Genomic DNA, 922,746 nt, shown 5'->3' on the forward strand with positions numbered 1-922,746 from the left:
TGGTGACACGGTCCGGTTTGCCGGGCGGCAAACGTTCTGCAACATCGACAACCTCCACCCGCAAAGACCGTTTTGACATGACCGGCTCCGCCGGTAAGCTATTGGAATTGGAGGCACGGATTGCACAGATGCCTATCGTCGATGCGCAAAAGGTCGAGGCAGTTCAGAAAGCGCTTGCCACCGGCAGTTTCACCATCGATCCGCAAACCGCAGCCGATAAGATGCTGGCGATGGAACTGACACTACCCTGACTGCCATGAACAATCCATCAGAAGCCTGCAGTGCCTTCATCGAAATTCTGCATAACGAAATCGAGCAGTCACAACGACTGCTTGATTTGCTGCGCACAGAATACACCTTACTGCAAAAGGGATCGCCTCAAGCCTTGCAGGGGTTAATTACAGAGAAAAGAGAGCAGCTGAAGCAGGTCGAGGCCGCTGTAGCGACCCATAACCGGTTCCTGGAGCAACAGGGATACGGTACTGATAGGCAAGGAACTGAGACCTATATCCAGCAATGCAGTAACCTTGAATCAACATCCGAGACCTGGCATCGATTAATCACCCTGCTGGAAGCATGTCATAAACAGAACGAAACCAATGGTGGTGCGGTTCAACTCAATCAACGTCATGTCTCGCAAACGCTGGATATCCTCAAGGGCATCAGTCAGCGGGATAAAACCTACGGCCCCTCAGGCGAATCGAAACCCAACTCCACCTCGAAATCATTGGGAAAGGCATGAGCCTGCCTCAAGCCATCATCGGAAGCCAACATTTAGGGCCTGTTAACACTCATCCAATCGTCCCTAATACCATCCAGGCAATCAGCAGCGTTTCCTTAACTTCGGCATATTTCCGGATACCCTAGCTGTAAACGTTCAAGATCCTGCGGTCGATCCAGATCCCAGAGTTGCGGCAACTCACGCCAATGCCATCCCAGACCAGCGAGGGCCGCCCTGGTCGATGCCGCCACATCCCCACCTCCCCAATGGTGTCCCTGGAAAAGATCCTTATGATAGTTATTCAGACCCAGCAGGACGTAACCTCCATCCTCTGCAGGTCCCAACACTGCATCTTCGCCATTGTCCAACCAGAGAAAAGTCTGGTGTATATGGCGAGCAGTCAAGGCAGGGCAGTCAACACCGAGAAGAGCCACATGGCGATGGCGGGTAAGAGCTGTTTTTGCCGCAAATCCCATGCGTGCACCCAAGTCATCACCCTGTTGCAGATAGATCGGCAGGTCATACTCAGCCTCGAGTTGCCGCCATAGGGGATGATCCCTCCCCGACGTTACCCAGAGTTCTGTCGCAAACGGAGTTTGATTGCAAGTCCAGTCGACCAACCGTGCCAAGAGCCGGGTATAGAGCCGGGTTGCCTCATCCTCGCCAAGTGCAGGTATCAGACGTGTTTTCACTGAACCAGGATATGGCGCCTTGGCGAAAATCAGAATTGCACATTGATCCATGGTTCGTTCAACCCGGAACCAGGGTATAGAGCCTGGCAAGATGCTTTGGCTTGACACCTAGCCAATAGGCAAAGCGCAGCATCCACATCAAGAGCATGGTGCGTACAATTCCCTTGGATTCCCAGCGGCGGCTGGACGTTACAAGGGGGCCATGCAAGCAGACCGGGAGGGCAAGACGCTTCAAGCGTCGGCTGATCTCTATATCCTCCATCAGCGGTTGCAGGGGAAATCCCCCAACCTGTTCAAACAGACGACGGTGAACAAAGATACCCTGGTCCCCGGTTGCAATGCCACTGATACGGGAGCGCCAATTCATCATCCGTTCAATGACCCGAAACAGGGAATGAGAACCGCTCAACCTGATATCAAAGCGTCCCCACGATGGCTTGGAACCGACCGCCGCCAGGATCTCACAATCCATACCATCGCTTATCCGACTATCGGCATGCAGAAACCAATAGACATCTCCGGATGCATGCAAGGCGCCACTATTCATCTGCCGCGCCCGTCCCGGTGAGGCATGCAGCAGTCTATCCACATAGGATTCCATATTGCCAATCAAACCCTGATCGCTGCTGCCACCGTCAACCAGAATCAACTCATGACCAGCTGAGCGCATTGCCTGCAGATCGAATAGGCAGCGCTGCAACCCCTGCCCCTCGTTCAGGCAGGGGATTATGATGCTTAGCATCCGAGTATCGCTGTCTGGACGATTACTCATTCAAGGCACCACCACAACTACTGCCTTGACCCGCGGTACAGCCATAACAATGTTCAGCAACCTGGATCTGCAGCTCTTCGAGTTCACAATCGAACAGGTCTCTGAGTCGAGGTCGCATACTGCGATCTGTTTTGAGATGTATCTTCAACATCTGATTAAAATCACAGTCGTAAAGAAAACCGCGCCAATCAACGCTCAGTAGCGAACGGCACATGACATATTCGAGATTGCCAGGCTGATAGGCATCCCGCAACAACTGCAGATAGCTGTTGAATTCACCTTTGGACTTCAGATAGCTGCCAAAACGCTGGATCGGCATATTGGTAATCGTCATCAGTTGATTGAAATGGATGCCATATCGCTCAAGCAACTGCTTTCTGTATTCTGCTTCGAGTGGAGCCTGAGGTGGAGGCAGACAGGGCCCGAGCGGGTTGTATACGAGGTTGAGCTGTAAGCCACTCTCAGGCATGCCGTAACCCAGACGATTAAGCTTGAGCAATGCATCGATACTTCCGGCATAACTTCCCTTGCCACGCTGCTGGTCTACATTCTCCTCCAGATAGCAAGGCAGTGAAGCGACGATTTCGACCTGATGCCGGGCCAGAAAATCGGCCAGGTCCTCCTGCCCTTTTTCCAGCAAGATAACCAGATTACAACGATCGATCACCTGCACGCCCAATTCTCTGGCCTGTTTCACCAGGTAGCGAAAGTTTTCATTCAGCTCCGGTGCGCCACCCGTAAGGTCAAGCCGCTGCAGCTGTTTTCGTTGCAGGAAAGTCAGTACATCCTCGACGGTACGCCTGTCCATCTCCTCCTTCCTTTTAGGGCCAGCATTCACGTGACAATGGACGCAGGAGAGATTGCAGCGAAATCCAAGATTGACCTGGAGTGTTTCCAGCTTTCCCCGACTGATGGAGGGGAATGTACTGGGCTGTAATAGATGGGTAGTTTCAAGCATGGTTGTTCCCGATTTTTTACACTAGGCACCGTCCGAATCATACGTATCAAATGCCGTTACAGATTCGTTATGTGATGCAGCACACAAACCACATCAGTCGAGGGGTGAACAAGCAGATCATAACATATTGTTTTATCTAGTTTTAACCAGATTACACCATGATCACACAGGAGATCACCTGAACCATTTCACCCGCTTGGGCTCAAATTTTGTAACGCATTAATTAGTTTCTGCTAATTAACTTATATAGCGTCATCTTAGTTCAAGGAGTAAACAGATGTTACCCATACTATTAGGCCTGGTTATCGCCATGTTGTTCGGTCTGATGTCATTCTTTATCTACGGCCTGGATGGATTGGTCAACTATACATGGATCGATACAGTCTTCTGGACGTTGATTGCTATCGGGGCACTTATTACCCTGATCAACGAGGTTGGTCAATGCTTGGCATGTCGATTTAAACAACTGATTTCAAATCGACGATTCAACAGATACTGTAGTGATTTGGCTTGCGCACACTAAAGCACCCATTCCACAGTTTTTCCATCATCAGGCTCGGACATCAAGGAGAAACCGAAAAACCCCGAACTGGTCCAATAGCCGTTATCACAACCATACGCAGCAGCGAAGACAAGACAACCTTTGTTGAGATGCATACCAAATGGTTACACCGAAATCGGGACTTTATGGGAAAGAACCATATATTTCTCTATCGATAGGATCACGAACCACTACCCGGGTACTTCCAATACGCCGGCAACACGAGCCTGATCACGAGCAGATGAATTGGACTGAAACATAGCAAGGACTGCAAGGTCAATGATGAAATCCATACTTAAGATTATCCAATAAGCCAGAATAGTTTTTTACATATCGATTCGGGACGGCTGAATTTTTCCAACAACAGGGCATCGCTCACTAAACCATCATGTCGATGTTGTACTAGCTTTTAAACTGAGCATTGTCTGACTTCGCTAATGCTTTTTTGCCTTGATTTGTAGTTCCGATTGCAAATCGGAATAGAGAAAACGACCGACAACGAGATTGCAGTCAAACCATCGCCATTCCTGTGGGTGCGGTTGTCGGCGAGCCACAACTAATTTTGGACAAAAAGTGTGGTTATCTTTTATACTCGGGTTGTGGGGTAGGGGTTGCGCAGTTGGATTGATTCGCTACGGCGGTCTTAAGTTGAAAATGTTCATCTTCATTCCGAACGGTATTGCGTCAGAAGTGTGGCAACGCGAGGGGTGGAATCAAATACTGCGCTGAAAATACGAGTCTTCGAAGTCTCGATCCAAGGGAGGAGATTAATGAATATTCGTGAGTGGCACGTGTTACGTGCGTCAGCCGAAAGTATTTATTGCGTCATCTGTAAAAAAAGACCAGTTGCCGTTGACCAAACCCACACTTACTCGCAAAGAAACCGGTGGCACCGACTGTTTGCATTCGCAACGAGTCTGTTGTTGCTGATCCCATTTACCGCACAAGCACTCATTCTCGACATCACACCGACAAGCACGACAGTCAACGAAGGGGACGGCATCATCCCCGGCGCTGTACGCCTTACCAGGGAATCCAATGATCCAGCGGGTGGCTGTATAGTCGCCGGTTTCATCAGCCTTGGTGGCACCGCAACTTTTAACGCCGACTACAACTTAGCCGGCAGCGCGCTTGATTTTGAAGTCGATTTACCCGCCGGCGCACCATCCGCAGAGGATCCAGGAGGGGTTGTCATACTCGATGATGCCGTGTCCGAACAGGATGAGACAATCATCATCACGATCAGTAACGCGGCGATCACCACGTTCGGTTGTCCTGCCGGAATGGTGATCAATAATGCTGCAAATACGATTATTACCATCCAGGACAACGATACAACCGCCTTGCAAGCGGTCGATGATACCGCGAGCACTTCCGCAAACACATCGGTGACGATAAATGTCCTGGCAAACGACACAGGGACCGGATTAAGCGTCAGTTCGTTGGGGACTGCTTCCAATGGATCGGTAGTGGACAATGGTAATGGAACGTTAACCTACACACCGAACGTTGACTTCGTCGGTGTTGACAGTTTCACCTACACGATTACGGATGGACAGTCCACTCTGGGTACAGCCACGGTAACCATCGACGTAACTGCAACAGCACCCATAACCAACGCGACAGATGATACTGCCTTCACGGTTACGGATCTGGCTGTGAGCATTAATGTGCTCGCCAACGATACAGGATCAGGGATAAGCATCTATTCCGTCGGAACTCCATCCAATGGCACGGCGGTAAACAATAGCAACGGAACGATCACATATATGCCCAACAGTGGCTTCGAGGGCGTAGATTCATTCAGCTACACAATCATCGACACCTCGGATGTTACGGCCAGCGCTACTGTAACGGTAAGCGTCGGAGCTACTAACTTGAGCGACCTTCCAACGCTCAACAATAACCAGCAGGCGGTCGCCGATAGCCTGGATGCGCTCTGCTCAACCGCACAAAGTGGAGAGCTTCAGGCTAAATGTGACGCCATCGCTTCATTGCCCGCAGACCAGCAGCTGCAAGTGCTTGATGAGATTGTCCCCAATGATCTGGCTGCGCAAGGAAGTGTTTCCGTTGAGATCGCAACAACCCAGATTACGAACATTCGTACACGTTTGGCCGCTCTGCGCAAAGGTGCGGCCGGACTGGCGATGAATGGCTTCCATCTTTCAATCGAAGGTCAGTCGATTCCGATCGGCACGCTCACCGATGCCGTGATCAACGAGCCGCGAGGCGGTGGCGCAAGCGCCGATGGAAATCCACGTTTTGGGATGTTCGTTAACGGTCGAATCAATTTCGGTGATAAAGACGCCTCCGCAAACGAGTCTGGCTTCGATTTCGACACCCGGGGGATCACCGTGGGAGCCGATTATCGGCTCAACGATCGACTGATCTTGGGCGGCGCATTGGGCGTTGCGACTACCGACTCGGAGTTCGACAATTCTGGTGGCAAGCTCGACAATAGAAGTAAGTATCCCCCGGCAAAGCCGGGGGCTTTAGTTGTGAACCGCTCGAAGCGGTCTGTAAAACGGAGCCTATTGGCTCCTTGAGCCCCTCAAAGGGGCTGTTACATCAACTGTAATTGATCAATCCTGCGGTCTTCCGCTTCCTGGTGCCGTATATACTCCCGAATCACCTGCTCATCCCTGCCTACCGTCGAAGTAAAATATCCCCTGGCCCAGAAATGATGGCCAACATAGTTCCTTTTACGACCCAGGTAGGTACGGGCTATGTGGATCGCACTTTTCCCTTTGATAAACCCAACTACCTGCGATACCGCATATTTTGGTGGTATCGATATCATCATATGTACATGATCAGCCATGACATGCCCTTCCTCTATCAAACTCTCTTTCTGCCTTGCCAACCGATGGAATACCTCTCCAAGCTCCTGCCTGATCTGCCCAAAAAGCGTCTTCCTCCGGTACTTCGGGATAAACACAATATGGTACTTACACTCCCATCTCGTGTGGCTTAAACTTTCTACTTGTCTCATGGTTTCTCCTTAGCGTGTTGCTTGGCGGCTCACGCTTTGGGGTTACTATGAGACTCCTGTTTCTGTCAAACTGTTGATGCCTCCCCAGCAGAGCTGGGGGGTCTCCATTTTTGTCTAGGAGCGTATCGTTCTATGGCAACTACTATCCATCGGAGCATACCTACATCGACTGGATCGCGACGGCCGGCCGGCATGACTTTGAGACTGAAAGAAACCTGTCGACATTGTCCACTCTGACCGAGGGTGATACCGAAGGAGATGAGATCGCGATTAGCCTAAGTGGTGGCGTGAACTTTAACCGAGGCTCCCTGCTGTTGAACGCCTACGGGCGACTCGAGCATATCGAGGTCGACATCGACAGCTATCAGGAAACGGGCGGCGGCGGCCTGGCCTTGCAGTACGAAGATCAGACAGTGGAGTCGCTTACCACTGCGCTGGGTGCTCGTCTTTCCAATGTGTACAGCATGACATGGGGGGTATTGACGCCCAGTGTTTATCTGGAGTGGGAGCACGAGTTCGAGGACGATGAGCGGTTAATCACTGCGGCATTCGTGGAAGATTTGACGACAGCCTTCTCGGTTATGACAGATAGTACGGATGAAAACTACCTCAACTACGGATTTGGACTGGCGGCCACGCTGCCACGCGGCAAGTCATTCTTCTTCAACTACGAATCCGTGGCAGGACAGGATGGGATAGACAACACGACGATCGACCTGGGTCTACGAATTGAATTCTAGCAAACAATCCTGGGTTGGCTGAATGTCATACTCCCGGTGTGATGCTCACAGTGGTGAGTGAAAACTCGTTGTGTGGATTGCTCGGCAATAGCGAAACGCTATGAATCTCAACTTATCCTCACCCCTTGACTTAATCCACCGCTATGAGGAGTAGAGCGGAGGCGCCAAGATGCTTATAAAAAAGACTCACATCTGGAGCAATCATCCGCAAGCTTTGGCGGGTTGGGGTATTGGGCGACAAAACGTCACTCCGTGAATCCGGTTGTTTTTTATATTAAGCACTGCTGCCATGTATCCACGCCCATTGTCACCTCCCGGAATATAAGCACATACACACAACAAGCCTCTGGTATGAGTTGTCGATTGCCTCCACCTGTATCGATGATGCAATGACTGTAACTATACAAGAGGTGGGAATGGCTAATAAATCACACCCATAAATATGCCTGGTTTCATGGACAACAATGGGATGTTTGTGGCGCCTTCTACAGCAGGCGAAGCGCTGTGTATCCGACTTGCCCGAAAACCTGTGTCACGGTAAACTATTGTTTAATTTAGAGAAATAATACTTGCCCTCGTAGCTCAGCAGGATAGAGCAATCGCCTCCTAAGCGATAGGTCACAGGTTCGACTCCTGTCGAGGGCGCCACTCAGATGATTTGAGTAGACAGATGCCGAATCGCTCAATTCCGCCTTACCATAACCTGCAACAGCTGTTGCTGGTATTCCTGCTGATTGGTCTTAGTCTCGATAGCAGGTGTCATGCAGCCATGCTGGAGGGTCAGGTCGTCGGAATACTTAGCGGCGACCGCATCACGCTCAGGCCGGCGGATGGTAATTACAGAGAAATCAAACTCTCCGGTATCCGCATACCTACCCGCGACCAAAACATGAAAAAGATAGCGCAACGCCACCTCAATATGTTGCTCGCGGGCCGCTTTGTCAGTGTCGAATACAATACCCTTTCCGCCAGGGGTGTTATACTCGGAACTGTCCTCCATGGGGGATCGGATATGGCCTTACGGATGTTATCCGATGGCTTGGCCGTGACGACAAACCATCCACGGCTGCAACCTTCAAGATTGAGGCGTTACGAACAGGCCGAGGCCACCGCCCGCGCCCGCGGACTCGGTTTTTGGCAGAAATTGAGATGAGAAATTGCGAGGTGGTCTAATGGGGAAAAAAAGCGATCAAAAGAAAAGCAAGAAGGATAAAGACAAGAAAAAGTTAACCACACAGACGAAAAAAAGCAGTAAAAAAGAGAAAAAAGGCGCTAAAGAGAGTGCTGCGGTAAATCCACAGCTGCGGCTGGATATGATCGCCGAAGCTGCCTACTTTATCGCTGAAAAGCATGGATTCGATCCGCAGAGGGCAACGCAGGATTGGCAACAGGCTGAAGAACAGATAGATGAGATGCTCAAATCAAAATATGGTGAAGCGACAAGCTAGGGTCTATTTGCACTAATCCTTTTTCTTTTTTGTCTTTGCCTTGGACCTGGACTCTTTTTTACGAAGGCGTTTCAGGTTTTCTTCCAATGCGGCTTCCAGTGCCTTATAGACCTTGAGTTGCGCAGCCTGATACTGAGTTTCAGGCTCTCCGACCAATTCCAGGCGGGCACCGAAATAGGCCAGATCCGCTTCCAAAGAAATCGGATTCAGGTTGACCCTTAATTTGTTACTCTCTTGTGCGGACAATTGCTTACTCTTATCACCTGACTGCCATGTGCGGTGTCTTATAAGGTTAACGCGCTCAGCATAGAGCGCTGCCGTTTACCCTGTCTAGTGGAGACACATTCCAGCAGTGACACCTTTCATATAACATCTCTCCAATCCTTTTCAAACATCCCATCGGCGAATCACTGAAGGCACTAAACAATCCGAGACACCACACTATTTTAGCAGAGCAATGGCATGAATTGAGAAAGGGGTTGAATGATGTATTGAATCGGCCAATATTTTGTATAAATTTCAAACAGATTTTTTTTTAGTATCTTCTGTCAATCTATCTGTCTGTGCTAACATTTACTGATAGCTGCCCAAAAATAAATTATCCACCAACCACCACGCTCAATGGGCTTTAAAAAATGACCGACTATCTGGATTTACTCAGATCCACCTCTGCCTATTCAGGCGGAAATGCCGCCTTTGTTGAAGAGCTGTACGAAAATTATCTCAAAGACCCGCAAAGCATCCCGGACGACTGGCGAAAGGAGTTCGAGGGACTACCGAATCAAGCCCATACTGACACTGCGCATGAACCCATCCGCCAGCGTTTTCTCCATCTGGTGTATGAAAAGCGCTCTGCAACCATCACCGCAGATGAAAATCTCTCACCGGGAGCCGCAGAGCAACAGGCTTCCGTTCTACGCTATATCAATGGATTTCGCATGCGTGGCCACCAAAATGCGGAGCTTGATCCCCTCAAGCTGCGCGACCCTGTCTATGTTCCCGATCTCGACCTGGCCTACCATAAGCTGGATAAGATCGACCAAAACACCATTTACAATACCGGTTCTCTCTTCGCGCCGGAACGCCTGCCGCTGCGAGACATTATCGAGCTGGTCAAGATAAGTTACTGCGGTGGCGTCGGCACCGAATATGGACACATTACCAGTACCAAACAGAAGCGCTGGATCCAGGAACGCATCGAACAGCGGCACCTTTTCCAGCAGTTCAGCAATAAGCAAAAGATCTGGCTGTTGACCCTGCTGACCGCAGCTGAGGGGATCGAAAAATATCTGCATAACCGGTACGTCGGCCAGAAAAGGTTCTCTCTGGAGGGCGGTGAGACCCTGATCCCATTGCTGGACGATCTGATTCAACACTGTGGCAGCAATGGCATCAATGAAGTCGTCATCGGCATGGCCCATCGCGGACGGATCAATGTATTGACCAATATACTGGGTAAGCCACCTCAGGATATTTTTGATGAGTTCGAAGGCCGTGTCACTGTTGACCCGGTACGTCTCTCCGGCGATGTGAAGTATCACATGGGTTTCTCTACCGATATCGATACCGACAGTGGAATAGTGCATGTCGCACTGGGCTTCAACCCCTCACATCTGGAGATCATCAATCCTGTCATCGAAGGTTCGGTAAGGGCGCGGCAACGCCGTCGCAGCGATCATGACGGATCCAGGGTATTACCTATATTGATTCATGGTGATGCCGCATTTGCCGGCCAGGGTGTGGTGATGGAGACTCTGAACCTTTCGCAAACCCGCGGCTACACCACCGGTGGCACGGTGCATATCATCGTCAACAATCAGGTCGGGTTTACCACCAGCAATCCCATGGACACCCGTTCCACCCTCTACTGTACCGATGTCGCCAAGATGGTTCAGGCGCCAATCTTTCACGTCAATGGCGACGATCCCGAAGCGGTAGTCTACGTCACCCGCCTGGCACTCGAATTTCGTATGCGCTTTCGCAAGGACGTGGTAATCGATGTCATCTGCTATCGACGGCTTGGTCACAATGAAGCCGACGAACCCGCCGTCACACAACCGGAGATGTACAAGAAGATCCGCAATCACCCAACGATACGGACCCTTTACGCAGATAAGCTGGTGCAGGAATCAGTCATCTCACCCCAACAGGCACGAGATTTGGTGAATAATTATCGTGAATCCCTTGAACAGGGGATCGTGGTGGCAAGGCCTGTAACCTGCGCCCTTCGCCATCCCTATGCGGTAAGGTGGAATGCCTTTAAAGGTATCGAATGGGATCACCCGGTGGATACCCGGCTCAGCAGCGAGCGTTTAGATCTGCTGGCGGAACAGCTACTGCATGTTCCGGGGGGCTTTGAACTCCATCCCCGGGTTGAGAAGATTTGGACCGAAAGAAAGCGCATGGCCAGCGGGGATCAATTCGTCGATTGGGGCTTTGCTGAAAACATGGCCTATGCCTCCTTGCTCACCGAGGGTGTCCCGGTGAGACTCTCAGGCCAGGACTCAGGGCGCGGAACCTTCTTTCACCGCCACGCAGTGCTTCATAATCAGATCGACGGCGAACCTCTGATCCCTCTGCAGCATTTGACCCGGGACCAGGCTGACTTTGTGGTTATCGATTCGCTGTTATCGGAGGAGGCGGTACTCGGATTTGAGTATGGTTATGCCACAGCAGAGCCCAATTGCCTTACCATCTGGGAGGCCCAATTCGGTGACTTCGCTAACGGCGCACAGGTTGTCATCGATCAGTTCATCACATCGGGCGGTGAAAAGTGGGGCCTGTTGTGCGGACTGGTGATGTTCCTGCCCCACGGTTACGAAGGTCAGGGCGCCGAGCACTCCTCGGCCCGTCCGGAGCGCTTTCTACGCCTCTGCGCCAACCACAACATTCAGGTCTGCGTTCCAAGTTCGGCATCGCAAATATTCCATCTGTTAAGACGGCAGATGCTGCGGCCATATCGTCATCCACTCGTCGTAATGACACCCAAGAGCCTGCTCAGGCACCGCCTGGCAACATCACCCAAACAGGAACTGCTGGAAGGCGGATTCAATAATGTCATCGACGAGATTGATGATATCGATCCGAAAAAGGTCAAGCGCCTCATCATGTGCTCGGGAAAGGTCTATTATGAATTGTTGGAGACCCGCCGCTCGCGCGGCCTGGAAGATGTGGCGATTATACGCTTAGAGCAGCTATACCCCTTTCCCCAAGAAGACTTCGACAAGATCGTAACACGCTATAAGAACGCGAAAATGTTTATCTGGTGTCAGGAAGAACCGCAAAATCAAGGGGCATGGGATCAAATCAAACATCGCTTCTACCCCATTGTTTCCAAAAACAGGCAACTCTACTATGTTGGACGCTCTTCAGCGGCGGCACCCTCAGTCGGTTACCGCTCGGTACATGTCGAACAGCAGGAGACTCTGATTGACGAGGCACTCTCCGGGCGCATCAACCCTCGAATGAACTACAGGAACCAGGACCATCAATGAGCATCGAACTACGCGTTCCCCAACTTCCCGAATCGGTTTCAGACGCCACTGTGCTGAGCTGGCACAAACAGCCGGGTGAACACATCGACCAGGATGAGACACTGGTCGACCTGGAAACCGATAAAGTTGTACTTGAAGTACCGTCGCCGCAATCAGGCACCCTGACAACGATTCACTTCAAAGAGGGTGAAACCGTTCAGGCTGATGATATCTTGGGCATTCTGGAGGCCGGAGCCGGGACTCCGGCCAGACAAGAACAACCGCCTGAAACCCCACAGGCAGACAAGGAGGCACCTGCCCTCTCTCCCGCTGTCAGACGCCTGGTAAAGGAGAGTGGCATCGATCCCAGTACGATACAGGGCAGCGGTAAAAATGGGCGTATCGTCAAATCCGATGTGGAAGCGGCGATCGCTGCGCAAAAGAGCGGATCTCAAACCGAGCGCGCTGTTGCGCCGGCAACTCCATCCCCCCCACCGGCAGCCGTCGCAACAGGTCGTATTGAAGAACGGGTACCGATGACGCGTCTGCGCAAGCGTGTCGCGGAGCGTTTGGTTGAGGCACAACAGACCGCTGCAATCCTGACCACCTTCAATGAGGTTAACCTGCAAGCCATTTCCGATCTTCGGGTCAAATACAGAGATGAGTTCGAAAAACGGCACAATGTACGCTTGGGCTTCATGGCCTTTTTCGTCAAGGCAGCAGTCGAGGCGCTAAAACAGTATCCGATCATCAATGCAACCGTTGACGGTGATGATATCCTCTATCATGGCTACTTCGATATAGGTATCGCCGTCTCCTCACCGCGAGGGCTTGTGGTACCGATATTGCGGGATGCGGATCAGCTCAGCTTTGCTGCCGTAGAGCAAAGAATCAAGGATTTTGGCGCCAAGGCCCAGGATGGATCGTTGAGTTATGAAGACCTGACCGGCGGCACATTCTCCATTACCAACGGCGGTGTATTCGGCTCCATGCTCTCCACACCGATTCTCAACCCACCTCAAAGCGCGATACTCGGCATGCATTCAATCCAACAGCGCCCGGTGGCGGAAAAAGGAGAGATCGTTATCCGCCCGGTGATGTATCTGGCGCTATCCTACGACCACCGCATCATCGATGGCCGGGATGCAGTACAGTTCCTGGTGACCATCAAGCAGTTGCTGGAGGACCCCAGCCGGTTACTACTGGAAATCTGATCATGCATTAACAATAATCTTGTAAATTCACCACAACGAACAGAATAACCAGAATCGCGCTCGACCGGTCTCTTCACCGGTCGATGCTGCATCGACAGGATTGACCATGACCCTCATCCGCCAGGAAGATCTTATCCATAGCATCGCCGATGCTCTTCAGTTTATTTCCTATTATCATCCGGTCGACTTTCTCAAAGCCATGGGAGAGGCATGGGCCAAGGAAGAGAGTCCGGCCGCCAAGGATGCAATGGCGCAGATTCTGGTCAATTCACGCATGTCAGCCGAGGGAAAACGTCCGGTCTGCCAGGATACCGGCATGGTGGTAGTTTTTCTCAAGATCGGTATGCAGGTTCAATGGGACGGCGCGATGTCGGTCAGCGAGATGGTCAATGAAGGCGTACGCCACGGTTATGCCCATCCCGACAATGTACTGCGATTCTCCATGGTCACCGATCCACTCGGCCGTCGCAAGAACAGTGGAGACAACACACCGGCCATCATTCACATGGAACTGGTCCCTGGCGACAAGGTTGAAGTTAAAATCGCAGCCAAGGGCGGTGGATCAGAGAACAAATCCCGCTTCAAGGTGCTCAACCCGTCCGGCTCACTGGTCGATTGGGTTTTACAAGAGGTACCCAAGATGGGTGCCGGATGGTGCCCGCCGGGGATGCTCGGTATCGGCGTCGGAGGCTCGGCGGAAAAGGCCATGCTGCTGGCCAAGGAGTCGTTGATGGAACCTATCGATATCCATGAGTTGCAGGCACGTGGCCCGGCCAATCGCAAAGAGGAGCTGCGTTTGGAGATCTATGACAAGGTCAATGCATTGGGCATTGGCGCGCAGGGACTCGGAGGCCTGACCACGGTGCTCGACGTTAAGATCAGCGACTTTCCCACTCACGCCGCCTCATTGCCGGTGGGTATGATCCCCAATTGCGCCGCCACGCGTCATGTGGAGTTCACCCTGGACGGCAGCGGCCCCGCCCTGCTATCCCCACCTACCCGGGAAGATTGGCCTGATGTGACCTGGGAGGCCTCCCCGCAAGCACGCCGCGTCAACCTGGATGAGATCAGCAAGGAGGAGATAGCCGACTGGCAACCGGGTGAACTCATACTGCTCAACGGTAAACTTCTGACCGGGCGGGATGCCGCACATAAGCGGATCGCCGATCTCTACGCCAACAATCAGCCACTACCCGAGGGAATCGACTTCCATGGCCGCTTTATCTATTACGTGGGACCTGTCGATCCTGTACGTGATGAGGTAGTAGGCCCGGCCGGCCCCACCACCGCCACACGCATGGATAAGTTCAGCGATGTCATGTTGGATCAGGCGGGTCTGTTCGGCATGGTCGGTAAAGCGGAACGGGGTCCGGCGGCTTTGGAGGCGATAAAACGTCATAAAGCGGTCTATCTGATGGCGGTGGGCGGTGCTGCCTACCTTGTATCCAAAGCGATTCGCAGTTCACGTCTGTTGGCATTTGAAGATCTCGGCATGGAGGCCATACGGGAGTTTGAAGTGGTCGATTTTCCGGTCACAGTGGCAGTTGACAGCCGTGGTACCTCTGTTCATCAGACGGGCCCCGCCGAATGGCGGAACAAGATAGGTAAGATACCAGTTGTACCGGAGTAGTTTGACATGACTTCTTATAAAGCCTTTCGTATCCATAGAGAGAATGCTCAACATTCGGCAGGGATTGAAGAACTTGAGTTACAACCCCTGGATAAGGGTGAAATCCTGATCCGTGTGCAATACTCCAGTATCAATTACAAAGATGCCCTGGCCGGGACAGGCAAGGCACAGATCATCAGACGCTATCCGCTGACCGGCGGTATCGATGCCTGCGGTGAAGTTGCCGAGAGCAGCGACAAACGTTTTAAATCTGGTGACACGGTGATTGTTACTGGTTACGAGCTCTCAACTACGGTTGATGGCGGCTATGCCGAATATCTTCGGGTGCCGGCAGACTGGGTAGTACCGTTGCCTGAGGGTCTCACCGCCTCCCAGTCGATGATCTTGGGCACCGCCGGTTTCACCGCTGCCTTGGCGCTGCACCGCATGGAGGTCAACGGCCAACGCCCGGATATGGGCCCCATATTGATCACCGGCGCCACCGGGGGGGTGGGCTGCATTGCGGTCAACATCTTCGATGGAGAGGGGTTTGATGTGCATGCCGTCACCGGCAAGGCGGATCAACAGGCCTTTCTGGAGCACCTCGGCGCGCAAGAGGTGTTGGGACGTGAGCAGGTCAGTGCCTACCACCACGCCCTGGAACGGAGCACATGGGGGGGTGCTGTGGACAACGTGGGTGGCGAAATGCTCTCCAGCATCACCCGCAAGATCAAACCCTGGGGCAACATCGCCGCAATCGGTTTGGCCGGCGGGCATGACTTGAATACCACGGTGATGCCATTCATTTTACGAGGCGTCAGCCTGATTGGAATCAACTCCGCCGGCTGCCCCTATGAGATTCGGGAAGAGATCTGGCAGCGCCTGGCCACCGACCTGCGGCCCAGGCACATGGACGACATCCTGACCCAGACAGTCTCCATAGAGCAGCTCCCGGAAATCTTTGACCAGATACTCGCGGGCAAGATTACGGGACGTACCCTGGTGTCCTTCTAGGGCCGATTCAATTGGGATAGATGGGAAGGTCCGCTTCCGAAGCGGTCATGGCAAAGTCATCCAGATAGATCCATGAATCAAAATCATCCATGGTTGTCGGTATTCTAAAGACCCGGTGGCCTCCCACATCGCCCTCAGGAATACGCCAGGAGAAGTCAGGCGTCACACCGTCGATCCACTCGGCCACCTTCACCCATGAGCCGCCAAAAGGCCTGACCCAGCCTTCGTAAGAAGCTGATGTCGACGATGTATCCATATGTATTTTCACAAGGGTCCATCGATTGGGCGTAATGTTCTCACTGACATCGGTTTGTCCCAGCTTGAACTGATTGTAGTCAGGCGCTATCAGATAGTCGGCATAGCGTAAATCGGTGGTCGTCATATAAAGTTCACGATTGTCTGTATTTGCCCAGAATGGTTCACCCGTGGTATGACCGAGGGAATATAACCATGCGAGGTTTTCTTGCGCGCATGGGTATCCGCCCCTGCAGGGATAGATAAATTTAAAGCGGCCATCATAGGCGCTGAGCTGATCATTGATATCTGCCGGATCGTCGTAATAGTTAGGGTAGATCCAGAACTGAAACCAGACATCAGCGGGCACACTGCCTTGCGGCGAGTTTTCATCACCAAACTGGAGATAGAAGTCGGTCTGGGAACCCAGCGAACCCGGACGGGCTTCGATAGCGAGTACCCGGGTTGAATCGATCCCTGGAAAACTACCGGAATAACCAGGTATTTCATCTACGGTATAGAGATAACCATTATGGCTGCCGGTAATGTTCACCGCTTTGACCTGATTCCAACCCCCTTGCGTGGTGAATGGATTGCTCTCTCCGCTGGGATCGCCGGAATAGTTTCGTTCGATCGAATATTCGAAATCATCGAAGAACGACACGGCTGTGGGCACAATGGCGCCACTATTGTCATCTGAGGCCAGGGCATGAATTGTCGTTGAAACAGAACCGGTTTGACCATCCTGGTCTGTCACTGTCAGCGTTATCACATAACTGCCTGCCGTCGTGTAGATATGTGACGTATTGGGCAACTGAGAGGCTGTGCCATCACCAAAGTCCCACTGATATCCGACGATACCGGTGTCGTCCTTGGACTCCCTGCCATCAACGCTCACCTGTAGACTGATAATGCCACTGGTAGGGTCAGCGGAAATGAAAGCGATTGGTGCTTGATTCGTAACCTGGGTGTCAGTTGAATCGCTTTGATCCCCTGATGAAGAGCCGCCACAAGCTGTCAAACCGGCGATGATTAATATAACGGCCAGATATTCGACAATGTAACAACCAACTAACTTGATAGCCATAATTCACCTGGTATCCTTCCTCCGATGGTGCCGACAAACAGAGCAGTCAAAATGCTCCGTTACCATCCATACTTTTTAACTAGCGACAATGATCGGCCTATTGACACGGTCTATCGCTAATCCGGTGGCCAACTAGATCATCTTAGCTGCTGAGTGCCTGCCTACAGCAATTATTAATCACCCACCCTGTGAGCGAAAACACTGTGGCCAACCAAGTCTGGAACAATGACATGATTGGATCCCTTAAAGTGATCTGTTAGCTCTCCGGTATATATGTGTCTCGATGCTAGAACCCCATTGTATCTACCGTATTACGGTATCGTCGTATTCTGCTGCATGTACTCCATATAGAGGAGTCAAATGGTCGTAATGTTCCCCGCAATGATATCGTCATGGATATCTTAAGTCGTTCCACAATCAGGTAGTGAAACGGTAATCCTTGGGTACGACGACCACCCCCTTGGGGGAAACGGAAAATCGGGCTGCGTCACGCGCTTGATCAAATCCAATACGCTCACCGGCAGGAATCACAACACCCTTGTCGACAATACAATTCTCCAACTGCACCCTATCGCCGACCTTGACGCCATCGAAAAGAATCGAATTATGGATCACCGCTTCATCCCCGATCAGGCACTTCGGAAACAAAATGGATCGCTGTACACTGCCACCCACGATGAGGACCCCATTGGCAACGATGGAGTTGATAAAGATCCCCTCACTGCCTGAGATGCCCGGCACGGTCCGTGCTGGCGGGTTTTGCCCATGGTGGGTACGGATCGGCCACTCAGGCTGATACAGATCCAATGACGGCACCGGGTCCAACAACTCCATGTTCGCTTCATAGTAACTGTCGATGGTGGCGACATCCCGCCAATAGCGGTCCTGGCTGACACGCCCCGTCTCACCACCGAATTGGTAGGCGTAGGCACCGCCGGCCGCAACCATTTTCGGCAGGATGTCATGGGTGAGATCATGACTGGAACCGTTCAGATCGTGATCCTCCTCAAGCGCGGAAATCAGTCCGTCAATGGAAAAGAGATAGATACCCATTGAGACCTGGGCAGTTGACTCACCACCACTATCGGCTCTTTGCCGCTCATGCAGCACCCCATAAGAATTGACTTGACCATTCCGGTCCAGGTCCAAGATTCCGGAAAGACCGGCTTCTGCAGACGGGCGCTGCATGCAAGCGACCGTTACACTGGCTTTATGTTGCCCATGAAATGCGATCATTGGCGCGTAATCCATTCGATAAATATGATCACCGGGCAGGATCAATACCCGTTCCGCACCACTGCGCTTGAGCATGTAGAGGTTCTGGTAAACGGCATCAGCAGTACCGTCATACCAACCACCACCCCTTCGCATTTGAGGCGGAACGGCGGTGATGTATTCAGCCAACTCCGGATTGAACAGCGACCATCCGTCTCTCAAATGCTTTTGCAGGGAGTGGGATTTATATTGAGTCAACACCAATATCCTGCGTAACCCGGAGTGCAGGCAATTGACCAGAGGGAAATCGATGATTCTGTATTGTCCCCCGAAGGGTACTGCTGCCTTGGTCCGTTCGAGCGTGAGTGGCTGCAGGCGAGAACCCTGACCACCTGCGAGGATCACAGTCAATGTCTTGTCTAGCATCATGTAACTCCGCTTTTATAATCCCCTGAGTGGATTCTCTATAGCAATGGATTAGCAAGAAACGATCCTATAACAGGATTCACGGCCTGGTAACCGATCCCAAGACAGGTGGGAATACTAACAAATCCAAATCAGAGGTTTTATTCGGTGCATACGCACCGCTTTCATCCATCGGCGCTATTGATAATAATGCCTATGCACTCCGATGGCGCAAGCGTAGCCCCCGCAAGCGGGAACATAAGTGACCGACCATCCAATACTGTATCGGGCAAGACTACAATGGTGTTCTGTTTTTCTCTTAAATTCAATGGCCTGAAAAAATCAGCCCTACTCTCTGCTGTGGATGCCAATAGAAACTAAAAATTGGCATTCATCAATTTCAACAACAACTTCGCCTCTCTCGCAAGCGAGATCTTCCTCAATTTGCAGTATCGGGTTATTGATGCCGGGTAGCGACGGCCGCTTGCCACAGAGCAGATACTTGAAGGGACGGCACAACATGGCGATTCTCATCCCACTCCACACGAGTCCTGGAACATCGTTGAGCCGATGACCAAATGGATGGCGGAGGGGGGTTTCAAGGATATTCCCGCATTCGATGTTGCTGTATTACCGGGGGAGCAGAAAACTGACTATCTCGCGATTGAGTACAACCCACGCTACAACGGTGCTTCCTATCCGATCCTGATTGCATCGAAACTCGGTATCAATGCATGGGAATCAAGCTAGAGTTAGAAAGGCGTCTCTGGTAGTTTTAAGCGTTATCATTAGCTGATACAGAATAACTGCAATTTGCTCATTCTGCCCTGCAGAACGAAAAAAAGTCCCGGCAGTATCCATTGGATTAGTGTGAACAGGCCCTAGAGAGAACAATGCAAGAAACCTTCTCACTGATGGTGCATGGCGGCGCGGGAGCTCTGGACAATGTCAAGGACAACAAGATGGCCTTGCGCTATCTGGAGAGCATCCGTACCGTCCTGGAACATGGCCGAGATATCCTGAATAGCGGAGGCAGCGCCCTAGAAACAGTGGAGACCTGCGCATCCCTGCTGGAGGACGATCCGGTATTCAATGCCGGGTGCGGTTCCGTACTCAATGAAAACGGCAAAGTGGAAATGGATGCCGCCATCATGGATGGTCGTGATCTCTCCGCCGGCGCTGTCGCTGCAGTAAGCAATATCGCCAACCCTATACAGCTGGCCCGCCTGGTAATGGCGGAAAGCGAGCATGTGATGCTGATCAGCGATGGCGCGATGAATTTTGCAGCCCACTGCGGCATGCGCCTGACCCCGGATCACTATTTTTTCACACCCGATCGCGTTCAGCAGCTGGAGCAGGCACAGCTGCAACATCGAATCATGCTGGACCATGATGAAAGCGATGAAATTTCCGAAGACCAGAAGTATGGCACCATTGGCGCCGTCGCTCGCGACATTGAGGGAAACCTGGCTGCGGCGACATCCACGGGGGGTGTGGTGAATAAGCGCATGGGACGGGTCGGTGACTCGCCGATTATCGGTGCAGGGGTGTTTGCCGACAATCAGACCTGTGCGGTTTCCACCACCGGTTTCGGTGAAGATTTCATGCGTACCGTCCTTGCCAAGACCGTGTCGGATGCCATGGAGCTTCTCAACTTCGACGCCAAGGGTGCGGTGGAGTATGGCATCGAGTATCTGCTACGCAAGGTCAAAGGCAGGGGGGGCATGATCGTCATCGACCATCAGGGTAACTGCGCCGCCGATTTCACAACCCAAAAGATGATCCATGGCTGGATCGAAAAATCGGGCCAGAGCTACGCGTCTTTTTAGCTGTAAACCGGACACGGGCACGCTTCCCCTGTTGTGGCTTCGCTTTCGCAAAATCTGCACTGAGGATAGGGAAGCGTAAAAAAGCGCCCCATTCCGATGTCGGATGTCAGTTCAATCCCAAATCCGTGAGTTCAGACACCCTTCAATCAGTGTCGCCGGTATTCGGAATCCAGCCAGCATTGGGGAAGTGGTTCCCCGGAAGGGAATTTCATCTGATCCTTTGCAAACCTCTCAGCATCCTGCATCTCTTCTCCCGCATGGAAACGTCCAATTATCTCAGTGTGATTTGGATTAAAAAGGTCTGTCAGACTCAGCACTTCTACCAGTTTTTCACTGTTTTTCTGCATTAGAAACATCGACTACCTCCTTTATAACCGGGGCAGTGGAGATCAACAACCCTGGCTGTTTACTGCCTCTGAAAAAGTCTTCTATTAATAATTATGGATTAGCAAGGACGATTTTCAACGCTACCGGAAGTGTGGAGTATCTGCTCCACCCATCCCCAAAAGGAGATTAAAGAAATCAACGATTGGGGTATTGGTTTTTCAAAGTTCGCGCGTGGCCAGAAATTCGATATCCGGCCAACGTTCCATGGCCAGATCGAGGTTCACCCGGGTTGGTGCCAGATAGACCAGCTGGTCATCCCCATCCAATGCCAGGTTGTCATAGGCCTTATCCCTGAATCGCTCCAGCATTTTTTCGTCCTTGCAAACAATCCAACGGGTCGTAGCCACGTTGACGGGTTCCACGATCGCCTCGACCTTATACTCGTACTTCAGTCGTGCCACAGCCACATCGAACTGCAAAATACCCACGGCACCCAGGACCAGATCATTGTTTTTCAGCGGCCTGAAGACCTGGGTGGCACCCTCTTCGCACAGCTGCAAAACACCTTTCAGCAGCGCTTTCTGCTTGAGCGGATCTTTCAATACCACACGGCGAAACAGCTCCGGTGCAAAATAGGGAATTCCTCCATACTTCAACTCCTCCCCTTCCGTAAAGGTATCACCGATCTGAATAGTGCCATGATTGTGCAGGCCGATGATATCTCCCGGCCAGGCCTCATCCACATGGCGACGCTCATCGGCCTGGAAGGTGATGGCGTTGCTGATCTGCACGGTCTTACCGATCCGCACATGCCGCATCTTCATGCCTTTGCGGTAGCTGCCTGAGCAGACACGCAAAAAAGCAACACGATCCCGGTGCTGTGGATCCATATTAGCCTGAATTTTAAAGATAAAGCCGCTGAATTTAGCCTCCGATGGCTCCACCAGGCGCTGTTGCGCCGTGCGTGACAGCGGTCCAGGTGCATACTCGACAAAGGCATCCAGCAGCTCTTTGACACCAAAGTTGTTGATTGCCGATCCGAAAAACACCGGCGTCAGCTCACCCCGGGCATAGGCCTCCAGGTCGAGTTCATGGCTGGCGCCACGCACCAGCTCTATCTCCTCGCGCAGTTCCTCCGCCTGGCTGCCGATGAGGTCATCCAGCTTGGGATTGTCGATACCTTCTATGACCTCACCCACCTGGATCTTGCCACCATGGGTGGCACTGAAAAGATGGGTGGTGTCGCTGCGCAGATCATAGACTCCTTTCAGACGTTTACCCATGCCTATCGGCCATGATACGGGGGCGCACTTTATCTTCAGCACTTCCTCGATCTCATCCAGTATCTCCAGCGGGTCGCGTCCCTCGCGATCGAGTTTATTGACAAAGGTGAGAATCGGCGTGTCGCGCAAACGGCACACATCCATCAGTTTGATCGTTCGCTCCTCGACACCCTTCGCCACATCGATGACCATCAATGCCGAATCCACTGCCGTCAAGGTCCGGTAGGTATCTTCTGAAAAATCCTCATGACCGGGGGTATCGAGCAGATTGACGATCTCATCCCGGTAGGGAAACTGCATCACCGAGGAGGTGACGGAGATCCCACGCTCCTTCTCCATCTCCATCCAGTCGGAGGTGGCATGGCGCGCCGCTTTGCGTCCCTTGACCGTGCCGGCCATCTGGATCGCCCCGCCATAGAGGAGTAGTTTTTCCGTCAATGTGGTTTTACCCGCATCCGGATGGGAGATGATGGCGAAGGTGCGTCGCCGGCTGAGTTGTTCAAGCAATTCGGACATTGAGGCCATGTTTCACTGTTAAAAGGTCGCGGATTATACCCCATTCAGGGCCACCGTAGTGACTCATCCAATCTGAGTTTCAGAAACCCATCGAGGGAAATTAATTCAGAAAGCGCAGTTATTGCGGGGCAGGGTGAAACCGTTTGTCGGATTGTTGCTTATAATTGTGGCAGGTGGAACGATTTGGTAACGCCATGACTATCTCCCTCGGCATGCTGTCCGGCCTCGGCAATACCGCATCTGCGGTAGAGCGGACTGTACCCGGAGCCCAGGCCACCAGCCCCGATAAATATACATCAGGCGGTGCCTCTGCAGACTCAGCCGCCACCCCTGCCACCCGTGACAGCACCACACAACGACCGGTCCGCGAGAGCGGGGAGAATAGCCGGCTGACTCAGGAGGAACAGGCGGAAGTCAGGGAACTGCAGAAGAGAGACCGGGAGGTTCGGGCCCATGAGGCCGCTCACCGGGCTGCAGCGGGCGGCCTGGCTAGCGGTGGCAGCTATACATACAAGAGAGGTCCCGACGGACGTAGCTATGCGGTCGGAGGAGAGGTTTCGATCCGCATACCATCGACCGACGACCCCAGAGAACGGGCCAGGCAGGCGGAAACGGTCCGCAGGGCCGCACTGGCACCGGCCGACCCGTCACCGCAGGATCGTCAGGTCGCAGCACAGGCCTCGGCGATGGCCGCCCAGGCACGAAGTGAAATCCAGGCCGAACAGCGTCAGCAGCTGGCGGAAAACAGAGAAAAGGCCACACAACGTGACGGCGACGGGGGTGTAGCAAGCACTCAAAATACGTTTTTGGGGCAACGGGCCATTGCCTCCTTTCAATCCGTTGGCAGCGTCGCCAACCTGCACAGCAATCCCTCCACTATCGACGAGATGATATAAAAGGCATATATCAAGGTGTCTTCATCTTGCGTTCCTTGCCTGACGCTACAACTCCAGTGACATCATCAATGCATCCTCGCGGGACTGGTTACGGTCGGGATAATAATCGCGCCGCTGTCCTATCTCGACAAAGCCCAATTTCTTATACAGCCCAATTGCAGGTTTATTACCAACCCTGACTTCCAGATAAACCGTCTCGGCTCCGTGCTGGCGGGCAATTTTCAATAAGCGCCTGATTAACTTTATTGCCAATCCCTTACCTTGCCATTTGGGATCGATACAGATATTGAGGATGTGCGACTCATCGATGACCACCGACATCACGCCATAGCCGATCACCTGCTGATCGAGATTCACTACCCAGCAGCAATAGCCGACACGCAGACAGTCCTGAAAAATCCCCAGGGTCCAGGGGTGAGGATAGACCGCCTCCTCGATCGCCATGACCTGTGGAAGATCCTCCACTTGCATGGGGCGGAGACCGAGCAGAGGATCCTGTAACTGGGCACTCACACTCGATCCCCCCGCAATATGGAAAGCGCCAGCTGCAGATCCTGCCAGGCCTTGCCTTTCTGTTCGGGGGAACGCAAAAGATAGGCCGGGTGGTATGTCACAACCAACGGAACGCCATGATTTCCGAAGCTGTGAATCCGCCCCCGCAGTTTACCCACGGCAATATCGGTTTTGAGTAGATTCTGTGCTGAAATGCGACCCACCGCGAGAATCACTTTCGGCTTTATCAATTCAATCTGTCTCTTCAGGTAGGGCTCACAGCTCAGGGCTTCCTCCGGCTTTGGATCCCGATTGTTGGGCGGTCTGCATTTTACGATGTTGGCAATAAAGACAGCCTCTCGTTTGTAGCCCATGGCCAGCAACATCCCATTCAGAAGCTGACCGGCTCGACCGACGAAGGGTTCGCCCTGCCTGTCCTCGTCGGCACCCGGGGCCTCACCGATCACAAGCAGCTCCGCCAGGGGATTACCGACACCGAATACGGTTTGTGTGCAACCGGCACGCAGTCCGCATGCATTGCATCGCTTTACACTTTGCTGCAATTCCTGCCAATCGATTTCCGGGTTCGCCCGCGCTTCCAAAGCAGGTGCCGTCTCATCTATCGGATCGGAATGAGCCACAGCTGTTTCTGAACCAACCGCCCAGGCATCTTCTGCGCCCTCCCGCGACTCATCCCCACGCCCGGCCTTGGCGTCAATCCGCCGCTGCCATAGAGTCAGACCCATGGCCTTCAGATAGTGAATCCGACGCGGCTCCTTCATGCTACAGGGGCGCAGAAGACGAAGTGCTGTGTGCGGCTTTTTACCACAGTAAAGCCTGCTCCGGATGGATCGATCGCAGAATTACAATTGCAAGCCACTAAACATCCCCGGTTTGCGGATGGGCCTTCTCCACCGGCTCCAGAATCTTGTTCACCGCATTGATATAGGCCTTTGCGGAAGCGATAACAATATCGGTATCGGCACCCTGCCCATTGGCGATTCTTCCACCTTTTTCCAACCGAACAGTAACCTCCCCCTGGGCATCGGTGCCGCTGGTGATGTTGTTTACGGAATAGAGCTGCAGTTCCGTGCCGCTGTTGACGATGCTTTCAATCGCCTTGAAGGCGGCATCCACGGGACCACCACCCGATGCCACACCCGGCTCCTCCTCCCCATCGATGCTCAGCGTCACCTCTGCATGGGGTGTCTCACCGGTTTCGGAGCAGACCTTGAGGGCGATCAGCTTGACCCTTTCGTTGAATGACTCGGTCTTGGTATCTGTCACCAAGGCCTGCAGATCCTCGTCGAATATCTCATGCTTTTTATCCGCCAGATCCTTGAAGCGCGAAAAGGCCGCGTTCAGCTCCTCCTCCGACTCAAAACTTATTCCCAGACTCTCCAGGCGTGTGCGAAAGGCGTTGCGTCCGGAGTGCTTACCCAAGACCATGCGGTTCTGGCTCCAACCCACATCCTCCGCACGCATGATTTCGTAGGTCTCCCGCGACTTCAGCACCCCATCCTGATGTATGCCGGATTCATGGGCAAAGGCGTTGGCGCCGACGATCGCCTTGTTGGGCTGCACCGGAAAACCGGTGATATTGGAAACCAGCTTTGAACAGGCGACGATCTGGGTGCTATCTAGCCTGGTCTGGCAGGAAAATGTGTCTGGCCGGGTTCGCACAGCCATCACAACCTCTTCCAGGGAGGCGTTGCCAGCCCTTTCACCGAGACCGTTGATCGTGCACTCAACCTGTCGCGCCCCATTGCTGACAGCCGACAGCGAGTTCGCCACGGCCAAACCCAGATCGTTATGACAATGGACTGAAAAGATCGCCTTGTCGGCATTCGGGATCCGCTCACGCATCCGGCGGATCAGGTCGCCAAACTGGTGCGGCATGGCATAGCCCACCGTATCGGGTACATTCAGGGTAGAGGCGCCCGCATCGATAACCGCCTCGAAGATACGGCATAGAAAATCGATTTCGGAACGACCGGCATCCTCGGCGGAGAACTCCACATTATCAGTGTATCTTCTGGCCCGTTTGACCGCATGCACCGCCTGTTCGACGACCTGGTCCGGGGTCATGCGCAGCTTGTGCTGCATATGAATGGGCGAGGTCGCGATGAAGGTGTGTATACGGGCTGAATTGGCCGCTTTCAATGCCTCACCGGCACGATCGATGTCCTTGTCGAGGGCACGGGCCAAACCACACACTGTCGAGTCCTTTACCACGTTGGCCACCGCAGAGACAGCCTCGAAATCACCCTGGCTTGCGATCGGGAAACCCGCTTCTATGACGTCGACACGCAGTTTTTCCAAGGCCTTGCCAATGCGGACCTTTTCGTCCTTTGTCATGGACGCACCGGGACTTTGTTCACCGTCGCGCAAAGTCGTGTCGAAAATGATCAATTGATCAGCTTGGCTCATACTCCACTCCAGCAGGATTCAGCGCGGCAGCGATTGGCTACCCGCCAAACGGCTTTTCTTAAGATAACAATCGAATATAACCCACGCCCTACGGAATGCCAATCATCGATAATCCGAAACCCTCGAAGGGTAATGATTGCGCGCAGGCCGCTTGCATGTAGACAAGATAGACACAACAAATATCCAAGCTGACCGGATACCTGGCCAACGACTCAGAAACGAGCAGCTCGTGTAGTGTCTTGGATTAGTGTTAACAGGCCCTAGCCGATAGCACTCAGGGTTCATCACCCCTGCGTTCGCTGGTGATTCGTTGCTCGCGGTGCTTACGCAACTGGACCAGGGTCAGGACAGGCCCTGAGATCGCATAGGCAAGAAACAGAAGAAACAGCACCGTGGGTGGATGGGTCTGCACGATAGCCAGCACGATCACAACCACCACCAGGGCGATAAACGGTACCTTGCCCTGGAAGTCGATCTCCTTGAAACTGTGATAACGAAAATTACTCACCATCAGTAACCCGGTGAGGGTTGTTATGATCGCGGCCGGCCAGCCCAGCGTATTACCGTCCATACCATAATCGACACCCAGCCAGACCCCCCCGGCCATGATGGCTGCTGCGGACGGACTCGGCAATCCTTGAAAATATTTTTTATCCGTATTGGTCAGCTGGGTATTGAACCGGGCCAGTCGCAAGGCAGCGGTGGCGGTATAGATAAAGGCCGCCAACCAGCCCAGTTTACCCAGATCACTCAATGCCCAGATGTAGACAACCAGGGCCGGAGCCAGTCCAAACGAAACCATATCCGACAGACTGTCATACTCTGCACCGAAGGCGCTCTGGGTCTTGGTCATCCGCGCCACACGCCCGTCCAGGCCATCCATCAGCATGGCAACGAAGATAGCGACGGATGCGATCTCATATTTACCGTTGACGGCCGCCAGGATGGCATAGAAGCCTGCAAACAGGGCAGCGGTCGTGAACAGGTTCGGTAACAGATAGATCCCTCGACTTCTTTTCTTCTGCTTGATCTCTTCAGGCTCCATAGTTCCGACCAGATTAACTGATAATTTAAAGGATTATAACAAGGCTGATCATCAAAAGCGCCACACTGAATGATTCCTTTATACCCACAATATTCAACTGCTGAGCTGGTTAAGTCAGCAGCGTAAAGCAGGGGCCCACTTACGCACCACCTGATGTCATGATGCTTTGTTGAAATAATATTTGCGTTTATTCGCTTTCATTTGCGGACTTATCACTATTTGCGTCGATTTGCGGCTTGCTTTTTTCAACACCCTTCATCTCAAAGGCGACCCGATCCCTTCACATCGAGATAGGTGTTTACCAGAGTGACCGGCAGTTGCTGAGGCCGACAGTCCATTATCAGGGCGCCCCGGTGAGCGAGTCTCTCATGGCCCTGTTTCCGCTGCCCGAGATAGTCCATCACGGCTTGAAAGCGTAGCGCTCCCTGCAGGTTGACAACCGGCGTCTGAACCACAGTATCCAGCGACGCCTCATGTAAATCCGCGATTACAACCAGATGTCTGCGCACCAGTAGGGATACCGCCTTCAGCAAATCGTCTCGTTCCTCGTTTCGGCTGTTTGTCAAGATGACCACAAGGGCCCGTCGCCGCTGCAACGACGTCAGCTTATGCGCAGCGCCGAGATAGTCAGAGGCCTGCAGGGTGGATTCGATATCATAGGTTCGATCCAGCAGACGACGCACCACGTCCCCGCCTTTCATCGGCGGTTGCCACCGCTCATCCCCGCCAAAGCTGAGAAACCCGACGGCGTCTCCCTGACGGTCTGCGACATAGCAGAGCAACAGCATTGCATTCAATGCCTGGTCGAGATGTGCGCCTGCGCCATCTTCATGGCGCATATGTCTGCCGCAATCAAGCATGAACACCAGCTGTTGGTCACGTTCATCCTGATACTCCTTGGAGATCAGGCGGCGATAACGGGAACTCGCCTTCCAGTCGATCTGCCGCAATGAATCCCCCGTTCTGTACTCCCTCAGCTGGTGGAAATCACTCCCCTCGCCACGACGTTGCCGCCTGCGGACACCCATTTGACTGAGATGATTGTCGGTAGCCAATAAGGCGTAGCGGGCTATTTCACGAAAATTCGGGAATACGCGTACTTGGGTGAGGTGATCGACGAAGCGTTTCTGTCGCCACAATCCCAAGGGGGAGCGAATCACCAGATCGGCACCGCTGAATCGCCCCTCACCCCGACGTTTAGCCAATACGCGATAAAACAGATTGAGCTGGCGATGCGCGGGGACAACAAGGGACTGGGGCTGCTGTTCCACTTCGAATCCTTGCGGATAGTGATCGTGAACCACAACATCGAGCGCAATATCCGACCGGTTGCGCAGATCCAGCTCCACGCCGGTCCAGACACCAACGGGTATGCTGGTACGGACCTTACGCAGCAACTCAGGCGACGGTAACCGGCGTAATCGCAGCAGATCAAGCAGGGCAAGCAACAACAGCAGCGGCGTGAGCAGTTTCCAAGATAGCCCCCAAAAGGGAAACCAAACCGCCAGCAGTGCCGGCAGTATCAACAGGGCTGTGGCTATTGTCAGGCGGGTTGTGGGGATCACTGGCGTGGTGCGGGTATATTTGCCAACAGATCGTTCAGTACATCGTCCGGCTGATAACCTTCGATCTCCAGATCGGTCGCGAGTCGAATACGATGTCGCAGAACCGGCAGCGCCGCCACCTTGATATCGTCAGGTGTAACATAGTCACGCTGGGATAAAAACGCCTCAGCCCTGGCTACCCGCAGCAGCGCTATACTCCCGCGAGGCCCGGGACCCGCCTCGATCCCGTTCCAGTCGCGTGCCGCCCTGACCAGGCGTACCGCGTAATCGATGATCTGCTCATCCATCTCCAGTTTCGCGATATATGATTGCAATCGCGGGATCTCGTCCGCATTCAACTGGGGACGAATGGCGGATGTATCGAGCTGATCGCCGACAACTCCCCGGGTCACCTGTTTTACCATCGACTGTTCATCTCCCTCGGCGGGATAGTCGATAAACACCTTGAGCAGGAAACGATCGAGTTGCGCCTGAGGCAGCGGATAGGTACCCTCCTGTTCGATAGGATTCTGGGTCGCCAAAACCAGGAATGGGGGAGAGAGCGGGAAGGTACGGCCTTCGATGGTGACTTGTTGCTCCTGCATCGCCTCAAGCAGTGCCGATTGGGTCTTGGCCGGAGAACGATTGATCTCATCAGCGAGCAGTAGATTACAAAATACCGGTCCCTTGCGCACCCGGAAGTTTTCACTCTTCATATCAAACATGATATGACCTGAAATATCACTCGGCATCAGGTCCGGCGTGAACTGGATGCGACTGAACGATCCCTTCACTGCCGCCGCCAAGCAGCGCACCAGCAATGTCTTGCCCAATCCCGGCACCCCTTCCACCAACACATGCCCGGCAGAGTAGAGCGCCAGTATCACTTCATGCACAACGCGCTGCTGGCCGATTACCGCACGTGCTATCTCCTCTTCCAGCCCTCTGGCACGCTGTATAAGCGACTCACTTAACCCTGCTTCCGCTACCATTGTATTCATTCCTGTCTGGGTGCAACGCGGCAAAAAGCCGTTGCAGATTTGTTGTGGTTTTGATCAGTTGACCCGTATCACCCCGCTGTGAATAGAGTGCTCTATGTATCGAATCGGCGGTCATCCCCGTGTGGTTCGCCAACCAGCTGCAACGGGCCTTTTGATCCATCTGTTGCAACAGAGGGTGGCTTACCAACCAGCGCTTTTCCACCTCTTTGCGCGTCGCCTCAAGCAAACCCATTGAAGGATTCTGCCGCCACGTAAACTCTGCAGTCGCCTGCAGATGCTCCAGTAGATCCCGATGCTTCGTCATGCGCGGTGAAAGCAAGGGACCGGTGGTGTACTGGATTCGCCGAATAGCGACAATTCCAAACAATGCAATGCTGATCAGCAGATAAGGGGCAACCCGCCAGATGAATGATATCAGGGATGGCATCTGGGAATCGTATAGAAGCCAGGCATGATCCAGATCATCGGCAAGATATGCCAACAACAGGGCATGGTCCTTCTCACCAATCCGGTCATTGGTCAAAAAGTCGCTGTCGCTGAGAAAGGTCACGCTACCCTCGCCCCAGGGAAAACGCAACAGATGCGAAAACCCGTCATCCGGTGATGCTGAATAGGTATCCTCGCTATACACACTAAACCATTTGTCTGAATCGAAATCGATCTGCAGCGAAACCTCGCTCCACGGCACTGTGATGGAACCAGCCTCTTCCTCTTCGAAAAACTCATCCGATTCCACGACCACCGCAAACTGCTCCAACAACGGATGCCCGCGCCCCTCCTCAACGGCATTGCCCGGTGTCACAACCAGAGATCCACCACGCTCCACCCAACCCAACAGATCAGCCACACGGGAATGGGGAAGCGGAGGCCCAAGATCTCTGACCAGAAGCAATCCCGACCGCGGCGGGGGTTCGATGAGGAGCTGACGGCCCGTTTGACTGCTCGCGGAGATGCCAAGACGGGACAGATAGCGTTCAGCGGCAAGCAGGGAATTGCGTCTCGCCTCTGCTCCCATGTTGCCTCGAACCTGTTCCGATACATACTCGAAATTATTCATAAACCATGAACCAAGCATGCCTCCGATGAGTATCAGCACTATCAGAGCGGCTGCAATTGGCACACCGTTATTCCGCACTGCTGGCCCCGAAAAAGCTATGCCAATCACGACACAGCAGCAGCGCCTTCTCCTTCGACGGCTGCACATGTCCATAGGCTATTTGCTGCCACATTCCGGTCAAGCGGGAAAAGTAGGCACTGGAATCATCCTCGATCACACCATGGACGCTGCTCAGGCACTCACCCTCAGTGGCACCCTCGACAATCTCTATTGCATGATCGTGAACCAATACCGACAAGGCGGCCCTGTAGAGCAGGCTGAATCCTCCCCTGTAATCACCATCTTCGATCAGGGAGGCGGCCTTTGCGGCCGGATCATCCGGCAAGCTCTCAGGACGCAGATCGAGTCCGGCAACCTGACTGGGAATCTGTCTGCTGTTGTTGCGTTGTGGTCCCCTCCCCCCCTGTAGCAGAGAGCGGTTTTGGATAAACCAGTTGAGCAGATAGGCCAGAATGCCCGCCACAACCAACCACAGGGCCACCTCGCCGTAATATGCCAGGTCATTGGCAAACCCGCCGATGAGTCGTTGCAACCACTCGACCAGCCAACCGTTCTCTTCCTCGTCTGACTCCTCGCCGATGTATTTCCAGTAACCAAGCTCTTGATAACGACCGAACTCATTCTCGGCCAAAACCTCATTGATCAAATCCCGAGACTCCCTGGGATCCATCGCCAACGCATCAACGGTTCCAGGTTGCATGCCAACCACTGTCAAGGCGGCGACAAGCAGGAGTGATACCGCACCCGCCAATGGCCTGCGTTGATGACGTTGAGCCATGTTTCTCAAGCCAATCTCCAGATCCCAGGCTTCGAGCTGGCTACGCCGGTTGAGATAGAGTGCAAAGCCGCCGGATACGTAGAAGGGGGCGATAAGCGACATCGCCAGCAAGGCACAACCATGGTGCAGCCACTCACTCAATGGATCGGGATCGAAAATGTAACTTTGCCAATCGATCCAGAGCAGTTCTTGTGGGATCAGGCTGAGAACAAGCAAAATAAAACCCAGCTCCAATACGATTTCGAAATGAAGACCTACCAGCGTCAACCAACCGGCCGCATGGGTCCCACGACTGAGTACCCCGATACGACTGCTGCGTTGACGGCCCTTCAATCCCTCGAGAACGACCACCGGCATGACAAAAGAGCGGGAGGGACTCAGGCGGCGCCATGTAAGATTGGCCACCAGCTGGGGCAGTACAATCTTCAACCAACTGCGAAATACCGTCTTGATAGAGGTAGTTTCTGCGAACAGGCGACGACTCAACCAATACAGCAGTGTCGGTTCATATAGCGGCTTAAACCACCACAGTATCAGACCGGCCAACCAAAGCGGCAAAGGCAACAGCGCCAATACAACCATCATTGGCAGTGCGCTGCAAAGCCATAGGGACCAAAGTGGTATAAACCAATTCCGTGCCATGGCAAAACCCAGATCGATACTCTCCCAGGCTTGCCGTGGTCTCAGCTTGATGGCAATCCTAGTGAGATCCACGCCGCCCCCTGCCCATCATTAACAGGTAGGCGATAACCACAGACCAGAGAAGGGCCGCCACCAGATACTTAGTCATGGGTTGCAACTGCATGGAAGACCAGAAGGCCTCGATAAAGGCAGCCACGAGCAGCATCAGCGCCGCCCCCATGACCAGCAGCAATGCCTCTTCCGCCTGATCCTTGAGCGCCTGCACGCGCGTCCGCTGTCCGGGTGCGATCACCGCATGCCCCAGGCGCAATCCCGCAGCACCGCAAATTACGATGGCGGTCAACTCGAATGAGCCATGGCCGGAGACAAATGGCCAGAATGTATCGTGATAACCAAGTTGCGTTAAGTGACCGGCCAAACCACCGATCACCAATCCGTTGAACAGCAGTATAAAGAGTGTCCCAACAGCAAATAGTATTCCACTGGCGAAGGTCCTGAAGCCGATCCCGATATTGTTCAGGATATAGTAACCGAACATGGTGAAATCGGTTTCAGACTCACGCTCGAGCGCACGCCCCAATCGTTGATTGGTCGGATCGTAACTGCTCTCCATCTGCGCTACAGTCGTTTCGTCGATAAGCGTGTAGATCAAATCCTCCTGCTGATAACAACCTACCCCCATCAGCACAGCCGGTAGAAGAAAAAAAAGCAAAGAGATTGCAAAATAACCACCGCTTCGGCGCACAGCACTGGGAAACCCGGCAGAGATAAATCCAAGCAGTCGCCATCGCCATCCCCCCTGCTGGCGATAGAACAGCGAATGTCCGCGCAATACCATGCCGTGCAACTGCTCGATCAGGGCAGGACTGAAACCGCGACCACGCGCCAGCGCATAGTGGCTGCAGAGCTGACGATAGAGGGCGGGAAAGCGTAACTGCTCCTGCAACGACAGGCGCCGTTTGCCTTGCGGGCGTCTCAGGTCATTCATCAACGCCGTAATATGATCCCATAGGGACTGGTTTTCCGTTTCAAACTGCTGTTGTCTCATCAGCGTCCCTTGAGTATCCAGTTTGCATAGGCGTAGAGCACATCGACAGCAGCATCTCCTCTCAAACCTGTCTGTTCAGTCAACAATTCCGCCAGCTCCTGGCGTCGTCCCAGGGAAAGCCTCTCACCTCGCTCGGCGAAGGCCAACAGGGTCAACTGCTCGGATTCGGAGAGTTCAACGGGCGGTTTACTGGCAACCGCCTGTGGAGGCAGATCCCGTTTTATCTGTGTATCACGATAGACCACCACAGTACCTGCCGCCAGATCGCCCAAACGCTTGAATCGCCTGTTGACCAGCATAACCAGCAAACCGGTTGCATAGAGAAAGGGTAGAAAATCAGCCGTTCTCAACAGGTTTCTTATCACTGAGGCACTTGGCGTCACCGGTGTGCCATTGTCCTGTATGACATGAATACCCATGGCACGCTTACCCGGAGTGGCGCCGTTTTGAATTTCGAACACCACTGGATAAAACCATTCAATGAGAAAAAAACCGATCAGAATGACGGCCATGCCCAAACCACCCAGAAGGGACATTACGAGCACCAGAACGAGATAGATTACACCGCGCACTGCGGTATCTATCGCCCAGGCGCAGGCTCGCACTACCGGTCCGGCCAGGCGATAATCGAGAAGTACCCCCTCCGGGATTTCATAACTCAGCAGGGTATCGAGTGGTTCTACAGAATCCTCTTCTGTGAGTTCAACCTGCATGGATCAGCTGTAGTAGATATCCCGGTAGGCCGAATAGATTGCAGCGATCAGAATTGGAGAAACGATCAGCAGTCCCAGGCCAAACGGGATGAATCCCACGATCATCAACACAATAGCAGCCAGGCTATAGAGAAAAAACGGCAGGATATTCTTCAGGCAACCCGTGAAGCTTGCTTTCATTGCCTCCCAGGCGGACATCTCGTTCAATGCCACCAATGCCGGTGCAAACAGATAGGCCATCATAATCGGTATAAACAACAGGGCTGCGACCAGCAGACCTATCACGAATGAGGATGAGAAAAACATCATCGCCATCGCTTCAGGATCGGCTTGTTGCGCAGCCAGCTCGCCAATACTGCCAAACATCAAAGCGGCAAACCCGACTGCGAAGAGGATCATAAATATCAGATAGAAGACACCAATCATTATGGCTTGACCGGCATTGTTGGCGAATCCTGCAAACAGGTAGCTGACAGAGAAATCTTCTCCCTGATCCTGCTCGTGACAACCTATCATCAGGCCGGCAATCAAAACCGGGGTCAAAACGTTGACGACAAGGGCGCCAAGGATAGGAATCAAACTGAACACGAAGGCCAAGACAAACCATATGAGTATAACCGCAACCCAACTCACGGGCGCCTGTTTGAAATGCCACCACCCTCTGCCGATCCACTTCAGTCCGTTCCCGGCGGATACGCCATGGGGACCTGTCATATCACCTTCCACGGGTTGCTCAAGCTCTGCTTCAGGCGTGGTGTAGGGATTCTCTTCAGTTCCTGCGTCAGCCTTTCCCTGATCGATCTGAGTGGCCATATCAGCTTCCCTGGCCTGGGCTGCATGATATTTGGCAGCTACGATACCGCAATCCTGACAGATTCCCATCTGCATGTTCGGAGATCCACATTTGGGACAGCGTCCACCGGCAGGATTCATTGTGGGATCCAGCACCTCGGTTGCATCCTCATCGCCATTATCGAAACTCACAAGGGAGAGATCGGATGATATTTCGGGTATCTCCGGCTCTTCAACCGGGGGTTTAGGATCGAGTTCGATGGTCAGCCCCAACTTCTCAAGGGACTCCTGATACTTCTCTGCCTTCTCCAGATCGATATCCTTTTTCAAGGTTACCGGCCTGCCGCTGATAATCAGCTTTTCCGCCTTATCCGGCCCTAATTTGAATTTCTCACTGAACAGGGCAATGATCCGATCCTGGTTGGTGCCCGGTTTCAGCTTACCGGTATAGATAACTTTATAAACTTCTGACATTACCCCTCTCTCCAATAAACCCCTTTGGAAGGCAAAACCCGATGCATTCCATTCTCCATATAAACGGCAATATGCGCCTGTTCTTAAATCGGGGCAGAATCAGTCTGCACAATAATCGCGCCTTAACGATGCCACATAACTTAATGATTATTAAGCTAAATAATAAACTAAATATCTGTACTGCCTGAATTTACTCCCCATAATGTATTGATCATGATCAATAAATCTGCAGTTTTTTACTCAGTTTTCGACTAAAAGGTCACCGGCAATCCAATGTCTGTTGGTTGATCAGCCCCCTGAACCTCCCCATGACGGGATCTTTGTACACCGGATTCACCACTTACCCCAGCAACGGCACAGCGTAGAGAGGGATGACCATTCTCATTTTCCGAGTGCCTGCGTTGTATCTGTCAACACTAACACACATCCCGTATGACATAAGTTACAACATATCAAGCAAGAAAAACTCAAATGGAATCCTCAATAATGCCCTCCATTAGGGCAATGATCTCATCGGCTACCTCTTTACCCTTTCCAGCGAGATGAGGGGAACGATAGGCGACATATACCTGTTCCGTATCTGTCTGCTTTACATAGACCGCAATTGTGAAAGGACATATGGCGATATTCTCCGGGGCTGCCTGGGCCATTTTGTGTGAAATCAGTGCACTGCAAAACTCAACAGACTCCGCTTTGGTAAATACCTCGGTGTAACCCAGGTCCGGTGCCGTGCGATTCAACATATCACTCACATGGAGGGTGCCGCTGACCAGGAGCCCTCGCTCGACAATAGCCATCTTGATGTTATCCACAACATCTTCGAAAGGTTCCCCGGACCTGAAGACTTTTACCGCAGAGGATGAATCCGCAGGCCCATTCGCCATACAAGGACCGGTAATCAGAAACAGCGTACAGAGTGCCAGAATAACACGCATTTTATACTCCCAGGTTTGTCTGCTCACGCAGGTTGCTGCGACGATACTGGAGCCACAAAACACCTCCCATCAACAACAGGGGCGGTATCAGAAACCAGCTGCTATGTGGCTGTTTGCTTTGACTGTAGTAACCGGTAATCCGGTGATTGAAACCGGCGATCAGACCGGCTTGCTCGGCCGCGCTAAGGAAACCAATATCGATAACACGAAGCGTATCGCCATCCGGCTCGGTAATAAAGCCCATACTCTTAAGGTAACCTCCTGTGTGTGATTCAGGTTTGGTGAAAATGATCTCCCGAGTCCTCATCAGACTCTCTTCATCTTCCACTTCAACCTGCAGTCGCACCTTACCTCCCATCGGCAGGGAATCGATATGTGACTCGACACCCTGCACGGGGCGCCACTCCATGGCGGGAAAAAAATAACCCTGCCAGAAGTCGGGACGAAAAAGGGAAAAAACCACCAATAACAGTAGCGGGGTTTCCCATAAGCGGTTACGGACCAACAACCAACCCTGGGTTGCGGAGACGAACAGCAGCATAGCCACGACGCCCTGCAATACAACAACAAGAAATTCTATCAGGCTATCGATACCGATCATCAAAAGATTGGTGTTGAAAATGAACATGAATGGCAGTATTGCGGTACGGATATCGTAATAAAACGATTGCAGACCTGTTCTGATCGGATCGCCGTTGGAGATACCGGCTGCCGCATAGGCGGCCAATCCCACCGGTGGGGTATCATCGGCCAGAATACCGAAATAGAATACAAACATATGTACAGCTACTAGCGGTATGTCCAAACCATGGGCGGCGGAGAGCTGCACGATAACCGGCGCCATCAATGTCGAGACAACGATATAGTTAGCGGTCGTCGGCAGCCCCATACCCAAGATCATGCAAATCAAGGCCGTTAACAACAACATCAGTACTACCGAACCGAGGGAAAGTGTCTCGACCAACTCACCCATCACCTGCCCTATACCAGTCAGACTGACTGTACCAACCACGATGCCTGCAGTCGCGGTCGCGACTCCGATACCGATCATGTTTCGTGCACCGTTCTCCATTCCTACGACCAGTGCAGTAAAACCATGCCTGATACCCATGATTACGGACCCACCCTGGAACAGTGCCCGCAATCCCTCCTGGGTAAGTTGAATCACAATCATCAAACAGATGGAGTAGAACACGGCGGTTGCCGGAGAGAGGCGTAACAACATCAGACACCAGACCAATACCAGGATCGGAAGCAGGAAGTGGAGACCACCCAGGAGTGCGGTACCGACGGTCATGGTTTCAGCAGATTCCTGTTGGCGCGTTCGTAAACCACAACGCACTTCGCAATAGATCAACAAGCTATAAAAAAGTAGAACCAATCCTGCATTGGCGTAAAAGCTATAGTCACCGAACAGCTTGCTGACCATCGCAAGCAGCCAATAGGCCAAAAACAGAAAGCAGCTCACACCTGAGAGGGTCAACCCCCAACCCAACAACCGCTGCTTTAAAGTCAGCGCTCTACTGCGTTTCTCAGCCTGCATTCCCGCCTTGACCGCTTCAAGGTGCACCAGATACATAAGACCGATATAGCTTAAAACCGCCGGTAGAAAGGCGTGTTTGATGACCTCCAGATAGGAGATATTGAGATACTCCACCATCAGGAAAGCGGCAGCCCCCATCACTGGCGGCATGATCTGACCATTGGTTGAGGCAGCCACCTCGATGGCACCGGATTTCTCCGCACTGAATCCCACACGCTTCATCAGTGGAATGGTAAAGGTGCCTGTGGTAACGACATTGGCAATGGAGGAACCCGAGACCATCCCCGTTAATCCCGAGGCCAATACTGCAGCCTTTGCCGGGCCTCCCCGTCGATGCCCCACCAGGGCATAGGCGACACGGATGAAATAGTGTCCCCCTCCCGCCTGCTCCAACAGGCTGCCGAACAGCACGAACAGAAAAACGAAACCTGCGGAGACACCGACGGCAACACCGAACACGCCCTCAGTCGATAACCATTGATGAGAAGCAACGCGCGCTAAAGAGGCGCCTTTATGGGCAAGCAGATCGGGTAACCAGGGTCCGCTGAAGGTATACCCCAGAAAGCAGATCCCGATCACCATCAGCGGCCAACCCAGAGCACGTCTGGTGGCTTCCAACAGTAATAACAGGCCCAACATGGCAACAGCAATATCCAGGCTTGTCGGTGCTCCCGAGCGGTCTGACAACGCTTCGTAGAAGAGAAACAGATAGATGGCGCAGATGGCTGCCACCGAGGCAAGCACCCAGTCTGTGATGGGTATGGTATGGGTAATCACCTTACGGCGCGGGAAAGAGAGATAGGCCAGAAATATCGCAAATGTCAGATGGATTGAACGGATCTCTGTATCGTTAAACACCCCGACAGCCAGACTGAACGGCAGGGGCGATGCGACCCATAGCTGAAACACAGCCCACGCCAGGGCGGTTCCCAGCAAAACCTTGCGTGCAAACCCTTCAGGCCGCCTGCCGCCAAACTCGGCCGCCTCGATCATTTCAAGCTGCAGACTGTTGTTCTGGCCCTGGTTCATCGAATAAGTTTAAAGATGAACGGTGCAGAAGACTCAAGTACTCCGCACATACCCAAGCGGGTAATATATTTAGAAAAGACAAGCCGCAAATGTACGCCAATCACCGCAAACAAGCGCAAATTACATGTAGGGAAAATGAGTTGACCGAAGTCATGCAACTCAAATCCCGGATATTCCGACTCTCTACCCAGATTGTTTAAACCTGTTGCAGGCTCTCTGACGGTTTGTTTTTTAAGCATATAAATTGTCATACCATTTGCGGTGATTGGCGTTCATTTGCGGCTTGAATTGTATTAGGGCCTGTCAACGCTAGGCGCATGTTTACGCAGGTTAAGATTCTGCCGCATTGCGTGATTATGAAGGCGCTTAGAGCAAGCCCTTCTCTTTGTAGTAACGCAGCGCACCGGCATGGAAGGGAGCTGAGTTCCCCTTCAGCATCTCTTCGGCCTGGAGATGGGAAAAAGCGGGATGCAGTTTCCTGAAAACCGCCAGATTCTCAAATACTGCCTTCACCAGCTGGTAGACAACCTCCTCATCCACCGTCTCGGAAGTCACCAGTGTCGCCTTGACCCCGAAGGTCGCGGTTTCACTGTCACTGCCCCGATACATACCGGCTGGAATGACTGCGGATGCATAGTATGGATTGGTGGCGATCAAGGCGTTCACCACTTCACCGCTTACCGGCACCAAATGCGTATCACAGGCGGTAGCAGCCTCTTTGATTGAAGCATTCGGATGACCAACCGTATAGATCATGGCATCGATTTTGTTGTCGCACAGTGCTCTGGCCTGCTCGGTGGCCTTTAGCTCTGACGCTAATTTGAAGTCGCCCTTGTTCCAGTTATATTCATTCATCAACACTTCCATGGTGCCGCGTTGTCCCGAACCCGGGTTGCCTATATTGACCCGCTTTCCCTTCAAATCGGTAAACACCTTGATATGGCTGTCGTTCCGGGCCATCACGGTAAACGGCTCGCTGTGAATGGAAAAAACGGCACGCAAGGATTTGTTCGATCCCTGCTGACTGAATTTCGAACTTCCATTATAGGCATGGTATTGCCAGTCAGACTGTGCCACACCGAAATCGAGTTCGCCGCTGGCGATGGTATTGAGATTGAAAATCGAACCTCCCGTGGACTCCACGGAACAACGAATACCATGGCTCTTTCGGCCCTTATTCAGCAGCCGACAAATGGCTCCTCCCGTTGGGTAGTAAACACCGGTCAGTCCACCGGTACCGATGCTGGTGAAGCGTTGCTCGGCCGCAATACCGAACATAGGCGCCAGCAATAGACACAGCGCGATGAGTTTGTTCATAGATCCTCCTGATAATATATTTCACACGATAGTGTATATAGACCGCAAATTTTAAAGAAAACCCTTTATAGCCTGGGCAAAAAGCTGAGGCTGTTCCGCATATAACCAGTGACCGGCACCATGTAGCATGCGTTGCCTAAAATGGGGAAAGAGTTGGCCCATGCTTTCTCGATAACTATCTCTGACGTAATCCGATTTTTCACCATGGATAAACAACGCCTCGCCGGCAAAGATGCGCCTGCCGGGTTCCGGAAATCCAGTCAAATGCGATATCGACTTACGCAAAACGTCAAGATTGAAACGCCATGTCCAACCCTGGTGCTGCTTTACAAGATTCTGCAGCAAATACTGTCGCACACCCTTTTCGGCAACCCACCCGGCAAGCAACTTATCTGCTTCCTCTCTGTGCTGAATCTTATCAAGCGGTAGTCCGCATAGTCCCTCGAAGACATTGTCGAAACCATGTTCATAGGCCACCGGCGCAATATCCGCAACTACTAGTTTTTCGATCCGCTCAGGTTGCTGCAAGGCCAACCACATTGCAACCTTGCCCCCCATGCTATGTCCCAACAGATTGACTCCGTTTATCCCCAAACGATCGAACAGTTCCAACAGATCCCCGGCCATCAGCGTGTAGTCCATGCCATCATGGTGGGGAGAGCGACCATGGTTACGCAAATCCGGGGTAATGATGTGAAAATCATCCTGTAGATACTTTACAATGCCCATCCAGTTGCTGGCTGATCCGAACAGGCCGTGCAGTAAACAGAGCGTGGGCTGCTCGGGCTTGCCGAATTTACGAAAATACAACTCAACAGCATGCTTGCTCATGTCAGATCATCCCCTGCCGCATGGGGACAATACAATAATTCATGCTCAACCGCGTGCAGGATGCCTTGGATAATCAATTGTGAACCGAGATTTTGTTTCAAGAGTCGATCGATTAGCTGCTGGCCGGGGAATTCATCTGAAAGTTGGGCTGCTTGAGCCAAAACCAGATGCGTTAATGGATGGCTGTTCAAATCAACCCTGCGACCTCGCAGGAGACAACCCCCGACGTGCTCACCCTTTCGATCCAGCATCAGCTGTGGATTGAGCGCATATTGACTCGCCGCCACCTCAGTTGCCCGCAGGAGTGGTCGGGGTTTGTCTTCACGCCTGGACACCAACAGCGTGAACTTGGGAAGAAATTTGAGGCGCTCGGTGAGTTGAAAGCGTTTCATATCACCGATCGAATCGATAAGACGCAGCAACTCCGGATTATCGATCACCTGCCGTATCTCCCAATCATTTGGCTCCAGCCAACGGATAAAACGCAGACCTGCCGAGTCAAGGAGTCGCCATAAACCGGCTATGTCGTAGCTTTTTTGGTGAACATGCAAGCACCGATCGGCAAACTCGATATCATCGACACTGGCGGTTCCCTGCCAACAGTTACCGTTGAAAAGTGTTGTTTCCGCCGCATCCGCCAGCGCTCTCGCCATCGACAATCGGTCCATGGAGCGGCTATCGTGACCGATGATACTCAAGGCCTGCAGGTATCGATCCAGGGGTTGCCGGCCATAACTGCCATCGAGCATGATGGCGATTACACCCTGCGGCGCCAACAGCCGACTGATATGTCGTAATCCCAGCAACGGATTACTCAAATGGGTCAATACACCATAGGACAGAATGACCTGGTAGCCGCCTTCCCTCACCGGCAGCGATTCATGATCCAGCAGGTCGCAAATGAAATAACGGAGATTGTCTATTCCTCGTTGCTTGCTGCGATGAGTGGCCTCAGCAATGGCGACACGATTGATATCAACACCGGTAAAATCGACATCCGTCTGTCTTTCGGCAGCTGCCAGCAGATTCAAACCTCTGCCGCAACCAGCCTCCAGGACATGTATTCGCCCGGATTCATCGCTGTCGCGCTGCAGGTAGCTGAGCAACAGACGCGCATGATATCCATCACAATTCACGCGACCATCCGGCGGATAGGGATAGGCCTCGTAAAACGCCTGTACCTCAGCGGTGATCTTATCCAAGGCCTAGGGCCTGTTAACACTCATCCAATCGGCCCTGCTGGGACTATTTTTTCGTCCAGCAAGGCAGCATGAACGATGTGTAGTTGTTCTACATGAGTGAATGCTAACGCCGCTGGGCGGAAAAATAGCCCCAGCCCTTCGGGTTGCCCCTGAAAAAGCGCCACTCTGCGTTGCTCGTCGCTCATTTGGAATAACCAAACCTCTCTCCTCGCGCCTTGATTGGCGCTTTTTCAGGGGCAACAGGGCCAATTGGATGAGTGTTAACAGGCCCTAAGTCTACTTCCGTTTCTTTGGTGGCAGCAGATCGGTAATCGTGCCTTCTGCCATCTCAGCGGCAAAACAGATAGTCTCATTCAGGGTTGGATGAGGATGTATGGTCAATCCGATATCCTCGGCATCGGCGCCCATCTCCAAGGCAAGCACGGTCTCACCGATCAATTCACCGGCATTGGGTCCGACAATACCCGCACCGAGAATGCGTTTCGTGTCCGGATCGAAAAGCAGTTTTGTCAAACCCTCGTCGCGGCCGATTCCTAATGCACGTCCACTCGCAGCCCACGGGAAGGCACCCTTTTCATAGGCTACACCCTGGGCCTTGGCCTCGGTTTCTGTCAAGCCCATCCAGGCGACCTCCGGATCGGTATAGGCGACCGAGGGCACGGTCAAGGGATCGAAGCTGGCCGGCAACCCTGCGATGACCTCCGCCGCAGCCTTGGCTTCATGGGTCGCCTTGTGGGCCAGCATGGGTTGGCCTACGACGTCACCTATGGCGTAGATATTCGGGACATTAGTCCGCATATGTTCGTCAACGGGGATAAAGCCCGCATCATCAACCGCTACACCAGCCGCTTCCGCATTGATCCTCTTACCGTTGGGAGTACGCCCGACAGCCACCAAAACCCGATCATAGGTCTGTGGTTTCTCCGGCGCCTGCTTACCCTCGAAAGTCACCTTCAAGCCGCTCTTCAGTGCCTGGATATCGATAACCTTGGTGCCCAACATGATCTGTCTGTAGCGTTTAGCGATTCGCTTTTGCAAAGGGCGCACCAGGTCGGGATCGCAACCCGGAATCAGTCCATTCTGCAGCTCAACCACATCGATCTCGCTGCCTAGCGTGCTGTAGACTGTGGCCATTTCGAGCCCGATGATACCGCCACCAACCACCAACATGCGCTTCGGGATATCCGCCAGGGCCAGGGCGCCGGTCGAGTCGATCAGACGCGGATCGTCATTGGGAAATCCAGGGATCTGCACCGGACTGGAACCGCAGGCGATTATGGCATCGTTGAATCCGATAGAGAGTGAACCACTCGCTGACTTGACTGCAATCCTGTTCGGCGATTCAAAGCGGGCAACTCCATGCACCAGCTCCACCTTGCGCTGTTTGGCCAGCTGCTTCAGACCGCCGGTCAAGCGCTTCACGACCTTATCTTTGCCGGCGCGTAGCTTGTCCAGGTCGATTTTGGGTTTGCCGAAGGTGATCCCCATCTCAGCCATTTCTGCCGCTTCACTGACCACGTCAGCGGCATGAAGCAGAGCCTTTGAGGGTATGCATCCAACGTTCAGACAGACCCCACCCAAATCATCATAACGTTCGATGAGAATCACTTTTTTGCCCAGGTCGGCAGCCCTGAAGGCTGCCGTATAACCACCCGGTCCGGCACCCAGCACAACAACATCGGCCAGCTTATCTGCACTGCCTCTGACCGCCTCTGAGACTGGCGCCTTGGTCGGTGATGGTTTTTCGTCCACTGAGTGGCCTTGAGACAACTCAAGCTTGAGGATTTTGCCACCCATTGAGATTTTGTCATCCACCTTGACGTGCAGCTCCTTTACCACGCCTGCATATGGAGAAGGAATATCCATCGTTGCCTTATCACTCTCCAGAGTGATGATTGAGTCTTCAGCTTCGATCTTATCTCCTACCGCAACCAATATCTCAATGATATCAACCTGCTCAAAATCGCCGATATCGGGAAGGGTAACCTCTACGATGCCACTCATGGACGCTCCTCAATCTATTGTTTTAACTATTCTAACCATTTATAGCATTTCTATATGGAGGAGCGTAGCCAAAGGACGGAATTTATTTGTGAATGGATGATATTGACCCGGCAACCGAATTGAACATATTCAGGACATCAAGATAAGCCTAACCGATTGATCTATAAATGTCAGATCGCCGTGTGCCCGCCCAAAGCAAGCCACACGGCGACTGAACATGATCTGTTTAGTTGCCGGATTAATTGAGGGTGATTTTGATAAGGCCCGAATTCCGGCCAAATCAGGTTGTACCTGTGCTTCGCATATCCCTTTGCAGCCAGGCTGTCATATCGGCAGCTGACATCGGTCTTGCATAGTAGAAACCCTGTAGATTGCTACATCCGTTTTGCACAAGAAATTCAGCCTGCGCCTTGGTCTCCACTCCCTCTGCAATCAATCCCAGGTTCAAACTGTCCGCCATGGCCACGATCGTCTTGACCAGCTTTACATCACCCGTATTCGCCGGCAGGTCACTGACAAACGAGCGATCGATTTTAAGGATATCTACAGGAAATCGCTTGAGGTAGCTCAGTGACGAGTAACCGGTGCCGAAGTCGTCAATCGAGAGATTGACACCAAGAGTTTTAAAGCTTGAAAGCCAGGTAATCGCCTCTTCGGTATCTCGCAACAGAAGGCTTTCGGTAATTTCCAGTGTCAGCATATCCGGATCCAGGTTTGATTCCTGCAGTATCTGCTGCAGATAACCGGCCTCCAAGCCGAGTTCACGCTGACGGCTGGATAGGTTAACCGCCAATCTAAGGTCGGAATGACCCGAGTTATGCCACCTGTTCAGTTGTTCACATGCACCTTGTAGCACCCATTCACCGATCGGACCGATCAACCCGCTGTCTTCCGCCAACGGAATGAAAACACCGGGATTGACAATACCCCTGTGAGGATGATTCCAACGCAACAAAGCCTCTACGCTGACAATCTTTTCGAATTCAGCGTCAACAACCGGTTGATAATAGATCTCCAACTCACTACGTTGAACCGCAAGCCTTAAATCAAGTTCAAGCTGCTGCCGCTCCAGAGTTCGTTTTTGCATGGAGGCGGTAAAAAACTGATAGTTGTTCCTGCCACGATCCTTAGCCTGATACATTGCCATATCGGCATTTCGTAACAAAGAATCCGCATTCATCGCATCATCGGGAAAGACGGTTATACCGACACTGGCCCCGATGAAGATTTCACGTTCATAGAGCGTGAAAACCTTGGTAATTTTATCGATCACTTTTGTGGCGATATGGGCCACAGCATCCATATCACTCACATCCTGCAGCAATATGACGAATTCATCACCGCCAAATCGGGCAATGGTATCGGATTCCCTGACGCAATCGCTGATACGTTTAGCGACAAGCTGTAACAATTCATCGCCCATGACATGACCAAAGGTATCGTTAACCATCTTGAATTGGTCCAGATCGACAAACAGTATCGCCAGCTTCCACTGCTCTCTCAATGCTGATCCTATGGCCTGATCCAGTCGATCTGAAAATAGGGAACGGTTCGGCAAACCCGTCAAGGCATCATAGTTCGCCTGATAAAGTATCTGCTCCTCATTCTCTTTATGCTTGGAGATATCCGAAAATACCGCCACATATTCTTTTGCAATACCTTGATCATCGGGTATTGCCGCTATCGACAGCCATTCCGGATAAACACTACCGTCCTTGCGACGGTTCCAGATCTCGCCGGACCAGTAGCGCTTATGCAGTATCGAATCCCAGAGTTCCTCATAAAAACCATCATCATGTCTGCCGGAACTGAGAATACTTGGTGACTGGCCGATTACCTCTTCAGGAGAGTAACCCGTTATGCGGGTGAAAGAGGGATTGACGGTCTTTATCAGATTGTCGGCATCGGTGACCATGATGCCTTCCTGAGTGGTATCGAAGACCGTAGCATTCATACGCAATTGATCTTCAGCACGTTTTTGTGCGGTGACATCCTCTTTCACAGCGATGAAGTGGGTAATCTGCCCCCTGTCGTTACGCAGTGGTGAAATCGATGCCGACTCCCAGTAGATGGAACCATCCTTACGCTTGTTGTGGAATATGCCGCGCCACTCCCTGCCTGCCAGCAGGGAATCCCACATCGCCTTATACTCTTCCTTGGTCTTGTCACCACTCTTGAGTATTCGTGGATTCTTGCCTACAACCTCCTCCGCACTGTAACCTGACACCTTTTCGAAACGTGGGTTGACATACTCGATAACGCCATTGATATTGGTGATCATCACCGATGCGGGACTCTGCTCCAACACCCTGCCGAGTTTTCTCAAATCGACTTCCGCCTGTTTCGATTCAGTGACATCACTCCTGACACAGACAATGCCGCCCTCATTGGTATAACTGTTACTCGCCAGATACCAGGCGCCATTATCGATCTGCTCCAGGTACTGCCCCATTGGCATCGACTCAACTATCGACTCACCTTCAAGGCTTAAATTCTTGATGCGGTTCCCCGTAACCGATTGCAGAGCATCGATATTGACACCCTCCTTGATCCATCCCTTCAACCAGGAATAAAACTCGCCAAAGCGACGATTGTGCAATACCAGGCGGCCCTCTGCATCGAACAGGGCAAATGCTTCTGAGAGATTATCCACAGCATCATGTAACCGGAACCATGCGCGACTAACCTCAAGGTTGGCATTCTGCAAACGCCTTATCAATTGCCAAAGGCTCAATAGCAATATGATCACAAACACGGACAGGGCTATGATCAGGCGTCTTTTTTTAGTGGTTTCATCAACCCGGTTTTGCTCATACCTCGAGTGAACATGTTCGAAATACTCCTGGCTCGGTACAGCCAGGTAGCGTGTTTTCAAGGCCCCTAGATTGGTCAGATCCACGATATTTGAGTCTATATGGAAGAGTACCTGATCGAATTTCTGCTTGTTTTCAGGTGAAAATATTTCATAGCTTTTAAGTTGCTTTAGCGTTGAAACGATATCATCCAATTGCGAGTCGGTATAGAAAAGATCGTAGGCTAAAAGGGAGTTGAGCAGTTCCAGTACATCCTGATAGACCAGGGGATCCACAGATTTCAACTCTCGCGCGACGATTGGCAGGTAGTGTATGCCGTTACGCACCACAGCTGCCTGGAATTTTATCTTTTCGATGATGGCCAGTTTCTCATCCATACCCTGCCAGTATCGGTCCGTTAGACTAGACAGTACACGATCATCCACTTCTGTCACTTTAGCGACGATCTGCTGTCGTAAATCCCTTAAACGGTTAGTGGTGCGTACCAACGGATCGTATTGATTCAACAGAAAAGAGGTAATCTTGAGAACGTCTCGATCAAGACGTGCATCCATCTCTTTTAACTGGAGCAGGTTATGTGAAAGTTCGGCGTAATTCTCGGATTTATCATCCCAATAGACCACCAATAACAGAATCAAGGCAATACAAAGCGAGACAAGCAGGAGGCTGCGTTTGCTGTACATTTGTTTGAGCATACTCATGGTTTCAGCCTGACATGCTCTCCGACCAACGTGTGGAGGAACGCAGCAATATCATCGATATCACTTTCCGGCAGATCACGCCCCAATTGGTAACGACCCATGATCCTTATCGCACCTTGCAGGGTTGTTTGCGATCCATCGTGAAAATAGGGTGGGTTGATTGCCGCCAGGCGTAAACTGGGTACTTTGAAATAGTGCTTGTCTTCATCCTGTTTGGTGACATTATATCGTCCCAGATCAGGTTCCGTGATACCGCCATGCCGATCCTTGAAATAGTCTCCCTTCGCACCCATGACACCGAACATATTGCCACCCACGTTGTCGCCCTGATGGCAGCTGATGCAGCCGTAGCTTTTAAACAGGCGGTAACCGCGTAATTCCCTTTCGGTAAGCGTTCCCTCTTCTCCCTTGAGCCATCGATCGAAGCGTGAGTTGACTGTTACCAAAGAGCGTTCAAAAGCTGCTATGGCGACAACGATATTCTCCCCGCTGATTCCATCATGAAAAAGCTCTTCAAATTTTTCCACGATAGTTGGATCCTTGCGTAGCTTGGATATAACCTCCTCCCAGTTGGAGCTCATTTCAATAGGATTATGGACCGGACCGGCCGCCTGTTCTTCCAGCGTCAGAGCCCGGCCATCCCAGAATTGAACGAAGTTGTATCGGGTGTTGTAGACCGTGGGCGCCTTGATACCCCCAACTTTACCCCCTACTCCAACAGAGTTCTTTTTGCGATCGGTCCCTCCAGTCGAGAGAACATGACAACTGGAGCAACTGATGCTGTTGTCCTGCGATAGCCTGGCATCATGAAATAGCTGATCTCCAAGGGACACCAGCCTCGGATCCAGATTGCGCTCGATTGTCAATGGCCCTATGGGCTCATTCTTCAATCCTGCAGCACTGGCAAAAGATATTACCAACCAAAATAATAGCAGTGTTTTCAACAGGTTATTCATACATCATTGACGCTATAAGCGACTATATTTGACATCCCTGAAGAAAAAGTCGTCTGTAGCGGGGTGGTGCAATGCTTACTACACTATGTTAGCGGTCTCTCTATGGCTAACTTTAAGTATAGAGAATCAGATAATCTATAAGCATAGGATGAACTACAGCACATAATCCCTAAGGACAATGGTGCTTGCACCCTTAAATTGATGAAAAATGTTAACTTTTTTGAGCTGTGTCAATTAGGACCGGTAAAAAAAGGCATGCGAACCGTCCTTTGTCCGGGTTGATCACTGAAAATCAGAGCAACAAATGACGAATATCACCCAAAAGGGAAGAGAGATAGGTGGTAAACCTGACGCCATCAGCACCATCGATTACCCGATGATCATAGGAGAGTGAAAGCGGCAACATCAATCGTGGCTGGAAGGTCTCCCCGTCCCACACAGGCTGCATACTACTGCGGGAGACACCGAGTATTGCCACTTCCGGGGCGTTCACAATGGGAGTAAAGGCAGTACCGCCTATCCCGCCAAGACTGGAGATCGAGAAACATCCGCCTTGCATATCCGCCGGCGCTAACTTGCCTGCCCGTGCCTTTTCACTGACGCTCATCAACTCTGCTGCAAGTTGGAAGACACCTTTTTGATCGACATCACGTATGACCGGTACGACTAGCCCATTGGGCGTATCCACCGCAACACCGATATGAATGTATTTCCTATATATCAAGGATTCGCCATCTACCGACAGGGCAGCATTGAACATCGGCAACTGGTTAAGCGCTGCGGCGACCGCCTTCATCAGAAACGGCATCAGGGTGAGCCGAACGGACTGCCTGGATGCAGCCTCTTTTTGCGTTTGCCTGAATGCCTCGAGATCGGTGATATCAGCCTCGTCAAACTGGGTCACATGCGGTACGGTCAGCCAGCAACGATGAAGATGGGCTCCGCTGATTTTCCTGATGCGGTTTAACGCTGTTGCCTCAACCTCACCAAAGCGGCTGTAATCCACTTCCGGCCCCACCGGCATTTCAAAGGGCGACCTGGATGCGGCTGCCCCTTCGCCCTGCCGCAATGAGCGTTTAATGAACCTCTGAATATCCTCTTTCAGGATTCTATCTTTTGGACCGCTTCCCTTAATCAATGAGAGATCAACACCCAATTCACGGGCAAATCGGCGTACCGATGGGCTTGCATGAGGGGTGCCCTGTCCACCGCTCTCAACGAATCCAGCTGGAACGGGCGGTACGCGGGCCTCTTTCTCACCTGGTAGTCGCTGTGGCTGCTCAGATGCTGAAGCAGACGCTTCATTTGGCGCCGGGGCCGGCGCTTGTACTGTCTCAACCTCCTCTGCCGCCGGTGCGGGGGTAGTTACCGGTTCACTCTCTCCTTTCTGTTGGCTGGTTTCAACCTCAAGAACGACTATCCTGTCTCCTTCTTTGACACGATCACCAACCTTGACCAACAGGCGTTTGACCTCCCCGGTGTGGGGGGATGGAATCTCCATCGTAGCCTTGTCACTTTCAAGGGTCAGCAGAGACTCCTCGAGCGTGACTCGATCACCCTCTGAAACCAGAATCTCGATAATCTCGACCGAGTCGAAATCACCTATATCAGGTATCAGTACATCTGTCGTATTACCCACGTCTTATCCTCTTTGCCGATCAGGCATAATCTATTTCATTCAAACTAATCGCCGCCTTAACGCACCGCAGTTTCGGCTGGCTACAGCAGTGTCCTTGGTCAACTCATTAGACACTGCCAGGATTGGGCTTTTCCGGATCGATCTTGTACTTCTTGATCGCCCGGCTGACCTGCTCGGGTTTGATCTCACCCTCATCCGCAAGCGCTTTCAAGGCGGCGATCAGTATGTAGTACCGGTTTACCTCGAAAAACTTACGCAGCTGGCTGCGCATATCACTACGACCGAAGCCGTCAGTACCCAGCACGCTATAGCTGGCTGTGATGAACGGGCGAATCTGATCCGCATAGCTGCGGATATAATCCGTGGCCGCCACCACCGGTCCTATTTTGCCGTTCAGTTTTTCAGTGACATAGCTCAGCTTGGGTTCCTCTTGCGGATGCAGGGTATTCCATCGTTCGATATCCAAACCGTCACGACGCAACTCGTTGAAGCTGGTAACACTCCAAACATCTGCTGAAACTTTAAACTCTTTTTCAAGTAACTCTGCGGCGGCAATCACTTCGCGCAGAATGGTGCCACTCCCCAGTAGCTGTACCCGATGCTTATGTTTACCGCCCGTACTGAGCAAATAGAGACCACGTACAATACCCTCTTCCACACCGTCAGGCATTGCAGGCTGTGCGTAGTTTTCATTCATCACAGTAATGTAATAAAAAACATTCTCCTGCTCCTGATACATCCGGCGCATCCCGTCCTGAACGATTACCGCCAGCTCATAGGCGTAAGCAGGATCGTAACTGACACAATTAGGGATTGTTCCGGCCACGATATGACTGTGTCCATCCTGATGCTGTAGTCCCTCACCCGCCAAAGTGGTACGACCAGCGGTACCGCCGATTAGGAAACCCCGCGCCTGCATATCCCCTGCCGCCCAGGCCAGATCGCCAACACGTTGGAAGCCGAACATCGAATAGTAGATATAGAATGGGATCATACTGATCCCGTGATTACTGTAGGAGGTGGCTGCCGCGATCCAGGAAGACATGGCGCCCGCCTCGTTGATGCCTTCCTGCAGGATCTGCCCCTTTTTATCCTCTCGATAGAACATCACCTGGTCCGCGTCAACCGGTTCATACAACTGACCCACCGATGAGTAGATACCCAACTGGCGAAACATACCTTCCATACCAAAGGTACGCGCCTCATCCGGAACTATAGGCACGACCTGTTTTCCCACCGCTTTATTTCGCACCAGCATGTTGAGCAGACGAACGAACGCCATGGTTGTCGACTGATCTCTTTCCCCGCTACCTTCCAGCAGTGTCTTGAATTCATCCAGTGCCGGCACCTGCAGCGGCTCCACTTTGGTCCGGCGTTGCGGAAGAAAACCACCCAAATCCTGACGGCGTTGATGCATATATTGCATCTCGGGACTGTCTGTCGGCGGTTTATAAAAGGGCGCGGCGCCAATCTGATCATCCGATATCGGTATGTTGAATCGATCTCGAAACGCCTTGAGTGCCGCTTCACCCATCTTTTTCTGGGAATGAGTGATGTTCTGACCCTCGCCGGCAACACCCATGCCATATCCCTTGACTGTCTTGGCCAGAATGACTGTCGGTTGCCCTTTGTGGGACATAGCCTCCGCGTAGGCCGCATATACTTTGTGTGGGTCGTGTCCGCCTCTGTTCAGACGCCAGATATCCTCGTCGGTCATATTGGCGACCATATCGTCGAGTTCCGGATATTTACCGAAGAAGTGCTCGCGTGTATACGCACCGCCCTTGGCCTTGTAAGCCTGATAGTCACCATCGACACACTCCTCCATACGTTTCAGGAGAATGCCGTTTTTATCCCGTGCAAAGAGCGGATCCCAATAACCACCCCAGATTACCTTGATCACATTCCATCCGGCTCCGCGAAACACCGCCTCCAGTTCCTGGATAATCTTGCCATTGCCTCGTACGGGTCCATCCAGACGTTGCAAGTTACAGTTAATTACGAATATCAGATTGTCGAGACGTTCACGCCCAGCCAGGGAGATGGCTCCGAGCGCCTCCGGCTCATCCATTTCACCATCACCACAAAATGACCATACCTTGCGCTCATCCGTGTTCAGGAGACCGCGATCATGCAGATAACGCATAAAGCGCGCCTGATAGATCGCCATCAACGGGCCAAGCCCCATCGACACGGTGGGAAACTGCCAGAATCCGGGCATCAGCCATGGATGCGGATAGGACGAGAGGCCCTGCCCATCAACCTCCTGTCGAAAACTATAGAGCTGTTCTTCACTCAACCGACCCTCCAGATAAGCCCTGGCGTATACACCCGGAGCGGAATGCCCCTGAAAAAAGATCAGATCTCCGTCCCGTTCCTTGCTCGGAGCGTGAAAAAAATGGTTGAAGCCCACATCAAAAAGCGTGGCGCCGGATGCAAAGCTGGAGATATGCCCTCCCAGCTCAGTCGATATTCTGTTTGCCTGAACCACCATCGCCATGGCATTCCAGCGTATGAAGGACCTGATACGACGCTCCATGGCGCGATCGCCGGGAAATCGCCGCTGCTTGGTTACCGGTATGGTATTGACATAGGCCGTATTGGCACTGAACGGCAGGTAAGCGCCGGACCGGCGCGCCTTGTCAACCAAGCGCTCAATAAGGAAGTGGGCACGATCCACGCCTTCATTCTCGAGCACGGCCTCCAATGCATCCAGCCACTCCTGTGTCTCTTGTGGATCGGTATCGGGTCTAGTCGGCATCATTGTTCTCTAACAGTTGTTTTGGCAAAAAAAAACCGTTCTCCAGCAGGAGACTATGAGCTATCTCATATGGCTAAAAGAAACTATTTGAATTGCCAATAGTTTGGATTGATTGAGGTAATATACAACAAGATGGGTTATTTTTCAGCGTTCTTAGCGGATTATTTATCGAACTTAATTCCCTGTTTTTATTGTTAATTAACCATCCTCTTTCTGGCATACAAGTTACCAAAGGCCTGGCAATACCCAGCACTTCCAGCGGTGTTGCCACGACACGCCTGGTGACAGACAGGATATTGCGCGCATCAAAGAAGGACATATCAACCGGCGCATATCAATACAGCCTCCCAACAATAGAAAAGGCGCTGCCGGTTATCCCGGAAGCGCCTTTTTTGGGCCTGCAGATATATTCTGCTTAGATATCTTTGCGAGTCTCGAACACAGGCATTTCGAAAGGTTTGCGCTCCATAGCAACATTCCGGCGCTCTTCCATCATCTTCATGGCCTCTGCACGACGGGTTTCCATCTCTTTAATCATCTCGTCACGGCGAGCCTGAGACTCTTCCATACGTTTTGAGATGGCTTCAGGCATCTCAGGTCTGGCAGGCGCTCTGTTGTCAAAACGCGATTGCATCTGTTCACGCTGAGCCTGCATCTGCTCCTGGTAAGCCTTCATTTCAGCTTCCATAGCGGCACGAGGATCAGCATTGTACTTTTCTGCATACTCGCGTTGGGCGGCAACGGCCTGCTCGAATGCCTTTTGCTGCTGTTCGGCAAACGCCTTCTGTTGCTCGGCAAAGGCCTTCTGCTGCTCTTCCATTGCAGCCTTCTGCTCTTCACTCAGAGCTGGAACCGCAGGTGCATAACCATATGGCGCATAACCATAAGGGGCATAACCATAGTAGTTGCGATAGTTGTTGTAGCCGCGGCCATAACCGCTACCACGTGCATGCATGTTGAAATTGAAGTCGAAATCACCAGCACCGAAACCGTCGCCAAAGAAATCGTCGCTCCAATCGTTACCCCACCAAGCGTTGACGGTTGCCGATGAGGCTGCCATGGCGATTGCCGCAGCAATGATAGAAATCTTTTTCATTTTTTCGTACCCAGAGTTTTTTAATGTAAAACCACGCTGACTGCCTATGCACGTCCCTGTGCCGAGGATTCCCTGTGATTAAGTTCTAATCAATTTACTTAGCGGGAGCAGCCGGGGCAGCAGGAGCAGCCGGGGCAGCAGGTGCTACAGGCGGGTAGCCATAGCCATAGGGAGCGCCATAACCATAAGGTGCGCCATAGCCATAGGGACCGTAGCCATAGTAGTCGCGATAGTAGTTGTTGCCACGACCGTAACCGGAACCGCGGGCACTGCCACTCATACCAAAGCTGAAGTCACCGGAGCCATCACCCCAGCCGTCGCCCCAACCGTCGTTATTCCAGCCACGGTTGCCCCAACCTGGACCGCCGCCCCACCATGCGGAAGCGGAAGCGGAAGCCACGATCAGTGCGGCAGCTGCAGAAGCTTGAATGATCTTTTTCATTATTCACTCTCCTCGAGATAGAATGTAATCATGATGTAATTTGAGAAAGCAGATACAGCGCAGCTTTCGAGATATAGAATATTAGAAATTACTTAAATTAACAAATTGCGATTTTTAATTGTGGAAAAAATTTAAATAGTCATTTTCTAATAAGCCCAGAAACCCTAAAGCGGACTGAAACAGCAATCCATGCAAATCACCCTTATCAGACCAGACGACTGGCACCTGCATCTGCGCGATGACGAAGCCATGAAATCCGTAGTGGCCCATACCGCAGAACGATTCGCTCGCGCCATCGTGATGCCCAATCTGAAACCGCCAGTCACCACTACGGCCATGGCCATGGCATATCGAGAGCGCATACTCTCCGCACTCCCGCATAACAGTGACTTTACTCCTCTGATGACCCTCTATATGACTGACCGTCTCACCAGCGATGAGGTGATTGCGGCGAAAAAGAGCCAGATAATCAAAGGAGTAAAACTATACCCAGCAGGTGCGACAACCCACTCAGATGCTGGTGTCACGGACATACGCAAGCTTTATCCTGTGCTGGAGACTATGCAGAGGGAGGGACTCCCACTGCTGATTCACGCCGAAGTGACCGATCCGGATGTGGATATTTTCGATCGTGAGCAGGTCTTTATCGAACGTCATCTGCATCCTCTGGCACGGGACTTTCCAGCCCTGCCCATGGTTTTCGAACACATCACCACTCGGCAGGCCGTCGATTTCGTCCGTGCCAATGAAGGCACTGTTGGGGCCACCATCACCGTGCAACATCTGCTCTACAATCGTAATGCCATGCTGGTCGGCGGCATTCGCCCCCACTACTACTGCCTGCCGATATTGAAACGGGAGAGCCACCAACAGGCATTAATCGAGGCCGCAACCAGCGGTGAGTCCCATTTCTTCCTCGGGACGGATAGCGCTCCGCATCCTCAACAAGCCAAAGAGTGCGCATGCGGCTGCGCGGGGTGTTACACCGCACATGCCGCGATTGAACTCTATGCAGAGATATTCGAACGGGCCAACGCACTCGACAGATTAGAGGGATTCGCCAGCCTGTTCGGTCCGGATTTCTATGGCCTGCCCAGAAACCGGGACACAATCACCCTGGCGAAGAAAGAGTGGAAGGTCCCGGAGAGTTACCAGTTCGGTCAGGATCGGGTCGTCCCTTTGGGCGGCGGAGAAGCTGTCAACTGGCAATTGGTCCGCTGAGCCGTGCTATTCGTCCCCTTCGAACAGCGACTCCTCTTCATCGAAAAAAGTATCGTCGAACAGATCGTCTTCATCCATGTGGTTGGGGCCGTCTTTGATCTGCGAATCCCTTTTCTGCAGGTAAAACTCCCTCTGGAATGCATATCGATCGACAGCCGCCTCATCCAGAACATCCCCTGCCTCGAGTAGATCGGCACGAACATCTATGAGTCGCAGAGTCGTCAGAGCATAGTAGGTCTCCTGACTTGGATAGCTGATCGGATTCATCCAGGTGTCGCCGACCAGGCCTATCAGATCACGTAGTGTGGTGGGCCCCAGGAAAGGCATGACCAGATAGGGTGTATCCCCCATACCCCAGAATCCCAAGGTCTGGCCCAAATCCTCCTTGTAGTTGGGCAGGCCCATATCGGATGCCACATCGAAAAATCCGAATATACCCAGTGTCGTATTGATACAGACACGCCCAATATCGGTCAATGCATGCGTGGGCTTGAGTTGCAGAAGATTATTGACCGCCGACGGAACATCCGCGAGATTATTGAAAAAATTAGTGATCCCCAAATCCAACACCGAAGGAGTCACAACCCGATAGCCCTTGGCTACAGGTTTTGCCACGACCTTATCAAACTCCTGGTTGAATTCATCGATCCCACGATTGATCGACTCCAGCGGATCCGTGGGGTGCTTGTTCTGCATGCTGGCACAACCTGTTAGAAACAGCAGCAGCAGACTGATAATGACAATCCTTTTACTCACAGCTATCAAGCTCATTGTTTGGCCGGGAATCTATGCCCTAATTCGTGGGAGCATGAAACACCACGACCTTACTCTTGTTTAACGCATTGGGGTGGCTAAGTGCGACATCATATCAGCCCGATAGACCGCAGGTGAAATGAAAAGTGTAAAAAATCTATAGGGGAGTTTACTGACACTAAACCGATCAAAGCCAACCACTGGAAGTATTGCCTATCTCTGGTCAGAATATTGAAGCTGTTGTGGGATGTATGAAAAAGTGTCGAAAAAAACACTACCTTTCTTTATCCTTAGTCGATGAATGAGATCAACTACAACAACGCTATGGCGCAACGATTTCGCGGATACCTGCCAGTGGTCGTCGATGTGGAGACCGGTGGTTTCGATTCAACCAATGATGCATTACTGGAAATAGCCGCCACTACGATCGCCATGGATCAACAGGGCATGCTCTACCCCGCTGAGACCCATGCCTATCATCTGATCCCGTTTGAAGGCGCCAATATCGATCCCAAGGCACTCGAATTCACCGGTATCGATCCACAGCACCCGTTTCGCGACGCCCTGCCTGAGAAGGAGGCCCTGCGTCTTATCTTTGCCCCCATCCGCAAGGCGGTCAAGGCAAGCGGTTGCAAAAGAGCGATCCTGGTCGGCCACAACGCATTTTTCGATCTCGGTTTCCTTAATGCCGCCGTTGAGAGATCCGGTATCAAGCGTAATCCCTTCCATCCCTTCAGCACCTTCGACACCGTCACCCTGGCAGGTGCGGCCTATGGTCAAACCGTGCTCGCAAAAGCGGCAAAGGCCGCCGGCCTCGATTGGGACAGTAGTGAGGCCCATTCAGCAATCTATGACACACAACAGACCGCAAAACTGTTCTGCGGCATCATAAACAGATGGCAGGCATTATCGCCTGAGAAACCTTGGGTAAAAGATTGATCGACTTTAAAACCGCCAGGGATTGTTTCAGCATGGAGTCTCGATAAGCGTGCCATCGGCTCCCTGACATTCCAATCATTTCAAAAGGGGCCATACGAAGCCTCGGTCATACCGAAAAAAGTAATTCCCGGTATGACCCAATGGCATCGTCATCAGTTGTTCTGAATCACGATATTTGGAAACTTGGCCGCATAATCCTTGGCCTGCAGAGAGAGCTTGGCCGCTGTTTTACGGGCAATTTCGCGGTAGATCTGAGAAATGCGCGATTCGGGTTCGGCAACGACAGTCGGTTTACCGCCATCGGTCTCCTCCCGGATACGGATATCGAGCGGCAGCGCACCCAACAGATCCACTTTGTACTGGTTGGCCATGGATGAGCCGCCACCCTGACCGAAGATATGCTCTTCATGTCCACAGTTTGAGCAGATATGGATACTCATGTTCTCCACGATCCCAAGCACCGGAACCTCCACTTTCTCGAACATCTTTAGACCCTTGCGCGCATCCAGCAGGGCAATGTCCTGGGGGGTGGTAACAATGACGGCGCCGGACACCGGCACCTTTTGCGCCAAGGTCAGTTGTGTATCGCCAGTACCGGGGGGGAGGTCCACAACCAGATAGTCGAGACTGTCCCAATTGGTATCGTTCAGTAATTGCTCAAGGGCCTGGGTAACCATAGGTCCACGCCAGATCATAGGCGTCTCTTCATCAATCAGAAACCCGATCGACATCGCCTGCATGCCATAGCCCTGCATCGGCTCCAGGGTCTTGCCGTCCTTCGACTCCGGCTTACCGTTGATACCCAGCATGCGGGGCTGAGACGGCCCATAGATATCCGCATCGAGCACCCCTACCTTGGCGCCCTCTTCAGCCAGGGCCAGGGCCAGATTGACCGCTGTTGTGGATTTACCGACGCCCCCTTTGCCGGATGCAACAGCAATGATGTTCTTGATGTTGTCGATCGGCTTGAGCGCTTTCTGCACAGAGTGGGCAACGACCTTTGAACTGATAGTGATATCGACGCTCTCTACACCGGGTAGTGCTTCGACCTTTTCGCGCACGGCTGAAGAAATATCTTCAATACAGCCTCTTGCAGGAAAGCCCAGCTCAACTGTGATAGCAACCTTGCCACCCTCAATCTCAACACCTTTGATCGCCTTGGCGGTTACCAGATCCTTCTCAAGGTGAGGTTCTACATACCCCTTAATGGCCTCTTTTACGGAATCTTGTGTCAATTCAGACATCGTCAGTTACTCCTGCTGCGGACTTAATAAGGGTCCGGCATATTTTCTCAAAAACTACTGGCGGTGGATTCTACACGAAAATCGAATCGATATACCAAGCATTTTGCTGGGTTTTGAGTCGGCCGCTACAGGCCTTACATGCATATGGGCTGATGGAATCCCCAATCCGGTCAGCGGCACCTGCGGTACAGCAAGGTGCCGCCAGGTTCGTTTGCGCCAGACAGCTGAAAATGAGGCAGACAGGCTATCAGATGCCCTCTATCCGCACCCTGCCCGGGATGAGGATCATTTTGGGTAATCGACTGCTCGACCGGCCGTTTGCATGATCACGTTACTGAAATCAGTCGTGCTCAGACCGGTGAGATAGTGAGTGATCAGATTGATACTGAGCTGATGAGCCAGTTGTACAGCCTCGGCATGCGGATTTCGGGTGATGGTCATTGCGGCAATGCCATGCACACTGCTCCAAAGAGCTCTGGCAGCCAGTACGATCTCTTCCTCGGGTCGAGCGGCCAATGCCTTCAGCTGCTTCTCAACCAATTCGTAGCAGCGCTCCATCTTCTCCTTGTTGATTTCCGTAGGGGTCTCTTCATCCCGTGGCCGGTGTTCAAAGATCATGCGCCAGCGGTGGGGATGCTGTGCGGCAAAGTCCATATATGCCGTACCCAGCGCTAAAAGGCAGCGTTGCGGGTAGCGGCAGTCGGCCAACGCATTGATCAGGACAGCATAGAGCTGATCCAGGGTTCGCCCGTTAATCCGAAGCACCAGTTCGTCAAGATTCCTGAATACGAAATAGAGGCTGCCAACCGTATAGCCAATGGCTGTTGCCACCTTGCGCGCGGAGAGGCCGGCATAACCCTCGTTTTCAATGATTGTCTCCGCAGCCTCAAGGGCCATACACTCAATTTCCAGTTTGCTGTGTTCTCCCCGTCTTCCCATGGTCACTCCTGTTTACCTTTGTGCTTTCCGTTGCGATACATGCTCGCTCTCGTTCCCTGCCGAAACTGAAGTCCACTATCACACTATTCGTCTATACACACAGTGATCTCATGCACAAGATTCCTATATTTAACAATGTTTTATTAAATGCTGTTTATTTTGAAAACTCCGGTTGCACCGGATGTCATGCAGATATCTCCGTCAAATGAAATCCACAATATGTCATGAAGGGATCGGCTGCCGTGAGGATTACGGACGGTGTTTTTATTCAATTTGCCGTATACAGCCTTGACGATGTAAGTCTGCTGACCAGCACAATCATCGCTAGCGAAATAAGAAATCCGGGAACGATTTCGTAAAGATCGAACAGGCCGCCTTGCAGTGGTTTCCACAGCACCACGGTCAAACCACCGCTTAGGATACCGGCCAATGCGCCCCATCGATTCATCCCTTTCCAGTAGAGGGAGAGAAGTACCGCTGGACCGAAGGCCGCACCAAATCCGGCCCAGGCATAGGAGACCAGATCGAGTACCCTGCTTTCGCGATCCAATGCCAGCAGGAAGGCGATCAAGGCGATTGACAGCACCGCCAGACGACCGACGATTACCAGTTCAGCCTCAGTTGCCCGTTTACGCAATAAAAGGCGATAGAGATCGCCGGTAAAGGTGCTGGAGGAGACCAGTAGCTGTGAATCGGCGGTACTCATAATGGCAGCGAGAATTGCTGCCAGACAGACCCCGGCCACCAGGGGATGAAACAGCAGATCGACCAAGCGGATAAAAACCTTTTCCGCATCCTCCAGGGGAGTTTCAAAGATCGGAATGCCCACCAGGCCCGACAGAGTGGCTGCCGTCAGGGTGATGAACACCCAGCTTACCGCGATACGTTGTGCCTTGGGTACGAAGTCGCTCTGTTTAATGGCCTTGAAACGCGCCAGGATGTGGGGTTGTCCGAAATAACCGAGTCCCCACGCCATCAGGGAGACGATAGCGATCACGCCGAGTGGCCCCCCGTTACTGTCCGTCAAAGGATTGAGCAGCTCTGCATTGCTGCCTTCAACGGCTGACAGGAAGCCTTCGAATCCACCGATTTCAACCAGCACGTAGAGCGGTATGGTCACTAGCGCCAGCAACATCAGCAGCCCCTGAAATAGATCGGTCCAGGAGACGGCGAGAAAACCGCCGAAGGCGGTGTATAGAATAATGATCAACGCGCCGGATGCGACTGCCCAAAGATAGGGCAGGCCGAATACCGCCTCGAATAGTTTGCCACCTGCGACAAGCCCTGAGCTCGTGTAGAAGAGGAAGAAAAGCAAGATAAAAAAGGAGGAAGAGATCCTGATCAAGCCACTGGTATCGTTGAATCTGTTCGATAGATACTCAGGCAGGGTAAGCGCATTGCCAGCCGCTTCGGACGCGATACGCAGGCGAGCCGCCACTAAACGCCAGTTGAGCCAGGTACCGATCAACAATCCCAGGGCAAGCCAGAAAGACTCAAGGCCTGCCAGGTAGGCATATCCCGGCAACCCGAGCAGCAACCAGCCACTCATATCGGAGGCGCTGGCGCTCAGCGCGGTCACCCAACTTCCCAGGCTTCTGCCGCCCAATACGAAATCGGAGAGGTTTCTGGTTCGACGCCAAGCAACGACGCCGATGATCAGCAGCGTCAACAGATAACAGAAGAAACTCAACCCCACCAATAGATCACTACTACCCATCCCGCTTTTCCCTGTTACGGATCTTGTTAAGATAGGCCTGCTTCATCGCCTCTTCAAAGGCTTGATTCGATGGATAATCGAAGCCGAATACAGGTTGCCACAGACGCTGGTTTTCCATGCATAGATAGAAAAAGACCTCATCATGCCAGAGTTGTAGAGACCGATAAGCGAAGCTGAACATCTCTTCCTTGATCGACCGGGGATATGAGAGTTTGCCATCGCTCTCCACCATCGGCATCTGCAGTATCTTGCTGCGAAAGCCGCTGCGAGTCCGCAGTTGCCTGATCACAGGTTTAATGTAGGTCAGGGTGCCCAGTGAAACCAGTGCCACCTCATCTGCGGAGAATTGTTCCGTCAGTTGTTGAAACAGGGCTCCATAATCCTCTCGCCAATCCGCATAGTGAATCATGGGGTGGAAATGAAAGCCGACCAACGCCCCCCGGTCTGCCACTCGGCGTGCCGCATTCAGGCGATCCTCCATCGATGCGGTAAGGCGCTCCTCATGGGCAATCAACGTCGGGGTGTTGAGAGACCAGGTACAGAGCAGATTGGGAGGTAGATCCGCCTTCATCAGGTGGTTGATATTCTTCGATTTGCTCTTCAACTCCAGGATGACATTCGGATGACGGTGAGCGAAATCGAGCAATGCATCGAGTATCCCCCCATGGTTGCCCCACATCAGCGAATCCGATGATTGGCCGGTACCGATATGATAGATACGTTCGGGATCGATCTCGAGTTTTGCCAGCTTCTGCGCAAACTGCCTGTCAAATCGCACCTCATCACCATGATAGAAGGATTGAATACTGCAGTAACTGCAATCGAATCCGCAGTTCTCCACCGCATCCAGGGTCATCAGGTTGCAGCAGCGGGTCCGTGACGATGCCACAGGACAGGGGCCAAGAGCCAACTTGTCCTTTTCGGTGTCGATGCGTCTGATGCGCTGTACAGCCTGCCCGTCTGTAACCGGTATTGGTGGATAATGTTTGGGCCTCTGTCGCAATTGCCGCCAATGCTGCTGTATTAGCTGCAGAAGTCTTTGTCGCCGTTGCTTGGGATCCAGTTTGGTTGTCTCTATCTCGGGCCAGATTTCATACAGCGGACGCTCTCCCCACATCACCAGATCGACAGCGATATCACTGAGCTGTCGAAGCTGTTGCTGAGTAAATCGGAATTCGAGGGAGCAGTGCCTGAGGAACTGCTGGTGTTGCACATCAAGCCGATCGATACCCGACTGGATCAGCAGCGTTTCCAGCTTCTCCTCGTAGGCTAAGGATTTCGCCTTCATCGAAACGTCTCACCGTTTGCGCGTCACGAATTGCTTGAGTCGCTGACGCTTCTGTATCTGACGTTTGGTGAGCTTGTTTCGCTTGCCCCGGTAGGGATTGTCACCGGAACGGAACTCGATTCGGATCGGTGTGCCGTCCAACCTCAGTGCTTTACGAAAGCGACTCACGAGATATCGTTTGTAGCTGTCGGGAACCTGTTCTGTCTGGTTACCGTGAATGACGATCAAGGGTGGATTTTTTCCCCCCTGGTGGGCATAGCGAAGTTTGATACGCCGCCCATGCACCTGCGGCGGCTGATGTTCCTGGACCAGCATTTCAAGCAGACGTGTCAGTTCAGGTGTCGGCAGATCGCTCATGGCGTTGGCATAGACCCTTTCTACCAGATCGAACAGGTCACCCACACCGGATCCATGCAACGCGGATATGTAATGGTGCCGGGCAAAATTGAGAAACGGCAGTTTACGATCGATCTCACTCCTGACACTCTCCCGCTGTTCATCGCTCAATCCATCCCATTTGTTGATCACCAGGATCAGTGCCCTGCCACTCTCGAGCACATGTCCCGCCAGATTGGCATCCTGCTCACCTATGCCCTGGCGGGCGTCAACCACCATCAGTACGACATTGGCCTCTTCAATCGACTGCAGCGTCTTGATGATACTGAACTTCTCTATCGCTTCCTTGATACGAGAGCGGCGCCTTACGCCGGCGGTATCGATCAGGGTGTAGTGTCGGTCATTGCGGCTGAAGGGAATATAGATGCTATCCCTTGTAGTGCCGGGCTGATCGAAGGCGACGACACGTTCTTCACCCAGCATGCGGTTGACCAGTGTCGATTTACCCACATTGGGACGGCCGACCACTGCGATCAGGATACCCCCCCGATCCGGTGGCCCCGCATCCTCCGCAAGAGGCAGGGAGTCGAGCACCTCATCGATGAGGCTGCGTACACCCCGGCCATGCTCTGCCGCGATGGTGTGGAGTTGGTTGAAACCCAAGCGGTAGAAATCGCTGGCAGCAATATCACCCCCCATCCCCTCGCTCTTGTTGACCGCAAGGGTGACTGGCTTACCGGTACGGCGCAGTTGTTGGGCGATCGCCTCATCACCGGCGGTACATCCCTCTTTGGCATCGAGCAGAAACAGAATATGATCGGCTTCGCCAATCGCCTGCCTGACCTGCTGCTCCATCAATTGATCAATACCTATCTGATCGCCGCTGATGCCGCCTGTGTCCACCACCACGAAGGGATGCTGGCCCAACTTGCCGGTACCGTATTTACGATCCCGGGTCAGTCCGGGCTGATCGGCAACCAGGGCATCCCGGCTGCGGGTCAATCGATTGAAGAGGGTCGATTTACCCACGTTGGGTCGTCCGACCAGGGCGATGACCGGCAACATATCAGCGGTTCTCGGCCTCGATCGGGTGAGCTCTGAGGGCGCTCAGGGTTCCTCCCTCATCCAATACATAGACAATTTCGTCGATCACCAGAGGTTTAAGGCGGATGGCATCGCCTCCGACTCTGATACGGGCCAGCTGCCGTCCATCCTCCTGGGAAAGCCAGTGAACATAGCCGTCGAAATCACCCACCACAAGGGTGTCGCCCACCATTGCGGGAGCGGAGAGCTTGCGCGCATGCAGCTTTTTCTGCTGCCACAGGGTGGCCCCATTGGTGGCATCCAGTGACCAGATATGGTCTTCCGCATCGGTAATGAATACCTGACGCCAACTGGCATCAAGCCCGGCATGGGAGGAGATGTCACGCCGCCACAGCACGACACCGCTGGACTCGGAAACAGCAGCCACATCCCCCTGATAGGCCGAGACGTAGAGGGTACCCTCCACCAGCACGGGATCTGCATCGATATCGACGACCCGCTCCAACTCCGTACGTCCCTTTGGCGTCGAAATTGTCGCCTCCCAATTCACCAGACCTGAATCGAGAGAGAGCCCGACAAACTTACCGCCGGCAAACCCGGCCAGCACTTGTGATTCGCTGACCAACGGAGAGCTGTCTCCGCGTAGCGTCAATACCGGGACAGTGCGATCATATACCCAGCGTTTTTCACCACTATCTGTTGTGTAGGCGGTGACACCACCATCAGTGGTGCGGCAGACCACATTACCGTCATTAACGGCAGGCGACGAGAGGACATCACTGCTCACACGCTGCCGCCATCTCTCTCCGCCATCTTCACCGTCCAGCAGGATCAATTCCGCTTCCAGTGTACCGAGTGCGATCAATCCATCCGCGACACCAGGACCTCCGCTGAGCGGGCTATCGGTATCCACCGACCAGTGCCGCTCCCCTGTCTCTGGATCGAGGGACGACACCTCTCCAGAGGGCTCCGCGATATAGAGCATGCCGTTGCTGTAGACAGGTTTGAGCTTGAGCAGGGTTTCATCTGCGTCATCAAACCCTTCATCCCATAGGGTTTCGATACGCAGCTCCGGCTGAAACTCCACCAGTTCGGACGGTGGATCCGCATTATCTTTACCGCTGAGAGCGCTACAGCCTGCGAGCAGCAACGGCAAGGGCCAGAAAATGGTGTATCTCATCTCAGCCTCAAGGGGTTGTGGCAGCGAGATCGTCGAGTTTCATCTGCAGCAGATTCCGGTTGCTGACCTCCAGGGTCATGGCCTGGGTGTATGCTTCTGCCGCGGCAGCCTTGTCGCCCCTGGCAAAGGCGATATCCCCCCGGATCACAGCGAACTCACCGGCGAATCCACCCTGTTCCGACGCAACCTGTTTTTCGGCAGCATCAAGCTCTCCCTCATTTAGCAGAACCCTGGCCAGACTGAGTTGCACCAGTTGTTTCAGTGACGGGTTGTCCGCATTCTCACTGGCCCACTCCAGGCGGGAGATAGCAGTAGCCGCATCCCCCTCATCGAGCTTGACCCTCGCCTCGGCCATCGCGGCGAATATTGAATAGCTGTTGTCATAGTTGCCGCGCATCAATTCCGCCTGCTTGACCGCCGACGGTTTATCCCCCCGGTCCACCGCCGCCACCATCTGATTGAAGGCCAGTGCCGCTTCGGCGCCGATTCTATCCTTGTAGTTACCCCAGGCCTGCCAGCCGAAGACGCCACCCAGTCCAATCACCAAACCGGCAATCACTGAGGTACCGTTCTCTTTCCACCAGCGTTTAATCGCCTCGACCTGTTCTTCTTCGGTCTGATACTCACTCATAGTGCATACCTTAAATGACTCATCGTTTATCCTGTTACTCAAGCAACGAGTGTAGTGTCCTATACTAGCGCTGCCGTTTGTTCATCATTGTCCTCTATTAATCAACTCTGCAAGCCTGGTCTCCAATTGAGACAGTGCTATCTGCTCCTGCTTGCCTTCACTTCGCAGCGGTTTAAGGCCAATCTCCCGGCGTGCAACCTCGTCCTCACCGAGAACGAGTGCATAGCGGGCCTGGCTCCGATCCGCTTTCTTCAATTGATTCTTGAATGTACCGCCCCCGCAGTGACTGATGAGACGCAGTGTCGGCAGTGCGCTGCGCAACCGTTCGGCCAGCAATACGCCTTCTCGGGACGCCCTGTCCCCCATCATCACCAGGTAGACATCGGGAACAGGCAGTTGTTCTTTCAAATCGAGCGTCTCCAACATGGCTATCAATCGCTCAAGCCCCATGGCAAAACCGACCGCCGGCGTCGCTCTTCCACCCAGCTGCCCGACCAAACCGTCAAAACGTCCACCGGCACACACTGTGCCTTGGGCGCCCAGACTCTGCGTCACCCACTCAAATACCGTCCGACTGTAGTAGTCCAATCCGCGCACCAGGCGGGGATTTAGCCGATAACCCACCCCGGCATCGTCAAGGCCCTGTCGAAGGCGATCGAAGTGCGCCATAGATTGATCCCCGAGATACTCCATAAGGCTGGGCGCATCCTCTATCACAGACGCCATCTGAGGATTCTTGCTGTCGAGAATACGCAGCGGATTACTCTCCAAGCGGCGCTGGCTGTCATCATCGAGCTCATCGAAACGTTCGCGCAAATAGATGATCAGCTGATCACGATAGTTGGCCCGCTCCTCAGATGTACCCAAGGTGTTGAGCTGTAATTCCAGATCCTGCAGCCCCAATTCACGCCATATCCGGGCAGTGATCAAAATCAGTTCGAGGTCGATATCCGGACCCGCCAGGCCGAAGGCCTCAACACCTATCTGATGGAACTGACGGTAGCGCCCCTTTTGTGGTCGCTCATGTCGAAACATCGGCCCCTGATACCAGAGCCGCTGTGTCTGATTGAAAATCAGACCGTTTTCCAGACCGGCCCGTACACAACCCGCGGTACCTTCCGGTCGCAGCGTCAGGCTGTCACCGTTACGATCGGCGAAAGTATACATCTCCTTCTCGACAATATCGGTAACCTCGCCAATGGAGCGTTTGAACAGTTCGGTCATCTCGACGATGGGCATACGGATTTCGGCATAGCCGTAACGGCTGAGTACCGAACGCACCCGATCCTCGAGAAACTGCCAGAGCGGCGACTGTTGCGGCAGGATATCCTTCATCCCGCGTATGGCTTGGATCTGCTTTGCCATAGAATTCAGATTACAGGGTGTGAAATAGGACTGGTTCGAATAAAACAGTGAAGGGTAACACGGATCTGTGGATTTGATCTAGAATCGGTTACAGCCGGTTCGGATCCAGATTGAATCGCGCCACCTTACCCCGGGTAAAAGGCTTGAGATCGAAAGGTTCGCCATCGATGGTCAACTCCACACCGGGTGCATTACCCAGTAAAACGGAAAATGGACCAAGCTGGCTATCCAGTGTTCGACGTTTACCAGAACCCAGTTCACCAAAGATGCGCAGCTTGCCATCCCGATCACGCACCTCGGCCCAACAGGATTCGCTGAACAGAAACACCACCTTTTTTGACAGTAAAGGAGCCACCTCTTCGGCTGGTTTCTCCTCCTGCACCGGCGCAATCACCGGACCGGGCTCCTCTGTTTCAACAGATTGCTGCAGGGTGCCGCCCGCCGGCAATGGCGGTTGATCGGAGGTCGAGAGAACTTCCTCGATCTCAATCAACACCTGTTCCGACTCTTCCACCAGTTGTTCCGATGGCGATGGGGGTTGTGACTCTTCCTCCTCAACAGCAGGTACCGGTTGCTGAATTTCCTGATCGAGGAGCGGATCCTGGATACCTGATTCAACCTGCTCTTGTGCTGGAAGAGCGGCAGGCTCCTCCAATTCCACACGGGTCTGCCACCAGAAGAAGACCAATGCGGCCAGTATCAACAGAATACCCCAGGTCACATAACGCATAACCCCATGACCACTGTGCAGCTCACGACCAAAACTCTGCGTCTGTGCCCTACGCATAGGCAGATCATTCGAAGCTGGTAACAGACTCTGATAGGCTTCGATAACCGCTCCCTCATTGACGCCAAGCAGTCTGGCGTATTTACGCAGGTACCCCTGGACAAAAACGGGGCCGGGCAGATTATCGTAATCATCTGACTCAAGGGCGGCTATCATTGCCTGACTCAAGTGCAATTGTGCTGCCATCTTTGCCTGATCCAGGCCTTGCCGCTCTCTCGCCTTACGCAGTTGGGTGCCAGGTCCAATGACGACCTCCTGGGTCATCTCGGTGTCGTCTTTAGTTGTGACATTCATCGGCTTTTTTCAGCTTGGTAGAGCAACTGGACCTCAGGCGCATCCGGAAAATCCTTGAGCAGCCTTCTTCTATATTCGGTGCTTTTGGCCATGTCTCTAAGCCGTTTCTCTACCTGTACACCCAACCAAAGAGAGGCAGCCGTGGGTTTAATCTCGCTATGGTAGCGCTCCAGATAGGCACGCGCGGAAAGATCGTTTTCCTGCTGCAATGAGATTTCCGCCATCTTGAAGAGTGCTATGGGGTAGGTGGGTCTGGCTGTCAGCGCCCGCCGGTAGAAGTTTTCAGCTTTAGCCTCGTCACCAGCACGCTCAACGCATAATCCGGCATTTGTCAGCGCCACCCATGGCGTGGGATAGAGTGGATTGGCGAGGGCCTGCTCAAAGTCCTCCAAGGCATCTGAATATCGACCAAGACGACAGAAATAACTTCCTCTCGCATTTCGTATATATGGATCGCGTGCATCCAGTTCCACTGCCCGGTCATAATGTTTGCCGGCCCGATCTATCTCACCCAATTGCTGATAGAGTATGCCGATCACGTTGTGGGCTTCAGGGGACTTCTCATCCACCTCCAATGCCTTATTGAGTTTCTGCAGTGCCACCGCTGACTGGCCATCCCGCATATAGGCCATACCCATCTCTACATAGATCTTGGCCGGACTATTGCGTTTCTCCTGGCCCAGGTTACCCGTGGCATCCGTGGTTTGCGGTTGGGTTGCACAGCCGCCCAAAAGCAGCACTGCCGGTAGTAAATAACGTAGATAACAGCCTGTCGACTTCATGAAACACCCAATTTGATATTGCCCGTTTTCTCCATTCGCAACTCCCTGCTGCTCCGATCCCTGACCTTGCCGACCAGCTGTCCACACGCGGCATCGATGTCATCACCGCGGGTCTTACGCGTGGTGGCGATAATGCCTGAGCGCTTAAGGCGCATCCGGAAAGCCTCCACCCGCTCTGCCGGTGATGTGCGATAGTGTGTACCCGGAAACGGATTGAAGGGAATCAGGTTGACCTTCGAAGGTGTCCCTTCAAGCAGGCGGATCAATGCCTTGGCATGTTGCAGTGAGTCGTTTATGCCCTCCAGCATGACATATTCCCATGTCACTTTTCTGCGCTTATCCCCTTTGACATATTCGCGGCACGCGGGAATCAACTCTTCCAATGGATATTTACGATTAATCGGCACCAATTTATCCCGTAACGCATTGTCAGGGGCATGCAGGGAGACTGCAAGACTGACATCGCACGATTCCCGCAATCTTTTCAGTGCCGGTACAATTCCCGATGTACTTATGGTAACCCTATACTTGGATACCATATAGGCAAGATCATCCTGCATGATTTTCATGGCGCTGATGACTGCGTCGAGATTGGCCAGGGGCTCGCCCATTCCCATCAACACGATATTGCTCGGCGCCGCACCCAATCTGCGACTGGCAACCCATACCTGCCCTATGATCTCAGCGACGCTCAGATTACGATTGAAACCCTGTCGGGCGGTTGAGCAGAAGCTGCAATCGAGGGCACACCCCACCTGAGAAGAGACACAAAGGGTGTTCCTTCCATCATCCGGTATCAATACAGTTTCGATACGCTGACTATCCTGCAACTCAAGAATCCATTTACGGGTGCCATCAGTAGCGGGCTGCTCATAAACCAGCTTCGGCAGCTCAATAGATGCCTGTTGTTGCAGCTGTTGACGCAGGTGTTTGGAGATATCGGTCATGGCATCGAATTCGGTGACGCCGTGTTTATGTATCCATTTGAAGACATTTCTGCCATGAAATGCCTTGCAACCCAATTCGAGGAAATAGGCCTCCATACCCTGCAGATCAAGGTCTAGAAGATTGGTGATTTCTCTCTGGTTAGCCAAAACAGGTTACGCAATATTGATCTATTGACACTTGGGAAGGAGAAAAAGCATAAAATAACAAAGCGTTAGTTTAGCGGTGACATGGCGGACTGGCAATCTAAACCTGCCATATGAATCCGTGGGTTCAGGTGCCACCTAAACCTGTCTTTTGACCAGGTTCACATCCTGCAACTGCTCGATTTTCGACAGTAAACGACTCAATTGTTCCATATCACGCACCTCAACCGTAAAACGCATCCGGGCTGAATCGGTCTTACGGTCACTGCTGGTGTTGACACCGATGACATCGATATCCTCGTTGGTCAGAATAGCCGAAATATCCCGCAACAGGCCTTTTCTGTCGCTGGCAATCACCAGAAAATCCACCGCATAGCTTGTCTCCCGCTGTTCCGTACTCCAGTGCACTGTAACCAGACGGTCACTCTCTCTTTTTTTTATGGCACGGATATTCGGGCAGTCGGAACGATGTATTGTAACCCCTCGCCCGCGGGTGACATAACCGATTATCGGATCATACGGAACCGGTTTACAACAACGGCCGATTGTGGTCATCAGGTCACCGACCCCGGCGACCACCACCTCCCCCTTGATCACCGCCTGGTTACGGTGGATTTCCGGTATCTCTTTTTCACGCGACTCGCTCTTCGCCCGGCTGCCGAGGCCGGCGACCTGGATGGGTGACAGATCACCACGACCTATCGCCGCGTAGACATCCTCCGTATGCATCAGGTTGTGCTTTGTCGCTGCCGCCTCAAGATCAGGCTTCTCACTGATGGACAGGCGTGTCATTTCACGCTCCAGGGCTGCGCGGCCCAGCTCCACGTGGTGGTCATAGTCGAGTTGTTTGAACCACTGCTTGACCCGATTACGCGCCTTCGATGAATGCAGATAACCCAGGTGCGGGTTTATCCAGTCGCGACTCGGGGTTCCATTCTTGGCAGTCAGAATCTCAACAGTTTCACCACTGCGTAAGGAGCGATTGAGCTGCACGATGTGGCCATCCACCCTCGCCCCCCGGCACTGATGCCCTACATCGGTATGGATGGCATAGGCAAAATCGAGTGGCGTCGAACCTTTGGGCAGCTCTACCACTTTCCCCAGTGGCGTCAACACGTAGATCCGCGTCGCCTCAAGTTCACTCTCCGCCCCATCGCCTGGTGCAGCGCCATCCGCTCCCTCGTCCTTACTCTCAAGCCATTGCCTCATCCAGACGATTCTTCGTTCGAAATCGCTATCCTGTTTGGCATTTTCCTTATACCGCCAATGTGCCGCCACACCCAGCTCCGAGTGAAAATGCATCTCACGAGTACGGATTTGCACCTCCAGCGTCTTATCCTCGGGGCCGATCACAGCGGTGTGAATGGAACGATAAAGGTTGGCCTTAGGTGTCGCAATATAGTCATCGAATTCACCGGGGATGTGTTTCCACAATCCATGTACGACACCCAATGCCGCATAACATTGAGCGATGTCATCCACCAATACCCGCACCGCCCGCAAATCGAAGATCTGTTCGATATCCACCGCTTTACGCTGCATCTTGCGCCATATGCTGTAGATATGCTTGGGTCGTCCGCTTATTTCCGCATTCACGCCAACAGCCAGAAAATTTTCACGCAACAGTTCGATCACCTCTTTAATGAACTGTTCCCGATCGGCGCGCCGACCATCCAGTTGACTGGCTATACGTTTGTATTCCTCAGGATGGAGAAAGCGCAGTGCCAGATCTTCAAGCTCCCACTTGACCTGCCAGATACCCAATCGATTTGCCAATGGCGCATAGATCTCCTTTGTCTCATGGGCCAGGCGACGCCTCAGTTCCGGAGATAGCCTGCGTGCGGATCGCATCAGGTGGAGCTGCTCCGCCACGACCACCAGTACCACTCGGATATCTTCCGCTATACCCAGCAACAGACGGCGCAGGTTCTCCGCATGCTGTGCTTCATCCTCAGCAGAGACATCAATGGACAGATCGGTCAGCAGATCGATGCGCGTCAGGTCATCCACCATATGAGCAGTGCTTTGACCCAATTCACGCTGCAGTATCTCAAGGGTAATTGTTGAATCCTTCAATACATCCAGCAGAAGCGCCGCCGCAACCGTTTCGCGATCCATACGTAAATCGATCAGGATCTCTGCAATGGATAGGGCATGCCTTAATTGGGTCTCCCCACTCAGAATACGCTTGTCAGGATTGGCCTTGAGGGCCAGATCCCCCGCCCTGCACAGCATCTGCCGGTCATTTGCGTCGAACTCCGCAGGCAGCATCTCCAACCAGCGGGCAACAACCGCCGCATCGGCGCCATCCCCCTCCGGCAGTCTGCTGCGGGTAGTGACCATCGCAATCAATCAAGCACGTGACTGACCAGTCCATCCGCCAATTTCGGTTCAAACCAGGTCGACTTGGGTGGCATGACTTCACCGGCATCCGCGACCGCCATCAGCTGCTCCATGCTCGTGGGAAAAAGCGAGAAGGCTACCACCATCTCACCGGAATCCACCCGTTGCTCCAAGCCGGAAAGACCTCGGATCCCGCCAACAAAATCGATTCGATTGTCACGGCGCGGATCGGAGATACCAAGAATCGGCTCAATCAGATTGTCTGCCAGAAGACTGACATCCAGACGCGCAACAGGATCACTGGGGATCTTCGCCGCATCGAGACGCAGGCGATACCACTGCCCATCCAGATACATGCCGAATTCACCACTCCGCTCGGGTTTTACGGCCTGATCACTGGTTTGCAATTGAAAAACCGCTTCAATGCGAGTGAGAAAAGTCTCTTTATCCAGCCCGTTCAGATCCTTCACAACCCTGTTGTAGTCGAGAATCTGCATCTGATTGTGCGGAAAGATGACACTCAGAAAGTAGTTGTAGGCCTCATCCCCGGTATGGCTGCTATTCGTCCCTTTCCTCGAAGCCGCCACCCTTGAACCGGCGGCTGATCGATGGTGGCCATCGGCAACATAGAGCGCCTCCATCCGATCAAATTCATGGGTCAGCGTAGCCACTTTCTCTTCATCATCCAACGGCCAGATCTCGTGCCTTACTCCATCTGCGGCAGTGACGTCCATCTCCGGGGGGGTCTGCGATATCTCATTGAGTAGGGCTTCCACGGCTGCGGCGCTCGGATAGACCAGAAAAACGGGACCCGTCTGGGCATTCAGGGCATCGATCTGACGCACCCGGTCATCCTCTTTCGCCGGGCGGGTGAATTCATGCTTTTTGATCCGGTCATGATCATAGGCCTCAACCGAAGCGGCGGCCACCAACCCTGTCTGTTGATGCTCCCCCATCGTCAGGCGGTAGACGTAGAAACAGGGCTGCTTGTCCCGAATGAGGATCCCCTCCCTTTCCATCTCCTTCAGATTCTCAGCGGCCTTGGCATAGACCTCGGGGGCATAGGGGTCGGTACCTTGCGGGAGATCTATTTCGGGCCTCGAAATATGCAGGAAGCTCCACGGACGGCCGTGGGCCATCTCTCTGGCCTCAGCCTCGTTCATGACATCATAGGGTGGCGCGGCGACATCGGCAGCCCGCCCTTCGGCAGGACGCAGTCCGGGAAATGCTCTGATCAGCGGCATGGGGATACTTCCTCAGGAATATGCGGTCGGTTATCAATCGATCCGATTATGAACGAGGGACGGATTGTTTCAAAAGAACAGCCGAACAATCAAGCTGAAAAGCCCCTCCGTGTAAGAAATGGCCTACGCTGATTTGAGATCAATCCTACATTTTTTTTAAGGTTAATCACTTAGAATTATAACTGTCGCATCAAGGAAGCAACGGATAGCAGGCTCGTACATGGATGTGCAAGGATCGAACCAATTGCCAACCAATCACTGCGACACGAGATCCTGGCGCCCAAGGATAGGGTGCCAGGGTTTTTTTTGCTTATAATACAGCAACATAAGGATTACTCGACGTCATACTCAATGACTTACCCCATGGCTCATATAGAGATCTGACATCACCGCACCCGATCCTCGACGCGCCACAAGTATTGATCCGGCTGGTCAAACGCCTCCCACAACTGGCTATAAGTTCGCCCTGAATGTGGGTGGAGTTCATCACCCGCCACATCAGACAGGGGCAGCAGGACGAATGCATATTTCACGATTTCATCCCGAGGCAACTGAATCGGCCCATCATCGACAATCTGATCGCCATACGTCAGCAGATCGATATCCAGGGTTCGTGAAGCAAACCTGTCCGGTGTTCGTCTTCTGCCGTGACGTGCTTCCAGCTTCCGCAACTCCACGACCAGCGCTCTCGGTGAAAGATCAGTGTAGATCCCCACAACCAGGTTATGAAAATTATCGCCTTCAAGCCCGACGGCCTCACTTTCATAAATAGGGGAGACCTGCAGTTCACCGAATAGTACCTCAAGATCGCGCAGGGCTCTGGGAATATGGTTCTCAGGCGCCATATTGCTGCCCAAACTCAACCAGGCATGTACACTCCCGCGATCAGTCACGCTGACCTCGTTCGATTATCACGCCTACATCCCGTGCGGCACTGACAGCGCCCACTTTGTTCAGGGTCAGGCGAACCCAAGGCACTCTGAATTCTTGCAGAACAATTCCGGCACACCGCTCCGCCAAGGTCTCGACCAGCTGAAATTCGCTCTCCCGGACATATGAGACAAGCCGTTTACTCACCGCTTTGTAATCGAGCGTATCTTCTATGTCATCAGTGGCCGCCGCTTTGGCGATATCGGCACCCATTTCGAGATCAAAAATCACCGTCTGCCTGATCTTACGCTCCCAATCATAGATTCCGATCACGGTATCGACACGCAGATCCCGGATGAAGACTATATCCATAAATATTGGCCATATTGTAAGTAAATGGCACATGGTAGAGGAGAATAGGCAATGAGCAAACCCCTCACGCAGGGCCAGGGTTCAGGGTATGAGCCATGTAACGCGGCTAAACCTTGTAATATAACCGGTTCTGTAACAACATGAGCCCGTCAAAACAAGCCTGATGCATGCATCTGCCAGAGCCCGAAGGCAATGAGCAGCAACTGGTGAAATCTCGCTGGGCATATCGTTTGACAGAATGGTGTAATTATTCATGCGTACACATGATCACTGACTCTCTACTCATACTTGGCGCCTATCTGCTGGGTTCCATTTCGAGCGCCATCATTGTCTGCCGCATCATGGGATTGCCCGATCCGAGAAGTCAGGGATCGAATAATCCGGGTGCCACCAATGTACTGCGTATCGGTGGCAAAAAGGCGGCAGCCATAACCCTGCTCGGTGATTCATTGAAGGGATTGCTGCCAATGGTTGCGGCTCATCTGCTAGGCGCCTCTGCACTGGTACTCGCCTTAACCGGGTTGGCAGCCTTTCTCGGTCATCTCTATCCCTTATTTTTCAGATTCAAGGGCGGTAAAGGGGTTGCAACCGCCCTGGGTGTGCAATTCGGTCTCCATTGGGGGATCGGATTGGCGGTTGCTTTGATCTGGTTATTCATTGCAAAAGTGGTCAATATCTCTTCACTCTCAGCGCTTGTCTCAATGGCGCTGGCACCGTTGATAGTCTGGGTGATCTGGCCAGAGACTGAACTGGTGGTGATGCAGATCGTAATGTCGTCGATTCTGTTTTGGCGACACCGATCCAATATTCAGAACCTGTTGCAGGGTGCGGAAGGGACCATTGCCAATCAAGATAACAGTGAAGACAAATAGGTGGAGCGATGCCGGAACTCGACATCATAGAGTATGCGAATCATATAACCTGTATAGACACCCATTATCAACGGCCCGAACTGGCTGCCTGTTATCTCGTGGAATCCGAGGGTGAAGCGGTATTTATAGATACCGGAACCAGTCATACTGTCCCCTATCTCATGGATGTCCTGGCGGCGAAAGGGATACAGCCATCACAGGTAAAATATGTCATACCGACTCATGTACACCTTGATCATGCCGGCGGCGCCGGGGAACTGATGCGCAGGTTGCCCAACGCATCCCTCGTAATCCACCCCTACGGCGCCAAACACATGATCGATCCTTCCAAATTGATCGCCGGTGCAACTGCGGTCTATGGCGAGGAACAATTCGAGCGGCAGTTCGGTAAGTTGACATCCATCCCCAAAGAGCGTGTCATCGAAGCACCGGATAACACGCGTCTGAGCTTCGGTAACAGGGAGTTGTTGATATTGGATACTCCCGGGCATGCCCGACACCATTTCTGTGTCTACGACGCCATGGGCCAGGCAATGTTCACCGGCGACACCTTCGGCCTGTCCTACCGGGAATTCGACACCGAGCATGGCCATTTCATCATGCCGACAACAACCCCTGTGCAATTCGATCCAGAGGCATGGCAAAGCACGCTGGAGAGATTGATTACACTGTCACCTGAACGTATCTACCTGACCCATTACGGTGAAATCGGGAGACCAAAGGAGATGGCTGAAAAGCTGAGCCGATATATCGAAGAGTTCGCGGCCATTGCCAGGGCATCCCGTGCGAACCCCGGGGAGGAGCGGGTTGTGGATATTCGCAACAGCTTGAAGGATTGGATGATGGATAAACTCAAGACCCATGGCTGCCGCCAATCTCCCGAAATCATCGAACAACGGATGTCAATGGATCTGAAGTTGGACGCCCAGGGTCTTGATGTATGGCTGACTCGCCTGGAGCAGGCTTAGAATACTAGGGCCTGTTTACACTAGTCCGATTAGCGCTAACAGGTCCTAGCAAGGTTTTGAACCGCTCTGGTCCCAGGCGAATGTACAGTCCAGCCTGGAGAGCACATAGATCATGCCCTGCTCTCCATCGCCGATCATCATCGACAGTGGAGAGTGCTTGTTGAATTTGTGGCTTCGCTGGCGCAGCCAACGTTTGCCCATGCTCGGATTGGAGGGATAGGTCGTGCGCAGCGCATCATCGATTCGCACAAGATATTCCACCCGCCTCATGACATCAGGGGTATCCGGTAGCGGTTTATTGTAGCGATACTGTGTAAAATGGCGCGCCTTTCCCTCTAAATCCAACAGTGCCATCATCTCTTCTGAGTGCAGGCCCCAGTTCTCGAACATATTCATCACACCCCGAGTAATGGCCAGTCGGTCATTCAAGGACCTGCTTGTACTGATATCTTGAGTAGTTGCCATAGCCCACCAATTCCCCACGAAATTACTTGGTTAAGGAGAATAGCACGATTTGCCTGCATAAACCCCGAAAATATTCAGGGTTTACTCCACAGTGCCTGCCACCATCGTTTGCGATTCTTCGGCACCATCGTGCCAGGCAGATCGACGGGTCGCAGCTTGCTCAATACCCAACCGGGTAGCGGCGGATTGTCGCTATATCCACAGGAGACGCCCAGATTATTCGGATCATAGATTTTGATGAAACCGGGTTGATCGAGATCGTCCGCATAAACGATGCCGCAATAGTCTTCTTCATGTTCGCTGCGCAACAGAACATCGATGCTATCGATGAACTTGAGAACCATATTGGCGTCAGCGGTGGAAGTCGGTGGCGGCTCGCCTATGGCGTAGATATACCACCCACCAGCGGCATCCTCTTTCAATACCTGCCACAAGACATCCAATTGATGCCATCTGAGGGTTGAAGTGAAACTCCCCCTGAAGGCTTGCAGATAAGCGTTCTGTTCATCCACGGAAGATACTTTGTTCATGTGATGGATTATGTCATTTGTGAGCTTTGATTGAAGTACCTTGAGATGTCTCTTTTGGGTTATTTAGCTATTGTTACGATATTGTCATTTTTTTATTAGGGCTTATAACAGCATTGGGTATAATGGAATTTTACACCCCCGGCTTGTGATATGAATAATGTTAGCAATACGCTGTTCGAGTCCGATCTAAACCTGAAGTTACTCAATCGCGGCAAGGTTCGCGATATCTATGAAGTGGATGAGGATCACCTGCTGATTGTCACTACAGATCGACTCTCAGCGTTTGATGTCGTATTGCCCCAACCCATACCCGGCAAGGGGGAAGTACTGACCAGAGTAGCCAACTTTTGGTTCAATCGCACCCGTCATATCGTACCCAACCATCTCAAGGATATCCCGCTGGAGAAGATTGTAACAGACCCACGACAGCGTGAGATTCTAGGGGATCGATGGATGCTGGTGCGCAAGCTGAAACCACTGCCTGTTGAAGCAATCGTCAGGGGCTACCTGATAGGATCCGGCTGGAAGGACTACCAACAGAACGGAAGTGTCTGTGGCATATCCCTGCCTGAAGGGTTGCAACAGGCCGCCATGCTCCCGGAACCAATCTTCACGCCTTCAACGAAGGCGGAGGTTGGGGATCATGATATGAATATTTCATTCGAGCAGGCTGAGGCACTGTTAGGAAAGGATGTTGCCTGTCAGGTTAGAGATCTGAGTCTGGATATCTACAAACAGGCGGCTGACTATGCCCTTGAAAGGGGTATTATCATCGCAGACACGAAATTTGAATTCGGTTTGGATGCTCAGGGCAGGGTCCATCTTATCGATGAAGTGTTGACGCCGGATTCATCCCGATTCTGGCCGGCAAGCTCGTATCGCCCGGGATGCAGCCCTCCCAGCTTCGATAAGCAGTTCGTAAGAGACTATCTGGAGACACTCGACTGGGATAAGACACCACCCGGACCTGAGCTACCCCAAGAGGTAATTGATAAAACAGCGGAAAAATACAAAGAGGCGGAAAAACGCCTGACTGGCGAATGGCGAGAAGAGTAGCTCAATAACGAATTTTGTTCGTGCCGGGCTTCAATTTTTCTGTTGTCTTGCCGATTCTCTTGATAACCAAGCTAACTGTTTGTTGCATGATTGTGATTGAAACTAAATCAACCCGATTCAGCTATTGTGGTATAAAGTTTTGTCTGGTATGACAGCAATCAATATTAAATCCGCCAGGGTGGTCATCTATACCACGCTGAGATGTCCCCATTGCCAGCATCTGAAACGTTGGCTAAAGAGGAATAAGGTTCCTTTTTTAGACTTCAATGTGGGCAAACCTGGAAAAATGCAGAAACAGTTTTTTGAGATCGGTGGGCAAACCGTACCTCTGATCGTTATCGGTAATAATAAGTTTGTCGGCTTCAATCCCAATCAACTCAAGAAAGTACTGCAAAGAGAAGGCTTGTTATAGGGGCGAGACGTAGCTACGTCACAGCAGAATGACAAAGGGGGCTATCGCCCCCTTTTTATTTCTCGACTCACTGCTCAATCGGATCAGTTGACCTTAGGGTCGAGTTCGCCGCTCTCATAACGATTTTGCATATCTTCCAGCGAGATCGGTACGATCTTGTCAGCCATACCCGCCGAGCCAAAGGCTTCATAACGCGCCTTACAGATCTCCGACATCGCCTTGGTGGCTTCCTTGAGGAACTTCCGCGGATCGAAGTTGGACCTGTTGTCGTGCAGATGCTTACGGATAGAGCCGGTCGATGCCATGCGCAGATCGGTGTCAATATTGACCTTGCGTACACCATGCTTGATACCTTCGGCGATCTCCTCCACAGGCACGCCATAGGTCTCACCCATATCGCCGCCATACTCATTGATGATCGCCAGCCAGTCCTGCGGCACCGAAGAGGAACCGTGCATGACCAGATGGGTGTCAGGAATACGCGCATGGATCTCCTTCACCCGATCGATGGCCAGGATATCGCCCGTGGGGGGGCGGGTGAACTTGTAGGCGCCGTGGGATGTCCCAATCGCAATCGCCAGGGCGTCCACACCTGTCTTCTTGACGAAATCGGCCGCTTCATCGGGATCGGTCAACAGCTGGCTGTGATCGAGCGTGCCCTCGGCACCCACGCCATCCTCTTCACCGGCCTGACCGGTTTCAAGGGATCCCAGACAACCCAGTTCGCCCTCAACGGAGACACCACCGGCGTGGGCCATTGCGACCACGGTTTTGGTCACATCCACATTGTATTCGTATGACGAGGGTGTTTTGCCGTCGCTCATCAATGATCCGTCCATCATAACTGAAGAGAAACCCGATTGAATGGAACGCAGGCAGACTGAGGGTGATGTACCGTGATCCTGGTGCATACAGACCGGGATGTGCGGATACATCTCAGTTGCGGCAATGATCAGGTGACGCAGGAAAGGTTCTCCCGCATAGGAGCGAGCTCCGGCGGAACCCTGCAGGATAACAGGACTTTTGGCCGCGTCTGCAGCCTGCATGATGGCATGCACCTGTTCCATATTGTTGACATTGAACGCCGGCAAACCGTAGCCGTTTTCCGCAGCATGGTCGAGAAGTTGGCGCAGGGATATCAGAGCCATGATAGCCTCCTTAGTTATGTGTCTATAGTAATTTCAACTGTCGATGACCCCGCCAGACGACGTCACCTTTTAATCGTGTCTTCAGCGAGAACATGCTCACCGACGCGCATCACTTTCATAATATTGGTTTGACCCTCCACACCGGAGCGATCACCCTTGGTGATAATCACCAAGTCACTTTCACGAACCTCACCGCGTCTCAGCAGTTCATCGATCACTTCTTCGTTCACCTTATCGACATTTGTACTGGCAACGTCAAAACTCACCGGGTAGACACCGCGGTAGAGGGTGACCTTGCGTCTTGTACGCACATGACGCGTCAAAGCATAAATGGGGATATCGGAACTGATACGAGACATCCACTTCACTGTGGAGCCCGATTCCGTTAGTGCGGCGATCCCTTTCACACCCAAGTGATTGGCAGTATACATGGTCGCCATCGCAATCGATTCGTCGACACGGCCAAACACACTATCGATCCTATGATGCGAACGTCGTGCGGTTTGATGTTTTTCCGCCTCTGAACAGACCCGGTCCATCGCTTCGATGACCTTGTGCGGATACTTGCCCACCGAGGTTTCGGCAGAGAGCATCACCGCATCTGTGCCATCCATGACCGCATTCGCCACATCGAACACTTCGGCCCGCGTGGGTATGGGATTCTCGATCATCGACTGCATCATCTGGGTGGCGGTGATAACCACGCAATTCATCCCGCGCGCGGTCTTGATCAGCTCCTTCTGCACCGCTGGCAGCTCCGCATCGCCGATCTCAACACCCAGATCGCCACGGGCAACCATAATGGCATCGGAAGACTTGATAATCTCCTCGAGGCTGTCCAGTGCTTCGGCACGCTCGATCTTGGCGATGATACCACCGGTCCCACCCGCCTCATCCAAGAGACGGCGTGCCTCCTTCACGTCCTCTCCATTACGTACAAAGGAGACGGCAAGATAGTCGACATCGATTTCAGCCGCAAATCTGATATCGCTCCTGTCCTTATCGGTCAATGCCGGCGCAGAAAGCCCGCCACCCTGCTTGTTGATGCCCTTGTTGTTGGAAAGCCTGCCACCGACAATCACCTTGCAACGAATCTCGTCACCTTCCACCTCGGAGACCCAAAGCACAATTGCGCCATCATCCAATAACAGGGTATCGCCACGAGCGACATCCCCCACCAGTTGCGGATAGGTCAATCCGACCCGCTGCTGATCACCTGCATCCAGTGCACAGCCGGCATCGAGCATGAAGATGTCGTCTTCACTCAGATTGATTGCACCCGACTTGAATCGGCCGATACGTATCTTCGGTCCTTGCAGATCGGCCAAAACACCAATCTGCCGTCCACAGGCACGTGCCCGATTACGTATTCTCTCAGCCCGCTGGCGCTGGGCATCATGATGATCATGGGATAGATTGAGACGAACCACATCCACCCCTGCATGGATGATGTCGTCAAGGATCTTTGGATCATCCGTCGCCGGTCCCAGGGTTGCAACAATTTTTGTTCGTCTTGGCATAAAAATCCAGCTACATGCTCAACGCATGAATAAACCGGCTGAACTGCTGCTCAACCGTTTTCGATCGATGCTCCAGTTACACAGCTGCACGCGCTTCAAGCATTGCCACTGCAGGCAGAGTCTTACCTTCCAGGTATTCAAGAAAGGCGCCACCCGCTGTGGAGATATAAGAAACCTTGTCGTATATATCGTACTTTTGAATGGCGGCAATGGTGTCGCCACCACCGGCTAGGGAGAAACCGTCGGAATCGGCAATCGCCATGGATACGGTTTTGGTACCCTCGCCAAACTGATCGAATTCGAAAACACCAACCGGTCCATTCCAGACGATGGTGCCGGCCCGCTTGATGATATCAGCCAGTTCATTGGCGCTATCCGGCCCGATGTCGAAGATCATTTCATCGTCTTCGACCTCACCCGCCGACTTCAATACGGCAGGCTCATCTTCCGCAAAGTTTTTGCCTACCACCACATCGGTGGCAATCGGAATAATCGCACCGCGCGACTTCATCTTTTCGATCAATGCCTGTGCTGTCGGCACCAGGTCGTCCTCGCACAGGGATTTTCCCACGTTGTGCCCGGTCGCCTTGAGGAAGGTATTGGCAATACCGCCACCCACCACCAGTTGATCCACCTTTTCTGACAGAGCCTCGAGCACGGTTAGCTTGGTGGAGACCTTGGAACCACCCACAATCGCCACCATCGGCCGGGCAGGGTTGGCCAGAGCCTTGGCGAGATTATCCAATTCATCGGCCAGCAACAGGCCGGCACAGGCTGTCGGTGCAAACTTGCCGGCGCCATGGGTGGAGGCCTGGGCGCGGTGGGCGGTGCCGAAGGCATCCATCACGAAGACGTCGCAGAGGGCGGCATACTTCTTTGCCAGCTCCTCGTTGTCTTTCTTCTCACCGCTGTTGAAGCGGACGTTCTCGAACAACACCACCTCGCCTTCCGCCACCTCGGGCGCGCTCTGCAGATAATCCTTGACCAGACGGACCGTCTTACCGAGCTTGGCGCTCATGTTATCGGCGATCGGCTGCATGGAGTTCTCGGCATCCACCTCTCCCTCTGTGGGGCGACCGCGATGAGACATCACCTGTACCCTGGCACCCGACTTTACGCAGTGCTCGATTGTAGGCATGGAGGCGGTAATTCGGGCATCCGACGTGACTTTACCGTCTTTGACGGGAACATTGAGATCGGCGCGAATCAAGACACGCTTGCCGGCGAGGTCGAGGTCGGTCAACTTGATGAAAGACATTAGGAACTCCTAGGTCGATTCTAATTTTTCAGTGTGAATTTTGAATTATGAACTCATGACATCGTCAGTCGATGCATTGAAAGCAGGTAAGTTCATATTTCAAAATTCGCCGTACTGCAACATGGGACGGTGTTTAACCGCCCCATGCTGAGCAGTCTTACTAGGCCACGTGCTCGACCATGCGCAGCATGTTGCAGGTATAGCCGTACTCGTTGTCGTACCAAGAGACTACCTTGACGAAGGTATCGTCCAGCATGATGCCGGCGCCCGCATCGAAGATGGAGGGGGTACCGCGACCGCGGAAATCGGTGGAGACCACCTTCTCCTCGGTGTAGTCCAGAACACCGGCCAGATCACCCGACTCGGAAGCGGCCTTCATGGCGGCACAGATATCGTCATAGCTGGCGCCGCTGTTCAGCTCCACGGTCAGGTCGACCACGGAAACGTCGGAAGTGGGCACGCGGAAGGCCATGCCGGTCAGCTTACCGTTCAGCTCGGGCAGCACCTTGCCCACCGCCTTGGCGGCACCGGTGGAAGACGGAATGATGTTCTCCAGGATACCGCGACCGCCGCGCCAGTCCTTCATCGAGGGGCCGTCAACGGTCTTCTGGGTGGCGGTGGCTGCATGCACGGTGGTCATCAGGCCACGCTTGATGCCCCACTTGTCGTTCAACACCTTGGCCACCGGCGCCAGGCAGTTGGTGGTACAGGAAGCGGCGGAGACAATGGCCTGCCCGTTATAGTCATTGTGGTTGACACCGTAGACGAACATCGGCGTGGCGTCTTTGGAAGGGGCACTCTGTACCACCTTCTTGGCGCCTGCATCGATGTGCTTCTGGCAGGTCTCCTCGGTGAGGAAAAAGCCGGTGCATTCAATGACCAGGTCGGCACCGATCTCATCCCATTTCAGGTTCGCCGGATCACGCTCAGCCGTGAGACGGATATTCTTGCCGTTGACAACCATGTTGCTGCCGTCCACCGCAACATCGCCTGGGAAATTACCGTGCACTGAATCGTATTTCAGCATGTAGGCCAGGTAGTCAGGTTCCAGAAGATCATTGATACCAACGACTTCGATACCAGGGAAATCTTTGGCGATAGCGCGGAACGCCATACGACCGATACGACCAAAACCATTGATGCCTACTTTGATAGTCATTTCAGTTCTCCGTTTATAGCTATGTAGAGTTGTAATCTAAATTGAATCGTTCACTCACGGGTGCCCACGGCACCCGTTCGTTTGTTATCAGGCAGAAACCTCGTTGATGGCAGCAGCCACTTTTTCAGCGGTGAAGCCAAACGCTTTGAACAGTTCTCCAGCCGGTGCCGATTCACCAAATCGATTGATACCTATCACCTTGCCGTTGAGGCCGACGTATTTATACCAGCCATCGGTGACTGCAGCTTCCACAGCCACACGCGCGGTCACATTCGAGGGCAATACCGACTCTTTGTAGGCGGCTTCCTGTTCATCAAACAGTTTGGTATTCGGCATGGAGACCACACGCACATTCTTGCCGGAATCGGCAGCGGCCTGAATGGCGATGCCCACTTCCGATCCGGTTGCGATAACGATCGCATCGGGGGTACCGTCGCAATCACTGATCACATAGCCACCCTTTGCGATATTCGCAATCTGCTCGTCGCTACGTTCCTGGTGTGCCAGGCCCTGGCGGGAAAAGATCAATGAGGAAGGTCCGTCTTTCTTCTCAATGGCGGCCTTCCAGGCGACGGCCGTTTCGACGCCGTCGCAGGGACGCCATACATCCATGTTCGGAATCATGCGCAGGGTTGGAATCTGCTCGATCGGCTGATGAGTGGGGCCGTCCTCGCCCAGACCGATGGAATCGTGGGTATAGACAAAGATCGAGCGTAATTTCATCAATGCAGCCATGCGTAATGCATTACGGGCATATTCGGAGAACATCAGGAAAGTGCCGCCATAGGGGATGAATCCACCGTGCAGTGCGACACCGTTCATGATTGCGGACATGCCAAACTCACGCACACCGTATGAGAGATAGTTACCGTCGGCGTTGCCATCGGTGATCGAGCTCGATCCGGACCAGGCGGTCAGGTTCGAGGGGGTCAGGTCGGCCGACCCACCCATAAATTCAGGCAACAGGGGACCATAACCGTTGAGTGCGTTTTGCGATGCCTTACGGGTTGCCGGCGATTCTGCCTTGGCGTTGACCTCAGCGATGAATTTGGCGACCTCCTCATCCCAGTTTGCGGGCAGATCACCCCCCATGCGCCGCTTGAATTCCGCCGCGAGTTCCGGATTGGCCCCGGCATAGGCCGTAAACTTATCATTCCATGCGTTTTCGGCACCGGCGCCTGCATCCTTCGCATCCCAGCCCGCATAGATCTCATCAGGAACCACGAACGGCTCATGCGACCAACCCAGCTGTTCCCGGGTGGCGGCGATTTCATCATCACCCAATGGGGCGCCATGACAGTCATGACTACCCGCCAGATTGGGCGAACCGAATCCGATGGTGGTCTTGCAGCAGATCAGTGACGGCTTGTCGCTCATCGACTTGGCTGCCTCAATCGCCTGATCCACGGCATCCGCATCATGGCCGTCCACATTGCGAATCACATGCCAGCCATAGGATTCGAAACGGCTAGGCGTATCATCGGTAAACCAACCTTCGGTCTCACCGTCGATGCTGATACCGTTGTCATCCCAGAAAGCGATCAGCTTGCCCAGACCCAGGGTACCCGCCAGTGAGCAGGCTTCATGTGAAATACCCTCCATCATGCAGCCGTCACCGAGAAATGCATAGGTGTTGTGGTCAACGATCTCATGACCTGGCTTGTTGAATTGTGCTGCAAGGGTTTTTTCGGCCAGGGCCATACCAACCGCATTGGTGATACCTTGTCCCAGCGGTCCGGTGGTTGTCTCAACACCCGGTGCATAACCGTACTCCGGGTGACCCGGGGTCTTGGAGTGCAGCTGGCGGAAACTCTTCAGGTCATCGATACTCAATCCATAGCCGGTCAGGTGCAGCAGTGAATAGATAAGCATTGAACCATGACCGTTGGAGAGAACAAAGCGGTCGCGATCCGCCCACTCCGGATTGGCCGGATTGTGCTTCATGTGGTTGTTCCACAGCACCTCTGCGATATCGGCCATACCCATGGGCGCACCAGGATGACCCGAATTGGCTTTCTGTACGGCATCCATACTCAGGGCACGTATGGCATTGGCGAGTTCTCTTCGTGAGGACATTGACCCCTCCTGATTAGAAAAAGTTAGTAATCTGTATCTGTCGGATAAAAGTTATTGTGTGGCAAGCCACTGAATTCGTTATCAATAAACCCCATTTTCACACCCCTACGCATTGATATTTATCGGTGTACCGGGATGTTGACCCCTATTGCATAACCGAAGTCCGGAAGGGCAAAAGGTGAGCTATTCTGACCCAAGCCCCCTATCTGGGCAAAGCAGCTGACTTTACGGGGCAATAAGCTGGCTTGATGAATAAACCCTAATATCCTAATAAACAATGCAGTTTCAAGTAGTTGGCTCTTCTCTCCACTTGATTGAGCAACCCATGCTGGGTATTTGCTCCTGCGGTCCATGACCCGTCTCAGCCACCAATTTCATGGCTTCATAGAGATCCCGCCGCACATCTGAGGGAGCTGTCTCTTTGCGACTCTCATCCAGACGGCCACGATACTGCAGCTCCAGCGCCGCATTGTAGCCAAAGAAGTCGGGGGTACAGACGGCGCCATAGGCCTTGGCGACGGCCTGGGTCTCATCAAACAGATAGGGAAAGGGATAACCCATTTGCTTGGCAACCCGTTGCATATTTTCGAATGAGTCCTCTGCATATTCGGCAGGATCGTTCGACATGATTGCCACAGTATTGATGCCAAGTTGAGCTAACTCTTTGGTATCCCGAACAATCCTCTGCTGCACAGCCTTGACATACGGACAGTGATTACAGATGAACATCACCAGTAAACCGCGCTCACCAGCACACTGCTGCAGGGACCAATCCCGGCCGTCGACACCCGGTAAATTAAAATCCGGGGCGGGTGCGCCAAAGTCGCATATTGGGGTTTGTAAGGAAACCATCATTGATCCCTTTAATACTATGAATTGATTGTGGGGTGGGGCATTATGCAAAAAGCAGGCTGATGTGTAAAATCCCGATTTCTCCTGTAGCTGACACAATCTGTTCACAGCTCGAGATCCGGCATCGTGTGATACTGGAAAAACTCCTCACATACACCTGTTGAAGTCTAAGGAATTTTGATGGCAAAAGATTTTATTTTTACATCCGAGTCAGTTTCAGAAGGTCACCCAGATAAAGTCGCCGACCAAATCTCGGATGCCATGCTGGATGCTATATTACAAACCGATCCCAACCCGGACAGGGCACGTGTGGCATGTGAAACGCTGATCAAGACCGGCGCTGTCATCGTTGCCGGCGAGATCAGCACCGAGGCATGGATTGATCTTGACGACCTGGTCAGAGAGGTTGTGTGTAATATCGGTTACACCAGCTCCGACGTTGGTTTCGACGGTTCCACCTGCGCGGTAATGTCCCTGATCGGCAAACAGTCCGGTGATATTGCGCAGGGTGTCGATCGAACCAGCCCTGAAGAACAGGGAGCCGGCGACCAGGGAATGATGTTCGGCTACGCCACTAATGAGACTGACGTGCTGATGCCGGCACCGATCACCTACGCCCATCGGTTGGTTCAAAGGCAATCGGAAATACGCAAGGCCGGAATCCTGCCGTGGCTGCGTCCGGATGCCAAAAGCCAGGTCACGCTGCGTTATGAGGACGGCAAGGTCAGCGGTATCGGTGCCGTGGTACTGTCGACCCAGCACGATCCGGATATCGATAACGCCCATCTGCGCGAAGCTGTGATGGAGAATATCATCCAACCGGTCCTGCCCAAGGAGTGGCTGGATCAATGCCCCCAGGAGAAGATCCATATCAACCCGACGGGCAGCTTTGTCATCGGTGGCCCGGTGGGTGACTGCGGTCTTACCGGACGTAAAATCATTGTAGATACCTATGGTGGCTCCGCACGTCATGGTGGAGGCGCATTTTCGGGTAAGGACCCATCCAAGGTTGATCGTTCAGCCGCCTATGCCGGCCGCTACGTGGCGAAAAACGTTGTTGCCGCCGGACTGGCGGACCGCTGTGAAATCCAGGTCTCCTATGCCATCGGCGTGGCTGAACCCACCTCAATCATGATCGAGACCTTCGGCACCGGTAAAATAGCCGATGAGAAGATTGCGGAACTGGTGCGCCGGAACTTTGATTTGCGTCCCTACGGCATTCTGAAAATGCTGGACCTCCTGAACAGTGACCGTATCCAGTACAGAAAGACCGCCGCCTACGGACATTTCGGCCGTGAAGACGAGGGATTCACCTGGGAGCTCACGGACAAGGCAGAACAGTTGCGGGAGGATGCCGGACTTTAAGTTTAAAACAATTTTGAATTGATGTGCTCGCTGTACTCGCTTCTTTATTAAATTTCCGGAGTCTTTTGGCGATAAAATAACCCACGCGGAGCGCGCTCAGCAATTCACAATTCAACATTCATAATTCATAATTGAACTTCCTGACCGAGGAGCGCTGCAACGGGTGAACATCCGCCAGGCTCGGAAGGGATGCTTGATGCAATCAACCGCGCTCACTCACGATAATCAGGAGATGACTACCATGAGTGAGTTGACCAATTACAAAGTTACCGATTCGTCAAGTCAGTTTACCGACTATAAGATCGCCGACATATCACTGGCCGACTACGGACGCCGTGAGATTGCCATCGCTGAAACCGAGATGCCCGGCTTGATGGCGATCAGGGAGAAATACGCCCCACAACAACCGCTCAAGGGAGCCCGCATCACCGGTTCCCTGCATATGACGATTCAGACCGCTGTACTCATCGAGACACTGGTTGCCCTTGGTGCCCAGGTTCGCTGGTGCTCCTGCAACATCTTCTCTACCCAGGATCATGCTGCTGCGGCGATTGCCGCCGAAGGGATTCCTGTCTATGCCTGGAAGGGAGAGACATTGGAAGAGTATTGGTGGTGCACCGAGCAGGTCCTCAATTGGCCGGACGGCGCTGCCCCGAACATGATTCTCGACGATGGCGGTGACGCAACCCTGCTGGTCCATAAAGGGGTTGAATTCGCCGATTCAGGTGCGGTTCCCGAACCTCAGGATGACGACCCCGAGGAGTGGCGTGTAATCCTGGGGGTATTGAAACGCAGTCTCGAAGAGGACCCCAAGCGCTATCACCGTATGGCGGAATCGATAAAGGGCGTCACCGAGGAGACCACAACAGGTGTCCATCGACTCTATCAGATGATGGAACAGGGTACGCTGCTCTTCCCGGCCATGAACGTTAACGACTCGGTCACCAAATCGAAGTTCGATAACCTATACGGCTGCCGTGAATCCCTGGTCGATGGCATCAAACGCGCTACCGACGTGATGATTGCCGGAAAAATTGCCGTGGTCGCCGGTTACGGCGATGTGGGCAAGGGTTGCGCACAGTCATTGCGTGGGCTGGGGGCTACAGTATGGATCACGGAAATCGATCCCATCTGCGCACTCCAGGCAGCGATGGAAGGCTATCGCGTGATCACCATGGAAGAGGCGGCGTCCCAGGGTGATATCTTTGTCACCACTACCGGCAACTTCAAGATCATCACCCACGATCACATGGCGGCGATGAAAGACCAGGCGATCGTGTGCAACATCGGACACTTCGACAATGAGATAGACATTGCCGGCATCCGCCACTATGCCTGGGAAGAGATCAAGCCCCAGGTGCACCATGTCATCTTCCCGGACGGCAAGCGCATTATCCTGCTCGCCGAGGGCAGATTGGTCAATCTGGGGTGTGCCACGGGACATCCAAGTTTTGTCATGTCCAACTCTTTTTCCAATCAGGTATTGGCGCAAATTGAGTTTTTCACCCAAGCGGAAAACTACAAAAACGAGGTCTATGTACTGCCCAAAAAACTGGATGAAGAGGTAGCCCGGCTACACCTGGAAAAGATCGGCGCCCATTTGACGACCCTCACCCAGGAACAGGCTGACTATATCGGCGTGCCTGTCGAAGGACCGTATAAACCCGATCACTACCGCTACTGACAGGTGCAGTTGAACCGGAATCGACTGATCCGCTTGCCAATCTGGCGGGCAGTTCCGCCATGCTGATCACTGATCGCGCATCAGGGTGCGGCTCCGCTGCATCCTGATGAGCTTTTCCAGCGACAGAGGCCAAATTAGAATTCAGTGCTAAATAGACCCAGCTATGCATACAGAACATCAACAACGAAACTTCAGCTTCGAACTCTTCCCGCCAAAGACGGAAAAGGGTTTGGAAAACCTCAAACTGAATGTAGCTGAGCTGAACACCAAGCAGCCAGCCTACTTTTCTGTAACCTATGGTGCCGGCGGATCCACTCGGCAGCGGACATTCGATACTGTAGAGTGGCTGATGGATGAACAGATTACCACTGCCCCCCATCTCTCCTGTATCGGTGCCAATCGGGACGAAATTCTACAGATTCTCGAACACTACAAGTCGATAGGCATTCGCCGTCTGGTTGCGCTGCGAGGCGATCTGCCCTCGGGCACAGGACTTGGTGAGCTAGGTGACCTGAACCATGCCAATCAACTGGTGGAACTGATCCAGGAGACCTATCCTCGCTTCTTTCATATCGAGGTCGCAGCCTATCCCGAGTTTCATCCCCAGGCGAGCAGCCCGGAACAGGACCTGATTTATTTCAAGCGCAAGGTAGAAGCAGGTGCGGACAGCGCCATTACCCAATACTTCTATAATGCCGATGCCTATTTTCGATTTCTCGATAACTGTCAACAGCTGCAGATCGATATCCCAATCGTCCCTGGCATAATGCCGATAACAAATTTCACCCAACTGGCCCGTTTCTCCGATGCCTGTGGTACGGAGATCCCCCGCTGGTTGAGAAAACGGCTTGAAGGATTCGGTGACGACCTGGAGGCGATTCGCAGCTACGGTACCGAGACCGTAATCCGGTTATGTGAGCGCCTATTGGAAGGGGGAGCACCGGGACTGCACTTCTACACCATGAATCAGGCTAAACCGACCCTTGCTATCTGGCAGGCTCTATCACTGTAAACGCCGGGTCAATAACAGGCCCTAGGGCCTGTTAACACCAATCCGATCAGCCCTAGGTAGGAACAGGATGCGGTTCTCCGGGAGAGGGTCGATTGACACTTAATCTGCACTGTTCGATGATTGCATCCAGCATCTCCGGTTCAACAGGTTTGGTCAGAAAACCGTCCATACCCGCTTCCACACAACGATCAAACATCTCGTGCACACTGTTTGCAGTCAATGCATAGATCGGCATATAACGATGCTTGGGTTCGATGCTTCGATAACGCCGTGTAAATTCCAGTCCATCCATGTTGGGCATGCGCAGATCGATAAAGGCCAACTCATAGTCATCATCGGAAACCGCTTGCAGTGCCTCGCTGCCATCCTTGGTTATCCGCACCCTGTGACCGCGTTGGGTTAACAAGGTGGAGATCACTTTTGCCGCAATGGCGTTATCCTCGGCTAACAGTACATTGATACCCTGCTTATCCCCCGATTCGATGTCAGCCGGGTATAGATTAAGTTGCCGGCTCGATCTGATACCCAGTGCCCGCATCGCCATCTGGGTAAACTCTGATGCGAGAAATGGTTTGAACAGGGTATTTTCAGGGTTTTTGATGACGCCCATATCCTGCATATGACCACGATACCCGGCGATGATTAGAGGCAGTGTGGGCACTACCGCATGAGCCTTATAAAGAATCTCCTGTATGGATGTATCGTGTAATGAATCGCAGACCATCATTAACTCAACACTGTTGTCCAGGCTGGCAAGAAAATCACCTGGACGATTGGCAGTTATCACCTTCATGCACAGCTCCCGAGCAACTGCGCTATGCAACTCCATTGCCTTGGAATCCTCCTCATAGATGAGTATGCAGCGACCCTCTAGCTGAAAAGCCTCCCCCTCTTCCACCTGACCATCCCTCATCTGCAGTGGCAGCCTGACACTGAAGGCGGATCCCTCGCCCAACTGGCTGACGACTTCCACCGTCCCACCCATCAGCCGAGTCAAATCACGCACCACAGTTGTGCCCAGTCCCGCTCCCTCAAAACGGCGTGCATTGCCGATATCCGCTTGCCAGAAACTCTCGAACACTGCCTCCTGGCGGTCTTGTGGAATACCGATGCCTGTATCCTCTACCCTGAGCAGAATATGGGGTTGAGCCAAAACCCCGGGGTCTTCCACCTTATCCAATTCGACGCGAATGTATCCTTTATCGGTAAATTTCACCGCATTACCCAGCAGATTAAACAGAATCTGCGAAATCCGTAGCCTGTCACCAAACAGTTCCTGTCCCACGTTTGGATCCACATGGCAGAGGAGCTCGATTTGCTTGTCATGAGCCATTTCTGCCTGGCTTGAGATAACACTCCTGACCAGGTTGCGAATATCGAACCATTCAGGCAGTAGTTCGAGTCTGTTGGCGTCGATTTTGGAGAGATCGAGCACATCACTGATCAATGACTTCAGCAGATGGGCCGATGATTGGATCGAGTGGAGATACTCTTTCTGTTCCATATCCAAGGGTGTTCCCTGCATCAGGCGGGTCATGCCGATAACACCGATCAAAGGTGTACGCAGCTCATGTGTCATGGTTGTCAAGAAATCACCACGGGCCTTCTTTGCGGACTCCGCCTCCTGTTTGGCAAGGTAAAGTCGCCTCAAGAGAAAATATTGATAGAGGGGGATCACCAGCAGTAGCAACAGGAAAAAGAAGGCATCGAAGCCATGGCTCTGCCAAGATTGCAGATAGATCAGCACCAGATTGTAAGCACTGAAATTGAGCAGGGTTGCCATCAGCAGGAGCCGTTTACCATATCTGGTCCCATAAGAGAGATAGATCCAGAGATAGATGAGGTAGAAAGGGCTGATGGCATCCGATGTCAGGACGATTGCCAGGCTGGTTGCGCTGACATCGACCACCAGCATGATCTCCTTTCTGAACGGCAATTCATGTCTGTATCCAACGTTGATCAGCACTGCCAGGAAGAAGACAAAATAGCACCCATACAGGCTCAGATAGAGACTCGCACCAACCGGGTAGTAATCCGTGGATGTACCCAGCCACATAAACAGGATACTGAACAGCCATATGGCCAGTCTAACCAGTGCCTGTTGGTACTCTGAGTTTGACAACAGCTCAGGATCGGAAAGTTTAGCGAACATATGTGTGTCATCCCTTTCTAGACTCAAGCAACTCCATGCTGGCGCCTGTCAACTCCCATTCAATCACAGCTGATGGGCTGGGGCTGTTTTTCAGCCCGACGGCAGTATCATTCGCTCATATTAAGACTACTGGATTTCGTTCATTCCGCATTGCTGGACGAAAGAACAGTCTTGGCAGTACCGAATGGATAAGTGTTAACAGACCCTAGGGCCGCCCCTCTACACCACAGGGGTTAATATCAATGTAACATGATAGCAAGAAACAGGCTCTTTTTTTACATCACGCAAGTAATTGATATAAAAGGATTAATATAATCTGAACCAATAACGCATCCGGCTGTGACGAGCAACATCAGGTAACCCGAGCAATCTCCTCCTAAGTTCTTGCAGCAATCAGCCGATGTCTATCTTATCCGGACGAAACCCGTCTGGCAGTCCGGAATATCAGAACCGTCACTACCCGTAATATGTAAGGCTGAAAGCGATGTATATTAAGAGGCCAAGCCAACACAACCAGGAAAACACGCTGCATCCCTCGGATCGGCGTACCATCAAGCGTCGTCACCTGATCTACTATCTGCGGGTATGGCAGATTGATCAAAACACAGTGATGGGGCATGTGGTTGATATCAATACCGAGGGCATGATGCTGATCAGTGAAAGCCCGGTAAAGACCGGTGAAGAGATGCACCTCGAGCTCCGCCTGCCTGACAGCGAGGGTGAACTCAGGTCCATGAGATTCAAGGCAATCTGCCGTTGGAGTGATAAAGATATCAATTCCGCCTTTTACGATTCGGGATTTGAATTCATCGACAAATCCCCGGAGGCAGGCGAGACACTGCAGAAATTGATCGAAGAGTACGGGTTTACCGATTGAGCCCCCAATAAGTCGAAATACCCGCGATCCCCTGAGCGCCGGCAAGTTTCGCCTGCCTCAGCGAGTCCGACTGCATACCACCCAATGCGTAGACAGGTATATTGACTCGATCGACCCACTCCGTGAAACGAAACCAGCCCAGAGCCTGGGCATGAGGATGCGAATGTGTGGGCTCGACAGGTGAAAGCAGAGCATAGTCCAGCTCCAATTCGGCTGCCCGTGCCAGTTCTTCAGGGTTGTGGCAGGAAGCACCCAACAGCCCTGCACCGGAGGGATGGTGCGCCAGCGCCATCAGTTGTCGTGCCGTAAAGTGAACGCCATCGCCCTCTCCCCGCCAATCCACCACCCTCTCGGGCCGATTGATGATGAGTTTGACCCCCCGTCCGTGGCAGCGGGGTAGACAGGCGGACAAAAGCTCACGGTAACCTATATCCGTCAAGCCGTGTGCCCGTAACTGCACAATACCCACACCAAAATCCAGCGCCCTGTCCAGCCGCTGCAGAAAATCTTCCAACCGATCAACATCCCCGCCCGTAATCAAATAGCGGCTCGGTAACTGCAATGCGGTGATCACAGGCCGATCGGCAGCGGGAAAACTGCCTGGCTCCATTTCCCCCGGCAACAGCCATTTCAAAGGCTGCCCCTCGAGTCCGCTGGCTTCACCCTGATATCGAGTGACACGAAAAAACTCGAGCAGCAGGTTGCGATCGCCGTAATCATGCCTGACCCGAATTAGGGGATCACACTCGAGCGGCACGATGCCGAGTTCCTCTTTGAGCTCCCTTGCCAAGGCCTGCTGTATCGATTCGCCCGGCTCGCATTTGCCTCCCGGAAACTCCCACAATCCGCCCTGGTGCAGATGATCGGCACGCCTGGTCACGAGCACGCGAGCTTCGCTGTCGAAGATGGCTGCTGCGACTACATGGATCATTGTATGTGGGCTAACCTGCGGTCTGAACGTTTGAGGTCTGTTAATTGATCAGCATGCCTGGAAAGGATTCGCCAACGCGGCTTCATGCTGAAACCGTTGAACAGTATAGGACACTACGTTAGGTACGGTACTCAGCATTGATCTTGACATAGTCATAGGAGAGATCACAGGTCACTATCCGCGCCAACATATCACCACGCCCGAGCATGACACGAATGGTAAAATCATCACGACTCATCACCGAAGCACCCGCCTGCTCGGTATATTCCGCGGCCCGGCCCCCGTTGCGCACGATACAGATATCATCGAGCCAGATCTCGACACGGTCGATATCAAGTCCGGCAAGCCCCGCACGACCCACCGCTGCCAGAATCCTTCCCCAGTTGGGATCGGAGGCGAAGAGTGCTGTTTTGACCAGGGGCGAGTGGGCAATGGTGTAGGCAACATCCCTCGCTTCGCTTTCATCGGCCGCCTCTTGCACCAGGATATCCACCAGCTTGGTTGCTCCTTCACCATCGCGGACAATATCCCGCGCCAGCTCCATACAGAGTTCCGTCACTTCATCCACAAACCTCTTGTAGAGATCGGATCCACGCTCTGTCAGCGGCGCAATGGTGGAAGCGCCACTGGCCATCAGCACACAGGCATCATTGGTTGAAGTATCGCCATCCACTGTAATACTGTTGAATGATGGCTTCACCGCATCATCCAGACAGGCCTGTAACAACGCCTGGGAAATGCTCAGATCTGTGGCCAGGTAAGCCAACATCGTTGCCATGTCGGGACGGATCATGCCGGATCCCTTGGCCATGCCTGTGAGACGTACCTGCACACCCTCAAACTCAAAATGGCGTGAACGCAGTTTCGGTCGGGTATCGGTGGTCAAAATGGCCCTTGAGGCGGTCTCCCATCTATCGACACTTAAGTCGTCAATGGCAGCGGGTAGCGCATCGTGAATGCGTTCGACTGGCAGACTCTCACCAATCACCCCGGTGGAAAAGGGCAGCACCTGATCCGCTTGACAGGCTGCGGTCTCCGCCAATCCCCGGCAACAGGCATTGGCATCCCGCATACCCTGATCGCCGGTCCCTGCATTGGCATTTCCCGAATTGATCAGCAGATATCTCGGCGGTCTGAGCGCCAGATGTTTTTTAGCGAGCTGAACCGGTGCGGCACAAAAGGCATTGCGGGTAAACACCGCTGCACAATTCGCCCCCTCCGCCACTTCGATGATCACCATATCATCCCTGTCGGGATATTTGATTCCTGCCGCCGCCGTGCCAAGCCGTATACCGGGGATGGCGAATTGAGTGGCGCTCATATCAACTTATACGACCATGGCACTGCTTGAATTTCTTACCCGATCCACAGGGACAGGGCTCGTTTCTGCCGATCTTCCGACCTTCGCGAACAAACGGCTGTTGAGGCTCCCGCGCATGTTCCTCCATCTCTGCAGGTGCAGCCGCCTCTTCCGGCAGTCCCTCGAAAGTCTCGTGCTTGAATTCGAACTCATCGACCCTTGGTTGCCGCTCCTGGATTGCCATCTCTTCCGGCATCTGTACCTGGACCTTGGATAACAGACCCGTCACCTCCTGCTTGATACTCTCCAGCATATTGGAGAACATCTCGAAGGCCTCGCGCTTGTACTCCTGCTTCGGGTTCTTCTGTGCATAGCCGCGCAGGTGGATACCCTGACGCAGATAGTCCATCGCCGCCAGATGCTCCTTCCAGTGACCGTCGAGGGTCTGCAGCATGATCGCCTTTTCGAACTGACGCATGTTCTCGGCCCCGACCAGGGTCTCCTTGTCCTGATAGACGCCCTGCAGGATCTGGGTGATCTTCTGTTTCAGGGTCTCCTCATGCAGATCGTGCTCCTCATCCAGCCACTGCTGGACCGGCCATTCACCGCCAAACAGTTCGTTCAGCGATTCACTCAATGCTGGAACGTCCCACTGTTCCTCGATGCTATCCCTAGGTATATGGCTATGAAATACCTCATCCAGAACGTCACTGCGCAAAGCCGTGATTGATTCGGAGATATCTGAGGTATCCATCAGGTCATTGCGCTGTTCATACACGACCCGCCGCTGATCATTGGCCACATCGTCATATTCCAGCAGCTGTTTACGGATATCGAAGTTACGCCCCTCCACCTTGCGCTGGGCATTTTCGATCGCCCGCGAAACCCACGGGTGCTCGATCGCCTCGCCCTTTTCCATACCGAGTTTCTGCATCAATCCACCCACCTTGTCGGAGGCGAATATGCGCATCAGATTGTCCTGCAGAGAGAGATAGAAGCGACTCGATCCGGGATCGCCCTGACGGCCTGAACGACCACGCAGCTGATTGTCGATACGCCTCGATTCATGGCGTTCAGTACCGATCACATGCAGGCCGCCGGCATCCAGTACATGTTGGTGGCGCTTCTTCCAGGCCTCCTTGTGCTCATCAACTTCGGCTGGATCAGGACTGTCTCCGAGTGCCTCCAGCTCAGACTCCAGATTGCCCCCCAGTACGATGTCGGTGCCTCGGCCCGCCATATTGGTTGCGATGGTAACGGCGCCGGGCCGGCCCGCCTGGGCCACAATCACCGCCTCCTGCTCATGGTGCTTGGCATTCAGCACCCTATGTTCCACCCCCGCCTTGTTCAGAAGCTCGGAGACCAGTTCCGAGGTTTCGATGGAGGCGGTACCCACCAGGACAGGCTGCCCCCGTTTCACGCAATCCTGTACATCTTCAAGGATCGCATCGTACTTCTCTTCAGGGGTCAGGTAGACCAGGTCACCCATATCGTCCCGGATCATAGGCATGTTGGTCGGAATGACCACCACTTCCAGACCGTAGATCTGCTGAAACTCGAAGGCCTCGGTATCCGCGGTGCCGGTCATACCCGAAAGCTTGTTGTAGAGACGGAAGTAGTTTTGGAAGGTGATCGAGGCGAGCGTCTGATTCTCATTTTGAATCTCGACGCCCTCTTTCGCTTCCACCGCCTGATGCTGACCGTCCGACCAACGCCGGCCCGGCATGGTACGGCCGGTGAACTCGTCGACGATGATGACCTGACCGTCCTTGACGATATAGTCCACATTGCGTTGAAACAGGGCATGCGCCCGCAGGGCGGCATTCGCATGATGCATCAGAATGATGTTGGATGGATCATACAGACTGGCCCCTTCTTCCAGCAGTCCCGCTTCAGTCAGCATCTCCTCGAGATGCTGATGTCCCTCCTCGCTAAAGAAGACCTGACGCGCCTTCTCGTCCACCGAGAAATCGCCTGGACCGAAATCGGGTTTGCCCTCCTCGTTGGTGATCGGATCCTGCCGGGTCAGGCTGGGAATGATCTTGTTGACCGCCTTATAGAGCTCCGAGGAGTCCTCTGTCGGCCCGGATATTATCAGCGGTGTACGCGCCTCGTCGATCAGGATGGAGTCCACTTCATCAACGATGGCAAAATTGGGTGGACGTTGCACACGTTGCTCTGCACTGAAAGCCATGTTGTCCCGCAGATAGTCGAAACCGTACTCGTTATTGGTGCCGTATGTGATATCCGCTGCATAGGCCTGCTGGCGGGAGACCGGTCTCAGATGGGGGTATCCGCCATTCTTTGCATCATGCTCAGGATCATACAAATAGGAGGAACTGTCAGGTCCCATGCCCCCTGAGGAATTGATGACGCCAACGGTCAAACCGAGAAAATCGTAGATACGCCCCATCCAGGCGGCATCGCGCCGTGCCAGATAGTCATTTACCGTCACAACATGGACACCCTTGGCCGGCAGGGCATTCAGGTAGGCCGCCAGGGTAGCCACCAGGGTTTTACCTTCACCGGTCCTCATCTCTGAGATTTTTCCCTGGTGCAGAACCATGCCACCGACCAGCTGAACGTCAAAATGACGCATCTGCATCACCCTGCGGCCTGCCTCCCGTACCACGGCAAAGGCTTCATTCATCAGGTTGTCCAGGGTTTCTCCCGCTTCCAGGCGGGTACGAAATTCGGAAGTCTTTGCCTTTAATGCCTCATCAGAGAGCTTCTCAATATCAGCCTCCAGGACGCTGATCTGGGAGACAGTCTTTGACATGCGTTTGATCAGGCGCTCATTTCGGCTGCCGAAGATCTTCTTGAAGATGTTACTTACCATTAATCGGGGTTTCCGTCACAGATGGGAAATTTGTGGATGATACAGCAAGCGGTGGAATTGCTGAAGGTTGGGGTGAGCCGGATTGCGGCCGCCTAGGCTATGTTGACATCAATCATGGGGATCGATTCAATCAAATTCTGGACTAAATTCGGATTTTTTTACGTTGTAATGGATCAGCCCTGGTTCCGCTTGTTGAGAATATAGCGAGTGGGATCGATCGTCTTTCCGTTGCGTACCACCTCGAAATGGACATGGGGGCCCGTGGAGCGACCGGTTGAACCCATCTTGGCGATAACCTGCCCCTGCTTGACACGATCACCGACCTCGACCAGGATCTCCTTATTGTGACCGTAGCGGGTAACGTATCCTTTACCGTGGTTGATCTCGATCATCTCCCCGTAGCCGTAGCGCTTTGCGGACCAAGTGACAACACCGGCCGCGACAGCAACCACATCCGAACCGTCCTTGCCGGCAAAATCCATCCCTTTATGCATGGTACGCTTGCCGGTAAAAGGATCATTTCGCATGCCGTAGTATGAAGATATCCAACCCTTGTTGACAGGTCGCCCGGTGGGATGGACCGACTCCTCCAGATTGGAGTTCATGATCAGATCCTCGACCAGGGCAAGTTGTTGATGGCGATGGTCGATCAATTGCTCCAGTTGTTCCATCTCCCGTAACAGATCGGGCAATGCCGATTGCTCGGTGTGGGAAGCCATCACCTCGGGACCACCCAGCGCAGGCGGTTCGTCAAAGCTGAACTCGCCTTTATCGAGTCCACCGATATTGACCAAACGCTCACCGAGCGCATCCAGACGCAAAAGTTGCGATTGCAATTGACCTAGGCGGATCGCCAGGGCATCGATTCCACCCTGGGTGTCGGATTTGGCATCCTCAAGCAATTGACGCTCCCTGGTAAATGTCTGCTCCAGACTGGCCACCAGTTGATGCTCGGGAAACTCCGTATCATTGACACCCATCTGGTAACCAAGCCACAGCATGCCGGTCCCGAAGAGGGTGATCAATCCAATCACAAGGGAGGCACGCAGGCAGCGCACCAGCGTGCCGCAGGTCTGTCCAATTCCGCGTAAGTATATGATATTCATTGTTAAAACAGCTGAATCTCAGGCTATATACAACTAATGTCGGTCACAAAACACCGAACTTTATCACTTTATACACAAAATGTGATGTTTTTTATCAATAATTTCTCTAACCTCCCACTATGGAACCTGTATCAACAATAGTCGGCTCGGGGACAATCCTTAGCGAATTGGGAAAACAGTTGTCAGCGCAAAGGACGCTCCATCAACAGCTCAAACAGCTACTGCCTGCCCCACTCGATTCGCAACTCAAGGCGGCAGTGCTGCAGCATGGCAACCTCAACCTCTTCGTCGCATCACCGGTATGGGCCAGCCGATTCCGCTATCTGTTGCCTCAACTGCGAACTCAACTGCGGGCAAACGGTATTGATGTGAAACAGGTTCGCACCCGTATCCTGCCGAGTGATTCAGTCAAACCCAGGCAAAAGAAGAGAGATCGAATCGTCCTGAGTCAAGAGGCCGGCGAGCAATTAAGGCAATCCGCGGAAGCCATCGAAGATCCATCATTGCGGGAAGCGCTACTACGTATCAGTCGGCACAGGATGGAGAATCGGTAACATTTGGGAGTAGTTCCTGATACTTCCGAAATACTGATTCAACACCCAGGAATCTCTGCGCCAGACCTGATGGCGACGAAAAGAATCAACTGGCCGTGAATATGCGCCAATCACCGGAAAACAAGCAAATTGGGAGCTGCAATGTGTAAGTTGCCTCGCGCATCAGCCTTCGTATAGGCATTCATTTGCGGATAGATCCTATTCCCCGAAGCGATTGAATGGATCCGTTTTATCTCAGACATACAGATATGATCGAGGAGCCATAAAAAAGGGCTGTATGAACAGCCCGATTAAGTAACGGCCGGATTATTCGATGCGATACTCAGGAGATCGTGAGATGGGCCGGTTTCATGTATGAGATTGGAGCATCTTCAGGCTCATCGAAGGTTATCTCCTCCCAGGCATCCTGTTGGCTGATCAGCTCCAGCAGGAGACGGTTATTCAGCGCATGGCCTGATTTGTGGCCACTGAAGGAACCGATCAAGCTGTGACCCAGAAGATAGAGATCGCCGATGGCGTCGAGGATCTTGTGTTTGACGAATTCGTCTTCATAACGCAATCCATCATCATTCATGACCCGGTAATCATCGACAACCACAGCATTGTCAAGACTGCCTCCAAGAGCCAGCTCTTTCTGACGCAACATCTCGATATCCCGTAGAAAACCGAAGGTGCGGGCACGACTGACCTCTCTGACGAAGGAGGTGGAGGAAAAGTCAACCGTGGCAAACTGGGAGTGTTCTTTGAAAGCGGGATGGTCGAAATCGATAGTGAAGGAGACCTTGAAGCCGTCAAAAGGCTCGAAACTGGCGCGTTTGTCCCCCTCTTCCACCTCGACCTTGTGTTTGATGCGAATGAAACGCTTGGCCTTGTTCTGCTCTTCGACACCGGCGGATTGCAGCAGAAACACGAATGGGCCCGCACTGCCGTCCATGATCGGCACCTCAGCGGCACTGACATCGACATAGGCATTGTCGATACCCAGTCCGGCGAACGCGGAAAGCAGGTGTTCGACTGTGGATACCCGTACGCCATCCTGCACCAGGGTGCTTGAGAGTCGCGTATCACCCACATTTTCCGCGCAAGCGCGTATTTCGACCGGCGGATCAAGGTCGACACGTCTGAAAACGATCCCGGTGTCAGGGGCTGCCGGACGTAGGGTGAGGTAGACTTTTTCCCCTGTATGCAGCCCCACTCCCGTGGCGCGTATCACGTTCTTCAACGTACGTTGCCAAATCATCGACATTCAGCTCCCAAAGCTGTGACTTGCCTTTTGAAGGCCCAAAAACGGCGCATCCTACCACATGAATCTGGTTGTAGAAACAACATCCAGCCCTCAACCCGCACAAGCTGCCCGCGATCAACCAGCAATCAGGTGCTCGATTCTACACCAACTGGCGGTCATCTGGAAACACAAAATGCAACATGTTGTCTTTCTGCAACTACCGCACTTTAATCCTAGGCCCAAGATGGCGCTTTGTGAAGACCTTAATCGGCCTGCCGACGCAGAAAAGCCGGGATATCCAGGTAATCGAGATTACCATCGGCAGTGGCTGCGGCTGATGGCCGATCCGTCTGTCCATTTCGCAACACCGTCGGCCTGTCCAACTCACGGTAGTCATCCGGTACCACTTGCGGGTTATCCGCATCGACCAGCTTGACATGGGCAATCTCCTCCACCTGGGTAGGCTTGGGCAGTTCCGCCCTTAACCTTTCGCCCAGACCGGTGGCGACCACCGTCACCCGCATGTCATTCTGCATATCCGGATCGATAACCGTGCCGACCACAACGGTGGCATCATCATCGGCGAACTCACGCACCGTATTGCCGACCTCGTCAAATTCACCAATCGCCAGATTCAGGCCAGCGGTGATATTGACCAGAATGCCTTTGGCTCCGGCCAGGTTGACATCCTCCAGCAATGGACTGCGAATCGCCCTTTCCGCTGCCTCGCGCGCCCGATTGTCACCAGAGGCCTCACCCGATCCCATCATGGCCGCACCCATTTCGGACATCACGGTACGCACATCGGCAAAATCAACATTGATCAGGCCGGGACGGGTGATCAGTTCCGCAATACCCTGTACGGCATGCAGTAACACATCGTTTGCCGCCTTGAATGCATTCAGCAGACTCATCTCCTTGCCCAACACAGCCAACAGCTTCTCATTGGGAATAGTGATCAGCGAATCGGTGTTGATGCCCAGCTCCTCCATGCCTTTTTCGGCGATCTTCATCCGCTTGCCACCCTCAAACCCGAATGGTTTGGTGACCACCGCTACCGTAAGAATACCCAGGTCCTTTGCTACCTGAGCGACCACGGGTGCAGCCCCGGTTCCCGTGCCGCCACCCATGCCGGCAGTGATAAACACCATATCCGCACCGGTCAGGACCTCTTCTATCCTGTCACGATCCTCCATCGCGGCCTGCCTGCCGATTTCAGGATTAGCTCCCGCACCGAGCCCCTTGGTGATATCCGAACCCAGTTGCAGCAGGGTGCGCACTTCACTATTGCGCAGAGCCTGCGCATCAGTGTTTGCACAGATGAAATCGACACCCTCGATTTCCCCCGACAACATATGATTGACGGCATTGCCACCGCCACCGCCTACCCCGATCACCTTGATCACAGCATTCTGGCTGTGCGTATCCATTAATTCGAACATTGTCTACCTCCTCGACTGTCGCGCCTAACAGAAAACTTCAAAAAAAATCAAAACCAACGGCGCCTTGCACAGGCACCGCTTCGAAACAACTAGAAATTACCCTGAAACCAATGCTTCATACGGTCCCAAACCGCTTTCATACCACCCTCATTGGCAAGTTCGTGTCCACCTTGGGAACGATTTCGCTGACCGAAAAGCAGCAACCCCACACCAGTGGAATAGATAGGATTGCGCACCACATCAGAGAGTCCGCTGACATACTGCGGCACTCCCAGCCTCACCGGCATATGAAACACCTCTTCCGCCAGCTCGATGACACCCTCCATCTTCGAACTGCCGCCAGTCAGTACCACGCCACCGGCGATAACATCCTCGAAACCGCTTCGACGCAACTCTGCCTGAATCAGCGTCATCAACTCTTCATATCGCGGTTCGACCACTTCAGCCAGGGTCTGGCGTGAGAGCCTGCGCGGCGGACGTTCACCGATACTGGGGACCTCGATGGTCTCGTCACTGGTGGCCAGCTGAGTAAGCGCACAGGCATACTTCATCTTGATCTCTTCCGCGTATTGAGTCGGTGTACGCATTGCAACGGCGATATCGTTGGTCACCTGATCGCCTGCAATAGGTATGACTGCCGTATGCCGTATCGCGCCGCCTGTAAAGACCGCGATATCGGTAGTGCCTCCGCCGATATCGACCAGACAGACTCCAAGTTCCTTCTCATCCTCGCTCAGCACCGAATGGCTGGAGGCGAGCTGCTCCAGAATCAGATCATCCGCCTCGAGGCCGCAACGGCGGATACACTTAACGATATTCTGCGCCGCACTCACCGCGCCTGTGACCATGTGAACCCTGGCCTCCAAACGCACGCCCGACATACCGATGGGATCGCGGATACCCTCCTGCTCATCAATGATGAACTCCTGGGGCAGGATGTGCAGAATCTTCTGGTCAGCAGGAATCGCCACTGCGCGGGCAGCATCGATCACACGTTCCACATCGCCCTGGGTTACCTCTTTGTCCCGGATAGCCACGATGCCATGGGAGTTGAGGCTACGGATATGGCTACCGGCAATACCTGCGTAGACTGAATGGATCTCACATCCCGCCATCAACTCTGCCTCTTCAACCGCCCGTTGAATCGACTGCACCGTGGACTCGATATTCACCACCACACCTTTTTTCAGGCCGCGCGACGGATGAGAACCGATACCGATAATTTCGATACCGCCATCCGCTTTGATCTCACCGACGATCGCCACCACCTTAGAAGTGCCGATATCGAGACCGATGATGAGATTTTTCTCACTTCGTTTAGTCATTCACTTACCCGCTATCCTAGCCCCACTGGATGGGCTATCCATTTGTGCTTGCTGTTCGGTATTTGCTTGCCAGTACACCGAAAAACCATTTGTATATCGCAGATCCACGCGTTCCGGCATTGCGTCAACCTGACCTCTCAGGAAGGGGTAAAGCTGCACGAAACGGCTCAATCTCGGCATTACGTCCCGCCTGCCCAAATCGAGCAGCAACCCCTCCTCAGTCTCGATCCTCCACGATTGCCTCGCATCGACCCGGAGGCGCTTCAGTTGAAGTCCCGCTGTCTGCAGCAGGGTACGCATTTTGAGATACTCCCGGGTGATTCTATCCGCCCTCTCCTCTTCACCGGTGAGCGTCACAAGGCCTTGCAAACGCGGCAGGTGCTTCGGTCTGAACACTTCACCCTGAGGATTTACCATGGCATCCTCACCCCAGTAGGCCAGCGGAACCTGTTCGTCGACCCTGACGGCCAGGGTGTCGGGCCATATCCTGCGAACACTGGCACTCTTGACCCAGGGAAGCTGTTCGATCTGATTGCGTATCCGAATCAGATCGACAGTGAAGAAGTTGCCGCTCACAGCCTGAACAACGGTCTGTTCCAGCCCCTGTTTATTGAGATATTTGATCTCACCATCGACACTGACCACCCGCACCGGCATGACCATGGGATCCAGCAGTTGGGAGACACCCCAACCACCCATTCCGGCAAATAGCGCAATCAGTAGCAGTGGCACGATTCTGATGCCGTTCAAGCGCTCCAGCTGGATGGATGGATCTGCAGATGGATGATTGCGAACCCTACTCATCGCCATCCCTCCCGAAACTTGTGGAGAGTATCCGCACCACCAGTTCTTCAAAATCGATGCCCGCTGCCCTGGCCGACATCGGCACCAGGCTGTGATCGGTCATACCGGGGACGGTGTTTGCTTCAATCAGCCAGGGTTGATGCCGCTCATCCAGCATCAGATCGACCCGGCCCCAACCACTGGCGCCAACTGCTTCGAAGGCCTCTGTGCAGAGCCCCTGTAAAGCTCTCTCCTCAGCACGATCAAGACCGCAGGGGCAGTGGTAACGTGTAGTGTCCGCCGCATATTTGGCCTGATAGTCATAGAAAAGACGGGGCGTCTCGAGACGAATCATCGGCAATGCCTTTCCCTGCAGGATGGTCGTCGTGAACTCCTCTCCGACGATCCAGCGCTCCGCCAGAACCAATGCATCGTACTGTCTGGCCAGTTCCCAGGCACTGCGCAATTGCTCCACACTATCAACCTTGCTCATGCCGATACTGGAGCCCTCGCAGACCGGTTTTATCATCAGGGGAAAACCTACCGCCACCGCTTTGTCCAGGTCGCTTTCGTGAATGATCAAAACCGATTCAGGGGTTGGGATGCCCACGCCGCGCCATACCGCCTTGGTACGGTATTTATCCATGGCAAGGGCCGATCCAAGCACGCCACTGCCGGTATACGGCATGCCTATTCGTTCCAACGCACCCTGAATGACGCCGTCTTCACCGCCTCGGCCATGCAGGATGATAAAAGCCCGTTCATAGCCACCTGCAGCGAGTTGTGTCAACACGCCGTCATCCACATCCACCGCTTCCGCCTCAACTCCCCTGTTTACAAGCGCGTCCAGTACAGCTCGCCCGCTCTTCAGCGAAATCTCGCGTTCCGCAGACTGGCCGCCCATCAGTACGGCGACTCTGCCAAATGCCCGTTCAGATGCATTCATGTTCAACTCGAATCTCCAATACGATGGACTTCGGTCTTCAGTTCGATGCCACTCTGTGCCGCCACTTCACGCTGCACTTTGGCAATCAGCATCTCGATATCCCGTGCCGTGGCATCTCCGGTATTGATGATGAAGTTGGCGTGTTTCTCGGATACCTGAGCACCACCCAAACGCCTGCCTTTCAAGCCGGCGGCCTCAATCAAGCGTGCGGCGAAATCACCGGGTGGGTTACGAAACACCGAACCACAACTGGGTTGACTGGTCGGTTGCGTGGCGGCACGCCGTTCCAGCAGTTGCCTGATCCGTTGCTGGGCGGCGTCCACATCTCCCGCTTCCATCTCCAGTTCGGCTGCCAGAAACCACTCGCCGGATGGGCCTCTGACCTGCCGATAAGCGATCTCAAAATCCTCAGGTAAACGGCTGCGCACTTCACCGAATCGGTCAATGGTTTCGACCCTCACAACCCGTTCCCAGGTCTCGCCGCCAAAGGCCCCGGCATTCATCGCCAGAGCACCGCCCAGGGTGCCGGGAATACCGGCTAGAAATTCCACACCGCAAAGGCCCGCCCTGGCTGCAATCCGGGCGATCTTCGCACATGCAATCCCCGATTCGGCATACAACAATCTGTTACTGCGCCATTCACTGGCCACAAGGCTGCCTTTTGTTGCAATCACAGTACCTTTGAATCCCCCGTCCCGTACCAGCAGATTGCTTCCCAAACCCAGCCAGAAAAGGGGCTCCTCTGAATCCAACTGATGCAGAAACCGAATCAGGTCCTCGCGGTCGGCAGGGCGATAAAAACAGCTGACCGGTCCTCCGACCCGCCAGGTGGTATGCCGGGAAAGGGGCTCGTCGAAACGCATTTCACCACGTAAGGGTTGTTGATTTAGCGCAGGCATCATCTGAAGTCGCTCTCGTCACGCGGATTGCCGTTTTTCGACCTGATCCTGTCCGTTGTCCGGTGCTGCCCTTCCGAAACATCGGTTGGTCTGCGCCTGACTATCGGGATACCCGGCAGGTTGGATTGCAGGGATTCACCACATCCCTGATGCAATTTTTTCATATCGATTCCATACGCCATCACTCCACCTCCTGACAAAGTCGTCGAGGCAGTTCTGCCGCAACGGAACCGATACTGCCGGCACCCACGGTCAGAACGATATCCCCATCCTGGAGCAATCCCTGCAACAGATCCGGCAACTCCTCCAGCGGTTCCACAAAGACTGGATCAACCTGGCCGCGGATACGGATTGCACGACTCAAATCGCGACCGCTCGCACCCTGAATCGGCTCCTCGCCTGCAGCATAAACCTCGCTGACGATCAGCAGATCCGCTTTCGATAAAACCTGCACGAAGTCCTCGAACTGCTCTTGTGTTCGTGAATAACGGTGTGGTTGAAACACCACCACCAGACGCCGCTCCGGCCATCCGTCGCGAACTGCAGACAGGGTCGCATCGATCTCCCGCGGATGGTGCGCGTAGTCATCAATCAACATCACCTGTTTACCATCCATGTCACAGTCGCCCCTGGTCTGAAATCGCCGACCGATACCGGCGAAGTTGCTTAGCGCAACCTGGATGGTGCTGCTCTCAATATTGAGTTCGAGCGCCACGCAAATAGCCGCCAAAGCATTCAACACATTATGTCTGCCAGGCAGGTTGAGTGTGATCCGAACCGGTTCCGTCAGGGATTCCGCCTGCAGCGTGAATTGGGTCTTCAATCCCTCCCTGACTACATCAACCGCCTTTACATCGGCACCATCGCTGAAGCCATAGGTCGTAATCGGTCTTGTGATCTCCGGTAACAGATTGCGTATCTCATCGTCGTCGATACACATCACTGCGCGACCATAGAATGGCAAGTGATGAAGAAATTCCAGGAAGGTCCTGCGCAATCTGTTGAAATCTCCGCCGTAGGTGGTCATATGGTCGGCATCGATGTTGGTCACCACGGCCAGCATCGGCTGCAGGTAGAGAAATGAGGCGTCACTTTCATCCGCCTCCGCGACCAGATACTCCCCATCACCCAAACGCGCATTGGCTCCGGCACTGTTGAGTCTGCCACCGATAACGAATGTCGGATCGAGGTCGGCTTCTGCCAGAATACTGGTGACCAGACTGGTGGTGGTGGTCTTGCCGTGGGTCCCTGCCACTGCAATGCCATAGTGGAAACGCATGATCTCCGCCAGCATCTCGGCCCTCGGCACCACCGGTATTCTGGCATCTCGCGCAGCGACAACCTCGGGATTGTCCTCTTTGATGGCACTCGATATCACGACTGCATCAGCCGATTCGACATGGCTTTGTTTGTGGCCTATCTTCAGTTCGGCACCCAGTTCGGCAAGCCGCGAAGTGACTCCACTCTCCTTTTGATCCGATCCGGTCACTTGATAACCCAGATTGATCATGACCTCGGCTATGCCACTCATACCCGCACCGCCGATACCGACGAAGTGAATCCGACGCATGCGGCCCATGCTGTTCGGGGCGTATCGTTTACGTAGCTGTTCACTCATGGATCGATAACCTCCATGCAGTAACGCCCTACCCGCACGGCGGCATCCGGTTTCGCCAGGCTGCGGGCAGCCACAGCCATCTCCAGTAGTTTTTTTCTGTTTGCGCAAAGACTGCCCAGCAGCCGTGCCAGATTGCGCCCATCGAGGCTGTGTTGATGAATAAGGTAGGCTGCATCCACATTGACCAGAAATTCCGCATTGCGGGTCTGATGGTCATCGACGGCAAAAGGATAGGGTACGAGTATGGCGCCCAAACCCGCCACCGCCAGTTCGGAAACCGTCAGCGCGCCGGCCCGACAGATGACAAGATCAGCCCAGGCATAGGCCTCGGCCATTTCGGTTTCAAAGGCTTTCACCTCCGCATCGACCGCCAATTCCCGGTATCTGGCAAGGGTCTCATCAAGCAGTTTTTCACCGGCCTGATGACGCACCTGCGGCCGCAGTTTTTGCGGTATCAAAGAGAGCGCCTCCGGTATGCACTGATTGAGCGCCCGGGCACCCAGAGAACCGCCGAGAACCAGCAGTCTGATGGCTCCTTCATGCTCAGCGAAGCGTGCTTCCGGCACATCGAGGGAAACGATATCCTGGCGTACCGGATTGCCTACCGTCTCTGCCTGCGCCTCGGCACCAAAACTATCGGGAAAGGCCTCGAACACCTTGGTTGCAAATTGAGCCAATATCCGATTGGTCAATCCTGGTATCGCATTCTGCTCCTGGATCACCAGAGGTATACGCATCAACCTGGCTGCCAAACCACCGGGGCCGGTGGCAAACCCGCCCATGCCCAACACCAGGTTTGGACGGGTACGACGTAATACGCGATAGGCCTGCCAGAGGGCCTTGCTGATAGTAAACGGAGCAGCCAGATGCCGCTTCAGCCCACTTCCGCGCACACCTTTCACCTGCAGCGTCTCAAGAGGATAGCCATAGCCTGGAATCAGTCTGTTCTCCATACCGGAGCGACTGCCCAACCAGGTGATGCGACAACCTTTCTGTTTCATCCAGTCGGCCACCGCCAGTGCCGGGAAGAGGTGCCCGCCCGTACCGCCGGCCATGACCATCACATGAGGCTCCATGATCGCCTCCGGTGCTTGCTTTTACCGCCTTTCTGGCGAGACTCGAAATCGATTCTTAGCAACATGGCAATCATCATGCAGGCGACAATGATGCTGTTGCCGCCATAGCTCATAAACGGCAGGGTCAGCCCTTTGGTCGGCAGCAACCCGACATTGACACCGATATTGATGAAGGCCTGCATCCCGATCCATAAACCGAGTCCGTAGGCTGTATAACTGGAAAAGCGTTGGCCTGCCTGTTCCGCTTTGACACCAATCTGAAATGCCCGCCAGGTAATGAATGCAAAGAGAAAAATAACACCAACTGTGCCGAGCAAACCGAACTCCTCACCTACAACGGCCATGATGAAATCGGTATGCGCCTCCGGCAGGTAGAACTGTTTCTGGATACCGTTACCCAATCCGACACCGCTGATCTCACCCCGGCCGAAGGCGATCAATGCCTGCGACAACTGGAAATCGGTATTGAAGGGATCATCCCAGGGATTCAGGTAGGTCGTCATCCGCTGCCACCGGTAGGGCGAGAAGTAGATCAATGCCCAGCCGGCCACACCGGCAAAAACCAACAACGTGGCAAACTGGTAGAGCACTACCCCACCAAGAAACAGCATGCCTGTGGCGGTTGCGAATAGAACCACGGTGGTGCCGAAGTCGGGTTGCAGCAGGATCAGTGAACTGGTGATGATCAACAGCAGCATCGGTTTGGCAAAGCCCCAGAACGAGCGCGCGACTTCATCCTGGCGGCGTACCAGGTATCCGGCGATGTAGAGCACCATGAAAAGCTTCATGAATTCGGAACTCTGCAGATTGAAACCGCCCAGCGGTATCCAGCGGGTCGCGCCATTGACGCTTTTTCCTATCCCGGGGACCAACAACAGCATTAACAGGCATAGTCCCAAAAAGACCAGCAACGGCCCTGCCTTTTGCCATTGAATCATCGCAATTTGAAAAACCAGATAAGCGGAGAGCAAGCCCAGGAACACGGCAAACAGATGACGATAGACATAAAAGAAGGGCGATCCACCCAGGCGGTCTCCCACAGTCATCGATGCGGACGAAACCATGACCAAGCCGAAACAGAGCAGCATGGCTGCCGCCCCCAGAAGCCACCAATCGAAGATGGGCTGCGCGACTGGATTACGGCGTGCCCGTGCATCATGTGCCTGTGGACGTACCAGCGTATTCATGCCGGAAGCGCCTCCACCGCCTGAATAAAGGCCTCACCGCGGGCTTCGAAGTTACGGAACATATCGAAGCTGGCGCAAGCCGGAGAGAGCAGCACACGATCGCCTGGTTGCGCCAACTCCGCCGCCAGCGCGACTGCCGTTTCAAGTGATGCCGCATGCTCAGTTCGCACCCGGCCTGCCAGGGCGGATTCCAGCTCTGATGCATCCCTACCGATGAGGATGACGGCACGGGCTGTCTCTTCCACAACCGGCGCCAGGGGAGTGAAATCGGCATCCTTGCAATCGCCACCGGCAATCAGCACACTCCGGCTGTCGCCGCTTTCGGGATGCAGCCCCTGCAAGGCGGCGATAGTGGCTCCCACATTGGTGCCCTTGGAATCGTTGTACCAACGCACCTCCCCTTTATCGCAGATCCATTGGGTGCGATGGGGGAGCCCTGAAAAACTTCTCAGCGCCGCCAGCATATCATTTTGCGGCAGACCCACAGCACTGCCCAAGGCCAGGGCCGCCAGGGCGTTCGCAATATTATGGCGGCCGGGAATTCGCAGTTCGGTGACGGGTATCAGAGGGGTATGCCCCTCACTCAGCCATTTGACCCCATCGAGCTCATGTAAACCGAAATCGTCTCCAGTCGGCGCCTCCAGAGTAAACCCGACAGTGGCCGCATCCGGCACTGCCATGGCTGCAACTATCGGATCGTCACGGTTGATTACCATGATCTCGCTGCCGCTATAGAGTGATGCCTTGGTTGCGGCATACTCATCCAGATCCCGGTAACGGTCCATATGATCGGCGGAGATATTCAACACAACCGCGGCTTGGGGTTTGAGCGAACGGGTGCTCTCCAACTGGAAGCTGGAGAGTTCGAGCACGTACAGCTCCACTTGATCATCCAGCAGATCGAGAGCCGGCTCCCCAAGGTTGCCGCCCACGGCCACCCTTATCCCGGCCATGCGCGCCATATCACCCAACAAGGTGGTCACGGTGCTTTTGCCGTTTGAACCCGTGATCGCCACGACCGGTGCTTGCACCGCTCTGGCGAACAGCTCCACATCGCCGACTATCTCCACATGCCGCTCTTTGGCTGCACGAATCAACGGCTCATCGAGAGGTATCCCCGGACTCACCACCAGTCGACTCGCGGCATGAAACACCTCCGCCTGAAATCCGCCAAGAAATATCGCCATATCGGGATAATCCTTGCGCAACGCCTCCAGTCCCGGAGGATTCTCGCGTGTGTCTGTCACCGCCAGGGATTCCCCTTGAGCCGCCAGATAGCGCGCGCAGGAGAGCCCGGTCGCCCCCAGTCCGACGATCAGGGTTTTAGCTGAATTTGCCGCTTGCTTCGTCATCAACGTATCTTCAGACTCGCCAGACCGACCAACACCAGGATGACGGTGATGATCCAGAACCTCACAATCACCCGAGGCTCCGGCCAACCCTTGAGTTCAAAGTGGTGATGCAGTGGCGCCATACGAAAGATGCGCTTGCCGGTGAGCTTGTAGGACATGACCTGCAATACCACCGATACCGTCTCCACCACAAAGACCCCTCCCATGATGAACAACACAATCTCCTGCCGCACCGCCACAGCGACCACTCCCAGGGCGGCACCCAACGCCAGGGCGCCCACATCACCCATAAAAACCTGAGCCGGGTAGGTGTTGAACCAAAGAAAACCCAATCCGGCGCCAACCAACGAGGCGCAGAAGACAATCAGTTCGCCAACCCCAGGCAGGTAGGGGATCTTCAAATAGGTGGCAAAATCAGAGTGCCCGGTAACATAGGCGATCATGCCCAGGGCGCCGCCCACCATCACAGTTGGCAGAATCGCCAGACCGTCGAGCCCGTCAGTCAGGTTGACCGCATTGGAGGAGCCGACGATGACCAGATAACTGAACAGAATGAACACCGGGCCCCAATCCAGGGAGACATCTTTCAGATAGGGAATCAGCAGCGCCGTCTCCATGGTGGATGTAGCGGTGTAGTAAAAGACCAGGGATGCACCCAATCCCGCTACCGATTGCCAGAAATATTTCCAGCGCGCCGCCAGACCTTTGGGGTCGTTGAGGACCAGCTTCTTATAGTCGTCGACCAATCCGATCAGGCCAAAGGTCATGGTGACGATCAGCACAATCCAGACATAGCGGTTTGCCAGGTCCGACCACAGCAATGTGGCAATGGCGATCGCCACCAATATCAATGAACCACCCATGGTCGGGGTTCCGGCCTTGGAAAAGTGCGTTTCCGGACCGTCATCCCGCACTGTCTGTCCAATCTGGTGAAAGCTCAGGCGGCGTATCATCATAGGACCCAGGGCCAGGGAGATCATCAATGCCGTCAGAACCCCCAGGATGGTACGCAGCGTCAGGTACTGGAACACCCTGAAGCCGTTGTCGAACTGAGCAAGCCAATCGGTAAAATAGAGCAACACTGTCAGCCTCTCCCGTCATTCATCAGCCGATCCACCACCCTTTCCATGGCCGCACTTCGGGATCCCTTCACCAGCAACGTATCGCCTTGTCGTAGCGAGCCGGTCAGGCTCCCCACCAGTTCGTCCAGATCCGAAAAGGCAAGTGCTCCGTCGCCGAAACTCAACGCTGCATGCCGGCTCAGCTCTCCCAGGGTATAGAGTTGGGAGAGTCCCGCCTGTTTCGCCTTTGCGCCCATCTGACCATGCAGGGCAACGGATTGGTCACCCAGCTCAGCCAGATCCCCCAGCACCAGCACCCGCTTGCCCGGTGCACTGCGTAAAACCTCCACTGCGGCTTCCACCGAATCGGGATTGGCGTTATAGGTGTCGTCGATGAGGCGATAGCCGGCAGGAGTGAAGCGCATCTGCAGACGGCCTGCCACCGGCTCGACACTTGCGAGTCCCCGCTCGATATCCCCGCCTGAGCACCCCATCGCCAGCGCACCCGCAATCGCCGCCAGGGCATTCATCAGATTGTGTTGGCCGGCGAGCGCAAGTCTTACGTCAAAACTCTCTGCCTGATAACTGACCTGCATGTGGTTGTAATAACCCGATTCCGTCCAGCGCATCTCGGCCCGGGAGAGATCACAGTGCACGGCCGCATGCCTCGAACTGCCGAAGCTGATCAGTCTGCGTTCACCCAGCAGATCGCGCCAAAGGGGAAAATAGTCATCGTCGGCATTCAATACAGCGATCCCGGTGGGTTTGAGTCCGCTGAGGATCTCACCCTTCGCCCGTGCAACACCCTGCAGATCGCCGAATCCCTCGAGATGAGCGGCGCCGGCATTGGTGATGAGGGCCACATCCGGGTGGGCGATCTGGCTCAGGTAGCCGATCTCGCCGGGATGATTGGCGCCCATTTCCACCACCGCATAGGCTTCATCCTGCAAGCGCAGCAATGTGAGCGGCAGGCCGATTTCATTATTCAAATTACCCCTGGTGGCCAGTACGCTTCCTTTTTGCCGTAGGATGGCGGCGAGCAGCTCTTTGACGGTGGTCTTGCCGTTGCTGCCGGTAATGGCGATCAGCGGCACGGCAAAACAGTCCCGCCAGACACCAGCCAGACGACCGAGTCCGATCCGGGTATCCGATACCTGAAGCTGGGGAATCTCAGGGTTCTGCGGTTCGCTCACCATCACTGCCACAGCCCCCTTGTCCCGCGCCTGACCGATGAAGGTGTGACCATCAAAATTGGGCCCCTTCAACGCGACATAGAGATCGTTCTCCGCCAGGGTGCGGCTATCGGTGCTGACCGAGCTGAAACGGACATCTTCGCCAACCTGGGTCCCATGCAGGCTTTCCGCTATTTGAGAGAGATAGAGCGCGTTCATTGGGCCTTCACCGACCACGCATCGAGTGCGGCTGCGACCTGTTCACGGTCATCGAAATGGAGCACCTTCTCCCCGACAAGCTGGTAGTCCTCATGACCCTTGCCCGCCACCAGCACCAGGTCACCCGGCGATGCATGGGCAATAGCAACATGGATTGCACGATGCCGATCGGATTCGACCATCGCCCTGTCCGACATTTTCATACCGGCCAGGATCTGCTGAATGATTTCACCGCTCGGTTCACTGCGCGGATTGTCATCGGTAATGATTACTCGATCGGCCAGCTGTTCAGCCAATTCGCCCATCAGCGGGCGCTTACCGCGATCACGATCGCCGCCACAGCCGAATACCACACTGAGCGAACCCGGACAGTGCACCCGAAGGGCCTGCAACGCCTTTTCCAGGGCGTCCGGGGTATGGGCGTAGTCGACCACGACGCCAGGTCTCTCTCCGCCGCCCAACAGCTCCATCCGGCCGGGGATGGTATTGAGCTCTGAAAGCACCGCCACTGCGCGCTGCAAAGACCAGTTCCGTTGCAACAGCACCAGCAGGACCGCCAGTAGATTGGCCGCATTGAAGCGACCAAGCAGTTTCGTCTCCAGATCAGCATCGCCCAGGTGGGTCGAGATTTTGATGCGCATACCCTGGCTAGTGGGATCTATCTCCAAGGCCCGCGCCCATCCGGTAAGACCGGCAGGCAAATCAGCTACCGGCTCGAGACTGTATCCCAGCAGCTTCACCCCTTCCACCATCGATCCGACAATGGTTCTGCCGAAACTGTCATCGAGATTGATCACCGCACTGCTGAGGTCCGGCATATGAAACAGCCTCTGTTTGGCCGCGGCATAGTTTTCCAGCGTTCTGTGATAATCGAAATGATCGCGGCTGAGGTTTGTGAAGATTGCGCAATCAAATGCCACAGCAGCAGCCCGATTCTGATCCAGCGCATGGGATGAAACTTCCATACTCACGGCGCCAGCACCCTGCGCCAGCAGTTCATGCAAATGTCTCTGCAAGGTCACCGCATCGGGGGTTGTATAACCGGTTGACTTCAATTGCCCGGGGAGCCCCACACCCAGGGTCCCCATGATGCCGCAGGGGATCTCGCTCGTCAGCGCATGGGCCAACAATTGACAGATACTGGTCTTGCCATTGGTGCCGGTTATCCCATAGACGGTCATCTGACGGCTGGGATGTCGGTAAAAACGGCCGGCGATCCGGCTTACATATTTTGATAAACCAGGTACCGCCAACAGGGGTACGGGCAGCTTCACATCGGCTGCCAGCACTTTTCCATCTGCAGCGTCCGCTTCCCAAACAATGGCCGCAGCGCCCCGGGAGACCGCCTGTTCGGCAAAAGCCAATCCATGATGATGTTCACCGGCACAAGCAATAAAGAGCGCCCCCGGCGATACTTCGCGGCTATCCAGGGCGATCCCGGTCACTTCACGATCATCATGCGCGGGCATGGAGACTATTCCATGCAGCAGGGATGTCAGTGTCACTCCTTCCATGATGCGCTCGGCAGCCATCATCGCCGGTCCCCCAAACGAGCCATCAGGGTATTATTCTCATGCCAGTGCTTGTCGGGAGGAATGTTCAACAATCTCAGAGCGCCGCTCATCACCCTTGAGAAGACCGGCCCGGCCACCAAACCGCCGTAATACTCCTTGCCTTTGGGTTCATCGATGAACACCGCCATCACCAGCCGGGGGTCGCCGGCCGGCGCGATACCGACAAAAAGGGAGAGATATTTATCCTCCGCATATCCCCCGGCCACCGATTTTTTTGCGGTCCCCGTCTTGCCGGCCACGCGATAACCGGGAACTGCGGCCAGAGGCGCCGTCCCCTCATTGGACACCACGGCCTCCAACATCTTGACCACTGTCCTGGCGGTACTCTTGCGCATCACCCTGACACCCTCCGCAGGCTGATCAAGCTTCAGCAGCGAGACCGGCATGCGCAAACCGTCATTGGCCAGCACCCCATAGGCCCTGGCAAGCTGCAACGGGGTCACGGAGAGCCCATAACCGAAGGAGAGGGTCGCCTGTTCAAAACTGGACCAATCGGAGAAGTGCGGCAGCCGGCCAGCGGACTCGCCGGGGAACTGACTATAGGGACTCTCGCCGAAACCCAGGCTCGAAAAGAGTCTCCACAAGGTCTCAGGCTGCATCGACAGGGCAATCTTGCTCGCGCCCACATTGCTCGATTTACGCAATACTGTCGCCACATCGATCATGCCATAGTTTCGGTTATCCCTGACCAGATAGCGTCCCACCTTCATCTGGCCGGGGGAGACATCGATCGGCGTATTGGGCGTGAAACGCTCCAACTCCACTGCCGCCGCCACGGTGAACGGCTTGATGGTGGATCCGGGTTCGAAGACATCGGTTACCGCACGGTTGCGCAGACTGCTGGAGCGGCGGCCACGCAGTGCATTCGGGTTGTATGACGGGCTGTTGACCATCGCCAGAATCTCACCGCTGCGGCTATCCAGGATCACCGCTGATCCCGACCGCGCCTTATGCTTGCTCACCGCCGCCTTGAGTTCCCGGTAGGCGAGAAACTGCAGGCGCCGGTCGATACTGAGTTTCAGTTCCTTGCCGGGGAAGGGACTGCGGATATTCTCCACCTGCTCAACCACGCGCCCCTTGCCATCCTTGATCACCCGCTTTGCACCGGCACTGCCGCTGAGCCACTCATCGTATGCCAGCTCTATCCCCTCCTGCCCCTGGTCATCGATATTGGTGAAGCCGACGATGTGCGACATCACCTCACCACTTGGATAGAAACGACGGTACTCGGAAAGCAGGTCGATCCCATCCAGCTCAAGGGCGTCCACCCGCTCTGCAATGTCGGGATTGACACGCCTTTTGAGATAGACAAACCCACGTTCACTGGAGAGTAACCTGCGCAGGCGATCAGGATCGAGATTCAGGGTCGATGCTAGCGCACCGATGGTTTCGCTGTCGCCCTTGATGACCTTCGGGTTGGCGGCCACGCTTTTAACCGGAGTACTGATTGCCAGCGGCTCTCCATTGCGGTCTGCGATCATGCCCCGGCTGGCACTGACCGTCATGGTGCGCAGGTAGCGCATCTCACCCTGTTCCTGCAGAAAGGCGGTCTCAAACACCTGACGATCGACGGATCGCCAGATCAGAGCAGCGAAGGCCAGTCCGATCACCACAAGCACAGTGATGCGCCGGGCGCGATAACTCGGTAGCCTGATGACTTCGGCCTGGTGGTTCTTTCTCTTCTTTCCGCCCGCCATGATTAGCGCCTGATCACTACAACTTCATCAAATTGGGGCAGATGCATTTTCAGTCTGTCCCGTGCCCTTTTTTCCACTTCCGAATGAGTCGCCAGGGTGCTCTCTTCCAATTGCAGACGCCCCCATTCGATACCGATACGCTCCCTCTCCGCCTGTAGCTCCTGCAACACTACGAAATGTTTGCGGCTTAGGTATTTGCTGTAGACAACAGCTATCGCCGATGCCAGCACCGCTGCCATCAATATCGCAAACAGTATGTGTCCGGTACGACTCAAGAGAGTCGCTCCGCAACACGCAGCACCGCACTTCGAGCCCGCGGATTGGCTGCGGTTTCATCATCATCCGGCCGTACCGCCTTACCCACCAGACGCAGACGAGGCTGCATACTGTCCCGGGTGACCGGCACTCCCGGGGGATACCGATCGCCTTTCGCCTGATCACGCATGAAGCGCTTTACGATCCGATCCTCCAGTGAGTGAAAACTGATCACCACCAATCGACCGCCGATCGCCAATACATCGATTACCGACTGCAGTGCCCTCTGCAGCGCATCCAACTCGCTGTTGATGTAGATGCGTATCCCCTGAAAACTGCGTGTCGCCGGGTGCTTGCTCTTTTCCCATGCGGGATTTGCCCTGCTCACAATTTCCGCCAATTGCAGCGTCGATGTAATAGGGTTTTGTGTTCTCGTTTCAACGATGGCCCGCGCAATCCGCTTCGCATGGCGCTCTTCGCCATAGGCTTTCAAGACCTCTGCGATCTGTTTCATCTCGGCCTGAGCCAACCACTCGGCCGCCGAGATGCCACTATCGGGATCCATACGCATATCCAAAGGCCCATCCTTAGTGAAACTGAATCCGCGCTCAGCCTGATCCAACTGGGGGGAGGAGACCCCCAGGTCCAGCAGGATGCCGTTGACCCTTCCCATCAGCCCAGCCTGTTCAGACACCTCGGCCAGCATGGCGAAGCTCTCCTGTACGATTCGAAAGCGAGCATCCTGACCAAACGTCTTCCTGCCAAAAGCCACCGCGTCCGGATCCCTGTCGATAGCCAGTAACCGCCCCCGTTCACCCAACGCATGCAAAATCTGACGACTGTGCCCGCCTCGACCGAAGGTAGCATCAACATAGATACCGGCCGGATCGATCTTCAGCGCCTCAATCGAGGGCTGAAGCAGCACTGAATCGTGGGCCTGCTTCATCAGATCGAGAGTGACTTGAACTCTTCCGGTAAATCGAGCTTGTTGATATCCACCTTCGCCAACTGAGCCTCCTGCCGGCTGTTCCAAGCTGTCTCGTCCCACAACTCAAACTTGTTTATTTGACCCACCAGGGCAACCTTTTTGTTGAGGTCGGCAAATCGTCGCAACTCCTGTGGAAGCAGGATCCTGCCCTGGCTGTCCATATCGATTTCATGTGCGTTACCGATATAGAGCCGCTGCAGAAACCGCGCGGTCTCATCAAATGACGGCAGCGACCTGAGCTTCTCTTCAATCTCGAGCCAGGTGGGTTTGGGATAGATCAGCAGGCAGTGATCCTTGTCGACGGTGATCACCAACTCGGCACTACAGGCAGCCACAAGCTGTTCGCGATACTTTGTCGGTATCGCAAGCCGCCCCTTGGCATCCAGATTGAGTGATGAAATCCCGCGAAACAAGTCAGCGCCCCTTTGATGGATCGATTTTCCCTAATTTTCCACATTCTTCCACTTCAACCCATATTAGGACCCCATACACTACCTTGTCAAGGTAAAGAACGTGAAAACTCTTTGCTGCTCAGTGGCTTAGGCGAGCAATTAAAAGCACTGACAAGAACCGGCTAACCACTTTAAATACAGCAATATGACATTCAAACCTAAAGTGATTTATTAAGAAATGGGGATGAATCCCCCCAGAGAGTGGAGGAATGTGGAGATAAAAGCGGGAGTCAGCCTGTAAGCCGGGTTCTGTCGTGGACAGCCATTCATCTGGGATGTGTGTCACCACACACCTCAAGCAACCTACCCAGGGACAGTGTGGGCCGCACTCGATATGCACCAAGGCACATCCGTCCCTCTATTTGGTCTTGCTCCGGGTGGGGTTTACCCTGCCAGCGCTGTTACCAGCGTTGCGGTGCGCTCTTACCGCACCATTTCACCCTTACCAACAGCCTGAGCCGATGGCGGTATGTTTTCTGTGGCACTTTCCGTAGGCTTGCGCCCCCCAGGCGTTACCTGGCACCCAGCCCGTCGGAGCCCGGACTTTCCTCTGCATCATGTTCGACACAGCAGCTGTCCGGCTGACTCCCTGGCTTCACTTTAGGGGTAAATCGCCCGCCTGACAAGCCACCTCTACATAACTCAAATCCACAGCTCAAAACATATATCCTTGTTTGAATTGCGAATTCGCAATGCAGCCGCTTAAAAAAAAGCCTAGTCTGCCGACATCATAGGTGATGGCCTACGCACCTCAAAGGCATCGGCTTTGGCTTGAAGTTGTAACGGTATACCGAGAGTAGTTGAGAGGTAAAACCATGAAAATGCCAAATAATCCCCTGCTATCCATCGATACACTTGTCCTGGCTGCGGCGAGTATCTGGGCGGTATTTGTGCTGATCAGTCTTATCGTCTGACCCAACACAACCCCACCGTCCCACTCTCGATCGATAAGGAATGACTTGTCGATGGATGGTCACTGCACCGTTAATTCACCTCCTCCGCCCGCAAAGACCTCAAGCACCAGGACGTTCGAGATCTCAGTACCATACCCGCAACAACGCGACATCAAGCGTTGAGATGGCAACGATTTCTCCTCATTTGTTAGCAATTTCCGCTACACTACGCAGATAAAAGCGTCTTCTACGAATAATTGACATCTATCCGAAAAGGGACCCAGGGCACCAAGCGGAAGACCGATGGCGACACACCATCACTTGGCGTTTCCGGATGGCGCATAAAAGGCAGCTCCCGACCAGTCACATGACAGACAAACGAAGTAGCGACAAATCCGGCACCACCCCCAATAAACCGCCCAAGCGGCCAGCCCGGGACTATTCAACTCTACCGCAACGGCCGATCACGCTGAAACATAGCAAAAAAAAGAAGTCGGCCAGTAAAACAAAAAAGAGCAGCGCCAACAAAATGCCATCTCCTGCCTCCAAGAAAAAGGCCCCACCTAAAAAAGCTGTACCACGAGTGAAAAAAAAGCCCGCCAATCAGTGGCTGCTGAAAGGGATAGCCGAAACTACCCGGCAATATGCCCAAGAGGAAGCCAATCGTCAGGGTGTTTCTATCGGAGAATGGATAGAGCGTTTGATTTTGAGCAGCCAGCGGTCAGCGACCAGCAGCCAGCACGTACCTGACGAATCACAGACAGATGACCAGCGGGAAGAGATCACCGAGGTCTTACACGCCATAGAGCAGCGCCTGGACAAGATCGAAGAGCAGAAGGGGTTCTGGAGGCGGTTCTGGGAGCAGGTAAAGGAACAGGCCAAGCCTTAAACAAAGGTTATACACTCATCGCCCTGTTCAGGGTGAAAGTCTTGACCCCTGTTCTACATCAACCCTCAAGTCGAAAACACACGAACCTGATACGGAGCCAATGACACCCTGACCGATCCCCCATCGTTGCGTTCCGGTAACGTGTGCTGTTGCGGCGGCGCAATCTCCTCGATTATATCCAGATCCATCCAGTGCCACGGCAAATTATAACGGCTGTACGACTGTGGCCCGAGGTTGCCGATTACAACAACCTGACCAGCGGAACCAAGTGTTGCACCTCGTGTGCGACAGTAGGCAAACACCCTGGCGCCGTCGTTGCGATCGAAATCAGGATGGAAATAGAAGAATGAGGTTTCGTTGCGGATCAGCGCCGGGTGTTCGGTGCGTAGTGCAATCAACTCGGCCACCTTGCGCCACAGGTTACGGCTGTTGGGAGAGGCATCAAGCCGCTCCCAATCCACCGGATCGGACATCTTCAAACGCCAGTTGGTATGGTCCAGGTCGTGCACGTCACCAAACTCGTCACCGGCCAGGAGCATGGGAATACCTACGGATGTCATTAAAAGAGAGAAGGCGCTGCGCAGGCGCTCCAGAGCCAGGCCATGGAGATAACGCTGTTGATCGTCTGCCTGACCATCGAGATGGTCGACCACCCAACGGATATCGTTTACCGTACCGCGAAAGCCCCGATCATCCAGCAGCGGCGCCAGGAGGTAGTTCATGATGCGCTTCTCCTCCTCCTGCTCCACATCATGGGAGGTCAGGTAGTTGACCGCCTGGGAGAGATCATAATAACCAGGCTCCGCCCGATGACTCCAGTCGTTCCAGGTCCGGCTGCCGGTGACCATCCAACGGATACGCTCCCGCCGGGACGGTTCGCCCCATTCGGTATGGAGATGACCGGAAAAGGCCCTCCGTAGCTCGTCGCGAAAGGCGAAATTCCACATCGAGTCGGTGACCTTACGGCCATTGGGATTCTCCGAGCGCCGATGTGTGATCACCGCCCGCCGCCAGGAATCCTCAGCGATGACAATAAACGGCCGGCCGGGAAAGGCCTGTTGATGGGCATGCCAGGCATGATCGCGAAACTGCTGGATGAACTCCCAGTGGTTGATGCCCTTGAACTCATCGATTCTGAAACCGTCGGCGTGATACTCGGTGATCAGGTACTCGGCCATGTGTAAATGAAAATCCCGTGCCGGGGTTCGGTCATTATCATCCGGCCAGTAGCGGAACAACCTGGCACCATAATCCTCACCCCGGTGCGAACGCTCCTCATCCTCGTTGGAGAGGAAATATCGGCCATAGTCGAGCTGCGCCAGGGGACAGTTGCGGGCGTGATTCATCACCACATCAAAGATCACCCGGATACCTCGCCGATGACAATGTTTAACGAAGAATTTGAGCTCCACCGGCAGCCCCATGTCGATGTCCGGGACGAAAAAGAAACGGGTGCCATAGCCCCAATTGAGGGTATCCGGCGAATCCTGCACCGGTAGCAGTTCAATGGCGTTGATACCCAGGGTCTTGAGCCGGTCGAGATGGGCGAACACCACCTTCTCGAAGGTGCCGAGCCCCACCTGGCGCGCCTTCTCCGGCGCGCTCTCCATCCAGCGCATCGGCATCTCGTAGATAACCAGTCGGTGGTTGTTGCGCAGCTCATTTCCATCAGTAAATTCATCATCCCAGGTAAACGGCTGTTGCCAGCGCCGGCCATCACGGATCTGAAACACCCCCCGGTAGCCGCCGAAGCGGGTAATATGAACGGCATAGGGATCGGCGATGGGGGTATCGGCTGCGCCATCCTTGATGAACTCGTACTCGTAGTCGCCATCCTCCAGACCCAGGGCATCGAGATTGATCTCGAACCAACCCGATTCGCCGGCTACAGCGGTCAGCGCTTCACGGCGCCAGCCTTGAGGATCGTAACGGTCGCGTTGCAGGATGTCGGCAAAGCGAATTTCGACATGACTGTCGGCAGTGGCGGGTATCCGCAGGTGAGAGGCTATTCCTGATCCTTGGTGGTGGTTATGGTTCGGCATGTTATCCCTTCATCCCAAATGCTGTTTATTAGGGCCTGTCAATACTAATCCGATAGGCTCTGCTGCATGAGAGTGTAGCCGCTTATCGATAGAATAAAAGCCCACAATCAACCAAGTTACGCAAACACCAAAGCAGCTTGTTTATCAATGTTCTGGGCCTCTCGTTCCCATGCATGAGCGTGGGAACGATATCGGGTAACGACGAGCACTGACGCGGTTAGTACAGATCATTCAACGTCGTTCTTAGCAGCTTGGTAAAACGTTGCGTGTCACGCGCCCCATCACTACGATAGGCCAGCACGCTTTCACCATCGAGCAGCTCAACCAGACGCTGCTCAGTCTTGACAGCATCCGCATTAGTAACAGGCAGTGCGGAGATTTTCTCAAGTGCATCGTACTGGCCGACAAGAATGGTTCTTTGACGATATTTTTCCCTTAGATTTTCCAACTCCCAGAGCAGACCCTCCCCCGGGCTGGAGACGTCGATCAAGATCACAGCAGAAACATCGGCGAACTGCCTGACAACCGCTTGCCATATGGCCGAGTTGACACGTACCACCACCAGGCGCGGTGCAAATATCTTTCTGCTCAACTTCAGCACGTTGTCTATCACTGGCTTGATCTGACTCGCATCACCTATCTTTTTGGATTGATTCTCTTCGGCCTTTTTATATGAGCTAAACGATCGCCACGAAAACAGCACCCCGGCACCCAGGAAAGCGACCAGCATCATAACCAGGCCGCCGACGATCAATCCCAAGATTATGGTCATCACGAAAAGACCGATTATTTGACCGATGAACTCTTTGACACCACCCCCACGATTGTTTGTCCGCAAGTCACCAACGATATCCCCTATGTAGTCTGTGAATCCGCCACCAAACAACCAGAGCAAACCTGTAACGACCGCAGCCAGTAAAATCCATCGCAAAAAACCGAGGATTCTTCCCTGGGTCTCATTACCGAGGACCGGCGCGACCTCACTGTCATCCAGAGTCACCAGGCGCCATCGCTGCCCCATGGCGGATGCCGCCGCAAAACTCAGTGCCTCGGTTGCCTCGTCATAGCCAAAACGGCGCAGAAAAAGCACCAGCCGCCTGCGACCCCGAATCAACCTGAGACCCAATGTCAGACCGACAACGGCAATCACCGTAGCAATGAGAAAGACAACAGCCTGATCCGATTCCATGTCGGGGAAATCAGCATTGTGCGACAGGATCGATACAATAACGGCAATGACAAACATGAGCGGCAGACTCGATGCCGCGAGACCTGCCACGAACAAAAGTGCTCCGAGCAGTTGGGTCAGTTTACGGCGGGTGTTGCGAAAAAAACCATGCTGCGCGGGAGTTGTGATGATATGGAATGACATAAAAGTCCATTTTCAGTTTTTTATCGATGAATTCGGTATTCCACAGAAAACCGGGTTTGAGTGCAATTCATCCTTATTTCGGCAATCCATTCCCAACATACCCCACATACCACCCCTAACCACTACCCAACTGATCAGACTCACCTTACATGCCTGATGTTACGGTGCGGCTGAAGAAAACCATGAATAAAACCGGGTCAGAGAGTAATGCGCCATCTCCCCCATGACCAGCACAAGGTGATACATAGAGTATCAACGACCGACATTGTTGGATTATTTCTCGTTACCACACTCCTATCCGGAACGAGACAAGATGGAGCAAAGTATCTCTATCTTTGGCTTCATGATGATTTGGTAAACTACAATATTGTTATAGTTGGTACGAATCTCAATAATCAAAAAGTTATATCAATACAGAATAAAATATCGAGGCAGTCATGAGCAGTTCATTCGGAGAGCAACTGATTCAGTTCGCCTATGCGGTGGATTACATAGACGCAACCAGTTTCAACCGCATACGACAACTGGTGGATAACTACACTCGGAACACCCTCAACATCACTGTAACCAGGTTCATGGTCACATCACGCATCGGCAATGAAATCGGGCTGATTCCACATAAGCACGCAACCATGGGGAAGTACAGTACCATGCCGGTTCGTGACTCGCGCGGACGCGTCGCCAGCCAGACGGCATTTGCCTTTCTCTACAACAAGCGACTCTGGATTGTCAGCGCCAATCCATCTGAGCCATTACTGCCAAAATGCCGCAGCTATCGTGATCTGTGGAGTAAATCCAAAGGCATTCCGAAGTACATCAAACCCACCAACGACCCGATCAAGACCTCCATCATCATCCCCCTTAAAGATGAAAACGGTAATGTGTTTGGGGTATTCAATTTCGAGACAGTCGAGCGGCTGGATATCACCAAGGCCGCAAAACAGGAACTCACGATCATTGCAGATGCCATGGCCATTGCCTATCGCACACATTCAATCACAAAAGCCAGGAACCTGTTTACCGGCAATGCGATTGATGAACTCAATAAAATACTCCAGCACCCCCTGCCAAAACTGACCAAGCCGAATATCTTTCTGGCCTCTTCGACCAATGCGGAAAGCGATGTAATCAGTACGATAAAAAAGATCTTTCTCGAAAAGGAGTACCTGGACAAGTTCAATCAAATCTATTGGAAAGACATTCACCGGCCGGGAAATATCAACATGCAGCTGTTGAACGAACTCGGGACATGCCGCTACGGCGTCTGTTACCTCTCGGAGAGAATCCCCGATGCACAGCCCGCCCTTTATCAAGACAATCCAAATGTGGTGTTTGAAGCCGGAATGCTGCATGGACGCAGCGATGCCAATTCACCAACCCCTGCCAGCTGGATACCTATTCGCGAAAAAAACTCAACCGATGCACCCTTCGATTTTGCTTCTGAACGAATGATCATCGTTCCGAGGCAGAACGGCCGACTGCAGGTATCGCAGTTTAAGACAATGTTTCGTAACCGACTGGATGCTTTGATCGGCACTAAGAAGTGATGGGCTGTCGAACCAGGTTTGTTTGGTGTCGTAGGTCCGAACCATCTATGTAGAAGATTAAACCCCCCGATCGCATAGGTCCGGGCTACGAGATTGTGATTGGTGGACCATGCACTCTTAATGATCTCTAGCTATAAATGACACAACAAATAAGGGGTACGGCATAGGCCGTACCCCAGATTATTGATAACCACGACTCTCCGGATTGCGCTTATTTCGCTGCCATCTTCTTCGAATCGTGCTCGGCACGCATCCGTTTGGCTTCTTCAAGTATGGTATTGACCGCCGTTTTCAATGGCGCCCAGCCATACCAGTGCATGTAGTCGTTACTGGCGTGGAAAGCGCCCTGGAAGGTCCGTTGGCGATACTCCAGCATGATCAGGTAGAGTTCCTGTTCGATGCTGGTCTTAGCCTCATAATATTGGAGTAGATCAGGCGCGTATTTCCAGCCTTCCGGTTTCTCCAAAATACCATCCTTGTAGAGCGCCTGCACAGCCGTAATGGCCTTGGCGAACTCGTGATCGGCCGCTTTGATTATCTCATCGGAGGCCTTGAAGTGCTCGTTAACGAATCCTTGTGCGTGGCACTTGTTGCAAGTCGCCTTCATCTTCTTGCGCTCGACATTGAATGCCTCGGGACCCCGCGCGGCTTGACCCTGCACGACGATTTCGATAAAGCGTTCTGTGGGTTGCAACGATGCATCGAGAATACCGGCGGCCTGCAGAATCAACGCCCGGTCAAAGGTCCACTGCGGATCGTCGTCAACATCCATATAGTGACCCGAGGGTAGTAACCCGGCCAGTTTCGTCAGCGGCTCTTTGAGAGAGGGTGCTACATCGATCAGCGCCAGCACGTTCTCCTTGGTGGGGATGCGCAGTCCCAGGAAACCCCACGCGGTGCGCACCTCATGATCGCCTTCACTCAGATGGCAGGTCTGACAGGTGGGGGCACGACCGCCTTCATTTACATGCCCTTCAATCTGCCACACGATACCGTGCTTGGCGGAGGTATACATCTCCCACTGGGGATGGTCGAAGCCCATGTGGCAGTTGGAGCAGGCGCGCGGATCCATGGCTTCCGATGCCTTGAAACTATGGCGGGTGTGGCAGGCATCGCATTGCGCGTTACCATAGCGATAGGTTGCCGCCTCTTTGCCACCATCTCTCTTCACATCGCCCATATTACCCTGCGTTACCGCAAGCAGTCCTTTCTCACCGATTTTGTGGCATCCGGAACAGCCGCGATAACCTTGTTCGGTGATTGATCCGGGCTGTCCATGCCAGGCGATCTGAGACTTCATCGCCAACCAAGCCAAATTGTGTTTGCCGTCTCTGTGTTGACGCGCCTGTTTTTTGTGGCATTCGCCACAAATTTCCGGGGTGGGCATACTCGCCTTTTCAACGTCATCCATGGTCTTATGATCCACACCGTGGCAGTCGTGACAGCGGACCTCATCTTCCACTTTCTTGGTATTCGCATGCGGCCCTTCCATGTGCTGCTTGACGATACCCGGGTTGACGTTGATATGGCAGCCGACACAGTCGGCTTGAGCCATCTGGTCTTCATCCAGTGTCTTTGCGGGCGAGTCGGCCGCTAAAGTCAGGCCGTTGAGTCCAAAGAAAAGCAGGGCGGCGGCAACAGAGGGTAATAGAAGTCGACGGCGTTTCATCACCTTTTCTCCAGTTAGTTGACTATTGCTTTTTATTAGGAACTAGCCAAAAACTGCTAGGATCAGTTCCCCGGTCCCAAGAGGAGTGAAACTGCTGACAACCTCTCAAGTCTTGTCAAGCAAGTAAGGTTTCTTATATCGATGAATTAAAAAATCACCTCAGGATTTTTTAATTACCTAAAAGTAATAGGGGAATTGGCCAGAAAGGCTTTGACATAAGTCAAATCCTGAAAGATCGAAACTAGGCTACGACTCCACTTCACTGTTAAAGGCGTTTACTGTGCGATTACATCTCATGTCTTTACTATGATTGGCCATGTAGGACAACCCGGCTGTACCTCGCCCTTCGGGTCGCGGTCGCTTTGCTCAACTGTCAAACCTAGCTTGTTTGAAGTCGTAGGTTTGAATCCCCTTTAGAAATAAAAAACCCGAACTGCTAGGTTCGGGTTTTCTATTAGAGCTTGGTGGGCCATGTAGGATTACTCGGCTTCGCCTCGCCCTTCGGGCCGCGGTCGCTGCGCTCCCACGTTCAGCCTCGCTTTGCTCGACTGTCGAACCTGGCTTGTTTGAAGTCGTAGGTTTGAATCCCCTTTAGAAATAAAAAACCCGAACTGCTAGGTTCGGGTTTTCTATTAGAGCTTGGTGGGCCATGTAGGATTACTCGGCTTCGCCTCGCCCTTCGGGCCGCGGTCGCTGCGCTCCCACGTTCAGCCTCGCTTTGCTCGACTGTCGAACCTGGCTTGATTGAAGTCGTAGGTTCGAATCCCCTTTAGAAATAAAAAACCCGAACTGCTAGGTTCGGGTTTTCTATTAGAGCTTGGTGGGCCATGTAGGATTACTCGGCTTCGCCTCGCCCTTCGGGCCGCGGTCGCTGCGCTCCCACGTTCAGCCTCGCTTTGCTCGACTGTCGAACCTGGCTTGATTGAAGTCGTAGGTTCGAATCCCCTTCAGAAATAAAAAACCCGAACTGCTAGGTTCGGGTTTTCTATTAGAGCTTGGTGGGCCATGTAGGATTCGAACCTACGACCAATGGATTAAGAGTCCACTGCTCTACCAGCTGAGCTAATGGCCCATGAGCTGTTTGTCCCCATGTGAAATGGAGTGCTTGCGATAATGGGGTGGACGATGGGTCTCGAACCCACGACCGCCGGAACCACAATCCGGAGCTCTACCAACTGAGCTACGTCCACCATTGACCGTTTCCATCCGGCTGCAATACTGCAACCTGTCCCGCAGATTTGGCACGCCCGGCAGGACTCGAACCTGCTACCCTCGGCTTAGCTTACCAACTACGTCTTTCGACGCCCCCGCAGGGTTTGTGGTCTGGACTATCTCTTCACCGTCTCAGGTGTCGCACGTATAGTCTCTACGGATCCCCTCTGCATCTGTCGTAACCCGCGGTCACAGACAGATCCGGTTGCCTATCCAGCATAATATGGCTGGTTCAACCAAAGGTTTCCTCGGGATTGCCATCAGCACAACCTGTTAAGGTTTCCCCGATACAGTGCGATCCACTTTATGAGTTGCATTCCTCATAAAGGCTCCTGATTGCACATAACCTGGGCCATGTGCGCTCAAAGGCCGATGCTCTATCCAAATGAGCTACGGGCGCAGAAAACTGGTCGGGGTAGAGAGATTCGAACTCCCGACATCCTGCTCCCAAAGCAGGCGCGCTACCAGACTGCGCTATACCCCGAAAATCATCCCAAAAGTATATCCCTACACCCTGGGTGAGCAAAGGGGGGGAATAATACTGACGATGCCCCTTCAGGTCAATGGTGGCGGGCATTGCGCACTGACAGTTGGTTCAGCTTTCTGTATCATCCCCATCCTGATTTCAATAAGACACCCGGGAACACCCATGAGTGCGCAGATTCTCGACGGCAAGGCCATCGCGGCCGATCTCAGGCAACAGATCAAATGGAGCGTTGAACAACGCGTGGCGGCGGGTTTACGCCGACCCGGTCTGGCGGTGGTTCTGGTGGGGGACAATCCCGCATCCCAGGTCTATGTAAGGAATAAGCGAAAATCCTGTGACGAGGTCGGATTCCACTCCGTCTCTCATGATCTTCCTGCCTCGACCACCCAGGACGAACTGTTGGCGCTGATCGACCGGCTTAATGAAGATGAAGCGATCGACGGCATTCTGGTGCAACTACCCCTGCCGGAACAGATCGATGAAGAGGCCGTCATCGAGCGCATACTGCCGACCAAGGATGTGGACGGTTTCCATCCCTACAATGTCGGGCGCCTGGTGCTGCGCATGCCCCTGCTGCGCTCCTGCACCCCCAAGGGGATCATGACCCTGCTGGCGAAAACCGGTCAGAAGCTGGAGGGACTCGATGCGGTCATCATCGGCCAGTCCAACATCGTCGGCCGTCCCATGGCCCTGGAACTGCTGGCGGCGCGCTGCACCATCACGGTCTGCCACAGCCGCACCAAGGACCTGGCGGAGAAGGCGCGCAATGCGGACATCCTGGTGGTCGCCATCGGTCGCGCGGAGTATGTGCCGGGGGATTGGGTCAAACAGGGCGCCATCGTCATCGATGTGGGCATGAACCGCAATGAGGACGGCAAGTTGGTGGGGGACGTGGATTTCGAGTCAGCGAGTGAAAGGGCCAGCTGGATCACGCCGGTACCCGGCGGGGTTGGACCGATGACCATTGTGACCCTGTTGGAGAATACCCTTCAGGCGGCGGAGCTGCACAGCTCAACAAAATAGCTTCATCATGGCCAAACGGTGCGGCTTGCCGCACCGATAAACTTATCCCCTACGCCAAGTGGTACCTTGGGGTCCGTCTTCCAGAATGATGCCGGCAGCTTGCAGGTCGTCGCGGATACGGTCGGCTTCGGCCCAGTTTTTCTCCGCCCTGGCATCGATACGTGCCTGGATCATCGCATCGATTTTGCCGTCGGATAGGGTATCGTCCCCCGCTTGTGCACCACCCCGCAAATAGTCCTCGGGATCGTCCTGCAGAATGCCGAGCATCCCGCCCAGTTCTCTCAGTACACCGGCCAGACTGGCGGCAGCGCTCACATCGTTATCTTTCAGGCGATTGATCTCGCGCGCCAGGTCGAACAGCACAGCCAACGCCTCGGGGGTATTGAAATCGTCATCCATGGCATCCCTGAATCGACTGACATAGCTTTCACCACCGGCAGCCGGTGCATTTGGAAGACCCCTCATTGCGGTATAGAACCGGGTCAGTGCGGCACGGGCGTTGTCCAGATGTTCGGTGTCGTAGTTGAGCGGCGAACGGTAGTGACTGGTAAGGATGAAGTAGCGAACCTCCTCGGCCCGGTAGTGCTCGAGGATCTCTCTCACAGTGAAGAAGTTACCCAACGATTTGGACATCTTCTCATCGTTGATGCGCACGAATCCATTGTGCATCCAGTATTTGACGAAGGGATGGCCGGTCGCTCCCTCGGATTGGGCGATCTCGTTCTCATGATGCGGGAAGGTGAGATCCGCGCCCCCGCCGTGGATATCGAAGCTGTCGCCAAGGGCCTTGGTGGACATGGCTGAACACTCGATGTGCCAGCCGGGACGTCCGCGCCCCCAGGGAGAATCCCATGCCGGCTCGTCCGGTTTTGCCCCCTTCCACAAAGCAAAATCGAGAGGATCCCGCTTGGCATCCCCCGGTTCCACCCGGGCGCCGGCGCGCAGATCCTCGACCGACTTACCGGAGAGTTTGCCGTAGTCGCTGAAACTCCGCACATCGTAGTAGACATCGCCATTATCCGCGGTATAGGCATGTCCATTCTCGATCAGGCGGGTGATCATCGCCAGGATCTCCTCCATGTGCTGGGTCGCCTTGGGCTCATCCGTGGGCCGCAGCACGTCCAATGCATCGGCATCCTGGTGCATGGCCTGAATGAATTCCTCGGTAAGCTCGCTGAAGGGCACACCCTTCTCATTGGCCCGGTTGATGATCTTGTCGTCGATATCGGTGATATTGCGGATGTAGCTTACCTCGTAGCCACTCGCCTGCAGGTAACGATAGACCACATCGAATACCACCATCACCCGCGCATGTCCGAGATGACAGAGATCGTAGACCGTCATACCACACACATACATGCGAACCATACCGGCCCGTAGGGGTTGAAAGGTCTCTTTGCGGTTGCTGAGATCGTTGTAGAGCTTGAGCATAGTGGTTCACATCAACAGGGGAGTAAGTGCCGCGCATCTTAACGAAAAGCGGCGTTTTCCTCAAAGCTCGACAGCCGGCCCCATCCAATCTCCGGAAGCTAAAAAATCGTCAACAAATCCACAGTGAAATACTCTGACAATAACCCTGAAAAGTGTAAACCTTCTTTCCAGTAGGGAATTAATCATGCAATGACCGCTACCACATATAAACGGATATTCAATCAACCGAATTCACTAAGCCAATGAAAATAAGCAATAAAGAAATTCCGGCGCATATATTGCAGGTTATGTGGCCTTGTCTCTAGCAGACTGCAGCACCCTCATCGCCTCATTAGATAACCGGAGACTGACAGATGGCAGCGCACGATTTCGATTTTTCAGCAGTGGAGAAACGCTTGGGCGTATCACGCAGGACCTTTCTCAAGTTCTGTACCGGTGTAGCGGCATCTCTCGGCCTATCATCCAATGCCGCCATGGCCATGGCGCAGGCGGTAGCCGATCCGAAAAAACGCCCGCCTGTCATCTGGCTGCATGGGCAAGAGTGCACGGGACCCAGCGAGGCCCTGTTGCGTTCCGAACAACCCTCTCTGGAACACCTCATCCTCGACCTGATCTCCCTCGACTATCACCAGACCCTGGACACCGGTGCCGGACATCAGGTGGAGGAGATCAAGAAAAAGGTCATGCAGGAGAACAAGGGTCAATACCTGCTGGTGGTGGAAGGCGCCATCCCTCTCGCCAGCGACGGCATCTTCTGCAAGATCGGCGGCGAGACCATGGTCGACATCACCCGGGAAGCGGCTGAGCACGCCGCTGCCATCGTCGCATTCGGCTCCTGTGCCAGCTGGGGTGGCGTCCAGTCGGCAGAACCCAATCCCACCGGCGCGGTGGGTGCGCCGCAATTTCTGTCCGGCAAAACAGTGGTGACCATCCCTGGTTGCCCACCCAATCCGGCCAACTTTATCGGTACGGTACTCTACTTCGTGACCTACGGTAAGCTGCCACCCATCGATGAGAAGGGTCGTCCGAAGTGGGCCTACGGTCGCTTGATCCATGAAAATTGCTATCGCCGGCCCCACTTCGATGCCGGCCGCTTCGCCGAGGAGTTCGGTGACGAGGGACATCGTAAGGGCTGGTGCCTCTACAAACTCGGCTGCAAGGGCCCCGAGACCTACAACAACTGCCCGAGCCTGGAATTCAATAATGTGGGCGGCGGTGTCTGGCCCATCGGCGTCGGCCACCCCTGTTTCGGCTGTTCCGAAGGGGGCGTCGGTTTCAGCAAACCCCTGTTCAGCCTGGCCGACGTGAAGACCCACACCCCACCCAACATGTTCCCCAACATCGAGGACCGCGAAGGCAACGCCGGCTTCTCCACCGGTGCGGCGGCCATCGCCGGTGCCGCTGTCGGCCTGGCGGTCGGCGCCACCGCCATGGCATCAAAGAAGCTGGACGGCAAAGAGCAGGACGGGGAGTAAGGGGGTAACATGAAACGCAGAGACTTTCTCAAGGCCTCCCTTGGCGGCGGCGCAGCCCTTTTGGGCGCCGGCAACGCCGAGGCCCGAGGCAACCTGGAGCCGACGGAAGAGGCCATCGGCATGCTCTACGACTCGACGCTGTGCATCGGCTGCAAGGCCTGTGTCAGCAAGTGCAAGGAGGTCAACGGCATGCCTCCGACCCCGCTGGGCGATGAGACCGCCTGGGACTCAGCCTACGACCTGTCTGCTCAAACCCTCAATGTGATCAAGGTCTACAGCGACGGCGAGGGTGAACTGAAGGATGCGGTGGAAAACGGCTACGCCTTCGAAAAACGCAGCTGTATGCACTGTGTCGATCCGGGTTGTGTCTCGGTCTGCCCGGTGACCGCCATGCGGCGCCATCCGAAGACCGGCATCGTCACTCACCATCCCGATGCCTGCATCGGTTGCCGTACCTGCATGGTGGGCTGTCCCTATAACGTGCCCCAGTTCGACTACGACAATCCCTTCGGTGAGATCCACAAGTGTCAGATGTGCAATCAGGCCGGGGTCGAGCGCATCGACAAGGGTCAGATGACCGGCTGTGCCGAGGCCTGCCCCACCGGGGCCACCCTGTTCGGTTCGCGTAAGGCTTTGCTGGAAGAAGCCAAGCGTCGTATGACTTTGAAACCCGGCGAGATCTACAACTATCCTCGCGGTGATGTGCGCAGTCCCGACAGCCATCACGAAAAGGCGGTGCCCGAGTACCGGCAGCATGTCTGGGGCGAAAAGGAGGCGGGCGGCACCAACGTCCTGCACATCTCCTCCATCCCCTTCGACAAACTCGGAATGCCGCCGCTGCAGGAACGCTCCTACGCCTCCATCTCGGAGACGGTACAGCACACCCTCTACAGCTATATGGCTCTGCCCGCCATCGCCCTGGCAGGGCTCACCTATGTGGTGCGCCGTAACACCGAAGACGAGGAAGGAGACGACTCATGAGTGCATACCAACCCCTCAAACGGCCGGTCGTCACCCTGCCATTCATCATTCTCGGTATAGTGGCCCTGATCGGTAGTTACTATCTAGCCCTGCGCTTCATTCACGGCATGGGGTTTGTCACCAATCTCAACGGCGGCTATGCCTGGGGCGTGTGGGTCGTCTATGACGTGGTAGTGGGCACCGCCCTGGCCTGCGGCGGCTACGCCCTTGCCATCACCGTCTATATCATGAACAAGGGCAAGTACCATCCGCTGATGCGTCCCGCCCTGCTGGCCAGCCTGCTCGGCTACGGCCTGGGCGGCATCGGCGCCATGATCGACATGGGCCGCTATTGGCAGTTCTACAACATCTTCACCCCCTGGCACATGAACTTCAATTCGGTGATGCTGGAGGTCGGCCTCTGTGTCGCCACCTACATCCTGGTGCTCTGCATCGAGTTTGCCCCCACCCTGCTGGAGAGGTTCGGCGCCAAGGGACTGATCAAGACGTTGAACAAGGTGCTCTTCATCTTCATTGCCCTCGGCGTGCTGCTGCCGACCATGCACCAGTCCTCCCTCGGCTCCATGCTGATCGCCATGGGCTACAAGGTGCATCCCCTCTGGCAATCGCTGCATCTGCAGCCCCTGCTGGCCATCCTTACCGCTCTGACCATGGGCTTCGCGGTGGTGGTCTTCGAGGCCTCCTTCAGCAGCGTCGGCTTCCGGCGTCCCTCCGAAACACCCCTGCTGGCGGGTCTGGGCAAGGGGATTGTCGGTCTGATCGCAGTCTACCTTGCGTTCCGCTTCGGCGAGATCCTATTGAACGGCAAGCTGGGGCTTATCTTCGCCGGTGACCTGGGCAGCCTGATGTTCCTGCTTGAGACGGCCCTGTTCGTCTTTCCGCTGGTGGTGTTGAGTTCGGCCAGATACCGGGGACACGGCCCGCTGCTGCTCTGGGCCTCGGTCTCCATGCTATTCGCCGGCTCGCTCTACCGATTCAACGCTTTTCTCATCACCTACGATCCGGGTCCGGGCTACAGCTACTTCCCCTCTGTCCCGGAGATCATGGTCACCGCCGGCATGGTGGCCCTGGAGATCATGGTCTTTCTGTTCGTGGTGAAGAAGTTCCCCGTGCTACACAACGCAGACTCTGCAAGATCCTGAGGAGATTACATCGTGACAACACGTATAACTGTCGACCCGATAACTCGCATCGAAGGCCACCTGCGCATCGATGTGGAGGTGGATGACGGCAAGGTCAGCAAGGCCTGGTCGTCCGGTCAGATGTGGCGCGGCATCGAAAAAATCCTGGTTGGCCGAGATCCCCGTGAGGCCTGGACCTACACCCAGCGCTTCTGCGGCGTCTGCACCACGGTTCACGCCATCACCTCGGTACGTGCGGTGGAGAACGCCCTCGACCTGGAGGTGCCGGTCAACGCCCAGCTGGTCCGCAACATCATCCAGACCGCCCATGCGGTACAGGACCACATCGTCCACTTCTACCACCTCTCTGCGGTGGACTGGGTGGACGTGGTCTCGGCGCTGGATGCCGACCCGGTGGCCACCGCCAAACTGGCGGAGAGTCTGTCGGACTGGCCTCTCAACGGCCCCCATGAGATGAAGGCGGTACAGGAGCGGCTCAAGACCTTCGTCGGCAGCGGCCAGCTCGGTCCCTTCGCCAGTGGCTACTGGGGCCATCCGGCCATGAAGCTGCCCCCCGAGGTCAACCTGATGGCGGTTGCCCACTACCTGCAGGCGCTGGATGTGCAGAACTACGCCAACAAGGTCGTCGCCATCCTCGGCGGCAAGAGTCCACATATCCAGAATGTGGCGGTGGGCGGGGTCAGTAACTCCATCGGTCACGACGCTCCCTCGGTACTCAACATCGAGCGCCTGATGCTGATCAAGGGTTTCATCGACAAGCTGGACCACTTTGTCAAATCGACCTATCTGGTCGACGTGCCCGCAGTGGGCGCCTTCTATCTCGACTGGGCCGGCATCGGCGGCGGTGTCAACAACTACCTGACAGTGCCTGACTGTCCCCAGGACGCCAAGGGCACGGTCTTTGACCTGCCCGGCGGTTACATCGAGAACGGCGACATCAACAGCCTGAAGCCGATCACCACCTTCGGCGATGCTTACTTCCGTGACGGTGTGGCGGAGAGTTCAAAACATGCCTGGTACCAGGGTGGCGACGCACTCCACCCTTGGGTGGGCGAAACCGAACCCGAGTACACCGACTTCCAGGACGAAGGTAAATACTCCTGGGTCAAGGCCCCCACCTTCTACGGCAAGCGGGCCGAGGTAGGTCCCCTGGCAGACGTGTTGGTGGGTGTGGCCAGCGGCCACGCAGGCTACAACCAGTACCTCAATCAGGCGCTGGACATCCTGAAAACGGTCTCCCAGAACCCGGATATACCGCTCTCCGCGGTCAACTCCACCATCGGCCGCCATGCCGCCAGAGCGGTACGCTGCGCGGTGATGATGGATACCTTGAAGTCACAGTGGCAGAAGCTGGTGGACAACATCGGCACCGGTGACCTGGACACCTTCAACGCCCCGGTCTTCCCCAAGGGTGAGATCAAAGGCGTCGGCTTCCACCAGGCGCCCCGCGGCACCCTCTCCCACTGGGTGGTGATCGAGGATGGCAAGATCAAGAACTACCAGGCGGTGGTGCCCAGTACCTGGAATGCCGGGCCCCGCGACGCAGATGGCGAGATCGGTCCCTACGAGTCCTCTCTGATGGACAATCCGGTGGCCGATCCGGAGAAGCCCCTGGAGGTATTGCGCACCGTCCACTCCTTCGATCCCTGCATCGCCTGCGCCATTCACATGGTCGACACCGAGCAGCAGGAGATCGTGCGGGTCAAGGCGCTGTAAGCATTTCAATGGGAGCGTTTGCGCTATGAGAAACAGTGTAAAGACCCTTGTGATCGGTATGGGCAATGTGCTGATGCAGGATGAAGGCATTGGTGTCCGCGCCGTTGAGGAGCTGGTGAACCGTTATCATATTCCCAATGGCGTCGAGGTCGTCGATGGCGGCACCACAGGCATGGAATTGTTCGAACCGATGCGTCGGGCGGACAACCTGATCATCGCCGATGCAGTGAATACCGGGGCACCCTATGGCAGCCTGGTACGCATAGCCAACGATGAGATTCCCGCCTTTTTTCAGACCAAGCTTTCCAACCATCAGCTCGGTGTCTCCGATCTGCTGGCCCTGCTTTCCCTCAAGGGCGAAACGCCGCAGCAGGTCACCATCATCGGTATGGTGCCGCATTCCCTGGAGAACCGGCTCGGGTTGACTCCGGAGGCAACAGCAGGCCTGGAGGCCATGGTGCAGATGCTTGTGGACGAGCTGGCCTCGCTGGGCATCGAGCTCGAATCCCGATCCCAGGCGCGCAGCGGGCACTGGAAACGTGAGGCTGAGTTCGAGGCTTCGGCGGGTCTAATCAGCTAAGTTTTTGGTCCGCAAATGAACGCGAATAAACGCAAATGTTTCATATGCAGAGTGCGGTTTGTTACAAGGTAAATGGGAGGGCAGAACCCCAGCCCACACTCTAAATATTTGCGTTAATTAGCGTTCATTTGCGGACTTATTCAAGTTAAAGAGGAAACTTTTATGTGCGTAGGCATCCCGGCACAGGTGATCGAGGCAGGCGATTTTATCGCCCGCTGCCGCACCCGTAACGGCGAGGAGCAGATCAACATGATGTTGACCGGTCCGCAGCCGGCCGGCACCTGGCTGCTGACCTTTCTCGGCTCCGCGCGAGAGGTTATCGATGAAGAGGATGCACGCAACATCGACAAGGCACTGGACGGACTCAGCGCCATCATGACTGATGACGCCGAGATCGACGTCGACCACTATTTTCCCGGACTGGCAGAATCCTGACAGCCGACGATTCATCGGGGTGAACACCATGCATGATCTACAACAGCTGACCTGCCTGATTGAAGAGACCTTTACCCGTATTCAGGAGGAGCAGATGCAGGGCATTCCCCTGCTCAATCCCATGCTGCAAGTCGCGACGGTTGGTTTTCAGCACTATCAGGACCGCAGCATCGGCATCGTCATCACCCCCTGGATGATGAATTTGATTATGTTTCCAGCCGAAAACGAGGATTGGAGCGAGATGGAACTGGGCCACAAACAGCCCCACCGCCTCCCTGCCAATCAGTATAAATTCATGGTCAATGAGATTGACGGTATAGGTCGCTGCCAGACCCACTCGCTCTATTCACCGATGCACGAGTTCGTCAATCAGCAGCATGCAGAGGCAGCCGCCAGAAGTTTCATGCAAACTTTGATGGTCGAGGTCGAAGAGCCTGATGAAGATCCCTATGACGAGGAGCTGCTTGGGCGAATTCTACGTGGAGAAGAGGAGGTCGAGATCGACGTAGACGGTTATGCCATCGCTGAACAGGTTTCGGAGACAGCTGAAGAGAGTCGGGAGTCGGCGATTTCCCGTCGAGAGCTACTGCGCGGTATCACGCATCGGGAGACCTAACCCGGCTTTCGCCGGGCGGTCCCGATACTACCCATCAAACCTTGAACTGATCGACCATCTTATCCAGCTGGGCGGAGATCCGCGCCACCTCTTCACTCTCCTTGAGTGTACGGCAGGTCCCCTCGGCTGTCTGGTGGGATACTTCGTTGATGGCGATGATGTTCTTGTTGATCTCACTGGCCACGGAGGTCTGCTCCGCGGCGGCAGTGGCGATGACCGAATTCATATCACTGATCGACTCCACCGCGCTTGCGATCTGCGCCAAGGCCTCACCGGCCCGGTCGGAATCGGTGACACTTTGATCAGCCTCCTTCTTGCTCCCGTCCATCACCTTAACCGCCTGGTTGGAGGCAGATACCAACTGCTCAATGATATCCTGAATCTCATGGGTCGCCTCTTGAGTGCGCTGAGCCAGGTTTCGCACCTCATCGGCAACCACCGCAAATCCGCGACCCTGTTCACCGGCCCGTGCCGCCTCGATAGCCGCATTCAGGGCGAGAAGATTGGTCTGTTCCGCTATGGCTGTGATTGACTCGGAGACCTGGCCGATGCTTTGCGTACCCTCAGCAAGCTGACGTACAACTACCGCGGCATCATCCACCCGATTCGCCAGTCGCTTGATGGAATCGGATACCTGGGCGACCACATCACTGCCGTCTCCCGCGTTGGATCTCGCATCAACCGCCGCCTGCTCGGCGCCGGCTGCATTCTTCGCCACCTCTTCCGCGGCGAGGGTGAGCTCACCAATGGCCACGGTCAACTGACTCGTCTCTTTTTCCTGCTCATCGACCCCATCACGGGTCGTTTTGGTGACATGAGCCAGCTGCTCGGCAGAGTTCGCCAGACCATCCATTGTCTGAGCAAGGTCGGTGATTGTGGGTTGAAACCTGTCCAACATGGTATTGACGGCCGTGCCAACCTGGTGAAACTCATCATTGGCTCCAAGGGATACGCGTGGACGCAGATCGGAATCCGCACCGATCTTTTCCACGGTCTTTTTCAATCCATAAAGTGGTTTGATCACCACCTTACGCATAATCGTGTTTATGATGACCAGACCAGCCAGTAAAACCATAAAGTTGATAGCGGCGCTGAACAACAGCTCATTCTCGATCGCCTTGTCCCTTTCAGCCAGAGAGAAGGTCAACCTGCCAGCACCCAGGACTGTCCCTTCCGGTAAGGCATGGCAGGTAAGGCAGTTGGTGCCATTGCGGTCCGCTACCGCGGCAAAAGGCTCAATGATGGTAACAATGCGATCACCCTTGACCTCTTCCACCTGGATGATCTGTTCACCATTCAAGGCCCGTCTGTCCAGGTCATCCAAGGGTTTTTCATGGTCGAATCCATCGCCGAATGTTTTGTTTACGGCCTCTCCGCGCAACATACGCACTTCGAGTACTCCGTCCCGCTTCTCGATTTTCTGCTTCAACATCTCCCTGTTACCCATGGTCCCGGTAAACATCATGGCATTCATACTGTCGAGATAACCGTTCAATACGTCGAAAATCTGATTCTCCGTCAACCTTAGCAATCGATCCTTTTGCTGTTGCGCAGAATAGACGGTGACAACCGACATAATGAGAATGAAGATCAGGGCCATCGGAGTGAGAATTTTCCACTGAACCGAGATGTACTTACTCATGGTCAAACCTATTATCAGATAAAATAAACTGTCTACATGTCTCTATTTCTCGGCAATTCCCAGAAACTCTTGAGTATTTTTAAAAAGGCTACGGATATATGGCGGCGCGGCACCTATTTTAAGGCGTATTTCTATCAAAAACTCTCACAGGCACATGAAAATCAAAGTAAATCAGAAAACTACTCACATCCCTTTGTGACACGGCATACCGCAGTTGTGGGTTTTAAACCATGCCGTCATATACATTGCTAAAGAATCCGGGAAGTCTCCCGACACAGTGTATGTGGATTAAGTAGGGTCATCTGCCGGAGAATCGTATCCCGGTGAGACCGGTAAAACAGTTTTGGAGTTTTCTGATGCGCAAAATCGCTATTGCTTCAATGATAGTGGCAACACTCTTCACCCATGCCGCAGCAGCTGATCAAACCCTGGCCATGCGCTCAGGGTGTATGGGCTGCCACAAGGCCGATGCCAAGCTAGTAGGCCCCGCCTTCAAGGATGTGGCCGCAAAATATGGCGGCGAAGCTGGTGCCGTCGACCGGCTTGCGGCAAAGGTAAAGGCTGGAAGCACCCCTGGTGAAGCTCTGATTTGGGGTACTACCGCCATGCCGCCCAGCCAGGCGAGTCTGGATGATATAAAAGGTGTACTCAATTGGGTGATGGGAATGAAGTAGGCGAGGTGTTTACACGGATTCACTCATCTTGCACATGGTAGTATGCAGTTGAAAATTGTCTTCCTGATACTGGAAGAGCAGTGTCCAAGATATTATTTAGGTTGGATATACAGAAGTGGATCACTGTGTCTGTAAACAGTTGATCCTATAAATTTCTCATTAAGGAGCAGATCAATGTCTAGAAGCACGACACTCTTACTTTCATCAACACTCTGCACCTCCCTGTTGATGGGTTGCAGCGCCGGACCGGCCCCGGTGAGTTTCAAGTCAGAGGTCAAACCATTGGTTGAAAAGTATTGTACCGAGTGTCATCTACCCGGGGGAGCAGGTGCTGAAGCCAGCGGTTTTATCACCGATAGTTATGAAAGCCTGATGAAGGGAACAAAATATGGACCCGTGGTGGTAGCCGGTGACCCACTCTCAAGCTCATTTTATCGCCTTATCGCAGGGAAGGTCGATCCATCGATCCGCATGCCCCACGGCAAGGAGGCGCTTAGTGAGGTGGAGATCGCCACTGTGGAAAACTGGATTACCCAAGGGGCAGGTAACAACTGATCTCTTATAACCCATTGTTCGACACGTAAAAAGCCATGCCAAGCCGCATGGCTTTTTTATTTGCTGCGGCGAAACCCTGCCCGGTCATGCAAACACTCCCCTGCTCACCCCCTTTTTAAGCTGTCATCGAACCGTTATGATGCACCGACCGGAGAGCACTTACCATGAGGATTCCATGAAACAATCACCGTATACTCCACTACCCTGGCTACTGTTTATGACCTTGTTATCCGTCAACGCATGGGCTGACAATGTACAGGTATCGATGAAGACATCAATGGGCGAGATTGAACTGTCACTCAATAAGGAGAAGGCACCAAAGACCATCGAGAATTTCGTACAGTATGCAAAGGATGGTTTCTATGACGGCACAATCTTCCACCGCGTCATCAAGGGCTTCATGATCCAGGGCGGCGGTTTCACCGAAACCATGCAAAAAAAGCAGACCCGCGACCCCGTTGAAAATGAAGCCAAAAACGGTTTGAAAAACAGACGCGGCACGATCGCCATGGCCAGAACTTCCGCGCCGCACTCAGCAACCGCCCAGTTCTTTATCAACCACAAAGACAACGACTTCCTCGATTATCCCGGACACGATGGATGGGGTTATGCCGTGTTCGGTGAAGTCACCAAGGGGATGGAGGTAGTGGACGGCATTGCCCAACAAACCACCGGCGTCACGGGTGGCATGCGAGACGTGCCCAAAACACCCATTATCATCGAGCAGGTTACTATTCTCGAGTAAATCATTTCTCACCCAAGTTACTGCAAACAGGACATTTCATGATCACATTAACTACAAATCTCGGTCCCATCGTCATTGAATTGGACGAAGAGAATGCACCGAAAACCTGTGAGAATTTCAAACAATATGTGCAGGATGGCTTTTTCGACGGTACGATTTTCCACCGTGTAATCGACAACTTCATGATCCAGGGTGGTGGATTCATTCCCGGCATGATCCAGAAGCAGACCGGCGAGCCGATTGAAAACGAGGCCAAAAACGGCCTCTCCAACGAGATCGGCACCATAGCCATGGCACGTACCATGGAGCCCCATTCGGCTACCGCACAGTTCTTCATCAATGTGGCCAATAATAAATTCCTCGATCACCCCGGTCAGGATGGCTGGGGCTATTGTGTTTTCGGCAAGGTAAGCAGCGGCATGGACGTGGTGAATCAGATCAAAGGGGTCGCCACGGCTACCCAGGCCGGACACCAGGATGTGCCGGTAGAGGATATTGTCATCGAGAAGGCTGAAATCACTGAGTGACCCAACAGCTGTTTATCTCGGATCTGCACCTATCCGCCGAACGGTTGGATACGGTGCAGTTATTCATCCGCTTCCTCTCGGAAAGAGCGCCCAGGGCCGACCATCTCTATATCCTCGGCGACCTTTTTGATGCATGGATCGGAGACGACCATGAGGCGCCACCGATAGCCGAGATCAAGCGGGCCATGCATCAACTGAGTCAAGCCGGAACCCGGTTGTGGTTGATGCATGGCAATCGGGATTTTCTCATTGGTGACAGTTTTTGCCGGGAGACAGGGGCCGTACTCATGCAGGACCCAACCCTGGTGGAGCTGAATGGCAAGCCGACGCTGTTGATGCACGGCGATCTGTTGTGCACCGACGATCAGGCCTATATGAAGTTTCGCCGGGAAGTTCGTAACCCTGACTTTATCAACCGTTTCCTCTCCCAATCGATTCAACAACGGTTGGACCTGGCGAAGACCTACCGGGCCCAAAGCGGGGAGGCCAAGTCACTGAAACCGGAATCGATCATGGATGTCAACCAGGACACAGTGGCATCCTACTTCGTTGAATATCAGGCTGATCATTTGATACATGGCCATACCCATAGACCCGCTGACCATGTCATTGAATTGAAGGACAAACGCCATTACCGACATGTTCTGGCAGAGTGGCATCATGATCATGGCGAACTGGTTTGCGTGACCCCTCAAGGATTCCGCAGAGAGACATACAGCTAGCGCAGTTTTATGTCCCCGTCATTCGATGCCCGCCATCGGCTGCCGTTTATACTCCGCAGGCAAACGAAACAGGCTGGAATCAACCCTATGCTGATTGGAGAAATTCAACAGGCGTTGCTGATTGCCCATTCGATCCCATACACGGACGGGAAGTCCCTTCTGCAAAAACAGGGTCGGTGCGAAGACATGGATTGCATCTTCACAGGGGTCGCGATACTCGGCTGGAATGGCATTCAGGCTCAAGTAGTGCTGGTTTGCCAGGAGAGTCAGATAATCCTGATAGACCGTCAAAGCCTCTGTCATCAGGCCCGGCGCGAGGACTACATTACGGCAGATTTCACTATTCACAATCAACTGCCAGTGTTGCGGTTTGCTGTCACCGATCTCCGGCCCGTCAAAGTCGACTAGCTGTTCGATTTTCAATCTCATCTCATGAGGAGTCTGCACACTGCCGGATTGCGGTTGAATCACCAGAATCGACTGCTCTTCCGGGGTAACGCTGTAGATTACGTCCGCTTCCCGGTCATAGAGTATGTATCCGTCAACTCCTTTTTCCTGTTCGATACGCAACATCTTCGGCGTGATCAGCAACCGGTTCGTCACTATATCGCCGTTTGCCTCACGGGCGGCATAGAGCAGAAGCCCGACTTGAATCTCATCCGCTGACGTCCCCTTACCTTGTAACAGCGCTGACATCAGTACCAGCCAGACCAGGAATAGTGTAATCAACCACCTGCGCATAATGCCTCCAGACGTTGCAACTCCTGATTGCTGAAACCGGCCTCCCGTCTCGCTTCATGATGCAGTGGGCATCTGATTTCGCCGTTGAGGAAATTTTCCAGCAGGTCGAAATAGGTCTGTTCAGGTTCCAGCCCCCGTTGCTCACAAAGATAGTGAAACCATCGGCTGCCGAACTGAACATGCCCCACCTCCTCGCGCAGAATGATCTGCAGCACCGCCGCTGTTTCATGATCACCGATGGCTTCGAAACGGCGCATGATCCCGGGTGTCACGTCCAGACCCCTGGCCTCCAGCATGCGCGGCACCAGGGCCATTCTGATCAATGGATCGTGAGCCGTTCTCCGCGCCATCTCCCACAAGCCGTCGTGGCCTGCAAAGTCACCATAATCAGCACCGCCGGCACGGAGCCGCTGACGAAGCAGGCGAAAATGGTAGACCTCTTCCCGTGCTACCCGAATCCAGTCGTCATAGTAGTCACGGGGCATCTCCGGGAAGCGCTGCACCGCATCCCAGGCCAGGTTGATGGCATTGAATTCAATATGGGCAATGGCATGGATCAACGCCAGACGGCCCGCCTCATTTCCCAAGCCGCGTCTCGGTAACTGGCTCGGATGGACCAGTTCCGGTCGAGGTGGACGACCCGCATGAGTGATTGTCTCACTCGGCGTCCAACCCTCTGTGACCAGTTTACCGGACACCCAGGCATCCGACGTCACCTCTGAGAGCTGTAGTTTCTGATCCACCACATCGCATAAAAGACACTGCCTGGCCCGCTGAAAAAGAGACTGCTCTAAACCCATTTCACACCCGTAAACCTATCACCAGATCCATCACATTGGTGCCGGTGGGACCAGTAGAGATGAGATCTCCGCTGACCTCAAGAAAGCGCCCCGAATCGGCATTCGCAAGTGCACGTTCAGGCGTCTCTCCATGCAGTGCAGCCCGTGCCACCGTTCCACCATCCACCACTGCCCCGGCATCCTCGGTCGGACCGTCGCTGCCATCGGTACCTGCCGCCAGCAGATAACAATCCTGGGCACCGGCCAATTCCCGGGCCGCAGCCAGGGCAAGATGCTGATTTCTGCCTCCCTGCCCAGGATTCGGCGGCAGGGCGACCGTCGTTTCCCCTCCCCATATAACAATCCCAGGCGGCCCCTGCAACAGCTCTTGCGCCAAAGACTTACCCCGGGCGGCGGCATCCCCACTGAGAAAACCATCCCGCAGTGAAACCCTGTAGCCCAGGCCGGAGGCATATTCGGCAGCCGCCTCCACGGCCAACTGCAGATTGGCGATGATCTCCAGCCTGGGTTGCGATGCGCTCATTATGATCCGCGGCCTCTCCCACCGCTGCAGTCTATCCTGCAGCCAGGATGGCAGGGATAGCGCCGCCAGACGCCCCGCCAGACCCTCATCCGGGGTGAGCAATCCCGAGCCGATTGTGGCCGGATCATCGCCCGGCACATCTGAAATAGCCAATCCCACCACCTCGGTCTGCTCCAGGTAGGCGAGCAGCCCCCCTCCTTTTATGCGCGAAAGAGCCTTGCGTACCGTATTCATCTGCAGGATATCGAGACCGCTACCCAGCAACCAGTCATTAACCCGTGCCAGGTCTTCCAGGCTCACCCCATCGATTGTCAACTCCACCAGACTCGAGGCGCCACCCGAGATCAGAAACAGCAGAGGCAGTTCAGATCCGTTCGAAATGAAATCCAACAGTTTCCGACCGGCCTGCAGACTGCTTTCATCCGGTATGGGATGCGCTGATTGATGGGTAAAACAACCGTGTTGCCGGCACCAAGCCGGGTCGATATGCCCTTGTTTGGAGATGATCAATGACTGATCGATCCTGTCATTCAACTCATCATAGGCGCCGTAGAGCATCGATTGGGCCGCCTTGCCGATGGCGATCACCCTCAGTGGTCCCGGAAATGGGTTTTGCTTCAACCATTTCGATACCGATGCCCGGCCTTCCACCCGTTTCAATGCAGCCTGATAGATCGCTATCAATGACCTGCGATAATGTGCTCTCTGTTGCAGTGATGACATTTACAAGCCCCTCGAGAGTGGCGGAAAATGGAAGGATTTATGGCGAGGTCCACTTGGCTGGGGTACACTGTCACACCTGAAATCGCGGGCCCACAATGGCTGATTTTTGCAAGTAATTGATTCAAATAGCGGAAAAGATCGAAAACTGTTGTTGGATCGACACGCATCTTTTTTTTCGCAAACTGAGCATCAACACTGCAATCCATCCCATTGACCTCGCCGCATTCAGTGACTGATAACAAGATTCTATATCGCCGGGAGCAGAGCGTTGGGAAGCATACAGTTACGTCGAAACTTCAGCCGTAATATCCTGATACGGATGATACTCCTCTCCGCTGTGATCGCAGCACTCATCGTATGGAAATACGAATTCATCAACGATGTCTATTTCCGCAATCAACTCACCAGCACCGGGTTGATCATCAACGGCACCATCATCGGGCTGTTCGCCATCGGTATCCTGCGCATGATCACAATCTTCCTCCATTATGTGGCGGAAGAGAACGCCCTGATCCGATTCCTGCGCAACCTGCGCGAAGGCGAGCAGGACCCGCTGAAGCGGATCCATAAAAAGGCCATCATAGCCAACCGCTACCGGACCATGCTGGGATTGCACAAGGCAAACTGCCCGATCAACCATGGATCCCTGGCATCCACCCTGGTGGCAAATGAGAGTACCCGTAACAGCCTGCCCAGGTTCATCAACAACATTCTTATTCTGACCGGTGTCTTCGGTACTATCGTCTCTCTGTCGATAGCCTTGATCGGCGCCTCCGATCAGCTCGCCACCTCGATCAATGTAAGCGGTATGGGCCTGGTGGTCCACGGCATGTCCACGGCGCTCTCAACCACCATTACCGCGATCATATGTTTCATCTTCTTCGGTTATTTTCATCTCAAACTGGGTGATGTCCAAACCAACCTGATCAGTGCGGTTGAACAGGTCACCGTGAATGAGCTGATTCCACGATTTCAGGTCCAAACCGACAGTGCACTGTATGAATTCACCGGCCTGGTGCGCTCCCTTCAGGAGCTGGTCAACCAAATGGAACAGTCCCAGCAGACATTTGAAACCGTTGAACAACGAATCCTGGAAACCCTTCAAGGCTACGAAGAGAAGAGTGATGCGCTGCATAACGACATGGCGGAGATAAAACACGTACTGAAGCGTGGTTTCCGCCTGCATGAGGATGATTGATCCAGATGGAAAATAACTTCATCGATCTCCGTCTCAATCAGCAAGGCAATCAGGGGGATGACAGCTTCTGGCCCTCTTTCACGGACATCATGACCGTTATCGTGATGATTTTCCTGCTGGCGATGGTGATCCTGTTGTTACGCAACATGGAACTGCTCAGCCAACTCAGGATGTCCATCGCTTCGGAGCAGGAAGCATTGGAACTTGTGCGCACCACGGACGAACAGAACGAAACCCTGGAAGAGCGGTTGATAGCCCGTGAGCATGAAATCACCATGTTACGCATGCAGCTGATGCGGATGACCGAACGCTCTGAAGAGCAAGAGGCGGCGATCTCAAGCCAGCGCTTCCAGATAACCAACCTCAGTCGTGAAAGGGATGAACTCGATAACAAGACCAAGGCGCTGACACAAGAGCGTGAGCTGTTAACCACCCAGGTGACACGGTTGAACCAGGAGACCAGCCGGCTGCAGAACCAGATCAGTGAATCCAACCGCAATATCGAACGTCTCCAGCTCGACCTGGAACAGGCCACCGCCCGCCAGGAAAGTACACAACAGGATCTGGAACAGATACGCATAACACTGCGGGAGAAAGACCAGGAGCTACTGGCCGCCCTGACACGCACCCAGGAAACGGATGAGCAGTTGATCGACCTCAAACAGGACTATTCACAGCTCAAGATTCAATACAATAAGTTGTTACGACCGGCCCGTACCGCAAAAGGCAAAACGGTGGTCGAGGTACGCTATACCAAATCCGGTAAATATTTTCGCATCGATTACAAAGGGCCTGAAGACAGAAAATTTTCGTCGATATCCCGCAAGCAACTGGAACAAAACCTCAGTCGTTTGAAACGGCAGGAAGACAATCTCTACGTCAAGGTCATCATCCCCAAGAACAGCGGTCTTTCGTACAACGAAGCCTGGTCGTTTACCAACCATATGCATCAAAACTACGACTACTACTACCAGGAAGAAGCGGAGAAGGAGCGGATTGTCGAGTAACACTGGATGATATCGACTCTCATCTGTGACAATTGACCCCACCTCATGATCGCTACAAGACCGGCCAAGACTCGACTGATGCAGATTTGACTGAAAGGAATTTAATCATACACACAGAGTCAAACCGATGTAGACACCCCAATGCCATGGCTAGATGATTTACATCATGACCAAACGCTACAGACTCATGCCCCTTGGCATCCTCGGCATTATCCTGATAACGGGGTGCGCCTCTCATGTCCCTAAGGTTATCGGCACGCCGCCGGCGGGAGATATCCGCGTGGACGAGGTGCAACAGCATAACCAGCAGTTTACGAATGCGAAGATCCGTTGGGGTGGCGACATCATCTCGGTCGAGAACCTGGCGCAGGAGACCCGGATCGAAATCCTCTCACGTCCGCTCGATGATGAGGGCAAACCCAAAGACGACAGCCGCAGCATCGGCCGTTTCATTGCACGCATCGAGGGATACCTGGAACCGGAGGAGTATCCGAAGAACCGGGAGATCACTATCACCGGCAGTATTGTTGAAGTTGTGCAAAAACCTGTCGGCGACTACCCATATCCCTACCCTGTTGTCGAGGTAGAGGCCTATTACCTGTGGCCGGAAGAGAGGGTCTACAATCATCCCTACTATTACGACCCCTTCTACGATCCGTTTTATTATCCCTATTGGCGTAGATACCCCTACTACTACTGGTGATAGACCCGATGCGCTGGTTTTTCATCTTGATCACAGCGACCATACTGCATGCCTGCAGCAGCAAACCGGCCATTCCTGTTGCCGACCGAAGCATCACCCCACTGAAGGCCGCTTCTTCTCAACCTTCAGACAGCAGCAACCTCCTGCAATGGGGTGGTGTCATTATCGAAACCAGGAACTTGCGTGAGACCACGGAGATTCAGATTCTGGCCTATCCACTCGATGAAGACGGCCACCCCGATACGGACGCCAACTCCATCGGTCGCTTCATTGCGCAACAGCCCGGCTATCTCGAAACGGTTGAGTATGCCGTTGGCCGGTTGGTAACGGCTACCGGTAAGTTGTCGGAAGTCCGCCAGGGCCAGGTCGCTGACAGCCGTTACCCATTCCCGATATTAGAATGCGATGAGATCACACTCTGGCCCGAGCATAAATCCAGGCCAAAGCCTCGCATACGCTTTGGTTTCGGTGCCAGTTCCGGTGGGGGAGGCTTTGGCAGTATCGGTATCAGCTTTTAGGATGCCCGATAAAACCAATTGATCGGCAGGAGATCCCTTTAAAAATCACATCTTTTTGGCGACCTGGTTACGCAGATAGACCGGCAGCGCAAGCTCCGGCGCCACGGCCAACCCGGCAAGGTAATCCTCAGCCGCCAGCGATGCGATATCACGGGCACTGCAGTGGATCTCGGCTTTGAAACCCAATAAATGAGCCTCCAGGCGCTGTTCCAACTGTTCACTATAGGCGCCCCACCCGGAACCTACGCCATACCACTCGCCGCCGTCTGGCATCTCAACCTGTTGCGCGGATCCCACCTGCTCCGGTATAGCGGGTACCACCAGCTCCTTTTCAGCAACCCGGTAACCGGCCCAATAGAGTTCTCCCATCCTGGCGTCGAAGGCAGCGAGCAGATTTCGTTCCCCCTTCTCCCGGTAGGCCCGTTGCGCCAACGCCGCCAGGGTCGAAACGCCGACCACCGGCAAGTCCGCCGCAAAGGCGATCCCCTGAATCACGCCCGTCGCAATCCGAACACCGGTAAATGAACCGGGACCGCGGCCGAAAGCGACTGCATCCAGGGAGGTGGGCGACAGACCGGCTTCCCGCAGTAGATCATCAACCATATCGAGGATCAGCTCACTGTGACCCCGGGGCATGATTTTGTAGCGGATTGACACTTCACCGCTGAGATATAGGGCCGCCGAACAGGCTTCGGCAGCCGTTTCTATCGCAATCAATTTCATCTTTTCTGAAAACTCTTACACCTCAATGCAAATATCTGACTTTTCGTAGGAGTATTATTCCCAATCAGTCACTAATATATTCATAATACATTGTTTTTAAAGAAGTTAATGTACAATTAGACAGGTGTCGAATTAGTTTACACTAACATATTAAACAAATAGCAGATATTCATATCATATTGAATTTATTAGGTAATATATTTTTGGCACGGAATCTGTATTAATAAAGGCAGCAACAGTTGTATTTAAGGATTAATTTGAGGATCCGTCATGAACATTAAGCAGACTCTACTCAAGACAAGTGCAATCATAGCTCTGTGTGCCTTCAGCACCACATCGAGCGCCACCGTCATGAGTATCGGTGACATGGTTTCCTTCAGCTTCAGCAGCAACGACTCAGTCAATGATTATTTCACAGGTACAGATGAACTGGGAAATAATATCAGGACAGTGGTCAGAGACGTGCAGACGGTCTCGATGGATCGGTTCGACGGCTCACTCGGACAGTTGCTGGACGTGGATATCTGGTTTGAAACGGATTGGGATCTCGGTTCCGTGGTCCGTTCCTATGACAGTCGCTTCAGAGGCGTCGCCTCAGGTGCCGGCCGCTCTGTCAGCAACCAAGCGATTCGCCTGATTGATCCGAACCGGGAAGTGGAAAGGAACCATGAGGTCACAAGGAACAGCTGCCAAGATCTACTCAGCTGTGCAGATAGCAGTGAGGAAAGCGGTACGTTCAACGATGCATTCGATCTGACAAGTTTCAGCTTAAGCGATTTTGTCGGACCTGACCCCCTGGATTTCAGGCTTGTTCGGACCTTGATTGCGGATTTGACCCGTTGTGGCCCATATGACAACTGCCTCCAACGCACCAAATTCAATTCCTGGAGCGGCAACATCTTTGTCAGCTATACCTATGATGACGCACCGGGACCAATAGATGAGGAAGTGGAAGTGAATGTACCCGAGCCTTCAACCCTGGTACTGCTGGGAATGGGACTGCTAGGTATTGGCGCCACACGCCTTGGCAGAAAAAGAAACAGCTAACAGAGTTTTCTTTCCTCTCGATCATGACGCCCGCTCGATGCGGGCGTTTTTTTATTCCACAGTTTTTTCACCCGCGATTTCTTGTTTATGAAACCGCTCCTGAAAGCCCTGCAGAAGATCCCACAGAACAGGAATGATAAACAGTGTCAGTGCGGTAGCCGTGGCAAGACCGGTGACAAAAGTGGATGCCATGGTTCCCCAGATCAGCGAGTAACTGGGAAACCCTATTGCCATCGGCAACAATCCCAGGGATGTCGTCAACGTAGTCAGCAGAATCGGGCGCAAACGGATATGGACTCCCTCGATAATCGCCGCACGACGGGATAGCCCCTTGCGATACCGTTTGTTGATGAAGTCGATCAGTACCAGGGCGTCATTGACCACAACCCCGGCTACGCCGATCACAGCAATGAAACTGTTCACCGTGAAGAGTGATTGAGTCACCAACTTTCCGAATACGACTCCAATCAACGCAAAAACGACAGCGGACAAAATAATCAGAGGCTGCAGATAGGATTGAAACTGCGTTGCCAAGATCACATACATCACCAGCACCGCAATGATGAAGGCATATGCCAGAGACTCGAATGATCGCTGGGTATCCTCATGCTCACCGCCAAAGGTTACTGTCGCACCCGGATAACGATTACGAATCGTCTCGAAGCGATCCCTCACCAGGTTGACAATCGCGGGAGTCGATGTGGGCGCACCTTCTCGAATATCCGCCTTCAGACTGATTGCCCGTTGACCCTGATAGCGCTTGATCTCACCGGGTTCATTATATGCCTCCACTCGCACCAGGTCCGCCAGATAGACAGGGTGTTCAGCATCCTCCACTACGGGAATATAGAGTGCATTCTCAGGATCCTGTAACGCATCAGAATCGATCCGGAGTTTCAGGTCCACCTCTTCATCAATATGTCGGTACTTACCCAGATAACGACCGTCGAGCACGCTCGCCGCAAGTCTTGCTACCTGACTGTTGTCCAAACCGAACTCAGCCACTCTCTCCTGTTCGACCCACAGACGGAATACACGTTTATGAACCCCGCGATCATCATCAAGACCAATCAAATGTGGGCCGATATCCGACGATTCGAGCATATAGGTCAATAACTCTCCGGCCAGGCCTGAGACCGCCTCCACATTCGCTCCCACTACCCGCACATTGATATCCTTGCCGCTTGGAGGACCGTCATTTTGCGGATGGACATGAAGTGTATAACCATCCGTCTCATGGATCGGCTTCAACTTCTCCCGCATACGATCCAGGTGGGCAAGTGGATCGTCAAAGCTCTGTTCGGAAGCACTGGGCATGGTTACCATCACCGAACCATGATTATTGCCATACACGGGTTCATAGTCCTCGTTGAAATAGAGACCGGCCAGTCCCGCGGCGGCGCTCGCCATCCCCGGTCCATCCTCCATGACAGTCTCCGCAATACGCTTGACGCGCTCATCCACCTCTTCAATCGCAATATTGCTGGGCCCTACGATATCGACGTAGTAGAGCTTGTAGTCGTCAGGAAAAAATTGAATTTTAATCAACGGCACCTTACCACTCGCGGAAAGTGCAAGGATCATTACCGATACGGCAAACAGCAAAGAAACAACCAGTACGGACAAAAGGCGAAACCGCAGTGTCAGTGACAACAGCCAGTCGGTAAACCGTCGCACAACCCGCATCAAGCTATTGTCCCGCTCCAGCAAATCAACGGCACTCTGCTGACGCGGCCCGAAATCCAGGTAGTGAATAGGCAGAATCAGAAGGCACTCCACCAGGGAGGCGATAATGGCGAAGCTCACTGCCTTCGGCACCAGTGCAAAAAACTGCCCTGTGGAACCCGACATGATCAACATCGGCAAAAACGCGGCCACGGTGGTCATGGTGGCCGAGATCACCGGCAGCGCCACCTCAGCCGTTCCGTTGATTATCGCCTCACGAAGAGGCTTACCCTCCTGCACGTGACGATAGATATTCTCTGTCACGACAATGGCGTCATCCACCACGATACCGGTCACCAGCACGAAGGAGAACAGGGTGATCTCATTCAGACTGTTACCGGTAAGATACATGATCAGCATGGTGATCATGAACGAGAACGGGATACCGATAGTCACCAGGCCGGCATTCCGAACACCCATGAAATACCAGATGATCAGTGATACCAGGATAATACCGACCAACATGTTCATGCCCAGTGTGGTCAAGCCATCCTTGATATAGATGGTCGAATCCTGAGTCAGCACCACATCCACACCCTGAACCTCCAACGGAGGACGGAACTCATCGATCAATGCAACCACCTGATCGCGAATCTCCATCGCGTTCCCTTGATCTGACTTGATCACCTTCAATCCCAATGCGGGTTTTCCATTCACAGATGCAATCACAATCGGATCGCGATAACCCATACCCATACGGGAGACCAGATCCTGGATACGAACAAGACTGCCATCCGCATCTCTGCGAACCACGGTCGATTGCACCTGATCAAGGGAATGAAATCGTTCATCCAGTTTTATCAGGTATTCGCCACTGTCGTTGGTGTACTTCCCAGCCGGGATACTGAGATTGGCCGCATGTAATGCCGACGCCACCTGATCGAACCCGATACCGACCTCACGCAGTTTCTGTGGATTGAGATAGATATGAAACTCTTGCGTCTGTTTGCCGGAGAAATCGACCTGCTGCACATGGGGAATCTTCAGCAAGCGAGTCTTTATCTCCTCGCCCATCAATGCCAATGCGCGATTGCTGTGATCACCCACAAGGTTGATGGTTATAACCGGCAACCAATCCTGCACCTTGGCATTCAGCAGCGACGGAGGATCAACACCCTGCGGCAACTCACTGACGATATTGAGCACTTCGAATCTGACTTCGTTATAGAGTGCGTCGTAATCGGAATCGTCTACGAATTTAAGGCGAATATTTGAGCGCCCATTGAAAGATGTGGAACTGATCCACTCCACATCATCGACCTTTTCCAAGGCATCCTCGATTTTCCTTGTCACCAGACTCTCAACTTCCACGGAAGAGGCGCCCGGATAGACAGTGGAGATGATGACCTCGCCAAACCCGAAATTCGGATAACGTTCTGCGGGAAGTGCGAACAGAGAGATGAAGCCGACAACGATCAACACTACAAACATCAGATTGTAGAAAACACGCTGTTTAAGTGAAAAAGCGACAACCTGGCGCATGGATCATTACTCTTAGTTAAGCTAAGTACTGATCCTTCCTGCTAAATGCCGGACCAGCCATATGCGTCTATTTCTTACCGCTGGCACGCCGAAACAGACTAGCCATATCTCTTCGCCATTAGTCTATATCAGCCTGTAGCGGCATGACGGATCACTCACCGCGTATTGAGTGACCCATGGCCAATTATCCGATCAATATCGACCATGCGGAACACTATATTATCAACCGGCAAATCAACATGATTAAACTTGTGGCGGATAATGACAAAAACATCACAACCCCTCTGATATCCAAGGTTTTTTTGTCGAATCCCAAGATACCCACCATGAGGTATATTCCTTATTGACTGTAATTTAGATATGAAAATTTGGCTATACAGTTCTTTACAATTCACGACTGCTTAAGCGAATACCCCACATCATTGACAGTTACGCATAGTCAAAAAATGAAGCTATACTGTTACAGCCAACAACAAAATTAACAATCATGAATGGCCACTGCAATATTGAAATGGTATTGCAGACATCAACAACTGCAGATTAGAAAAGACATCACAACTGCAGGGAGCTTGGAGGAGCTGTATATCACCGGATAAGATCAAACATCGCTCTCTGTCTGTGGATCAGGCCATCATGCATGAGGTTAGGAGAGGAGAGCATATGTGGATCTTTTATAAACATCTCCCACGCGGGGTATCCTCCAAGGAGATCAGGAAAGCCACGATGAGGGGCACCCGATCCGGTTGGTCTCTGATACCGGCAAAAAAGAAGAGCACCATCAAACGATCGAAAATTATCCAAATCATGGATTTAGATACGGAATTAATGGAGTATCACGCAATCGTGCAGGTAGAGTCACCCAAGCTGGCCAACACCATCATCGAAAACCTGGACGGAAAAACCGTGAACGGCTTGTTCCTCAAACCTCATCGCTACCAGCGGAGGTTCCCCAGCCGTGACAGGCGTAGCCATACACAGGCTTCGAATCAGGGTGAAGAGCGACGAACAAGTGACAGACGCAGGAGTAAAATCATCATGCGGGTAGTGGAGATTGTATAGTTATCCCACTCCAACCACCCACGCTGCAACTATCGACTTGAAACGCCGCTGTACCTCTAAACCAAAGCTGTCATAGTTCTGCCAATAGCTCCACCAACACTTGGCCATCCAATGGCTGCAGGGCATGGCTGACGGAGAACAGCCGTGTCTCGGATCGCCCGTTCAAGGCTTGAATATTGTTCATGTCCTGGCTGAAGGCGGGGACCAGTTCATCACCCAAACCCACCGGACCGGTACGCACTATCGAGACATAACGGATCGAGGGATGGGGCTGCCGGTTCAACCAAAACAGCAGATTACCGGGCCGCTCCGGCACCAGATCCAGCAATACCGCCCATGAATCGCGTACCACATCATAGAGTTCACCGGTGAAGAACTCTTTGATGACGCTAATGGGAAATGGATCGTCGGTCTCATCCAAAGCCTCGACTGCACGCACTGTACCCAGATGGGGAGATGCGATGGTAATCAATGCCTTGGGAGCATCCACGCCTCCCTGCACCAAGGCCATTCTGGCGATCACACCACCTGCGGAGTGCCCGACCAGGATAATCGGTTCGTCAGGATGTTGTTGAGCCACCAGACTCAGCATGTTTCGCAGCATGTCAGCCTGTAAACCCACCGGCCCCATCGATGGCAGTTCAACGGTATAGAATTTATTCGCCGCCGATCCGACAGGTGCGGGCAGCAACCCTCTTGGTGTGATAATGCCGGCCGGTTGCCAACCATGGCTTATCAGTGCCGCATTCACGCCACTTTGCTGCCAGGAATAAGCACTGCCCAGATAGCCGTGCACCAACACAGCCACATCCGCCGGGAGAGGGAGACTGGTTAGACACAATAACAGTGACAGGATCAATCGCTTCATATCAACCTCCGAATGGAATATTCCATCAAGCCATGCTATGACGGCAAATATACGGAAATCACTAATCTTATTATATTAGGCTTTTCTGAATTTCCATGCCAGGCCAAGGCTATCAATATCCTTTGGGGGAGGGCTAACTGGATTTAATGGAGGCGTGGCACGACGCTGGACAGACATTCACCCGGGCAGAAAAGGCACCCAGCCCGGCAATGCCTCAGTTCGCTCAAGCCATCCACGAACGGCGGGATAGGGCTGCACAGAGACCTCTCCTTCAGAAGCCAACGATACATAGGGATAACAGGCGATATCGGCAATGGTAACATTTCCACCCGCCAACCAGTCGACATCCGCCAGCCGCCCTTCCATCACAGCCAGGCCGGCCCGTCCATCCTGTTGACACTGCGCCAAATTGAAGGGCCGGCCAAGCACCAGCGTGGCACGCGCCCGCGCCAGACCATAAAGCAATTCATTTTCCGACACCGCCAACCATTGCATGACGCGGGCCTCGGCAACAGGATCAGTTGGCAGCCAATCCCGGTCGCCGTAACGCCTGGCGAGATATACCAGGATCGCCATCGAATCCCAAACAATCAGGTCGTCATCCTGCAATACCGGTACTTGTCCACGGGGATTGATCTGTTTGAATTCAGCCGTCAGTGTCTCCCCCTTCAGCACATCGGTGTCGATTCGCGCATAATCGAGACCCAACATGGAGAGCAGCAGTCGCACTTTGTAGCAATTTCCCGACCTGGGATAGTCGTACAGTTTTAATTCAGACATGGCTATGTAATCTGCAGTTGTGGGTTTGTTTAGTTTAGACACTGTCAGACCAAACAACAGGCACGCATGCCAGATAATACTTGATCGATCCAGGAATGACTCCGTGGTCTCGTTGCCGCTCGCTTAGCGCTTGCCGATGCGTTAGGTGTCAGGGGGATTTATTCTCGTCAATTCTTGCGCGCTCCAGGTCCAACAATGCCCGCTTCCTGTCAACTCCCCAACGATAGCCACCAAGCTTACCGTCTCCCCGCAATACGCGATGACAGGGAATCAGTACGCCGATCCGGTTCGCCGTACAGGCAGAACCCACTGAACGCGCTGCCTTCGGCTTATCGATTTTTGCCGCCACTTCCGTGTAAGTCATTACCTCCCCTGCATGGATGTTGAGTAGAAAGCGCCATACCTTCACTTGAAACGCGGTACCGCGCAGGTCGAGCGGCAGGTCGGGACAGGGCGCGCCAACACTGATATGCGCATCGAGCGCCTTGATCCAGAGATCGAGTTCGGGTGCATCTTCGGCGGGTGATGCGGCGATCTTCGCGCAAGGAAATTCCTCACTCAATTGACCCATTAAGGTACCTTCATCCTCACCGAACTCCACGAAACAGACACCGCGATGGGTTGCCGCCATCAACATTGGACCGATAGCTGTATCACGGCATGCATAATAAACAGTTTCTCCCGTGCCACCAGACTGGTAGGCCTTGGGTGTCATCCCAAACTGATGCGACGCTGCACCGTAGACGCGACTGATCGAACCGAAGCCTGCGGAATAGATGGCGCTGGTGACGCCCTTCCCCTGCTTGAGTGATCTTTTCAAATGCCTGACACGGACTGCATCCTGGTAGGCCTTGGGTGAGACCCCGAAAGCCGCCTTGAATCGACGTTGCAAGTGAGATGGCGATAAACCGACCTGATTCGCCAAACCTTTCAAGGTCAGACGCTCATCCCCATGTTTCTCTATAAACCGGGCAATATCACACAGCCATTTCATGCTGTTTACACTATCCGTTGGCCGGCAGCGCTGGCAAGGCCTGAAACCCGCATTCATAGCCGATGCCGCATCGGTAAAAAAGCGAATATTCTCAGCTCGCGCACGACGACTCGTACAAGATGGCTTGCAGAAGACGCCCGTCGTGATCACGCCATAGAGGAAGCGGCCATCGTAGGATTTGTCTCGTTGCGCAACCGCCCGATGCATTACTGTTTTTACCGGCAATGTCATGCCATCGTTCCTCATGACTCTTCTGTTTTATCCATTAGAGCGCAGCTGATCGAATTCATCCATCCGATTCTTGTTGTTCAATCCGAATCATCCCGGCGCTTTGAGAATCTGTGTTCGTATGATCTTCTAAACCGTCTTGGCGGGACCCTGCCCCGCCATTGGAATGAGAAAAATCGGCTATACCCTACTCCATCCTATGATGCTCTCCTCAGAATATGCCATTCTAACCAGAGAACATGTGTTTATTTATCCATCAACCACAGCTGGCATGAATACCCAACACATTGCTGTAGGCATGAGAGCATTGAGCCTGGTCGATCCGCAACTCAAACAGGCATATGCTGAACTGGGCCCACCATCCCCCCGCATCCGTCCAAAGGGGTTTGAGACCTTCCTGTCGACGATTGTCAGTCAGCAGATTTCAACTGAAGCGGCACGGGTGATCATGGGTCGGTTGAAAGATTGTCTGCCCGAGTTATCCGCCGCCGCACTGTTAGTGACTGAGGACCAGGTCTTACGTGATGCCGGCCTGTCATTCCGCAAGATTGAATACGCCAAAGGCATGGCGGAAGCCGTCGTGTCAGGCAGATTTGATATCGATGGTCTGGCTGCGATGAGTGATGATGATGCGATAGCCAGCATCACGGCAATCCGGGGATTTGGTCGCTGGAGTGCCGAGATCTACCTGATGTTCTCACTGCAGCGACAGGACATCTTTCCCGCCGACGACCTGGCCTTGCGTGTCGCAGTGGGCCAACTGAAAAACCTGCCGAATAAACCGTCGGTCAAACAGGCGCGGGAACTGGTCACCCATTGGTCGCCGTGGAGAAGTGTGGGTTCGCTGTTTTTATGGCACTACTACCGGGGTGCTCCCACATAAGCGGACAGAATTAACTCGGTGAATCTCTACGATGAGTATACGAGCAATAAACCTATCGCCGCAGGAAGGGCCTGAATCAACAGGATCTTTCTGCTGGCGGTTGCCGCACCGTAAACACCGGCTAGCAGCACACAGCTCAGAAAGAAGATCTTCACGCCCGTGCCATCCGCACCCAGGATAACCCCCCACAAGAGCCCGGCAGCCAGAAAGCCATTGTACAAGCCTTGGTTGGCCGCCAACACTCGCGTAATCGCCGCGGTCTCTCTGCTATGACCAAACACACGCAGTCCCAGCGGCTTGTCCCAAAGGAACATCTCCAGCACAAGAAAAGCGATGTGTTGGAGAGCGATCAGACCGACCACGATGTCTGCGATCACTGGCACTCCTTATCTATGAATCCGTCTGGGAAGCTTTGCCATGATGCCCGTCATGCCTGGCAAAAGCATACACTGAATATCGAACATGGAATTATAGCGCGGGCCCTTATTTGGCATTCAGTTTACCCACTGTATTCGCCAGCTTACGGCCAAGCGCCAAAACAGCTTCTTGTTTACGTTCGTCCACCAGCGATCCATCATCATTGAAGGCCTTAAATGCCTGTGGAACGGTCTGCTGGTCAGGCAAAACCGTAACACCTATATTGGCGAGCAGCATCCTTAAAAAAACCAATCCACGAAGCCCGCCCAAGGCCCCTGGAGATGCAGCCAGGATTACAGCCGTCTTACCTCGGAAAGCCACCAGCGGCGGCTCATCTTCGGATTCGGCACGGGAAGCCCAATCGATAACGTTCTTCAGCAATGGGCTGAACGCGCTGTTATATTCCGGAGACGCGATAATGAAGGCATCGTGATCCATCAGAAGTCTTTTAAGTTCAAGTGCATTCTCCGGAATCCCTTGTTCGCGCTCAAGATCCTGATTAAAGAGTGGCATCGGGAAATCCACCAAATCGACCCGCGTAACCTCCGCCCCGGCCGCTTCGGCCCCCGCAGCGGCAATCGACAGGATCTTTTTATTGAAGGATCCATTCCTGCTGCTGCCTGCGAATGCGAGAATTCTTGGTGCCATATACCCCCCTTGGGAATGCCTGAGCATTTGTCTCCGGACTGGACCTGATGGAATCAGTGTAGCGCTACTTCTGCCTTCTGTAACCGCTCAACGACTGCTACGACAGCGAGGACCATGCCACGCACTCATTGCCGGCTGATTTTTCCTCTATTCATTTGATCCCTCAAATAGTCAATCCTTCATAATCCAATATGCTTAAGTGGTAAGCTGTGACGAAATTCGGCAGCCTCTATCCGGACCTGTCAACCGCCACCGAAAAACTTGCCTGCGCCATATGGACCTGCACAGATGAAGCTACATTTCTCCGCAGAGCATCCGGAATCATTGTCCGAGCTGCTACTGGCCCGGGCACGACGGGTACTCCTGTACGGCCCACCCGGCATCGGTAAGAGCACGCTGGTAAAAGGCTTGGCGGGATCACTGCACAAGGCAGGCAGACCGGTCCACTGTCTCGCGGCGGACCCGGGGATGCCGGCATTCGGTATCCCGGGCGCGGTCAATCTGGGCCTATGGAAACAGGACGCATGGGAGGTTGTCGGTCGCGCGGCTGTCTGTAGTCTCGACGCCGCCCGTTTCCGCCTGCCACTGATCGAGGCCGCCGGTGAATTGGCCAACCAGGTGGAAGGCGGCACACTGTTGCTCGACACACCCGGGGTTGTGCGGGGTGTGGCGGGGGCTGAACTCCTGACATCACTGGCACACCGTGCGGATGTGGATCTGGTGATGGTGTTGATGCGCGAGGGACAGCCACTCCACCTCAGTCAGGAACTGCGGGCGCTGGCCGCCGAGGTTGTGGCTGTCGAGGCTTCAGCGTCGGCGAGCCGGCCGGGAAAGGGCCTTCGCGACCGGCAGCGAACACGCCACTGGGACGACTACCTGTCCCATGCGAGCGAGGTGGATATCGACTTGTCCGAAGTCGCTGTCCTGGGGACACCGCCCCGCCAGGCAACCGAAGCCTGGGTGGGCAAGCAGGTTGCGTTTCTCGATGGATCCCGCACTGTCGGTATGGGTGAGGTGGTTGACATGGGGGAGGAGAGACTCCGGATCCTGCTACCCCCGGATAACAGGCAGACAGGGGTTATCTTGGTGCGCGATGCCGTCCGGGACGAGTCGGGATTGCTGGTCACCGGCAAACGCTTTGCGGAAAGCGTGGTACGTTACCTCCCCCCCTCCGATCTGGTGCCCGACGACAAGCTGCCGCAGGATACCGGACCCCGGCCCATGGTTCAGACCCCGAGTGCTACCGCAGTCTTGATGAACGGTGTGTTCGGCGATCCACAACTCCATCTCCGCCTGGCACACCAGCGGCGCAGCCTGCTCTTCGACCTGGGCGACGGCGCACGGCTCCCGGCGCGGATCGCGCACCAGGTCAGCGACGTCTTCATCAGCCACACCCATATGGACCACATCTGCGGCTTTCTCTGGCTGCTGCGATCGCGTATCGGCGAATCGGGAAGATGCCGGCTGTATGGGCCTCCCGGCCTCGCTACGCAGATAGAGCATCTGATCAACGGCATCCATTGGGACCGGATCGGTGATCGAGGCCCCAGATTCGAGGTCGCTGAGCTGCATGGCGAACAACTGATCCACTTCAATCTGCAGGCTGGTTCGGCAGGCATTCGTCCAAACGGTGAAACTGTGATCAAGAATGGTATCGTAGTCGATGAGCCCGAATTTCGCGTGCGCGCCGTCACCCTCGAGCACGGCATACCCGTCATCGCCTACGCCTTCGAACCTGTGCCGCAGATCAATGTGCTCGAGGAGAAACTCAGTGAACGCGGACTGCAACCCGGTCCCTGGCTGACCAGGCTGAAGCAGCTGATGAATGAACAGCGGCTGGATGAGTATCTTTCCCTGCCGGATGGAACCAGCGAGACGGTTGGCGCCTTGGCCGCCACCCTCACCCTGACCACGCCCGGCAGCAAAATCGTCTATGCCACTGACCTGGCTGACACGCCCCATAACCGCGATCGACTCACCCTGTTGGCCAGGCAGGCACACACCCTGTTCTGCGAATCCCCATTCATGCAGAAGGATGCCACGCAGGCCCGACGCACCGGCCACCTGACCACCACCGCCTGCGCGGAGATCGCCAACAGCGCCGCTGTCCGCCACCTGATTCCGTTCCATTTCTCCCGCAGGTATGAGGGCACGTCATGGCAGGTGTATAACGAGATCGCGGCAAACTGCCCACATGTAGTGATACCGGCCACGACAGACAGCGCGAACCATGAATGATACTGCACAACTGAACCTTACCGTCACCTGGAATAGATCAGAGAAATCACCCGCGAGGATAAAGGATTACTTTCCTGTTCTATCCACCGGGCCGGGTTTGATCATTAATGCAAAAGGGATCGCAAGCGGACCGAAGGCCGCGCCCAGAACCGCCCACAATACCGGCCTGCCTCCACGCGATTTAGCGATCTGGTGACAAATAAATATGCTGGCGATATTTATTGCCAGTAAAACATAGATAGCCATTGTAATCTAAGTATGTAATTCGAATTGATCCCGCTGGCGATTGATTTCAGTTCATCATGTAAGAATCGAAGTTTTTTAAAATAATCCCTAGTTGCTCGCTTCCCTGATAAAACGATAATAGGTAAATTGCTGCGCTTTGTTTGCCGGCGTTATATGCATCTCGTTTTTTTCTTCCACCAACTCGAACGCCACGCCCAACTCACGCTTTAGTTTTGATGCATCATATTGCACGATATCCAAACCACTGCACTTTTTCGTACCCCCGATCGCAAACGCTGCGATAATCAGATGGCCTCCTGGTCTCAATGCCAGCTTCAACGCCTCCATATAGGCATCCCTGTCCGATTTATCGGTCAAGAAGTGAAACACAGCCCGGTCATGCCAAAGCGAAAACAGGTGGGGTGATTTGAATTCAGTAATATCGGATTCGAACCACTCAATTTCACCTGCCGCATCTCCCAGTCGCTGTTTAGCGACAGCCAGCGCCCTATCAGAGATATCCAATACAGCCAGGTTTGTATAACCTTGCCTATACAGGTGATCGACCAGTACCGACGCACCACCCCCTACATCGATGATCGCCCCATCCCTGGCAACCCGGCAGCGATGGATCAATTCCAACGATAGCTTTGGTTCTGTCTGATACCAGCTCACTTCAGAGGGAGGTTTCTCCCGATATATTTTTTGCCAGTGCGTTTTTCTGTCAATCACTTCAACCCGGCCTCCAATCAATACCCTGATCATACCTCTGGAAGCGTCGTGTACACCGGGATCGGTTGACGAACTATAGGTGACCTGTCGCAACCCATTCCTCCAGGGTAACTCAATGGTTCCTGGGGCTAATTACAGCTCCAGGTACGGGGCTTCAGATTAAAGTATAGAGCCAGACTGGCTTTTCCATTGGAGGTATCGGTTCAATCAGCGGTCGATCAATAGCGAAACGACTGCAGCACTTCATATCCCAGTTCCGGTTTCCAACCCCAGGAATAGTTTCGCAGGTCATAGAGCGCCGCCCGTTCCGCTTCGGCGGCCGAGCGTGGGCTGTAGCCGCAGCCATAGCTGGTGCGGGTGCGCCCTGTCATTGTGGTATAGGTGGTCTTGACTATGACCATGTGGGCATGGCGCAATCCGATACCGGCCTGGGCGTGAACGTCTTGCCCTTTCTTGCGGTAACCCTGTTCGATCAGCTTCTGTTTGGCCTTGTGGATGGCCGACTCGACGCTCTCGTCCGGAGCGGCCACCCATTCGATGGCCAGGGAGTTGCCGAGACGCTTTGCCACGGCACAGCCGGCGCCCGCCATTGCGTCATCTGCCCAAATCAGCGTCATCAGTGTAAGCAGGAACAGGGTGAAAGCACTTCGTTCAACTGCCGGTCTGCATCGATTCCAGTGTTTCCCAACGCTCATAGGCCTGATCCAGTTCCAGTTGCACCGCGGACATCTGCTGCTGAAGCTCTGCGACCAGTTCCCCCTGGGTGCGATAGAGGTCCGGATCGCCCAGCCTGGTCTGTAACTCGTCGAGCCGCACTTCAAGTGCTTCAATCCTCTGAGGCAGCGCATCGAGCTCCCGCTGGTCTTTGTAACTCAGCTTCTCACTCTTCTTTTTCGGCCTCTCTGGGACAGACTTGACCCCGGCCCCGCCCTTTGGTTTCGACTCCACTGATTGCCTGGCTCGGGCATGAGCCTCCCAGTCACTGAAACCACCGACATATTCCGCCACTCTTCCTACACCTTCGAAGACCAGGCAGCTGGTCACCGCATTGTCCAGAAACTCCCGGTCGTGACTGACCAGCAGCAGGGTTCCCGGGTAGTCGGAGAGCAACTCCTCAAGCAACTCCAGCGTCTCCACATCCAGATCGTTGGTCGGCTCGTCGAGCACCAGTACATTGGCCGGCCTGGTGAAAAGCTTGGCCAGCAACAGACGGTTGCGTTCACCGCCGGAGAGTGCCTTCACAGGGCTTCTGGCACGTTCCGGGGTAAACAGGAAATCCTGCAGGTAACCGATGATGTGCTTGCTTTTTCCGCCGACATCCACCTTGTCACTGCCGCCCCCCACATTATCCTGTACCGAACTTTCCTCATCGAGCTGACCGCGCAGCTGGTCGAAATAGGCCACCTGCAGCTGGGTGCCGAGTTTGACCCTGCCCGTATCGGGCCGCAGTTCTCCCAGCAGCAGGTTCAAAAGGGTTGTCTTGCCGGAGCCGTTGGGGCCGATGATACCCACCCGGTCACCGCGCAGGATGGTGGTGGAGAGATCGCGCACCACCGGTTTCTCCTCCCAGGCGTAACTGATATCCTCGACCTCCACGACCAGCTTGCCTGAACGCTCTCCCGCATCGATCCGCATCTTTACCCTGCCCTGCTGATCGCGCCGCTTCTGTCGCTCCGCCCGCATTGCCTTAAGCGTCCTGACCCGACCCTCGTTGCGGGTGCGCCGCGCCTTGATACCCTGACGAATCCAGACCTCTTCCTGGGCAAGCCGTTTGTCAAAACGCTGATTGGCCTGTTCCTCCACATTCAACAGTTCCTGCTTGCGGCGTAAAAAATTGGCATAGTCACCCGGCCAGTCGGTCAAGCTGCCGCGATCCAGTTCCAGAATCCGGCTAGCGATCCGCCGCAGGAATGCCCGGTCGTGGGTGACGAAGAGGATTGCACCCGGATAAACGAGAAGAAATTCCTCCATCCACCGGATGGCCTCGATATCGAGGTGGTTGGTGGGTTCATCGAGGAGCAGCAACTCCGGTTCCATAACCAGGGCCTGGGCCAGCAAGACACGCCTCTTCAGGCCTCCCGACAGCGCACTGAACTGCGTATCGGCATCCAGACCGATCCTGGATATGACTGTCTCCACCCGTTGCTCCAGTTGCCAGCCCTCAACGGCCTCGAGTTCATGCTGCGCCTTCGACAGCGATGACAACAGGCTGTCATCGCCCGTTTCCGCAAGCTGATGGCTTATTTTGTGGTAAGCCTTGATCTTGTCGGCAAGTTGACCGACGCCGTCCGCCACCACATCGAAGACACTCCCCTCGATCTTATCCGGCACCTCCTGGATCAGATGCGCAATCCTTGTCCCGTTGCTCACGACACGCTCCCCGTCGTCCGGGACGATACCACCTTGAATCACTCGCATCAGGGTTGACTTGCCGGCCCCGTTACGGCCGAGCAGCGCAATCCTCTCCCCCTTCTCGATGTTGAGGTCGATGTCATCCAGTAACGGCCGATCGCCATAGCTGAGCTGCAGCCTGCGCAGGGTTATCAGCGGCATCGAAGAACCCGGGTGAATTCATTCATGACATATCTCAATTAAAAAGCTTCATCCTACGCTGATCCAATCAGCTCTGCTGGTAAAAAACCAATCGTTATGTGATTATCGCCATGTTAATTTATCGGTAGTTTTATTTATATCCTGCATCGTTGTCAGGATATGGAAAAACACCCATTCCAATCCAACAAGATCTGCATCATGGACGGGCTATCAAATCACTATTTGGGACTCGGGCCAAGTAGCGGGAGACGATAACTTATGAAGACCAAGATTCTGCTGAAAGAGGCAGATATGCCGACCCATTGGTATAACATCGTGGCTGATATGCCCAATCCACCGGCGCCAATCCTTGCCCCCGACGGCTCTCCGGTAACTCCGGATGCGCTCAGCGCAATTTTTCCTGACGCCATTATCGAACAGGAGGTGAGCGCACAACGTTGGATCCCTATTCCCGATGAGGTCCGTGAAGTGCTGCGTCTGTGGCGGCCATCCCCCCTTTATCGCGCCGAACGTTTGGAAATGGCGCTCAAGACTCCTGCCAAGATCTATTTCAAGAATGAAGCGGTCAGCCCGGCGGGATCGCACAAACCGAATACCGCGGTCGCGCAAGCCTATTACAACAAACTGCAGGGCATCAAACGACTCGCCACCGAAACGGGGGCGGGGCAATGGGGCTGCTCCCTGGCCCTTGCCGGGCAACTGTTCGATTTGGAAGTAAGGGTCTATATGGTCAAGGTCAGTTATCAACAAAAACCCTATCGTCGTTCGATGATGGAGACATGGGGCGCCGAGGTCTTTCCGAGCCCTACTGACATGACCCAGTCAGGACGTCATATCCTGGAACAGGATGCCGACTCTCCCGGGTCATTGGGTATCGCCATCTCCGAAGCCGTCGAGGAGGCTGCCGGCCGGTCGGATACAAACTACGCCCTGGGTTCGGTGCTCAATCATGTATTGCTGCACCAGACCATTATCGGCGAAGAGGCAAAAAAGCAGCTAGAGCTTGTGGGGGAATACCCCGATGCGATCTACGCTCCCTGCGGAGGGGGCTCGAACTTCGGCGGTATCGCCTTCCCGTTCTTTGCCGACAAGGCGGCAGGCAGGGAGATCGATCTGGTCGCCGTTGAACCGACCTCATGCCCCACATTGACCAAAGGCGTATACGCCTACGATTACGGCGATACGGAGGGCCTCACGCCTTTGACGAAGATGTATACGCTGGGCCACGATTTCATGCCACCCGGCATCCATGCCGGGGGTCTGCGCTATCACGGCGATTCGGCGCTCGTCAGCCAGCTCTACAACGAGGGGCTATTGAGCGCAGTGGCCATCCCCCAACTGGAGACTTTCGAAGCCGGCGAACTCTTTGCCAAGACCCAAGGCATCATTCCCGCGCCGGAGTCCTGTCATGCGGTTGCCGCCACCGTTCGGGAGGCGAGACGTTGCGCCGAAACGGGTGAAGCGAAAACCCTGCTCTTCAACCTGTCCGGTCATGGACATTTCGATATGAGCTCATATGACCGCTACTTCAAAGGAGAACTGGAAGACTTCGACTACCCGGATGATGCGATTCAGGCATCACTCAGCCATTTGCCGAAGGTGGGTTGAACGGCGCTTGAGGGCCTGGGAGTTACGCCCGCTGTGACTCCCAGGCCATGCGTAACCGGTTCAGGTCGTGGCACGCCTGATCCCAGTTCAGGTCATCCCCGGAGTGCTGCAGCTTCTCGATCAACTGGTGGATACCTGCGATCAGGGGTTGCAGGCGTTCCCGCTCCTTCTGCCTGTTGCTTTGTTGCTGCAGGCTGAAGATGCGGCTGTTGACGACCTCCACAAGCAGCTTGAGATTGTCCCGCCAACGCTGGTAGCGCGTCTGGTCATGGACAGGCATATTGCGCACAAGCACGGAAACCGATTCAGCGTTGAACAGCGAACGGTGACCGAAATCGATGATTTTGCCATTATCATAAAGGCTCTCCATCATCTCCTGGTCCAACATGCCGACTTCACCCGCATGGGAAAAGTAGTGTCCACTCTCCACCAGCCTCACTATCACCCTCAAACCGAAACGATCAAAGGTCTCCAGCAGGCCCTCACCCAGAGTACGCAAATCATCGCAATCGAGGCTGTTATCGATAAAATCGGCGAGTAGGTTCAGTTCGATACAGGCTGCCAGAGAAGCCTCCATCTCCTCCTGGGCAAGGAGGGCGCGCTCCCGGGCCGCTTCCAGATCGTGACGGTTATTGAGGGCAATACGAATCTTAGCCAGCAGTTCATCCACATCATAAGGCTTGGTGACATAATCATCAGCTCCGGCCTGATAGCCGGCAAGGCGTTCACTGAGGCGGGACAAGGCCGACACGAAGATTATGGGGATCATGGATGTGGCGGGATCCGCCTTGACCAAGCGGCACACAGTCAGACCATCCATCAACGGCATATCCACATCCAACAGGATAAGATCGGGTGTGCTTTGCGCCACCTGTTCAAGGCAAGCCTGGCCATTGGCCGCCAAAGAGACCTGATAGCTATAGCTTAATATCTGATCCAGGCTTCGCAGATTCTCCGGTTGATCATCGACCACCAGGATATGTTGCGCTGAAGCCTCTACCGGTTTGGTTGTCATCACCCTCCTCCATGTACGGACTCCCGCTATTATTGCAAGAATTCCAATTACATGTCCTGTTGTTTACTGATGAAATATGCATTCCCATGGCCGGTTTCCACATCTTGTAACAATTCGATTGCCGACCCCGGCACGCCGGCACCGCGGCTATCATCGAGAAGCTGGACCCTAACCAAGAATTCACCCTCACTTATGCCCCCGGATCCCCTTTTGGTGGCCGAAAAGCCGCCCGCCGGAAGGCTCTATCCACACTCTCTCCGATCTGGTATTGTTGACTGAACTACCCTGTTTTTCAACGCTTATACGGGTGATAACGGTTCATCCCTTATGGACGAACATTGCAATGGTTAAAAATGTCACTTTCACGGATGCCAGGGATGGTGTGGCTGACTGTTTGAAGTGCTCCCTACGCGAGTCTGTGCTGTTTGCCAATCTGGAAGAGAAGGATTTCGAAAAGTTACACGATCCTATCGATCAATATACTCTACCGGTTGGCTCAACACTCTACCGCGCAGGTGATAAGGGCGAACGTATGTATACGGTACGTTCGGGGGTCCTGAAGCTTGTGCAGTACCTGCCTGACGGCAGCCAGCGGATTGTCCGGCTGATCCGATCCACCGATATTACCGGACTGGAGTGCATCGTAGGCGAAACTTATCAGCATGACGCGGTTGTACTTCATGAGACCGAGGTCTGTGCCCTGCCGGTGCGTGTGGTGGAAAGCCTGAGCAAGGAGAATCCCGCCCTCCACCGGGAACTGCTCAATCGCTGGCAGCGCGCCCTGAAGGAGGCCGATGCCTGGTTGACCGAACTCTCCACAGGGTCCGCTAAACAGCGGGTGGCCCGTCTGCTGTTGCGCCTCGTCAAGGATACACAGATGAGCGAATGCAACCTGTTTGCCCGGGAAGACATGGGCGCCATGCTGGGTATCACCACCGAGACGGCCAGCCGTACGATCGCTGAATTCAAGCGCCAGAGTCTGCTGGTCGAAACCAACACCAACCATTTCCTCCTGGATATCCCGAATCTGCATAGAATCGCAGAAGATTGACCTTTTTCAATGCCTGCAGCAATCCGCTATCTTATTCTGCTCTCCTGACTCATCAGGCAAGGGAGAGGTAAGTTGAAACAGGTCGTCAAGGAGATCGGGATTCCGATCTTCAGCATTGAAATGGACTTTTCGGAATGCAGATTCGACACAACCGAAGAGATTGTCGCCTTTCTTGTGGAACAGGTGAAGTCACATAAGGCTGCACGCTATATCACGACATTCGATCACCTGAAACACACCTCGGAACTAGCGGAAGGCATTGTCGCTGAGCATATCGTCGCCGCATATAATATTGTCTTCTGTTTCGGCTTCAGCCTGCAGGATGCTGAGCAGTTGGCCACACGGCCCCGCTCGCTCGGTGTCTGTGAAACGGACAACCGTGTCACACTTTCGTTTATGGAAGCCCCCATGCCGGTTGCAAATGCTCTCATGGAACAGTGGACGAGATCCCTGCTGAGCGATGAGCACCAGTCCTCTCAGCATGCCACATCACAAGGTCATCAGGAAGATGTGCAATTGCACTCTTAACTATCGGCGACCATAACCCTGCACACCCGAGAAACACCCCCACAATCCCGCAACCACAATAGGGCGCGGGGGCACACGCGTACTTGACAGGCGATCTTATCGTTACAACTTGCACACCCCGCTGGTCATCCCGGGGAGGTGGCCGTTACATCTCCATCTCCAGATCGTCAATGATAGTATCGATACCGGCCTGCGCGCACTCCTCATCGGTTTCTCCAGACGGCGCGCCGCTCACGCCCACGGCACCAAGCAGTTGACCACCTGCCTGAACGGGTAATCCACCGGCAGACATGACCAGGCCATCGATTTGGCCGATAGGTGTGTTCGCACGACTCTTCAATGCTGAAGTCGCTGCGTTGAAGTTGGCAGCCGTAAAAGCCTTCATGCGGCTGATCGGCACCGTAATCTGGGCAGCGATTGTGTCACGCATAACTGCCTGTACCGTCCCGTCCCGGTCAACTACCGTGACGCCGATCTGGATACCCTGTTTACGGCATGCCTCAATCGCACCCAGGGCGATCCGGTTCGCCGACTCCAGTGCAAGGCGCTTGACACTGACACTCGGTGCGGCTTCATCCGCCACCACACCCATCGAGATACCGTAGCATAGGGATATGGCTATCATCACTCTCTTCATAGTTTCCTCCGGTATGTTTGTGTTGTTTGCGATCCCTTTCCATAGATTTCGATTTAGGACCGGGATACGGTGATGAAATCGGAAGTTCATCATTTTTTATCAGTAGTGTTCTCTGACATAGTCATCCACCAATGCCATGAATTGCCCTGAGATATCATCGCCTTTAAGCGTAGCCACCTTTTCACCATCCACATACACCGGCGCCGATGGCGTTTCGCCGGTTCCCGGCAGGCTGATACCGATATTAGCCTGTTTGCTTTCCCCAGGCCCGTTCACCACGCACCCCATCACTGCTACTGACATTGCCTCGACCCCGGGATGCTCCTTGCGCCACTCCGGCATCATGTTGCGCAAGTGGTTTTGCACATCCTTGGCGAGCTGCTGGAAATAGGTGCTTGTTGTACGACCGCATCCCGGGCAGGCAACCACCATTGGTGTGAATGCACGAATACCCATCGACTGCAGCAGTTGCTGGGCGACAATCACCTCCTCGGTTCTCGCCCCACCGGGTTCCGGGGTCAGTGAGATGCGTATGGTGTCACCAATACCCTCCTGCAGCAGCACCGCAAGGGCGGCACTGGAGGCGACGATACCCTTGGAGCCCATCCCCGCTTCGGTCAACCCCAGGTGGAGTGCATAGTCGCATTTAGCCGCCAACGTTCGATACACCGCAATCAAGTCCTGGACACCACTCATTTTACAGGAGAGTACGATACGGTCAGCCGGGAGCCCCACTTCCTCGGCACGCTGAGCGCTCTCAAGGGCCGACACCACCATCACTTTATGCACCATCTCGACACTGTCGAGAGGTTTCTCGGCCCGGGTATTCTCATCCATCAGGCGCGCTACCAGACCCTTGTCCAGACTCCCCCAGTTGACGCCGATACGCACCGGCTTATCATAACGGCAGGCGGTTTCGATCATGCTGGCGAATTGACTGTCGCGCTTCTCGCCGCTGCCGACATTACCTGGGTTGATGCGGTATTTAGCCAGTGCCTCGGCACAAGCTGGATGGTCCCTGAGCAGACGATGGCCGTTGAAGTGAAAATCGCCGATCAGCGGTACCGCTATACCCTGGCGCGCCAGACCATCGCGAATCTTCGGAATCGCCCCGGCCGCCGCCTCATTGTTGACAGTCAGACGCACCAGTTCCGAACCGGCCTGGGCGAGTGCCTTGATCTGCTCCACACTGGCATTCACATCCGCCGTATCGGTGTTGGTCATCGACTGCACCACTACGGGATTACCGGCGCCGATCCGTACCCCACCGACCAGTACACCCTGGGTTATGCGTCTGTTGATTTGCACAGTCATTGCCTCACTTCCATCTGCCGAGTGCGCAGCATATCAAATCCAGTCAATGTATATTATTACTCGGACGCCCTATAAGGTAGCGGTCAGGGTCTCAAGAGTACTTGAGACAGCCCCCTGCTTACTTAGCCCTAGCTGATACCCACAATATTAAGCCACTGAATCGGTGACTTGGTGATAGTGAGATGTACAAGTAATCCGCGAATAGTCGCGAATGATTAGTATGTCCGCAAATGTACGCGAATATTTTTATTATCGGACAACCAAACAACCCCACGAAATCTACGGTTGGACCTGGCAACGAAATTATCGATATAGGACTTCAAAGATTGTTGCCGACAAGGCAAAAAAAAGCCCGGTTACAGACCGGGCCTCTCCTTTCCGCAATGGCAAGAAACTATTTCAACTTCCCAATGCCCAGCATCTTGAGGATGTACTTCTCATAAATCGGCTCAGAGGTCCCTTTCTTCATCTTGCGGATGAAATACTTTTCAAAGGCGATCTTGGCCATATGCACCCACTTGCCTTTTTTGAACCAGGCTACATTACGGGGTGGAATTTGCGGTAATGCGACAAAAGCGGCACCGGTATCTCCCATGTCGGCAAGACAGACGGCATTCCAGGTAGCCAGGGTCGTACCCTCCTTGCCGGCCAGTTCATCCGCAATGTTGTGAACGATGGCGGTCACCATCGACTCAATCATATATCCGGTCTTGGGCGCCCCGGTGGGGACAGCGGTCGCTTCCACGGGCGGGATGGCGATACAGACACCGGCGCCAAATATATTCGGATATTTTGGGTTACGTTGATGGTCGTCGACAAAAACGAAACCGCGGGGATTACACAAACCTTCAACGTTGGCGACAGCATCGACACCCTTGAATGCGGGGATCATCATCGAATAGGTGAAATCCAGCTCATGCTCCTTCAGTTTGTGCCCGGAATCGTCAAACTCCTCGACGACCATTTTGCCCTGTTCGATCTTGGTTACTTTGGCGTTAGTGATCCAGTTGATATGATGGTTGCGAAACTCACTCTCGAGAAAACCCTTCGAGTCCCCAACACCACCCAGGCCCAGATGTCCGATATATGGCTCGGATGTCACGAATGTCATCGGTACTTTGTCTCGCATCTTACGCTTTCGTAGATCCGAATCCATGATGAAGGCAAATTCATAAGCGGGACCAAAACAGCTGGCGAAGGGCATTGCGCCGATAACCACATGACCAGGGTCATCCAGCAGATCCCGGTAGGCGTCATAGGCCCTTTCCGCATGATCCACAGTACAGATTGATTCAGTGAAACCCTCTGGTCCCGAACCCTCAACCTCCTCGAAAGCAAGCCGCGGGCCGGTTGCGACAACAAGGTAGTCGTAGTTGACTGTGTCTCCGCCGTCGAGTGTCAGCTGATTTGCATCGGGATCGATTTTATCGACTCGCTTGGAGATAAAATTGATACCTTTGCGTTCCAGGTGAGGACGAATATCAAAAGTGATGTGTGATCGATCACGCCAACCTACAGCCAGCCAGGGATTGGACGGCACGAACTGGAAATATTCCCGTTCATTGATCATCGTGATCTCATGTTCACGCCCCAGCTCCATGCGTAATTCGTAGGCACAGGGCATACCCCCCGTACCAGCACCCATAATGACGATATGCGCCATTGAACAATACCTCCATCCTCTCCGATATTATGGGATTGCGGTAAAGCCGGGAGAGGAGGCAAAAACCGCTTTTGATAAAAAACGCTAAGATTATACCCAACCTACTGAAAATTAAAATTATTTAAGTATTTTGCGATGAGCTAATATTGACAGGATTTCAGACCTGCTGTGTGATCGGCAGTCGAAACCAATCTGTAATATCATGCTGTGATGCGATGGAAAACCGATCGCTCAGGTCGGGCAACTGCTGAAGTATCAGCTCAGTCACCAGTCCGGGGGAGTTGTTCTTCTCACTCAGATGGGATGCTACCACGTGTTGTAGTCGGGACGTTTGTAAACGCTTCAGCAGTCCAACTGCCTGGTGATTGTTCAAATGGCCATGGGATCCCCCGACCCTTGCCTGTAGACTGGGGGGATAGGGCCCATTCGCCAACATCTGCGAATCATGATTGAATTCAAGCACCAGACTGTCGCATGCCTGCAGAATACCTGCGATATGCGGCGTGATATAACCTGTATCCGTAAGTAGTCCCAGTGTGCCCCCCCCGGCACGAAAAAGAAATTGGCAGGGCTCTCTGGAGTCATGAGGGACCGGATAGGGGGCCACAGCCAGGTCGCCAATGAACCACCACCCGGTATGGCTGTCAATCTGGTGCAGAGTGGGCAACTTACCGTAATTGGCGCCATGGAACGTCCCCGCAGTCATCCATACCGGAATACCATAACGCCTGGCCAGGGGACCCAGGCCCCGAACATGGTCCGAATGCTCATGGGTGACAAGAATAGCGGTCAGAGAATCCGCCTCAATGCCCAACCCGCTCAGGCGACACTCGATTTCGCGGGCTGGAAACCCGCAATCCACCAGAATTCTGACTGATGCGGTCTCGATAACCAGGGCATTTCCCTGACTGCCGCTACCCAGTATGGCGAATCGTAACGACACGCCTCAGCGAATCTGCTCGTGTATCATAGTGAGAATTCTTCCGGCCGCCTTGATGTCGGCTTCAGCACCATCCTGGTCTCTGATCTGCACCCGTGTTCTTTCATCGAGTTCGGAGAGTTTGACCTGGTATTGCGTCTCTTTATCGATACTGTCTTCATCATTCCGCCAAAAAGCCAGCTTGGAAAAGAACCCCTTGTCTTCCTGGCCCGCTCCCGATAACTCGCTGTAACGAACGAAATAGATGCCGGATGAGCGATCCCGATCCTCCACCGCAAAGCCGACACGATCGAGTGCAACGCCGGTCAGTCGCCATGCGCGGGCAAAGCCCTCATTGATCCACAGCTCGGAGCGTTCCCCGGATTTAATCAATTTGGAACGCTGTTCCCTCTCATCTCCCCGAGCCAGGGCCTGTTCCGCATTCTCATTCGCCATCCCGAGATAGACCATGATACTGCGTAGCATCGCAGCCTCGATACCCGGATCATTGGGCCGGGGGGTCCAATAGGTCGTGTCGGCATTACCGCTGAAATCCTCTTTCAGCTTCTCCTCCATGCCTCGATGAGTCAGATAGAGTTCGGTGGTTCCGCGCACAAACCCTTTCTCCAGACGTACACGAAACTGGTCACGCGTGGCCGATGAATAGATACTGCCCAGGGTCTTGCGAAAAAACTCGGTAATCGGACCTTGCTTAATATCGGCACGACTCTCGAGCCAATCGGTTTTCATGACACCGATGGTCGGGTCCTGCTCCACCAACAGGAGCCCGTGACCACGCCAAAACTCGACGACTTTTGACCACACGTCTTGCGGTTCCGCATTGATAACAAGCCAGCGCTGATCGCCGTCGCGCTCAACCCTTATATCGTTAAATTCCGGCAAAACCTCATCTTTTGCAGATATGGCCGCACCCCCGCCACCGCCTCGTTTATTGGCATACTCTTCATACGATGCCCCGGCACCGGGTATCGCCATGGCATCCTGTATTGACGAACGACTGAGGTCCGGTGGCACCTCAAGATCATCAACCGTCTCCTTCTGAGAACGGTAGACTCGTTCAGAGTCGGAAAAATAGCCACCACCGGAGCTGCATCCGGTTAGCGTGAAGGCCAGAGAAATGATTATCAGAAAAGCGAAAGCTGATTGCATGTCTAAGAATATCGTCTGGTAATTATGTGTTGCCTATGACAATGGAAACGAGCGATAAGTTTGAAACAGAATCACTACACATTGACGAAGACACAATGAGGCCATTCAAGTACGCACGGCCCGTACTGAATACCCATCTGGTGAATGGTCATAGAATTTCGGCCTGATGCATTGCTTGTAAAACCTCATCTTCCGCCGACGGGCTCAGCCACGTCAGCGGCAACCGGATCCCACGATTCGCCAACCCCAGTTTCATCATTGCCCACTTCACAGGAATAGGGTTGGATTCCACGAACAGCGCACTATGCAATCCAGCCAGCTTCGCATCGATCGCACGCGCCTCTTCATCTCTGCCGGCCAGAGCGGCAATACTCATTTCGTGCATCAGGCGCGGAGCCGCATTCGCAGTTACCGAGATGACGCCGTGCCCGCCCTGTAACAGGAACTCACAGCCAGTGGCATCATCGCCGCTGTAAAACTCAAATGAGTCATCACAAAGCTCACGCAGCCGATGTAATCGCGACAGATCACCGGTTGCCTCCTTGACTCCGATGATGTTCGGCACCTGCGCCAACCTGGCGATTGTCTCAGGCAGCATATCGCAGGCAGTACGTCCCGGCACATTATAGAGAATCTGGCGAATATCAACCGCCTCGGCAACCGCTGTATGGTGTTGATATAGCCCTTCCTGAGTGGGTTTGTTGTAGTAGGGGGTCACCAACAGACAGGCATCCGCACCCGCTTCCTTGGCGCATTGAGTCAGAGTGACGGCTTCCCGGGTCGAGTTGGCACCGGTACCTGCAATCACAGACACCCTGCCGTCGACATAGTCGACCACCCGCCGGATCACATCGCAATGCTCCTCTTCGTCCAGGGTGGCGGACTCGCCGGTCGTGCCGACAGCGACGATCGCGTCAGTGCCTTGCCGGATATGAAACTCCACAAGCGCACGCAAAGCGGCATCATCCAGGCTGCCGTCCTCCACCATGGGAGTGATCATTGCTACCATACTGCCGTGAAACATCGCCCCGCACCCCGATTCATTGAATAATCGGCAATGGTATCCTGTGGCTTGTGATGATGACAAGTAGCATGGGAAAACCGCCCCCGGATAGTTGTAAAAATATCGCTAGACGCAGATAACAGGTGTTACACTCTATGCTTAATTCCCAATAACCATACGACACTAAGCAATTTTTATGTCTACGCCAAAGAATTATCTGGTCATCTCAGCACTTGGAAAAGATCAGCCTGGGATCGTCAAAGCCCTTTCGAGAAAGATACTTGATGAAGGTTGCAATATTACCGACAGCAGAATGACGGTCTTGGGGGGGGAATTCGCCATCCTGCTGCTGATCGAGGGTCCCTGGAACACCCTGGCGAAACTTGAATCCGCAGTACCCGAACTACAGGAGGACCTGGGACTCACCATCATCTGCAAACGTACGGAAGGTAAGGTGCGCAGCAGCAACCTCCTGCCTTACATGGTCGAAGTGGTCTCTATGGACCATCCCGGTATTGTCAATCAGTTGGCTGAATTCTTCTCTGAGCGCGATATCAATATAGAGGACATGGTAACCAACAGCTATTCGGCGGCCCACACAGGCACCCCCATGTTTTCGGTACACATGAGTGTCGGCATACCCTCCGAAATCCACATTGCCGCCCTGCGGGAAGAGTTCATGGATTATTGCGATGCCTTGAATCTGGATGCCGTCATAGAACCCATCAAGGGCTAAAGAGGAAGCTGCGTATAATGTCTGCCATCACCATCGGAAACCCTGTGCCCGATATAGAGCTGCCCGTTACCGGTGACAAGCACATCAAACTCACCGACTTTCATGGAAAACCCATCGTTCTCTATTTCTACCCTAAAGCCAGTACCCCGGGCTGTACCCAGGAGGGGCTGGATTTCAGCGCCTTGATTGCTAAGTTCAGACGTCAATCCGCCATTATCCTCGGAGCTTCCAGGGACAGCCTGAAGGCCCAGGAAAATTTCAAGCAAAAACAAGGATTTTCATTCGATCTCATAGCCGATAAAGAGGAGAAGCTGTGTCACGCATTCGATGTCATAAAAATGAAATCGATGTATGGCAGGCAGGTACGCGGCATAGAACGCAGCACCTTTCTGATCGACGAAAGTGGATATCTGCGCTGGGAGTGGCGTAAGGTCAAAGTCAAGGGGCACGCAGAGGAAGTCCTGGACACCTTGAAGGCGATGCGAGCCGGAAAACTTGCCTGAGCATTATCGTTCCTATTCTCAATCAGCGAAAACACCCATGTCTGCGGTGGTGGGTAGTCTGTTCACCACTGTTAACAGGCCCTAAGATAAACCGATACACAGATGTCAGAAAAACGATCCAACAATACCCGTCTTTTCGTCCTCGATACCAATGTACTGATGCATGACCCATCCGCCCTGTTCCGCTTCAAGGAGCACGATATCTACCTGCCGATGGTGGTGTTGGAAGAGCTGGATAAGGGAAAAAAGGGTATGTCTGAGGTTGCAAGGAATGTCCGCCAAACCAGCCGTTTCCTCGATGAGTTGATGGGCAATGTACCTCAATCCGCCATTTGTGACGGCATTCCTCTAAACACCCTGCAGCTGAATGGCGGTACCGAGTCCCTGAGCGGCCATCTTTTTTTCCAGACCAAGCCAATCAGCGGTGACCTGCCCTCGACACTGCCGGGCAATACGCCCGACAACACAATACTCGCGACAGCCCTCAGCCTGCAGTCGGAATACCCCGAAAGAAAAATCATACTGGTATCGAAGGATATCAACCTGCGCATCAAGGCGGCCGTGGTCGGCATTCATGCTGAGGATTACTCCAATGACAAGGTCCTGGAGGATGTCAATCTCCTCTACAGCGGCATGGAGAGTCTGCCGGCGGGTTTCTGGGAGCAGCACACCAAGGAGCTCGAGTCATGGCAGGAGGAGGGACGGACCTTCTATCGGGTCGTTGGACCCGATACTGAAGCCTGGTATCCCAGCCAATGCCTGCACCTGCCGGGAGATGAGGGCTTTCAAGCCATCGTCAGAAAGAAAGAAGAGAACAATGCAACCATTGAACTGATGGAGGATTTCACCAATCCCAAGCATGCGGTGTGGGGCATCACGGCACGCAATCAGGAGCAGAATTTCGCCTTGAATCTGCTGCTCGACCCCGAGCTCGATTTCGTCTCACTGCTGGGCACGGCCGGCACCGGTAAAACCCTGCTCACCCTGGCTGCCGGCCTGGTGCAGACACTTGACCTCAATCTCTACCGCGAAATCATCATGACCCGGGTTACGGTACCGGTAGGCGAGGATATCGGCTTTCTACCCGGCACTGAAGAAGAGAAGATGACACCCTGGATGGGCGCGCTGATGGATAATCTGGAGGTTCTGACCCAGACAGAAGGGGGTGAGTGGGGACGCGCCGCCACTGAAGATCTGCTGCGCAGCCGGATCCGTATCCATTCCCTCAATTTCATGCGGGGCCGTACCTTCTTAAACAAATACATCATTCTCGATGAAGCCCAGAATCTGACCCCGAAACAGATGAAGACACTGGTCACCCGTGCCGGACCCGGCACCAAGATCGTCTGCCTCGGCAATGTGGCCCAGATCGATACACCCTACCTGACAGAAACGACATCTGGCCTGACCTATGCCGTCGACCGGTTCAAGAACTGGCCCCACAGCGGGCATATAACCCTGCAGAGGGGGGAGAGATCGCGGCTTGCGGATTATGCATCTGAAAATCTATAAGCCTTAGGTGGATAGAGGTACCCACCCAAACCAGCTGCAAAGGGTATAGGGTGGGACCCTGCCCCATCAGTAAGGATTGGCTAGGAGCGTGACAAGGGCATTAACAGTCCCTAATGAATACTGCCCCGATCAATGATCGTCTTCAGTTCTGAAATGGTCCGGCGATATATATCTGCGGTTTGGTTATAACTACTGACCAATCCCGAGGTATCATTCTGACGCCCCTTGAACTCCAGTTCTCGGGCAAGGATGGAGAGCTCCATCGCCCCCACATTGGCGCTACTCGATTTTAACGGGTGGGCTGACTTCACCAGGGCATCCATGTCACGATCCTTTACGGCATCCCGTATACCATGCATGAGCCCGGGCGCACTTTTTAGATAGCTCTCGAGCACGGAAACGAATTCGTCCTCCATGATCTCATACAACTCCTCCAAAACAGTGCGGTCTATCATGCCACTGACTGGCATACTGCTGTCTCCTTCGCTCTGCAAGCTTTCGCTCGATGTATCGATTGATTCCATCGATATCTCTTCACCGCCGCTGACCTGTTCCACCACCAATCGCTCCTCACCCTGGCCGATCATCTCCTCCATGGGCAGCCACTGACGCAACATATTCTCAAGTTGAGCCGGTTTGACCGGCTTCGAGAGGTAATCATCCATGCCGACCGCCAGGCATTTTTCCCGATCCCCCGCCATGGCGTTCGCAGTCATGGCAATCACCGGCGTGCGCATCAGTCCATGGGTAGCCTCCCTATCCCTGATCGCCTCAGTCGCCTCATATCCATCCATGCGCGGCATCTGGCAATCCATCAGAACCACATCGAACTGTTCCTGATGCATGGCCTCCATCGCCTCCATACCGTCATTTGCTGTTATCGGCGAAAGCCCCGCCTTCTCCAGCATTTTCTTCACTACCGCCTGATTGACCGGGTTATCCTCAACCACCAGCACGCGTCCCGCGAGTCGGGTGTGTTGCATCATTGCTTCGCGGTCCTCCTCCCTCTCGCTCCCCGGCTGCCTAATACCCTCCTCGCCACCCTGCTTGTCAAGCCAGTTCAAGTGATCGTCAGGCAACCGAGGAACCGGAACCTCTTCGGGTGTGGTGGACGCCGTCGATATTTGCTCCACATCGAAGATTCTATACAGACGCTGTTTGATATCCTTGCTTCTGCCGCTACTGCTCAAACACTCAATCGACAAGCCCTCGAGCGTTTCGATGCTCTCTACCGGAACATTGATCGCCAAAACACTGACATCTCTCATGTGGGCAATCTCACGTGCGGAATTGACAACCTGAAGCAGATTGACACTGGTGAACTCAGCATCGATCACGAGCAGTTCATAGCGCCAACTGGCGCCCAGATTTGCTGACGTTTTCAGTTTGGATAGTGCGTCGTACTGGTCATCTGTTTGCTCCAGTATCATCCCCAGTTCTTTTAGAGAATTCGCCAATACCTTGATTTCAGGGTTATTTTTTTCAGCCAACAACAGAGTGCGGATATCATTGAGATTTCGTCGGCTGGAAGGAATCTCCTGCAGTGACTTTCTCATCGGTAGAATAAACCAGAAATAGGATCCCCTTCCTATATGAGACTTCACGCCGATCCGTCCCCCCATCAGTTCGGTCAGGCGCTTGCAAATGACCAGGCCCAATCCTGTTCCACCATGTTTTCTGGTGGTCGATGCGTCAGCTTGAGAAAACGGTTCGAAAAGACGCTGCACGTGTTCATCCGACATCCCCATACCGGTATCTCTTACGGCAAACAACAATTCCACCTCTGTCCGTGTCGACTGACGGGTGGAAACCTCCACGGAGACTTCGCCCTTCTCGGTGAATTTTACTGCATTGCTGACCAGGTTGGTCAGGATCTGACGAAGCCGGATTGGATCTCCACGCACGATTCTCGGCACATCCCGGGCAATATTATATGTAAGCTTCAAACTGCGCCGATCAGCGGCGTTTTTCATCAATGACGTCACCTGACTGATGACATCCTTTAAGGTGACATCAATAAACTCCAGATCCAACTTGCCCGCTTCGATCTTGGAGAAGTCGAGAATATCGTTGATGATACTGAGCAACACCTGGGAAGAGTTGAGCGCAGTGGTGACAAATTGCTTTTGTTCACCATTCAGTTTAGTCTCCAACAGCATTTCAAGGATCGGCAGGATGCCGTTCAGCGGAGTCCTGATTTCATGACTCATTGTGGCCAGGAACTCTGACTTAGCGAGATTTGCACTCTCAGCAGCCTCTTTGGCCAGGAACAGCTCCTGCTCCACTGTTTGTCGCTGATCATTCTCCACGATCAGACGACTTCTCATTTCGCTGAGCTCGGTCTCGGAAGCGACCATGCGTTCATGCAGCAACACGCGGTTAGCGGCAAGCAGCAGGAAACCCTGCTGATACACCATCATCCAGGCTGATAGTATCAACAACGCCAAGGCATAGGCGATCATCCCGATCAGAAATTCATCGGATACGAGATCTTTGTTTCCTGAAATGCTGAGAAACACGAGTGCGGAAGCGGTCAGGACGAAAATGATGCTAAAAAAGGTATCTATGGTCAGCAGCAACGCAGTGAGAAGAAAAACCGTACCGATCAATACCAGATCTATGACCAGGTAATCGGTCTCCATGGGATGGGTCAGCAGATGGATCAGTGCGGCGGCCCATAACAATCCCAGCATAAAAATGCCGGGCAACAACGCATAACGCCACATCTGTATGCGTTCCAGGGCACTTCTGCGCACAATAAAGGTCAGCACGGTCTGACCTACCAGGACCACTGTCAGCAAACCACCCCAGATCAACCCCAACGGGATTTCCCAGGCCCTGTTTAGATAAAAGAAGATCAGTCCGGCAATAAGGTTGGCAATAATAAGCGTCGTACCGTTTGCATATAACAACCGTACCCGCTCTTTTTTTATTTTAATCGCTTCTTCGTTTGGATCTGTCATGCCCGATTGCCCGGGTTATAAAACCCCCACCATATGTGCATAAATTAGCATATTAAGCCTGGACAAGTGTAGCAAATCTGTGCAATTAAAGCCTGTTGTCGCACTTGTTTCTGCAGCGTCACCAATTATAGTAGTGTCGAATGATCTTCTCTCTGTCAGCAATAGTGAGACATTCGACCGTCACTCAAACCCGCGTCCGCCATGATAACTGATCCTGCAGTCATTGATGAGCTAATCAGACAGTTTCACTTTTTACAGTGTGCCGATGCCGATTTCGTGCGGCATTTTTTTGGCAGTACTAAAGTCATACATCTGCCAGCTGATCAACCGATATGCCAGCAAGGCATGCAGTGCAGCCACCTGGCACTGGTGATCGAAGGTACCGCCAGGATCTATAAAATCGGTGAAAACGGCAGAGAGATTACCCTCTATCGGATTGGTCCCGGGGAAAGCTGCATCCTGACCGCCTCCTGTATCATGAGCCAAAAGCCCTTCCCGGCTTTTGCCGTCAGCGAACAGCCAATACAGGCCGTGATCATATCAACATCCGATGTCGTACGCTGGTCAAATACTGAGCAAGCCTGGAGAGATTATCTGTTCCGGCTTATCAGCGAAAGACTCAGTGATGTGATCAGCGTTGTCGAAGAGGTCGCTTTCCGGCGAGTGGACCGCAGGCTCGCAGGCTACCTGCTGCAGAATACCGACAACGTCAGTAACCGCATGCAGGTCACACATCAATCGATTGCTTCCGATCTCGGCACTTCCCGTGAAGTGGTGAGTCGAATATTAAAGGACTTCGAGCAACAGGGTTTGATCTCAATCACCCGGGGCGCAATAACCCTGGAGGACCGGGATCATCTGAATGAAAAAAGCACTGAGTAACGACTCAACCACGCATGACAGTGTGTGACTTTGTCACATACTAAGCTGATTGCTCCAGGTATGCTCAATCCTCAACGACGCCGGGATGCTCGTAGCACATCCATTTAGTGGGGGCGTATCGCTTTTGACCAGTCAATAAATTAAGGAGCGGATCATGACTCAAAATATCGGCAGTATTGAACGAATAATCCGAATCGTCGCAGGTTTGGCGATTCTCGCCTGGGGTTTTCTTCTGAGTGACCCCATCAACTGGTGGGGCGCAATCGGTGCGGTTCCCCTGGTCACCGGCCTCGTCTCCTTTTGTCCCCTGTGGACACTGTTCGGAATCAACACCAAGAAGACGGCCTGAAACGGCCAGGTGATAAATTTACGCTAATCCTACAGCCCTGGCGCAAGCTAGGGCCTGTCAATCACCTCTTCCTCGATTCTCTTTGGCCAAGCGACCAAAACAGCCTGTACCAATGTGGCCAGGGGAATTGCGAAAAAAACACCCCAAAAGCCCCAGAATCCGCCAAACACCAGGATGGATACTATGATCGCAACCGGGTGCAGATTGACCACCTCGGAAAACAACAGAGGCACCAGCACATTACCGTCCAACGCCTGGATGACGAAATAAGCCATAGCCAGCCACGCAAAGTCACTGCTCCAGCCCCATTGAAACCAGGCGATGAAGAGTACAGGGATAGTGACCACAGCCGCCCCGATGTATGGAATGATCACCGACAGCCCCACCATCATCGACAGCAGAAGAGCATAATTCAATCCAAGCAGTCTGAATGTGACGAAGCTGACCGCCCAGATAATGACGATTTCCCAGAATTTACCCCTGACATAGTTGGCTATCTGTTTATCCACATCGTTCCAAACAGTACCTGCAAAGCGTCGATGCCTGGGCAGATACATCACAAACCAATCGATGATCAGGTGTTTGTCCTTCAAAAAAAAGAATACCAGCAGCGGCATCAGAATCAGGTAGACGATCAATGTGATCACACCGACGACCGAGGCGAGGGACCAGGTGACGGCCTGTTGTGCAAATGAGGCGATCTCATTCCTTATCTGTTGGATAAGCTGATCGACCTGCTCCTGTGGAATCAGATCGGGATAGCGTTCCGGCAGTTGCATCAGTGCTTGCTGCCCCATGGAAATCATGATCGGCAACTGCTGCAGAAACTCTGTCACCTGGTTGGACAGGAGCGGCATCAGGCCAAACATGACCAGCGTGACAAACAACAGGAACAGGATAAATACAATCAGTACTGAGGGAAATCTTGGAAATGAGCGTTTCTCCAACTGAGAAATAACGCCCTCCAGCAGATAGGCAATAACGATGCTTGCCAACACCGGGGCGAGCATATCCCCCATGGTGATGACGACACCAAAAAAGAGCAGCAGAAAAAGCGTCAGGAAGACGATCTGAGGATCGGAAAAGTAACGCTTGAACCAATTTGTTACAACCTGCATAGGACTACCTACTTGAAGGCACTACAGAGGGTCTGTTAACGATCATCAAGATAATTTTGGTAGTGCCGGGCAAACAGTGCCTCCAACTCATCGATGACCGATACGGCATCACGTCCCTGCATCATATGGGCCATCATCAATGACGACGTTTCATCAAGCAACCGTTCTCTTTCGAGCATGAAATAGCTTTCTGAAAGACGCTTGATGGCCTTCACAACAGACTCCTCCTGAGGCCGTTCGATCTGCATTGGTTCATGAATCCCCTCTTCCTCCGGCTCACCCTCGACACTCTCCTGACTCGACAGAAAAGCGGCAAAGGAGAGCAGGGTCTGTCGTTGCTGAGAGTCCAACCGATCGAAGAGGTCCAGTAACCGCTGCTGGTCAGCCGCTAGTTTCTGCTGTTTTGGAACAAAATGCACAATGATTCCGTCCTCTGCGTCGTTATCGATAAGACAACGCTGTCACAATGACCGGGCTACTAGGGCCTGTTAACATTAATCCAATCGGCCCTGCTGTAATGTCATATACTAGAGCTGCTCCTCGGCGTGATCTTCACAATAACCCCTGGCAAAATCGAGCAGCTCTTCCATGGCACGCAGCCGGAATTTCTGCTTTTGATGAACAAAAGAGAAAGGACGCTCCAGCTTCGGCATCAGATTGATGGCGCGCAAGGTATCCAGTTTCAACTCTTTCTGGATAGTGGCACGGGAGACCACGGAGACCCCCATCCCCGCTTCAACTGCACCTTTCACCGCTTCCGGGCTGCCCAGCTCCATAGAGATGTCCATCGCAGTATCGCAGGAGTTGTTTTCAAGATATTCATTGATCACTTCCCGGGTGCCCGACCCCTCTTCACGGCAAATAAACGGGTATTCAAGAAGTTTCTTTATCTCTACCGATTCAAGATTGGCCAGGTCATGACTGGGTGGCACGATCGCAACCAGATGATCCTCACGACACATCTCCACTACCAGATTCTTATTGCCGACCGGGGCTTCGACAACACCCAGATCGATTGTGTTGTTCTCGACCATCGAGACGATGCCTTCTGAGTTAGAGACCCGCAAGTGGATGGTGACCTCCGGGTAACGGGCGCCGAAATCACCCAGTAGCGCGGGCAGCATATATTCGGCGATCGTTGTACTGGCGCCGATTGTCAGTGCTCCCCTGATTTCACCCGTCATCTCACGAACGGAGTTTTCCATATCGGCATAGAGATCAAAAATCCGGTCAGCGTACTCATACACACGTTCACCAGCCTCTGTCAGGCTGATGCGATTATGGGTACGGTCAAACAGGCGGGTATTGAAATACTCCTCAAGCTGACGTACCTGGAAGGTCACGGCCGGCTGAGTCATATGCAGGGTCTCCGCCGCTTTGGTGAAACTTAATAGACGCGCAACCGTATGAAAAACTTGTAATCTTCGATCCGCCATTGTATTTATGGTCCTATCAACCAGCCTTTAATCTAGATAAACTCAATTTATACCATATCTCATCAGGCTATGGGAGTTGTTAAGGCAAACTGACAGGGATGAGGCGATATTGGAAGAAATCGTTATGGAAAGCACCGCTCAAGATGTAAATTCAGGACTTGAAAACATGGTAATTCGATGAAAAATCCTCTAGCCTCACAAAATCAGTCTCAATGCGACTCCAATGGGTACGCCTATGTCGCATCAGAACGGCCCGGCTCACCGACAAGTATGCAGGGGTGATCGGGGCAGGTTTACAATAATTGATAATCACGGCGGAGGAAATATGCGGACACACTATAAGAAAACCCTTCAGATTTCTCAGCTGGCGCTGGCCTGCAGTGCAGCCTTGCTGACGATGAATCAGGCAGCTCAGGCGTCAGGTTTTGCGGTTCCCGAATTGAACATTACCGGCCTTGCCCTTTCCAATGCCATGGTTGCAAACCCTGATTCCCTCTCAGCCATCGCCTATAATCCCGCTGCCATGGCATTTCATACGGGTAGTGCCTTGGAACTTGGCCTGCTGCTGGTTGTGCCGGACCTGAGCGTCGATACGGGATCCGGAACCGTAGACAGCGAGGCAAACGATACCGTAGCGATTCCTGCCTTTACCGCCTTTACACAGCTCAATGAAACCTGGTCTCTTGGCCTGTCCGTCAACGCACCTTTTGGATTGGAGACTGAATGGCCCGCGGGAACATTCGATGCACAGTATCCACCCGGCACCACCATACCGACACAGAGCAAGCTGGAGATTGTCGCTTTCTCCCCCAGTGTGGCCTACAAAATTAACGAGAATGCCAGCCTTTCCGGTGGTGTCGACTACTATTGGATGCGCGAAGTCATCTTCAACGGTGATATCAATGCCGGCATGCCGGGTTCAAATCCCGCAGCCGACCTGGAAGGTGACGGTCGCGGTGTGGGCTTCAATCTGGGGTTCATGGTCGACCAGGGCAGGTGGAGCTTTGGCGGCAGTTACCACTCAGAGGCAAATATTCCGGTAGAGGGCACGGTCGAACTGCCGGCAGGTGCGCTACCCTCTTTCCTGACGAACAAGGTAAATGCCGATCTCAAATTACCCTGGCGTCTGCAGGTCGGGGTTAGAAACCAGGCTACGGACAAACTCGCCATTGAGTTCGATGTCACGCGAACGGGCTGGAGTTCGTTCGATAAACTCGTCGTCGACCAGGATCAACTGGGCACCAATATCGTCACCAGTCTCAACCAATGGGATGACGCCAATGCCTACCGTATCGGTATCAGCTACGATTTCACCCAGGCAACCCAACTGCGCATCGGATACACCTTCGATGAAACGCCGCAGGATGATAAGTTTTACAGCCCACGCATACCCGATGCGGATCGCCAACTCTTCAGCCTGGGAGTGGGACACACCCTGAGCAACGGCTGGACCATCGATGCCGGTTATATGTATGTCAAATTCGATGACAGAACGCTGGATATCGATCCGACGTTCGTTCATGCGGCACCGGATGCCGGCGAAACCAACGGTACCAGCGCCGTCAATGGTGATTATGATTCGAGTGTCCACCTGTTTGGCATCGGCATCAAGAGACAGTTCATGTAAGCAGACACGTTTTCATAAACATCGAGCCCCGGGTACCCGCTTGGGGCTTTTTTTTTGCCTTTTCCGCAGATCGTTACAACGTAAAACAACAAGCCGCAAATGGACGCTAATCACTGCAAAATATCGCAATGGTATGACAATATGCGTGGTTACCACGCAATCCATTACCTTTTCAATTGAATCAAGAATTCCTAAGGTTTACAGAAACCATGGCATTGGGTTTGAAATTAATTGGTCGGCTTTCTTGGCAGACAATTTGCGTTTTTATTTGCGGTGATTAGCGTCCATTTGCGGCTTGTTCTCCAACTGTTTCCCACCAAATCAGGGGTAGAATCTTTTTCTGCGCCAAAAAAAAACGCCGCCCTTTTGGGGCGGCGCCGTGACTGCATTTTACAACGGGTTAGATGTAAAGGCAGATATCACTGGTACCCGCAAATTCAAAGAAGCGTGCGGCACCCGCATATTCGATACCGTCTATGAACTCGCTGGTGTTCATCTCAAACAGATCGACCGTCATTTGACAGGCAATCAGCTTGACTTCGGCTTCCTGGCAAAGCTCGCGTAATTCGGTGAGATCCGCTACCCCTTTGGAGGCCATCTTTTTCTTCATCATACCGGTCATCATGCCCTGCATTCCCGGCAGAGCCAGACCCAGTACCGGAAACCACTTATCCATACCCATCGGCATCGGCATACCGGGATTTCCCAGTGGCGTCACCTCCAGGTCGAGATTCTTTTTCAGAAGCTGCAGGCCATAGAAGGTGAAAAATATTTCAGTGTCATAGCCGAGGGCGGCAGCGGTGGAGGCCAGAATAAACGGAGGATACGCCCAATCAAGGGAACCTTTCGTTGCGATTATGGCTAACTTTTTTTCGTCTGACATTGTGTTGTCTCCTGAATAACTCCAATCAGGCCTTCTTGATCAGAAATTCAAATTTACCGCCGACCTCTTTAGACTCCATCAACTCATTGCCGGTCTGGTTGGCGAACGCCTCAAAATCCTTCACTGAACCTGGATCGGTAGCGATGATGTGCAATACTTTGCCGGATTCCATACCATTCAGGGTTTTCTTAGCACGCAGAATAGGCAGTGGACAATTGAGCCCGCTTGCGTCCAGTTCTTGATCAAAATCTGCCATGGTATGACCTCCAGCTATAATCTTAATGTGGTTATGTTTGTCGTTAATAAACAGACGGACCTTTATATGTCATGCGTCTGACAAACGCAAGTGACCGGGCAGCCCGAATGTCAATGAATACTGCGCTATCACTGATAGCCAGTGTCGATAACTAACTCGCCAGTCTGGCGGCCAGTTGAAAGCCCGATCTTGCCCAACCCAATATGCCACTACGCAGATTGATTGCGTTCTGGAATCCCTGCTGGGCCAGATAGGCACATGCATGATAGGAACGCGCTCCGCTGTGACAGTAGAGTATGATCGCTTTGTCTTTTGGCAAATCGCTGATTTTCAAAGGTATTAGATGCATCGGCAGATGTTCTGCATCTGGCAGTACCCCCTGAGCGATTTCACCCGCGCTACGGATATCCAGCAGCAGGAAGTCATCGCCCTCGTTGATACGGGCCTGAAGATCGTGAGCATCAATTTCCTGAATCATCACTTGCCGTTTCGCCTTTTGAAAACTAATAACAGGGTTAATTAGTATATTAATGTGTTTAAATATTGCAAGTTATATTACCTCAGTTAAGCTTAGGTTTTTCAGGGTGATTGAGTCATGATAGAGTCACGGTCAATAAAACCAAACTCGTCGAGTATTACACTATCTGGTTGTTTTTATTATGGAATTTTTCCCTATTTTCCTCAATCTGAAGAATCGCTCCTGCCTGGTCGCGGGTGGTGGGGCCATTGCTGAAAGAAAAATGGCGCTGCTGCTGAGATCGGGTGCCGATGTGACTCTGATCTCCCCCGATCTATGCCACAACCTCACCACCTGGCGTGATATGGGACGATATACACACCTGGCCAGAGAATTCCGGGATGAGGACTTGTCAGGGCAACATCTCGCCATCGCGGCCACCAACGACTCCGCGGTAAACCGACACATTGCCGAGATAGCCGGCAATCTGCGCATACCGGTCAATGTGGTCGATCAACCGGAACTGTGCAGTTTCATCGTACCCTCAATCATTGATCGCTCTCCGGTTGTCGCCGCAATCTCCACGGGTGGCGCCTCACCCGTCCTGGCGCGTCTGATCCGCTCCCGTCTCGAATCCTTGATACCTGCAGGTTATGGTCGCCTGGCACAACTCTGCAATCGCTTTCGACAACGGGTAAAGGAGCGTTTCGCAGAGCCCGCAGAGAGGCGGCTGTTCTGGGACCGCATTCTCCAAGGGGGAGTTGCTGAACGGGTATTCTCCGGTCATGACGACGAAGCCGACCAGTTGATGGAAAAGGCACTGAGTATACCCATTTCACCCGATGAGACAGGAGAGGTCTACCTGGTCGGCGCCGGCCCCGGCGACCCGGATCTGCTGACTTTCCGTGCCCTGCGTTTGATGCAACAGGCAGACGTGGTTATCTATGACCGCCTGGTAGCCAAACCGATTCTGGATATGACCCGTCATGACGCAGAGCACATCTACGTCGGTAAAGAGCGTGACAAACACACCATGCGTCAGGAAGAGATCAACCAACTGCTCGCAAAACTCGCCAAGCAGGGTAAGCGGGTATTGCGACTGAAAGGTGGAGATCCCTTTATTTTCGGACGCGGCGGTGAGGAGATCGACACCCTGGCCGCAGAGGGGGTCCCTTTCCAGGTAATACCAGGCATAACCGCCGCTTCCGGCTGCGCCTCCTATGCCGGCATACCCCTGACCCACAGAGACTACGCCCAGTCGGTGACATTTGTTACCGGCCATCTGAAAGACGGCAGTATGAATATCAACTGGGAAATGCTGGCACAACCGAATCAGACCATTGTCTTCTATATGGGTCTGGTTGGCCTGCCTGTCATCTGTCGAGAACTACAGAATCATGGTGTCGGCGGGGGAATGCCGATCGCATTGGTTCAACAGGGCACAACACATATGCAACGGGTATTCACGGGGACGCTTGACACGATTATGGATATCGTTGAACAGGAACGTCCAAAACCGCCAACCCTGATCATCGTCGGCCATGTAGTGGAGTTGCAGGAAAAACTGGCATGGTATGAAGCGCCGCCCCATTCGGAACAGGGCGCCACCTCGCCGGTCGACTACTAGACTCTAGAGTTATGAGTTTTTAGTTATTAGTTTTGAGTTGAATAAGGGAGATAAACAATTAGAAAAGCAAACTTTTCAACTCAAAACTAATAACTAAAAACTCATAACTATTATTTTGGTCTGAGCTGTTCCTCGCGTAGTTTGGGTGTGAAATAGTCATCGGCCTGCTCGATTTCGACCGCCTTACCCAGCTTGTCCACAAGAGGTTGTTCATAGTCGTTCCAACCCCGAAGACCGGTTTTCAGAGAGACTACATTTTCATAACCCAGTACATGCATGGAATATGCGGCGAGTACACTGCGATAGCCGGAGCGGCAGACAACGATGATTTCACGCTGCCGCGCATTCACCAGTTCCGGAACCGTCTCCTCATAGTCCCATTCGCATGCCGACTCGAGAATACCCCGGGGTACGGCGAGCGAACCCTCGATATGCATCGCGTCATACTCATAGGGTTCACGCACATCGACAATCAGTAACCCGGGGTTGTCTTGCATCCGTTCTTCCAGATCCCAAGGCATTATCTCTTTGACATCAGTGAGACTGTCACTGATCAAGTTTAAGAAGTTTTTCATCTATCTTTCTAGGGCCTTTTAACACTGATCCAATAGGCTCTGCTGAGACTATGTTTTCGTCCGGCAATGCAATGAAACCTCAGATTGGCACGGGGGTTCCTGCCGTATGGGGACGTTCCGCTATTTTCCCTCGATTGAAATGATTGAAATCGTAGATGACAGAAAAACCTATTTTCTGTTTTCATGCCCTGATAAATGTCATGCATGACACAAGTCAAAGTTGTCCACGAGAACAGAGATTCTGCTCTACTGCGATCACCGCTGCCTCAACCCTGGAATGGACCTCCAGTTTACGCAGTATCGCTTTTACGTGTAATTTTACCGTACCGTCAGAAATACCCAGATTGCGGGCGATGACCTTATTGCTCTGACCATCAGCCAAGTGGCAAAGGATCTCCCGTTCACGGGGCGTCAGCTCATCCAATGAAGAGGTCGGTGGTGAGTTGCCTTGACTTTCCCCCTGTACTGCCTTAGCCAACACGCCGGTCAGCTCCTTTGCGACAACCGTCTGCCCCTGTTTAATCTGCTGCAGCGCATCAATCAATTCATTGGGTTCCATATCCTTCAGCAGATAACCCTGGGCGCCATTTTGCAGGGCCTCAATGACATCCGACTCTTCACGGCTGGTCGTCAGCATGCTGATTGGCATATCCGGATAGTGCTTACGCAGCACGCTCAACACCTCGGTGCCGGTCATGTCAGGCATACGCATATCGAGAAGCACCACATCCGGACGCTCCGTCGCCACAGTCTCGATCCCCTTCAGGCAATCGCCAATGGCGATGACATCGATGCCACGACGCTCCAGCAGTTCCTGCAAGCCGATACGGAAAAGGGCGTGATCATCTATCAGTAATACCCGCATCTTGTTTCACCTCTGTAGACTTGCTTCATTTTTTTCATTGCGGATCACCAACTCTACCCGGGTACCCTCACCGGGTTCACTCTCGATCGACAATTCACCACCGACTCGCCTGGCCCGCTCCTCCATAATAGATAGCCCGATGTGTTCTCCAGGATTTCCCTGCGGCACTGCTCCCTCAAAACCCACACCGTCATCCTCCACCAGAATCAGATAACTACCCGGACTGCGGCAACGTAACAAGACGCGGATTGTGTGGGCTTTGGCGTGTTTACGAATATTGGCCAACGCTTCCTGCACAATTCGCAGCGCCTGCATCTCCTGGCTGGTATCCAAATCCGTTTTAAGGCAATCGGGTTGAAAGAAGGCAGGTATGCCTGTCTCCTGATTGAAACGCTCTACCAGCTTGCTCAGCGCCGGTACCAACCCCCGTTGGTCAAAGGGAGCCCGGAAGCTGTTGATCAGCTCCCTTAACTCGTCATGGGCCTCATCCAACCCATTGTGCATTCTTTGCGCCTCCTGGATTGCCTTCTCGGAGATCGGATTGTTTTGCAACGTTTCCTCCAGCATACGGACCTGAAAGCGCAAGCTGGCAATGGTTTGCGCCAACGAGTCATGCAGTTCATGGGCCAATGAGGTTCTCTCTTCGACGATCGACAAGCGCCACGCTTCCGAGTCCGAGCGCTGTTTGGCGACCGCCATACCAAGATGACTGCCAATGGTGTTCAGGATATCAAGCACGTCCTCCCGGCCGTCGTAGATGCCGGGTTTGTCCACATACAGATGATAGAATCCAAGTACGTCACCGTGATACCACATAGGCACCGATACACGCTCAACCTCATTCGCCCCGTACATGGTCCGGTTATTTCTGCGGGAGCAGACACGGGCATCCTGGCTGCAGAGAATATCACCCGGAGACAGTGCGATGCCGCACTGACAGAGTTTTATCGGCAGCATCTCCTGTTCATTGTAGAGCCTTCCCTGTAGGTCGATACAGCCGACCTGGCGTACCCGGTCATCCTGCAAAACCAGGTGCACGGTGGCTGAACGGGCGTTTACCATGCGCTTGAAGACACCCATATACTCCAATAGCAGCTCGTCAAGATTTTCCGACTGATTGATACCCGCCGCCACATCGTACAACACTTGCAGGGAGGTGGTCTTCTGGGCGAGTCGTGCTGTCTGGCGGGCCACCCGAACCTCCATATCCTCGTAGATATCGGTAAGCTCCTCGCTGAGACTATCGATATCGCGGGCCATGCCGCTGAGCACACCGGTCTGTTCATGACCCTTGCTGGCAACCGGTTCGCCCTGACAGACCTGATTGACGAATTGTTCCAGCGACGACAGTGGATGCAATAGTTGACTGCGAAGGCGTATCAGCACCAATATCAGGGAAAAGAGTGTCAACACTATGCTTAACAACAGTACAACCTGCAATGTGGAACGTCCCTGCTGATAACTGAACATTATCAATACAGTAAACAGGCTTGCCACGACACTGCCACCCAAAATCGATATGGGCAGGAGCAGGTTACCGGTAAACAGGATTCTCAGGCTTGGCCAGTGCTTCGAATCGATCAAACCCTCGATCCAGGTTAATTTATCTTGCGGACGATCATTACCCCCGGCAATGTCAGGGACTTTGTTCATCGACAGCTGTTCCTCTTCGGCTTGCATAGACAGACTCTATCACGAACCCGGAATTACGGTCAGTTTGACCCGCGGGTTTGGCTCATCACCTCTTCCAATCTGACCACACGCCAGGCAAACAGTGCTTCACCCAGTGCCTGCCCCTCCAGTCCGGAAAGGACCAGTTCCTCAGGCATAGGTGAACCCAGGAGTTCAGCCGAATATTCCAATTTGGGTAACAGACTTTCCACCTGCTGCGGCCACAAACCGTGCGATGCCGCAACAAAGCGGCGAAAACGCACGGGTTGTCGCTTTGGATTGAGGATCGCCACGAATCGGAGTATTTGCTCGGCTTGTTCCGCTTCCTGGGAGAGCCGATGGAATCGCAACAAGTCATGCAGTAATTGCCGATCCGCCTTTTCGATGCGCAGTTGCCGCATCCATTGATCCGGCTGCGCGAGGCGCGAGGCGGTATCGAACAATGCCACGCCACACCGAACTACGGGATCTTCGCTCTCATTTGCAACCCGCTTCAGTGGCGCCGTAAATTCGTCCCTTGTCTTTTCTCCATGGCCACCTGAAACCATCCCTTCTGCCAGCTCTGGAAGCAACCGTTGCAGCGCTCCACAACGATGCAGGACTTCAAAAAAGCGCCAGGGTTGCGGGGTTGAGAATGCACCCTTCATCTCCCGCCAAATGCGTTCCGCATTCAAGCTCAGCAGGTCATCTGAAAGCGCCATCTTTTTCATCAGGGCATGGGTTCCGTGCGCCACCCGAAACCCCCAACAACCCAACTTGGCGGCGAATCGCGCAATCCGCAGCAGACGTACCGGATCCTCGGTAAATGCGTTTGTAATATGACGTAGCACGCCACTGTCGAGATCATCACGCCCGCCGCAGATATCGATCAAGCCTCCACCCTCAGTCATCGCCATGGCATTGATGGTCAGATCTCTTCGCAGCAGGTCCTGTTCAAGCGTGATATGCGGGCCATATTCGACCTGAAAACCTTTATAACCCGTCGCCGTCTTCACCTCGGTGCGTGCCAAGGCATACTCCTCACCGGTTTCGGGATGCAGGAACACAGGAAACTCACTGTCGGCACGCCGAAAACCGGCGTCCAGCATCTCATCAGGGGTTGATCCGACCACGACCCAGTCACGCTCAGTGACCACCAGATCCAATAGCTGGTCACGCACCGCACCACCGACCAGGTAGATCTTCATTCATGCCACCCGTGGATATAGCCTTCCCCGGACTGGAAAGACATCACACCGACCGGCGCCCGCATCCACGGTGTGCGGTTGTGGACACCATATTGGTAGTGAAGCTTTATCACGTTACTGAATCCGTGGTTGTTATCATTTCCAACGCCTGTCTCTCTTTTTGCTGCAGCTGCCACATCTGATGATAGAGACCGCCCATCCCGAGTAATTCATGGTGCTTGCCCTGCTCCATGATGCGCCCCCCCTCCATGACCAGAATACGGTCGGCATCCACCACCGTGGAGAGGCGATGGGCAATCACCAGGGTTGTATGGTGCTTCGCCACCTCTCCTAGTGTCTCCTGAATCGCCTGCTCTGTCTTGGTATCAAGCGAAGAGGTCGCTTCATCGAAAACCAGAATGCGCGGTCGTTTAAGCATCGCACGCGCGATGGCAACCCGCTGCTTTTCACCGCCCGACAGTTTCAGTCCGCGCTCACCCACAACCGTCCGGTAGCCGTCCGGCAACAGCTCTATGAATTCAGCGATGTGCGCTATGCGTGCAGCTTCTTCGATATCTTCATGACTGGCATCCGGCCGGCCATAGGCAAGATTATAGAGAATCGTATCATTGAAGAGCACTGTATCCTGCGGCACGATGCCAATCGCTGAACGCAGACTGCTGCGGGTGACATGTCGAATATCCTGTCCATCGATCTTGATGCGTCCGTCGGTAACGTCATAAAACCGGAACAGGAGTCGAGACAGAGTGGATTTACCGGCCCCGCTATGGCCCACCACGGCCAGCTTCTCACCGGCAGCTATCGTGAAATCGACTTTATGCAGAATCTCCCTTTCCGGTTGATAGTGGAAATCGACCTGTTCGAACCTGACTTCCCCAGCAACCAGTTGCAACTGTTTGGCGTCCTTCGCATCGGTTATCTCCGCCTGCTCCTCGAGCAGTTTGAAGATGAGGTCCATATCGGCAAGCGAGTACTTGATCTGACGGTAGACCATGCCTAGAAAGTTAAGCGGTATAAACAGTTGCAACATAAACGCATTCACCAGCACCAGATCTCCGATCGACATACTCCCCTTCACTACGCTGTTGGCGGCTAACAGCATAATGAAAGTTACCCCGATGGCGGTGATCCCACCCTGACCGAAATTCAACAGAGACATTGAGGTCTGGCTCTTTACTGCGTTGTCCTCCCATTGTGAAAGCGTTTCATCGAAGCGCCGCAACTCCAACGGTTCGTTGCCGAAATATTTAACTGTCTCGTAGTTGATAAGGCTGTCGAAGGCTTGATTGTTGGCCTGTGAGTCCAGGCGGTTCATGGTATGCCTAAACTCCATACGCCACTCGGTAATCGCCAGGGTAAAGGCGACGTAGACAGCGACTGTGCCAAAGGTGATGAGGGTGAAAATGACCTCATACTGGCTAAGCATGATCACTGCCACCAGGCCGAATTCGACTACCATGGGGATGATGCTGAACACCAGATAGTTAAATATCGTGCTAACAGAGCGCGTACCCCTCTCCAGATCGCGACTGATCGCACCTGTCTGACGCTGCAGATGAAACCGCAACGACAGTTCATGCAGGTGGGCAAGCACGCGGTTGGAGAGATTACGCATCGCTCGATATCGCACGCGCGCAAAGATGGCATCCCTCAACTCGTTGAACAACGAGCTGCTGAGACGTAGCGCCCCATAGCCAAGCAGGAAAAAAAGCGGCAGTACCAACAGGGTTTCATCACCCTTATCCAGGGCGTCGACTATCTCTTTCAACACCAGCGGGATACCCACATTGGCCAGCTTAGCCAGCACCAGACATCCCAAGGCAAGCAGGGCCCGTCCACGGTACTCCCATAAAAATGGCAGCATGTTACGAAGATTGTGGTAGTCACGCCGGTCTTTGTGGACCTGAGGTTGGCTTTTGGATGAGTGGACCATGCTAATATTGGAAAGAGAGTGGATTGGAAGCGGAATTTTATCGAAATTAGTGCCAGTATGCGCTTTCACCTGCTGTTTTTCTGGTTTTAAGTCCTTTCACGCCATTTAAAATCGATTAAAATCAGCGCCAACAGGAGCGATTGATAGCAACCAAAGCGCCGTTTAATACACGAGGGTCAGCCTGGCAACCCCAAAACAGATACAGTTAGTGATTATCGATGAGTGAAGATTGCAGTTACAACGAACTTTACCCCCTACAGGTACTGGATGACAGCATGGAACCGGAATTTCCCGAAAAATGCATTATCGTTATCGAGCCTTCCGAAGTTTGCGCTACCGGTGCTTTCGTTGTGGCTGAAGCCCAAGGCGAGCGCTGGTTCCGACAATACATATCCGAGGGGGAGTCAGCTAAAAGATTGGTTGCACTGAAATCGGGTTATCCCGACATACCTCTCAAAGATGGCGAGTTTAAGATCATCGGTGTAATCGTGCAGCGTAACGTCGGACGCAAAGTCAAACACTACCACCCCTACGTACCCAACGGCATACCGCCTAAGCCGGTCGGTCTGGCCTGAACAGCGATTCGCTGATGAGGACCATACCCCATTACCTGAGCGTACCCGGCATCGCGCTCCTATCAATCCTGCTGGTTGGTTGTTCGCAGTCATCAACCGAGAGTGCGCATGGCAAACAAGTCAAGGATGAAGATAAGACACATCTGGTAGCCATCGAAGTTGTCGAGCTTCGGGCATTGGGCCCCGTCCATGAACGAAACGGTACGCTGAAACCCCGTCAGACTGTTCGAATATTCAACCAGGAAGAGGGCAGAATAACCAAACTGCCATTTTTTGAAGGCGACAGTGTGGCTGGGGGTGAGACCATCGTCACGCTGGATGAGGAGCTGCTTAACTCGGAATTGGAGAAGGCGGTGGCCACCGCAAAACAGATGCGGTTAAACCTCAAACGCCAGGAGGAATTGGCGAAACGGCTGGCGGTATCCCAGGACGAGCTGGCGCAGGCACAGACAGATCTCAGCGTAGCCGAAGCGGAGAAAAGGGTGTTGCAGACAAGACTGGGATACACGCGTATCAGCGCTCCCTTCGCCGGCGTTGTCAGCGAACGCCTGGTGGAGCCCGGGGATGTGGTTCCTCGCCACACCCACCTGATGACTATCATTAATCCCGAGAGCCTGATCATCAGGATCCTGGTCTCTGACTTGTTGCTGCCCCAGTTGAATAGCGATGATCCGGTCACTGTACGGATAGATGGCCTTGGCGAACAACCCTTCAGCGGCAGGATTCACCGGATCTATCCTGAACTCGATGAAAAGACACGCATGGGAACAATTGAGGTTGTTCTTGAACCGATCCCGAACGGTGCCCGTTCAGGTCAACTCTGTCGGGTCATGCTGCAAACCGCGACACGGGACCGAATCACTGTCCCTTTCAATGCACTGCAACGCGATACCGAGGGAGAGTTTGTCTTCAGGCTCGATGAGCGGCAGCAGGCACAGCGGGCACCGATAAAGAGCGGCATGCGGATTGCCGACAGGATTGAAATCGTACAGGGTTTGGAGACCGGCAACCGGATTGTCACCAAAGGATTCCTGGAGCTCGAACCAGGCATGAAGGTAGAACCCGTAAATTGACCGGTTGCACGATATCCCCAGGCAACCAGGCGCAATACTTCCAGCAAAACATTTCCTATACTAATAGAAAAGCCGGACTCTCACACATGATTACACGTGTTGGGGGGTCGGCCATAAACGTTAAATTCAATAAATAGACCAATCGCCATTAACAAGCGCAATACCGCTTTGGAATGGTTATATCTGGCATACAATATTCAAGCACGGATATGAGAGGGAGAAATCATGAATATCGATCTCGCGGATGTCACTCTACACGTGGATGAAACGCTGGATAGCGACGGCCTCGCTCAACTGGAGGACGCATTTCGCGTGCGGGACGGCGTCGTCTCGGTTCATAACGACCCCAAGCGACCGCATCTGTTTGTGATCGAGTACAACCCTGAACGGGTAAACAGTCAAGACCTGTTGGCTATAACCCACTTTCAAGGACTGCATGCCGAATTGATCGGTCTCTGACAGGCGCAGTTGATCTCGAATCTATCACCCCTCCAGGCGCGCTGCATGGAAAGGGTCCACCATTCCCGGCGCCACGCGCCTGGCGGATAATGGCTGCTCATCACACAGAAATCATCGAATAATATGGGACACAGCACTAGAGATGATTTCCGATAAGCCCCCTCTGCCCGGAACACAACCCTTCACGTTTTCCACGCATGGCGTCAACCGGGGAATTTTTGTCGGATTCTACCCCTGCAGACCATAATTTTGCCGGATCCATAATGGGCTTGGAGATTGTAAATCCCCTAACCGACTATGTTGTTTGAAAAGGATGCGGGAATGTAAATTCCGACTTGGCTCGGAATCACGTATATTCTCAGCCAAAGAGAAAAAAAGAAAGATCTGTCAGCCCTTACCGGTGATATGTAGAAACTTAAAAAACATTCGGAGTTTAAGGAATGCAAAGAGTAACCATAGTTGGCAGCGGTTTTGCGGCACTGACCGCTATCAAGACCATTCGGTCCAAGAATAAGTCGATTGAGATAAACGTCGTCAGTCCCAAAGCGGAATTTCACTACCTTCCAGGTTCGATCTGGATTCCATCAGGTATACGCGAACCCGATGATCTCATCATTCCTCTGGGGCCTTTTTTTAGACGCATGCGGGTTGAACACCATCTTGCCGAAGCCACCGGACTCAGTGGTGATGGCAGGATCCTGCAAACCACTGATGGTGAAGTTGAGAACGATGGTCTGATCATCGCTTCGGGAGGCCGCTTCATAAAAAAACTGCCTGGGATCGAAAACGCCATAACACCTTGTGAAGGCATCGCAGCTACAATGCAAATCCGTGATCGCCTCAGAGAGTTGGATAGCGGTGTCATTGCCATAGGATTTTCCGGTAATCCCAAAGAGCCAAGTGCAATGCGTGGCGGGCCGATGTTCGAATTCCTGTTTGGCATCGATCGTCAATTGAGGCTCGAAAAACGGCGTGACAGGTTCAAACTCATATTTTTCACACCAGCGGAAAAACCTGGCCAACGGCTGGGTCCCAAGGCTGTTAGCGGATTGATCCAGGAGATGCAAAAACGAGACATCAAAACCCATCTCGGACATAAAATGGTGGAATTCACGGCAACAAGCGTTGTTACTGAGGGAGGCAGCTTCGATGCCGACCTGATTCTCTTTATGCCTGGCATGACCGGTAACCAGTGGTTCGACAATACTGAATTACCACGATCATCCGGGGGTCTGATCAAGGCCGATGCCAATTGCCGGGTCGAAGGCATGTCCAGCGTCTATGTTGCGGGTGACTCAGGCAGCTTCCCGGGCCCGGAGTGGATGCCCAAACAGGCCCATATGGCTGATCTTCAGGCTACAGCGGCAGCCAAAAACCTGCTCGCTGAATTCAAGGGCGAAACGCCAAGCGAGACCTTTAAAGTGGAACTGGTATGTATTGTAGACAGCCAAACCAGTGGAATGCTCGTGGCACGAACCGAAAATAAAAACATCGTGATGCCGAATATGACAATCTTTCATTGGCTGAAGCGACTGTTCGAATGGTGGTACTTACGCCAATATCGCTAGCCATACATTGTGTCCGACACTTCAATGAGGGCGATAACCATAAATTCAGCAGGGAAATATATGGCACGGTTTGTATACTAAATCATGCAACAGGCATGGAAACCGTGTTATGACTGCAGGATATGGCAGGGAGATGTTTGTTCAGGTTGACAAGGAATCAATGGAGTTATGAGTAGTGCAATCAATGATGCTGTCTCTGAAACACAACTAAAAGAGCTGCTGTTACATGAAGAGCGAAAAAGCGAACGCTATGCCAATTATGCCCGGTTATTGCTGACGTTTCTCTACTTCGCGGTGGGTTTTGGCATACGTCAAGAGCTACCGGCACACTCATTCAATGCCATTATATCGGCATCACTCATCAACCTCTTTTACGGGATCTTTGTCTTCTTTAAGCTGAAAGATCCAAACCCGCCCAGCTGGATCAAGTACCCGTCTGTAAGCATCGACATCCTGTTGTTATCCATCGTCATCTATAGTTTCGGCACCTTTCGCACCTTCAAGACAGAAGCCTTTGTTCTTTATTTTCTTTGGATTGGCCTCTCGACCCTGCGATTTTCTCCAATACTGACCCTGGCCAGTGGTTTGCTCAGTATCGGCGCTTACCTGTTGATTGTCGCCCTCGCCATCCATGATCAAACCATTGCACTCGGGACCATTACCGAAGAGTTCGTTTCCGAGCGTGTCAGCAACGTCAATATTATTCTCAAACTCGTCTTTCTTTCAGCCTTTGTTGTCCTGGCGGTATACATTGCAAGAGTATTCAGGCTGATTGCATCAAAAGCACTCACAAAGCAGATTCTTCAGGCACAGAATGCCGAGTTGAATAACGCTTTGGATAAGCTGCGGGAGACACAAAAGCAACTTGCGCAAAAAAACCGCGAGCTGGCCACACTTTCCGAGATCGACGCCCTCACCCAGCTCTATAATCGGCGTAAGATCGATCAAATCATTGAAGAGTACCTGGTTGAGACGAGTCACCGCCCATTCCCACTCGCAATGATCATCCTCGATATCGATCGCTTTAAACACTATAACGATCACTATGGGCATCAAGCCGGTGACGATGTGATTCGAGGTGTAGCCCATGCCCTGTCAACGTCGGCCAGGGGCAATGACAGCATCGGTCGCTGGGGAGGTGAAGAGTTCATCATCATCTGCCGGGACACTGATTCGGATACAGCACTCAAGATTGCCGAACGCCTGCGAACGACTATCGAACAGGCTCAGTTCCAGGTTGATGAACCGGTAACCTGCAGCTTTGGTGTCACCAGCTACCGTGTAGGGGATAATGCAGACTCGCTGATAAAGAGAGCGGATGATGCACTTTACACTTCAAAACAGCTGGGCAGGAACAGGGTCAGCCACAAATAACTACCGTTATTTGCAAGACACGACCGTCGTGGTCGTGTGAGAGGCACGCTTCAATCATTAAAATGAAGATTGAACAATCACTGATTGTTCATCACCGGCCGATCAGTCGATAGACCGATGGTATCAACAACAGTGTAACGAAGGTGGAGAAGGAGAGCCCGGATATCAATGTCACAGCCAGAGGTTGCAACATTTCCGATCCCTCTCCCAGCGCCAATGCCAACGGCGTCATTCCGGCAACCGTTGTCAGTGTAGTCATTAGAATCGGTCGCAACCTGAGCTGAGCCGCTTCTGTTATGGCGGCATTCTTATCCTGTCCCGCATCTCTTCGCAATGCGATATACTCAACCATCACGATAGCGTTGTTCACTACAATTCCAGCCAGCATGATCAGTCCCAGCCAAACCGGCATGGAGATTGGCAAATCCGCCCAGTTCAATCCTATCCCGACACCGATCAAACCGAAAGGTACACAAAACATGATTATCAGGGGATTTCTCAGTGATTCATACTGAACCGACATCACAACCAACACGAGAAAAAGCGCCAGACAGAGCAGCAGAATTCCATTGTCTCGTCCTTTTTTCATAACCTCCACACTACCTCCGTAATTTATGGCGTAACCGGTTGGCAGATCCATAGCCGCAACAATGCTTCTCACTTCCGATATCGCCTCCGGTAATGACAGATCACCACCCAACGATGCGCTAACTTCAGACATTCTCTGTTGCTGGTCTCGCCTGATTGTCACAAAGGATGGCGATAACTCTATCTTGGCCAACTCCCCTAAGCGTATCGGCACTGAAGGATCGGTTTGGCTGAATATGACGATAGATTCAAGATCGGCGGGAGTAGCGATATCCGAATCCAACAACCTTACTCTTACCTGTATACTTCGCCCCCCCTCCAGGTAATCCGTAACCACCTCACCACTCAGCGCCAGACTGACGATTTCTCCCAGTTCATCCACATCAATACCGAAATAGGCTGCCCGCTGACGATCCACTGAGACTATGATCTCCTGTGTAATATCATCACTGCTGCTCTCGACATTGCTTAGCCCGGATACTTTTTCAAGCCTCTCATCAACCTCCACCGCAAGCTGGCTCAGAACATCCAGATCCGGTCCCTTTATTCGTACACTAAGGTCATCGTCACCCCAATTTAGCCGGATTCCACGTACACCTTGTACCCTCATACCCATCCACAATCCGGGTAATTTGGCCTGTTTGATCTCTTTTTTGACACGGTCGACCCAGGCCCGACTACTGATTTGTCTCATACGGGCGGGCTTTAAAATCACCTTGATACTGGCCCTGTTGACTGATTCATAGCGTGAACGACCAAATACGAACCCGCCTATCTGAGAGTATATGGATTCCGTTTCCGGCTGGCGCCTTATTATCTCTTCGAGTCGATACACCAGATCATCCATACCTTTCAAATTGATGCCGCGATCTGCAACAAGTCTTATGCTGATACGACCCTCATCAATCTGTGGCAGGAATATCTGCTTCTCCGGCACCAGCTTGAATAATGCGAATACAAGCAACAACACAAATACAACCAGAGGCAGCCACGGTTTCCGCAGTAAAATCTCAACCAAACCGGAGTAGCCGGCCTGCAGCTGCAGCATCAGATTATCAATTACCTGCCTTAACCGGTCTTTAAGGCCAATAGACAATCTGCCGGAAAGTGCCGGCACCAAAGTCAAGGCAACGATCATTGACGCCAAAATGGCGGCAGAGATGGTAAAGATCAACTCACGAAAAAGCAGCCCAACAAGGCCGCCAACAAAAAGAAACGGCAAAACGGCCACCAGGTTGGTAGTTGTCGAGGCTACAATTGCACTGTTTACTTCACTCGCGGCATAGCTGGATATTTGAGTGGCCTTTTCACTTTTTGACTTCTCCCTTTGGTGACGGTAGATATTTTCCAACATCACTATGGTGCTATCCACCAGCATACCGACACCTAAGGCCAACCCTCCCAAGCTCATGATATTAAGCGTCAGGCCGGCACTAGACATCAGTATAAAGGTAACGAGTATTGCGATCGGTATGGCGCACCCAATAATCAACATGCGCCGGATACTGCCTAAAAACAGATATACAACCACCATCGCCAATACCGCACCAGTCATTGCCGAACTGATGGCATTATCGAGTGCCCGCCGTACAAATCGGGCTTGGTCATCGACAGGGTGTATTTGGATATCCTTGGGTATCAGCGCCTGATCTTTAAGCTCCTCCAACCTGAACGTAACATGATCCACCACATCAACCGTATTCGCAGTGGGCTGCTTTTGTATCGATAGCTTTATTCCAGGAAGACCATTGAGGCGAATGCGCATTCGTTCATCTTCCGCGCCATCCACCACCTGAGCAACCTCTGATAACCGAATCAGGGTGGTTGTATCATCATCCCCTACGCGTCTTAACGGTAACTGCAGAATATCATCCACAGACCGAAATCGACCTGCAGTCCGGCCACTGATTTCGGCCTGCTCAGTAATAAGCCGGCCCCCGGCAGTCTCGACGTTCGATGACCTAAGGGCATCAGTCAGGTCGGATAGATGCATACCCAAACCAGTCATACGCTGCTGGTCCGCATAGATGTTGATCTCTCGCACCAACCCTCCGCCCACTTCAACGGCCGCGACACCTGGCAGATTCAAAAATGATTTGCTGAACTCATAGTCCACCCAACTGCGCAGCGCCACTGGATCGCGCAGAGATGAGCTGATGACGTATTCCGCCACCGGCAGTTGGGACGGATCATGTTTATAGATAATCGGTGGATCGATACCGTCCGGCAGAAAGCGCTTGGCACGATCCAAACGTGTACTTGCATCTTGCAGTGCCTGGTCTATATCCGTGCCATACTTAAACGCCAGATCGACCTCACTACGCCCCTCACGCGTTCTCGAACCTATATGGATCACATCTTCAGTTATCGAGAGTTGTTCTTCCAAATGACGTGTGACCTGATCTTCCATAATCTTCGCAGGCACACCGGGATCTATCACCCTGACCGCAATTGACGGGTAAACGACATGTGGAAGAAGGTCCACGCTCAGACGACCAAGCGCCATGAGGCCCAGCACCATGAATGCGAGTGTTATCATCACTACACCGATCGGATGGTGTATTGACCAGCTGGCCAGACCTCTGCCTAAGGCTTTTTTCATGCTAGGGCCTGTTAACACTCATCCAATCGGCCTGCTGGGTACGCCCTGAAGGAAGTACCCTTGGGGTACGCCTGAAAAAGCGCCGCTCGGCGGTGCTCGTCGCTCATTTGGATCTTCAAAACTTCACTCCTCGCGCCTTGATTGACGCATTTTCAGATGCAACAGCACCGGGTATCACAACTTCACATACCCTATGAATAGGCCTTGAAAAACTGCTTTGCGGCTCGGCCGCTTTTTGCCCCTCCACGCGCCATTGCAAACTGTTTCGCCGCCTCATGGAGTGCTTTGCGATCCCCGCTGTACTCAGGAAAATAGCTATCCACAATCTTCAGGTAGCCATGCCAGTTCACCGGATAGAATGAGAGCCACAGACCGAACCTGTCTGACAGTGCCAGTTTTTCCTCAGTAGTATCACCCAAATGAAGATCATCCCCCACCATCCTTGCTTCCCGGTTTTCACTCATGAACTCAGGCAGAAGATGACGCCGGTTGGATGTGGCGTAGATCAGCACGTTCGCGGGCGGCGCTTCTATGGAGCCATCCAGTACACTCTTCAATGCACGATAGGACGCCTCGCCAATATCAAAGGTCAGATCATCGCAAAACACAATGAATCGTTGCGTTAACCCTCTGATTCCGTCTACGATCTCCGGCAGTTCGATCAAATCGTTTCTATCGACCTGGATCAGTCGCAGATCCTGCCTCCGGTATTGATTAAACACCGCCTTGATGAGTGAGGATTTACCAGTACCCTTGCCTCCCCACAACAGTGCATTGTTGGCGCCCTCTCCGGAGAGGAAACGTTCCGTATTGCGTAACAACTGTAATTTTTGATCATCAATGCCAACCAACTGATCAAGCCCTATTTGATCGATATGTTCAACGGCTCTGAGATCGCCTCTGCGCGGTCGCCATATAGCCGCAGCTGTTTTTGTCCAATCGATCGACATGGGGTCCCCCCTGCAGGCTGGTTATATTATCTTAGCCCATTGTGAAATCACTTCTTCTGTTGTGCAAATCGGCCAGTGATCCGAATTGACGCAACAGCAACGGTTTACCACAATCCCGTAAAGAACGATATATTGTGTATAAACACTGACCACCATACAGATCCGCAAGATAACCACATTCACTCTGGCTCGACAACCACCACGCAATTACAGCCCTGTGCTTTCACAGCATAGGGTGCGTCATCAGGGCAGGAATATCATGGTCATACTCCTCCCCCGGCATGGTCGGATCATGCATGTTGGAATCGATGATGAAATTAACCTTGTTTTCCAGTCCCTGACTGATCAACACCGCACTGTTCCTCAGCCGGGACTGAAGGGCATTCATCTTAGTAGTGTCGTGTATCGGAAGATGATAATCCTGCTTAAAACAGAATAGGATCACTCTTCGCCGCTACTAACCCGAAGAAAAATAGAGTCTACCCACTCACACCCTGAACTGTTTTACAGATGTGTTCAGTTCCTGGGCAAGCAGGGAGACCACCTCTCCCTGCCTGGTGGTCTGTTCCGCTCTGGTGGCAGTTTGTTCAGCCACCTGATTGATTGTGTTTATCCCATCATTGACATCTGAAGCGACATTGCGTTGATCGACTGTCGCGTCAGCAATCTTGGAGTTGACCGCAGATATTTGGTTGACAGCCTGCGTTATCGATTCCAGCGATACACCAGCCTGTTTCGCTTGCTGTGCCGTCTCATGTCCACGCGACCTACCTGAGTTCATGGCGGTAACCGCCTGCTCCGCTCCGGATTGCAACCGGATGATAATCTCCTGAATCTCCTGTGTCGATTCCTGTGTCCGGGTGGCGAGAGTCCTAACTTCATCAGCCACAACGGCAAAGCCCCTGCCCTGTTCCCCGGCTCTCGCCGCCTCGATCGCTGCGTTCAATGCCAACAGATTCGTTTGTTCAGCGATTCCCTTTATAACATCCAGCACACCCCCGATATCCTCACTGTCTTTTTGAAAACCATTGATAATACTTGCAGCAGTATCGATCTCCTCTGCCAGCGTCGTGATACTGTTGATGGTCATTCGCAGATCCTCCCTGCCCTTTAACGACTCCTTTTCTGCAGAATCGGTGGCCTTGTCGGCCGCTGCAGCACTTTCCGCAACGCTTTCAACAGCCAAAGAGAGATTTTGCATGGCATGCACTATATCTTCTGTCTTTGTCTTCTGATGAAGGACGCCAGCACTCGACTTTTCGGTCATTTCCAACATTTGATAAGCCGCTTCAGTCATCTTCCCACTCGATTCCTTAACGTTCTGTATCAATACCTGGAGCTTATCCATGAATACATTGAACCAGTGAGAGAGCTCACCCAATTCATTATTTGCATCCGCGTTGAGCCGCTTGGTCAAGTCTCCCTCTCCTTCCGCGATATCCTTGATCCTTTCACGCATTAGTGAAATCGGCCGGTTAATAACCAAATAGGTATTGAATGAGGTTATAAAAACAAACACAACCGATACCGCTATGGTCAGTATCAGTAATTGCATACTTTGCTCTGCTCTCTGCACCGAGGTTGCCGAATCCTGTTCGATAACTTCGGATGCTGCCGCCGCCTTAACCGACTTTTCCTTGAACGTCTCCGCCAACAATTGTAGATCCTTCGCTACACCCGCCTGTCGTGCACCTTCTTGCGCCGCTTTCTTGAACTCACCGACGATACTTCTGACCCGTGGCAGGGATTCCCGCCTGACCTGCTCATATATATCCTCGATTTCGAGCATCAGCATCGTTGGGTCATCTTCCTCACCCTCGATCAAGGTATTGAGGTTTTTCACCATCTTCTCGAATGCGGACTGGATCTGAGCCATATCGGACACATTGGTCTTAAGCATGTTAAGAAGTGTGCTGTTCATATCGTCGCTAAGCTTGGATGCCGAGGATGACGCTACGATAGAACCATCCTCCACCTCTTCAACGACGATGCGAATATCGACTGCCTGCTCGGCCGCCTTTGAGAGGTCATCCGTAGTACGTCCCAATTGATATAGTGCAAACAGGGTGGTAAACAGCATCAACGCGATGAAAAAGGCCATCCCCATAAACACCAGCGTGCGAATCTTAAACCGTTCAAAGACAAGGCTGACGGTTGCGATATACCAGGATGAGATTGACATGATAAGTCACCTCTTAACGAGACAGGGACAACTACTGTTCGAGTTGCTCATACATTTTTACTGCTTTGTTCATCTCTTTAAGCAGAGGAAGGTTCAGTTTTGACATCTGCAAGAGGTCATCTTTTGAAACCCCCTTGGCGTCGATACCTGCCGCACGCTCCACCAGGGGCTTGAACTCTTTCCACAGATCGCCAACAACCATCAGTTGACTGCGGATAGCCTTATCCTTCGTGCCCGGGAGTTCCAGATCCCCATCCCCATCGAGCAGTCCCTTGAGCGTGCGATCAAATAATGAGGCTGTGCTGCGGAGATTGGATTTATTGTCGTCCGTATTATGTTTCAAGGCCACAAGCGACATCTCCTTCGACATCTTTTGCGTCAGCATACGCTGCTTACCGGCAAGATTGATCACTACACCTGCACTCTTGCCAGTCGCCTTTTTGGCCTCCTTTTCATACAAGCGAACTGCGGTATTCATATTTTTCAGCAATGGGAGATTCAGTTGCGCCACTTTGGCGATATCGACACTCCCCCCCTGCACGACTTCGGAAACCACCGATTGAAATTCATCCCATAATTTCCTGACTTTATCCAACTGTTTGAGAATCACCCTTCCCTCTGTCGCAGGCAATCCCATTTCAGCGTTTCCGTCACGCAAACCTGTTAATGTGGTATCAAACAGCTTGGCGGTTTTTTTCAGGTTCGCCCTGTTTCCTTCCACATCTATCTTATTTGCAATCAGAAGCATCTCCTTGGACATTTTCTGAGTCAACATCCTCTGTCTCCCGGAGAGATTAATGACCACAGCATATTCACTGGCAGTGACCGCTAAAACATCACTGACTGCAATAGCCAGCAACAATGCAATAAAAAGTGGAAGAGAGATTTTTTTCATGGCTGTGCACCTTCGCAAGTAACATGTTGAGTGAAATTCACCCTCATAGCGAGATCGGCACAATTTCCGGATTACTTTATTGAATTTAAACTACTGGAATTTGATTTGTGTAAACAAAACCTATCATGGCTTGCCAACACTGACACGAAAGCAGCTGACCTTATGCGTCCCAGTGATGTGTTTCTCTTCAGGATAGGCTGATCCACAATTCGCTTCAGCTTGCGGACAACGCGGATGAAAATGGCATCCACTGGGCGGTGCGACCGGTGACGGTGGTTCTCCCGGCAATTGAATGACTGTTCGCTGCCTGCCGGGATCGGGTACAGGAACAGCTGAGAGCAGTGCACGTGTATAGGGGTGCCGAGGATGTTTCATAACCTCATCGGTCCGTCCCCTCTCCACTATTCTGCCCAGATACATGACTGCAATTTCATCAGCCATATAGGCCACCACGGAGATATCGTGAGATATAAACAGATAGGAGAGCCCGAGCTCACCCTGCAATCCCTTGAGCAGATTGAGGATTTGCGCCTGTACTGAAAGATCCAGCGCACTGGTCGGTTCGTCACAGACAATCAGGCGTGGCTCCACCGCCAGTGCCCGCGCCACACAGATACGTTGCCGCTGGCCTCCTGAAAATTCATGAGGATATCTACTGGCGGCCGATGCCGGCAGACCGACCTGCTGCAGCAAGGACTCGACACGCCGCCTCAGCGCAGCTCCACTATGGGTACCTTGGGCAAGGATGCCCTCGGCAACGATATCAGCCACCTTCATCCTGGGATTCATCGATGAAACCGGATCCTGGAAGATAATCTGGATATCACCACGCAGGCGTCTCAGATCTCTCCCTCGCATGCCGCCAAGCGACTTACCGTCGATTACAATTCGCCCCCCGGTCGAGTCGATGAGTTTTAGAATCGCTTTGCCCAGCGTGGACTTGCCGCAACCCGACTCGCCGACCAATGCCACCACCGATCCTCGGGCGATTTCCAGGTCGACACCATCCACTGCCTTGAGCTGACCGACCACAGATTGCAGCAACCCCTTACGGACAGGAAAGTGCACCCGCAGATTCTCGACCGATAACAGCGGTCTCCTGTCTCTGTCCGGCAAGGAATGATGTGACACGCAATCCGTATCACTCACATTCAGCTTCAACGTCTCATCTTTGTAGAGCAGACAACGCACCCCGGAACGGTTTTCTCCCGGCAGCCAGTCTGGTGTCGTCTCATGACAGGCCTGCCTGCTCTGATCACAACGCGCAACAAAGCGGCAGCCGATGAATTCGCTGCCCAAGGCTGGAACAGCGCCTCCGATCACGGCCAGCTTTTCGCCCGGACGCCTGCGCTCGGGCAGTGAAGCGAACAGCAAACGACTGTAGGGATGCCTGGGATGGCGAAAAAAAGCGCCTATCTCGGCGCTCTCGACGATCTCACCCGCATACATGACAGCAACCCGATCCGCCATCTCCGCTACCACACCCAGATCGTGCGTAATCAACAGGATCGACATGCCCTTTGCCTGCTGCAAGTGCTTCATCAGACCCAGAATCTGGGCTTGCATGGTGACATCGAGGGCAGTGGTGGGCTCATCGGCAATCAGAAGTTTGGGATTACCCGCCAGCGCCATCGCAATCATCACCCGTTGTTTCATCCCACCGGAGAGCTGATGGGGATAACGATGGACACAACGCTCCGGATCCGGGATTGCAACAGCCTGCAACAATTCGATCACACGCTGGTTGACCGCACTCTTCATCAGATCATCGTGCAGCGTCACCGCTTCAGCAATCTGTCGACCGATACTCATCAACGGATTGAGCGAGGTCATCGGCTCCTGGAATACCATGCCCATCTGACCCCCACGCAGGCGCCGTATCGATTGCCGATCCAGATCCACCAGGTCGAAACCGTTGAAATCGATCCTTCCCGCCTCGATGTGGACGGAGGGTGGCAACAATCGCATCAACGACAGCGCAGTCATCGACTTGCCGCAACCCGACTCGCCTACCAGGGCAAATGTCTCACCCTGTTGGATCTCAAGGTCGAGATCCTCAACAACACACAGCCTGCTGTTTGCGTTTTTCAAAGTGAGCCGCAGACCGCTGATCTTCAGCAAGTGATCGATCATGGTTGGATCAGACCGGCACCCTCGGTACCGCAGCGATCAGCTGTTGCGTATATCGATTGCTCGGACGATTGACGATATCCTCGGTTCTCCCCTGTTCGACGATCTTGCCCTGGTACATCACTGCGGTGCGATCACTGACATACTCCACCACACCGATATTATGGGTAATGAACAGCAGGGTGAGCCCATGCTTGGCTCGCAGATCCAGTAGCATGCGCAAGATTTCCGCCTGCACGGAGACATCCAGAGCACTGGTGATCTCGTCACAAACGATGAAAGAGGGGTTCAGGGAGAGTGCCCTCGCAATACCGATCCGCTGCCGCTGACCGCCGGAAAATTCATGCGGGTAGCGCCACAAGGTATCCTCCTCCATCTGTACCTGATCCAGCAGGTCTCTCGCTATCTCAATACGCGCATCCTGATCTTCACCGATCCCATGGACCTTCATCGCTTCAGTCAGGATAGCGGCAATACTCAGACGCGGGTTCAGGGATGATATGGGATCCTGAAAGATGATCTGCATATGGCGGCGGAAACGCCTGAGTTGCGACCTGTTCATTTCTGTAATATCGGTATCATCGAAAGCCACACGACCGGCGGTGGGTTCGGTCAGGCGCAGGATACCCCGCCCCAGAGTCGTCTTGCCGCTACCCGATTCACCGACCAGCGCCAGAATCTCTCCGCGGGGTATCTCCAGATCGACACCGTCCACCGCGCGCACCTGATCGACGACCCGCCGCAGCAACCCCTTTCGCACCGGAAAATGGATCTCCAGCCGGGAAAGCCTGATCAATGGCATCTGATCACCATGCTGTTCATGGGGCTGGTTGCGGGCCAGATTCTCCGGCAGGGCGGCAATCAATGCCTGAGTATAGCTATGGCCGGGACGGTGAATTATCTGCTCGGTGTCACCGGTCTCGACCAGTTTGCCCCGCTGCATGACACCGACGCGGTCGGCAATCTGGGACACTACACCGAAATCATGGGTGATAAACAGAATTGCCATACTTGTACGCTGCTGCAGGGTCTTCATCAACCGCAGGATCTCACGCTGAACCGTGACATCCAACGCCGTGGTGGGTTCATCGGCAATCAACAGGTCGGGCTCGCAGGCCATGGCCATGGCGATCATCACCCGTTGACGCTGCCCCCCCGACAGCTGATGGGGAAAGCTGTGGACCCGGGTCTGCGGATCGGGCAGCTGTACCGCCTCCAGGGATTCCAATACCCGTTGCCATGCCTCCCCTTCGGAGAGTTCGGGAAAGTGGAGTCTTACTGCCTCGAGGATCTGTTCGCCGATGGTAAAAACGGGATTCAACGAACTCATGGGTTCCTGGAAGATCATCGCGATCCTCCCTCCCCGCACCTGCTGCATCTCAGCCTCGCTCAGGCCAGCCAGATCCACCGGCGCTTCACCCTGAGCATGAAAGTGGATCTCACCCGTATGTCGTTGCAGGTTGGATTTTGGCAGCAGCTGCATGATTGAAAGTGCAGTGATCGATTTACCGCTGCCCGATTCACCGACCAGGCAGAAAGTTTCCCCGCGTGCAATTTCGAAGCTGACCTCATCAACGGCCTTGATGGTTCGTCCCTGGTGCTGAAACCAGGTATGGAGCTGTTTCACCGACAGTAACATCAGCCCGACTTGCTCAGATAGGGATCGATGGCATCTCGCAACGATTCACCGATCAGGTTATAGGCAAAGACCGTGAGAAAGATGGCGCCGCCGGGAAAGGCCGCCATCCACCAGTTGAAGCGGGATGACTGTACCGCCTGATTGAGCATTTCACCCCAGGAGGGATCATCCACCAGGCCAAGCCCGAGGAAGCTCAACGTCGCCTCGGCGAGGATCGCCGATGCCACGCCGAAACTGGCCGCCACCAACACCGGACCCATGCCGTTGGGCAACATGTGACGGAACAGAATCGAAGGCAGCGGCAGGCCCGCCGCCTCGGCCGCCTGGACAAAGTCCTGCTTGCGCAGACGCAAAAACTCGGCGCGCACGTAGCGGGCGTAACCTGGCCAGCTGGTGATACCGATGATCACCATCATGATATAGAGGCTGCGACCGAAGAAAGCGACAAAGGTCAACAACAGAAACAAGGTCGGCACGGCCTCGAAAATCTCCACCAGACGCATACCGAGGATATCCACCACACCGGAGAAATAGCCCATCAGGCCACCGATAATGATCCCCAGCAACATGGCGATCCCGGTGGCCACAAAGCCGATGCCGAGGGCGATCCTGGAGGCATGGACCATCCGACTGAGCACATCGGCCCCGTTCTGTTCGGTACCGAACCAATGGGCTCGCGACTGTTGCGAAAGGGGCGCCTCCAAGCCGGTATCGCCCCGATCCCTCTGGTAATCCTTCGGTGAGAAGGGAACCGGCGCGTAAACCACCCAGTCATATTCACCGGCGGCATCGGCAACCCGGTACTGCTCATAGATAACCAGTTGTTGAGGCTTGACCCAGAGATAAGCGAAAAGCGCCGCTACCGCCAGTACGAAGAACATGATCAAAAACTTGCGTAGCAGCGTGATCTGCCAGGGATAGAGCAACAACAGGGTGATGAAGCCCACTAGAAAGAGCACATCGACCGGCTGCAGATAGTTCAGCACCGGACTGCTGATCTCACCCTCATGACTGAGCAACAATGGGAAGCTACTGGCAAGGAAGGGAGCGAAAACACCCACCAGAGCGAGGATACCCACCCAGAGTAAACCCAGGCGTGCGCCCCAGCGGACAAAGGTCTGGCCGAGAATCCTGCGCCAGTAGCTCTGACGCCTCTTCGCAGTCCTACTCATAGCTCACCCGCGGATCGGCCAAGGCATACAAAATATCGGCCAGCAGATAACCCAACAAGGTCAGACAGCCCCCGATAAGGGTGATCGACAATACCAATTCACGGTCCCTGGTCTGCACCGCCTCCACCGCCAGTTTACCCATACCCTCAATACTGAAAATGCTCTCCACGATAATCGAACCCGCCAACAGGCTGGGCAGCAGACTGGCAGCCACGGTGATCAGGGGAAGCAGACTGTTGCGGAAAACATGTCGCCACAGCACCACCGCTTCCGCCAGCCCCTTGGCCCTGGCGGTGCGCGCATAATCGGAAAGCAGGTTCTCCAACACCGCGGTGCGGGTCAGCTTGGCAAGGCCGGCAAAACCACCATAGGCGAGACAGATCACCGGCAACGCCAGATGCCAGAGCCGATCCAGCAGAAATCCCCTCACCCAGTTTCCCTGCATCCAGTAGACCGCGAGCAGAAGCCCCACCAGGAGACCGGTGGTGAGGAATCCGAGCTGCCGCAACAGGCGGTAGTCACTGCTTGCCAGCCAGGCGGCAAGCAGGGCGAAGATGACTGGAATGCCGATCCACAATGACAGGGAACGTTGCGCCTCAGGCAATTGATAGACCATGGCCGTTCCCAACAATGCCCAGACAAGACCGAATGCGATCTCCCTGAACGGCCGCAGGGTAAGACGTCCCAACGCCAGAAAGAGTGAGATCGCAAGCATAACCACCATGAACAACAGGGCTATATCCCACAGGCTCGACCAATGGGGCATGAACACCTGGTCGAGTACCAGTCGATCGCTCAAACCGGCGGTGGGAAACCAACGCCAATACTGCTCATTGGCGAAAAAGCCGATCATCAGCACACCTGCAAGCATGGTCGGCACCGACCAGAGTGCGAGCATGATCATGCCGCTGCTGACATCGAAGGAGCGTCCCCGCTCGACTGCCGCGCGCACGCCGACCAGCAGTGCCAACAGATAGACGATCGGGATACTCAAGACATTCAATAGGATGGTGATGGGCACTCTTTCCGAGAGCAGCTCAGTGACCGGGCGCCCATAGCGAAAACTGCGGCCCAGGTCGGAGCCTTTGGTGAAAGAGAAGCCGCTCATCCGATTCTCTTCATCGAAGGTGAAACCGATTGGTGAGACATTATTCAACCAACGAAGATATTGCAGATAGGGGGGATCATCCAGCCCGTAGAGACGATTGTAATAGGCCTCGATCTCTTTCTTCGCCTCCGGGTCCAGGTTCTGCCCCTCCACCAGACTCTGGGCGCTGATACCACCGGGCGATGCGGCCATGACCACGAACACCACCAGAGTAATACCCAGTAATGTGGGCAACATCAACAGCAGACGTCTAAGCAGATAGGTCAGCATCTATTGGGTGTATCGCTGCTCAACGATGGGGACATAGTTCTCAAGAGGCACTTGTCCCAGGTTGAGGCCGACCTTGGTATTGACCACGTTACGCAATCGCCGGTCGATGAACACCAGGCTCTTGCTCCGCCTCAGAAAGGTATAGGGCTGATCGTTGAAGAGATGGGCCTCTGCCTGACGCCACAGAGGCATACGCTTCTTTTCATCCACGGTAGCCCGCGCCTCCTCGATCAGGCGATCCAACTCCGGGTTGCTGTAGTTGATGAAGTTGTTCCCGCCTCCCGCGATCTGACTGCTGTGAAACATCTGGTAGAGATCTGTTTCAAGACCGCTACTCCACCCCAGTGTAATGGCATCGAAATCCCGCTTCTTCATCAAATCGAGCATCACCGACCACTCAGTGGGCTTCGGCTGCAGCAGGATACCGGCACGGGCCAGCATATCCTTCAGAAACAACACCATTCGTCCGGTATCCTCATTACCCTGAAAATAGACCAGCTCGAATTCGAATGGCCTGCCATCACTGTCCTCTAGGATGCCGTCTCCATCACGGTCGGCATACCCCGCCTTGGAGAGCAGCTCAATCCCCTTTGCCTGATCATAGTTGCGCGCCGTAGTGGCGGGATCGTGCTGCTTGCTGCTGGCGCTGAATGGGCTCACAGCGACCTCTGCATAACCGAGATAGATCTCATCGACAATGCGCTGACGATCGATCAAATAGGTCATCGCCTGCCTCACCTCAGTTTTTGCGAACCGGGTCGGCTTCTCGTTACGCAGCTGATTCCAGCCAATATAGGAGTAGCCCGCCACCGGACTCATATACTCCCAATGCTGAGCCTTATCACCAATCTGCTCATCATCGATCAACTGCTGATATTCCCGTGGCCGCGAACCATAGGTGTCGATCTCACCGTTGCGGAACGTGGTGAGTCGTGCGCTGTCGTTTTCGATCACCCGCCAGATAAGCCGGTCGAAGGCCGGTTCCACAGGCCCCCAGTAGCGGGGATTTCGACGCAGCTCCACGCCTCCTTTATCCGGCGCCCAACCCTTCGGGTCTTCAAGACGATAGGGACCTGAACCCAACAACACCCCCTTTGATTGGTTGAAGCTGTTGGGATCCCCAAGGTAGGGCTGGTAGAAGTGTTTCGGCATGATCTCCATACCCCCGGCCAATGAGAGTGCATTGAAGTAGGGTTCGGCAAACTGGAATTTTACCGTCAGTGGATCGAGGGCCTCCACCGATTCGATCTTTGCGTAATAGGCCCGCTCCCGCGGCGCCTGAATCGCCTCGGTCATAATAAACTCAAAGGTAAAAACCACATCCTCGGCCGTCAGCGGCAAACCGTCCGAGAACTGCAATCCTTCTCGAAGCTTGAAGATAAAGGTAAGACCGTCCTCGCTGACAGACCAATCATGGGCCAACAGCCCCTGCCACTCCAGGGTATCGGGATTGCGGATCAGTAAGGTCTCCAGAATATAACCCTGCACCTGGGATGAGTAAACGTCCTGTGAAATAAACGGGGTCAGGGATTTCAGGTTGACACCGAATGCCTGCACCAGCCAGTCCCCCTGACTGTAATCGGGCTGCTGGGTAACGGCATAGGCCCGCTCGAATGCAGTGGCCATTTGACCCTGCTGAGACGAGCCGCTTTGTTGTGCCAGATTGACCCCCTGTTGAATGCGTTGATCCAGGCTTCTGACCTGACCTGTTATCTCCCGGATGTCTCCAGCCTGCTCTCGCATCAACTGTTCCATGCGAGACATCTTCTGCCATTGCCGGTCGATCATATACATAACCAGGACGATGGTAATCAACACCAGAGCAAGACCACCGAAATAGAGAACATCCCGACCGTTTAAGCGTCGCTGCATGAAGTTACTCCTGTGACCCAGGATAAGTAATTAAAAAAAACCAGGGCCTGTTAACACTAATCCAACAGGCCTTAGAGAGTCTATTATGCTTTCCCGGGACTTGAAAGAGTAAGCAATCCTGTGTGATGTGAATAATGAAGAAACAGGGTATGGATTTTTTCAAGTAGCCCCGAACACATCACCTGCACTTTTCGCTGAAGATAAATTCCGGTAAGTTACGCAGTTTAACTCTAAGTGAGTCTGTCTATATGCCACTCCCCGTGCATATATCGATAACTCCTGTAAGGAATCGTTCCATGGGCTTTTTACAAAACAAACGCATACTCATTGTCGGCATTGCCAGTAACCGCTCCATCGCCTGGGGTGTTGCCGAGGCCATGCACCGCCAAGGTGCTGAGCTGGCGCTCACCTATCAGACGGAAAAGCTTAAAAAACGCGTCGACGATGCCGCCGAAAAGTTTGCCGCAGACATTGTTATGCCCCTGGATGTCACCAGTGACCAACAGATCGCAGACCTGTTCGGCACCCTGGAACAACAGTGGGGTCACCTGGACGCCATCGTGCATGCGGTGGGGTTCGCACCCCGCGACCATTTGGAAGGTGGCTATCTTGACAATCTGACTCGTGAGGGATTCGCATTGGCTCACGATATCAGTTCCTACAGCTTTGCCGCGCTCGCCAAGGCCGGACGACCATTGATGCAGGGTCGAAACGCATCCCTGGTCACCATGAGCTACCTTGGCGCAGTACGCACCGTCCCCAACTACAATGTCATGGGAGTGGCGAAGGCGAGTCTGGAGGCAAACGTTCGTTATTTGGCCGAATCACTCGGCCCTGAAGGCATCCGGGTCAATGCTGTATCCGCAGGCCCGATCAGGACCCTGGCTGCATCAGGGATCAAAAACTTCAAGGGCATGCTCGAAGAGGCGGAGAAAAGAAATCCATTACGCCGCAACGTCACCATTGAAGAGGTGGGCAATACCACCGCATTTCTCTGTTCCGATCTTGCCTCGGGAATCACCGGGGATATTATCTATGTAGACTCGGGATACCATATTCTCGGCATCGCTTGATGCCGAGTCTAAGTCGACCTATTCGCTATCGGTATTCAGCAGGATTTCGATATCCGCACGGGATTCCAGATCGGTCAACACCATTTCATAGTGATCCCTGCCCAGCATGCGACGCAGGCTCTCTTGCTGTTGTAGATTGCTCTTATCGTCAGCACTACCCTCTGTGACACCCGTCAGTAGATAGACTGCAAAGTCTCCACCGGCAAGCCGTGCAGTGCCTGGCGATGATCCACCGGCAGCCGGCTTTGCAGTGCGGAAAAGCGCACTCGACAATCCCGGTGGGATTTGCCGGTCATTTCGATCCACCGTCATTGGACCGGTCACGGCATAGCTATTGGCAACATCCGATAAGGGAGCACCTGCGGCCATTTCAGCCATTCGTTTCTCTGCCTCGGCCTGGGCCTGCTGTTCGGCCTGTTGCTGCTGCAGGGTCTCGGTGATCTGTTGTCTCACCTCATCCAGCGGCAGCACAGAGGACTCCTGATGATCAAGGACCCGAAGTACCAGTGAGCTGGTGCCATCGATCTCGATCAATTCACTGTTATTATGCTCTTTCAGCACGTCGTCACTGTAGGCTGCCGTCCTCACCTTGGGATTGGCGAATACACCTGCACCCTGTTCCCGGGTAATCCAGTCACTCTGCTGAATACTAAGCTCCAATACGGACGCGGCAGATTCCAGACTGTCCGGGTCCTCATAGCTCAGATCGGCAAGCTGCTCCGCCAGTTCAAAATAGAGTCGCTCACCCTCGAACTTACGATAGGCCGCCTCTACATCAGTCCGTGCCTCTTCGAACGGTTTGACAGTCCCATCCTTGATCCCTGTCAGCTTGATTAGATGGAAACCGAAACTGGTACGCACGGGCTCGCTCACCCCACCCTCCTGGAGGGCATAGACAGCGGATTCAAAGGCCGGGTCCATAATACCTTTGCCAAAGAAACCCAAATCACCGCCCGCGGCAGCGGAACCCGGGTCCTGGGAGTTCTGTTTGGCCAGTTCCTCGAATGATTCACCATCACGCAGTCTTTCGGCCAAGACATCGATCCTTGCCTTCGCTTCATCCACTGTCGATTGATCCGCATCTGCAGCCGCCAGAATCAGGATGTGGCTGGCCTGGCGCTGCTCTGGAAGACCGAACTCATCCTGATTGTTCTCATAGTAACCGCGAAGACGTTCTTCATCGACATCAATGGTGCCGCCTGCAGTCCCGGCATCCAACAGAATATACTCGACCTTAACCTTTTCAGGCGAAATAAAGGCGCTTTGGTTGGCTTCGTAATAGGTCTTGATTTCATCATCGGAGAGTTCATCACTCAGTTTGAAATCACTGGCGGGAACCACGAAATAGGATAATTCACGGGTCTGTTTCACTAACCTTTGATTCTCATTGAGTTCTTTTGGAGTGACAAAACTACCTGCATGAACCGCCTGTGACAGCTGTTCCGCAACCAAGGCACGACGTACGCGATCTTCGAAACCAGCGGGTGAGAGACCCTGTAAGCGCAATGCACGTTCATAGGTCTGCTGATCATAGCGTCCATCCTTTTGAAACGTCGGCATACTCAGTATCGAGGCTTGGATCATGTTGCTTCCCGCACGTAATCCCATCCTGTTGGAAGTCTGTTGCACCAGTTCATCCCTGATCAGACGGTTTAACACCTCTTTGCGCATCCTGGCGTCATCGAACATTTCCGGACGATAGGCTGCACCGAGCTGCTCGCGCAGTTGCTGACGGAAGCGCTGGTACTGATTATCCAGGGTACGTTCGTTAATTTCGGCGCCGTTGACTGTTGCCGCAATAGGTTCGGAACCGACTCCCAGATAGGACTGGATTCCCCAAAGTGCGAATGGAATCGAAATCAATATTACGATCGCCCATGCGATCCAACCCTGCGCTTTATCTCTGATAACCTGAAGCATGACCAGTGACTCACTTATTTACACCTGAGGCAAGTTGACCAGGTGCCATACGTCTAAAACAAAAACGGGGTATCTGCCAGATACCCCGTTGATGATAAAAGTTGGCGGAGCGGACGGGACTCGAACCCGCGACCCCCGGCGTGACAGGCCGGTATTCTAACCAACTGAACTACCGCTCCGAGTTGGTGGGTGCTGCAGGGATCGAACCTGCGACCCTCGCCTTGTAAGGGCGATGCTCTCCCAGCTGAGCTAAGCACCCTGCTAGTGGGGTATATCGTCAATCGGTTAGAGATACCTCACCTGAAGGCGCGCTAGTTTATTGCATCCTTCAATGCTTTACCAGCCTTGAATGACGGGATTCTTGAGGCCTTGATTTTAATCGTCTCGCCAGTTTGCGGATTACGGCCTTCGCGAGCGGCCCGATCCTTCACTGAGAAGGTGCCAAATCCTACCAACGAGAGCGTATCACCCTCTTTCATCGCTTTTGTTACTGCGTCAACCATACCGTCGAGCGCACGCCCGGCAGCCGCTTTGGAAATGTCCGCAGATTCCGCCATTGCCTCAATTAGTTCGGCCTTATTCATTAATCATTTTCCCCTGTGATGGTCTTGGCGGAATTACCGCCTTTAGAAGCGTTATGTAATGGCCCGATTGGGGCCCGAAACGCCAGAATTTATACCGGCTGCCAGATACCCTGTCAAGCAACTCAGAAGACCTATTCTTAACATTTGTTACTGTTGTGACAGAGATATAGCATCTCGAATCATACTAGTGCTTGGTCGGCGCACCCCGTTTCTTGACCTCGTCGCCATCCTGCTGTTGTCCGCCCTTAGTCTGTGTCGCATCCGCTGACTTTCCCTCTTTCGGTTGCGGCATCTCCTTGAGTGCCACCTGCAACACTTCATCGATCCAGCGGACCGGTCTGATATCAAGATTTTGTTTAATATTCTTTGGTATATCAACAAGATCTCGTTCATTCTCTTCGGGAATGATAACCGTTGCGATACCTCCGCGATGAGCGGCAAGCAGCTTCTCTTTGAGTCCGCCGATCGGTAAAACCTCACCTCTCAGGGTGATCTCCCCCGTCATTGCCACATCCGCCCGAACCGGTATTTTTGTCAAAGCGGATACCAGACTGGTACACATACCGACACCTGCGCTGGGACCGTCTTTCGGCGTCGCACCTTCGGGCACATGGATATGAACATCACATTTTTGGTGGAAATCCTCTTCCAATGCGAGAGAATCTGCACGACTCCTGACAACAGTCATGGCCGCCTGAATGGACTCCTGCATGATTTCACCCAATTGACCGGTATGACTGAGCCGGCCCTTCCCAGGCATCAATGCCGCCTCGATGCGCAGCAGTTCACCGCCCACTTCGGTCCAGGCCAGTCCGGTAACCTGACCGACCTGATCGTGTTCGTCAGCCCGGCCATAACGGAATCTTTTAACACCCAAATAGTCTTCAAGCTTCTTGGGTGTAACGGTGATCTTGCCTTTTGGTTTCTTCAGCAGAATATCCTTCACCACTTTACGGCATATCTTGGCAATCTCCCGTTCCAGATTTCGCACACCCGCTTCACGTGTGTAGTAACGGACGATATCGCGTATCGCGGACTCCCTGATGATGAGTTCATTGGGCTTCAATCCGTTATTCTCCATCTGCTTACGCACCAGATAGCGTTCGGCAATACTGACCTTTTCATCTTCGGTATAACCGGACAGCCTGATCACTTCCATGCGATCGAGTAACGCCGGAGGGATGTTCAAGGTATTCGCGGTCGCAACGAACATTACCTCGGACAGATCGAAGTCGACTTCGAGATAGTGGTCATTGAATGTGTGGTTTTGTTCCGGATCGAGCACCTCCAGCAGGGCCGATGCCGGGTCACCCCTAAAATCCATCGCCATTTTGTCTATCTCGTCAAGGAGAAACAGCGGATTACGGGTCTTGACCTTACTCAGGTTGTTGATGATTTTGCCGGGCAATGCGCCGATATAGGTACGCCTGTGTCCACGAATTTCCGCCTCGTCTCTTACCCCGCCCAGGGCCATGCGGGTGAATTTGCGATTGGTGGCACGGGCTATCGATTGACCCAAGGAGGTCTTACCGACACCGGGAGGCCCCACCAGACAGAGTATCGGTCCTTTCAGTTTTCGTACTCGTTGTTGTACCGCGAGATACTCGAGGATACGCTCCTTGACCTTCTCCAGACCGTAGTGGTCTTCATTCAACACCGCGTCGGCCGCACCGATATCGTTACGTATCTTGGTCCGTTTCTTCCAGGGCAGACCGACCAGGGTATCGATATAGTTACGCACCACTGTGGCTTCAGCGGACATGGGGGACATCAGCTTGAGTTTGTTCAACTCATTGGTTGCCTTTTCCTTGGCCTCCTTGGTCATACCGACGGATTCTATCTTTTTGGTGAGATCCTCAATCTCGTTCGGCGCATCCTCCATCTCGCCGAGCTCCTTCTGGATCGCCTTCATCTGTTCATTCAGATAGTACTCGCGCTGATTCTTCTCCATCTGGCGTTTTACGCGGCCACGGATCCGTTTCTCCATCTGCAGGATATCGTTTTCACCCTCCATCAATCCCATCAGATGTTCCAGACGCTCGCGTACGTTGGGCATCTCAAGAACATGTTGTTTCTCTTCCAGCTTCAATGACATATGTGCAGCAATGGTATCTGCAAGACGGCTGGGATCATCGATGCTTGAGAGTGATGTGAGCACCTCAGGGGGCACCTTTTTGTTCAACTTGACATACTGATCAAACAGGTTGGTGGCCGAACGCATCAGTACCTCGCTCTCACGGCCCGCCACATCGATCGTGTCAGTCAGGGTTTCAAGCCTGGCGGTAAAGAACTCATCCGTATCAACGAATTCCGTGATACGTGCTCTCTCTCCGCCTTCGACGAGCACCTTGACAGTACCGTCGGGTAACTTGAGAAGTTGGAGTATGTTTGCCAGGGTGCCGATTGCATACATATCAACCACGTCCGGATCATCCACATCAGCGCTCTTTTGCGCTGCCAGCAGAATCTGCTTGTTGCTCTGCATCGCCGAATCCAGTGCCTGGATCGACTTATCACGGCCGACAAACAGAGGAATGACCATATGGGGATAGACGACCACATCGCGCAACGGCAAAACCGGCACGAGATTATTCTGGCTGATCGTCTTCATGGAATCTGTGTACTCGTGGCCCATTAAATTATCCTCATTTCGGCAGTCTCTCTGCCTAAAAACCTTCAACCTCAGGTATGACAGTCAGTACAGGGATTTGATACTGGCGGGTAACTATGTTCAATCCGCATCCATTTATTCGGATCAACACTATAAAGGACATATATAAGGGTGGAATCTGGATGTTTCAAGCCTGTAATGCAATGAATAGAGCAGATATATACCCTCTGGTGACGAACATACCCAATAGATATGTTATGAATTCAAGAACATACCAGCATCTGTCAGTCAATCCGGCCGGTCTGACTTTCGCACGTAGAACAGACCACTATTTTTGTGATGTTGTGCTAATCGGATGCGGCGATCTGCTTGTCGCTGTTTTCATAAATCATCAGCGGTTCAGACTCGCCGGCGATCACTGCCTCATCCACTACGACCTTCGTCACCTCGTCCATAGAGGGAAGATCGTACATGGTGTCAAGCAGTACTTGTTCTAAGATGGTGCGCAATCCCCGTGCGCCTGTCTTGCGAAGCATGGCTTTACGGGCAATGGCGCGCAGTGCGTCTTCACGGATCTCGAGCTCACAGCCTTCCATCTCAAACAGGCGGCTGTACTGCTTGGTCAGGGCATTCTTCGGTTCGGTGAGGATCTTCACCAACGAGGCTTCATCCAGCTCCTGCAGTGTGGCCACAACAGGCAGACGACCGACGAATTCGGGAATCAGACCATATTTGATCAGATCCTCGGGTTCCACATCGACGATGATATCGCCGATCGAGCGTGAGTCGTCCTTGCTCTTTACTTCCGCGGAAAATCCGATACCACCCTTTTCGGAACGATCTTTGATGACCTTTTCCAATCCGGCGAAGGCACCACCGACAATAAACAGGATATTCGAGGTATTGACCTGCAGGAACTCCTGCTGGGGGTGCTTGCGCCCACCTTGGGGGGGTACGGAGGCCACCGTACCTTCGATCAGTTTCAACAGGGCCTGCTGTACGCCCTCACCCGATACATCCCGGGTAATTGAGGGGTTGTCTGATTTTCGGGAAATCTTGTCGATCTCATCAATGTAGACTATGCCTGTTTGGGCCTTTTCCACATCATAATCACACTTTTGTAACAGCTTTTGGATGATGTTTTCCACATCCTCGCCCACATAACCCGCCTCGGTGAGGGTAGTCGCATCGGCAATCGTGAACGGTACATTCAGGAGCCTGGCAAGTGTCTCAGCCAGGAGGGTTTTGCCCGATCCGGTGGGCCCAATCAGCAGGATATTGGATTTGGCCAGCTCCACATCACTCTCTTTACCGATGGTATCGAGGCGTTTGTAGTGGTTGTAAACCGCGACCGATAGCACCTTCTTCGCCCGATGCTGGCCGATGACATATTGATCCAGGGTCTTTTTGATCTCGTGAGGCTTGGGAAGCTTGTTGATACTCTCTTCCCCGGGATCCTGCATCTCCTCGCGGATAATGTCGTTGCAGAGTTCGACACATTCGTCACAGATGAAGACGGAAGGACCGGCGATCAGTTTGCGTACCTCATGCTGGCTTTTGCCGCAAAAGGAGCAATACAGCAGCTTGCCGTCGTCGCCTTTTCCGCTCTTGTCACTGCCCATATCTCACTCCTCGAACCGAAATCAACCTGCTTTTAACTCAATCATATCTAACTGCGCATAGATGGCAAGGTCAGAGTCACGAAACTCTGATCTGCGTATCAGGCCTCCGATACAGTCGGTAACCGCCTTCAGAGACAGGTTATTCAGTCTGCCGCCCCTTCGCGATTGCTCAGTACAGAATCAATCAGGCCGTAGGCTACAGACTCCTCGCCTCCCATAAAATTATCGCGTTCGGTATCCTCCCCGATCTTCGCCAGACTCTGACCGGTATGATGGGCCAGGATGGAGTTCAAACGCTCCCGCAACAACAGAATCTCTTTCGCATGAATCTCTATATCTGTCGCCTGTCCCTGGAAACCGCCCAGGGGTTGGTGGATCATCATACGGGAATTTGGCAGGCAATACCGCTTTCCCTTTGCGCCACCCGCCAATAATAACGCCCCCATACTGGCTGCCTGACCGATACACATGGTACTGACATCAGGACGGACAAACTGCATGGTATCGTAGATAGAGAGGCCCGCAGTGACCGATCCTCCAGGTGAATTGATATAGAGGTGAATATCCTTGTCAGGATTCTCCGACTCAAGAAACAGTAGCTGGGCAACAACCAGATTGGCCATATGATCTTCGACCGGCCCAACCAGAAAGATAACCCGCTCCTTGAGCAGTCTCGAATAGATATCGAAAGAGCGCTCACCCCTGGCTGTCTGCTCAATGACAATCGGTACCAGACCAAGGTTTTGTGCATCCGGCATTCCTGATGAAAACTGTTCGTTCATAGCTGCTTTTTTTCCTCAGGGTCAACCCTGCTCTGTCAACGCGGTGAATGTGGTCTCATCATCCACTACTTCCACCTGCTCTATGACCCAGTCGACTACCTGGTCTTCCAAAACCACGTTCTGTACCGAAGCCAATTGTTGTTGATTGCCATAGTAGAACTTGACAACCTCTTCCGGCTGCTCGTAGCTGGCCGCATACTCCTCAATTGTCTGGCGTACACGATCGTTATCGACCTGAATCTCGTTTTGTTTAATGATCTCACCAATCAACAGGCCCAGGGTTACACGCCGCCTGGCCTGATCTTCAAACATCTCACGGGGCAATTCGAAACTACCGGCTCCCTGTCCCATCTGTTCCCGAGTCTGTTTACGCAGCGCCTCGATCTCCTCCTCTATCAGCGCCTTGGGAATGTCGATCTTGTTCTGCTCGAATATAAGATCCATCGCCTGACTCTTTATCCGAGCCTTGACACGCTGTGAAAGTTCACGCCGCATGTTTTCCTGGATATCTTCCTTCAGTTTATCCACACCTTCACCGGCGCCAAAGTCCTTGGCGAAATCATCATCGACTTGGGGCAGCACTTCTTCCGCAACCTCATTCACCTCGACTTCGAACGTTACCGGTTTTCCCGCCAGATCTTCCACCCGGTAATCCTCGGGGAATTGCAGGTCAATGGAGCGTTTCTCCTCTTTGACCATTCCCACCAGACCACTCTCAAAGCCCTCGATCATCCGATTGGAACCAAGCACGAGATCCACGTTTTCGGCACTGCCGCCTTCGAACACCTCCCCGTCGACCAAACCCTTGAAGCTGATCTTCACTTGATCACCCTCGGCAGCGGCACGGTCTACGTTGTTCCAGGTAGCACGCTGTTTGCGCAGTTTTTCGATCATATCCTCGACATCCTGCGCGGTGATCTCGGCAACGGGCTGCTTGATCTCTCCCGTGAGTTCGGTCAATTTGATATCAGGCATAACCTCCAGGGTGGCCACATAACTGAACAACCCCTCTTCGGTGCTCTCTTTGGGCTCGATCTTCGGCATCCCCGCGGGTTGCAGCTTCTCCTGCTGGATCGCCTCCTGGTAGCTGCTCTCGATCATTTGACCATAGACCTCCTGCAGGACCTGGCCACCGTAATTTCGGCGCAACAGATTCATAGGTACTTTTCCCGGACGAAAGCCATCCAGTTTGGCGGTTCGACCAATCTGCTTCAGACGCTTGGTGACCTCCACCTCGATCTGCTCAGCCGGCAATTCGACCGTAACGCGTCGCTCTAGCCCTTCACCCGATTCCACCGAAACTTGCATGGTTCTTCTCCTGACAGCCTTGATCTGTCACTATATATTTGTAAAAACTGGAAATATCCTGGAAATTGCAATTGGCAATCACGAGGAAAAAACTGGTGCGAAAGGAGAGACTCGAACTCTCACGGGTTGCCCCACAGGAACCTAAATCCAGCGCGTCTACCAATTCCGCCACTTTCGCTTGCAGCTTGGACGCGGTAAAAAAACACCATAGCCCTGCTGTGAACTGACCATTATAGCGATGAACGGTGGAAGTCTCCAAGCCAATTGCTTCTAAACAGCGTTATCCGCCTATTGCCACTGGCCTGAAATCATGCTGTGCCACTTCATTGCTGCGATCTATCCATCATGCAATTAGACGGCCTTGTTGAGCCCATGCGGCAGATACCACCAGACCTGCGTGGGATGTCGCTTAACTGCCCACCTCAACCCTGTCGACACGTTGAAAACCACGAGGAAGCTTACCCCCCCTACGTCCACGTTCACCTTGATAACCATCCAGGTCTGACGGCTTGAGTACGATATACCGTTTGCCTGCATGGGCGGTAAGGCTGGCACCTTGGGGCACCACTGCCAGAGCGACCACGAACTCCTCCCTCGAAGCCACACGCTTGGCGGGAATACCGATAATCTTGTTGCCCTTGCCACGCGCGAGTTGCGGCAGTTCGGAGAGAGGGAAAACCAGCATGCGGCCCTCATTGGAGATAGCAACGACTCTATCATGACTATGGTCCGATATGACGCCAGGCTGCAGAACCCGGGCCCCTTTCGGCAACGACAACAGGGCCTTGCCGGATTTATTCTTGGCCAGCATATCGGATAGTTTAACCCGAAATCCATAACCCGCATCGGAGGCAAGCAGATATTCCCCATCAGGATCGCCACCGACAACAGCCATGAAAGTCGCACCGGCAGCCGGTGAGAGACGGCCAGTCAGGGGTTCTCCCTGACTGCGGGCGGAAGGCAGGGTATGGGCCAGCAGTGAATAGCTACGCCCGTTGGAATCGACAAATACCGCCTGTTGATTGCTGCGCAAACGCGCTGCGGCCAAAAAGTTGTCACCCGCCCGGTAGTTGAGTGTCGCCGGATCGATTTCATGGCCCTTGGCGGTACGCGCCCACCCCTTTTCGGACAACACCACGGTAACCGCCTCACTCGGGGTCAGGTCGGTCTCCGCCAGCGCCTCCGCCGACTCACGCCGAACAATGGGTGAGCGGCGTTGATCCCCATACTGTTCAGCATCGGCCTTGAGTTCCTTGCGAATCAGGGTACGCAGCCGTTGGTTGGAACCGAGAGTCAATTCCAGAGACTTTCGTTCCTGCTCCAACTCATCCTGTTCGCCGCGAATCTTGATCTCTTCCAGCTTGGCCAGATGGCGCAGGCGCAGGTTGAGGATCGCTTCTGCCTGAGTCTCCGAGAGGGAGAATCTTCTGATCAACTCGGCCTTCGGATCCTCCTCATGGCGGATAATGGCGATCACCTCGTCGATATTGAGGTAAGCGATCATCAAGCCCTCTAGGATATGCAGACGATCCAACACCTGGTCCAACCGATACTGCAGACGCCTGCGCACTGTTTCGGTGCGAAACTGCAACCACTCCTTGAGCAGGGAGCGAAGATCCTTGACCGCCGGTCGTCCATTGATACCGATCAGGTTCATATTCACCCGATAGGTCCGTTCCAGATCGGTGGTCGCGAAAAGGTGCGACATAACCCGTTCCACATCGACCCGGTTGGAGCGCGGCACGATCAGCAGGCGGGTCGGATTCTCATGATCCGACTCATCTCGCAGATCGTCGACCATCGGCAGCTTTTTCGCCTGCATCTGGGAAGCAATCTGCTCCAGCACCTTGGCGCCGGAGACCTGATGCGGCAGGGCTGTGATGAGAATATCACCGTTCTCTCGTTCATATCGGGCACGCATACGTATCGAACCGCTGCCGTTTTCATAGATCTTCAGCAGCTCATCCGCCGGTGTGATGATCTCGGCTTCAGTGGGGTAGTCGGGCCCATGGATGTGCATCATCAATTCAGCAACAGTTGCCTTCGGCGACTCCAGCAGATGGATACAGGCGCTTACCACCTCCCGTAGATTGTGGGGTGGAATATCGGTTGCCATGCCGACCGCGATGCCGGATGTACCATTGAGCAGCAGGTTCGGCACTCTGGCGGGCAGGATCGACGGTTCTTTGAGGGTGCCGTCGAAATTCGGCACCCACTCCACGGTACCCTGGCCAAGCTCTGAAAGCAGCAGCTGGGCGTAGGCGGTCAACCTCGACTCGGTGTATCGCATGGCCGCAAACGACTTGGGATCGTCCGCTGAACCCCAGTTACCCTGACCGTCGACGAGCGGGTATCGATAGGAGAAGCCCTGCGCCATCAACACCATCGCTTCGTAACATGCAGTGTCGCCATGGGGATGGAATTTACCCAGCACATCACCCACGGTACGGGCAGATTTCTTGAACTTTGCCGTGGCACTCAGCCCCAATTCCGACATGGCGTATACGATACGCCGCTGGACCGGTTTCAGACCGTCTCCGATGTTGGGCAGGGCGCGATCGAGAATCACATACATGGAGTAGTTGAGATAGGCCTGCTCGGTAAACTGGCTCAGCGGAACCTGTTCAATTCCCTCAAGGCTTTGGTCGATTGTGTCAGACATATATTGTCCTATCTGATTCCGGGTCACTGACTTGGAGAGCGAGGCCAGATCATACGGAAAGCTGCGAAGTTAGGGAATAGCTTCGACGAGGGCGTCGGATAGCCGGTGCAACAATCCCAGAATCAGAGAAACACCCCCTCCCGCCGACATCAATCTGACGGGAGACTCCGCCAGCGAATGTCAGAGGGGTATCTTTCGGCTAAGTTCGATATGGGTGGATAATAGGATAGTGATACACATTTCGGGCGACATCCGACCATCGTCATCCGCCCCTCGCCATGATTTCCCTCAATGAGTATCATTCATCTATTCCGCATCTACAGACCGAACAGCTTTCAGCCGGGGTTGAAGTGCTGACCGACAGACACCACACAGGAAAAACAATGAGCAACCCATATACCACACCGCAAGATGCCGAAGACGCCTACTACGACGCTATAGAAGAGAAGGATCTGCAGGCATTCATGGAGGTCTGGGAGGAGTGCGAAGAGGTGCTCTGTCTATTGCCGATGATGGCCGCGCAAAGAGGTAAAGATGCGATCAGAAAGCTTTGGGAACCACTGATGCAAAGTGATGTTAGCCTAGACATCCAGACCAAACATCTGGCATGGGTCGAAACCCCCGATATTGCTATCCACCTGATTGAGGAGCTGGTGAAAAGCCCCGGGCAGGATGAGCCACAACCTGTCTACGCCACCAACATCTTCCGTAAAACCGGAGAGGGTTGGCGACTGCTGATGCATCAGAACTCACCCACCCCTCCACCACCCGGCCTGCATGTCCCGGGGATGGAGATGTGATGGAAAACCATAAGCTGGTCATACCCCAACATCTCAACCAATACGGCTACCTCTTTGGCGGTAATCTGCTGCAATGGGTGGATGAATACGCCTGGATAGCCGCGGTTCATGACTATCCCGGACGACGATTCGTCACCATCGGCATGGATCGCGTGGAATTTCATCGCAGTGTGCGAAAAGGGACCATTCTTCGCTTCGATATCCAACAAAGCCACAAAGGGCTGACATCCGTGCAATACCTGGCCAAGGTGTTTGCCCAGGATCCTGAGAGCGGCAAGGAAGAGAGTGTCTTCACCACCACGATCACCTATGTCTGCCTGGACGATCAGGGAAAGAAGCAGCCCATTTGATAAGCGCCAATTCACGCCAATCGATTCCGGCGAGGTGAGCCCTATTTTGCGTACATTGGCGGTGATTTACGTTATTTGCGGCTTCCCCCTCAACTGGGGCCTGTCAATCATCCTCAGCATCGGATAGGGCTGCCTTACGAAACACCGGCAGATCCGGGCTCTGCTCTTCCTCGAGCTCGACCTTCTCGATTTTCTCGAAGCGATTGGTGATCTTGCGTGCTGAGATATTGACGTCACTGACGTCCTGGTGGGCCTGGCCGATGTGCCTCGCCAGGTTATCCATGCGGTTTTGAAAACGACCGAAATCCTTCGACAGGGCGCGCAGATGCTCCTGGATGATATGCACCTGCTCCCGGGTGGCCGCATCCTTGAGTACGGCGCGGGCGGTGGTGAGAATCGCCATCATGGTGGTCGGCGATACCAGCCAGACCCGTTTGCGGAACGCCTCCTCCACCAGATCGGGGAAGTGGGCATGGATCTCAGCGAATACCGCCTCCGCAGGGATAAACATCACTGCCCCATCTGAGGTCTCTCCTGGGATGATGTAACGGGATGCAATATCCTCCATGTGTTTTTTGATATCGTTGCGGAACTGCCGTTGCGCCTGAACACGCTCCGTTTCCGCCAGCTGGTCATCCAGCATGCGCTGATAGGACTCCAGTGGAAACTTGGCATCGATCACCACATTGCCCGTGGGATCGGGCAGAAACAGCACGCAGTCCGCCCGCCGGCCATTGCTCAAGGTGTGTTGCAGGGCAAAACCCGATTCCGGCATCACATTGCGTACCAGCGCCGACAGCTGCACCTCACCGAAGGCGCCACGGGAACGTTTATCCGCAAGTACTTCCTGCAGGCTGACCACATTGGTGGAGAGTTCAGTGATCTTCTTCTGCGCCTCATCGATACGGGTCAGGTGTGTGAGTACTTGATTGAAGGTCTCCGTGGTCTTCTCAAAACCCTCGTTGAGGCGTTTCTCCACCTGGCCGCTTATCTCCTTGAGCCGATTGTCAGTTGTTTCTGTCAGGCCCTGCACCTTCTTTCCCAGATTGTCAGCGTGCTGGGTCAACGCCTCAGCCACCTGTTTACGCACCTCGCCCATCCCGGATTGCAGGGTTTCATGCTGCTGTCGCATGGTCTCCAGTTGACGTTCGTCGAAGGCCTCGCGATGCCGCACCAGAGACTGCGCCAGGGATTCACGCAGCTCGCCAAGTTTCTCCTGCTGTTGCAGTCTGCCCTCTCCCAGGCCCTGTGTAACCGCTTTTTTCAACCCTTCGAACTGTTCCAGCAATTCAAGCCGCAGACGCCCGGTACCCTCGGAGAGGTGTTGCTGCATCTCGCCATAGCGTCGCTCCATACCCTGATAGAGTTTGTCTGACCGTTCCATTTGGGTCTGCTGCATCCCGTGCAGCAGGCGCTGCTGGGCCAACGTGCCACGGGCGATCCGCTCGGTCATCAGGTCGCGCAATTCGCTCTGCTCCCGGGTGTAGTGGCGTTCCTGCGCATGCAGTGACTCCAGCAGCGCCTGCTGATGGTGAATACGGGCGCGCTGTTCACGCTGCTGGGTATCGAGCAGCCGCGCCAGCCAATAGAGCACCCAGCCCAGCAGTATGAGGCAGACGAATCCGAGGATCAGCAATACCTGCAGCAGGGTCGAAGCTTGGGTAAACCATTCCATGACAGAACTATACCCCATCCGGTGACTCAAAACCTGAGTCCGTGCTTGCATCCGAGCAGTGCAGACATTACCTTTGCCCACCAGTCAAACCCCATAGATACACTTCTGGACCGATCTCACATGCGCATACACCTGATGACATTGGGCTGCCGTCTCAACGAGGCGGAGATGGAGACCTGGAGCCGCGACTTTCAGCTCCTTGGCCACGCCATGACAAAACAGGTGGAAGAGGCTGACCTGCTTGTGGTGAATACCTGTGCCGTAACCGAAGAGGCGGTACGTAAATCGCGTAAGTTGCTAAGTCGCAGCAGCCGGCAAAATCCGAATGCCCGTCTGGTTGTCAGCGGCTGCTATGCATCATTGAATCCCGATGCCGCGGCGGAGATAGAGGGTGTGGATCTGGTGATAAACAATCAGGATAAAGGACGGCTGGTGGAGATTGTCAGCGAGAGACTCGATCTTAGCGTGATGCCCCAGAGCGCCACCGAACCGGACGCCACAGGTCTGCTCTCAAGGGGACACCAGCGCGCTTTCATCAAGGTCCAGGACGGTTGTCGCTATCGCTGCAGCTTCTGCATCGTTACCCTGGCCAGGGGTGAAGAGTGCAGTCGCCCGGCTGCTGAGATCATTGCCGAGATAAACCAGCTGCAGAACCAGGGGATTCAGGAAGCGGTACTGACCGGGGTCCATATCGGGGGTTATGGCGCCGATATAGACGCTTCCATTGCCGAATTGATCCGCCGGATTTTGCGGGAGACGGATATCCCCCGCCTGCGTATCGGCTCCATCGAACCCTGGGACCTACCCGAAGATTTCTGGACCCTGTTCGACAACCCCCGCTTTATGCCTCACCTGCACCTGCCTTTGCAGAGCGGATCGGACAGTGTACTGAGACGCATGGCCAGGCGTTGTCGCAGGGATGAGTATCGCCGATTGGTCGATCAGGCCAGAGAACATGTTCCGGATATCAATATCACCACCGATATCATCGTCGGCTTCCCCGGTGAGACTGAAGAGGAGTGGCAGGAAACCCTCGAATTCGTCGAAGAGATCGGTTTCGGCGACCTGCATATCTTCGCCTATTCCCCCCGTCAGGGCACCAAGGCCGCCAGCCTGCCGGGGGTGCTCAGTCGGGAAACCAAGCGGCAACGCAGTCAAGCGCTGCATCAACTGGGTGAGCGATTGAAACGAAAGGCGCTGCAGCACCACCTCGGCCATACCCTGCCGATCCTGATCGAAGGCGGTGATGAGCATGGCTGGGGAGGTTACACTCCCAACTATCTGCGGGTAAAGGCAACAGAGCCCGGCGGAGTCGATTTGAAAAACCGCATCGTCAAGGTATTGATAAGCGGTATCGATGAGGCGTCGTTGCAGTTACAGGGGGCGGTCCGGAACATAGAGGTCGAGCGCACCCCCGGGACACTGAAAAGATAGCCTGAACGCAGCCGAAGATGCGTTCAGGCCATTGTCCGTAGACTTACCAGTTGTAAGTTGTACCTACCCCGTCGACGGTAACGGTATATGCACTGCAATTGTCGAAACTGGCCGTGGCGAAGCTGCCACTGCCACCACTCAGGGTAAGCATGCCACTGCCGGGAACGGCTTCCGCGCAATCGTAGGTGAGTGGCTGGGAGGTTGTCACATCGACCCGTCCGTGATCCGGATCATAGAAGGTCATACTGACATAGAACCCAGAAAACTCATTGCCGCTTACCGATAGATCCTCCACACGATAGATCCTGCCGTCGATCCCGGTGAAATCAGATGTCATGGAGCAGGCCACGGAGGCGCTGGAGATATTGCTGCAGGCAAGGGTCAGGTTAATCGCCTGTGATTCACCGATGTAGGTGACAGTGACATTGAAAACCATGCGCAAACTGTCGGTACCGGTATTGGCGCTGAAAGTAACCGCACCATTGATCACCAATGTGCCGCCATCCATGTCACTCAGGGCACAGTTGGTGAAGCTAATGCTGCCTTCGGTCTCGGCCTCATTGGTATCCGCAATCGCACGGCCGCCCGCATCACAGATCTCCGCCGTCAAGTCGGTCGTTTTGGCGGCATTGGGACTTCTCAGCCGGTCTATCCACTGGGCAATCCTAGGGGCCACTTCCATAAGCTTGGAAGCGGCAGTCTCCTGTGGACGCATCGCAACTTCCGACAAGGCATCCGAGACGACCGCTTGTTGTGTGCCTGAAGCCGCTCCTGTGGTGAGGTCCTTGGCATTCGACGCATCGATGGTGGCTTCCGCAGTCGAGCCGGTGTAGATCGTACCGCCCGACGAGGTGGAACCGTCGCTATCGCCACCGCCACCACCACCGCATCCCTGTAGCAGCAGTAGCGAAAAAAGCAGACTGATTAAACGAATCGATAAGTGTTTCATGATTTTAATTCCTGTATCCTTTCCTTTTAAGCCCATAAATTATATATGGTTTTAACCCTCGGTACCCGGTGTCGGCGAAAGGACTATATGATTTTTTTGGCCGGTGTCACAAATGAATCGGATTCAGAGACTGCTCTCATCGGCCTCACGCTGTTGCCTATCCAGTGCATTCACCAGATAGGCGAGGGAAATTCCCAATTTGCGGGTCCAGGTCAATTCGACACGCCAGGGCGATGCTGGTAGCTGCCAGCGATACTTCAGTTCCCCCTCACCCCGGCGCACGGCACCGATTTTTCCCGCCATGTTTCGTGCATATTTAGGCAGATAGCTGATATCCAGATGCTTGCCATACTTATCGCTCAGCGTGCGTTGCAGCCTTTGCAGGGTTACCTGATTCGAAGGATCATAGGTCTTCAGCACCTTGTAGATGCGGCCCTGAAAGGCCATCACATAGATCCGCTCGCGACCCTTGGTATAGATGATGCCGGCGCGATCGCCATTGACGATGGGATCCATATCGGCTGGACGCTGCCGCAGCAGCCGGTCCATGCTTCCCCCCAGGCAATAGTGTATGAAGACCCGTTTCAGGCATCTGTCATTTATCTCCTCGGCAGGGAGTACCGTGGAAGCGAGGCTGAGTAAGATCAATACTATCCATTGCGGCATCACTTTCATTTCCTACTGTTTCGTTAACGGAGTGGCCAGGGAGTCGATGAATGCCCGCATTTCACGGTAGTGACTCCCTTTCCAATATATACGTCCACACTCATCACAACGCCAAAAATCATTATAGTGTCGACGGACGCGGCCTGGCAGTTGATCCTCGATACGCGGCTTTTCCACTGCCGCCATTTGGCCGTTGCACTCCATGCAGCGGGTAAACGGATTGTACATGCCTGCCAACTGCAACCGTTGTACCAGCTCTATCAATTGCCGCCTCGGTCGGGTTGCATGTATGAAACAGCCACGCGTTATGACTCGATGCATCAGTAAATCCCTATCACGGGTCAACAATACCCGTCCCTGTTCCACTGAGATCCGGACCAAATTCTTGTCGCCGGTATCGTTGAAAAACAGACAATCGAAACCGAGCAGTCGCAGATATCGCGCGAGTTTCCCCAAGTGTGCATCGGCCATAAATCGAAGCGAGCGCAACGGTCGGGATCGAAGACGCAGCAGGGGAGTGATATCCATGGACTCAAACACAGGATAGATGCTGATACAGTCATCCGGTTGCACTGCATAAGTAAAATCGACTGACTCCCCGTTGACCAGAATCACTTCCACTTCGGTGTGGGGCACACCAAGACTCTCTATCAAATGCTTGACACTCGATTTCGGCCTGAATTTGTATGAGAAGCTGCGCTTGCGCAAGGCTTGTGGCAGAAAATCGTTGAGCTCTTCATAAAACCGCAGACTGACCTCTGGCATCGACTTCACCCGAATACAAAGGTTAGGGCCTGTTAACACTAATCCAATTGGATTAGTGTTAACAGGCCCTAAGGTGTCAATAATCGAAATCGGCCCAGACCGGGCAGTGGTCTGAGGGTTTCTCCATCGCTCTGACATCGTAAGCGATACCTACATCGGTACAGCACTCGATCAATGGGGTGGTGGCCAACACCAGATCAATGCGCAGCCCTCTTTTCGGTTCACGCTCAAACCCCCGACTGCGGTAATCGAACCAGCTGAAAAGGTCACTTACGTCCGGTTTGAGGGTTCGAAAACTGTCCTGCAGTCCCCAGGATTGCAACGCCTTGAGCCAATCGCGCTCCTCCGGCAGAAAACTGCACTTACCCGTCTTCAACCATCGTCTGGCATTGTCCTCACCAATACCTATATCGCTGTCGAGCGGCGCCACATTCATGTCACCGATAACCAACAGGGCCTCACCGGGATCATGCTCGCTTTTCAGGTAATCGAGAAGATCGGCATAGAAGCGACGCTTGGCGGGAAACTTAACCTCATGAGCGCGATTCTCACCTTGAGGAAAGTAGCCGTTGATCACGGTCAGGGGCTGACCCTTTGGCGAATTGTAGCGACCGACAATCAATCTGCGCTGGGCATCCTCGTCATCCCCGGGAAATCCCTTGGCGATGAGAATCGGTTCTGCCTTGGAGAGCAAAGCCACGCCATAATGGGTCTTTTGGCCATGGTATCCAGCTTTGTAACCAAGCCCGTCGATCATCTCAACAGGAAAGTCCGCATCCTGCACCTTGGTCTCCTGGATGCCGATGATATCCGGATCATAGACAGCCTTGAGCTGACTCAACTGATGCTCGCGTACACGAATGCCGTTGGTATTGAATGAGACAACTTTCATAAGGACCAGTTAACACTCAACCAATCGGCTCTGCCGGGACTGGTTATTCGTCCGGCAAGGCAATATGAGCGATGTGTGATTTTTATATGTTCAGTTGGTATCACCAAACTTCTCTCCTCGCGCCCCGAAGGAAGTGCCCTTGGGGTGTGCCTCGATTGGCACTTTTTCAGGGGCAACAGGGCCTGGCTACAGCACCTCTCCAGTCTCTTTTTCACCCATTTCAAACCCATGCCGGTAGGCCTTACCCCACGGCAGCAATTCGTGGCCGGCAATCAACGATCTATCAACGACAACACCGGCGGCCTCCAGTGGTGCAGAGTAACCCAATTTTTGCATCGCCTCGACCATACCATCCGCATAGCCCCGGTTGTACCAGAGTTGCAGCTCGCTATCATTTTCCGTCAAGGATTTGGTTTCAGCATACAGATCCTGAACCACCTGCAATAGTCGCTGAAATATCTCCTCACTCATAACGGCTCATAGCCTTACATCTATGCTGTGTTTAATCACGCTACACCCAGTCAGACGGGTACAGGAACACAAGCCTAACATGGGATGGGTATCGTCTCTATCTGACCGGAACAATAAAGCGACTGCCTGTCCCTGGACACCAGCGGCAGTAGCCCCGAGAAACCCGGGGTTTTACCCTGAGCATACAACGGTTGTAATTGATCCCGACACTGGCGATCATTGAGGAGTTAACATGATCCAGGTAGTAGAGTCAGATGTTGATTACGATCTCCCCCGCTAAAACCCTCGATTACGAGACACCGCCGGTTACCACAACCCATACCAAACCCGCATTTCTGAAACAGTCGCGCAGTTTGATCAACAACCTGCGAAACTACACAGCCATGGACCTGGCCGAATTGATGAAACTCAGCATGAAATTATCGGAACTCAACTTCGATCGTTACCATGACTGGAAGACACCCTTCACCCTGAAGAATGCCAAACAGGCAGCGCTGGCGATGAAGGGGGATGTCTACGGCGGACTGGATGCCGAGACATTAGACAAAGAGGGCTTCAAATTCGCCCAACGTCACCTGAGAATCCTCTCGGGATTGTATGGCGTACTGCGTCCCCTCGATCTTATGCAGCCCTATCGCCTGGAAATGGGAACCAAGCTGCCCAATGAACGAGGCAAGGATCTTTACGCCTTCTGGGGGGAACAGATCACGCAGGCCATCAACAAGGATCTCAAGGCCCAGGGTGATGACATCCTGATCAACCTGGCCTCCAACGAGTATTTCAAATCGATCAAACCAAAGCTGATACAGGGCCGCATCATCACCCCGCAATTCAAGGAAAAAAAGAACGGCACCTATCGCATGATCGGCGTGTTCGCCAAACGCGCGCGCGGATTGTTGAGTCGTTATATCATCGACAACCGTCTGCAGGATCCTCGGGAGATCCAGGGCTTCGACTGGGACGGTTACCGTTTTGACAAACGACTCTCCAAGGAAGACCAATGGGTATTCACCCGCGGCTGATCGACGCCCACAGCCACTTTGACGATGTCAGCTTCGGTGTTGACCGAGAACAGGCCCTGCAACGTGCCCATAACGCAGGCGTCCTGGAACAGATCATTCCTGCCATCAAGGCAGCGTGGTGGCCAAGAATTAAACAGCTTTGCGAGCAGCACAGCGGGCTCTATCCCAGCTATGGTCTTCACCCGATGTATCTCTCCGACCATCGTGATGAACACCTGACCTTGTTACTGGACTGGATTGAACAGGAACACCCCGTAGCGATCGGCGAATGCGGTCTCGATTTCTTTATCGAGGATCCCCAACCGGCACTGCAGCAACACTATTTTGAACAACAGCTTCAGGTCGCCGCGGAACAGGGGTTGCCGGTGATCATCCACGCGCGGCGATCGGTGGAAGAGGTGATCAACACCCTGCGCCGCTTTGCAGGATTGCAGGGCATGCTGCACAGCTTTTCCGGCAGCGAACAACAGGCTCACCGGCTGATCGACATGGGATTCTATCTGAGCTTCGGTGGCCCGATCACCTACGACCGGGCCAAACGGCTTCACCGCCTGATCAAATCACTGCCGCTGGATGCGATCCTGCTGGAAACAGACTCGCCCGACCAGCCCGCCAGCCATCATCGGGGGGAACGCAACGAGCCTGCCTTCCTACCCGAGATCCTGCAGACGGTCGCCCGACTGCGCAATCAACAGCCGCAACTGATCGCAGAGCAGACGGCGGCCAACACCAGAAGGCTGTTCAAAATCCGATCACCTCACCCCTGACCATCGCCCGCCGGCCGCTGACCACAGCCACCCAAAACATGACTCTGTCCCCAAGCCCCGCTATCATGTGCCTCATTTTTATCAACGGCCATTCAATACAAGTAAGGAGAATGTCAAATGTCACAGAAAGGGATTCTCGTTACCGGTGGTGCGGGTTATATCGGCAGTCACACAGCCCGTCAGCTGGGTGAGGCCGGTGAGAAGCTGGTCACCCTTGACAATCTCTCCACCGGCTTTCGCCAAGCCGTTCTGCATGGTGAGCTGGTCGTCGGCAATACAGGCGACCCGGATCTGGTGAACCGCATACTTGCTGAATACGACATCGATACGGTCATGCATTTCGCCGCCCACACAATCGTCCCCGAATCCGTGGAAAATCCACTCAAGTACTACGCCAACAACACCTGCAATACCAGGAATCTGCTGGCCTGCTGTGCAGAGGCCGGGGTCAAGCATTTTGTCTTTTCATCCACGGCGGCGGTTTACGGCATACCCGAATCGGGTATCGCCTACGAAGAGGCGCCCACCAACCCGATCAATCCCTATGGCACCTCGAAACTGATGTCCGAAATGATGTTGCGTGATCTTGCCGCCGCCAGCGATATGCGTTATGTCGCCTTACGTTATTTCAACGTGGCGGGCTGCGACCTGGAGAGCCGGATCGGCCAGTCGACGCCGAAGGCGACCCTGCTGACCAAGGTGGCCTGTGAAGCCGCCGTGGGCAAGCGTGAGGCGGTCTACATCTTCGGTACGGACTATCCCACCAAGGACGGCACCGGGGTACGCGACTATATTCATGTGGAAGATCTGGCGGACGCCCATGTCAAGGCCCTTGAATATCTGCGCAATGGCGGCGAATCGACCACCCTCAATTGCGGTTACGGCCATGGTTATTCCGTGCGCGAGCTATTGAAGTCAGTGGAAACCGCCAATGGATCACCCCTTAACATCATCGAGGCGGCGAGACGTGCGGGCGACCCGCCGGAACTGGTGGCAGGGGCCGAAAAGGTGCGCGAGGTATTGGACTGGATACCACGCTACGATGACCTTGCGATCATTGCCAGCTCATCCCTCGCCTGGGAGAGAAAACAGCTGGATGCCCCCTGGTCCAATAACTGACAGGTGCCATTCCTGTTATGGAACTGATACAGATATTCATCCTTGCCGCATTGCAGGGATTGACTGAATTTCTGCCTATTTCCAGCTCCGCTCACCTGATCCTGGCACCCATCGTCACCGATTATTCGGATCAGGGACTTGCCTTCGACGTGGCAGTGCACGTTGGGACTCTGGCCGCGGTGGTTGGTTATTTCCGTCACGAAGTCATCTCTATAAGCAGTGACTTTTTCCGCGCCTGGCTTAATCCCGCGGCCCGTTCCAGAGAGTCCCGCCTGGGCTGGATGATCATCATTGCCACACTGCCTGTCGGGGTGTTCGGTCTGCTGATGAAATCCCTGGTGGAGACCGATCTGCGCTCACCCCTGGTGATTGCCATTACCACCATAGTCTTCGGTATCCTGTTACTGGTTGCCGATCGCATGGGCAAGCGTCAGCGGGATGAGTATGATATCCGCTGGCTCGATGCACTGGTGATCGGCCTCTTTCAGGCACTGGCCATCATACCCGGCACCTCCCGCTCCGGTTCGACCATTACCGGCGGGCTTTTTCTCGGACTGAGCCGCAGAGCCGCATCCCGCTTTTCATTCCTGATCTCGATTCCCACCATCCTGTTGTCAGGCGGATTGCTGACCCTGGAGCTGATGCGCAGCGACACACCTGCCGATTGGCTCTCACTGAGCCTGGGGACCGGGCTTGCCTTTATCACAGCCTATCTCTGCATCCACTATTTTCTGCGTTTTATAGAGACAATCGGTATGTTGCCCTTTGTCGTTTATCGTTTTATTTTAGGTGGACTGATACTGCTTTTTCTGGTCTGACCGAGGCAGAACACAAGGAGTGTAAGCGTGAAAAATCCAAATCTATCAGTTCTCCTGTTACTGCTCATCTCCGTAGGCGGCCAGGCGGCTTTGGCCTCACCCTCCATTGAGACATCCCTGCAACAGCAACTGATCAATGACCGGGATGTGGTATTCATTCAACGTATCGGTCTTGCCGACACACTCCGCTACATGGAATTGAACGGCGAACTATTCCCACCTGCCAAGACGTCTGACAATCGACTCGTCAATCGGGCGCAACGGCAGAAGATCTTATCGACCTGGATCAGTTTTCTGGATCGTCTGATAATCCTTGACTCGATCAGTCAATCCTACGCAGGCTACAAACAGCATCATGATGAACGGGTCCGTAAAATGGCATTTCGTATTGCCTATGCCGCTTTCCTGGCCCGCTATCGATATGTGCTCGATTTTCTGCAGATAACCGAGCGCAATTCTCAGTTTCACACCCTGCTGAATGAGCCCATCCCTGAGCTTGGACTCGAACATGACACCTATACAGAGGTGAAATACCACTACCTGCATATTGCCATTGCGACGGAGTTCACCCGACTTGCCCTTGCCTATCGCTTGCATGGCGAAGAGCCCGGGTTCCGTCTGAACCCGGGAATCCGGGAGGATCAGGCCAAGATCTGGGATTATGGCAAGGGAAAGGGAATCAAGCAGACAATCAAGAATGGGGTCCGGATCGTCAAGGACAGTAGTTTCAAGGCCCTTTTTCCGATTCAGAAAGGGATCTCCCAATGGATGGGTGATGTACGCGTTCGCAGACCTCATCAGTCATTGATCACACTGGAACAGATCAGCTCCCTGCAACCCCGTTTGGAGCCAGGTGATATTTTACTGGAACGGCGTGAGTGGTATCTCTCGAATATCGGACTACCGGGATTCTGGCCCCATGCCGCACTCTTCATCGGCACCCCTGAACAACGTCAGCACTACTTTCAATCCGCCGACATCAAGGCGTGGGTACGCCATCAAGGGATCGACAGTGGGGAGTTCGAAGCACTCCTCCAACATCGCTATCCCCAGGCCTACGCAGAGAGCCTCGGAATGCGGGAGAATGAACACCTGGTCCGGGTAATCGAAGCGGTCAGCGAAGGGGTTGTTTTCACCTCACTGGAACACTCCGCAGCCGCCGATTCTCTGGCGGTTATGCGCCCGAGACTCAGCAGACTGGACAAGGCGAAAGCTATCCTGCAGGCGTTTCACTACAGTGGCAGGCCCTATGATTTCAACTTTGATTTTCTCACCGACAGGGAATTAGTCTGTACTGAACTGGTCTATAAGGCCTATGAAGCCAATGGGGACAAGGCCGGCCTGACACTGCCGGTGGTTGAGATTCTGGGACGGCTCGCAACACCCGCCAACGAGATCGTCAAGCAGTTCGACCGGAACTACGACTCACAAAAGCAGCAGCTTGATCTGGTCCTGTTCTTGGATGGCCAGGAAAAGGCCAGGGTTGCATTGGAATCGGATCTGGCCGCTTTTCGCCATAGCTGGAGACGACCGAAATGGCATATATTGATACAGGACTCGCGGGAAACCGCACATAATTAGTCTGCGTCATTGTATCTATATACCATGCACCATAGTCGCGAGTACCCATAATGCGTCGATTGTCATATCATCTAAGCATCAACCGCTATTGGGGTCGAGTTCTCATTTATGCGGCATTACTACCTGTCCATGGAAGAAAGGTTCACTATGATTAAAAATTTATTATTCACCTCATTGATCAGCCTGATCGTCGTAAGCTGCGGCAATGATAATGATGTCGATATTAAGGAGTTTGACGTTTCCGTCTCTACCGAAGATCTCGAAGATGGCCGCGCATCCATCGACCCGGCGATCAATGGCGGCAGGTTCGATCTGATCTGGAAGGTCGATGACAACGGCGCTTTTGGCTACACCGCAAGATTCTTTCTCAGTGTGAACAGTAATCTCGATGAATCTAACGACATTCAGTTTGGATTCGCCGATTGTGACGCATTTGGATCCTGTGATCACGATACGCGTAATGACGAGGAGTGCTTTTTCAGCAATGACCTGGTGATGTACTGCGGTGATGAGGACGATGACACCAGGTTCGATGTTGACGAGATCGTCGACAGCTTGCCCATGGATGCGTATATCATCATAGAAGCATGTACCACCTTTGATTGCGATACAGAGGCGCATCCTGTTCGGCTTCTATAGCTGCTTGACACGGGACGGACAACCAAGACTGACATCAATCGCCGATATAGCGTTTACGCTTGGCCGATTTTACCTTATCCACGGAAACCAGGATCATGCCATCGGTACAGCCGGCGAAATCGGGATCCTTACCGAAATCGAGAAAGCAGACACCACCCGGTTCACACAGATCAGTGTACTGTTTGAACAGGGTTGGAATCGTGACGTTGTATAACGCCAGCTGATTTTTAAGCTCCTGCAGATCCCTCTCCAAATCATCCCCGCAAAAGTGCCGGGAGAACTCCTCCTGACACGCCTTATCCAATTGATAGGGGATTTTTGCTTCGCCCAGTCGACTTTTACATCCGAAGTAGTGTTTGTAGAAAACCACCATCAGGTCTCGTGCGGCCTTCGGATAGCGATCACTGATACTGACAGGGCCATACATGTGGCGAATCTCAGGATGGTGACGCAGGTAGCTTCCCAGGCCCTGCCACAGATAATCCAATGCCCTTGAACCCCAATAACGAGGCTGGACAAAACTGCGCCCCAGTTCAATGGCCCGCTCCGCATAGGGTTGGAAGCTCTCGTCAAAATCAAACAGCGAAGTGGTATAAAGCCCCTGCATTCCCCGATCGTTGATGATCGGCCCAGCCTCGCCTATTCGGTACGATCCGACAACCTCCAGTTCATTGTCATCCCAAAGTACCAGGTGTCGATAATGAGTATCATATTTATCGATATCCCGGCGCCTGCCCGTACCCTCGCCCACCTTGCGAAAACTCAGTTCCCTTAAGCGGCCAATTTCACGCATCAAGGCCGAGCCGATTTCCCAATCCATGAGAACGATCTGTTTTCCATCCCGGGTCTCACCCAGCAGCCGCCCTTTGGACAGCTCTTTTTTCAACGCTTGTCGCGACTCAGGATGGGCGATGCTGCGCTCGGTGGTGAAGATACCCGGTTTGCGCTGCGCCACCCGATAGAAGTGTTTACGTACAATACGCACCCGCGCCTTAGGCCTGATCCCATCCACATTGAGATGGGCGGCAGGCACCAACCCACCGATCCGAAAGCCGATAGTGTTGGAACGCTGGCGGAACATCTCACCGACCAGCAAGAGGGCGGCGATGGGCTTATAGAGTAGAGAGACGGCATAGAACAGGGGGGAGTTCTTGGCATCGATGAAAACCGGTAGCATGGGGGCCTCGGTACGGCGGATAAACTGGAGAAATCCGTTTTTCCAGCGCACATCCCGCACACCGTTGGGACGCAGCCGGGAGACTTCGCCGGCTGGAAATACAATGACCATTTCCTCTCGTTCCAAGGCTTCATAGACCTGTTTGATACCCTTGCGGCTGGAACTGCCACCCATATTGTCCACCGGAAGCAGTAGATCACCGAGCGGTTCCAGGGCCGAGAGCAGATCGTTGGCCACTACCCGAATATCGGTACGCACCCGACTGATCATCAAAATCAAACTCAGGGCATCGAGCGCCCCTAACGGATGATTCGCCACCACCACCACACGACCGGTAGGTGGGATATTTTCCAGATCCCGGTTTGAAACCAGATAATCGAGGTCGAAGTACTCCAGTACCTTTTCAATAAAATCAAGACCGCGTAGACCCTGGTGATCTTCCAGAAAGCGGTTAATCTCCCGCTCGTGGAAGAGCATCCGGAGCAGGGTCAACATCGGTTTGGTCAACAACTGTGGTTTATTGTTGAAAAAACCGGGAAAACGTTCAGTCAAAACCTGCTCGACATTCAGCACTGCTATGCCTCCAAAACGTTAAAAATACCGGAAGCATAACGAACTGACATGACGAATAATTTGCAGCGAGATGAGAAGTTGACTGCAGTCGAATGATAGATCAGTGACAGCCGTATTCAGCGGTATCGAACAGCAGGGACAAAGCATTAACCAGTAGCGAATTGCAGATCGGTTTTTAAGTCCGCAAATGAACGCGAATAAACGCATATGGTTTGTCTACCTAAGCACTGCAGGTCGATTGTTGGATCCGCCGTTTGCTCTAAAGCACTCGATAAGGCAGGCAGTTTGGATAGTTAAAGCAATGGCAATAGTCTATGAATAGCCATTTGCATGCATTTGCGGACTTCCCGCATTCACACTCTTTTCCACCAATGGCACGTTTATTTAATCGGTTGTTGTGCGATAATTGTTCGTTTTACAACTGACCCGCTGACGAGTTTGAAACCAGATGAACCAGACAGCCCGCAAGATCCTGATCACCAGCGCACTGCCCTACGCCAACGGTCCGATCCATATCGGCCACCTGGTGGAGTACATCCAGACCGACATCTGGTCACGCTTTCAGAAGATGCGCGGGCATCAGTGTATCTACGTCTGCGCCGATGACGCCCACGGCACACCGATCATGCTGCGCGCCCGTCAGGAGGGCATTGAGCCGGAGGCCCTGATCACCCGGGTGGCCAAGGAGCACCAGACCGACTTCGCCGACTTCCGTGTCGACTTCGACAATTACCACTCCACCCACTCACCGGAGAACCAGGCCTGCGCCAACACCATCTATGAGCGCAACCGGGATGGCGACCATATCGTCAAACGCACCATCACCCAGGCCTATGACCCGGTGGAACAGATGTTCCTGCCCGATCGCTTCATCAAGGGTACTTGTCCCAATCCCAAGTGCGGCGCCGAAGATCAGTATGGCGATAACTGCGAGGTCTGCGGCTCCAGCTACTCACCGGCAGAGCTGAAGAACCCGGTCTCCGCCATCTCCGGCGCGGTACCGGAGCAGCGCGAATCGGACCACTATTTTTTCAAACTGGCCGACTTCGAAAGCATGCTGAAAGGGTGGACCGGCGGCGGGCATGTCCAGAGCGAGGTCTCCAACAAGCTGGGCGAGTGGTTCGAGGCCGGGCTGCAGGAGTGGGATATTTCCCGCGACGCTCCCTACTTCGGTTTCGAGATCCCGGACCACCCGGGCAAGTACTTCTATGTCTGGCTCGACGCACCCATCGGCTACATGGCCAGCTTCCGTAACCTCTGCGACAAAACCGATGGGCTCGACTTCGACGAGTACTGGGCAGAAGGTAGCGAGACCGAGCTCTATCACTTCATCGGCAAGGACATCATCTACTTCCACACCCTGTTCTGGCCGGCGATGCTGCACGGCGCGGGCTTCCGCACCCCCAGCGCGGTCTACGCCCACGGCTTTCTCACCGTGGACGGGGCCAAGATGTCAAAGTCCCGCGGCACCTTCATCAAGGCCCGCACCTACCTGGATCACCTCAATCCTGAGTACCTGCGCTACTACTTCGCCGCCAAGTTGGGTTCCGGTGTGGACGACATCGACCTCAACCTGGAGGACTTCGCCCAGCGGGTCAACAGCGATCTGGTAGGCAAGGTGGTCAATATCGCCAGCCGCTGCGCCGGCTTCATCACCAAAAGGTTTGACGGCAAGTTGGCGGATCAGGTTACCGAGCAAACCCTGTTCAACGACTTCGTCAACGCCGGCGAGGCCATTGCCGAACACTACGAGAAGCGGGAGTTCAGCCGCGCCGTACGCGAGATCATGGCCTTGGCCGACCGGGCCAACCAATATATCGATGAACAGAAACCCTGGGTGGTGGCAAAAGAAGAAGGGAAGGAAGCGGTGTTGCAGGCCATCTGCAGCGACGGCCTCAACCTCTTCCGCCTGTTGATCGGCTATCTGCGGCCGATTCTGCCCGGTACCGCCGAGATGGCGGAGGCCTTCCTGCAGATCGAGCCCTTGACCTGGGAACAGCTGAGAACACCATTGACTGGGCATCAGATCGGTAAATTCAAGCCGCTGATGACCCGGGTCGATCCAAAGCAGATCGAGGCGATGCTGGAGCACTCGAAAGAGGATCTGGCGGGGCAGGCACCTGCCCAGACGGCCAAACCTGCAGCTGACTCTCCCCTGGTCACAGATCCCATCGCCGATACCATTCAGTTCGATGACTTCGCCAAACTCGACCTGCGAATCGTGCGCATCGCCAAGGCAGAGCACGTTGAGGGAGCTGACAAGCTGCTGCAGCTGACTCTCGACCTGGGCGGCGAGACCCGCAATGTCTTCGCCGGTATCAAGTCGGCTTATGCTCCGAAGGATCTGGAAGGCAAGCTCACCGTGATGGTGGCCAATCTGGCGCCGCGCAAGATGCGCTTCGGCATCTCAGAAGGTATGGTTCTGGCGGCTGGACCTGGAGGAAAGGATCTCTACGTCCTCAATCCCGATCAGGGGGCGCAACCGGGGATGCGGGTGAAGTAGAGGTAAGCCGGGTTGTGCGTACAGATCCGAGAGGTTGTTTAGCAGCCAACCCGGCAATCAGTAATCATTTGCATTGATCTGTGGATTATTGGCAAGTCTTCGCAGCAGCAACAATCCACCGATCGGCCTGACTATGACGCGGTACAACCATGCCTCTGCATTTTTACCCGGTGTACGCATGAGCAGTAATGCAGGCATGATCACCAGGTTGGAAAAATAGGCTGCCACGATTACCAGCGCACTCAACATACCAAAGCGGGCGATCGGTTCAAAGCCGGATAAAACCAGCACTCCCAATCCTATAAACAGTGCCAGACTGGCCGTGGTAATCGGGATGAGTTTGTGTTTCATCGCACAGCGCACCGCCCATACCGGGTTTCTGTACAGGTTCAGGGCGGATCTGTAACAGACCATAAAATGCATGGTGTGATCGATACAGATACCCAATGCAATCACCGCTATCATCGATGTCGCAGCATCCACCTTGATGCCGCAACAACCCATCACACCAAATAACAGAACAATCGGAAATCCATTGGCAACTGTTGCGACCAAACCAGCCTTATAGCTTGAAAACAGCAGCGACACCACTGCAAGAATGGCGCCCAGCATTAACGCCAGAGAGGTCAGCATACTTTGCGACATAAGCTGATGGGCTTCACTGGAAGAGATCGTTGATCCGACTAATGTAACATTAAGGGCCGGATCAATGTGCTCATCGAGAAACGTCTTCAGCTCTTCCAACGCCCGGTGCACCTCTTCCGATGCCGCAATTCCATGGCGGACGATAATTGCTGTACTGCTGAAATCCTCCACGACCACAGAACGCATATTTTTCATGTCGACCAGGCTGGTTAACCCTTCGATTATCTCATCATCCTGAGGCAGTTCATTGCCACGCCCATCGTTCATTACACGATTCAGTAGAACCAGGTAATCTACCAATGACACTGAGCCGTGAAAAACAACGGATGCGTCAATATAGGTCTGGATTTCGCTGATTTCATCCAGGTAACGACGCTGGTTGAAAGTACCTTCGACGCGTCCATCTAAAACGACAAAAAAGTATTCTGTTCCATTGATGCGGCCTTCCAGCGACTCAATGCGTTGTTTCACGTCAGAACCGTCGGCAAAATAGTCGAGAAAGTTATTATTGAAATTCAGATTCAAACCATTCGAAATTGACGCCGCCAATACCACACCTGAGAATGCAAGCAGCTTACTTTTATGTTTCAGAATCAGTTTGGATAAGGTATTGCTTAGCATTTCAAACACTGCCATTCCATAGTACTGATCATGTTTGGACTTTGTCATCCTGGCACCAAAGAGTTTTAACAGCACGGCAAGCAGGACAACAGTTACAAGAAAATTGACCAACAGCCCGGTCGAGGCCACCCAGCCGAATTCACGCAGCATATTGATCGGACTTGTACCAATTGCCACAAAACCTAAATAGGTGGTAATGAAGGTTAACACTACCGCCAAACGCAAACGTCGAACCATATATCGGATGGCAGCACCTGTGCCAATACCTGAGCTGTGTCCTTTCAGGTACTCAAATATAAGATGTATGTCTTCAGTCGAACCGATTATTACAATCAACACCGGTACCATCGAGGTCATGATGGTGAACGGCATACCGAGGAATGCCATGCCACCTAGTAACCAGATAATACTGATGATAGAAGTTAATATCGGTAGTAACGCAAGTATCAAACTGCGAAACATCAATGTCAGAACCGCCAACAGCAGCACCAGACTGAGAGGGATCAACGATAGGAAGTCCTGCTGTATCGATCTGCTTGCCTGCAGCCCGATATAGTGCGTGCCAAGCTGGTAGAGCTGATCGAAATTTTCCTCATAGGGTTCCAGGAGATTCTCAATCTCGTTTGCAATCCGATAACCGTTATCGTGCTTCAGTTCACCGGCAACCAACTCAACGGTGAGAACCATCATTGTACCGTCGTCAGATAACAGGTTTCTATGCACCAATGCGTTTGCACGGGCATCGCCGATAATCCGATCGATCTCTTCGGGAGTCGGGTCAACACGATGGATGAAGGGATCCGTGTGGACAGTTTCGCCTTCCACCCTTGGATTAGGTGTATTGAAGAGACTTTCTATCCTGTTTACAAATGATTGGCTTTGCAACTCTTGAATGATACTTTTGACAGCGCGCAGGCTCTCCTCCGCGAATAACTCTCTATCCTCGATTACAACTAGGGCCATATTCTCGGCGCCCTGTTTAAACTCATCAGATAACAGCATGGAGTCATCGTCGGCGGTTGCCAGCGAACGCGGTGAAACATCAATCTGCAAAGAGGGCAACTGGATTGCGGCCCACAGTGTAATGCCACCGAACAGCAGTAAAATCCATACCGCATACCGAAGTGTCAACACAGTCGCCTTGCGCGACAATGACACCCGTTTCAATTTGTTTACCAAGGCTGCTCGTTGACCGACACCATGCATTGAAGCTTTTCCTGTAATGTCGTGTTGAATCACTTAAATAGAAGAATAAGGGTGGCGGGTATCAATAAAATTTCGTGGACTGACGAATTTGTAGAAATTGTTTCCTGTAACGTGAACACAAATGAAACACACAGTGCTTCTGGGTTGTTTGGTTGATGAATAATGATGGTTGTGGAACCGGTGATTATTCCAACCCGGGACAGGCTCATCAAACATACAATCCGATATTAAAACCTCTCATACTTTCAACCATTTACTGATTATCATTCCTACTGATATCTGGCCCACAACAGAAAAATTCTATACGCGGATCAGGGTGACGGAAGAACCGAAGTTTGTCAGTATCTTCAACGCTCTGCTATTTTTGTTTTAATTGTTTCAAACAAGTATCCCGTCGAGTTGGAATTCTGCATAATCGGGAATAGATAATGACCAGAGTTCATCATGACTGAAGGCACCTCCTTGCTCGTCGTGGATGACGAGCCCGAGATTTGCGAAATTCTGCTTGAGTATTTCGGACAGCAGGGTTTTATCGTACTCAGTGCATACAGTGCAGAACAAGCCCGTCCGCTTTTCAATAAAAAAGTCCCCGATCTTGTCATTCTCGATATCCGTATGCCTGGAGAGGATGGTTTGTCTCTGGCACGCTGGCTGCGTGACACCCATCCAAATGTAGGCATCATCATGCTGACGACTGCCGCCGATGTTGTTGACCGTGTTGTCGGTCTCGAAATCGGTGCCGACGACTATGTCGCTAAACCTTTCGATTTGCGCGAACTGCTGGCTAGAGTCAAGAGTGTAATACGCCGCCGACATCAGGCAGATCCAACCGAGATTACTGAAGGCAGGATAAGGATTGGCGTATGCGAACTCGACCTAGACATGCATAAGCTGTTCGACGCTTCCGGACACGAAGTACCTATCACGGCAATGGAATTCGACCTGTTGCGTGTGTTCACAGAACATCCCAACCGTGCCCTGAACCGAGATCAGATCATGGAGCTTGCCCACCATCGCGACTGGGACGTATATGATCGATCCATAGATCTACGCATCATGCGCCTACGACGCAAGATAGAGCGGAATCCGGAAAAACCGGATACGATCAAAACCGTTCGCGGTGTCGGTTATATGTATGTTCAATAATGGATATGCCAAATAAATCGATACAGGACACGGCAAGCTTCCACAGCGAAAAGGCATCAGTGGACCACCTGTACGTTCGCTATCGCCGGACCTTACTCATCATTGTCCTGCCGCTGTTCGTCATTATCACCATTCTTGCCGCAAACCAATACCAGGACCAGCAAGCACAGGTGGTCGACAATCTCAGGCAAACCACTTCGAGTTATGCCTTTGCACTTGACGGTATCGCCAAGCAGGCCAACGATCATGTACTGCAATTGAAAGCCTGGTCGGAAAACTATCTTACCAGTCCACCTAGCTATCCCAGTGATCTGCGTAACCATTTCAAGCCCAAGATGATGAACGGACAATTGGACGCCTATACCCTGGACGATGTACCAAACGATAAGCGCGCATTTGTCGGTCAATTGGTATGGAATGGCCAGGATCCACGCCAGACAGGCATAGGTGATGTCAGTATCGACCAGGCATTGGAATTTTTCTCCCTGGCCAGGCTCACACACGATGTCTCCGATTATTTTCAATGGTCCTATTTCTTTGCCACGCAATTGAATTCAGTCGCAGTTTATCCCTGGTTCAGTACTGAAGAGATCCTCGCAGCCAGTGGCATGACCTCTTTACGGGAATCTATTGATAAGTGGTTTGAATATGAAATCTACCAGGCGGGTACACCACAAAATAATCCGGAGCGCAAAACCTACTGGACCGCACCCTATATCGATGCTGGCGGAACGGGTGCAATGGTCTCCCTGGGTGCCCCTGTCTATCTTGATAATGAGTTTCACGGCATTGTCGGCACCGATGTAAAACTTATCACCCTGGAACGTTTTCTGCAGAATTTGAAACCCACTACTGGTCGCTTGTTGATATTAAACAAACAGCAGATGTTACTGGCGGATTCCAATGGTGCACCACCCGATACGATCATGTCGGCAGCGGAGCTGTTTCCCGATGTATTCGGTGAACAATGGAAACCTAAGTATGTACAGGATAATCCAGCATATCGGGATACTAACGGCCATATACTGGTAACACAGCAAACCCGTCATGCACCATGGATTCTGATCTATCTGGTCAGCCATGACGAAATGTTGGCACTGTTGATTCCCCGATTACTTCCCTACGCAGTCATACTCGCCACTCTGATAGCTACTCTGTTTATCGCGATTAATATTTTACGCAAGCACTATATCGCACCGGCGCTGAGCCTGGTGGAGTATATACATGACGCTTCGACAAACCCGACAACGCAAGAACCTTCATTGCCCAGCCTGTGGCAAAAATGGGCGGACCTCATTTCCAATACATTCAAGGTAAATCATCGCGCACTACAGATGGTCAGGGAAAGCGAAGAACGCCTGCAACAAATTTTGAATAACTCGTCTGCAGTCGTTTATGTGCGTGATGTCGAGGACCGTTTCATCCTTGTCAACCAGCCCTTCGAGCGATTACTGGACACCTCCTCTCACGAGGTTTTGGGTAAAAAGCTGCACGAAGTTTTTCCACAAAAGACAGCTGATGAATTTCGAGCCAACGACCTGCAGGTCATCGAACGTAACACGGTACTCGAATTCGAGGAGACCGTTACCTTCGATGACGGCTTGCATACCTATATCTCCAACAGGTTTCCGTTGTATGACAGTAATGGCGATATCTATGCAGTCTGCGGTATTTCCACTGATATCACCGAGCGCAAGCGGGCTGAGGAAGCGCTGCGTCAGTCCGCACTTGGGATTTCCAAGGCGCATGGCAAAGACCTGTTCGATACCCTGGTCTCATACCTGTCACAGGCAACAAATGCCGACTATGCTCTGATCGGTGTTCTGGAAGGCAAGGAACACATCCGCACACGGGCGTTATACGCTAGGGGAGAAATACAGGACAAAATCACCTACCCGCTGCAGGGTAGTCCCTGCAACAATGTAATAGGCCAGAAATTCCGTTTTTATTCACGGAATATACAGCAACTGTTTCCTGAAGACGAGCTGCTGGTCGAGATCGGTGCCCATAGTTACGCCGCGATCCCACTGTTCGATTCCGCCGACCGGGTTCTTGGTCTGCTCGCAATTCTTGACAGCCGACCGCTGCACAATCAGGCCCTGACCGAATCATTGCTGAAGATCTTTTCAGGCCGTGCCGCCAGCGAGCTTGAGCGCGAGCGTACTGACAACGAGCTCCGCGAATCCGAGATCAGCTACCGGGAAATCTTCGAGACATCCGAAGCCTGCATCTTTGTACACGACATCGAAACCGGTGCCATCCTCGACGTCAATGAACGCGCCTGCAGCACCTATGGTTATAGTAAGACGGAACTGCGCAATATCGATGTTGGCCAGCTAAGCTCAGGGGTGCCTCCCTATACGCTTGAAGATGCAGCCCGCCTGATCAAGCGCGCGATCGATGGTGAGAAATTGCATTTCGAATGGCACCGCAAAAACAAAGATGGCAGCCTGCACTGGGATGAGGTATACCTGCGCCGTGCGTCAATCGGCGGGCAGGAGCGAATCCTTGCCTTCACTCGCGAGATCACCGCGCGCAAGCAAGCCGAGGCTGCGCTTCAGGCGAGTGAAGAACAGTATCGTTCCATATTCCAGGCCACAAGTGACGCGTTAATCCTGTGGGACAGCACCGGCCAGATGGTTGACGCCAACCCAGCGGCCTGGCACATGGCCGGTTATAGCAAACAGGAGTTTTTCTCTAAACCTTTCCGTGAAATCATCCATCCTGATTCGATGGATGCCTATAACCGATATCGTACTAAAGCGCTGGATAATAAGGCGTCGAGCATGGAAATCCGTGCAATTCGCAAAGATGGTGCTGTAATCGACCTGGAATCACGCAGCATTCCAATGCCTTATCGCGGTCAACCCCACCTTTTATCGATCACCCGTGACATCACCGAGCAAAAAAGGATAGCCGAGGAACTGGCACGCCAACGCGAAGTATTGAGACAGAGCGAAAAGCTGTCTGCTATGGGTGAACTGCTCGCCAGCGTGGCACATGAACTTAACAATCCTCTAGCCATCCTGATGGGGCGGACTGCGCTGCTTGAATCCAAAATCAGCGACGAAACCATCCGACCGGATGTTCAGAAGATACACATGGCGGCGGACCGTTGCGGCCGCATCGTACGTACCTTCCTCTCCATGGCACGACAAAAACCACCGGAGCTGACCCTTGCCAGCCTAAACCAGGTAGTTACCAGTGCAGTGGATCTGATGGCCTACGCACTGCGTACCGCCGATATTGCTCTGGTGATGGACCTGGATGAGGATCTGCCCGAATCACTCATGGACGCCGATCAGATAGGACAGGTCATAATCAACCTGCTCGTAAATGCACAACACGTGTTGGAAGAGTGCTCATGGCCACGTAGGATCATAATCACAACCGGGCAGCAGAACAACCGTCTCTTTTGTCGCATCGGAGATAATGGACCGGGTATTGCTGAAGAGGTCAAACCACGGATTTTTGACCCCTTTTTCACAACCAAGGAAGCCGATATAGGTACTGGGATCGGCCTCTCGGTCAGCCAGGGCATTGCCCGCGATCATGGTGGTGAACTCTGTCTTGATGCGAGCGAACAGGGTGCCATCTTTTCATTGTGGCTGGATTTGAAACTATCCGACAAAGCCGACACCAAGCAATCTGATATAGATGACGTGCAACCATCCCTGCAGGAACATATCCTGATAGTCGATGACGAAAGCGAGATTTCCGAGCTGCTGGAGGAGATTCTGACATCGGCGGGACTCATGGCCACCCGGGTCAACAGCGGGCGCGAGGCGTTGGACTGGCTGGGAGACCATCGGTGCGATATCCTGCTGTGCGATATTCGCATGCCGGATATGGATGGACCGGCACTCTGGCGTATTCTGCAAGAGAAATATCCCGTGCTCGCTGCTCGCACCGCATTCATCACCGGCGACACCCTGTCGGCGAGCATATCACCATTTCTTAGGGAGACTGCGCGGCCATGGCTGGAAAAACCGTTTACACCGGAACAAGTATTGGAACTGATCGCCGGCCTGAACAACTAGGCCGCCGGGGGATATGGGTGAACAAGGAGAGTAAAGTAGGATTGAATATCTGTCCGCTAATGGGCGCCAATAAACGCAAATTAAAAAAGATCGGATCTCATTAGACGGATCCGATCTTTATTTCATCCACTTTGGGGCCTGCTTGCATAAAGATTTTAACGTCCATTCGCGTTCATTTGCGGACTCATAAAATCTTGCTTATCCCTTCGCCGCTTCCAGCGCCTGGCTGATGTCGGCAATGATATCGTCCACGTGTTCGATGCCGATGGAGAGGCGTACCATGTCCGCGCTTACACCCGCGGTTGCCAACTCATCTTCGCTCAACTGGCGATGGGTGGTTGTGGCGGGGTGGCATGCCAGTGACTTGGCATCGCCGATATTGACCAGGCGCAGGATCATCTGCAATGCATCGATGAAACGGGCGCCTGCCTCACGGCCTCCCTCGATACCGAAGCTGAGGATGCCGGATGCCTGTCCCTTGGTGACCTTTTGGCAGCGTTCGTAGTGCGGACTCTCCGGCAGGGCTGCATAGTTGACCCACTTCACCTGCGCCTGTTGCTTCAGGTATTCCGCCACTGCGAGGGAGTTTTCGCAGTGCCGTTCCATACGCAGCCCCAGGGTTTCCAGGCCCTGCATGATCAGAAACGCACTATGTGGGGAGAGCGCGGCACCGGTATTGCGCAGCGGCACCACCCGGCAACGACCGATATAGGCGGCCGGGCCAAGCGCCTCTGTATAGACGACACCGTGGTATGAGGGATCAGGTTCATTCAACATCGGAAAACGCGCCTTGTTTCCCACCCAATCGAATTTACCCGAATCGATGATCACCCCGCCGACCGTGGTGCCATGACCGCCGATATATTTGGTGAGCGAATGGACGATGATATCGGCACCGTGATCGAAGGCACGGCAGAGATAGGGGGTGGCCACCGTGTTATCCACGATCAAAGGAACGCCGTGACGATGGGCAATCTCGGCCAATCTGTCCAGATCCACCACGTTACCCGCAGGATTGCCTATGGATTCGCAAAACAGGGCCCGGGTCTTGTCGTCAATCAGCTGTTCAAGCTTCTCATAATCGTCGAATGAGGCCATACGCACTTCAATCCCCTGACGCGGGAAGGTATGCGCGAAGAGATTATAGGTGCCCCCGTACAACTGACTGGTACTGACGATATTATCACCACTGCTGGCGATACATTGGATAGCATAGGTAATGGCCGCCATTCCCGACGCCAATGCCAAGGAGCCGATACCACCTTCCATCTCGGTCAGGCGCTGCTCCAGCACCGCCGTAGTGGGATTCATGATACGGGTGTAGATGTTGCCGACCACCTTGAGATCGAACAGATCCGCACCATGCTGGGTGTCGTCAAAAGTATAAGAGGTGGTTTGATAGATGGGAACCGCAGCTGCCTTGGTAGTGGGTTCCGATTCATAGCCGGCATGTAGCGCCAATGATTCTAATTTCATATTCACTCCTCATCCTCTATTTTTCGTTATGGCCTGTTTTTCTGACAGGCACCTGTTATTAGTCACTCCGGACAGGCGAGGTAATATTGACCCAAGACTACATCTAAATTATTGGAATACCCACCCATCGTGAGGGTTTCAGGCCTGATTTTATGGCCTGATACACTATTTTATCGCCATAAACCGTGCCATTTGCGGCATATCAATGCGGTAAATGGTCCGGACACGCATAGTATCGTGAAATTACCCATTAGACACGAGTTGTAACCAATTAAACAGCCGCTTATCCTTACGCCAACACGTATTGACAGTTTATTTTATGCAAGAATACGCCCTTATCCTGATCAGCACCGTGCTGGTGAACAACTTCGTCCTGGTGAAATTTCTGGGGCTGTGTCCATTCATGGGTGTCTCCCGCAAGTTGGAAACGGCAACCGGCATGGGGCTGGCCACGACCTTCGTACTCACCCTCTCCGCTATCTGCTCCTATTTGGTGAATGAGTATCTGTTGATTCCCCTCGGTTTGGAATTTCTCCGCACCATCGCCTTTATCCTGGTGATTGCGGTTGTGGTCCAGTTCACCGAGATGGTGATGCATAAAACCAGTCCCATGCTGTACCAGGTGCTGGGTATCTTCCTGCCACTGATAACCACAAACTGTGCCGTGCTTGGTGTGGCCCTGCTCAATACCCAGGAGCAACATGGTTTTATTGAGTCCGCACTTTACGGATTCGGTGCCGCTGTGGGCTTCTCACTGGTCCTGGTACTGTTTGCCGGTATTCGTGAACGGGTTACCGTAGCGGATGTCCCTGAACCACTGCAAGGAAACGCAATCGCATTGATCACCGCCGGTTTGATGTCCATGGCCTTTATGGGCTTCGCGGGACTGGTCGCCTCGTAAGGATCACGTATCAATGTTAGTTGCCATCTTGACTGTTTCCACCCTTGCCGCCCTGTTCGGCCTTCTGCTTGGTTATGCCAGTATCCGGTTTCACGTGGAAGGAGATCCGATTACTGATCAGATAGAACAACTGTTACCCCAGACCCAATGCGGTCAATGCGGTTTTGCAGGATGCCGCCCCTATGCGGAGGCCATTGCCGCTGGCGAAGTGGAGATCAATCTTTGCCCCCCCGGTGGAGAAACCACCATGGTCGCACTCGCCGACCTCCTGGGGCGGGATCCCATGCCCCTGGATGAAACTGTTGCACAGGAGAAACCGAAATCCATCGCATTGATCAAGGAGGAGGAGTGCATCGGTTGCACCCTCTGCCTGCAGGCCTGTCCGGTAGACGCCATTATCGGGGCCGCTAAACAGATGCATGTCGTTATCTTTGACGAGTGCACGGGTTGCGAACGTTGCCTGCCGCCCTGCCCTGTCGACTGCATTGTGATGCAACCGATAGCATTGAATACGGGAAATTGGCGCTGGCCCTTCCCACAAAGCGGCCTGGAGGAGATTGCAACTCCCGACGCACTCAGGAAGGCAGGCTGAATCCCATGTATGTTGAATCGAAAAAAGGCAAGACCCGGAAGCTGTGGCAATTTCATGGCGGCCTGCACCTGCCGGAGAAAAAAGAGATCTCTTTGGATAAGCCGTTGCGGCAGGCCACACTGCCCGGCCGATTGGTGCTACCGTTGCAGCAACATATCGGTGTCCAGGCGCAATCCCTGGTCACCGTCGGAGAGAGGGTACTCAAAGGACAGATCCTTGCCAATTCTAACGCCCCGGTCTCCGCGCCTGTGCATGCACCCACCTCAGGTGTGATCATTGAGATAGGCGAACATGTTGTGCCCCATCCTTCAGGGCTGACCGGTCAATGTATCGTCATTGAACCCGACGGCGACGACAGCTGGGTGGATCTACCTGAACCGATGACCGATTTTAAATCTTTGGGTGTTCGAGAGTTACGCCAACGCATCCGCGAGTCGGGTATCGTGGGCATGGGTGGCGCCACCTTTCCATCCGCGATAAAACTCAATCCGGGCAAGCCCATCAAGACCCTGATCATCAATGGCGCCGAGTGTGAACCCTATATCACTTGCGATGACAGGCTGATGAGGGACTTTGCAGGTCGCGTGATGGAGGGAGCACGTATCCTACATCACATGCTGCAGAGTGAAGAGTGCCTGATCGCCATCGAAGACAACAAACCCGAAGCGATTCTCGCTATGTTTCAGGAGTTGCGGGATGAAGAGAATATCGAAGTGGTGCGTATTCCCACAATCTATCCCAGTGGCGGCGAGAAACAGCTGATCCGGATCCTCACCGGGCGCGAGGTCCCCACTTCCGGCCTTCCTGCCCAAGTGGGTGTAATCTGCCATAATGTTGCCACTACCGCAGCCATCGCAGATGCAGTGCTCGAAGGCCGGCCGTTGATTTCCCGTATCGTGACGATCACCGGCGAGGGGATTCGTGAGCCGGGTAACTTTGAAGCCCCGTTGGGTATGCTTGCCGGGGACCTTATTGCCCAGGCCGGCGGCTATATCGAACAACAGCCGCAGCAACTGATTCTGGGTGGCCCCATGATGGGATTTGACCTGAACACTGACCAGGTCCCCATCACCAAGGGCGCCAACTGCCTGCTTTGCCCAAGCGAAGAGGAGAGTCCGCCACCGCAACCGGCCAGGGCATGCATCCGCTGTGGACACTGTGCCGATGTTTGTCCAGCCAATCTGCTGCCGCAACAGATCTATTGGTACAGTCGGGCCAAAGACCTGGAACAGGCACAGGATTACAACCTGTTCGACTGCATCGAATGCGGCTGTTGCTCCCACGTATGTCCTTCCCATATCCCGTTGGTCCAGTACTATCGTTATGCCAAGGCGGAGAGTTGGGCACAGGAGCAGGAACGCCGTGAATCCGAGCACGCCAAACAGCGGCACGACTTCCGGGTCTCACGCCTGGAGCGACTGGAAGCGGAACGTAAAGCAAGGCTGCGTAAAAAGAAACAGGACCTAAAGAGTAAACCGCCGGCGAAGAAGAGGGAAGAACCCAAAAAGGAAACCAGCGATAAGGATGCCAAACAAGCCGCCATCGAAGCAGCCATGAAACGCGCAGCCGATAAAAAGGCCAAGCAACAGCACAGGCCAAAAAACACCGAAAATCTGACATCCACCCAACAGGCGCAGATCGAGGCAGTGGACAAGAGACGCCTGGTTGCCCGAGAGGAGAAGGAGCAACAGAAGGAGCATCCCGAATAATGGAATTCCATACTACAAGCTCTCCCCACACCAAACGCATCAACAGGGTAGATAAGGTGATGCTGCAGGTCGTATTGGCGCTCTTACCCGGGATTATTGCCCTGATCTTCTACTTCGGCTGGGGCGTGCTGATCAATTTGATACTGGCTGTCATCGCCGCAACCGCTTTTGAGGCCATGGTGATCAAACTGCGCAAGCGCCCTGTGACACCGGTACTGTTGGATCTAAGCGCAGTTGTCACCGCCCTGCTCTTTGCGATTGCCATCCCTCCGCTGCTGCCCTGGTGGCTGGTTATTCTTGGCATGGCCTTCGCCATCATTATGGTTAAACAGATGTATGGCGGCTTGGGCTATAACCCTTTCAATCCCGCCATGGCGGCCTACGTCCTGTTGCTGATCTCCTATCCGGTGGAGATGACCAGCTGGTTGCCTCCTTTCATATTGGCGGAGCAGCAGCTCAATCTGCCACAAATCCTGGCATATAAGTTTACCGGCGCACTACCTCAGGAGATAACACTGGATGCTCTCACCATGGCCACTCCATTGGACCAGATGCGTACCAATCTCGATCTCAATCGCATGATCAGCGAGATCCGGCAGAATCCCTTGTGGGGTGATTTTGGCGGTCTCGGTTGGGAGTGGATCGGCAACTGGTTCCTGATGGGTGGGATCTGGATGGTCTACAAGCGTACCATCACCTGGCATATACCTCTGGCATTTCTCAGCGGATTGGCCGGCATGGCGGCCATCTTCTGGTTGTTCGATGCAGAGAGCTTCCCCTTTCCGCTGTTTCATGTTTTCAGCGGCGGAGCCATTCTCGGTGCCTTCTTTATCGCAACCGATCCCGTCACCGCTTGCACCACTCGAACCGGTCAGTTGATCTATGGCGCGTCAATCGGAGTGCTGGTGTACATCATCCGCACCTGGGGAGGCTATCCGGATGCTGTGGCTTTTGCTGTACTGCTGATGAATATGGCAGCACCGACCATCGATTACTATACCCGCCCGCGAACCTACGGACATGGTGAGGTGAGGCGTGAATAACCGACATGCAATACTGATTGCAGCTGCAATCCTTGCATCATTTGCGGTTTTAGGCACCTCTCTGGTGACCATGACCCATGCGTTTACTAAAGAACGCATCGAATTGAACGAACGCGAAGCCCTGTTACGCTCGCTGCATGCACTTGTGCCATCTGAGAGCATTGACAACGATATGATCTCCGATGTCATCACAGTCAGCGCAAAAGATTCCCTCGGCCGGGATGAGACAACTGTCTATCGCGGCCGCAAACAGGAACAACCGGTGGCCGTTGTACTGAACACTGTCGTACCCAACGGGTATAGTGGACCGATCAAACTGCTGGTGGCGGTCCGATACGACGGTACGCTGGGTGGCGTAAGAGTGATCAGCCATAAAGAAACCCCCGGCCTGGGTGACAAGGTTGAGGAATCGCGCTCAGACTGGGTATACGGTTTCAACGGCAAATCGTTGCACAATCCGCCATTGAAGAAATGGGGCGTCAAACGGGATGGTGGCGTATTCGATCAGTTCACCGGAGCTACCGTAACACCACGCGCCATTGTCCAGGCCGTGAAGAAGACACTGCTTTATGTAAGGGATCACAAAGATGCGCTTTACGATCGATCCCCAACAATAGAGCATAAGGGATAAGCTATGGCTGAACAAAGATACCGTAATCTCATCGTTGACGGGTTGTGGCACAACAACCAGGCACTCGTCGCCCTGCTTGGCCTGTGCCCCTTGCTTGCGGTGAGCAATACAGCCATCAATGGCCTTGGCCTGGGGCTTGCAACGACAGCTGTCCTGGTTGCTTCCAATACAACAGTCTCTCTGATACGCAACTTTGTACGCCCTGAAGTACGTCTACCTGTATTTGTCCTGGTAATCGCCTCATTCGTCACCGCCATTGAACTGAGTATGAATGCCTATTTTCATGAGCTGCATAAGATACTCGGCATCTTCATTCCCCTGATCGTAACCAACTGCATCATCATCGGTCGCGCAGAAGCTTTTGCTTCAAAAAACAATCTCTCTCATTCCCTGGTGGACGGTATAAGTATCGGTATCGGATTCACCTTAGTGTTGGTTACACTTGGCGGTATGCGCGAACTGGTGGGGCAGGGTACACTGTTCGATCAGGCGCATCTGATGTTTGGCGAGGCCGCACAGGGACTCACAATCAAGATCGAAAATTTCCCCGGCATGTTGATTGCAATCCTCCCACCCGGTGCTTTCATAGGTTTGGGACTCTTGATTATGGTTAAGAATCTAATCGATCAACGCCTTGCTGCCATGGCAATCCAGAAAACCGAGTATCCCGAAGGCAGCGAGGAAATAGCAAGCTAGCCACGACAATGTGAATTCCGATGATCGAAACTAATACCACTTTGCAATCAATATCATTGAAAGTAACTTCTGGTTGTTGGCTACACCTGTCATATCATTGGCGTTAATTATGCCCTGATGTGCGTTCATTAGCGGACATTTTCCATACTCTGTTTTGCAGTAGGTCATTCGCAATATGCGTATTCATCGATTCTTCACTTCTCATCCCCTGCAGAATGGTTTGCAGATTACCCTCGAGGAAGAACCGTCACACCATATCAACCAGGTGTTGAGACTTCGTGCCGGAGACAATGTCGCACTGTTTAACACTGACGGTGAGGAGTATGGTGCAACACTGACTCAGGTCAGCAAACAAAAGGTAACCGCCACAATCGGCGAACCAATCAGGCATGAAGCGAAAAGCAATCTGGTGATTCACCTCATATTGGGCATCTCCCGAGGCGAACGCATGGACTTCGCAATACAAAAGGCGACCGAACTCGGTGTCAACCGAATTACACCTGTCTTCACCGATCGTTGCGTCGTCAAACTGAATGAAACAAAGAGTACCCGCCGACTGGTACATTGGAGGCGTATCGTTATCAATGCCTGTGAGCAGTCGGGACGATGCCGCATACCGGTTGTCGACAAACCGGTGGAGTATGGAAGCGCATTGAGTAGTAAAGAGGGTGCCACGACGATTTTACTGGATCACCGCAGCCGGTTTACCCTGCATCAGATCGATGCTCCCCAAACCAGCCTCTCAATCCTCATCGGGCCCGAAGGCGGACTGACAAGCAATGAACGTCAACTCGCCATCCAGAAGGGCTTTATCGGTGTTCGGCTGGGACCGCGGATTATGCGTACCGAAACGGCACCACTGGCAACCATTGCCGCGGTACAAACGCTTTGGGGTGACTTTTCTGATTGAAAACTCAGCCGATATGCGCCGTCTCAAGGTAGGCGGCAGACTGCATCTCTTTCAGGCGGCTTGCGGTTCGATTGAATTCAAATGCCAAACGTGTACCGGCATAGAGTCGTTCCGGCAGTTCTTCAGCGCTGATAACCAGCTTGACCTTCCGGTCATAAAATACATCAACGAGGTTGATAAAACGACGTGTGCGATCATCCCAGGTGCCGTCAAGATAGGGAATATCTGAGATAAACACCGTATGGTGGCAACGCGCCAATTCAAGGTAGTCGTTTTGCCAGCGGGGTGGACCACACAAGGCATTGAAGTCGCACCAGATCACGCCATTAGCACGCTTTAGAAATCGGATCGCCCTACCCGGAACTGACAAACGCCCACCACTCTCCACATCTCCGCACACCAGGCGATCAAACTCCTGCTTCATCTGTTTCGCCGCATTGTCTCCCAAAGGCGTATGATAAACGGTTGAGGCTTCAAACAGCCGTAACCTGTAATCATCATCCCCCATTAACTTAATCACATGATTGTTGCGTTTCAGAATATCGATGGCGGGAAGAAAACTGTCCCGTTGTATGCCTCCCGTGTAGAGTTCATCAGGATGTCGATTGGAGGTTGTCACCAAAATTATTCCAGATTTTTCCAATGCTTCCAGCAGGCCACGCATCAGCATGGCATCACCGATATCGATAACGTTGAATTCATCGAGGCACAATACCTGCATGCGTTGCGCCATTTCGGCAGCAATCAATTCCATCGGTGCACTTTCACCTTCGCGATGCTGCAAACGCTGATGAATTTGACGCATGAAACTGTGAAAGTGATGGCGTTCGATACCGGCTTCCCTGGCGTATTGAAAAAAAAGATCCATCAGCCAGGTTTTACCCCTGCCAACCCCACCCCAAAGGTAGATGCCCTCGACAGATACATTCCGCTTAAACCAAGACCAGCCACTGGATCTTGCTTTCCGTCGTAACTCTCCGGCAAGGCGTTCAAAGGAAGCAACTACGATCTCCTGATGAGGATCAGGCTCAAATCCGTTTTTTTGCAGTATTTCTATGTAGCGCTGATGTAGAGACAAGGGTGCGGGATGAGGGCGGGTGTCAGTTTACGACATCTAAAACTTGTCGTTCGATTTCATCCAGGTCAGGTATCATTGCCGGATTCATATCCAACTCCACCCGCTGTTTAATCAGTGGATCGAGTTCATCTTCCGAATTCAGCGGAATGACGTTGTCGGCACTTACTCTGACAAGGCTCGGAATGGCTTGCACCACCAAACCGATATGGGTGAGCTTTTGTTGCTGGTTCAGAGTATTCATGACCATGATTCTGCCACGGTGTCCGGGTATGACGACCCGCGCACCCAGCATACCCTCGAATGAGACAATGGGAATAACCACACCGCGCCAGATAGTGCTCCCCACAAGCCAATCAGGCTTTCCCTGTTCCACAGACTCGGGTTCCTGATAACCTATCACTTCGGCAATGACTGCATTTGGCAACAGGAGTTGAAGCTCATGGAGTGGAATGAGGATACTTCTAACCTCCTTGACAACGGTTCGGCTCATAATCTGCTTTCCGCCAGGACCTCGTTGATATTATCCAGCAATTCACTCTCCTGGTATGGCTTACCAAGGCAACGTTTTACGCCCAAATCCATGGCGCGTTGCCGATGCTTATCACCCACCCGGGATGAGATCATAATGATCGGTAAACCATAGTAGTCGACGGAGTTATTGATATGCCGTGCCAGTTCGAATCCATCCATTCGCGGCATCTCGATATCCAGCAACATGATATCTGGCACCTGTTCCTGCAACAGTGCAACTGCTTCGACCCCGTCTTTTGCCGTGACCACTTCCATATCGTGGCGTTCCAGCAAGCGGCTGGTGACCTTGCGCACGGTAATGGAATCATCCACCACCATAACCCGCAACTGATCCTCTGCCCGTTTTTTCGGTGCCTCCTTGGTTATGCTGAGCGGGGAAGCGGCATGAGTGGCATCCATGCGCACAAGGGCAGCAAGATCGAGTATCAATGCCACCCTTCCATCAGCAAGAATAGTACCGCCGGTGATCCAACGCACACTGCCGACCTGCTTACCAAGTGACTTCACCACAACCTGCCTGCTGCCAAGCAGTTCATCGACCTGCAATGCAGCCTGATGTTCACCTGTCTGCAACAACAACAGAGGCAGCCAGCGCGTCGTTTCCGGTATCTCGTGCTTCCCGACCCCCATCATACGACCGAGATAACTGACCTTGTAGTTCTTACCACCGTAGTTAAAGCCTTCACGCCCCCCCTCATAACAGCCCATCAGCTCTTGACGGCGAATCCTGACGACGCCTGATATGCTGCCGTGGGGAATCGCATAGATCTCTTCTCCCGCGCGAACCAACAGGGCATCGGAGATTGCAAGGGTCAGAGGCAATCTAATGATAAAACTGGTACCACGACCGGGTTGTGAATCGATCTCTAAAGACCCACCCAGCTGCTTGACTTCACTGGTTACCACATCGAGACCAACGCCTCGTCCTGATATCTGAGTAACCTCTTTGGCAGTACTGAATCCTGGCAACAACACGCACTGAATCAAGTCATCATCACTGATCTCGGCATTGGCATCGATCATACCCTGTTCCAGGGCACGTTTGCGGATCGCCTCGATATCCAATCCTCTCCCATCATCAGAGAGTGTGATGAGTACATCGGTCGCCTCGCGATCGAGATAGAGGGAAATTCTGCCCAGTTCCTGCTTACTTGCTTTCTGACGATCTTCGGGAAACTCGATACCATGGGAAACCGAGTTGCGCAGCAAATGCTCCAGTACCGGTACCATACGGTTGAGGATGCTGCGATCCAATTCCCCTTCAACACCAAAACACTCAAGATTGGCCTTCTTGCCCAATTGACCGGCGGTCTGACGAACCAGGCGTTGCATCCTGGGTACAAGTTGAGCAAACGGCACCATGCGTGTGCGCAGCAGCCCGTCCTGCAGATCAGTGGAGATACGCGACTGTTGCAACAGTAATGTATCTGTTTCGCGTTGCAGGTCTCTCAGCGACTCATTGATATTCCCCAGGTCGTTGACCGTCTCCATCAAGGCCCTGGAGAGCTGTTGCATGGTAGAAAATCTGTCTAGTTCGAGCGGATCGAACTCGGTCCTATCACGATCATCCTCATGCTCCCGTTCCCAACGGTAGATGATCTGTGCCTCGGTTTCGATTTCAAGGTTTCTCAATTGATTATGCAGACGTGAAACTGTCTGCTCCAACTCTGACAGATTGAACCCAAGCACGCTATTCTGTTGTTCGAGTCGTGCCCGGTAGATACTCACCTCACCCGCATGATTAACCAGGCGATCCATGAGATCCGCATTGACACGTACCTGTTCCTTGGTGGGCTTAAAGCTCTCCTCATCCTCTTTCTTATCCGGCTCAAGCAGCTTCGCAATCTCTTCGTTGAACGGGAGTACTGTCGCCGACTCAATGACTTCTTCAGCCACCTCCATCTCTTCGCTGCTTTCATCCACCTGGACTTCCTGGATCGGCTCGACCAAATCTGCATGTGAAGGCGTGGGTTCGCCGCCAAGCAGATTCTGCAGCTGATCGACCTCGCTATCAGAGGCAGGCACTTTACCGGATTTCGCAATTGTCTCGATTTGCTGGGCCAGGTGGTCGATGGCGTGTCTCACTGCATCGGTGACCATATCGATCGGATCAATCTCTTTTTCGACAATGGATGTCATCACCGATTCAATGGCATGACTCAGATCGCCAACCGGCATAATGCCAGCCAATCGTGCACTGCCTTTCAATGTGTGCAGATTGCGTTGTACACCATCGATGGCTGTATGGTCTTCAACATCTTCAAACCACTGCTGATAACTGTTTTCGATATGCTCAATGAATTCCTTCGCCTCTTCAATGAAGATCTGCACCAACTCATCATCTTCACCAACATCAAGCAGTACTTCATCATGCGCAAGCATGAAGGATTCATCTGTCAGATTGCTTGCTTCCTCGTTGACACCATCAAGATTGAAGCTCTCGAAAGGTATCACCAAATCTTCATCGTCAGGGGCCGATTCAGCGACTGCATCAGCACCCCTCTCAGACTCTTCCAGCTCTTCCTCAAGGTTCGGATCTATGAGTTCTTCTATGGAATCCTCTTCCAGTGACGCATTATCGATGATTTCCTGGATCCGCTCGATCATCGGATCGGCTTGATGGACCTTGCCGGTATTGGCGACATCATCCGTTTGTGTGGCAATCAAATCCAGGGCCTGGCGTACAACAGCGAACACTCTATCTGATATGTCCACCTGCCCCCTGACTACTCCGTTCAGCAAGGACTCCATGGCATGACTCAGATCACCCACAGGCTCGATACCGGCAAGACGCGAACTTCCCTTGATGGTATGCAACGCCCGCTGCATTCCATCCAGGCCTGTATGGTCTGCCCGGTTTTCACACCACTGGTTATAATTGTCCTCCAGGGCTTCCATCAACTCCCGTGATTCCTCAATGAAAATCTCAACCAGCTCCGGATCCTCGCTCACCTCGAACAGGTCGCCATCATGCAGAAAGCTCATTGGCTCATCATAGTAGGAGGAGGTATCTACCGCTTCTGTCTGTGGAGATTCCAAACCCGATTCTTCTGCCTTTTGCAACTCTTCTTCTAGGCCGTCATCGTCGATTTCAGCCAGATCCAGCTCCTCTCCAAGCACGTTGTCCTCGGGCAGTGGCAGCTCCTCCTCAACGGCGTCGTCCTCGACATCGATTAGCTGGATTTCCTCTTCAAGATCGTCATCCTCGACATTGATTAGGTGGAGTTCCTCTTCAAGATCGTCATCCTCGACATCGATTAGCTGGAGTTCCTCTTCAAGGTCGTCATCCTCAACCTCGGCCAGTTGCAGATCCCCGTCAATAGTCTCATCCTCGACTTCAACCTGATCTATCTCATTCAGCCCGGCGCTTGAGAGAGGCCCCTCCAGGCTGGATAGCAGTTGAGATGAGAAGCGTACATTTCCGCCCGACTCGGCATCATCGATTTGTGTCGCCAGGACATCCAGGGCCTGGCGAACCATATTCCGCAGAGAGGCATCCGGTTCGATCTCTTCGCGGGACATGCGTTCGAAAAGGTTTTCCAGACCATGGCTCAGATCCCCTATTGGGTTGATGCCTGCCAACCTGGAACTCCCCTTGAGGGTATGCAGGGAGCGTTTGAAATCGTCCACGACTGCAGTGTCCAGAGGAGACTCAGTCCATCCGTTGTAGTGCCGTTCGAGATTGTCCAACAGCTCCCGTCCCTCTTCGACAAAGATCTCAACCAGCTCATCATCTCCCTCAATCTCAAACTGTTCCTCATCGAGCTGGTAGCTGGCCAGGTCTATCAGGTTTGATTCAATCGCATCCTGAGTTGGAATATCGGCTGTCCCGGGTAGATCAGTCTTTACCTCGCCAGGTTGCGAATCTTCATCCGCAGGGAATGGTACAATGGCGTCATCCGCGATCGGTTCAACAGGTTCTTCGATTTCCGATTCTGACGTCAGCTCCCCTACAACCGCCTCCCCAGCTTCCTCAACAGATTGATCAACTTCAGACACTGACTCCAGATCGTCAGTTGTTGAACGGACCTCTTCCTGTTCAGGCTGTGTTTCGACAGCTACCCGCTCCTCACCCTCAATTTTTGCACGTGCACTGCGCAAACCGTTAAGGTAGGTGTCTATATGAGGTTCGGGCAGACTTTCTTCAGGTAACCACTCGAGCAGTTTCCGAATGTAACCAACACTGCCACCGAACAGCTCAAGGATCTCCTCATCGACAACCATTTGCTGCTCATGCAATGCCCTGGCGTAGTCCTCCATCGCATCGCTGAGCATGGCGATTGGTGAGATGCCCGCCATATGGGCACTACCGTGCAGGGTATGGCAAGCACGCACCACCTCTTCCGGTATCAGTATCTCCGTCTTCGCTTTTCTAGCCCCTTTGATGAACTGCTCGATCTCCAGTATATGTTCCTCGGACTCTTCACCGAAGACATCAAGCAACTCCGAATCTATCTCGATCTCTAAATCGGAATCGGTGAAGTCCTCAAGCAACCCCTCTTCGGCCGCCTGTTCCGGTAATATCTCTTCGGCATCTATTGTGGTATCTGTCCCGGAGACTGCAGCCTCGGCACTTGGTTCATAGTCCTGGTCGGAGATTTCAGATCGATCAGTGTCAATTTCCAGACTCGACAGTTCGTCGAGAAAGGTATCGAATTCCTGTTTTGATTCTGTTTCTTCTGCATCTGTCGCTTCTTCATACTCTTCTTCAATCTCAACCACCGGTGTGGCGGTTTCACTCAAGACATCCTCAGAAACTTCAGATGGCTGGGTATCTACTTCGAGTACCTCTTCCTCTGCCGGCTTTTCGTCAACGCGCTCCATTTGCTCCGGATTGGCGACAGGCATGGGCTTGCCATCAGCCAACGCATAGGCTTGGCGTTGGATAAGTTCAACATCCAGGTCCGGATATACACCCTTTTCCTGGCAGCTGATCAACTCCGGCAGTGAATCGGTGACTCGGTCCAATAGATCCATCATGTCAGGGTTGACCTTGATGGTCTCGTCGATCAGGCGGTTCAACATGTTTTCAACCGCCCAGGCCAACTCACCGATCACTTTCGCGCCAACCAGGCGTCCGCTTCCCTTCAACGTATGAAACGAACGTCGGAATGTTGCCAGCGCCTCTCTGTCATTCTGATCTCGTTGCCACCGCGGAAGATGTTGCTGGATTGCCTCCAGCTCTTCCCGCGCCTCTTCCGTGAAGATTTCAAGGATCTCAGGATCGATGTCCTCCAGCACGGGCTTATCAACAGATGCGATTTCGGGTTCCTGCTCGATTTCAAGCTCTGGTTCCTGAGTTTCAGCCTCTTGTGCAGGTGCCGAGTCCATGGACTCTTCAGGGATGATTTCCAGCTCAGGCTGCGGCTGCTCTATCTGCAGGCTACTGGCACCCAGCTCCAGATCAGAGATCTCTTCCTCATCGAGCTCATAGCCCTCTGTTTGATCGGCCGACTCTTCGAGATTGATGTTTTCGGATGGTTCGGTATAGGTCGTGATCTCGACACCGCCCAGATTCTGCAGATCATTCAATGCAGACTGGGCGATTGCCAGTATCTCCTGACGATCACCGGCCCCGTCCACCAGTGTCTCCAGATAATACTCGATACTGCTGACCACATCCGCAAGGGAGTTGAGTTGTTGACGGACAGGTATGTGTTCATCATCGATCAGGTAGGATTGTACAAACTCTCCCGTGTGATACATCAGTTCAGCGGCATCACGCAGGTTGAGCATGTTCAGCGCCCCCTGAACCCGCTTGAAACTCTCATAGACGCTATCTAAAACCGAGCTGTTATCCGTTGCCTCGGTAAAGCTGATGATCGCCTCCTTAGACTTGGCAATCTCTACTTTCGCCTCTCTGACCGTCTGTTTGATCAGATTCTGGTATTCACCTTCCGGAAGACTCTGCACCAGATCATCATCAGTCGACCCATCCCCTTTTACAGGTTGAAAGGTATGCAGGGTACTGAGCGAGGATTCCACATACAAAATGTCTCCAGCCATCTCCATGAGTTCGAACTCTTCAGGCAGTACTTCCTGCTCAACGAAATTCTTTACCTTGTCGGCTTGCCGATTAAGCCTCGATCGCAATGCACCCTGGCCGATCATGCCAAGTGTATCCGCCAGTTTCCGAATTGGGGCCTCCAGATGACCCAGCATTTCCATGTCAGGCTTTTCATCCCTCATGAACAGATCGAGAATATCTTTGATGCGGGTCAGTTCGCTGCCAACCGCATCCTTGATCGACTCAGCCAATTCAGCGTTGGAGCCGGTCAAGCCCAACCTACCCTCGGTCAGTTCAGCCTCACTGGGCATGACAGAATCGAGGTTATAGGCATCCTTGATCTCTTTTATCAGGGTATTGTCGGATTCCGCCCGGGCAATATAATAGAGCAGGTTCTTCAAGAGAGCTTCTGGCGGAGTCTCAACCAGCGCCTGCTCACCCGAGTCGATAATCGTCTTCATTTTGCGATCGAGACGGCTGAATAACTGCTTAACAGCAATTCCCGGGGCAATCGATCCCTCGATCAAACCGTGCATCAGACCTTCGGCAACCCAGAAAAGATGGTGTACCGGCTCTGTACCCGCATGTTGATGAAGAGTGGCGAAAACATCCCGCAACAGCGGCCAGCCGTGAATGGTATCCCGTTTGCGATACCAACTGAGCAGGCCTAAATGGTATTTCTGCCTGATCTGCCGAGCGTACATCGGCAACTCAGCATTCGCTTCACCCGTTGCCCGAGCCGTGTCGATTTCAGGTTTGAACAGTGCCGCTTCCGACAGCAGTGGAGCATCCCGCACCGCACGCAGATCATTCAGCAATGGCAGAATTATCATTGGAATATCGGCATCACCGCCCTGCAGCTTCTCCAGATAGTCCGGCAGTTGAATAAGTGCCAGCATCAAGGCTTCGGCCGCATCCTCCTCTTGTCTGACCGAACCTTCTGCCATGTCTCTGACAACCAGTTCCATCTCCTCGGTGAGCATACTGGGGCCATACACCTGTACCATCTGCAAGACACGGGCAATCTGATGCAGATGATCACCACATACAGCGAGCGAACTGCCGTCTCCGGGTGACTCCACATAGGCCTCAAGGGCCTGCCGGGCATGGCGAATGGAGATGTCCAACTCATCCTTTACCCAATTCAGAGCACCAAATTCTTGCGCATTACTCATACTTGGCGCACTCCAATCAGGATGGTTGTTGGGATGACTATGGCAACTCGCATCTGCATTCGCATCAATCGATGATCTCGGCCACTATGAAGGTAACCGGAAACCAGCAACGGATTTCTGCAGCTGATCCGAAAGATCAGCCAACATGCCAATCGAGTTAGCCGTTTGATGCGTGCCTTCCGAAGTCTGATTGGTGATCTCCTGAATAACACTCATCGTATCCTTGACAGTCACCGACTGACTTGACTGATCCTGTGCTGATGATGCGATCTTACCCGTAAGGTCAGCGATGTATTGGGATACGCTTTCAATCTCTTTCAATGCCTCACCGGCATCCTCGGCCAGAGTCGCTCCCTTGACCACACCTGAGGTGCTCGCTTCCATAGAAGTGACTGCCTCGTTGGTATCTGCCTGAATGGTCTTAACCAGTGCTTCAATCTGTTTGGTAGCATTGATTGAACGTTCAGCAAGGCGTTGCACCTCGTCCGCAACCACCGCAAAGCCGCGACCCGCTTCACCGGCCATGGCCGCCTGCATGGCGGCATTCAATGCCAGGATGTTGGTCTGATCCGCGATATCATCGATCAGTTCAACGATATCACCGATCTCTTGCGAACTTTCACCCAAGCGCTTGATACGTTTCGACGTCTCCTGGATCTGTTCACGAATATTGTCCATGCCCGAGATGGTATTACGCACGGTATCCGCACCGGTACTCGCGATCTCCACCGATCGTTTCGCGACCTCCGCCGACTCGGTCGCATCCTGCGACATCTGATCGATAGCCTGGGTCATCGTCTTGATCGACTCATTCGCCTGAGTGATCTGCTCTGCCTGATGCTCACTCGCCTCGGCAAGATGCATGGCCGTGGCACGACTCTCCTGGGTCGCGCCCGAAACCTGCTCAGAGGTGCTGTTGATAGTCGTGACCAGTTCACGCAACGCCTCGATCGCATAGTTGATGGAATCGGCAATCGCGCCGGTAATGTCTTCGGTTACGCTTGCTGTTACGGTCAAGTCGCCATCCGCCAGATCACCCATTTCATCGAGCAGCTGGAGGATAGCTTTCTGATTTGCCTCATTCTGTTGCTTACTTGCCTGTTCCCGACGTTGCGCATCCATAATCAACTGCACACCCAACAGCACCAGAAACAGCACCGCTGCAGCACCGAACACGGCGATCATTACAGGTCCTGCCTTTATCCCGAGAACAGAGAAACGACCCGGAGATTCGCCAAAGGCCGCGATCAGTTCTTCTGCTGCATTACTTACATTGTCGGATGAATTGTTGACCACGGAAGCCGCTTCAAGGGCTGGCAACACATCAGGAATATTGCTGATGATCTCAGTGGTATTGTCGTTGATGGTAGCGAACAGTGTGGAGACATCCGCCAATCTCTGCTTGGCGATCTTGTCGTTGACCTTGGCGATACCCAATTCTTTGTCGCCATTCAGCAATCCCTGCAGGATACGGCCGAAGAAATCGGCATCGCGACTGAACTGGTCAATCGCCGCTGCAGTCTCCTGACCACCTTCAAGCACCAGATTGACGTTTGAGTTGATACGCTGAATCAACATCTCCTGCTCAGTGGCGATATAGATCTGTCGTCTGGGAGCATTACTGTTGATCAGAACCTCAGCCAACTCCTCCGACAACTCCTGCAACTGAGGAACAAACTCTGAAACAACGGCGGAGAACTCATCGATCGCAAGAATATTCTCTTGCGCTTTTAGTATTTCATCGATATTTCCCTGCAATTCAAGCCACTTGTTCTCCAGATTCCGCACCGTAGGCATTACCTCTATGGGCGAAGCCGGGAGCCCCTGGCTTTTTGTACCGTTCTTCAGCTCCCACATGATGTTGTCGAAGCGGTCACGACTCTTCTTCAGCGGCGCAAACGATTGCAATTCACCGCGAGCGGCGGATATAGCATATTTTGCGATTCGCTGAGCCAGTACCTGCTGCTCGGCAGCACGGATCAGGTACTGCTCGTCGTAGGATTCACGCTGGGTCGTGTGCAAGAAGGTTACGAGTGCAAGGATTAGACTCACCAGTACCAGTATGGCTAATATGGTGATGACCTTGTTGGAGGGCAACGTACTACCCGCGCGTCTACCTTTCATTCTGAATTCTCCCGAAAGCTAAAGCCCATGTCCTCATCCGATGTTCACCATTGCATCAGGTCGCGGCAATCTGAAAGCCCGGGTCTTCCGCTAGTGCCGAGAGACTGAAAACCGGCCATGTCATGCCATCCTGATCAAATTCGAATTGAACATATTTTGAAAATTTGTCGTTGACGAACTGCGTCTTTCTCGCGGTCTCCCTGGCAAAGTGACGCATACCCACCATCTCCCCGACCAATACCCCGGTCAAACCGCTTCCCAGGTTAATTACAAGCACTCGACTGCGCCTGCCATGTCGGGTTTTCATACCGATCAGATAGAGCTGCAGATCAACTACAGGAATCAATGTCCCACGAACGTTCGCCACTCCCATCATCCAAGTCTTTGAACCTGGTACGGGCGTTAATGAAGAGGGGTGATTGAGGATCTCCTTGACGCCACTCAATGGCGCAACGAAACGATGCTCCCCCACATAGAACATCACGCCCTCCCAATAGCTCTGAATCAGCTTCTGTTGTGGCAGACCATAGGCCCTATCTCTACAACGCTGTTCCAGCTCCGCAAGGAGCCCCACCACAGCCTGTGGTGTTTCTACAGAGGAGGGAGGCGCAAGGGTTGTATCAGGCATCGATCAACGCCTTGATCTTATGCAATAATTCGGCAGGAGCCACTGGTTTTACCAAGTATTCCGTGGCACCTTGGCGCATACCCCAGTTTTTATCTGTCTGCTGCCCCTTGGTGGTGACCATAATGACAGGTATATTTGCCGTAGACTCATCATTCTTCAACTGTCTTGTGGCCTGGAATCCGTTCAAAACCGGCATCACTACATCCATGAGGATGATATCGGGCAGTTCCTGCTTGGCCACATCGACGCCTTCTTGGCCATCCTTTGCAACAAGTATTTGATATCCCTGCTTTTCCAGGATTTTCTTGAAGATATGTATTTCAGTGGGTGAATCATCGACCACCAGAACCCTGGCCCTTGACTGACTCGATACCGGCACATCGCTTTCGACGGATTGTTCGCGGCCCTTGCGAAATATATTTTTAATCATCGTCTTTCTCTACCCGGTGGTTTTCTGCCTTATCGGCTGATGTCAAAATGTCTTTAAAAAGTCATGCTGCATGCTTGACATAGCGTTTGATCGCCCCGAGTAACTCATCCTTAGTGAAAGGTTTGGTCAGATACTGTTCCGATCCAACGATACGCCCGCGCGCCCTGTCGAACAGTCCATCCTTACTCGAGAGCATAATCACAGGAATTTTCTTGAAGACATCGTTGTGCTTGATCAGAGCACACGTCTGGTAGCCATCGAGCCGCGGCATCATAATATCGACAAAAATCACATCCGGATGGTGATCGGCAATCTTTGCCAATGCTTCGAAACCGTCTGTAGCCGTTGTGACTTCGCACCCTGCCTTTTTCAAAAGGCTTTCAGCTGTCCTTCGGATTGTTTTACTGTCATCGATGACCATGACTTTGACACCAGATATGTCCATCTCATTATCATCACCGCTCACATCAAAATCCTCATGTCACGGACCTAGTTAAATCTGAATTAATGCTGAGACCCAAAACACCCCAGCAACCCTATTTTCACAACTACAGAGTGGTTCATTCCCCTGGCACCACTGTCGTCAACCCCCACAGCTGCCACATTTGCATACCACCTCTGTAATAGAAGATTTTGTTTGCAGGGTAACCTACACTCAAGAGCCCTTTGATTGCCCTGGGGGATTGCCCGCATTCCGGACCATTACACCAGAGAACGAGTTCTTTGGCATTGGTGAAATCCCATGTATCGGTTTTACCCTCGCTATTGATAATGCCCATTTCCTCGAGCTTACGCGAGATCGAGCCAACTTCCCCCCTAAGTCTACCGCCGAAAAGCTTTAATGCATCATCATTTTCCGCAGTACCTACTTTACTGAGCACAGTGAACGGGATATTGATCGATCCGGGGATAGTGCCACGCTCAAACCACTCAGGGGTGCGCGCGTCAATCAAGATTCCTTTGCCATCTCGGAATTTCGTCTCCATAAAGTCGAAGAGCTCAACCTCACCGATTGTAGCCACGCTTGAATCCACTTGCATCGGCTGCAGACAGAACGGCGGACATTTACGAGCCGTCTTCGCATAATATCCCTTGAGCACATACTCCGGATCCTGAACCCGCTGCACCTTCACCGATTTTCCCTCGTGGATGACATGAAGATAGGGCTTATCACTTGTCAGCTTAATGTCCATCTCCTTCCCAACCTGCAACTCATCCGAGATTGACTGCAAAGGAAAGAAACTTACCAAAGCTACCAGCGTTCCATAATAGAGCCATTTCATATGCTTTAACCTTCTGCTTCCACTTGGCCTAGACTCAAAAAATAACACCTGATGATATCAGGTCCCGCATGACGCCTATTGATTGAGAAAGCGATCCATAATCTTTTTACGTATCTCATCGATCGACGCCCCACCTTTGTACTCTTCGAATACCTCTTCACGAGAGCGTCTTGGCAATTTCTTATAAAAAGTAAAACTACCCATGTAACTCGCCTTGAGATCCTCCTCGAATGCCTTCAGGCTTGGCCCGTCAACCACATCTTCATCGTCAACCTCGCTGCCAGTGGTGGTTTCCGTTGACTCCACCTTTTCAGCTTCAGACGAAATAGCTGACAGGTAGGGATCCTCCTCAGCAACAGTAAACTGAGCGAACAAGAGCATTGCAAACAGCGCAAATACCTTGAATTTCAAAAAGATATAAAATTCGCAGGTGATACGGGCATACCGTGTCGCCATCGCAATACACCTCAATTATTATCTAAGTTAACTCAGACACTACCCTCTCGAGCATATGGGGGTGCACCATCAGAAGGACTCTACTCCCGGTCAGTTCCATTAACCTGATATATAACACCCCCAAAATAGCAAGACAGCCTGTCTGCATCAAGAATATACTTCCCAATTCAGAAACTTAAAGCTTGCAATAAGTCGCTGACTGCCATATGTAAGTCACCATATCGGCAATGAATTTAAAAACTTAACTCTGTTTTTGCCCATTAAGATGCCTTCATGACCATACAACTCGGCGTAGTGATGGACCCCATCGGTACCATCAAAATCCAAAAAGACAGTACTTTCGCAATGTTACTTGCCGCACAGGCCAAGGGCTGGCGAATTCACTATATGGAACAGAAAAACCTCTCACTAAGGGATGGTGTCTGCTGGGCATCGACCTGTGATCTGCAGCTCCGGGATGATCGATCGAAATGGTTTGAGTTCGGTAAAAGGCACCTACTGCCCCTGCATCAGTTGGATGTCGTATTGATGCGCAAAGATCCACCGTTTGACATGGAATATATCTATTCGACTTATCTTTTGGAGCAGGCCGAAATGCACGGCTGCCTGGTGGTCAATCGCCCCAACAGCCTGCGCGATGCCAATGAAAAGCTGTTTACCAGCCACTTTCCCCAGTGCACCCCACCCACCCTGGTAACCCGCAACGCCGATGAGATCCGCACATTCCATCAGGAACAGGGTGATGTGATCCTCAAACCCCTGGGGGGAATGGGTGGTGAGTCTGTATTCCGGATAACCCGGAATGATCCCAATCTGGGTGTAATCATAGAGACATTGACCCGCCATGGCAGCCGTTACGCCATGGCTCAGCGATTCATTCCTGAGATTTCAAACGGTGACAAGCGTATACTCATGATTGATGGAGAACCTATACCTTTTGCCCTAGCGAGAATCCCCGCAGAAGGCGAGACCAGGGGTAATCTGGCGGCTGGCGGCAGGGGTGAGGGCGTACCCCTTACAGAGCGTGACAGATGGATCGCCGAACAGGTGGGTCCGGCACTCAGGTCGAGGGGAATCCTGTTTGCAGGGCTCGATGTTATCGGTGACTATCTGACAGAGATAAACGTCACCAGCCCCACCTGTATCAGAGAACTGGATAACCAGTATGGACTCGATATCGCTGCAGATCTAATGGATGCGATTAGCAATAAGCTAAACAAATGATGGTCATCGGCAAACAGACTGATCTTTTGGGCGTGAGCCTCTTCGCCGCTGCCTGCGTCCATGCCTTCGTCATTCTGGGCATCACCTTCAAACCAACCGAAAAAAGCAAACCGGAATTTCGCCAGCAAAGCCTGGAGGTGATGGTGCTGCGACGCCCAACGGAAGACAACAAGACGGATGAAAAACCCGATTTTCTTGCCCAAACCAGTCAACAGGGTGGAGGTGAGGAGAGCAAACTGGTCAAACCCCCGACATCAGAGGCTGCGGCACCGCTGGCTCTACCAATACCCGAATTGTCGACACCGACAGAACCGGTGACACCACAACCCCAAAAGCCTCTACTCAACACTGCGATCTCCAAGCTGAAGACACCAACTCCGCCACCCCGGGAAGCTCCTCCACCCACTCCTTCAACCAAACAGCTGTTGAGCAGTAAGGCGTTGGAAATAGCCAGAGTGACCGCCGAGTTGGAAAAGAAGACCCGGGCCTATGCAAAAATGCCCAAGCGAAAGTCGATAAATGCCAGTACAAAGGAGTATAAATATGCCGCATACCTGGATGCCTGGCGGAGAAAGGTGGAACGAATAGGTAATCTCACTATCCTGACCAGGCAAAAAGGAGCAGACTCTACGGCAATCTGGTACTCCATGTCGCGGTAAAGGCTGATGGCAGCGTTGAACAGATCAAGGTACTCCATTCCTCCGGCCATAAGATCCTTGATGACGCAGCAGTCCGAATCGTGCGTTTGGCCGCCCCCTTTTCACCCTTTCCCAACGAGATCAGAAAAGAGACCGATATTCTTGATATCACCCGTACCTGGCAGTTTTTACGCAGCGGCCGGCTCAACTCGCAATAGCTGTTGCAGCGGGGCGTCTGCAACTGGATACTATAGGCCATGCGTCCTGAAACCAATTTAACCAACCATTTCCTCATCGCCATGCCGCGCCTCGAGGACCCGAATTTCTTCCATACCGTCACCTATATATGTGAACACACCACCGACGGTGCAATGGGTATAGTCATCAATCGTCCTATGGATCTGCATCTGGCGGATATATTCGAACAACTGGAGATACAGATCAGCACCACCGACATTGCTGAACAGCCGGTCTATATCGGCGGCCCTGTACAGAGTGACCGGGGATTCGTGCTGCATGAATCCAGTACGGAATGGGCATCGACGCTGAAGGTCACCACAGATATCAGTGTCACAACCTCACTGGATATCCTTGAGGCCATCGCTGCCGGCAAGGGTCCTGAACACAATCTCGTTGCCCTTGGATACGCCGGCTGGGGTGCGGGCCAACTTGAGAGTGAATTGGCTCAGAATGCCTGGCTGAGCGGGCCGGCTGAGAGCGACATCATCTTCAACCGGGCCAGCGATGAGCGTTGGCAGGCAGCCGCCGACCTGCTCGGCGTGGACCTGAACCTGTTGAGCGGCGATACTGGCCACGCATAGAGAGCGATATCGGATGGGCACCCTGCTAGGGTTCGATTACGGCAGCCGTAAAATAGGCGTAGCTGTCGGGCAAACGGTGACAGGTACGGCAACCGCGCTGGAAACATTGCATTTGGTTAATCATAAGCCTGATTGGCAACGCATCGCGAGCCTTATTGAAGAGTGGAGACCTCAGGCCCTTGTAGTCGGTCTGCCACTCGATGTGGATGACAGCGAAACAGATGCCACACAACCGGCATTACGCTTCTCACGACAACTTGAGGGGCGATTTCATATCAAGGTCTATCTGGCTGATGAGCGTTACAGCTCCTTCGAAGCCAGGGACAGACTGGGACATAAAGCCAAGCGATTGGAAAACTATGACGCCGTAGCAGCCAAACTCATTTTGGAAACCTGGTTAAATGAACAATAGAAAAATGTATATGGATGCCAATGAGGTGAGACCTCTGGTAGACGTAATGGCGGACAAAGTCCGTTCTCTGTTGAACTCGAGGGAGATAACAGATCCGTTAATGATCGGTATCCGTACCGGCGGTGTCTGGTTGGCTGAAATACTGCACAACCAGCTCGTATTGGATGATCCTCTCGGCACGCTGGATATCTCTTTTTATCGGGATGACTTCACGCGCATCGGAATGAATCCCGAAGTTCACCCTTCCGATCTCCCTATACCGGTGGATGATCGTCATATCATCCTGGTAGATGATGTCCTGCATACGGGAAGGACAATCCGGGCGGCACTGAATGAGATCTTCGACTATGGACGTCCTGCATCGATCATATTGGCCACACTGGTCGACCGCAGCGGGCGGGAATTGCCGATACAGCCTGACGTGGTCGGATTGCACCCGGAACTGGAGCAGAACCAGCATATCACCTTGATTGGGCCCGAGCCGCTCGGATTGGTGATCGGCACCAAGACAAATCGGAGTTCACGCAGTGATGAACAAGGTTAGACGGCTATGAGTTTCAGCAATAAAACCCTGCAACTGGACGATGAACAGAGACTGCTCCACTTCCTTACCATCGATGGACTGGATAGGGCGACACTGACTGAAATCCTCGACACGGCAGAGGGATTCACCGGGGTCTCCGAAAGAACCATTAAGAAAGTCCCCCTATGCCGGGGTAAAGTAGTCGCCAATCTCTTTTTTGAAACCAGCACCCGGACACGAACCACCTTCGAATTGGCAGCGAAACGTCTCTCGGCGGATGTCCTCAACCTCAACATCAGCGCTTCCGCCACTTCCAAGGGTGAAACTCTATTGGACACGCTACGCAATCTGGAAGCGATGCATGTGGATATGTTCATCGTCCGTCACGCCAGCAGCGGGACCGCCCATTTCATTGCACAACACGCCGATCGGGGAGTCGGCGTCATCAATGCCGGTGACGGTCGTCACGCCCATCCCACCCAGGCGATGCTGGATATGTTCACCATCCGCCGGCATAAAGGTGAATTTGCCGGACTGCGGGTAGCCATTGTCGGCGATGTACTCCACTCCCGGGTAGCCCGTTCGCAAATACTCGCCCTGAATACGCTCGGGGTCTCGGAGGTTCGAGCTGTGGCTCCTCGCACATTGCTGCCATCGGATGCGCGCAGTCTAGGTGTTCATGTCTATCACAATATGGAAGAGGGTATCTGGGATGTGGACGTCATCATCATGCTGCGTCTGCAAAAAGAGCGTATGCAGGGTGCACTGCTCCCCTCTGAGCATGAGTATTTCAGTCTTTACGGACTCACTGAAAAACGCTTGGCACTGGCCGACTCGGAAGCGATCGTAATGCATCCAGGGCCCATCAACCGCGGTGTCGAAATGGACTCCCAGGTAGCCGACGGTTCAAAATCCGTAATCCTGCAGCAGGTCAGTTATGGCATTGCCATACGCATGGCGGTGATCTCGAAGGTTATAGGCACCCAGAACCTGCGCATGCAGGAGGTGGCGGGATGAGAAAGAAGAAAGACATCTCAATCCTCGGTGGCAGGGTCATAGATCCGGCAAACGGCATTGACGAGATCACTGATCTGCACATCGCCGGCGGTAGAATCCTCTGTCTCGGCTCCCCCCCAAGGGAGTTTCAGGCAAGTCTCACCATCGACGCCACTGAACAGGTGGTCTGTCCCGGCCTGATCGATCTCAACACCAACCTGCGGGAACCCGGGGCGGAACACAAGGCCACTATAGCCAGTGAAACCCAGGCTGCGGCCAGCGGTGGGATCACCACAATCTGCTGCACCCCTGACACCTATCCGGTAATCGACACCCCTGCGGTGGTCGGACAGATCCGACACAAGGCACGTAAAGCGGGCTATTGCCGTCTTTTGCCCCAGGGTGCTCTGACCCAGGCCCTGAAAGGCGATCGACTGAGCGAGATGGCGGCACTCAAGGCGGCTGGCTGCATAGCTGTCACCAATGCCTATACCCCATTAGCCAACACCCTGGTTCAACGTCGAGCCATGGAGTATGCATCCACATTCAATCTGCTGATCATTTTACGTCCGGAAGATCACTACCTCAGTAACAACGGTTGTGCTCATGAGGGCAAGGTCGCCGACCGGCTGGGTCTGCCGGGCATTCCCGAAGCGGCTGAGACAGTCGCGGTTGCCCGCGATCTTGCATTGGCGGAGACCACTGGAGCTGTAATCCACTTTCACGCCCTTTCCAGTGCAAGTGCTGCGCGGACCATGGCATGGGCCAAGCGTGAAGGGCGACGGGTCAGTGCCGATGTAGCCATCCACCAGCTGCATCTGAGCGAAACGGATATCGAGGGCTTCGACAGCAGCCACCATGTCAGACCTCCCCTGCGAAATGACAGTGACCGTAACGGCCTACGCGATGCTGTCGCAAAGAACGTCATTCAGGCGATCTGTTCCGACCATCAGCCCCATGAGGCAGACGCCAAGGCATCACCCTTCCCCGACACGGAACCGGGTATTTCGGGACTCGAGACCCTGTTACCCCTGACCCTGAAACTGGTCGATCAGGGGGTTCTGGAGCTGAGCGACGCCATTGCCCGCCTGACCTGTGGCCCGGCGGACATACTCGGCCTGAGGATGGGGCGATTGACGCCAAATCACCCGGCGGATATCTGTATTTTCGATCCCCGTCAACGCTGGATTGTAGACAAGGAGAAGCTCCTCAGCGCGGGTAAAAACACACCGTTCACGGGTTGGGAAATGCCGGCACGGGTCACCCACACACTATTGAAAGGCCGATTGGTCTATTCTCAAAATACCCATGAAGAAAATGCAACGTGACACCGTCTTTCTTGAAGATGCTGAAATCCTTTCACATCAGGCTTTTGCCGGCGATCAGTTCATCATGCGCCTGCTCGCTCCCCACTGCGCCGCAAAGGCAATGCCCGGCAGTTTTGTGCATCTCACATGTGATCCGCAGCTTCCAATGCGCCGGCCGATCTCTATCATGCGTTGCTCCGCCAAACATGGCTGGATTGAGCTGCTGTATAAACGTGTAGGCAAGGGAACCGGACTGCTGGCACAACGCACGACCGGGGAGAAGATCAGCCTCTTGGGCCCTGTCGGTAATCCCTTCACCCCTAGCCCGGGCCGTAATAAACCCCTTTTGATAGGCGGTGGTGTCGGCATGCCTCCAATGGTATTTCTGGCGGATTCCTTGCGTAAAGACCCGCAGAAACAACCCTTTGTGATTCTCGGCTCTGAGGTGCCGTTTCCTTTTCAATCCATCCCCTCTCAAATCATCATTCCAGGGCTGGCCGACGGTGTGATCGCCAGCATGCCGCTGCTGGACGATTGGGGGATAGGCTGCAGGCTTGCCAGTCTGCAGGGCTTTCCTGGAGTATTTCAAGGCTATGTCACTGAGTTGGCCGAACAATGGATCAGCTCCCTCAACATGCAGGCATTGTCTGAGGTTGAGATCTTTGCTTGTGGCCCCCACCCGATGCTGGAAGCGGTTGCGCAATTGGCTGCCAAGCATAATATACCTTGCCAGGTCTCTCTGGAGGAGTTCATGGCCTGTGGCGTTGGCGGTTGCGCTGGCTGTGTGGTGGAGGTGCAAACACCTCAGGGGCCGGCGATGAAACGGGTCTGTGTCGATGGGCCGGTATTCGATGCCCAGACAGTGTTTGCCTGACACCAATGCGCGGCACCCCGCAGGCAGTAATAAAGTCCCTAAAAGCGATGAACAAACCCTAGACTAGCCGACTCCAGCTTGTAGTCGACATTATGGATATCGCCGACAGCATGACGCAGCCACTCAAGCGTCAGCGCATTCTGTTCGTCCGCATAGAGTTCGAGACCAATACCATAGCCAATCGTAGTCTCATCCACACTGCTGAATCCGGGTACATTACCGGAAAAATGGGTCACTCCAGCTAAGGCAAAGAGTCGGGTCCGGCTGTCGAGGAGAGGGAGATTGCCCCTGGCATAGATGCTCAACAGATACTCGATCTGATAGCTGCGGTCATTGACCACATCCTCGCCAAACAGACCGAACTGACCTTCAACTGCCAGAAACTCATTGAACTCCATGCCCCCTCGCACCAGCAAGCCGGCACTGCGAAAATCGGTATTGGAATCATCCTCCTTGTATTGCGGGGAAGAGACCATAACCCCGATATAGCGATTCCCCTCTATACCTGCACCCTTGACAGACTCTTCGGAAATGGCAGCAGAAGATAACAGCAGGCAACCGCCAATGACAATAACAGTCAGGTACTTCATTATCCCCCTCCATGATTTCAATCTACTCTCAGTTGATACCTAGTGAAGTCTAAACATGACCAAAGAAAAACACCATCCGCACTACAGACTTACCTGCTATATATCCAGCCATACGCTGGTACCGGATATTACAACCTCCAATCCGCGACGGCGTCATCAGCGCCAGCCTTTGTCACGAGCCTTGTTTGTCCATACCCAGACATAGGCAATACCACTGACCAGGGTGGTGAATCCGGTAACCCAGGTGAGCCAGGTCAGCAGCTGGGAAGGCAGGGTAAAAGGGCCGGCATTTGTCACTACCAGCAGCACCAGCACTATCTGTAACAATGTGTTCAACTTACTGATCAGACTTGGATTAGCGTCCAGTTCTTCAACACTGAAATTATAATAGAGCGCTCCACCCATAATGGTGAGATCGCGGAAGATCACAAGCATCACCAGCCAGACAGGAATCAGCCCCAAACCTCCGAGCACCAGAAATGAACTCATCAGCAAGGCTTTGTCGGCTAAAGGATCGAGTAAACCTCCCAGGTGGCTTTGCCAACCAAACCGTTTTGCGAGGAAACCATCGATGCCGTCGGAAATACCGGCTACTGCGAACAGTATCAGGGCATAGGAGAACTCATGCTCAAACAACAACCAGACAATCGGGATAGTCAATAAGATGCGCAGTACACTGATCAGGTTGGGGATATCCTTACTCTGCATCGAAATGGCGGCTCCGTATCATGCTAGGGCCAGTGAACACTCATCCAATCGGTCCTGGCAGAATTACTGTCTGTCCAGCAAGGCTGCATGAGCGATGTATAACCACTCTGAATTTACGAATGACAACCCCGCTGGGCGTAAATCGTGTGTAGTGTCCCATATTGTCAGATGATTTCAGAGGCCCTAACGCAAGCGATATACCAGACTTTCGCCAACAACCACCTCTGGGTTCTTATTTTCAACTGCTGCCGAATAATCGAGGGACTCCACCGGCTCGAGCACGGAACCAAGTTGAATACCACGCTCCAATGCCTCCCTACTGCCATGAATACGGACCTTGAAATTAACCTTTTCGGTATCAGCCGATAGCAGATCAAGTTGTTCGATCATCGCCAACGACTGCAGATATTCTTTAACCAATACAAAGTCTGCCAACCTTGTTAGTCCATGTACGCGAATCCTGATATCGGTTTCCCCCTGAGTAACCTGTTGTGGAGCAAAACGCAACGCAAGGGCATCAACGGCTTGATTCAAGCCCTCACTGGCAAGGGCCACTTTACCTTCGGCACTGGTCTGCCAGCGATTGACCTTATCGGGCAGATAGAGCAACCACTCACCTCGCCAACTGCGTGAGCCCTGCCGGGTCATACGGCCGACAAGAATCACATCAGGTTGATATCGCTCAGAGGCCCGGCGGATATTCTCTTCAAAACCGCCCCACAGATCGCTTACCCGTATTGCGTTTCGGTCCTCCATATCCATGAGTGGCCAGAGAAATGACAGTCCCCGTGACTCCCCCACTCTGTTTAAATAGTGTCTCAAGCGCCGTTCCCGCTCGAGTGACAGCAGGTCACGTCGCGCACCCTGTTCCTGGCCCAACCAGACCAGGATGGATGGTCGCGTACCACCCCACACCGGCACACCGCTCTGACGTAGCAGACGATTGACCGCCCGCTCATCGAAACGCACCCACAACAGGCGATCCGGTGAATCCGGTGCAGCCTCGGGATTGGAGGTTTCAAGTGTCTTATAGCGATATTGCTGGATATATGCGGACGCTTTTTTAAGGATGCCGGGGATCTCGGGATGGTTCAAGAGGCCACGATCACCACTCACCTTCACGATTACGCTGGCGAAGGCCGAGCGAATTCCATCCGCCCTCGCTTGTGCGCTCTGGCCGTGAACCGGAACCTCCGCTTGATAGAGCTCCCCCACCCGTTCGGCAGATACCCATGGCGCTGACAACAGAGCAGCCGAAAACATCAACCACTGGAAAGCCATCTTCAGTCGAGTTTGAATCATTGAATCGTCACACTTCACAAGGGTTCTCTGATAATCACTATTCGGCTACCTGGTTTCCAGTAGGGAAAACATGAGCCACCCCATGGGTCTGCACTGAGAAACAGACTTATCGGATCATCGCATAGCGGGAAATATTAACGCGCCTGCGGAAAAGATGAAAATCAGAACATGTACAACACTCACTGAGTCCCACTTCTTCTGTTAGAATCCCGGTCTGAATCACCTAGGGCCTGAAGCCGGAGTATCATCCCGTGGAGTATGAATCCAAACCCAGCAACCCCTCATCGCTCAGCTACCGGGACGCCGGTGTTGATATCGATGCGGGCAATGAACTGGTCGAACGTATCAAACCGATTGTTAAACAGACCTTCCGTTCAGGTGTACTCGCAGGACTCGGTGGGTTTGGCGCACTCTTCGAGCTGCCGCTGGATCGATACCGGGAACCGGTGCTCGTTTCAGGCACGGACGGGGTAGGCACTAAACTGAAACTGGCATTGGAGCTCAATCGCCATGATTCGATCGGCATCGACCTGGTGGCTATGTGTGTCAACGATATCGTAGTCGCAGGCGCCGAACCCCTGTTCTTTCTGGATTATTACGCCACTGGAAAACTGGATGTGGAGATCGCCACCGATGTGGTGCAGGGAATCGCGGCCGGCTGTCAACAGGCCGGGGCAGCCCTGACAGGCGGTGAAACCGCCGAGATGCCGGGCATGTACGCGGAAGGCGATTACGATCTGGCCGGTTTCTGTGTCGGTATTGCCGAAAAGAGCCGCCTGATACTCCCGGAGCGGGTACAGGAGGGTGACACACTGATTGGCATAGCCTCGTCTGGACCCCACTCGAATGGCTACTCCCTGATACGCAAGATACTCCAGGTCAGTGGCGCAAACCTGGATCAGCCCTTCCAGGATAACACCCTGGGTGATGCACTGCTGGCGCCCACCCGAATCTATGTCAAACCCCTGTTGGCCCTCATGCAAGAGGTGGAGATTCATGCCTTGGCCCACATTACCGGTGGCGGACTGCCCGAAAACCTTCCTCGAGTCCTTCCCGATGGTTGCAAAGCGGTGATCGACAGCGGCAGCTGGCAACTTCCGCCTATCTTCGAATGGCTGCGAACTCAGGGCAAGCTGGCCAACGGCGAGATGTTGCGCACCTTCAACAGTGGCATCGGCATGATTGTCTGTGTTGCACAAAAAGAGACCGAAACCACCCTGAAGCTGCTCAACGATATGGGTGAAACCGCCTGGGTTGTCGGGGCAATAGAATCCGCAGACAACACCGATATCAGGGTTGAGATAAGCGGACCGCTTGCGTGAGTGGAGTGCCAAAACTACCTGTCGTGGTGCTGATTTCCGGTAGTGGCACCAACCTTCAGGCAATTATCGATGCCACGCTGATCGATCTCCCCATTGAGATCCGCGCTGTTATAAGCAACCGCCCTGATGTCTACGGTTTGCAACGGGCCGAGCAGGCCGGCATCGAAACAGCTATCCTCAATCACAAGGAGTTCACAGACCGGGAAAGCTACGACCGTGCACTGATGAAATTAATCGACCGCTACTCGCCGGGCCTGATCGCCCTGGCCGGTTTCATGCGCATTCTGACGACCGGGTTCGTTCGTCACTATGCGGGACGCATGTTGAATATCCATCCCTCGCTGCTGCCGAAATATACTGGATTGAACACGCATCAACGGGTGCTGGACGCACACGATCAACTGCACGGGGCCAGTGTCCATTTCGTCACCGAGGAACTGGATGGCGGCCCACTGGTTGTACAGGCCCAGGTAACTGTATTGGAGGACGACGACGCTGACGGCCTTGCGGCAAGGGTGTTGCGGAAGGAGCACCAGATCTACGCCCTGGCAATACGCTGGTTCGCAGAGAAACGCTTATCAATGGATGAGAACGGCGAGGTCATACTGAATGGAAAGAGGCTTGAAAAACCCGTGGTGTTCACCCCGCTGGAACCTATCGGATAGCTGATCGATGATCAGGCTCCGATACCACAGTGGCTGGCTATTGGGGATTACGGCGCTGTTTTGCTGCATGCCTTTGAACGCCGACACTGAGGGACTGCTGAAGCCCTTTTCAGCGACATTCAGCGTTAAGCGCAATGTCATTCCGCTGGGTGAATTGATGCTTGAGTTCAGCCTGAATGAGAAGGGTGAGTACCACTATAATGCCCATACCTTGCCGGGGATGCTTGCGGGTTGGTTCAGTGCCGATGAGATCATCGAAGTGAGTCAGGGACGATTGACCGGGGACGCAATCCAACCGATCAGTTATACCTATAAGGATTTGGGGAATGAGAATGAGCGCACAGAATTGGTATTTGACTGGCAGGCAGACAAGGTCCGCACTACCAGCGGCGGTGTCACCTGGTCCCAACCCATCGCATCCGGCACTCAGGACAGACTCAGCCAGCAACTGCTGGTACGCCTGCACCTGGCTGAGGGCAGGGAGGATATCTCCTACCAGGTGGCCGACGGCGGAAAAATCAAGCGCTATCGATTTCTTGTCGAGGGTGAGGAAGAAATCGAAACACCCTTTGGCCAGATAAATTGCCTGCGGGTGAGGCGAAGCAAAGAGTCACGCAAGCCGGACTACACTATCTGGTTCGCACCGTCGTTGGGCTACCTGCCGGTACAAATAGAGCGTAAAAGGTCCGGCCGCCTATACCGGATGGTTGTGGAAACAATCGATCAAAAGGAAAGTACAGATTAGGCTGGAGCCTGATTACCTAGGGCCTGATAACACTCATCCAATCGGCCCTAGATCAAAGACAAGGAGGTCTTTAATATGCCGATTACCGATTGGCCCATCGATGAACGACCCAGAGAGAAACTGCTGCAGCGGGGTTCGGAATCACTCTCGGACGCAGAACTGCTGGCCATCTTTCTGCGCACAGGTGTTGCCGGCCAGACAGCAGTGGATCTGGCGCGCAGTCTGCTGGCCGAATTCGGCGGTCTGCGCCATCTGCTCAGTGCCGACCAGCGACGTTTCTGCAAGTCCAGGGGGCTGGGCATGGCAAAATACACACAACTGCAGGCGGTCCTCGAAATGGCTCGGCGATACCTGCATGAGCAGCTTGAAACATCCGGCAGTCTGACCGCTCCGGAACAGACCCAAGACTATCTGCGAGCCAGACTGCGTCACTATGCCTATGAGGTATTCTCCTGCCTGTTTCTAGACAACCGGCATCGTGTGATTCGCTATGAAGAGCTTTTTCGCGGCACGATTGACGGGGCCAATGTCCACCCCAGAGAAGTCGTCAGACGAGCCCTGGAGCTGAATGCCGCCGCACTCATTTTCGCCCATAACCACCCCTCAGGGGTGGCTGAACCGAGCCGGGCCGATCGTCAGATCACCCAACGCCTCAAGGATGCCCTGGCACTGGTGGATATCCGTGTTCTCGACCATATCGTGATTGGCGAGGGAGAAGCGGTTTCGCTGGCTGAACGCGGGCTGATTTAACTTGCCTCCCAACCCTTACTCTGGTATAAATACGCGCCTTTCGCCCGGGGGATAAAGCTATGCCCCCTATCCAGGGATAACTATTTCGAGGTCTGGACCATGTCAAAAGTCTGCCAAGTCACCGGCAAGCGCCCGGTCACGGGAAACAACGTCTCCCATGCGCACAACAAGACTAAGCGTCGTTTTCTCCCCAATCTGCATACCCACAGATTCTGGGTCGAGAGTGAAAAACGCTGGGTCCGTCTGCGTCTATCCTCTAAAGGTATGCGCATCATCGACAAGAAGGGGATCGATTCGGTGCTTGCCGAAATGCGCGCCCGCGGCGAAAAAGTCTAACCCAGGAGCCCAGAGTCATGCGTGATAAAATCAAACTCGTCTCCAGTGCCGGCACTGGACACTTCTACACCACGACCAAGAACAAGCGCAACCAACCGGGAAAGATGGAGATCAAAAAATTCGATCCCAAGGTACGCAAGCATGTGATGTACAAGGAATCGAAGATCAAATAGATCTGAACCCTCCCTGGTAGAGACCCGCCTCCTCGGCGGGTTTTTTATGTCCGGACGGATAATCCGATAGACTCCGATCAGCCTGGCTTCACGACATCTTTTCGAGCAACAGATTACCGGCGCTATCCGCTGTACAACGCCAACCGGGCGCCAACCAAGTGGTTGACGCCATTTCCGTAATCAGCGCCGGCCCCGCAAGCGCCTGCCCCACAGCCAGTTGCGCTCTCTCATACCGCGGCACTGGTATATCCACTCCCCAGACTGTCAAATGCTCGCAAGCCTCGGCCGGCTCGGATCCGGCTGTAACATTCAATGCAATCGTTGTCTGCGGACCACGCAGGGCCACACGCAGATTAACCAACTCCACGGGCGCCGACATGCGATGGCCGTAACGAATTTCGTGTCGCTCATGGAAATCGATTTCCGCCCGCTCCAGGCTGCTCCAGGGGACGGTAAGGGTATAGGATTGTCCCAAATAGCGCAGATCCAAGGCATATTCAGCCTCGATCCGATCCCTGGCTATGCCCTCCTCCACAAGATCTGTCACTCCACCCTGCGCGAGCCGGGAAAACGCCTGTCGGAGTTCACTGTCGCTCAATGCCTGCAACAGCCCAAGACGGGCATGCACCAACTGACGTCCCGGCCGGGTTGCCAACATTCCCAAGGCGGACAGGACACCCGCGTTGAGCGGCACCAGGGCGGAGCGCATGCCCAGGGCGTCGGCCAAAGCACACACATGCAACCCACCCGCGCCACCGAATGAGAGCAGGATATAACTGCGCGGATCAACTCCCCGCTCAACTGAAATCACGCGCAGGGCACGCGCCATATGCTCGTTGGCGACTCTGATCACTCCCTCCGCCGCCCTGTGCAGAGAGAGCCCAAGCCGCTGCGCCAATTGCCCCATTGCCTTCTCAGCCGCCTGCATATCGAGTTGCATACGCCCACCCAGGAAAGCACTGTTTCGCAAACGGCCGAGGATCAAATTGGCATCCGTAACCGTCACTTCGGTGCCGCCACGGGCATAACAAGCCGGTCCGGGGTCGGCTCCAGCAGACTTCGGACCTACCTGCAACATGCCCCCCGCATCCACCCAGGCAAGTGAGCCGCCCCCGGCACCGATGGTATGCATATCCACCATCGGCACAGCCACAGGCCAGGGTCCGATATGCCCCTCCCGGGTCAATCTGGGGCTCCCGTCAATCAATGCCACGTCGGTGGAGGTTCCCCCCATATCGAGGGTCAGAAGCTGGCTGCGACCCGATGCCGCGGCCACATAGCCGGCACCGACCAAACCGCCTGCCGGGCCTGAGAGCAGCATCCGCACTGCCTGCCGTGCAGCCTGATCCGCCGAGATCGCCTCGCCGGAGCTCTGCATCACTGAGATTCGCGCCCCGCCAAGACGTACCCGCAGGCGCTCGATATAACCCTCCACCAACGGTCCCACCCAGCTGTTGAGCCAGGTGGCTATCCCACGCTCATACTCGCCGCTTGCCGGCAGTACGCTGGAGGAACGGGAACAAAAGATACCTTCAGGTATCGCTGCCTCTATCTTCCTTTCGAAGCGGTCATCGAGATAACTGAACAACAGGTTAATCGCCACAGCCTCGGGATTTCGGCGGGCAACCTCGCCCTTCAGCGTATCGATATCCTCATCGCTCAGTGGCTCGACCAGTTCTCCCTGGCTGTCAAGGCGGCCGCCGGTTTGCAGACAGTCGTTCGCCGCCACAGGCGCAGCCCTGGCGTGCGGCTGCAGATTATAGAGTTCACTGCGCGCCTGACGTCCGATCGTGAGGATATCCTGCAGGCCACGATTACCGATGTAGAGTGTATGCACGCCCTTGCCCTCCAAGGCGGCATTGGTAGCGACAGTAGAGCCGTGCACAATAACCAGATCGCTTGTCCCAAGCCCCAGCTCTTCTATTCCTTGCAGGATGGCCTGTTCCGGTGCCTGTGGCGTCGACAGCACCTTGTGTATCCGCATCTCTCCAGCGCGGTACAGAACGAAATCGGTGAAGGTGCCTCCTGTATCGACACCCAGCAGATAACCCGTTTCATTCTGGCAATCAAAGCCGTTCATCAACCCTCCATCTCAGTGAACACACTCATATCGGAAACATACTCTGTTTAGGGCCTGTTAACAGACCCTAGCCTAATTGTGGAATCGATCGGCACCGGTGCAGTATGGAGAATACTGCCTGGAGGTCAAATCCCGCTTTACAGCCCGGCCGCAAAGGTCGGTATTCCATCGACCGCAGCGATTGCCTCTGGCCGGCGGTATGATTTGCGTAGCAGTTTAAACACAAGGTCTTGCATAGCGTACAAAGGGTGATATGTTTGGCAGGTCTCTGCCTTGGCGGCCTTTCCCGCACTGTGCGGACAGCCAACTATTACGCTTATGCCCAAACTGTTAACAACAAGTCAACTCAGCCGTCACTTCGGAAGCAGCCAGGTAGTATCTGCTGTTGATCTGAAATTGATGCGGGGTGACATTCTTGGCTTGCTGGGACCCAATGGTGCGGGCAAATCGACTATCATGCGGATGCTCAGCGGTGACCTTGCACCCAGCGCAGGCACCATATCCATCTGTGGAGAGGACCTGTTAAACCGGCCGACCCAGGCAAAACGTTTTATCGGCTACCTCCCGGAACGCCCTCCCCTGCATCGTGACCAGACCGTGGATGAGTATCTGTGGGACTGCGCCCACCTGCATGGACTGAAAAGAAGACAATCGATGCAGGCACGGGAACGCACCAAGAAGCGCTGCGGCCTGGAACAGGCGGGAAGACGACTGATACGAAAACTCTCCAAGGGTTTTCAACAACGGGTCGGTCTTGCCCAGGCGATCATTCACGACCCTCGGGTTGTCATCCTGGATGAGCCGACAGACGGACTGGACCCGGCACAGATCCGCCAGGTTCGTGAATTGATCCAGGAACTTGCCCATGATAAAGGGGTGATCCTGTCCAGCCATATCCTGCCGGAGATAGAAGCGACCTGTAACCGGGTCACCATTCTGCAACAGGGACAGAGCGTCTATAGCGGGGAGATAACGCCACCGGCGCAGACCTATTATCGTATCGGCCTCGACCGGAACCCGGAGCCGGAATCGATCAAGGCGATGACCGGGGTGGCAGAGGCAGAGCAGATGCACACCGACTACTATCGCATCACCTTGGAACCGGGCTGCCAACCCAGTGAACTGGCACGACAGATCGTGGCGCAGGGATGGGGCTTGATTGAGCTGAAACCGGAGCGGATGAGTCTCGAACAGCTGTTTCTGCAGGCCACCACCGGGGGGCATTCATGACGCCCTATCTGGCCTGGATGGAGTGGCGGAGACTGATGCGCACACCACTGCCCTGGGTTATCTTCAGTCTCAGTCTGAGCCTGCTGAGCTGGCAGTTTCTCGCCACGCTGGAGATCTTCAACGGTATGCAGTCGTCCAACCGCAGCCTGGGACTGAGCCACCATCTGGGGTTGCAGCTCTACGGTCTTGCGTCGGTGCTGATCCTTATCATCACGCCGATCATTACGATCCGCAGTTTCAGCGAGTCGTTTCGCGATGGCAGTTATGCCCTCCTGAGCAGCGCACCGCTATCAAACCTCTCCATACTTGCGGGCAAATTTCTCGCTATCCTGATGTTTCAGTTTTTGTTCATCCTGATACCGTTACTGCTTTGCGTAAGCCTCACCTCAGGCATCCAGCTTGACTTCGGACTGTTGTTTGCCGCCACCCTCGGATTACTTCTGTTGAGCGGCGCATTCACCGCTATCGGTCTCTACTTCTCGACACTCAATGAGAACCCGGGAATCGCTGCCGCAGGCAGCTATGGTCTGCTGTTGTTGATTTCACTGCTCGATCAAAATACCGAGGGCGGCAGTTTTATACACTGGCTGGCCTGGCCCTCCCACTATCTCGATCTGCAGCTCGGTCTCATACGTTTCGGTGATCTGGCCTACTTCCTGTTACTGATGCTCTTCTTTCTAGGCCTGGCGCTATACAGGCTCGACAAGAGGCGTCGTGGATGATTAATTGGGTAGGCTCACGTCTCAACGATCTGCTGTTCCATCTGGTGATGACCGTCTTGCTGGTGCTGCTGGCCTGGCTCAGCAGTCGCTACGACATGCAGTGGGATTGGACCCGCCAGGGCAGCAACAGCCTCAACCCAGCCAGTATCGATATCCTGCAACGCACACCGGGTGAGCTGAGCATAACGGCATATGTGGGAGAAACGGCCAAGCTGCGTGATCGCATTCAACGCTTTGTGGCCCGTTATCAGCACCACAAACCAAATATCGAGTTGACCTTCATCGATCCCCTGCGCCACCCTGATGAAGCGCGCCGTCAGGGCATCAGCCTATCCGGTGAGATTGTGCTGCGCTATGAACAGAGGGAGGAGCGTATCCAGAAAGTGGACGAGGAGCAGTTCAGCAACGCCATCCTGCGCCTGGGCCGTGACAACAGCTACTGGATAGCAGGGCTCAGCGGCCATGGCGAACGCGATCTTACGGGCAAGGCGAATCACGATCTTGGCGAGTTCGGTCAATCTCTCAAACAGCAGGGATACCAGATCGCGGGGCTTGACCTCGCCACTTCATCCGGCCCGCCCGACAATACCGCATTGCTGGTCATCGCCTCCCCTATCCGCGCCCTATTGCCAGGTGAGATTGAACGGCTTTCCGAATATGTTGCGGAGGGTGGCAACCTGTTGCTGTTGAGCGACCCGGACAACTGGATTCTGGGTGATTTGATACAGCAGCTTTTCGGTATCGAACAGTTACCGGGCACGATCGTGGATGCCAATGTCAAGGCGTTGGGTATCGATAATCCGGCCATCACTGTGGTCCCGGAATATTCCAATCACGAAGCCACCCGGGGATTCAATCTGCTGACCCTGTTTCCACAGTCGGCGGCGCTCACACTCTCCGAGCAGCGGGATTGGGAAGCGACGCCCCTGTTGCGAACCCTGGATAAGAGTTGGAACGAAACCGGTCCACTGAGTGGTGATATCGAACGCAATCCATTGGCAGGTGAGGAGGCGGGCCCGCTCACGATCGGCATTGCTCTCGAACGCCGGCACAATGACAGGGAACAGCGGATACTGGTGATCGGTGATGGTGACTTTCTCGCCAACAGCTATCTCAACAATGCCGGCAACCTTGATCTTGGTCTCTCGCTCTGCCGCTGGCTGGTCGGGGATGATCAGCTGATCGGCATACCCGCGCCACAAGCCAGCGACCGCGAACTGCATCTGTCGAGGCTTGCCATCGGCACAATCGGCCTCGGTTCCCTGATTGTGCTGCCGCTCATGCTACTGGCTGTCGGCGCTGTCATGGCCTGGCGACGGAATCGTGCATAGCGATGGTATCAAGAACCAAAATCAATCTGCTCCTGCTTGCTGTAGCAGGTCTGTCGGGACTGCTGGTATGGTTATCACAACCAGCCCCCCTGCCGCCCCTCACCCACCTCGATCCGCAACAGATCACCCGCATAAGGATCAATGATCTTCAGGGGCGTGAGATCAGTTTGATGCGGCGACAGAACCAATGGATGAGCGGCGACCAACCCGCCGATCAATCCAGGGTCGAGCAACTGCTGAAAATCTGCCGGACCCCCAGCCTGAGCCGATTCACAGCCCCTGATGACCTGGAACCCTACGGCCTGGCACCATCCCCTATCGTGATGACACTCGATGACACGACACTCAGCTTCGGCAACAACGATCCGGTCAATGGCTGGCGTTATGTCCTCCATCAGAGGCAGATGCACCTGATTGCGGATGGCTTCTATCACCACCTCATCGCACCGGCTGAAGCCTGGCTGGCGAAAACCACAGATTAGTATGAGAACCTGAACGAATGCCTGAACTGCCGGAGGTCGAAACTACACGCCGGGGCATAGCCCCCCATATCACCGGCCAACGCATACGCCAGGTCACTATCCGTCAACCCAGGTTGCGGTGGCCGATTCCCGAGGATCTGCCGTGCACATTGAAGGGGAGGAAGCTGTTATCGGTGGACAGGCGGGGCAAATACCTGCTGATGGCCTTTCATCACGGCACCTTGATCATGCATCTCGGCATGTCCGGCAGCCTGCGCATTGTCGAAGCTGATACGGCAATACAAAAACACGATCATTTCGACCTTCTACTGGGCAATGGCCTGCGACTCAGACTGCGTGATCCAAGACGTTTCGGCGCAGTACTCTGGACCGATCAACCGGCCATCAACCACCCCCTGCTCGCCGATCTCGGTCCGGAACCCCTTGGCGACACGTTTGACGGCGACTATCTGTTTGCCCGGGGCAAGGTGCGTCGTACCGTGATCAAACAGCTGATCATGGACAGTAAGACCGTTGTCGGAATCGGAAACATCTATGCCAGCGAGTCCCTGTTCCGTGCTGCCATCCATCCCACCCGACCCAGCAACCGGATCTCCCGCCGGCGCTATCAGAGACTAGCAGAGGAGATCCACGACGTACTCGAGGAGGCAATCGCCCAGGGCGGCACCACCCTGCGGGATTTTCTCAAAGAGGACGGCAATCCCGGTTACTTCGCCCAGTCGCTTCAGGTCTACGGCAAGCCGGGGAAGCCCTGTCCAAGATGCGGTGGGACTATTCGCAGCAAAACCATCGGACAGCGTTCCACATTCTTCTGCCCCGCCTGCCAGCGCTGATGAAAGAAAGATGCTGCTTGACACTCTCGCCACCCCCTCCTAGCATGCGTGGACTTTGTGTGAGTCATGACAGCCATGGATATAACAACTATTCGCGAACTCATCAGCGACGACATGGATGCTGTCGACAAAATGATCATCCAGCAGCTGAAATCGGATGTGGTGCTGATCAACCGGATTGGCGCCTATATCGTCCATAGCGGAGGAAAACGACTGCGGCCGATGATTGTGCTGTTGGCCGCCCGCGCCTGCGGTTACGCGGGTGGGAGGCATATCGACCTGGCCGCCATCATCGAGTTCATCCATACCGCCACACTGCTGCACGATGATGTGGTGGATGGCTCTGATCTGCGGCGGAACCGGGAGACCGCGAATACGGTATGGGGTAACGAGGCGAGTGTTCTGGTAGGTGACTTTCTCTACTCCCGCTCCTTTGAGATGATGGTCGACGTGGGCCGCATGCCGGTAATGGACGTCCTCTCTCACGCCACCAACCGCATCGCGGAAGGCGAGGTGCTGCAGCTGCTGAATGTGCACAATCCCGATACCAGCGAAGCGGAATACATGGAGGTGATAAAACGCAAGACAGCCACCCTGTTCGAGGCCGGTACGCGTCTTGGCGGCATCATCTCCGAGGTTGCCGAAGATCAGCAACAGGCGCTGGCGGATTACGGACTGCATCTGGGTATCGCCTTCCAGCTGGTGGATGACGCCCTGGACTACAACTCAGAGAATAAGGAGATCGGTAAAAACATCGGCGACGACCTGGCGGAAGGCAAACCGACCCTGCCGCTGATCCAGGCCATGAAGTGCGCCGGCCAAGAAAAAAGCCGACGCCTGGCGAATATCATCGAAAACGGCGGCCTGGAAGAGATCGATTTCGTCATGCAGGCCATCGCCGACTGCGACGCCATCAACTACACCCAACAGCTCGCGCAACAGCAGGCGCAACAGGCCAAACGCGCCCTCGAAGCCCTGCCCGAGACCCCCTATCGGCAGGCACTCGCCAGCCTCGCAGACTTCTCGGTCGCCAGAACCAATTGAATCGACTACCCGTTTCCATTACTATCTCTCGCTCGCTGCGTCAGCTTTAGGCTGACCCAGATCAAGATTCGGGGTGTAGCTCAGCCTGGTAGAGCACTGTCTTCGGGAGGCAGGGGCCGGAGGTTCGAATCCTCTCACCCCGACCAATCGGTCACTATCTTTCGCCGTTCTGTGGCATCCAAATCATTCACAACATGATTAACTACGATTTAACCGTCACCTGGGGTTGGCAGGCAGAGGCATCCCATTCCTGGTGGCTACAACGCGTTATTGAAGCCCCATCGACAACAGACAAAAACCTCTACCGATATAATCTCGCGTGGCAAAAATCATCACACCGGAGATAGCCGCCATATCCATGGTGCGCCTGCTTGGCGCATCCTCGACTTCATGCAATGGCAGGGAGAAGTGGTTATAACCGGGTTGGATCACCAGACTTAGGTTGTATCGATCCTCCAGCTGCCAGTTGTGGCTTTGGTCATGGATACGCAGGGTTAGGGGCAGATCCTCCAACTGATCGGAATAGATCAGCAGTTCGAGGCGTTCATAACTACGCCAATCCGATTCAGGCTCCTGAATGTCAATACCGGGCCAGCGTCCTTCCAGCAGCGTGACATAAGCGCAGGAATCGATGTCCAAATCCGCCGGCAACGACCAATCCTCCGGCAGGTCGACATGGCGCACCTCACCACCCTCGCTGCCTTCGATCAGTGCCCTGGAGAAAAAAATATCCGGATCGATCAATCGGGGAAACTGATCAGCCCTGACCTGATAGGCAATGTACCAATACAGGGGCTGGGCAAAGGCGGATAGGACGAGCAGTAAGACAATGGCGATGGAAAGATGTGGCACCAGGGATCGTCTGATGAAGCCGTTGTACAATATGCCGCCTGCGGCAATACCCAGAAGATCCAATATGACATCATGCAAACTAGGATCGCGGCCTATCAGATACTGTGCCGCCTCTATCAGGAGGCCGAATATCAAAGCCAGGGCCAATACCGGCCATATCGGCCGGTCCCGCCCTTTACGATTTGGCCACAACGCAATCAGTGTCAGCAGGGTGAAAATCAGAAAGTGACCGGAATCCTGCAGTGAGTACATCAGGCGGTTTTCACCTGGCAGATCGGTTCCCAACAGAATTGCCGTTGCAAGAAGCAAGGCAAGGAACACGAACCATGAATCTTTAAAAGAGAAGTGAGGCACGCGTTATAACTCCATACGGTTCAAATCAGAGTTAAACACGCTTTATACCCGGGTACCACCCGGCAACTGACAGCGGCGAATTTGAGATGATCGACGGTATACAGAGAACAGCCCGGATTGTTGTCAGACCCGACTTTCAAGCCCTTGAATCTGTCACTGGGAAAGAAAACCCGCACTGTACAGTACCAGATCCGTATGCCTCAGCCATTTAGTGAGGGGTTCCTGCTCCAGTTCGGGTACTCCATCCTTGACCCAACGTCTCAAGGCCTCTCTGGCTGTGCTCTGTACCAGGTAGATCATCTCTCTGACCAGTGCATCCAGTTCAGAGAGCGCCTTCTCCTCATTACCGATAATGTTCAACAGCTTGGCTGGGGCACGCAGATCGAAACCACAACGTTTTGCCATGCCTGTCAGGCGTTTCAGCTGTTGCACGATAAATCTGGCCATTTCGTTGTCACCGCTCACATCGATCGCATCCGCGCCCTGCAATATATCGTTCAGGAGCTTCATACGCGCCTGTAGGATCGTCTTATTGATACCACCCGTCGGGGATACTTTATCCATAGCCCCATCGACACGTTTTGCGGCCTCGATCAAGGGCACCATAATATCCTTGCCGAACCGTTCGGTATTGAATTTCAACACCTCTGAGGTGGAGAAGAGTCTGCCGCCGCTGTTTTTCCGTTCCAGCCGGATCGCCGTAAGCAGCTCGGCCGCCCCGAGCACCCGGGCGGCGGGCGTCACGCTATCACCTGACAATCCATTGGGATAACCGCTGCCGTCGAGTCTCTCATGATGCTGATGCACCGCCTCGCTGATGCGGGGATGGTAGTTTGGGAATAACTTCAGGAACCGATAGGCAATACCGGGATGGGAGTAGATCTGGCGATGCTGTGCCATGTTTAAAGGCTGTCGACTGGTAAAGATCGAGGGCTCCAGATGCATCTCCCCAAGATCCAGGAAAAGTGCAGCCGTGGCCAGCTCCTGCCTGTCGTCAGCGGGCCATCTCAAGCGGGAAGCGACATACAGTGCAATCAATGCGACACGCATCATGTGATGATAACGGTCAACGCAGCATTCCCGGCAAACCGTCAACTTGAATGCCAGTTGCGGCTCTAGTGGGACAGTCCCCAGAGGGGTCAGCAGATCTCTCTGGATAAAGCGCCGATCAATGGCCTGTTCGAGTTCAGGCTCATCATGCAGTAACCGCTTGCCATCGCGCATCAGCTTTTCAGCCGTTATCCTATTCTCAACAGCCAACGAAAAGTCCAATGGTCGCAGTAGTTTATGACCTACCAACCGATCATATTTCGAGCTATCCACGAATTCACCCCGCTTCACCAGAGTAATCCCCTGGTCACTCCGTATGTCATCAATGGCCATTACCTGGCGCAGATCGCCAAGTTCTGTGACCAGCTTGATGTAGGGGTCGGGATGTATCACTGATCCGTTTGCCTGGAGTGAGGAGTTCCTTATTAATTAGCGACAGGGAGTACGCTTACTTTACCGCATGAAGGCGACCTCAGGCAGAGCAATGGCGCCGCTCAAAAAGGTCAGATGGAACTCTATCCGGTGTTCTTCTAGTTCCCACGCTCCGGCGTGGAAACGATAAGATATTCGCGTTTATTCGCGTTCATTTGCGGACCTTTTAAATTCTTTGCGTTTATTTGCGGCCCGCTTCAACAACACCTTCCTTGACAACAGACAACCTGGCGGGACAATCAGTCGCCCCGGCCGATGGCGTAATAGCTGAAACCGGCCTCTTTGAGACGTTTGGGATCATAGATATTGCGGCCATCGAATATCACGGGCTCACTGAGGGCGAGTTTGATCTGTTCGAAATCGGGACTGCGAAAGACCTGCCACTCTGTTACCACTACCAGAGCGTCAGCACCTTTGAGTGTACTCTCCTGGTCGCTGCAGTAGACCAGATCCTGGCGTTCACCATAAATTCGGCGACACTCTTCCATCGCTTCCGGATCGAATGCCCGAACCTTCGCCCCGGCATCCCACAACGCCTCGATCAGCACCCGGCTGGATGCCTCACGCATATCGTCGGTGTTCGGTTTGAAGGATAGTCCCCAGAGGGCAAAGGTCTTGCCCTTCAGCTCACCCGAGTAGTGTCGGCTGATCTTATCGAACAACACCCGCTTCTGGCGATGATTCACCGCCTCCACCGCCGTCAACAATTGGGCATCGTAATCCACTTCCCGGGCAGTGCGCTCCAGCGCATTGACATCCTTCGGGAAACAGGAACCGCCATAGCCGCATCCGGGATAGATGAAGTGATAGCCGATACGGGAATCCGCACCGATACCATGTCGCACCTGTTCGATATCGGCGCCCAGCCTCTCCGCCAGGTTGGAGAGTTCGTTCATAAAACTGATCTTGGTGGCGAGAATGGCATTGGCGGCATATTTGGTCAGCTCGGCGGAGCGGATATCCATGGCGATCAAGCGGTCGTGATTCCTGTTGAAGGGGGTATACAGGGCACGCAGCAGCTCGGTTGTTCTCGGATTGTCGGTACCGATGATAATCCTGTCAGGCTTCATGAAATCGTCGAGTGCGGCGCCTTCCTTGAGAAACTCAGGATTGGATACCACATCGAACTCCACCTGTTTACCGTGTGTACGCAAGGCCTCATTGACGCGTTCTCTCACCTTGTCCGCGGTACCCACGGGAACAGTGGATTTATCCACGATGATCCGATAGTCATCCATATGTTCCGCAATCGATGCCGCCACCGCCAGCACATACTGGAGATCCGCCGAGCCGTCCTCGTCGGGTGGCGTGCCGACTGCGATGAACTGAAACAACCCGTGCGCCACCGCCTCGGCGGCGTCGGTGGTGAAATGCAATCTTCCCGCCTTGGCATTGCGTTCCACCATGGCCTCAAGACCCGGTTCATATATCGGTATCTCACCCTGCTTGAGCATCGCTATCTTCCGCTCGTCCACATCCATGCAGACGACGTCGTTTCCGACCTCTGCCAGACATGCTCCGGTAACCAAACCGACATACCCTGAACCAAAAACTGTAACTTTCATCGTTAACCCTTGGGAGGACCCTACTCAAAAATAACGCACAATCATACTTGCTGAGTAAACGGGAGGCCAGACATTCAGCACTGGGGTATTTGATCCAAGGCGCATTGGATCGCCTGATTCAGGCTGTCTGGTGATTGACCGGTCGATTCGATCACGGGAAGCGGCTGAATCCGCGCATGTCCGCGCATGAAAACCGGCAGCATCACACCACCCTGGCCACTCACACCACTGATACGCAACGGAACCAGAGGCAGCCCGGTCAACGCTGCCAGACGGGCGGCTCCGGCCTTTATTTTACGCGGCGGATCGCTGTCGAGATGGATCTTGCCGTGGGGGAAGAGTGCCACTATCTCGCCGTCACGCAGCGCCTTGATCGCCTGACGCATCGCTTTCTCCGGTGAGTTCTCCCGATCCACGGGAATACAACCCACCGCACGGAACAGCCACTGCAAGCCAAATCGCTCATACTGCTCCCTGGCAATGAGGAAGCGCAGGGGCCGGTTGCTGGATGCCAGCATCAACAGAGGGTCGAGCCCGGAGATGTGATTGGATACTACGATCGCACCGTCTGTTTCAGGCAACGGCAATTCAGTCTGGGGCAGTCGGTGATAGACATGGCAAAACAGGCGGTTGAACCCATCCAGCCAGTTCAGCCAGGCAACACCCCATTCGGCTCGCCGAGCTTCACGGCAACGCCTGTTCAATCCGGCTATGGCCATGACCACGGCAAGCAGCAGTATTATCAGTATGAATGTATTCACTGTTGAAGTGGCTTCACTTTCTCTTTTTGTTAGTTCTTACCCTGCTCAAGGTAACAAAACACAAATAAACTAGCCGCAAATAGACGCCAATCACCGCAAATCAAGTCAAATTATCTGCCGTGAGAAAAAGTTGTCCAATGAAATGCTTTGCATACACCAGCGCTCGATAAGCTCGAGGAGGTTGACTGAAATAGATGGCCAGGTAAAGGATCGCATGTTCGCCATACACATGGTTATATCATTTGCGATGGTTTGCGGTGATTGGCGTCTATTTGCGGCAATACATTCTTGATCCGTTGATTGCTCCGGGATTTAATCATCCCACCCGCTCGCTGAGCTTCCACCTCTCACTTTTTACCGCCCTTCTGATAGACCTTGCGTTGAAACAGGTCAGTGCGGCGGCTCACCAGGCGGTCGATAAAGAGTATGCCATCTAGATGGTCCACCTCATGTTGCAGCGCCCGCGCTTCAAATCCTTCCATCTCGAATTCGTGATCCTCACCCTGAGGATCCTGCGAGCGTACTTTTATTCGCTCCGCACGAATTACATTCCCGGTATAATCGGGTACTGAAAGACAACCTTCACGACCGAGCTCGAAGCCGTCCCATTCGGTGATTTCCGGGTTTACCAGGATCAGGTGACCATGGTTCGGTACCGGCTTTCTGGTGGTGGAACAATCCAAAATAACGATACGTTGAGACCTCCCCACCTGGGGGGCTGCGATACCGACGGCGGCCGGTCCTGCCTGGCGTGTCTCTTCCAGATCGGCAATGAATCCATGCAGCTCATCATCGAAGTGAATCACCTCATCCGCCAGCTGCTTGAGTCTCGGGTCCGGCAGCTTCAATATTTCCAATATCGCCATGAGGTCAGCCGATCAGGGTCTCTACGGATGAGATGTGAACATCGATGTCCTCCAGCGCAAGGGGTTGCAACGCCGATTCGAGTGTCTCGATTTCGGCCTCCGCATATCCCTGTATGGTCATGATGTAGACAGGCTTCTCCGAATCACCTACCACATCCGATGCCAGCTCGAGGATATTGAAGCCACATTCGGCGAGGGCTCCGGTCACTTTTGCCACGATACCGGCGCGATCCGCGCCATTTACCCTGACCTGGAAGTTGGGTACCCGGTGCCGATGCAGTCCGCCATGTATCGGATCGATATGAAATTTGAGTTGCAGCCGATCCGCCACAGGTGCAATCAGGTTTGTCAGGGTCTGTTCACCGTGCCCCCCATCGACCATCATCATGATGGAGAAGTTACCACCCAAACGAATCATCGAACTCTCCCCCAGGGTACATCCGCCACGATAGAGCGCGTCGGTAACCTGGGCAACTATTCCCGGTTGGTCTTCACCCACCAGGGTCAGCATCAGCCAATTCATTTTCACTCCTCAAAGTTCATGATCAGACACTCCCGCATGCAGGATAAATGAGTGCCGGTTGTTGGTCCAGAAACAGATCCCGCTGTGAATCAGGTAATCTAATCGCGCCAAATCATTGCAGCCATTCGACCGGTCACTCCATCACGGCGGTAGGAGAAGAAGAGCCTGTCCTGGGTTAAGGTACAATATTCTCCACCGGTGATGAACTCCACGCCGGCATCGATGAGGCGCATGCGGGCCAATGCATAGATATCGGCCAGCCAGTGCCCTGGACGATTGTTAGTGAATGACTGGGCTGTCGCCTGCCGATAGGCGAGGAAACGGTCGCGAACTTCATCCCCAACCTCGAATGCTGCCGGTCCAATGGCGGGTCCAAGCCAAACTACCAGATCCTCCATGGGACTCTTGAAGCGTTGTAATGCATTTTCGATCACACCCGCCGCCAAACCTCGCCAACCCGCATGCGCGGCACACACCTCATTACCCTGTCGATCGGCGATCAAGAGCGGCAGGCAATCGGCCGTGAGTACGGCACAGACAACACCGGGTTGGTCGGTATAGACGGCATCGGCCTGGCATCCGGGATTGGCGCTGTCCGGAGAGACCACGCAACAGCCATGCACCTGACTGAGCCAAAACGGCGTATCGGGCAACCGGCACTCCCGTGCCAGCAACGCTCTGTTTCGAGCTACACAGGCCGGGTCATCGCCCACATGGTCAGCCAGATTGAGGCTGTCAAAAGGCGCGGCACTGCATCCTCCCTGGCGCGTGGTAACCAATGCCTTCACGTTCGAAGGTGCGGGCCATGCAGGCTGCAGCACATCAATCATCGTTTGGCATCCTCGGCAAGGAGATCGATCAATTGTTGCATATCGGTGGGTACAGGCGCCTCCCAAGCGACCCGTTCACCCGTCTCCGGGTGAATCAGTTCAAGCCGGGTGGCATGCAGCGCCTGGCGCCTGAATCCCTTGATCGCGGCGGCCAGCTCATCGTTGATAGCTGACGGCAGCTTGAGCCGCCCTCCATACAGCGGATCACCCAGAAGCGGATGGCGGATGTGGCGCATATGGACACGAATCTGATGGGTGCGTCCGGTCTCCAATCTGATCCGCAACAGCGTATGGGCACGGAAACGCTGCTCGATTCGATAGTGTGTGACCGCATGCTTTCCCGTCTCGTGGACTGTCATACGCAGGCGGTTGACCGGGTGCCTGCCGATCGGCGCATCGACAGTGCCGCCGGCAATCATTTCCCCCTGCACAAGCGCCAGATACTCTCTCTTAACACTCCGCGCCTGTAACTGCCCGACCAGCGCATGCTGCGATTGCAGGGTTTTTGCGACCACCAGTAGACCGCTGGTCTCTTTATCAAGGCGGTGAACGATACCGGCTCTGGGGATCTGCTGCAGGGGCCGGTAATGGTTCAACAAACCATTCAACAGGGTACCGTCGGGATTACCCGCCGCAGGGTGCATCACCAATCCGGCGGGCTTATTGATCACCAACAGATGCTCATCCTCATAGACAAGGTCGAGTTCGATCGCTTGTGCCTCTGCCTCCACCTCATCCTGCGGTATCGGCCGAAGATTGATCAGCTCTCCCCCGCGGATCCGCTGTTTGGCCTTGCAGGGGCGCCCATCCAGCTCCACCAGGCCCAGTTTTATCCAATGTTGCAGACGGCTGCGGGAGAATTCGGGGAATTGATCGGACAACACCTGATCGAGCCGGCTGCCTGCACACTCTTCAGGGATCACCACTGAACGGGGAGGAACTTTATCAATGAATTTGGCATCCGACATAGATGATCCGTATTGTCCCATTGAGGTTGCTGTTTTACAAAATCCGCCGTTTCAACCACACTACGCACTTTACTGAAGCCATCAAAGACGGGTTATACCCCCATCACGCGTTCCGTTATACTTCAGCGTTTATCAAACATACCCTAGGTATTGATTAGCCATGCTTTGGAAGTTCTCGATCATCACCCTTGTCACGCTGTTGCTGAGCGGCTGTTCCATGCCGGATCAGATCGATGTAACAAAAAACTGGAGTGCCAGCCAATTCTATTCAGAAGCCAAAAGCGCGCTGATGGATGGCGATTATGATGAAGCGATCAAGCACTATAACGGATTGCAGGCACGCTTTCCCTTTGGCCGGTACGCCACCCAGTCACAGCTAGACATCATCTATGCCCACTATAAGAACAGTGAGCCGGAATCAGCGATCATGGCGGCGGATAGATTTATCAAATTGAATCCCCAGAGCCCATATGTCGATTATGCCTACTTTATGAAAGGCATCACCAACTATAACCGGAACCAGAGTATCTTCAGCCGGATACTCCCATCCGATCCGTCTGAGAGAGATGCCGGTGCAGCACTCGATGCCTTCAATGACTTCGACAAACTTGTACGCCGTTATCCCGACAGCAGGTATTCAGCAGACGCGCGACAGAGGATGCTCTATCTCAGAAACAACCTGGCAAAATATCAGATACACATCGCGGAATACTACATGCGACGGGGTGCTTATCTGGCGGCCGCCAATCGGGCCAACAGGGTGGTCACCCGGTTTCAGCGCACTGATGCGATGCAAAGGGCGCTGGAGATCATGGTCGATGCCTACACAAGACTGGGTATGACCGAACTTGCAGATGATGCGAGGCGGGTATTGACCCTCAATCTTGAGAATGGCCGTTTAAATAACCCGGCTGAAATTGAAACGGAAAAAGAGGTGATCTCCAGAGAACCACTATAGCCATGACTGAGATCCTCGAAGGATCAGATTGCGGCCTCATCCTCCTCCCCGGTACGGATGCGTATGACCTGTTCCACCGGTGTCACAAAGATTTTCCCGTCGCCGATCTTTCCGGTCCGCGCAGCATTGGTGATCGCTTCGATGCAAGCCGCAACCTGATCACTGGCCACCACCAGCTCCAACTTGACCTTAGGTAGAAAATCGACCACATATTCTGCGCCACGATAGAGTTCGGTATGTCCCTTCTGACGTCCAAACCCTTTCACCTCGGTGGCGGTCATACCGGTAATACCCACCTCAGACAAGGCCTCGCGAACATCCTCCAGTTTGAAAGGCTTAATGATTGCTTCGACTTTTTTCATTGATATTCTGCTCCCAGCTGAGGAAATTCATTCTAGTTCAGTAATTGGCTCGCCGGAATTGTAACGCCCCCTGGAGCGGCGCGTCCATGCCTGCAACCGTTTCATTTTCTTGTATTAGGTACATATCCTGACGATTCGGCCCATTAAGGTGAGAGATTTTAAGCAGGTCCCTGGTGAAAAGTGGGTAATTTGCGGGCATTAATTGCACCTGTGGATCTGATTGCGCTGGAACAAGATATCGCATTCAGACCCCCGAGGGGAAATTGGTCAATCACTGAAACCCCAAAAGGGCTTATCACAACCACTTGAAAGTAAGACTAATTTTATCAAGCGGCTTTCCACTTTCAACGATTTCGTTTAGACCAGGTGAGCGGATAGCGGCGGTCTCGCCCATAGGCACGACGGGTGATCTTTATGCCTGGCGGCGCTTGACGCCGTTTGTACTCGTTACTATCCACCATGCCGATCACACGCAGCACCGTCCGCTCATCGAATCCTGCCGCAACGATCTCCATAACCGATTGATCCAATTCAACATATCGCTCCAAAATCTCATCCAGCACGGCATAATCAGGGAGTGAATCACTATCCCTCTGATCCGGCGCCAGCTCAGCGGACGGCGCCCTCTCCAGGACCCGCCGGGGAATGACCTGTGACAGTGAGTTTCGATAGCGGCATAAGCGATAGACCAGGGTTTTAGGAACATCCTTTATCGGAGCGAATCCGCCCGCCATGTCGCCATACAGGGTTGCGTAACCCACCGACATCTCGCTCTTGTTTCCCGTTGTGAGCAGGATGCGTCCTTTTTTGTTACTGATCGCCATGAGTATTATCCCGCGGCAGCGCGCCTGGATATTCTCTTCCGTCACATCGACGGCTCTGCCGGCGAATTCATCCGCCAGCATCTCCAGAAAGGCATTGAAAGCGGGCTCGATTGATATGGTGCGATACTCCACTCCCAGCAACTCGGCTTCGGCAACGGCATCCTGGTTACTCATCTCCGCGGTGTATCGGGACGGCATCATCACCACCTCCACCTGATCCGGTCCGAGGGCATCTGCCGCAATTGCCAGCGTCAGGGCGGAGTCGACACCGCCCGAAAGGCCTATAATGGCCCCGTTGAATCCATTCTTGAGCACATAATCCCTCACCCCGGTGACAAGCGCCTGATAGACCCGCTCCTCCTCCGACACAAGCGGTGCGATCATCCCGGTCGACGGTTGCGTAGGGTCCTCCTCCATGGAGAGATCGACACAAACGCTGGTCTCCGTAAAGAAATCGAGGCGCTGTATGAGCCGGCCTTCGGCATTCACCACAAATGAACCGCCATCGAATACCAGTTCATCCTGTCCACCGACCAGATTGACATAGACGATGGGAAAACTGTTCTCCCGAGCACGATTTTGCACCAGCTCTTCACGCTCCGGCGCCTTACCGATATGAAAAGGAGAGGCATTGATATTGAGCAGCAGCTGGGCTCCTGCGGCCCGACTCATGGCGGCGGGTTCCACTTCCCAAATATCTTCACATACCGTCAGCCCGATGCGCACGCCCTGCAACTCAAAGGTTACCGCCTCCCTGCCCGGTGAAAAATAGCGCATTTCGTCGAATACACTGTAGTTGGGCAGCTTGTGCTTCTCATATTCGGCCAGGATCTCGCCGTCACGCCAGACCCCCGCCACATTGTAGAGCTCCCCATCCCTGCGTCTTGGATAGCCCACAACCAGGTGGATACCCCACACCCGCGAAACAATATGTGCAACCGCCAGCTCCACCCGCTGGATAAAGTGATCACGCAACAACAGATCTTCCGGTGGATAACCGGTGATCGCCAACTCGGGAAATACAATAGCGTCCGCCTTACCGACATGAGCCATGGCCTCATCGATTATGCGTTGAGCATTGCCTTCTATATCGCCAACCAGGAAATTGAGCTGGGCGAGTACTATCTTTAACTTCAAGGGCCAACTCCTAATCTATCACCTGAAACCATGGGTTCATTCGAGCAGATCACCATTGAAAGCCCAATCAACAACAATCCGAGTCATGCGTCAGCCATCAATCTGCATGTGATCAAATCGAAACAGACGCTGTTTTCCAGAGGCATTGCAGACTATTGCCGCGGATGTTGCAAGACCCATTCATCACGATTGACTCCTATCCACACATAATAAAGAATCAACCGGATGGGACTCAGGTATATTTTTATCGCATTGGCACTGTGGGGCGTTTTCCTCATCGGCCGCCATTTCTGGCGACAAAATCAGCTAAAAAACAACAAGTCGCAACAGATCAAATCGGTAGACAGTGTCCAGTGCGCCTATTGTGGTCTGCATCTACCCAAAAACGAAGCGGTCTGTAGCGGCGATGTGTATTATTGCAGCAAAGCCCATCAGAAGGCGGCTGAGAAACAGAAATCCTGAACATCATGCTGAACTGGCTTGACTCACTCGATGATACCCTGAAAAACAGCGGCCAAGCCGACAAAGGAGCTGACCATACTCATTGGCGTTCCCTCAGCCTCTATCTGCTCTATCGAATCACCCTTTCACTTACCCTGATGTTCTTTTTCTATTCAGGCAGCGGACCTACATTTTTAGGATCAGTGGTGCCCGAGCTGTTTGCGATCACTGGCACACTTTATACCGCTTTGACCTTCGTTTCCGTGCTGTTTTTTCTCTGGCGTTCCCCTAATCCCGTGCAGCAAACCTACCTGGCCCTGTTCGTGGACATCAGCGCCATTCTCCTGCTGACCCATGCCAGTGGCGGTGTCCAGACCGGCATGGGCATGCTGATCGCCGTGTCAATCATTGCCGGCGCACTGATTATCGATGGCCGCGCCGCACTGCTGTTTGCCGCCCTGGCGGCCCTGGCGGTGATCACGGATCAAATATATATCTCCCTGAGCAAGACCACCATATTGCCCCGTTTCATTCAGGCCGGGTTCCTTGGCGCCGTCTTTTTCGCCACCGCCCTGCTTACCCTGGTGCTGAGTGGTCGCGTGCGGGCCAGTGAAAAACTGGCGCAGGACAGGGCCAATGAGTTGAACCACCTGGCAAAAATCAATGCCTATGTCATCCAGCACATGCGTACCGGGGTATTGGTTGTCGATGCCTCCGGCACGATCGTCATGATGAATGATCCCGCCTGGCACCTGCTGGGCATGCCTGCCACCACCGGGAATCAATTAATCAAGGCCTCGCCTGAACTCGCAAATATGTTGAAAAAACACGACTCTAGTGCGAAACGGCGATACTATAATTTTCGATCTCAACGCCAGGGGCCTGAATTGAGGGCTCACTTCAATCCACTGGGGGGTAAGGAAAAAGGAGATATGCTGATATTCCTGGAGGACACCTCCCAAATCACTCGAGAGGCACAACAGATGAAATTGGCTTCGTTGGGCAGACTGACGGCCAGCATCGCCCACGAGATCCGTAATCCCCTGGGAGCGATCAGTCACGCCAGTCAACTCTTCCACGAATCACCTGATCTGGATCCTGCGGACCAACGATTAACAGAGATCATTAAAACCAATACCGAACGTGTAAATCAGGTGATAGAAAATGTGCTGCAGCTCTCTCGCCGCGACCCCGGAAAACCACATAATCTCCAACTTAAACCATGGCTAGAGAGGCTCATTATCGAACTGATCAAGCATCACGGATTCGAAAGCCATCAATTGTTTCTGCAGATTGAGCCTACAAATACTGAGATCATTGCAGATCCAGAACAATTACGACAAATCGTAGCAAATCTCTGCAATAATGCCCGAGAACATGGTCCAAAGGATACATTGAAAGTTCATATAATTGGCGGAATTACTCAAGAATTCAATCACCCTGTCGTTGATATAATCGATAACGGGCCAGGCATTGAACCAAAGGTGGCAAAGCAAATATTTGAGCCCTTTTTCACCACGCGAAACACTGGCACCGGGCTTGGACTGTATATCGCCAAAGAGTTGAGTGAAACCAATCATATCCGTTTGGAATATATTCCAGGTCCTACAGGAGGCAGTTGCTTTCGACTCCACTTTGACCTTTGGCAACACGGGGATAGACCAACATGACCCAGCCGATGGCATTGATCGTAGACGATGAACCAGATATTTGCGAGCTGCTCGAAATCACTTTGATGCGTATGGGGATCGCTTCACATTCTGTTTTCGATCTGAATACCGCTCATAAACTGCTCACCGAACAATCATTTGACCTCTGCCTCTCTGACATGCGACTACCCGATGGTAATGGAATCGATCTTGTACGGCATATAAATAATACCTACCCACATCTCCCCGTAGCCATGATCACTGCACATGGCAATATGGAATCCGCTATCGAGGCTCTCAAAGCGGGAGCTTTCGATTTCGTTTCTAAACCCGTTGATCTCGAAATGCTTCGCAAACTAGTGCAACAAGCAGTCAAGTTGGGTAGACCGAATCCATCCAGCAAATCATCACATGACATATCGGGGGCATCCGAACATTCACTCATGCTCGGCAATTCACCTCCCATGGTACAAATCCGGCAGCTAATCGATAAGCTGGCCCGCAGCCAGGCGCCTGTCTATATCAGTGGGGAATCAGGCACTGGCAAGGAACTCGCAGCAAGGCTAATTCACAAAAATGGTCCACGTGCTGACCACCCCTTTGTTGCCGTCAACTGTGGTGCAATCCCCCAGGAATTGATGGAAAGTGAACTCTTTGGGCATAAAAAAGGGAGTTTTACCGGCGCCAACCAGGATCATCAAGGGCTCTTTCTCAGTGCCGATGGCGGCACTTTGTTTCTTGATGAAATAGCAGATCTACCGCTTCATATGCAAGTGAAATTATTGCGTGCAATTCAAGAAAAGCACATACGTCCCGTCGGTAGTCAAAAAGAAATTCCTATAGATGTCCGCATTATCAGTGCCACACACAAGAAACTCTCTGGAATGGTCGAAACCGGAGACTTTCGGCAGGATCTCTTTTACCGTATCAATGTCATTGAACTACCACTTCCACCCCTGAGGGAAAGAGTAGAAGACATACCATTACTTGCTCATCACTTTCTCACTCGCATTGCACGAGATTCAGATATAAAGAAATCCAAGCTCTCTTCGAATGCACTAAATAAACTGAAAAAATACGCTTTTCCTGGCAATATCAGAGAGCTGGAAAATATCCTTGAGCGCTCGGTCACTCTTCTCGATGGTTCCACCATTAAAGCCGATGATCTTCACCTACCCACCAATCAACAGAGTGCTGAAAATAGTATTGGCAGCTCACAGCCCCTAGATGACAGAATGGAGCAGATAGAACGTGAGACGATAGTTAAAGCTCTTGAAGAGACGCGCTGGAATAGAACCGCAGCTGCCAAAAAGTTAGGCATGAGTTTACGCTCTCTACGCTATCGTTTGGATAAACTTGGAATTGATTAGGGTTAAATGTAATGCCTAAAGGAGGACTTGTTAACTAATTTAAAGATGCTAGTATTTGTTGGACAACGTACGCTTGATGCTCCTCAATTCCCACCCACAATGGCAACCTCACTAATCGATTAGCAATGTTGTCCGTATTAGACATATCACCGTTTTTACGGCCAAATCGACGTCCCATTGGCGAGCTATCTAATGGCACATAGTGGAAAACAGCATGAATATCCCGCTGTTTGAGGTTAGTAATGAACTCTGTCCGGGCTTTTATATCAGGAAGAAGCAAATAGAACATATGAGCGTTATGACTACAATTAGCAGGCACTATCGGGCGACGAATCTGCTGTAAATTCTCACATGCTTCAAACCACTGGAAATAAGTATTCCATATATTCAATCTTCGTTTTGTTATTTCTTCCGCCTCTTCCATCTGAGCCCATAGAAATGCAGAGATGATCTCACCAGGCAGGAATGAAGAGCCAATGTCTACCCAGCTGTATTTATCTACCTGCCCCCGAAAGAACTGTCTTCTATTTGTACCCTTTTCACGGACAATTTCAGCACGCTCTACCAACTCTGGAGCATTAACTAGTAACGCCCCTCCCTCACCAGAAATTATATTCTTTGTTTCATGGAAAGACAGCGTTGCCATATGTCCAATAGAGCCTAAAGGCCTACCTTTGTAGTTAGACATGATTCCCTGCGCTGCATCCTCTATTACCAAGAGATTATGGCGCTGTGCAATCTCCATAATCACATCCATCTCGCAGCCTACACCTGCATAGTGAACTGGAACAATAGCCTTTGTTTTACTTGTAATTGCATCTTCAATCTTATTTTCATCAATGTTGAGCGTATCTGCTCTAATGTCGACAAAAACAGGTATGGCACCGCGCAAGAGAAAGGCATTTGCTGTCGATACAAAGGTGTACGATGGCATTATGACTTCATCACCGGGTTGTATATCTGCAAGAATCGCTGTCATTTCAAGAGCAGCGGTACAAGAATGAGTCAAGAGTGCCTTTTCACATCCAACACGATTCTCTATCCAGGCATTGCATTTACTTGTGAAATCACCATCCCCAGCCAGATGCCCATTGGCATGTGCCTGACTGATGAACCAAAGTTCCTTGCCAGTCATGTATGGCTTATTAAAGGGGATTTTCATTGCACCCTCACTTGTTTCTCATTTCTCTGCTATCATTAGAAGTGATCCACCAGCTGCAAAATGTAGTCCATTGCGTATTAATATCCGCTCAAAGTCAAGTATTTTCTCTAGAATCCAGTTTGTTACTCCTCCAACCATCAATTCTGATGTTTGATCAGTGTTATCACCTTTTCGCTTCTGTAATCTTGATAGCATCATCACTGGCAGCAACAGAGATACAAAAGATGTTGATACTTTGATTGTGAAACCAGCTTCCTCTACTTTATCCTTCAATTCCGCAACACTGTACCTACGCACGTGGCAAGCCCGCACATCCGTCTGACTCCAAAGAAATGTATGTTGAGGTACCGTTATGATAATTCCTCCACCTGGTTTAACAGCACGATACATTTCAAATAATGCTTTTTGGTCTTCTACTATGTGTTCCAATACGTCAAAGGCGCCAATAACATCGAATTCTGAATCGAAAGGTATACTTCTTGCGTCCATTTGGAATAGTTCTGCCCTATCCACTCGACCTTTTGTGAATTGTAAACCTGCAATATAAATATCACTCGCTGACAGCTCGACATTCGGAAATGCCCTTTCAATTCCTGAAAGCACATAACCTGTTCCACATCCGATTTCGAACATCTTTTTCATTCGTGGATAATGCTTTTGCAGCGCCCATATCACTAATCTATTACGAGACCTGAACCAGAAATGGCGTGTTTCCAATGGCGCGAGTTTTGCGAAATGTTCAACATTATAACCGCTATCTGCTTGCACTAATTTTTCGGCTAATACAGGAAATCTGTCAATCTCAGGCGGGGATAGTTGACAAGCGGGGCATTGCCATTCTTTATTATCATACCTAGAATCACAAAATATACAGATCCTCATAGTATACTCGTCAGTAGTTTAATAATTAACCGCCAGATAAATAGATTATAATTCCTAACACAATGATAATAGATGCCAATATACCCCGCTTAGTTAATTCCTCTCTAAGAAAAATCCAACTGGCAATTGGCATCAGTACGAATGTCAGTGCACTCATTGCAATCACTGTTTTAAGCATTATGGCCTGTAATGAATAAACAATAAGCACCGTTACTAAGCTAAACATCATTACAGCTGTCATTGTAGTCATGTTTAAATACCCTTTTGTACTTGTGCTGCCTTTTTTGAGCAAAACATGTGAACCGACAGTAAGTATGACTGCAGCTAACAGAGCTAAATGATTTGAAAGATAACTCATATTTTCTGTATCTCTTTTGATACTGAGGCAATTATTATCCCAATTATGATAATTGTGCAGCCAACAATATGTAGCATATTTATATTTTCATCGAACAAATACCATGCCCATGCAACATTAACGGCATAAACAGAAGACATTGCTGGATAGGCAATATTTAAACGCATCCGTTTGAGTACCAGCATCCAGAATACCATCTGGATTCCTAGGGCCATAATTTCCGCAATATAATATATATTTATAATTATACCAGTCACGCCGCCGCCTATACTTTCTAAGGCTGCATACTTGGCAAATACGAAGGCAAGAGACCTGCAGAGTATTGCCATAACCAACAATAAAACAGAAATAAAAACATCCTTGTTGACTATCTGTTTTAACGGTGTTGTATCCATTTAGCCATACATCGATGACATTGCAGTGTATATTTCTGGCGTGATGAACCATTGTCTCTGCATTTCAACATCACCTATACCACGTCTCAATAACCTTATACGTTCTTTTTCATGCTTTAGCCGTTCTTTATTGTGACTATAACCTGTTTGAAATTTACTATGGGAAGGCTCAAATGGATCTCTATAGGAATCCATTAATTCATCTATTTCGTCAATAAGGTAATTCGAAGTATACCCAAGTAGTTGCATCTCAGGTGCACATAACACTTCAATAAATCTCTTTACATTTTGCGGTAGATAATTCTTGTATTTCTGTAAAGAATTTACAGAAATACCATTCTGATCTGCAAATGAGGAGTTACCCTTCCAAGGTTTTCCATTCTGATCAACAATCCCGTTATCGAATATATCTTTTTTAAAATCCTCAACGCCTAGATAATTTGTGATTTTATTTAATGTTTGCCATTTATTTGATACGAGATCTTCATATCGCACCATACAACCTTTTTTCCTTTTAGTGGCTGCATATGCAAAGGCTACACTTTTTCGCCATACTCTAAGACTGTAAAGTATTGGTCTATTTTCGCCTGTTAGGTTATCTCTGATTCTGAAGTTAAGTGATGTGATCATGTCACGAGGATCACGCACAACGAATATTACTTTAACGCCCTCATTAATCATTGCCGGAGCGTATTCTTCAATTAATACTTCTTTACTGCCAATTAATTCTTCTCTTTTTGCTGAATAGATATCCGCCAAAAGGTTTAATAAGTTTTTGTAAATATCAAAAAATGTTCCTGGCTTTAGTTGATCTAATACATCAATAATTTCAGGTGTCCAAAGGCCTTCTGCATAATTACGCATCCTGTTTTGAAATTCATTTAAAGTCTTTTTGTTAATTGAATATTCTATTAAATATTTGTTAAATTCCTGATTTACGTAACTAGTTTCTAAAAATAAATGGTCAAGCGGATATCTTCTTTTTATACCTCTGATATCGTTAAACTGTTCTTTAAAAATAAAAAATAGTATAGGAAATGGTTGTGAGGCAATAGTAGCATTTGGATGCATGTTTACAATCTTTTCCACTATCGTGGTTCCACTACGATAACAACCAGTAACAAGAATATGATTGCTGGCTCTTTTTGTCATCACCTTATATATCTCTGCTTCAGTTTCTGTGGCTAGATACTGTTAGTTTTTACTTACTATCAAATTCATAGGTTCTAATTATATCATCAAGAGTCTCCTCTCTTTTTAAGACCTTTTTTTCATCTGATTTATCCCTATAAGAAAAAACAGGTACATTACCATTTATAAATGGAGGCTTGAGCACAAGTGAATAGGCGCCAACATTTCCAAAAACAAGTATATCATTAATTTTTAGTCTTTTATCATAATCTCGATACAAATAATCATCCTCCATACATGTGTACCCAACAATGTCAATTGGAGGCTCGATGAATAGCGAGCTCTCACTATCAGATTCAATATGTGTCAAGGGTAGATTCTTTTGGCTTTTTGTGGGTATAGTGTTGTAAACACTACCAGATACAAGCACCGTATTCTTACCAGCCACTCTCTTTACATCAACAACCTTACAAATAAATTTGAATGTATCCGCTACCAAAGCCAATCCCGGTTCTAGTATCAATTGCGGTCTACCGTTCTTTCCAAATGAAGATACAAAAGGCTCAGTAATTGCAATTCCATACTCTTTGAATGTTGGAATATTTATTTTAAACTGACGCCTAAGATCAGCTGACATATTGCTAAAAAATCCACCACCCAAATCTAAGAAGCCAGGACCTTCCTTACCCCAAATCTGTTTACTTATTTCAACAAGTCTGGACGATATCTCATGGTAGTCTTCAGGCCTTCGCTCGGCCGGGATCATGTGGCAGTGCAGCCCTTCAAGCTGCACATTGGACAAATTTGATATAGTATTTATGGCTGAGTGAAAATGCTCGCTACTCACATCAAAACCAAAACGACTTGGCATTTCTCCCTGTAGCTGAATTGCGCAACGTATTCCCACTCTGTGCTTTATTTCCTTATATTCCCTAGACAGGTCTTGCAACAGATCTACTTCATATGCTTCACTAAGGTTTACCAATGATCCATGTTTTGAGGCTAATATATAGTCATCATATGTTTTCAGAGGACCGTTGAAAACTATATCCTCACCTGTAACTCCGAGCAACAATGCGAGATCATATTCCATTCTCGACACTACTTCCGCATAACCACCCAAGTGTTTTATGCGTTGGCATAGTGCTGGTAAATAATTTGTTTTGTAGGAGTAAGCTAGTTTGATTTTGTCATAGTGGCAGATGAATGCCGAGTAAAACTCACGATAATTAAAATCAAAAATATCCATATTGCAAACATAAAAACCTAGTGGGTTTTCGTTTGCCATTAATAACAGTTTTTTATCGTCGAACATTTTTATTGTTTATTAAATCACTCGATAGAATAGTCATATTAATAATCATAAAATATTAATGCCTTAGAAGCTTATCTAATCAATACTAATCTTGGCCGGCTGCTGACAAATAACTTACACACTTTCTATACTTAACTATTGTATTAATATCAATTTATCATCATAAGCTTGTCTGTTTTCAATCATTATTACTGGATAGCACATACTCTGGTCTACTTCCATCACTGCTGATTTCTTCTTCTGTAGATCGCAGCACGTATGTCGGATTAAGTCTTGTAATATTGAGAATCTGTTGCAAATATTCACCGACTATTCCAAAAGCCAAAAACAGGAATCCTGAAAGCCCAATAAGAAGGAGCGACAGTGTCGTCCAACCAGGAACAACAATATTACCGAAGAAATATCTAAACAATATATACATACCAAGTAAGAAGCTTATACCTATACCAATAACCCCTAATGTTGCAAGAAAGCGCAACGGGAAGGTTGAAAACCCCAAAAACTTACTCATTGTCAGTCTCAGAAGTTGACCTATTGAGTACCCACTCCCCCCAGCAACACGAGGGGCATGATCGACATCCACATTAATCAAGCGCTTCGTCAACGTTGTTAACAATGCGCCAACCGCCGGCTCTGGAACGTTCAATTTAAGTAAGGGAATTAATACTTCCCGCCTAATAACACGAAAACTCGTAAGCTTAAAAGACGATTCCTGTTCGAACATTATATTACTCAAACGATTAATTATCTCGCTACCTGCACGCCGCCACAATGCATGATGTTTTTCTCTTGGACGGCCGAACAATACATCTATTTCAGTATGCTGTTCCATGAATTCGAATAATCGAGGCACTTCATATGGAGGATTCTGGAGATCATCATCCATGGTTACAACAAAGGCGCCTCGCGATTTTGCAAGTCCTGCCATAGTTGCTGCACCTTGCCCAGAATTTCGCATCAACTGAAAGCCTCTTACCACTGCGTATTCAGCTGCCAACTCACGAATTAAATTCCAACTATTGTCTCCACTACAGTCATCAACAAAAATAATCTCATATGATTTCGATGCAGATGTTAGATGCTGAATAAGTTCTGAAGTCAATTCGTATAATGTTTCCTCTGCATTGAATACAGGGATCACAACAGAATATGCGATATCATTATTAATATTCAATATATCACCGCCTAATTGTATTGTATTGAAATAGCACTTTTTACTTGTTCGGCCAATTTGTTAAATCCTATGCCTTCTATCATATTTAGAATGCAATAGCCAAATACGTGCCCTCCATGAACAAATCGATCTACCTTCTGACCAGGAACCAAATTAATACATAACTCTTCTACTTTATCTAATTTTGAGATAATTGATTCCTCAGATGACAGCGATTCAACGGTGCCTGTTCTTTCTGGATAGAGTAATATAGAAACATGTGGTACCACATTTTCTTCGAGCTCTATATCTAATATTTGAGAAGGTTCATCCATTGCATACTTTAGTGAAAGCTCTATTAACGAAATGCCATAAGCCGCTTCAACGAGAACAGGTAATCCATTTCCACCCAATCTCGGTGCTATTTCTAACAAAACTACACGACCTTCACCTATCCTGAAGTCGGCATCAAATGGTCCATTCGATACAATTCCTGAATCGACAACTTTTTGAATCTGGTCAAGTATATTATTTTGTATTTCCCCACTAATATTATTCGGTAATTCATGGCCTATTACGGCAAAGTTATGTATATATTTCTTACTTATAAAAGCATATCGAACTTTATTGTTTAAAATAAATCCTTCTACACTAACGTCCTGACCATCAATGAATTCCTCCAAACACACACAATTATTATTTGACAACTTTAAGGCTGATTTATAATAAGCATGTGATGTAACATCCATTTGCTCAAGCATTGATACCCCTCTAGAGCCTGAGCTCATCGCTGGTTTAATAATAGCAGGACCACCTTGCCATTCAGTTACAGCTTTATTGAAGTCACGAACTTCAATAAATTGAGGCGAATCCATCTTTAATTTTTTTTGTAATGATCTGAATGTGATCTTATTAAGTATTGTATAAATGTACTTCACATCCGGTCCTGGAAGGGATAACGCCTCTGCTACTTTTGCAACTGTTGGTAGTGCAACGTCCGATGCCATAGCATAAATACCGTCAATCTGTTTTTTAGATGCTGATTTTATAACTTTTTCTGCATCTGCTGTACTTAAATTGATTGATTCATGGGAGTAATTATGACCAATATTATCTGGTATATTATCAACTGTAATTACATAGTAACCAAGCTCGACTGCCTTTTTAATTGCAGCGACCTGAAATATTCCCGCACCCAAAATCATTAATTTACGTTTCATTTTATAAATTGTTAAAGCTTACATTCATATTTAAGATATTTTCTGTAAATTAAAACACATATCATACGCATCGAAAGAATTTTTCTACTTTTAACTAGTGTTACTGTTGATATTGTATTTTCAGACTGAAGTATACAACTACTCCTTGCTTTTACTCTTGTATCCGGAGTGTTGATACAAATAAGCATCACCATTATAATTACCTCTGAGCATGGATTCAGCTACACTGCTTAAATTCTCATCATCTGTCCTCTTTTTATTTTTTATAAGTAACTCTGCAAAACCTGTCCATTCAATACCATCATCAGGCAACAAAGCATTTTCTGATGAATTTCTGGAATGCCAATCAGTCAACACTAAATTATATATATCAGGTAATATTTTTTCAGGCATAACAACATAGGCAGCAATACTCCACTCCCGAGCAATGGAGTAATTTTTATTGTTCCATGCGTCTATTGCAAAAGTTCTATATAGTTTTGCACTCAATACTTTTGCATATTTAATAAAATTAGAATTTGAAAAAAGCTCTGCAGCTTGCTTATATTCACCTTTTGTCAATGCTTCCATACCAAGGATCTGGGCGTTCAGATCAGATATAAAAAGATCTTTATAAACATGGCCATCATGGACATTATCTTGTGTGTAAGTTCGTAGATTTTTTGCCAAATAGATATTATTTTGCATTAATGCAGCAGTAAACACCTCTGACAAAATGAATATATTGTTTATTTTTGACAATTCTATTGAGTATTCGGTCCTCCCGCTAAACTCTTTTGATGGAACAAACACACACCCAACCGGACCTATAAATGCAAGCGACCACTGATTTGACTGAATAAACCACTCAATTAGAACAGCACGCTTATGATTTATAAGCCAGGCATCCGCATCATTATTTTTAATAAAAGAGTCGATTTTTCCACCTTCAAGAGACAAACCAAGAAATGACTTTATCCATGATTTAAACGGAAAATATCGGGGATCTACAAATAGTTTTTTATCCGGCCATAATTGGTATATTAGATATCCTCCATCATGATATGAATTACCAATATTTTTTCCAGGCATATTATCTCTAATAAATTCAGATTCAGCTTGTGGAAACTCGTGTTCAATCTTCAACATAGCCTCCACTCGACCAACTGGATCTGTTATCGCACTAAATTCATATATTAGTGCTCGCCAAACGATTAAACAAACTAAAAGTAGCGCAATAACAATGATTGTATATTTATAAAAATATTTTTCTGGCCACAATATCGAATTTTTCTTGCTTGAGAGCAGATCCAAACTAGCAAACATAAATACGGGAGCTAAAAAATAAGTTGTACGTATCATTTGAGTAAAAAGTATACAATACGCAATAAATGAAATAATAACTACCCAATCAGTCATTCTGTTTTTCAATTTTTGCCAGATAAGGACTACAAAAACTATCATTAATAATATTAAATAATCTAATAGGAAAAATGGAGGTTCATTAAATATATAGGTTGGAAGATAGGCCTTTATTCCCCTGTAATCCTGAGCCCCTTCAGATGTCACTAGATTTATTATACTGAGAGGTAAATCCATACCATAGGGATTTATCAGTGTTGCCAATGCACAGAGTAGTAATGCAATAAAATAATGCTTACGTAACTTTGCTGACATTGCTTGACTTGAGCTGAACATCATATTGAAAAGCTCACCTACAAAAGTCGATGCAAAAAACAATGAGCTCAGGAAAAACGCACCATGTGTATTCACCCATACCACCATGATCAATGGAAACAAGTAAACCGATTTCCATGCATCGTCTCCAATTGCTCTCGCCCTATAGTAAAGCCACACTACCAAGAACATCATACCCATAGAGAATAACTCAGGCTTGACCAGGAGGGATGGCCAACATAAGCTTATACCTAAAGCAATAACCACCCATGCAAGTGCATTGTCAGCCACATTTTTTGTTACAGAGAAACGCAATGGCATAACTAGAATTGCTAAAAAAACTGCAAATCTCAGAAAAAGCAATCCGCCTACACCAGAAGATTCGTACAACAAATATAGACTGATATCAGAGATCCAACTATTGTAGGTATGATGGGATGTAGCGTTGGACCATGTGAATATTGAATGATCAGCGATCAATGTGCCGGTATCAATGAAATACCTACCAAGCGCCATATGCCACCAAAGGTCTGGAGACGCGATGGGTTTGGCGAGCTTAATTGAAGTAGCAAAGACTATCGACGCGCCAATAAAATAATTTATTATTAACGTCCAATGCCTCTTCTGGCCAAGATTTATCATAGTCAATAATTTCCAGCATCTGAACTGAATTCATTTAAAGAATGTCTACATGAGCCATGTAACGTAACAACATCTCATAATTTGCATATTACTACTATAAACTGGCTTCTTGAATGTTAATTCAGTAAGTATCCCGTGGTAAAGACAAGGGCTTTAGCAATGAAACGCTCGAAGCTACATGTCAAACGGAACCTATCGGCTCTTTTGATCCCTCAAAGGGGATGCTATGTCTATTTTATTTGATCTATCCTGCTGTCTTCAGCTATCTTTTATCGTATATACCCTCGAATCATCTGCTCATCCCTACCAACAGTCTAAGCTATATATCCCCTGGACCAGAAATGATGACAGACATCGTTCCTCTTACGACACATGTTGGTACGGGCCAGGGGGATCGCAAATTCCCCTTTGATAAACAATACTAATCCCGATACCGTATATCTTGGTGGAGTCGATATCATTATATGAACTTGATCATCCATCACATGCCCTTCTTATATCAAACTCGCTTTCTGCCTCGCCAAACGATGAAATTACTTTTCATGCTCCCGCCTGATCCGCCCAAAAGTGCCTTCCGATAGTACTTTGGGACAAACACTATATAGTACTTACACTCCCAACTCGTGTGGCTTAAACTTTCTACTTGTCTCATCGTTTCTCCTTAGCGCGTTTGCTTGACGGCTCACGCATAAGGGTTATTGTGAGACTCTTTAATCTTTCAAACTGTCGATGCCTCTCCAGCAGGGCCGGGGATCCAGTTCTTTTCGTAGTTCCATTATGTAGGCATGGCAAGCTCAATAGCAGAGCCTTCTGTGTATTAAGAATATTTTATACCGCTGAAAGAAGGCGGCTATTCCACAGCATATAGAACTCACAGCTTATGGAATTACCAATAACATACAAAATATTTTGAATGATCTACACCAATAATCTAGCCTTCATTTCACAGTGGCCTTTGGTAACAATAACAAAGGATATTATCCTAACCTTGTCTTCATAGAATAAAATCAACTATCTATATCGATAATCTACAATATGCAAAAGATGAGTATTTGAATAAAAAATAGAACCCTATAAAAACAATACCCCCTAAAAGGGGGTAATGTTTGATGTGGAAGAAGGGGCTAATCCCAAATTAACCCACTACGGCATATAACTAATTACGGCAATTAGCGGGCAAGAATTTAGGCTCAATGGTCGTATGAGTTGAGCAATCCCATTCAATGGTGCCTGCAGAATTATCATTTGCTAGAGCATTCCCATTGATAGTGGGATAGTAAACTAAGTCATTACCTGCCGTGAGTTGGCTAATACCGCCCAGAGTAACGGTAATCAGGCCGTTTGATCCATCAACGGTAATTCCGGTAATTTTATCAGTAATAAGGCTTGCCTGATCATTTGCAATTACACCACTATATCTTGAAAGCCCATCCTGCCCATCATCGGCAAACAATTCAGTAACACCAACTTTGATGGCGCTGGCTGCAATAGCACCTTCAGATACCTTGGCACGAACGGTATAGTCCTGATAAGCAGGCAGCGCAATAGCAGCCAAAATACCGATAATCGCAATGACGATCATTAATTCAATCAACGTAAAACCAGATTGTTTTCTCATAATATTGTCCTCAATCAAAATAGAGACCTATAGCTATATGTCAAATTGAAACGGAACACCCGAATCATGCGGAATAATGAGCAATAATTGTGCCCAAAATTAAAATATTTCATTTTCACCTTAAATAACAATAAGTTACTTTTTAAATTAATTAATATCGAACAACAGACCACTTTCAAAAATAAAGTACAAATGTCCAGATTTCGTCAGAAATTGACATTTTTTTGACTTTCTGCAATTTCATGAGCATACACTTTTTACATCACTTAACCACAAATCCATCAAACTACATGGACAAATCTCTTATCGAATATTAGAGTCAACCTGTAGGGATTCAGGCCCAACATTATTTAATGCCCTGCCCGCAATAAAACATAATCACGTTAAATTGATTCCTATTGGATACAAGACTATATTGCATAAGCATCAATAGGTTGTTACTTGTAGCTCGTGTATAGAGTTAATAAAAGGGTTTCCCAGCTAATTGTGAAATGTATAACATTCACACAGGCAGGCCCACTAATTGGAGCTTCAACCTAAATTATCCAAGATGCCTGCCGACACAGGTTGTTACATGAAAGACAATATCGAATAGTTTAAGGATGGCCAAAGCAAAACAACAAATTAACCTAAGCGGGCTTGGACGTTGCCTGATCCAGGATGGCTTAATCAGTGAAGAAAAGGCAGAGTCCGCCTTCGCGGAAGCACTGAAAAATAAAGTACCCTATGTCAGCTATCTTGTTGAAAATAAAATATTAAATAGTATTGATATCGCCATATCCGCCTCACGAGGATTTGGTGTACCCATCTTCGATCTTGATGTACTTGATCCTGGCGTCATACCTACTGACGAGGTTGCCGAGAAACTCGTCCGCAGCCACCATGCTTTACCCATTTTTCGTCGTGGAAACCGTCTATTTCTTGCCGTATCTGACCCTACCAACCACCAGGGACTGGATGAAATCCGATTCAATACAGGCCTCGCTTCAGAAGCGATCCTAGTCGAGGAGAACAAGCTCAAACGGACTATCGACAAGGTTATGGAGGCCCAGGAATCCGGCATGGATGATTTGCTGGATGCCGACCTGGACAACCTGGATGTCTCCGGTGGCGATGATGAACAGGAAAATGATGAATCAAAGCTGGATGTCGACGAGGCACCAGTCGTCCGATATGTAAATAAAATACTACTGGATGCCATAAAACAGGGTGTTTCCGATGTCCATTTCGAACCCTACGAATACACCTACCGTATCCGCTATCGTCAGGATGGACTGTTACACGAGGTCGCCAGCCCCCCCTCCAATCTAGCCAACCGTCTATCCAGCCGCATCAAGGTTATGTCGCGCATGAATATTGCCGAGAGGCGTGTCCCTCAGGATGGGCGCATTAAGATGCAACTTTCCAAGTCCCGCGCTATCGATTTCCGTGTCAATACATGCCCAACCCTGTATGGCGAAAAGATTGTACTGCGTATCCTTGACCCCACCAGTGCACAACTCGGCATCGAGGCGCTCGGGTTCGAGGAGGAACAGCGCGAAAAGTTTCTTAGCGCCATCAACAAACCCTATGGAATGGTCCTGGTCACCGGCCCCACCGGTAGCGGTAAAACGGTCAGTCTCTACACCGCACTAAATCTGCTCAATAAGCCGGAAGTCAACATCTCCACCGCCGAAGACCCTGTAGAGATTCAGGTACCGGGCATCAACCAGGTTAATACCAATGTCAAAACAGGCCTGACTTTTGCGGAAGCCTTAAGAGCCTTTCTACGCCAGGATCCCGATATCGTAATGGTGGGTGAGATTCGTGATCTCGAGACGGCTGAAATTGCGGTCAAGGCAGCTCAGACAGGCCACTTGGTACTTTCAACTTTACACACCAATGACGCCCCCCAGACACTTACGCGTATGGCCAACATGGGTGTCCCACCTTTCAATATAGCTTCCTCTGTGCTCCTCATTATGGCCCAGCGTCTCGCCAGGCGCCTTTGTGAGCACTGCAAAGCATCTGACGACCTACCTAAAGAGGCACTCTTGGAGGAGGGGTTCACCGAACAGGATATTGACACCGGCTTCACCATCTACAAACCGGTAGGATGTGACCTGTGTACCAGCGGTTACAAGGGTCGTGTTGGTATATTTCAAGTTATGCCCGTCTCTGAAACGATGGGAAAGATTATTATGGAAGGCGGCTCATCGTTGCAATTGGAAGAGCAAGCGGATAAAGAGGGTGTCAATAACCTGCGCCGATCCGGTCTGCGTAAAGTGATGCAGGGGATTACCAGCCTCCAAGAACTCAACCGGGTAACCAAGGACTAATCCATGGCGCCTCCAAGAAAGAAAGCTCAGGTAAAATCCCACCTCTATTCCTGGGAGGGAATGGACAAGAAGGGATCTCGTCTCACGGGTGAAAGCCGTGCAACCGATATCAACATGGTTAAGGCGGATCTGCGCCGACAGGGAGTAACACCCCTCAAGGTCAGAAAAAAGGCCACATCGATATTAAGCACCAAAAAGAAGATTACCAGTGCCGATGTCACTGTCTTCAGCCGACAACTTGCCACCATGATGTCTGCCGGTGTACCCATGGTACAGGCCTTCGATATCGTAGGTCGGGGACATGAGAATCCATCTATGCAGGAGCTGATCCTCACCATTAAGGCAGATGTTGAAGGTGGTACCGCCCTGGCCGATGCCTTGAAAAAACATCCATTGCATTTCGAGGACCTGTTTGTCAATCTGGTTCGTGCAGGTGAACATGCGGGTGTGCTCGAAACGCTACTCCACAAAATTGCCACCTATAAGGAAAAAACGGAATCTATCAAAGGCAAAATTAAAAAAGCGATGTTTTATCCTGCTGCAATCATTGTTGCAGCTATTGTAGTGACAGCAATTTTACTGATATTCGTCATCCCACAGTTTGAATCGCTTTTCACAAATTTTGGCGCTGATCTACCGGCATTCACTCAACTCGTGGTAAATCTATCTCATTTTGCACGAGACTGGTGGTGGGCCATAATTCTTGGGTTTATAGCGGTTGTTTATGTATTTACATATATATGGAAACGTTCTCGCAGTTTTCGACATTCTGTCGATCGTATACTGCTTAAAATCCCTGTGGTCGGCATGATTCTCAATAAATCGGCAATTGCCCGCTTTTCCCGCACACTCGCCACCATGTCGGCCGCTGGAGTACCACTGGTTGAAGCACTCGACTCCGTCGCCGGTGCGACGGGCAATGTCGTTTACAGTGATGCTGTCTTACGGATGCGGGAAGACGTGGCCACTGGTCAGTCTCTGCAGCTTGCCATGAGACAACGTAACCTTTTCCCCAATATGGTGGTGCAGATGGTCTCCATCGGCGAAGAGTCCGGCGCGCTGGATGATATGCTGAACAAAGTAGCCGACTTTTATGAGGAACAGGTCGATAATGCAGTCGATGCTATGAGCAGTCTGATGGAGCCCATTATCATGGTAGTACTGGGCACCCTTGTTGGAGGACTGGTTGTCGCCATGTATCTGCCTATCTTTAAGATGGGAGCGGTAATCTAATCTACATCTCTAACAATTTCGATTTAGAACATTGCAATAATTACCGTGGTTGTTATCAGTTTCCTGCAGGAAAATAGCTGGGCCTTGCTCCTGTTTACAACACTTTTGGGATTGGTAGTCGGCAGTTTTCTCAATGTTGTCATTCTTCGTCTGCCGAAAATGATGGAGAACCAATGGCGCAGTGACTGTGCCGAATTGAATGGCGAACAGGCAACCACACCTTCAGAGTCCTATAATCTCAGCCAACCCGCTTCCCACTGCCCCAAGTGCCGCCATAAGATCCGGTTTTGGGAGAATATCCCGGTCATTAGCTGGCTGCTACTGAGAGGTCGCTGCTCCAATTGCAAGGCTCCAATCAGTCCAAGATACCCGGTTATTGAAGCAATGACCGGTCTATTCTCCTTTGCTGTCGCCTACCATTTCGGCTTCACCTGGGCCACCCTGGCGGCACTCTTTCTGACCTGGGCCTTGATCGCCCTCAGCGTGATCGATTTCGATGTCCAGCTGCTTCCCGATAATATCACTCTCCCCTTTCTCTGGTTGGGATTACTGATCAGTCTTGGGAATGTATTCACCGACCCGCGCACCGCCCTTATCGGCGCCGCTGCCGGGTACCTCTCTCTGTGGAGCGTCTATCAGCTTTTCAAGCGACTCACCGGCAAGGAGGGCATGGGGTATGGGGATTTCAAACTGCTGGCGATGCTCGGGGCTTGGCTAGGCTGGCACTATCTGCCGCAGATCATCCTGCTCTCGGCCCTGGTTGGCGCTGTAGTCGGTATCCTGTTGATCGTAGTGCGCGGTCGCGATCGTAATATTCCCATCCCCTTCGGTCCCTATCTGGCGGCCGCGGGCTGGATCAGCCTGATGTGGGGGGAACAGATCAACACCGCCTATCTGCGCTGGTCCGGTATGATGTGATGCTGGTGATTGCCCTGACAGGGGGCATCGGCAGCGGTAAGAGCGCTGTCTCCTCCCATCTGGAATCCTTGGGCGTACCGGTTATCGATGCCGATCAGCTCGCCCATCAGCTGGTCAGACCCGGTTCACCCGCACTGTTGGAGATTCAAGCCACTTTCGGAGAAGAGCTGGTGGATGGCAACGGGGTGCTGGATAGAGCAGCTTTGCGTAAGACCGTGTTCGACGATCCTCAACAACGCAGACGGCTGGAAGGTATCCTGCATCCCCGCATCAGGGAGGCAATGGAGAGCTGGCTTGCCGGGCAATCCGCCCCCTATGCCGTGCTTGTGATTCCACTCCTGTTTGAAACCGGTCAGATGTCACTTGCCGATCGGGTATTGGTGGTGGATTGCGACGAAACGCTGCAGATCGAACGGGTGCTCGCACGAGATGAGATATCAAGGGAGCAGATCAGACAGATCATCGCCAGCCAGGTCGACCGCCAGACCCGCCTGCAGGGTGCGGACGATGTCATCGAAAACAACGGCAGCCTTGAAGCGCTGATCAACGCCACCGAACGGCTTCACAGAAGCTACCTTAAGATGGCAAACAATTAAGAATATTGTCCGCAGATGAACACGAATAAACGCAAATTTAAGAAATAATAAAGTTGTGTAAAGTTCAGCACGACGCATTATCTGTTTGCAGATTTTTGTGCAATCCTGCCTGTGCAAATTCTCTAAAGCATAATTGGCAACTATTTGCGTTAATTAGCTTTCATTTGCGGACTTATCAACTTAAGCCGCAGTAACCTGTTGTCGTTTGCTGAAGGTCAAACCATCCTCGGTGCTATCCACCTCGATGGTATCCCCAGGCCCGAAGCGGCCCGCCAGGATCTCCTGGGCCAGGGGATTTTCCAGCTGCTGTCTGATCGCCCGTTTCAGCGGCCGCGCGCCATACACTGGATCGAAACCGGCCTCGCCCAGCCGGTCGAGGGCCGCATCGGTGATCACCAACCCCATCTCGTGATCCGACAGCCGCTTGTGCAGGTAGTCGATCTGGATTTTTGCAATGGCCCGGATCTGCTCGCTGGCCAGGGGGTGGAAAACCACGATCTCGTCCAGCCGGTTGATGAATTCGGGACGGAAGTTCTGCCGAACCGTCTCCATCACCGCCGCCTTCATCTCCTGATAGTGTTCCTCACCGGATATCTCCTGGATTACCTGTGATCCCAGATTGGAGGTCATCACGATGACTGTATTGCGGAAATCCACTGTTCGACCCTGCCCGTCGGTGAGACGGCCGTCATCGAGTACCTGAAGCAGCACGTTGAAGACATCGGGGTGGGCCTTCTCGACCTCGTCCAACAACACCACCGAATAGGGGCGACGGCGTATCGCCTCGGTCAGGTAGCCGCCCTCTTCATAACCGACATAGCCGGGGGGGGCGCCAATCAGTCGGGCCACCGAGTGTTTTTCCATGAACTCCGACATATCGATGCGCACCATCGCCTCCTCGGTATCGAAAAGAAACTCCGCCAAGGCCTTGCACAGCTCGGTCTTACCGACACCGGTGGGTCCGAGAAAAAGAAACGAGCCATTGGGCTGGTTGGGATCGGAGAGCCCGGCCCGGGAGCGGCGTATGGCATCGCTTACTGCACGTACGCCCTCTTCCTGACCGATTACCCGTCTGCCAAGCTCCTCTTCCATACGCAGCAGCTTGTCCCGCTCCCCTTCCAGCATCTTGGAGACGGGGATGCCGGTCCATTTGGCTACCACATCGGCGATTTCCTCTTCCGAGACCTTGTTGCGCAACAGTCTCATCTCCTGCATCTCGACCTGGGCCGCCATGTCGAGCTGTCGCTCCAGTTCGGGAATGCGGCCATATTGCAACTCGGACATGCGTGTCAGATCGCCGGCCCTGCGCGCCGTCTCGAGTTCCAGCCTGGCCTCTTCCAGGGACTCTTTGATATGCGTGGTACCCTGCAGCGCCGCCTTCTCCGACTTCCATATCTCTTCCAGATCGGAGAATTCCCGCTGCAGGCGATCGATATGCGCCTCGAGTTCCGCCAGGCGCTTCTTCGAGGCCTCGTCCGACTCCTTTTTGAGCGCTTCACGCTCTATCTTGAGCTGAATCAGGCGCCGTTCGAGCCGGTCCATCTCCTCCGGTTTGGAGTCGATCTCCATGCGGATCTGGGAGGCCGCCTCATCCACCAGATCGATGGCCTTGTCCGGCAGCTGGCGGTCGCTGATATAGCGGTGGGAAAGGGTTGCAGCCGCCACGATGGCGGGATCGGTGACATCCACCCCGTGGTGGACCTCGTAGCGCTCCTTCAGACCGCGCAGAATGGCAATGGTGTCTTCCACACTGGGTTCTTCCACCATCACCTTTTGGAAACGGCGTTCCAGCGCGGCATCCTTCTCCAGATATTGGCGATACTCATCCAGGGTGGTGGCCCCGACACAGTGAAGTTCACCCCGCGCCAGTGCGGGTTTCAACATATTTCCCGCATCCATGGAGCCTTCGGCCTTGCCTGCGCCGACCATGGTATGCAGCTCGTCGATGAACAGAATGATCTGCCCCTCCTGCTTGGCCAGGTCGTTGAGCACCGCCTTGAGGCGCTCCTCGAATTCACCGCGGAATTTGGCCCCGGCGATCAGGGCGCCCATATCGAGAGAGAGCAGCCGCTTGCTCTTCAGACCCTCCGGCACCTCACCGTTGATGATGCGTTGTGCCAGCCCCTCCACGATGGCGGTCTTGCCCACACCGGGCTCGCCGATCAGAACCGGATTGTTCTTGGTACGACGTTGCAGTACCTGAATGGTGCGACGAATCTCGTCGTCACGCCCGATCACGGGATCCAGCTTGCCCTGCTCCGCGCGCTCCGTCAGATCGATGGTGTACCTCTCCAGTGCTTGGCGCTGATCCTCTGCATTCGGATCATCAACATTCTGTCCACCACGCAGTTTCTCGATACTCTGCTCCAGGGCGGCCTTGGATCCGCCCGCTGTACGCAGTATCTCTCCCAGTTCCCCTTTATCCTCCGCAGCAGCGAGCACAAACAGTTCACTGGAGATGTACTGGTCGTTACGTTGTTGAGCCAGCTTGTCGGTCTGGTTTAGCAGCCGTCCCAAGTCATTCGAGATATGCAGATCTCCCGCCGCACCCTCGACGCTGGACAGCCTTTCCATGGCGGCGCTCAGGCTCGAACGCAGCTGGTTGACATTGACATCGGACTGGGTGAGCAGGTGGCGGATAGTCCCCCCATCCTGATTGAGCAGGGCGATCATCAGGTGCACCGGTTCAATGAACTGATGATCACGCCCGACAGCCAGGCTCTGGGCATCCGCCAGCGCCATCTGGAATTTACTGGTCAAACGGTCCATTCGCATGGGTAATACTCCGAAAAATTCTTAGATACCCTACAGATTGGGGAGAAACTCCGGCATTTCAACCTAGTAAGTGTAGCTGGACGGGGTAAATAGTCCGCAAATGAACGCTAATGAACGCAAATTTTTAAGAAGATACTCTGCTCTCTTTTCCATACTCCTGTGTGGGAATGCAGATATCAGCGAGTAGTGGGACAAAGTATGGATTCCCACGGTGGACCGTGGGAACCAGGGGACGCGCTAATAAAGTATTTCGCACTTATTTGCGTTCATCAGCGTTCATTTGCGGACTTTTATACTAGGCAGTATTAGCCACCTTGTTGCTTCGCCATCGCCTCGACCTTGGACATCACCATCGTCTCAAGGGCCTGCTTGAAGTCGATGATGCGTTGTCGCAGCTCGGGCTGGGCGGTGCTGAGAATCTGTGCCGCCAGGATACCGGCATTACGCGCGCCATTGATGGCGACGGTGGCAACCGGCACACCCGGCGGCATCTGCACGATGGAGAGCAGCGAATCCTCGCCGCTCAGGGTCGAGGTCTTCACCGGTACGCCAACGACCGGTAGTGGTGAGATAGCAGCCACCATGCCCGGGAGATGGGCAGCGCCGCCCGCACCGGCAATGACCACCTGCAGACCCCGGTCTGCCGCCTGTTGGGCATAGTCATAGAGTCTGTCAGGTGTGCGATGCGCCGAAACGATGGTCATCTCATAGGGTACCTGCAGCTCCTGCAGCACCTTCGCCGCCTCCTGCATGACGGGAAGATCGGAATCGCTTCCCATGATAATGCCCACAACTGGTTGGTTCATGGATGCTGTTCTCCGTTAATTTTAATCAGATCGCGCACACGCTCCGCTTTATTTCTGGCCGCATCGAGATCCGGATCGAGCACGGTGACATGCCCCATCTTGCGGTAGGGTGTCACTTCCGCCTTACCATACAGATGCAGACAGACACCCTTTATCGACAGGGCCGCCGCCATATTCTCGATCACAGGCCTACCGTGGGCCGCGCTATCACCGAGCAGATTGATCATCGCCGCAGGGGAAAGCAGGTCGGTGGCGCCCAAGGGCAGACCCAATATGGCTCGCAGATGCTGTTCAAACTGATCGGTGATACAGGCCTCGATAGTATGATGACCTGAGTTGTGGGTACGCGGAGCGATTTCATTGACCAATAGTTGGTCATTCCGGGTGAGAAACATCTCAACACCAAATACGCCCACCCCTTGCAGCGCATCGATGGTGCGCGTTGCCAGTGCCTCCGCCGCCGCGGCTATCTTTGCACTCACAGCAGCAGGGCAGAGCAGCAGATCGAGGACATTCTCACCCGGGCGAAAACACATCTCCACCGTGGGATAGGCAATGCACTCCCCTTCCTGGTTGCGGGCAACCATCACCGCCAGTTCCTTCTTGGCGTCCACGAATCGCTCCACCAATGAAGCCACTGGCAGATGTTTGTCGAAATCCTCCGCAACCGGCATCACCGAGACACCGCGACCGTCATAGCCTCCGCGACGCGCCTTTTGCACCAGTGGAAAGCCAAATGATTCAAAGGCTTGTAACTCGGGTTCCGGCATCTCCACAAACTCTGCCGTGGGAATGCCGTTGTGTGCCAGAAACTGCTTCTGCAACAGCTTGTCCTGCAACACCGAGAGCAAAGCGGGAGCAGGGTTGATGCGATGCCCCTCGCGCTCTAGCTGGATCAAAGTTTCTGTATCGATATTTTCCAGCTCGAATGTCACCACATCGCAGGATTCCGCCAGCTCGCGCAATTTTGCAGGATCGTGATATCCACCGATTATCTGATGCCCGGCAACCTGTCCTGCAGGGGAACCAGGATACGGGTCGAGGACCACGCAAGTGCACCCCAGGCGCTTTGCCGCCTTGACCATCATGCGTCCCAGCTGTCCGCCGCCAATGAGGCCGATTCGAGCTACTGGGAATGGGAAACTGTCCTTCATCACTTTCTACTAAAAAAGGTTGATTATCGCCAAGGGAGGAGAGTATACCCGGCAAACAGGAGGAATGCCTCTATGGATGTGAAACCCAAGGCATTTCAAAACCCTATTGCCCTCAAGTGGGTGAAATTTCCCGGTTGATCTTGCCGGTTATATCCGCAAATTCGAGCAGCCCTTTCTCATCCAGCACCTCCACCCGGCTGCCATCCACATGGATCAATCCCTGATTGGAAAAATTGTGCAATATGCGGGAGAAGGTCTCCGGTGTCACTGAAAGCCTGGAGGCAATTACCCCTTTCGGGGTCTGAAGCTCAAAACTGTTGCTGCTGTCTATCCCGGTATGCCATCTTTTCCATAGGAAACTGGCAACACGACAGCTGGCGCTCTGCAGGGTCAATTCATCAATTTCTCGAATGAGATTCTTGAGACGATGACTCATATCCCCCATGAGTTTGAAGCAGGTGTCAATGGAACCCCGCAGTATCTCGAGAAACGGGGCGCATTCGAAACTTAAAAGATAGGTATCACCGATGGCAACGGCATTGACAGGATATTCCGGGTGCTCACCAAACATCAGCGCCTCTGCGAAGGTCTGTCCCGGTGTAATAATCTCGATCACCTTTTCCTGCCCCTGCATGGAGAGGCGTGTCAGTTTCATCTGTCCCTGCAGCACCAGGAAAAAGTGGGTGGCCGGATCGCCCAATTGAAAAAAGAGCTGACCATCCCTGAGCCTTACTTGATGAGCCATCTTTTTCACATGTTCGAATTGACTATCATCCAGGTGAGCAAACAGATAACACCGCTTGAGATCAAAATACACCATCCGCCTCCGGCTGATTACACCTTACTCAGGTTTTTTTATATCCCTAATGAATCAGGGTGAATACTTGTCATGGCTATGTAATTAAACGTTATAGTTATTCAGTTATTATATTTCCAGATCCGATAATAGGATAAACCTCGGCTTCGGTCTGTTAATAGCCAGCGACCATTGTCAAACTTGAATCTGGTCTCCTTGGAAACCTGGCAGACCAGTCCGCTATACGGCCGCTGAAGGTTATCATCACCGCTAACGGTATGGAACCAGTCCACCATTTCTTCGCAATCGCGATAGGCATATTCAGCCTCATTGCGAGGATGCAGGGTCGTCAACTTGGGAGATAGTTTCAACCAGGCATCGAAACCGCGCACCATGGTACCCCCTTCGGCCAGGATATCCACTTCATCGAGAGCGTTCTCAAACGCGTCCTCGAAAATCAATACGGGATTGGTGGCTGTCGGATCACCTCCACTACAACCCGCAATGATAAAAAACAAAATAAAGTGTGGCCGCATCACACCTTATCGAGTTGAGTAAGATCCCGGACAGCGCCGCGGGCAGCCGAAGTTGTCAATGCGGCATATGCCTTCAAGGCTTGAGATACTGTCCGCTCTCTGCCGGCCGGTTGCCAGGCCTGGTTACCCCTTGCGATCATGGTCTCACGCCTTTGCTGCAGCACATCATCGCCCAACGCTACCTGTATGCTGCGCCCCGGAATATCGATTTCGATGATATCGCCCTCCTCCACCAAACCGATATTTCCACCTTCCGCCGCCTCGGGCGAACAGTGTCCGATGGATAACCCGGATGTACCGCCGGAAAAACGACCATCCGTAATCAACGCACAGGCCTTGCCCAATCCCTTTGACTTGAGATAACTGGTCGGGTAGAGCATCTCCTGCATACCCGGTCCCCCTTTCGGACCCTCATAGCGAATGATGACCACATCGCCCGCCTGGATGTTGTCATTCAGTATCGCCTCTACAGCACTCTCCTGACTCTCGAAGATACGTGCCGGCCCGCGAAACTTCAGATTCGATTCATCTACACCGGCCGTCTTGACGATACATCCCTGTTTTGCCAGGTTGCCATATAGGACGGCCAATCCCCCGTCTTGGGAGTAGGCGTGTTCGAGATCCCGAATACAGCCCTGTTCTCTATCGAGATCCAGGTCGGGCCAGCGGGACGACTGGCTGAAAGCTACCTGTGTGGGCACGCCACCGGGTGCCGCCAGATAGCGGTTTCGCGCCTCCTCCTCCATGCTGCGAACGATGTCCCAGCGATCGATCGCTTCACCGATACTGGCCGCATGGACAGTCGGCACATCGCGATGAACCAAACCTGCACGGTCCAGTTCTCCCAGGATGCCGATCACCCCACCAGCCCGATGCACATCCTCCATATGAAACTGTTGCGTGGCGGGGGCGACCTTGCAAAGGTTAGGCACTTTACGACTCAACCGGTCGATATCGGCCATGGTGAAATCGACTTCACCCTCATAAGCAGCGGCGAGCAGATGCAGTACGGTATTGGTGGAACCACCCATGGCGATATCCAGACTCATGGCATTCTCAAAGGCCTTGAAGGTCGCCACATTGCGCGGCAGGGCCGCGGCATCCTCCTGCTCGTACCATCGTTTAGCCAACTCGACGACACGATGCCCCGCTTCCAAAAAGAGCTGTTTCCGGTCGGCGTGGGTCGCCAGCAGCGAACCATTACCGGGCAACGACAGCCCTAAGGCCTCGGTGAGGCAGTTCATGGAGTTTGCGGTGAACATGCCTGAGCATGAGCCACAGGTGGGACAGGCGGATCGCTCGATCTTCTCTACATCCTCGTCGCTCTCATCCGGATTGGCAGCCGATACCATGGCGTCGACAAGATCAAGGTGGTATTCCTTGCCATGCAACCGGACCTTGCCCGCTTCCATGGGACCACCGGAAACAAACAGGGTCGGGATGTTCAATCTCAGTGCAGCCATCAGCATGCCCGGGGTAATCTTGTCGCAATTGGATATGCAGACCAGCGCATCGGCACAATGTGCATTGACCATATACTCCACGGAGTCGGCTATGATATCCCTTGATGGCAGGGAATAGAGCATGCCGCCATGCCCCATCGCGATGCCATCGTCCACGGCAATGGTATTGAACTCTTTGGCCACTCCACCAGCCGCCTCGATCTCTCTTGCAACCAGCTGCCCAAGATCCTTCAGATGTACGTGGCCCGGAACGAACTGGGTAAACGAGTTGGCGATCGCAATAATCGGTTTATCGAAGTCGCCATCCTGCATGCCTGTGGCCCGCCACAAGGCCCTGGCACCGGCCATATTGCGCCCATGGGTGGTCGTACGGGAACGGTATTGCGGCATCGGTCACTCCGGATAATCTGTCGAAAACGCCCATTATGCACGCTTTTCCTTGCCGCAAACAAACACCCTCGACACGGTTTTAGCGACCTGCCATCCCGTGCGGACAGTAAACGCTTTAAGGCGACGCACTATCCTCACACGGCAGATTGAGTGTAAACACCGCACCGCCATTCTTCCCATTATTCGCCGCTACCGATCCATGATGCTTTTCCGCGACCACCTTGACAAAACTCAGCCCCAGACCAACACCTTTTTTGCGCAGGATTTGATTTGAATCCGCCTGCATAAACGGCATAAAGATGTCATTCAACTGGTGCTCCGGGATACCGGGACCCTGATCCTCGATTTCACATATCAGTCGAGAGTGTTTGATCGACAGGGTCATCGTCACCTGGCTCTGTGGCGGAGAGAATTTAATCGCATTCTCCAGCAGGTTGACCAGGGCCCGCTCCAGCAAGCCCAAATCACCCCGCAACCACATTTCATCCTCGTTAAACAGCCGCTGCAGCCTTACCTGCTTGGCTTTGGCCTGGACATAGACCTCGTCTACGGCATTATGTGCCACCTCAATAAAATTGGTATCGGTGAATGAGGTGGTTTCGGCAACCTCGGCCCGTGCCAGGCGCAGGAAGTTATCCGCCAATTTTAGCGAGCGGCGCGCCAAAGGCTGAATCTGTTCGGCCATCTCCTTTGCACTCCCATCCAACAGCTGCCTGGACTGAGTCAATGAGAGCAGAGAGGTGATGGGAGAACGGATATCGTGGGAGAGAAAATTAAGCATCTTTGCCCGCGTGCGTTCTGATCGCTTCAACGCGCCGATATACGAGAGGTTAATGATCATACCCGGAAACTCAGTATCAACCGCTTCGAGGGCCTTCAGCTGGACAAACAGTTCAGTGTCGGGGGGTCGAACGGCTTCAAAACGTACAGGCTCTTTATGCAGCAATACCTTCCTGAAGACTTCCTGCCAGGTATCCGCACCCTGTATCTCCAATACGCTCAACAGGTGATAGGCATCCTCGCCCAACAGCTCCTTTTCGGCCGGATGGCCAAGATAGAAGGAGGTTCGGGGATTTGACATCACAACCTGCCCCAGGCCATTGATGACCATCAGCCCGTCATCCATCTGTCCCACCGCATTACTGATCAGATGGCGAAAGCGCTGCAAACGGGCATTGGCCTCCTGCATCTGCTGCATACGCAATTCCACTCTTTCCAGCACACTGTCCTGTTTGGCTTCTGATTCAAGTGAGAATTGCAGGGCGAACTCATCGACCAGTTTCATCGAGCGGCCCACAGGCACCTCATTTCTCGGCCAGACCAAACCCAACCGCCAGGCCGTATCCGGTCGTTGTATCTCAGTCCATAGCTCTGCGCCTGATCGCTGCCATGCGCCGATTGCCAGAGACTCCAACGGCGGCCCCAGTGCGGTGCCGTTTTGCAGCAGTTGCTTGCCGCTGCCGGCATCGTAGAGCACCCATCCCTGCAACGGCATTAATCTGGCAAGAAACTCCATTGCCGTAGTCATATCGCTGGGAGGCTGTTCTACCGGCAATAGACGCTGTTCACTTTGCATGCGTTCAAGCTGTTCGTTGAGATAACGCACCGCTTGATCAAGGCGTCGCCAACTCCATAGTGGATAACTCAGCAACAACCCGAGCAAGGCGGCGGATGGCGGGAACCAATACTCTGCCCCACGCAGTAGTGCAATGGTAAAAAGAAAAAAGCCAACCAGAAGAACCAGTGACACGAGCGGTGCCGCTCGGGTGGGAAAGTAGGGGTAGAGGACAAAGGGAAGAACCACGACCAGGGCGCTGCCCAACAAATGGGGCAGATAGGGAACCGGGGTAATCGCCTCATCCTGTCTCAAACTCTGCAGGACATTGGCGTTGATCTCCACACCAGGCATAGGCACCCCATAGCCGGACACAGGGGTAGGCAGGGCATCGCCTATCCCAGTCGCCGTAACACCAACCAATACAACCTTGTCGCGGAAGAGATCGGGTAAAAAATCGCCATCGAGTACCTGACTGTAGCTGTATCGGTGATAGTGACCTGCCGGACCATAAAAGGGTATCAGGCGATGGGTATGTCGGTTGATTGTGTGGATATTCGGCGCCTGCCGGCTGGTGGGTGCGGTACGCATTCCCTCCCTCCCGGGCTCTAACCAGTTCAACACAGACAGCATCAAATGCGGCCAATACGCCTGGCCCAATCCTTCATAGAGAAACACGCCACGGGCAATACCGTCGGCATCCAGATCCATATGCACATGCCCCAGCCCCGCAGCCACATTTGAGAGCGCCGGCAATGGCATCGACTCCACCAACATTCCTCCCTGCCGATGCTCTTCCAGAATAACCGGCATAAACACGCGTTCACTGGCGGCGATTGCCTGGATCAGTTGGTTGTCTGATTCGGGATCGATTCGGTCTGGCTCGGCGAACAGGATATCGAGGATAATGGCTCTGGCCCCTGCCTGGGTGAGCCGGTCCACAAGCTTTGCGTGTATCTGACGCGACCAGGGCCAGCGTCCCAGGGCTTCCAGGCTCTTCTCGTCCACCGCGACGATAATGATATCTTCAGCAACGGGTTTGGAGATAAAACCCATCTGTAAATCATACAACAGCAGATCCCATCGCCAGAGCCAGTTGCTGGCCGCCAACAAGCTGGTTAGCAGCAACATGATCAAAGCACTGCGTGTACGTTCTGAGTACGTCTTGGATCGTGTCACCGTGCCTGTAGGATTTATGTCATCCCTCATCTTTTACCTGTCATGGAAGCTCCACCATCACACTGCGCCATCACCAAACAGGTATACCGATACGGTATATATCGGATCGTGATCGATCATCGTTAATCGCAGATAGCGCCTCCACACCGATAAAGTAGTGCCCTGGGGGCAAGGGTTGCAAAATGAATGCGTTATCTTCGGACAACCTGGTGAAAAGCTTATCCTCAAGTTCGATATCTCTGGCAAGAATCAACCTATACGCCCAAGCACCCGCTACCTGTGTCCAACGGATATGGATACCATGACGACTGAACTGCGGTCGAAAGAGCGTCGGCGCTGTCAGTCCTTCAGGCTCCGCCCGCACAGGTAATGGCGCCACCGCTTCCAGGGTGAAATTACGATAGGCATTGAATCCCTCAAATCCCAATTCGTCAATACCTCTCAATACGATCCGGTAATCACCCGCAAGCAGTCGCGGCAACTCAATACGATTGTCCGAACTCATTCCCCCTGCGACCATCATTTCCTCCCTGTTGATAAGCTGATAGCGATAAGCAGCCGCCCCGTCAAGCGGTGACCATTCAATCACCACGCCATCCATCGTGAATTGGTGTGTCATTTCCGTCAGATCCGGCTGTGCCAACAGCGCACGCGGGGGAGACGGGGGCTTACCCTTTTCTATCAGAGTCCCCTCTCCCTGTTCAACCAATACAGTCTCACCTTCAGCGGTGATGTTGACCCCCCCCTCAGTCACTTCACTGCGGGTCTGTTCATCCCCGGCATCCGAAAAGACGCGAAATTTCGTGCCACGGACCATGGTCACTGCGGCCGGGGTGTGTATTTCATATCGATATTCCGGCTTTCTAAGTGGCTTGATGCGATTCTCGATTCGCCCCCGTTGCAGGCGAATCCTAGTATCCAGCATACCCATGCCATGAAAAGATGAGAGTGCATCGAATACCACTTCACTCTCTTCGCCAATCAACAGTGTGGAATTATCCGCGAATTGTAATGAAACTGAAGCACCGACACCGGTAGAAATTCTATCACCAGCATTGAGCATCGTACCTGCTACCAAAACGATTGATACGCTCGCTCCCGTTCGCTGCAGAGAGGCATCCCCGAAAACACTTTTGACCTTTACGCCCGCAAGCACCTCTTTCAGCCAGTCGATCGGCACACGGATCTCAGTTCCGATCGGAATTTCTGTGTTATTGGCGATACCGTTGTAGATCTGTAATTGCTCGGGGGTGAATTCCGACTTGAGGAAGCGTTCTGCGACGATGGAAAGATTCTCTCCCTCGTGAATTCGATAGGCCCAGTCTTCCGACCATGCCTGTCCCGTTATCACGACTAGGACGAAGAACAGGAGCGATGTGATGATTCTAGTCATCTTGCCAGTTACTCATCGACCACAATTTGGACTTGAAGATCACTCAATCGGCTTCCGCTCCGGACCTTCGAAATGACCCTATGTGTTCGATTTCAGGATAATATTACTGGCGATCCATGCCGGAATCAGCATGCAATAGGATATACCCGCTCAAGCCGGGATTCCAGCGAACTACTCTTGCTCGGTCAGCTGCTCGAGACGGTAACCTTGGTGATAGACCGCCTTCAGACGCCATCCGTTCTCCGGTGTCAGACCGAGTTTACGGCGGAGTCGACTGATATGAGTATCCACAGTACGGGTCATCAGGCCCGGTCCGAATCCCCATATGCTCTCCAGCAGATGGTCGCGGGAAAGCAGGCGTCCGATGTTGGTGAAGAGCATCCACGCCAATTGAAATTCCTTCTCCGTCATATCCACAGGCTCACCGTTCAAGGTGAGCGTTTTGTTATCCTTGTTAAGTGAAAAACCACTCACTTCCAAATGATCGCGCCGACCACTATGCCGCCTGACCAGGGCTTTGATCCGTGCCAGCATGATTTCGCGGTTGACCGGTTTCGCCAGGTAGTCATCGGCACCTTTTTCCAGCGCTTCGATGATGTCAGCTTCACCATCCCTGTGGGTGATAAAGAATACGGGCAGATCCCACTCCCGGTCGCCTCGCAACCAGGAGAGCACCTCTACACCGCTTTTTTCCGGTAATTCCCAATCCATTATCAACAAATCATAGGTTTCATGACGCAACTCACGCATAAAAGCATCAGCATTATCAAATGCCCTGCAGACATAGCCTTCAGCTTCCAACCATTCCTTCATTACCGCTGACTGCACTTTATCATCTTCCAAATAGGCTATTCGCATAGATGACTCCAAGGTAGTTAACGTCATACAATCCCACCATACTGGCGAGGATTCAAACACACCGGACATACCTGCTGCGGCTGTTCAGGATTCAGCTGATCCATGCCTACTAACTGACCACTGCCTGGCGATGGTGTCAACATAAGTGTTCTCATAATACGCAGTAAGTTCCAGGCAACAGCATGACAAAAGTCAAGCTGTTGCCTTAATGAACATTGTTTATTGACAATATTTAGTCAAGTTTCAATTCGACACGCCGATTCTGCGCGCGCCCTTCTGCTGTTGCATTGTCGGCAACGGGAGACGCTTCCCCCATCCCCTTGGTGGTGAACAGTGCGCCATTCACTCCCTGTGCCTTAAGATTGTCAGCCACTGCCTTCGCACGCCTCTCGGAAAGGGACTGGTTATAGGCCGCAGAACCCGTGGAGTCGGTATGTCCGATAACCTCAATCGATTTGATATCGGGACGTGCCTTGAGTGAATCGGCAATTTGGTTCAATGTGGATGTGTATTCACCGCTGACCTTATCGCTGTTGAGATCAAACAGGACATTCTGCAAGACGATCTGAACCGCGCACCCGGCATCGGTTACCGTAGCGCCGGCAGGCGTATTCGGGCAGTCATCCTTACTGTCGGCCACGCCGTCGCCATCACTATCCAGCTCACAGCCACTGGCGTCGACCTTTGCGCCGGCAGGCGTATCCGGGCATTTATCACTGCTGTCGGCCACACCGTCTCCATCACTGTCGAGGGCGCATCCTTTGTCATCGACCTGTACCCCGGCTGGCGTACCGGGGCACTGGTCCTTACTATCCACAACACCATCATTGTCGGCATCGCCTTCAGCCTTTGTCATTTCCATTGCCGGCTCACCGAAACAGCTGGTATCAGCCGGTGCCTTGTCACGGTGGGAGGTGGTCCAACACTCACCATAGCCGGTACGCCAAACCGAATTAACACTATCGTAGGCCAGTCCCTTTTCTGCCACTGCGTGACTACTGATCAGTATCGGCGTTAAGGCCAGGGCTATGGCAATTCTTTTAATGTGCATAATCAAACCTCCAGGTTTTTTTAAATTACGGATACGGCGGCTACAACTCCTAGGCAGCCGTCGCTTGAATCATATGAATATCCCGTTGCGGGTAGGGAATACTGATACCCTGCTTATCAAATGTCGCCTTGATGGCTTCAAGCAGCGCTGCCCGCGTCACCCAGTAATCCCCAGATTTCACCCAGGGACGTACAGCAAAATCGACGCTGCTCTCGCCCAATTCCAACAACATAATCGTCGGCGCGGGATCTTTTAGCACTGTGCTATCGGCATCGAGGATCTGCTGCAGCAGGTCTCTTGCCTTTTTAATGTCATCGTCATAACCGATACCGATCACCAGATCGATTCGTCTTGTGTTCCTGGCGGAATAGTTGATGATAGTGCCGCTATATATTTGCGCATTGGGCATGGTGATCTCGCGGTTGTCACCGGTCTTGAGAACCGTGTGGAAGATGCGGATCTCCTCAACCACGCCGGACACACCGCCTGCTTCGACGAAATCCCCCAATTTAAACGGCCTGAAGATGATCAACATCACACCCGCAGCAAAGCTTGCCAACGAATCCTTCAATGCCAAACCGACGGCCAGGCCTGCAGCACCCAGAATAGCCAGTGCAGATGTTGTATTGACACCGAGTTGCTCCAACGCGGCAAGCACCACCACTGCCAGCAGTACTGCGTATGCGATATTACCGAGGAAACTGATCAGCATCTGGTCGATGTCCCCTCTCTCCATGAGTCTTTTCAGCGTACGGGTCAGCAATTTTGCTATCCATCGACCGATAATGAACACCAACAGTGCCATAACGATCTTGGTTCCCCAGGGAATAATGTAAGTGTTCAAAATAGTCTCTATTGTAAGATCCATGAATCTTCTCCCGTCATTGTTGCGATACTGTCTCTCTGCTTGGCCAAATTGATGTTCAACGCTTGTTGGCCAGTCCGGTGATGGTAAGAACAAGTATCGCGCCAGCTGTTGCAGTGATCAATGACGGGAGCAACCCCTTGCTGTCGACCGCAAAAAATTCAAAAAGATATCCACCTATCAATGCCCCCAGAATCCCCAGAAACAGATTACCCGATAGCCCATGGCCATGGCCTTTCATAACCACCCCGGCCAGCCAGCCGGCAGCCATACCAACCAATAGAAAAGCCAGTACGCTCATATCTGTCTCGGCCTTTGAGTACTGCCTGCAGCTTAGGGCAATCCCTGCACCGGAATAAACCCAAAGCCTGTGAAGAATTGTTAAATCGATATTTCATTTTCCAAATGCCAACCACTCATCCATGCCCAATCCAGGGTAAAATATCTCAGATGTATACTATGGTTGTGTTGAGAGATTCAGAGAGCGAGTCATGTCGGTAATATTGGAATTCAGTATCTTCCCCCTGGACAGAGGGGTGAGCGTCAGTGAAGAAGTGAGCCGGGTGATCGAAATGATCGACAGCACTGGAATCGAATACCAATTGACAGCGATGGGAACCTTGATAGAAACCCCGAATATCACCCAGGCCCTGGCGATTGTTGAGCAGGCTGCCCAGATTATTCATGGGACTGGATGCCAGCGCGTTTATGCCGCGATAAAGATCGACAGCCGCCCAGCCAGAGAACACGGCCTTCAAGGTAAAATAGAGTCCATTCAAAAACGGCTCGGAGAGGTTAACCTCAATCCGGGCATCGAGTCTGATTAGCAGAACTACAAAGCTTTAACTGAACCACGGTGAGAACAATAAAATGAATACCGAATCATCAACGGGAGAGCTGTTAAAAGATATAAACAAACTCTGGTCGGAAAGCTATCACGGTTTACTGTCTACTCATTCAGTAAAATACCAAGGTTACCCATTTGGTTCACTTTTGCCCTTTTGCCGCGATACGAAGGGCAACCTTCTATTGCTGATTTCTCACCTGGCGCAACATACAAGGAACCTCGAGCACGACCCTCGCTGTTCCCTGACACTGACTGGCCAGGGGGATGGCGATGTGCAGCAGCTGGCGCGGCTTACTTGCCTGGCGCAGGCCGAAACTGTCAATTCAACTGCCGCAGCCGAGCGATACTTTCGTTTCTATCCGGAGGCACGCCGCTATCGGAAAGAGCTCAACTTCCGTTTCTATCGACTGGATGTGAAACACTATTACTATATCGGCGGATTCGGATCTGCCCGCTGGTTTGATCCAAGCCGTATCCCGCCGCCCATCCCCTTTTCAACTGCGGATGAAGCGGAATTGCTTTACCAGTTGAACTCCCACAACCATGATCTGCCGAAACAACTGCTCGATAGCAATGGCATACCGGCCGATACCCCCGTCGAAGTTGTCGGTCTTGATCCCTTCGGATTGGATGTCCGCCTGACCACGGGCTTGAGGCGCCTCCAGTTTAAAACCAGTTGCGAAGATAAATCAGCATTCCTGAAACACATTTTTGCACTCTCCAACGCTTCCACATCAGACACGCCTTAGACCGGATTCCTAAAACCAGGATTTTTTTGGGGTGGAAACAGACTGGTATTTCACATTAAACTTCGCTTCGAAAATAACCTACCTTTTTAGTTGGTAATAGGAGAGGCAAAATGAATACAGAACTACCCGAGCGCGATGGAGATGGTTATCTCGCCGATATGAACGCATGGACCCCGGAAGTCGCCAGAGCCATGGCAGAAGACGACGAGTATGAACTCACCGATGAGAAATGGCAGCAGATCCTGAAAGCTCGGGAGTATTATGATGAGTTCAACGTAGTGCCGCCTATCCGCAAATTCTCAAAATATCTCGGCGCCGATCAGAAAGCCATGTTCAAGCTCTGGCTTACGGGTCCGATGAAACCGATTACCAAATATGGCGGGCTGCCAAAACCCACCGGCTGCGTCTAATAATGAGTTTATCCCCTATGACTAACCTCACCCTGCCGGGATCCGAAGCCTAGGGTGAGGCTTGACGTACTATAACCTGAGAACTGTCGGTAGACTTCCCCCCAATATATCCCTCCGTTAACATAGTCAGCTTTGTCGAACGGAAAAGGGTGATATGACCTCAACCACACTGCTTGGCCAACTGAGCAGTCTGCATGCATCGCAGATTGATCTATTGACGTCCATTCCAGCCGCAGATTGCGCCAGACAATTTCATCCACGACTTGCCTCACTCAACTGGTATTTCGGCCGTGGCGTCTATCTGGAACTGCTATGGCTCAGAGAGCGGTTGCAACACGATGACGACCTTTCCATGAGAGTTGAACAACTCTTTTCTCCGAATGCATTGACTCTGGAACAACAATGCAGCCGGTTGCCATCTGTTGATCACCTGATCAACTGGGGTTCGGAGATTCATGACGAACATCTGCGCAGACTAGCCACTCCATCTGCACTGCCCGATCATCCCTGGCTCCATCATGACAGACTCCCCTGGTTCCTGCTGCAAGAGCAGGCGAAACTCTATGAAGCCATGTTGATCCTTCTTAACCAGCGATCTCTCCAGGAACGGGATCAGGCATATCAATGCAAGGAACCGCTTGAACCCGGCATACCCAAGTGGGAAACCAGGGAGATTTCCCAGGGACACTATCGCATCGGCGCCCGGGATGAACCACGCGCTTACGATAATGAGCTGCCACCACAAGCCGTTGAACTCAGCAGTTTTCGGATAGCACTGACGCCGGTATCAAATGCGCAATATCTCAGTTTTATGCAGGCGGACGGTTATAACGATGATTCGCTGTGGATTAACGAAGGTTGGCAGTGGCTGAATCATCATGGTCACAGACACCCCGAATATTGGCGGCAGGATCATAGGGGTGGATGGTATGAAGTGGCTATCAACGGTATCTCTCACCTGCCGCCCAATGAACCGGTTACCGGTATCTCCCACTATGAGGCCCAAGCCTTCTGCAACTGGGTTGGCCGCCGTGAAAACGGTGAATTCTCAGGTGCCGTGATCCAGCATGAATATCAGTGGGAATTGGCAGTGCGCACGGGTGTTGTGAGCCAAATGGGGCGCGCCTGGGAGTGGTGCGGTAACAAATATCACCACTATCCCTCATTTCAACCCTTTCCCGATGACAGGGCTTCAACCCAGGCTGTAGGCGATAAACACTACTCTCTGCGGGGTGCCAGCTTACACACGCAACCCACGCTGCGTCGCGCCAGCTTCCGTCACTGGGCCTTGCCCTCTGACCACCACCAGTTCACAACCGTCCGGCTGGTCTTCCCGCCACGCCATCAATGGGCTTCATAGGCCTGCTATCACAAACCCTGTAGCCCCCCACCCTCGGGAACGGAATTCACCAATTCGACCACCCACCCCCTATTTAAGAACGAATCAATTAAAGAATCGGGAAAAACTGCCAACAAACGGATTAGAACGGCTGTATTTAAAGGAAGCTGCATCTATCATGGGTATCAATTCGATAACAGGACCGGCACTTCAGGGGATTCAAAAGGGATTCCAGGGGATGCGTCGTGTAGCATCGGAGATCGCCAGCACCCAGCAGACCAATCAAGCCAAACCGACTGATCTCTCCCGTGCCATGGTTGAACTGCAACAACATGCCAACCATACCAAGGCGCAAGTGAAAACCCTGAAAACCGCCAATGAACTGATCGGCACACTGATCGATGAGCGCGTATAGAAACAGGGTTGTTTAGTCTATAAACAACATCGAGAGATCAACTGCCCTGACATCCTTGGTCAAGGCTCCGACAGAGATATCATCCACGCCCGTTTCGGCAATCGAGCGTATTGTCTCGAGGTTAACGCCGCCGGAAGCCTCAAGCCTTGCCTGTCCGGCATTCATCGCCACCGCCTCACGCAACATCTTCAGCCCAAAGTTATCCAACAGTATCCTTTTGGCTCCGGCGGACAACGCCTCATCAAGCTGAGCCAAGGATTCCACCTCCACTTCGATCTCCACCCCGTCGGTTGCGATCTGGTTAGCCCGTTTCAGTGCGGCCCCAATCGATCCGGCAATTTGCACATGATTCTCTTTAAGGAGGATGGCGTCATACAGACCAATACGGTGATTCCGGCCGCCACCACAGGCCACCGCATATTTCTGCTGCACCCTAAGGCCGGGAATGGTCTTTCGGGTGTCGAGTATGGTCACACCCGTTCCCTCCACTGCCTCCACATAGCGACGTGTCACCGTTGCGGTTGCCGATAGGGTCTGTAGATAATTGAGTGCCGTCCGTTCACCGCTCAACAATGATCTATTGTTACCCTGCAACCTGCAAAGCAACGAGCCGGGAGTGACAGAGTCTCCATCTGCAACCCGCCAATCGAGTTCAATGCTACCATCCAATTGACCGAAGACTTGATTCACCCAGGCAACACCACATATCACGGCATGTTGTCGGCAGATAATGTGTGCTCGCGCTAGAACGTGCTCATCCAGCAACTCGGCAGTCAAATCGCCAGTGCCAAGATCCTCCGACAATGCCTGTCCAACCTGTTCATTGATCAGGTTGAGGGGCGGCAGCCTGCTCATCCCTCGACGGAAAGTAGTTCAACATCGAATACCAATGTGGCATTCGGAGGGATCACGCCACCGGCTCCCTGAGCGCCATACCCCAATTGCGGTGGAATTGTCAGCCTTCTTTTGCCACCCACCTTCATGCCGGCAACCCCCTCATCCCATCCGGCAATCACCATGCCCTTGCCTAAAGTAAAATCAAAGGGTTGGTTACGATCCAGGGAGGAGTCGAATTTTTCTCCATCGAGCAGCCAGCCGGTATAGTGTACCGAGACCCGATTACCGGATATTGCAATATCCCCTGTCCCCTTGTTCAGATCTTCAAACTTCAGCCCGGAATCTGTGATTTTTTCACTCATGATCAACCCTGTCCTCTTAACGGTGCAATAAAACAGTTAACTGACCGTGTACGGTCGATTGGAATTTCTTATCAGCTGCTTATGCATGGCGTCAAGCCATCGCTTTGTGTGGTATGTGGCGCCTGATAGGGATAAATCTGCTTCTTTAACAGGCTAGGGCCTGTTAACACTCATCCAATCGGCCCTAGGCTGATGCAGAGGTTGAAGTTGTTTTCTTCAAAGCATCGAGCATTGCATCCAGGGCTCGATCCATGATCGGCTTGGCTGAAAGTTCCACCTTTTTCGCCGTGCCTTCACGCAAACGCTTGGCCAGGCCGAAGGTGGTGAGTTCCATGGCTTTCATGCCTTTACGGTTAACGAAGATATAGGTATCTGTAACATTGCTTTTCCACGACAATTTGACCCGAACCTTACTGCTTCCATCAATGATTTCAAGCCATTCACCGGTTTCCAGATCAACCGCCTGCTGAGTGAAATCATCATTCTCACTGATCGCTTCTTCAGCCATTTCATGCAGCTGGCTGTTGGGATCAGCCACAAGTTTGCTATCCGGAAAATGGATCTCATACTGGTTAACCGGCATCGTTCCAGCGGTATGTATCTGACTGCTGTCTCCGCCACGCAAGACGCCGATATGGCAGTTTTGCAACTCTTTAAACAACTTGGCCATTTTATGTTGATCAAATGAGATGCTATTCAGCCGTTCGCGGATATTTCTCAACAGTTCAGGGATACCGCGCAGTAATTGCTGCCTTTCCCCATATTCGGACTTGGGTTGTACACTCCACAACAGCCTGTCAACGATTTCCAATGCCTCGCTCCAGCCTTTACTCTCCGATCCTTCACGCAGGTAGATAAGTAACAGTACATCTTTCCAGCCGTCCTCAAGAATAGACATCACCGCCTCGGGAATGACATTTTGAGTGCGTAACCGCTTGTTTAGCTCTTCAGAAACGATCTGCTTGGCTGATTTGAGCTGCTCTTTTCCCTTGGTTATCTGATTGGTGCGCTGCTCCGCAATCTGTGCGCCTCGCTGCTCCTTCTGCCACCAACTCGAGAAATCCTCTTCCAACTCCGCAAACAGACCGGGATCGTCGTGGAACTCGTTCAAAACCCTTTTTACTACCTGCTCGATCTTTTTATACAGGGTGTCGTTGGCACGATCACCTGTATCATTCCAGCCAACAGCTGCCTGAGCCAGGCTGTTGAGTAAACGCCTTGCGGGATGAACCTTCTGACTGAAAAAAGTCTTGTCGATGATCGCCACTTTCAGCATGGGTATCTGCAGACGACTGATCAGTGCCTTCATGGCATCGGGCAGGCTGTAATCATCGAGGATAAACTCGAAGATCATGGAGATGACATCGATAGTATCGTTGTCCGCATCCCCAAGAGAGCGTACGACCTGACCATCTCTGGCGATCTGCAGATCAGTGACCAATTGAGCCCGCATCTCATCGGGTGTCAGGGGCTGATTGACTCGACGCCCTTGTGGCAGCATCACCACATTCGACTGCTGGATAGCTGAGAGCGCACCCAGGAGTTCACCTGTATCGACAACTGGAACATTGCCGGCCGGTGGGGTAAGCATCAGACTGGATGCCAACAGACTGCTTCCACCGGCACTTGCACGTCTGAGGTTGAGCAGTTGCTGCAGGTTTGAAAACAACTCAGCCTGGATCACCTCTTCCGTTGCGGCTGTTGCGGTGGATGCGGGTGCGGATGAACTCATATAGGATGAGTCACTTGCCATGTAGCTTTCGCCCCCATCACCACGCAAGCTTGGGGAAACCGGATTGCGGCGGACCTTTGGTGTCAGCTTGGGTATGACACCGGCACGGCCCAAGAGCAGATTGATCTCATCATACAGGCCACCGATATAGTGCATCACGTGGCGGTCAAACAACTTGTAGACAACCAATTTGACCGGCAGCTCAACTGGAACACCCGCCATCGAGATCTGGAATGCGTTACAGATGACACCCGGCGCCAGTGGGGTGTGTTGGGCCATAGTCTCATCGACAGATCCACCCCCGATCAGGTAGCCGAAACGTTGACTCATGGCGTAGAGTTCGCGAGTGTAGCGGCTCTCGGATTTGCTGACCATATTAGTGACGGCTAATGAGTCTTCCAGATCCTCATCATCCACCAGCGACATTTCCGATTCCAGACTCAGTTCATCGAGGGTCGGTTGTTGGATCGTTATTTCGCCCGTTTGCCAGTAACTATCGTAGGCCCGCAGGACTTCCTGGTTAAACCTGCGATCGATACCTGACCGCTGCTTGCGGAGCTCTCGCATGGAGTCGAAATAGATATTCTGCAGGGCGTTGCTCTCGGATTTGTTGGCCATTTCATAGAGAGCATCATCGAGATTCTCGAATAGGCCGCTCATCAATTTTGGTAACGTTTTACCTACGAGATTGCGACACTCAGACGCAATCCTACGTCCGTTCACGTCAAGAGTGATTTTTTTTCGACGGGGCACAGCTGAGCCGAATGTAATAATGTTGTCTTGCCTTCGCATCTATTGCCACTTGAAGGTATCCATCAATATCCAAAAAGATGCCGACCGGTCCCTGATACCCGCATCTAGCCTAAGGCTATGTTACTTCACGGATATCGTTTGAGAATAACCTCACATTAAGCGCCTTTCAGCGATAAGAAATGAAGCTAAATACCCAGGGCACAAAGGGAAAATTAGCACCAAACGCACGTATAATCAATGAGTTCTACAAAAAACCAATCATATGGTCGTAATACCAGCCGGCACCATCCCAGCTGAGTGCCTCATACTTTTGCGAAATTAATTCCGATTCGCCATTCTTCCACCCATCGATGAAGAGAAAATCTCGCCCGACTTGGCAGGTGGATAGATACCTATGGGCGTTTTTTCCATCAAAACGGATCGACCCGATCTCCAATATAGGGTAATTTGAGGAATAGAAGCTGACGTGAATCTAAGGTATCGTTCAATGATTGCGGAATAGCTCCAAAAGGCCTGTCCCAAAGAAGAGCAATAAACGACCTGAAACAGCCCCACCTCCATCGATGCGCCTACTCAAACGCCTATTCTCTTCCCTCGCCGACAGCATCCGTGATCTGCTGCCGATTGTACTGGTCATCACCTTTTTTCAGTTGGTGGTCCTGCAGCAGCCAATACCCAATCTCGGCACCATCCTCATAGGATCGGTGCTGGTCCTGCTGGGCCTGACCCTGTTTATCGAGGGCTTGAATCTTGGCCTATTTCCAATCGGCGAAGGCATGGCATGGGATTTTGCAAGGAAGGGCAGCCTGACCTGGCTGCTGCTGTTCGCTTTCGCCCTCGGATTCGGTACAACGGTGGCTGAGCCCGCATTGATCAAAATCGCCCAGGAGGCAGCCAATGTGGCCGCTGTCGGCGGTATGATCGAAAATACAGCCCATGCACAAGAGGAGTATGCCCAAGGATTACGCTACACCGTAGCGATATCCGTCGGATTCGCAATTGTGTTCGGCGTAGTGCGTATCGTTAAGGGCTGGCCCGTGGAGTATCTGATCATTGGCGGTTATCTTGGTGTTGTATTAATGACAGCTATAGCACCAAAAGAAATTATTGGTATTGCATATGACTCAGGTGGGGTCACCACATCCACAGTCACCGTTCCCCTGGTTACCGCCCTTGGCGTAGGACTCGCCTCCAGCATCAAGGGCCGCAATCCAATGACCGATGGATTCGGCCTGATCGCCTTTGCCTCTCTGACCCCGATGATCTTCGTCATGGGATATGGATTACTGCTATGAACGAAGCCTTGCAGCACTTCTTCGCAGTGATGATAGGCACGATCCTCGATGTCCTGCCGATCGCCGGTATCCTTATTGGCTTCCAGTTCCTGGTTCTGCGCAGACCGATAAAAAACCCTAAAGAGGTCCTGTTTGGCTTTCTTCTGGTTCTGTTTGGCCTGGTATTTTTCCTGGAGGGGCTGGATCTGGCCCTCTTCCCACTGGGCGAGTTGATGGCGAATCAGCTCACCTCCCCTGAAATACTCAATATTCCCACTACGGCCGGTACCGTTCAATGGCACCACTACTTCTGGGTCTATCTGTTTGCGGCCAGCATCGGCTTCTCCACCACCATTGCAGAACCCTCCCTGATTGCTGTCGCCATCAAGGCGAATCAAGTCTCTGCAGGCGCCATCAGTCAGTGGGGATTACGCATTGCGGTCGCCATCGGCGCTGCGGTCGGTGTCTCCCTGGGTTGCTACCGGATAATTTCCGGCACGCCTTTACACTGGTACATCATGGTGGGTTATGTGGTGGTGATTGTGCAGACAGTCTATGCCCCCCGTTCGATCATCGCCCTGGCTTACGATTCCGGAGGGGTAACCACTTCCACTGTCACGGTTCCACTAGTTGCGGCTCTTGGACTTGGACTATCGAGTAATATACCGGGACGCAATCCTGTGATGGACGGCTTTGGCCTCATCGCCTTTACCTGCCTTTTTCCGATCATGTCAGTCATGGCCTACGCTCAGCTGAGCGAATGGCGTTCGAAAAGAAAGACAGATGATACAACGAGGTAAATCTCATGCACTTCAAACTCATCATCGCCCTGGTAGAAGACACTACAACCGAAAAGGTTCTTGAGGCTGCCCGATCCGCAGGAGCCACAGGCTCCACAGTCATCAATCATGCGCGTGGCGAGGGCGTCAACCAGTCAAAGACATTTCTCGGTTTGACCCTTGATACTCAACGGGATGTATTGTTGCTGCTGGTCGAGGAGCATCTCAGTCGTACCATTCTGGAGACAATATCAAAAGCCGGCCAGTTTGATGAAGAACCGGGAAATGGCATCGCCTTTCAACTAGACATCGAAGATGCGGTCGGCGTCAGCCACCAGATCCAGACACTCACACAAGTTATCGAGGAGGAGTTATGAACGATCGACAACTAATCAGGGTTCGGGATGTCATGAAAACCGACTTTGACATGGTCGACGGGATGGATACCGTACTAATGGCACTTGAACGCATGATCCATATAGAGACCAAATCGTTGATTGTCAAAAAACGCAATGACGACGACGAGTATGGATTGGTGATGCTTTCCGATATTGCCCGCCAGGTACTGGCCAAGGACCGGGCGCCGGAGCGGGTCAATATTTATGAAATCATGACCAAGCCTGCATTGACCGTCTCTTCAAGTATGGACATTCGCTACTGCGCAAGAATCTTCAGCCGCTTTGACCTTTCCAGAGCGCCTGTCGTGGACAACCGCGAAATCGTGGGTATCGTCAGCTATACCGATATGGTGTTGAAAGGGCTCAAAACCAAATCGGAACTGAGTTGATCCAATCTGAAGACATTCTACTGGATTGCGCTGAGTTTCACCCATCGGAAAACATGGATGACCGACCTCCTGAAACTGAGGTCGACCTGCTTGTCATTCACAGTATCAGCCTGCCTCCCGGCGAGTTTGGAGGGGGCTGGATCGATGATCTGTTCATGAACAAACTCGATGTTACGGCAGACCCATATTTTACCGAAATAAAAGCACTCAAGGTCTCTTGTCACCTACTCATCCAGCGCACAGGCAAAATAACGCAATATGTCCCCTTGAACCGGCGGGCGTGGCATGCCGGGGAATCTCATTATTGCGGTCGGAACTGCTGCAATGATTTCTCCATCGGCATCGAACTTGAAGGCTCGGACGAGATACCCTTCACAGATGATCAATACCAGGCCCTGCAGCAAGTCACCAGAGAAGTCATGCACCACTATCCTGCGATCACCCACGATCGTATAACAAGCCATGCCGCCATTGCGCCGGGGCGTAAAACAGATCCCGGGCCGATGTTCGACTGGCCACGCTATTTAGACTCGATATCAGCACCGGAGTGACCCTCCCTGCCGTCATATAATGAGAATCCTGCTTCCGGGGAAGATCCAACCATTGCCTGGTGATGGCGATGTATGCTTCGCTGGGCATGTCCCTGTCGAGGCATAACATCGATAAGGGAGCCAACTTGTAAGGGTTGAATCCCATACAAAGTTGCATAACATGCCTCAAACCTCAGGATATGTATTGAAACTTATCTTCGATTATCTGACACTTGCCCGATGACTCTGACGATCATTTTAATCTGCCTGATAGCAGAACGTTTTCTACTCGGTTACAGCGAATTGCGTAACAATGGCTGGTTGACTACCTATTACCAGTGGTTTGACCGGCACCAGCTACCCCAACGGATGAGGCAGGGTGTCATCGGGGTACTGCTGTTGATACTGCCACCCGTGCTTGCGCTGTCAATATTGCAACATCTGTTTGAAGATGCCCTGTTCGGATTGCTCTGGTTCGCACTCTCGGTGGCAATTCTGCTCTACTGTCTGGGTCCCAATGACCTGGACTCGCAAGTCAACCGCTATATCGAGGCCGTCGATAGTGATGAGGATAACGAAATCAGGGCCACTGCCGCCGCGCTTCTCAAGGATGAACCGCCAACCAGCGAACCGGCACGCTCTCAAGCGGTGGCCGAAGGCGTGCTGGCCCAGGCAAACCAAAGTCTGTTTTCAGTACTCTTTTGGTTCATACTGTTGGGTCCAATCGGCTCGATGGCCTATCGCATCGCCACCTGGCTGCCGACAATGGAGCAGGCCAATCAAGATCCCGATTTCCACCTCAACAGCAAACAGTTGGTCACAATCCTTGATTGGATTCCTGCTAGATTAACCGCTTTCTGTTACGCCATCGCAGGCAGTTTCGAGGACGCCCTTTACGGCTGGCGCAGCTACCACGAAAACCGATTCAGCGAATTCGCCGACAGCAACAGCGGAACCCTGATCTGTACCGGCGGCGGTGCCATGCGGCTCTCGACGCTGATCAACGAAGCGAATGAGGGAATGCAATCCTTCAGCTTTCTTGCCAAAGCCGCCATGGCCCTCGTCTGGAGATCGCTTGTTGTCTATCTGGTGATAGTCGCACTTCTCACATTCAGCGGACTGGTTTAGGTGGCTGACAGGGTCACCAGGATCGATCTGTTGCGCCATGGAGAACCTGTCGGCGGGAGGCGCTATCGGGGACAGATTGATGATCCCTTGAGTGACCGCGGATGGGAACAGATGTGGCAAGCCGTTTCCGGTGGACGCCCCTGGCAGGCCATTGTCAGTTCACCCCTGCGTCGTTGCAGCGAATTTGCCACTGCCCTGGGACGTGAACTCAAGATTGCCGTAGAGCTTGATGAACGGCTGAAAGAGGTTGGTTTCGGCGACTGGGAAGGCCAAACGGGTGACCAGCTCCGCATGCGTGACCAGGCAATCCTGTCACGCTTTTACCACGACCCAATTCAAAACCGGCCTCAACAGGCCGAGGATTTGAATCATTTTAATGAACGGGTTCTTGACGCCTACAGCAACGCCTGTGAGCGTTTTCTGGGCCAGCATCTGCTGCTTGTGGCCCATGCGGGCGTGATTCGCTCGATTATCAACCACACCCTGCAAGCCCCCCTCAATTCCATGTACCGGCTTTCCATTGCCACCGCAAGCCTTACGCGTATCAGGATAGACAGCGAGCGCCCCCCCACGCTGATCTTCATGGGCAGGTCCCGTCTTTAATTGCAAACGAATGTGAACTAATTCACGCTTTTTTTAAGCCTTTCTTAAGCTAACTCAGTTATATATCACATAAAACTGACTGTATCTGATCTATGGTTGGCGTAACTGGCTCAGTGCAGTTCAAACATAATAAGAGGAGAAATCAAATGACATGGTTACTACTCGCGTCACTGACTGTCATTGTTGTGTCCGTGTTAACGATGAAATCTATAGAATTCCCTGATCGATAGATTTTAGCTATATCGCTGGTCGGCATGTGTCCCAATCGGGAAAACCCGGGTCACACTGGACTCTGATGCTGGCGCACATACTCGTACATAACGATAGATGCCGCCACCGAGACATTCAGACTCTCCACCTGCCCGAATTGAGGAATGGACACCGACAGGATATCCGGGTAGTCCTCCTCATTGAAGCTGTGACCCCACTCCTCATGGCCCAGAACAAAGGCAATCCTGCTATCCATACTGAAATTGGTTAGTATGCGCTTACACCCCCCTTCCAGCTTTACAATCTGGTATCCACGTTTAGTAAGTTCCCGATAACTTTGATCGAAGCTGTCGAAAAAAAGCGCCGGTACCTTTTTAAATGCCCCTTTCCCTGGCGCAGGATCAAAAGGACCAATATTCACCAAGTGAACTTCGTGCGCGCCGAAAGCCTCGGCACTGCGAAAGATCTTCGCCACGTTGAACCCGGCCTTCATCTGATCCAGTACCAGGATAAACTGATGTACACCGGGCTTCGCCAACAGGTTTCTCTGGCGCTGCTTGGTGTACCGCAGCATTGCCTGATCCCGCTCAACTCTGCGTTCTTTTTTGCTTTTTCTCTCTCTGATCATAATAAATCCGGGTGGTCGTTGATTTGACAACAGCCTGCCGGGATACATCCAATCGGCACAAAGACCATGACAATTGTCCAGGCTATTCTCGTTCCGTTGTTGGATTATGCATGCTGTAATACCACCACGAAAGTGAGTAGGCGGGTGATTGAATATGCAGGTAACTAATGTCAGCCGGGTCCTGGTCTGGAGCAGTAGACTCAGACTCGCCCACTGGATTCTCGGGCTCTCCTGCATCGGGTTGCTGATCACCGGTTGGCTCATGAACAATACACCCCTGATGGCACAAAGCGCTGCCGAGATTCACTTTATGCTCAGCGGCCTGTTTCTGCCAGCACTGCTGTTGAGAATTTACCTGCTCCTATTTGGTAAAGGCAGCGAACACCTCTCCTCCTGTGAGCCGGACCTGCATCGTCTGTCGCAAGCATGGTTAGTGTTGAAGTTTTATTTAACTCTCGGTAAAGCACCCTTACCCAAATGGTACAGCCACAACCCGCTTTGGGGACCTGCCTACCTGGCACTCCACTTTTTCATGCTTTTGATTGCTGCCAGCGGTCTGTTTCTGCTCAAGGGTATCTCGATGATTGGCGGGTTGAGTCTCAACGATCTGCATCACTTGAGTTACCTGGTGATAGCAACTTTTACCCTGCTCCACATCATTGCGGTTTTCAGCCATGATCTTGCTGGCAAGGGTTCGGACATATCTGGCATGATTAATGGGCAACGTATCTTTGAAACAGATAACCCCCGGCACGACGACAACATTGGAACCCAGAGCATTGCACTTGAGGAACTGATGAAAAGTTTGAAACGCTGACCTTGCTCCGGTTTCTAGTATTCAATACCTGGTTAATCTGCATTATGACGCGCATAAAAAAACCCACATCAATAGATGTGGGTTTTCAGAGCCTGATTAGTTGCTCTGGCTTAGGCTTCTTCAGCCTCAGTTTCGTCTTCGCTGTCCTGAGGCTCTTCAGGCAGCGGGCGGTCAACCAGCTCCACATAAGCCATAGGCGCCTGATCGCCGGGGCGATAACCACACTTCATGATGCGTAGGTAACCTCCTGGGCGTTCCTGATAACGAGGACCCAGTTCAGCGAACAGCTTTCCAACTGCAGCCTTGTCCCGCAGCCGGGTGAAGGCTAGGCGGCGCTTTGCCACACTGTCCGTCTTGGAGAGAGTGATAAGCGGCTCGGCGACACGTCGCAACTCTTTTGCCTTGGGCAGGGTTGTCTTGATCATTTCATGATTGATCAGAGAGACGGTCATGTTTCTGAACATGGCATTGCGGTGGCTGCTGTTACGATTTAGCTGCCGTCCTGATTTGCGATGGCGCATGATTCGACTTCCACAAATTCAAAAGTTAATAAATAGTCAGTGCAACTGCTTAGTGAGTCAGCTGCTCTTCGATGTTTTCCGGTGGCCAATGCTCAAGGCGCATACCCAGCGAAAGTCCGCGGCGGGCAAGTACGTCCTTTATCTCGGTCAGTGATTTCTTGCCGAGATTCGGGGTTTTCAACAATTCCACCTCAGTGCGCTGGATGAGATCGCCAATAAGGAAGATATTTTCCGCCTTCAGACAGTTTGCAGAGCGTACCGTCAGTTCGAGATCATCCACGGGACGCAGCAGTATGGGATCGATTGCCGGCTCTTCGGGCTCGGATACCGATTCTGCGGCTTCAGCTTCCAGATCGACAAACACGGAGAGCTGATCACGCAATATGCTGGCGGAGCGTCTGATAGCCTCTTCCGGATCGATTGTACCGTTTGTCTCCAGTTCTATGACAAGACGGTCAAGGCCTGTATTCTGCTCGACACGGGCCGCTTCGACACTGTACGCCACTTCTCTTATCGGGCTGAATGATGCATCCACCTGCAACATGCCGATCGGACGCTCATCCCCTGCGCTACCCGCGCGGGCAGCCGCCGGATGGTAACCACGTCCGCGGCGTACATTCAGCGTCATGTTGATTTCACCTGACTTCGTCAGGTTGGCGATAACCAGATCCGGGTTGGCAATCTCCACATCGTGATCCAGAGTGATATCGCTGGCAAGCACTTGTCCCGGACCCTTCTTCTGCAATTTCAGGGTCGCCTCATCGCGTGCATGCATAATGATCGCAACCTGCTTGAGATTAAGCAGCACATCAAGCACATCTTCCTGAATACCTTCCATCGTGGTGTATTCGTGAAGTACATCGGCGATCTCCACTTCAGTGATCGCGCTGCCAGGCATCGATGAGAGCAGGATGCGCCTTAATGCATTCCCCAAGGTGTGGCCAAAGCCCCGCTCCAACGGCTCAAGGGTCACTTTCGCACGTGTAGCCGTGAGGGGCTGAACGTTTACTATCCGGGGCTTGAGAAATTCCGTAACGCTATCGATCATGTATATTCCCTCGTCAAGGCTTACTTGGAGTAGAGCTCGACGACCAGTTGTTCATTAATCTCTGCTGACAAATCTGATCGATCCGGTACACGTTTCAGCTTGCCTTTCATCGCTTTCGGATCAACTTCAACCCAATCGACAAAACCATACTGCCCTTGCAGTTCGAGTGCCCCCTGAATCCTGAGCTGTTTCTTTGCCTTTTCCCGGATAGAGACTTCATCTTCCGCTGTAACTTTGAATGAGGGTACGTTAACTACCTTGCCATTGACCTCTATCGCCTTATGGCTCACAAGTTGACGCGCTTCAGCTCGGGTAGAGCCAAAACCCATTCGATAGACAATGTTGTCGAGACGTGTCTCAAGCAGTTGCAGCAGGTTCTCACCGGTTGCGCCTTTACTCTGCGCAGCAGTTTTGTAGTAGTTGCGGAACTGCTTTTCCATTATGCCGTAGATACGACGCACCTTCTGCTTCTCGCGCAGCTGCAAACCGTAATCGGATACCCGACGACGGCGATCTCCCATCTGCCCGGGCACCTTCTCCATATTGCATTTGGAATCGAGTGAACGCACGCGGCTCTTCAGGAAAAGATCAGTACCTTCCCTGCGGCTTAGCTTACACTTGGGTCCGATGTACCTTGCCATTTTCAGTAACTCCAGTAATTAGACGCGGCGCTTCTTGGGAGGACGGCAGCCATTGTGTGGAATGGGCGTAACATCAGAGATGCTCGTGATCTTGAATCCCGCATTGTTCAGGGAACGCACAGCGGATTCGCGGCCAGGCCCGGGGCCTTTCACGTTCACATCAAGATTTTTGACGCCATACTCCTTGACCATCTGTCCGACGCGATCAGCAGCCACCTGGGCCGCAAACGGGGTGCTCTTTCTAGAACCGCGGAATCCCGATCCACCAGCGGTGGCCCAAGCCAGCGCATTGCCCTGGCGGTCACTAATGGTAATGATTGTGTTGTTGAAAGAGGCATGTATATGCGCGATCCCATCGGTCACACTCTTCTTTACCTTTTTCTTACCACGGATACTAGGTTTAGCCATCTTCTGCACCTACAGATTCATAAATATGGTTTGTTTAACGCTTGATCGGGCGACGTGGCCCTTTGCGTGTCCTGGCATTGGTACGGGTACGCTGGCCACGGAGCGGTAGTCCGCGACGATGGCGTATCCCACGATTGCAGCCGAGGTCCATCAGACGTTTGATATTCATGGAGATTTCACGACGGAGATCGCCTTCGACGGTGTAGCGCGCAACGATTGTACGTATGCTCTCCACCTGGTCCTCACTGAGTTCCTGGATCTTGACGTTCGGTTCTATACCGGCCTCTTTACAAATATCGCCCGCACGAGAACGCCCGATACCGTATATCGATGTCAGTGCAATGACCGCATGTTTTCGGTCTGGAATGTTGACCCCTGCAATTCGAGCCATCTCTAAATCTCCTGAACAAACCCCTGGCACTCTGCCAAAGGGAAACGCGCAATATTACTCTACACAACCGCTTGCATCAAGCGGATGTGGCACTAATTTTGCCCTGATTAACCCTGACGCTGCTTATGACGCCCTTCTTTACAGATCACTCTGACGACGCCATTCCGGCGTACAATTTTGCAATTTCGGCAGATCTTTTTTACCGATGCACGCACTTTCATGATTCAGACTCCAAATATTTAAAACTGTAGCGCTCGACGCTAGCGTAACAATCCCGCACCGCCGCCCTTCAGATTGGCCTTTTTCATCAGCCCATCGTATTGATGCGACATCATGTGCGCCTGTATCTGCGCCATGAAATCCATAACCACCACGACAATAATCAGCAATGATGTACCACCAAAATAGAAGGGGACATTCCAGCCCACGATCAGGAACTCAGGCAGCAAACAGACCAGGGTGATGTAGATCGCACCCCAAAAGGTCAATTTACTCATCACACCGTCGATGTACTTGGCCGTTTGTTCCCCCGGACGGATACCGGGTATGAACGCACCTGATCGCTTCAGATTGTCGGCGGTCTCCCGTGAATTGAAGACCAACGCAGTGTAGAAAAAACAGAAAAAGATTATCGCCGCTGCGTAGGCCATTACATATACCGGCTCACCTGGAGACAGCTTGGCGAATATATCCTGTATCCAGCGTGTGCCCTCAGTATTACCGAACCACTGCCCGAGTGTTGCCGGAAAGAGGATGATACTGGACGCAAAGATCGGCGGAATTACACCTGCCATATTCAATTTCAACGGCAGATGCGTGCTTTGCGCGGCCAGCATTTTTCTGCCCTGCTGACGTTTGGCATAATTGATTGTAATCCTGCGCTGCCCCCGTTCAACGAAGACAACGAAGGCGGTTACAGCAATCGCCAATACAAAAAGGAAAAGGATCGTCAGCGCATTAAGTTCACCGGTACGGGCAAGTTCCAGCGTACCACCGATAGCGGATGGAAGACCTGCAACGATACCGGCAAAGATGATTAGCGAAATACCGTTGCCAATGCCACGCTCGGTGATCTGCTCACCCAGCCACATCAGGAACATGGTGCCTGTTACCAGCGATACGGCAGCAGTAACGACAAAACCCATACCCTGGTGGATAACGATGGTTTCGCCGCCGACGGTCTGGCTCTGCAACGCTATCGAAATACCCACGGCTTGGAAAGTCGCCAAAACGACCGTGCCGTAACGGGTATATTGGGTTATCTTTCTACGCCCCGACTCACCCTCTTTTTTCAACTGTTCCAAAGATGGAATGACTGCAGACATCAGCTGCATGATAATCGACGCGGATATATAGGGCATGATGCCTAGCGCGAACAGGCTGGCACGTTCCAGGGCACCCCCGGAAAACATGTTGAACATGTCCAGAATTGATCCCTGGGCCTGTTCAAAAAGAGCTGCCAATGCTACCGGATTGACACCAGGCACAGGTATAAAGGTACCGATGCGGAACACCAACAGCGCACCTGCGACAAACAACAGCCGTTGACGAAGCTCCGTCAATCGGCCCATGCTGCCAAGCGCACCCATCATTTGTGTTCCCTGATTGGCCATGATTACTCGACCTTGCCACCAGCCGCTTCGATTGCTGCCTTAGCGCCCTTGGTCACAGCAATACCTTTCACGGTAACGGCACGATCAATATTGCCCGAAGCGAAGATCTTCGCTCTTTTTATCGATCGTGTGACCAGGTTTGCCTTTTTCAGGGCGTCAAGATCGATCACTTCTGCATCGACCTTCGCCAACTCGCCTAGACGTACCTCAGCCGCTGCCAAAGAGACACGCGAAGTGAAACCAACCTTCGGCAGGCGTCTTTGCAGTGGCATCTGGCCACCTTCAAATCCAACCTTGTGATAGCCGCCGGAGCGTGATTTCTGTCCTTTGTGGCCACGACCACAGGTCTTACCAAATCCACTGCCGATACCTCGCCCGACCCGTTTACGGGCGGTCTTGCTGCCAGCGGCAGGTTGTAGTGTATTCAAGCGCATCTTCAGGCCTCCACAACCTTGACCATATAGTTGACTTTATTCACCATGCCTCGTGTTGCTGGAGTATCCTCCACTTCTACGATCTGGTGCATACGTCGTAATCCCAACCCGGCGACACACGCTTTATGGCTTGCCAATCTGCCACTTGTGCTGCGCACCAGAGTCACACGCATCATTTTTTTCTTAGCCATGACCTACCCCAGGATATCCTCGACGCTCTTGCCGCGCTTCAGAGCAGCGGACTCGGCATCTGTCATCTCTTGCAAGCCGTTGATGGTCGCCCGAACAACGTTCATTGGATTGTTCGTCCCGATACACTTCGCCAGTACATTCTGTACACCCAGCACTTCAAAAACGGCACGCATCGCACCGCCGGCGATAATGCCGGTACCGTCAGAGGCTGGCTGCATATGTACCTTTGCAGCACCATGTCTGCCTGTAACGGGATATTGCAAGGTAGAACCGCTGAGGCGAACCGATACCATGTTCTTGCGTGCCGTCTCCATGGCCTTTTGAATTGCCACCGGAACTTCACGCGCCTTGCCGGTACCGAAACCGACTCGTCCTTTGCCATCACCGACAACAGTCAGTGCGGAGAATCCGAACTGACGGCCGCCTTTAACTACTTTTGCCACCCGGTTTACATTGACCAGCTTTTCAAGAAACTCGTCGCCCTCAGGCTTTGCATTGAAATTAGCCATAATCCAGAACCTTTAAAATTGAAGACCGGCTTCACGCGCCGCTTCTGCGAGTGCTTTGACCCGCCCATGGTAACGAAAACCTGAGCGGTCGAAGGCCACATTCTCTACACCGGCGGATTTAGCCCGCTCAGCGATATATTTACCGACGATCTTTGCCGCATCGACATTACCGCAGGCACCCTCGATCTCACCCCGAATCGCTTTATCGAGTGTCGAGGCGCTGGCAAGCACATTGCCGCCATCCGGGCTGATCACCTGAGCATAGATATGTCGGGGCGTGCGATGAATAGAGAGACGATGCGCGCCAAGCTCCTGAATCTTTGCCCGAGTACGACGTCCACGACGTATGCGTGATATTTTCTTTTCCATCGTTCTACCCTATTTCTTCTTGGCTTCTTTACGCGCCACATATTCGTCTACATAACGTACGCCCTTGCCTTTGTAAGGCTCCGGCGGACGAAAAGCGCGAATTTCCGCTGCCACCTGACCGACACGCTGTTTGTTGCTTCCACTGACGACTATTTCAGTGGCCGAGGGTGTCGCAATACTGATACCCTCAGGAACCGGATAGTCAATGGGATGCGAGAAACCCAGATTGAGGTTGAGTGATTTACCACCGGCTTGGGCACGGTAACCGACGCCAACTAATTGTAATTTCTTCTCAAATCCCTGACTGACACCGGTCACCATATTGTTGACCAGCGCCCGCATGGTGCCAGCCATGGCCCAGGTTGCCTTGTTCTCGCTCTTCGGCGCTACCTTAAGGGAGTTTTCCTCTTCGGAAACATCTATCGATGGGTGTATCTCCATCGCCATTTCACCCTTGGGTCCCTTGACACTGAGCGACTGCTCACTCTTTTTGACCGTAACACCGGATGGAAGTGTAATCGGGCTCTTAGCTACACGTGACATCTCATCATCCCCCTTACGCAACGTAGGCGATGACTTCACCGCCCTGACCCGTCTCCCGGGCAGCACGGTCGGACATCACACCTTTTGAGGTGGAGATAATCGCCACACCCAGACCACCACGCACCTTGGGCAGTTCATCCTTGCCCTTGTAGACACGCAGCCCGGGCCGACTGACTCGCTTGATCAAATCGATAACAGGGCGACCTTGATAGTAGCGCAGCTCCAAAACCAGCGTCGGTTTCTTGGATTCGCTATTGATTGAGACTTCCTGAAGAAAACCTTCATTTTTCAGAAGGTTAGCAATTGAGAGCTTAAGCTTTGAGGAGGGCAGCTCTACAGTCGTCTTCTTGGCTGCCTGGCCATTACGGATGCGTGTAAGCATATCCGCGATGGGATCTGACATACTCATAATGAGCTCCTGTGGTCAGTCCGCCTTTGTGGCGCGATACCGAAACATAAAATAACAAAACGGGCCAGCAGCTGACCCGAGTAAAGGCGCGCAATTATACGCTTACCAACTGGCTTTAACAAGCCCCGGAACATCGCCGCGCATCGCGGCTTCGCGCAGTTTATTTCTGCAGAGTCCGAATTTGCGATAGACACCGTGTGGCCGACCTGTCACCCGACAGCGGTTCTGCTTGCGGGATGGACTTGCATCCCGAGGCAGCTTCTGCAGTTTCAGCGTCGCCTCTTCGATCTGCTCGAATGTGCTGTTTGGATTCTTGATAACCGCCTTCAGGGCACTACGCTTGGCAGCATATTGGGAGGCGATTCGGGCACGCTTGTTTTCGCGTGCGATCATGCTCTTTTTTGCCATATTCCGGACTCAGTTCTTAAAAGGAAATTTGAAGGCTTCCAGCAACGCACGACCCTCTTCATCGGTCTTCGCCGTAGTGGTAATGGTGATATCCAAGCCACGAATAGCGTCGATCTTGTCGTAATCGATCTCTGGAAACATGATTTGCTCTTTAACGCCCATGGAGTAGTTCCCACGGCCGTCGAATGACTTGCCGTTCAGGCCACGGAAATCCCGAATTCTGGGTATCGCTATGTTGATCAGGCGATCGAGAAATTCGTACATCCGCTCACGGCGCAGGGTCACCTTACAACCGATCGGCCATCCTTCACGCACCTTGAAACCGGCGATGGATTTGCGGGCATGGGTAATGACCGCTTTTTGACCCGCGATTTTTTCCATATCACCGACCGCGTTTTCCAGGACTTTCTTATCGCCGATCGCCTCGCCCACTCCCATATTCAGAGTGATCTTGGTGATCTTGGGAACCTGCATGACGCTGCCGAACTGAAACTTGTCCATCAACTCCTGGACAATGGTTTCACTATATTGTTGCTGTAATCTTGCCATGTCTGATCACGCCTCAGATGTCGACGACTTCTTGATTCGATTTGAAGATTCGAACCTTCTTGCCATCTTCAAGAATTTTAAAGCCGACCCGGTCACCCTTATCGGTTGCCGGATTGTAGAGGGCCACGTTGGAAATGTGTAAAGGCATCTCTTTATCAAGTATGCCGCCAGGCTCTCCGCGATTTGGATTGGGCTTGGTGTGTTTTTTTGCCATATTGACATTTTCAACAACCAGCCTGTCGTCCTGCAGCATTCTGACTACAGTACCGCGTTTGCCTCTGTCTTTTCCGCTGATGACGATTACCTCGTCGCCCTTTTTAATCTTGCTTGCCATTGATGCCGCCTCACAAAACTTCTGGTGCGAGCGAAATGATCTTCATAAATCGCTCACTCCTTAATTCACGGGTCACGGGGCCAAAGATACGCGTACCTATGGGCTGCAGTGCGTTGTTCAACAGCACGGCAGCGTTGGTGTCGAAACGGATCACTGATCCGTCCGGACGACGAACGCCCTTCTTGGTTCTGACTACAACCGCATTGTAGACATCACCTTTTTTCACTTTACCTCTAGGTATGGCATCTTTGACACTGACTTTTACGATATCTCCGATCCCTGCATAGCGGCGATGAGAACCACCCAGCACCTTTATGCACTGAACCTGCTTCGCGCCACTGTTGTCAGCAACACTGAGGTTGGTCTGCATCTGAATCATGGTATTGCCCTAATTCCAAATAGTTTCGATTGGACGCACTCTGAGAACAGCTCTCAGCCGGCACGCTCCAGCACTTTAACCAAACGCCAAGTTTTGGTTTTCGACAGTGGACGACACTGTTCCACCATCACGGTATCGCCTTTCTGGCACTCATTCGCTTCGTCATGCGCATGTACCTTTGTCGAACGGCGCATGAATTTCCCATAAACCGGATGCTTTACACGGCGTTCGACGGATACAGTGATCGATTTATCCATCGCGCTACTGACAACCTGTCCAATCAGCGTCCGGTTTGTTGCCTGCTGTTCACTCATGATGCCTCACCCGACTTCTGTTCATTCATAAGAGTCTTTACACGTGCTATATCCTTGCGAACTTCCCTCATGCGCGACGGCTTGGCCAACTGGCCTGTGCCCCGCTGCATACGCAGATTAAACTGCTCTTTCAGAAGCTCTTCGAGCGTAGTTGTCAGCTCTTGTTGGGACTTCTCTCTTAACTCTGATGCTTTCATTACATTACCGTCCGCTTCACGAATGTGGTCGAAACAGGCAACTTGGCAGAAGCAAGCGCGAATGCCTCGCGGGCCAGCTCTTCGGAAATACCTTCAATCTCATAGAGCATGCGGCCGGGTTGAATCTGAGCAACCCAGTACTCAACGTTGCCTTTACCTTTACCTTGGCGAACTTCCAGAGGCTTCTTAGTGATCGGCTTGTCCGGAAAGATTCGGATCCAGATTTTTCCACCACGCTTTACATGCCTGGTAATAGCACGACGAGCAGCCTCGATCTGTCTTGCGGTAATACGGCCCCGTCCGGTTGATTTAAGTCCGTATTCACCAAAAGAGACATCGCTGCCTTTGATCGCCAATCCGCGATTGCGCCCTTTATGCTGTTTGCGAAATTTTGTCCGTTTAGGTTGCAACATTGCTTACGACCTCTTACCCGACGAGGTAGTCTTGGTTTCTACTTCAACTTCCTCATTATCACCGTAGACTTCACCTTTGAAGACCCATACCTTGACACCGATGATACCGTAGGTTGTATTCGCTTCAGCAAAACCGTAATCGATATCCGCACGCAGCGTATGCAATGGTACACGCCCCTCCCGATACCATTCGGAACGTGCAATTTCAGCACCGTTGAGCCGTCCACTGATATGGACCTTGATACCCTCTGCACCGAGACGCATGGCATTCTGTACAGCCCGCTTCATAGCACGCCTGAACATGACACGTCTTTCCAGCTGCTGCGCAATACTCTCGCCGACCAACTGAGCGTCAAGTTCCGGCTTGCGGATCTCCTCGATACTCATGTGTACGGGAATCCCCATCATGCCGGACACTTCGGATCTCAAGGCATCGATGTCCTCGCCCTTTTTGCCAATTACCAGTCCGGGCCGTGCCGTGTGGACGGTAATGTGGGCATTATTCGCCGGACGATCGATCTGTATTCGACTGACTGACGCCTGTGACAGCTTCTTTTTCAAAAAATCTCTGACTACGAGATCATTGTTCAACAGATCCGCGTAGTGCTTGGAATCCGCGTACCACTTGGAAGTCCAGTCTTTTACAATGCCAAGACGTATCCCGGTTGGATGTACTTTTTGACCCATTTCGGCCTCTCTTGCCTGTTACTTTTCCGCCACAGTCACATTGATGTGACTAGTGCGTTTGAGAATCCTGGTTGCACGTCCTTTGGCACGTGCGCGAATACGCTTCATGGTCGGCCCTTCATCGACACTGACGGCTGCCACCTTCAATTCATCGATGTCCGCACCATCATTGTGCTCTGCATTGGCGATCGCCGATTCAAGCACCTTTTTTACCAGCCCGGCACCCTTCTTCTTACTGAACGACAGAATATCAAGGGCCTGCTCAACCGGAAGGCCGCGAATCTGATCGGCGATCAGTCGCCCTTTCTGAGCCGAAATCCGGGCATGACGCAATTTTGCTGTAGTCTGCATCGTCACTTCCTCTACTAGGACTTCTTATCAGCGGCGTGGCCACGATAAGTGCGGGTCAGTGCAAACTCACCCAGCTTGTGTCCGACCATGTTCTCCGATACCAACACCGGGACATGCTGCTTGCCGTTGTATACAGCGATCGTCAGTCCCACCATCTCCGGCGCCACGAGAGATCTGCGTGACCAGGTCTTGATGGGACGTTTGTTGTTCTGGGCTACCGCCTCATCCACCTTCTTCATCAAATGGTGGTCAATGAATGGGCCTTTTCTGATTGAACGTGGCACGACTCTAACCCCTAATCAATTATTTACGGTTTCTACGGCGCACAATCATCTTGTTTGTGCGTTTGTTGGTACGGGTTTTATACCCCTTGGTTGGCACACCCCATGGCGATACCGGATGACGGCCGCCCGAGGTACGACCTTCACCACCACCATGCGGATGATCAACAGGGTTCATGACAACACCACGCACAGTCGGGCGTATACCCTTCCAACGTGTGGCTCCCGCCTTGCCTAATGAGCGTAGCGTGTGCTCGGAGTTTGAAACCTCACCGATAACTGCTCGGCAATCAGCGGGGACCTTGCGCATTTCACCAGAGCGGAGACGCAGGGTGGCATACTCGCCTTCCCGTGCCACCAATTGCACCGATGCACCGGCGGAACGTGCAAGCTGGGCACCCTTGCCTGGTTTCATCTCGATACAATGCACCACGGAACCCATCGGCATGTTCCTCAACGGCAGGCAGTTACCCACCTTGATCGCCACACCCGACCCTGATTCGACCTGGTCACCCACATGCAGGTTGCTGGGCGCAATGATGTAGGCGCGTTCACCGTCTGCATAACGGATCAGTGCAATATGCGCGGTCCGATTCGGATCATATTCAAGGCGTTCAACTGTTGCCGGAATACCTTCCTTGTTACGCTTGAAATCGATGATGCGGTAGCGCTGTTTATGTCCACCGCCACGATGACGCGTAGTTATACGACCGTTATTGTTACGCCCGCCGGTTTTACTCTTTTTTGCCACCAATGGACCATAGGGCGCACCCTTATGGAGCTCATCGTTGACGACCTTGACCACAAATCTGCGGCCTGCGGAGGTCGGTTTTGATTTAACGACTGCCATAATCCAAATCCTATCTTATTTGCTCATGCACCGGCCGCGAAATCGATATCGTTACCAGGCTTGAGACGAACATATGCCTTTTTCCAGTCAGAACGTTTACCGTTGACTTGACCAAAGCGTTTGGTTTTGCCCTTGCAATTTACAACCTGTACCCGCTCGACTTCGACCTCGAACAGCTTTTCGACCGCCTGTGCGATCTCCCGCTTGGTCGCATCGGTAGCCACGCGAAATGTGTATTGCTGGTTGGCATCGGCAACCACGCTGCTCTTCTCAGATACCACGGGACTCAGAAGAACCTTCATGAGACGCTCGTTATTCATGCCAGTGTCTCCTCGAGTTTCTTCACTGCGCTTTCGGTAACCAACACCTTCTCATAAGCCACCAGACTTACCGGATCGATCTCATCGATATCACGCACATCAACACCATAGAGGTTCCTGGATGCCAGATAGAGGTTCTCATCCGGATCGGGAGTCACAACCAATACATCGCTCAGCTCCATACCCTTCAGCTTCTCAACCAGCTCCTTGGTTTTGGGTTTGGAAACGCTGATTTCATCCACCACGACCAGTCTATCCTGCCGATTGAGCTCAGAGAGTATCGAGCGAATCGCGCCGCGGTACATCTTGCGGTTAATCTTCTGGGCGTAACTGCGCGGGGAAGCCGCGAAGTTCACGCCGCCACTGCGCCAGATCGGGCTGCGATTGGTACCGGCACGCGCACGACCTGTACCCTTTTGACGGAAAGGCTTGGCGCCGCCACCGGCAACTGCAGAGCGGTTTTTCTGTGCCTTGGTGCCGGCACGGGCACCTGCCATGTAGGCCGATACCACCTGATGCACCAGTGATTGCTTAAACTCTGCACCGAAGACCTCGTCAGAGACCTTCAGCGTTTGTGCACCTACTGCTGTTTGTACATTGAGTTCCATCAGACTCACCCTTTATTAATCATCTTCACAGCGGGGGTGATAATCAGATCACCACCTTTTGAGCCTGGCACAGAGCCCTTCACCAACAACAGGTTACGCTCCGCATCGACGCGCACGACTTCCAGATTCTGCTGGCAGCGCTGTACTGCACCCATCTGTCCGGCCATCTTCTTGCCTTTGAATACACGCCCCGGCGTCTGACACTGTCCGATCGATCCGGGTGCACGATGTGACAACGAGTTGCCGTGAGTGGCATCCTGCATGCGGAAGTTATGGCGCTTAACACCACCTTGATACCCTTTACCCTGGGATCGTCCACGTACATCGACTATCTGCCCAGCCTCGAACTGGTCAGCCTTGATTTCACTGCCTACTTCAATGCCGTCGATGTCGGATTCCTCAGCACGGAACTCCCATACACCACGTCCGGCCTCGATGCCTGCTTTCGCAAAATGGCCTGAAGCGGGCTTGTTCACACGCGAGCTCTTACGATCACCGGTGGTGACCTGAATAGCCAAGTAACCATCATTCTCGTCACTTTTCATTTGCGTGACACGGTTGGGTTCAACCTCGATCACCGTAACCGGGATGGATTCTCCCTGCTCGGTAAATATCCTGGTCATTCCTGCCTTCCGGCCGACTACTCCAATCGCCATCGTTGTTAACCTCAGTTCAGTTTGATCTGCACGTCGACGCCGGCAGCCAAATCGAGCTTCATCAGCGCATCCACGGTCTTATCGGTCGGCTCGACGATATCGAGCAGACGTTTGTGGGTGCGAATCTCATATTGATCACGTGCATCTTTGTTGACATGCGGTGAAATCAAAATGGTATATCGCTCATTCTTTGTCGGCAGTGGAATAGGACCACGCACATGTGCGCCGGTACGCTTAGCGGTCTCCACTATCTCACGTGCAGATTGATCAATCAGTCGATGATCAAATGCTTTCAGACGAATTCGTATTCTCTGGTTAGCCATTATCACTTACTCGATAATTTTGGATACCACACCGGCACCCACGGTCCGGCCGCCTTCGCGAATCGCAAAACGAAGTCCCTCTTCCATCGCGATCGGCGCGATCAGCTTCACGACCATCTTCACGTTGTCGCCGGGCATCACCATCTCCACGCCTTCCGGCAGGTCACAGGCTCCCGTCACGTCGGTGGTCCGGAAATAAAACTGCGGTCGATAGTTGCTGAAAAACGGCGTATGACGGCCACCCTCATCCTTGCTCAGCACATATACCTCACACTCAAAATGGGTGTGCGGCGTGATCGAGCCCGGATGCGCCAGTACCTGGCCGCGCTCCACCTCGTCTCGCTTGGTGCCACGCAGCAACACGCCCACGTTGTCTCCCGCCTCGCCCTGATCCAGCAGCTTGCGAAACATCTCAACACCCGTACAGGTGGTCTTGGTGGTCTCCTTGATACCGACTATCTCGATCTCTTCGCCCACCTTGATCACACCGCGCTCAACTCGTCCGGTCACCACCGTGCCGCGTCCCGAAATCGAGAACACGTCCTCGATCGGCATCAGAAACGCACCGTCCACCGCACGCTCAGGCTCAGGAATGTAGGTGTCCAGCGCCTCCACCAGCTTGTCGATCGACTGGCTGCCAATCTCCGTGGTGTCGCCTTCCAGCGCCTTCAGCGCCGAACCCACAATGATCGGGGTGTCGTCGCCAGGAAATTCGTAGCTGTCCAGCAGCTCCCGCACTTCCATCTCCACCAGCTCCAGCAGCTCCTCGTCGTCCACCATGTCCGCCTTGTTCAGGTACACCACAATGTACGGCACACCAACCTGACGCGACAGCAGTATGTGCTCCCGGGTCTGCGGCATCGGGCCGTCCGCCGCCGATACCACCAGGATCGCGCCGTCCATCTGCGCCGCACCCGTGATCATGTTCTTCACGTAGTCGGCGTGGCCCGGACAGTCCACGTGCGCGTAGTGTCGCGTCTCCGACTCGTACTCCACGTGCGAGGTCGCAATCGTGATACCGCGCTCTTTCTCCTCCGGCGCGTTGTCAATCTGGTCAAAGGCACGTTGCTCGCCGCCAAACTTGGCCGCTTGTACCGTGGTGATGGCCGCCGTCAGCGTGGTCTTGCCGTGGTCTACATGACCAATCGTGCCCACATTGACATGCGGCTTTGTGCGTTCGAATTTTTCCTTGGACACAGTGCTACCCCTATACCCGTTACTGTTTCTTGATGATGGCGTCGGCGATATTTGCCGGCACCTCTGAATATTTGGCGAACTCCATGCTGTAGTTCGCACGACCCTGTGTGGCCGAGCGCAGATCGGTGGCGTAGCCGAACATCTCGGACAGTGGCACTTCGGCCTTGATCTGCCTGCCTGCAGGCGTGTCATCCATACCCTGCACGATCCCGCGACGACTGTTGAGATCGCCCATCACATCGCCCATATACTCTTCCGGTGTGATGACTTCCACCTTCATCATCGGTTCGAGCAGGACAGGCTTCGCCTTGGCGGCACCCTCCTTGAAACACATGGAGCCGGCGATCTTGAAGGCCATTTCACTGGAGTCGACATCGTGGTAGGAACCATCATAGAGGGTGACTTTCACGTCCACTACAGGATAACCGGCTTTGATGCCGTTGCCCATGGCCTCCTGCACACCCTTGTCGACCGCAGGGATATATTCGCGGGGAACCGCTCCACCCACGATCTCATTCGCGAATTCATAGCCGGAACCCGCCTCCTGGGGCTCGATGCGCAGGTAGACATGACCGAACTGGCCGCGACCACCGGACTGACGTACGAACTTGCCTTCCTGCTCGATGGAGCTGCGAATGGTCTCGCGGTAGGCCACCTGAGGTGCGCCCACATTGGCCTCCACCTTGAATTCACGCTTCATGCGATCGACGATGATATCGAGATGCAACTCGCCCATACCGGAGATGATGGTCTGACCCGATTCCTCGTCGGAGCTGACCCGGAAGGATGGATCCTCCTGTGCCAGCTTGGAGAGTGCGATACCCATCTTCTCCTGGTCGCCCTTGGTCCTGGGCTCCACCGCAACCGAGATGACCGGCTCGGGGAACTCCATACGCTCCAGGGTGATCGGCTTGTCAATGGCACACAGGGTATCACCGGTCGTGACGTCCTTCAGACCGACTGCCGCGGCAATATCGCCTGCCAGCACCTCTTTGATCTCCTCCCGGGAGTTGGAGTGCATCTGCAGGATACGGCCAATACGCTCTTTTTTGCCTTTTACCGGATTGAACACAGAGTCACCCGACTTGAGCACACCTGAATAGACCCTGAAGAAAGTCAAAGTACCGACGAATGGATCTGTCGCGACCTTGAACGCCAGAGCGGCGAACGGCGCATTGTCATCAGAGGGCCGAGACTCTTCAGTCCCCTCAGCATCATCCAGCAGACCGGTTATCGCCGGCACGTCCACAGGAGACGGCATGACCTCAATGATTTTATCGAGTACGGCCTGAACGCCTTTGTTCTTAAAGGCCGAGCCGCAAGTTACCGGCACAATCTCGAGTCGCAGGGTACGCTCACGCAGACCGGCTAGAATCTCTTCTTCTGAAAGATCACCTTCTTCCAGATATTTTTCCATCAATTCATCGGTTCCCTCCGCAGCTGCCTCAACCATGTGCTCACGCCACTCATCACATGTATCCTGCAGATCGGCGGGGATATCAGTGTACTCAAACTGAGCACCCATATTCTCCTCGCTCCAGACGATTGATTTCATCTTAATGAGGTCGATAACGCCCTTGAAGCCCTCTTCAGCCCCAACAGGCACTTGAATCGGGACCGCATTTGCGCCCAGACGGTCTTTCAGATGACCGACAACACGAAAGAAATCCGCGCCCATACGGTCCATCTTGTTGACGAATGCCATACGGGGAACATTGTACTTATTGGCCTGACGCCAAACAGTTTCAGATTGAGGTTCGACGCCGCCTACGGCGCAAAGCACAAATACCGCGCCGTCAAGTACACGCAGAGAACGTTCCACTTCGATGGTGAAGTCGACATGCCCGGGAGTATCGATGATATTGAAACGGTGCTCGGGGAATTGTTGAGCCATACCGCTCCAGAAACAGGTTGTGGCCGCGGAAGTGATGGTGATACCACGCTCCTGCTCCTGCTCCATCCAATCCATGGTGGCCGCACCATCGTGCACCTCACCAATCTTGTGAGACACACCAGTATAGTAGAGCACACGCTCTGTCGTTGTCGTCTTGCCAGCATCGATGTGCGCCATGATACCGATATTGCGATAGCGCTCGATAGGAGTTTTCCGTGCCACGTTACAAACCTGTTTTTTAAAGAGCTAAGTTAGAGTTAATTAAGTTTCGCTTACCAGCGATAGTGTGAAAATGCCTTGTTCGCCTCGGCCATTCGATGGGTGTCATCTTTCTTTTTGACCGCCGCACCCTTATTCTCCGAAGCATCCAGCAGCTCACCCGCCAGGCGATATGCCATCGATTTCTCGCTGCGCTTACGTGATGCCTCGATCAACCAGCGCATCGCCAGCGAGTTGCGACGATTGGGACGAACCTCGACCGGAACCTGATAGGTTGCGCCACCGACACGGCGTGACTTGACTTCCACCAGCGGACGCACGTTCTCAAGCGCCGTCTCCAGCAGATCAAGCGGCTCACCACCGCGCTTGTCGACCACTGTGTCCAATGCGCCGTAGAGGATCTTTTCCGCTACCGATTTTTTACCGTCCTGCATCACCATGTTGATGAATTTGGCCAATAGTTCGCTTCCATACTTGGGATCGGGCAGTGTTTCACGCCGCGCTGCAACTCGTCTTCTTGGCATTGCTCTATCTCAAACTCGTTGAATTCTGTCTGACCAGCAGACCGTTAACTTTTCGGACGCTTCGCGCCGTACTTGGATCGACCTTGACGCCGCTTCTCGACACCCGAAGTATCGAGGCTGCCGCGCACCACATGATAGCGAACACCTGGCAAGTCCTTTACACGACCGCCACGAATCAGTACCACCGAGTGCTCCTGCAGATTGTGTCCCTCACCACCGATATAACTCGAAACTTCATAACCGTTGGTCAGCCTGACACGAGCAACCTTACGCAACGCGGAGTTGGGTTTTTTCGGTGTGGTGGTATAGACACGGGTGCAGACGCCACGTCGCTGCGGACAGGCATCCAGCGCCGGCACATTACTCTTTTGTACTTTACGTTTCCTGGGCTTGCGCACCAGTTGGTTGATTGTCGCCATCTATTCCGTCTCCAGGGACGTGATGTTTGTACTTTGCATAAAAAAAACCGGAGAAGCCGAATCCTTTCTGCTGATACCGAGACAACAGAAAGTGAAAGCAATTTCTCTGGTCAGAATAAGCCTTACTCAACAACGTCTTAGACGAATAATTGAGAGGCAGAAACGAGAGGCCGGCAAAGGCCGGCCTGTCTAAGGAGCGCGCATTCTATGCCCGCTCCACCCTGTTGTCAAGGGACTGTCATGAAATCCCTGTCGAACAGCTACTCCGATTCGGGTGTATTGAGCGCTTCCTTGAACGCCTGTTCCACCTCTTCCACAACCAGTTCGGGTTTCGCCTCAGACGCCATCAGCTCCTCATGACGCCTACGGTGACGCTCGGTGTGGTAGGAGAGCCCCGTACCGGAGGGTATCAGGCGTCCCACGATGACGTTCTCTTTCAATCCATTCAGACGATCCGACAGGCCGCGTACCGCCGCCTCCGTCAGAACCCGGGTCGTTTCCTGGAAGGATGCCGCAGAGATAAAAGACTCAGTAGCCAGAGACGCCTTGGTGATACCGAGCAACAAGGGCTCATACAGTGCGGGATGTTTCTCCTCACCACGCAGTTTTTCCGCCTCTTCCAGCAATGCGGACTTCTCCACCTGCTCTCCTTTGAGGAAGCGGCCGTCACCGGTTGCCGTGACTTCGACCTTGCGCAGCATCTGGCGAATGATGACCTCGATATGCTTGTCGTTTATCTTCACACCCTGCAACCGGTAGACGTCCTGAATCTCTTTTACCAGATACTCGGCAAGATCTGTCACACCTTTCAGGCGCAGGATGTCATGGGGGTTGAGCTCGCCATCCGAGATGGTCTCCCCTTTCTCAACATGCTCACCTTCGAACACATTCACATGCCGCCACTTCGGAATCAGCTCTTCGTGATGCTCACCTTCCGAGTCGGTGATGACGAGTCGCTGCTTACCTTTCGTATCCTTGCCAAAACTGACGGTACCCGTAGCTTCCGCCAGAATCGCTGGATCCTTGGGTTTACGCGCTTCGAACAGGTCGGCGACACGAGGCAGACCACCTGTGATATCACGAGTCTTGGATGACTCTTGAGGTATGCGGGCGAGTACGTCACCAACCCCTACATCAGCCCCGTCCTGCACATTCACCACCGCGTTGGCGGGCAGATAATAGTGTGCCGGAATGTCGGTACCGGCAATATTGAGGTCCTTACCCTTGGCATCCACCAGTTTGACCATCGGCCGTATGTCTTTACCCGCCGCAGGACGCTGCTTGGGATCGATGACCTCAAGGGAACTCAAACCCGTCACCTCATCGGTCTTCTTCTGCACAGTCACGCCATCGACAAAATCCTCAAACCGCAACACGCCCGCCACTTCGGTAATAACCGGGTGGGTATGGGGATCCCAGTTGGCAACGATTTGACCACCATCCACTGCAGTACCGTCGTCGATCTGCAGAGTCGCACCGTAGGGAACCTTATAGCGCTCTCTCTCGCGGCCCACCTCATCGACTACCGTCAATTCGCCGGAACGAGAGGTCGCTACCAGATGTCCGCTCGAGTGCTTGACTGTCTTGATATTATGCAACCTTACTGTACCTGCAGCCTTTACCTGAATATTGTTCACGGAAGCTGCACGCGAAGCGGCACCACCGATATGGAAGGTCCGCATGGTCAGCTGAGTACCCGGTTCACCAATCGACTGCGCCGCGATGACACCCACCGACTCACCTCGATTCACCAGATGTCCGCGCGCCAGATCACGGCCATAGCACTTGGAACAGACACCCACTTTTGCATCACAGGTGATGGCGGAACGCACTATGACCTGGTCGACACCTGCCATCTCGAGTCTTTCCACACCCTCTTCATCCAACATCACCCCGGCATCGCAGACCACTTCATCACTGTTTGGACGATACACGGGCACGGCGGTGACACGGCCGAGAATCCGCTCGCGCAATGGCTCGACGACATCGCCACCCTCGATGATAGGCTGCATCAGCAAGCCCTCTTCGGTACCGCAATTCTCTTCAAGCACCACCATGTCCTGGGCTACATCCACCAGACGCCGTGTCAGATAACCCGAATTGGCGGTTTTCAACGCCGTATCAGCCAGACCTTTTCGGGCACCATGGGTAGAGATGAAGTACTGCAAAACATCGAGACCCTCACGGAAGTTCGCCGTAATCGGGGTTTCTATGATGGAGCCATCAGGTTTCGCCATCAGACCACGCATACCCGCCAACTGACGAATCTGGGCGGCAGAGCCACGGGCTCCGGAATCGGCCATCATGTAGACGGAGTTAAAGGAGTCCTGCTCCACATCGTTACCGTTGCGATCGACCACCTTCTCCTTGCCCAGCTTGGACATCATCGCCTTTGCCACCTGGTCATTGGTGTGGGACCAGATATCGACCACCTTGTTATAGCGTTCGCCGTTGGTGACCAAACCGGAGGTGTACTGATTCTCGATCTCTTTCACCTCGGCCTCGGCCTGGCTTAGGATCTGACTCTTCTCCTCTGGCACCACCATGTCATTGGAACAGAAAGAGACCGCGGCGCGGGTGGCGAAGCGGAATCCCATATACATCAGTTGATCGGCAAAGATGACAGTATCCTTCAAACCCAACCTGCGATAACAGGCGTTGATCAGGTTTGAGATCACCTTTTTACCCATCGGCTGGTCGACCAGTGCAAAGGGTAGACCTTTGGGAACGATATCGAATACCAGGGTCCGACCGATGGTAGTGGAGAATACCTGGACGCTCTCGTCCCTGTTTCCATCTTCATCGACGATTACCTCGTTCAGGCGTACTTTAACCCTTGCCTGCAGATCGACAGCGCCTGACTCATAGGCACGCTTGGCCTCTTTGATGTCACTGAAGACTGACCCCTCGCCTTTGGCATTGACCCGTTCACGGGTCATGAAGTAGAGACCCAACACCACATCCTGAGAAGGAACGATGATGGGATCGCCATTGGCGGGAGACAGAATATTGTTGGTCGACATCATCAGGCTGCGCGCCTCGAGCTGGGCCTCCAGCGAGAGCGGCACATGGACCGCCATCTGATCACCGTCAAAGTCGGCATTGAATGCAGTACAGACCAATGGGTGGAGCTGGATCGCCTTACCTTCGATCAGCACAGGTTCGAAGGCCTGGATACCGAGTCGGTGCAGGGTCGGTGCACGGTTCAGCATCACCGGGTGCTCGCGGATCACCTCTTCCAGGATATCCCAGACATCGCCCGTGCCACGCTCCACCAGTTTCTTCGCTGCCTTGATTGTCGTGGCCAGGCCACGCAGTTGCAGCTTACTGAAGATAAAGGGCTTGAACAGTTCCAGCGCCATCCGCTTCGGTAGGCCGCACTGATGCAGCTTCAGGGTCGGACCCACCACGATGACCGAACGCCCGGAATAGTCGACACGCTTGCCAAGCAGATTTTGACGGAAACGCCCCTGCTTGCCTTTGATCATATCCGCCAAAGATTTCAGCGGGCGCCGATTGGTACCGGTAATGGCGCGTCCACGGCGTCCGTTATCGAGCAGCGCATCCACCGACTCCTGCAGCATGCGCTTTTCGTTGCGCACGATGATGTCCGGTGCATTCAGATCCAGCAGCCTTTTCAGCCGGTTGTTCCGATTGATGACACGACGATAGAGGTCATTCAGGTCTGAGGTAGCGAATCGACCGCCATCCAGGGGAACCAGCGGTCGCAATTCCGGCGGCAACACCGGGAGAACGGTCATCACCATCCACTCCGGCCGGTTGCCCGATTCGTTCAGGGATTCAAGCAGTTTCAACCGCTTGGTGAATTTCTTGATCTTGGTCTCCGAGTTGGTGCCTTCGATATCCTCCCGCAGACGCTTGATCTCTTCCGGGATATCAATGGTCTTCAACAACTCATAGACCGCCTCCGCCCCCATACGGGCATCGAATTCGTCTCCGTTCTCCTCGATGGCATCCAAATACTGTTCGTCAGTCAACAACTGACCACGCTCAAGTGGGGTCATGCCCGGATCGACGACCACAAAAGACTCGAAATAGAGTACCCGCTCGATATCCCGCAGGGTCATATCCATCAATAAACCGATACGCGACGGCAATGATTTGAGGAACCAGATATGGGCCACCGGACTGGCAAGCTCAATATGTCCCATGCGCTCGCGCCGCACCTTGGCCAGAGTGACTTCTACGCCACACTTTTCGCACACCACGCCTCGGTGCTTGAGCCGCTTGTACTTGCCGCACAGGCACTCATAGTCACTGACCGGACCAAAGATCTTGGCACAGAACAGACCATCCCGTTCCGGCTTGAAGGTACGATAGTTGATGGTCTCCGGCTTTTTAACTTCGCCATAGGACCAGGAACGGATCATATCCGGTGATGCCAGACCGATACGGATAGCATCGAAGTCTTCGGTCTGACCCTGCTGCTTTAGAATATTCAGTAGATCTTTCAAGATCGTCTCTCCTGCATTCGGTTACTGACCAGCGTCAGTCCTCAGTCCTGTTCCAGTTCTATGTTGATGCCCAGCGAACGGATCTCTTTGACCAGTACGTTGAACGACTCGGGCATCCCGGCTTCCATCTGATGGTTACCATCCACAATGTTCTTGTACATACGGGTACGGCCGTTGACGTCGTCCGACTTGACGGTGAGCATCTCCTGCAAGGTATAGGCAGCACCATAGGCCTCCAGTGCCCACACCTCCATCTCACCGAATCGCTGGCCTCCAAACTGTGCCTTACCGCCCAAGGGCTGCTGGGTTACCAGGCTGTAGGGACCGGTGGAGCGTGCATGCATCTTATCGTCGACCAGGTGATTCAGCTTCAACATGTACATATAGCCAACCGTTACCTCGCGTTCAAACGGGTCTCCGGTTCGGCCGTCGAAAAGCTTGCATTGACCGCTCTCCGGCAATCCTGCCAGTTCCAGCATATGCTTGACTTCTGATTCGTGGGCGCCATCGAACACCGGCGTTGCCATCGGCACACCTTGTCTGAGGTTTTGACACATTGCCACCACTTCATCATCGTTCAATGACTTGATATCCTCGGATTTGCCACTGGTGTTATAGACCTTCTCGAGAAACTTACGCAGTTCCACGATCTTGCCCTGGGCATCCAACAGAGCGCCTATCTGACGCCCTACACCCTTGGCTGCAAAACCGAGATGGGTCTCGAGCACCTGCCCCACATTCATTCGAGAGGGTACGCCAAGGGGGTTGAGCACGATATCCACCGGCTCGCCATTCTCATCGAACGGCATGTCTTCGACAGGTACAATGGTAGAGATAACACCCTTGTTACCATGACGTCCGGCCATCTTGTCGCCCGGTTGTATACGACGCTTTACCGCCACATAGACCTTGACCATTTTCAGTACTCCGGGGGCAAGATCATCCCCGGCGGTCAGTTTGCGTTTCTTCTCTTCGTATTTGTCACGGAAGAGTTCGCGCTGGGCCTTGATCTGCTCGGCAATGGCCTCCAGTTGAGCGGCAGACTCCTCATTGCGCAGACGGATCTCCAACCATTTGTCACGCTCCATCTCGGTAAGATAGGCCTTGGTGACCTTGGCGCCGGCCTTGATCTGGTTGGGACCACCGTCGACCACTTTACTCATCAGCATCTTTTCGACACGCTGAAAGGTATCATCCTCCATGATGCGCAACTGATCATCGAGATCCTTGCGCACGCGATCCAGCTCCACCTGTTCTATCTGCAGCGCCCGGGCGTCCTTCTCGACACCGTCACGGGTAAAGACCTGGACATCGATGACGGTTCCGACCATTCCGGAAGAGACACGCAGCGAGGTATCTTTTACATCAGACGCCTTCTCGCCGAAGATTGCCCGTAACAGCTTCTCTTCCGGCGTCAGTTGCGATTCACCTTTGGGCGTCACCTTACCGACCAGGATATCCCCTTCACGCACCTCTGCGCCGATATAGACAATACCTGATTCATCCAGTTTCGAGAGTGCCGCTTCACCCACATTCGGGATATCGCCGGTGATCTCTTCAGGACCGAGTTTGGTATCACGGGCCATACAGGTCATCTCTTCAATATGGATCGAGGTAAAACGATCCTCCTGTACGACACGCTCCGAGATCAGGATCGAATCCTCGAAGTTGTAGCCATTCCAAGGCATGAAGGCGACCCGTAAATTTTGACCCAGCGCCAATTCACCCATATCGGTGGACGGACCATCGGCCAATACATCACCCCGGGCAATCACATCACCAACATTCACCAAAGGCCGTTGGTTGATGCAGGTATTCTGATTTGAGCGGGTGTATTTGGTCAGGTTGTAGATATCGACACCCGGCTCTCCCGCCTCGGTCTCATCGTCGTTGACCCGCACCACGATGCGCGCCGCATCAACCGATTCGATTTCACCGCCGCGTTTGGCAACCACGGTAACACCGGAGTCGACCGCCACCACACGTTCGATGCCGGTACCTACCAGGGGCTTTTCAGCGCGAAGAACTGGCACAGCCTGGCGCTGCATGTTCGAACCCATCAGCGCCCGGTTGGCGTCATCATGCTCCAGGAAAGGTATCAACGAAGCCGCAACAGAGACAATCTGCTTGGGAGAGACGTCGATATATTGCACCTTGTCCGGGCTGGAAAGGGTGAACTCATTCTGGAAACGGGAGGAGACCAGCTCATCCGTCAATATGCCCTTGGCATCGATCGAGGCATTGGCCTGCGCGATGACGAAGCGTCCCTCCTCGATTGCGGAGAGGTAGTCGATCTGATCGGTCACCCTGCTGTCCACCACCTTGCGGTAGGGAGTCTCCAGGAATCCGTATTTATTGGTGCGCGCATAGACCGCTAACGAGTTGATCAAACCGATGTTGGGTCCTTCAGGCGTTTCGATGGGGCAAACACGACCGTAATGCGTGGGATGCACATCGCGCACCTCAAAACCGGCCCGTTCCCGCGCCAGACCACCGGGACCGAGGGCAGAAACACGCCGCTTGTGGGTCACCTCGGACAGGGGGTTGTTCTGATCCATGAACTGGGACAGCTGGCTGGAGCCGAAAAACTCCTTAATCGCGGCCGAGACCGGTTTGGCGTTGATCATCTCCTGGGGCATCAGGCCTTCGGACTCAGCCTGAGTCAAACGCTCTTTCACCGCCCGTTCGACGCGTACCAGCCCGACACGGAACTGATTCTCGGCCATCTCGCCGACACAGCGTATGCGACGGTTACCCAGGTGATCGATATCGTCCACCACTCCATTGCCGTCACGTATATTGATCAGCTCTTTCAGGACGTCGATGATGTCCTCTTTCGACAACACGCCTTCCCCGACTTCATCCTCTCGGCTCAGACGGCGGTTGAATTTCATTCGGCCAACAGCTGACAGATCGTAACGGTCCGAAGTAAAAAAGAGGTTGTTGAACAGGTTCTGCGCGGCCTCTTTGGTCGGCGGCTCACCGGGACGCATCATGCGATAGATTTCAACCTGGGCTTCCAGCTCATTGGTGGTCGGATCGATGCGCAGGGTATCGGAAATGAAGGCCCCGTGATCAAGGTCATTGGTGAACAGCGTGTTCAGCTTCTTCACCCCATTCTCGACCAGACTCTCAAACAGCTCATCTGTGATCTCGGTATTGGCTTCAGCAATCAGCTCACCCGTCCCCTTATCGACGACGTTGTGCGCCAACACCTTGCCGTAAACGAAATCACGCGGCACATCCAGCTTTTTCACACCGGCCTTTTCAAGGTCGCGTATGTGACGTGCGGTAATACGCCTACCGGCCTCGACTATGACCTTGCTGCTTACCTTGATATCGAAGCTGACGGTCTCGCCACGCAAACGCTCCGGTACCAGATCCACTTTCAGGGTCTTTTTGGTGAGGCTGAAGGTGTCGGTCTCGAAGAACATCTCGAGGATCTGTTCCGCATCGTAACCCAGCGCGCGCAACAGAATAGTCGCGGGCAGTTTGCGCCGGCGATCGATACGCACGAAAACATTGTCCTTTGGATCGAATTCGAAATCGAGCCAGGATCCGCGATAGGGAATAACCCGGGCAGAAAAGAGCAGTTTGCCGGAGGAGTGGGTCTTTCCGCGATCGTGGTCGAAGAAGACACCGGGAGAGCGGTGCAACTGTGACACGATGACCCGCTCAGTGCCATTGATGACAAAGGTACCGGTGTCGGTCATCAGGGGAAGTTCTCCCATATAGACTTCCTGCTCACGGATATCCTTGACAACCTTGGAGCCTGCAGGCGCCTCTTTATCGTAGATAACCAGACGCACCAGCACACGCAGGGGTGCCGCATAGGTGGTTCCTCGCAGTTGGCACTCCCGGACATCGAATACGGGTTCACCAAGCTTGTAGTTAACATATTCGAGCACTGCGTTACCCGAATAGCTGGTAATCGGCATTACCGACTTGAACGCCGCATGCAATCCGATGTCCTGTCGCTCCTCGGGCGGAACCCCATCCTGTAAGAACCCGCGATAGGAATCGATCTGGGTGGCTAAAAGAAACGGTACATCCAGGATGCTGGGTCGTTTACCGAAGTCTTTGCGGATACGCTTTTTTTCGGTGAAAGAATAGGCCATGCTGCCGTCCCTCAGTGTCAAAGGCTTGGTGATTGCGAAGTCAAAATCCGACATCCAGCCGGCTGATGATCAACGCCTATATAATCTAAATACCTGAATCGTAATCGGTTCAGTTCTACAAGGGGCAATCAATACCATTTCATAGGGATTGGTAAACACCCTTGTGACAAGCGGGAAAAGGCCGGCGGCTTACGCCACCAGCCCCAACCGCACCTGCCTGCAGACGATCGAGACGAGAATCTTATTTGATCTCGACTTTGGCGCCCGCCTCTTCCAACTGCTTTTTGGCCTCTTCAGCCTCTTCCTTGCTGATACCTTCCTTCAGCGTGGACGGTGCGCCTTCAACCGCCTCCTTCGCCTCTTTAAGGCCCAGACCGGTCATACCGCGAACAGCCTTGATGACGGCAATCTTGTTGCCGCCGATCTCAGCCAATACCACGTCGAACTCGGTCTTCTCTTCTGCAGCGGCTTCACCGCCGCCTGCTGCCGCTACCGGCGCAGCAGCCACAGCCGCAGCCGCGGATACGCCAAATTTCTCTTCCATTGCCTCGATCAAAGCAACCACGTCCATGACGGACATCTCGGCGATCGCATCGAGGATCTCTTCTTTAGAAACAGCCATTATTGAACTCCTGAAAAAATGTTTTGCACGTTGATGTGTAATAAGTTAAAGCCGATCAGGCCGCCTCTTTGGCGTCCTTGATCGCAGCCACAGTCCGGACCAGCTTGCCAGGCACTTCGTTCAGCGTACGAGTCAGCTTCTCCACCGGCGCCTTCATGACAGCCATCAGCATGCTGATAGCCTGATCATAGGTCGGCATCTTGGCCAGTGCATCGATATCACCGGGTGCAAGCATCTTGCCGCCGATGGATACCAGTTTGACCTCGAGAAGTTTGTGCTCTTTGGCAAAGTCCTTAATGACGCGTGCTGCAGAACCCGGATCCTCCTGGGAGAAGGCGAGGAGCAGAGGCCCCGTCATACCTTCCTGCATACAGGCAAAATCGGTGTCCTCGAGAGCGCGCTTGGCGAGAGTGTTTCTCACCACCCGCATATAGACACCGCTATTGCGCGCTTCACGTCGCAGTAGGGTCATCTCATCAACCGTCAGCCCCCGATATTCAGCGGCTATAGCTGACAATGCGCTGTTCGCTACGTCATTGACTTCGGCAACGATGGCTTTCTTTTGCTCAAGATTAAGTGGCAAAGTCGTTACCTCCTGATAATGGGGAAAATCTCATTCCCATATACATACATGGCACCTTCGGCACCACAACCACACGCACACCATCATCAGGATATTCCTGATTGGGGGCGCCCCGTCTGCGCAGGCGGTAATTAAGCATGCCGATTCATGCACCTGCGGTCTTTGACAGCACCGGCCAGGCCGGTACCCCAAAGTTCCAGATTGCTGCAAGGTACTCTGTGCAAGATGCCTGGCAGCGTAAAATTTCTATCAAACGGCAAGAGATGCCTGATCCAGCGTCAATCCAGGCCCCATGGTTGTGGAGACTGTCACTTTTTTCAGATAGACGCCCTTTGCCGAGCTCGGTTTTGCCTTCACCAACGCAGTCAGCAGAGACTCCAGGTTCTCCTTCAACTTCTGCGGTTCGAAATCAGCCTTGCCGATCGAACAGTGAATAATGCCCGCCTTATCGGTACGGTAACGCACCTGTCCGGCCTTGGCATTCTGCACCGCCTCAGCCACATTGGGTGTAACGGTACCGACCTTGGGGTTCGGCATCAGGCCACGAGGACCCAGGATCTGTCCCAACTTCCCGACCACGCGCATCGCATCCGGTGAGGCAATCACCACATCAAAATCCAGATTTCCGCCCTTGATCTCATCGGCAAGGTCTTCGAAGCCGATCTTGTCGGCGCCCGCCTCTTTGGCGGCATCAGCATTTGCACCCTGTGCAAATACGGCAACCCTCACTGTCTTACCAGTGCCGTGAGGCAGCACCGAGGCGCCACGTACGACCTGATCGGATTTGCGCGCATCGACACCCAGGTTGACGCTGACATCCACGGATTCACTGAATTTCACCGTCGATAGCTCATTCAATAGACCGAAAGCCTCTTCTGCCGGATAGAGCTTACCGGCCTCGAGTTTTTCCCGGATCGCCTTGGCCCGTTTCGTCATCTTAGCCATGATCTACTCCACCCCCTCAACATTGAGACCCATCTGCATGGCGCTGCCCGCAATGGTGCGAACCGCTGCATCCATATCCGCTGCAGTCAGGTCCGGCATCTTGGTTGTGGCAATCTCCTCAAGCTGCTGGCGGGTGACCGTGCCGACCTTGGTCGTGTTCGGGGTAGAGCTGCCTTTTTGCAGTCCCGCCGCCTTTTTCAGCAGAACAGCAGCTGGCGGCGTCTTGGTGATGAAACTGAAAGAGCGATCGTTGTAGACGGTAATCACCACGGGTATGGGCAACCCCTTCTCCACGCTCTGGGTCTTCGCATTGAAGGCCTTGCAGAACTCCATGATATTCACACCGTGCTGACCCAGGGCGGGACCAACCGGCGGACTCGGATTCGCTTCACCAGCTTTCACTTGAAGCTTGATGTAAGCCATTATCTTCTTAGCCATGTTTACCTCTATTTTGGGTGCAAACGCCTGGGACTCTCACCCAGGCTCCCCTATTTCACTATGAAAAATCTTTCAGGGTAATCAGCCCTTCTCAACCTGGCCAAACTCCAGGTCCACCGGGGTTGAGCGACCGAAAATCAGTACGGATACCTTCAATCGGCTCTTGTCGTAGTCGACCTCCTCTACAACGCCTGTGAAATCGTTGAAGGGCCCATCGATAACACGTACCACTTCGCCGGGTTCGAACAGTACCTTTGGCCGGGGTTTTTCGACCCCCTCCTGTACCCGCTGCAAAATGGCATTCGCCTCCTTTTCGGAGATTGGTGCCGGGCGGTCACCGGTACCGCCGATAAATCCCATAACTTTTGGTACATCCTTGACCAGATGCCAGGTATCGTCGGTCATCTCCATCTGTACCAGCACATAGCCGGGAAAAAATTTACGCTCACTTTTGCGCTGTTGGCCAGCACGCATCTCCACCACCTCTTCGGTAGGGACGAGAATGTCGCCAAATTTATCCTGCATGCCATAACGTTCAATACGCTCCTTGAGTGAACGCTGGACCTGGGATTCAAAGCCGGAGTAGGCATGGACCACATACCAATGCATTGCCATAACGTCTCCTTATCCAGTTCCGGTCAGCGCCTTGAGGATTGCGCTCAACATCATATCGAACAGCCAGAGTACGATACCCATGATCAGCACCATGACAAATACAATCAGGGTGGTCTGCATCGTCTCTTGACGACTTGGCCAAACCACCTTGCGCACCTCGACCTTGGAGGAGGAGGCAAACTCCCATACGGTACGGCCCACTGCCGTCGTATAGGCGATAAATGAGGCCACCCCTACCAGGGCCAGCAGACCCAAAACGCGTAAAAGTTGTGAATAGCTATCCAGGTAATAGAACCCGTAAATGCCGCTCACAATGATCCCCACCGCCAGCAGGAGCTTGACAGTATCGAGACTCGATGCCTCTACCTGGGACTTCGAATTCATAGTTCCGTATGCCGATATGTATGGCAGGCCAAGAGGGAATCGAACCCCCAACCTGCGGTTTTGGAGACCGCTGCTCTACCAATTGAGCTATTGGCCTTGAAAAAGTAAAAGCGGGGCGGGCCTTCGACCCACCCCGCAGACATCAAATACCGAATTTACTCGATAATCTTGGCTACCACACCGGCACCCACGGTCCGGCCGCCTTCGCGAATCGCAAAACGAAGTCCCTCTTCCATCGCGATCGGCGCGATCAACTTCACGACCATCTTCACGTTGTCGCCGGGCATCACCATCTCCACGCCTTCCGGCAGGTCACAGGCTCCCGTCACGTCGGTGGTCCGGAAATAAAACTGCGGTCGATAGTTGCTGAAAAACGGCGTATGACGGCCACCCTCATCCTTGCTCAGCACATATACCTCACACTCAAAATGGGTGTGCGGCGTGATCGAGCCCGGATGCGCCAGTACCTGGCCGCGCTCCACCTCGTCTCGCTTGGTGCCACGCAGCAATACGCCCACGTTGTCTCCCGCCTCGCCCTGATCCAGCAGCTTGCGGAACATCTCAACACCCGTACAGGTGGTCTTGGTGGTCTCCTTGATACCGACTATCTCGATCTCTTCGCCCACCTTGATCACACCGCGCTCAACTCGTCCGGTCACCACCGTGCCGCGTCCCGAAATCGAGAACACGTCCTCGATCGGCATCAGAAACGCACCGTCCACCGCACGCTCAGGCTCAGGAATGTAGGTGTCCAGCGCCTCCACCAGCTTGTCGATCGACTGGCTGCCAATCTCCGTGGTGTCGCCTTCCAGCGCCTTCAGCGCCGAACCCACAATGATCGGGGTGTCGTCGCCAGGAAATTCGTAGCTGTCCAGCAGCTCCCGCACTTCCATCTCCACCAGCTCCAGCAGCTCCTCGTCGTCCACCATGTCCGCCTTGTTCAGGTACACCACAATGTACGGCACACCAACCTGACGCGACAGCAGTATGTGCTCCCGGGTCTGCGGCATCGGGCCGTCCGCCGCCGATACCACCAGGATCGCGCCGTCCATCTGCGCCGCACCCGTGATCATGTTCTTCACGTAGTCGGCGTGGCCCGGACAGTCCACGTGCGCGTAGTGTCGCGTCTCCGACTCGTACTCCACGTGCGAGGTCGCAATCGTGATACCGCGCTCTTTCTCCTCCGGCGCGTTGTCAATCTGGTCAAAGGCACGTTGCTCGCCGCCAAACTTGGCCGCTTGTACCGTGGTGATGGCCGCCGTCAGCGTGGTCTTGCCGTGGTCTACATGACCAATCGTGCCCACATTGACATGCGGCTTTGTGCGTTCGAATTTTTCCTTGGACATGAGTGCTCTCCAGGTTCTCTATTGTATAAAGATAAATTCGCGCGCTTCCGCACGCCGTCGTCAAATGGAGCCCAGAAGCAGATTTGAACTGCCGACCTCACCCTTACCAAGGGTGTGCTCTACCAACTGAGCTATCTGGGCAAAATTCTCCGTACAATCCCTTGCCACCCTCAGGGGCAAGCCCGCCGGGATCACAACGAGCGGCAGCACTGCAACCACAGCACTGCCGCTACCTGCACAATGAAGTACAGAATCATATTGGAGCGGGTGATGGGAATCGAACCCACGTATTCAGCTTGGAAGGCTGAAGTTCTACCATTGAACTACACCCGCGCAGCCAAGCGACGCTTCGCTCACCACAACCGCTAACCCTAATTTTCTTAGCCGGAGGGGCCGGAGGTTGTTCACGGCCTCCTTTTTTTCCCTCTCCGTCAATGCCTTGACGCATTGTTCGAAGCCGCTTCCAGCGCCTTCGTCGAACCTCTTATCGGTCCGCATCCTCCCCTTGAAAAATAGTCTGGAGGACACTTCGAGTCACCTGGTCAATACCGCCAATTTCCCGATTTCACCTGGTGGAGGGGGGAGGATTACTCCAAGCCTTTGGCTTTCCGCCCTCCGGACCAACGCGCCTTGCGCGTTGTTCGAAGCCGCTTTCAGCGCCTTCGTCGAACCTCTTATCGGTCCGCATCCTCCCCCTGAAAAATAGTCTGGGGGACACTTCGAGTCACCTGGTCAATACCGCCAATTTCCCGATTTCACCTGGTGGAGGGGGGAGGATTCGAACCTCCGAAGGCGGAGCCGTCAGATTTACAGTCTGATCCCTTTGGCCACTCGGGAACCCCTCCAAGCGAGAGCCGGGCATTCTGACGCCTAGACCGAGCAAAGTCAATACAACATTCCAAACAATTTTTTGTCTATTGCATAGGCCCGATATGGCGTGACCATTATCGATATTGATAGATCCTCGTTACGGGATTGCAGCTGGGCATCCGGCGTGGCAATCGCAGCCTGCCTGCTTGATGCACTTCAAACTACGGTTTGACGACACAGGCATAAGGCGCCGGAAGCGCGAGAGAACACTTGCAGTGAGCGCGAATTACCTTTATTACTACTAAACATATGCATATCAACCAGCAAATTAAGCAACTTCTGATTGTACCGAGCCTGCTGCTCTCCGCTTGCGCCAACAATCCGACCAGCACATCGGGTCTTCCGGTCACAACGGATGAAGCGATAAAACAGACTCCGCAGACCTATGCCACAGATGGTCTCAGCAGGGACCTGATCTACAACACCCTCACCGGTGAAATCGCCGCCCAGCGAGGACACGGCAAACTTGCCTTCGAGCACGCATTCCAGGCTGCCAAGGAGTCTCGGGATGAGGGTGCCGCGGAACGTGCGACAGGTCTTGGCCTACAGTCAAATATGCCGGACGCCGCACTGGAGGCAGCAACACTGTGGGTTGAAATCTCACCAAACTCTCTCAAGGCCCGCCAGATCGCATCAGTCCTCTATATTCGCAAGGGTGAACTTAATAAGGCGATTCAAAACCTGCAAAAAGTGGTAGAAATCGCAAACAGTCATGGGCATTCCGGATACCTCCAGGCAGCCGCCATTGCCGAAAAGTCTGCAGCGCCTGATCAGGCGCTGCTCATCATGCAGCAGCTCGTCAATGAAGAGAGCCAGGACCCGAAGGCGTTTTACGCCCTCGCCTTGACCGCCAATCGCGCCAAACAGAACAATCTCGCACTGAACTACATCGATCGCTCCCTCGCACTCGATCCAGCATCCACCCAAAGTCTGGTGCTCAAAACACAAACCATCATCTCAATGGAGCAAAAAGAGCAGGGACTGGCGTTTATCGAGCAGGCATATCTCAATGCACCTGAAAATATTCAATTGGGAAAAGCATACGCCAGATTGCTGCTTGAAATGAATAAGACAGAAGCGGCTCTCGGCATTTATCAATCTCTCTATGAACAGGCTCCCGATGACAGCGACATCGCCTTTTCCCTTGGTATCATCAATCTACAGCAGGAACGATATCAAGAAGCAAAGACTTATCTGAAATCACTGGTCGATAAAAGGAAGAAGCGCAACCAGGCCAGCTTCTACCTGGGGATGATCGCCGAGGAGGAGGAGGAACCAGGGCAGGCATTGGACTGGTATAGCCGGGTGGAAGGAAAAAATGTAATCGATGCACAGATTCGAATCGCCAAAATTCTGGCTGACCAGGGAAACCTGAATCAGGCCCGTGAAACACTGCAACGGCTTCGCATCACCCAGAGCGCACACGAGGTAAGATTCTATATCATAGAAGCTGAGCTGATGCGCGAGGCGAGGGATTATGAGACCGCCCATCAGATATATACCAAAGCCCTGGATTTGTTTGAGGACAACACAGACCTGCTCTATGCCCGGGGGTTGAATGCGGCCGATTTGAAACGGATCGATCTGCTGGAGAATGATCTGCGTAAAATCCTCGCGTCCCAGCCGAAACACGCCGATGCTTTGAACGCTCTCGGCTATACCCTTGCCGATCAGACTGATCGTCTGGAAGAGGCCAAAGATTACATAGCGCAGGCCCTGGCATTGAAACCTGAGAGTCCCGCCATACTCGACAGCATGGGATGGGTCGAATTTCGCATGGGCAACCTGGAATCTGCTCTGGAGTTCCTCAACAAGGCTGCCACAATCAGCCCCGATGCTGAAATCGCTTCCCATCTGGGAGAGGTATTATGGCATTTAGGTCAGCAACAGCGCGCCATTGAGGTGTGGAATGCAGCCAATGAGCGCGATCCCGGTAATCGGTTTATCAATCCGGTCATGAGGCGCCTGGGCGTCAACAACTGACTCATCCCATGTCGGTACGCAGTAGGTCTGACCAAAGCTCCGTCTATCTTGCACCTGCGAAACTGAACCTGATGCTGCGTATCACCGGCAGGCGCAGTGATGGCTACCATCAACTGCAGACCGTATTCCAATTTCTCGATATTCATGACCGGCTCCACATCAAAAGACGTGATGACAGCCAGATCATCCTACATGACGATGCAAGTGGTATTTCACCGGCGGATAACCTCATTTATCGCGCGGCCCGACTACTGCAATTGACCAGCGGTTCAGATCAAGGCGCTGAAATCACATTGGAAAAACACCTCCCCATGGGTGGTGGACTTGGCGGGGGCAGTTCGGATGCAGCAACGACATTGATGGCCCTCAATCGGTTGTGGGGACTCTCGCTCAACCAGTCGGAGTTAACAAAACTCGCCCTGACCCTTGGCGCGGATGTGCCCATATTCATCCATGGCCATGCAGCATGGGCTGAAGGTATCGGTGAGGAATTGACCGATATCGATCTCCCGGAGAAGTGGTATCTGGTATTGCAACCGCCATGTCACGTCTCCACCGCAGAGGTATTCAACCAACCTGATTTGACACGCCACTCACCCCGGATCAAAATACGCGCCTTTCTGCAGGGTGATTGTCGGAACGATTGTCTACCCGTGGTACGCAGACGCCACCCTGAAGTGGCGGAAGCATTGGATTGGCTGAACCAGTTTGCAGATGCCCGGCTTACCGGCACCGGCGCCTGTGTATTCGCCGCCTTTGCTGATCAGCGGTTGGCTCGCAACCTGCTTCAAAGGAAGCCGGCGAGTCTGAATGGTTTTGTTGCGCGCGGGATCAACCGTTCCCCGCTATTGGAGTTACTCCAACCCGAACTGAGTTAATTGGGGCGTCGCCAAGCGGTAAGGCACTGGGTTTTGATCCCAGCATTCGTAGGTTCGAATCCTGCCGCCCCAGCCATTTCATAGCAATCCACTGTTTGATAAAGGGGATCAAAACCGTGCCTGCCACTGCCATGATGGTCTTTTCCGGAAACGCCAACCCGGAACTGAGCGATGAAATCGTAGCTCACCTCAGCCTCCCACTTGGAAAAATGCATGTCGGTCGCTTCAGCGACGGCGAAGTCATGGCGGAGATCCATGAGAACGTACGTGGTCGCGATGTCTTCATCGTCCAGCCCACCTCAGCGCCAACCAATGAAAATCTGATGGAACTGTTGGTGATGATCGATGCCATGCGCTGGTCATCCGCCAAACGCATCACAGCAGTGATCCCCTACTTCGGTTATGCGCGACAGGATAGGCGCCCCCGCTCCGCACGCGTACCGATAACTGCCCGACTGGCAGCCAAGATGATCGGTGCTGCGGGCGCTGACCGGGTGTTGACTGTGGACCTGCATGCCGACCAGATCCAGGGCTTCTTCGATATCCCGGTTGACAATGTCTACGCATCCCCGATCCTGCTGGGCGATGTATGGCGTCAAAAACACCCGGATATCGTCGTCGTTTCTCCCGATGTAGGTGGCGTAGTCAGGGCGCGGGCGTTGGCAAAAAGGTTGGATGATGCGGAATTGGCGATCATCGATAAACGCCGACCCAGGCCCAATGAAGCCAAGATAATGAATATTATCGGCAATGTGGAGGGACGCAGTTGTATTCTTATCGATGACCTGGTGGACACCGCGGGGACTCTCTGTCAGGCCGCCACTGCCCTGAAAGAGCACGGTGCAGCCAAGGTGGTGGCCTATTGTACACACCCGGTACTCTCCGGACCTGCCGTCTCCAATCTCAGCAACTCCCAGCTGGATGAACTGGTGGTAACGAATACGATTCCTCTCTCCGAAGATGCCAAACTCTGCACACCCATCCGCCAGGTGAGCATTGCGGAACTGCTTGCGGAGACGATGCGCCGCATTTCGAATGAGGAGTCCGTCAGCTCCCTGTTCATCGACTGACCACACCACACAATTCAAGCGTCACATGGTCCTCAGAGGCAACTCAGTCCATTTAATAGGCGCTGACAAGTGCAACAGATCCTGGCTGTCATAGAATAAGCGCCCTTGAATCGCCGTTTCGGCAACCTCGCCGGCTTTCCACTCATTTGCCTTTCCAACAGACAGCCACCTTTCACCGTAGAGACAATCATGACCGATCACCAACAACCTGTACTCGCAGACGGGGCTGGAAATAAAAGCAAATTCTGTTAGAATCGCGCGTCCGCTGTGATACAGCGATATCGCGTCGCTTTGGTCGCGAAACGACGCATCCACACACAGAAAACCACAGATACGGAGTCTGCCATGTCTGCCAATTTTGAAATTAACGCTCAATCTCGGAGCGATTCAGGGAAAGGTGCGAGCCGCCGCCTGCGTCGTTCCGGTCTGGTGCCGGGTATCGTGTACGGCGCCCACAAGGATCCGACCATGATCAGCGTCCCCCACAATGAACTTGTTCATTCACTGGCGAACGAAGGGTTCTATGCAAACCTTTTAAACCTGAAACTCGGCGGAAAGACTGAACAGGTGGTGCTTAAGGATCTTCAACGCCACCCGGCCAAGCCTTTCCTTCTGCATGTGGATTTTCAACGGATCCAGGCGGACGAGAAGATCCGTTTGCATGTCCCGATCCATTTTATCAACGAATCGGCCTCTCCCGGTATCAAGGCTGGTGGCCAGGCGAGTCATGTAATGAGTGATATGGAGATCACCTGTCTGCCTAAGGACCTGCCGGAGTTCATCGAGGTCGATCTGACCAACCTGGAGATGGGCACAATACTACACGCTTCCGAAGTGAAACTGCCCGATGGCGTCGATCTGATCACCCATGAAGGCAATGAGGATCCAATCGTGCTCACCATCCACACCGCTCACGCTACCGAAGTCGAACCGAGGGAAGAAGAAGAAGAGGCCGGTGAGGGTGACGAGGAACCGGCGGAATAACTCAGGTCGAAGGGGGGACTTAAACATCCCCCCTGATCGCACACGACCGGCACCCTACTCTGCCGCATTGCAGTAGTGGACCGGTTTAGCGAATAGTATAGTGGTACAACACCCCATCAAACTTATCGTCGGCCTGGGGAACCCCGGACCAGACCATGAGGAAACCCGCCACAATGCAGGTTTCTGGTTTGTGGATAGGCTGGCCCGGCAACACAATCAACCCTTTCGCAATGAGTCGCGCCACCACGGCTTGGCGTGCAAGCTGAATATTGCCGGGAAAGAGGTACGCCTCTTAAAACCCATAACCTATATGAACCGAAGCGGTCAGGCGGTTTCCAGTCTGGCCAACTATTTCCGTATATCTCCCAGCGAAATACTTGTGGTACACGATGAACTTGACCTGGAACCGGGGCAGGTACGCCTCAAAACAGGCGGCGGACATGCAGGCCACAATGGTTTAAGGGACATCATGAGCGCCCTTGGCAGCAGGGATTTCCATCGTCTGCGTATCGGTATCGACCATCCCAACGACCGAAACATGGTGGTCGACTATGTCTTGGGACGCCCATCCAAAATTGACCGTGAAGCGATCGACGGCGCCATCGATGATGCCATCGAATGTCTCGATGAAGTCGTAAAAGGTGAATTGAGCAAAGTGATGAATCGCTTGCACGGCAGCCGTTAGCAATCACTCCTGCCGCATCGGAAAAATTGTGACGGATACCCGAGCAGAGCACCTCATCTATCATGAAAAAATGTCGGACTGGTATTATATTAATAATTACTTATAATCTAACATATATATCCGACTTCAGGAGTGCGTTTTTTCATGAAAGGATTAATTCAGGCTTTGTGGATCCTGATCATCTGCAGCAGCGGGAGCCTGGCCGGTGAGACCGAACAGGAGGCTGTCGATCTGCTGAGAAAGACCGAAACATTGATGCGTTCCAGCGGCACCGTCGCTGAGTATCAGGTCGATATTATTCGGCCTGACTGGCAACGCACGATGTCATTCCGCAGTCACGATGACATCGACAACAACCGCTTCCGCATGGAAATCCTCTCCCCGCGCAAAACAAAGGGTACTGTCTACCTCAAGGTCAACAATATCCTCTCCATGTACCTGCCCAAACTTCGCAGACAGATCAATATCTCACCGGCAATGATGCAGGATCCCTGGATGGGTTCCGATTTCCTTAATCAGGACCTGCTGGAGACAGATTCGCTGGTCGATCAATACAGTCACCGTATCGTTGCCCGTGAAGGGGTGGGTGAACAGGCTATTGTGACAATCGAATCAACCCCATCTGCCACAGCTGCGGTGACCTGGAAACGGTTGATCCAGCGCATCCGCGCCAATGGCATTCCGTTGGAGATGGAATATCAATGCGAGAAAATGGCAAACCGACGCATGACTTTTGACCAGATCAGGATTATGGACGGTCGACTCATCCCAACCCGCTGGACCATGGCACCCCAAGATCAACCTGGCAAAAGAACCGTCATCACATTGAAATCAATCCAATTCAATGTCCCACTGGCGGACGATATCTTTAACCCGGCCAAGAGAAAATAGCGCAACATCGCTTCGAAAGTATTTCCGATTATGCTATATCCTTGATCGCAGGGATCTCTTTTATTTCTTCCTGGGGAACTGATGAGCCTGTCGACCACAACAGTCGTCCACACCATCCTGACTGTGGCGCTGAGAAATCTGCTCACACACAAACGACGAACGCTCTTGACCGTCGGGGCAATTGCAGTAGGCCTAGCCTCGCTGATCTTTCTCTGGGGATTCAACGAGGGCCTGCATCGCAATATGCTGGGGAACTTTCAGAAGGCCATCATCGGCTCCATACAGATCCATCACGAGGGTTTTTTTCAGCATCCCGAACTGTCAAAGTCCATCACCAATCCAGGCAGGGTCGTCGATTCACTGCATCAGGCCGGTATATCTGACTACAGTATGCGCCTTGAAAGTTTTGGTCTGGCCGCTTCCGATTTCACCACCCAGGGAGTGATGCTTATCGGCATGGATCCTATCCGTGAGGGACGGGTCACCGAACTTGCCAAACGGATCGGCATAGGCCGCTTCCTGGCGCCGGAAGATGAATATGCGCTGATTCTGGGCGCCACCACGGCCAACAACCTGCAGATCAGACTTGGCGATGAAGTAATCATTATCGGGTACGATCGCTACGGCGCAATGGTGGCGGAGTCTTTCACCCTGGTCGGTATCATCACCAGCGGTGAAATGGGATTGGATAAAGGCATGGCGCTCACCAGTCTTGCAACACTTCAGGAGATGATGGATTTAAACGACCAGGTAACCACTTTTGTTATCAGCAGTGATGAGGGAAATATTCCTTCCCTGGTTTCAGAACTCGAGCACTCTCTGCAAAATGAATCACTGGAGGTTATGCCCTGGTACACGATGTTTCCCGTTATGAAAGAATGGGTGACTCTGCATAATGGTTTTCTCTATCTTTTTCTCGGTGTGGTGTTGTTCATCGTTCTGGCTGGCGAACTGAATACCATGCTGATTTCAATGCTGGAAAGGACCAGGGAGTTCGGCGTTTTGATGGCGATCGGCACGACAGGTTATCAGATAGCCGGGATGCTACTGATTGAAGCGGCGGTGATAGGCATTGCAGGCATAATCTTCGGCATTATTCTGGGATATGCCAGCGTATTTATCACCGGCCTCTACGGTATCGATCTTTCGATCCTGCTCGGTTCCACGTCTCGCTTCTATGTTGATCCGCTGATCCGCCCCCATCTCAAACTCGATCACCTGGGCATTACCAGTGGCATTATTCTTATCGCATCGTTGATTGCGGGGATTTATCCCGCCTGGCGTGCCAGCTTGCTGCAACCAGTCGAGGCGATAAGAAATGGCTGAATCATACCGCCTCAGTCTGCTCACCTATTTACAACTGGCATCACGCAATCTTCTGCGTAACCGACGCCGCACCTTGATCACCTTGCTGACGATGAGCTTCGGCATTGCCACATTGACCCTCCTCAGCGCCTTGAACGACGGTTGGTTGAGCCAGATGAAGACTAATTTCATCCTCAGCTATACCGGACACCTGCAGATCCACGCCAAGGGCTTTGAAACATCACAAAATCTCAATGACCGGATTCTGGAACCTGAAGAGATTTCAAGATTGATGCAGGGTTACCCGGAAATCGTAGGTTGGACACAACGCATCCGCACCTCAGGTCTGGCTTCCGTGGGAGGCAGCAGTGCAGGCCTACAGATCATGGCAACCGACCCGGAGCAGGAAACATGGGTCACTTCCATGGATCAACGTGTCACTGAAGGTGTATGGCTGAGACCGGGGATGAGCCACGATCTGGTACTCGGACATACTGTCGCGCAGAATCTTGGTGCGGAACTCGGCGATAGGGTCATCTTGATGGTACAACGCTTGAACGGCGAAATGACCTCGGAGGTCTTTTTTCTGCGCGGCATTCTCGAAACCGGCGCACCACAAATAGACAGAAGCCTGGCTCTGATCACCCTGAACAGCGCACAACAATGGCTGCAGATGGAGGATTCTGTCACAGATATCGTCATCCGTGCAGATATACATGACAATACCGACACCCTTTATCGCCTGTTTGCTCAACAGCTTTCTGAGCGGAAATATGAAATCATGCAATGGCAGGAACTGGACCCGATGGTTAAGCAGTGGCTTGAGTTCAGTGATGCCTACGGTTTTGTAGTTCTTCTGGTGGTCATCATCCTGGTACTGATTGAGATCCTGAATACCATGCTGATATCCCTGCATGAGAGACAAAAGGAATTGGGTGTCATCGTTGCCATCGGAACCAAGAGATCACAAGTCTTCTCTATGCTGCTGTTGGAAGCCGTCATGCTGATATTCATTGGAGCGATTCTAGGTTATTTGGCGGGAAGCTCGATCGTCTACGCACTAGCCGACAGCGGTATAAATCTGACACATTTCGCGAGTGCATTCGAGTTTTTTTATATGGACCCAATCATACATCCGCAATTGACTCAGGGCTCTGCAGTAAAAATTCTCGGCGCCACACTTATTGCGGCACTGCTGGCAGGCATCTACCCTGCATGGAGAGCTACCCACTTATCTCTAAGTCAGGCACTGCGCATTCAATAACCCTTGATTATACGACACACAACTTATGCTGTTAGATACAACCACATTTCGAAATACAAGAGGACTGCTTTTCTTATACCTCCCCAGTGGGAGACAGCTTTATCACCTGCCAAAACACCTGATACAAGGCTCGATATAACGTATGGTCAAGTACCAGGAATCACCGATCATCGGTATCCGTGAACTGCACAAGTGCTATTGGGTCGGCACCATGCCTTTTCCCGCACTCCACGGCATCAATCTCGATATCAAGCCCGGTGAATTCGCAGTGGTTGCAGGACGGTCCGGATCCGGTAAGAGTACACTACTAAACATCATCGGTGCACTGGAATCCGCTGACAACGGAAATGTTGAGGTCCTTGGGCATGATATTCTCAACATGAACAGGGATCAGCGTACACAATTTCGCTTGCGCAATATCGGCTTTGTATTTCAGGCCTATAATCTCATTCGTGTATTCACCGCACGTGAAAATGTCGCTTACGTCTGTCAATTACAGGGTAAGAGCCGGAAGGAGAGTTTGGATATAGCGAATCACTGGTTGCATGAAGTGGAGATTGGTCATCTCGGGTATCGTAGGCCGGACCAGTTATCCGGCGGCCAGCAACAACGTGTCGCTGTTGCCCGTGCACTTGCTTCCGGCCCCAAGCTGATACTTGCCGATGAGCCTACGGCAAACCTTGACAGCATGACCGGTAGACACTTGATCAACTTGATGCATGAACTAAACCAAAGACTTGGTACAACATTCCTCATCTCCTCACACGATCCTGACGTAAAAAGAGCCGCTGGGCGTCTGATCAAACTGGCTGATGGCCAGATCGTCGATTCCTGGGACGAGGTACCGAAGACACCTCAATCTCTGGCATCAAGTTGTCCGGTCAGCCATCTCCCACTCAAGGAGCGTCTGAGAAAGCTGCTATATCAAAAAAGGAAGGCTCACGCCAACAAGAAGAAGATCAAACCCCGGTAATGATGCATACTGGTGAAGCAGATCGATTATACCTCAAGGTTCAAATCCTGCGCTTAAGTTGAACCAGCTTCAACTTGTCTTCGTTCCTCTTGGTATCGTCTACAGATTGCCGTGAATAGCCAGTGATCCTTTATCTTCTTTGCACCGATGCAGATTTCTATCTGTATCGGGTTTCCATCACTCTTTACACCTGTTACACGCCCAGGCTTTCCCACAAACTTACCAACACCGGTATCGATATAGTTCAGGATATGCAGGTCATGGTATTCACGATCCGGGGAGGTCATTAAGATGTTAACCTTTTCCCCAATTATCTCATCCACATGGTAACCGAACATTGTGCATGCAGCCGGATTGAAGGTTTCAATAACACCACGTTCATTTATCGTAATAATTGCGTCAAAGGCACTATTCACGATCTCACTGATTCTCTCTTCCTTTTCATGCAGTTGCTGTTGCGCATCAATCTTGAACAATTTAGCACGACTCAATAGTAGAGCTACGACACCCAAGATCGAAATCAGCAAGGCATTCACTGCAAGATACCGCTTGCCTAATGTAATGACAGGTTTATCGAGTTCGGCGTCTGTGATGAAACGTACAAGTTTCCAGTTAACAGCGCCGGTTACCGCGCTGTTGTTTGTCTCTATTTTTAGATCCAATTTATCGAGCAGCTTTTCAGGTTCCACTGTTGTATAGCTGAACAAACCATCAGCTGTTGTGAACTGTCCCGAATCGGCACTTGTCATCTGCTTCCAGGCATCTGCGTAGCGGTTTGATATCTTAAGTCCCTTCTTGTCCGGAAACATGAAGCCCCATTCATCGGCTTTTGTTTCTCCTTTCAGCCAATACCCTTCTTCGTTAAGCAACATCTGACTGCTAGTAGGTGATAAGTCCTGATCAAGCATATTAATCAGCTTATCAGCGAGATAGTTGATTATCACCATGCCCCGCTTGTTGCCGGAAGCATCAAAGACAGGCGTCGCCAAACGTATCATTGGCTTGAATGGCATCTCGATTTCGCCATGCTCCATGTTGAGATCAAGTGGAGACACGAAGACCTCATCACGGTCCTTACTCATTGTTTCCGTAAAATAGTACCTCCCACCTTTGTCCTGCAATTCAGAATCAGGAACGATGACTCCCATTCCGTTTCGATAGTTGACCCTTACTATCTCCCTTCCTTCGGTATTGAGATATCGGATCTGGTCGAATTGCCCTTTTTCCTCTGCCATTGATTTAAAATCAAGCGCCAAAAGCTCAGTGTATCGATCTCTCCCAGATGGAATTGCAAGCTGACGAAGATCATCGACAGCGGCGATAAACATGAGGTCCTGCATAGCACCTTGCAGCAATTGCTCGAACACACTCTTGCTCTGATTCAGGCTCAACATCTCCGACTGTCTTGTTAGTACTGCTCCATTTTCTATATCTGTGTTAAAAAGCCAGGCGGATATGCCAAAAAGCAGCGCAACCGGCGGCACGAACATTAAGGCAAATATTCTACCGTATTTACGAATAAGTGGTCGTTTCACTTTCTTAATCCATGAATTGGCTAAGATACAATTTATAAAACTTCTTTTTCCACAAGTCTGAAAAAAGCATCTACAACATCGGGATCGAAGTGTTTTCCCCGCTCACTTCGTATGAGATCCATTACCTCCTCATTCGGCCAGGCGTCTTTGTAAGGCCTTTCATTGGATAGCGCATCATAAACATCCGCCAATGCAGTTATCCTGCCACTTAGCGGTATTTCATCCCCGGCAAGGCCATTTGGATAACCTGATCCATCATAGTGTTCATGATGTGTTCTTGCGATTTCACTGGCTAATTTGAAATGTCCATGACCCGCAAGTATTTTCTCGCCATTAACTGTATGTAACTTTATTGCATCGAACTCCTCATGGGTCAACTTGCCCGGCTTTTGCAGAACACTGTCAGGCACTGAAAGCTTGCCGATATCGTGCAGTGTTGATGCCTGCCCCATCTGCACAGCATCTTCCTTGTTCATACCAAGCTCTTGTGCAAGCATACAGGTTATCAATTCAATTCTCCTGATATGCTCTCCCGTGTTTTCGTCCTTATATTCAGACGCAACCGCCAGAAGGTTAATCGTCTCCTGATGCTCTCTCGATATCAGCTCAAACAGATCGATATTCTTGAATGCAGAGCTTGCCTGCATAGAAAGAATGTTCAGCAAACGTTTGGCATGTTCACTGATATGCCCAAGATTTTCCAGCAATATTGCAGCTACGATCTCATTCTTATCCTTTATCGGTATGGCAAACGTCCCCTCTTCCACGTTGAATACACCTTGAATACTGTCGAGCTGTGGATGGAGCCTATGCAGCATTACGGCAATCTTTTCTTCATCCTCCTCCCAGTTCCCCTGATTGTTTATTCCGTAGCAGATCTTGTACTCACCATCCTCCGTTATCGGGTAAGCAATGAATCCAGAGAGGGAATCAACTTTGCTGTGGCCCTCGGAGATACCCAACAAATCGATAATGGCATTCAATATGGAGCGGAAAAAGTCTTCAAGCGAGGTGATTTTGAATATCGCTGGCGCGGCCTGAACGATATATTCCAACGATCTTTTCTGGCTGTTCAGTATACTGATAAACTCGTATGACTTCAGTCCCATGCGCACAGCCGTATAAAGCTTTTCCTGGGTAAGTTCAGTCTTCTCCTTATAATCGTTGATATCGTAGTGATCAATCACATATCGCTCAGGCGCATACCCGGGCTGTCCGGTTCGCAGGATGATGCGAATATGGTTGTTGCCTAGGATATTCCTGATGTACTCGACCACGTCGAAACCTGCATTCTCGGTTTCCATCACCACATCGAGCAACACGATTGCAATATCACGCTCCTTACGCGCAATTTCCATCGCTTCCTGACCCGAATAAGCGGAGATAAAACTAAGTTTGCGTCCCTTATAATCAAAGTGCTTCAAGGCAAGTTCTGTAACCTGGTGTACACTCTTGTCATCATCGACAATGAGAATCTTCCATCCTATTTCGGAAAGCCTCTTCTTTTTTGATTTTTTAGCAAAAAACAGTTTAGCCATCGCTCGCTATTCCAATGTTTCCACCACTAACGAAATATTAAAGCGACTTCCCTCTCCCGGCTTGCTCTCGACCTCAATTTCGCCGCCAAAACGCTGGGCAACTAAATTATAAACAATATTGAGCCCAAGACCGCTACCGCCCTTATTTCGTGCCGTGGTTATAAATGGTTGAAAAATACTCTCTTTCAATGACTCGTCCATACCCTTGCCATAGTCCTCGAACAATAAGTTCAGACGATTCCCCTTTTGCTCGATTTGAATATGAACGATACCGGATTGCTCCGGCTCATAAGCGTGATTGATAACATTTGAAAGCAGGTTATTCATAATTTGCGACAGCGATCCAGGATATGTCTTCACCATCATTTGTTGTGGACAATCCAGCTCTACTTGTATCTTTGTTTTCTTCAATTGATTCTTAAAAGTACGGATGATATCCCGCAGGTAATCGCACACATCGATCGTCCGAATATCGTCGATATTCTGATCGACCGATATCATTTTAAAGCTGCTGATCAACCTTGCAGCCTGATTGAGACCCGTCTTAGCCAGACGCATCGACTCGTCAACGGTTTCAAAAAACGCATCCATATCACTTTCGGAAAGCTCTTCAGCCTCATACGATTTTTTCAGCTGCCTGATCTCTTCACTGCAGGCAGATATCGATGTCATAGCGACACCAATCGGTGTATTTACCTCATGTGCCACACCGGCTACGAGCGACCCCAATGCCGCTAATTTCTCCTTTTCAACCAACTGCTGCTGCATTGCTTTCAACATTTCGAGATCCTTCTCGATCAATTGTTTACTCTGCTTTAGTTCCAAGTCCTTCTGCTTAAGTATCGAGAGCGCATCCTGGTAACGTTTGCGCACTAGATCGCTTTGCCGTGACGATTCCTTAAACAACTTGAGCTGCTGTTCAAGCGCCTCGATTCTGTTATCGGTACCGCTGACCATTTACGTTGTCAAATACGGATAAATTATGTCAGTGCCGCACACCAGAGACTCAAGATAGTGCAAGGCATGGTCAACATTTTTCGAGTCAATAATTGAACCGTGTTGCGGCAATATGGCATTTATCCGGTACTGGCGGATCTTTTCAATATAACCGCGACAAGCGATATTTGAAGCCATATAATCCACATGAAACAGATCCAGTACAGACTCATGCGCTTCGAAATCATCGACAATCAAGCGCCATTCAAGCTGGATGGCCGCCCATATATCACCGGAAAACAGGAACCCGCTCGATTCATCGAAACTGGTAAATGCGCCTGCAAAATGTAGATAGGGTGCCTCTGTAAAATGGATTCTTTTACCACTTTTGAAAGTGTATGAAGGCTCTTCAACCACATCATGCCAGCGATATTCGCCTACTCCGTAGTAGGGCAGAAGGACTTGCGTTCGCGGCGTGGTGAAGATTGCCATCTTCGGATTAACTTCCAGCCATTGTGGCATCGATGCCGCAACATCTGGATCCTGGTGGCAGATGATGAGGCCACTGACCATTTCAGGGTCCATCACCTGGGCTACGCGTTCCCTGGTCTTTTCAAAGTATGCCTGATGTCCCGGGTCAATGATTATCGCTTCATCGCCGGACTTTATCAGGTAGATATTGCTACGAAATGCAGTGTGCTCGGGAATACCCAACCAGTAGATTTCATGCACTTCATCGCAATAGAGAAGCACCGGGTTCTCAGTATCGGGGTCGACATCCCGATATTCCGCAATATGATTTCCTTTCATTACTCAACCCCGAATTACCATTAAAATATAGACGAAATAGGAGAACCGGCAGCTCATCTACACGACACCTATACTGTTGTCGGCTTAGGAGAAATTCACTGAAGCAGAGATAGGAAATTAATTCTCAAGCAATACCGAAAGTTAAAAAATATTTCCTAAATCAAGGCCAATGCGCTTAATCCAGTCAAATTTCTGTAAAGAAAAAAAGCTAGTTGCCGACAGTAAAGCTACATGCATCATCAAGTCGTTATATTGCAAATAACTCAGGGATGAATCTGCTTCCCGGGTAATTGCGTGACCGCACAAACCTCAACAAGAATATTTTTCAGGCTGGCCGCTCCCTGGTCTGTCGTTCTGTTCCTCGTAATTTACCTCGTCTATTTTTGGCAACTAGATACAAGATTCGAACAGCTCAAGCTCCAGCAGGAGCACAACGTCAGATTGGCATCATCGACGCTCATCAATATTTTTCATGAGCCGATAACTGATATTTTACTTCTCACTCAAAGCGAGGGGTTGAAACAATGGAGACCAGGGCAAGACAACCAGCAAGCAGCGATTGCGATTTCTAAAAATTTCACGAACCAAATTGCAATCAAGGAACGCTATGATCAAATCCGTTTTCTTGACATCAGAGGAATGGAGAGAATCAGAGTCAACCGGGGTTCAGAAGGACCACAAACCACCCCGCACAGAGAACTGCAAGACAAATCAAACCGTTACTATTTCTACGAGGCGAGAAACCTGAGCCCCAAGGAGATCTATATCTCGCCCCTCGATCTGAATAAAGAGCACGGCAGGATCGAGACACCCGTCAAACCGACCATCAGGCTAACGACCCCGGTTTTAAACGGTGTGAATGAGCCAATCGGCTTTTTAGTGATCAATTACCTGGCGGAAGCGATGCTGAATGAGTTTGTCGCGCAATATAAAGACCGCCTCGGTCATATCGCGCTGCTCAATGACGAGGGATTCTGGCTCTACCACCATGACCCTTCCATGCGCTGGGGATTCATGTTCGACAATGACCTTTCACTGGCCAAGAACCTTCCGAATGCATGGCATCAGATCAATAGTGCGGACTATACGCAACAAATCACAGAGCACGGCATTTTGACCTCGCTTAAGACACAACCCTATCTACTCAATATCACTCAGGACAATCGCCATGTCTATGAAAATGTCACCTATAGCAGCGGGTACCCGTGGACCGTCGTCTCACATATAGAGGCGACAGAGCTGGAAAATGTCAAAGCCGGGATCTTACATCCTCTACTGTTAACCGGTATACCATTGTTTCTGACTATACAAATCACTTTCTATGTAATCGCACGCCATAGAACACAGGCCGCTCGACAACAGAATCGCATCACTGAGAGTGAAATGCGAAACCGCTCGCTATTGGAATCGGTTGCCGACGGCATCATGATGTTGGATTCAACCGGTCGGATTCTCGAAGCCAATCCCAGTGCCGAATCTATGTTCGGGCTCACCTTGAACGAACTTCAATCGTGCGCCATATCAGATCTTTTGACCTCTTCGCATGACGCCATTCGTCTCTTAGCCAGGATGCAACAGTTGAAACAACCTATAACGTCAGAAGAGGACCCACAAACTGACGAGTACACCGCCAAGTACGCCGGCAACAAGGAGTTTCCACTTAAAATAACCTTATCCCGATTTTCCATCGGCAATGAACTTCACTTCACCGCATCGCTCACTGATTTGACAGAGCAGCGTCTTGCCTATCAGGAGATGATTTTAGCAAGTGAAGTATTCGACACCGCGTCTGAAGGTATCCTGGTGACCGACAACAAGGCTATTATCCAACGCGTCAACCCTGCTTTTACGCGACTGACCGGTTATCAGCCAGATGAATTAATCGGGAAAAAACCATCCATCTTACGCTCTTACCTGACCGATAACTCCTTCTACCGCATGATGTGGCAGTCCATAGACAATACCGGCAGATGGGAAGGAGAGATAACCAACAGTATTAAAGGCGGTGCGAACCGGATTTTCGATCTCTCCATTTTCACCATTCGTGACGACAAGGGGAATATCACCCATTACGCCGGCATCTCACGCGACATCACAGAGGAAAAGGAAGCGGAGGAGCAGATTCACAGGCATGCCTATTATGACGGATTGACCGGCCTGCCGAATCGCACGCTTTTTCTCGAACGACTGCAACAGGCGATCAATCGTGGCAGCCGGTACCATGAGCGTTTCGCGCTTTTCTTTATCGACCTGGACCGCTTCAAGTCGGTCAATGACAGTCTTGGGCACGATGCAGGGGATCTCTTATTGCAGCTCGTCGCCGGTCGTATCAGCAACCTCATTCGCGAAACCGACACACTGGCCCGTCATGCGGGTGATGAGTTCAGCCTGCTGCTACACAACATCAAGCGTGATGATGACCTTGCTGTTTTGGCGCAGAAGATCATCACTGCACTCGGTAAAACGTTCATGATAATGGAACGAGAGGTGCACATAGGCGCCAGCATCGGCATCGCGGAATACCCCGATGACGGGCGCGAGGCTGACACTCTGCTGCGCAATGCCGATCTGGCCATGTACCAGGCGAAATACAGCGGCAAAGAGACCTATCGATTCTTTAGCGAAGAGCTGAATACCGCAATACAGCAACATGTCCGTTTGGAGGCTGACCTGCGCAAAGCAATCAGCGAGGAGCAGTTCGAACTCTTCTATCAACCTCTGGTGGACTATCAACACTGTAAGATTGTCAGTACGGAAGCATTGATTCGCTGGAACCACCCAGAACATGGGCGTATTCCACCTGACAAATTTATACCTATCTGTGAAGAGACAGGCCTGATCCGTCCATTGAGTGAATGGGTGATCCATCATGCAGCCATGCAGCTGGCTGAATGGAGAAACACCGACCTTGCCCACATGTCAATTTCCATCAACCTGTCCGCCTATCGCAATCGGCACGCCGTGGATAAAGCGTTTATCAAGGATACGATTATCGAGACGGGCGTTTCTCCCGCCCTGATGACATTTGAAATCACCGAGAGCCTGATGATGGAAAATACAGCGGAATCGTTGGAATGGCTCACATTTGCCAAGGAGCTGGGAATCAGTGTCGCTGTTGATGACTTCGGTACCGGTTACTCTTCATTAAGCTATCTGAAGCGATTTCCCGTGGATATACTCAAGATCGATCGCGCCTTCATTGCCGATATGAACGTTAATAGTGAGGACGAGGCTCTGGTCATGGCCATTATCGCAATGGCAAAGAGTCTTAACATGAAGGTTATCGCCGAAGGGGTTGAGAACCACCAGCAACTGGACATGTTGAGAGACAGACAGGATCACTGCAGCATCATCCAAGGCTTCCTCTTCGCCCCGCCCATGCCGGTCGATCAGTTTCATTCATTCTACAGGGATTTTGATTTCAACAGATACTGCCAGAAGCTTCACAGCCGATTCGGCAAGTATTCAGCGAATTGATACAGACAAGCCGACACACCCCTTCATTAAAGAAAACATGCGCCAGTTAAATGCCCTGTTTAATATTGCGCAACAGTCTAAATCGGTATGGAGCTTCCGGTTCGAGTGGCAGGAATCCCCGATAGATTTAGGGTCTCCATGGATACATGGCGTCGCGATTGCAAAGTTGAATGTATTCGACAGTAAAAAACCTTCTATTTCCTAACTGCTAATCTCTGGGACGGTACTGATTCAGACCTGCCGAATTGATTGTATAGGAAGGTCTCATTTTTTGTTGCGCAATGACCTATCGACCTGGTTTATCATACCCGGGCCACTCCGCATCGCTATTCAGATCCGAAAGCCGCGAACCACGGAGCGCATGTTCTCAGCCAGCCCGGCAAGATCCTTGGAGAGTTCGGTCATGGCCTCCGCGCTACGGGCATTGGTCTGTGCAGCATCTCCCACTGAGTGGATGTTACCGCTGATGTCCTGGGCGACGATGCTCTGTTGATTGGCGGCGGTGGCCACTATCTGGTTGAGGTCGCTGATTTCGGTAATCATCCCCGTGATCTCATTCAACACATCGACAACCTTGCTCGACTGATCGATACCGACCCGCGCCTGGTTGCTGCCCTCATCCATCACCCGGCCCGCCTCATGGGCCCGTCGCTGCAGTTTTTCGATCATCTGATTGATCTCTTCCGTCGATCGTTGGGTGCGGTCCGCCAGGGTTCTGACCTCATCCGCCACCACCGCGAAGCCTCGGCCATGTACACCGGCCCTTGCCGCTTCGATGGCCGCGTTCAGCGCCAATAGATTGGTCTGTTCGGCTATCTCCCTGATCACGTCGAGTATCTTGCCTATCGCGTCACTCTCCGATTCCAGGGTCCGGATCGTCTCAGCCGCCGTCTCGACCTCACCGGCCATGCTGTTGATCATATCCATGGCTTCCCCGACGACCGACCTTCCGGCGGTGGCCGCATCATTCGATTTTCTGGTAGTATCGGCCGCGCTCTCTGCCGTTTTGGCCACCTCGACGATGGAATGGGACATCTCCTCCGAAGCGGTGGCCATCTGCTCGAGTGTGGAGCGCTGTCGACAGATCTCATTACCGACTTCAGCAACGGTTTCCGCCGATTTACAGGCATCAGACGCCAACTGTTTCGCGGTTTCATCCAGGCGTCCGAGCACGGTCCTCAATCCCGCCTGCACCATCACTCCCGCCAACTCCACTGCACCGACATCGCTCATATTGCCCGTATAGACATACTGCATGATCGGGTTATTCACCAGTTGCCTGGCCCGCGCCGCCGATTGTCTCACTTCGCGGGTCGCAATTGATGCCACGCCATAGCTGATCACTATGCCGCCCATCCAACCCAACAGCTGTGGCAACCATGACCAGCCACCCAATAACGAGAAGAGCGCCATCGGCAGGCTGAAGATCAACGCCAGCCAGAAAAACTGACGCAGTGTGCTGCCGGGCCGAAAACGCAGCACGAAGGGTATGCGGCCTTTGCGCAGGGATGTATAGAGTTTCTCCGCCCGTGCCACCCGTTCACGGCTGGGAGCGACACGTACCGACTGGTAACCCACCTTGGCCTCACCCTCATACACCGACGTCACATAGGCGTCCACCCAGTAATAGCCGCCATCCTTGCTGCGGTTTTTCACAATCCCCATCCAGGACTCATCCCGCTTCAGCGTCTCCCATAGATCGGCGAAGGCCTCTGGCGGCATATCCGGGTGGCGAACGATATTGTGGTTGGTATTCAGCAGTTCATCCCGGGAGTACTGACTGATGTCAACAAAGGCCTGATTGGCCTGAGTGATGATACCTTTAAGGTCAGTGGTCGATATGAGTTCAGCGTCCGATGCTACCGAGGATTCCTGATCCTTGATCGGTAGATTGATTTTCATCGCGGTAGGTGCCTTTAAAGACAGATTGAACTACAACGTGTATCGGCCGGATAGACTTTAACTGAAGGACCTTCTGACACATCGAGGGTAAATAGTCACTATTTTCCTGATCTGTAACAATCGGGTCATGCACGACAGATGCCGTTTTATTCGCATATCGGGTAAAGGGTCGGCGCCTTCTGCCGCTATCTGTCGTGATTGAAAGGTTAAAATATAAAGTAAAGAACGACCTCCATGCATGCACTGAGAATCGGATTACTCATGCTGCTGCTTGCTGACTCATCGGCTGCCGAGCAGACGCTGCTGAGCATACACACGGTACAGCCCCCCGTTATCAACGGCGTGGCCGATGACCCCGTATGGTACGAAACAACCCCCATCAAGACCCGGGACGCGGTCGCCGGTATCGATATCGAGTTACACGCCTGCCACGATGAGGAAAACATCTATCTCCTGGCCGTTTTTCCAGATGCCACCGAAAACCGATTGCACAAACCCCTACACTGGAACCCTCAGACGGAACTCTACAGTATGGGGCCGGAGCGAGAGGATACCATCGTCTTAAAATGGGCTATCTCACCCCGAAACACCGATTTAAGCTTGAAAGCGGCATCACCCTACAAGGCCGATATCTGGTACTGGAAATCGGTGCGGACCGACCCTGTCGGCTTTGCCGACGATAAATTTCAGCTCTATTCTGAAAATAAAATGACAAAATCCTTACCGATAATTTCAAAGAAGGGTTCGAGATTTTATCTGATAAGGCGTGGTGACAGGGGCAGATCAGCCTACCGCAATAAAATGCCTATAGACTATGCTGGGGATATTGTCGACGCTTTTAAGATCAGCGAACCCGATGGGAGCCGGGCCGACATCCGCGCCAAAGGGCGATGGCAGGCAGGTGTCTGGCGGGTCGAATTCTCTCGCAAACTGAATACCGGCAACAGCGATGATATCTCTTTTCAGCCTGGGGAGGATTACCGGTTCGGTGTCTCCCGCTACGAGATAGCCGGTCGCGATCCCAATCCCTTACTCGAGATACCACTCTTCGGCAGCGGAGAGGTTGGGGAACCCCTCTGGCTTCGGTTCACTGAGTGAAGATGCTCTTTCTCACCCCCAGCATCAAAGCAATGTTTCGCGTCAGTGCCGTGAGTCTGCTAGCGATTCTTATTACCGTGATCCTGCTGGGTCAGAGCCTGATCAACGAGCTTCATATTAAAAGCAAGGTCTTGAGTGAAATACGTAGTACATCCCAGCAACACATAACACGCATAGTCTACACAATCTCCCGCAGCGAACGGGATTTTCAGCTCTACGCCCAACAGGCTGGGAATAAAGCTGTCAACAGCGAAGAAATCATCGATAACATAGGTCGCGTCTTATCTGATATTGATGAGCAACATCGCCCGGTGGCTGATGAAGCCTATCGGCATTTAAGCAATGCTTTCACGAAAGAGCATGAAGATTCGGCTGACAGCGATCACGCCGACGAGCTATTTCATCAGAAAATCCAATATATAAACAGTTTCAGATCCGCCTTGCAGACACTCCCGCTGGATTCCCTTACGAATAAACCTCGCTTTCAGCAACACTCGATTCTGAACCGACTGTTGATCGAATTGGAATCGCTATTGATCAGTGAACGAGAGACAACAGAAATTCGCTTTGAAGAGATTGTATCACCTCTGAATCAGGCACAAACCGACCTTAAGTCTTTGAGCAAACAGTTTACCGCGCCTCCCGCATATTTACTGCCTGCAGATAATCAAACTTACGATCAAATCAGATCGACACTGAAAAATATTTCCCTCAATCTGAGATGGTATCGAGCTGCAATCCACCAGTACCAGGGAGAGTATGATTTGCAGGACCCATCGGCATCCTACATGTTGAACATTCTCGAGCAATTAAGACCTGTCCAATCACATCTGTTGGAAGACCTGGAATCGGTAAAAACCCTGATCAGCGATCACTTTCATCAACAACAACAGTTGGCTGAACAGGAGATTCTGAAAAAGCGGCGTTTTTTCATTATTATCAGCATTATCGGTGTATTGATTACGCTTGCCACTCAGATAGGTGTATCAAGAGCGATCTCGAAACCGGTCAATCAGATCAAGCAGGGTGTACAGGCCTTCTCAGATGGCAAGCTCGAGTATCGCATACCCACTATCGATCAACTTGAATTCAAACCCCTTGTCAGTGGCATCAACGACATGGCGGAGAAGCTGTTACAACGTACGTCCGAAATTGAAGAAAACATGCGACAGATCGACAGATCAAACAAAAAACTGGCAAAACTGAACAAGAATCTGGAAGAAAAAGTCGAAGAGCGCTCCCGGAAGTATATTGCAGCCGCAAAAAGTGCCGAACAGGCGAGCAGGGCGAAATCCGAGTTCCTGGCCACTATGAGCCATGAAATACGTACGCCGATGAATTCAATCATCGGGATGACCCATCTCGCACTGCTTACGGACAATATGGAACCCAAACAGCGGCGTTACATGGAGAAGGTACGCCAGTCTTCTCAAACTTTGCTGAATATCATTAACGACATCCTCGATTTCTCCAAAATCGAGGCGGGTGGTGTCGTGCTCGAACAAACCACGTTTTCACTGGATGCAATTTTCGATAATCTGAGTAATCTCGTTGGTCAGAAGGCAGCGGAAAAACAGTTGGAGTTTATCTATGATATCGACCAGCAAATTCCACAATTCCTTTTAGGTGATCCAATCAAACTACAACAAATACTCGTAAACCTAAGTGGTAATGCGGTCAAGTTCACCCAACAGGGTGAAGTGGTTGTGCAAGTCAAGCTGCTGGAGCAGGATCAAGATCAGGTACGACTAAATTTCTCTGTCTGCGATACCGGCATTGGTATCGAGCAAGATTACGTTGGACATCTGTTCGACGCCTTTACCCAGGCGGATGGTTCAACTACCCGGCGCTATGGCGGGAGTGGCTTGGGCCTGGCCATATCCCAGCGTTTCATACAAGCCATGGGTGGTGAGATTCAGGTAGAAAGCAAGCCTGGGGACGGGAGCCGCTTTTTCTTTTCCCTAACCCTGATGAAACAGGCCTCTCCTGACATCCGGCCAAGAGCAAAGCTGGGTGTTTTGACCAATAAACCCGCATTGATCGTGGATGACAACGAAAGCGCATGCCATATCCAGCAAGAGATTCTTGAATCCATCGGCTTTACCACAATGACCTGCGCGAGTGGTGGCGCGGCACTGATCGAATTGCTGAAGGCACAAGCGCATGGAAACCCAATCGGCCTGGTCCTGCTCGACTGGAAAATGCCGGGCATGAATGGCGTGGAAGTGCTGGAGGCCATCCATAGGGAGAATGCACTTACTGATCGACCCAAAGTAATCATGCTCACTGCCTATGGGACCGAGGAGCTATTGAGCCAATGCCAAGCCGTCCATCCCGACAGAATATTGACAAAACCACTTAGTCCATCCAGCCTGCTTGAAGGCATCAATCAGCTGCAAATCACAAAACTCGTCCCGGACCAAGATAACATTCAAGACCGTTACACTGTGAATCAGGAGCGTTTCAGTCGCCTGCGTGGCGCACGGGTCCTGCTGGTGGAAGACAATCCACTTAACAGGGAAGTGGCCTGGGAGCTGCTAAGGAACATCGGTATCCAGGTGCAAATTGCACAAAACGGAGCCGAGGCTGTGAAACTACTGGAATCGGAGCGTATGGACGCTGTTTTAATGGATGTGCAGATGCCGGTCATGGATGGTTATACCGCAACCCAGTTCATCCGCGCTCAGGAGGGTTTCGAAAAGGAACAGTTGCCGATTATCGCTATGACTGCCAACGCGATGTCGAGCGATCGGGAAAAATCCCTGAATGTAGGGATGAACGATCATATCGCTAAGCCGGTAAAGGTGGATGAGCTATACGCTGTACTGAGCAAATATATCCCGGATATCACCCGGAGAGGCGTCGAATCCCAACAGTATGTGGCAGCAAATGATTCGGACTCTGTTATCGACGAGCATGTCGGCATGACGGTCTGCAACGGCAATGAGACTCTTTATCAACGCATTCTCAAGCGCTTCCTATCCACAGAATCTGACTTCCTGCAACGTTTCCAGACAGCAGTGGAACAGGATGACCGCAACAGTGCCACACGTCATGCGCATTCACTAAAGAGTTCAGCAGGCAGTATTGGAGCCATCACACTTCAACAGGCTGCACTGAATCTGGAGACAGCTTGCCGCAACAGTGCCCCGACCGAAGACCTGCAGATCCTGATGCGCCAGCTTGAACAACCGCTGAGTGATGTGTTGACCGAACTGCACGGAGTTAAAAATGGAGCCTCTGTTTCCGATGAAACCGATATGCCCGACACTCGCCTGTTGATACCGTTATTGGACCAACTGAAACAGTTACTGGAAAATGACGATACCGCAGTGGTTGATATCATGGATGAATTGAGCAAACTATTGAGCAACTCATCACTAAAGGATGCCTGGATGGGACTGTGTATGGCGGTAGACGATTACGACTTTCAACTAGCACTCAATGAGCTGAAGGATTTGACTTTCGCCTTGGATGTCAGTCAAGAGATGCTGGATGCCGAGGATGGAAGCAATGACGCGGTTTAACGATAAGCCAACGATTTTGATCGTTGACGACACAGCCGGGAATATCGAAGTACTCAGCAGCACACTACGGCCAAAATACCGAGTACGGGCCGCGAAGAACGGCATCAGGGCATTGAGCATCGCGAGGGAAGCCTCCATGCCGGATTTGATCCTGCTCGATATCATGATGCCAGAGATGGATGGTTATGAGACCTGCAGACAGTTAAAGTCGGATCCACTGACCAAACAGATTCCTGTTATTTTCATCACCGCGCTCGCGGATGAGGGTGATGAGGAGAAGGGACTGACCCTGGGTGCCGTCGACTATATCACCAAACCCTTCAAACCAGTACTTGTTCTGGCACGTGTGGATAACCAGCTCGAATTGAAACGCCACAGGGATAACCTGGAAGAGCTGGTGGAAGAGCGCACCAGAGAGCTTATGCTGACACAGGAGGCGACAATAGAGGCCATGGGTGCTTTAGCGGAGTACAGGGATCCGGAAACGGGCGGCCACATAAAACGCACACAGAACTATATGAAAGTGATGGCGGAGACACTCAAAGATAATAACCGCTTCAAGGACTATCTGGATGAAGAAACAATCCGGCTGCTCTATCTCTCCGCGCCGCTTCACGATATCGGCAAGGTCGGCATAAGCGACAATATTCTGTGCAAACCCGGTAAACTCACAGATCAAGAATTTACCCAGATGAAGCAACACACCCTGATGGGAAGCAACACCTTATTGGCTGCGGAAGAGAAATTGGGTAGTAACTCATTCCTCAGTCTCGCCCGGGAGATTGCTGAGTTTCACCATGAGCGATGGGATGGCAAGGGATACCCACATGGTATCGAGGGTAACGCTATTCCGATCTGCGGACGTTTGATGGCAATTGCCGATGTCTATGATGCTCTGATCAGCAAACGGGTCTACAAACCACCATTCCCTCATTCAAAGGCTGTAGGCATCATCCTACAGGGTAGGGGTACGCAGTTTGACCCCGATGTAGTGGATGCTTTTGTTACCTGTTCGGATCAGTTCTTGAAGATCGCTCTGAAATACGCCGATCACCAGGAAGAGATAATGACCCTTAAAGAAGAGTGAATGATGGCTTGCCCTCATACCTGTTACGATGATCGACAATAGCAGACAAACATCAATCTTTTCCAAACAACTCGACCTATTGTTCAGAAGCGGGGTTCCGGCCAATCTGACCGTGGTCGTGATTGCTGTCGTAGTGGCGACCGTTCTCTGGGACACTAATCCTGCAGCGGTTGTCATATGGTTAATCTATATGATTGCAACCGCTGTGATACGTCTGTTTCTGATTATAATGCGGAACCACCGGAAATGGTTTGCCCATGATCACCCTCGCTGGATGCATCTCTACACCCTGGCCACGGGAACAACCGGCATCGGATGGGCGATGTTGATGCTTCCGCTCTATCCTCAGGATCTCGCACTGCAAGCCTTTGTCCTCGTCGTCAGTGCCGGTGTGATTGCTGCCGGTAGTGGTGTGTTGGCCATTTTCATGGCGGCTGTCTACGCTTACAGCCTTCCAGCGCCGATCGCTCTCGCTATACGTTATCTGTTTATTGACCTGGATCTGCCCGAAGGTTTGTTACTCGGCGTGCTGGCCTACACCCTGATGATGATGATGATCGCCCGGTACACCCATCGATCACTCATGGAAAGCCTGGAGCTGAGGTTTGAAAATATCGATCTGATTGAACAGCTAAAAAAGGCCTCAGCAGAGATGACACGTCTCAACCATGGCCTCAGACAAGAGATCAGTGAGCGCTCGAGCATCCAGCACGAGCTGGAAAGACACCGCTATCATCTGGAAGAGCTGGTGGAGGAGAAGACCCGTGAACTTACCCAGGCCAAGGAGACGGCCGAATCAGCCAACCGCGCCAAATCACAATTTCTCGCCAAGATGTCTCATGAAATCCGAACACCGATGAATGGTGTCCTGGGTATGACCGAACTCTTGCTAAACAGTGAATTGAAGCCGACCCAAAAACGATATGCTGAGATTATACAGAATTCTGGCAAATCCCTGTTGGAACTGATCAACGATTTACTCGACATGTCCCGAATCGAAGCGGGAAAGATGCGGCTGCTCAAAACTGAATTCAATCTAGCCGGATTGCTACAGGAAATACATCATCTTTTTATATCCCAAGGCGAGCAGAAGGGTTTAACCATCGAACACTATACGGATCAACAGATACCTGCCGGGATCATCGGCGACAGCACCCGCCTGCGGCAGATATTGATCAACCTTATCGGCAACGCAATCAAGTTCACCGATGCCGGCAGCGTCAAATTCAGTGCTCAGGCGAAACATGAACTCAAAGAGGGCGGATACCTTATTCGATTCGAGATCGAAGATACCGGCCGCGGTATTCCCATGGGTGAAGACAGCATCATTTTTGATTATTTTTCACAGGCCTCGAATGAACACGACATCAACAATAGCGGACATGGTCTGGGACTGACGATCTGTAAGGAACTAATCACTCTTATGGGAGGCGAAATAGGTGTAATACACGGGAATCACAATGGCACCCTATTCTGGTTCGAACTCCCATTCCAATCCGCTAAGGATGAGACAGTGTCAGTAACGCAGCCGGCTGAGGAGACGGCTACAGGCGATCTACCACAGTTGGGAGGGAAAATCCTGCTAGCCGAAGACAATCCAATCAATATAGAACTTGCGACGAGCATGCTCGACAGTCTCGGCTGCCAATACCGTATTGCTGAAAACGGCATGGAGACCCTTGATCTATTGCAAACCGAGACATTCGACCTGCTACTGCTCGACTGTGAGATGCCGGTTTTAGACGGCTATCAGACTGCAACCCGTATCCGGCAACAGGAAAAGTCGCATACACCGCCATCCCATCTGCCTATTATTGCCTGTACTGCCTATGTATCTGAGGACAATGCGGACCGCTGCAAGGCTTCGGGTATGGATGGGTTTATCGGTAAACCCTACAAAATCAAGGAAGTCGCATCGATATTGGAAAACTGGATTGGAAGGAAACCTGAGCATGCCTGAGACAAGTTTGAGAGTGATATTGCATGCCACGTTGCGACACCCACTGCCGTTACCTTTTTGAAAAATGTCCGGTAAAGCAATGGGGGATCGGATCAAAAACATTCAACACTATGATATTTCACCCTACCTATTCAGTTCACCGTTCTCCTTAGAGAATTTCACCCATTGTTCAATTGCAATCAGCTTCCTATCAAAAGTGATTTACCATGCAATCTTCGCTGATTAACACCATATGCACCACCTGGTCCCACCGCATAACCCTCTTCAAGATCCAAGCAGTACTGATCTCATTGATTCTCACCTGTCTGCCGGTATTCGCCGATGACTCGAATGATACTCATGAACTGGAGAGACTGAAGAGCCTGAGTATCGATGATCTGCTGGAACTGACTGTGACATCGGCTACACGGAAGGCACAACCGCTTTCCAATGCGGCAAGCGCCATCTATGTCATCACACAGGAAGATATACACCGCTCCGGTGTGTCTCAACTCCCGGAACTTCTGCGTATGGTGCCAGGTTTGCATGTTGCGAAAATCGATTCCAGCAAATGGGCCATCAGCGCGCGCGGATTCAACGGCCGTTATGCCAATAAACTGCTGGTGCTGATGGATGGCCGCAGTCTCTATACACCTCTTTATTCCGGTGTCTACTGGGATGTACAGGATACTGTACTGGAGGATATTCAACGCATCGAGGTGATTCGAGGACCTGGGGCGACGCTGTGGGGCGCCAACGCTGTAAACGGCGTTATCAATATCATAACGAAGTCTTCCATGAATACGGATGGCGGACTGCTCTCCGTGAGCGGCGGGAACGAAGAACCGGGAACTACAACGATACGTTTAAGCGGTAACACGGATACCGATAACCATTACAGGGTCTATCTCAAAACGTTCAGGAGGAATGGCGCCGTCTTCTTCGATGGCGGTGAAGCGGAGGATCACTGGGATGGTGAGCGGCTTGGCTTCCGGAGAGACAGCATTATCTCCGAGGCAGATCACTTCACCATACAGGGGGATCTCTATAACAGCACAGCCGGCCAGAACAATTTTTCTCCCTTTCCGCCTCCATCGGGCAGTATCGAGAAGGATACGGTCGAAACATCCGGTGGCAATCTGATTGCACGCTGGACACGTCGACATTCCACAGACAGTAATATGAGCCTGCAGTTCTACTATGATCGCACAAACCGCAAAAACGCTACTTTGAGAGAAGGCAGGGATACCTTCGATCTCGATTTTCAAAATGACTTTCTGATTGGTGAAAGGCACGCCATAGTCTGGGGAGCCGGTTACCGTACCAGCCGGGATGAGATTCGATCACCCTCGACTTCCGTGGTCACTCTCGGGCACACCACCAACCGGGACAAAATCATCAGTGCCTTTATCCAGGATGATATCGAATTGGCAGGGGATCGCTTGAATCTTATTCTGGGAGCTAAATTTGAGCGTAACGATTATACCGGCAGCGAACTTCAGCCCAATATCAGAATGATCTGGACACCGGACAAATTCAGTACATACTGGGCTGCCGTGTCTCGGGCGGTACGCACACCTTCGCGTATCGAGACGGACGTGAATATCCAAATCGGTCCCATCTTCGTATCCGGTAATAGTGAATTCGATGCAGAAAAGTTATTTGCTTACGAATTTGGCTACCGAACACAAGCGATACCTAACCTCTCATTTGATATTGCCACTTTCTACAACCAATATGATGACCTGACTACATTCGAAATGCTCCCTCCTCCCTTTCCCGGCATCACCCTCATATCACTCGACAACAGGATGAGCGGAAAGAGTTACGGCCTGGAACTGGTCGCCAACTGGACCGTCACAGACCATTGGCAAATAAAGATGTCCCATGCCTGGCTCAAAGTAGATCTGCAGAACGACAGCACCAGCAACGATACCACCTCCGCCGAAACAACCGACATCACTCCCGAACATCAGCTTCAACTACGCTCTCAACTCGACCTTCCGCATCAAATTGAATTTGATACCAGCCTCTATTATGTCGACAAGATCCCCAATTCAGACATAACGGGCTATACCCGCCTTGATATGAGATTGGGATGGCGACCAAACCCCTCACTGGAGGTCGCGCTCTCCTTACAGAATCTACTGGATGATGAGCACCCTGAATTTATCGAGTTTTCCGGATTTGCCGGCCCTATCGGATTGAAGTCGACCCAGGTCGAACGTAGTGCATTGCTGCAGCTGGAGTGGAAATTCTGACACCATGTCGACACCGGCCACTTCAATCAGCGTAACAGGCAAATGGCACTCGATCATGCCATTTGCCATGGCAGTCCTGCTTTTGTGTCTGTCGGTAGGTTCCGCAAACTCAGAACAGGTGGACGAAGACCGATTGAAGGCGCTTTTTCTCTATAACTTCGCAAACTATGTCACTTGGCCGGACAACACTTTTCAAAGCCAGATCAGTACCATCAACTATTGCCTACTCGGTTCCAGCCGGCTTAACGATCGCATGAAAGAGATCACAAAAGACGAGAAGATCAATGGCAAGGAACTACGGGTCGTGGAAGCGGAAGACGAACAACAACTTTCTGACTGTAATATACTCTTTATCCATCAGCCGGCTGCCGGTTATCCCACCGAACTCATTCAGCGACTTGCTGCTCAATCGGTACTCACCGTCAGCGACCATCCCAATTTCATTCCTGTCGGGGGCTCTATTGTTCTGTTAAAAAAAGCACGCAAGATCAAACTGGTCGTGAATTTGGATGCACTGGATCAAGGGCAATTGAAGGTCAGTTCAAAACTGCTTAGACTGGCAACCCGCGTCAGGCCGTCACAGGAGGATGCAAAGCAGTGATCGGACTCGACTTCAAACGGTGGCCGATCCGGGTAAAGGTCATCGCCATCGCATTGATCACCAGTGTTGCCGCACTGACTTTGGCATCGGTCGCATTCGTCCTCTCGGAAATGGTGGCCAAACGCAACTCAATGGTCGAATCAGCCACTGCCCTGACTCGCGTGCTGGGTGTCGATGCGACCGCCACGCTGATATTCAACGACCCGAAAACAGCTGAAGAGATCCTGTTTGCCCTGAGTGAGGAAAAAACCATCATCCATGCCTATATCACGGATAACAAAGGTTCACTGTTCGCCGCCTACAAAAGCAACCACCCGCAACACCAGCCACTCATTCCCAAATTGGAAAAGGGTCATGACGTTTGGTCCAGCAAATCAGGGGCTCTCCAGGATGAATTGACCCGTTTCCAGTTTCACACTGATTATCTCGAAGTCAATCATGAAATAAGATTCAACAAGAAAATACTTGGTTACATTGACATCAAACAGGACCTGACCCAACTCCATGCCAGTCTGCAGCGACAGATCGTCATTGCAACAGTCGTATTGGTTTTCGCTTTCTTTCTCGCTTATCTGCTGGCACTGCGCCTACAACGCCTGATTACAAAACCGATCAACATTCTTACATCCACCATGGATAACGTCACTCGGCAGGGTGACTACAGCCTGCGTGTGAAATCAGTCAGTTCGGATGAATTGGGAATATTGACCGACGGATTCAACACCATGCTAGAGCAGATTCAGAGCCGCGACCAGAAGCTGGCAGCCACATTGCTTGAGTTACAGTCCGCGAAGGAGGGTGCGGAGACGGCTAACCAGGCGAAATCACAGTTTCTCGCCACCATGAGCCATGAGATCCGTACCCCCATGAATGGTGTACTCGGCATGACCGAACTGCTATTGAACACAGATTTGAATGAACGGCAGCGACGCTTTGCAAACACCGCGCACAGCGCTGGTCGCTCATTGCTGACGATCATCAACGACATTCTGGATTTCTCGAAAATCGAGGCCGGCAAGGCAGAGCTGGTTGAAAATATCTTCAATCTTCCCAATCTTCTAGAAGAGGTCGTGCAACTACTTGGTGGACAGGCGCGGGAAAAAGGATTGGAATTGATCAGCTACTGCCCGCCCTCCATACCACACGCTTTGCTCGGTGACGAACAGCGCATCAGACAGATATTGGTCAATCTGATTGGAAATGCGGTCAAATTTACACACGAAGGTGAAGTAATTGTTCGCGTCCTGCCATGGGCGAAGTCAGCTACCGACTTAACGATAAGGTTTGAGGTTGCTGACAGCGGCATCGGCATCTCCTCTGAGATGAAAAAGCATATATTCGATGTCTTTTCACAGGCGGATAGCTCCACTAGCCGCCGTTTTGGCGGTACCGGCCTGGGATTGACGATATCAAAAAAACTGGTCGAACTCATGCAAGGTGAGATTGGACTCGAATCCGAACCAGATAAGGGATCAATGTTTTGGTTTACCGCCCGCCTTGGCTTGCATGAAGAGAGTAAAGCAAGGCAACCGAAGAAAGATGGCAGGATTAGTCAGCGGCGAATTCTTCTGGTTGGTAACAACCGGCGTGTCGCTGAAGTACTTTACCAATCCTTAAAGGACCTCGACTACCGTGTCACTCTGGAATTTAACGGTGCAAAGGCCATTCAACAGCTCAAACAAACAGCCTCAGCAGGCAGTTTTTTTCATGCCGTTATAACAGACCGGTTTCACTCAGACATGGACGGACTTGACCTGGGCAAGTCAATCCGGCTAGATCCTGCCTTCAATACACCATCAATCATAATGCTGACATCGCAGATACCGACCGCCAGCACCACACCGGTTCCTGGCAACAGCATCGACTCTTACCTGGTCAAACCGGTCCGCTTGGCCGAACTCGACAGCACAATCAGGCTATTGACGAATCAATCCAAGACTCAGCAACAGCAGGATGTAAGACTTGAGAAAACACCAATAACCGACTCTGCACCAACATTTAGGCCCGAGAAGGAAACCAGGATACTGGTGGCGGAAGATAACCTTGTGAACCAAGCCGTCATCGATGAGATGCTGCAACTGTTTTGTTGCAAGGTGACACTCGCGAATAACGGCCGGGAAGCCTTGGAGCTACTCAGCAACAACCATTACGATATGATCCTTATGGACATTCAGATGCCGGAATTAGATGGCTATGAAACCACCCAGATCATTCGCAAAAAAGAGGATGAATCTAAACAACACATAACGATCATTGCATTGACCGCCAATGTTATGGACGGCGACCAGCAGAAGTGTCTGGCCGCAGGGATGGACGATTACATCGGCAAACCCGTGACGCACAACAAACTACAGCATATTCTGAAAAAATGGTTGTCATCGGATGATGCCACCCTCACATCCTCAAAGCTTGATGAACAGAATAGCTTGCCTGGTGAAAAACCGGCTTCCGTAGAACATCGGGAGGTACAGAGCCGCGAGATTCTCGATGGCATTGGCTTACTGCAACAAGGGCAAAACCATGATATTCCGCAGCGTATTATTGATATATATCTTGAATCATCCTCCGATCTGCTGGGTATCATCACTGAAGCCATTCAACAGGCTGACATGGATAGTTTGAAACGCGCAGCGCATAGCCTGGCATCAAGCAGCGCCGCCATCGGCGCTGATGAGGTCGTTGCGCACTGTAATGCTTTGGAACAGATTACAAGCGACATGGATAGCTCAAATGCAGCGGGACTGTTTTCTCAGTTGAATACATCTTATGCTGTCCTTGTGGAATCTCTGTCGAATGATCGAAAATCAACAGTAAAGACGTAGCGGTTACAACACATTTCTCAGTCATGCCATTAAAAAAGCCGGCGTTAAACGCCGGCTGTAGCCTGGACTGAATCAGCGATTCAGCACAGTGGGTCTTTTTTAGTTTTTATATCTACCGAAAACAAATCTGGGTTTCAGCCATGCAACCATCATCGGCAGGATCGTGAGGGCGGTGACCACGTCGATCAACAAGGCCTGGCTGATATAGACCCCCAAGCCCCAGGTGTTGGCAAGATCGGTATTCAGCAAGGGTATGAAACAACCGAGTAGCACGATCACGGAAATGATTACCGCCGAGCCGGTGGTATTCAAGGTATTGACCAATGACTGCTGCCAATCCCCCGCGGTTGCCACCATCTCCTCTTTAAGCCTCGACATCATATAGATGCCGTAGTCGATACCAAGCCCCATGGCGATACTCAGCGCCACCTGGAGATGGAAGGCCAGATTGCCCGACCAGTTCTGGATACTGGTCATATAACCGCCAAGACCGTACTGGGCAAACAAGGTGATGAACAGCAGCACCATGAGGATTACCGGGACAACAACGGAGCGGAATATCAATGCGGCGATGAGAAATACAGCCGCTGCCGTCAGCAAAGGCCCGGTGAGCCAGTTGTCCACCGCCACCTCGCGGGTGGCCTCGGTGGCGCCAAGGAAGCCACCCACGCCGGGCCTGACATAGTCCGTGCCATCGACAGACAGCTCGTTGCTGTCACCGGAAAGGTCTTCGACCGGACCGGAGCGCAGACCGAAGTTGACTTTGCTGAAACCGGGATCGTTCTTGTGTTCCTCGATATATTGCTGGATGTCCATGGTAACCACATGGGCCTCTATCGGATCCATGGTATTGATGAATCCCATCACCACCCCTTCATTCCAGTTCTTCATGACGAAGGAGTCCATGTCGCCCTCCTCGGTCATGGTTTCGAGCAGGCCGTTGTAGAGCTGAACGATATCGTCACCGCCCCTGTCATCGTCGGGATCGATGGAACGCAGTTTCTTGGAAGTGGGGATATAGAGATCGCCGATATCCGGCTGTTCACCCGGTTCCGCCGTCAGCAGCATATTCACCAAGCGAATGTATTGCGCATAGGAGCCGGTGAAGCCGATGAACGGGTGGGCGCGCATCCACTCCTCCATCGCCTCGATGTCGGCAAGCACATCAGCCTCGTTGAAGATACCCTGGGCGCCACAAGGGTCGGGATCCCAACAGCCCAATTCAGCCTTCGCCTTTTCACAGGCGGCAACCTTTTCCAATGGATCCTCGATATCGTAGATATCTTCAGAAAAATAGGTATCCACGCATAGCTCGACAACGGGTTCCTTGCCGCGTACCGGGATCGATACCGATATCACTCCGGGCATGATCGTATTCAACCGTTCGATATGCTGGATGGTGATCGATTTTTCCTTGAACGCGGCGCGGGAGTAATTGATACCCTTTTCAACCCCCGGCATGATGTCGAACTCGTCCTGTATGCGAGCCACCTCCGGATCGGCTCTGCCGGCCTCACCGGCCATCAGGCCCGAAATACCCCGACCGATTTCGGTATAGTAGATAGACCAGGCGAATATTGCGATCACAAAGAGGATCGGAATCGCCTTGCCGGGACCATTCAACATACCGGTGATCACCCCACCCACCTTGGTTTCCCAAGATTGCTCATGGCCCTCGCCCATATCCGTCCGGCTGCAGGGGAAGGTCATCATCAGCAGCGGAATCAGGGTGGTGGTGGTAAACAGCAAGGTCAGCATGCCGAACATGCCGAAGTAGGCGTATGCCTTGTAGAATGAGATATCCACTGTAGCGAGGGTCGCAAAGCCGACCATATCGGTTACGATCGAAAGGGTGGCCGGGACAATGGTATGGGAGATCGCGACCCTGGCGGCCGATTCACAATCCCCCGAATCGGCCTGCTCCTGCATGAAGCGCCGGGTCACCTGGACCGAGTGTCCGATACCGATCGCCAGCAACAGCATCGGTGTCAATACCATCATGGTAGTCAGCTTGAAGGCAGAGAATCCCATCAATCCCAATGTCAGCACGATCGTTGCACTGACACCGATGATCGGAAACAGGGAACCGCGCCAGTTGCGGAACTCAAACCAGAGCGCGGCAATCACGATGGCGAATGAGATGACGAACAACCACCACTTGTTGACCAGATCCGCCAGCATCCAAGCCAGGAAGTAGGGCTCACCCGCCACCAGCAATTCGAAACGGTCATCCTGACCATACTCATCCATCATCGCCCTGACCTCCCTTACCCAGGGCAGATAGATCTCTTTTACCTCATCGGTATAGTCGCCGATGATATAGAGCGACTTGGCAGTACATTTGTTCTCGTCCTTCTCCTGAAATTCACATTTATTCCCTTCGGCATCCTCGAATCCGACCAACATCGGGCCGATAACGGGGTTCGTCTCGATGCCCTCTTTGAGAAACGCCAGCTGCTGTTCCGCGATACCCGGATCACTGCTGATCCCTTCCGTCGGTATCAGGCGTTTGAACACCAGGCCGTTCTCGTCCGCCCCCATATACTTTATTTTCTTCGCCGCGATATCGATAAAATTCGATTCCCGCGCCTTCTCCAGGGAGACCAGCCGATTGTGTATCTCCTGGACCTTGTTGACGAACCACCCCTTATACACATCCCCCTCATTGATGCGCAGGGTAAAGACCATCAGATTACCCATACCGAAATTGTATTCGGCATACAGGTTGGTCGCTACGTAGCGATTGCTTGGAGGCAGCAGTGTATCCGGATCGTTGCGCATATCCAGATGTTTGATCTGCAGGGCGGCCACGATGGTGACCACCAGCAAAATCAGCATCAACGGCCAGCGGAATTTGATGACAAAATCCGCATAACCCTCAGCCCATCGATTTCCTGATCCATTGGTTGACTCAGAACCACTCATGGCTCAATCCCCGTGAAAGCGCTGTTTGATGAGGGATGCCCGGTATCTCACCGGACATCCTCACTTGGTTAAGATGCTCGACGTTGGTCGGTGGTTTTTGGCGTTATTCGAATATCCACTTCAGACCGACCTGGAAGTTGGAGCTATTCTCGAACTGACCGAAGGTGGTGTTTTCATCACCCCAGTAATTGTTCCACTCCACTGAGCCGAGAATGGTGTCGGTAAAGGTGTACTCGACATCGAGACGGTTCCATTTGCCGCCACCCTCTTCGTAGATAAAGATATTGTTCCAGCGGTGTTCCTGGGAATCACCGAAGGGCTTGGAGAAAAAGAGCGAGTAGAACTCCTTGTCCTCATACCCTTTCATCAGGCCATTGCTAAGACTCATGGAGGGGAAATCCGCGGTATAGCGACTGCAATCCACCATCACGCCGGTCTGGGTCATACAGGTGTCTTTCTCATCCACAAAATCGAGATTGCGGAACTGGATGAACTGACCGCTGACAAGCAGATTGGTGGCCACTGTGATATCCGCCCCCAGAACATACTTGAAGTAGTCGGCATCCTCCATTTTCAATGCATTGGTCAGATCGCCGATCGAAAGCAGAAACTTATCGATAACCGGCTGCTTGTCTCCCTCGTCATAGAGGAACTCGCCTCTGAGCACCAGCGGGATATCGCCCATATCGAGGGCGTAGTCGAAGGAGGCACCCACGCTGTTGACCCGATGCAGTGATTCGGTGAAACGTAGGATCGGCGCACCCGCACCCATTGCCGGCGGTTCATTGAATGGACTACCGTCAGCCAATGCCGGCAACACGGCGCTTGGATCCAACGCACCATAGTAGGTGGAACCGGTCCCATCGTGGACCAGAATCGTGGTGGCATTGCCCATGTCCCAGTTTGCCCTGGCCTGGTCCCGGGTCAAGCTGGTTGCCACATCCGGGATGAAGGTATCGTCCTGCTGTGGTCCAGGCGTACCGTTGGTATCGAAAAACAGGGTCGGAGCACGTTGCACAGTCAACTCATCCCCGGCAGCATTTCGCCAGCTGAGATCAAGATCCGGATTGGCGCCATAGTGGTGGAAGTAGTTGAAGGACCAGTTGAGGCCGCCGTCGGTAGAGTTGCGAAAACGGAAACCGGCATTCACGTCGCTGTCATCCGGATAGTCGCGCACCCATTCGCTGGTGGTGCCGGTCAGGCCGGTCGGCGCCGTCGGACTGAAGCTGGTGAAGGTGTTGAATGTGGCGAAGGTCGCATTCGACATGAATTCGAAGGCTGAGCTTGCCTCCCCCGGCTGCCAGGTTACATCAGCCGGCGTCGGCGGGGCGTTGAAAGCGGTAATCGGCATCAGGTTGGTGGTGCCGAAGTTACCATTAGGATCGTTGAGACCTGCGGGAAAACCGGGCTGACCAGTGAAGCCGAACTGGGTAAAGGCGTTCAACAGGAACCAACCGGGCGCAGCTACCGGGTCGGTGGGTACCGTCGGATTCAACAATCCCGGTGTGGTTACCGCATCCCAGAAGTTACCGGCAAAACCGTCTACGGTCAGGCCGGCGAACAGATTCAAACCCACGGGCAGCATCATGCCGCCGGTAAAACCACCGCCCATCGCGGCACCATTGAACGTGGCCGCCACATTACTTAGCGCTGGTGCGACATTGAAAAAGCCGTTCACCTGTCCGCTGATCGTCTCGACCCCCTTCATCAGGAAGGGATGACCGGCATCGCCGTCGGGATTGAGACCGGGGATCTTGTTCTCTTCCACTTGCGAGACAATAAGCTGTATGTTGCTGTTATCGCCGATATTGCGCTCCGCATTGATCATCCAGATCGGAATCCGCGAGTCCTCCATGGCATTCTGATTCAGTTCGCGGAAATCGGTGGGATTGATGATATCCAGCAGCTTGATGCCGTCGGCCGTACCCCAAACGACCTGCTGTTTGCCCAAGCGCAGATCCCAGCCAATCAGGGAAGTATCCACATAGAGCTCTCTTACGTAATCGTGCTGGGAATAAAGCTCATGCCCCTTGTAGGTGTCATTGACCCCTTCGGAGTCATAGATAAAGTTCAGATCGGCATGCCAGGAACTCTCTTCACCCAGGTAACCATTCATGAAAATTCGAGCGGAGTTTTCGAATTTCAGCAAATCCCCCTTGTCATGGCCTCTCTCATCGACCATCGTATCCGCCTCGCCGGTCACCTGGCCATCGCGTGTAAAGACGGATGTTTCGTTTTTCAGATAACCAGTAATCTCGACTTCAGCCATGGCGACACTGGGTAAAATCAAGGCAAGCAGGATCGATTGATGCAACTTACAGCGTTTGAACATGAATGGTTCCTCCCGGGTTCAACGATAGCCGGCAGCCCTCATTGTCACTCTTTGCCGGATTCGATGATGTGTATGGCCGCCAATTCCAGGCAAGCCGGTTTTATTGGACGTGCCCGCACATCGGGCACACCCGTTTTATGTTTAGCGTTTTATTTTTCTCAAGGTCTTCTCTGACCAAAAATCGGACTGCCATCCCTGGTCGTGCTGTACGATCTCCTTGGGGATCACTGCCCAGGTTTCATGACCTGTTGAGAAGGTCTTGCCGTACCAATAACCCCAAAATTGGGCACGTGGATCGTCCTTTTCGAGAGATTTCCAGTCACGATCGATTACTTTAACCTTCTCATCCCCTTTGAAATATTCGGTTCGGTAGTCGGCGAAGGTCTTGGCATCAACATAGCTCACACGATGGTCGTACCACCAGTTCTCGCGCTTGGTGGTACTCTTCAGCTTGTAGACCTCTTTACCCTTGTGGTCGCAGGCCGCATCCGGCGGGTTGGGCAGATACTTGTTCTTCGATTCCGCCTTATCGATGGCACCAAGGCAATCGTTGAATGTTTCAGTACCCAACAGCTCATGGGTCTCGTCCTTGGGCTTGCGCAAGGTCACGTCACCGAAAGTGAAGTCGGTGCCGCCCCAGGCATCGTCGTGGGCCGGTTCCGCAAAACGGCGTATCTTACGAAGCGCCGGCAACCAGATGGAGTAGGACTGGCTCTTGTTGTCATCGACATAGTCAGTGATCAACATGCCGGTGCCTTTCAGCTTACCGGAGCGAAAGATAGCGATGTCCTGCGCATTGGTGGAGCCATCGCTGTATTCGTTATTCAGATAGCGCTCTACGGTGATGGTGGTCGGCTTACTGCCGGCCGATTTATTGACGATGACCGTGATCTTGCCAGGAATTGCCCGGTTACTCCGTTTGGGATCCTTGTTGTTGTTGGTGATGCCAAAATTCTTCAGAGCATAGAAATGGTTGACGAAATAGACCTGATCCGCAATGGTGTTGGCGTCCGGCGTGCCACCGGGCAACGGCAGATCTTTAGCCACACCCGCTATGGCACTGCTGGAAAATAGCAAACCGCCGGTGATTGCCGCGGACACGAACTTTTGCACCTGCATAGTGATCCTCCTGTAATGGACGGTTTTGTGGGTAGATCCGCCCCAAATATTATAGAATTAGGTATTTCTTATTCAGTCTATTCTTGTTTTTAAAGTCACATTAATAACAGAGAACCCGGTCATTTAGCAATCGGGGTTAACCTTAATTGTCATCCTCAGTTTAATCTCCGATCATTTAGCTCCTGTCAATCATGGACGTCAAAGATTAAGATCTGCTTAATTCCAAACTGCTCAAAAGAGCGCAATTCTGAGACGGCAGAGAACGTGAAAATTGATTTTAACTTGAATTCAACTCCTTGATATAACAAAATTTCCTTTTTGTTTAGAAACCACCCCCGGTATCGGATGTCGATAATCGCACTAGGACTCAACCACAAAACCGCCCCCGTGGATATCCGCGAGAAGGTCACCTTTGGGCCCGATATCATCGTCGGCGCCCTGCGTAGCCTGCAGGAAAATCCGGCAGTCGAGGAGACAGTCATACTCTCCACCTGCAATCGTACCGAGGTCTACTGCTCCATCAATCAAAAGGACCATGAGCCATTGGCTGATTGGATCAGCCGCTTTCACGGCATCGGTGAGGATCGTGTCTCCCCTTATCTCTACAGCCATTTCGGGCTGGATGCCGTCAAACACCTGCTGCGGGTATCCTGTGGCCTGGATTCACTGGTACTGGGCGAACCGCAGATCCTGGGACAGGTCAAGGCCGCCTTCCAGACCGCCACCGATGCCGGAACCACCGGGAAAATGCTGTTCAAACTCTTCCAACATGCCTTCTCCGCCGCGAAACAGATCCGTACCGATACCGCGATCGGCAACAGCCCGGTATCGGTAGCGTTTGCAGCGGTCAGCCTGGCCAAGCAGATATTCAGCGATCTGTCGAAGCAGACAGCCCTGCTGATCGGTGCGGGCGAGACCATCGAACTGGCTGCCCGTCATCTCAATCAGCACGGAATCGGGCGGATCATCGTCGCCAACCGCACCGTGGAGAGGGCACACAACCTGGCGGCACAGTTCGACGGCTACGCCATTGCCCTGACCGAATTGAGCAGACACCTGGCCGAGGCGGATATCGTGATCTCCTCCACCGCCAGTCCCCTGCCAGTACTGGGAAAGGGTAGCGTCGAAAGCGCCCTCAAGGAGCGCAGACACAGCCCGATCTTCATGGTCGATATCGCCGTGCCTCGGGATATCGAGCCGGAAGTGGCGGATCTGAGCGATATCTATCTCTACACGGTGGATGATCTGGACGAGGTGATCCAGGAGAACATGCGTTCCAGGGAGGAAGCAGCCGAACAGGCGGAAGAGATCATCGATCACTATGTTGGGGAATATATGGGGTGGCTGCGCTCTCTGGATGCCGTAGGCTTGATACAGGATTATCGCAGCTATGCCGAACGGTTGCGGGATGAAGTGATGCAGAAGGCCCTGCAGCAGCTTGCCAAAGGCAAGTCTCCCGAGGAGGCGATGCAATTCATGGCGCATACCCTCACCAACAAATTATTGCACAACCCCAGCGCCCAGATGCGTCAGGCCGGATTCAATGGACAGGTGGAGTTGCTCGAAGCGGCCAATACGCTTTTTCAGCTCAATAAATCAGAAAACAAATCATGAAGCCTTCACTGCGCGGCAAGTTGGACCGGATCGCAGAGCGCTTCGAAGAGATCACCGCACTCCTCGCCGATCCGGAAATCCAGAGCGATCAGAATCAGTTTCGCGATCTGGGGCGGGAGTATGCCCAATTGGAGCCGGTGGTTGAGGCCTATAAGGGCTACGTGGATGCGGAAGGGGATGTAGCGGCCGCCCAGGAGATGATGGACGATCCTGAAATGGCGCCACTCGCCAAGGAGGAGCTAACCGTGGCACAGGAGACCAAGGAACGCCTGGAACCGGAACTGCAACTGCTTCTGATACCTGCCGATCCGAACGATCAGCGCAATGTTTTTCTCGAGGTCCGTGCCGGTACCGGCGGCGCCGAGGCGGCGCTGTTTGCCAGCGACCTCTACCGCATGTATCTGCGCTATGCGGAGACCCAGCAGTGGCAGACCGAAACCATCAGTGAGAGCCCGGGCGAACATGGCGGCTACAAGGAGGTGGTATGCCGTATCAGCGGCAATGCCGTCTACTCCCGCTTGAAATTCGAATCGGGGACCCATCGCGTGCAGCGGGTTCCGGAGACAGAATCCCAGGGACGTATTCACACCTCCGCCTGTACCGTGGCGATCCTGCCCGAGGCGGAGGAGGTTGACGATGTGGATATCAACAGCAGCGACCTGCGCATCGACACCTTTCGTGCCTCCGGCGCCGGCGGGCAGCATGTCAACAAGACCGACTCGGCGGTACGTCTGACCCACCTGCCCAGCGGTATCGTGGTGGAGTGTCAGGACGAACGCTCCCAGCACAAGAACAAGGCCAGGGCCATGTCACTGCTACAGGCGAAGCTGCTCTCCCAGGCCCAGGAAAAGATCGTCAACGAGCAGGCCAGCTCGCGTAAACTACAGGTTGGCAGCGGCGACCGCTCGGAACGCATCCGTACCTATAACTTTCCTCAGAACCGACTCACAGACCACCGTATCAATCTGACCCTCTACAAGCTGGATGAGGTGATGACCGGATCCCTGGACCAGGTCATAGAACCCCTGCTGCGCGAACAGCAGGTGGAGGCCCTGGCCGCCATGGGCGAAGCCTGAAACGGCCGGGACACGCCATGACCACCCTGCAGCAGGCTCTGCAAACGGCACAACAGGCCCTCAGCACACTACCCGATACAAATCCCGAGCTGGAGGCAGCCCTATTGTTATGCCACATCCTCGATAAACCGCGCAGCTATCTGTATGCCTGGCCGGAATTGGAACTCCCCTCCGATCAGTATCAACAATACACGAAGCTGGTGGAACGGCGGCTATCCCATGAACCGATCGCCTACATTACGGGAACGCGGGAGTTCTGGTCCCTGTCGCTGGAGGTCAATCCCGACACCCTCATACCCCGCCCCGAAACGGAGTTGCTGGTGGAGCGCTCACTCCATCACCTCCAGCATATATCCCGGCCAAGGATTGTTGACCTCGGCACCGGTAGCGGCGCCATTGCCCTGGCGCTGGCGCGCGAACTGCCGGATGCGGGGATGGTTGCCACTGATATTTCAGCCGAGGCGCTTGCGCAAGCCAGAGAGAACAGCCAACGGCTAGGGATTGACCGGATCACCTTCCTCCATGGCAACTGGTGCGAGGCACTGCCAGCGGATGAAACCTATGACCTGATCGTGAGCAATCCCCCCTACATCGAGGCCGGTGATCAGCATCTCCACCAGGGGGGGTTGCCACGGGAACCGGAGCAGGCTTTGGTCTCGGGTAGTGATGGTTTGAATGCCATCAGAACCATCATTCGCCAGGTCAGCGCCGGCTATCTGAAACCAAATGGCTGGCTCCTGTTGGAGCATGGCTATCAACAGGCGGATGCGGTGCAAAACCTGCTGCAATCCGCAGGTTTCACCCACATAGCGACCCATCCGGACCTTTCCGGACACCCTCGAGTCACTGAAGCTCAGCTATTAGGTATCGAGAAGGACGGACACAACTGGTACCTGACCCTCAGCCATCTCATTGGTCAAGATCCAAATGATTAGATAAACGGCGCGGCGAGCCAAACCGTACCCTTTGATCAAATGATTGGCATGGATCTGCGACGATGAGCGCTGGTATGTAAATCTCTTTCGTAACTAGGCGTAGAGCGGGAACGAGACGCTTTGAGGTATGGCGGCGTCCAGTCCGCCTGCTTGATTATTTCAGCGCATTAGTTAGGATTGCCATGTATGGGTGACAACCCTCACGACTTAGTGAAAAACCGGGACATTCACTTTGCCGAACTCCACCCGGACCCCAATCAGGCTGCGACTGCGGCTTTGCTGCTTGCGGATGTGGAGGGTATTCTGAATGCCACTCCCTACTCCGCAACCCATCTACATGTCAGCTATCAGCTAATAGAGGTCTCCCTGGAGCAGATAGAGACGGGGTTGACGGCAATGGGTCTGCATATCGACAACCGCCTGCTCTATCGCCTCAAACGCGCCCTCTATCACTACACGGAAGAGACCGAACGGGTCAATCTGGGTTGCAACCGAAGCGACTCCAAATGCACCCGCATGATCTTCGCCGACCGGTATCAACGCATGAATCATAAGCTACGGGATCAGCGCCCGGAACATTGGCGTAAATACCTCTGACCGATCCGGATTTTATACTTTCGGACTCGACAGATGGTCTATATCCCTGTAACTATTCAGCTGCCACACTAGAGCCTGGACCCATTCACAATGAACGATGACCAATTGCTGCGTTACAGCCGACAGATCATGCTTCCCTCAATCGGCATCGAAGGGCAGGAGAGACTCCTCAATGCCCGTGTACTCATCGTCGGCCTGGGTGGACTCGGCTCCCCGGCCGCCATGTATCTGGCCGCAGCGGGTGTGGGAACCCTGGTGCTGGTAGACTTCGACCAGGTCGATCTGACCAATCTGCAACGGCAAATCGTGCATACCACCGCCCGCATCGGTGAATTGAAGGTGGATTCGGCCCGTGAATCCCTGCTGGCCCTGAATCCGGAATGCCGGGTGGAGACCGTACCCAAACAACTGGATGAAACCGACCTAAGGCAGCAGATAGAAAAGGCCGACCTTGTACTCGACGGCACCGACAACTTCGCAACCCGTTTCGCCATCAACAAGGCCTGTTACGAGACGGGAACACCCCTGGTATCCGGCGCCGCGATTCGCATGGAGGGCCAGATCAGTGTCTTCACCGGCGAGCCGGGAGGGCCGTGTTACCACTGCCTCTATCCGGATGAGGGCGAGATGGATGAGACCTGTTCCGCAAACGGTGTGCTCGCCCCGCTGGTCGGCGTGATCGGCAGCCTGCAGGCCATTGAAGCCATCAAGCAGCTGACCGGGACCGGTAAGACGTTGTCTGGCAGGCTGCTGCTATTGGATGCCCTCGAGATGGAGTGGCGCACCCTGCGCCTCACCGCCGATCCCGCATGCCCGGTTTGCGGAACGGAAGGCTGATCAGGGGTGAAGGCTGGCCCCATCCTTTTGCGACATATCTGTGCAGTGATTTTCAGCCTTGTCTGTGTACTGGTCGCCATACTGCCGGAAACCATCGCAATCAAGCTACAGTACCATCGTATCCACATCGTCGATGGTGAGTTGTGGCGTGTTTTCAGCGCCCACCTGACCCACCTTGGCTGGGGGCATCTGATCATGAACCTGGCCGGTTTCTGGCTCATCCTGGTCCTGTTCCCGAAAACACAACCGCCACAACGCTGCCTGACCCTGCTTTTTCTGCTGATTCTGGGTACCAGCGCCGGGCTCTGGCTATTCTCCCCGGAAGTCGCTTGGTATAGAGGCCTTTCCGGTATGCTGCATGGACTATTGTGTTGGGGTATATTGAGTCAGCTGAAGGAGCAACCCGCAGTTTCGCTGCTGATCCTGGTCTCTGTCGTCTTAAAGCTGATCTGGGAACAGTGGCAGGGCCCGTTACCGGGCAGTGAATCGTTGGCCGCGGGAAGCGTAATCGTCGACGCCCATCTTTACGGCGCGGTCACCGGCGTCATACTATGGAGCCTGGAGCCTGTCGTGTTAAAACTCGTAGCTGAGGAGACCGGGTGAAATCAACCATATTGCTGCTACTTCTCGCACTCGTATTCACCGCTTGCCAGGAGGTGGAAGGTATCGATATGAGTCAACTGTCAGCTGAAGAGAAAAAGGCTGTGGAGTCACTGCTGTGGCTAAAGGATGCCGATCCGAATAAACGTGCGGTACAGGCCCTGGAAAAGGGCGACAAACGCTTGATGGCCATGGCCTCTCGTGCAACAACTCTGCCCGGTATCGAACCGGCTTTGTTATCCAAGGCCAAGAGCATCTGCGGTATCCGTTATCTGGAGGGCTCCACCGATACCGTGTACGGTCAAACACACCTGAAACTCATACAACACGCATCCGAGTATGCGGCAGCCTATAACCGGATCGTTATCGAGAAGTGCATGGATAGATAGATACGGTGTACTATTAAGGCCTGTTTACACTGCTGTCGTTAACCCAACCTATTAGGCTTAATGTGGTATATCACGAAAAGGATTAAATGCAGCAGTTGTTGCGGGTATAGCTGCTATCTCGGATGAAAAGACCGGCATACGTTGCCAAATACCCGTAGGCGCGTCGAGTATGGACGTTATTGTAGCACCTTCGGTTTCCTTAGCTCCCATACACCATGGTTACCTAGCACCGGCCGCCTTAGTTGCGATGAGTGCACAAATGCCGCCATTACAAGAAAGAACTCATCCACGTTACCGAAGCCTGCCATACGTAAAGGAATGAGTTCACCAGTTGCACTTCTAGCCCACCGTACCAATCCGTTTATCTGGCGTAATGCGTGTGCCAATTCATGCAGCAGAGCCTCATCAGCACTGCCTTGTGGCATGTTCGGCAGAACACTTCTGTCAACACCGAACTCGACCCACAAGTTGGTCCCGCGGACTACACGTGCTGCTAAGAATGTACCAGATGAGAAAATTTCAGCTTTACGGGGAACATTAGCAGATATTTATTAAATACCGGAATAATGATAGGAATTGTTCCATTCGAGGAGTGTGCTATAAAGACAAGAATTATCAATAGATTTTAAAGAAAAATACTTAGACCAAGTTCATATGTTAAATTCAAGCTCTATTAACAAACAAGAATCGCTTGCGTTGGCTGTTTCACGAATTCATCGAAGTCGATCCCTGGAAGAGTTACAAAAAACCTTTTTTGCAACCACACCTCAGTTTGTGAAAGCAGATGCCTTCGGTATGTATCTTTTAGATGAAAAGCACAAAACAAAAGAATTGTTCTCTTACAAAGCAAACCAGAATTTTTTGGCAGAATATGAGGATATTCGTCTACATGACCCTATCTTCATGCGCATGCTTCAAAAGAAATCTCTAACCCATTCATCAGAAATCTTTAAGGACCGAGATTGGCGCAAGCAACCTTTGTATAAGTTCCTGTCGAAGTGGGGATTGGATCACACCATAGAAGCCCCTTTAATCGTCGGCGGCCAAGTGATTGGAACACTGAATATAGCTAGGGGAGGACAACATTTTCGAAATGACTCTTTATCCTTTGCGCAATTTATATGTGGCGAGATAAATACTGCCTACAAGCATATCTGTGAGATCACTGAGTTAAAAAGAAAAATTGCTTCTCTAAGGATTCCCACAGACACCATGGATAGTTTATCACCCCGTTTACAAGAGGTTTTAGAGCTAGCAATAACCGGGGCGATTAACCGAGTGATAGCGGATCGACTGGGTATATCAGAAAATACCGTGCGCCACCATCTAAAGCATATCTATCGGCAACTTGATGTTCATAATCGAGCCGAATTAGTTCAACGGGTACATTCAAATCGAACTAAAGATATTCCTAATTAATATTTTTTACCCCGCAAGCCACTGTGCATCGAAATTAGCTGCGGGGCGATTGTTGCCATAAATTGTGTATACTTAGCCCTCTTCAGCTGTCAAATAATAAGGTCGTTTCCAAATACCCCTATCAAACATACGCTGGGCTGCCTGAGTGACGACCTTGTCATTTTCACCATGTTTTAAAGGCGGATCGATTAAACAGCGATTTTGTTCATACAGAGGTTCATCGTAGATAAGACGAAATTGTTCTGTTCTGAGATCCTTCAACCAATTACCCCAACGAGATCGAGCGCGATATTGGCGTAGCGCATCAATATCAATGATAGCTCCTGAATAAGACGCGCTTCCGCCTGCCTTATGATTGGAAATAACACGCCCTTGATAATCTACTATCATTGAGTTACCTCCAAAGGTATCAATTGGGAACTGTGATTCAGGCATAGGTGCATATGATGCAGGGTTTGGCGCAATTACATACATGGTATTGTCCAAGGCCCTTGCACGATTCTGAACTTCCCATAGTCCATTCGCCACATAGGGCTCTGGGTAACTTGGACGATATACAATCTCTGCGCCATTCATGGCTAAACCACGTGCTGTTTCTGGATAACTACCTTCCATGCAGATAATACAGCCAATTCGTCCTATTTCAGTGTCAGTCACAGGAAAGAATGCATCCAGTCCCATGCCATAAAGCTCGGTCCAACGATCCCAAACATCGTGAGGGACAGTGGAATGCTCTCTCGCAAAGACCTGCATTTTATAATGCACATGGATGACTTCACCTTTAGGATCGATAACAAATGCACAGTTGAAAAAACGCTCTGGAAACTCAGGGTGTTTTGCTTTAGCCTGAGCAATGATGAAAGTATCCAATTCCCTAGCTAGTTCTCCAAGATAGTCAGTTTCCCTCCCTGGAATATCGATTGCAGATCGTTCAACATAGTCGACATGGTCCCAATCAAATATTTCATCGGTAAATCCCTGGAGCGCACCCTCTGGGATCGTAATCAGTTTTACCGGAAGATCAATTGCCGATAACCAGACAGCAGCTCTGCTAAGTTCAGCAATATGATCGAGATTGCGAGTGATATCGTCGCGTCTGTGAGCCCCTTGTATTACAGGCTGTAACGCGAGTGCCATATATTGCTTAATATGATCAATCTTGTTTGGCATTTCTACCCCTCCAGTAACGGTTTTATTTGTCCTTGTATTTTTCAGTGCAAGCCAAAGACTCACAACTACCCGAACGGGTTGTTGTGTGACTCATTCAGCTTTATTGATAATGGATTAACCTATTTAGTATTTATCAACCACTAATCAGAAACACAAAAACAGAATTAGGAGGATGTATGAAAATACTAGGTTTGACAAAAGTCGTGATCATCAGCACCTTACTGTTCCTAGCGACTATAAAGCCCGCAGTGTCAGAAGAAATAATTATATTGAAAGAAAGCAGTGAAAACTTTCAGACCATTTTCAAGATCACAAAAGACTATTATGTAGCATGGTCATACACCCAAAAAGATACTGAATATGATCAAGCAGGGGTCTATTACTCAAAAAATCCAAACAATGTCTACTGGGACCCACTTCCGCCTTTAGAAGGTCACCGAGGCTGGGGACAATATAAGGATGTGATCGAAAAAGTATGGCTGCCTGCAGGAATTGTCGCGGCGGGAATCTTGTTTGCAAATGATGGGTCGTTCCAAGCTTGGCGTTACGCAGATGTTATCTGGACAACTGCAAACTGTATTGTTCGCGCCCAATACAAAGGAGGCATGAGCCGAATCATGCCTTGCCGTGGCACTCAGGTTTGGACCCAAGAGAACGGAAAATGGGTTGTCCAACATGAACACTTTTCTGCGACCGTCAATCCTAGTGGAAAGTTATTTAAGATTTCGGAAGATGGAAAGCAAAAAACTGAATCAAATTCAGAAATTAAGAAACTAAGCGATGAATTGATCGGTGAATGGTCTAAGAGTAAGCCTGTAAATGTAGGCAAAAACCTAAGAAATCGCTATTCCAATGAATTTCCAATCCGAATATATATGCCATGGGCACCTCACGATGGTTTTCAATCATGGAATCAGTTTGAAATGGGTTTGAATGAATTTGTCAGTTTGACCAGTAAAAAGATAGAAATAACACCTAGAGGAGATTTAGAAGTAAACATGCGGGGAAATATCGCCTGGACAACCGCAACCCTAAATATTGATTTTCAACAGCATGATGACACACATGTATCGGCTAGTGGCAGGCAAACACTTATCTGGATAAAGGATAATGAGAGCTGGTTAATTGCTCATGAACATCTTTCGATTCCGATGGGGGCAGAGTAATCCATGGATCGACTTAACAGTAAAACGATTTTAATTACAGGTGCGGCAAGTGGTATTGGAGCAAGTTGTGCAAGATTAGCTGCTGAATCCGGGGCTTCTGTCATTTTGGCTGATATTGATGATAGAGGTGGCATAGCTGTAACTGAAGAGATTATCGCAAATGGAGGTATAGCAGAGTTTCAACGGCTTGATGTTAGTTCTGAAGAGGAATGGAAATCGGTAGTTGAAAAGATCATCGGTCAATATAAAGGTCTCGATGTCTTAGTTAATAATGCGGGTATCACCTTAATTAAACCTATTGAGGCAACAACCCTAGAAGAGTGGCATAAATTATCTCGGGTTAATGTAGATAGCGTTTTTCTTGGTATGAAACACTCTCTACCCGCGCTCAAAGAGCGTTCTTTGTCTCATGTTGCTGGTGGATCGATTATCAATATGTCCTCCGCTGTAGGCCTTGTAGGCATTCCTGGCGCTCTTGGTTACACCATGACTAAGGCTGCAGTTAGACATATGTCCAAGTCTGCTGCAATAGAGTTTGCGGAGATGGGATACAACATTCGTGTCAATTCTGTTCATCCCGGCTTAGTAAAAACACCAATGGCAGATGGCATATATGAAGTATGGGCGCAGAGTAAAGCCTTTGGTACAGATGACATTGCTCAAATTGAGAAAATCATGACTGAAGCCCACCCTTTGGGCCGACATGGAATGCCAGAAGACATCGCTAAAGCTGTCGCTTTTCTCGCGTCAGATGACTCGAGCTATATGACCGGCTCAGAATTGGTTGTTGATGGCGGATTTGTTGCAAAGTAATGGGAGTGGCAATGGATACGAAACTGTTAACTATTTTGGGTTTCATACTTAGTGTGATCTTCGTAACTGTTTCTTCGAACGCGTATTCAGATAATAAAGATACTGGACAGGTAAAACTACTGACCTGTGTTGCCTGCCATGGTGCCGATGGGATAGGAAAATCACCCCAATATCCAAATCTTAATGGTCAAAAATTACCCTACTTAATAAAACAACTGAAGGCATTTAGGTCTGGAGAGCGTAAGGCGCCTGACATGGCTCGTATGGCCAGAATGCTAACAGATGAAGAGATTGCCTATGTCGCAGAATATTACTCCAAGTTGGCCGATTGACGCTTAAATCTAATTTAGCTCTAGTAACCCGCTTACATCAATAGATGACAAGAATACATTATGAATGACCAAATAGTTTCGCGTCGGTTGGCTTTGAAAAAACTTGTAGCAATGAGTGCGATAGGAGTGGTTGGTACTTTTTGGTCAGGTTCTGGTATTTCTAAGGTAAGCAGGCAGTCTATTCCAGGAATTAGTGGGAAGATAATTTATAAAGAGGATGAAAACTATGAACTCTGGCGTCAGTCTATGGTTTGGCATCTCTCAAAGCCAAAACGTTATCCAGACGTCATTGTAAAACCTCGGTCTGTCGAAGAGGTTATATCGGCGGTTAAGCATGCCGCAACAAACTCTCTTAAGGTTGCGATCAGAAGTGGTGGCCATAATTCAACAGGTTCCTCCTTGAGAAATGGAGGCATGCTGCTTGATCTGTCCGGAATGAGCGAGTTGGAGATTGATGAACATAAGCAGGTAGCCTCTGTTCAACCTGGTGTGCGAAGTGACCAGTTAGTGAGAGCTGCAAGAGAAAAAAGTCTTAGTTTTCCAGTACCTCATTGCACCTCTGTTGGGATCAGTGGCTTCGTTATGGGAGGGGGGATCGGCTGGAATTATCCACAAAATGAGGGAATGGCGACATTCTCTATCGTAGGGGCTGAAGTTATTACCGCAGATGGACAACGCATTATGGCGACTGAGGAACAACACTCAGATCTACTATGGGCAGTGCGAGGTGCGGGACCTGGCTTTTTTGGCGTAGTCACTCGGTTGTTTCTTAAGCTATATCCAGCTCCTAAGTCCATAACGGCAAGTTCCTATATATTTCCCCTTCAAGAGTTACAAAATGTAACCTCAATTCTGGATCAGATTAATAAAGATAAAACGGTACGTGAAAGAATCGAACTACTAACGGTGCTGATGCATCATCCAGAAATGCCGGTTGATGCACCTCCCGAGAAATCCAAAATTTGCTTTGTAACAGCCTTTGCATTCGAGCAATCTGCTACTGAAGGAAGAGTACTACTCGAACCATTTTCAAAATCAGATCTATCAACGAAATCCCTGGTCAAAGATGAGTTCCAATCTTTCACCTTTGAAGGCCTATACGACAAGTTCTTTAGCCTAGAAGATCCTGCTGGTCGTATGGCGCGTTATAGTGCGGATAATGTTCTTACCAACAAAGGCAGTGACGCATTAATCGCAATGGCAGAACATCTGAAAAAAGCACCTTCAACGGATACGCATGTATTAACGGCCTGGGGACTAAATCTACAGCCAAGAGAAGATGCCTGTTTTTCAGGAGTTGGTGATTGTTTTGTCGGCTGTTACTCAATATGGGATGGTGAAGAAAATGATCAGGCCAATCGGAATTGGTTGAAACAATCACAACCGATTATCGATCAGTTTGCATACGGCCATTATGTTAACGAGATTAATGGGGTAGGAAATCCGAACCGATACCGAGAGTGTTATTCAAAGAGTAAATGGAAACGTCTAAATCAGTTGCGTGATAAATATGATCCTGTAGGTGTATTTCATTCATTTCTGGGGCATAGCTAATTAAGTTAGGCCAGGATTCCCTGTGTTGCACGCTGTATGTATTGTCTCTTTGAGCATGCATATTTCTCTATTTTATTTCGATATTGCTCAATACCGATTGTTTTGAACAACCCCGAATATTCTTTGAATTCCTTATGGAGGTTTTGATGCTCTAGTTGTTGTGGAAAAGTAAGATGGGACACCCGTAAATTACTACATTGCCCCTGACAAGATATGTGTATAATACAAGCACACACTTACCTGGCTGACGTTTACGGAGCAGCACCTGCTTTGTTACAGTCGATATATATAGATCATCAAGCCATGGCTTTTGGTGCGGCTGGGCCGCACCCTATCTAGCGACCCTGGGTGTAAAGGAGTTTAAATGCATAAGGAGATCATCGCTGATTACGCGAACGTACAGGAGCTGGCGCAGCAACTGAAGCTAAGCGAAGCTGCCTATCGACGGGCGATGACACTTGCAGGTCTGGTACCCGATCAAACCAGCTGGCTACGTCACATCGATCGCTTCCTGATTGCTCTCGGCGCCTTGTTGATCGTCGCCGGTATCCTAGCCTTCTTTGCCTGGAACTGGGCCGATCTCAGTCACTTAACAAAGTTCGCCCTGGTCGAGGGTGGTATCGTGGGCGCAGCGGTACTGGCCTGGCGTTTCGGCCTCGACACCATTGCCGGCAGGGTCAGCCTGCTGGCAGCTGCGATTCTCACCGGCACACTGTTGGCAGTGTTTGGACAGGCCTACCAGACTGGTGCAGACCCCTATGGCCTGTTTCTCACCTGGGCACTGCTGATCCTCCCTTGGGCAATCATTGGCCGTCAGACGGGTATCTGGATGTTGCTGCAGATCCTCCTGAATCTGACCCTCATCATGTACTACACACAGGTCCTGCACCCACCGGATGGCTGGTGGCAGTTATCGCAACTGCTCGGCCCGCTGGTATGGCTGGGTACTACAGTGATGGATTCCACCCTGGCCAGCTATCTTTTTGTACTGAATGTCATCGCCCTACTCATCTGGGAGGTCGGCTCATACCGCGGCGTCAGCTGGATGCGGGGAATACTGTTCCCACGGGTGATCGCATTTATCGCTTTCAGCACGGTCCTCCTGCCCACACTGGTCATCATCGTCGCAGCCGGTTTTGAGGAACAGACCAGATTGAGCGTGGTCTCCCCCACTCTGCTACTCATCGCAACAGGTGCTGCTCTCTACTACTACCAGTATCGACGACATGATTTGTTCATTCTTACCTGTAGCCTGCTTGGCGTAATTATGGTGATCACTGCGTTCTTCATCCGTCATATGATGTCTGGTTCAGGCAGCCTGCTCTTTCTCGCCCTTCTGCTTATTGCCCAGGTCGCGAGTGCCGCCTGGTGGTTGCGTCAGATTGCGCTGCGCTGGGAGACAAGATCATGAACGGATCAACCGTTACCCTGAACCATATCGTGAACAACTTGCGGGCGGAGAATCTACTCAGCACAGAGGATGACGCACTCGATTATTTGGAAAACAGACCGAACCCGCAACCCTGGTATATCCGAACGATGGTGGGGTTCGGGGCCTGGCTCGCCAGCCTTTTGTTAATCGGGTTCATAGCCAGTATCACCCTGATGTTCGATGGTGGTTATATCTTCATCGGTGCGGCATTGATCGTGTGTGCAATTCTCGTCCGTCAACGATCCGACAGAGACTTTCTGGTTCAATGCGCACTGGCTTCCAGCCTGGCCGGCCAGGCATTGGTTGCCTACGGCTTTGCTGATATCGCAGGGCATGGGGAGTTCGAGATTTTTCTTGGCTTCGCTCTGGTAATAAGCTCAGCCCTGTTTTTTCTTTTTCCGGATCGTATTCATCGTGTCATCATGGTGCTGCTCGCCACCGGTTCATTGACCACGTTGTTGTACCACTGGGAGGCAAATGCACTTGTACCCCTCCTCGGTCCAGCACTCACCGGCATATTGATCATGCTGCACAACCAAATGCCGACACTTGTTGCAGGCAGGCACAGTGAATTACTACACCCCTTGATGAGTGGATTGATGCTGAGCGCCTTTGGCACTCTGCTGCTCTCTACCGTATATCTGCTGCCAGAACTGGAAGCAGACTTTTTGTTCTATCCCCGACCCTGGATCTCAACGATTCTATTGGGTCTGCTTTTTATATATCTCGGTAGATTGATCTGGCCTGTCGTTGCAGGTACGGAAGACAGAAAGTCATTTCTATTACTGTATGGCATCATGATAGTCATTATCGCCTGTGCCTGGTATGCGCCGGGACTCTTGCTTGGACTTATCGTCATGCTACTTGGCGCTCACTCCAGCAGGGTAACTTTCACCGGGGCCGGTATCGGTTTTTTTATCCTATTCCTAACTGCCTTCTTCTACGGTATAGAAGTCAGTCTGCTAACGAAATCGATCACACTGGTCGCCACCGGTATCACCCTATTGCTATCTCGCTGGATCATCCTCAAAGTCATCCTGACAGATGAGCGGCAGGGAGCTGACCATGCTTAATACAATCATCGGCTTATCTGATAAGACCCGCCTCACCATCATGGCTGTTGTGACGCTATTGATACTCCTCATCGTCAACAGCCAGATCATCATCAAAGAGAGCATTGTCAATAATGGCGACACCCTGCTGCTAAGACTCGCACCACGTGACCCTCGCTCACTTTTACAAGGTGACTACATGGCGTTGCGATATGCCATGACCGGTGAGGTCGCACAGGCCGCAAAATCCGCCAAGATTGACGATGGAAATATCATTGTGAATCTCGACCCGACAGGGGAAGCCAGCTTTGTGAGCCTCTACGAGGGGCAGCAACTCACAGAAACCCAGCACCTGCTGCGTTTCCGAAAGCGAGGAGAGTCAGTACGGCTTGCCAGCGACGCCTACTTTTTTCAGGAAGGAGAATGGGAGACTTACTCCAACGCACATTTTGGCGAACTGAGTGTCAACGATGACGGCTTTGCGGTCCTGACCGGTTTGTATGATCAAGATAAAAATCGTCTGGGAGATAAACTGCATTGATTTTCAGAATTTAATCAAGGTTATTCCAGGCTAGATTAATCGGCTGATCAGGACACCCATCGCAAACTTTCAGACTTCCCACGGTACGGATGAAGTTACTGACGGAGATCTTCGCCATCGACATCTACGTTTATGCCGTACTGCCTTACTACTATCACAGGGCAATCAGTTTTCCATAGGCCTTCAGCCATTTGTATAAGCTTTGGGCTGAGACGCCTAATCGCTTGGCTACATCAGGTACTGTATAGCCTCGATCCAATACTTGTTTGACCGCCTCTTCTTTGAATTCTTGGGTGAAATTCGTCTTGGACATGGATCTCTCCTAGCTGCTTTAATTTAAAGTATAGGAGTATCCGGTAAAGTGAAGGAAGTCCAGGTCCGAGTTAATTTGTCTTGTTATGCCTAATTCATTAGTTGACTTGCCATAATCCCTAAAAGCTCATCAGGCGTATAGACTGGCAACTTAGTATTTTTATAATCTTTTGTATTTCGAGTGACTATGCCATCAACTTCACAGCATTCACCAGAATAGTATTGAACGGCATCCTCAAAATCAGAAAATGTCGAATTAACGGAAAACTCCAACACTTTCGTATTCACTTCAGCTATATAAAAAAGCTCCAATATTTTTTTTATTTCAATTTTAGCCTGATTTTTCGTCAGTGCTTTTGAGATTAAATAATCTAGGGTAGTTATTGTTGTTGCGCATAAACACCCTTCAATCGTTTTGCTTTCAACCATACCTACAAGTCTAGCCGAAACTTGGACAAACTCCTTTCTGGCTAATAAAACATCAAGGATCACATTTGTATCGAATAAGATCTTCAAAGGTATTTTTCCTCTAAATGCCTTTTATAATCATCTTCATCAACATCCTTTATTACACCAATTAATGATTTGGTAATTTGAGGAGGTTCGGGACTTTCCACTCCTTTTGTAAGCAGTTGAAAATAGTCGGCTACAACCTGAGATAATGACTTATCATGTTGTTTTGCAAAGATTTTTGCCTGTTTTATCAAGGATTCGTCTAGTCGAAGGGTTAACTTGCTTTGCATGGCGACACCTGTGACGTATATATTTGTAATGAATATACGTCACGTATTTAGTTTCGTCAATATGGGATTTTTAGAGATGGAGTGCTTTTGGGCATAACGGCAGCCTCACCGGCCGGGCGTGAAGCATATGTTGTTAAAAGTTATGTCGTTCATTTAAAACCTCAATCCAAAAAAACCGCCGCCAAGCCCGGTCAGGTGGAGGCGTTTGTTGGGCGGCAACGCCCGCACTGTGAAATCAGTGACCTATACCGTTAAAAACCGAAGGAAAACCATAAGCGCTTCTTCTGCAAAATTGCCGCTACGCTTTCCCTCGTATTCTACATCCAACACACTGGCTGGAATAATTTTCCCGGCCAGAAATGCTTGGATTGACTCAACCCTACGCCGATTCTCGTCAGTGCCCGGTTTCAGATTGTTCGGCCCTATAAACATCGCAATCAGAGAAAGGAATTCCTGATTTGTAAGTTCCGATATGCCCTTGCCAAAGTAAATCTTTGAAGCAGAATCAAACCCGTGTATGGGCTTCCCATTTTCTGTCCCAAAGTATGCAATGTTCAAAAACAACCGCAGTTGCTCATCCTTGCTCACAAGTGCGTCAAGGGCATGCTGTGCGATCAAGGTCTGACGGATCTTAGCAAGCCCTTGTTTGAACCCATTAGGGAAGTAAAGAAGTTTGACTAAACCTTGGGTCAAAGTAGTCATCCCAGCCCCAGGCGTACCGAGATCAACCCCGCGGTGTTTAAAGAACGTGGGATCTTCAACCGCAAGCAACAAACCTATTCGTTCTGAACCCACTTCTGAAACATCAACGGTATCGCCCCACTTGCTATACGCCGCAGCAACATAAGACTGCGTGTTACTCCTGGCATCGAATATTGCCCACAGGTAATACAAAACGAGGATCACAAAAAAACCAATAGTAGGAAGCAGCCATAGCGATTTTGCTTTTCTTGTTAAAACCTTCAAGATTATCCCCGATGCATTTTTTCAGCCCAACACCGCCGCTCAGCCGCGCGCGTCTTCGGCGCGTCTGCTGGAGCGGCCTTGTTAGCTGCGACATTACTCAATTTGCCTGCCGTTCACAGACATGGCCATATCGATAATGATTTCCTTCCTCTGGCCATCTGATGTTTTTCTTGATTTGTAGGTGCGCTCACTGCCATTAGACGAATTCAACCAAAATGGCTCACCTTCGATGCGAAGCACGATGTGCTTGAGCGGTGTGCTCTTTCCACGCGCCATATCATTGCACCGTGGTATTGGCACTTCAACCTGACCTAGCGATTTGCTCCGAAACTGAAATGCGCTTGTTTGATACTCCGATTTTTTGCCGATTTCCCGCACTGCCCAATAGTTGCCTCTTTCTGCGCACATAGCATCGTAATATTCCTCGCACTCGATGAGCATGCTCATTGTTTCGCCTTCAATTTGAAGCTCAACCGCAAACTGTTGCTGAATAGGCTTGGTTTCTCTGACCAACTTGGAATCTAAGCACTCGTACATACCGCAGCCTTGAAGCAGGAAAAGAAACAATATGCTTGTAAATAGCTTCATGGTGCTTTTTGCAGCTAACGCCTGCAGAAGCGGCCGAAATGTAGCAGCGAAGCTGCGGAATGTAGGTCCAGCCCAAGCTTGCTTGGGCGTTGTTTGCTGTATTTGTTAACTTTGTGCTTCGACATTACCGCTTACCTTTTCCCGGTATACTCTCTCGGTTACCGAAAGATATAGCTCAGTACCCCTGATGTGAAGGGCTCTACGTTTTAGAAACCAAGCCCTAAAAGTATCGCCGGCTTCAAGCTGGGACCAGGGAATATAAACTGACCTGCGCCCAAATAGAATCAGCGGTCTCCGAATAAGAACGCCACTAGTTAAACATGTGACATCCATAGCGTTCCAGTAGTCCGTATGATCTGACTTGGCGTATTCAGGAGCAGACTTCCAGAAGAACACCATTTGAGCAGACTTATCCACTTTTCCTGTCTCTGAGATAGCCTCCCCCTTGGCCACAATCTCAGACCATAAAGGATTCCGGTACTCTATTATCATCCCGATGATCCAAAAAACCACAAAAGCTGAAAGAATGATGATGTTAGTCATGGGTGAAAGTTAACGCAAATGATAAGGAGCCGAGGCGAAGCCGAGGTCCCAGCAGCCCCGAAGGGGATGCGCCTTGATTGTTTTGTTAGCGCTTTTCACCCTGCATACCATTCCTTGAGCTTTCGATATCCCTTTATGGCGAGAGCTCCAGGCACCAGAACCAACAGGCCCATTGTGTAAGCGAGGATTGCTGCCACTACAGTGTTTTCAAGAAACATAAGCATAGCGACAACGAATAGGAAACCCACTAGCGTTCCTGCTAATGCCGCCGTTGGTTGTGTTACGCCCATGAACTGTTGTTGAGCGACTCGGAATTTGCAGTTAACCCCTTTGTGCAAAACCTCAAGCCATATTTCTGGGCTTGTTTCGCCATCGACGGTGTTCAGAAACTCGAATCGAACTGTTTGGCCTCGATTAAAGGTGGGAATGATGTAATCCCGCTGATGCCAATAGAAATCAAACTGCTGCTCCGTTGGTTCCTGTCCATCCGGAACTGCAATATCATGCTTATAGTTTTCGGTGAAATCGACAATTCTGGTAGTGCCGACTATTTGGGTGTGCTGAGTAAGTAGCTTTGAATTGTTCGTAAACACCCGAACAACCACGCCCTCGAAATCTTTGGTGCTCTGATTTATGAGCTCAATTGTTGATAGATATAGACGCGCTACTTGATTGCCGTTCCATGTGACCTGGACGGACCCGTAAATAGCATCGTCAGCTGATTGCCCTACTTGGTTGTGAAGAACGTTGTAGGTGAATAGCGACCTGCGATTGAGCCACTGCTGCACGAGGACAGCGGTGAGAATGCCGCCGAACGCGGATAGCAGCGCCAATACAACCTTGTTTTCGATAAGAGTAGATATATCCATTCTTCTTTGCGCTAACGCCACGCATCACCGGAACCAAAAAGCAGCGCGAGGAACGAGCGCCGCTTTTTGGTGTCCGAGTGCATGCGATTGTTAGTCGATATTGTTCGAATTGAACTCGTTAAAAGCTTCGTCCAGGCCTGCTATCTGCTTCTTTCTTTCAAACAACAATATTAACTCTCTTACTCTTGCTGATTTGCGCTCGCCTGGTAATTCGTCGACATCTACGCCGAGAACAAAACAGAAGCTTTTAAAATTCTCCATATCCATTGCGTCGCAAAGGTTATTAAATAACCTTTTGCGCACCTCAACCTTGGTTTCTTTTGTTGTTTCCTTTGGATGAGGCGTGGTTTCAGTAACCTTGGGCCAATCACCAGCCGAAGGCGCAACTGGGCGACTTTCTATGAATACACGCAGATAAGCCGCAGCAGCGTGGGCTGCATAAGATTGCCAGTTATCATTTTTTTGGTTGTCGGCAAAATCACAGATAGATCGAATAGTTATAAAGCCAACCTTCTTTAGCGCCCCGAAAGCAGCGGACGCAACTCCCGCACTTTCCATTTCGATGCCAATCAGGTTCCGCTGTGACGAAAGAAGCCTTTGGACTTCTTGAGAGGAAGCAATAACTTTCTCACCAGATGCAACGGGACCGATATGTATTTTTGGCAATTCCGTAGACGCTTCAGAATGATCAGGGCGAGAAGGGAGGCTATTTCGCCACGCAGAATTTTCCAGATTAAGAAAACCATCTAAAAGCGTGCGATCCGCCAAAAATTGCCTATTTCGTACATCTGTCTGACTGTCTCGAACTTTTCCAGGTTCATAGTAGACAATTGACTCTGATACGATAATGTCTCCTAGTCGTTGAGTATTGCTGTTTATTCCCCCTGCAATTCCAGCAACGAGAATATATCGAGGATTCCAACGGTTAATTAGGTCTGCTGTAGCATGTGCAGCATCTAAATTACCCATTGTTGGCAAAAGCGTTACAACAATTCGGTAATGGTCGCGGATGCCAGTTCGAACAGTTGCTTTATAATAAGTCCGAGAATCCTCTTGTGAGGCCTGAACACGTCCCAATTCAGGTATATGCTTTTTAAGTGCATCGAGTTCTTTTGGAAGTGCTACAACTACCGCGAAATCCACCGTTTCCACATCAACTTGACGGGCCAAATCTGTAGTGAGAACTTCATCTTGAGAGATTCCAGCACTTGCTGCCGCTAGAATTGCAGCAACATTTTCTTCATGATTTTTCTTAAGTGTTTTTAACTGCTCTGCGGAATACACCTCAGGCTCTTGATCAATCAAGCTGTGGTGTGTAGGACAAAGAATAATAATATTCTCTTCTTTGTTTCGTTCCTCTTCAGACAGCGATGGGTCAAAACGCGGACCGCCAGGTGACGCCGCATGTATATGACACATTTCACCTAACAGCGCGCCTGAAATGGCATCAACTAACGCTGTTGTGCAACCCGGAAAGGCACAAATACCACCCGAGGACGCAAAGAGGCGCTTGACTGTTTTCTGTCTGATGCTGGCTCTTCTCATTCGTACTTCACGATCATGCTTTTTCGACTAACGACAAGAATATGGGGCGGATCGCCGCGTAGCGGTGAGACGTCCCAGCTGCCCAACGGGCAGCGACATGATTCGCTTGTTATGCATTGCTAACACCTCTCCAGAGCATTACTGGTAGTACGAGCACACCAGAAGCAAACCAAAGCGAAAGGAGTACCGAAGCATACCAAGAAAATATGACTTTAGCAGTGCGACCGTTGCCCTCGAGTTGTTCTATCGAACCTTTGGATAGAGAGCCCTCACTGGAAAACCAATATATTGTGAGAAGAAGGCCCCACGAAATAATCAGGGCTGAAAGCAAACCGCCAAACATTACTAGGGCGATAGCTGGGCTCAGGATCGGCTCAAGGGAAATGCTGGCGACCACACCAAATACGCTTGCTACGGCAACAACCCATAGTATTTTTCGGGTGCTTAGTAGCCGATTACCAATCTTTTCGTACGTGGTCGGTGTCATCGTTTTATTTTTTCTGCATAACGTTGCCTTCAGCGGAGCAGGTGCGGCAGCGACTGTATCCGCTGAAAGGCCTGGTTATAAGTCCTTAATTTTTTCAACTGCCTCTTCATATGTGTCTTTGATAATTATCCTGATTAGCGCAGGACAATCGTCGTCCGCCATACATATTTGTAGAGATTGATTGTGATATTTAACCCGTTCGATGAGCTTCTCTTTTGTTTTTGGTGCTTGATCAATGTCTTTTCCATTCAACCCAATTAGCGCGCCTCTAACCGCCCATAAATCTGTTGAATAGTACCGAAGTTGTCCATCCTTAGTTCTTTCTACATACCCAAGCATGTACCCACCATAGAATGACCCAATTCCTACTACTAGCACTGTAAAGATGATTGCGACTGTTTTCATTGGAACTTATAACGTTGCCTTCAGCGGAGCAGGCGCGTTAGCGACTGTGTCCGCTGGAAGGCCTGGTTATACGTTCTCTCGCTCAACTTCCACCTAATAAAAATGCAATAATTGCCCAAAACAACCCTTCCCCTGCCAAATAAGACCCCACTCCTGTCTCTTTTGATTTATTTTCTAATGCGGGAAGAAGTTTCTTTAACTCCCCTTCATCAAAAAATACTCCAATACATTCTGGACATAGGTCTAGCTCAACGCCTCGAACAGTAATTTGAAAAAGCTGTTGGTTTTTACATTCAGGGCAGTTTCTGTCTTTATTTGTTGTTTTCAGTGTTTCAAATGAACTTTTAAGGTCGTTTAGTAAAAGTGTGTTGTTCTCGCTTTCAAGAATAATCTTTAGTGACTCGCGGTTTCAAGTAATAACTGCAATTCAATTACGCAACGAGCAAATCTTCTCGCTGCCCCATAAATAGTTCATTCGGTGACCTGTTGCCTCTTGTAGCTCTTGGTCTATTGTTGAGGCGGCTCATTACATGCTCAATTTGAGCATCAGTCACCTGGTTAAAGTCAGTACCCTTAGGAAAATACTGTCTGATCAATCCATTCGTATTTTCATTGATCCCACGCTCCCACGATGCATATGGGTGGGCAAAATAGATATCGGCTCCCAATCCTTCAGCGATAGTTTCATGCCTGGCAAATTCAAGGCCATTATCCAAAGTGATCGTTTTCAATCTATCCTTCAGGTGCTGCAAACCCTGAACGGCTGCTTCAGCCAGAAGATCTGCCCGCTTGCCAGTTAATCTCACAATCACGGTATACAGCGTTTTACGCTCAACCATAGTCAATAGCGCACTTCTGCGCCCCTTGCCAATGATGGTATCTCCCTCCCAATCACCAATACGAATCCCTCTGTCGACAACCATTGGGCGATCATCAATGCTGACCCGGCCCTTGATCTTTCCACGCCGATCATAGCTACCATAGCGCTTACGATATGGTTTTGAGGCAACTCTCAGGTGCGTGTACAAATTACCACCGCTTTCCTTATCAGCATAAATCAGCTGATACACTGTTTCATGATGCAATGAGATGCCTTTGTGTCTGGCCAGATAGCTCACGACTTGCTGTGGGCTTAATTCCTGACGAATCAATGACTCAATGGCACTTATGACATCACGGGTCACTTTGCGGGCCTTATAGGCCCCTTTGCGCCGTGCATCTGACAACCTTTGCGCTTGTTTTGGCCTGTATCCACGCAATCCTTGGTTGCGCCTCAGCTCACGACTGATGGTGGAGGGACTTCGCCCCACCAGACCTGCAATCTCTTTCTGCGAATGTCCGGCTTTCTTTAGCATGAAAATTTGATATCGTTCATTCTCGGTCAGCTGGTTGTAGCTCATAAGTGCTTCATCTCTTGGTCGGGAGAAGCGCTGACTCTACCAGCTGGCCTCTCTTCTACCAATTGCACTTATTATCCGAAACCGCCACTCACTATTTATCCACGTGCCATTACAGTAAAAGCATGTATGTGTAATTATGCCTTTACTTGTGGTTTCTTCCATTTTTTCAATGCAACGTGGGCAATCCATAATTTTTACGTATAACGATTTGGGTTAGTGGTGAGCAAACTTGTAGCGCAGTGATGTTCCCCAAAATAAGTTGACACATTAAATTTTCGACTTTGCATATTGCTCCGGAGACATGTAACCCAAACTTGAGTGTAATCTCTTCCGATTATAAAAACGAATATAGTTCTTCGTTTTTCTTTTAAAGTCCTCAAGATCAGAAAATCTTTCCGTATAATACATTTCAGACTTATAGGTATGAAAAAATGACTCCATATGAGCATTATCATAGCAGTTACCCTTGCCCGACATGCTTTGCTTAATTGACATATCACTCAACATTTTACCAATCTTATGATTTGCATACTCAATACCGCGATCTGAATGAAATATCTTCGGTATCGCATTAGGATGTTTTTTCCTTGCCTTGTTAAAGGTTCGTGCGATCAATTCAGCGTCTCTTGTTTTGCCAATCTCTTCTCCTACCAATTCTCGGCTACATAGATCCATAATAACCGATAAATACACATACTCACCGTAAAGCCGCGTGTAGGTGAAGTCTGCTACCCATACTTCATGGGGCTTGTCTGGCATGGGCATATCAAGCAAAAGGTTCTTCTTAGCAATCTTAGAGCCAGGTTGCCATTGCCTGGGCTTGTATCGTCGATCCATTTTTGCCCGTATTCCTGCTTCCCTCATCAGATTAGCAACTGTGTTCTCACAACGTGAATAACCCCTGTTTTTCAACTCTCGAGTCATCCTCGGGCTACCGTATATTTCCTTTACCTCTCGATGAATCTGTACAATTTCTTTCACAACCATGCTGTTGTACACATCTCGTAAAGATCCAGGTCGGTTCCTCCATGCATAATAGCCACCACGGGTGACCCCCAACAACCGACAAAGAGGCGCAATACCATATTCATGGTGTAAATCATCAATTACTTGGAAGGCTTCTTTTTTTTGGCTTCGCCTAGCTCCTTGAGTTTTTTTAAGACAGCATTCTCCATCTTTAGCTGCTTGTTCTCTTTTTCCAGCTGTTTCAGCTGGTCCTTTAGCTTTAGGTCTGCCTGAAAGTCTATTTTCTTTGGCATTCTATTGAGTAACCCCGCATCTCGCAGTTCCTTTTTCCAACGATACAGCGAAAATGTATGTATGCCTATCTCCTCGGCTACCTCACTGGCTAGAATTCCTGGTCTGCTGGCTTTAAGTACTGCCTGTATCTTTATATCTAAAGAATGATTCTTTCTCATGTAACACCTCTCGTTGTTATTGAGGTGTCAATTATTTTTGGGGAGGCTCACAGCGGAGAGTTTGCGATCCACTAGACCCATTGGTTATACCTTTTTGAGATATTTTCATTGTTCATCACTTTTAGAATTAGCGATTTCTTCATATAGAATATCCTGACATAAAGCTATGCACTCATTACAAATAAACACACTTGGGCCAGCAATCATTTTAAAGACTTCATTTTTATTTTTCCCACAAAACGAGCAATAAATCATTTTACTTTGTGTTGCTTCACTTTTAGATGATTCAGGAGAACTTTCTTCTTTCTCGGTTTCGCCATTAATTGATTTTGTAACACTCATTAAGTATTTGATTAGTCTTTTTACTTTTTCGTAATCATTTTGATCCTTTGCAATTCCAATATCTTTTAGAATGCTATCAAACGCTTTTTCGTAGCGGTCACCTTCAAGATATTTGCTTAGGTCTTCCATCTCATTTCCAAGGTATAACGTCTAAGGCCAGACGCGCAGCTTTGCTGCGTCGCTCTGAGCCGCATTGTTATAGGCTTTATGTTAATAGCTCTTAAAACCATTTTTTAACTCTGAGCCCCTTGCCCAAAACAAAGGAATATTATGTTTAGGTAATTCCATCTTTAACTTTTCAAAAAATTTAGTTTCTTGCTCTGAATATGCTGATGGGTGCGTAGTAACGACCCATAGACCATTTTCAACAACAGATTTTTCCTGTTTTTCTACATACGCAAGAACATCCTTGACCGATTGCAAATATGGTTGGCCAGGTTCTGACTTTAAGTATGGAGCATAAGAAACCTGTAAACCCCAAGGTTGGCCTGATATATCTGCTACACGCTTTGGCAAGGCATGGGCTGAAATCCCCTTTTCACGTTGGGGTTCACCTGCAATAGCGGAGTTAGCTATTGCGAGGAATATTAGTAGTGTAATTATACTTTTCATTTGTTGCCTATAACGTTTACGGTAAGGGGCCGAGGCGAAGCCGAGGTCCCGCGCAGGGCCGTAGGCCCGGAGTGTACTTGACCGGCTTGTATGGTTTAATTCCCTTCATATGACCAGATCCCTAAGAGAGGAGTAAAGTGAAGCCCGTAACTTGTAGCAGCAAGTTACCGGTTCAGTAGCCCGATGATGCCAGGGTCTCACAGACCGTTAACAAGCGGGGGCACTGAACCGACCCGATTTATCTCGAACAGTCGAATGGGCTTCAAGCCCGAATTTAGCAAGGTAGAGCAAAGATGACAAACCTTAAAAAGAGAAAATCCACCGTCAATGTGGGGGTCGATGTGGGGAAATGGATGCTGGACGTTCACATTTATGAGAAAGATATCCACTGGCAGGATAAGAATACCCCAGAGGGTGTCAGTAGGATACTCAAACGCCTCGCCCACTATCGGGTTAAACGACTCGTCATGGAGGCTACAGGGCGATATCAGCTAGCTTTAGCAGCGGCTGCCTACCAAAAGTCCCTGCCGGTTTGTATCGTCAAACCCATGTCGATTCGTCGCTATGCTGGTGTGGTAGAACAATTGGCCAAAACCGACAAGATCGATGCCCGCGTCATCGCCGAATATGCGGCCATCATTCAGCCGGAACCTACGCCCAAAGTCAGCCGCAATCTTCGTACGATCAAAGACTTATTAACTCGCCGGAGACAAGTGATGGAGATGCGCACCCAGGAACTCAATCGTCTACAAATCATGGGTAAGGCCTTTGAGACCTCCTGCCGCCGTATCTTGCGATGTCTCGATGCGGAAATCTGCTCGATCGAGAAAAAACTCAACCAGTTAGTCGAGAGACAGGCTGAGTGGGCAGAGCGTAAATCCATCTTACTGTCGGCACCGGGTGTCGGCGATACACTGGCCTATACACTATTGGCTGATCTCCCCGAGTTAGGCTCACTGAACAACAAACAGGTTGCTGCCCTGGTCGGTGTTGCACCGATAAACCGAGATAGCGGAATGTCACGTGGTAAGCGGCGCATCAAAGGCGGTAGAGCTGGCGTTCGCACAACACTTTATATGGCCACATTGAGCGCCACTCAATGCAATCCAGTCATACGGGCTTTTTACCGACAACTCGTTGATCAAGGCAAGCATAAGAAGGTTGCTTTGACGGCATGTATGCGTAAGTTTGTTACCATGTTGAATGCCATGGTAAGGGATCAAGTTGCTTGGGCTTACTGATGTTTAATCGCAGGGTTGACGCCACAGTCGCTTGTTATGCGCTCTTTGTAGTGGTCAAGTATTTTTGGCCACGGTTTTCTGTGCATTCCAGTACTGTTGCTCAACTACCCTGGGTGCCAATCCATCATTGTGAGTATGTGGCCTAAACTGGCTATAGTATCCAATAATATACTCCGTGATATGGTGCTTCGCTTCCTCAAAAGTGCGATAGCCGATCTCAGGCATCCATTCGGTTTTCAAGCTTCTGATAAATCGTTCCACGGGACTGTTGTCCCAGCAGTTACCACGTCGACTCATGCTCTGTACCATTTGATAACGCCATAGCTGCTGACGAAACGGTAGACTAGTGTATTGGCAACCTTGATCAGAATGAAACATCACGCCTTTTGGTTCACCACGAGACTCATAGGCCATTGTCAGAGCTTTTTTAGTCAACGCGCTATCTGGGTTCAACGATAATGCCCATCCCACCGGCTGTCGCGCAAATAAATCCAACACAATGGCCAGATATGCCCAACGTCGCCCAGTCCAAATATAGGTAATATCGCCCGCCCAGACTTTATTGGGTGCAACCACATCAAACTGTCGATCCAGCCGGTTTGGTATATTGGTATGCGGCTGCTCGGCTCTCTTGTAGCGGTGTTTGGGTTGCTGGCTACTCACCAGGCCCAGCGCCTGCATACGGCGTGTCGCACGATAACGGCTTAACGGGCAACCCTGTGCTGTCACCATGCTCGCAATCGTCCTGGCGCCGGCTGAGCCATTGCTTAATTCATAGGCAGACTTCACATGCTCGCGTAGCCGCCACTCTGTTTCTGACAACCGCTTCGGGCGATCCCGCCATGCCCGATAGCTGCTACGGTGTACACCGAACACGCAACATAGCTGCTTCACTGGATAGCTCTCTCGATGTAAACGCTGAATTAGCGTGAATTGTTCAACGAGTCCGACATCAAGAGAGCGGTAGCCTTTTTTAGGATTTCTTTCTCCGTCTCCACCTGTCGTAGCCGTTTTTCGAGCTCTTGTATGCGGCGTTGATCGGGTGTCATTGCTGATGCTTTGGGTGTTTTGCCTAGTCGCTCCTGCCGCAGCTGACGTACCCAATTTTCCAATGAAGATTTACTGACCCCCATCGCTTCGCAGGCCGCTCTGATTGAGTACTGCTGGTCGACAACCAGTTGGGCCGCTTCAAGTTTGAATTCCGGGCTGAATCTCCTGCGTGTTTTTGTCATTTGATCACCTATTTATCATCTGGGGTGATAATATCACCCATAATCAGGTGGCCAAAATAACTATACCACTACACTTATCACTATTATTTCTCAGCGCGACTACATTTTCTCGCGCAGCGGTTTCGCTTTCACTATAAATATCCAGTGTTACATCAATAATATCATTTCCCTTATTTATGAGCAGGTTGAAACGTAATCCGTTTTCTTTAGGTATCATTGAAGCGGATAGAATTACATCTACCCTCTCAAAATTGGCAAGGATATTAAAACTATCATTGTCTCTACTTATTACACCAACAATATCTCTTGAGTTATGGCTACCATCGAAAACCCAATTAATTACACCAACCAGATTTGCTTGTATATCAAAATACGACGAGTGTTGTCCCTCGTGCCTTCTGTGATTTCCTGATATAGAGAAATCATTACCAGATCTTTTTACTTCTGCGACTATTTCTAACGGCTCAATTACGTCATTAGTAATTGAACGCCATGAACCAACCCCAATATATCTACCTTGGTTTAACATTTCCTTTTACGCATAACATTTAAGTAGCAGGCAACTTGCCTCCAATCCCACCTATTTCCTCATTCATCAGGCAATTTGCCTTATATCCAGGCTGAATCTGTAGGATAGAAGGCAATATGCACGAAAATAAACGTGCAATGTGCCTGCAAGTTACGTTGGGGGAGGGAACACAAAAAGATGAAACCTCCCTGTTATGCTTTAGTTTTACCCTAAATTTCATCCACTTGCCAATATTCATACCCATGTTCAGTAATAAGATTATTAAATCCTCAACGACAAAAAAAGGCATGCTGCCCACTATTTCCAAATCCGGCATTCATTGACAATCCTTATCATGTTTTATACCCTTTAATATAATGAGAACATAACGAGTACTTAATCATGGAAGAAAATACTCACAAATCCCCTTTTTTACAAAAAGTTATCGATGCCATACGCGTTCGGCATTACAGTCGGCGAACTGAAGAAACATACCTTCACTGGATAAAAAGGTATATTTATTTCCATAACAAACGTCATCCCGAAGAGATGGCTGAGCGGGAAGTGGCTGCTTTTCTCACTTATCTTGCCGTGCAGAAAAATGTTGCGGCCAGTACTCAAAATATCGCACTCAATGCGTTGGTCTTTATGTACCGACATGTGCTGGATCACCCATTGAAAGATATCCATGGTCTGGTTCGTGCAAAGAAACCACAAAAGCTGCCTGTCGTTCTGACACAAATCGAGGTTGCCAAAGTACTTTCCAAACTGAATGGCGTTCACTGGCTAATCGCGTGCCTGCAGTACGGCTCCGGATTGAGGTTGATCGAAAGTGTCAGGCTCCGTGTCATGGATATCGATTTTGATCGGCGGGCAATCTTTGTAAGAAACGGAAAGGGGGGTAAAGACAGGGTGGTCACCCTCGCAGATGAGGTCGTTAAACCCATTCAGCGCCATCTGGAAACCGTTCTTACATTACATGAGCGAGATCTGCAGGAGGGTTTTGGTCGCGTCTATCTGCCGCATGCTTTGGCCCGTAAGTACCCAACCGCCGATCGGGAGTGGAAATGGCAGTATATATTTCCCTCATCAACACGGAGTCTCGATCCGCGTTCCGGGATTGAACGGCGTCATCATATCGACGAAAGCTGTGTGAGAAAGGCCGTTACATCAGCCGTACAGCAATCGGGTATCAACAAAAAAGCCAGTTGCCATACTTTACGCCACTCCTTCGCCACACACCTCTTGGAACGTGGTATGGATATACGCACCGTCCAGGAACAGCTGGGCCATACGGATGTAAGAACCACTCAAATCTACACCCATGTGCTTCAACGTTCGGGCTCTGCCGTTATCAGCCCTTTAGGCGCTGTCTTAAAGACCTGTTAACACTCGCCCAATGGGCCCTTGCTTATCCGAATGACAGATAGTCGACCAGCAACCCGATGAAGATCACCATGCCGAACTGATTGTTGTTGAGAAAGGCCACGAAGCAGGCCTTGGGTTCGCGGGCCCGGATGAGCCATTGTTGATAGGCAAACAGCCCCGCTCCGCCCAACAGGCCGAGATAGTAGAAAGCGCCGAGCTCGAGCAGCATCCCGATCAATATCAACATCAGTAACATAGCGATTTGCAGCAGCCCGACGATCAGCTTGTCATGGCGGCCGAACAGAATCGCACTCGACTTGACCCCGATCTTGAGGTCGTCCTCCCGATCCACCATGGCGTACTCGGTATCGTAGATGAGCGCCCAGACCAGGGTGGCGCAGAACACCAGCCATGCAACCGGCGGTATTGTTTCATTGAGTGCCATGAATGCCATTGGGACTGCCCAGCCGAAGGCGGCGCCCAACACCACCTGGGGCAGATGGGTATAGCGCTTCATGAAGGGGTAGACCGCCGTCAGCAACAGCGCCACCAGTGACATGTAGCGGGTTGGCCAGTTGAGAAAAAACAGCAGTGATGCGGCCAGCAGGGAGAGTACGATAAAGACAGCCAATGCCTCGCGCGGACTGACCAGGCCTGAGGCGATGGGCCTGGCCTGGGTGCGCGCCACATGGCCGTCGAATTCACGATCGGCATAGTCGTTGATCGCACAGCCCGCGGATCGCATCAGCGCCACCCCGGTGACGAACACCAAAACGATATGCCAGGGGGGTGTGCCTTGACCCGCGATCCACAACGCCCACAGGGTGGGCCACATCAACAGCAATATGCCGATCGGTCGATTCAGCCGTACCAGCAGCGCGTAGCGGCGCAGACGCTCCAGCCAGCCCACCGGGCCGGTACCCGAAGGTATCATGTCAACCTGTTGACTTGTCATCGACTGCCACCTCCCTTAAGCGGCAGGGTCGGGAGAAAAATCTCATTCACCAGTAACGGTCTTTTTTGCACAAAAAACAGGGTGCGTCGCCCCCAGAGATGATTCGGTTTTTTCTGCAGATGATTGCAGGCCGTCTCGAACATTGGCTGTCTGGGCAGCAAGCGTGCTACCTGGGTTGCACCCCGAATCACTTTCGGATCCGAAAAAAGTACTGCACCCAATGGCTTCTCACCCAGTTGCGTCAGCCGTTGCGCCGCACCCTTGAGACTGGTGATCGGTATCAGCGTACGGGCGAAAACCCAGGGGGTGCCGTCGCACTGCAACTCTACATCCCTCACCAGCGCCATCAACCCTCTGCGCATTCTCAATATACGGCACTCGCTGTTGAGAGGCGTTCCCCACCCCTGATGCAGCAGGCGCACTTTGAACTGACCCTCGCCACAGCATTGGATGACACGTTGAGTCAGCGAACCTCTGTCACCCAGCCATGATGCAACCAGCGGTGGTATCTGCGTATGTGAGCGATGACGCCAATCGCTCCAATTCGGCTCAGGGTTCGACCTGCTACTTATCTGCTGACTCAAGCTATCTCATCCAGAAAAAGGGCTATTATCGCACACCCTGCGGTTGAATGACGAAATTGGAGGTTTCACAGTCCCTGATCCGATCGCTTCTAAACCTTGACATAATCGACACGCTCGCCCAGCCAACGCTTGACCAGCTGGGACGCGGCCTGAGGATCGTCCCGCAGCAGCATCTCCGCCGCTTCCCGCACCTCGTCGAGCATCCCCTGGTCTCTCACCAGATCCGCGATTCGCAGCTGCATCTCACCGGTTTGCCGGGTTCCCAGCACCTCTCCCGGCCCTCTCATCTCCAGGTCTTTTTGCGCAATCATGAAGCCGTCGCCGGTCTCACGCAGAATCGCCAGACGCTCTTTGGCATTGGCCGAGAGGGGGGAATGGTACATCAGAACGCAGTGGCTCTCCTCACTGCCGCGCCCCACCCTGCCGCGCAACTGATGCAGCTGCGCCAGTCCCAGGCGTTCCGGGTTTTCGATAATCATCAGGCTCGCATTCGGCACATCCACGCCCACCTCGATCACGGTGGTGGCAACCAGCAGATCAACCGCGCCCGATTGGAAATCCCGCATGACACGCTCTTTCGCTTCCTGTTTTACCCGGCCGTGTACCAATGCCACATTCAAATCCGGCAGGGCCTCGGCAAGCAGCCGTGCGGTCTCCTCCGCCGCCTGGCACTGCAACGCCTCCGACTCCTCGATCAGGGTACAGACCCAATAGGCCTGGCGTCCCTGGGCACAGGCCGCCCTCACCCGTTCCACCACCTCGTCGCGCCTGCGATCCGATATCACCGCTGTGGTAACCGGTTTACGACCTGGCGGCAGGCCATCGATGATCGACAGGTCGAGGTCGGCATAGGCGGTCATCGCCAGCGTGCGGGGAATCGGCGTGGCGGTCATGATCAACTGGTGGGGGGTGTGTCCCTGTCGGTTCCCCTTCTCGCGTAATGCCAGTCGCTGATGGACACCGAAGCGGTGCTGCTCGTCGATCACCACCAGGCCGAGATCGTTGAACACCACATCCTGCTGAAACAGGGCATGGGTACCCACCGCCAGCTGTATCTCACCTGCCGCGATCCGTTCAATCACCGCTTCCCGGGGACGACCCTTGAGTCGGCCGGTGAGCCAGCCGATTTCGATCCCCAACGGCAGCAGCCATTGGGAGAAGTTGCGCAGATGCTGTTCCGCCAGCAGTTCCGTGGGCGCCATCAAGGCCACTTGACTGCCGGCGCCGATGGCCTGCAGCACCGCCATGGCGCTGACCACGGTCTTGCCCGAGCCCACATCTCCCTGCACCAGGCGCTGCATCGGCCGGGAGCGTGCAAGATCCTGTTCAATCTCCGCCACAACCCGGCTCTGGGCGGCGGTCAGTTCGAACGGCAGTGCCGAAATAAGGGCCTGCTTTAGCTTGTTGTCGGCCACAAAGGGGGTGGCGCGAATGCGTTGATGGTGCGCCCGCATGCTGCGCAGACTGATCTGATGGGCGAGCAGCTCCTCATAGGAGAGTCGCTGTTGTGCCGGATGAATCCCCGCCAGCAGCCTTTGTTGGTCGGCATCGGGAGGTGGCGCATGGAGGTAACTGACTGCCTGGGCCAAATTCATTTGAGGAAACCGCGCCAACAATGACTGGGGCAGCCACTCCCTCAGTCCCTCCGGCTGCTGTTGCAACCACTGCAGGGCCTGCTGCATGAGACCGCGCAGGGTCAATTGATGAACACCTTCAGTGGTGGGATAGATCGGCGTCAGCGACGTCTCCACTGCCATGGGTTGATCCGGATCGATGCGTTGATACTCGGGATGGACCATCTCCAGACTGTTGGGGCCATTGCGCACCTCACCAAAGCAGCGTATTCGAACACCGCGATTCAACGTTTGCCGCTGGGCATTGCTGAAATAGAAGAAGCGCAGAAACAGGCTGCCCGTACCATCGGAAATATGCACCATCAGCGAGCGGCGACGGCCGAACTTGATCTCCGCCAGATCGATCTCCCCCTCGATCACCACCTGATCACCACGCCGCAGACTGCCGATCGGTTGAATCCGTGTTCGGTCCTGGTAGCGCAACGGCAGGTGGAACAGCAGATCCTGCAGGCTCCCGATGCCCAACCTGGCGAGTTTTTCGGCATTACGTACCCCGACCCCTTTCAATACCGTGACGGGTTGTTCGGCCAGACTCGTTGATGAACTTTCCTTATTCAAAGCTGTTCACTTTCGTTGCACGGCTCCTCCTATGATCATATAAGTGACATGGCAAGGAAGAAAAAGCCGCAAATGAACGCGAATCACCGCAAATTAACGCAAACTTTCTCAGATATGGATAACAACAGCCTACTATCGGCAATCCAAACATAATACGTTTTGAAATCCTGCTAAGGCTGCCTTTAACAGCAGAATAGGCAGTGGATTGTGTGGCAGCCAGGCACATTGTCATATCATTTGCGGCAGTTTGCGTTTATTTGCGGCCAAAGCAATAACGGTTTGGTTTTCTGTTTAGCCGTTCAACCACTCGATGAGGTGAAGGGCCTATTGTACTATTCGCTCATTCACAGCATGCCAGAACAGGCGGGAGAAAGGCAAAGATGGTAATCCAGGAACAGATAAGGATTCAGACCCGGGGACGCAACACCTACAACATCACCGGTGAGGTGTCCGAGGCCATCAGCCGTGCCGGGATAGAGACCGGAATCTGCCAACTCTTCATCCAACACACCAGCGCCTCACTGATCCTATGTGAAAACGCCGATCCGACGGTACGTACCGATCTGGAGCGAATCATGTCCCGCCTGGTGCCGGATGGCGATCCGATCTTCGATCACACCCTGGAGGGACCGGACGACATGCCGGCGCATGTACGATCGATCCTGACCCATATGGATTTGAGCCTGCCGATCAGCCAAGGCAGACCCGCACTGGGAACCTGGCAGGGGATCTATCTGTGGGAGCATCGTACCCATCCTCACCAGCGCAGCGTCACCCTTACCCTGTATGGGGAGTAAAAGAGTTTTTAGTTTTTAGTTTTTAGTGTTGAGTTTTGAGTTTTGAGTTGTCGAGACCACACTCGTGTTTCTTTGGCCACTCGCGCGCCTTCTGTCGTATGAGAATTGGGATAAGAGAATCTAAAGCGCCGTGAGCGAAGTGAGCCCATCCGCTCAAAACTAAAAACTAAACACTTAAACAGAGATGCTATGCCAGGTCCGTTGGCTTCCCATCGACACTTACTTTATTACGCTTCTCCCTGAACTCCCTGAGTCCCTCGTCACCCTTTCTTTCAGCCCACTCCACCAGGGCATCCCGTTGCCCGGCATATTCGAACAACGGCACCCCGAATCCACAGGAACTGGCGACAAGATCCACATCCATGAGGATGATCTGTCGGGCTCCGGGGAGCAGGGGGAAACGACCGATATGGGCATCCCAGATTTCGCTGTCTTCGAGATGGCTGGTGGCCTGTCCATAGAGCCTGAGAATCTTGGGTTCGCCCTCCATGGCACAGAACATCAGAGTCATCCGCCCGTCATCCCTCAGGTGGGTTGCCGTCTCGTTACCACTCCCGGTGAGATTCAGCCAAACCACCTGATTGGGATTTATGATGCGCAGGCTGTCCAATCCCTTGGGTGAGACATTGATCCGCCCGTCACTCATCCCGGTTGCGACAAAAAACAGCTGCTGACGAATGATGAAATCGATATGTTTTTCGCTGATATGATCGTATTGCTTACCCATAAAGGCCTACTGTGAAATGCTATTTATCCAGTTTCACCTTACCGCCGAAAAATCGACCGGTCAGGCTGTTCTTGGTTTTCGACAACCACTCCTCCCGTTCCTCCAGCAGCTGCCGGGAGAGAGAGACCAGGGAACGCACGGATCGGGTGCGGGTGATATCCATACGCACTTCCGACTGCAGGGTGGCTGTCGCCCAGGGACCGCCGTTATGTTTTCGTATGAATTTACGCACCTGTGCATGCAGGTTGTTGCGTAACATGGCGACGACTTCCTCTTCCGCCTTATCGGGATCCTTGCCCACCAGACCGTGCTTCAACTTATCGGCCTCATTGGGGGTTACCAGTTTAAGGGTCACACAATCATTTGACAGCAGATGCTCCATATCGGCTCGCCGATCCTTGAGTCGTTCCGGCATCGACTTGGCGTCGGGCACGTACCCGGTGGCCTTCTTGTTGGCATTCAGGATTTTCAGGTCTTGCTCCCCGCCGCCATCCCCATCATCCCCAGCGTCGTCGATTATGGCGGAGCCCGATCCGGCACCTTGCGATGCGCCCCCGACCTGACTGATTTCCGCGTCTAACCAATCAGCCTGTTCGTTAAGCAGCTTGTGGAAGTCTGTCGGGGTGCTCTCTTCAGTCAGCATGGCGCTGATTGCCTGATGCATGATCTCGTTGTAATAACCGATAATGGTTGGATCCGTGATACCATGTGCCTGACAGATGATAAACACCCGCCCCTGAATATTGACCTGCATCATCTGTTCGAACTGGCTATCCATTCAATCCGCCTAAGCTGTAATCTCCTGCCGGCAAGCAGTTCATTTAAAAAAACCGCTGCCATATGATGCTAATCATAGATGAAACCCACGATTCATCATTCAAACTGTATTATGGCATCCATTTCTACGGCAGCACCCTTGGGCAGTTCCGCCACCCCGATTGCGGCCCTGGCGGGATAGGGTTCCGAGAAGTAATCCGCCATCACCTGATTGACCACAGGAAAATGTTCCAGGTCGGTAAGAAAGACATTCAGTTTCACGACATCGGCGAAACTGCCACCTGCTGCCCTGGCTACAGCCTGCAGATTATCGAAAACACGTCGGATCTGCTGTTCGATATCGCCATCCACCATCTCCATGGTCTCAGGCACCAGGGGTATCTGACCTGAAAGATAGACCGTATCGCCAACCTTGACTCCCTGGGAGTAGGTACCGATAGCCTGCGGAGCCTGATCGGTACGGATGATTTCACGGCTCATGTTTAACACCTCTTTTTGTTAGGGCCTGTTAATACTAATCCAATGCACCCTGTTGTGCCTGAAAAAGTGCCAATCAAGGCGCACCCCAAGGGCACTTCCTTCGGGGCGCAACCCGAAGGGCTGGGGCTGTTTTCGCCCCCAGCGGCGTTATCATTCGCTCATGTAGAATAACTACACCACGCTCATTCTGCCTTGCTGGGCACGAAAACAGCCCCAGCAGGGCGTATTGGATTAGTGTTAACAGGCCCTAGTTATGAATTTTGAATGCTGAATTGATTGTGTGTGCAACGCGAACACAACAATAATTCAAAATTCATAATTATCATTTCACTCTGTTAATGCGCATAATCGAAGGCAGGGAACGCACGTGACGCAATATCTTCGCCAGGTGCTGTCGATTCTTCACAGTAATGACGAAGACTAGAGTGGAAGACAGACCATCCCGCTCTTCAGAGCCCACATGCTCGATATTCGAACCCTGTTGAGAGATAACCGAGGCAACAGAAGCCAGGACACCCCTTTGATTGCCTGATTCTACACGAATCATGGTGGCGAACTCCCCTTCCACATCCGATTCCCACTCAGCCTCGATCCATTTATGGCCGTGCTTTTTATAGTCCCCGAGGTTCGGGCAACCCTGGCGATGGATCACTATGCCCTTGCCGGGATTGAAGACACCGACAATGGCATCATCCGGAATGGGTCGGCAGCACTTGGCGAAGTTCACCACCATCCCTTCTGTCCCTTTGATCGCCAACGAACCGGCGGGCACCTCCTGCTGTAAAACGGATTCGTTCACCGGCTGAGTCAGATCCTCTCCCGCCAATCTACGGGCCAGCAGCATCGGCATATGGTCTCCCAATGCAATGCCTGCCAATAGATCGTCCAGCTGTTCCAGGCGAAACTCGGTCAGGATCTGATCGATTGTCTCCTGATCCACATCATCCAGGGTGAGTGAGAGCAATTCGAGTTCGCGTTCCAACAGACGCCTGCCCAGACTTACCGCCTCTTGTGTCTTGAGATTCTTCAAATAGGAGCGGATATTGGCGCGCGCCTTTCCCGTCACCACGAAATTGAGCCAGGCCGGACTGGGCCCGGCGGTTTCGGAGTTGATGATCTCCACGGTCTGGCCATTGAGCAGGCGGGTGCGTAACGGCACCAGCCGCCTGTCGACCCGCGCAGCAACACAGGTATTGCCCACATCGGTGTGCACACTGTAGGCAAAATCGACCACTGTAGCGCCTTTCGGCAGTACCATGATCCGTCCCCTCGGGGTGAACACATAGACCTCGTCGGGGAACAGGTCGACCTTGACGTGCTCGAGAAACTCCACCGAGTCGCCCACACCCTGTTGCATCTCCAGCAGATTCTGCAACCAGTCCGAAGCCCGGGACTTGACCCATTGGCCACTCGCCTCTCCGGTCTTGTACATCCAGTGCGCCGCAATCCCCGATTCGGCCAGTTTATCCATCTCCTCGGTGCGAATCTGAATCTCTATGGGTATACCCTGTGGACCAAACAGCACGGTATGCAGTGACTGGTAGCCATTTGCCTTGGGTATTGCGATATAGTCCTTGAAACGTCCGGGCATCGGCTTATAGAGATTGTGCACCACACCCAGCACGCGGTAGCAGGTATCGACCGCATCGACCACGATGCGAAAGGCGAATACGTCAACCACCTCTGAAAAGCTCAGCTTTTTCTTCAACATCTTTTTATAGATGCTGTAGAGATGTTTCTGGCGTCCGAATACCTGCCCCACCATCTTTTCCTGTTCGATACGGGAGCGAATGGCTGATTCCACATTCTCCACCAGCTCGCGATGGTGACCCCTGGCATCGGTAACGGCGCTCTTCAAGGCCCGGTAACGCATCGGCCAGTACGCGGCAAAGCCCAGTTCCTCCAACTCCAGACGCATGCTGTTGATACCCAGCCGGTTGGCGATGGGGGCAAAGATATCCAGGGTCTCCTTGGCGATTCGCCGGGTTTTTTCCGGTTTCATCACCCCGAGGGTCCGCATATTGTGCAGGCGGTCGGCAAGCTTGATCAGAATCACCCGGATATCCTTGGTCATCGCCAACAACATCTTGCGCAAACTGGCGGCCTGAGCCTCAGCCTGAGAGTTGAAATCGATTTTGGAGAGTTTACTCACACCATCGACCAGCTCAGCAATCTCGCCGTCAAAGGTATCCGCGAGTTGCTCTTTGGCGGTGGGTGTATCCTCGATGACATCATGCAGGATAGCCGCCATCAGGCACTTATAGTCCATACGCATGTCAGCCAGAATGCGTGCCACTGCAACAGGATGATAGATATAGGGCTCCCCGGTCTTGCGGTGCTGTCCCACATGAGCTTCGGCGCCGAACAGATAGGCCCTGTATACCTCACGAATATGGTCCGCCGAAAGGTAGGACTCGAGATAGGCGCACAGGTCGCTGATCAGGAAACGCGGTGTCTCCTGATCATCTTCCAGATTGCCTAAGGGATTGTTCATTCACCTCTCCAGCGCCACTTTTGCCCACTCAGTATGATCAGTCTGTCATAACAGTCGTTTTGGCCGTAAACCGGGGTTTGTCATAGTGATCGAAACGCAGCTTCTCTCAACAACCCGAATGGGTCAAGAAAATAGACCAGGGAATAGGGGGAATTCTTGGCTTTTTCAGCCTTGTGTTGCAAGTGGTGATTGTGTCGCGGCGACAGCCGTCTTCGGCAGCCTGCGGCTGCCGAACGGGATGTGGATTATAGCGGAGATACAGCGGATTTATTTACCGGGTTCCATGGGGGTGATATCGATCTCCATCATCCCTTCATCCACTACCAGTTCTTCTTCGGCCTGCTGCTTTTGCATGTCCTGTTCCGAGATCAAACCCTCGGCAATTTCACGCAAGGCCATCACGGTCGGTTTGTCGTTTTCCCAGGGAAGCAGCGGTTCCACCCCATTGACCAGCTGACGCGCCCGTTTGGTGGCAAGCAGAACCAGATCAAAACGGTTGTCTACATAGTCCATGCAATCTTCAACTGTGACACGTGCCATTGTTGCTCTCCACGGGCGGTGAAATTGGGTCTTTGACCGGAAAAAAGGAAGCAGATGATAAACCATGCCTCTCTTAAAGCCAACTCCACAAGCTGTTTTGCGCCACTATTTGCGGGCATCGGCAGCCCGATTGCGATTGGACTCATTGAAGAAGCGGGCCGGCGGCTCGCCAAGGTTTTCGCGGAACATGGCAATAAAAGCACTCGGACTCGCGTACCCCAACTCAAATGCGACCTCGTTAACGGGCGTGCCGTCCGCCAATCTGTTCATGGCCTCCAGCAACCGCAGCCGGCGACGCCAGCTGCCAAAGCTCATCCCCAGATGCTTGATGAAAAGCCGCCCAAGCGTGCGTTCACTGGCGCCGGCGTGTGTCGCCCACTCCGCCAGGGTCTGATCATCCGCCGGATTGTCCGTCAGGGTATCGATAATCCTGCGGATTCTCGGTTCGTCGGAAAATGGAAGATGGAAGGGAAACTGCTCGATCTTTTGCAGCTGATCCACAATCACCACCATCAGTCTCCATTCCGCGCTACCCTTTGCGTATTCATTGCCGATGCGGCTCGCCTCCAGAATCATGGCCCGCAACAGCGGTGTCACGCGCAGCACGCAACAGCTGTCGGGCAGACCGTCATTGTAGGCGGGATCGATGTAGATCGAGCGGAAGGATACCGGCTGGGTCATCTCCACCTCGTGCATCACTCCAGGCGGTATCCAGACCGCCTGCGCAGGCGGCACCAACCAGGCCCCCTTGTCGGTGCTCGTCCTCATTACACCACGGATCGCATACAACAGCTGACCGCGAAGATGGGCGTGCCGAGTGACCAGTTCGGCCCCACGCCTCTCCATCGAAATCGAAAGCACAGGCCGTTGCGGATCGATGACGTGACCCACATGGGTGGAGGGATCAACTGTCTTTTTATCGATATTCATTGTCATATTATAGTTATTGCGCCAAATTAAAACGGCCCATAATAGTAATCATGGCAAAATCGACACTATCAAGACTCCGTCGCCCCGACTTCCTGCTGCTGCTGATGGCTGTCGCTGTGCCGCTCAGCTTCGCGGCCTGGCAGACCCTGTTGAATAACTTTGCCATCGAACGCGCCTCATTCAGCGGACAGGAGATGGGTATCCTGCAGAGCCTGCGTGAGATCCCCGGCTTCCTTGCCTTTGCCGTAGTATTTCTGCTGTTGTTGATTCGTGAGCAACGGCTGGCCTATATCTCGCTTGCCCTGCTGGGAATCGGTACCGCAGTCACCGGGTTCTTTCCGTCGGTGATCGGCCTCTATATCACCACCGTTATCATGTCGATCGGCTTTCACTACTATGAGACCCTGCAGACTTCCCTGGCGCTGCAGTGGATCGATAAATCACATTCCGCAGAGACCCTTGGACGCCTGATCGCGGCAGGTTCGTTCGCCTCGATCGTCACCTTCGGTCTGATCTGGATGTTTGACGACCTACTGGGTCTCGACTACCAGTGGATCTATCTGATCATGGGAGGGCTTACCCTGGTGATCGCCTCGATTGCCTGGTTGGGTTTTCCGCTCTTTCCCCAGAAGACGGAACAACACAAGCACATGGTGTTTCGCAAACGCTACTGGCTCTACTACACACTGACCTTTATGTCGGGGGCACGGCGGCAGATATTTATCGTTTTCGCGGGTTTTCTGATGGTGGAGAAGTTTGGTTACACTGTCTCTCAGATTGCCTTACTGTTTCTGGTCAACGCCACCATCAATGTCTTCCTGGCACCGCGCATCGGCCGGTTGATAGGCCGGATCGGCGAACACCGGGCGCTGCTGATCGAGTACGCCGGCCTGATTCTGGTATTTTGCGGTTATGCCGTGGTGGAGACCGCCTGGATCGCCGCCGGACTCTACATCATCGATCACCTGTTCTTTGCCATGGCCATTGCGCTGAAGACCTATTTCCAGAAAATAGCGGCGCCCGAGGATATCGCCTCCAGCGCCGGTGTCAGTTTCTCCATCAATCATATTGCCGCAGTGGTCATACCGGCTCTATTCGGCATTATCTGGCTGAGTTCCCCCGCACTGGTCTTCTATGCGGGTGCGGCCATGGCGGCTGTCTCATTCGCACTCTCCCTGCTGGTGCCCGAAATCCCGGCCATGGGTCGGGAGAGCCGTTTCGCATTCTCCAGCGTCGACAGCCGCTGAACCCACGCTACCCCCCTTATCAAACAACACCCGATCGAGTCCGGGATGACATTGATTTGGAATCTAGCTATCCTCTCCCGTCTTGTGTCTCAACAAACACCGCGCCCCGCTACGACAGGCATATTGGCGGGATGAAACAAGGTTTGAAACACCACCATGCGTGGAGGCCCGGAAGCACATTGCAGATCAGTTCCTTCTGCAATATGCCTGTTAGGGCCTGTTAACACTAATCCAATACGCCCTTGTTGTGCCTGAAAAAGCGCCAATCAAGGCGCACCCCAAGGGCACTTCCTTCGGGGCGCGAGGAGAGAGGTTTGGTGATTCCAAATGAGCGACGAGCAACGCCGAGTGGCGCTTTTTCAGGCGCAACCCGAAGGGCTGGGGCTGTTTTCGCCCCCAGCCGCGTTATCATTCGCTCATGTAGAATAACTACACCTCGCTCATTCTGCCTTGCTGGGCACAAAAACAGCCCCAGCAGGGTGTATTGGATTAGTGTTAACAGGCCCTAAGTTAAAGCAGTTTCATGAAGATAAAAGTCAGTGAATTTATCATCAGGTATCTGGAGCGCTTGGGTGTGGATACCATTTTCGGTATGCCGGGCGCCCACGTTCTGCCGATCTATGATGCCCTCTATAATTCGAACATTCAGGCCATACTGGCCAAGCATGAGCAGGGGGCAGCCTTCATGGCCGGGGGATATACGAAGGCCTCGGGAAAGCTTGCCGCCTGTATCGCCACCGCGGGACCGGGTGCCACCAATCTGATAACCGGCATCGCCAACGCCTATGCGGACAAACAACCTGTTATCGCCATTACCGGCGAGGCGCCGACCTATATCTTCGGCAAAGGGGGACTGCAGGAGAGTTCGGGTGAAGGCGGCAGTTTCAACCAGGCCGCCCTGTTCAAACACATCACCCGCTACAGCAAATCGATCGAGAGAACCGACTATCTGCCGCAAGTCCTGATACAGGCAAGCAAGGCTCTGCTTGCCGCCAACCCGGGGCCTGTGTTACTCAGCATACCCTTCAATGTACAGAGTGAGCTGATCGAAGAAGCGCTGCTTGACGATCTTATCGTCAAGCAAGACCCGATATACAGCCCGGTTGATGAAACCAGATTGGAGCGATTCCACAGCCTGCTGCTGCAGGCCCGCCAACCGGTGATCGTCGCCGGCTATGGAGCAATCCGGTCTGGCGCCATGGCATCCATCAATACACTTAGCCAGATGCTGCAGATCCCGGTCGCATCGAGCCTCAAGGGCAAGGGTGTTGTGAGTGAGGACTCCCCGCTCTCCCTCGGCAGTCTGGGCGTCACATCCAGCGGCAATGCCTATAAGTTCATCGTGGAGAAATCGGATCTGCTGATAATCCTCGGCGCGGGGTTCAATGAACGTACGAGTTATCTTTGGGACCACTCCCTGTTGAAGGATCGAAAAATTGTCCAGATTGACCACGATCCCCATCAACTGGAAAAGGTCTTCGATGCCGAACTGGCGATCTGCGGCGATATCGGGGAAGTCATCGACGCTCTCCTGGCCAGGTTGGACAAAACCGGCAAGGCACACCATCCCATCAACGAGACTGAGAACAGGATTACCGATCTCAAATCATCCGCCGAGGGTGACTACACCATATTCAAGTCCGGTTTTTCACTCGCCGAGGCATTCTTCGACAAGCTGGCCGAGCACTTTCCACACCAGATCAGGGTTTTCGATGACAATATCATCTTCGCCCAGAACTTCTACGAGGTCTCCAGCAGCAACCGGTATTATCCCAACTCCGGCATCTCGTCCCTTGGACATGCCATCCCAGCTGCGATCGGTGCCCAGTTCACCACCCGCAAACCCACCTTCGCCATCCTCGGCGACGGCGGCTTTCAGATGTGTTGCATGGAGATTATGACAGCCGTCAACTACCGGCTGCCGCTGAATGTCGTATTGTTCAACAACGGCACCATGGGATTGATTCGTAAAAACCAGCATCAGCTCTACCAACAGCGATTCATCAACTGCGACTTTGTCAATCCCGACTACAGCCATCTCGCCGAATCGTTTGGCATTAACTACAAACAGGTAACGTCTCCGGAGGACTTGGACCATTTGTTTCAGCAGTATGATCTGCGGCAGGCAATCAACCTGATCGATATCGCTATCGACAAGGATGCCTTCCCCAACTACTCATCCAAACGCTGACCGGCTGTCCGCGACCCATAAACGATGGCGTCAGGCAAATATCAAGCACTGCACAACTTCTATACACAATTCGGTTTCCACCCATCTTTAGAGTCGGCCAGTGAACGCTGGCGACAGTTGTCGACCGCTGGACCCGACGGCACACATTCAGCCATCTTCATCGAAATGATCGACAGGGCAACACTGTTCCTCGAGCAGGAGATGCAAAAGTGCGACTATCCCGGGGATCTGCTCTATCTCCATCAACAACTGTTTCTGGAGATGGAATCCTTGATTGGCGATCAAGCGGTGGATGACCGTTATCGATTTATCGTCGTGATACCTGTCGCAGACAGACCCCAGCATCTGCAAAGCTGCATGGACAGCCTGTATCACCTATGCCGGCGATTCAATTACGGCGGCTTCACGGAACAGAAGCGGCGACTGATAACGGTCTTGATAGCGGATGACAGTAAAGATCCGCATGCCAGAACCCGGATCAAGCACATACAACAGCAATTTACCCGGCAGGGATTCGAGACCATCTATTTCGGGCAGGATGAACAACTGCAACTGCTGGATCGCCTGACCTCTGCACAACGGCAGGCCCTGACCGGCATCATTGGCAACCATCCAGCCAAAGCATTCCATCACAAAGGCGCTTCCATCACCCGCAATCTCAGCTACCTGAAGGTGAAGCAACTCGTGAGTGAAGAAAAACCCGCGCTGATCTGGTTCATCGACAGTGACCAGGAGTTCCGGGTCAATACACCCAGCCAGCGGGATGGTCTGTTTGTCATCAACTACTTCCATCGTCTGGATCGAATCTTCACCACAACCGACACCCTGGTATTGACCGGCAAGGTTGTGGGTGACCCCCCGGTTTCACCTGCCGTGATGGCCGGCAACTTTCTCCGGGATGTATCAGGATTTGTCTCCGACATTGCCTCTCTTGGGCCCAATCATAACTGCCGTTTTCATCAGCAACGGATCACAACAGGCGGAGACGCGGCCTACCATGACATGGCGGATCTGTTCGGATTTCACGGCACTCGGGAAACCTACCGTTATCAATGCCGGCTGCATGGCCAACACGACCAGCTAGCCTGTTTCAGGGATTTTTCCGAACTGTTGAACCGCTTTTTCGATGGCGAACACCTGACCCGGCAAAATTTCTATACGAATCCGCCCGTCGCGACAGAACTCACGCCGGCGCGCACACTCTACACCGGCAACTACCTGCTCAGCTCTCAGGCACTTGACTACTTCATCCCCTTCGCCACCCTGAAATTGAGGATGGCCGGACCGCAACTGGGACGGATCATGAAATCCGAACTGGGCGGTCGATTCGCATCGGCCAATCTTCCGCTGCTGCATAAACGGACCCAGGATCAGATCGGAGAGTCCGAATTCAGAGCGGGCATCGACAAGGGCCAGGCGGGCATCGATATATCCGGAGAATTCGAACGCCAGTTCTTTGGCGATCTGATGCTGTTCAGCCTGCAGGCATTGATTGAGTCCGGATACCCGCAGCAGCGGTTGAGTGACAGACGGATTGAACAGATACTGAACAAAACCGAAGCCACCCTGTTGGATCGCTATTCCCGCATGCAGAACGAGATCATGGAAAAACTGGAACGTCTTGATCAACAGATCGAGGATCGACACTGCTGGTGGTGGCGGAATGTCGTTGCCGGGGATGCCATCGAGAACTTTCGACGATTCATTGACAACATGAGATGCAACTTCGGTGTCGGGTCACCCGGGTATGGCATCATCGAATCAACCCAGCATCGGCAGGTTCGCCGTCAACAGATCCTGCAGGCGCTGCGCTCATATAGCGCGGATCGCGATCTCTGGCGGCAAACCCTTTCGCAACTATCATGAATATATTTATTCTCAACGCCGGCAGATGCGGGTCCACGACCTTCGTTCAGGCCTGTCAACACATCAGTAACTATTCCGCGGCCCACGAGTCCCGTTCGACACTGATAGGCAAACGGAGGTTGAGCTACCCCGACAACCATATCGAGGCGGATAACAGGTTATGCTGGATACTCGGCAGGCTCGACCATGAATACGGCAACGATGCCTATTATGTACACCTCACCCGGGATCGCCGGCAATCGGTGGAGAGCTTCGTCAAGCGCAAGGAGTACGGCATCATGCAGGCGTACAGGGAAGGTATTCTCATGGGCGGTCAACAGCAGCCGGCCACGGAGATCGCCTCCGATTACCTGGATACGGTGGCCTGCAATATTTCGCTGTTCCTCAAAGACAAGCGCCACAAGATGACGTTCAACCTGGAAAACGCCGCCAGCGACTTTGTCGATTTCTGGCATTGGATAGGCGCCCGGGGTGAACTGGATAAGGCCCTTGCAGAGTGGCGGATCCGCTACAACGCCTCGGTTTGACAGGCCCTCTCAGGTCCCGGGAAAGGCAATCTCACGCAACCGGAGACTCCGCCTGCAACACCTCCGTTGCGTCATATCGGCCACCCCGGTCTCTCCCGAGAGGTATCCGGTTCCAGATCCGCTCATGCAGATAGTAGAGCACCATCTTGGTCACCACCTCGGTCAGGCCTATAGCCGCGGCGGTAGTGAGGCTGCCGGTAAAGAACCAGGAGAGCAGGATGGTGTCGATCGATCCGGTCACGCGCCAGGAGACTGCCTTGGCCAGACTGCGAATCGGGCGATCCGAGGAAACGGCCTGCCGTGACCGTTTCTCGGCCTTTTTGTCCGCACAGGTAATGAGCATCTGCAGCCACCTGCCTCAGGCTTCCAGGGCTACCGGTTGGTAACCCGCCTGCAGCACGCCGGTCCGATGCAGATAATCCAGCAACTGGTTGACCGCCTCCGCCACCGGGACTTCGCCGGCACGAATATGCACCTCCGGTTTCTGCGGCACTTCGTAAGGACTGTCGATACCGGTGAACTGCTTGATCTCCCCCCGATCCGCCTTGGCGTAGAGACCCTTTGGATCGCGTCCCCGGCAAACCGACAGATCCGCGTCCACAAAGACTTCCACGAACTGCCCCCCGGGCATGATCTCCCTGACCAGGCGACGATCGGCGCGAAAGGGGGAGATAAACGCAGCGAGGGTGATCAACCCGGCATCGGCCATCAGCTTGGCCACCTCGCCCACCCGGCGAATGTTCTCCTGACGATCTTTATCGCTGAATCCCAGATCATGGCAGAGACCGTGACGCACGTTGTCTCCGTCCAGCAGATAAGTATGGTAACCCTGAACGGTGAGGATCTGCTCCAGTGCCCCGGCGATGGTCGATTTACCGGAGGCGCTGAGTCCGGTAAACCAGATCACCAGCGGCCGCTGGCTTTTTTGCTCTGCCCTGGCTCCCTGGTCCACCGGATGGGAATGCCAAACGATATTGCTGCTCATTGTGAATTGCTCCTTGGATGGTTTGAAAATAACCTGTTGCCTTGATCGCGATTGATCTGTTCTGGATTGATGAGTCGGGCCCCACCAAATCGCTTGATCGATGATCATTCGTGGATACCGCACTCCCGCTTCAAGCCGAAAAAGCGGGTCTCCTCCTCGCGCATACCCGGTTGCAGCGGACGGCTGGTGTGGACGTCGCCCACCGATAGATAGCCCTGCTCCCACAGCGGATGGTAGGGAAGATTGTGTTTCTGCAGATAGCGGTGCACATCCCGGTTATGCCAATCGACCACCGGATGGATCTTGAAACGGCCGTCCTGGATCCGCACCACCGGCAGGGCGGAACGGCTGTGCGACTGCTGGCGGCGCAATCCTGCGAACCAGCTGTCGGCATCGAGCGCTTTCAGGGCACGTTGCAGCGGTTCCACCTTATTGATGCGGTTGTAGTGTTCAATACCGGTCAATCCCTGTTCCCAAAGGCGGCCATAACGGCGCTCCTGCCAGGCCGGCGAATGCTCGGCACGGTAGACATGCAGATTTAACTGCAGACGTTCGGTCAATTGATCGATAAAGCTGTAGGTCTGCGGAAAAAGGTAGCCGGTGTCCACCAGTACCACCGGGATATCGGGCACGATACGGGTTACCAGATGAAGCATGAGGGCCCCCTGGATGCCGAAGCTGGAGGTCAGAATATGCTTGCCGCGGAGGTGGTTCAGGGCCCATTCGATACGCTCCTGTGCGCTCAATCCCTGCAGCTCATGGTTGATTGCCCCAAGATCCTCCGTCATCACCGGTGGCACACGGGCAATCTGCTCAAGGGAATTCATGGTAGTCCTCCGCGGGGTCTATGACCGGTTTCACCAGACCGCACCGTACCGTGAAATCACCGAAGCGTTCCTGCGGCAGACGCTCGCCGGCATAGATCCGGAACAGTTCGTCCAGGGTGCGCAGCAGTTCACGCTTGTTCAGGTTCTTGCGATAGAGGCGATTGAGTCTCAAACCGACACCGTCACCGCCCAGTTGCAGGTTGTAGCGACCCGGCCCCTTGCCGACCAGGCCGATTTCCGCCACGTAGGGACGGGCGCAGCCATTCGGGCAACCGGTCATGCGTATGACGATGGCCTGCCGGTCGATTCCGTGACGATCCGCCATCGCCTCTATCGTCTGCAAGAGATCAGGAAAATAGCGCTCGGCTTCGGCCATGGCCTGAGGGCAAGTGGGTAGCGCCACGCAGGCGATGCTTGCCAGACGGGTTGGGCTGCGCCCCTCGGCCAGCAACCCGTGACGGCGGGCAATCCCTTCAATGGTTGCCTTTTGAGCTTCAGGCGCACCGGCCACGATCAGATTCTGACTCGGGGTGATGCGGAAGTCTCCCTGGTGGATGCCCGCAATCTCCCGCAGACCGCCCATCAGGCTTGCGTCCGGGGTGTCCGCTACCCGACCGTTCTCGACATACAGCGTCAGGTGCCAGCGCCCCCGCTCATCCTTTACCCAGCCATAACGGTCCCCCTGGCTGGTAAACCTGACCCTGCGTGACGGTTTGAAGCGCACCCCGGCACGCCGCTCCACTTCGGTGATGAAGGTCGGCAGTCCCATGCGTTCGACGGTGTATTTGAGACGCGCGTGACGCCGGCTGACCCGGTCACCGAAATCCCGCTGCACACTGACCACCGCTTCCGCCACCGCCAGGGTCTGTTGCGGCGGTATAAAACCCAGCTCGTCCGCGAGGCGCGGAAAGGTGGCGGAATCGTCATGCGTGACGCCCATGCCACCACCGGCCAGGACATTGAAGCCAAGCAGCTCATCGCCCTCGGCAATGGCGATGAAGCCCAGGTCGTTGGTGTAGACGTCCACATCGTTGTGCGGCGGAATGGCTATTGCGGTCTTGAACTTGCGTGGAAGATAGGTCTCCCCGTAGATCGGTTCCGATTCAGTTCCGGCCACCGGTTCGCCATCGAGCCAGATCTCGTGGTATGCACGGGTCTTCGGCAACAGATGCTCACTGATGCGCCTGGCCCAGCCATATACCTCCGCATGCAGGGCGGAGGACACCGGATTGGGATTGCAGAGCACGTTGCGGTTGACGTCACCGCAACCGCCGATGGAGTCGATCATGACCCGGTTGATGCGCTGGATCAGAGGCTTCAGGTTACGCTTCAGAATGCCGTGGTACTGAAAGGTCTGACGGGTGGTCAGGCGAATGCTGCCGTTACCCAGTTCCCGTCCCACTGCATCGATGGCCAGCCACTGCCGGGGGCTGCAGACTCCGCCGGGTAGCCGGGCCCGCAACATGAAGTTGTAGTCGGGCTCAAGGAACTGCTGCCGGCGCTCCAGCCGCCGGTCCCGGTCGTCCTGCTGGTAGAAACCGTGGAACTTGCTGATCTGCGCATCGTCCGGCGACAGGGCGCCGCTCGCCTGGTCTGACATGCTCTCCCTCAGGGTTCCCCGGAGATAGCTGCTGTCAGCCTTGATAAGTTCGTTGGGATTGAGCTTGATATCCATCAGTAGACGTCTCTCTGGTAACGCCCCTGCTCGCGCAGGGTCTCGGTGTACTCGACCGCGGCCTGCTCAGCCAGGCCACCCTGATCCTGGACGATGGCCAACAGGGATTGATGCACACCCTGCGCCATCTCCACCCCGCCACACACATAGAGGTGGGCGCCCTCCTGCAGCCATCGATAGAGCTCCGCACGCTCCTCGTAGAGCCGTGCCTGCACGTATGTGCGGGCCCCTTCATCCCGGGAGAAGGCCGTAGTGATGCGATTGAGCAGACCTGCCTTTCGGTATGCGAGCCAGTCGGTCTGATAGAGGAAATCACGCTGAAAATGGCGATTGCCGAACACCAGCCAGCTACCGCCGGCACTTCCCAGTGCCTCGCGTTCCTGGAGGAAGGCGCGATAAGGCGCGATGCCGGTGCCCGCGCCGATCATGATGATGGGGCTGTCTGCCGATGCCGGCAGTCTGAAAGCCGGGTTCTCCACCACATAGACACCCAAAGCATCTCCCTCGGAGATACGCTGTGTCAGATAGCCGGAGGCCCCGCCCAGATGGTCTCGGCCATGGCCCCTATAACGCAGTGCGGCGACGCTCAGATGGATCTCATCCTCGTAGGCCGTCTGGCTGGATGCGATAGAGTAAAGGCGGGGCTGTTGGGCATGAAGTATCTCCACCAGCCCCTGTGCATCCACCCCGGCAGGATAAGCCTGCAGCAGATCGATGAATTGGCGGTCTTGGACGAAGGTCCGCAGCTTCTCCCCGTCCCGGCTTATGGTGTCCAACGCCTGATCAGCTGCAAGCGCTGTCCATGCCTTGACTACACCGGGATGGAGTTGGGTCAGCTCCAAACGCCCGCCAAGGGCCTGACCAAGCGTCATGCACTCTCCATCGAGACTGACCGGCGCCTCGGCTGCCAATCCAGCCAGAGCGAGCAGCTCTTCGATCAAAGCGGGATCATTCTGAAAGTAGAGACCCAGGGCATCCCCCGGCCGGTAGCGGATCACCGCCGGATCGATCTCCAGGGAGATATGCTGCACATTGCATACGGCATCGGCGGTGGTGATGCGATGCCGCGCCAATAACGCGGCCTGAAACGGGTTGTTGCGATCGTGCCTGGGAGTTGCCGACTCGCGTTGCAGCGGAATGATCCTGGCCTGGTCCGATGGCTGCAATTCTCCCAGCTCCGACAGGATCCGGTCCTGCCAGTTCGCTGCCGCCTGTTGGTAATCCACATCCGCATCGATCCGATCGAGCAACGATCCCGCACCCTGGTTTCCCAGCAGTTCATCCAGTTCCCTGGCCGCCTGGCAAAACTGCTCGTAGCTGGAATCCCCCAGGCCGAACACCGCATATCTGAGCCCCTCCAGTCGAGGGGCTCTGTCGCCACGCAGGTATTTGAAGAGATCGTAGGCGCTCTCCGGCGGTTCACCTTCACCTTGGGTGCTGATAACCACCACCAGTAGTTGTTCTTTGGTGAGGTCCTTGGGGCGGTAGCTGTCGGCTGAAACCAGACGGGGCGCAAGTCCCTGTGCCGTTGCATTCTCAGCCAGCGCCTCCGCCACGCTACGGGCATTCCCGCCCTGGGTGGCGTAGAGAATGGTCACTCCCGGGATCTGGTTGGGCGCCTTGGCGACAGAGGGGCCGAGTGCACCCAGACCGGCAAGATAACCGCTGGCCCAAGTGAGTTGTTGGTTGTTCAACCCCTCAACCGCCTGTTGCAGGCGCGAGAGCTGCAAGCCTTCCAGCGGAATGGATGGGAAACCATCCAGGGTCTTGGCGGTGTTATCCATGGTGACGCGACTCCAAGTCAATGCTTTAGGATTGGATTGGGTAGCAATATTGGAAGAGGTGTTATATCTTTTGAAGTAATATATTTTGATATTTAATCTTTAAACAAGATATGGAACTCAGGCAACTCAATTCATTGGTGGCCCTGGCGGAGTCGGGTTTTAACGTGACCCTGGCGGCGAAGCAGATCTACCTGGTACAGTCGGCCGTCTCCCAGCACCTGGCGCAGCTTGAAAGGGAGCTGGGCACTCAACTCTTCGTCCGCAAGGGAAAACGGCTGATCGCCCTGACGGCAGCGGGTGAGGAGGTGCTCAGCTATGCAAGACAGGCCCTGGCCATCCGTGAAAACATCCTCGCCGTCGGCCGTGACCACGTGGAGGAGAGTAGTGGAATCCTGCGCATCGGCACCACCCATACCCAGGCACGCTACGTACTACCCGCGGTGATCCGCGCCTTTCGCCAAATCTTCCCGACCGTCAGCCTGCAGATACACCAGGGAACACCGCAACAGCTGGTTGAAATGGCCCTCACCGACCGGGTCGACTTCTCAATCTGCACTGAGGAGCTGGGCGAACACTCCTCTCTCAATGCCATCCCCTGTTATCGCTGGAACCGCAGCCTTATCGCCCTCAAGGGTCATCCGGTGCTGTCGCAGAAACCGCTCTCCATGGAAAGCATCTGTGACTATCCGCTGATTACCTATACCTTCGGCTTCACCGGCGCCAATCACATGCAGATCACCTTTACCCGGGCCGGCCTGCAGCCCAACGTGGTATTGACCGCCGCCGACACCGACGTGATCAAGACCTATGTACGGGAGGGCATGGGTGTCGGCCTGATTGCGAGCATGGCCCACTCAGCAGAGCAGGATCGGGATCTGGAGATTCGGGATCTCGGCAACATGCTCCCCTGGGAAACCACCTGGGTGGCCTACCACAAGGACAAGTATCTGCGCCGTTACCAGCAGAAATTCATCGATTTGATGGAGTCGATGGTACTCGAAAATGGGGTAACGAAAAGCACACCCACTTGAGTCATCCCATGCCCGGGTTCTTTTAAAAAATCGCAGCCAATCCACCTCGACTCAGCTGACGAATCTTGTGATAGCGTTCAACCATGCAAGAGGATGGAGCAACCCCTGGCTGTCGCACGGTATTCATGCCTCAGTGCCGGATAAAGGGATTGCCACATGGCCACGATCGCCTGTTCATCCTCCCGCGCCGCATCGTCCAGATAGATGGCGCAACGATCGGCAAGACGCGGATAACAGACAGACAGCGCAGGATAGCGCGAGTGCTTTTGAATGAAGCCTGAAGGCCCGTCGATGACCAGCATATCGATTCCCGCTTCGGGAATGGCATCTGCTGCGTACCATCTGTAGAGCATCCCATCCACAATCCTATCCTGGAGCGGGGCATGGACAACATCCGCAAACCCTCCAAGGCCGTAACGGTCGATATAGGACCGGGTGTTGTCGGCATACTGCAAACCGTCCTCCAGGCTGATCACCCGGCCTTCGCCATTGATCTGGCAACAGCGGGCCAGCATCAATGTGGTCAAACCGCTGCTGCACTCCAGGATCTGTTTGGGTCTGTCCCTGAGGCAGGCGTCGACGATGAGCTGGATGAAATCGGCTTCCGCAGACCAGTTGGGCGAATAGGGCATGCCTTGGTGCAAATCGAGTTGGTTTTGCAAGGATTGATATTCAGGCAACTGTTCCGTCACGTCTTCACTATCCCGCTATTTTTCGGCGTCATAATGTTACACCCAATATCCTATATGAGATGTACGGCTGATGAATAGATGATTGGGTGACTATGCATTTGTAGCGGATAGTCAATATCCGTCTGATCACCCAAAAACGCCCATGTGTTACGCTATGACCTCAGGTTTCTGAAATACGCCTGATATCAATCGTCTTCACGGCGAATGAATCCAATAGATATGAGGCTAACCGAATTACAGATCAATCATTTGGCCACACGCTAAAAATAAACATGAGACATGGGATTCTCAAACCCAGGTTGAAGCTATTCGGCCTGCTACTCATCATCATCCTGTCCAGTTGTGGAAAAGAGGCGAACAGATCTCCGAATGAAGTCAAGCTCAGGATCTGGGCACATGCCGGCCAGGAGAGTGAACGCACGGTGTTGCAGGAGCAGGTCACCCGATTCAATCAAAGCCATCCCAAGCTCGATATTCAACTCACTCTGATCCCCGAAGGGAGTTACAATGCCCAGGTCCAGGCTGCCGCGGTTGCCGGTGAATTGCCGGACCTGCTCGAACTGGATGGTCCCTTTGTCGCCGCCTATGCATGGCAGGGACACTTGCGTCCTCTGGATAAGCTGCTCGACAAACAACTGATTGCCGATCTGCTGCCTTCGATAACTACCCAGGGCAGTTATGCCGGCCGACTCTGGGCGGTGGGTGTCTACGACTCGGGCCTGGGTCTCTACGGCGATCGCTCCAAACTGCAGCAAGCCGGTCTGCGTATCCCCTCACTGCAACAGCCCTGGTCCCGGAATGAGTTCGAGACTGCGCTGCGACAGCTGTCCATGCATGACCCGGATGGACAGGTCCTCGACCTCAAACTCAACTATGCGGGCGAATGGTACACCTATGGCCTGTCGCCGATGCTGCAGTCGGCAGGCGGCGATCTCATCGAGCGAAACCGTCATCTCAGTGCCGACGGGGTGCTGAACGGACTCGAGAGCAATACCATGCTGAGGGATCTGCAAGACTGGATCACGAAAAACCGTGTCGATCCCAATATCGACGATGCCGCCTTTACCAGCCGCCGGGTTCCCCTGGCCCTGGGCGGTCACTGGAATTACCGGCAATACAAAGCAAGTCTGGGTGACGATCTGTTATTGCTGCCCCTGCCCGATTTCGGTGCGGGCAGCAAGACAGGCATGGGCTCCTGGTGTTGGGCGATCACGGCCGGCAGCCAAAAAACCGGGGGCGCCGCCACCTTTCTCTCGTTTCTGTTGACCACCGAGGAGGTGCTCTCAATGGCGAACGCAAACGGTGCCATCCCCGCAACCCGCTCCGCCATCGACGCCTCCCCCCTCTACCGACCCGGTGGCCCGCTGCGCCTGTTTGCCGAACAACTCGAACAGGGCCGTGGGGTTGCACGTCCGCGCACCCCGGCCTACCCGATCATCACCGCGGAGTTCCAACGAATTGTCGATCGCATCCGTAGCGGAAGCGATGTCGAATCTGTGCTGGAGCGCGCGGTTGAGGCGATCGATCGTGAGATCGCAGACAACCAGGGCTACCCCTGGCGTGGCGAGGCACAACCTTGACCATCCACAGCCGGACAAGCGATCAATCGACGACGGCCCTGCTAATGGCGATTCCCGCCCTCGCCGGATTATTGCTCTTTATCCTCCTTCCCTTTGCCGCTGCGCTGGCGCTTGCCTTTACCGATCTGCGCCTCGGCTCACCGCTGCCGGTAAAATTTGTCGGCTTCGACCAGTTTGTCCAGCTGTCCAACGATCCGGACTTCATACGAGCACTGCTCAACAACCTCCTCTTCGCGGCAGTAGTGGTACCCCTGCAGACAGTGCTCGCGCTCGCGCTTGCGCTGTTGTTGAATCAGGGTCTGCCGGGGACGGTGGCATTCCGCACCCTCTTCTTCATGCCTGTCGTCTTTCCCATGTCCCTGGTTTCGGTTATCTGGTCGTTGATCTATGCCCCCGGCCCGGACGGCATGATGAACGCCTTTCTCGAATGGACGAGCTTCGGCCTGTGGGAGGCCAGGGACTTCCTCCGCGATCCCTTGCTCGCCCTGCCGGCCATCATGCTGCTGTCGATCTGGCAGGGGGTGGGATTTCAGATGGTGATCCTTCTCGCCGGTCTGCAGGCGATTCCGCAATCACTCTACGAGGCCGCTGCGCTCGACGGCGCAGGGAGATGGCAACGACTTCTCCATATCACGCTGCCGCAACTGCGCAACCCCCTGATCTTCGTCATGCTGATCACCACCATTCTCGCCTTCCGTCTCTTTGATCAGGTGCAGATCATGACCCGTGGAGGCCCCGACAACGCGACCACAACCGTGATCTACGAAACGGTGCAGTCGGCCTTTGCCCGACAACAGGTCGCACTCGCCAGCGCCATGACCGTGGTCTTCTTCCTGCTCGTCCTGGCCGTCACCTGGTTGCAACGCCGTTACACACATCATGAGCGGGAAATGACATGAGAGCTACCCGCTTATCCGTCCTGCTGAGTTATCTGCTGCTTGGCGGCATGGCAGCACTGTTCATCGTGCCGTTGTTGATGATGTTCATCGGCAGCCTCAAACCGGATCAGAGCATATTGCTGGAGGCCGGCTCATTGGCCGCCTTCCTGTCAAGCGATGTCTCGCTGCAAAACTATGCCGACGTATTCAGGCGCAGCGATTTCCTGCGTTACTTTTTCAACTCGCTGTTCATCACCGGCTGCATCGTCAGCAGCGGACTGCTGGTCAATTCCATGGCTGCATACGCCTTTGCCCGCCTGCAGTGGCGTGGCCGGGATCTGCTTTTCAATCTGGTCTTGGCGCTGATGATCCTGCCTTTCGAGGCGATCGCCATACCTCTGTTCTACGGCGCATCCATGCTCGGCCTGCGCGACAGCTACAGCATCCAGATTGTGCCCTTCATTGCAAACGCCTTCGCCATCTATCTCTTTTACAGCTTTTTCATCGGTATGCCGAAAGAGCTCGAAGAGGCCGCCCGTCTCGATGGCGCCTCCACCCTGCGTATCTTTTTCAGCATCATCATGCCGAATGCCAAACCGGTCTTCGCCAGTGTTGCCATTCTCACCTTTCTCACCTGGTGGGGCAGTTATCTCTGGCCGATGATGGTGACAATCGGACCCTCGGTACGCCCATTGCCGGTTGCCATCGCCAGCTTCTTCACCCTGCCGCCCCTCAACTGGGGCGACATCCTTGCCTTTGGCGTGATGATGGTGTTACCGGTACTGCTGTTGTTTATCATCTTTCAACGCTGGTTCGTACGTGGCGTCGCCAGCTCCGCAATCAAGGGTTGAGCATGGCGTCCATCGAATTCATCAATCTCAGCAGACGCTTCGACAGCGGCATTGATGCTGTGCATGAGCTGAACCTGAGTATCGGCGATGGAGAGTTCATGGTTCTTGTCGGTCCCTCGGGGTGCGGCAAGTCCACACTACTGAGAATGGCAGCGGGACTGGAGGAGATCAGTTCAGGAGAGATTCGCATCGGCGGGCGCCTGGTCAACCAGATCCCGGCCCAGCAGCGGAATGTGGCCATGGTGTTCCAAAACTATGCGCTCTACCCTCACATGACGGTGCGTCGCAACCTGGATTTTCCATTGCGCATGCAAAGACTATCGCCCACCGATATCGACCGTCGAGTGATGCAGATCGCAGAAATGCTCGATCTTGTCCCGCTACTCGAGCGAAAACCCAGGGCCCTGTCAGGCGGACAGCGTCAGCGTGTGGCGATGGGCCGCGCCATCATAAGGAAAGCCGACCTGTTCCTGATGGATGAACCGCTCTCCAATCTCGATGCCCAATTGCGTGTACAGATCCGTTCTGAAATCATTCGCTTGCAGAGAGAACTCGCCATCACCACGCTCTATGTCACCCATGACCAGGCTGAGGCCATGACCCTGGGCCAGCGCATTGCTGTCCTCAATAACGGCCGATTACAGCAAGTGGCCCAGCCGCATGTTATCTATCAGCACCCCGCCAATACCTTCGTCGCGAATTTTATCGGATCTCCCGGCATGAACCTCATCCGTGGATCATTGCACCGCAGCCAGGGAAATACTCTACTCCAGTTGGGGCCGCTGCATCTATCGCTCCCGGAGCGGGTTGTGGCCCGCCATGCCGATCTAAACTCATGCTCCGGCCAGACAATCCTGGCGGGGATACGACCCAATGCAATCCGCATCACTCAAGCGCAATCAGAGGTTGGCCTGGCTGCCCGGGTCACCGCGGTTGAATCGATGGGTCATGAAACCATTCTGCATCTTGCCACGGAGCTGGAGGTGGCCGCTGGTGAAATTTCCGATCGAGCGGTTTCCGCTACTCAGCCTCGACCTTTGATTGCCCTACTGCCCGGCCATCACGGATTCAGTGCCGGAGAAACGTTGACTTTGAGTTTCGAAATCGACAATCTGTGCCTGTTCGATCTGCACGGCCAAGCTATCGACTGACACGCCTGTTCAATGCGGCGTCCCACCCCGATATGGGTGAATATGAGAATACGGATGGAGCAGCGCCTCCTTGCCATTTCCCCGAAACAAACCCGCCATGACTTGAATGTTTCGAGTTTATGTAGGAAATTATCCCAGACTGGCGATAAACGACACACTGACCGGCAATCAGTCTGAGTGAAAATAAAATGGACCACCGTTCTATTTACATAGCGATACTCTTCTTCGCAGCCAACCTGTTCGGCCTTGCCAACGCAGAAAACCCACAGCGGGCGGCCGAGGAAGTGGAACGCGCGATCGAGCTTACCCCCGACATTGAAAATGGCAAAGAGGTGTACCGTGTTTGCCTGGTCTGCCATCAACCGGAAGGCTGGGGCAGTATCAGCGGCTACTACCCGCAGATAGCCGGCCAATTAAGAAAGGTTATCATTAAGCAACTGGCCGATATTCGCGCACGTAACCGGGACAATCCCACAATGCTGCCTTTCACCATGCTCGAACTCCTGTCACTGCAGGAGATCGCGGACGTCAGCGCCTATATCGCCAATTTGCCCATGACCCGAAACAACGGGGTCGGCTCAGGCTCTGACCTCAAGCACGGGGAAGCGATCTACAAAGAACATTGCGCCGAATGCCATGGCAAGCGGGCTGAAGGGATAGTGGATGAAAATATTCCCCTACTCCAAGGGCAGCACTATCAATATCTCATGCGCCAGTTCAGGTGGATACGCGACGGACGCAGGCGCAACGCCGACAAAAAGATGGTCAAGCAGAGCCAGAGTTTTCCATCACGCGACGTCTCCGCCGTGATGGACTATATATCCCGCTTGAAACCAGTCGAAGAGAAACTTGCACCAAAGAATTGGCGTAACCGGGACTTTCCACGCTATAGACCGAGCAGATATCAGCACCCTTCAGCTCCCGGCTCCGGTATGTGAGCAGAACACCAGGGCCAAGGCATCTATTTTCACCGCTCAACCGCTACAATTCCAGCACATCGCCCGGTTCAGGCACGGAGGCCTTGAATCCCACTTCCGACGCCAGCCTGTCGCGAAAATCCTGTTTCGACTCGGGTTCCCCATGTACAACATGAATATGCGGATAGCTGTTCCTGAAACTGCTGAGCCATCGGGTCAGATCATCCACATCGGCATGCGCAGAGAGTCCGCCGACCGTGTGGATTTGCGCCTTGACCCGATACTCGTCGCCATGGATCCGGACCGGAGATTTACCGTCGACCAGCGCCCGTCCCAGGGTGCCGTTGGCCTGATAACCCACGATCATGATATGCGCCCCGGAGCGGGAGATATTGTGCTTGAGATGGTGCACTATCCTGCCTCCGGTACACATGCCGCTGGCGGAGATGATAATCGCACCGCTCTTGATGCGGTTGATCGCCATCGACTCCTGGGGTGACTCCGTCAGTTTGAGATTTTGCAAATGGGGCATCTCATGGATCTTCTTGCGCAGCTTGGTCGCCTCCTCATCGTAGAGGTGCGGATAGTCCCAATAGACCTTGCTCGCCCTGATTGCCATGGGGCTGTCAAGAAAGACCTGCCAACGCCCCAGCTCCCATTCATCGTAATTTTGCCCCAGGTAGTAGAGGATCTCCTGACTACGCCCTATGGAAAAGGCGGGGATCAGCAGGTTGCCCCTTTGATGGGCGGCCTCGCGGATGATGTCGCCGATCTCGTCGATGGTGTTCTGCCGATCCCGGTGGCGCCGGTTTCCGTATGTGCTCTCGACAATCACATGGTCCGCCTCATCAATGACCGCCGGATCGTTCAGGATGGGTGTATCGTACTGACCCAGGTCACCGCTGAAGACGATCTTCCGCTGTTTGCCATTCTCATTCAGCCACACCTCCACACTGGTAGAACCGAGAATATGCCCCGCATCCTGAAAGCGGATCGATATCCCCGGCAGGATCTCCCGCTTCTCCCTGTACTTCAGACCGACCAGTTTATCCAGTGCCTCCCGAGCATCGGCAACAGTATAGAGAGGATCGATAAACGGCTTCCCTTTGCGCTTTCTCCATTTGTTTTCATATTGCGCATCCTTCTCCTGCAGATAAGCGGAATCCTGCAGCAGGATATCGCACAGCTCCATGGTCGCGTTCTGCGCATAGATCGGTCCCTGATAACCCTGCTTGACCAACAGGGGGATCCGTCCCGAGTGGTCGATATGGCCATGACTGAGAACCACCGCGCTGATGTCACCGGGCGAAAATGGAAAGGGACGGCGATTTTTCTCCATCTCCTCCCTGCGTCCCTGTATCAACCCGCAATCGAGTAACACCGTCTCTCCATTGGCACGGAGAATATGACAGGAACCGGTGATACCGCTGGTTGCACCATAGAATTCAATCTGCATAGGGCATGTCCTTTTGAGGATCTTGTTCGATTCGACACCATAGGGCCGATTGGATAAGCGTTAACAGGCCCTGGATTATATTCGCAGCTTATCACGAAGAGAAATCAAAGCACGCCATGAGCCACAAATTTAAACATTCATGTCGTCACTCAGGGCGTATAATCATTATTAGAGGTGCAATAAGGCTTGGCTGAGACCACCGCATCATTCAACCTTACCGGGTAACCAAGATGGCAACAGATACAGAGCAAATAGATAACCCTGCAGGTCGAAGCGGACTTCGCGGCATCCACATTATGTGGATCGTCCTGGCAACCATTCTGGTTACTGCCGCTGCCACCTATTGGGTGGTGCGCACCTATATCTACGCCAAGGACTTTACCCCGGTACAACTCACACATGCCGAACAACAGGTACTCAACGACAAGCTTCAACAACTGGGGTATCAGCCAAGCCCCGTTGCCCAGCCCGACCGACACGCTCAGCAGAAGGAGAGCGATGAGCAGTGGTTGAGACCTGAGCGATACAACGAGCAAGGGGCCAGGCGCGAGGTCTTTTTCAGTGAGAGGGAACTCAATGCCATGGTGGCGAACAATCAGGAATTGGCCAGAAAGCTCGCCATCGACCTGGGTGACGATCTGGTCAGCGCCAGACTGCTGGTGCCTGTGGATAAGGACTTCCCAATCCTCGGCGGCAAGACCCTGCGGGTATCCACAGGGGTGGAGATGGCATTCCGCAACGCCAAACCGGTCGTTATCCTGAAGGGCGTCAGCATCATGGGAGTCCCCATACCCAACGCCTGGCTGGGCGGACTGAAAAACATCGACCTGATCAGCGAATTTGGCGATGAACAGGGATTCTGGACAGGATTCGCCAAAGGCGTCGAGGATATTCGCGTCGAAGAGGGTGAACTCAAGATCAAGCTCAAGGAGTAGACCGGCTTTCTGTTCCAGCGACTTTCCGATATGGCTTATTAAGTCACATTGGAATACACATATAATCAGTCACTCTTCGATTTTTTCTGCATAACCCTTGGCTGGTGGCGACCAGCCGCGATCGGAACGATGGTGAAACCGCACCCGGTCGGTTTCCATGAGTTTCTTCAACGACTCCCTGTGAATGGATAACAAAACAGCAGAAAGCTAACTCATGGGTCTTGTGTCTATTAGGATGCTGTATAGAGGTCTTGCTAGGGCCTGTTAACACTAATCCAATCGACTCTGCTGGAGCTGTTTTTTTACCCAGCAAGGCAGAATGAGCGAGGTTTAGCCGTGCTAAATGAGCGAATGATAACGCCGCTGGGTGGAAAAACAGCCCCAGCCCTTCGGGTTGTGCCTGAAAATGCGCCACTCGGCGTTGCTCGTCGCTCATTTGGAATCACCAAACCTCACTCCTCGCGCCTTGATTGGCGCATTTTCAGACACAACAGAGCCGATTGGATTAGTGTTAACAGGCCCTAACAATAAATAACAACACGGCGGTCTGGTAAGTGTAACTGTTACATCCAACTAAGGTTCTATACTCAGCATATTAAATGATAAAAGGAGAATACCATGGGCGAAAAAAAGGTTTTTCTCTATACGGGCTCGGAAATCGATGTTGAATGGGACGAAGGACTTTGCATTCACATAGGTGAATGCGGATATTCAAAAGGTGAACTTTTTATTGCCGGAAGAGATCCCTGGTGTCAACCTGATCTTTCACCCCTTAGCGAAGTAAAGGAAATAGTAGAACGCTGTCCAAGTGGCGCACTGGTCTACAGAACCAAAGATGGCCAGACAACTGAAACCGCAAAGCCTGAAAACACCTTAACAGTAAGTTACCAGGGCCCCTATTTTTTGAAGGGTGATTTGGCAATCGAGCAATCATCCAGTGATATGCCCGGCATTCAATTTCGAGCAGCATTATGTCGCTGTGGTTTATCAAAAAACAAACCATTTTGTGATAATAGTCATGAAGGACAATTCAAAGACTATGGTGCGGTGGGAGAAACCGGCGAGCCATTAAAGGAAACCGGCGGCAAATTAAACATTACCCCATTAAAAGATGGTCCGCTCTTGTTATCGGGAAATGTCACGTTTAAAGCCAGTAGCGGCCGCACCGCCTGGCATGGCAACAACGCGGCCTTGTGTCGCTGTGGTGCTTCAAAAAACAAACCGTTTTGTGATGGTACACATAAAAATATAGGGTTTAAAACTGATTAGTCATGCATCTTGACACTTATAGTATATGGCAGCTTCATGAATGAAGCTGCCATTTGAAAAGAGAGTGAGGCCATTGACATGCGATCACATATTGTTGCCGCATTGCTGTCGAGTTTGGTGGCCTGGCCGCTGCACGCCGAGATCTCGGCACGGTTCGTACACGCCAGCAAACCAATACTCTCAAACCCACATGACCTCAAATTGACCCCAGATGGACACTATCTGTTCGTCTCTGACGTGGGAAACGATCGTATCGCCATCCTCGACCCGGAATCTCTCGACTTGATCGATGCATTTGGGGAAGACCATCAATCCGGCACTCACGACATCGACTTCGATGTCATGGGCCGGGCATACGTCGCCGATACCCACAACAACCGTGTGATCATTTACTCGGTGAGCGGCACCAATGCCAGCCAGATCGGTGAACTGACAACAGGCATCCGGGGCCCTGAAGGCGTCCTGGCCCACCCCAATGGCCGCATCTATGTGGCCGGCGCCTGGTCGAACAACCTGGTCGCATTCGAAAACGGGGTAATGGTCGATGAACTTCGCGGTCTCTCATCACCGCACGACATCGAACTCGCTGCCGATGGCTCGGATATCTGGCTGGCGGACGCGGGAAATGACCGTATATTGATGTTAACTGCAGACCTTGAGGTCAAAGCCGAGCTGACCCGTGAGTCCTACGACTTCGATGGTGTACGGTACGTCGATCTGCTCGCTGACGGCAGCTTGATCGCGGCGGACAAGAACAACCACCAGATCAAGTTTATCGCGCCCGATGGCAGGTCTGGCCTGGTACTCGGTGACGGCAGACCCGGGCGTGGCCCCAACAAGTTCAGGACCCCGGAAGGCGTGGAAGTGCGCGGAACCGATCTTTGGCTGTCGGACTCCGGTAACGACCGCATCGTCCGTTACCGTTTGACGCTGCCGCCCTGATTGCGTCTAACGCATTCAAGCGCTCGTTGAAACTATATAGGCGTCTACAGATCCCGCACCGGCCGAACATAGTTGAAGATGCTTGCAGCATCTCCTTGCGGACTGATGTCGAAATAATAGCCATCAGCCGCATAGGCATAACGGCTGAAATCTGCCTGTTTGTTGTGGCTTCGTTGCGCGCCTGCACTGTGAACGTTCATCCAGATTGAATCATGTAGCCCAGATAGTGCTCGGTATTCCTCTGCTCAACCCAGGCAAGGGCATGCGTGATAAACCATCGATCCCGAGCAGCGACAACCACTGGCCCGTTTCAATTAACACTTGTTTACAAATCTGAAAACAGTGCCCACCAGTTCGAACTCTCACGCTTTTAACGTCAGCGCTCATAATTGAAACATAAACTATTACTTTTTGATTTTTATGAATATATTTTGAATAAGCAGTGTACCCCCGTCGTTTCATTAACCCTGTATACCCCACCGAAATTGCGGGCTTTCCAACCCGAATCCAACGGGTTAGCGTCACCCATGACAATCAGACCCATTAAAGATTAAAGCCTGATTGGCGATACAGCCTGTTAACTAAAAATGAGTTAAAGACAGTAACGACCAATCTGATGCAAACGAAAAGAATACGATCAGAAAGGACAATCAGCACCAGGCAGGTACCGAACGATTCAAATGAGTTTCTTAAACGGGTTGAGCGCCAACGCCTCGACAGCGAATGCCTGCGCCCGCTGGATCTCAGATCGCATGTAAAGCAGCCTTGCAAACGCTTTTCCTATCGCGGCCGAACCCTGTGGCTTGACCCGGAGGCACACCAGCTCTTTCTCGATGGATTGAAGAAAAGTGCCGGGGTATTTACCGTAGAGACCTATGAATCCATTCTCAGACAGGTTGCCGGCGAGGTAACGAAGTCGGCACAGGTTAATAACACAGGAAACCGTGATAGCGATACAGCTGGGTCCCAAACCATACCTGTCTCATTATCATCAAGTGCTTTCGATTCGGATCGGGCCGTCAACAATCTTGCAATCGACCTCTCCTATTTTGAAAAACGGGTCTATGACAGGTTTAAGATTTCCCTGAATATGGATGTAATCTGGAATGGACAGACCTATGAAGCTGAAACCCGTGACATCTCCCAATCCGGTTTGCAACTACGTGTGAAAACGCCGATTGATATTTCGGAGAGCGACCTGGTGCGCGTCGATGTGATGCCCTCTGTCGGGCGTCAGCTTGACCATCCTGAACTCGATTATCGTGTTGTGCGAATTCGCCGCCTGTTGAACGATACCCTTTTGGCATTGCAGTGTATTGAGAGTGAAGCTAAGGATGGCCTGACGGTGATTTCAGACCATATCAAGACTTCAACTAAGACGGCATTGGCTGAACAGACTGATCCCGAAGATGCACTGTTGACTGCTCAAGCCCTGTTGGCGGAACGTTTTTACATGCGCTCCACATCCATACTGCCGTTCTTTATATTTGAATGCCAGGATGGAGAATCACCTTTGCGCATCATCTTCGGCAATCAGGTGAACCGGCGATCCTTGAACGCATTCGGCAACTCACAGGGTAATTACGATTTCACTTCCATGATCACGCCAAAGCGCATCAAGCTGTTAACCAGGCTGGCGTTACGAGACAGCAAGGCGGACACGCTGATGGCGGTCTATCGTTCCCCGGAGCATGCGGAACCGCAAGTCATAGCCGATCTTGAGTGCAAGAATTACAAACACTGGTGTCGGCTCGTGACGCGACATTCGGATCAGCCGGGGTTCCGCGTTTTTAAGATCGTTGCACGTGTGGCCCGCCGGCCCGTGGAGATGCGAATTGAGGACGCACTGGAACCACTTTCCGATCGGAGTGACAGATTTGTACGCGAACTGCTCATGGATGCCAAAACCCTATCGATCGTAGGCGCCATGATCGATGTGACGGACCAAGCTCTTAATTGTCGCCGTAACGACTATTACCCTGACCATAATGTCTATGAGGAGCCGATCATCTATAGTGATGATCAGCAATCCCTTGAACCTCCTCAAATGGTACCCATTCACTACATCCAGGAAAACCGAAGCGAAGACCGCTTTCTGGGGCAGATGCAGGTTGAGGTCGCTGTCGCCGGACGGCTCTATCTGGGCAAGACCCGGGATGTATCGGCCCACGGATTGTCCGTCGAGATTACAGATCCGAATCTCGCTTTAGTCATTGAGCGCAAGGCAACGATAACCTTTCCAAAACTGGAAGCGAGAAGCTCAAGCATGGCACGTATCAAAGGTACCTTTCGCAACGTACCGGCAGAGATCGTAGGTGGACCGGCGGATGGGGAACAGCTGTTGCGCCTCAAGATCAGTGATGCCAGCAAAGGCCGTCAGTTTTCCAATGCATTTTCCGGATTCCTGGCAAAACGCCAATCCGGTCTGCTACTCGAGACCTCGCATACGCTGCGTGCCGCCACATCACGCCTCTACTCATCGATCTTTATCGAAAGCAGCTCGACCCTGCCGGTCTTCATCTATTGCAGATCCCAGAATGACTGGACTTTCCGACTCGGCATCACCGCCTCCCCCTCACCGCTGGTCAGTTACTTCGAGGTTGCCGACGGCGAATTCGATTTCAGTGTCTTGGCCATGAATGGCCGCTTACAGCGGATTATGCAGGAAGCGACCGAACAGGGTTCGGCAGAGATCATCCTCTACCTCTCTAGAGAGCGCCGTGGGAGCATGCCTGAATTTGAAATCAAATCCCTGGCTGAATTCGAAATTAGCGATAAAACACAGAAAACTGAATTCGTGCATCATGCTATGGACCATGATTTTCGCTGTGTCAAGATAGTTGTCAATCATCCTGACGTCCCACCCAAAGCAGAGGTTGAACAGGCGATCGATCGGCTGGTACAACTTTCCCCTGGCCGCTGCGAACGCCTGAAAACCGATTTCGATAATCTGATTGCCATTGGCGACGTGGTTGATATCACCGGATTGGTTGAGGACGTTTGGAATCAAACACCGACACCCGGCGCTGCTGTGGAACCAACCGGGACAAATAAAAAGTCTATTGCCTAAATGTTAATATAGGCAAGTATCCGGCATTCACTTTTTGCCAGTTGACTGTTTTTTATTTCCGTGATTCTGTTGAGCGGCCTGTGGTGCGATATTCGATACATCCATCGGTGGCGAGAGAAAGTGCCCTTGTACATAGTTTATCCCCGACTCATACAAGAACCTTAAAATTGCTGCGTCCTCCACATATTCAGCAATGGTTTTTTTGCCCAGGGAGTGAGCGATATCGTTGATGGAGTGGACAATCGCACGATCGCTGGGATCGGTCGCCACACCCCTGACGAACAGGCCGTCTATCTTGATAAAGTCCACCGGAAGATTTTTCAAATGCGAAAACGACGAGAATCCACTGCCGAAGTCGTCCAATGCAAAACGACAACCAAGGGCACTCAAGCGTGTAATCAGTTCATTGGCTGACACCAGATTGGATACAGCCGAGGTCTCGGTGATTTCAAATATCACTTTACCAGGATCAATCGCAGAATTGACGACAAGTGATTCGATATCCTCGATCAATTGCTTATTGGTGATTGTTTGACCCGACAGATTGATGGTAAACATTCCCGAATAGCCTGTCTGCTGCAACGATGCCAGTTTCTTTACAGCTGCGTTGACAACCCAGTAGTCTATTTTGTCCATCATATTAAAACGTTCCGCCGTAGGCAGGAATGCACCGGGAAAGACAATCCCCCACATGGGGTCATCAAGTCGCAGCAACAGTTCACTGATCTGCTGTTCCTGAGGCACGATCGATAGAAGCTGTTGGTAAATTGGCCCCTCGGTCTCCAACATCAATTCTGGAGGAATAAGCTCTATCGGGATTATGGGTTGATAGTGAAGTACAAGATGGTCCTGTACCAAGGCATTATGCAGTCGCGAAGACCAGCCCAGATCCAGATTCATCGCTTTTTTGCTATCACTTTCAGGGATAAAAAGATGCGTACGGTTACGACCTTCACCTTTTGCTATATGGCAGGCAATATCCGCATTGGCGAGTATTTCACTGGCTGATTCGGACTCCTTGTCGATCAGAGCAATACCGATTGACCCGTTCACTTTGTACTGTTTTCCGTTATAGATGAACATATAGCTATCAAGCATCTCACGATAGTCATCGGCGACCTGGTTAACACTTTCCTTGCATACATTACGTAATATGACGGCAAATTCATCACCACCCAGACGGGCTAGCAAATCGGTATTTCTAAGGCGCTGTTTTATCTGTTGTGCGATCTCCACCAGTAATCGATCACCCGCTGCATGGCCCGCGGTATCATTGATATATTTAAAACGGTCGAGATCTATGTATAGCAGAGCACTGGTCTCTTTACTGCGCTTGAGGCGACCAGCCTCTTGGGTTAACTGTTCTTCGAAATAGCGACGATTGTATAGTTTGGTCAGCGCATCGTGACTCGCTTGCCAACGCAGTTCTTCTTCAAGCAGCTTTCTTTCAGAGATATCGCGAAATGCGACTACTGAGCCTTCGCGTTTACCCTTGATGGTCAGGGGATAAACCGTGCACTCCACCGGTATCGAATTGCCTGATTTATGCCAAAACAGGGTTTCCCGCGCGTTGAGAGGTGTACCATCTGCATATGTATGTTGTAAAAAACATTTCGATTCATCGATCGGATTGCCATCTTCATCGGTGTAATGAAAAAGCTCAAGTGCCGACTTGCCGATCAATCGCTCATCAGGCGCATATCCCAGAATTCGCCTGCAAGCCGGATTGACGAACGAGATATAACCTTCGGAATTCACCCCGTAAACCCCCTCGCCAACCGATCTGAGGATACCACCAAGGCGTTCGCGCTCTTTTTCGATCGATTTATGGGCCCGGATATGCCTGCTCATGGCATCTATGCGGGTCAGAAACAGATCATCGCTTTCGTTTTTAAACATGCACTCAACCGCACCCGCTTCGAGTGATTGTTTGATTGCCTTATCAAGATAGGTACCGGTTATGATCGCTGTTGTGATTCCGGTAGTCGTTGCGTTGTCACGCAGTCGCTGACAGAGTACATCACCTGTTGCGTCCGGCATAAAGTAGTCAATGATTGCGATATCGAACCGGGAATCCAGTGCCTTCTCGTAACCCTCCCCTACTGTGGCGGCTGTCTCGGCCTCATAGCCATTGGCCATCAGCAACCGCTGATACTTCACACGCACTGTGCGTGAGTCATCCACAAACAGTACTCGAATTGGCTGAACTATTGAATTCGCGGTTGCCTCTGTGCGTTTTCGCTGATGCGCATCGATAAGCAGCTTTGCGATGAGGTCCGTGCTCTTCTGATAATCCTCCCAGAGTAGAAATGCGGAATTGTCTCTTCTCTCCACCCTCCTGATGAGATCGGCATCCGATTCATGGGCAAGTGTAAGCAGTGGCAGGGATGAATAGGTGTTTTTCTCCAGCAACGTACACAGTTCGTCTGCTCCGTCAACGGCATCACCGGGCCATCCCAATACTACCGCTTCGAAGGTTCCTCCATCATAAGAGCCCGGTACAAAGCGCCTAAGCGCAGAATTGAAGTCGAGATCGGCCTCAACCTCATAACCCGCTTTGATCAGGAGATTTTTTTCAATGTGCCGAATCGTGGCGGAAAGTTCGACCAGCAATACTCTTGGCAAACCTATTTTCCTTAAATAACAGCTAGATACAAATAAACCAAAAATCCATATCAATTGTACTGATATCGGAAAATGCCACTATTTCTTTAGCGCAGCCTCGCCCTACACCCATTTGTACTGAGAAACAGGATCATTACTCGAAGGTAGATCTTCAATGCACAGGGTAAACAGAGTGTCGCCAATACCGTTAATAGGAAGATAATTCTTGTCATAGGATCTTAATCAGAAACCTGATCATTGCGATTGCTCAGCATAGTCAAGATCGGTTTCCGGCATCACAGGTAATAAATCTGCGATCTATACAACGCCGGGTGACAAAGTTGTTTTAGCAAGGCATGCTCACGCTCCTTCTACAGTTCAACCTTGGCAAACATCCCGATTTGTAGGTTAAAGTAGAGGTATTTTCAGCAGCAACCATTTGGCGTCGTGTTACAGAAATGAGCAATCAATCCAATACTCCTCCTTACCAAGACGGTTTTCTCATTACTCTGATAATTCTTGCGATCGTTGGGCTGATCTGGCTGTTTCTGCCATTTCTAGCGGCGTTATTCTTTTCCCTCATTGTAGCCACCGCCACCTATCAGCTGTTTCTGAAACTTCAACATCGATGGAAACTCAGCGATACGACCGCAGCCACCGCAATGAGCATTCTGATTTTTTTCACCGTGATTGCACCCATCACTTACCTGCTGGTAGAGATTTCTTTGCGCACCGGCGAGCTATACGGATCGGTACAGGGCTGGGTGGATGCACAGGATTCAGAGAGTCTGAAAAAGATCTATACCGAAACAGCCAAGAAACTTCCGTTCGATTTGGGTGATCAGAGCGCACTCATTGCACAACTGGATGCAAATCTCACGAAGCTGATAACGGTTGCGAAAAACACGGTAGTGTTTCTGTTGCGGAGCATATTCAGCAATACAGCCGGCTTTCTCACCTTCGTATTTCTATCGGTATTCGCTCTGTTTTTCTTCTACCGGGACGGTGATGATATTGCACGTCAAATCAAAGTGCTTTCACCGCTGCCGAATCGCTACGATGAGTTGTTGATGGTGCGTTTCAGCAGCCTGGCAACCGTGTTGACCATCAGTGTTGTGATCGTGGCTCTGTTACAGGGCGTGAGTTTCGGCATCCTGATGAGTTTCCTTGGATTGCCGGCACTGTTTCTCGGCATTGGCATTGCGGTGACTTCCTTTATCCCGGTGGTGGGATCCGCTTTGATTTGGATACCGGTGGCTGTCTACCTCTATCTTCTGGGAGAGGTCTGGCAGGCGATCCTGGTAGTCGTTTGGGGCATGGTGATAATGGGGTTTGTGATCGATAATGTCCTGCGACCGGTGATGATTCAGAAGATCTCCAAAGGCCTGCCTGACGGCGGTAATCTCGGTGCGCTGGATCATACGTTGCTGACTGTTTTGTCGACACTGGCCGGCCTGATCCAGTTCGGCATCATAGGCATGTTGTTCGGTCCGGTCATCGCCGCCATGGCCATCGCTATTTTCGATGTCTACGAACAGATCCACGGCGACACACTCGATCGGGAGAATTGTTAAATCGTCATTCCGAAATAATATAAATCGTGCTGAATTCGAGAAGCCTGTTCCTCATCAGGCATAGAGTTTCAGCTTAACCTGCCGCTATAGGTATGAAGATCCTGCGTGACCCAGAGGTAATATTATGGAAGTTTCCGGAGCCGGCTCCCCATCTGCCAGCATGCTTGCGAATATCGCGACCAAAACTGAAACCAGTGTGGCAGTGCAAAAGAAAGAGATGGAGATGGAAAAACAGACCGCAGCGCAGCTCATCGCATCTATAGAGCAGAGCGCACCGAAAGCAAACGCCAGCGGTTCCATTGGCGGCAATATCGATATTATGGTCTGAATCGGTTTTTCCGAAAATCATCAACCATATACTTGCCTCGGCAGCCATAGAACGACTTCCGGAAAGATAATACAGATCGCCAGCCCGACAGCCTGCAGGAACAGAAATGGAAGCGATGAGCGATAGATCTGACCCATTGTCACCTCGGGGGGTGCGACGCTCTTGAGATAGAAGAGGGCGTAACCGAAAGGCGGACTGATAAACGACATCTGCATATTGACCATATAGACCACACCAAACCATAGGGGCAGATCTTCGGGACTGACGCCCGGCAGACCGAAGACCCCGTCGAAACTCATGGTCTTCATCAAAGGGATGAAGATTGGCACCGCCAGTAGCAGAATCCCGACCCAATCCAGAAACATACCCAGGATCACCAGGATCACCATCATCAGAATCAGCACACCATAGGGACCCAGGCCGGTGCCGGCGATGGACTCATTGACGAATTCCTGACCACCATTCACCACATAGAAGCCGACAAACAATGTGGCTCCGAATATGATCCAGAGCACCATACCGGTGACCCTCAGGGTTGTGATGGCGGCGGATCGAATATTGTCGATGGTGAGACGTCGATGCATGGCGGCCACCACCAGAGCACCGAAGGTGCCGACTCCCGCTGCCTCAACCGGTGTGGCGATCCCGGCAAAGATAATTCCCAGGACCAATGCCACCAGAGCCAAGGGGGCGAACATATTGGCCAGCAGATGAATCTTTTCCCGCGTGCTCACCCGCTCCTCTTTCGGTAAAGGAGGTCCCCAGGTTGGCTTTATCGTGGTGGCTGCAGCCACATAGATGATGTAGAGACCGGAGAGGATCAGACCGGGTATGACCGCGCCGATAAAGAGCTCACCCACGGACTGCTGTGCAATCACGGCAAACAGGATGGCCAGGATCGACGGCGGGATCAAAATCCCCAGGGTGCCTCCAGCCAGAATGGAACCGCAAGCGATGGTCGGATGGTAGTGGCGGCGAATCATGGCCGGCAGGGCGATCATGCCCATGGTGACTTCAGTGGCGCCGATGACACCGCACATGGCGGCCAACAGGGTTGAGGCGATGATGGTGGAGATGGCCAGGCCACCGCGCAGCCCGCCGAGGATCTTGTAGACCATATCGTAGAGCTCTTCGATGATCCCGGCCCGTTCCAGCATCGAGGCCATGAATATAAACAGCGGGATCGCCGACAGCTGGTAGTTGGTCATCAGGGGAAAGATGCGTGACGGCAATATATTCAGCATGGCGGCATCGCCGAACAGGAACAGGAAGACACAGGCCAGGCCACCGGTGACGAAGGCCAGGGGTAATCCGGCCATCAACAGGACCAGCAGCGAGCCGAACATAAGGACGGTCAACCAGACGATATCGATTTCCAGTCCCATGGTATTAGCCTTCCGGCCTCACTTCGGCATCCAGTGTCGCTGCGCCGGGTTTGATCACCACCGAAATATCTTTCAGCAACTGGGCGACGCCCTGTATCAACAACAGCAGCGCCCCCAGAGAGAGTGCCAGTTTGATCGGCCAGTACTGGATACCCCACTCGGAGATGGAGACCTCATTCACTTCATAGGAGTCGTAAAAGAAGGTCCATCCGGTTACCAACAGGGTGACCATAAAGATAAAGAAGAAGATAGAGGTAAAGAGATCCACCACTGCCTTGGTACGGTTGGAGAGTTTGTTGTATATCACATCCACCCGCACATGCGCCCCTTCGCGTAGGACAAAACCACCGGCGATGAGATACTGCATGCCGAACATGAGAAACATACTTTCGTGGGCCCAATTGGTGGGTGAATTGAAGACATAGCGGGCAATCACCTCGTAGTAGTAGACGAATACCGCAATTACCGACCAGTAAGCGACAAACTCCCCGGCCAGGCCGTTAATGCGGGAGATCACCCGATTGATGAGAAAGGGCTCAAGGCTGTCCTGGTGTTCCGCTTCGACACTGGGGCAGTGAAATCCGTCACCCGGTTGTAACTTCTCTGCCTGGTTACGCCTTTGGATCAGTTTTGGCATCACCAGCAGATCTATAAGCAGCAGCAGAAGCATGCCGGCTCCCAGAGCCTGCGCGATGTGGTTCCAGCGCTCACTCCCCTGTTGCGCATCTTCAAGTGACGCCCTGGCGCTGATCAACCTCTGGCTGGCATCGCTGAGACGCTGTTCTGCATTACGACGTCCCTTGTTGACCGCTTTTTCCGCACGCTGCACTTTAAACTCGGCCAATTTGATCCCGTTCTGTGCAGCTGAGAGATCGTCCCGTACACTCCGTACCTCTACATTCACTACCAGCAAAGAAGTGAAGAGCGCTATGAATGCCAGTGCCCAATAGCTCTTCAGGTAGAGCCTGTGCACGCCGAAAAAACCACCGACGACGAGCAGAAAGTAGCCGAGAGAGAGGGAAAGGGGTTGGCCAGATTCCTGGTGTGCGGCTTTGCGGAACAACACCATGGCAAACAGGGGAAACAGGATCAGGCCACTCCAGTAGAGCCAGTGGGGCAGTACAAAACTGATCTCAGGCATGGGATTGGATCTCCCGGCGGCACCCTACGCATGGCGCAGCAGTTATTCTTCGATGGATTATCGGGTAGTCCGGGGCCTGCCCGTATGCAGGCCCCGTCAGCCTATCACTGGATCAGGCCTTCAGGCTATGCCCTTTGATCATCTCCTTATCCACGTATCCCAGGGAACCTGACATCATGTACTCCAGCTGAATCTTGAAGGCCTTGGCTGCGTGGGCGTCTTTGTTAGCCCATTTGTACCAAAGCGGCACAGAGAGCATCGTGAAGGCCTCCACATCATCCTCGGAGAGACGGGTGACCTCAGTACCGGCTTCCTCGAATTTCTTCCACGCCTTCTGATCGGCCGCCTGAATCGCCGCATGATGCAGATCGGAGTAGGTGTGCACCTCCATCTCCACGAACTGCTTCATGTTCGCTGACAGCTTATCCCAAGACTTCTTGGAGACGGTGAGATCCATCAGATCCACCGGTTGATAGATGGACATGAATCCCGGCGGCCCCATGGAAATGTACTTGGTCACCTGATGGAAACCCAGGGCATGGTTGATTGCCGGCCCGACATAGTCCGCCACATCGATGGTTCCCTTCTCCAATGCGGGAAAGATCTCAGACCCAGGCAACAACGTGGTCTTAGCACCGGCCGCCTGGAATACCTCCGCCACCATACCGCCAGGCAGGCGCATCTTACGGCCGCGAAAATCGTCTATCGATCGGATCGGCACCTTGGAGTGGATGATGTTGGGACCGTGATGAATCGGTCCGACAAAATGGAGTCCCACCTTGCCGAAGGCTTCCCGAGCCAGTTCCAGACCACCAAGACCGTAGTAGAAGGTGTCCCATTCATGAGGGTTACGCAAACCCAAGGGATAGGAAGAGAGAAAAACCGCCAAGGGCATGCGCCCGGCCCAATAGAGCGTGAAGGGATTCATGGCATCGAGAACCCCGTTCTTCACCGCATCGAACAGTTGGAACTCCCCCACTACATCCTTCGCACCGAAAGGCTTGAACGCCAGCTCGCCTCCGGTTTTCTCCACAATTCCGTTACACCAGTCCTTGAATATTTCCAGGCCGATACCACCGGGCCAGGAGGTCTGGATCTTCCAGGTGGTGGTCTCGGCGGCGACTGCGTTGCCAATAAAAGGTGCGCCGCTGATAGTCAGTGCGCCAGCGGCAGCCGAGCGCTTTAGAAATTGACGACGCTGCATGTCAGCTGTGTTTTCAGGTGCTCTAAACTCCCGACCTTGTTTCATTTGAGTCATGTAACCCTCCTCGATTGTTATTCGCTGCAACTCCCGATTGGCCTATGGCCGCTCGAATCTATATGCATTGGTTATCTGTGTCCTTATCATCAACTCCAGACTAGCAGCCACAACTGTTATCGACTAGTTAGCTGCGATCCCGATATCCTCGCGTCACCGGAATTGCCGGCAATCACGAATCCGGCCATGATAGATCTCTTCCAGGTTAAGTTATTCAGCCAGCATTATATTTTCGTGTAACAACACCGCCATGATGATCGATCAGGATTCAGATCGGATCCTTAAATTCCTACCCGGAGGGTTTGTATGGATAACCCCATTCATAGATCATTAGCGGCCTGGTAATACTGTCGAGTTATTTTTTACAAACAATGCATAGAGTTAGAATTCCATACACATAAACCTTGTATTCCCTAAAACCCTGCTTGTCATGGCATGCTGTTTGCTATTTTGAAAATTCTGTTGTGGGATTGCCGGAGTATGACCATCAACGACGATCATGTCTTACCCGATCCGTTAAAAACTGTTCTCCTCAACTTCCAGAATCGCCAGGCTCACGTGCCTGCCCAACTGATCGTAGAAATTGGTCCAGGCCGAGAATCGGATGAGCTCTTTCAACACTTTGGGTTTCATTTCGTAATCGGTTAGCCCCTCTTCATAGAGCAGGGCCACTGCGTTATACAGCATTTCCAGATAGTCGCGGAATTCACTCACGATGCTGACATCACCGCTTGGCCCATGCCCGGGAACATAGTGTTTTACTGCAAGATTCAGCGCAACATCGCATGCGGCGATATTACCCATGAAGGTAGCATCATCCAGACGAGGAATCCGCTTATGCAGCACGTTGTCACCCAGAAAAAGTACTGAATCCTGTACCACTTCTATCATAACGTCCGTGTCGCTGTGCGCATTATCCGGAGCGTGGAATCGAAAAACGATACCACCGGCTTCCAAATTCGAGAGATCCGATGTAGACAGCGTCGGTATTACGGCACGGGTTCCACGTGTAAACCCCTCGGTGTCCTGTTCCATTTGCTCAACCCACTCTTCCGCAGCGCCGGCATGCGCTTGCCTGATCATATTGGGATGGGCGATCAGGACCACTTTGGGAAAAGCCTCGACAGCTGCAAGATTACCCAGCCAGTGATCGCCGTGTATGTGCGTATTAATTACATGTGTTACAGGTTTATCAGTGATGCTTTTTATCTGTCTCAGCACCATTCTTCCGGCTTGCACACTCGAACCGGGATCGATCAGTACCACACCATTTTGCGTAACCACAAATCCTGGATTATTAATGAACCCCTGATTCTCGACCGATGGATAGCCAAGCGGGCCATGGATAACATAGGTATGTTGCGCAATCTGTTCTACTGGATAATCACGCACACTATTTTCTGCAAGACTCACATTGGCAGTGAGTAGAAAAAGGAGTAAACAATGAAACGGTATTTTCATCATACGCTCCAAAATCATGCGGTTGTTTGCATCTCATCCAACAGACAGAATCAATGCAGCAGTTCTTTGGTTACTGCATACAGGAAAGTGATTAAGCAGCAGATATTGCAAGCTTTCAGTATAGTTTGCTTTAGTCATATGTTTAAGCCGCCTGTCAATTCATTGGATCAACTGTTTTGACAGAGAGAATGACAGGAAATATAAACGACGTATCTTCGTACCCTCGAAAACTCTTCAATTTACCTCAAAATATCTGGTTTATAATTCATCACAGGTAAAATAAGGGATTTATCAGAAGGGATTGATCGATGTATATGCGCCATTATCAACAAAGCAGGCATATTGTGGGATTTTTCAAAAAACTAGGATTGAGTTATAATACCCTATACATGAAATCCTTCATTTTTCATTGTTTTTCTTGTTATGACAAACAGTTTACTGCAGTTTGAAAACTGATATTCAAAGATATCATGGAGTTCCAGGATCATGGACAAGAACTTGCTCTCACTATCTATCGCGTTTTTCACTGCATGCCTGTACACGGGCTATACGCAAGCCGCCCTTTTCGATAGAGGTGGCGGACTCATCTACGACAATTTCTTGGATGTCACTTGGCTGCAGGACGCTTCCTATGCCGAAACCTTAGGGCTCGGAGTTCAGGGAAGCGGCAAAATGAATTGGGTGGATGCAGATAACTGGGTGAGCAATCTGCAGTTTTATGACAACATTCGTGATGTCACCTGGAATGACTGGCGAATGCCAGCCACGTTCATCGACGAATTTGATTCGATAGGATTCGACGAGACGGGCCAGAGCAGTGAATTGGCCTATATGTACTACGTCAACCTAGGATTCGAAGCAAATCCATCACTGGATGTCAACGATCCCATTCCGATGTCCGGCAATTACAATCCATTTGATAATCTACAATACCGCAGTTACTGGTCTGATACGTTGACCGACCTCACTACAAGTGCAAGGGCGTGGAATCTGCATTTCCATTTCGGCTACCAAAATTTCACTGGAATCCTGAGTGACGAGCTAAACATCTGGGCCGTCAGGGATGGTGACGTCTCTCCCGTCCCGCTACCGCCAGCCATACTATTAATGCTATCGGGTTTAGTCATAATACGCATACTGAGGCGGGACAAAAAAACCAACACTGATATAACAGCTTAACGTAACTCACGGTACAGTTGGGCCACCATTACTTATGTATTCAGCTATCGACCTGTGTGCTGATACTGCAAACGCCTTGGAACATACCAATCAGGTATACTGCAACAGATCAAACATTTGCCTTGATATTAAAGGCATCTAACTCGTCAACACCCGATTCGAATTCAAACCGGAATACTAGGGCCCGTTAACACTAATTCAATACGCCCTGCTGGGGCTGTTTTTGTGCCCAGCAAGGCAGAATGAGCGTAGTGTAGTTATTCTACATGAGCGAATGATAACGCCGCTGGGGGCGAAAACAGCCCCAGCCCTTCGGGTTGCGCCCCGAAGGAAGTGCCCTTGGGGTATGCCTGAAAAAGCGCCACTCGGCGTTGCTTGTCGCTCATTTGGAATAACCAAACCTCTCTCCTCGCGCCCCGAAGGAAGTGCCCTTGGGGTGCGCCTTGATTGGCGCTTTTTCAGACACAACAGGGCGCATTGGATTAGTGTTAACAGGCCCTAGTTTTCCTCTTCGATCTCGACCAGCGTTTCATCCGGGCTCACCGCATCGCCGTTCTGCACATAAATCTTCTTGACCAACCCCGCGATAGGGGACTGCACCTCAGTTTCCATCTTCATCGCCTCGGTAACCAGAATCGGTTGACCCACCTCGACCTTGTCGCCCTCGCTGACCAGGACCTCGACGATGTTGCCCGGCATGCTGGTGGTCACATGCCCTTCCGCTGAAGGCTGTGGACGCTTGCCGGCGATAGAATCCTTGACCGCACCTTCTGCACCGCCATCGAGTACAACCTCGCTCAACGTTTCGATTAAAACCTCTTCCGGCACACCATCGACAGTGAAGTAGAAGTGGCGCTGGGCCTCGCCCCGGTGTCCGGCGCCGGTGACCTTTATATTGTAGGATTCTCCGTGGAGGTTGATATTGAACTCGGTTGGCGCCGCGATTCCCGCCGTTGAACTGTCTGTTGAACTCGGAATCGGCTCCAACGGTTCGGGACGGAGCGTACCGGCCTCCCGTTCCTCGAGAAACTTGCGGCCCACTTCCGGAAACATGGCAAAAGAGAGGACATCTTCCTCGCATTGGGCCAGGGGAATAATCTCGCGGTGCAATCGATCCAGCTCTGGCTGAAGCAGATCGGCAGGCCGGCATTCGACCAACTCCTCGCTACCCACGGCTTGTTGCTGAAGGGTGGGATTGACCACCGCCGGCGCCAATCCATACCCGCCCTGCAAGTAGAGTTTCACTTCGTTGGTAATGGTTTGATAGCGCTTGCCGGTCAGCACATTCAATACGGCCTGAGTTCCGACAATCTGAGACGTTGGCGTGACCAGCGGCGGATACCCGAGGTCTTCGCGCACTGCGGGAATTTCCGCCAAAACCTCACTCATGCGATCCAAGGCGTTCTGCTCCCGAAGCTGATTGGCCAGGTTGGAGATCATACCACCGGGGACCTGATTGACTTGGACCCGGGTATCCACACCGGTGTAGTCGCTTTCGAACTGGTGGTACTTCTTGCGCACCCCGTAGAAGTAGAGCCCGATCTCCTGAATCGCTTCCAGATCCAGCGCCGTATCGTATTCAGTACCGCGTAGCGCGGCCACCAGACTTTCGGTGGGCGGATGAGAGGTGCCTCCCGCAAGAGACGAGATAGCCGTGTCTATATGACGGCAGCCGTTTTCAATCGCCTTGAACTGACACATTTCGGATTGACCTGCCGTCGCATGGCAATGCAGATGCAGGGGTAGATCCACCGCATCGGTCAATGCCTTCACCAGCTCTGCGGTGGCGTATGGGGTCAACAATCCAGCCATATCCTTGATGCAAATCGAATCGCAGCCCATCGCCTCCAGCTCCCGTCCCATGGAGACGAAGCCCGCAACGTCATGCACCGGGCTGACAGTGTAAGAGATCGTACCCTGAGCATGCTTGTCGGCCTCCTTGGTGGCCTCGATGGCGGTACGAAGATTCCGCAGATCGTTAAGTGCATCGAAGATGCGGAAAACATCCATGCCATTCTCTGCGGACTTGCGCACGAAGGCACGCACCACATCATCGGAATAGTGCCGGTATCCCAATAAATTCTGGCCGCGCAGAAGCATCTGCAGCCGGGTCTTCGGCAGCGCTTGACGCAGCTTGCGCAAGCGTTCCCAGGGGTCCTCTTTCAAAAATCTCAGACAAGCGTCAAAGGTTGCGCCGCCCCAGCACTCCAGCGACCAGTAACCGATCCCATCGAGCTTCTCGCAAATCGGCAGCATGTCCTCCGTGCGCATGCGCGTTGCGATCAATGACTGGTGGGCGTCACGCAGGATGACATCGGTGACTTGTACCTTGTTGGACATTCGCTAACTCCTGATCAAAGACCCGTATGGGCTGCTGTCGCCGCCGCCAAGACCAGGGCCAGGTCTTCCGGGCTGAGTTTCTGGGAGAATTGGGTCAGCTCCGGATGGGCCTCGACAAAACCGGTATTGAACTCACCCGAACGGAACTGTGGATGGCGCAGGATTTCAAGATAGTAGGGTATGGTGGTCTTGATGCCTTGCAAACCCATGTCGCGCAAGGCACGCTCACCCCGGTTGATGGCATCCTCCCACTCCTGTGCCCAGACAATCACTTTGGCCAGCATCGAATCATAATAGGGGGGAACCGTGTAGCCGGTATAGATGGCGGCATCCGTCCGCACCCCCGGACCACCCGGCGCATAATAGCGTGATATGCGTCCAAAGCTGGGCAGAAAACCGTTTTTTGGATCTTCGGCATTGACACGGAACTGGATCGCAATACCCTGGTGCACGATCTCATGCTGCTCGAAGCGTAGGGCCAAACCCGCAGCCACCCGGATCTGTTCTTCCACGATATCCACCCCGGTGATGGTTTCAGTGATCGTATGCTCCACCTGTACCCGGGTGTTCATCTCCATGAAATAGAAACGCCCATCGGCATCGAGCAGAAACTCGACCGTACCGGCGTTGGTGTAGCCCACCGCCTTGGCGGCCAATACCGCAAGCCCGCCGAGATATTGCCGCTGGGCCTCATCTAGTTGCGGTGAGGGCGCAATCTCGATCAATTTCTGATTACGCCGCTGGATCGAGCAATCGCGTTCATAGAGATGAATGGCGTTGCCGTAATGATCCGCCAGTACCTGAACCTCGATATGACGAGGGTCAACGATGCACTTTTCCAGGAAGATATCGGCACGGCCGAATGCCTTGGTGGCTTCCGAGATTACCCGCTGATAATTGCGCTGCAACTCTTCCGCTGTATCGCAACGACGAATGCCTCGACCCCCACCGCCGGAAGTCGCTTTCAGCATCACCGGATAACCCAACTCCCCTGCGAGTTCCAACGCCTCCTCGATATTTTCCAGGTTACCGTCAGAGCCCGGCGTGACAGGCAGGCCCGCAGCCTTCATCGCATCACGTGCCTCGGTCTTGTCACCCATGCGTTTGATCACATCGGCGCTGGGACCGATAAAGGTGATGCCGCGTCGTGCACAGACCGCCGCCAGTTCAGGGTTTTCCGAGAGGAACCCATAACCTGGATGGATCGCATCACAACCTGTCGATGCCGCCAGATTGACGATCCGGTGTACGTTCAAATAACCCGCCAATGGATCACTGCCGAGACTGAAGGCCTCGTCAGCCTTCTTAACATGCAGGGAAAAGCGGTCCGCTTCGGAATAGATCGCGACAGAACGAATACCCATATCCGCACACGCACGAATAATACGAACGGCAATTTCGCCCCTGTTTGCGATGAGTATTTTACGAATCATAAATAACAAAACACCCTTTCTTAATATACCTCAGCTCGCGGACATCAGATCTTATATTTCACTACCGGACTTTAATTTCAGCAGACTTCGGCGCCCGCTGATCCACTCATGCCGGTCATGGTTGTTGGCTGAAATACAATACTATGACGAATATTGAATCCACTGTTTTGAGAGAAATCAATTGTTGTCGCTGCCTATAGCTTGCCTCCCATTTACAGGAATGTTCCGTAGCAAATGAGGGCAGCCTATTATAGTTAGGGCGCATTGAATGAAAGTATGCCGTTAGGCACTTCTCCTGATGCCTTTGTCCTTGTCAGCCAGGGTACCCCTAGCTTCCACGCCCTGGTAATCGATACTGATACGGTCACCTGCGACAGGACGAAAATGGTTATCGGCAAAGGCAACGTGATCCGGGTGTTCACGATAACTGTCGATCACCGCCGGGTGACAGAAACGAACCAGCCAGGTAAAACGATAGCGGGCCGCCTCCTGTACTGCGTTGCCAGTGAATACCGCCCTGACACCTGGAATTCGGGAAAGCACCCGCTGCCCTTCAGCCATCATGTCACGCACCTGCTGTTCGCTTGCATCGGCGTTGTAGATGATCAGGTGTTCAACCGGTGCCCAGGGATCGCAGTCCTTTAGAATTTCGTCGGCGCGACCGGCCGCCCCCCACAGACGCATGCATCGCTCGGCCTCTTGTGAGATGACATCCGCCGTACCATTCACCAGCGCGGTGTAGCCCTGCTCTCCACGCTTCGCATTCTGTTGTATACGATGACCTGAGACATCTGCCAGCGCGGTATAGTAGTTTATCTTGCTGATGCCGTTGGCGATAAGCCTGCTGTACTGTTCATCAGCGAGGCCGGTACCGCCGTGGAGCACCAGCGGAATGCGCAAAGCCTCGTTGATCTCCTGAAGTCGCGCATAGTTGAGGTTGGGTTCCCCCTTCATCCTACCGTGCACAGTACCGATGGATATGGCGAGAAAATCAATGCCGGTACGCTGTACATACGCTTTCGCTTCAGGGACGGTGGTATAGACCAGTTCACCGGGATGGCGCTCGGCATCCTCTCCCTCGACACCGGGCACGTAGCCAAGCTCACCCTCGACCGGCACACCGCAACCCCGCGCCATTTGCACGACACCCAGGGTTAACGCCACATTCTCTTCAAATGGACGGTTCGAGGCGTCGACCATCACCCCGTTACAACCGAGACTGATGGATCGTACAGCCGACTCAATGCTCATGCCATGATCGAGGTGGATCGCCACCGGAACTGTCGCCCGTTGCGCTGCGCGTTCCACCGCACTCATGAGCAGCTCGAAGTCGAAATGCTCAAAGTGGGATTCTGCCAGTGAGAGTATCACCGGTGAGCGGCAGCGTTCGGCGGCCGACATGATACCGGTGAGAAAATCGAGACTGACCACATCAAAGGCGCCGATCGCATAACCATTGCAGTAGGCATGATCGAGCATCCCCTTCATATCAACGATCGGCATAACAATCTCCTGAACAATAAAGCGCCACCGGGCAACGGCAAAGGCTGTCTGCGGGGAGCGGCACTCCGGGTGAATCCTGATGCCACTTTACGTGCATATTCAGATTTATATAATTTAAACATCTAAAATGTATTGTTTTACTTTAATATAACCATATGTACAGACGACTGACACTCCACCAGCTCGCCATCTTCACTGTACTGGCACGCCACCAAAACATGACCCGGGCCGCAGCGGAGTTACACATGACAACACCGGCGCTTTCGATACAGATCAAACAGATGTCTGAGGCGATAGGCGTGCCGCTGCATGAGCAGGTGGGAAAACAGCTCTACCTGACGGATGCGGGTCTCAGGGTTGAACAGGCGGCCAGGGATGTGCTGGCGAGACTGGAGGGGCTCTCGACAGAACTGGCTGAGCTGCAGGGGCTGGAGCGGGGTACATTGAAGCTCTCAATCATCACCACGGCAAAATATTTCGTGCCGCGTCTGTTGGGGGAGTTCTGCCAGCGGCATTCCGGTATCGAGGTGGCGCTGGAGGTAATAAACCGGGACCAGTGCCTGACTCGCCTGACCCAGAATATGGACGATCTCTACATCATGGGTCGGGTACCCGCCAGCCTGGATGTCAAGGCAGTGCCATTTATGCAAAACCCCCTGGTGGTGATTGCGCCCACAGGACATCCCCTTGAAGGCATAAAGCGCTTATCCGCAAAACGATTGTCCGATGAACAGTTCATCATGCGCGAACAGGGCTCAGGCACGCGCCTCGCCGCCGAGCGCTTTTTCGAGGAGCGGAAGATGGAACTGAAGACACGCATGACCCTCGGCAGCAACGAGGCGGTCAAGCAGGCTGTCGCAGGTGGCCTGGGAATAGCCATTGTCTCCCAACACACGCTCAGTCTGGATGCGGCATCAGGCGCCTATACTGTGCTGGACGTAAAAGGATTCCCACTGCTGCGGCAATGGTACGCGGTCTATCTCAAGCGGAAGCGACTTTCAGCCGTAACCGAGGCCTTCCTGCAACACTTGATCGATGAGGGTGAAAGCCAGACTAACCGAGAAACAAATGCCGTATGAACTAGGCGTGCGCACTCGTTGTATCCAGCCTGACAATCTATAACGAACCAATCTACAAGCCTAATCGGCAGCCCCTTGAACCACCGTCCAGGGAAATGATTCGGCCAAGACCGATCACTTTAAGTGAATATCTTTACCATTCAATGAGTTAAAATGCAGAACAATTGGAATGATGCCACCTTAAAGCAGAATTGCCATAAACCAATGAGCATTTTCATCCTTCTGAAATATTCATTGGTCATTGCAGACAGTGAAGCTAATGCTCTCTGTTTGTGCGCATACCCAGCTCAATTCTGAACCGGTGTTGTTATGGCTAGTCTCCGTTGGAACTCATCCCCACTGATTTTTCATGAAGAGATTGATGGTCGTTCGATTGTTTACTCAAAGACTGGTCAATTGCCCTGAATCATAAAACAATATTGAGGTTTGAGGAATGAAAGTATCTATCGTAGTGTCATGGCGGTTGCGGTGCCTGTTGCGTCTGCCTATCTCACCCGAACATAATTTCAGCCTGCACGCTATACTTTATAGAGTATGTGGTTTCATGTGTATGCACTGCTGTTCTGAACAGTGTTTCGAGGCGGTACAGCATCAAAACATACATTAAGTTGTACTTTGCATATGACAAAAAAAGGTAATTCGCGTTGGCGCCGGCTTTGCAATAGGGCTGGTGTGTTGCTATCGATTCTGATATGCGGTTTGACTGTACTGAGTCCCCCATTGTCCACAGCTGAACTGGCGAATCCCCGTCAAGTATTGGTCCTTAATTCATACCACTCAAGCATGGATTGGGTGGTTGATATTCAGCGTGGCGTGTCCGATACGTTACGGGATCAGGCAGATGATACCGAAATCTTTTCGGAGTACATGGACACCAAGCGGATCCCTTTCACGCCGCAATATGAACAGCAGGTACGTGACTTTTTACATAACAAGTACGCGGGACGCCAGTTTACGACCGTACTCGCCACGGATAATAATGCCTTTGACTTTATGCGCCGTCATGGCGAGGCGCTGTTTCCCGGCGTGCCGGTGGTGTTCTGCGGTGTCAATTTCTTCAAGGACGAACTGCTGGAGGGGTACCCGAATTTTACCGGTGTGACGGAGAGCTACGATGCCAAAGGCACCTTGTCGCTGGCGTTGGCGCTGCATCCCAACACCCGACAGGTCTTTGTGATCAATGATCACCTGCCGACCGGGCGCGCCACAGAGGCGGAGATCCGTGAGCAGTTGAGTGGTATGGGGCTGACGATTCCTGTCCGTTATGCGGATAAGATACCAATCGCCGAGCTCGAAGAGCAATTGACCGCGCTACCGGCGAATAGCATCGTCCTGCTCGGCAACTACTACCGGGACGGCCTGGATCGCTTCATCCCGCCCAAAGAGAGCTCCCGCCTGATTACCAACAAGAGCAAGGCGCCCGTCTATAGCATGCTGGAGTTTCGTATCGGACAGGGGGTGGTCGGTGGCTATGCCGTCAGTGGCTATCGCCTGGGGCGTGCCGCAGGGAGTTTGATGGCGGAGATCCTCAGCGGTAAGCCGGTTTCGGAGGTGCCTGTTCTCAAAACCGGCGTGAATCGGTTGATGTTCGACAGTATTCAGTTGGATCACTTCGGGATCGATCCCACCAATCTTCCTGTGGGCAGTACGCAGCTCAATCTTGACAGAGCCCTCTTCACGCAACAGGAGAGAATGTGGCTGGAGCAGCACCCCGTGATCCGAATCGCCCCGGATCCCGACTTTCCACCTATCGAATATTTTGATGATAGCGGCGCTTATCATGGCCTGGCTGCCGACTACGTCCGAAAACTGGAAGAGAAGATCGGATTCAGATTTGACATTGTTCGTCTGAAAAACTGGGACCAGGCAGTCGCCCAGGCACAAAGTCGCGAGGTGGATATGTGGGCAGCGGCCAGCCCCACAGAACAACGCCTGGAGTATATGTCATTCACCCAACCCATGATCGATGTCCCCGCTGTCATAATGACACGGCGTGACGAGGAGGGGGTGCTGGGAATGCAGGACCTGATCGGGAAGCGGGTAACCGTCGTCTCGGGTTATGCCGCGCATGACTTTCTTTTAAAAAACTATCCGACGATAGCGCTCGACGTGGCCCCCGATATCCGCAGTGCATTGCGCAAGGTCTCTTTTGGCGAGGTGGACGCCATGGTCGGGAACCTGGCCACCTCTACCTATTACATGGAACAGGAGGGGATCAGCAACCTAAAAGTGGCGGGAGAGTCAGGTTATCGCTACAGGCTGTCCTTGGCGATACGTAAGGACTGGACAATGCTTCGGCATATACTCGATAAAGGGTTGAGACTGATCACTGATGAAGAGCGGCGCGCTATCATGGACAGATGGGTGCGGTTCGATGTGGCGGACCGGGCATGGTGGCAACTGTCGCGAGAGCAGTGGATCGTACTGCTTGGTACGCTTGCGGTATTTGCTGCGGTTATCATCCTGACCTGGAATTTGATACTGCGGCGGCGTGTCAGGGAACGGACAGTCGATCTGGCCAGGATCAATAAAAAGCTGAATGAGACCAACAGGCTGTTGGGCGAGAGTGAAGAAAAATACCGTCTGATCTTTGAAACCTCGGAAGATCCTATGTGGTTGATAGAGGGCAATCAGTTCATCATGACCAACGAGGCGTCATCCCGCCTGCTGGGTTACGAGAGCCCGGAACAACTGGTCAATACGCCGCCCTGGGCGTTATCACCGGAATTCCAACCGGATGGGATGTCCTCCGATGAAAAGGCCAAGGCAATGTTGGCCCAGGCCATGAAATACGGCTATAACCGTTTCGAGTGGGAGCATATGAAGCGCGACGGTACGACCTTTCCGGTGGAGGTGTCCCTGACACGTATCCCATACCGCGGACGCTCAGCCATATTCTGTATGTGGAATGACATCACCGAACGTAAAGCGGCCGCGTTGGAGATTCAGCGCCTGGCCACCCATGATGCCCTCACCGGCCTCGCCAGTCTGCGTCTGGCGGAAGACCGTATCGAAATGGCGATTGCCAAGGCGCGAAGGGAAAACTGTAAAATGGCCGTGCTGTTTATCGATCTCGATGGGTTCAAGAAGATCAACGATGAGTATGGTCACGATGCGGGTGATGCGCTGCTGAAGGAAGTGGCGGTTCGTATGTCCGCTATCGTGCGTGAGGTCGATACGGTCGCGCGTATAGGCGGTGATGAATTCCTGATTATATTAAGCTGTATTGCGACGCTCGCGGATACCGATCGTGTATCGGCTCAGTTGATTCAGGCAGTGGGTCAGCCCTGTTTCTTTGAAGGCAATAAGTTGAATGTCGGTGTCAGTGTTGGCGTTGCTATCTACCCCGATCATGGCGATACGCGGGATGCTCTCGTGCGGAGTGCCGACAGGGCCATGTATGAGGTAAAGAGGGGAGGTAAAAACAACTTCCGTGTTGCGCATAAAGTTTAGGCGGAATAAATGCAACGTCTCTGACCGACAAGACTGAAAGTTGCATCAGATTTCCAGATCAAAATAGATTTGTAACCCTCCAATTGTCAATCCAACAGAATAACACAGCTTCATATCCCTTATTTATGACCCGCATTTCAATTCATACAAAAGTCAGCCATGCCGCATACATCGAAAGTAGCTGCAATCCCGTTGAGGGTGATACTTAGGCGTTTCGTGCTATCCAAACCATGCAGTAGTGGTGAAGCTCTCTGAACAGGTAGCAATTCGGGCGCTGCTGGACACTCACCCAGGTGTGGATTTTCCACCTCTATCCAAGAGCCAGATGGTTGAAGCATTGCCTATTTTCTACAATGTTGTAGCGAAATGAAAGTAAATGTATGCTTCTAATAGTTTGTCTATTTTTTTCTTAGTGTATTACTGCGCCAGCGCTTAAACACAACCTAAACAATATATTTAACCATGCAATAAGACAGTATTTCTGGCGGTCAGACCGGTGTTTATACCAGTGCCGTGGAGCTGAAAATCTCTCTCGAGATTGTCGGTGTTGTGACTAAGACTGACTGCGATTAAATTACCGGTGTAAAGCTACGCGATGCAGTGAAAAAACGAGAATTAAACAGGGCTGATCCTAATATTCCGTCAGCAGGAGACTGGTGTGGATACATTACTTTCCAAACATTGGCATCATTTATCAGCAGATGAAGTCGAGGGGCTTCTGGAGTCCAGCGCGACAAAAGGGCTCGATATCTTTGAGCTGGAGCATCGTCACGCCCATTTCGGTCCAAATCGTCTAACGCCGCAAAAGGGCAAAGGTCCGCTGGAGCTTTTCATTCTGCAATTTCATCAGCCGCTGATCTATATCCTGCTCGCCGCGGCACTCATTACTTTTCTCCTGCAAGAGTGGGTCGACAGCGGTGTCATTTTCGGGGTAGTGCTGGTCAATGCCATCGTTGGATTCATCCAGGAATCCAAGGCGCTGAAGGCCATCGAGGCCCTGGCACAATCCATGGAAGGTTCAGCCACCGTAGTCAGGGCTGGCAAGAAAACCGTTGTTCCCTCTTCTGATGTCGTCCCCGGCGACCTGGTGCTGATGCAATCTGGGGACAAGGTGCCTGCCGACCTGCGTTTGGTGCATTCTCGGGAATTGCAGATCGATGAATCCACTCTGACTGGAGAATCCGTGCCTGTACAAAAGCGGACTGAAGAGTTGGCCCAGGAAACCGTGCTGGCCGATCGTCATAATATGGCTTATTCATCGACCCTGGTGACCCACGGCACAGGTGCCGGGCTGGTGGTTGCCACCGGCGATTCGACCGAGATCGGCCATATCAATGCACTTATTTCCAGTGCCGAGATACTTGCCACACCGCTCACGCGTAAAATCACCCAATTCAGTGGTGTTCTGTTATGGATCATTCTGGTCCTGGCCGGATTGACTATTCTGGCCGGGTGGATGCATGGCGGCTCATTGCTGGAAACCTTCATGGCCGCGGTAGCGCTGGCCGTGGGCGCAATACCGGAAGGATTGCCCGCCGCCATGACTATTATGCTGGCCATCGGCGTCAGCAAGATGGCTAGGCGCAATGCCATCATCCGCCGCATGCCGGCTGTGGAAACACTGGGTAGCACCACGGTCATCTGTTCCGATAAAACCGGCACCCTGACACAGAACCAGATGACCGTTAAGGAGGTTTGCGCCGGTGGCGGATGCTATGAGTTTGCCGGCACCGGCTACGCGCCGGAAGGGAACATTTCCCTCAGCGATTCCGTCATCGACGTCAAAGCACATGGCGTACTGATTGAATGCCTTCGCGCCGGTCTGTTGTGCAACGAATCCCGTCTGATCCATAACGAGAATAAATGGGGAATCGAGGGAGACCCGACCGAGGCCGCCCTGGTTTCCGCAGCACTGAAAGCGGGTCTTACGGTGGATTCCTCCGAACAGGAATATCCTCGTATCGATACCCTCCCCTTCGAGTCCGAACATCACTATATGGCAACCCTGCACCAGACGGCCGCCGAAGCCCACGGTATTATCTACATGAAAGGCTCCGTAGAGAGCATCGTTTCGCGTTGTCAGGACGCATTGGATTCCAATGGAGATCGCACTCAGCTCGATACAGATCTGATCGATCAGCAAGTAGAGGAAATGGCTATACGCGGTCTTCGCGTGCTGTCCTTTGCCAGAAAGATTCCAAGCGCACCTACCTCATCAGTCGGTCACGCTGACGTGAGTGAGGGCCTGACTTTCTTGGGCCTGCAGGCAATGATGGATCCCCCCAGACAGGAAGCAATAAGCTCTGTAAATACCTGTCAGCAGGCAGGGGTGCGGGTGAAGATGATCACCGGTGATCATGTGGTAACTGCTGCATCCATCGCTCATCAGATCGGTCTGGATGGCACCACCAAAGACAATATGGATGATTTTGCGATCAGCGGCCACGCTCTGACCGAACTAACCGATCAGAACCTGGTGGATGCCGCTGGAAAAATCGCAGTATTTGCCCGTGTTACGCCCGAACAGAAACTACGTCTGGTCGAGGCGCTCCAGGCCCAAGGGCATGTCGTGGCAATGACAGGCGATGGTGTCAACGACGCGCCTGCGCTCAAGCAGGCCGATATTGGTGTCGCCATGGGCATGGGAGGAACAGAAGTGGCCAAGGAAGCGGCTGACATGGTACTGACCGACGATAACTTCTCGACCATCGAAGCGGCTGTCGAGGAAGGACGCGCAGTATTCGATAACCTGGTCAAATTCATCACCTGGACACTGCCGACAAACGTGGGGGAAGGCCTGGTAATTCTGCTGGCGGTCTTTCTCGGCGTCGCTTTACCCATCACCCCGGTACAGATTCTATGGATAAACATGACGACTGCCGTACTGTTGGGTTTGATGCTCGCCTTCGAAGATAAGGAACCGGGTATCATGACCCGGCCACCCCGCCGTCCTGAAACACCTGTGATCACCCAGGAGCTGGCCATACGGATCGGGGTGGTGAGTTTGATGCTGGTCGCCGGTGCTTTCGGTCTCTTCGAATGGGTGCTGAGTCAGGGCCAAAGCCTTGAAATCGCAAGAACTGTGGCCATGAACATGTTTGTATTCGGCGAGCTTTTCTACCTGTTCAATTGCCGCTCGCTGCGTTACAGCATGTTTCAGCTAGGTGTATTCTCTAACCGATGGCTTATCCTGGGCGTGACGGTGATGGCAGGGTTGCAGATACTCATGACCTACGTCCCAACAATGAACCTGCTTTTCGGGACCGCGCCGATCGGTCTTGTAGAATGGGGTTTGATACTGGGTGGCGGCCTCGCGATCTATACCGTTGTGGGCACTGAAAAATGGATGCGACGCCTTAAGCATAACGAGTAAAAACACATCAGTATTCGAACTGGGCAAGTTGTTTGGGTCAGTAAAAGAAGCGCCAGTTGAAAGCAAATCCCTTTTACTTATCCGAGCACACCATGTTTTCTAAACATGGCGAGGAGCCGCTCCAAATGATGATCTAAATGGGCTATCAACTCATCGGCGGACAACCTTGAATCGACCAATCCCGCCAAATCACCTTCGGGTTTGAAATCCTCCCACAGTTTATGTAGCAGTTTCTCTTTATCCGTGGACCCATCTATATACCTGACAACACGTGCAGCGAACTGATCCAGATGTATTCCCGCATGATGAATAGTTGGAATATGACCGTCCCCACGCAATATACCCAGGCGAGCTACTGCATCCATCTGCCAATCGGGCAGGCCGACTGTGTCGCCAACCATATCTATTGGTCTTGCATGGAGGATGCCCTTCGCATAAAGCATCAGCATTTCATTGAGCATTTCATTTTCCTGCGCTGCAAAATGATCGCCGCCGTTGCCACGCACCCATTCTGCCGCTCGACTCACTAATTCAGCAAAAGAGACAGGTGTTGGAAAATAGTCTGTCAACAAGGCTATTCCCGCCTTGGTCAAGGGATGGGCAATTTCGTACTTCTGACCTTCCGAATGCTTGAAGGGCGCCGGCTTGTTTCGGCGCAGGTCCAGTTTTTTAGGTGGACGTAAATCAGCTATCCATGCGAAGTTACGTAGCTGTTGTATATCCGGCGAGCGAGAAGGCTGCCTGGCTTTATGACACAGCAGGCTTTGATGAAAACTGCGGTTCAATAAAAAATCTGCCTGTTGCAACCGTCCAATCGGATCGTCAATCATGTTAAGAAATCGTTCAGCCTCTTCTCCCAGGTAGCCGGGAAATTGCATCTCAAGCACAATATCAACGATATAGTCCAGACCATGTTTATTTGCCTCACTGATGAAATCGGTAAGCAACACAGGTTCATTATAGGTTTCCAGATACTCATGATAGAGGTAGCTGGGATGTGCGTTGCGTATGCGCTCTATTTCATCTTTCAAATAGTACAAGAGCGCTTGCTCCGATCCCCCCAATCCCGCATCGAGAAAATCCAGGTAATTTTGAGCGGCATCCAGCCTGGCACGCGGCGATAGGATATCCCGCACCTGATACAGCAGCATATCGCGCAGCATCCCTCGCATACGCCATCCCGGGTAACTGTTATAGCTGATATAAGCCACGCCCTGTGGGCTAAGTAACTGCGAAGAGAGTTCCTTTATCCGTGTACGAACCTCAGGAGGTGACCAGGAATAGACACCATGGGTAATGATGTAGTCGAACCTGAGCCCCTCATCCTGCAGCTCAAGTATATCCGCCTGCCTTATTTCGCAGTTTGCCAAACCAAGCTCAGCAATCCGGGATGACCCTTCCTGCGCCTGTTCAGGAGATAGCTCAATACCCAGAAAATAGCTATCCGGCAAACGCGCTGCCATGGGTATCAGGTTACCTCCGCAGGCACAGCCAAGTTCCAGGACATTGCAATTTGTCGGTGGAACAGAATCAATCCCATACAGACGCGCCAAACATGCCAAATGTCCTGGATGTGTTTCAGGTAAAGGAGTTGATTCGTATGGTATTGCGTCGTAGCTATCAGCAATACTCATGGGTATCTCCTGGGATAAATATTTGGATTGAAGCGATCATCTCATGTCAAACCAATACAAAACGTGTGTCACAGGGCAGATGGAATTTTGAGTGATAATGGAATTGGATTTTAAAAGATTCTATTTTCCATCCAGTTGAAAAAACCAAAATTCTCATCATGAAACACATTTTTTTAAGCGAAACGGTCTGCCAAGGCCGGAATTAATGATGTCCACCCCGACAATAGCACCAATACAACTTTCAAAGCGACATGCAATCACCCCACACCCGGATCTGACGTGGTGATATCATTGGGCTCATCCAATTAGCCGAATTTTGACTGACTGAAAGAACGAATAAACGCATGGTTAATCCACCAACACACAGGGCCAGAAAAAGATTCGGCCAGAACTTCCTCCACGATCCCGGCATCATCCAGCGCATCGTTCAGGCCATCAATCCGCAACCGGGTGACAACCTGATCGAGATCGGGCCCGGACAAGGCGCCATTACCACGGAGCTACTGCCTATGATCGGCCGTATGCACGCCGTCGAACTGGACCGCGATCTGGTGACACCGCTGGCAGAGCATTGCGCCTCGCTGGGTGAATTGCGGATCCACAATACAGACGCCTTGAAGTTCGATTTCACACAGCTGGCGGAGGCGGAGCGACCGCTCAGGGTGGTAGGAAACCTGCCCTACAACATATCCACACCGCTGCTGTTTCACCTCCTGGACCAGGCCGATCAGATCCGCGACATGCATTTTATGCTACAGAAAGAGGTGGTGGATCGCATGGCGGCGAAGCCTGGGAGTAAGACCTATGGTCGCCTGACAGTGATGCTGCAGGCCAGGGCCGAGGTCACATCGCTGTTCAGCATCGGACCCGGCGCCTTCAATCCGCCACCCAAGGTCGAATCCGCCTTTGTGCGTCTGCTGCCGCTGAAACCGCCCCCTTACCAAATCGATGATTGGGATCGCTTCAGCAGACTGGTCAGCCAGGCCTTCTCTCAACGGCGCAAGACGCTGCGCAATAGCCTGGGCAAGCTGTTGACGGCGGACGCCATCACGGCAGCTGGCATCGATCCCGGCAACCGGGCGGAGCAGCTCAGCGTGGCGGAATTCGCCAATCTGGCGAACCAGGCATCCGTATAACAACTAAACGATAACACCTTGGTCAGTCTGTCTGCGTATCGATTGCCCTGGGTAGAAAAACCGGTTGTCCAAACTCAACTGAGTCAAATCCGATTTTCAATATGCACTTGGAACAAGACAGGGAAATTGAATACAGTGAATGTCACCGATCGGTCAACCCGGCAAGGCCATAGGTAATATTCACCACAATAATGTGACATTCTGTGTCAGGCTATCGAATACACAACACCCTGCCAACCGGTCAATAGCGTTTGTCTATACTCTGGTCATACTGCTCAGAATAAACAAATCAAGACATGGAAGTACTATGAAAATCACCACGCTGATTATAGAGACACTCGGCAACCATATTGAGGAAACCTATCTTAGCCTCTACGGTCCACAGGAACCGTTGTATCCCAAGGCCCTCAATTCCGCCGCACGCATGGTACTGGAACTCATAGCAAACAGCGACGCCCTGTATCACGATGTCCACCATACAGTGCAGGTCACACTGGTTGGCGAGGCGATTCTGCGGGGTCGCCACATGGTCAAACGCGTCAATCCTGACGACTGGCTGCATTTTATGGTGGCCTGCCTGTTGCACGACATCGGATACGTCCGTGGGGTTTGCCCCGGCGACTCCGATACAGCGTTTGTCATCGATGCAGAAGGAAACCGCATTACGCCACCGCGCGGCGCCTCCGATGCCTTTCTCACACCCTATCATGTCGACCGCGGCATCCTCTTCGCCAAGAACCGCGGGAAAGATGTACCCTATGTCGACACCGAACGCCTGGCACGCGCCATTGAATTGACGAGATTTCCTGTTCCGGACTCGGCAGACCATCAGGAAACTGATACAGAGGCCGGTCTGGTTCGTGCAGCCGATCTCATTGGCCAACTTGGTGATCCCGACCACATGCGCCGGTTGTCAGGACTCTACTACGAGTTCGTTGAAACCGGGACTGCCGAAAGACTTGGCTATTCCAACGCCGCCGATCTTGCGGAGGATTATCCGGTCTTTTTCTGGAACAAGGCGCAGCCCTATCTGAAAGACGCCTTGCGCTACCTTCAGCTGACCCAGGAAGGCAAGCAGTGGATTGCGAATCTGCATTCACACGTGTTTGCCGTGGAACACAACCAGTTTTACCTGGGGCCGTTCAGCGGTAAGAAGACTACAGATTAGAATTATCTCATCCAACCGCAGATGGTCTGCCGGTTGCTCGCGGCTTCGCCGCCAAATGGCTTGATACAGCGACCGCTCGCTATCGGCTGAGAGTGACGGCGACATGGAGGTTCGTTCAGGCGTAGAAGCGGATGCTAATTGTCATAAGTCAAACACATCATAGACGCACTATACAGAATAGGATGCCTGACCTACCCTATCTGAATCAGGTTACTCCTATCGCGACCCTGCAGTAGATACGCGATATCTAACTCTTAACCGGGGAGCGAAGCCATGCGCCAGACAAAACATTCCATTCCCTTAATCCTGAAGGGTTTTTTCCTGATATCCAGCTTATTGCCCCTATACGCGAATGCCTGGACCGACGACATCACCGAGACGGCCTATGTCAATACCGTCTGCGAACTGACACCTGAAGCGCAGTGTTCCTGGGCCATTCTGATCGATCTGGAAGCCCCCGGGGTGGATATGCATGAGTCCTCCCTTGCATCCGCCCGTCTCGACAGATCGAATTTCGAACGGGCCAACTTCTCACGCGCGATATTTCAACTGGCCAATCTCAAAGACACCAATCTCATGCTGAGTAATTTGGAGCACGCACACATGCACGGCGTCAATCTGCAGAACGCCAATCTAATGTTTGCCAATCTGAGCGGCGCCAGCCTTTTCGATGCCGACTTGAGCGGAGCAGATCTGCGGGGAGCGAATCTGGTAGGAGCCATCCTGATAAAAGCCAAACTCGATGGTGCAACCTGGACTGACGGCCACATCTGCGCAGAGGGCTCTATTGGAGAATGCAAATAGCTCAATCGTAGCGACATCAATCACTTCGGCTCAACATTCAGAGCCGCACCCTTTCGACTCTGATCGATTGAGCCGGTCGGATTACCGCGGTGTGGCAACCATGGAGACTTCCTGTGCCGGCTTCAAGGTATGCGCGGCCCATCTGATCAAGCGAAATCCTGATTCGCCAAACCCCAGCCGTTGCGCCCAATTGGCCGCAAAGCGATCGTAGCCAAAACGGCGCACGCCGCTTGAAGCGATTTCGAATCCACAATCATTCACTAGATTACCCAATGTCTGTACATTCCATGCGTACAGATGATGGTTGGGTTCCTGCGGATCGTATTTCCGATAGCGCTTCTCTTTTTCATAGGGAACGAACAACAACAGCTTGCCATCATCTTTCAGCAAGCGACGTATCTCCGCCAATACGTCAATCGGTACAGGGACGTGTTCAAGCACATGGTGACAAACCATCACATCCACTGAGTGGTCCGACAGGGTGGATGTATCGGAGACGAACTCGATACCCTGCCTTTTCAGCATAGGCTCCAGATGCTGCGCCAGATCGAATCCCAGACGTTTGTGACAATTCAGCCTGGCCATATTCCAGCCAAAGCCGACACCATACTCCATCACCACATCTGACGATCTGACCTGTGGTGCGATCTTCTCATATCTGAGTTGGGCTACCCAGGGAAAGGCATTGTCCGGAATTTCGCGTTTCTTGCCGTGATACTCGCGACCCTGATCACCCTGATAACGCTCTTTGATTCGATCTTCAGTACTCATCTAACAGCCTGGCGACTTCTCCATCAATTAAAATAACTATACCACGGCTACTCCCGATACTCAGGACAAGCACGATTGTGGCAATCCGTCAACCACAGACAATACCGACGATATTTACAATCCCCCTACAAGGTCGCTCGACCTTTGTAGGCTTGCAACTCGGTAAACCGACCCCATATGTTGTAGATCACTGGGATTTTTCGTTGAAATCCGCTCACAAGCGACTAGATACAACATAAAATCAAGAAGCTAACCAGCAAATAGACGCCAATCACCACTATTAAAAAAGCAAATCCGTTGCCACTGTGGGCATTTGCTAGATGTCCACAGATTAAACATTAATATGATTTGTGATATTTAACGGTGATAAGCGCTTATTGAAAGCGAATCTTTCATTCTGTTGTAGATTGATTTCAAAGGGCAATAAATCAAAAAGGTACCGGCATGCAGGAAGAAGAGAACAACCAAGAAGAGATTATTGAAGTCTTGAGCGGACATACCCTGGCACGCTCCAACGAGGTCCTGCCAAACCTGATCCACCTGTTGCCCGTCTCGGCAAGACCCTTTTTTCCCGGCCAGGCGGTACCTTTGCTGATGGATCAGACCCATTGGGAGGAGACCATGGATGCCGTGATGGCCTCACCTCACAATCTCCTTGGTGTGGTGCTGTCCGATGCTGAAACCGCCGAGAGCGCCACCCCGGAGAGCTTCAAGAGCATCGGTACCGTATGCCGCGTGCACCGGGTACAACGGTCCGATAATCGACTGCAAGTATTGGTGGAGTGTCTGCAGCGTTTTCGTATCGATGAGATTGTTCACTCACAGACACCGTTCACCGCCCAGATCGAATATTTGCCCGAACCGGCCAGCGACAGCAAAGAGATCAAACCTTACGCAGTCGCAATCATCAATACCATCAAGGAGCTGCTGCCCCTGAATCCGCTCTATGCGGAAGAGCTGCGCATGTTCCTGGACCGCTTTGGACCGGATGATCCGTCCCACCTGACCGATTTCGCCGCCAGCCTCACCACATCGGATAAGTTCCAGCTCCAGGCGGTACTGGAGAGTATCGAACTCCTGCCCCGCATGGAGAAGGTACTTGAACTGCTGCATCGGGAACTCGAGGTGGTCAAGGCTCAGGCATCGATCCGCAAGACCGTTGAAGAGCGGATGGAGAAGCAGCAGCGGGAATTTCTGCTGCGCGAGCAGCTGAAGGCGATCCAGCAGGAGTTGGGGATAGAGAAGGATGACCGCACGGCAGAGCTGGATAAGTTCCGCGAACGCATAGAGAAGCTGACCCTGACCGAACAGGCCCAGGCCCGGGTCGAAGAGGAGATGGACAAACTTGCGGTGCTCGAACCCGGCTCACCGGAATACTCGGTAACCCGTAACTATCTGGACTGGATCACCCTACTGCCCTGGGGTGTGCATTCAGAGGACAAACTCGATCTGCAGTTCGCCCGCAAGAACCTGGATAAGGATCACTACGGCCTTGAGGACGTAAAAGAGCGCATCCTGGAATTTCTCGCCCTCGGCATAATGAAGGGTGAGATAGCAGGTTCGATCATCCTGCTGGTGGGCCCACCCGGGGTCGGCAAAACCTCCATCGGTCATTCCATTGCAGATGCCCTTGGGCGGAAGTTCTACCGATTTTCAGTGGGCGGCATACGAGACGAGGCGGAGATCAAAGGCCATCGCCGCACCTATATCGGCGCCATGCCGGGTAAATTTCTGCAGGCGATGAAGGATGCGGGGACCGAAAATCCGGTAATCATGCTCGATGAGATCGACAAGATCGGGGCCTCCTATCACGGCGACCCGGCCTCCGCATTGCTGGAAGTGCTCGACCCCGAACAGAACAGCGACTTCCTCGACCACTATCTGGATCTGCGTTTCGACCTTTCGAAAGTGCTCTTTATCTGCACCGCCAATCAACTCGATACCATTCCCAGACCCCTGCTCGACCGAATGGAAACGATCTCACTCTCTGGCTATATCGCCAGTGAGAAGTTGCAGATCGCCAGAAAATACCTGTTGCCACGCCAGCTGAAACGCGCGGGACTGAAACGCAGCGACCTGAAACTCAACAGCAGCATCCTGCGCGCCATTATCGAAGGGTATGCGCGGGATGCCGGTGTGCGCCGGCTGGAGAAGCAGATCGGAAAGATCGTTCGTAAGGCGGTGGTACGAATCCTCGAGGGAGGAAAGAAGCCGATCGAGGTGACGCTGGAAAATCTGAAGGATTACCTGGGTGGCCCCGTATTCAAGGATGAGCGCAATCTGAGCGGTGCCGGGGTGGTGACCGGCCTGGCCTGGACCGCCATGGGTGGTGCTACTCTCAATATCGAGGCCGTCGCCACTCATGAATTCAATCGCGGCTTCAAGCTCACCGGCCAGCTGGGCGATGTGATGCGCGAGTCGGCCGAGATCGCCTACGGTTACATCGTCAGCCATGCGGCAGAATTCGGTGCGGAACAGGCGTTCTTCGAAAAGGCCTTCATCCATCTCCATGTGCCGGCGGGAGCCACCCCCAAAGACGGCCCCTCCGCCGGCATTACCATGGCCTCGGCACTGCTCTCCCTGGCGAGGAACAAACCGGTCCGCAATATCGCCATGACCGGTGAGCTGACATTGACCGGACAGGTCTTCCCGGTGGGCGGCATCCGTGAAAAGGTGATCGCCGCACGGCGTGCCGGTATTCGGGAACTCATCCTGCCGGAAGATAACCGCAGCGACTATGAGGAGGTGCCCGAACACATTCGCAAAGGACTCAAAGTCCATTTCGCCTCGGTGTTCGAAGACGTGGTGCCGCTGCTGTTTCGCGGTAAAAAGTGAACGACCTCTTCTGTGCGGCAACAGATATGGAAAATCGTCATTGATACACATCAAGGTTGCATATCGATCAGCGGATTAGGGTACGCCTGAAAATCGATTCGAGGTAGACAAGATATGGGATTGATCCCTCTCGGCGAACGTCCCGCACCATCCACGCCACCATCGGGATGGGCGCCATTCGCATTGGGTTTTCGCCCCTTCTTTGCCCTGGCCGGACTATCCGGACTGATTTTAATGGTCCTGTGGATCGGTTTTTGGCACGCAGGCAAGGTGCCCCCCTCTGCCTACTACACGACCATCGACTGGCACAGCCACGAGATGCTGTTCGGATTCACCCTTGCCATCATCGCCGGTTTTCTCCTCACTGCAGTGCGAAACTGGACAGGCATCGACACCCCGACCGGGAAACCGTTGGCATTACTGGCACTGTTGTGGTTGCTGGCCAGATTGGTACCGTTCGTTCCGTCTATCCCTTCATGGCTGGTCGCACTGACCGACCTGCTGTTCATCCCGGCATTGATCTACGCCCTCTATACACCACTGACGAAGGCTGAGAATCGCATCAATAGACTCTTCCTCCCCTTGCTGGCAGCGATGGCTTTGGCCAACCTGCTTTACCATTTACAAGGACTCGGAGTGACCTCCACGGGACCGCGGGGACTCACCCTGATGCTCAATCTGGTCCTGCTGCTGCTGATTTTCGTCGGCGGAAGAGTGTTGCCCTTTTTCACCGAAAAGGCGGTCAATGGCGCAACTCCCCGGTTCAACAAGCAGCGGGAGCAGTTTGTCTATGCTGTCTTCATCCTCTGGACCCTGGGAGAGCTGCTGCTCCCCCAATCAGGATTGCTGTTTCCTCTTGCGTTTGGCGTGGCGGCCACCCAGGCCTGGCGTCTCGCCGACTGGTACCACCCCGGTATATGGCGGCGGCCGATCCTGTGGGTGTTGTTCAGCGGACTGTTCTGGCTGACACTCGGCTATTTTCTAAAGGGCTTGTCCCTGCTGAATCTGTTCCCCGCCAATCTCGCCATCCATGCCCTCACGGCAGGCGCCATTGGTGTCTTCACCCTGGGTATGATGGCCAGAGTCGCTCTGGGACATACCGGCAGGGAGATCGAACCCAACAAATTCATCACCATTGCATTCATCCTGATCAACCTTGCGGTGATCATAAGGGTATTTCTGCCGGTGACAGGCCTACTCGGGTACGAAACCTGTATCGGCCTATCCGGCTCCCTGTGGGCACTCTGTTATCTGCTCTTTGTTCTGACCTACCTGCCGATTCTGGCACGTCCGCGGATTGACGGACGTCCCGGCTAAATCTCAGGTTATCTGGCGAATCGCCACTAAAATAGCCTAACACTATCAAGAGTAACTATGTGATAGATTATTAGTTATTGAATATTTTAGTATTTGCTAATATTCTTTCGCTCCATAAGTGACGCAGTAACTACTTTACAACTTTTTCAAACACAAACTGAGGAACAACTCATGTCCAAAATCGTAAAAATCGCAGCCGCTGCTGCTCTGATCGCCGCTTCCGCTTCTGCTTCTGCATGGTGGGGCAATCCTTGGAACAACGGCTGGGGTAACGGCAATGATTTCATGGGTGACGGATTCGGTGACGGAGACTTCTCTTTCAACATGAGCGGTAGCGCTCGTGGCGCCGGCAACGGTTACGGCCGTGGCTACAACAACTACTACAACCGTCCTTACTACGGTTACGCCCCTTACGGCGCTCCTTATGGCGCTCCCGTTGCTCCTTACGGCGCTCCTGTTGCTCCTCAGGCTGCCGCCCCTGAAGCCAAGTAATCAGCTTCCAGCGTGAGCTTGCATTGAGTCCGTTAGCCGGACTCAAACACAAAAGCGGACTTCGAGTCCGCTTTTGTGTTTATACATAACGATTAGATTTTCAGCGGGCCTTCTGTAGAAGTCGAACAATCTTACTGGGCCATGATCTGCTGCGGATGCGGTGAATCAGCAAATCTCTTAGCATCGCTGTTCGCTTCAGTCACGATTACGGAGGTCCAAGCCCGGCATTCCGCTACAGATCCCAATGTGGATCAGTACCCAGTTGGTCTGTTTTATTGGTTTTATAACGATAGGGTTCGCCCTGTTTAACCGCTGCCAAGGCATCCTTGAGGGATACATCAAGATAGTAACCATACATCTCGATTGTGTTGACGCCGAGCATTCGTTTATGCACTTCCTTGCCCTGGTGATCCAGAAACAACAGGGTTGGGGTTACCCAGGTGTTGTAGTTCGAGGCAATGCTGCCCGGATAAACACTGTTACCCTCAAAATCGATGACATTTTCCCCAACGTCAATCAGCAGTTCGGTGATTATGACCTTGTCGTCGTAGTCTCCGCTGACCACCATCGGGTTCAATATCTCCCGCTTGAGCTGCTGACAAAAGGGACAATGGTCCTGGGAAACCATCAGCAGTATCGGTATCTTTTCGTCGCGGGCCTTTTTCACCAACTCGGTAAAATCACGCACCACCGAGACCGTTTTGCTGCGCCAATCGGCCGACATATCATCAACGATCAGCAAGGTCAGTATCAGTACAGTCAGCAGCCGGGGCATTATCTGTCCAGAATCCGGGGCTGCTAACAGGCCCTAGAACGGAATATCATCATCAAAGTCATTATCCGGCACTGAGGTGGGTGCCGACTGCTGGGGCCGGGAAGCAGCCTGAGCCTGCGGAGCATCGAATGAGGCTGTCCCGCCACGGCTGTCGAGCATCTGCATCTCGCTGGCCACGACTTCTGTGGTGTAGCGGTCCTGTCCGTCCTGCCCCTGCCATTTGCGGGTACGCAGGCTCCCCTCCACGTAGACTTTCGATCCTTTCTTCAGATACTCGCCGGCAATCTCGCCCAGGCGGTTGAAGAAGACCACCCGGTGCCACTCGGTGCGCTCCTGCTGTTCACCGGTACTCTTGTCCTTCCAGCTCTCGGAGGTCGCCAGGGTCACGTTGGTGACGGCGCCGCCGCTGGGCATATAGCGGGTCTCCGGGTCCTTGCCCAGGTTGCCAATCAGGATTACTTTATTGATTCCTCGAGCCATTGGTAGTTCTCCAGTAGTGTTGCCGCCCCTTCCGTTGGGGTCTTGATTCTGAATCTGAGGTGCAGTCTACCCTTGCACGGCATATCCATCTAGGACTTCTTGATCCACCCGCTTCAAATCAACCTTGAGATAGGCGACCCGATCCTCCGGTATGATGACCGCCTCGGCGACACCGTCGAGATTTTTCAGCTCCCCTTCCAACAGAAAAGCCTGATCCTCGTCCAGCAATCCCACCGGTATCAGGTAGTTACTCAGGTAGTCGGGCTCAGACATGCCCCAAGCCACCAGCAGCCAGATCGCGGCCATGGCCGCACAGAGCAGGAAGGTACCGTCGATCCCGTAGCGGGTATGAAACCAGCCACCCAGGGCGCCGCCCAAAAATGCGCCCATGAATTGTGAACTGGAATAGACTCCCATGGCGGTTCCCTTGCGCTCGCCGGGGGCAATCTTCGCCACCAGTGAGGGGAGTGTCGCTTCCAGCAGATTGAACGCGGTAAAGAAGATCAGCAGACCCAGGACCATCCCGGCAAGCGAATCGTGATAACCGAACATCAGCATAGACGCGCCGACCAGGGCCGCCACGCCGCCGATGAAAACCGGGCGCATGCGGCGACGGCTCTCCGCCAGAATCACGAAGGGAATCATGGCCGCCATCGACAACAGCATCACCGGCATATAGACCCAGGTATGGGCGTTCTCCGCCACCAAGGCCCGCAACGCCAGCGGGTAGGCGAGAAACATGGCGGTGAGCGACATGTGCAAGGTCATGATACCGAAATCGAGACGCAGCAGCTCAGGCTCCCGCAGGACCTTGCCGAACTGTCCCGGCACCGCTTCGGCATCCCGGTGGAAATGGCTCTCTGCCGGGGTGGGTACGACAAATACAACCAGGCCGATGCCACCCAGCGCCAGCACCGCCGTCAGCCAGAAGATTCCCGGCACACCGATCCAGCTGTTGAGAATCGGCCCCATCACCATCGAAACCGCGAATGCAATCCCGATACTGATACCCAGGATCGCCATGATGCGCAGGCGACGCTGCTCCCGGCTGAGGTCCGCTGCCAGTGCCATGATGACCGCCGCAATGGCGCCACTGCCCTGCAGGGCACGCCCCAGGATGATCTCGTAGATCGTATCCGCGCCGGCCGCTACCGCACTGCCCACGGCAAATATCAGCAGTCCGGCGATCAATACCGGTTTACGCCCGATCCTGTCCGACAGCATGCCGAAGGGGATCTGCAACAGCGCCTGGGTCAGGCCGTAGATACCGATGGCGAGCCCGACCAGCAGTGGCGTGACATCCGGCAGCTCCTCTGCGTAGATGGCGAATACCGGCAGGATCATGAACAGACCCAGCATGCGCAGGAAAAAGAGTCCGGAGAGGGAGTAGGCCGCCTGTCGTTCTACCGCATTCAATCCAGTATCGTTGCCACGCCCACTTCTCATCAAAACTTTGCTTTGCCTGTGAAATAAAAGAGGGCGTATAGTATCAGGTTCGCTCAATTCAATGCAGTACTACCTCAATAAGTTTATGGACACCATCAGTATTCGCGGCGCCCGCACCCACAACCTGCAAAACGTCGATCTCGAACTGCCGCGGGACAAGCTTATCGTCTTCACCGGACTCTCCGGTTCGGGTAAATCATCACTCGCCTTCGATACCATCTACGCTGAGGGCCAGCGCCGCTACGTGGAGTCGCTCTCCGCCTATGCGCGGCAGTTCCTGTCATTGATGGAGAAGCCCGACGTGGACCATATCGAGGGACTCTCGCCGGCGATCTCCATCGAACAGAAGAGCACCTCCCACAATCCACGTTCCACCGTCGGCACCATCACGGAGATCTATGACTATCTGCGTCTGCTGTTCGCCCGGGTGGGGACACCCCGCTGCCCCGAGCACGACACCACCCTGGAGGCACAGAGCATCAGTCAGATGGTCGACCAGGTGCTGGCGCTGCCCGAGGGCGAACGCATGATGCTGCTGGCGCCTGTGGTGCAGGAGCGAAAAGGCGAACACCACAAGCTACTGCAAGAGCTGCATGCCCAGGGCTATATCCGGGCACGCATCGACGGTGAAGTGTTCGAACTCGATGATGCCCCCACCCTGGAGCTGCACAAGAAGCACACAATCGAGGTGGTGGTCGATCGATTCAAGATACGTGAGGATCTCGCCACCCGTCTGGCGGAGTCCTTTGAGACCGCCCTCAACCTGGCCGATGGGCTGGTGCGGGTGGCCTGGATGGACGGCAGCCAACCGGAGCTGCTCTTCTCTTCCCGTTTTGCCTGTCCCCATTGCGGCTATAGCCTGACCGAGCTGGAGCCCAGGCTGTTCTCCTTCAACAACCCGGTCGGCGCCTGCCCCACCTGCGACGGCCTCGGAGTGGAACAGTTTTTCGATCCGGCAAAGGTGGTCGCCCACCCGGAACTCTCTCTGGCCGGTGGCGCGGTGCGTAGCTGGGACCGGCGCAACGCCTACTATTTTCAGATGATCACATCCCTTGGACGTCATTGCGGTTTCGATCCTGAAACCCCCTGGGAGACCCTGACGAAAAAGGTACAGAAAATCATTCTGCAGGGCAGCGGCCGCGAAGCGATTGAGTTCAGTTACTACAATGAACGGGGGCGTTCGGTGAAAAAGCGCCACCCCTTCGAAGGGATCATCCCCAACATGGAACGGCGCTACCGGGATACCGAGTCCAACGCGGTACGCGAGGAGCTCTCCCGCTATATCTCCAGCCAATCCTGTCCCGATTGCGCCGGCACCCGACTGACCCAGGCGGCGCGGCATGTGTTCATCGACAGGCACAACCTCCCCCAGATCACCTGCATGCCCATCGGTCTGGCCAAGCACACTCTTTCGTCCCTAAAACTGCCAGGGAAGCGGGGCAAGATCGCCCAGAAGATCCTCAAGGAGATCGATCAGCGGCTCCACTTTCTGGTCAATGTGGGGCTTGATTACCTGACTCTCGACCGCAGTGCGGAAACCCTCTCCGGGGGCGAGGCCCAGCGCATCCGCCTGGCCAGTCAGATCGGTGCCGGCCTGGTCGGCGTCATGTATGTGCTTGATGAACCCTCCATCGGCCTGCATCAGCGTGACAATCAACGTCTCCTCGACACCCTGACCTACCTGCGGGATCTGGGCAATACAGTGATTGTGGTGGAGCATGACGAAGAGGCGATCCGCAGCGCCGACCACGTGGTCGATATCGGCCCTGGAGCCGGCATCCATGGCGGTCGCATCATCGCTCAAGGCACTTCTGACGAGATAGCCAAGAGTAAGAACTCACTGACAGGGGAGTACCTGAGCGGTAAACGCATCATCGACACCCCGGCTTGCACCAACGCGATCGATCCGGCACGCAACCTGGAACTTCTCGGTGCCAATGGCAATAATCTCAAGTCGGTGGATCTGGCGATTCCGGTAGGCAGTTTCTGCTGCATCACAGGCGTGTCGGGCTCCGGCAAATCAACCCTGATCAACGACACCCTCTACCCGATATGTGCCGCCGCCCTGAACAAGGCCAACACCACCCCCGCACCCTACAGTGAAATACGCGGGCTCGATCATTTCGACAAGGTGGTGGACATCGACCAGAGCCCAATCGGCCGTACCCCCCGCTCCAATCCCGCCACCTACACCGGGCTTTTCACCCCGATCAGGGAACTCTTCGCCGGCACCCACGAAGCCCGCTCCAGGGGATATACACCGGGGCGTTTCAGTTTCAATGTCAAGGGCGGGCGCTGCGAGGCCTGCAGCGGCGATGGGGTGATCAAGGTGGAGATGCACTTCCTGCCCGATATCTATGTGCAGTGCGATGTCTGCAAGGGCAAACGCTACAATCGCGAAACCCTGGAGATCCGTTACAAGGGTAAAAGCATAGACCAGGTGTTGGGGATGACGGTTGAGGAGGCTCTGGCCTTCTTCGATGCGGTGCCGGCAATCAAACGCAAGCTGCAGACCCTGATGGATGTGGGACTCTCATACATCTCCCTGGGACAGAACGCCACTACCCTCTCCGGGGGCGAGGCGCAGCGGGTCAAGCTATCCCGCGAGCTCTCCAAGCGGGACACCGGCAAGACCCTCTACATCCTCGACGAACCGACCACCGGACTCCACTTCCACGACGTCAACCATCTGCTGGAGGTGCTGCACCGGCTGCGTAACCACGGCAATACCGTGGTGGTGATAGAGCATAACCTGGATGTTGTGAAGACCGCTGACTGGATCATCGACCTGGGACCCGAAGGTGGTGACCGGGGCGGTGAAATCGTGGCCCAGGGAACCCCCCTGCAACTTGCGGACAACGCTGACTCGCACACGGGGTGTTATCTGAAAAAACTCAAAAAATAGATGGTTGAGGCGCGTCAGTCTCAGTGCCATCCCTGCAGTGCACGCCGAATAGTGTCACTGAATTGCTCGATGCGGACTGTATTCAAGTTCTCACTCTTGTAGAGGCAAAGATAGGTGAGTTTGCTCCTCTTGGCGCAGGTTCCCAGTAAAGCATATTTAATTACCCGCCTCACCGGTTGCCGCAACAACAGCCGGTCCACCCACCAGGGCGAACCCAAAGTCGTAATCACAAGCACCCGCCTCAAGCGGTCCAATCGCGGTTTGATCGGACCGAAATCACTGGCATGATCATAAGCGAAGCCAGGCGCCCAGACCCGGTCAAACCAACCCTTCAGTATGGCGGGAAAACCAAACCACCAGGTTGGAAACAACAGTACCAGCCCTTCCGCCTCGCACAAACGCTCCAGCTGTTCTGCAATATCCGAAACGTGATAGCTGCCGCTGTAGTAGCTGGCTCGTTCGTCCACTGTGAGCGCCGGATTGAAACCCTGGCCATAGAGGTCTTCCGTCGAAATCTCATGACCCATATCCTTCAACTGAGCGATCACCTGGCGGGCAAACTGCTGGCAAAGACTCTCAGCCAATGGATGAGCCGTAACAACAAGGCACTTCATGCGCTTTTCCCGGTCCTACTATCTACTGTGCGGATTTGATTATACGTGTCCCGATAGTGATTCCTATATTTTACCGGTTGAGGCACTCTTTGCTGTTGAGGGTCGATACGGGTTAGACGGGTCATCGGTTACCGAATAAGCACGCTATCGCCTCCAACCGATAAACAACAGGATCAAGAATAGACGTCGATACTCCATCGGGTCTGACCATGGAACGGGATACTCAGCGTTTGACCACAATACCGACAGTAAGGTTGAAACATGACAAAACAGTACGATTTAATCGCCATCGGCGCGGGCAGTGGCGGACTCTCGGTGGCGGAACGTGGCGCCAAGTATGGCGCCAAATGCGCAGTTGTCGAAGCCAAGCGGATCGGCGGCACCTGCGTCAACCTGGGATGTGTGCCGAAGAAGGTGATGTGGTATGGCGCCGGGATCGCCCATACCCTACATGACGCCGCAGATTACGGTTTCGACATCGACGTAAAAGGCTTCTCCTGGGAGACCCTGAAGCGGCAACGCGACGACTATGTGGAAGGGATAAACAGCTGGTACCACACCTATCTGAAAGACTCCGATATCGATGAAATCACCGGTTATGCACGTTTCATCGACGCCCATACACTGGATGTGGAAGGTGAGCAGCTAAGCGCAGATCATATTGTCATCGCATCCGGCTCCTACCCGGTGGTCCCGTCTGTACCGGGCGCCGAATACGGTATCACATCGGATGGATTTTTTGCCTTGGAAGAGTTGCCGCAACGGGTTGCGGTTGTCGGCAGCGGTTATATCGCGGTTGAAATCGCCGGTCTGCTCAACGCAATGGGCGCGGATGTCACAATGCTGTTACGTGGCGAACAGCTGCTGCGACCATTCGACGCCATGCTGCGTGAATGCTTGATGGAGGAGATGATCAATGCCGCTATCAATATCGTCACTTCATCCCGGATCGGTGAAGTTAGAAAAGTGGCGAATGGGAAGCTGGACCTGATCTGTGCCGATACCGGGCAAAACATAGGCCGTTTCGATCAGCTTTTATGGGCGATCGGCCGGGCACCCGCGAGCAGCGGCCTGGATCTGGCCAATGCCTTCGTCACCACGGACAAACAGGGCTATATCCCCACCGACGCCTTCCAAAACACCAATATTCCCAATATCTATGCGGTCGGGGATGTCACCGGCCGGGCTCAGCTTACCCCGGTGGCCATCGCCGCCGCCAGACGACTGGCCGACCGGCTTTTCGGCGGTATGCCTGAACGCAAGCTCGACTATGAAGCAATCCCTACCGTGGTATTCTCCCACCCGCCCATTGCAACAGTCGGCCTGACCGAGTCGCAAGCAAGGGAGATTCATGGCGATGCGGTCAAGATCTATCAATCCCGATTCACCCCGATGTATCACGCCCTTACCCGACACCAGAGCAAAATGGCCATGAAGCTGGTTACCGTCGGAGCGCGGGAAAAGGTTATCGGTTGTCACGTCATCGGCAGCGGCGCGGACGAGATGCTGCAGGGCTTCGCGGTGGCAATCAGGATGGGTGCCACCAAGCAGGATCTCGATGACACCATTGCCATTCATCCGACTGCCGCAGAAGAGTTGGTGACCATGCGTTGAAGAGATGAGCTGAAAAACGGACAGACATCATGGATGTGGCTGAAACATCTCTTCAACCCGGATTCGGATCCCTTGGACTTGCCTATGCTATAGCCCTTTCCATTGGCCTTCATCTGCTATTGCTTTGGCTAACGACTAACTGGTTCCAAATCGAGTGGAACAGACATTCCCCGTCTTCTGCCAGGCAGCCTCTGCGTGTATCCATAACTCAGCCCCGAAGCATCCATGAGAGTACCCAACGACAAACCGGGTCGATTGAAACGGCAGCGGACCCTGCCCCGGAAGAAAAACCGCCACAGAAAAAAGATCCGCTTGCTGAAATTCAGGCCAAACCGGTGCCTCATCCCACCTCGACTTCAATACCACCCATATCCGGTTCGACCAGGGAGCGCACTGTAACAACCGCTCAAATCAGGCGAAGCGCAGCAGCCACCGCCCGTGATATGGCCAAGGACAATACGGGAGAACAGGCAAAAGAAGCTGACGCGGTATCGGCCACCCTCGAGCGGGTTTTGAACAAACCTCGTGAAACACCGGGTATCTATACACAAGCGGACGGTACCACCCGGGTAGTAACTGAACAGGGCTTTACCTATTGCATAAAGGCCCTCAATGACTGGCGTATTCTAGATCCTGGTGAAGACATGCGGGTATCGATGTATTGCAAGTGAGAACGAGAGATACACGCAGAGTGTGGTATATCGCATGGTGACGTTACTGGGTCTTATTATTTATTGCCAAGTTTAAGTCAACTGCAGGCGCCTGGCGGTTGTCTTTCGGAGTAGCGGCATGGATGCCGCGTAAGCCTCATCAGCACAGAGGAGTGCCGTTGGGGCGTCGGAGAAAGATAACCGTCAGGCGCCTGCTCGCTTTCAGTGTCAGATCAACTCACTCACGCCTTTTAGCCAATACCAGGGCGTCATAAAGCATGATGATCACCCCGATAGTGATCGCGGAGTCGGCCACATTGAAGGCGGGAAAGTAGTGTTGCTGATAGTGAAAATGGAGAAAATCTATCACCTGACCGAACAGAATCCGGTCGATGACATTGCCGATGGCGCCACCGATGATCAGGGAGAGGGCCACGGCGACCCACTGCTCGTCGCGTTTCAGGCGCCATAGCCAGCCGATCAACACGATGGTCACACCAATTGCCAATACGATAAAGAACCAGCGTTGCCAGCCGCCCTGATCGCTGAGAAAACTGAATGCCGCCCCCTTGTTGTAGAGCAGGGTGAGATCGAAGAAAGGCAACACTCTGACCGACTCATAGAGGGTCAAGGCCGACTCGGCCAGCTGTTTGCTCACCTGATCCAGCACTATCACCAGCAGCGATAGCCATAGCCATTGTGTCATCCTGTCACTCCTCATAGGCGCATTCAGGCAAAGCGGCGAGTCTCGCCAATCCCGACTACATTCTCGACACAGCGCCCGCAGAGCTGCGGGTGTTCGGCATTGGACCCGACATCCTCACGATGGTGCCAGCAACGGACACATTTATCATGGCTTGAGGCCGTGACCCTTACCGCCAGTTCCAGCTCCTCATCCATCGTCGCATCCGCCGGTTTCTCCTGCATGGGATATACCCGCGCCTCTGAAGTGATCAGGACAAACCGCAGCTCATCCTCCAGCTTATCCAGGGTTGTCTTCAGCTCATCACTGCAATAGATGTCGACCTCGGCATCCAGTGAGGAGTTGCCCTCGGCGCGGAACGCCTCCATCGCTTTGCCGACACTCTCTCTTGCCGCGACAACCCGCTGCCAAAATTCACGATCGAGACGATCATCGGCATCGAGCGGAAAGAGATCTTCATACCACTGCTCCAGAAACACGCTCTCACTGCGCTTTCCGGGCATGGACTGCCAGATCTCGTCTGCGGTAAAACTCAGGATAGGCGCCAGCCAACGGACCATCGCCTCGATGATATGATACATGGCCGTCTGACAGGAGCGGCGCGGCAGGCTGTCCGCCTGGGTTGTGTACTGCCGATCCTTGATGATATCGAGATAGAATCCGCCCAGCTCATTGACGCAGAAGTTGTGGATCTTCTGGTAGATGAGGTGAAACTGGTAGTTGGCGTAAGCGGCGACGATCTCCTGCTGCAGTTGCAGGGTACGATCAACCACCCAGCGGTCGAGTTCGATCATCTGCTCCGCTGCAATCTTGTTCTGAGCAGGATCGAAACCGTTGAGGTTGGATAACAGAAACCGCGCCGTGTTGCGGATACGCCGGTAGGCATCCGCAGTGCGTTTGAGGATCTCATCCGAGACACTCATTTCGTTGCGGTAGTCGGTTGCCGCCACCCAAAGACGAATGATGTCTGCACCCAGTGTCTTGAGCACCTTTTGCGGTGCCACCACATTGCCTAGGGACTTGGACATCTTGCGCCCCTCGGCATCCACGGTAAAACCATGGGTCAGCACCTCTTTATAGGGTGCGCAATCATTCATGGCCACCGAACTCATGAGCGAGGATTGAAACCAACCACGGTGTTGGTCGGAACCTTCAAGATAGAGATCGGCGGGATAGTGCAGTCCCTCCCGTGCATCCAGTACACAGTGATGCGATACACCGGAATCGAACCAGACGTCGAGGGTATCGGTGACCTTTTCATAGGCCTCTGCCCGGTCACCCAACAGGGTCTCGGGGGAGAGTTTGAACCACGCCTCGAATCCCTCTTCCTCAACCAGTTTCGCGACCTGTTCAATCAACTCCGGGGTCTGCGGATGGAGTTCGCCATCCTGTTTGTTGATGAACAGCGTGATGGGTACCCCCCAGGTCCGCTGCCGGGAGATACACCAGTCGGGACGATTCTCCACCATGCCCTTTATCCGTGCATGCCCCCAGTCCGGCATCCATGTCACATTGTCAATTTCGCGCAAGGCGGCCTGGCGCAGGCCATTCTGGTCCATACCGATGAACCATTGCGGTGTGGCGCGGAAGATAATCGGCGTCTTGTGCCGCCAGCAGTGGGGATAGCTGTGGCGCAGCCGCTCCTCGTGCATCAGGGCGCCGCGCTGTTTCAGGACATCGATCACCTTCTCGTTGGCCGCCAGGACATGTTCTCCGGCAAACAACTGCGTACCCTCCACGAAGCAGCCATTGCCCCCCACCGGGTTGTCCACCGGCAGATCGTAGCGAACGCCCACCATATAGTCTTCCAGGCCGTGGCCGGGTGCGGTATGTACCGCACCTGTACCGGCTTCAAGGGTGACATGCTCACCCAGTATCACCGGTACCTGTCGATCGTAGAAGGGGTGCTGCAGCTTCAAACCCTCGAATGCTTCACCCTTGGCATAACCCACCACCCGATAGTGCTCCACGCCATACCGATCCATGACATCCTTGAGCATCGCCTCGGCGATCACCATCCGCTCCTTACCGTGCCTGCCCTGGAACTCCACCAAGGCGTATTCGAGGGACGGATTCAACGCCACTGCCTGGTTGGCGGGCAGGGTCCAGGGTGTGGTGGTCCAGATCACCATCGAGATCGGCCCCTCGCCACACCCCTCGGGATTGTGGTGACAACGGGAGACCAGGTCATTTTCATCGATGACGTAGAAGCGCACATCGATGGCGAAAGAGTCCTTATCCTGATACTCCACCTCGGCCTCGGCCAGCGCGGAACCGCAATCGGTACACCAGTGAACCGGCTTATAACCCTTCTGTACATGGTTGTTGGCGACGATCCTGCCGAGGGAACGGATGATATCGGCCTCGAATTGATGATCCATGGTCAGATATGGATTGTCCCAGTCACCCAACACACCGAGACGCTTGAAGTCCTCCCGCTGCCCCTCTACCTGCTTGGCGGCATACTCACGACACGCCTTACGGAATTGCCCTGTGGTCACCTTCTTGCCGGGTTTGCCGATCTTCTTTTCCACCTGCAATTCAATCGGCAATCCATGACAGTCCCAACCCGGTACATAGGGGGCATCGTAACCGTCCAGGGTACGGCTTTTTACAATCACATCCTTGAGAATCTTGTTGACTGCGTGGCCGATATGGATCTCTCCGTTGGCATAGGGCGGTCCATCGTGAAGGATAAAACTGGGCCGGCCGGCGCTGACTTCGCGAATCCGATTATAGAGCTCTTTCTGCTGCCACTTTTTCAGCATTTCCGGCTCACGTTGAGCCAGATTGCCTCGCATCGGGAAATCGGTTTTTGGGAGATTGAGGGTTTGCTTGTAATCGCTCACTGCCGGCTGCCTGTTGTGGGTGCGAAAAAATAGCGTATTGAAACTCAAAATCGCGCTTGGCGCAAAATTTCCCGGCTCAACTACAACTGTTTCTGTCCGGTAAGCACTTCAACCTTTGCAGGCTCCAGGTGTTTGTCTTTCATAATAGCGGCAGGTAAACCGCGTAAGGCCAGTCAACACAGGAATGTGCTGTCGGGGCGTTGAAGAAAGAGAAGCATCTGGCACCGGCTGTCGAAGTGACACACGCTGAAGATATGCTTGGGTGTTAGTTTACAGTAGAAACGGATGAAATCGTCACTGAAAACAGCCGATTCATGCCAAAACAACCAAAAGCCCATCACAGTTGCACGCGTACACCCTGTTAACCACCGCTACCGCTCAGGGATTGTCGGCCACAGCCAATATCTCTCTGGCCTGTTCCGCATCCCGCCATATCTGCTGCCGTAGCAACTCGAAGGATTCAAATCGTTGTTCATCCCTCAGTTTTTGCACAAACTCCACGCTGACGTGTTCGCCATAGACATCCTGATTGAAATCGAACAGATGTACTTCCAACAGATAGCGGTTATCCCCTTCCACCATGGGTCGATTGCCGATATTGGCCACACCGGGCAGATCCTTGTCGCCTATCCCCTCGACTTTAACCGCATAGACCCCATGCAACGGACTCACCAGACGATGCATGTTGATATTCATGGTGGGAAAACCGATTGTGCGCCCCCGCTTATTTCCATGCGCCACCCGCCCGCATAGCCGGTAGGGTCTCCCCAGGCACTGGGCGGCACCGTTCAGGTCGCCGAGGGTGAGAAGTTCTCTGATCCGGGTGCTGCTGACACGATCCGCATCCACTTTATAGGTGTTCATGTTCTCAACTTCGAAACCGTGCTCCTTCCCCATGTTCCGTAAAAGATCGAAATCCCCCTCGCGGCCCCGACCAAAACGGAAATCGTCACCGACCGAGAGAAAGCGCGTCCCCAATCCCTCCACCAGCAACTCCCTGACAAAGGCCTCAGCCGGCATGGCCGCCAATCGCCTGTTGAACTCCAGCACCACCACACGCTGCACGCCGGTCTCCTGAATCGCCTGCAGCTTTTCCCGCATGCGTGTAAGCCTGGCCGGCGCGGAGGCTGCCTGAAAAAACTCACGGGGCTGGGGCTCGAATGTGACGACCGTGGTGGGCAGATCCAGTTCCGCTCCCATTTCCATGAGGTGGCGGAAGACCGATTGATGGCCCAGGTGAACACCATCGAAATTACCGATAGTGGCCACACAGCCATGATGATCAGGTTTCAGATTGTGAAGTCCACGAACTATTTGCATTGATTAACCGCCCAAACTCGAGCGGTCAATTATAGGGCCTGTAGAGGAATTGGGCATCCCCGATTGGAAAAATGCTCATGCCGCGCATCGCGGGTGTAATTACAGCTGCTAAAAAAACGCCTGCCAGGACAACTCATTGCCCTGACAGACAACACGCACCCATTCATCTGCTCTCAGGTGTCCGGTGGTCAACACGCTACTCGGCGTAGCGATCATGATTGAACACCATGTCTCCACCTGGTGCGCCCTGATGACAAGCGACACAGCCCTTTGCCATCCCTTTTCCGGATCGTTGGCCACAGCGCTCTTACTGACACCCTCACCACCATAGTTGCGTTTTATAATCAGAATATCGTCGTTAGCGCCCACCTTCAGCCTTGTGTCGATGGTATCGAGTATGGCCCCGTGGGGATGCATACCGGTATCGGGTGTAGACATGGTCGCTCCTTTACCGGTCAATCCTGCTGCGCTCATACCCGCCCAGATATCGGCAGCATAGTCGAGGTCATCCATGTTGCCGAAGAGAGCCGCAATGACAGTAGACGCACAACTTGCGGGGACATACTCCTCTCCAACTTGACCGGTAGAGATGCCCACCGCACCTCGATACTGATCTATACGCGTGAGAGAAGTCTATAGATTCAATTTCTTATCCTGATTTAAACAGTTCCCCGAGTAACTCGTTTGGGTTGAAAATTCAGAGTTTTTATCCTGTTCTTCCACACTCGATAGACTGATAGGTAAGTGAAATATGCAAAATCAGGCGCTATCGTTTTACACTGCGGAAATGGCCGGGACGGGCACCAAGGATAAACAGTGTCAGAAAGTAGACCATGATGGCTGAAGCAATCAGTCCGGCCAGCCACCATACCCTTGAAGCGCCGGAACCCGCCAGCCATTCGCTGATATCCCCCGCTCCCCACCAGATAAAGATCCCCATGGCCAAGGAGGCCAACAGGGTTCGCAATAGCAATGCCGCCCAACCCGCCGTTGGGGAATAGATCCCTCCTTTTATCAGCGCCCGAAAGAGCAGATAGGCGTTCAATCCGGAAGAAATTGTGGTCGCCAATGCCAATCCGGCATGGGCCAGGGGGAATACCAGTAAGATATTCAACACCATATTTACGCTCATGGCGATTACACCGATCCGCACCGGTGTCTTGGTATCCTGGCGGCCATAAAAGCCGGGGGCGAGGACCTTGATCAACATGATCGCCATCAATCCCGGGGCATAGGCCATCAGACTCTTTGTCGCCATCTCCACATCGTGATGATCGAAGGCATCGGAAAAGAAGAGTGTGGCCAACATCGGTCCCGCCAGTAGAAACAGACCTACCGCGGCCGGGAGCCCGAACAGGATATTCAATCGCAAAGCCCAATCAAGGGTGTGGGAGAAGGCCTGTGGCGAGTTTTCGGCATGCCGTCGTGAGAGTGTGGGCAGAATAACCGTACCCAGGGCCACACCCAGCACCCCGACTGGAAACTCCATCAAACGATCCGAATAGTAGAGCCAAGAGATACTGCCGCTGACGAGAAAGGATGCAATCAGGGTGTCGAGCAACAGGTTGATCTGACTGACAGAGACACCGAACAGTGCAGGCACCATCAGACGCATGACACGTACCACACCCGGGTCCTTGAATGCCACTCTGGGTCTCGGAAACAGCTTAACCCGCCAGAGGAATGGCAACTGAAACATAAACTGTACAATACCTGCTATCAGCACCCCCCAGGCCAGCGCCACAATCGGCCTCTCCATCATAGGGGAAAGCCAGATAGCACACCCTATCAGGGAGAGGTTCAACAGCACCGGAGTAAAGGCCGGCACCCAGAAGCGGTTATAGGTATTGAGAATACTGCCGGCGAAGGCGGTCATGGTGATAAAGAAGAGATAGGGGAAGGTCAGGGTGAGCATCTCCACAGTCAACTCATATTTACCCTCACTCTCATTCCAGAATCCCGGCGCGAATATCATTACCAGGATCGGTGCCGCGACCACCCCAACCAGGGACACCAGCAGAACAACCAGCCCCAGTGAGCCCGCCATATGATCGGTGAACGTCTGAAGCTCCAGCTTGTTCCGCTTGGTCCGGTATTCGGTCAGTATGGGCACGAACGCCACTGAAAAAGAGCCTTCCGCAAACAGTCTGCGCAGGAAATTGGGGATTTTAAAGGCGACAAAGAAAGCATCTGTGGCGGCACTGGCGCCGAACCAATGGGCGAACACCAGGTCCCGTACAAACCCGAGTATGCGTGACAGCATCGTATGGCTGCCCACTGCGGTAAAGGCGCGAAAAAACGAGGCCAGGATAGGGTCCTTCTAAATTGTGTGAAAGAAACGATTCGCCTATCTGCGGAGCAAATCGGTTTCAACCCCCCGGCGAACACCCGCGTGCCTCACCGAGAGGCCATTCCAATGCCCGACTTGGGCAATCCAGATGCCTGAATGCACCCGCAGAGGCGACCATACCAGCAGAACAGAAAAGGATCAAAGATGTTGACACGGTGGAGAATATTAGGGAGAATTCGCCCCCTTTAAAAAGCTAGTTTCATCCCAGGAGAGAACCTTGGCCAACTCAGCCCAAGCACGAAAACGCGCCCGCCAGGCCGACAAAAGGCGTAGCCGGAACCAGGCTCAGCGCAGCGAAATGCGTACCCATATCAAGCGGGTACTCAAACAGATCGCAGCGGGATCCAAAGAGGGCGCCGAAGAGGCCTACAAACAGGCTGTACCGGCGATCGACAGCGCTGTCAGCAAAGGTCTGGTCCACAAAAACAAGGCAGCACGCCATAAAAGCCGCCTGAATGTCCAGATCAAGGCCATGTGAACAATCACTGAATCAGAAAAAAAAACCGGCCACTGGCCGGTTTTTTTTGCCTGGCATAAAGGCTCCCGCCGGATGCGGAATCGATTGCTACTCTACCCCTCTGCGCCGATCCAGCAACAACAAGCCAATTACACCGCAACCCAATAACCAGAACGCGCCAGGCAGAGGTACGGGCGCCACGAGGTCATCACCAGTGAAGTCCTGGGTCCAGTAGGCGTGTAGCGGAAAGGATATCTCACCGTGATCCCCCAGGATAGGGATTGTATCGCCCGGCTCCCAGAAATAGCCGACCCCGATCTCGTCAAACAGGACACTGAGAATGTTCTCTCGATGGCCGTGGCTACCCATCCAGCCACCGTCTCTCTGGTTATTGGTGGTTTGCCTCATAAAGTCATGCCAGGCATTCCACCCATCACCTGAGACGCCCATGCCCACATCGTCCCAACTGATCCAACTCTCCTGTGAGTTGGCAAAAAAGAATGCGTTCAGCTCATCCAGCTCAGCTGTGCCGTACATGACACTCCGCGCGGCATCCAACGGTTGCATCTCAACGGCGGGCGGGGAGGTGCGTCCATGCCCCCCGGCGATGTTCTCACCGCCGTATGTCCAGCCGATATGGCCGGCCTCTCTGATACGATCGACGAAGGTGGTGCCATTGCTGCCTGCAAGTGTTGTATGGCTGAAAAAGTTGTTGTCGGCCATTGACTGTGAGTGGCCCAGTGCCGAAGCATGGAGTTGTTCATTCTGAATCAGGTGAGGCAGATTGTTGATCGATCGTTGCTGGTTGACCAGGTCAAATACAGCTGCCTCCCGAGGTGACCAAACCGCAGCAAAGGAGCCGATCGGCGTGGCAAGCCCTGTAATTAAGGACAAACCTAAACAGAGTATGCGCCAACTTGATTTACGACTATCACACAATCCATTAATACATAGTTCCATCTATCCCGCTCCTTGAGATCGTGTATATGGGATCCCTACTTATTGATAAACCATCATCATGCTAATTTCAGTACTTATATTGTGATCACTCTCATGGCGCCGGTAAAATCCAATTCCGTGATCACGCACACACTTCAATTCTTTGTAACCAAATCCTTAAACCGGTTCTTGAGATTATGGAGATTAAGGTAAGTTTCTTTATCTCGAATGGATATACAGAAGGGATTAATATCACCGCTTTGGTGGTGTCGATTCAAACGTTGTTCAGCGTTCAATTCCATTGAAACGACGCCTGCTCGTCTCACAGCAAGACGAGATTATCCCGATGGATGAGCTCATCTTCATCCACATAGCCGAGCAGCTCCTCAATCCGATGACTGGGCTTACCCATGATCCGCAAGGTCTCCTGGGCATTGTAATTAACCAGGCCACGGGCTATCTCGCTACCGGACCGATCAAGACAGACCACCACTTCACCGCGGGCAAAATCGCCATCCACTCTACACACGCCGACAGCCAACAGACTACTGCCTTGCTCGCGCAGTACACGTACCGCGCCATCATCCAGGACAAGACTACCGCGTGGCTGTAGCTGACCGGCCAACCACCGTTTTCTTGCCGCCTGGGGCTCCTGCACCGGCACCAGCAGGGTACCCACCGTTTCGCCCCGACTGATCGCCTCCACAACCCTGTTGCGTAATCCGGAAGCGATCACTGTCCCGGTGCCCGAGCGGGCCGCCAGCCTGGCGGCCCGCACTTTGGTAACCATACCGCCAAGTCCGAGTCCACCGACACTCCCTCCTGCCACAGCATCGAGTTGAGGATTATCGACCCGGGTCTCATGAATCAGACTGGCTGAAGGATTAAAGCGGGGATCCGCATCAAACAGACCCTCCTGATCGGTCAGTAAAACCAACAGATCGGCCTCGATCAGGTTCGCCACCAGGGCGGCCAGGGTGTCATTATCCCCAAAACGGAGTTCATCGGTGGTCACGGTATCGTTTTCATTCACCACCGGTACGACGCCCAACTCGAGCAGGGTGCGCAGTGTCGAGCGGGCATTCAGGTAACGGGAACGATCATCGAGATCGTTACGGGTCAGGAGGATTTGCGCCGTATGTAGTCCATACTTTTGAAAACAGGCCTCCCAGGCATGCACCAGGCCCATCTGACCGATCGCCGCAGCCGCCTGCAGCTCGTTCAGATTATGTGGACGGTTACTCCAGCCCATACGACTCATACCTTCCGCAACGGCACCCGATGAGACCAATAGAATCTCATGCCCGGCATGCCGCAGGGCCGCCATCTGCTCGACCCAGCCGGAGAGCACACCGTGGGAGAGCCCTTTACCGTCAGCGGTAAGCAGCGCACTGCCGATCTTTATCACCCAGCGCTTGGAAGTCGCAATCTTTTCCCGGGAAATCATCAATCTGTCACCGTTAAATTTTTGGGATCCCTCTCAACCCTCTATCAACTTCGCAGCGGATCCCAGGGGCTATCCTCTCTCTCATCATCAATCGGCCTTTCATCCTGCAAAATAGTTTCCAGCCGCTGCATGAGAGCGCCGATGAGATTTTTTACCCCCTCTCCTGTGACGGCGGAGATCCCATATACAGGTCCCTCCCACTGAATGGCCTCGAGCAGCTCTCTACGCCGTTCCTGGAATGCTTCATCAGGCAGTAGATCCTTTTTATTCAGTACCAACCATCGCTCCTTGTCCACAAGCTCCGCTGAATAGCGTGACAACTCCTGTTCGATCTGCTTCACCTCGGCGGCACAATCCACACTGCTGTCCAAGGGAGCGATATCCACCAGGTGCAGTAGCAGACGTGTGCGCGACAGATGCTTGAGAAACTGCAATCCCAGTCCGGCGCCCTCTGCCGCTCCCTCGATTACACCGGGTATATCCGCCACCACAAAACTGCGTTCGCTCCCCAGACTCACCACACCCAGATTGGGGTAGAGAGTGGTAAAGGGGTAATCCGCCACCTTTGGCCGGGCACTGGAGATACGGCTGATCAGACTCGATTTTCCGGCATTCGGCATCCCCAGCAGGCCCACATCCGCCAACAGGATCAGTTCAAGATGGAGCTCTCGCCGATCCCCCGGCGTACCGTGTGTGAACTGCCTCGGGGTACGGTTGGTGCTGCTCTTGAAATGTATATTGCCGATCCCCCGTTCACCCCCTTTCGCCACCAGAAGCTGCTGCCGATGGGTCATCAACTCACCCAGCAGTTCGCCGGTCTCCTCATCCAGCACCCGTGTTCCCACTGGAACCCGTATAAACAGATCCTGCCCTTTACGCCCGCTACGCTCACGCCCCATGCCATTCTGTCCACGTTCCGCCTTATGGGTTCGTTGGGTACGAAAATCGACCAGGGTGTTCAGGCCGCTGTCGGCGACCAGGTAGACACTACCGCCGTTGCCTCCGTCACCCCCGTCCGGCCCACCCTTGGGGATATATTTCTCACGGCGAAAACTGGCACAACCATCACCTCCGTCACCGGCTAGGACTTTAATTTTGGCTTCATCGACGAATTTCATGATTCAGCTTACCTTCAAGCATTTGTGGTAACCCTATTCGGGAACAGCTGAAAACCACATGCCAGGCAGTCCCTACCGAAGTAGACGGGTCCAAAAACTAAAAAGCCCCGTCGATCGACGAGGCTTTATGTGGCTCGACTACGAACCGGCCTACTCGGCGACAACGCTCACATATCTGCGATTGCGTGGTCCCTTCATCTCGAACTGAACCTTTCCATCCGCTTTCGCAAATAGGGTGTGGTCCTTTCCTATACCGACGTTGACACCGTTATGGAACTGGGTGCCGCGCTGGCGAACGATGATGTTACCCGCCTTGACTGACTCACCGCCGTAGATCTTTACACCCAGGCGTTTGGATTCTGAATCGCGGCCGTTTCGTGTACTGCCGCCTGCTTTTTTATGTGCCATCTGACTCTCTCCTCAGCCGCTGATGCCGGTCACTTGAAGTTCGGTGTACCACTGCCGGTGCCCCTGGCGCTTCATGTGGTGCTTACGACGGCGGAACTTGATGATCTTGACTTTCTTGCCCCGGCCGTGGGATTTAACGGTTGCCGTAACTTTCCCGCCATCCACATAAGGCGTTCCGACCTTGACGTCATCACCGTTGGTGATCATCAATACTTTGTCCAGCTCGACGGAGGCGCCCTCATCAGCGGTCAGCATTTCAACCTTGATGGTGTCGCCCTCAGAAACACGATACTGTTTTCCGCCGGTTTGAATTACCGCATACATTGCTTGAATCCCCGAAAAAATAGCGTTATGCCCCGCCAGACATCCGGGCGAGGTAAAGAGCGGGAATTCTACCTACAAGGCCCATGCCGGTCAACCACCTTGAGCAGAGCCCCCTCCTGGGCGCAATCCTATCACCTGGCTCCATAGTCACAGTATCCCTTTAAAGGAAACCCGTTCGGCACAGTGAGATTTCGATTGGCTGGACCAGCGACCAGCCAACCACTTTCACGAACCGCTAACTATTTGATGAAAAACGCTTTTCAGCCTCGATAAAGATCCTCTTCACTTGTGGAAAATGTTGTTTGATCATACCGTCCATGCCGCCAATCGCCCGCTCCACCTCATCCGCAGAGACGCTGTCCCTGAAATCGACACTCATGTTAACCAGCACAAAGTCCGGACCCATATGCATGGTCAGTACCTCGTTGACGTACTCTACCACGTCGATATCGTTTGCCATTTTCCGTATACCCTGCACGACAGCCTTGTTGGCACTCTCGCCAATCAACAACCCCTTGGTCTCATAGGCAAGCCAGACGGCGGTACCAACCAGGATCAAACCGATGATGATTGACGCTGTACCGTCGAACAGATAGCTACCGGTTATCTGGGTCAACGCAACACCCGCGAAGGCAACGATGAGTCCCAGCATTGCCGCTGTGTCCTCGAACAGAACCACGAATATCGAAGGATCCTTGGCACGCTGCACTGCCTCCAGATAACCCCATTTACCTTTGGCACGGGAAAATTCACGAAATGCGAACAGCCAGGCAGCCCCCTCAAACACCATCGCCAGTCCGAGTACAATGTAGTTGATGAGGGGATTGGCGATCGGCTCAGGATGCTGAAGGTGCTTTATGCCTTCATAGATGGAGATGCCCCCGCCCAGCGCAAAGATCAGGATGGCGACGATAAAGCTCCAGAAATAGATCTCCTTGCCGTGCCCGAACGGAAAGGCCTCATCCGCCGGCTTCTTTGATCTGGCGATCCCGTGCAACAAAAGTCCCTGGTTGCCGGTATCGACCATTGAGTGGATCCCTTCCGATAGCATCGCTGAACTTCCGGTAACGAAGGCAGCGGCGAATTTAGTGATGGAGATCAATGAGTTTCCAATCAGTGCCGCATAGATGACCTTTTTTGAGCCCGATGCCATTCATTCACTCCCATAAGATGTCTAACAACTCCCATCGACACGGTCTCAACCACGTCGGATTGGCCAGTATGGCCATTCATGATCGACGGGGACTACTGCAGCCAGATGGCGAGCCCCATGAGCGTATGCCAAATAATCATTTTATTCTCATACGACAACCTCAATGTTACATTTCGTTAAATATATGGCTATTAATTAATCAAGGTCATCCCAAATAGGATGCCTCAAAAATCAATAACCATAAAACAGTCTCTCTCATCAACACAAAATGAAGGTTTGACTTGCGTGGAACGGGAGATGGGCAAGTTAAAAAGTAGCTAACCGGGTGATTGTGGGGATCGATATATGACATATGAAAAACGTACTGGCGAGCGGGCAATTCCGGGTAATTTAAAGGAGATCTTGACTGAGCTGCAGATGATGTCCCTCAACAAACTTTCGAGTTTCGGCTGGGAGTTGTTCTTTGTTCGCCGCCCGCTTTTTCAAGAGGTTGTACCTGTAGTCAGAAGGCATGACGGGATACAAATCGGCGTGCTTGAAGCGGACGGGCATATCAACATGAAGCCGGAGATTGTTCTGCGAAAAACTTAATGAACTGTCGCAAAAATATTTATTGGGACTGAGTATCCGTCGCAGAATCACTCCTGGTGAAGGCGCCGACAAACTCAAATGCCCGCTGCTTTAACCAACCCTCTTTCTGCCGTTTATTCAGGGCCTGAAGTTCCAGTGCGGCACGTTCGTGGCTAATGCGCTCATTCTGTAAATCACGGTATATGCGATTGGCCAGTTTACGCCGGCGTATTGCGTCACCTGAATCGAGGAATGCTTCAACACTATCCAGCAGTTTTGCCAACAGTCCCACGCTGCGACCCGCGTCCATCTTTTTCCGTATCGCTTTCATCGCCTCATCCAGGTTGGCGAGAATCACTCTAAGCTCCGCCTGAAAGAGTTCATTCTGGGCAAGTTTTTTATGACGTACCCGCTCAATCGTCTGGTGCACGGTATGTTCGCTCAGCTGGCCGAAATCCTTGAAAACCGACAGGTTGTGCAAACCTTCTCGGGCTATCGCAGGATCTTTGGCATCGAGTTGCGCACAGTGATGATGACATAGCTCCCAGGCCTGCCAGCGATAGACAAAATCGAGACCCGTACCCTTGATATTCTGGATCCCCATTACCCGGCTCTTCAATCCGGGGGGGGTCTTTTTGACGATCTCTCTTATCACCTGCTCACCACTGCTATGGGGATCCTCTATGACTGTAAACTTGCTCCAAAACCAGCCTTTAAGCTGCTCCTTGAATATCTGTTCCAGATGCTTCGGCGGATTGGCTCCCTGCTCGATCTTGCCCACCAGTTCCTGGTACTCATGGTAGCGTTGAAGGAGTTCCTGATGGAAAATCCGGATCTCTTCAGCCAGTGCACTAGCATCTGTCATCGACAGACTTTGCTGCAGCCCTTCGGGGTCGCGCCATAGCCGCTCAAGCTCTGCGACGGGCATCTCCCCAGCGATGCCCGACAACAGACAACCCAAGCGCTCCTGAATGTGCTCGGGTCGGTAGGGGAGCCGGAAACGGTGCGCCATTCTTTCCACTACACGAAGCGGTTGTTCCTGTTCGCCACCCCGATCATCGAAGAGAGAGATATCCTTTTCCCACTCCTCCCAGAGATCCCGAATGTAGCCCTGCAGTCCGTCCAGGTTGGTGCCGATTAAAAAGTGATGATCGGCGACGATATCCTCTACCAGAATGGCGGCAAAAACCTGTGACCGGGGCTCCCGGTCTGCACGATTGTTGACTACTGTCGCAAGCCAGGTATCAGGGTCCGAATAGGGATCCTGATCGGCGAAGCCGGTTCTCCGCCAGTTGCTCAGACACCCGAACCGCTCATTTGCCGACATGCCGTTGACGAACTCCAGTCTGCGCCCCCTGACTGTTGCAATCGGTGATGCCTTGAGTACACCCAGGTCAGGGACGACACGATCCGCCATCTCCTTGAGGGCATAGTCGGCTTCCAACCCGAGTTCGTCCGCGAGTTCCAGCACCAATGCAATGTTGTCGGGGTGTTCCTCGTAGGGGAAGCGCTGCAGGATGTCCGGCGGGAGCAGGCCCGACTGCAGCCAACCCGCTGTACGCAAGCGGGTCTGCTTTTTTTGCGCGGCGCTGCGCAGGATCGGCAGCATCTGAGCCTCGGTCGTTATCAATACGCTATTGCGTGGTATGAAGTTCGTCATCACTTCCGGAATGTTATAACCCGCGGGCCCCTGCAGATCCTCATGATCGGGATAGGTATTGGTGATGGTGGAAATATCGTCCTTCATCCACTGCTGCTGCAATATACCGACATAGGAAGGGGTCAATCCCATGCACTCCCAGAGAAAAACATCGATATTAAACCGCTGCCCCAGGCGCAGCAGGTTTGCCTGTTCCCAGATGGTCGCCTTGTCATAGGGACGAAACAGCATCATCTCCCGCAAGCGGCCATTCGAATGGGCATGCAGGAACATCGCCTCGCAACCGGTCGTCTTCGATAGCACCGAATAGCCTTTGGCGTTCACCAATGCCGCTTTGAGTCGCTCGGTGCCCGACTTGCCGCGAGTGCCCCAACCACCGATGACCAGCGGCATCGAACCCCGGGCCGACCTGATACGTGCGTTAAGATAGAGATGTCGACCGAACATCCCCGCCACTGCCGCAACGAGGAACAGAAGCAGTTGTTTAATATTGTTCTGGTAGACCGAGTAGAAATAGTCCTGGAGTCGCCCCAAGGCATCTTGCAAAGGGAGAGGAATGATCGTTATAGCGGGGAAGAACCGTTCCACAGCCGGATCTGCGCTCCAGCCTACCGCCCGATCCTGAGAACTCTGTCGATCCTCGCAAATCGTGTCCGGATGGCTGGAGAAACACAGGGTTATCCCGAGGCGTTGCAATGATTCGACATAGCGCGTGGGCGCCAACCGCTCCCCTTCCTGCCAATTGCGCAGTTCGGCATATTGGGCAAAACGCAGGGTCAGCAAGATTCTCGAGACCATACGGCGCAAAATCGAGTCGGGCGGGGATACCTGGGTAACGCCCTCCGCACTGTAGAGCCACAGCGGCTTACCACGCAGCAGGCCGGCATCCAATGCCGATATCACCTCATCCACCAAGGGGAGATAGGGACGGCGTCCACTCTCTGCAGGAAGAAAGAGCGGCTCTCCCGGTACCCGGGTCTCTGCCAGCTCAGCCATTATCGATGATGGGGCGTGTAAACCGCCTCGATAGACTCGCCCGGTGGTGTGGGGGAAGCCCTGGCGTTTGTCTGTCGCGGGTCGCCATAGCTCATGCCACAACCGCCAGCTTCTGAAACCAAGCCTGGCGCCCCGTCGCAGACGTGAACCAAACAAACCGGATTCCAATTCCAGGTCAAAATCCTTCTGCGCCAGACAGGAGAGTGTTCTACCCAGAGTGTCCCGATCCACCGCTTTCAACAAGCTGTTCCTGAGACGGGTTGCCCGACGCGGTTCTATGGTTTCGATACGCCGACGCAAGGCATCTGCCAGCTGCCTTGCCTGAGGGGTCTGCAACAACCAAATCTGCTCCTTCGCCTGGGCGCTCCAGCGGCGCACTGAAAGATCGTCCGCACTGCGATGGAGCTCAGCCAGAAGCGGGGAGAGCCTGGCGTACCACCGGCATGCGAGCTCCCACCGCTCTGTCTTGTCCAAATCAGTGTAGATATCCAGCACGCATTTCAGTCCCACACGCAACACGAACTGCTCCTTCTCCGAGCTGAGCGATGCATGCAGCTGCTCGAGTATGGTCTCGAACAACTCCTCCCGCTGTATCAGGGCACAAAGCCCCAAGAGGGTTGCTGCGCGCACCCGGGGCTCCTCATCCTGCAGCAATAACTGAGGTAGTATTCGATCTACGGTTTCCTTACTCGCATGATGCATCGTTTCAACAATCAATTGGCGTACTGCCGGGCTTGGATCATCCTTCACTGTTAGCAGCAGTGACTCAAGCTGCGGTGAATCCGGGATCTGCCGGCCAAGCAGTCGCATGGCGTGTCGGCGAACGAACAGATCATCGCCTTTTCCCAGGCTCTGCAGGCGATGCTCCAGGGCCGAGATCAACGACTCGGTGGAGAAGGTCTGCAGCAGACTCAATGCGGCACATTGAATCCAGACCTCTTGACGGCGCTCCAGGGCTGAACGGTAGATATATCGCAAGGTGGTATCATTAACCGCCTTCTCCTGGAGATTGTGAGGCAGGCTGCTCACCGATGCGGCAAGGGACTCGAATGCCGCGATTCGCACCCGCGGATCGCCATCGTATGCCAGCAGCGGACGCAACAGATTCTCCAGCTGCAGTTGACGCCAGGAGACGATGCTCTGATCAGCTGCCGAGAAGCACTCAATATAGTGCGCGGCGATGACACCAAGTCGCCCAAGGGTAACGACAAGCTCTTGCTCCGCTTTCCGGTAGCGGCGTTCATAACGCTCCGCCATGGCGTCATAACCGAACCAGCGGGAGAAGGCTTTGCGATCTTTATTCACCTGGCGATGGGTCGCCCCGAGGCGCTTGGCATACCCCAGAATGTGCGCCTGTTTTTCGCGATCGGTCGCTGCATGATTATGTCGCTGGGAGAATTCGACAAACCCCGCGCGCAGACTATCCATCTGTTCCAGCTTTTCCGTAATCCAGAACACCAGGTACTCAACCAGTAAGCGGACACGTACGTTCTCTTCGGTGATCGCAACCCCTTCCATGCGAGGCTGAAGATCGAGCCAACCCTGGAAACCGGATTCCAGCCGATCGATCAACGGCCGGTCAACCGCCAGCCATCGGGGGTGATATCCCAATTCCAGCAAGCTGCGTACAGAGCCGACGCTCACTGCCGAACCTCATCGACAGGAAAGTGGCGCTCCAACTCATGCCGGCTGCGTAAGGGTTCAAACGTGACCACACCGGGACGGAAATCACGATATAGTCGCCCATTGGCGCGATAATGACGCAGGCTCAGGAACAATGAGGTATCTCCGCTATCCAGTTGGTGGTCCAATTCGAAACCCAGACGCCAACCCGCTTGCAGTGTCGTCCAACGATGCCAATCCAGACGCAACTTCAAGCTGTGCTGTTGGTCTTCGTCAGCGCGGTCATCGTCATCAAAATAGTGACGCCAACGATAGCGCACCCCCAGCCCCAGATCGCGCACCAGTTGATCTCCACTCAGGGTGAGGTCCGTATAGTCGGGTCTAAACGGATTTAATGCCTCGTTGGTAGTCAACGCCAGGGAGGCGCGAATGCGTGTGTCGCGCCATGGATAGTGGCTCAATGTATCACTTAGCCTGAGTCCACGCTGATGGTCATTTTTGTAACGGGTATAGACATCCTGATCCACATATTCGCTCAATCCCCGTTCGAGGTCGTTCAAACTGAGCCAACGTTTGAATACACCGAAGCTGGGTCGATGATGGGTCTTGCCGGTCAGCCGGCGGTACTGGGAAAGTTCCGCCTTCAGCAACAGTGACCATTCCGTACCGATCATCTGTTTTGGCTGCTGCATAAACAAGTCTCCACCCAGATCCAGATTGATGGCATGAAAGCTACTGTCCCAACGGAGATCGCCGAAAACGCCCAAAGTGGTTCCGCCTATATCCCGGATCCTCGCCAATACTCCCGATTCCAGATAACGATCGGCGTATTCCTGAAACAGGCGATGGCCGACACCCAGTTCGAAAAAACGCTCGGAGCGATCGGCTGAACGGTCTTCATCGAGATTGCGCCGGCTGACCAGACGACCATAGTACTCCCAGGTTCCATCCTCTTGACCAGACATCGGCTGCAGTTCCCAGAGCGATAGCCCTTCGGTCTGAGTCGAGGGTATTTTATCTGCGATTGGCATTTCGGCTTGAATGAGATGCGCTTCACGCAACCGGCTTTGCCAGGGTTTTTGCAGGACACGCTGACGGAAGAGACGGTAATAGCTCTCCTGTCGACCGCTTCTCGGTGGTAACTGCAGCGCTTGCCAGCCGGGCTGAATAAATAGGAACCGGCTGATAGTCTGCGCTTCGATCCGTTCATCGACCCGCAACCAGGCCGGGCCTTCAAGCGCCAGTTCTACGGGTTCATCGACAGTGGAAACCTGATAGGCCCGTTCGTAGAATCGTTCCCGGCCCGCACCCGACAATTGTTCTTCATCCCGGATAGCGAAGCGCAGGATCTGGTTTTGCAGCGGATTGAGCATCTGCACACGCAGCACGTGCCGTCCCTGAGGAACCGATATATGTATACGCTGACTTGGATGGTTGGGTGTAAGCTGGATAAGATGGTTTTCGCTATCATCGAGACGATAGCTGATCTGCAAATCCCTGGCATCGATATAGCCGATCTCTTCCAACTTGAAGTTCAGGGCGACAGCCGTGGCAGAGGCTGAATTTTGTAATGCGATATTGACTCGCTGACCACCATAGATAAAGCGTTCGCCTTCCAGCAACGGTTCGAGCAACGCGCTGCGTACCCTCGAGCCGGGACTTTCCGGCTGAAATGTTGTCTGCCGTATATAGCGTAGTCCTGCACTGGAGACAATCCCGTCCATCGGCTGCCATCGATAATTGTGTCTCATTCTGCGCATTATGCGCTGCAAACGGCGATCGCTTGCATGCTCATGGAACCGAACCTCGGCCTGGGCCAGTATTGACGCGGCCTTTTCAGGCTGCTGTTCCGCCTGCCACAGCCATTGTGTCATCTGTTGGTAATGCTCATCCTGAACGACCGCTGCCGTATAGAGCCTGTGCGGTATACCTATGGCCTCGGCGTTGATTGAATCATCGCCGCTGATCGTCTCACTCTGAATAACCGGCATGAAGCTGTCGGATATGGAGCATCCCTTAAGCCAATGGACATCCTGCCCTGGAAACGGATTGTGCGGGTTGAAATCGTCAGCCGCACCAGGCTTTCCGCCCAGATCATAGGCCATGGGTTCGGGGAGTACTGACAATGGTCGCTCGGCGGATAGAGCTTCGACCTCAATCAGTTGCGGGCGATCGTGGGGCGACAGTCTTAAATGATGTCTGCCGGGTCCGATTGAATACTCGAACCGATGCGTTCGCCCCGGGAACATCACGCCACGCGACAGTTTCACGCCCTTTACCACGCTGTCGCCATTGATGGGAAAACGTCTCAAGCTTGATCCATCTGAGACCAGCAGCCAGTCATCCAGCGGAAAGTCAATGTCTTCACTGTGCAGCAGACGGGTATTGATGCGCAACGTGCGCGGCCCTTGCACGATCATTTCGACAGGTGAGGATGGTGAGGCCCGGAATAACCTGAAGGTCTGATCCTGATCGGGCACATTCAGCATTTCAACACCGTCAAACTTGACGATATTGTTGGCGAGCGAGCGCCACTGCCGCTCCCCTGGCAGTTTGTCCCACCAGGCGGCCCAATCCTCAAGCAAGGCCTCTTGATCCAATTCCGGATCTGTCAGGTCGTTTCGAAGTGCGAGACCTTGTTGCAAGGCCGCATTCAGCGCTGTTCCTCGTGGGCCGGCATTTTCCCACGCCGATAAGGCCGCTTTGTATCGACCTTGCCGCTGATGGCGGTAACCAAGCCAATAGGCCTGCAGCTGAGGATCGGCGAGAGTCTCTAAATTGGCATTGAAGGTACGCCACCAATCGGCGGAATAGGCGGCATCCAGCATGCTTCCTGCCGGACGCCGGTCTGGTGGAATTGAAAGCAGGATCTTTATCGCCCATACCGCTTTACCCTGTTTCAGCAACATCCTGGCCAGCTTTGCCAATCGGACTGGCTGAGGATCGAGGATGGCATGGGTTATCAGCAGATTGAGGAGCCCCTGATCATCCCGGTTCTGCACATATATCTTTTCCAGAGCAGCGACGGCCTGTTCCCTCAGTTGCGGATCCGCTTCATGTATCAGCATACCCCGCAACAGCAGTTCCGAGAGATTACCCTCACCCATTGCCGTCAGCGCGGCTACTCTCTGCATCATGGCATAATTACGCTGCCTGTTGCTTGTATAGAGGATGATATCGCTCCAGGCCTCCACAGCCCTGATCCAATCCTGATCTCGCATTGCCTCCTCTGCAAGGTGCAATGAGCGTTTCAGATTACCCTCGCCAGTCGATGACGAGCGTAAAACGGGCATGGGCCGCTCGATCCTGGCCACAAAGGTGGCATAGCGGGCATAGAGAAATCTAAGCAGGGGCAACCAGTCGTTCAACAGGGCCTCTTTTTGGTTGCCGCTTTCATCCCCCGGGAGGGTGTCCAGCAGCGTGGCAAGGCGAGACCGGGATTCAGCCAACCGCGGGATAGCCCCTATACTCTCGCGCATCAACCGATCGTGTTCCACAGTATCCAGGTCACTGATTAAAAACAGGTACTCAGCCTCGTTTGTCGCCAGCTGTCCCGTAACGCGCATCCCCAGGGCCATATCCAGAGGCTGGGGGTTTACTGCCGACTGCCATATACGCAGGGTTGATATCTCTGCGGGCAATGGTAACTCCAGGTCCGCAACCGATGTGAGGACAGGAAAACCGGCCGTCTCCCTCGGTGAGAGTCTATGCGCCGCCGTAGAGGCATTCGGCCAGTAGCTTGTCTCAGGCAGCGGCAATCCGGATTTCAGCCTGAGCCTTCTTGGCGGCTCATCATCGAACTGCAGAAACAGCTCACCCTCAATGCCGTTCTGATAATCGCTGATTAACAGCTGCAGACGCGAGTCATGGCGCCTTTTCGGCAGTGCATAGTGATAGGCCTTCTCTTCTCTCTCAGGCAGGGTCAGGAAGATTCTCCCGGTGACCCCTTTTGCCAGACTGTCCACCAATGTTTGCGGTATCAACAGGGGCGCCTTCTCATCCCAACGAAGTCTTGATTTTGCCGGCCAGCGCACGGAGACAACCCCACTCTCCGGCATCGTGACCGGCAGCAAAGGCCGAAAGAAACCGTGCCGGCCATCCATGGCTCGCGCCTCAGCGGCGATTTCCGGCAACAGCAACTGGTCTTCTGATAAACGGAGTGCCGCCTCCAATGCCGCCAAGCCGCCTCCGCTTAGTCGGTTGTCCCGCGCAAGCACACCAAGCCGTGTGATTTCATCGGATGCTGATTCGTATCGGCCGGGTATATCCGCCGGCGCCTTTGGCCGATTTTCCGCCACCAGGAAATCACCCTGTTCCGATACGCCCCGCAGGCGCAACAGGAGCGGGGTGCTGGCTCCTATCTTCAGGTGGTGACGGCCCTCGGGAATGTCGAGATAGCTGCGATTGACCATTCCCAGGACGCTTTCGCATCCATCCACACGCCATTTCCGATGCAGGTTGGCGCGACCGTATTGATGCCGGGTTTGGATGTTGATGCCATCCAGCTCCACATGAAGATGATAGATCTGCCGGGGTTCACTGCCGACTGTTTCATAACGCAGCCAACTCTCCATTTGCAGACGCTGCGGCCCATCGAACTCGGCCTCGATCTCCTGCGTGGGCCCCACCCTCCAGACAGATCTGGAGGTCGGCTCTTCAGGGCCCTGCATCTGTACAAGATCTCCCTTTATATCAGGTTGCGAACGGTAATCGGCCAGATTCGGCAGGCTTGGCGAACGGGATATGAAAAGTGCGACTTCGATGGGGTCGGAATAGTGTCCCGGCCGGCTCAAACGAACCAGTCTGTCACCTCCATTCGACGGCTCGACACCCCAGTTGTTTCCTATTCCTGCCTGCATCGGCGTCTCGAGAAACAATGCGGAGCCGTTTGAGAGTTCCAGCCGCAACTCCTCTGCAATCCATGGATCGCCCATCTTTATCAGGCGCAGACCCTGCCTCGCCGGCAATCGAATGAGTATGTCGCTGCCCGGTTCCAATCGTACCGTATGCAGACCCTCGTCTCGATTGTAACCGGGTCTCTCCCCTCCCAGCCAATGGGGAAGATGTTCCAGGTTATCCCAGTAACGGAAGGGAGCAATACCATCGGCACGATGCAGATGACGGCCCTCCTGGGCAAATACGGTTATGCAAAGACAGCTCCATCCGATCAAGAACCAAACTTGCCGGGATCGCATCAGTGCCGCCTCCCGGACAGACAAACAGCCATCTTGGTCATCAATGCGCAATCGCTCAGCAGTGCATGACGCGCATCACTACTCAGTTCTATATGCATAAAACCCTGATGGTCATACTTCCGCAGTATTGAGCCGATCTGGTTGGTCGTTGCCCCTAGCTCATCGACATCCCTGGGATATAACCCAACCTGTTCGTCGAAATCCGATGCGAGACACCGAACAAGGGCCTGAACATTCCCTGAGGGATGTCGCGTGCCATCGCTGATGATCACCTGACTGTTACGCCCCGGATCACTGTTTCTTTTGGCACTATCGAAACCATGAATCTGAATCACACGGCTATCCGCAGACAGTAATACCGCAGCCTCGGCAAGCGCGGTAAAATAGTTATCACCATTACGCACCAGATCCGCAGCCTTCCCATCACCATCTTTATTCCGCGCATATCGGGGAATGGTATTAAATGCCGCAATACGAAAATCGCCATGCCACATGAGGGCGTAACCGATATTGCCTGTCTTTTTATCATGGAACCGATGAGGTATCTGCAACAGATTCAAGGGACCCGATGCCGTGCGAATCATAAACAGCCCACGACCCTCACACCGGGAGGCGTGCTCTTTCAGGACCACTATGCTCTCTCCATCCAGCTCGGCAGGCAGCCAGTCGAAACCCAGAGCGTTCCATTGCGACCGCATGGCATTTTGATCCGTTATCCCTCTCAGGATTTTCGAGAAGAGTATGCGTACCCGGCTGAGCTCCTGCCTGCTTGGACGATGATAGGATTTACAGGGGGGTGCCAACAAATACCCCTCAGGTTCATGCATCTCCGCGTTTGCGCTCGGCGCCAGGAAACTGAGCGACAGCAGAAACAGTGTTACACCTCTCATCCCCGCTCCACAAACATATCGGTCTTGACCGGTTCGCCCGGATTGAGCCGGTAAAAGGAGAGATAACCCTCTACACCGAGCGATGGTTCGATGTGGATACGATATTTACCAGGCTCCAGATCCTCTCCCAACGGAAGAAAAAAACGCACACCCGCCGAAGCATGTTGCGATTGGGCGCCCAATATTGGTACCTTGTCACCGTCGCCTATGCGTAAATCATAAAATCGATCAGCAAAGGTCCAAGCCGTTTGAGGTTTTAGGGAATGTCCCACTCTGGAAACCTTGATGCTGAGACCTGCCCGCTTGGATTGAGAGGTGCTGAAGAACTGTCCCGTCAGCACCTCTTCCCCGGCTGACCGCTTATGGTAAACGAACACCATGCCTTTCGATCCCAGTCTGTTGCTGAAACGACGCAGTCGAGGTTGTCCGTCAACCTCGGTATGATTGATGAACCACTCTGTCTCGCCCGACGATTCCAGACGCAATCGGTACACGCCGGGGTCGATCGCAGGCAGACGAATCTGACCCTGGGTTGCGGCAAGGCTGGTTTGGTAAAACAACCTTTCGTCAAGAAACAGTGACAGCCTCTCTCTTTTACCGCCCTGCCTTAGATAGACCAAGCTTGGCGTTACCGTTTCCCGGCCAAAAACAGAACGCAGGCGAACCTGTTCGTCGCGCCCGCTCACAATTGGATAAAACAGACTCGCCATCGCTTCCTCGCGTATCGGAAGTTGTGAAGCCCGTTCCACCAATAGATGGCGCCCCCGCCACCGTCCCTCGGGACGAAACTCTTCCCATTCATAACGACCGGCAACGATATCTGGGTCATCCACGGGGGGACGGCGCTGAATATTCAACGCCGCGGTACGAAGCCCGTCCACTAATTGTCGTTCATCATCGGGCGTCACGATGAACCAGGCCGGTTGATAACCCGTATCCTGAAGATCACGGTAGTAATCCTCAGGAATACGCACACGCCTGACAAGGTTCATCGGCCGGGTATAGGCATTTACCCAGACTTGAGCATGACTCCTGAGCTCGATTGCAGCGATGTCGCCGGGCAACCTGAAATAGAAGCTGGTCGGCTCGGTGATAAGTTCGTTGAACGCGTCTCCCGCCAGTCGATCATACAATGAGGGCGTTGCCAGCAGTGTCAGCTTGCCATGCCTCAACACTTCACCCTTGTCATCGAGCAACCGATAGTCCACCTCTGTTTCCTGCTGTTCATCGGTGGATGACATCAATACCCGTAAATCTATACGCAAGGGTGTGTCTTGCGATGCCATATGCTCTAGTGTGTAGCGTATCGGTTGTTCCGCATCGAGCATATAGAGACGCAGATAACTGAGATCGGGCGTGATCTCCTGCCATGTTGCATCCATTTGTCGATAAGCCCGCATTACCTGTGGACCAGAGGCTTCAATCTCCAGCAACCCACCCTCGTACTCCTGCTGAAAAGCAATCCTATCCGGGGTCCAGTTATGAGTCGAGACATCTCTTTTGTCCAGACTTCGTCCATACCAGTGGATATGTATGGGTTCCTGTTGCGGTATGCGGTCACGCCTTACCGGCGTGAATTCCAAACGTACCCGTGACCGGCCTTCCGGCAACTGCACGATGCCCCGATGCCATTCATCCATGTAGAGACCGGCAGGCAGTATCTCCTGATCCAGCGGCTCCCCAAGATCCCCGTGTCGAACGAACAGCTTATGTACCCGATAATCCCTCCCCTGCACCCCTAATGGTCCAAGCGGTTTCCAGCTATTACGCAGCAGGTTACGCCGCTCCTCCGCCAGAAGAAGTTCAGGATTGTAGACCGAGCCACGTGCAAGCCTGACCCGCCGGGAAGAGGTCAACTTGCGCCATGCGGCATCAAGCTTGAGTTCCGTATATTGCTCCGGTTCATAACTTCGCACGGTAATTGCCTGTAATGGCGCATCCATAGACTTCACTTTAAGCATCAATTTCGCTGCAGACTCGATCAGAGGCATGATATGCACACGACTGTCAGAGGGAACCCTATCCGCCGCTAAAAAGGCGTTTTGATTTACCACCTCTCCACTCGTCATGTCACGATACTGCCGAATCCTGGTGCGATGATAGAATTCCCCGCTTTCCAACTCCCGGCCAGCGCCGTCAAGCAAACGATAGTCCAGTGCATACAGCCATCCCTCTTCCGGTGCCTCGACGAGGGGTCTGTCGACTATTGCATTCGTCACGATACGTAACATATCAGCGTGCCCGGTTAGCGGAAACACAGTCCACTGACCGCCGTCAAGACCGTATGCGATACTGCTACGTGTACCGGTGAGATTTCCACTGAGTCGCTCACCTTTACCCAGCCCCAGATCGATGCGTAACGTGGTTACGGCGACGTAATAGACACCGGCAGCAATCAGCAACAGCAGGAGAATTCTACCAAGCAGTCTCACAAGGCACTCTCCCACGTCAACAGCGCCATGCGGCTGTCAATAAAGCCCTGGATATCGCTACGGGAGAGTAATTTCTTGTCAGCCGTGAAGACTGAGTACACATCCCGTGGATTAAGGTTGGCAATCAGGCGCAAACCCGCTTCCTGCTGCAGACCGATCAGGAACGATTGACGGGAATTGAGGTCGATCAACCTCTGCCACGTATATTCAGGCCAGTCTGTCACCAATCCGCTGAGAGCCACCACATTTCCACTCTCCAGATAGCGACTCAACTGCCGCTGAAGCATCGACGGCAGTGGGGTAGGAGACGCAGAGTAATCAAGACCCGTTAAATAGTCGTAGAGATCGGCTTCCCGTGTCTGGATGCCCACAGCGGTAAAGCGTAACAGCTCCTGCCTATTCTGACCTTGCTGACGGTAAACGGAGCGTGCACTTGGGCTGAGCCAGAGGGCGACAAAGCCTTTATTGCGGGTGGCATTGATATAGAGGGATTGCGCCACACTGGCAATCTCGTATCCGGCTGTATCCTGATCTCCCTCGACAAAACGATAGCTGATACCTTCCAGTGCAAGCTGCTCCAATACCGGATCGACAAGCGTATCGGTTACACCTTGCGAGCTTGGTGTCTCGATCTTGGATATCAGTGCGTTCGCATGCTTGAGCTCCCCACGCCCCCTGCGGCTCAGTGCGCGACTGTGTATGACCAGCAGCGGCGTGTCAGCGGCCTCTCTTAGCACAACCTGATTAACTAAGCTGAACATATTCACCACATTATCCAAACGGATAATATCCGCACTTCCGTCTGTATTGGCGCCCGGATGCGAACCGGCCAATAGCAACGCCTTGGCATTAAGGCGTTGAAACAGTGAAACCCCATACTCGAAACTGTTTAGCTCATATAAGGGACGGGGCACTTGAACCAGATAGTTATTGCTCTTGCTGAGCCGGAATACATAGGTGCCCCAATAACGTCTTTCACCGCTGTCTGATTCAGCAAGGATTAAAAAGTCCTCCCCGGTCGATCGATGCCGGTAGCGTATCAGATGATAGTTCAATACCCCCGCGGCTGCCTGAATACCACGCAACTCTTCCAAACCATCCTCTGTCCATTCGCCCTCATGGTAGGATTTTGCCGACACACTCAACAGCGGGGTAAGCACTTCGGCATCGAAGAAGAGCAATTCCTCCACCTTTGGGACAACATAGCTATCGCTTCCCTGTTCCGCGATCCGATCTTTTCTTGCCAGGACCCAGTCTTGTAGAAAACCATCGATACGCTGGGATCCCAGGACCAAAGGCGGTGCTTTGCCAAACCCCACGGATCGGGACCGTACCGAACGAATGCCGCGCTGATTAAGCAGAAGTTCTGCAAATCCCCTGCGGCTGATTTCACGCTGACGGTTATCGAATGGAGCGTCCCGCCATTGAATGAGCAATGATCCCGTCAGCTGTTTCAATGCAGTCAAATCGAGGTCTGACGGCAGATCGACATGCACCCACAGCATATTCTCCGGTTCCTCAGGGAGATCTTCATTTATTGTGTATTTTTCCATATCGATGGCTGCGCTCAGACGCATGGTTTCTCGGGTATAGCGTCTTACCTGCAGAACATCCCGTTTGGCAAACACCGAATGAAAAACATGAAAGAAACTTTGCGGATTTGTCAGTACATCCGCAGAGCGGTCCGGATGCAGAAAACGACTGCTGCCAGCGACCGCCAGGCCACGGGCACCTAACAAATCGAACAATTGCAAACTGGCATCGAGTGCGCCGCGCTCATCCAACGGGGCCGGCACTTCGACAACCATTCGGCTCTTGTAATCGGACCTAAGCAGATAGTAGCCCCATCCTCGTACAGGCCCTCGTTCTCTCAAATAATAGTAACCCTGACCGTCATGCAGCAATTCATAACCCACCTTCTGAAATTGCACCAGTGCCTGCCGCAGATTGTGTTCCTCCCCTGACGAGAGATAATCATGCAACTGCGTCAAAGCTTCTGAAAACTGCTCAAGTTCAGAGGTCAAGGGAAGCTGAATTTTATTCTGACTCTGAGGTTGATAGAGCCGGACTCTGTCCTCGCGTACCCTATCCAATATAGGCAGTTGACTTTTTATCAGTTGGTGTGGATACACTCCACCGGCATGCGCTCCCAGGTTGATTTCCGGCCGAGGCATTAACGTCAGGGTAAACCCGATGGCGCTTGCTACGGCCACACCAACAAGAGAGGTCTGCAGTGTCGCTCTGGTCAAGCGCACCGCAATATCCTTGTCATGCATCTTCATCGCCATCAAGGTCGCCAACAGATAACCGAATGCATAGCTATCCGTAACCTTGACCTCTGGCATCAGCCATAGAATCAAATAGCCGAGAATGAGCTTGTATACAAATCCGATATTGAAAAACAACAACAGTTTGCGTCCCCCTTCAATGGAGATGTTTTTGAAGGGTTTGGTCTTTAAAAGTAGATGCGCGATGCCCAGTATCAACAAGGCTTCAAAAAAAGAAGCCAGTATTTTGACCGGCTGATACCATTGCAAGGCCAACAATGAGGGGATCATGATGCCACTGAAATCCCAACCATAGAGGAGGTTCATGCGAGAGGCGACGAAGGCGGTGGTTATCAGGATGATATAGGCCTTCGGGCTGGCCAGTATCGAAGATGCAATATCTTCATACATGTAGTTCAGGTTACTGACCGTAAAATTGGTGACCTCCATTAACCCGTAGCGCACGATCAGATAGGTGACAACCAGATTGCCCGCTAACGGCAGAACCCCCATGCGCAGACCACTCTTCCAGAATTGATTGGCGATTAATGCAATGATAATGAGGCCGAAACTGTGCAGGTTGTTGCGATAGTCAAAGGCCACATCGAATCGATCCACAAACCATTCACCCAAACCGGGTAACAGCCAGCCATCGAACAACACCCGTACAAGCACGCTTATCACGATCAAGGCGAAAAACCTATCCCGACCGAATAGCTGACTCCAATATCCCAGACGCGAAAGGAGTTCTGAAAATAACCAGACCAGAAAATAGGTAATGATGCTCTCGATTATGATGATCGCCGCAGCCCATGGCTTGATGATCATCAGTGGAACGAGATATCCCGGCACCACCAACCCGGACAACACCCATCCGAAACGCAGATTGAAAAATGCCACGACGGCCACACCGATCCAGACCGTGGTAATAACCGAACTGGCGAGTCCGCCCTGAGGAAAAAGTGGGAGGGGAAATATATCCATACGGTTATGCAGACATCTCTATCAACCCATGTATCTGTGATCTAACCGAATGCACGTAATTTGATCTCGATATTGGTACCGATCCCAAGCTCACTGGATGCTTCTACAGTCCCCCCCCAACTCTGTACACGATGCAACGCATTGCGCAACTGTGTGTAACCTTCAGTGACCCCATCATCTTCAAAAAGAAATTCCTGAAATCTGTCGTTGGGCATACCGAAACCCTGATTGTAGAATTTATATCGAACCCACTCCTGCTGTTCCTCAACAATGATATGAATTGTACTCTCCTCCGATGCATCCTTGATCAAGACATCGAGTACCGAGGCCGTTACATCATGCAGCAACTCGGGTTCGGCCATCACCAATGACAGTTCATCCGGCAGCTCGGCAACGATTCGGATATCCGACACTTCCACATGTCCGCTTATCGCATCGATATTCTCTAAAATAGGCTGTCGTCCATCGATCGGAAAGAGTTGCAGCGACATGGTGCCTATCTCTTTGTTCAAAAAAGCAGTTGCTTCCTTCAGCATCCGGTTTTCACTTTTGATGTGCTCGACAACCTTGCCGAGGGTATCCACCCGATCCTCCTCAGCCACACAACTGCTCAACTGTATTGCATTGTCCAGCCCACGACCGATTCGCTGGCTGAGATGCTGAATCAATGTTTCCTTGTGGCTATAGAGCCGATGAATGAGGGAAACGTCATCAAGTTCGAACAACACACCAAGCAACTCAAATGGTGTACTGTCTGCAGCAGTGCGCGCACTCGTTTCGTCATAATTGAGCGCCCGCATTCTGAGTAGAAAACGTTGATTTGGCAACGCGGTCAATCGGGCCGGGACTACTAGACTTCTGCGTTCCATGACAACTTGACGAAGCAGGTCCTGACATGCTTCACGACCGAAGTTTGTGAGTTCAAACATAAGGTCGAGGGCAGTGTAGTCGAAGGCCGGAATATCAGCATCCGCCATCAACTGCTCCAGATGGTGATTGATCTGCATGACCCGGCCAAATAGATCATACAGTACCGTTGCTGTCTCTAATCCGTCGAATACACTTTGCTGCACCGAAAGCCGTCGTTCCATCAGGTCAAGTGCCTGATGAACATCTTTATGCACGACTTCACCACCCTGAAGACTCAGGTACTGACTCAATATTCGAGCCTCTTCCGCTTCCTTGTTCAGCCAATGCTTTCGGTGATACAACAATTCGGCAATCTGATAACTGAAATCCTTGGCCATACTCTCCATTTGCTGGCGTGACTGAATCTTCGCCATATCCACACCGAACGCCCAGAATCCGAGAATCTCGCCGGAGTAGATCAAAGGCACTAGATATTGGTCCTCTGTTTCTAAGTCACTCTTTGCAAGATAGGTCTTCTCGATACGGATGGGGCCTCCGGTTGCGATTGCCGTACTGTAGGGTGTCCGTTCGTAATCGCGGCGACGTTCATCGATGGAATCCAGAGAACAGCGCAAGGCCTGGATCTCCTTGACGCGGTGATCTGCCTCAACACGCTCGAGAAAGATCAGGCGGGTCAAAGAGAGTGTCTGATCCACCATAGCCACCAGCTGCTCCCAGTGATGCGGTGTATCGTAAAATCTCGGTGGCAATGCGCTCTTGCGCAACCGTGAAGACATCTCGGCGAGCATGGTGCGCATCTCCAGTTCCATCCGTGCGGATTTCTCATGGGAGATCCATAAAAACATCACACTCTGCGCCATGACAAACTCCAAGACCGGCAGCCAGTAGTACAGCAACCACAGCACCAACCAGCCGAGAGTCATGTAGGCAGCCAATGACAAAATGGTGATCCAGGCACCCTCACGGATCATGAACCACTGATAGATAAAGACACTGATCAGGGTTATCGCTGTCAACCAAAGTAGGGCCACCCAAGCGGGCAGTTCCGTAATCACCCGCTCCCCAAGCAGACTGTCCAACATGAAACCATGAAATTCCAAGGCCGACATGGGCCGCATATTGGAAGTGACCGGGGTGTAAATACCGGGAGTTGAAGGCATCGTTGGTTGGCCGAATACGACAGAACGATCCGCGATCAACTCCTCGATCAGGTCACCCGCGAGGAGACGCTCGAAATGAAGCGTAGGGAGCGAATATCGCCCCTGGTTGAAGTTGATCAGAAATCCCCACTCAGCCACCGACGGCGTGTCGAAACCGCGTTCCCGGGCGGCCACCACTGCAATGGGATCCTGCATACTCCCATCTGCGAATCTTTGCACCGTGCCATGCCTGACTATACCTTGGGCCGACTCCGGCAGATTAGCCACACCGTGAACGATCCCCCGGCTTGATTCCGGCCAAGACTGCAAATGCAGTTTGTCCGGATCGTCCGGATCCTGAATCAGATAACGACCCAAAACAAGATTTTGTGTGTCTGCGAACTGATCAAACTGATCATGATCATCAATATCCGGTGACAACACCAATACCTGCGCAGCCTTATGCCGGCTCAATGCATCCAATACCGTACGCCATTCGATGGCACTGGGCGCACTACTCTCAGGCATTTTGACCAAAACCACACTCGGCTGGTAACTGCGGTTGGCGCTGTAATTGACGAGCCTGTCATACAACCACCCAGAGAGCCCGGAAAACAGACCAATCTGACTCATCGCCCAAATTGAAAATGCCGTCACTACTGCGATGATTAATGCGCGGTATCTAGCTGTAAACCAATTTTGTGTCATGTTTTAACAGCTATTCTGAATGAAAAATGCACTAGACCAGTAAGTTGTCGAAATGCCATTCCTGATGGAAATTGACACTCGCGCGGTAAATTCAAGAGAAACTCACTTCATATCATGAATCTTATCGGCAATTTGTGAAAATCTTAAAATTCAACAATAATTCAGAGTATAAAGCCAGGTTTCTAGTTATATTTCGTATAAATTACACGTAACTCACTACATTTAAAAGTAAAAATCAATTCCGCTCACACTTCAGAACCGCCAATTTCTCTCCTTTTCTAATTCCTGAGTACTTGCTCCACACACTCTGGTATCGAACACAGGACATAAGAAAAACCCACGTATAAATCGGGTTTCTTTCTACCCGGCCGCAACAGGCACCTAAACGCCTGGATCACTTCGATCCTATGGCTTTCCAAGAAAATCAGGCTTGGGGCAATTTGCTTAAAGTCTCAGCACATCGCCTTGTCAGGTTGTACGACAGCTGGATCGAATATCCTTGCTGATGCAGCAATCCTTCTCTCCGGAATGGATCACATAACCTGAACAAATCACTTAATCTCAATCCCGATCTGCCGACAAGAGGAGTGACACTCTGTAATGAGATGTCGGTTGTAATATGGTTTTGAGGCGATATAATTCACCAGCGTTCGTTTCACTCCAGAAACAACAATAATACAACGAGTTACAGCAAGGTATGTGATGAGTGCCGAACACAATGAAAATCAACAGTCACTCCCTGACGGAGTGATGCTGAATGCCTATCCGGACAGTATTGGTGGAAAACTCTCCGATATTGTCGGCGTATTGAAACGGCCAGAACTGAAGGACGCATTCTCGCTTTTCTACATCCTGCCCACTTTTTTCAATAGCGATCTCGATCGCGGCTTCTCCATCATTGACTATAACCTCAATGATGAACTCGCCTGCAAGCAGGATCTGAAGGAATTGAGCAACCTCAACATCACCTTCAAATTCGACCTTATCCTCAATCACCTGTCTGTGGCATCACCACAGTTCAAAGATCTGCTGAAACGTGGCGACAAATCTGAGTACAAACACTTCTTTGTCGATTGGAACGAGTTTTGGCACTCTCACGGCCAAATGGGAGAAGAGGGTTACGTCATTCCAAAGGAGGATTTCTTAAACAAGCTGTTCATGCGCAAACCGGGATTACCGATTCTAAAGGTCGGTTTTCCAGACGGCTCACAACGGCCCTATTGGAACACCTTCTATCAACAAGTCAATTACAAACCGGTGAGTGCCACTGATTTCACCGGCATTCAGGGTGTGACGCATGAAGCCGCAAAATCCATAGCGGCAATCGTAAATGAGAACATTGGGGTGGAGACGGATGCAAATCAGTTCAACCTCGACGGCTATGCCCATTACAAGAGTGAAATTCTCTCTGTAGTTGAACGCAACCGGTCCTACCTGGGGCAGATGGATCTTAACGCAAAGTCAAAGAAAGTCTGGCATTTTTATGAGGAAACGCTGAAAAAACTCAAGGATTACGGGGCGAAAATTATAAGGCTTGACGCGTTTGCGTACTTGCACAAAGAACCCGGGGAGAGCAATTTCTTCAACCGACCGGGGACCTGGGACTATCTGGAGAGACTGAAGCAGATGGCAAAACGTTATGGTTTAACCATCTTTCCCGAGATCCACTCAGAATATGGCGCAGGATTGCATGAAGAAGTGGCGCGAAAGGGATATCCGATCTACGACTTCTTCTTACCCGGACTTGTCATCGATGCCCTCGAACATGCCACTAACAGCCATCTACTCAAATGGATTGGCGACATTCAAGACAAGGGACTTCAAACCATTAATATGCTCGGATGTCATGACGGTATACCCTTGCTCGATCTTAAGGGTATTGAAAAGAAAGGAGTCAGGCGGGACGGCCTGTTGGATGACGAGAAGATTCAGACACTCATCGATCGCATCCTCGAGCGCGGTGGCAGGGTGAAAAACCTATACGGTCCGGATGGCAAGAAGATCGCCTACTACCAAGTCAACGCAACCTTCTTCAGTGCGCTTGGCGAGGACGAAGACAAGCTGCGTCTTGCGCGTGCGATTCAACTGTTCATGCCAGGCATTCCTCAGGTCTGGTACCTCGATCTGTTTGCCGGAAAAAATAATTATCTGGCGGCAGACAATGGTGGAACAGCAGGCCATAAAGAGATCAACCGTACCAACCTCTCTCTGGAAGCTATTGAAACCGGCCTGAAGACACAGATTGTCAGAGACCAGATTGAACTCATTCGCCTGCGCAATTGCTCAAATGCCTTCAAGGGTGAACTGGAGATACATCCCACCGAATCCCACCTCCTTCACTTAACCTGGAAGCACGCAAACGCAAGCGCCACATTAAAGGCTGACCTAAGCAGTTGCCGCTTCAGCATCGAACACTGCGACAGTAACGGAGAAAGCGCTCTTTTGAGCTTCTGATGCACGACCGATTACCCGACCACTTTGGCCTCGGCAGCGGTAATGCTCCAACACAAACCAGCGCCTGTTAACACTAATTCAATAAATCCCGGATGCGTTGACGTTATCGAATGCCGGTCTACTGCTTGGCATTCAATAATACAGAGGTAAAGGATTCCCGTTCAGGTAGAAGTGCCGTCAGCTCCGTTGCGGGCAGCGGGTGACTGAAGTAGTAGCCCTGCAGCTCATCGCAACCATAATCCTCCAGGCGGGCCACCTGCGATTCACTCTCGACACCTTCAGCAATAACCTCCAGATTCAGCCGTTTTGCCATATTTATGATGGTCAGAGTGATTTCTCTGGCATCATCATTGGATTCTATTTCCCGGATAAAGGAGCGATCGATCTTTATCCTGTCCAAGGGAAAATGTTGCAGATTGCTCAACGATGAATAGCCGGTTCCAAAATCATCTATCGCCAGCTTCACCCCCAACCCCTTCAGGGCGCGCATTACAGCCTTTGCCTCTTCAAGATTCTGCATCACCGCGCTTTCAGTAATCTCAAGTTCAAGTTGGGAGGGATCGAGACAACTCTTTTCAAGCGTTTCGCACACTTCAGTAAACAAATTCTGATCAACCAGCTGCAAGGGAGATAGATTGACCGCTAAGCGCAAAGGCCCAAGACCGCACTCATTCCATTGCTGCATTTGTTTACAGGCTGAAAGCAATACCCAACTGCCGATCTCCCTTATTAGACCGGTGTGCTCGGCCAGTGGAATAAAGGTACTTGGATAAACCAGACCAAGTTTTGGATTATGCCAACGCAACAATGCCTCGACGCCGATCATACGACTACTTCCTGTAATTACCTGGGGCTGATAATAGACTTCGAATTCGTCCCGTTTTATTGCGGAAATCAAAGCCTGCTCCAGCTGTGAGCGCTGCTCCACCTCCTTTGCCACCTGTATCGAATAGATACAAGTTTTAGTCAACTGCCCGACACGGGCACTGAACATTGCCATACTGGCATCACGCAGCAATGCATTGCCATCCGGACTCTCCTGTGGCCACAAACTGAGCCCCATACGTGGAGTCAGGAAGATCTGGGACTGTTCGAATTTAACCGGTTCCTGTAAAACATTGAGTAGATTATTCGCGATCTGTTGTGCACTGTCGGCGTCATTCAAGTTTTCTACCAGGACAGCAAAATCATCACCATTGAGATGGACGACCATATCGCCACTACGAATTGCATTGCGTAGTCGCTGCGCTATGGCTATCAGCAGCAGGTCAGTCACCGAATGTCCTACAAGCCCACCAGCCGAGTCCGACCACTGTATGTTTATAATTATAAGTGCGGCAATATTGTTATTGCGCCCATCCTCTCTTCCCAGTCGATTTAGCCTGCCCTCCAAGGCATACTGGTTTGGCAAGTCAGTGACGGCATGGTGCAGTGCCTGATGGTGCACACGGTCGCTGAGGGAACGATTGATACGTCTCGCATGCAGATGGGAAAAGACTCCCCAGAGAGGGAATCCCAAAACCAGTGATGCTGTCACGGCCATCGGCGGAAACCACAACTGCTCTATCGACATAACCATACCGGCCACAGCAGGCACGCCAATCACCGCCGCCAGGAAGATAATCATTGCCGCCGGAAAACTTGCATTGAACATGAGCAGTGCGGCGATTGCCGTAATCAGGATGGTCAGTACCTGATAGTGGTTTCTGTCTATCTCTCTGATCAGGGTCCCCTGCAGCAGCCCACTCAATACTTGGGCATTCAGTACGACACCCGGCATTCGCTGATGAACAAGCGAAACCGGTGTCGACATGACATCCCCCAGCCCGGTTGCAGTCGAACCTATAAGAACATACTTACCCCTGATCGAGGAGGCCGCCTCATCATCATTCAAAACAACATGTGCCGAGAGCAGCTTGACTGCTTCGGGATTGGGATCGAAGGGAATCAGAAAGCGTCCCCGGCGCAACCACCCTACATGCTCCACCTGACGGTCATGTTGTAGAGCGTTCTCAGGTAGTGGGTTTACATCTGTCACCTGCAATAACGCAAGTGAGAGCGCCGGCCAATGTGCGTTGCTGATACCGGCATAGAGATAGAAACTGCGGCACAGGCCATCTCTGTCTATCTCGAAATCGACGTGGCCCAACCCTGCTGCAGCCTCCGCCAACATGCTCAACGGCAATACTTCCGAGATCGGCAGCTCGGCGCTCGACTTGCTCGGCGCCACCACAAGCACCGTTCTACCATTGCGATCGATGGCTTGAGCAAACAGACTGTCTGCCTGCGGATCGACAGTATCGGATTCAGCAAACAGGATATCGAAGGCAACGGCTTTTGCGCCCATATCGGTCAAACGGTCCAGCAATTGCCCATGCACACGACGTGACCATGGCCAATGACCCAGATTATGCAGACTGGCATCATCGATGGCGACGACGACAACCTCGTCACTGATTTGGTTTCCCTGCAGGTTGAGGAAATTGTCGTAGAGGAGAAGGTCAAAACGCTGAACAGCGGCATTCCCGGTCAATAGATAGGCGAGCACAATCAGCGAGATGACCAGGAACACACCCCGCCAGTTGAGCTTATTTACCAGCGGGTGGACCATCCCGCTAAATGAAGAACAGGCCTAAAATGAAGAGCACCGGGACGGTCCATACCCCCTGATCCAGTGGCGGTTCGATTTGCTGCACGCTGCCCCATGGCCCCTCGTAGCCATCCATGTCGATGGCACGTACCCTTAAGTAGAGAACCTGACCCTGTGGTTGATTAAAACTGATCTCCGGCTGATCGGTAATCTGATCAAGCTCAAGGGTACTGAAATCGCTATCGAGGGCAACCTGTACCTGATAGCGTTGTCCTGCAGCACCCTCCCGCCATGAAGCCGTCACCTTATCATCTGCCGCTTCGATCGAGGGGTCGACAGCGTCGAGCGTGGGTTTGAGTTGCCATGAACGCACCACACCAGGCGGCCCCGACTCGTTGCCAAGAATCGCGGTGACACGCCAGTAATAGGTACCCGGTTTGGTGATCTGATCAGTTTGATACCGGGTGTCTTTCAGATCGTTTACCCGATGCGTTATCTTGTCAAAGCCCTCATCCATGGCAATCTCCAGCAGATACCTGTCGGCTGTTTCAGATTTCGTCCAGTGCAATTCCGTGCCACCGCCCCGCTGAACCGCCCCATCCGGAGGACTGATGGAGATCGGCGGCTGCGGTTGCGCGTCGACTAATACCGAAGCGACACGGCTGACACCTTCCAGCCCATTGACATCGATACCGCGGACCCTGATCCAATATCTGCCATCCGGGAGTTCGGGTAGCGGGAAATTGGTCTGATCCGACAATTGATCACGCGCAAGAACATCCAGATTCTCATGCCTGCTGACCTCGATACGATAATTTACAGCATTATCAATTGCACCCCATTCCAAACGCCAGTCGATGAAACGAACCACCTCCGGGATCTGCTTGAAATCGGGGGGTGGCAGCAACTCCACGGGTGGAATCGGTGCCTTGCCTTTCTCAACCCGGGTACCGAACCCGGCAGAAATCAATTGTTGTTTATCGCCACCGCTCACCTCGACCTTTCCTTCCAAAACCTCGATATTTGAGGTGGTGCCGTCTCCGGTCACGGCCGCGCGATAGACGGTACCACGCACCGCGCTTATCGCCGAGGGCGTATATATCTCAAAACGGGAACCGGGACCCACAGATGGCCGTACCCTTGTCTGCAATCGCCCTTGGATCAGGTGCAGCCTGGAATCGACCATACCGGTATCGCCATGGGCACTGAGATGGTCAAACCGCATCTCGCTATAACTGTGCAGGGTCATGGCGCTGCTGTCCGCAAAAAGGATGGCGGCGTTGCTCTTGGGCCCTGTCCGCAAGATATCGCCTAGATGTATCTGTGTACCGGATTTGAGTGATGCAGCCTGAGAGCCGTCGGCGTGAATAAGCTGTACCTGGCCTTCAAAATCCGCAAGCCGCGCCGGCACGGCATTGCTTTTTATCCATTTCATCGGAACACGCAGCCAAGAACCGGGCTGTAGGCGTTTCGGGTTTTTAATATTGTTCAGTTTCTGCAGCTTCTTAAACCGCAGCACGTTGTCCAAGTACTTTTCGCTGAAGTCCCAGAGATTGTCCCCCTCCACAACGGTGTAGATCCACTCCGCACTATTTGCCTGAGACACAAACACACTAAGCAGTATTGCCGCCACGAGAGCCCGGACTTGAAGTATGTATGACATCAATGAGTATCCCTTCACCCCGCTCAGTGAGGTTGCTGGACTGGGGCTTGCGATATTGTCATTTACATGCATGTCGATCTTGGCCTTCTCTATTCCAGTATGCCTGCCTTGGCCCTGGCACAAGTAATGTTAATTTCTTGGGCTTTCTTTCATTATACGTGATTTGCAAATCACAAGAGGGCACTGCACAAATCATTGATTATCAGCGTATTGCCTGACTTCTGATAAAAACCATCCCACCAGATGATCTAATAGCACATATATAACCAACAGAAAAGTAAGAGAATTAAATTCCAGCCGCAGAAACCGTATTTAGCTGATCACACAATCGGGGGGATATCGCCATCAGCACCAACCGGATTCGGCGACAATGGACAGAGACTGTTTTGCGACTTAACGACAATGTACGCCACCTTACACCCGGCCTGTCGAGTGTCAGCGACTTAACTCAATTGATTCGCTGCGTCTCCCCCGAAGCAATCCATCCACTCGAACATGGTGAATGGATTGAGTGATGGAACGCTTCAGGAGATCGGATTGTTAACAATAGTTGACAATTCACTTCCATATTAAGCGATCAAGAGAGACAAGGCCGCCTCCGTGGCGAATGAGATAGAGCATAGCCAGCGCCCACCACATATGCACATTCCAGGCATCCGGGTAGACAAACAGCTGGATCACGGCAGTCATGATTAACAATGAGAGGGCCGCGAAGCGGGTGAAGAGACCAAGCACCAGCAAAATGGGAAAAAAGTGTTCCGCATAAGTCGCCATGTAGGCAGCAATATTCGGTGGTATAAGCGGCACTCCGTATTCGTGCTCGAACAGCAGAAAGGTGGAATCGGAAATATCCAGAAAACCGGACACCTTACTCCTTCCGGACGACCAGAAAGTGTAAGCAATGGCCCCTCTGGCCAGCAGTGCGATCCCCCACTCCGGGATGGATTTGCCGATAAAGTCGAAAAGCCGTTGCATTGTATCGATGAGTGCGTTCATGGGAATCAACCATCCTAAATGTTATCTGTTATTGATCGTATTGTTGTTACGCAGAAACAGGTCATTCAGATTCTAAGAAACCGCTGACCAATTCAGAGGATTCCTAAAAATCACAGTGCACAGAAAGTTCCGTCGAACAGATATCGGGTAAAAAAGGCATTCAGGTCGAATTCCGGTTCCGTTTCCGCTGCATGGCTATAGGCCTCGGCAATGGTATCAGCGGATGCCAGCCTCTGGAGAAAAGTCAGGGCACCCGGGGTCATCTCCCTGATCTCAACCTCTGCCTTGGGGCGTATCACGACGATTTGCGACCCACCCTCATCAAGCGAGACGGTTTCATCCACCCGGTTACTCTGATTAGCCGACCAGATACGATAAATGGGATAAACGGATCCAATGCAGCGCATTGAGGGATGTGGCCTCAACCGGAGGTGATCCAGTTCATCCGAAGGCAGTTTGGCGATCTGCCGCTGTTCCAATGGCGCGGCATCATCGGCATGATAGGCGGCGGTCCATGCATACTCCAATCTTGCCACATCCGACAGGTAGGGTAGTCCGGAGAGTTCAGGCACCGCTGCAAGAAATTCGGCAAATCGCTCGCCATACAACAGCAGTGCACGATCCATGGGGGGATATTTGCGCACATAGGCTGTGGCCAGCATGCGAAAGGCTTCATCCCCCAACAGTCGCTTGATGACCGGATACATATCGGCAAGGGCATCACCGTTTAAAACGATGAAGTTATTACGATAGACGTTGAATCGCTGTACTTGAAGACCGTCATCCACAATCTCTTCGAGCAGCGCCTGAGCTGGTGGCTCCGATGAACGGAGGCCATCGCAAAACAGCTGTTGCAATTCAGACAGTGGCTTCATGGTACTGCTCACTGGCTGTCCTGATAATCTCTTCGGCAAAGCAAACCTCTCTGAAGAGTTCAGGAAACTCAGGGATGTTGCTGTCCCATTCGATCAGTGTCGGTACCGTGCCGTTGCTGTTGATATAGTTTTCATACAGCCGCCACACTTCACTACAGACCGGCGAACCATGATCATCCACCCGTAGTGTTGAACCCTCCAGGTCCTGGGTTGAATGTCCGGCAAGATGTATCTCCTCCACCATATCGTGTGGAACCGCCGACATATACTCATCCAATGACCAGCCATGGTTGCTGCAGGAAACGAAAACGTTGTTGATATCCAGAAGCAGGCCGGCACCGCTTCGCCTGGCGGCCTCGACATAGAACACCTGTTCCGGTATTTCGTTCTGTTTGAATTGTAGATATGTCGAAGGATTTTCGATAAGTATCTTCCTGCCAAGAAACTCTTGTACCTGATCTATATGTTCAACAATCAACTTCAATGTGGTTTCCGTATAGAACAACGGGATCAAATCATGGGTATACCATTCATAACCATGGCTCCAGGATAGATGTTCCGAAACCAGTCCCGGCTCAAATCGCTCCACCAACGACTTCAGACTTTTCAGGTGTGCGGTATCCAGCGGCAGATGACTGCCGAGTGATGTTCCGACACTGTGCAGGGAAATCGGATAGTCGGCACGGATACGCTCCAGGTAGTGCAGCGGCGGACCTCCACGCCCCATATAGTTCTCCGGGTGAATCTCGAACCAGCCTATATCCGGCTGCTGATCGATAATCGCCTGATAGTGCTTTGGCTTCAAACCGGCCCCGGCCCTGACGGGTACCGGGGCTGCCACCGATTGCAGTGATTTATCTTTCATCGGTTTTCGCGTTAGGCTTACTTCGCTTCCAGGGTACCGCCGACGATCTTTTCACAGGTACCTTTCAGCACAAGCATCCAGGCATTTCCCTGAGCATCGACCGTTGAGGTACCCGCGCAACTGGTACCCGGCCCTGCTGCACAATCATTCTTTCCCGCTTTGGCGACACCGTAGCACTTCTCGGTATCGGCGGCATTTGCCACGCTCATTGGCGACAGTGCCAATGCTGATGTTATGGCGCCGGCTACAATTGCGCTAGTGGTCGTTTTATTCATTTCTCTCCTCCTAATTTCAGGACTGTACATATAGTTAAATAGATAATGGCGAGGCACAGATTACTTTCACCCTCGGCACTATTGTACTTCAAAAAATGCCGCCCAATTTTTCAGCGAGTGGTAGTGTTAACATAAGCTTAACTTTGTTTATTACACCTGACCTCATATAACCACCTATTTAAATCATATAGTTACGTAATTCTCACAGAACAAGATCAAGTGTTGCGCCAGGAACGGCGAGCGCAATCGTGATACTCTCTTTATCTATTCGTTATAACCTTATTACAAAAAGACCTTCTTAAAACCCTCAATCTACTACTGTTGTACCTATACGTTGGTCAATAGAAGACAGATGCACTATCTGTCCCATAAGTGGATTTAACCCCGGCAACCTGTGGAGATCATGTTATGAAGGCTTCAGGGCTAATGGTGAAGTGTTTGGAAAACGAGGGTATCGAATATGTCTTCGGTGTACCGGGTGAAGAGAATGCCGACTTCATGATGTCGCTGGAACAGTCCGACAAGATAAAATTCATATTGACACGCCATGAGCAAGGCGCAGCATTCATGGCGGAAATCTACGGCCGTCTTAGCGGCAATCCCGCTGTCTGTCTTGGTACTCTCGGACCGGGGGCCACCAACCTGATCACCGGTGTCGCCGATGCCAATATGGACCGGGCGCCTGTGTTGGTTTTGACCGGACAGGGTTCCACCGCCCGTCTGCACAAAGAGTCACATCAGATCATGGATGTGGTGGATATGTTCAAACCCGTCACAAAATGGGCCACCAGTATATACAATGCAGTGACCATCCCCGAAGTTGTACGCAAAGCGGTGCGTATTGCACGCACCGAAAAGCCTGGCGCTGTTCACATCGAACTCCCGGAGGATATTGCCAAACATCAGGTTTCGGCAGAACCGCTGGATCCACGACGGTTTCGCCGTTCGGTGGTGGACGACAAGATTCTCGATCAATCCTTTGACTTGATCACCCATGCCAAGCGGCCTGTCATCATAGCCGGCAATGGCGCAATTCGCCGCCGTGCCGCCAAACAGCTCCGCCTCTTTTGCGAGAAAACGGGTATCGGTGTCTTGAGTACCTTCATGGCCAAGGGCGCAGTCGATATGGATGCAGACTACTGTCTCTACACGATTGGACTTGGCAGCAAGGATTATCCGACCCTGGCTATCGATGAGGCCGATCTGGTAATCACCCTTGGTTTCGATATGGTCGAATACCACCCGAAACTATGGAACCCCCACAAGAACAAGCCCATCATTCATGCCGATTTCCTGCCCGCGGAGATCGATGAGTATTACCATCCTCAAGTCGAACTGGTGGGTGATCTCGCGCATACCTTGTGGATGCTGAATCAACGCCTGACGACCCATGGCATTCCCAAGTACGACCTGGCCCAGCAAGCAGAAACCCGGCGATTGATGCAGAACGAATTGGCCGAACACGCCAACGACGACACTTCGGGGACGATACGTCCACAAAAGATGTTGTGGGATATCCGTCATGTAATGGGGCCGGAGGATATCCTTCTCTCCGATGTCGGTGCACATAAGATGTGGATTGCACGGCACTACCACTGCCATCAACCCAACACCTGCCTGATACCCAACGGCTTCTGTTCCATGGGTTTCGCCCTGCCCGGCGCTATCGCCGCCAGCCTGGTGGCGCCACAGCGACGTATCCTTGGCATTTCAGGTGATGCCGGTTTTTTGATGAACGTCCAGGAAATGGAGACTGCGAAACGACTACACAGCAATCTGGTCATGTTGATCTGGGAGGATCATGCCTACGGTCTGATCGCCTGGAAGCAGGAAAGCGAATTTGGCCGGCATACAGACCTGTCATTCGATAATCCCGATTGGATGCAATTAGCCGGCGCATTCGGCTGGCACGGTCATCGCGTTGAGCAAAGTAACCAGTTTGCGGATACTTTGGAAACAGCATTCAAGCAACAGGGACCGAGCCTGATCGTAGTGCCTGTCGACTACAGTGAGAACATGGCCCTTACACGACGCCTGGGTGAGATGACAGAACCTTGCCCGGTCGCCAGTTAATTTTGGAAAACCAGGAATTTTGTTTGTGCATAACAGCCACACGTTGGATAAATTACAGGTGGAAAGAACAATAAGTGGAGTTCGACAATGATGACAGCAGTCACAGAAAGCTGGGTATTCACGATATTCGAGATACTGTCGGTTATGTTTGTTTTCCTTCTCGGAATGGGGGTACTCACATTGATCGTTCTCTACATCATCGATATCACCCAAACTCAGCAGACCATCCGACGCAACTACCCGGTGATTGGTCGATTTCGCTATTTCTTCGAACATCTGGGTGAATTTTTCCGCCAATACTTTTTCGCCATGGACAGGGAGGAGATGCCTTTCAACCGGGCTGAACGGTCCTGGGCCTATCGGGCCGCAAAGAATGAAAGCAACACCATTGCATTTGGGTCGACCCGGGATCTGCGGCCAACCGGCTCCGTACTCTTTGTCAACTGCCCCTACCCGACCCTGGGCGAGGATGCGGTACCGGCGACGGAGGTGGTTATCGGCCCGGGTTGTAAGACACCCTATACAACCGACTCCCTTATCAATATCTCCGGGATGAGTTACGGCGCCTTGTCGGTACCCGCGATACGCGCTCTATCAGCCGGCGCCCGGCAAGCGGGATGCTGGATGAATACCGGCGAGGGGGGTCTGTCACCCTACCATCTCGAAGGCGGTGCGGACCTGGTATTTCAAATAGGCACTGCCAAATTCGGTGTGCGCGACCGGGAAGGAAACCTCTCTGACGAACGGCTGATGGAGATTGCCGCGCATGACACAGTACGCATGTTTGAAATCAAACTCAGTCAAGGTGCTAAGCCGGGGAAAGGCGGCATACTGCCCGCCGCTAAAGTCACTCGTGAGATTGCGCAAATTCGCGGTATCGAAGAGGGCCGGGATGCAATCAGCCCCAATCGACACCCTGACATCAATTGCGCGGATGACCTGCTGAACATGATCGAACGGATCCGGCGCGTTAGCGGAAAACCTGTCGGTTTCAAGACCGTAGTCGGGGCCTATGGCTGGCTGGAAACGCTGTTCGAAACGATTAATAAAAGAGGCCCGGCATGCGCACCCGACTTTATCACGGTTGACGGAGCAGACGGCGGAACAGGCGCAGCTCCCATGGCGTTGATGGATTATGTGGGATTGCCGCTCAGCGAGAGCCTGCCCATGGTCATCGACATGCTGTGCGAATATGGCCTGAGAGAGCGTGTCAAGGTTGTCAGCTCCGGCAAGCTGATTACCCCTGCAGGGGTAGCCTGGGCATTAGCTGTCGGCGCCGATTTCGTCGCTTCCGCCAGAGGGTTCATGTTCGCCCTGGGCTGCATCCAGGCATTGCAGTGCAATAAGAACACTTGCCCGACAGGTATCACCACGCATAATCCGAAACTCCAGCGTGGATTGGTATCCAGCGACAAAGCCGTACGCGTGGCCAACTATGTAAAGAACATGAACTATGAGGTCGGCCTCCTGGCACACTCATGTGGCGTACGGGAGCCTCGGGAACTGAAACGCTTTCATGCGAGAATAGTGATGGAAAATGGGAAGTCCATGCCGCTGGATGTCCTCTATCCACCAAAATCACCTGCTTCAGCCTGATCGCGCCTGCAATCATTGTATCGTAATTTAGGGAAGTGGCTGCCGTCTTTTTTAGGAGATAAAAAGAGCCATAACAGACAGGGCGGTCAAAATACCGGGATCAATCAGGAAGCGGAGATAATCTCGGTTATCAAGCCTTGTCGAATCCAGCCTTTTAGCAAACCCGCCGCCCGCATCGATACACTATCCAGATCAATCCGACTCGCCAGTATTTCACATGCATCTTCGAAGGTAGAGCCGTTGCGCAGAGAATCGAGGGCCAACTGTTCGTCCTCCTCAAGGGAACGGAATCGTGTGACCAGATCCTGACGCCAGATCAACCAAGCGTCACTATGTGTCTGTGTACAGATCGGTTCAACTTCGAGTGGCGGATCCGCGGTAAGCGCCTTCCAAATGGTTGGCACATTCCATTCAAGGTCGATGCGGCGGACGCTCGGGCAAAACCCAAACCTCAGCATCGGCCATGCATCAGCTGCTATGGATGCCATTTCCTGCTCCGTAACGAGTTCACAATCCGCGGCATCGAATGCCTGTCCTAATGTCCATTCAAACTTTGCCAGTTCTGGTAGCCAGGCTAAATCATGGATGTCATGATTCGTTTCAACCTGCTCGTTTAGATAGTCAGGAAATCGGCAGCCGAAATCGCGAAGACTGAAAAAGCGTGAAGGGTGTTGCTGTATGTACCCTTCTGTGAGGAGATCGAAATGATCACCGCTGATTGCCATGCTGACGGCGGGATAGTCATTCGTCATCACCTCTTTCAAACGTGCGACATAGGCATTCGCATAAACGGAAAGCTGATACTGTGCAGACGTACGACCCCCTCCGTTTACCCATGAGATCTGGTTTTCATTTCCAGGCTCCAGTATAAACCGCTGAAATCGTGACTGTAATTCACCCAGGTGTTTCATTGTCGACACTCTTATGCTACCTGATCTTCAAAGCTGGTTTCACCGATACGCCGCACACGATCAAGTTCCTGCAGCAAATCCGCAAGTGGCGGTATATTGTCATCGCGTTCGATCATCGTACTGACACGGCCAAAGCGCTGAATAGCCTCTGCGTATAACTCATAAACCGGATCTGCGATAGGGTGATCATGGGTATCTATGATCAGGTTTTCCTCTTGGGTATGGCCTGCCAGATGAATCTGATAGATACGTTTACTGGGCATCGCCTGTACAAAATCAGAGGGATCGAAATTATGGTTATAGGCGCTGACATAGATATTGTTGATATCCAGCAACACAAGACAGTCGGCGCGCTCCGCAACTTCGCGCAGAAACTCCCATTCACTCAATTGAGATTCACTATAGCTAATGTAACTCGATACATTTTCCAACAGCATCTGCCGCCCCAGATAGTCCTGCACTCTGTTGATACGCTCTACCACATGATCAAGCGCCTCTTCTGTATAGGGCAAGGGCAACAGATCGTGCAAATTCAGTTTGTTCACACCGGTCCAGCAGAGGTGATCGGAAAACCACTCAGGCTCCACCCTTTCTATCAGCGCCTTGAGTTTTTTCAGATAGGTATAATCCAGTGGTTCTATACTGCCGATAGACATCGACACGCCATGCATAACCATTGGATAAAGCTCACGGATTCGACTCAAGTAATGAAGCGGCTTACCCCCGTCCACCATGTAATTCTCGGATATAATCTCAAACCAGTCGACATCCGGCCTCGACTCGAGCACGTCATCGTAGTGCTGTCTGCGCAGACCCAATCCATAACCGAGAAAAGGCCTTTGACCACCTATAAATTCGCTCACAACACCCCCCCAACAGACAAACAGTAAAATTGCAGCCTGGGAACTGGCATCACTATCCTCGGATAGCGCACCAGTCCGGCTGCGCTATAACTATCCCTCTGGCTTTTCGGTTGATCCACCAATATCATCACAGGCTTTCTTTGACATATTCACAAAGCCCTGACCTTTGCACGAAGCTTGCCCTTTACAGGCATTATTGGCAGTCTTACAGTCATTATGTCCTTTGCATTTATTGACACCATAACAGTGTACATTCGCGTCACTTCCCGCCTGTACCGTAGACACAGGGGCAACGGAAAACAGTGAAGCGGCACCTGATGCCAGTGCAATCGAGGCAAACTTTCTGCGAGTAATCATGAGTATCTCCTTCGGTTTTTTAATCATATCTGTTATTAACACCAAGGCCTTGCCATAGGCGTGATTCAATTCTTGTGAATAAATATCACGTAAGTATCACGGCAAAGTAACAATAGTTTTCACGCAGCCTATAAGCCGGAAACAGCAATACGCATGCTGTTACCATGGTTCTGGCATATGGTCATTGGATACAGAATGGTAATTGCTTAATCGCTTATAGTTATTGGGCAAGCTGTAGACACTGCCGCTTGAGGCGGATCTGCTATCTTGAGTAGGTAAGTGAATAGTTCGAGGGCCACGCAATGAGTTTATATGAACGCTTTTACAGGCGACCGATTATTACCTTCATAGTCCTGATCGCATCCGGTCTGACATTCGGTGCAATGACCGTCAATATTTTTCGCCTGTTTGCCGCCAACTGGAATTTTATTTTGACCTATGGGCTCTTGGCTTTACGTGAGGGTGCGTTAACACAGACGATGGAACTATTGATAACCGGTATGCTTTCAATGGTATTTTTTCTGCTATTCAAGTTTTGTGAGAAAATATTGATTGACCGTATAAGCAGCTACACTTTTTCCCTAACACGCATTGCGAACAAAAAGAAGACATAAGAGACTGCGGCACAAAATAGAGTGAATTAACCCCCGCTTGATACGGTAAATATCGGAATAACGTATTACTTATGTTTAACCTGTCGGTTTAATTTGAAGTTTTTGTGGGATTTTTTCTGTACCTACCACAGCAGCGAATATACGATGAATGAGAGGTGTTGATAATGTTATTTTTCCAGTATCAGATCCGTTTTTGGTTTTGAGATACATAACAGACAGTAACCACGCCCGGGATTGATGGCCGGCACTTGAGTATATTCGACTTCACCTTGGACAAGCCTGGTACGACAGGAACCACACTCTCCCGCCCGGCATAGAGATTCAACTTCAACACCCCTGGATTCAGCGAATTCCAGCAAGGAGTCATGTGATTGGATCCAACGATAGCACTTACCACTTTCGCTAAAGTTAACGATCACATCCAATGCAGGTTCAATCGGTGGTCTATCTATCGCCTCATCACAAATGCCATTTATATAAGTGGATGATTCAACAGCAGAACTCTCTCCGGAATCGAGCAGAGTCTTGTCTCGCCGCAGCAACAAACGAATCCCCGCCGAGAAGATCGCCAGAGCCAAAATGGCGGTAATTATGATTAAATCGCCCATTACCATATTCCTATCGACAAGGCCTGATATAGGACTGACCATCCTGAGTATGCACGGAATAGCTTAAGTAACGATGAAGAGGCCTGTGACAAGGATCACGGATACACGAACCTTATAGCCTGCATGTGAATCCTGGCCATTAGCCACCCTGTTTACAGCTGATTCAAGCATGCATTGTTGGAGATAAAGGGCGTCCAGCATGCACCGGTGTCAGTCATCGGGACGACAACATTTTGCACAACCAGAGTTAAAAAACCAGTCAGTATTTGAGAATATTGGAGCCGGCGAGAGGATTCGAACCCCCGACCAGCTGATTACAAATCAGCTGCTCTACCAACTGAGCTACGCCGGCTGGAGAGTGCGAATTCTATGCGTTTCTGTGTCTTGTGGCAAACTTAACGGCATGCAGTCTCCTTTGCTTCGAGATCAGGAAATTTGGCGAATAGATCTTTCCAGCCCTTTTTGTTATCGGATGTAGGTGTACCCTCTTGAAAATAGAGCCAATATTTGGTTTTTTGACGATAGCGTGGCTTGATAATCGCTTCATATCCGAGGTCTATAATCTCATTTTTCCGCGCCTCCGCACGCTCCTCGTTACGGAACAGGCCGAGTGATATAGCATGTACGAGTTCACCGCTGGTAAATCGCCACAAATCGCTCACACCGTCCCCCTCCAGGCGATTTGAGATTTCGATCGCTTCCCGCCTGGTGGCTTGCGGGGGGATTAAAACCCAGACACCCGCCTGCTCATTACTGGTCTCCGACTGCAACTCCGGTTTCAAACCCAACGCGCGCAGACTTACGGAGACGATCTCAGCGTCAGAACGGCTTTCCAGGTAACCGATCGTTCGACATACCGGTATCACTTCCGGTGCCGGTATCTCAGCCACAGTACTTTCACTCTCTGGCATGTCAAACTCGGGTTCGGCGGGAGTCTCAGCTTCTGCAATGGGAACCTCAGGCAGAGGCTCTGCAATCGGTTCGGTAGGGGCCCGCTCCTCCAAAGACAGATCAGCATCCGGTGTCTCAGTTCGATCATCAGATGAGTCCTGTTGTAGGTGGTCGGCATCCGAATCGTTCACACCGGCAAGTACAACATCATCGGTAACGCTTGGCTCAGTTTTCAACGCCGCAATCTCTTCATAGAGAAAGAGTTCGCCCACGTCCGGCAAGCCATTCTCAACATTTTTTTCTGCCTTCTGAGGGTAGATCAGGATAAACATCCCCAAATTCGCCAGCAGCAGAATGAAAAAGAGCCATTTCATAACAATACTTTATCTGTTGTGTTCATTTCGCATCCTGTGGCGAAGTCATTCAGTGCGTTGACTACCCCGCTTGACCAGACTGTAAACGCAACCCGCCCAGAACCAGACCATGTACGACTTGGTGGGACACTTCAAGGTGGCGTGTCAACAATTCCGCATCGCCACCCGTAACAACGCAAAGGACATCACCCATTTCCCGTGCCTGCAGTGTTTGATACAGTTTTTCCACGGTCGCACATTGAGCCACAATGGCGCCTGTAAGGATGCCGGATGCGGTATCGGTAGCGAAGCAATCGCCAATCTCACCGGTATCATAATGCGGGATATCGGTATTTTGTCTCAGACAATGGGCAAATACCCGCAATCCCGGCAAGATGATACCACCGATATGTCGTCCCTCTCCGTCCATGGCATCGATCGTTGTCGCTGAACCGCAGTCTACGACAATCTGGGGTAATTCCGAAAGGGCACGCGCCGCGATAAGTGCCAACCAACGGTCGACACCCAGTTGACCAGGCTGTTTATATCCGTTTGTTACTCCGTACTCCCGCTGCCGTGTTTCAGCGAATAACGGCATTATCTGCCAATGCCGTTCAATCCAGCCCAGCAGTTTCGCATCAATATCCTGTTGGCGCACACTGGCGATATAGACCGCTTCTGGCTTCTTCAATTTAAGCCAGGCCTGTTCAATCGCAGCTGGGAGATTGCGTGATTCCGCCTGATGCAGGATATCAACGTGCAGGTCATCTTCGGTTGCCCATTTGATGGCCGAGTTGCCTATATCAACATAGAGTTTCATCTTCTTTCATCAACCAGTTGCCGAAGACTCACCTCACCGGCGTGAAATGACTGCTCCTTGCCATTGCATCGCAACCGGATCGCTCCATTCAGATCAATTCCCAAATGTTCCCCCGCGTGGACCTGGCTATGGCTGCGAATTTCCACCTCTCGACCCAATAGCAGATCATGCCTATGCCACTCATCAAGAAATGATTGCATACCATCGGACTGATACTGCCGTATCACATCTCTCAGATGTTGGATCATCCTAGATGCCAGTTCGCTGCGGGTCGGCCTGGTGATATTTGGAATAGAATCCAGATCGATCCACGGTTGGTCTATATCACCGCCATGACTGCCCAACCGGGTATTCAGACCGACACCGATAACAATCTGCGAGGGACCACTGGCCTCCCCCGTTATTTCCAGGAGAAGACCGGCCAATTTTTTGCCTTGCCACAATATATCATTAGGCCATTTAAGTCCGGCCTGATCACAGTTCAGCTCATGCAACAAGCGCACAATCGCAATAGCCGAAGCCAAGCTGAGTCCCGCAATCTGCATCGGCGGATGTTCGAAATGCCACAACATTGAGAAATAGATATTTCTACCGAAAGGTGAGATCCACTTACGACCATGCCTGCCCTTACCAGCCAATTGCTGTTCCGCCAGGCATACGGTCCCTGACTCAGCACCCGAAGCTGCCTGCTTCATCAACCAACTGTTGGTGGAATCTATAGAGGCGTGCAGAACCAATGCCGGTGGCGCCTCATCATCGACATCGCTCAGTAGTTTAAGAATGGCGTCATGATTCAGAAGATCAAGCGGTTCACGCAAGCGATATCCTCTCCCTGTCACCGCATCGATCTCGAGATTATATTCCTCCTTCAATTGTTTGAGTTTTTTCCAAACTGAAGAGCGCGTCACGTCCAACAGACGTCCCAACTCCTGACCTGAGTGAAACCGTCCATCCGCCAATCTATGAATTAAATCATGATGCCGGTACATGGCCCTTTAACCAGTTATTAAGACGCTGCTGCTGAATGCTGCCGGGATGTTGGGGGAGATAGATGGTACAGGTATCGGCCTCAGCCGGATGCGCAGTGAAATGGATAACTTTTAACTCATCCCTGCGAAATACATGCATCTCAATAGATACTCCCTCCTGTTGCCTGGCGATGTATTGTTCCATCTGTTTTGCATTCATGCTCAACCCATCTACGGCAACGATCTCGTCACCCGCCGCCAGCCCTGCCTGCTGAGCTCCACCACCATCAAATACCTGCAAAATCCGAATCCTCTTTTCCAACTGTTTCCATTTAGCGCCCAATACCGGTTTGGCTGGAGCGACCTTTGGCGGTTCTGTTACCACCCTGCCCTGATCCTCACTGGATTTAGCGGGAAGCAGATGAAGCTCTACAGCAAACTCGGCCAAGATCTCGGCAAGTGGTAACTCCTCTGTTGAACGGACCCCAAGATCAAACAGTGGCTGCAGATCCAGGGATGTCACTTCAACCACGAGTTTTTCAAATCCATCCTCCGGAACACCCACTGAGCGACGACCATATCGTTGCCACATCTCGCGCATTACATCATCAAGTGAACATGAGTTGTCACTCTGCAGGCGTATGCTCAAATCGAGCAGGAGGGCGAACAGGGCACCTTTGGCATAGTAACTTACGATCGCATTGGGCGCGTTCTCGTCCTGTTTATAGAATTTTGTCCAGGCATCGAAACTCGACTCCTCCAGGGTTTGTTTATGTCTCCCGCTGTTTCTCATCACACGCGTGATTGTTTCCGCCATCATTTCAAAGTAGGCCTTTCGCTCAATCACGCCGCTCCTGACAAGGATCAGTTCATCGTAATAGGACGTGATCCCCTCAAAAATCCATAACTGACGGGTGTACACCTCTGCTGCTGTCCCCTGTTGCAGAAATACTTCCGGTGTTATCCGCTTGACGTTCCAAAGGTGGAAATACTCATGACTGCAGAGTGCCAACAGTTTTCGATAACCGGTTGTGACGCCTTCATCGCCCCGTTTTGGCAGATCGTCCCTGCCAATCATAAGGCTGGTGGAGTTACGGTGTTCCAATCCTCCATAACCATTACCGACCACTTGAAGTAAAAAGAGATAATGCGATATCGGCAATTCACCGAACAGCTCCACCTGTTCATGGCAGATCCGACCTAAATCACTGCAAAACCGCTGCAATTCAGCGTCATGTACACCGCTGATAACCAATCGATGCCGTTGATCATTCACCATGAAGTCAGCGTCGCTAAAATCTCCTGCCTCAATGGGATAGTCGATCAGTGCTTCATAACAATCACAGAGGTAGTTACCAAACCCTGCTTCATCGATATGCTCCGCCGGCATAGCGGTAGCCAGACGCCACTCTTCGGCATAACTCTCCCCCGGACGATCAATACTCAGCCTGCAGGACTCATTTTCAAATCCAGTGACGCCTAAGAACAGACACGGTCCATTGATATATGCTTGTTCGGTATCGAAATACGCAGTTCTGACGGTCAGTTCCCAAGCATAAACCGTGTACACGATACGCAGTTCACCTGCCACCGATGATACACGCCAACTCTGCTTGTCAAGCTTGACCAGCTCAATAGGTTCACTTCCTGACAATGCCTGGATGGATACTATATTGCGGGCGAAATCACGCACCATGTAGCTACCACGTATCCAGCCGGGAAGGTAGATTATCTGCCCATTGGTATCGGGCTGCTTCACGGTTAGCTCGACTTCAAACAGATGCGCTTGGGGTGATTTGAAGCTTAGCTTGTACTCAATCATTACCTGTCCCACTGCATGACCGCCTGTTCGCCTTTTTGATTTACCGGACGTGCTATCAAACCGGCATGGTTTGCACTGACCTGGTAGTGAGCACCTGCTTCAATCGGCATATACACCGAACTGCCATACATTGTATCAACCATGCCAAAATGATCGGTCAGGTTAGCGATTATGCTGTCGATAATCTCATAGTCCTCATGCAGATTATAAACCTTGATAACGCGATTGCCCGGTACCACATATCGCCCCGACAGCGCATCCAAACGCACAACCGGATCCTTTCCAAGCAACGCAACCCACGGTTTCCATTTGATAAAACGCGCATCCAACCGCCACTCGCGTGCTGAAAGAGCATAGTTTCTGCGCTTACCGTTGACCGTCAACCTCAGGGATGCGGTCCCGGCATCAACGGTAACGATCTCAACCTCAGCCAGTACACGTTCCTTGGTCAACTGAATATAGCTCTGAACATTAAACAGCAGCATTGAGATAAAGGTTGCAACGAGCAGAACAATCAGACCCAACAAACCGTTCAGGCTTGCTGCAATGAGCTTCCTTTTGAAAACAAATTGACGAACCGCCAATCCAGTCAGCAGGAAACCGAAGACAAGTAGCGTCAGTGAGAGAATCATAGTCTATTCAATTGCAATCCGATTTCACGATCTTTGAGATCACAATCTAACACGTTATCGTTAAATCCGAGCCAGGGAACCTATACTGGTTCACATCGAGACAAAAAAAAACCCCGGACCTTCAAGGTCCGGGGTTTTGCTGTAAAAACCTGGCAGTGTCCTACTTTTACATGGGGAGACCCCACACTATCATCGGCGCTATGTCGTTTCACTTCCGAGTTCGAGATGGGATCGGGTGGTACCAACACGCTATGTCTACCAGGTAAACTGTCGGAGTCGCTCCCTAGGAACGACTCAGCATTCGGTTAGATCGCAAGGCTATATCTATGGGTGTTGCGTTTGCTTGAACTCAGCCCAAAATGTTTGGGTGTTATATGGTCAAGCCTCACGGGCAATTAGTACTGGTTAGCTTCACACATTGCTGTGCTTCCACACCCAGCCTATCAACGTTGTAGTCTTCAACGGCCCTACAGGGACCTTAAAGGTCCAGTGAGATCTCATCTTGGGAGGGGCTTCCCGCTTAGATGCTTTCAGCGGTTATCCTGTCCGTATTTAGCTACCCGGCAGTGCCACTGGCGTGACAACCGGAACACCAGAGATACGTCCACTCCGGTCCTCTCGTACTAGGAGCAGCTTCCCTCAAATCTCAAACGCCCACGGCAGATAGGGACCGAACTGTCTCACGACGTTCTAAACCCAGCTCGCGTACCACTTTAAATGGCGAACAGCCATACCCTTGGGACCGACTTCAGCCCCAGGATGTGATGAGCCGACATCGAGGTGCCAAACACCGCCGTCGATATGAACTCTTGGGCGGTATCAGCCTGTTATCCCCGGAGTACCTTTTATCCGTTGAGCGATGGCCCTTCCATACAGAACCACCGGATCACTAAGACCTACTTTCGTACCTGCTCGACTTGTCTGTCTCGCAGTCAAGCACCCTTATGCCTTTGCACTCGTTGCGCGATGTCCGACCGCGCTGAGGGTACCTTCGTGCTCCTCCGTTACTCTTTGGGAGGAGACCGCCCCAGTCAAACTACCCACCATACACTGTCCCTAACCCGGATAACGGGTCGAGGTTAGAACTCCAAATATATCAGGGTGGTATTTCAAGGTTGGCTCCACGAAGACTGGCGTCTCCGCTTCAAAGCCTCCCACCTATCCTACACAAACATATTCAAAGTCCAGTGCAAAGCTGTAGTAAAGGTTCACGGGGTCTTTCCGTCTAGCCGCGGGTACACTGCATCTTAACAGCGATTTCAATTTCACTGAGTCTCTGGTGGAGACAGCGTGGCCATCGTTACGCCATTCGTGCAGGTCGGAACTTACCCGACAAGGAATTTCGCTACCTTAGGACCGTTATAGTTACGGCCGCCGTTTACCGGGGCTTCGATCAAGAGCTTCGTCCGAAGACTAACCCCATCAATTAACCTTCCGGCACCGGGCAGGCGTCACACCCTATACTTCCTCTTTCGAGTTTGCAGAGTGCTATGTTTTTAATAAACAGTCGCAGCCACCTGGTCACTGCAACCCTCTTCTGCTCCGAGAGCAAGTCTCTTCACATACCAAGGGCGTACCTTCTCCCGAAGTTACGGTACTATTTTGCCTAGTTCCTTCACCAGAGTTCTCTCAAGCGCCTTGGGATTCTCACCCTACCCACCTGTGTCGGTTTAGAGTACGGTTACTTATTACCTGAAGCTTAGAGGTTTTTCCTGGAAGCATGGCATCAATCACTTCGTCTCACATGGAGACTCGTCATCACGTCTCAGAATTGCCGGTCCGGATTTACCTAAACCGACTCCCTACACGCTTAAACCGGGTAAACCAACACCCGGATGACCTAGCCTACTCCGTCACCCCATCGCAGTAATAAATAGTTCCGGAATATTAACCGGATTCCCATCGACTACGCATTTCTGCCTCGCCTTAGGGGCCGACTAACCCTGCGCCGATTAGCGTTGCGCAGGAAACCTTGGGTTTTCGGCGAGGGGGCCTCTCACCCCCTTTATCGTTACTCATGTCAGCATTCGCACTTCTGATACCTCCAGCATGCCTTACAGCACACCTTCGCAGGCTTACAGAACGCTCCTCTACCATGCGTGCAAGCACGCATCCGCAGCTTCGGTACATGGCTTAAGCCCCGTTAAATCTTCCGCGCAGGCCGACTCGACTAGTGAGCTATTACGCTTTCTTTAAAGGATGGCTGCTTCTAAGCCAACCTCCTAGCTGTCTGTGCCTTCCCACATCGTTTCCCACTGAGCCATGATTTTGGGACCTTAGCTGGCGGTCTGGGTTGTTTCCCTTTCCACGACGGACGTTAGCACCCGCCGTGTGTCTCCCGCGATTACACTTCCACGTATTCGGAGTTTGCATCGGTTTGGTAAGCCGGGATGGCCCCCTAGCCGAAACAGTGCTCTACCCCATGGAGTGAGACGCGAGGCGCTACCTAAATAGCTTTCGAGGAGAACCAGCTATCTCCGGGCTTGATTAGCCTTTCACTCCTATCCACAGCTCATCCCCCCATTTTTCAACATAGGTGGGTTCGGGCCTCCAGCGCGTGTTACCGCACCTTCACCCTGGCCATGGATAGATCGCCCGGTTTCGGGTCTACTCCCAACGACTGAACGCCCTATTAAGACTCGGTTTCCCTACGCCTCCCCTATACGGTTAAGCTTGCCACTGAGAAGTAAGTCGCTGACCCATTATACAAAAGGTACGCAGTCACCCCCGAAGGGGCTCCCACTGCTTGTACGCATACGGTTTCAGGTTCTATTTCACTCCCCTCTACGGGGTTCTTTTCGCCTTTCCCTCACGGTACTAGTTCACTATCGGTCGGTAGAGAGTATTTAGCCTTGGAGGATGGTCCCCCCATCTTCAGTCAGAATATCACGTGTTCCGACCTACTTAATACGTCAATCATTCATTTCGTGTACGGGGCTATCACCCTGTATCGCTGGACTTTCCAGACCATTCCACTATGAATTTCTTGCTCGGCTAGTCCCCGTTCGCTCGCCGCTACTGAGGGAATCTCAATTGATTTCTTTTCCACCGGGTACTTAGATGTTTCAGTTCCCCGGGTTTGCCTCTCACACCTATGAATTCAGTGTGAGATACCTGTCTTACGACAGGTGGGTTTTCCCATTCGGAGATCTCCGGATCAAAGCCTGTTTGCTGGCTCCCCGAAGCTTATCGCAAGCTACAACGTCCTTCATCGCCTTCTACCGCCTAGGCATCCACCATATGCGCTTAATCACTTGACCATATAACCCCAAAAATTCTGGAGTCAGGTCGCTCGTACAAATGCAACATACCCAAGTAACTAAGTTTGAGAACTTAGATACTAAATTTTAGATATTGGATGTCTCACGACATCCGCCTATCTGCGATCTAACCTAATTTTTAAAGAGCAGTACTTCGGTAATACGAAGTGGCTAGCGTTGTCGCTAGACACTTGGTACTAACGGTCGAACCGTTCAGCTGTTTGGTGGAGCCAGGGAGGATCGAACTCCCGACCTCCTGCGTGCAAGGCAGGCGCTCTCCCAGCTGAGCTATGGCCCCTGAAGAGTCAAATGGTTCTGAATAAATGTGGTGGGTCTGGGAGGATTTGAACCTCCGACCTCACCCTTATCAGGGGTGCGCTCTAACCAACTGAGCTACAGACCCAAGTCTCTCAGCGCAGTACAGCTGCTTAGCTGTTTAACAGGTCTGTATCTGCTTCAACATCGGTTAGGTAACTTGTGTGGATGCTCCGAAGATCCGGGCAACTTTTTTAAAGGAGGTGATCCAGCCGCAGGTTCCCCTACGGCTACCTTGTTACGACTTCACCCCAGTCATGAATCACAAAGTGGTGAGCGCCCCCCCGAAGGTTAAGCTACCCACTTCTTTTGCAACCCACTCCCATGGTGTGACGGGCGGTGTGTACAAGGCCCGGGAACGTATTCACCGCGACATGCTGATTCGCGATTACTAGCGATTCCGACTTCATGCAGTCGAGTTGCAGACTGCAATCCGGACTACGACCGGTTTTCTGAGATTAGCTCCCCCTCACGGGTTGGCGGCCCTCTGTACCGGCCATTGTAGCACGTGTGTAGCCCAGCCCATAAGGGCCATGATGACTTGACGTCATCCCCACCTTCCTCCGGTTTGTCACCGGCAGTCTCCCTAGAGTTCCCACCCGAAGTGCTGGCAACTAGGGACAAGGGTTGCGCTCGTTACGGGACTTAACCCAACATCTCACGACACGAGCTGACGACAGCCATGCAGCACCTGTCACTGGATTCCCGAAGGCACCAAACTATCTCTAGTAAGTTTCCAGGATGTCAAGGGCTGGTAAGGTTCTTCGCGTTGCATCGAATTAAACCACATGCTCCACCGCTTGTGCGGGCCCCCGTCAATTCCTTTGAGTTTTAACCTTGCGGCCGTACTCCCCAGGCGGTCAACTTATCGCGTTAGCTGCGCCACTAAACCCTTATAATGAGTCCAACGGCTAGTTGACATCGTTTACAGCGTGGACTACCAGGGTATCTAATCCTGTTTGCTACCCACGCTTTCGCACCTCAGTGTCAGTATTGGTCCAGGAAGCCGCCTTCGCCACTGATGTTCCTCCGGATATCTACGCATTTCACCGCTACACCCGGAATTCCGCTTCCCTCTACCATACTCTAGTGAGGCAGTTTCAAATGCAATTCCCAGGTTGAGCCCAGGGCTTTCACATCTGACTTACCAAACCACCTACGCGCGCTTTACGCCCAGTAATTCCGATTAACGCTTGCACCCTCCGTATTACCGCGGCTGCTGGCACGGAGTTAGCCGGTGCTTCTTCTAAAGGTAACGTCAAGACTCGAGGTTATTAACCTCAAGCTTTTCTTCCCAATTGAAAGTGCTTTACAACCCGCAGGCCTTCTTCACACACGCGGTATTGCTGGATCAGGGTTGCCCCCATTGTCCAATATTCCCCACTGCTGCCTCCCGTAGGAGTCTGGGCCGTGTCTCAGTCCCAGTGTGGCTGATCGTCCTCTCAGACCAGCTATGGATCGTCGCCTTGGTAGGCCATTACCCTACCAACAAGCTAATCCAACGCAGGCTCATCTAATAGCGCGAGGTCCGAAGATCCCCCGCTTTCCCCCGTAGGGCGTATGCGGTATTAGCTCGAGTTTCCCCGAGTTGTCCCCCACTACTAGGCAGATACCTACGCGTTACTCACCCGTCCGCCACTCGTCAGCCGAGAGCAAGCTCTCGCTGTTACCGTTCGACTTGCATGTGTTAAGCATACCGCCAGCGTTCAATCTGAGCCAGGATCAAACTCTTCAGTTTAAGTTTGATAGCTGCTTATGGCAGCCAATCCTTTTGACTCGAGATTCTCGGATAGAATTACTATCTTTGAATGCTCTCTGTCGATCTTTGGTTACCCAAGATCAACGGAGCACCCACACAAATTACCTAACCTGATTGTTAAAGAGCATCCCGGAATTTTCTTCCGAGAAAGACCGCCTATTTTAAAGGACCCTGTACTTGTGTCAAGAAAATTCTCAATTTTCTTCAAGCCGCCGGGGCCTCCCGGTCCGTTCGAGAGCGCGTATTCTACAGCCCGCTTAGTCATTGTCAACAACTAAATCCAAGCACTAGAACCGCGACCCTCATGGCTTCCGAATCGGCTTCTTCAAGCCCCTCGAAAGAGTGGCGCATTATACGGAGTTCACCCCCTCCGTCAACAACTTTCAGAAGGTTTTTCAGGAGATCTGTAATTACCTTGCAGGACCATCTCAATATCGAGCCGGGTAATGCTGATTTCCTCGGTCAATTCAAGGGTAACAAGCCCTCCGAAATGGATTGCAGCGGAGGGCAAGGGGAAAGATTCGGGATCCGTCAACGACTAATGCAAGCTGATGCGGGCAAATCTGCGCTTGCCCACCTGATACACATGGGATGACCCTGCCGCAACAGTTAGGGTGTGATCTGTCACTCTCTCTCCGTCAATGCGCACCGCACCCTGCTTTATCATACGCATAGCCTCAGAGGTGCTCTTCACCAATTCGGCGTCTTTCAGGAGATTGGCGATCGGATAACCGCCATTGGATGCTGTAAAGTCGAACTCGGCCATCTCATCGGGCATCTGACCTTTTTGAAAACGGGCAACGAAGGCCTCGTGGGCCTTAACCGCCTGCTCCCTGGAGTGAAAGCGTTCCACCAACTCTTCGGCAAGCCGAATTTTCACATCCCTTGGATTGGCTCCCTGCTCAATCTCTCTTTTCCACTCTAAGATCTCCGACATCGGCCGAAAGCTCAACAACTCGAAATAGCGCCACATCAGTTCATCTGAGATCGACATGACCTTACCGAACATCTCCTCGGGCGCATCAGTGATGCCTATATAGTTGTTGAGGGATTTTGACATCTTCTGCACCCCATCCAACCCCTCAAGGATTGGCAGGGTGATCACTACCTGCGGCTCCTGCTGATAGGCCTCCTGCAGTTGACGCCCCACCAGGAGGTTGAACTTCTGATCCGTGCCTCCCAGTTCCACATCGGCCTTCAACACCACGGAATCGTAGCCCTGGATCAACGGGTAGAGGAATTCATGCACTGCGATGGCCTGGCCGCTGGTATAGCGCTTATTGAAATCATCCCGCTCCAACATCCGCGCCACCGTGTGCTTTGCCGCCAGCTGGATCAGATCCACTGCCGACATCTCTCCCATCCAGGAAGAGTTGAACAGGACCGTGGTCTTGGTGGGATCAAGTATTTTGAAGATCTGATGCTCATAGGTCTTTGCATTCTCCACCACCTCTTCCCGTGTGAGGGGTGGCCGGGTAGCACTTTTCCCTGTGGGATCACCGATCATGCCGGTGAAGTCACCGATCAGAAAGATCACCTCGTGCCCCAATTCCTGGAATTGTCGAAGTTTATTGATAAGGACAGTGTGCCCGAGGTGGAGGTCCGGGGCCGTGGGATCAAACCCTGCCTTAATCTTCAGTGGTTTGCCCCGCTGCAGCTTTTTAATCAACAAATCTTCAGGCAGAGCCTCTTCCGTACCTCGTTTAATAAGTTCCAGGGAACCAGTGACATCGGTCATTTACTAAATCTCTAAAATTAAGATAATGGTTGCACACTCTACTAGAAGCATCTGATAAAATTAACCATTGTATAGTGTTATGCGCTACTATCCATTATGTGATCAGGCGCTGTATTCTATCGTCAAGAGGCCGATACAGAGTATATATTGCCGTATTATTCAATCATGCAAGACTTTAAATCCTACACATTGGAGAGAAAACCGGCGCGCGGCCTACTCGGCCGAGGCCTATTGTTTGCTGCGGTTATACTCCTTCTCCTTGCCGCAGGAACCCTCTACTTCAGCCAGTCATCCCACCAAACCACCGTGGATGACAATCCTCCCTCCTCTGAACAGATTGATAAAACAGACCAGAAAAGGATTCTACCACTACAACTACCCGGCCAATCCAGCAGAAAGCCCGCCACTCCCGATTCACCTGACCAGTCAATCAGCTTCATCAGGCAGGCGGTGGCCGTCGAGGCCGAGCCGGTTATCGAGACTGACATCCCGGCTGTAGCAGTGGTACAGGAGACAGCGCCTGAGTCCCATACACTGACTTACGAGATTCAGAATGGCGACTCCCTGGCCAGCATATTTAAAAAGCATGATCTCAGCGCCAATCTGCTGCACCGCATTGTCCACTCCAGTGACACCGCAAAAAAACTGACCGATATTCGCCCCGGAGAGATCCTGCACGTGGAGCTGGATGGGGAACAGAATTTTCTCGGTCTGCGTCTCGAACAGAGCAAGATCGACAGTCTTCAGATAACCGCCATCGAAGATGGGTTTAAAGCAGCCGAACTGAGCAGAGAGGTGGAGGTAAGGACCAATCACATCAGCGGCACCATCGAGAACTCTTTTTACGTCGCGGCGAAGGAGGCTGGTCTCTCAGAAAAGCTGATCATGCAGATGGCGGGTATCTTTGGTTGGGATATTGACTTCGCCCTGGAGATCCGCAGCGGCGATCGGTTCACGGTCATCTTTGAGGAAGACTATCTTGACGGGGAGAAACTCCGCGACGGTCCCATTCTGGCCGCGGAATTCGTCAATCGGGGACGCTCCTACCGAGCCCTGCTGTATACAGACGATACAGGTCGATCTGATTACTACAGTCCCGATGGCCGCAGTATGCGCAAGGCCTTTCTTCGGGCTCCTGTCGATTTCAGGCGTATTTCATCGCGCTTTACCCGGGAACGATACCACCCTGTACTGGGTAAAAAGCGCCCCCATCGGGGGGTCGACTATGCGGCGAAAACCGGCACACCGGTGAAAGCCGCCGGTGATGGAAAGATTATTCACCGAGGTAAAAAAGGCGGCTACGGAAAGACCGTCATCATAAAGCATGGACAGACATACACTACCCTGTACGCCCATCTTTCCCGCTACAACAAGAAGGCCAGGAAAGGAAGCAAGGTCAAGCAGGGGCAGACCATCGGATATGTCGGCAGTACCGGGCTCGCAACAGGCCCGCACCTCCACTATGAATTCCGCCTCAATGGCGTGCACAGGAATCCTTTAACGGTGAAGCTCCCTGCAGCCAAGCCTATCGCAAAAAAATATCGTGAAGATTTTCAACTGAAGATACAACCCCTGCTGAGCCAACTTGAGTTGATCGATCGCACCCTTGTTGCAAATGCCCAATGAATCAGTGTTTGTGGGACTCATCTCAGGCACCAGTCTGGATGGCGTGGACGCTGTGGTTGTCGACCTCTCCAGCAATCAACCCCGCCTGATAGCGAGTCACGTCGAGCCTTATCCCACTCAATTCAGAACCTCACTGCGGGCCCTTTGCCAACCTGGCAGCAATGAAATCGACCGCATGGGGGAACTCGACAAACAGGTTGCCGTCACCTTCGCAACCGCTTGTCGTGCCGTATTGGCAGACACCGGCATAACACCACAACAGGTAACAGCCATTGGGAGCCACGGCCAGACCATTCGTCATCGTCCCGACGCAGAAAATCCTTTTACCCTGCAGATTGGGGATCCCAATACTATTGCGGAACTGACAGGCATCACCACGGTTGCTGATTTCCGCCGTCGTGACATGGCGGCGGGTGGTCAAGGCGCACCACTTGTACCTGTCCTCCATCAGGCGTTGTTTCAAAAACCCGGAATAAAGCGGATCGTCCTGAATCTGGGCGGAATCGCCAACATCACCTGCCTGCCCGACAATAATGCAAAACCGGTTACCGGATACGATACCGGACCGGCGAATACCCTGCTCGATAGCTGGATAGAAAATCACCGGACCGTCACGCTGGACCACCAAGGCGCATGGGCAAAAAGCGGCCATATCAACGATAGCCTACTGAATGAATTGCTGTCCGATCCCTATTTTCAACAGCCTCCACCAAAAAGCACCGGCAGAGAATATTTCACCCTTGATTGGTTGCTGGAGAAACTCACCTGTCACCAGCTCTCAGCCGTGGATGTACAGGCAACCTTGGTTGAACTCAGCGCTGCTACTATTGCCCAGGCAATTCTTGATGAGGGCTATAATAAATCTGAGGTTTTGGTGTGCGGTGGAGGAGCTCACAATCTCTATCTGCTGGAACGTTTAGGCAATCGACTGCCCAGTGCCGAGATACAGCCAACATCTGCCTACGGCGTGGATCCGGACTGGATCGAAGCCATCACATTCGCCTGGTTGGCTAAACGCACCCTCAGTGGACTCAATGGTAACCTGGCTTCCGTCACAGGTGCTGAACGGAATGTGATTTTAGGTGGCATTTATCCCGTCTGAGGGGCCGATCGGCATCCATCCCTGTCGTTTAAGACGAGACCAGTCAGCCACATTTCCAATGACCGAAGTTGTAGCTAGGGCCTGTCGACAGCCTTTCCGGCGTGAGCGTGGATAGCCGCTCCAATTGGAATCGGCAAAAAAGATGAATAAATGCTCTACGTCAGAGAATTAGAAGTTATTAATTCTATAATGTATATAAACGCGATAGCCTTTTGAACTCCATGCGTACAGCTTCCATCGACAATCGAAACTTTTTACTGCGCCGATTGCATTCACTATTCGGTCTCCTGCCCGTTGGTGGTTTCCTGATCTTCCATCTGTGGGAAAACTCACAATCCCGTTTTGGTCAGATTCATTACAACGAACAGGTCGTGGGCTGGCTGCAAAGTCTCAATTATCTGACATTGATGGAGATCTTCGTGATTGCCTTGCCGCTGCTATTTCATGCAGGATACGGTTTGGTCATTATCCACGGAGCTGAGAGCAACTGGTATCGCTATCCCTGGCTGCACAACCGTTTTTACTGGCTGCAGAGGATTTCCGGTATCGGCATCCTGCTGTTCCTTGTATTGCATGTGGGTTGGACCAGGATTTGGGGCATATGGCAACCCGAAATCAAAGCCGATCTCTTCAGTCATATGCAGCTGCTGCTTGGTAATCCCATCACCTTTCTACTCTACCTGACAGGTCTCCTGTTGGCAGTCTTCCACTTGTGTAACGGTTTATGGACTATGGCAATCAGTTGGGGACTCACCACAAGTGTCAATGCCCAACGTTACTGGTTCTATTTCTGTATGCTGCTTGCCCTGACACTGAGCACCATGGGCGTGCACGGTATGCTGGGATTCATCGCATGAAAAGACCGCGTAAAGTCATCGTTGTCGGTGGTGGAGTAAGTATCCCCCGGCAAAGCCGGGGGCTTTAGTTGTGAACCGCTCGAAGCGGTCTGTAAAACGGAGCCTATTGGCTCCTTGAGCCCCTCAAAGGGGCTGTTACATCAACTGTAATTGATCAATCCTGCGGTCTTCCGCTTCCTGGTGCCGTATATACTCCCGAATCACCTGCTCATCCCTGCCTACCGTCGAAGTAAAATATCCCCTGGCCCAGAAATGATGGCCAACATAGTTCCTTTTACGACCCAGGTAGGTACGGGCTATGTGGATCGCACTTTTCCCTTTGATAAACCCAACTACCTGCGATACCGCATATTTTGGTGGTATCGATATCATCATATGTACATGATCAGCCATGACATGCCCTTCCTCTATCAAACTCTCTTTCTGCCTTGCCAACCGATGGAATACCTCTCCAAGCTCCTGCCTGATCTGCCCAAAAAGCGTCTTCCTCCGGTACTTCGGGATAAACACAATATGGTACTTACACTCCCATCTCGTGTGGCTTAAACTTTCTACTTGTCTCATGGTTTCTCCTTAGCGTGTTGCTTGGCGGCTCACGCTTTGGGGTTACTATGAGACTCCTGTTTCTGTCAAACTGTTGATGCCTCCCCAGCAGAGCTGGGGGGTCTCCATTTTTGTCTAGGCGGCCTGTGGTCGGCATTGCGGGTGGCGGAAGCCGGATTTCAGGTAGAGATCTTCTCCCTTTTCGAGGTCAAGCGTTCACACTCGGTATGTGCCCAGGGCGGCATCAACGCCTGCTTCGACAGCAAAGGCGAACGCGACAGCGTCTGGCAACATATCGTCGACACGCTGAAGGGAGGCGCATACCTGGCCAATCAACCGCCGGTAAAGTCGATGTGTGAACAGGCACCCGGCATCATCCGCACTTTCGAACGCATGGGTGTTACCTTCTCCCGCACGGCAGAGGGATTGCTGGACCTCCGTCTTTTCGGCGGTGTCAAGAACCGGCGTACCGTATTTGCCGGTGCCAGTACGGGACAGCAGCTCTTGTACGGTGTCGATCAAGAGATCCGCCGCCAGGAGTCCCTGGGACGTGTGCAGAAATATGAGTGGTGGGAGTTCCTCTCCCTGGTAAAGGATGGACGGGGCACCTGCAAAGGAATCGTCGCAATGAACCTGCGCACCATGGATGTCAAACATTTTCGTGCGGATGCAGTGATACTGGCAACCGGGGGTATGGGACAGGTATTTGGTCATCGCTCCACCAACTCTACCAACTCCACTGGCGCAGCCGCATGTCGCGCATACCAGCAGGGCGCCTGGCTGGCCAATACGGAATTCTTTCAATTCCACCCGACCGCCATGCTCGGTGACGACAAGACACGCTTGATGAGCGAAGCGGCTCGTGGCGAGGGTGGGCGTATCTGGGTACCAAAAAATCCTCAGGAGAACCGGCGTGCCGGCGATGTCCCCGAACAGGAGCGATTCTATTTTCTCGAAGAGTGGTACCCGAGCTATGGAAATACGGTACCACGGGACGTAGCATGCCGTGCGATCTGGAAGGTTGTGCATGAGATGGGGCTGGGTGTTTCCGGAGAAAACAAAGTCTTTCTCGATCTGACACATTTGAATCCCGGATTCATAGAACATCGCCTGCATGCGATCCTTGATATCTACCGCAAATTTCACGGTACTGATCCCGTACATGAGCCCATGGAGATCTATCCTTCGGCCCATTACGCCATGGGCGGCCTCTGGGTTGATTTCGAGAAAGATCAATCCGATGGCGGATTAAAACCGGGAAGTCCACGCAATCACGCAACCAACATCCCGGGGCTCTACGCCTGTGGCGAGTGTGATTACGGTTACCACGGGGCCAACCGGTTAGGCGCCAACTCGCTTCTCTCAGCCTCATTCAGTGGCCGGGTCGCCGGCGAAGCGGTTGCAAACTACCTGAAGGGTCTGGAGGATGAACTGCTGAGTGTACCCGAACGGTTCTACCTGGATGAGGTCAAGCGACAGCAGTCGATTAACCTGAATCTGACATCAAGCGACGGCACTGAGAATCCCTACACATTACATCGTGAGCTTGGCGAAATCATGTCGGGACAGGTAGGTGTCGTGCGGGATAACGCAGTTCTCAACACTGCCATTGATTCACTGCAGGAACTTGAGCAACGCAGCCACTCTGTCAAGCTGGATGCGAGTAATGAATGGAGCGATCAGGGTTTGATATATGTCCGTCAGCTGCAGGAGATGATACGACTCGGCGCTGTCATTGCCGGTAGCGCCCTGGCCCGGGATGAGTGTCGAGGCGCTCACTTTAAACCGGCTTTTGAACTGCCGACACCGAAGGATGCCTACCCGGGCGATCCAGCCTATGAAGCCTATCGCGAGAGCTGGAAAAAGCAGAATCAGGCGTGGTTGAAGACAACTGTCGCTGAATATTCGACAGACGGTCCCAGAATCAGCTTTCGCGAGATAGACCTTTCGGTCCTGCCACCGGAAGAGCCACGGGACTATCGCTGAGGATGTCATGATGGGTAAAACAATCGACCTGCAGATTCGTCGGCAAGACACCCCATATAGCCCACCCTATTGGCAGACATTCTCGATACCCTACCGCGAGGGCCATAACATCGTCTCAGCCCTGATGGTGATCCGCGAACATCCACTCACGCAAGATGGTCAACTCGTCGACCCGGTCGCCTGGGAGTTCAACTGCATGGAAGAGGTCTGCGGCGCCTGCTCCATGGTGATCAACGGGAAGCCTCGGCAAGCCTGCTCCACACTGATCGATTCACTCGAACAACCTATAAAACTTGAACCCCTGGGTAAATTCCCCGTAGTTCGGGACTTGATGGTCGATCGCAGCAAGATCTTCAGCGATCTGAAGAGAGTACGTGCCTGGATCGAAATTGACGGCGCCTGGGACATCCATCAGGGCGCACCCCGCATTTCGCCGGAGACATGGAAGGAGAGCTACCTCTACAGCCGCTGCATGAGCTGCGGTTGCTGCATGGAGGCCTGTCCGCAGTATGGCATGGAAAAAGAGTTTGTCGGTCCCGCCGCCCTGGCTGCCGTCCGATTGATGAACAACCATCCCACCGGCAGCTATCATCAACAGCAGCGCCTACATGCCATCATGGGCGATGGCGGGCTCAGTGATTGCGGCAATGCGCAGAACTGCGTCCGGGTCTGCCCAAAACAGATTCCACTCACCACCGCTATCGGCGAACTGGGGCGTCAAACCACCCTGCAATTGTTTAGGGATCTGTTCGGCAAGAGCTGATGGCCCCATCCCCGCATCAACACGATCATCCATCAACAATTGTGAAAATGTCGCATCGTTGGCAGTTACGATGACCTGATATTGGTAGCATTAACCAATTGGCTGATGGAGACCACAGGAGATAAATGATGGCTATTCGAAGCACACTTTGCAGCCTTGTCGCAAGCATGGTCATGCTACAGGCATGTACCACTGTCGATCCCTACACAAGGGAGGAGAAGACATCCAAGGCAACCACTGGCGCCATGATCGGGGCAGTCGCCGGAGCTGTTCTGGGAATTGCCACTTCCAAGGATAAAAAGAAGCGCAAAGAGCGCGCATTGAAGGGTGCAGGAATCGGTGCGATTGCCGGAGGCGGTGTCGGTTACTATATGGATGTACAGGAAGCCAAGCTTCGTCAACGCTTGGAAAACACCGGAGTCAGCGTAACCCGTGATGGGGACAACATCATCCTCAATCTGCCCGGCAATATCACTTTCGAAGTCGATAAATCAGATGTGAAGCCCAACTTTCTGGAGATACTCGGCTCGGTCGCCCTGGTGCTGCAGGAATACAAGTCGACCATGATTGAAGTGGCTGGCCACACCGACAGTACTGGTTCGGAATCCCATAACCAGATGTTGTCGCAGCAACGCGCCCAGTCGGTTTCCAATGCCTTGGTTGAAAACGGTGTGGAAGGTGTCCGTATCGATACGGTAGGCTTTGGTGAAACACGGCCAACCGCGTCCAATAAAACACCTGCGGGACGGCAACAGAACCGCCGTGTGGAATTGACCCTGCTACCCTATGCCGAGGGTTAATCAAGAATCACTAGAGACTGTCCCACAGGGGCCCGCATACCATGGAGTGGTGATGCGGGCGCCGGGTTGGGGAGATGATCAGACAGAAAACGAGGAGCCGCAGCCGCAGGTTGTAGTTGCATTGGGGTTGCGGATGATGAACTGGGCACCCTGCAGGCCTTCGGTATAATCAACCTCGGCTCCCATCAGATACTGCATGCTCATGGGGTCCACCAACAGGGTTACACCCCCTGTCTCAACCCTGGTATCGCCATCATTTTCATTCTCATCGAATGAGAAGCCATATTGGAACCCGGAGCAACCCCCACCCTGTATATATACACGTAACATCAGATCAGGGTTACCCTCTTCAGCAATCAGTGAAGCGACCTTGGAGGCAGCCGCTTCGGTAAAGATGATAGAATCGTTGTGTGTATCTGCGCTAGTCATGATGTTGGCCCTGCTCTCTCCGGCCTGGTATCCCAGGCGGGTCTAATAGTTGCCAAACCTAATACGGTTTGTCGCGGTAAATTATATGGAAGTATGCAATTACCGAGAAAAACAGTCAAGTATTATTCACAAACAATTCTGTTACGGCTTAACCCTCAGGGGTAATCACCTTCTCCCCATCACTCACCACCGTCTCCTCCTGCTGTGGCTTCCCATCATACGGCAGCTGCGGGGGATCCTGCTCAGAGGCGTGAATCAGTTTGCCGTTGACCTCCGCCCCCATCGCCATCTCCAGCATGGCGTAGGTCAGGGTGCCGGTTATTCTTGCCCTGGGCGCCAATTCCACTCGGTTGCTTGCGATGACATCCCCGACTACCGTGCCGTTCAGCATCACATTGCCTACCCGGACGTTGCCATCTATGGTGCCCAATTCACTCAATGTCAGGGTCGCTGACGGATCCTGTGGATCGGACAGCACATCGCCCCTGATCACGCCATCCACATGCAGTCCATTGCTGAAGGTGATATCACCCTTGATTTCAGTGCCCGAACCGATCACTGTCGTAATTCGAGGTGAACGGAATTTTTTCTTACTCTTACCAAACATAGTGATTTTTTCCTTTCTACATCAGGATATTGGTGACCAGTTATAGGCTTCACTCACAGGCTTCAATTTGGAACTGCTCGGCTTGACATCGATCTTGATGGTTGCGGGTTCAAAACCTGTCGGCAGATGCAGCTTGCCTTCCACATTCTGGTAGTAGCGAAAACGCATCTTATGACTGCTGAGTTTTTCATCCGACAACTCATCCAGCTTTAAAAGCTTGGCCTGACCATCCTGCAGTCCCATGATCGACAACTCGATCCTTCCCTTCACGACGCTACCACTGTTTATTACCTGGCTGACGGAAAATTTATAGACAAACTGCTGCGCCTCAAGTCCCGCCTCCAACTTGAAATTCTGCACTCTAAGCACTTGTTGTTTGGACGATGTGGAGACTATGCCGCGCAGAAAAGTCAGCTCCTCCTCCATCTTCAAGCGCTCATCCTGCAGCTTCTTGATCTGCTCACGAATCGCAAGCAATGCCTCTCGGTCCACTTCGGCAGCCTGCTTCACCATGGCCAATTGACGCCTCAGTTCATTGCGTTCCTGCTCCAGGGTTTGCACATGATCCATGCCCGATTGCAGCCGGGCAAAGCCCTGGGCAAGACTGCTACCTCCCTGTTTGTAGGCCATCCAGGCCACCCCGCTCAGCAAGAGTAGCAGCAGGCATAATCGAATCCAGCGTGGCACGCCCTCGTTGGCGCCGACGATCTTGGGTACGCGATATTTGTTGATGTCTACCATGAACTCAAGGTAGCAGAGCGACCTGATTCAAACCACAATCTTCGTTCAGGTCAAACATCAGATTCATATTCTGCACCGCCTGTCCCGCAGCGCCCTTCACCAGATTGTCGATCACGGAACTGACCACCACCACATCGCCTTCCCGGGGGGAGTGCACCGCGATGCGACAGTGATTCGCACCTTTCACGCTGCGCGTCTCCGGATGGGAGCCTGGCGGCATTATGTCGACGAAGCAGTCCTGCCGATAACGCTTCTCGAACAGTGCCTGCAGATCAACCGAGCGATCAGTCAACCGGGCATAGAGGGTTGCCTCGATACCACGAATCATCGGCACCAGATGGGGCACGAAGGTCAATCCCACCGGCTCGTCAGTGACCCGGCTCAGGGTCTGTCGGATCTCTGGTTGATGACGATGACCGGGAATGGCGTAGGCCTTGAAACTCTCACCCATCTCACCCATCAGCATGGCAACGTTTGCGGATCTTCCGGCGCCGCTTACACCCGACTTCGTATCCGCTACCAGGAAGTCGCATGCCACAAGGCCATTTTCAATCAATGGAAGAAAACCGAGCGCAACGGCAGTAGGGTAACATCCCGGATTGGCCACCAACCGTGCCTCACGTATAGTCTGACGATTCAACTCCGGCAGACCGTAAACCGCCTCAGACAGCAGCTCCGGGCAGGTATGCTGCATCCCATACCACTGCTCCCACACAGCTTGATCGGCGATCCTGAAATCAGCGGCCAGGTCAATGACACGCACACCTCCCGCCAGTAATTCCGGAACCTGGGTCATGGCAACACCATTGGGTGTAGCGAAAAAGACCAGGTCACACTCACCAAATTGTGCCGCATCGGGCGCTACAAAAGAGAGATCCGTAAGGCCACGCAGATTCGGGAAGAGATCGGCAACCGTCCTCCCGGACTCCGCGCGCGAGGTTATGGCAACGAGTTCGCATGATGGATGGGCCACCAGCAACCGCAGCAACTCAACACCGGTATACCCGGTTCCACCGACAACACCAACCTTTATCATATTCAAGGCAACCTGTTTTCTGCAGCCAATGAATATTTACATCACCTTAGGCCCAACAAGAGTGTGGCGCTCTGAGAAATATTCACAAACTGGATTAATGTTAAGACAGCTATCATAAGGCTTGGTTAATAAAAGAAAAAGTCAACTGTCTCGAAAACCTAAACAATTGTGAACTCGGGGGCTTTTAGAGCGTGAAAAACAAACTTTGAGTGGAAATTCTATTCTATTGCCTCCACATTAGTACAAGGATACTCAGCAGGAAGGCCGTTATGGAGACTATCGACACCCTTGCACTCACCCTAGGCACGGGATGGGCCGCAGGCATCAATCTGTATGCCGCAGTCCTGGTTTTGGGCTATCTGGGTATGACCGGCCATGTGACACTGCCCCCCGGACTCGAGGTACTGAGCGATCCATTGGTAATGGGCATCGCCGGCATCATGTATTTCATCGAGTTTTTTGCCGACAAAACGCCGGGGGTCGACAGTGGTTGGGACGCCTTGCATACCTTTGTGCGCATTCCGGCAGGCGCCCTGCTGGCAGCCGGCGCCGCCAGTGGTTTTGAGGTCAACCAGGCCGCCGAACTCGCCGCCGCACTGGTCGGTGGAACCATGGCAGCCGGGAGCCATTTCACCAAGGCCGGCACCCGTCTGATGATCAATACCTCACCGGAACCGGTAACTAACTGGACAGCCTCCATCGCCGAGGACCTGGCGGTCATCGGCGGACTCTGGGCAGCACTGAACTATCCGCTGGCGTTCATCATCCTCCTGGTGCTGTTCGTCGCCCTGGTGATCTGGCTGTTGCCGAAAATCTGGCGGGCGTTGAAATCCCTTTTTCGTCGTATCGGCACACTTTTCGCAAAAGAACCACCTACCGCTGATTCCTCCGTAGAGAACCAGTCAGAACATCCCGACGTACTGAAGTCACTCTTTCATTCTGCAAATACAGGCGATCAAGGTACAGAGAAATAGGCTTCTATGACGCATCATTGTGATACTTGATTCGCTCAAGTTTTGTTGTACAATATATTGTACAACATAAAACTGGGATCACCAATGGACGCCATCGCCTACAGTATCGCCCGTGCCAAATTAGCCAGCACCATGAACCAGGTTTGCGAGGACCATGCACCAGTCATCATCACACGCAAGGGAGCGGGATCGGTGGTGATGATATCGCTGGATGATTATCAGGCCCTCGAAGAGACTGCCTACCTGTTACGCAGCCCTAAGAACGCCCGTCGTCTGCTTGAATCGATTGCTGAACTGGAAAGTGGCGGCGGTAGCGAACGCTCACTATCACAGGAGTGACGAATCTGACAGGGACGTCGGTATGAAACTCATCTTCTCCGAACACGCCTGGGAGGACTACCTCTATTGGCAGCGGGCAGACAAGAAAACTTTACGCCGTATCAATCAACTTATTCAAGCCATCCAAAGGGAACCCTTTTCAGGGATCGGTAAGCCTGAACCTCTCCGCCACGGTCTTTCGGGCTACTGGTCGCGTCGTATCGATGAGGAGCATAGAATCGTCTACAAAGTGACTGATGATAGTCTTCTGATCGCTCAACTGAGATTTCACTATTAAGATTTTCCGATCTCTTTTCCGGTGCCTAAAATTCAAACAAAAACTTTTTAATTCCTGCACACGTTCCACCTATCTTATTGTATTTAAATAGAAATAATCGAACGGGTTTCTACCGAAATGAAGTAAGTCCAGTGGTAATGCTTATAGCAACAAGGGGCTGTCTTAAAGCACATCTCCCGGAATCCGCACCCAGCCTTCCATCAATATCCGCGCACTGCGGCTCATCACCACCTTTTCAACAATCCAGTTGCCGTTCTGTTCGATGGCTGCGGCGCCTACCTTGAGGGTGCCGGAGGGGTGGCCGAAGGTGACCGCTTCCCGCTCGCCGCCACCGGCGGCCAGGTTGACCAGAGTGCCGGGGATGGCCGCCGCGGTGCCGATAGCGACAGCAGCTGTGCCCATCATGGCGTGGTGAAGTTTGCCCATGGAGAGAGCGCGTACGTTGAGGTCGATATCGCTCGCATTGATCGCCTTGCCGCTGGAGGCGGTGTAGTCCGCCGCCGGTGCGACGAAGGCCACCTTGGGGGTGTGCTGGCGGGCGACCGCCTCTTCCACCCTGTTGATCAGTCCCATTTTGATGGCGCCATGGGCACGGATAGTCTCGAATCGCGCCAGGGCCGCCGGATCGCCATTGATCGCCTCCTGCAGCTCGATGCCGCTGTAACCGATCTCCTCGGCATTGAGAAAGATGGTGGGGATGCCTGCGTTGATCATTGTGGCCTGGAAGCCGCCAATGCCGGGTACTTCCAGCTGGTCCACCAGATTACCGGTAGGGAACATGGCCTCTGAGGGGTCCACAGGGCTCATGAACTCGATCTTCACCTCTGCCGCCGGGAAGGTGACGCCATCGAGTTCAAAGTCGCCGGTCTCCTGCACCCGGCCGCCGGTGATGGGTACATGGGCGACGATAGTCTTCTCGATATTCTTCTGCCAGATGCGTACCACGGCGATGCCGTTTTCGGGGATGCGACCGGCATCCACCAGGCCACTGGCAATGGCGAATGAGCCAACCGCGGCGGTGAGGTTACCGCAATTGCCGCTCCAGTCGACAAAGGCTTTGTCGATGGCGACCTGACCGAAGAGGTAGTCTACGTCATGATCGGGTTTATTACTCCTTGCCAGGATCACCGTCTTGCTGGTGCTGGAGGTGGCGCCACCCATGCCGTCGGTGTGCTTACCGTAGGGGTCGGGACTGCCGATCACTCGCAGTAACAATTTGTCCCGGGCCCCACCCGGTGCCTGGGCGGGCTCTGGCAGGTCTTCCAGATTGAAAAAGACGCCTTTGCTGGTGCCGCCTCGCATGTAGGTGGCGGGGATGCGGATCTGGGGTGGGTGTGACATATGTTTATCGTCCTATCGAAACGGTAATCGATATCGTTGACCACCGATGAATGCCAATCACCGCGAATCTGCGCAAATTGATGACGGATTTAACGATGCCCAATCGCGATCATTTGCGGTAATTAGCATTCATTGACGGCATTCTCTTTTAAGCCAGTGACAGATTAGTGGGCCACCTCTTCAGCCTGGCCCACCCTAGGTTTTGCTTAAGCCGTGGCGAGGAAGTCCTGGGCGAAGCGCTGCAGCACGCCGCCTGCGCCGTAGACCGATACCTCTTCGGCAGTGTCCAGGCGGCAAGTAACCGGGATCTCGACCGTCTCGCCGTTGCGCCGTCGCATGACCACTGTCAGTTCAGTACGCGGTGTGGGTTCGCCGACAACATCGAAGGTCTCGGTACCGTCGATGGCATAAGTATGACGATTCTCGCCCCGCTTGAACTCCAGCGGCAGCACACCCATGCCCACCAGGTTGGTGCGGTGGATACGCTCGAAGCCTTCGGCCAGGATCGCCTCGACGCCTGCCAGGCGCACACCCTTGGCGGCCCAGTCGCGGGAAGAACCCTGACCGTAGTCGGCACCTGCGACGATGATCAACGGTTGTTTGCGTTGCATGTAGGTCTCAATCGCCTCCCACATGCGCATTGGCTCACCCTCTGGTTCCAGCCGGGCCAGGGAACCCTGTGTCACTTCACCCTGGTCGTCCCGGCACATTTCGTTAAGCAGCTTGGGATTGGCGAAGGTGGCGCGTTGTGCGGTGAGGTGGTCACCCCGATGGGTGGCATAGGAGTTGAAGTCCTCCTCCGGCAGACCCATCTTGGCCAGATATTCACCCGCCGCGCTGCTCTGCAGGATGGCGTTGGAGGGCGAAAGATGATCGGTGGTAATGTTGTCGCCCAACACCGCCAAAGGACGCATACCGCTCAGGCTGCGCTCACCCGCCAGGGCACCCTCCCAGTAGGGAGGACGGCGTATGTAGGTACTTTGCGGCCGCCAATCATAGAGCGGGCTCTCCGCCTGCTCCCGGTCACCCAGGTCGAACATGGGCTGGTAGATCTGGATGAACTGCTCCGGCTTAACCGACTGGTTGACAATAGCGTCGATCTCCTCGTCACTGGGCCAGATGTCGTTGAGTGTGATCGGGCAACCTTCCTTGTCGCGACCCAGGACATCCTGCTCAATGTCGAAACGCACGGTGCCGGCGATGGCGTAGGCAACCACCAGTGGCGGCGAGGCGAGGAAGGCCTGCTTGGCGTAGGGGTGGATACGGCCGTCGAAGTTGCGGTTGCCGGAGAGCACCGCGGTGGCGTAGAGGTCCCGATCGATGATCTCCTGCTGGATCTTCGGGTCGAGGGCGCCGCTCATGCCGTTGCAGGTGGTGCAGGCGTAGGCGACGATACCAAAGCCGAGTTTCTCCAGTTCCGGCAGCAGGCCCGCTTCTTCCAGATAGAGCTTGGCGACCTTGGAGCCCGGCGCGAAAGAGGACTTTACCCAGGGTTTGCGGGTGAGTCCCAGTTGATTGGCCTTGCGCGCCAGCAGGCCGGCAGCCACCACGTTGCGTGGGTTGGAGGTGTTGGTGCAGCTGGTAATGGCGGCGATGATCACCGCCCCGTCGGGCATCACACCCGGCTTCTCCTCCCAGGCACCGGCGATACCACGCTCGGCCAGGGCGGAGGTGGGCAGGCGGCGGTGGGGATTGGAGGGTCCCGCCATGTTGCGCACCACGCTGGAGAGATCGAACTCCAGCAAGCGTTCGTAGTCGGCGGCTTCAAGGGCGTCAGCCCAGAGACCTGTGGTCTTTGCATAGTTCTCCACCAGGGCTACCTGCTCGGGCTCGCGACCTGTCAGCTTCAGGTAGTCGATGGTCTGTTGATCGATATAGAAGAGGCCCGCCGAGGCGCCGAATTCCGGAGTCATGTTGGAGATAGTGGCTCGATCGCCGATGGTGAGGCCCTCTACCCCCTTGCCGAAGAATTCGAGATAGGCTGAAACCACCCGTTCCTGACGCAGGAACTCGGTCAGGGCAAGCACGATATCGGTGGCGGTGATACCCGGCCGGCGCTGGCCGGTTAGATTGACGCCGACGATCTCGGGTAATCGCATCATTGAGGCACGGCCCAGCATCACGTTCTCCGCCTCCAGGCCGCCGACGCCGATGGCGATGACACCGAGGGCGTCCACATGGGGGGTATGACTGTCTGTGCCGACGCAGGTATCGGGAAAGGCCACGCCATCACGGGACTGGATCACCGGTGACATCTTCTCCAGGTTGATCTGATGCATGATGCCGTTACCGGCGGGGATCACGTCCACATTGTCGAAGGCAGTCTTGCACCACTCTATGAAGTGAAAGCGATCTTCGTTGCGGCGATCCTCGATAGCCCGGTTCTTCTCGAAGGCGTCCGGTTCGAAGCCGGCGTGCTCCACCGCCAGTGAGTGGTCGACGATGAGCTGGGTCGGCACCACTGGATTGACCTTGGCCGGTTCTCCCCCCTTGTCGGCAATGGCGTCGCGCAGGCCGGCCAGGTCGACCAAGGCAGTCTGCCCCAGGATGTCGTGGCAGACCACCCGTGCCGGATACCAGGGGAAGTCCAGATCGCGCTTGCGCTCGATGAGCTGCTTCAGGGCGTCTGTCAGCAGGTTCGACTCGCAGCGTCGCACCAACTGCTCCGCCAACACCCGTGAGGTGTAAGGTAGTCGGTCATAGGTGCCGGGCTGGATAGTCTCGACCGCCTCGCGGGTGTCGAAATAGTCCAGGTCGCTGCCCGGCAGGGGCTTTCTATAGTTTGTGTTCATTGAGTTCTCGTTCGATACGATAGCAGGGCAGTTTCGAGTTATGAGTTTTTAGCTTTGAGTTTCGGTGTGCGCTGCGCACACGTTTTTTTTAAAAAAACCACGAGCGTAGCGAGTACCGACAACTCAAAACTCATAACTTAAAAACTCAAAACCAATCCTCAGCCTCTTTCTTCGATCGGCACCCAGGCCCGGTTCTCCGGTCCGGTGTAGTTGGCCGAGGGGCGGATGATCTTGCCGTCTTCACGTTGCTCGATCACATGGGCGCCCCAGCCGCTTATGCGGGAGATGACGAACAGAGGGGTGAACATATCAGTGGGCACACCCATCTGGTTGTAGGAAACGGCTGAGAACCAATCAAGGTTGGGGAACATCTTCTTGATCTCCCACATTACCGACTCCAGGCGGTCGGCGACGCTGAACATGGTCATGTTGCCCGCCTCCTCTGAGAGCTCCTTGGCAACCCTTTTGATCACATCGTTGCGGGGGTCACCCACAGTGTAGACCGGGTGGCCGAAGCCGATGACGATCTCTTTGCGTCCGACCCGCTCGCGGATATCAACCTCCGCCTCGTCTGCAGTACGGTAACGGCTTTGGATACGGAAGGCTTCTTCGTTGGCGCCACCATGCTTGGGGCCACGCAGTGCACCGATAGCCGCGGTTATTGCCGAGTACATATCGGAATTCGTACCGGCCACCACGCGAGCAGTGAAGGTTGAGGCGTTAAACTCATGCTCGGCGTAAAGTACCAGCGAAGTGTGCATGGCGCGTACCCAGGACGCTTTCGGCTTCTCACCATGCAACAGGTGGAGGAAGTGACCGCCGATGGAATCGTCATCGGTCTCAACGTCAATACGCTTACCGTTGAACGCATAGTGATACCAGTAGAGCAGGGCCGAGCCGGAGCTTGCCATCAAGCGGTCGACGATGTCCCGCGCCTCTGAGGCGGGGTGGGTCTCCTTCTCCGGCACACAACTGCCCATCACCGAGCAGGCGGTGCGCATCACATCCATTGGATGGGCGGAAGCCGGGATCGCCTCCATAGCCTGCTTCACCGCCTGGGGCAACCCGCGCATCGATTTAAGTTTGGTCTTGTAGGCGGTCAGTTCAGCGGAGGTTGGGAGTGCGCCATGAATCAATAGGTAGGCGATCTCCTCGAACTCCGCCTTCTCTGCGAAATCGAGAATGTCGTAACCGCGGTAGTGCAGGTCATTACCGGTACGGCCTACGGTACAAATTGCGGTGTTACCGGCAGCGGTGCCTGAGAGGGCGACCGACTTTTTCGCCTTGGGAAGGATTTGATTGGGTTCGCTCATTGGGAAACCTCCTCTGATACGATTGATAATTGGATAGTGTTTTGCAAAACTGGTTTAAAGAGTGGCCGCAAATGGACACTAATCACCGCGAATACGCGCAAATGATATGATTGCTCAGAAAAAATATTTGCTTTCATTTGCAATAATTAGCGTTATTTGCGGCATGAATCATTTACGTTAAGCCGTCTCCTCTGAAGCAAACAACTGATCCAGCTTCTGTTCAAAATCGTGATAGCCGAGATAGTCGTAAAGATCGGAACGACTTTGCATCAAGTCAACAACCCCTTGTTGCGTCCCCTCACCACGTAGGGATTGATAAACCTTCAGTGCAGCAGCATTTGCCGCGCGGAATGCACTCAGGGGATAGAGGGCGATACTCACACCTGCAGATGCCAATTGATCTGTTGTAAACAAGGGAGTAGCGCCAAATTCAGTGATGTTGGCCAATACCGGAACCTTAACCGCCGTTACGAATTCCTGATACTGATCGAGATCATTCATTGCCTCAGGGAAGATCATGTCCGCTCCGGCCTCGACACAGGCGCATGCTCTGTCAATGGCAGACTGCATACCTTCAACGGCAAGCGCATCGGTACGCGCCATGATTACAAAATCATCATCGAGCCTGGCATCCACTGCCGCCTTGATTCGGTCGACCATCTCATCCTGGGTGACAATCGCCTTGTTGGGACGATGACCGCAACGTTTTTGCTGCACCTGGTCTTCGATGTGCACGGCAGCTGCGCCGAACTTATTCATATTGCGTATGGTGCGTGCAATATTGAATGCCCCTCCCCATCCGGTATCTATATCAACCAATACAGGAAGATCGGTCACCTCCGTCATACGACGCAGATCAGTCAGGACATCCTCCATCGTTGTGATACCCAGGTCAGGGATACCACAGGAGCCCGCAGCAACACCACCACCCGAAATATAGAGAGATTGATATCCCGAGGCCTCCGCCAGCCTGGCATGATAGGCGTTGATGGCGCCCACACACTGCAAGGGCTTCTCTTGTTCGATGGCAGCGCGAAAACGTGCGCCTGGATTTTGCTGGTTGGTCATTTCGTATCCTCAACATAAAAAGTTTTGAGTTATGAGTCTTTTGTTTTGAGTTGTGGTGTTCGCTACGCTCACTTTTTCTAACTCAAAACTCATAACTAAAAACTCAAAACTCACATCTGGTTAATTTTCCAGCAACATTCTTTCCACGTTTCTACGTGAGGAACGAATATGCTGACGCATCAAAAGCTCCGCCATTTCAGGGTCTCGAGAGGAAATGGCATTCAACAGATAGTGGTGCTCATCATAGGCCTGACTGGAGCGCTTACTGCGCATCCCGAACTGGTAACGGTACATACGCAACAGATGATAGAGATCGTTGCAAAGCAGACCGATCAGTTGATGATTTTTGCTACCTTGAACAATACGGTAATGGAAGTCGAGGTCACCCTGCTTTTGGAAATACGCCTCACCATGCTGTTCTTCAATCTGTCGTCCATGCTGATCCAACAGCAGCTGTAGCTCCTCTATCTCCTTATCACTCATATTTTGTGCCGCCAATCTCGCAGCCATCCCCTCAAGGGCTTCACGTACCTGATAGATTTCAATCAACTGTTCGTATGAAAGCGTCACCACTCGAGCACCCAGATTGGGTTTACGCTCAACCAGCTTTCTCGCTTCAAGTCGCCCGATCGCTTCTCTCAATGAGCCTCGACTGACTCCGTGCTGTCGAGCAAGTTCCGGCTCACTGATCTTACTCCCAGACGGAATTTCTCCTTCAACGATGGCACGCTGAATCGTATCGAAGAGACGATCTGTTAGCGTGATAGTGATTGGATCGTTCTTTTCCACTCGCGACTGACTCCGCATAAATATCTCAAATTGTCGACACATTTAATCGTAATAAGGCATATATTGACTAAAATATAGCCTATACCGCTAATTATGTCGACACTTTATTGAATATAGTGATTTTGGTGCCCTACCCGATTGCTTCCGTGGTGAGGTAGGGCACCCTCTCTAAGCCAATCTATCCCGTTTTATTTTGCATAACCCAGGGTTTGTAAGGAGGACGAGATCTCGTCCAGAATCGCAGGATCATCAATCGTGGCGGGCATCTTCCACTCCTGACCGTCGGCGATCTTCACCATTGTTCCCCGCAAGATCTTTCCTGAGCGTGTCTTGGGCAGACGTTTAACAATGGCGATGTGCTTAAATGCCGCGACTGGTCCAATCTGTTCTCGCACCCGCTTCACCAATTCAGCAGCAAGCTCATCTGCAGAACGTTCGACACCCGACTTCAAAACAACAAACCCCAAAGGCAATTGCCCCTTCAAGGTATCGGATACGCCGATCACAGCACACTCCGCCACATCGGCATGGCCCGCCAATACCTCTTCCATCTGACCCGTGGAGAGGCGATGTCCCGCCACGTTGATAACATCATCGGTACGGCTCATGATCCACAGATAGCCATCTTCATCCTTGTATCCGGCATCACCCGTCAGGTAATACCCGGGATGGGCGCTCAGATAGGAGTCGACGAATCGTTGTTCGTTATTCCAAAGGGTTGGCAGACACGCGGGGGGCAAGGGCTGTTTGATTACGATATCCCCCATCTCACCTGCAGGTTTTTCAACGCCCTGGTCATCAAGCACACGCACGTCATAACCCACCATGGATACCGTTGGAGAGCCGGCCTTTATCGGAAGTGGTTCAACACCCATGGGATTCGCAGCAATAGCCCAGCCTGTCTCGGTTTGCCACCAATGATCGATAACCGGTTTATCGAGCATGGTTTCAGCCCAGTGAAGCGTGTCAGGATCGCAACGCTCACCCGCAAGAAACAAGGCATCCATACAGCCGATATCATACTTCGACATATAGGCGCCCTGCGGATCCTCTTTCTTGATTGCCCGGAACGCGGTTGGCGCAGTAAACAGCACTTTGACTTTATACTCACTGATCATTCGCCAGAATGCGCCAGGATCGGGAGTACCGACCGGCTTGCCTTCGTATATGACAGTGGTGCAACCGGCTAACAGAGGACCGTAGACAATATAGCTGTGGCCAACCACCCACCCGACATCGGATGCAGCCCAGTAGACATCTCCCGCCTCAACATTGTAGATATTCTTCATCGACCAGAGCAGTGCAGCGGCATGTCCACCGTTGTCACGCACCACGCCCTTGGGCTGGCCTGTGGTACCAGAGGTATAGAGGATATAGAGAGGATCTGTTGCCTCAACCGGAACACAATCGACGGGATCGGCCTGTGCCACTGACTCTTCCCAATCGAAATCGCGACCTTCCTGTAATTCAGCCGCCAATTGGGTCCGCTGTTTGATGATGCACGTGGAAGGTTTATGCCGGGCTATCTCAATCGCCTCATCAAGCAGTGGCTTGTATGCGACTAAACGGCTGGGCTCTATACCGCATGATGCGGAAAGTATCATTTTAGGCTGACAATCATCGATCCGTGTAGCCAGCTCTTTTGCCGCAAATCCACCAAAAACAACCGAATGAATAGCGCCAATTCGGGCGCATGCCAACATGGCAATGGCCGCTTCCGGTATCATCGGCATATATATAATGACCCGATCGCCCTTTCCCACACCGTGGGACGCTATCACACCTGCCAGCCGGGCCACCGTATCCCGCAGTTCGCTGTAGCTGTAGGCACGCTTCTGCTCTGTTACCGGACTGTCGTAAATCAACGCCAGGCGATCACCATTTCCCGCCTCCACATGGCGATCCAAAGCGTTATAGCAGGTGTTGAACATTCCGCCACTAAACCAGCGTGGCGAAGGTTTGGCCGATTCATCCAAAACCTTATCCCAATTCTTGTACCAGTGCAGACCCTTGGCGACTGTACCCCAGAATACCTCAGGGTCATTCAACGACTGTTGATAGATCTCGGCATAACGTGACATGTGTGGGAGCTCCTCTGGTGTTGTCTTATCTGATTAAGTGTCGACATATTTTGTTGAATTATGCTGTTAGAACCTATTTTATAGTAAATTTTTTCTATAATGTCGACACTTTTCTGTAAATTTCTTGTTTTCGCCCGATATGGCCATGCACATAAAAGCCCCAAACAGGTCAGTACCTGAGATGCCCGGAAAGTGATATCCGTTTGATTAAATTAAATAAAAGTAAGAATATCCCGGACTCAACTTAAATATGCACTAATCATGGCGCGTTGAGAGAAGCTTTGTGATTCTAAATGAACGACGAGCAATAACGAGTGGCGCTTTTCTGGATACGCTATCTGATTGCCTGTGCTTTTATAGTATTCGATTGGCAACTCTATTGAGTGCGTAAATTGTTATTTGGCTGCAACACACGAATATCCGCCAATCGTACAGAGACATTAAGCCTGTGATATGGGCCCAGAAGAGAGGCTGTATTAATACTAAACAGCGGGGATTGGAAGTATAAAAAAACTGACCAAAAAAAACGGGGCCGATAGGCCCCGTTTCTCAACTCGAAATAGTCTTGTGAACTATTAGAAGTTGTGGATCAGACCAGCGAAGAATGCATCAGATTCAACATCGGTCTCGTCTTCTTCATAAGAGGTGAAGCCGACGTGAGCTACGGTGCGCTTGCTCATTGCATGCTCGTAACCAACGCTGAACTGAGTGACTTCGTTCTCAGGATCGGCAACAGGCATACCAACATTTACATTCGGTGTAAAACCAGGTACCAGCGCAGTAACACCACCATTGGTGGAATCACCCATCAGGTACTGAGCCTTGATCTTGCCAGCGCCGCCGACTTTGACGTGACCGCTCAGACCGAGGTAATCAGGATCGTCCACACCGTCGAGGTCCAGATCCATGGAAGCGAACATGATACCAGCCTGCCACATTCCGCCATTCCAGACTGCGGTAGCGCGCAGCAGTGAAGGTTCAGCGTCTACTGCAGAACCGAGGTCGTAGCTGTTGTAGGCCAGAGATGCGAAGAGCGGGCCATTGCTGTAGAGGCCGGCCAGGGAGATATGATCGGCAATACCGTCCAGGTCGAGGTCACCTCTCTCACCGGGGACCAGAGCGCCGACGAAGGTCAGACCGCCCATGGCAGGAGAGACGTATGCGATGACGTTCTCAAGGCGGTCATCGCCAGGAATAACGTTGGCAAGGTCGCCGTTCGGCAGATCGCCGAACTCGTCGAATTTACCCTGGGACATCTTCATAGGGGTATCATGAGTACCCAACAGAGCGGTACCGAAACCACCGGACAGGCCGATGAACTGATTACGATCGCCAAGACCGTCAGCGCCGTCATCATTGTGTACTTTGAATTCGAAGTGATAGAGAGCCTTGAGTCCGCCACCCAGGTCTTCGCTGCCTTTCACACCAACGCGAGAGTGGATGCTGTCCACGCCCCAAACGTCTTGATCACCATTATCAACATTTTCGATGATGAAGTGTGCTTTACCAAACAAAGTGGCATCAGCCATGACTGCGGCAGGAGCCACCAGTGCAGCTGCAATTGCCAGAGAGAGTACTTTTTTCATTGAGTTAACTCCGAGAATTGATGGGTAGAAAATTGACTACGATGCGAATATTAGTCAACAGCGTGGCAAATTGCAAGTGTTTCTTTGCAAAAAAGACACAGAAAAAATAGCTGTTGTAAATTTGCGACACCAACTATAAAGCAGGAATCAAAAAACAGAACATCAATGGGTTATAAAAATTAGTTTAAAGAATTTCTAGGAGTTAATCTGTTTATTCCTGAGCGCTTCACTCAGTTATTGTTGCGATAATTTTAGGCCGGAAAGAGCAACAACAACACAAGCCGTAACAGCCTGTCAAGTCACAGGAAATCAGGGGATTAGATTATGATCGTAACAGGCAACATAAAAAACTGGCATGAATTGTCTGATTGATAGGATAACCTTATGGCCTGTTACCACTGATCCAAGCCCCTCTGGCGCATCTGAAAAAGCGCTACCCAAGGTGCGAGGAGTGAAGTTTGGTGATACAAAATGAACAACGGCAATGCACAGTGGCGTTTTCAGGCAGCTTTCAGGTATGGCAAGACCCGGAGCCGGATAAATTCACTAAGTTCTTGCAGCGGTACGGACTCGGTTTTCAGTTGGGTGATATAGCCGAGTGTTCGCGGAATCTCTTTCAAATAGCCCGGTTTACCGTCACGCCTGTATAACCTGGCGAATATCCCACTCGCTTTGAGATGACGCTGTACGCCCATCAGATCAAACCATGTCAGAAACGGTGTTTCATGTTCGGAACGTAGGATTCCGGACTGAAGCGCAAGCTCGTAATACCCCATCGCCCAGTCACGAACCCGCCCATCCGGCCAGCTTACATAGCAGTCACGCAACAGTGACACCAAATCATAGGTAACCGGGCCTATCACCGCATCCTGGAAATCGAGAATACCTGGATTATGTCTTGTGGTTACCATCAGATTGCGCGAATGGTAGTCACGATGCACGCAGACCTGCGGTTGCTGCAGAGCACTATCTGCCAGCAGTTCGAATACCCGTTCCAACATCGAGAGTTCTTCATGTGTCAATGAGAGGCTCAGCTCCTGCAGCAACAGCCAATCTTTAAACAGCGCCATCTCCTGCATCAACAGGGCCCGGTCATATTTCGGCAGACCATCACGCGGCCCACAGGCCTGCAGCGTGGCCAATGCACCCAAGGCATCACCGTAGAGCCTGTCGACGGTTTCCGATGACAGCCTGTCAAGATAGAGCTCAGTGCCGAGATCCTCGAGCAGCATAAAACCCTGGGTGAGATCCCGCGCATAGATATGCGGTACGTTCAGACCGATTGACTCGAGGGCTTCCGCCACTTTCACAAAGGGCCTGGAATCCTCTCTATCCGGAGGGGCATCCATGGCGATATAACTTTTTCCATTTTCGATTAAGCGAAAATAGCGGCGAAAACTTGCGTCGTTGGAAGCAGGCTCGAATGAGTAATCCGATAACTCTGGCAATGACACCAGCCACTTTTTCAATTGTTCTATTCGTTGTGGCATCGTTTTCTAATCAGTCTGCAACTTTGATATGAGGCAATCCGGCCAGCCGGGGCCTGATGATTGTACCAGAAGAGGCTTTAATGAAATCAGTTATCCGTCGCCAGGACTGCATTATCCTCCCCGGCGCCGAAACGGGAAGTGACGCGTATCCTCATATCATCCGCAATGAGATAGAAACAGGGGAGTGCAAGCAGGATCAACACCGTCGCAAACAACAGCCCGAATCCAAGACTGACCGCCATCGGCGAGAGAAATGCCGTCTGCCCGGTGGCGAAAAAGATTAATGGAGAGATACCGAGAAAGGTGGTTGCGCTGGTCAACAGTATCGGTCTGATACGCACCCGTCCCGCTTCCACCAGGGCCTCTTTACGTTCCCATCCCTCGCGTCTCAAGCGCTTGGCAAAATCGATCAGGATCAATGAATCGTTGACCACGATTCCTGTCAGCGCGAGAAAGCCGATCAGGGACAGGAATTGCAGATGAAAATCGAAAATCACATGCCCCACGATGACGCCGATAGCGCCGAATGGGATTGCGAACATCACCACCAGCGGATCAAGCAGCGATCTGAACAGGGCGGCCAATATGAAAAAGATAATCGCTAAAGCGATCACACCTGCTCGCTGCATGCCGATAATCGACTCTTCGGCCTTTTTCTTCTCTCCGAGGAAGATCAGGCGCTGGCCTTCAGCGAGACGACTGAACTCGGTGGTGATCCGTTCCAGTACCTGATTGGGCGTGGTGACCTTCGGATCGACTTCCGCGGTGATAGTGGCCAATCGATGAAGATTTCGCCGGTTGATACTGTTATAGCCTCTCGCCTCCACGATATCCGCCACGTCACCCAGGTAGAGGGTGCGTCCATCATCCAGGGTAATGGGCAATCGCTCCAGGGCGCCGGCATCGCGGCGCAGTTCGTCATTGTAGATCAACCGAACGGGTATGCGTTTGTCGCGCCAGCTCACGTGGGCCAGCTTCAAACCGAGAAAACCAGTGCGTACCGCATTCGCCAGTTCTGTCTGGGTAAGTCCCAGGCGGCGTCCACGTTCATTGAGCTGATAACGATATTCCAACTTGCCCGGATCCATGTCCTGCCTGGCATCCGAAACACCCGGCATACGGCTGAGAAAGGTGCGAATCGTCTCTGCGGTTTGACTGATGCGATCGACCGATTCACCCACAACGCCGATCTCAATATCAGCACCCGCAGGGCCTCCCTGGGTACGCAGAATGGACATGCGCTGTATACCCGGTATTTGCTGCAACGCCTGACGTACATCTTCTATGACCGCTTTTGAACTTCGCTCGCGGCTGCCTTCCCAGGAGAATTTCAGACTCACCAGCGGCGATATCCAGCGTTCGATAAAGCCACTGGGTTTCTGCTGTTTCAGGTCGACAATCAACTGAATATAACGGCTACCGATTTTCACCCTGTGAAAGTCTATGAACATCACCCCCACATTGCTCAGCAAAGTCTCCAGTTCGTCTTCTTTCAGTGTTTGCATCAGCGTCTCTTCAAGCTTGTCCGCCAGACGCGATGCATCATCGATACTATAGGTACTGGGTGCTTCCACATTAACGAAGAACTGTCCCACATCCACATGACTGAAGAGCAGAAAGGGAATACGGGTCTGGGCAAATACAATCGTGATCGCCAGCACACCGATGCTCAACATGGCCACCGGATAGCGATAGTCGAGGCACCTTCGCAATAACTGGGTATAGCGGCGATTCAATGCACTCCAATCGATTCGTCCCGGTTTTCGCTCTCTGGTGGCACGCAGGAACTCCTTGGCATGGGACGGCAGCACCCCGAAGGCCTCCAGCAGGGAACCCGCCAGGGAGGCGCTGACCACCACAGGTATCACAGCAATGAATGCACCCATGGTGCCGCCGATGGCAAACATCGGCATGAAGGCGGCAATGGTTGTGGTGGTCGAGGCCACCACGGGCCAATAGACCTCCTTGGTGCCCAGAGCAGCCGCTGCGGCCGGGGACTCGCCCATTTCCAGATGGCGATAGATATTCTCATTGACGATGATGGCATCATCTACGATCAAGCCCAGCGCAATCAGAAATGCAAACAGGGAGACCATATTGATGCTGTAACCCAGCATATGCAAGGCTATCACGGCTACCAGGAAAGAGACCGGAATACCGAGCGCAGTGATGAAAGCGACCCGGAAATTGAGCATCAGGTAGAGCGCCAACAGCACCAGGGCAAGCCCGACAATCCCCGATGACTTGACGGTGTCGAGACGGTTCTTCACATATACCGAGAGATCGTTGAAAAGCCCCAGACTGACCCCCGCTGGCAGTGTCGCTCTATGTTCCAAGACAAATTCGTTCACCAGATTCGCCACATCGATGGTCGATGCCTGGCTGGTCTTGTTGATGGTCATGTTGACGGATGGCTTGCCATTGAATCGACCCAGAGTCTGGGACTCCTCCAGACGCAGCTGTACCTGTGCCAGATCGCCCAATCGCAGCTGCCCGCCCCGTTCATCATGACGCAGCACGATCGCCGCCATCTGGTCGGGGTCGGGAGGTACTCCCATGCCCCGCAAGCGTATATCGCCTCCGGATGATTTAAGGGTGCCGCCGGGCAGATCAAGCAGGTTGTTCCGCAAGGCATGGGCAATCTGATTGAGTGAGACGCTCAAGGCCGCCATCACCCGGGGATCGACAACCACCCAGACCTCCCATTCACGATCACCGGCCATACCCACGGATGCGACACCCGGCAGTTGGATCAGTTGATCCTTGATGTCCGTGGCGATGCGATACAACTCGCCCCGGGATATGCTACCGAACAGGCTCACCGAAATGACCGGGAAGCGGGTCTCGAGCCGCGCCAGTTCCGGTTCCTCAGCCTCGTCTGGCAGATCATCCACCTGATCGAGAGCGGTTCTGACCTTGCGCATGAAATTGTCCACATCGGAACCGCTTTTCAGCTCGATGAGGATACTTGAACTGCCCTCGCTGCTGGTGGAGCTGACCACATCGATGTCGGCCAAGCCATCCAGTTCCTGTTCGATGGGGAGAGTGACCTGACGCTCCATCTCTTCCGGTGAGGCACCCTCGAACACGGTGGTGATCCTGACCTTATCCTGTTCCACCACGGGAAACATCTCTTGCGGCATGGCGTACCAGGAGATCACTCCCGCCAGTAGTATGATCACCAGCATAAGGTTGACCATCAGGGGATTTCGGATGGAAAAATCGATCAAGGCACTTTCCCGCCGGGTTCGACCTGAACCTCGATATCGTGGCTGAGCACTTCCACATCCCGGGCAACCAGCAGATCACCCTGTTTCACCCCCTGCAGTAACAACTGCAAATCACCCTGGCGTATACCCGGCACCACCTGTCGACGCACCAGACGACTCCCTCGCACCAGAAAGACATAGTGCTTACCCTCCTCCCGCATTACGGCGGAGACAGGCACCACCAGGGCATCCTTTCTGGGACGCAGGGGCAGATCCACCCTGCCCAGCTGTCCAGGCAGCAATCCCTGCCCCGGTATCCTGATTCGCAGGGGATGGGTATGGGTCTGAGGGTCCGGATCGATCTGCAGGGCTACCAGTTCACCACCCACATCGCGACTATCCACTTTCACACTCAATGGTTGCCCCAGAGACAAAGCGGCAGCGACATCGCCACTTACCGCCATCTCAAGCTCCAACACGGCGTCATCGATCAATTCAAGCACCGGATTGTTGCCCTGAACATAGTCGCCCTCCTCAACCATGACACGGTTGACCCGCCCATTGAAAGGCGCCAGTAAATGGGTGCGTTGAAGATTACGCCGAGCCCGGTTGTTTGCCGCCTCCTGACGGTCGAGACGGGCCTGATTGCTCTGTTGACTGAAAACGAGCCGGGCCTCTTCACTCTGCAGATTGATCAACTGCTGGCGCGCACTCTCCCTGGTTGAGACAGACGCCAACGAACCCTTACCCAGTTTCTCCAGGCGCTGATATTCCCGCTCAGCCAGCTGTCGGTTCTCCCGAGCCAGTTTCAGCAATGCTCCATCCCGCTCCAATGTGGCCCGTGTCTCGGTCAACCGGGACTCTGTCTCACTCAATGCGTCCCGATAGTCCTCGTTATCCAGTCTCAGCAGCAGATCACCCTGGGATACGGACTCGCCGGGCTCCACTTCGCGTGCACTCAGCTCACCCGCCACTTCGAAACGCAGGGACGCAATCTGCCGTGGGCGCAGCACACCGGTGAAGGGCACCTTCGGCAGCAGATCCCGCCGTACCACTTCCGCCACTTCGACACGGGTAATACCCGGCTGCTTCATCTCCACATTGGCCTCGGGACGGGTCATAAACAGCGTCACGACGATCACGACAGTGCTCATCAGAATAGCCAGGGTGATTAGAAAACGTCGTCTAACTGAGGTCACAAGTGTTACCAATGAACAGGTGTAATTTGAAGTAATGCAGATTCTATGCGATTTTGTGCAGGGTCGCGTGATGAATTATCAATGCCTTCCATAAGTGAGTTCGTAAAACACTATTGGTTCCCTGACCCGCATCACCAGAACAGAAACACCAATCAGCCAATTCGATGTCACCTCGTCCACGCCCGCTTTACCTCTATCTCAGCCTGTTGATACCCCTGGTTACGACAGCGGAAGAAAGGCTGCGTATCGACCGTGGACTCAACTGGGATTATTGTGAACGGTCGCCTGGCGAAAGCGATCTCTCGGTACCCGCACCACCCCTGGAAAACCAGTATCTTCAGCTTGCGGCCGACCGTTTGGAGTTCGACCAGACGACAGGCTCGAGTCGGCTCGACGGATCAGTACAGCTGTGGCGTCCGGACGGCTATGCGGAGGCCGACAGCATCAGCTTCGACCACCAAAACCGGGTCGCTGAACTTTTTGGCAATCTGTTTATTCAGCAAACAGGACTGCGCGCCACCGCGCAACAGGGCTACCTGGAACTTGATGACGATCGGGGTTGGTTAAGTGACAGCGAGTTTCGTCTGACGGAGAATAACGCCCGAGGCAGCGCAGCATTGATCACCCTCACGAGCAAAGATCAGTCACACTATGAGAAGGTTGTCTACTCAACATGTCCCCCCGATAGAAACGATTGGAGCCTTGTAGCCTCTGAACTGAAGATCGATATGGCCGAAGGCTGGGGTAGCGCACGCCACGCCCGACTGCAACTGGCCGGCCTGCCGGTACTCTATATACCCTATTTCACTTTCCCGGTGGACGAGCGTAGAAAAACCGGCCTTTTAATACCCTCGATCGGATCATCCAATCGTCTGGGGAGTGAACTCACCCTACCCTATTATTTCAATATCGCACCCAACTATGACGCCACCCTGACACCGCGATTGATGAGCAAGCGTGGCGTTATGCTGGGTGGAGAATTTCGCTTTCTCGGTGAACGGCAGCGCGGGGAGATCAGTGGTGAAATTCTTCCGGACGACAAACAAAACAGTCCGCACCACGACGACCGGCGTAGCGCCTTGCGATTTTATCATGTCAGCCGACCCTTACCCGGTCTCACCACCCGCATCGAAACCAATGCGGTGAGCGACAATGAATATCTGGAGGATTTCGGTACCGGTCTGGCCATCACCAGCACGCGCCACCTGGAGCGTGTCGGAGAAGTCCGTTACAACCTGGGTAGTTGGAACCTGCTGGGCCGCATACAGAAGTTCCAAACGGTGGATGACTCCCTGAGCGAGAGTCAACACCCCTACCGCCGTCTGCCCCAGCTGCTCGCCCGTTATCGGGGATTGACCAACCCACTTGGCATGAAGATCGGCTTCGGTGGCGAATACACACACTTCAAGCATGATACCCTGACCAATGGTGAACGGCTCACACTTCGCCCTTCGCTGAGTCTGCCGTTGCGTCGAAGCTGGGGTCATCTGACCCCCAGACTGAGCCTCAACTATGCCACCTACAGGCTGGATGAAGATGACAATCCGACAGATGATAAACCAGACTATTTTGTACCGGCCTACAGTCTCGATGGCGGCCTGGTATTTGAACGTGATACCCATTGGTTCGGCATTCCAGCGTTACAGACTCTTGAGCCGAGACTGTTTGCCCTGTATGCACCTTTTGACGATCAGTCAGATATCCCCGATTTCGATAGCGCCGATCTCAATATCAGCTACACCAACCTGTTCAAAGAGAACCGCTTCAGCGGCAAGGACCGCTTTGGTGACGCCAGGCAGTTATCTGCAGGCCTGACTACCCGTTGGTTCCAGAGGGACAATGGCATGGAACGACTGCGTGCCAGTATCGGTCAGATCTACTACGGCAAAGAGAGGGAGGTACAATTGACCGGGGCCACGGAGGATGATCCCTCATCCGCCATGGTGGCGGAGATCTCGTCGAGATTGGGAAACCACTGGCGCACCACACTGACCCTGCGCCACAATCCCCACCTGGAAGATGATCAGATCGATAGAGGCCGCTTCACACTTCGCTACAGCACACCCGAGCAGGAACACATCAATTTCGATTACAATTTCAAACGTGACACCATTGAAGATCTGGATTTCTCCTTCTATTGGCCCTTCAATCACCAATTCAGCCTGTTTGGGAAATGGAAACACTCATACCTTTATGAGCGAAATATGAATAGAATACTTGGCCTGGAATATGGCGGTCGATGCTGCTGGAAACTTCGTACCCTCATCCAACGCTATGTGGCCAATGAAGATAAAGACGAGGAAGAAGAGACCAGATTCATGCTGCAGCTCGAGCTGCGGGGTCTGGGAGCCCTGGGCCATACAGTAGACAAAACCATGCAGGAAACGATTTATGGCTTTCACAATGAACGGTAAATGCAATGTATCTTAATCAGTACCTCGTCAGCACAATTACAGGGCTGGTGATGCTGCTGCTCGGTCTGCCCCTGCATGCAGCGGTGAAAGAGCTTGACCACATCGTGGCGCTGGTCAACGACGATATCATTGCCAAGAGCGAGCTTGACAGCCGAACCGGGGAACTGCTCGCCCAGCTTGCGCAAAAGCAGACCAATCTGCCTCCGATGCGCATTATTCACCAGCAGGTGTTGGATCGAATGATCACCAAGCGACTGCAGTTGCAAGCCGCACGCCGACTCGGACTCAGTGTCGACGACGCCACGGTGACCAAGGCGATCACCAATATTGCCGAGACCAACCGGATATCACTGCTGCAGTTGCGCGAAACCCTTGAAGCGGACGGTATCAATTTTCCCCTTTTTCGCGAACAGCTTCGGGAAGACATACTGATCAACCGTTTGAAACAGAAAGAGGTCATCAACAGGATTGTGATTACCGAGCAGGATATCGAGAACTTTCTTGCGCGGGAGGTGGGTACCAGCCGACAGCGCTCCGCTGTCCGTCTATTGCATATCCTGATCGCCACACCGGAAGGCGCTTCGCCGGAGGATGTGCAACAGGCGAAGCAGAAGGCCGGGTCTGTCTATGATGAACTTATGCAAGGTGCCGATTTCAGTGAACTGGCGATACGTCTGTCGGACGGCCGTCAGGCCTTGGATGGGGGTGACCTCGGATGGATAGAGGTATCCCGAATCCCCAGCCTGTTCACCGGTGTAATAGATGATATGGAGGCTGACTCTGTCAGTGAGCCAATACGCAATGCCTCCGGTTTCCACATCATAAAACTGGCGGAAATCAAGGGGGGCAACAAACTGATCATCAACCAGACCCATGCCCGCCATATCCTGGTAAGCACCAATGAGATAGTCTCTGACAATGAGGCCCGGCAGCGGCTCGAGACCCTGCGGGAACGCATCATAGGCGGTGATTCATTTGAGGCACTGGCACGTTCCCACTCCGATGACAAGGCATCCGCGATCAAAGGCGGCGACCTGGGATGGACCAGCCCGGGCGATCTGGTAAGCCAATTCGAGGAGCAAATGGACGCCCTGGCGATCGATGAAATCAGCCAGCCCTTCAAGACCCCGTTCGGATGGCATATCGTTCAACCTCTCGAGCGGCGTCAACATGACAACACTGAAGAGGCCTTGAAGAACAGGGCTCGTCAGGAGATTCAAAAACAAAAATCGGAAGAGGCCATCGACCTGTGGTTGCGCCGTTTGCGCGACGAAGCTTATGTCGAGGTTTATCTGGAAGAGTAGGAAGTATCCCTTGATTTCACGTCTAGCACTCACCCCCGGCGAGCCTGCCGGCATTGGGCCGGATCTTTGTGTCATGCTGGCACAGAAGCCATATCCGGAAACCGAGATCATCGCCATTGCCGATCCGGTGCTGCTGCAGCAGCGCGCCGAACGCCTGGGTATGCCCCTGGAGCTGATCCCTTTCGATGAGCAAAAACCGGCTTCCTCCCTGCCACCGGGCAAGCTCAGATTTCTACCCGCCGGACTCAATCACGAGGTTGTCTGCGGCCAGCTCAATCCCGCCAATGCAGAGTACGTACTCGACACATTGCGGATAGCAACCGATGGCTGCCTCAAAGGGTATTTCGATGGCATGGTCACAGGCCCGGTGCACAAGGGGGTCATCAACGATGCCGGCCTCTCCTTTACCGGGCATACCGAGTATCTGTCCGCCTTGTGCGAAGATGCATACCCGGTGATGATGCTCGCCACACCCGATCTCAGGGTCGCCCTCGTCACCACCCACCTCCCCCTGTCCGAGGTGAGTCAGGCCATAACCAAACAGCGAGTTCAACAGGTCGCCAGCACACTGCACAACGATCTGCAAAGGTGTTTCGGCATCGCGCAACCACGCATTATGGTGTGTGGACTCAACCCACATGCGGGAGAGCAAGGATACCTGGGAAGGGAAGAGATCGAAATCATCCAACCGGCATTGGCTGAGCTGAACAGTCAGGGAATGCAGCTGATCGGCCCGCTTCCAGCCGATACCATCTTCACGCCTGTTCACCTGCAGCAGGCGGATGCGATCCTGGCCATGTACCATGATCAAGGCTTACCGGTATTGAAACACCTGGGATTCGGCAATGCCGTCAATATCACGCTGGGATTGCCTATTATTCGCACCTCTGTCGACCACGGTACCGCACTCCCACTGGCAGGCACCAATCAGGCAAGCCTTGGAAGCCTTCAATACGCCGTCAAGATTGCGGAGACAATGGTTAAAAGCCGGCTCAGGGAGCGATCCGGGAGTTGACGCATGGGGTAGCGGTGCAGTCGCCGGTATTGAGTAGGCTGGGTATCGATGTATTCGAGCCCCTACTCGCCGGCGATCATCATGCGGTCGATCAGCCAGGAGCCGGTCTGAATGCTGCTGCGGGTCTCCACATCGCTACCCACCTGCAGCAAACCCGTCAGCATTTCACGCATGTTTCCGGCAATGGTGATCTCTTCCACAGGGTACTGTATTTCGCCACCCTCCACCCAAAAGCCGGCGGCTCCCCGGGAGTAGTCGCCGGTTACCATATTGACGCCCTGCCCCATCAGTTCAGTGACTACCAACCCCCTGTCCATCGTCCTGAGTAGACCCTCCCGGTCCAATTCACCGCTGTTTATACGCAGGTTCCTCACACCTCCTGCATTGCCTGTGGTCCGCATGCCGAGCTTTCGTGCCGCATAGCTGTCGAGCACATAGCTGTCGAGCACACCCTGGCGTACGAACTCCCTGTTGCAGGTCGCCACCCCCTCATTGTCATAGGCCGCACTGGCCAGTCCTCTGGCCAGACGGGGTTCTTCGTGGATTGTGACGAATTCGGGAAACACAGGTTTACCCAGATGGTCGAGCAGAAAACTTGCCTTGCGGTAGAGGGCGGAACCCCGAATGGCGCCAATGAAACTGCGCAACAATCCCACTGCCACATCCGCCTGAAACAGTACCGGCGCCTGTTGTGTCGGCAGCTGTCTGGCATTCAACCGCGCCAGGGTCCGTTCCGCAGCCATCCTGCCAACCGCCTCTGGTGTATCCAACCGTGTCGATTGGCGTGACAGGGTATACCAGTAGTCACGCTGCATGCTTTCATTCTGTTTGCCAACCACAGCACAGCTCAGGCTGTGTCTGGACGAGGGATAGCCACCCATGAAACCATGGGTATTGCCGTAAACATGCAGGCCGTCATGGGAGTTCAGCGAGGCGCCTTCCGAATTGACGATACGCGGGTCATAATCACGCGCTGCGTCTTCACAACGGATTGCCAGCTCAATCGCCTCCTCTACGCTCTGCCGCCAGGGATGGTAGAGATCGAGGTCAGGGTTGTCGGACGCCATCAATTCCGCATCGGCCAGGCCGGAGCAGGGATCCTCCGAAGTATAACGGGCAAAATTACAAGCCGCCTCCACCGTCTCTTTGACCGCCTGCGGACTCAGATCAGAGGTACTCGCGCTGCCCTTGCGGTGACCGAAATAGACAGTCACACCCAGGCCGTTGTCACGGGTATGTTCGATGGTCTCCGTCTCACCGAGACGCACCGTCAACGAAAGGCCGGCATTACTGCTTACCGCTGCCTCTGCGGCCGTTGCCCCAAGGCGCTCAGCCTCACTCAGCAGGTCCTCGACCAATTGCTGCAATTCCCCTTTGCGCTGTTCCATATCGATCACTGCTCAGTACCCCCGACAATCAACTCATCCAGCTTGAGTGTCGGCTGGCCGACACCCACAGGCACACTCTGTCCCTCCTTACCGCAGACACCGACTCCGGCATCCAGTTTCAGGTCGTTGCCGACCATGCTGATACGGGTCATGGATTCCGGGCCATTCCCTATCAAGGTCGCTCCCTTCACCGGCCTGGTTGTCCTGCCTTTCTCAATCAGATAGGCCTCACTGGCGGAAAAGACGAAACGGCCGGAAGTGATATCGACCTGTCCTCCACCGAAATTGACTGCGTAGAGCCCCCGGTCCACAGAGGCGATAATCTCTTCCGGGTCATGGTCACCGGGCAACATATAGGTGTTGGTCATGCGCGGCATCGGTAGATGGGCATAGGACTCGCGCCTACCGTTACCGGTCGTGTCGACCTTCATCAACCTGGCATTGTGCTTGTCCTGCATATAGCCCTTGAGGATACCATTCTCGATCAATACCGTGTTCTGACTCGGCGTGCCCTCGTCATCCATATTCAGTGATCCCCGCCGTCCCGGAATGGTGCCGTCATCCACTACGGTACAACAGGGTGCCGCCACCTGCTCTCCGATCCGGCCGCTGAAGGCGGAGGTTCCCTTGCGATTGAAGTCACCCTCAAGACCATGGCCCACGGCTTCATGCAACAGTACGCCCGGCCAACCGGGACCCAGCACCACAGGCATCGTACCGGCAGGCGCATCCACCGCATCAAGATTGACCAATGCCTGTCTGACTGCCTCCCGTGCATAGTCCAAGGCACGATCCTGATACAGAAAATAGTCGAGACCCTCACGCGCACCGCCTCCACTGCTCCCCTGTTCCCTTCGCGAACCCTGTTCCGCAATCACATGGACATTGAGGCGAACCAGCGGCCTGACATCAGCACTGAGGGTACCGTCGATGGCAGCCACCAGCACCACATCATGGGCACCCACCAGACTCACAATAACCTCTTTTACCCGTGGATCCTGCTTTCTCGCCTCCTGATCCACTTGTCGTAACAGATCGACCTTCTCCACCTCACTCAGCGTGGGCAGGGGATTGACCGGCGCATACAACTGGCGTGGCATCGGCGTACCCGCAATGCGCACTGACTGATCGGCACCACTGCGTATAATCGCCCTGGCTGTTCGCGCTGCCTCCTGAAGCGTAGGCAGCTGCAGTTCATCGGAGTAGGCAAAACCGGTCTTTTCACCGCTGATCACACGAATACCCGCACCCTGCTCTATATTGTGCGCCCCCTCTTTGATAATTCCGTCCTCCAGGACCCATGATTCCAACCTGCTGGATTGAAAATAGAGATCAGCCGCATCGATACCGGTTCCTGTCAATTCCCCAAGCATGCGGTCAAGATCCCGTTTTGCCAATCCCGCGGGGGCTAAGATTGTCTCTTGCGCTATTTGAATCAGATCGGACATGTTATTCCTGACCCCGCGGGCCGTTGTTTAGTCATGTTTAAGTCGTTGCAGAATGCCGCTCCCGACTCAATCCTGAACCGAACCGGACAAATTCGTTTCAGGTTCATTTCATTGCATGTCGGGAGTATGGGTATGTTGTGGTTTAAGCAACCCGCTCCGTCATCGGGGCAATGATCCTGTACGCCCTTACAAACGTAGATGGTCTATTGTCGGAAAAGTGCGACGTATGGTCTTCTGGTATTCGTGATCAAGTTCCACACAAACAAATCCGGTTCCTCTTGGCACCTGGGTCAGTACAGTACCCCAGGGATCGACAATCATGCTATGGCCATGGGTTTCGCGACCGTTGAGGTGATAACCGCCTTGTGCAGCAGCAGCTATAAAAGCGAGGTTTTCTATAGCCCTGGCCCTGACCAGGGTCTCCCAATGCGCCTTGCCTGTCATTGCCGTGAATGAAGCCGGCACCACAAAGATCTCCGCACCCTTTTCCATCAGTTGACGGAACAACTCAGGGAAACGCAGATCGTAGCAGACCGCCACTCCCAATATGCCGAAGGGCGTATCCACCGTCACTACCTCTTCACCCGGTTCTATAGTATTGGATTCCACGTAGCGTTCATCCGTCTCCACGATATGGACGTCGAACAGATGTATCTTGTCGTATCGAGCCACCTGATTGCCGTTACTATCCATGATCAGACAGGCTGCCCGAACCTTGCCGCCCTGTTTGGCGCGCATGGGAATGGTGCCTCCCACTACCCAGATGCCATAGCGTTGCGCCATCTGACTGAGGAATCCCTGCAAGGGACCGTCATCATCCTCGCACAAAGTCAGCATATCCCGGTCGTGCTCCCCTTTGAAGGCGAAATTTTCCGGTAATACCACCAATCCGGCACCCGATTCGGCTGCTTCACCGATCAGTCTCTCCGCCTCCAGCAGGTTAGCGCTGACGTTGGGACTGGAAGCCATCTGTATCGCTGCAACTTTATTCTTCTTACCGCTCATGTGAAAACTCTTCGGTCAGTTTCTGGCCATCCTGATGATTCTATGGTCCGGTTTCGAGGATAGCATCATGAACCTTGATGCTACCAGCGATGTCTTGCGTAATCCGCCGCCTCACAACGTGTGTCTACCACGCGTTAGATGTGGTATTCAGGGCGGCATGTCCACTCATTCGCCCGGCATCTCCGGCATTAATGCCCTTCCGCGCGTATCCTCTTGACTCTTATTGACTTGGATAAACTGGGGTTCATCCCAACTGCCGGTGACTTCATAGGTGCGCATGGCAATCCGGTCGAACAGCCGGCCTATCAATTTTTGAGTCATTGCCAGCGCCACACCTGCGGTAGGATTAATCGCCAGTGTACCCAGCAGTGGCAGGGTGGCACTGACATTAGGTGTGACTACAACCTTTTGGTCGTAGGACCGGGTCGCCAAGCCGGTGCGTCCACGTACATCGACAACCGCAGCGGTACTCTTCATGACCAGATCCGAGGTATAGGCATCGCCATCGTTGATCGTGAAATTACCTTCTATCGAATCAAATGCCAATCCTTTGGAAAACAGATCGGAAAAATCGAGGGCGAGGCGCTTGCCTAACGCATTGAGACTGAACAGGCCGATAAGTCGGCCGACACCAGGATCGACATTGTTCACCAGTCCCTTATCCACCTTCAGCGATATACTGCCGTAGAGCTTTTCCGCCCCCATCTCCAGTGGCGACGTGGGCCAGTAGAGTTCTGCCTTGACATCAGTGGGAGCCTGCTCGATACCGGTAGCGATTCCCAAGGCGTGCTGGAGGTCACCCAGGCTGTTTGTATGCAACTTCAGATTCAGTGAGGTACTGTGACCCTTGGGTGTCAGGCGCCAATACCCCTGTCCGGTGAGATCAACCATGTCTCCGACCAGGGCCAGGCTATCGACAGTGATTCCATCGGCCTCCTTTCTCCAGGTGATATAGCCTTTACCCATAGGATTATCGTTGATGTAGAGGTCTTCCACTGTGAGATTGATGGCGGGCACATCCCTGGGATCGAGGTCCGTCATCTGGCGCTGCTCATCCCCTTGCCCGGTAATCCCTCTCGCCAGCTCCTCAAGATCGAATTTAATATAATCAAAACGACCGAAGATGGGTTGCTGATCGAGTTGACCCGGCACCTGCATCATGCCCTGAGCTGTCTCGGATGTCAGATTGATCCGATAGCCGTCCGCATAGTTTTTGTAGGTGAATCGGGTATCGGGACAGGCTGTGCCCAGTGCTATGAGCTCGTCCACCCGCAAATCCATGGTAATGGTTGGCGGACCGCCCCGGCCCGAAGCAGCTTGCTGTGCGACCCAGCTGATCCAGCTGTCCGCGTTCAGCCTCTCCAGATGGCCGCTCATGTGGAAGCCTTCCGCATCCTCCAGCGACAGTGCTTCCTGGGAAAATCCGATAGCGGCAATCCAGGGTTTTTCCCGCGCCTCGAAAAAGCGGAACAAGGCATGGGTTTTTTCATCATACCGGACTCTCAACTCCGTGGATTCATCACGGCGCAAATCGGCGCCCATATCGAATTTCACCTTTGACTCGGCTGCTTTACCGAGGGGTTTCGGCATCGTTATCGATATTCCCTGCAGGTCAGAATTGAGATTCAGCCTGACCGGCACCTGGCTCTCATGATGGGCAATCCTGACTTCAACATCGCCCTCGCCGACACCCAGAAAATAATCAAGCTTCCACTCCGGAAACTGTTGTTTCAGGCGCGCCAGATTGATAGGCATGTGGGCCTTCACCCGGGTCCAATGTTCACCCTCATGACTGTAGGGCATGACATCCAGGTCAATTTCGTCTCCCAGCAGCCTGGCCCTAATACCTTTCCCCATTACTCCTGTACGGTTGAATTGAAGTCTGCCGCTGATCCGGTCGATCTTGAGATCGGCCTTCTTGATGGTTAACGCGGATTGATCAAAACTGACCGCGCCTTCTATCTTCAACTGATCCCGCTTGTTGAGCGGTATCGCCAGATCGACCCAGGTCTTGGTCGCCCCATCCACCTCCACCGCATCGACGAAAGCATGAAAATCACTGCGTAGCGGGGTATCGCCCAGAATCGCCATCAGATCCTGCAATGATCCAGTTGCCGTTCCCTGAATCTTTACAGGAGAGGCCTCCTTCAATCTTTCGATTTCAATTGCCACATCCTGCAGCTGACTGTTCAGCAGCATGCCCTCCTGCAGTATCACCTGCAATCCATTATTGACAAAATGGACCTCTGCCACCCCCTCCGACAGCCGCGGCCATTGGCTCATATAGTCGAGAATCAGGTCCTCGACACCGAACCAGACCTCGAATCGGCCTTGATGCTGGAGGAAAGGAAACTCACTGAGTGGGCCATAGAGTAGAAAGCTACCCGATTTCACATAGCCGCTCACTACCGCCTTATCGAGCCAGGAGACCAGTTCGTCAGGCATAATCCCAACAGGAAGATAGTCACTCTTTCGCGAACCATCCGCATCCCAGAAATCGGATTGCATATCAATGAACAGGTCCTTGCCGGTGAAGGGTATCTGCAGATCGATGCGGGAGAGCGTCTTAACATCCGGGGAACTCATCTGCACATGATCGCTGTTGAGATGCAGCCCCTTTTCGAGATCAAATTTCCATGCGAAGTCACCCATTGCGCGTCGTGCATGCAGGGGCTTGCGGAACAGATTCGGTGAATCGAGCATCAGATTGCTGCTATCGACTCTCAACCAACCCCCTGCCTGGTCGCCATCGAAGGCCAGTTTCAATCCGCTCACACCTGGTACATCCTGCCATGGCTGGTGCGCATAGCCATCGACCTCCCCTTTCAAATGCCAGGTGAGGTCACCCTGACGGGGCTTGAGAAACCCAAACTCGAGACGACTCAGTCTTCCCTGAGGCGACAGCCCTCCGAGTGCCGCATGCAACGCTGGATTGGGTAGTCTCTGAATCGCTAAAAAGTCATTCAACTCCTTCAATGACAGGGCATCCGCGCTCAGTTCAAAACGCGTCTGCTGCTGTTCCAATAGCTGCCAGGTGATCCGCACCTGCTCGGTTGGCCATTCCCCATGGGCTTGCTCTATATCAAGCTGGTCGAGCTCCAGATGCCAACCATCATGCAAGCGTTTCCATTCAAGCCCGGTTGAAAGCCGTGCCAAAGCGAAAGGTTCAGTTCGTCCCGGTCCCGTAATTCGAAAGTCGCTCAGCTGGCCTTTTCCACGCAGATTCTGCAGCTCGCCCTGCCGGAGATCACCCCACAGCTCAACCTCAAGTTCACCCTCGTCAATGGTATAGGAGGGAGGCATCCACTCAGGCAGCCGCCCACCTATCACCAGCCCTTCGCATCTGAAATAGAATTCACCGCTCATCGCCAGCGATGACGCATCCTTCTGCAGCAGATCGGCGATCAGTCGAACCGACTCCTCCCCACGTTTACCGATACGTGTGCTGAGTGAGAGTTGGTGGCGCAATCCGTCGTTACGCAGTTCCAAATTAACCCCGGAGAGTCTGAGCGGAGGCTGGTCAGGGATGGCGCTTTTCAGGTGGATCTCGGTATCCAGCAAACGCAGTTGATTCTGTCCCAGCAGGATGGCCGCCACGGTATCCGGATCCCCCTCGCTCACTCCACCCATACCCTGTAGTGCCACGCTACCATCCGAGAATCGTTCAAGCTTTAGCTTGGTCCCTATGACAGTGGCTTCACCCAGTCGCAGGCGACCTGAGATGAGGCTTTCCAATAGCTGTATGTTGACCAATACCTCCGGGGCATACAGCAGGGGTTCACTGCTCTTCTCATCGAGCACGCTGACATCGGTAAAATTGAGTGCCAGGTGAATACCCTTCACCTGGGCCTTCATATCGCCGATCTTCAGATCAACACCCGCCCCCTCTTCGGCGACACGCTCTATCTGCCGCCGATAGGGATCAAGATCGATGAGGGGTACAATCAGGCGCAATGCACTGATCAACAGCGCAGCTACGATCACCAGCCAAGCCAGGGATTGCCAGAACCTGGCGTGAAGGTACTTAGCGACAGTCAGCATCTGAAGGATAGGTGGTGACAGACATCACACCAGCACGACGTCATAGTGCTCCTGGGTGTAAAGCATCTCCACCTGCAGCTTGATTGGATGTCCGATAAACTGCTCCAGCTCCGCCAGATGAGTGGATTCCTCGTCCAGGAGCCTGTCGATCACCTCTTGCGATGCCAGCACCAGCAGTGACTCCACATCGAATTGGCGCGACTCCCGGAGAATCTCCCTGAAGATCTCGTAGCAGGTTGTCTCAGCCGTTTTCATGGAACCCCTGCCACCGCAGCAGGGACAGGGTTCGCAGAGTACATGTTCCAGGGATTCACGAATGCGTTTACGGGTCATCTCCACCAGCCCAAGGGAGGAGACCTCGGTGATTTGCGTACGCGCATGATCATGAGCCAGGCACTTCTCCAGGGCACGCAATACCTGTCGTCGGTGTTCGGGATCAAGCATATCGATAAAATCGATAATAATGATGCCACCCAGGTTTCTCAGACGCAGATGTCGGCAGATAGCTTGCGCCGCCTCCAGGTTTGTCTTGAATATGGTCTCCTCTAAATTTCTATGGCCTACGAAGGCCCCGGTATTGACATCGATAGTGGTCATCGCTTCGGTCTGATCGATCACCAGATGGCCACCCGATTTGAGCTGCACCTTGCGTTCCAGGGCCTTCTGAATCTCATCTTCGACCCCGTACAGATCAAACAGCGGCCGCTGACCCGGGTAATACTCGATAAACTGTTTGATGTCGGGGATGAATTTCTGCGCGAAGGTGATCGCCTTTTGGTGGGTCTCCTTGGAATCGATACGCACCTTCTCCACATCGGGACCGACCAGGTCGCGAAGCGAGCGCAGGGGCAGAGAGAGGTCTTCATGGATCAACTCGATACCATTATGCAACTTGCTCTTCTCCTGAATCGACGACCAGAGACGCGCCAGGAATCGCATATCCGCTTGCAACGAGAGCTCATCGACGCCCTCGGCCGCGGTACGGGCGATGTAGCCACCGGATATCTCCCCCGCCTCGGCCACTTGGTTCAACAGTTCACGCAGGCGCTGGCGCTCATCCTCGGCCTCGATTCGCTGCGAAATGCCCATATTCCCCAGTGAAGGCATAAATACCAGATGGCGTGAAGGTATGGAGATATTGGTCGTCAGGCGGGCGCCCTTTGTGCCGATGGGATCCTTCAGTACCTGCACGATCACATAGTCGCCTTCGCGCAACAGTTCATGGATGTTGTCCGTCTTGGGCTTGTCGGTTGTTTCCCCTATATCGGAAACGTGCAGGAACGCCGCCCGCTCCAGACCGATATCGACAAATGCCGCCTGCATACCGGGCAATACCCGGCATACCTTGCCCTTATAGACATTGCCGACCAGACCACGCTTGCCGTAGCGTTCGATGATCACCTCTTGCACCGCACCGTTCTCGATTACCGCAACCCGAGTCTCGGGCGGTGTCACATTTATCAATATCTCTTCACTCATACATCAATTACGCTCTTATTTTCATTATCAAATTGGATGCCGTTGCGGCTAAGTAATTCCGCTGTCTCGAACAGGGGCAATCCCATCACCCCCGAATAACTCCCATGCAACATACTGACAAAGCGCGCCCCAACCCCCTGGATGGCATAACCTCCCGCTTTATCGGCGGGTTCGCCCGTAGCCCAATAGGCTGTCATTTCCGCCTCGCTCAGCACCCTGAAGCTGACCTCGCTGTGACTTAGCTCCATTTCAACACCCCGCCAATCCAGCGCCACCGCGGTATAGACCTGATGGGTCCTGCCCGACAACTGTTTCAGCATCCACAACCCATGGTCTCTGTCCATTGGCTTACCCAGCACCCTGTTCTCAACCACAACGCTAGTGTCAGCGGCCAGTACCGGCAAAGATTCACCCCCCGCGGCCAGTCCGGCCCCCGCCTCTGCCTTCTCCCTCGCCAGGCGCAACACATAGGCTATCGGCTCTTCATCAGGCCGCTGCTGTTCATCAATATCGATCTCGAGCAGGGCGTGGCTGATGCCGATCTGGCTCAGCAATGCCCTCCGGCGAGGCGAGCGGGACGCCAGGTAGATGACAGGATTCTCCTTCATAATGGGCAGTTTCCTCTTGATGACATCCAGTTTTTTATACTTTTTATCTTAATCCCGGACGGCTGCAGCTGTTCATATCGGGATTTTTATTACGACCGCCCTCTGCAACCGGTGTTGCACACACTTCAGGCCACTACCCTGCCCGATGGTATGGGTGGTTGCGTATCATACTCCAGGCCCGGTACAACTGCTCGGACACCACCACCCTGACCAGGGGGTGGGGAAGGGTCAGAGGAGACAGGGACCACCGTCCATCCGCCCGTTGCAGACACTCTGGCGCCAATCCTTCGGGTCCACCCACCAGCAATGCGATATCGCGGCCACCCGACATCCACTGCTCAAGCTTGCCCGCCAAGCGTTCCGTACTCCAAGCGCTGCCGGTGACATCCAGCGCCAGTACCTGGCAGCCCTTGGGGATTGACTTGAGCATCCGTTCGCCCTCATCACGCATCGCCCGTGCAATATCGGCGTTCTTACCACGATGGCCCGCTGCGATCTCGATCAGCTGCAAGGTACATTCAGCAGGTAATCGGCGTGCATACTCCTCATACCCCTCAGCAACCCAGCGTGGCATGCGGTTTCCCACGGATATCAGATAGATATTCATAGGTGTGAATTGTACGGGATTCTACGACATCTTGGGCGTGCAACCTCCGGAAACTGTTAAATGGTCGCTTTTTTGTCCGCAAATGAACGCTGATGAGCGCAAATGTTCTAGAACAGTCATTTGTAGGCATGTTGCGAGACAACTTACTGTTTTCAAATATGCTGACAGCAGACAAGAAACGAGGTTGCCTCATTCCACCCAAGTGAATGATAAATATAAGGAATTCTTTAATCACACCTGCTAATACTGCGTAACCGACAAGCCAGATACCACTCTACTCTGTGCTCCTGTATATATTTGTGTTTATTCGCGTTAATTTGCGGACTGAAATTTTCAATCAACCACTCTCCTTCATTAGCGGAACAGGGAGCCATCGTGCCTGCGGACGATTTACTGTATCCTTGCCCGCCATGACTGATAAACACCTTACCAATATTGGCTTCGACAGCTTCGATCTACCCGAACCCGTCCTGCAGGGCATTCGTGAGGCCGGCTTCGAATATTGCACCCCTATCCAGGCCGAAAGCCTGCCCATCGCCCTTGCCGGCAAGGACCTGGCGGGACAAGCCCAGACCGGTACCGGCAAGACGGCTGCCTTTCTGATCGCCACGCTGAACCATCTACTGCGGCATCCGGCGCATGAGGAGCGTAGGGTCAACCAGCCCCGTGCCCTGATCCTGGCCCCGACCCGCGAACTGGCGGTACAGATCTACAACGATGCGCAAGCGCTTACCAAATATACCGATTTCACCTCGGCGGCAGTCTTCGGCGGCACAGGCTACGATAAACAGCGCAAGCAGCTCGAGTCAGGGGTCGATATTCTGATCGGCACACCCGGCAGATTGATCGATTACTACAAACAACACATCTACGACCTCAAGGCGATCCAGGTGCTGGTGCTGGACGAGGCGGACCGTATGTTCGACCTCGGCTTCATCAAGGATATCCGCTACATGATGCGCCGCTGTCCTCCGCCCCAAAAAAGACTCGGCATGCTCTTCTCCGCCACCCTATCCTTTCGGGTGAACGAGCTCGCCTATGAGCACATGAACAACCCGCAAAGTGTGGAGGTGGCACCGGAGCAGGTCACTGCGGACAAGATCACTGAAACCTGCTACATGACCGCCAACGAGGAGAAAATTCCGCTGCTGGTCGGTCTGATCCAGGGCATGACGGATACCCGCACAATCGTATTCGTAAACACCAAGCGGGTGGCGGACAAGGTCTGGGGATTCCTCCAGGGCAATGGCATCGACACCGCCGTGCTCTCCGGCGACGTGCCGCAGAAGAAGCGCCTGAGTCTGTTAAAACGTTTCCAGGAGGGCGAACTGGCGGTACTGGTAGCCACCGATGTGGCGGCCCGCGGACTGCATATCCCGGATGTCACCCACGTGATCAACTACGACCTGCCGGAGGATGCCGAGGATTACGTGCACCGCATCGGCCGCACCGCGCGGGCCGGCGCCAGCGGCGATGCCATCAGTTTCGCCTGCGAGACCTACGCCTTCTCCCTGCCCGACATCGAGGCCTTCGTGGGCCATGCCATCCAGACCCAGACCGTCGACCCAACACTGCTGGCGGATATCGATCCAAAAAGCAGGGTCTATCCCAAGAAGGGCTCGCGTCAACCTCATCGCGGCAAAGATGGACACAAAGGGCATGGTAAGGGGCATCACCACAAGAGCCACAAGCCCAGGGACGGCGAGAAACAGAAGAAGCGGCGCCGACGTCGTCACGGCCCCAAACCACCGCAAAGCGGCAATAAAGAATAACCCCCATGGACGGCAAATGCAGTCGTTGCCTCAACTCGAAATGCTGTACCTACACCACGGAGGCCATCGGCGTCGCCCCGAGATCGAAGGCGGACTTTGAGCACCTGCTGTGGCAGGTCTCTCACCAGGGTGTTGAAATCTACAAGGACGAGGATGGCTGGTTTCTTCTCTTCCAGGGTAGCTGTGAGCACCTGGGTCCGGGGGGTGCCTGCGGCATCTACGATCAACGGCCACAGATCTGTCGTGACTACGATAACGACTGGTGTGAATTGGATGCCCCGGCGGAAAACGGCTTCCTACTCTACTTCCGTAACTATGCCGAATTGCTGGCATACTGCAAAAAGCGCTTCAAGACCTGGGGACGTTGATTCCGCCGAGAACCCAATGCGGGAACTCTCCCTGGTATACCTACACTAAACGCACACTATCACTGTACTGTTTTTTCATCTGATGCTTGTATAATGCGCGCCTCATTATTACAGCCCTTTACCCGATATTCGTCATGACTCTCAATTCAGTGACATTGCGCGACCTGTTTGAACAACTGCGCTCCAACAAGCTGTTCGAAACCTTTGTCATTCTGGTTATCGTCATCTCTGCCCTGATGATCGGCGCCAAGACCTACCCCATACCGGCTGCTGCAGCACAGGTCTTGCGTATCATGGATGTGGGGATCACCCTCTTCTTTCTAACCGAGATCATCATCCGCATGGTGGCGGAAAAGAATCTGAAGACCTTCTTCAGCAAGGGTTGGAACATCTTCGACTTCCTAATTGTAACCGCCAGTCTGATCCCGGTGGACGATAGCGAAGCCGCATTGCTGGGGCGCCTGCTGCGGGTATTCCGTGTGTTGCGGCTGGTTTCGATCATTCCCGAATTGCGCATCCTGATGAACGCCTTCGTCACCGCCATTCCGCGCATGGGTTATGTATCACTGCTGATGTTCATCATCTTCTACATCTATGCCGCCATGGGCAGCATGTTCTTCAGCGAGATCAACAGGGAGCTCTGGGGTAACATCACCATCGCCATGCTCACCCTGTTCCGCATCGCCACATTCGAGGACTGGACAGATGTGATGTACGAAACCATGGCGGTGCACCCCCTGAGCTGGTCCTTCTACCTCTCTTTTATCTTCATCGTCGCCTTCGTCTTTCTGAACATGATGATCGGCATCGTCCTGGAGACCCTGCAGCGGGAGCATGAGCAGTTCTCCCGCGATAGCGGCGAGGGGGAAGCGGGTGAGGTGCACCGGATCAATGCCCGTACCGAGGAGATGGAACAGCGGCTGATCCGAATGGAGGCGATGTTGAGACAGTTAGGGTCTGGTAATGCTCAACCTAGCGGAGCGATATCCGATACAGAACGAAACAGCACCAGGTGACATGCAAAGTTATCGTTGATCTCTTCATACCACTGATTCACTGCAATCGAGCAACTGTCATATTGTGCAGTAAATCAGTGTTACGACGATTAAGGTATCGCCGGAATAATTTCACCATCGTGCGACGATGTCTCTCCCGAGCCTCCGATGAAGACCGTTTGGTTGTGCTCCGCACGATTGTTCGTCCCATCAAGGAATACCGCCCTGCTGCCCAGACCGCCATTATCGAAACCGCTCAATATAGTTGAGTATGATCCGTTGCCCTTATGGTCATAACCGCTGCAGATGGTGACATGGGTTGCATTGGCATAACATTCCTGGCCATTAAGGATGGCGCCATACTCACCCGTCAGGTTATTGGCAACGCCGTTGACGATTCCGCAATAACTGGCATAGTTGTGCCTGATACCCAATATGAGGTTATGCGATCCGCTACGGTCTACCGTCCCTTCCGTGGTGGGTTCGTTATACCCTAGAATAAGATTACCTCTACAGTTGACACTCTGGGTGTTGCCCTCACCGTTAACAATCTGCAGGTTGATACCGGTCAAACGCGCGGTTATACATTCGTTCTGATCGTGGAACGAAAGATAGTCGTTAAGCCTACCGATGCCACCTGCTGATAATCCTTCAAGTGAAGACTCAAGCTCCTCGATACGTGCTTCCAATTCTCTAATTCGATTCCAGATTCCGGGAAACAGAATTCGTCCAAACATGATGATTCTCCTTTATCTATCCACTTATCAATTACAAATAAATGGTTATTCCGTCAATTTATCAATTTATATTTGTGTGGTTGGTTTTATCTAGACAGGTTATGTCATCTAATGACGCACACACTTAAATTATAGTTTGCATGTAATCTGTTATTTATACAGTTACGTATACAAACCGGTAATTTAAATAATTAACTTGTTTTCCATCGACAATTTTCATTTTTGTCATATCTGACGATCTGCTCCTGTAACGGAGCACATACACAAAGGGGTCGTGAAAGCGACCCCACTATCTAGCCACGCTCCGGAGTAGCGTCTATGGGCAGACGCACCGGTCGTAGATTAGTCTTCCTTATCCTTCTCGATCTTGAATCCGATGATTTTGATCAGGTCGTCGGTCCGACCGTCAACGGGATTCGACTCAAAATCCAGCAACTCGGCAGGCTGCTGACCGTGCTGCACAATATAATAGGCCACCTTGCCGGTACCATCGAAGATGAAACCGGTGGGCTCGGCGGCGGTGCTGTTGATGGACAGCATGCGCACGCAACCATCGGTGGCACGATCACGGTCGGCACCATCAGGCAGGCAGGCCCAGATGTCACCAAAGTCATTATCTTCAATAATGTAGACGTTACTGGTGACCGGCTGGATCTCCAGGTTGTCGTGACTGTTCATCTCCTCATCACCCTCGACAAAACGACTGACCCAGGATTGAGCCTCAGCGGTACCGTTGGCTAGCAGGTTGCGGTTGAAATTACTGTCGAATATTGCATCCATGGCTTCGACCGTACTGTCGCTCTCGGTCACGCAAAGGGCTTCGCCCTCGCCACCGCCACAGGTGTTGGTCCAACACCAGACGATGCCATCGCCACCATTAAAACGCGGAGATTCGCGATCGACATGCAGGTCCTCGGGACGGCAGTAGCCGGTGGCGCCAGCGTCGTGGGCGTCCGCACGGGCGGTAGCCGCATCGACTTCGACCCACTTGCCCTCACCGTATTCACAACCCTGGCCCACATCGTCGTTACCTGTGCAAGCATTTGTCAGCGCATAGTTCTGGCCGGAGACCAATGGTGACTCGCTCAAGTCATTGATGGTGTTGGGACAGAGCAGGCCCGGGCGAGTCTTGGTGCCGCAATTGTAGGGCACGTTGGGCACGAAACGGAAAATGGCGCCGCCGTCGCTGTCGAATCCAGCCGGTCCGTTACCGGCACGCAGCTCGTCACCACCGATCACCACGCCATTGTCGAGAATCTCCAGGCCTTCCCAGGACTGGGTTACCAGGGCGGTACGCTTAACGATCGTGGCGCTTTGATCAGAACTGTCGATGCCATCACGGATGTCAGCAGGCATACCAGCCATTCCCCGATCGGCAACCCAGTGACCCGTAGTGTTCAGCGGATCAATGATCTCATAGGCGGCGCCATCACCAGTCTCCTCGGTAGCCAATACAGTACCCCACTGGGTGGTGCGGATACCGTCGCAGCGGGACATGCCGTGGAGAATGGTCTCCACTTTGCCGGATTTTACATCGACGCGCTGTACGGCGGCGTTGAGGCCGTCGCCTCCACCTGGGGTAGTGCCGGCGCGGCGTTGCTCGATGCAGACCATGAGGTGGGTGTAATCTATATCGTCCGGCCAGAAGCTAATCATGTCACCAGAGGTCGCTACGTTACGAGCGACATAGCGGGGCTTGAGGCCCTTGGCCAACAGCTGTCGCTCGCTGGCCGGCTGACCCGCTGCACGATCAATGACCGTGTCCGATGAATCGGCCAGTGGTTTTTTGAAACCGAACAGCTTTATTGACTTGTCATGCAGTTTTTTCTGCACAGACATACCGAAATCGGTTTCGTAGCGGTCGTCATCTCCCCCTGCCTGGACGGCTACAGGTATCATCATGGCCGCCATCACTGCGACGGCGGCGCTCTTTACTTTAAAATGCATTGAATCACTCCTCTGAAATTGACAGCTTTGCTGGGTTCATTTGGAGCGACACAGTGTGAGGAGTTAAATTGACAAGTGCTTAACGAAGACTTTAAGAATTTATGATACTTATTCAGCAGGATCGTCAGTACTTTACGGCAACTCCATAATATGACTGATTTCTATTACAAATTCCGGAACAACTCACAGATTTTTGCAGTGCTGCAAACTGGGTAAGACTCTAAATCCGACTGTTTGAGGTCAGACTGTACAACGCAAACCGGCCATGATTTCAGAAAAGTCATGAATGGCGGAATACTCCTTTATATCCCTCGGCGGTTCCTTAGAGTCGGGCTTGAGCATGGCCAATAACCAGCGAATGCCATATGCACTGGCCGACGCAAGCACAGATAGACTATCATCCACGAACAGGGTCCGTTCTCTGTCGAAGGGATGAAGATTCTGCAGCCGATTCCAGAACTCGGGATGCTCCTTGGGCAGTCCCAGCTGGTGTGACGAGATGACCTGGTTGAAGAAACCCGCCAGGCGTGTCCGTTCCATCTTCAACGCCAAGGTCTTCTGATGGGCGTTGGTCACCAGGATACGCTCTTTGCCGGCACACATCAGTTGATCAAGGAAATCGATGACATGGGGATGCACCGCGATCAAATGATCCACCTCCTCCTTGAGCAGGGCGATATCGAGCTCCAACTCACGGCTCCAGTGATCGACACAATACCACTCCAGTGTCCCTTCTACACTTTTATAACGGGCCAGCAACTCACTCCTGGCCTGCTCCAAAGGTATGCCCTTAGCCTCGGCAAAGCGCGTAGGCACATGTTCCAGCCAGAAATGGTTGTCGAAATGGAGGTCCAGCAGGGTACCGTCCATATCCAGCATGACAATATCGATTTGGTTCCAGTCGATCATCGTTTACAGTTATACCTATGCCTTTGATCTGCTTACTGCTCCTCTCTCTATTTCCGTGGTTTGCCGCCGCGGAGGAGGACCCGTTTGAATTTCCCGATGAGGATCTTGAATCAACCATCGAGGCAGTCAATGAGGGCGATTTGGAGTTCCTGTTGACGCCACCCGCAGAATCAGTTCACCACCATATTAACCGGATTCGGATCAGTGAGGGTAGCCTGCATGACGGTTGGGCCGAGTTACAGCAGTGCCACAGGCATCTCGATGCCGTACCGCACCTCGAGATCGTCTACCACCCGCAGCGCATTCGGCATATCAAGCTGCTCAGGGCTGAGAATATCGGTTCAAGCCGGGTGATCGACTCAAGGATCGAGCTTCGGGATGTTCGCCAAGGCGCATCACTCTGTCTCCAGGCTGAGAGCCAATCGCTGCATCGGTCAGGCCCGCACGGTTATCAACTGCGCAACGGCCCTTATATGCGCAGGTTCCTCGACGGTTATTATCCCATGCAGCTGACATTACAGGTTGACTTTCCCACCGATAAGATCCGTTTCATCACCATGCGACCGCTTCCTCTCGATACCGGACATGCCCGACTGCGTGACGGCAGAGTCTATTGGAATGGCTGGTTCCAGGGTAAGCTGTTTACCGAAATGGATTTTCAAAGATTAGAACCTGTCAATAAGCCATAGAAGACCACTGATAGCCATGTCCAAACTGCCCACTATCCACTCTCGGCAATTGATCGCTGAGACCCGGCTGTTCCGTGTCGAACAGCTGCAACTTGAATTCAGCAACGGCCAGCAGCGCCAGTATGAACGTTTGCTCGGGGGTGAGCGGGGTTCTGTTCTGATTGTGCCGATGCTTGATGATGATACGGTTCTGCTGATTCGCGAATACTCCGCCGGCAGCAATGACTACCAGCTTGGCCTTCCCAAAGGACGCATGGAGGAGGGTGAAGACCCGCTGCAGGCGGCAAATCGTGAAATCCGCGAGGAGATCGGCTACGCAGCCCGCGACCTGCGCCTGATAAAGACGTTTACTATCGCGCCTGCATATATCCGCCATCAGACCCATGTTATTCTTGCGCGGAATCTATATCCGGATAAACAATCCGGTGATGAACCTGAACCGATCGAAGTAGTACCCTGGGAACTGTCGAAATGGGATGAACTGATCGCCCAGGCGGATTTGAGCGAGGCCCGCTCTATCGCTGCCCTATATTTAACCAGGGATCTGTTAGGTTCTGTTGATGCCAGCCCAACAGGCGCTGCTATTGCACCCGAATAAGCGCCATTCAAGGCGTACCCCAAGGGCACTTCCTTCGGGGCGCAAGGAGAGAGTTTTGGTGTTTCCACAGAGACCACGAGCAGCGCGAAGCGACACCATATTACGGTGTAATCCACAATCCCGGCAGAAACAGCCCAAGCAGGCTGGAGCATGAACATACCCATCTCCATCAACGATTTGCTGCAACTGGCCCACCAGGCTGGTGATGCCATCCTGGCTGTCTATAACACTGATTTCATGGTTGAAAAGAAGCAGGACAACTCACCATTGACCGCAGCCGATACCGCGGCGCATCGTCTTATTGTTTCCAATCTTGAGCAACTCACGCCGGAAATCCCGGTGCTCTCTGAAGAGTCATCCGAGGTCCCATTTTCCACCCGCCGGCAGTGGCAACGCTATTGGCTGATAGACCCCCTTGACGGGACCCGGGAATTCGTCAAGCGAAATGGTGAATTCACTGTCAATATCGCCCTCATCGAGAGAAACACCCCAATCCTGGGTGTCGTTCATGCACCGGTGCTGGGTACAACCTACTACGGCATTCAAGGCAGCGGCGCCTGGAAACAGGAAGCTGACCAGCCGGCCCGGTCGATACGGGTCGTGGATCGATGCAAAAAACCTGTCAGGGTTGCGGGCAGCCGCTCACATGCCGGCGATTCACTGCAGCGGTTTCTGGAAAAACTGGGTGCGCATGAACTGGTGAGTATGGGCAGTTCATTAAAACTCTGCCTGGTTGCGGAGGGCAGAGCCGATATCTATCCGCGTCTCGGCCCCACCTCGGAATGGGACACAGCCGCAGCCCAGGCCGTTGTGGAGGCGGCAGGAGGGAGGGTGACCACCCTCGACCTGCAGCCCCTTGAATACAACACCAAGGATTCACTGCTTAACCCGCACTTTCTGGTCTTTGGTGATTCCGACCGGAAATGGTCCGATTATCTGTGAACGCGTAACTGAGATCAGTTCATTGATCGATGTCCTTCACGGGGAACGCCTTGGCGAAGGCCCTCAATTCTTTCAATGACGCATCGGTGGAAGATAGAGTGATCATGCCCGGTGTCATTTTGAGTCCGATCATGATCTCGTTGCGCGATCCCTGTTCCATCACCATGCCGGTGTAGCGGCCCAGCCGGATCTTCTTACCTCCGCCGGCCAGACCCATTTGACTGAACATGGCAGCCATACCCCCGCTACCGCTGTTGTAGCTGACTTTTATGGCTTTGCCGTCCTTCGTGTATGTGGTCTCGATAATGGAAAAACCCATTGTTTTTTGTTGATTTATCTCGCCACGCTTCCAACCGGCGATTTCCTTTGCGAACTTGTCGCTCTTGCGGCTTTGCTGGATCTGCTCGAGTGAGTCCAGACACCACTTGGCCTCCTCAACGGCACCCGCGATATCATCCTGTTGATACAGTTCAGCGGCCTGTTTGCAGTACTCGGCAGGATCGCCATCCACAGCCGCATATAGCGGAAACGCCAGTAGGCTCATAATTGCCAGATGCAAAAGGTACTTATTCATCTTACTCCCCCCAAAAATAGTTGTGTGGTGTGCAAACCGGAAATCGAGGTATATATTCTTCTCACAGCAACCGGTGTGGTTTCAATTTACTATGCTGATCTTTATATTTATCCTGAAATATTGTAGCGTTTTGTATATCAATATTATAACAACTGGCCGCTTCTCCAACCGGTTTACGCGTCTAACCGGCTTATTATGGCGGTTGGACCAATAAGATTAAGCTCCGGGCAACAACTATCACCCTGGTGAACCATGCCCATGAACAAGCTACTCCGCAACACCGCAATTGTTGTTTCGATACTGACGGCGGCATTCAAGCCAAACGCCTTTGCTATCGACTCCGAAAGTGACGTCTACGCTTTCGACGACTTCCCGCTTGAAGAGCTATTAAAATACCCCGACTGGTTCAAAAAAAGTTTTCTGGATCTGCCTGACGACCTGGAGGAAGCGGTACAGAACGACAAGCGTGGCCTGATTGTCTATTTCGGTCAGAAGCGATGCGCCTATTGCAAGATGCTGCTGGATGTGAATTTCGGCCTCAGCGATATCACCACCTATACCCGCAAACATTTCGATATCGTACCGATCGATATCTGGAGCACCGAAGAGGTCACAACCCTGAATAAGGAGGCGATCACACAGCGGGAGTTTGCAATGCGGCAGAATACCAACTTCACCCCCTCACTGATCTTCTACGATAAACAGGGAAAGGAGGCATTACGCCTGCGCGGCTATTATCCACCCTACCAGTTTCGCGCCGCCCTGGAATATGTCGCCGATGGACATTACCTGAAAGAGTCTTTCCCCGATTATCTTGCACGGGGTGAATCAGGCACCGCTTTCGAACCGGGGGATCTAAATGAAGAGGACTATTTTATCCCGCCGCCGCACAATCTGGATCGCAGCCGCTTTCCGGGCCAACGCCCATTGCTGGTCTATTTCGAACAGGGCAACTGTCACGCCTGTGACATACTGCATGGCCAACCGCTCCGTGACCCGGCCATCAACAGGCTGCTGCGCGGTTTTGATAACGTTCAACTCAATATCGGCGAGAAGACCCCCGTCATCACGCCCAACGGTGAAAAGACAACCGCCTATCAATGGGCCAAGGATCTCGGACTCTTCTACACCCCCTCGCTGGTTTTTTTCGATGAACAGGGCAATGAGATCATTCGCGTCGACTCTGTGGTCCGTTTCTATCGTCTGCGCAAAGTCATCAATTTCATCACCAGCCGAGGATATGTAGCGGAACCCAATTATCAACGCTGGCGTGTCAATAGCGACTTCTAGCATAGTATCCGATATTGTTTCTCAAGATGCACAATGCCAAGCCGATATGTCTGACCAGTTGATCTGTGTGCAGCACAATGGACCTGAAAAAAGAGAACCGACTCCTCAATGCACGCCTTCGGGAGTTAACCCGAAAAGCGCAGGAGAACCAGGAGACACTGGGGCGTTTTCATGCCCGCGAACTGGAGCTGTTGGGCGCCGAGACACTGCCTGAACTCCTTAGCTGCATGACTGAAGGACTCAAAACCTCCTTTGAGATCGAATCCCTTCATCTAATGCTGCACGATCCCAATCACGAAATCCGACATCTGCTATATAAAAACGGCCTGGATGAGAAGGCCTTTCCATTACTCGAATTCGTCGATGACATGGTTACAGTCAATCCTCGGTTTCAGCGACTGCGCAGTCCCTGGCTTGGTTCTTTTTTAAGCCCTGAGTACGACTTGCTTTTCTCTGATCCTGCGGAAATCAAGAGCATGGCCATACTGCCCATGGTTCGACACAACAGACTGATTGGCAGCATCAATCTGGGCAGTAGTGAACAGAGCCGCTTCTCGCGCCAGCTTGCCACCGATTTTCTCGCCCGCCTCGCCACCATTTGTAGCGTCTGTCTGGAGAACACTGTCAACCGAGAACATATCTTGATCAGCGGCCTTACCGATCCATTGACTGAACTTCACAATCGCCGCTACCTGGATCGGCGCCTCGATGAAGAGCTCGCCCGTGCCGGTCGCTATCGCCAACCCTTGAGCTGCCTGTTCATCGATGCCGACCATTTCAAACAGATCAACGACACCTACGGCCACCAGGCCGGTGACACCGTTTTGAGAGAACTGGCAAACCGTATCCGTTCCCAGCTGCGTGCCAGTGATATCGCCACGCGGTTTGGCGGGGAGGAGTTCGCACTGCTGCTTCCCCAAACCTGCCTTAACGAGGCATTGATGCTGGCTGAACGGATCCGCATGGAAATCAACTCCCAACCGATCCCGTTGGACAATGGATCAACACTGCAATTGAGTGTATCGATCGGAGTCAGTGAAACCCTGCCCTTATCGAGCAAATCCCATCAGAAGACCGATGGGGAACGGCTCCTGGCACATGCCGACCAAGCCCTCTATACGGCAAAAGCCAATGGCCGAAACCGCATCGAATATTACCAGACCGACAAAGCGCTTCCGAATGAAATCAATTCCAGCGAAAGGTGAGTTTCAGACCCTTTTTCGCATGATCGATGATCAATCATCGACCTGTTTATGACTGCCATCGCAATAGGGAGGGTTTTTTGTCTGTTTACAGCGACAGAGCCAGGCCTCACCGTTCTTATCCGCCTTGAATCCAAGTGGTTCGATCCCCGTACCCTGATGTGAGCCGTCACAGAAGGGTTGGCTGGATGAACGTCCGCATGCGCACCACCAGTACTCTTTGCCAGAGACAAGATCCACATCGATAGGTTGCTTTGCGGCTACTACAGGTTTGCCCATATCATTCTCCTCTTTTTTTCAGGCTGGAACCGATTAACTGGCTCATAGGGTCGTTATTCGGGAGTGTAAATCACCTGATCATTTTTATCTTCATTGGTATTAACTCGGCAACATCCTTGATTATTATCTGTTAACCTCTCCCCCGCGACGGATTACACTACCCGACCGGCGACACTATAAATCGTTTACAGGCTCCCTGGAAGGGGTTTTGCAACACACCCACGCTGACCTGTAACCAATTGATTATTCTATAAAATAATTCTAAAAAGGCGTGTTGAATGCGATTTGCGCATTTGCTGATACGCACAATGACGCGATCTCGTCATAATGCTGTAACATGCGGCGTTAAACTATGATGCCATTTGGCAAACGATTAGATGAGTTACGGGGTAAGCCTTGGTTCGATCGCCTGACGAGGCGATAAATCTGTCAAACGCTCCCAGATGAGACCACTTCAGCGAACATGGGTGAAAATTTGGACTGGATCGACTTCGACAAACAGCATGTATGGCATCCCTACAGCGCCGTCGACTCCGACTTGCCGGTTTTTCCCGTTGTCTCGGCGGACGGGGTTCGGCTGCGCCTGGCTGATGGACGGGAACTGATCGATGGCATGTCATCCTGGTGGTGCGCCATCCACGGCTATAACCACCCGGAATTGAAACGGGCTATACAACAGCAACTGGATACCATGCCCCATGTCATGTTCGGGGGTCTCACCCATCAGCCTGCCGTGGCACTGGCAGAAAAACTGATCGAAATCACCCCCGGCCCGCTACAGACCGTCTTTTTTGCCGATTCCGGATCGGTTGCCGTGGAAGTGGCGATGAAGATGGCCATTCAGTACTGGCACGATAAAGCGCTGCCTGAGAAGCAGCGCTTTCTCACAATCCGCAGGGGGTACCATGGCGACACATTCGGCGCCATGTCCGTGTGCGATCCGGATACCGGCATGCACACCCTCTTCTCGGGGATCCTGCCGCAGCAACTCTTTGTCGATGCACCCGGCTGTTACTTCGGCCACCCCTGTAAGGGGGACGGCGCCAAGGCACTGAGGAAAAAACTCAGGAAACACCACTCGCATATAGCCGCCGTTATCCTGGAACCTATCGTGCAGGGAGCCGGTGGAATGCGTTTCTACTCCAGTGAATATCTGAAAGAGGTACGCAGTCTCTGCGATCAATATGGCGTGCTGCTGATCCTGGATGAGATCGCCACCGGATTCGGCCGCACAGGCAAGCTCTTCGCCTGCGAACACGCCGATATCTCCGCCGATATCATGTGTATCGGAAAATCACTCACTGGCGGCACCATGAGCCTGGCGGCAACCCTGACCACTGAAGAGGTCAGTAAAACCATCAGCCAGGGTGATCCCGGCCTGTTTATGCACGGTCCCACCTTCATGGCCAATCCCCTCGCCTGCAGTGCCGCATTGGCCAGCCTGAATCTGCTGCTCGACTCCCCGTGGCAGGAACGGATCAAGCGCATCGAAACCGGTCTGCAGCAAGGGCTGGCACCCTGCCGGGAACTACCACAGGTCAATGAGGTGCGTGTGCTGGGCGCCATCGGGGTAGTGGAGATGAAGAAACCTGTGGATATGAATCAGGTGCAACCCTGCTTCGTCGATGCCGGCGTGTGGGTCAGACCCTTCGGCAAGCTGGTCTACCTGATGCCTCCCTACATTATAGACCGGGATGATCTCAATACCCTGACCTCGGCGGTTGTCAAGGTCGTTGAGAAGTGTCCGATCTAAGACCAGTTGACACGCATCCAATTGACCTTAAACGGTACCGGCTGATCAGGATCCGGCGTTCAATCGGGGAGAGACGATGACCCTGTTGACGGATTGCTGAAATTCGATGCGATCACGCATTCTGGGGGAAAGATGGACATCGCCGTTACCATCCACCAACATCACTTCGGCTATACCCATTTGTGCGGCAATTTTCTCCCACTGCCCGGGACCGGCGACACTCAAGGCGGTGGCCGCAGCATCGGCCAGCCCACCATCCATACTGATCACCGTCGCCGAGGCCACGTGCTCCACCGGATAACCTGTTCGCGGATCGAGAATATGGGCATAGCGTATCCCTTCATACTCCCTGTATCGCTCATAGTTCCCTGAAGTAAGCACACACTCACCATCTGACACCTTAACTGATGCGATCACCCCTTCTCCCAACGGATTGCGTATACCGATCGTCCAGGGCCGGTCACCATGCCGGCCGGAGACACAGAGATCCCCACCCGCATTGACGATAGCATGGGCGATACCGGACCGCTTCAACTGCCGTATCGCCAGATTCAAGGCATATCCCTTGGCGAAGGCTCCCAGATCCAAAGCCACTGCCCGATTGGAAGAGAGGATGCGATTCTGTTCAAAGGTAAGTTGGGCCATGGAGGGCGCCGCCTCGATCAATGAAGCAATCCTATCGCCATTCGGCGGAGGCCCTCCCGGGGGTTCATCGCTATGAAAACCCCACTCCGCTATCAGTCCTCCAATCGCAGGATTGAAAAGATGACCACTCTGCTCCGCATACTGTTTGGCTCTAAGCAGTAATTCCGCCAGCTCAGGTGAGACGGTCATGGCGTCGCCCCGCCCAATCGCCCTGTTGAGACGAACAAGCTCGCCATCTCCCTTCCAGGCATGCCACTCCTTATGCATATCCTGAAAGGTGCGCTCCAGACCTTTTACCGCGGCGTCAAACTCTGCCGGGTTATCGGTATAGGCCTTGATATCCAGCAGGGTGCCGAACACCAGCAGGGTCTGCTGATGATCCCGATGACCCCTTTCACAGGCGGCAACACCGATCAGCACGACAATCATCAGCAATATACGACAGCTCAATTGCACTTTGTAACCTTTGGATAGCTGGTCATCTGAAGCGCAACTATACCCATTCGAACGGTGCTTGTGCAGCTGTTTAACGCAAGCCGACATTCAGAGTATATGCCTGTCCTGACTCAATCTTGGTATCTTAATATCCGGCGTTGCAAGACCGTATCCCACGACTCTGCGGACACAAAAGCTGAACGGTTATTCCTCGCCACCAGTCTTGTTATAGGTTTGCAGCATGGATAGCGCCTGTTCAGACGAAACCGGCTCACAATAGAGCGTACCCTGGACCTCATCGCATCCAAGCCTGGTCAATACCATTTTCTGGTTTTCGGTCTCAACACCTTCGGCGGTGACTCTCAAGCGCAGTCCCCTGGCCAGGGAGATGATGCCGTTAATGATGGTCTGGTCATATTCAGACGGCAGTGTCTCTTCGATAAATGAGTGGTCTATCTTGATTGCGTCGATTGGTAATACCCTGAGATAGCTAAGCGACGAAAAACCTTTGCCGAAATCATCCAGCGTGAAATGAATACCCGCCTCGCTCATTGCCTGCATAACAGGTGTGGTTTGACTGTAATTTTCCACCAACGCGCTTTCGGTTATCTCGAGTTCCACAAAGCTGGGATCAATACCTGTTTGTTCACAGCTTTCAAGCACCTTTTGAGTGAGTTTCGTTTTGCGTAACTGTACGGCTGAAAGATTGACGGCAATTCGAAGATTTGTATAACCGGCGTCATGCCAATGCTTCAGGTCCTGGAATGCCTGTCTCAACACCCATATTCCCAGCTTATGTATCAACCCCGTACTTTCCGCGACGGGAATAAATTCAGATGGAGGTATCAAGCCGACCTTTGCGTGAGGCCATCGAGCCAGCGCCTCCATACATACGATGCGTCCACTCTTCAGATCGAATTTCGGCTGGTAGACCAGTTCAAAATGAGAACGAACGATCGCCTTGTGCAACTGGCTTTCCAGCCAGACCTTGTGATAGGCATCCCGATTGATATCGGGTGAGAAGAAGTGGATGTTGTTGCTTCCCTGTTCCCGCTTGGCGGCAAACCGGGCCGAACTCGCCTTTTGCATCAGACCCGCGGGGACGTCGTCATCATGCGGGTAGAGTGCGACACCGACACTGAATGAAACAAACAACTCCTGGTCATTGATTTCGATCGGCTTTTTCAAACCTTGCAGAATACGTCGGACAACCCAGGTAATCGATTCGATATCGTTTACGTCCGTCAGAATCAGTGCGAACTCATCATTATTCACACGGGATATGGTGGATGACTCTTTATCATCCTGTTCATCGATGACCGCGACAGTATCGGTAATCCGCAAGGTATCGACCAGCCTGGACGATATGACCTTGAGTATTCGATCGCCATTGGTGAAACCGAACGCTTCATTGATACTGCTGAAATCGTCAATATCGATTGATATCAGTGCCGCAGATTTTTCATATCGCTTACATCTGGCGAGAACTTGAAGTATACGATCAGAGAATATAAACCTGTTGGGCAGGCCTGTGAGCTCATCCTTTCCTTCACGGCGTTTTATCTCATCCCGGCTGTATTCGAGTTCCGATTCGAGATTACGCACAACGTCCTCCAACCTGTGCAGCTCACCCCGAAGAATCTTTTCCGCCTGGCCATCGGTCAGGCTTACACTCAGTTCCTCATCATCGCGCTCCGCTTTTTCCCTCGCCCGCTCCTGCTCCGTCAAATCCGGATCCCAGGCGATAACACGGTTGCGTCCCTGTTCCTTGGCCAGATACAGGGCATCGTCAGCATTATTGATCAGCAGCATCGGATCATCCGTATCTTGCACCCTTAATGCCAGGCCAAAGCTTGCCGTCACTGTCCGTTTGTCGGTAAACAGGTCATGACCCTTCTGTTGAATCTCGTTTCGCAGCCGTTCCGCCAGCACCATCGCCTCTTCCTGATCCGCATGCGGCATCACCAGTGAAAACTCCTCACCGCCATAACGGCCGACCACATCTTCAGGCCGCGAGTTGACGATCAGGGTTTCGGCGATAAATTTAATCACCTTGTCACCATTGGCATGACCATACTGATCGTTAATCGATTTGAAATTATCAATATCGATCATCATGAAGACCAACCCGGTACCCTCTTTGACAGCGGACTCGAACAGCGCATCGTACTTCTCGAAGAATGCACGCCGGTTGTAACACCCAGTCAACGAATCGCGGGTGGCCAGCAGTTCAAGTTCCACGGTTTTATCTCGCAACGCCTTCTCTGAAGTACGCAGCTTTTCAAGTGTCGACTGAAGTTCCCGGTGCTTTTTCTCCAAGTCGGTCATATCATCGAAGGTCGCCAGCACACCTCGCGGCCTGCCCTTGCCATCGAAGATCGGAGCGGTGTTGACTGAAAAAGTACGTTCGTTTTTGTTCACCAACTGCAGATGCATAGGGATCCCTGTTTTTCGCTCCATGTTCTGCATGCTGGTGCGCCATGGAAAGACGTCCGCCTTGATCCCCTTCTCCCTTTTACGCCATGCCAACTCGTCCGCCCGCAGACCGATCAAGGCATCTTCTTCGATGTTGACCTTCTCGGTAAAGGAATCGTTGGCCAATATGATCTGGTCTTTCTCATCCAGAATGATCAGCCCTTCGGAAAGCGCATTGAAGGCGGAACGGACCCGTTCAGGTATCACCGCTTTGGGATCGAGTTCACGCAGGGTCCGCTTGATAAAGATCATGTAGAGGACAAACCCCATCAGGGCAACGAACAGTAACAGTCCGCCAAGGGTACCTAGAGGAAGGTCGTTCTCCCTGTTCAAGGGAGCGAAAGCCACCTCCAGGGTCCCCCAGCGGTTCTTGTTGGCCATGATCGGCACCCGCACATGGGTCGAGGTGGATTTATCCAGCGGCACGTCCACCCAGTGCTTCTCATGATCGCCGGTAATCAGGGAAACTCCACGATTATTGCTCAGCGACACGGAGAGGACATCATCATTCCGCTCCACCACCGTCTCAAGGGTTGCGCGCAGAATCTCGAGGTCATTTTTAGAAGCGGCGGAGGAAACCTGCACCGCCAGCGACTCACAAAACTGTTTTCTTGCCTGCAGGGCCGTCTTGTCTTCGTCCGGAACAAAGCCGATCAAGCGCCCGAGCAGAAGAATACTCAGGGTCAGCATTACCAGCCCTATGGTGATCTTGATCGTCGGACTGATTCGGAACATCATGAATCCTTCCTAAAAAAGATGGATCGATTTTTTCTGGGCTTTTTCTTTCGATCAAACAGTTTGGCCAGTCGTTTCTCGTCAGGATCGTCCTCTGGCGGATGATCCTGATCCTCGTCACGCCGCTTGGCATGCGCCGAGAGAACAGGTAGCGGATCGATCTGCCGCCACAGCGGCGTAAACGACAGCAGGCTGGCCGAAAGCACGCCGGCGCGCAATAGCCAGGCCACATAACCGGCGGACAACGCAAGGGTACTGAACGTCGCGCTTTGTACCACTATCCTGTCAGTCGATGTCTGCTGCCCTTGATGTTCGGACATCTCGCTGTTCATGGAATCGAGCAGATGCCATATCGCCTCAGGCACCTCGATCAACTCACCGATGCCGGTATCGAATGCCGGTAACTCCTCGGGCGCAACCGGTATTGGAGTCAGTCGGGCCTGGTAATAGTCGTAACGATAGCTATTGCGACTGTCATCTGAGAACAGGGAGGGGGAAAGACGTTCGATGGCAGGGCGTTCGATATCATCAGTGATAACCCGAGTCCGCTCTTCGTTTCCGGTCGAAAGCGATGCCTCCTGATCCTCACTGCTCAATTCCTCTGAAACAGCATCGACATTAGTGGGAGGCTGCTGTGACGGTCCGGCTTTATCTGTAGCCTGAGATTCAACGGGATCCTCAGGGTCCAGATCAAAGATAATATCATCAAGATAAGGCTGTTCCGGTTCAGGGGGAGGGTTGACCACCCTGTTCAAGGCAATTCTGAATGTATGCAGGGAGTAGGAGCCGTCTTCACTGGTGGCGCGTACCGTAATCTCGAACTGCGAGGCATCCCGGTTCTCGACGGTCGATACCAGGGTAATGGTGCCGTTGGCCGGATCGATAGCAAAAAGTCCGTTTGAATCGTCGTCCAGGCTGTAGGTGATTCGATTGTGGCTACTATCGGGGTCTTCCGCCCAGACAGTGATGCCAACACCGTCATTGATCGAACCGGAAAGCGAGATCGCATCAGGCGCATCCTCCACGTCCATTAGCAGACCCACATCGAACTCATCCACATCCGTAACCTCGATGGTGAAGGATTGGCGGTCCGTTCCTCCATTGCCATCCGATACCAACACCTGAACCTGATACAGGTTATCCTGACCGGCATCGAGTGGGTTCTCCATATCCGGCGCATGGATAAACACCAATTCACCACTCATGGGGTCGATGCTGAACAATCCCAGATCGGCGCCCCCATCGATTGCGTATGTGAGCGCATCGTTCTCAGGATCATCGGCGGTAACCATGGTCACCAGGGTGGCATTCTCCTCCAGTGAGAGTAGAACATTTTCATTTTCACCATGACTGGTTATGACTGGCGAGTCGTTTACCGAAACAACGTCAATCTCTACCAGGTAACTGTTGTTCCCGCCATTGCCATCGCTCACGCTATAGATAAAGCTGTCGGCGCCATGATAGTCGGCATCAGGCGTATAACTGAATCCGCCATCCGCCTCTAAAGTGATACTGCCGTGAACAGGATTGCTCTCTAATCGATAGGTAACCGTGTCCCCATCAACATCAACGGCAACCGGCAGATTGCCTGTGTAGACATTATCCTCTAAGACACTGAGGTTAACGTCTGAAGCCTCCGGGGGATTATTGTTTGATATTACATTAATCGTCACCGTGGCATCGGCTGGCTCGCCGTCATTATCGGTGACCCGGTAGGTAAAGCTGTCGGTGAAGTTCTCCGAGCCATCATGGGTATAGCTGAAGGTGCCATCACTGTTCAGGGTCAAAGTACCATTCGTCACATCGGTGACCAGTGAAACCATGACCGGCGTGTCATCCAGACCGGTGTCGTTATTGAGGACGGTTGACGAGCCGCCCACCAGGGTGGTGACCGTACCGCCCTCGGCCACGCTGATGCTGTCCGCGTTAGCGACCGGGGTAGCATCACTGACCGGCGTGACATTGATCGTCACTGTGGCATCGGCCGTCTCACCGTCGTTGTCCGTGATTCGGTAAGTAAATGAATCGGTGAAGTTCTCCGAGCCGTCATGGGTGTAACCGAAGGTACCGTCACCGTTGAGGGTCAGCAACCCATTCGTGACATCCGTAATGAGTGAAACGGTCACGGGCGTGTCACCGAGGCCAGTATCGTTATTGAGGACCGTTGACGCGCCGCCCACCAGGGTGGTGACGGTGCCGCCCTCGGCGACAGTGATGCTGTCGGCGTTGGCGACCGGGGTAGCATCACTCACCGGTGTGACATTGATCGTCACTGTGGTATCAGCGGTCTGACCGTCATTATCGGTGACCCGATAGGTAAAGCTGTCGGTAAAGTTCTCCGAGCCGTCATGGGTATAGCTGAAGGTGCCGTCGCCATTGAGGGTCAGCGACCCATTCGTGACATCGGTAACCAGGCTTACAGTGGCTGGGGTATCGCCCAGGCCGGTGTCGTTATTGAGGACGGTTGACGAGCCACCCACCAGGGTGGTGATGGTGCCGCCCTCGGCTACCGTGATGCTGTCCGCGTTGGCCACCGGGGTTTCATCGGAAACTGGGGTGACGTTGATCGTCACAGTAGCGTCGGCCGTCTGACCGTCGTTATCAGTCACGCGGTAAGTAAATGAATCGGTAAAATTTTCACTACCGTCATGGGTATAACTGAAGGTGCCGTCACCATTGAGGGTCAGCGATCCGTTTGTCACATCGGTGACCAGTGAAACCGTGACCGGCGTATCACCCAGACCGGTGTCATTGTTGAGGACCGTTGATGCGCCGCCTGCCAGGGTGGTGATCGTACCACCTTCGGCAACGGTAATACTGTCGGCGTTGGCCACCGGTGTAGCGTCACTCACCGGCGTGACGTTGATGGTAACTGTGGCATCAGCCGTTTCACCATCATTGTCGGTGACTCGATAGGTGAAGCTGTCGGTAAAGTTCTCTGAGCCGTTGTGGGTATAGTTGAAGGTGCCGTCGCCGTTGAGGGTCAGGCTGCCGTTGGTAACATCCGTAATGAGTGAAACGGTCACTGGCGTATCGCCCAGGCCGGTGTCGTTATTGAGGACGGTTGATGAACCACCTACCAGGGTGGCGATGGTGCCGCCTTCGGCGACAGTGATGCTGTCGGCGTTGGCGACTGGTGTGGCATCGCTCACCGGCGTGACGTTGATCGTCACCGTGGCGTCGGCCGTCTGACCGTCGTTATCGGTCACGCGGTAGGTAAAGCTATCAGTGAAATTTTCACTTCCATCATGCGTATAACTGAAGGTGCCATCGCCATTGAGGGTCAGGCTGCCATTGGTGACATCCGTAATGAGTGAAACGGTCACGGGCGTGTCGCCCAAGCCGGTGTCGTTATTGAGGATGGTTGACGAGCCACCCACCAGGGTGGTGATGGTGCCGCCTTCGGCTACCGTAATGCTATCCGCGTTTGCCACCGGTGTTTCATCGGAGACCGGCGTGACATTGATGGTGACCGTGGCATCAGCTGTTTCACCGTCGTTGTCGGTTACCCGGTAAGTAAATGAATCGGTGAAGTTCTCCGAACTATCGTGGGTATAGCTGAAGGTCCCGTCACCATTGAGGGTCAGCGATCCATTTACAACATCGGTAACGAGCGAGACGGTCACCGGGGTATCACCCAGACCGGTGTCGTTATTGAGGACCGTTGACGCGCCACCCACCAGGGTGGTGATCGTACCGCCTTCAGCCACGCTGATACTGTCGGCATTCGCGACCGGCGTGGCATCGCTCACCGGCGTGACGTTGATGGTGACCGTGGCGTCAGCGGTCTGACCGTCATTATCGGTGACCCGATAGGTAAAGCTGTCGGTGAAGTTCTCCGAACCGTCATGGGTGTAACTGAAGGTGCCGTCTGTATTCAGCGTCAGGGTACCGTTGGTCACATCGGTCACGAGCGAGACTGTCACCGGCGTATCGCCCAGGCCGGTGTCGTTATTGAGGACAGTTGATGATCCACCCACCAGAGTGTTCGCCGTGGCGCCCTCGGCGACAGTGATACTGTCCGCGTTGGCGATTGGCGTAGCGTCACTCACCGGCGTGATATTGATGGTGACTGTCGCGTCGGCCGTTTCACCGTCGTTATCCGTCACGCGGTAAGTAAAGCTGTCGGTGAGGTTTTCACTACCATCATGCGTGTAACTGAAGGTACCATCAGTATTCAGTGTCAGGGTACCGTTGGTCACATCCGTAACCAACGAGACTGTCACCGGGGTATCACCCAGGCCAGTATCGTTATTGAGGACCGTTGATGCGCCACCCACCAAGGTGGTGATCGTACCGCCTTCAGCGACGGTAATACTGTCGGCATTCGCGACCGGCGTGGCATCGCTCACCGGCGTGACGTTGATGGTGACCGTGGCATCAGCCGTTTCACCATCATTGTCGGTCACACGATAAGTAAATGAATCGGTAAAGTTCTCAGTACCGTCATGAGTATAGCTGAAGGTGCCGTCACCATTGAGGGTCAGCGACCCGTTCGTCACGTCGGTGACCAGTGAAACCATGACCGGCGTATCACCGAGACCGGTGTCGTTATTAAGGACGGTTGACGAGCCACCCACCAGGGTGGTGATGGTGCCGCCCTCGGCTACTGTAATGCTATCCGCGTTGGCCACCGGGGTTTCATCGGAGACCGGCGTGACATTGATCGTCACCGTGGCGTCAGCCGTCTGACCGTCGTTGTCAGTCACGCGGTAAGTAAATGAATCGGTGAAGTTTTCACTCCCATCATGGGTATAACTGAAGGTGCCGTCGCCGTTGAGGGTCAGCGACCCATTCGTGACATCCGTAACCAGGCTTACAGTGACTGGAGTATCACCCAGGCCGGTGTCGTTATTCAGGACCGTTGACGAGCCACCCACCAATGTGGTGACCGTACCGCCCTCAGCCACGCTGATGCTGTCGGCGTTGGCCACCGGGATTTCATCGGAGACTGGGGTGATATTAATGGTGACTGTGGCGTCGGCCGTTTCACCGTCGTTATCAGTCACGCGGTAAGTGAATGAATCGGTGAAGTTTTCACTGCCATCATGCATGTAACTGAAGGTGCCGTCGCCATTGAGGGTCAGCGATCCATTTACAACATCGGTAACGAGCGAGACCGTCACCGGAGTATCACCCAGGCCGGTGTCGTTATTCAGGACCGTTGACGAGCCGCCTACCAGGGTGGTGATGGTGCCGCCTTCGGCTACCGTAATGCTATCCGCGTTGGCCACCGGGGTTTCATCGGAGACCGGCGTGACGTTGATCGTCACCGTGGCATCAGCGGTCTGACCATCATTGTCAGTCACCCGGTAGGTGAAGCTGTCAGTGAAGTTTTCACTTCCATCATGCGTGTAACTGAAGGTCCCGTCACCGTTGAGGGTCAGCGACCCATTAGTGACATCCGAAACGAGTGAGACCGTCACTGGGGCATCAACCAGGCCGGTGTCGTTGTTCAGGACCGTGCTGAAACCACCATCCAGGGTGGTGGCAGTGCCACCCTCGGCGACAGTGATGCTGTCGATGTTCGCAACGGGCGTGCTGTCACTGACCAAAGTAAAGTAAATCGTTGCCGCAAGGGTGTTGGAATCGGTATCACCATCGTTAACAGTGACACTGAACGCCGGTGCCACTTCGTTACCGTCATCGACAAACTGCACTAGGCCACCAGTCAGGTTGGCGCTGGTGAAGCTGGTGATCGACACGCCGGGATTGGTGCTCAACTGGAAGTAGCCACCAGAGATACCACTTACCGTGTAGGTAAAGTCCGTATCGTCTGCATCGGTGACGGCAAAACTGGCATCACCGAGGGTGACAGTCTGCCCCTCGTCCAGGGTGAGGCCGGCACTCGTGATCGATGGGGTAATATTGCTGCCGTTGATCGTAATGGTAACCGTTGCGGTATCGAAACCTCCGTTGCCATCACCTATCTGATAAGTAAAACTGTCATCCACGCTGCTACCGGCACCCAGTCCATCAAACTGACCGTTGGTGTTGTAGGTATAGCTGCCATTGGATTGAAAAGTGACTTGCGCGCCTGAAGCCAGGGTTACCGGAAGTCCAGGCGTGTAGGCTCCCCCTTCAACCTGGGTTACCTGCAGACTATCTCCCTCCGGATCGCTGTCCACACCGGATCCGGAGTCATCCGTTATAACGTTACCTGAGACAAATCCGCTTTCAGAGACCGAATTGGCATTATCTGTAGCTGTTGGCGCATCGTTCTGCGGATTTACGGTGATCGTCGAAGTCGCAATGGGGCCAACCAGGAGCGAACTGTCCTGCGCAAAAATATTGATCGTACGATCACCTGTGGTCGGATCCTGGGAGGTGTTTTCATAAGTAACGCCACGCAACAGGGTCTGCAGATCAGCTTCCGGCATCCAACCGAGTCCATCCAGTGTGACATTAAAACCGGAACCGTCGAAATCAATGACAAAACTGGTGCTGCCGACAGTGCGCGTTGCTGTATCAGCGGTACCATAGTTGAAGGTATATCCGGCGATCACAATCTGTTCGTTGCCGCCATCCGGGAAATTCGTCAGGTTGATACTCAGATTTTCATAAAATGCACCATCCGCATCACTGATTGTCGCATCCGTGTCAACGACATTGACAGCTCCACCGTCTTCCGTGAAGGTCACTGCAAAGTCCACACCCGCACCATCGGAGCCATTTAAATCGACAACCGGCGCATCATTCACCGAACTGACATTCAGCGTCAGATTCTGAGTAAGGCATGCGCCGCCATCGCCATCCGATATATCGATGATGACACTGCGCGAACCGCTGGTTGGGTTATCGATGTTGCTGTTTTCATAAGTGATGTTGCGAACAAGATAAGTGATGGCGGTTGGCGTTGCATTGGCATTCAGGTTTACCGTCAACGGATCCAAACCTGTACCGCCGGAAAACGTACCGATTACTGTACCGCCATAAGTCACGTCGCTACCCGACACACCAATCTGGAAGGCACCTGTTCCCTCGTTGCGGATGGAAAACACATCCTCGGATGCTTGCAGACCGCTATCTACCTCGACAGTCAGCGATCCGCCGTTGAAATCCGCCGAATCGGCATCGCTGACAACCGCATCGCCACTTTGCTCTATAAGAACAACACCGTCGCCCTCTGTATAGTTATGGACATCGCCATCAAGGTTAACTACAACTGGATCATCGTTTACGGCGGTGTAATTGACATTAGCCGCCAGCGTGTTGGAATCAGCTTCACCGTCATTGATTGTCATGCTGAATGCCGGTGCCGTTTCATCACCATTGTCGACGAACTGCACCAACCCACCCGTCAGATCGGCACTGGTGAAGTTAGTGATCGAGACACCGGGGTTGGTGCTCAACTGGAAGTGACCACCGGTCACACCGCTGACGGTATAAGTAAAAGCGGTGTCGTCCGGGTCGGTGATGCCAAAATTGGCGACAGACAGGGTCACGGTCTGACCCTCGTCAACCGTCAGGCTGGCGCTGTCCAGAACCGGGGCGTCATTAAATTGCGTCGACGGATCGGTGATCACTACCGCCTGGTCGGAAAACTGCAATGTTTCGACATTGATCAACGTGTCGGTGCCGTCCGGCGATCCGCCACGCGTATCGGAAACAACCAATTCACCTGTGGCTTCATAATAATTTATCGTGTAATCGGCACGAGCACCGGAGAACACCGCAGTATCAGTGCCCACACCGCCATCAAGATAGTCGTCGCCTGTGCCGCCAGTCAGGGTATCGTCGCCGGCTGCAACGACTGAAGATGTGATTTCGTTCAGCTGGATGTCATCGACGACGAAGTAATCACCAGAGACAAAGGGTGAAGTGTTCGTAAGAACAATCCTAAGCGTGTTGCCGTCAGCGGCGGAGTAGGCATCGCCATCAACGGAGATTGTGACATCTTCCCAGGTATCGGTTGCCGGTTCGGTGCCCGAAGCGCTGCCGATCAGTGTGCCGCCGGCGTAAAGTTGAATGGAATAAGTGCCCCCGCTGCCAGAGGGGATCGGATTACCGATTTTCAGCGACAGTTCGTAGTCCTTGCTACTGTCGAAAGTGCTGGCCAGCGTCTGGGAGACCTGGTTGTCTTCGGGTATCAGGAGCGCGTTTTCACCTTCAGCCGGTGCTCCACTTGAAAATTCGAAGGTCGATGGATCCCCTATGAAGACTTCGTTATAACCGAAATCATCGGTCCAGGCCGCCGAAAGCGGTCCCGTACCACCATCAGGCAGTGCGGTATCTTCAAACCCGGCATCATTGATGGTGATCGGCTGACTGGTTGTACCGCTGCCGCCGACACCATCACCAATAAGAAAATCGTCGCCGGCGCCGCCGTCCAGGGTATCGCCACCATTGCTGGGCAGGACTTCGTACATGCGGATATTGTCGATGGCCGTGCCTGGACCATCAATACCACCAGCTTCAACAAATCTCAGCTCATTGCTCCCATCGCCGGAACCAGCTGTGACGTTATAGCTAAAGGACTGCATGGTCGTTGTGTTGGGATCGAGTGTGTCGAGCAACACTCCACCAAAATAAATCTGCAGGGAGTTGCTACCACCTGCCATTGCATCGGCAGCATCGAATGATATCCGGTAGTTGTTGCCGTTGGTCAGGCCGGAGATCGTCTGTTCAAATGTGTTATTACCATCAGGCGCTTCGCTATCGAGATAATAGCTACCGTCCGTCGAAACCACACCATTTGTACCGGAGACTTTCGTCTGCAGCGAGGTTCCTACAATGACTGACCAGCCAGTAGTATCTGGCGAACCGCCACTCTCGAAGCTGCCATTGGTAACGTAGTTGGTGGTGCCGAGCGAGCTGCCACTCTCGCCCAGCCCATAGATCAAATCGTCATGACTGGTACCGGTAATCAAGTCCAAATCACCGGTGCCGGTCTTGATCGTCATCACTTCATCATAGGTCGGGGCTCCACTGTCGTTCACCCTTACGGTGATGTCATAGGATTGGGCCGTTGAAGTATCCGGTGCTCCGGTCCAGAAAAGCTCGCCGCTATCGGAATCGATCGAGAACATGCCGCCTGCATCATCGACGAGGCTGTATGTTACAGTGCCGCCTACAGGATCTGTTGCGATGACCGTCCCGGCCGACAATCCTGTTCCAACACCTGTCGGCGCATGCACGTCATCGTAGATCCTGACATCGTCCAGGTCACCACCGAACATCCTGTCAGGATCGAGATCATAACGAGCGCCCAGATAGATGTTGCCGCTTGGATTAAAACTGTCCCCACCGCGTGTGTCGGTGTTCTTCTGGATGCCATCGAGATAGACGGTGGAGCCGACTCCGGCTTTGACTGTCAGAGTATAGGTATGCCACTCACCATCGCCGATAATGGAACTGATATCGAACTCAAGGGCGAAGTTATCCAATGTATCGTTGGCATCACGGATTACCGTGCGCAGCACATTGGGATCTGAGCCGTGTGAGGCTTCGTTGATGAAAATGTTGAGGCTGTTCGTCAGGTTGATATCGCCATGGCTATAAAGATACTGGAACAGGGAGCCAGTATTATCGTCGACCTTGAATTTGAAGGTCACCGTAAAATCATTGTTCATGGTGACGTCAGGGAGCGTGACATAGTCGCCGGATTCATCAAATCTTAACGCATCGCCATCCTGGCCAGTGACAGTTGTCGCATCTGTAATCGCACCATCCGCACTGCCGACACTGTCCACGGCATCGCCATCCAGCTTCCAATGATGCACCGGATCATCGCTATTGGTGAAATCGATATCCGTGGCCAGAATACCGCGCCAGTTGCGCTGACCTTCTTCACTGACAGCCACTTCAGTTTCAATGACGCCTTCAGCATGTTCCAGATCCCAGTCGCCACTAAGACCTTCATGGCCGGTAAGGTCGTCCGAGGCCGCCACATCGGCGCCGGTCAATCGGGCCAGGGCCTCCACCAGGGACCGGCCATCCTCGCCGGCGGCCAGGTCGCAGCCGTAGATCAACAGATCACCCTCTGCACTGAAAGCATCGCGCCAGGACTCGATGGCGCCGGCATTGGCGCTCAGGCTATCGAGGTTCAGGTAGGCATCGCCCAGCTGTACGCCGCCGTCACTCCCGTGAGAGAGAATATGAACCGCATCCAGATCCTGGTAAGCGTTGAGGATGTCATTGATTTGTTCGATGCCGTTACCGGCACTGTCGAGCAGTACGATTTCGAAACTGCGCCCATTGCCGTTCTGGCCGATAAGGTCGTCCACCAGGGATTGATAATCCGGCGTCGCCGGATCGATGATTACCAGTTCAACAGTCGATGAATCGTGCTCACCCACCTGACTTGGCGAGCCGACCTGCAACGCGGCTTCAATGGCCTGGATATCCGCTTTCTCTACCCCTTGCTCTGCATCGTTCGGCGTCAGATCCACAGCAATGCCCGCCAGGTCGGCGGAGAGCAACAGACGAGGCTCCAGCTCTTCACAGACCAGGGCAGTGGAGTGATTGCGGGATCGCCTGCGTCTCATTGCGCGACGATCCTGGTTTCGATACCCAGGTCCGCGAGCCGTTTCTGGTAGTTATCGGCCACCCGGCGGTTTTTGAAATATCCCAAGGAGATATGCCCTTTCAACGATCCCTTTGCGATAACCCAGGTATCCTCCACGCCCTTTTGCTTGAGAGTCTCCGCTTTGCGCAGCGCCTTCTTCAGCGGCAGCAGTGAATCCTGGGTTACAACCAGGTAACGCTCCTTTTGTGCGGCTTTCCGATCACCGCCATCGGCACGTGACTCTACTGACGCCGAATCCGCTGCCGTTGTATCGGGGGTATCTACAACCTCGGTTGACGGCTTAACCTCGGCAACCTTGTCAGCCGACGCCACCACTGCAGGCTTGGGCTGTATCTCCACCATTCTATCGAGAAAACGTACCTGGCAACGCAACCCGCTGGTGAGGCTGTAGTCATCATTGGGGATCTCTAAACGGATACGGAAGGTGCCGCTGGCCGCGTCGAGTATCGGATCGACGATCTTGACCACCGCCTGATGATTGCCGCCCACCGGCAACTCCGGCCTGATCATCGCCAACTGCCCGGTCTTGACCTTACCCAGCATCGAGACCGGCGCGACGACTTCGATGCGCAACGGATTGATCTGGGCGATTTTGACGATGGGACGCTCTTCCACGGACTCGCCCGGATTGAGGTAGCGCTCAACTACGATCCCACTGACAGGACTGCGAATCGTATGGCGGTTATAGAGTGCTTCGGCCTGCTTCAGGTCGAGTTCCGCCAGAAACTTGTTCTCTTTCGCCTGGGCCAGTTTATAGCGGGTCAGGCGGGTCTCGGTCTCGACCTTATCGAAATCCTGAAAGGAGGAGAGGTTTTTTTCGTGCAGCTCCTTGACCCGGTTCAGCTGACGCCGACCGTAGGCGAGACTGACCTCCTGCAGACGCACATCGCTGTTGATCGATGCCTTGGCGCGGGCATATTCCAGGGCTGCCTGTTCGACCTCGGATTCGAGCTTGGCGACGATCTGGTTCCGGTCAATGCTGTCTCCCACGTCCACGGAGACGGCCTCGAGAATGCCATCGATACGGGAGCTGAGCTCCACGGTCATAAATGGCTCAATAACGCCGTCGAGTGATTCGGTTCCTTCCGCGATAATTGCTGATGAAAAGAGACAGATTAAGCCCCCTGCCAATTGATGCCAATTTCGCATGTCGTTTATTTACTTTCACACAGTTGCCAACACGGGTTGTAAAGGCTAAGCGTCCTGTATTGCGAATGATTATTATTTCCTTTCTATAACAAAGCCTTGCTACTACAACTTCGGCTAACAAGTTGATTACTTGATAATTTAAACGTGATTATTTACACACAATTAACAATTAATGACCCAGGTTCCCAAACGACTCGAATCCATCAGGATGCCCTCTCCTGCTAAGCGATATAGGACTGGTTATTAGAGAAACAGGATTAACGATAATCCCTGTGGGACAATGAGTGAAATATCAAATTGGGAGGTTTGGTGCGGCAGGATCGCACCCTACTGCCGGCATCTCAAACCCTGAACCGCTTGAGAAACATCTGCCGTATTGAACGGTACCATTGCAAGCCCAATGGCATTGGCTGGTGTTCGAAGCGGACAATGACGCGCTCACCCAACCGGCTAATCCGCCGATCCAGCCGCAGTCGAATCTCAAACACGGCCTCCAGGGGCCGCGTGCCGTCCTCATCTTCGGGATGCAACGCAATCTTACCGCCCCCCAGGGGACCCAACGCGGGACTGGGAAGGCGCTGTTGTGATTCGGGGATATGCCGCTGCAGGCTGACCGGCAGGTCGTCGGCCGGCCTGTCGGCGTATATCGCATTTATCTTGCGGGAAAACTGTCGCACCAGACCGATATTCTGCTGTGATACAACCACCCTGATCTCCGGCTGGCGGTTATCCAGCACATAACCGATCAACTCACCCTGGGTTAAAAACCGGCCGGGGAGATCACCGGGTTGCTGTACCAGAAATGTGCCTTCTACGGGACTGCGGAGGATAAGCCGCGATGCCCGTTCCCGCTTTTGTGACACCTCCGTTTCAACCAGGCGGATCTCTTCCAGCACGATCTCCGCTTTGACGGTTTCATCTTCACTGACCAGGGTCTCATGCTCCACATGCAATGCGCTCAGCCGCCCGGCCAGGCGTTTCAACTCAGTCTGAAGAAACGGGTCCTCCATTGCCACGAGAGGCTGGTTTCGTGTAACGGTGCTGTCGGGTGTTGCCAGCAGTTCGACAACCTCCCCTTCTACACCCGCACGGACTTCCGCACCGTCCGGTGGAAGAATCACGCCCTCGGCATGGGTTGCATGGGGAACGGGGATGACAAACAGGATCAACAGCAGTGACGCTATGATCGATGCGGTCGCCAGCAGGGCCCGCCTGCGCCGGTTGGCGAGCTGCCGGCTGGTGAAGAGATAGTTCAGCTGCTTGGCCAGGGGCAGTATAACCATCCCGACCAGGGCCCAGACTGCGATTGCCTTACCCACCAGCGGATAGCTTTCAGCCACCAACAGCATGATGGTAATGAGGATAAAGAACCGGTAAAAGAATGCGGCGATCCCGTAGAAGATGAACCAGCCGCGCTCCCAGTCGGTCTGGGCGGGTGAGTCTGCATGCTCCACACCGAACAGATAATGTTGCAGCAGATAGCCGAGGTAGCGGTTGGCGCGAATGGATAGGTTGGGTATGTCGATCAGATCGGCAAAGACATAGTAACCGTCGAATTTCAGCAGCGGATTGCCGTTCACCAACAGGGTCGAGAGCCCGCCGATCAACATCATGTTGTAGGCCGCGGCGTTGACCCAGCCGGGTCCGGTGGCCAACCACAACCAGAGCCCCAGAGAGGCAAGCAGCAGTTCCGCCATGATGCCTGCCGCACCGACCACAATCCGCGCACGCCGCTCACTGAATCCACTGGCGGCGGATGCGTCCACATAAGGCATGGGTATGAGGGCCAGCAGCAATACCCCGACCTGATGAATTTCACCCCCCCAATGCTTGGTGGCGAATCCGTGCGCTGCCTCGTGGAAGAGCTTCATCAGCAGGTAGACCGCACCCATCAGCAACAGATTATCCGCCGACAGAAGCTGGCTGGTGACGTTACCCGTGATCTCCTGCCAGTGCAGCGCCGCCTGCAGCAACCCGCTCAGCACGATCAGCAGCCACAATCCCATGCCGACTCGACCGAACAGCGGCTGTACCGCCGGCATCAATCTGTTCAGCACCCTGTCCGGGTCCCATAAAGGGAGACGCAACGAAAGTGGATTGCGCAGCTGCCGCAGCCATTGGCGTGGCTGTTTGCGGCGCTCGAGAATCCTCAACGCATCGCTTTCCGGGCTATCCATGAGCGCCCCACCCCCCTTCAGCCGCATCAGCAGGTGGATGAAGGCCTCCTGATCCAGCGGATGACTCAGGGGTTGTTGCGCCTGTTGCCAGATCATCTCAAGGGTGCGATTGCCGTCAAACCGGCTGATCAGCTTATAGGCCCCGGCCGATAGGCGAAAATGTCGCTCGCTGATCGGGTCCTGAAGCAGATACCAGGTCTCTCCCTGATAGCGCTGCCGGCGGATCACAACCTGCGGGTTTAGGCGGGGACGCGCACCGGCGATCTGCTGCCAAATAGCGTCCATCAACCCCACCAGCGCCAGAGTTGCAATCGCAGCCAGTCAATCAAACGGTGGCTGACAAGCCACAGCAGGCTACGCTTGCCGGCATCGATCTTCGCCACGCCCTGCAACCCGGGTCTCAGATGTTCTTCCGCATCCTCCAGTTCGGCTTCCAGGGTAAACAGGTAACTGCCTTCGCTGGCCGTGGACAGGGGCAGGATGCGCTTCACGCTGAAGCCATGGTCGAGATCGGGATACCCCGCCAGGCGCAAATGACCGAACTGTCCGATCTGTACATCGGCAATATCCAACTCATCCACCTGCAGCATGACACGGTAGCTATCGAGAGGGGCAATCTTGAACAGCTCTTCTCCCCGCTTCAGGGGGGCGCCAAGGGATTGAGTGAGATCCCCACTGACGATGACGCCATCCAGGGGCGCCTTGATAAGACTCCTTACAAGTTTCATCTCCACCAGGTCGAGTTCCGCCTGCACCTGCCGGCGTTGCGCCTGCAGCACCGAGACCCGGCTGCGCTCATGGGTCGCCAGCGCCTCGCGCTGCTCCCGCTTCAACTTCGCCAGCTCGGTCCGCCATTTGGCCTGCTCGAGCTTCAGGTCCTTGTCATCCAGCTGACACAGCAAGGCCCCCTCAGCCACGATATCGCCCGCTTTGGCGGACACCTCTTGCAGATAGCCATCGAACGGAGAGGTGATGACACGCTGGATTCGCCCCTCCAGATTGGCGCGGGCATCGATATGGTAGTCAACCCCGATCAACCCCGACACTACGAGGATCGAGATAAGAGCGAGCAGACTCAGCTTCACTCCCAAGCCTTGCGGACCCAGCCAGTTTTTAAATCGCTGTTGCAGGCGATCACGGATCAAGCGATGGAGGGATTGCTCACTGCGCTGTCGGTGATGCAGCAACAGTCCGATCAAACCGGCCGCCTGCTGACACTCCGTCTGTTCTGGCGGCGTGAACGGCTGCAGTCGATGGCGTTCCAACAGCAACGCCCCGACCGGCATGTCGCCCGTCTTCAACGGAATCGTACAGAGCGTCGCCTGCCCCACTACCCCGGCCAGGGTCTGTTGGCTGTTCAGCAGCAGATCGCTCTGTGATGTCGCGGGCGGATAGTGCAGCAATGCCCGTTGATCGATGGCCTCGAACATCGCTTCCTTGAAGGCGCGCACCAATCCGGTTTCCCGCTTGATCTCGACGGGGGGGTATGTCGCCGAGATCTCGAGACGACGCGCATCCCCCAGCGCCAGGGTTACCCGGTCGCAATGGAACTGTTCGGCAAGGAGTTTGACAATCGCCGCCGACGAGAGCGGCCTCTCGGTCATGCGTTCCACCCAGTGGGCCCCTGTCGCTTGGCTTCTGTTCGCCTGTTTCAACAACAGCTTCAACCAACGCAGGCTCCACTGCAGCGCCTGTATCGCCGCCTGCTGTTTCCGTACCGACCGAGGACTCATACGGAGTGCAACAACCCACTTCGGCTGACCGCGGGAAACCAGCGGCACTGCCATGAAATCGGAACCCTGAACAGATCTGGAGGCGGGAACGATCAACTGCCTGCGGGTCTCGAAAGCCTTGAGCGCAACCTTCAGCAAGGCCTTTTCCGGTTGCTCGTCCTCCGGCCAGCGTACAACGCTGATCCCCCCACTCTCAGTAACGCCTTTTTCAACGACAATAGCCGACTGAATGCCGCTGACCAAACGGCACAGCTGTTCCAGCCATTGCTGTATCACTACCCGGGAGGATGAAGGCATGCTCCGCAAAACTCCTATGATTCCTAAACACTGTTTTCGGTAGTGAAAAGGATATCTTTACGTGCCGCCCTGTGATTCCGTTCCGATCCGCTGTGCAGATCAATCGATACTGCTTTGATAAATCTCACTAAAACCGGCTTCGGAAAAGCCGTTCAACCGGCGCTTGCCAACCAGTATGATCGGTACGCCCTTGCCCCCCAACTTTTTATAATCTCGTTTACCTTTCCGGCTGGTCTCGACATCGTACTCTACATAGGGAATCGCGTTGCGCTTAAAATATGCTCGTGCCTTTTTACAGTAACCGCACCTTTTGGTGCTGTACATGACCACCTTTTCACGTCTATACCCGGCACCGGTTTTTCCTTCGATCGGCGGCGCATGATAGACATTGGGTTTTACTGTGACAGGCGTTGACTCCCCTGACACAGGCGGTTTATCGCCAAAATGGATTTTTCCGTTCTCATCGCGCCACTTGTATATGGCATCTGCGTTGACAATACCGCCGGCAACAGCCACTAACAGGCATCCAAACGCCAATTGAATCAGTCTCATCGTCCCTTCCGCTCTAAATTGACTACTCCGGTATTGAATCAAATTTGTTTCGCACTCAGCATAGTTGAAAAACAGGGACTGTTCAGTGTTGTAACTCACGAAGTTTCTCTGCTACCTGTCCCGACTCAAACAGCTCCATCGCCAATCGAATCCCTTTTCCGATGTCATCAGTCTTGTTGCCGAGACAGATCCTGACTCCCGCATTGTAGAGAATGGCATCGAGATGTCTGTCGCTTTTTCCGGTCAGGGCCTCTTCTACGAGTCGCGCAGTCACATCCACGGATTCACAGGGGTGATGGGTCTTGTGACTGAAATTGTAATCGGCGGGATCGAGGGTGTACTTCGATAGTGTGCCGTTATTGAAATCGGCAACGGCTACCGGTTCCAGCGGCAACTCGTCACAGCCATCCAATCCCTGCACTGCAATCACCCGCTGCTGTCCCCGTTCACCCGTAGCGGTGGCAAAACGTTCCAGGAAACTCTTGTGTGCAGCTCCAATCAAAGAATAAACCGCACCTGCAGGATTGAGCATAACCTCGCAGGCGTGCAGAAACGAACGATAGAAGAGCGTCTGACGTATCGGCTTCAACCGCTCCACTCCATGCAGGTAACTTGCAGCATGCAGATGACCGAATCCCTTTTCTTCAATATCCCTCGACACCCGATCCGGTTCCCGATAGGCCGGAATGCCCAATGCTTCAAGCAGACGAGCGGTTGTAACACCGTCTTTGGGTGGAAGCCCGGTACTCGAGTGCATCACCACCGGTACTCCCGCCGCGGCGGTGACTATGGCTGCAGCGAGGCTTAGATGAAGTGCGTTTTTGCGTCCATCATAGGGTCCGTTGCAATTAAGCAGACCGTCAACCTTTGGTGCAATCAAGGCGGCACTCCCTTCCATGGCATCGAGAAAACCCTTCATCTCCTCCACCCGCGCGCCCTTGAAGCGCATTGCGGTGAGGAATGCCCCGACCTGGGCAGGTTGCGCCTCGGCGGACATCAGGAATGTCAACGCCTCGCAGGCCTCTTCGCGGGACATATCCTTGGCTCCGCGGGGGCCTTTGGCAGTGGCGATCAGGCGCTTGCGAAATGCCTCAGCCGCCTGGCTATTCTGTTGTTGCATTGCTTACTCCTGATCGACAGACGATACATCGCTTACGCCGTAGGGTGCGGCTTGCCGCACCGAATTTTTTAGAAAGCGCTATTTTGTTCAATTACAACTGGGGCCTGTTAACAAACACAAAGGGAACACGCTGACTGGCCTTGAAATCAGCCGCATCCACCACGGTACTGTTGGCCACCTCTTGACGCGCAGCAATCAGCGTCTTCTCAATGCGCCGATCGCTGATGTGGTAGCGGGGGTCGAGCCCAATGCCGTCTATGTCTTTGCAGGGTTCATGGAACAACAGTCGATAGAGATCACTCATCATGTTATAGCGGCTCGACATCAGTATATTGGTTGCCTGTTTGATCTGTTGCAGGGACTCCTTTTCATGACCGAACAGGCTGGTCGCCAACATTACCGAGATGGCATGCAGCACATCGTATTGCACATGGGCGATGAAAACGATCAGATGGCGCTGAGTCAATACAACATTCTCACGCCAGGCCCATCGGATCATACCTCCCAGCAGCAGGCTGAAAAATTCCGGGACCCCCCATTCCATACCCAAACCCACCGATGCCAGGGATTCCACCAGATTGAACGTTGGATGACCGGCCAGCAGGCGCTGGGTGAGGACATTGTCCGCCACCCCGTGAAGCATCGGTACATCCTGCTCTTCAAATGGAATACCGAGACCATCAAAGAGCTGGCGGTACATGACGATATGGGTGGTTGAATTGAGCAGGCCGGACAGATCCGGGTAACTGTCGATGCTATGTGTACCCACGCCATACTCGTCGGCCAGCAGCTGCGCCAGAATGATCTGCACCAGTTCAGACACCCGCTCGTTGAGACTGCCATAGGGGAGGTCGATGAAACCTGAAAAGCGTCCCTGCGCCAGGGCTACACACTGGCGGGTGTTTTTGACCTGATTGAAATAGTTGGTGGCAAATACACTCAGTTGCGCGGCATCGAATTCACCCTTGAAGATGCGTACGAAACAGGGGTGGCTCCAGACCGGGTGCGACATGACATGTTCATGGAGTTCGAGAAACATCTCCTGCAGTGCGCCGGGCCTGAACAGATCCAGTTCACTGAACTTGTTGGCAGGATCTCGGTCAGCGATGATTCGCATACTCTCAAACAGCCGGTGCAGCGGATTGTCTGCTGACGCCAGTTCGTCTATTACACGGGTAAAGTCTTCCAGCTGACTCTGCCTGAATTCAGCCAACACCTGTTCCGTATCCAGCGATAAAAGATTGGGGAGCGGATGCACACCGGGCAGCAGTGTTGCGGTTCCATCACTATTCACCTTCAATAGGTCCGAGAAACGCCATGGACTATCGCCGGGTATCGCGGTCGTCATATCAATCATACTCCTGGTGATACTACTCAGTCCTGACTGCTCTCAGAGTTTCCTGACTGTATTCGGTAACTGAGATCGGATCACGTCAGCCAAGACCTCGATCGCCTTTTTACGGGGAAAGGTCTTTCTGAAGACAAATTGCACCCGCCGATAGGCATCTTTAAGTTGCAGTTTTCGAGCTATGATCCCGGAATCCGTAGTCCAGCTCCCCTGCACAGCCAAGGCGGGCACCAGTGTACAGCCAAATCCTGCACCCACCAGTTGCAGCAGGGTCTCCAGGCTAGCGGCCCGGAGATCGGCCATCTCATTGTCGATGATACCCTCCTTGATACGGCACACATCCATCACCTGATTGGTGAGGCAATGTCCATCCGCCAGCAACAGCAGATTGATACGACTCAGATCGCGACGGTTGATCTCGTCTTTATTGTAGAGTTCATGATTTCTCGGATGGGCCAACCAGAAGGGCTCCTCAAACAGCGGCATCACCTCCAGCTCGGGCTCTTTCACTGCCGTAGCCAGGATCGCCACATCGATCTGGTGATCCAACAGCCGCTGGGTCAGCATATCGGTGATCTCTTCAGAGAGTATCAGCCGCATCTGCGGATACTGCACCTTTAGCGGCATAAGAATCAGCGGTATCAGATAGGGGCTGACTGTTGGAATGGCACCCACGCGCAACGCACCTGCCAAAGGATCACGCTGCGCCTGGGCCAGCTGCTTGATCACATCGGCCTGTTCCAGGATCAGTTTGGCGTGTTTGACGATCTCCAAGCCGATCGGTGTGGTGGAGACCGAACGATTGGTACGTTCGAAAATGGTAACGCCAAGCTCCTGTTCCAGTTTCTTGATTTGCCCACTGAGGGTGGGCTGACTGATATAGCACTGTGCAGCTGCATGGCCAAAATGCTCGGTCTCAGCAACGGCGATAAGGTATTTCAAGTCTCGCAGATTCATGGGAGCAATCGGTTCTATCAATCACAATCCCGATATTAACCTATTCTGTTCTATCGATGCCAATGACAGATCTCAACCCATACCGGGTTGCGGAAAGATGATCGGAAAAGTGATTCTGGCTCGGCTGAGGTCGATACCGGCCATCAGCTCCCTGTGAAGAGATCAGGTAATAATAAAATACGATGCCCGATGAGTAATTAAAAAGCCGTCTTGTGTGTCACCAGGCGGCTTATCGAATATATAAACATATAGAAGCCACGACCAACCTATCCCAAAACGACTGGACGGGAGTGGATTGGAGGATAATTCTGTCACCCATTGCCGGGAACAAGATTGAAATAACTCCAAACCATATCCTGATGATCACATGGGAACCGGCTGAACAGTACAAGGGATTTTTGACACTACCGAATCGTGAAAGCATACTCATACCCTTTTCAAGCCCCCAGCGGCGATGTCAGGCAGATGTCGATCCCCAATCAATATCAAACACCGCCCCTGAGCCATGAAAAAACCATTAATACTGCTACTCGACAACGGCTCCATACAACCCCAGGCCACACGTAACCTGAGGAAGCTGGCTGCCGAGCTTAGCCACCTTAGTCAATACAGGGTATACCCCGTCTCCCTGCAGCAGGCCGACAGAATAGCGCCTGGCGAGCTCGACGGTATCCCGGCCCAGCTGCTGGAATCTTTTCTCTCTGCTAAGCTCGAAAAAGGTATCAGGGATTACCTGGCCATACCGCTTTTTTTCGGTGTCAGCAGAGCACTGACCTCGTTCATCCCCAATCTTGTTGAATCTCTCCAATCAATACACGGCCCCTTCCGTCTGCACATTGCCGATGTGCTCTATCCCCTACCCAGAGGAGAACCCAGATTGGTAAGGATTCTGAAGGATCAGATTGAACCACTCATTTCAGGATCCACTCAACCACGGGTCATTCTGGTTGACCATGGCTCACCACTACCGGAAGTGACAGAAGTACGGGTACGGATCGCAAGAGAGCTAAGCAGCCTCTTACCACCTGATGTTCAATTAAGTGAGGCCGTAATGGAACGCCGTAAAGGGAGTGAATATGATTTCAATGGTGAACGGCTTGATCAAGTGTTGCAGAGGGAGGCACAGAAAACTCTCCAAACACCGATTGCACTCTCTCTTTTGTTTCTCTCCCCTGGCAGGCATGCCGGAGAGGGCGGTGATATTGCAACCATATGCGGTGATGTTGAACGGCTACACCCGGGGCTGGACATCCGCATTAGCCCTTTGGTTGGCGAACACCCCCACCTGATCGAGGTCCTGCTGGACAGATTACGATCGGGTTTGAGGGCATTGGATTGAGTTTAAACCTATACTCGGACTATGCACAAAGTGATAACGTAATAAATCCAGGGAATTTCCACATAACAACCAGGGCTTGTCAACACTAAGCCAATACAACTTTCGAAACTGCACCATGTCAACAGCGGCTCAAAAATCATATGCCATCGTCTTTGCCGATATCGTAGACAGTACCCGCATGTATGAAAATCTGGGTGACAACCGCGCCAAACAATTGATAACCAACCTTGAGGACATCATTGCAGAGGTCGTAGCGGAGACCGGTGGATATGTTGTAGAAGTGGTCGGCGATGAGGTGATGAGTCGCTATAACCATGTCTCTGACGCCGCGACAGGGGCCTGCCTCATGCAGGAACGTGTGGACGCATATGCAAAACGGTCCGGCATGAAGCTGTCGGCAAGAATCGGTCTCCATTTCGGGCCCGCCATTGTAGAAGGCGGCCGGATGTACGGCGATTCGGTAAATGTTGCAGCACGCATGGCGGCGATCGCTCAATCACAGCAGATCATTACAACCGAGCAGGTCGTACAAAATCTATCCGATGAGCAGAAAAAAATCGTACGTCAATTCGATAAAGTCAAGGTAAAAGGCAAGCAGGAGCGAATGGTTATTTATGATCTCCTATGGCGAAAGGACGACATCACTTTCATACACACTTCTCCGCTGACACAAAGCACGGTAACAAGGATACTGACCCTCCAATACGGCAACCGGCGCTTCAACTTTCTACCACAGCAGGGCAGTATGCATATCGGCCGCGACTCGAGCAATGAGCTCGTGGTTACGGCCGCCGCAGCCTCCAGAACCCATGCTGTACTCGAGTACAGCCGGGGCAAGTATGTTCTTTCGGATATCAGCACCAACGGCACATACCTGACAACACAAAACCATCAATCACTCTATCTAAGACGTGAGACCGTACCTCTGCTGGGCAGCGGGAAGATCGGACTGGGAGAACCCGTATCGGATAAGAATCAACATGTTATCCGCTACTATTTTCAGGAAGTTTGAAACAACGGCAGCCTGCGGCAGAGAACTGTACTGGCCATCATGCGGACGGAATTGAGATAATCCGTATTTGACACATATGTTGAAGCATATCACCCGGTGATATAGCGTGATTGCACAAATATAAGCAACTATAAATGTGATCAGCCACAAGCTTTAGGGCAGGTATAGAAACCTTTTAACCATTTAACACACTAATGCCACTTCGGATTACAGATACATTTCCATGTCCTACTCTTCACCTATTCGCCGGCAACCTCTGACAGGGCTGTTAATAACACTCCTCTGCCTCTCCCATGCGCTGATTGCCTGGGCCGAGTCACCTTCCCTGCCGCTTGAACAGAGTCAACCACTCACCCGGCAACAGCTGGAGCTTGCCCGCACCAACATCGACCAAGAGACCGCTTTGGATGCAACACAAAAGGCCAGGATTCATGAGTTGCTCGAGCAGGCAGACAACTGGTTAGGTCAAGCGGACATGGTAAGAGGCGAGATCTCACGCCTTCAAAAACAGATTCGGGATGCACCGCAAGTAATCCAGGACCTGCGAGTGAACCTGGATCATGATGCGGATGTTGACAAAGCCCTCGAGAAATTCATTCTATCTTCTGACCTTGCCGCATTGGAAATACGCATCAGCAAGGAGGAGCTGAACCTGACCCAGGCCCGCGATAACCAAAAGACGCAACTGGAAGAGCTTTCGGCACTGCTGGCCGGCAGCAAACAGATCAGTAGTGAAATTGCCATCCGGACAGATTCCCTGGCTCAGATCCAGTCCGATATTGAGGTGTTGCCGCAGAATGAACTGAAACAGATCAGGCAGGCCAGATTGATGTCGCTGCAGGCAAGAAAAGGCTTACGCGAAGCTGAGTTCGATTTGCTCACACTACGACTCGGAAACCTTAGCCTGCTGACCAATCTGAGCCAGGCCCGACGGGACGCGACAATTGCCCATGTCAGCCAATTGCAGTCGAGTTTAAAACGCCTGAATCAAGCTGCTGCCGAGATAAGGGAAGACCAGGCCAAACAGGCCCGGCAGGCAGCCGAACTGTTGGAGCAGGAAACAACCAACCTGCCGCTGCCGCTTCAGAACATCGCCCAGGAAAACGCCGAAAGCCGCTCAGAACTCGAGCAGTTGGTTTATTGGGAAAAGCGTGTCTTACAGCAGTTGACAACGGCAAAGGGAAAATTGGAGCAACTACAATCAGATTTCGAGCACAGTAAACAGCGCGTAGAGGTTGTGGGCCGAAGTGAGGCGATAGGAAAAATGTTATCCCGTCGTCACGCCGCACTGCCATCACTGAGAAGCTACAGACGCTCTTCCGCCAAGCGCAAGTATGAAATCAACAAGGCCACAGACCGCCAGATAGAGATCGAAGAGCTGCTCCTTGAGCGTGGCAGCCTCTCTGACCACGTGGAAGCGGTCACTCGGTCGATTCTGGAAAATCTGTCAGGGCAGGAGAAACAACACCTGCAGAAGCAGGCATTTTCTCTGGCAGGGGCCAGGCGTGAGGCGCTGAATGAACTGCAAAAAGCATATGGCCGCTATATCGGCCAACTCACATCTCTTGACCTGGCTGAACGACAGTTACTGAATATTTCAGAATCCTACATCGATTTTATCAATGACCAGTTGTTATGGGTCTCCAGCAGTAGTGTGAGTCAGGTCTTCAGCCCTACCCGACTGGCATCCGGCATCGGCTGGCTTGTCTCTCCAGAGCATTGGCAGGAAGTGGGTGCCGATTTAATAACCACCAGCCGGCACAACGTGCACTTTGCTTTCATTCTGCTTTTTACCTTCTTGTTCGTAGTCTGGAAACAACCCTTTGCACGACTGCAAATACCAAATCTTGCCAGAGCCACACGCAAGATCAGTACCGATTCTATAAGCCTCACAATCAAGGCACTGTTCTATACACTGATAAAGGTCATGGCTTTACCGGTGGTGATGATAGGGACAGGCCTGCTATTGCGGTCACAGCCAACCGCCGCACCATTTACTTTGGCCATGGCCACATCCCTGATCACCGTCGGTATAACACTGACTGCAGCCCTGATGCTTTACCAATTGTGCCTGCCCGAGGGGGTCGGCACACGCCACTTGCGCTGGAACAACAAGATCTGCAGATCACTGGCGCAGGAGCTGCGCTGGGCCATTCCTGTCGGTGCGCCATTTCGGTTCCTGATTGCTCTTGGCGCGGGTGACAGCCTGCCTGCCGATGCCCTTGTCATCAGCAGTACGGCAACTATTGTGCTGATGATCGTATTCATTATTTTCACCTACCGGCTGTTGCGCAAACAAGGATCACTCATGATCTCCTGGAACAGCATCAATCCGAACGCTTTACTGCTGCAATTGCATTTTCTATGGTTTCCTTTTTTGATCCTTATAGGAGTCGGCCTGATTTTCTCCACAGGGTTAGGCTACATGACCCTTACTCTGCGTCTACTCGATCATGTTGAATCGACAATCTGGTTTTTTATCGGGCTGTTCACCTTGAGAGAACTGCTATTGCGCTATCTTTATATCGCTGAGCGCAGATTACGCTATCAGAACGCACTGCAAAGACGAGATGAACTGCGCGCTCAAAGGGAGCAAGAGCATCAGCAGATTGAAGACGAAAGCAGTGTCATTACAACCGAAATCCCCGAACTGAATTTCGATGCCTTGAGCGAACAAGCCAAACGGCTTGTGCGCTTCGGTTATCTACTCGGTTCCGTAATCGGTGCCTGGTTGATATGGTCGGATCTTCTCCCGGCACTGGATTTTCTTGATAACATTCAACTACCGATAAATACCAGCGAAATGGTTGACGGGATAGTAACGGAAACACCATTGACATTAAGGGACATCATCATCGGTATAGTTATCTTGATCGTCACCTTTCTTGCTGCAAAGAATCTTCCCGGCGTACTTGAGATCACCCTGTTACAGCGTCTCCCCCTCGAATCCGGTGCGCGCTATGCGTTGACTACACTGTTACAGTATTTCATCGCCGGTATCGGACTGATCATAGCCTTCAGCCTGATTGGCTTTCAATGGTCGAATATTCAGTGGTTGGTAGCTGCGCTGGGCGTGGGACTCGGCTTCGGTTTACAGGAGATCGTCGCAAACTTTGTCAGCGGTATCATACTGTTATTTGAACGGCCCATACGTGTTGGCGATGTGGTAACTCTCGACTCCACCACAGGCGTTGTCTCCCGCATCCGCATCCGCGCCACCACAATCACCAATTACGATAAACAGGAATTACTGATACCCAACAAGGAGTTCATTACCGGCAGGGTCATCAACTGGACCCTGACCGACAAGGTCAACCGAATCATCATCAACGTCGGGGTTGCCTACGGCACCGATGTGAATAAAGCAATGGAACTGATGGTCGCGGCAGCGCATGAGAACGAAAACGTACTACAGGATCCGAAACCTGTCGCCACCTTTGAGGCATTCGGTGACAGCGCTTTGACACTGCTGCTCCGTACCTACCTTGGATCTATGGATAACCGACTGGCGACGATAACCGCATTGCATACAGCAATCAACGATAAATTCTCCGAGGCCGGCATTGAAATTCCTTTTCCACAACGCGATCTTCATGTGATCAACTCAAGTCCGCTTGACAGCAAAATCAATACTCCCACGGAACCCCGTTAGGGTACTTCAATGGAATAGTCAGCTGACCGACTGAACATTAGGGCCTGTTAACACTAATCCAATCGGCCCCAGGTGGTAGGCAGTTATGGCGCAGCTCAGGCACGAAAATCAGAAATACCGGTCAATGTAGCACCAACCCCTTCACTGTCATCCTGATGCTGCAGCATACTCACCAGTTGATCCGCCGGCAACGGCTTACTGAAAAAATAACCCTGAGCCATTTCACATCCCTGTTGCTGCAAAAACTGCAATTGACTTTCTGTTTCAACGCCTTCAGCAACCACACCAAGCCCCAGACTTTGCGCCAATGCAATTATTGCGGATGTGATCGTTACATCATCCTCATTATCCGGAATATCTTTGACAAAGGCCCGGTCGACCTTCAAGTTATCCAAAGGAAGCCGTTTGAGATAATTCAGCGACGAGTAACCGGTACCGAAATCATCTACAGAGATACTGATACCCATATCCTTGAAATCTTTCAAGGTAGTTATGGTTTCGCTTACATTACGCATGATAACACTTTCGGTTATCTCCAATTCCAGATATTTCGGATTTAACCGTGAATTTTTAAGCGCCGTTGCAACCTTCATACTCAAGTCACGCTGAATGAACTGCATACTGCTCAGATTTACTCCGATCCGAATTGGCTTGTAACCGGCAGTCTGCCATTCCTTGTTTTGTCTGCAGGCCTCATTCAACACCCATTCACCAAGCTCCATTATCATACCGGTCTCCTCGGCGATCGGTATAAACTCAACTGGAGAGACCATCCCCAACTCCGGCTCGTGCCATCGAAGCAGCGCTTCTGCAGAGACTATCTCTCCACTGGCAAGATCAATTTGCGGTTGATAGAAGAGTTCCATCTCATTGCAGGCGAGGGCCTTACGCAACTTACCCTCTAATTTCAGCCTGGTAGTCGCCAGTATATTCATCTGTTCCGAATAGAACTGGAAATTATTCTTGCCTACCGCTTTAGCATGGTACATTGCGGTATCCGCATTCTTCAGCAACTCCTCAACGTCCCGACCATCCCTGGGAAATATTGCTATACCGATACTGGGTGTAACATATACCTCATGCCCGTTCAGGTTATACGAGCGTGCAATTGCATCCTGCACCCGCTTTGCCACCAAGGCCGCCACATCCGGTTTTTGAATATCCTCAAGCAGCACGGTAAATTCATCGCCGCCAAGCCTCGCAATATTACAATTCTCTATCTCACATTCGCAGTTGCGCTCCACTAAATCCGTATCCCTGAGTTGTCCCTCCAGGCGGCTGGTTACATTTTTTAGCAACATGTCTCCAATGTCATGACCCAATGTGTCATTGATACGCTTGAATTCATCAAGGTCAAGATACAATACTGCACCGATACGCTGGTGCCGTCTGGCAACCTTAATGGCGCGGGAGACCTGCTCCTTGAATGCCTGGCGGTTAGGCAGCTTGGTCAGTGAATCGCTATATGCCAGCATGCGGATCTTTTCATCCCACTGTTTACGCTCGGTAATATCCCTGGCAAACACGCTTAGTGTGAATATTTCACCGATTCTGGAGCAGGAGATAGCAAGGTCGAGGGGGAATTTACGGCTATTTCTGTCCCTACCTTCAACCTCCAATCTGACACCGGTCGGATGTTCCTCAGACCCCTTGAACATGGGTTTGAGAGCATCCGTCGCTTCCACCAATGAATTATGGGTAAGGATGAGTTGAAGCAGATGCAAACCGAGCACATCCTCTTCATTATAGCCGAACACCTCAACCGCCTGCTGGTTCCAACTTAGAATCATGCAGTTGGCGTCAGCCGTTATCACAGCATCAAATGCTGTATCTATTACATGAGAGAACCTCTCATCTTCCGCAGCGATCGCAGCGTTCGCTTCATCTTCCTTGAGTTGAGCGATTCGCATGTTTCTATATACAGCTATAGCCAAAAAAAGAATCAGTAGCGACAACAACCATATCGCCAACACATTCCTCCAATCAAATACGTCAGCCCTTATTCTTTGCTTCACCAGTAATTCAAAAACCACGCCGTAGACTTCTATCTTCTGCCGGTATTCGAAGGTACTCAGGTCCACCGCGATTTTGGCTAAGTTTGACTTGCTGAAACCAGCCATTATTCCACCGTGTGTCACCTGATCCCTTTCAGTAACCGGCAACAACGATAGATCGTATGGCATGTCCGCTTCAATGATCCCATCTACAAAACGTTCAAGTTCAATACAAAGAACAGCCATACCGTTGAACATATCCACCCGCTCCTGCATCTTTTCTGGTGGATAGCGCCCAAGATAGACGGGCTTCAGAACAAAGTACTGGGATTTACCCGAACTGTTTATCACAACAGGTCCGAATGAAACAATTTCACCACCTTTTATGGATTGCTGCAGTGCATTAAATACACCCGGCTGTCGAGTCAGGTCGTAACCCAGTAAATTAGCGGAGCGTGGATCCATAGGCTCGATAAAACTGACCGGCAGATAGTAACCGCCAGTACCGATATGATCGCCACCCAACTGACTATCATTCTTTAATCTGAAACTGACAAAACCCTGTTCCCGCATTTGCGCCTCGAATTCATCCCGTCTCTCATTGGGGATCCTCGTCATGTGCATGATTGCGCTGATAAACGGATAGGCCTTGAGCATCTCCTGTGAAAACGATGTCTGTTCAGCAATACCGAGGAAATCACTCGAGTGGTAGAGCCCTACCAGGGAGGTTAAGACTGTCTCCAGATTGGAGATCCGCTGAACGAGCGTTCGATGTATCTCCCCGGCGCGATCGTTAAACTCATTATCAACCGTATGCAGTTCCACCCATACCGAAAATATAAGTGAAACCCACGAGAAGATCACAATCGACAGCCAGAGAACAACAGCCCGATAGCCTTTAAAGATCTTTTCCCTGGAGTTGAAATACATCATGAACTGACTTTTTTCGCCTTTCTCAGCAATGACTCCGGAAGTCTGATCCCGCTCTGCTCCAGGATTGCGTGGTTAATCCAGATATCCCATTTGCGATTGGAGACAATGGGGATTTCACTGGGTTTTGTTCCATCAAGTATTGCCAATGCCACCAATGCGGCCCATTCCCCATGCTCTTCAGGAATTTTTGTCAGGCCAAGCAGCGTATAAGGCATCATCCAGCCATGATTGGTCAAGGTCAGGGTTTTCGTGGATTCAACAACAAAATCCGAAACAGATTTTGTGTTCCAGTCATTGATACCCGAATTACTGCCAATCACTACAAAATCGAATTCCTGTGCTTCCCTGTATGCAATCATCCACTCCTTGGTGGTGTTTACCAGACGATCCTCCAAAACGATGCTATGCTTGTCCGCCGCACGCTTGAATCGCTTCAGATTTTTCCTTTCAGTCAAAGTCGATGCACCGATATAGATAGCCCGGTGCGCACCTCCCTGTATATGTCTTGCATTGTCAAACAGGACATCTATAGGCGCCACTTCTACCATTCCCGTGGTGTTGCTGTAGGGAAAACCATACTCATCAACATTCCAGTTGATACCGCAAAACACAAATGGAACCTGGTGATCCTTAAAAAAGGGTTTAATGACATACTTGGCGGCATTATCATCTGCGGTGATTACAACGTCGGGTCTCCAACGCTCGATCAACTCCCTCGCTTTCCTCGCCGCCTCTTTTTTAGACACTTCGTCCTTATGCCTTTTAGTATCCATATCAAACTGTTTTAATTCACATTTACCGCCCAAGGTTTCGCGCAAACCGCTCTCTACCCCGTCTGACCAGGCATATCCTGTATGGTAGGAGGAGATAAACAGACATTTATTGGCGACCGCCTGGCCGGATAGCGATGCTGAAAACAGAAGAACCAGAGCGATTAATATAGTTTTATGTGTTGTTATTACCACCATATTCAACTTACTCCATGTCTAAATAGGAGGAATTAAATCGGACAGGATTTTCGAAATATATCGGCAGGTAATTTAAAACTTTACAAATCTGTCACTATTTGAGAATCCAAAGCATATCATTCCTGTTTTTACTGTATCTTATTGTTTTACAGACAAAACACAGTCACAAAAGAGATTCTTCAGGTAAAAATCACCTATTCTCCGCCCCCCTTTTTCCGAACTATATTCCTGATAAGGTTCGGTGCATGCTCTAGCTGTCAGGCACGTTTCCATAACCGTTCAGGGCGTGTTTCATAGACGGCAAGCAGATCATCAGCAGCGATCCAACTGAGTTCACGTCGCTTTTTGAATCTGTCCACCGAATCATCCTGCCCATACAGCAAGACTACCCAGCATCAAAGAAACATCACCACACTGTCGATGGCCAGCCTATTGACACCGCTTGATAAGAAACAGAAGAGACCTATGGTAAACCATAGTCAATGGCCTGACATTTTGTACGATATTCAGGTGAAAGAGCTGGCCCTAAGGTCGGCTGAAGATCTTCCTCAATCCTGATCAGACTCAGACATGAGATTATTTTTAGATTGAATCAAGCCCGTTATCAGACGACACAATCAACTGATAACGGATGGACAATGGAAAGGCTGAAAAGTGGTAAATATATCAGGGCAGAGACTTTAACCGGATCCCACTGCCCAAACGACACAGTCTATGCAGTTAACCACCAAATACCTAAGGCTTGAACATAGACTTCCTGCGGCCCACAATTGCCAACAAGCCTGTCATCATCAAGAGTAACACGCTTGGCTCAGGAACATTCACATTGGCTTGTTGTTCAGTTTCCGCCAGCACATCGCCATCTCTCACGGCCCAGATCCGCTGTTCATCCCAAATCGAATTGATTTCCTGAGAACCAAAGTGAAAATGGAGATACCATGCCTGATCAGAAAAATCGCTCAGGGTGCCGGACCAATACCCGCGGTAAGCCAGATTGACGAAAGGATTATAGTTGGAAGATTCAGGCGCCGGGTCAAACCTGTTATGTGAATAGTTGGGTGCATAACCAAGATTGATATAGTACATATAAGCCAGTTCACTGCTCATACCCGCCGTATCATATCCGAGTGAAGCTGGATCATTGATTGTCGTTGGTAAACGCCAATCACCCCAGACAACACCGCGGACACTGTCTTCGTACTGCAAACCATCTACCCAGCTGACAGCATCCAGCCAGCTCAATCTCGCATAAGGGGTTGCACCGGAAGTCATTGCATAGGAAGCATCCTGCAGCCAGGTCACATCCAATACATCATCGTAGATTAACCCTGATCCTCTATCGATCAGGGTTGCATTGACGCTCCCGGCAAAGGGCAGAAGCAAGAGGAGCATACAGAGGATAGTCGTTCTTTTCATAAGTCTTTGAAATCCGGCATTACCTTAAAATTCCATCTCTATATACAAAATTTATGCCAGCAATATATTGTCCTTCAATAACAATCACTTAAATATTTCTGATAATGATTCCCGGGACTATTGTAAAGAACCCCGACAGATATATGCCGAGTTGCATGACATGATCTATGAGTATTTAGCGACAACCCGCTTGCGCAGGTATCTCATCTGCTGCCGTTGTTCAATGCTATCCAGTTCAACAATCCAGCCCGGGCCGATTACAGCAACTGCTGTTGTTCCTGCGCTTTCTTCATAGCCATCAAACCCTGCATCGGGTCGTAGCTGAATCGGGATTACCTTATCCTTGCCAATGAATTTAAAGTCGCTTTTTAACCAATAAGTCAACAACTGTTACTTGCCGAATCGACCGTCACTATCCAAACTCATCGTATATGTACATTGAAACATACAGCCGCCGCCTACTCTCACCCTTTCACGGATTGCAACAGGTCATCACCGTGGAGGGCGGTATTGCCGAAAGCATGAATGGCTGGGACTGGAAACTCTATGTGGCCGATGAAAGCATTGTCAGCCATACGGGTCTTTCGGAAATCGTTTACGGCAGTTGGAATCCCGCCCAGGGACTCAGTCGTTCCCGGATCCGTGGCGCCATACCATCCTGTCTAATCGAACAGATCGGCGATCAATTGCTTAATGCGGTCGAATATCTAGCTGAAGAGATACCCTTCCCGAGCATGGACACTTATGAACTCTGGCTGCTGGACGAACAGAGAGGTCGGCCTCTTGCCCTGCTCGATAGCGCACTCGTCGACGATACCCGCACGCCATATGACAATCCCGCCTGGTACCCCGGAGGCCAGGCCGGAAGAAAATTCAGTTCTGATTCAGGCGATGCTGAAGCACTCGCCTGCCTGATAAAAAATACAGCCGGTAAACAATCCACCGCCATATGGATCAAGCGAAAATGCGACGGCTCAGGCAAGGACCACACTGGCAACCACTATCCCGGCACACTCTTTCCTACACTATTACTCCGTGATCGCTGGGAAGACTCAAATCACCAACAATTGGTCTCTGATTTTCTGAAATGGCAGGCGCCATGGTTATTGCAACTGCCGCTCTGTCCGGAGACTCGAACGCAATTGGAGACAGCGGCCTGGGAGCGCCCCCTGGAAACCAGTCGTGTCTATCGGCTGTTCCCTGAAATAATCGATGAACAGGGCTTGACTACCACGCGTGTCAAGGCCCGTATTATGCGGGACAAGCCTGAGGCACAGGATCTCAACGAGCCGTTTTATCCGTTCGTCAATGAATAGAAACGACACCCAGAATTTGTCTTTCTTAAGTTATATGACCCGGGGCCTGTTAACACCAATCCAATCGTCTCTGCCGGAACTGTTTTTCGTCCGTCAAGAGAGTATGAGCGGAAGATAACACCGCAGACGAAAATTACCCCGCCATCCGCGTTGCGCCCCGAAGGAAGTGCCCTTGGGGTACGCCTGATCATGCGCCAAACAGCCCAATCAGTCAGTTGTCAAAAAGCTGTTCCAAAGCCGGACGCATACGCCGAATCTCTTTTAGGCCTTCATCAATAGCCATTTCGGCCTCATCAAATTCCATCAGTCCCAATCTCGACAAACGAGGAGTGAGAATGACATCTGGTGGATCGCCTGCCATGCGACTTCGGGTTATTCTGTCCTGCATAATATTGATTGAGCTTGCCAGCACTTCGTAAAGCCCGGGAACATTCCTGTTTTTACCCAATAGATGACTCATTAATTCCTGCTTCCGTGCATACAGGCCATTCATCATCTGGCCTGTGATTCGTCCCCAAAGATCGTCCTCTCTGACTTCGGCCGGTTTATCGTCGTTCATGTCGTTTTGGCGCAGGTGTTTGCCGAGTATGTCACCATTCAGATTGACAGCGATCACTATGTCCGCACCCATTGCCCGGCAGAGTGAAACAGGTACCGGATTTGCCAATCCGCCATCCACCAACCAACGCCCCTCGTGCCGCAAGGGTGTAAACAGACCGGGCAGACTTATGGATGCCCTTACCGCCTCCATCACAGGGCCTTCACGAAACCAGATCTCACGACCTGTCTCAAGGTCCGTCGCAACTACCCCAAGCTGTCGTTTCAAGCTTTCGAACTCCAGATTCTTGACATACTCACTGATGAAGTCGGTCAGCCTGTCCCCTTGAATCAACCCTCCGCCCAACAGGGTGGGATCGAGAAATCGAATGATCTCTTTCCAGGTCAACGAACAGGTCCAGGCCTGAAGAAGATCCACTTTATCCGCGGCATAGGCAGCCCCTACCAACGCGCCGATGGAGCTCCCACTAACGATATCGGGTTCAATACCCATTTCAGCGAGACCGTTGATGATCCCGATATGCGACCAGCCGCGTGCCGCACCGCTACCGAGGACTAAACCGATTTTCATTTCCATTCGACAGCCATCCCGCACTATTTACGCACTATGTCCTCCGCACCACGATAAAACTGAGTATACAGCAGACCACTGAGGATATGATACGGTTGCCCAATCAGCTCGCAATCCGTGACAGTGTGAGTATTCACGACACCCCATCCACTGCACATATCCCAACAGGCAACTAAGCAGATTCAGGAGAGATCCAAAGCATGTAGAATACGTTGCTTCAGTTCATGCGGCTGGCGCGATATCAATACAGCTGGAACGCCGATCTTCTTTGTGAGACGTCGATAGCTTTCAAATCCGAAAGAGACCATGAAGGGGTGCATCCCGGTACCGACAGCAGCCACATAGTCGCACTTTTCATCGCCTGTGGCGTAAGCACGGGCAGGATTCACCTTCAAACTCTCACGAATAGCCTGGAAGGCTGTGAGTTTCTGCTTTCTCAATGGCAGGTGAATGAGAAAATCGAGACCCGAATCATCAACTCCATTACGCCGATAGAGCTTGCGCAGTGTCTTCTCTGGCTCAATGGTGATATTGCGGGTTATCATTCCCACCCTGAGATCAGGTTGCGTGACTAATCTGTTGATCAACCACCCCATGCCGTCAAACAGCCGAGCCTGCTCTCGATAGATTTCGGTAAGGGTATTGATCAACGCACTCCGCTGTTTTTCCTTCAGCTGTTTACGTAGATTTATCGGCATCTCCTTCAGGCCACCGATATATTTAAAAATCTTGCGGCGATCCTGGAAACGTTGGATGTCACCAATATTCATATTATGTGCTTTAAACGCCATATTGATCGCCTTAAACGCATCAACCGTGGTGCCATCCGCATCGAGGATAATGAGCCGGTGGGGATCAAACATGAGTGGATTGAGTCACTGCTTTTAACTGACAAGTGTGAATTTGGAGCACCTGTTTAACCCTCCAATGTGATCGATTCATGACATCGGCCCTGGTTTAGCAGAAAACCACCTTCGCATGCGTCCCTAAGCGACCGATCCGGTTTGCCTTCATGCAACGACACGCTGTCCAGGCATCGATGATATTCCTCTCCGCTCTTCGATGGGTATCATCCATGAGAATGACACAGTCCTCGGAAAGGTGTTCCAGCATCGTCGGAAGCAGGCCGTAACGCCCACCGGGATTACTGCTCGGCGGGCCATCACAAATCACCAAGGAAATCTGATCCGTCACCAGGCCATGCGGAATCCTATACCAGCGGTATCCCTCATAATCGACCAGCGGCGCATGGAGCAGCGTAACATGGGAAAACTCGAGATAATCGAGGATTTTGCGCAGGTAGTCATACCAGGTTTTATTGTGCTCCAAGACGATAAACTGGCGTTCGGCCTTTCCGGTCAGCGCACCTATCAGTAAAGTTGTGGCACCGGAACCGCACTCGAGAATAGCTCCTTCGGATCGAACGGCATATCCACCCACATGCCGCAAATAAGATAATCCTGCGGCATATCCGAGATTCCCCCATGACAGTGCGAGTAGCAGGATATCGAAGACACACGGGGGGTTATTCAGTGATTTATCGCGAACCCTGCCACAGACCTTTGACAGCAGCGCGGCCTTAATGGGAAATAATCTCTCTCTCAACCAGTTCATTTTACTGAAACAACCGTAATCAACTAATTCTGTAAAAAGATCTTAACCGAATGTTGTTACATTAATATTGCGTAATTGGCGTCTTAGGATTGCCCGCCAATGCTTGTCCTCTAACCTGATATCGGGCCCTAATCCAATAATGCAACACCAATGAGGAAGGAGACTATATGATCGATTGGGAACGTCTAGACCGACAAGAGCAGCTTAAGCTCCGCGAGGCCTTCGGCCACCATCTTGATACACTGCCTCCCAGCTGCTCACTTGATATGAAGATTGCCAGATTTCAGGAGTGGTTGAGCCTGAAGGGCATACAATATAAAGATCATATGAAAGATATAAAACGCTGATGATGCCAATCAGCGGATCGATATGGCTAGGGAATATCAGTGATTAGTACTTCTCTCGCAACAGCCGAACCTGGCCGTTTCCATAGTCGACGACGATACCGTCTCTGTCGATCGTGTGCAGACGATAGCCTTTAGCATCAAGGGTATCGCCCTCACCGTAGCGTCGCATGTTTATGATGACAAAACGTTCTGACGGTATCTCGTGGTAGACATGAATCGTGGTCCTGAGCTGTTCCAATTCTTCCCGTAAACCCTGATCCAATTCCCAAATCAATGGGATCTGCTGGTGATCAGTCTGTACAGCATTCGTTGCATCGTTTACTGTCGATTCAACCGAAGCGATTTGATCCTCATCCACCTCAGGCATTGTTGCAACCTGCTCCGACTTTTCAGCATAAGTGACTTCTTCGGCTATGGGCGCAGGTAGAGGGGCAGGCTTTTTTCGTTCGACGACAGACAGGGTTGGCAATCGTCTGGTCGCCTGTTCCACTGACGCAGATTCAGGCATCTCCGGTATCTTCCGCTGTTGCTTTTCGCTCACAATTGCCTCAGAAATCAAGGGTCGCTGATTCGGCCGGCTGCTGCTGCGGATCCGGTCGGCAGTCAGTTCATCCTTCGGCACTGTCGGTTTGTTTTGTCTCGCTGTTTCTGTACCGCCATCGCGCTCTGCCGGGGGGGTTGCTTGGGGTCGTATCTCCGGGTTTGTCATCTGTTCGGCATTGGCAGGCGTCTCAGGATTGCTCGCTCCATCATCAAACAGAAACCAGAATGCGGCAATGATCGATATCAGCAATACCAGCAGCAACAGCAACCTGCGAAAAACGGTTTTATTCTCATCTAAAACCGGCATCGTATCTGGCAGGATGTCGGTTTTACCCGGCATCCTCTCCTGCGAAGCCCTTTCCAATGCATCAAGAATGGAAGACATGTCAGCCCCCCGTCCGGCGCAACACAGGCTTGGTGGAATCAACCACGCTACCGTTCAATTGAATCAATGTCTGCTTACCGACAATACCGTCCGCCAATAACCCCTGGGAGCGTTGAAAACGCATCACCCGCTGCTGTGTCTGCAGGTCGAACTTGGCATTCAATGGATCAAAACTCGTCTCAATCCCCTCGATACGGTCAAGCATGGATTTCAACCACGCCACATCCTTACCGATATGTCCAATAGTCAAGCTCTCGCTACTGAGTTTGGGTGGCCGCCATAAGATAATGTAGCTGCCGGTCCAGAGCTGATCGATCTCTTGGCGCGAGAAATTGAAACGGCGGCCGTTGAGATCAAGGGTAACATCGTCATCCGTCAGTGCGGTAGCAACCACATTGTAACGTTGCCCGTCTTCCATGATCAGTTCCAGCACCGCAGGACGATTATAGTAGGCCAGATTTTCCCACGAGCCACGACCATAGATACAGCTCAACCCAACCTCTTGCGCCTTGTCGCAGGATGAGCGCGACTCTCCCTCAGTGGGATAGATGCTCTGCCAATAACCAAACAGTGTGACAAAAGCGCTGTTTTCATTGCCCAGCATGGCGCCCAATCCAGTCTGATCATCATCCAGCCTCGCCACTTCCTTATCGGCGATTGCCGTCGAAGCCACATCTTCCACCGAGCCTGAAGCAGCACTTTTATCGGGCAGAACAACATCCGGCTGTGGCGCTTTTGCCGTTCCCGACGGTAAGGCTGTATCCAAAGAGGTCAGCATGGGACTTTCGGCCGCCACCGCTGAATTAACCGGCTGCTGCTGAGTGGTCGTCATATCGGGCTGCTCGGGCAGGTTTCTCTCCACCGGCGGGCTTTCAGTCTGAGCCTCGGTTGACGAGAGGGATGGGATTAGGCGAGACAGTTGCTCATCATTCCACACAAGCAGCACTGCCAGGGTAAATCCAAGCAACGCAACTAAACCCCAGGACCAAGCGAGCTGGCGACGTGAACCCTCGCCCTGGCCGCTTAATTCCTGGTACACCCGTTTTATCATCCCCCCCGTCACCTGCTTGGCGTGATTGCCATAGGCCATCAGCATACCCCGATGACAGAGGATATTGATGACTCTGGGAACGCCTCCGCTATAGCGATAGATGTATCGCAATGCGCCGGTGTTGAACGGGGGATGCTCTGCCCCAGCCACCTTGAGGCGATGCTGGACATAGGCGTGGGTCTCGGATTTGGAGAGTGGTGTGAGGTGATAACGTGCCGTCACCCGTTGAGCCAGCTGACGCAGCCTATCCTGTTGCAACAGGCTCCTCAGTTCGGGCTGACCCACAAGAATGATCTGCAGCAGTTTATGCTTCTGTGTCTCGAGATTGGTCAACAACCTTATCTGTTCGAGGGACTCGTAGCTGAGGTTCTGCGCCTCATCGATGATAACCACCGTCCTGCGGCCCTGACTGTGACTCTCCAGCAGAAATGCATTCAGAAAATCGACGATCTCCTTGATGCTGTTACTGCCGACGGGGTAAAGGATACTGAGTTCATCGCAGATTGTCGCCACCAGTTCCAGCGGTGTCAGGCGAGGATTGAAGATAAACGCGACATTTACCGCACGGGGCAATTCAGCCAGCAGCTTGCGGCAGAGCAGGGTCTTTCCTGTACCGACACCGCCGGTGAGCTGCAGAAAACCGCCACCCTCGGTAACACCGTACAATAGATGGGCGAAACCATTGCGATGCCTCTCGCTCAGAAAGAGATATTTCGGATCCGGTGTAATGGAAAAGGGATCCTCAGTTAGTCCGAAATAGTTCTGATACATAATGGCAGGTAGATTCTCTTGCTACTTCCCTGGAGTTTAGTCACACCCAATCAACCTTGCATGCCCCGGATGGCGGCGGATATCCAGCGCTCCTCGGAGCTATACCTAAACACTTCCATAGGGTTTTCGGCAAGCGAAATGAGAGTTGAATCTCAATTTGAGAAATTAGTGATTATTTTTTCCATTTTTGTCGAAAGAAGATAAAGAAAAATCAATTAACGGCTGTCAGTTAAGAGTAAATTATCTCAGGAAATTGCCGACTAAATATTTGAGTTGAAAGGTTTACTGCACATTTTCAGATATCCGCCCTGATACCGTTCGAGGCGTGCATATGAGGCATGAAAATCTACCTTCGGGAGCAAAATAGTTAATTTATCACAAATAATATAGGTAATTTATCACACATTTTAACTAATTATCTTCAAGATTGACTTGTAATATATTGATATTTTGCTAATTTCTTTATGTACAAATGACCCATTGAGTTTACGAAAATGACTGGCTTATACAAGACTCGCACCTGCAGAGAATGTCCCCATCAAATCATCAACGGGATCGCCTGCGATTGGCAACCCCATGAATGTCCGATCCAGATTGAGAAGAGACAGAATAGAAAGGCCTCCAAGACCAAGGCCTTCTTCTTGACCAATCTGCTGATCGCGGATGATTTTGACGCGGTCCGTAGCAGCAACTAGGCCATATAGCGGTTGAACATCAAACGGGTCATCGCTGCCCGATACGGATTCAGTGCAAACAAAAAAGGGATGTCGTGGCGCGCCTCCTGTTGCGTGGCCGCATGGAACCTGCCATATAAAATCACTGTTGAGCCGGGAATAACAGGGCCTGGCAACACTTATCCGTTTGCCACTGTTGTGACTGGTGTCCGGCAAAACCGACCTCAACGATCGAAGGTATAGAAAAAATCACCCGACTGGGTACGACCTGTTTCCGCTTCCAGCTGCCAGCGGTCCGTCAGATCATAACGCATACGAACCTTTGTCTCGCCAGTCGCCAATTCGTTGACATACTGCACATAGAGTCGAGGCGACAGATAGGTGCCTGCCACCAGGGCGGCCTCCTCCAGGGAGCTACCCGTCTCCACACGCAACTCTTCCAAGCCCAATTGCCGTCCCAATTCCGAAGCGATATTACTGGCGCCGCTTGCCTGTATCATCGCAAGCATACCTGCGGTCTTACCCGATGACTCGCCTGCCGGCCGGCCGGTGACGATGTAGGAAAGGATATCGGTTTCCGACATGGAGGGGGTTGAATAGAGCTTGAGATTGGGCTTTTTCAGGGTTCCGGTAATGCGCATCCCCGCTGTGATCTCATCGATCTCCCTGGCGGCACGCACGTCGAGACCGGGATTATCCACAGGGGAATCGGCAAACAGGGCATATCCCCGCTCGATCTTCAAATCCTGTCCGTAGGCTTGGTAGACACCTTCGGAAATACCCAGGCGCCCGCGGCCGATAACCGGACGCCCCGGCTCATCGATGATCATCAGGCCGCCGGTAAGCTTGCCCCGAAGCCCGAGCCCATCGAAACTGACCCGCTTTCCAAGACTCAGGCGCACCTTTGCGTGCAACGGGGTATCCGGTTGCGCCTGTTGCGCCTCGTCATCACCGACAACCACCAGGTCGGAACTTTCGGAGACCGCCGTCTCCGGCAGTGCACGCGGTCTGATCCTGGCGAAGGGCAGGTGAACCTTACCTTCAAGTACACTTTTTTGGGCACTGTGCTCAAAGCTTAGATTGGGTGATAGCCTGACTTCAGCCTCTGGGATATTGACCACCAACCAATCCTTTCCTTCAATCTCGTATTTCGAGGGAAAACCGTTATCGGCATCCATTCGTGTGGTGCCTTTAAGCGATAACCTGCCCTTGCCCGATCGTACACTGCCCGCCAGGGAGACCGTCTCCAGGTCGGGTGTCTGCATACTCATCTCCATATCACGCAACTCAATGCCCAATACCGGAATATCGATAGCGCCCTGGGTCAGTTTTGCATCGCCGTCTATCCGAGGTTCGCTCAAACTGCCACCCAATATCATATCGACCGATAACTCACCTCGACTGTTTTGCAACTGGGGTGAGAAGGCAGTGAGCATGGCCAGATTCTGGACGCCACCCTTGATCCTGCCTTGCAGGGATTGTTGATCCGGTCTCAGGTCGGTCAGATCCATCCCCGGCAACTGCAAACTCATGGTAAACCCACCCAACTGCTGCAGCGGCAGATTGATGTCGGCGTCAAGTCCCTTCCGGTCAATGACCGCCTTTGCCCCACTATCGGAAAAATCCACCTCCTCCCGGGTGGTGCCGAGGGCGAAATCAAGCTTGCCCTCGGGAATTTGCAGGTCGGCCGCTCCGGTCATACGCCCACTGGCTTCGGTGCTGAGTTCTGCCTGCAGGGCAGCCGTCCCCACTATCCGCGTCTCAACCGGCAGAACGGGTTGCAGCAATCTCAAAGGTAGTTGTTTTGCCTGCAGTTCTGTCTTCCAGCCGCCGGCTTGTTGTTTGAAGCTGGCACAAAGCCTCGCTTCGCCTGACGCCAGGCAGAAGGGTTCCACATCCTGCTCGGAGGCCTCCAGTCGATAAGCCAAGGCCGATTCCAGCTCCCACTCACCTACTTCAGGAGATGACAGACGGAGCCTTTGCAGGCTACCCTGCAACCTCTGTCCCTCATGCAATCCTGACATTCCCTCAAGCGACAGCTGAGGCACCTGCTCACCTGCCAGGTCGATCTGCAGACGATGCTGCGGAACATGTCCTTGCAGAGCGATATCGAGTGATTTCCACTGTCTGCCGAACGCACTCAATTCTTGCGAATGCAGTGACAGGGCCACACGCTGTTCACCCGCCATCTCAAGCGCCACTTCACCATTCAGTTGCCCGACCCGGTATGCCTCCAGGCTTAGCTCACCGGCCTCGATGTCAGCCTTCAAACTGGGTGCCTGCAGGGTACCGCCCAGATCACCCTTCGCCTGCAGCGCACCTGACAGCCCGGGCCAAAGGGAGGCTAACTCCGGGGCGTCCACCGACCAATTCAGGGCGAGCCGGTCTGCCAGGCTACCGTCGACAGCTATCCGGTTGCTGCCCGAGAGCATCTCCAGCACATGTATGGTCAGAGCATCCTGCTTGAGTGTCAGGCGCCCCTTCCCATTCAAGGGATAATCCCGCAGTAACCCCGAGAGGCTGTTGAGATTAAATTCCGCCTCGGGTCCGCCCTCCGCCATCGCGCCCTGGGTATCGAGATCGAATGCCAGACTACCGGGAAACATGGGGTGGACCAGTGCGGGGTCGACACCCTCTCCTGTCAGGCCCAACTGCCAGGAAAGCGTGGGACTCCAGGTCAGCTTGCCGCTACCCTCGATCTTACCTTGCTGCAATTCAACCGACAGGTTGTCGAGATCAACCTGTTCCAGCGTCCCGCTGCCGACCGCATCGAACTGCAGCGTGCCCACTTCCGGTCTGGATGCCTGCATCGCCAATTGATACACATAGGCCTCGAGCCCACCCTGTAGTTGTAGAGTGCCGCTATCGCTGCCGATATCCACCCTCTCCCCAATCAAGGGCCAGCGCAACCCCCGCCACTGCAGATCGGCAGAGAGTTCGCCACCCTGCGGATGGTATTCCCCCTTTGCCGTGAGATCCAAACCATGCGCATTGCTGATGCGCAGATCCCCGATACGGATGGCACCCTGACTGTAATCCGCATGGAGTTCAGTAGCGATCTCTCCGATCCGGGATTCCACAAGCTCCAGATCGGCATCGAGATCGATCGCTTCGAAACTCCCCTGGGCACTCAACCGCCCTTTTAAGGACGCCGGAAAGTCCGGGGTAAACCCACCCAGTTCACCCTGTTTCAATTTCAACACGGCGTTCCACTCGGGCCTACCCTGCAGATCCGACAGCAGTGCCTGCAACTCTCCTTCAATGGGTGGCGCCAGTCGCTGTGTGATTTCGATCCGCTGCAGATCCCCACTCACCCGCCCTTCGCCAGCCAGCCTGGGACCCTCTTTTAGGGTATGCACCCATGAGAGATCGATGGTCATCGGCAGCGGTGCATCCAATCCCAGCGATCCCTGCAGCGAGAGCCGGGATGAAAATGCCTCGGCATCGAATTGAGTGATTGCCAGGCGATCTCCTTCTGTGGCGGCGGAGAGGTTGAGTTTATCGATCCGGACGGGATCGCCAGGCTCTCCCTGAACGATTTCGAATCCTTCGGACGAGAAACGGGAGAGTGTTACGGCAAGGGGCAGCTTCACACCCTGAAAGGTTTCGTCACCGGTTTTATCGTCAGACTTTTCACTTGCGGGAAGCCGCAGACGGGTTTCCATCAATGACAACTCGGAAACATCCAGCCGCAAACCCAGCAGCTGAGAGGGGCGCCAATCCAGGTAGAGCCGTTCACACCGAAACGCCAAACCATCCGCCTGTTGATAGCTCAAGCCAGTCAACTCCAGGGGCCCTGCCAGACGACCGTGTAAGATATCGACCTGCAGATCGCCCGGTACCAGCCGCTGGGCCAGATAGAAGCTACGCCTGCTACCGTCATGGGTGAATACGAAATAATAGACAAGCGCCGATAACAGCAACAGGATCAGCAGGGTGGAGAGGGAGACATAGGTGGCAATCCGTTTCATCGTCTGCCTGGTCATAGCTCCGGCCCCACGACGATATGCAGGCGCCATTGCCGATTGTCATCGACCCTGCCGTGGGCGATGTCGATCCTGACCGGGCCGACCGGTGAGCGCCAGCGGGCGCCGAAACCGAGGCCAAAGGCCGTTTCCGAATCATAATCGGGATCAAAGGCGTTTCCGGCATCCAAAAACAGCGCCCCGCTCCACTTGCCGCTGATGCGACGCTCCAGCTCGACACTGCCGACGGCAAAGTAGCGCCCGCCGATAACCTCATCATTCTGATCCCTCGGTCCCAGGTCCTGATAACCGAAGCCGCGTACCGTATTATCGCCCCCTGCGAAGAAGCGCTTACTGGGCGGCAGCTCCGTCAGGTCATCGGCCCAGGTCGCCCCCAGCTCCAGTCGATTCAGCACCCGCCAGTCACCCTCACCGAAACCACGGATAAACTTCACCGCACTATAGAGCTGAAAAAAATCGGTGGTTGAAAGTAGGGATTCCGACGCCCCTTCTAGACGAAACTCCAACCTTTTGCCGCGTTGGATATATGCCTTGCCGTCGCTCTTTATTCGCAGCCAGGTGATACTCGGCACCAGCAGACGCGAGCTGTCTTCCTGCTCACCCACCTCGAAATCCTCGTAGCTGTACTCCAATCCCAAACTGCGACGCCAGCCCCGGCTCAGGCTTACCGAATGAACGGCACTGAGCAGCGCCCGGTTGCCAGTATTGGTGTCCGAGTCGAAGTGCTCCAGAGAGGCGCCGAAGCTGACAAAATCCACCGTCGGACGCTGTAACGGCACGATATATTCCGTGCTGAGTGTGCTGAGGGGTTTCGAGATCTGCAGTTCACTCCGCATCCGATGGCCGTTGCGTCCCCGCCGGCGATTCTTCCAGTCCAGGGTCAGCCGCGGCCCCATATCGGTGGAATAGCCCAAACCGATACGGTAACGGTTACGCTTGTTGGGTTTCAGATTAATATCGATCGGAACCCTGTCGCCTTCCCGCTGATCACGCCGGGTCACCACCTCAACCTGCTTGAAATACTCGCTATCGATAAGGTCGCTCTGCAGCTTCAGCAGTGTCTCCTGACTGAAGGGTTCCCCTGCATTGAAAGGGACAAAGCGGGCGAGATAATCGGGATTCAAGATATCCTGGTGCATCCGCACATCCCCAAAGCGCAACCGCTTCCCACTATCAAGATGGAGTTGGATCGATGCGGTATAATCCTGCAGATCCACTCGCAGCTGATGTTGTATGTAGCGCGCATCCAGGTAACCGCTCTCGATGATCTCGGCCAACATTTGCTGCTTGGACTGCTCATAGTGTGTTTGATCCAGCACCTCGCCAACCGACATGGGAAATGTCTTCGTCAATTGAGGATCATCAGCGCCATCACCGATTAATTGAAAATTCACATCGCTCAATTTGACCGGTGGCCCCGGCTCTACATGATATGACAACGTGAATCCCTGTTCGTCGCCAACCATGGTCGCAGTGACAGTCGGTTTAAAGTAGCCGAAAGGGCGTAATGCAGCCTTTATCTCCGCCTCGGCCTTGTCATGCAACAGACGCAATCGCGCTGCGTTCAGGGATTCACGCTGTCGCTCCCGTTCCACGGAGAGATAGGCGAGCACATTCTCCTTCAGTTTTGTCTCCAATCCATCGACTTTGATCACCACGTCAAGGGCGTAGAGAGGTATTGGGCACAACGCCCAGACTAAAATGATAATTAACTGCCGCATATAACCGCTGACACATGTCCTGTGGATCGCCCGATCGAAGCCATTGTGGTAAAAGCCTGTGTATATAGATTATTCCGGATCGCAATCATTCCTTATATACAATACACGACCCGCTTGCGAATACTGCCAAGACTCTCGTTAGAAACCAATCACATTCAGAAAGTTACGATAGAATCAAAACATTTGTGACTGTTTTCCGCTAAAGGTTACCAACCATGCCGATAGCTGCAACCACGGAAACGGGGTATGGAGGATCACCCACTGCTCAAGATTCGAGATGCTTGCAGTAGGCTGGTATGGAGTGGCAAGCGATCATCCGCGCGATCAGGTTCATTGCCCAACCTGCTCAGCCGGTAATTGCCGGGATGTCATTAGCAGGTAAGTCATCTTATCCACAGTCAGAGGGCGACAAAAGTAGTAACCTTGCGCCTCACTGCATCCCTCGCCAATGAGAAAACTCTTCTGTTCTTCGCTCTCGACCCCCTCTGCCAGGACCTGAAGATTGAGGCTGTTGCCCAGGGCAATGATTGCGCGGGTGATGGCAATATCCTCCTGATCATGCGGTACATCCCTGATAAATGACTGATCGATTTTCAACCGTGTCAGAGGAAAACGCTTCAGGTAGGTCAATGACGAGTAGCCGGTGCCGAAATCATCGATTGCGAGTTCGATCCCCAAATCCCTGACCTGCTGCAGGATTGACACCGACTTCTCCGGGTCTTTCATCAGAAACCCCTCAGTCACCTCAAACTCCAGCCACTCGGGTCGACAACCAGTCTCGGCAAGTATGGATTCCAGCGATGTCAGCAGTTCCCTGCTGCTCACCTGTTTTCCCGACAGATTGATCGCTATTCTTCCCGGGCGAACCCCCTGCCGATCCCACTCCGCCATCTGCTTGCAGGCAATTCGCATCACCTGCTCACCCAGAGGAATGATCAGGCCCGTATCCTCGGCCAAAGAGATAAAACGGGAGGGTAAAACAGTGCCCATTTCCGGATGCAGCCAGCGTACCAACACCTCGACACCGATAATCTTCCCGTTCCGGGTATCGACCTGGGGTTGATAGCAGACGGCCAATTCGTTCTGAACCAGGGCACGACGCAGACTGGCTTCGAGAAAGATCCGCTCGAAGGCCTGTTCCGTCATATCCTCGGTATAGTACTGGAAGGTATTCTTGCCTTCGTCCTTGGCCTTGTACATGGCGGCATCCGCATTTCTCAGCATGGTTTCGGCACTCTTGCCATCCTGCGGATAGACGCTGATGCCGATACTCGTGGTGAGAAACAGCTGATGATGATCCACCTCGATCGGTAACTCGAGTGAACGAATGATCTGCTGTGCCATATTTGCCGCGTGTTGCGGCCTGTTCAATCCCTCGAGGATGAAAGTAAACTCGTCCCCGCCGAGACGGGCAATGGTATCGTCTTCACGCACACTCTGTTTGAAACGCTCGGACACTCGTTTCAATACCCTGTCGCCAAAGGCATGTCCAAGACTGTCATTGATCTCCTTGAATCTGTCCAGATCGACAAACAGTACGGCCATCTGCAGCCCTGTACGCTTCGCTTTACTGATCGCCTGTTTGAGCCGCAACAGAAATAGTGACCGATTGGGCAGGTTGGTGAGGGGATCGTGATGAGCGATATGTTGCAGATCGTCCTTTTGCTGTTTGACCTCTTCAAGCAGATCCAGGTGTTCGGTTATATCCCTGGCCACTTCAATGACGGCACGCAGACTGCCGTCGGGATTTAACAGGGGTGATGCGACCACTTCGACCTTGCTGACGGATGCCGGGTCCTTCGATTGAGGCCGTGTCAAGATCGCTGTGGCCTGCTTACCCGTCTGTAACACCCGGTGGACCGGACAATCCTGTATCAGGTTACCTTCCGATGGCACCGATACAAAGGGAAGGTCGAAATAGTGGATCATCTTGCCGGGATCAGCTTGAAACTCCTTGAGACGCGATTTCACACTCTGATTCATCAACTGAATCCGCAACTCCCGGTCGATCACCATGACCGAATCACCGATATTATCGATGACCCTCTGCAGGAATTCCCGTTCCTCCATGATCTGTTGCTCCATCTGCAGACGATCGGTCACGTCATGCGTCAGTCCCAGATGCTCGACCACCTTTCCATCCGCATCCGTTATCGGGACAGCATGGGTTTCCAGCCATGCCTTGCGGCCCTTGAGCCCGGTAATACTGAATGTCAGGACACCCTTTTGACCGCTGAATACCTGACTGTTCAACCTTTTGAACGCCTCACGATAGGGCACGTCCACCACTTCATTGAGCGTCACCTCGGAAAGCTGTGACAAACCCTCGGCCTCGAGCATCTCCAACCCTGCCGGATTGATACTGAGCAATTCAGCACGCTTATCGAGGGTACTGACACAGGCCGGTTCCGCATCGATGAGGCGACGAAGGTTCTGTTCACTGCTACGCAATTCCGCCTCCATGCGTTTTCGCTCGGTTATATCTTCCACGAAGGCGATCGCGGCCTTCACACTGCCGTCCTTGCCCCGTAGGGTCACTGCACTGAAATGGGTCGGGATGTTATGCCCGTCCTTGTGCCGCAGCTCTATGTCATAACTGCGGCGCTCGGTCGTACCGATCCTGGATGTCTGTTCGATAAAGACTTCTCTATTCATCACATCGACGAACTCAAGTGGCGTCTTACCCAACATCTCATTCTTGCTATAACCCAGCAGGGCCATCAGACGCTTGTTGACATCCACGGTTTTGCGCGCGGGGTCGATCAGCCACATTCCCTCCGGCGCGGCATCAAAAACCGTCCGATAGTGGCGAGAACTCTCGATCAGCGCACTGGTTCTGATCCGAACCAATCGCCGCATATGCGCTATCACCGCCAACAGGGACAACACCATGACACCGATCACACTGAACAGAAGCAGCATGAAGTTTCTGTTCAGCCACACCAGCCAAGCGGGCAGGCGTCGATAATCCTCATACAGCATGCCGTCGATCTGGCTATTGGGTCCAATAAACCCCAGTCCCACAAAGATCGACTTGATGTGCTCCCATCGCTCCGGATTCATATAGCCGATTTCCACAAACAATGGTTGAATCAGCTCTTGTGACATCCTTGCCTCATAAAGCAGATGTTCTCGGGTCATCTCCTGGGTGTTGTACTTCAGCAGAATCAGTTCAACCATCTCCTCAACATGGTTCAGGGCATAAGACCAACCCTTCAGCGTGGCGAGCCGAAACGCCTCCACGTGATCAGGCCGGGCTTCCAACTCCGACTCCGTGGTCACCAGAACATCACCGTAAAAGTCGATGCCGTAGTCCTTCGGCATGATGTAGTGCGGCTCGACACCCGCTTGTCGCAGCAAAAAACCCTGGTCTGTCACGTAGGCATTGAAGGCGTCCGTCTCACCTCGCAACAACGACTTGGCATCGAAGTTGGTGTCGAGTCGAGAAAACTCAGTTGCCTTCAGGCCACCCTGCTGCAGCATCGCATGCAAGGCGGCATCCTGCTCTCCCTCGCCCAGCATGATGCGTTTGCCTGCAAGTTCGGAGACGCTATGTATACCGGAGTCGGCCCTGACCAAGAGGGCATAGGGGCTATGTTGATAGATCGCCGCCAAGGCGACGATCGGGTATCCGCGGGCGCGCTTGATCAATGCATCCGCACCGGACACGACGAACTGGGCGTCACCCTCCAGCATGACCTCGATGGGTGAACGGTCACCGCTGTGCTCGCGTATCAGAACATCGAGTCCCGCCTCTCGATAGAAGCCCTTTTCGAGGGCCGCATAGTAACCGGCAAATTGGAACTGGTGCTTCCATTTCAGCTGTAATACCACCGGCTCCAGTTGTTCACTGACTTTTGTTCCTTCCGCGCAGGCGCCCGTATTAAGCAATAGGAGCACAAGGAACAGCACCCAGCAGCAGATCCCCAACCTTGCCTCAATTACTCTGACAGATGATTTGTACATACACCACACAACAGACAGACGACCCTTCTCAATGCCTTTGAAACCGCTAGTCAAGCACTAAATAGATGTAACAGGCAGCTTGATCTGATGGAGCTGAAAATCAGGACAACTCTAATAGGCATGTACAATGCGATATCGGCAGACAGTCAACGGGCTTTAACAAGCAACCGTCAGTAAACAGACCAGCAGGGCCTGTCAACACTCATCCGATGGTCACTGCTGCGCTTGACTGCTCGCCCATCAAGGCAGGTCCAAATGCAGGGCGTTTTGGATCTGTCTGGTCATCAGCTCCGGCACGCCCGCCTGTTCGGCGAATTGGCTCCAGTTTGAAACGGTACTGTGCACTTCCGCGACAATCGCCTCCGCACGGCCCCGCTTCATCGAAGCCGATTTGGCACAGGCCCTGAAATCATCCAATGAAAAACTGTCCCGCTTGCCATTAAGGGTCATCTGATGTGTCGCTGTCCAAAGTCCGTCAGGGTTGAAACTGTAGGTCATGTCGAAGGCTGGCGATAGCGTCCAGGCACCCGATTTATCCATCAAAAAGGCGATGTTCTTCACATGGTCGTCCTGATTGCGGCCGATGATATTGAAGACCATGCGGCGAAACTGCTCCTCCACCGTCTGCATCGGCAGGCCCAGCTGACGTATCACCATCAATGCCTGTTCATAACTGTAGGCGCCTGCGGTATTGAAATCGTAATGGGCCATGGCACACAACGACTGCATGTGCAGTTTTTCGCCCCCATCCAGGCGGTCAAACCGCTTGGTCATGAAGTGGCGTCGCCCCCCCTCTTCAAACAGCCGGGATTCGTTGATATCGATACCGCATGCCCTTGCCATCAAGTAGTAGGCATACTCGACGGCACCGTAGCCTTGGGGGTCCTCCAGCTCCTTATCCCGGTTGCCGCTGACGCCGTCGAATTTCAATAACCAGTATTCGAATCCCTCACCGGCCGTCACCTGACCGGAGCGGACCTCATTGGTCTCCCGATTCCAGGCGATCACCGCCTTTGCCCGCGCCCCGCCGGCAGAGGTGCCGACACGCAGGATATCGCTGAGAGCCTCCTGTTTGTCGGTATCCGCAAGCGAGTGTTGCAACGCTTGTCGCTGGCCGAGTATCAGCGACGCCAACTCAACCAATCTGTCGATCTCTATTTGGCTGGAATGCCGGGCCCCGGGACCGATCGCCGGTACATACTCAAGCGCCCCCATACCGCGCCGGCCGGTGTAACAGAGACGCTCTACCGCATTGAAGCTGTGGCTCGACCTGCCCTGGGAGGCCAGCCAGGCATCGATCAGCAGATTGCCGAACCTGTCCGGCAGTGAATCCGCCAGCAGGCCCGGCAGGCCGTGAAATGTTTCCCGAGGGAGTTGCGGAAAGCTGTAGAGACGCTTGGACAAAGGCATCATCATCGGCGCGACTTCGATGCCGCTGCGGCTAAAGGCCGGATCGTATTCAAACAGCGCTGTCGACTCGCCATCCGCCAACGAAACCGCGCCTATGGTACGTCCCCACAGGCGAACCTCGGCAACCGTGGCCATTACTCATCACCCCAATGCCAAGGCTTCTCCCTGTCTGCCTTTTCGCGGGGGGTGGAAGCCCGTTTGCGTACCTTACCTTTGCGTTTCAGGAGATCCATCGGCCGCTGCGCCTGCTCCGGAAACAGCAGCTCCAGTCCGGGCAGCAATCCCAACACCCGCAACAGGCGGATCATGCTCGACATCTGCGCCGATGCGCCCGCCTCAATCCGCTCCACGGTCCGCTTGGCAACACCCGCCTGCTCGGCCAGTACCGCCTGAGTCATCTGCAGAGCGAGACGGCGTTGCAGGATGCGCTGACCGATCTCTGTCAGGACCGCCTCATCTGATACCAAATCTGATATTTTCATATTCGCCATTAATTACGAAATAAATGATCAACAGTTATATATATCGTAAATTATAGCGATAACCCAACCTTTTTATTGTCTCTTTGTCGGAAAATATGGCGAATTATTGTAAATAATTAATTAATTTCGCAATATTTGGCGATTTATGGCTCCAATTTATTACCTTGTACCGGAACCTATTGACTGAACTCCAGCCTGGGACTTTTAAACAATCCGATCTACCAACGAAACCTCGTCAATAACCGACTCGCAGGGTAGGCTTGAGTAATGCGTACGATCGATATACACACCCATCTGCTCAACCCGGAGGTTGCCTTCGATCGGCTTTTCGACAGAGTCGCCGTACATCTCTTTGCCCGCAGACTGGGCGTCGAGCCACACGCCTTGAAAAAGCAACCCTACCAGACCTATATCGAAGCCATGGCCAAGGCGGTCGATGAATCCAACTACGTGGAAAAGACCTGCCTGTTTGGTGTCGACGCTCGTTTCGATGAAAAGGGCAGAGAAGTCGACCGGGACAAAACCGTGTGCGCCATGAGCGAGGATGTGTTGGCCGTTGCCGCTGAATATCCGGACTGCTTCATCCCTTTTCTGTCGGTCAACCCAATGCGGCCGGGCGCCCTCGATCTGCTCGACGAATATGCGGAGAAAGGCTGCCGCGGCGCCAAGTTTCTGCAGAACTACTGGGGTATCGATCTGAACAGTGAACGCCTGATCCCCTACTACGAAAAACTGAAGCAGCATAAACTGCCGTTGATCGTCCATATCGGCAGCGAATACACCATCCAATCCCACCCAAGCTATGAACGCATCGAGATGCTTGATCTCCCGCTGGCTTGCGGGGTTACCGTGATCGCCGCCCATATGGGACTTGGCCGATTCGAACACAGAGTTTGCGCCTGGCGTAACCTGAGTAAAGCGCCACATCACTTCGACCGCGACTATTTCAGACTGCTGGCGATGCTGACCCAGTATCAGAATCTCTACGCCGATATCTCCGCAATCCTGGTTCCACTCCGCGCCAGGGCCCTGCGCCACCTCTCCGAACAGAAACAGGTGCATGAAAAGATTCTGTTCGGTACCGATTATCCTGTCCCGTTTACCGTACGACACAACAGTTTTGACCTGGATAGCCCAACCCGCCGGCGGATTGCACAGATTGCGAACCCCTTCGACCGCTACGCCGCCGTAATCCTCGAATACTTCCCGGACGGGAGCCCCATCTACCGTAACCATCAAAAGCTATTGCCTGCAGAACAATGAGCGGACCGGCCTACTGAACACGATAGCCCAGTGAGTAAGCCTAGAGCGTTGCAACAAAGTCTCTGATACCGTCCAGCAACATCTGGGTGGCGAGAATAACCAGGATCATCCCCATCAGCCGCTCCAGGGCCAATGAACCGCGGGTACCGATGACATCCAGCAACTTTGACGAGCCAAGCAACAGTATCGTCGTGCCCAGCCAGGCCAGGAAGAGCGCGACGACCCACTCCAGGATACGGCCGGGCTGACTCGAACTGAGCAGCAACAGCACTGCGATCGTCGAGGGACCGGCGATCAGCGGTACCGCGAGAGGTACGATGAACGGCTCCTCATCCATTGCCTCGTCGCCGTGATCCGGCCTGCTCGGAAAGATCATCCGCAGCGAAATGATAAACAACAAAACGCCACCCGCGATATGGAGCGAAGGCTGTGTAAGCCCTAGGAACGCCAGCAGTACATCACCGACAAACAGGGTACCGAGCAGCACGAAAAAAGCGATGATCAACTCACGTGCCACCACTTTTGTGCGGCGTGACCGGTCGAGTTTGGATAGCACCACATTGAAGACGGGTACGTTACCCAGCGGATCCATAATCAGGAACAGGGTGACTGCCACAGATGCTATGTCGTACCAATTCATACCTAGCCTAGCTGTTTACGACTTAATTGTTTCTTACTACCCACTTTACTTGACCAGTGCATCAGCTTCTATAATAGGCAGTTGTACAGTGTTATCTACAGTCTCATCGAGAGATAATCGCCATGTCCGGCACACACATCTCCACAAGTCACGCGGACCTTTCGTGTCGGTTTTTATGGACGGGTTAAGTCTGTCTATGCCACGAAATATTCATTGTCCGATGGTGAGTCACCTGGGTAATAAATTCGCTCTCCACATGTCGCCTCTCTTGCGGAAACTAACTGAATCGTATTACCGAAATCTCTTTCGCAATGGCAAACAATCAAAATTCTGGGCTCGCCGCAAATAACCGGCAGGTTGAGGAGCGCAGCGATGAAACCTGACCGGGTTAATTTGCCTTGATACGCGCCGATCTGCCATTGACCACTCTCTGCACGAGAGTAGGAGCAATCTCCCTTAATTTTGAGTGACGTCGTACCTGCCATTCGTGCGTATGTAAATGACACTCTCCTCTCCGACTATAGACGAGACTGGATGGGTCGACGTTCCCTTCGAACTAAAATAACTGCCCGGCTCCAAGGCCTTAACTTCTGTTTCACTCACTTGGTACCGTGGTTGACCTTTGATTACTACAGCACGGAAGGTTGAGCCGTCGCATTCTATTTTTCCAGCAAATCCAGCCGGCAGCCTGAGAAAGGTTCCGTTAGACTCACCTTCCTGACGGTTACCCCAAAGATAGGCTACCTTTGGTCCGTTGTAAGCGGCCGGCATTCCGGGAGGATCAACCCAAACAATGTTCGATGCGTCCACGTTGATCGGTCTTTCTCCACTGTCAAACGCCTTCTCTGTAGGCAGGACGAGATAAGGTCCTTTATCAATTTCGACGAGCGCCACATTGGTATTACCCTTGGCTGCGGTAATGTGCACTTCTCCTTTCGGCTGGGTCCAGAAAGATCCGGCGGGCATCCACATCGCAGCAGCATTAGGGTCATCGTTGTGAATGCCGCCACTTATGACGACTGCGCGGTAGGTGATGTTGTGAGTATGAGGTGGGGACGAGAAGCCATCCGCAAACTTGGCAAGGAAGCCTGTCGGCACTGCGCTTTTGCGATCGCCCCAAAGCGTACCAGCTTTCGGGCTCTTGTCGCCGCGAGCGGGGTTTAACTGCTCCCACTTGACTTCGGACGCCAAGATAACCTCGTTGATTGGTTCGGCCGCGACCTGCATGCTAGAGCAGACAGCGGTTACGGTACATGCAAGTGTGAGTGATAGAAACGTTCGCATACTCCTTATACTCCTCATCTTTACTCTCTGATTATTTGTAACCGCTACAGAGTTAAACTTTAAAAACATAACGTCGTGAAAAATTGGAAAACAATAGAGGTCAGCCTTTTGTGGGTCCGATTTGAATAACCGTGCTTCACGATGATTACTGGAGTCAAATCACTCGAATGGTGAATAGGATAGTTCGATATTTTTGATCCATACCTTTCCACGACCCTCTACTGTTAGATTGAGCTTTATAAGATCAGGCTGTTGTCCACGCTTTAGATAGAAAGAGACTTCGTATGATGCCCAATCGTTCGTCCCTTTCAGTGCATTCTGTAATCCTTTAGAAAAGAATTCTCCCCTGCCCGGTATTCGACACCACATCTCCAGGAAGCTTTGACCGTGAACTTCTTTCGATTTCAAGTCTGCTCGATAAGTCAACATACAATTTTCAATATCTGAAACCTCTATTTCAAACAGGCTAATCGATTGAGATTCGCCGACATCGACCAACCATCCTCCTTCGCTTGAAACAACCACCTCCTGTGTAATGGTCTTTTCTGACCCATCAAAGCGTTTGATAACCTTGGGCGGTCCGGCAGGTATGGGTGAACTTAATATGTTCTTTATCCACTTTAACATTTGACTGTTCTCCTTTTTCGTATAAACAATCAATTTTGGGTCAGGGTGAAGCCAAGGCCCCATTCCCGAAGTGGCTAAAATAACGCCTTATTATGCGTTAAAGATACTATTTCTTGTAATCACCAAAAAACCACATCAACGCTTCCAATACACCAGCTAGGATTTCTGCGACGATATTTATATGGAGAAAAAATCCCAATACACCAGATATAGATGCTGCTACAACTACAAAAGTACTGAAATATTCAGGAGGCGCGTGAGAAAACACCATCCAAAAACCCCAAAGCAATCCAGCTACTAAACCAACAGATACTGCTTAAAATATACCGTAAGCAATTCTATCTAGAAGAGTCGCTCTATCTTGATTTGAACGCTGCTTATGCATAACGTTGCGAGAACGGGCAGCCGGAGCGTAACGTAGGCTGTCCCAGTGAGCGATAGCGAACGAGATTGACCGCCTTGTTATGCCCAACTATAGTACCAAATATTGGTACCTGCTTGGAGCTAGGCACATGAGCAAGAATACTAGTATTACTCTCGGCGAGCATTTTGATTCTTTTATTACTAACCAATTGAATTCCGGTCGCTTTTCTTCTGCTAGTGAAGTGGTACGCGCTGGATTGCGCTTGCTTGAGGAAGAGGAAACAAAGCTCGTAACACTGCGCAAAATGCTGCATGAAGGGGAATCGAGTGAATTTGTAAAATACTCCCTTGAGGGTTTGATATCTGAAATTGATAATGAATCTCATTGATGCCCACCTTCAAAATTAAGGCTAAAGCCAAGGATGATTTGAAGGCTATTGCTATTTTTACCCAAAAGCGCTGGGGAAGAGACCAACGCAATAAGTACCTGAAGCAATTTGATGATTCTTTTACTCAACTTGCCGATAACCCTCAACTTGGGCGAGCTTGCGAATATATTCGACCAGGTTATAGGAAGTTTCCGATAATTAGTCACGTAATCTATTACCGAATCACCAATAAAGCTTGTATTGAGGTAATTCGCATTCTTCATAAACACATGGATGTGTCAGTAGATCATTTTAAGGCATAACGACAAAGTCAAGCGGCGGCGAAGCCGTCCGAGTTGGGCGCATTGTTATGCATCGAAAACCCCATCATTTTCACCCTTTAACTCAACGGCTTTTTAGCAATCAACGTATACTCATCATTTGACTCACTGAATTTGGTCTTTTCAACAACACTGAAGCCAGTCTTTTCAAGTGCCAGCTCTATCTGCCGGTTTGATAGGAGATTGATCAATGGCAAGAATCCAAGTTTCCCGGCTGACCGGATGAGTTTGCCCGTGATTGTATTTTTCTCACCTAGGCATGCGGTCTCCAAAATAAACAAACCACTTGGTTTCAGCAGGTCATATATACGCCTAAAAACCTCATCGATATCTTCATAGAAATGAAGAACATAAAATGCCATTACCACATTAAAGCTACCAGAATAAAAGCGCTCATCAAAAACTGTAGTTTGTACAAATTCAACATTTTCAATTTCACGCTCAACCTTTCTGATCTCCGCAATGGCCAGTAATTTGTTGGAGATATCAATACCTGTTACGTGCTTTACGTTATTTGCAAGATCGTCGCATTGGGTGCCAGTACCACAACCAATATCGAGCACATAATCCTCCGATGACAAGTAGGATTTCAATTTCTCGATCTTCTTCTGGTAAGCCGCAACGTCAGCAATCGGCGATGCAGCATATTTTCGAGCGATTAGATTCCAGAATTTCTCAGGCGATGTTCTAAACAGCATTTCCCTATCCTATTCGTAGATAAAGGAAGCTGACCACTTTGCTTGGCCCTTTGATTCTTTATGCACATCGCCTCACATCAGCGGCCGTTCCACTCGCGTAGCGAATGGAAAGGTCCGACTGCATGTGCTTGTATGGTTTAATTCCCTTCATATGACCAGATCCCTAAGAGAGGAGTAAAGTGAAGCCCGTAACTTGTAGCAGCAAGTTACCGGTTCAGTAGCCCGATGATGCCAGGGTCTCACAGACCGTTAACAAGCGGGGGCACTGAACCGACCCGATTTATCTCGAACAGTCGAATGGGCTTCAAGCCCGAATTTAGCAAGGTAGAGCAAAGATGACAAACCTTAAAAAGAGAAAATCCACCGTCAATGTGGGGGTCGATGTGGGGAAATGGATGCTGGACGTTCACATTTATGAGAAAGATATCCACTGGCAGGATAAGAATACCCCAGAGGGTGTCAGTAGGATACTCAAACGCCTCGCCCACTATCGGGTTAAACGACTCGTCATGGAGGCTACAGGGCGATATCAGCTAGCTTTAGCAGCGGCTGCCTACCAAAAGTCCCTGCCGGTTTGTATCGTCAAACCCATGTCGATTCGTCGCTATGCTGGTGTGGTAGAACAATTGGCCAAAACCGACAAGATCGATGCCCGCGTCATCGCCGAATATGCGGCCATCATTCAGCCGGAACCTACGCCCAAAGTCAGCCGCAATCTTCGTACGATCAAAGACTTATTAACTCGCCGGAGACAAGTGATGGAGATGCGCACCCAGGAACTCAATCGTCTACAAATCATGGGTAAGGCCTTTGAGACCTCCTGCCGCCGTATCTTGCGATGTCTCGATGCGGAAATCTGCTCGATCGAGAAAAAACTCAACCAGTTAGTCGAGAGACAGGCTGAGTGGGCAGAGCGTAAATCCATCTTACTGTCGGCACCGGGTGTCGGCGATACACTGGCCTATACACTATTGGCTGATCTCCCCGAGTTAGGCTCACTGAACAACAAACAGGTTGCTGCCCTGGTCGGTGTTGCACCGATAAACCGAGATAGCGGAATGTCACGTGGTAAGCGGCGCATCAAAGGCGGTAGAGCTGGCGTTCGCACAACACTTTATATGGCCACATTGAGCGCCACTCAATGCAATCCAGTCATACGGGCTTTTTACCGACAACTCGTTGATCAAGGCAAGCATAAGAAGGTTGCTTTGACGGCATGTATGCGTAAGTTTGTTACCATGTTGAATGCCATGGTAAGGGATCAAGTTGCTTGGGCTTACTGATGTTTAATCGCAGGGTTGACGCCACAGTCGCTTGTTATGCGGATCGATCATTTTCCGCCACTATCAATATAGAGTCACCATCCTCGAACTCTTTATATTCATAGGTTTCTCTGATAGTGAAATATTTTGAGACCAAATTTAGTAATTGATCTCGGTCAAAAAACACGAACAACATACCCTCCATCGTAAACTCTTTGTCCCCTAACCAGAATGTATGCGCGAATATCCCGTTAAGCTTAATTACTTGCTGTTGTCGCTTGAGCGAATTTTCCAACTTCTCTCTGTCTAGGTGATGCAATACTTTGTTTGAGAATACGCAATCAAATATTTGCTGCGTTTCTATAGACACGGCATCCAGTTTTAGAAATGGAATGTTTTTGTACTTCTTCTTGCACCGTAAAAGAAATTCATCAGATAGATCAGATCCAGTAACGGTATATCTATTTTGAAAATAATAAATATCGTTTCCAGGCCCACTTCCTAGTTCCAATATAGAGGAGCCTTTTGCGAGATGTTTATCAAGCACTTTATATATTTCTGTGCCGTCATATTCCTCACACATCTTTTCATATTCATTCACCTTCAAAGGATCATTATAAAATTCCACTTAATTAACTCTACTGGTAATCCGCATAACGAGGATGTAGAAAAACCCTATCGCAAAGAGCGCAGTTTCTATATGCAAACATTTTGTTCATAATATCAATGATCCCTTTAGAATACTTCATTCGTATTTTATCAAGGCAGACTGTCAATGAATCTCCGTATTTAAGCCGCAATCCTTCCATAATTCATGATCTTCTCGATGTTATGGACCATGCAATAGAGCTGCCACTGTCCTTGAACTTTTCGCTTACCGCGTAGTGTAAACCGGTTGAGCCCCTTATTCGTCCCGACATTACCGAATACCGGCTCCACCGTCGACATACGATGGCTGTAGATCTGCTTGCCTGCTTCACTATCAACGCGGTGTTTCATCCAGTCAATGTAGCGCGGCTTGGCATTCTTTTTCAGTATAAATGACACTTGCCTACCGTTACCTTTTCGGTGATCAGCAGCCTGTGGATTCTTCATGCATTGCTGTTTCATATCGCAATGGCGGCATTGTAATAGTCTTCCTTCAAAGAAGGCTTTGTGGTTGCCGAGCTTATCCTCTGACTGGTGGCGGAAACTGAGCTGTTTGCCTGCTGGGCAAATACAGGTCATGGCAGTTTGATTAAAATTGAAGTCAATGGCCGGTATCAGGGTGCGGGCTTTCCTTCTACTCAGCTGATGTCGCTTACCATATTTTGCCTTCTGATCACTGAACCTCGGATCGCGGCTTCTGAACTGGTTATCCGGTATATAGGCGTTAATTCTATTGTCATACAGGTATTGCATATTGCCTTCATTGGCAAAGCCCGTATCTGCCGTGACAATGATGTTGCTTGCGTATAGGGCTTTGTTAATCTTCAGGCGACGGTAGCGTTGTTGTAAGGATTCCAAGATCGGTTGTAATGTATGATGTTCCTGGCCCTCGCCAAAAGCCTGAGCGTCAATAATAACCTGGTGTTTCTTATCCACTGCTGCAAGACCATTGTAACCCTGGATCGTGCCTTTTGAGGTTGTCATCTTGGCACTTTCGTTGTCTGTGATATTACTCTTTACTTCCTTTTGTATTTTGCCTTGGCCCATCCTTGGGCTTTGCGACTTTAAAAAGTGATCGATCCTTTCATAGGCCTGGTTCAGTGTTTCTATGGTGTCTTTTCGGCGCTGATCTTGCGCATCCTCGCGACTTTGGTGCTTGTCTTGTTTTTTGTGCGCCTCCAAATGGTAACGGATCTGGCGCTTAATCTTTTCGCGTTTCTGTTCAAGCTCTTTGAAGGTGCCCGACCATTCCTTCGATGCATTAGAGGGCATTTTACAGCCATCAATGGCAAATAATTCATGACCGAGCAATCCCTGCTCATCGCAAATCAATAGTATCTGTTCAAAAAGCAATTCTATCTCGTCACTTCGACTGCTGATAAAGTCGGCAATGGTTGTAAAGTGAGGAACACTATCGCAGCAAAGGGCCTTAAATATAATATTATTCGTGCACTGCCACTCAAGATCACGACTGGAAGTGATACCCCGCGAATATCCAAATAGAACAATCTTTAATAATATTGCGGGATCATAGGCCGGTCGGCCTACATCATCATTCTTGAACTTCGGATAAAACACTGACAGATCAAGCTTGTTGTCGATCAGATGATGGATGGCGTATTCAAAGGTGCCTGGCACCAATTGATCGAGGTAGTTGATAGCAACCATGCTATTTTGGTTGTAGTCGTAAGGAATGAATTTAGGCATTAAATAACTCCCTTTCCTTTGTCTCCATTCTATCATTCCTTTTGTGAAAATTGGTGTTGGTGAGTAGACCGGAGGGATTGCACCCCCGGCCTCTCTCAGAACGGTGCGTGAACCTCTCGATTCACACCGCTCCCATCAAGCAAAATCCCCTACCATCCCTCGCTGCCAGTGCACAAATAAGTACGGGCACTGCTTGGCCACCTTCTTGAGAAAGCGACTTGCCCGTATCTTATGACCTCTCAACCGTTTGAACTTCTTCATCGCCCACGCCACCAACGTTAAGTTAAAGTGGCGCAGAACCGGATACATCGCCGATGGCGAGTACCGCCCGTAGTATCCCAACCACCCTCTGAGGATTGGATTGTACAACCGAGCAATATCCGCCAGGCTCAGGTTTGAACGATTTCGATAGTTCAACTTGCGGGTTGTTTGCCGCATGGAGTTCAGGGCGCTCTTACTAACCGCCGGGGTGAAGTTCACAAACATACTGTTGCGTTTACGATTCTTCACCAGCCGAGACCGGAAAGTGTATCCGAGGAAATCAAACTGCGTATTCGGATATCTACCTTTGCGCTGTCCATCCTTGCAGTAAACAATCTTGGTCTTTCCCGGATGCAGCTCAAGGCCACATTGAGCGAGCCGCGCATTGAGCGCTGCTTGGACGGCAAGCGCTTCCTGCTCATTACGACAATGCACCAGCCCGTCGTCCGCATACCGGCACCAGGGAGTATTTGGCCACGTCCTCGTTATCCAGACATCGAAGGCGTAATGCATGAACAGATTCGCCAACACCGGACTCACCACCCCGCCCTGGGGCGTGCCCCGAGTGCGTTCCACTCGGGTTCCGTCAACAAGTTGCAGTGGCGCGGTTAACCAGCGTCCGATGTACAGCAGTGCCCATGCACATTGCACGTGCTTCTTAAGTGCTCTAAGCAACAACGTATGGTCGATGTTGTCAAACAGACCCTTGATATCAAACTCAAGCACCCAGTCATACTCCCAGCATCGTTTCCGCGTTACCCCAATGGCATCCAACGCCGAACGTCCGGGTCGATAGCCATAAGAGTCTGGCAGAAACTTCGCCTCAAGCGCTGGTTCAATCATCTGCTTTACCACCATCTGAGCCACACGATCCATCACCGTGGGCACACCCAGAATGCGCTCCCCACCATTCTTCTTCGGAATGGCGACCGCCTTGACCGGTGCAGGAAAGTAGCTACCCGAGGACATTCGATTCCAGATCTTGTACAGTTTCCCTTTCAGATCGGTCTCAAAATCCTCCAGCGACTCCTGATCCACACCAGCCGAGCCCGCATTGGTCTTTACCTCCTTGTACGCCCTGTACACCAACCACTTGTCAATGGTAAAGGGCTTTCCTGTTGCACTCACACGCTTCCTCCTGTCACCAGTTGAACGCCAAATGCAACCGCTTGATCCGATCCCTTCGCTCCAGCCGCATTACCAGCCTTCATCACTACTACAGATCGGTCCGCCCCAGTGCCCCGCATCGGTACTCTCGCCTCGTGGTTTCTGCCACTTGGGCTTCTCCCTTCGCATCGGAACGACTGGTTCCCGCAGTTCCGCACAGAAGCCTGGATCAGCTTCACGCCCCCTATACGCCGGCCGCCGTTTGCCCAGTAATCAGGTCTCCGGCAAACTTGTCCCAGAAGGTAGAAACGCCTCTGGTTTCGACGACAATTCTCTGAATTACGACGCGTCATTAAGGGTTCACTTTCGTTCGTCTCTCTGATCCACACCTGCTGGAGGTATTTCCTCCACGCTTTGACCCCAACGCTCACCACCAACGGCTCTTTACCGTAGCAGCTTGGAGTGGTTTGAAGCCTGCTCCTGAAAGCCGACTTCGAAGGGCCTTCCTTCATCTTCCATGCAGCTTATTCACAGATCATCAGTTCATCCCATCCCCTCCATCTGTGTTCCTGCGGCACACTTTCTACAGCCTCAACGTTGCCATAAGCCGCGCGAGGTACGAGTGTCGGATTTAATGGCATGGTTATGCATGTATTACACTCTCAAGTAAGCACTCGTAATTGTCATAACAGCCGATAAAAAAATCCTCTAGATACATCGCCGTTGTAATTATGTAGTCAGCCATTTCTAATACTTGTCCAGGTGTAAGCGGTTCTTCATCTTGTTTGTATCCATGCTTCATTTTAGCCGAAGTTTTTCTTCTTCTTATTTCGACATGGGATTTAGAATGATCGTAAATCCAAGAAGAATGTAATAGTTTATTTCTAAGCTCTTCTGACTTTGTGCACATATATAAAAGATCTTTAAAGTCAGAGTGTGAAATTTTTAGTTCGTTTATTTCATACTCTTTTTTTACTAATGAAGCTAAAACATGAACTTTAGCTTTAAATGACATTTCACTAGTTATTATGAGGCCTATTTCTGGTTCAGTTCCTAATAAGTGATTGATACAAGAAGATAAAACTTCTTCTAATTCACCGAAATTCATTGCTATTCGGCCGACTGCATCGTTTAACGGGTCTGCACTTCCTACTGCTTCTTCAAAGGAATAGCCATGAAACACAAATACTTTATCGTATTGCTTATCTTTCATTTTATGCATAACGGTGGAGCTCAGTGGAGCGAACGATAGCGAGCATCCACTGTAGCCCATGGTTATGTGCCATTCGTAAGTTGCTCAACAGTACAAAAAGAGTTTTTTCCATATCCGGCATACTCAGCCAACCTCTGGGCTCCATCCTTTAAATTGCATTCAATTGGGAAGCTTTTCGCACCGTTACACAAAAGCCAAATTGTTCGAGTTATACCGTTTATATAGGAAACATAATTAATACCTATTTCCTCAATACGCAACAACTTTTTAAACAATATGTATTTTCTTTCATATATTGGTTTTGATATCACATGTTCATTACATACAACATTAGCAAGCGGCACTGGATTCGAGATACCAAATGAAAACCCTTTTACTGCATGATGATATTTCCTATCGTTTTTCCAGGTTTCAGGGTTACCCATACTTATATCTGAATGAATACTATAAGGTTCAGCCTTCCAAAGTTTTAAGAACTTTGTTGCGTCAACAACTACCACACATCGCTCGTCGTTATTAAAATTAGTTTTCGCAATAGACATATACACTACTTTTTCTTTATCCAACTTAATTTCGAATATTCCTTTTGTCCCTGAATAGTCACTTGTGATTGAGTGAAGTTCGATCATGTGTTTTTACCGCACATAACGACAAGCTGTGGGGCGCGAGCCGCATCGCGGCGAAGCGTCCCGCACGAGCGATTTGTTATGAGTTACCAAGAAGCTCATTTATCTGATTCTCTATTGATTCGAAGTCTATTTTCTTTGCTAAAATCTCATCTCTAGACCATTCAATTGTATCCGACCAGTATTTTGATTTATCTTGAAGCCTCATCATCAGCTCTTCACTTGCATATCGTGATTTCACTGAAGCTTCAGCCCATAATTGAGCTAATTGATATTCTTTTTCTCTATCCTCTACTCCATCTGAAAGCTCAATATACTTCTTCGTTTCTAGGAGAGCAGCATGGATAGCATGTAATGCTTCGTCCTTTTTGTTGTCTTTATAATGTCTTTCGGACTGAAACGTGCTTAGCAACCCTTGTAGTGGCGCCAAGAATACAGAAGCAATTCCATTCATGTTTCTATCTCTCCTTTAGACTCATAACGCTTAGTTCAACGGCCGTCGCACCGCGCAAATAATTGGCAGTGATGTCTCGTGATTTAGATAATCAATGTGCGCTACAGGTCGATCGCGGTCCGTTGTAACGCATTGTTGCACACGGCTATTCCTTATATAGGAAATTTTACGTCTTATGCTCATAACATGCATCAAATCATGGCCACACATCGGACAAATTGGTACTTCCCTATCCGGTTTTTCAAATACCTTTTCCAATTCTACTCCTAGTGTACTTCTTACCTTATCTCGCTTCTCTCGGGCACCACTGGCATATAACCCATAATATCTGACTTGATGTTGACCGGCTACGGCGACATGCCATAACACGCGCGTCATGAAATGCGCTATCGGCAATGTCATAGTTTTGCTTTTACAGTCATGATGGTCTTTGTAACAAAAAGTCACACGTTGATCATCAGCACTTATAATCTGTTGGTTTTTGATCGTTCCACCTCTGACATATCGAGAAAGGTAGATTGCTACGCCATCGCCATGCTTGTAGGCGCCCTGTATTCGGATATTCCAGTTTTTTCGCGAAACTTGTCGCAACACCCGACGCCATTCAAGTTCTATCCACTCTTGCGGAAGCGTAATTTCATTATTGGCATATGCTTCATTTAACCAACTCAGCCATTTGCCACAAAACTTCGCTTTCAGAACACCAACCGGTAATAAGAAATCATTTTCCACGCGGCACACATCGTCGCTATGTAAACCTATACCGGTTACCAATACGTGCATGTGAGGATGAAAGATCTGGGTTCGGCCCCAGGTGTGCAGCGACGATAGGAGACCAACTTCTCCGCCAAGATATCGCTCGTCTTTTAATAACTCTCGCAGTGTCTCAGCAGTCGCCTGAAACAGCTTGTCAGCACACCAGCGGCGATTGTAGTGCCAGATTGCATTGAGCTCATGAGGTAAGGTAAAAACCACGTGGTAGTGATCGCAAGGCAACAATTTGGATTTGATCTTATCCAACCACTCCCTGCTTTTTGATCCATTGCAGAGGGGGCAGCTACGATGCCGGCAGGAGTGGGGCTGTCGCAACACATAATCATCATCACGACATAACCATTCTTCATGGCCCAGTTCATCACTCTGACAATCCATGATCGCTTGTGCTGCTTTAATTTGATCAATACTCAGACCGTGCATCTTTCTATAGCTTCCAAACTCCGAACGAAATATACTTTGTAGTGTCGCTTCCATGCGATCTCCTTCATAATAATAAACTTAAATGGCATGCCTTTTTATAGGTAATGTATCGAGCTTTCTCTTCCTTCTATTTGTGCAACGGCCCGGCTCAGTGGGGCGAGCGGTAGCGAGCATCCACTGGAGCCGATGGTTATGCATTCTTTTGCAGCATTTTTTCAAACATCGCCACTTTAGCACTATCAAGAGGCTTACCATATGATGGTAGTTCCTTGAGTATATTTAACCACTCCTTAATTATTGAACTATCGATAGACTGGCCTTTGAGTTTGCTTCCCAAGTTTTGTTCAAAGTAGGACATTTTCGACTTAATATCTTTGTATTTTGAATAGCAACTTGGGCATAGAGTTCTTTTTTGCCAGATATACCGCTTTTTCTCCTCATATGCTCTCTTTTGTTCTTGTGCTGAGAAAACAGCAATCTTCCCACATTTATTGCATTTATATTTTTCATCCTCGTAATATGCCTCATTAGACAAATACGCATAAGAACGCTTACTTTCTTCAGACCAGGCTTTCCTATTGATTCGCGCTTTCATCATGCTTGCTCTTATGCATAACGGCCCGGATCAGTGGGGCGAGCGGAAGCGAGCATCCACTGTAGCCGATGGTTATGCATGATTTCTAGGATTTGTGCGTTCTTTGAGTTCATTAGATAAACCCTTGAGATCTGCCTCATTAACCAATCCTTCATGACGCAGCATCATAAGTTGTATTGTAGCTTTTGAGCGGCTGTGGTCATTAAATAGCAAAACAATTTGCTTATCGTAGTTCTCAATCAATTTGTATAAATAGAGATATTTTCCATGATTTGTTGGGTTATCTCTACTCTCTAAACCCTCCGATACATCATTCAATATTGTTCCACAGAAGCGTTCTAAAGCCTCTTCTTTAATTTTCTTAAATTTCTTCCAGTCAGATTCTGAGATCATTTTTTGTTTTTATGCATAACGCCCAACTCAGCGGGCAAATTTTGCGCAGCGAAATTTGATCCGATGCAGTTGATTGTTATGCATAGTGCCGAAAACCCAAAAGCACATAAATTAGAATAAACCCTCCTGGGATAGTTAGCATCAGCTTGGATGCAGGAGCACCCTCAGTACTAGGTGTGTCAGAGAATTTAATACGGTCCCGAAATTTCTCACAACTCTCAATAATTGTAACCATCTCCCAAACATTCTTTATATCGAGGCTTAGCTTACGTTGAACAAGAAGCCATATTCCTGCCATGACTATTCCCATCAAAACTAGAGTCGTTTCAGCACCTTGGGTTTTCTGTGTAAAATCACTGGCAATACCAGCAAGTATTGCAAAGTGAACTGCGAAAAACTGAACAAAGTATGACTTATAGCGATCATGATTTAATGGAATAACGTTCTCAATTAGACGCTTATAATTTTCATCATCCATATACGTTCTCTTCTTTATGCATAACTTATAAATATACCCCAGATGTGTCAGATATATCTGGGCTAATATTGCCGTGTATGCAGAATTGCATGTTATTAAGTAGCTGATTTACAATATGCACACCCATGGATAGGGGCATGTATATCAGCAAGAGGTAAAAAGACACATGGACGTTGTTAAGAAACCTATGCTGCTGGAGGTCGTCCGGCAGCGCATGCGGCTTCGACATTACAGCATTCGTACTGAAAAATCCTACATTCACTGGATCCGGCGATTCGTTCGCTTTCATAACAGACGCCATCCCAAGGAGCTGGGTAAACAGGAGATCGAGGCCTTTCTCACCCACCTTGCCGTTGATCGAAAAGTGTCTGCCTCGACGCAGAATCAGGCTTTCAATGCTTTGTTGTTTCTCTACCGCGAGGTTTTGGAGCTTAAGATGCCGCAGCTTGATTCGGTAAGGCGTGCTAAAAAACCCAAACAGTTGCCGACCGTACTTTCGCCGGATGAGATCCGACAGGTATTGAGTCACCTGGATGGTAAATACTGGATTGCCGCGAACCTGCTCTATGGCTCGGGGCTGCGACTGCTCGAATGCCTGCGCCTTCGGGTGCAGGATATCGATTTCAATCTCGCTCAGATCATGGTGCGAGGGGGAAAGGGCAACAAGGACCGTTGTACGATTTTGCCGGCGTCGGTGATCGATCCGCTGCAGGAGCATCTTGAGAAATTGCGCACCATCCATAGTCAGGATCTCGAAAAAGGCTTGGGCCGAGTATACCTGCCGGTTGCATTGGATCGCAAATACCCTAATGCCTCAAAAGAACTGTGCTGGCAGTTCGTCTTTCCCGCATCGCGTTACGTTGCTGATCGTGATACCGGGCATCAGGTCAGATTTCATTTGCATGAGAAGGCGCTGCAACGTGCGATTAAGTCTGCCGTCAGGCAATCGGATATCTCGAAACGTGCAACGGCGCATACCTTGCGGCACAGTTTCGCAACCCACCTGTTACAGCGGGGTGCGGACATTCGCACCATACAGGCCCTGCTCGGTCATAAGGATGTCAACATTACCATGATCTATACTCATGTGATTCAAAAAGGCGGCATGGGGGTTCGCAGCCCCTTGGATTTATTGTGAAAGACATCGCACCCTTAAAACAGTGGGCCTTGTTGCGGTTTGTGATAGTTAGCCGGATGCTGTTTGCGTGTCAGCAGATTCCTGATGTGCCAGTGCTCGCTCTCGGGTACCACTTCATCGATGGTGATCTCACCGCCCTGGTTGGTGGCGACCGGTTTGCCATCCTTGTATAGAATGCGATGACCTGCCTGGGCGGTGATGCGTTTGCCGGGCGTAACGATGCCGGTGAGGTTCAGGGGGTCCGCGCTGCCGATGCTGATCAGTTCATCGGCATCCTTGCTTTTGCGTACCTCGCGCATCAGACTCACCGCCTCAGGCAGTGCAAAATGCTCGCCGGCAAAACCCTCGACGAAACGACCACCCCTGATCTCTCCCCTCGCCTCCAAACGGCGCAAACAGTAGAGCAGGTCGCGCCAGGGAGGGAGATCGCTCTCACGCTCGAGCAGTTTCCTGAACACCACGCCATAGCGGGTCAGCAGAGTGTGCGCGATCTGCTCGATGCGCTGTGCCTCATCCTCATGACCCATTGGCGCCCGTATCAATGACCAGCGTCCGCCAGAGGCGAGTGGGGCCTGCATGGTAGTGCGGCGTCGGCTGCGCTTGCGGTGCTTCTCCGGCGTGATCATGGCACGCAGTCCCTGAAACTGGTCCGAATTGACCAGGCCCCAGGCGACCAGTTCGCCCAGGGCGATCTCCAGCTGGGTTTTCAGCAGACCCGTCTGCTGTTGCAGGTCGTCGAAAAAACTGGCGCCCCACTGCTGCAGCACTTCAGATACCTTGACCGCGGTGACGCTCAACCCCTCGGGCGCTGTCGATTCTGTCCGATACCAGACAGAGAGATGGGGGCGGAAGACGAAAGCCAACGGTGTGGTCTTGATTGCCGGGTTTTTGCGTTTGTTCTGCTTCAGTTCTGTCGGATGCAGGCGTAGCCAGGCAAGCTTGCCCGAACCGCACAACTCGTCCAGCTCGCTGGAGAAGTAGGGCTGCAGCCGGGCGGGCAGGATCTCATCCTCCCAGCTGCTGGCGGGCACGCTGATCCCTTCGAGTTGCAGCATGACCCGTTCCAACGCGGCAACACCCTGCGCAGGATCGTCCAGCCCCTGCCAGCTGAACAGGAAGCGCATAAAATCGGCGGGGCTCACCGGCTCGATTTCACGGCGCAGCTGTTTCAGGGTATAGCGGTGGATACGCGCCAGCAGGCCGCGCTCGCACCACTCGACCTCGACACAGTCCGGATGGAAACGACCCTGTATGGCAAAGCCCTCCTGTTCCAGACTGCTTAGCGCCAGCGCCACAGCTTCTGCCGGTAGGCTTAAGGGGCGTGCCAGTTGCTCAACCGTCACCGGACCAAGACACTCCAAACGACTGCGCAGGATCTCAACAACAGCCGACTCGAACGATTCGGCCTCATCCGCGGGTATGGCGCTGATCGCCGGCGATAGCTCATGCGCCGGGCAGATCTTCTGCATCGCCTGCAACCGCTCCGCGCTGACCCATAAAACCAGGTTCCCGTTCGAGAGTCGTGTGGCGCGTTGTTGCTGCTGCAATTCAGCCAGAAAACGCCGCCATGGATCGAGATCCGCCGAGGCGATTTCGTCCTCTTCGATAAAGCCGGCGATCATCAATCCATCGTGGAGTTCGTCCGGATTGCGCGGCTGCGGCCAGGCCTCTGCCTGCACCTGGCGGATCGCCTCGGGATTCAAACGTCCCAGGTCGGCGGCGGTTTGCGGATCCATATGGCGCCGCTGCTGTACCGCCAGCGCGCGCCGCTCCTCCGCCGGGGTGTCGTCGAGGAATGCGTAGGGTCTGGCGTTGAGGGTTTCGAGCGCCATGGGTGACGGCGTAGGCAGCTCCCTGGCGCTCACCTGGATATGTCCCTGCTCAATGGCATCCAGCACCCGCTTCAGTCCATCGATGTCCATCAGCTCGTGCAGGCAGTCCCACAACGCCTGGTTCACCAGCGGGTGGTCCGGCACCTCCCGGTCACCCTGGATGTTTTCGAAACAGGCGAGCTGATCGGGGAAGACAAGCGCCACCAGGTCTTCGGCATCGTTGCGCTGGAAGGGCGCGGGCACCCGCTTGCCGCCGCGCATACGGGGCACCGCCAAAGAGATATTGGTCACCCAGCGCCAGCGGGTCGGAAACATGGGCGCGGCCAGCAGGGCCTGAACCAATACCTGCTCGACGCTCTTTGATTTCAAATAGCCGGCCGGCTCTTCCAGGGGGAAGCTGTGGGTCGGCCCGAGGGAGAGGATCAAATTGTCCTCGTTGGCGGCCGCCTGCAGTTCGAAATTGAAGCGGCGGCAGAAGCGCTTGCGCAGGGCCAGGCCCCAGGCCTTGTTGATGCGGGAGCCGAAGGGTGCGTGGATGACGAAATGCATGTCGCCGGTCTCGTCGAAGAAGCGCTCGAAGAGCACATGCCTTTGGCTCGGTATCACGCCGAACAGGGCCTTCGTCGCGGCAAGGTACTCAACCAACTGTGCGGCGGTGGCCGGGTCGAGGTGATGCTCCTGTTCCAGGTAATCCAGCGCTGCCTGCCGCCCCTTGTCCAATACTCCGTCGAGAGTTTCGCGCAGACGGGAAACCGCATGGGAGAGTTCGTCGGTGCGACCCGGCGCCTCGCCGAACCAGAAGGGAATGGTGGGCGGTTGGCCACGGGCGTCCTCCACAAACACCCTGCCCTGTTCGATCTTCAACATGCGGTATGAGAAATTGCCGAGCTGGAAGATATCCCCCGGCATGCTCTCGAAGGCGAAGTCCTCGTTCAGGCTGCCGACGAAGAGCCCCTCCGGTTGCAGGATCACATCGTAATTGAACTGATCGGGTATGGCGCCGCCATTGGTGATAGCTGTCAGGCGGGCACTCCGCCGCGGCCGCAGCATGCCGTTGACCGCATCGCGATGGATGTAGTCGCCCCGTCTGCCCCGCCGGGTGTGAAAACCGTCCGACAGCATCTTCACCACATCGAGGAAAATCTGCTCGGTAAGATTGTTATAGGGCCGGGCACACCTGAACGCCCGGTAGAGAGCCCGTTCGTCCCACTCCCTGGCGGAGACCTCGGCGACGATCTGCTGGGCCAGGACATCCAATGGATGTTCGGGTACCGGTATCCGATCGAGTTCCCCCCTGCGGATAGCATCCAGCATGGCCACCGACTCGACCAGGTCGTCGCGGCTGAGGGGAAACAGCCGCGCCTTGGGGGTGCCGGTCAGTTGGTGCCCGGAGCGGCCCGCCCGTTGCAGAAAGGTGGCGATGCTGTGCGGCGATCCCATCTGGCACACCAACTCCACATCCCCGATATCGATACCGAGCTCCAGGGAGGCGGTCGCCACCAGGGCGCGCAGCGACCCCGACTTGAGGCGCTGCTCGGCGTCGAGCCGGTGCTCCTTGGCCAGGCTGCCGTGGTGGGAGGTGACCGCCTCCTCGCCCAGGTTTTTTGCCAATGCCGCCGCCGCGCGCTCGGCGAGCCGACGGGTGTTGACGAAAATCAGGGTGGTCTTGTGCCGGGTGATGAGCAGCTCGAGCCGGCGGTAGATCTCATCCCAGGCCTCGTTGGCCATCACCGCCTCCAGCGGCGACCCGGTCAGCTCGATGGCCAGGTCCCGTTCACGCACATGGCCGGTATCGACAATGGTACAGGCCCGTTGCAGCGGATCGTCGTGTTGCCCGGTGAGGTAGCGCGCCATCTCCTCGATCGGTTTTTGCGTCGCCGAGATGCCGATGCGCACCGGCGGCCTGTCACACAACCGGGCGAGGCGCTCCAGGCTCAAGGTCAGATGGGCGCCTCGTTTGTTGCCCGCCAGGGCATGGATCTCGTCGACGATCACGCTGCGTACCGTTTTCAATATCTCCCGGCCGGAATCGGAGGTCAACAGAATATAGAGGGATTCCGGTGTGGTCACCAGGATGTGCGGCGGGGTGCGCTTCATCATCGCCCGTTCCGACGAAGTGGTATCCCCGGTGCGCACCAGGGCGCGAATCGGCACATCGGGATAGCCCCCTTCCAGCAGCGCATCCCGGATCCCATTCAACGGTTGTTCCAGATTCTTGTGAATGTCGTTGGAGAGGGCCTTCAGCGGTGAGACATAGAGCACATGGGTCTCGTCGGCCAGGGGAAACTGCAGCCCCGCCTGTACCAGCCGGTCGATCGCCGCAAGAAAGGCGGCCAGGGTCTTACCGGAGCCGGTGGGCGCCGAGATCAGGGTGTTCTGTGCCGCCTGTATCGCCGGCCAGGCCTGCGCCTGGACCTCGGTGGGCCGGCCGAACTGCCGCTCAAGCCATGCTGTGACTGCCGGGTGAAACTGGAACGATGACATTACCCCATGATAGCCCTATTTTCTTGCGGGGGGCGTAATCCTATACTCGATATACTGTTTTCGGCAGACAATAAAACCAACGGTGGAGGGAGCCTTGCCATGACAACCGTAATCATTGTAATCGCCGTTCTGATCGCCGTCCCACTCATCTATCTGGCCACCCTGGACGGCAGTTTCAAGGTCAGGCGCTCGCTGGAGATCGCGGTCGATCAAAAGACCGTGTTCGACAAGATCCGCGATTTCCGAAGCTGGTCAGACTGGAGCCCCTGGCTGATGCACGAGCCCGACACCACCCTGGAATTCTCCGATACGCCGGACCGTGAGGGGGGCTGGTACAGCTGGGACGGTAGTATCGTCGGCGCCGGCAAACTGACCCATGAAAAATTTAGCGGCGAAGAGAAGATCGAACAGCGGATCGAATTCACGCGTCCCTTCAAGTCCGTAAGCAGCGTCTGGTGGGAGTTCGAACCCAAGGGCGAAGGCAAAACCCTGGTTCATTGGAACATGGCGGGCAGCATGCCCTTTCTGTTCCGTTTCATGGCGAAGAAGATGCCGGCCTACATCAGCAAAGATTACGATACCGGTCTCTACATGCTGCGCGGCGAATTGGAAACGGACGCCGAAGTCCCGTGCATATCTTTTGACGGTCCGGTGGAACTGCCGGAGCAAACCGCCCTGACCCTCCATTTTGAGGGTCATCTGGAGGCGATGAAAAAGGCCATGACGGAAGGCTTTCCACGACTTGGCCACTATGTCGATGAACAGGGACTGACCGCCACGGGTTGCCCGTTCTCCATCTACCACAAGGTCGACCTTAAAACGATGCACTTCGACTGCGACATGGCGATACCGGTAGCGCCGGAGACCACATCGACAGAGCTTGAGGTGAAGCGCTTCAGCGGCGGACGCTACTACAAGACCACCCTGAGAGGCAGCTATGAATTTCTCGAACTCGCCTGGTACCAGGCCTACGCCCATCTGCAGATGAGTAAGATTAAACCCCTGCACAAGCAGGCCTCGCGGGAGATGTATGAAAACGATCCCGCCACGGTCAGCCATAGCAACGAGATCGTCACTTCGATCTATATACCGATCAAATAGCGCAGATCGCTAATCGAAATCAGGGAAAACTCAATGGCAGTCAGAGAGAGACAGCTCAAACGATGACAAACCGGTTTTTTCGCTACGCGTAGATTTCTGTTTATCTCTCGTTCAATAAAAAAGAAGGTCGCAGCCATATCATGTTGAAATTTGGATGAGATATTGCTTGACCTCGGCCCATGACAACCGCAAGCCCGGCTAGTAGGCCGGGCTTGTTTTCAACCTGCATCACTTCGGGCCTGTTGACACTCATCCAATTGGCCCTAGCACCAGACGCATCAACCACGGATCAATACGCCGGCGCTTCCGCCTCATAGTGAATACCGCTGCGCCCGGCCTGTTCGCGAATGGCACTGTAGAGTTTATGGTCCAGCGAACCCTTGGCTCCACCGGACTTTTTCACCTCCTGTTTAAGATACTCCTTACGCTGTGCCGAGAGCTCATTGATCTCCTCCTGCAGTACCTTACGCTGTTTAGCCTTTTCTGTGATCATGGCACGTTGCTCCTGCGGCGCCATGGCGCGTATGGAGGAAGGCAGATGATCCTTCTTGATGGCATCGAGCTCAACCCGGCCGCTAGCCACATCGTCCACCAATTCACTGTCACCCAATAGATTGGATTTTCCACTCTTTGATGCATTGAAGGTGGCGCGGCGTGCACGGGATGCGACCGAGGCGGACTCATGCAGCTTGTCAGCCGCTTCCAGTTTCTGGCGCTTCTTCTCTAACACCTCATCCGATCCGTAGTAGAGACGGGTTTCATCCAGCTTCTTTGAGAGAGTGGCCAGTTTCTCATCGAACGGCGTACTGATCGCCACGGCGTTTCCGTCTTGAGAGACCTGGGCGTACTGGCCAAGACCGCCCTGGGCAATCTTGCTCCAGACCAGGCGTGTCGGGGCGCTGTTGCCGGCCTGGATTGTGTTGACCACTATACCCCTGGCGTTGGCCACCTTAAGGGTTTGCGGATACTTCACATCATCCTGATAATCCATGTGGGGCGGCGCATCCCCCACCAGAAAGACGACCCGATAGGCATCCTCGCCCTGACTCCAGGAGATCTTGTTGACCGCATCATGCAGGGCCTGGTTGACACTTTCAGGGCCGTCACCACCGCCTTCGGCGCGAAAATCCATCAGCGTCGCGTAGACTGTGTCGAGATCTTCCGAGAGATCCACGACTCGCGTGACATAGCTGTCGCCCCGGTCTCGATAGGCTACCAGCCCCATCTTGATTTCGGGCGCGGGCTGCGCCTGGGCCATGGTGGAGGCGATAGACCAGATCTTCTCCTTGGATGCCTGGATCAAGCCTCCCATGCTTCCGGTGGTATCCAGCGCGAATACCACTTCGATTTTCGGGTGTTGCCGGGTAGTGGTATGCACCGCCGGCACCTGGATAGGATCCGGCTGTGGCATGTTAACCGCAGCAACATCCTTGAGGGCGGGATAGAACGCGATACCACCGGCGGTAAAAGTGAACAGTGCTGCTGCAATGATTTTTGATTTCATGATCTTCTCCACATTGACTAACGGACAGTTGATAACTTGGCGAGTGCGGCTTCCGCCGTGCGATGGGCAAGTTGAAAACCATCGTCTGTACTATTAACGGCGGTCGCCTGTTTGCTCGCTCGCTTCCAGGTATTGGGGATGAATACGAACAGTGCCTGGACGAGAAAAAAGCTCCACACACTGAGAAACAGATTGCCGGTTTGCAGCAACGCCCATACCGCCGCCGCCAAACCGAACAACACCAGACCCATGTCAGCCAATGCCGAGATGAGACTCGAATGGAAATAGAGTGAGCGAATCAACCAGACAACTCCCAAATGGGCCATGAGATAGAACGGCAGGCTCAGCCCCATCAGCCAGATAACAACCGCTGCCGCCAACCAGGCACTCACACTGGTAATGCGTCCGACCTTTTCGCCGCTGCGTCGCAACAGGTAGATCACATAGAGCAAGCCCATGGCTGCTATGAGCAGGCGTAGTACAAAGTCGGTGACGAAAACTGTTGTCAGTGCGCTAAAGAGCACCCCCCCACCGATAGTGGCGACCAGCGCTACACCGACACCTTCAAAAAAGCCGGGGCGTTTCATGACCGGGTCCTCCTCTGCTTTTCACGCAGAAAGGCGAGTTCGATGTCATCCTCGTTGACGGCGAACTGACGCATGAAATCCGGCTCGTTCCAGCTGTTATGCTGTGCCTCCTCGTTCTCAGAGCCTGCAAGCAATTCCGCCTTCTGTCGCATGGACTCGAGACGCGAGCGGTTTTCATCGATACGTTTTTTAAGGGCCTCGCCCGCCTCCCGAAACTCCTGTTGTTTGCGGGCGAGATAGTTAAGATAGCGCTCCGACTCCAGCTTGCGTTTCAACAGCGTCCGGGCCAATGCCTCGTTACCGGTATCGAAGCAGAGATCCAGCTCTTCAGTCACCTGCCCAAGCCGTTGTTCAAGTTCGCTTTGTCGGGATGCAACCTGCTTCAGCTCCAGCTCTATGACCTTGACCCGATGATCGTCCTTGGTTAACGCCTCTTCCATATCACGCACCGCCTGCTTGAGTAGGATTTCAGGCTCCTCCATGCGATCGAGAACCGCGTTGACATCGGCTCGAAACAGTTGGGATACGCGTGTGATGAGTGCCATGTCAGACTCCTTGTGTTTGAATGTCTAAACACAGTCTAAGAACGAGACGCCATGACGAGTAGACAGAATTTAGTAAAACTCCGGACGGCAGATTTACATAGAATTTACATTTCCCATGCGATAACTTGGTAGCCTAGTAATAGACATATCGCTTTATTCTGCACCCTGTTGGGTAGTGAATATTCAATTTGCGTTCATTTGCGGTCCAACAATCATTCGTGAACATTTGCGGCTTGCTTTTTATACAACCATGTAATGAAAAAGAGATAAAACAGCTTTAATTTGGAGCAGCATGAATCAAAAACCACGCATCCTCATCGTCGAAGACGAAGAAGCTATCCGGGTAGGGCTGGTCGACGTATTCGTCTACCACGGTTTTGCCGTGGATAGTGCAGCCGAAGGTCCGGCAGGACTGCAGAAAGCCCTGACCGGCACTTTCGACATGATCCTGCTCGACGTGATGCTGCCCGGAATGAACGGCTTCGATATCTGCAACCGCATACGCGAACAGGATAAGGATCAACCCATCATCATGTTGACTGCCAAGACCAGTGATGAAGACATTGTCCACGGACTGACCCTGGGCGCGGACGACTATGTGGCGAAACCCTTTTCGGTTGCGCAATTGGTGCTGCGCGTACAGGCTGTATTGCGACGCTCCCGCAACAGCGAAGCCAGCCAAGACTACATTCGACTGGGGGATGTGGTGGAGATCGATATTCGAAACCTGTCAGGCAAACGCAGTGACGAGCCGCTCTCCTTCACCAGACGGGAGATGGAGATTATCGAATACCTGCACCGCCACCGGGAACGCCCCGTATCGCGTGAAGAGTTGCTCAACAAAGTGTGGGGCTATGCGAAGAATGCCGATATCGAAACCCGCACGGTGGATATACATATCGCCAAATTACGCAGAAAGATAGAAACCGATTCAGCGGAACCCCGTTTTTTGACCACGGTGCGGGGTGCCGGTTACCGCCTGTTGGTCGATTGAAATGGCTCGCCCCGCCCTCAACAGCCTCAACAAAAATCAGCTACGCCGTTGGCTCATAGTGTTTCTCTTCACCCTGGCGATTCCCAGCGGTCTACTAGTCTATCAAGCCTACGATCAACTGAAGTGGGAGGCCTTTCATCGTCACCGGGTGCTGGCCGAAGAGCTGGCAACGCGCATCGACAAGGGTTACGCCCAGCTCATCGAAACGGAGGAGCGTCGCGCTTTTGTCGATTACAACTTTCTCGTCATTGCCGGCGATCCCAACAGCAATTTCATTCAACGTTCAGCATTGTCGAGCTTTCCTGTGCGCTCCCCAATACCCGGGTTGATCGGTTATTTTCAGGTGGACAGCGAGGGTGTATTTAATACGCCGCTGCTCCCTGATTCGGCACTCACCGCCAGCGAATACGGCATTCAGGCCGATGAGCTTGTGCAACGACGGGAACTTGCCGATCGCCTACGCGCTATCCTCGGTGAAAACCGATTGGTACGCACCGAGCAACACGAGGACAGAGAGGACGAGCTCACTGAAGCAATGATTACACCTGAAGAGGTCCCACTCAGCGATAGCACTGGATCCCTCTACTCTTCCAGTACGGAGTCTCGACGCATTCGGGATCGTAAGATAACTGAGGAGGGTGATAAGGCGTCCGGGGATTACGGCATCAAGCAGGAGATTGCTGCGGGGCAGGCTGTCTTTGATCGCCTGTCGGAGCAAAAAGCAGATCGCCCATCAAAGGCGCTTACCGGTTCCAACATACGTGGCCGCGTGGAAGACCTGCAACTGGACAGCAGCTTTGAAGCCGCGCAGGCGCCAATGCGGCAGCAACGGACAGCGCCCAAGGCGAAAGCAGGACTGGCAAAACGCACCCCGCGTAAAGAGCGCAGTGTACTGCCCGAACCGGAACCCCTTGCTACACAACCGGGAACCATGGCTGCACCACAGGTATCGAAGCCGGCGCCGTTGCGGATTCGCACCTTCGAAAGCGAGATCGATCCCTTTGAAATGAGTCTTCTCGACAGCGGCCACATCGTGCTTTACAGAAAGGTGTGGCGTGACAGCCAGCGCTATATTCAAGGCATGCTCGTGGAGCAAAACGCCTTTCTGAGCGGCCTCATGGAAACCAGCTTTCGCGCTACATCCCTCGCACAGATGAGTGAACTGATCACCGCCTACCAGGGTAATCTACTGAGCGCATTCTCGGCATCCGCGGGGGAGCGTTATCAGGCCGGCACCGAGGAACTTCGCGGTGCGCTCCTCTACCAAACCCGGCTCACCGCTCCCTTCAACGACCTGGAATTGATCTTCGCTATTCAACATCTTCCCGCTGGTCCGGGCGGTGCTGTCATAGCATGGATCGCGGTGATTCTTTTTTTGCTTCTCAGCGCCGGTTTCTATGCCATCTACCGCTTGGGTGTAGGACAGATAAACCTGATCACTCAACAGCAGGACTTCGTATCCGCCGTCAGCCATGAGCTGAAGACGCCGCTTACTTCGATACGCATGTATGGCGAAATGCTTCGCGAGGGCTGGGTGGTGGAAGATAAGAAGCGCGAGTACTACGACTTCATACACGATGAGAGTGAGCGACTGACACGCCTGATCAACAACGTGCTGCAGCTTGCACGCATGACCCGAAACGGCCTGCAGGTTCAGCTGAAGCCTGTCTCAGCAGGCGAGTTGATGGATCTGATAGGGTCGAAGATTGAGTCTCAGACCACCCGCGCCGGATTCGACCTCAAGCTGAATGCTTCCCCAGACTGCGCATCCCGAACACTGCAGATCGACCCGGACTACTTCACTCAGATCATCATCAACCTGGTGGACAATGCCATCAAGTTCTCCGCCAGGGCAGAGAAAAAGGCAATAGATATTGAGTGTCTTTCACAGCAGGACAGTAGAGTGGTATTCAAGGTACGAGACTACGGGCCCGGGATCGCAAAGGATCAGATGAAGAAGATCTTCAAACTCTTCTACAGATCCGAAAACGAACTCACCCGTGAGACAGTCGGCACAGGAATCGGCTTGGCGTTGGTGAGTCAGTTAACCACAGCGATGGAAGGGAGTGTGGATGTAGTGAACATGGAGCCGGGCGTGGAGTTTCGCGTGAGCTTTCTGTCTAATCGAAATACAATTTCTGTTGATTTGTAATCATTATTAACCCTACCACTACACTCCAGGCCGTTCACCACCCGCAATGGGTCGGGCTGACGTGGTATCCTCCATCAGCACGCAACCCAATATACGGATATTTATGGGTATTTTTTTAGATAATTTAAGATTACATCTTGCCTTTATGGATATTTATGGGTATTTATATGGGTATGGGCATAAATGTCGATACGCTTAAAATCACCCGTGAAATCCTCTCGTTAATAGCCGAGCTGGATGAGTTCAAGGGCGCGTGGCGCGCCCTGGGGACACTCGCCCCGGATCGGCTGTCAGCCCTGCGCCACGTCGCAACCATCGAGAGTATCGGTTCGTCAACTCGAATTGAGGGCAGCAACCTGTCAGACCAGGAGGTCGACCGGCTTCTCAGCAACATAGAAATCAAGAAGTTCGAGACCCGCGATGCACAGGAAGTGGCGGGCTATGCGGAAGTCATGGAAACGGTCTTCGCCCATGCCGATGACATTGACCTCACAGAAAACCATATCAGGCAGTTACACCGCGACCTACTCGTTTACAGCACCAAGGACGAGCGCCATAGGGGTGAATACAAAACTAGCCCGAACAATGTGATGGCTTTTGACGCCGAGGGCAAGGAAATCGGCATCGTGTTCGAAACGGCCACGCCGTTCGACACACCCCGCCTGATGACTGAACTCATCGCGTGGACAGGAGAGGCGCTGACGCAAAAACAACTCCATCCGCTCCTTATCATTGCGGTCTTTATCGTTGTCTACCTCGAAATCCATCCCTTCCAGGACGGCAATGGCCGCCTGTCGCGCGTGCTCACGACGTTGCTGCTCCTGCGCAACGGCTACGCCTACATGCCTTATAGCTCACTGGAAAGCGTGATCGAACAAACCAAGGAAGACTATTACGTGGCATTACGCGGCACGCAAGCCACGATCCGTACCGATGCCCCCGACTGGCAGCCGTGGGTCATGTACTTTCTGCGCGCGCTGCAAAAACAAAAAGTTCGCCTGGAAACCAAAATTGCACGAGAAAAAATCCTTATCAACAAACTGCCGGAACTCTCAGTTCAAATCCTCGAACTTGCCAAAGCACATGGAAGACTGACCATCGGCCAGATCGTCGATATCACAGAGGCTAACCGCAACACGGTGAAAAAGCACCTGCAAGCCCTCGTCACGGCGGGACACCTAAGCCAGCATGGTACAGGTAAGGGAACCTGGTACGGGCACGGATAAGTGTGTTGAAAGGTTAAAGGCCCTTGAGACAAGATCCGAAGCCCTGGAATTCATGGTCGTTGGTAACGACGACCTCGCGCTCGACCTCCTCGATCTCGCCGTATAGCTGTTGATTTGAATGCGAGATTGATCCATTCATTGATAGATATGCATCGAAATACTGACCCTATGTATTGATAATTATATTTCTCTTAATCTGATGCTTATTCAGCTCAGGCTGGGATAATATTCACTGCAACCAGCGGATTAATAGTGAATGCAAATCAACAACAAACACTACTCCGCCGCCGAGCTTTCTCAGCCTATTGAAGCAGCGAACAGTGTGTGACCAGGGCTATGGGAAGTCCGAACTGGTAGTTTTGCGACGACTAAGCAGTTCATAGCTTCACACAAATTAACGCAAGAGATTTTTTGAGAAGGAATTCGGGACGGCTAAGCCACTGAATGGTGGCCAGGGACAGAATCGAACTGCCGACACGGGGATTTTCAGTCCCCTGCTCTACCGACTGAGCTACCTGGCCTTAGAGAAGAGGGCGTATTAAACCGGGGATGCCCGGTTGAGTCAAGTCCGCACCCCTTTCGGGACTTATTGGGGTCGATAGTCCGGCGGCAGCTCGGCGCCTTCGCCGAAGAAGAACTGCTCCATCTGCTGTTCGAGGAATTGGCGTGCCTTGGGATCGACCGGGCTGAGCCGGTTCTCGTTGATCAGCATGGTCTGGTGCCTGAGCCACTCCTGCCAGGCTTCCTTGGAAACGTTTTCGAATATGCGCTGCCCCAGTTCGCCGGGATAGGTGGGGCGATCCAGCCCTTCGGCCTCACGTTTCAGTCTGACGCATTGTACGGTACGGCTCATGGGGCCTCTCCTCCGGATTGGTGTTCGCGAATCGGTCTGTCGATCTCTCGCAGGATGCGGCTGACCGGCGCGGCCAGCCCCCGGTCGTCGGGTTGTGACAGTTTATACCAGACCCTGGGGCCGGCATCCATGAGGCCCTTTGCAGGGTTTTTCACCGCCACCACGACCGGCGTGATATCCAGGTGAAAGTGGGAAAAGGTATGGCGCCTCGGCTGCAGGTGGTCGCGCTCTTCCACATCACAGCCAAACACCTCCCGGCACCAGGCTTTCAACGGCTGTTCCGGCGGACACTCGGGCAGACTCCACAGCCCGCCCCAGATACCGCTGGGCGGCCGCTGCTCGAGCAAGATATCGCCGCTGGCATCGGTCAGGATCAACATGCGGGTGGCGCGCACCGGCAGTACTTTTTTCGGTTTGGGGGCCGGATAGCGTGAAACATCCCCCTCGGCGAGGGCCTGGCAACTCTGCGCCAACGGACAGGTGTCGCAGAGAGGCTTGCCCCGCACACAGCAGGTGGCGCCCAGATCCATCATCGCCTGATTGTACCGCGCGGTTTGACGGTGCGGGGTCAGTTGTTCGCTCAACCGCCACAGCTGCTTCTGCACACCATTGTTGCCCGGCCATCCCGAAATGGCGAAATGGCGCGCCAAGACCCGTTTCACATTACCGTCCAGGATCGGGGCATATGCATCGAATGCGAGGGAGCGTATCGCCCCCGCGGTGGAGCGACCGATGCCGGGCAGGGCCTGCAGGCGGTCGATATCGTCCGGCAGCACCCCTTGATACCGGGTCATGACCTCACCTGCCGCCCGATGCAGATTTCTCGCCCGCGCGTAGTAGCCCAGACCGGACCAATGATGCATGACCCTGTCCGAATCGGCGGCAGCCAGGGTGGCAATATCGGGGAAACTCTGGATGAAGCGTTCGAAATAACCGATTACGGTATTCACCTGGGTTTGCTGCAGCATGATTTCGGAGACCCAGATACGGTAGGGGTCCCGCGGTTGCTGCCATGGAAGGTCCTTTCTGCCGTGGCGGTCGAACCAGGCCAGCACGCGTTGTGAAAAGCTCTCCGCCCCTTCGAGTGGGATGGTTGGGAGCGTTGTTCGGGCCTGCTTCTCTCGGTCCGCCATCAAAAGAGATTTTTCAGCTTATCCTTCAGCTTGTCCTTGAGTTCCTCCGGCACCTTCTCCTCCAGCTTCTCACCAATCTTTTCGTCCACCTTTTGATCGAGCTTCTGCTTGAGTTTCGCCTTCTGCTGCTCCTCCAGGATCTTCGACAGCTGTATGGAGAAATCGGGGTCGTTCCAATTACCCTTGATCTTGACCGGTATGGGTATGCCGACCAGATCCTCCAGCGCCTCTCCTCCTTGTCCCGCCGGTGTGTTGACGATGACCGGTCGAACGGTGTACTTCAACCGCTCCTCCAGCAGATAGGCCTTGCCGCTTCCCTCCAGGCGGAGGTAGGGTGACTTGGCCAGCAGACTCTGGTTGTTCACCACGCCGTTGACGATCGTGGCGCGGCCGATGAGTTCTGAAAAGTCGGTCTGTTCCGGTTCATTCAACACCATGGTGCCTTCGCCCTTCAGCTTGGCCTTGGTATCGCGGATCATCTTTGCCAGATTGAAGCCCTTGACCGCGCCATCGCGGAAATCGAAGGAGAGCTGCCCGTTGAGCCCGCGCTTCAATTGTTTAACAGTATTGCCACGGCTGGTGAGCTGCATGTCGAGATCGCCGCTGCCGAGCAGGGTATCCTTGCCGGTTAAATCGAGTAACAGCGGGCCGGAGAGAATCCTCGACACCTTTTGGGTAAGATTGATCGCAGGCCTTTCACCGGTCACATCCAACTGCACATCCCCTTTCATCAGGCCATCATAAAAACGGCCCACTTCGTGATCGAGATTCAGCTTGCCATCCCGGCCGCGCACCTTGAGCAGAATCGCCTCTGCTTGCAGCCCATTGACGATCAAGCTGTCGATGCGCACGGTCCCGTCCAGCCGCAGGCCTCGTAATAACTCATTGGGAAACAGGGGCTCATTTTCCGATCCGCCTTTCGATGGCTTGGCGGGTGCCCTGCCCGGCTCGGCCGTTGGCGGCAGATAACGATCCACGTTGATGGTGTTCAATACGAGATTGAATAGGTAGGTGGGCGATGCGAAATTAACCATCTCAAACTCACCCTTGAGTTTTGTCTGGTCCAACTCCAGCAACAGATTCTTCAATACCAGCTGATCGGGAGAGGCGGTGAAATCTGATGACAGAAAGAGAGATTGAAGCACCTCTTCGTCCGCCGTTTCCGGAACAGGCAGTCCGAACTGGTTCATCCACTCGCGCAGATTGAACTCGGCCAGGTTCAGATCGCCTTTGAAGGTCGGATTGGTCTGGATCTCCTCACCCTGGACACGCCCTGTGAGCTTGAGTTTACCGGACGTGAGCTCCAGGTCGTGCAGATCCAGGATGTCGGAAGTCAGGTTAACCTGCAGGTTGCCTTCCAACAGACTCTTGACCCCCTCCTCGGGCATGCCATCACCGGTCAGATTCACGGCCAGTTGCAGATCCTGCATACTGAACACCTGCTCATCCGGTTTCACCAACATCTTGGAAGTCAGCTTGACGCCACCCTTCAACAACGGTTTCCGGCTCGCCAGGTCCATACTGAAATTCAAATCCACACTGCGTCCCGGCGCCAATTCACCGGTCTCCAGATAGATGTTATCGATCTGGTAGCGTTCGCCCGTCGATTGATCGTCCCAAACCAGATTCGCCTCCTTGATGCTCAATCCGCCCACGGTGAAAGCCATCAAACCCGCTTTATCCTGTCGCGGGGACTCTACCTCAACGGACTCCTGCTCACCTTCCGTTTTACCCAGCATGTCATCCCAGTTGGTGACACCGCTCTTCGACCTGGCCAGGTTGAGCTTCAACCCCTCGACACGCACAGTGTCGACTTCCAGCAGCTGATCAATCAGCAATGGCAGCAGGTTGACACCCACCTCGGCATGCTTGACCGCGGCGAAGTCTCCCTCTTTGAAGCCCTTGGCGTTGCTGAGGGTCAACCCATTCAACTCCAACGCCAGCCTGGGAAAGACAGACAAGCCGATATCCCCGCCGATGGTAAGATCCCGCCCTGTCGCCTTTTTCACCTCGGCGACGATGCGATCCTTATGGTCGTTGGGATCGACAAACATGGGGATCAGAATCACCGCTGCGATGATTAGCAGCAGCACCATTCCGATCAACCATCCAAGCACCTTCAGTGTCTTGCCCATCATCTACTCCTTATACATTCTCGTTCGGATTTGGGCTTCCACAATTCCAACATATATCGAATCCCGCATCGATGCTCTCGCCGCAAACACTACACTGCCAGGCCTCGCCACTGACCGGGGGACGATCGAAAAACGCTTCCGTGAGCCGCTTCGCCAGCGCCAGGTCACGATCTTCAAGCACCCAAAGGGTGGGAAAAATATTTGCCGGCAGTTCGCCCACGGCGCCACTCAGGTGATCGCCGACTATCACGGTCTCGATTCCCTTCTGCCTGAGATGATCCTTGAGCATCTGCGCCTCCACCCTGTCCGCGGCTTGATAAAGTTCTAGCATGGAAAACCGTCATCTCTCCTGAATACTATGTTATTCCGTCGATCAAGTTCATACACGGATCGTTAATTTTTGATTCAACAGGCCCCTGCCCACCCTCACCTTGGCCAAATCCCAGTCTTACCCGGTGAAAAGACAAGCCTAACAAAACCCGGCGCCCGGGCATTAAGCGGTACGACCGTCAGAATAGACCGCACTATTACGCTGTTTCCCGATGACCTGCATTGCACTCTCACGATGCGGGGTCTGATTCATTCATCGATATCATTAGACTACCTTATAACCACTCCGGGATGCCGTTTAAATCCCTACATTTGTAAGGGTTCCCAGGACATGAACGATCATTAGACTACACTAACAGCGACCGGCTTTCCCGCTGTTGTGGCATAATCAAGTGCACGCACTATTCGACTTAAACAGGCACCCGAATTGTTGAAATACTTGTCTCTGGTTTTGATTTTGGCGTTCGCTGCCCTTGATAACGCTATGGCGGAGAAGGGCCAGTCGATCATGTTCCAGCCTAAAGAGCATCCCTTCATGGAGCCCCCGAAAGAGGTAGATGACGAAGCCGCTCAGTGTACGCAGCTGGCAAAACAGATCGAAGCCCTCAAGGGTAAACCGCAACGCCGCCATGCGGCCCTGGAACGCTATCGATTGATGTGTACGGACAAGGCGCAGATAGAGTGAATTGGAGCGGGTAACGGGAGTCGAACCCGTCTCTCTGGCTTGGGAAGCCAGGGTAATACCGATATACGATACCCGCGAATGCCGTCCCTGTCTGAATCCTTACCTCAGGCTTGCCGAGCTGTACGGAAGCTCTTGACAAGTCTACCCTGCCACGATTTTCCTGTCATGCCACCCTGCATGCTGACAATAATTCAATAACCCTAGACCAAACCATCGCCGTAGAGTGTTTCAACCTGTTGCTTGCAATACGCCAAGACCTTCTGTCGCTTGATCTTCATGGTGGGTGTCATCAATCCGTTCTCGATCGTCCAGGGTTCGAGCAGCAGCGCGATCCGGCGTATCTTGGCGTAGCCGGGGAAATCGCGCAACGCCAGCCGTATTCGCTTCAGCAGCGCATTCTGCAGGCGCTCGTTCTCGAGACTGGATGATTGCGACGGATCGAGACCATACTCATCGGCGAGCCCGTTCCACAGGTCGGGATTGAGCACCACCAGCGCCCCCAGGTAGGGCTTACCCTCGCCCACCACCATTATCTGTTCGATCAGGGGATCGAGGGTTATCGCCATCTCCATATCCGCCGGCGGGATCTTCTCGCCGTTCGACAGCACCAGGATATCCTTGATCCTGCCGGTGATATAGATATGGCCATCTTCATCGATACGCGCCTGATCGCCGGTATGCAACCAGCCCTGGGGGTCGATCATCTCGGCGGTAGCCGCATGGTTGTTCCAATAACCGAGCATCATCCCCGGTGTCCTGACCAGCAGTTCATCATCATCGCCGATCTTCACCGTCACACCGCGTAAAGGAATACCGACACTTTCCGGTCTGATGTCATGCATCGGATTGACACTGATGACCGGACTGGTCTCGGTCAACCCATAACCCTGCAGCATCGGCAGCCCAAGCCCCAAAAAGACCCGGGCAATCTCCGGCGATATGGCCGCACCGCCGCTGACCGCGACGCGCAGCCGCCCTCCCAGCTTGTCGAGTATCTTGCCGGAGACCAGTTTGCGCAGCAGGGGATGCAGCAACAGCCCCGGAAACCAGCTGCGGCGCCCCATGCGATATTCAAACTCCTTGAATCCCACGCTCAAGGCCATATTGAAGAGCATACGCGCAAAGGCGGGTTTACTCTTCAGCTGGTCCTGCACCCGGGCGTAGACCCGCTCGAAGATACGGGGTACGGCAATGATCGCGGTCGGCCTGATGGTCTGCAGGTCTTCCGCCAACTGCGGGATGGAACGGGCAAAGGAGACAGAGGCGCCGGCCATCATCGGCAGGTAGTAACCACCGGTCCTTTCAAGGGTGTGAGAGAGGGGCAGGAATGAGAGAAAGCTGTCTTGCTGATAGCAATCCACCACGGTCAGTGAGCCATGGGCGATGGAGAGCATATTGTAGTGACTCAGCATCACACCCTTGGGGCGTCCTGTGGTGCCGGAGGTATAGACAATCGAGGCCAGGGTCTCGGGATCGGCATACCGCCGTTTCAAGGGATCGCCGCGAGGCGGCAACCAGTGCTTCGCCTCACGCACCAGTTCATCCTCAGCAGGGCGTGGCTGTCGCTCTGTCTCCAGCACCACAACCCGCTGCAACTGGGGCAGTTCTTCCACCGAATCGGCCATGCGGTTCCAGCGGCCGCTGTCCTGCACCAGCAACAGTTTGACCGCCGCGTCGCGCAGGATGTAGGCAATGGCATCTGCGCGATCGTCGGTATACAGAGGCACGACAACCAGTCCCAGCGAGAGGGCGGCCTGATCGAACATCACCCATTCGGGACAGTTCCTCAGGAGGATCGCGACCCGGTCCCCATCCTCCAGCGCCTCCCCCGCTAGCGCCTGGCGCCAGCGCGACACCTGGCGTTCCATATCGCCCCAGGTGAGTTCGTACCACTGTTTGTTCTGCCGGTGATAGTGTCGATAAGCCACCGCATCGGGTGTCCGGCGTGCACGCTGCAAAAACAATCCATCGAGGGTGCCGGCCAATTCCGGCGATATCAGATCTTCACTCCACTTCACGAATCGACTCCAGCCATTGAGCTATCGCTCCCAGGCCCTTGCAGGGCCTCTTTTCATTTATTTATTCATTGTTGTATGTGTTTTGTATTCACTTTATCCCTGCGACATGTGGGGATCGTTCAGCCCTGTGCCTGTTTGTGCCTGGCCGGCATCACTCAAATTCAACAGCGGGTTTTCGCCAACGCAACACATACTTTGTTGTCCCAAGATGAGGTAAAATCATTTCCCATCACCAATTGAGACCAGACAGAGATGCAGATTTACTTAAACGGCGTGGAAAAGCAAATTCCCGACGCACTGAACATGACCAAGCTGATCGAGTTACTCGATCTATCCGGCCAGCGTATTGCTGTGGAAGTCAATGAAGCGTTGGTGCCCCGCAGTACCTTCAACGAGTATCTGCTGGAAGAGCATGACCAAGTCGAGATCATACAGGCCGTAGGTGGCGGCTGAAACTGCACCCTCAGTTCCCCCATCCCATTCGAATCAATCAGCAACCAGAACCAGACCGATGCCAAACGATACCCAAAATGACAGTTTCAGCGTCGCCGGACGCCGTTTCAACTCCCGCCTGCTGGTCGGTACCGGCAAGTATAAAGATATGCCGGAGACCCGGGAGGCCATCGATGCCAGCGGCGCGGAGATCGTCACCATTGCGGTGCGCCGTACAAACATCGGCCAGGACCGGGATCAACCCAATATCCTCACCGTGCTGCCGCCCGACGAGTTCACCTATCTGCCGAACACGGCCGGTTGCTACGACGCCAAGACCGCAGTCCGGACCTGCCGTCTGGCGCGGGAACTGCTGGATGGCCACAACCTGGTCAAACTGGAAGTGCTGGGTGACGAGAAGACCCTGTTCCCCGATGTAGTGCAGACACTTGAAGCTGCGGAAGAGCTGATCAAGGACGGCTTCGATGTGATGGTCTACACCAACGACGATCCGATCATGGCCAAGCGGCTCGAGGAACTGGGCTGTGTGGCAGTGATGCCGTTGGCGGCACCCATCGGATCCGGCCTGGGCATACGCAACCGGCTCAACATCCTGACCATCGTGGAAAACGCCAAGGTCCCGGTACTGGTGGATGCCGGTGTCGGCACCGCCTCCGATGCCGCAGTGGCCATGGAACTGGGTTGCGACGGGGTACTCATGAACACCGCCATTGCCGCGGCAGACAACCCGGTGTTGATGGCTTCGGCCATGAAAAAGGCGATCCAGGCGGGACGTGAGGCCTACCTGGCGGGTCGGATGCAGGCCAAGCGCTTTGCCTCGGCCTCGTCACCGGTCGATGGGCTGTTTTTCTGACCATCCTCAGAACGCACCAGACCTATGTCGGTTGAGCAGTCTCATCGCCCCATTCGCAGTTATGTCCTGAGACAGGGCCGATTGACTGAAGGTCAACAGCGGGCGTTCCAGGCATTATGGCCGCACTATGGCCTGACCCTGGACCAACAGCCCCTGCGCTTCTCTTCACTCTTCGGGCGGGAGGCGCCGGTCACCCTGGAAATCGGCTTCGGCAATGGCGAAGCTCTGGCTCAGATTGCCGCCAGCCATCCCGAGCAGGACTTCCTGGGCGTCGAGGTGCATACACCCGGCGTGGGACACCTGATGCTCACACTGGCTGAGCAGGAGTCTGATAATGTACGCATCCTGCAGGCAGATGCCATGGAACTGCTGCGACACCATATGCCTGAAGCTGCCCTCGACCGGGTGCAGCTCTACTTTCCCGATCCATGGCATAAACGGCGCCACCACAAACGCCGCATCGTGCAACAGGCGTTTGCCGATCTCATTCACCAGGCACTGAAACCCGGTGGGGTGATCCACATGGCCACCGATTGGGAAGAGTATGCCCGGCAGATGCTGGATGTTTTCACCCGACACGACGGTTTTCGCAATCAGGCCGGAAAAGGCAACTTCTCCCCACGCCCGGATACACGACCGTTGACCAAATTCGAACAGCGGGGCCAGCGGCTTGGGCACGGGGTATGGGATCTTATTTTCGAGCGTAACAGTTGATGGGCAGCCTGACCTTAAAGCAGTTCCAATCACCCCTACTCGAACCCATAGAGCTGTATATCCCAGCGGGTCACTGCACCACCCTGAGCGGTCCTTCGGGAAGCGGCAAATCACGCCTGTTGAGAGCCCTGGCCGACCTCGACCCACACCAGGGCGAAGCCTGGCTTGACGAGCAGGAAATGACCGCCTTCAGCGGTCCGGCATGGCGCCGAGAAGTAGGATTGCTTCCCGCTGAGAGCGCCTGGTGGAAAGATCGTGTCGGCGACCACTTCCCGCACGTCGACAATGCCCTGCTGTCACTTCTCGATTTATCTCCAAACGCCATGCAGTGGGAGATCAGCCGTCTATCCAGCGGTGAGCGACAGCGCCTGGCTCTGGCAAGGCTGCTTGGCAATATGCCCCAGGTACTGCTGCTCGATGAACCCACCGCCAACCTGGATCAAAAAAACATCGACCGGGTCGAGGAGCTCATTGCTGAATGGCGCCGGCAACACAAGACCGCAGTACTCTGGATCTCCCATGATCCTGATCAACAACGGCGGGTCGGCGAGGAGTCCTTGCACATCGCAGACGGACGCCTGCAGGTAAAACGATGACACTCATAGAGTTGACCCCCCTCGACCTGGCGCTATCCGCAATTCTTGTGGTGGTACTGGCCCTGCTGTCGTTAAGACTCTCCCTCGGCATCGAACGTCAACTGTTGATTGCGGCCTTGCGCACGGTGGTCCAGTTGATCCTGCTCGGCCTGGTGTTGAAGTTTCTGTTCGTACAATCCCATCCCTTGTTGATCGCGCTCCTTGCGCTGTTCATGCTCTTCGTCGCGGGCTATGAAGTCATGGCCCGGCAACAACGCCATTTTCTCGGTATCTGGGGTATGGGGGTCGGCACCCTCTCGATGTTCATCTCCTCATTTACCGTCACCCTGATGGCACTCACGATCATCATTCAGGCCGAGCCCTGGTATTCAGTGCAGTACCTGATCCCCCTGCTGGGCATGCTGCTGGGAAACACCATGTCGGGCGTGGCCATCGCTCTGGACCACTTGACCCATAATTCCTGGCAGCAGCGGCAGCAGATCGAGGCGCGACTGATGCTGGGCCACACCTGGGAACAGGCAATTCGGGAGCTCCGGCGCAATGCCCTGCGCAGCGGTATGATACCGATCATCAATGCCATGGCGGCGGCCGGCGTAGTCAGTCTGCCGGGCATGATGACCGGTCAGATCCTGGCAGGCGCGCCACCGTTCGAGGCGAGTAAATATCAGATATTGATTATGCTGCTGATCGCGGCAGGTACCGGATTCGGCGCCATGGCCGCGGTATGGATCGGCTCGAAACACCTGTTCGACGATCGTGAACGACTGCGGCTCGACCGACTCAGCGCGGTTAAAAACTAGGGGCGATAAACGGTGATCACAATAGCCCCCTCCCACACCTGCTTAGGAGACTTCCCGCTCACCACGGACCAGTTTTATCACCAACAGCACAACCGGCAGTCCATGCATCAACAGATCGAAGATGTCGATAGGACGTTGCAGGGTACCGGCCGCCAGCATCTTCAGCTTCTCCCATAGATGGGGCTCCGGCACGAAAGGTGCCAATCCGAGCAATAAAGCCGGCAGCGCGACCATCTGCATCGGCAGCCTATCCAACCAATTAAACATCTTACCTCACCTATGGCTTCGTAATACGATTTACTATTATCCGCAAATCAACGCTAATAAACGCAAAAAAAATTATTTCAACATGTACGGCGGTTCACTTCCACTTACCTGTCACCGGTGCGGCAAGCCGCTCCTACACTAAAAAACAACGGCATCTTTTTACACATTCGCACGCAGGACCATGGGGAGCAAAAAACCATTTGCGTTTATTAGCGTTCATTCGCGGATTTTTTATGCTTAAGAACTTATCAGCAAAGGTATCAACACTCAGGACAGAGTGATCGATAAAGATCCGCGTCGGCCTCACTGAAACAACAGGCGATAATCTCGTCAAACGATTCTTTCCTTGCCTTCATGACACTCAGCGCCACCTCAGCCGCTTCCCGTTTCGGGTAGCCGTAGACCCCGGTACTGATGGCGGGAAAGGCTATGCTTCGACATCCCTTCTCAGCCGCCAGTGTCAGGCTGTTCTCATAGCAGGCACGGAGTAATGCGGGTTCACCCTGTCCACCGTTGCGCCAGACAGGGCCCACGGTATGGATGACCCAGGCTGCCGGAAGCTTGTAGCCGGGTGTCATTCGCGCCTCACCGGCAGGACAACCTCCCAGGGTTTTACAGATGGCCAGCAGTTCCGGGCCGGCCGCCCGATGGATGGCGCCATCCACACCGCCCCCCCCTAAAAGGGAGGAATTGGCTGCATTGACGATTGCATCCACTTCCAGCTTTGTAATATCTGCCGTTACAATGCTTATCTGTCCCATAATCTATACCTGCATGTCATATTCAACCCTCAATCTGCTGCTTGCCCTGTTGGCCTTGCTCTGGTTCTGGCGCGACAGTCTTCGGGTGCGTGAAATCGCCATACGGATCAGTCGCAACGCCTGTCAAAGCCATGGAGTGCAGTTTCTCGATCAGACCGTGGCCCTGCATCGGCTGGGAATTCGATGGCTTCGCAGCGGACTGAAACTGCGCCGTGTCTATGAGTTCGACTATAGTCTGGAAGGCTCGGGCCGGCGAACCGGATATGTGGTGATGGTGGGCACCGATAATGTCAGCCTGCATATCGATTTACCGTCGCGGGACATGGCCGACGGTTCAGAGTGAGACCAGGGTAAAAACCATTCCTGGTTACCCACCATTCTCAGCTATCCGCTCTCATCCCACCCCTCTCTCACGGTGGGTGTTGTAAAAGCAAGCCGCAAATAGACGCTAATCCGATAAGTCCGCAAATGAACCTATATTTAGTTTATAACAGTCCGGTATGGAGACGGCAGGTTAGCGTCTGTATGACACCATATTGTACTGTAAATATAAATAGTTGCGTTTATTCTTGGACACACAAAAATCATTTGCGGGTATTGGCGGCTCAGTTATATATCCCATTATCCCAAGTCACCGATTCAGTGGCTGAATATTGTGGGTATATATCAGGAAACTATTTGACCACCTTCAGGGACGGCCGTTTGCCCGGCGTGGTGGGATCGGGTTCATCGCCGGGATCGTCATCAAGATTCACCTCTTCTTCGGGAAATAGCATTCCCTGGCCATTCTCCTTGGCATAGATACCCATCACCGCGGCTGGAGGAATCAGAATATCCTCGGCTTTACCGCTAAATCGTGCGCTGAAACTGATCCAATCGTTACCCAGTTCAAGAGCAGAGACAGCGGAGGGATCCACGTTCAGGATAATGCGTCCCTCTTCCACGAACTGATCCGGCACTACCACACCCTCTACCTCGGTGTTGACCATCAGGTAGGGTGTAGTGCCGTTATCGACCAACCAGTCATAGAGTGCACGTATCAGGTAGGGTCGATTGGATGACATATCTGTCATATCAATTAGGGCCTGTTAACACTAATCCGATCAGCCCTGCTGGGGCTATTTTTTCGTCCAGAAAGGCAGCATGAGCGATGTGTAGTTATTCTACATGAGTGAATGCTAACACCGCTGGGCGGAAAAATAGCCCCAGCCCTACGGGTTGTGCCTGAAAAAGCGCCACTCGGCGTTACTCGTCGTTCATTTGGAACAACCAAACCTCTCTCCTCGCGCCTTGATTGGCGCTTTTTCAGGCGCAACAGGGCTGATCGGATTAGTGTTAACAGGCCCTAACCGCGCATCTCCTGTTCGGCCTCTGAAAGACTCTTGATGAACGACTCTTTTTCGAACAGGCGTTTGGTGTATTCATGTACGCCTTTCGCACTCGCGGGTATCTCCACGCCCAACTCCTGCAGGCGCCAGAGCAAGGGAGCGATGGCGCAATCGACCAAGGTAAACTCCTCACTCATGAAGAAGGGTTTGGCGTTGAACACCGGCGAAGTGGAAATGAGACTTTCACGTAGTTCCTTGCGCGCCTTTGCCGCCTCTTTCTTACCGCTGAGGATGATATCCATGAGGCTGTACCAGTCGTTATCCACGCGGTACATCAACAGACGCGAGGTAGAGCGTGAAACCGGGTCCACAGGCAACAGCGGCGGATGGGGGAACCGCTCGTCCAGATACTCCATGATAATGCGGGATTCGTAGAGCTTTAAATCCCTGTCCACCAGGGTGGGAAGGGTACCGTACGGATTGAGTTCCATCACCTCTTCCGGCACGTTGAGCGGATCGATATCAGATACTTCATAGGTGATGTTCTTCTCCGCCAGCACCAGTCTGACTCGATGACAATAGGGGTCGGTCGGATCCGAATAGAGGGTCATCACTGAACGTTTGTTCGCAACTGCCGCCATTTATAGCCTCTCTCCAGGGTGTCCTTCATGCCATGCGGAATGTTCGCCTGGCAGCGGAATATAGTGTGTTGTGAAATCAAAAAAGGCGCACAGTATAACGCAACTGTGCGCCTTTTTGGCAGATCATGTCGAAAGTGTTTTAGTGTACGTCCTTCCAGTACTCTTTCTTGAGCATGTAGGCCAGCACAAAAAATACCGCAATGAACAGTAAAACCCAGACGCCCAGGCGCTTGCGCTCCATCTGTATCGGCTCACCGATGTAGCTCATGAATGCAGTCAGATCCCGGGCGACTTGATCATACTCTTCGGCGCTCAGCAGCCCCTCGGAGACGGGTTCGAAATGGTCGAACCTCTCCACATCGTTACCGGCCGCATCCTTCTCGAGTTTGAAAACAGCCTTCTGCGCACCTTGCAGCTCCCACAATACGTGGGGCATGCCCACATCCGGAAACACAATGTTATTGACACCGAATGGGCGCTTCTCATCCAGATAAAAGCTGCGCAGATAGGTGTAGATCCAGTCCACGCCACGGGCGCGGGCAATCACGCTCAGGTCAGGCGGAGGACTACCGAACCATTCAGTGCCCTGTTCCGCAGTCATGGCGATCTTCATGGTGTCACCGATCTTGTCGGTGGTGAACATCAGATTTTCGATCACTTCGGTTTCCGTCAGACCGAGATCCCTGGCGGTACGGTTATAGCGCTGAAAATGGGCCGAATGGCAACTCAGGCAATAGTTGACGAAGTACTTGGCGCCACGCTGGAGTGAGGCCTGATCACCCAAATCGATATCGGCATCATCCAGATGCGCCCCGCCGCCTGCTGCAAGTCCCAGCATGGGGGCCGCGGCTAATAGAAGTGCAACAATCAGCTTTTTCATTCGGTCACCCTCTCAGGCACTGGTTTGGTCTTATCCATTTTGCTGTAAATCGGCATTAATAAGAAAAAGGCAAAATAGTAGATTGTGCCAATCTGCGCCATCAGCTTGTACAGGTCGGTGGTTGGCTGTGTGCCGAGATAACCGAGGATGATGAAGTCGATGACGAACAGCCATAGCATGATCTTATAAAGCGAACCCTTGTAACGGATCGATTTAACCGGGCTGCGATCCAGCCAGGGAAGGAAGAACATCACCAGAATGGAGGCGAACATGGCCACCACGCCGGGGAAGGCCGATCCCGCTATCGAGGGAACCGCCCGCAAGATGGCGTAGAAGGGCGTGAAGTACCATACAGGCGCGATATGCTCCGGTGTCTTCAATGGATTGGCCGGTTCGAAATTGGGATGCTCGATGAAGTACCCCCCCATCTCCGGCGCGAAGAAGACAACCACAGAGAACAGGAACAGGAAGCCCGCCACACCGGCGATATCCTTTACCGAATAGTAGGGATGAAAGGGGATACCGTCAGCGGGGGCGCTGTCACTCCAGCGATTACCCTTCGGACCCTTCTTTATTTCGATGCCATCCGGATTGTTGGAGCCGACCTTGTGCAGGGCGACAATGTGGATGAACACCAGTGCGGCCAGCAGGAACGGCAGCAGGAAATGAAGGGCGAAGAAACGGTTCAGGGTGGCGTCGGAGATGACATAGTCACCACGTACCCAGACACCCAGGTCGGGGCCGATCACCGGTACCGCCGAGAAGAGGTTGACGATAACCTGGGCGCCCCAGTAGGACATCTGACCCCAGGGAAGCAGATAGCCGAAAAAGGCGGTGGCCATCATCGCCAGATAAATGATCACGCCGATGATCCACAACAGTTCTCTGGGCTTACGATAGGAACCGTACATCAAACCACGGAACATGTGCAGGTAGATGACGACGAAGAAGGCGGACGCACCGGTAGAGTGCATGTAGCGAATCAGCCAACCCCAATCAACATCACGCATGATGTATTCAACTGAGCCAAACGCCAGTTCTGCATCGGGTTTGTAACTCATCGCCAGCCAAACACCGGTGACAATCTGGATCACCAACACCAGCATCCCCAGTGAGCCCATGAAGTACCAGAAGTTGAAATTCTTCGGTGCATAATATTCGGCCAGATGCTCGTTCCAGACCTTGGTCATGGGATAACGGTCATCGATCCAGCCCATAAAATTTTTCATCATGCTCATCAGGCTGCTCCTCCATCGGCACCGATCAGAATTCTTGAATCAGAGAGATACTGATAGGGGGGGATTTCTAAGTTCTTTGGTGCAGGAACGCCAGCATATACCCGGCCGGCCAGGTCGAATTTTGAACCGTGGCAGGGGCAGAAGAAACCGCCCTTCCATTCAGGACCCAGGTCTTCCGGGGCAATTTCCGGTCGGTAGGTGGGCGAGCAACCCAGATGGGTGCAGATACCGACGGCTACCAGATATTCGCCTTTGATGGCGCGTTCGGGATTTTTACAGTAATCCGGTTGTTGCCCGGTATCATCCGAAGCGGGATCTTCCAGAATGCTATCCAATCCGCTGAGATCCTGCAGATTCTGCTCGGTACGGTGTACGATCCATACCGGCTTACCCCGCCATTTGACACGCATCAGCTGTCCAGGCTCGAGCTTGCCGATATCCGCCTCCACAGGCGCACCAGCCGCTTTGGCTTTTTCGCTGGGGGCCCAGGCCGCCAGGAATGGATAGATCACAAAACCGGTGCCAACTGCCCCAACCGCACTGGTAGCAAGCGTTAGGGTACGCCGCTTCTTCAAATCAACGCCATCTGCGCTCATAGATAGACTCCACAGATACTGAAACGAGCTGGATCGGGGCCTAAACGGTCCGTGCGCAGCCCCATATTCAGGACATTAGAATATAGTTAATAAACCATAAAAATTAACCGAGCATTTTCCATCAAGCGGCTTTGCAGGTCAAGATGGATTCATCTTCAAAGCACAATGGTTAAGCCAAGGTTACTGTCGAGTGACAATCAGACGGGATTTTCCACGTCTACAAACCGATGCTCGAGGGAAAACCTTTCAGCCAAATGCCTTCCGAGGGCCTGAACGCCATAACGTTCGGTGGCATGATGTCCGGCTGCATAATAGTGAATACCCAGCTCTCTGGCGAGATGGACGGTCTGTTCCGAGATCTCCCCGGAAATATAGGCATCCAGCCCTTGCTCAGCGGCCTGTTCGACAGATCCCTGTGCGGCGCCGGTGCACCAGCCGATACGTGAAAGGGGTTTATCATCGGGCGCTATATGTGTCGGTATTCTATCGAGACGATCACCGATGCGAAGTGCAAGGGCTTTTGCCGAAACAGGATCCGAGAGTGTGGTGTGCCAAATCAGGGAACCATCCGAGAGTGGTTCCGCGGGAATCAGGCCCAGTCTCTCACCCAACTGTCTGTTATTGCCATATTCGGCATGGGCATCCAAAGGCAGGTGATAGGCCAGCAGCGCGGTCCGCTGTCTGAACAGGGCGCCCACCCGCTTGGCTTTCAAACCACGCAACGGTAATCCCTCCCCCCTCCAGAAATAACCATGATGCACCAACAGGGCATCCGCCTCCCAATCCTCAGCCGCTTCGATCAGCGCCTGACAGGCAGTGACCCCCAGCATCAGTTTTTCCACCTGTTGCCCAGCCTCTACCTGCAGACCGTTGGGGCAGTAGTCATTAAATTCATCCACCTTCAACAGTTCATTACAGTAGGATTCGAGCGACAGAAGATCAATCATGGTATGTTTGCCAAAAAACAGATATCGGTTGCAGTAAGCGTCAACATGATCATAACGGGTTCAGCGTTCCAGTGGTATTTCCTGGCAGGATGCGACACCCCGGAGATGGAACGCCCATGCCAGGCATTGCAGCACAGGCTGGCCGCTGTCCGCAAACACCATGAAACACCAGACTGATTGACTCGAATTCGATGCGTATACAAAAACTTCTTTCACTGCTTCTTACCGCCTTGACTGCCGGACTGGCGGGGGCCTTCGTAACCCTCTATCTGCTCCCGGAGCAGGTGGAGAAGACGGCTGCGATTAAGCAACCCGAAATATCGGTACCGGCAATTGAAACACCGCGGCAACGCGGCCCCTTTTCTTATGCTGAGGCCGTGACGCGGGCAGCGCCATCCGTGGTTAATATCTTCACCGCCAAGATCACCACGGAATCCCAGTCTCTGCGCTTCCGGGACCCATTGCTGCAGCATCTTTTCGGCAATATGCTGCCGGAAAAGACGCGCCAACGCCTCGATACCAGCCTCGGCTCGGGTGTGATCGTCTCGGAGGATGGTTATTTATTGACCAATCACCATGTCATCGAGGGAGCGGATGAAATCAAGGTTGTTCTGGCCAACGGCAAGAGCGTCAGCGTCAGCATCGTCGGCAGTGATGCCGAATCGGATGTGGCTGTATTGAAGATCGATACAGACACCCCGTTACAGGCGATTCAGATCAACCAAACGGATTCACAACAGGTTGGGGATGTCGTGCTCGCTATCGGAAATCCATTCGGTGTCGGTCAGACTGTCACCATGGGTATCATCAGCGCCACCGGCCGCTCCCATCTCGGTATCAATACCTTTGAAAACTTCATCCAGACCGATGCGGCCATCAACCCGGGCAACTCAGGCGGCGCCCTGGTGAATGCCCGCGGAGAGCTGATCGGCATCAATACCGCGATCTTCTCCAAAACAGGCGGTTCGCACGGCATCGGTTTTGCCATACCCTTCGATCTCGCCGAAGGTATCATGCAGCAACTGATTACGACTGGACACGTAGTCAGGGGATGGCTGGGAATACAGGGTCAGGATGTATCGGAAAAACTGGCGGAGGCATTCAGCCTGCGCAATGCCGAGGGAATACTGGTGACCGGCGTCATGGAAGAAGGCCCGGCAAGTAAAGCGGGATTACGGCCAGGCGATGTCATCACCCGCATCAATGAGACCGAGATCGATAATTCTCAACAGCTGGTACAACTCATCGCCAGTCAACCCCCCGGAACGCATCTGACCATCGGAGGCTGGCGTGGAAACGAGCAAATCGAATTGGAGACCATTTCCGGGGAGCGTCCCAAACTCAAATAGGGGAGGATAATTGATATCGCTTCTACCATCGGCGACCTGACCTATACTGAAAGCTGTATCAACAGGAGCACACACCATGAAACACGCCGAAGAGATCGAAAGGATCATCGATACCGTCGGCAAGACACTTGACAGTAAATTATCGCCGACTGAAAGAATCCACTTGCACCAGGCCTTGATGAAATCCCTGGACGAAACCCCTGCGGACGGCAACAGGCCACAATACAAACAGGTTACGATCCTGTTATCGGACTTGCGCGGCTTCACCGCCATCGCCGAACGCTATCCACCGGAAACGGTTATCAAAGTCCTGAACCTCTACTTCTCCCGGATGTGCGAAATCATCTTCAGTTTTGGCGGTAGTATCGATAAATTCATGGGCGATTCAATCATGGCGCTGTTTGGTCTGACCGAGCGCAAAGAGGACGACCTGGAAAGGGCAATCGCCTGCGCAGTTGAGATGCAACGGGCGATGCTGGAAATCAATTCAGAGAATAACAAGCATGGATATCCAAGACTATTCATGGGTATCGGCATCAATACCGGCGAGGTGGTAGCCGGACATCTGGGTTCTGAACTCCACCACGAATACACTGTCATAGGAGACGAAGTCAATCTTGCCTCACGCATTGAGGCCTACAGCCTGCGCGGGCAGATTCTGTTAAGTGAGCGGGTCAGGGAAATGGCCCAGGCGTACATTGAGACATCCCCCCCGAATCATGTCATGGTGAAGGGCAAGCAGGTGCCGGTTTCACTCTACGAACTACTGTCAACCCACCGGCCCCGCCACATGGAAGTACCCCGGGTAGAGTCGCGCCGCAGTCCACGTATTGAAGTCGATTTTCCGATTGCATTCCACACCCTGCAAAATAAGGTCGTGTCGGATAAGAGCTACTCCGGCCGTGCCGTCGATCTCAGTTACAATGGCCTACAGGCCAATCTGCCGGTTGAGCTCGAGATCCTCTCCGATATCCAGATCACTCTCTATACCTCATTGATGAGTGAACAGAGCAGCCACATCTACGCCAAGATCCTGGACTGTGAAAAGCACGATGGCAACTGGTTGAGTCGTATGGAATTTACCGGTATTGATGACACAGGCCAGGCCGCGATCAAAAACTACATCGATCAGACCATAGGCAGGCATTAAACCCCGATCGGCAGCTGGCGACATTTCAGTTGCCGGAAGAAGCTTGAATAGTGGTAAAGTCGCGGTTTACTCCAGATTTCGTTATCATTCTTCGTCTTTTTTCTGTTCTAGGGCTTGTTAGGGCCTATTAACACTGAGATCCAACAATATCGCTACAGCGGTGAATCAGGAACACCATGGATAAACTGATTATTCGGGGGGGCACCCCTCTGTCAGGTGAAGTACGTATCGCCGGCGCCAAGAACGCCGCTTTGCCGATTTTGGCCGCCACCCTGCTGTCAGACGGTCCCATGCGTGTGGGCAATGTGCCTCATCTGCACGATATCACTACCACCATGGAGTTGCTTGGCGGTATGGGCGCCTCTTTGATGGTGGATGAGAAAATGGGAATCGAGGTCGATTCCAACACCATCAACAAATTCAGCGCCCCCTATGAATTAGTCAAGACCATGCGCGCCTCCATCCTGGTGCTCGGCCCCCTGTTGGCCCGTTTCGGACACGCTGATGTCTCCCTTCCCGGCGGTTGTGCCATCGGTTCCCGCCCGGTCAACCTGCATATCGAGGGATTGCGCGCCATGGGTGCCGATATCGAAGTGGAAAACGGTTACATTCGCTCCCGCTGTAAACGCCTGCATGGCGCCAGGATCGTGATGGATATGGTCACTGTGACGGGTACGGAAAACCTGATGATGGCCGCGGCCCTCGCTGAAGGTACCAGTCTGATTGAAAATGCCGCTCGTGAACCGGAGGTGGTGGACCTGGCGGAGTGCCTCAACAAGATGGGCGCCAAAATCTCAGGGGCAGGTTCTCCGAATATCTGTATCGAGGGGGTGGAGAGTCTGAAGGGAACCGAATATAACGTGCTTCCCGACCGGATCGAAACCGGAACCTTTCTGGTGGCTGCGGCCATTACTCAGGGCAACATCAAGGTACGAGACACCCGCTCGGAGCTGGTCGACTCTGTGTTGCAGAAATTGCGTGAGGCCGGGGCTGAAATCGAAATCGGTGAGGATTGGATCAGCCTTGACATGAAAGGCAGACGACCGATGGCAGTGGATGTCTACACGGCACCCTATCCGGCTTTTCCCACCGACATGCAGGCACAGTTCACAGCATTGAATTCAGTCGCTGAAGGCGTCGGTATCGTCACCGAAACCATCTTTGAAAACCGTTTCATGCATGTCCAAGAACTTCAGCGCATGGGGGCGCAGATCAAACTCGAGGGAAACACTGCGATCTGTACCGGCGCCAACAACCTGACAGGCGCACCGGTGATGGCCACCGATCTGCGCGCCTCGGCCAGTCTGGTGCTGGCAGGATTGGTGGCAGAGGGTGAAACCCTGGTAGATCGTATCTACCACATTGATCGCGGCTACCAGAATATCGAGGAGAAGCTGGCCGGCCTAGGCGGTGAAATCAGACGCCTTCCCAGCTAACAGCTGCCAGCGGTCAGCCGCCAGCTACCAGCCAGACCCCGGTGTCCGGTACACTGCTGGCCGCTGGCCGCCACTTCATATATCCTTCCACCTCCGAAACCGTGCGAAGCGTAACCGAGCCATGATATTTGACGCACCCATTACCATCGCGCTCTCCAAGGGGCGCATTTTCAACCAGAGTCTGCCCTTGCTGGCCCATGCCGGTATCGAACCCGCAGATGATCCTGATACCAGTCGCAAGTTGATTCTTGACACCAATCATGAGCAGGTGAAACTGGTCATCATCCGGGCAACGGACGTTCCCACCTATGTTGAATATGGCGCCGCTGACCTGGGTATCGCCGGAAAGGACGTGTTACTGGAGCATGGGGGTGATGGCCTGTATGAGCCACTGGATCTGAAGATCGCACAATGCCGGATGATGACAGCCGGTTACCCCGACAGGAAACAAAACAACGGACGGTTGCGGATCGCCACCAAATACGTAAAGAGTGCGCAGCGCTATTTCGCCACCAAAGGGGAACAGGTTGAGATTATCAAGCTCTACGGCTCCATGGAGCTTGCACCGATCGTCGGCCTGTCCGATCTGATCGTCGATCTGGTGGAGAGCGGCAATACCCTCAAGGCCAACGGACTGGTGCCGCTCGAACATATTGCCGACATCAGCTCCAGGCTGGTGGTCAATAAGGCGTCTTGGAAGATGAAACACGGCCTGGTCATGCAACTGATCGATGCCTTTCGGGATGCGGTATCGCAACCTTCAACCTGAATAGTCAGTAGAAGCCATTATGAGCGAAATACGCAAACTATCGACCAGCGACACTGATTTCCGGCAACAACTCGATGCACTGCTTGCCTGGGAGTCGGTCTCCGACACCGCGGTGAACGACACCGTAAATGAGATCATTCAGGCGATTCGCAGTAAGGGTGACGCTGCCCTGGTGGCGTTCACCAACCGCTTCGACCGCTGGCAGGCAACACAGCCTGGCGATCTGGAAATTACGTTGGATCGCCTGCAACAGGCCTGGAATACTATACCGGCGGTACAGCGCGAGGCACTGGAACTCTCCGCCAACCGGGTCCGTGCCTATGCCGAACATCAGATTATGGACTCCTGGTCCTACACTGAACCAGACGGCACCCTGCTGGGTCAGCAGGTAACCCCTCTGGATAGAGTGGGCCTGTATGTACCGGGCGGCAAGGCCGCCTATCCCTCGTCGGTATTGATGAATGCCATCCCCGCCAAGGTCGCCGGTGTGGCTGAACTGATCATGGTTGTGCCGACCCCCGACGGTGAACTCAATGAGCTGGTGCTGGCAGCTGCCCATGTCTCCGGCGTCGACCGGGTATTCGCCATTGGCGGCGCACAGGCGGTGGCAGCCCTTGCCTACGGCACCGAGAGCGTCCCACCAGTGGACAAGATCGTCGGCCCGGGAAACATCTATGTCGCCACCGCCAAACGGGCGGTGTTCGGACAGGTGGGCATCGATATGGTGGCGGGTCCATCGGAGATCCTGATCATCTGTGACGGCGATACCGATCCGGACTGGATCGCCATGGATCTGTTCTCCCAGGCGGAGCATGACGAAGATGCCCAATCGATACTGCTCTCCCCCGATACAGCCTTTCTTCAACAGGTAAGTGACAGCATCGACAAATTGCTGCCGACCATGGAGCGACAGGAGATCATCGCCACCGCGTTACAAATCCGCGGAGCGTTGATTCACGTCAAGGATATGGAAGAAGCGGTCGAGGTGGCCAATCACATCGCACCGGAGCATCTCGAACTATCGGTGGCCGATCCCCAGGCACTGGTTAAACAGATACGCCATGCGGGCGCCGTTTTCATGGGCAGATATACCGCAGAGGCGATGGGCGACTACTGCGCAGGTCCTAACCACGTCTTGCCGACCTCGCGCACCGCACGCTTCTCATCCCCCCTGGGGGTGTATGATTTTCAAAAGCGCTCCAGCTTGATCATGGCATCTGCCGAGGGCGCCGATAATCTGGCCAGGACATCATCCGTCATGGCCAGGGGTGAAGGGCTCACTGCCCACGCCCGTTCTGCAGAGTATCGGTTTAAGCAAACGCAGGATTAGGCGGGTTCCATATCGCTGCCCACCACTCATATTGATTGGTAGACTGTTTCCGTGAAGGTATGAAAAAATCAGGATTTTCTAACGATGAGCCGCTACTGGAGCCCCATTGTCGATCAACTCTCACCCTATGTCCCGGGTGAACAGCCGCGCATCGACAACCTGATCAAACTCAACACTAACGAAAATCCCTATGGGCCGTCGCCACAGGTGATTGAGGCCATCAATAATGTTGTCGGCGATGGGTTGCGACTCTATCCCGACCCCAGCTCCACCGGCTTACGGGAAACGGTGGCCGACTACTACGGCTTGACTGCGGAACAGGTCTTTGTAGGTAACGGCTCGGACGAGGTGCTTGCCCATGCCTTCTTTGCCTTCTTTCAGCAATCCCGGCCGCTGCTGTTTCCCGACATCACCTACAGCTTCTATCCGGTCTATTGCCGATTGTACGGCATCGAGTACCAGACGATTCCCCTCGATAATGCGTTCAAGCTCGATCTCGAACCCTATATTCAAGCCAACGGCGGCATCGTTTTTCCCAACCCGAATGCGCCCACCGGCTGTCTGTTGTCACTGCAGCGGATCGAGCGGCTACTCGAACGCAACCGGGATTCCGTGGTGGTGATCGATGAGGCCTATATCGACTTTGGTGGAGAAAGTGCGGTGGCACTGGTGAACCGTTATCCCAATCTGCTGGTGACACAGACACTCTCCAAATCCCGCGCCCTGGCCGGCCTGCGCATCGGACTGGCAATGGGCAGTTCAGAATTGATCGAGGCGCTTGTCAGGGTAAAGGACAGTTTCAACTCCTACCCCATCGATCGCGTTGCCGCGGCTGCGGCAACCGCCTCCTTCAACGATGAGGATTATTTCAGAAAGGTATGCCGCCGGATCATCGAATCCAGAGAACTTCTAAGCAGCAAACTGAGAACCTTGGGATTTCAGTTACTTCCCTCTGCCGCCAATTTCGTATTTGTCCATCACCCATTGCGGGATGCGTCGGTGATCGCTGCGAAACTGCGTGAGCAAGGGGTCATCGTCCGTCATTTCCGGCAACCGAGAATCGACGGCCATCTGCGCATCACCATCGGAACTCCAACACAGAATCAACAACTGATCGAGGCACTCGAAAGCCTCCGGCTATCGGCCTAAACCTCCGCCAACAACCGATCGATCATCGACGATGCCTGCCCCAGATAGCCACTACCGAAAAGGTTGAGGTGGTTCAGAATATGGTAGAGGTTATAGAGGATCTTACGGGTCGAGTAGCCGGCGGCAAGCGGCCATGCCTCCCGGTAGGCATCATAGAATCGGTTGCCGAAGCCGCCGAAAAGTTCGGTCATGGCCAGATCCGCCTCCCGGTCTCCATAGTAGACGGCCGGATCGAAGATGACAGGATCGCCCTCGCTTGTGTAGGCCATGTTTCCTCCCCATAGATCCCCATGCAGCAGCGACGGTTGCGGCTGATGATCGATGAGCACATGGAAGTGGTCCATAAGTCGTTCACCCTTGCGTTGCAGGCTACCACCGTAACCGTTCCTTTCGGCAAGACGCAGCTGAAAGCCAAGTCGACGGTCGCGCCAAAAGTCGATCCAGTTGTCACAGGTTTGATTCTCTTGCGGTGTCGAACCGATGGTATTATCCCGCAACCAGCCATAGCCGGGCTGACTGTTGCGATGCATTGCCGCCAGTTGATGCCCCGCCAGATCACTGCCGTTGCGGCCGGCATGCCCCATTTCGATATATTCCATGACCAGATAGGATTGTTTATCACTCAAACCAAAACAGAGAGGTTGCGGGACCCTGATCGTATTGGTCTCCGCCATCGATCTCAGTCCATCCGCCTCCGCCTCGAACATATCCAGCAGGGCTGCACGATTCAGCTTCACGAAATAGGTCCGTTCACCATCCATCAAGCGTACCCCGGTATTGATGCATCCCCCACCCACATGTCTCGGCTCCAACGGATTGAACGGCTTAGCTGTTGTCTGCGCGATATGTTGCGCAATGATTTGCCATTGAGTCACGACAGTGCCCCCTCCCCTCAACTTGTTGTAACAGAGTATCAGGGCCAGTTGACATGAATCCAATAGGTCCCAATTCCTCTATTCCGCAACTACCGACAGTGCCACATCCGTCATTCTCTCAGCTCCGCGGAAACAGGCAAAAAACCAGGTCTTGGCAAGCCTGTTTCAGAATGGAGTTGTTGTATTCATACAACAGCCTCACCCAACATCTCGTGACAGCGGGTTGAGTCTCTGCGTAAGCGGTTACTGACGCGTAAAGCCTTGTTTATACACACTGCCTCTCGTGTTGCAATACAGCATCAAGTGAAAACGCTTTATTAACAAATTAGAACAATCTAATTTACTATAAATACTTGTAACGATTGGTATAAATAAAAATGGTGAAAAACTGGTCAAATTAATAGGAATCCAGTTATAACAAGGCTTTTGGTTGAATATTCTGAAATTACACACAAAGTTATCCACAGATGTTGTGGAAAATTATCGCCGCTCCCCGCAACTGCCATTCAGATTAAATCCGACCTCGAATCTGCGCCCATGATACAGTCTCCGGCATGGCTTCAGACCCTATATTACAGATTGCGTTACCCGGTCCTTTAAGGGTGTTGTACGACTATCTGCCACCTGAAAATCCACCTCACAATACGGCTGTCGGATGTCGCTATCAAATTCCTTTCGGGCGCAGTAGCCGTATCGGCATCCTGATGGCGATAAACGCCAAAAGCGATGTTCCACCGGACCGGCTGAAGCGGGCGTTGAGGCAGATCGATACACAACCCCTGCTTGGCTCATCGGATCTTCGCCTGCTGCACTGGGCCGCAAATTATTATCAACACCCCTTGGGGGATGTGATCTTCCACGCCCTACCGGTCACATTGCGCAAACACTCCAGCCGATCAGGAAGCAGACAAAATGGCGTTCGTCTCACCACCTTGGGTAACACAGTCAATCCTGAGTCTTTACGCCAGGCGCCAAAACAACTGGCACTGATGCGGGCACTTTCGCAAACACCTGAAGGGATGGAGCGCACAATCCTGATGCAACGTTTGCAGATCTCCCAGTCGGTGGTCCGAGTACTGCTTGAGAAGGGCTGGATTGAGCGCTGCCAAATCCCGGAGTCGCCACAACCCGTCACTTCGTATTCGAATGACATCGATCTCAATAGCGAACAGCGGGAGGCAGTCGATCAGGTATACCGGCAGCTGGGAAGATTCAGACCCTTTCTGCTCCACGGCGTAACCGGGAGCGGTAAGACTGAAGTCTACCTGCGCCTGATCGAAACCGTCGTCGGCAGGGGGCAACAGGCTCTGTTGCTGGTACCAGAGATCGGTCTGACACCACAACTGTTGCAGCGCTTCCAAAAAAGCATGGGTGCAGGCGTGGCGGTACTCCACTCAGCCCTCGCCGATGGTGAACGGGAGAGGGTGTGGCAGACGTTACGCCGTGGTCAGCGGCCGATCCTGATCGGTACCCGTTCCGCGGTTTTCACACCGATGCCCAACCTGGGTCTGATCATCGTCGATGAGGAGCACGACCTCTCCTACAAACAGCAGGAGGGATTTCGCTACTCCGCCAGAGACCTGGCGCTGGTGCGTGGACAGCAGTGCGGCTGCCCGGTCGTACTTGGCTCCGCGACACCCTCTCTGGAATCCCTGCGTAATGTGGCTGAGGGGCGCTATACCCGATTGAGCCTGCCGCAACGGGTCGGCAATGCCCGGATACCACCGCTGATGCTGCTGGATATTCGCAACGTTCATCTCGATGGCGGGCTTTCACCCGCATTGATCAAGCAACTTCGACAGACCCTCGATGCCGACGAACAGGCTCTGCTGTTCCTCAACCGGCGTGGTTATGCGCCGATGCTCACCTGCCACGCGTGCGGCTGGCTGACCGATTGCCCCCGCTGCGACGCACGCATGACGCACCACCGGCAACTGCAGCTGCTATGGTGCCACCATTGCGGCCATCAGCGCCGTGAACCCAACCAATGCCCGGAATGCGGCTGTCCCGATCTGCGGCCGCTGGGACAGGGAACCGAGCGTGTGGAAGAGGCCCTGCAAAGACACTTCCCCGGCACCCCCCTGGCACGCATCGACCGCGACTCCACCAGCCGCAAGGGTGCCTTGGAACAGATCCTGTCCCGCATCAAAGCCGGCGAGTTTCCACTTCTCCTGGGTACCCAAATGTTGGCCAAGGGCCACCATTTCCCGGATGTCACACTGGTCGCCATACTGGATGTGGATCAAGGATTGTTCGGCGCTGACTTCCGTGCCTCTGAGCGCATGGCGCAACTGGTATTGCAGGTGGCGGGCAGAGCCGGCAGGGCAGAGCGCCCCGGCAGGGTATTGATCCAGACACGTCATCCTGACCATCCCCTGATGCAGCTACTGACCAAGCATGGTTATGAGGCCTTTGCCGACGAGGCACTCGAAGAGCGTCGCGCGGCCGCCTTCCCGCCTTACTCCCACCAGGTATTGCTGCGCGCCGAATCGGCCAAGGCCGCAGACCCGGAGAACTTTCTCAATCAGGCGATCAAGGTCGGCAGGGCGCTGAACGGCAACGGTTCCATTGAATTCTGGGGTCCCGTACCCGCACCCATGGCGCGCAAGGCCGGTAAGACCCGGGCCCATCTGCTGATCCAATCCACACATCGCCAGCCGCTGCATCAGTGGCTGACAAAATGGGTTTCCGAGATCGCCCGGTTGTCCGAAGCACGCAGAGTACGTTGGTCGATAGATGTGGATCCGCAGGAGATGCTGTGAGTCCAGGGCCAGTCAATAATGATCCAACCGGCCCTATGGATCGAATTATCCCCCCGGATCGTGAAGAAAATTGGCCAGATCGTCCTGGGACATATTGAATATTCCACCCTCTTGCCTGTCATGATCAGTATCCACTTCATCCATGAAGAGCACCCAGAGTGCGCCTTTGTCCGTACCGCCATCATCGTCGAGGCTGGCGCCAACCACTAAGTCGTTTATATCATCGCCATCCAGGTCCCCCAATTGAGCAACAGCTGCGCCGAATTGGTCGCCGCTGTCGAGATCTCCATCGAAACCGCCCTCTGTATCGGAAATCTTCGAAGATGAGATAACCTCACCATCGACTTCCAAAAACAGGACCCAGACGGCACCCCGTTCAGCACCGCCATCATCACTCTGTTTCGCGCCTACCACCAGATCATCCGTGCCGTCACTGTTGATATCCCCGAAATTGGCAAGCGCACCGCCAAACCGGTCGTTGTCACTAAGCTGCCCGTCGAATGATGCGCGGTTTTGCGATATGCGCTTCTTGGATTCAACCGTTCCGTCAGCATTCAGAAACAGAATCCACACGGCACCCCGCTCAGGGCCACCATCATCATCGCCACTCACGCCTACAGCGAGATCGGTCACGCCATCGCCGTTAAGATCGCCAATCTCAGTCACGGCAGTGCCGAAATGGTCTTCATCATCCAGATCACGGTCGAGGTTACCCTCGTCCGAGGATATCTTTTGTGACGATAGAACCGTACCATCACTGTTCATAAAGAGTATCCAGACTGCACCCCGGTCGGTTCCTCCATCATCATCGTAAGGCACGCCAACCGCCAGATCGGTGACCCCATCGTTATTCAGATCGCCGATACTGGCCAGGGCGTGGGCAAACTGATCATTGTCGTCCAGATCCCCTTCGAACTCGCCTTCATCTTGCGAGATCTTCTGCTCCGAAATGACCGTGCCATCACCATTGAGAAACAGGATCCAGACTGCCCCCTTGTCGGTGCCGGCATCATCATCCAGCGGGGCGCCCACGGCGATATCCAGAAAGCCATCTCCGTTCAGATCGCCGAGGGGGGCGATGGCACGACCGAACTGATCACCGTCATCCAGATCGCCGGTGAAATCCCCCGAATCATCCGAGATCTTTTGATGGGTATCGACCTTTCCATCGCTGTCCATGAACAGTATCCATACTGCGCCCCTATTCTCCCCATCGTCGTCATCGAATGGCGCACCCACGGCAAGATCGATAACCCCATCAACCTCCAGGTCACCGATATTGGCCAAGGCAAGGCCGAACTGATCCTGCACATCCAGGTCACCGTTAAAGTTCCCCTTCTCCTCGGATATCTTTTGCTCGGAATCAACGTCTGTTGAATAAGAGACCGAACAGCCTGTCACCAACAGCACCAGGCAAAGTGCTATTGGATAGACGAGAGAGAAAGAGAAGTGCTGCATGTGTGATTGATCCATCAAAAAACCTTTTCTATACCTACCTGGATAATGCGAAACCACCAAAAGCGGTACGGATCGGAGACATATTCGAAAACAGTCTATCCGTCTACCAAGTATATATCCTAAGTGGGCATGTCCACACAATTCCGTTTGCTGTTATTGGGCTTAGTTTGGTTTTGTATCTAAGCTTTTATCAGGGAACACCGGATAAATATACGCCTCATGAAGAAGAAACAGATCTCCGATTACCGTATCGCTTCGGATGCCGACTCCATCCGACATTCGTTTCTGGATAATCTCTATTTTGTCCAGGCCCGCTTTCCGGAGGTGGCATCGCACAATGACTTCTATCTGGCCCTGGCATGGACCGTACGCGACCGTCTGTTGAGCAACTGGATAGAAACCGCGAGTACATACTACCGACAGGCCAGCCGCAGTGTATGCTACCTCTCCGCAGAGTACCTGACCGGACCACACCTGCATAATGCGGTACTCTCCCTGGGCGTCGAACCCCAAATACGCCATGCGATGGCAGGCCTTGGCCTGGATCTCGATGACATCACCGCACAGGAACCGGAGCCAGGTCTCGGCAATGGCGGCCTGGGCAGGTTGGCGGCATGTTATCTCGATTCCCTGGCCACCCTGCAGATCCCTGCCATCGGTTACGGCATCCGTTACGAATTCGGTATCTTCGAACAGGTGATCCGGCACGGCCGCCAGGTGGAACTTGCCGATATGTGGCTGCGTAGCGGAAATCCGTGGGAGATCCCAAGACCCGAGATCAACTTCGAGGTTGGCTTTGGCGGCACCACAAAGCACTACACGGATGAGTCCGGTCGCTATCGCGTTCGCTGGCAACCGCAACGCCATGTCAAGGGTGTTGCCTATGACACACCGATACCTGGTTACCGGGTGCCTACAGTCAACCTGTTACGGCTGTGGAATGCCCAGGCCTGCGAATCATTCAACCTGGGCGCCTTCAATGTGGGTGACTACGAGCGCGCAGTCGAGGAGAAGATCGCCTCAGAGACGATCAGCAAGGTGCTTTATCCCAACGACGAACCGATGCAGGGGAAACGCCTGCGCCTGGAACAGGAGTATTTTTTCTGTGCCTGCACCATTCAGGATATCCTGCGTCTGCTGCTGCAACAGAATGGCTCACTGGATCTGCTGCCGGAGAAATTCGCCATTCAGCTCAATGACACCCATCCGGCAATCGCGGTGGTCGAACTGATGCGCCTGTTGATCGATGTTCACGACATGGCGTGGGATGAGGCATGGCGGCTGGTGCGAAAAACCGTCTCCTATACCAACCACACTCTGCTCCCGGAGGCCCTTGAAACCTGGCCGGTGGAACTCATCAGCGAGGTTCTGCCCAGGCATCTCGAAATCATTTACGAAATAAACCGCCGTCTCCTGGAAAAAGTTAGAACCCGTTCACCTGATGATGATGCGCTGCTCGCCCGAATCTCCCTTATCGACGAAAGATATGGTCGTAATGTACGCATGGCCCACCTGGCGACTGTCGCCAGTCAGCATATAAATGGCGTGGCGAATCTGCATAGCCGCCTGCTGCGGGATCGCGTGTTGAGGGATTTCCACACCCTGGATCCTGAACGTTTTACCAATATCACCAATGGTGTCACACCGCGGCGATTTATGATCCTGGCAAATCCAGCATTGACCAGCCTGATAAACGATACCATCGGTGATGCGTGGACCAGGGATTTGGAACGTTTGCAGGAACTTGAGGAGTGGGCCGATAACCCCGGCTTTCAAGGCGCCTGGCGCGAGGTTAAATTAGGCAATAAGCAAGCTCTTGCGCAGACCATATTCAAGACCTCGGGTATCGAAGTGGACCCTGCAACGCTGTTTGACTGTCAGATCAAACGCATCCATGAGTACAAACGCCAACACCTGAATATCCTGCATATCATTTGCCGGTATCTGGAAATGAAGCGCGGTTTGCATACTGACGCTCCAGCACGCACATTACTGTTCGCCGGTAAATCGGCACCCGGATACTACACCGCCAAAGTTATTATCGAGTTGATCCACACTGTTGCCGATACGGTTAATTCTGACCCGGATGTCAGCGATAAGATGCGTATCGCTTTCCTGCCCAATTTTAATGTCAGCAGCGCTGAGAAGATCTATCCCGCCGCCGATCTTTCACAACAGATTTCGACAGCGGGGATGGAGGCCTCGGGCACGGGCAATATGAAATTCGCACTCAACGGCGCCTTGACCATTGGGACCCTGGATGGGGCCAACATAGAGATTCGCCAACGGGTGGGTAAGGAGAATTTTTTTCTATTCGGCCTCACTGAATCGGAGGTGGCAAACCGTCGAGCCGGCGACTACCGGCCACGGGAGCGTTATTTGAATGACCAGCAATTACGCAGCGTCATCGATGCCCTCGCCGACGGTCTATTTTCTTCTGGGGATAGCACAAGATTCAGACCGTTGATCGACAACCTGTTGCAGCATGACCACTTTTTCGTACTCGAGGACTTTTCAGCCTACCGGGCGTGCCAACAGCAGGTGGATGATACCTGGAATGATCCGACGAAATGGATCCGTGCATCGATCCTGAATACCGCCCGCTGCGGCTGGTTCTCCTCTGACCGGGCCATCAAAGAGTATTGTGAGCGGATCTGGCGGGTCTCACCGGTACCGATCAAGCAGAACACTGCAACCTGACGCAGACCCATTTGCAAACGGTACTGAAATTTTCGCACCTGGTCATAAAACCACTACCGTATGGTATAGCGGATTTGATTGAGTCCGATAAAAACAAACGGGCAGATGGTCATCGACCTGCCGACCTAAGTGGTATTCTTTAATTCACTGTAGATAGCATTTACATCTTCGTGCCTGACATCCTTGCCGGTTATCAGAAAAATGACGTGACCACCGATATTCTTGGCATGACCGCCGATCCGCTCCAGGGCCCGGATCGCCAGAACGATATCAACCACATGACCCACGCTGCGCGAGTCCTCCATGAGGAAGGTCGACAGCCTGCGCAAAGCCCCCCTGAACTCGTCGAAGAGCCTCTCTTCCTGCTCTATGACGCTGAGCGCGAGCCGGCTGTCGACCTCGATGAACGCCTGCAGACTCAACGTCAGCATTTCGTCGACAAAGGCCGCCATATCGAAGATATCGGTCAGGATTTCATTGCTCGGCGGCGGCTTGCCATTGTCGTAGAAGTGAATGGTCAGGTTGGCGATCTTGCGCGCCTCGTCCCCGACCCGCTCCAGGTCCGTAATGATTTTCTGTACGGTCAGGATATCGCGCAGATCCTTGGCCATCGGTTGGCGCTTGGCGATCAGGCGGATGATCTCCTCGTCGGCCTTGACGTCGATGGCATTCAGCTCCCGGTCACGGTCGATCACCAGACCCGCCTCTTTGGTATCCTCATCCTTGAGTGTCTGTACGGCCCGGCGTAATTGATCCAGTCCCAACTCCCCCAACTCGACAACGAGTGCGTTGATGCTCTCCAGTTCGTCGTTGAACGCCTTTACAGTGTGTCCGCTGGTCATTTCGTTCATCTGTTTAATCCTTAACCAAAGCGACCGGTAATATAGTCTTCGGTCAGTTTATGACGGGGATTGGTAAAGATCTGATCCGTTTCGCCCACCTCGATCAGCTTGCCGAGATGGAAATAGGCCGTGCGCTGACTTACCCGGGCGGCCTGCTGCATGGAGTGGGTGACGATGGCGATGGTGTAGTTTTCCCGCAGTTCGTCGATCAGCTCCTCGATCTTGGCGGTGGCGATGGGATCGAGTGCGGAACAGGGTTCATCCATCAGTATCACTTCAGGGCTTACCGCAATCGCCCGCGCGATGCAGAGGCGTTGCTGCTGCCCACCCGAGAGGCCGGTTCCCGGCTGGTCGAGCCGGTCTTTGACCTCGTCCCACAGACCGGCTCTGGTGAGGGAACTCTCGACAATCTCATCCAGGTGTTTGACATCGTCATTAAGGCCATGGATACGCGGTCCGTAGGCGATATTGTCGTAGATCGATTTCGGAAAAGGATTGGGTTTCTGAAACACCATGCCGACGCTGGCGCGCAGCGGCACCACGTCCAGGCCGTCGTCGTAGATATCCTGCTCATCCATTTTGATCTGACCGGTGACGCGACAGATGTCGATGGTGTCGTTCATGCGGTTGAGACAACGCAGAAAAGTGGACTTGCCGCAACCTGACGGCCCAATCATGGAGATCACCTGGTTTTTGCCGATATCCAGGCTGACATCGAATATCGCCTGCTTCTCCCCATAATAGACATTGACGTTTCGACAGGTCATTCGGGGATCTTCGATATAAATCTCTCCGATTGTCCCGGTGCCATGCTGTTCATAGGCTGCCTGCATATCGATCTCGGCTTGAACATCCGGTTTCGCTGTTTTGGCGACTACGCCACCCTCATTGACTAACTCTTCCATACTTACCTCACTTGCATTGGCTTACCAACGCCGCTCAAATTTCTTTCTCAGCCAGACGGCCAACAGGTTCATGCTGATCAGGAAGGCCAGCAACACCATGATGGCGGCGGATGTGCGTTCGACGAAGGCCCTTTCCGGACTGTCGGCCCAGAGATAGATCTGCACCGGCAGTACCGCCGAAGGATCGAAGGGCCCACCTGGGATGTCGACAATGAAGGCCACCATGCCAATCATCAGCAGGGGCGCGGTCTCACCCAGGGCCTGGGCCATGCCGATGATGGTGCCAGTGAGCATGCCCGGCATCGCCAGGGGCAACACATGATGGGTGATGGTCTGCATCGGCGACGCGCCGACCCCGAGCGCCGCCTCACGGATGGAGGGTGGCACGGACTTCAGTGCAGCACGGCTGGCGATGATGATCGTCGGCAGGGTCATCAGCGCCAACACCAGGCCACCCACCATCGGCACCGACCTGGGCAAGCCGAAAAAATTGATGAAAACCGCCAGGCCCAGCAGACCGAAAACGATGGAAGGCACCGCCGCCAGGTTGTTGATATTCACCTCGATGATGTCGGTCCAACGGTTCTTGGGGGCGAACTCCTCGAGATAGACCGCCGCCGCGACACCCACCGGAAAAGAGATCAGCAGACAGATCAACAGAGTAAAAAAGGAACCAAAGACAGCACCCTTGATACCCGACAACTCGGGTTCGCGGGAGTCGCCCGCCGTGAAGAAGGTGGTATTGAAACGCTTTTCGATCCGATCATCCGCCTGTAGCGACTGTATCCATACCATCTGGTTGTTCTTGATGCGCCGGTCGCTCTCGGGAACGTTGAGATCGATGTGCCCCTTGATCAGCATATCCACATCGTCGTCCGCCACCAGCCAGACGCTCTGCCGGGTGCCGATCAGGGAGGGGTCCCGCATCACCCAGTCCCGCAGCTGAAAACTCGCGCCGGTGCTCACCAGATTGTAAAGGACCTTCTTCTCCCGGCGGGAGGTGACTTCCGGAAACATCTCCCGCAGCGTCTTCTTGACCAACCCGCCGTAGTTCGCCTGGGAGAGCACATCAGGATCGGTCTCGCCCGCGGGTGCGATCATTTCAGGATCGAAATCGACATCCAGCTTCACGTAGGTCTGCTGAAATGCGGTGTAACCGTTGGCAAAGATACTGATAAACAGGAAGGATACGAACACCAGGCCAAGAATGATCGCCCCCAGCCCCACTCGCTGGAAACGTTTTTCCTGACGATAGCGGCGCTCCAATCCCTGTTGGACCCGCACCATTGTCCTGTCGTGTTGTTGCTGTAGTTTATTCATACTGTTCACGGTATTTGCGCACGATATGCAGCGCGATCATGTTGAGCGCGAGGGTAATCACGAACAGCACCAGTGCCAGGGCGAACGCCGCCAGGGTCTTGGCGCTGTCGAACTCCTGATCGCCCACCAGCAGGGTGACGATCTGGACGGTTACCGTGGTCACCGCTTGCAACGGATTGGCGGTCAGGTTGGCGGATAGGCCGGCGGCCATCACCACGATCATGGTCTCGCCGATGGCCCGTGAGACGGCCAGCAGTACGCCGCCAACGATACCCGGCAACGCTGCGGGGATAATCACCTGGCGTATGGTTTCCGAACGGGTGGCGCCGAGTCCGTAGGAGCCGTCGCGCATCGCCTGGGGTACCGCATTGATGACATCGTCCGACAGGGACGAGACGAAGGGGATGATCATGATCCCCATCACCACACCCGCTGCCAGGGCCGACTCGGAGGAGACGCTGAGGCCGAGGATGGTGCCCATATCGCGGAAAAACGGAGCCACGGTCAAAGCGGCGAAAAACCCATACACAACGGTAGGAATACCGGCCAGGATCTCAAGCACCGGCTTGGCCAGGGCGCGGAAATGCTTGCCTGCGTATTCCGCCATGTAGATCGCGGACATCAGGCCGATGGGCACGGCCACGAACATCGCGATCAAAGTAATCAAGAAGGTGCCCGCAAACAGCGGAATCGCACCGAAGACCCCTGAAGAACCGACCTGGTCCGCCCGGATCGCGGTCTGGGGCGACCACTCCAGGCCGAACAGAAACTCGGTTACCGGTATCTGTTGAAAGAAGCGGATCGACTCGAAGAGCACCGATAATACGATACCGATGGTGGTGAAGATCGCCAGCGATGAGCTGGAGACCAGAAAGAAGTTGATCGCCTTCTCCACCCGGTTTCGGGCCCGCTGATGGCGACTGATGGAGCGCTGGGCAAAAAGCCCGCCGAGTATCGCTACCGACAGCGCCACGACGAACAGGGCCATATCGCTAATGCGCAACAGGGAGGAATAGTGATCGGCGGCACTCTGCATGGTCGCATCCACAGCCTGAGAGACGATATCCCCCTGGGCGAGATTGCGGATGTCGTTCATCACCAGATTGAGCCGCTCGGGCGGTAGATTTTGAATCTCCGTCGGCAGGCTGTCCACCACCAGACCCGTTACTACAGATCCTTCAAAAGAGATCCAAAGCACGAATAGCAGCAAGGCAGGCACGCCACACCAGAGTGCGGTGTGAATACCATAGTATGAGGGCAGCGAATGGAGATCTCTAACCCGGCCGCTTACCAGACTCAGGGAGCGCTTGCGGCCCATGTAATAGGCCGCCGCCATGAGACCCAATAGAACAATGATCAACGTAGACGATTGCATGCCGTAAATTCCGGAAAAAAGCGGCTGTCTCCAATACAAGAGACAGCCGCTCCTTCAGCTCATGAAAAGAGTGTCAGAGTTTCAGAGTGGTCTTGGTCTCAACGTCACTCTTGAATGCTTTGCGCTCTTCGGTCGGCATCGGAATCAGGCCCTTATCGGCGAGATAGCCTTCATCGCCCCAGGCTTTGTCGCTGGTGAACTCAGCCAGATAGTTCTCGATACCGGGGATCCTGCCCATGTGCGCCTTTTTCACGTAGAAATAGAGCGGACGGGATACCGGATAGCTGCCATCGGCGATCAGCTCGAAAGTCGGTTCGACGCCATCGATGAGCGAACCCTGCACCTTATCGGAGTTCTGATCCAGGAAGCTGTAACCGAACACGCCCAGAGCGTTCTTGTTGGCCTCGAGCTTCTGCACGATCAGGTTGTCGTTCTCACCGGCCTCGATGTACTTGCCGTCTTCACGCACGGTGTGACAGATCGACTTGTACATTTTCTTGTCCTTCTTCTTCATCGCCTTGATCCAGTCAATCTTTTTACAGCCACCCTCCATCGCCAGCTCGGCGAAGGCATCACGGGTACCGGATGTGGGGGGAGGACCCAGGACTTCGATCGCCATCGCAGGCAGATCACTGTTCACATCCTTCCAGGTCTGGTAAGGGTTGGCTACCAGCTTGCCGTTGGTGGGATCTTTCGGATCCGGAACCTGTTTGGCCAGCGCCAGGAAGATATCCTTGCGGGAAACGGAGAAACGGGGCGCCGCCTTGGAATTGGCCAGGGCAATACCGTCATAACCGACCTTCACCTCGATGATGTCGTTGATACCGTTGCCGGCGCAACGCTCAACCTCGGATTTCTTGATCCGGCGGGAAGCATTGGTGATATCGGGATGCTCCACACCGACACCGGCGCAGAACAGCTTCAAGCCGCCACCGGAGCCGGTAGACTCGATTTTGGGCGTCTTGAATTTGGAGGTCTTACCGAATTGCTCGGCCACCACGGTTGCAAAAGGGTAGACGGTGGAGGAACCGACCACACTGATATAATCGCGTGCGGAAGCCATGCCAACAAAACCGGTCAATGACAGTGCAACCGCTGCTGAGATCAGCTTTTTCATGTTTCTATCTCTCCTTCGTAGAGAACTCAGTAACCAGAAAACTGAGCGAGTGTTGTATTCAGGCGCTAGAGAATAGGCCCCTAAGATGAATAGAAAATGAGAGAGATATGATTTTTTTGTTACATGAGGAAGAGCATGTTTCCGGGATCAGCGTTTATTCGAAAATCGATAACCCGCTCCACGTACAGTCTGCAGCAGCTTATCCTTAGCGGTGGGTTCCAGGGCCTTTCGCAGGCGCCGGATGTGGACATCCACTGTACGCTCTTCAATATAGACGTTGGTGCCCCACACCTGATCCAGCAATTGGCCCCGGGTGAAGACCCTTTCGCGATGAGACATGAAGAAGTGCAATAGCCTGAACTCGGTGGGACCAAGATCGACATCATCACCGTCAGAGGTGATCCTATGGCTCACCGGATCGAGGGCAAGTCCGCCGCATTCGAGCAGATCCCCTGCCAACAGGGGCGATACACGCCGCAGGATAGAGCGGATTCTGGCCAGCAGCTCCCTGGCGGAAAAGGGTTTGGTGACATAGTCTTCAGCACCGATATCGAGGCCGCGAACCTTGTCATCCTCCTCGCCTTTGGCCGTCAGCATGATGATCGGGATCGATGCCGTCTCACGGTCCTTCTTCAACCTGCCCGCCAGTTCCAGGCCGCTCATGCCCGGCAGCATCCAGTCGAGCAGAATCAAATCCGGCTTGGCTTTGCGGATCTGATTGATGGCCTGGGTCGCATCTTCGACAAAATCCGCCTGAAACCCGTCCTGCTCCAAAATAAACCGCAACATTTCACCGACAGCGGGTTCATCATCAACTGCAAGTATTCTGGGGACTGTCATCACGGTATCCCTATTGACTGTGAAGTCAGCCATTAAACAGGAGGTTTGTTACATAAAGATGACAGTCGTGGCATCCACGGGGAGATTCATCCCGGGATTCTCCGGACATTTCCAGATCAGCATGGAATCAATCGGCCAGGGGAGGTTGCGATGGCTGGCCAGGATCAGATGACTGCCTCGCTGGCCACTCCGTGCTGATGTCCAATGGGCCGGTTACCGGATGCCGAGGCTATCACTGCATCGTAGAGTTCCGGTTGGGGCCGCCAAAACATGATACCGACCCCGTCCTTCTGGGAGTGGGTCACAATACCCGTTACTGCCCAATGTCTGCCAGCGTAAAAAAACTCCAACTCGACCATCGCCCCTGTCAGCATGGTCAGGCTGCGGGTATGCAGATAGATCCCCTGCATTGAGCAGTTAACCGCATTGGCGGGAAAAACCTGCTGCTTGCGATAGCGGATATAGACTTCCCCTGTTATGGGATAGCGCTTATTGTAGCGTCTCTCTACTGACATAATCTTTTTTCCTCTGAATTCATGACTATAGGTAGTGTAGAAACCGGGAATGACATCCATATGACCGGGAAATGAACCATTTCTGACTGAAAATTAGAGTCTCCCCCTCCCCCGAAAGGCCCGATTCCTGGTATCCTTGCCGCCCTTGAAACCGGCAATTCCACAGACAAGATGAAGAAGCAGATTGAGCAACTGGTACAGGCGGCACTGAAGCAACTGGTCCTGGACGGTGTGATACCGCAAGAGGCTATGCCTGTCCCCAAGATCGAACGCACGAAAGATAGCCGGCACGGTGACTTCGCCACCAATATCGCCATGGCGCTTGCCAAGCCCGCCCGCACCAACCCCAGGGAGCTGGCTCAGCAACTTCTCGACGCCCTCCCGGCATCCGATCTGATCGAACGTTGCGATATTGCGGGCCCGGGTTTCATCAACTTCACCTTGACCGCGACGGCCTATCACAGCCTGATGCCCGCCATCATCGAGCAGGGCCACGGCTACGGCCGCAGTGAGCTGGGCAAAGGCAAGCGCATCCAGGTCGAATTCGTCTCTGCCAACCCCACCGGCCCGCTGCATGTGGGCCATGGCCGCGGCGCGGCCTATGGATCGGTGGTGGCCGACCTGCTGCAGGCTATCGGATTCGATGTGCATCGCGAATACTATGTGAATGACGCCGGCAGGCAGATGGATATCCTGGCCACCTCGGTCTGGCTGCGCTATCTCGAGCTGTGTGACGAAGCACTGACCTTTCCCGCCAACGGCTATCGTGGGGACTATGTATGGGACATCGCGGCAACCCTGCACCGGGATCACGGGGAGGCCTATAGACACGATGCTGAAACCGTTTTCCACGACGTCCCGGCGGACGAACCCGCTGGTGGCGACAAGGAGGCCCACATCGATGGCCTGATCGATCGGGCCAAACAGCTGCTGGGAGACAACCGCTACCGGTTTGTCTTCGAATTGGGCCTCAACACAATTCTCGACGATATCCGCGATGACCTGGGTCTGTTTGGCGTCAACTACGATGAGTGGTATTCAGAGCGCAGCCTGACAGAGAGCGGCTCCGTGAACCGGGCCATAGAGCGACTGCGTAGCGCAGGGCATCTCTATGACAAGGATGGGGCGGTCTGGTTTCGCTCAACCAACTACGGAGATGAAAAGGACCGGGTGGTCATTCGTGACAATGGACAAACCACCTATTTCGCATCCGATATCGCCTACCACATGGATAAACTGGAACGGGGTTTCGATCGGGTCATCGATGTCTGGGGCGCAGACCACCACGGCTATGTACCGCGGGTCAAGGCGGCCCTGCAGGCACTGGGCGACGACCCCTCCAAACTCGATGTCCTGCTGGTGCAGTTTGCGATTCTCTATCGCAGTGGTGAGAAGGTGCAGATGTCCACCCGCTCCGGCCAGTTCGTCACCTTGCGGGAGCTGCGCAAGGAAGTCGGCGCCGATGCCGCCCGGTTCTTCTATGTGATGCGTAAATGCGAACAGCACATGGATTTCGATCTTGATCTGGCGAAGTCCCAATCGAATGATAATCCGGTCTACTATGTGCAGTATGCCCACGCCCGGATCTGCAGCGTGTTTCAACAGGCCGCAGAACAGTCAATCTCCGTCGAGGATGATCCAACAGCAATCGATTATGCCCTGTTGAGCGAATCCCATGAGCAGGCGTTGATCACCAGCCTGGCCAGGTATCCGGAAATCGTGGAGGCGGCCGCACTGCATGAGGAACCCCACCAGCTGACCCACTACCTGCGTGATCTGGCCAACGATTTCCATACCTATTACAACGCCCATAAATTCCTGATCCCGGACACCGCACTGCGGAATGCCAGGCTGCAGCTCATCCTGGCTACCCGGCAGGTTGTGCGCAACGGCTTGAATCTGCTTGGTGTTTCAGCACCCGAGAAGATGTGACGGCATGGCTGACTATAAGCATCGCGCCCATAAAAAAAAGAAGCAACGCCAGCATAGCGGCAGCTGCCTGTTCCATATGTTCGGCGGTATCGTCATTGGCGCCTTTCTAATGGGTCTCGCCTGGTTGAAACTGGGACCCGGCCTCTCTTCAAACGGCGTGCCCGGCGTTCCCTCCCCACGGCCCGAGGCCGCAAAACAGGAGCCCCGCAACGCTCCCAAACCCACATTCGAGTTCTACACAATTCTGCCGGAAATGGAGGTTGTCATACCCGATGAGGAGATCGTGACACCGGATGACGACACCCCAGCCAAACCTCCCAGTGACAGATCCGCCGCTCCGGATCAAGAGCAATATAGCTATGTCCTGCAGATGGGGTCATTCAGAAAACACCAGGATGCGGACCGTCTCAAGGCGAAGCTCGCGCTGATCGGTATCGAGGCGGAGATCCAGAAGGTGAGCATCAACAATCGCGATACCTACCATCGTGTCCGCAGCGGGCCCTATCACTCTCAGGCCCGTTTAAATGCAGATCGGCATCTCGCCAAGGAGAACAGCATCAACAGCCTGGTCATCAAACTAAAAAAATAGTGCCCAGCTCAGTCCATGAGGAGATCCGGCCATGAGGATGGAGTTAGCCATTTTTATCCATTGACCTTGAACCTCGTTATCAATTCATTCAATTGACACATTGATTGCTGAATAGATGATGTGCAATCGACCGCTTCACTTGCCGCCTGTGTCGTCGAATCGGCAACCGTGGCGATGTTGGCGATACTTCGGTTTATCTCTTCCGCCACACTGCTTTGCTGTTGTGCGGCGGTTGCTATCTGAACATTCATGTCATTGATGCTGGATACCGAATCCACAATCTTATCCAATGCCTGACCGGCCACGCTACTTTGGTCAACACTATTTTGCGCAATTTCCCTGCTCGAGGTCATGGCATTGACTGCGTTACTGGTACCTCCCTGCAGACGTTCAATGATCTGGCGTATTTCTTCGGTAGACTGTTGTGTCCGCTTTGCCAGGGTTCTCACTTCATCGGCAACTACGGCAAAACCGCGACCTTGTTCCCCTGCGCGGGCTGCTTCGATGGCAGCGTTCAACGCAAGCAAGTTTGTCTGTTCCGCAATACCTGTGATCACTTCAAGCACCTGACCGACTTCCTGACTGTCCTGTTCAAGTTTTTTCATGACATCAGAAGTCTCTTCCAGCTGATTTGCCATGTTTTCAATACTTGTAATTGTTTCGGCGACAATCATCCGTCCTGAGCCAGCCTCTGTATCCGCATTTCGGGCGGCATCAGCTGCTTTGGTGGCGTTCCTGGCCACTTCCTGTACGGTGGATGCCATCTGACCCATCGCTGTGGAGGCCTGCTCTAATTCGCTATGCTGCAGTCGAACCCCTTCATTGGTACTTTGCAGTGTCTGTGCCACCTTCTCTGTACCGAGTTGAACATGTTTGGATGTGTCTTCCACACTATTTACAATCTCTCCAACGTGAGAGAGCATTGTATTGTAGGCGGTAAACGTTTCACCTATCTCATTATCGGTGTAGGTGACTTGTAACGGATTTGAAAAGTCTCCTTTCGCAACAGCCGTCAATCGCTCTTTCAATTGCTCAATATCTTTCATCAGGACTGCCGTACCGAATATACGCCCAAACCAGACTAAAAGTACGATTCCGCCAGCCATAATGAGCGTAATTATCTGTTGCTTCCGTACCGCATCATTGGCTGCAGCGGCCATCATATTGACGCCTTTGTGCATCTCTTTCAGGACCACTGGAGATTGCATGCTGATGGCTCTCAGGCCCTCAGCAGAAGGGTTTTCAAGATAGGCGTCGATCGATTTCCTATAGGTTTTCCATAGCCCCTCGACTTTATTCAGCTGACCACGGACTACAGGATCGTCAACTGCCTTAATACCGGCATTTTGATCGCCGTTAAGTAGATTCTGATGTGAGCTTTCGAAAAGCGTTATGGTGTTATTCACCGTATCACGAGACTCGATGGATTGCGCCGCAAGCAATGCCTCTTTCGCCACCCTCTGACTTAACATACGTTGTCTTCCAGCCACATTGATTGCTGTCGCATCAGAGCCAAGACTGGTGAAAAGAGAGACTACGGTCATCGCCGCGAAGACGAAAATCAAGATATATGATACGAAGTATTGCTTGTCTAGAGACTTAAGACCGAATACTCGCAGAATTGATTGAATTATAGTGGCTATCCAGACGTTCATTAGAACCTCCACACCACATTCCATGTCAGCGAAAATATTGAAGTAAAAATAGTCCTGAGGAACCTCTGAATCGTTCGGATGTTCCAACGGCACAAGGATGCACCGCCATTTTTATCGCCCTAAGCGATTGAAAATGTTGGAAACAGCAAAAATGCATTTACAGTTTCCGTGCTCCGATAATGCCAGGGATGGCATTAATCAGGACTCCCTTATTGAATAGCGGCTAATTCAGGCAAAACATGAAAGACTTTAACACAGTGTCTGACAATGACATTAGCTGCGTCCTGCGTCATTGAATAGGCATATTGATTGTTGCACGATCAATGAGGTTGCAAAATTGATAACGATGGGGCTGAGGATTTTGATTGACAAACGGCCGTCCATGACTCGTTCAGCGCCTGCTTACGATTGATTCTGTTGGTTAAGCCAAACATAGAGTTCCATCTCAGCGGGATCGCAACGATTACAACTGGTTCCGCAGGCGGCTTCGACTTTACGCTGCTCGACGCGCCCTTTGCGCATCCATTGCTGCAGCATCCCCCGCACCGCCTCGGGTTCCGCGTCCACATGCAACGCGATCTCAGCCAGGGTTGCCTGACCGCGTCTTGAAAGGTAGTCCCTGATCGTACTGAGCATCATCGCAGGATCAAACCCCCGCCTCGGAGATGAGCTGTTGCGTTCGCTGCGACCAGTACCTCAAAGCGCCGATAATCACAGCCAACAACGCCAGCAGGCCGATAATCCAGACCAATGCGCTTTGCGGATGCTGGGTATAGGTCGCCAGTTGATAGAAGAGGCTTGCACTGATGAAGGCGACTCCGGTCGACCAGGCCACTACAAATGCTGCCCAGCGCGGCCCCGCCTCACGGCGAATGGCGCCAATGGTGGCCACACAGGGTGAATAGAGCAGTATAAACAGCAGGTAGGCAAAGGCCCCGGCCTGGCCGTCGAAGCGTGCGGCCATGGCACCAAATACCCCAACATTGATCTCCTGCGCCTCGGCTGCCGCCTCCGCACTGCTGATATCGCCCACATCCATGGCGAGAGGGTCGGTGAGCAGGTCCTTCACTCCGATGAGATTTTCCGGCACTGTCTCTACAGCAGCGGAGACTGCACGCCAGAAATCAAAAGGCAGATCAACTTGCGCCACACCCGCTTCCTCGTTGGCGAGATGAGTATAGAGAGCATCAAGGGTACCGACCACCGTCTCCTTGGCCAGAATACCGGTGAATACGCCCACAGTGGCGGGCCAGTTTTCCTGATGTATGCCCATCGGCGCCAACAGGGGTGTGACTGCTTTACTGATGCTGCTGAGTACGGAGTGTTCGGTATCCTCATTACCGAAACTGCCATCGGTGCCAATCGAATTCAGGGTGTTGATCACCAGCACCATCAATACGATCACTTTCCCCGCCTCTTTGATAAAGAGCTTGACCCTGTCCCAGGTCCGTAACATGACACCTCTTACCGTCGGCATGTGATAGTGGGGCAGCTCCATCATGAAACCGGCGCTCTCACCGGATAGCAGGGTCTTTTTCATGATCATTCCGGTGAGAATCGCCACCGCTATGCCGATGAGATAGAGGCTGAAGACCAGGTTCTGTCCATTCGCCGGAAAGAAGGCCGCGGCAAACAGCACGTAGACCGGCAGCCTGGCGCCACAGGACATAAACGGATTCATAAGGATGGCAAGCTTACGCTCTCTCTCACTCTCCAGGGTACGGGTCGCCATTACCGCCGGCACATTGCAGCCGAAACCGACAATCATCGGCACGAATGCCTTACCCGGCAGCCCGATGGAACGCATGAAACGATCCATGACAAAGGCGGCCCTGGCCATATAGCCGGAGTCTTCCACCACGGAGAGAAAAAGATAGAGCGCGGTGATGATCGGTATAAAGGTGGCCACCACCTGAATGCCACCCCCGGCACCGTCGGCCAGCAGCACGATCATCCAGTCCGGGACACCCAGCGACGCCATCAGATGACCGAAACCGTCGACGAAGATGGCGCCCGCCACACCGTCGAAGAGGTCGATGAACGCGCCGCCGATATTGATCGCAAACATGAACATCAGGTACATCACGGCCAGAAAGACCGGTATCCCGAAGAGTCGGCTCAATACCACCTTGTCGATGCGGTCACTGATCGTCTTTTCTACCCGTCCATGCTGTTGGGTCACATTCTGGGAAATGGCATGGGCGTGACCGTAGCGGGTATCGGCGATATGGATATCCGGGTCCTCGTCGACACGGTCCTCGATCACCTCTTGCCAGTGGTGGACCTGGCTCAGTAAACCCTCATCGGCGAAATCCAAAGCGAAGCGATCACCCTCCAGCATCTTTAACAACAGCCAGCGACGCTCGGAATGGCGATGCTGTTCAGACTGTTGCAGGGCAGGCTCCATCGCCATGATCGCCTGCTCCACCACTTCATCCTGGGCAAGGGCAAATCCCCCGCTCACCTCACCGGCGGCCAGATCCTGAATCGAGGCCTTCAGCTTGGTGATGCCCTCACCACTGACCGCCACTATGGGTACCACAGGGCATCCAAGGTCCTGACTAAGCCGTTGAGTATCGATAACCAGGCCACGCTTGCGGGCGACATCCATCATATTCAGGGCCACCAGCAGGGGCACCCCCATCTCGAGCATCTGAATTGAGAAATAGAGGTTTCGCTCCAGATTGGAGGCATCGACGATATTGACGATGAGATCGGCATCTCCGGAGAGTAGATAGTCCCGGGTCACCTTCTCATCGAGGGATGTGGCATCCAGTGAATAGATCCCGGGAAGGTCGACCACACTGACCTCGGTGCTGTCGATGGTGAAACGTCCCTCCTTTCTGTCCACCGTCACGCCCGGCCAGTTCCCGGTACGTTGGCGAATCCCAGTCAGGCTGTTGAAAAGGGCCGTCTTGCCGCAATTGGGGTTGCCCGCCAGGGCGATGGTCAGCAGACGCTGAGAGGGGACAGACTCAGAAGAGCTCTCTTCATGACAGGCCACGGCTGCTCCTAGGGCCTGTCTTCAGGCTGTTCGAGAGGCAGCATCAACAACTTTTCGGCAACCCCCGCGCCGAGAGCCACCCTGGCGCCCTGATTAGCCACCACCACACCGGCACCACGACGTTGTATCAACTCGATTTCAGAGCCCATTCTCAATCCTAAACTGAGCAGTCTGTGGACCAGATGTCTGCCTCCCATGATGCGTTTGATCTTGGCTCGACGCCCGATCGGCAGCCTGGCCAGGGAGATCAATTCCTCTGAAATGGTGCTGTCGGGGACCACAAACTATCCAATAATACTCTTTAAATGTTAATGATTCTCATTAAAGCAGGGATTGGCCCCGCTTGCAATCGGCAAATCACAGTATATCCCAATTATCTAATATTCCGCCTACGCAAGAGATCGATTCGGTGCGGTTTAAGAAACTCGGCACCCCGCGGTCCCATATGTTCCATAAATGCCGTTTTTATCTGCCGGTAGCGTGGCTTGTCTATCTTCAGCTGGGTGTGAGTGATGTTAAGAAAACGTGACTCAAAACTTTCCCAGGAATCATACAGGCCAGGTACATTCAGGAAATACTGGCCAAGCAACTCCATATCATCCCTCTCGGAAAGAGACTGAATCGTCTTGAAGGCGAGCTCTCTGACATGCTTCTCATCATGGATCAGGCTCATCAGGGCATTGAACTCACCCTGATAGACAGGCTCCGAAAAATAGGCGATGCCGCCAGGTTTGAGCACCCTGGCCACCTCGCTCATCGCTTGCGGCATGACCGACCCGGGCACGTGGTGGAGTGATTTCAGCATCAGCACCACATCCACACTCTGATCGGGTTCACCGATCGATTGCGCCCCTTCCAAGCGAAAGCTGATATTGCCCGCTGTATTGCCCAGATTTTTTTCATGCTGAACAGAATCGACCTCGGTCGCGATGAAATGGCAGTCAGGATGGGCCTGGGCCAGTCGGCGTGTAATCCGGGCACTGCCGCAGCCCAGTTCCAGAACCCTGCAATCGTTGAGCGGCAACAGCCGTTCCATCAGCTCCATTTCCGTGCCCCTAAGATAGGCTTCCTGATTATCCAGAACCATTCGATTTGCTGACATACCGCTACTGCTCCAGTATATTAACTGTGGACGATAAACGCCCATCCTTAGACAACCAAAAGCTGAGAAGACACCCGGGGCCGGTTAACACCAATTCAATTGGCCCTAAGTCTCATCACACGCAGCAATGACGGGAACAGTGAATGAGACCGGTCTGCGTGGAGATGCGAAATCGGGAGATTGAGGAAAACGACCTTCAGGTGACATCAGCATAACACCGGACGGTTGAGGATGGACAGCTTGAGTCCACCTGAACAAACCATCAAAACGACAGGTATCCCGATTGTGCCCCTTGCAGGGATTGTTAACTGGTTAGACCGACTGCGTCTGCAACTCTCGCGTCACGATGCGTTGCTGATTCTATCCGTTTTGGGATTGATCTGCGGCTTTGTTACGGGGGTCGTGATCATTCTCTTCCGGCTATTGGTCGAATCGAGTCAGGCCACCATTCTTCCTGGTGGCGGGGTGGAGAACTATGAAGCCCTACACCCCTTGATGCGATTTCTGCTACCCATTCTCGGTGGCCTGATGCTCGGACTTATTTTTATTCGTTTTGCAAAAGGCCTGCATGTACTGGGTATCCCCAGGGTGATGGAGCGTTTGATCTACCACCAGGGACATATCTCCTTGCGCGGCTTTATGCTGCAATTCTTCGGTGCCGCCATCGCCATTATCAGTGGCCACTCAGTGGGTCGTGAAGGCCCCCACGTCTTTCTCGGCGCCGCCAGCGGATCTCTGCTGGGACAATACCTCTCCCTGCCCAACAATAGTATTCGCACCCTGGTCGGTTGTGGTACTGCAGCCGCGATTTCCGCCTCCTTCGACACCCCCCTGGCGGGTGTGATCTTCGCTTTGGAAGTGGTGATGATGGAGTACACACTGGTCAGTTTCATACCGATCATGCTGGCCGCTGTCAGCGCCAACAGTCTCTCACTGATCGTTTTCGAAGGACAACGGGTGTTCGATATCGCCATCATTGAATTGGGTTCCCTGCATGAATTGATTTTCATCTTACTGCTGGGATTGGTGGCCGGTACCGCCTCGGCGGCCTATGTCAGTCTCATACAGTTTATCTCCGACAAGACCCAAAACATGGCTTTTTGGCTGCGAAATGCAGCCGCAGGCGTGTTGATCGGTCTAATAGCCCTTGCGGTTCCCGAGGTGATGGGGATCGGTTATGACACGGTCAACCTGCTCCTGCTGGGTGAATTGGGATTTTACTTTATCGTCATACTGGTAGTGATGAAGATCGTGGCGACAGCCGTTTGCATTGGATTAGGCATACCTGGCGGTACGATCGGACCCGCTCTTTTTATCGGTGCCGCGGTGGGCGGGATAATCGCTCCTCTGCCCGGCCTGGTGTTTGAAGGTCAAGTCTCCGACCCGGGTGTCTATGCATTGATTGGTATGGGCGCCGTGATGGGCGCTGCCCTGCAGGCGCCATTGGCCGCGTTGACAGCCATCATAGAACTCACCCACAACCCCGAAATCATCATGCCGGGAATGCTTGCAATCGTCATTGCCAGCCTGGTCAACAGTGAGCTGTTCGGAAAATCATCGATGTTTCACACCCTGCTGGAGGCCACGGGGCTCAACTACCACACCGATCCGGTGATGCAGTCCCTGCGCCGTATCGGCGCCGCCAGTTTCATGAACCGTAACTTCGTCCAGGTGGAACCGATACTGACTCGCGACACGGTACGAATCATCCTCGATAATAATCCTGAGTGGATACTGATCAAAGGAGATCAGGATCAGATGGCGCTGATGCCGGCGGTGGATCTGCTGCGCATTATGGAACAGCAAGAGGAGGAGGAGTTCGATCTGCTTTGTCTGCCCGCCACTCGCTATGAGCTTGCGCAACTGCGGATGCAGGCAACCTTGCAGGAGGCGCTTGAAAAGCTGGACAACAGTCAGGCGGATGCGCTCTATATCGAATGGTACGACCAAGATCACTATTGGCGCATCCAGGGAATACTCACCCGTCCCTTGATCGAATCGGCTTATCACTTTTAATGCTGCCTTATTCATGGAAAAAAACTCAGCATTGAGCGCCCAAAAAAGTCATAATATACCGATATTGCAACGCAGCTTCGTAAGAGGGGGCAAAATGAACGAAGAAAGCAAAAACCCTGAGACCGTCTATATCGATGAGCAACCTGTCAGGCTCGACGAGCTGCTGAGTGAGTACGAACGTATCAAACAGCAGTTGGGTCAAGAGAAAAAGAGTGACAAGAAGGCAATCCGCAGATACAAGCGCGAGGAGGAGTTGAAACCCTACCAGGCCGAATTGATCCGACTGCAGCAATATCTGGAAAAGACCCGGACCCGTATGATCATCCTCTTTGAGGGCCGGGATGCTGCCGGCAAGGGTGGCACCATCCGTCGGGTCACGCGCTATATGAACGAGAAACACTACCGCGTGGTCGCCCTCGGCAAACCCACCGAGGAACAGAAGAGCCAGTGGTTTTTTCAAAAATATATCGCCCAGTTCCCACGCGGGGGAGAAATCGTTCTGTTCGACAGGAGCTGGTACAACCGTGCAATTGTGGAACCGATCTTCGGCTTCTGCTCCCAGGAGGAGTATGACAATTTCATGACCGGCTGTCCGGGCTTCGAAAAAGATCTGGTACGGCAAGGCACTATTCTGGTGAAGCTCTACTTTTCGGTCACCAAGGAGGAGCAGGCGAGACGCTTCGAACGCCGCAAGACGGATTCCTTGCGCCAGTGGAAGCTGTCGGAGATCGATGTACAGGCGCAGGACCGTTGGGACGAATTCAGCAAGCAAAAATACGAGATGCTGAAAAACACAAACACCACCCATGCCCCCTGGACGATCATCCGCTCAAATGACAAGCATCTGGCCCGATTGAATGCCATGAGGGTCATCCTCAACTCAGCGCCCTACGAGCGTCTCAATAACGATATCGATTTCGTACCCGATCCCGATATTGTGATATCCGGTTCGAGGGAACTGGAAGTGATGGAGGCGCAACGCCTGCAACGAGGCAAGTTTGATCACTGAAATTACCCGGCACGGGCGACCTGTGTCGCCCGTATTATCAGACTCAACCCACGAACACTACCCATGCCGACAAGTGTCGAGCTGATCCTGCTTGCTCTAGTCTGGCTGATCTATTTCCTGAGTCACTCACTGCTTGCCTCATTATGGATTAAAAGGATATTCGCCCAACATCTGCCGGCAGTCGTGCCCTGGTACCGGCTGCTCTTCAATCTGGTTGCGCTGTTGCTGCTCGCCCCTCCGCTCTATATGCTCTGGTCATACCGTTCAGATCCGTTATGGCAATGGCAGGGGGTCATGGCATGGCTGGCTTATGGATTTATGATCATCTCGGTAGCCGGTTTCATCTGGTCGATGCGCTACTACGACAGCAGAGAATTTCTCGGTATCCGACAACTGCAGCGGCAGCAACAGGATGTCAATGACCTGGAACAGCTGCATATCTCCCCGTTGCACCGTTTCGTACGTCATCCCTGGTACAGCCTGGGGCTGATATTGATATGGGCGCAGGACATGGATCCCGCACGCCTGGTATCGGCCATTGCAGTCACCAGTTATCTAGTGCTGGGATCCCGCCTGGAAGAGAACAAGCTGCTGATCTACCATGGCGACACCTATCGCAATTATCAGAAACGCGTACCTGCACTCATACCGAGACCCTGGCGTTTTCTGACTCGACAGGAAACCGAGAAATTATTGGAAGAGATGAAGACGTAGTTTATCCGCTTCAGCTTCGGCCTGAAGCTGTCATCTCGAGCCATCACCGCCGTCAGCATGGGCTATCGCCAACCTGACGCACGGTGAGGTCTTGGAAATCATCCATGCCGCCCGGGAAGAGCTTCCCTACTGGTTCGGATCCCAGAAATTTTGCGGTCCATAAGGGACGGGGCCGGGCCCATATCCATAACCCGGGCCATAACCCGGCATCATTCTCGGCGCATGGTCGCCCTTATGCATACCACAACCCTGATGGCCCATGCCGCCGCAACCCGTTCCTGCTCGACCACCGCGCATCATGCCCATATGGCGCCGGTGCATGGCGTGACATGCCGCCCGCTCTTCATCGCTCATTCCCTCGATGACCTTCTGATGTTTTGCCCACTCTTCATCCATTGCCTGCTGACGAGCGACCCAGGGCGGTGTTTCAGGCATCTCGATGCCCGCCTCCTCAGCGCGGCTACGCATCTCCTGATAATGCTTCTGGCGCAAGGCATCCCGCTCCTCCTCAGACATCGACATCATCTTATTGCGATGGGCCATGCGCTCTTCCATGCCCGGACGCATCATCTGACCCATTTCCGAACGCCACGGCGGGCTCTCCGGCAGCATGACGCCGGCCTCTTCCGCCCGCTTTCTCAGGGCCTGGTATTGCTCTTCACGCGCCTTCCAGTGATCCCTCATGGAATCTCTGGTGAGGTCGGACTTGGATAAATCAGTCGCTGTTTCTGACGGAGCCTCAGCGGCGATGGCATCGGTTGTCTCAATAGTCTCTGTCGCCTCGGCCGGCTCCACAGTATTGACAGATGCTTCAGTCATAGCAGCCGATTCCGTCCTGTCCACCGCCACCGACTCCGTCTCTACTGCCGGTTCGTCCTGGGTAACAGGCAAGGCCTCGTCAGCGTTCCCTTCAGCAGCGCCACCCTCAATCCCTTCCGCCCACAGGGCTTGCGCGGGAGACATGAGAAACGCGAAGATCAGGATTAGTACTTTCTTGTTGTGCATGTTTGGTCTCCTTCAGTGATCCTTCAGAGGGACTGACTACACGAGTTTGGTCACCACCATCTTGGCATACTCGCCAGCAACAGGAAACACGACATTCGAGGGCGTGCATCTCTCCATGGTATCGCCCAAGTCATGGTCCCGCTCATTGTCGGCGCTTTCTTGCCGCGACAGTGACTGTCATACCGATGCAAACAAGTCCCTTGGTACTGATTTTTTGTTGTGATGGTCGTTAAAATCCAAAATTTCAGAACAGGCCTACTTTTCAGTGGTTGGGGTGCCCTGTTCACTATTCTTATTCTTGGCCTTGAGGGATGCAACCTTTTGAGCCAGTTCGGCCAGTAACCCCTCCATCCCCTTGCTTCTTACCAAATTGCGGAAAGAGGTGCGGTAGTTACTCACAAGACTGACCCCATCCACCGCCACATCATAGGCATACCAGTCATCATTGCGAAACCGCATCTTGTAACTGACCGCCAGCTCCTTGTTGGCCGCCACGATGAAGGTCTGGACATTTGCCAGCTTGCCTTTCATCCGTTCCCTGCCCATGCGCACGGACTGGTCGTTGTAACTGTCAATGGCGGAGAAGTAGGTCTGTTCCAACAGCTCCCGGAAAAGGGTGATGAACTGTTCCCGCTGCGGTTTGCTGGCCTTGCGCCAGTTGGCGGCCAGTATCACCTGGGACATGGATTCATAATCAAAACGCTTGCGCACGATCTCCTTTACCTGGTCGCGACGATCCTGCCTGCCCAAGGATTGATCTTTAAGCACCGTCAGCACCTGGTTTACGGTCTCTTTAATCCGCTCTGAAGGTGTGACATTGGCTGACGCGGAGAGACTGAATGTAAATAGAATAATGAGGAGAAGCGTGGTTGATAGTCTGTTCATGTTTCCCTATACCCCTTGTTCCAACCTGTTAATGTGACAATGAAATAATGTAAAGGTGCTTGTTGGAGTCTCGCAAACAAGGCATTACATCCCCGATATCACACTAGGCAAACAACTATAAATATTTGATATTACCGAATATTTTTCAAGGACAACCAGACCACAAGCTGATTAAGAGTGGGCAAGCCGTATGTTGATCATTCTAACCCAATGGCCGCCCCGGCGCCCGATAGAGCCACATAGATTTACATTCAATCCTGTTTACTATTCCACCGTCTCAACCACAATGGAGGAATCTCCCGCACCGGATATGTGCAACAGATCCCCACCCGAGCTGAAGAAATGATCCACATCCCAGCAGATTCCCACCCGTTTGCCGGAACCCTCGCTATCACCGGGCACAAAGTGACTGTAGTCAAGTACTCTTCTCTCTCCGCCGTCGGCCAACAGAAGGCGGTAGCTTATGCGGATTTCATCCTTATTCCCGCTATCGAATAACTGTGCGATCTTGTTTCTGTCCTGCTCATGTACGAGATCTAGAATCGACGTGGGATCAGGAGTAAATACCCCTCTTTCCTGTCCGGCCATGTGAAACATTTCATCATCCCATTGGCAGATCTCATCGGACGGATCCCAACTCCATGAGCACGAGGGCAGTACTTCACTGATGAAATCGACCTGTTGACGCAGTGCCTTTGCACGATGGCGATATCGCTTGGTCTTGTGTTTCAGGTTGAGCAATTTTTGTTTGAGCAGGTTTTCTCTGCGCCTCAGGCGTTTGATTGACCGCCTGGTTTTACTCCGATGATGAGTCAACGCCTTTTTCCCATGCAACCTTACTGCCCAGGCGAGAAAAAGGCTCCATAACCCCAGAATAAATCCCCATACAATGGTTGTAACCAGGTTACCACCCTGTTTTACAGGAGCTTCGAGACCTTGCCAGTTATACCAGATATCATGCATATCCTCCGTGCTGAGCCTGTCCAGTCCTTTTTGCAGCAGACTCTGCAGTACCGGTTCCGAGAAGTGTGTGGCCACTGCCACATCCACGGTCATGTCAAGCCGCATCATCTCTTTCAGTTCATCATAACCTTCCGTGGTTGCGAGCAGATGGTTGACGCTTGCGGTATCGCCAAGATAAGCCTGAGCCCTATCAGCAATAACAGCTTTCAGCGCCTGACCCAGGTCATTGAAGGCCATGACGTTCAAGGAAGGCAGAAGGTGGGGTATACCCTCTTCCCAGACACTTCCGGCAACCACTGAGACCTCCAACCCATCGAGTGCCGTGAGCCCTTTATCAACGATTCTGTCAGTGGTGAATATAGCCGCGGGGAGATTCAGATAGGGACGGGAATAGTGGAGATCGGGAGCAGCCGTATCAGTGTGCACAAGCGCGCCGATCAGATCCACCTCACCTTCTCGCAGCGCTTTAAGCAGAGTCCCTTGGTCGGGGAAATGGCGGATCTGCAGCTGCAGGCCCAGCCTATCGGCCAAGGCCCGCATGTAATCGGGTACCAATCCCTTGGATTGAGACCTTTCGAAATAGAGAATGGGTGGCGTCATTTCAGCCACACCCACCCTCAGAAACTGATGCTCAGTAAGCCATGCCTTTTCAGCGGGACTGAACCGAGGGGCCTGTGCCATCCCCTGGGTCGAGATAATCAACCCCAGCAGACAAAGGCCAAAAAATCGATACAACACCGTTTGATATTCTCCGATCTGCACGCCTTTAGGTTCATTATATATACCTTAAACCGTTATCATGCCATGATTTTGTAACTGTTGGGATTAAGGAGTAATTGTTGTCCATTCATAAAGATCCGCACCCTTGGCGCCTCAGACAGGCAGCCCGCATCATCAATACCGGCGGTATTGTCGCCTATCCGACAGAAGCGGTGTATGGACTGGGTTGCCATCCCCTCGATCCCGGCGCAGTATCAAGGTTGCTGGCACTCAAACAGAGACCCATGGCCAAGGGGTTAATCCTGATCGCCGACCGGATAGAGTCACTGCGCCCCTTTATCGGTACCTTGTCCGATGCCGGCATGCAGACGGTTCGCGAAAGCTGGCCCGGCCCCGCAACCTGGCTGATCCCGGCAACCCGCAATGTGCCCTACTGGCTGACAGGAAAGCACACTACCCTGGCGGTACGGGTTACCGATCACCCCATTGCAGCCGCCCTTTGTCGCGCCACGGGAACCCCCCTGGTATCGACCAGTGCCAATATCAGTCAGCATCCGCCGGCACGCACCCCGCTGCAGGTTCTTTTGCGCTGCGGTGATGGTGTTGATTTTATCTTGCATGGAAAGACCGGGGAGTTGAAGAACCCCACACCTATCCGTGACGCACTGAGCGGCAGGATTATTCGGGCATGAAAAAATGAAAAAAAGACCCACCCATGGAAGGGTGGGCTTAAAGCGCTTTATTTCAGCGCCGGAGGAGGATCGAAACCATAAATACCAATTACCCTATATTGCGGCGCGAAACGGGAAAACTTGAGGAGTTTTTATCGACCACATGAACCGACCGAATCACAATAAACAACCACTTGATTATATTATGTTTTTTCACATCCACACAGGATCATTTGCACCCTGTTGATAACGGTTTGCGAAAAAAAATCACCCGATGGATCCCCTGATTTCAGTCCTGATGGGCAGCCGCAAGGTAGTCGCCCAGATGCTCCTCGATCCACTCTCTTAGCCAATGTGTGGCCCGAGAACCATGGAAGCGTCCTATTTCATTACCCTCCACAAACAGAATCACCGTAGGAAAACCGCGCAATCGATAGTGACCGGCCAACCGCATATTGTCGTCAACCTCAACCTTGGCCAGCATAACCAGCCCCTCCAGCTCCTCTATTACCCTTTCCAGAGCAGGCGCCAGGGAGATACAGGGCGCACACCACTCAGCCCAGAAATCCACAAGAACCGGTTGCTGATGCGAGGCCTTCAGGACCTTCGCTTCGTAGGTTGACTCTGTTACATCGTAGATAAAGGGCGAATTATGCTTTTTTTGGCTCATAACCAGGGCGCTTATTGCAAGGTGAGTGGTTCAGGGCGTGCATGATAGGTTATCTTAGGGGTTTGGCCCAAACCGATAGAGATTTTGTGATGTCCAGCAACAACAGCCGATCCCTTTTTCCTGCCACGCGCATGCGGCGCATGCGGCGTGACGACTTCTCCCGCCGTATGATGCGGGAGACCCAACTTACCCCTGCGGACTTTATCTACCCGGTATTCGTACTGGAGGGAAACGGGGCCCGGGAAGCGGTCCCTTCCATGCCCGGTGTCGAACGCATGAGCATCGACTTGCTGGTCGAGGAGGCGAAACAGATCGAAGGGTTGGGCATCCCGGCAATGGCGCTTTTTCCGGTTACCCCCCTCTCTGTCAAAAGCGAGGACGCGAGAGAAGCCTACAATCCCCAGGGATTGGCGCAGCGGGCGGTACGGGCCATCAAAGAGGCAGTGCCGGACCTGGGCATCATCACCGATGTCGCCCTCGACCCCTTCACCACCCATGGACAGGACGGCCTGATCGATGCAACAGGCTATGTGCTGAACGATGAAACCAAGGACGTTCTGGTGAAACAGGCCCTGTCACACGCAGAGGCTGGCGCAGATATCGTTGCCCCTTCCGACATGATGGACGGACGGATCGGCGCGATACGGGACGAATTGGAACAAAGTGGTTTCATCCATACTCGCATTCTTTCCTATGCGGCCAAGTATGCCTCCAGTTTCTATGGTCCCTTCCGCGATGCGGTCGGTTCTGCAGCCAATCTCGGCGGCGGTAACAAATACAGCTATCAGATGGACCCGGCCAACAGCGACGAGGCCCTGCATGAAGTGGCCCTCGACCTGCAGGAGGGGGCCGACATGGTCATGGTCAAGCCCGGCATGCCTTATCTGGATATCGTCAGACGTGTCAAGGAGACCTTCCAGGTACCCACATTCGCCTATCAGGTCAGCGGGGAATATGCGATGCTGAAAGCGGCATCCCAGCAGGGATGGCTGGATGAACAGGCCGTGGTGATGGAGTCTCTGTTGTGCATTAAGCGGGCGGGGTGTGATGGTATTCTTACCTATTTCGCAAAGCAGGCGGCGGAGTGGATGCAATGAGTTTTGAGTTTTGAGTTTTGAGTTTTGAGTTTTGAGTTTTGAGTTTTGAGTTTTGAGTTTTGAGTTTTGAGTTTTGAGTTTTGAGTTTTGAGTTTTGAGTTTTGAGTTTTGAGTTTTGAGTTTTCCACCAGTCTAGTCCTACTATTGAGAAAACAGTTCAGAGAGAGATTATTTCCTCTCCCTTTGGAAGAGGGCAGGGTGAGGGGAGAAAAGAGACATGAGCGAAGCAATCACAACCAACTCAAAACTAATCACTCTGATTTATCTGCAAATCTTCAGCAGAGCCAACCATCCATCAGAGCAGGAACCAAAGAACCGTGTTGGATAAATACGCCGTCATCGGGAACCCCATTGAACACAGTAAGTCACCGGAGATTCATCGGGCCTTCGCAAAACAGACCGGTGAGCCTGTCGAATATGGGCGCATTCTGGGAAATATCGATGATTTTGCCGGCGATGTAAGGCGCTTTCTCGGCGAGGGCGGACTGGGTCTCAACGTCACCGTGCCGTTCAAGGAGCAGGCATGGCGGCTGGCGGATGAACTGAGCCCGGGAGCGCATACAGCGGGTGCGGTCAATACCCTGATCAGACTGGAGAACAATCAATTGCGGGGCGACAACACGGATGGTATCGGACTGGTAAGGGACCTCACCGTCAACCAGGGTTTCCGTCTGCAGGGAAAACGGATTCTGATGTTGGGTGCCGGTGGCGCGGTGCGGGGTGTCATCCGCCCTCTACTGGAACAGCGCCCAAAACGGATAATCATCGCCAATCGAACCGCCGGCAAGGCCTATTCACTGGCAAACGGTGTTTCAAATTATGGCCAGGTGGCGGGTTGCGGTCTAGATGAATTGGCAGGCATGCAGTTTGATCTGATCATCAACGGCACTGCAGCCGGACTTGCTGGGGAGGTTCCTTCGATACCCGATAGCGTGCTGAGCAAAGGCGGATGGTGCTACGATATGCTCTACAGTAACCAGACCACCGCTTTTCAACAGTGGGGTTATGAGCACAAGGCGGCACGTTCGCTGGATGGCCTCGGCATGCTGGTGGAACAGGCGGCTGAGTCGTTTCGACTATGGCGGGGAATCCTGCCAGAGACATCCCCGGTCATTGCCATGTTACGTGAATAGTGAAACAGCCCTGTCAGCACAAGCCGCACATAGACGTATATGAATAGTCCGCAAATGAACGCGAATAAACGCAAATGTATTTATTGACTCTTCAAGTAGGGTGGATTGGATGGGCCCTGTCCTGCAGCTTGCGCGACACCCTTTTCGAATAAGTGTGACGCGAGACGAGTGATGACTGTCTTACCAAAACACTTGGATATAACCCCAAAATATTGGGTTTATTCGTTTTCATTAGCGGACTTAGAACAATTTTGCGTCCATTTGCGGCTTGCCAAAGACCGTTGACAGATTCTAAGGCGGATCCCGATGGCGTTGAGCCAATTTCACATAATGTTCAGCATTATACAGCATGATCTCCTTCTCCCGGTCGCTGAGCGGCCGCACGCGACGCGCAGGCTGACCCAACCAGAGATAACCGCCTTCCAGTCTCTTACCCTGGGGAACCAAGGAACCGGCACCCAACATGGTCAGGGCCTCTATCACCGCCCCATCAAGAATTATCGACCCCATGCCGATAAAGCAATTGTCTGCCACTTCACAGCCGTGTAAAAGCACCTTATGGCCAACTGTGACACCCTCGCCGATGATTAACGGGCTGCCACCGGGTTGATAGAAACTGTCGTGGGAGACATGCAGAATTGAGCCATCCTGGATATTGCTTCGTGCACCGATGCTGATCCGATGCACGTCGCCGCGTATGACGCACATAGGCCAGACCGAGGATTGGGATGCGATAGTCACATCACCGATGACGATCGCATGCTCATCCACATAGGCATCTTCGGCGATGTCCGGATAGTTGGTTTCAAAACGACGCAGTTTTGACATAGCAGATAGAGGATTCAGAATTAATGGAAATCGTTACCTTCGTCCTGATAGGGACGGTCATCGCTATCCTGATCTATGGCGTCCTGATTTACAACAATCTGGTGCGCTTGAAACACGATGTCTCCAAGGCATGGTCGAACATCGATGTACTATTGAAACAGCGTCACGACGAGCTTCCGAAACTGGTCGAGACCTGTAAACAATACATGAAATTCGAACAGGAAACCCTGGAGAAAGTGATGCTTGCCCGCAGTGCGGTGAGTAGTGCCTTAAGCCAGGGCGATGTGGCTGCGGTGGGCGCCGCAGAAAGCCAGATGCGGCTGGGTCTCGGCAACCTGTTCGCAGTGGCTGAAAACTACCCCGACCTGAAGGCCAATGAAACCTTTTTACACCTGCAGTCGAGGATAACGGGACTTGAGAACAGCATCGCAGACCGACGCGAATTCTATAACGACAGTGTCAACATCAATAATGTCCGTATCGAGCAGTTTCCCGATCTGATCCTGGCGAAACAGTTCGGCTTCAAACCGGCGGAGCTGCTGGAATTCGATGAGACTGAATTGAAAGACGTCGACATGGGCACCCTGTTCAGCTAGGACCTAGTTAAAGTGCTGGGAAATCTTGCCGGTATCGGTGATGGCTATTTCTGGTTCTGGACGCTGACATTGACAGTCTTGACGCTGGTCGCACTCTATTTCACCTTTCGAAACCTCCATCGAGCCAGGTTGATCGAAGACACGCCCACTTCCCTCATACGATCAGCGCCCCAGGGCTATGTGGAGTTGATCGGTGAGGCGGCGATGATGACCGGTGAGCCGGTGATTGCCCCCCTCAGCGGCATGTCCTGTTGCTGGTGGCGCTATAAGATCGAGAAAAAGAGCGACAAGGGGTGGCGCACGGTACGCTCCGACAAGAGTGAGGGCCTGTTCCTGCTGAAGGATGCAACCGGTGAGTGCATACTCGACCCGGAGGGAGCCAACATTTCGCCCAGTGAAAAGAGTATCTGGTACGGACCCAATGAGACACCCTCGGCCGGACCCGACCGGGGTACCGGCACCCTTCACCGAAAAACGGAACGATTCGGTGTCCGCATCTCGACCCATCATACCTTCGGCGGTGACTACCGCTACATCGAAGAGACCATTGTCCCCGGCGACCCGCTGTATGCCATCGGCCTCTTCAGCTCCATCGGTGAAATCGATCGCAAGGCAATGCGGGACGACATGATCAAGGGCCGGCTGCGCCAATGGAAAGCGGATCATGCAACCCTGCTCGAGCGGTTCGACAAAAATCGCGATGGCCAAATCGATATGGATGAATGGGAATCGGTCCGCCACAGCGCCGAGCGCGAAGTCACCCGGGAGCAGATGCAGCAGGATCAGCAGCCGCTCCATACTTTGAGCAGTACAGGCACTAACCGGCGCCCGCTTTTAATCTCGACCAAAGCGGAATTTGAACTGGTACGCCACTACCGCCTGTTCACCCTCGCCGCCCTTGCCGCATTCTTCACGGTTGGATCCGGCGCCGTATTATTTGTCACTTCCCGATTGACTCAACTCTGAATGGAAACGGCATTAACCATGCAAGCTGCGATAGCCGGTGTTGGCTAAATCATGCCAAGACCCATATAAGTAGCTGTTGCAGGGCTGGGCGATAGAGACTGTTGCCGATATCTGAGAAGAAATACATCGGATAGCGCAGGGCTGAAATCGGTACCGAACTATTCCTACGGCAGCGGTGTAGTGCGAGAATGTATCAACCCGACGACCAAACAGATATCGACAATGACATCAACAGGTTTTCAGATGCGAAACAGAACCTATCCACTTGCCCTGATGCTGCTCTTTTGCACATCCACACTGCTGGCTGACAATATCCTCATGGACGACGCCTCGGATGATATTTACTGGCAGCCGGAGGAGCCCTTCAAGGAGGGGAAAACAGCACTTCCGGAGAAGATCGACCTGGACGATTTGCAGGCGTTTCAGGTTGGCGCCAATGATCCCAGGTTCCAATATTTCATCGAACGGGGTTCACTGCAGACAGGTGACGATAAGGTCACACGGTTCGTTGTGGTGATCCGCTCACGAACAGGCGCCACAAATACCTCTTATGAAGCATTTCGCTGTGGTGAAAGGCTGTTCAAGGTCTACGGATACGGCAGCGACGACAAACTATTTGCCGCGACGAAGCCGGAATGGCGGACCATCCCGAAAGATGAGTCAACAGATTATCGCGCCGCCCTGTATGAAGATCTGATCTGCAATCTGTTGACCGGCCAAAGCAATTCACCCGACGCCATCTTTCGCGCCATGCGCGACAATCGCACACTAGCCATTGACTAATCCGGAGCCTACCCCATGAATGCCCTGATCAATATGCAAGGATTGCCCTCTTTCTCCGCCATCACTCCGGATATGGTTGAGCCTGCCATGGATCAACTGTTGCAGGAGAACCGGCAAATCATTCAACAGCTACTCAGCTCGCAGCAGGAATACACCTGGAAAAATCTGGTCGAACCCCTGGAAAAGGCAGAGGATCGTCTCAGCCGTACCTGGTCACCAGTGAGTCACATGAACTCCGTGGTCAACAATGATGAGCTGCGTGCGGCCTATAATGCAGTGCTTCCCAAACTGAGCGAATATGCCACCGAAGTCGGGCAAAACGGCCAACTCTGCAATGCCTACAAACAGGTTGCCGGAGAAGCGGAACTCGACCGAGCCCAGCGAAAGCTGTTGCAGAACGCCTTGCTCGATTTTCACCTGTCCGGTGTCGATCTGGAGGAGGATAAGAAACAGCGATTCAAGGAGATCAGCCAGGAGCTGTCTCAACTGACCACCAAGTTCGAAGAGAACCTGCTCGATGCCACCAACGCCTGGAGCAAACTGATCACGGATGAATCGGCCCTGCAGGGGTTGCCGGAATCGGCTTTGGCGCTGGCCCGCCAAACCGCTGCTCAGCGCGATCAGGAGGGATGGTTGTTGACCCTTGAGTATCCCTCCTATCTGCCGGTGATGACCTACGCCGATGATCGTCAACTGCGTCGGGAGGTCTATGAGGCATTCGCCACCCGGGCATCGGATCAAGGGCCGCACGCCGGGCAATGGGATAATACCGAAGCCATGGAACGGATACTCGAACTGCGCCATGAACAGGCTGGCCTGTTGGGATTCTCCAACTATGCCGATCGCTCACTGGCCAAGAAAATGGCCCGTTCAAGCGATGAGGTGATCGCCTTTCTCACAGACCTTGCCGAACGATCGCGCACTCAAGCGGAAAACGAACTGAATGAACTCCGGGAATTCGCATCTGAGAAATATGGTTTCGATGATCTGCAGGCGTGGGATATCGGATATTATGCGGAAAAACTGCGCCAGGATCGGCATAACATAAGCCAGGAGGAGCTGAAGCCCTACTTCCCGGAAACCCGTGTATTACCTGGCATGTTCGCGGTGGTGGAGCGTCTGTACGGTATTCGCATCGAAGAGACCAGGGGCATTGATACCTGGCACCCCGACGTTCGTTTCTTCGAGATCCGCGACAGCCACAATCACCTGCGAGGCCAGTTCTATCTCGATCTCTATGCGCGCCCCAAGAAGCGTGGCGGTGCCTGGATGGATGAATGTGCAACCCGCTTCTTCACGGACACCATGGACCAGATCCCGGTCGCCTATCTCACCTGCAACTTCTCACCCCCAGTGGATGGCAAACCCTCGCTCTTCACCCACGATGAGGTGCTGACCCTGTTCCATGAATTCGGCCACGGTCTGCACCATCTGTTAACCACGGTGGACTACCCAGCCGTCGCCGGCATCAACGGTGTTGCCTGGGACGCGGTGGAACTGCCCAGCCAGTTCATGGAAAACTGGTGCTGGGAAAAAGCGGCCCTTGATCTGATATCGGGCCACGTCGACACCGGTGACCCTATTCCCGATGAACTCTACCGGCGCATGTATACCGCGAAAAACTTTCAGTCGGCGATGCAGATGGTGCGTCAGCTGGAGTTCGCGCTGTTCGACTTTCGTATTCACCGCGAATATGATCCCCGACGCGGTGGGCGCATCTACGAAATACTGCAGGAGGTGCGTCAGCAGGTGGCTGTCATTACGCCTCCGGCCTGGAACCGGTTCGCCCATGGTTTCTCCCATATCTTTGCCGGTGGTTACGCCGCAGGTTACTACAGCTATAAATGGGCGGAAGTACTCTCGGCCGATGCCTTCTCCCTGTTTGAGGAGCGCGGGATATTCAATGCGGATACCGGACAGGCGTTTCTCCGGGAAGTGTTGCAGCAGGGAGGCTCCAGGGACGCGATGGAGCTCTTCGTGGCCTTCAGGGGCAGAGAACCCGAGATTGAACCCCTGCTGCGCCATAGCGGGATCCTGGGCCCCCAGGGCCAGTAATGGTAACGCCGCTGAGTGAAAAAACAGCCCCCAGCAGAGCCGATTGGATCAGTCTTTACAGGCCTTGAAAAAAACCGGGTGACGCTGACGCGTCACCCCTGTCGGGTTTCTTGAATATACCCAACCAACACCACTGATCACTGCCTCATGCACCCTATATCAACCAATTACTGTGAGGTAACAGTTGACAGGTAAGGCAGATCAACCAGTTTTCGCTAACCCTCCCCCGAGGGATAATCACTCTATTCTGAATTGTGCGATCGAAGTATCGCGGAGGGCTAACCCTCAGCGATATAGTCATCCGTATCGTTTCCACAGACTATTTTACGATCCTCCAAAACCATATTCTGGTAGATGCTCTTGGTTACCTCACTCTCGAAGTAGATTTCAACGCCATTTTCGCCGTCACCTTCATAGAGACAGGGATGTCCCTCTATATCGGTCACATCACGCAAGGTAATCGGGTCCAAGGTGGTTCGAATATTCATACTCGGCATCTCCGCAAAGCGTCTCTCATCACCTTTAAGCTATAGAAATACCCAGCAAAACAATCAAGTAAATATCGGACCCTAATCAGATGAGGAAATTGGGGAATTTGCAGTGATTGCACTATTGCAACTTGACCTGACCACTCACTATATTCAGTCAACGAGTTGTCAATGTAAGCTGCAAATAGACACAGATTTATTTACTTACCGTATAACATGGTCAACACAGGACCTATCCTGCGTCTCCATGCGGGGGAGAAAAAATTGCTCAATTTGCGGGCTTAAAAAAATATTCGCGACTATCTGCGGCTTGCTTTTTCACGACAACACCCTACCTGAGGGTGAGATCTTGAATGCTGGATCTACGCAGTGGTGAACATTTCAAAAAAGAACCAATAAACGAAACTGGCCAACAACAGACCGAAAAACATCACCGGCAAACCGGTACGCATCCATATCATAGGGGAGATCCTGGCCTCGGGCATACCGCTCTTTTCCGATTCGCTGACAGCGATGATGTTGGCGGTAGCACCGAGATGGGTGCCGTTGCCTCCCAGCCCCACTCCCAAGGCCAAGGCCCACCACAGAGGGGCGATATTCACACCGCTGCTTTCAAGCCCAAGGATGATCGGAATCATAGTGACGGTAAAGGGGATATTGTCGACCACAGCACTCAGGATCGCTGCCACCCACATCAGCAACAGCCCGGTCAACATCAGCATGGCAGGATCTTCTGCCAGCATGGCCAATTTATGGCCGAACAGATCGAGCAATCCCGATGACTCAACGCCGCCGACAATGATGAACAGCCCGGCAAAGAAAAACAGCACAGACCAATTCACCGAACCAAACAACTTCTCCACATCGGGACGCATCGTAAAAAGCGCGATACTGACACCGATAAACGAGGCGTAGGCCGGCAGTACATGCAGATTGTGATGGACAAAGAACAGCACCACCACAACCCCAAGGGCAAACAGAATTCTCTTCAGACCCTGTGCATCCTTGATCGCATGTGTCGCCACCAACTTCCTGGGATCCTCACCCCCGCTCCTGAGCTGATTCCTGAAAAGATACAACATCAGTCCTACAGTGCCTATCCACACCACCAACACCGGCAAACCCATGTGTACCAGGAAGGAGTTGAAACTGATATCCGCCGCACTGCCGATCATCAGGTTCGGTGGGTCGCCCACCAGAGTGGCGGCACCGCCGATGTTGGACAGCATCGCCTCCGCCATGAGATAGGGCATCGGATTGATCTTGAGCAGACGACAGATCAATACCGTCAGCGGTGCAAACACAATGACTGTTGTGACATTATCGAGGATCATGCTGATCACACTCACCGCAAGACTGAGATAGATCAGCAGCAGCTTGGGATTGCCGTTTGCCCAGTGGGTGATGTGCACGGCTGCGAAATCGAAGGCACCGGTCGGTCTTAGCAGGGCCACCAGCATCATCATTGCGGCAAGAAGCAATATTGTATTGCCGTCAACCGCCAGTATGGCCGCCTCCTGGGTGTAGAACCCCATCAACATGCCAATCCCGATCATCACTACCGCACCGAGGATGGCGGCTATTGTACGGTGCATTTTCTCCGAAAAGATCAACACATAAGAGAGCACCAGGACAATTGCCGAGGCCCACATTTCTGAAGTTATCGTCTCCATCTGTCCGGTCGTCTACTCGACGCAACACTCTTTGGTGACGACCGCCCTGGCGATACTCATCCGGGTTACCACACCCTGGTACTCCCCCTCCTCGGTGACAAACAGATATTCTGTATTGTATTGCTCCATGATCGCCAATGCCTTGATTGCCTGAAAATTCGACGACAGCTGAATTGCATCGGGGAAGATGTAATCATCCACCACCTCGTCCATCAATTCATCCGCGCGCATGTGGGGGAAATCGAGATGCTCGATATCGTCACCGAGCAGATGGGCGCCGTGGATCACATCCTCGGGTATACAGCAGAGCAGAAACAGGTGCCTGACGGAGAATCGGCCGCTCAGTTTTCCCTCTGCATCCACATAGGGTATCCCCGGAACATCCTTCTCCACACACTCCCACATCACCTCGCCGATACGCATCCCCGGACGGGCAACCTTGGTGGGAATCGATATATGTTTGATCTTCATGGCGGCGTTTCATCCATCAATGGCTTCATGGCATGCAGCATATTGGCGAAGAGGTGTCGGTTCTGCCGCTCCTCCCTTGCCAGCAGCTGCTTCATATATGCTCGCTGGGTGGGGGCGGTAAAGCAAGCGGGACAGCTATCGGGAATTATCGGTAAACCGGTCTCGACGGCAAAGGCACCTGTTTGGGTCTCGCGGCAGTAGACCAGGGGCCGGATAATCCGGATATCTCCCGCATCGTTGAGGTAGTGAGCCTTCATGGTGCGCAGTTGCCCTTCGTGAAACATGGACATCAACAGGCTCTCCGCCAGATCATCCAGATGCTGCGCCAGGGCCAGCACGTTATAGCCCTCGCGACGACCGGTGGTATACATAATGCCGCGTTTCATCCGTGCACAGTAGGCACAGAAGGAGTTTCCATCCATATTCTCCCTGGCCTCTTCCATGATGGGTTGCTCCGCATAGTGCCAAGGCACCCCCAGCCCTTCATAGTAGGCCTTGAGCGGCGCCGGATCGAAACCCTCAATCTGCGGGTCGACAGTGATGACCCCCAGATCGAAGCGGACCGGGGCATAGCTCTTCAGATGGCAGAGGATCTGCAGCAGTGAGAGGGAATCCTTGCCGCCGGATACACCCAGCAGGATTCTGTCCCCCTCACGGATCATGTCGAAATCGGCAATCGCCTTGCCGACCTTGCGCAACAGGGATTTCGGTGGTTTTTGATAATCGGTCATCGGTGCATTTTGACATGAAGCCCGGTGGCCACCAATGCTGGTGATTGCATTTAGTGGCCGGATCAAGCATCTTTGCGGAATCTCAGCACAATAGAGGATCATGAGTATGGATATCTTCGTAATTGTCGTCTTGGTGTTCGCGATCGTACTGGTGGTACTCGGTGCGAAACGGGTACCGCAAGGAAACGAGTACACCGTGGAACGTTTCGGGCGCTATACGAAGACCCTGCGCCCCGGGCTCAATCTCATCATACCGATCGTCGACCAGATCGGTAAAAAGATGAATATGATGGAGCAGGTACTGGATGTACCCTCGCAGGAGGTCATCACCAAGGACAACGCCATGGTCACGGTGGACGGGGTGATCTTTTTTCAGGTACTCGATGCCTCCCAGGCGGCCTATGAGGTCAACAACCTCTACAGTGCCATACTCAACCTGACCATGACCAATATCCGTACCGTCATGGGTTCGATGGATCTGGACCAACTGCTCTCACAACGCGATACCATCAATACCCAACTGCTGACAGTTGTGGACGACGCCACCACACCCTGGGGCGTGAAGGTGACCCGTATCGAGATCAAGGACATCTCACCTCCAAGAGACCTGGTCGACGCCATGGCCAGGCAGATGAAGGCCGAGCGTGAGAAGCGTGCCGCCATCCTGGAAGCCGAAGGCATGCGCCAATCCGCCATCCTCAAGGCGGAGGGTGAAAAGCAATCCGCCATCCTGGAAGCCGAGGGCGAAAAGGAGGCCGCTTTTCGTGAGGCGGAGGCACGGGAGCGACTGGCTCAGGCGGAAGGAAGGGCGACCGAGATGGTATCGGAGGCGATCGCCAAGGGGGATGTCAATGCCATCAACTACTTCGTTGCACAGCGATATACCGAAGCCCTGCAACAGATTGCCGGGGCTGAAAACCAGAAGATCATCATGATGCCGCTGGAGGCATCGAGCCTGATCGGATCCCTTGCCGGAATCACTGAAATTGCCAGGCAGTCATTCGACACAAAGACAAAAGGAGTGGATTGATGCAGTGGTTCACCCAGCTAGATTACTGGCACTGGCTGATACTTGCCGTGGTGCTGATGATCCTCGAGGTCTTCTCACCTGGCGCCTTTCTTCTCTGGCTGGGCCTGGCGGCGGGAACGGTTGGTCTGCTGTTGTTGCTGATACCGGACATCACCTGGCAGATACAGATACTGCTGTTTGCCTTGCTGAGTGTCACGATCATTGTCCTGGTGCGCGCCTTTCTCCAGCGCAGACCCATCGAAACCGACCAGCCCCATCTCAATCGAAGAGGCGAGCAGTATCTCGACCGCACCTTCACCCTTCAGGAACCCATCGTCAATGGCGAGGGTAAGATCCATGTGGACGACACTACCTGGAAGATCACCGGAGAGGATTGTCCCGCCGGAACCCGGATAAGAATCTCCGGTGTGCAGGGTGTAGTATTGCAGGTCTCTCCAGTCGATTAACACTCTCAGCTTGTCAATGTCCAGGCGTCTGTAAAGTCTGGTAAAAAGAGCTATTATGAATTTGGGAAAACAAACTCAAGAATCCTTTTGGTTGTACCGATATATAAAACAGGCCTGTCACTAAATGTTGCCGTAAATCGTTGAACAGGATAGGTCAGCGGTCGGGGAATTTCCACAGCTCATTCCCTTAATCAGTCACCGCCTCATGGATGAGCTGTCGCACTAAAACCTGGCGGCATTCAGAGGCAACTGACATGCACACAGAGACCCACGCAATTCTATTCGTCGACAGCGATAGCAATCAGCTACAATCCTTGAAACGAACCCTGCGCGAATTCAGGGATAAATGGCAACTCCACTATGCCGAAGATGCACAACTGGCTCTGGAAATCATGCAGCAGGCAGCTGTTGACATTGTGGTCAGTGAAACACAGCTCGCCGGCAAGCCGGGCAGTGAACTGCTGAAGGAGATTAAACTCCACTACCCGAGTACAACGCGACTATTGTTTTCAGGGCAGGCGATGCGCACGCCGGCACAGGAGGTTGTCCATCATGCCCACCAGTTTATCGCCAAGCCTTGCAGTAGCGATGAGCTGATTAACATCCTGCAACGGGTATTTCATTTACGAAGTCTGTTAAACAATCCATCCATCGAGGAGATGATCAGCAGCCTGGGCACCCTGCCCAGTCTACCATCCACCTATCAGCAGATGATTACAGCCCTGCAATCCGACACCGCCTCGGTCAAGGATATCGGCAAGATCGTAGCCCAGGATATCGGCATGTCAGCCAAAATCCTGCAGATGGTCAACTCGGCATTCTTCGGTCTGCCGCAGCAGGTCGCCTCTCCTGAACGTGCGGTAACGCTTTTGGGCATAGAGACAGTCAGCAACCTGGCACTGACCGCCGGCGTCTTTTCGCAACTCGACCCCGATGTGATGAAGGAGTTTCACCTGGAACAACTGTGGCAGCACAGCTTGCTCGTCTCTGGACTGGTACAACGCCTTTCCCAGGCAGCCGGGATGGATCAGCAACAGCGCCAGCTTCCGGTATTGGCGGGCCTGATGCATGACCTGGGCAAACTGCTGCTGGCCACCCATAATAGCGCAGAGTATCGACGCATCGTACAACAGGCAGAGCGGGATAATGCACCGCTGTATGAGATCGAATCTGAATCATTATGGTGTAGCCATGCCACCGTTGGCGCCTATCTGATGGGGTTGTGGGGACTTCCCTTCAGTGCAGTCGAGGCGGTCGCCCTACACCACACAGCGGAAGAGCAGAGTCGCGAGCGTCTCGATTGCCTGATGGTATACGCCGCCAACCTGCTTGTGAACGGATTAAAAAACACTCGATACAACGACTATTATTCTACAGAGCGGTTGGAGGCCCTGCTGACAGCTGATGAGTTTGGTAAGTGGAGATCCATTACTGAGGAGTACCTTAATGGAAAAGCTGCCTGAAAAGGTCCTGATGGTCGATGACGACCGCAATCTGCTCGATTCCTTCCGACGTCAATTTCGTAAACGGCTCAATCTAGAAACCGCCACCAGCGGCGCGGATGGGGTACAGGCAGTTCAGGATGGCGGACCATTTGCGGTGGTTATCTCCGATATGCAGATGCCGAATATGAACGGGATTGAGTTTCTCTCCAAGGTACATACGATTTCACCCAATACGGTGCGTATCATGCTCACCGGTAACGCCAACCTGGATGTAGCCATTGATGCGGTCAACGACGGTCATATCTTTCGTTTCCTGAACAAGCCCGTGGAGACCGACCAGCTCTATCAGACAATTGCCGATGCCGTTCAGCAGTATCGCCTGATCACCTCGGAAAAGATACTCCTGAATAAGACACTCAAAGGCGCAGTCGACCTGATGGCGGATATACTCAGCATGGTCAATCCGGTCGCCTTCAGTCATTCGTCACGGATCAAACAATATGCCCATACCATCGTCAACAGCCTCTCCCTGGAAGACAGCTGGCACTACGACCTTGCCGCCATGTTGTGCCAACTTGGCTATATCAGCCTGCCGGAGGATCTGGTACGCAAAGTCGCCGAAGGCGAGGAGTTGAGTCAGGCGGAACGCAAACACTACACATCCCATCCCGCCATGGGGGCAAGGCTCTTGAAACACATCCCCAGACTGGAAGTCGTCTCCGAGATGGTGGAGCGACAGAACGATAATGTGGGAAAAATCGAATTTCAGGGAAAACTCTCAAATCAGAACAAGGCTATTCTCGGTGGCCAGATCTTACGTGTCGCCATTGCCTATGAGCAACTGATCAGCCAAGGCATGGATGAGCAGGCAGCGATCGATGAGCTTAAGGACAACCCTGCAAACTATGATCCGATACTGGTCGAAACCCTGGCACTGGGCTCTCAGAACCGCAAGGTTGAGGTGATGACGCTCCCAATCGATAAACTGGAACCCGGACTGATACTCGACCAACCGATCAAGACACAAGCCGGCACATTGCTGGTGGCCAAGGGTCAGGTGCTCAGCCAGGCGGTACTGTTCCGGTTATTGGCAGCAGAAGAGAGCGGGATCGTAACCGGCTCGGTAAGGGTGTTCAAGGTCACTTGACGCTACCGGTTGTCGCGGGGTTCATATCACCGCCACGCCTCACCGTTCATCTGCCGGTATCCTTCAATTCCCGACACTCTGATGAGGAAGCTCAGGCAGAGTTCCTGTGCAACGGCAAGCGCATCACAAATGTGGTGCCGTTCCCCTCCTCTGTCTCGAAAAACAGTTCCCCCTGATGTTTCCCCATCACGATATCCTGGGCAATCGCCAATCCCTGCCCGGTGCCGCGTCCTACATCCTTGGTGGTAAAGAAGGGATTGAAAACAGACTCCTGTACCTCTATGGGTATGCCGGTACCCGTATCCGCAACCCTTACCTCCACACTATTCTCATTGTGAGTAGTGGTGATGGTGATTTTTCCCTTCTGCTGCAACTTGGCCGCTTCTATGGCATGGGCCGCATTGATAACCAAATTGAGCACGACCTGGGAGATCTCCCCCCCCAGGCACTCAACTTGAGGCAGGTTTTCACCAAGCTTCAAATCCGTATCCGCCACATATTTCCACTCGTTCTTACACACTGCGACGGCATTGCTGACAATCCGATTCATATCCGCCAGAGCCATCTGCTTTGAGCCGGGATGGGCAAACTCTTTCATTGCCAGCACAATATGCGCAACCTGACTGGCGCCGGAGATCGACTGCTCAATGGCGTTGGCTGTCTCCTCCTCCAGATAGGCCAGATCGATCTCATCAATGGTCTCCTCCACTTTAGCCGTTTCCGCTTCCAACCCGGGTATATCAGAGGCCTTTTGCATAAGGTTTGAGTAGACCTTCAGCAGTGAACCCAAATCTTCGTAGGATTCCTTGATGAATTTCAGGTTATCGCCAACATACTGAATCGGGGTATTGATCTCATGGGCGATACCCCCCGCCAGCTGCCCCACCGCTTCCATTTTGTGGGTTTGATTCAGTTGGCGTTCCAGGTTTCTACGCTCCTCATCAGCGCGTTTCCGTTCAGAGATATCATTAAATGTGACAACCACGCCGCTATCACTCACCTCTCTGAGCAGGGGTGATACCGAGTAGGCAACATCGACCTGGCGGCCCTCTTTGTGGAGAAATACATCATCGAAGCCGGTGCGGATCAATCCATCTCTCAGGGTCATATCGATTGCCGATTTGACACTACTCTCAGCGGTGGGCTGCTTGTCTCCGTAGACCAATTCGACAAATTGGCGTCCCTCCATTTCCACGCCACCCCAGCCCAACAACCATTCACTCTCCGGGTTGGCATAACGCACAGCCCCTTGCTGGTCGATAACCACAAACCCTTCGCTCATGCTGTTGGTCACATCACTCAGAAATTGCTCCTTTTCCCTCAGTTCATTCTTCGTGCGGTTCAATAGGTTGAACTGATTTCGCAACTGTTGGATCAGTAAGACACTGGTCAGTGAGATAAGCACGAAACCGGCCACATGCATGAAAGTCATCATCTGCTTGAACTGGAATTGCGAATCCATAATCGGTTGTGCCATCACCTTGACACTGATGCCGCCACGCAAATCACCTACTTTTTTGCCCTCGTAACCATGACACTGGATACACTGCTCCTGCATGAATACCGGGCCGATATACCTGAAATATCCTTGCGCCTGGCCCAGGAACGGCTGAAACACATACTCAGTCCCATTCTCAAGTTGGGAAAGTGCTTCCATTTCCCAGGCTTCTGCCATATTTTCCGGATTCACCGGCTGTGCCGACACTGCCCTGTAGTGGATGTCCTCCATAACCTGTTTCTTGAAAACGGCAGGATCATTGGCCATCAATATAGGATTGATCTTGGTAAGCCTGACCATCTCAAACATGATGCGTCCGCGTTCAAAGGCGATATCTTTGACGGATCGATCGATAAGGGAGAGGTTCCATATCAAGGAAGTGATGGTTATAAGTAACCAAAACAGTACTGGAAACAACCAGTAATATCTGGATTGCAAAAGCCTAATCAACATTACTCCACCTATTGCAGGAGAGAGCGGGTAAGGCGGCAGGCTGTTATTAAGGCCTGTTAACAGGTCCTAGGGTATCAGTACCAGCTTACCTTGCATCCGTCCCTGTTCGATCAATTCATGGGCCTTCACAGCCTGATCCAGCGGCAATGAGTCGCTGACATGGATCCGCAGGGATCCGCTGTCTATCATTTGCGCACAATCACTTAAAATAGCGACCTGGTTTGTTCTCGCTTGAGGAAGATGGCGCAGCATCGGCGTCAGCATCAAGGTAAATCCGACACGCAGGTTACGGTTTCGAGCCTCTTTCCAGTTCACCGCCGGTCCCGGGTCGAGCAGTGTGACCAGGTCCCCGTATGGTGATGTGGCGTCTATCGATGCCTTGAAGACATCCCCCCCCACTGTGTCAAGTACCACATCCGCACCTGCACCGCCGGTTAACTCCAACACCTGGTCCACAAATCCGTGTTCCCCGTACAAAATCGACTCATCGGCACCGAGGGAAGCAACAAATGCCTGCTTCTCCTTCGTGCTCACAGTGGTCAGCACACGCGCACCCGCCTGTTTAGCCAGTTGAATCGCCACATGACCTACGCCACCGGCACCGGCATGCACCAACAGGGTCTTTTCATTGGTCAGACGCGCGCGCCCAAACAGCGCTTCCCACGCGGTAATCAGTACCAAGGGGGCGGCTGCCGCATGGACAAAATCGACGGACACCGGTTTTTTGCAACACACCGACTCTTCAATGACGGCATATTCCGCATAATTCCCATGCAGTCCGCCCAGTCCGCCATCGCAGTACCAGACTTCGTCACCTGAGCGAAACTGAGTCACCTGGCTGCCTGTCTCAACCACAACCCCGGCACCATCACATCCCAATACCGCCGGTGTGCCATCAGGTAGGAAGAGCCCTCTGGAACGAAGCTTGGTGTCGACCGGATTGACTCCCGCCGCCTCGATGCGAACCTTCACCTGTGTCGCCGAGGTTACTTCCGGCGTTTCCACCTCTTCAAGGGAGAGGACCTCTGGACCTCCGGTTTCTCTCATTACCACTGCCTTCATCTATCACCTCCGAATGAATAGATCATCTCCTCAGTGCTCACTCCCCTCTCTCTCGCCCAAGGGTGCCAGCAAGAGATAGAGGATCCATGCAAACCATGAGACAAAAACCACCGCAAGAATCCAGAACAGCTTCTCAGCGCCATTGGTTTTTCGCGACCTCAAAATCAGCAGGATAGGCAAAAACCAGATGAATCCCGCCACCAGCAGGGCTGTGAGGCTAAGCCCCAGAATGGATGTCATAACAAACCCCTATAATTATCACGCTAGTTTGGAGCCCTTGTCGACAATCTGCAAGCCTTTGGCGGAACACTCCTTTTCTCAAAATAGTTGTTTTAATGACAGTTAACATCCAGCTAATCATCACATGGGGATGACATACTTGATCTGTGACAGATAGTGTTAAGCTATAGCCTACCAAATTCACCGATGCCTGGAATCCGATGACACACGCCAAACCCAATCCGGATAAGGCCTCTCGACTGCGTGCCCATCAAATAAGTCTCAAGCAATGCAGTCGCTGTGATGCAATGATCGGGCCGGTAGTGACTGGACAACCTGTCGCCTCACCCGTACTTCTGGTGGGCCAGGCACCGGGTGCAAAAGAGGGTATGGCAGGGAAGCCATTCGCGTGGACTGCGGGTAAAACCCTTTTCAACTGGTTCGGGCGCCTGGGTATTAACGAGGAACAGTTCCGCCAGCAGGTCTATATGTCTGCCGTCTGCCGCTGTTTCCCCGGCAAGAACCCCAAAGGCGGCGACCGGGTGCCGAATGCGCAGGAGATCGAGGCCTGTAGCCAGTGGTTGCATAGGGAACTCGAGCTGTTGCGCCCACAGCTGATCCTTCCGGTCGGCAAGCTGGCAATCACACAATTCATCGATGTGGACAAGCTCACACAGGTCATCGGTCGCGTTCATTCCATACAACTGCAAAATGGGATTTGCGATGTGATACCCCTGCCCCACCCCTCTGGCGCCTCGACATGGCACAGAACAGAACCGGGGAAGAGCCTATTGCAAAAGGCGCTCGAACTGATAGGCCGGCATAGGGCCTGGAATAGCCTGTCGAAGGCTGCTGAACAAATGCATGGTTAAAAAACATAATACCGAGGAGAAATGGCATGTCGGAAGAGATTGGCAAGTTCACAATCCAACTTGAACAGGAAGACGACTACGCATTCAGGGTTAAGTTCGATATAAAAAAAGCACCCGACATCATCATGGACGAACCCCCTCCACTGGGCGAACGCAACGGACCCAATGCCTCGCGTATGTTGGCGGCGGCGGCGGCCAACTGTCTCAGCGCCAGCCTGATGTTCTGTCTCGCCAAAGAGGATGTACCGGCACAAAACGTCCACACCGAAGTCACCTGTACCATGATAAGGAATGAGAAAAAAAGGCTTCGCGTGGGCCGGCTGGATGTACGTATCACCGCGGGAGACGAACTGCTGACCTCCAAGAAACTCGATCGCTGCATGACGCTTTTCGAAGACTTCTGCGTGGTCACTGCCAGTGTTCGCGAAGGTATACCGGTTGGGGTCGAAGTGGTGAACAGTGCCGGAGATCTTCTGCACAAAGCGGAATAACGCAATGAGCCGAAAAATCACACTGAAGACATCGCAGGATGAACCCTTCCACGCCTACCTCAGCGGCGATGAGGCGGCAGCGTCTGCTGTGATGATTTTACATGAGTGGTGGGGAGTCATGCCCCATAACCGGCTGTGGGCTGACAGATTAGCCGATATCGGCCACCTTGCACTGGTGGTCGACCTCTACGACGGCCGGACGACTGATGATCCGGAGTTGGCTGCGGAGATGATGCGCAATATCGATCAACAACGCGCCGATCGAAAATTGATGGCCGCCGTCGACTTTCTGCATACACACGGTAGGCGCGTCGCCACCTTCGGCTGCTCCTTTGGTGGTAAGGAGTCGATGCGGGCGAGCCTGCTGCAAGCAGACAAAGTCAGTGCCACAATCGTCGCTTACTGCCGCATGGAAACCGATGAGGAGCGCCTGAAAGAATTGTCTGGGCCAGTATTGGCCATCTATGCCCAGCAAGAGCGCAATTGGCCGGAAAAACAGGAGGCCTTCGAGACAGCGATGAGGATGGCGGGCAAGGAGACCGAATCGGTTGGATTCGATGCCGCCCATGGCTTCACCAATCCCACCAGCCCGCGCTATGACGAGGCGGCTGACAAGGCATCCTGGGCGTGTATCGTCGATTTTCTGCAGCGGCATTTGGGCGAACCTGGTAATCCTGACACCATGCCTGGGTGACAATCATTGCCACTGTCACATTCAGTTCTCAATGGCTCAGCTCGGATAGCAGACGCCGGTTCCCCCAAGTCCGCAGTAGCCTGCCGGGTTCTTGGCCAGATATTGCTGATGATAGGCCTCGGCAAAGTAGAATGTGGGCGCGGGTAGTATCTCCGTAGTCACCGGCGCGGAGGTCACCTGTTGCAGGGCGTGCTGATAGTGCCCGCGGGAATCTTCGGCCATGGATTGCTGCTGATCGTCGAAGGTATAGATACCCGACCGGTACTGGGTGCCCACATCATTCCCCTGGCGCATGCCCTGGGTGGGGTTGTGGCCCTCCCAGAAGGCCTCTAGCAGTGACTGGTAACTGATCGCTGCCGGATCGAAGACAACTCTTACGACCTCGTTATGGCCCGTCATACCGGTACAGACCTCTTCATAGGTCGGATTGGGCGTGAAACCCCCAGCGTACCCCACCGCTGTCGAATAGACCCCTGGCAGTTCCCAATAGCGTCGTTCGGCACCCCAGAAACAGCCCATGCCGAACATTGCGAAATTGTACTGATCGGGAAAAGGCCCCACCATCGTATGTCCATTGACATAGTGGCTTTCACCGGGCTGAATCGGGGTCATTCGACCGGGCAGCGCCTCATCCTGTTGCGGCATCCTGGTTTTGCGGCCAACTCCGAACATGGGCTTCTCCTGTGGCGGTTTGTGCTGAATATAGCCTCTTTAAACCCAGATCCAACCCTACAGTCCGTGACTCTATATCAATAGCCGGAGTTGGGTTATCGACCCGATTTGCTTAGCACAAGGCAGATTTACATGAAGAAGAGCAGGAAAGTCTCGATCACCACACCGGGCAAACAGCTACAGGAGCATGAATGCAGCTGCACCCGCAACCGCCAGCAGCCCCAAACCAAGAACGACCATTATAGGCAGTTTTGACTTCTGATGCTGACTCTCCAATGCCTGATGAGCCAGATGTTGGTCGAGCAGACTCTCCACCGTCTCGGTGGCCACGGAATTGGCAATTTCACCCGCCACCTGGGTAGCGGTCTCATGAACCTGAGCCTCGAGGGAGCCTTCCGTGATGACACGGATATGCTCGATCATGTCATTCTTTTCCGGAACCTGGTTCAGAATCCGTTGCTCCTGTTCCTGCAGGCGTAGAGAGATATCATCGTCCAACTCTTTCATCTGGCCATAGATACTGGCCTCGATCAGATCCCCGACAGTACGCTGATTGAGCTGCCTGACAAAGTCGTCCAGGTCCTGATTGACCTTTTGCACCACTGATTCGCGAAGCGCTTCGGTATCGACACTCTGCGGTTCTACTTCTTTCAAACCTCTCTCTACCACAGAGACGATCATTGGTTCGAGTTTGCTGTCAAGATAGGCCTGTACGGTACTTTCGATACGATCCGCGAGCGTCTCCGCAATGGCTTCTTCTGCTGCCTGACGGGCGGTTTTTTCCGCCGCTTGAAGTGCAACCTCTTTGGCGATACGCCGAACATCCTCATCCGATAGACCGCTTTGCATCACCACGACCTCTGCTGCAGGCTCCGCTGCCTCAGCAGCGCCTTCAGCCTTGATAGCCTGATCGGGCGGGGCCGCCTCTGAACTTACGGCAGCCTCTTGCTGGTGCTGTTCGATAAGGTCGATGATCACGCCCAGACTCTCATCGGTCGGAGGCTTGGCCAGGATACCAAGAGCACCGTGCTCGACGGCGGCCTGGACATACTCATCCCCTTCATTGGCCGTACACATAACCACCGGGGTATGGCTGAACCTGGGATCCTTTTTGATCTCGGTAATCGTCTCCAGACCGTCCATGCCATCCATCAGAAAGTCGACGAAAATAGCGTCAGGCGTCGACTCTTTCAGTCGCTCCAATGCCTCTTCACCCGACACCGCCATCTCAACGCCGTCAAAACCGCTTTTTTTCAGCATTCTACTGAGTACAATGCGAGCGGATTTCGAATCATCGACTAAAAATGCTTGTTTTGACACGCTAAAAACCCTTCATCAGATCTGTTTTGCATTCTGTTTTACACGCTTCCCGAATACGGCAAGCGAAGCTATCACTGTGTCATTGCACCACATAAATCAACTCTTTGAAAAACAAAGAAAATTGTAATATTAGTTAAGCCCCCGAGGCCACCATAGTCAAGGCGCTGTTTAATCCTGATCGATTACAAGTTTAGTACCATCCTGAAATAGATCACTCGCCTGCCTACCAGCAGCACCTTATAATTGGCGGCCGTTACAGTTAAAACCTGAGTAGCTTGATGTCATCCGCAACCTCGAATACAGCCAATCACCCTATCGAATCTCTGCTTAAGCAGCGTATTCTCATCCTTGACGGCGCCATGGGCACCATGATTCAGCGCCACAAACTCGATGAGCAGGATTACCGCGGAGAACGCTTTGCTGATTGGCCATGCGATTTAAAAGGTAATAATGATCTGTTGGTGCTCTCTCAACCGGCGATAATCGGCTCGATTCACGAGGCCTATCTGGCAGCCGGAGCGGATATTCTCGAGACCAACAGCTTCGGGGCCAATCGCATCTCTATGGCCGACTACCAAATGGAATCCCTGGCCTATGAGATGAGCGAAGCCAGTGCCCGCCTGGCCCGGGAGGCCGCTGACAAATACACAAGCTCAGACAAGCCGCGTTTCGTCGCCGGCGTACTCGGCCCCACCAATCGCACCGCCTCCATCTCACCCGATGTCAACGATGCCAGCCTGCGCAATATCACCTTCGATGCCCTGGTAGAGGCCTATACAGAAGCCGCCCGGGGTCTTATCGCGGGTGGCTGCGACCTGCTGCTGATCGAGACGGTATTCGACACCCTCAACGCGAAAGCGGCGGTCTTCGCCTGTGAACAGGTATTTGACGAGGACGCCATCCGTCTGCCGGTAATGATCTCCGGCACCATCACCGATCAATCCGGCCGCACCCTTTCAGGTCAAACCACGGAGGCCTTCTACAACAGTCTGCAACACGCAAACCCCATCTCCATCGGTCTCAACTGTGCCCTTGGTCCCGATTTGCTGCGTCAATATGTGGAGGAGATGTCGCGTATCGCCGACACCCATGTCTCTGCCCATCCCAATGCCGGTCTACCCAACGAATTTGGCGAGTACGATCTGGATGCCCGGCAGATGGCAGATTATCTGGCCGAATGGGCGGACGCCGGTTTTCTGAATATCGTCGGCGGATGCTGTGGTACCACACCACAGCATATCCAGGCCATTGCTGAGACAATGGTTGGCAGAACGCCGCGTCAACTGCCGGTAATTGAAACACAGTGTCGTCTATCGGGGCTTGAACCGCTCAACATTGGTGCGGACTCCCTGTTTGTGAATATTGGCGAACGCGCCAATGTCACCGGTTCCGCGAAATTCAAGCGTTTGATCCTGAGTGAGGCCTACGATGAGGCGCTGGACGTCTGTCGCGAGCAAGTGGAGAACGGTGCACAGATCGTGGATATCAATATGGATGAGGCGATGCTAGACGGTGTCGCCGCCATGCGCCGCTTTCTCAACCTCTGTACCGGCGAACCCGAAATCGCCAAAGTACCGGTCATGATCGACTCATCCAAGTGGGAAATCATCGAGATCGGTCTGCAGTCCGTGCAGGGAAAACCCATCGTCAACTCCATCTCACTGAAGGAAGGGGAGGAAGCCTTCCTGCGTCAGGCCCACTTATGCCGCCGTTATGGCGCCGCAGTGATCGTCATGGCCTTTGACGAAACAGGCCAGGCAGACACCCAGGCGCGTAAAATCGAGATATGTGCACGAGCCTATCATCTGTTGACTGGGCGTGTCGGTTTCCCGGCCGAGGATATTATTTTCGATCCGAATATCTTCGCCATAGCCACTGGTATCGAGGAACACAACAACTATGGCGTCGACTTTATCGAGGCCGTACGCGAAATCAAACAGCGGTTGCCCCACGCCCTGGTGTCAGGGGGCGTCTCCAATGTCTCTTTCTCATTTCGCGGCAACAATCCGGTGCGTGAAGCGATCCACGCCGTGTTTCTCTATCACGCTATCAAAGCGGGCATGGATATGGGAATCGTCAATGCGGGTCAGTTGGCGGTCTATGACGAGTTGCCGGCCGAACTTCGCGAAACGGTGGAATCAGTGGTGCTCAACCGTGACCCGCAGGCGGGTGATCGTCTGGTGGAGCTGGCGCCCAAATACCAGGGCGATGGCAACGTGGTCGAAAACAAGGCGGATGCCGAATGGCGTGCCTGGCCGGTGAAAAAACGCCTCGAACATGCCCTGGTCAAGGGCATCACCGAATTCATCGAAAGTGACACCGAAGAGGCCCGGCAGCAGGCCAGGCAAACTTTGGAGGTGATTGAAGGACCCCTTATGGATGGCATGAATGTGGTCGGCGATCTGTTTGGTGTGGGCAAGATGTTCCTTCCGCAGGTGGTTAAGTCGGCCCGTGTGATGAAAAAAGCGGTCGCCTACCTGGAACCCTACCTGGAAGCGGAAAAGGCCGAGTGCGGGGTACAGAGCCAGGGCAAGATATTGATGGCTACCGTCAAGGGCGACGTCCACGATATCGGCAAGAACATAGTCGGCGTCGTGCTCCAGTGTAACAACTACGAGGTTGTGGATATCGGCGTCATGGTCCCAGCGGATACCATTCTGCAAAAAGCCAGGGATGCGCAGGTCGACATCATCGGGCTCTCCGGCCTGATCACCCCGTCGCTGGACGAAATGGTCCATGTAGCCAAAGAGATGCAGCGTCTTGGCATGTCTCAACCGCTGCTGATCGGTGGCGCCACAACGTCCATTGCCCATACGGCGGTCAAGATCGACCCGGAATATGACAACCCGGTGGTCTATGTGGCCGATGCCTCCCGTGCGGTTGGGGTAGCCTCCAACCTGCTGTCTACCGAGCATCGCGATAGCTATGCCGCCTCGCTACACGAGGAGTACGAAGCGGTACGGCAACGGCGTGCCGGTATCAACCAGTCGCGCAACCTGATCTCCATCGAAGATGCGAGGGCCAACCCGACCCCTATCGATTGGTCCCAATACACACCGGCCCGCCCCAATCTCTGCAATCCCGACTTCGAGGTCCCTGAATTTGCACAAATCGTGCATCTGGACAAGGACAGGTCTGCCGGTAAACCATGCGCGACTTTGCTGGTGATGAAGCAGATCCCCCTTGCAGAGCTGACTGGCTATATCGACTGGACCTTCTTCTTCCATGCCTGGCAACTCAAGGGGCGCTATCCACAGATACTGGATGATGAGATGAAAGGCGAAGAGGCGAAAAAACTCTATGCCGATGCCCTGTCCATGCTTGAACGGGTAATTGACGAGGGATGGTTGCGCGCGGCGGCCGTTGTCGGCCTCTTTCCCGCCAACAGCCAGGGCGACGATATCCGTGTATACCGGGATGAGACACGAACCCAAACCCTCGCAACCCTGCACAACCTGCGTAAACAGGGACGGCAACCTGTCGCTCCAGGTAAAAATGGACAGTACAACGAATCGCTGGCCGATTACATCGCACCGGAGAGGTGTGGAAAGGCCGACTACCTGGGCGCTTTCGCCTGCACCGCCGGTATCGGCATCGAGCGGAAAATCAGCGAGTTTGAAGAAGATCACGACGACTACCATGCCATCATGCTGAAGGCCCTTGCCGATCGTTTGGCCGAGGCCCTGGCGGAGTGGTTGCACGAACGTGTGCGAAAAGAGTATTGGGGTTATGCCAAAGAGGAGTCCCTGAGCAATCAACAGCTGATCGCAGAAGAGTATCGGGGCATCCGCCCCGCAATGGGGTATCCGGCCAGCCCGGACCATACGGAGAAAGAGGTGTTGTGGGAGCTTCTCTCCGTTGAAGGGCATACCGGCATCTGGCTCACGGAGAGTAAGGCGATGGTACCTACAGCGTCGGTCAGCGGCCTCTACTTCAGCCACCCCGATGCCCGCTACTTCGCAGTGGGCAAGCTGAATCGGGATCAGGTGAGTGATTATGCTCGCCGCAAGGGTCGTTCAGTGGCTGAAATGGAACGTTGGCTTGCGCCCAATCTCGCCTATGAACCCGGAGAGTGAATAGACTTCGCAGCAAATCCTACATTCCATTCCATGCCGGATCCTTGAGACTCACCAATACACGATCCTGACACGGCCTGGAATGTTTTGCCTTGCCGGCCGCCTATGATCAGGCGACATCGGCTACCGACGGTCCGCCGGCTTCATGCACAACCGGGGACCCCAGTTCGGCAAAAGAGAAGAGCTTGAAGGCGCGCTCGCCGTTGTAGTCGAGTACCCGCAGATCGTCACTTTCATGCAGATCGTTGGCTACCACATTAAAGTGGCCGCCGTAGCGCTTTTTGGCCAGATCATAGGGAACCTCATAGGCGAGAAACTTCTCGATGCCTTTGCTCACCAGTTTTTCCAATATCAGAGGGTCTTCTATGGAGGTGTGGGATGTGAGAATCATCAATGGACCGCTTCCGGTCATTAACATAAAGGTCTTCATGACTACCTCCCTCCCGCAGGGTTAAGGATTGAAGGTTTTCGTCTTTACCTGCATTAATTTTAGCTCACTCCACAATATCCAGGTCAATCAGCGCGATTAACTCAATATCGAGTGGACAATGTTCCAATGCGCTACTTCAACTGGATATGGCCCTGTTTTTCCAGGGGGATCTTGAAACTCTTCAATAATTCCCGGGGACCGGATGCCAGAATTGAACCATTCAATTCATAGCGGATACCGGAGAGGCCCAGCAGTGCCGAATAGAGTCCCTTGCCGGCTTCGGCCAAATCGATGGTGAGGGGGATGCTCACCACACTGTTGCCGCCCTGTTCGATATCCACAGGTTGCCGGATCAAACCCTTGCCGATCGCCGCACCATTCAGCTTAAGATTATAATCCAGCTGCTGCAGCACCAGGGAGAAGCTGTTCGGATTCTCCACCCCGAGTTGCAGCAACACTTCGGCCTCATTCAGGGTAAGCCGCTTGACCGCCAAAGATTTGATACTGAAATCGGGTATTTTCGGTACTGGAAAATCACCAGAAAAATTAACAGGGATGCGCAGGCTTCCGATCACCGGCATTTTGAAACCCAATCCCATATCCAGTTGATAGCTGGCCTGATCGGCCTTTCTCAGTTGCCGGTAGCTCTTCAGCAGCTGCTGGAAACCGAGCCGCAGCGGCACCTCTATACGGTTTGTGGTTTGAGCCGCCAGATTCACGCCCGCAGATTGTCTGCCCTTGAGAAACGATTGTTCAAAGAGTTGCAGATCATAATCAAATTCAGCCAAATCAATGGAGAAGGCATTCGGGTTGTGAACATCCACATCGAACACCAGATCCACACCATCGAAATCGAGACCGGTCAGCCTGATCCCCTCAACCTGAGCCGTAGGTTTACGGCCTTCCATAACCTGACCGACCTGCTGCAGGGAGGAACACCCCTGTACAAGCCCTATCAAAAGACAGCAGATCAGTAACGGTACATACCTGGGCATTATCGGAAACTCCCGGCGTCCAGCGCCTTGTCAGGTTGAGATGCCCATCTTACTCCTTGAAATAGCGTATTCCACCACACCGCCTTGGGTTGACAAACGTATTGCAAGAAGCGTCAGGGCCAGCAGCAGAGTCATGAGACCGGAGGCACCGCCGCCACCATAATCGTCACGATAACTATCCTCCAAAGGCAATACCGCCAGATCTCCATCCTCATATGGCCCATAATTCACCGCCAGCAGATCGTTATCGCCATCATACAGCTCGATCAGGACATCATAGTAACCACTCGGGTAACCATCCAGTAGCCGTGTCACCACCTCATACTCATCATCGCTGACATCACCCTCAACGGGAAACAGGTCGGTTGTGTAGTAGTGGTTCCATGGCCCCCCTTCCAGGCTGAGGTAGAGTCTGGCATAGACCCAGACCTCATCACCCGATGTGTCCGCATCGAAAATCACCTTAATGCGGTGGTAAAATCCATCGTCGTCGTCATCCCTGCTGATCACGGTATGTGCATCGAATATACTCAATTCACGTCCCACAGCATGTGCTGCGAAAGTACGCTGAGCTGTTGCCCGAATACGGCCTCCCGAGACGACCAATTCCTGATATTCGTCCACATCGGCCTGATCAAGCTGGATTTCGTCCTTTTCGACACCTGCAGCGACCGTTCCCTCCACAGATTGCGAGAGCCTCGCAACACCCTCAACCGCAAATGCATACTGCCCGGTCGTCAGCATCACTAGCAGCAGTGCGCTCAATCGCAGCCATCCGATATTGCTATACCTTTGCATCACGACTCTCCCGCTCAATCCCTACGGTCTCGACGATGGCGAGGTTTGTCGCCATGACGGTGGTTTCTGTGTCTGTCGCCGTGACGGGGGTTTCTGTGTCTGTCGCCGTGACGATGGTGTCTGTGTTTGTCGCGGTGGCGATGGCCGTAACTCTCACTGCGCCGATACTCTCTGTGGCGATAGTGGCGGTCTCCATGGCGATGGGAGTGGCCATGGTCATGGTAATGATTCCAACTCAAACCGAGGAACAACCCGCCCAGCAAACCGTAAGGGTAGTCATAGTTATCGTGGGCCTGTGCCGGCGCTGCCATTACCACTGAGGCAGAGAGTGCGCTTGCCAGGATCAGTGCTTTAGCTGTCATCATGTTTCTCCAAATTGAACTAGCTTATGAGTAAGCATATGGAGCTGTGGCTGAACGAAAGCTGAATGGTGTGAAACCAGTTCGGATACAGGCAGAAAAATAAAGACTTAGGAAACGGGGGACCTCTCCAGCAGACCGTTCTGATACAACGCCTGGGCAATCTTTTTACTCTTCGCCGCCAAACGGCTGAGGTCACCAAAGCTGGGTATGGCGCCATTGGCCAGTTTGGCCTCCCACCCATCCAGTTCGGTTTCCAGATAGATAAGCAGCTTGCTTGAGCAGCCTTTACACGAATCGCCACACAACGCCTCATCGGGGAGACCGAAGGGAATCTCGTTCCGCACCTGTTCGATAAGTTGGCGCATTGCGGTTTGGGTATTCGGTTTACGGTTTCTGTTCGTCACGCTAATCAACTCGAACGCTACCATCGAAGGGTTGGCATTCATGGATGGGCCTCTAGATCATCCAAAATTGAGGCAAGATCCGGCCATACTGGGACCAGAGATCGTCACATCAAATATATTACAGTAATATGTCATTTAGATGACAGTGATCAAGGCAATTGGCAGCACACCGTATTAAAATCCGAAACATCAAAAAATAAGCATCTAACAAATTGTGTATCGACTTAGAGGAGGGGGCGCGACAGAACGAGGCAAGAACTCGATCAGGCTTGCGTGGAAGACATGCATTTACCTCGCAAAATCCGCACATAGTAGTTATACCTACTACTAGAGACCCTGATTTCCAATGTTTCAAAATCAATCTGATACACATTGTTAACAAGTTATCTAAACCTGCCGTAAGGCAGCACTTTCATACCAACTCACACTAAATGAGGATAACTTTATGCGACCAACCAACCCCATTGCTTCCCTTCTGGGAAGCTCACCTTTCAAACCCTTGCAGATGCATATGGGTAAAGTCAGAGAGTGTATCTCAGAAGTTCCTGGTCTATTCGATGCCCTCATCGATAAAGACCAAGAAAAACTGAAGGCTATTAAAGAACAAATCTTCTCCCTCGAGCATGAAGCCGACCAGATTGAAAACGACATCCGTGCCCGTTTGCCAAAAAGTCTGTTCATGCCGGTAGACCGACGAGACCTGCTCGAGCTGTTGGAGATGCAGGACAGCATTGCCGATACCGCACAGGATATCGCCGGACTCCTGATGGAACGGGACATGTCCGTACCGGCCGATATGAGTGAACCACTGCGTAACTTCGTGCAACGGTGCGTCGACACCTGCAACCAGGCGGCCACCATTATCGATGAACTTGATGAACTGATAGAAATGGGATTCAAGGGCAATCAAGCCAATAAGGTCGAGGAGATGGTGGAAGCACTCGGCAAGGTCGAGGACGAAACCGATGAGATGGGCATGGCGCTGGCGCGCAGTCTGTTCGCCCAGGAGGAGTCCATGAACCCGGTCTCTGTCATGTTCTGGTATCAGATGATCCAGTGGATCGGCGACCTGGCCGATTATGCAGAGAAAGTGGGTGACCGCATGCGATTACTGATCGCACGCTGACAGAGAAGACCGGAATAGCGTTTATCCGGGATTCTGACAAGGGTCTCAAGAATCAACCGACCGTATCACGCCAAGCAATCCGCGTGAACACGGGCACAAAAGAACATCGAGGATTTCAAAGTGGAAATCATTAGCGAATGGGGTACAGTCTTTATTGCGTTGGCCGTCATCTTCGGCCTTTACATGAGCTGGGGCATCGGCGCCAATGACGTGGCCAATGCCATGGGCACATCGGTAGGCTCAGGTGCGATCACCGTAAAACAGGCGATTATCATCGCCGCCATCTTCGAATTTGCCGGCGCCTTCATAGCCGGCGGCTCTGTCACCAAGACCATCCGTAAGGGGATCATCGATCCCACCAGTATTGTCGGCAACCCGGAACTGCTGATCTACGGCATGCTGGCCGCGCTGCTGGCATCTGCCATCTGGTTGATGATCGCCTCAACCCGTGGCTGGCCGGTCTCCACCACACACTCCATCGTCGGCGCCATTGTCGGCTTCGCCATGGTGGGCATCGGCGTGGACGCGGTAAACTGGGGCAAGATCGGCAGCATCGTCGCCAGCTGGATCGTCTCTCCCGTGGTGGGCGGTTTCATCGCCCTGATCTTGATGATCAGCATTCGAAAATTGATCCTGAACACAGACAATCCCTTCGCGCGCGCCAAAACCTGGGCGCCGGTATACGTCTTCCTGGTCGGTTGGATCGTCTCTCTTGTCACCCTTTTCAAGGGCCTGAAACACCTGAAACTGGAACTCAATATGTTTGAGAGCCTGGTGGTTGCAACCATAATCGGTATCATTGTTGCCGCTATCGGTAAAGCGATGATCAACAAGGTCAAGGTCGATGACGAGGCTGACCGGGATTTCCATTTCGCCAGTGTGGAGAAGGTGTTCACGCCATTGATGATCTTCACCGCCTGCGCCATGGCGTTCGCCCATGGATCAAACGACGTTGCCAACGGTATCGGTCCCATGGCGGCGGTACTCTCACTGGTCGAAAACGGCGGTGATATCGCGCAAAAGTCAGAATTGCCGATTTGGGTACTCTTTGTCGGTGGTGCCGGTATCGTAATCGGACTCGCCACCATGGGCTACAAGGTGATGCAGACAATCGGAACCAAGATCACAGAGCTGACACCAACCCGCGGTTACTGTGCAACCCTGGCGGCAGCCACCACGGTGGTCATCGCTTCCAAGACCGGCCTACCGGTCTCGACCACTCAAATCGCGGTCGGCTGTGTGATGGGTGTCGGCCTGGCCCGCGGTGTTGGCGCCATCGACCTGCGCGTTGTAGGTAATATCGTCGTCTCATGGGCCATAACACTGCCGGCGGGTGGTATACTGGCCGCAGTATTCTTCTTCATGCTGAAGGGTATATTCAGCTGACAGACGATAGTAAACGGGAGGAAAAGCCCCTGCCACAGGGGCTTTTTCCTTTTCTCCCATTGCTTGTTGTCCTCACCTGACAGACCAAAAGACACCCAACGATTCAATACAGGCTGTATGGACTCATTACATACCCGACCTTTCGAAAGCACAAAAATCATCAAGGGGATCACTTTTCCGGGATTTGTCTCTTTCCGGCAACTGCTGATCACCGGCCCTCCCGGAGCCGGCAAGAGCACCATCATCCGTAAGCTGGGCGGCTGGTCTGAAGAGGGCTATATCGACCTCTCTCTGAAGAATTGGTGGACTGCGCAGAGCCTCTCTCTACGCCCACGGGAAATCCATCTCGGATTCCCTTTCAAAGGGGCTAAAGAGGCCTTGACGGTGTTCGATAAGGCATGGATCGATGCCTCCCCACCACTGGAAATCGATTTTGAGCGGATTGTACTGCCACCTCCCAAGCGATTTTTCTTTTCGGTCAACTGGAAAGAACGCTACGTTTTTGAGTTCATACTGCCCGAACCGGGCGCACTGCTCAGGCAACGAATAAAGCGGGCCAAGCTTGGCACCCATCACGTGGATGAGGCTGTCAACCTGGAAAGGATCAAAAGACAGTTGTCGGTCTATCGCCAGGTAGCGAAATATCTTCATCAACAAGGCATCTCTATCTATATTCGGGAAGGGACCGAAGGCGGACCACTGCAGATTATCGATTAGAGCAACAGGACCATGAACCAAACCGGAACGAAAAGTAAAAAGGGTCTTCTTCAGCTGATTAAGAATGCCTTTGCCGGTCTGTCACAGTGCGAGGAGATCGACCTCAAGGAGTCGTACCATCTGCATGGCACCAAAGTGAAGGTGCCAATTCACTGTTATCCGCTGCAGATCAATCTCCCCCCCGATGGCAAGGCGCTCCACCTCTATCCGGAAAGCCTGACCAATGCCATAGATAACAGCTGTAATTCAAACAGCTTTATTGTTTTCGATCCCGAGACCTACTATAAGCAGATCTGTGGTTTTTTCCGCGTGGGAGACGGAGAGAAACTGGTTATCGGCAGCCAGGATAAAGAGCGTCAACGGACCTTTCTCAACATGCAACCCAAATTCTCGGATTATGTCTTTTCCATCACAAACGAGGATGGCAACCTGATATTCCGAGACTACTCCCCGAAAGCTGGCAGTTGCATGTCGCCATTGCTAAAAGACAAAAAGATGATGCGGGTTGCCACTTGGCGGCGTAAAAAGCTTAAGCGTATAGCTAAATTGTTTAATGGCGAGATTGCTGCATTAGAGAAGGATAGGGCTCTAAACCTCATCCAGGACGTCAACCGGATCATGGAGAATGAGGCATTCCGCGAAAAGGACAGGGACGGCAACCCCGGGGGGATCGTCCGACTGCCCGATGATATGGCACCGTTCATCATTGGGGACCTGCACGGAAGGGTCGACAACCTGTTGGTCATTCTGAGTCAGAATGGATTTCTCGAAGCCATGGAGCTAGGCAAGGCCTGCCTGGTGATCCTGGGCGATGCGGTACACAGTGAAGAGGAGGGCCGCTTCCATGAGATGGACAGTTCCATACTGATCATGGATATTATCTTTAGACTTAAACAGCAATTCCCCCAGCAGGTTTTCTATCTGCGCGGCAACCATGACGGTTTTTCCGATGAGATTGCAAAAGGCGGAGTGGCGCAAGGCCTGCTGTGGAAAAAGGCATTAAATAAAATCCGGGGTAAAGAGTACCGCAAAGAGATGGAACGCTTCTACGACTTGCTTCCATACGTCGCCTATTCTGAGCAAATGGTCTGCTGTCATGCTGCCCCCCCCACCTCGAAGACAAAACCGGAATTATTGGTCAATATCAAAAGCAATCCGGGGCTGATCAAGGAGCTATGCCAAAATAGACTGCAAAAGCCCAACCGTCCCGGTGGTTATACGAAGGGTGACATTAAGCGCTTCCGCAAACTATTCAACCTTTCTGCCGATGTACCGGTTATCGTCGGGCATACCCCTATCACCCTGGACAACACGCTATGGAGCAATGTCGGCGATATCGAAAATCACTATGTCGTGTACGGCGGCTATGACCAGTGGATAGGCGTCATGACCCGCCTGGGCGATAAAATGTATCCGCTCACCTATCCGGTAGAACCGCTACTCGACTATATCAATTCACTCGCAGAGTGAGCAGATCCAGCGATACCACACTACAGTCGTCATCGGTCATAACGATAGTTACTCACGTCACCGGATTTTAGGGCCAAGTTGCTTTCGTCGCTTTCTACCCTTCTTCAGTTTGATCTCGACAATCTTCAGTTCCGCCTTCAGGCGCTTTTGTTTGCAGACACGCTTCTCCTTTTTCAAGCAATGTCGTAAATGATCTCTCCTGTCTCCTAGACGCTTCAGAAGCTGATCAATTTTACCCAGGTCATCCTCACTGCCCTTCTTCCCCTTATCAAGAGTCTTGAATAGACGCCGGATGAGTTTGTCTAACTTCATATTCGGCAATCGACGCAGGGGATGGCGCTAAATTTTTCAAGAAACAGCTTATTCCTCCTTGATCTCTTCCGGCGGAATCACGGATTTCGCCATACGCTTGGCAAAGTAGTAGATTCGTTTTTGCTTTTCGATAATATCCACCTCTGTGGTATAGGCTGCGATTCGATTGGGCTCTTCCGCAACCAACCTTGCGGCTTGGTGTATTGAAGCGGACTCCACCATCCTATTGATCTCATTCTTCATTGCGATCACGCTTTGCGCAACTTCGGCATTCAACTGGGATACGGACTGAACGGCACCATCGACCGCTTTTTTCACAACCTTGTGAAAACCTGACAATACTTCCTTGGTAGGCTCACTGATGGAAAAACCGTGTTCAATGCGTTCATGGCCCAAAGCAACCATATTGGTCTCTATGGTGTCACCGATATTCTCCAGGTCGCCGACCGCCTCCATCAATGCAAGGAACTCCTCGGTCTGTTGGTCCGTCATCGACTGTTTACTGATCTTGCCGAGATAGTCGATGATCTGCTCATAGAGAATATCCACTTCATCGTCAAGCGTTGCCACGTCATCCAACGATTTATGATCGCCATTTAGAATGGCGGGCATTATCCTGTCCAACATTTCCATAACCCGCTCACCCATGTGCAGTACTTCAAGTCGCACACGATCCAATGCCAATGAAGGGGTGGAGAGCAGTTCATCGTCCAGATACTTGGCACTGACGGCCAATCCCTCTTCCTCCAACAGCCGATCGGGAATCAACCACTCCACAAAGCGAGCCAACTGGGCAGTGAACCATATAAAGATGATTGTGTTCGCGATATTGAAAATCGTATGAGCATTGGCGATCTGGCGTGGCGTTTCGGCACCCAGACGCTCTATACCCGAGAGTTCCGGGTGACTCGGGGAAATCATGGTCACGACTTCGGCCAGTTGGGGAATGAACATAATCCATAGCACCACCCCAGCCACATTGAATATGACATGCACAATTGCGGCACGCACCGCCTCCCTCGGCTTGCCGATCGCTGCAAGCATGGCCGTCACACAAGTACCTATATTGGCACCGAAAGCCAATGCAATCCCTGCAGGCAGGGTAATGAATCCCTGGCTTGCCATCACAATCACGATACCGGTGGTGGCCGAGGAAGATTGGATCAGACCTGTGAAACCGGCGGCAACAAGGATACCGATCAGTGGGTTTTCCATGCTGATCATCAAGTCAAGAAATGGCTGATAGCTGCGCAGCGGTTTCATGCCGTCACTCATGACGCTCATGCCGAAGAACACCAAGCCCAATCCCATCAGCATGGCACCGTAGTGCTTGATGCGCTCCTGCTTGGATGCAAACAACATGCTAAAGCCGACACCAATCATCAATAGCGCTGCTTTTGTGACTTTGAATGCCACGATCTGAGCAGTGATCGTAGTACCGATATTCGCCCCCATGATGACGCCGATCGATTGCGACAGCGACATCAAACCGGCGGTTATAAACCCGACCACTAAGACCGTCGTTACGGATGAGGATTGAATAACTGCGGTTACGAAGGCCCCTGTGATCGCGCCCATAAAGCGATTTGTAGTCAGTTTGGCAAGAATACCCTTCATACGGGCACCGGCCACAGCCTTCAGCGCATCCGCCATCTGTTCCATACCGAACAGAAACAGGGCAAGGCCGCCAAACAGCTTCATCCCCATCACACCCCATTCGATACCCGCATCTGCACTGCCATCCGCAAATACAGGCAGTGCCAAAAGCAGGCCCAGCACGCCTGCAAGTAAGATGATCGACTGTTTAAGATTAAATTCAGTATTCTGGATGAACTTATCGATAATCATATCAGGACGCCTCTTCTTGGGGTGCTACCTTCACCACCATGACTGGCAGCGGACAGAGTTGAACCACGCGTTCGGCCACTGAGCCCAACATGAGATGCTTAATCCCTGTCTCACCTTTACTGCCCATCACCACGAATGAGGCATCGATTTTTTTCGCGACTTGCAGAATCCGCGTTACTGGCAAACCGATTACCAACATCCGCTCAGCCCTCTTGAGGCGCTGTTTGGTGTTGTATTTTTTACGAAATTCCAGGATGAAGTCCTCCAGCATGACACGTGCCGCATCTTGCATTCTGCCGAATTTCTTCTTTTTTACCATCGCCGAATAGTATCCCGGCATATCCCCGGGATCGTGAACGACATGTAAAACCACTACCCTTACCTTGAGGCACTCCGCCAATTCAAATGCCTTAAGTAGTGCCGCCTCCGATGCTTCAGAAAAGTCGACAGGTACCAGGATAGGTTGTTTGGCTGCTTTATCGGCCATGACCACATTCCTCCCCCATTCAGTCATTATAAATTAGTGATTATTTCACCCTAGTTGTCTTTCGATTCTCACTTTTAGCACAGAACGTTCATCAGATTCGACCACAGTCAGGCGGTGACCTTTCTCTTCGATCGCATCGCCCTCTGACGGAATATGACGCAGGCGGCTGACGATCAAGCCGCCCACCGTCAGTGCCTCCTCCACCGGGAAATCCACATGTAAAATATCATTGATCTCCGATATCGGCGTTCTGCCGCTCACAAGGTGGCTGTTTTCACTCTCATATTCTATGTAGTTACGACGTTTCGGGTGGTATTCATCAAAGTCGTACCCCACATCGATTTCACCCACCACCTCTTCAAAAACGTCTTCCATGGTCAGGATACCGATCGCAGAGCCGAATTCATCCACCACCACAGCCATATGATCCTTCCTTGCCTGCAGCATCGGCAGCGCACGATCGATGGTCTGCCTTGGAGACAGATAGAGCACCGGGCTAATGTAATCGGTTATCGGTTTCTCCTCCAGGTCCGGCAACATCAGAGCCCAGGTATCAAGGGTGAGAATTCCTTTGACATTGGTGATATTACCGCGATAGACGGGCAGGCGATTGTAACCATGCTTCATGACCAACCGCACTGCCTCCTTCATGTTACGCACTTCATTAAAACCCACTACATCCGGCAATGGGATCATCGCTTCACCAACCGTGGTATCGGCAAAACGAATGATTCTTCGGATCCGCTTGCGATCGATGGTTTGCATGTCAGAGGTCGAATCGGACACATCCAACAGCACCCGCAACTCCTCGCGGGTAATGAACATGTTCTGCGGCACTGTACCACCACCGACAATCCGGGTCGCCAGCCTGGCCACGCGACTGAAGATAAAGATCACCGGATAGAAGACATAGGAGAAGAAGCGCAGGATATAGACCAATCGGCTGACCAGGCTGTCAGCTTCCTGCTGAAATACACTTTTCGGCACCACTTCGCCAAAGATCAACAGGATGGGTGTCAATATGATCACTGAGATCAGGTCGCCGGTATTGCCAAACAGATCGATACAGACAAGCGCACCCAGGGTTGAGATAGTGACTGTAGCGATATTGGTGCCGACCAGGGTCGTACCCAGGATCACATCAGGTGTTTTGAACAGCCTGAGAACCAAATTTGCACCACGATTGCCCAGTTTCCCCTGATGCCGCAGTTTCAGCTTGTCAGAGTTCACCATCGCGATCTCCGATCCGGAGAAAAATCCCTTCAACAAAAGAAAGAAAAGGATCATCAGCAATTCAACGCTCCAGTTCATTTTCAACCTCCTTTGATTGCGTCTTTGCCTTCTCCTCCTGATCAATCATGGCTGGCTTCTCAATCCCCTCCTCGACCTTCTCCTTACCCGCTATTGTCGCCTCTGACCCTTCATCTTCGACAACAGGAGGCTCCTCATCTGTGGCCACGATTTTACGCACCTGTACCTTGCTGATCCGCAGGCCTTTCACCTCCTTGACGATAAACTCATAGCCTTCATTGCGCAGGTTATCCCCCTCATTTGGCAGACGGTCGAAGAGGCGGAAAACCACGCCTCCTATGGTTGCCATCACGGGATCTTCAATATCGAAATTGGTGAGATTGTAAAAGTCGGTAAGGCGCATATCACCAGGAACGGTGTAACTGTTCTCATCCTCTTCCTGGTAATACTCCGAACCGGCCATCTTTCCGGTAATCTCACCGAAGATGAAGGTCAACACATCCTTCATGGTAACGACGCCAAGTACCTCACCGTATTCGCCGAGTACGATGGATATTCGGGTATTATTGGCCTGAAAATAGTCGAACATCTCATCCACCTTCTTGGTGGGCGGAACGAAATGCGCCGGTTTGAGGATCATATCCAGGGTAACCTGCTCCAGATCACCCCCACCTCTGACAAGTCGCAGGATATCCTCCGAGTGGAGAAAACCGATAACGTTGTCCCAGTGCCCCTTATAAACCGGAATCCTTGGATGCTGATAACTGCGAAACGCCTCGATCAGTTCAGATACAGGCAGGTTCGCATCCAGGAAAAGTATGCGCGGACCGGGCGTCATTATCCGTGAAATATCCGTCTCTGAGGCCTCCAGTACATTATCGATCAACACACGTTCAGTGGCTTCGATCACGCCACTCTCTTCACCCTCTTCCAATAAGGTGCGCAGTTCGTCGGCATGCAGAATGTTCTCCCGACTTATCGCCTCACCCACGATCATGGTGGTGATGCGGTCGGATACCGATCTGACCGCTTCTCTCAGGGGCGTGATAAAAACAATCCATCGCGGCAGTATTCTTGCTGTCAACCGGGTTGCGAACTTAACGGGAAAACTGACCGCAATGGTCTTTGGGGTTACCTCACCGATCAACAACAAACAACGGCACCATGATGAGGATGTTAAACCAGGTGACGTTGGCATCACCGTAGAGCATCAGCAGGATCGCCGCCATATTGGCGGCCGAGGCGATATTCACCAGTTCGTTGCCGCATAGTATCGAAATAATCAGGCGTCGCGGCTCATCCAGCATGGCATGGATGCTTTCCGAATGCTTGTCACGGCTGTTTCTGAGTTTTTGCAGATCTATCCGACTGAGAGAGAAGAATCTGCGAGTCCAAGAGAATCGATGAGTGTTCTCAACTCTTCCATTAACTATTCCGAATCGGCTTCTAGCGGCCACGATGGGCGGACAGATTATTACTGAAGCGGGGCCTTTGAATCAGATCGCATGATTCAGAACCCCATCATCAATGGCCAATTAAATGGGCTTGCAGTTATCGGGATTTCAAATACAGCTTCATCCGCTGTATGAATCAAAACAAACCCGGTTATTTTTTTCGTTCAGGATTGAAGTGACCCTGTCGAAGCAACTAAGACTGCACGACAGCTACCTGTTTAATTCTACCTGAAATCACCAGCCCTGGTGAAATGCCGGAATGTTGCTGCCTCCCGGAACGAGCGGTTCGGATGAATCTTAGAACAGCCCCTATATGAGTTTAACAAGAATACAGCCCTTAGCGTATAATTGTTACAGTTTTATGACAGTATGATGACAAAAGCCAGCATACAATAGAAATCCCGACCATAAATTCTCTCTACATCACCACATTGAGGCATGGTGCTGCTTGTCTATCAGAGCAGAAAGCGTTGATACACATACTTCGATAATGCAGCCATGATAATGGCTACTTGAAACAGGCCCGATAATGATACGAAAAATATTTCTTCCCAGCATTCTGATCATACTTACCTATGGCTTCTGGATCAGTCCTGATTTCAAGGAGATAGCAGCAGGTGTCGCCATCTTTCTATTCGGCATGTTATCTCTCGAGGAAGGCTTCAAGGCATTTACCGGCGGAACGCTGGAGCGGATCCTGCGCAATAGTACCAACCGTTACTGGAAAAGCCTCAGCTTCGGTATCGTCAGCACCACGATCATGCAGTCCAGCTCTCTGGTGTCGGTCATCACCATCTCTTTCCTCAGTGCCGGTCTGATCACCCTGGCTGCCGGTATCGGCATCATCTTCGGCGCCAATATCGGTACGACAACAGGGGCCTGGTTGATTGCCGGCCTCGGTTTGAAGGTGAAAATCTCAGCCTACGCCATGCCCATGCTGGCATTCGGCATCATCATGGTTTTCCAAAAATCCAATACATACAAAGGTTTAGGCTACATACTAGCCGGTCTCGGCTTCCTGTTTCTCGGCATACACCACATGAAGGAGGGCTTCGAGGCCTTCAAATCCACCATCGACCTCACCGAATTTGCCGTTGCCGGATACCCCGGTCTGTTTCTGTTTGCCGGCATCGGCATCTTCGCCACCGTCGTCATGCAATCGAGCCATGCCACCCTGGTATTGATTCTGACCGGCCTCGCAGCCGGGCAGATCACCTATGAAAACGCCCTTGCATTGGCGATAGGCGCCAACGTGGGTACCTGTATTACCGCAATCCTCGGCTCGCTCAGCGCCAATGTGGAGGGAAAACGCCTGGCGGCTGCACACCTTGTCTTCAATGTCATAACCGGTGTCATCGCCATCGTCTTTATCCAACAGTTTCTGTGGGGAGTGGAGAGCATCAGCACCCTGGTGGGTATCGCGGACGACGACTACACCCTGAAACTGGCGGTATTCCATACCCTGTTCAACATCACCGGTGTATTGGTCATGACACCCACGATAAACATCCTGGTCACTAAATTGGAAAGCATGCTGCAGGCAAAGGAGGTTTCGGTGGTGGAACCCAAATACCTCTACGATGCCACCATGGGATTTCCCGATACCGTGATGGAATCGGTACGTAAAGAAACCCTGCATCTCTACGATAATGCCCTGGAGATCATTGCCCATGGCGTCAGTCTCCACAGGCGTGATGTTTTCTCCTCGGCCGATCTGCCTGAAATCGTTGAAAAACCTCATAAAGTTATCGATATCGATATCGACGAGGTGTATGGCCGCAACGTCAAGGTGCTGTACGGCGCCATCGTCAGCTATATCTCGGAAGCCCAGACCCACATCACGTCGGAGTACTCTGAAGACCTCTACTCACTGAGACTGGCAGGCCGACACATCGTGGAGGCCTTGAAGGACGTGAAACACTTGCGCAAGAACCTGGCAACCTATATGGTTTCAGACAATGAGCATATTCGTGCAGAATATAATAAATTCAGGTTGCAAATTGGTAACATTTTGCGTGAGCTTGGGGATTTAAGGGTACAGTCCGAGGATCCGGATAACATCACAATCCTCAATCTGGACGGTCTGAAAGCGGAGATTGAAGAGATCGATGTGGTTGCCAACGGTTCGCTGGATCATCTGATTCGTGAGAACCTGATAACCGAGAAGATGGCCACATCGATTATGAATGACAGCGCCTACACCTTCGACATCTCCAAAAATCTGATCGACATGGCGGAGATATTGTTCGCCGCACGCGCACTTGATCTCAGAGAGGCGGAACAGGATATCGCACTCAACGAAGATGAGCTGGAACAGATCATCGAAGAGGTCGAGGCCGAAGAAAAAGCACAAGACAGATAGATAACGAAGAGGTAGCCACCATGCCCCCACCAGAGAAAATTGTAAAAAAATTGATGGACCTGCTCGATGCAGGCAAAAAGAAGGACCGGGCCAAATGTGACCGCATCTCAGAACTCCTAAAGAAACTAAAAAAGCAGGAACGCGTAGTCAAAGAGAAACTGGCTAACGAAAAGGACCGAACAAAACGCAAGCGCCTTTCAACCGAGGTCAAGATCATCCACACTCAGCGCAAAAAAGCGATTCGGCGTTTCAAGGAGCTTAAAAACAAGTGTTAGGTAAGCGTGAACACGCTGACAATCACTTTTTATAGTTATCCACTGCGTCAAGCAGGCGCTGCCGAATTGCTTGACGCAGATCAGGCGGTGAAACAATTTCCACATCAGGACCATATTTCAATAGATCCATCAGTAGTTCCTCAGGGTTGCCATAGGGTAATGTCAACTCGTATCGCCCATCTTCCAGCCAGCGATACTGTTGTTTGGGGTGCCACTCTTCAGAAGCCACCCACTTGGCTGCATGGGGAGTGAAGCGCACGACCGCCAGATTATTGGCTTGCCCCGAGAATATGCCGTAGGTATCGGCAAAGTGGTGTTCCAGCTGTTCTTCCTCCACCTCTTTCGCAACATAATCCAGCTGCCTTGCTTGCCGAATCGAATCCATGGCAAAGGTACGTATTCCCTCACGCAAATGACACCAAGTATCCAGATACCAGTTGTCGCGATAGTGGGTGAGGCGTTGTGGTGACACCTCGCGCTCGCTGACCGTATCACCTGATCGGTTGTAATAGACAAGATAGATCCGGCGCCTGGCTGCCAGACTTCCTGCAATGAGGGTGAAGAACGGACTGGAGGGCCGGGCGGCGGCCCGTATCAGTCGAATCCTGTTTGAGAGCGACTCACCACCCTGCCCCTGCTGCCGCTCCAGCAATGTGTCGATCTTTCGCCGCAACGGTTGCAGGTGGCTCTCCAGGAGACCAGGCTGCACGCCTTCAAGTAACTGCTGAACGGTGAGTAATGCATGCAGTTCTGAGGCATTGAACCAGAGTCCCGGCAGCTCATACATCTCCCCTTCATTCGGATCGTATCGATAGCCGTTGAGTCTTCGATCATAGACGATCGGCGCATTGAGGTAGAGGCGCATCTCTTCGATGAGGCGCTTCACCGTGGCCCGGGAACACTCCAGCTCCTGTTCCAATCGATGTCTCGAAACCGGATAGCGGGCTGTCTGCAGAATACGGTTGAGCTCGAAAATCCGGTCGAACCGATCCATGCAAGGTGTCAAATAGATTTAAGTTTCTGCGCAGGGTTGTCCGGCTCATCCAGGGACCAGAGTCTTTCCAGATGGTAGAAATCCCGCACCTTTGGCTGCATCACATGTACCACGACACCGTTAAGGTCCACCAGGGCCCATTCACCATCTTCCATCCCCTCGGTACCGAGCGGGGCTTCACCGGCTTGTTTCGCTTTGAAGGCCACTGTCTGTGCAATCGATTTCACATGCCTGTCAGAGGTGCCGCTGGCGACAACCATGATATCTGTTATGCTGGTCTTTCCTCGTACATCCAGTACCACCACATCCTTAGCTTTCATGTCGTCCAGCGCCTGCAGAACGACGTCTCTGAGTTCTTCTATTTGCATTGAGTCCTGTGTCTGTTGCCTAATAAAGTGACCGGATCACCGGTGGGGTGCGATTTTACCCAATCTTAAGGTCAAGCATAACCTATTGTGGCTCTTTTGCTTGATCCGTCAGATAGAGATGGTTGTTTTCAATGAGTTGCAGCACCGCCTCCGGTAGCAGAAAGCGTGGAGTCCGCCCCTCGGCAACCAAGCTACGGATCTTGCTTGCTGAAATATCAAGCTGGGTAACCGGCTGGTGCAGGATCGCGCCACAGTCCCGAGCCCTGAGTTGCGCAGGCTTGGAGACCAGATGGGCACCAAGCAGCGTTTCAACCTTTGATTCCTTGGGGCGTTCCTCCCCCGGTCGCTTCATCACAATAAGATGGGCAAGGCGTAAAATCTGATCCGGTCGATGCCAGTCGAGAAAACCGTCAAATGCATCCCTGCCCAACAACAGGCATAACGACCTGTCAGGTTGTTCTTTTCGCAAACTGGCGAGTGTATCCACCGTATAGGAATCCCCAGCACGCCGTATCTCCCTGTCGTCGACAACAAAACCCTGTTGCTGCCGGATTGCGAGCCGCACCATTTCGAGTCTCAGATCTGCGGGAGTCTTGGGCTGAGCGCGGTGTACCGCACCATGCAGGGGGATGAATCGGACCTCATCCAGCCCGACAGCCTGCATCACATCCAGCGCAGTGCGCAGATGGCCGAAGTGAACTGGATCGAAGGTGCCACCGAAAATGCCGATCATCTTCTCGCGTCTAATCAGCTACGGATGTGACCATCACCAAGCACGATGAACTTTACCGAGGTCAATCCCTCCAGGCCGACCGGGCCCCGGGCGTGGAACTTGTCTGTCGAGATACCGATTTCAGCACCTAAGCCATATTCGAATCCATCTGCGAAACGGGTCGAGGCGTTAACCATCACCGAGCTAGAATCCACTTCGGTGAGAAAACGGCGGGCACGTGTGTAATTCTCGGTCACAATGGCATCAGTATGCTGAGAACTGTGGTGATTGATATGAGCAATGGCCTGTTCCAGCCCTGCGACAACCTTGATGGAGAGTATCGGCGCCAGATACTCTGTATCCCAATCAGCCTCGGTCGCTGGCTGACAGTCGGCAACGATCTCCCGCGTGCGTTCACACCCCCGCAGCTCAACCCCCTTTTCGATCAGCGCACCGCCAATCATTGAGAGGGTCTGTTCAGCCACCCCATCCGCCACCAGCAGGGTCTCCATTGTGTTACAGGTGCCATAACGTTGAGTTTTGGCGTTCATAGCCACTGCAAATGCCTTGTCAAGATCGGCCTGGTCATCGATATAGACATGGCAGATCCCGTCCAGATGCTTGATAACCGGCACTCTGGCTTCCTGGCTGATACGTTCGATCAGGCCTTTGCCTCCGCGCGGAATAATGACATCGATCGATTCAGGCATGGTGATCATCCGGCCCACGGCAGAGCGGTCGGTGGTGGCCACCACCTGTACCGCTTCCTGAGGCAGGCCCGCTTTTCGTAAACCGCTATGAATCGAAGCCGCAATTGCCTGGTTGGAATAGTAGGCCTCGCTGCCACCCCGCAATACGGCGGCATTGCCGGATTTCATACAGAGTGCCGCAGCATCGGCTGTGACATTGGGACGTGATTCGTAAATGATGCCGACGACCCCCAAAGGCACCCGCATACGACCCACCTGGATCCCGCTCGGGAGATACTTCATGTCAAAGATCTCGCCGATGGGATCGGAAAGAGCGGCAATCTGACGCAATCCCTCGATCATGCTGTCGATACGCCCAGGCGTCAGTTCGAGGCGATCCAGCAAGGCTGCGTCCAGTCCTTTCTCCGCACCCGCCTCCAGATCCTTGCTGTTTTCTGCCATCAACCTCTGTCTGGACAAACCCAGTTCATCGGCAATGGCCTCGAGAGCCCTGTTCTTTTGCGCAGTGGTTGCGCTGGCAAGCACCCTTGAGGCCTGGCGGGCATCCCCGCCGAGCGCTGTCATGTAGCTGGCAACATCGGAAATCTGTTTTGACATGATCGTATGGTTGTCTCGTTAATTACTGCCGCCAAGGTTTCGGCAGCTGGATCGATTAAACTGCTAACTTTAACAAATCTCGAACAAAATAACGCCATACTTGATCCGATCCTCACCCTAAACCGCAGTGCAACAGGTTCTCAAATGCGTGCATCTCCAAAACCATATTCTGTTTATGGAAATATTCTGCAGGCCCTTTAACATCCCAACAGACCTTTTACATCTCATTGATAATTCTCAGTAATTATCTCACTGTGGTATCCATGGTAGAGGCTAAAAGAAACTGATTGCCACCACGGGATTGAATTATTGCCTCTATTGATCACCAAATTACTTAAGTTCAACAGAATCCAACCGATCTATGTAGTGAGTAAAGATATATATCGAGCAAAGCCTACGACCATGATCAAAACACTTCTAAGCACCCTGTTGATACTCAGTTATAGCGGTCAGCTGTGGGCGGAGCAGTTCATCTTTGATGTACCCATGTTCTCCAAGGGTGCCAGCACCTACTACATAGCGGGTAAGATCGGCGACATGCCAGAGACAGAGTTCATGGTCGATACAGGCTCCAGTTATATGACTATCAACGAGGCTACTTTGAGTAAGCTGCAGGCCAGTGGCAGTCCACTCTACTTACGGAACCTGAGGGGAGTATTGGCCAATGGAGATGAGTTGAGTGTGCCTGTCTACAAGATCTCGAATGTTCGAATCGGCGATGAATGCCTGTTGAAAGAGGTTGACGTCGCGGTGTTTCCCGGCAAGACGCGTCAGATCCTGGGGTTAAGTGCATTGTCGAAGACCGCACCTTTTATTTTTTCCACCCAACCACCACAGCTACAGTTGAGTAATTGCCATCTGGTTAAGGCGGAGACCGGCAACCAGACTAAGCTGGCTGCCGGGATTACGACCCCATAAAGGGGATCCTACTCCCTACCGAAGTTATTTACCTTCAGGAGCGCTGCTGGCCTCGAATGCACTGAACTCGGCCGCATCAACTTGTCCATCCTGGTTCGCATCGGCGGTCTCCCAGCCCTTATAGAGAGCCTCGTGAGCTGTCGCCTCTTCAGAAGAGATGGCACCATCAGCATTGGCGTCGAGTTTGCTGAATGCATCCTCGCCAGCAACCGCTGCGGTAAGAAAACCTGCTGCTGCCAGAGCTACTGCAGAATGGAGGATAGTTTTTTTATTCATAATGTTCTCCTTAACGGAATGTAATGATTTTCGATCCAAAAAGCCCTGTCAGGGCCCTCCGGTATTTCATGAGACACCGCTGGGGGAAGAATTTAAGTGAAGTCAATCACAAAAACACAACTTTAATTCCCAGCAAAAATGGGTTTTTGGGGTTACTCCTTATTTCCCGCTATTTTCACTTTTGATTTCAAAGGCACTGAACTCGGCGGTATCGATTCTGCCATCGTTATTGGCATCGACAGTTGACCAGTTCTTATAGAGTGCCTCACTTACAATCGACTCTTCTGCGGAGATGAAACCATCGGCATTTCGATCCAGCTTCATGAACACGTCTTCAGCGGCTATGGCGCCACAAACTCCACCTAATGTTAAAATTGCAACAAATTGATTTATTAGGATTTTTTTCATCACCTACTCCTTGTTGATGTTGTTTGAATCCCAGGCCGCCAGGATAGCGGCCCTAGGTGACAGATCTGACTACGCGGGAAGAATTAATGGCTTGACCTGGTTCACAAATAAGCGTTATGCCCATTAAAAGCCATTATCTCCCTGGGAACTGTGAGGAACAGGTCACATCTGAGGTATGCCCGCCATACCCCTTGCGAGCTGTTGAAACAACAACCAGGGATCCGCAGAATCCAGCCCCTTTATTGCCTTGTCCGCAAGTGCGCAATCCGATAACAGACGCTGCCAATGATCCACCTGCCGTTGCAATGCCCTGCGCAGGATCGGCTTACGCCTGTCCCAGACGCGATGTTTAGCCATTACCTGGTCCACGCCCTCGCCCAGCCTTATCTCAAAGCTCATTTCGGCGAGCAGGCGAATCTCCCGGCTTAATGCCCAAAGCACCACCGGTGCCGCAACACCCTCACCCTTTAGGCCCTGCAAAATACGGCTCCCCTTGGCGATATCGCCCTCAAGCAGGGTATCGACGAGGCTAAAGATATCGAACCGGGCACTATCAGCCACGGCCTCGATGAGCTTTTCCGGTGTAACCACACCCTGACCATACAACAGCAACAGTTTCTCTATCTCCTGGCTGGCTGCAAGCAGATTACCCTCTACCCGATCTGCAAGCATCTCCACCACTCCTGTTTCCGGTATCAGTCCCGCGCGTCGCAAGCGCTGCTCGATCCAGGGGACCAGCCGCTTCCCTTCAACCGGCCAGATCTGTACCACCACACCTGTCCGCTCAACCGACTGATACCACTTGCTGTTTGTCTGCATCCGTTCCAATTTGGGAAGTGTTATCAGCAAGATGGTATTGATTGCCGGACGCTGGCAGTAGGCGCCGAGGGATTTCCCCCCTTCTGCACCCAGTTTTCCACTGTTGAGGCGTAGCTCCAGTAGTCGTTTCTCACCAAACAGCGAAAGGCTTTCGGCGGCAGTATTCAAACTCGACCAGTCAAATCCACCCACCTGATCCAGGACTTCACGTTCGCTGTATCCCTGCCGATGCGCTGCATGCCTTATCGCATCCCCCGCCTCTTGCATCTGTAAGGGTTCGTCACCGCTCAACAGATAGACAGGGGCAAGCTGTTGCTGCAGATGGTTTTCCAGTTGTTCATTGCGTAGACGCATGTGGCATCCCGAATATATCGCTATTTGATGGCTTCGAGACGACGAATGATCTGTTCCGCCATTTCATTTCGCATATCGTATTTCATCAAGCTGGTTTCACTTCTTTGACCGAGCTCATCGTCACCACTGAAACTGAGCTGACGCGACAGATCCAGCTGCTGCTCCACGCCCGGTTCACCGCTACCCGGCACCCTGGCACGAATCACGGCAGATAGATGCAGTTCCTTGTCCAACGCCTTGCCGCCGGCATCCACCGATAGTACTCTGCTGGTGAACCTTTCCTCTACAACCTCGATATTCAGCTTTGCTGAGGCTTCATCACCGGCCATTACCGCACCCCTGCCCTGTAAATTGTCATACAGAACAGCGGCCAGACTCTCCCGTTTCTCAAAACCGGAGATATAGAGTCCATTCAGTGCGGGTGACAGCTGCCCATACCCCTTGAGGTGGAAACCACAACCCGCGAAAAGGACCGATATCAGCACGCTCCAAAGCAGTTGATGGTGAATATGCACTGAACTATTTGGCAACGATATTCACCAGTTTATTCGGCACCACGATGGTCTTTCTGACTGTAGCCTCACCGATAAATCGCTGTACATTGTCATTTGCCAGTGCCAATGCCTCGATAGCCTGTTTCTCGGCATCCGCAGGTACCTGTATGGTTGCCCGCACCTTGCCGTTAACCTGCACCACATAGGGCAGGCTCTCCTGTTTCAGGGCAGCCTCATCGGGTTGTGGCCATTCGCTGTCGAGTATCTCATCCCCATACCCCAGATCACACCAAAGGCGGTGGGTTACGTGAGGTGCGATCGGCGCCAGCAAGCGCAATACCAGGGATACGCCTTCACGCAGCAGCTGAAGATCCGCAGGTGCGTCTCCCAGCTTGTAGAGGATATTTATCATCCCCATACAGGCAGACACGACATTGTTGAAACGCTGACGCTCGTAGTCATAAAGGGCTTTTTTCAATAACTCATGAATTTCCCGCCGTGCCGTCTTCTGGGATTCAGCCAGTTCTTCCGCTACCGACGCCACCATCGGCCTGGCGTAGATAGCCTCTGCCAACGCCCACAAGCGCTTGAGAAATCGATGCGCACCCTCGACCCCCTCGTCATTCCATTCCAATGACTGGTCTGGCGGGGATGTAAACATGGTATAGAGACGAACCGTATCGGCCCCATAACGATCGATGAGCGACTGTGGATCAACTCCATTATTCTTTGACTTCGACATCTTTTCGATGCCGCCGATGATAACCGGTCCGCCATCCTCCTTCAGACAGGCTGAAAGCGGGCGTCCCTTCTGATCACGCTCAACCTCAACCTCGGTCGGGTTATACCAATGCTTGGATCCGTCATCCTGATCCCGATAATAGGTGTCCGCGACAACCATTCCCTGGGTCAACAGACGCGTGAACGGCTCATCACTCTTCACCAGACCGGCATCGCGCAACAATTTGTGATAGAAACGGGCATATAACAGGTGCAACACCGCATGTTCGATACCGCCTATATAGTGGTCGACAGGTAACCAATAGTCCGCCCGGTCATCGAGCATGGCGTTGGCATCAGGGCAGGTATATCGCGCATAGTACCAACTCGATTCCATAAAGGTATCGAAGGTATCCGTTTCCCGCTGCGCCGCTCCGCCACACTCTGGACAAATGCAGGCAGAGAATGCGGGATTGTCTTTAATCGGATTGATCGTATTTTCGTCGTAGACGATGTCTTCGGGCAGCCGCACCGGCAAGTCTTTCAGCGGCACCGGAACAATCCCACAGTTATCACAGTGAATCATGGGTATCGGCGCACCCCAGTAGCGCTGGCGTGAAACCCCCCAATCGCGCAGACGATACTGTTTGGTCTTTTGCCCTTTGCCCCTTTCCTGCAGCCACTCCGCTATGGCATCGAAAGCGGCGGCCGACGAAAGACCGTTAAAGGGGCCCGAATCCTGCAGAACACCCGGCTCGATATAGGCGGCGGCCGATATATCAGGATTTGCTCCTTCGCTGGGGTAGATCACCTGTTTGATCGGAATTCCATACTCGCGGGCAAAGGCATGATCGCGTTCATCATGGGCCGGAACCGCCATAACCGCCCCCGTTCCATAACCCATCAACACAAAGTTCGCGGCATAGATGGGTACCGCTTCACCGCTTACCGGATGGATCGCATCGATCCCCAGCGGAATCCCCTTTTTCTCGATCGTCTCCAGATCGGCCTCGGAGGTCCCGCCCCGGCGACACTCTTCTATAAAGGCCGCGAGCCGATCATTCGTTTCTGCGGCCTTCAACGCCAGCGGATGTTCAGCGGCAACGGCGACATAAGTGACCCCCATCAAGGTGTCAGGGCGCGTTGTATAGACGGTCAGGGGTTCATCCGATGCATCGATATCGAATACCATCTCGACACCAAAGGAGCGGCCGATCCAGTTGCGTTGCATGGTACGCACCTGCTCGGGCCAACCCTCCAGATTATCGATCTCATCCAGCAGTTCATCCGCGTAGTCGGTGATCTTGACGAACCATTGGGGAATCTCACGCCGCTCGACCAGAGCCCCCGAGCGCCAGCCACGACCGTCGATGACCTGTTCATTGGCCAGAACTGTCTGATCCACCGGATCCCAGTTGACAACGGCATGCTTGCGGTACACCAAACCCTTTTTGAAGAGCTCGGTGAACAACCACTGCTCCCACTTATAGTAACCGGGTTGACAGGTTGCCAGCTCCCGGCGCCAATCGTAGCCGAAACCGAGCCGAATCAACTGGCCCTTCATATAGGCGATGTTGTCATATGTCCACCCGGCCGGAGCAACCCTGTTCTTCAACGCCGCATTCTCCGCAGGAAGACCGAAGGCATCCCAGCCCATGGGTTGCAGCACGTTTTTACCCAGCATGCGTTGATATCGGGCAATCACATCACCGATAGTGTAATTACGCACATGCCCCATATGCAGCTTGCCGCTGGGGTAAGGAAACATGGAGAGGGAGTAAAATTTCTCTTTACCTGGATCCTCTTCGACCTCAAAGGTCTTTTCTGTCTCCCAGTATGCCTGCACCTCTGCCTCGAGGGCTGCAGGTTCGTAGTTTTTATGCATGTTATGGTCCGACTGGATAATTGTTAAATATGGATTAACCGGAAGGCATGTCCCGCAGAGAATGGTTCCGGTCCGCGCCAAAGCGCTTAATATCGCGGAAGGATACCGCAGCTGGCTGCTGACAGAAAGATGTCACACCCAGGTCTCTATGAATTCAAGAACCAATAGATGCAAACTCACACCCTACGATGACCATACATACTCATTTTCAATCTTGGCAACTAGACTTTATGGCTCGTTAGAGTAATTCGTGGGTAGCTCTAAATGATAAGTGTCACTAACCTCTTGAAAGACGGAAACAATATCTAAATCATCAGTAATATCTTTTTTGCGGGTCGATTCTGACTACCTGACGCTGCCTAAGTAACTGACAAGCTTATATCCTATCATCACGTCATTCCGGCGCATGCCGGAATCCAGGATGAATGCCAGGGAGACGGTATGGAGCGACAACCGTGCGTGTATCTATTGGCCAGTAAACGAAATAGAACCCTATACACGGGTATGACTTCTAACCTGCTAAAGCGGGGTTTGGGAACATAAGAATAGTCGAGTTGAAGGCTTTTCCAGTCATTACAGTGTGCATAATTTAGTCTGGTATGAGATGCATGAGACGATTGAAGCGCTGAACCCACGCTGGCGTGATTTGTATCCGGAGCTGATTTGACGAGCAGTATTCTTTGCTGAAAGGCTGACGGTCGAGAATCGTGTGGAGCATCTGGATTCCGGCATGCGCCGGAATGACGGGATCAGTGAAATCTATCCACAAATTCTTCGGTGGATCCGATCTGTTAAGACTGTTTTCAGTGTGAAAGTCTGAGTGGCGGACCTATGTGTAAACAGGAATTTAAAGCAGGCTTATAGTAGGTCTAAGAGGCCATCAACCGTGCTTCTTCCAGAGCGGAAAACATTGTTTCGATAACTTCATCGATCACGTACAGCCATGCGGCCAGAACCTCGTCATCGTATTCATCATCATAAATCTTGACCGCTTCCAACAGCGCCTCTTCCCACATGTTGAAGTGCTTGCGCTGAACGTTCAGGCGCTTGTGTATGCGCCCCAACATCTCGATATAGAGTGTCAGCCCTGGCCGCCCCTCGGCGGTTTCAGCAAGCATGAACAGGGTCTCGCGCAACTTTTTTTTCAACTGCGCCATATCTCTATTCTTGAAAAACTCACTGATTTCATCGGACTGGCTGATGAAATTATCGTAAAAACAGTCGAAAAAGGCTGGCGATGAAGTCACCCGCTGCAAACTTTGATTAAATATTTCGAGATTGTGTTGATTCATATCCGACAGTCAATACCAGCCTATTGCACTACTAGTTATCGGCCGTAAGCGCCCAGACATTAACCAGGGTTTGTTAACATGTCTGTAAACGGTTCTGCTGGGACCTTTTTTGTGTCCCACAAGACTGAATGAGGGATTAGCATTCACCCTAGATGAGCAAGAAATGAGGCCGCTATGTGGCCGCAATCCTGTAGGTTGCATCTGAAAAGCGCCTATTGGAATAGTTATAACAGGCCCTAGGGATAGGTGCGGACATGACCTCATTCGCTGTTTGAGGCCTGAATCGACAACTAAGAATCTTTTTTTCTTCTCATCCATGATAAGTTACATCTCCAAAGCGATAATAAATGGTATATTACGTACCAAAATAGGAAATTAACATATCTTATTCATTGAATTTGTTCAATTTTCACTGTGTGGCGACTGGTATTCAAACCCGTTCTGGAATAAATCATTTTTCATGGATGAGACAATGTGAGTGCCGATGCGATGAAGCTGATAATACAGATCCCCTGTTATAACGAAGAAAAAACCCTGGCCCTCGCACTCGCGGAACTGCCCAGAGAGGTGCCTGGCTTCAGCCAAGTGGAATGGTTGGTCATTGATGACGGCAGTACGGATGAAACCCGCCAGGTCGCTATCGATAACGGGGTTGACCATATCGTCGGTTACACCAGAAATCAGGGATTGGCAAAGGTTTTTATGTTGGGCCTGGACGCATGTGTAAGACAAGGGGCCGACGTAATCGTCAATACGGATGCCGACAATCAGTACGATGCCGGATACATCCCCAGCCTGACCCAGCCAATATTGGATGGAAAGGCGGACATGGTCATCGGTGCCAGACCTATCAAAATGATTGAGCACTTCTCGTTCACCAAGAAGGTGTTGCAACGCCTGGGTAGCAGTGTGGTAAGAAAGGTTAGTCATACCGACATACCGGACGCCCCGAGCGGCTTCAGGGCCTTCAGTCGCGATGCCGCGATGAAACTGAATGTCTTCAACGAGTATACCTATACCCTTGAAACCATTATCCAGGCCGGTATGAAGCAGATGGCGGTAACCTCGGTCCCGGTCGAGGTCAACGAAGACCTCAGACCATCCAGACTGGTCAAAAGCATCAGCAGTTACATTAAAAAGTCCATAATCACCATACTGCGGATCTTTGTTGTCTACAAACCGTTCCGTTTCTTTCTCATAACCGGACTGATCCTCTTCGGTATGGGTTTAATCCTGGGATTGCGCTTTCTCTATTACTACCTGTTCGGAGATGGAACGGGACACATACAATCCGTCATCCTCGCCGGCGTAATGATGGGGATTGGGTTTCAAACCATTCTCGTGGCTTTTATCGCCGATCTGTTGAGTGTCAATCGAAAATTACTGGAAGAAGTGCAGTACCGCATCAGAAAACTGGAATCACAACCGGACAAAGGCAAGCGGGATGATTCTACCCAAACCCGGCCCCAAGCGACCTGACCAGAATCACCAGCGGCACAAAGGCAATCAGTGTCAACAGCAGTCCATAGCCGGGGAATACTGCAGCAAGCCAGGCCAACGGCAACAACCAAAACAGGTTGATCAGCAGGCCTTGCAGGATGACCCAACGGTGCGCAAGGCTCCGGGAATGTTCTGCCGACAGACCTTGATTGATACTGAGAGACTGTCTTTGTCTGGCAAGATGCTGGTAGGCGTGTTTGGCATGAGGCCGGTACCATTTTTCACCATTCGCCATACGCACACCAAGCGTCCAGGTGGCATCCACGACGAATAGCCCCAGCAAAATCAGCCAGCTCCAAAGGGAAATTGGGTAGGCATTGGCCGTGTAGAGGGCAAAGACACCCAATGCATATCCGATAAAACCGCTCCCTGCATCTCCCATAAAGATCTTTGCGGGGGGCCAGTTCCAGACCAGAAAACCCGCTATGCCCGCTGCCAGAATCAGCAACCAAGCTGTCGCTTCTGAACCGGCATGGTTAAGCACCAGCACCAAGGCTGCGCCACACAGCACGGTAATTCCCTGAAGACTGGCAATCCCGTCGATACCGTCCATGAAATTGTAGAGATTCAATAACCAAACCAGACCAATCACCATCAATGCATCGAGCCACCACCCCTCCAAGATCAATCCCGGCCAGAGATCAATGGCAGGCATCTGCAACAATGTCACGGCAACTACAGCCGCAATCAAATGAACAATAAAACGAACCATGGCGGAGACGTGGCGATGATCATCGATATACCCGATCGCTACAACCAGGCCACCACCCAAGAGAAGGGTAAGGTGTAGATTGCGGTCAAGATCGTCAATGCTGAAAGAGAAGATCATTGCCCCGGCCAGTAGCGCCAGATAGACCAGAACAAAGGCGATCCCACCCCCGCGAGGCGTCTCAACCAGATGGGAACTGCGATTATTGGGCCGGTCCATCAAACCACGTTGCAATGCATAGGAACGTGCCAGCCCCGTCAATCCCAGGGACAACGAAAAACTCAGTGCCATCATCCAAAAAGAATGCAACCACTCAGCCATTATCAAAACTCACCATTTCCGATAGCGCCCGATCCATCTCCATCACGGGCGCCCAACCCAGCCGCTCCCTGTTCTTCGACAGGTCCACTTGAAGGTCTTCAGTCAACCTCGCAATCATTGAGGAGCGCCCTGTCAGCCATCCACCGAGACGAAGCAGCGTCAATGGCACAGGGTACAACCTGGCCCTGCAATCCATAGCATGCGCCAGTTTGCGGATCAGGTCGGGTGTCGACAGACCCTCCCCGTCAGCTGCCAGGAATATCTCACCCGCCGCATTCGGATGATCGACACAGCAATGCAGGAAATCGAGCAGATTCTGGATACTCAAGAAACTGCGACGGTTTGAAATCCCCCCCAGAGGCAGAGGCACGTCCCGCCTGATCAGGCTCATCAAACGCTCAAAATTCCCCTTTACTCCGGCGCCGTATACAAGGACTGGCCGCACGATGACCAGTTCCAGCTCCGTCTGCGCCGCAACCCGGATCAACGCCTGTTCCGCTTCCCATTTAGAAATACCATAAGCATCTTCCGGTCTGGGCTCATCATCCGCCCTATAGGGTTCTCCATGGGTCCTTTCACCGTTCACTTTCACGCTACTCAGATAGATCATGCGTTTAACACCGGCTTCAGCGGCTTGACGGGCGAGCGCAGCAGAGCCTGCCACATTGACTCGACGAAACGCAGCCAGGGGATCGGATTCGGACTCCCGCATCACATGCACCCGGGCAGCCAGATGAACGATGGTATCCATGCCATCCAAGGCAGTGCTCCAGTCAGTGGAGCCGTCTATATCTCCAACCGCGACATGCTCACACAACTGCCAGTGTGGCGACTTTTGGCGAAGCACGGCCCTTACACCATACCCGCTGGAGAGCATATAACGGCAAAGGTGTTCACCGACGAATCCGTTTGCTCCCGTAACCAGAATAGTGTTCACGGTTCCAGTGCCCGCTGATAGATATTCAAATGGCGCTCAATGACTTGATGAATGGAGAACTCCGCTTCCGCCATCGCTCTGCCCTTCTGCCCCATGGATTGGCGTAGTGCTGGATTTGTAATCAAACGCCTCAGCGCATCTGCCAAGGGTCTGCTTTCTCTGGCCGGCACCAACAGCCCGTTCTCCCCTTCAATGACAATCTCGCGACAACCCGGAACATCGGTGGCGACGATCGCTCTCCCTGTGGCGGCGGCCTCCAACAGCACTTTTGGCAATCCCTCCCGGTAGGAGGGTAAACAGACGATATGAGCATCACTGTAGATTTCAGGCATATCCTGGCGGTTACCCCACCACTCAACATTACCTTCTCTGGCCCACTCCGCCAGGCGAGCGGCAGGCACAGACTCCGGATTATTTGGATCAATGCCTCCCACCAGGGCAAAGCGGGCCTTGATTCCCATTCGGTGTAACTGCTGGGCTGCCTCAACAAATTCACCGACCCCCTTATCCCACAACATGCGACCCGGGAGCACAACCAGTGGCAGATCATCACTCTCCGTCGACATGACAAAATTGTCCACATCAACACCTGAGCCCCGAATCAATTCAATCTTATCCTGACTCAGACACTCTTTTTCCAGCAAGTAATCATAATCATCCCGGTTCTGCACAATGACCCAGAGTCGTTTGCGGGAAAACAGCCAACGATAGCTGGTCAGTACCGCAGAACGCGCCATGGCGCTGAACCAACCTCGCGCCAGAAAAACAAAACCCAGACCGGATATTGCATTGACTACAGCAGATACTTTAGCCACACGCGCAGCCAATGTACCGTACAGAACCGGTTTTATGGTCACATGATGGACGATTAACGGCTGCAACTCCCGATAAAGTCTGTACAGATTCCATATCGTCCGCAGCTCAGCCAAAGGATTCGCACCACTTCGGCTAAGTGAAACCTGCCTATAGCTTAAACCCTCTGCTTTGATCTGCTCCACACCGTCACCGGGGGGTGTGGCGACACACACATCATACCCCTGTTTCTTTGCCGCCAGTGCCAGGGGCAATCGATGAGAGAGAAAAAAACCGGCATCATTGACAACAAACAGAATCAATCGATTGTTAGGCAGGGCACGAAACATGGAGTGTGTCACCAAAATAGAGAAATTGGGTTCTCCCCAAATAGATCAGAACTGACCCTGCATTATAACCGGATTGCAGCGGATGCCGCATGGATGCGATCGTCATCTCACAGCAACACATGAACGACTGATCATACGGGCGGTTGTACGCCACACAGCAATATTTAATTAACATAACGATAGGGTGAAAAGGCTATGGCAGACAACAACAGGGTTAGCATTCACGTCTGACACCCAAGCCTCTCAGGAGCCACAAACGCTCCTTTTGCTCCAAAACATGACGCCACACCAGGTAGATAAAACCTGTCAGTACGATACCGACAAACAGGAACTTCTCCAGCAGATCCTGAAACTGGGTGGCGACAACAAAAAGCGTGACCGCCATAAGCACCGACAATCCAAATCGCATGGCTGATGCCCGACACTCGGGTACCAGCGTCAAAGACATCATATACAGTGCAAGCGCATCCAGCCATGCTCTCAGCGTCCAAATCAGTGCAGCGCCCAAAATGCCGTAGTGGGACAAGGCCCACCACAGACCAGCCAGATAGATCGGCAACTCCAAAAGATGCAGCTTGGCAGACCAATCGGGGTGACCCGCCGACTGCACCAGAGAAAAAGGCACCAGAGAGAGCCCATAGAAGAGAACCCCGACAGCCAGCCACTGCATCACCTGGTAACCATTGTCAGCAAATTCCTCGCCCACCCACAATTTCAAGCCATCGAATGAGAATACCGAAATCACCAGCAGCAGAGGAAACAGGGCGATAAAGATGTAACTGAGCCCTTTGTTGAACAGTTCAGCTGAGTATTTTCGATCCTGGCCCTGTTCTATAGCCAGTGTAGTCGATTGGGCAGGCAGCAAAACGGCGACAAAGGCGGTTGGTATAACCATCAATCGAAATACGATTTCATAGGGTGTCGTATAAAAGGCCACTGCGGTCACTGACAACACCGCGCCGATCACAAAACGGTCCATGGATACCATTAACGGCACGACAATGTTGCTCACCGTCATCCACCCGCCAAAACCGAAAAGCGGACGTAATTGACCGGGGTCGATTCGATAGTGTTGGCGTACCTCAGGCACGATTCGAAACATCAACATGAAGTGAGCCAGGACAGCGATGAATCTGCCAGCAACCAGTACAGCAACAATGGGATAAAGACTGGTGGAGAATGGCAATACTGCAACCGGACCGACAAAGGTAAATATACCCATAGGTATGCGTATGGCTGTTAATAACTTAAATTGCTGATAGGCTGCAATCACACCTCGCAGGCCAACTGTGATAATAACGAATGGAATCGACACGGAGAGGAGATAGAAGGCCTTCAACGTCTCCTGTTGCAATTCGGACGGAACCTTCAACACCGAGCCAACCAACCAGGGTGTGAGCCAGAAGATGACAACAAATCCGATCACGCCAAGGACAGTCATCAGGATCATAGCCGTCCATACCAGGCCGGGTATCTTGTGGTGTTGATGTTCACCTAGGCACTTTGCAACCAATACCGTCAACGCACGCCCAAGGCCAAAATCAAACAGACTGAAGTAACCGACGAACATCCAACTGATTGCCAACAGCCCAAAACGGTCTTTGCCAATGCCGTCAATCAGGATTGGTATGGTGATGATGGCGACAAGGAAAGGGACAATGATACTCAGCAAATTCCAGACGACGTTCTTGGCCAGTCGGCCACCACGTGTCAGTTCATTATCTTCGGCGCTCATGATCAGCTACGATTCCGGACAGAGAGTCATGTATCCAAGCACTCCAAAATTTCAAATCGTTACGAGGCCTAAACATAACGATGCCTGCAGACCACAAAACTCCGAAAGAGTGGTGTTCTAGGGCCTCTTAAGCCCAGCGCCAACCGTGCTTGTGATAAAAAACAAACGCCGACTTGGCAAACATGAGAATATGCTTGATTCCCTTTTTTGAAGCGTTGCCTCCACCATGGACAATACGCACATCCGGAACATAGGCGATGGTGGAACGTTTGCCTATCCTGATCGACAGGTCGAAATCTTCAAAGTAAACAAAGAAATCCGGCGAAAAGCCTTTTACATTCACCAACACATTGTGTCGTACAAACATAAAACAGCCACTGGCCATAACTTCCTTACTGAGCGTACGTCCCTTTAAATCGTATCGCATCTCATATTCCTGCAGACGCTCCGCAAAATATCGCTTCACGAACCTTGGTGCAAAACCACGCAAAAACAGATCGAGAACCGCGGGATAGCGCTTGCAAAGATACTGCTTGTAACCTTCCGGGTCTTCAGAATAGGGGGATAACAAACCGATGTTGGGATTGTGGTGCATATATTTGATCGCCTTCAGAAAGGCATCTTCGAGCACTTCCACATCGGGATTGATAACCAGATGATAGTCGCTCTGTTCATTCAGGATTACCAGGTTATGGGCGGCGCCATATCCAATATTACCGCCCGTCCCAAGCACCATCCACTCATGTACGCCATTTTCGAATACCTGTGATGCCAGGTGCTTAACCTGGTTCAGAATCCCACCATTGTCGACAACCACAACCTTGGCCTTGAGATCCTGCAACTCCTCGGCGGCATAGTCAAGGGACCTGACTATGCTCACAAGCGTCTCCCTTAGAGTAGGCAGGCCGCTATCATAGTAGACAATGGATATTACGAGTTTCATGACAATTCCAAGTCACATCAAGCACAAACCGGAAGGAGGAAAAAACTACTGCTTTTTAGTAGTCTTTTGGCCACTACTTTCCGCTGCCTTCCGTTTGATCTCCTGAATCTTGGCCAACTGAGCACGGTAAGTATCGACCAGACGATCAACACCACTCGGCTTCAGATATCCCTGATTGCCCGCAGCCACATAGGTACTATAGGTTGCAGATGCCGACATCAAAGCTGCATTGACCAACGGCAGAGGTTTACCCTCACTTTTGATTTCGTTGGCCAAGGCAATGAAACGTTCGGCCACCGCTGTAAATTCAGCAAATTCTGTTTCTTGATCAGACATCGTCATCCTCGTCGTTTACACCCTTCCAATTCAGTGAAAAATCCTCTGCGATACGCGTCAAGTTCGGATTGTAGGCTGGATCACGCTGCAACAGAGGTCCATATTTTTCTAGCATATACTCGGCTTCACCACTGAAACGCTGTTGTTTTTCCGGTGTGTCCTCCGCACCACGGGAGGCCGATTCGTGATGATAAAGCTCCGCATAGGGCGTCCAAAGATTGTAATATCCAGCTTGATAAATCCGAATACAGAGATCCACATCATTGAAGGCAACCGCGAGATGTTCACTATCAAAACCGCACACGGCATCAAAAACCTCCCGCCTAAGCAACAGACAGGCAGCTGTCACCGCAGTGTAGTTCTGAATCAACACGGAACGCCCCATGTAGCCTTTGTTATCTTTACTCGAATATTTCATGGCATGGCCTGCCACGCCCCCAAGACCCAAAACTACACCACCGTGCTGTAATCGGTCGTCCGGATACCAGAGCCTTGCGCCGACGGCGCCTATCTCGGGTCTGACGCCGTGACTCACCATCTCTCCCAACCAGTCCGGAGAAATCACTTCGATATCGTCATTCATGAAGCAGAGCAGTTCCCCACTCGCATGTTCTACGGCAAAGTTGTTGATGGCGGAAAAATTGAAGGGATGGTCATAGTGCAATACCTTGGTAGCGCCCTGGCTGTCGAGCTCAGTAAGATACGCCAGGGTCGCCTGATCATCGCTTTGGTTATCGACAATGATAAACTCAATATTCTTGTAGTCGCTCCTGTCACGAATGCTTTCAATGCATTGGCGCAACAATTTCTCGCCATTACGGGTTGGGATGATTATCGAGACAAGCGGCCGGGAATCCGGCAGTTGATACCGCACCCGGATCATACCATCGATATACTCCGACTCCGTGACATCGGCTTTAAGTCCGCGAATATCAAGATCGTCTTTAACCGCACGCAGGGCCGCATCGATTGCATAGGATTTTGCCTCTCCGCCCGAGGCAGTGCTTTCCGGTATCGCACGCCAGTGATACAAGATCCATGGTATGTGACGCACCTGCTTGCGAGGATCGATCTCCCGCAAACACCTGAGCGCCAGATCGTAGTCCTGCGCGCCCTCGAAACCTTCACGCATTCCTCCCACCTTCTCCACCAGGGTACGGCGGTAGACGCCGAAGTGACAGATCATGTTGTGGGAGCGCATCAGATCCGGATTGAAATCCGGTTTGAAGTAGTGGTCGAATCGCACCTCTTCGTTATTCAGCTTGTCTTCATCGGAGTAAACAATCTCAGCATGCGGATTGAGAATGATCTCCTGGGCCACAAAATAGAGTGCAAAGTCAGCCAATTGATCATCGTGATCCATCAGGGCAATAAAATCCCCGCTTGCTATGGAAAAGGCGGAATTCGTGGCATTCGAGATGTGGCCGTTCTCCTCCCGGTAGATGACCTTGATGCGTTTGTAACGGCGCATGTATTCATCCAACACGCGCTTTATATGTGGTCGCGTGGATGCATCATCTGCAATACACAACTCCCAATTCTCATAGGATTGTGCAAGCACAGAGTCTAGTGCGGCCCGCAACAAATATTCATCGACGTTATAAACCGGCATGACAATCGAGATAAAAGGCCTGTCAGGATGTTCATTGAGCTGTTCAACCATTTCAAGGGTCGGCACACCCACAGGTTCAACATCCCTGATCCATAACGAGTAGTCATAGGTTGGTGATGACTCGGTATTCAACTGTTCGCGTATAGCCTGTAGACCACCTAGTTTCCAAAGCCGCGCTGCCTCCCGGCTCCAGTCACGTATCAGACCTGGCTCTTTCCTCAATTTCTTCAGCTCCGGCGCAAACCTACGCATTAGCCGTAATGGCCTGGTCAACGCCATGTAGACGCGCCAACCTCGACTGTTCACGACAGCCCGAAGATCTTTTTTAGTATGTTTAAGGTCATTTTTAAGCCAAAACAGGTCATGGTTCATGGAGCGATTACTCCTGTCCATAATCTGCAGCTGACTCTGCAATTCACTCCTCAGACTGCTCTCCTTCGCTAATGCATTGTGCGCTTCCCGGGTCTCCCTGACTGCATTCTCCATAGCCTCTCTATGCCTGAGCAACTCATCGTTCAAAGTACCCAGCGCCTGCTGTTGATCCTGCAGAATCCTGTCCCGCTCTTCCACCATTTTGAGGCGTGTCTCTGCGGTACTGCCCGCCTGATGCAACTCATCGAGCAGATTTCTATAGACCTCGACCGAGGCCTGCATCGGCTTGTCGTTGAGGACAGGAAATTCCTCGACAGTGACACTGCTGTCCGGGGTTGCAGAGACGATGTACTGAAAGGCTGCCGCATCCGGCGTATGAAACAGCGCAAGTCCACGTTCACTCGCCTCAAACCCCATCCTCTCCAGCCGCTTCTCAATTTCGGAATCGGCCATATCGTGAAAGGTGTAAGTCAGCTCGTTAACCCTGAAGCCGCCGCGGGCAAACATCTCGCGCAAAGAATTGTAGGTAAACAGATGCAGATGGGTGCGATCAAGAAGCCCCGTATCCTCATAGGTGAAACGCCCTTCCAACAGTTCGAGACGAAGCGAAGCATGGGCGCCATTGGGCAAGGAGGCGAGAAGGATTCCCCCGTCACTCAACAGATGGGGAAGTTTCTTGAGCAGGGCAATGGGTTTTCGCAGATGTTCGAGAATGTCGGCACAGGTGATGATATCGAAGCGTTCATCACCAAGGCTCTTCAGCCAGCCTCTGCTTTGCACATCCCCGACGATGACACGATCGCAAACCGCTTTGGCTCTGTTCGCCATACCCCGGTCGATCTCAACACCCACCACATAGCAATCCTTTTCCTGGCGCAGATAGTCCGACATATAGCCGGTCGCACATCCCAACTCAAGCACCCGGCTGCCTGCCGGTATCCGTTTAACCAACTGGGTATGGGAATTGTTCTCGACGTTCAAATCGAGTTTAAAATCGTATTCAGCCACGTGGGTACTATCGACGTATTAATTGTATATGGCTACTTGTCGGTCAGCTATTCGAACCATAGCAGAGCGTCAGTGATTTAGACACGGATATGTGCTGGTAAAAGTACCGATCCGTGCCAACTGCTTCACTCCGCACTTTGCTGCTTTTGCTTTTGCTTTTGCGCATACGCTTCGACTTTATCTTCATAGATGCCGGCCTTGTTTTTCTTCAGAAGCCCATCGAAGTAATCATCACGCCGATTCTGGATATAATCACTCTTCATTGTCTCAATGATCTTATCCTTTACCTGTTCAAAGGATAATTTCTTTGGCGAATATCGGTTAACCAACTTAATGATGTGATAGCCAAACTTGGTCTCTACTATATCGCTGATCTCTCCCGGTTTATGCATCGCCACCACTGCCTCGTCGAAGGATTCAACCATAGAACCCCGTTTGAACACTCCCAAAGATCCCTGATTCTTCAGTGTCACCGTATCCTCTGAATAGACCATGACAAGGTCCTCAAATGAGCTTTGGCCACTGTCGAGCTCCTCCTTCACCTTCTTGATAATCTCGAGCGCCTCTTCCTTGGGATGGTGCTTGGGCAATCTGTCCGTCGTGGAGATCAGGATATGTTTCGCTTCAAATCGTTCGGGTATCGTGTAGGCTTCGGGATTCCCCTCATACTGTTCCCTGGCCGCCTGCTCGAAATCCGGAATGGGTTCGGCGTCGATCTGCTTCAGTCGCTCCAAATAGAGCAGTTTTTCTCTTTGACGGCGAAGCTTGGCCTGAAACAACTCTGAATCGCCGAGGCCGTTTTTTTCAGCCTCTTCGGAGAGGGCGCGAATCAGGTAGATCTGGCGCAACAGTTTCAATAACTGATTGTGGTCTGCCACGACCTTGCTTCTGGCATCCTCCGGCCCACTCAATAACAGAGCGTCCAGGTCCACATCCTTGACCTCAATTCCTCCGCCGAACATCAAAGTCTCGCCGGCTAACGATGCGACAGGTGACAGGCAAAGCGCCATTGTCAGTAACAAGCAGAACTTCATAGATAACCTCTAAGATATATGCAGATAGTAAGTCGGGAATTATACGGCGGCACTATCAGCAACGCCATTGCTCTATAGACGACAACACAAGCAACCGGTTCAAAATCAAAAGTTAAATCAAACCCTATTCAATAAGTAACTTCAATACTTGCTCCAACCTGAAGCAGATTTTCATCAGATTGCAACATGTGGAACTTAAAAACCGCCACGCAATTTCAGGCATAAAAAAAGGCAGGCCTTTCGGCCTGCCTTCCCACGTTTCGCTTACGCGATTCGTACTTGGTTACGGAGTACGGTTGACGCTGCGGATCAGGTCAACGGTCTCACCCAGCTGGGCAGGACCGACATCACCCGCCATGGCGGAGAAGCCGATGACCGGAACACCAGTCCACACGCCCGCTGCACCTGGGACACCACCAACAGCCTCAACCATCGCGATAATGCTAGGATGAGAAGTGTAGTCGTACGCAGCAGCAGCGCTGATGGTTACCCAACCAGCCTCGAAGCCAGGATCCAGGTTCCAGTTGAAGACGTTGGCAGCAGGCGTACCCAGAACAGACTGGTTACCGCCAGCAGAACGGTTCACGGAAACAACGTTAACCTCACGCTCCAGGGCTACGATGGTCGGCGCATTGATCGGTACCGGTGAGAAGTCACTGGAACCGGCAACAACCTGGGCCACCTGCTCTTCATAGTCGTAGTAGACCAGACCCACTTCAACATCAGGTGACGAAGCTTCGTAACCGGCATTGGTACAATGGATACCTGATCCAAGTGCTGTTTCCGGATAGTCGTTTGCAGGCGTACCCAGAGTCGTCAAGGCGACAGTGGCACCATCATCGACACCATCGTTCAAGGTACCTGCACAAGGTGCCAGAGGACCGGCGCCGTCCAGATCCAGAGTCAGGATACTACCGTTGTAGATACCATGCTTACGCATCGGAAAGGTTGCGACGATATCGGTCTCACCATTGATGCCGGCCTCGACGAAGTAAGGCGCGGAGATTGCATCAGCACTGAGGACGATAGCCATCGGCAGCGGATTGGAACCCATGGGAATCGACGGATTCGGCGCGATGTCGTTGATGGCGCCCGTGTCCAACTCGACCAACGGTAAGGGCCCCGTAGTTTTCACACCGGCACCGGTGTTGTCCAGCATGTTCGCAACCACCACATCACCGGATGCCAGCGAAGGCAGCAGGTAGTTGGACTGATCGTCTGACTGGTAGTGCTGTGCGACCGTGGCATAATCGTCTACGTGGGTACCCTGCTCAACGAAGGCGGCACCTGTCGCGGTGTTGATCATGATCGAATAGGCGTTGATACCACCGGTGGGCGCTACAAGACCTGCGTTCATGGTGTCTGCATAAGGGTTAACAGGACCACCCGCATCTTGCGCAACGCCTTCAGTCGTCATCGCGCCAGGCTCGAAACCATCGATATTGGCCGCGCTAGCCGCACCGGCAGTCCAGGCATCATCGACGACCGTGCAGTCTGCAGGCATGCCAGTGGCATCATGCAGAAGGCCTGCAGGGATGGAACGGTCGCCTGCTGCAATAGTGACCGTGCCGTCAGCAATACCGGTTCCATCGATCTCAGCTTCCAGACCGCCGTCATTAGCAGGTCCAGCACCGTCAGCGATTACGCCCATCTCGATGATTTCGACATAACCTTCGGTCAGATCCTCATCGGTGGTAGCGGTGTAGATGTTACGGAAGTCTACGCCAGCCTGCAGCAGGGCCTTGGCAGGATAGGTACAAGTCTCGTCTTCGGTGATGATGTTGGCAACAGAGCCATTCAGACGAATGGTGGCGTTCCAGACATCAAAGGGTGACATGTAGACGTTGAAGTCGAGCACGTCAGCCGAGATACGGGACTCACGGAATCTAACCTTGACAGCCTTGTACTCGCCTGTGGTGTTGGTGATGTTGACGTTGGTGATAAAGTTGTTGTTTACATTGTAGTAAGGCAGCAGCGCAACTTGACCTGTTCCGTCTGTATTGACGTGAGCCGCATTGACTCCGGCAGTAGCGGTAGCCATAAGCATGGCTGCAGCGATCTTAGATTTTCTCAACACAGTTGTGTCTCCTATTACTTTTGCGTGTTAACACTAAAAAACTAACTGAGCCTGTTTATGCGGCCAGCTAAAAGCCTTGAGATCAGGCGCATGTCGAGGATTATCGACCTAAACCCAAGACCGTGCAAGGGAATGATCATTCCTTTTGTGAGGGAGGTCTCAGCAACAAGTTACCTTACACTCCTAATTCTCACGCAGGGAAGTCTAACATAAATCCTCTACCTAACAAACGCTATTCTAGCAAAAAAAACAAAAAATGTTGCAAATTTACCAAAAAAGACACTAACTACATGAAAACAAAAGAGATATATTTTGTAGCCTGTTGTAAATAGTGACTTGACCAAATGGGATTACGGCTTGAAAAGCACCCGAATTTTCCAGTTATAGAGCAACTTTAATGATGTATGATCGACACCCTTAAAACATAAACCCATAACTTATTGAATTTTAGGTAAATTGTTATGCGTGTATCAAAAATACAACAAGTTGTCATATGTGTGGTTAATTCATCGTGGGAAGAAAACCCCAATTTCCATCCCCATCTTTTACCCACTTTTCCTTGATCTGGTTGCCTGTCTCGACAGGCCCCTTCATGAGTGGATAACGGATAACAACCCTTATATCGACCACTGCAGTACAAACTTCAGCGGACTCGCAGGATACCTCTGATACCTCAGCTGATTTCCAGATTCCCACCCCTTTCACCGTCTTCTGATAGTGGGGAAACGGCGTCACCTGACGATAGCCGGTCGACAGATATTCATACGCGGACTCCACGCGCCCCTCTATCAACAATCCCCAGCGCTCCTGCGCCCTTTTCGCGACGATCTCCTGATCTGACATCGCCTCATCGTGAGGCACCATGGCGCAGCCTCCCGCTATCAGGGGGATTACCAGCAGGGCCAACCATTTAAAGCGCTGTAGGCAAGCAACTCTCATAATCATAGTCATAGTCATCATATTCATGTCCAATTGAAGAGGGCCGATTCTACGAGACCGCAATACAGGGTTCAATCCCTCACCATGTCCTCATACTTCGCCCCAAAACATGGGCAGCGCCGGCCATTGCCACCAGCGGCCGGGGTTGAGACGGATCCTGCGTTCGATATCCGCCACCAACAGGGCCATTGATTCATCGGAGGGTAATGCGCCCGCTTCATGAGCCGGTAAAAAGTCGAGCATCAATCCATGCCTGTGTTCCTCGACACAAAAAGGCTGTATCAGGGCGCCGGTCTTTTTCGCCAGTTTAATCGTACCTTCGGGAAAAAAGGCCTCACGACCGAAAAACGGAACGCCTACCAGTCCGGCGCTCCCCTTCGCATAGGGGACATCAAGCAATATGGCGATCGGTTGTTTCCGCAGCGCCTCCAGCAAGGGCCGCATGTTGGCTGCGCCAGGCATCAGAAAGTCCCCCCGATAGCAAGCCCTCAGGCGGGATAGTTTCAACTTGCGATATCTGAACTCGGGCCCGGCAAGGCCCCAGGTGTTCCGCTCTTCATCATCCCTGGCCAAGGCCCCTGTTGCAATACCATAAGCCGCCGTTGTCACACCCAGCATCCAGAATCGTCCCAGGTGGGCGCCGGCGAAGATCATCGGCCTGCCGTCCCGTCTCGCCTCCAGGACCTGCTGAAAGTTTTTGACTTCGATGGTTTTGGCCACCTGCTCCACGGTTCTCAAGCGCGGATAGTGCCAGGTATCGAGGATCTCCCTCTGCTGCAAGCCATAGAAATAACCGGTCCACTGTCGATACTGCTCCGTGGATTCGCCCGGAATGGCCCGACTCATCTGATAGGCTATCTGCTCGGCCATCTCTTTCTGCCTGGCACACTCCCACTTACCGTAGAAACTCGCCAGTCGATAGGCGATATAGCGTGGGAACCGGGACAATACAGGAAAGAGCAACCTGTATTTCAGCGCCAGATCCCAGTGCTCAAATGGCTGCCGCATGTTTCACCGGCCCCCATTGATGGGCCATTTTCACCAGTCCCACCTCGCTGCTTTCGTGTCGTACCTTGAACTGGCAGCAGACCGGGCGAGAATCGTAGACGTGCAATCCGCTGCGGTCGATCAACCAGGCCTCCAGGGCATAGTCACCCGACATCAACATCAGAGGATCGAACAGTAAGCGCACACCATGAACAGTCCCATCAATGGGCAGCAGATTGCATTGATCGATCAGGGTCGAGACACCGTAGACCTGCAGACCGTCATTGCGGATCAGCACCAATCCGATATGCACGTCATCGACCGGGCGCGCTCCGATCTCCGCCCGTACATTGATCGCCAAGGCGTCTCCCTGCCGGAAAAGCGGGGCGCCCTCTGCGGTATCGACACCCCCCTCGAGGGTGACATCCTGCAGGTAGACATCGCTCACCGCATCTGTCTCCGCAGATAGCCGTTGCCCCGAGGGACTGCCGCCCTGCCGGGAACGGACATAATCCTGATAGTCATCCACAACTGTGGCGGAATCGCCCTGCGCCCTGATCACGCCATGATCCAGCCAGATCGCCTGCTCGCACAACTCTTTCACCTGATAGAGATTATGTGAACAAAACACCAAGGTGCGCTTTTCGTCGCGAAATCCCATCATTCGGTCCATGCTCTTCTTCTGGAACAGTGCATCTCCGACCGACAGGGCCTCGTCCACAATCAGCACATCGGGCTCGATCGAGGTCACCACCGAAAAGGCAAGTCTCACAAACATCCCTGAGGAGTAGGATTTGACCGGCCGCATTATGGCGTCACCCAGCTCGGAAAAGGCGATGATATCGGGTATGCGGGCCTTGGTTTCAACTGCACTGAGGCCGAGCATCGAACAGGCCAGACGAATATTCTCCAGGCCTGAGAATTCCGGATGGAATCCCGACCCCAACTCCAGGATGGCCGACTTACGTCCCTCTATGTGCAGGGTGCCGGATGAGGGTTGCAAGGTGCCTGCCAGCAGCTTGAGCAGTGTCGACTTGCCAGCCCCGTTGTCGCCAATGACGCCGAACGTCGCACCTTTCTCGATAGTCAGATCGATTGGAGTCAAGGCCTTGATCTCAGTATGAAAGGGCCTCTTCAACAACCACTCCTTGAAGAGGTCCGCGGGCTTTGCGTACTGTCGATAGTTTTTTGACAACTGTTGGGCTTGAATCGCGATCACAGAAAGTCCTTGGCGCGATGCTGAAGACGCATGAACAGGGCTCCGATCAGAAGAGTCAGGAGCAAACTTGCTATGGCCAATACTGCCAGATCTGCAACAGGCCACTGGTTTTCCAGAATCACGGCACGGTAGGACTGAACCAACCAGGTGATCGGATTGGCTTCAATGACTGATCGATATTCCTCAGGGACCATCTCCAATGGATAGATGATCGGCGTGGTGAAAAATAGCGCGGTCAACAACATGGGTAACAATTGACCCAGATCCTTGATAACCACGGACAGGAGCGCCACCAAAGGCGCCAGCGCGAAAGTCAGCAACAGTCTCAAGGCCACCAGCAAAGGCAGCAACACCAACGTAACCCCCGGGACATATCCCATCAACCAGGCAGCAACAATCAAAATCAAAAGACCGGTCACCTCCTGTACCAGGGTTCCCATCGTCGCCACGGCAGGAAAGACCGCTGGTGGCATTTGAGTTTTAAGCAGCAGATCACGGTTTTCCATCAAGCTGCCACTAGCCCGCAGCAAGCCATCCTGAAACGCGCTGAAGGGTATCAGGGCCGCAAACAGATAGAGGGCAAAATCGCCGGTGTCTCCACCGGGCCGAAAACTGACCTTGAGTATTCCCGAGAAGACAAAGCTGTATACAAGCAACAGAAACAGTGGCTGTGCCAATAGCCAAAGTGGGCCCAGCAAGGTGCCTTTCAGCCTCAGCAGGGTATCGCGTCGCACCATCAAGATCAGACTCTGACGATGGCGAAAGAGATCTAGATAAAGCTTGAACAATCGTCTTAAACTTCCAGCAGGATGGGTTGGGAGTGCATCATACAACAGTTGATTCTCAATGCCGAATCATATCGCCACGTGGTTCGCTTAACAGGTGACGTTCGTGATAACGTCTGTACCGAAGGAGCCACACCATCAGCCGTGACAAGGATGGGCTTCTACCCGGTCGAGATTGTACCCTACCATGATTTTATGAGGGCAAAGTTGAGCGGACTTTTATCTATAGTGCGTCCACATGTGACGACGTCAATATCCATTCTGGTGCTGTTGGCGGTAACCTTTCTTGCCAATCAAAGTGCACTTTCCGCATTCTGGCGTTTCGACGACGGCTGGCTTCTCGATTACGCCAGTCGCTTTTCACCTTCAGACTACTTCCTCAATCCGGCAATCACACGGGGTTATTCGTTAAACAACCTCACACCATTCAATCCTTTCATATATGACATGAACCTCTGGTTGCTCGGTGTTTCACCCCGGGGATTCTACGTCCAACACCTAGTGGTAATGGCCGGGTGTGCGATCACCACGTTTCTGTTGCTCCGCATCTGGCTCGCCCCACGCTTTGCACTCACAGGCGCCATACTGTTTCTGATCGGGGCTCCGTCATTAATCGTTTCTCAACAACTGATGGTTGGCCACTATCTTGCCGGGCTCATGTTCAGCATCCTTTCAATACACGCCTATGTACGCAGTATCGAGAGAGAGAGTTGGCGGCTTGCCCTGGCCGCACTGCTGTTCTATATGTTGGCCACCACCTGTAAAGAGATCTATGTTCCACTGCCGGTTACCTTGCTTTTCATACATAAAGGCACACCGGGCAGACGCATCATGCATGCAGCGCCAATGGTTGGCTGGATACTCTGCTATACCCTATGGCGGTATCTCGTACTGGGCAGCTTGATCGGCGGTTATGACGCCATGTCCCACGGATACACATGGCCGGAAAAGCTGTCGCAGCTTGTTGGAATCCCCCATCTACTGTTTGGCGGCGCGCCTCTGAACATCGCTGTGATGGTGGTGGTTGGCGTGTTGGTCAGTCACACACTGTACAAAAGAAGACTCAATCTGCCACTGACCACGGTAATTGCAGCTGCTGTTTTGCTGCCAATGGTTCCATTGCTTGAGTTTCCCGGGATCACACGACCGAATCGTCATCTATTTCTACCCTGGTGGCTGATTTCCGTCATTTGCACGGTCGCTGTCGCCAACCTGCCTTCATCGAAATATCCCTATCGCATGGGCATCAGCCTGCTCTTGATAGTTGGGGTGGCCATTCATGCCCACCAGGTGCGAAGCAGTGCTCAACCCGGACTTCATGCCTTTGATACCAAATACCGCCTGTTCGCTTCGCAAGCACCCGATACGGTCTACTTTTCAGGCAATAAGGATGCCTATCACCAGGAGACTGTATTAAACGGTATCAGGAATGCCCTCAACAGGGTACACGGCGCCAAGCTGCAGAGAGTTGGTATACTCACGAAAAGAGAGAACCTAACCAGGCTCAACAATAGAAAGTTTTCCATTGTGCAATATGATCAATCATGCAATTGCATACGAGAGATTGAAGACCCATTACCCGAAAATGGGAAATCCAAGCATAGTGGGCAGCCCGGGGTGCTTGAAGTGGCCCTCTCTCCACCCTATCCACCGCTGTTTGAATATGCCACTGGAGAAATCGAGCACATCAGCGTAGAGGGTAATAACCTAAATATCAAAGGTTGGACCGAACTAAGCAACGAAGATCTTGAACAGCAGTTCTTGATCGTCACGCCGGGCAGACCGGAACAGACACGGCTCACTTCAATCAAAACAGACACACAGAATAAACTCATGCAGAGGTATAGCTTCGATCTACGCTTGAGTTATCACGATGAGACAACGGCAGAATTTTCCCGGTCGAGGATCTGCCTGTTGACGAGATCCATGCTGACACCCGTTAGACTGATTCGCGATGCCAACAATCACGGCTGTAACGGATTTCTGAGTTCCAATCGATGAGTTACTCCTCCTTGCGAAGTCTCGTCGAAAAAGCTGTTTCTTTGCAGTTTTCACGCTACTTGTTGGTTGGCATCATTGCCTGGATCATTGATTTCATGGTCTTCGTTTTGAGCCATGCCGCGATCGGCGTCGTTTGGGCGCAGACAGCGGCAAGAATCAGCGGCGCTGTTACCGCTTTTGCGGGCCATAAGGTATTTGTTTACAACAACAGAGACTTTACTCGACGCCAGTTAGGCAAACAGGCATTCGGCTATCTGCTGCTTTGGGTGTTCTCATACTTGCTGAGTGTCGGTTGTATCATTCTGTTTACGGACAAACTGGGGCTCGATCCCATCCCGGCGAAACTGGTCACTGAAATTATCCTGGTCGGCATCAATTACATTACAATGAAGCGGCTGATTTTTCTTACATGAGCCGGAGAGACCCATGCTTATCTCACTGATTGTTCCAATCCACAATGAGCAGGCCGGACTAGCGCGTTTCTGGCAGGCTGTCTCGGCATCGTTGAAACAATCCGGCTATACGTTTGAAGTGGTCATGGTGGATGACGGATCCACGGATGACTCTTGGCAGTTGATCTCTGAATTGACCACTGCAGACCAATCATCGTTCGATGTTACGGCAATTCGCTTAAGTCGAAATTTCGGTAAGGAGGCCGCTATTCTGGCCGGCCTACGCCGGGCTGGCGGCAACGCCGCCATCGTCATTGACGCCGACCTGCAACACCCACCGAAACTGATACCAAAAATGTTGGAATTGTGGGACAAGGGGAAAATCCCGATTGTGGAGGGCGTGAAACACAAACGCCAGCATGAGTCATCCCTAAAACGCGTCGGGGCCACCCTTTATTACCGTGTATTCAAGCTATCGAGCGGACTTGATATGCGGGGTGCCAGCGATTTCAAGTTGCTCGATCGGCGTGTCATTGACCACTATATCAATCTGCCGGAAACCGCTCGTTATTTCCGTGGCCTGACTGCATGGATGGGATTCGATTCCGCCGCCATCGAGTTTGAACCGCCAAACAGAGAGGCGGGGATGAGCGGATGGAGTATCCGTAACCTGTTGGCGCTGGCCAGAACGACCATTATCAGCTTTTCGTCACTGCCGCTCAGAATCGTCACATGGCTTGGATTGATTGGACTGATCTTCAGTCTGGGTTTGACCATCCAGACCCTGTGGTACAAATGGATGGGGTACGCCGAAGCGGGATTTCCAACCGTCATTCTGCTGATTCTCGGCATGGGTAGTATGATTCTCTTCGGTCTTGGTTTAATCGGAGAATATATCGGAGAAATATATCGTGAAGTGAAAAGAAGGCCTTCATATATCGTGTCCGATATACACTCGACCTCTGACCGCGGCGGAAATCCCGGTAACGAGCAGCCAACCGATACTGAGCTGGCCTCATTGCACAGTGATGATTACGAATAAGCGTCACACATTGAACTTCATACGACGATACCGATCTCAGTCCTAGTTTTGATAAGATCAAAAAAACCGAATTGAACCATTTCATGACACTCAGGAAATATTGTAACGATGAGACGTTTAAACATTACTTTATTGATTACAGTACTATGCTGTTCCTTGCCCCTCTTCGCCGGTGAACTTGCTTCCGATAAACAGCAGTACAGTTATACCGTTGGCGTTCAGATCGGCAAGATGCTACGAGCCCAGCAGACTGGCGAGCTTGATATTGAGACATTTATCCAAGCCATTGAAGACTCTCTGCATAACAGAAAATTGAAGCTCGACGCGAATCAGATGCGTGCCGCCATGAAAAAGCATTATGCAAACATGGAAGCGCAACGCACTAAATCCGCCACGGAAAACAGCGCCCAGGGCACCGCCTATCGTGAACAAAACGGTAAGCGCCAAAACGTCGTGACCCTGAAAAGCGGACTACAGTATGAGGTGATGGAAGCCGGCAACGGCGCATCACCACAGACCGGTGATGCGGTAGAGGTGCACTACCATGGCACCCTTATCGACGGGTCGGTCTTCGATAGTTCCCGCCAACGGGGAAAACCGGCTAGATTCGGCCTGGACAATGTAGTACCCGGCTTCAGGGAGGCCCTGCTTCTGATGAAGCCCGGGGCGAAATGGAAAATTGTCATACCACCCGAATTGGCTTATGGTGAACGGGGGGCAGGCAAGAAAATCGGGCCCAACGAGACCATTATCTTCGAGCTTGAACTCATCAAGGTGGCGGCAAAGCCAAAATCCACTAAACAGTGAGGCGTTGTCGCAGGATTGACCCGCTTACTCCTGTTGTGAATTCAGACGCTCTTCCACGTATTTTTTCATATTCAGTAAATCTACTGTGGAGAGCGTCTGGATAGGCTTCATACCACTCAATCGAATGGATGTCAGATAGATGGGATATCGCTCGTCACTGTCGCGAATGCCGTGAATATATTCAAAGGTTGCGGCATAAAGATCAGCGCCATACTCCAGACGGGTAAACTCCTTGTCGCCACAAATCAGGGAAACCGGTTCTCTCCTGGTCATACTGGAATCACCGATCATGGTTAGCTCCAGATAGTCATCACCATCCACCAAGGGTACACGCCGCTGTTCAGTGTAATACTGCCCATCCCTGTCAATGGAGAGTTGATGAAATTCCGGCTCAAGCAACAGATCGCTTGGCGTATCCAGAACAAGATTACGCAGCTGCTGCAGGCTGTTGAGGAAACGACGCTGCTGTCGCATGAGAAATCGGGGACTGTCTACCGCAATAGTCTGCTGAAACAGGGCTCCCTGCTCATCAAGGACATAGATTTCAGCATGCTTTTTCTGGATTCTGAAGAAGAGTTGTATAACATCCGGTTTATTTAACTTATAGAGTACCGGATAGGGACTGTTTACGAGTATCTCAGGATCGAATTCAAGAGCACGGTAGGTCTGTTGCGGCAGTTCCAACTCGTCGATCAGACTCTCGAATGACTCCAGGCTTTGCCAGACAAATTCTGACTCAGCCTGCTTCTGTACGATAAAAAAGGCCCTTCCCATACGGAACACATAGCGACCATTATCGAATTCATCACCGCTGAATCGATGAATCACGTGATTGAACAATTCTGTAACTCTCAATGCGATCTGGCCACCCCTTACGCCCGAATAGCTGTAGGCGCGTATCAGAGAGCGCGGCAGGTCCCGTTCAGGCTGCAGATTGAGGATATAACAGAGCACATCCATCAATCCCTCAGCCCCCTCGTGACGCGATACCTGCAGCTCCCCCCAGCTGGTCTGGTGTATCTTTTCCAGGTTCATTACCAGATTGGTGCGCGACGAAGCAAAACTCAGTGGATCGTGGCGCTCACTGGTTAGTTGCATTCCCTCCCTGGTCAGATGCTCCATCGGATCAACGCCGATATTGATAAACAGCGCACTCAAGACAATCGATGCCGGTTTGGCGAGAGTCGCCATACCCGCAGATGGGGGCATGTATTGGGGAAAGAGGCGGCTGACGCTCCTCTGCAGTGAGAGCAACTCATCACGTGGCAGTGCAGACTCACCCGCATCGTAGGTAATAAGGGTGACATTTCCCCAAACCTGATTGACGTGGCTCCACAACAGGATCTCGATCAGATTATTTGAGATCTTTATGGGCCGATGTTCGATTGCCTCTCCCGCTTCCAGTTTACCGCGATATAACATCCATGCCGGCTCCCCATCCCTTGTCGGGCGATAGTGGAGTGAAAGATTCTCCTCGGTGAGATTTTTCGAGATACCCGGATTGATATGATCGATCTTCCCCGGCCGATGATCGAGCGCAGTATAGAGCTTACGCCCCAACAGATTGAGCTCATGGGGGTCGATGTGGCTCTCCTGGGCATACTTACGGACGAAATCGGTCAACAATCTGTAGCTGCGCGTCAGTACTCCGACCAGTGCATTGCGTTCCTTGATGACCCTGTCTATCTTCCAATCTGACCGGGTATCCATCATCTGTAATTGTGTCTGCCCCCAGCCCCACTGTCGAGTCAGTGTCAACATGGACCGTAAACGCCAATTATCGCTATTCCGGGAACGGCTCAGCCGTTCGCCAACCTTGAAGTAGAAGCAACGGCGCGCAAGCTCCAGACGATCGAGATCTTTGTTCTGCTTCAGATAGGCCTCGACCTGCTGATAGAGCAGAATATAGGAATCCAGTTTGTCGATATCCTTTTCACCGTCGTAAATCGCCCGTTTCGCCTGCTGCGCCAACCAGGGCGGCGAGGGATATTGGCGGCTGTAGGCCTCCATAAGAAAGATCTTCAGGATCGATTTATAGGGTGAATCAATGCCTTTATAGAGTTGCCATAGGGCTGCACCGAAGAATTCACCGGCTTGCACATGATCAAGTCCACCCAGGTCAAAGATCTCGGCTGACTTGACAAAGCGATTGGTGAGCAGATAGTCGGCAAATGCCTGATAGTCATCCTCTTTATCGGGTGGAACCAGCCACCATAAAGGATATCGTCCTGCGAGCAGCACCGCGCTGCGATAAAACTCTTCCAACAACAGGTTATGCTGGGTAGTCCCCGTGCTCTCATGGGATAGTTTGGATTTCTCCCCCTGCCGGAATCGCTCGGGATCGATGAGAAAGATATGCAGTTCCAAATCCAGCTCCGCAGCACTCTTCTCTATCTGGGCTGCCTTTTGCTGCAGTTGCTTACGCTGCTTTTCATTCAAGGCCGGGTCAAAGCAGAGCCATAGGTCGAAATCGCTACCCGATGATTGACCGATCGTACCAGTACTACCCATCAGATAGAGACCATGGATGTGATACACACGCTGGGCACGCTTCTTAAACTCGAAACTGCGGCTCAGTTTGTTTGCCGCTTCCAGGGCCTTTCTGGAGGGACTGTAATCTGAGATGCCGGTGGGCGTTTCGCTGCTGACGAATCCGGGCAGCATAGGATGATTGATATGCAGCAGCAGTGGCAGAAGGTGCATAAACTCCTGCTGGCTTTTCCGCAGCTCAACCAGGATTCGCCGCAGGCGTTCACGATGCAATCGCATGAAGCGTTGGCGGACGGCATTCAGCTCCTTTCTGCTGATTCCCTCATCGAAGCTGATACGTTGCGATTCGGGCATACGCGTTACTACCGATAATGAGAAAGCTGGAGGATGTCACAGCAGAGTTTGCACATAGAGGTCATTGTTTTCTCCAGGTCCTCTTCTGCAGCGCATATACCACCGGATAACAGGCGAAATTTGCTGCGCAGGTCCGCCAATCACCCGTTAAAGTGTCCGGCAACACCAGTGAGATGACACCTGTAGGATACTGCTCCTTTTTTCGCAGCCTAGGCTTCGATCGACTCGATCGTCCGGGTAATCAGCCGCTGTGAATCATCACCTTTAGACCATTCCGACACACCGATCCTCAACTCGGGAACAGGATTCTCCCCAAGATCAGGCAAAGCGCCTCCACGGCACTCGTTGGCGATCTGTTGCAGCAGATTCTCACCATCCTCTATGGCGGTCTCAGGCATCACGAGAAGAAACAGCTGATCTTCATAGCGGCCGATAACGTCTGCCCAGCGTAGGCGCTCACGCAGATACTGGGTCAATACCAGAATAGAAGTATCCGGTAATGCCTCCCCATCCTGGTCGGGATGGCTCAATCGCATTGCACCCAGAGTCAGTAAATTTCCGTAACGTCTGCTGCGGGTTACCTGCGCACTTATTGCCTGAATCGTGGCGCGTCGATTGGCCATACCGGTAAGTTCATCGGTAATCGTGAGATCCTGCACCTGCCTGCGCAATTGATCGGTCTCACGTTGCGCCAGGATCAACTGGCTAATATCCTGATAGAAATGCAATCTTAATTGGGCATTCTCGCCATCCACGACCTCACGCACTTCGCGCTGCAGCCATCGTTCGCCTTCACCATTGAGTGAAAGGTGCAACATATCGGTCTCATCAAACAGGGCATGCAGACTTTCAGGCAGTGTATTCTTGTCTTTGCCGATAAGCTCATCACCGGACAGATCGAGCATCGCTTCCAATGCAGGATTCATCCATCGAATACAGACTTCACTGTCTATAGCCAGCATACCAGTAGGACAGACATCAAAAAGTTCTCGGTTAAAACTGATTTCGGCCATTATTCGATTCTCTCTCTATCATCCTGATGCGCAGCCTCGCAGGCTCGCACGAGTTTCAATACAGGTTCACAGACTCAACAATGTTGAACCTCAGAATGATTGAGCGGCTGACGAGAGTAATTCTTTAATTCTTCACATCCGCAGCTGCCGTGCCGGCCTGATATGCCCATTGATAGAGAAAATCAGATTAACTATCTGTAAATTCTTTATTTTTTCTAACCCCTGCCAACCTGGGCAACACAGCGAGCGCTTTGCGATATCAGTTATAGACAGCCGTAATTCGCCACTGCAGACCCTGCAGGCTGAGGTGGGCGTGTACCGGGTTGTCATCCAGGTCGCCGATGCGTAACAACAGCCTGTCGGGACCATCAAAAAATGCATAGGTCATGCGATCCAGAATACCGCCTTGCTCAGATTTTCGATTGTGCGATCGCAATTGAGTAACAACCCACTGGTTGTCGACCATGTGCTCAACCGCATCGGCGCCCATGCGCTGAATGCCGTTTTGTAACCAGTCGATAAAGCTATTCGAGACCTCCCCGATGGTGCTTTGCACATTCTTGTTGAGTTTGCGTTTGATCTGCTCCCTAATTGAGGCCAGATCGATCATCTCACTGAGCGTCTGCTGATCATTTGTCTGGAGGGCCTGATCCAGGCGATAGACCGCGGTATAGGGCCAGATCAGGAATGCGAGGGTGATCAGAAATAGTAGTGCAAAGAAGCCTTTCATATCGCGAATAGGTCTCTGTCCTGTTATTACAGGCAATCCTGTTGTTACTCAAAAAATCGGGGATTGCTCTGCATGCAATCCCTATCTCTTCTTATCAGTGCCTGGATCGACGCGGGGGGCGTTCTTCCCGGGGCTTTGCTTCGTTGACGCGTAGATTGCGCCCACCAACCTCTTTTTCATTCAGCGCCTTGATTGCGTTTTCGGCCGCTGATGAGTCTGGCATCTCGACAAATCCGAATCCTCTGGACCGGCCTGAAAACTTGTCCATGATAACATTAGCACTGGAGACATCTCCAAACTCAGTGAAGAGCTGACGTAACTCATCGTCCTTAACACTCCAGGGCAGATTTCCTACATAAATATTCATCATCAAATCTCAAAATGCGTGCATGTCCCAATTCATGCAGCCAAACAATCCAATGCACAAATCGTTTGAATGCAGGCTACAGTCAGCCCCTATTCCTGCTGAAGTTGACTGTCTAAGGATCTAAATCCTATACACTTTAGACTGTTTCATCGTTTTCTGCAGCCTCCAGTTGCTCACTGATGGCCAGCCAACGCCGTTCACACTCGCTTAACTCTCTGTCTAAATCACTCTTTTCTTTAAGATTATGTTTTAAATCGTTTTTTAGCGATGGGTCGTAGAGCGCCGGATCCGCCAGTGCCTGATCCAACTGTTGTTGCCTGTGGTGTAGTTTTTCTATTTCTTGTTCAATTTTCAATTGTTGCGTACGTAAAGGCTGAAGACGTTTTCGCTGCTCAGCCTGCTGGCGCTTTCTATCCTTTCTGGCCGCCGCAGTATGGCCGCTCGATTGTGATTCGACCTGGGCTCCGTTCCCACCGCTTCCGCTACGACGTTCCGCTGCCAGCCATTGCGGGTAATCATCCAGGGATCCGGCGAAGGGCTCTACCTGACCACTATACACCAGCCAAAACTCATCTGTGGTTATGCGTAACAGATGACGGTCATGGGATACGATCACCATGGCCCCCTGATAATCCTGCAGCGCCTGACCCACGGCATAGCGCATCTCCAGATCGAGATGGTTGGTCGGCTCATCCAGCAGTAACAGGTTGGGGCGTTGGTAGACCAGCATAGCGAGTACCAAGCGGGCCTTCTCGCCGCCGGAAAAGGGGGCCACCGGTTGTAACGACTGATCATCATGAAAACCGAACCCCCCCAGATAGCTGCGCAGGGATTGCTCGCTGGCCTTGCGATCCAATCGTTGCAGATGGAGCAGCGGAGTGGCATCGGGATCCAGTTGCTCAAGCTGATGTTGAGCGAAATATCCTATCCGCAGCTCTTGTGCCGGCGACCGCAAACCGGAGATCGGCTCGAGTTCTCCCGCCAGCAGCTTGATCAGGGTCGATTTGCCTGCGCCATTCGGTCCCAACAGGCCGATACGGTCACCCGGTGCCAGGTTGAAATGGACATCTCTCAAAATGGACTGTCCGTCATAGCCCACCTCCAGATCACTCAGCTGAAGCAAGGGGTGTGGATTCTTGTCCGGCTCGGCAAAGCTGAAATGAAAGGGTGAATCCACATGGGCTGGGGCGATCACTTCCATACGCTGCAACGCCTTCAGGCGGCTCTGTGCCTGACGCGCCTTGGTGGCCTTGGCACGAAACCGGTCGACGTAACTACGGATATGGGCAATCTCCCGTTGCTGTTTTTCATAGGCCGCCTGCTGATTGGCCAGGCGCGCGGCACGGGTATTCTCAAAGCCGCTGTAGTTACTGTTGTAGAGGATCGCCTGCCGATGCTCGATGTGGACAATATGATCTGTGACCTGATCGAGGAAATCACGATCATGGGATATCAGCAGCAGGGTGCCGGCGTAGTTGCGCAACCAGGTCTCCAGCCAGATCACTGCATCCAGATCCAGGTGGTTGGTAGGCTCGTCAAGCAGCAACATATCGGAGCGACACATCAAAGCCTGCGCCAGATTGAGGCGTACCCGCCACCCCCCTGAAAAGCGGTTGACCTGTTGTAACTCATCATCGGGTGAAAAACCCAGTCCATGCAGCAGCTCACCGGCACGGGCCTTGGCGCTGTATCCGTCAACATTGTGGAATGCCTCGTGTAACCGTGCCAGGGCGGCGCCGTCACCGGCCGCCTCTGCCGAGCACAGCTCCCGCTCGATTTCCCGCAGTCCACGGTCACCATCGATGACATAATCGAGGGCAGAGCGAGTCAGCGCCGGAGTTTCCTGTGCCACATGGGCGATCTCAATGTTCTGGGGCAGGGAGAGAGTTCCTTCGTCTGCCTGCAATTCACCCAATATCAGATCGAACAGGCTTGATTTACCACTGCCATTACCCCCGGTAATACCGACCTTCCACCCGGCATAGAGGGTAAAGTCCATCCGCTGCAAGAGCAGTTTGCTGCCGCGTCTGAGTGAAATGTGGTCAAACTGGATCATCCCGGGACACGCTGATGATTATCTCAGGATTTGCGGATGGTCGGGGTGCAACGCCTTGAGCGTCACTCCCAGCCCTTGATATCCTTCGCTTCGCCATCGCCCCCTTCTGTACCATCAGCACCGAGGGAATAGAGATCATAGTCGCCGTGTTCACCGGGGAAACTGTATATATAGTCAGCTCCCCAGGGATCTTTGGGCAATTTTGTCTTTTTCAGGTAGGGGCCATTCCAGTTTTCCACCCCATCGACACGCTCCACCAGCGCCCGCAGGCCGTGATGGCCGCGTGGATAATTCCCCGTGTCGAGACGATAGATATCCAACGCCGCTGAGAGCTCCTCCAATTGCACCCTGGCAGTCTTGCTTTTCGATTCACCCAGAGCATTCATCACCTTGGGGCCAACCAGCCCGGCCAACATCGCAAGGATCGCCATAACCACCAGCAGTTCGATGAGGGTAAAACCGCTGCAGCGGTTCCGGCATGGAATCAATTTCATTATCAGACTCTCTTCGCTATGGGTGGCTTCAGCCTACTTAATGTAAATCAGAAAAAATTATACCAGCAATCATCGACCATGGTTCTATCCGGATTTTCAGGCGGAGTGATATTCATCTCTGAACGGTCATTTACGCACGAAATGTGCAGACATCGCTCTGTCCCATTAGCGCAATGGGGTAGAATAGTCTCAAAACAGCAGTCCATACTTGAATTCACAGGGCCCGGGAGTGCCTGAATGAGCAAACACATATTACCTCATCATCTACGTTCGCAAGCAGTAGCGCTGGCGCACGATGTGCTGATGGTACCGATCGCCTGGCTCTTGGCATACTGGTTGCGCTACAACCTGGAGGTGGTACCTGCCGCCTATTACGAGGATGCCCTGGTGGGCCTGCTCTTCGTCCTGCCGATTCAACTCACTGCATTTCTGCTGTTTGGCCTCTATCGCGGTATCTGGCGCTTCGCCTCTCTGCCCGATATCGTGCGAATTCTGAAGGCGGTCGCGGTCGGCACCGTGGTCAGCGTGGCACTGTTGTTCATTTTCACCAGGGCGGGTGGCGTTCCACGTTCTGTTCCGGTGATCCATGCGATCCTGCTGGTGATGCTGTTGAGCGGTCCGAGACTGATCTATCGCCTGCTCAAAGACCACCGTCTGGACCTGTCACCCGGCCAACGCGTCCTGATCGTGGGCTCGGGCAAGGCCGGCGAGATGCTTGCCAGGGATATCCTGCGCAATCGTCGGGGCGATTACACCCCCGTTGCCTTTGTCGACGACAAAAGAAGGCGCCAGGGCCGCGAGATCCATGGCGTACCGGTATCCGGAACCTGTGACGATATCCCACGGCTGTGCGAGGATCTGGCCATCGATATCGTAATGCTGGCTATCCCATCCGCCTCATCCAAACAGATGCGCCGTGTCGTCGAGCTTTGCGAACGGGCGGATATACCATTCAGGTCAGTGCCGCAACTGAATGATCTGATATCCGGGAATGTGCAGATCAACAACCTGCGTACCGTATCCATCGAGGACCTGTTGGGGCGCGACCCGGTATCCCTCGACTGGGACAGCATCGACAGTGCGCTCTCCGGCAAGGTGATCCTTGTCACCGGTGCCGGTGGATCGATCGGTTCCGAACTCTGTCGCCAGCTTGCCAAGATCAGGCCGGCCCGGCTGGTGTTGCTGGAGATCAGTGAATTCAACCTTTACACCATCGAAATGGAACTGCTCAGCGCCTTTCCAGACCTCTCCCTGGAGTGCCATCTCGGCGATATCATCGATCAGCCATTGGTGGAAAACCTATTCGCCCGGACAAGGCCCGAGGTGGTGTTTCACGCCGCTGCCTACAAACACGTGCCGATGCTGGAACACCAGCTGCGACAGGCAGTGCGTAACAATATCCTGGGCACGCAAATCCTGGCACAGACCGCCGACCGCTTCAAATGTGGCGTCTTTGTTCTGGTCTCCACCGACAAGGCGGTCAATCCCGCCAATGTTATGGGAGCATGCAAACGGGGGGCGGAGATCTATTGCCAGAATCTGGATGCCCACTCTGACACAAGATTCATCACCGTACGTTTCGGTAACGTACTGGGGTCCGCCGGCAGCGTAATCCCCCTGTTCCGTAAGCAGATCGAGGCGGGAGGGCCAGTCACCGTGACCGATCCCCGCATGGAGCGCTATTTCATGACTATCCCGGAGGCCTGCCAGTTGATCATGCAGACAGTGGTACTGGGAAAGGGCGGTGAAATCTTCGTGCTGGACATGGGAGATCCAATCAAGATCAGTTATCTGGCGGAACAGATGATTCACCTGTCAGGCAGAACACCGGGCACAGACATCCTGATCGAATACATTGGCCTGCGTCCAGGCGAAAAGCTCTATGAGGAGCTATTCCACGAGAAGGAGCAGTTGCACAAAACGGATCATGAGAAGGTCTTTCTCGCCCATCATCGACAGGTTGACTGGTCCCGGCTCCTGGATAACCTCGAAAAAATGAAAGAGGCCTGCGACAATCATGAGACTGTAATATTGAAATCCCTTCTGGATAAATTAGTGCCGGAGCATGCTGAACTCGAGAAGAGAGTCAATTCAACCCACGAGGCTACTGCTTGACTGGGCAACATGCCACACCCGGAAGAATCCCACTGAATGATAAAGGACTGTCTCTCTTCATTTCATTAAATGATCTCAAATAATAAAATCAGCCGGGCTAAGAAAACAGAAATTCTATAAAAGCGTCAAACCAATATTTTCAGGTACTAACTTGCCTCCCGAACTAAAACACAATGCGTAATATGTTCAATCTAATTACTGACAGGTTGCTGCGAAGAACATGGACTGAAACACAGATACGCATGCTTGTCGGAGAGTATCGCGAGTTATATCACGCCTATGCGACTGATGAATCCAACCGGGTCAACGCTGCATCGGGCGGGGCCGGGTCCGCACTCTTGATTTCACTCCTGGAGCAGGATGAGATCGATGGCGCGTTGGTTTGCAACACCGTTATTGAGAAAGAAAAGATTAGAGCACATTTTTCAATTGCCACTTCTAAGCAAGAAATTCTTGATGCCCAAGGAAGTAAATATGTAGAAACCGCCTTTATGAAAGAGGCCCTGCCCCTGATTCGTCAATTTCACGGACGCATCGCCGTGGTCGGCCTGCCCTGTGATATTACAAATCTTACCCGGTGGATTGCGAAAGATAACGACATTTCCAATAAGGTCAAGCTGAAAATCGCTTTGGTATGCGGACATAATTCAAGGACCGAATTAATTGATGAAATCTCGCAACAGCTGATGAAAGAGGCTGCCAGCCCGTTGCGCTCTTATCGCTTTCGCAAAGGTCACTGGCGGGGCAAGCTGGAAGCCGAGTTTTTGAATGGAACCACCATCAGAAAACCATTCTCCTATTTCAGTCTTTATCAAAATCTCTACTTTTATTCGGAAAAGAAATGCCTCGTTTGCCATGATCATTTCGGTTATCAAGCTGATATTTCCCTCGGAGACGTGTGGGCCTACCGGTTTAAACAGGATCCGAAAAAGAAAACGGGGGTAATAATACGCACCCAGCAAGGCATTGATTTATGGAATAGCGCAAACCGCAGTGGAGCAATCACTGCAGAAGCCCTGGGGATATGTGATATTCTGGACGGGCAGGCACGTACCGCCCCCTTCCACTACAATGTCAGCGCGAGGAATCGCGTGGCCCCAATGTTTGGCTATAAAATCCCGGACAATGTCAAGGCACGGGTTTCATGGCATGCTTGGCTCACCGCGCTGTTTACACTGTTTAACATGCGCTGGAGTGAATCATCGCAGTGGAACAAGTTGATATTCAAATTACCTCGCCCGCTTCTAAAAGCCTACCTCTACCTTAGAAAAGGCATCGAAACCTTACCATGAAAACCATCTCAATCATTGCAGCAACAGTGAGTGGTAACCGGGGTGCAGAGGCCATGTTAACCACCACCATCGGAAGAATACGTGATCGCTATCCAGAGGCGAACTTCAACATCTACTCCTATTATCCAAAGCGGGACCGGAAGCTCATCAACGATTCAAGGATCAAGGTTTACAGCGCAGACCCCTTGTACCTTGTTACCGTGCTTCTACCCTGCTCACTTCTATTGATGCTGCTTAACAGTCTACACCTTAAAATTCTGGCCCGGCTGACACCCGAATCCACCCGCTCCCTTGGCAGCTCCGACGTCCTTATCGATCTAGCCGGCGTCGCTTTCATCGATGGCAGAGAAAAGTTTTTACCTTACAACGTTCTCACCCTGGTACCGGCTTTCCTCCTTGATACGCCAGTGGTTAAGTTCTCTCAAGCCGCCGGGCCATTCAATAATCCGCTGAATCACTTCCTCGCCAGACATACCCTATCGAGAATCGATCAAATATTTGCCCGCGGAGCCACCACTCATCAACACTTGCAATCATTGTTACTGGATACTTGTTATGTCGAACCGGTTGCCGATGTAGCCTTTCTTCACCAGCCACAAGACATGATCAGCGACGAGAGTCGCCAGCAACTTGCCGCTCTCAGCAATAGACTTCAGCGAGAGGACAGGGAACTGATCGGTATCTGCCCCAGTAGTGTATTGGCAGCAATGTCGCAGCGACAAGACAACAGTTACCATCATCAAATCGCAACACTTTGCCGTCAACTCATAGCGCATGGGTACGCCATACTTCTCTATCCAAACGCCACCCGTAAAGATGAAATGTCCAAGTTGCGTAATAACGACCTGCCTGTGATCAGAGACATCGTTAACCAAGTGGAGGGTGATAACCACGAATCAGCACCAATCTATTATGTTGATTTTGATCTCAATACACCAGGCATTAAACTGCTAATGAGTTATTGCAGGCTTGTGATGGTCTCCCGGTTTCACGCAATGATCGCTGCACTAGCCAGCGGCCAGCCCGTCATAGTATTGGGCTGGAGCCACAAATATCAGGAAGTGATGGATTTTTTTGGGCTTGGTGATCTTGTCTTTGACTTCAACCAGCTTAATTCCGAACTCATGATGGAGACGATTCGACACACTCTGGATAACGAACCATCCATACGCCAAAAAATTAATCAACAACAGAAACACGCAAAGGCTTCTGCCTATAAACAGTTCGCCTATTTGTTTAACCTTTTGGATCAAGGCAAATCGTGCAAGTAAACATAAAAACTGCATTAAAGACTCTATGGTGGGTGGTTGTCTTAAGCTTCATTTTTTTCTTCCTGCTGGGAAATCTCCACCGCGTGTTTGACGTTGTGAAGCTTCTTCCGATTGAAATAATAGTCTATTCCCTGCTCTCACTTACCATCGGCAAACTGCTGTTGGTAGCTATCATGCACCAATCGTTGCTCCACTATAAAGTCAATTTTTTGTTTTCCCAAAGCTTCAGTATCTACAATATTACGCAACTGGGCAAATACATACCCGGCTCGATATGGCAGTTTGTTGGTAAAATCGGGATGTATAAATCTGCCGGCCTCGATAACCAGACCGTACGTGACACCATCCTGCTAGAAACATTCTGGGTTGTTTTCAGCGCTTTCATCTTTGGTCTATTGCTTATCAGTTTCACGCAATATCAACTCTTGATTACACTGACTCAAGAAATCCCATTAATCATCCTACTAGCAATACTAGGCACTACTTCATTCCTTCTGTTGTTACCACAGTTGAGACACCATCGTAAGAGGTTGTATGATTACTGTCGACGATTGTTATTCACGCCCCTGTCCTTTATAACTTCACTGCTGATATGGCTGGCACTCGGGTTCGCTTTTTGGATTACTTTAATACCATTCTCAGCATCCGAGATTGGTCTTGTTTTTATTATTGGGCTCTATGCATTCAGTTATGCGGTAGGATTTGCTGTACCTTTCGCTCCCGCCGGAATCGGCATCCGCGAATCGGTTCTGGTGCTTGGCCTGGCACCTTTTCTAGATATAAATACTGCAATTATCTTAGCCGCACTTAACAGAATTTTTTATATCCTTATCGAAATTATATTAGCTGCCCTGTCAGTAACAATCTCCCCACACTCATCGGCGGACGTCTCAAACTCATGACCATAGAGCCTTGTTGTTATATGGTCAGTTTTTAACGCCCATTCTTGTAGATTTTCGCAACACGGCCGGCAGCTCAAAAAGAATAAGAAAATTCAACCCGATATACAGAAGCAGCAACGGCATAATCGGTATAAAATGGCGGAACTGGCCGATAACCGGACTTTGGGTAAAATCATCGAACAGGGCAAGCACTCCCAACCGCGTTGCGATGCCTATGATCGCAATCAAGGAACCCCACAGCAAAAGGCTTCTATATCCCCTAAAAAGAAAGGCAAAACAGGCAATCGCAAATACCATGGTGGCAAGCAACGCAAGATAGACAAGTGCATGATTGTACAATTTACCAATTTTTTTAAAGACATTGATTTTAAACTGGTCAACCCAAAATAACTGCTGGTTACTTTCTTTCTGCTTAACCGAGTCGATATGCAGATGCATTCCTGCTTTCTTCAAATCAGCCCCGGGACGAATCAAAGCCTGGTCGAATTTAGTATGCTCACCACCAGACATAACCAATAGTTCACACTGACCACCCTTACACGGCCCTTCCACGTTAAACCGCGACAAGGCAGAATCTGCGTTGTCTATAAAGTGACGCTGCACATCCCTGCTCGACTTCAAGCTAAAAAGATTGGTATAGGCAGCAAATGGCTTTGGCACGATCGCGATATATTTTTCCTGGCTATCTGAAATCAACCACCCGGAAACCGAGTATTGATCCCGCTGGGTTTTCGCTTTGATGGCTGTATTCGACAGCCTCTTAAACACCTCGAGTCTCTCATCCGGACCATGTGAAGCGCCATAGCTAGGTAGGCGTCCGTGTAAACCTGATACCATATAATTCACGAAGGCTGGCAATTTTGCCAGATAGTCGTCTATCCTCTCTAATCTGATCGGATAGCGGAGAGGCCAGACAGTACGCGAACAGTCCAATTGTCCGCTGCTGCATCCCCTTTGCAACTCTTCACTGATTTCGCTGTACACAGATCTCATCTCATTCGGGCTTTGGTAATAACCCTCAGCGGCGAGAGCATCTCGCAATGCCCAGAAAATGTAACCGCCACCGATCTCGTTGCATGCCTCAGCATGCCGTTTGCACATCAGTCCACCCCATTGCTTACCCAGCCCCCCCTGCAAATGGGGTTGAAACCTGGCCAACGCTGGGCTCACATCGAACATTTGATTTAGTGACTTGTGAGTCACGTCGACAAAGGGCTTTTCCTCATCAGTACGCACACTCTTCATCAACTTGAATGTGGTTTTAAACTCCTTAACTGCGCTGTCTTTGATTCCGAAATGTCCATATTTCATATAATTCATACTCAATACCGCTGAAATTGGTATTGCCAGACCCAACAGCAGCAATGGCAACACCTTAGCCGTCAACAGCAGTACTCTCTGTCTATCCGGCTGGTAGAACAGGAGAGTAAATGCAACCGCTAACAAGGGGTAAAGCCAAATCGTCTCTTCCCGGGAAAGATAGAGTGACGCCAAGCCCAAACCCAGCAGAAACGCATGTGACGATCTAACACTCCCCGATACGGTTCGCATCGAAATCATGTAGTAAATACCGGCAATGACTAAAAACACTATTGCCGCATAGAACCACCCCCGCTCCACACTACCGTGATGATAGGGATTGAAAAGCAAGAGTATAAATGGCACTAGGGCCAGAAAAGGGTTGACTTTTGCCTTTATCAAAGCCAGGTAGAGAATCACGCAGGCCACAATGTAGATTGCGTGCTCCATGGTCTTGAACTGTAAACCCAGTAAATAGTTTGCGGCAATATACAGAGGATAGAGCGGCGCCTTCACCAATGTCAGCTTGTCGTAGTCGCCCAGCCACTGACCGGACACCACACTCTCCGCCAAGCGTATGAACAATGCATCGTCATAGATACCGTGAGCATGCGCAGTTATTGGCAGACCAGCGGTCAACCAATAGCGAATCAGTGCCGAGGAGGCAACAAAGATAAGCAATGCAAGGCCAAACCGGCCAAGCGTCCGTAGATAGGAGCGGTTATCCATTAGTTCGTTTTGTAATGGTCCGTTAACCATCGGTTAATCGATTGTGCTTTGAATGATAAAAGCAAGCCAAGGAGTACTCCGAGAATAGAAACCGCAGCAGGAACTGCGTAGTGGGTCGGCGAATAGATGAAATCAACTCTGCTGTTGCCGCGTACCGGCACTGCAGGCATCACTCCTTTGAAGAGCGCCGGTTCCACCTTTTTCCCATTAACCAAGCATAACCAGCCGGGATACATCCTAACCGGGATGACCACCCATCCGGGTCTGTCCCCAATGTACTCAAACTGCATCGAGGTGTCGTTATAGGTATTCAGCCTCAGCTGATCGTAACGGGCATCGGACACACCACTAAGGGATGATATAAAATAGGCACTACCGTTGACTAGCCTGTTTTCCACCAGAACCACCCCGGGTTCCAGCTCATGCACAATATATGAATTATTGTCACCGCTCAATACTATCCGATAAACAAAGGCATTTGTGCGTCTGTATCCACGCAATCCCAGTACCCTTTCACTTAACCTGTCTCCCACTTGTAGCTGCAACAACGGAGATTTCGAAGGATAAACCACAGCACTGAGAGAAGCAGATGCACTCTCCCCTTCTACAATGATTTCCAGTTCATAGCTTCCCCTGTCCAGTAAAATCTGGCTGGGGAATCTACACCTAAAATATGCCTCCTCCGAATCACGCTGCAAAGAGCATGGCGCAGTTTCGGTTAGTGGTTCCGAACCCATCCACAGCTTTAGTCTAACGCCAAGCCTGTTATCAATATTGACGCTCTCCAAGGCCAACTCTACTTCATCAAACGAGACATGTTGATGCAATTCGACGAGCTGAACAATCCTCTCCCCTGTGAAACTCAATCCACCACTCTCCCCTTGACTTAGATCAATCGTATCAAAAACAAGTTTTCGCTCAACTTTTCCCCCATGTATCGTTTCATCAGAACAGAGTACATACCTGACACCCAGATAGGCCAGAAACACCGGATTTGCAAAATTAACCTGGCTGCACAAAAAGGCCGATGCCGTAGGTGTTAAAAAAGGCCTGGTGATGGCCCCTTCAAGGAGCCGCTTCTCTGCCGGCGTATGAAAACCATGGGCATACCACTCTGAAAGACCGTAGGCCGATACTACCCCTGAGACGATATATCCGCGGTCAGCTATCACGTTTTGAAGCGGTGCTATCCTGCCCCTGACATAATCGATCGTGGCTGTGGCCGGATAGACCGTATCTGCTTTTACATGACCCACCAGTGATTGAAACACCCGGCGCTGGTCAACCACCTGAACAGCTAGCAGAAGTAATAAAACCATGGTGGCCCATCCCGGTGCTTTTTTGCCGAAACGCTGGTAAGCGGCAGAGAGAACCAAGACACAGAGTAACGACAAGCCAAGTCCAATAATAAGAATCAGCCTGTTAATCATACTGGTCCCGATCAGAGGGATCTGCCTGATGTAGTCCATGGGAATCCAGGCGAAGGCCAATGGCGCAATCAGCAAAACTAGCGACACTCCCCATACATATCTCCATTCCAATCGACGCCTCAGGGTGAGCCATAGAGCCGGAAGAAAGAGTATCAGCGGGATCAAACCCACATATCCTGTCCTGCCCAGGGTTAGCGGTCCCTCCCTGAACGGCTGAACATAGAGCAGCAGATCCTGGACCTTGCGAAAGGCGCTACCCCCCCTGCGATAGCTTAGATCGAGACGCCCCAGAGACTCTTCCAGGCAATAGAGAAACAGCGTGGCCATCATTAATGACAGGAGTATTCCCGCCACACCCAAGGCACCTCTGCTTATAACCACTCGATACGAATTCCGCGAAAACAGTGACCAACTGAGAAACAGCAGCAGCAAGGCGATGTAGCCATACACGGCTACCGTTGGGAATCCACCTAGAATCATCAATGTCGAGGCGATGGCCAACCAGGTCACATGTTTGGCATCGCCCGTCTGTGCAATGCGCACGGCAAAGAAGAGCACCCACGGAATCCAGATACTGGTATTCACATGATGCCAAAGAAACCATGAGGTGTTGAAGCCGGAATAGCTGAAGGCAACCGCACCAAGCAAAGCTGCCAGACGATTTCCTGTCAAACTTGCAAACAGCAAATAGCTCCCGATAGAGACGATGAGGAGATTCACCAATGCAGAGGCGTACAATCCGACAGATTCGTTACCGAATAAGGTATATGCGGCAAAGGCCGGGGTCAAAATCGAACGGGTAACCAATAGTAACAGAGGGTTTCCACCAAGCACGTGGGGATTCCATAGAGGCAGTTCTCCCTGGCGCAGTTTTTCCCGGGCGTAACGCCATGATGGCAGTTTGGCATCGAGCACATCAGAGTGCTTGCGGTGCTTAACCGGGCTTTCGATCCCAGTATTCTTCCAACCTGGAAATTGGACAAGAAAATCGAAGGGCGCAATGGTTTCACCGACCAGGGGATTCGCACCCAGCATGACGACCGCAATCAAAACCAGCGCCAACAAGGGCGCAGAACGTTGAGCAAGCAGAGAAAGTGGCCAAGACGGTCCGTTCATCGACTGGCCAATTCCTTTACCTGCATTGACTCTAGTACCGCCCCATAAAAAGCCATCAAGCAACGCTCTTTTGCCATGAAGCCGGATTCGATAAACAAACAGCAGTCACCTATAAGAGTTTTGATCCTTGGCATCCTGCTCATTGTTACTCTCCATCCACTACATCGGCATATAAGTATGGGGACAGCGGGAAACACTGCCGTAATGGCCCCGACGACAGCAGTTATTGTAGCGGTTGGTTTCACCATTATCATCTATGCACCAGCCACCACAATTGGGATGGACACAGCCAAACCTTCCGTGAATGCCCTAGTGACATCAATTGATGTATGCTAAGCATGCAGAGTCTGGGATACAAGTAACGGGAGAGAACCGGTGCCAATTCAACTGCAATCAAAAATTCTATTGTTGGCGCTACTCCTGATCATCACTGCATGCGGCCAGAAGGGACCGCTCTTCATGCCGGATAAGGAGCAGCCCGATAAAACGGCAGAAGCGCAAGGTTCATGAAACTCCATTTCACTAAAATGCACGGTCTCGGCAATGACTTTGTGGTGATCGATGCGATCAGTCAACGTATCGATTTATCGCCACAGGCACTGCAAAAACTGGCAGACAGGCACTTCGGTATCGGTTGCGACCAAATATTGCTGATCGAACCCCCCGAATCGGCCGATACCGATTTCTATTATCGAATCTACAATGCCGACGGTTCAGAAGTCGAGGCTTGCGGCAATGGCGCACGCTGCTTTGCCCGATTTGTCAAAGAGAAGGGGCTGAGCACAAAATCTTCAATACCGGTCGAAACTCTGGCAGGCAAGATTTCCCTGCGACACTTGGCTGACGGCCATGTGGAGGTCGACATGGGCGCTCCCATCTTCGAGCCTGCATTGATACCCTTTACAGCGCCACAACAAGCAAACACCTATCTCCTGGATGTCGACGATCAACAGGTATCATTGTCTGCGGTATCGATGGGAAATCCGCATGCGGTGCTAGTCGTACCCTGTGTCGATCAGGCGGAGGTGGCAAAACTGGGGCCATTGATCGAGAATCACCCCCGATTCCCCCAACGCACCAATGTCGGCTTCATGCAGATCGTCCGCACCACAGATATCCGGCTGCGTGTGTTTGAGCGCGGCACCGGAGAAACGCTGGCCTGTGGCTCAGGCGCCTGCGCAGCCGTAGCAGCCGGCCGCCGGCTTGGTCTGCTTGATGAAGAGGTCTTGGTACACCTACCTGGAGGCGATCTTGTGGTAAAGTGGCACTCAGAAGGCCAACCCGTACTTATTGAAGGTCCGGCAGAGATCGTGTACGAAGGAACCATCGACCTATGAAACAAAAAGCCCCGAAAGAATCTACACATGTGGATGAACTGGAAGAACAGGTGGTCGAATACCTGAATCACCACCCCGATTTCTTCGCCAACCACCCGGAACTGCTCGGCAAGATCGAGATACCTCACGAGAGCGGTGTGGCTGTCTCTCTGATCGAACGCCAGGTCGAGGCGCTACGCAGCCAACTTCAAGAGTCTCAACAAAAGCTCTCGAAACTGCTGGAGGTTGCGCGAACCAATGACCAGCTACAGGATCGCATGCACCGGCTGACCCTGGAACTGATTGATGCGGCCACCTTCGAAGAGGTCTTGAATGCACTGGAAGATGAGTTGCATGACGATTTCAAGGCCGATGCCGTGGAGTTGAGACTTTTCTCCGCCAGCCATATCGATGAGCATTTGGACGAGACCCTGAGTGGCCAAACCGACACATTTGAACAGTTCTTCAGTCAAAACCAACCGATCTGCGGAAAACTCGACCAGGATCAGCTCGACTATATATTCGGTACCGAAGGCGATCGAATCGCCTCTACTGCATTGATCCCGCTGAAGAGCGAGGGCGTGCTCGGTCTGCTCGCCATCGGTAGCTGTGATGCCGATCGGTTCGCCCCTCATCATGGCACCGAATTTCTCACCCGCCTTGGGGAGATAATCAGCCGCACCCTGCAGGCCGTCTCCCTCCCCGGTATATAGTCTCCGTGTCCACTCCCAGCAGCCTGCAACTCCAGGAGTGGATAGCGCATTATTTTGACTACCTGCGGCATGAACGACGCCTCTCGCCCCGCACCCTGGAGAGCTACAAACGTGATCTGAAAGCGGCTATGGCCTGGTTGGAGCAGCAGCAGTTAACCCGCTGGGAAGAGATCACTCAACACCATATCAGGCACTACATCGCAACACGACACCGGGTGGGACTGGCGGCCAAAAGCCTGCATCGCGAACTCTCCAGCCTGCGCGGACTGTTTAATTTTCTCATTCGGGAACAGCAGCTTGATTCCAACCCGGCACTCGGTGTCCGTGCACCCAAGGTGCGGCGTAAGCTGCCTGTCACCCTCGACCCGGATCAGGTCAATCGCCTCTTGGATATCACCGACGATTCCCCGGTCGCTGTCCGCGATGGAGCGATCATGGAACTTTTCTATTCATCCGGACTGCGCCTGGCGGAACTGGTAAACCTCAATCTGCAGGATATCGACCTCAAGGAACAGCTGGTCGAGGTCACAGGCAAGGGGGCGAAAGCGAGACGCCTGCCGGTGGGCAAAATTGCCAAACAGGCCCTTGAGCAATGGTTTGCGATCAGGCCGCAAATGGCGACTGAAGATGAGACCGCACTCTTTGTCGGAGTTCGGGGCAGGCGAATCAATCGCAGCACCATTCAGCGACAACTCCATTCCTGGTCCATCGCCCAGGGAACACCCCGCAATGTCCACCCTCATCTGCTGCGTCACTCCTTCGCCACTCATCTGTTGGAATCGTCTGGCGATTTACGCGCCGTTCAGGAACTGCTGGGGCATGCCAACATCAGCACCACCCAGATATATACCCATCTTGACTTTCAACACCTGGCCGATGTCTATGACCGGGCCCACCCCAGAGCGAAGAAGAAGCGGGATTGAGACGGAGAATGGGATGTAAACAGTCATTACAGGGTGACGATTGTTTCACCCTGTACCCTAGGGCCTGTTAGCGCTAATCCGATCAGCAGTCTCTGCGGCGCTTTCCATGCGTGCGGACGCAGCCTGAAACAGATCGATAAACCGCTGTTGATGATTGCGTAGAAATTTATCCCTTCGATAGCCGATTTTCGTCACCTCCCAGGGAAACAGGTGATTCAATTCCCGCATCCCCAGGTCTTGATCCTTTTCACGCTCATAGGCCAATTCCGCGATGATGCCGATTCCCAAGCCCTCTCTGACGTAGGTCTTGATCACATCGGTGTCCGTGGCACTCAAGACCACATGCGGCATCAGCCCTGCATTGCTGAATGTGTCATTCAGATGCCCGCGGCCCGTAAACCCGACTACATAAGTGATGATCGGGTATCTACAGAGTGCTTTGAGGGTGATTTGCTTGCGTCTAAGCACTGCATGTGAATCCGGCGCTATGAGACAGCGATTCCACCGGTTGCAGGGTATCGCCAGCAGTGCCGGGTTGTCGCTCAGCGCTTCGGTACAGATGGCAAAATCCACTTTGTCCTGTACCGCCATGTCGACCAGCTGCTGCGGCCTGCCCTCCAGTATCTGGAGCTCCACTTTCGGGTAAGCCCGGCTGAACTGCCGGATGACCGGCGGTAGCACATAACGCGCCTGTGTATGGGTGGTGCCGATACGCAGGGTACCGACATCCTCGGATACATGATCCTGACCCACCGCCAGGATATTGGCCATATCGGCCTGGATGTTGCGCGAATAGTGGACGACCCTTTCCCCTGCCTCAGTCAAACCAACCAGTCGTTTGCCCTGGCGCAAAAACAGTCTTGTACCCAGGTTCGCCTCAAGCTGTTTGATGTGCTGGGAGACAGCAGGTTGAACCAGATGCAGACTCTGCGCTGTGCGGCTCACGCTGTAATCGTATTCAACCAGGAGCACCAATGACTTAAGTTGCCTGAGATCCATATCATTAATATTTATATATATGCACTATATATTATTTTACATTATTAATTGGCCTGTAGATACTTCACTCCCGTGGATTCGGATACAGCCTGAATTCACGCCTACAAGAGCGCCACACAGCCACAACCCATCGGCCGTTACAACAGAAAGCGCTCATGCAATGCAGCACCATAACTCGCGCCGGTATTTTTCCGGCGACAAGAACAAGTACGCATCATCTTTTTGTTCACCAGGTGTACGGATTCACCCAATCCGTCAGGTTCGTCCGTCTGCTCACAAGGCCGCCGGATAATCTACCTAACAGGAGAAAAGACACATGTTTCAGATCCGCATCCACGGACGCGGTGGCCAGGGGGTCGTCTCTGCCGCCGAAATGCTCTCCGTCGCCGCCTTCCTCGAAGACAAACACGCCCAGGCGGTACCGAGCTTCGGCTCCGAACGCATGGGCGCCCCGGTGGTCGCCTTCTGCCGTATCGACGATCAGCCGATACGTCTGCGCGAACCGGTACTAGAACCGGATATCCTGATCATTCAGGATCCGACTCTTTTCAATGCCATCGACGTCTTCAACGGTCTCACCGAAGACGGCCATCTGCTGATCAATACCGGCAAGACCATCGAAGAGCTCGGCATCGAAAATGCCGTCGAACACCTGCCCGACGGACATGTCTGCACCGTGCCCGCCACCGACATCGCACTGACCCATGTCAAGCGTCCGGTGCCTAACGCGGTCCTGCTCGGCGCCCTCTCGGCGGTCACCGGAGTGATCAAGATCGACTCGGTGATCGAGGCGATCGAGACCAAGTTCCCCGGTAAGGTGGGCCAGGCCAATATCACCGCGGCCAAGGTCGCCTACGCGATGGCGCAGACTTCGGCGCTGCAGGAGGCGACCCATGCTTAAGCAGATCGAAGGTTCACACGGTATCGCGGAAGCAGTGGCCCTCTGCCGCCCCGAGGTAATCTGCGCCTATCCCATCACCCCCCAGACCCACATCGTGGAGGACCTGGGGACGATGGTGAAGAGCGGCAGCCTGAAACAGTGCGAGTTCATCAACGTGGAGTCGGAGTTTGCGGCCCTCTCCGTGGCCATTGGTTCCTCCGCCGCCGGCGCCCGCTCCTACACCGCCACCGCCAGCCAGGGCCTGCTCTATATGGCCGAGGCGGTCTACAACGCCTCCGGTCTCGGCCTGCCCATCGTGATGACGGTGGGCAACCGGGCCATCGGCGCACCGATCAACATCTGGAACGATCAGTCTGACTCCATGTCCATGCGTGACGCCGGCTGGATCCAGCTCTTCGCCGAGACCAACCAGGAGGCCTTGGATCTGCATATCCAGGCCTTTCGCATCGCCGAGAAGCTGAGTATGCCGGTGATGGTCTGCGTGGACGGCTTCATCCTCACCCATGCCTACGAGCGGATGGATATACCCGAGCAGGAACAGGTGGACCGCTTTCTCCCACCTTTCGAGCCGCGTCAGGTGCTCGATCCGGCGGAGCCGATCTCCATCGGCGCCATGGTGGGGCCTGAGGCCTTCACCGAAGTGCGTTACCTGGCCCACCACAAACAGCTGCAGGCCCTGGAGCTGATCCCGGAGATCGCTGAGGAGTTCAAAACCATCTTCGGGCGCGACTCGGGAGGGCTCATATCCAACTACCGGACAGAGGATGCGGAGACCATCATCGTCACCCTCGGCTCTGTGATCGGTACCATCGCCGATGTGATCGACACGATGCGCGATGCGGGACACAAGATTGGCGCCATATCCCTCCGTTGCTACCGACCCTTCCCCAAGGAACTCCTGCGAAAGGCACTGCTGGAGTGCCAACGGGTTGTGGTGTTCGAGAAATGCCTGGCGGTGGGCATGGGCGGCATCGTTGCCAACAATGTGCGCATGTCGACCCGTGGCTTGAGTACACCTGTCTACACAGTCATCGGCGGACTCGGTGGACGCCCCATCACCCGCAAGTCACTTACCGATCTGTTTGAACGGGCGATGCAGGACGATTTGGAAGAGACCGGCTTTCTCGATATCAAGTGCGACATCGTGGAACGGGAGCTGGCGCGGGAGCAGGCACACACCCGTTCCGGATCTGCGGCGGAAAACATCCTGCGTGAGGTTGGCGTTGTCGAAGCCGCCAAGACAGCCTGAGGAGGAGTGACATGCCACATCAACAAGTGAAATTCTATCAAACCGGCACCCTCACTGTGGGCAATCGCCTGCTCGACGAGGCCCAGCGTACGGTACAGGCGACCATGGACCGCTCGAATTCCCTCGACTCCGGCCACCGCGCCTGTCAGGGGTGCGGCGAAGCCCTGGGCGCGCGATACGCCATCGATGCCGCCATGCGCGCCACCGACAACCAGCTGATCGCCGCCAATGCAACCGGCTGTCTGGAGGTGTTCACCACCCCTTATCCTGAGTCGGCCTGGCGCATCCCCTGGATGCACTCACTGTTCGGTAACGCCCCCTCTGTGGCCACCGGCATCGCCGCGGCCATGCGGGTCAAGGGCCGGGAGAATGTGCGGGTCATCGCCCAGGGCGGCGACGGGGGCACCACCGATATCGGTTTCGGCGCCCTCTCCGGCATGTTCGAGCGCAACGATGACGTGCTCTACATCTGCTACGACAACCAGGCCTACATGAACACCGGGGTGCAGCGCTCTTCCGCCACACCCGGCTCGGCGCGCACCGCCACCACCATGCCGGTGGGTCCGGAACCTGGGGCCGACTTCGACAAGGGTAAGAATCTACCCCTGATCGCCATGGCCCACGGCATCCCCTACGTGGCGACCGCCAGCGTGGACCGGCTGCATGACCTGGAAGCCAAGGTGGAAAAGGCCATGTCTATCCGGGGCGCCCGTTACATCCAGGTCTTCGTGCCCTGCCCCCTGGGCTGGGGCTCCAAGCCCGCGGATACGGTGAAGATCGCCCGGCTCGCCGTGGAGAGCGGACTCTATCCCCTGTTCGAGGCGGAGTACGGTGAAATCACCGCCTCCACCAAGATCCGCCGCAAGGTTCCGGTATCGGACTACCTCATACTACAGCGCCGCTTCGCCCACACCCTGAAGAACGAGACACAGCTGGCCCAGCTTCAGACGGTGGCGGACAACAATATCCGCCGTTTCGGCCTCATCGACGAGCAGGGAGACTGAGCATGAAAAAACCCTTTGCGATTACCCTCGACGTGGGCAGCAGTCTGCTCAACAAGACCGGTTCCTGGCGTACCGATCGGCCGGTCTACCTTGACCGCCTGCCTCCCTGCAACAACGCCTGTCCGGCAGGCGAGAATATCCAAGCCTGGCTCTACCATGCGGAAGAGGGCCACTACGAAAAGGCCTGGCGGGAGATCATGCTCAACAATCCTTTTCCCGCCGTCATGGGACGGGTCTGTTACCACTCTTGCGAGGGCGCCTGTAACCGGGTCCATGTGGACGACGCGGTAGGGATCAACTCGGTGGAACGCTTTCTCGGCGACCAAGCCTTGCGCCAGGGCTGGAAGGTCGAACCGGGCCGGGACACCGGCAAGCGGGTGATGGTGGTCGGTGCCGGTCCGGCCGGACTCGCCTGCGCCTACCACCTGTGCCGCTTCGGTCACCAGGTTACCGTCTATGAGACCTCCCCCCAGGCTGGCGGCATGGTGCGCTACGGCATCCCCAAGTACCGCATGCCGCGGGAAAAGCTGAAGGCGGAGATTCAGCGTATCGAGGCGATGGGGGTGGAGATCGTGCTGAACACCCGCATCGACGACATCCAGGGCTTCAAGCAGGCCAATGGCTTCGATGCAGTATTCCTCGCCATTGGCGCGCAGCAGGCCAAACGGATCGAGATCCCCGCCGACGACAGCGTGCCGGTGCTCGACGCCGTCAGCCTGCTGCGTTCGGTCGAGGAGGAGGAGCATGTGGCGCTGCGTGGCCATGTAGCGGTCTATGGCGGCGGCAACACCGCCATCGACGTGGCCCGCACCGCCATCCGCATGGGGGCGACCCGGGTCACCCTGGTGGTCTTCGAGGCGCGTGAGAAGATGCCGGCCCATGAGATGGAGATCCGTGAGGCCCTGGAAGAGGGGGTGGAGATACTGCCCTTGCGGGCGATCCGTGAGATCCGGGACGGCAGCCTGCAGTTGGAACTGATGGTCGACGGCGAAGCGCAGTGGCCTCAACCGTCAGGTCAGTTCGAGCCGTTCGCTGCGGACGTGGTGATCCAGGCCCTAGGCCAGCGGGTCGAGACCGATCTGCTGACACCCCTGGAGGGGGTCAGGATCGAAGCAGACTCGGTACAGGTCGACCGGCAGATGATGACCGGCGCCGAAGGCATCTTCGCCGGCGGCGACATGGCGCCCTCCGCGCGCACGGTGACCACCGCCATCGGCCATGGCAAGCATGCCGCCCGCAGTATCGATGCCTGGCTCAAGGGGGAGACCTACATCAAACCCGATAAACACGAAATTGCCGACATCGCCAAGATGAACACCTGGTACTACTCAGACGCTCCCCGCACGGTACGGCCGATGCTCGACATCGTCCGGCGTCAGAGCGGATTCGCGGAGGTGGTGGGGGACCTGGATGAGGTCAATGCCGCCTACGAGGCACGCCGTTGCATGTCCTGCGGCAACTGCTTCGAGTGCGACAACTGCTATGGCGTCTGCCCCGACAACGCCATCACCAAGCTGGGACCGGGCAATCGATTCGAGTTCAAGTATGACTACTGCAAGGGATGTGGTATGTGCGCCGCGGAGTGCCCTTGCGGTGCAATCAAAATGGAACCCGAGAATATCTGATTCGTCATGTTGCCAGGGAAGGCTTTTTTCATAAAATGCCGCACAATCGTTTAGTCTGTATCTGAGAGGTCATGAATCACTATTGAAGCCTTCTCACGCTGGCGGGCAATCAGCGCCAATGGACGAAAGTCCGCTTCAAACGCACCCAATCGCATTAAAGTGTGTGACACGGGCACGCCCAGCACAGCAGGATATTCATGATTGAGCTCAGCGAACAGGCGCTGGCTGTCAAACCCGGCCAGAAACTCCAGGAAATCGATCGCCAATTGAGGGTGCGGTGAATGATGAGTGACTCCACCACCACTGATATTCACATGCACGCCAGATTCAGGCCAGACCCGGGACACCCGGTTTGCGACTTCCCGATCCCTCTCATTGTCGCTGTCCAACATCATGGCAAAATAGTAGCTGTTGACCACCGCCACATCGCATTCCCCCTTCGCTATCGCACGCACCTGATCACGATCCCCCCCCTGTGGCGGTCTGGCCAGATTGGAGATCACCCCGCTTAACCACTTTCTCACTCTCTTCTCGCCCCAACGCGCGACCAGGGCGGCGATCAATGACTGATTGTAGACGTGCTTCAATTCACGCATGCAGACCCGCCCCTTGAGCGCGGAAGATGATAGATCCGCATAATCCCGCAATTCAAACCGGGGGATACGACCGGGGACATACAGCAGCATCCGGGCGCGCAGGGAGAGTCCGTACCAAAAGCCCTGAGGGTCTCTGTATTTAGCCGGTATCAGGCTGCTGAGCAGCTGAGATTGCTTTGCCTGCAACAGACCCATCTCCCTTGCAGCTTCCAATACACCGATATCAGCCGTCAGCAGCAGATCTGCCGAAGACGCATCACCCTCCTCAGCCAGGCGTTGCAACAATTTATCGGACTTATCCTGAACATACCGGACCGCTACCCCTCTTGATGCCTGATAGGCCTGCAGGAGGGGCGCCATCAACGCCTGTTGACGGGAACCGTAGATAACCAATAATTCATCGGACGCTGAGATCGGTGTGACGAACAGCGTGACTATGAGGATTATGCAAAATCTGATCATGGCGTTTCCAGCTTTTTGCATTCGTCGTCGTAGTAGCGGTCCCGCCCATCCTCCTTCGCCCTGTAAAGCAACTCATCCGCCCGCTGCAGGAGATCTTCCAAGGTATCCTCTTTCCGATAGTGGGCGACACCGGCACTCGCTGTGATTTTAAGCTTTCGGATGGGACCACGAAAATGCAGACTTTTAAGCCGCTCAAGGATTCGGTGTACCAAGTGGGCCGCATCACACTCATTACATGCGTTGATGATCACCAGAAACTCTTCACCGCCATATCGGACCGGTATGTCACCCTGGCGCACCTCAGAAGCGATAGCCTTGCCTACCGCACGCAATACCTGATCACCCGCCCGATGACCGAACTCGTCGTTGACCTGCTTGAAGTGATCGATATCGATCATGGCCACCGAAATAGTATTCACCTGACCGCGATCGATCCGGCTGATCTGGGCATTGGCGGCATCCTCCATATAACGCCGGGTATAGAGACCGGTTAGAAAATCGTGGATAGCCGCTGCCTTCAAATCTTTCAGATAGCGATACCTCTGATTCATGTAAAGTGCCGTCAGAAAGAGCAGCGCGCTCAGCATGAGGCTGGCAGTCACGGAAAAGTAGACATGTTCATCCACTTCTTGGGTCGGCTTGAAAACATGCATCTCCCATCCACGGGAGGGCAATAGCGTGGCCTGTGTCAGATACTCCACCCCATCATCGTGTACCACCAGTTTTGAGACACCGTCCCAGTATCGCTCCCCACGCATCGGTAAAAGTGTGAAAAGAGAATCCGCATAGCGTTTGAACCGGCGTATCTTGTCTATTTTTGTGGCGGTTATCGGTCGCAGACTCTTCAGGCGCCATGTTGATTCACTGGTGAGAAAGATCACACCATCCCGGTCGGCCACCAACAGGCGTAGATCCAGGTCGGAGAAAAGCAGACCCAACTCGTCCAGAGTGACTTTGATCACCGCAACACCAATGATCTGATCCGATCCGGGATCGAGAACTGGGCGGGCGACATAGTACCCCAACACGCCGGAGGTCGTGCCAACCGCCACCTCGCGCCCCATCAGGCCTTTTGCAGCACGTTGGAAATAGTAGCGAAAGCCGTAATTTTTACCGACGAAGGTCTTCTCCACCTGCCAGTTGCTGGCGGCAAGGGTATTGCCGTCGAGATTCATCACATAGATCGCACTGGCACGCACCTCCTCGTTGAGTGTCTGGAGATAGGTATTCGCCGCACTGACGATCTTTTTATCCCGGGAATTTCTAAGCAGGGCGCCAACCTGTCGACTTGCGGCCACGGAACCGACAAGCCGGTCATAACCGGTCAGGTAATCCTCCAGCTTGCGCGTAAAGATCATTAGATCGTTTTCTGTCTCCTCGGCCAGTTCCGTCAATCCATGCTGGCGGGTGAAATGGGCGCTGGCCCAAAGCAAGAGCGGAGCAAGAATGCCAAATATCAGTAGGATGAACAGATAGTGATGTCGTTGTCTGAAGATCATTGTGTTATCTAGGGCCTGTTAACACTAATCCATTGCGCCCTGTTGCGTCTGAAAAAGCGCCGATCAAGGCGCACCCAAGGGCACTTCCTTCGGGGCGCAACCCGAAGGTCTGGGGCTGTTTTCGCCCCCAGCGGCGTTATCATTCGCTCATGTAGAATGACTACACCTCCCTCATTCTGCCTTGCTGGGCACGAAAACAGCCCCAGCAGGGCACATTGGATTAGTGTTAACAGGCCCTAGTTAGGTGATACGTATCTGGCGTACGTATTACTCTTAATCTTAGAGTGTGGATCATCTATTTCCCATACCGGATCTCAACTCAATTGGTATATTAGAGAACCACCCGTACAAGCCTGACATGAACAATGCCCACACTCCAACTGAGATGGGGCCTAATCATAGGCAATGCCACGCTGTAAAGAAGGTCCGGCTGAGCTGTTCGAATTCACAGCCGACTCATTCAGAGAGGGAATACAAATCTCGGCCTTAACCAATAGACCATCAGCGGCAATACTGTGAGGGCGATGAAGACATCCATGATCAGGGCCTCCGAAATATACAGACTCACCGACCAGAGGTTTGCCAGTTCAGTATTCATCAGTGGGATAAAACTGCTGAGCAGCACAACCATGGAGATAATGATCGCCGAACCGGTGGTGGCCTGTGCCTTGTGCAGGGCCGCCTTCCAGATGCCTCCATTGGCCTGATACTCTTCCCGCAATCGGGAAACCATGTAGACGCCATAATCGACACCCAGCCCCATGGCGATGCTCAAAGCCACCTGTACGTGAAACGCCAGATTTGCCGACCACTCGCCGATGGAGGACATATAGGCGCCAAGGCCGTACTGGGTCATCAGGGTAATGAAGCAGAGACCGATCAGGATAAACGCCACCACCCAAGACCTGAACATCAACAGGGTCATGATGAAGACTGTGATCGATGTCGCCACCGGGGCGTTCAGCCACTCTTTATAAGCGACATCGCGGGTCGCCTCGGTAACCCCGAGAAAACCACCGATCGCGGCCTTGCCCGGTATAGTGTCACCGGTGGTGATACTGCGTCCCTCTTCATTCGGTATCTGAATCGTCTCGTTACCCGCAATGCCGATTCGCAACAGATCCATTCCGGGATCGTCCTGATGGGCGTTGATGTAGCTCTGGATATCGATGACAGTACGGTGTGTCTCCACTGGATCCATGGTATTGACGAAACCGACAATCACACCCTCATCCCAGTTTCGCGTGTTGACAAAGCTATCCAGATCCCCGGCCCCCGCCCCGGTCACCAACATGCCGTTGTATAACTGTACCGTCTCATCCGGATCAGGCAGGTAACCCTGTCCACCTTTGGCGCGATAGGCGTATGGAAACTGCTGTATATGAGCCAGGGTGGGTATGGCATAAAGATTCATATGGCCCAGCGGAGGTTCCAGCGGCGGTGTATTGAGGATCATGTTCAGCGTTTTTACAAACTGAACATAGGAGATGGTGTACCCGATATTGGGATGGCCACGCAGCCAATCCTCAAATTTCGAAAGCGCCTCGAGCACGGTCGCATCATTAAACACCCCCTGAGGAGGATCTTCCTGCTCATCGTAACAGCGCTCCGGCCCGATGACCCGGCGACCCTCCCGGTCCCAGGCATCGAGTCCGCAAGTTGGCAGGGTTCCCGCTTCGGAACGCACCAGAAGGTTGGCAGTGATAACACCAGGCATCTGGCGGGATAGGGTCTGTAGATCCGCAATCGGCTTCACTTCACCGCCATCTCCCAGCAGCTCACCCAACAGGTAGTGATCCTTGAATGCCGCACGTGGATAGTGGATACCTTTTTCCACACCGGGCATGATGTCGAACTCGTCCTGAATACGGGCCACTTCCGGATCGCTTCTACCTGCCTCACCGGCCATGACTGCGGTAAAGCCGCGGCCTAATTCCGCATAGTGTGCTGAGAGTAACCAGACGGCGATCACCGCCACCACCGGCACCCATTTCCAGCGGCCTGTGATCAGGGCCGTCAGCCCTGACGCCAGGCGCAACTCCCAGCCTCGCTCATGTTCATGGCTATGGATGGTTGGGGGAAAGGTCAGCATCAGAAGAGGTATCAGTGTCGTGGTGGTCAGAATCAGCGTCGACATACCGAAGATGCCGAAATAGGCGTAGGCCTTATAAAAAGAGATATCGACAAATGAGATGGCGAAAAAGCCGTGCAGGTCGGTTCCGATAGAGAGTGCCGCGGGTACGATTGTCGAACGTATCGATCGATATGCCGCCTCCTCCTTGTCGCCGGTCTGTCCCAGCTCCTGCATGAAACGCCGTGTGATCTGCATCGAGTGGCCGACACCGATGGCCAGTAAAAGCATCGGCGTCAACGCCATCATGGTCGTCAGTTTGAATTGCGTGAAGCCCATCAGTCCGAGCGTCAGGATGATCGTCATACCGACGCCCAGCAGGGGCAGCACTGCACAGCTCCAATGGCGAAACTCATACCAGAGTATCAGCAGGATAATCAGCAGCGAGACAGCGAACAGCCATGCCTTGTCCCGTAGTTCCTGCACCATGGTCGCCAGAAAATAGGGTTCGCCGGATATGGTGAACTCCACCCGGTCGCCGTAGCGCGACTGGTAATCAGCCATCAGCGCCTTCATATCGGCAATCCAGCTGAGATGGTTCTGTTTCAGCTCATTGCTGAAATCGCCGATGATAAATGTCCCCATAGGCCGGCACTGCTGATGCAACCGGGCCATGGATGCGCTGCTGATCTGGCCATCCGCCCCCACCATGTCACACTTTTCACCGGATCTATCCTGGTAGTAGAGCAGCAGGGCCTGCAGCACCAGATGCTTCTCCAATCCCTGACGCAGATAGGCAATCTGGTTGTGCTGTTCAAACGGATTGTCAGAGAGGCCGTTGGCCGGCAGCAGGCGGCTGAAATCGAGACTTCCTCCTGGATCGATACCGATATTGCGCAACTTCGGTGAGGGCAGGCCGACAAAGTTACTGCTGTTGGCGTAGTCCAGCGCAGTCACGTCACGGTAAAACGCTTGGACCATGCGAATAAACCAGGGCTGATAGATATCGCCCTGCTTAATCTTCATGCCCCACACCATGAGATTGCCCATACCGTAGGTCATCTCGGTGTAGAGATTGGTCGCAATGTAAGGGTTGGAGAGGGGGAGTAGGGAATCCGGATCGTTGCGCAGGTTGACCTTGTCGATATAAAAGGCCGCCCAGATTGTAGTGGCGAAACAGAGCGTGATCACAGCCCAGCGGTACTTCAGCACAAAACGTGCATAGCGGTCCGCATAGTTGCCGTTAGCCATCTATCATGCAAAAGCCGCTAAGGCTTCCTGGTTTTGTTGTAATTCTGCAATGTCTTTTCGGACCAGAAACTATCGGGCAGATCCACATTGAGTGAGATGGTACTGCGGGGCACATAGACCAGACTGTCCTTACCGTCCCCATGGGTGATTGCATAAATATAGCGCGGATAGGCGATGCGGGGATCCGGTTGATCCAGGGACTGCCAATCGATATATACCGTCTTAACCTTCTCATCGCCTTTATAATAGACAGTTCGATAGAGGGCGAATGTCTCTTTATCGATATCACTGACATGGTAGTCATACCACCAATTGTGAAAATTGGTGGTGCTTTTCAGATGGTATACCGGTTTGCCTTTGTGCCCGCACTGGGGCGCGGGCAGGTCGCGTGTATAGCGGGTCTGCTCCCAGCGCTGCAGCTGCATGACGGCCAGACACTCCTGCATAACGCCTTCGCCAAGAAGTTCGTGGGTTTCATCCTCAGGGCGACGCAGCACCAGCTCACCATAGGTCAGATTGGTGCCGAACCAGACATCTTCATGGGAGGGCTCGTTGATACGCCTGATCTTGCGCAGTGCGGGCAACCACATCGATATCAGATTGCCCTTTTGAGGGTCCGTATAGCGTGTGAACAGCACCCCGGTGCCTTTGGTCTTGCCCGAGGTCAGGATCGCCATCTGCTGGCTCTCTATGGCAGGGTCTTGCGGAGCATTGTTGACATAGGTGTCGAAGGTCTGAACTCCAGGCACCCTGTTGCGGCTACGCATCGCCTGCGGCGCTCGATTGACGACCAACGCAACCTCCCTGCCACTGCGCTTGCTGAGCGCATTCTTTACCAGTCCGCCGTGCGCCGCGACATAGACCTGCTCGGCTATCTCATGGGCGTTCAAAGACGATGGCACCGGTCGGCCTGAATCGTCTGCCGGTGCAGTCGAGGCAAAGCAGACCATGCAAAAAAACGCAATTCTGATGGGCCTGATAAACATAGGCGTGACTCTGCCATGGATACCGATGTCAAACAAGGAAGTGAAATCCCTAATATTTTTGAAATTCAATGACAGTGAGACATCACTCCGGAGGGATTGAAGGATACTGAAATGTAGCCTCCCAAACCTTGTGCGAACCATGCTCGAACGGTTGTCGATTTTTCACCGGCCCCCACCTCAGGTACAATCGCCCCCTCATTAAATACTCTCGGGATCGGCGTGGAAAACTTCAGAGGCACTACCATTCTATCAGTCAGGCGTAACGGTAAAGTGGTTATCGGTGGCGACGGCCAGGTCTCGCTTGGCAATACCGTCATGAAAGGCAATGCGCGTAAAGTGAGGCAGCTTTATAAAGGAAAGGTCATTGCGGGCTTCGCCGGCGCCACGGCAGATGCATTTACCCTGTTTGAGCGTTTTGAGGGCAAACTGGAGAAGCACCAGGGGCACCTCACCCGCGCAGCCGTTGAAATGGCCAAAGACTGGCGCACCGACCGGGCGCTGCGCCGACTGGAGGCCTTGCTGTGCGTCGCCGACGAGGAGACTTCGCTGATCATCTCCGGCACCGGTGACGTGATCGAACCGGAGCATAACCTGATGGCGATAGGTTCCGGCGGCAGCTTCGCCCAGGCCGCAGCCCGCGCACTGTTGGAAAACACGGAACTCGGGGCCCGCGGGATCGTCGAAAAGGGACTCGGTATCGCCGCCGATATCTGTATCTATACCAACCATAACCTCGTACTGGAAGAGTTGGACAGCAAAACCTAGATCGCTCACCAGGTATTCTGAGTCGGACCATAATTTGCGGAAATCATTGATGTCGGAAATAACCCCCCAACAGATCGTCGCTGAACTGGACAAGCACATTATCGGCCAGACTGACGCCAAGCGCGCCGTGGCTATCGCCCTGCGCAACCGTTGGCGTCGCGCCCAGGTTTCCGAGAGCCTGCGCAATGAGATCACGCCAAAAAACATTCTGATGATCGGCCCCACCGGCGTCGGCAAGACAGAGATCGCGCGACGCCTGGCCAAACTGGCCAACGCGCCTTTTCTGAAGGTGGAAGCGACCAAATTCACCGAAGTCGGCTATGTCGGCAGAGAGGTCGATTCGATCATCCGTGAATTGACCGACTCTGCTGTCAAAATGGTGCGGGAAGGTGAGATGGCCAAGGTTTCCAGTGAAGCCAGTCAGGCCGCCGAGGAGCGGATTCTAGACGCCTTGCTGCCCTCACCCTCCAGCTCGGGTTGGGGCGACAGCGAGACCAGTTCGGGGATCTCCGATGCGACCCGGGAGAAATTCCGTGACAAACTGCGAAGTGGCGGGCTCGACGACAAGGAGATCGATATCGAGGTCAACGCCACCCCGGTAGGGGTCGAGATCATGGCGCCTCCCGGTATGGAAGAGATGACCAGCCAGCTGCAGGGCATGTTCCAAAATCTGGGGAGTGGCCGCACGCGACGCCGCAAACTGCGCATCAAGGATGCGTTCAAGGTCCTGAGTGACGAAGAGGCGGCCAAGCGCATCAATGAAGAGGATCTCAAGTTGCGGGCGCTGGAGATGGTGGAGCAACATGGGATCGTCTTTATCGATGAACTGGATAAGGTAACCAGCCGTGCCGAGACCCGGGGAGCGGACGTCTCCCGCGAGGGGGTGCAACGCGATCTGCTGCCCCTGGTGGAGGGATGTACCATCTCCACCAAACACGGCATGGTCAAGACCGATCATATCCTGTTCATTGCATCCGGCGCCTTCCATCTCGCCAAGCCATCCGACCTGATCCCCGAGCTCCAGGGCCGATTACCTATCCGGGTGGAGTTGTCCGCACTCACGACCGATGATTTCACCCGCATTCTTACCGAGCCAGACGCCTCTCTCACCGAGCAGTACCAGGCCCTGCTGGAGACGGAAAACGTGCGCCTGAGCTTTACCGAAGCGGGTATACGCCGCATTGCGGAGACCGCCTGGCAAGTGAATGAAAGGACTGAGAATATCGGCGCACGCCGCCTGCACACAGTGATGGAACGCCTGCTGGAGAGTATCTCTTTCATGGCCTCGGAGCATGCCGAAGAGACCATTGTCATCGATGAGAACTATGTCGATGATCAACTCTCACAGCTGGCGGCGGACGAGGATCTGAGTCAGTACATTCTATAAGGGTGCACAGACCAGATCACGCTATACCGACCGGGTATATCGGCCCGATCTGGGGATAGAATGGTAGTTTGGTGCACTAGCAGTCAACAAAGAGTGAGAGCAAACCATGTCACATCCCAATCCGACAGAGATCCATCTGCACAAGCAGTCCCGTGTTTTGGAAATCAGCTTCGACGATGGCAGTAAATTCAGTTATCCCGCGGAGTATCTCAGGGTATTTTCCCCCTCCGCCGAGGTGCAGGGCCATGGACCCGGGCAAGAGGTCTTGCAGGTCGGCAAAGAAGAGGTGAATATTGCCCATATCGATCCCGTGGGAAATTATGCCATCTGTCTGCACTTCGATGATGAGCACAACACCGGCATATACTCCTGGGATACGCTCTATCAGCTCGGCCTGAACTACGAACGGAACTGGCAGGATTATCTGCAACGGCTGAAAACCGCCGGGTATGAGCGCAAAACGCCCTCGGCTTAGACAGCAGACGCTGGCGATGGTATAGATCCGCCTGGATACGGCTCCCTTAGACAGGTATAGATTGATGAAGGATGAGAAGACCACACATTTCGGCTATCAGGACGTTCCTGTCGGTGAGAAGGCAGGCAGGGTTCGCCAGGTTTTCGATTCGGTTGCCAATAAATATGACCTGATGAACGACTTGATGTCTCTCGGAATACATCGTCTGTGGAAGCGCCAAACCATCGAGCTTTCAGGTATGCGCAAGGGGCATAGGGTATTGGACCTGGCTGCCGGCACTGGAGATCTATCAGCCAGGTTCAGCGGTCTTGTGGGTGATGACGGACTGGTGGTCTTCTCCGACATCAATGCCTCGATGCTGCAGGTCGGTAGAGAGCGCATGGAAGACCAGGGACGGGTCGGCAACTTGCATTATGTTCAGGCCGATGCTCAGCATCTGCCCTTTCCCGACAATCATTTCGATTGCGTCACGATCGGCTTCGGCCTGCGCAATGTCACCGATAAACAGCTGGCGCTGAATGCTATCTTCCGCAGTGTCAGACCGGGGGGACGCCTGTTGGTGCTGGAGTTCTCCAAGCCCACCCATCGCGCCCTGGAGAAGGTCTACGATCTCTACTCGTTCACCCTGTTGCCGAAAATCGGCAAACTGGTCACCGATGACGAGGAGAGCTACCGCTATCTGGCCGAGTCCATCCGCATGCACCCGGACCAGGAGACACTCAAGGGTATGATGGAGCACGCCGGCTTCGAACGCTGTGACTATTTCAATCTGACCGGAGGTGTTGTGGCAATTCATCGGGGCTATAAACTCTAGGGATTATCGATCGATGTTGCCCGCCAGCCCTCAGATAATCCCCCTCGCAGTGACACCGGATCGCAGGAAGAACCTGCCATGACCATTACTGCGGCACTCTCTGCAACCCTCGAGGCGCTTTTGAATCAGGCCATTCACCTCGATCCGGAGACTCCCGCCCGGCTCACACCCATGCATGGCAAGGTGATCCGGTTGGACCTGTTGGGCATGGGTAGCCCCCTCTATCTCATCCCCGACCCCAACGGCATCCAGGTCCTGAATGATTTCGAAGGCCAGGCTGACTGCAGTTTGCGCGGTTCTCCCTTCGACCTGATGCGTATGCGCGGTACCAGCAAGAGCGCGGACCAACTCTTCAAGGGCAATGTGGAGATTGAGGGTGATACCGCACTTGCACAGCAATTCGGCGCCCTGCTGGCTGATCTTGACATCGACTGGGAGGAGCAGCTTTCACGCGTTACCGGCGATATAGCCGCCCACGAAATTGGCAAGCTGGTGAAATCTGCGATCAGTTGGGGACGCTCAGTAAACAGAACCACAGAACAGAATCTTCAGGAGTACCTCCAGGAAGAGCTGCGCCTGATTCCTTCTCGACATGAAATATCTACCTTTCTCGATGAGATCGACCGATTGCGCGATGACGCGGACCGGCTCGAGGCCCGGGTACAGCGACTGAAGCAGCATCTGGATGATAAGGATAAGGCCTCGTGATACATCCCTCCCAGGCCATCCGGCTGATCCACATTAACCTTGTATTGCTGCGCCACGGCCTGGATGAGGTCATCCTCGCCACCCATCTGTTCCGGCCGATTCGATTTCTTATCTACCTATCTCCCTGGTTCTGGTTTCGCAAGGATCGCTCGCCCTATCCGGTCCGTATCCGTCGGACGCTGGAGGATCTCGGACCCATATTCGTCAAGTTCGGCCAGATCCTCTCAACCCGGCGAGACCTATTGCCCGATGACCTGGCGAATGAGTTGGCCAAGCTGCAGGACCGGGTACCGCCATTCCCGGGAGAGAAGGCCAGAGCCATAATCGAGAAGGCCTATGGCCGGCCCATCGACGAGCTGTTGGAGGCCTTCGATGAGCAACCGCTCGCTTCGGCGTCCATCGCACAGGTGCATACAGCCCAGTTGAAGGATGGAAAAAAAGTGGTCGTCAAAGTATTACGGCCACTGATTGAAAAAACCATCCGACGGGATGTGGATCTGCTCTACACCATCGCACGGTTGGCTGAAAAATATTGGAAGGAGGGTCGTCGTCTGAGACCGGTGGAGGTCGTACAGGAGTATGAAAAGACCATATTCGACGAATTGGACCTGATGCGCGAGGCAGCCAATGCCTCCCAATTGAGACGCAATTTCATCAACAGTGACGCCCTCTATGTCCCGGAGGTCTATTGGGATCTGACCCGACAGAATGTATTGGTCATGGAGCGTATCAGCGGCACCCCCGTGGGTGACATCGATGCATTGAGGCAACAGGGCATCAGCATGAAATTGCTTGGGGAGCGTGGTGTCGAGATCTTCTTCACCCAGGTCTTCAAGTACAACTTCTTTCATGCCGACATGCATCCCGGCAATATCTTTGTCGAACCCAACGGCCGTTATATCGCTGTCGACTTCGGCATCATGGGAACCCTGACCGAGGAGGATAAGCGCTACCTGGCGGAAAACCTGTTGGCTTTCTTCAACCGTGACTACAAACGGGTGGCTCAACTCCATATCCAGTCGGGCTGGGTACCCGAAGTGACCCGGGTCGAGGAGTTTGAATCGGCTATACGCACGGTCAGCGAACCGATATTCGAAAAACCACTGAGTGAAATATCATTTGGCCATTTTCTGCTCAGACTGTTTCAAACCGCCCGACGATTTGATATGGAAGTTCAGCCGCAACTGGTATTGTTGCAGAAGACCCTGCTCAACATAGAGGGCCTGGGGAGGCAACTCTATCCTCAGCTCGACCTCTGGACCACCGCGAAGCCGTTTCTTGAACGCTGGATGAGCGAGCAGATCGGACGCCGGGCCTTCGTCGGCAAGCTTAAACAGAACCTGCCTGAAATTGCCGAACACCTGCCCGATCTGCCGAAAAAGCTGAATAAGATCATCGACGATGCGGCATCCGGCCGGCTTGAGCTCAAATGGAAATCAGATGAACTCGACATGCTGCACAAACAGCTGCGCCAAAACCACCGGAATACCATCACCACCATTGCTGGAGGGGCCATGCTGCTAAGCGGCTCTCTGCTGCTGGTATTTGGCAGTGGCGGATTGCTGCCAATAACCCTGGCCACCGTTTTGGGAACGGGGTTGGGTGCAGGTGGCGGTTTTCTGCTGATAAAAGGCTGGTTCGATACGGCAGACTGAATGCCATCGCAATCAGGCAAAAACCACGAATTCCAACCCTTGGCGATAGTGGAAATTTGATCCATCATTATCTGTAGAGCAACAATAATTGGCACCCAGATCCAAGGAGTCAGCCATGTCACCTTCGACACCCCAAGATCCCTTTGATCGTTTGGCCTCAGCCTACGATAAAATGCTGGATGAGGTACACAAAGCGGCGGAGTCCGCCAGGGAGAATACCCTTCCAGGCATCAAGGAGTACTTGAAAGATGCCAGAGAGAAATTGATCGAACTGGGTGAGCTCAGCCGGGAGGAAGCGGAGAAGGTGTCTGGTTACATCGAGCGTGACATGAAGGATGCGGCCAACTACCTGCTGGAGACCGGTGAGCAGCTCTCCGCCTGGTGGCGCTTCGATGTGCAGCAGGTGGAAAACCGCTTGTTTGAAATGTTCACCGGGGTTGCCGATCAAACCAAGCTGGAACTGGCGAAACTCGCCGAACGGGCCAGCCAATCGTCACTCTATCACACAGGCGAGGTTACTGGGCCCGGAACCCTTGTCTGCACAAGCTGTGACAAGGAGATACACTTCAAAAAAACCGGACACATCCCACCCTGTTCCGGCTGCAAGGGTACCGAGTTTAAACGCTCCTCAATGTCAAAGGGGTAGCGCAGCGAACAACGAGCAGAAAACGCTGATTCGGACACTATCTTCTTGTGGCTGGCTAACGCAGCGGACAAGTAGAACGCGTAGTCCGTTTAGTTCGCCTCTTCTTAACAACCCTTCTCTCCTTTTTTCTGCTCCGTTTGGTTGAATTGGCACGCTTGATCGTCGGCACCTTGCGCATATTCACCGTACTGAAGCTGTCGCTATTGATAGTAGCCCGTCGGCTTCCAGGAGGAGGAGGGGATTGTGTGTAATTCAACTTGCCCTGCTCATCGTACCATTTATACATGGCGGCCTGAGCAGACAATGCCGGGAGAAGCAGAAGAGGGCCGAAGATTAATCCTAAGTAGTAGTTACGCCTATCCATGAAGCGTGATTCCTGTGTCACAGATCCATGTCAATTACCTTACTATTTTTAGGTATTTATGACAAACGAATATTATTCCCAAGCAACAGAAAGCATGACTTAGCTGTTTACAGTCACTACCCAAGTCTCTACTTTTTCCTGGATTTGGAACGCTTGGATTTAGTCTTTTTCACCGCAGTTTTTTTGCCGGATGAAACCTTTGCCGTCACTTTTTTCAACCCGGTGTTCTTGGGAGTCCTCTTTTTGGCCACTCCCTTTTTGTTGGCCGTCTTCTTTGCTTTTGCTTTTGCTTTTGCTTTTGCTTTTGCACGTTTTTTTACCGCTTTGCCACGCTGCCGTACAGCTGATCGATCGGACTTGGCCGATACCTTGCCGCGTTTCTTGGCACTACCGGTTGTGCCTTTTGCCTGTTTCCCGGGTGACGGCCTTGAAGCAGCCTTTTTTGTCGCGACCTTCTTCTTTTCAGCCACTTCAGATTTCAGTGTCTTCTTTTTGCTTAGCTTCTTCTTGCTTGGTTGCTTTTTTACCGGCTTTTTCTGCGCTGTCCGATGAGTGCTTGATTTCTTTTTAGCCGCGCGTGACTTTGCCGCAGTCCGTGTGCTCGACTTCTTTTTGGAAGCCTTTTTCTTAACCACTTGCCTGGCTGCCGGCTTTTTTTTGCTTGTCTGCTTTCTGGCCGCCTGTTTCGTTTCCGCCTTCTTTCGGGTCGCCTTTTTTTTCACTACCTTGTTCGGAGCAGGAACCTTGTCCTTCTTCTCCCGGCTTGCAACAGACACAGGAGCCACTGTCTCTTCAGCGGATCGGGCAGATGCTTCTTCAAGTACCGGGCTCTTATCGCTCTCCTCTGTACGCTTCTCGGCTACCGGCTGAGCTTCAATCGAGGCATCCTGACCGGATTGCCGGCTTCCTTCATCGATCGTCTTGCAGATAAGCTGGAAAACCTGATGGATCTCGCCATTGCCGTCGATCTTGACCAATTTATCCTGCTTCCCATAGTGGGTGATCAGGGGTGATATCAGATGGTCGAAGACGTGAATTCGACTGCTGACCGTCTCTTCGTTGTCATCCGACCTTTGGTGCAGGCGTCCACCACAAACATCACACACACCGTCAACAACTGGAGGGTTCCTATAGATGTTGTAGAGCAGTCCGCAACTGCGGCAGGTGCGCCGCCCCACCAGACGCTCCATGAGGGTGTCTGTCTCAATATCGATCAGCAGAATCAGATCTAAGGGTTGATTGATCTCGATCATCAGTTCATCGAGGGTCAGTGCCTGCAGGAGATTTCTGGGAAAGCCGTCCAGTACGAAACCATCCTGGAGTTCACTTTTCAGCAACCGCTCACGGAGCAGTGCCAGGACTATATCCTCAGTTACCACCCTGCCGGCATCCTGCAGTTCTTTTACTTCGAGACCCAGTGGCGTCCGCTTCAGCACAGCATTCTTCACCAGCTCGCCCGTCATCACTGGGGATAGGCCGTATTTATTAGCCAGCAGGTCTGTCTGTGTCCTCTTACCCGACCCCGGTGCCCCCAGTATTACAATTCGCATCCCCTGATATCTCCAACGCTACAAAAAAAAGTTGTTTTTCCTTTTATTACAGCCATTTAAGCTGGACCTCATAGACATCTACGATATTTTTTCGCTTAATCGGGCCACCGCCGCTACAGGTACTCTTCATGCTTAATTCCACTGTCAGATCCCTTTGTCGGGTGCATCAATTAAGAAAATCCATGGCTCCATCCAAGTTTTGCATTAGCCGCCAGCCGTGAGCTTGGGTAAGCTAATCCAAGATTTCCCGCAAAGTCAACGGACTTTGTGTACTAAACAGATCAATTAGATTATTCTTCTCTGCCTCATGCAGCGACCTAATGCAGAGTGGCCTTCATGCCTGAAATTCCAGATATAACAGAATCTGAACACTGGATCATCGAAACCACGTTGACAGAGCGTTACGGAGGTAAGGTTGAAACCCAGATTGCAGATGCCGAGATACGCCTGATGCCCTCCGATCGAGAGCTATCGAGCTGTCCGGTAATCTATTGGAATCAAGAGGACTGCAATTTCATTGTTTTCAAAACCGGCAACCGTAAATACCGCTGCCAGTTTTTCTACCGGGGCTATCAACAGTATGGCACCGGTGTCGACGAATACGACGACCTCACTGAATGCATCGTCTCCCTGCTGCAGGCCCAGGCCGATCATGCGGCAAGAGAGAGAGGTGACCTATAGAGGTCATTGATACCTACCCGGATTTTTAAATAGATATCAATAAACTAAGGGGATCATACTAAATGACTGCTAAAAATGCCTTCTATGCCCAATCGGGCGGGGTCACCGCGGTGATCAATGCCTCCGCTTGCGGGGTTATCGAAACCGCCCGCCAACACCCCGACAAGATTGCCAATGTCTACGCCGGACGCAATGGCATCATAGGCGCGCTTACCGAAGACCTGATCGATACCAGCGCCGAATCGGCTGAGGATATCGCTGCTCTCAAACACACGCCTTCCGGTGGTTTCGGGTCGTGCCGTTTCAAGCTGAAGAGCCTGGAAGACAATAAAAGGGAATACGAACGCCTGATTGAGATTTTCAAGGCCCACAATATCGGCTACTTCTTCTACAACGGTGGTGGCGACTCGGCCGACACCTGCTATAAAGTCTCCCAGCTGTCTGAAAAAATGGGGTTTCCGGTACAGGCGATTCATGTACCCAAGACGGTTGACAACGACCTGCCGATTACCGACAACTGCCCGGGTTTCGGTTCGGTAGCCAAGTATATCGCCGTCTCCACACTGGAGGCCTCTTACGATGTTCGCTCAATGGCTGCCACATCGACCAAGATATTCGTGATCGAAGTCATGGGCCGCCACGCCGGTTGGATCGCCGCTGCCGGCGGCTTGGTTGAGGATAACGGCATACCGGTTGTCATTCTCTTCCCAGAGGTGGAGTTCAATCAGGAGAAGTTCCTCGCCAAGGTCGACGCCAAGGTCAAGGAACACGGCTACTGCTCGATTGTGGTCTCGGAGGGCTGTCACTGGCCAGATGGTAAATTTCTTGCCGAACAGGGTACCCGCGACGCTTTCGGCCACGCCCAGCTGGGCGGCGCCGCCCCCGTGGTCGCCAACATGATCAAAGACGCCCTGGGCTACAAATTCCACTGGGCTGTGGCCGACTACCTGCAACGGGCCGCCCGTCACCTTGCATCGGCCTCTGATGTCGAGCAAGCCTATGCCTTGGGCAAGGCGGCAGTGGAGAAGGCATTGGAGGGTAAAAACTCCATCATGCCCACAGTGGTACGCGAGTCTTCCAGCCCATACAAATGGAGTATTGGCGAAGCCCCTCTGAGTGAGGTGGCGAATGTTGAAAAAATGATGCCGATGGAGTTCATCACTGATGACGGATTCGGCATCACGGCCGCCTGCAAGGAGTACCTCTATCCCCTGATCAAGGGCGAGGCTTATCCTCCCTACACTGAAAACGGCATGCCAGACTATGTCACTATGAAGGGTGTGGCGGTACCAAGGAAACTGGATAGCTTTGAACTTTAATCTAAATCAATAGGGGCTTAAAAGCCCCTTTTTTTGTGCGCCCAACCCTGCCAGAATGGTCTGCTGATCGAAACCGGCCTGACCGGACCACGTCATGGCACAGGTGGTGTAAATGAATTGTTACCAGAACCCATTTCGTCTATCTCATTGGAGGATGTATAAGTGAACACAGAACTAATCTTCGCCCTAGCCTGTGCGGTTGCCGCGCTTGCCTATGGCTTCCTATCCGTAAAATGGATACTTGCGCAGCCTGAAGGCAACGAGAAGATGCGAGAGATAGCCGGCGCCGTACAGGAAGGTGCCAAGGCCTACCTCAACCGCCAATACACCACCATCGGTATCGTAGGCGTAATCCTGTTCGTCATACTCTGGTACTTCCTCGGAACCGCGACCGCGATCGGTTTTGCCATTGGCGCCGTCTTCTCAGGTCTTGCCGGCTACATCGGCATGCACATTTCCGTTCGCTCCAATCTGCGCACGGCCCAGGCCGCCGACAACGGCATCAACGCGGCTCTGCAGATCGCCTTTCGCGGCGGCGCCATCACCGGCCTGCTGGTTGTCGGACTAGGACTGTTGGGTGTGGCCGGTTACTACGCCATTCTCATCGCCATGGGGGTCGAGGATCCTCTGCATCCCCTGGTCGGCCTGGCCTTTGGCGGTTCGTTGATCTCCATCTTCGCCCGACTTGGTGGCGGTATCTTTACCAAAGGCGCCGATGTGGGCGCCGATATCGTAGGCAAGGTCGAGGCGGGCATCCCCGAGGATGACCCCCGCAACCCCGCGGTTATCGCCGATAACGTGGGTGATAACGTGGGCGACTGCGCCGGCATGGCAGCCGATCTGTTCGAAACCTACGCGGTTACCGTGGTTGCAACCATGCTGCTCGGCGGTCTGCTGATGGCCGATGCCGGTACAGCACCGATACTCTATCCGCTTGTATTGGGCGGTGTCTCCATCATCGCGTCTATCGTCGGTACCTTCTTTGTCAAGGCAAAGGATACGGACACCAACGTCATGCCCGCTCTTTATAAGGGTTTGATCGTAGCCGGTCTCCTCGCCGCCATCGCCTTCTACTTCGCCACTGACATGATCATGGACGGAGTCGGCGGTTTCAACACCATGCAGCTGTTCGGTGCTGCCATGATCG

781 protein-coding genes, 18 tRNA genes, 3 rRNA genes, 5 other RNA genes, 5 pseudogenes and 1 riboswitch (2 of these 813 cut by a window edge) are annotated in these 922,746 nt (G+C 52.9%); of the genes and pseudogenes, 303 read left to right on the forward strand and 509 right to left on the reverse strand.

Features of this window, described 5'->3' with window-relative positions; all coding sequences use genetic code 11:
* Positions 1-251: the 3' portion of a flagellar biosynthesis anti-sigma factor FlgM gene (gene flgM / locus AB8516_RS08550; RefSeq protein WP_369159830.1), read on the forward strand. Its footprint begins 61 nt before the window's first position; only the last 251 of its 312 coding nucleotides appear in the window; the start codon falls outside the window, past its left edge; its stop codon occupies positions 249-251.
* Between the two features lie 5 nt (positions 252-256).
* Entirely contained in the window at positions 257-742 is a 486-nt protein-coding gene (locus AB8516_RS08555; protein WP_369159832.1) for a flagella synthesis protein FlgN, read from the forward strand.
* A 95-nt stretch (positions 743-837) separates the two neighbouring features.
* On the opposite strand, the gene AB8516_RS08560 is transcribed toward AB8516_RS08555, so the two are convergent.
* The 3 genes from AB8516_RS08560 to arsS are packed head-to-tail and all read right to left on the reverse strand — an operon-like array spanning position 838 to position 3,143.
* Positions 838-1,464 (reverse strand): TIGR04282 family arsenosugar biosynthesis glycosyltransferase, encoded by a 627-nt coding sequence (locus AB8516_RS08560; protein WP_369159834.1) that lies wholly within the window; start codon positions 1,462-1,464, stop codon positions 838-840.
* 7 nt (positions 1,465-1,471) lie between these two features.
* Positions 1,472-2,185, reverse strand: coding sequence for a TIGR04283 family arsenosugar biosynthesis glycosyltransferase (locus AB8516_RS08565; protein ID WP_369159836.1), 714 nt, complete (start codon positions 2,183-2,185; stop codon positions 1,472-1,474).
* A complete protein-coding gene (gene arsS, locus AB8516_RS08570; protein WP_369159838.1) occupies positions 2,178-3,143 on the reverse strand; it encodes an arsenosugar biosynthesis radical SAM (seleno)protein ArsS in 966 nt (321 codons plus the stop codon). Before arsS ends, AB8516_RS08565 begins: the two co-directional genes overlap by 8 nt.
* Before the next feature lie 277 nt (positions 3,144-3,420).
* Here arsS and AB8516_RS08575 point away from each other — a divergent pair, with 277 nt between their 5' ends.
* Positions 3,421-3,666 (forward strand): hypothetical protein, encoded by a 246-nt coding sequence (locus AB8516_RS08575; RefSeq protein ID WP_108292103.1) that lies wholly within the window; start codon positions 3,421-3,423, stop codon positions 3,664-3,666.
* A 938-nt stretch (positions 3,667-4,604) separates the two neighbouring features.
* Positions 4,605-6,230 carry an Ig-like domain-containing protein gene (locus AB8516_RS08580; protein ID WP_369159840.1) on the forward strand — a complete coding sequence of 542 codons (1,626 nt, stop codon included), beginning with the start codon at positions 4,605-4,607 and terminating at the stop codon, positions 6,228-6,230.
* A gap of 17 nt (positions 6,231-6,247) precedes the next feature.
* Here the strand turns inward: AB8516_RS08580 and tnpA (AB8516_RS08585) are convergent, their stop codons facing one another.
* Positions 6,248-6,676, reverse strand: coding sequence for an IS200/IS605 family transposase (gene tnpA, locus AB8516_RS08585; protein WP_369157546.1), 429 nt, complete (start codon positions 6,674-6,676; stop codon positions 6,248-6,250).
* A gap of 110 nt (positions 6,677-6,786) precedes the next feature.
* Between tnpA (AB8516_RS08585) and AB8516_RS08590 the strand changes: the two genes are divergently transcribed.
* The 4 genes from AB8516_RS08590 to AB8516_RS08605 all read left to right on the forward strand — a co-directional run bounded on the left by AB8516_RS08590 (position 6,787) and on the right by AB8516_RS08605 (position 8,864).
* Positions 6,787-7,416 carry an autotransporter outer membrane beta-barrel domain-containing protein gene (locus AB8516_RS08590; RefSeq protein ID WP_369159842.1) on the forward strand — a complete coding sequence of 210 codons (630 nt, stop codon included), beginning with the start codon at positions 6,787-6,789 and terminating at the stop codon, positions 7,414-7,416.
* Positions 7,417-7,987: 571 nt separating this feature from the next.
* Positions 7,988-8,064: transfer RNA gene (locus AB8516_RS08595), tRNA-Arg, on the forward strand.
* A 22-nt stretch (positions 8,065-8,086) separates the two neighbouring features.
* Positions 8,087-8,569, forward strand: coding sequence for a thermonuclease family protein (locus AB8516_RS08600; protein WP_369159844.1), 483 nt, complete (start codon positions 8,087-8,089; stop codon positions 8,567-8,569).
* Between the two features lie 19 nt (positions 8,570-8,588).
* A complete protein-coding gene (locus tag AB8516_RS08605; protein ID WP_369159846.1) occupies positions 8,589-8,864 on the forward strand; it encodes a DUF2934 domain-containing protein in 276 nt (91 codons plus the stop codon).
* 12 nt (positions 8,865-8,876) lie between these two features.
* Here the strand turns inward: AB8516_RS08605 and AB8516_RS08610 are convergent, their stop codons facing one another.
* Positions 8,877-9,110, reverse strand: coding sequence for a fumarate hydratase (locus AB8516_RS08610; RefSeq protein WP_369159848.1), 234 nt, complete (start codon positions 9,108-9,110; stop codon positions 8,877-8,879).
* A gap of 389 nt (positions 9,111-9,499) precedes the next feature.
* Between AB8516_RS08610 and AB8516_RS08615 the strand changes: the two genes are divergently transcribed.
* From AB8516_RS08615 to AB8516_RS08630, 4 genes are all read left to right on the forward strand, one after another.
* Complete coding sequence (locus AB8516_RS08615; protein ID WP_369159850.1) at positions 9,500-12,358, forward strand: 2-oxoglutarate dehydrogenase E1 component; 2,859 nt, start codon at positions 9,500-9,502, stop codon at positions 12,356-12,358.
* Entirely contained in the window at positions 12,355-13,551 is a 1,197-nt protein-coding gene (odhB, locus tag AB8516_RS08620) for a 2-oxoglutarate dehydrogenase complex dihydrolipoyllysine-residue succinyltransferase (protein WP_369159852.1), read from the forward strand. The genes AB8516_RS08615 and odhB overlap by 4 nt, the downstream gene beginning before the upstream one ends.
* A 106-nt stretch (positions 13,552-13,657) precedes the next feature.
* Positions 13,658-15,181, forward strand: coding sequence for a fumarate hydratase (locus AB8516_RS08625; protein WP_369159854.1), 1,524 nt, complete (start codon positions 13,658-13,660; stop codon positions 15,179-15,181).
* Between the two features lie 6 nt (positions 15,182-15,187).
* Positions 15,188-16,174, forward strand: a complete 987-nt coding sequence (locus tag AB8516_RS08630) for an oxidoreductase (protein WP_369159856.1) — start codon at positions 15,188-15,190, stop codon at positions 16,172-16,174.
* Positions 16,175-16,181: 7 nt separating this feature from the next.
* On the opposite strand, the gene AB8516_RS08635 is transcribed toward AB8516_RS08630, so the two are convergent.
* Together AB8516_RS08635 and AB8516_RS08640 are read right to left on the reverse strand one after the other, a co-directional pair.
* Positions 16,182-17,495, reverse strand: a complete 1,314-nt coding sequence (locus AB8516_RS08635) for a PKD domain-containing protein (RefSeq protein ID WP_369159858.1) — start codon at positions 17,493-17,495, stop codon at positions 16,182-16,184.
* 417 nt (positions 17,496-17,912) lie between these two features.
* Positions 17,913-19,136 carry a glucose-1-phosphate adenylyltransferase gene (locus AB8516_RS08640; RefSeq protein WP_369159860.1) on the reverse strand — a complete coding sequence of 408 codons (1,224 nt, stop codon included), beginning with the start codon at positions 19,134-19,136 and terminating at the stop codon, positions 17,913-17,915.
* Between the two features lie 549 nt (positions 19,137-19,685).
* Here AB8516_RS08640 and AB8516_RS08645 point away from each other — a divergent pair.
* Both AB8516_RS08645 and AB8516_RS08650 read left to right on the forward strand, forming a co-directional pair.
* Positions 19,686-19,865, forward strand: coding sequence for a hypothetical protein (locus AB8516_RS08645; protein ID WP_369159862.1), 180 nt, complete (start codon positions 19,686-19,688; stop codon positions 19,863-19,865).
* Between the two features lie 143 nt (positions 19,866-20,008).
* On the forward strand, positions 20,009-20,944 hold the full coding sequence (locus tag AB8516_RS08650) for an isoaspartyl peptidase/L-asparaginase family protein (protein WP_369159864.1): 936 nt from the start codon (positions 20,009-20,011) through the stop codon (positions 20,942-20,944).
* 146 nt (positions 20,945-21,090) lie between these two features.
* Here AB8516_RS08650 and AB8516_RS08655 read toward each other — a convergent pair whose 3' ends face one another.
* Positions 21,091-21,300, reverse strand: coding sequence for an acetyltransferase (locus AB8516_RS08655; RefSeq protein ID WP_069122208.1), 210 nt, complete (start codon positions 21,298-21,300; stop codon positions 21,091-21,093).
* 189 nt (positions 21,301-21,489) lie between these two features.
* Positions 21,490-23,070 carry a peptide chain release factor 3 gene (locus AB8516_RS08660; RefSeq protein ID WP_369163248.1) on the reverse strand — a complete coding sequence of 527 codons (1,581 nt, stop codon included), beginning with the start codon at positions 23,068-23,070 and terminating at the stop codon, positions 21,490-21,492.
* 194 nt (positions 23,071-23,264) lie between these two features.
* On the opposite strand from AB8516_RS08660, the gene AB8516_RS08665 reads away from it, so the two are divergent.
* Entirely contained in the window at positions 23,265-23,966 is a 702-nt protein-coding gene (locus AB8516_RS08665) for a putative metalloprotease CJM1_0395 family protein (protein WP_369159867.1), read from the forward strand.
* 45 nt (positions 23,967-24,011) lie between these two features.
* Here the strand turns inward: AB8516_RS08665 and rimI are convergent, their stop codons facing one another.
* The 24 genes from rimI to AB8516_RS08785 form a co-directional block, all read right to left on the reverse strand.
* Positions 24,012-24,479, reverse strand: coding sequence for a ribosomal protein S18-alanine N-acetyltransferase (gene rimI, locus AB8516_RS08670; protein WP_369159869.1), 468 nt, complete (start codon positions 24,477-24,479; stop codon positions 24,012-24,014).
* The gene (locus tag AB8516_RS08675) at positions 24,476-25,240 is read right to left on the reverse strand and encodes a uracil-DNA glycosylase family protein (RefSeq protein WP_369159871.1); all 765 of its coding nucleotides are present in this window, start codon (positions 25,238-25,240) and stop codon (positions 24,476-24,478) included. The genes rimI and AB8516_RS08675 overlap by 4 nt, the downstream gene beginning before the upstream one ends.
* Positions 25,241-25,337: 97 nt before the next feature.
* Positions 25,338-26,888 (reverse strand): 2-isopropylmalate synthase, encoded by a 1,551-nt coding sequence (locus tag AB8516_RS08680; RefSeq protein ID WP_369159873.1) that lies wholly within the window; start codon positions 26,886-26,888, stop codon positions 25,338-25,340.
* A gap of 274 nt (positions 26,889-27,162) precedes the next feature.
* Positions 27,163-27,933 (reverse strand): CDP-diacylglycerol--serine O-phosphatidyltransferase, encoded by a 771-nt coding sequence (pssA, locus tag AB8516_RS08685; protein ID WP_108292133.1) that lies wholly within the window; start codon positions 27,931-27,933, stop codon positions 27,163-27,165.
* Between the two features lie 260 nt (positions 27,934-28,193).
* Positions 28,194-29,498, reverse strand: a complete 1,305-nt coding sequence (locus AB8516_RS08690; protein WP_369159875.1) for a DUF58 domain-containing protein — start codon at positions 29,496-29,498, stop codon at positions 28,194-28,196.
* Positions 29,495-30,469, reverse strand: coding sequence for a MoxR family ATPase (locus AB8516_RS08695; protein ID WP_108292137.1), 975 nt, complete (start codon positions 30,467-30,469; stop codon positions 29,495-29,497). Before AB8516_RS08695 ends, AB8516_RS08690 begins: the two co-directional genes overlap by 4 nt.
* Positions 30,444-31,598: a DUF4350 domain-containing protein gene (locus AB8516_RS08700; protein WP_369159878.1), complete on the reverse strand. Its 1,155-nt coding sequence runs from the start codon at positions 31,596-31,598 to the stop codon at positions 30,444-30,446. The genes AB8516_RS08695 and AB8516_RS08700 overlap by 26 nt, the downstream gene beginning before the upstream one ends.
* 4 nt (positions 31,599-31,602) lie before the next feature.
* On the reverse strand, positions 31,603-33,087 hold the full coding sequence (locus tag AB8516_RS08705; RefSeq protein WP_369159880.1) for a hypothetical protein: 1,485 nt from the start codon (positions 33,085-33,087) through the stop codon (positions 31,603-31,605).
* Positions 33,074-34,063, reverse strand: a complete 990-nt coding sequence (locus AB8516_RS08710) for a stage II sporulation protein M (RefSeq protein ID WP_369159882.1) — start codon at positions 34,061-34,063, stop codon at positions 33,074-33,076. The genes AB8516_RS08705 and AB8516_RS08710 overlap by 14 nt, the downstream gene beginning before the upstream one ends.
* Entirely contained in the window at positions 34,063-34,776 is a 714-nt protein-coding gene (locus AB8516_RS08715; protein WP_369159884.1) for an RDD family protein, read from the reverse strand. Before AB8516_RS08715 ends, AB8516_RS08710 begins: the two co-directional genes overlap by 1 nt.
* 3 nt (positions 34,777-34,779) lie before the next feature.
* A complete protein-coding gene (locus AB8516_RS08720; protein ID WP_369159886.1) occupies positions 34,780-36,042 on the reverse strand; it encodes a BPSS1780 family membrane protein in 1,263 nt (420 codons plus the stop codon).
* A gap of 467 nt (positions 36,043-36,509) precedes the next feature.
* A complete protein-coding gene (locus AB8516_RS08725; protein ID WP_369159888.1) occupies positions 36,510-36,977 on the reverse strand; it encodes a hypothetical protein in 468 nt (155 codons plus the stop codon).
* Between the two features lies 1 nt (position 36,978).
* Entirely contained in the window at positions 36,979-39,549 is a 2,571-nt protein-coding gene (locus AB8516_RS08730) for a TRAP transporter fused permease subunit (protein WP_369159890.1), read from the reverse strand.
* Between the two features lie 366 nt (positions 39,550-39,915).
* Complete coding sequence (locus tag AB8516_RS08735; protein ID WP_108292153.1) at positions 39,916-40,866, reverse strand: TAXI family TRAP transporter solute-binding subunit; 951 nt, start codon at positions 40,864-40,866, stop codon at positions 39,916-39,918.
* Between the two features lie 51 nt (positions 40,867-40,917).
* Entirely contained in the window at positions 40,918-41,697 is a 780-nt protein-coding gene (locus tag AB8516_RS08740) for an alpha/beta fold hydrolase (RefSeq protein WP_369159892.1), read from the reverse strand.
* Positions 41,694-42,899, reverse strand: coding sequence for a class I SAM-dependent methyltransferase (locus AB8516_RS08745; RefSeq protein ID WP_369159894.1), 1,206 nt, complete (start codon positions 42,897-42,899; stop codon positions 41,694-41,696). The genes AB8516_RS08740 and AB8516_RS08745 overlap by 4 nt, the downstream gene beginning before the upstream one ends.
* 20 nt (positions 42,900-42,919) lie before the next feature.
* Complete coding sequence (locus AB8516_RS08750) at positions 42,920-43,084, reverse strand: hypothetical protein (protein WP_369159896.1); 165 nt, start codon at positions 43,082-43,084, stop codon at positions 42,920-42,922.
* Between the two features lie 91 nt (positions 43,085-43,175).
* Complete coding sequence (gene lpdA / locus AB8516_RS08755) at positions 43,176-44,903, reverse strand: dihydrolipoyl dehydrogenase (RefSeq protein ID WP_369159898.1); 1,728 nt, start codon at positions 44,901-44,903, stop codon at positions 43,176-43,178.
* 280 nt (positions 44,904-45,183) lie between these two features.
* Positions 45,184-48,417, reverse strand: a complete 3,234-nt coding sequence (locus AB8516_RS08760; protein ID WP_369159900.1) for an EAL domain-containing protein — start codon at positions 48,415-48,417, stop codon at positions 45,184-45,186.
* Entirely contained in the window at positions 48,414-49,307 is an 894-nt protein-coding gene (locus AB8516_RS08765; protein WP_369159902.1) for a cytochrome-c peroxidase, read from the reverse strand. Before AB8516_RS08765 ends, AB8516_RS08760 begins: the two co-directional genes overlap by 4 nt.
* 358 nt (positions 49,308-49,665) lie before the next feature.
* Positions 49,666-51,012: a dihydrolipoyllysine-residue acetyltransferase gene (aceF, locus tag AB8516_RS08770; RefSeq protein WP_369159904.1), complete on the reverse strand. Its 1,347-nt coding sequence runs from the start codon at positions 51,010-51,012 to the stop codon at positions 49,666-49,668.
* Positions 51,013-51,118: 106 nt separating this feature from the next.
* Positions 51,119-53,773: a pyruvate dehydrogenase (acetyl-transferring), homodimeric type gene (gene aceE / locus AB8516_RS08775; protein ID WP_369159906.1), complete on the reverse strand. Its 2,655-nt coding sequence runs from the start codon at positions 53,771-53,773 to the stop codon at positions 51,119-51,121.
* A 415-nt stretch (positions 53,774-54,188) separates the two neighbouring features.
* Complete coding sequence (locus AB8516_RS08780) at positions 54,189-54,869, reverse strand: sulfur globule family protein (RefSeq protein WP_369159908.1); 681 nt, start codon at positions 54,867-54,869, stop codon at positions 54,189-54,191.
* A gap of 94 nt (positions 54,870-54,963) precedes the next feature.
* Positions 54,964-55,311, reverse strand: coding sequence for a sulfur globule family protein (locus AB8516_RS08785; protein ID WP_108292171.1), 348 nt, complete (start codon positions 55,309-55,311; stop codon positions 54,964-54,966).
* 189 nt (positions 55,312-55,500) lie between these two features.
* On the opposite strand from AB8516_RS08785, the gene pyrC reads away from it, so the two are divergent.
* Positions 55,501-56,532 carry a dihydroorotase gene (pyrC, locus tag AB8516_RS08790; RefSeq protein WP_369159911.1) on the forward strand — a complete coding sequence of 344 codons (1,032 nt, stop codon included), beginning with the start codon at positions 55,501-55,503 and terminating at the stop codon, positions 56,530-56,532.
* Between the two features lie 6 nt (positions 56,533-56,538).
* Here pyrC and AB8516_RS08795 read toward each other — a convergent pair whose 3' ends face one another.
* Positions 56,539-57,288 carry a VacJ family lipoprotein gene (locus tag AB8516_RS08795; protein WP_369159913.1) on the reverse strand — a complete coding sequence of 250 codons (750 nt, stop codon included), beginning with the start codon at positions 57,286-57,288 and terminating at the stop codon, positions 56,539-56,541.
* Positions 57,289-57,582: 294 nt separating this feature from the next.
* Between AB8516_RS08795 and rnt the strand changes: the two genes are divergently transcribed.
* On the forward strand, positions 57,583-58,224 hold the full coding sequence (gene rnt, locus AB8516_RS08800) for a ribonuclease T (RefSeq protein WP_369159915.1): 642 nt from the start codon (positions 57,583-57,585) through the stop codon (positions 58,222-58,224).
* 152 nt (positions 58,225-58,376) lie between these two features.
* On the opposite strand, the gene apbC is transcribed toward rnt, so the two are convergent.
* The 15 genes from apbC to folB all read right to left on the reverse strand — a co-directional run bounded on the left by apbC (position 58,377) and on the right by folB (position 75,751).
* Positions 58,377-59,468, reverse strand: a complete 1,092-nt coding sequence (gene apbC / locus AB8516_RS08805) for an iron-sulfur cluster carrier protein ApbC (protein ID WP_369159917.1) — start codon at positions 59,466-59,468, stop codon at positions 58,377-58,379.
* 285 nt (positions 59,469-59,753) lie between these two features.
* Positions 59,754-60,407 carry a TetR/AcrR family transcriptional regulator gene (locus AB8516_RS08810; RefSeq protein ID WP_369159919.1) on the reverse strand — a complete coding sequence of 218 codons (654 nt, stop codon included), beginning with the start codon at positions 60,405-60,407 and terminating at the stop codon, positions 59,754-59,756.
* 268 nt (positions 60,408-60,675) lie between these two features.
* On the reverse strand, positions 60,676-62,124 hold the full coding sequence (gene putP / locus AB8516_RS08815; RefSeq protein ID WP_369159921.1) for a sodium/proline symporter PutP: 1,449 nt from the start codon (positions 62,122-62,124) through the stop codon (positions 60,676-60,678).
* Entirely contained in the window at positions 62,117-63,412 is a 1,296-nt protein-coding gene (locus AB8516_RS08820; protein WP_369159923.1) for a radical SAM protein, read from the reverse strand. The genes putP and AB8516_RS08820 overlap by 8 nt, the downstream gene beginning before the upstream one ends.
* Positions 63,413-63,421: 9 nt before the next feature.
* Positions 63,422-64,813: a ribosome biogenesis GTPase Der gene (gene der, locus AB8516_RS08825; protein ID WP_369159925.1), complete on the reverse strand. Its 1,392-nt coding sequence runs from the start codon at positions 64,811-64,813 to the stop codon at positions 63,422-63,424.
* Between the two features lies 1 nt (position 64,814).
* Positions 64,815-65,972, reverse strand: coding sequence for an outer membrane protein assembly factor BamB (bamB, locus tag AB8516_RS08830; protein ID WP_369159927.1), 1,158 nt, complete (start codon positions 65,970-65,972; stop codon positions 64,815-64,817).
* A gap of 7 nt (positions 65,973-65,979) precedes the next feature.
* A complete protein-coding gene (locus AB8516_RS08835) occupies positions 65,980-66,603 on the reverse strand; it encodes a YfgM family protein (RefSeq protein WP_369159929.1) in 624 nt (207 codons plus the stop codon).
* Positions 66,604-66,687: 84 nt separating this feature from the next.
* Positions 66,688-67,968, reverse strand: coding sequence for a histidine--tRNA ligase (gene hisS, locus AB8516_RS08840; protein ID WP_369159931.1), 1,281 nt, complete (start codon positions 67,966-67,968; stop codon positions 66,688-66,690).
* A gap of 88 nt (positions 67,969-68,056) precedes the next feature.
* Positions 68,057-69,049, reverse strand: coding sequence for a helix-turn-helix domain-containing protein (locus AB8516_RS08845; protein WP_369159933.1), 993 nt, complete (start codon positions 69,047-69,049; stop codon positions 68,057-68,059).
* Complete coding sequence (gene pilW / locus AB8516_RS08850; RefSeq protein ID WP_369159935.1) at positions 69,046-69,831, reverse strand: type IV pilus biogenesis/stability protein PilW; 786 nt, start codon at positions 69,829-69,831, stop codon at positions 69,046-69,048. Before pilW ends, AB8516_RS08845 begins: the two co-directional genes overlap by 4 nt.
* Entirely contained in the window at positions 69,828-70,925 is a 1,098-nt protein-coding gene (gene rlmN, locus AB8516_RS08855) for a 23S rRNA (adenine(2503)-C(2))-methyltransferase RlmN (RefSeq protein ID WP_369159937.1), read from the reverse strand. Before rlmN ends, pilW begins: the two co-directional genes overlap by 4 nt.
* 135 nt (positions 70,926-71,060) lie before the next feature.
* Entirely contained in the window at positions 71,061-73,265 is a 2,205-nt protein-coding gene (locus AB8516_RS08860) for a bifunctional (p)ppGpp synthetase/guanosine-3',5'-bis(diphosphate) 3'-pyrophosphohydrolase (RefSeq protein WP_369159939.1), read from the reverse strand.
* Positions 73,266-73,270: 5 nt separating this feature from the next.
* Positions 73,271-74,509 carry a DUF1015 domain-containing protein gene (locus tag AB8516_RS08865; RefSeq protein ID WP_369159941.1) on the reverse strand — a complete coding sequence of 413 codons (1,239 nt, stop codon included), beginning with the start codon at positions 74,507-74,509 and terminating at the stop codon, positions 73,271-73,273.
* A 386-nt stretch (positions 74,510-74,895) separates the two neighbouring features.
* Positions 74,896-75,402: a 2-amino-4-hydroxy-6-hydroxymethyldihydropteridine diphosphokinase gene (gene folK / locus AB8516_RS08870; protein ID WP_369159943.1), complete on the reverse strand. Its 507-nt coding sequence runs from the start codon at positions 75,400-75,402 to the stop codon at positions 74,896-74,898.
* Positions 75,395-75,751: a dihydroneopterin aldolase gene (folB, locus tag AB8516_RS08875; RefSeq protein WP_108292205.1), complete on the reverse strand. Its 357-nt coding sequence runs from the start codon at positions 75,749-75,751 to the stop codon at positions 75,395-75,397. Before folB ends, folK begins: the two co-directional genes overlap by 8 nt.
* A gap of 263 nt (positions 75,752-76,014) precedes the next feature.
* Here folB and plsY point away from each other — a divergent pair, with 263 nt between their 5' ends.
* Positions 76,015-76,623 (forward strand): glycerol-3-phosphate 1-O-acyltransferase PlsY, encoded by a 609-nt coding sequence (gene plsY, locus AB8516_RS08880; RefSeq protein WP_369159946.1) that lies wholly within the window; start codon positions 76,015-76,017, stop codon positions 76,621-76,623.
* Between the two features lie 8 nt (positions 76,624-76,631).
* On the forward strand, positions 76,632-77,591 hold the full coding sequence (locus AB8516_RS08885) for an MBL fold metallo-hydrolase (protein ID WP_369159948.1): 960 nt from the start codon (positions 76,632-76,634) through the stop codon (positions 77,589-77,591).
* 45 nt (positions 77,592-77,636) lie between these two features.
* Here the strand turns inward: AB8516_RS08885 and AB8516_RS08890 are convergent, their stop codons facing one another.
* Together AB8516_RS08890 and AB8516_RS08895 are read right to left on the reverse strand one after the other, a co-directional pair.
* Complete coding sequence (locus tag AB8516_RS08890) at positions 77,637-78,056, reverse strand: DUF2384 domain-containing protein (RefSeq protein WP_108340475.1); 420 nt, start codon at positions 78,054-78,056, stop codon at positions 77,637-77,639.
* Between the two features lie 74 nt (positions 78,057-78,130).
* Complete coding sequence (locus AB8516_RS08895) at positions 78,131-78,586, reverse strand: hypothetical protein (RefSeq protein WP_369159951.1); 456 nt, start codon at positions 78,584-78,586, stop codon at positions 78,131-78,133.
* Between the two features lie 150 nt (positions 78,587-78,736).
* On the opposite strand from AB8516_RS08895, the gene AB8516_RS08900 reads away from it, so the two are divergent.
* Together AB8516_RS08900 and AB8516_RS08905 are read left to right on the forward strand one after the other, a co-directional pair.
* Entirely contained in the window at positions 78,737-79,642 is a 906-nt protein-coding gene (locus AB8516_RS08900) for a phosphoribosylaminoimidazolesuccinocarboxamide synthase (RefSeq protein ID WP_369159953.1), read from the forward strand.
* Positions 79,643-79,790: 148 nt separating this feature from the next.
* A complete protein-coding gene (locus tag AB8516_RS08905; protein ID WP_108292213.1) occupies positions 79,791-80,054 on the forward strand; it encodes a glutaredoxin domain-containing protein in 264 nt (87 codons plus the stop codon).
* A gap of 83 nt (positions 80,055-80,137) precedes the next feature.
* On the opposite strand, the gene fba is transcribed toward AB8516_RS08905, so the two are convergent.
* From fba to AB8516_RS08935, 6 genes are all read right to left on the reverse strand, one after another.
* Positions 80,138-81,202, reverse strand: coding sequence for a class II fructose-bisphosphate aldolase (fba, locus tag AB8516_RS08910; RefSeq protein ID WP_108292215.1), 1,065 nt, complete (start codon positions 81,200-81,202; stop codon positions 80,138-80,140).
* A 62-nt stretch (positions 81,203-81,264) separates the two neighbouring features.
* Positions 81,265-82,722 carry a pyruvate kinase gene (gene pyk, locus AB8516_RS08915; RefSeq protein ID WP_369159956.1) on the reverse strand — a complete coding sequence of 486 codons (1,458 nt, stop codon included), beginning with the start codon at positions 82,720-82,722 and terminating at the stop codon, positions 81,265-81,267.
* 76 nt (positions 82,723-82,798) lie between these two features.
* The gene (locus tag AB8516_RS08920) at positions 82,799-83,980 is read right to left on the reverse strand and encodes a phosphoglycerate kinase (RefSeq protein WP_369159958.1); all 1,182 of its coding nucleotides are present in this window, start codon (positions 83,978-83,980) and stop codon (positions 82,799-82,801) included.
* A gap of 160 nt (positions 83,981-84,140) precedes the next feature.
* Complete coding sequence (gap, locus tag AB8516_RS08925) at positions 84,141-85,139, reverse strand: type I glyceraldehyde-3-phosphate dehydrogenase (RefSeq protein ID WP_069122069.1); 999 nt, start codon at positions 85,137-85,139, stop codon at positions 84,141-84,143.
* Between the two features lie 87 nt (positions 85,140-85,226).
* Positions 85,227-87,215 (reverse strand): transketolase, encoded by a 1,989-nt coding sequence (gene tkt, locus AB8516_RS08930; protein WP_369159961.1) that lies wholly within the window; start codon positions 87,213-87,215, stop codon positions 85,227-85,229.
* A 285-nt stretch (positions 87,216-87,500) separates the two neighbouring features.
* On the reverse strand, positions 87,501-88,067 hold the full coding sequence (locus tag AB8516_RS08935; RefSeq protein WP_369163250.1) for a thioredoxin family protein: 567 nt from the start codon (positions 88,065-88,067) through the stop codon (positions 87,501-87,503).
* A gap of 180 nt (positions 88,068-88,247) precedes the next feature.
* Here AB8516_RS08935 and metK point away from each other — a divergent pair, with 180 nt between their 5' ends.
* From metK to metF, 3 genes are all read left to right on the forward strand, one after another.
* Positions 88,248-89,432, forward strand: a complete 1,185-nt coding sequence (gene metK, locus AB8516_RS08940; RefSeq protein ID WP_369159963.1) for a methionine adenosyltransferase — start codon at positions 88,248-88,250, stop codon at positions 89,430-89,432.
* Positions 89,433-89,572: 140 nt separating this feature from the next.
* Positions 89,573-89,653: riboswitch (S-adenosyl-L-homocysteine riboswitch) on the forward strand.
* A gap of 20 nt (positions 89,654-89,673) precedes the next feature.
* Complete coding sequence (gene ahcY / locus AB8516_RS08945) at positions 89,674-91,116, forward strand: adenosylhomocysteinase (RefSeq protein WP_369159965.1); 1,443 nt, start codon at positions 89,674-89,676, stop codon at positions 91,114-91,116.
* A gap of 163 nt (positions 91,117-91,279) precedes the next feature.
* Positions 91,280-92,128, forward strand: coding sequence for a methylenetetrahydrofolate reductase [NAD(P)H] (metF, locus tag AB8516_RS08950; protein WP_369159967.1), 849 nt, complete (start codon positions 91,280-91,282; stop codon positions 92,126-92,128).
* A 52-nt stretch (positions 92,129-92,180) separates the two neighbouring features.
* On the opposite strand, the gene AB8516_RS08955 is transcribed toward metF, so the two are convergent.
* Positions 92,181-94,280 (reverse strand): ATP-binding protein, encoded by a 2,100-nt coding sequence (locus AB8516_RS08955; protein ID WP_369159969.1) that lies wholly within the window; start codon positions 94,278-94,280, stop codon positions 92,181-92,183.
* Positions 94,281-94,764: 484 nt separating this feature from the next.
* Here AB8516_RS08955 and AB8516_RS08960 point away from each other — a divergent pair, with 484 nt between their 5' ends.
* On the forward strand, positions 94,765-95,157 hold the full coding sequence (locus AB8516_RS08960) for a PilZ domain-containing protein (protein WP_369159971.1): 393 nt from the start codon (positions 94,765-94,767) through the stop codon (positions 95,155-95,157).
* Here the strand turns inward: AB8516_RS08960 and AB8516_RS08965 are convergent.
* The 4 genes from AB8516_RS08965 to AB8516_RS08980 form a co-directional block, all read right to left on the reverse strand.
* Complete coding sequence (locus AB8516_RS08965; protein ID WP_369159973.1) at positions 95,147-96,088, reverse strand: Nudix family hydrolase; 942 nt, start codon at positions 96,086-96,088, stop codon at positions 95,147-95,149. The genes AB8516_RS08960 and AB8516_RS08965 overlap by 11 nt on opposite strands.
* Before the next feature lie 118 nt (positions 96,089-96,206).
* Positions 96,207-97,409: a bifunctional glutamate N-acetyltransferase/amino-acid acetyltransferase ArgJ gene (gene argJ, locus AB8516_RS08970; protein ID WP_369159976.1), complete on the reverse strand. Its 1,203-nt coding sequence runs from the start codon at positions 97,407-97,409 to the stop codon at positions 96,207-96,209.
* A gap of 1 nt (position 97,410) precedes the next feature.
* The gene (secA, locus tag AB8516_RS08975) at positions 97,411-100,227 is read right to left on the reverse strand and encodes a preprotein translocase subunit SecA (RefSeq protein WP_369159978.1); all 2,817 of its coding nucleotides are present in this window, start codon (positions 100,225-100,227) and stop codon (positions 97,411-97,413) included.
* Between the two features lie 173 nt (positions 100,228-100,400).
* The gene (locus tag AB8516_RS08980; RefSeq protein WP_369159980.1) at positions 100,401-101,333 is read right to left on the reverse strand and encodes a M23 family metallopeptidase; all 933 of its coding nucleotides are present in this window, start codon (positions 101,331-101,333) and stop codon (positions 100,401-100,403) included.
* A gap of 179 nt (positions 101,334-101,512) precedes the next feature.
* Here AB8516_RS08980 and AB8516_RS08985 point away from each other — a divergent pair, with 179 nt between their 5' ends.
* Positions 101,513-101,887, forward strand: coding sequence for a DciA family protein (locus AB8516_RS08985; protein WP_369159982.1), 375 nt, complete (start codon positions 101,513-101,515; stop codon positions 101,885-101,887).
* Between the two features lie 322 nt (positions 101,888-102,209).
* On the opposite strand, the gene lpxC is transcribed toward AB8516_RS08985, so the two are convergent.
* The 19 genes from lpxC to rnpB all read right to left on the reverse strand — a co-directional run bounded on the left by lpxC (position 102,210) and on the right by rnpB (position 121,747).
* Positions 102,210-103,127, reverse strand: a complete 918-nt coding sequence (gene lpxC / locus AB8516_RS08990) for a UDP-3-O-acyl-N-acetylglucosamine deacetylase (RefSeq protein ID WP_108292245.1) — start codon at positions 103,125-103,127, stop codon at positions 102,210-102,212.
* Between the two features lie 248 nt (positions 103,128-103,375).
* Positions 103,376-104,554, reverse strand: coding sequence for a cell division protein FtsZ (ftsZ, locus tag AB8516_RS08995; RefSeq protein WP_369159985.1), 1,179 nt, complete (start codon positions 104,552-104,554; stop codon positions 103,376-103,378).
* Between the two features lie 89 nt (positions 104,555-104,643).
* Positions 104,644-105,879: a cell division protein FtsA gene (gene ftsA / locus AB8516_RS09000; protein WP_369159987.1), complete on the reverse strand. Its 1,236-nt coding sequence runs from the start codon at positions 105,877-105,879 to the stop codon at positions 104,644-104,646.
* Positions 105,880-106,683, reverse strand: a complete 804-nt coding sequence (locus tag AB8516_RS09005) for a cell division protein FtsQ/DivIB (protein ID WP_369159989.1) — start codon at positions 106,681-106,683, stop codon at positions 105,880-105,882. It lies immediately after the preceding gene.
* Positions 106,676-107,608: a D-alanine--D-alanine ligase gene (locus tag AB8516_RS09010; RefSeq protein WP_369159991.1), complete on the reverse strand. Its 933-nt coding sequence runs from the start codon at positions 107,606-107,608 to the stop codon at positions 106,676-106,678. Before AB8516_RS09010 ends, AB8516_RS09005 begins: the two co-directional genes overlap by 8 nt.
* 2 nt (positions 107,609-107,610) lie before the next feature.
* Entirely contained in the window at positions 107,611-108,507 is an 897-nt protein-coding gene (gene murB, locus AB8516_RS09015; RefSeq protein WP_369163252.1) for a UDP-N-acetylmuramate dehydrogenase, read from the reverse strand.
* The gene (locus AB8516_RS09020; protein ID WP_108292257.1) at positions 108,507-108,689 is read right to left on the reverse strand and encodes a hypothetical protein; all 183 of its coding nucleotides are present in this window, start codon (positions 108,687-108,689) and stop codon (positions 108,507-108,509) included. The genes murB and AB8516_RS09020 overlap by 1 nt, the downstream gene beginning before the upstream one ends.
* A complete protein-coding gene (gene murC / locus AB8516_RS09025) occupies positions 108,689-110,125 on the reverse strand; it encodes a UDP-N-acetylmuramate--L-alanine ligase (protein ID WP_369159994.1) in 1,437 nt (478 codons plus the stop codon). Before murC ends, AB8516_RS09020 begins: the two co-directional genes overlap by 1 nt.
* Positions 110,122-111,201, reverse strand: coding sequence for an undecaprenyldiphospho-muramoylpentapeptide beta-N-acetylglucosaminyltransferase (gene murG / locus AB8516_RS09030; protein WP_369159996.1), 1,080 nt, complete (start codon positions 111,199-111,201; stop codon positions 110,122-110,124). The genes murC and murG overlap by 4 nt, the downstream gene beginning before the upstream one ends.
* Positions 111,186-112,388, reverse strand: a complete 1,203-nt coding sequence (gene ftsW / locus AB8516_RS09035) for a putative lipid II flippase FtsW (protein WP_369159998.1) — start codon at positions 112,386-112,388, stop codon at positions 111,186-111,188. The genes murG and ftsW overlap by 16 nt, the downstream gene beginning before the upstream one ends.
* Positions 112,385-113,740 carry a UDP-N-acetylmuramoyl-L-alanine--D-glutamate ligase gene (gene murD / locus AB8516_RS09040; RefSeq protein ID WP_369160000.1) on the reverse strand — a complete coding sequence of 452 codons (1,356 nt, stop codon included), beginning with the start codon at positions 113,738-113,740 and terminating at the stop codon, positions 112,385-112,387. Before murD ends, ftsW begins: the two co-directional genes overlap by 4 nt.
* Positions 113,740-114,822, reverse strand: coding sequence for a phospho-N-acetylmuramoyl-pentapeptide-transferase (gene mraY, locus AB8516_RS09045; RefSeq protein WP_108292267.1), 1,083 nt, complete (start codon positions 114,820-114,822; stop codon positions 113,740-113,742). Before mraY ends, murD begins: the two co-directional genes overlap by 1 nt.
* A 2-nt stretch (positions 114,823-114,824) precedes the next feature.
* Positions 114,825-116,192, reverse strand: coding sequence for a UDP-N-acetylmuramoyl-tripeptide--D-alanyl-D-alanine ligase (gene murF, locus AB8516_RS09050; RefSeq protein WP_369160003.1), 1,368 nt, complete (start codon positions 116,190-116,192; stop codon positions 114,825-114,827).
* A complete protein-coding gene (locus AB8516_RS09055; protein WP_369160005.1) occupies positions 116,189-117,727 on the reverse strand; it encodes a UDP-N-acetylmuramoyl-L-alanyl-D-glutamate--2,6-diaminopimelate ligase in 1,539 nt (512 codons plus the stop codon). The genes murF and AB8516_RS09055 overlap by 4 nt, the downstream gene beginning before the upstream one ends.
* A complete protein-coding gene (locus tag AB8516_RS09060) occupies positions 117,724-119,463 on the reverse strand; it encodes a peptidoglycan D,D-transpeptidase FtsI family protein (protein WP_369160007.1) in 1,740 nt (579 codons plus the stop codon). Before AB8516_RS09060 ends, AB8516_RS09055 begins: the two co-directional genes overlap by 4 nt.
* A 2-nt stretch (positions 119,464-119,465) precedes the next feature.
* Positions 119,466-119,738, reverse strand: a complete 273-nt coding sequence (gene ftsL, locus AB8516_RS09065) for a cell division protein FtsL (RefSeq protein ID WP_235615138.1) — start codon at positions 119,736-119,738, stop codon at positions 119,466-119,468.
* Positions 119,735-120,664 carry a 16S rRNA (cytosine(1402)-N(4))-methyltransferase RsmH gene (gene rsmH / locus AB8516_RS09070; protein ID WP_369160010.1) on the reverse strand — a complete coding sequence of 310 codons (930 nt, stop codon included), beginning with the start codon at positions 120,662-120,664 and terminating at the stop codon, positions 119,735-119,737. The genes ftsL and rsmH overlap by 4 nt, the downstream gene beginning before the upstream one ends.
* On the reverse strand, positions 120,664-121,119 hold the full coding sequence (gene mraZ / locus AB8516_RS09075) for a division/cell wall cluster transcriptional repressor MraZ (RefSeq protein ID WP_108292277.1): 456 nt from the start codon (positions 121,117-121,119) through the stop codon (positions 120,664-120,666). The genes rsmH and mraZ overlap by 1 nt, the downstream gene beginning before the upstream one ends.
* A 261-nt stretch (positions 121,120-121,380) precedes the next feature.
* Positions 121,381-121,747: RNase P RNA component class A (gene rnpB, locus AB8516_RS09080), an RNA gene on the reverse strand.
* Positions 121,748-122,385: 638 nt separating this feature from the next.
* Between rnpB and AB8516_RS09085 the strand changes: the two genes are divergently transcribed.
* Complete coding sequence (locus AB8516_RS09085; RefSeq protein ID WP_369160012.1) at positions 122,386-122,940, forward strand: hypothetical protein; 555 nt, start codon at positions 122,386-122,388, stop codon at positions 122,938-122,940.
* A 65-nt stretch (positions 122,941-123,005) separates the two neighbouring features.
* On the opposite strand, the gene AB8516_RS09090 is transcribed toward AB8516_RS09085, so the two are convergent.
* Together AB8516_RS09090 and AB8516_RS09095 are read right to left on the reverse strand one after the other, a co-directional pair.
* On the reverse strand, positions 123,006-124,982 hold the full coding sequence (locus AB8516_RS09090) for an alpha-amylase family glycosyl hydrolase (protein ID WP_369160014.1): 1,977 nt from the start codon (positions 124,980-124,982) through the stop codon (positions 123,006-123,008).
* A gap of 217 nt (positions 124,983-125,199) precedes the next feature.
* Complete coding sequence (locus tag AB8516_RS09095) at positions 125,200-126,354, reverse strand: hypothetical protein (protein ID WP_369160016.1); 1,155 nt, start codon at positions 126,352-126,354, stop codon at positions 125,200-125,202.
* 437 nt (positions 126,355-126,791) lie between these two features.
* Here AB8516_RS09095 and AB8516_RS09100 point away from each other — a divergent pair, with 437 nt between their 5' ends.
* Positions 126,792-127,901, forward strand: coding sequence for a GAF domain-containing protein (locus tag AB8516_RS09100; protein WP_108292285.1), 1,110 nt, complete (start codon positions 126,792-126,794; stop codon positions 127,899-127,901).
* A 211-nt stretch (positions 127,902-128,112) separates the two neighbouring features.
* Here the strand turns inward: AB8516_RS09100 and AB8516_RS09105 are convergent, their stop codons facing one another.
* The 7 genes from AB8516_RS09105 to AB8516_RS09135 all read right to left on the reverse strand — a co-directional run bounded on the left by AB8516_RS09105 (position 128,113) and on the right by AB8516_RS09135 (position 131,266).
* Entirely contained in the window at positions 128,113-129,570 is a 1,458-nt protein-coding gene (locus tag AB8516_RS09105) for a multiheme c-type cytochrome (protein WP_369160019.1), read from the reverse strand.
* Between the two features lie 462 nt (positions 129,571-130,032).
* A non-coding RNA gene (locus tag AB8516_RS09110) (RtT sRNA) lies at positions 130,033-130,176 on the reverse strand.
* A 34-nt stretch (positions 130,177-130,210) separates the two neighbouring features.
* Positions 130,211-130,354: non-coding RNA, RtT sRNA (locus AB8516_RS09115), on the reverse strand.
* 34 nt (positions 130,355-130,388) lie between these two features.
* Positions 130,389-130,532, reverse strand: a non-coding RNA gene (locus AB8516_RS09120) — RtT sRNA.
* Between the two features lie 34 nt (positions 130,533-130,566).
* Positions 130,567-130,642: transfer RNA gene (locus AB8516_RS09125), tRNA-Lys, on the reverse strand.
* A gap of 42 nt (positions 130,643-130,684) precedes the next feature.
* Positions 130,685-130,760: transfer RNA gene (locus AB8516_RS09130), tRNA-His, on the reverse strand.
* Positions 130,761-131,189: 429 nt separating this feature from the next.
* A tRNA-Pro gene (locus tag AB8516_RS09135) sits at positions 131,190-131,266 on the reverse strand.
* Between the two features lie 165 nt (positions 131,267-131,431).
* On the opposite strand from AB8516_RS09135, the gene folD reads away from it, so the two are divergent.
* On the forward strand, positions 131,432-132,292 hold the full coding sequence (gene folD, locus AB8516_RS09140) for a bifunctional methylenetetrahydrofolate dehydrogenase/methenyltetrahydrofolate cyclohydrolase FolD (protein WP_369160021.1): 861 nt from the start codon (positions 131,432-131,434) through the stop codon (positions 132,290-132,292).
* A 42-nt stretch (positions 132,293-132,334) separates the two neighbouring features.
* On the opposite strand, the gene cysS is transcribed toward folD, so the two are convergent.
* Positions 132,335-133,723, reverse strand: coding sequence for a cysteine--tRNA ligase (gene cysS / locus AB8516_RS09145; RefSeq protein WP_369160023.1), 1,389 nt, complete (start codon positions 133,721-133,723; stop codon positions 132,335-132,337).
* A gap of 353 nt (positions 133,724-134,076) precedes the next feature.
* Between cysS and AB8516_RS09150 the strand changes: the two genes are divergently transcribed.
* The 7 genes and pseudogenes from AB8516_RS09150 to hybE all read left to right on the forward strand — a co-directional run bounded on the left by AB8516_RS09150 (position 134,077) and on the right by hybE (position 140,668).
* Positions 134,077-135,198 carry a hydrogenase small subunit gene (locus AB8516_RS09150; RefSeq protein WP_369160025.1) on the forward strand — a complete coding sequence of 374 codons (1,122 nt, stop codon included), beginning with the start codon at positions 134,077-134,079 and terminating at the stop codon, positions 135,196-135,198.
* A 6-nt stretch (positions 135,199-135,204) separates the two neighbouring features.
* A pseudogene (hybA, locus tag AB8516_RS09155) lies at positions 135,205-136,179 on the forward strand (hydrogenase 2 operon protein HybA); the annotation flags it as partial.
* Positions 136,176-137,321 (forward strand): Ni/Fe-hydrogenase cytochrome b subunit, encoded by a 1,146-nt coding sequence (gene hybB, locus AB8516_RS09160; RefSeq protein WP_369160027.1) that lies wholly within the window; start codon positions 136,176-136,178, stop codon positions 137,319-137,321. The pseudogene hybA and the gene hybB, both read left to right, overlap by 4 nt.
* A 12-nt stretch (positions 137,322-137,333) precedes the next feature.
* The gene (locus AB8516_RS09165) at positions 137,334-139,037 is read left to right on the forward strand and encodes a nickel-dependent hydrogenase large subunit (RefSeq protein ID WP_369160029.1); all 1,704 of its coding nucleotides are present in this window, start codon (positions 137,334-137,336) and stop codon (positions 139,035-139,037) included.
* Between the two features lie 25 nt (positions 139,038-139,062).
* Positions 139,063-139,617, forward strand: a complete 555-nt coding sequence (locus AB8516_RS09170; protein WP_369160031.1) for a HyaD/HybD family hydrogenase maturation endopeptidase — start codon at positions 139,063-139,065, stop codon at positions 139,615-139,617.
* A gap of 162 nt (positions 139,618-139,779) precedes the next feature.
* A complete protein-coding gene (locus AB8516_RS09175; RefSeq protein WP_108289193.1) occupies positions 139,780-140,052 on the forward strand; it encodes a HypC/HybG/HupF family hydrogenase formation chaperone in 273 nt (90 codons plus the stop codon).
* 28 nt (positions 140,053-140,080) lie between these two features.
* Complete coding sequence (hybE, locus tag AB8516_RS09180; RefSeq protein ID WP_369160034.1) at positions 140,081-140,668, forward strand: [NiFe]-hydrogenase assembly chaperone HybE; 588 nt, start codon at positions 140,081-140,083, stop codon at positions 140,666-140,668.
* A 34-nt stretch (positions 140,669-140,702) separates the two neighbouring features.
* Here the strand turns inward: hybE and AB8516_RS09185 are convergent, their stop codons facing one another.
* The gene (locus AB8516_RS09185; RefSeq protein ID WP_369160036.1) at positions 140,703-142,310 is read right to left on the reverse strand and encodes a methyl-accepting chemotaxis protein; all 1,608 of its coding nucleotides are present in this window, start codon (positions 142,308-142,310) and stop codon (positions 140,703-140,705) included.
* A 356-nt stretch (positions 142,311-142,666) separates the two neighbouring features.
* Here AB8516_RS09185 and AB8516_RS09190 point away from each other — a divergent pair, with 356 nt between their 5' ends.
* The 5 genes from AB8516_RS09190 (at position 142,667) to AB8516_RS09210 (ending at position 145,533) form a co-directional block, all read left to right on the forward strand.
* Positions 142,667-142,984 (forward strand): c-type cytochrome, encoded by a 318-nt coding sequence (locus AB8516_RS09190; protein WP_369160038.1) that lies wholly within the window; start codon positions 142,667-142,669, stop codon positions 142,982-142,984.
* A gap of 174 nt (positions 142,985-143,158) precedes the next feature.
* On the forward strand, positions 143,159-143,539 hold the full coding sequence (locus tag AB8516_RS09195; RefSeq protein WP_369160040.1) for a cytochrome c: 381 nt from the start codon (positions 143,159-143,161) through the stop codon (positions 143,537-143,539).
* A 217-nt stretch (positions 143,540-143,756) separates the two neighbouring features.
* Positions 143,757-144,284 carry a peptidylprolyl isomerase gene (locus tag AB8516_RS09200; protein ID WP_369163254.1) on the forward strand — a complete coding sequence of 176 codons (528 nt, stop codon included), beginning with the start codon at positions 143,757-143,759 and terminating at the stop codon, positions 144,282-144,284.
* A 38-nt stretch (positions 144,285-144,322) separates the two neighbouring features.
* Positions 144,323-144,811 (forward strand): peptidylprolyl isomerase, encoded by a 489-nt coding sequence (locus tag AB8516_RS09205; RefSeq protein WP_108289187.1) that lies wholly within the window; start codon positions 144,323-144,325, stop codon positions 144,809-144,811.
* Positions 144,808-145,533 carry a UDP-2,3-diacylglucosamine diphosphatase gene (locus tag AB8516_RS09210; protein WP_369160043.1) on the forward strand — a complete coding sequence of 242 codons (726 nt, stop codon included), beginning with the start codon at positions 144,808-144,810 and terminating at the stop codon, positions 145,531-145,533. Before AB8516_RS09205 ends, AB8516_RS09210 begins: the two co-directional genes overlap by 4 nt.
* 18 nt (positions 145,534-145,551) lie before the next feature.
* Here AB8516_RS09210 and AB8516_RS09215 read toward each other — a convergent pair whose 3' ends face one another.
* Genes AB8516_RS09215 through AB8516_RS09225 form a run of 3 tightly spaced genes read right to left on the reverse strand, consistent with a single transcriptional unit; the run spans position 145,552 to position 148,320 of the window.
* Positions 145,552-146,274, reverse strand: a complete 723-nt coding sequence (locus tag AB8516_RS09215; protein ID WP_369160045.1) for a hypothetical protein — start codon at positions 146,272-146,274, stop codon at positions 145,552-145,554.
* The gene (locus AB8516_RS09220) at positions 146,259-147,074 is read right to left on the reverse strand and encodes a ferritin-like domain-containing protein (RefSeq protein WP_369160047.1); all 816 of its coding nucleotides are present in this window, start codon (positions 147,072-147,074) and stop codon (positions 146,259-146,261) included. Before AB8516_RS09220 ends, AB8516_RS09215 begins: the two co-directional genes overlap by 16 nt.
* Position 147,075: 1 nt before the next feature.
* Positions 147,076-148,320 (reverse strand): glycerate kinase, encoded by a 1,245-nt coding sequence (locus tag AB8516_RS09225; RefSeq protein ID WP_369160049.1) that lies wholly within the window; start codon positions 148,318-148,320, stop codon positions 147,076-147,078.
* A 268-nt stretch (positions 148,321-148,588) separates the two neighbouring features.
* Between AB8516_RS09225 and AB8516_RS09230 the strand changes: the two genes are divergently transcribed.
* The 4 genes from AB8516_RS09230 (at position 148,589) to AB8516_RS09245 (ending at position 151,746) form a co-directional block, all read left to right on the forward strand.
* Positions 148,589-149,518, forward strand: coding sequence for a hypothetical protein (locus AB8516_RS09230; protein WP_369160051.1), 930 nt, complete (start codon positions 148,589-148,591; stop codon positions 149,516-149,518).
* A gap of 5 nt (positions 149,519-149,523) precedes the next feature.
* Positions 149,524-150,525, forward strand: a complete 1,002-nt coding sequence (locus AB8516_RS09235) for a hypothetical protein (RefSeq protein ID WP_369160053.1) — start codon at positions 149,524-149,526, stop codon at positions 150,523-150,525.
* Positions 150,526-150,691: 166 nt separating this feature from the next.
* Entirely contained in the window at positions 150,692-151,228 is a 537-nt protein-coding gene (locus AB8516_RS09240; protein ID WP_369160055.1) for a Slp family lipoprotein, read from the forward strand.
* An 8-nt stretch (positions 151,229-151,236) separates the two neighbouring features.
* A complete protein-coding gene (locus tag AB8516_RS09245; protein ID WP_108289181.1) occupies positions 151,237-151,746 on the forward strand; it encodes a Slp family lipoprotein in 510 nt (169 codons plus the stop codon).
* A 45-nt stretch (positions 151,747-151,791) separates the two neighbouring features.
* Here the strand turns inward: AB8516_RS09245 and tsaB are convergent, their stop codons facing one another.
* Entirely contained in the window at positions 151,792-152,469 is a 678-nt protein-coding gene (gene tsaB, locus AB8516_RS09250; RefSeq protein ID WP_369160058.1) for a tRNA (adenosine(37)-N6)-threonylcarbamoyltransferase complex dimerization subunit type 1 TsaB, read from the reverse strand.
* Positions 152,470-152,739: 270 nt separating this feature from the next.
* On the opposite strand from tsaB, the gene AB8516_RS09255 reads away from it, so the two are divergent.
* Positions 152,740-153,516 carry a PEP-CTERM sorting domain-containing protein gene (locus AB8516_RS09255; RefSeq protein WP_369160060.1) on the forward strand — a complete coding sequence of 259 codons (777 nt, stop codon included), beginning with the start codon at positions 152,740-152,742 and terminating at the stop codon, positions 153,514-153,516.
* A 51-nt stretch (positions 153,517-153,567) separates the two neighbouring features.
* Here AB8516_RS09255 and AB8516_RS09260 read toward each other — a convergent pair whose 3' ends face one another.
* Positions 153,568-156,723: an efflux RND transporter permease subunit gene (locus tag AB8516_RS09260; RefSeq protein WP_369160062.1), complete on the reverse strand. Its 3,156-nt coding sequence runs from the start codon at positions 156,721-156,723 to the stop codon at positions 153,568-153,570.
* 723 nt (positions 156,724-157,446) lie between these two features.
* Between AB8516_RS09260 and AB8516_RS09265 the strand changes: the two genes are divergently transcribed.
* Positions 157,447-157,782, forward strand: coding sequence for a hypothetical protein (locus tag AB8516_RS09265; RefSeq protein WP_369160064.1), 336 nt, complete (start codon positions 157,447-157,449; stop codon positions 157,780-157,782).
* Between the two features lie 70 nt (positions 157,783-157,852).
* On the opposite strand, the gene AB8516_RS09270 is transcribed toward AB8516_RS09265, so the two are convergent.
* From AB8516_RS09270 to ada, 3 genes are all read right to left on the reverse strand, one after another.
* Positions 157,853-158,650 carry an esterase/lipase family protein gene (locus tag AB8516_RS09270; protein WP_369160066.1) on the reverse strand — a complete coding sequence of 266 codons (798 nt, stop codon included), beginning with the start codon at positions 158,648-158,650 and terminating at the stop codon, positions 157,853-157,855.
* A 177-nt stretch (positions 158,651-158,827) separates the two neighbouring features.
* Positions 158,828-159,430: a glutathione S-transferase family protein gene (locus AB8516_RS09275; RefSeq protein WP_369160068.1), complete on the reverse strand. Its 603-nt coding sequence runs from the start codon at positions 159,428-159,430 to the stop codon at positions 158,828-158,830.
* A gap of 148 nt (positions 159,431-159,578) precedes the next feature.
* Positions 159,579-160,670 carry a bifunctional DNA-binding transcriptional regulator/O6-methylguanine-DNA methyltransferase Ada gene (ada, locus tag AB8516_RS09280; RefSeq protein ID WP_369160070.1) on the reverse strand — a complete coding sequence of 364 codons (1,092 nt, stop codon included), beginning with the start codon at positions 160,668-160,670 and terminating at the stop codon, positions 159,579-159,581.
* A gap of 253 nt (positions 160,671-160,923) precedes the next feature.
* Here ada and AB8516_RS09285 point away from each other — a divergent pair, with 253 nt between their 5' ends.
* Positions 160,924-161,535 carry a DNA-3-methyladenine glycosylase gene (locus AB8516_RS09285; RefSeq protein WP_369160072.1) on the forward strand — a complete coding sequence of 204 codons (612 nt, stop codon included), beginning with the start codon at positions 160,924-160,926 and terminating at the stop codon, positions 161,533-161,535.
* 26 nt (positions 161,536-161,561) lie between these two features.
* On the opposite strand, the gene AB8516_RS09290 is transcribed toward AB8516_RS09285, so the two are convergent.
* Positions 161,562-161,912, reverse strand: coding sequence for a DUF1304 domain-containing protein (locus AB8516_RS09290; RefSeq protein WP_369160074.1), 351 nt, complete (start codon positions 161,910-161,912; stop codon positions 161,562-161,564).
* A gap of 106 nt (positions 161,913-162,018) precedes the next feature.
* A complete protein-coding gene (locus AB8516_RS09295; RefSeq protein ID WP_369160076.1) occupies positions 162,019-162,600 on the reverse strand; it encodes an NADPH-dependent FMN reductase in 582 nt (193 codons plus the stop codon).
* Between the two features lie 288 nt (positions 162,601-162,888).
* Here AB8516_RS09295 and AB8516_RS09300 point away from each other — a divergent pair, with 288 nt between their 5' ends.
* Positions 162,889-164,838, forward strand: coding sequence for a Clp1/GlmU family protein (locus AB8516_RS09300; RefSeq protein WP_369160078.1), 1,950 nt, complete (start codon positions 162,889-162,891; stop codon positions 164,836-164,838).
* A gap of 333 nt (positions 164,839-165,171) precedes the next feature.
* Here AB8516_RS09300 and AB8516_RS09305 read toward each other — a convergent pair whose 3' ends face one another.
* The 3 genes from AB8516_RS09305 to AB8516_RS09315 form a co-directional block, all read right to left on the reverse strand.
* On the reverse strand, positions 165,172-165,888 hold the full coding sequence (locus AB8516_RS09305) for a trans-aconitate 2-methyltransferase (RefSeq protein ID WP_369160080.1): 717 nt from the start codon (positions 165,886-165,888) through the stop codon (positions 165,172-165,174).
* A gap of 125 nt (positions 165,889-166,013) precedes the next feature.
* Complete coding sequence (locus AB8516_RS09310; RefSeq protein ID WP_369160082.1) at positions 166,014-166,490, reverse strand: hypothetical protein; 477 nt, start codon at positions 166,488-166,490, stop codon at positions 166,014-166,016.
* Positions 166,447-168,348, reverse strand: a complete 1,902-nt coding sequence (locus AB8516_RS09315; RefSeq protein ID WP_369160084.1) for an ATP-binding cassette domain-containing protein — start codon at positions 168,346-168,348, stop codon at positions 166,447-166,449. The genes AB8516_RS09310 and AB8516_RS09315 overlap by 44 nt, the downstream gene beginning before the upstream one ends.
* Before the next feature lie 258 nt (positions 168,349-168,606).
* Between AB8516_RS09315 and AB8516_RS09320 the strand changes: the two genes are divergently transcribed.
* Positions 168,607-169,956 carry a TrpB-like pyridoxal phosphate-dependent enzyme gene (locus AB8516_RS09320; protein ID WP_369160086.1) on the forward strand — a complete coding sequence of 450 codons (1,350 nt, stop codon included), beginning with the start codon at positions 168,607-168,609 and terminating at the stop codon, positions 169,954-169,956.
* Between the two features lie 22 nt (positions 169,957-169,978).
* Here the strand turns inward: AB8516_RS09320 and AB8516_RS09325 are convergent, their stop codons facing one another.
* The gene (locus AB8516_RS09325) at positions 169,979-170,971 is read right to left on the reverse strand and encodes a response regulator (protein ID WP_369160088.1); all 993 of its coding nucleotides are present in this window, start codon (positions 170,969-170,971) and stop codon (positions 169,979-169,981) included.
* A 343-nt stretch (positions 170,972-171,314) separates the two neighbouring features.
* Here AB8516_RS09325 and AB8516_RS09330 point away from each other — a divergent pair, with 343 nt between their 5' ends.
* Positions 171,315-172,022: a cyclic nucleotide-binding domain-containing protein gene (locus tag AB8516_RS09330; protein WP_069121839.1), complete on the forward strand. Its 708-nt coding sequence runs from the start codon at positions 171,315-171,317 to the stop codon at positions 172,020-172,022.
* A gap of 72 nt (positions 172,023-172,094) precedes the next feature.
* The gene (locus tag AB8516_RS09335; RefSeq protein ID WP_369160090.1) at positions 172,095-172,550 is read left to right on the forward strand and encodes a DUF6858 family protein; all 456 of its coding nucleotides are present in this window, start codon (positions 172,095-172,097) and stop codon (positions 172,548-172,550) included.
* A 145-nt stretch (positions 172,551-172,695) separates the two neighbouring features.
* On the opposite strand, the gene AB8516_RS09340 is transcribed toward AB8516_RS09335, so the two are convergent.
* The 6 genes from AB8516_RS09340 to dapA all read right to left on the reverse strand — a co-directional run bounded on the left by AB8516_RS09340 (position 172,696) and on the right by dapA (position 179,277).
* The gene (locus tag AB8516_RS09340) at positions 172,696-173,187 is read right to left on the reverse strand and encodes a heme-binding protein (RefSeq protein ID WP_108289533.1); all 492 of its coding nucleotides are present in this window, start codon (positions 173,185-173,187) and stop codon (positions 172,696-172,698) included.
* A 99-nt stretch (positions 173,188-173,286) separates the two neighbouring features.
* Positions 173,287-174,501, reverse strand: coding sequence for a flavodoxin-dependent (E)-4-hydroxy-3-methylbut-2-enyl-diphosphate synthase (ispG, locus tag AB8516_RS09345; protein ID WP_369160093.1), 1,215 nt, complete (start codon positions 174,499-174,501; stop codon positions 173,287-173,289).
* Between the two features lie 394 nt (positions 174,502-174,895).
* The gene (locus AB8516_RS09350) at positions 174,896-176,164 is read right to left on the reverse strand and encodes an NAD(P)/FAD-dependent oxidoreductase (RefSeq protein ID WP_369160095.1); all 1,269 of its coding nucleotides are present in this window, start codon (positions 176,162-176,164) and stop codon (positions 174,896-174,898) included.
* Between the two features lie 157 nt (positions 176,165-176,321).
* Positions 176,322-177,107, reverse strand: coding sequence for an MBL fold metallo-hydrolase (locus tag AB8516_RS09355; RefSeq protein WP_369160097.1), 786 nt, complete (start codon positions 177,105-177,107; stop codon positions 176,322-176,324).
* A 3-nt stretch (positions 177,108-177,110) separates the two neighbouring features.
* Complete coding sequence (bamC, locus tag AB8516_RS09360; RefSeq protein ID WP_369160099.1) at positions 177,111-178,253, reverse strand: outer membrane protein assembly factor BamC; 1,143 nt, start codon at positions 178,251-178,253, stop codon at positions 177,111-177,113.
* A 148-nt stretch (positions 178,254-178,401) separates the two neighbouring features.
* Positions 178,402-179,277 (reverse strand): 4-hydroxy-tetrahydrodipicolinate synthase, encoded by an 876-nt coding sequence (gene dapA / locus AB8516_RS09365; protein ID WP_369160101.1) that lies wholly within the window; start codon positions 179,275-179,277, stop codon positions 178,402-178,404.
* A 175-nt stretch (positions 179,278-179,452) separates the two neighbouring features.
* On the opposite strand from dapA, the gene AB8516_RS09370 reads away from it, so the two are divergent.
* The 3 genes from AB8516_RS09370 (at position 179,453) to AB8516_RS09380 (ending at position 182,007) form a co-directional block, all read left to right on the forward strand.
* Positions 179,453-179,992 (forward strand): glycine cleavage system protein R, encoded by a 540-nt coding sequence (locus tag AB8516_RS09370; RefSeq protein ID WP_369160103.1) that lies wholly within the window; start codon positions 179,453-179,455, stop codon positions 179,990-179,992.
* Between the two features lie 17 nt (positions 179,993-180,009).
* Entirely contained in the window at positions 180,010-180,495 is a 486-nt protein-coding gene (locus AB8516_RS09375) for a peroxiredoxin (RefSeq protein ID WP_369160105.1), read from the forward strand.
* A gap of 102 nt (positions 180,496-180,597) precedes the next feature.
* Positions 180,598-182,007 (forward strand): PhoH family protein, encoded by a 1,410-nt coding sequence (locus AB8516_RS09380; protein ID WP_369160107.1) that lies wholly within the window; start codon positions 180,598-180,600, stop codon positions 182,005-182,007.
* A 110-nt stretch (positions 182,008-182,117) separates the two neighbouring features.
* Here the strand turns inward: AB8516_RS09380 and AB8516_RS09385 are convergent, their stop codons facing one another.
* On the reverse strand, positions 182,118-184,970 hold the full coding sequence (locus AB8516_RS09385) for an ATP-binding protein (protein ID WP_369160109.1): 2,853 nt from the start codon (positions 184,968-184,970) through the stop codon (positions 182,118-182,120).
* 201 nt (positions 184,971-185,171) lie between these two features.
* Between AB8516_RS09385 and AB8516_RS09390 the strand changes: the two genes are divergently transcribed.
* Together AB8516_RS09390 and AB8516_RS09395 are read left to right on the forward strand one after the other, a co-directional pair.
* Entirely contained in the window at positions 185,172-185,852 is a 681-nt protein-coding gene (locus AB8516_RS09390) for a Crp/Fnr family transcriptional regulator (RefSeq protein WP_369160111.1), read from the forward strand.
* A gap of 154 nt (positions 185,853-186,006) precedes the next feature.
* Positions 186,007-186,201 carry a DUF2892 domain-containing protein gene (locus AB8516_RS09395; RefSeq protein WP_069121826.1) on the forward strand — a complete coding sequence of 65 codons (195 nt, stop codon included), beginning with the start codon at positions 186,007-186,009 and terminating at the stop codon, positions 186,199-186,201.
* Between the two features lie 47 nt (positions 186,202-186,248).
* Here AB8516_RS09395 and AB8516_RS09400 read toward each other — a convergent pair whose 3' ends face one another.
* The 3 genes from AB8516_RS09400 to AB8516_RS09410 all read right to left on the reverse strand — a co-directional run bounded on the left by AB8516_RS09400 (position 186,249) and on the right by AB8516_RS09410 (position 188,755).
* Positions 186,249-187,319, reverse strand: a complete 1,071-nt coding sequence (locus tag AB8516_RS09400) for an AI-2E family transporter (RefSeq protein ID WP_369160114.1) — start codon at positions 187,317-187,319, stop codon at positions 186,249-186,251.
* A 35-nt stretch (positions 187,320-187,354) separates the two neighbouring features.
* Positions 187,355-187,738: a hypothetical protein gene (locus AB8516_RS09405; protein ID WP_369160116.1), complete on the reverse strand. Its 384-nt coding sequence runs from the start codon at positions 187,736-187,738 to the stop codon at positions 187,355-187,357.
* A gap of 108 nt (positions 187,739-187,846) precedes the next feature.
* On the reverse strand, positions 187,847-188,755 hold the full coding sequence (locus AB8516_RS09410; protein WP_369160118.1) for a selenium metabolism-associated LysR family transcriptional regulator: 909 nt from the start codon (positions 188,753-188,755) through the stop codon (positions 187,847-187,849).
* Positions 188,756-189,080: 325 nt separating this feature from the next.
* Between AB8516_RS09410 and AB8516_RS09415 the strand changes: the two genes are divergently transcribed.
* Positions 189,081-190,382 carry an OmpP1/FadL family transporter gene (locus AB8516_RS09415; protein WP_369160120.1) on the forward strand — a complete coding sequence of 434 codons (1,302 nt, stop codon included), beginning with the start codon at positions 189,081-189,083 and terminating at the stop codon, positions 190,380-190,382.
* A 400-nt stretch (positions 190,383-190,782) separates the two neighbouring features.
* Here AB8516_RS09415 and AB8516_RS09420 read toward each other — a convergent pair whose 3' ends face one another.
* The 3 genes from AB8516_RS09420 to AB8516_RS09430 form a co-directional block, all read right to left on the reverse strand.
* Positions 190,783-191,265: a sulfur carrier protein DsrE2 gene (locus AB8516_RS09420; protein ID WP_069121822.1), complete on the reverse strand. Its 483-nt coding sequence runs from the start codon at positions 191,263-191,265 to the stop codon at positions 190,783-190,785.
* 25 nt (positions 191,266-191,290) lie between these two features.
* Entirely contained in the window at positions 191,291-191,521 is a 231-nt protein-coding gene (locus AB8516_RS09425) for a sulfurtransferase TusA family protein (protein WP_068987885.1), read from the reverse strand.
* Positions 191,522-191,672: 151 nt separating this feature from the next.
* Positions 191,673-191,999 carry a rhodanese-like domain-containing protein gene (locus tag AB8516_RS09430; RefSeq protein ID WP_369160123.1) on the reverse strand — a complete coding sequence of 109 codons (327 nt, stop codon included), beginning with the start codon at positions 191,997-191,999 and terminating at the stop codon, positions 191,673-191,675.
* A gap of 181 nt (positions 192,000-192,180) precedes the next feature.
* Between AB8516_RS09430 and cysG the strand changes: the two genes are divergently transcribed.
* Positions 192,181-193,605 (forward strand): siroheme synthase CysG, encoded by a 1,425-nt coding sequence (cysG, locus tag AB8516_RS09435; RefSeq protein ID WP_369160125.1) that lies wholly within the window; start codon positions 192,181-192,183, stop codon positions 193,603-193,605.
* Between the two features lie 110 nt (positions 193,606-193,715).
* On the opposite strand, the gene AB8516_RS09440 is transcribed toward cysG, so the two are convergent.
* The 5 genes from AB8516_RS09440 to AB8516_RS09460 form a co-directional block, all read right to left on the reverse strand.
* Entirely contained in the window at positions 193,716-194,180 is a 465-nt protein-coding gene (locus AB8516_RS09440; protein ID WP_369160127.1) for a rhodanese-like domain-containing protein, read from the reverse strand.
* 214 nt (positions 194,181-194,394) lie between these two features.
* Positions 194,395-195,045, reverse strand: a complete 651-nt coding sequence (locus AB8516_RS09445) for a response regulator (protein WP_369160129.1) — start codon at positions 195,043-195,045, stop codon at positions 194,395-194,397.
* Positions 195,046-195,051: 6 nt separating this feature from the next.
* A complete protein-coding gene (locus tag AB8516_RS09450) occupies positions 195,052-196,725 on the reverse strand; it encodes a GAF domain-containing sensor histidine kinase (protein ID WP_369160131.1) in 1,674 nt (557 codons plus the stop codon).
* A 32-nt stretch (positions 196,726-196,757) separates the two neighbouring features.
* The gene (cca, locus tag AB8516_RS09455) at positions 196,758-197,903 is read right to left on the reverse strand and encodes a multifunctional CCA tRNA nucleotidyl transferase/2'3'-cyclic phosphodiesterase/2'nucleotidase/phosphatase (RefSeq protein ID WP_369160133.1); all 1,146 of its coding nucleotides are present in this window, start codon (positions 197,901-197,903) and stop codon (positions 196,758-196,760) included.
* Between the two features lie 109 nt (positions 197,904-198,012).
* Entirely contained in the window at positions 198,013-199,836 is a 1,824-nt protein-coding gene (locus AB8516_RS09460) for an ABC transporter ATP-binding protein/permease (RefSeq protein ID WP_108289551.1), read from the reverse strand.
* Between the two features lie 218 nt (positions 199,837-200,054).
* Between AB8516_RS09460 and AB8516_RS09465 the strand changes: the two genes are divergently transcribed.
* From AB8516_RS09465 to AB8516_RS09485, 5 genes are all read left to right on the forward strand, one after another.
* Complete coding sequence (locus tag AB8516_RS09465) at positions 200,055-200,411, forward strand: S24 family peptidase (RefSeq protein WP_108289552.1); 357 nt, start codon at positions 200,055-200,057, stop codon at positions 200,409-200,411.
* A gap of 14 nt (positions 200,412-200,425) precedes the next feature.
* Positions 200,426-201,484: an efflux RND transporter periplasmic adaptor subunit gene (locus tag AB8516_RS09470; RefSeq protein WP_369160136.1), complete on the forward strand. Its 1,059-nt coding sequence runs from the start codon at positions 200,426-200,428 to the stop codon at positions 201,482-201,484.
* 225 nt (positions 201,485-201,709) lie between these two features.
* Positions 201,710-201,943 (forward strand): ATP-binding protein, encoded by a 234-nt coding sequence (locus AB8516_RS09475; RefSeq protein ID WP_108291045.1) that lies wholly within the window; start codon positions 201,710-201,712, stop codon positions 201,941-201,943.
* Positions 201,944-202,383: 440 nt separating this feature from the next.
* On the forward strand, positions 202,384-203,511 hold the full coding sequence (locus tag AB8516_RS09480) for an NAD(P)/FAD-dependent oxidoreductase (protein ID WP_369160138.1): 1,128 nt from the start codon (positions 202,384-202,386) through the stop codon (positions 203,509-203,511).
* Positions 203,512-203,679: 168 nt separating this feature from the next.
* Positions 203,680-204,885: a GGDEF domain-containing protein gene (locus AB8516_RS09485; protein ID WP_369160140.1), complete on the forward strand. Its 1,206-nt coding sequence runs from the start codon at positions 203,680-203,682 to the stop codon at positions 204,883-204,885.
* A 91-nt stretch (positions 204,886-204,976) separates the two neighbouring features.
* Here AB8516_RS09485 and AB8516_RS09490 read toward each other — a convergent pair whose 3' ends face one another.
* The 10 genes from AB8516_RS09490 to AB8516_RS09535 all read right to left on the reverse strand — a co-directional run bounded on the left by AB8516_RS09490 (position 204,977) and on the right by AB8516_RS09535 (position 220,293).
* Positions 204,977-208,075, reverse strand: a complete 3,099-nt coding sequence (locus AB8516_RS09490) for an efflux RND transporter permease subunit (protein WP_369160142.1) — start codon at positions 208,073-208,075, stop codon at positions 204,977-204,979.
* A gap of 191 nt (positions 208,076-208,266) precedes the next feature.
* Positions 208,267-209,025, reverse strand: coding sequence for an ATP-binding protein (locus tag AB8516_RS09495; RefSeq protein ID WP_369160144.1), 759 nt, complete (start codon positions 209,023-209,025; stop codon positions 208,267-208,269).
* Between the two features lie 223 nt (positions 209,026-209,248).
* The gene (locus AB8516_RS09500) at positions 209,249-209,413 is read right to left on the reverse strand and encodes a hypothetical protein (protein ID WP_369160146.1); all 165 of its coding nucleotides are present in this window, start codon (positions 209,411-209,413) and stop codon (positions 209,249-209,251) included.
* 99 nt (positions 209,414-209,512) lie between these two features.
* On the reverse strand, positions 209,513-211,207 hold the full coding sequence (locus tag AB8516_RS09505; RefSeq protein ID WP_369160148.1) for a methyl-accepting chemotaxis protein: 1,695 nt from the start codon (positions 211,205-211,207) through the stop codon (positions 209,513-209,515).
* A 31-nt stretch (positions 211,208-211,238) separates the two neighbouring features.
* Positions 211,239-212,102, reverse strand: coding sequence for a type IV pili methyl-accepting chemotaxis transducer N-terminal domain-containing protein (locus AB8516_RS09510; RefSeq protein ID WP_369160150.1), 864 nt, complete (start codon positions 212,100-212,102; stop codon positions 211,239-211,241).
* Positions 212,103-212,225: 123 nt separating this feature from the next.
* Positions 212,226-214,235, reverse strand: coding sequence for a dipeptide ABC transporter ATP-binding protein (locus AB8516_RS09515; protein WP_369160152.1), 2,010 nt, complete (start codon positions 214,233-214,235; stop codon positions 212,226-212,228).
* A gap of 7 nt (positions 214,236-214,242) precedes the next feature.
* A complete protein-coding gene (locus tag AB8516_RS09520; protein WP_369160154.1) occupies positions 214,243-215,871 on the reverse strand; it encodes an ABC transporter ATP-binding protein in 1,629 nt (542 codons plus the stop codon).
* Positions 215,871-217,043 carry an ABC transporter permease gene (locus tag AB8516_RS09525; RefSeq protein WP_369160156.1) on the reverse strand — a complete coding sequence of 391 codons (1,173 nt, stop codon included), beginning with the start codon at positions 217,041-217,043 and terminating at the stop codon, positions 215,871-215,873. Before AB8516_RS09525 ends, AB8516_RS09520 begins: the two co-directional genes overlap by 1 nt.
* Positions 217,036-218,421, reverse strand: coding sequence for an ABC transporter permease (locus tag AB8516_RS09530; protein ID WP_369160158.1), 1,386 nt, complete (start codon positions 218,419-218,421; stop codon positions 217,036-217,038). Before AB8516_RS09530 ends, AB8516_RS09525 begins: the two co-directional genes overlap by 8 nt.
* The gene (locus tag AB8516_RS09535) at positions 218,422-220,293 is read right to left on the reverse strand and encodes a peptide-binding protein (protein WP_369160161.1); all 1,872 of its coding nucleotides are present in this window, start codon (positions 220,291-220,293) and stop codon (positions 218,422-218,424) included.
* Positions 220,294-220,589: 296 nt separating this feature from the next.
* On the opposite strand from AB8516_RS09535, the gene AB8516_RS09540 reads away from it, so the two are divergent.
* Positions 220,590-221,366 carry an enoyl-ACP reductase gene (locus tag AB8516_RS09540; RefSeq protein WP_369160163.1) on the forward strand — a complete coding sequence of 259 codons (777 nt, stop codon included), beginning with the start codon at positions 220,590-220,592 and terminating at the stop codon, positions 221,364-221,366.
* A gap of 18 nt (positions 221,367-221,384) precedes the next feature.
* On the opposite strand, the gene AB8516_RS09545 is transcribed toward AB8516_RS09540, so the two are convergent.
* The 10 genes from AB8516_RS09545 to parC form a co-directional block, all read right to left on the reverse strand.
* Entirely contained in the window at positions 221,385-223,286 is a 1,902-nt protein-coding gene (locus AB8516_RS09545) for a SurA N-terminal domain-containing protein (RefSeq protein ID WP_369160165.1), read from the reverse strand.
* 102 nt (positions 223,287-223,388) lie between these two features.
* Positions 223,389-223,465: transfer RNA gene (locus AB8516_RS09550), tRNA-Asp, on the reverse strand.
* Between the two features lie 4 nt (positions 223,466-223,469).
* Positions 223,470-223,545: transfer RNA gene (locus AB8516_RS09555), tRNA-Val, on the reverse strand.
* Between the two features lie 52 nt (positions 223,546-223,597).
* Positions 223,598-223,870 (reverse strand): HU family DNA-binding protein, encoded by a 273-nt coding sequence (locus AB8516_RS09560; RefSeq protein ID WP_369160168.1) that lies wholly within the window; start codon positions 223,868-223,870, stop codon positions 223,598-223,600.
* A 184-nt stretch (positions 223,871-224,054) separates the two neighbouring features.
* Positions 224,055-226,505, reverse strand: coding sequence for an endopeptidase La (gene lon / locus AB8516_RS09565; protein WP_369160170.1), 2,451 nt, complete (start codon positions 226,503-226,505; stop codon positions 224,055-224,057).
* Between the two features lie 323 nt (positions 226,506-226,828).
* Positions 226,829-228,103 (reverse strand): ATP-dependent Clp protease ATP-binding subunit ClpX, encoded by a 1,275-nt coding sequence (gene clpX / locus AB8516_RS09570; RefSeq protein WP_069122861.1) that lies wholly within the window; start codon positions 228,101-228,103, stop codon positions 226,829-226,831.
* 143 nt (positions 228,104-228,246) lie between these two features.
* Complete coding sequence (clpP, locus tag AB8516_RS09575; RefSeq protein ID WP_369163255.1) at positions 228,247-228,861, reverse strand: ATP-dependent Clp endopeptidase proteolytic subunit ClpP; 615 nt, start codon at positions 228,859-228,861, stop codon at positions 228,247-228,249.
* A gap of 45 nt (positions 228,862-228,906) precedes the next feature.
* Positions 228,907-230,193: a trigger factor gene (tig, locus tag AB8516_RS09580; protein WP_369160173.1), complete on the reverse strand. Its 1,287-nt coding sequence runs from the start codon at positions 230,191-230,193 to the stop codon at positions 228,907-228,909.
* 93 nt (positions 230,194-230,286) lie between these two features.
* A tRNA-Leu gene (locus AB8516_RS09585) sits at positions 230,287-230,371 on the reverse strand.
* A 231-nt stretch (positions 230,372-230,602) separates the two neighbouring features.
* A complete protein-coding gene (gene parC / locus AB8516_RS09590) occupies positions 230,603-232,855 on the reverse strand; it encodes a DNA topoisomerase IV subunit A (protein ID WP_369160175.1) in 2,253 nt (750 codons plus the stop codon).
* Positions 232,856-233,238: 383 nt separating this feature from the next.
* Between parC and AB8516_RS09595 the strand changes: the two genes are divergently transcribed.
* Both AB8516_RS09595 and AB8516_RS09600 read left to right on the forward strand, forming a co-directional pair.
* A complete protein-coding gene (locus tag AB8516_RS09595; protein WP_369160177.1) occupies positions 233,239-233,655 on the forward strand; it encodes a nuclear transport factor 2 family protein in 417 nt (138 codons plus the stop codon).
* A complete protein-coding gene (locus AB8516_RS09600) occupies positions 233,655-234,005 on the forward strand; it encodes an acyl-CoA thioesterase (protein WP_069122850.1) in 351 nt (116 codons plus the stop codon). The genes AB8516_RS09595 and AB8516_RS09600 overlap by 1 nt, the downstream gene beginning before the upstream one ends.
* Before the next feature lie 103 nt (positions 234,006-234,108).
* Here AB8516_RS09600 and rmuC read toward each other — a convergent pair whose 3' ends face one another.
* Positions 234,109-235,698: a DNA recombination protein RmuC gene (gene rmuC / locus AB8516_RS09605; RefSeq protein ID WP_369160179.1), complete on the reverse strand. Its 1,590-nt coding sequence runs from the start codon at positions 235,696-235,698 to the stop codon at positions 234,109-234,111.
* 117 nt (positions 235,699-235,815) lie between these two features.
* Here rmuC and mtaB point away from each other — a divergent pair, with 117 nt between their 5' ends.
* On the forward strand, positions 235,816-237,114 hold the full coding sequence (mtaB, locus tag AB8516_RS09610; RefSeq protein ID WP_369160181.1) for a tRNA (N(6)-L-threonylcarbamoyladenosine(37)-C(2))-methylthiotransferase MtaB: 1,299 nt from the start codon (positions 235,816-235,818) through the stop codon (positions 237,112-237,114).
* Positions 237,115-237,157: 43 nt separating this feature from the next.
* Here mtaB and AB8516_RS09615 read toward each other — a convergent pair whose 3' ends face one another.
* The 5 genes from AB8516_RS09615 to AB8516_RS09635 form a co-directional block, all read right to left on the reverse strand.
* Positions 237,158-238,063 carry a hypothetical protein gene (locus AB8516_RS09615; RefSeq protein ID WP_369160183.1) on the reverse strand — a complete coding sequence of 302 codons (906 nt, stop codon included), beginning with the start codon at positions 238,061-238,063 and terminating at the stop codon, positions 237,158-237,160.
* Between the two features lie 123 nt (positions 238,064-238,186).
* Positions 238,187-238,729, reverse strand: a complete 543-nt coding sequence (locus tag AB8516_RS09620) for a hypothetical protein (RefSeq protein ID WP_369160184.1) — start codon at positions 238,727-238,729, stop codon at positions 238,187-238,189.
* A gap of 12 nt (positions 238,730-238,741) precedes the next feature.
* Positions 238,742-239,494 (reverse strand): Mut7-C RNAse domain-containing protein, encoded by a 753-nt coding sequence (locus tag AB8516_RS09625; protein WP_369160186.1) that lies wholly within the window; start codon positions 239,492-239,494, stop codon positions 238,742-238,744.
* Positions 239,495-239,570: 76 nt separating this feature from the next.
* Positions 239,571-240,386: an exodeoxyribonuclease III gene (gene xthA, locus AB8516_RS09630; protein WP_369160188.1), complete on the reverse strand. Its 816-nt coding sequence runs from the start codon at positions 240,384-240,386 to the stop codon at positions 239,571-239,573.
* 186 nt (positions 240,387-240,572) lie between these two features.
* Positions 240,573-240,857 (reverse strand): hypothetical protein, encoded by a 285-nt coding sequence (locus tag AB8516_RS09635; protein ID WP_369160190.1) that lies wholly within the window; start codon positions 240,855-240,857, stop codon positions 240,573-240,575.
* Between the two features lie 254 nt (positions 240,858-241,111).
* Here AB8516_RS09635 and yaaA point away from each other — a divergent pair, with 254 nt between their 5' ends.
* From yaaA to AB8516_RS09665, 6 genes are all read left to right on the forward strand, one after another.
* Complete coding sequence (yaaA, locus tag AB8516_RS09640) at positions 241,112-241,879, forward strand: peroxide stress protein YaaA (RefSeq protein ID WP_108291089.1); 768 nt, start codon at positions 241,112-241,114, stop codon at positions 241,877-241,879.
* Positions 241,858-242,646, forward strand: a complete 789-nt coding sequence (locus AB8516_RS09645) for a TatD family hydrolase (protein WP_369160193.1) — start codon at positions 241,858-241,860, stop codon at positions 242,644-242,646. Before yaaA ends, AB8516_RS09645 begins: the two co-directional genes overlap by 22 nt.
* Before the next feature lie 117 nt (positions 242,647-242,763).
* Entirely contained in the window at positions 242,764-243,765 is a 1,002-nt protein-coding gene (galE, locus tag AB8516_RS09650; RefSeq protein WP_369160195.1) for a UDP-glucose 4-epimerase GalE, read from the forward strand.
* A 17-nt stretch (positions 243,766-243,782) separates the two neighbouring features.
* Positions 243,783-244,583 carry an undecaprenyl-diphosphate phosphatase gene (locus AB8516_RS09655; protein WP_369160197.1) on the forward strand — a complete coding sequence of 267 codons (801 nt, stop codon included), beginning with the start codon at positions 243,783-243,785 and terminating at the stop codon, positions 244,581-244,583.
* A 27-nt stretch (positions 244,584-244,610) separates the two neighbouring features.
* Entirely contained in the window at positions 244,611-246,164 is a 1,554-nt protein-coding gene (locus tag AB8516_RS09660) for a YiiX/YebB-like N1pC/P60 family cysteine hydrolase (RefSeq protein ID WP_369160199.1), read from the forward strand.
* A gap of 147 nt (positions 246,165-246,311) precedes the next feature.
* The gene (locus tag AB8516_RS09665; protein ID WP_369160201.1) at positions 246,312-246,803 is read left to right on the forward strand and encodes a hypothetical protein; all 492 of its coding nucleotides are present in this window, start codon (positions 246,312-246,314) and stop codon (positions 246,801-246,803) included.
* A 34-nt stretch (positions 246,804-246,837) separates the two neighbouring features.
* Here AB8516_RS09665 and AB8516_RS09670 read toward each other — a convergent pair whose 3' ends face one another.
* Positions 246,838-248,553: a GNAT family N-acyltransferase gene (locus AB8516_RS09670; RefSeq protein WP_369160203.1), complete on the reverse strand. Its 1,716-nt coding sequence runs from the start codon at positions 248,551-248,553 to the stop codon at positions 246,838-246,840.
* 448 nt (positions 248,554-249,001) lie between these two features.
* Here AB8516_RS09670 and metG point away from each other — a divergent pair, with 448 nt between their 5' ends.
* The gene (metG, locus tag AB8516_RS09675; RefSeq protein WP_369160205.1) at positions 249,002-251,056 is read left to right on the forward strand and encodes a methionine--tRNA ligase; all 2,055 of its coding nucleotides are present in this window, start codon (positions 249,002-249,004) and stop codon (positions 251,054-251,056) included.
* Between the two features lie 57 nt (positions 251,057-251,113).
* Here metG and AB8516_RS09680 read toward each other — a convergent pair whose 3' ends face one another.
* A complete protein-coding gene (locus tag AB8516_RS09680) occupies positions 251,114-253,528 on the reverse strand; it encodes an RND family transporter (RefSeq protein WP_369160207.1) in 2,415 nt (804 codons plus the stop codon).
* A gap of 444 nt (positions 253,529-253,972) precedes the next feature.
* Here AB8516_RS09680 and AB8516_RS09685 point away from each other — a divergent pair, with 444 nt between their 5' ends.
* A complete protein-coding gene (locus AB8516_RS09685) occupies positions 253,973-254,674 on the forward strand; it encodes a response regulator (protein WP_369160209.1) in 702 nt (233 codons plus the stop codon).
* On the forward strand, positions 254,674-258,714 hold the full coding sequence (locus AB8516_RS09690; protein ID WP_369160211.1) for a PAS domain S-box protein: 4,041 nt from the start codon (positions 254,674-254,676) through the stop codon (positions 258,712-258,714). Before AB8516_RS09685 ends, AB8516_RS09690 begins: the two co-directional genes overlap by 1 nt.
* A gap of 198 nt (positions 258,715-258,912) precedes the next feature.
* On the opposite strand, the gene AB8516_RS09695 is transcribed toward AB8516_RS09690, so the two are convergent.
* Positions 258,913-260,190 (reverse strand): O-acetylhomoserine aminocarboxypropyltransferase/cysteine synthase family protein, encoded by a 1,278-nt coding sequence (locus AB8516_RS09695; protein ID WP_369160213.1) that lies wholly within the window; start codon positions 260,188-260,190, stop codon positions 258,913-258,915.
* A gap of 319 nt (positions 260,191-260,509) precedes the next feature.
* Here AB8516_RS09695 and rsxA point away from each other — a divergent pair, with 319 nt between their 5' ends.
* From rsxA to AB8516_RS09730, 7 genes are all read left to right on the forward strand, one after another.
* The gene (rsxA, locus tag AB8516_RS09700; protein WP_069122795.1) at positions 260,510-261,091 is read left to right on the forward strand and encodes an electron transport complex subunit RsxA; all 582 of its coding nucleotides are present in this window, start codon (positions 260,510-260,512) and stop codon (positions 261,089-261,091) included.
* A gap of 13 nt (positions 261,092-261,104) precedes the next feature.
* On the forward strand, positions 261,105-261,683 hold the full coding sequence (gene rsxB, locus AB8516_RS09705; RefSeq protein ID WP_369160216.1) for an electron transport complex subunit RsxB: 579 nt from the start codon (positions 261,105-261,107) through the stop codon (positions 261,681-261,683).
* Between the two features lie 5 nt (positions 261,684-261,688).
* Positions 261,689-263,392: an electron transport complex subunit RsxC gene (rsxC, locus tag AB8516_RS09710; RefSeq protein WP_369160218.1), complete on the forward strand. Its 1,704-nt coding sequence runs from the start codon at positions 261,689-261,691 to the stop codon at positions 263,390-263,392.
* Entirely contained in the window at positions 263,392-264,435 is a 1,044-nt protein-coding gene (rsxD, locus tag AB8516_RS09715; protein ID WP_369160220.1) for an electron transport complex subunit RsxD, read from the forward strand. The genes rsxC and rsxD overlap by 1 nt, the downstream gene beginning before the upstream one ends.
* A complete protein-coding gene (rsxG, locus tag AB8516_RS09720; protein ID WP_108291125.1) occupies positions 264,428-265,066 on the forward strand; it encodes an electron transport complex subunit RsxG in 639 nt (212 codons plus the stop codon). Before rsxD ends, rsxG begins: the two co-directional genes overlap by 8 nt.
* A 3-nt stretch (positions 265,067-265,069) precedes the next feature.
* Positions 265,070-265,762 carry an electron transport complex subunit E gene (locus AB8516_RS09725; RefSeq protein WP_369160223.1) on the forward strand — a complete coding sequence of 231 codons (693 nt, stop codon included), beginning with the start codon at positions 265,070-265,072 and terminating at the stop codon, positions 265,760-265,762.
* Between the two features lie 175 nt (positions 265,763-265,937).
* On the forward strand, positions 265,938-266,672 hold the full coding sequence (locus AB8516_RS09730) for a 16S rRNA (uracil(1498)-N(3))-methyltransferase (RefSeq protein WP_369160225.1): 735 nt from the start codon (positions 265,938-265,940) through the stop codon (positions 266,670-266,672).
* 4 nt (positions 266,673-266,676) lie between these two features.
* Here the strand turns inward: AB8516_RS09730 and zapE are convergent, their stop codons facing one another.
* The 9 genes from zapE to AB8516_RS09775 form a co-directional block, all read right to left on the reverse strand.
* A complete protein-coding gene (gene zapE, locus AB8516_RS09735) occupies positions 266,677-267,750 on the reverse strand; it encodes a cell division protein ZapE (RefSeq protein WP_369160227.1) in 1,074 nt (357 codons plus the stop codon).
* A gap of 22 nt (positions 267,751-267,772) precedes the next feature.
* Positions 267,773-268,240 carry a chemotaxis protein CheW gene (locus tag AB8516_RS09740; RefSeq protein WP_108291135.1) on the reverse strand — a complete coding sequence of 156 codons (468 nt, stop codon included), beginning with the start codon at positions 268,238-268,240 and terminating at the stop codon, positions 267,773-267,775.
* Positions 268,237-275,463 carry an Hpt domain-containing protein gene (locus tag AB8516_RS09745; protein WP_369160229.1) on the reverse strand — a complete coding sequence of 2,409 codons (7,227 nt, stop codon included), beginning with the start codon at positions 275,461-275,463 and terminating at the stop codon, positions 268,237-268,239. Before AB8516_RS09745 ends, AB8516_RS09740 begins: the two co-directional genes overlap by 4 nt.
* A gap of 84 nt (positions 275,464-275,547) precedes the next feature.
* Entirely contained in the window at positions 275,548-277,587 is a 2,040-nt protein-coding gene (locus tag AB8516_RS09750) for a methyl-accepting chemotaxis protein (protein ID WP_369160231.1), read from the reverse strand.
* 55 nt (positions 277,588-277,642) lie between these two features.
* The gene (locus AB8516_RS09755; RefSeq protein ID WP_108291141.1) at positions 277,643-278,215 is read right to left on the reverse strand and encodes a chemotaxis protein CheW; all 573 of its coding nucleotides are present in this window, start codon (positions 278,213-278,215) and stop codon (positions 277,643-277,645) included.
* Entirely contained in the window at positions 278,208-278,645 is a 438-nt protein-coding gene (locus AB8516_RS09760; protein WP_369160234.1) for a PleD family two-component system response regulator, read from the reverse strand. Before AB8516_RS09760 ends, AB8516_RS09755 begins: the two co-directional genes overlap by 8 nt.
* 61 nt (positions 278,646-278,706) lie before the next feature.
* Positions 278,707-279,090 carry a twitching motility response regulator PilG gene (gene pilG, locus AB8516_RS09765; protein WP_069122973.1) on the reverse strand — a complete coding sequence of 128 codons (384 nt, stop codon included), beginning with the start codon at positions 279,088-279,090 and terminating at the stop codon, positions 278,707-278,709.
* Between the two features lie 115 nt (positions 279,091-279,205).
* Positions 279,206-279,928 carry a rhodanese-like domain-containing protein gene (locus AB8516_RS09770; protein WP_369160235.1) on the reverse strand — a complete coding sequence of 241 codons (723 nt, stop codon included), beginning with the start codon at positions 279,926-279,928 and terminating at the stop codon, positions 279,206-279,208.
* A gap of 75 nt (positions 279,929-280,003) precedes the next feature.
* Complete coding sequence (locus AB8516_RS09775; RefSeq protein WP_069122741.1) at positions 280,004-280,384, reverse strand: hypothetical protein; 381 nt, start codon at positions 280,382-280,384, stop codon at positions 280,004-280,006.
* A 273-nt stretch (positions 280,385-280,657) separates the two neighbouring features.
* Here AB8516_RS09775 and gshB point away from each other — a divergent pair, with 273 nt between their 5' ends.
* Genes gshB through AB8516_RS09820 form a run of 9 tightly spaced genes read left to right on the forward strand, consistent with a single transcriptional unit; the run spans position 280,658 to position 287,179 of the window.
* Positions 280,658-281,608 carry a glutathione synthase gene (gene gshB, locus AB8516_RS09780; protein WP_369160238.1) on the forward strand — a complete coding sequence of 317 codons (951 nt, stop codon included), beginning with the start codon at positions 280,658-280,660 and terminating at the stop codon, positions 281,606-281,608.
* The gene (locus AB8516_RS09785; RefSeq protein ID WP_369160240.1) at positions 281,605-282,267 is read left to right on the forward strand and encodes a hypothetical protein; all 663 of its coding nucleotides are present in this window, start codon (positions 281,605-281,607) and stop codon (positions 282,265-282,267) included. The genes gshB and AB8516_RS09785 overlap by 4 nt, the downstream gene beginning before the upstream one ends.
* Entirely contained in the window at positions 282,246-282,464 is a 219-nt protein-coding gene (locus AB8516_RS09790; RefSeq protein ID WP_369163256.1) for an energy transducer TonB, read from the forward strand. The genes AB8516_RS09785 and AB8516_RS09790 overlap by 22 nt, the downstream gene beginning before the upstream one ends.
* Positions 282,465-282,503: 39 nt before the next feature.
* On the forward strand, positions 282,504-283,067 hold the full coding sequence (locus AB8516_RS09795) for a YqgE/AlgH family protein (RefSeq protein ID WP_369160242.1): 564 nt from the start codon (positions 282,504-282,506) through the stop codon (positions 283,065-283,067).
* Between the two features lie 13 nt (positions 283,068-283,080).
* Positions 283,081-283,479, forward strand: coding sequence for a Holliday junction resolvase RuvX (gene ruvX, locus AB8516_RS09800; RefSeq protein WP_108291155.1), 399 nt, complete (start codon positions 283,081-283,083; stop codon positions 283,477-283,479).
* Complete coding sequence (pyrR, locus tag AB8516_RS09805) at positions 283,469-284,023, forward strand: bifunctional pyr operon transcriptional regulator/uracil phosphoribosyltransferase PyrR (protein ID WP_369160244.1); 555 nt, start codon at positions 283,469-283,471, stop codon at positions 284,021-284,023. Before ruvX ends, pyrR begins: the two co-directional genes overlap by 11 nt.
* A gap of 6 nt (positions 284,024-284,029) precedes the next feature.
* Positions 284,030-285,019: an aspartate carbamoyltransferase catalytic subunit gene (locus AB8516_RS09810; RefSeq protein ID WP_069122728.1), complete on the forward strand. Its 990-nt coding sequence runs from the start codon at positions 284,030-284,032 to the stop codon at positions 285,017-285,019.
* Positions 285,016-286,326, forward strand: coding sequence for a dihydroorotase (locus AB8516_RS09815; protein ID WP_369160247.1), 1,311 nt, complete (start codon positions 285,016-285,018; stop codon positions 286,324-286,326). Before AB8516_RS09810 ends, AB8516_RS09815 begins: the two co-directional genes overlap by 4 nt.
* Positions 286,307-287,179 (forward strand): dihydroorotate dehydrogenase electron transfer subunit, encoded by an 873-nt coding sequence (locus AB8516_RS09820; protein WP_369160249.1) that lies wholly within the window; start codon positions 286,307-286,309, stop codon positions 287,177-287,179. The genes AB8516_RS09815 and AB8516_RS09820 overlap by 20 nt, the downstream gene beginning before the upstream one ends.
* Before the next feature lie 38 nt (positions 287,180-287,217).
* Here the strand turns inward: AB8516_RS09820 and AB8516_RS09825 are convergent, their stop codons facing one another.
* The 3 genes from AB8516_RS09825 to AB8516_RS09835 form a co-directional block, all read right to left on the reverse strand.
* Entirely contained in the window at positions 287,218-287,769 is a 552-nt protein-coding gene (locus tag AB8516_RS09825; RefSeq protein ID WP_369160251.1) for an outer membrane beta-barrel protein, read from the reverse strand.
* 156 nt (positions 287,770-287,925) lie between these two features.
* Positions 287,926-288,477: a CDP-alcohol phosphatidyltransferase family protein gene (locus tag AB8516_RS09830; protein WP_108291165.1), complete on the reverse strand. Its 552-nt coding sequence runs from the start codon at positions 288,475-288,477 to the stop codon at positions 287,926-287,928.
* A gap of 183 nt (positions 288,478-288,660) precedes the next feature.
* Positions 288,661-289,779 (reverse strand): DUF2066 domain-containing protein, encoded by a 1,119-nt coding sequence (locus tag AB8516_RS09835; RefSeq protein ID WP_369160254.1) that lies wholly within the window; start codon positions 289,777-289,779, stop codon positions 288,661-288,663.
* A gap of 251 nt (positions 289,780-290,030) precedes the next feature.
* Between AB8516_RS09835 and purM the strand changes: the two genes are divergently transcribed.
* From purM to rpmG, 6 genes are all read left to right on the forward strand, one after another.
* A complete protein-coding gene (gene purM, locus AB8516_RS09840; protein WP_369160256.1) occupies positions 290,031-291,101 on the forward strand; it encodes a phosphoribosylformylglycinamidine cyclo-ligase in 1,071 nt (356 codons plus the stop codon).
* Entirely contained in the window at positions 291,098-291,766 is a 669-nt protein-coding gene (gene purN / locus AB8516_RS09845; protein ID WP_369160257.1) for a phosphoribosylglycinamide formyltransferase, read from the forward strand. Before purM ends, purN begins: the two co-directional genes overlap by 4 nt.
* A gap of 7 nt (positions 291,767-291,773) precedes the next feature.
* Positions 291,774-292,511 (forward strand): DUF3108 domain-containing protein, encoded by a 738-nt coding sequence (locus AB8516_RS09850; protein WP_369160259.1) that lies wholly within the window; start codon positions 291,774-291,776, stop codon positions 292,509-292,511.
* A 75-nt stretch (positions 292,512-292,586) separates the two neighbouring features.
* Entirely contained in the window at positions 292,587-293,261 is a 675-nt protein-coding gene (gene radC, locus AB8516_RS09855) for a DNA repair protein RadC (RefSeq protein ID WP_369160261.1), read from the forward strand.
* A 99-nt stretch (positions 293,262-293,360) separates the two neighbouring features.
* Positions 293,361-293,597 (forward strand): 50S ribosomal protein L28, encoded by a 237-nt coding sequence (gene rpmB, locus AB8516_RS09860; protein WP_069122699.1) that lies wholly within the window; start codon positions 293,361-293,363, stop codon positions 293,595-293,597.
* A gap of 17 nt (positions 293,598-293,614) precedes the next feature.
* Complete coding sequence (gene rpmG / locus AB8516_RS09865) at positions 293,615-293,770, forward strand: 50S ribosomal protein L33 (protein ID WP_068990016.1); 156 nt, start codon at positions 293,615-293,617, stop codon at positions 293,768-293,770.
* 88 nt (positions 293,771-293,858) lie between these two features.
* Here the strand turns inward: rpmG and AB8516_RS09870 are convergent, their stop codons facing one another.
* A complete protein-coding gene (locus AB8516_RS09870; protein WP_369160264.1) occupies positions 293,859-295,850 on the reverse strand; it encodes a hydantoinase/oxoprolinase family protein in 1,992 nt (663 codons plus the stop codon).
* A 318-nt stretch (positions 295,851-296,168) separates the two neighbouring features.
* Here AB8516_RS09870 and AB8516_RS09875 point away from each other — a divergent pair, with 318 nt between their 5' ends.
* The 7 genes from AB8516_RS09875 to AB8516_RS09905 all read left to right on the forward strand — a co-directional run bounded on the left by AB8516_RS09875 (position 296,169) and on the right by AB8516_RS09905 (position 301,638).
* The gene (locus tag AB8516_RS09875; protein WP_369160266.1) at positions 296,169-297,080 is read left to right on the forward strand and encodes an ATP-binding cassette domain-containing protein; all 912 of its coding nucleotides are present in this window, start codon (positions 296,169-296,171) and stop codon (positions 297,078-297,080) included.
* Entirely contained in the window at positions 297,077-297,802 is a 726-nt protein-coding gene (locus AB8516_RS09880) for an ABC transporter permease (protein WP_369160268.1), read from the forward strand. Before AB8516_RS09875 ends, AB8516_RS09880 begins: the two co-directional genes overlap by 4 nt.
* Positions 297,799-299,133, forward strand: a complete 1,335-nt coding sequence (locus AB8516_RS09885) for a GldG family protein (protein WP_369160270.1) — start codon at positions 297,799-297,801, stop codon at positions 299,131-299,133. The genes AB8516_RS09880 and AB8516_RS09885 overlap by 4 nt, the downstream gene beginning before the upstream one ends.
* A 2-nt stretch (positions 299,134-299,135) precedes the next feature.
* Positions 299,136-299,615: a DUF4340 domain-containing protein gene (locus tag AB8516_RS09890; protein ID WP_369160272.1), complete on the forward strand. Its 480-nt coding sequence runs from the start codon at positions 299,136-299,138 to the stop codon at positions 299,613-299,615.
* Positions 299,616-299,632: 17 nt separating this feature from the next.
* Positions 299,633-300,448 carry a bifunctional DNA-formamidopyrimidine glycosylase/DNA-(apurinic or apyrimidinic site) lyase gene (gene mutM, locus AB8516_RS09895; RefSeq protein WP_369160274.1) on the forward strand — a complete coding sequence of 272 codons (816 nt, stop codon included), beginning with the start codon at positions 299,633-299,635 and terminating at the stop codon, positions 300,446-300,448.
* A gap of 75 nt (positions 300,449-300,523) precedes the next feature.
* Positions 300,524-301,492, forward strand: coding sequence for an octaprenyl diphosphate synthase (gene ispB / locus AB8516_RS09900; RefSeq protein ID WP_369160276.1), 969 nt, complete (start codon positions 300,524-300,526; stop codon positions 301,490-301,492).
* A 69-nt stretch (positions 301,493-301,561) separates the two neighbouring features.
* Positions 301,562-301,638: transfer RNA gene (locus AB8516_RS09905), tRNA-Pro, on the forward strand.
* 121 nt (positions 301,639-301,759) lie between these two features.
* Here AB8516_RS09905 and AB8516_RS09910 read toward each other — a convergent pair.
* The 8 genes from AB8516_RS09910 to rluD all read right to left on the reverse strand — a co-directional run bounded on the left by AB8516_RS09910 (position 301,760) and on the right by rluD (position 309,693).
* The gene (locus AB8516_RS09910) at positions 301,760-302,698 is read right to left on the reverse strand and encodes a VanZ family protein (RefSeq protein ID WP_369160278.1); all 939 of its coding nucleotides are present in this window, start codon (positions 302,696-302,698) and stop codon (positions 301,760-301,762) included.
* Between the two features lie 153 nt (positions 302,699-302,851).
* Positions 302,852-304,141, reverse strand: a complete 1,290-nt coding sequence (locus AB8516_RS09915) for an HD-GYP domain-containing protein (protein WP_369160280.1) — start codon at positions 304,139-304,141, stop codon at positions 302,852-302,854.
* 278 nt (positions 304,142-304,419) lie between these two features.
* Complete coding sequence (locus AB8516_RS09920; RefSeq protein ID WP_369160282.1) at positions 304,420-305,745, reverse strand: UDP-glucose/GDP-mannose dehydrogenase family protein; 1,326 nt, start codon at positions 305,743-305,745, stop codon at positions 304,420-304,422.
* A gap of 74 nt (positions 305,746-305,819) precedes the next feature.
* Complete coding sequence (locus AB8516_RS09925) at positions 305,820-306,506, reverse strand: lysophospholipid acyltransferase family protein (RefSeq protein WP_369160284.1); 687 nt, start codon at positions 306,504-306,506, stop codon at positions 305,820-305,822.
* 347 nt (positions 306,507-306,853) lie between these two features.
* Entirely contained in the window at positions 306,854-307,372 is a 519-nt protein-coding gene (def, locus tag AB8516_RS09930; RefSeq protein ID WP_108291209.1) for a peptide deformylase, read from the reverse strand.
* Between the two features lie 4 nt (positions 307,373-307,376).
* Positions 307,377-307,895, reverse strand: a complete 519-nt coding sequence (locus tag AB8516_RS09935; protein WP_369160287.1) for a glycine cleavage system protein R — start codon at positions 307,893-307,895, stop codon at positions 307,377-307,379.
* Between the two features lie 98 nt (positions 307,896-307,993).
* Entirely contained in the window at positions 307,994-308,725 is a 732-nt protein-coding gene (gene pgeF / locus AB8516_RS09940; RefSeq protein WP_369160289.1) for a peptidoglycan editing factor PgeF, read from the reverse strand.
* The gene (rluD, locus tag AB8516_RS09945; RefSeq protein ID WP_369160291.1) at positions 308,722-309,693 is read right to left on the reverse strand and encodes a 23S rRNA pseudouridine(1911/1915/1917) synthase RluD; all 972 of its coding nucleotides are present in this window, start codon (positions 309,691-309,693) and stop codon (positions 308,722-308,724) included. Before rluD ends, pgeF begins: the two co-directional genes overlap by 4 nt.
* Positions 309,694-309,853: 160 nt before the next feature.
* Here rluD and AB8516_RS09950 point away from each other — a divergent pair, with 160 nt between their 5' ends.
* Positions 309,854-310,651, forward strand: coding sequence for an outer membrane protein assembly factor BamD (locus AB8516_RS09950; protein ID WP_369160293.1), 798 nt, complete (start codon positions 309,854-309,856; stop codon positions 310,649-310,651).
* Between the two features lie 23 nt (positions 310,652-310,674).
* On the opposite strand, the gene AB8516_RS09955 is transcribed toward AB8516_RS09950, so the two are convergent.
* Both AB8516_RS09955 and AB8516_RS09960 read right to left on the reverse strand, forming a co-directional pair.
* Positions 310,675-311,013: a P-II family nitrogen regulator gene (locus tag AB8516_RS09955; RefSeq protein WP_069122638.1), complete on the reverse strand. Its 339-nt coding sequence runs from the start codon at positions 311,011-311,013 to the stop codon at positions 310,675-310,677.
* Positions 311,014-311,357: 344 nt separating this feature from the next.
* The gene (locus tag AB8516_RS09960; protein WP_369160295.1) at positions 311,358-312,974 is read right to left on the reverse strand and encodes an NAD+ synthase; all 1,617 of its coding nucleotides are present in this window, start codon (positions 312,972-312,974) and stop codon (positions 311,358-311,360) included.
* Between the two features lie 225 nt (positions 312,975-313,199).
* Here AB8516_RS09960 and AB8516_RS09965 point away from each other — a divergent pair, with 225 nt between their 5' ends.
* From AB8516_RS09965 to AB8516_RS09975, 3 genes are read left to right on the forward strand one after another with little or no spacing between them, the layout of a single operon-like run.
* Complete coding sequence (locus AB8516_RS09965) at positions 313,200-313,436, forward strand: PP0621 family protein (protein ID WP_369160297.1); 237 nt, start codon at positions 313,200-313,202, stop codon at positions 313,434-313,436.
* Positions 313,437-313,441: 5 nt separating this feature from the next.
* Positions 313,442-315,085 carry a nitrogen regulation protein NR(II) gene (locus tag AB8516_RS09970; RefSeq protein ID WP_369160299.1) on the forward strand — a complete coding sequence of 548 codons (1,644 nt, stop codon included), beginning with the start codon at positions 313,442-313,444 and terminating at the stop codon, positions 315,083-315,085.
* Entirely contained in the window at positions 315,082-316,434 is a 1,353-nt protein-coding gene (locus AB8516_RS09975) for a sigma-54-dependent transcriptional regulator (RefSeq protein WP_369160301.1), read from the forward strand. Before AB8516_RS09970 ends, AB8516_RS09975 begins: the two co-directional genes overlap by 4 nt.
* A gap of 34 nt (positions 316,435-316,468) precedes the next feature.
* Here AB8516_RS09975 and rffA read toward each other — a convergent pair whose 3' ends face one another.
* The 11 genes and pseudogenes from rffA to AB8516_RS10030 all read right to left on the reverse strand — a co-directional run bounded on the left by rffA (position 316,469) and on the right by AB8516_RS10030 (position 327,966).
* Positions 316,469-317,596, reverse strand: a complete 1,128-nt coding sequence (rffA, locus tag AB8516_RS09980) for a dTDP-4-amino-4,6-dideoxygalactose transaminase (protein WP_369160303.1) — start codon at positions 317,594-317,596, stop codon at positions 316,469-316,471.
* Between the two features lie 18 nt (positions 317,597-317,614).
* Positions 317,615-318,238 carry a trans-aconitate 2-methyltransferase gene (locus AB8516_RS09985; RefSeq protein WP_369160305.1) on the reverse strand — a complete coding sequence of 208 codons (624 nt, stop codon included), beginning with the start codon at positions 318,236-318,238 and terminating at the stop codon, positions 317,615-317,617.
* 265 nt (positions 318,239-318,503) lie between these two features.
* Complete coding sequence (locus AB8516_RS09990) at positions 318,504-318,836, reverse strand: EamA family transporter (RefSeq protein WP_369160307.1); 333 nt, start codon at positions 318,834-318,836, stop codon at positions 318,504-318,506.
* Entirely contained in the window at positions 318,833-319,231 is a 399-nt protein-coding gene (locus tag AB8516_RS09995) for a hypothetical protein (protein WP_369160309.1), read from the reverse strand. Before AB8516_RS09995 ends, AB8516_RS09990 begins: the two co-directional genes overlap by 4 nt.
* Positions 319,232-320,383 carry a sulfotransferase gene (locus tag AB8516_RS10000; RefSeq protein ID WP_369160311.1) on the reverse strand — a complete coding sequence of 384 codons (1,152 nt, stop codon included), beginning with the start codon at positions 320,381-320,383 and terminating at the stop codon, positions 319,232-319,234.
* Between the two features lie 49 nt (positions 320,384-320,432).
* Entirely contained in the window at positions 320,433-321,677 is a 1,245-nt protein-coding gene (locus AB8516_RS10005; protein ID WP_369160313.1) for a hypothetical protein, read from the reverse strand.
* Between the two features lie 178 nt (positions 321,678-321,855).
* The gene (locus tag AB8516_RS10010) at positions 321,856-322,851 is read right to left on the reverse strand and encodes a glycosyltransferase family 2 protein (protein WP_369160315.1); all 996 of its coding nucleotides are present in this window, start codon (positions 322,849-322,851) and stop codon (positions 321,856-321,858) included.
* Positions 322,852-322,862: 11 nt separating this feature from the next.
* Positions 322,863-324,050 (reverse strand): acetyl-CoA carboxylase biotin carboxylase subunit family protein, encoded by a 1,188-nt coding sequence (locus AB8516_RS10015; protein ID WP_369160317.1) that lies wholly within the window; start codon positions 324,048-324,050, stop codon positions 322,863-322,865.
* 138 nt (positions 324,051-324,188) lie between these two features.
* Complete coding sequence (locus AB8516_RS10020) at positions 324,189-326,027, reverse strand: hypothetical protein (RefSeq protein ID WP_369160319.1); 1,839 nt, start codon at positions 326,025-326,027, stop codon at positions 324,189-324,191.
* 590 nt (positions 326,028-326,617) lie between these two features.
* Positions 326,618-327,000: pseudogene (gene tnpA / locus AB8516_RS10025) on the reverse strand (IS200/IS605 family transposase).
* A gap of 504 nt (positions 327,001-327,504) precedes the next feature.
* The gene (locus AB8516_RS10030; protein WP_369160321.1) at positions 327,505-327,966 is read right to left on the reverse strand and encodes a pilin; all 462 of its coding nucleotides are present in this window, start codon (positions 327,964-327,966) and stop codon (positions 327,505-327,507) included.
* Between the two features lie 602 nt (positions 327,967-328,568).
* On the opposite strand from AB8516_RS10030, the gene pilB reads away from it, so the two are divergent.
* From pilB to coaE, 4 genes are read left to right on the forward strand one after another with little or no spacing between them, the layout of a single operon-like run.
* Complete coding sequence (gene pilB, locus AB8516_RS10035) at positions 328,569-330,284, forward strand: type IV-A pilus assembly ATPase PilB (RefSeq protein ID WP_369160323.1); 1,716 nt, start codon at positions 328,569-328,571, stop codon at positions 330,282-330,284.
* 3 nt (positions 330,285-330,287) lie between these two features.
* Positions 330,288-331,517: a type II secretion system F family protein gene (locus tag AB8516_RS10040; RefSeq protein ID WP_369160325.1), complete on the forward strand. Its 1,230-nt coding sequence runs from the start codon at positions 330,288-330,290 to the stop codon at positions 331,515-331,517.
* 45 nt (positions 331,518-331,562) lie between these two features.
* On the forward strand, positions 331,563-332,435 hold the full coding sequence (locus AB8516_RS10045; protein WP_369160327.1) for an A24 family peptidase: 873 nt from the start codon (positions 331,563-331,565) through the stop codon (positions 332,433-332,435).
* Complete coding sequence (coaE, locus tag AB8516_RS10050; RefSeq protein ID WP_369160329.1) at positions 332,435-333,031, forward strand: dephospho-CoA kinase; 597 nt, start codon at positions 332,435-332,437, stop codon at positions 333,029-333,031. Before AB8516_RS10045 ends, coaE begins: the two co-directional genes overlap by 1 nt.
* A 180-nt stretch (positions 333,032-333,211) precedes the next feature.
* Here the strand turns inward: coaE and clpB are convergent, their stop codons facing one another.
* From clpB to AB8516_RS10110, 12 genes are all read right to left on the reverse strand, one after another.
* A complete protein-coding gene (clpB, locus tag AB8516_RS10055) occupies positions 333,212-335,806 on the reverse strand; it encodes an ATP-dependent chaperone ClpB (protein ID WP_369160331.1) in 2,595 nt (864 codons plus the stop codon).
* 305 nt (positions 335,807-336,111) lie between these two features.
* Positions 336,112-336,612, reverse strand: a complete 501-nt coding sequence (gene purE, locus AB8516_RS10060) for a 5-(carboxyamino)imidazole ribonucleotide mutase (protein ID WP_069122605.1) — start codon at positions 336,610-336,612, stop codon at positions 336,112-336,114.
* Positions 336,609-337,766: a 5-(carboxyamino)imidazole ribonucleotide synthase gene (locus AB8516_RS10065; RefSeq protein WP_369160334.1), complete on the reverse strand. Its 1,158-nt coding sequence runs from the start codon at positions 337,764-337,766 to the stop codon at positions 336,609-336,611. Before AB8516_RS10065 ends, purE begins: the two co-directional genes overlap by 4 nt.
* Before the next feature lie 112 nt (positions 337,767-337,878).
* Positions 337,879-338,586, reverse strand: coding sequence for a Crp/Fnr family transcriptional regulator (locus AB8516_RS10070; RefSeq protein WP_369160336.1), 708 nt, complete (start codon positions 338,584-338,586; stop codon positions 337,879-337,881).
* Between the two features lie 98 nt (positions 338,587-338,684).
* Positions 338,685-339,098 carry a hypothetical protein gene (locus tag AB8516_RS10075; protein ID WP_369160338.1) on the reverse strand — a complete coding sequence of 138 codons (414 nt, stop codon included), beginning with the start codon at positions 339,096-339,098 and terminating at the stop codon, positions 338,685-338,687.
* Positions 339,098-340,951, reverse strand: a complete 1,854-nt coding sequence (gene ilvD / locus AB8516_RS10080) for a dihydroxy-acid dehydratase (RefSeq protein WP_369160340.1) — start codon at positions 340,949-340,951, stop codon at positions 339,098-339,100. Before ilvD ends, AB8516_RS10075 begins: the two co-directional genes overlap by 1 nt.
* A 115-nt stretch (positions 340,952-341,066) precedes the next feature.
* Positions 341,067-343,637, reverse strand: a complete 2,571-nt coding sequence (locus AB8516_RS10085; RefSeq protein ID WP_369160342.1) for a CHASE2 domain-containing protein — start codon at positions 343,635-343,637, stop codon at positions 341,067-341,069.
* A 118-nt stretch (positions 343,638-343,755) separates the two neighbouring features.
* On the reverse strand, positions 343,756-345,078 hold the full coding sequence (locus AB8516_RS10090) for a FecR domain-containing protein (protein ID WP_369160344.1): 1,323 nt from the start codon (positions 345,076-345,078) through the stop codon (positions 343,756-343,758).
* A gap of 171 nt (positions 345,079-345,249) precedes the next feature.
* Positions 345,250-345,936, reverse strand: a complete 687-nt coding sequence (locus AB8516_RS10095; protein ID WP_069122585.1) for a response regulator transcription factor — start codon at positions 345,934-345,936, stop codon at positions 345,250-345,252.
* Between the two features lie 232 nt (positions 345,937-346,168).
* Positions 346,169-346,987, reverse strand: a complete 819-nt coding sequence (locus tag AB8516_RS10100; protein ID WP_069122582.1) for an OmpA family protein — start codon at positions 346,985-346,987, stop codon at positions 346,169-346,171.
* Positions 346,988-347,036: 49 nt separating this feature from the next.
* Positions 347,037-347,855, reverse strand: coding sequence for a mechanosensitive ion channel family protein (locus tag AB8516_RS10105; protein ID WP_108289064.1), 819 nt, complete (start codon positions 347,853-347,855; stop codon positions 347,037-347,039).
* A 55-nt stretch (positions 347,856-347,910) separates the two neighbouring features.
* Positions 347,911-348,153, reverse strand: a complete 243-nt coding sequence (locus tag AB8516_RS10110) for a GlsB/YeaQ/YmgE family stress response membrane protein (protein ID WP_369160345.1) — start codon at positions 348,151-348,153, stop codon at positions 347,911-347,913.
* A 190-nt stretch (positions 348,154-348,343) separates the two neighbouring features.
* Between AB8516_RS10110 and AB8516_RS10115 the strand changes: the two genes are divergently transcribed.
* The 5 genes from AB8516_RS10115 (at position 348,344) to AB8516_RS10135 (ending at position 351,612) form a co-directional block, all read left to right on the forward strand.
* The gene (locus AB8516_RS10115) at positions 348,344-348,679 is read left to right on the forward strand and encodes an MTH1187 family thiamine-binding protein (RefSeq protein ID WP_369160346.1); all 336 of its coding nucleotides are present in this window, start codon (positions 348,344-348,346) and stop codon (positions 348,677-348,679) included.
* Between the two features lie 43 nt (positions 348,680-348,722).
* On the forward strand, positions 348,723-349,448 hold the full coding sequence (locus tag AB8516_RS10120; protein ID WP_369160348.1) for a HugZ family protein: 726 nt from the start codon (positions 348,723-348,725) through the stop codon (positions 349,446-349,448).
* 110 nt (positions 349,449-349,558) lie between these two features.
* The gene (locus AB8516_RS10125; RefSeq protein WP_369160350.1) at positions 349,559-349,858 is read left to right on the forward strand and encodes a TusE/DsrC/DsvC family sulfur relay protein; all 300 of its coding nucleotides are present in this window, start codon (positions 349,559-349,561) and stop codon (positions 349,856-349,858) included.
* 154 nt (positions 349,859-350,012) lie between these two features.
* A complete protein-coding gene (locus AB8516_RS10130) occupies positions 350,013-351,218 on the forward strand; it encodes an SUMF1/EgtB/PvdO family nonheme iron enzyme (protein ID WP_369160352.1) in 1,206 nt (401 codons plus the stop codon).
* A 157-nt stretch (positions 351,219-351,375) separates the two neighbouring features.
* On the forward strand, positions 351,376-351,612 hold the full coding sequence (locus AB8516_RS10135) for a hydrolase (RefSeq protein ID WP_069122559.1): 237 nt from the start codon (positions 351,376-351,378) through the stop codon (positions 351,610-351,612).
* Positions 351,613-351,624: 12 nt separating this feature from the next.
* Here the strand turns inward: AB8516_RS10135 and nadC are convergent, their stop codons facing one another.
* From nadC to AB8516_RS10150, 3 genes are all read right to left on the reverse strand, one after another.
* Positions 351,625-352,467 (reverse strand): carboxylating nicotinate-nucleotide diphosphorylase, encoded by an 843-nt coding sequence (gene nadC, locus AB8516_RS10140; protein WP_369160354.1) that lies wholly within the window; start codon positions 352,465-352,467, stop codon positions 351,625-351,627.
* Positions 352,464-352,811: an FKBP-type peptidyl-prolyl cis-trans isomerase gene (locus tag AB8516_RS10145; RefSeq protein WP_069122554.1), complete on the reverse strand. Its 348-nt coding sequence runs from the start codon at positions 352,809-352,811 to the stop codon at positions 352,464-352,466. Before AB8516_RS10145 ends, nadC begins: the two co-directional genes overlap by 4 nt.
* Positions 352,812-352,995: 184 nt before the next feature.
* The gene (locus tag AB8516_RS10150; RefSeq protein ID WP_369160356.1) at positions 352,996-355,335 is read right to left on the reverse strand and encodes a DUF1631 domain-containing protein; all 2,340 of its coding nucleotides are present in this window, start codon (positions 355,333-355,335) and stop codon (positions 352,996-352,998) included.
* Between the two features lie 524 nt (positions 355,336-355,859).
* Between AB8516_RS10150 and AB8516_RS10155 the strand changes: the two are divergent.
* The 6 genes and pseudogenes from AB8516_RS10155 to AB8516_RS10180 all read left to right on the forward strand — a co-directional run bounded on the left by AB8516_RS10155 (position 355,860) and on the right by AB8516_RS10180 (position 360,397).
* Positions 355,860-357,370: pseudogene (locus tag AB8516_RS10155) on the forward strand (DUF1538 domain-containing protein).
* A gap of 5 nt (positions 357,371-357,375) precedes the next feature.
* Positions 357,376-357,726, forward strand: a complete 351-nt coding sequence (locus AB8516_RS10160) for a P-II family nitrogen regulator (RefSeq protein ID WP_069122544.1) — start codon at positions 357,376-357,378, stop codon at positions 357,724-357,726.
* Positions 357,723-358,136, forward strand: coding sequence for a CBS domain-containing protein (locus AB8516_RS10165; protein WP_108289053.1), 414 nt, complete (start codon positions 357,723-357,725; stop codon positions 358,134-358,136). The genes AB8516_RS10160 and AB8516_RS10165 overlap by 4 nt, the downstream gene beginning before the upstream one ends.
* A complete protein-coding gene (gene ampD, locus AB8516_RS10170) occupies positions 358,133-358,687 on the forward strand; it encodes a 1,6-anhydro-N-acetylmuramyl-L-alanine amidase AmpD (protein ID WP_369160359.1) in 555 nt (184 codons plus the stop codon). Before AB8516_RS10165 ends, ampD begins: the two co-directional genes overlap by 4 nt.
* A gap of 219 nt (positions 358,688-358,906) precedes the next feature.
* A complete protein-coding gene (gene ampE, locus AB8516_RS10175; protein WP_369160361.1) occupies positions 358,907-359,794 on the forward strand; it encodes a regulatory signaling modulator protein AmpE in 888 nt (295 codons plus the stop codon).
* Positions 359,795-360,397, forward strand: coding sequence for a histidine phosphatase family protein (locus tag AB8516_RS10180; protein ID WP_108289050.1), 603 nt, complete (start codon positions 359,795-359,797; stop codon positions 360,395-360,397).
* 280 nt (positions 360,398-360,677) lie between these two features.
* Here AB8516_RS10180 and AB8516_RS10185 read toward each other — a convergent pair whose 3' ends face one another.
* Positions 360,678-361,235, reverse strand: a complete 558-nt coding sequence (locus AB8516_RS10185; RefSeq protein ID WP_108289049.1) for a TrmH family RNA methyltransferase — start codon at positions 361,233-361,235, stop codon at positions 360,678-360,680.
* A 154-nt stretch (positions 361,236-361,389) separates the two neighbouring features.
* Between AB8516_RS10185 and AB8516_RS10190 the strand changes: the two genes are divergently transcribed.
* Entirely contained in the window at positions 361,390-362,052 is a 663-nt protein-coding gene (locus AB8516_RS10190) for a cytochrome b/b6 domain-containing protein (protein ID WP_369160364.1), read from the forward strand.
* 110 nt (positions 362,053-362,162) lie between these two features.
* Here the strand turns inward: AB8516_RS10190 and rplQ are convergent, their stop codons facing one another.
* The 46 genes from rplQ to AB8516_RS10420 all read right to left on the reverse strand — a co-directional run bounded on the left by rplQ (position 362,163) and on the right by AB8516_RS10420 (position 394,424).
* Positions 362,163-362,573 carry a 50S ribosomal protein L17 gene (rplQ, locus tag AB8516_RS10195; RefSeq protein ID WP_108289047.1) on the reverse strand — a complete coding sequence of 137 codons (411 nt, stop codon included), beginning with the start codon at positions 362,571-362,573 and terminating at the stop codon, positions 362,163-362,165.
* Between the two features lie 49 nt (positions 362,574-362,622).
* Positions 362,623-363,621, reverse strand: coding sequence for a DNA-directed RNA polymerase subunit alpha (gene rpoA / locus AB8516_RS10200; RefSeq protein ID WP_069122523.1), 999 nt, complete (start codon positions 363,619-363,621; stop codon positions 362,623-362,625).
* A gap of 20 nt (positions 363,622-363,641) precedes the next feature.
* Positions 363,642-364,262 carry a 30S ribosomal protein S4 gene (gene rpsD, locus AB8516_RS10205; protein WP_108289046.1) on the reverse strand — a complete coding sequence of 207 codons (621 nt, stop codon included), beginning with the start codon at positions 364,260-364,262 and terminating at the stop codon, positions 363,642-363,644.
* Between the two features lie 18 nt (positions 364,263-364,280).
* On the reverse strand, positions 364,281-364,670 hold the full coding sequence (gene rpsK / locus AB8516_RS10210) for a 30S ribosomal protein S11 (protein WP_069122517.1): 390 nt from the start codon (positions 364,668-364,670) through the stop codon (positions 364,281-364,283).
* A 34-nt stretch (positions 364,671-364,704) separates the two neighbouring features.
* On the reverse strand, positions 364,705-365,061 hold the full coding sequence (rpsM, locus tag AB8516_RS10215; RefSeq protein ID WP_069122514.1) for a 30S ribosomal protein S13: 357 nt from the start codon (positions 365,059-365,061) through the stop codon (positions 364,705-364,707).
* Positions 365,062-365,168: 107 nt separating this feature from the next.
* Positions 365,169-365,282, reverse strand: a complete 114-nt coding sequence (gene rpmJ / locus AB8516_RS10220) for a 50S ribosomal protein L36 (RefSeq protein WP_071891793.1) — start codon at positions 365,280-365,282, stop codon at positions 365,169-365,171.
* Between the two features lie 39 nt (positions 365,283-365,321).
* Positions 365,322-366,674, reverse strand: a complete 1,353-nt coding sequence (gene secY, locus AB8516_RS10225; protein ID WP_108289045.1) for a preprotein translocase subunit SecY — start codon at positions 366,672-366,674, stop codon at positions 365,322-365,324.
* 2 nt (positions 366,675-366,676) lie between these two features.
* Positions 366,677-367,108, reverse strand: a complete 432-nt coding sequence (gene rplO, locus AB8516_RS10230; RefSeq protein WP_369160369.1) for a 50S ribosomal protein L15 — start codon at positions 367,106-367,108, stop codon at positions 366,677-366,679.
* A 2-nt stretch (positions 367,109-367,110) separates the two neighbouring features.
* Entirely contained in the window at positions 367,111-367,299 is a 189-nt protein-coding gene (gene rpmD / locus AB8516_RS10235; protein ID WP_069122506.1) for a 50S ribosomal protein L30, read from the reverse strand.
* 3 nt (positions 367,300-367,302) lie between these two features.
* Positions 367,303-367,809 carry a 30S ribosomal protein S5 gene (gene rpsE / locus AB8516_RS10240; RefSeq protein WP_069122503.1) on the reverse strand — a complete coding sequence of 169 codons (507 nt, stop codon included), beginning with the start codon at positions 367,807-367,809 and terminating at the stop codon, positions 367,303-367,305.
* Between the two features lie 12 nt (positions 367,810-367,821).
* Positions 367,822-368,178 carry a 50S ribosomal protein L18 gene (gene rplR, locus AB8516_RS10245; RefSeq protein WP_108289043.1) on the reverse strand — a complete coding sequence of 119 codons (357 nt, stop codon included), beginning with the start codon at positions 368,176-368,178 and terminating at the stop codon, positions 367,822-367,824.
* 9 nt (positions 368,179-368,187) lie between these two features.
* Positions 368,188-368,721 (reverse strand): 50S ribosomal protein L6, encoded by a 534-nt coding sequence (gene rplF / locus AB8516_RS10250; protein ID WP_108289070.1) that lies wholly within the window; start codon positions 368,719-368,721, stop codon positions 368,188-368,190.
* Between the two features lie 13 nt (positions 368,722-368,734).
* The gene (gene rpsH, locus AB8516_RS10255) at positions 368,735-369,130 is read right to left on the reverse strand and encodes a 30S ribosomal protein S8 (protein WP_369160373.1); all 396 of its coding nucleotides are present in this window, start codon (positions 369,128-369,130) and stop codon (positions 368,735-368,737) included.
* A gap of 102 nt (positions 369,131-369,232) precedes the next feature.
* Positions 369,233-369,538: a 30S ribosomal protein S14 gene (rpsN, locus tag AB8516_RS10260; RefSeq protein WP_108289041.1), complete on the reverse strand. Its 306-nt coding sequence runs from the start codon at positions 369,536-369,538 to the stop codon at positions 369,233-369,235.
* A 9-nt stretch (positions 369,539-369,547) separates the two neighbouring features.
* Positions 369,548-370,087: a 50S ribosomal protein L5 gene (rplE, locus tag AB8516_RS10265; protein WP_069122484.1), complete on the reverse strand. Its 540-nt coding sequence runs from the start codon at positions 370,085-370,087 to the stop codon at positions 369,548-369,550.
* A gap of 13 nt (positions 370,088-370,100) precedes the next feature.
* Positions 370,101-370,421, reverse strand: a complete 321-nt coding sequence (rplX, locus tag AB8516_RS10270) for a 50S ribosomal protein L24 (protein ID WP_369160376.1) — start codon at positions 370,419-370,421, stop codon at positions 370,101-370,103.
* Between the two features lie 10 nt (positions 370,422-370,431).
* Complete coding sequence (rplN, locus tag AB8516_RS10275) at positions 370,432-370,800, reverse strand: 50S ribosomal protein L14 (RefSeq protein ID WP_069122475.1); 369 nt, start codon at positions 370,798-370,800, stop codon at positions 370,432-370,434.
* Positions 370,801-370,853: 53 nt separating this feature from the next.
* Positions 370,854-371,114 (reverse strand): 30S ribosomal protein S17, encoded by a 261-nt coding sequence (gene rpsQ, locus AB8516_RS10280; protein ID WP_069122471.1) that lies wholly within the window; start codon positions 371,112-371,114, stop codon positions 370,854-370,856.
* Entirely contained in the window at positions 371,111-371,311 is a 201-nt protein-coding gene (gene rpmC, locus AB8516_RS10285; protein ID WP_108289039.1) for a 50S ribosomal protein L29, read from the reverse strand. The genes rpsQ and rpmC overlap by 4 nt, the downstream gene beginning before the upstream one ends.
* Positions 371,311-371,724 carry a 50S ribosomal protein L16 gene (rplP, locus tag AB8516_RS10290; RefSeq protein WP_069122465.1) on the reverse strand — a complete coding sequence of 138 codons (414 nt, stop codon included), beginning with the start codon at positions 371,722-371,724 and terminating at the stop codon, positions 371,311-371,313. Before rplP ends, rpmC begins: the two co-directional genes overlap by 1 nt.
* 3 nt (positions 371,725-371,727) lie before the next feature.
* Entirely contained in the window at positions 371,728-372,411 is a 684-nt protein-coding gene (rpsC, locus tag AB8516_RS10295) for a 30S ribosomal protein S3 (protein WP_069122463.1), read from the reverse strand.
* Between the two features lie 18 nt (positions 372,412-372,429).
* A complete protein-coding gene (rplV, locus tag AB8516_RS10300) occupies positions 372,430-372,768 on the reverse strand; it encodes a 50S ribosomal protein L22 (RefSeq protein ID WP_305782090.1) in 339 nt (112 codons plus the stop codon).
* Between the two features lie 8 nt (positions 372,769-372,776).
* Positions 372,777-373,046 carry a 30S ribosomal protein S19 gene (rpsS, locus tag AB8516_RS10305; RefSeq protein WP_108289038.1) on the reverse strand — a complete coding sequence of 90 codons (270 nt, stop codon included), beginning with the start codon at positions 373,044-373,046 and terminating at the stop codon, positions 372,777-372,779.
* A 19-nt stretch (positions 373,047-373,065) separates the two neighbouring features.
* Positions 373,066-373,893, reverse strand: a complete 828-nt coding sequence (gene rplB, locus AB8516_RS10310) for a 50S ribosomal protein L2 (protein WP_108289037.1) — start codon at positions 373,891-373,893, stop codon at positions 373,066-373,068.
* 23 nt (positions 373,894-373,916) lie between these two features.
* Positions 373,917-374,213 carry a 50S ribosomal protein L23 gene (rplW, locus tag AB8516_RS10315; protein ID WP_108289036.1) on the reverse strand — a complete coding sequence of 99 codons (297 nt, stop codon included), beginning with the start codon at positions 374,211-374,213 and terminating at the stop codon, positions 373,917-373,919.
* A complete protein-coding gene (gene rplD / locus AB8516_RS10320; protein ID WP_369160382.1) occupies positions 374,210-374,821 on the reverse strand; it encodes a 50S ribosomal protein L4 in 612 nt (203 codons plus the stop codon). The genes rplW and rplD overlap by 4 nt, the downstream gene beginning before the upstream one ends.
* A 5-nt stretch (positions 374,822-374,826) precedes the next feature.
* A complete protein-coding gene (rplC, locus tag AB8516_RS10325) occupies positions 374,827-375,477 on the reverse strand; it encodes a 50S ribosomal protein L3 (RefSeq protein ID WP_108289034.1) in 651 nt (216 codons plus the stop codon).
* An 11-nt stretch (positions 375,478-375,488) separates the two neighbouring features.
* A complete protein-coding gene (gene rpsJ / locus AB8516_RS10330; RefSeq protein WP_069122444.1) occupies positions 375,489-375,800 on the reverse strand; it encodes a 30S ribosomal protein S10 in 312 nt (103 codons plus the stop codon).
* 6 nt (positions 375,801-375,806) lie between these two features.
* A complete protein-coding gene (tuf, locus tag AB8516_RS10335) occupies positions 375,807-376,997 on the reverse strand; it encodes an elongation factor Tu (protein ID WP_369160385.1) in 1,191 nt (396 codons plus the stop codon).
* 19 nt (positions 376,998-377,016) lie between these two features.
* Positions 377,017-379,113: an elongation factor G gene (gene fusA, locus AB8516_RS10340; protein WP_369160387.1), complete on the reverse strand. Its 2,097-nt coding sequence runs from the start codon at positions 379,111-379,113 to the stop codon at positions 377,017-377,019.
* A 50-nt stretch (positions 379,114-379,163) separates the two neighbouring features.
* Positions 379,164-379,634, reverse strand: coding sequence for a 30S ribosomal protein S7 (gene rpsG / locus AB8516_RS10345; protein ID WP_069122437.1), 471 nt, complete (start codon positions 379,632-379,634; stop codon positions 379,164-379,166).
* A gap of 44 nt (positions 379,635-379,678) precedes the next feature.
* On the reverse strand, positions 379,679-380,053 hold the full coding sequence (gene rpsL, locus AB8516_RS10350; RefSeq protein WP_069122434.1) for a 30S ribosomal protein S12: 375 nt from the start codon (positions 380,051-380,053) through the stop codon (positions 379,679-379,681).
* A 260-nt stretch (positions 380,054-380,313) separates the two neighbouring features.
* Positions 380,314-384,528 (reverse strand): DNA-directed RNA polymerase subunit beta', encoded by a 4,215-nt coding sequence (rpoC, locus tag AB8516_RS10355; protein WP_369160390.1) that lies wholly within the window; start codon positions 384,526-384,528, stop codon positions 380,314-380,316.
* A 41-nt stretch (positions 384,529-384,569) separates the two neighbouring features.
* Positions 384,570-388,646 (reverse strand): DNA-directed RNA polymerase subunit beta, encoded by a 4,077-nt coding sequence (gene rpoB, locus AB8516_RS10360; RefSeq protein WP_369163257.1) that lies wholly within the window; start codon positions 388,644-388,646, stop codon positions 384,570-384,572.
* Positions 388,647-388,887: 241 nt separating this feature from the next.
* Positions 388,888-389,268 (reverse strand): 50S ribosomal protein L7/L12, encoded by a 381-nt coding sequence (rplL, locus tag AB8516_RS10365; RefSeq protein ID WP_069122428.1) that lies wholly within the window; start codon positions 389,266-389,268, stop codon positions 388,888-388,890.
* A gap of 55 nt (positions 389,269-389,323) precedes the next feature.
* Complete coding sequence (rplJ, locus tag AB8516_RS10370; protein ID WP_369160393.1) at positions 389,324-389,851, reverse strand: 50S ribosomal protein L10; 528 nt, start codon at positions 389,849-389,851, stop codon at positions 389,324-389,326.
* 249 nt (positions 389,852-390,100) lie between these two features.
* Positions 390,101-390,796, reverse strand: coding sequence for a 50S ribosomal protein L1 (gene rplA, locus AB8516_RS10375; protein ID WP_369160395.1), 696 nt, complete (start codon positions 390,794-390,796; stop codon positions 390,101-390,103).
* A 3-nt stretch (positions 390,797-390,799) separates the two neighbouring features.
* Positions 390,800-391,234 carry a 50S ribosomal protein L11 gene (rplK, locus tag AB8516_RS10380; RefSeq protein WP_069122416.1) on the reverse strand — a complete coding sequence of 145 codons (435 nt, stop codon included), beginning with the start codon at positions 391,232-391,234 and terminating at the stop codon, positions 390,800-390,802.
* 81 nt (positions 391,235-391,315) lie between these two features.
* The gene (nusG, locus tag AB8516_RS10385) at positions 391,316-391,849 is read right to left on the reverse strand and encodes a transcription termination/antitermination protein NusG (protein ID WP_069122414.1); all 534 of its coding nucleotides are present in this window, start codon (positions 391,847-391,849) and stop codon (positions 391,316-391,318) included.
* Positions 391,850-391,858: 9 nt separating this feature from the next.
* The gene (gene secE, locus AB8516_RS10390; protein ID WP_069122408.1) at positions 391,859-392,233 is read right to left on the reverse strand and encodes a preprotein translocase subunit SecE; all 375 of its coding nucleotides are present in this window, start codon (positions 392,231-392,233) and stop codon (positions 391,859-391,861) included.
* 21 nt (positions 392,234-392,254) lie between these two features.
* Positions 392,255-392,330 (reverse strand) — tRNA-Trp (locus tag AB8516_RS10395).
* A gap of 58 nt (positions 392,331-392,388) precedes the next feature.
* Complete coding sequence (tuf, locus tag AB8516_RS10400; protein ID WP_369160399.1) at positions 392,389-393,579, reverse strand: elongation factor Tu; 1,191 nt, start codon at positions 393,577-393,579, stop codon at positions 392,389-392,391.
* Positions 393,580-393,644: 65 nt separating this feature from the next.
* Positions 393,645-393,720 (reverse strand) — tRNA-Thr (locus tag AB8516_RS10405).
* A gap of 118 nt (positions 393,721-393,838) precedes the next feature.
* Positions 393,839-393,912, reverse strand: a tRNA-Gly gene (locus AB8516_RS10410).
* A gap of 237 nt (positions 393,913-394,149) precedes the next feature.
* A non-coding RNA gene (locus AB8516_RS10415) (RtT sRNA) lies at positions 394,150-394,288 on the reverse strand.
* 51 nt (positions 394,289-394,339) lie between these two features.
* Positions 394,340-394,424 (reverse strand) — tRNA-Tyr (locus tag AB8516_RS10420).
* Positions 394,425-394,698: 274 nt separating this feature from the next.
* Between AB8516_RS10420 and AB8516_RS10425 the strand changes: the two genes are divergently transcribed.
* The 10 genes from AB8516_RS10425 to AB8516_RS10470 all read left to right on the forward strand — a co-directional run bounded on the left by AB8516_RS10425 (position 394,699) and on the right by AB8516_RS10470 (position 404,482).
* Positions 394,699-396,432 (forward strand): tetratricopeptide repeat protein, encoded by a 1,734-nt coding sequence (locus AB8516_RS10425; RefSeq protein ID WP_369160401.1) that lies wholly within the window; start codon positions 394,699-394,701, stop codon positions 396,430-396,432.
* Between the two features lie 8 nt (positions 396,433-396,440).
* Positions 396,441-397,310 (forward strand): 4-(cytidine 5'-diphospho)-2-C-methyl-D-erythritol kinase, encoded by an 870-nt coding sequence (ispE, locus tag AB8516_RS10430; RefSeq protein WP_108289311.1) that lies wholly within the window; start codon positions 396,441-396,443, stop codon positions 397,308-397,310.
* A 1-nt stretch (position 397,311) separates the two neighbouring features.
* Positions 397,312-397,386: transfer RNA gene (locus tag AB8516_RS10435), tRNA-Gln, on the forward strand.
* Positions 397,387-397,426: 40 nt separating this feature from the next.
* Positions 397,427-398,380 carry a ribose-phosphate diphosphokinase gene (locus AB8516_RS10440; RefSeq protein WP_369160404.1) on the forward strand — a complete coding sequence of 318 codons (954 nt, stop codon included), beginning with the start codon at positions 397,427-397,429 and terminating at the stop codon, positions 398,378-398,380.
* 345 nt (positions 398,381-398,725) lie between these two features.
* Positions 398,726-399,364 carry a 50S ribosomal protein L25/general stress protein Ctc gene (locus AB8516_RS10445; protein WP_369160406.1) on the forward strand — a complete coding sequence of 213 codons (639 nt, stop codon included), beginning with the start codon at positions 398,726-398,728 and terminating at the stop codon, positions 399,362-399,364.
* Between the two features lie 97 nt (positions 399,365-399,461).
* Complete coding sequence (pth, locus tag AB8516_RS10450; RefSeq protein ID WP_369163259.1) at positions 399,462-400,049, forward strand: aminoacyl-tRNA hydrolase; 588 nt, start codon at positions 399,462-399,464, stop codon at positions 400,047-400,049.
* A 144-nt stretch (positions 400,050-400,193) separates the two neighbouring features.
* The gene (locus tag AB8516_RS10455) at positions 400,194-400,940 is read left to right on the forward strand and encodes an outer membrane lipoprotein-sorting protein (RefSeq protein ID WP_369160408.1); all 747 of its coding nucleotides are present in this window, start codon (positions 400,194-400,196) and stop codon (positions 400,938-400,940) included.
* Between the two features lie 81 nt (positions 400,941-401,021).
* The gene (locus AB8516_RS10460) at positions 401,022-402,266 is read left to right on the forward strand and encodes an ABC transporter permease (RefSeq protein ID WP_369160410.1); all 1,245 of its coding nucleotides are present in this window, start codon (positions 401,022-401,024) and stop codon (positions 402,264-402,266) included.
* Positions 402,259-403,509, forward strand: a complete 1,251-nt coding sequence (locus tag AB8516_RS10465; protein WP_369160412.1) for an FtsX-like permease family protein — start codon at positions 402,259-402,261, stop codon at positions 403,507-403,509. The genes AB8516_RS10460 and AB8516_RS10465 overlap by 8 nt, the downstream gene beginning before the upstream one ends.
* Before the next feature lie 142 nt (positions 403,510-403,651).
* Positions 403,652-404,482: an ABC transporter ATP-binding protein gene (locus tag AB8516_RS10470; protein WP_369160414.1), complete on the forward strand. Its 831-nt coding sequence runs from the start codon at positions 403,652-403,654 to the stop codon at positions 404,480-404,482.
* A 53-nt stretch (positions 404,483-404,535) separates the two neighbouring features.
* On the opposite strand, the gene AB8516_RS10475 is transcribed toward AB8516_RS10470, so the two are convergent.
* From AB8516_RS10475 to AB8516_RS10490, 4 genes are read right to left on the reverse strand one after another with little or no spacing between them, the layout of a single operon-like run.
* On the reverse strand, positions 404,536-406,017 hold the full coding sequence (locus tag AB8516_RS10475) for a PAS domain S-box protein (RefSeq protein WP_369160416.1): 1,482 nt from the start codon (positions 406,015-406,017) through the stop codon (positions 404,536-404,538).
* 32 nt (positions 406,018-406,049) lie between these two features.
* Positions 406,050-407,555, reverse strand: coding sequence for an HD domain-containing phosphohydrolase (locus tag AB8516_RS10480; RefSeq protein WP_369160418.1), 1,506 nt, complete (start codon positions 407,553-407,555; stop codon positions 406,050-406,052).
* Between the two features lie 6 nt (positions 407,556-407,561).
* Positions 407,562-408,512, reverse strand: coding sequence for a sensor histidine kinase (locus AB8516_RS10485; RefSeq protein ID WP_369160420.1), 951 nt, complete (start codon positions 408,510-408,512; stop codon positions 407,562-407,564).
* A complete protein-coding gene (locus tag AB8516_RS10490) occupies positions 408,513-409,301 on the reverse strand; it encodes an MBL fold metallo-hydrolase (protein WP_369160422.1) in 789 nt (262 codons plus the stop codon).
* Between the two features lie 639 nt (positions 409,302-409,940).
* On the opposite strand from AB8516_RS10490, the gene AB8516_RS10495 reads away from it, so the two are divergent.
* The gene (locus tag AB8516_RS10495) at positions 409,941-412,778 is read left to right on the forward strand and encodes an EAL domain-containing protein (protein ID WP_369160424.1); all 2,838 of its coding nucleotides are present in this window, start codon (positions 409,941-409,943) and stop codon (positions 412,776-412,778) included.
* A gap of 330 nt (positions 412,779-413,108) precedes the next feature.
* Here the strand turns inward: AB8516_RS10495 and AB8516_RS10500 are convergent, their stop codons facing one another.
* Entirely contained in the window at positions 413,109-414,680 is a 1,572-nt protein-coding gene (locus tag AB8516_RS10500) for a methyl-accepting chemotaxis protein (protein WP_369160426.1), read from the reverse strand.
* A gap of 234 nt (positions 414,681-414,914) precedes the next feature.
* On the opposite strand from AB8516_RS10500, the gene AB8516_RS10505 reads away from it, so the two are divergent.
* From AB8516_RS10505 to AB8516_RS10535, 7 genes are all read left to right on the forward strand, one after another.
* Complete coding sequence (locus tag AB8516_RS10505; RefSeq protein WP_369160428.1) at positions 414,915-415,778, forward strand: ethylbenzene dehydrogenase-related protein; 864 nt, start codon at positions 414,915-414,917, stop codon at positions 415,776-415,778.
* Between the two features lie 2 nt (positions 415,779-415,780).
* The gene (locus tag AB8516_RS10510) at positions 415,781-419,305 is read left to right on the forward strand and encodes a response regulator (RefSeq protein ID WP_369163261.1); all 3,525 of its coding nucleotides are present in this window, start codon (positions 415,781-415,783) and stop codon (positions 419,303-419,305) included.
* The gene (locus AB8516_RS10515) at positions 419,292-420,392 is read left to right on the forward strand and encodes a two-component system response regulator (RefSeq protein ID WP_369160430.1); all 1,101 of its coding nucleotides are present in this window, start codon (positions 419,292-419,294) and stop codon (positions 420,390-420,392) included. Before AB8516_RS10510 ends, AB8516_RS10515 begins: the two co-directional genes overlap by 14 nt.
* 28 nt (positions 420,393-420,420) lie before the next feature.
* Positions 420,421-422,352 carry an ATP-binding protein gene (locus AB8516_RS10520; protein ID WP_369160432.1) on the forward strand — a complete coding sequence of 644 codons (1,932 nt, stop codon included), beginning with the start codon at positions 420,421-420,423 and terminating at the stop codon, positions 422,350-422,352.
* Positions 422,353-422,558: 206 nt separating this feature from the next.
* Positions 422,559-424,592: a TonB-dependent receptor plug domain-containing protein gene (locus tag AB8516_RS10525; protein ID WP_369160434.1), complete on the forward strand. Its 2,034-nt coding sequence runs from the start codon at positions 422,559-422,561 to the stop codon at positions 424,590-424,592.
* A gap of 4 nt (positions 424,593-424,596) precedes the next feature.
* On the forward strand, positions 424,597-425,193 hold the full coding sequence (locus AB8516_RS10530; RefSeq protein ID WP_369160435.1) for a YfiR family protein: 597 nt from the start codon (positions 424,597-424,599) through the stop codon (positions 425,191-425,193).
* Entirely contained in the window at positions 425,190-428,015 is a 2,826-nt protein-coding gene (locus tag AB8516_RS10535) for a response regulator (protein WP_369160437.1), read from the forward strand. The genes AB8516_RS10530 and AB8516_RS10535 overlap by 4 nt, the downstream gene beginning before the upstream one ends.
* A 99-nt stretch (positions 428,016-428,114) precedes the next feature.
* Here the strand turns inward: AB8516_RS10535 and AB8516_RS10540 are convergent, their stop codons facing one another.
* From AB8516_RS10540 to AB8516_RS10550, 3 genes are all read right to left on the reverse strand, one after another.
* On the reverse strand, positions 428,115-430,940 hold the full coding sequence (locus AB8516_RS10540) for an RND family transporter (RefSeq protein WP_369160439.1): 2,826 nt from the start codon (positions 430,938-430,940) through the stop codon (positions 428,115-428,117).
* 103 nt (positions 430,941-431,043) lie between these two features.
* Positions 431,044-433,272, reverse strand: a complete 2,229-nt coding sequence (locus AB8516_RS10545; protein ID WP_369160441.1) for an RNA polymerase-associated protein rapA — start codon at positions 433,270-433,272, stop codon at positions 431,044-431,046.
* 141 nt (positions 433,273-433,413) lie between these two features.
* Positions 433,414-434,391, reverse strand: coding sequence for an outer membrane lipoprotein-sorting protein (locus tag AB8516_RS10550; RefSeq protein WP_369160443.1), 978 nt, complete (start codon positions 434,389-434,391; stop codon positions 433,414-433,416).
* Positions 434,392-434,736: 345 nt separating this feature from the next.
* Here AB8516_RS10550 and hemA point away from each other — a divergent pair, with 345 nt between their 5' ends.
* From hemA to AB8516_RS10590, 8 genes are all read left to right on the forward strand, one after another.
* A complete protein-coding gene (gene hemA, locus AB8516_RS10555; protein WP_369160445.1) occupies positions 434,737-436,005 on the forward strand; it encodes a glutamyl-tRNA reductase in 1,269 nt (422 codons plus the stop codon).
* Complete coding sequence (gene prfA, locus AB8516_RS10560) at positions 436,002-437,081, forward strand: peptide chain release factor 1 (RefSeq protein ID WP_369160447.1); 1,080 nt, start codon at positions 436,002-436,004, stop codon at positions 437,079-437,081. Before hemA ends, prfA begins: the two co-directional genes overlap by 4 nt.
* A 17-nt stretch (positions 437,082-437,098) precedes the next feature.
* Entirely contained in the window at positions 437,099-438,016 is a 918-nt protein-coding gene (prmC, locus tag AB8516_RS10565; RefSeq protein WP_369160449.1) for a peptide chain release factor N(5)-glutamine methyltransferase, read from the forward strand.
* Positions 438,017-438,202: 186 nt separating this feature from the next.
* Positions 438,203-438,613 (forward strand): hypothetical protein, encoded by a 411-nt coding sequence (locus AB8516_RS10570; RefSeq protein ID WP_369160451.1) that lies wholly within the window; start codon positions 438,203-438,205, stop codon positions 438,611-438,613.
* A gap of 90 nt (positions 438,614-438,703) precedes the next feature.
* Positions 438,704-439,450 carry a ThiF family adenylyltransferase gene (locus AB8516_RS10575; RefSeq protein ID WP_369160453.1) on the forward strand — a complete coding sequence of 249 codons (747 nt, stop codon included), beginning with the start codon at positions 438,704-438,706 and terminating at the stop codon, positions 439,448-439,450.
* A 6-nt stretch (positions 439,451-439,456) separates the two neighbouring features.
* On the forward strand, positions 439,457-440,053 hold the full coding sequence (gene rrtA, locus AB8516_RS10580) for a rhombosortase (protein ID WP_369160455.1): 597 nt from the start codon (positions 439,457-439,459) through the stop codon (positions 440,051-440,053).
* A complete protein-coding gene (locus AB8516_RS10585) occupies positions 440,050-440,439 on the forward strand; it encodes a glutamyl-tRNA amidotransferase (protein ID WP_369160457.1) in 390 nt (129 codons plus the stop codon). The genes rrtA and AB8516_RS10585 overlap by 4 nt, the downstream gene beginning before the upstream one ends.
* Before the next feature lie 654 nt (positions 440,440-441,093).
* Positions 441,094-441,858 carry a LuxR C-terminal-related transcriptional regulator gene (locus AB8516_RS10590; RefSeq protein ID WP_369160459.1) on the forward strand — a complete coding sequence of 255 codons (765 nt, stop codon included), beginning with the start codon at positions 441,094-441,096 and terminating at the stop codon, positions 441,856-441,858.
* A gap of 72 nt (positions 441,859-441,930) precedes the next feature.
* Here the strand turns inward: AB8516_RS10590 and AB8516_RS10595 are convergent, their stop codons facing one another.
* A complete protein-coding gene (locus AB8516_RS10595) occupies positions 441,931-443,028 on the reverse strand; it encodes a nitrilase-related carbon-nitrogen hydrolase (RefSeq protein WP_369160461.1) in 1,098 nt (365 codons plus the stop codon).
* A 176-nt stretch (positions 443,029-443,204) separates the two neighbouring features.
* On the opposite strand from AB8516_RS10595, the gene AB8516_RS10600 reads away from it, so the two are divergent.
* From AB8516_RS10600 to AB8516_RS10630, 7 genes are all read left to right on the forward strand, one after another.
* Positions 443,205-444,194, forward strand: a complete 990-nt coding sequence (locus AB8516_RS10600; RefSeq protein WP_369160463.1) for a nuclear transport factor 2 family protein — start codon at positions 443,205-443,207, stop codon at positions 444,192-444,194.
* A gap of 3 nt (positions 444,195-444,197) precedes the next feature.
* Positions 444,198-445,007, forward strand: coding sequence for a glucose 1-dehydrogenase (locus AB8516_RS10605; RefSeq protein WP_369160465.1), 810 nt, complete (start codon positions 444,198-444,200; stop codon positions 445,005-445,007).
* Positions 445,008-445,018: 11 nt separating this feature from the next.
* Positions 445,019-445,339, forward strand: a complete 321-nt coding sequence (locus tag AB8516_RS10610) for a cytochrome c (RefSeq protein WP_369160467.1) — start codon at positions 445,019-445,021, stop codon at positions 445,337-445,339.
* A 60-nt stretch (positions 445,340-445,399) separates the two neighbouring features.
* Positions 445,400-446,893, forward strand: a complete 1,494-nt coding sequence (locus AB8516_RS10615) for an FAD-binding oxidoreductase (protein ID WP_369160469.1) — start codon at positions 445,400-445,402, stop codon at positions 446,891-446,893.
* A gap of 364 nt (positions 446,894-447,257) precedes the next feature.
* A complete protein-coding gene (locus tag AB8516_RS10620; RefSeq protein ID WP_108289285.1) occupies positions 447,258-448,304 on the forward strand; it encodes a DUF2157 domain-containing protein in 1,047 nt (348 codons plus the stop codon).
* Positions 448,301-449,398: a DUF4401 domain-containing protein gene (locus AB8516_RS10625; protein ID WP_369160471.1), complete on the forward strand. Its 1,098-nt coding sequence runs from the start codon at positions 448,301-448,303 to the stop codon at positions 449,396-449,398. The genes AB8516_RS10620 and AB8516_RS10625 overlap by 4 nt, the downstream gene beginning before the upstream one ends.
* A complete protein-coding gene (locus AB8516_RS10630; protein WP_369160473.1) occupies positions 449,391-449,918 on the forward strand; it encodes a GDYXXLXY domain-containing protein in 528 nt (175 codons plus the stop codon). Before AB8516_RS10625 ends, AB8516_RS10630 begins: the two co-directional genes overlap by 8 nt.
* A gap of 178 nt (positions 449,919-450,096) precedes the next feature.
* On the opposite strand, the pseudogene AB8516_RS10635 reads toward AB8516_RS10630, so the two are convergent.
* The 16 genes and pseudogenes from AB8516_RS10635 to AB8516_RS10710 form a co-directional block, all read right to left on the reverse strand.
* Positions 450,097-450,231 (reverse strand): annotated as a pseudogene (locus AB8516_RS10635) (transposase); the annotation flags it as partial.
* Between the two features lie 89 nt (positions 450,232-450,320).
* Positions 450,321-450,746, reverse strand: coding sequence for a PIN domain-containing protein (locus AB8516_RS10640; protein ID WP_108289282.1), 426 nt, complete (start codon positions 450,744-450,746; stop codon positions 450,321-450,323).
* Positions 450,743-450,973, reverse strand: coding sequence for a DUF6364 family protein (locus tag AB8516_RS10645; RefSeq protein WP_108289281.1), 231 nt, complete (start codon positions 450,971-450,973; stop codon positions 450,743-450,745). The genes AB8516_RS10640 and AB8516_RS10645 overlap by 4 nt, the downstream gene beginning before the upstream one ends.
* A gap of 243 nt (positions 450,974-451,216) precedes the next feature.
* On the reverse strand, positions 451,217-451,939 hold the full coding sequence (locus AB8516_RS10650) for a transglycosylase domain-containing protein (RefSeq protein WP_369160476.1): 723 nt from the start codon (positions 451,937-451,939) through the stop codon (positions 451,217-451,219).
* Between the two features lie 93 nt (positions 451,940-452,032).
* Positions 452,033-452,527: a hypothetical protein gene (locus AB8516_RS10655; protein ID WP_369160478.1), complete on the reverse strand. Its 495-nt coding sequence runs from the start codon at positions 452,525-452,527 to the stop codon at positions 452,033-452,035.
* A 105-nt stretch (positions 452,528-452,632) separates the two neighbouring features.
* A complete protein-coding gene (locus AB8516_RS10660; protein ID WP_369160480.1) occupies positions 452,633-453,070 on the reverse strand; it encodes a hypothetical protein in 438 nt (145 codons plus the stop codon).
* A gap of 95 nt (positions 453,071-453,165) precedes the next feature.
* The gene (locus AB8516_RS10665; protein ID WP_369160482.1) at positions 453,166-453,939 is read right to left on the reverse strand and encodes a hypothetical protein; all 774 of its coding nucleotides are present in this window, start codon (positions 453,937-453,939) and stop codon (positions 453,166-453,168) included.
* A 90-nt stretch (positions 453,940-454,029) separates the two neighbouring features.
* Positions 454,030-455,484, reverse strand: coding sequence for a hypothetical protein (locus AB8516_RS10670; protein WP_369160484.1), 1,455 nt, complete (start codon positions 455,482-455,484; stop codon positions 454,030-454,032).
* A gap of 562 nt (positions 455,485-456,046) precedes the next feature.
* Positions 456,047-456,376: a hypothetical protein gene (locus tag AB8516_RS10675; protein ID WP_369160485.1), complete on the reverse strand. Its 330-nt coding sequence runs from the start codon at positions 456,374-456,376 to the stop codon at positions 456,047-456,049.
* A gap of 82 nt (positions 456,377-456,458) precedes the next feature.
* Positions 456,459-456,767, reverse strand: a complete 309-nt coding sequence (locus tag AB8516_RS10680; RefSeq protein ID WP_369163263.1) for a zf-TFIIB domain-containing protein — start codon at positions 456,765-456,767, stop codon at positions 456,459-456,461.
* A gap of 40 nt (positions 456,768-456,807) precedes the next feature.
* Positions 456,808-457,776, reverse strand: coding sequence for an IS30 family transposase (locus AB8516_RS10685; protein ID WP_369158239.1), 969 nt, complete (start codon positions 457,774-457,776; stop codon positions 456,808-456,810).
* 36 nt (positions 457,777-457,812) lie between these two features.
* Positions 457,813-457,965, reverse strand: coding sequence for a zf-TFIIB domain-containing protein (locus AB8516_RS10690; protein ID WP_369160487.1), 153 nt, complete (start codon positions 457,963-457,965; stop codon positions 457,813-457,815).
* 78 nt (positions 457,966-458,043) lie between these two features.
* Positions 458,044-458,883, reverse strand: a complete 840-nt coding sequence (locus AB8516_RS10695) for an IS3 family transposase (RefSeq protein ID WP_369163265.1) — start codon at positions 458,881-458,883, stop codon at positions 458,044-458,046.
* Positions 458,883-459,194 (reverse strand): transposase, encoded by a 312-nt coding sequence (locus AB8516_RS10700; RefSeq protein WP_369160489.1) that lies wholly within the window; start codon positions 459,192-459,194, stop codon positions 458,883-458,885. The genes AB8516_RS10695 and AB8516_RS10700 overlap by 1 nt, the downstream gene beginning before the upstream one ends.
* 132 nt (positions 459,195-459,326) lie before the next feature.
* Positions 459,327-459,449, reverse strand: a pseudogene (locus AB8516_RS10705) (ClpX C4-type zinc finger protein); the annotation flags it as partial.
* Between the two features lie 297 nt (positions 459,450-459,746).
* Positions 459,747-460,148 carry a hypothetical protein gene (locus tag AB8516_RS10710; protein ID WP_369160491.1) on the reverse strand — a complete coding sequence of 134 codons (402 nt, stop codon included), beginning with the start codon at positions 460,146-460,148 and terminating at the stop codon, positions 459,747-459,749.
* Positions 460,149-460,441: 293 nt separating this feature from the next.
* Between AB8516_RS10710 and AB8516_RS10715 the strand changes: the two genes are divergently transcribed.
* The gene (locus AB8516_RS10715) at positions 460,442-461,389 is read left to right on the forward strand and encodes an IS110 family transposase (protein ID WP_369158774.1); all 948 of its coding nucleotides are present in this window, start codon (positions 460,442-460,444) and stop codon (positions 461,387-461,389) included.
* A 54-nt stretch (positions 461,390-461,443) separates the two neighbouring features.
* Here the strand turns inward: AB8516_RS10715 and AB8516_RS10720 are convergent.
* Both AB8516_RS10720 and AB8516_RS10725 read right to left on the reverse strand, forming a co-directional pair.
* Positions 461,444-462,621, reverse strand: a protein-coding gene (locus AB8516_RS10720; protein ID WP_369157505.1) for an IS3 family transposase whose coding sequence is annotated in 2 segments (ribosomal slippage) — positions 461,444-462,366 and positions 462,366-462,621 — 1,179 coding nt in all. Because the reading frame shifts where the segments join, the coding sequence is not laid out codon by codon here.
* Positions 462,622-462,664: 43 nt separating this feature from the next.
* Positions 462,665-463,150, reverse strand: coding sequence for a hypothetical protein (locus AB8516_RS10725; protein WP_369160493.1), 486 nt, complete (start codon positions 463,148-463,150; stop codon positions 462,665-462,667).
* A gap of 381 nt (positions 463,151-463,531) precedes the next feature.
* Between AB8516_RS10725 and AB8516_RS10730 the strand changes: the two genes are divergently transcribed.
* Positions 463,532-464,518, forward strand: a complete 987-nt coding sequence (locus tag AB8516_RS10730; protein ID WP_369160495.1) for an integron integrase — start codon at positions 463,532-463,534, stop codon at positions 464,516-464,518.
* 22 nt (positions 464,519-464,540) lie between these two features.
* Here the strand turns inward: AB8516_RS10730 and ubiA are convergent, their stop codons facing one another.
* The 3 genes from ubiA to recG form a co-directional block, all read right to left on the reverse strand.
* On the reverse strand, positions 464,541-465,452 hold the full coding sequence (gene ubiA, locus AB8516_RS10735; RefSeq protein WP_369160497.1) for a 4-hydroxybenzoate octaprenyltransferase: 912 nt from the start codon (positions 465,450-465,452) through the stop codon (positions 464,541-464,543).
* On the reverse strand, positions 465,449-466,036 hold the full coding sequence (locus AB8516_RS10740) for a chorismate lyase (protein ID WP_235615142.1): 588 nt from the start codon (positions 466,034-466,036) through the stop codon (positions 465,449-465,451). The genes ubiA and AB8516_RS10740 overlap by 4 nt, the downstream gene beginning before the upstream one ends.
* 89 nt (positions 466,037-466,125) lie before the next feature.
* The gene (gene recG, locus AB8516_RS10745) at positions 466,126-468,228 is read right to left on the reverse strand and encodes an ATP-dependent DNA helicase RecG (RefSeq protein ID WP_369160499.1); all 2,103 of its coding nucleotides are present in this window, start codon (positions 468,226-468,228) and stop codon (positions 466,126-466,128) included.
* Positions 468,229-468,608: 380 nt separating this feature from the next.
* Between recG and AB8516_RS10750 the strand changes: the two genes are divergently transcribed.
* Complete coding sequence (locus tag AB8516_RS10750) at positions 468,609-469,025, forward strand: secondary thiamine-phosphate synthase enzyme YjbQ (RefSeq protein ID WP_108294798.1); 417 nt, start codon at positions 468,609-468,611, stop codon at positions 469,023-469,025.
* Between the two features lie 187 nt (positions 469,026-469,212).
* On the opposite strand, the gene AB8516_RS10755 is transcribed toward AB8516_RS10750, so the two are convergent.
* The 6 genes from AB8516_RS10755 to AB8516_RS10780 form a co-directional block, all read right to left on the reverse strand.
* Entirely contained in the window at positions 469,213-469,752 is a 540-nt protein-coding gene (locus tag AB8516_RS10755) for a pyridoxamine 5'-phosphate oxidase family protein (protein ID WP_108294800.1), read from the reverse strand.
* Positions 469,753-469,771: 19 nt separating this feature from the next.
* Positions 469,772-470,530: a hypothetical protein gene (locus AB8516_RS10760; protein WP_369160502.1), complete on the reverse strand. Its 759-nt coding sequence runs from the start codon at positions 470,528-470,530 to the stop codon at positions 469,772-469,774.
* 95 nt (positions 470,531-470,625) lie between these two features.
* Positions 470,626-471,009: a RidA family protein gene (locus tag AB8516_RS10765; RefSeq protein ID WP_369160504.1), complete on the reverse strand. Its 384-nt coding sequence runs from the start codon at positions 471,007-471,009 to the stop codon at positions 470,626-470,628.
* Between the two features lie 322 nt (positions 471,010-471,331).
* Positions 471,332-473,503 carry a bifunctional GTP diphosphokinase/guanosine-3',5'-bis pyrophosphate 3'-pyrophosphohydrolase gene (gene spoT / locus AB8516_RS10770; protein ID WP_369160506.1) on the reverse strand — a complete coding sequence of 724 codons (2,172 nt, stop codon included), beginning with the start codon at positions 473,501-473,503 and terminating at the stop codon, positions 471,332-471,334.
* A 267-nt stretch (positions 473,504-473,770) separates the two neighbouring features.
* Complete coding sequence (rpoZ, locus tag AB8516_RS10775; RefSeq protein ID WP_108294808.1) at positions 473,771-474,043, reverse strand: DNA-directed RNA polymerase subunit omega; 273 nt, start codon at positions 474,041-474,043, stop codon at positions 473,771-473,773.
* A 105-nt stretch (positions 474,044-474,148) separates the two neighbouring features.
* Positions 474,149-474,979, reverse strand: a complete 831-nt coding sequence (locus tag AB8516_RS10780; protein ID WP_369160509.1) for a helix-turn-helix transcriptional regulator — start codon at positions 474,977-474,979, stop codon at positions 474,149-474,151.
* Between the two features lie 44 nt (positions 474,980-475,023).
* Between AB8516_RS10780 and AB8516_RS10785 the strand changes: the two genes are divergently transcribed.
* From AB8516_RS10785 to AB8516_RS10800, 4 genes are all read left to right on the forward strand, one after another.
* Complete coding sequence (locus tag AB8516_RS10785) at positions 475,024-476,220, forward strand: MFS transporter (protein ID WP_369160511.1); 1,197 nt, start codon at positions 475,024-475,026, stop codon at positions 476,218-476,220.
* A gap of 523 nt (positions 476,221-476,743) precedes the next feature.
* Complete coding sequence (locus AB8516_RS10790; RefSeq protein WP_369160513.1) at positions 476,744-478,411, forward strand: thiamine pyrophosphate-binding protein; 1,668 nt, start codon at positions 476,744-476,746, stop codon at positions 478,409-478,411.
* 24 nt (positions 478,412-478,435) lie between these two features.
* The gene (locus AB8516_RS10795; RefSeq protein ID WP_369160515.1) at positions 478,436-480,277 is read left to right on the forward strand and encodes a hypothetical protein; all 1,842 of its coding nucleotides are present in this window, start codon (positions 478,436-478,438) and stop codon (positions 480,275-480,277) included.
* Complete coding sequence (locus AB8516_RS10800; protein WP_369160517.1) at positions 480,274-480,804, forward strand: hypothetical protein; 531 nt, start codon at positions 480,274-480,276, stop codon at positions 480,802-480,804. Before AB8516_RS10795 ends, AB8516_RS10800 begins: the two co-directional genes overlap by 4 nt.
* Before the next feature lie 31 nt (positions 480,805-480,835).
* Here the strand turns inward: AB8516_RS10800 and AB8516_RS10805 are convergent, their stop codons facing one another.
* The 5 genes from AB8516_RS10805 to AB8516_RS10825 form a co-directional block, all read right to left on the reverse strand.
* Positions 480,836-481,147, reverse strand: coding sequence for a DUF2061 domain-containing protein (locus AB8516_RS10805; RefSeq protein ID WP_369160519.1), 312 nt, complete (start codon positions 481,145-481,147; stop codon positions 480,836-480,838).
* 15 nt (positions 481,148-481,162) lie between these two features.
* The gene (gene cysC, locus AB8516_RS10810) at positions 481,163-481,789 is read right to left on the reverse strand and encodes an adenylyl-sulfate kinase (protein ID WP_369160521.1); all 627 of its coding nucleotides are present in this window, start codon (positions 481,787-481,789) and stop codon (positions 481,163-481,165) included.
* A gap of 104 nt (positions 481,790-481,893) precedes the next feature.
* Positions 481,894-482,577, reverse strand: a complete 684-nt coding sequence (locus AB8516_RS10815) for a phosphoadenylyl-sulfate reductase (RefSeq protein ID WP_369163266.1) — start codon at positions 482,575-482,577, stop codon at positions 481,894-481,896.
* A 25-nt stretch (positions 482,578-482,602) separates the two neighbouring features.
* On the reverse strand, positions 482,603-484,291 hold the full coding sequence (gene cysI / locus AB8516_RS10820; protein WP_369160523.1) for an assimilatory sulfite reductase (NADPH) hemoprotein subunit: 1,689 nt from the start codon (positions 484,289-484,291) through the stop codon (positions 482,603-482,605).
* Complete coding sequence (locus AB8516_RS10825) at positions 484,291-486,075, reverse strand: sulfite reductase flavoprotein subunit alpha (RefSeq protein WP_369160525.1); 1,785 nt, start codon at positions 486,073-486,075, stop codon at positions 484,291-484,293. Before AB8516_RS10825 ends, cysI begins: the two co-directional genes overlap by 1 nt.
* 110 nt (positions 486,076-486,185) lie before the next feature.
* Between AB8516_RS10825 and AB8516_RS10830 the strand changes: the two genes are divergently transcribed.
* Complete coding sequence (locus tag AB8516_RS10830; RefSeq protein ID WP_108294828.1) at positions 486,186-487,106, forward strand: LysR substrate-binding domain-containing protein; 921 nt, start codon at positions 486,186-486,188, stop codon at positions 487,104-487,106.
* 77 nt (positions 487,107-487,183) lie between these two features.
* Here AB8516_RS10830 and AB8516_RS10835 read toward each other — a convergent pair whose 3' ends face one another.
* Positions 487,184-487,798: a class I SAM-dependent methyltransferase gene (locus AB8516_RS10835; protein WP_369160527.1), complete on the reverse strand. Its 615-nt coding sequence runs from the start codon at positions 487,796-487,798 to the stop codon at positions 487,184-487,186.
* A gap of 272 nt (positions 487,799-488,070) precedes the next feature.
* Between AB8516_RS10835 and AB8516_RS10840 the strand changes: the two genes are divergently transcribed.
* The 5 genes from AB8516_RS10840 (at position 488,071) to AB8516_RS10860 (ending at position 493,196) form a co-directional block, all read left to right on the forward strand.
* Positions 488,071-489,378 (forward strand): extracellular solute-binding protein, encoded by a 1,308-nt coding sequence (locus AB8516_RS10840; protein WP_369160529.1) that lies wholly within the window; start codon positions 488,071-488,073, stop codon positions 489,376-489,378.
* Positions 489,375-490,277 (forward strand): carbohydrate ABC transporter permease, encoded by a 903-nt coding sequence (locus AB8516_RS10845; RefSeq protein ID WP_369160532.1) that lies wholly within the window; start codon positions 489,375-489,377, stop codon positions 490,275-490,277. Before AB8516_RS10840 ends, AB8516_RS10845 begins: the two co-directional genes overlap by 4 nt.
* Positions 490,274-491,107, forward strand: coding sequence for a carbohydrate ABC transporter permease (locus AB8516_RS10850; RefSeq protein ID WP_369160534.1), 834 nt, complete (start codon positions 490,274-490,276; stop codon positions 491,105-491,107). The genes AB8516_RS10845 and AB8516_RS10850 overlap by 4 nt, the downstream gene beginning before the upstream one ends.
* A 2-nt stretch (positions 491,108-491,109) precedes the next feature.
* Positions 491,110-492,258: an ABC transporter ATP-binding protein gene (locus AB8516_RS10855; RefSeq protein ID WP_369160536.1), complete on the forward strand. Its 1,149-nt coding sequence runs from the start codon at positions 491,110-491,112 to the stop codon at positions 492,256-492,258.
* Between the two features lie 188 nt (positions 492,259-492,446).
* Positions 492,447-493,196 (forward strand): c-type cytochrome, encoded by a 750-nt coding sequence (locus AB8516_RS10860; protein ID WP_108294840.1) that lies wholly within the window; start codon positions 492,447-492,449, stop codon positions 493,194-493,196.
* Between the two features lie 43 nt (positions 493,197-493,239).
* On the opposite strand, the gene AB8516_RS10865 is transcribed toward AB8516_RS10860, so the two are convergent.
* Positions 493,240-494,631 carry an MBL fold metallo-hydrolase RNA specificity domain-containing protein gene (locus AB8516_RS10865; RefSeq protein ID WP_108294842.1) on the reverse strand — a complete coding sequence of 464 codons (1,392 nt, stop codon included), beginning with the start codon at positions 494,629-494,631 and terminating at the stop codon, positions 493,240-493,242.
* Positions 494,632-494,861: 230 nt separating this feature from the next.
* Between AB8516_RS10865 and AB8516_RS10870 the strand changes: the two genes are divergently transcribed.
* A complete protein-coding gene (locus AB8516_RS10870; protein ID WP_369160539.1) occupies positions 494,862-495,566 on the forward strand; it encodes a hypothetical protein in 705 nt (234 codons plus the stop codon).
* Positions 495,567-495,609: 43 nt separating this feature from the next.
* Here the strand turns inward: AB8516_RS10870 and AB8516_RS10875 are convergent, their stop codons facing one another.
* Positions 495,610-496,002 (reverse strand): hypothetical protein, encoded by a 393-nt coding sequence (locus AB8516_RS10875; protein ID WP_108294846.1) that lies wholly within the window; start codon positions 496,000-496,002, stop codon positions 495,610-495,612.
* Between the two features lie 182 nt (positions 496,003-496,184).
* Here AB8516_RS10875 and AB8516_RS10880 point away from each other — a divergent pair, with 182 nt between their 5' ends.
* Positions 496,185-496,835 (forward strand): CDGSH iron-sulfur domain-containing protein, encoded by a 651-nt coding sequence (locus AB8516_RS10880; protein ID WP_369160541.1) that lies wholly within the window; start codon positions 496,185-496,187, stop codon positions 496,833-496,835.
* Between the two features lie 78 nt (positions 496,836-496,913).
* Positions 496,914-497,777: an NHL repeat-containing protein gene (locus tag AB8516_RS10885; protein WP_369160543.1), complete on the forward strand. Its 864-nt coding sequence runs from the start codon at positions 496,914-496,916 to the stop codon at positions 497,775-497,777.
* A gap of 44 nt (positions 497,778-497,821) precedes the next feature.
* On the opposite strand, the gene AB8516_RS10890 is transcribed toward AB8516_RS10885, so the two are convergent.
* Complete coding sequence (locus tag AB8516_RS10890; protein ID WP_369160545.1) at positions 497,822-497,977, reverse strand: hypothetical protein; 156 nt, start codon at positions 497,975-497,977, stop codon at positions 497,822-497,824.
* A 416-nt stretch (positions 497,978-498,393) separates the two neighbouring features.
* Here AB8516_RS10890 and AB8516_RS10895 point away from each other — a divergent pair, with 416 nt between their 5' ends.
* On the forward strand, positions 498,394-500,847 hold the full coding sequence (locus AB8516_RS10895) for a PilZ domain-containing protein (RefSeq protein WP_369160547.1): 2,454 nt from the start codon (positions 498,394-498,396) through the stop codon (positions 500,845-500,847).
* Positions 500,848-500,874: 27 nt separating this feature from the next.
* Here the strand turns inward: AB8516_RS10895 and AB8516_RS10900 are convergent, their stop codons facing one another.
* Positions 500,875-503,472, reverse strand: a complete 2,598-nt coding sequence (locus tag AB8516_RS10900; protein ID WP_369160549.1) for an EAL domain-containing protein — start codon at positions 503,470-503,472, stop codon at positions 500,875-500,877.
* 437 nt (positions 503,473-503,909) lie between these two features.
* Here AB8516_RS10900 and AB8516_RS10905 point away from each other — a divergent pair, with 437 nt between their 5' ends.
* Positions 503,910-505,025 (forward strand): AI-2E family transporter, encoded by a 1,116-nt coding sequence (locus tag AB8516_RS10905; protein ID WP_108291802.1) that lies wholly within the window; start codon positions 503,910-503,912, stop codon positions 505,023-505,025.
* Between the two features lie 124 nt (positions 505,026-505,149).
* Positions 505,150-505,353 (forward strand): putative motility protein, encoded by a 204-nt coding sequence (locus AB8516_RS10910; RefSeq protein WP_369160552.1) that lies wholly within the window; start codon positions 505,150-505,152, stop codon positions 505,351-505,353.
* 20 nt (positions 505,354-505,373) lie between these two features.
* Here AB8516_RS10910 and AB8516_RS10915 read toward each other — a convergent pair whose 3' ends face one another.
* The 4 genes from AB8516_RS10915 to AB8516_RS10930 form a co-directional block, all read right to left on the reverse strand.
* Complete coding sequence (locus tag AB8516_RS10915) at positions 505,374-506,738, reverse strand: TRAP transporter large permease subunit (RefSeq protein WP_369160554.1); 1,365 nt, start codon at positions 506,736-506,738, stop codon at positions 505,374-505,376.
* A 4-nt stretch (positions 506,739-506,742) separates the two neighbouring features.
* Positions 506,743-507,879 (reverse strand): TRAP transporter small permease subunit, encoded by a 1,137-nt coding sequence (locus AB8516_RS10920; protein ID WP_369160556.1) that lies wholly within the window; start codon positions 507,877-507,879, stop codon positions 506,743-506,745.
* Between the two features lie 112 nt (positions 507,880-507,991).
* A complete protein-coding gene (dctP, locus tag AB8516_RS10925) occupies positions 507,992-509,137 on the reverse strand; it encodes a TRAP transporter substrate-binding protein DctP (protein ID WP_369160558.1) in 1,146 nt (381 codons plus the stop codon).
* Between the two features lie 516 nt (positions 509,138-509,653).
* Entirely contained in the window at positions 509,654-510,529 is an 876-nt protein-coding gene (locus tag AB8516_RS10930; RefSeq protein ID WP_369160560.1) for an MBL fold metallo-hydrolase, read from the reverse strand.
* A gap of 555 nt (positions 510,530-511,084) precedes the next feature.
* Between AB8516_RS10930 and AB8516_RS10935 the strand changes: the two genes are divergently transcribed.
* Positions 511,085-511,777 carry a hypothetical protein gene (locus AB8516_RS10935; RefSeq protein WP_369160562.1) on the forward strand — a complete coding sequence of 231 codons (693 nt, stop codon included), beginning with the start codon at positions 511,085-511,087 and terminating at the stop codon, positions 511,775-511,777.
* Between the two features lie 498 nt (positions 511,778-512,275).
* Here the strand turns inward: AB8516_RS10935 and oadA are convergent, their stop codons facing one another.
* The 3 genes from oadA to AB8516_RS10950 all read right to left on the reverse strand — a co-directional run bounded on the left by oadA (position 512,276) and on the right by AB8516_RS10950 (position 517,053).
* Complete coding sequence (gene oadA, locus AB8516_RS10940) at positions 512,276-514,117, reverse strand: sodium-extruding oxaloacetate decarboxylase subunit alpha (RefSeq protein WP_369160564.1); 1,842 nt, start codon at positions 514,115-514,117, stop codon at positions 512,276-512,278.
* A gap of 14 nt (positions 514,118-514,131) precedes the next feature.
* Entirely contained in the window at positions 514,132-515,550 is a 1,419-nt protein-coding gene (locus tag AB8516_RS10945; protein ID WP_369160566.1) for an acetyl-CoA carboxylase biotin carboxylase subunit, read from the reverse strand.
* 282 nt (positions 515,551-515,832) lie between these two features.
* The gene (locus AB8516_RS10950) at positions 515,833-517,053 is read right to left on the reverse strand and encodes a class II fructose-bisphosphate aldolase (RefSeq protein WP_369160568.1); all 1,221 of its coding nucleotides are present in this window, start codon (positions 517,051-517,053) and stop codon (positions 515,833-515,835) included.
* Positions 517,054-517,208: 155 nt separating this feature from the next.
* Between AB8516_RS10950 and AB8516_RS10955 the strand changes: the two genes are divergently transcribed.
* The 3 genes from AB8516_RS10955 (at position 517,209) to AB8516_RS10965 (ending at position 524,958) form a co-directional block, all read left to right on the forward strand.
* On the forward strand, positions 517,209-518,132 hold the full coding sequence (locus tag AB8516_RS10955; RefSeq protein ID WP_369160570.1) for a LysR substrate-binding domain-containing protein: 924 nt from the start codon (positions 517,209-517,211) through the stop codon (positions 518,130-518,132).
* A gap of 720 nt (positions 518,133-518,852) precedes the next feature.
* Entirely contained in the window at positions 518,853-521,585 is a 2,733-nt protein-coding gene (locus AB8516_RS10960; protein ID WP_369160572.1) for an ABC transporter substrate binding protein, read from the forward strand.
* A gap of 658 nt (positions 521,586-522,243) precedes the next feature.
* Entirely contained in the window at positions 522,244-524,958 is a 2,715-nt protein-coding gene (locus AB8516_RS10965; RefSeq protein WP_369160574.1) for a cation-transporting P-type ATPase, read from the forward strand.
* 77 nt (positions 524,959-525,035) lie between these two features.
* Here AB8516_RS10965 and AB8516_RS10970 read toward each other — a convergent pair whose 3' ends face one another.
* The gene (locus AB8516_RS10970; RefSeq protein WP_369160576.1) at positions 525,036-526,592 is read right to left on the reverse strand and encodes a methyltransferase regulatory domain-containing protein; all 1,557 of its coding nucleotides are present in this window, start codon (positions 526,590-526,592) and stop codon (positions 525,036-525,038) included.
* A 344-nt stretch (positions 526,593-526,936) separates the two neighbouring features.
* On the opposite strand from AB8516_RS10970, the gene rsmA reads away from it, so the two are divergent.
* The 3 genes from rsmA (at position 526,937) to AB8516_RS10985 (ending at position 529,700) form a co-directional block, all read left to right on the forward strand.
* Complete coding sequence (rsmA, locus tag AB8516_RS10975) at positions 526,937-527,728, forward strand: 16S rRNA (adenine(1518)-N(6)/adenine(1519)-N(6))-dimethyltransferase RsmA (protein WP_369160578.1); 792 nt, start codon at positions 526,937-526,939, stop codon at positions 527,726-527,728.
* Between the two features lie 307 nt (positions 527,729-528,035).
* Positions 528,036-528,896, forward strand: a complete 861-nt coding sequence (locus AB8516_RS10980) for a hypothetical protein (protein ID WP_369160580.1) — start codon at positions 528,036-528,038, stop codon at positions 528,894-528,896.
* Positions 528,897-529,169: 273 nt separating this feature from the next.
* Positions 529,170-529,700 carry a pentapeptide repeat-containing protein gene (locus AB8516_RS10985; RefSeq protein ID WP_369160582.1) on the forward strand — a complete coding sequence of 177 codons (531 nt, stop codon included), beginning with the start codon at positions 529,170-529,172 and terminating at the stop codon, positions 529,698-529,700.
* A gap of 81 nt (positions 529,701-529,781) precedes the next feature.
* On the opposite strand, the gene AB8516_RS10990 is transcribed toward AB8516_RS10985, so the two are convergent.
* Positions 529,782-530,471, reverse strand: a complete 690-nt coding sequence (locus AB8516_RS10990; RefSeq protein ID WP_369160584.1) for a class I SAM-dependent methyltransferase — start codon at positions 530,469-530,471, stop codon at positions 529,782-529,784.
* A gap of 444 nt (positions 530,472-530,915) precedes the next feature.
* On the opposite strand from AB8516_RS10990, the gene lon (AB8516_RS10995) reads away from it, so the two are divergent.
* The 3 genes from lon (AB8516_RS10995) to AB8516_RS11005 all read left to right on the forward strand — a co-directional run bounded on the left by lon (AB8516_RS10995) (position 530,916) and on the right by AB8516_RS11005 (position 535,115).
* Complete coding sequence (gene lon / locus AB8516_RS10995) at positions 530,916-533,306, forward strand: endopeptidase La (RefSeq protein WP_108291834.1); 2,391 nt, start codon at positions 530,916-530,918, stop codon at positions 533,304-533,306.
* 114 nt (positions 533,307-533,420) lie between these two features.
* The gene (locus tag AB8516_RS11000) at positions 533,421-534,623 is read left to right on the forward strand and encodes an NnrS family protein (RefSeq protein ID WP_108291836.1); all 1,203 of its coding nucleotides are present in this window, start codon (positions 533,421-533,423) and stop codon (positions 534,621-534,623) included.
* Positions 534,624-534,794: 171 nt separating this feature from the next.
* The gene (locus AB8516_RS11005) at positions 534,795-535,115 is read left to right on the forward strand and encodes a sulfur globule family protein (RefSeq protein ID WP_108291838.1); all 321 of its coding nucleotides are present in this window, start codon (positions 534,795-534,797) and stop codon (positions 535,113-535,115) included.
* A gap of 232 nt (positions 535,116-535,347) precedes the next feature.
* On the opposite strand, the gene AB8516_RS11010 is transcribed toward AB8516_RS11005, so the two are convergent.
* The 3 genes from AB8516_RS11010 to AB8516_RS11020 form a co-directional block, all read right to left on the reverse strand.
* Positions 535,348-535,890 (reverse strand): thioredoxin fold domain-containing protein, encoded by a 543-nt coding sequence (locus AB8516_RS11010; RefSeq protein ID WP_108291840.1) that lies wholly within the window; start codon positions 535,888-535,890, stop codon positions 535,348-535,350.
* A gap of 33 nt (positions 535,891-535,923) precedes the next feature.
* Positions 535,924-536,370 (reverse strand): single-stranded DNA-binding protein, encoded by a 447-nt coding sequence (gene ssb / locus AB8516_RS11015; RefSeq protein ID WP_108291842.1) that lies wholly within the window; start codon positions 536,368-536,370, stop codon positions 535,924-535,926.
* Positions 536,371-536,436: 66 nt separating this feature from the next.
* The gene (locus tag AB8516_RS11020) at positions 536,437-537,816 is read right to left on the reverse strand and encodes an MFS transporter (RefSeq protein ID WP_369160588.1); all 1,380 of its coding nucleotides are present in this window, start codon (positions 537,814-537,816) and stop codon (positions 536,437-536,439) included.
* Positions 537,817-537,901: 85 nt separating this feature from the next.
* Here AB8516_RS11020 and uvrA point away from each other — a divergent pair, with 85 nt between their 5' ends.
* Positions 537,902-540,721, forward strand: a complete 2,820-nt coding sequence (uvrA, locus tag AB8516_RS11025; protein ID WP_108292010.1) for an excinuclease ABC subunit UvrA — start codon at positions 537,902-537,904, stop codon at positions 540,719-540,721.
* Between the two features lie 20 nt (positions 540,722-540,741).
* On the opposite strand, the gene AB8516_RS11030 is transcribed toward uvrA, so the two are convergent.
* Positions 540,742-541,335, reverse strand: a complete 594-nt coding sequence (locus tag AB8516_RS11030; RefSeq protein WP_108291846.1) for an NAD(P)H-dependent oxidoreductase — start codon at positions 541,333-541,335, stop codon at positions 540,742-540,744.
* Between the two features lie 261 nt (positions 541,336-541,596).
* Between AB8516_RS11030 and gorA the strand changes: the two genes are divergently transcribed.
* Both gorA and AB8516_RS11040 read left to right on the forward strand, forming a co-directional pair.
* The gene (gene gorA, locus AB8516_RS11035; protein ID WP_369160590.1) at positions 541,597-542,949 is read left to right on the forward strand and encodes a glutathione-disulfide reductase; all 1,353 of its coding nucleotides are present in this window, start codon (positions 541,597-541,599) and stop codon (positions 542,947-542,949) included.
* Positions 542,950-542,978: 29 nt separating this feature from the next.
* The gene (locus AB8516_RS11040) at positions 542,979-543,620 is read left to right on the forward strand and encodes a hypothetical protein (protein ID WP_369160592.1); all 642 of its coding nucleotides are present in this window, start codon (positions 542,979-542,981) and stop codon (positions 543,618-543,620) included.
* 217 nt (positions 543,621-543,837) lie between these two features.
* On the opposite strand, the gene lspA is transcribed toward AB8516_RS11040, so the two are convergent.
* The 5 genes from lspA to murJ form a co-directional block, all read right to left on the reverse strand.
* Positions 543,838-544,305: a signal peptidase II gene (gene lspA / locus AB8516_RS11045; RefSeq protein ID WP_108291850.1), complete on the reverse strand. Its 468-nt coding sequence runs from the start codon at positions 544,303-544,305 to the stop codon at positions 543,838-543,840.
* Between the two features lie 23 nt (positions 544,306-544,328).
* Positions 544,329-547,151, reverse strand: coding sequence for an isoleucine--tRNA ligase (ileS, locus tag AB8516_RS11050; protein WP_108291852.1), 2,823 nt, complete (start codon positions 547,149-547,151; stop codon positions 544,329-544,331).
* Positions 547,152-547,529: 378 nt separating this feature from the next.
* Complete coding sequence (ribF, locus tag AB8516_RS11055; protein WP_108291854.1) at positions 547,530-548,471, reverse strand: bifunctional riboflavin kinase/FAD synthetase; 942 nt, start codon at positions 548,469-548,471, stop codon at positions 547,530-547,532.
* A gap of 108 nt (positions 548,472-548,579) precedes the next feature.
* On the reverse strand, positions 548,580-549,068 hold the full coding sequence (locus AB8516_RS11060; RefSeq protein WP_369160595.1) for a hypothetical protein: 489 nt from the start codon (positions 549,066-549,068) through the stop codon (positions 548,580-548,582).
* A gap of 169 nt (positions 549,069-549,237) precedes the next feature.
* Entirely contained in the window at positions 549,238-550,779 is a 1,542-nt protein-coding gene (gene murJ / locus AB8516_RS11065) for a murein biosynthesis integral membrane protein MurJ (protein ID WP_108291858.1), read from the reverse strand.
* Positions 550,780-551,038: 259 nt separating this feature from the next.
* Here murJ and rpsT point away from each other — a divergent pair, with 259 nt between their 5' ends.
* Entirely contained in the window at positions 551,039-551,299 is a 261-nt protein-coding gene (gene rpsT / locus AB8516_RS11070) for a 30S ribosomal protein S20 (RefSeq protein ID WP_108291860.1), read from the forward strand.
* 87 nt (positions 551,300-551,386) lie between these two features.
* On the opposite strand, the gene AB8516_RS11075 is transcribed toward rpsT, so the two are convergent.
* The 6 genes from AB8516_RS11075 to AB8516_RS11100 all read right to left on the reverse strand — a co-directional run bounded on the left by AB8516_RS11075 (position 551,387) and on the right by AB8516_RS11100 (position 556,667).
* Entirely contained in the window at positions 551,387-552,238 is an 852-nt protein-coding gene (locus tag AB8516_RS11075) for a CAP domain-containing protein (protein ID WP_369160597.1), read from the reverse strand.
* A 301-nt stretch (positions 552,239-552,539) separates the two neighbouring features.
* The gene (gene proB / locus AB8516_RS11080) at positions 552,540-553,664 is read right to left on the reverse strand and encodes a glutamate 5-kinase (RefSeq protein ID WP_369160599.1); all 1,125 of its coding nucleotides are present in this window, start codon (positions 553,662-553,664) and stop codon (positions 552,540-552,542) included.
* 44 nt (positions 553,665-553,708) lie between these two features.
* A complete protein-coding gene (gene cgtA, locus AB8516_RS11085) occupies positions 553,709-554,782 on the reverse strand; it encodes an Obg family GTPase CgtA (protein WP_108291866.1) in 1,074 nt (357 codons plus the stop codon).
* A 150-nt stretch (positions 554,783-554,932) separates the two neighbouring features.
* The gene (rpmA, locus tag AB8516_RS11090) at positions 554,933-555,190 is read right to left on the reverse strand and encodes a 50S ribosomal protein L27 (protein WP_108291868.1); all 258 of its coding nucleotides are present in this window, start codon (positions 555,188-555,190) and stop codon (positions 554,933-554,935) included.
* Positions 555,191-555,202: 12 nt separating this feature from the next.
* Complete coding sequence (gene rplU / locus AB8516_RS11095; RefSeq protein ID WP_069124837.1) at positions 555,203-555,514, reverse strand: 50S ribosomal protein L21; 312 nt, start codon at positions 555,512-555,514, stop codon at positions 555,203-555,205.
* A 235-nt stretch (positions 555,515-555,749) separates the two neighbouring features.
* Entirely contained in the window at positions 555,750-556,667 is a 918-nt protein-coding gene (locus AB8516_RS11100) for a cation diffusion facilitator family transporter (protein WP_108291872.1), read from the reverse strand.
* Between the two features lie 345 nt (positions 556,668-557,012).
* Here AB8516_RS11100 and AB8516_RS11105 point away from each other — a divergent pair, with 345 nt between their 5' ends.
* Positions 557,013-557,258 carry a hypothetical protein gene (locus AB8516_RS11105; RefSeq protein WP_108291874.1) on the forward strand — a complete coding sequence of 82 codons (246 nt, stop codon included), beginning with the start codon at positions 557,013-557,015 and terminating at the stop codon, positions 557,256-557,258.
* A gap of 19 nt (positions 557,259-557,277) precedes the next feature.
* On the opposite strand, the gene AB8516_RS11110 is transcribed toward AB8516_RS11105, so the two are convergent.
* From AB8516_RS11110 to AB8516_RS11135, 6 genes are read right to left on the reverse strand one after another with little or no spacing between them, the layout of a single operon-like run.
* Complete coding sequence (locus AB8516_RS11110) at positions 557,278-561,537, reverse strand: HEAT repeat domain-containing protein (protein ID WP_108341135.1); 4,260 nt, start codon at positions 561,535-561,537, stop codon at positions 557,278-557,280.
* On the reverse strand, positions 561,534-566,711 hold the full coding sequence (locus tag AB8516_RS11115) for a hypothetical protein (protein ID WP_108291878.1): 5,178 nt from the start codon (positions 566,709-566,711) through the stop codon (positions 561,534-561,536). The genes AB8516_RS11110 and AB8516_RS11115 overlap by 4 nt, the downstream gene beginning before the upstream one ends.
* Positions 566,711-567,601, reverse strand: coding sequence for a hypothetical protein (locus AB8516_RS11120; RefSeq protein WP_108291880.1), 891 nt, complete (start codon positions 567,599-567,601; stop codon positions 566,711-566,713). Before AB8516_RS11120 ends, AB8516_RS11115 begins: the two co-directional genes overlap by 1 nt.
* Complete coding sequence (locus AB8516_RS11125; RefSeq protein WP_108291882.1) at positions 567,598-570,033, reverse strand: hypothetical protein; 2,436 nt, start codon at positions 570,031-570,033, stop codon at positions 567,598-567,600. The genes AB8516_RS11120 and AB8516_RS11125 overlap by 4 nt, the downstream gene beginning before the upstream one ends.
* Entirely contained in the window at positions 570,030-573,284 is a 3,255-nt protein-coding gene (locus AB8516_RS11130; protein WP_108291884.1) for a poly-gamma-glutamate biosynthesis protein PgsC/CapC, read from the reverse strand. The genes AB8516_RS11125 and AB8516_RS11130 overlap by 4 nt, the downstream gene beginning before the upstream one ends.
* A 41-nt stretch (positions 573,285-573,325) precedes the next feature.
* Positions 573,326-575,926, reverse strand: coding sequence for a hypothetical protein (locus AB8516_RS11135; RefSeq protein ID WP_369160604.1), 2,601 nt, complete (start codon positions 575,924-575,926; stop codon positions 573,326-573,328).
* 777 nt (positions 575,927-576,703) lie between these two features.
* On the opposite strand from AB8516_RS11135, the gene AB8516_RS11140 reads away from it, so the two are divergent.
* The gene (locus AB8516_RS11140) at positions 576,704-578,455 is read left to right on the forward strand and encodes a glycosidase (RefSeq protein WP_369160606.1); all 1,752 of its coding nucleotides are present in this window, start codon (positions 576,704-576,706) and stop codon (positions 578,453-578,455) included.
* Between the two features lie 118 nt (positions 578,456-578,573).
* Here AB8516_RS11140 and AB8516_RS11145 read toward each other — a convergent pair whose 3' ends face one another.
* Positions 578,574-581,066: a putative bifunctional diguanylate cyclase/phosphodiesterase gene (locus AB8516_RS11145; protein ID WP_369160608.1), complete on the reverse strand. Its 2,493-nt coding sequence runs from the start codon at positions 581,064-581,066 to the stop codon at positions 578,574-578,576.
* 4 nt (positions 581,067-581,070) lie between these two features.
* Entirely contained in the window at positions 581,071-582,708 is a 1,638-nt protein-coding gene (locus tag AB8516_RS11150) for a FecR domain-containing protein (RefSeq protein ID WP_369160610.1), read from the reverse strand.
* A gap of 386 nt (positions 582,709-583,094) precedes the next feature.
* Between AB8516_RS11150 and AB8516_RS11155 the strand changes: the two genes are divergently transcribed.
* Positions 583,095-583,223: a hypothetical protein gene (locus AB8516_RS11155; protein WP_369160612.1), complete on the forward strand. Its 129-nt coding sequence runs from the start codon at positions 583,095-583,097 to the stop codon at positions 583,221-583,223.
* A gap of 43 nt (positions 583,224-583,266) precedes the next feature.
* On the opposite strand, the gene AB8516_RS11160 is transcribed toward AB8516_RS11155, so the two are convergent.
* The 4 genes from AB8516_RS11160 to AB8516_RS11175 all read right to left on the reverse strand — a co-directional run bounded on the left by AB8516_RS11160 (position 583,267) and on the right by AB8516_RS11175 (position 585,719).
* Entirely contained in the window at positions 583,267-583,704 is a 438-nt protein-coding gene (locus AB8516_RS11160; protein ID WP_369160614.1) for a DoxX family protein, read from the reverse strand.
* A gap of 110 nt (positions 583,705-583,814) precedes the next feature.
* Positions 583,815-584,579, reverse strand: a complete 765-nt coding sequence (locus tag AB8516_RS11165; protein WP_369160615.1) for a putative DNA-binding domain-containing protein — start codon at positions 584,577-584,579, stop codon at positions 583,815-583,817.
* Positions 584,563-585,444: a DUF692 family multinuclear iron-containing protein gene (locus AB8516_RS11170; RefSeq protein ID WP_369160617.1), complete on the reverse strand. Its 882-nt coding sequence runs from the start codon at positions 585,442-585,444 to the stop codon at positions 584,563-584,565. The genes AB8516_RS11165 and AB8516_RS11170 overlap by 17 nt, the downstream gene beginning before the upstream one ends.
* Before the next feature lie 17 nt (positions 585,445-585,461).
* Positions 585,462-585,719, reverse strand: coding sequence for a DUF2282 domain-containing protein (locus AB8516_RS11175; protein WP_369160619.1), 258 nt, complete (start codon positions 585,717-585,719; stop codon positions 585,462-585,464).
* Positions 585,720-586,127: 408 nt separating this feature from the next.
* On the opposite strand from AB8516_RS11175, the gene AB8516_RS11180 reads away from it, so the two are divergent.
* Positions 586,128-587,792 carry an acetolactate synthase large subunit gene (locus AB8516_RS11180; RefSeq protein WP_369160621.1) on the forward strand — a complete coding sequence of 555 codons (1,665 nt, stop codon included), beginning with the start codon at positions 586,128-586,130 and terminating at the stop codon, positions 587,790-587,792.
* Positions 587,793-587,879: 87 nt separating this feature from the next.
* On the forward strand, positions 587,880-589,388 hold the full coding sequence (locus AB8516_RS11185; RefSeq protein WP_369160623.1) for an FMN-binding glutamate synthase family protein: 1,509 nt from the start codon (positions 587,880-587,882) through the stop codon (positions 589,386-589,388).
* A 104-nt stretch (positions 589,389-589,492) separates the two neighbouring features.
* On the opposite strand, the gene AB8516_RS11190 is transcribed toward AB8516_RS11185, so the two are convergent.
* The 3 genes from AB8516_RS11190 to AB8516_RS11200 form a co-directional block, all read right to left on the reverse strand.
* Positions 589,493-590,299: a DUF2063 domain-containing protein gene (locus AB8516_RS11190; protein WP_369160625.1), complete on the reverse strand. Its 807-nt coding sequence runs from the start codon at positions 590,297-590,299 to the stop codon at positions 589,493-589,495.
* A gap of 11 nt (positions 590,300-590,310) precedes the next feature.
* The gene (locus tag AB8516_RS11195) at positions 590,311-591,162 is read right to left on the reverse strand and encodes a DUF692 domain-containing protein (RefSeq protein ID WP_369160627.1); all 852 of its coding nucleotides are present in this window, start codon (positions 591,160-591,162) and stop codon (positions 590,311-590,313) included.
* Positions 591,163-591,252: 90 nt separating this feature from the next.
* Positions 591,253-591,519 (reverse strand): hypothetical protein, encoded by a 267-nt coding sequence (locus tag AB8516_RS11200; RefSeq protein WP_108292016.1) that lies wholly within the window; start codon positions 591,517-591,519, stop codon positions 591,253-591,255.
* 302 nt (positions 591,520-591,821) lie between these two features.
* Here AB8516_RS11200 and AB8516_RS11205 point away from each other — a divergent pair, with 302 nt between their 5' ends.
* Positions 591,822-592,133 carry a hypothetical protein gene (locus AB8516_RS11205; RefSeq protein ID WP_108291906.1) on the forward strand — a complete coding sequence of 104 codons (312 nt, stop codon included), beginning with the start codon at positions 591,822-591,824 and terminating at the stop codon, positions 592,131-592,133.
* Positions 592,134-592,300: 167 nt separating this feature from the next.
* Here the strand turns inward: AB8516_RS11205 and AB8516_RS11210 are convergent, their stop codons facing one another.
* The 13 genes from AB8516_RS11210 to tyrS form a co-directional block, all read right to left on the reverse strand.
* Entirely contained in the window at positions 592,301-592,741 is a 441-nt protein-coding gene (locus tag AB8516_RS11210; RefSeq protein ID WP_369160629.1) for a 2Fe-2S iron-sulfur cluster-binding protein, read from the reverse strand.
* A 276-nt stretch (positions 592,742-593,017) separates the two neighbouring features.
* Positions 593,018-593,093, reverse strand: a tRNA-Thr gene (locus tag AB8516_RS11215).
* 43 nt (positions 593,094-593,136) lie between these two features.
* Complete coding sequence (locus AB8516_RS11220) at positions 593,137-594,006, reverse strand: hypothetical protein (RefSeq protein ID WP_369160631.1); 870 nt, start codon at positions 594,004-594,006, stop codon at positions 593,137-593,139.
* 61 nt (positions 594,007-594,067) lie between these two features.
* The gene (locus AB8516_RS11225; RefSeq protein WP_369160633.1) at positions 594,068-594,805 is read right to left on the reverse strand and encodes a type III pantothenate kinase; all 738 of its coding nucleotides are present in this window, start codon (positions 594,803-594,805) and stop codon (positions 594,068-594,070) included.
* Entirely contained in the window at positions 594,802-595,794 is a 993-nt protein-coding gene (gene birA, locus AB8516_RS11230) for a bifunctional biotin--[acetyl-CoA-carboxylase] ligase/biotin operon repressor BirA (RefSeq protein WP_369160635.1), read from the reverse strand. Before birA ends, AB8516_RS11225 begins: the two co-directional genes overlap by 4 nt.
* Positions 595,778-597,595: a M61 family metallopeptidase gene (locus AB8516_RS11235; protein WP_369160637.1), complete on the reverse strand. Its 1,818-nt coding sequence runs from the start codon at positions 597,593-597,595 to the stop codon at positions 595,778-595,780. The genes birA and AB8516_RS11235 overlap by 17 nt, the downstream gene beginning before the upstream one ends.
* On the reverse strand, positions 597,595-598,227 hold the full coding sequence (locus AB8516_RS11240; protein WP_369160639.1) for a hypothetical protein: 633 nt from the start codon (positions 598,225-598,227) through the stop codon (positions 597,595-597,597). The genes AB8516_RS11235 and AB8516_RS11240 overlap by 1 nt, the downstream gene beginning before the upstream one ends.
* Before the next feature lie 147 nt (positions 598,228-598,374).
* Positions 598,375-598,490, reverse strand: a 5S ribosomal RNA gene (rrf, locus tag AB8516_RS11245).
* A 111-nt stretch (positions 598,491-598,601) separates the two neighbouring features.
* Positions 598,602-601,487 (reverse strand): 23S ribosomal RNA (locus tag AB8516_RS11250).
* Between the two features lie 222 nt (positions 601,488-601,709).
* Positions 601,710-601,785 (reverse strand) — tRNA-Ala (locus AB8516_RS11255).
* A 28-nt stretch (positions 601,786-601,813) separates the two neighbouring features.
* Positions 601,814-601,890: transfer RNA gene (locus tag AB8516_RS11260), tRNA-Ile, on the reverse strand.
* Positions 601,891-601,998: 108 nt separating this feature from the next.
* Positions 601,999-603,540, reverse strand: a 16S ribosomal RNA gene (locus AB8516_RS11265).
* Together the 16S, 23S and 5S rRNA genes with 2 tRNA genes alongside form the textbook arrangement of a ribosomal RNA operon.
* Before the next feature lie 559 nt (positions 603,541-604,099).
* The gene (gene tyrS / locus AB8516_RS11270; RefSeq protein ID WP_369160641.1) at positions 604,100-605,299 is read right to left on the reverse strand and encodes a tyrosine--tRNA ligase; all 1,200 of its coding nucleotides are present in this window, start codon (positions 605,297-605,299) and stop codon (positions 604,100-604,102) included.
* A 165-nt stretch (positions 605,300-605,464) separates the two neighbouring features.
* Here tyrS and AB8516_RS11275 point away from each other — a divergent pair, with 165 nt between their 5' ends.
* From AB8516_RS11275 to AB8516_RS11285, 3 genes are all read left to right on the forward strand, one after another.
* The gene (locus tag AB8516_RS11275) at positions 605,465-606,925 is read left to right on the forward strand and encodes a peptidoglycan DD-metalloendopeptidase family protein (RefSeq protein ID WP_369160643.1); all 1,461 of its coding nucleotides are present in this window, start codon (positions 605,465-605,467) and stop codon (positions 606,923-606,925) included.
* The gene (locus tag AB8516_RS11280) at positions 606,915-608,027 is read left to right on the forward strand and encodes an anhydro-N-acetylmuramic acid kinase (RefSeq protein ID WP_369160645.1); all 1,113 of its coding nucleotides are present in this window, start codon (positions 606,915-606,917) and stop codon (positions 608,025-608,027) included. Before AB8516_RS11275 ends, AB8516_RS11280 begins: the two co-directional genes overlap by 11 nt.
* A 221-nt stretch (positions 608,028-608,248) precedes the next feature.
* A complete protein-coding gene (locus AB8516_RS11285; protein ID WP_369160647.1) occupies positions 608,249-608,884 on the forward strand; it encodes a succinate dehydrogenase in 636 nt (211 codons plus the stop codon).
* A gap of 135 nt (positions 608,885-609,019) precedes the next feature.
* Here AB8516_RS11285 and tnpA (AB8516_RS11290) read toward each other — a convergent pair whose 3' ends face one another.
* Positions 609,020-609,448 (reverse strand): IS200/IS605 family transposase, encoded by a 429-nt coding sequence (gene tnpA / locus AB8516_RS11290; protein ID WP_369157546.1) that lies wholly within the window; start codon positions 609,446-609,448, stop codon positions 609,020-609,022.
* 123 nt (positions 609,449-609,571) lie between these two features.
* Here tnpA (AB8516_RS11290) and sdhA point away from each other — a divergent pair, with 123 nt between their 5' ends.
* The 3 genes from sdhA to AB8516_RS11305 all read left to right on the forward strand — a co-directional run bounded on the left by sdhA (position 609,572) and on the right by AB8516_RS11305 (position 612,976).
* A complete protein-coding gene (gene sdhA, locus AB8516_RS11295; RefSeq protein WP_369163268.1) occupies positions 609,572-611,413 on the forward strand; it encodes a succinate dehydrogenase (quinone) flavoprotein subunit in 1,842 nt (613 codons plus the stop codon).
* Positions 611,414-611,420: 7 nt separating this feature from the next.
* Positions 611,421-612,176 carry a succinate dehydrogenase iron-sulfur subunit gene (sdhB, locus tag AB8516_RS11300; RefSeq protein ID WP_369160649.1) on the forward strand — a complete coding sequence of 252 codons (756 nt, stop codon included), beginning with the start codon at positions 611,421-611,423 and terminating at the stop codon, positions 612,174-612,176.
* Positions 612,177-612,304: 128 nt separating this feature from the next.
* Positions 612,305-612,976 carry an OmpA family protein gene (locus tag AB8516_RS11305; RefSeq protein WP_369160651.1) on the forward strand — a complete coding sequence of 224 codons (672 nt, stop codon included), beginning with the start codon at positions 612,305-612,307 and terminating at the stop codon, positions 612,974-612,976.
* 78 nt (positions 612,977-613,054) lie between these two features.
* Here AB8516_RS11305 and erpA read toward each other — a convergent pair whose 3' ends face one another.
* The 4 genes from erpA to argC all read right to left on the reverse strand — a co-directional run bounded on the left by erpA (position 613,055) and on the right by argC (position 615,789).
* Positions 613,055-613,405, reverse strand: a complete 351-nt coding sequence (gene erpA, locus AB8516_RS11310) for an iron-sulfur cluster insertion protein ErpA (RefSeq protein ID WP_369160653.1) — start codon at positions 613,403-613,405, stop codon at positions 613,055-613,057.
* 148 nt (positions 613,406-613,553) lie between these two features.
* Positions 613,554-614,012: a polymer-forming cytoskeletal protein gene (locus AB8516_RS11315; protein WP_108291930.1), complete on the reverse strand. Its 459-nt coding sequence runs from the start codon at positions 614,010-614,012 to the stop codon at positions 613,554-613,556.
* Positions 614,013-614,033: 21 nt separating this feature from the next.
* Entirely contained in the window at positions 614,034-614,753 is a 720-nt protein-coding gene (locus AB8516_RS11320) for a DUF6776 family protein (protein ID WP_108291932.1), read from the reverse strand.
* A gap of 4 nt (positions 614,754-614,757) precedes the next feature.
* Entirely contained in the window at positions 614,758-615,789 is a 1,032-nt protein-coding gene (gene argC / locus AB8516_RS11325; protein ID WP_369163270.1) for an N-acetyl-gamma-glutamyl-phosphate reductase, read from the reverse strand.
* 269 nt (positions 615,790-616,058) lie between these two features.
* On the opposite strand from argC, the gene AB8516_RS11330 reads away from it, so the two are divergent.
* From AB8516_RS11330 to AB8516_RS11340, 3 genes are all read left to right on the forward strand, one after another.
* On the forward strand, positions 616,059-616,763 hold the full coding sequence (locus AB8516_RS11330) for a DUF4126 domain-containing protein (protein ID WP_369160656.1): 705 nt from the start codon (positions 616,059-616,061) through the stop codon (positions 616,761-616,763).
* An 84-nt stretch (positions 616,764-616,847) separates the two neighbouring features.
* A complete protein-coding gene (locus tag AB8516_RS11335; RefSeq protein WP_069124808.1) occupies positions 616,848-617,102 on the forward strand; it encodes a type II toxin-antitoxin system Phd/YefM family antitoxin in 255 nt (84 codons plus the stop codon).
* A gap of 22 nt (positions 617,103-617,124) precedes the next feature.
* Positions 617,125-617,379, forward strand: coding sequence for a Txe/YoeB family addiction module toxin (locus tag AB8516_RS11340; protein ID WP_369160658.1), 255 nt, complete (start codon positions 617,125-617,127; stop codon positions 617,377-617,379).
* A gap of 162 nt (positions 617,380-617,541) precedes the next feature.
* Here AB8516_RS11340 and prpF read toward each other — a convergent pair whose 3' ends face one another.
* The 10 genes from prpF to AB8516_RS11390 form a co-directional block, all read right to left on the reverse strand.
* Positions 617,542-618,720 carry a 2-methylaconitate cis-trans isomerase PrpF gene (prpF, locus tag AB8516_RS11345; RefSeq protein ID WP_369160660.1) on the reverse strand — a complete coding sequence of 393 codons (1,179 nt, stop codon included), beginning with the start codon at positions 618,718-618,720 and terminating at the stop codon, positions 617,542-617,544.
* Positions 618,721-618,926: 206 nt separating this feature from the next.
* A complete protein-coding gene (acnD, locus tag AB8516_RS11350; RefSeq protein ID WP_369160662.1) occupies positions 618,927-621,512 on the reverse strand; it encodes a Fe/S-dependent 2-methylisocitrate dehydratase AcnD in 2,586 nt (861 codons plus the stop codon).
* Between the two features lie 158 nt (positions 621,513-621,670).
* Positions 621,671-622,825 (reverse strand): 2-methylcitrate synthase, encoded by a 1,155-nt coding sequence (prpC, locus tag AB8516_RS11355; RefSeq protein ID WP_369160664.1) that lies wholly within the window; start codon positions 622,823-622,825, stop codon positions 621,671-621,673.
* Between the two features lie 177 nt (positions 622,826-623,002).
* Complete coding sequence (prpB, locus tag AB8516_RS11360) at positions 623,003-623,893, reverse strand: methylisocitrate lyase (protein WP_369160666.1); 891 nt, start codon at positions 623,891-623,893, stop codon at positions 623,003-623,005.
* A gap of 120 nt (positions 623,894-624,013) precedes the next feature.
* A complete protein-coding gene (locus AB8516_RS11365; RefSeq protein WP_369160668.1) occupies positions 624,014-624,682 on the reverse strand; it encodes a GntR family transcriptional regulator in 669 nt (222 codons plus the stop codon).
* Positions 624,683-624,870: 188 nt separating this feature from the next.
* Complete coding sequence (locus tag AB8516_RS11370) at positions 624,871-626,763, reverse strand: propionyl-CoA synthetase (RefSeq protein ID WP_369160670.1); 1,893 nt, start codon at positions 626,761-626,763, stop codon at positions 624,871-624,873.
* Between the two features lie 575 nt (positions 626,764-627,338).
* Positions 627,339-628,349, reverse strand: coding sequence for a porin (locus AB8516_RS11375; RefSeq protein WP_369160672.1), 1,011 nt, complete (start codon positions 628,347-628,349; stop codon positions 627,339-627,341).
* Positions 628,350-628,849: 500 nt separating this feature from the next.
* The gene (locus AB8516_RS11380; RefSeq protein WP_369160674.1) at positions 628,850-629,839 is read right to left on the reverse strand and encodes an aminoglycoside phosphotransferase family protein; all 990 of its coding nucleotides are present in this window, start codon (positions 629,837-629,839) and stop codon (positions 628,850-628,852) included.
* 86 nt (positions 629,840-629,925) lie between these two features.
* Positions 629,926-633,069: an efflux RND transporter permease subunit gene (locus tag AB8516_RS11385; protein ID WP_369160676.1), complete on the reverse strand. Its 3,144-nt coding sequence runs from the start codon at positions 633,067-633,069 to the stop codon at positions 629,926-629,928.
* Positions 633,066-634,202, reverse strand: a complete 1,137-nt coding sequence (locus AB8516_RS11390; RefSeq protein ID WP_369160678.1) for an efflux RND transporter periplasmic adaptor subunit — start codon at positions 634,200-634,202, stop codon at positions 633,066-633,068. The genes AB8516_RS11385 and AB8516_RS11390 overlap by 4 nt, the downstream gene beginning before the upstream one ends.
* Before the next feature lie 209 nt (positions 634,203-634,411).
* Between AB8516_RS11390 and AB8516_RS11395 the strand changes: the two genes are divergently transcribed.
* The 3 genes from AB8516_RS11395 to pdxA are packed head-to-tail and all read left to right on the forward strand — an operon-like array spanning position 634,412 to position 638,980.
* A complete protein-coding gene (locus AB8516_RS11395) occupies positions 634,412-636,661 on the forward strand; it encodes an LPS-assembly protein LptD (protein WP_369160680.1) in 2,250 nt (749 codons plus the stop codon).
* A 5-nt stretch (positions 636,662-636,666) separates the two neighbouring features.
* Positions 636,667-637,965: a peptidylprolyl isomerase gene (locus AB8516_RS11400; RefSeq protein ID WP_369160682.1), complete on the forward strand. Its 1,299-nt coding sequence runs from the start codon at positions 636,667-636,669 to the stop codon at positions 637,963-637,965.
* The gene (pdxA, locus tag AB8516_RS11405; protein WP_369160684.1) at positions 637,940-638,980 is read left to right on the forward strand and encodes a 4-hydroxythreonine-4-phosphate dehydrogenase PdxA; all 1,041 of its coding nucleotides are present in this window, start codon (positions 637,940-637,942) and stop codon (positions 638,978-638,980) included. Before AB8516_RS11400 ends, pdxA begins: the two co-directional genes overlap by 26 nt.
* Before the next feature lie 62 nt (positions 638,981-639,042).
* On the opposite strand, the gene pmbA is transcribed toward pdxA, so the two are convergent.
* The 7 genes from pmbA to rlmH form a co-directional block, all read right to left on the reverse strand.
* Positions 639,043-640,368: a metalloprotease PmbA gene (gene pmbA, locus AB8516_RS11410; protein WP_369160686.1), complete on the reverse strand. Its 1,326-nt coding sequence runs from the start codon at positions 640,366-640,368 to the stop codon at positions 639,043-639,045.
* A gap of 5 nt (positions 640,369-640,373) precedes the next feature.
* Positions 640,374-641,816, reverse strand: coding sequence for a metalloprotease TldD (tldD, locus tag AB8516_RS11415; RefSeq protein WP_369160688.1), 1,443 nt, complete (start codon positions 641,814-641,816; stop codon positions 640,374-640,376).
* A 186-nt stretch (positions 641,817-642,002) separates the two neighbouring features.
* Complete coding sequence (locus AB8516_RS11420) at positions 642,003-642,821, reverse strand: carbon-nitrogen hydrolase family protein (RefSeq protein ID WP_369160690.1); 819 nt, start codon at positions 642,819-642,821, stop codon at positions 642,003-642,005.
* Between the two features lie 165 nt (positions 642,822-642,986).
* Complete coding sequence (locus AB8516_RS11425) at positions 642,987-646,862, reverse strand: YhdP family protein (RefSeq protein ID WP_369160692.1); 3,876 nt, start codon at positions 646,860-646,862, stop codon at positions 642,987-642,989.
* Positions 646,863-646,886: 24 nt separating this feature from the next.
* Entirely contained in the window at positions 646,887-648,341 is a 1,455-nt protein-coding gene (gene rng / locus AB8516_RS11430; protein ID WP_369160694.1) for a ribonuclease G, read from the reverse strand.
* Positions 648,338-648,949: a nucleoside triphosphate pyrophosphatase gene (locus AB8516_RS11435; protein ID WP_369160696.1), complete on the reverse strand. Its 612-nt coding sequence runs from the start codon at positions 648,947-648,949 to the stop codon at positions 648,338-648,340. The genes rng and AB8516_RS11435 overlap by 4 nt, the downstream gene beginning before the upstream one ends.
* 133 nt (positions 648,950-649,082) lie before the next feature.
* The gene (gene rlmH / locus AB8516_RS11440) at positions 649,083-649,556 is read right to left on the reverse strand and encodes a 23S rRNA (pseudouridine(1915)-N(3))-methyltransferase RlmH (RefSeq protein WP_369160698.1); all 474 of its coding nucleotides are present in this window, start codon (positions 649,554-649,556) and stop codon (positions 649,083-649,085) included.
* Between the two features lie 410 nt (positions 649,557-649,966).
* Between rlmH and rhlB the strand changes: the two genes are divergently transcribed.
* The 3 genes from rhlB (at position 649,967) to AB8516_RS11455 (ending at position 652,712) form a co-directional block, all read left to right on the forward strand.
* A complete protein-coding gene (gene rhlB, locus AB8516_RS11445; RefSeq protein ID WP_369160700.1) occupies positions 649,967-651,328 on the forward strand; it encodes an ATP-dependent RNA helicase RhlB in 1,362 nt (453 codons plus the stop codon).
* A gap of 5 nt (positions 651,329-651,333) precedes the next feature.
* The gene (locus AB8516_RS11450) at positions 651,334-651,696 is read left to right on the forward strand and encodes a YkgJ family cysteine cluster protein (protein WP_369160702.1); all 363 of its coding nucleotides are present in this window, start codon (positions 651,334-651,336) and stop codon (positions 651,694-651,696) included.
* A gap of 134 nt (positions 651,697-651,830) precedes the next feature.
* On the forward strand, positions 651,831-652,712 hold the full coding sequence (locus tag AB8516_RS11455) for an ion transporter (protein WP_369160704.1): 882 nt from the start codon (positions 651,831-651,833) through the stop codon (positions 652,710-652,712).
* An 89-nt stretch (positions 652,713-652,801) separates the two neighbouring features.
* Here AB8516_RS11455 and AB8516_RS11460 read toward each other — a convergent pair whose 3' ends face one another.
* From AB8516_RS11460 to yrfG, 3 genes are all read right to left on the reverse strand, one after another.
* Positions 652,802-653,428: a hypothetical protein gene (locus AB8516_RS11460; RefSeq protein ID WP_369160706.1), complete on the reverse strand. Its 627-nt coding sequence runs from the start codon at positions 653,426-653,428 to the stop codon at positions 652,802-652,804.
* 342 nt (positions 653,429-653,770) lie between these two features.
* Entirely contained in the window at positions 653,771-655,375 is a 1,605-nt protein-coding gene (locus tag AB8516_RS11465; protein WP_369160708.1) for a hypothetical protein, read from the reverse strand.
* Positions 655,376-655,615: 240 nt separating this feature from the next.
* Positions 655,616-656,284 carry a GMP/IMP nucleotidase gene (yrfG, locus tag AB8516_RS11470; protein ID WP_369160710.1) on the reverse strand — a complete coding sequence of 223 codons (669 nt, stop codon included), beginning with the start codon at positions 656,282-656,284 and terminating at the stop codon, positions 655,616-655,618.
* A gap of 17 nt (positions 656,285-656,301) precedes the next feature.
* Here yrfG and AB8516_RS11475 point away from each other — a divergent pair, with 17 nt between their 5' ends.
* The 3 genes from AB8516_RS11475 to cysQ all read left to right on the forward strand — a co-directional run bounded on the left by AB8516_RS11475 (position 656,302) and on the right by cysQ (position 658,513).
* Entirely contained in the window at positions 656,302-656,973 is a 672-nt protein-coding gene (locus AB8516_RS11475) for a hypothetical protein (protein WP_369160712.1), read from the forward strand.
* Between the two features lie 16 nt (positions 656,974-656,989).
* The gene (gene nudE / locus AB8516_RS11480) at positions 656,990-657,571 is read left to right on the forward strand and encodes an ADP compounds hydrolase NudE (RefSeq protein ID WP_369160714.1); all 582 of its coding nucleotides are present in this window, start codon (positions 656,990-656,992) and stop codon (positions 657,569-657,571) included.
* A gap of 150 nt (positions 657,572-657,721) precedes the next feature.
* Complete coding sequence (gene cysQ, locus AB8516_RS11485) at positions 657,722-658,513, forward strand: 3'(2'),5'-bisphosphate nucleotidase CysQ (RefSeq protein ID WP_369160716.1); 792 nt, start codon at positions 657,722-657,724, stop codon at positions 658,511-658,513.
* 19 nt (positions 658,514-658,532) lie between these two features.
* Here cysQ and AB8516_RS11490 read toward each other — a convergent pair whose 3' ends face one another.
* The gene (locus tag AB8516_RS11490) at positions 658,533-659,087 is read right to left on the reverse strand and encodes a hypothetical protein (protein ID WP_108341183.1); all 555 of its coding nucleotides are present in this window, start codon (positions 659,085-659,087) and stop codon (positions 658,533-658,535) included.
* 258 nt (positions 659,088-659,345) lie between these two features.
* On the opposite strand from AB8516_RS11490, the gene AB8516_RS11495 reads away from it, so the two are divergent.
* Both AB8516_RS11495 and AB8516_RS11500 read left to right on the forward strand, forming a co-directional pair.
* Positions 659,346-660,377, forward strand: coding sequence for a thioredoxin family protein (locus AB8516_RS11495; RefSeq protein ID WP_369160718.1), 1,032 nt, complete (start codon positions 659,346-659,348; stop codon positions 660,375-660,377).
* Between the two features lie 77 nt (positions 660,378-660,454).
* Complete coding sequence (locus AB8516_RS11500) at positions 660,455-661,582, forward strand: DUF484 family protein (RefSeq protein ID WP_369160720.1); 1,128 nt, start codon at positions 660,455-660,457, stop codon at positions 661,580-661,582.
* A 30-nt stretch (positions 661,583-661,612) separates the two neighbouring features.
* On the opposite strand, the gene AB8516_RS11505 is transcribed toward AB8516_RS11500, so the two are convergent.
* Complete coding sequence (locus AB8516_RS11505) at positions 661,613-661,858, reverse strand: CDGSH iron-sulfur domain-containing protein (RefSeq protein WP_369160722.1); 246 nt, start codon at positions 661,856-661,858, stop codon at positions 661,613-661,615.
* Between the two features lie 463 nt (positions 661,859-662,321).
* On the opposite strand from AB8516_RS11505, the gene bioA reads away from it, so the two are divergent.
* Positions 662,322-663,611, forward strand: a complete 1,290-nt coding sequence (gene bioA, locus AB8516_RS11510) for an adenosylmethionine--8-amino-7-oxononanoate transaminase (protein ID WP_369160724.1) — start codon at positions 662,322-662,324, stop codon at positions 663,609-663,611.
* 45 nt (positions 663,612-663,656) lie between these two features.
* On the opposite strand, the gene AB8516_RS11515 is transcribed toward bioA, so the two are convergent.
* The 10 genes from AB8516_RS11515 to AB8516_RS11560 all read right to left on the reverse strand — a co-directional run bounded on the left by AB8516_RS11515 (position 663,657) and on the right by AB8516_RS11560 (position 687,762).
* Positions 663,657-664,706 (reverse strand): FAD:protein FMN transferase, encoded by a 1,050-nt coding sequence (locus tag AB8516_RS11515; RefSeq protein WP_369160726.1) that lies wholly within the window; start codon positions 664,704-664,706, stop codon positions 663,657-663,659.
* A 189-nt stretch (positions 664,707-664,895) separates the two neighbouring features.
* Positions 664,896-667,904, reverse strand: a complete 3,009-nt coding sequence (locus tag AB8516_RS11520) for a diguanylate cyclase domain-containing protein (RefSeq protein WP_369160728.1) — start codon at positions 667,902-667,904, stop codon at positions 664,896-664,898.
* Positions 667,901-678,388: an Ig-like domain-containing protein gene (locus AB8516_RS11525; RefSeq protein ID WP_369160732.1), complete on the reverse strand. Its 10,488-nt coding sequence runs from the start codon at positions 678,386-678,388 to the stop codon at positions 667,901-667,903. Before AB8516_RS11525 ends, AB8516_RS11520 begins: the two co-directional genes overlap by 4 nt.
* On the reverse strand, positions 678,385-679,578 hold the full coding sequence (locus AB8516_RS11530; protein WP_369160734.1) for an efflux RND transporter periplasmic adaptor subunit: 1,194 nt from the start codon (positions 679,576-679,578) through the stop codon (positions 678,385-678,387). The genes AB8516_RS11525 and AB8516_RS11530 overlap by 4 nt, the downstream gene beginning before the upstream one ends.
* 341 nt (positions 679,579-679,919) lie before the next feature.
* Positions 679,920-682,040 (reverse strand): hypothetical protein, encoded by a 2,121-nt coding sequence (locus AB8516_RS11535; RefSeq protein WP_369160736.1) that lies wholly within the window; start codon positions 682,038-682,040, stop codon positions 679,920-679,922.
* Positions 682,040-683,785, reverse strand: a complete 1,746-nt coding sequence (locus tag AB8516_RS11540; RefSeq protein ID WP_369160738.1) for an efflux RND transporter periplasmic adaptor subunit — start codon at positions 683,783-683,785, stop codon at positions 682,040-682,042. The genes AB8516_RS11535 and AB8516_RS11540 overlap by 1 nt, the downstream gene beginning before the upstream one ends.
* 99 nt (positions 683,786-683,884) lie before the next feature.
* A complete protein-coding gene (locus AB8516_RS11545) occupies positions 683,885-684,337 on the reverse strand; it encodes a glutaredoxin family protein (protein ID WP_108295192.1) in 453 nt (150 codons plus the stop codon).
* Positions 684,338-684,419: 82 nt separating this feature from the next.
* Positions 684,420-685,457, reverse strand: a complete 1,038-nt coding sequence (locus AB8516_RS11550) for an anthranilate phosphoribosyltransferase (protein WP_369160741.1) — start codon at positions 685,455-685,457, stop codon at positions 684,420-684,422.
* A 91-nt stretch (positions 685,458-685,548) separates the two neighbouring features.
* Positions 685,549-686,805, reverse strand: coding sequence for a hypothetical protein (locus AB8516_RS11555; RefSeq protein ID WP_369160743.1), 1,257 nt, complete (start codon positions 686,803-686,805; stop codon positions 685,549-685,551).
* Between the two features lie 42 nt (positions 686,806-686,847).
* Entirely contained in the window at positions 686,848-687,762 is a 915-nt protein-coding gene (locus AB8516_RS11560; RefSeq protein WP_369160745.1) for a LysR substrate-binding domain-containing protein, read from the reverse strand.
* Positions 687,763-688,267: 505 nt separating this feature from the next.
* Between AB8516_RS11560 and AB8516_RS11565 the strand changes: the two genes are divergently transcribed.
* From AB8516_RS11565 to AB8516_RS11575, 3 genes are all read left to right on the forward strand, one after another.
* Complete coding sequence (locus tag AB8516_RS11565) at positions 688,268-689,101, forward strand: sirohydrochlorin chelatase (RefSeq protein WP_369160747.1); 834 nt, start codon at positions 688,268-688,270, stop codon at positions 689,099-689,101.
* A 115-nt stretch (positions 689,102-689,216) separates the two neighbouring features.
* Positions 689,217-690,113 (forward strand): adenylate/guanylate cyclase domain-containing protein, encoded by an 897-nt coding sequence (locus AB8516_RS11570; RefSeq protein ID WP_369160749.1) that lies wholly within the window; start codon positions 689,217-689,219, stop codon positions 690,111-690,113.
* 223 nt (positions 690,114-690,336) lie between these two features.
* Positions 690,337-693,765 carry a mechanosensitive ion channel domain-containing protein gene (locus AB8516_RS11575; RefSeq protein WP_369160752.1) on the forward strand — a complete coding sequence of 1,143 codons (3,429 nt, stop codon included), beginning with the start codon at positions 690,337-690,339 and terminating at the stop codon, positions 693,763-693,765.
* Positions 693,766-693,860: 95 nt separating this feature from the next.
* On the opposite strand, the gene AB8516_RS11580 is transcribed toward AB8516_RS11575, so the two are convergent.
* The 4 genes from AB8516_RS11580 to AB8516_RS11595 form a co-directional block, all read right to left on the reverse strand.
* A complete protein-coding gene (locus AB8516_RS11580; RefSeq protein ID WP_369160754.1) occupies positions 693,861-696,692 on the reverse strand; it encodes an EAL domain-containing protein in 2,832 nt (943 codons plus the stop codon).
* Complete coding sequence (locus tag AB8516_RS11585; RefSeq protein WP_369160756.1) at positions 696,689-697,660, reverse strand: ABC transporter substrate-binding protein; 972 nt, start codon at positions 697,658-697,660, stop codon at positions 696,689-696,691. Before AB8516_RS11585 ends, AB8516_RS11580 begins: the two co-directional genes overlap by 4 nt.
* A 735-nt stretch (positions 697,661-698,395) precedes the next feature.
* Positions 698,396-699,076 carry a DUF1566 domain-containing protein gene (locus AB8516_RS11590; protein WP_369160758.1) on the reverse strand — a complete coding sequence of 227 codons (681 nt, stop codon included), beginning with the start codon at positions 699,074-699,076 and terminating at the stop codon, positions 698,396-698,398.
* Between the two features lie 165 nt (positions 699,077-699,241).
* Positions 699,242-699,463 carry a hypothetical protein gene (locus tag AB8516_RS11595; RefSeq protein WP_369160760.1) on the reverse strand — a complete coding sequence of 74 codons (222 nt, stop codon included), beginning with the start codon at positions 699,461-699,463 and terminating at the stop codon, positions 699,242-699,244.
* A gap of 44 nt (positions 699,464-699,507) precedes the next feature.
* Here AB8516_RS11595 and AB8516_RS11600 point away from each other — a divergent pair, with 44 nt between their 5' ends.
* Positions 699,508-700,392: a hypothetical protein gene (locus AB8516_RS11600; protein ID WP_369160762.1), complete on the forward strand. Its 885-nt coding sequence runs from the start codon at positions 699,508-699,510 to the stop codon at positions 700,390-700,392.
* A gap of 211 nt (positions 700,393-700,603) precedes the next feature.
* On the opposite strand, the gene rssA is transcribed toward AB8516_RS11600, so the two are convergent.
* The 3 genes from rssA to AB8516_RS11615 form a co-directional block, all read right to left on the reverse strand.
* Entirely contained in the window at positions 700,604-701,527 is a 924-nt protein-coding gene (gene rssA, locus AB8516_RS11605) for a patatin-like phospholipase RssA (protein ID WP_369160764.1), read from the reverse strand.
* A gap of 176 nt (positions 701,528-701,703) precedes the next feature.
* Positions 701,704-702,384 carry an HAD family hydrolase gene (locus AB8516_RS11610; protein ID WP_108295163.1) on the reverse strand — a complete coding sequence of 227 codons (681 nt, stop codon included), beginning with the start codon at positions 702,382-702,384 and terminating at the stop codon, positions 701,704-701,706.
* Between the two features lie 94 nt (positions 702,385-702,478).
* On the reverse strand, positions 702,479-703,135 hold the full coding sequence (locus AB8516_RS11615) for a hypothetical protein (RefSeq protein ID WP_369160766.1): 657 nt from the start codon (positions 703,133-703,135) through the stop codon (positions 702,479-702,481).
* Between the two features lie 167 nt (positions 703,136-703,302).
* Here AB8516_RS11615 and AB8516_RS11620 point away from each other — a divergent pair, with 167 nt between their 5' ends.
* Positions 703,303-703,482, forward strand: coding sequence for a hypothetical protein (locus AB8516_RS11620; RefSeq protein WP_108295165.1), 180 nt, complete (start codon positions 703,303-703,305; stop codon positions 703,480-703,482).
* Between the two features lie 43 nt (positions 703,483-703,525).
* On the opposite strand, the gene AB8516_RS11625 is transcribed toward AB8516_RS11620, so the two are convergent.
* Complete coding sequence (locus AB8516_RS11625) at positions 703,526-704,410, reverse strand: general secretion pathway protein GspB (RefSeq protein ID WP_369160769.1); 885 nt, start codon at positions 704,408-704,410, stop codon at positions 703,526-703,528.
* Between the two features lies 1 nt (position 704,411).
* Positions 704,412-706,232 carry an AAA family ATPase gene (locus AB8516_RS11630; RefSeq protein WP_369160771.1) on the reverse strand — a complete coding sequence of 607 codons (1,821 nt, stop codon included), beginning with the start codon at positions 706,230-706,232 and terminating at the stop codon, positions 704,412-704,414.
* 494 nt (positions 706,233-706,726) lie between these two features.
* On the opposite strand from AB8516_RS11630, the gene AB8516_RS11635 reads away from it, so the two are divergent.
* Positions 706,727-706,927: a hypothetical protein gene (locus tag AB8516_RS11635; protein ID WP_069127781.1), complete on the forward strand. Its 201-nt coding sequence runs from the start codon at positions 706,727-706,729 to the stop codon at positions 706,925-706,927.
* A gap of 203 nt (positions 706,928-707,130) precedes the next feature.
* Here the strand turns inward: AB8516_RS11635 and AB8516_RS11640 are convergent, their stop codons facing one another.
* From AB8516_RS11640 to AB8516_RS11660, 5 genes are all read right to left on the reverse strand, one after another.
* Complete coding sequence (locus AB8516_RS11640) at positions 707,131-710,892, reverse strand: translocation/assembly module TamB domain-containing protein (RefSeq protein WP_369160773.1); 3,762 nt, start codon at positions 710,890-710,892, stop codon at positions 707,131-707,133.
* Positions 710,889-712,613: an autotransporter assembly complex family protein gene (locus tag AB8516_RS11645; RefSeq protein WP_369160775.1), complete on the reverse strand. Its 1,725-nt coding sequence runs from the start codon at positions 712,611-712,613 to the stop codon at positions 710,889-710,891. The genes AB8516_RS11640 and AB8516_RS11645 overlap by 4 nt, the downstream gene beginning before the upstream one ends.
* A 330-nt stretch (positions 712,614-712,943) precedes the next feature.
* Positions 712,944-716,579 (reverse strand): EAL domain-containing protein, encoded by a 3,636-nt coding sequence (locus AB8516_RS11650; protein WP_369160777.1) that lies wholly within the window; start codon positions 716,577-716,579, stop codon positions 712,944-712,946.
* Between the two features lie 240 nt (positions 716,580-716,819).
* Complete coding sequence (locus tag AB8516_RS11655; RefSeq protein WP_369160779.1) at positions 716,820-718,124, reverse strand: type II toxin-antitoxin system HipA family toxin; 1,305 nt, start codon at positions 718,122-718,124, stop codon at positions 716,820-716,822.
* Positions 718,124-718,471: a helix-turn-helix domain-containing protein gene (locus AB8516_RS11660; protein WP_369160781.1), complete on the reverse strand. Its 348-nt coding sequence runs from the start codon at positions 718,469-718,471 to the stop codon at positions 718,124-718,126. The genes AB8516_RS11655 and AB8516_RS11660 overlap by 1 nt, the downstream gene beginning before the upstream one ends.
* Before the next feature lie 267 nt (positions 718,472-718,738).
* Between AB8516_RS11660 and AB8516_RS11665 the strand changes: the two genes are divergently transcribed.
* Positions 718,739-719,734 carry an amidohydrolase family protein gene (locus tag AB8516_RS11665; RefSeq protein WP_369160783.1) on the forward strand — a complete coding sequence of 332 codons (996 nt, stop codon included), beginning with the start codon at positions 718,739-718,741 and terminating at the stop codon, positions 719,732-719,734.
* Between the two features lie 40 nt (positions 719,735-719,774).
* Here the strand turns inward: AB8516_RS11665 and AB8516_RS11670 are convergent, their stop codons facing one another.
* The 3 genes from AB8516_RS11670 to AB8516_RS11680 form a co-directional block, all read right to left on the reverse strand.
* Positions 719,775-720,374 carry a MarC family protein gene (locus tag AB8516_RS11670; protein WP_369160785.1) on the reverse strand — a complete coding sequence of 200 codons (600 nt, stop codon included), beginning with the start codon at positions 720,372-720,374 and terminating at the stop codon, positions 719,775-719,777.
* Between the two features lie 456 nt (positions 720,375-720,830).
* A complete protein-coding gene (locus tag AB8516_RS11675) occupies positions 720,831-721,601 on the reverse strand; it encodes a DUF4437 domain-containing protein (RefSeq protein WP_369160787.1) in 771 nt (256 codons plus the stop codon).
* A 216-nt stretch (positions 721,602-721,817) separates the two neighbouring features.
* Positions 721,818-722,285, reverse strand: coding sequence for a hypothetical protein (locus AB8516_RS11680; protein ID WP_369160789.1), 468 nt, complete (start codon positions 722,283-722,285; stop codon positions 721,818-721,820).
* A gap of 512 nt (positions 722,286-722,797) precedes the next feature.
* Here AB8516_RS11680 and AB8516_RS11685 point away from each other — a divergent pair.
* Both AB8516_RS11685 and AB8516_RS11690 read left to right on the forward strand, forming a co-directional pair.
* Positions 722,798-723,037, forward strand: coding sequence for a type II toxin-antitoxin system ParD family antitoxin (locus AB8516_RS11685; RefSeq protein ID WP_369160791.1), 240 nt, complete (start codon positions 722,798-722,800; stop codon positions 723,035-723,037).
* Entirely contained in the window at positions 723,037-723,339 is a 303-nt protein-coding gene (locus AB8516_RS11690) for a type II toxin-antitoxin system RelE/ParE family toxin (RefSeq protein WP_369160793.1), read from the forward strand. Before AB8516_RS11685 ends, AB8516_RS11690 begins: the two co-directional genes overlap by 1 nt.
* Before the next feature lie 77 nt (positions 723,340-723,416).
* Here the strand turns inward: AB8516_RS11690 and AB8516_RS11695 are convergent, their stop codons facing one another.
* Entirely contained in the window at positions 723,417-724,055 is a 639-nt protein-coding gene (locus AB8516_RS11695; protein WP_069126902.1) for a bifunctional 2-polyprenyl-6-hydroxyphenol methylase/3-demethylubiquinol 3-O-methyltransferase UbiG, read from the reverse strand.
* Between the two features lie 335 nt (positions 724,056-724,390).
* Here AB8516_RS11695 and AB8516_RS11700 point away from each other — a divergent pair, with 335 nt between their 5' ends.
* Positions 724,391-725,338 (forward strand): IS110 family transposase, encoded by a 948-nt coding sequence (locus AB8516_RS11700; protein ID WP_369158774.1) that lies wholly within the window; start codon positions 724,391-724,393, stop codon positions 725,336-725,338.
* 34 nt (positions 725,339-725,372) lie between these two features.
* Here AB8516_RS11700 and AB8516_RS11705 read toward each other — a convergent pair whose 3' ends face one another.
* The 10 genes from AB8516_RS11705 to AB8516_RS11750 all read right to left on the reverse strand — a co-directional run bounded on the left by AB8516_RS11705 (position 725,373) and on the right by AB8516_RS11750 (position 733,996).
* Entirely contained in the window at positions 725,373-725,945 is a 573-nt protein-coding gene (locus AB8516_RS11705) for a trans-aconitate 2-methyltransferase (protein ID WP_369160795.1), read from the reverse strand.
* Between the two features lie 161 nt (positions 725,946-726,106).
* Positions 726,107-727,672: an IS1182 family transposase gene (locus tag AB8516_RS11710; RefSeq protein ID WP_369160797.1), complete on the reverse strand. Its 1,566-nt coding sequence runs from the start codon at positions 727,670-727,672 to the stop codon at positions 726,107-726,109.
* A gap of 135 nt (positions 727,673-727,807) precedes the next feature.
* Complete coding sequence (gene ltrA / locus AB8516_RS11715; protein ID WP_369160799.1) at positions 727,808-729,061, reverse strand: group II intron reverse transcriptase/maturase; 1,254 nt, start codon at positions 729,059-729,061, stop codon at positions 727,808-727,810.
* 622 nt (positions 729,062-729,683) lie between these two features.
* Complete coding sequence (locus tag AB8516_RS11720; protein WP_369160801.1) at positions 729,684-730,253, reverse strand: hypothetical protein; 570 nt, start codon at positions 730,251-730,253, stop codon at positions 729,684-729,686.
* 62 nt (positions 730,254-730,315) lie between these two features.
* Positions 730,316-730,882, reverse strand: a complete 567-nt coding sequence (locus AB8516_RS11725; RefSeq protein WP_369160803.1) for a plasmid fertility inhibition factor family protein — start codon at positions 730,880-730,882, stop codon at positions 730,316-730,318.
* 76 nt (positions 730,883-730,958) lie between these two features.
* Complete coding sequence (locus AB8516_RS11730; RefSeq protein ID WP_369160805.1) at positions 730,959-731,333, reverse strand: hypothetical protein; 375 nt, start codon at positions 731,331-731,333, stop codon at positions 730,959-730,961.
* A gap of 30 nt (positions 731,334-731,363) precedes the next feature.
* Complete coding sequence (locus tag AB8516_RS11735) at positions 731,364-732,584, reverse strand: transposase (RefSeq protein WP_369160807.1); 1,221 nt, start codon at positions 732,582-732,584, stop codon at positions 731,364-731,366.
* Positions 732,585-732,720: 136 nt separating this feature from the next.
* Positions 732,721-733,128 carry a zinc-ribbon domain containing protein gene (locus tag AB8516_RS11740; protein ID WP_369160809.1) on the reverse strand — a complete coding sequence of 136 codons (408 nt, stop codon included), beginning with the start codon at positions 733,126-733,128 and terminating at the stop codon, positions 732,721-732,723.
* Between the two features lie 69 nt (positions 733,129-733,197).
* Positions 733,198-733,518, reverse strand: a complete 321-nt coding sequence (locus AB8516_RS11745; RefSeq protein WP_369160811.1) for a hypothetical protein — start codon at positions 733,516-733,518, stop codon at positions 733,198-733,200.
* A 76-nt stretch (positions 733,519-733,594) separates the two neighbouring features.
* Positions 733,595-733,996 (reverse strand): hypothetical protein, encoded by a 402-nt coding sequence (locus AB8516_RS11750; RefSeq protein ID WP_369160813.1) that lies wholly within the window; start codon positions 733,994-733,996, stop codon positions 733,595-733,597.
* 166 nt (positions 733,997-734,162) lie between these two features.
* On the opposite strand from AB8516_RS11750, the gene AB8516_RS11755 reads away from it, so the two are divergent.
* A complete protein-coding gene (locus AB8516_RS11755; protein ID WP_369160815.1) occupies positions 734,163-735,134 on the forward strand; it encodes an integron integrase in 972 nt (323 codons plus the stop codon).
* A gap of 14 nt (positions 735,135-735,148) precedes the next feature.
* On the opposite strand, the gene AB8516_RS11760 is transcribed toward AB8516_RS11755, so the two are convergent.
* Entirely contained in the window at positions 735,149-739,450 is a 4,302-nt protein-coding gene (locus AB8516_RS11760) for a DEAD/DEAH box helicase (protein ID WP_369160817.1), read from the reverse strand.
* A 99-nt stretch (positions 739,451-739,549) separates the two neighbouring features.
* Between AB8516_RS11760 and AB8516_RS11765 the strand changes: the two genes are divergently transcribed.
* On the forward strand, positions 739,550-740,551 hold the full coding sequence (locus AB8516_RS11765) for an SRPBCC family protein (RefSeq protein WP_369160819.1): 1,002 nt from the start codon (positions 739,550-739,552) through the stop codon (positions 740,549-740,551).
* A gap of 289 nt (positions 740,552-740,840) precedes the next feature.
* Here AB8516_RS11765 and AB8516_RS11770 read toward each other — a convergent pair whose 3' ends face one another.
* Genes AB8516_RS11770 through AB8516_RS11780 form a run of 3 tightly spaced genes read right to left on the reverse strand, consistent with a single transcriptional unit; the run spans position 740,841 to position 743,187 of the window.
* On the reverse strand, positions 740,841-742,055 hold the full coding sequence (locus AB8516_RS11770) for a VWA domain-containing protein (protein WP_369160821.1): 1,215 nt from the start codon (positions 742,053-742,055) through the stop codon (positions 740,841-740,843).
* Between the two features lie 17 nt (positions 742,056-742,072).
* Entirely contained in the window at positions 742,073-742,642 is a 570-nt protein-coding gene (locus tag AB8516_RS11775) for a hypothetical protein (RefSeq protein WP_369160823.1), read from the reverse strand.
* A complete protein-coding gene (locus tag AB8516_RS11780) occupies positions 742,639-743,187 on the reverse strand; it encodes a PspA/IM30 family protein (RefSeq protein ID WP_369160825.1) in 549 nt (182 codons plus the stop codon). Before AB8516_RS11780 ends, AB8516_RS11775 begins: the two co-directional genes overlap by 4 nt.
* 292 nt (positions 743,188-743,479) lie before the next feature.
* Here AB8516_RS11780 and AB8516_RS11785 point away from each other — a divergent pair, with 292 nt between their 5' ends.
* The 3 genes from AB8516_RS11785 to AB8516_RS11795 all read left to right on the forward strand — a co-directional run bounded on the left by AB8516_RS11785 (position 743,480) and on the right by AB8516_RS11795 (position 747,559).
* On the forward strand, positions 743,480-744,181 hold the full coding sequence (locus AB8516_RS11785; protein ID WP_369160827.1) for a response regulator transcription factor: 702 nt from the start codon (positions 743,480-743,482) through the stop codon (positions 744,179-744,181).
* Position 744,182: 1 nt separating this feature from the next.
* A complete protein-coding gene (locus AB8516_RS11790; RefSeq protein ID WP_369160829.1) occupies positions 744,183-746,333 on the forward strand; it encodes a sensor histidine kinase in 2,151 nt (716 codons plus the stop codon).
* Positions 746,334-746,500: 167 nt separating this feature from the next.
* A complete protein-coding gene (locus AB8516_RS11795; RefSeq protein WP_369160831.1) occupies positions 746,501-747,559 on the forward strand; it encodes a Fic family protein in 1,059 nt (352 codons plus the stop codon).
* Positions 747,560-747,572: 13 nt separating this feature from the next.
* Here the strand turns inward: AB8516_RS11795 and AB8516_RS11800 are convergent, their stop codons facing one another.
* The 6 genes from AB8516_RS11800 to AB8516_RS11825 form a co-directional block, all read right to left on the reverse strand.
* Positions 747,573-747,698, reverse strand: coding sequence for a hypothetical protein (locus AB8516_RS11800; protein WP_369160833.1), 126 nt, complete (start codon positions 747,696-747,698; stop codon positions 747,573-747,575).
* A gap of 306 nt (positions 747,699-748,004) precedes the next feature.
* Positions 748,005-748,080 (reverse strand) — tRNA-Phe (locus AB8516_RS11805).
* Between the two features lie 65 nt (positions 748,081-748,145).
* Positions 748,146-748,412, reverse strand: a complete 267-nt coding sequence (locus AB8516_RS11810) for an oxidative damage protection protein (RefSeq protein WP_369160835.1) — start codon at positions 748,410-748,412, stop codon at positions 748,146-748,148.
* Positions 748,409-749,545, reverse strand: a complete 1,137-nt coding sequence (gene mutY, locus AB8516_RS11815; RefSeq protein ID WP_369160837.1) for an A/G-specific adenine glycosylase — start codon at positions 749,543-749,545, stop codon at positions 748,409-748,411. Before mutY ends, AB8516_RS11810 begins: the two co-directional genes overlap by 4 nt.
* Positions 749,545-751,680, reverse strand: coding sequence for an AsmA family protein (locus AB8516_RS11820; protein ID WP_369160839.1), 2,136 nt, complete (start codon positions 751,678-751,680; stop codon positions 749,545-749,547). Before AB8516_RS11820 ends, mutY begins: the two co-directional genes overlap by 1 nt.
* 10 nt (positions 751,681-751,690) lie before the next feature.
* Positions 751,691-752,011: a DUF2007 domain-containing protein gene (locus AB8516_RS11825; protein WP_369160841.1), complete on the reverse strand. Its 321-nt coding sequence runs from the start codon at positions 752,009-752,011 to the stop codon at positions 751,691-751,693.
* 483 nt (positions 752,012-752,494) lie between these two features.
* On the opposite strand from AB8516_RS11825, the gene AB8516_RS11830 reads away from it, so the two are divergent.
* On the forward strand, positions 752,495-752,695 hold the full coding sequence (locus tag AB8516_RS11830; protein ID WP_369160843.1) for a hypothetical protein: 201 nt from the start codon (positions 752,495-752,497) through the stop codon (positions 752,693-752,695).
* Positions 752,696-752,697: 2 nt separating this feature from the next.
* On the opposite strand, the gene AB8516_RS11835 is transcribed toward AB8516_RS11830, so the two are convergent.
* Together AB8516_RS11835 and AB8516_RS11840 are read right to left on the reverse strand one after the other, a co-directional pair.
* Positions 752,698-752,771, reverse strand: a tRNA-Gly gene (locus tag AB8516_RS11835).
* Between the two features lie 124 nt (positions 752,772-752,895).
* The gene (locus AB8516_RS11840) at positions 752,896-754,713 is read right to left on the reverse strand and encodes a long-chain fatty acid--CoA ligase (RefSeq protein WP_369160845.1); all 1,818 of its coding nucleotides are present in this window, start codon (positions 754,711-754,713) and stop codon (positions 752,896-752,898) included.
* 252 nt (positions 754,714-754,965) lie between these two features.
* Here AB8516_RS11840 and thiS point away from each other — a divergent pair, with 252 nt between their 5' ends.
* The 5 genes from thiS to fetB are packed head-to-tail and all read left to right on the forward strand — an operon-like array spanning position 754,966 to position 758,129.
* Entirely contained in the window at positions 754,966-755,166 is a 201-nt protein-coding gene (gene thiS, locus AB8516_RS11845; RefSeq protein ID WP_369160847.1) for a sulfur carrier protein ThiS, read from the forward strand.
* Positions 755,167-755,224: 58 nt separating this feature from the next.
* Entirely contained in the window at positions 755,225-756,019 is a 795-nt protein-coding gene (locus tag AB8516_RS11850; protein WP_369160849.1) for a thiazole synthase, read from the forward strand.
* Between the two features lie 24 nt (positions 756,020-756,043).
* Complete coding sequence (trmB, locus tag AB8516_RS11855) at positions 756,044-756,733, forward strand: tRNA (guanosine(46)-N7)-methyltransferase TrmB (protein ID WP_369160851.1); 690 nt, start codon at positions 756,044-756,046, stop codon at positions 756,731-756,733.
* A complete protein-coding gene (locus AB8516_RS11860) occupies positions 756,733-757,329 on the forward strand; it encodes an ATP-binding cassette domain-containing protein (RefSeq protein WP_369160853.1) in 597 nt (198 codons plus the stop codon). Before trmB ends, AB8516_RS11860 begins: the two co-directional genes overlap by 1 nt.
* Positions 757,326-758,129 carry an ABC transporter permease gene (fetB, locus tag AB8516_RS11865; protein ID WP_108293078.1) on the forward strand — a complete coding sequence of 268 codons (804 nt, stop codon included), beginning with the start codon at positions 757,326-757,328 and terminating at the stop codon, positions 758,127-758,129. The genes AB8516_RS11860 and fetB overlap by 4 nt, the downstream gene beginning before the upstream one ends.
* Positions 758,130-758,171: 42 nt before the next feature.
* Here fetB and AB8516_RS11870 read toward each other — a convergent pair whose 3' ends face one another.
* Both AB8516_RS11870 and AB8516_RS11875 read right to left on the reverse strand, forming a co-directional pair.
* Positions 758,172-758,396: an RND transporter gene (locus tag AB8516_RS11870; RefSeq protein ID WP_108293080.1), complete on the reverse strand. Its 225-nt coding sequence runs from the start codon at positions 758,394-758,396 to the stop codon at positions 758,172-758,174.
* Between the two features lie 260 nt (positions 758,397-758,656).
* The gene (locus AB8516_RS11875; RefSeq protein ID WP_369160855.1) at positions 758,657-759,157 is read right to left on the reverse strand and encodes an O-acetyl-ADP-ribose deacetylase; all 501 of its coding nucleotides are present in this window, start codon (positions 759,155-759,157) and stop codon (positions 758,657-758,659) included.
* Positions 759,158-759,170: 13 nt separating this feature from the next.
* Here AB8516_RS11875 and AB8516_RS11880 point away from each other — a divergent pair, with 13 nt between their 5' ends.
* Positions 759,171-759,500, forward strand: coding sequence for a DUF3301 domain-containing protein (locus tag AB8516_RS11880; RefSeq protein ID WP_369160857.1), 330 nt, complete (start codon positions 759,171-759,173; stop codon positions 759,498-759,500).
* Between the two features lie 331 nt (positions 759,501-759,831).
* Here AB8516_RS11880 and AB8516_RS11885 read toward each other — a convergent pair whose 3' ends face one another.
* From AB8516_RS11885 to AB8516_RS11910, 6 genes are all read right to left on the reverse strand, one after another.
* Positions 759,832-760,221, reverse strand: a complete 390-nt coding sequence (locus AB8516_RS11885; protein ID WP_369160859.1) for a ClpXP protease specificity-enhancing factor — start codon at positions 760,219-760,221, stop codon at positions 759,832-759,834.
* Between the two features lie 281 nt (positions 760,222-760,502).
* Positions 760,503-761,126: a glutathione S-transferase N-terminal domain-containing protein gene (locus tag AB8516_RS11890; RefSeq protein ID WP_069124897.1), complete on the reverse strand. Its 624-nt coding sequence runs from the start codon at positions 761,124-761,126 to the stop codon at positions 760,503-760,505.
* 139 nt (positions 761,127-761,265) lie between these two features.
* A complete protein-coding gene (locus AB8516_RS11895) occupies positions 761,266-762,006 on the reverse strand; it encodes a cytochrome c1 (protein WP_108293086.1) in 741 nt (246 codons plus the stop codon).
* The gene (locus tag AB8516_RS11900) at positions 762,003-763,238 is read right to left on the reverse strand and encodes a cytochrome bc complex cytochrome b subunit (protein ID WP_369163272.1); all 1,236 of its coding nucleotides are present in this window, start codon (positions 763,236-763,238) and stop codon (positions 762,003-762,005) included. The genes AB8516_RS11895 and AB8516_RS11900 overlap by 4 nt, the downstream gene beginning before the upstream one ends.
* A gap of 5 nt (positions 763,239-763,243) precedes the next feature.
* The gene (gene petA, locus AB8516_RS11905; RefSeq protein ID WP_369160864.1) at positions 763,244-763,840 is read right to left on the reverse strand and encodes a ubiquinol-cytochrome c reductase iron-sulfur subunit; all 597 of its coding nucleotides are present in this window, start codon (positions 763,838-763,840) and stop codon (positions 763,244-763,246) included.
* Positions 763,841-764,037: 197 nt separating this feature from the next.
* Positions 764,038-764,787 carry a Nif3-like dinuclear metal center hexameric protein gene (locus tag AB8516_RS11910; protein ID WP_369160866.1) on the reverse strand — a complete coding sequence of 250 codons (750 nt, stop codon included), beginning with the start codon at positions 764,785-764,787 and terminating at the stop codon, positions 764,038-764,040.
* A 191-nt stretch (positions 764,788-764,978) separates the two neighbouring features.
* On the opposite strand from AB8516_RS11910, the gene AB8516_RS11915 reads away from it, so the two are divergent.
* The 6 genes from AB8516_RS11915 (at position 764,979) to hisC (ending at position 771,970) form a co-directional block, all read left to right on the forward strand.
* Positions 764,979-766,136 (forward strand): trypsin-like peptidase domain-containing protein, encoded by a 1,158-nt coding sequence (locus AB8516_RS11915; protein WP_369160868.1) that lies wholly within the window; start codon positions 764,979-764,981, stop codon positions 766,134-766,136.
* A gap of 76 nt (positions 766,137-766,212) precedes the next feature.
* Positions 766,213-767,286: an adenylate/guanylate cyclase domain-containing protein gene (locus AB8516_RS11920; RefSeq protein ID WP_369160870.1), complete on the forward strand. Its 1,074-nt coding sequence runs from the start codon at positions 766,213-766,215 to the stop codon at positions 767,284-767,286.
* A gap of 176 nt (positions 767,287-767,462) precedes the next feature.
* Positions 767,463-768,722 (forward strand): UDP-N-acetylglucosamine 1-carboxyvinyltransferase, encoded by a 1,260-nt coding sequence (gene murA / locus AB8516_RS11925; protein WP_369160872.1) that lies wholly within the window; start codon positions 767,463-767,465, stop codon positions 768,720-768,722.
* A gap of 121 nt (positions 768,723-768,843) precedes the next feature.
* Positions 768,844-769,491 carry an ATP phosphoribosyltransferase gene (hisG, locus tag AB8516_RS11930; protein WP_369160874.1) on the forward strand — a complete coding sequence of 216 codons (648 nt, stop codon included), beginning with the start codon at positions 768,844-768,846 and terminating at the stop codon, positions 769,489-769,491.
* Between the two features lie 19 nt (positions 769,492-769,510).
* Entirely contained in the window at positions 769,511-770,821 is a 1,311-nt protein-coding gene (gene hisD / locus AB8516_RS11935) for a histidinol dehydrogenase (RefSeq protein ID WP_369160876.1), read from the forward strand.
* An 84-nt stretch (positions 770,822-770,905) separates the two neighbouring features.
* On the forward strand, positions 770,906-771,970 hold the full coding sequence (gene hisC / locus AB8516_RS11940; protein WP_369160878.1) for a histidinol-phosphate transaminase: 1,065 nt from the start codon (positions 770,906-770,908) through the stop codon (positions 771,968-771,970).
* Here the strand turns inward: hisC and AB8516_RS11945 are convergent.
* Positions 771,967-772,845, reverse strand: coding sequence for a fructosamine kinase family protein (locus AB8516_RS11945; RefSeq protein ID WP_369160880.1), 879 nt, complete (start codon positions 772,843-772,845; stop codon positions 771,967-771,969). The genes hisC and AB8516_RS11945 overlap by 4 nt on opposite strands.
* 554 nt (positions 772,846-773,399) lie before the next feature.
* Between AB8516_RS11945 and AB8516_RS11950 the strand changes: the two genes are divergently transcribed.
* The gene (locus AB8516_RS11950; RefSeq protein ID WP_369160882.1) at positions 773,400-775,607 is read left to right on the forward strand and encodes a primosomal protein N'; all 2,208 of its coding nucleotides are present in this window, start codon (positions 773,400-773,402) and stop codon (positions 775,605-775,607) included.
* A 45-nt stretch (positions 775,608-775,652) separates the two neighbouring features.
* Here AB8516_RS11950 and AB8516_RS11955 read toward each other — a convergent pair whose 3' ends face one another.
* Positions 775,653-777,080 carry an integrin alpha gene (locus AB8516_RS11955; RefSeq protein ID WP_369160884.1) on the reverse strand — a complete coding sequence of 476 codons (1,428 nt, stop codon included), beginning with the start codon at positions 777,078-777,080 and terminating at the stop codon, positions 775,653-775,655.
* Between the two features lie 204 nt (positions 777,081-777,284).
* On the opposite strand from AB8516_RS11955, the gene AB8516_RS11960 reads away from it, so the two are divergent.
* On the forward strand, positions 777,285-779,765 hold the full coding sequence (locus tag AB8516_RS11960) for a glycogen/starch/alpha-glucan phosphorylase (RefSeq protein ID WP_369160886.1): 2,481 nt from the start codon (positions 777,285-777,287) through the stop codon (positions 779,763-779,765).
* 125 nt (positions 779,766-779,890) lie between these two features.
* Here the strand turns inward: AB8516_RS11960 and phoU are convergent, their stop codons facing one another.
* From phoU to AB8516_RS11995, 7 genes are all read right to left on the reverse strand, one after another.
* Entirely contained in the window at positions 779,891-780,616 is a 726-nt protein-coding gene (gene phoU / locus AB8516_RS11965; RefSeq protein WP_369160888.1) for a phosphate signaling complex protein PhoU, read from the reverse strand.
* A gap of 11 nt (positions 780,617-780,627) precedes the next feature.
* Positions 780,628-781,440, reverse strand: a complete 813-nt coding sequence (gene pstB / locus AB8516_RS11970; RefSeq protein WP_369163273.1) for a phosphate ABC transporter ATP-binding protein PstB — start codon at positions 781,438-781,440, stop codon at positions 780,628-780,630.
* 93 nt (positions 781,441-781,533) lie between these two features.
* On the reverse strand, positions 781,534-782,832 hold the full coding sequence (gene pstA / locus AB8516_RS11975) for a phosphate ABC transporter permease PstA (protein WP_369160890.1): 1,299 nt from the start codon (positions 782,830-782,832) through the stop codon (positions 781,534-781,536).
* Positions 782,825-784,207, reverse strand: a complete 1,383-nt coding sequence (gene pstC / locus AB8516_RS11980) for a phosphate ABC transporter permease subunit PstC (RefSeq protein ID WP_369160892.1) — start codon at positions 784,205-784,207, stop codon at positions 782,825-782,827. Before pstC ends, pstA begins: the two co-directional genes overlap by 8 nt.
* A 73-nt stretch (positions 784,208-784,280) precedes the next feature.
* A complete protein-coding gene (locus AB8516_RS11985; protein ID WP_369160894.1) occupies positions 784,281-785,324 on the reverse strand; it encodes a PstS family phosphate ABC transporter substrate-binding protein in 1,044 nt (347 codons plus the stop codon).
* A 147-nt stretch (positions 785,325-785,471) separates the two neighbouring features.
* Positions 785,472-786,164 carry a phosphate regulon transcriptional regulator PhoB gene (gene phoB, locus AB8516_RS11990; protein ID WP_369160896.1) on the reverse strand — a complete coding sequence of 231 codons (693 nt, stop codon included), beginning with the start codon at positions 786,162-786,164 and terminating at the stop codon, positions 785,472-785,474.
* Between the two features lie 164 nt (positions 786,165-786,328).
* Positions 786,329-786,679 carry a PilZ domain-containing protein gene (locus AB8516_RS11995; RefSeq protein WP_369160898.1) on the reverse strand — a complete coding sequence of 117 codons (351 nt, stop codon included), beginning with the start codon at positions 786,677-786,679 and terminating at the stop codon, positions 786,329-786,331.
* A gap of 171 nt (positions 786,680-786,850) precedes the next feature.
* Here AB8516_RS11995 and argS point away from each other — a divergent pair, with 171 nt between their 5' ends.
* Complete coding sequence (gene argS / locus AB8516_RS12000) at positions 786,851-788,611, forward strand: arginine--tRNA ligase (protein ID WP_369160900.1); 1,761 nt, start codon at positions 786,851-786,853, stop codon at positions 788,609-788,611.
* A 4-nt stretch (positions 788,612-788,615) separates the two neighbouring features.
* Positions 788,616-789,200, forward strand: coding sequence for an SPOR domain-containing protein (locus AB8516_RS12005; protein WP_369160902.1), 585 nt, complete (start codon positions 788,616-788,618; stop codon positions 789,198-789,200).
* A 53-nt stretch (positions 789,201-789,253) separates the two neighbouring features.
* Here AB8516_RS12005 and AB8516_RS12010 read toward each other — a convergent pair whose 3' ends face one another.
* The 5 genes from AB8516_RS12010 to AB8516_RS12030 all read right to left on the reverse strand — a co-directional run bounded on the left by AB8516_RS12010 (position 789,254) and on the right by AB8516_RS12030 (position 794,961).
* Positions 789,254-790,879 (reverse strand): methyl-accepting chemotaxis protein, encoded by a 1,626-nt coding sequence (locus AB8516_RS12010; RefSeq protein ID WP_369163275.1) that lies wholly within the window; start codon positions 790,877-790,879, stop codon positions 789,254-789,256.
* A gap of 378 nt (positions 790,880-791,257) precedes the next feature.
* The gene (locus AB8516_RS12015; protein WP_108293125.1) at positions 791,258-791,494 is read right to left on the reverse strand and encodes a FeoC-like transcriptional regulator; all 237 of its coding nucleotides are present in this window, start codon (positions 791,492-791,494) and stop codon (positions 791,258-791,260) included.
* Between the two features lie 7 nt (positions 791,495-791,501).
* A complete protein-coding gene (gene feoB / locus AB8516_RS12020) occupies positions 791,502-793,859 on the reverse strand; it encodes a Fe(2+) transporter permease subunit FeoB (protein WP_369160905.1) in 2,358 nt (785 codons plus the stop codon).
* A gap of 8 nt (positions 793,860-793,867) precedes the next feature.
* Positions 793,868-794,140 carry a ferrous iron transport protein A gene (locus AB8516_RS12025; protein WP_369160907.1) on the reverse strand — a complete coding sequence of 91 codons (273 nt, stop codon included), beginning with the start codon at positions 794,138-794,140 and terminating at the stop codon, positions 793,868-793,870.
* Positions 794,141-794,232: 92 nt separating this feature from the next.
* On the reverse strand, positions 794,233-794,961 hold the full coding sequence (locus AB8516_RS12030) for a class I SAM-dependent methyltransferase (protein WP_369160909.1): 729 nt from the start codon (positions 794,959-794,961) through the stop codon (positions 794,233-794,235).
* A 240-nt stretch (positions 794,962-795,201) separates the two neighbouring features.
* On the opposite strand from AB8516_RS12030, the gene AB8516_RS12035 reads away from it, so the two are divergent.
* The 3 genes from AB8516_RS12035 to AB8516_RS12045 all read left to right on the forward strand — a co-directional run bounded on the left by AB8516_RS12035 (position 795,202) and on the right by AB8516_RS12045 (position 798,700).
* Positions 795,202-796,977 carry a chloride channel protein gene (locus AB8516_RS12035; protein WP_369160911.1) on the forward strand — a complete coding sequence of 592 codons (1,776 nt, stop codon included), beginning with the start codon at positions 795,202-795,204 and terminating at the stop codon, positions 796,975-796,977.
* A 94-nt stretch (positions 796,978-797,071) separates the two neighbouring features.
* Positions 797,072-797,986 (forward strand): polyphosphate kinase 2, encoded by a 915-nt coding sequence (gene ppk2, locus AB8516_RS12040; protein ID WP_369160913.1) that lies wholly within the window; start codon positions 797,072-797,074, stop codon positions 797,984-797,986.
* A 63-nt stretch (positions 797,987-798,049) separates the two neighbouring features.
* The gene (locus AB8516_RS12045) at positions 798,050-798,700 is read left to right on the forward strand and encodes an isoprenylcysteine carboxylmethyltransferase family protein (RefSeq protein ID WP_369160915.1); all 651 of its coding nucleotides are present in this window, start codon (positions 798,050-798,052) and stop codon (positions 798,698-798,700) included.
* Positions 798,701-798,826: 126 nt separating this feature from the next.
* On the opposite strand, the gene AB8516_RS12050 is transcribed toward AB8516_RS12045, so the two are convergent.
* The 3 genes from AB8516_RS12050 to AB8516_RS12060 all read right to left on the reverse strand — a co-directional run bounded on the left by AB8516_RS12050 (position 798,827) and on the right by AB8516_RS12060 (position 802,291).
* A complete protein-coding gene (locus tag AB8516_RS12050) occupies positions 798,827-799,705 on the reverse strand; it encodes a hypothetical protein (protein WP_369160917.1) in 879 nt (292 codons plus the stop codon).
* 255 nt (positions 799,706-799,960) lie between these two features.
* The gene (locus tag AB8516_RS12055; protein ID WP_369160919.1) at positions 799,961-800,590 is read right to left on the reverse strand and encodes a phospholipid-binding protein MlaC; all 630 of its coding nucleotides are present in this window, start codon (positions 800,588-800,590) and stop codon (positions 799,961-799,963) included.
* Between the two features lie 264 nt (positions 800,591-800,854).
* Positions 800,855-802,291 (reverse strand): transporter substrate-binding domain-containing protein, encoded by a 1,437-nt coding sequence (locus AB8516_RS12060; protein WP_369160921.1) that lies wholly within the window; start codon positions 802,289-802,291, stop codon positions 800,855-800,857.
* A 101-nt stretch (positions 802,292-802,392) separates the two neighbouring features.
* On the opposite strand from AB8516_RS12060, the gene AB8516_RS12065 reads away from it, so the two are divergent.
* Positions 802,393-802,965, forward strand: coding sequence for an L-threonylcarbamoyladenylate synthase (locus AB8516_RS12065; protein WP_369160923.1), 573 nt, complete (start codon positions 802,393-802,395; stop codon positions 802,963-802,965).
* Between the two features lie 268 nt (positions 802,966-803,233).
* On the opposite strand, the gene AB8516_RS12070 is transcribed toward AB8516_RS12065, so the two are convergent.
* Positions 803,234-803,614, reverse strand: coding sequence for a thioredoxin family protein (locus tag AB8516_RS12070; protein WP_369160925.1), 381 nt, complete (start codon positions 803,612-803,614; stop codon positions 803,234-803,236).
* 89 nt (positions 803,615-803,703) lie between these two features.
* Between AB8516_RS12070 and hemB the strand changes: the two genes are divergently transcribed.
* Together hemB and aroE are read left to right on the forward strand one after the other, a co-directional pair.
* Positions 803,704-804,711: a porphobilinogen synthase gene (hemB, locus tag AB8516_RS12075; RefSeq protein ID WP_369160927.1), complete on the forward strand. Its 1,008-nt coding sequence runs from the start codon at positions 803,704-803,706 to the stop codon at positions 804,709-804,711.
* A gap of 317 nt (positions 804,712-805,028) precedes the next feature.
* Positions 805,029-805,844 (forward strand): shikimate dehydrogenase, encoded by an 816-nt coding sequence (gene aroE / locus AB8516_RS12080; RefSeq protein ID WP_369160929.1) that lies wholly within the window; start codon positions 805,029-805,031, stop codon positions 805,842-805,844.
* 291 nt (positions 805,845-806,135) lie between these two features.
* Here the strand turns inward: aroE and AB8516_RS12085 are convergent, their stop codons facing one another.
* Positions 806,136-806,672 carry a gamma carbonic anhydrase family protein gene (locus tag AB8516_RS12085; RefSeq protein ID WP_369160931.1) on the reverse strand — a complete coding sequence of 179 codons (537 nt, stop codon included), beginning with the start codon at positions 806,670-806,672 and terminating at the stop codon, positions 806,136-806,138.
* A gap of 23 nt (positions 806,673-806,695) precedes the next feature.
* Between AB8516_RS12085 and AB8516_RS12090 the strand changes: the two genes are divergently transcribed.
* From AB8516_RS12090 to prlC, 4 genes are all read left to right on the forward strand, one after another.
* Entirely contained in the window at positions 806,696-807,268 is a 573-nt protein-coding gene (locus AB8516_RS12090; protein WP_369160933.1) for a LemA family protein, read from the forward strand.
* 12 nt (positions 807,269-807,280) lie between these two features.
* Positions 807,281-808,234 carry a GIDE domain-containing protein gene (locus AB8516_RS12095; RefSeq protein WP_369160935.1) on the forward strand — a complete coding sequence of 318 codons (954 nt, stop codon included), beginning with the start codon at positions 807,281-807,283 and terminating at the stop codon, positions 808,232-808,234.
* A 243-nt stretch (positions 808,235-808,477) separates the two neighbouring features.
* Positions 808,478-809,017 (forward strand): CNP1-like family protein, encoded by a 540-nt coding sequence (locus tag AB8516_RS12100; protein ID WP_369160937.1) that lies wholly within the window; start codon positions 808,478-808,480, stop codon positions 809,015-809,017.
* Positions 809,018-809,032: 15 nt separating this feature from the next.
* Positions 809,033-811,072: an oligopeptidase A gene (gene prlC, locus AB8516_RS12105; RefSeq protein ID WP_369160939.1), complete on the forward strand. Its 2,040-nt coding sequence runs from the start codon at positions 809,033-809,035 to the stop codon at positions 811,070-811,072.
* Between the two features lie 278 nt (positions 811,073-811,350).
* On the opposite strand, the gene AB8516_RS12110 is transcribed toward prlC, so the two are convergent.
* The 4 genes from AB8516_RS12110 to AB8516_RS12125 form a co-directional block, all read right to left on the reverse strand.
* Positions 811,351-811,560, reverse strand: coding sequence for a hypothetical protein (locus AB8516_RS12110; protein WP_369160941.1), 210 nt, complete (start codon positions 811,558-811,560; stop codon positions 811,351-811,353).
* A 362-nt stretch (positions 811,561-811,922) separates the two neighbouring features.
* Complete coding sequence (locus AB8516_RS12115) at positions 811,923-813,233, reverse strand: SLC13 family permease (RefSeq protein ID WP_369160943.1); 1,311 nt, start codon at positions 813,231-813,233, stop codon at positions 811,923-811,925.
* Positions 813,234-813,245: 12 nt separating this feature from the next.
* Entirely contained in the window at positions 813,246-813,704 is a 459-nt protein-coding gene (locus AB8516_RS12120) for a CBS domain-containing protein (RefSeq protein WP_369160945.1), read from the reverse strand.
* Positions 813,701-814,435, reverse strand: coding sequence for an ATP-binding protein (locus AB8516_RS12125; protein WP_369160947.1), 735 nt, complete (start codon positions 814,433-814,435; stop codon positions 813,701-813,703). Before AB8516_RS12125 ends, AB8516_RS12120 begins: the two co-directional genes overlap by 4 nt.
* 106 nt (positions 814,436-814,541) lie before the next feature.
* On the opposite strand from AB8516_RS12125, the gene AB8516_RS12130 reads away from it, so the two are divergent.
* The 4 genes from AB8516_RS12130 (at position 814,542) to AB8516_RS12145 (ending at position 818,503) form a co-directional block, all read left to right on the forward strand.
* Positions 814,542-815,465, forward strand: a complete 924-nt coding sequence (locus AB8516_RS12130) for an SPFH domain-containing protein (RefSeq protein WP_108293219.1) — start codon at positions 814,542-814,544, stop codon at positions 815,463-815,465.
* Positions 815,465-815,911 carry an NfeD family protein gene (locus AB8516_RS12135; protein ID WP_369160949.1) on the forward strand — a complete coding sequence of 149 codons (447 nt, stop codon included), beginning with the start codon at positions 815,465-815,467 and terminating at the stop codon, positions 815,909-815,911. The genes AB8516_RS12130 and AB8516_RS12135 overlap by 1 nt, the downstream gene beginning before the upstream one ends.
* 254 nt (positions 815,912-816,165) lie before the next feature.
* Positions 816,166-817,374: an HDOD domain-containing protein gene (locus AB8516_RS12140; protein WP_369160951.1), complete on the forward strand. Its 1,209-nt coding sequence runs from the start codon at positions 816,166-816,168 to the stop codon at positions 817,372-817,374.
* Positions 817,358-818,503 carry an HD domain-containing phosphohydrolase gene (locus AB8516_RS12145; RefSeq protein WP_369160953.1) on the forward strand — a complete coding sequence of 382 codons (1,146 nt, stop codon included), beginning with the start codon at positions 817,358-817,360 and terminating at the stop codon, positions 818,501-818,503. Before AB8516_RS12140 ends, AB8516_RS12145 begins: the two co-directional genes overlap by 17 nt.
* A gap of 91 nt (positions 818,504-818,594) precedes the next feature.
* Here the strand turns inward: AB8516_RS12145 and AB8516_RS12150 are convergent, their stop codons facing one another.
* The 3 genes from AB8516_RS12150 to AB8516_RS12160 all read right to left on the reverse strand — a co-directional run bounded on the left by AB8516_RS12150 (position 818,595) and on the right by AB8516_RS12160 (position 821,756).
* Positions 818,595-820,454, reverse strand: coding sequence for an ATP-binding protein (locus AB8516_RS12150; RefSeq protein ID WP_369160955.1), 1,860 nt, complete (start codon positions 820,452-820,454; stop codon positions 818,595-818,597).
* A 66-nt stretch (positions 820,455-820,520) separates the two neighbouring features.
* Positions 820,521-821,516 carry a zinc-dependent alcohol dehydrogenase family protein gene (locus AB8516_RS12155; protein ID WP_369160957.1) on the reverse strand — a complete coding sequence of 332 codons (996 nt, stop codon included), beginning with the start codon at positions 821,514-821,516 and terminating at the stop codon, positions 820,521-820,523.
* A 30-nt stretch (positions 821,517-821,546) separates the two neighbouring features.
* Complete coding sequence (locus AB8516_RS12160) at positions 821,547-821,756, reverse strand: hypothetical protein (RefSeq protein WP_369160959.1); 210 nt, start codon at positions 821,754-821,756, stop codon at positions 821,547-821,549.
* A gap of 200 nt (positions 821,757-821,956) precedes the next feature.
* Here AB8516_RS12160 and AB8516_RS12165 point away from each other — a divergent pair, with 200 nt between their 5' ends.
* Genes AB8516_RS12165 through AB8516_RS12175 form a run of 3 tightly spaced genes read left to right on the forward strand, consistent with a single transcriptional unit; the run spans position 821,957 to position 823,792 of the window.
* The gene (locus AB8516_RS12165; protein ID WP_369160961.1) at positions 821,957-822,607 is read left to right on the forward strand and encodes a uracil-DNA glycosylase family protein; all 651 of its coding nucleotides are present in this window, start codon (positions 821,957-821,959) and stop codon (positions 822,605-822,607) included.
* A gap of 26 nt (positions 822,608-822,633) precedes the next feature.
* Positions 822,634-823,098 carry an OsmC family protein gene (locus tag AB8516_RS12170; protein WP_369160963.1) on the forward strand — a complete coding sequence of 155 codons (465 nt, stop codon included), beginning with the start codon at positions 822,634-822,636 and terminating at the stop codon, positions 823,096-823,098.
* 4 nt (positions 823,099-823,102) lie between these two features.
* On the forward strand, positions 823,103-823,792 hold the full coding sequence (locus AB8516_RS12175) for a dienelactone hydrolase family protein (protein WP_369160965.1): 690 nt from the start codon (positions 823,103-823,105) through the stop codon (positions 823,790-823,792).
* 36 nt (positions 823,793-823,828) lie between these two features.
* Here AB8516_RS12175 and msrA read toward each other — a convergent pair whose 3' ends face one another.
* The gene (gene msrA / locus AB8516_RS12180) at positions 823,829-824,464 is read right to left on the reverse strand and encodes a peptide-methionine (S)-S-oxide reductase MsrA (protein WP_369160967.1); all 636 of its coding nucleotides are present in this window, start codon (positions 824,462-824,464) and stop codon (positions 823,829-823,831) included.
* A gap of 177 nt (positions 824,465-824,641) precedes the next feature.
* Complete coding sequence (locus AB8516_RS12185; RefSeq protein ID WP_369160969.1) at positions 824,642-825,784, reverse strand: response regulator; 1,143 nt, start codon at positions 825,782-825,784, stop codon at positions 824,642-824,644.
* 278 nt (positions 825,785-826,062) lie between these two features.
* Between AB8516_RS12185 and metH the strand changes: the two genes are divergently transcribed.
* A complete protein-coding gene (gene metH, locus AB8516_RS12190; RefSeq protein ID WP_369160971.1) occupies positions 826,063-829,860 on the forward strand; it encodes a methionine synthase in 3,798 nt (1,265 codons plus the stop codon).
* 109 nt (positions 829,861-829,969) lie between these two features.
* Here the strand turns inward: metH and AB8516_RS12195 are convergent, their stop codons facing one another.
* From AB8516_RS12195 to AB8516_RS12215, 5 genes are all read right to left on the reverse strand, one after another.
* Positions 829,970-830,290: a hypothetical protein gene (locus AB8516_RS12195; protein ID WP_108293185.1), complete on the reverse strand. Its 321-nt coding sequence runs from the start codon at positions 830,288-830,290 to the stop codon at positions 829,970-829,972.
* Positions 830,291-830,421: 131 nt separating this feature from the next.
* On the reverse strand, positions 830,422-831,285 hold the full coding sequence (locus tag AB8516_RS12200) for an LEA type 2 family protein (RefSeq protein WP_369160973.1): 864 nt from the start codon (positions 831,283-831,285) through the stop codon (positions 830,422-830,424).
* 30 nt (positions 831,286-831,315) lie between these two features.
* Positions 831,316-832,083: a choice-of-anchor H family protein gene (locus AB8516_RS12205; RefSeq protein WP_369160975.1), complete on the reverse strand. Its 768-nt coding sequence runs from the start codon at positions 832,081-832,083 to the stop codon at positions 831,316-831,318.
* A complete protein-coding gene (locus AB8516_RS12210; protein WP_369160976.1) occupies positions 832,070-832,303 on the reverse strand; it encodes a hypothetical protein in 234 nt (77 codons plus the stop codon). The genes AB8516_RS12205 and AB8516_RS12210 overlap by 14 nt, the downstream gene beginning before the upstream one ends.
* Before the next feature lie 249 nt (positions 832,304-832,552).
* Positions 832,553-832,891, reverse strand: coding sequence for a hypothetical protein (locus tag AB8516_RS12215; protein ID WP_369160978.1), 339 nt, complete (start codon positions 832,889-832,891; stop codon positions 832,553-832,555).
* Between the two features lie 403 nt (positions 832,892-833,294).
* On the opposite strand from AB8516_RS12215, the gene AB8516_RS12220 reads away from it, so the two are divergent.
* From AB8516_RS12220 to AB8516_RS12235, 4 genes are all read left to right on the forward strand, one after another.
* Positions 833,295-833,975: a TIGR00153 family protein gene (locus tag AB8516_RS12220; RefSeq protein WP_369160980.1), complete on the forward strand. Its 681-nt coding sequence runs from the start codon at positions 833,295-833,297 to the stop codon at positions 833,973-833,975.
* Positions 833,976-834,095: 120 nt separating this feature from the next.
* Positions 834,096-835,361, forward strand: coding sequence for an inorganic phosphate transporter (locus AB8516_RS12225; RefSeq protein WP_369160982.1), 1,266 nt, complete (start codon positions 834,096-834,098; stop codon positions 835,359-835,361).
* Between the two features lie 117 nt (positions 835,362-835,478).
* Positions 835,479-836,078 (forward strand): serine/threonine protein phosphatase, encoded by a 600-nt coding sequence (locus tag AB8516_RS12230; RefSeq protein WP_369160984.1) that lies wholly within the window; start codon positions 835,479-835,481, stop codon positions 836,076-836,078.
* A gap of 12 nt (positions 836,079-836,090) precedes the next feature.
* Positions 836,091-837,548, forward strand: a complete 1,458-nt coding sequence (locus AB8516_RS12235; protein ID WP_369160986.1) for a metallophosphoesterase — start codon at positions 836,091-836,093, stop codon at positions 837,546-837,548.
* A 57-nt stretch (positions 837,549-837,605) separates the two neighbouring features.
* Here AB8516_RS12235 and AB8516_RS12240 read toward each other — a convergent pair whose 3' ends face one another.
* From AB8516_RS12240 to AB8516_RS12265, 6 genes are read right to left on the reverse strand one after another with little or no spacing between them, the layout of a single operon-like run.
* Entirely contained in the window at positions 837,606-837,860 is a 255-nt protein-coding gene (locus AB8516_RS12240) for a hypothetical protein (protein ID WP_369160988.1), read from the reverse strand.
* A 48-nt stretch (positions 837,861-837,908) separates the two neighbouring features.
* Positions 837,909-839,708, reverse strand: coding sequence for a Na/Pi cotransporter family protein (locus AB8516_RS12245; protein ID WP_369160990.1), 1,800 nt, complete (start codon positions 839,706-839,708; stop codon positions 837,909-837,911).
* Between the two features lies 1 nt (position 839,709).
* A complete protein-coding gene (locus tag AB8516_RS12250) occupies positions 839,710-840,195 on the reverse strand; it encodes a universal stress protein (RefSeq protein ID WP_369160992.1) in 486 nt (161 codons plus the stop codon).
* A gap of 45 nt (positions 840,196-840,240) precedes the next feature.
* On the reverse strand, positions 840,241-841,506 hold the full coding sequence (locus tag AB8516_RS12255; protein WP_369160994.1) for a hemolysin family protein: 1,266 nt from the start codon (positions 841,504-841,506) through the stop codon (positions 840,241-840,243).
* Entirely contained in the window at positions 841,490-842,599 is a 1,110-nt protein-coding gene (locus AB8516_RS12260) for a hemolysin family protein (RefSeq protein WP_369160996.1), read from the reverse strand. Before AB8516_RS12260 ends, AB8516_RS12255 begins: the two co-directional genes overlap by 17 nt.
* Positions 842,583-842,903, reverse strand: a complete 321-nt coding sequence (locus AB8516_RS12265) for a DUF21 domain-containing protein (protein ID WP_369160998.1) — start codon at positions 842,901-842,903, stop codon at positions 842,583-842,585. The genes AB8516_RS12260 and AB8516_RS12265 overlap by 17 nt, the downstream gene beginning before the upstream one ends.
* Before the next feature lie 526 nt (positions 842,904-843,429).
* Here AB8516_RS12265 and AB8516_RS12270 point away from each other — a divergent pair.
* Together AB8516_RS12270 and AB8516_RS12275 are read left to right on the forward strand one after the other, a co-directional pair.
* A complete protein-coding gene (locus tag AB8516_RS12270) occupies positions 843,430-845,262 on the forward strand; it encodes a Na/Pi cotransporter family protein (protein ID WP_369161000.1) in 1,833 nt (610 codons plus the stop codon).
* A 20-nt stretch (positions 845,263-845,282) separates the two neighbouring features.
* Entirely contained in the window at positions 845,283-845,537 is a 255-nt protein-coding gene (locus AB8516_RS12275) for a hypothetical protein (protein WP_108295366.1), read from the forward strand.
* Positions 845,538-845,559: 22 nt separating this feature from the next.
* On the opposite strand, the gene AB8516_RS12280 is transcribed toward AB8516_RS12275, so the two are convergent.
* From AB8516_RS12280 to AB8516_RS12295, 4 genes are all read right to left on the reverse strand, one after another.
* A complete protein-coding gene (locus AB8516_RS12280; protein ID WP_369161002.1) occupies positions 845,560-846,531 on the reverse strand; it encodes a helix-turn-helix transcriptional regulator in 972 nt (323 codons plus the stop codon).
* Between the two features lie 8 nt (positions 846,532-846,539).
* Entirely contained in the window at positions 846,540-846,899 is a 360-nt protein-coding gene (rsfS, locus tag AB8516_RS12285) for a ribosome silencing factor (protein ID WP_069124964.1), read from the reverse strand.
* Between the two features lie 82 nt (positions 846,900-846,981).
* On the reverse strand, positions 846,982-847,632 hold the full coding sequence (nadD, locus tag AB8516_RS12290; protein ID WP_369161004.1) for a nicotinate-nucleotide adenylyltransferase: 651 nt from the start codon (positions 847,630-847,632) through the stop codon (positions 846,982-846,984).
* 14 nt (positions 847,633-847,646) lie between these two features.
* The gene (locus tag AB8516_RS12295; RefSeq protein WP_369161006.1) at positions 847,647-848,918 is read right to left on the reverse strand and encodes a glutamate-5-semialdehyde dehydrogenase; all 1,272 of its coding nucleotides are present in this window, start codon (positions 848,916-848,918) and stop codon (positions 847,647-847,649) included.
* Between the two features lie 402 nt (positions 848,919-849,320).
* Here AB8516_RS12295 and AB8516_RS12300 point away from each other — a divergent pair, with 402 nt between their 5' ends.
* Entirely contained in the window at positions 849,321-849,836 is a 516-nt protein-coding gene (locus AB8516_RS12300) for a retropepsin-like aspartic protease (RefSeq protein ID WP_108295370.1), read from the forward strand.
* Positions 849,837-849,860: 24 nt separating this feature from the next.
* Here AB8516_RS12300 and AB8516_RS12305 read toward each other — a convergent pair whose 3' ends face one another.
* From AB8516_RS12305 to AB8516_RS12330, 6 genes are all read right to left on the reverse strand, one after another.
* The gene (locus tag AB8516_RS12305; protein WP_083220713.1) at positions 849,861-850,112 is read right to left on the reverse strand and encodes a hypothetical protein; all 252 of its coding nucleotides are present in this window, start codon (positions 850,110-850,112) and stop codon (positions 849,861-849,863) included.
* A 159-nt stretch (positions 850,113-850,271) separates the two neighbouring features.
* The gene (locus AB8516_RS12310) at positions 850,272-850,520 is read right to left on the reverse strand and encodes a hypothetical protein (protein ID WP_369161009.1); all 249 of its coding nucleotides are present in this window, start codon (positions 850,518-850,520) and stop codon (positions 850,272-850,274) included.
* A gap of 162 nt (positions 850,521-850,682) precedes the next feature.
* Complete coding sequence (holA, locus tag AB8516_RS12315) at positions 850,683-851,693, reverse strand: DNA polymerase III subunit delta (RefSeq protein WP_369161011.1); 1,011 nt, start codon at positions 851,691-851,693, stop codon at positions 850,683-850,685.
* 20 nt (positions 851,694-851,713) lie between these two features.
* A complete protein-coding gene (gene lptE, locus AB8516_RS12320; protein ID WP_369161013.1) occupies positions 851,714-852,223 on the reverse strand; it encodes an LPS assembly lipoprotein LptE in 510 nt (169 codons plus the stop codon).
* Positions 852,213-854,792: a leucine--tRNA ligase gene (gene leuS / locus AB8516_RS12325; RefSeq protein WP_369161015.1), complete on the reverse strand. Its 2,580-nt coding sequence runs from the start codon at positions 854,790-854,792 to the stop codon at positions 852,213-852,215. Before leuS ends, lptE begins: the two co-directional genes overlap by 11 nt.
* Positions 854,793-855,661: 869 nt before the next feature.
* A complete protein-coding gene (locus AB8516_RS12330; protein ID WP_369161017.1) occupies positions 855,662-856,039 on the reverse strand; it encodes a globin domain-containing protein in 378 nt (125 codons plus the stop codon).
* 534 nt (positions 856,040-856,573) lie between these two features.
* On the opposite strand from AB8516_RS12330, the gene AB8516_RS12335 reads away from it, so the two are divergent.
* Positions 856,574-857,563 (forward strand): glycosyltransferase family 2 protein, encoded by a 990-nt coding sequence (locus AB8516_RS12335; RefSeq protein WP_369161019.1) that lies wholly within the window; start codon positions 856,574-856,576, stop codon positions 857,561-857,563.
* Here the strand turns inward: AB8516_RS12335 and AB8516_RS12340 are convergent.
* The 13 genes from AB8516_RS12340 to AB8516_RS12400 all read right to left on the reverse strand — a co-directional run bounded on the left by AB8516_RS12340 (position 857,535) and on the right by AB8516_RS12400 (position 873,692).
* Entirely contained in the window at positions 857,535-858,614 is a 1,080-nt protein-coding gene (locus AB8516_RS12340; protein WP_369161021.1) for a glycosyltransferase family 4 protein, read from the reverse strand. The genes AB8516_RS12335 and AB8516_RS12340 overlap by 29 nt on opposite strands.
* On the reverse strand, positions 858,607-859,551 hold the full coding sequence (locus AB8516_RS12345; protein WP_369161023.1) for an NAD-dependent epimerase/dehydratase family protein: 945 nt from the start codon (positions 859,549-859,551) through the stop codon (positions 858,607-858,609). The genes AB8516_RS12340 and AB8516_RS12345 overlap by 8 nt, the downstream gene beginning before the upstream one ends.
* Positions 859,548-860,693: a glycosyltransferase family 4 protein gene (locus AB8516_RS12350; protein WP_369161025.1), complete on the reverse strand. Its 1,146-nt coding sequence runs from the start codon at positions 860,691-860,693 to the stop codon at positions 859,548-859,550. Before AB8516_RS12350 ends, AB8516_RS12345 begins: the two co-directional genes overlap by 4 nt.
* A 214-nt stretch (positions 860,694-860,907) precedes the next feature.
* On the reverse strand, positions 860,908-862,428 hold the full coding sequence (locus AB8516_RS12355) for a flippase (RefSeq protein WP_369161027.1): 1,521 nt from the start codon (positions 862,426-862,428) through the stop codon (positions 860,908-860,910).
* A 127-nt stretch (positions 862,429-862,555) separates the two neighbouring features.
* Positions 862,556-863,371, reverse strand: coding sequence for a glycosyltransferase (locus AB8516_RS12360; RefSeq protein WP_369161029.1), 816 nt, complete (start codon positions 863,369-863,371; stop codon positions 862,556-862,558).
* Between the two features lie 45 nt (positions 863,372-863,416).
* Positions 863,417-863,707, reverse strand: coding sequence for a DUF3144 domain-containing protein (locus tag AB8516_RS12365; protein WP_369161031.1), 291 nt, complete (start codon positions 863,705-863,707; stop codon positions 863,417-863,419).
* Positions 863,700-866,699: a glycosyltransferase gene (locus AB8516_RS12370; protein ID WP_369161033.1), complete on the reverse strand. Its 3,000-nt coding sequence runs from the start codon at positions 866,697-866,699 to the stop codon at positions 863,700-863,702. Before AB8516_RS12370 ends, AB8516_RS12365 begins: the two co-directional genes overlap by 8 nt.
* A gap of 125 nt (positions 866,700-866,824) precedes the next feature.
* Positions 866,825-867,733 (reverse strand): peptidylprolyl isomerase, encoded by a 909-nt coding sequence (locus tag AB8516_RS12375; RefSeq protein WP_369161034.1) that lies wholly within the window; start codon positions 867,731-867,733, stop codon positions 866,825-866,827.
* 283 nt (positions 867,734-868,016) lie between these two features.
* The gene (locus AB8516_RS12380; protein ID WP_369161036.1) at positions 868,017-869,810 is read right to left on the reverse strand and encodes a hypothetical protein; all 1,794 of its coding nucleotides are present in this window, start codon (positions 869,808-869,810) and stop codon (positions 868,017-868,019) included.
* A 501-nt stretch (positions 869,811-870,311) separates the two neighbouring features.
* Positions 870,312-870,749, reverse strand: a complete 438-nt coding sequence (locus AB8516_RS12385; protein WP_369161038.1) for a hypothetical protein — start codon at positions 870,747-870,749, stop codon at positions 870,312-870,314.
* Positions 870,750-870,839: 90 nt separating this feature from the next.
* The gene (locus tag AB8516_RS12390) at positions 870,840-871,757 is read right to left on the reverse strand and encodes a lysophospholipid acyltransferase family protein (protein WP_369161040.1); all 918 of its coding nucleotides are present in this window, start codon (positions 871,755-871,757) and stop codon (positions 870,840-870,842) included.
* Complete coding sequence (locus AB8516_RS12395) at positions 871,741-872,955, reverse strand: ABC transporter ATP-binding protein (protein WP_369161042.1); 1,215 nt, start codon at positions 872,953-872,955, stop codon at positions 871,741-871,743. The genes AB8516_RS12390 and AB8516_RS12395 overlap by 17 nt, the downstream gene beginning before the upstream one ends.
* Positions 872,952-873,692: an ABC transporter permease gene (locus AB8516_RS12400; protein WP_369163276.1), complete on the reverse strand. Its 741-nt coding sequence runs from the start codon at positions 873,690-873,692 to the stop codon at positions 872,952-872,954. The genes AB8516_RS12395 and AB8516_RS12400 overlap by 4 nt, the downstream gene beginning before the upstream one ends.
* 288 nt (positions 873,693-873,980) lie before the next feature.
* Between AB8516_RS12400 and AB8516_RS12405 the strand changes: the two genes are divergently transcribed.
* The 4 genes from AB8516_RS12405 to AB8516_RS12420 all read left to right on the forward strand — a co-directional run bounded on the left by AB8516_RS12405 (position 873,981) and on the right by AB8516_RS12420 (position 877,982).
* The gene (locus tag AB8516_RS12405) at positions 873,981-875,741 is read left to right on the forward strand and encodes a hypothetical protein (protein WP_369161044.1); all 1,761 of its coding nucleotides are present in this window, start codon (positions 873,981-873,983) and stop codon (positions 875,739-875,741) included.
* Entirely contained in the window at positions 875,738-876,154 is a 417-nt protein-coding gene (locus AB8516_RS12410) for a GtrA family protein (protein ID WP_369161046.1), read from the forward strand. The genes AB8516_RS12405 and AB8516_RS12410 overlap by 4 nt, the downstream gene beginning before the upstream one ends.
* Positions 876,155-876,167: 13 nt before the next feature.
* Positions 876,168-877,175 (forward strand): glycosyltransferase family 2 protein, encoded by a 1,008-nt coding sequence (locus AB8516_RS12415; RefSeq protein ID WP_369161048.1) that lies wholly within the window; start codon positions 876,168-876,170, stop codon positions 877,173-877,175.
* Between the two features lie 108 nt (positions 877,176-877,283).
* Complete coding sequence (locus tag AB8516_RS12420) at positions 877,284-877,982, forward strand: FKBP-type peptidyl-prolyl cis-trans isomerase (RefSeq protein WP_369161050.1); 699 nt, start codon at positions 877,284-877,286, stop codon at positions 877,980-877,982.
* Between the two features lie 24 nt (positions 877,983-878,006).
* Here AB8516_RS12420 and AB8516_RS12425 read toward each other — a convergent pair whose 3' ends face one another.
* The 6 genes from AB8516_RS12425 to gspG form a co-directional block, all read right to left on the reverse strand.
* Positions 878,007-880,826 (reverse strand): class I adenylate cyclase, encoded by a 2,820-nt coding sequence (locus AB8516_RS12425; RefSeq protein ID WP_369161052.1) that lies wholly within the window; start codon positions 880,824-880,826, stop codon positions 878,007-878,009.
* Between the two features lie 209 nt (positions 880,827-881,035).
* Entirely contained in the window at positions 881,036-881,839 is an 804-nt protein-coding gene (locus AB8516_RS12430) for a GGDEF domain-containing protein (RefSeq protein WP_369161054.1), read from the reverse strand.
* Positions 881,840-882,098: 259 nt separating this feature from the next.
* On the reverse strand, positions 882,099-882,569 hold the full coding sequence (locus tag AB8516_RS12435) for a DUF2939 domain-containing protein (protein WP_108289666.1): 471 nt from the start codon (positions 882,567-882,569) through the stop codon (positions 882,099-882,101).
* 94 nt (positions 882,570-882,663) lie between these two features.
* A complete protein-coding gene (locus AB8516_RS12440) occupies positions 882,664-882,936 on the reverse strand; it encodes an RNA-binding protein (protein WP_108289667.1) in 273 nt (90 codons plus the stop codon).
* A gap of 136 nt (positions 882,937-883,072) precedes the next feature.
* Positions 883,073-884,992, reverse strand: a complete 1,920-nt coding sequence (locus tag AB8516_RS12445; RefSeq protein WP_369161056.1) for an ATP-binding cassette domain-containing protein — start codon at positions 884,990-884,992, stop codon at positions 883,073-883,075.
* A gap of 62 nt (positions 884,993-885,054) precedes the next feature.
* Positions 885,055-885,486 (reverse strand): type II secretion system major pseudopilin GspG, encoded by a 432-nt coding sequence (gspG, locus tag AB8516_RS12450; RefSeq protein WP_369161058.1) that lies wholly within the window; start codon positions 885,484-885,486, stop codon positions 885,055-885,057.
* Between the two features lie 237 nt (positions 885,487-885,723).
* Between gspG and AB8516_RS12455 the strand changes: the two genes are divergently transcribed.
* The 4 genes from AB8516_RS12455 to AB8516_RS12470 all read left to right on the forward strand — a co-directional run bounded on the left by AB8516_RS12455 (position 885,724) and on the right by AB8516_RS12470 (position 891,066).
* Positions 885,724-887,601 (forward strand): polysaccharide biosynthesis protein, encoded by a 1,878-nt coding sequence (locus AB8516_RS12455; protein ID WP_369161060.1) that lies wholly within the window; start codon positions 885,724-885,726, stop codon positions 887,599-887,601.
* A gap of 242 nt (positions 887,602-887,843) precedes the next feature.
* Positions 887,844-888,893 carry a Coenzyme F420 hydrogenase/dehydrogenase, beta subunit C-terminal domain gene (locus AB8516_RS12460; protein ID WP_369161062.1) on the forward strand — a complete coding sequence of 350 codons (1,050 nt, stop codon included), beginning with the start codon at positions 887,844-887,846 and terminating at the stop codon, positions 888,891-888,893.
* Complete coding sequence (locus AB8516_RS12465) at positions 888,890-890,164, forward strand: polysaccharide pyruvyl transferase family protein (protein ID WP_369161064.1); 1,275 nt, start codon at positions 888,890-888,892, stop codon at positions 890,162-890,164. Before AB8516_RS12460 ends, AB8516_RS12465 begins: the two co-directional genes overlap by 4 nt.
* Entirely contained in the window at positions 890,155-891,066 is a 912-nt protein-coding gene (locus AB8516_RS12470) for a hypothetical protein (RefSeq protein ID WP_369161066.1), read from the forward strand. Before AB8516_RS12465 ends, AB8516_RS12470 begins: the two co-directional genes overlap by 10 nt.
* 24 nt (positions 891,067-891,090) lie before the next feature.
* Here the strand turns inward: AB8516_RS12470 and AB8516_RS12475 are convergent, their stop codons facing one another.
* Positions 891,091-892,881, reverse strand: a complete 1,791-nt coding sequence (locus tag AB8516_RS12475) for a hypothetical protein (protein WP_369161068.1) — start codon at positions 892,879-892,881, stop codon at positions 891,091-891,093.
* A gap of 212 nt (positions 892,882-893,093) precedes the next feature.
* Entirely contained in the window at positions 893,094-895,640 is a 2,547-nt protein-coding gene (locus AB8516_RS12480; protein ID WP_369161070.1) for a hypothetical protein, read from the reverse strand.
* Positions 895,641-896,015: 375 nt separating this feature from the next.
* On the opposite strand from AB8516_RS12480, the gene AB8516_RS12485 reads away from it, so the two are divergent.
* Genes AB8516_RS12485 through xerC form a run of 4 tightly spaced genes read left to right on the forward strand, consistent with a single transcriptional unit; the run spans position 896,016 to position 898,592 of the window.
* A complete protein-coding gene (locus tag AB8516_RS12485; RefSeq protein WP_369161072.1) occupies positions 896,016-896,150 on the forward strand; it encodes an LPS translocon maturation chaperone LptM in 135 nt (44 codons plus the stop codon).
* Positions 896,147-896,977, forward strand: a complete 831-nt coding sequence (gene dapF / locus AB8516_RS12490; protein ID WP_369161074.1) for a diaminopimelate epimerase — start codon at positions 896,147-896,149, stop codon at positions 896,975-896,977. Before AB8516_RS12485 ends, dapF begins: the two co-directional genes overlap by 4 nt.
* Positions 896,974-897,669 carry a DUF484 family protein gene (locus AB8516_RS12495; protein WP_108289678.1) on the forward strand — a complete coding sequence of 232 codons (696 nt, stop codon included), beginning with the start codon at positions 896,974-896,976 and terminating at the stop codon, positions 897,667-897,669. The genes dapF and AB8516_RS12495 overlap by 4 nt, the downstream gene beginning before the upstream one ends.
* A gap of 5 nt (positions 897,670-897,674) precedes the next feature.
* On the forward strand, positions 897,675-898,592 hold the full coding sequence (gene xerC / locus AB8516_RS12500) for a tyrosine recombinase XerC (RefSeq protein ID WP_369161076.1): 918 nt from the start codon (positions 897,675-897,677) through the stop codon (positions 898,590-898,592).
* 57 nt (positions 898,593-898,649) lie between these two features.
* Here the strand turns inward: xerC and AB8516_RS12505 are convergent, their stop codons facing one another.
* Positions 898,650-899,591, reverse strand: a complete 942-nt coding sequence (locus AB8516_RS12505) for a LysR substrate-binding domain-containing protein (RefSeq protein WP_369161078.1) — start codon at positions 899,589-899,591, stop codon at positions 898,650-898,652.
* Between the two features lie 316 nt (positions 899,592-899,907).
* On the opposite strand from AB8516_RS12505, the gene AB8516_RS12510 reads away from it, so the two are divergent.
* The 4 genes from AB8516_RS12510 to AB8516_RS12525 are packed head-to-tail and all read left to right on the forward strand — an operon-like array spanning position 899,908 to position 904,370.
* On the forward strand, positions 899,908-900,492 hold the full coding sequence (locus AB8516_RS12510) for a 2-oxoacid:acceptor oxidoreductase family protein (RefSeq protein WP_369161080.1): 585 nt from the start codon (positions 899,908-899,910) through the stop codon (positions 900,490-900,492).
* Positions 900,485-901,741, forward strand: coding sequence for a transketolase C-terminal domain-containing protein (locus AB8516_RS12515; RefSeq protein ID WP_369161082.1), 1,257 nt, complete (start codon positions 900,485-900,487; stop codon positions 901,739-901,741). Before AB8516_RS12510 ends, AB8516_RS12515 begins: the two co-directional genes overlap by 8 nt.
* An 11-nt stretch (positions 901,742-901,752) precedes the next feature.
* Entirely contained in the window at positions 901,753-902,745 is a 993-nt protein-coding gene (locus AB8516_RS12520) for a thiamine pyrophosphate-dependent enzyme (RefSeq protein WP_369161084.1), read from the forward strand.
* Between the two features lie 2 nt (positions 902,746-902,747).
* A complete protein-coding gene (locus AB8516_RS12525; protein WP_369161086.1) occupies positions 902,748-904,370 on the forward strand; it encodes an NAD(P)-binding protein in 1,623 nt (540 codons plus the stop codon).
* 50 nt (positions 904,371-904,420) lie between these two features.
* Here the strand turns inward: AB8516_RS12525 and AB8516_RS12530 are convergent, their stop codons facing one another.
* The 4 genes from AB8516_RS12530 to AB8516_RS12545 all read right to left on the reverse strand — a co-directional run bounded on the left by AB8516_RS12530 (position 904,421) and on the right by AB8516_RS12545 (position 911,271).
* Complete coding sequence (locus AB8516_RS12530) at positions 904,421-905,428, reverse strand: extracellular solute-binding protein (RefSeq protein WP_369161088.1); 1,008 nt, start codon at positions 905,426-905,428, stop codon at positions 904,421-904,423.
* Positions 905,425-906,927: a diguanylate cyclase gene (locus AB8516_RS12535; RefSeq protein WP_369161090.1), complete on the reverse strand. Its 1,503-nt coding sequence runs from the start codon at positions 906,925-906,927 to the stop codon at positions 905,425-905,427. The genes AB8516_RS12530 and AB8516_RS12535 overlap by 4 nt, the downstream gene beginning before the upstream one ends.
* 460 nt (positions 906,928-907,387) lie before the next feature.
* Complete coding sequence (locus AB8516_RS12540; RefSeq protein WP_369161092.1) at positions 907,388-910,249, reverse strand: RND family transporter; 2,862 nt, start codon at positions 910,247-910,249, stop codon at positions 907,388-907,390.
* 17 nt (positions 910,250-910,266) lie between these two features.
* Positions 910,267-911,271, reverse strand: coding sequence for an outer membrane lipoprotein-sorting protein (locus AB8516_RS12545; protein ID WP_369161094.1), 1,005 nt, complete (start codon positions 911,269-911,271; stop codon positions 910,267-910,269).
* A 183-nt stretch (positions 911,272-911,454) separates the two neighbouring features.
* Between AB8516_RS12545 and hslV the strand changes: the two genes are divergently transcribed.
* The 7 genes from hslV (at position 911,455) to AB8516_RS12580 (ending at position 917,685) form a co-directional block, all read left to right on the forward strand.
* Entirely contained in the window at positions 911,455-912,000 is a 546-nt protein-coding gene (hslV, locus tag AB8516_RS12550) for an ATP-dependent protease subunit HslV (RefSeq protein ID WP_069120947.1), read from the forward strand.
* Positions 912,001-912,049: 49 nt separating this feature from the next.
* Positions 912,050-913,387 carry an ATP-dependent protease ATPase subunit HslU gene (hslU, locus tag AB8516_RS12555; protein ID WP_369161097.1) on the forward strand — a complete coding sequence of 446 codons (1,338 nt, stop codon included), beginning with the start codon at positions 912,050-912,052 and terminating at the stop codon, positions 913,385-913,387.
* 106 nt (positions 913,388-913,493) lie between these two features.
* A complete protein-coding gene (locus AB8516_RS12560) occupies positions 913,494-913,862 on the forward strand; it encodes a gamma-butyrobetaine hydroxylase-like domain-containing protein (protein WP_369161099.1) in 369 nt (122 codons plus the stop codon).
* A gap of 64 nt (positions 913,863-913,926) precedes the next feature.
* The gene (ubiE, locus tag AB8516_RS12565) at positions 913,927-914,676 is read left to right on the forward strand and encodes a bifunctional demethylmenaquinone methyltransferase/2-methoxy-6-polyprenyl-1,4-benzoquinol methylase UbiE (RefSeq protein WP_369161101.1); all 750 of its coding nucleotides are present in this window, start codon (positions 913,927-913,929) and stop codon (positions 914,674-914,676) included.
* 78 nt (positions 914,677-914,754) lie between these two features.
* Positions 914,755-915,384, forward strand: coding sequence for an SCP2 domain-containing protein (locus AB8516_RS12570; protein ID WP_369161103.1), 630 nt, complete (start codon positions 914,755-914,757; stop codon positions 915,382-915,384).
* Positions 915,381-917,039, forward strand: a complete 1,659-nt coding sequence (ubiB, locus tag AB8516_RS12575; RefSeq protein ID WP_369161105.1) for a ubiquinone biosynthesis regulatory protein kinase UbiB — start codon at positions 915,381-915,383, stop codon at positions 917,037-917,039. Before AB8516_RS12570 ends, ubiB begins: the two co-directional genes overlap by 4 nt.
* Positions 917,040-917,154: 115 nt before the next feature.
* Positions 917,155-917,685 carry a zinc ribbon-containing protein gene (locus AB8516_RS12580; RefSeq protein WP_108295401.1) on the forward strand — a complete coding sequence of 177 codons (531 nt, stop codon included), beginning with the start codon at positions 917,155-917,157 and terminating at the stop codon, positions 917,683-917,685.
* Positions 917,686-917,740: 55 nt separating this feature from the next.
* Here the strand turns inward: AB8516_RS12580 and AB8516_RS12585 are convergent, their stop codons facing one another.
* The gene (locus AB8516_RS12585) at positions 917,741-918,049 is read right to left on the reverse strand and encodes a DUF4124 domain-containing protein (RefSeq protein WP_369161107.1); all 309 of its coding nucleotides are present in this window, start codon (positions 918,047-918,049) and stop codon (positions 917,741-917,743) included.
* Between the two features lie 128 nt (positions 918,050-918,177).
* Positions 918,178-919,599: a nucleoside monophosphate kinase gene (locus tag AB8516_RS12590; RefSeq protein ID WP_369161109.1), complete on the reverse strand. Its 1,422-nt coding sequence runs from the start codon at positions 919,597-919,599 to the stop codon at positions 918,178-918,180.
* A gap of 336 nt (positions 919,600-919,935) precedes the next feature.
* Between AB8516_RS12590 and AB8516_RS12595 the strand changes: the two genes are divergently transcribed.
* From AB8516_RS12595 to AB8516_RS12605, 3 genes are all read left to right on the forward strand, one after another.
* Positions 919,936-920,280 carry a hypothetical protein gene (locus AB8516_RS12595; RefSeq protein WP_369161111.1) on the forward strand — a complete coding sequence of 115 codons (345 nt, stop codon included), beginning with the start codon at positions 919,936-919,938 and terminating at the stop codon, positions 920,278-920,280.
* 62 nt (positions 920,281-920,342) lie between these two features.
* The gene (locus AB8516_RS12600; RefSeq protein WP_369161113.1) at positions 920,343-921,599 is read left to right on the forward strand and encodes a 6-phosphofructokinase; all 1,257 of its coding nucleotides are present in this window, start codon (positions 920,343-920,345) and stop codon (positions 921,597-921,599) included.
* A gap of 162 nt (positions 921,600-921,761) precedes the next feature.
* Positions 921,762-922,746 carry the 5' end (the start) of a sodium-translocating pyrophosphatase gene (locus AB8516_RS12605; RefSeq protein ID WP_108295405.1) on the forward strand. The gene runs 1,055 nt beyond the window's last position, so only the first 985 of its 2,040 coding nucleotides appear in the window; it begins with the start codon at positions 921,762-921,764; the stop codon falls past the right edge of the window.

The organism is Candidatus Thiodiazotropha sp. LNASS1, from assembly GCF_964212655.1.
GTDB lineage: Bacteria > Pseudomonadota > Gammaproteobacteria > Chromatiales > Chromatiaceae > Thiodiazotropha.

What these genes read in the sequence shown, in the direction of transcription:
- AB8516_RS09255 (WP_369160060.1), top strand. Translation starts at nt 152,740, where the DNA reads ATGAACATTAAGCAGACTCTACTCAAGACAAGTGCAATCATAGCTCTG.
- AB8516_RS09190 (WP_369160038.1), top strand. Translation starts at nt 142,667, where the DNA reads ATGCGCAAAATCGCTATTGCTTCAATGATAGTGGCAACACTCTTCACC.
- fba (WP_108292215.1), bottom strand. Translation starts at nt 81,202, where the DNA reads ATGGCTCTGATATCCCTGCGCCAACTTCTCGACCATGCTGCGGAAAAC.
- rhlB (WP_369160700.1), top strand. Translation starts at nt 649,967, where the DNA reads ATGACTGATAAACACCTTACCAATATTGGCTTCGACAGCTTCGATCTA.
- AB8516_RS11590 (WP_369160758.1), bottom strand. Translation starts at nt 699,076, where the DNA reads ATGAAAAGAACGACTATCCTCTGTATGCTCCTCTTGCTTCTGCCCTTT.
- phoU (WP_369160888.1), bottom strand. Translation starts at nt 780,616, where the DNA reads ATGAACGAAATGACCAGCGGACACACTGTAAAGGCGTTCAACGACGAA.
- AB8516_RS10645 (WP_108289281.1), bottom strand. Translation starts at nt 450,973, where the DNA reads ATGCAAAGCAAGTTAACCCTTCGACTAGACGAATCCTTGATAAAACAG.
- AB8516_RS09225 (WP_369160049.1), bottom strand. Translation starts at nt 148,320, where the DNA reads ATGTCATCACTGCAACAGAGAGCACATTATCGCAGGTCATTGATAGCG.
- AB8516_RS11335 (WP_069124808.1), top strand. Translation starts at nt 616,848, where the DNA reads ATGGACGCCATCGCCTACAGTATCGCCCGTGCCAAATTAGCCAGCACC.
- AB8516_RS10665 (WP_369160482.1), bottom strand. Translation starts at nt 453,939, where the DNA reads ATGGATATATCTACTCTTATCGAAAACAAGGTTGTATTGGCGCTGCTA.
- AB8516_RS10875 (WP_108294846.1), bottom strand. Translation starts at nt 496,002, where the DNA reads ATGAGCGACGAGCAACGCCGAGTGGCGCATTTTCAGGCACAACCCGAA.
- AB8516_RS12165 (WP_369160961.1), top strand. Translation starts at nt 821,957, where the DNA reads ATGACACACGCCAAACCCAATCCGGATAAGGCCTCTCGACTGCGTGCC.
- AB8516_RS08885 (WP_369159948.1), top strand. Translation starts at nt 76,632, where the DNA reads ATGCCGGAACTCGACATCATAGAGTATGCGAATCATATAACCTGTATA.
- yrfG (WP_369160710.1), bottom strand. Translation starts at nt 656,284, where the DNA reads ATGATCGACTGGAACCAAATCGATATTGTCATGCTGGATATGGACGGT.
- gshB (WP_369160238.1), top strand. Translation starts at nt 280,658, where the DNA reads ATGACCATACAACTCGGCGTAGTGATGGACCCCATCGGTACCATCAAA.
- AB8516_RS11955 (WP_369160884.1), bottom strand. Translation starts at nt 777,080, where the DNA reads ATGGATCAATCACACATGCAGCACTTCTCTTTCTCTCTCGTCTATCCA.
- AB8516_RS11635 (WP_069127781.1), top strand. Translation starts at nt 706,727, where the DNA reads ATGACTGGCTTATACAAGACTCGCACCTGCAGAGAATGTCCCCATCAA.
- cysS (WP_369160023.1), bottom strand. Translation starts at nt 133,723, where the DNA reads ATGCTCAAGCTCTACAACGATCTCAGCAACCGCAAAGAGACCTTTCAA.
- yaaA (WP_108291089.1), top strand. Translation starts at nt 241,112, where the DNA reads ATGTTGATTACGATCTCCCCCGCTAAAACCCTCGATTACGAGACACCG.
- AB8516_RS10970 (WP_369160576.1), bottom strand. Translation starts at nt 526,592, where the DNA reads ATGAGTATTGCTGATAGCTACGACGCAATACCATACGAATCAACTCCT.
- AB8516_RS12170 (WP_369160963.1), top strand. Translation starts at nt 822,634, where the DNA reads ATGTCGGAAGAGATTGGCAAGTTCACAATCCAACTTGAACAGGAAGAC.
- AB8516_RS11030 (WP_108291846.1), bottom strand. Translation starts at nt 541,335, where the DNA reads ATGAAGTGCCTTGTTGTTACGGCTCATCCATTGGCTGAGAGTCTTTGC.
- AB8516_RS10090 (WP_369160344.1), bottom strand. Translation starts at nt 345,078, where the DNA reads ATGACTAGAATCATCACATCGCTCCTGTTCTTCGTCCTAGTCGTGATA.
- AB8516_RS10145 (WP_069122554.1), bottom strand. Translation starts at nt 352,811, where the DNA reads ATGAGTGAAAAAATCACAGATTCCGGGCTGAAGTTTGAAGATCTGAAC.
- rffA (WP_369160303.1), bottom strand. Translation starts at nt 317,596, where the DNA reads ATGAAAATCCCCTTTAATAAGCCATACATGACTGGCAAGGAACTTTGG.
- AB8516_RS09085 (WP_369160012.1), top strand. Translation starts at nt 122,386, where the DNA reads ATGGCGCATAAAAGGCAGCTCCCGACCAGTCACATGACAGACAAACGA.
- AB8516_RS09815 (WP_369160247.1), top strand. Translation starts at nt 285,016, where the DNA reads ATGAGAAAGAAGAAAGACATCTCAATCCTCGGTGGCAGGGTCATAGAT.
- AB8516_RS10540 (WP_369160439.1), bottom strand. Translation starts at nt 430,940, where the DNA reads ATGAGTGGTTCTGAGTCAACCAATGGATCAGGAAATCGATGGGCTGAG.
- pyrC (WP_369159911.1), top strand. Translation starts at nt 55,501, where the DNA reads ATGCAAATCACCCTTATCAGACCAGACGACTGGCACCTGCATCTGCGC.
- AB8516_RS09850 (WP_369160259.1), top strand. Translation starts at nt 291,774, where the DNA reads ATGATCAGGCTCCGATACCACAGTGGCTGGCTATTGGGGATTACGGCG.
- AB8516_RS12570 (WP_369161103.1), top strand. Translation starts at nt 914,755, where the DNA reads ATGACCATTACTGCGGCACTCTCTGCAACCCTCGAGGCGCTTTTGAAT.
- AB8516_RS11135 (WP_369160604.1), bottom strand. Translation starts at nt 575,926, where the DNA reads ATGAGTCAGATTGGTCTGTTTTCCGGGCTCTCTGGGTGGTTGTATGAC.
- AB8516_RS12300 (WP_108295370.1), top strand. Translation starts at nt 849,321, where the DNA reads ATGATCAAAACACTTCTAAGCACCCTGTTGATACTCAGTTATAGCGGT.
- murG (WP_369159996.1), bottom strand. Translation starts at nt 111,201, where the DNA reads ATGGAGCCTCATGTGATGGTCATGGCCGGCGGTACGGGCGGGCACCTC.
- ispB (WP_369160276.1), top strand. Translation starts at nt 300,524, where the DNA reads ATGGATATAACAACTATTCGCGAACTCATCAGCGACGACATGGATGCT.
- AB8516_RS11820 (WP_369160839.1), bottom strand. Translation starts at nt 751,680, where the DNA reads ATGGGCAAGACACTGAAGGTGCTTGGATGGTTGATCGGAATGGTGCTG.
- AB8516_RS11920 (WP_369160870.1), top strand. Translation starts at nt 766,213, where the DNA reads ATGAAACACGCCGAAGAGATCGAAAGGATCATCGATACCGTCGGCAAG.
- coaE (WP_369160329.1), top strand. Translation starts at nt 332,435, where the DNA reads ATGCTGGTGATTGCCCTGACAGGGGGCATCGGCAGCGGTAAGAGCGCT.
- AB8516_RS09440 (WP_369160127.1), bottom strand. Translation starts at nt 194,180, where the DNA reads ATGAAAAACTTCTTAAACTTGATCAGTGACAGTCTCACTGATGTCAAA.
- AB8516_RS11145 (WP_369160608.1), bottom strand. Translation starts at nt 581,066, where the DNA reads ATGGTCCACCCGCTGGTAAATAAGCTCAACTGGCGGGGTGTGTTCCTG.
- murF (WP_369160003.1), bottom strand. Translation starts at nt 116,192, where the DNA reads ATGAACGCGCTCTATCTCTCTCAAATAGCGGAAAGCCTGCATGGGACC.
- AB8516_RS10470 (WP_369160414.1), top strand. Translation starts at nt 403,652, where the DNA reads ATGGTCAAGTACCAGGAATCACCGATCATCGGTATCCGTGAACTGCAC.
- AB8516_RS10620 (WP_108289285.1), top strand. Translation starts at nt 447,258, where the DNA reads ATGCATAAGGAGATCATCGCTGATTACGCGAACGTACAGGAGCTGGCG.
- AB8516_RS12340 (WP_369161021.1), bottom strand. Translation starts at nt 858,614, where the DNA reads ATGGCTGAGTGGTTGCATTCTTTTTGGATGATGGCACTGAGTTTTTCG.
- AB8516_RS11375 (WP_369160672.1), bottom strand. Translation starts at nt 628,349, where the DNA reads ATGAAAAAAGTACTCTCTCTGGCAATTGCAGCTGCACTGGTGGCTCCT.
- murB (WP_369163252.1), bottom strand. Translation starts at nt 108,507, where the DNA reads ATGCCTGCGCTAAATCAACAACCCTTACGTGGTGAAATGCGTTTCGAC.
- AB8516_RS11565 (WP_369160747.1), top strand. Translation starts at nt 688,268, where the DNA reads ATGAAAAAACCATTAATACTGCTACTCGACAACGGCTCCATACAACCC.
- rpoB (WP_369163257.1), bottom strand. Translation starts at nt 388,646, where the DNA reads ATGGCCTATTCTTTCACCGAAAAAAAGCGTATCCGCAAAGACTTCGGT.
- argS (WP_369160900.1), top strand. Translation starts at nt 786,851, where the DNA reads ATGAAGAAGCAGATTGAGCAACTGGTACAGGCGGCACTGAAGCAACTG.
- AB8516_RS10485 (WP_369160420.1), bottom strand. Translation starts at nt 408,512, where the DNA reads ATGGTCAGCGGTACCGATAACAGAATCGAGGCGCTTGAACAGCAGCTC.
- AB8516_RS09890 (WP_369160272.1), top strand. Translation starts at nt 299,136, where the DNA reads ATGGTATCAAGAACCAAAATCAATCTGCTCCTGCTTGCTGTAGCAGGT.
- AB8516_RS08905 (WP_108292213.1), top strand. Translation starts at nt 79,791, where the DNA reads ATGACAGCAATCAATATTAAATCCGCCAGGGTGGTCATCTATACCACG.
- AB8516_RS11140 (WP_369160606.1), top strand. Translation starts at nt 576,704, where the DNA reads ATGAGTGCCGAACACAATGAAAATCAACAGTCACTCCCTGACGGAGTG.
- AB8516_RS09410 (WP_369160118.1), bottom strand. Translation starts at nt 188,755, where the DNA reads ATGGCGGATCGAAGATTACAAGTTTTTCATACGGTTGCGCGTCTATTA.
- AB8516_RS12200 (WP_369160973.1), bottom strand. Translation starts at nt 831,285, where the DNA reads ATGCCCAGGTATGTACCGTTACTGATCTGCTGTCTTTTGATAGGGCTT.
- AB8516_RS10855 (WP_369160536.1), top strand. Translation starts at nt 491,110, where the DNA reads ATGGCGTCCATCGAATTCATCAATCTCAGCAGACGCTTCGACAGCGGC.
- AB8516_RS09220 (WP_369160047.1), bottom strand. Translation starts at nt 147,074, where the DNA reads ATGGGTTTAGAGCAGTCTCTTTTTCAGCGGGCCAGGCAGTGTCTTTTA.
- AB8516_RS10915 (WP_369160554.1), bottom strand. Translation starts at nt 506,738, where the DNA reads ATGGGACTGGAAATCGATATCGTCTGGTTGACCGTCCTTATGTTCGGC.
- AB8516_RS10870 (WP_369160539.1), top strand. Translation starts at nt 494,862, where the DNA reads ATGGCAACAGATACAGAGCAAATAGATAACCCTGCAGGTCGAAGCGGA.
- AB8516_RS09655 (WP_369160197.1), top strand. Translation starts at nt 243,783, where the DNA reads ATGGAACTGATACAGATATTCATCCTTGCCGCATTGCAGGGATTGACT.
- rng (WP_369160694.1), bottom strand. Translation starts at nt 648,341, where the DNA reads ATGAGTGAAGAGATATTGATAAATGTGACACCGCCCGAGACTCGGGTT.
- AB8516_RS11960 (WP_369160886.1), top strand. Translation starts at nt 777,285, where the DNA reads ATGAAGAAGAAACAGATCTCCGATTACCGTATCGCTTCGGATGCCGAC.
- AB8516_RS12410 (WP_369161046.1), top strand. Translation starts at nt 875,738, where the DNA reads ATGAGTTACTCCTCCTTGCGAAGTCTCGTCGAAAAAGCTGTTTCTTTG.
- AB8516_RS12055 (WP_369160919.1), bottom strand. Translation starts at nt 800,590, where the DNA reads ATGAACAGACTATCAACCACGCTTCTCCTCATTATTCTATTTACATTC.
- AB8516_RS12070 (WP_369160925.1), bottom strand. Translation starts at nt 803,614, where the DNA reads ATGAGCCAAAAAAAGCATAATTCGCCCTTTATCTACGATGTAACAGAG.
- ilvD (WP_369160340.1), bottom strand. Translation starts at nt 340,951, where the DNA reads ATGCCGCAATACCGTTCCCGTACGACCACCCATGGGCGCAATATGGCC.
- AB8516_RS10950 (WP_369160568.1), bottom strand. Translation starts at nt 517,053, where the DNA reads ATGCCGATCGTTGATATGAAGGGGATGCTCGATCATGCCTACTGCAAT.
- rplF (WP_108289070.1), bottom strand. Translation starts at nt 368,721, where the DNA reads ATGTCACGTGTAGCTAAGAGCCCGATTACACTTCCATCCGGTGTTACG.
- AB8516_RS09820 (WP_369160249.1), top strand. Translation starts at nt 286,307, where the DNA reads ATGAAGAAAATGCAACGTGACACCGTCTTTCTTGAAGATGCTGAAATC.
- ssb (WP_108291842.1), bottom strand. Translation starts at nt 536,370, where the DNA reads ATGGCTCGAGGAATCAATAAAGTAATCCTGATTGGCAACCTGGGCAAG.
- AB8516_RS10880 (WP_369160541.1), top strand. Translation starts at nt 496,185, where the DNA reads ATGGGCGAAAAAAAGGTTTTTCTCTATACGGGCTCGGAAATCGATGTT.
- rplB (WP_108289037.1), bottom strand. Translation starts at nt 373,893, where the DNA reads ATGGCAGTCGTTAAATCAAAACCGACCTCCGCAGGCCGCAGATTTGTG.
- AB8516_RS11745 (WP_369160811.1), bottom strand. Translation starts at nt 733,518, where the DNA reads ATGATCTCAGAATCTGACTGGAAGAAATTTAAGAAAATTAAAGAAGAG.
- cysI (WP_369160523.1), bottom strand. Translation starts at nt 484,291, where the DNA reads ATGGATATCAAGCTCAATCCCAACGAACTTATCAAGGCTGACAGCAGC.
- rsmH (WP_369160010.1), bottom strand. Translation starts at nt 120,664, where the DNA reads ATGAAGCAGGCCCACGATTCAGTGCTGCTTCAGCCCTCGATTGAGGCG.
- AB8516_RS09235 (WP_369160053.1), top strand. Translation starts at nt 149,524, where the DNA reads ATGGAAAATAACTTCATCGATCTCCGTCTCAATCAGCAAGGCAATCAG.
- nudE (WP_369160714.1), top strand. Translation starts at nt 656,990, where the DNA reads ATGTCCAAACTGCCCACTATCCACTCTCGGCAATTGATCGCTGAGACC.
- dapF (WP_369161074.1), top strand. Translation starts at nt 896,147, where the DNA reads ATGAAACTCCATTTCACTAAAATGCACGGTCTCGGCAATGACTTTGTG.
- AB8516_RS11400 (WP_369160682.1), top strand. Translation starts at nt 636,667, where the DNA reads ATGTATCTTAATCAGTACCTCGTCAGCACAATTACAGGGCTGGTGATG.
- AB8516_RS09285 (WP_369160072.1), top strand. Translation starts at nt 160,924, where the DNA reads ATGAATACCCAACACATTGCTGTAGGCATGAGAGCATTGAGCCTGGTC.
- cgtA (WP_108291866.1), bottom strand. Translation starts at nt 554,782, where the DNA reads ATGAAATTCGTCGATGAAGCCAAAATTAAAGTCCTAGCCGGTGACGGA.
- pstC (WP_369160892.1), bottom strand. Translation starts at nt 784,207, where the DNA reads ATGCAATCGTCTACGTTGATCATTGTTCTATTGGGTCTCATGGCGGCG.
- rplA (WP_369160395.1), bottom strand. Translation starts at nt 390,796, where the DNA reads ATGGCTAAGATGACGAAACGGGCCAAGGCGATCCGGGAAAAACTCGAG.
- metG (WP_369160205.1), top strand. Translation starts at nt 249,002, where the DNA reads ATGAACCAGACAGCCCGCAAGATCCTGATCACCAGCGCACTGCCCTAC.
- AB8516_RS10150 (WP_369160356.1), bottom strand. Translation starts at nt 355,335, where the DNA reads ATGCGAAGGCAAGACAACATTATTACATTCGGCTCAGCTGTGCCCCGT.
- AB8516_RS12085 (WP_369160931.1), bottom strand. Translation starts at nt 806,672, where the DNA reads ATGTCAAAACTGCGTCGTTTTGAAACCAACTATCCGGACATCGCCGAA.
- rplW (WP_108289036.1), bottom strand. Translation starts at nt 374,213, where the DNA reads ATGAATAACGAGCGTCTCATGAAGGTTCTTCTGAGTCCCGTGGTATCT.
- AB8516_RS11495 (WP_369160718.1), top strand. Translation starts at nt 659,346, where the DNA reads ATGAACAAGCTACTCCGCAACACCGCAATTGTTGTTTCGATACTGACG.
- AB8516_RS08780 (WP_369159908.1), bottom strand. Translation starts at nt 54,869, where the DNA reads ATGAAAAAGATTTCTATCATTGCTGCGGCAATCGCCATGGCAGCCTCA.
- AB8516_RS10120 (WP_369160348.1), top strand. Translation starts at nt 348,723, where the DNA reads ATGAATACCGAATCATCAACGGGAGAGCTGTTAAAAGATATAAACAAA.
- AB8516_RS09595 (WP_369160177.1), top strand. Translation starts at nt 233,239, where the DNA reads ATGAGCAACCCATATACCACACCGCAAGATGCCGAAGACGCCTACTAC.
- AB8516_RS11040 (WP_369160592.1), top strand. Translation starts at nt 542,979, where the DNA reads ATGGATGTGGCTGAAACATCTCTTCAACCCGGATTCGGATCCCTTGGA.
- AB8516_RS09385 (WP_369160109.1), bottom strand. Translation starts at nt 184,970, where the DNA reads ATGACAGATCCAAACGAAGAAGCGATTAAAATAAAAAAAGAGCGGGTA.
- AB8516_RS09985 (WP_369160305.1), bottom strand. Translation starts at nt 318,238, where the DNA reads ATGAAAAAGATGTTCGAAATCGGATGTGGAACAGGTTATGTGCTTTCA.
- AB8516_RS12160 (WP_369160959.1), bottom strand. Translation starts at nt 821,756, where the DNA reads ATGACATCCATTCTGGGGCTTAGCCTCACAGCCCTGCTGGTGGCGGGA.
- AB8516_RS09990 (WP_369160307.1), bottom strand. Translation starts at nt 318,836, where the DNA reads ATGAGTTATCTTTCAAATCATTTAGCTCTGTTAGCTGCAGTCATACTT.
- AB8516_RS08900 (WP_369159953.1), top strand. Translation starts at nt 78,737, where the DNA reads ATGAATAATGTTAGCAATACGCTGTTCGAGTCCGATCTAAACCTGAAG.
- AB8516_RS11425 (WP_369160692.1), bottom strand. Translation starts at nt 646,862, where the DNA reads ATGCTGACTGTCGCTAAGTACCTTCACGCCAGGTTCTGGCAATCCCTG.
- rmuC (WP_369160179.1), bottom strand. Translation starts at nt 235,698, where the DNA reads ATGGGGTATAGTTCTGTCATGGAATGGTTTACCCAAGCTTCGACCCTG.
- tldD (WP_369160688.1), bottom strand. Translation starts at nt 641,816, where the DNA reads ATGTCCGATCTGATTCAAATAGCGCAAGAGACAATCTTAGCCCCCGCG.
- AB8516_RS11450 (WP_369160702.1), top strand. Translation starts at nt 651,334, where the DNA reads ATGGACGGCAAATGCAGTCGTTGCCTCAACTCGAAATGCTGTACCTAC.
- rplL (WP_069122428.1), bottom strand. Translation starts at nt 389,268, where the DNA reads ATGGCTGTTTCTAAAGAAGAGATCCTCGATGCGATCGCCGAGATGTCC.
- rlmH (WP_369160698.1), bottom strand. Translation starts at nt 649,556, where the DNA reads ATGAATATCTATCTGATATCCGTGGGAAACCGCATGCCACGCTGGGTT.
- AB8516_RS09665 (WP_369160201.1), top strand. Translation starts at nt 246,312, where the DNA reads ATGATTAAAAATTTATTATTCACCTCATTGATCAGCCTGATCGTCGTA.
- rpsQ (WP_069122471.1), bottom strand. Translation starts at nt 371,114, where the DNA reads ATGAGTGAACAGCAGGCAACAAACCGGACGCTGATTGGACAGGTTGTC.
- ampE (WP_369160361.1), top strand. Translation starts at nt 358,907, where the DNA reads ATGACTCTGACGATCATTTTAATCTGCCTGATAGCAGAACGTTTTCTA.
- AB8516_RS11665 (WP_369160783.1), top strand. Translation starts at nt 718,739, where the DNA reads ATGCGTACGATCGATATACACACCCATCTGCTCAACCCGGAGGTTGCC.
- AB8516_RS12220 (WP_369160980.1), top strand. Translation starts at nt 833,295, where the DNA reads ATGCGACCAACCAACCCCATTGCTTCCCTTCTGGGAAGCTCACCTTTC.
- AB8516_RS11540 (WP_369160738.1), bottom strand. Translation starts at nt 683,785, where the DNA reads ATGCCTTCATCCTCCCGGGTAGTGATACAGCAATGGCTGGAACAGCTG.
- AB8516_RS09785 (WP_369160240.1), top strand. Translation starts at nt 281,605, where the DNA reads ATGATGGTCATCGGCAAACAGACTGATCTTTTGGGCGTGAGCCTCTTC.
- AB8516_RS10040 (WP_369160325.1), top strand. Translation starts at nt 330,288, where the DNA reads ATGGCGCCTCCAAGAAAGAAAGCTCAGGTAAAATCCCACCTCTATTCC.
- AB8516_RS09490 (WP_369160142.1), bottom strand. Translation starts at nt 208,075, where the DNA reads ATGAAAAAAGCCTTAGGCAGAGGTCTGGCCAGCTGGTCAATACACCAT.
- AB8516_RS09560 (WP_369160168.1), bottom strand. Translation starts at nt 223,870, where the DNA reads ATGAATAAGGCCGAACTAATTGAGGCAATGGCGGAATCTGCGGACATT.
- AB8516_RS10545 (WP_369160441.1), bottom strand. Translation starts at nt 433,272, where the DNA reads ATGTTCAAACGCTGTAAGTTGCATCAATCGATCCTGCTTGCCTTGATT.
- AB8516_RS11225 (WP_369160633.1), bottom strand. Translation starts at nt 594,805, where the DNA reads ATGAAACTCTATGTTGATATAGGCAACTCGGCCATCAAATGGGCAACC.
- AB8516_RS11390 (WP_369160678.1), bottom strand. Translation starts at nt 634,202, where the DNA reads ATGAGCACTGTCGTGATCGTCGTGACGCTGTTTATGACCCGTCCCGAG.
- rplQ (WP_108289047.1), bottom strand. Translation starts at nt 362,573, where the DNA reads ATGCGCCATCGCAAATCAGGACGGCAGCTAAATCGTAACAGCAGCCAC.
- ppk2 (WP_369160913.1), top strand. Translation starts at nt 797,072, where the DNA reads ATGAACGAAGAAAGCAAAAACCCTGAGACCGTCTATATCGATGAGCAA.
- AB8516_RS08650 (WP_369159864.1), top strand. Translation starts at nt 20,009, where the DNA reads ATGCAAGAAACCTTCTCACTGATGGTGCATGGCGGCGCGGGAGCTCTG.
- nusG (WP_069122414.1), bottom strand. Translation starts at nt 391,849, where the DNA reads ATGGCAATGCATTGGTATGTGGTCCATGCCTACTCCGGCTTTGAATCC.
- AB8516_RS12245 (WP_369160990.1), bottom strand. Translation starts at nt 839,708, where the DNA reads ATGATTATCGATAAGTTCATCCAGAATACTGAATTTAATCTTAAACAG.
- AB8516_RS11520 (WP_369160728.1), bottom strand. Translation starts at nt 667,904, where the DNA reads ATGATGTTCCGAATCAGTCCGACGATCAAGATCACCATAGGGCTGGTA.
- AB8516_RS09295 (WP_369160076.1), bottom strand. Translation starts at nt 162,600, where the DNA reads ATGGCACCAAGAATTCTCGCATTCGCAGGCAGCAGCAGGAATGGATCC.
- AB8516_RS10095 (WP_069122585.1), bottom strand. Translation starts at nt 345,936, where the DNA reads ATGCGAATAGCCTATTTGGAAGATGATAAAGTGCAGTCAGCGGTAATG.
- thiS (WP_369160847.1), top strand. Translation starts at nt 754,966, where the DNA reads ATGCAGATTTACTTAAACGGCGTGGAAAAGCAAATTCCCGACGCACTG.
- AB8516_RS10840 (WP_369160529.1), top strand. Translation starts at nt 488,071, where the DNA reads ATGAGACATGGGATTCTCAAACCCAGGTTGAAGCTATTCGGCCTGCTA.
- prfA (WP_369160447.1), top strand. Translation starts at nt 436,002, where the DNA reads ATGAAGCCTTCACTGCGCGGCAAGTTGGACCGGATCGCAGAGCGCTTC.
- AB8516_RS09420 (WP_069121822.1), bottom strand. Translation starts at nt 191,265, where the DNA reads ATGTCAGACGAAAAAAAGTTAGCCATAATCGCAACGAAAGGTTCCCTT.
- oadA (WP_369160564.1), bottom strand. Translation starts at nt 514,117, where the DNA reads ATGTCCAACAAGGTACAAGTCACCGATGTCATCCTGCGTGACGCCCAC.
- AB8516_RS11170 (WP_369160617.1), bottom strand. Translation starts at nt 585,444, where the DNA reads ATGAAAGATAAATCACTGCAATCGGTGGCAGCCCCGGTACCCGTCAGG.
- AB8516_RS10980 (WP_369160580.1), top strand. Translation starts at nt 528,036, where the DNA reads ATGAAAATCACCACGCTGATTATAGAGACACTCGGCAACCATATTGAG.
- AB8516_RS11660 (WP_369160781.1), bottom strand. Translation starts at nt 718,471, where the DNA reads ATGAAAATATCAGATTTGGTATCAGATGAGGCGGTCCTGACAGAGATC.
- AB8516_RS11320 (WP_108291932.1), bottom strand. Translation starts at nt 614,753, where the DNA reads ATGGTAGACATCAACAAATATCGCGTACCCAAGATCGTCGGCGCCAAC.
- AB8516_RS10550 (WP_369160443.1), bottom strand. Translation starts at nt 434,391, where the DNA reads ATGCAGGTGCAAAAGTTCGTGTCCGCGGCAATCACCGGCGGTTTGCTA.
- AB8516_RS10685 (WP_369158239.1), bottom strand. Translation starts at nt 457,776, where the DNA reads ATGAGCTACAACCAGCTGACCGAGAATGAACGATATCAAATTTTCATG.
- AB8516_RS10020 (WP_369160319.1), bottom strand. Translation starts at nt 326,027, where the DNA reads ATGCCATTGCGTTTCTCTGTAACAAAAAATGTGGCTGACAATGCACTT.
- AB8516_RS09470 (WP_369160136.1), top strand. Translation starts at nt 200,426, where the DNA reads ATGAGGACCATACCCCATTACCTGAGCGTACCCGGCATCGCGCTCCTA.
- nadC (WP_369160354.1), bottom strand. Translation starts at nt 352,467, where the DNA reads ATGAGCAGGCTGCCGCCCCTCAACCTGATCAATGAACAGGTTGGACAG.
- AB8516_RS08605 (WP_369159846.1), top strand. Translation starts at nt 8,589, where the DNA reads ATGGGGAAAAAAAGCGATCAAAAGAAAAGCAAGAAGGATAAAGACAAG.
- AB8516_RS11615 (WP_369160766.1), bottom strand. Translation starts at nt 703,135, where the DNA reads ATGAACTGGTTGAGAGAGAGATTATTTCCCATTAAGGCCGCGCTGCTG.
- AB8516_RS08710 (WP_369159882.1), bottom strand. Translation starts at nt 34,063, where the DNA reads ATGAGACAACAGCAGTTTGAAACGGAAAACCAGTCCCTATGGGATCAT.
- gorA (WP_369160590.1), top strand. Translation starts at nt 541,597, where the DNA reads ATGACAAAACAGTACGATTTAATCGCCATCGGCGCGGGCAGTGGCGGA.
- AB8516_RS12270 (WP_369161000.1), top strand. Translation starts at nt 843,430, where the DNA reads ATGATACGAAAAATATTTCTTCCCAGCATTCTGATCATACTTACCTAT.
- AB8516_RS12355 (WP_369161027.1), bottom strand. Translation starts at nt 862,428, where the DNA reads ATGAGCGCCGAAGATAATGAACTGACACGTGGTGGCCGACTGGCCAAG.
- AB8516_RS12420 (WP_369161050.1), top strand. Translation starts at nt 877,284, where the DNA reads ATGAGACGTTTAAACATTACTTTATTGATTACAGTACTATGCTGTTCC.
- AB8516_RS11550 (WP_369160741.1), bottom strand. Translation starts at nt 685,457, where the DNA reads ATGCAACAACAGAATAGCCAGGCGGCTGAGGCATTTCGCAAGCGCCTG.
- AB8516_RS11535 (WP_369160736.1), bottom strand. Translation starts at nt 682,040, where the DNA reads ATGGACGCTATTTGGCAGCAGATCGCCGGTGCGCGTCCCCGCCTAAAC.
- AB8516_RS12435 (WP_108289666.1), bottom strand. Translation starts at nt 882,569, where the DNA reads ATGAAAGGCTTCTTTGCACTACTATTTCTGATCACCCTCGCATTCCTG.
- AB8516_RS12530 (WP_369161088.1), bottom strand. Translation starts at nt 905,428, where the DNA reads ATGATCAGATTTTGCATAATCCTCATAGTCACGCTGTTCGTCACACCG.
- sdhB (WP_369160649.1), top strand. Translation starts at nt 611,421, where the DNA reads ATGATGGGTAAAACAATCGACCTGCAGATTCGTCGGCAAGACACCCCA.
- AB8516_RS08935 (WP_369163250.1), bottom strand. Translation starts at nt 88,067, where the DNA reads ATGGTTTCCTTACAAACCCCAATATGCGACTTTGGCGCACCCGCCCCG.
- AB8516_RS10655 (WP_369160478.1), bottom strand. Translation starts at nt 452,527, where the DNA reads ATGAAGCTATTTACAAGCATATTGTTTCTTTTCCTGCTTCAAGGCTGC.
- AB8516_RS12385 (WP_369161038.1), bottom strand. Translation starts at nt 870,749, where the DNA reads ATGAGAGTTGCTTGCCTACAGCGCTTTAAATGGTTGGCCCTGCTGGTA.
- AB8516_RS11860 (WP_369160853.1), top strand. Translation starts at nt 756,733, where the DNA reads ATGGGCAGCCTGACCTTAAAGCAGTTCCAATCACCCCTACTCGAACCC.
- phoB (WP_369160896.1), bottom strand. Translation starts at nt 786,164, where the DNA reads ATGACAGTCCCCAGAATACTTGCAGTTGATGATGAACCCGCTGTCGGT.
- rplC (WP_108289034.1), bottom strand. Translation starts at nt 375,477, where the DNA reads ATGGCGATTGGAGTAGTCGGCCGGAAGGCAGGAATGACCAGGATATTT.
- AB8516_RS11530 (WP_369160734.1), bottom strand. Translation starts at nt 679,578, where the DNA reads ATGCGAAATTGGCATCAATTGGCAGGGGGCTTAATCTGTCTCTTTTCA.
- AB8516_RS12430 (WP_369161054.1), bottom strand. Translation starts at nt 881,839, where the DNA reads ATGGCCGAAATCAGTTTTAACCGAGAACTTTTTGATGTCTGTCCTACT.
- AB8516_RS11690 (WP_369160793.1), top strand. Translation starts at nt 723,037, where the DNA reads ATGCCCACCTTCAAAATTAAGGCTAAAGCCAAGGATGATTTGAAGGCT.
- AB8516_RS11950 (WP_369160882.1), top strand. Translation starts at nt 773,400, where the DNA reads ATGGCTTCAGACCCTATATTACAGATTGCGTTACCCGGTCCTTTAAGG.
- AB8516_RS11640 (WP_369160773.1), bottom strand. Translation starts at nt 710,892, where the DNA reads ATGACCAGGCAGACGATGAAACGGATTGCCACCTATGTCTCCCTCTCC.
- purE (WP_069122605.1), bottom strand. Translation starts at nt 336,612, where the DNA reads ATGAACCAACCAGTTGTGGGCATTATCATGGGAAGCGATTCCGATCTT.
- AB8516_RS11625 (WP_369160769.1), bottom strand. Translation starts at nt 704,410, where the DNA reads ATGTCTTCCATTCTTGATGCATTGGAAAGGGCTTCGCAGGAGAGGATG.
- pyrR (WP_369160244.1), top strand. Translation starts at nt 283,469, where the DNA reads ATGAACAATAGAAAAATGTATATGGATGCCAATGAGGTGAGACCTCTG.
- dapA (WP_369160101.1), bottom strand. Translation starts at nt 179,277, where the DNA reads ATGTTTCACGGCAGTATGGTAGCAATGATCACTCCCATGGTGGAGGAC.
- AB8516_RS10595 (WP_369160461.1), bottom strand. Translation starts at nt 443,028, where the DNA reads ATGCCAAACAAGATTGATCATATTAAGCAATATATGGCACTCGCGTTA.
- AB8516_RS12005 (WP_369160902.1), top strand. Translation starts at nt 788,616, where the DNA reads ATGGCTGACTATAAGCATCGCGCCCATAAAAAAAAGAAGCAACGCCAG.
- AB8516_RS11995 (WP_369160898.1), bottom strand. Translation starts at nt 786,679, where the DNA reads ATGTCAGTAGAGAGACGCTACAATAAGCGCTATCCCATAACAGGGGAA.
- AB8516_RS10990 (WP_369160584.1), bottom strand. Translation starts at nt 530,471, where the DNA reads ATGAGTACTGAAGATCGAATCAAAGAGCGTTATCAGGGTGATCAGGGT.
- AB8516_RS09200 (WP_369163254.1), top strand. Translation starts at nt 143,757, where the DNA reads ATGACCTTGTTATCCGTCAACGCATGGGCTGACAATGTACAGGTATCG.
- AB8516_RS12255 (WP_369160994.1), bottom strand. Translation starts at nt 841,506, where the DNA reads ATGAACTGGAGCGTTGAATTGCTGATGATCCTTTTCTTTCTTTTGTTG.
- radC (WP_369160261.1), top strand. Translation starts at nt 292,587, where the DNA reads ATGCCGATTACCGATTGGCCCATCGATGAACGACCCAGAGAGAAACTG.
- AB8516_RS10015 (WP_369160317.1), bottom strand. Translation starts at nt 324,050, where the DNA reads ATGAAACGTAAATTAATGATTTTGGGTGCGGGAATATTTCAGGTCGCT.
- AB8516_RS09755 (WP_108291141.1), bottom strand. Translation starts at nt 278,215, where the DNA reads ATGCCTGATACAACCCTTGCGCCTCCCTCCTCTGTAGAAACACCACAG.
- AB8516_RS09315 (WP_369160084.1), bottom strand. Translation starts at nt 168,348, where the DNA reads ATGCCGCTGATAACCCTGCGCAGGCTGCAGCTCAGCTATGGCGATCGG.
- AB8516_RS11555 (WP_369160743.1), bottom strand. Translation starts at nt 686,805, where the DNA reads ATGACGACCGCGATACCCGGCGATAGTCCATGGCGTTTCTCGGACCTA.
- AB8516_RS11685 (WP_369160791.1), top strand. Translation starts at nt 722,798, where the DNA reads ATGAGCAAGAATACTAGTATTACTCTCGGCGAGCATTTTGATTCTTTT.
- AB8516_RS09350 (WP_369160095.1), bottom strand. Translation starts at nt 176,164, where the DNA reads ATGGCGCATATCGTCATTATGGGTGCTGGTACGGGGGGTATGCCCTGT.
- AB8516_RS09520 (WP_369160154.1), bottom strand. Translation starts at nt 215,871, where the DNA reads ATGTTACTGTCGGTGAAACAGCTCCATACCTGGTTTCAGCACCAGGGA.
- AB8516_RS08845 (WP_369159933.1), bottom strand. Translation starts at nt 69,049, where the DNA reads ATGAATGTCACAACTAAAGACGACACCGAGATGACCCAGGAGGTCGTC.
- fetB (WP_108293078.1), top strand. Translation starts at nt 757,326, where the DNA reads ATGACACTCATAGAGTTGACCCCCCTCGACCTGGCGCTATCCGCAATT.
- AB8516_RS10935 (WP_369160562.1), top strand. Translation starts at nt 511,085, where the DNA reads ATGGACAAGAACTTGCTCTCACTATCTATCGCGTTTTTCACTGCATGC.
- prpB (WP_369160666.1), bottom strand. Translation starts at nt 623,893, where the DNA reads ATGACCAACCAGCAAAATCCAGGCGCACGTTTTCGCGCTGCCATCGAA.
- AB8516_RS12585 (WP_369161107.1), bottom strand. Translation starts at nt 918,049, where the DNA reads ATGGATAGGCGTAACTACTACTTAGGATTAATCTTCGGCCCTCTTCTG.
- AB8516_RS11850 (WP_369160849.1), top strand. Translation starts at nt 755,225, where the DNA reads ATGCCAAACGATACCCAAAATGACAGTTTCAGCGTCGCCGGACGCCGT.
- AB8516_RS11395 (WP_369160680.1), top strand. Translation starts at nt 634,412, where the DNA reads ATGTCACCTCGTCCACGCCCGCTTTACCTCTATCTCAGCCTGTTGATA.
- AB8516_RS10800 (WP_369160517.1), top strand. Translation starts at nt 480,274, where the DNA reads ATGAATATATTTATTCTCAACGCCGGCAGATGCGGGTCCACGACCTTC.
- rplE (WP_069122484.1), bottom strand. Translation starts at nt 370,087, where the DNA reads ATGGCAAGATTACAGCAACAATATAGTGAAACCATTGTCCAGGAGTTG.
- AB8516_RS12305 (WP_083220713.1), bottom strand. Translation starts at nt 850,112, where the DNA reads ATGAATAAAAAAACTATCCTCCATTCTGCAGTAGCTCTGGCAGCAGCA.
- AB8516_RS09540 (WP_369160163.1), top strand. Translation starts at nt 220,590, where the DNA reads ATGGGCTTTTTACAAAACAAACGCATACTCATTGTCGGCATTGCCAGT.
- AB8516_RS10755 (WP_108294800.1), bottom strand. Translation starts at nt 469,752, where the DNA reads ATGGGTAAGCAATACGATCATATCAGCGAAAAACATATCGATTTCATC.
- AB8516_RS10625 (WP_369160471.1), top strand. Translation starts at nt 448,301, where the DNA reads ATGAACGGATCAACCGTTACCCTGAACCATATCGTGAACAACTTGCGG.
- rnt (WP_369159915.1), top strand. Translation starts at nt 57,583, where the DNA reads ATGAATGAGATCAACTACAACAACGCTATGGCGCAACGATTTCGCGGA.
- cysG (WP_369160125.1), top strand. Translation starts at nt 192,181, where the DNA reads ATGGAATTTTTCCCTATTTTCCTCAATCTGAAGAATCGCTCCTGCCTG.
- AB8516_RS11735 (WP_369160807.1), bottom strand. Translation starts at nt 732,584, where the DNA reads ATGGAAGCGACACTACAAAGTATATTTCGTTCGGAGTTTGGAAGCTAT.
- AB8516_RS10490 (WP_369160422.1), bottom strand. Translation starts at nt 409,301, where the DNA reads ATGAAAGGAAATCATATTGCGGAATATCGGGATGTCGACCCCGATACT.
- ahcY (WP_369159965.1), top strand. Translation starts at nt 89,674, where the DNA reads ATGAGTGAGTTGACCAATTACAAAGTTACCGATTCGTCAAGTCAGTTT.
- AB8516_RS12175 (WP_369160965.1), top strand. Translation starts at nt 823,103, where the DNA reads ATGAGCCGAAAAATCACACTGAAGACATCGCAGGATGAACCCTTCCAC.
- AB8516_RS09370 (WP_369160103.1), top strand. Translation starts at nt 179,453, where the DNA reads ATGTCTACGCCAAAGAATTATCTGGTCATCTCAGCACTTGGAAAAGAT.
- AB8516_RS08785 (WP_108292171.1), bottom strand. Translation starts at nt 55,311, where the DNA reads ATGAAAAAGATCATTCAAGCTTCTGCAGCTGCCGCACTGATCGTGGCT.
- odhB (WP_369159852.1), top strand. Translation starts at nt 12,355, where the DNA reads ATGAGCATCGAACTACGCGTTCCCCAACTTCCCGAATCGGTTTCAGAC.
- AB8516_RS11455 (WP_369160704.1), top strand. Translation starts at nt 651,831, where the DNA reads ATGACTCTCAATTCAGTGACATTGCGCGACCTGTTTGAACAACTGCGC.
- AB8516_RS10160 (WP_069122544.1), top strand. Translation starts at nt 357,376, where the DNA reads ATGCACTTCAAACTCATCATCGCCCTGGTAGAAGACACTACAACCGAA.
- AB8516_RS12365 (WP_369161031.1), bottom strand. Translation starts at nt 863,707, where the DNA reads ATGTCTGATCAAGAAACAGAATTTGCTGAATTTACAGCGGTGGCCGAA.
- AB8516_RS12515 (WP_369161082.1), top strand. Translation starts at nt 900,485, where the DNA reads ATGCTTAAGCAGATCGAAGGTTCACACGGTATCGCGGAAGCAGTGGCC.
- metK (WP_369159963.1), top strand. Translation starts at nt 88,248, where the DNA reads ATGGCAAAAGATTTTATTTTTACATCCGAGTCAGTTTCAGAAGGTCAC.
- AB8516_RS09870 (WP_369160264.1), bottom strand. Translation starts at nt 295,850, where the DNA reads ATGAACGGCTTTGATTGCCAGAATGAAACGGGTTATCTGCTGGGTGTC.
- AB8516_RS12015 (WP_108293125.1), bottom strand. Translation starts at nt 791,494, where the DNA reads ATGATGCTCAGTACGATCAGGGACTACCTTTCAAGACGCGGTCAGGCA.
- ubiA (WP_369160497.1), bottom strand. Translation starts at nt 465,452, where the DNA reads ATGACAAGTCAACAGGTTGACATGATACCTTCGGGTACCGGCCCGGTG.
- AB8516_RS12045 (WP_369160915.1), top strand. Translation starts at nt 798,050, where the DNA reads ATGCCGACAAGTGTCGAGCTGATCCTGCTTGCTCTAGTCTGGCTGATC.
- AB8516_RS12560 (WP_369161099.1), top strand. Translation starts at nt 913,494, where the DNA reads ATGTCACATCCCAATCCGACAGAGATCCATCTGCACAAGCAGTCCCGT.
- pstB (WP_369163273.1), bottom strand. Translation starts at nt 781,440, where the DNA reads ATGCAGGCAGCCTATGAACAGCATGGCACCGGGACAATCGGAGAGATT.
- def (WP_108291209.1), bottom strand. Translation starts at nt 307,372, where the DNA reads ATGGCGATATTGGAAATATTGAAGCTGCCGGACCCGAGACTCAAGCAG.
- AB8516_RS11655 (WP_369160779.1), bottom strand. Translation starts at nt 718,124, where the DNA reads ATGGCCACGGTTGCCGAGGTTCGCCTGTGGGGACGTACCATAGGCGCG.
- pssA (WP_108292133.1), bottom strand. Translation starts at nt 27,933, where the DNA reads ATGGAGCCTGAAGAGATCAAGCAGAAGAAAAGAAGTCGAGGGATCTAT.
- hisG (WP_369160874.1), top strand. Translation starts at nt 768,844, where the DNA reads ATGATATTTGACGCACCCATTACCATCGCGCTCTCCAAGGGGCGCATT.
- AB8516_RS11725 (WP_369160803.1), bottom strand. Translation starts at nt 730,882, where the DNA reads ATGATCGAACTTCACTCAATCACAAGTGACTATTCAGGGACAAAAGGA.
- AB8516_RS10690 (WP_369160487.1), bottom strand. Translation starts at nt 457,965, where the DNA reads ATGGATTGCCCACGTTGCATTGAAAAAATGGAAGAAACCACAAGTAAA.
- spoT (WP_369160506.1), bottom strand. Translation starts at nt 473,503, where the DNA reads ATGAACAATCCCTTAGGCAATCTGGAAGATGATCAGGAGACACCGCGT.
- AB8516_RS10910 (WP_369160552.1), top strand. Translation starts at nt 505,150, where the DNA reads ATGGAAGTTTCCGGAGCCGGCTCCCCATCTGCCAGCATGCTTGCGAAT.
- AB8516_RS12030 (WP_369160909.1), bottom strand. Translation starts at nt 794,961, where the DNA reads ATGTCAGCAAATCGAATGGTTCTGGATAATCAGGAAGCCTATCTTAGG.
- AB8516_RS12150 (WP_369160955.1), bottom strand. Translation starts at nt 820,454, where the DNA reads ATGTTGATTAGGCTTTTGCAATCCAGATATTACTGGTTGTTTCCAGTA.
- rsxD (WP_369160220.1), top strand. Translation starts at nt 263,392, where the DNA reads ATGGAATTCCATACTACAAGCTCTCCCCACACCAAACGCATCAACAGG.
- hisS (WP_369159931.1), bottom strand. Translation starts at nt 67,968, where the DNA reads ATGGCAAAGCAGATCCAAGCCATACGCGGGATGAAGGATATCCTGCCG.
- AB8516_RS11900 (WP_369163272.1), bottom strand. Translation starts at nt 763,238, where the DNA reads ATGATGAAAAATTTTATGGGCTGGATCGATGACCGTTATCCCATGACC.
- AB8516_RS12455 (WP_369161060.1), top strand. Translation starts at nt 885,724, where the DNA reads ATGAGCAAACACATATTACCTCATCATCTACGTTCGCAAGCAGTAGCG.
- AB8516_RS11020 (WP_369160588.1), bottom strand. Translation starts at nt 537,816, where the DNA reads ATGAGAAGTGGGCGTGGCAACGATACTGGATTGAATGCGGTAGAACGA.
- AB8516_RS12525 (WP_369161086.1), top strand. Translation starts at nt 902,748, where the DNA reads ATGAAAAAACCCTTTGCGATTACCCTCGACGTGGGCAGCAGTCTGCTC.
- AB8516_RS09195 (WP_369160040.1), top strand. Translation starts at nt 143,159, where the DNA reads ATGTCTAGAAGCACGACACTCTTACTTTCATCAACACTCTGCACCTCC.
- AB8516_RS11500 (WP_369160720.1), top strand. Translation starts at nt 660,455, where the DNA reads ATGGACCTGAAAAAAGAGAACCGACTCCTCAATGCACGCCTTCGGGAG.
- bioA (WP_369160724.1), top strand. Translation starts at nt 662,322, where the DNA reads ATGGGTGAAAATTTGGACTGGATCGACTTCGACAAACAGCATGTATGG.
- AB8516_RS09010 (WP_369159991.1), bottom strand. Translation starts at nt 107,608, where the DNA reads ATGAATGCATCTGAACGGGCATTTGGCAGAGTCGCCGTACTGATGGGC.
- AB8516_RS10570 (WP_369160451.1), top strand. Translation starts at nt 438,203, where the DNA reads ATGGGTGACAACCCTCACGACTTAGTGAAAAACCGGGACATTCACTTT.
- AB8516_RS10660 (WP_369160480.1), bottom strand. Translation starts at nt 453,070, where the DNA reads ATGACTAACATCATCATTCTTTCAGCTTTTGTGGTTTTTTGGATCATC.
- AB8516_RS08640 (WP_369159860.1), bottom strand. Translation starts at nt 19,136, where the DNA reads ATGCTAGACAAGACATTGACTGTGATCCTCGCAGGTGGTCAGGGTTCT.
- AB8516_RS11915 (WP_369160868.1), top strand. Translation starts at nt 764,979, where the DNA reads ATGCGTATACAAAAACTTCTTTCACTGCTTCTTACCGCCTTGACTGCC.
- AB8516_RS09955 (WP_069122638.1), bottom strand. Translation starts at nt 311,013, where the DNA reads ATGAAAAAAGTCGAAGCAATCATTAAGCCTTTCAAACTGGAGGATGTT.
- AB8516_RS11130 (WP_108291884.1), bottom strand. Translation starts at nt 573,284, where the DNA reads ATGGATATATTTCCCCTCCCACTTTTTCCTCAGGGCGGACTCGCCAGT.
- secE (WP_069122408.1), bottom strand. Translation starts at nt 392,233, where the DNA reads ATGAATTCGAAGTCCCAGGTAGAGGCATCGAGTCTCGATACTGTCAAG.
- AB8516_RS08635 (WP_369159858.1), bottom strand. Translation starts at nt 17,495, where the DNA reads ATGGCTATCAAGTTAGTTGGTTGTTACATTGTCGAATATCTGGCCGTT.
- AB8516_RS11720 (WP_369160801.1), bottom strand. Translation starts at nt 730,253, where the DNA reads ATGAAAGATAAGCAATACGATAAAGTATTTGTGTTTCATGGCTATTCC.
- AB8516_RS11185 (WP_369160623.1), top strand. Translation starts at nt 587,880, where the DNA reads ATGATGACAGCAGTCACAGAAAGCTGGGTATTCACGATATTCGAGATA.
- AB8516_RS12115 (WP_369160943.1), bottom strand. Translation starts at nt 813,233, where the DNA reads ATGGAGACGATAACTTCAGAAATGTGGGCCTCGGCAATTGTCCTGGTG.
- dctP (WP_369160558.1), bottom strand. Translation starts at nt 509,137, where the DNA reads ATGACTCAAATGAAACAAGGTCGGGAGTTTAGAGCACCTGAAAACACA.
- AB8516_RS12460 (WP_369161062.1), top strand. Translation starts at nt 887,844, where the DNA reads ATGCTTGTCGGAGAGTATCGCGAGTTATATCACGCCTATGCGACTGAT.
- parC (WP_369160175.1), bottom strand. Translation starts at nt 232,855, where the DNA reads ATGTCTGACACAATCGACCAAAGCCTTGAGGGAATTGAACAGGTTCCG.
- AB8516_RS08660 (WP_369163248.1), bottom strand. Translation starts at nt 23,070, where the DNA reads ATGTCCGAATTGCTTGAACAACTCAGCCGGCGACGCACCTTCGCCATC.
- AB8516_RS08645 (WP_369159862.1), top strand. Translation starts at nt 19,686, where the DNA reads ATGACCAAATGGATGGCGGAGGGGGGTTTCAAGGATATTCCCGCATTC.
- rssA (WP_369160764.1), bottom strand. Translation starts at nt 701,527, where the DNA reads ATGGAAATGAAAATCGGTTTAGTCCTCGGTAGCGGTGCGGCACGCGGC.
- AB8516_RS09020 (WP_108292257.1), bottom strand. Translation starts at nt 108,689, where the DNA reads ATGGCGTATGGAATCGATATGAAAAAATTGCATCAGGGATGTGGTGAA.
- AB8516_RS09970 (WP_369160299.1), top strand. Translation starts at nt 313,442, where the DNA reads ATGCTGAACTGGCTTGACTCACTCGATGATACCCTGAAAAACAGCGGC.
- rsmA (WP_369160578.1), top strand. Translation starts at nt 526,937, where the DNA reads ATGGTTAATCCACCAACACACAGGGCCAGAAAAAGATTCGGCCAGAAC.
- AB8516_RS08715 (WP_369159884.1), bottom strand. Translation starts at nt 34,776, where the DNA reads ATGCAGGTTGAACTCACAGAAGAGGATTCTGTAGAACCACTCGATACC.
- AB8516_RS09300 (WP_369160078.1), top strand. Translation starts at nt 162,889, where the DNA reads ATGAAGCTACATTTCTCCGCAGAGCATCCGGAATCATTGTCCGAGCTG.
- AB8516_RS09625 (WP_369160186.1), bottom strand. Translation starts at nt 239,494, where the DNA reads ATGCCAGAGGTCAGTCTGCGGTTTTATGAAGAGCTCAACGATTTTCTG.
- AB8516_RS09390 (WP_369160111.1), top strand. Translation starts at nt 185,172, where the DNA reads ATGATAACTGATCCTGCAGTCATTGATGAGCTAATCAGACAGTTTCAC.
- AB8516_RS09950 (WP_369160293.1), top strand. Translation starts at nt 309,854, where the DNA reads ATGCTTTGGAAGTTCTCGATCATCACCCTTGTCACGCTGTTGCTGAGC.
- AB8516_RS10615 (WP_369160469.1), top strand. Translation starts at nt 445,400, where the DNA reads ATGAATGACCAAATAGTTTCGCGTCGGTTGGCTTTGAAAAAACTTGTA.
- AB8516_RS11910 (WP_369160866.1), bottom strand. Translation starts at nt 764,787, where the DNA reads ATGATTGATCTTCTGTCGCTCGAATCCTACTGTAATGAACTGTTGAAG.
- folD (WP_369160021.1), top strand. Translation starts at nt 131,432, where the DNA reads ATGAGTGCGCAGATTCTCGACGGCAAGGCCATCGCGGCCGATCTCAGG.
- AB8516_RS10670 (WP_369160484.1), bottom strand. Translation starts at nt 455,484, where the DNA reads ATGAGAAGAGCCAGCATCAGACAGAAAACAGTCAAGCGCCTCTTTGCG.
- AB8516_RS08920 (WP_369159958.1), bottom strand. Translation starts at nt 83,980, where the DNA reads ATGTCTTTCATCAAGTTGACCGACCTCGACCTCGCCGGCAAGCGTGTC.
- AB8516_RS12535 (WP_369161090.1), bottom strand. Translation starts at nt 906,927, where the DNA reads ATGATCTTCAGACAACGACATCACTATCTGTTCATCCTACTGATATTT.
- AB8516_RS09450 (WP_369160131.1), bottom strand. Translation starts at nt 196,725, where the DNA reads ATGCAAGCCGAAGAGGAACAGCTGTCGATGAACAAAGTCCCTGACATT.
- AB8516_RS11875 (WP_369160855.1), bottom strand. Translation starts at nt 759,157, where the DNA reads ATGGGACAGATAAGCATTGTAACGGCAGATATTACAAAGCTGGAAGTG.
- rplR (WP_108289043.1), bottom strand. Translation starts at nt 368,178, where the DNA reads ATGGAAAAGAAAATATCACGCATACGTCGTGGACGTCGTACTCGGGCA.
- plsY (WP_369159946.1), top strand. Translation starts at nt 76,015, where the DNA reads ATGATCACTGACTCTCTACTCATACTTGGCGCCTATCTGCTGGGTTCC.
- AB8516_RS11895 (WP_108293086.1), bottom strand. Translation starts at nt 762,006, where the DNA reads ATGAAAAAGCTGATTGTTGCACTTCTATTAGCCGCGGCCCCCATGCTG.
- pilW (WP_369159935.1), bottom strand. Translation starts at nt 69,831, where the DNA reads ATGAAGTCGACAGGCTGTTATCTACGTTATTTACTACCGGCAGTGCTG.
- AB8516_RS10830 (WP_108294828.1), top strand. Translation starts at nt 486,186, where the DNA reads ATGGAACTCAGGCAACTCAATTCATTGGTGGCCCTGGCGGAGTCGGGT.
- AB8516_RS11695 (WP_069126902.1), bottom strand. Translation starts at nt 724,055, where the DNA reads ATGCTGTTTAGAACATCGCCTGAGAAATTCTGGAATCTAATCGCTCGA.
- lpxC (WP_108292245.1), bottom strand. Translation starts at nt 103,127, where the DNA reads ATGATTTGGCAACGTACGTTGAAGAACGTGATACGCGCCACGGGAGTG.
- AB8516_RS09100 (WP_108292285.1), top strand. Translation starts at nt 126,792, where the DNA reads ATGAGCAGTTCATTCGGAGAGCAACTGATTCAGTTCGCCTATGCGGTG.
- msrA (WP_369160967.1), bottom strand. Translation starts at nt 824,464, where the DNA reads ATGTTCGGAGTTGGCCGCAAAACCAGGATGCCGCAACAGGATGAGGCG.
- AB8516_RS11380 (WP_369160674.1), bottom strand. Translation starts at nt 629,839, where the DNA reads ATGCCACAACGAATAGAACAATTGAAAAAGTGGCTGGTGTCATTGCCA.
- AB8516_RS09480 (WP_369160138.1), top strand. Translation starts at nt 202,384, where the DNA reads ATGCAAAGAGTAACCATAGTTGGCAGCGGTTTTGCGGCACTGACCGCT.
- AB8516_RS10945 (WP_369160566.1), bottom strand. Translation starts at nt 515,550, where the DNA reads ATGATTCGTAAAATACTCATCGCAAACAGGGGCGAAATTGCCGTTCGT.
- AB8516_RS11435 (WP_369160696.1), bottom strand. Translation starts at nt 648,949, where the DNA reads ATGAAGGAGAATCCTGTCATCTACCTGGCGTCCCGCTCGCCTCGCCGG.
- AB8516_RS09875 (WP_369160266.1), top strand. Translation starts at nt 296,169, where the DNA reads ATGCCCAAACTGTTAACAACAAGTCAACTCAGCCGTCACTTCGGAAGC.
- AB8516_RS09055 (WP_369160005.1), bottom strand. Translation starts at nt 117,727, where the DNA reads ATGATGGCTGCCGAGCGCATCATGGAAGGAGTGACACTGACATCCCTG.
- AB8516_RS11825 (WP_369160841.1), bottom strand. Translation starts at nt 752,011, where the DNA reads ATGCTAGAACTTTATCAAGCCGCGGACAGGGTGGAGGCGCAGATGCTC.
- AB8516_RS09535 (WP_369160161.1), bottom strand. Translation starts at nt 220,293, where the DNA reads ATGCAGCGACGCTTAAACGGTCGGGATGTTCTCTATTTCGGTGGTCTT.
- AB8516_RS08680 (WP_369159873.1), bottom strand. Translation starts at nt 26,888, where the DNA reads ATGAGCCAAGCTGATCAATTGATCATTTTCGACACGACTTTGCGCGAC.
- der (WP_369159925.1), bottom strand. Translation starts at nt 64,813, where the DNA reads ATGTTGCCGGTCATCGCCCTGGTCGGACGACCCAACGTGGGTAAATCG.
- AB8516_RS10505 (WP_369160428.1), top strand. Translation starts at nt 414,915, where the DNA reads ATGCATGCACTGAGAATCGGATTACTCATGCTGCTGCTTGCTGACTCA.
- arsS (WP_369159838.1), bottom strand. Translation starts at nt 3,143, where the DNA reads ATGCTTGAAACTACCCATCTATTACAGCCCAGTACATTCCCCTCCATC.
- AB8516_RS10075 (WP_369160338.1), bottom strand. Translation starts at nt 339,098, where the DNA reads ATGCGGCCACACTTTATTTTGTTTTTTATCATTGCGGGTTGTAGTGGA.
- AB8516_RS08965 (WP_369159973.1), bottom strand. Translation starts at nt 96,088, where the DNA reads ATGATCCATGTAGTCGCAGCAGCCATCTTCGACAGCGAAGCTCGCGTG.
- AB8516_RS11795 (WP_369160831.1), top strand. Translation starts at nt 746,501, where the DNA reads ATGGGTATGGGCATAAATGTCGATACGCTTAAAATCACCCGTGAAATC.
- AB8516_RS12250 (WP_369160992.1), bottom strand. Translation starts at nt 840,195, where the DNA reads ATGGCCGATAAAGCAGCCAAACAACCTATCCTGGTACCTGTCGACTTT.
- holA (WP_369161011.1), bottom strand. Translation starts at nt 851,693, where the DNA reads ATGCGTCTACGCAATGAACAACTGGAAAACCATCTGCAGCAACAGCTT.
- metH (WP_369160971.1), top strand. Translation starts at nt 826,063, where the DNA reads ATGTCATCCGCAACCTCGAATACAGCCAATCACCCTATCGAATCTCTG.
- hemA (WP_369160445.1), top strand. Translation starts at nt 434,737, where the DNA reads ATGTCGATAATCGCACTAGGACTCAACCACAAAACCGCCCCCGTGGAT.
- rpmJ (WP_071891793.1), bottom strand. Translation starts at nt 365,282, where the DNA reads ATGAAAGTGCGTGCATCGGTAAAAAAGATCTGCCGAAATTGCAAAATT.
- argJ (WP_369159976.1), bottom strand. Translation starts at nt 97,409, where the DNA reads ATGAGCGCCACTCAATTCGCCATCCCCGGTATACGGCTTGGCACGGCG.
- AB8516_RS12425 (WP_369161052.1), bottom strand. Translation starts at nt 880,826, where the DNA reads ATGCCCGAATCGCAACGTATCAGCTTCGATGAGGGAATCAGCAGAAAG.
- AB8516_RS10805 (WP_369160519.1), bottom strand. Translation starts at nt 481,147, where the DNA reads ATGCTCATTACCTGTGCGGACAAAAAGGCCGAGAAACGGTCACGGCAG.
- AB8516_RS09205 (WP_108289187.1), top strand. Translation starts at nt 144,323, where the DNA reads ATGATCACATTAACTACAAATCTCGGTCCCATCGTCATTGAATTGGAC.
- AB8516_RS10425 (WP_369160401.1), top strand. Translation starts at nt 394,699, where the DNA reads ATGCATATCAACCAGCAAATTAAGCAACTTCTGATTGTACCGAGCCTG.
- AB8516_RS09635 (WP_369160190.1), bottom strand. Translation starts at nt 240,857, where the DNA reads ATGAGTGAGGAGATATTTCAGCGACTATTGCAGGTGGTTCAGGATCTG.
- AB8516_RS10130 (WP_369160352.1), top strand. Translation starts at nt 350,013, where the DNA reads ATGACCTCAACCACACTGCTTGGCCAACTGAGCAGTCTGCATGCATCG.
- AB8516_RS11120 (WP_108291880.1), bottom strand. Translation starts at nt 567,601, where the DNA reads ATGAGAGGTGTAACACTGTTTCTGCTGTCGCTCAGTTTCCTGGCGCCG.
- AB8516_RS12310 (WP_369161009.1), bottom strand. Translation starts at nt 850,520, where the DNA reads ATGAAAAAAATCCTAATAAATCAATTTGTTGCAATTTTAACATTAGGT.
- AB8516_RS11785 (WP_369160827.1), top strand. Translation starts at nt 743,480, where the DNA reads ATGAATCAAAAACCACGCATCCTCATCGTCGAAGACGAAGAAGCTATC.
- AB8516_RS11150 (WP_369160610.1), bottom strand. Translation starts at nt 582,708, where the DNA reads ATGTCATACATACTTCAAGTCCGGGCTCTCGTGGCGGCAATACTGCTT.
- AB8516_RS10495 (WP_369160424.1), top strand. Translation starts at nt 409,941, where the DNA reads ATGGAGAGAATCAGAGTCAACCGGGGTTCAGAAGGACCACAAACCACC.
- AB8516_RS10070 (WP_369160336.1), bottom strand. Translation starts at nt 338,586, where the DNA reads ATGGTGTATTTTGATCTCAAGCGGTGTTATCTGTTTGCTCACCTGGAT.
- bamB (WP_369159927.1), bottom strand. Translation starts at nt 65,972, where the DNA reads ATGAGATACACCATTTTCTGGCCCTTGCCGTTGCTGCTCGCAGGCTGT.
- AB8516_RS11800 (WP_369160833.1), bottom strand. Translation starts at nt 747,698, where the DNA reads ATGAATGGATCAATCTCGCATTCAAATCAACAGCTATACGGCGAGATC.
- AB8516_RS09240 (WP_369160055.1), top strand. Translation starts at nt 150,692, where the DNA reads ATGACCAAACGCTACAGACTCATGCCCCTTGGCATCCTCGGCATTATC.
- xthA (WP_369160188.1), bottom strand. Translation starts at nt 240,386, where the DNA reads ATGAAAGTTGTCTCATTCAATACCAACGGCATTCGTGTACGCGAGCAT.
- AB8516_RS11305 (WP_369160651.1), top strand. Translation starts at nt 612,305, where the DNA reads ATGGCTATTCGAAGCACACTTTGCAGCCTTGTCGCAAGCATGGTCATG.
- AB8516_RS11075 (WP_369160597.1), bottom strand. Translation starts at nt 552,238, where the DNA reads ATGGAACTATGTATTAATGGATTGTGTGATAGTCGTAAATCAAGTTGG.
- AB8516_RS12390 (WP_369161040.1), bottom strand. Translation starts at nt 871,757, where the DNA reads ATGCGGCAGCCATTTGAGCACTGGGATCTGGCGCTGAAATACAGGTTG.
- AB8516_RS09500 (WP_369160146.1), bottom strand. Translation starts at nt 209,413, where the DNA reads ATGAATGCCCTTCAGTCCCGGCTGAGGAACAGTGCGGTGTTGATCAGT.
- AB8516_RS11880 (WP_369160857.1), top strand. Translation starts at nt 759,171, where the DNA reads ATGTCATATTCAACCCTCAATCTGCTGCTTGCCCTGTTGGCCTTGCTC.
- AB8516_RS11010 (WP_108291840.1), bottom strand. Translation starts at nt 535,890, where the DNA reads ATGCCCCGGCTGCTGACTGTACTGATACTGACCTTGCTGATCGTTGAT.
- AB8516_RS09740 (WP_108291135.1), bottom strand. Translation starts at nt 268,240, where the DNA reads ATGAGCCGAACCGTTGTCAAGGAGGTTAGAAGTATCCTCATTCCACTC.
- petA (WP_369160864.1), bottom strand. Translation starts at nt 763,840, where the DNA reads ATGAGCGCAGATGGCGTTGATTTGAAGAAGCGGCGTACCCTAACGCTT.
- AB8516_RS08860 (WP_369159939.1), bottom strand. Translation starts at nt 73,265, where the DNA reads ATGGTCACTACCCGCAGCAGACTGCCGGAGGGGGATGGCGCCGATGCG.
- AB8516_RS12010 (WP_369163275.1), bottom strand. Translation starts at nt 790,879, where the DNA reads ATGGAATGTGGTGTGGAGGTTCTAATGAACGTCTGGATAGCCACTATA.
- AB8516_RS08575 (WP_108292103.1), top strand. Translation starts at nt 3,421, where the DNA reads ATGTTACCCATACTATTAGGCCTGGTTATCGCCATGTTGTTCGGTCTG.
- AB8516_RS10895 (WP_369160547.1), top strand. Translation starts at nt 498,394, where the DNA reads ATGCAAACGAAAAGAATACGATCAGAAAGGACAATCAGCACCAGGCAG.
- AB8516_RS10785 (WP_369160511.1), top strand. Translation starts at nt 475,024, where the DNA reads ATGGCAAAATCGACACTATCAAGACTCCGTCGCCCCGACTTCCTGCTG.
- rplX (WP_369160376.1), bottom strand. Translation starts at nt 370,421, where the DNA reads ATGGCAAGCAAGATTAAAAAGGGCGACGAGGTAATCGTCATCAGCGGA.
- AB8516_RS12135 (WP_369160949.1), top strand. Translation starts at nt 815,465, where the DNA reads ATGCAGTGGTTCACCCAGCTAGATTACTGGCACTGGCTGATACTTGCC.
- metF (WP_369159967.1), top strand. Translation starts at nt 91,280, where the DNA reads ATGCATACAGAACATCAACAACGAAACTTCAGCTTCGAACTCTTCCCG.
- AB8516_RS10825 (WP_369160525.1), bottom strand. Translation starts at nt 486,075, where the DNA reads ATGGATAACACCGCCAAGACCCTGGATGGTTTCCCATCCATTCCGCTG.
- AB8516_RS12240 (WP_369160988.1), bottom strand. Translation starts at nt 837,860, where the DNA reads ATGAAGTTAGACAAACTCATCCGGCGTCTATTCAAGACTCTTGATAAG.
- AB8516_RS11105 (WP_108291874.1), top strand. Translation starts at nt 557,013, where the DNA reads ATGACATATGAAAAACGTACTGGCGAGCGGGCAATTCCGGGTAATTTA.
- acnD (WP_369160662.1), bottom strand. Translation starts at nt 621,512, where the DNA reads ATGAACACAAACTATAGAAAGCCCCTGCCGGGCAGCGACCTGGACTAT.
- AB8516_RS11750 (WP_369160813.1), bottom strand. Translation starts at nt 733,996, where the DNA reads ATGGATGATGAAAATTATAAGCGTCTAATTGAGAACGTTATTCCATTA.
- tsaB (WP_369160058.1), bottom strand. Translation starts at nt 152,469, where the DNA reads ATGAAATTGATTGCGATAGAAACGGCTGCCGAAGCCTGTTCGGCGGCC.
- AB8516_RS11180 (WP_369160621.1), top strand. Translation starts at nt 586,128, where the DNA reads ATGAAGGCTTCAGGGCTAATGGTGAAGTGTTTGGAAAACGAGGGTATC.
- rpsJ (WP_069122444.1), bottom strand. Translation starts at nt 375,800, where the DNA reads ATGGCTAACCAGAGAATACGAATTCGTCTGAAAGCATTTGATCATCGA.
- rpmC (WP_108289039.1), bottom strand. Translation starts at nt 371,311, where the DNA reads ATGAAAGCATCAGAGTTAAGAGAGAAGTCCCAACAAGAGCTGACAACT.
- AB8516_RS10630 (WP_369160473.1), top strand. Translation starts at nt 449,391, where the DNA reads ATGCTTAATACAATCATCGGCTTATCTGATAAGACCCGCCTCACCATC.
- pdxA (WP_369160684.1), top strand. Translation starts at nt 637,940, where the DNA reads ATGTCGAGGTTTATCTGGAAGAGTAGGAAGTATCCCTTGATTTCACGT.
- AB8516_RS09835 (WP_369160254.1), bottom strand. Translation starts at nt 289,779, where the DNA reads ATGATTCAAACTCGACTGAAGATGGCTTTCCAGTGGTTGATGTTTTCG.
- AB8516_RS12520 (WP_369161084.1), top strand. Translation starts at nt 901,753, where the DNA reads ATGCCACATCAACAAGTGAAATTCTATCAAACCGGCACCCTCACTGTG.
- AB8516_RS12480 (WP_369161070.1), bottom strand. Translation starts at nt 895,640, where the DNA reads ATGAACGGACCGTCTTGGCCACTTTCTCTGCTTGCTCAACGTTCTGCG.
- AB8516_RS11005 (WP_108291838.1), top strand. Translation starts at nt 534,795, where the DNA reads ATGTCCAAAATCGTAAAAATCGCAGCCGCTGCTGCTCTGATCGCCGCT.
- ada (WP_369160070.1), bottom strand. Translation starts at nt 160,670, where the DNA reads ATGAGGAACGATGGCATGACATTGCCGGTAAAAACAGTAATGCATCGG.
- rpsG (WP_069122437.1), bottom strand. Translation starts at nt 379,634, where the DNA reads ATGCCAAGAAGACGAGTTGCAGCGCGGCGTGAAACACTGCCCGATCCC.
- lon (WP_108291834.1), top strand. Translation starts at nt 530,916, where the DNA reads ATGCAGGAAGAAGAGAACAACCAAGAAGAGATTATTGAAGTCTTGAGC.
- AB8516_RS11000 (WP_108291836.1), top strand. Translation starts at nt 533,421, where the DNA reads ATGGGATTGATCCCTCTCGGCGAACGTCCCGCACCATCCACGCCACCA.
- tnpA (WP_369157546.1), bottom strand. Translation starts at nt 6,676, where the DNA reads ATGAGACAAGTAGAAAGTTTAAGCCACACGAGATGGGAGTGTAAGTAC.
- AB8516_RS10605 (WP_369160465.1), top strand. Translation starts at nt 444,198, where the DNA reads ATGGATCGACTTAACAGTAAAACGATTTTAATTACAGGTGCGGCAAGT.
- AB8516_RS10105 (WP_108289064.1), bottom strand. Translation starts at nt 347,855, where the DNA reads ATGGATCTTACAATAGAGACTATTTTGAACACTTACATTATTCCCTGG.
- AB8516_RS12415 (WP_369161048.1), top strand. Translation starts at nt 876,168, where the DNA reads ATGCTTATCTCACTGATTGTTCCAATCCACAATGAGCAGGCCGGACTA.
- lspA (WP_108291850.1), bottom strand. Translation starts at nt 544,305, where the DNA reads ATGACACAATGGCTATGGCTATCGCTGCTGGTGATAGTGCTGGATCAG.
- AB8516_RS09090 (WP_369160014.1), bottom strand. Translation starts at nt 124,982, where the DNA reads ATGCCGAACCATAACCACCACCAAGGATCAGGAATAGCCTCTCACCTG.
- AB8516_RS11760 (WP_369160817.1), bottom strand. Translation starts at nt 739,450, where the DNA reads ATGTCATCGTTCCAGTTTCACCCGGCAGTCACAGCATGGCTTGAGCGG.
- AB8516_RS10575 (WP_369160453.1), top strand. Translation starts at nt 438,704, where the DNA reads ATGAACGATGACCAATTGCTGCGTTACAGCCGACAGATCATGCTTCCC.
- AB8516_RS11780 (WP_369160825.1), bottom strand. Translation starts at nt 743,187, where the DNA reads ATGGCACTCATCACACGCGTATCCCAACTGTTTCGAGCCGATGTCAAC.
- AB8516_RS09375 (WP_369160105.1), top strand. Translation starts at nt 180,010, where the DNA reads ATGTCTGCCATCACCATCGGAAACCCTGTGCCCGATATAGAGCTGCCC.
- AB8516_RS10920 (WP_369160556.1), bottom strand. Translation starts at nt 507,879, where the DNA reads ATGCCTGAGATCAGTTTTGTACTGCCCCACTGGCTCTACTGGAGTGGC.
- AB8516_RS11525 (WP_369160732.1), bottom strand. Translation starts at nt 678,388, where the DNA reads ATGAGACGCAGGCGATCCCGCAATCACTCCACTGCCCTGGTCTGTGAA.
- AB8516_RS11460 (WP_369160706.1), bottom strand. Translation starts at nt 653,428, where the DNA reads ATGTTTGGACGAATTCTGTTTCCCGGAATCTGGAATCGAATTAGAGAA.
- AB8516_RS12235 (WP_369160986.1), top strand. Translation starts at nt 836,091, where the DNA reads ATGAACCAAACCGGAACGAAAAGTAAAAAGGGTCTTCTTCAGCTGATT.
- rsxC (WP_369160218.1), top strand. Translation starts at nt 261,689, where the DNA reads ATGTATGTTGAATCGAAAAAAGGCAAGACCCGGAAGCTGTGGCAATTT.
- AB8516_RS12495 (WP_108289678.1), top strand. Translation starts at nt 896,974, where the DNA reads ATGAAACAAAAAGCCCCGAAAGAATCTACACATGTGGATGAACTGGAA.
- AB8516_RS11630 (WP_369160771.1), bottom strand. Translation starts at nt 706,232, where the DNA reads ATGTATCAGAACTATTTCGGACTAACTGAGGATCCCTTTTCCATTACA.
- tig (WP_369160173.1), bottom strand. Translation starts at nt 230,193, where the DNA reads ATGCAAGTTTCGGTGGAATCGGGTGAAGGGCTAGAGCGACGCGTTACG.
- prmC (WP_369160449.1), top strand. Translation starts at nt 437,099, where the DNA reads ATGACCACCCTGCAGCAGGCTCTGCAAACGGCACAACAGGCCCTCAGC.
- AB8516_RS12510 (WP_369161080.1), top strand. Translation starts at nt 899,908, where the DNA reads ATGTTTCAGATCCGCATCCACGGACGCGGTGGCCAGGGGGTCGTCTCT.
- AB8516_RS09485 (WP_369160140.1), top strand. Translation starts at nt 203,680, where the DNA reads ATGAGTAGTGCAATCAATGATGCTGTCTCTGAAACACAACTAAAAGAG.
- AB8516_RS10100 (WP_069122582.1), bottom strand. Translation starts at nt 346,987, where the DNA reads ATGCACATTAAAAGAATTGCCATAGCCCTGGCCTTAACGCCGATACTG.
- folB (WP_108292205.1), bottom strand. Translation starts at nt 75,751, where the DNA reads ATGGATATAGTCTTCATCCGGGATCTGCGTGTCGATACCGTGATCGGA.
- AB8516_RS11710 (WP_369160797.1), bottom strand. Translation starts at nt 727,672, where the DNA reads ATGCCTAAATTCATTCCTTACGACTACAACCAAAATAGCATGGTTGCT.
- AB8516_RS10730 (WP_369160495.1), top strand. Translation starts at nt 463,532, where the DNA reads ATGGAAGAAAATACTCACAAATCCCCTTTTTTACAAAAAGTTATCGAT.
- AB8516_RS10500 (WP_369160426.1), bottom strand. Translation starts at nt 414,680, where the DNA reads ATGAAAATCAATCTACCGATCAAGGATCAGGAATCCTCGGTAGCATCG.
- AB8516_RS12110 (WP_369160941.1), bottom strand. Translation starts at nt 811,560, where the DNA reads ATGAATATTCGAACCACCTTGGACCCGATTACCTTGCGTGATGTGACC.
- AB8516_RS11315 (WP_108291930.1), bottom strand. Translation starts at nt 614,012, where the DNA reads ATGTTTGGTAAGAGTAAGAAAAAATTCCGTTCACCTCGAATTACGACA.
- AB8516_RS10125 (WP_369160350.1), top strand. Translation starts at nt 349,559, where the DNA reads ATGAATACAGAACTACCCGAGCGCGATGGAGATGGTTATCTCGCCGAT.
- AB8516_RS12350 (WP_369161025.1), bottom strand. Translation starts at nt 860,693, where the DNA reads ATGTTTCGTGCCCTGCCTAACAATCGATTGATTCTGTTTGTTGTCAAT.
- AB8516_RS12100 (WP_369160937.1), top strand. Translation starts at nt 808,478, where the DNA reads ATGCGAAACAGAACCTATCCACTTGCCCTGATGCTGCTCTTTTGCACA.
- AB8516_RS10985 (WP_369160582.1), top strand. Translation starts at nt 529,170, where the DNA reads ATGCGCCAGACAAAACATTCCATTCCCTTAATCCTGAAGGGTTTTTTC.
- tuf (WP_369160399.1), bottom strand. Translation starts at nt 393,579, where the DNA reads ATGTCCAAGGAAAAATTCGAACGCACAAAGCCGCATGTCAATGTGGGC.
- AB8516_RS10000 (WP_369160311.1), bottom strand. Translation starts at nt 320,383, where the DNA reads ATGACAAAAAGAGCCAGCAATCATATTCTTGTTACTGGTTGTTATCGT.
- rplP (WP_069122465.1), bottom strand. Translation starts at nt 371,724, where the DNA reads ATGTTGCAACCTAAACGGACAAAATTTCGCAAACAGCATAAAGGGCGC.
- AB8516_RS09510 (WP_369160150.1), bottom strand. Translation starts at nt 212,102, where the DNA reads ATGAAAAAAATCTCTCTTCCACTTTTTATTGCATTGTTGCTGGCTATT.
- AB8516_RS12445 (WP_369161056.1), bottom strand. Translation starts at nt 884,992, where the DNA reads ATGATCCAGTTTGACCACATTTCACTCAGACGCGGCAGCAAACTGCTC.
- AB8516_RS08555 (WP_369159832.1), top strand. Translation starts at nt 257, where the DNA reads ATGAACAATCCATCAGAAGCCTGCAGTGCCTTCATCGAAATTCTGCAT.
- AB8516_RS11285 (WP_369160647.1), top strand. Translation starts at nt 608,249, where the DNA reads ATGCGTACAGCTTCCATCGACAATCGAAACTTTTTACTGCGCCGATTG.
- clpB (WP_369160331.1), bottom strand. Translation starts at nt 335,806, where the DNA reads ATGCGAATGGACCGTTTGACCAGTAAATTCCAGATGGCGCTGGCGGAT.
- prlC (WP_369160939.1), top strand. Translation starts at nt 809,033, where the DNA reads ATGAATGCCCTGATCAATATGCAAGGATTGCCCTCTTTCTCCGCCATC.
- rplD (WP_369160382.1), bottom strand. Translation starts at nt 374,821, where the DNA reads ATGGAACTCAATGTACAAACAGCAGTAGGTGCACAAACGCTGAAGGTC.
- AB8516_RS10850 (WP_369160534.1), top strand. Translation starts at nt 490,274, where the DNA reads ATGAGAGCTACCCGCTTATCCGTCCTGCTGAGTTATCTGCTGCTTGGC.
- AB8516_RS09395 (WP_069121826.1), top strand. Translation starts at nt 186,007, where the DNA reads ATGACTCAAAATATCGGCAGTATTGAACGAATAATCCGAATCGTCGCA.
- AB8516_RS09725 (WP_369160223.1), top strand. Translation starts at nt 265,070, where the DNA reads ATGGCTGAACAAAGATACCGTAATCTCATCGTTGACGGGTTGTGGCAC.
- rpsN (WP_108289041.1), bottom strand. Translation starts at nt 369,538, where the DNA reads ATGGCAAAAAAGAGCATGATCGCACGCGAAAACAAGCGTGCCCGAATC.
- galE (WP_369160195.1), top strand. Translation starts at nt 242,764, where the DNA reads ATGTCACAGAAAGGGATTCTCGTTACCGGTGGTGCGGGTTATATCGGC.
- AB8516_RS11650 (WP_369160777.1), bottom strand. Translation starts at nt 716,579, where the DNA reads ATGTACAAATCATCTGTCAGAGTAATTGAGGCAAGGTTGGGGATCTGC.
- AB8516_RS11205 (WP_108291906.1), top strand. Translation starts at nt 591,822, where the DNA reads ATGAGTTTATATGAACGCTTTTACAGGCGACCGATTATTACCTTCATA.
- AB8516_RS12295 (WP_369161006.1), bottom strand. Translation starts at nt 848,918, where the DNA reads ATGTCAAAACAGATTTCCGATGTTGCCAGCTACATGACAGCGCTCGGC.
- AB8516_RS10185 (WP_108289049.1), bottom strand. Translation starts at nt 361,235, where the DNA reads ATGATCAGAGAGAGAAAAAGCAAAAAAGAACGCAGAGTTGAGCGGGAT.
- AB8516_RS10525 (WP_369160434.1), top strand. Translation starts at nt 422,559, where the DNA reads ATGCAATCTTCGCTGATTAACACCATATGCACCACCTGGTCCCACCGC.
- AB8516_RS09460 (WP_108289551.1), bottom strand. Translation starts at nt 199,836, where the DNA reads ATGGTCCACTCATCCAAAAGCCAACCTCAGGTCCACAAAGACCGGCGT.
- AB8516_RS10165 (WP_108289053.1), top strand. Translation starts at nt 357,723, where the DNA reads ATGAACGATCGACAACTAATCAGGGTTCGGGATGTCATGAAAACCGAC.
- hisC (WP_369160878.1), top strand. Translation starts at nt 770,906, where the DNA reads ATGAGCCGCTACTGGAGCCCCATTGTCGATCAACTCTCACCCTATGTC.
- AB8516_RS10795 (WP_369160515.1), top strand. Translation starts at nt 478,436, where the DNA reads ATGGCGTCAGGCAAATATCAAGCACTGCACAACTTCTATACACAATTC.
- trmB (WP_369160851.1), top strand. Translation starts at nt 756,044, where the DNA reads ATGTCGGTTGAGCAGTCTCATCGCCCCATTCGCAGTTATGTCCTGAGA.
- rpsD (WP_108289046.1), bottom strand. Translation starts at nt 364,262, where the DNA reads ATGGCAAGGTACATCGGACCCAAGTGTAAGCTAAGCCGCAGGGAAGGT.
- ftsW (WP_369159998.1), bottom strand. Translation starts at nt 112,388, where the DNA reads ATGAATACGCTGGTACGTCCACAGGCACATGATGCACGGGCACGCCGT.
- AB8516_RS09730 (WP_369160225.1), top strand. Translation starts at nt 265,938, where the DNA reads ATGCGTATTCATCGATTCTTCACTTCTCATCCCCTGCAGAATGGTTTG.
- hslU (WP_369161097.1), top strand. Translation starts at nt 912,050, where the DNA reads ATGTCGGAAATAACCCCCCAACAGATCGTCGCTGAACTGGACAAGCAC.
- AB8516_RS12195 (WP_108293185.1), bottom strand. Translation starts at nt 830,290, where the DNA reads ATGAAGACCTTTATGTTAATGACCGGAAGCGGTCCATTGATGATTCTC.
- AB8516_RS09185 (WP_369160036.1), bottom strand. Translation starts at nt 142,310, where the DNA reads ATGAGTAAGTACATCTCGGTTCAGTGGAAAATTCTCACTCCGATGGCC.
- AB8516_RS11490 (WP_108341183.1), bottom strand. Translation starts at nt 659,087, where the DNA reads ATGAATAAGTACCTTTTGCATCTGGCAATTATGAGCCTACTGGCGTTT.
- AB8516_RS10085 (WP_369160342.1), bottom strand. Translation starts at nt 343,637, where the DNA reads ATGTTGCTGCTAACCAGCTTGTTGGCGGCCAGCAACTGGCTCTGGCGA.
- ribF (WP_108291854.1), bottom strand. Translation starts at nt 548,471, where the DNA reads ATGCAAATAGTTCGTGGACTTCACAATCTGAAACCTGATCATCATGGC.
- AB8516_RS10780 (WP_369160509.1), bottom strand. Translation starts at nt 474,979, where the DNA reads ATGACAATGAATATCGATAAAAAGACAGTTGATCCCTCCACCCATGTG.
- AB8516_RS10750 (WP_108294798.1), top strand. Translation starts at nt 468,609, where the DNA reads ATGGTAATCCAGGAACAGATAAGGATTCAGACCCGGGGACGCAACACC.
- AB8516_RS10590 (WP_369160459.1), top strand. Translation starts at nt 441,094, where the DNA reads ATGTTAAATTCAAGCTCTATTAACAAACAAGAATCGCTTGCGTTGGCT.
- AB8516_RS08655 (WP_069122208.1), bottom strand. Translation starts at nt 21,300, where the DNA reads ATGTTTCTAATGCAGAAAAACAGTGAAAAACTGGTAGAAGTGCTGAGT.
- argC (WP_369163270.1), bottom strand. Translation starts at nt 615,789, where the DNA reads ATGATAAAGGTTGGTGTTGTCGGTGGAACCGGGTATACCGGTGTTGAG.
- rpmB (WP_069122699.1), top strand. Translation starts at nt 293,361, where the DNA reads ATGTCAAAAGTCTGCCAAGTCACCGGCAAGCGCCCGGTCACGGGAAAC.
- AB8516_RS11190 (WP_369160625.1), bottom strand. Translation starts at nt 590,299, where the DNA reads ATGAAACACCTGGGTGAATTACAGTCACGATTTCAGCGGTTTATACTG.
- AB8516_RS09810 (WP_069122728.1), top strand. Translation starts at nt 284,030, where the DNA reads ATGAGTTTCAGCAATAAAACCCTGCAACTGGACGATGAACAGAGACTG.
- AB8516_RS10905 (WP_108291802.1), top strand. Translation starts at nt 503,910, where the DNA reads ATGAGCAATCAATCCAATACTCCTCCTTACCAAGACGGTTTTCTCATT.
- AB8516_RS08760 (WP_369159900.1), bottom strand. Translation starts at nt 48,417, where the DNA reads ATGAGTATGCTCAAACAAATGTACAGCAAACGCAGCCTCCTGCTTGTC.
- AB8516_RS10030 (WP_369160321.1), bottom strand. Translation starts at nt 327,966, where the DNA reads ATGAGAAAACAATCTGGTTTTACGTTGATTGAATTAATGATCGTCATT.
- AB8516_RS09330 (WP_069121839.1), top strand. Translation starts at nt 171,315, where the DNA reads ATGGTTAAAAATGTCACTTTCACGGATGCCAGGGATGGTGTGGCTGAC.
- AB8516_RS10110 (WP_369160345.1), bottom strand. Translation starts at nt 348,153, where the DNA reads ATGAGCGTACTGGCTTTTCTATTGGTTGGTATGGCTGCCGGCTGGCTG.
- hemB (WP_369160927.1), top strand. Translation starts at nt 803,704, where the DNA reads ATGTCCAGCAACAACAGCCGATCCCTTTTTCCTGCCACGCGCATGCGG.
- rpsK (WP_069122517.1), bottom strand. Translation starts at nt 364,670, where the DNA reads ATGGCTAAACCTAGTATCCGTGGTAAGAAAAAGGTAAAGAAGAGTGTG.
- AB8516_RS09745 (WP_369160229.1), bottom strand. Translation starts at nt 275,463, where the DNA reads ATGAGTAATGCGCAAGAATTTGGTGCTCTGAATTGGGTAAAGGATGAG.
- hybB (WP_369160027.1), top strand. Translation starts at nt 136,176, where the DNA reads ATGAGTGCATACCAACCCCTCAAACGGCCGGTCGTCACCCTGCCATTC.
- AB8516_RS09515 (WP_369160152.1), bottom strand. Translation starts at nt 214,235, where the DNA reads ATGATCGATCACTTGCTGAAGATCAGCGGTCTGCGGCTCACTTTGAAA.
- mtaB (WP_369160181.1), top strand. Translation starts at nt 235,816, where the DNA reads ATGACATTGGGCTGCCGTCTCAACGAGGCGGAGATGGAGACCTGGAGC.
- AB8516_RS11775 (WP_369160823.1), bottom strand. Translation starts at nt 742,642, where the DNA reads ATGAAACGCCCCGGCTTTTTTGAAGGTGTCGGTGTAGCGCTGGTCGCC.
- AB8516_RS08740 (WP_369159892.1), bottom strand. Translation starts at nt 41,697, where the DNA reads ATGAGCAAGCATGCTGTTGAGTTGTATTTTCGTAAATTCGGCAAGCCC.
- rpsL (WP_069122434.1), bottom strand. Translation starts at nt 380,053, where the DNA reads ATGGCGACAATCAACCAACTGGTGCGCAAGCCCAGGAAACGTAAAGTA.
- rsxA (WP_069122795.1), top strand. Translation starts at nt 260,510, where the DNA reads ATGCAAGAATACGCCCTTATCCTGATCAGCACCGTGCTGGTGAACAAC.
- AB8516_RS10520 (WP_369160432.1), top strand. Translation starts at nt 420,421, where the DNA reads ATGATCGACAATAGCAGACAAACATCAATCTTTTCCAAACAACTCGAC.
- AB8516_RS11200 (WP_108292016.1), bottom strand. Translation starts at nt 591,519, where the DNA reads ATGATTACTCGCAGAAAGTTTGCCTCGATTGCACTGGCATCAGGTGCC.
- AB8516_RS11160 (WP_369160614.1), bottom strand. Translation starts at nt 583,704, where the DNA reads ATGAACGCACTCATCGATACAATGCAACGGCTTTTCGACTTTATCGGC.
- AB8516_RS11765 (WP_369160819.1), top strand. Translation starts at nt 739,550, where the DNA reads ATGACAACCGTAATCATTGTAATCGCCGTTCTGATCGCCGTCCCACTC.
- AB8516_RS09645 (WP_369160193.1), top strand. Translation starts at nt 241,858, where the DNA reads ATGGGTATTCACCCGCGGCTGATCGACGCCCACAGCCACTTTGACGAT.
- AB8516_RS08725 (WP_369159888.1), bottom strand. Translation starts at nt 36,977, where the DNA reads ATGCGTGTTATTCTGGCACTCTGTACGCTGTTTCTGATTACCGGTCCT.
- AB8516_RS08750 (WP_369159896.1), bottom strand. Translation starts at nt 43,084, where the DNA reads ATGAGCGACGAGCAACGCAGAGTGGCGCTTTTTCAGGGGCAACCCGAA.
- AB8516_RS08565 (WP_369159836.1), bottom strand. Translation starts at nt 2,185, where the DNA reads ATGAGTAATCGTCCAGACAGCGATACTCGGATGCTAAGCATCATAATC.
- AB8516_RS09750 (WP_369160231.1), bottom strand. Translation starts at nt 277,587, where the DNA reads ATGAAAGGTAGACGCGCGGGTAGTACGTTGCCCTCCAACAAGGTCATC.
- AB8516_RS11890 (WP_069124897.1), bottom strand. Translation starts at nt 761,126, where the DNA reads ATGGCGGCAGTTGCGAACAAACGTTCAGTGATGACCCTCTATTCGGAT.
- AB8516_RS10725 (WP_369160493.1), bottom strand. Translation starts at nt 463,150, where the DNA reads ATGTTAAACCAAGGTAGATATATTGGGGTTGGTTCATGGCGTTCAATT.
- AB8516_RS12215 (WP_369160978.1), bottom strand. Translation starts at nt 832,891, where the DNA reads ATGAATGCCAACCCTTCGATGGTAGCGTTCGAGTTGATTAGCGTGACG.
- AB8516_RS09830 (WP_108291165.1), bottom strand. Translation starts at nt 288,477, where the DNA reads ATGCAGAGTAAGGATATCCCCAACCTGATCAGTGTACTGCGCATCTTA.
- rpsE (WP_069122503.1), bottom strand. Translation starts at nt 367,809, where the DNA reads ATGGCTAATTTCAATGCAAAGCCTGAGGGCGACGAGTTTCTTGAAAAG.
- AB8516_RS11570 (WP_369160749.1), top strand. Translation starts at nt 689,217, where the DNA reads ATGTCAACAGCGGCTCAAAAATCATATGCCATCGTCTTTGCCGATATC.
- AB8516_RS10790 (WP_369160513.1), top strand. Translation starts at nt 476,744, where the DNA reads ATGAAGATAAAAGTCAGTGAATTTATCATCAGGTATCTGGAGCGCTTG.
- AB8516_RS12400 (WP_369163276.1), bottom strand. Translation starts at nt 873,692, where the DNA reads ATGGTGCGACGCGATACCCTGCTGAGGCTGAAAGGCACCTTGCTGGGC.
- AB8516_RS11240 (WP_369160639.1), bottom strand. Translation starts at nt 598,227, where the DNA reads ATGATTCTCTCACTGACGCTACTTGTCTTCGGTTTCCTGCTGACTGGA.
- AB8516_RS12580 (WP_108295401.1), top strand. Translation starts at nt 917,155, where the DNA reads ATGTCACCTTCGACACCCCAAGATCCCTTTGATCGTTTGGCCTCAGCC.
- rplN (WP_069122475.1), bottom strand. Translation starts at nt 370,800, where the DNA reads ATGATTCAGATGCAGACCAACCTCAGTGTTGCTGACAACAGTGGCGCG.
- AB8516_RS10510 (WP_369163261.1), top strand. Translation starts at nt 415,781, where the DNA reads ATGCTCTTTCTCACCCCCAGCATCAAAGCAATGTTTCGCGTCAGTGCC.
- secA (WP_369159978.1), bottom strand. Translation starts at nt 100,227, where the DNA reads ATGGTAAGTAACATCTTCAAGAAGATCTTCGGCAGCCGAAATGAGCGC.
- AB8516_RS09795 (WP_369160242.1), top strand. Translation starts at nt 282,504, where the DNA reads ATGCGTCCTGAAACCAATTTAACCAACCATTTCCTCATCGCCATGCCG.
- AB8516_RS08890 (WP_108340475.1), bottom strand. Translation starts at nt 78,056, where the DNA reads ATGGCAACTACTCAAGATATCAGTACAAGCAGGTCCTTGAATGACCGA.
- AB8516_RS08665 (WP_369159867.1), top strand. Translation starts at nt 23,265, where the DNA reads ATGACTATCTCCCTCGGCATGCTGTCCGGCCTCGGCAATACCGCATCT.
- AB8516_RS10515 (WP_369160430.1), top strand. Translation starts at nt 419,292, where the DNA reads ATGACGCGGTTTAACGATAAGCCAACGATTTTGATCGTTGACGACACA.
- ruvX (WP_108291155.1), top strand. Translation starts at nt 283,081, where the DNA reads ATGGGCACCCTGCTAGGGTTCGATTACGGCAGCCGTAAAATAGGCGTA.
- AB8516_RS11280 (WP_369160645.1), top strand. Translation starts at nt 606,915, where the DNA reads ATGCCCAATGAATCAGTGTTTGTGGGACTCATCTCAGGCACCAGTCTG.
- AB8516_RS09430 (WP_369160123.1), bottom strand. Translation starts at nt 191,999, where the DNA reads ATGATTCAGGAAATTGATGCTCACGATCTTCAGGCCCGTATCAACGAG.
- AB8516_RS10675 (WP_369160485.1), bottom strand. Translation starts at nt 456,376, where the DNA reads ATGAAAACAGTCGCAATCATCTTTACAGTGCTAGTAGTAGGAATTGGG.
- AB8516_RS09495 (WP_369160144.1), bottom strand. Translation starts at nt 209,025, where the DNA reads ATGTCGATCGATTGGACAAAAACAGCTGCGGCTATATGGCGACCGCGC.
- AB8516_RS09760 (WP_369160234.1), bottom strand. Translation starts at nt 278,645, where the DNA reads ATGATTAAAAATATATTTCGCAAGGGCCGCGAACAATCCGTCGAAAGC.
- AB8516_RS10710 (WP_369160491.1), bottom strand. Translation starts at nt 460,148, where the DNA reads ATGAAAAGTATAATTACACTACTAATATTCCTCGCAATAGCTAACTCC.
- AB8516_RS09400 (WP_369160114.1), bottom strand. Translation starts at nt 187,319, where the DNA reads ATGCAGGTTGTAACAAATTGGTTCAAGCGTTACTTTTCCGATCCTCAG.
- AB8516_RS09525 (WP_369160156.1), bottom strand. Translation starts at nt 217,043, where the DNA reads ATGAGTAGGACTGCGAAGAGGCGTCAGAGCTACTGGCGCAGGATTCTC.
- ftsA (WP_369159987.1), bottom strand. Translation starts at nt 105,879, where the DNA reads ATGACTAAACGAAGTGAGAAAAATCTCATCATCGGTCTCGATATCGGC.
- AB8516_RS10715 (WP_369158774.1), top strand. Translation starts at nt 460,442, where the DNA reads ATGACAAACCTTAAAAAGAGAAAATCCACCGTCAATGTGGGGGTCGAT.
- AB8516_RS10765 (WP_369160504.1), bottom strand. Translation starts at nt 471,009, where the DNA reads ATGAGCCGTGAAATCATCCGTACCGATCAGGCTCCGCAGGCTATCGGT.
- AB8516_RS11545 (WP_108295192.1), bottom strand. Translation starts at nt 684,337, where the DNA reads ATGAGACTGATTCAATTGGCGTTTGGATGCCTGTTAGTGGCTGTTGCC.
- pilG (WP_069122973.1), bottom strand. Translation starts at nt 279,090, where the DNA reads ATGGACATATCTGGTGTCAAAGTCATGGTCATCGATGACAGTAAAACA.
- AB8516_RS09995 (WP_369160309.1), bottom strand. Translation starts at nt 319,231, where the DNA reads ATGGATACAACACCGTTAAAACAGATAGTCAACAAGGATGTTTTTATT.
- hybE (WP_369160034.1), top strand. Translation starts at nt 140,081, where the DNA reads ATGCATGATCTACAACAGCTGACCTGCCTGATTGAAGAGACCTTTACC.
- AB8516_RS08630 (WP_369159856.1), top strand. Translation starts at nt 15,188, where the DNA reads ATGACTTCTTATAAAGCCTTTCGTATCCATAGAGAGAATGCTCAACAT.
- rpmG (WP_068990016.1), top strand. Translation starts at nt 293,615, where the DNA reads ATGCGTGATAAAATCAAACTCGTCTCCAGTGCCGGCACTGGACACTTC.
- AB8516_RS09265 (WP_369160064.1), top strand. Translation starts at nt 157,447, where the DNA reads ATGAGGGGCACCCGATCCGGTTGGTCTCTGATACCGGCAAAAAAGAAG.
- aceE (WP_369159906.1), bottom strand. Translation starts at nt 53,773, where the DNA reads ATGCCGACTAGACCCGATACCGATCCACAAGAGACACAGGAGTGGCTG.
- AB8516_RS09615 (WP_369160183.1), bottom strand. Translation starts at nt 238,063, where the DNA reads ATGAAACACTTATCGATTCGTTTAATCAGTCTGCTTTTTTCGCTACTG.
- uvrA (WP_108292010.1), top strand. Translation starts at nt 537,902, where the DNA reads ATGGACACCATCAGTATTCGCGGCGCCCGCACCCACAACCTGCAAAAC.
- AB8516_RS11740 (WP_369160809.1), bottom strand. Translation starts at nt 733,128, where the DNA reads ATGATGAAAGCGCGAATCAATAGGAAAGCCTGGTCTGAAGAAAGTAAG.
- AB8516_RS11370 (WP_369160670.1), bottom strand. Translation starts at nt 626,763, where the DNA reads ATGTCACGTTATGCCGAGATCTATCAACAGTCGTTGAATGACCCTGAG.
- proB (WP_369160599.1), bottom strand. Translation starts at nt 553,664, where the DNA reads ATGATTTCCCGGGAAAAGATTGCGACTTCCAAGCGCTGGGTGATAAAG.
- AB8516_RS11420 (WP_369160690.1), bottom strand. Translation starts at nt 642,821, where the DNA reads ATGAGCGGTAAGAAGAATAAAGTTGCAGCGATACAGATGGCTTCCAGT.
- AB8516_RS11275 (WP_369160643.1), top strand. Translation starts at nt 605,465, where the DNA reads ATGCAAGACTTTAAATCCTACACATTGGAGAGAAAACCGGCGCGCGGC.
- gap (WP_069122069.1), bottom strand. Translation starts at nt 85,139, where the DNA reads ATGACTATCAAAGTAGGCATCAATGGTTTTGGTCGTATCGGTCGTATG.
- AB8516_RS12505 (WP_369161078.1), bottom strand. Translation starts at nt 899,591, where the DNA reads ATGGATCTCAGGCAACTTAAGTCATTGGTGCTCCTGGTTGAATACGAT.
- AB8516_RS12375 (WP_369161034.1), bottom strand. Translation starts at nt 867,733, where the DNA reads ATGAAGTTCTGCTTGTTACTGACAATGGCGCTTTGCCTGTCACCTGTC.
- pmbA (WP_369160686.1), bottom strand. Translation starts at nt 640,368, where the DNA reads ATGGAACAGCGCAAAGGGGAATTGCAGCAATTGGTCGAGGACCTGCTG.
- AB8516_RS11165 (WP_369160615.1), bottom strand. Translation starts at nt 584,579, where the DNA reads ATGAAGCCACTGTCTGAATTGCAACAGCTGTTTTGCGATGGCCTCCGT.
- AB8516_RS11210 (WP_369160629.1), bottom strand. Translation starts at nt 592,741, where the DNA reads ATGGGCGATTTAATCATAATTACCGCCATTTTGGCTCTGGCGATCTTC.
- tyrS (WP_369160641.1), bottom strand. Translation starts at nt 605,299, where the DNA reads ATGACCGATGTCACTGGTTCCCTGGAACTTATTAAACGAGGTACGGAA.
- nadD (WP_369161004.1), bottom strand. Translation starts at nt 847,632, where the DNA reads ATGATCGGCATTTTCGGTGGCACCTTCGATCCAGTTCACTTCGGCCAT.
- AB8516_RS10530 (WP_369160435.1), top strand. Translation starts at nt 424,597, where the DNA reads ATGTCGACACCGGCCACTTCAATCAGCGTAACAGGCAAATGGCACTCG.
- AB8516_RS08560 (WP_369159834.1), bottom strand. Translation starts at nt 1,464, where the DNA reads ATGGATCAATGTGCAATTCTGATTTTCGCCAAGGCGCCATATCCTGGT.
- clpX (WP_069122861.1), bottom strand. Translation starts at nt 228,103, where the DNA reads ATGGGCAGTGACAAGAGCGGAAAAGGCGACGACGGCAAGCTGCTGTAT.
- AB8516_RS09245 (WP_108289181.1), top strand. Translation starts at nt 151,237, where the DNA reads ATGCGCTGGTTTTTCATCTTGATCACAGCGACCATACTGCATGCCTGC.
- erpA (WP_369160653.1), bottom strand. Translation starts at nt 613,405, where the DNA reads ATGACTAGCGCAGATACACACAACGATTCTATCATCTTTACCGAAGCG.
- mutY (WP_369160837.1), bottom strand. Translation starts at nt 749,545, where the DNA reads ATGGCGGACCGAGAGAAGCAGGCCCGAACAACGCTCCCAACCATCCCA.
- AB8516_RS09150 (WP_369160025.1), top strand. Translation starts at nt 134,077, where the DNA reads ATGGCAGCGCACGATTTCGATTTTTCAGCAGTGGAGAAACGCTTGGGC.
- AB8516_RS11575 (WP_369160752.1), top strand. Translation starts at nt 690,337, where the DNA reads ATGTCCTACTCTTCACCTATTCGCCGGCAACCTCTGACAGGGCTGTTA.
- AB8516_RS12590 (WP_369161109.1), bottom strand. Translation starts at nt 919,599, where the DNA reads ATGCGAATTGTAATACTGGGGGCACCGGGGTCGGGTAAGAGGACACAG.
- murA (WP_369160872.1), top strand. Translation starts at nt 767,463, where the DNA reads ATGGATAAACTGATTATTCGGGGGGGCACCCCTCTGTCAGGTGAAGTA.
- AB8516_RS11100 (WP_108291872.1), bottom strand. Translation starts at nt 556,667, where the DNA reads ATGGCATCGGGCTCAAAAAAGGTCATCTATGCGGCACTGATTGGAAAC.
- AB8516_RS08730 (WP_369159890.1), bottom strand. Translation starts at nt 39,549, where the DNA reads ATGAACCAGGGCCAGAACAACAGTCTGCAGCTTGAAATGATCGAGGCG.
- rplK (WP_069122416.1), bottom strand. Translation starts at nt 391,234, where the DNA reads ATGGCTAAGAAGATAATGGCTTACATCAAGCTTCAAGTGAAAGCTGGT.
- AB8516_RS08625 (WP_369159854.1), top strand. Translation starts at nt 13,658, where the DNA reads ATGACCCTCATCCGCCAGGAAGATCTTATCCATAGCATCGCCGATGCT.
- ubiE (WP_369161101.1), top strand. Translation starts at nt 913,927, where the DNA reads ATGAAGGATGAGAAGACCACACATTTCGGCTATCAGGACGTTCCTGTC.
- AB8516_RS10115 (WP_369160346.1), top strand. Translation starts at nt 348,344, where the DNA reads ATGTCGGTAATATTGGAATTCAGTATCTTCCCCCTGGACAGAGGGGTG.
- AB8516_RS10700 (WP_369160489.1), bottom strand. Translation starts at nt 459,194, where the DNA reads ATGAGAAAGAATCATTCTTTAGATATAAAGATACAGGCAGTACTTAAA.
- AB8516_RS08735 (WP_108292153.1), bottom strand. Translation starts at nt 40,866, where the DNA reads ATGAACAAACTCATCGCGCTGTGTCTATTGCTGGCGCCTATGTTCGGT.
- AB8516_RS09530 (WP_369160158.1), bottom strand. Translation starts at nt 218,421, where the DNA reads ATGCTGACCTATCTGCTTAGACGTCTGCTGTTGATGTTGCCCACATTA.
- rpoA (WP_069122523.1), bottom strand. Translation starts at nt 363,621, where the DNA reads ATGATCGATAGCGTTACGGAATTTCTCAAGCCCCGGATAGTAAACGTT.
- AB8516_RS11560 (WP_369160745.1), bottom strand. Translation starts at nt 687,762, where the DNA reads ATGAATCTGCGAGACTTGAAATACCTTATCGCCGTTGCTGAGACCGAG.
- AB8516_RS10600 (WP_369160463.1), top strand. Translation starts at nt 443,205, where the DNA reads ATGAAAATACTAGGTTTGACAAAAGTCGTGATCATCAGCACCTTACTG.
- AB8516_RS09270 (WP_369160066.1), bottom strand. Translation starts at nt 158,650, where the DNA reads ATGAAGCGATTGATCCTGTCACTGTTATTGTGTCTAACCAGTCTCCCT.
- AB8516_RS08895 (WP_369159951.1), bottom strand. Translation starts at nt 78,586, where the DNA reads ATGAACAAAGTATCTTCCGTGGATGAACAGAACGCTTATCTGCAAGCC.
- AB8516_RS12210 (WP_369160976.1), bottom strand. Translation starts at nt 832,303, where the DNA reads ATGACCATGGCCACTCCCATCGCCATGGAGACCGCCACTATCGCCACA.
- AB8516_RS11645 (WP_369160775.1), bottom strand. Translation starts at nt 712,613, where the DNA reads ATGCGGCAGTTAATTATCATTTTAGTCTGGGCGTTGTGCCCAATACCT.
- AB8516_RS11115 (WP_108291878.1), bottom strand. Translation starts at nt 566,711, where the DNA reads ATGCGATCCCGGCAAGTTTGGTTCTTGATCGGATGGAGCTGTCTTTGC.
- pilB (WP_369160323.1), top strand. Translation starts at nt 328,569, where the DNA reads ATGGCCAAAGCAAAACAACAAATTAACCTAAGCGGGCTTGGACGTTGC.
- gspG (WP_369161058.1), bottom strand. Translation starts at nt 885,486, where the DNA reads ATGAAATTGATTCCATGCCGGAACCGCTGCAGCGGTTTTACCCTCATC.
- cysC (WP_369160521.1), bottom strand. Translation starts at nt 481,789, where the DNA reads ATGAGCAGCAATATCGTTTGGCATTCCCATCCGGTGGACCAGGGAGCC.
- AB8516_RS12440 (WP_108289667.1), bottom strand. Translation starts at nt 882,936, where the DNA reads ATGAATATTTATGTAGGAAATCTGCCCTGGAGTGTTAAGGACGATGAG.
- rsxB (WP_369160216.1), top strand. Translation starts at nt 261,105, where the DNA reads ATGTTAGTTGCCATCTTGACTGTTTCCACCCTTGCCGCCCTGTTCGGC.
- AB8516_RS12120 (WP_369160945.1), bottom strand. Translation starts at nt 813,704, where the DNA reads ATGAAGATCAAACATATATCGATTCCCACCAAGGTTGCCCGTCCGGGG.
- AB8516_RS12540 (WP_369161092.1), bottom strand. Translation starts at nt 910,249, where the DNA reads ATGGCTAACGGCAACTATGCGGACCGCTATGCACGTTTTGTGCTGAAG.
- AB8516_RS10885 (WP_369160543.1), top strand. Translation starts at nt 496,914, where the DNA reads ATGCGATCACATATTGTTGCCGCATTGCTGTCGAGTTTGGTGGCCTGG.
- AB8516_RS10955 (WP_369160570.1), top strand. Translation starts at nt 517,209, where the DNA reads ATGTACAGACGACTGACACTCCACCAGCTCGCCATCTTCACTGTACTG.
- AB8516_RS12335 (WP_369161019.1), top strand. Translation starts at nt 856,574, where the DNA reads ATGAAGCTGATAATACAGATCCCCTGTTATAACGAAGAAAAAACCCTG.
- AB8516_RS09260 (WP_369160062.1), bottom strand. Translation starts at nt 156,723, where the DNA reads ATGCGCCAGGTTGTCGCTTTTTCACTTAAACAGCGTGTTTTCTACAAT.
- AB8516_RS09005 (WP_369159989.1), bottom strand. Translation starts at nt 106,683, where the DNA reads ATGAGTAGGGTTCGCAATCATCCATCTGCAGATCCATCCATCCAGCTG.
- AB8516_RS09695 (WP_369160213.1), bottom strand. Translation starts at nt 260,190, where the DNA reads ATGAAATTAGAATCATTGGCGCTACATGCCGGCTATGAATCGGAACCC.
- mutM (WP_369160274.1), top strand. Translation starts at nt 299,633, where the DNA reads ATGCCTGAACTGCCGGAGGTCGAAACTACACGCCGGGGCATAGCCCCC.
- AB8516_RS09380 (WP_369160107.1), top strand. Translation starts at nt 180,598, where the DNA reads ATGTCAGAAAAACGATCCAACAATACCCGTCTTTTCGTCCTCGATACC.
- AB8516_RS09690 (WP_369160211.1), top strand. Translation starts at nt 254,674, where the DNA reads ATGGATATGCCAAATAAATCGATACAGGACACGGCAAGCTTCCACAGC.
- AB8516_RS09445 (WP_369160129.1), bottom strand. Translation starts at nt 195,045, where the DNA reads ATGCGGGTATTACTGATAGATGATCACGCCCTTTTCCGTATCGGCTTG.
- tkt (WP_369159961.1), bottom strand. Translation starts at nt 87,215, where the DNA reads ATGTCCTCACGAAGAGAACTCGCCAATGCCATACGTGCCCTGAGTATG.
- AB8516_RS09310 (WP_369160082.1), bottom strand. Translation starts at nt 166,490, where the DNA reads ATGAGCGTTGGGAAACACTGGAATCGATGCAGACCGGCAGTTGAACGA.
- ispE (WP_108289311.1), top strand. Translation starts at nt 396,441, where the DNA reads ATGTCGGTACGCAGTAGGTCTGACCAAAGCTCCGTCTATCTTGCACCT.
- AB8516_RS09175 (WP_108289193.1), top strand. Translation starts at nt 139,780, where the DNA reads ATGTGCGTAGGCATCCCGGCACAGGTGATCGAGGCAGGCGATTTTATC.
- pstA (WP_369160890.1), bottom strand. Translation starts at nt 782,832, where the DNA reads ATGAATAAACTACAGCAACAACACGACAGGACAATGGTGCGGGTCCAA.
- ftsZ (WP_369159985.1), bottom strand. Translation starts at nt 104,554, where the DNA reads ATGTTCGAATTAATGGATACGCACAGCCAGAATGCTGTGATCAAGGTG.
- murC (WP_369159994.1), bottom strand. Translation starts at nt 110,125, where the DNA reads ATGAGTGAACAGCTACGTAAACGATACGCCCCGAACAGCATGGGCCGC.
- bamC (WP_369160099.1), bottom strand. Translation starts at nt 178,253, where the DNA reads ATGCAATCAGCTTTCGCTTTTCTGATAATCATTTCTCTGGCCTTCACG.
- AB8516_RS09465 (WP_108289552.1), top strand. Translation starts at nt 200,055, where the DNA reads ATGAGTGAAGATTGCAGTTACAACGAACTTTACCCCCTACAGGTACTG.
- AB8516_RS11330 (WP_369160656.1), top strand. Translation starts at nt 616,059, where the DNA reads ATGGAGACTATCGACACCCTTGCACTCACCCTAGGCACGGGATGGGCC.
- AB8516_RS12360 (WP_369161029.1), bottom strand. Translation starts at nt 863,371, where the DNA reads ATGAAACTCGTAATATCCATTGTCTACTATGATAGCGGCCTGCCTACT.
- AB8516_RS12130 (WP_108293219.1), top strand. Translation starts at nt 814,542, where the DNA reads ATGGATATCTTCGTAATTGTCGTCTTGGTGTTCGCGATCGTACTGGTG.
- AB8516_RS10190 (WP_369160364.1), top strand. Translation starts at nt 361,390, where the DNA reads ATGCAGGTAACTAATGTCAGCCGGGTCCTGGTCTGGAGCAGTAGACTC.
- AB8516_RS10860 (WP_108294840.1), top strand. Translation starts at nt 492,447, where the DNA reads ATGGACCACCGTTCTATTTACATAGCGATACTCTTCTTCGCAGCCAAC.
- AB8516_RS12205 (WP_369160975.1), bottom strand. Translation starts at nt 832,083, where the DNA reads ATGCAAAGGTATAGCAATATCGGATGGCTGCGATTGAGCGCACTGCTG.
- AB8516_RS08720 (WP_369159886.1), bottom strand. Translation starts at nt 36,042, where the DNA reads ATGTCAGAAGTTTATAAAGTTATCTATACCGGTAAGCTGAAACCGGGC.
- AB8516_RS11985 (WP_369160894.1), bottom strand. Translation starts at nt 785,324, where the DNA reads ATGAAAAAGCTGATCTCAGCAGCGGTTGCACTGTCATTGACCGGTTTT.
- pgeF (WP_369160289.1), bottom strand. Translation starts at nt 308,725, where the DNA reads ATGATTGATGTGCTGCAGCCTGCATGGCCCGCACCTTCGAACGTGAAG.
- rpsC (WP_069122463.1), bottom strand. Translation starts at nt 372,411, where the DNA reads ATGGGTCAAAAAGTACATCCAACCGGGATACGTCTTGGCATTGTAAAA.
- AB8516_RS10480 (WP_369160418.1), bottom strand. Translation starts at nt 407,555, where the DNA reads ATGGCTAAACTGTTTTTTGCTAAAAAATCAAAAAAGAAGAGGCTTTCC.
- rpmA (WP_108291868.1), bottom strand. Translation starts at nt 555,190, where the DNA reads ATGGCACATAAAAAAGCAGGCGGCAGTACACGAAACGGCCGCGATTCA.
- AB8516_RS10135 (WP_069122559.1), top strand. Translation starts at nt 351,376, where the DNA reads ATGGGTATCAATTCGATAACAGGACCGGCACTTCAGGGGATTCAAAAG.
- AB8516_RS12230 (WP_369160984.1), top strand. Translation starts at nt 835,479, where the DNA reads ATGGACTCATTACATACCCGACCTTTCGAAAGCACAAAAATCATCAAG.
- AB8516_RS11175 (WP_369160619.1), bottom strand. Translation starts at nt 585,719, where the DNA reads ATGAATAAAACGACCACTAGCGCAATTGTAGCCGGCGCCATAACATCA.
- rpmD (WP_069122506.1), bottom strand. Translation starts at nt 367,299, where the DNA reads ATGGCTAAGAAAAAAATGATGCGTGTGACTCTGGTGCGCAGCACAAGT.
- AB8516_RS11770 (WP_369160821.1), bottom strand. Translation starts at nt 742,055, where the DNA reads ATGAAATCAAAAATCATTGCAGCAGCACTGTTCACTTTTACCGCCGGT.
- AB8516_RS09475 (WP_108291045.1), top strand. Translation starts at nt 201,710, where the DNA reads ATGAATATCGATCTCGCGGATGTCACTCTACACGTGGATGAAACGCTG.
- AB8516_RS11675 (WP_369160787.1), bottom strand. Translation starts at nt 721,601, where the DNA reads ATGCAGGTCGCGGCCGAACCAATCAACGAGGTTATCTTGGCGTCCGAA.
- AB8516_RS10460 (WP_369160410.1), top strand. Translation starts at nt 401,022, where the DNA reads ATGAGCCTGTCGACCACAACAGTCGTCCACACCATCCTGACTGTGGCG.
- AB8516_RS09545 (WP_369160165.1), bottom strand. Translation starts at nt 223,286, where the DNA reads ATGCTTCAGGTTATCAGAGATAAAGCGCAGGGTTGGATCGCATGGGCG.
- prpF (WP_369160660.1), bottom strand. Translation starts at nt 618,720, where the DNA reads ATGTCACACCCACCCCAGATCCGCATCCCCGCCACCTACATGCGAGGC.
- AB8516_RS09170 (WP_369160031.1), top strand. Translation starts at nt 139,063, where the DNA reads ATGAGAAACAGTGTAAAGACCCTTGTGATCGGTATGGGCAATGTGCTG.
- AB8516_RS09685 (WP_369160209.1), top strand. Translation starts at nt 253,973, where the DNA reads ATGACTGAAGGCACCTCCTTGCTCGTCGTGGATGACGAGCCCGAGATT.
- ispG (WP_369160093.1), bottom strand. Translation starts at nt 174,501, where the DNA reads ATGACTGTGCAAATCAACAGACGCATAACCCAGGGTGTACTGGTCGGT.
- AB8516_RS08955 (WP_369159969.1), bottom strand. Translation starts at nt 94,280, where the DNA reads ATGTTCGCTAAACTTTCCGATCCTGAGCTGTTGTCAAACTCAGAGTAC.
- AB8516_RS08615 (WP_369159850.1), top strand. Translation starts at nt 9,500, where the DNA reads ATGACCGACTATCTGGATTTACTCAGATCCACCTCTGCCTATTCAGGC.
- putP (WP_369159921.1), bottom strand. Translation starts at nt 62,124, where the DNA reads ATGGGTAGTAGTGATCTATTGGTGGGGTTGAGTTTCTTCTGTTATCTG.
- AB8516_RS11700 (WP_369158774.1), top strand. Translation starts at nt 724,391, where the DNA reads ATGACAAACCTTAAAAAGAGAAAATCCACCGTCAATGTGGGGGTCGAT.
- rpoZ (WP_108294808.1), bottom strand. Translation starts at nt 474,043, where the DNA reads ATGGCACGTGTCACAGTTGAAGATTGCATGGACTATGTAGACAACCGT.
- AB8516_RS09825 (WP_369160251.1), bottom strand. Translation starts at nt 287,769, where the DNA reads ATGAAGTACCTGACTGTTATTGTCATTGGCGGTTGCCTGCTGTTATCT.
- AB8516_RS10445 (WP_369160406.1), top strand. Translation starts at nt 398,726, where the DNA reads ATGTCTGCCAATTTTGAAATTAACGCTCAATCTCGGAGCGATTCAGGG.
- AB8516_RS12275 (WP_108295366.1), top strand. Translation starts at nt 845,283, where the DNA reads ATGCCCCCACCAGAGAAAATTGTAAAAAAATTGATGGACCTGCTCGAT.
- AB8516_RS11465 (WP_369160708.1), bottom strand. Translation starts at nt 655,375, where the DNA reads ATGCATTTTAAAGTAAAGAGCGCCGCCGTCGCAGTGATGGCGGCCATG.
- AB8516_RS12155 (WP_369160957.1), bottom strand. Translation starts at nt 821,516, where the DNA reads ATGAAGGCAGTGGTAATGAGAGAAACCGGAGGTCCAGAGGTCCTCTCC.
- AB8516_RS12125 (WP_369160947.1), bottom strand. Translation starts at nt 814,435, where the DNA reads ATGACCGATTATCAAAAACCACCGAAATCCCTGTTGCGCAAGGTCGGC.
- AB8516_RS11580 (WP_369160754.1), bottom strand. Translation starts at nt 696,692, where the DNA reads ATGATGTATTTCAACTCCAGGGAAAAGATCTTTAAAGGCTATCGGGCT.
- AB8516_RS12595 (WP_369161111.1), top strand. Translation starts at nt 919,936, where the DNA reads ATGCCTGAAATTCCAGATATAACAGAATCTGAACACTGGATCATCGAA.
- AB8516_RS11340 (WP_369160658.1), top strand. Translation starts at nt 617,125, where the DNA reads ATGAAACTCATCTTCTCCGAACACGCCTGGGAGGACTACCTCTATTGG.
- rsfS (WP_069124964.1), bottom strand. Translation starts at nt 846,899, where the DNA reads ATGCAAATAGAAGAACTCAGAGACGTCGTTCTGCAGGCGCTGGACGAC.
- AB8516_RS10760 (WP_369160502.1), bottom strand. Translation starts at nt 470,530, where the DNA reads ATGGATAGCCAGTTCGAACAGATGATGCAGGTCAATATTCAGGGGCGG.
- AB8516_RS12050 (WP_369160917.1), bottom strand. Translation starts at nt 799,705, where the DNA reads ATGCACAACAAGAAAGTACTAATCCTGATCTTCGCGTTTCTCATGTCT.
- AB8516_RS10005 (WP_369160313.1), bottom strand. Translation starts at nt 321,677, where the DNA reads ATGTTCGACGATAAAAAACTGTTATTAATGGCAAACGAAAACCCACTA.
- AB8516_RS09770 (WP_369160235.1), bottom strand. Translation starts at nt 279,928, where the DNA reads ATGAAATGGCTCTATTATGGAACGCTGGTAGCTTTGGTAAGTTTCTTT.
- AB8516_RS11620 (WP_108295165.1), top strand. Translation starts at nt 703,303, where the DNA reads ATGATCGATTGGGAACGTCTAGACCGACAAGAGCAGCTTAAGCTCCGC.
- AB8516_RS10610 (WP_369160467.1), top strand. Translation starts at nt 445,019, where the DNA reads ATGGATACGAAACTGTTAACTATTTTGGGTTTCATACTTAGTGTGATC.
- hisD (WP_369160876.1), top strand. Translation starts at nt 769,511, where the DNA reads ATGAGCGAAATACGCAAACTATCGACCAGCGACACTGATTTCCGGCAA.
- cysQ (WP_369160716.1), top strand. Translation starts at nt 657,722, where the DNA reads ATGAACATACCCATCTCCATCAACGATTTGCTGCAACTGGCCCACCAG.
- tnpA (WP_369157546.1), bottom strand. Translation starts at nt 609,448, where the DNA reads ATGAGACAAGTAGAAAGTTTAAGCCACACGAGATGGGAGTGTAAGTAC.
- AB8516_RS09620 (WP_369160184.1), bottom strand. Translation starts at nt 238,729, where the DNA reads ATGCCGCAATGGATAGTATTGATCTTACTCAGCCTCGCTTCCACGGTA.
- AB8516_RS09935 (WP_369160287.1), bottom strand. Translation starts at nt 307,895, where the DNA reads ATGAATTGGCTGATGCTGACCCTGGTGGGTGAAGACCAACCGGGAATA.
- AB8516_RS09600 (WP_069122850.1), top strand. Translation starts at nt 233,655, where the DNA reads ATGGAAAACCATAAGCTGGTCATACCCCAACATCTCAACCAATACGGC.
- AB8516_RS11790 (WP_369160829.1), top strand. Translation starts at nt 744,183, where the DNA reads ATGGCTCGCCCCGCCCTCAACAGCCTCAACAAAAATCAGCTACGCCGT.
- AB8516_RS10065 (WP_369160334.1), bottom strand. Translation starts at nt 337,766, where the DNA reads ATGAAGGACAGTTTCCCATTCCCAGTAGCTCGAATCGGCCTCATTGGC.
- AB8516_RS09275 (WP_369160068.1), bottom strand. Translation starts at nt 159,430, where the DNA reads ATGTCTGAATTAAAACTGTACGACTATCCCAGGTCGGGAAATTGCTAC.
- AB8516_RS09095 (WP_369160016.1), bottom strand. Translation starts at nt 126,354, where the DNA reads ATGTCATTCCATATCATCACAACTCCCGCGCAGCATGGTTTTTTTCGC.
- lon (WP_369160170.1), bottom strand. Translation starts at nt 226,505, where the DNA reads ATGGGCCACGAGTACACAGATTCCATGAAGACGATCAGCCAGAATAAT.
- AB8516_RS12145 (WP_369160953.1), top strand. Translation starts at nt 817,358, where the DNA reads ATGGAAAAGCTGCCTGAAAAGGTCCTGATGGTCGATGACGACCGCAAT.
- AB8516_RS08820 (WP_369159923.1), bottom strand. Translation starts at nt 63,412, where the DNA reads ATGAAGGCGAAATCCTTAGCCTACGAGGAGAAGCTGGAAACGCTGCTG.
- AB8516_RS11610 (WP_108295163.1), bottom strand. Translation starts at nt 702,384, where the DNA reads ATGTTTGATCCCCACCGGCTCATTATCCTCGATGCGGATGGCACCACG.
- rplU (WP_069124837.1), bottom strand. Translation starts at nt 555,514, where the DNA reads ATGTATGCGGTAATTCAAACCGGCGGAAAACAGTATCGTGTTTCTGAG.
- rpsH (WP_369160373.1), bottom strand. Translation starts at nt 369,130, where the DNA reads ATGAGTATGTCAGATCCCATCGCGGATATGCTTACACGCATCCGTAAT.
- rluD (WP_369160291.1), bottom strand. Translation starts at nt 309,693, where the DNA reads ATGTCGGATGCCAAATTCATTGATAAAGTTCCTCCCCGTTCAGTGGTG.
- AB8516_RS09975 (WP_369160301.1), top strand. Translation starts at nt 315,082, where the DNA reads ATGACCCAGCCGATGGCATTGATCGTAGACGATGAACCAGATATTTGC.
- AB8516_RS10865 (WP_108294842.1), bottom strand. Translation starts at nt 494,631, where the DNA reads ATGCAGATTGAATTCTATGGTGCAACCAGCGGTATCACCGGTTCCTGT.
- AB8516_RS12090 (WP_369160933.1), top strand. Translation starts at nt 806,696, where the DNA reads ATGGAAATCGTTACCTTCGTCCTGATAGGGACGGTCATCGCTATCCTG.
- pyk (WP_369159956.1), bottom strand. Translation starts at nt 82,722, where the DNA reads ATGCCAAGACGAACAAAAATTGTTGCAACCCTGGGACCGGCGACGGAT.
- AB8516_RS11680 (WP_369160789.1), bottom strand. Translation starts at nt 722,285, where the DNA reads ATGTTAAAGTGGATAAAGAACATATTAAGTTCACCCATACCTGCCGGA.
- AB8516_RS09340 (WP_108289533.1), bottom strand. Translation starts at nt 173,187, where the DNA reads ATGAAGAGAGTGATGATAGCCATATCCCTATGCTACGGTATCTCGATG.
- rpsM (WP_069122514.1), bottom strand. Translation starts at nt 365,061, where the DNA reads ATGGCTCGAATTGCAGGGGTCAACATTCCAGACCGAAAACATGCGGTC.
- AB8516_RS09680 (WP_369160207.1), bottom strand. Translation starts at nt 253,528, where the DNA reads ATGCATGGTGTCGGTCAACGAGCAGCCTTGGTAAACAAATTGAAACGG.
- AB8516_RS08810 (WP_369159919.1), bottom strand. Translation starts at nt 60,407, where the DNA reads ATGGGAAGACGGGGAGAACACAGCAAACTGGAAATTGAGTGTATGGCC.
- AB8516_RS09920 (WP_369160282.1), bottom strand. Translation starts at nt 305,745, where the DNA reads ATGAAAGTTACAGTTTTTGGTTCAGGGTATGTCGGTTTGGTTACCGGA.
- murD (WP_369160000.1), bottom strand. Translation starts at nt 113,740, where the DNA reads ATGACGAAGCAAGCGGCAAATTCAGCTAAAACCCTGATCGTCGGACTG.
- AB8516_RS08980 (WP_369159980.1), bottom strand. Translation starts at nt 101,333, where the DNA reads ATGAATATCATATACTTACGCGGAATTGGACAGACCTGCGGCACGCTG.
- AB8516_RS11730 (WP_369160805.1), bottom strand. Translation starts at nt 731,333, where the DNA reads ATGAATGGAATTGCTTCTGTATTCTTGGCGCCACTACAAGGGTTGCTA.
- AB8516_RS08960 (WP_369159971.1), top strand. Translation starts at nt 94,765, where the DNA reads ATGTATATTAAGAGGCCAAGCCAACACAACCAGGAAAACACGCTGCAT.
- AB8516_RS09965 (WP_369160297.1), top strand. Translation starts at nt 313,200, where the DNA reads ATGGGACTCAGGTATATTTTTATCGCATTGGCACTGTGGGGCGTTTTC.
- AB8516_RS11885 (WP_369160859.1), bottom strand. Translation starts at nt 760,221, where the DNA reads ATGTCATCCAATCGACCCTACCTGATACGTGCACTCTATGACTGGTTG.
- AB8516_RS08675 (WP_369159871.1), bottom strand. Translation starts at nt 25,240, where the DNA reads ATGAAGGAGCCGCGTCGGATTCACTATCTGAAGGCCATGGGTCTGACT.
- AB8516_RS09775 (WP_069122741.1), bottom strand. Translation starts at nt 280,384, where the DNA reads ATGGCGACACGGTATGCCCGTATCACCTGCGAATTTTATATCTTTTTG.
- AB8516_RS08600 (WP_369159844.1), top strand. Translation starts at nt 8,087, where the DNA reads ATGCCGAATCGCTCAATTCCGCCTTACCATAACCTGCAACAGCTGTTG.
- cca (WP_369160133.1), bottom strand. Translation starts at nt 197,903, where the DNA reads ATGAAGATCTACCTGGTCGGTGGTGCGGTGCGTGACCAGCTATTGGAT.
- AB8516_RS09325 (WP_369160088.1), bottom strand. Translation starts at nt 170,971, where the DNA reads ATGACAACCAAACCGGTAGAGGCTTCAGCGCAACATATCCTGGTGGTC.
- AB8516_RS09425 (WP_068987885.1), bottom strand. Translation starts at nt 191,521, where the DNA reads ATGGCAGATTTTGATCAAGAACTGGACGCAAGCGGGCTCAATTGTCCA.
- AB8516_RS11755 (WP_369160815.1), top strand. Translation starts at nt 734,163, where the DNA reads ATGGACGTTGTTAAGAAACCTATGCTGCTGGAGGTCGTCCGGCAGCGC.
- AB8516_RS11505 (WP_369160722.1), bottom strand. Translation starts at nt 661,858, where the DNA reads ATGGGCAAACCTGTAGTAGCCGCAAAGCAACCTATCGATGTGGATCTT.
- AB8516_RS09060 (WP_369160007.1), bottom strand. Translation starts at nt 119,463, where the DNA reads ATGGCGGGCGGAAAGAAGAGAAAGAACCACCAGGCCGAAGTCATCAGG.
- AB8516_RS09885 (WP_369160270.1), top strand. Translation starts at nt 297,799, where the DNA reads ATGATTAATTGGGTAGGCTCACGTCTCAACGATCTGCTGTTCCATCTG.
- AB8516_RS10465 (WP_369160412.1), top strand. Translation starts at nt 402,259, where the DNA reads ATGGCTGAATCATACCGCCTCAGTCTGCTCACCTATTTACAACTGGCA.
- birA (WP_369160635.1), bottom strand. Translation starts at nt 595,794, where the DNA reads ATGTACCGGCATCATGATTTAATTCATAGATTGGCGGATGGACGGTTT.
- clpP (WP_369163255.1), bottom strand. Translation starts at nt 228,861, where the DNA reads ATGCCGGATGCACAAAACCTTGGTCTGGTACCGATTGTCATTGAGCAG.
- prpC (WP_369160664.1), bottom strand. Translation starts at nt 622,825, where the DNA reads ATGAGCGAACCCAATCAAATCCTTCCCAAGGCGAAAAAGTCGGTCGCC.
- AB8516_RS08835 (WP_369159929.1), bottom strand. Translation starts at nt 66,603, where the DNA reads ATGAGTGAGTATCAGACCGAAGAAGAACAGGTCGAGGCGATTAAACGC.
- AB8516_RS10890 (WP_369160545.1), bottom strand. Translation starts at nt 497,977, where the DNA reads ATGAACGTTCACAGTGCAGGCGCGCAACGAAGCCACAACAAACAGGCA.
- AB8516_RS12465 (WP_369161064.1), top strand. Translation starts at nt 888,890, where the DNA reads ATGAAAACCATCTCAATCATTGCAGCAACAGTGAGTGGTAACCGGGGT.
- AB8516_RS10815 (WP_369163266.1), bottom strand. Translation starts at nt 482,577, where the DNA reads ATGACGGAGGATCTTGGGGCAATCAACCATGAGCTGCAGGGATTGAGC.
- AB8516_RS09505 (WP_369160148.1), bottom strand. Translation starts at nt 211,207, where the DNA reads ATGTCAATCTCATCCTGGTATATCGCAACCGTCAGCCTTGTCTTTGAA.
- secY (WP_108289045.1), bottom strand. Translation starts at nt 366,674, where the DNA reads ATGGCCAATCAGGGAACACAAATGATGGGTGCGCTTGGCAGCATGGGC.
- AB8516_RS10455 (WP_369160408.1), top strand. Translation starts at nt 400,194, where the DNA reads ATGAAAGGATTAATTCAGGCTTTGTGGATCCTGATCATCTGCAGCAGC.
- AB8516_RS11475 (WP_369160712.1), top strand. Translation starts at nt 656,302, where the DNA reads ATGCCTTTGATCTGCTTACTGCTCCTCTCTCTATTTCCGTGGTTTGCC.
- AB8516_RS12280 (WP_369161002.1), bottom strand. Translation starts at nt 846,531, where the DNA reads ATGGATCGGTTCGACCGGATTTTCGAGCTCAACCGTATTCTGCAGACA.
- lpdA (WP_369159898.1), bottom strand. Translation starts at nt 44,903, where the DNA reads ATGAGTGGCATCGTAGAGGTTACCCTTCCCGATATCGGCGATTTTGAG.
- rplO (WP_369160369.1), bottom strand. Translation starts at nt 367,108, where the DNA reads ATGCGCTTGAATACACTACAACCTGCCGCTGGCAGCAAGACCGCCCGT.
- AB8516_RS08865 (WP_369159941.1), bottom strand. Translation starts at nt 74,509, where the DNA reads ATGCCGCTGATCAGAGCATTTCCCGGACTGCGTCCTGCCGAAGGGCGG.
- AB8516_RS09880 (WP_369160268.1), top strand. Translation starts at nt 297,077, where the DNA reads ATGACGCCCTATCTGGCCTGGATGGAGTGGCGGAGACTGATGCGCACA.
- AB8516_RS09415 (WP_369160120.1), top strand. Translation starts at nt 189,081, where the DNA reads ATGCGGACACACTATAAGAAAACCCTTCAGATTTCTCAGCTGGCGCTG.
- apbC (WP_369159917.1), bottom strand. Translation starts at nt 59,468, where the DNA reads ATGTCTGAATTGACACAAGATTCCGTAAAAGAGGCCATTAAGGGGTAT.
- AB8516_RS11810 (WP_369160835.1), bottom strand. Translation starts at nt 748,412, where the DNA reads ATGAGCCGTACCGTACAATGCGTCAGACTGAAACGTGAGGCCGAAGGG.
- AB8516_RS09320 (WP_369160086.1), top strand. Translation starts at nt 168,607, where the DNA reads ATGAAGACCAAGATTCTGCTGAAAGAGGCAGATATGCCGACCCATTGG.
- AB8516_RS11220 (WP_369160631.1), bottom strand. Translation starts at nt 594,006, where the DNA reads ATGAAATGGCTCTTTTTCATTCTGCTGCTGGCGAATTTGGGGATGTTT.
- AB8516_RS11870 (WP_108293080.1), bottom strand. Translation starts at nt 758,396, where the DNA reads ATGTTTAATTGGTTGGATAGGCTGCCGATGCAGATGGTCGCGCTGCCG.
- AB8516_RS12600 (WP_369161113.1), top strand. Translation starts at nt 920,343, where the DNA reads ATGACTGCTAAAAATGCCTTCTATGCCCAATCGGGCGGGGTCACCGCG.
- AB8516_RS11600 (WP_369160762.1), top strand. Translation starts at nt 699,508, where the DNA reads ATGTACATTGAAACATACAGCCGCCGCCTACTCTCACCCTTTCACGGA.
- AB8516_RS11585 (WP_369160756.1), bottom strand. Translation starts at nt 697,660, where the DNA reads ATGGTGGTAATAACAACACATAAAACTATATTAATCGCTCTGGTTCTT.
- AB8516_RS11235 (WP_369160637.1), bottom strand. Translation starts at nt 597,595, where the DNA reads ATGATTGAGTACAAGCTAAGCTTCAAATCACCCCAAGCGCATCTGTTT.
- AB8516_RS11830 (WP_369160843.1), top strand. Translation starts at nt 752,495, where the DNA reads ATGGCGGAGAAGGGCCAGTCGATCATGTTCCAGCCTAAAGAGCATCCC.
- AB8516_RS12140 (WP_369160951.1), top strand. Translation starts at nt 816,166, where the DNA reads ATGCACACAGAGACCCACGCAATTCTATTCGTCGACAGCGATAGCAAT.
- AB8516_RS11670 (WP_369160785.1), bottom strand. Translation starts at nt 720,374, where the DNA reads ATGAATTGGTACGACATAGCATCTGTGGCAGTCACCCTGTTCCTGATT.
- AB8516_RS09215 (WP_369160045.1), bottom strand. Translation starts at nt 146,274, where the DNA reads ATGCGCAGGTGGTTGATTACACTATTCCTGGTCTGGCTGGTACTGATG.
- leuS (WP_369161015.1), bottom strand. Translation starts at nt 854,792, where the DNA reads ATGCATAAAAACTACGAACCTGCAGCCCTCGAGGCAGAGGTGCAGGCA.
- AB8516_RS08695 (WP_108292137.1), bottom strand. Translation starts at nt 30,469, where the DNA reads ATGGTAGCGGAAGCAGGGTTAAGTGAGTCGCTTATACAGCGTGCCAGA.
- AB8516_RS09105 (WP_369160019.1), bottom strand. Translation starts at nt 129,570, where the DNA reads ATGAAACGCCGTCGACTTCTATTACCCTCTGTTGCCGCCGCCCTGCTT.